This is a genomic window from Streptomyces sp. NBC_00385 (assembly GCF_035917155.1).
GTDB classification, from domain to species: domain Bacteria; phylum Actinomycetota; class Actinomycetes; order Streptomycetales; family Streptomycetaceae; genus Streptomyces; species Streptomyces poriferorum.
The window spans coordinates 6,373,889-7,287,718 of record NZ_CP107951.1 but is presented as its reverse complement, the minus strand read 5'-3'; the positions used below and the strand labels follow the sequence as shown (position 1 = coordinate 7,287,718).

At 71.4% G+C, this 913,830-nt stretch carries 800 protein-coding genes, 8 tRNA genes, 3 rRNA genes, 3 pseudogenes and 3 riboswitches (2 of these 817 only partly in view); of the genes and pseudogenes, 314 read left to right on the top strand and 500 right to left on the bottom strand.

The window, feature by feature from the left end; all coding sequences use genetic code 11:
- Positions 1–459, top strand: partial view of a DsbA family protein gene (locus OG959_RS32520; protein ID WP_326664249.1) — the 3' portion only. It extends 57 nt beyond the left edge of the window; only the last 459 of its 516 coding nucleotides appear in the window; the start codon falls outside the window, past its left edge; it ends in the stop codon at positions 457–459.
- A 209-nt stretch (positions 460–668) separates the two neighbouring features.
- Here the strand turns inward: OG959_RS32520 and OG959_RS32515 are convergent, their stop codons facing one another.
- The 3 genes from OG959_RS32515 to OG959_RS32505 form a co-directional block, all read right to left on the bottom strand.
- Positions 669–1,505 (bottom strand): GNAT family N-acetyltransferase, encoded by an 837-nt coding sequence (locus OG959_RS32515; RefSeq protein ID WP_326664247.1) that lies wholly within the window; start codon positions 1,503–1,505, stop codon positions 669–671.
- Between the two features lie 74 nt (positions 1,506–1,579).
- Entirely contained in the window at positions 1,580–2,401 is an 822-nt protein-coding gene (locus OG959_RS32510; protein WP_326664245.1) for an aminotransferase class IV, read from the bottom strand.
- A complete protein-coding gene (locus OG959_RS32505; protein ID WP_326666772.1) occupies positions 2,398–3,435 on the bottom strand; it encodes a chorismate-binding protein in 1,038 nt (345 codons plus the stop codon). Before OG959_RS32505 ends, OG959_RS32510 begins: the two co-directional genes overlap by 4 nt.
- Before the next feature lie 163 nt (positions 3,436–3,598).
- Between OG959_RS32505 and OG959_RS32500 the strand changes: the two genes are divergently transcribed.
- The 5 genes from OG959_RS32500 to OG959_RS32480 all read left to right on the top strand — a co-directional run bounded on the left by OG959_RS32500 (position 3,599) and on the right by OG959_RS32480 (position 4,042).
- Positions 3,599–3,671, top strand: a tRNA-Gly gene (locus OG959_RS32500).
- 38 nt (positions 3,672–3,709) lie between these two features.
- Positions 3,710–3,783, top strand: a tRNA-Cys gene (locus OG959_RS32495).
- Between the two features lies 1 nt (position 3,784).
- Positions 3,785–3,856, top strand: a tRNA-Val gene (locus OG959_RS32490).
- Positions 3,857–3,875: 19 nt separating this feature from the next.
- A tRNA-Val gene (locus tag OG959_RS32485) sits at positions 3,876–3,947 on the top strand.
- A 23-nt stretch (positions 3,948–3,970) separates the two neighbouring features.
- Positions 3,971–4,042, top strand: a tRNA-Val gene (locus OG959_RS32480).
- A gap of 109 nt (positions 4,043–4,151) precedes the next feature.
- Here the strand turns inward: OG959_RS32480 and OG959_RS32475 are convergent.
- The 4 genes from OG959_RS32475 to OG959_RS32460 all read right to left on the bottom strand — a co-directional run bounded on the left by OG959_RS32475 (position 4,152) and on the right by OG959_RS32460 (position 6,470).
- Positions 4,152–4,436: a TFIIB-type zinc ribbon-containing protein gene (locus OG959_RS32475; RefSeq protein WP_148016266.1), complete on the bottom strand. Its 285-nt coding sequence runs from the start codon at positions 4,434–4,436 to the stop codon at positions 4,152–4,154.
- Between the two features lie 68 nt (positions 4,437–4,504).
- Entirely contained in the window at positions 4,505–5,578 is a 1,074-nt protein-coding gene (locus tag OG959_RS32470) for a phosphotransferase (protein ID WP_326664244.1), read from the bottom strand.
- 235 nt (positions 5,579–5,813) lie between these two features.
- A complete protein-coding gene (locus OG959_RS32465) occupies positions 5,814–6,023 on the bottom strand; it encodes a hypothetical protein (RefSeq protein WP_148016264.1) in 210 nt (69 codons plus the stop codon).
- Between the two features lie 186 nt (positions 6,024–6,209).
- Complete coding sequence (locus tag OG959_RS32460; RefSeq protein ID WP_326664240.1) at positions 6,210–6,470, bottom strand: hypothetical protein; 261 nt, start codon at positions 6,468–6,470, stop codon at positions 6,210–6,212.
- A gap of 205 nt (positions 6,471–6,675) precedes the next feature.
- On the opposite strand from OG959_RS32460, the gene OG959_RS32455 reads away from it, so the two are divergent.
- Positions 6,676–7,956 carry a serine/threonine-protein kinase gene (locus OG959_RS32455; RefSeq protein ID WP_326664239.1) on the top strand — a complete coding sequence of 427 codons (1,281 nt, stop codon included), beginning with the start codon at positions 6,676–6,678 and terminating at the stop codon, positions 7,954–7,956.
- A gap of 16 nt (positions 7,957–7,972) precedes the next feature.
- On the opposite strand, the gene OG959_RS32450 is transcribed toward OG959_RS32455, so the two are convergent.
- From OG959_RS32450 to OG959_RS32415, 8 genes are all read right to left on the bottom strand, one after another.
- Complete coding sequence (locus OG959_RS32450) at positions 7,973–8,791, bottom strand: TrmH family RNA methyltransferase (protein WP_326664237.1); 819 nt, start codon at positions 8,789–8,791, stop codon at positions 7,973–7,975.
- A gap of 64 nt (positions 8,792–8,855) precedes the next feature.
- The gene (gene cobA, locus OG959_RS32445; protein ID WP_326666770.1) at positions 8,856–10,109 is read right to left on the bottom strand and encodes a uroporphyrinogen-III C-methyltransferase; all 1,254 of its coding nucleotides are present in this window, start codon (positions 10,107–10,109) and stop codon (positions 8,856–8,858) included.
- A gap of 164 nt (positions 10,110–10,273) precedes the next feature.
- Entirely contained in the window at positions 10,274–13,789 is a 3,516-nt protein-coding gene (gene cobT / locus OG959_RS32440; RefSeq protein ID WP_326664236.1) for a nicotinate-nucleotide--dimethylbenzimidazole phosphoribosyltransferase, read from the bottom strand.
- A gap of 333 nt (positions 13,790–14,122) precedes the next feature.
- Positions 14,123–15,361, bottom strand: a complete 1,239-nt coding sequence (gene cbiE, locus OG959_RS32435; RefSeq protein ID WP_326664235.1) for a precorrin-6y C5,15-methyltransferase (decarboxylating) subunit CbiE — start codon at positions 15,359–15,361, stop codon at positions 14,123–14,125.
- Positions 15,362–15,491: 130 nt separating this feature from the next.
- A complete protein-coding gene (locus OG959_RS32430) occupies positions 15,492–16,169 on the bottom strand; it encodes a GNAT family N-acetyltransferase (RefSeq protein WP_326664234.1) in 678 nt (225 codons plus the stop codon).
- 101 nt (positions 16,170–16,270) lie between these two features.
- Positions 16,271–17,137 (bottom strand): MetQ/NlpA family ABC transporter substrate-binding protein, encoded by an 867-nt coding sequence (locus OG959_RS32425; RefSeq protein ID WP_326664232.1) that lies wholly within the window; start codon positions 17,135–17,137, stop codon positions 16,271–16,273.
- A 73-nt stretch (positions 17,138–17,210) separates the two neighbouring features.
- The gene (locus tag OG959_RS32420) at positions 17,211–17,882 is read right to left on the bottom strand and encodes a methionine ABC transporter permease (protein WP_148016227.1); all 672 of its coding nucleotides are present in this window, start codon (positions 17,880–17,882) and stop codon (positions 17,211–17,213) included.
- The gene (locus OG959_RS32415; protein ID WP_326664230.1) at positions 17,879–18,937 is read right to left on the bottom strand and encodes a methionine ABC transporter ATP-binding protein; all 1,059 of its coding nucleotides are present in this window, start codon (positions 18,935–18,937) and stop codon (positions 17,879–17,881) included. Before OG959_RS32415 ends, OG959_RS32420 begins: the two co-directional genes overlap by 4 nt.
- A 701-nt stretch (positions 18,938–19,638) precedes the next feature.
- Between OG959_RS32415 and OG959_RS32410 the strand changes: the two genes are divergently transcribed.
- The 3 genes from OG959_RS32410 to OG959_RS32400 all read left to right on the top strand — a co-directional run bounded on the left by OG959_RS32410 (position 19,639) and on the right by OG959_RS32400 (position 21,568).
- On the top strand, positions 19,639–19,998 hold the full coding sequence (locus OG959_RS32410; RefSeq protein ID WP_148016225.1) for a hypothetical protein: 360 nt from the start codon (positions 19,639–19,641) through the stop codon (positions 19,996–19,998).
- A gap of 2 nt (positions 19,999–20,000) precedes the next feature.
- Positions 20,001–20,438 carry a hypothetical protein gene (locus OG959_RS32405; protein ID WP_326664224.1) on the top strand — a complete coding sequence of 146 codons (438 nt, stop codon included), beginning with the start codon at positions 20,001–20,003 and terminating at the stop codon, positions 20,436–20,438.
- 173 nt (positions 20,439–20,611) lie between these two features.
- Positions 20,612–21,568: an IS481 family transposase gene (locus OG959_RS32400; RefSeq protein WP_326664223.1), complete on the top strand. Its 957-nt coding sequence runs from the start codon at positions 20,612–20,614 to the stop codon at positions 21,566–21,568.
- Here the strand turns inward: OG959_RS32400 and OG959_RS32395 are convergent.
- From OG959_RS32395 to OG959_RS32385, 3 genes are all read right to left on the bottom strand, one after another.
- Positions 21,565–22,068 (bottom strand): GNAT family N-acetyltransferase, encoded by a 504-nt coding sequence (locus tag OG959_RS32395; protein WP_326666768.1) that lies wholly within the window; start codon positions 22,066–22,068, stop codon positions 21,565–21,567. The genes OG959_RS32400 and OG959_RS32395 overlap by 4 nt on opposite strands.
- A gap of 37 nt (positions 22,069–22,105) precedes the next feature.
- Positions 22,106–22,672, bottom strand: a complete 567-nt coding sequence (locus OG959_RS32390) for an RNA polymerase sigma factor (RefSeq protein WP_326664222.1) — start codon at positions 22,670–22,672, stop codon at positions 22,106–22,108.
- Positions 22,673–22,778: 106 nt separating this feature from the next.
- The gene (locus OG959_RS32385; protein ID WP_326664221.1) at positions 22,779–23,933 is read right to left on the bottom strand and encodes a glycerophosphodiester phosphodiesterase; all 1,155 of its coding nucleotides are present in this window, start codon (positions 23,931–23,933) and stop codon (positions 22,779–22,781) included.
- 234 nt (positions 23,934–24,167) lie between these two features.
- On the opposite strand from OG959_RS32385, the gene OG959_RS32380 reads away from it, so the two are divergent.
- Positions 24,168–24,839 (top strand): lysophospholipid acyltransferase family protein, encoded by a 672-nt coding sequence (locus tag OG959_RS32380; protein WP_326664219.1) that lies wholly within the window; start codon positions 24,168–24,170, stop codon positions 24,837–24,839.
- An 84-nt stretch (positions 24,840–24,923) separates the two neighbouring features.
- Here the strand turns inward: OG959_RS32380 and OG959_RS32375 are convergent, their stop codons facing one another.
- Together OG959_RS32375 and OG959_RS32370 are read right to left on the bottom strand one after the other, a co-directional pair.
- Positions 24,924–26,468, bottom strand: coding sequence for an MFS transporter (locus tag OG959_RS32375; protein ID WP_219575416.1), 1,545 nt, complete (start codon positions 26,466–26,468; stop codon positions 24,924–24,926).
- Positions 26,465–27,016: a TetR/AcrR family transcriptional regulator gene (locus OG959_RS32370; protein ID WP_306081537.1), complete on the bottom strand. Its 552-nt coding sequence runs from the start codon at positions 27,014–27,016 to the stop codon at positions 26,465–26,467. Before OG959_RS32370 ends, OG959_RS32375 begins: the two co-directional genes overlap by 4 nt.
- 85 nt (positions 27,017–27,101) lie before the next feature.
- Here OG959_RS32370 and OG959_RS32365 point away from each other — a divergent pair, with 85 nt between their 5' ends.
- A complete protein-coding gene (locus OG959_RS32365) occupies positions 27,102–27,626 on the top strand; it encodes an HAD domain-containing protein (protein WP_326664213.1) in 525 nt (174 codons plus the stop codon).
- A gap of 21 nt (positions 27,627–27,647) precedes the next feature.
- Here OG959_RS32365 and OG959_RS32360 read toward each other — a convergent pair whose 3' ends face one another.
- From OG959_RS32360 to argH, 3 genes are all read right to left on the bottom strand, one after another.
- Positions 27,648–28,538 carry a sigma-70 family RNA polymerase sigma factor gene (locus OG959_RS32360; RefSeq protein ID WP_326664211.1) on the bottom strand — a complete coding sequence of 297 codons (891 nt, stop codon included), beginning with the start codon at positions 28,536–28,538 and terminating at the stop codon, positions 27,648–27,650.
- A gap of 86 nt (positions 28,539–28,624) precedes the next feature.
- Positions 28,625–29,596 (bottom strand): aldo/keto reductase, encoded by a 972-nt coding sequence (locus tag OG959_RS32355; protein ID WP_326664209.1) that lies wholly within the window; start codon positions 29,594–29,596, stop codon positions 28,625–28,627.
- A gap of 65 nt (positions 29,597–29,661) precedes the next feature.
- A complete protein-coding gene (gene argH, locus OG959_RS32350; RefSeq protein WP_326664208.1) occupies positions 29,662–31,095 on the bottom strand; it encodes an argininosuccinate lyase in 1,434 nt (477 codons plus the stop codon).
- Positions 31,096–31,541: 446 nt separating this feature from the next.
- Here argH and OG959_RS32345 point away from each other — a divergent pair, with 446 nt between their 5' ends.
- Positions 31,542–32,228 carry a L,D-transpeptidase family protein gene (locus OG959_RS32345; RefSeq protein ID WP_326666766.1) on the top strand — a complete coding sequence of 229 codons (687 nt, stop codon included), beginning with the start codon at positions 31,542–31,544 and terminating at the stop codon, positions 32,226–32,228.
- A 7-nt stretch (positions 32,229–32,235) separates the two neighbouring features.
- Here OG959_RS32345 and OG959_RS32340 read toward each other — a convergent pair whose 3' ends face one another.
- Genes OG959_RS32340 through argC form a run of 5 tightly spaced genes read right to left on the bottom strand, consistent with a single transcriptional unit; the run spans position 32,236 to position 37,069 of the window.
- On the bottom strand, positions 32,236–32,772 hold the full coding sequence (locus OG959_RS32340; RefSeq protein WP_326664206.1) for an arginine repressor: 537 nt from the start codon (positions 32,770–32,772) through the stop codon (positions 32,236–32,238).
- A gap of 10 nt (positions 32,773–32,782) precedes the next feature.
- Positions 32,783–33,994 carry an acetylornithine transaminase gene (locus tag OG959_RS32335; RefSeq protein WP_326664204.1) on the bottom strand — a complete coding sequence of 404 codons (1,212 nt, stop codon included), beginning with the start codon at positions 33,992–33,994 and terminating at the stop codon, positions 32,783–32,785.
- Entirely contained in the window at positions 33,991–34,893 is a 903-nt protein-coding gene (gene argB / locus OG959_RS32330; protein ID WP_073737466.1) for an acetylglutamate kinase, read from the bottom strand. The genes OG959_RS32335 and argB overlap by 4 nt, the downstream gene beginning before the upstream one ends.
- Complete coding sequence (gene argJ, locus OG959_RS32325; protein WP_326664200.1) at positions 34,890–36,044, bottom strand: bifunctional glutamate N-acetyltransferase/amino-acid acetyltransferase ArgJ; 1,155 nt, start codon at positions 36,042–36,044, stop codon at positions 34,890–34,892. Before argJ ends, argB begins: the two co-directional genes overlap by 4 nt.
- Positions 36,041–37,069, bottom strand: a complete 1,029-nt coding sequence (gene argC / locus OG959_RS32320) for an N-acetyl-gamma-glutamyl-phosphate reductase (RefSeq protein ID WP_326664198.1) — start codon at positions 37,067–37,069, stop codon at positions 36,041–36,043. The genes argJ and argC overlap by 4 nt, the downstream gene beginning before the upstream one ends.
- A 246-nt stretch (positions 37,070–37,315) precedes the next feature.
- Between argC and OG959_RS32315 the strand changes: the two genes are divergently transcribed.
- The gene (locus tag OG959_RS32315) at positions 37,316–38,056 is read left to right on the top strand and encodes an esterase/lipase family protein (protein ID WP_326664196.1); all 741 of its coding nucleotides are present in this window, start codon (positions 37,316–37,318) and stop codon (positions 38,054–38,056) included.
- Between the two features lie 82 nt (positions 38,057–38,138).
- Here OG959_RS32315 and rox read toward each other — a convergent pair whose 3' ends face one another.
- The 3 genes from rox to OG959_RS32300 form a co-directional block, all read right to left on the bottom strand.
- Positions 38,139–39,596 (bottom strand): rifampin monooxygenase, encoded by a 1,458-nt coding sequence (rox, locus tag OG959_RS32310; RefSeq protein ID WP_326664194.1) that lies wholly within the window; start codon positions 39,594–39,596, stop codon positions 38,139–38,141.
- Between the two features lie 117 nt (positions 39,597–39,713).
- Positions 39,714–41,384, bottom strand: coding sequence for a TlrC/CarA/OleB/SrmB family ABC-F type ribosomal protection protein (locus OG959_RS32305; protein ID WP_326664193.1), 1,671 nt, complete (start codon positions 41,382–41,384; stop codon positions 39,714–39,716).
- Between the two features lie 264 nt (positions 41,385–41,648).
- Positions 41,649–42,038, bottom strand: coding sequence for a DUF5997 family protein (locus tag OG959_RS32300; protein ID WP_326664191.1), 390 nt, complete (start codon positions 42,036–42,038; stop codon positions 41,649–41,651).
- 58 nt (positions 42,039–42,096) lie between these two features.
- Here OG959_RS32300 and OG959_RS32295 point away from each other — a divergent pair, with 58 nt between their 5' ends.
- The 5 genes from OG959_RS32295 to OG959_RS32275 all read left to right on the top strand — a co-directional run bounded on the left by OG959_RS32295 (position 42,097) and on the right by OG959_RS32275 (position 47,466).
- Complete coding sequence (locus OG959_RS32295; RefSeq protein WP_326664189.1) at positions 42,097–42,903, top strand: LysR family substrate-binding domain-containing protein; 807 nt, start codon at positions 42,097–42,099, stop codon at positions 42,901–42,903.
- A gap of 64 nt (positions 42,904–42,967) precedes the next feature.
- Complete coding sequence (locus OG959_RS32290) at positions 42,968–43,480, top strand: DinB family protein (RefSeq protein WP_326664187.1); 513 nt, start codon at positions 42,968–42,970, stop codon at positions 43,478–43,480.
- Between the two features lie 111 nt (positions 43,481–43,591).
- Positions 43,592–44,089, top strand: coding sequence for a peptidylprolyl isomerase (locus OG959_RS32285; protein WP_219567699.1), 498 nt, complete (start codon positions 43,592–43,594; stop codon positions 44,087–44,089).
- 185 nt (positions 44,090–44,274) lie between these two features.
- Positions 44,275–45,018: a Clp protease N-terminal domain-containing protein gene (locus OG959_RS32280; protein ID WP_326664186.1), complete on the top strand. Its 744-nt coding sequence runs from the start codon at positions 44,275–44,277 to the stop codon at positions 45,016–45,018.
- A 204-nt stretch (positions 45,019–45,222) separates the two neighbouring features.
- Positions 45,223–47,466, top strand: a complete 2,244-nt coding sequence (locus tag OG959_RS32275) for an MMPL family transporter (RefSeq protein ID WP_326664184.1) — start codon at positions 45,223–45,225, stop codon at positions 47,464–47,466.
- A 24-nt stretch (positions 47,467–47,490) separates the two neighbouring features.
- Here OG959_RS32275 and OG959_RS32270 read toward each other — a convergent pair whose 3' ends face one another.
- The 4 genes from OG959_RS32270 to OG959_RS32255 form a co-directional block, all read right to left on the bottom strand.
- Positions 47,491–48,666 (bottom strand): serine hydrolase domain-containing protein, encoded by a 1,176-nt coding sequence (locus OG959_RS32270; RefSeq protein ID WP_326664183.1) that lies wholly within the window; start codon positions 48,664–48,666, stop codon positions 47,491–47,493.
- 95 nt (positions 48,667–48,761) lie between these two features.
- Positions 48,762–49,337 (bottom strand): histidine phosphatase family protein, encoded by a 576-nt coding sequence (locus OG959_RS32265; RefSeq protein ID WP_326664182.1) that lies wholly within the window; start codon positions 49,335–49,337, stop codon positions 48,762–48,764.
- A gap of 61 nt (positions 49,338–49,398) precedes the next feature.
- Positions 49,399–49,830 carry a GNAT family N-acetyltransferase gene (locus OG959_RS32260; protein ID WP_326664181.1) on the bottom strand — a complete coding sequence of 144 codons (432 nt, stop codon included), beginning with the start codon at positions 49,828–49,830 and terminating at the stop codon, positions 49,399–49,401.
- Positions 49,827–51,296: an aminotransferase-like domain-containing protein gene (locus tag OG959_RS32255; protein ID WP_326664179.1), complete on the bottom strand. Its 1,470-nt coding sequence runs from the start codon at positions 51,294–51,296 to the stop codon at positions 49,827–49,829. The genes OG959_RS32260 and OG959_RS32255 overlap by 4 nt, the downstream gene beginning before the upstream one ends.
- Between OG959_RS32255 and OG959_RS32250 the strand changes: the two genes are divergently transcribed.
- Positions 51,295–52,266: a DMT family transporter gene (locus tag OG959_RS32250; RefSeq protein ID WP_326664177.1), complete on the top strand. Its 972-nt coding sequence runs from the start codon at positions 51,295–51,297 to the stop codon at positions 52,264–52,266. The two genes, OG959_RS32255 and OG959_RS32250, sit on opposite strands and share 2 nt — an antisense overlap.
- 42 nt (positions 52,267–52,308) lie before the next feature.
- Positions 52,309–52,515 (top strand): DUF1918 domain-containing protein, encoded by a 207-nt coding sequence (locus OG959_RS32245; RefSeq protein ID WP_326664175.1) that lies wholly within the window; start codon positions 52,309–52,311, stop codon positions 52,513–52,515.
- A gap of 10 nt (positions 52,516–52,525) precedes the next feature.
- Here the strand turns inward: OG959_RS32245 and OG959_RS32240 are convergent, their stop codons facing one another.
- Positions 52,526–53,803 carry a glycoside hydrolase family 10 protein gene (locus OG959_RS32240; RefSeq protein WP_442805674.1) on the bottom strand — a complete coding sequence of 426 codons (1,278 nt, stop codon included), beginning with the start codon at positions 53,801–53,803 and terminating at the stop codon, positions 52,526–52,528.
- 187 nt (positions 53,804–53,990) lie between these two features.
- Here OG959_RS32240 and OG959_RS32235 point away from each other — a divergent pair, with 187 nt between their 5' ends.
- The 3 genes from OG959_RS32235 to OG959_RS32225 all read left to right on the top strand — a co-directional run bounded on the left by OG959_RS32235 (position 53,991) and on the right by OG959_RS32225 (position 56,453).
- The gene (locus OG959_RS32235) at positions 53,991–54,851 is read left to right on the top strand and encodes a 3-hydroxybutyryl-CoA dehydrogenase (RefSeq protein WP_326664173.1); all 861 of its coding nucleotides are present in this window, start codon (positions 53,991–53,993) and stop codon (positions 54,849–54,851) included.
- Between the two features lie 169 nt (positions 54,852–55,020).
- Positions 55,021–55,386: a MerR family transcriptional regulator gene (locus OG959_RS32230; RefSeq protein ID WP_326664171.1), complete on the top strand. Its 366-nt coding sequence runs from the start codon at positions 55,021–55,023 to the stop codon at positions 55,384–55,386.
- A gap of 50 nt (positions 55,387–55,436) precedes the next feature.
- Positions 55,437–56,453 (top strand): zinc-binding dehydrogenase, encoded by a 1,017-nt coding sequence (locus OG959_RS32225; protein WP_326664169.1) that lies wholly within the window; start codon positions 55,437–55,439, stop codon positions 56,451–56,453.
- A gap of 103 nt (positions 56,454–56,556) precedes the next feature.
- On the opposite strand, the gene OG959_RS32220 is transcribed toward OG959_RS32225, so the two are convergent.
- The 9 genes from OG959_RS32220 to infC form a co-directional block, all read right to left on the bottom strand.
- Positions 56,557–57,087, bottom strand: coding sequence for an NUDIX domain-containing protein (locus tag OG959_RS32220; RefSeq protein WP_326664167.1), 531 nt, complete (start codon positions 57,085–57,087; stop codon positions 56,557–56,559).
- Positions 57,088–57,138: 51 nt separating this feature from the next.
- The gene (locus OG959_RS32215) at positions 57,139–58,479 is read right to left on the bottom strand and encodes a transcriptional regulator (protein ID WP_326664165.1); all 1,341 of its coding nucleotides are present in this window, start codon (positions 58,477–58,479) and stop codon (positions 57,139–57,141) included.
- Positions 58,480–58,908: 429 nt separating this feature from the next.
- Positions 58,909–61,419 (bottom strand): phenylalanine--tRNA ligase subunit beta, encoded by a 2,511-nt coding sequence (gene pheT / locus OG959_RS32210; protein WP_326664163.1) that lies wholly within the window; start codon positions 61,417–61,419, stop codon positions 58,909–58,911.
- A complete protein-coding gene (gene pheS / locus OG959_RS32205) occupies positions 61,419–62,546 on the bottom strand; it encodes a phenylalanine--tRNA ligase subunit alpha (protein ID WP_145762505.1) in 1,128 nt (375 codons plus the stop codon). The genes pheT and pheS overlap by 1 nt, the downstream gene beginning before the upstream one ends.
- A gap of 126 nt (positions 62,547–62,672) precedes the next feature.
- Positions 62,673–63,824 carry a sensor histidine kinase gene (locus OG959_RS32200; protein WP_326664161.1) on the bottom strand — a complete coding sequence of 384 codons (1,152 nt, stop codon included), beginning with the start codon at positions 63,822–63,824 and terminating at the stop codon, positions 62,673–62,675.
- Positions 63,825–63,946: 122 nt separating this feature from the next.
- Complete coding sequence (locus tag OG959_RS32195; protein ID WP_326664159.1) at positions 63,947–64,789, bottom strand: TrmH family RNA methyltransferase; 843 nt, start codon at positions 64,787–64,789, stop codon at positions 63,947–63,949.
- A 110-nt stretch (positions 64,790–64,899) separates the two neighbouring features.
- The gene (gene rplT, locus OG959_RS32190; protein WP_003970214.1) at positions 64,900–65,283 is read right to left on the bottom strand and encodes a 50S ribosomal protein L20; all 384 of its coding nucleotides are present in this window, start codon (positions 65,281–65,283) and stop codon (positions 64,900–64,902) included.
- A gap of 107 nt (positions 65,284–65,390) precedes the next feature.
- Positions 65,391–65,585, bottom strand: a complete 195-nt coding sequence (gene rpmI / locus OG959_RS32185; protein ID WP_003970213.1) for a 50S ribosomal protein L35 — start codon at positions 65,583–65,585, stop codon at positions 65,391–65,393.
- A 121-nt stretch (positions 65,586–65,706) separates the two neighbouring features.
- Positions 65,707–66,417, bottom strand: coding sequence for a translation initiation factor IF-3 (gene infC / locus OG959_RS32180; protein ID WP_326664157.1), 711 nt, complete (start codon positions 66,415–66,417; stop codon positions 65,707–65,709).
- A gap of 341 nt (positions 66,418–66,758) precedes the next feature.
- On the opposite strand from infC, the gene OG959_RS32175 reads away from it, so the two are divergent.
- Positions 66,759–67,121, top strand: a complete 363-nt coding sequence (locus tag OG959_RS32175) for a DUF1844 domain-containing protein (RefSeq protein WP_326664155.1) — start codon at positions 66,759–66,761, stop codon at positions 67,119–67,121.
- 77 nt (positions 67,122–67,198) lie between these two features.
- Here the strand turns inward: OG959_RS32175 and OG959_RS32170 are convergent, their stop codons facing one another.
- Positions 67,199–67,906 carry an MIP family channel protein gene (locus OG959_RS32170; protein WP_326664149.1) on the bottom strand — a complete coding sequence of 236 codons (708 nt, stop codon included), beginning with the start codon at positions 67,904–67,906 and terminating at the stop codon, positions 67,199–67,201.
- A 92-nt stretch (positions 67,907–67,998) separates the two neighbouring features.
- Positions 67,999–68,727, bottom strand: coding sequence for an SseB family protein (locus OG959_RS32165; protein WP_326664148.1), 729 nt, complete (start codon positions 68,725–68,727; stop codon positions 67,999–68,001).
- Between the two features lie 86 nt (positions 68,728–68,813).
- Between OG959_RS32165 and OG959_RS32160 the strand changes: the two genes are divergently transcribed.
- A complete protein-coding gene (locus OG959_RS32160; RefSeq protein ID WP_326664146.1) occupies positions 68,814–69,740 on the top strand; it encodes a serine hydrolase in 927 nt (308 codons plus the stop codon).
- 7 nt (positions 69,741–69,747) lie between these two features.
- Here OG959_RS32160 and mycP read toward each other — a convergent pair whose 3' ends face one another.
- Together mycP and OG959_RS32150 are read right to left on the bottom strand one after the other, a co-directional pair.
- The gene (mycP, locus tag OG959_RS32155) at positions 69,748–70,941 is read right to left on the bottom strand and encodes a type VII secretion-associated serine protease mycosin (RefSeq protein ID WP_326664144.1); all 1,194 of its coding nucleotides are present in this window, start codon (positions 70,939–70,941) and stop codon (positions 69,748–69,750) included.
- Positions 70,938–71,696 carry a hypothetical protein gene (locus OG959_RS32150; protein WP_326666762.1) on the bottom strand — a complete coding sequence of 253 codons (759 nt, stop codon included), beginning with the start codon at positions 71,694–71,696 and terminating at the stop codon, positions 70,938–70,940. Before OG959_RS32150 ends, mycP begins: the two co-directional genes overlap by 4 nt.
- A gap of 667 nt (positions 71,697–72,363) precedes the next feature.
- Between OG959_RS32150 and OG959_RS32145 the strand changes: the two genes are divergently transcribed.
- A complete protein-coding gene (locus tag OG959_RS32145; RefSeq protein WP_326664142.1) occupies positions 72,364–73,566 on the top strand; it encodes an amino acid deaminase/aldolase in 1,203 nt (400 codons plus the stop codon).
- Positions 73,567–73,582: 16 nt separating this feature from the next.
- On the opposite strand, the gene OG959_RS32140 is transcribed toward OG959_RS32145, so the two are convergent.
- Genes OG959_RS32140 through OG959_RS32125 form a run of 4 tightly spaced genes read right to left on the bottom strand, consistent with a single transcriptional unit; the run spans position 73,583 to position 78,079 of the window.
- On the bottom strand, positions 73,583–74,512 hold the full coding sequence (locus OG959_RS32140; RefSeq protein WP_326664140.1) for a DUF2510 domain-containing protein: 930 nt from the start codon (positions 74,510–74,512) through the stop codon (positions 73,583–73,585).
- A 31-nt stretch (positions 74,513–74,543) separates the two neighbouring features.
- Positions 74,544–75,332, bottom strand: coding sequence for a 3-oxoacyl-ACP reductase (locus OG959_RS32135; protein WP_326664138.1), 789 nt, complete (start codon positions 75,330–75,332; stop codon positions 74,544–74,546).
- A gap of 6 nt (positions 75,333–75,338) precedes the next feature.
- Positions 75,339–76,703, bottom strand: coding sequence for an aldehyde dehydrogenase family protein (locus OG959_RS32130; protein WP_326664137.1), 1,365 nt, complete (start codon positions 76,701–76,703; stop codon positions 75,339–75,341).
- An 8-nt stretch (positions 76,704–76,711) separates the two neighbouring features.
- The gene (locus tag OG959_RS32125; protein WP_326664135.1) at positions 76,712–78,079 is read right to left on the bottom strand and encodes a glutamine synthetase family protein; all 1,368 of its coding nucleotides are present in this window, start codon (positions 78,077–78,079) and stop codon (positions 76,712–76,714) included.
- Positions 78,080–78,193: 114 nt separating this feature from the next.
- On the opposite strand from OG959_RS32125, the gene OG959_RS32120 reads away from it, so the two are divergent.
- Positions 78,194–78,886 (top strand): gamma-glutamyl-gamma-aminobutyrate hydrolase family protein, encoded by a 693-nt coding sequence (locus OG959_RS32120; protein ID WP_326664133.1) that lies wholly within the window; start codon positions 78,194–78,196, stop codon positions 78,884–78,886.
- Between the two features lie 181 nt (positions 78,887–79,067).
- A complete protein-coding gene (locus OG959_RS32115) occupies positions 79,068–80,132 on the top strand; it encodes a methyltransferase domain-containing protein (RefSeq protein ID WP_326664131.1) in 1,065 nt (354 codons plus the stop codon).
- 17 nt (positions 80,133–80,149) lie between these two features.
- On the opposite strand, the gene OG959_RS32110 is transcribed toward OG959_RS32115, so the two are convergent.
- Positions 80,150–81,097: an aminoglycoside phosphotransferase family protein gene (locus tag OG959_RS32110; RefSeq protein WP_326664129.1), complete on the bottom strand. Its 948-nt coding sequence runs from the start codon at positions 81,095–81,097 to the stop codon at positions 80,150–80,152.
- A gap of 66 nt (positions 81,098–81,163) precedes the next feature.
- Complete coding sequence (locus OG959_RS32105; protein WP_326664127.1) at positions 81,164–82,096, bottom strand: LysR family transcriptional regulator; 933 nt, start codon at positions 82,094–82,096, stop codon at positions 81,164–81,166.
- A 70-nt stretch (positions 82,097–82,166) separates the two neighbouring features.
- On the opposite strand from OG959_RS32105, the gene OG959_RS32100 reads away from it, so the two are divergent.
- Positions 82,167–83,315 carry a TDT family transporter gene (locus tag OG959_RS32100; RefSeq protein ID WP_326664125.1) on the top strand — a complete coding sequence of 383 codons (1,149 nt, stop codon included), beginning with the start codon at positions 82,167–82,169 and terminating at the stop codon, positions 83,313–83,315.
- 17 nt (positions 83,316–83,332) lie between these two features.
- On the opposite strand, the gene OG959_RS32095 is transcribed toward OG959_RS32100, so the two are convergent.
- From OG959_RS32095 to OG959_RS32085, 3 genes are all read right to left on the bottom strand, one after another.
- On the bottom strand, positions 83,333–83,878 hold the full coding sequence (locus tag OG959_RS32095; RefSeq protein ID WP_326664124.1) for a helix-turn-helix domain-containing protein: 546 nt from the start codon (positions 83,876–83,878) through the stop codon (positions 83,333–83,335).
- Positions 83,879–84,049: 171 nt separating this feature from the next.
- Positions 84,050–86,686: an ABC transporter permease/substrate binding protein gene (locus tag OG959_RS32090; protein WP_326664122.1), complete on the bottom strand. Its 2,637-nt coding sequence runs from the start codon at positions 86,684–86,686 to the stop codon at positions 84,050–84,052.
- Positions 86,679–87,743 (bottom strand): quaternary amine ABC transporter ATP-binding protein, encoded by a 1,065-nt coding sequence (locus tag OG959_RS32085; RefSeq protein ID WP_326664119.1) that lies wholly within the window; start codon positions 87,741–87,743, stop codon positions 86,679–86,681. The genes OG959_RS32090 and OG959_RS32085 overlap by 8 nt, the downstream gene beginning before the upstream one ends.
- Before the next feature lie 319 nt (positions 87,744–88,062).
- On the opposite strand from OG959_RS32085, the gene OG959_RS32080 reads away from it, so the two are divergent.
- Positions 88,063–88,971, top strand: a complete 909-nt coding sequence (locus OG959_RS32080) for a 5'-3' exonuclease (RefSeq protein ID WP_326666761.1) — start codon at positions 88,063–88,065, stop codon at positions 88,969–88,971.
- A 124-nt stretch (positions 88,972–89,095) separates the two neighbouring features.
- Entirely contained in the window at positions 89,096–89,938 is an 843-nt protein-coding gene (locus OG959_RS32075) for a siderophore-interacting protein (RefSeq protein ID WP_326664117.1), read from the top strand.
- Positions 89,939–90,099: 161 nt separating this feature from the next.
- Here the strand turns inward: OG959_RS32075 and OG959_RS32070 are convergent, their stop codons facing one another.
- Positions 90,100–90,738 (bottom strand): MerR family transcriptional regulator, encoded by a 639-nt coding sequence (locus OG959_RS32070; protein WP_326664116.1) that lies wholly within the window; start codon positions 90,736–90,738, stop codon positions 90,100–90,102.
- Between the two features lie 106 nt (positions 90,739–90,844).
- On the opposite strand from OG959_RS32070, the gene OG959_RS32065 reads away from it, so the two are divergent.
- Positions 90,845–91,807: a hypothetical protein gene (locus OG959_RS32065; RefSeq protein ID WP_326664114.1), complete on the top strand. Its 963-nt coding sequence runs from the start codon at positions 90,845–90,847 to the stop codon at positions 91,805–91,807.
- The gene (locus OG959_RS32060) at positions 91,804–92,277 is read left to right on the top strand and encodes an ABA4-like family protein (RefSeq protein WP_326664112.1); all 474 of its coding nucleotides are present in this window, start codon (positions 91,804–91,806) and stop codon (positions 92,275–92,277) included. The genes OG959_RS32065 and OG959_RS32060 overlap by 4 nt, the downstream gene beginning before the upstream one ends.
- 11 nt (positions 92,278–92,288) lie before the next feature.
- On the opposite strand, the gene OG959_RS32055 is transcribed toward OG959_RS32060, so the two are convergent.
- The 3 genes from OG959_RS32055 to OG959_RS32045 form a co-directional block, all read right to left on the bottom strand.
- Entirely contained in the window at positions 92,289–93,068 is a 780-nt protein-coding gene (locus OG959_RS32055; RefSeq protein WP_326664110.1) for an ABC transporter permease, read from the bottom strand.
- Positions 93,065–94,078, bottom strand: a complete 1,014-nt coding sequence (locus tag OG959_RS32050) for an ATP-binding cassette domain-containing protein (protein WP_326664108.1) — start codon at positions 94,076–94,078, stop codon at positions 93,065–93,067. The genes OG959_RS32055 and OG959_RS32050 overlap by 4 nt, the downstream gene beginning before the upstream one ends.
- 207 nt (positions 94,079–94,285) lie before the next feature.
- Positions 94,286–94,948, bottom strand: coding sequence for a PadR family transcriptional regulator (locus OG959_RS32045; RefSeq protein ID WP_326664106.1), 663 nt, complete (start codon positions 94,946–94,948; stop codon positions 94,286–94,288).
- A gap of 189 nt (positions 94,949–95,137) precedes the next feature.
- Between OG959_RS32045 and OG959_RS32040 the strand changes: the two genes are divergently transcribed.
- On the top strand, positions 95,138–95,722 hold the full coding sequence (locus tag OG959_RS32040; protein ID WP_326664104.1) for a sigma-70 family RNA polymerase sigma factor: 585 nt from the start codon (positions 95,138–95,140) through the stop codon (positions 95,720–95,722).
- The gene (locus tag OG959_RS32035; RefSeq protein WP_326664102.1) at positions 95,719–96,492 is read left to right on the top strand and encodes an anti-sigma factor; all 774 of its coding nucleotides are present in this window, start codon (positions 95,719–95,721) and stop codon (positions 96,490–96,492) included. The genes OG959_RS32040 and OG959_RS32035 overlap by 4 nt, the downstream gene beginning before the upstream one ends.
- A gap of 40 nt (positions 96,493–96,532) precedes the next feature.
- Here the strand turns inward: OG959_RS32035 and OG959_RS32030 are convergent, their stop codons facing one another.
- Genes OG959_RS32030 through OG959_RS32010 form a run of 5 tightly spaced genes read right to left on the bottom strand, consistent with a single transcriptional unit; the run spans position 96,533 to position 101,973 of the window.
- Positions 96,533–97,333: a DUF1295 domain-containing protein gene (locus OG959_RS32030; RefSeq protein WP_326664100.1), complete on the bottom strand. Its 801-nt coding sequence runs from the start codon at positions 97,331–97,333 to the stop codon at positions 96,533–96,535.
- Positions 97,330–98,697, bottom strand: a complete 1,368-nt coding sequence (locus OG959_RS32025) for a cyclopropane-fatty-acyl-phospholipid synthase family protein (protein WP_326664098.1) — start codon at positions 98,695–98,697, stop codon at positions 97,330–97,332. Before OG959_RS32025 ends, OG959_RS32030 begins: the two co-directional genes overlap by 4 nt.
- On the bottom strand, positions 98,694–99,977 hold the full coding sequence (locus tag OG959_RS32020; protein WP_442805672.1) for a class I SAM-dependent methyltransferase: 1,284 nt from the start codon (positions 99,975–99,977) through the stop codon (positions 98,694–98,696). Before OG959_RS32020 ends, OG959_RS32025 begins: the two co-directional genes overlap by 4 nt.
- Before the next feature lie 2 nt (positions 99,978–99,979).
- Entirely contained in the window at positions 99,980–100,705 is a 726-nt protein-coding gene (locus OG959_RS32015) for a DUF1365 domain-containing protein (protein WP_326666758.1), read from the bottom strand.
- Positions 100,699–101,973 (bottom strand): NAD(P)/FAD-dependent oxidoreductase, encoded by a 1,275-nt coding sequence (locus tag OG959_RS32010; RefSeq protein WP_326664096.1) that lies wholly within the window; start codon positions 101,971–101,973, stop codon positions 100,699–100,701. Before OG959_RS32010 ends, OG959_RS32015 begins: the two co-directional genes overlap by 7 nt.
- A gap of 162 nt (positions 101,974–102,135) precedes the next feature.
- Between OG959_RS32010 and OG959_RS32005 the strand changes: the two genes are divergently transcribed.
- The 5 genes from OG959_RS32005 to OG959_RS31985 all read left to right on the top strand — a co-directional run bounded on the left by OG959_RS32005 (position 102,136) and on the right by OG959_RS31985 (position 107,757).
- Positions 102,136–103,773, top strand: a complete 1,638-nt coding sequence (locus OG959_RS32005; RefSeq protein WP_442805671.1) for a sulfite oxidase — start codon at positions 102,136–102,138, stop codon at positions 103,771–103,773.
- A 104-nt stretch (positions 103,774–103,877) separates the two neighbouring features.
- Complete coding sequence (locus OG959_RS32000; RefSeq protein WP_326664094.1) at positions 103,878–104,528, top strand: fasciclin domain-containing protein; 651 nt, start codon at positions 103,878–103,880, stop codon at positions 104,526–104,528.
- Positions 104,529–104,682: 154 nt separating this feature from the next.
- Entirely contained in the window at positions 104,683–106,218 is a 1,536-nt protein-coding gene (locus OG959_RS31995; RefSeq protein ID WP_326664093.1) for an amino acid permease, read from the top strand.
- A gap of 4 nt (positions 106,219–106,222) precedes the next feature.
- Entirely contained in the window at positions 106,223–107,212 is a 990-nt protein-coding gene (locus OG959_RS31990; RefSeq protein ID WP_326664091.1) for an ADP-ribosylglycohydrolase family protein, read from the top strand.
- A gap of 95 nt (positions 107,213–107,307) precedes the next feature.
- On the top strand, positions 107,308–107,757 hold the full coding sequence (locus tag OG959_RS31985) for an SPW repeat protein (protein WP_326664089.1): 450 nt from the start codon (positions 107,308–107,310) through the stop codon (positions 107,755–107,757).
- Between the two features lie 136 nt (positions 107,758–107,893).
- Here OG959_RS31985 and OG959_RS31980 read toward each other — a convergent pair whose 3' ends face one another.
- Complete coding sequence (locus tag OG959_RS31980) at positions 107,894–108,553, bottom strand: TetR/AcrR family transcriptional regulator (protein ID WP_326664087.1); 660 nt, start codon at positions 108,551–108,553, stop codon at positions 107,894–107,896.
- 156 nt (positions 108,554–108,709) lie between these two features.
- On the opposite strand from OG959_RS31980, the gene OG959_RS31975 reads away from it, so the two are divergent.
- Genes OG959_RS31975 through atzF form a run of 4 tightly spaced genes read left to right on the top strand, consistent with a single transcriptional unit; the run spans position 108,710 to position 115,396 of the window.
- Entirely contained in the window at positions 108,710–109,528 is an 819-nt protein-coding gene (locus OG959_RS31975; protein ID WP_326664085.1) for an urea amidolyase associated protein UAAP1, read from the top strand.
- Positions 109,525–110,148: an urea amidolyase associated protein UAAP2 gene (locus OG959_RS31970; RefSeq protein WP_326664084.1), complete on the top strand. Its 624-nt coding sequence runs from the start codon at positions 109,525–109,527 to the stop codon at positions 110,146–110,148. Before OG959_RS31975 ends, OG959_RS31970 begins: the two co-directional genes overlap by 4 nt.
- A 14-nt stretch (positions 110,149–110,162) precedes the next feature.
- Complete coding sequence (locus tag OG959_RS31965; protein ID WP_326666754.1) at positions 110,163–113,705, top strand: 5-oxoprolinase/urea amidolyase family protein; 3,543 nt, start codon at positions 110,163–110,165, stop codon at positions 113,703–113,705.
- Complete coding sequence (gene atzF / locus OG959_RS31960) at positions 113,705–115,396, top strand: allophanate hydrolase (RefSeq protein WP_326664082.1); 1,692 nt, start codon at positions 113,705–113,707, stop codon at positions 115,394–115,396. Before OG959_RS31965 ends, atzF begins: the two co-directional genes overlap by 1 nt.
- A 137-nt stretch (positions 115,397–115,533) precedes the next feature.
- Here atzF and OG959_RS31955 read toward each other — a convergent pair whose 3' ends face one another.
- The 12 genes from OG959_RS31955 to OG959_RS31900 all read right to left on the bottom strand — a co-directional run bounded on the left by OG959_RS31955 (position 115,534) and on the right by OG959_RS31900 (position 127,876).
- Positions 115,534–118,368: a DEAD/DEAH box helicase gene (locus tag OG959_RS31955; protein WP_326664080.1), complete on the bottom strand. Its 2,835-nt coding sequence runs from the start codon at positions 118,366–118,368 to the stop codon at positions 115,534–115,536.
- 44 nt (positions 118,369–118,412) lie between these two features.
- On the bottom strand, positions 118,413–119,321 hold the full coding sequence (locus tag OG959_RS31950; protein ID WP_326664078.1) for a diacylglycerol kinase: 909 nt from the start codon (positions 119,319–119,321) through the stop codon (positions 118,413–118,415).
- Positions 119,322–119,339: 18 nt separating this feature from the next.
- Positions 119,340–120,296 carry a twin-arginine translocase subunit TatC gene (tatC, locus tag OG959_RS31945; RefSeq protein WP_326664076.1) on the bottom strand — a complete coding sequence of 319 codons (957 nt, stop codon included), beginning with the start codon at positions 120,294–120,296 and terminating at the stop codon, positions 119,340–119,342.
- A gap of 49 nt (positions 120,297–120,345) precedes the next feature.
- Positions 120,346–120,633, bottom strand: coding sequence for a Sec-independent protein translocase subunit TatA (gene tatA / locus OG959_RS31940; RefSeq protein WP_326666752.1), 288 nt, complete (start codon positions 120,631–120,633; stop codon positions 120,346–120,348).
- 226 nt (positions 120,634–120,859) lie between these two features.
- Positions 120,860–121,057: a hypothetical protein gene (locus OG959_RS31935; protein WP_148016158.1), complete on the bottom strand. Its 198-nt coding sequence runs from the start codon at positions 121,055–121,057 to the stop codon at positions 120,860–120,862.
- Positions 121,058–121,122: 65 nt separating this feature from the next.
- On the bottom strand, positions 121,123–121,401 hold the full coding sequence (locus OG959_RS31930) for a hypothetical protein (protein ID WP_326664074.1): 279 nt from the start codon (positions 121,399–121,401) through the stop codon (positions 121,123–121,125).
- Positions 121,402–121,419: 18 nt separating this feature from the next.
- The gene (locus OG959_RS31925; RefSeq protein ID WP_326664073.1) at positions 121,420–122,376 is read right to left on the bottom strand and encodes a helix-turn-helix transcriptional regulator; all 957 of its coding nucleotides are present in this window, start codon (positions 122,374–122,376) and stop codon (positions 121,420–121,422) included.
- Between the two features lie 13 nt (positions 122,377–122,389).
- Positions 122,390–123,343: a helix-turn-helix transcriptional regulator gene (locus OG959_RS31920; RefSeq protein ID WP_326664072.1), complete on the bottom strand. Its 954-nt coding sequence runs from the start codon at positions 123,341–123,343 to the stop codon at positions 122,390–122,392.
- Positions 123,344–123,518: 175 nt separating this feature from the next.
- Positions 123,519–123,893 carry an FKBP-type peptidyl-prolyl cis-trans isomerase gene (locus OG959_RS31915; protein WP_326664071.1) on the bottom strand — a complete coding sequence of 125 codons (375 nt, stop codon included), beginning with the start codon at positions 123,891–123,893 and terminating at the stop codon, positions 123,519–123,521.
- Between the two features lie 43 nt (positions 123,894–123,936).
- Positions 123,937–124,899, bottom strand: a complete 963-nt coding sequence (locus OG959_RS31910; RefSeq protein WP_326664069.1) for an FKBP-type peptidyl-prolyl cis-trans isomerase — start codon at positions 124,897–124,899, stop codon at positions 123,937–123,939.
- Between the two features lie 139 nt (positions 124,900–125,038).
- Complete coding sequence (gene pafA, locus OG959_RS31905; RefSeq protein WP_148016152.1) at positions 125,039–126,400, bottom strand: Pup--protein ligase; 1,362 nt, start codon at positions 126,398–126,400, stop codon at positions 125,039–125,041.
- 216 nt (positions 126,401–126,616) lie between these two features.
- Positions 126,617–127,876 (bottom strand): MFS transporter, encoded by a 1,260-nt coding sequence (locus OG959_RS31900; RefSeq protein WP_326664067.1) that lies wholly within the window; start codon positions 127,874–127,876, stop codon positions 126,617–126,619.
- A gap of 132 nt (positions 127,877–128,008) precedes the next feature.
- Between OG959_RS31900 and OG959_RS31895 the strand changes: the two genes are divergently transcribed.
- Positions 128,009–129,046 (top strand): LacI family DNA-binding transcriptional regulator, encoded by a 1,038-nt coding sequence (locus OG959_RS31895; protein ID WP_326664065.1) that lies wholly within the window; start codon positions 128,009–128,011, stop codon positions 129,044–129,046.
- Positions 129,047–129,104: 58 nt separating this feature from the next.
- Here the strand turns inward: OG959_RS31895 and prcA are convergent, their stop codons facing one another.
- The 6 genes and pseudogenes from prcA to arc all read right to left on the bottom strand — a co-directional run bounded on the left by prcA (position 129,105) and on the right by arc (position 134,975).
- Complete coding sequence (prcA, locus tag OG959_RS31890; protein ID WP_306081579.1) at positions 129,105–129,968, bottom strand: proteasome subunit alpha; 864 nt, start codon at positions 129,966–129,968, stop codon at positions 129,105–129,107.
- A 59-nt stretch (positions 129,969–130,027) separates the two neighbouring features.
- Complete coding sequence (gene prcB, locus OG959_RS31885) at positions 130,028–130,873, bottom strand: proteasome subunit beta (protein ID WP_326664062.1); 846 nt, start codon at positions 130,871–130,873, stop codon at positions 130,028–130,030.
- Positions 130,825–131,016 (bottom strand): annotated as a pseudogene (locus OG959_RS31880) (endonuclease domain-containing protein); the annotation flags it as partial. The gene prcB and the pseudogene OG959_RS31880, both read right to left, overlap by 49 nt.
- A gap of 104 nt (positions 131,017–131,120) precedes the next feature.
- Positions 131,121–131,339: a ubiquitin-like protein Pup gene (locus OG959_RS31875; protein WP_326664060.1), complete on the bottom strand. Its 219-nt coding sequence runs from the start codon at positions 131,337–131,339 to the stop codon at positions 131,121–131,123.
- A 120-nt stretch (positions 131,340–131,459) separates the two neighbouring features.
- Complete coding sequence (gene dop / locus OG959_RS31870) at positions 131,460–132,971, bottom strand: depupylase/deamidase Dop (RefSeq protein ID WP_326664059.1); 1,512 nt, start codon at positions 132,969–132,971, stop codon at positions 131,460–131,462.
- A 237-nt stretch (positions 132,972–133,208) separates the two neighbouring features.
- Positions 133,209–134,975 carry a proteasome ATPase gene (gene arc / locus OG959_RS31865; RefSeq protein WP_219568970.1) on the bottom strand — a complete coding sequence of 589 codons (1,767 nt, stop codon included), beginning with the start codon at positions 134,973–134,975 and terminating at the stop codon, positions 133,209–133,211.
- A 242-nt stretch (positions 134,976–135,217) separates the two neighbouring features.
- Between arc and OG959_RS31860 the strand changes: the two genes are divergently transcribed.
- Positions 135,218–135,529 carry a ferredoxin gene (locus tag OG959_RS31860; RefSeq protein WP_326664057.1) on the top strand — a complete coding sequence of 104 codons (312 nt, stop codon included), beginning with the start codon at positions 135,218–135,220 and terminating at the stop codon, positions 135,527–135,529.
- A gap of 48 nt (positions 135,530–135,577) precedes the next feature.
- Here OG959_RS31860 and OG959_RS31855 read toward each other — a convergent pair whose 3' ends face one another.
- The 3 genes from OG959_RS31855 to OG959_RS31845 form a co-directional block, all read right to left on the bottom strand.
- Positions 135,578–136,168 (bottom strand): hypothetical protein, encoded by a 591-nt coding sequence (locus OG959_RS31855; RefSeq protein ID WP_326664055.1) that lies wholly within the window; start codon positions 136,166–136,168, stop codon positions 135,578–135,580.
- Between the two features lie 299 nt (positions 136,169–136,467).
- Positions 136,468–137,376, bottom strand: coding sequence for a tRNA (adenine-N1)-methyltransferase (locus OG959_RS31850; RefSeq protein WP_326664053.1), 909 nt, complete (start codon positions 137,374–137,376; stop codon positions 136,468–136,470).
- Positions 137,377–137,437: 61 nt separating this feature from the next.
- Complete coding sequence (locus OG959_RS31845; protein ID WP_326664051.1) at positions 137,438–138,688, bottom strand: site-2 protease family protein; 1,251 nt, start codon at positions 138,686–138,688, stop codon at positions 137,438–137,440.
- 172 nt (positions 138,689–138,860) lie between these two features.
- Between OG959_RS31845 and OG959_RS31840 the strand changes: the two genes are divergently transcribed.
- Both OG959_RS31840 and OG959_RS31835 read left to right on the top strand, forming a co-directional pair.
- Complete coding sequence (locus OG959_RS31840; protein WP_326666750.1) at positions 138,861–139,706, top strand: RecB family exonuclease; 846 nt, start codon at positions 138,861–138,863, stop codon at positions 139,704–139,706.
- Between the two features lie 9 nt (positions 139,707–139,715).
- The gene (locus tag OG959_RS31835; protein WP_148016141.1) at positions 139,716–140,387 is read left to right on the top strand and encodes a response regulator; all 672 of its coding nucleotides are present in this window, start codon (positions 139,716–139,718) and stop codon (positions 140,385–140,387) included.
- Between the two features lie 35 nt (positions 140,388–140,422).
- Here the strand turns inward: OG959_RS31835 and OG959_RS31830 are convergent, their stop codons facing one another.
- The 3 genes from OG959_RS31830 to metH form a co-directional block, all read right to left on the bottom strand.
- The gene (locus tag OG959_RS31830) at positions 140,423–142,018 is read right to left on the bottom strand and encodes an ABC transporter substrate-binding protein (protein ID WP_326664049.1); all 1,596 of its coding nucleotides are present in this window, start codon (positions 142,016–142,018) and stop codon (positions 140,423–140,425) included.
- Between the two features lie 372 nt (positions 142,019–142,390).
- Positions 142,391–143,092, bottom strand: a complete 702-nt coding sequence (locus OG959_RS31825) for an HAD family hydrolase (RefSeq protein ID WP_326664047.1) — start codon at positions 143,090–143,092, stop codon at positions 142,391–142,393.
- A gap of 118 nt (positions 143,093–143,210) precedes the next feature.
- Positions 143,211–146,723 carry a methionine synthase gene (gene metH, locus OG959_RS31820; protein ID WP_326664045.1) on the bottom strand — a complete coding sequence of 1,171 codons (3,513 nt, stop codon included), beginning with the start codon at positions 146,721–146,723 and terminating at the stop codon, positions 143,211–143,213.
- Between the two features lie 239 nt (positions 146,724–146,962).
- Here metH and OG959_RS31815 point away from each other — a divergent pair, with 239 nt between their 5' ends.
- From OG959_RS31815 to OG959_RS31795, 5 genes are all read left to right on the top strand, one after another.
- The gene (locus OG959_RS31815) at positions 146,963–147,727 is read left to right on the top strand and encodes an IclR family transcriptional regulator (RefSeq protein ID WP_326664043.1); all 765 of its coding nucleotides are present in this window, start codon (positions 146,963–146,965) and stop codon (positions 147,725–147,727) included.
- 238 nt (positions 147,728–147,965) lie between these two features.
- The gene (locus OG959_RS31810; protein ID WP_326664041.1) at positions 147,966–148,757 is read left to right on the top strand and encodes an MIP/aquaporin family protein; all 792 of its coding nucleotides are present in this window, start codon (positions 147,966–147,968) and stop codon (positions 148,755–148,757) included.
- Between the two features lie 56 nt (positions 148,758–148,813).
- On the top strand, positions 148,814–150,355 hold the full coding sequence (gene glpK / locus OG959_RS31805) for a glycerol kinase GlpK (protein ID WP_326664039.1): 1,542 nt from the start codon (positions 148,814–148,816) through the stop codon (positions 150,353–150,355).
- Positions 150,356–150,361: 6 nt separating this feature from the next.
- Positions 150,362–151,975 (top strand): glycerol-3-phosphate dehydrogenase/oxidase, encoded by a 1,614-nt coding sequence (locus OG959_RS31800; RefSeq protein WP_326664037.1) that lies wholly within the window; start codon positions 150,362–150,364, stop codon positions 151,973–151,975.
- Positions 151,976–152,115: 140 nt separating this feature from the next.
- Positions 152,116–152,787, top strand: coding sequence for a FadR/GntR family transcriptional regulator (locus OG959_RS31795; RefSeq protein WP_219568983.1), 672 nt, complete (start codon positions 152,116–152,118; stop codon positions 152,785–152,787).
- Positions 152,788–152,899: 112 nt separating this feature from the next.
- Here OG959_RS31795 and OG959_RS31790 read toward each other — a convergent pair whose 3' ends face one another.
- From OG959_RS31790 to OG959_RS31770, 5 genes are all read right to left on the bottom strand, one after another.
- The gene (locus OG959_RS31790; RefSeq protein WP_326664034.1) at positions 152,900–153,952 is read right to left on the bottom strand and encodes an ABC transporter permease; all 1,053 of its coding nucleotides are present in this window, start codon (positions 153,950–153,952) and stop codon (positions 152,900–152,902) included.
- On the bottom strand, positions 153,949–155,469 hold the full coding sequence (locus tag OG959_RS31785; RefSeq protein ID WP_326664032.1) for a sugar ABC transporter ATP-binding protein: 1,521 nt from the start codon (positions 155,467–155,469) through the stop codon (positions 153,949–153,951). Before OG959_RS31785 ends, OG959_RS31790 begins: the two co-directional genes overlap by 4 nt.
- Before the next feature lie 2 nt (positions 155,470–155,471).
- The gene (locus tag OG959_RS31780; protein ID WP_326664030.1) at positions 155,472–156,512 is read right to left on the bottom strand and encodes a sugar ABC transporter substrate-binding protein; all 1,041 of its coding nucleotides are present in this window, start codon (positions 156,510–156,512) and stop codon (positions 155,472–155,474) included.
- 130 nt (positions 156,513–156,642) lie between these two features.
- The gene (locus OG959_RS31775; RefSeq protein WP_326664028.1) at positions 156,643–157,422 is read right to left on the bottom strand and encodes an SDR family NAD(P)-dependent oxidoreductase; all 780 of its coding nucleotides are present in this window, start codon (positions 157,420–157,422) and stop codon (positions 156,643–156,645) included.
- Complete coding sequence (locus tag OG959_RS31770; RefSeq protein ID WP_326664027.1) at positions 157,419–158,756, bottom strand: enolase C-terminal domain-like protein; 1,338 nt, start codon at positions 158,754–158,756, stop codon at positions 157,419–157,421. Before OG959_RS31770 ends, OG959_RS31775 begins: the two co-directional genes overlap by 4 nt.
- A 258-nt stretch (positions 158,757–159,014) precedes the next feature.
- Between OG959_RS31770 and OG959_RS31765 the strand changes: the two genes are divergently transcribed.
- On the top strand, positions 159,015–160,064 hold the full coding sequence (locus OG959_RS31765) for a PAC2 family protein (protein ID WP_326664025.1): 1,050 nt from the start codon (positions 159,015–159,017) through the stop codon (positions 160,062–160,064).
- 63 nt (positions 160,065–160,127) lie between these two features.
- Here OG959_RS31765 and OG959_RS31760 read toward each other — a convergent pair whose 3' ends face one another.
- The 5 genes from OG959_RS31760 to OG959_RS31740 form a co-directional block, all read right to left on the bottom strand.
- Positions 160,128–163,178: an NPCBM/NEW2 domain-containing protein gene (locus OG959_RS31760; RefSeq protein WP_326664023.1), complete on the bottom strand. Its 3,051-nt coding sequence runs from the start codon at positions 163,176–163,178 to the stop codon at positions 160,128–160,130.
- Positions 163,179–163,287: 109 nt separating this feature from the next.
- Complete coding sequence (gene mshC / locus OG959_RS31755) at positions 163,288–164,517, bottom strand: cysteine--1-D-myo-inosityl 2-amino-2-deoxy-alpha-D-glucopyranoside ligase (protein WP_326664021.1); 1,230 nt, start codon at positions 164,515–164,517, stop codon at positions 163,288–163,290.
- Positions 164,518–164,655: 138 nt separating this feature from the next.
- Positions 164,656–165,495, bottom strand: coding sequence for an SCO1664 family protein (locus OG959_RS31750; protein WP_326664020.1), 840 nt, complete (start codon positions 165,493–165,495; stop codon positions 164,656–164,658).
- Positions 165,459–166,049, bottom strand: a complete 591-nt coding sequence (locus OG959_RS31745; RefSeq protein ID WP_020207450.1) for a DUF3090 domain-containing protein — start codon at positions 166,047–166,049, stop codon at positions 165,459–165,461. Before OG959_RS31745 ends, OG959_RS31750 begins: the two co-directional genes overlap by 37 nt.
- A gap of 107 nt (positions 166,050–166,156) precedes the next feature.
- The gene (locus OG959_RS31740) at positions 166,157–166,870 is read right to left on the bottom strand and encodes a histidine phosphatase family protein (protein WP_326664017.1); all 714 of its coding nucleotides are present in this window, start codon (positions 166,868–166,870) and stop codon (positions 166,157–166,159) included.
- Between the two features lie 67 nt (positions 166,871–166,937).
- Here OG959_RS31740 and corA point away from each other — a divergent pair, with 67 nt between their 5' ends.
- Positions 166,938–167,924, top strand: coding sequence for a magnesium/cobalt transporter CorA (corA, locus tag OG959_RS31735; RefSeq protein ID WP_326664015.1), 987 nt, complete (start codon positions 166,938–166,940; stop codon positions 167,922–167,924).
- 27 nt (positions 167,925–167,951) lie between these two features.
- Here the strand turns inward: corA and OG959_RS31730 are convergent, their stop codons facing one another.
- Together OG959_RS31730 and OG959_RS31725 are read right to left on the bottom strand one after the other, a co-directional pair.
- The gene (locus OG959_RS31730; RefSeq protein ID WP_326664013.1) at positions 167,952–168,740 is read right to left on the bottom strand and encodes a ferritin-like domain-containing protein; all 789 of its coding nucleotides are present in this window, start codon (positions 168,738–168,740) and stop codon (positions 167,952–167,954) included.
- Positions 168,741–169,196: 456 nt separating this feature from the next.
- Entirely contained in the window at positions 169,197–170,246 is a 1,050-nt protein-coding gene (locus OG959_RS31725) for an LLM class F420-dependent oxidoreductase (protein ID WP_326664011.1), read from the bottom strand.
- A 140-nt stretch (positions 170,247–170,386) separates the two neighbouring features.
- Between OG959_RS31725 and OG959_RS31720 the strand changes: the two genes are divergently transcribed.
- Together OG959_RS31720 and OG959_RS31715 are read left to right on the top strand one after the other, a co-directional pair.
- The gene (locus OG959_RS31720; RefSeq protein WP_326664010.1) at positions 170,387–171,370 is read left to right on the top strand and encodes an aldo/keto reductase; all 984 of its coding nucleotides are present in this window, start codon (positions 170,387–170,389) and stop codon (positions 171,368–171,370) included.
- The gene (locus OG959_RS31715) at positions 171,367–173,625 is read left to right on the top strand and encodes a helix-hairpin-helix domain-containing protein (RefSeq protein WP_326664009.1); all 2,259 of its coding nucleotides are present in this window, start codon (positions 171,367–171,369) and stop codon (positions 173,623–173,625) included. The genes OG959_RS31720 and OG959_RS31715 overlap by 4 nt, the downstream gene beginning before the upstream one ends.
- A gap of 84 nt (positions 173,626–173,709) precedes the next feature.
- On the opposite strand, the gene OG959_RS31710 is transcribed toward OG959_RS31715, so the two are convergent.
- A complete protein-coding gene (locus OG959_RS31710; protein ID WP_326664008.1) occupies positions 173,710–174,369 on the bottom strand; it encodes a hypothetical protein in 660 nt (219 codons plus the stop codon).
- Positions 174,370–174,416: 47 nt separating this feature from the next.
- On the opposite strand from OG959_RS31710, the gene OG959_RS31705 reads away from it, so the two are divergent.
- Positions 174,417–174,605: a DUF5703 family protein gene (locus tag OG959_RS31705; RefSeq protein WP_136328229.1), complete on the top strand. Its 189-nt coding sequence runs from the start codon at positions 174,417–174,419 to the stop codon at positions 174,603–174,605.
- A 60-nt stretch (positions 174,606–174,665) separates the two neighbouring features.
- Here the strand turns inward: OG959_RS31705 and OG959_RS31700 are convergent, their stop codons facing one another.
- From OG959_RS31700 to OG959_RS31690, 3 genes are all read right to left on the bottom strand, one after another.
- Positions 174,666–175,439, bottom strand: coding sequence for a chaplin (locus OG959_RS31700; protein WP_326664004.1), 774 nt, complete (start codon positions 175,437–175,439; stop codon positions 174,666–174,668).
- A 138-nt stretch (positions 175,440–175,577) separates the two neighbouring features.
- The gene (chpH, locus tag OG959_RS31695; RefSeq protein WP_123528131.1) at positions 175,578–175,811 is read right to left on the bottom strand and encodes a chaplin ChpH; all 234 of its coding nucleotides are present in this window, start codon (positions 175,809–175,811) and stop codon (positions 175,578–175,580) included.
- Positions 175,812–175,961: 150 nt separating this feature from the next.
- Positions 175,962–177,296 carry a M20/M25/M40 family metallo-hydrolase gene (locus tag OG959_RS31690; protein WP_326664002.1) on the bottom strand — a complete coding sequence of 445 codons (1,335 nt, stop codon included), beginning with the start codon at positions 177,294–177,296 and terminating at the stop codon, positions 175,962–175,964.
- 183 nt (positions 177,297–177,479) lie between these two features.
- Here OG959_RS31690 and OG959_RS31685 point away from each other — a divergent pair.
- Together OG959_RS31685 and OG959_RS31680 are read left to right on the top strand one after the other, a co-directional pair.
- Positions 177,480–177,564 (top strand) — tRNA-Leu (locus tag OG959_RS31685).
- Between the two features lie 191 nt (positions 177,565–177,755).
- Positions 177,756–180,647: a glycoside hydrolase family 2 TIM barrel-domain containing protein gene (locus OG959_RS31680; RefSeq protein ID WP_326664000.1), complete on the top strand. Its 2,892-nt coding sequence runs from the start codon at positions 177,756–177,758 to the stop codon at positions 180,645–180,647.
- 58 nt (positions 180,648–180,705) lie between these two features.
- Here OG959_RS31680 and OG959_RS31675 read toward each other — a convergent pair whose 3' ends face one another.
- On the bottom strand, positions 180,706–181,752 hold the full coding sequence (locus OG959_RS31675; protein WP_442805669.1) for a rhamnogalacturonan acetylesterase: 1,047 nt from the start codon (positions 181,750–181,752) through the stop codon (positions 180,706–180,708).
- 416 nt (positions 181,753–182,168) lie between these two features.
- On the opposite strand from OG959_RS31675, the gene OG959_RS31670 reads away from it, so the two are divergent.
- Positions 182,169–183,104 (top strand): pseudouridine synthase, encoded by a 936-nt coding sequence (locus tag OG959_RS31670; protein ID WP_326663998.1) that lies wholly within the window; start codon positions 182,169–182,171, stop codon positions 183,102–183,104.
- Between the two features lie 21 nt (positions 183,105–183,125).
- Here OG959_RS31670 and OG959_RS31665 read toward each other — a convergent pair whose 3' ends face one another.
- The 4 genes from OG959_RS31665 to OG959_RS31650 form a co-directional block, all read right to left on the bottom strand.
- Complete coding sequence (locus tag OG959_RS31665) at positions 183,126–183,755, bottom strand: MBL fold metallo-hydrolase (protein ID WP_326663996.1); 630 nt, start codon at positions 183,753–183,755, stop codon at positions 183,126–183,128.
- The gene (locus tag OG959_RS31660) at positions 183,755–184,840 is read right to left on the bottom strand and encodes an S-(hydroxymethyl)mycothiol dehydrogenase (protein WP_326663994.1); all 1,086 of its coding nucleotides are present in this window, start codon (positions 184,838–184,840) and stop codon (positions 183,755–183,757) included. Before OG959_RS31660 ends, OG959_RS31665 begins: the two co-directional genes overlap by 1 nt.
- A gap of 143 nt (positions 184,841–184,983) precedes the next feature.
- Positions 184,984–186,624 (bottom strand): amidohydrolase, encoded by a 1,641-nt coding sequence (locus tag OG959_RS31655; RefSeq protein ID WP_326663993.1) that lies wholly within the window; start codon positions 186,622–186,624, stop codon positions 184,984–184,986.
- A 36-nt stretch (positions 186,625–186,660) separates the two neighbouring features.
- Positions 186,661–188,172, bottom strand: coding sequence for an APC family permease (locus tag OG959_RS31650; RefSeq protein ID WP_442805667.1), 1,512 nt, complete (start codon positions 188,170–188,172; stop codon positions 186,661–186,663).
- Positions 188,173–188,271: 99 nt separating this feature from the next.
- Between OG959_RS31650 and OG959_RS31645 the strand changes: the two genes are divergently transcribed.
- Positions 188,272–188,985, top strand: a complete 714-nt coding sequence (locus tag OG959_RS31645) for a TetR/AcrR family transcriptional regulator (protein WP_326663988.1) — start codon at positions 188,272–188,274, stop codon at positions 188,983–188,985.
- Positions 188,986–189,009: 24 nt separating this feature from the next.
- On the opposite strand, the gene OG959_RS31640 is transcribed toward OG959_RS31645, so the two are convergent.
- Positions 189,010–189,711 carry a FadR/GntR family transcriptional regulator gene (locus OG959_RS31640; protein WP_306069578.1) on the bottom strand — a complete coding sequence of 234 codons (702 nt, stop codon included), beginning with the start codon at positions 189,709–189,711 and terminating at the stop codon, positions 189,010–189,012.
- 156 nt (positions 189,712–189,867) lie between these two features.
- On the opposite strand from OG959_RS31640, the gene OG959_RS31635 reads away from it, so the two are divergent.
- Both OG959_RS31635 and OG959_RS31630 read left to right on the top strand, forming a co-directional pair.
- The gene (locus OG959_RS31635) at positions 189,868–190,377 is read left to right on the top strand and encodes a gluconokinase (protein WP_219566669.1); all 510 of its coding nucleotides are present in this window, start codon (positions 189,868–189,870) and stop codon (positions 190,375–190,377) included.
- A gap of 11 nt (positions 190,378–190,388) precedes the next feature.
- Positions 190,389–191,786 carry a GntP family permease gene (locus OG959_RS31630; RefSeq protein WP_326663985.1) on the top strand — a complete coding sequence of 466 codons (1,398 nt, stop codon included), beginning with the start codon at positions 190,389–190,391 and terminating at the stop codon, positions 191,784–191,786.
- A gap of 14 nt (positions 191,787–191,800) precedes the next feature.
- Here OG959_RS31630 and OG959_RS31625 read toward each other — a convergent pair whose 3' ends face one another.
- On the bottom strand, positions 191,801–192,442 hold the full coding sequence (locus OG959_RS31625) for a cytochrome b/b6 domain-containing protein (RefSeq protein ID WP_326663983.1): 642 nt from the start codon (positions 192,440–192,442) through the stop codon (positions 191,801–191,803).
- Positions 192,426–193,091, bottom strand: coding sequence for a molybdopterin-dependent oxidoreductase (locus OG959_RS31620; RefSeq protein WP_326666746.1), 666 nt, complete (start codon positions 193,089–193,091; stop codon positions 192,426–192,428). The genes OG959_RS31625 and OG959_RS31620 overlap by 17 nt, the downstream gene beginning before the upstream one ends.
- Before the next feature lie 210 nt (positions 193,092–193,301).
- Between OG959_RS31620 and OG959_RS31615 the strand changes: the two genes are divergently transcribed.
- Positions 193,302–193,733 (top strand): ASCH domain-containing protein, encoded by a 432-nt coding sequence (locus OG959_RS31615; protein ID WP_326663981.1) that lies wholly within the window; start codon positions 193,302–193,304, stop codon positions 193,731–193,733.
- A gap of 12 nt (positions 193,734–193,745) precedes the next feature.
- On the opposite strand, the gene OG959_RS31610 is transcribed toward OG959_RS31615, so the two are convergent.
- Positions 193,746–194,966: an FUSC family protein gene (locus OG959_RS31610; RefSeq protein WP_326663979.1), complete on the bottom strand. Its 1,221-nt coding sequence runs from the start codon at positions 194,964–194,966 to the stop codon at positions 193,746–193,748.
- Between the two features lie 140 nt (positions 194,967–195,106).
- The gene (locus tag OG959_RS31605) at positions 195,107–196,762 is read right to left on the bottom strand and encodes an FAD-binding dehydrogenase (RefSeq protein ID WP_326663977.1); all 1,656 of its coding nucleotides are present in this window, start codon (positions 196,760–196,762) and stop codon (positions 195,107–195,109) included.
- Between the two features lie 218 nt (positions 196,763–196,980).
- Between OG959_RS31605 and OG959_RS31600 the strand changes: the two genes are divergently transcribed.
- The 5 genes and pseudogenes from OG959_RS31600 (at position 196,981) to OG959_RS31580 (ending at position 199,473) form a co-directional block, all read left to right on the top strand.
- Positions 196,981–197,874: a DMT family transporter gene (locus OG959_RS31600; RefSeq protein WP_326663975.1), complete on the top strand. Its 894-nt coding sequence runs from the start codon at positions 196,981–196,983 to the stop codon at positions 197,872–197,874.
- Between the two features lie 141 nt (positions 197,875–198,015).
- Positions 198,016–198,180, top strand: a pseudogene (locus tag OG959_RS31595) (SDR family oxidoreductase); the annotation flags it as partial.
- A gap of 33 nt (positions 198,181–198,213) precedes the next feature.
- Positions 198,214–198,726 carry an NUDIX domain-containing protein gene (locus OG959_RS31590; RefSeq protein ID WP_326663973.1) on the top strand — a complete coding sequence of 171 codons (513 nt, stop codon included), beginning with the start codon at positions 198,214–198,216 and terminating at the stop codon, positions 198,724–198,726.
- Between the two features lie 43 nt (positions 198,727–198,769).
- A complete protein-coding gene (locus tag OG959_RS31585; protein ID WP_326663971.1) occupies positions 198,770–199,165 on the top strand; it encodes a YidH family protein in 396 nt (131 codons plus the stop codon).
- On the top strand, positions 199,162–199,473 hold the full coding sequence (locus tag OG959_RS31580) for a DUF202 domain-containing protein (RefSeq protein ID WP_326663969.1): 312 nt from the start codon (positions 199,162–199,164) through the stop codon (positions 199,471–199,473). The genes OG959_RS31585 and OG959_RS31580 overlap by 4 nt, the downstream gene beginning before the upstream one ends.
- Positions 199,474–199,551: 78 nt before the next feature.
- Here OG959_RS31580 and OG959_RS31575 read toward each other — a convergent pair whose 3' ends face one another.
- On the bottom strand, positions 199,552–200,487 hold the full coding sequence (locus tag OG959_RS31575; protein ID WP_326663967.1) for an NADP-dependent oxidoreductase: 936 nt from the start codon (positions 200,485–200,487) through the stop codon (positions 199,552–199,554).
- A gap of 60 nt (positions 200,488–200,547) precedes the next feature.
- Positions 200,548–201,837, bottom strand: a complete 1,290-nt coding sequence (locus tag OG959_RS31570) for a glucarate dehydratase family protein (protein WP_326663965.1) — start codon at positions 201,835–201,837, stop codon at positions 200,548–200,550.
- Positions 201,838–201,990: 153 nt separating this feature from the next.
- Here OG959_RS31570 and OG959_RS31565 point away from each other — a divergent pair, with 153 nt between their 5' ends.
- Positions 201,991–203,019 carry a phosphotransferase family protein gene (locus tag OG959_RS31565; protein WP_326663963.1) on the top strand — a complete coding sequence of 343 codons (1,029 nt, stop codon included), beginning with the start codon at positions 201,991–201,993 and terminating at the stop codon, positions 203,017–203,019.
- 8 nt (positions 203,020–203,027) lie between these two features.
- Positions 203,028–204,242, top strand: a complete 1,215-nt coding sequence (locus OG959_RS31560) for an acyl-CoA dehydrogenase family protein (protein ID WP_326663961.1) — start codon at positions 203,028–203,030, stop codon at positions 204,240–204,242.
- Positions 204,243–204,292: 50 nt separating this feature from the next.
- On the opposite strand, the gene OG959_RS31555 is transcribed toward OG959_RS31560, so the two are convergent.
- The 5 genes from OG959_RS31555 to OG959_RS31535 all read right to left on the bottom strand — a co-directional run bounded on the left by OG959_RS31555 (position 204,293) and on the right by OG959_RS31535 (position 212,541).
- Entirely contained in the window at positions 204,293–208,912 is a 4,620-nt protein-coding gene (locus OG959_RS31555; RefSeq protein ID WP_326663959.1) for a HEAT repeat domain-containing protein, read from the bottom strand.
- Positions 208,913–208,966: 54 nt separating this feature from the next.
- Positions 208,967–209,131: a hypothetical protein gene (locus tag OG959_RS31550; protein WP_326663957.1), complete on the bottom strand. Its 165-nt coding sequence runs from the start codon at positions 209,129–209,131 to the stop codon at positions 208,967–208,969.
- Between the two features lie 357 nt (positions 209,132–209,488).
- A complete protein-coding gene (locus OG959_RS31545; protein ID WP_148016106.1) occupies positions 209,489–210,082 on the bottom strand; it encodes a TetR/AcrR family transcriptional regulator in 594 nt (197 codons plus the stop codon).
- A gap of 39 nt (positions 210,083–210,121) precedes the next feature.
- A complete protein-coding gene (locus tag OG959_RS31540) occupies positions 210,122–211,780 on the bottom strand; it encodes a class I adenylate-forming enzyme family protein (protein ID WP_326663952.1) in 1,659 nt (552 codons plus the stop codon).
- Positions 211,777–212,541, bottom strand: coding sequence for an SDR family oxidoreductase (locus OG959_RS31535; protein WP_326663951.1), 765 nt, complete (start codon positions 212,539–212,541; stop codon positions 211,777–211,779). The genes OG959_RS31540 and OG959_RS31535 overlap by 4 nt, the downstream gene beginning before the upstream one ends.
- 184 nt (positions 212,542–212,725) lie before the next feature.
- On the opposite strand from OG959_RS31535, the gene OG959_RS31530 reads away from it, so the two are divergent.
- A complete protein-coding gene (locus OG959_RS31530; protein ID WP_326663949.1) occupies positions 212,726–214,003 on the top strand; it encodes an exo-beta-N-acetylmuramidase NamZ family protein in 1,278 nt (425 codons plus the stop codon).
- Between the two features lie 89 nt (positions 214,004–214,092).
- On the opposite strand, the gene OG959_RS31525 is transcribed toward OG959_RS31530, so the two are convergent.
- Complete coding sequence (locus OG959_RS31525; protein WP_326663948.1) at positions 214,093–216,939, bottom strand: penicillin acylase family protein; 2,847 nt, start codon at positions 216,937–216,939, stop codon at positions 214,093–214,095.
- Between the two features lie 229 nt (positions 216,940–217,168).
- On the opposite strand from OG959_RS31525, the gene OG959_RS31520 reads away from it, so the two are divergent.
- Positions 217,169–217,780, top strand: a complete 612-nt coding sequence (locus OG959_RS31520; protein ID WP_326663947.1) for a hypothetical protein — start codon at positions 217,169–217,171, stop codon at positions 217,778–217,780.
- Between the two features lie 60 nt (positions 217,781–217,840).
- On the opposite strand, the gene soxR is transcribed toward OG959_RS31520, so the two are convergent.
- Positions 217,841–218,314, bottom strand: coding sequence for a redox-sensitive transcriptional activator SoxR (gene soxR, locus OG959_RS31515; protein WP_326663945.1), 474 nt, complete (start codon positions 218,312–218,314; stop codon positions 217,841–217,843).
- A gap of 124 nt (positions 218,315–218,438) precedes the next feature.
- Here soxR and OG959_RS31510 point away from each other — a divergent pair, with 124 nt between their 5' ends.
- On the top strand, positions 218,439–218,900 hold the full coding sequence (locus OG959_RS31510) for a MaoC family dehydratase (RefSeq protein WP_326663944.1): 462 nt from the start codon (positions 218,439–218,441) through the stop codon (positions 218,898–218,900).
- A gap of 77 nt (positions 218,901–218,977) precedes the next feature.
- Here the strand turns inward: OG959_RS31510 and OG959_RS31505 are convergent, their stop codons facing one another.
- From OG959_RS31505 to OG959_RS31495, 3 genes are all read right to left on the bottom strand, one after another.
- A complete protein-coding gene (locus OG959_RS31505; protein ID WP_326663942.1) occupies positions 218,978–219,601 on the bottom strand; it encodes a TetR/AcrR family transcriptional regulator in 624 nt (207 codons plus the stop codon).
- A gap of 85 nt (positions 219,602–219,686) precedes the next feature.
- A complete protein-coding gene (locus OG959_RS31500; RefSeq protein WP_326663940.1) occupies positions 219,687–219,977 on the bottom strand; it encodes a YiaA/YiaB family inner membrane protein in 291 nt (96 codons plus the stop codon).
- An 85-nt stretch (positions 219,978–220,062) separates the two neighbouring features.
- Positions 220,063–221,214 (bottom strand): acyl-CoA dehydrogenase family protein, encoded by a 1,152-nt coding sequence (locus OG959_RS31495; RefSeq protein WP_326663938.1) that lies wholly within the window; start codon positions 221,212–221,214, stop codon positions 220,063–220,065.
- Between the two features lie 63 nt (positions 221,215–221,277).
- On the opposite strand from OG959_RS31495, the gene OG959_RS31490 reads away from it, so the two are divergent.
- The 3 genes from OG959_RS31490 (at position 221,278) to ppk2 (ending at position 223,855) form a co-directional block, all read left to right on the top strand.
- Positions 221,278–221,928, top strand: coding sequence for a TetR/AcrR family transcriptional regulator (locus OG959_RS31490; RefSeq protein WP_326663936.1), 651 nt, complete (start codon positions 221,278–221,280; stop codon positions 221,926–221,928).
- Between the two features lie 66 nt (positions 221,929–221,994).
- Positions 221,995–222,975, top strand: coding sequence for a DMT family transporter (locus OG959_RS31485; protein WP_326663934.1), 981 nt, complete (start codon positions 221,995–221,997; stop codon positions 222,973–222,975).
- Positions 222,941–223,855 carry a polyphosphate kinase 2 gene (ppk2, locus tag OG959_RS31480; protein ID WP_326663933.1) on the top strand — a complete coding sequence of 305 codons (915 nt, stop codon included), beginning with the start codon at positions 222,941–222,943 and terminating at the stop codon, positions 223,853–223,855. The genes OG959_RS31485 and ppk2 overlap by 35 nt, the downstream gene beginning before the upstream one ends.
- On the opposite strand, the gene OG959_RS31475 is transcribed toward ppk2, so the two are convergent.
- From OG959_RS31475 to OG959_RS31430, 10 genes are all read right to left on the bottom strand, one after another.
- Complete coding sequence (locus OG959_RS31475; RefSeq protein WP_326663932.1) at positions 223,852–224,931, bottom strand: Zn-dependent alcohol dehydrogenase; 1,080 nt, start codon at positions 224,929–224,931, stop codon at positions 223,852–223,854. The genes ppk2 and OG959_RS31475 overlap by 4 nt on opposite strands.
- Positions 224,932–224,993: 62 nt before the next feature.
- Positions 224,994–226,388 carry an aldehyde dehydrogenase family protein gene (locus tag OG959_RS31470; protein ID WP_326663931.1) on the bottom strand — a complete coding sequence of 465 codons (1,395 nt, stop codon included), beginning with the start codon at positions 226,386–226,388 and terminating at the stop codon, positions 224,994–224,996.
- A gap of 153 nt (positions 226,389–226,541) precedes the next feature.
- Positions 226,542–227,900 (bottom strand): ABC transporter ATP-binding protein, encoded by a 1,359-nt coding sequence (locus OG959_RS31465; RefSeq protein ID WP_326663929.1) that lies wholly within the window; start codon positions 227,898–227,900, stop codon positions 226,542–226,544.
- A gap of 133 nt (positions 227,901–228,033) precedes the next feature.
- Positions 228,034–229,305 (bottom strand): MFS transporter, encoded by a 1,272-nt coding sequence (locus OG959_RS31460; protein ID WP_326663927.1) that lies wholly within the window; start codon positions 229,303–229,305, stop codon positions 228,034–228,036.
- 3 nt (positions 229,306–229,308) lie between these two features.
- Positions 229,309–230,721 (bottom strand): CitMHS family transporter, encoded by a 1,413-nt coding sequence (locus OG959_RS31455; protein ID WP_326663925.1) that lies wholly within the window; start codon positions 230,719–230,721, stop codon positions 229,309–229,311.
- A 132-nt stretch (positions 230,722–230,853) separates the two neighbouring features.
- On the bottom strand, positions 230,854–233,106 hold the full coding sequence (locus tag OG959_RS31450) for a molybdopterin-dependent oxidoreductase (protein ID WP_326663923.1): 2,253 nt from the start codon (positions 233,104–233,106) through the stop codon (positions 230,854–230,856).
- Between the two features lie 122 nt (positions 233,107–233,228).
- Positions 233,229–233,849, bottom strand: a complete 621-nt coding sequence (locus tag OG959_RS31445) for a TetR/AcrR family transcriptional regulator (protein WP_326663921.1) — start codon at positions 233,847–233,849, stop codon at positions 233,229–233,231.
- 75 nt (positions 233,850–233,924) lie between these two features.
- Positions 233,925–235,208 (bottom strand): hypothetical protein, encoded by a 1,284-nt coding sequence (locus OG959_RS31440; protein WP_326663920.1) that lies wholly within the window; start codon positions 235,206–235,208, stop codon positions 233,925–233,927.
- 23 nt (positions 235,209–235,231) lie between these two features.
- The gene (locus OG959_RS31435) at positions 235,232–236,065 is read right to left on the bottom strand and encodes a hypothetical protein (protein ID WP_326663919.1); all 834 of its coding nucleotides are present in this window, start codon (positions 236,063–236,065) and stop codon (positions 235,232–235,234) included.
- A complete protein-coding gene (locus tag OG959_RS31430; RefSeq protein ID WP_326663917.1) occupies positions 236,062–238,215 on the bottom strand; it encodes a right-handed parallel beta-helix repeat-containing protein in 2,154 nt (717 codons plus the stop codon). Before OG959_RS31430 ends, OG959_RS31435 begins: the two co-directional genes overlap by 4 nt.
- A 129-nt stretch (positions 238,216–238,344) precedes the next feature.
- Between OG959_RS31430 and hmgA the strand changes: the two genes are divergently transcribed.
- From hmgA to OG959_RS31415, 3 genes are all read left to right on the top strand, one after another.
- Positions 238,345–239,673, top strand: coding sequence for a homogentisate 1,2-dioxygenase (gene hmgA / locus OG959_RS31425; protein ID WP_326663916.1), 1,329 nt, complete (start codon positions 238,345–238,347; stop codon positions 239,671–239,673).
- A 66-nt stretch (positions 239,674–239,739) separates the two neighbouring features.
- Complete coding sequence (locus OG959_RS31420; RefSeq protein WP_442805665.1) at positions 239,740–240,525, top strand: GntR family transcriptional regulator; 786 nt, start codon at positions 239,740–239,742, stop codon at positions 240,523–240,525.
- Positions 240,526–240,631: 106 nt separating this feature from the next.
- Positions 240,632–241,849 (top strand): type ISP restriction/modification enzyme, encoded by a 1,218-nt coding sequence (locus OG959_RS31415; protein ID WP_326663915.1) that lies wholly within the window; start codon positions 240,632–240,634, stop codon positions 241,847–241,849.
- A 24-nt stretch (positions 241,850–241,873) separates the two neighbouring features.
- Here OG959_RS31415 and OG959_RS31410 read toward each other — a convergent pair whose 3' ends face one another.
- The gene (locus tag OG959_RS31410) at positions 241,874–242,584 is read right to left on the bottom strand and encodes a TetR/AcrR family transcriptional regulator (protein WP_326663913.1); all 711 of its coding nucleotides are present in this window, start codon (positions 242,582–242,584) and stop codon (positions 241,874–241,876) included.
- Positions 242,585–242,647: 63 nt separating this feature from the next.
- Here OG959_RS31410 and OG959_RS31405 point away from each other — a divergent pair, with 63 nt between their 5' ends.
- Together OG959_RS31405 and OG959_RS31400 are read left to right on the top strand one after the other, a co-directional pair.
- On the top strand, positions 242,648–243,610 hold the full coding sequence (locus OG959_RS31405) for an ATP-binding cassette domain-containing protein (protein ID WP_326663911.1): 963 nt from the start codon (positions 242,648–242,650) through the stop codon (positions 243,608–243,610).
- On the top strand, positions 243,607–244,443 hold the full coding sequence (locus OG959_RS31400) for an ABC transporter permease (protein ID WP_326663909.1): 837 nt from the start codon (positions 243,607–243,609) through the stop codon (positions 244,441–244,443). The genes OG959_RS31405 and OG959_RS31400 overlap by 4 nt, the downstream gene beginning before the upstream one ends.
- 10 nt (positions 244,444–244,453) lie before the next feature.
- On the opposite strand, the gene OG959_RS31395 is transcribed toward OG959_RS31400, so the two are convergent.
- The 3 genes from OG959_RS31395 to OG959_RS31385 form a co-directional block, all read right to left on the bottom strand.
- Positions 244,454–245,062: a TetR/AcrR family transcriptional regulator gene (locus OG959_RS31395; protein ID WP_326663907.1), complete on the bottom strand. Its 609-nt coding sequence runs from the start codon at positions 245,060–245,062 to the stop codon at positions 244,454–244,456.
- A 153-nt stretch (positions 245,063–245,215) separates the two neighbouring features.
- Complete coding sequence (locus OG959_RS31390; RefSeq protein ID WP_219566716.1) at positions 245,216–245,479, bottom strand: hypothetical protein; 264 nt, start codon at positions 245,477–245,479, stop codon at positions 245,216–245,218.
- Between the two features lie 281 nt (positions 245,480–245,760).
- The gene (locus OG959_RS31385) at positions 245,761–246,552 is read right to left on the bottom strand and encodes an SGNH/GDSL hydrolase family protein (RefSeq protein WP_326666742.1); all 792 of its coding nucleotides are present in this window, start codon (positions 246,550–246,552) and stop codon (positions 245,761–245,763) included.
- Between the two features lie 247 nt (positions 246,553–246,799).
- On the opposite strand from OG959_RS31385, the gene OG959_RS31380 reads away from it, so the two are divergent.
- A complete protein-coding gene (locus OG959_RS31380) occupies positions 246,800–247,906 on the top strand; it encodes a DUF5925 domain-containing protein (protein ID WP_326663904.1) in 1,107 nt (368 codons plus the stop codon).
- 20 nt (positions 247,907–247,926) lie between these two features.
- Here the strand turns inward: OG959_RS31380 and OG959_RS31375 are convergent, their stop codons facing one another.
- Positions 247,927–248,301 (bottom strand): GntR family transcriptional regulator, encoded by a 375-nt coding sequence (locus tag OG959_RS31375; RefSeq protein ID WP_326663903.1) that lies wholly within the window; start codon positions 248,299–248,301, stop codon positions 247,927–247,929.
- Between the two features lie 69 nt (positions 248,302–248,370).
- On the opposite strand from OG959_RS31375, the gene OG959_RS31370 reads away from it, so the two are divergent.
- Positions 248,371–249,291, top strand: a complete 921-nt coding sequence (locus OG959_RS31370) for a GNAT family N-acetyltransferase (RefSeq protein WP_326663901.1) — start codon at positions 248,371–248,373, stop codon at positions 249,289–249,291.
- Complete coding sequence (locus OG959_RS31365) at positions 249,272–249,823, top strand: DUF402 domain-containing protein (RefSeq protein WP_326663900.1); 552 nt, start codon at positions 249,272–249,274, stop codon at positions 249,821–249,823. The genes OG959_RS31370 and OG959_RS31365 overlap by 20 nt, the downstream gene beginning before the upstream one ends.
- A gap of 26 nt (positions 249,824–249,849) precedes the next feature.
- Here OG959_RS31365 and OG959_RS31360 read toward each other — a convergent pair whose 3' ends face one another.
- On the bottom strand, positions 249,850–251,328 hold the full coding sequence (locus tag OG959_RS31360; RefSeq protein ID WP_326663899.1) for a trifunctional class I SAM-dependent methyltransferase/NUDIX hydrolase/VOC family protein: 1,479 nt from the start codon (positions 251,326–251,328) through the stop codon (positions 249,850–249,852).
- Between the two features lie 206 nt (positions 251,329–251,534).
- Between OG959_RS31360 and OG959_RS31355 the strand changes: the two genes are divergently transcribed.
- The gene (locus OG959_RS31355) at positions 251,535–252,560 is read left to right on the top strand and encodes a lytic polysaccharide monooxygenase auxiliary activity family 9 protein (RefSeq protein ID WP_326663897.1); all 1,026 of its coding nucleotides are present in this window, start codon (positions 251,535–251,537) and stop codon (positions 252,558–252,560) included.
- 31 nt (positions 252,561–252,591) lie between these two features.
- Here the strand turns inward: OG959_RS31355 and OG959_RS31350 are convergent, their stop codons facing one another.
- The 3 genes from OG959_RS31350 to OG959_RS31340 form a co-directional block, all read right to left on the bottom strand.
- Positions 252,592–253,485, bottom strand: a complete 894-nt coding sequence (locus OG959_RS31350) for an esterase/lipase family protein (RefSeq protein WP_326663896.1) — start codon at positions 253,483–253,485, stop codon at positions 252,592–252,594.
- A gap of 198 nt (positions 253,486–253,683) precedes the next feature.
- Complete coding sequence (locus OG959_RS31345; protein WP_442805761.1) at positions 253,684–254,682, bottom strand: DNA polymerase Y family protein; 999 nt, start codon at positions 254,680–254,682, stop codon at positions 253,684–253,686.
- A 14-nt stretch (positions 254,683–254,696) separates the two neighbouring features.
- A complete protein-coding gene (locus tag OG959_RS31340) occupies positions 254,697–258,182 on the bottom strand; it encodes a DNA polymerase III subunit alpha (protein WP_326663892.1) in 3,486 nt (1,161 codons plus the stop codon).
- Between the two features lie 166 nt (positions 258,183–258,348).
- On the opposite strand from OG959_RS31340, the gene OG959_RS31335 reads away from it, so the two are divergent.
- Together OG959_RS31335 and OG959_RS31330 are read left to right on the top strand one after the other, a co-directional pair.
- Positions 258,349–259,404 (top strand): DUF3533 domain-containing protein, encoded by a 1,056-nt coding sequence (locus tag OG959_RS31335; RefSeq protein WP_326663890.1) that lies wholly within the window; start codon positions 258,349–258,351, stop codon positions 259,402–259,404.
- A 227-nt stretch (positions 259,405–259,631) separates the two neighbouring features.
- On the top strand, positions 259,632–260,129 hold the full coding sequence (locus OG959_RS31330; RefSeq protein ID WP_326663888.1) for a phospholipase: 498 nt from the start codon (positions 259,632–259,634) through the stop codon (positions 260,127–260,129).
- A gap of 58 nt (positions 260,130–260,187) precedes the next feature.
- Here the strand turns inward: OG959_RS31330 and OG959_RS31325 are convergent, their stop codons facing one another.
- Both OG959_RS31325 and OG959_RS31320 read right to left on the bottom strand, forming a co-directional pair.
- The gene (locus tag OG959_RS31325) at positions 260,188–261,615 is read right to left on the bottom strand and encodes a serine hydrolase domain-containing protein (protein ID WP_326663886.1); all 1,428 of its coding nucleotides are present in this window, start codon (positions 261,613–261,615) and stop codon (positions 260,188–260,190) included.
- A gap of 171 nt (positions 261,616–261,786) precedes the next feature.
- Positions 261,787–262,872, bottom strand: coding sequence for a S1 family peptidase (locus OG959_RS31320; RefSeq protein WP_326663885.1), 1,086 nt, complete (start codon positions 262,870–262,872; stop codon positions 261,787–261,789).
- A 405-nt stretch (positions 262,873–263,277) separates the two neighbouring features.
- On the opposite strand from OG959_RS31320, the gene OG959_RS31315 reads away from it, so the two are divergent.
- Positions 263,278–264,153: an alpha/beta fold hydrolase gene (locus OG959_RS31315; protein ID WP_326663883.1), complete on the top strand. Its 876-nt coding sequence runs from the start codon at positions 263,278–263,280 to the stop codon at positions 264,151–264,153.
- 43 nt (positions 264,154–264,196) lie between these two features.
- Here OG959_RS31315 and fxsT read toward each other — a convergent pair whose 3' ends face one another.
- From fxsT to fxsA, 4 genes are all read right to left on the bottom strand, one after another.
- Positions 264,197–268,132, bottom strand: a complete 3,936-nt coding sequence (fxsT, locus tag OG959_RS31310; RefSeq protein WP_326663881.1) for an FxSxx-COOH system tetratricopeptide repeat protein — start codon at positions 268,130–268,132, stop codon at positions 264,197–264,199.
- A complete protein-coding gene (gene fsxC, locus OG959_RS31305) occupies positions 268,116–269,477 on the bottom strand; it encodes an FxsC protein (protein WP_326666740.1) in 1,362 nt (453 codons plus the stop codon). Before fsxC ends, fxsT begins: the two co-directional genes overlap by 17 nt.
- Positions 269,478–269,690: 213 nt before the next feature.
- The gene (gene fxsBH / locus OG959_RS31300) at positions 269,691–271,937 is read right to left on the bottom strand and encodes a radical SAM/SPASM protein FxsBH, inactivated beta-hydroxylase extension form (protein WP_326663879.1); all 2,247 of its coding nucleotides are present in this window, start codon (positions 271,935–271,937) and stop codon (positions 269,691–269,693) included.
- 75 nt (positions 271,938–272,012) lie between these two features.
- Positions 272,013–272,180 (bottom strand): FxSxx-COOH cyclophane-containing RiPP peptide, encoded by a 168-nt coding sequence (gene fxsA / locus OG959_RS31295; RefSeq protein ID WP_219571751.1) that lies wholly within the window; start codon positions 272,178–272,180, stop codon positions 272,013–272,015.
- Positions 272,181–272,436: 256 nt separating this feature from the next.
- Between fxsA and OG959_RS31290 the strand changes: the two genes are divergently transcribed.
- The gene (locus tag OG959_RS31290) at positions 272,437–273,333 is read left to right on the top strand and encodes a DUF4231 domain-containing protein (RefSeq protein ID WP_326666738.1); all 897 of its coding nucleotides are present in this window, start codon (positions 272,437–272,439) and stop codon (positions 273,331–273,333) included.
- A 69-nt stretch (positions 273,334–273,402) separates the two neighbouring features.
- On the opposite strand, the gene OG959_RS31285 is transcribed toward OG959_RS31290, so the two are convergent.
- From OG959_RS31285 to OG959_RS31250, 8 genes are all read right to left on the bottom strand, one after another.
- Positions 273,403–273,882 carry a hypothetical protein gene (locus tag OG959_RS31285; protein ID WP_326663878.1) on the bottom strand — a complete coding sequence of 160 codons (480 nt, stop codon included), beginning with the start codon at positions 273,880–273,882 and terminating at the stop codon, positions 273,403–273,405.
- 231 nt (positions 273,883–274,113) lie between these two features.
- The gene (locus OG959_RS31280) at positions 274,114–275,013 is read right to left on the bottom strand and encodes a S1 family peptidase (RefSeq protein WP_326663876.1); all 900 of its coding nucleotides are present in this window, start codon (positions 275,011–275,013) and stop codon (positions 274,114–274,116) included.
- A gap of 263 nt (positions 275,014–275,276) precedes the next feature.
- Complete coding sequence (locus OG959_RS31275; RefSeq protein WP_326663874.1) at positions 275,277–276,074, bottom strand: DUF1684 domain-containing protein; 798 nt, start codon at positions 276,072–276,074, stop codon at positions 275,277–275,279.
- Positions 276,075–276,078: 4 nt separating this feature from the next.
- On the bottom strand, positions 276,079–277,371 hold the full coding sequence (locus tag OG959_RS31270) for an NtaA/DmoA family FMN-dependent monooxygenase (RefSeq protein WP_326663872.1): 1,293 nt from the start codon (positions 277,369–277,371) through the stop codon (positions 276,079–276,081).
- Positions 277,368–278,435 carry an LLM class flavin-dependent oxidoreductase gene (locus OG959_RS31265; RefSeq protein ID WP_326663870.1) on the bottom strand — a complete coding sequence of 356 codons (1,068 nt, stop codon included), beginning with the start codon at positions 278,433–278,435 and terminating at the stop codon, positions 277,368–277,370. Before OG959_RS31265 ends, OG959_RS31270 begins: the two co-directional genes overlap by 4 nt.
- 100 nt (positions 278,436–278,535) lie before the next feature.
- The gene (locus OG959_RS31260) at positions 278,536–279,288 is read right to left on the bottom strand and encodes an amino acid ABC transporter ATP-binding protein (protein ID WP_326666736.1); all 753 of its coding nucleotides are present in this window, start codon (positions 279,286–279,288) and stop codon (positions 278,536–278,538) included.
- Positions 279,289–279,400: 112 nt separating this feature from the next.
- The gene (locus OG959_RS31255; protein WP_326663868.1) at positions 279,401–281,245 is read right to left on the bottom strand and encodes an FAD/NAD(P)-binding protein; all 1,845 of its coding nucleotides are present in this window, start codon (positions 281,243–281,245) and stop codon (positions 279,401–279,403) included.
- Complete coding sequence (locus OG959_RS31250) at positions 281,242–282,108, bottom strand: amino acid ABC transporter permease (protein WP_326663867.1); 867 nt, start codon at positions 282,106–282,108, stop codon at positions 281,242–281,244. The genes OG959_RS31255 and OG959_RS31250 overlap by 4 nt, the downstream gene beginning before the upstream one ends.
- A gap of 489 nt (positions 282,109–282,597) precedes the next feature.
- On the opposite strand from OG959_RS31250, the gene OG959_RS31245 reads away from it, so the two are divergent.
- Positions 282,598–283,539 carry an ABC transporter substrate-binding protein gene (locus OG959_RS31245; RefSeq protein ID WP_326663866.1) on the top strand — a complete coding sequence of 314 codons (942 nt, stop codon included), beginning with the start codon at positions 282,598–282,600 and terminating at the stop codon, positions 283,537–283,539.
- Between the two features lie 44 nt (positions 283,540–283,583).
- Here OG959_RS31245 and OG959_RS31240 read toward each other — a convergent pair whose 3' ends face one another.
- Positions 283,584–284,813 (bottom strand): DUF5685 family protein, encoded by a 1,230-nt coding sequence (locus OG959_RS31240; protein ID WP_326666734.1) that lies wholly within the window; start codon positions 284,811–284,813, stop codon positions 283,584–283,586.
- Positions 284,814–285,121: 308 nt separating this feature from the next.
- On the opposite strand from OG959_RS31240, the gene OG959_RS31235 reads away from it, so the two are divergent.
- Entirely contained in the window at positions 285,122–285,565 is a 444-nt protein-coding gene (locus tag OG959_RS31235; protein WP_326663864.1) for a cell division protein SepF, read from the top strand.
- 38 nt (positions 285,566–285,603) lie between these two features.
- On the opposite strand, the gene OG959_RS31230 is transcribed toward OG959_RS31235, so the two are convergent.
- Complete coding sequence (locus OG959_RS31230; protein WP_219573621.1) at positions 285,604–286,815, bottom strand: acyl-CoA dehydrogenase family protein; 1,212 nt, start codon at positions 286,813–286,815, stop codon at positions 285,604–285,606.
- Positions 286,816–286,910: 95 nt separating this feature from the next.
- Positions 286,911–288,641, bottom strand: coding sequence for an MFS transporter (locus tag OG959_RS31225; protein WP_326663861.1), 1,731 nt, complete (start codon positions 288,639–288,641; stop codon positions 286,911–286,913).
- A 556-nt stretch (positions 288,642–289,197) separates the two neighbouring features.
- Here OG959_RS31225 and OG959_RS31220 point away from each other — a divergent pair.
- Entirely contained in the window at positions 289,198–290,235 is a 1,038-nt protein-coding gene (locus OG959_RS31220; RefSeq protein ID WP_326663859.1) for a phosphatase PAP2 family protein, read from the top strand.
- A 117-nt stretch (positions 290,236–290,352) separates the two neighbouring features.
- On the opposite strand, the gene OG959_RS31215 is transcribed toward OG959_RS31220, so the two are convergent.
- Positions 290,353–290,568: an I78 family peptidase inhibitor gene (locus tag OG959_RS31215; protein ID WP_326663857.1), complete on the bottom strand. Its 216-nt coding sequence runs from the start codon at positions 290,566–290,568 to the stop codon at positions 290,353–290,355.
- Between the two features lie 706 nt (positions 290,569–291,274).
- Here OG959_RS31215 and OG959_RS31210 point away from each other — a divergent pair.
- Both OG959_RS31210 and OG959_RS31205 read left to right on the top strand, forming a co-directional pair.
- Positions 291,275–292,057 carry a hypothetical protein gene (locus OG959_RS31210; RefSeq protein ID WP_326663855.1) on the top strand — a complete coding sequence of 261 codons (783 nt, stop codon included), beginning with the start codon at positions 291,275–291,277 and terminating at the stop codon, positions 292,055–292,057.
- Positions 292,058–292,194: 137 nt separating this feature from the next.
- Positions 292,195–292,545: a hypothetical protein gene (locus OG959_RS31205; protein WP_306069625.1), complete on the top strand. Its 351-nt coding sequence runs from the start codon at positions 292,195–292,197 to the stop codon at positions 292,543–292,545.
- A gap of 178 nt (positions 292,546–292,723) precedes the next feature.
- Here the strand turns inward: OG959_RS31205 and der are convergent, their stop codons facing one another.
- The 5 genes from der to aroH form a co-directional block, all read right to left on the bottom strand.
- The gene (gene der / locus OG959_RS31200) at positions 292,724–294,193 is read right to left on the bottom strand and encodes a ribosome biogenesis GTPase Der (protein WP_326663852.1); all 1,470 of its coding nucleotides are present in this window, start codon (positions 294,191–294,193) and stop codon (positions 292,724–292,726) included.
- A gap of 64 nt (positions 294,194–294,257) precedes the next feature.
- Positions 294,258–294,920: a lysophospholipid acyltransferase family protein gene (locus OG959_RS31195; RefSeq protein ID WP_326663851.1), complete on the bottom strand. Its 663-nt coding sequence runs from the start codon at positions 294,918–294,920 to the stop codon at positions 294,258–294,260.
- A complete protein-coding gene (cmk, locus tag OG959_RS31190; RefSeq protein ID WP_326663849.1) occupies positions 294,917–295,633 on the bottom strand; it encodes a (d)CMP kinase in 717 nt (238 codons plus the stop codon). Before cmk ends, OG959_RS31195 begins: the two co-directional genes overlap by 4 nt.
- A 137-nt stretch (positions 295,634–295,770) precedes the next feature.
- Positions 295,771–296,856 carry a prephenate dehydrogenase gene (locus tag OG959_RS31185; protein ID WP_326663847.1) on the bottom strand — a complete coding sequence of 362 codons (1,086 nt, stop codon included), beginning with the start codon at positions 296,854–296,856 and terminating at the stop codon, positions 295,771–295,773.
- Positions 296,853–297,215: a chorismate mutase gene (gene aroH, locus OG959_RS31180; protein ID WP_326663845.1), complete on the bottom strand. Its 363-nt coding sequence runs from the start codon at positions 297,213–297,215 to the stop codon at positions 296,853–296,855. Before aroH ends, OG959_RS31185 begins: the two co-directional genes overlap by 4 nt.
- Before the next feature lie 135 nt (positions 297,216–297,350).
- On the opposite strand from aroH, the gene OG959_RS31175 reads away from it, so the two are divergent.
- A complete protein-coding gene (locus OG959_RS31175) occupies positions 297,351–298,055 on the top strand; it encodes a nucleotidyltransferase domain-containing protein (RefSeq protein ID WP_326663842.1) in 705 nt (234 codons plus the stop codon).
- Between the two features lie 21 nt (positions 298,056–298,076).
- On the opposite strand, the gene OG959_RS31170 is transcribed toward OG959_RS31175, so the two are convergent.
- From OG959_RS31170 to OG959_RS31105, 14 genes are all read right to left on the bottom strand, one after another.
- Positions 298,077–298,871 carry a nucleotidyltransferase domain-containing protein gene (locus OG959_RS31170; RefSeq protein WP_326663840.1) on the bottom strand — a complete coding sequence of 265 codons (795 nt, stop codon included), beginning with the start codon at positions 298,869–298,871 and terminating at the stop codon, positions 298,077–298,079.
- A 3-nt stretch (positions 298,872–298,874) separates the two neighbouring features.
- Positions 298,875–299,897 carry an ADP-ribosylglycohydrolase family protein gene (locus OG959_RS31165; protein WP_326663839.1) on the bottom strand — a complete coding sequence of 341 codons (1,023 nt, stop codon included), beginning with the start codon at positions 299,895–299,897 and terminating at the stop codon, positions 298,875–298,877.
- Entirely contained in the window at positions 299,894–300,628 is a 735-nt protein-coding gene (locus OG959_RS31160) for an NUDIX hydrolase (RefSeq protein ID WP_326663837.1), read from the bottom strand. The genes OG959_RS31165 and OG959_RS31160 overlap by 4 nt, the downstream gene beginning before the upstream one ends.
- A complete protein-coding gene (locus OG959_RS31155) occupies positions 300,625–301,704 on the bottom strand; it encodes an AAA family ATPase (protein WP_326663835.1) in 1,080 nt (359 codons plus the stop codon). The genes OG959_RS31160 and OG959_RS31155 overlap by 4 nt, the downstream gene beginning before the upstream one ends.
- Complete coding sequence (pnuC, locus tag OG959_RS31150; RefSeq protein ID WP_326663833.1) at positions 301,701–302,354, bottom strand: nicotinamide riboside transporter PnuC; 654 nt, start codon at positions 302,352–302,354, stop codon at positions 301,701–301,703. Before pnuC ends, OG959_RS31155 begins: the two co-directional genes overlap by 4 nt.
- Positions 302,355–302,482: 128 nt before the next feature.
- Positions 302,483–303,649: a pseudouridine synthase gene (locus OG959_RS31145; protein WP_326663831.1), complete on the bottom strand. Its 1,167-nt coding sequence runs from the start codon at positions 303,647–303,649 to the stop codon at positions 302,483–302,485.
- Positions 303,649–304,296 carry an SMC-Scp complex subunit ScpB gene (gene scpB, locus OG959_RS31140; protein WP_326663829.1) on the bottom strand — a complete coding sequence of 216 codons (648 nt, stop codon included), beginning with the start codon at positions 304,294–304,296 and terminating at the stop codon, positions 303,649–303,651. Before scpB ends, OG959_RS31145 begins: the two co-directional genes overlap by 1 nt.
- Complete coding sequence (locus OG959_RS31135) at positions 304,293–305,360, bottom strand: segregation and condensation protein A (RefSeq protein WP_326663828.1); 1,068 nt, start codon at positions 305,358–305,360, stop codon at positions 304,293–304,295. The genes scpB and OG959_RS31135 overlap by 4 nt, the downstream gene beginning before the upstream one ends.
- Before the next feature lie 111 nt (positions 305,361–305,471).
- Entirely contained in the window at positions 305,472–306,068 is a 597-nt protein-coding gene (locus tag OG959_RS31130) for a hypothetical protein (protein WP_326666732.1), read from the bottom strand.
- Positions 306,065–307,183: a ParA family protein gene (locus OG959_RS31125; RefSeq protein ID WP_148016031.1), complete on the bottom strand. Its 1,119-nt coding sequence runs from the start codon at positions 307,181–307,183 to the stop codon at positions 306,065–306,067. The genes OG959_RS31130 and OG959_RS31125 overlap by 4 nt, the downstream gene beginning before the upstream one ends.
- Positions 307,184–307,551: 368 nt before the next feature.
- Positions 307,552–308,667, bottom strand: coding sequence for an alanine dehydrogenase (gene ald, locus OG959_RS31120; RefSeq protein WP_326666730.1), 1,116 nt, complete (start codon positions 308,665–308,667; stop codon positions 307,552–307,554).
- 143 nt (positions 308,668–308,810) lie between these two features.
- A complete protein-coding gene (locus OG959_RS31115) occupies positions 308,811–310,874 on the bottom strand; it encodes a tetratricopeptide repeat protein (RefSeq protein ID WP_326663826.1) in 2,064 nt (687 codons plus the stop codon).
- A gap of 203 nt (positions 310,875–311,077) precedes the next feature.
- Positions 311,078–311,704, bottom strand: a complete 627-nt coding sequence (locus OG959_RS31110; protein ID WP_326663823.1) for an NUDIX hydrolase — start codon at positions 311,702–311,704, stop codon at positions 311,078–311,080.
- An 88-nt stretch (positions 311,705–311,792) separates the two neighbouring features.
- Positions 311,793–313,454: a CTP synthase gene (locus OG959_RS31105; RefSeq protein WP_148016028.1), complete on the bottom strand. Its 1,662-nt coding sequence runs from the start codon at positions 313,452–313,454 to the stop codon at positions 311,793–311,795.
- 406 nt (positions 313,455–313,860) lie between these two features.
- Between OG959_RS31105 and OG959_RS31100 the strand changes: the two genes are divergently transcribed.
- The gene (locus OG959_RS31100; RefSeq protein ID WP_326666728.1) at positions 313,861–315,663 is read left to right on the top strand and encodes a glycoside hydrolase family 15 protein; all 1,803 of its coding nucleotides are present in this window, start codon (positions 313,861–313,863) and stop codon (positions 315,661–315,663) included.
- A 214-nt stretch (positions 315,664–315,877) separates the two neighbouring features.
- Positions 315,878–317,002: an MFS transporter gene (locus OG959_RS31095; protein ID WP_326666726.1), complete on the top strand. Its 1,125-nt coding sequence runs from the start codon at positions 315,878–315,880 to the stop codon at positions 317,000–317,002.
- A gap of 85 nt (positions 317,003–317,087) precedes the next feature.
- Here the strand turns inward: OG959_RS31095 and OG959_RS31090 are convergent, their stop codons facing one another.
- Entirely contained in the window at positions 317,088–318,014 is a 927-nt protein-coding gene (locus tag OG959_RS31090; RefSeq protein WP_326663821.1) for a sulfurtransferase, read from the bottom strand.
- Positions 318,015–318,192: 178 nt separating this feature from the next.
- Here OG959_RS31090 and OG959_RS31085 point away from each other — a divergent pair, with 178 nt between their 5' ends.
- Positions 318,193–319,818 (top strand): PucR family transcriptional regulator, encoded by a 1,626-nt coding sequence (locus OG959_RS31085; RefSeq protein WP_326663820.1) that lies wholly within the window; start codon positions 318,193–318,195, stop codon positions 319,816–319,818.
- A 9-nt stretch (positions 319,819–319,827) separates the two neighbouring features.
- Here OG959_RS31085 and OG959_RS31080 read toward each other — a convergent pair whose 3' ends face one another.
- The 5 genes from OG959_RS31080 to OG959_RS31060 all read right to left on the bottom strand — a co-directional run bounded on the left by OG959_RS31080 (position 319,828) and on the right by OG959_RS31060 (position 325,016).
- On the bottom strand, positions 319,828–320,925 hold the full coding sequence (locus OG959_RS31080) for a glycosyltransferase family 4 protein (protein WP_326663819.1): 1,098 nt from the start codon (positions 320,923–320,925) through the stop codon (positions 319,828–319,830).
- A gap of 208 nt (positions 320,926–321,133) precedes the next feature.
- Positions 321,134–322,879: a DNA repair protein RecN gene (gene recN, locus OG959_RS31075; protein WP_326666723.1), complete on the bottom strand. Its 1,746-nt coding sequence runs from the start codon at positions 322,877–322,879 to the stop codon at positions 321,134–321,136.
- An 82-nt stretch (positions 322,880–322,961) separates the two neighbouring features.
- A complete protein-coding gene (locus tag OG959_RS31070; RefSeq protein WP_326663817.1) occupies positions 322,962–323,867 on the bottom strand; it encodes an NAD kinase in 906 nt (301 codons plus the stop codon).
- A complete protein-coding gene (locus OG959_RS31065) occupies positions 323,864–324,679 on the bottom strand; it encodes a TlyA family RNA methyltransferase (RefSeq protein WP_148015109.1) in 816 nt (271 codons plus the stop codon). Before OG959_RS31065 ends, OG959_RS31070 begins: the two co-directional genes overlap by 4 nt.
- 7 nt (positions 324,680–324,686) lie before the next feature.
- Positions 324,687–325,016 carry a hypothetical protein gene (locus OG959_RS31060; protein WP_326663814.1) on the bottom strand — a complete coding sequence of 110 codons (330 nt, stop codon included), beginning with the start codon at positions 325,014–325,016 and terminating at the stop codon, positions 324,687–324,689.
- Positions 325,017–325,059: 43 nt separating this feature from the next.
- Between OG959_RS31060 and OG959_RS31055 the strand changes: the two genes are divergently transcribed.
- On the top strand, positions 325,060–325,407 hold the full coding sequence (locus OG959_RS31055; RefSeq protein WP_326663811.1) for an SCP2 sterol-binding domain-containing protein: 348 nt from the start codon (positions 325,060–325,062) through the stop codon (positions 325,405–325,407).
- A gap of 61 nt (positions 325,408–325,468) precedes the next feature.
- Here the strand turns inward: OG959_RS31055 and OG959_RS31050 are convergent, their stop codons facing one another.
- The 4 genes from OG959_RS31050 to OG959_RS31035 all read right to left on the bottom strand — a co-directional run bounded on the left by OG959_RS31050 (position 325,469) and on the right by OG959_RS31035 (position 329,640).
- A complete protein-coding gene (locus OG959_RS31050; RefSeq protein ID WP_326666722.1) occupies positions 325,469–326,290 on the bottom strand; it encodes an ABC transporter ATP-binding protein in 822 nt (273 codons plus the stop codon).
- Positions 326,291–326,379: 89 nt separating this feature from the next.
- On the bottom strand, positions 326,380–327,369 hold the full coding sequence (locus tag OG959_RS31045; RefSeq protein ID WP_326666720.1) for a FecCD family ABC transporter permease: 990 nt from the start codon (positions 327,367–327,369) through the stop codon (positions 326,380–326,382).
- A gap of 86 nt (positions 327,370–327,455) precedes the next feature.
- On the bottom strand, positions 327,456–328,415 hold the full coding sequence (locus tag OG959_RS31040; protein ID WP_326666718.1) for a FecCD family ABC transporter permease: 960 nt from the start codon (positions 328,413–328,415) through the stop codon (positions 327,456–327,458).
- 196 nt (positions 328,416–328,611) lie between these two features.
- Positions 328,612–329,640 (bottom strand): HAD-IIA family hydrolase, encoded by a 1,029-nt coding sequence (locus OG959_RS31035; protein WP_326663810.1) that lies wholly within the window; start codon positions 329,638–329,640, stop codon positions 328,612–328,614.
- A gap of 71 nt (positions 329,641–329,711) precedes the next feature.
- Here OG959_RS31035 and OG959_RS31030 point away from each other — a divergent pair, with 71 nt between their 5' ends.
- Complete coding sequence (locus tag OG959_RS31030) at positions 329,712–330,989, top strand: DUF1015 domain-containing protein (protein WP_326663808.1); 1,278 nt, start codon at positions 329,712–329,714, stop codon at positions 330,987–330,989.
- A gap of 58 nt (positions 330,990–331,047) precedes the next feature.
- Here the strand turns inward: OG959_RS31030 and OG959_RS31025 are convergent, their stop codons facing one another.
- Positions 331,048–331,803, bottom strand: coding sequence for a tetratricopeptide repeat protein (locus OG959_RS31025; protein WP_326666717.1), 756 nt, complete (start codon positions 331,801–331,803; stop codon positions 331,048–331,050).
- 30 nt (positions 331,804–331,833) lie between these two features.
- Between OG959_RS31025 and OG959_RS38775 the strand changes: the two genes are divergently transcribed.
- On the top strand, positions 331,834–333,180 hold the full coding sequence (locus OG959_RS38775; RefSeq protein ID WP_442805662.1) for a hypothetical protein: 1,347 nt from the start codon (positions 331,834–331,836) through the stop codon (positions 333,178–333,180).
- Positions 333,181–333,403: 223 nt separating this feature from the next.
- Here OG959_RS38775 and rrf read toward each other — a convergent pair.
- The 4 genes from rrf to OG959_RS31000 all read right to left on the bottom strand — a co-directional run bounded on the left by rrf (position 333,404) and on the right by OG959_RS31000 (position 339,811).
- Positions 333,404–333,520 (bottom strand): 5S ribosomal RNA (gene rrf / locus OG959_RS31015).
- A 111-nt stretch (positions 333,521–333,631) separates the two neighbouring features.
- Positions 333,632–336,756: ribosomal RNA gene (locus OG959_RS31010) — 23S ribosomal RNA — on the bottom strand.
- 307 nt (positions 336,757–337,063) lie between these two features.
- Positions 337,064–338,589, bottom strand: a 16S ribosomal RNA gene (locus tag OG959_RS31005).
- The 16S, 23S and 5S rRNA genes sit together here, the layout of an rRNA operon.
- A 580-nt stretch (positions 338,590–339,169) precedes the next feature.
- Positions 339,170–339,811: a DNA-3-methyladenine glycosylase gene (locus OG959_RS31000; RefSeq protein WP_326663806.1), complete on the bottom strand. Its 642-nt coding sequence runs from the start codon at positions 339,809–339,811 to the stop codon at positions 339,170–339,172.
- Positions 339,812–339,883: 72 nt separating this feature from the next.
- On the opposite strand from OG959_RS31000, the gene OG959_RS30995 reads away from it, so the two are divergent.
- From OG959_RS30995 to OG959_RS30985, 3 genes are all read left to right on the top strand, one after another.
- Positions 339,884–340,666: a sporulation protein gene (locus tag OG959_RS30995; RefSeq protein ID WP_326663804.1), complete on the top strand. Its 783-nt coding sequence runs from the start codon at positions 339,884–339,886 to the stop codon at positions 340,664–340,666.
- Positions 340,667–340,730: 64 nt separating this feature from the next.
- Positions 340,731–341,270, top strand: coding sequence for a YbhB/YbcL family Raf kinase inhibitor-like protein (locus OG959_RS30990; RefSeq protein WP_326663802.1), 540 nt, complete (start codon positions 340,731–340,733; stop codon positions 341,268–341,270).
- A gap of 147 nt (positions 341,271–341,417) precedes the next feature.
- Positions 341,418–341,924 (top strand): HNH endonuclease, encoded by a 507-nt coding sequence (locus OG959_RS30985; protein ID WP_148016021.1) that lies wholly within the window; start codon positions 341,418–341,420, stop codon positions 341,922–341,924.
- Positions 341,925–341,984: 60 nt separating this feature from the next.
- Here the strand turns inward: OG959_RS30985 and OG959_RS30980 are convergent, their stop codons facing one another.
- From OG959_RS30980 to OG959_RS30965, 4 genes are all read right to left on the bottom strand, one after another.
- Positions 341,985–342,752 (bottom strand): sulfite exporter TauE/SafE family protein, encoded by a 768-nt coding sequence (locus tag OG959_RS30980; protein WP_326663799.1) that lies wholly within the window; start codon positions 342,750–342,752, stop codon positions 341,985–341,987.
- A 62-nt stretch (positions 342,753–342,814) separates the two neighbouring features.
- On the bottom strand, positions 342,815–343,747 hold the full coding sequence (locus tag OG959_RS30975) for an SPFH domain-containing protein (protein WP_219572723.1): 933 nt from the start codon (positions 343,745–343,747) through the stop codon (positions 342,815–342,817).
- A 153-nt stretch (positions 343,748–343,900) separates the two neighbouring features.
- Positions 343,901–344,329, bottom strand: coding sequence for an NfeD family protein (locus OG959_RS30970; RefSeq protein ID WP_326663797.1), 429 nt, complete (start codon positions 344,327–344,329; stop codon positions 343,901–343,903).
- Between the two features lie 79 nt (positions 344,330–344,408).
- Complete coding sequence (locus OG959_RS30965; RefSeq protein WP_148016018.1) at positions 344,409–345,206, bottom strand: ABC transporter ATP-binding protein; 798 nt, start codon at positions 345,204–345,206, stop codon at positions 344,409–344,411.
- Between the two features lie 198 nt (positions 345,207–345,404).
- Between OG959_RS30965 and OG959_RS30960 the strand changes: the two genes are divergently transcribed.
- On the top strand, positions 345,405–346,184 hold the full coding sequence (locus tag OG959_RS30960; RefSeq protein ID WP_326663795.1) for a hypothetical protein: 780 nt from the start codon (positions 345,405–345,407) through the stop codon (positions 346,182–346,184).
- Positions 346,185–346,263: 79 nt separating this feature from the next.
- On the opposite strand, the gene OG959_RS30955 is transcribed toward OG959_RS30960, so the two are convergent.
- The 3 genes from OG959_RS30955 to OG959_RS30945 all read right to left on the bottom strand — a co-directional run bounded on the left by OG959_RS30955 (position 346,264) and on the right by OG959_RS30945 (position 348,461).
- On the bottom strand, positions 346,264–346,515 hold the full coding sequence (locus OG959_RS30955; protein ID WP_219572718.1) for a chaplin family protein: 252 nt from the start codon (positions 346,513–346,515) through the stop codon (positions 346,264–346,266).
- Positions 346,516–346,678: 163 nt separating this feature from the next.
- Complete coding sequence (locus OG959_RS30950) at positions 346,679–347,323, bottom strand: response regulator (protein WP_219572716.1); 645 nt, start codon at positions 347,321–347,323, stop codon at positions 346,679–346,681.
- The gene (locus OG959_RS30945) at positions 347,316–348,461 is read right to left on the bottom strand and encodes a GAF domain-containing sensor histidine kinase (RefSeq protein WP_326663791.1); all 1,146 of its coding nucleotides are present in this window, start codon (positions 348,459–348,461) and stop codon (positions 347,316–347,318) included. Before OG959_RS30945 ends, OG959_RS30950 begins: the two co-directional genes overlap by 8 nt.
- A gap of 458 nt (positions 348,462–348,919) precedes the next feature.
- Here OG959_RS30945 and OG959_RS30940 point away from each other — a divergent pair, with 458 nt between their 5' ends.
- On the top strand, positions 348,920–349,675 hold the full coding sequence (locus OG959_RS30940) for a transglycosylase SLT domain-containing protein (RefSeq protein WP_326663789.1): 756 nt from the start codon (positions 348,920–348,922) through the stop codon (positions 349,673–349,675).
- Between the two features lie 80 nt (positions 349,676–349,755).
- On the opposite strand, the gene OG959_RS30935 is transcribed toward OG959_RS30940, so the two are convergent.
- A complete protein-coding gene (locus tag OG959_RS30935; protein WP_326663787.1) occupies positions 349,756–352,305 on the bottom strand; it encodes an ABC transporter ATP-binding protein/permease in 2,550 nt (849 codons plus the stop codon).
- A gap of 284 nt (positions 352,306–352,589) precedes the next feature.
- Here OG959_RS30935 and serB point away from each other — a divergent pair, with 284 nt between their 5' ends.
- Positions 352,590–353,846 carry a phosphoserine phosphatase SerB gene (serB, locus tag OG959_RS30930; RefSeq protein ID WP_326663785.1) on the top strand — a complete coding sequence of 419 codons (1,257 nt, stop codon included), beginning with the start codon at positions 352,590–352,592 and terminating at the stop codon, positions 353,844–353,846.
- A gap of 72 nt (positions 353,847–353,918) precedes the next feature.
- Here serB and OG959_RS30925 read toward each other — a convergent pair whose 3' ends face one another.
- From OG959_RS30925 to OG959_RS30910, 4 genes are all read right to left on the bottom strand, one after another.
- Positions 353,919–354,437, bottom strand: a complete 519-nt coding sequence (locus tag OG959_RS30925; protein ID WP_326663783.1) for a SixA phosphatase family protein — start codon at positions 354,435–354,437, stop codon at positions 353,919–353,921.
- Positions 354,438–354,511: 74 nt separating this feature from the next.
- Complete coding sequence (locus OG959_RS30920; protein WP_326663781.1) at positions 354,512–354,718, bottom strand: hypothetical protein; 207 nt, start codon at positions 354,716–354,718, stop codon at positions 354,512–354,514.
- Between the two features lie 148 nt (positions 354,719–354,866).
- On the bottom strand, positions 354,867–354,977 hold the full coding sequence (locus tag OG959_RS30915) for an SGM_5486 family transporter-associated protein (RefSeq protein ID WP_261991352.1): 111 nt from the start codon (positions 354,975–354,977) through the stop codon (positions 354,867–354,869).
- Between the two features lie 26 nt (positions 354,978–355,003).
- The gene (locus OG959_RS30910) at positions 355,004–356,290 is read right to left on the bottom strand and encodes a CynX/NimT family MFS transporter (protein ID WP_326663779.1); all 1,287 of its coding nucleotides are present in this window, start codon (positions 356,288–356,290) and stop codon (positions 355,004–355,006) included.
- A 116-nt stretch (positions 356,291–356,406) separates the two neighbouring features.
- On the opposite strand from OG959_RS30910, the gene OG959_RS30905 reads away from it, so the two are divergent.
- Both OG959_RS30905 and OG959_RS30900 read left to right on the top strand, forming a co-directional pair.
- Complete coding sequence (locus OG959_RS30905) at positions 356,407–357,081, top strand: FadR/GntR family transcriptional regulator (RefSeq protein ID WP_219574525.1); 675 nt, start codon at positions 356,407–356,409, stop codon at positions 357,079–357,081.
- Positions 357,082–357,287: 206 nt separating this feature from the next.
- On the top strand, positions 357,288–357,500 hold the full coding sequence (locus OG959_RS30900) for a hypothetical protein (RefSeq protein WP_326663774.1): 213 nt from the start codon (positions 357,288–357,290) through the stop codon (positions 357,498–357,500).
- Positions 357,501–357,527: 27 nt separating this feature from the next.
- On the opposite strand, the gene OG959_RS30895 is transcribed toward OG959_RS30900, so the two are convergent.
- From OG959_RS30895 to fabG, 4 genes are all read right to left on the bottom strand, one after another.
- The gene (locus tag OG959_RS30895) at positions 357,528–359,063 is read right to left on the bottom strand and encodes a hypothetical protein (protein ID WP_326663772.1); all 1,536 of its coding nucleotides are present in this window, start codon (positions 359,061–359,063) and stop codon (positions 357,528–357,530) included.
- A gap of 133 nt (positions 359,064–359,196) precedes the next feature.
- Positions 359,197–359,595, bottom strand: coding sequence for a hypothetical protein (locus OG959_RS30890; protein ID WP_326663771.1), 399 nt, complete (start codon positions 359,593–359,595; stop codon positions 359,197–359,199).
- Positions 359,596–359,758: 163 nt separating this feature from the next.
- The gene (fabI, locus tag OG959_RS30885) at positions 359,759–360,526 is read right to left on the bottom strand and encodes an enoyl-ACP reductase FabI (RefSeq protein ID WP_326663769.1); all 768 of its coding nucleotides are present in this window, start codon (positions 360,524–360,526) and stop codon (positions 359,759–359,761) included.
- Between the two features lie 5 nt (positions 360,527–360,531).
- The gene (gene fabG / locus OG959_RS30880) at positions 360,532–361,251 is read right to left on the bottom strand and encodes a 3-oxoacyl-[acyl-carrier-protein] reductase (RefSeq protein ID WP_326663767.1); all 720 of its coding nucleotides are present in this window, start codon (positions 361,249–361,251) and stop codon (positions 360,532–360,534) included.
- A 271-nt stretch (positions 361,252–361,522) separates the two neighbouring features.
- Between fabG and OG959_RS30875 the strand changes: the two genes are divergently transcribed.
- The 3 genes from OG959_RS30875 to tyrS all read left to right on the top strand — a co-directional run bounded on the left by OG959_RS30875 (position 361,523) and on the right by tyrS (position 365,788).
- Positions 361,523–363,046 (top strand): TldD/PmbA family protein, encoded by a 1,524-nt coding sequence (locus OG959_RS30875; protein ID WP_326663766.1) that lies wholly within the window; start codon positions 361,523–361,525, stop codon positions 363,044–363,046.
- Positions 363,043–364,437: a metallopeptidase TldD-related protein gene (locus OG959_RS30870; RefSeq protein ID WP_326663764.1), complete on the top strand. Its 1,395-nt coding sequence runs from the start codon at positions 363,043–363,045 to the stop codon at positions 364,435–364,437. The genes OG959_RS30875 and OG959_RS30870 overlap by 4 nt, the downstream gene beginning before the upstream one ends.
- An 82-nt stretch (positions 364,438–364,519) precedes the next feature.
- Positions 364,520–365,788, top strand: a complete 1,269-nt coding sequence (gene tyrS / locus OG959_RS30865) for a tyrosine--tRNA ligase (protein ID WP_326663762.1) — start codon at positions 364,520–364,522, stop codon at positions 365,786–365,788.
- Between the two features lie 71 nt (positions 365,789–365,859).
- On the opposite strand, the gene OG959_RS30860 is transcribed toward tyrS, so the two are convergent.
- On the bottom strand, positions 365,860–366,135 hold the full coding sequence (locus OG959_RS30860) for a GlsB/YeaQ/YmgE family stress response membrane protein (RefSeq protein WP_326663760.1): 276 nt from the start codon (positions 366,133–366,135) through the stop codon (positions 365,860–365,862).
- A 244-nt stretch (positions 366,136–366,379) separates the two neighbouring features.
- On the opposite strand from OG959_RS30860, the gene OG959_RS30855 reads away from it, so the two are divergent.
- Both OG959_RS30855 and OG959_RS30850 read left to right on the top strand, forming a co-directional pair.
- Positions 366,380–366,757 (top strand): DUF3099 domain-containing protein, encoded by a 378-nt coding sequence (locus OG959_RS30855; RefSeq protein WP_326663758.1) that lies wholly within the window; start codon positions 366,380–366,382, stop codon positions 366,755–366,757.
- A gap of 220 nt (positions 366,758–366,977) precedes the next feature.
- Positions 366,978–367,253 (top strand): hypothetical protein, encoded by a 276-nt coding sequence (locus OG959_RS30850; RefSeq protein WP_326663756.1) that lies wholly within the window; start codon positions 366,978–366,980, stop codon positions 367,251–367,253.
- 45 nt (positions 367,254–367,298) lie between these two features.
- Here the strand turns inward: OG959_RS30850 and moaA are convergent, their stop codons facing one another.
- From moaA to OG959_RS30835, 3 genes are all read right to left on the bottom strand, one after another.
- Entirely contained in the window at positions 367,299–368,288 is a 990-nt protein-coding gene (gene moaA, locus OG959_RS30845; RefSeq protein WP_326663755.1) for a GTP 3',8-cyclase MoaA, read from the bottom strand.
- Positions 368,289–368,482: 194 nt separating this feature from the next.
- Positions 368,483–370,123 carry a solute symporter family protein gene (locus OG959_RS30840; RefSeq protein WP_326663753.1) on the bottom strand — a complete coding sequence of 547 codons (1,641 nt, stop codon included), beginning with the start codon at positions 370,121–370,123 and terminating at the stop codon, positions 368,483–368,485.
- The gene (locus tag OG959_RS30835) at positions 370,120–370,485 is read right to left on the bottom strand and encodes a DUF485 domain-containing protein (protein ID WP_326663751.1); all 366 of its coding nucleotides are present in this window, start codon (positions 370,483–370,485) and stop codon (positions 370,120–370,122) included. The genes OG959_RS30840 and OG959_RS30835 overlap by 4 nt, the downstream gene beginning before the upstream one ends.
- 289 nt (positions 370,486–370,774) lie before the next feature.
- Between OG959_RS30835 and OG959_RS30830 the strand changes: the two genes are divergently transcribed.
- The gene (locus OG959_RS30830; protein WP_326663749.1) at positions 370,775–372,310 is read left to right on the top strand and encodes a S8 family peptidase; all 1,536 of its coding nucleotides are present in this window, start codon (positions 370,775–370,777) and stop codon (positions 372,308–372,310) included.
- Positions 372,311–372,391: 81 nt separating this feature from the next.
- Positions 372,392–373,810: a CoA transferase gene (locus tag OG959_RS30825; RefSeq protein WP_326663747.1), complete on the top strand. Its 1,419-nt coding sequence runs from the start codon at positions 372,392–372,394 to the stop codon at positions 373,808–373,810.
- Here the strand turns inward: OG959_RS30825 and OG959_RS30820 are convergent.
- The 8 genes from OG959_RS30820 to OG959_RS30785 all read right to left on the bottom strand — a co-directional run bounded on the left by OG959_RS30820 (position 373,800) and on the right by OG959_RS30785 (position 381,481).
- The gene (locus OG959_RS30820) at positions 373,800–374,843 is read right to left on the bottom strand and encodes a zinc-dependent alcohol dehydrogenase family protein (protein ID WP_326663745.1); all 1,044 of its coding nucleotides are present in this window, start codon (positions 374,841–374,843) and stop codon (positions 373,800–373,802) included. The genes OG959_RS30825 and OG959_RS30820 overlap by 11 nt on opposite strands.
- Positions 374,844–374,864: 21 nt before the next feature.
- Entirely contained in the window at positions 374,865–375,554 is a 690-nt protein-coding gene (locus OG959_RS30815; RefSeq protein WP_326663744.1) for a lysoplasmalogenase, read from the bottom strand.
- Complete coding sequence (locus OG959_RS30810; protein ID WP_326663743.1) at positions 375,551–376,435, bottom strand: sterol desaturase family protein; 885 nt, start codon at positions 376,433–376,435, stop codon at positions 375,551–375,553. The genes OG959_RS30815 and OG959_RS30810 overlap by 4 nt, the downstream gene beginning before the upstream one ends.
- A gap of 104 nt (positions 376,436–376,539) precedes the next feature.
- Positions 376,540–377,253: a VIT1/CCC1 transporter family protein gene (locus OG959_RS30805; RefSeq protein WP_326663742.1), complete on the bottom strand. Its 714-nt coding sequence runs from the start codon at positions 377,251–377,253 to the stop codon at positions 376,540–376,542.
- Between the two features lie 25 nt (positions 377,254–377,278).
- Positions 377,279–378,505 carry an amidohydrolase family protein gene (locus OG959_RS30800; RefSeq protein WP_326663740.1) on the bottom strand — a complete coding sequence of 409 codons (1,227 nt, stop codon included), beginning with the start codon at positions 378,503–378,505 and terminating at the stop codon, positions 377,279–377,281.
- Positions 378,502–379,782 (bottom strand): amidohydrolase family protein, encoded by a 1,281-nt coding sequence (locus OG959_RS30795; RefSeq protein ID WP_326663738.1) that lies wholly within the window; start codon positions 379,780–379,782, stop codon positions 378,502–378,504. The genes OG959_RS30800 and OG959_RS30795 overlap by 4 nt, the downstream gene beginning before the upstream one ends.
- A gap of 17 nt (positions 379,783–379,799) precedes the next feature.
- Entirely contained in the window at positions 379,800–380,684 is an 885-nt protein-coding gene (locus OG959_RS30790; protein ID WP_326663737.1) for an SDR family NAD(P)-dependent oxidoreductase, read from the bottom strand.
- Positions 380,681–381,481 carry an acetoacetate decarboxylase family protein gene (locus tag OG959_RS30785; protein WP_326663735.1) on the bottom strand — a complete coding sequence of 267 codons (801 nt, stop codon included), beginning with the start codon at positions 381,479–381,481 and terminating at the stop codon, positions 380,681–380,683. The genes OG959_RS30790 and OG959_RS30785 overlap by 4 nt, the downstream gene beginning before the upstream one ends.
- Positions 381,482–381,593: 112 nt before the next feature.
- On the opposite strand from OG959_RS30785, the gene OG959_RS30780 reads away from it, so the two are divergent.
- From OG959_RS30780 to OG959_RS30755, 6 genes are all read left to right on the top strand, one after another.
- Complete coding sequence (locus OG959_RS30780) at positions 381,594–382,238, top strand: TetR/AcrR family transcriptional regulator (protein WP_326663733.1); 645 nt, start codon at positions 381,594–381,596, stop codon at positions 382,236–382,238.
- Positions 382,239–382,267: 29 nt separating this feature from the next.
- On the top strand, positions 382,268–383,272 hold the full coding sequence (locus OG959_RS30775) for a DEDDh family exonuclease (RefSeq protein WP_326663732.1): 1,005 nt from the start codon (positions 382,268–382,270) through the stop codon (positions 383,270–383,272).
- Positions 383,273–383,336: 64 nt separating this feature from the next.
- Positions 383,337–383,570, top strand: coding sequence for a hypothetical protein (locus tag OG959_RS30770; protein WP_078852816.1), 234 nt, complete (start codon positions 383,337–383,339; stop codon positions 383,568–383,570).
- Between the two features lie 71 nt (positions 383,571–383,641).
- Complete coding sequence (locus OG959_RS30765) at positions 383,642–384,445, top strand: SURF1 family cytochrome oxidase biogenesis protein (RefSeq protein WP_326663730.1); 804 nt, start codon at positions 383,642–383,644, stop codon at positions 384,443–384,445.
- 94 nt (positions 384,446–384,539) lie between these two features.
- Positions 384,540–386,351 (top strand): glycoside hydrolase family 15 protein, encoded by a 1,812-nt coding sequence (locus OG959_RS30760; RefSeq protein WP_326663728.1) that lies wholly within the window; start codon positions 384,540–384,542, stop codon positions 386,349–386,351.
- 4 nt (positions 386,352–386,355) lie between these two features.
- On the top strand, positions 386,356–387,111 hold the full coding sequence (locus tag OG959_RS30755; RefSeq protein WP_326663727.1) for an SDR family oxidoreductase: 756 nt from the start codon (positions 386,356–386,358) through the stop codon (positions 387,109–387,111).
- A gap of 100 nt (positions 387,112–387,211) precedes the next feature.
- Here OG959_RS30755 and amaP read toward each other — a convergent pair whose 3' ends face one another.
- From amaP to OG959_RS30730, 5 genes are read right to left on the bottom strand one after another with little or no spacing between them, the layout of a single operon-like run.
- The gene (gene amaP, locus OG959_RS30750) at positions 387,212–387,790 is read right to left on the bottom strand and encodes an alkaline shock response membrane anchor protein AmaP (protein WP_442805661.1); all 579 of its coding nucleotides are present in this window, start codon (positions 387,788–387,790) and stop codon (positions 387,212–387,214) included.
- 5 nt (positions 387,791–387,795) lie between these two features.
- Positions 387,796–388,467: a DUF6286 domain-containing protein gene (locus OG959_RS30745; RefSeq protein ID WP_326663725.1), complete on the bottom strand. Its 672-nt coding sequence runs from the start codon at positions 388,465–388,467 to the stop codon at positions 387,796–387,798.
- Positions 388,464–388,826: an Asp23/Gls24 family envelope stress response protein gene (locus tag OG959_RS30740; RefSeq protein WP_385280735.1), complete on the bottom strand. Its 363-nt coding sequence runs from the start codon at positions 388,824–388,826 to the stop codon at positions 388,464–388,466. The genes OG959_RS30745 and OG959_RS30740 overlap by 4 nt, the downstream gene beginning before the upstream one ends.
- Complete coding sequence (locus tag OG959_RS30735) at positions 388,823–389,014, bottom strand: hypothetical protein (protein ID WP_136330255.1); 192 nt, start codon at positions 389,012–389,014, stop codon at positions 388,823–388,825. The genes OG959_RS30740 and OG959_RS30735 overlap by 4 nt, the downstream gene beginning before the upstream one ends.
- 30 nt (positions 389,015–389,044) lie before the next feature.
- A complete protein-coding gene (locus OG959_RS30730) occupies positions 389,045–389,539 on the bottom strand; it encodes an Asp23/Gls24 family envelope stress response protein (RefSeq protein ID WP_326663723.1) in 495 nt (164 codons plus the stop codon).
- Between the two features lie 93 nt (positions 389,540–389,632).
- Between OG959_RS30730 and OG959_RS30725 the strand changes: the two genes are divergently transcribed.
- Positions 389,633–390,364, top strand: a complete 732-nt coding sequence (locus OG959_RS30725) for a hypothetical protein (RefSeq protein WP_326663722.1) — start codon at positions 389,633–389,635, stop codon at positions 390,362–390,364.
- Positions 390,365–390,391: 27 nt separating this feature from the next.
- Here the strand turns inward: OG959_RS30725 and OG959_RS30720 are convergent, their stop codons facing one another.
- The 3 genes from OG959_RS30720 to OG959_RS30710 all read right to left on the bottom strand — a co-directional run bounded on the left by OG959_RS30720 (position 390,392) and on the right by OG959_RS30710 (position 393,557).
- Positions 390,392–391,183, bottom strand: coding sequence for an enoyl-CoA hydratase/isomerase family protein (locus OG959_RS30720; RefSeq protein ID WP_326663721.1), 792 nt, complete (start codon positions 391,181–391,183; stop codon positions 390,392–390,394).
- A 150-nt stretch (positions 391,184–391,333) separates the two neighbouring features.
- Positions 391,334–391,555 (bottom strand): helix-turn-helix domain-containing protein, encoded by a 222-nt coding sequence (locus tag OG959_RS30715; protein ID WP_007263382.1) that lies wholly within the window; start codon positions 391,553–391,555, stop codon positions 391,334–391,336.
- A 403-nt stretch (positions 391,556–391,958) separates the two neighbouring features.
- Positions 391,959–393,557 carry an ABC-F family ATP-binding cassette domain-containing protein gene (locus tag OG959_RS30710; protein ID WP_326663716.1) on the bottom strand — a complete coding sequence of 533 codons (1,599 nt, stop codon included), beginning with the start codon at positions 393,555–393,557 and terminating at the stop codon, positions 391,959–391,961.
- A 280-nt stretch (positions 393,558–393,837) separates the two neighbouring features.
- On the opposite strand from OG959_RS30710, the gene ypfJ reads away from it, so the two are divergent.
- Together ypfJ and OG959_RS30700 are read left to right on the top strand one after the other, a co-directional pair.
- Entirely contained in the window at positions 393,838–394,728 is an 891-nt protein-coding gene (ypfJ, locus tag OG959_RS30705) for a KPN_02809 family neutral zinc metallopeptidase (RefSeq protein ID WP_326663714.1), read from the top strand.
- 122 nt (positions 394,729–394,850) lie between these two features.
- The gene (locus OG959_RS30700) at positions 394,851–395,264 is read left to right on the top strand and encodes a VOC family protein (protein ID WP_326666711.1); all 414 of its coding nucleotides are present in this window, start codon (positions 394,851–394,853) and stop codon (positions 395,262–395,264) included.
- Positions 395,265–395,336: 72 nt separating this feature from the next.
- Here the strand turns inward: OG959_RS30700 and OG959_RS30695 are convergent, their stop codons facing one another.
- The 3 genes from OG959_RS30695 to OG959_RS30685 all read right to left on the bottom strand — a co-directional run bounded on the left by OG959_RS30695 (position 395,337) and on the right by OG959_RS30685 (position 398,700).
- Entirely contained in the window at positions 395,337–396,647 is a 1,311-nt protein-coding gene (locus OG959_RS30695; protein WP_326666709.1) for a hypothetical protein, read from the bottom strand.
- Between the two features lie 185 nt (positions 396,648–396,832).
- On the bottom strand, positions 396,833–397,960 hold the full coding sequence (locus OG959_RS30690) for an alpha/beta hydrolase (protein ID WP_326663712.1): 1,128 nt from the start codon (positions 397,958–397,960) through the stop codon (positions 396,833–396,835).
- 71 nt (positions 397,961–398,031) lie between these two features.
- Positions 398,032–398,700: a class II aldolase/adducin family protein gene (locus OG959_RS30685; RefSeq protein ID WP_326663710.1), complete on the bottom strand. Its 669-nt coding sequence runs from the start codon at positions 398,698–398,700 to the stop codon at positions 398,032–398,034.
- 236 nt (positions 398,701–398,936) lie between these two features.
- On the opposite strand from OG959_RS30685, the gene OG959_RS30680 reads away from it, so the two are divergent.
- The 9 genes from OG959_RS30680 to cobI all read left to right on the top strand — a co-directional run bounded on the left by OG959_RS30680 (position 398,937) and on the right by cobI (position 412,067).
- Entirely contained in the window at positions 398,937–400,199 is a 1,263-nt protein-coding gene (locus OG959_RS30680) for an inorganic phosphate transporter (protein ID WP_326663709.1), read from the top strand.
- Between the two features lie 25 nt (positions 400,200–400,224).
- Positions 400,225–400,470, top strand: a complete 246-nt coding sequence (locus OG959_RS30675) for a hypothetical protein (RefSeq protein ID WP_326663708.1) — start codon at positions 400,225–400,227, stop codon at positions 400,468–400,470.
- A 163-nt stretch (positions 400,471–400,633) separates the two neighbouring features.
- Positions 400,634–400,765: riboswitch (cobalamin riboswitch) on the top strand.
- Positions 400,766–400,899: 134 nt separating this feature from the next.
- Positions 400,900–401,913 carry a cobalamin biosynthesis protein gene (locus tag OG959_RS30670; protein WP_326663707.1) on the top strand — a complete coding sequence of 338 codons (1,014 nt, stop codon included), beginning with the start codon at positions 400,900–400,902 and terminating at the stop codon, positions 401,911–401,913.
- Complete coding sequence (locus tag OG959_RS30665) at positions 401,910–403,451, top strand: cobyric acid synthase (RefSeq protein WP_326663705.1); 1,542 nt, start codon at positions 401,910–401,912, stop codon at positions 403,449–403,451. Before OG959_RS30670 ends, OG959_RS30665 begins: the two co-directional genes overlap by 4 nt.
- A 20-nt stretch (positions 403,452–403,471) precedes the next feature.
- Positions 403,472–407,122: a cobaltochelatase subunit CobN gene (gene cobN, locus OG959_RS30660; protein WP_326666707.1), complete on the top strand. Its 3,651-nt coding sequence runs from the start codon at positions 403,472–403,474 to the stop codon at positions 407,120–407,122.
- A gap of 145 nt (positions 407,123–407,267) precedes the next feature.
- Positions 407,268–409,298, top strand: a complete 2,031-nt coding sequence (locus OG959_RS30655) for a putative cobaltochelatase (RefSeq protein ID WP_326663703.1) — start codon at positions 407,268–407,270, stop codon at positions 409,296–409,298.
- On the top strand, positions 409,298–409,897 hold the full coding sequence (gene cobO, locus OG959_RS30650; protein ID WP_266777214.1) for a cob(I)yrinic acid a,c-diamide adenosyltransferase: 600 nt from the start codon (positions 409,298–409,300) through the stop codon (positions 409,895–409,897). The genes OG959_RS30655 and cobO overlap by 1 nt, the downstream gene beginning before the upstream one ends.
- Positions 409,891–411,342, top strand: coding sequence for a cobyrinate a,c-diamide synthase (locus OG959_RS30645; protein WP_326663700.1), 1,452 nt, complete (start codon positions 409,891–409,893; stop codon positions 411,340–411,342). The genes cobO and OG959_RS30645 overlap by 7 nt, the downstream gene beginning before the upstream one ends.
- A complete protein-coding gene (gene cobI, locus OG959_RS30640; protein ID WP_326663698.1) occupies positions 411,339–412,067 on the top strand; it encodes a precorrin-2 C(20)-methyltransferase in 729 nt (242 codons plus the stop codon). The genes OG959_RS30645 and cobI overlap by 4 nt, the downstream gene beginning before the upstream one ends.
- Positions 412,068–412,084: 17 nt before the next feature.
- On the opposite strand, the gene OG959_RS30635 is transcribed toward cobI, so the two are convergent.
- Positions 412,085–412,807: a ZIP family metal transporter gene (locus OG959_RS30635; RefSeq protein WP_219573393.1), complete on the bottom strand. Its 723-nt coding sequence runs from the start codon at positions 412,805–412,807 to the stop codon at positions 412,085–412,087.
- 77 nt (positions 412,808–412,884) lie between these two features.
- Here OG959_RS30635 and cobM point away from each other — a divergent pair, with 77 nt between their 5' ends.
- The 5 genes from cobM to cobC are packed head-to-tail and all read left to right on the top strand — an operon-like array spanning position 412,885 to position 418,747.
- Positions 412,885–413,724: a precorrin-4 C(11)-methyltransferase gene (gene cobM, locus OG959_RS30630; protein WP_326663695.1), complete on the top strand. Its 840-nt coding sequence runs from the start codon at positions 412,885–412,887 to the stop codon at positions 413,722–413,724.
- Positions 413,721–414,980 (top strand): precorrin-6y C5,15-methyltransferase (decarboxylating) subunit CbiE, encoded by a 1,260-nt coding sequence (gene cbiE, locus OG959_RS30625; protein WP_326663693.1) that lies wholly within the window; start codon positions 413,721–413,723, stop codon positions 414,978–414,980. The genes cobM and cbiE (OG959_RS30625) overlap by 4 nt, the downstream gene beginning before the upstream one ends.
- The gene (cobJ, locus tag OG959_RS30620; RefSeq protein WP_326663691.1) at positions 414,977–416,701 is read left to right on the top strand and encodes a precorrin-3B C(17)-methyltransferase; all 1,725 of its coding nucleotides are present in this window, start codon (positions 414,977–414,979) and stop codon (positions 416,699–416,701) included. The genes cbiE (OG959_RS30625) and cobJ overlap by 4 nt, the downstream gene beginning before the upstream one ends.
- A 56-nt stretch (positions 416,702–416,757) precedes the next feature.
- A complete protein-coding gene (locus tag OG959_RS30615) occupies positions 416,758–417,669 on the top strand; it encodes a sirohydrochlorin chelatase (protein ID WP_326663690.1) in 912 nt (303 codons plus the stop codon).
- On the top strand, positions 417,653–418,747 hold the full coding sequence (gene cobC, locus OG959_RS30610; protein WP_442805660.1) for an Rv2231c family pyridoxal phosphate-dependent protein CobC: 1,095 nt from the start codon (positions 417,653–417,655) through the stop codon (positions 418,745–418,747). Before OG959_RS30615 ends, cobC begins: the two co-directional genes overlap by 17 nt.
- On the opposite strand, the gene OG959_RS30605 is transcribed toward cobC, so the two are convergent.
- The 3 genes from OG959_RS30605 to OG959_RS30595 all read right to left on the bottom strand — a co-directional run bounded on the left by OG959_RS30605 (position 418,737) and on the right by OG959_RS30595 (position 421,833).
- Positions 418,737–419,156: a group I truncated hemoglobin gene (locus tag OG959_RS30605; RefSeq protein WP_326663688.1), complete on the bottom strand. Its 420-nt coding sequence runs from the start codon at positions 419,154–419,156 to the stop codon at positions 418,737–418,739. The genes cobC and OG959_RS30605 overlap by 11 nt on opposite strands.
- A gap of 142 nt (positions 419,157–419,298) precedes the next feature.
- The gene (locus tag OG959_RS30600; protein ID WP_326663686.1) at positions 419,299–420,402 is read right to left on the bottom strand and encodes an SCO1860 family LAETG-anchored protein; all 1,104 of its coding nucleotides are present in this window, start codon (positions 420,400–420,402) and stop codon (positions 419,299–419,301) included.
- 330 nt (positions 420,403–420,732) lie between these two features.
- Positions 420,733–421,833: an amidohydrolase family protein gene (locus OG959_RS30595; protein ID WP_326663684.1), complete on the bottom strand. Its 1,101-nt coding sequence runs from the start codon at positions 421,831–421,833 to the stop codon at positions 420,733–420,735.
- A gap of 158 nt (positions 421,834–421,991) precedes the next feature.
- On the opposite strand from OG959_RS30595, the gene OG959_RS30590 reads away from it, so the two are divergent.
- The 6 genes from OG959_RS30590 to OG959_RS30565 all read left to right on the top strand — a co-directional run bounded on the left by OG959_RS30590 (position 421,992) and on the right by OG959_RS30565 (position 428,097).
- On the top strand, positions 421,992–423,098 hold the full coding sequence (locus OG959_RS30590; RefSeq protein ID WP_326663682.1) for a pyridoxal-phosphate-dependent aminotransferase family protein: 1,107 nt from the start codon (positions 421,992–421,994) through the stop codon (positions 423,096–423,098).
- Positions 423,099–423,418: 320 nt separating this feature from the next.
- Positions 423,419–423,949 (top strand): diaminobutyrate acetyltransferase, encoded by a 531-nt coding sequence (ectA, locus tag OG959_RS30585; protein ID WP_236064666.1) that lies wholly within the window; start codon positions 423,419–423,421, stop codon positions 423,947–423,949.
- An 81-nt stretch (positions 423,950–424,030) separates the two neighbouring features.
- Positions 424,031–425,293, top strand: a complete 1,263-nt coding sequence (gene ectB / locus OG959_RS30580; protein ID WP_326663677.1) for a diaminobutyrate--2-oxoglutarate transaminase — start codon at positions 424,031–424,033, stop codon at positions 425,291–425,293.
- A gap of 111 nt (positions 425,294–425,404) precedes the next feature.
- Positions 425,405–425,803 (top strand): ectoine synthase, encoded by a 399-nt coding sequence (locus tag OG959_RS30575; RefSeq protein ID WP_219573115.1) that lies wholly within the window; start codon positions 425,405–425,407, stop codon positions 425,801–425,803.
- Positions 425,804–425,806: 3 nt separating this feature from the next.
- Positions 425,807–426,700, top strand: a complete 894-nt coding sequence (gene thpD / locus OG959_RS30570) for an ectoine hydroxylase (RefSeq protein WP_326663674.1) — start codon at positions 425,807–425,809, stop codon at positions 426,698–426,700.
- Positions 426,701–427,071: 371 nt separating this feature from the next.
- A complete protein-coding gene (locus tag OG959_RS30565; protein ID WP_326663672.1) occupies positions 427,072–428,097 on the top strand; it encodes a VOC family protein in 1,026 nt (341 codons plus the stop codon).
- 17 nt (positions 428,098–428,114) lie between these two features.
- Here the strand turns inward: OG959_RS30565 and OG959_RS30560 are convergent, their stop codons facing one another.
- Together OG959_RS30560 and OG959_RS30555 are read right to left on the bottom strand one after the other, a co-directional pair.
- Entirely contained in the window at positions 428,115–429,683 is a 1,569-nt protein-coding gene (locus OG959_RS30560; protein WP_326663670.1) for a glycoside hydrolase family 53 protein, read from the bottom strand.
- Positions 429,684–429,741: 58 nt separating this feature from the next.
- Positions 429,742–431,787 (bottom strand): beta-galactosidase, encoded by a 2,046-nt coding sequence (locus tag OG959_RS30555; RefSeq protein ID WP_326663668.1) that lies wholly within the window; start codon positions 431,785–431,787, stop codon positions 429,742–429,744.
- Positions 431,788–431,967: 180 nt separating this feature from the next.
- On the opposite strand from OG959_RS30555, the gene OG959_RS30550 reads away from it, so the two are divergent.
- The 5 genes from OG959_RS30550 (at position 431,968) to OG959_RS30530 (ending at position 441,272) form a co-directional block, all read left to right on the top strand.
- Positions 431,968–433,290 (top strand): extracellular solute-binding protein, encoded by a 1,323-nt coding sequence (locus OG959_RS30550; RefSeq protein WP_326663666.1) that lies wholly within the window; start codon positions 431,968–431,970, stop codon positions 433,288–433,290.
- Complete coding sequence (locus OG959_RS30545) at positions 433,287–434,213, top strand: carbohydrate ABC transporter permease (RefSeq protein WP_326663665.1); 927 nt, start codon at positions 433,287–433,289, stop codon at positions 434,211–434,213. The genes OG959_RS30550 and OG959_RS30545 overlap by 4 nt, the downstream gene beginning before the upstream one ends.
- Positions 434,210–435,076, top strand: coding sequence for a carbohydrate ABC transporter permease (locus OG959_RS30540; RefSeq protein ID WP_326663664.1), 867 nt, complete (start codon positions 434,210–434,212; stop codon positions 435,074–435,076). The genes OG959_RS30545 and OG959_RS30540 overlap by 4 nt, the downstream gene beginning before the upstream one ends.
- 41 nt (positions 435,077–435,117) lie before the next feature.
- On the top strand, positions 435,118–436,152 hold the full coding sequence (locus tag OG959_RS30535; RefSeq protein WP_326663662.1) for a LacI family DNA-binding transcriptional regulator: 1,035 nt from the start codon (positions 435,118–435,120) through the stop codon (positions 436,150–436,152).
- A gap of 1,034 nt (positions 436,153–437,186) precedes the next feature.
- Positions 437,187–441,272 carry a carboxypeptidase regulatory-like domain-containing protein gene (locus tag OG959_RS30530; RefSeq protein ID WP_442805760.1) on the top strand — a complete coding sequence of 1,362 codons (4,086 nt, stop codon included), beginning with the start codon at positions 437,187–437,189 and terminating at the stop codon, positions 441,270–441,272.
- 204 nt (positions 441,273–441,476) lie between these two features.
- Here OG959_RS30530 and OG959_RS30525 read toward each other — a convergent pair whose 3' ends face one another.
- Positions 441,477–442,547 (bottom strand): alkene reductase, encoded by a 1,071-nt coding sequence (locus tag OG959_RS30525; RefSeq protein WP_326663658.1) that lies wholly within the window; start codon positions 442,545–442,547, stop codon positions 441,477–441,479.
- Between the two features lie 169 nt (positions 442,548–442,716).
- Between OG959_RS30525 and OG959_RS30520 the strand changes: the two genes are divergently transcribed.
- Complete coding sequence (locus OG959_RS30520; protein WP_326663656.1) at positions 442,717–443,202, top strand: MarR family winged helix-turn-helix transcriptional regulator; 486 nt, start codon at positions 442,717–442,719, stop codon at positions 443,200–443,202.
- A 33-nt stretch (positions 443,203–443,235) separates the two neighbouring features.
- Here the strand turns inward: OG959_RS30520 and OG959_RS30515 are convergent, their stop codons facing one another.
- From OG959_RS30515 to OG959_RS30500, 4 genes are all read right to left on the bottom strand, one after another.
- A complete protein-coding gene (locus OG959_RS30515) occupies positions 443,236–444,297 on the bottom strand; it encodes an aminotransferase class V-fold PLP-dependent enzyme (RefSeq protein ID WP_326663654.1) in 1,062 nt (353 codons plus the stop codon).
- Between the two features lie 90 nt (positions 444,298–444,387).
- On the bottom strand, positions 444,388–445,107 hold the full coding sequence (locus tag OG959_RS30510; protein WP_326663652.1) for a DsbA family oxidoreductase: 720 nt from the start codon (positions 445,105–445,107) through the stop codon (positions 444,388–444,390).
- A 152-nt stretch (positions 445,108–445,259) separates the two neighbouring features.
- The gene (locus tag OG959_RS30505) at positions 445,260–445,979 is read right to left on the bottom strand and encodes a hypothetical protein (protein ID WP_326663650.1); all 720 of its coding nucleotides are present in this window, start codon (positions 445,977–445,979) and stop codon (positions 445,260–445,262) included.
- Positions 445,980–446,031: 52 nt separating this feature from the next.
- Entirely contained in the window at positions 446,032–446,970 is a 939-nt protein-coding gene (locus tag OG959_RS30500) for an AraC family transcriptional regulator (protein ID WP_326663648.1), read from the bottom strand.
- A gap of 102 nt (positions 446,971–447,072) precedes the next feature.
- Between OG959_RS30500 and OG959_RS30495 the strand changes: the two genes are divergently transcribed.
- A complete protein-coding gene (locus OG959_RS30495) occupies positions 447,073–448,092 on the top strand; it encodes a zinc-dependent alcohol dehydrogenase family protein (protein ID WP_326663646.1) in 1,020 nt (339 codons plus the stop codon).
- 401 nt (positions 448,093–448,493) lie between these two features.
- On the opposite strand, the gene OG959_RS30490 is transcribed toward OG959_RS30495, so the two are convergent.
- Positions 448,494–449,219 carry an MBL fold metallo-hydrolase gene (locus tag OG959_RS30490; RefSeq protein WP_326663645.1) on the bottom strand — a complete coding sequence of 242 codons (726 nt, stop codon included), beginning with the start codon at positions 449,217–449,219 and terminating at the stop codon, positions 448,494–448,496.
- A 63-nt stretch (positions 449,220–449,282) separates the two neighbouring features.
- Complete coding sequence (locus OG959_RS30485; RefSeq protein ID WP_326663644.1) at positions 449,283–449,837, bottom strand: isochorismatase family protein; 555 nt, start codon at positions 449,835–449,837, stop codon at positions 449,283–449,285.
- Between the two features lie 40 nt (positions 449,838–449,877).
- Between OG959_RS30485 and OG959_RS30480 the strand changes: the two genes are divergently transcribed.
- Complete coding sequence (locus OG959_RS30480; protein WP_326663643.1) at positions 449,878–450,330, top strand: MarR family winged helix-turn-helix transcriptional regulator; 453 nt, start codon at positions 449,878–449,880, stop codon at positions 450,328–450,330.
- A 153-nt stretch (positions 450,331–450,483) separates the two neighbouring features.
- Here OG959_RS30480 and OG959_RS30475 read toward each other — a convergent pair whose 3' ends face one another.
- Positions 450,484–451,095, bottom strand: a complete 612-nt coding sequence (locus OG959_RS30475) for a DUF1349 domain-containing protein (protein ID WP_326663642.1) — start codon at positions 451,093–451,095, stop codon at positions 450,484–450,486.
- Complete coding sequence (locus tag OG959_RS30470) at positions 451,092–452,612, bottom strand: aldehyde dehydrogenase (NADP(+)) (protein WP_326663640.1); 1,521 nt, start codon at positions 452,610–452,612, stop codon at positions 451,092–451,094. Before OG959_RS30470 ends, OG959_RS30475 begins: the two co-directional genes overlap by 4 nt.
- A gap of 154 nt (positions 452,613–452,766) precedes the next feature.
- Between OG959_RS30470 and OG959_RS30465 the strand changes: the two genes are divergently transcribed.
- The 10 genes from OG959_RS30465 to OG959_RS30420 all read left to right on the top strand — a co-directional run bounded on the left by OG959_RS30465 (position 452,767) and on the right by OG959_RS30420 (position 462,711).
- Positions 452,767–453,537 carry an IclR family transcriptional regulator gene (locus OG959_RS30465; protein WP_219569419.1) on the top strand — a complete coding sequence of 257 codons (771 nt, stop codon included), beginning with the start codon at positions 452,767–452,769 and terminating at the stop codon, positions 453,535–453,537.
- Between the two features lie 2 nt (positions 453,538–453,539).
- Positions 453,540–454,013, top strand: coding sequence for a GNAT family N-acetyltransferase (locus OG959_RS30460; protein ID WP_326663637.1), 474 nt, complete (start codon positions 453,540–453,542; stop codon positions 454,011–454,013).
- Between the two features lie 311 nt (positions 454,014–454,324).
- Positions 454,325–455,587, top strand: coding sequence for a phosphatase PAP2 family protein (locus tag OG959_RS30455; protein ID WP_326666705.1), 1,263 nt, complete (start codon positions 454,325–454,327; stop codon positions 455,585–455,587).
- 128 nt (positions 455,588–455,715) lie between these two features.
- Positions 455,716–456,738 (top strand): hypothetical protein, encoded by a 1,023-nt coding sequence (locus tag OG959_RS30450; protein WP_326663635.1) that lies wholly within the window; start codon positions 455,716–455,718, stop codon positions 456,736–456,738.
- Positions 456,735–458,003, top strand: a complete 1,269-nt coding sequence (locus OG959_RS30445) for a sensor histidine kinase (RefSeq protein WP_326663633.1) — start codon at positions 456,735–456,737, stop codon at positions 458,001–458,003. The genes OG959_RS30450 and OG959_RS30445 overlap by 4 nt, the downstream gene beginning before the upstream one ends.
- Positions 458,000–458,659 (top strand): response regulator transcription factor, encoded by a 660-nt coding sequence (locus OG959_RS30440; RefSeq protein WP_326663632.1) that lies wholly within the window; start codon positions 458,000–458,002, stop codon positions 458,657–458,659. The genes OG959_RS30445 and OG959_RS30440 overlap by 4 nt, the downstream gene beginning before the upstream one ends.
- 116 nt (positions 458,660–458,775) lie before the next feature.
- Positions 458,776–460,227: a penicillin-binding transpeptidase domain-containing protein gene (locus OG959_RS30435; RefSeq protein ID WP_326663631.1), complete on the top strand. Its 1,452-nt coding sequence runs from the start codon at positions 458,776–458,778 to the stop codon at positions 460,225–460,227.
- Between the two features lie 233 nt (positions 460,228–460,460).
- On the top strand, positions 460,461–461,036 hold the full coding sequence (locus tag OG959_RS30430) for a SigE family RNA polymerase sigma factor (protein ID WP_326663630.1): 576 nt from the start codon (positions 460,461–460,463) through the stop codon (positions 461,034–461,036).
- On the top strand, positions 461,033–461,752 hold the full coding sequence (locus tag OG959_RS30425) for a hypothetical protein (protein WP_326663628.1): 720 nt from the start codon (positions 461,033–461,035) through the stop codon (positions 461,750–461,752). The genes OG959_RS30430 and OG959_RS30425 overlap by 4 nt, the downstream gene beginning before the upstream one ends.
- 110 nt (positions 461,753–461,862) lie before the next feature.
- On the top strand, positions 461,863–462,711 hold the full coding sequence (locus OG959_RS30420) for a pectate lyase (RefSeq protein ID WP_326666703.1): 849 nt from the start codon (positions 461,863–461,865) through the stop codon (positions 462,709–462,711).
- A 64-nt stretch (positions 462,712–462,775) separates the two neighbouring features.
- On the opposite strand, the gene OG959_RS30415 is transcribed toward OG959_RS30420, so the two are convergent.
- The 12 genes from OG959_RS30415 to OG959_RS30360 form a co-directional block, all read right to left on the bottom strand.
- Complete coding sequence (locus OG959_RS30415) at positions 462,776–463,885, bottom strand: pectinesterase family protein (RefSeq protein ID WP_326663626.1); 1,110 nt, start codon at positions 463,883–463,885, stop codon at positions 462,776–462,778.
- A gap of 109 nt (positions 463,886–463,994) precedes the next feature.
- On the bottom strand, positions 463,995–465,338 hold the full coding sequence (locus tag OG959_RS30410; RefSeq protein ID WP_326663624.1) for a pectate lyase family protein: 1,344 nt from the start codon (positions 465,336–465,338) through the stop codon (positions 463,995–463,997).
- 64 nt (positions 465,339–465,402) lie between these two features.
- Complete coding sequence (locus OG959_RS30405) at positions 465,403–466,236, bottom strand: rhamnogalacturonan acetylesterase (protein WP_326663623.1); 834 nt, start codon at positions 466,234–466,236, stop codon at positions 465,403–465,405.
- A 153-nt stretch (positions 466,237–466,389) separates the two neighbouring features.
- Positions 466,390–467,724, bottom strand: a complete 1,335-nt coding sequence (locus tag OG959_RS30400; protein ID WP_326663621.1) for an ABC transporter substrate-binding protein — start codon at positions 467,722–467,724, stop codon at positions 466,390–466,392.
- A gap of 107 nt (positions 467,725–467,831) precedes the next feature.
- Positions 467,832–469,391, bottom strand: coding sequence for a glycoside hydrolase family 43 protein (locus tag OG959_RS30395; protein WP_326663619.1), 1,560 nt, complete (start codon positions 469,389–469,391; stop codon positions 467,832–467,834).
- Entirely contained in the window at positions 469,388–470,215 is an 828-nt protein-coding gene (locus tag OG959_RS30390; protein ID WP_326663617.1) for a PmoA family protein, read from the bottom strand. The genes OG959_RS30395 and OG959_RS30390 overlap by 4 nt, the downstream gene beginning before the upstream one ends.
- Positions 470,212–471,417: a Gfo/Idh/MocA family protein gene (locus OG959_RS30385; RefSeq protein ID WP_326663615.1), complete on the bottom strand. Its 1,206-nt coding sequence runs from the start codon at positions 471,415–471,417 to the stop codon at positions 470,212–470,214. Before OG959_RS30385 ends, OG959_RS30390 begins: the two co-directional genes overlap by 4 nt.
- Before the next feature lie 5 nt (positions 471,418–471,422).
- Positions 471,423–472,343 (bottom strand): carbohydrate ABC transporter permease, encoded by a 921-nt coding sequence (locus OG959_RS30380; protein WP_326663614.1) that lies wholly within the window; start codon positions 472,341–472,343, stop codon positions 471,423–471,425.
- A complete protein-coding gene (locus tag OG959_RS30375; RefSeq protein WP_219569435.1) occupies positions 472,340–473,269 on the bottom strand; it encodes a carbohydrate ABC transporter permease in 930 nt (309 codons plus the stop codon). The genes OG959_RS30380 and OG959_RS30375 overlap by 4 nt, the downstream gene beginning before the upstream one ends.
- A 157-nt stretch (positions 473,270–473,426) precedes the next feature.
- A complete protein-coding gene (gene araD / locus OG959_RS30370; RefSeq protein WP_326663612.1) occupies positions 473,427–475,154 on the bottom strand; it encodes an L-arabinonate dehydratase in 1,728 nt (575 codons plus the stop codon).
- Positions 475,151–476,053: a dihydrodipicolinate synthase family protein gene (locus OG959_RS30365; RefSeq protein WP_326666701.1), complete on the bottom strand. Its 903-nt coding sequence runs from the start codon at positions 476,051–476,053 to the stop codon at positions 475,151–475,153. Before OG959_RS30365 ends, araD begins: the two co-directional genes overlap by 4 nt.
- A 32-nt stretch (positions 476,054–476,085) precedes the next feature.
- Complete coding sequence (locus OG959_RS30360) at positions 476,086–476,742, bottom strand: GntR family transcriptional regulator (protein ID WP_326663610.1); 657 nt, start codon at positions 476,740–476,742, stop codon at positions 476,086–476,088.
- A gap of 257 nt (positions 476,743–476,999) precedes the next feature.
- Between OG959_RS30360 and OG959_RS30355 the strand changes: the two genes are divergently transcribed.
- Positions 477,000–478,208, top strand: a complete 1,209-nt coding sequence (locus OG959_RS30355; protein ID WP_326663608.1) for an MFS transporter — start codon at positions 477,000–477,002, stop codon at positions 478,206–478,208.
- On the opposite strand, the gene OG959_RS30350 is transcribed toward OG959_RS30355, so the two are convergent.
- Together OG959_RS30350 and OG959_RS30345 are read right to left on the bottom strand one after the other, a co-directional pair.
- Positions 478,191–479,369: a hypothetical protein gene (locus OG959_RS30350; protein WP_326663606.1), complete on the bottom strand. Its 1,179-nt coding sequence runs from the start codon at positions 479,367–479,369 to the stop codon at positions 478,191–478,193. The two genes, OG959_RS30355 and OG959_RS30350, sit on opposite strands and share 18 nt — an antisense overlap.
- Positions 479,366–480,325 (bottom strand): 5-dehydro-4-deoxyglucarate dehydratase, encoded by a 960-nt coding sequence (locus OG959_RS30345; protein WP_326663604.1) that lies wholly within the window; start codon positions 480,323–480,325, stop codon positions 479,366–479,368. The genes OG959_RS30350 and OG959_RS30345 overlap by 4 nt, the downstream gene beginning before the upstream one ends.
- Positions 480,326–480,948: 623 nt before the next feature.
- On the opposite strand from OG959_RS30345, the gene OG959_RS30340 reads away from it, so the two are divergent.
- Both OG959_RS30340 and OG959_RS30335 read left to right on the top strand, forming a co-directional pair.
- The gene (locus tag OG959_RS30340; protein ID WP_326663603.1) at positions 480,949–481,758 is read left to right on the top strand and encodes an NAD-dependent epimerase/dehydratase family protein; all 810 of its coding nucleotides are present in this window, start codon (positions 480,949–480,951) and stop codon (positions 481,756–481,758) included.
- An 80-nt stretch (positions 481,759–481,838) separates the two neighbouring features.
- Complete coding sequence (locus OG959_RS30335) at positions 481,839–483,062, top strand: TerD family protein (RefSeq protein ID WP_326663602.1); 1,224 nt, start codon at positions 481,839–481,841, stop codon at positions 483,060–483,062.
- Positions 483,063–483,168: 106 nt separating this feature from the next.
- Here the strand turns inward: OG959_RS30335 and OG959_RS30330 are convergent, their stop codons facing one another.
- The 4 genes from OG959_RS30330 to OG959_RS30315 form a co-directional block, all read right to left on the bottom strand.
- A complete protein-coding gene (locus tag OG959_RS30330; protein ID WP_037711258.1) occupies positions 483,169–483,399 on the bottom strand; it encodes a hypothetical protein in 231 nt (76 codons plus the stop codon).
- 145 nt (positions 483,400–483,544) lie between these two features.
- Positions 483,545–485,029 (bottom strand): alkaline phosphatase PhoX, encoded by a 1,485-nt coding sequence (locus tag OG959_RS30325; protein ID WP_326666699.1) that lies wholly within the window; start codon positions 485,027–485,029, stop codon positions 483,545–483,547.
- A 166-nt stretch (positions 485,030–485,195) separates the two neighbouring features.
- Positions 485,196–486,674, bottom strand: coding sequence for a hypothetical protein (locus OG959_RS30320; protein ID WP_326663601.1), 1,479 nt, complete (start codon positions 486,672–486,674; stop codon positions 485,196–485,198).
- A 216-nt stretch (positions 486,675–486,890) separates the two neighbouring features.
- Positions 486,891–487,595 carry an antibiotic biosynthesis monooxygenase gene (locus OG959_RS30315; RefSeq protein WP_326663599.1) on the bottom strand — a complete coding sequence of 235 codons (705 nt, stop codon included), beginning with the start codon at positions 487,593–487,595 and terminating at the stop codon, positions 486,891–486,893.
- Positions 487,596–487,730: 135 nt separating this feature from the next.
- On the opposite strand from OG959_RS30315, the gene OG959_RS30310 reads away from it, so the two are divergent.
- Positions 487,731–488,852 carry a lipid II:glycine glycyltransferase FemX gene (locus OG959_RS30310; protein WP_326663598.1) on the top strand — a complete coding sequence of 374 codons (1,122 nt, stop codon included), beginning with the start codon at positions 487,731–487,733 and terminating at the stop codon, positions 488,850–488,852.
- Between the two features lie 10 nt (positions 488,853–488,862).
- Here the strand turns inward: OG959_RS30310 and OG959_RS30305 are convergent, their stop codons facing one another.
- Positions 488,863–489,531 (bottom strand): DUF4232 domain-containing protein, encoded by a 669-nt coding sequence (locus OG959_RS30305; RefSeq protein WP_326663597.1) that lies wholly within the window; start codon positions 489,529–489,531, stop codon positions 488,863–488,865.
- Between the two features lie 136 nt (positions 489,532–489,667).
- Between OG959_RS30305 and dapA the strand changes: the two genes are divergently transcribed.
- Positions 489,668–490,570 carry a 4-hydroxy-tetrahydrodipicolinate synthase gene (gene dapA, locus OG959_RS30300; RefSeq protein WP_326663595.1) on the top strand — a complete coding sequence of 301 codons (903 nt, stop codon included), beginning with the start codon at positions 489,668–489,670 and terminating at the stop codon, positions 490,568–490,570.
- Here the strand turns inward: dapA and dapD are convergent.
- From dapD to OG959_RS30275, 5 genes are all read right to left on the bottom strand, one after another.
- A complete protein-coding gene (dapD, locus tag OG959_RS30295) occupies positions 490,567–491,556 on the bottom strand; it encodes a 2,3,4,5-tetrahydropyridine-2,6-dicarboxylate N-succinyltransferase (RefSeq protein WP_148015908.1) in 990 nt (329 codons plus the stop codon). The genes dapA and dapD overlap by 4 nt on opposite strands.
- A gap of 170 nt (positions 491,557–491,726) precedes the next feature.
- Complete coding sequence (locus OG959_RS30290; protein WP_326663593.1) at positions 491,727–492,674, bottom strand: CU044_5270 family protein; 948 nt, start codon at positions 492,672–492,674, stop codon at positions 491,727–491,729.
- Positions 492,661–493,260, bottom strand: a complete 600-nt coding sequence (locus OG959_RS30285; RefSeq protein ID WP_326663591.1) for an RNA polymerase sigma factor — start codon at positions 493,258–493,260, stop codon at positions 492,661–492,663. Before OG959_RS30285 ends, OG959_RS30290 begins: the two co-directional genes overlap by 14 nt.
- A gap of 98 nt (positions 493,261–493,358) precedes the next feature.
- Positions 493,359–493,895 (bottom strand): TetR/AcrR family transcriptional regulator, encoded by a 537-nt coding sequence (locus tag OG959_RS30280; protein ID WP_326663588.1) that lies wholly within the window; start codon positions 493,893–493,895, stop codon positions 493,359–493,361.
- A complete protein-coding gene (locus tag OG959_RS30275) occupies positions 493,895–494,215 on the bottom strand; it encodes a DMT family transporter (RefSeq protein ID WP_266777356.1) in 321 nt (106 codons plus the stop codon). Before OG959_RS30275 ends, OG959_RS30280 begins: the two co-directional genes overlap by 1 nt.
- 118 nt (positions 494,216–494,333) lie before the next feature.
- Here OG959_RS30275 and OG959_RS30270 point away from each other — a divergent pair, with 118 nt between their 5' ends.
- Positions 494,334–495,464: a hypothetical protein gene (locus tag OG959_RS30270; protein WP_326663584.1), complete on the top strand. Its 1,131-nt coding sequence runs from the start codon at positions 494,334–494,336 to the stop codon at positions 495,462–495,464.
- Positions 495,465–495,498: 34 nt separating this feature from the next.
- Here OG959_RS30270 and OG959_RS30265 read toward each other — a convergent pair whose 3' ends face one another.
- The 9 genes from OG959_RS30265 to OG959_RS30225 form a co-directional block, all read right to left on the bottom strand.
- Positions 495,499–495,864 carry a VOC family protein gene (locus OG959_RS30265; protein WP_326663582.1) on the bottom strand — a complete coding sequence of 122 codons (366 nt, stop codon included), beginning with the start codon at positions 495,862–495,864 and terminating at the stop codon, positions 495,499–495,501.
- A gap of 88 nt (positions 495,865–495,952) precedes the next feature.
- Positions 495,953–496,291, bottom strand: a complete 339-nt coding sequence (locus tag OG959_RS30260; RefSeq protein WP_093539690.1) for a metal-sulfur cluster assembly factor — start codon at positions 496,289–496,291, stop codon at positions 495,953–495,955.
- A complete protein-coding gene (sufU, locus tag OG959_RS30255) occupies positions 496,288–496,743 on the bottom strand; it encodes a Fe-S cluster assembly sulfur transfer protein SufU (RefSeq protein WP_024492621.1) in 456 nt (151 codons plus the stop codon). The genes OG959_RS30260 and sufU overlap by 4 nt, the downstream gene beginning before the upstream one ends.
- A 21-nt stretch (positions 496,744–496,764) precedes the next feature.
- A complete protein-coding gene (locus tag OG959_RS30250; protein ID WP_326663579.1) occupies positions 496,765–498,033 on the bottom strand; it encodes a cysteine desulfurase in 1,269 nt (422 codons plus the stop codon).
- Positions 498,030–498,794: a Fe-S cluster assembly ATPase SufC gene (gene sufC, locus OG959_RS30245; protein WP_326663577.1), complete on the bottom strand. Its 765-nt coding sequence runs from the start codon at positions 498,792–498,794 to the stop codon at positions 498,030–498,032. Before sufC ends, OG959_RS30250 begins: the two co-directional genes overlap by 4 nt.
- A 7-nt stretch (positions 498,795–498,801) precedes the next feature.
- Entirely contained in the window at positions 498,802–499,119 is a 318-nt protein-coding gene (locus tag OG959_RS30240) for a bifunctional 3-phenylpropionate/cinnamic acid dioxygenase ferredoxin subunit (protein ID WP_326663576.1), read from the bottom strand.
- Positions 499,119–500,300, bottom strand: a complete 1,182-nt coding sequence (gene sufD / locus OG959_RS30235; RefSeq protein ID WP_326663574.1) for a Fe-S cluster assembly protein SufD — start codon at positions 500,298–500,300, stop codon at positions 499,119–499,121. Before sufD ends, OG959_RS30240 begins: the two co-directional genes overlap by 1 nt.
- Before the next feature lie 63 nt (positions 500,301–500,363).
- Entirely contained in the window at positions 500,364–501,785 is a 1,422-nt protein-coding gene (gene sufB, locus OG959_RS30230; RefSeq protein WP_136328638.1) for a Fe-S cluster assembly protein SufB, read from the bottom strand.
- Positions 501,782–502,522 carry a helix-turn-helix transcriptional regulator gene (locus tag OG959_RS30225; RefSeq protein WP_326663571.1) on the bottom strand — a complete coding sequence of 247 codons (741 nt, stop codon included), beginning with the start codon at positions 502,520–502,522 and terminating at the stop codon, positions 501,782–501,784. Before OG959_RS30225 ends, sufB begins: the two co-directional genes overlap by 4 nt.
- 136 nt (positions 502,523–502,658) lie before the next feature.
- Between OG959_RS30225 and OG959_RS30220 the strand changes: the two genes are divergently transcribed.
- From OG959_RS30220 to OG959_RS30210, 3 genes are all read left to right on the top strand, one after another.
- A complete protein-coding gene (locus OG959_RS30220) occupies positions 502,659–503,606 on the top strand; it encodes an ABC transporter ATP-binding protein (RefSeq protein WP_326663569.1) in 948 nt (315 codons plus the stop codon).
- A complete protein-coding gene (locus OG959_RS30215) occupies positions 503,603–504,370 on the top strand; it encodes an ABC transporter permease (RefSeq protein WP_326663567.1) in 768 nt (255 codons plus the stop codon). The genes OG959_RS30220 and OG959_RS30215 overlap by 4 nt, the downstream gene beginning before the upstream one ends.
- A 64-nt stretch (positions 504,371–504,434) precedes the next feature.
- The gene (locus OG959_RS30210) at positions 504,435–505,448 is read left to right on the top strand and encodes a COX15/CtaA family protein (protein WP_326663565.1); all 1,014 of its coding nucleotides are present in this window, start codon (positions 504,435–504,437) and stop codon (positions 505,446–505,448) included.
- 116 nt (positions 505,449–505,564) lie between these two features.
- Here the strand turns inward: OG959_RS30210 and OG959_RS30205 are convergent, their stop codons facing one another.
- The 13 genes from OG959_RS30205 to OG959_RS30145 form a co-directional block, all read right to left on the bottom strand.
- Complete coding sequence (locus OG959_RS30205; protein ID WP_326663563.1) at positions 505,565–509,200, bottom strand: discoidin domain-containing protein; 3,636 nt, start codon at positions 509,198–509,200, stop codon at positions 505,565–505,567.
- Positions 509,201–509,572: 372 nt separating this feature from the next.
- The gene (locus OG959_RS30200; RefSeq protein WP_326663561.1) at positions 509,573–510,577 is read right to left on the bottom strand and encodes a sugar kinase; all 1,005 of its coding nucleotides are present in this window, start codon (positions 510,575–510,577) and stop codon (positions 509,573–509,575) included.
- Positions 510,574–511,443 (bottom strand): SMP-30/gluconolactonase/LRE family protein, encoded by an 870-nt coding sequence (locus OG959_RS30195; protein WP_326663559.1) that lies wholly within the window; start codon positions 511,441–511,443, stop codon positions 510,574–510,576. The genes OG959_RS30200 and OG959_RS30195 overlap by 4 nt, the downstream gene beginning before the upstream one ends.
- Entirely contained in the window at positions 511,440–512,081 is a 642-nt protein-coding gene (locus OG959_RS30190; protein ID WP_326666697.1) for a bifunctional 4-hydroxy-2-oxoglutarate aldolase/2-dehydro-3-deoxy-phosphogluconate aldolase, read from the bottom strand. Before OG959_RS30190 ends, OG959_RS30195 begins: the two co-directional genes overlap by 4 nt.
- 878 nt (positions 512,082–512,959) lie before the next feature.
- The gene (gene dgoD / locus OG959_RS30185) at positions 512,960–514,105 is read right to left on the bottom strand and encodes a galactonate dehydratase (protein WP_326663557.1); all 1,146 of its coding nucleotides are present in this window, start codon (positions 514,103–514,105) and stop codon (positions 512,960–512,962) included.
- On the bottom strand, positions 514,102–514,845 hold the full coding sequence (locus tag OG959_RS30180; protein WP_326663555.1) for a FadR/GntR family transcriptional regulator: 744 nt from the start codon (positions 514,843–514,845) through the stop codon (positions 514,102–514,104). The genes dgoD and OG959_RS30180 overlap by 4 nt, the downstream gene beginning before the upstream one ends.
- Before the next feature lie 50 nt (positions 514,846–514,895).
- On the bottom strand, positions 514,896–515,654 hold the full coding sequence (locus OG959_RS30175; RefSeq protein WP_326663553.1) for an SDR family NAD(P)-dependent oxidoreductase: 759 nt from the start codon (positions 515,652–515,654) through the stop codon (positions 514,896–514,898).
- Between the two features lie 69 nt (positions 515,655–515,723).
- The gene (locus OG959_RS30170) at positions 515,724–517,826 is read right to left on the bottom strand and encodes an alpha-galactosidase (RefSeq protein ID WP_326663551.1); all 2,103 of its coding nucleotides are present in this window, start codon (positions 517,824–517,826) and stop codon (positions 515,724–515,726) included.
- On the bottom strand, positions 517,823–518,716 hold the full coding sequence (locus OG959_RS30165; RefSeq protein WP_326663550.1) for a carbohydrate ABC transporter permease: 894 nt from the start codon (positions 518,714–518,716) through the stop codon (positions 517,823–517,825). The genes OG959_RS30170 and OG959_RS30165 overlap by 4 nt, the downstream gene beginning before the upstream one ends.
- On the bottom strand, positions 518,713–519,651 hold the full coding sequence (locus OG959_RS30160) for a carbohydrate ABC transporter permease (protein ID WP_326663548.1): 939 nt from the start codon (positions 519,649–519,651) through the stop codon (positions 518,713–518,715). The genes OG959_RS30165 and OG959_RS30160 overlap by 4 nt, the downstream gene beginning before the upstream one ends.
- Position 519,652: 1 nt before the next feature.
- Complete coding sequence (locus tag OG959_RS30155; protein WP_326663546.1) at positions 519,653–520,942, bottom strand: ABC transporter substrate-binding protein; 1,290 nt, start codon at positions 520,940–520,942, stop codon at positions 519,653–519,655.
- 158 nt (positions 520,943–521,100) lie between these two features.
- Complete coding sequence (locus OG959_RS30150) at positions 521,101–523,212, bottom strand: glycoside hydrolase family 27 protein (RefSeq protein ID WP_326663544.1); 2,112 nt, start codon at positions 523,210–523,212, stop codon at positions 521,101–521,103.
- Positions 523,213–523,376: 164 nt separating this feature from the next.
- The gene (locus OG959_RS30145; RefSeq protein WP_326663542.1) at positions 523,377–525,500 is read right to left on the bottom strand and encodes an alpha-galactosidase; all 2,124 of its coding nucleotides are present in this window, start codon (positions 525,498–525,500) and stop codon (positions 523,377–523,379) included.
- 178 nt (positions 525,501–525,678) lie between these two features.
- Between OG959_RS30145 and OG959_RS30140 the strand changes: the two genes are divergently transcribed.
- The 3 genes from OG959_RS30140 (at position 525,679) to OG959_RS30130 (ending at position 531,384) form a co-directional block, all read left to right on the top strand.
- Positions 525,679–526,854 (top strand): ROK family transcriptional regulator, encoded by a 1,176-nt coding sequence (locus OG959_RS30140; protein WP_326663540.1) that lies wholly within the window; start codon positions 525,679–525,681, stop codon positions 526,852–526,854.
- A 125-nt stretch (positions 526,855–526,979) separates the two neighbouring features.
- Positions 526,980–528,797, top strand: coding sequence for an alpha-galactosidase D (locus tag OG959_RS30135; RefSeq protein ID WP_326663539.1), 1,818 nt, complete (start codon positions 526,980–526,982; stop codon positions 528,795–528,797).
- Positions 528,798–528,939: 142 nt separating this feature from the next.
- Positions 528,940–531,384, top strand: a complete 2,445-nt coding sequence (locus tag OG959_RS30130; RefSeq protein ID WP_442805658.1) for a glycosyl hydrolase family 95 catalytic domain-containing protein — start codon at positions 528,940–528,942, stop codon at positions 531,382–531,384.
- An 83-nt stretch (positions 531,385–531,467) separates the two neighbouring features.
- On the opposite strand, the gene OG959_RS30125 is transcribed toward OG959_RS30130, so the two are convergent.
- Together OG959_RS30125 and OG959_RS30120 are read right to left on the bottom strand one after the other, a co-directional pair.
- Positions 531,468–531,824 carry a hypothetical protein gene (locus OG959_RS30125; RefSeq protein WP_326663537.1) on the bottom strand — a complete coding sequence of 119 codons (357 nt, stop codon included), beginning with the start codon at positions 531,822–531,824 and terminating at the stop codon, positions 531,468–531,470.
- A 98-nt stretch (positions 531,825–531,922) separates the two neighbouring features.
- Positions 531,923–532,870, bottom strand: a complete 948-nt coding sequence (locus tag OG959_RS30120; RefSeq protein ID WP_219570172.1) for a heme o synthase — start codon at positions 532,868–532,870, stop codon at positions 531,923–531,925.
- 475 nt (positions 532,871–533,345) lie between these two features.
- Between OG959_RS30120 and tkt the strand changes: the two genes are divergently transcribed.
- Genes tkt through pgl form a run of 5 tightly spaced genes read left to right on the top strand, consistent with a single transcriptional unit; the run spans position 533,346 to position 539,934 of the window.
- Positions 533,346–535,448, top strand: a complete 2,103-nt coding sequence (gene tkt / locus OG959_RS30115; protein WP_326663534.1) for a transketolase — start codon at positions 533,346–533,348, stop codon at positions 535,446–535,448.
- Between the two features lie 34 nt (positions 535,449–535,482).
- Positions 535,483–536,601: a transaldolase gene (gene tal / locus OG959_RS30110; RefSeq protein ID WP_326663533.1), complete on the top strand. Its 1,119-nt coding sequence runs from the start codon at positions 535,483–535,485 to the stop codon at positions 536,599–536,601.
- A gap of 5 nt (positions 536,602–536,606) precedes the next feature.
- Positions 536,607–538,139, top strand: coding sequence for a glucose-6-phosphate dehydrogenase (gene zwf, locus OG959_RS30105; protein ID WP_148015892.1), 1,533 nt, complete (start codon positions 536,607–536,609; stop codon positions 538,137–538,139).
- A complete protein-coding gene (opcA, locus tag OG959_RS30100; protein WP_326663532.1) occupies positions 538,136–539,152 on the top strand; it encodes a glucose-6-phosphate dehydrogenase assembly protein OpcA in 1,017 nt (338 codons plus the stop codon). The genes zwf and opcA overlap by 4 nt, the downstream gene beginning before the upstream one ends.
- Complete coding sequence (gene pgl / locus OG959_RS30095) at positions 539,149–539,934, top strand: 6-phosphogluconolactonase (RefSeq protein ID WP_326663530.1); 786 nt, start codon at positions 539,149–539,151, stop codon at positions 539,932–539,934. Before opcA ends, pgl begins: the two co-directional genes overlap by 4 nt.
- 103 nt (positions 539,935–540,037) lie before the next feature.
- On the opposite strand, the gene OG959_RS30090 is transcribed toward pgl, so the two are convergent.
- Positions 540,038–541,081 carry an esterase/lipase family protein gene (locus OG959_RS30090; RefSeq protein ID WP_326663528.1) on the bottom strand — a complete coding sequence of 348 codons (1,044 nt, stop codon included), beginning with the start codon at positions 541,079–541,081 and terminating at the stop codon, positions 540,038–540,040.
- Between the two features lie 323 nt (positions 541,082–541,404).
- Between OG959_RS30090 and OG959_RS30085 the strand changes: the two genes are divergently transcribed.
- Positions 541,405–543,132 (top strand): alpha/beta fold hydrolase, encoded by a 1,728-nt coding sequence (locus OG959_RS30085; RefSeq protein ID WP_326663527.1) that lies wholly within the window; start codon positions 541,405–541,407, stop codon positions 543,130–543,132.
- A 12-nt stretch (positions 543,133–543,144) separates the two neighbouring features.
- Here OG959_RS30085 and OG959_RS30080 read toward each other — a convergent pair whose 3' ends face one another.
- The gene (locus OG959_RS30080) at positions 543,145–544,395 is read right to left on the bottom strand and encodes a beta-ketoacyl-[acyl-carrier-protein] synthase family protein (protein ID WP_326663525.1); all 1,251 of its coding nucleotides are present in this window, start codon (positions 544,393–544,395) and stop codon (positions 543,145–543,147) included.
- A gap of 756 nt (positions 544,396–545,151) precedes the next feature.
- Between OG959_RS30080 and OG959_RS30075 the strand changes: the two genes are divergently transcribed.
- Positions 545,152–545,676, top strand: coding sequence for a helix-turn-helix domain-containing protein (locus OG959_RS30075; RefSeq protein ID WP_326663524.1), 525 nt, complete (start codon positions 545,152–545,154; stop codon positions 545,674–545,676).
- Positions 545,677–545,728: 52 nt separating this feature from the next.
- On the opposite strand, the gene OG959_RS30070 is transcribed toward OG959_RS30075, so the two are convergent.
- The 6 genes from OG959_RS30070 to OG959_RS30045 all read right to left on the bottom strand — a co-directional run bounded on the left by OG959_RS30070 (position 545,729) and on the right by OG959_RS30045 (position 551,615).
- Complete coding sequence (locus tag OG959_RS30070; RefSeq protein ID WP_326663522.1) at positions 545,729–546,475, bottom strand: response regulator transcription factor; 747 nt, start codon at positions 546,473–546,475, stop codon at positions 545,729–545,731.
- 31 nt (positions 546,476–546,506) lie between these two features.
- Positions 546,507–547,940 (bottom strand): MFS transporter, encoded by a 1,434-nt coding sequence (locus OG959_RS30065; RefSeq protein ID WP_442805657.1) that lies wholly within the window; start codon positions 547,938–547,940, stop codon positions 546,507–546,509.
- 97 nt (positions 547,941–548,037) lie between these two features.
- Positions 548,038–548,967 carry a HesA/MoeB/ThiF family protein gene (locus OG959_RS30060; protein ID WP_326663521.1) on the bottom strand — a complete coding sequence of 310 codons (930 nt, stop codon included), beginning with the start codon at positions 548,965–548,967 and terminating at the stop codon, positions 548,038–548,040.
- Complete coding sequence (locus OG959_RS30055; RefSeq protein ID WP_326663519.1) at positions 548,964–549,959, bottom strand: hypothetical protein; 996 nt, start codon at positions 549,957–549,959, stop codon at positions 548,964–548,966. Before OG959_RS30055 ends, OG959_RS30060 begins: the two co-directional genes overlap by 4 nt.
- The gene (locus OG959_RS30050) at positions 549,956–551,182 is read right to left on the bottom strand and encodes an acyl-CoA dehydrogenase family protein (RefSeq protein WP_148015883.1); all 1,227 of its coding nucleotides are present in this window, start codon (positions 551,180–551,182) and stop codon (positions 549,956–549,958) included. The genes OG959_RS30055 and OG959_RS30050 overlap by 4 nt, the downstream gene beginning before the upstream one ends.
- A 46-nt stretch (positions 551,183–551,228) precedes the next feature.
- Positions 551,229–551,615 carry an SCP2 sterol-binding domain-containing protein gene (locus tag OG959_RS30045; RefSeq protein ID WP_326663516.1) on the bottom strand — a complete coding sequence of 129 codons (387 nt, stop codon included), beginning with the start codon at positions 551,613–551,615 and terminating at the stop codon, positions 551,229–551,231.
- Positions 551,616–552,287: 672 nt separating this feature from the next.
- On the opposite strand from OG959_RS30045, the gene OG959_RS30040 reads away from it, so the two are divergent.
- Positions 552,288–553,430, top strand: a complete 1,143-nt coding sequence (locus tag OG959_RS30040) for a SagB/ThcOx family dehydrogenase (RefSeq protein WP_326663514.1) — start codon at positions 552,288–552,290, stop codon at positions 553,428–553,430.
- 45 nt (positions 553,431–553,475) lie between these two features.
- Here the strand turns inward: OG959_RS30040 and OG959_RS30035 are convergent, their stop codons facing one another.
- The 14 genes from OG959_RS30035 to OG959_RS29970 all read right to left on the bottom strand — a co-directional run bounded on the left by OG959_RS30035 (position 553,476) and on the right by OG959_RS29970 (position 568,321).
- Positions 553,476–554,981, bottom strand: coding sequence for a PH domain-containing protein (locus tag OG959_RS30035; RefSeq protein WP_326663512.1), 1,506 nt, complete (start codon positions 554,979–554,981; stop codon positions 553,476–553,478).
- Positions 554,978–555,478 carry a PH domain-containing protein gene (locus tag OG959_RS30030; protein WP_326663511.1) on the bottom strand — a complete coding sequence of 167 codons (501 nt, stop codon included), beginning with the start codon at positions 555,476–555,478 and terminating at the stop codon, positions 554,978–554,980. Before OG959_RS30030 ends, OG959_RS30035 begins: the two co-directional genes overlap by 4 nt.
- Before the next feature lie 4 nt (positions 555,479–555,482).
- Entirely contained in the window at positions 555,483–557,135 is a 1,653-nt protein-coding gene (pgi, locus tag OG959_RS30025; RefSeq protein WP_326663510.1) for a glucose-6-phosphate isomerase, read from the bottom strand.
- 173 nt (positions 557,136–557,308) lie between these two features.
- A complete protein-coding gene (locus OG959_RS30020; protein ID WP_078622699.1) occupies positions 557,309–557,644 on the bottom strand; it encodes an RNA polymerase-binding protein RbpA in 336 nt (111 codons plus the stop codon).
- A gap of 108 nt (positions 557,645–557,752) precedes the next feature.
- Positions 557,753–557,989 (bottom strand): preprotein translocase subunit SecG, encoded by a 237-nt coding sequence (secG, locus tag OG959_RS30015; protein WP_018104607.1) that lies wholly within the window; start codon positions 557,987–557,989, stop codon positions 557,753–557,755.
- Positions 557,990–558,098: 109 nt separating this feature from the next.
- A complete protein-coding gene (gene tpiA / locus OG959_RS30010) occupies positions 558,099–558,887 on the bottom strand; it encodes a triose-phosphate isomerase (protein ID WP_326663502.1) in 789 nt (262 codons plus the stop codon).
- Positions 558,888–558,893: 6 nt separating this feature from the next.
- Positions 558,894–560,105, bottom strand: coding sequence for a phosphoglycerate kinase (locus OG959_RS30005; protein ID WP_326663501.1), 1,212 nt, complete (start codon positions 560,103–560,105; stop codon positions 558,894–558,896).
- A gap of 108 nt (positions 560,106–560,213) precedes the next feature.
- Complete coding sequence (gene gap / locus OG959_RS30000) at positions 560,214–561,224, bottom strand: type I glyceraldehyde-3-phosphate dehydrogenase (RefSeq protein WP_219573458.1); 1,011 nt, start codon at positions 561,222–561,224, stop codon at positions 560,214–560,216.
- A gap of 259 nt (positions 561,225–561,483) precedes the next feature.
- Positions 561,484–562,473: a DNA-binding protein WhiA gene (gene whiA, locus OG959_RS29995; protein WP_024494235.1), complete on the bottom strand. Its 990-nt coding sequence runs from the start codon at positions 562,471–562,473 to the stop codon at positions 561,484–561,486.
- A complete protein-coding gene (locus OG959_RS29990; protein WP_219575864.1) occupies positions 562,464–563,495 on the bottom strand; it encodes a gluconeogenesis factor YvcK family protein in 1,032 nt (343 codons plus the stop codon). The genes whiA and OG959_RS29990 overlap by 10 nt, the downstream gene beginning before the upstream one ends.
- Positions 563,492–564,457, bottom strand: coding sequence for an RNase adapter RapZ (gene rapZ, locus OG959_RS29985; RefSeq protein WP_326663498.1), 966 nt, complete (start codon positions 564,455–564,457; stop codon positions 563,492–563,494). The genes OG959_RS29990 and rapZ overlap by 4 nt, the downstream gene beginning before the upstream one ends.
- Complete coding sequence (gene uvrC, locus OG959_RS29980; protein ID WP_326663496.1) at positions 564,454–566,616, bottom strand: excinuclease ABC subunit UvrC; 2,163 nt, start codon at positions 566,614–566,616, stop codon at positions 564,454–564,456. Before uvrC ends, rapZ begins: the two co-directional genes overlap by 4 nt.
- Positions 566,617–566,742: 126 nt before the next feature.
- Positions 566,743–567,633, bottom strand: a complete 891-nt coding sequence (locus OG959_RS29975; RefSeq protein ID WP_326663494.1) for a hypothetical protein — start codon at positions 567,631–567,633, stop codon at positions 566,743–566,745.
- 4 nt (positions 567,634–567,637) lie between these two features.
- Positions 567,638–568,321 carry a papain-like cysteine protease family protein gene (locus OG959_RS29970; protein ID WP_326663492.1) on the bottom strand — a complete coding sequence of 228 codons (684 nt, stop codon included), beginning with the start codon at positions 568,319–568,321 and terminating at the stop codon, positions 567,638–567,640.
- 227 nt (positions 568,322–568,548) lie between these two features.
- Here OG959_RS29970 and OG959_RS29965 point away from each other — a divergent pair, with 227 nt between their 5' ends.
- Positions 568,549–569,475, top strand: a complete 927-nt coding sequence (locus tag OG959_RS29965; protein ID WP_326663490.1) for a hypothetical protein — start codon at positions 568,549–568,551, stop codon at positions 569,473–569,475.
- A 12-nt stretch (positions 569,476–569,487) separates the two neighbouring features.
- Here OG959_RS29965 and OG959_RS29960 read toward each other — a convergent pair whose 3' ends face one another.
- Positions 569,488–569,916: a Rieske (2Fe-2S) protein gene (locus OG959_RS29960; protein ID WP_219572436.1), complete on the bottom strand. Its 429-nt coding sequence runs from the start codon at positions 569,914–569,916 to the stop codon at positions 569,488–569,490.
- A gap of 279 nt (positions 569,917–570,195) precedes the next feature.
- Positions 570,196–573,246, bottom strand: a complete 3,051-nt coding sequence (uvrA, locus tag OG959_RS29955; RefSeq protein ID WP_326663488.1) for an excinuclease ABC subunit UvrA — start codon at positions 573,244–573,246, stop codon at positions 570,196–570,198.
- Positions 573,247–573,421: 175 nt separating this feature from the next.
- Between uvrA and OG959_RS29950 the strand changes: the two genes are divergently transcribed.
- The gene (locus tag OG959_RS29950) at positions 573,422–574,111 is read left to right on the top strand and encodes a maleylpyruvate isomerase family mycothiol-dependent enzyme (protein WP_326663486.1); all 690 of its coding nucleotides are present in this window, start codon (positions 573,422–573,424) and stop codon (positions 574,109–574,111) included.
- A 10-nt stretch (positions 574,112–574,121) separates the two neighbouring features.
- Positions 574,122–574,778 carry an MBL fold metallo-hydrolase gene (locus OG959_RS29945; protein ID WP_326663484.1) on the top strand — a complete coding sequence of 219 codons (657 nt, stop codon included), beginning with the start codon at positions 574,122–574,124 and terminating at the stop codon, positions 574,776–574,778.
- A gap of 54 nt (positions 574,779–574,832) precedes the next feature.
- On the opposite strand, the gene OG959_RS29940 is transcribed toward OG959_RS29945, so the two are convergent.
- From OG959_RS29940 to OG959_RS29920, 5 genes are all read right to left on the bottom strand, one after another.
- Positions 574,833–575,846, bottom strand: a complete 1,014-nt coding sequence (locus OG959_RS29940) for a TerC family protein (RefSeq protein WP_326663482.1) — start codon at positions 575,844–575,846, stop codon at positions 574,833–574,835.
- 262 nt (positions 575,847–576,108) lie between these two features.
- Complete coding sequence (locus tag OG959_RS29935; RefSeq protein WP_326663481.1) at positions 576,109–578,073, bottom strand: TerD family protein; 1,965 nt, start codon at positions 578,071–578,073, stop codon at positions 576,109–576,111.
- Between the two features lie 153 nt (positions 578,074–578,226).
- On the bottom strand, positions 578,227–578,805 hold the full coding sequence (locus OG959_RS29930; RefSeq protein WP_123526718.1) for a TerD family protein: 579 nt from the start codon (positions 578,803–578,805) through the stop codon (positions 578,227–578,229).
- Positions 578,806–578,936: 131 nt separating this feature from the next.
- Positions 578,937–581,060 carry an excinuclease ABC subunit UvrB gene (uvrB, locus tag OG959_RS29925; protein WP_326663477.1) on the bottom strand — a complete coding sequence of 708 codons (2,124 nt, stop codon included), beginning with the start codon at positions 581,058–581,060 and terminating at the stop codon, positions 578,937–578,939.
- A gap of 63 nt (positions 581,061–581,123) precedes the next feature.
- Complete coding sequence (locus tag OG959_RS29920) at positions 581,124–582,020, bottom strand: MHYT domain-containing protein (RefSeq protein ID WP_326663475.1); 897 nt, start codon at positions 582,018–582,020, stop codon at positions 581,124–581,126.
- Between the two features lie 212 nt (positions 582,021–582,232).
- On the opposite strand from OG959_RS29920, the gene OG959_RS29915 reads away from it, so the two are divergent.
- The 3 genes from OG959_RS29915 (at position 582,233) to OG959_RS29905 (ending at position 585,228) form a co-directional block, all read left to right on the top strand.
- Positions 582,233–583,219: a glycerophosphodiester phosphodiesterase gene (locus OG959_RS29915; protein ID WP_326663473.1), complete on the top strand. Its 987-nt coding sequence runs from the start codon at positions 582,233–582,235 to the stop codon at positions 583,217–583,219.
- A gap of 59 nt (positions 583,220–583,278) precedes the next feature.
- Entirely contained in the window at positions 583,279–583,821 is a 543-nt protein-coding gene (locus tag OG959_RS29910) for a methylated-DNA--[protein]-cysteine S-methyltransferase (protein ID WP_326663471.1), read from the top strand.
- A gap of 108 nt (positions 583,822–583,929) precedes the next feature.
- A complete protein-coding gene (locus OG959_RS29905; protein ID WP_326663469.1) occupies positions 583,930–585,228 on the top strand; it encodes an MFS transporter in 1,299 nt (432 codons plus the stop codon).
- Between the two features lie 81 nt (positions 585,229–585,309).
- Here the strand turns inward: OG959_RS29905 and OG959_RS29900 are convergent, their stop codons facing one another.
- Both OG959_RS29900 and OG959_RS29895 read right to left on the bottom strand, forming a co-directional pair.
- Entirely contained in the window at positions 585,310–585,672 is a 363-nt protein-coding gene (locus OG959_RS29900; RefSeq protein WP_326663467.1) for a cupin domain-containing protein, read from the bottom strand.
- Positions 585,659–586,528 carry a class I SAM-dependent methyltransferase gene (locus OG959_RS29895; protein ID WP_326663465.1) on the bottom strand — a complete coding sequence of 290 codons (870 nt, stop codon included), beginning with the start codon at positions 586,526–586,528 and terminating at the stop codon, positions 585,659–585,661. Before OG959_RS29895 ends, OG959_RS29900 begins: the two co-directional genes overlap by 14 nt.
- Positions 586,529–586,616: 88 nt before the next feature.
- Here OG959_RS29895 and OG959_RS29890 point away from each other — a divergent pair, with 88 nt between their 5' ends.
- Both OG959_RS29890 and OG959_RS29885 read left to right on the top strand, forming a co-directional pair.
- Positions 586,617–587,558 carry a pseudouridine-5'-phosphate glycosidase gene (locus tag OG959_RS29890; RefSeq protein ID WP_326663463.1) on the top strand — a complete coding sequence of 314 codons (942 nt, stop codon included), beginning with the start codon at positions 586,617–586,619 and terminating at the stop codon, positions 587,556–587,558.
- Complete coding sequence (locus tag OG959_RS29885) at positions 587,555–588,457, top strand: carbohydrate kinase family protein (RefSeq protein WP_326663461.1); 903 nt, start codon at positions 587,555–587,557, stop codon at positions 588,455–588,457. Before OG959_RS29890 ends, OG959_RS29885 begins: the two co-directional genes overlap by 4 nt.
- 9 nt (positions 588,458–588,466) lie before the next feature.
- Here OG959_RS29885 and OG959_RS29880 read toward each other — a convergent pair whose 3' ends face one another.
- The gene (locus OG959_RS29880; protein ID WP_326663459.1) at positions 588,467–589,114 is read right to left on the bottom strand and encodes a uridine kinase; all 648 of its coding nucleotides are present in this window, start codon (positions 589,112–589,114) and stop codon (positions 588,467–588,469) included.
- 67 nt (positions 589,115–589,181) lie between these two features.
- On the opposite strand from OG959_RS29880, the gene OG959_RS29875 reads away from it, so the two are divergent.
- Positions 589,182–589,547, top strand: a complete 366-nt coding sequence (locus OG959_RS29875; protein ID WP_326663457.1) for a nuclear transport factor 2 family protein — start codon at positions 589,182–589,184, stop codon at positions 589,545–589,547.
- 61 nt (positions 589,548–589,608) lie between these two features.
- On the opposite strand, the gene OG959_RS29870 is transcribed toward OG959_RS29875, so the two are convergent.
- Both OG959_RS29870 and OG959_RS29865 read right to left on the bottom strand, forming a co-directional pair.
- On the bottom strand, positions 589,609–590,127 hold the full coding sequence (locus OG959_RS29870; RefSeq protein ID WP_326663455.1) for a cupin domain-containing protein: 519 nt from the start codon (positions 590,125–590,127) through the stop codon (positions 589,609–589,611).
- A gap of 83 nt (positions 590,128–590,210) precedes the next feature.
- On the bottom strand, positions 590,211–590,888 hold the full coding sequence (locus OG959_RS29865) for a winged helix-turn-helix transcriptional regulator (protein WP_326663453.1): 678 nt from the start codon (positions 590,886–590,888) through the stop codon (positions 590,211–590,213).
- A gap of 85 nt (positions 590,889–590,973) precedes the next feature.
- Here OG959_RS29865 and OG959_RS29860 point away from each other — a divergent pair, with 85 nt between their 5' ends.
- A complete protein-coding gene (locus tag OG959_RS29860) occupies positions 590,974–592,185 on the top strand; it encodes a pyridoxal phosphate-dependent aminotransferase (protein WP_326663451.1) in 1,212 nt (403 codons plus the stop codon).
- Positions 592,186–592,215: 30 nt separating this feature from the next.
- Complete coding sequence (locus OG959_RS29855; protein ID WP_326663449.1) at positions 592,216–592,878, top strand: peptidase; 663 nt, start codon at positions 592,216–592,218, stop codon at positions 592,876–592,878.
- Between the two features lie 294 nt (positions 592,879–593,172).
- Here the strand turns inward: OG959_RS29855 and OG959_RS29850 are convergent.
- Together OG959_RS29850 and OG959_RS29845 are read right to left on the bottom strand one after the other, a co-directional pair.
- Positions 593,173–593,259: transfer RNA gene (locus OG959_RS29850), tRNA-OTHER, on the bottom strand.
- Between the two features lie 38 nt (positions 593,260–593,297).
- Complete coding sequence (locus OG959_RS29845; protein WP_326663447.1) at positions 593,298–594,029, bottom strand: DUF7873 family protein; 732 nt, start codon at positions 594,027–594,029, stop codon at positions 593,298–593,300.
- A 199-nt stretch (positions 594,030–594,228) separates the two neighbouring features.
- Between OG959_RS29845 and OG959_RS29840 the strand changes: the two genes are divergently transcribed.
- A complete protein-coding gene (locus OG959_RS29840; protein WP_326663445.1) occupies positions 594,229–594,765 on the top strand; it encodes a DUF3574 domain-containing protein in 537 nt (178 codons plus the stop codon).
- Positions 594,766–594,793: 28 nt separating this feature from the next.
- Here OG959_RS29840 and OG959_RS29835 read toward each other — a convergent pair whose 3' ends face one another.
- A complete protein-coding gene (locus OG959_RS29835; RefSeq protein ID WP_326663443.1) occupies positions 594,794–595,330 on the bottom strand; it encodes an HXXEE domain-containing protein in 537 nt (178 codons plus the stop codon).
- A gap of 101 nt (positions 595,331–595,431) precedes the next feature.
- Between OG959_RS29835 and OG959_RS29830 the strand changes: the two genes are divergently transcribed.
- Both OG959_RS29830 and OG959_RS29825 read left to right on the top strand, forming a co-directional pair.
- Entirely contained in the window at positions 595,432–596,022 is a 591-nt protein-coding gene (locus OG959_RS29830) for a TetR/AcrR family transcriptional regulator (protein ID WP_326663441.1), read from the top strand.
- 67 nt (positions 596,023–596,089) lie between these two features.
- A complete protein-coding gene (locus OG959_RS29825) occupies positions 596,090–596,398 on the top strand; it encodes a hypothetical protein (protein ID WP_326663439.1) in 309 nt (102 codons plus the stop codon).
- A gap of 13 nt (positions 596,399–596,411) precedes the next feature.
- Here OG959_RS29825 and OG959_RS29820 read toward each other — a convergent pair whose 3' ends face one another.
- The 3 genes from OG959_RS29820 to OG959_RS29810 all read right to left on the bottom strand — a co-directional run bounded on the left by OG959_RS29820 (position 596,412) and on the right by OG959_RS29810 (position 601,869).
- Positions 596,412–597,713, bottom strand: a complete 1,302-nt coding sequence (locus OG959_RS29820) for an SWIM zinc finger family protein (RefSeq protein ID WP_326663437.1) — start codon at positions 597,711–597,713, stop codon at positions 596,412–596,414.
- Complete coding sequence (locus tag OG959_RS29815; protein ID WP_326663435.1) at positions 597,710–600,679, bottom strand: DEAD/DEAH box helicase; 2,970 nt, start codon at positions 600,677–600,679, stop codon at positions 597,710–597,712. Before OG959_RS29815 ends, OG959_RS29820 begins: the two co-directional genes overlap by 4 nt.
- Positions 600,680–600,924: 245 nt before the next feature.
- A complete protein-coding gene (locus OG959_RS29810; RefSeq protein WP_326663433.1) occupies positions 600,925–601,869 on the bottom strand; it encodes a slipin family protein in 945 nt (314 codons plus the stop codon).
- 258 nt (positions 601,870–602,127) lie between these two features.
- Between OG959_RS29810 and OG959_RS29805 the strand changes: the two genes are divergently transcribed.
- Positions 602,128–602,475 (top strand): hypothetical protein, encoded by a 348-nt coding sequence (locus OG959_RS29805; protein WP_326663431.1) that lies wholly within the window; start codon positions 602,128–602,130, stop codon positions 602,473–602,475.
- Positions 602,476–602,559: 84 nt separating this feature from the next.
- Here OG959_RS29805 and OG959_RS29800 read toward each other — a convergent pair whose 3' ends face one another.
- The 3 genes from OG959_RS29800 to OG959_RS29790 all read right to left on the bottom strand — a co-directional run bounded on the left by OG959_RS29800 (position 602,560) and on the right by OG959_RS29790 (position 605,091).
- Positions 602,560–603,000: a DoxX family protein gene (locus OG959_RS29800; protein WP_326663429.1), complete on the bottom strand. Its 441-nt coding sequence runs from the start codon at positions 602,998–603,000 to the stop codon at positions 602,560–602,562.
- Between the two features lie 108 nt (positions 603,001–603,108).
- Complete coding sequence (locus OG959_RS29795; RefSeq protein WP_326663428.1) at positions 603,109–603,804, bottom strand: class I SAM-dependent methyltransferase; 696 nt, start codon at positions 603,802–603,804, stop codon at positions 603,109–603,111.
- Positions 603,805–603,879: 75 nt separating this feature from the next.
- On the bottom strand, positions 603,880–605,091 hold the full coding sequence (locus OG959_RS29790) for a PucR family transcriptional regulator (RefSeq protein WP_326666692.1): 1,212 nt from the start codon (positions 605,089–605,091) through the stop codon (positions 603,880–603,882).
- A gap of 183 nt (positions 605,092–605,274) precedes the next feature.
- On the opposite strand from OG959_RS29790, the gene OG959_RS29785 reads away from it, so the two are divergent.
- The 3 genes from OG959_RS29785 to OG959_RS29775 are packed head-to-tail and all read left to right on the top strand — an operon-like array spanning position 605,275 to position 609,292.
- Positions 605,275–606,174: an SGNH/GDSL hydrolase family protein gene (locus OG959_RS29785; protein ID WP_326663426.1), complete on the top strand. Its 900-nt coding sequence runs from the start codon at positions 605,275–605,277 to the stop codon at positions 606,172–606,174.
- Between the two features lie 3 nt (positions 606,175–606,177).
- Positions 606,178–608,169, top strand: coding sequence for a hypothetical protein (locus OG959_RS29780; RefSeq protein WP_326663424.1), 1,992 nt, complete (start codon positions 606,178–606,180; stop codon positions 608,167–608,169).
- A gap of 46 nt (positions 608,170–608,215) precedes the next feature.
- Positions 608,216–609,292, top strand: a complete 1,077-nt coding sequence (locus OG959_RS29775) for a tyrosine-protein phosphatase (RefSeq protein WP_326663422.1) — start codon at positions 608,216–608,218, stop codon at positions 609,290–609,292.
- Positions 609,293–609,305: 13 nt separating this feature from the next.
- On the opposite strand, the gene OG959_RS29770 is transcribed toward OG959_RS29775, so the two are convergent.
- On the bottom strand, positions 609,306–610,424 hold the full coding sequence (locus tag OG959_RS29770) for an ADP-ribosylglycohydrolase family protein (RefSeq protein ID WP_326663421.1): 1,119 nt from the start codon (positions 610,422–610,424) through the stop codon (positions 609,306–609,308).
- Positions 610,425–610,502: 78 nt separating this feature from the next.
- On the opposite strand from OG959_RS29770, the gene OG959_RS29765 reads away from it, so the two are divergent.
- The gene (locus tag OG959_RS29765; RefSeq protein WP_326663420.1) at positions 610,503–610,781 is read left to right on the top strand and encodes a DUF6343 family protein; all 279 of its coding nucleotides are present in this window, start codon (positions 610,503–610,505) and stop codon (positions 610,779–610,781) included.
- A gap of 13 nt (positions 610,782–610,794) precedes the next feature.
- On the opposite strand, the gene OG959_RS29760 is transcribed toward OG959_RS29765, so the two are convergent.
- From OG959_RS29760 to OG959_RS29745, 4 genes are all read right to left on the bottom strand, one after another.
- Positions 610,795–611,163, bottom strand: coding sequence for a tetratricopeptide repeat protein (locus tag OG959_RS29760; protein WP_326663418.1), 369 nt, complete (start codon positions 611,161–611,163; stop codon positions 610,795–610,797).
- Between the two features lie 116 nt (positions 611,164–611,279).
- Positions 611,280–611,882 carry a dephospho-CoA kinase gene (gene coaE, locus OG959_RS29755; protein ID WP_326663416.1) on the bottom strand — a complete coding sequence of 201 codons (603 nt, stop codon included), beginning with the start codon at positions 611,880–611,882 and terminating at the stop codon, positions 611,280–611,282.
- Positions 611,883–611,948: 66 nt separating this feature from the next.
- On the bottom strand, positions 611,949–612,887 hold the full coding sequence (locus OG959_RS29750) for a PAC2 family protein (RefSeq protein ID WP_326663413.1): 939 nt from the start codon (positions 612,885–612,887) through the stop codon (positions 611,949–611,951).
- A gap of 82 nt (positions 612,888–612,969) precedes the next feature.
- Positions 612,970–614,493 carry a flavin monoamine oxidase family protein gene (locus OG959_RS29745; RefSeq protein WP_326666691.1) on the bottom strand — a complete coding sequence of 508 codons (1,524 nt, stop codon included), beginning with the start codon at positions 614,491–614,493 and terminating at the stop codon, positions 612,970–612,972.
- A gap of 334 nt (positions 614,494–614,827) precedes the next feature.
- Here OG959_RS29745 and OG959_RS29740 point away from each other — a divergent pair, with 334 nt between their 5' ends.
- Positions 614,828–615,790, top strand: coding sequence for a right-handed parallel beta-helix repeat-containing protein (locus tag OG959_RS29740; protein WP_326663412.1), 963 nt, complete (start codon positions 614,828–614,830; stop codon positions 615,788–615,790).
- A gap of 95 nt (positions 615,791–615,885) precedes the next feature.
- On the opposite strand, the gene rpsA is transcribed toward OG959_RS29740, so the two are convergent.
- Positions 615,886–617,400: a 30S ribosomal protein S1 gene (gene rpsA, locus OG959_RS29735; RefSeq protein WP_136330605.1), complete on the bottom strand. Its 1,515-nt coding sequence runs from the start codon at positions 617,398–617,400 to the stop codon at positions 615,886–615,888.
- Positions 617,401–617,800: 400 nt separating this feature from the next.
- Between rpsA and OG959_RS29730 the strand changes: the two genes are divergently transcribed.
- Together OG959_RS29730 and hrpB are read left to right on the top strand one after the other, a co-directional pair.
- Positions 617,801–618,613 carry a class I SAM-dependent methyltransferase gene (locus OG959_RS29730; protein ID WP_326663411.1) on the top strand — a complete coding sequence of 271 codons (813 nt, stop codon included), beginning with the start codon at positions 617,801–617,803 and terminating at the stop codon, positions 618,611–618,613.
- Positions 618,614–618,662: 49 nt separating this feature from the next.
- Positions 618,663–621,164, top strand: a complete 2,502-nt coding sequence (gene hrpB, locus OG959_RS29725) for an ATP-dependent helicase HrpB (RefSeq protein ID WP_326663409.1) — start codon at positions 618,663–618,665, stop codon at positions 621,162–621,164.
- Here the strand turns inward: hrpB and OG959_RS29720 are convergent.
- The 3 genes from OG959_RS29720 to OG959_RS29710 all read right to left on the bottom strand — a co-directional run bounded on the left by OG959_RS29720 (position 621,151) and on the right by OG959_RS29710 (position 624,185).
- Complete coding sequence (locus tag OG959_RS29720; protein WP_326663407.1) at positions 621,151–622,149, bottom strand: DUF3068 domain-containing protein; 999 nt, start codon at positions 622,147–622,149, stop codon at positions 621,151–621,153. The two genes, hrpB and OG959_RS29720, sit on opposite strands and share 14 nt — an antisense overlap.
- A gap of 35 nt (positions 622,150–622,184) precedes the next feature.
- Positions 622,185–622,322 carry an SPW_0924 family protein gene (locus tag OG959_RS29715; protein ID WP_148015833.1) on the bottom strand — a complete coding sequence of 46 codons (138 nt, stop codon included), beginning with the start codon at positions 622,320–622,322 and terminating at the stop codon, positions 622,185–622,187.
- A gap of 153 nt (positions 622,323–622,475) precedes the next feature.
- Complete coding sequence (locus OG959_RS29710; protein ID WP_326663406.1) at positions 622,476–624,185, bottom strand: lytic transglycosylase domain-containing protein; 1,710 nt, start codon at positions 624,183–624,185, stop codon at positions 622,476–622,478.
- 186 nt (positions 624,186–624,371) lie between these two features.
- On the opposite strand from OG959_RS29710, the gene OG959_RS29705 reads away from it, so the two are divergent.
- Positions 624,372–625,241 carry a DUF4184 family protein gene (locus OG959_RS29705; RefSeq protein ID WP_326663404.1) on the top strand — a complete coding sequence of 290 codons (870 nt, stop codon included), beginning with the start codon at positions 624,372–624,374 and terminating at the stop codon, positions 625,239–625,241.
- Between the two features lie 28 nt (positions 625,242–625,269).
- Here the strand turns inward: OG959_RS29705 and polA are convergent, their stop codons facing one another.
- Positions 625,270–627,981, bottom strand: coding sequence for a DNA polymerase I (gene polA, locus OG959_RS29700; protein WP_326663403.1), 2,712 nt, complete (start codon positions 627,979–627,981; stop codon positions 625,270–625,272).
- A gap of 166 nt (positions 627,982–628,147) precedes the next feature.
- Between polA and OG959_RS29695 the strand changes: the two genes are divergently transcribed.
- The 7 genes from OG959_RS29695 to OG959_RS29665 all read left to right on the top strand — a co-directional run bounded on the left by OG959_RS29695 (position 628,148) and on the right by OG959_RS29665 (position 637,306).
- Positions 628,148–630,421, top strand: coding sequence for an FdhF/YdeP family oxidoreductase (locus tag OG959_RS29695; RefSeq protein ID WP_326663402.1), 2,274 nt, complete (start codon positions 628,148–628,150; stop codon positions 630,419–630,421).
- Positions 630,422–630,533: 112 nt separating this feature from the next.
- Positions 630,534–631,004 carry a PaaI family thioesterase gene (locus tag OG959_RS29690; RefSeq protein WP_326663401.1) on the top strand — a complete coding sequence of 157 codons (471 nt, stop codon included), beginning with the start codon at positions 630,534–630,536 and terminating at the stop codon, positions 631,002–631,004.
- A 646-nt stretch (positions 631,005–631,650) separates the two neighbouring features.
- Positions 631,651–632,862, top strand: a complete 1,212-nt coding sequence (locus OG959_RS29685) for a branched-chain amino acid ABC transporter substrate-binding protein (protein WP_326666689.1) — start codon at positions 631,651–631,653, stop codon at positions 632,860–632,862.
- Between the two features lie 100 nt (positions 632,863–632,962).
- The gene (locus tag OG959_RS29680; protein ID WP_306069759.1) at positions 632,963–633,892 is read left to right on the top strand and encodes a branched-chain amino acid ABC transporter permease; all 930 of its coding nucleotides are present in this window, start codon (positions 632,963–632,965) and stop codon (positions 633,890–633,892) included.
- A 5-nt stretch (positions 633,893–633,897) separates the two neighbouring features.
- Positions 633,898–635,685 (top strand): branched-chain amino acid ABC transporter permease, encoded by a 1,788-nt coding sequence (locus OG959_RS29675; RefSeq protein WP_326663396.1) that lies wholly within the window; start codon positions 633,898–633,900, stop codon positions 635,683–635,685.
- Between the two features lie 5 nt (positions 635,686–635,690).
- The gene (locus OG959_RS29670) at positions 635,691–636,593 is read left to right on the top strand and encodes an ABC transporter ATP-binding protein (RefSeq protein WP_326666688.1); all 903 of its coding nucleotides are present in this window, start codon (positions 635,691–635,693) and stop codon (positions 636,591–636,593) included.
- Positions 636,590–637,306: an ABC transporter ATP-binding protein gene (locus tag OG959_RS29665; RefSeq protein ID WP_219573771.1), complete on the top strand. Its 717-nt coding sequence runs from the start codon at positions 636,590–636,592 to the stop codon at positions 637,304–637,306. Before OG959_RS29670 ends, OG959_RS29665 begins: the two co-directional genes overlap by 4 nt.
- A gap of 73 nt (positions 637,307–637,379) precedes the next feature.
- Here OG959_RS29665 and OG959_RS29660 read toward each other — a convergent pair whose 3' ends face one another.
- Positions 637,380–638,030, bottom strand: a complete 651-nt coding sequence (locus OG959_RS29660; RefSeq protein WP_148015825.1) for an ANTAR domain-containing response regulator — start codon at positions 638,028–638,030, stop codon at positions 637,380–637,382.
- Between the two features lie 98 nt (positions 638,031–638,128).
- Between OG959_RS29660 and OG959_RS29655 the strand changes: the two genes are divergently transcribed.
- Together OG959_RS29655 and OG959_RS29650 are read left to right on the top strand one after the other, a co-directional pair.
- A tRNA-Leu gene (locus OG959_RS29655) sits at positions 638,129–638,203 on the top strand.
- A 109-nt stretch (positions 638,204–638,312) separates the two neighbouring features.
- Positions 638,313–639,077, top strand: coding sequence for a helix-turn-helix domain-containing protein (locus OG959_RS29650; protein ID WP_326663394.1), 765 nt, complete (start codon positions 638,313–638,315; stop codon positions 639,075–639,077).
- Between the two features lie 9 nt (positions 639,078–639,086).
- Here the strand turns inward: OG959_RS29650 and pyk are convergent, their stop codons facing one another.
- Positions 639,087–640,520, bottom strand: coding sequence for a pyruvate kinase (pyk, locus tag OG959_RS29645; RefSeq protein ID WP_306081733.1), 1,434 nt, complete (start codon positions 640,518–640,520; stop codon positions 639,087–639,089).
- A 345-nt stretch (positions 640,521–640,865) separates the two neighbouring features.
- On the opposite strand from pyk, the gene OG959_RS29640 reads away from it, so the two are divergent.
- On the top strand, positions 640,866–642,665 hold the full coding sequence (locus OG959_RS29640; protein WP_326663389.1) for a bifunctional metallophosphatase/5'-nucleotidase: 1,800 nt from the start codon (positions 640,866–640,868) through the stop codon (positions 642,663–642,665).
- Between the two features lie 76 nt (positions 642,666–642,741).
- Here the strand turns inward: OG959_RS29640 and OG959_RS29635 are convergent, their stop codons facing one another.
- The 3 genes from OG959_RS29635 to pepN form a co-directional block, all read right to left on the bottom strand.
- Positions 642,742–644,160, bottom strand: coding sequence for a lysine N(6)-hydroxylase/L-ornithine N(5)-oxygenase family protein (locus OG959_RS29635; RefSeq protein WP_326663388.1), 1,419 nt, complete (start codon positions 644,158–644,160; stop codon positions 642,742–642,744).
- Positions 644,157–645,563, bottom strand: a complete 1,407-nt coding sequence (locus OG959_RS29630) for a pyridoxal phosphate-dependent decarboxylase family protein (RefSeq protein WP_326663386.1) — start codon at positions 645,561–645,563, stop codon at positions 644,157–644,159. The genes OG959_RS29635 and OG959_RS29630 overlap by 4 nt, the downstream gene beginning before the upstream one ends.
- Before the next feature lie 297 nt (positions 645,564–645,860).
- A complete protein-coding gene (gene pepN, locus OG959_RS29625; RefSeq protein WP_326663385.1) occupies positions 645,861–648,389 on the bottom strand; it encodes an aminopeptidase N in 2,529 nt (842 codons plus the stop codon).
- A gap of 125 nt (positions 648,390–648,514) precedes the next feature.
- Here pepN and OG959_RS29620 point away from each other — a divergent pair, with 125 nt between their 5' ends.
- Positions 648,515–649,027, top strand: a complete 513-nt coding sequence (locus OG959_RS29620; RefSeq protein ID WP_326663384.1) for a MarR family winged helix-turn-helix transcriptional regulator — start codon at positions 648,515–648,517, stop codon at positions 649,025–649,027.
- A 207-nt stretch (positions 649,028–649,234) separates the two neighbouring features.
- Here the strand turns inward: OG959_RS29620 and OG959_RS29615 are convergent, their stop codons facing one another.
- The 11 genes from OG959_RS29615 to OG959_RS29565 form a co-directional block, all read right to left on the bottom strand.
- The gene (locus OG959_RS29615; protein ID WP_326663383.1) at positions 649,235–650,302 is read right to left on the bottom strand and encodes an aromatic ring-hydroxylating dioxygenase subunit alpha; all 1,068 of its coding nucleotides are present in this window, start codon (positions 650,300–650,302) and stop codon (positions 649,235–649,237) included.
- A 7-nt stretch (positions 650,303–650,309) separates the two neighbouring features.
- Entirely contained in the window at positions 650,310–650,540 is a 231-nt protein-coding gene (locus OG959_RS29610) for a recombinase-like helix-turn-helix domain-containing protein (RefSeq protein ID WP_326663381.1), read from the bottom strand.
- A 22-nt stretch (positions 650,541–650,562) separates the two neighbouring features.
- Positions 650,563–651,525 carry a PDR/VanB family oxidoreductase gene (locus OG959_RS29605; RefSeq protein WP_326663379.1) on the bottom strand — a complete coding sequence of 321 codons (963 nt, stop codon included), beginning with the start codon at positions 651,523–651,525 and terminating at the stop codon, positions 650,563–650,565.
- Complete coding sequence (locus OG959_RS29600) at positions 651,522–653,192, bottom strand: thiamine pyrophosphate-binding protein (protein ID WP_326663377.1); 1,671 nt, start codon at positions 653,190–653,192, stop codon at positions 651,522–651,524. The genes OG959_RS29605 and OG959_RS29600 overlap by 4 nt, the downstream gene beginning before the upstream one ends.
- 33 nt (positions 653,193–653,225) lie before the next feature.
- Positions 653,226–654,011 (bottom strand): SDR family oxidoreductase, encoded by a 786-nt coding sequence (locus OG959_RS29595; RefSeq protein WP_326663375.1) that lies wholly within the window; start codon positions 654,009–654,011, stop codon positions 653,226–653,228.
- Positions 654,012–654,129: 118 nt separating this feature from the next.
- Positions 654,130–654,888 (bottom strand): SDR family oxidoreductase, encoded by a 759-nt coding sequence (locus tag OG959_RS29590; protein WP_326663373.1) that lies wholly within the window; start codon positions 654,886–654,888, stop codon positions 654,130–654,132.
- Positions 654,888–655,409: a cupin domain-containing protein gene (locus OG959_RS29585; RefSeq protein WP_148015699.1), complete on the bottom strand. Its 522-nt coding sequence runs from the start codon at positions 655,407–655,409 to the stop codon at positions 654,888–654,890. Before OG959_RS29585 ends, OG959_RS29590 begins: the two co-directional genes overlap by 1 nt.
- A gap of 39 nt (positions 655,410–655,448) precedes the next feature.
- Complete coding sequence (locus OG959_RS29580) at positions 655,449–656,258, bottom strand: alpha/beta fold hydrolase (protein ID WP_326663371.1); 810 nt, start codon at positions 656,256–656,258, stop codon at positions 655,449–655,451.
- Positions 656,255–657,094: an aspartate dehydrogenase domain-containing protein gene (locus OG959_RS29575; protein ID WP_326663369.1), complete on the bottom strand. Its 840-nt coding sequence runs from the start codon at positions 657,092–657,094 to the stop codon at positions 656,255–656,257. The genes OG959_RS29580 and OG959_RS29575 overlap by 4 nt, the downstream gene beginning before the upstream one ends.
- Complete coding sequence (locus OG959_RS29570) at positions 657,091–658,056, bottom strand: VOC family protein (RefSeq protein ID WP_326663367.1); 966 nt, start codon at positions 658,054–658,056, stop codon at positions 657,091–657,093. The genes OG959_RS29575 and OG959_RS29570 overlap by 4 nt, the downstream gene beginning before the upstream one ends.
- A gap of 29 nt (positions 658,057–658,085) precedes the next feature.
- Complete coding sequence (locus tag OG959_RS29565; protein WP_326663365.1) at positions 658,086–659,567, bottom strand: aldehyde dehydrogenase; 1,482 nt, start codon at positions 659,565–659,567, stop codon at positions 658,086–658,088.
- 311 nt (positions 659,568–659,878) lie between these two features.
- Between OG959_RS29565 and OG959_RS29560 the strand changes: the two genes are divergently transcribed.
- Positions 659,879–661,318 carry an MFS transporter gene (locus OG959_RS29560; protein WP_326663364.1) on the top strand — a complete coding sequence of 480 codons (1,440 nt, stop codon included), beginning with the start codon at positions 659,879–659,881 and terminating at the stop codon, positions 661,316–661,318.
- Between the two features lie 25 nt (positions 661,319–661,343).
- Here OG959_RS29560 and OG959_RS29555 read toward each other — a convergent pair whose 3' ends face one another.
- The gene (locus tag OG959_RS29555) at positions 661,344–661,673 is read right to left on the bottom strand and encodes a chorismate mutase (protein ID WP_326663362.1); all 330 of its coding nucleotides are present in this window, start codon (positions 661,671–661,673) and stop codon (positions 661,344–661,346) included.
- A 25-nt stretch (positions 661,674–661,698) separates the two neighbouring features.
- Positions 661,699–662,577, bottom strand: coding sequence for a helix-turn-helix domain-containing protein (locus OG959_RS29550; RefSeq protein ID WP_326663360.1), 879 nt, complete (start codon positions 662,575–662,577; stop codon positions 661,699–661,701).
- Positions 662,578–662,802: 225 nt separating this feature from the next.
- On the opposite strand from OG959_RS29550, the gene OG959_RS29545 reads away from it, so the two are divergent.
- The 3 genes from OG959_RS29545 to OG959_RS29535 all read left to right on the top strand — a co-directional run bounded on the left by OG959_RS29545 (position 662,803) and on the right by OG959_RS29535 (position 666,667).
- On the top strand, positions 662,803–664,605 hold the full coding sequence (locus OG959_RS29545; protein ID WP_326663358.1) for a glycoside hydrolase family 35 protein: 1,803 nt from the start codon (positions 662,803–662,805) through the stop codon (positions 664,603–664,605).
- Between the two features lie 64 nt (positions 664,606–664,669).
- Positions 664,670–665,578 carry a hypothetical protein gene (locus OG959_RS29540; RefSeq protein ID WP_326663355.1) on the top strand — a complete coding sequence of 303 codons (909 nt, stop codon included), beginning with the start codon at positions 664,670–664,672 and terminating at the stop codon, positions 665,576–665,578.
- Positions 665,579–665,632: 54 nt separating this feature from the next.
- Positions 665,633–666,667: an ankyrin repeat domain-containing protein gene (locus tag OG959_RS29535; protein ID WP_326663353.1), complete on the top strand. Its 1,035-nt coding sequence runs from the start codon at positions 665,633–665,635 to the stop codon at positions 666,665–666,667.
- Positions 666,668–666,770: 103 nt separating this feature from the next.
- On the opposite strand, the gene OG959_RS29530 is transcribed toward OG959_RS29535, so the two are convergent.
- The 4 genes from OG959_RS29530 to OG959_RS29515 form a co-directional block, all read right to left on the bottom strand.
- The gene (locus OG959_RS29530; protein ID WP_326663352.1) at positions 666,771–668,453 is read right to left on the bottom strand and encodes a DEAD/DEAH box helicase; all 1,683 of its coding nucleotides are present in this window, start codon (positions 668,451–668,453) and stop codon (positions 666,771–666,773) included.
- A 259-nt stretch (positions 668,454–668,712) separates the two neighbouring features.
- Positions 668,713–668,916: a cold-shock protein gene (locus OG959_RS29525; RefSeq protein WP_015607926.1), complete on the bottom strand. Its 204-nt coding sequence runs from the start codon at positions 668,914–668,916 to the stop codon at positions 668,713–668,715.
- 329 nt (positions 668,917–669,245) lie between these two features.
- The gene (locus OG959_RS29520; protein ID WP_326663351.1) at positions 669,246–669,857 is read right to left on the bottom strand and encodes a TetR/AcrR family transcriptional regulator; all 612 of its coding nucleotides are present in this window, start codon (positions 669,855–669,857) and stop codon (positions 669,246–669,248) included.
- A 69-nt stretch (positions 669,858–669,926) separates the two neighbouring features.
- Positions 669,927–670,433 (bottom strand): pyridoxamine 5'-phosphate oxidase family protein, encoded by a 507-nt coding sequence (locus OG959_RS29515; RefSeq protein WP_326663350.1) that lies wholly within the window; start codon positions 670,431–670,433, stop codon positions 669,927–669,929.
- A 168-nt stretch (positions 670,434–670,601) separates the two neighbouring features.
- Between OG959_RS29515 and OG959_RS29510 the strand changes: the two genes are divergently transcribed.
- On the top strand, positions 670,602–670,889 hold the full coding sequence (locus OG959_RS29510) for a hypothetical protein (RefSeq protein ID WP_326663348.1): 288 nt from the start codon (positions 670,602–670,604) through the stop codon (positions 670,887–670,889).
- Here the strand turns inward: OG959_RS29510 and OG959_RS29505 are convergent.
- Positions 670,868–671,452, bottom strand: a complete 585-nt coding sequence (locus OG959_RS29505; protein WP_326663347.1) for a HutD/Ves family protein — start codon at positions 671,450–671,452, stop codon at positions 670,868–670,870. The genes OG959_RS29510 and OG959_RS29505 overlap by 22 nt on opposite strands.
- A 122-nt stretch (positions 671,453–671,574) precedes the next feature.
- Here OG959_RS29505 and OG959_RS29500 point away from each other — a divergent pair, with 122 nt between their 5' ends.
- The gene (locus OG959_RS29500; RefSeq protein ID WP_326663346.1) at positions 671,575–672,498 is read left to right on the top strand and encodes a rhomboid family intramembrane serine protease; all 924 of its coding nucleotides are present in this window, start codon (positions 671,575–671,577) and stop codon (positions 672,496–672,498) included.
- 35 nt (positions 672,499–672,533) lie between these two features.
- Positions 672,534–673,769, top strand: coding sequence for an SLC13 family permease (locus OG959_RS29495; protein ID WP_326663344.1), 1,236 nt, complete (start codon positions 672,534–672,536; stop codon positions 673,767–673,769).
- A 121-nt stretch (positions 673,770–673,890) separates the two neighbouring features.
- Here OG959_RS29495 and OG959_RS29490 read toward each other — a convergent pair whose 3' ends face one another.
- The 3 genes from OG959_RS29490 to OG959_RS29480 all read right to left on the bottom strand — a co-directional run bounded on the left by OG959_RS29490 (position 673,891) and on the right by OG959_RS29480 (position 681,064).
- Positions 673,891–675,351, bottom strand: a complete 1,461-nt coding sequence (locus OG959_RS29490) for a glutamate synthase subunit beta (RefSeq protein ID WP_326663342.1) — start codon at positions 675,349–675,351, stop codon at positions 673,891–673,893.
- Positions 675,344–679,912, bottom strand: a complete 4,569-nt coding sequence (gene gltB, locus OG959_RS29485; RefSeq protein WP_326663339.1) for a glutamate synthase large subunit — start codon at positions 679,910–679,912, stop codon at positions 675,344–675,346. The genes OG959_RS29490 and gltB overlap by 8 nt, the downstream gene beginning before the upstream one ends.
- Before the next feature lie 417 nt (positions 679,913–680,329).
- Positions 680,330–681,064, bottom strand: a complete 735-nt coding sequence (locus OG959_RS29480) for a VIT1/CCC1 transporter family protein (RefSeq protein ID WP_326663338.1) — start codon at positions 681,062–681,064, stop codon at positions 680,330–680,332.
- Between the two features lie 264 nt (positions 681,065–681,328).
- Here OG959_RS29480 and OG959_RS29475 point away from each other — a divergent pair, with 264 nt between their 5' ends.
- From OG959_RS29475 to OG959_RS29445, 7 genes are read left to right on the top strand one after another with little or no spacing between them, the layout of a single operon-like run.
- Entirely contained in the window at positions 681,329–682,471 is a 1,143-nt protein-coding gene (locus OG959_RS29475) for an ADP-ribosylglycohydrolase family protein (RefSeq protein ID WP_326666684.1), read from the top strand.
- Complete coding sequence (locus OG959_RS29470; RefSeq protein WP_326663337.1) at positions 682,468–683,739, top strand: ADP-ribosylglycohydrolase family protein; 1,272 nt, start codon at positions 682,468–682,470, stop codon at positions 683,737–683,739. The genes OG959_RS29475 and OG959_RS29470 overlap by 4 nt, the downstream gene beginning before the upstream one ends.
- Positions 683,666–684,868 carry an ADP-ribosylglycohydrolase family protein gene (locus tag OG959_RS29465; protein WP_326663336.1) on the top strand — a complete coding sequence of 401 codons (1,203 nt, stop codon included), beginning with the start codon at positions 683,666–683,668 and terminating at the stop codon, positions 684,866–684,868. The genes OG959_RS29470 and OG959_RS29465 overlap by 74 nt, the downstream gene beginning before the upstream one ends.
- Positions 684,865–686,256, top strand: a complete 1,392-nt coding sequence (locus OG959_RS29460) for an ADP-ribosylglycohydrolase family protein (RefSeq protein WP_326663335.1) — start codon at positions 684,865–684,867, stop codon at positions 686,254–686,256. The genes OG959_RS29465 and OG959_RS29460 overlap by 4 nt, the downstream gene beginning before the upstream one ends.
- The gene (gene rbsK, locus OG959_RS29455) at positions 686,253–687,137 is read left to right on the top strand and encodes a ribokinase (protein WP_326663333.1); all 885 of its coding nucleotides are present in this window, start codon (positions 686,253–686,255) and stop codon (positions 687,135–687,137) included. The genes OG959_RS29460 and rbsK overlap by 4 nt, the downstream gene beginning before the upstream one ends.
- On the top strand, positions 687,134–688,333 hold the full coding sequence (locus tag OG959_RS29450) for a CaiB/BaiF CoA transferase family protein (RefSeq protein ID WP_326663331.1): 1,200 nt from the start codon (positions 687,134–687,136) through the stop codon (positions 688,331–688,333). Before rbsK ends, OG959_RS29450 begins: the two co-directional genes overlap by 4 nt.
- The gene (locus OG959_RS29445) at positions 688,330–689,142 is read left to right on the top strand and encodes an HpcH/HpaI aldolase/citrate lyase family protein (RefSeq protein ID WP_326663329.1); all 813 of its coding nucleotides are present in this window, start codon (positions 688,330–688,332) and stop codon (positions 689,140–689,142) included. Before OG959_RS29450 ends, OG959_RS29445 begins: the two co-directional genes overlap by 4 nt.
- 204 nt (positions 689,143–689,346) lie before the next feature.
- On the opposite strand, the gene lgt is transcribed toward OG959_RS29445, so the two are convergent.
- The 11 genes from lgt to hisI all read right to left on the bottom strand — a co-directional run bounded on the left by lgt (position 689,347) and on the right by hisI (position 698,366).
- A complete protein-coding gene (lgt, locus tag OG959_RS29440; RefSeq protein WP_326663327.1) occupies positions 689,347–690,327 on the bottom strand; it encodes a prolipoprotein diacylglyceryl transferase in 981 nt (326 codons plus the stop codon).
- A 99-nt stretch (positions 690,328–690,426) separates the two neighbouring features.
- Positions 690,427–691,254 (bottom strand): DsbA family protein, encoded by an 828-nt coding sequence (locus OG959_RS29435; RefSeq protein ID WP_326663324.1) that lies wholly within the window; start codon positions 691,252–691,254, stop codon positions 690,427–690,429.
- Positions 691,255–691,330: 76 nt separating this feature from the next.
- Positions 691,331–692,143 (bottom strand): tryptophan synthase subunit alpha, encoded by an 813-nt coding sequence (gene trpA, locus OG959_RS29430; RefSeq protein ID WP_219569350.1) that lies wholly within the window; start codon positions 692,141–692,143, stop codon positions 691,331–691,333.
- Positions 692,140–693,426, bottom strand: a complete 1,287-nt coding sequence (trpB, locus tag OG959_RS29425) for a tryptophan synthase subunit beta (RefSeq protein WP_326663322.1) — start codon at positions 693,424–693,426, stop codon at positions 692,140–692,142. The genes trpA and trpB overlap by 4 nt, the downstream gene beginning before the upstream one ends.
- Positions 693,427–693,567: 141 nt before the next feature.
- Entirely contained in the window at positions 693,568–693,726 is a 159-nt protein-coding gene (gene trpM / locus OG959_RS29420) for a tryptophan biosynthesis modulator TrpM (RefSeq protein WP_236063301.1), read from the bottom strand.
- Positions 693,727–693,800: 74 nt separating this feature from the next.
- A complete protein-coding gene (gene trpC / locus OG959_RS29415; RefSeq protein ID WP_326663321.1) occupies positions 693,801–694,610 on the bottom strand; it encodes an indole-3-glycerol phosphate synthase TrpC in 810 nt (269 codons plus the stop codon).
- A 115-nt stretch (positions 694,611–694,725) separates the two neighbouring features.
- Positions 694,726–695,166: a DUF2752 domain-containing protein gene (locus OG959_RS29410; protein ID WP_326666680.1), complete on the bottom strand. Its 441-nt coding sequence runs from the start codon at positions 695,164–695,166 to the stop codon at positions 694,726–694,728.
- A gap of 188 nt (positions 695,167–695,354) precedes the next feature.
- Positions 695,355–695,603 carry an HGxxPAAW family protein gene (locus OG959_RS29405; protein ID WP_326663320.1) on the bottom strand — a complete coding sequence of 83 codons (249 nt, stop codon included), beginning with the start codon at positions 695,601–695,603 and terminating at the stop codon, positions 695,355–695,357.
- 117 nt (positions 695,604–695,720) lie between these two features.
- Positions 695,721–696,380, bottom strand: coding sequence for a TIGR02234 family membrane protein (locus OG959_RS29400; protein WP_326663318.1), 660 nt, complete (start codon positions 696,378–696,380; stop codon positions 695,721–695,723).
- A 103-nt stretch (positions 696,381–696,483) separates the two neighbouring features.
- Complete coding sequence (locus tag OG959_RS29395; RefSeq protein ID WP_326663316.1) at positions 696,484–697,971, bottom strand: anthranilate synthase component I; 1,488 nt, start codon at positions 697,969–697,971, stop codon at positions 696,484–696,486.
- A gap of 11 nt (positions 697,972–697,982) precedes the next feature.
- Positions 697,983–698,366, bottom strand: coding sequence for a phosphoribosyl-AMP cyclohydrolase (gene hisI, locus OG959_RS29390; protein ID WP_326663314.1), 384 nt, complete (start codon positions 698,364–698,366; stop codon positions 697,983–697,985).
- 84 nt (positions 698,367–698,450) lie between these two features.
- Here hisI and OG959_RS29385 point away from each other — a divergent pair, with 84 nt between their 5' ends.
- Entirely contained in the window at positions 698,451–699,083 is a 633-nt protein-coding gene (locus OG959_RS29385; protein WP_326663312.1) for a TIGR03085 family metal-binding protein, read from the top strand.
- A gap of 27 nt (positions 699,084–699,110) precedes the next feature.
- Here the strand turns inward: OG959_RS29385 and OG959_RS29380 are convergent, their stop codons facing one another.
- The 3 genes from OG959_RS29380 to OG959_RS29370 form a co-directional block, all read right to left on the bottom strand.
- Entirely contained in the window at positions 699,111–700,712 is a 1,602-nt protein-coding gene (locus OG959_RS29380) for a sodium/solute symporter (RefSeq protein WP_326663310.1), read from the bottom strand.
- A 242-nt stretch (positions 700,713–700,954) separates the two neighbouring features.
- Positions 700,955–702,325 carry a helix-turn-helix domain-containing protein gene (locus OG959_RS29375; protein WP_326663309.1) on the bottom strand — a complete coding sequence of 457 codons (1,371 nt, stop codon included), beginning with the start codon at positions 702,323–702,325 and terminating at the stop codon, positions 700,955–700,957.
- A gap of 211 nt (positions 702,326–702,536) precedes the next feature.
- The gene (locus OG959_RS29370; protein ID WP_326663308.1) at positions 702,537–705,623 is read right to left on the bottom strand and encodes a helix-turn-helix transcriptional regulator; all 3,087 of its coding nucleotides are present in this window, start codon (positions 705,621–705,623) and stop codon (positions 702,537–702,539) included.
- Between the two features lie 161 nt (positions 705,624–705,784).
- Here OG959_RS29370 and OG959_RS29365 point away from each other — a divergent pair, with 161 nt between their 5' ends.
- Positions 705,785–706,561 carry an alpha/beta fold hydrolase gene (locus OG959_RS29365; RefSeq protein ID WP_326663306.1) on the top strand — a complete coding sequence of 259 codons (777 nt, stop codon included), beginning with the start codon at positions 705,785–705,787 and terminating at the stop codon, positions 706,559–706,561.
- Positions 706,562–706,625: 64 nt separating this feature from the next.
- Here the strand turns inward: OG959_RS29365 and bdeA are convergent, their stop codons facing one another.
- The 9 genes from bdeA to hisD all read right to left on the bottom strand — a co-directional run bounded on the left by bdeA (position 706,626) and on the right by hisD (position 713,513).
- A complete protein-coding gene (gene bdeA / locus OG959_RS29360) occupies positions 706,626–707,510 on the bottom strand; it encodes a bis(hydroxyethyl) terephthalate hydrolase (protein ID WP_326666678.1) in 885 nt (294 codons plus the stop codon).
- A 242-nt stretch (positions 707,511–707,752) separates the two neighbouring features.
- Positions 707,753–708,508: an imidazole glycerol phosphate synthase subunit HisF gene (gene hisF, locus OG959_RS29355; protein WP_326663305.1), complete on the bottom strand. Its 756-nt coding sequence runs from the start codon at positions 708,506–708,508 to the stop codon at positions 707,753–707,755.
- Positions 708,508–708,903, bottom strand: a complete 396-nt coding sequence (locus OG959_RS29350; protein ID WP_326663304.1) for a RidA family protein — start codon at positions 708,901–708,903, stop codon at positions 708,508–708,510. The genes hisF and OG959_RS29350 overlap by 1 nt, the downstream gene beginning before the upstream one ends.
- Positions 708,900–709,625 carry a bifunctional 1-(5-phosphoribosyl)-5-((5-phosphoribosylamino)methylideneamino)imidazole-4-carboxamide isomerase/phosphoribosylanthranilate isomerase PriA gene (gene priA, locus OG959_RS29345; protein ID WP_326663302.1) on the bottom strand — a complete coding sequence of 242 codons (726 nt, stop codon included), beginning with the start codon at positions 709,623–709,625 and terminating at the stop codon, positions 708,900–708,902. Before priA ends, OG959_RS29350 begins: the two co-directional genes overlap by 4 nt.
- Complete coding sequence (gene hisH, locus OG959_RS29340) at positions 709,625–710,266, bottom strand: imidazole glycerol phosphate synthase subunit HisH (protein ID WP_148017769.1); 642 nt, start codon at positions 710,264–710,266, stop codon at positions 709,625–709,627. Before hisH ends, priA begins: the two co-directional genes overlap by 1 nt.
- Positions 710,267–710,276: 10 nt before the next feature.
- Positions 710,277–710,444: a hypothetical protein gene (locus OG959_RS29335; protein WP_168713658.1), complete on the bottom strand. Its 168-nt coding sequence runs from the start codon at positions 710,442–710,444 to the stop codon at positions 710,277–710,279.
- Positions 710,441–711,043, bottom strand: coding sequence for an imidazoleglycerol-phosphate dehydratase HisB (gene hisB / locus OG959_RS29330; RefSeq protein ID WP_148017768.1), 603 nt, complete (start codon positions 711,041–711,043; stop codon positions 710,441–710,443). The genes OG959_RS29335 and hisB overlap by 4 nt, the downstream gene beginning before the upstream one ends.
- The gene (locus tag OG959_RS29325; RefSeq protein ID WP_326663300.1) at positions 711,040–712,194 is read right to left on the bottom strand and encodes a histidinol-phosphate transaminase; all 1,155 of its coding nucleotides are present in this window, start codon (positions 712,192–712,194) and stop codon (positions 711,040–711,042) included. Before OG959_RS29325 ends, hisB begins: the two co-directional genes overlap by 4 nt.
- The gene (gene hisD / locus OG959_RS29320; RefSeq protein WP_326663298.1) at positions 712,191–713,513 is read right to left on the bottom strand and encodes a histidinol dehydrogenase; all 1,323 of its coding nucleotides are present in this window, start codon (positions 713,511–713,513) and stop codon (positions 712,191–712,193) included. The genes OG959_RS29325 and hisD overlap by 4 nt, the downstream gene beginning before the upstream one ends.
- 154 nt (positions 713,514–713,667) lie before the next feature.
- Between hisD and OG959_RS29315 the strand changes: the two genes are divergently transcribed.
- From OG959_RS29315 to ybaK, 4 genes are all read left to right on the top strand, one after another.
- Positions 713,668–715,269, top strand: coding sequence for an oxidoreductase (locus tag OG959_RS29315; protein WP_326663297.1), 1,602 nt, complete (start codon positions 713,668–713,670; stop codon positions 715,267–715,269).
- 255 nt (positions 715,270–715,524) lie between these two features.
- Positions 715,525–716,562: a hypothetical protein gene (locus OG959_RS29310; RefSeq protein ID WP_326663296.1), complete on the top strand. Its 1,038-nt coding sequence runs from the start codon at positions 715,525–715,527 to the stop codon at positions 716,560–716,562.
- A gap of 5 nt (positions 716,563–716,567) precedes the next feature.
- Entirely contained in the window at positions 716,568–717,311 is a 744-nt protein-coding gene (locus OG959_RS29305) for an LON peptidase substrate-binding domain-containing protein (protein ID WP_326663294.1), read from the top strand.
- Between the two features lie 22 nt (positions 717,312–717,333).
- On the top strand, positions 717,334–717,837 hold the full coding sequence (gene ybaK, locus OG959_RS29300; RefSeq protein ID WP_326663292.1) for a Cys-tRNA(Pro) deacylase: 504 nt from the start codon (positions 717,334–717,336) through the stop codon (positions 717,835–717,837).
- 395 nt (positions 717,838–718,232) lie between these two features.
- Here the strand turns inward: ybaK and OG959_RS29295 are convergent, their stop codons facing one another.
- The 4 genes from OG959_RS29295 to OG959_RS29280 form a co-directional block, all read right to left on the bottom strand.
- Positions 718,233–719,009: an ABC transporter permease gene (locus tag OG959_RS29295; protein ID WP_326663291.1), complete on the bottom strand. Its 777-nt coding sequence runs from the start codon at positions 719,007–719,009 to the stop codon at positions 718,233–718,235.
- 34 nt (positions 719,010–719,043) lie between these two features.
- The gene (locus OG959_RS29290; protein WP_326663290.1) at positions 719,044–719,925 is read right to left on the bottom strand and encodes an ABC transporter permease; all 882 of its coding nucleotides are present in this window, start codon (positions 719,923–719,925) and stop codon (positions 719,044–719,046) included.
- Positions 719,926–720,016: 91 nt separating this feature from the next.
- Complete coding sequence (locus OG959_RS29285) at positions 720,017–720,991, bottom strand: ABC transporter ATP-binding protein (protein WP_326666676.1); 975 nt, start codon at positions 720,989–720,991, stop codon at positions 720,017–720,019.
- 154 nt (positions 720,992–721,145) lie between these two features.
- Positions 721,146–722,471: an NYN domain-containing protein gene (locus OG959_RS29280; protein WP_326663289.1), complete on the bottom strand. Its 1,326-nt coding sequence runs from the start codon at positions 722,469–722,471 to the stop codon at positions 721,146–721,148.
- A 260-nt stretch (positions 722,472–722,731) separates the two neighbouring features.
- On the opposite strand from OG959_RS29280, the gene OG959_RS29275 reads away from it, so the two are divergent.
- Positions 722,732–722,911: a hypothetical protein gene (locus OG959_RS29275; protein WP_148017758.1), complete on the top strand. Its 180-nt coding sequence runs from the start codon at positions 722,732–722,734 to the stop codon at positions 722,909–722,911.
- Between the two features lie 92 nt (positions 722,912–723,003).
- On the opposite strand, the gene dnaE is transcribed toward OG959_RS29275, so the two are convergent.
- Both dnaE and OG959_RS29265 read right to left on the bottom strand, forming a co-directional pair.
- Complete coding sequence (gene dnaE / locus OG959_RS29270) at positions 723,004–726,543, bottom strand: DNA polymerase III subunit alpha (RefSeq protein ID WP_326663287.1); 3,540 nt, start codon at positions 726,541–726,543, stop codon at positions 723,004–723,006.
- Positions 726,544–726,623: 80 nt separating this feature from the next.
- Entirely contained in the window at positions 726,624–728,096 is a 1,473-nt protein-coding gene (locus tag OG959_RS29265) for a recombinase family protein (protein ID WP_326663286.1), read from the bottom strand.
- 199 nt (positions 728,097–728,295) lie between these two features.
- Between OG959_RS29265 and OG959_RS29260 the strand changes: the two genes are divergently transcribed.
- From OG959_RS29260 to OG959_RS29245, 4 genes are all read left to right on the top strand, one after another.
- Positions 728,296–729,624 (top strand): DUF2252 domain-containing protein, encoded by a 1,329-nt coding sequence (locus OG959_RS29260; RefSeq protein ID WP_326663284.1) that lies wholly within the window; start codon positions 728,296–728,298, stop codon positions 729,622–729,624.
- 65 nt (positions 729,625–729,689) lie between these two features.
- Positions 729,690–730,421 carry a hypothetical protein gene (locus OG959_RS29255; protein WP_326663282.1) on the top strand — a complete coding sequence of 244 codons (732 nt, stop codon included), beginning with the start codon at positions 729,690–729,692 and terminating at the stop codon, positions 730,419–730,421.
- Between the two features lie 50 nt (positions 730,422–730,471).
- Positions 730,472–731,287 (top strand): DsbA family protein, encoded by an 816-nt coding sequence (locus OG959_RS29250; protein WP_326663280.1) that lies wholly within the window; start codon positions 730,472–730,474, stop codon positions 731,285–731,287.
- Between the two features lie 392 nt (positions 731,288–731,679).
- The gene (locus OG959_RS29245; protein ID WP_326663278.1) at positions 731,680–732,642 is read left to right on the top strand and encodes a zinc metalloprotease; all 963 of its coding nucleotides are present in this window, start codon (positions 731,680–731,682) and stop codon (positions 732,640–732,642) included.
- Positions 732,643–732,702: 60 nt separating this feature from the next.
- Here the strand turns inward: OG959_RS29245 and OG959_RS29240 are convergent, their stop codons facing one another.
- Complete coding sequence (locus OG959_RS29240; protein ID WP_148017752.1) at positions 732,703–733,281, bottom strand: dienelactone hydrolase family protein; 579 nt, start codon at positions 733,279–733,281, stop codon at positions 732,703–732,705.
- 51 nt (positions 733,282–733,332) lie between these two features.
- On the opposite strand from OG959_RS29240, the gene OG959_RS29235 reads away from it, so the two are divergent.
- Positions 733,333–734,457, top strand: coding sequence for a mechanosensitive ion channel family protein (locus OG959_RS29235; RefSeq protein ID WP_326666674.1), 1,125 nt, complete (start codon positions 733,333–733,335; stop codon positions 734,455–734,457).
- A 36-nt stretch (positions 734,458–734,493) separates the two neighbouring features.
- Here the strand turns inward: OG959_RS29235 and OG959_RS29230 are convergent, their stop codons facing one another.
- The 5 genes from OG959_RS29230 to OG959_RS29210 form a co-directional block, all read right to left on the bottom strand.
- Positions 734,494–736,080: a Na+/H+ antiporter gene (locus tag OG959_RS29230; RefSeq protein WP_326663277.1), complete on the bottom strand. Its 1,587-nt coding sequence runs from the start codon at positions 736,078–736,080 to the stop codon at positions 734,494–734,496.
- A 138-nt stretch (positions 736,081–736,218) separates the two neighbouring features.
- The gene (locus OG959_RS29225) at positions 736,219–736,689 is read right to left on the bottom strand and encodes a GNAT family N-acetyltransferase (RefSeq protein ID WP_326663275.1); all 471 of its coding nucleotides are present in this window, start codon (positions 736,687–736,689) and stop codon (positions 736,219–736,221) included.
- Positions 736,686–737,627 carry an RluA family pseudouridine synthase gene (locus OG959_RS29220; protein ID WP_326663274.1) on the bottom strand — a complete coding sequence of 314 codons (942 nt, stop codon included), beginning with the start codon at positions 737,625–737,627 and terminating at the stop codon, positions 736,686–736,688. Before OG959_RS29220 ends, OG959_RS29225 begins: the two co-directional genes overlap by 4 nt.
- Before the next feature lie 23 nt (positions 737,628–737,650).
- Positions 737,651–738,313, bottom strand: a complete 663-nt coding sequence (gene lspA, locus OG959_RS29215; protein ID WP_326663272.1) for a signal peptidase II — start codon at positions 738,311–738,313, stop codon at positions 737,651–737,653.
- A 57-nt stretch (positions 738,314–738,370) separates the two neighbouring features.
- Positions 738,371–739,207 (bottom strand): TraR/DksA family transcriptional regulator, encoded by an 837-nt coding sequence (locus OG959_RS29210; protein WP_326663270.1) that lies wholly within the window; start codon positions 739,205–739,207, stop codon positions 738,371–738,373.
- Between the two features lie 576 nt (positions 739,208–739,783).
- Between OG959_RS29210 and ileS the strand changes: the two genes are divergently transcribed.
- Positions 739,784–742,933 carry an isoleucine--tRNA ligase gene (gene ileS / locus OG959_RS29205; RefSeq protein ID WP_326663268.1) on the top strand — a complete coding sequence of 1,050 codons (3,150 nt, stop codon included), beginning with the start codon at positions 739,784–739,786 and terminating at the stop codon, positions 742,931–742,933.
- Between the two features lie 221 nt (positions 742,934–743,154).
- Here the strand turns inward: ileS and OG959_RS29200 are convergent, their stop codons facing one another.
- The 16 genes from OG959_RS29200 to rsmH form a co-directional block, all read right to left on the bottom strand.
- Entirely contained in the window at positions 743,155–744,300 is a 1,146-nt protein-coding gene (locus OG959_RS29200; protein ID WP_148017746.1) for a DivIVA domain-containing protein, read from the bottom strand.
- A 49-nt stretch (positions 744,301–744,349) separates the two neighbouring features.
- Complete coding sequence (locus tag OG959_RS29195) at positions 744,350–744,634, bottom strand: YggT family protein (RefSeq protein ID WP_136328318.1); 285 nt, start codon at positions 744,632–744,634, stop codon at positions 744,350–744,352.
- A gap of 71 nt (positions 744,635–744,705) precedes the next feature.
- Positions 744,706–745,317, bottom strand: a complete 612-nt coding sequence (locus tag OG959_RS29190; RefSeq protein WP_136328319.1) for a cell division protein SepF — start codon at positions 745,315–745,317, stop codon at positions 744,706–744,708.
- Between the two features lie 125 nt (positions 745,318–745,442).
- Complete coding sequence (locus tag OG959_RS29185; RefSeq protein ID WP_326663262.1) at positions 745,443–746,162, bottom strand: YggS family pyridoxal phosphate-dependent enzyme; 720 nt, start codon at positions 746,160–746,162, stop codon at positions 745,443–745,445.
- Between the two features lie 3 nt (positions 746,163–746,165).
- Entirely contained in the window at positions 746,166–746,927 is a 762-nt protein-coding gene (gene pgeF / locus OG959_RS29180; RefSeq protein ID WP_326663260.1) for a peptidoglycan editing factor PgeF, read from the bottom strand.
- Positions 746,924–748,138, bottom strand: coding sequence for a cell division protein FtsZ (gene ftsZ, locus OG959_RS29175; RefSeq protein WP_326663258.1), 1,215 nt, complete (start codon positions 748,136–748,138; stop codon positions 746,924–746,926). Before ftsZ ends, pgeF begins: the two co-directional genes overlap by 4 nt.
- Positions 748,139–748,414: 276 nt before the next feature.
- Entirely contained in the window at positions 748,415–749,209 is a 795-nt protein-coding gene (locus OG959_RS29170) for a cell division protein FtsQ/DivIB (protein WP_326663256.1), read from the bottom strand.
- 50 nt (positions 749,210–749,259) lie between these two features.
- Positions 749,260–750,354 (bottom strand): undecaprenyldiphospho-muramoylpentapeptide beta-N-acetylglucosaminyltransferase, encoded by a 1,095-nt coding sequence (gene murG, locus OG959_RS29165; RefSeq protein ID WP_148017738.1) that lies wholly within the window; start codon positions 750,352–750,354, stop codon positions 749,260–749,262.
- 6 nt (positions 750,355–750,360) lie between these two features.
- Positions 750,361–751,803: a putative lipid II flippase FtsW gene (ftsW, locus tag OG959_RS29160; RefSeq protein ID WP_326663254.1), complete on the bottom strand. Its 1,443-nt coding sequence runs from the start codon at positions 751,801–751,803 to the stop codon at positions 750,361–750,363.
- A 116-nt stretch (positions 751,804–751,919) separates the two neighbouring features.
- Complete coding sequence (gene murD, locus OG959_RS29155; RefSeq protein ID WP_326663252.1) at positions 751,920–753,362, bottom strand: UDP-N-acetylmuramoyl-L-alanine--D-glutamate ligase; 1,443 nt, start codon at positions 753,360–753,362, stop codon at positions 751,920–751,922.
- Positions 753,344–754,414: a phospho-N-acetylmuramoyl-pentapeptide-transferase gene (mraY, locus tag OG959_RS29150; protein ID WP_326663250.1), complete on the bottom strand. Its 1,071-nt coding sequence runs from the start codon at positions 754,412–754,414 to the stop codon at positions 753,344–753,346. Before mraY ends, murD begins: the two co-directional genes overlap by 19 nt.
- Positions 754,411–755,817, bottom strand: coding sequence for a UDP-N-acetylmuramoyl-tripeptide--D-alanyl-D-alanine ligase (locus OG959_RS29145; RefSeq protein WP_326663248.1), 1,407 nt, complete (start codon positions 755,815–755,817; stop codon positions 754,411–754,413). The genes mraY and OG959_RS29145 overlap by 4 nt, the downstream gene beginning before the upstream one ends.
- A gap of 4 nt (positions 755,818–755,821) precedes the next feature.
- Complete coding sequence (locus tag OG959_RS29140) at positions 755,822–757,540, bottom strand: UDP-N-acetylmuramoyl-L-alanyl-D-glutamate--2,6-diaminopimelate ligase (protein WP_326663246.1); 1,719 nt, start codon at positions 757,538–757,540, stop codon at positions 755,822–755,824.
- 17 nt (positions 757,541–757,557) lie between these two features.
- Positions 757,558–759,558, bottom strand: a complete 2,001-nt coding sequence (locus OG959_RS29135) for a peptidoglycan D,D-transpeptidase FtsI family protein (protein ID WP_326663244.1) — start codon at positions 759,556–759,558, stop codon at positions 757,558–757,560.
- Between the two features lie 4 nt (positions 759,559–759,562).
- Positions 759,563–760,165: a hypothetical protein gene (locus OG959_RS29130; RefSeq protein ID WP_442805652.1), complete on the bottom strand. Its 603-nt coding sequence runs from the start codon at positions 760,163–760,165 to the stop codon at positions 759,563–759,565.
- Positions 760,166–760,217: 52 nt separating this feature from the next.
- A complete protein-coding gene (rsmH, locus tag OG959_RS29125) occupies positions 760,218–761,183 on the bottom strand; it encodes a 16S rRNA (cytosine(1402)-N(4))-methyltransferase RsmH (protein ID WP_326663242.1) in 966 nt (321 codons plus the stop codon).
- A gap of 380 nt (positions 761,184–761,563) precedes the next feature.
- Here rsmH and OG959_RS29120 point away from each other — a divergent pair, with 380 nt between their 5' ends.
- The 4 genes from OG959_RS29120 to OG959_RS29105 all read left to right on the top strand — a co-directional run bounded on the left by OG959_RS29120 (position 761,564) and on the right by OG959_RS29105 (position 767,215).
- Entirely contained in the window at positions 761,564–762,109 is a 546-nt protein-coding gene (locus OG959_RS29120) for a beta-class carbonic anhydrase (RefSeq protein ID WP_326663241.1), read from the top strand.
- Between the two features lie 258 nt (positions 762,110–762,367).
- A complete protein-coding gene (locus tag OG959_RS29115) occupies positions 762,368–763,417 on the top strand; it encodes an AAA family ATPase (protein WP_326663239.1) in 1,050 nt (349 codons plus the stop codon).
- Positions 763,417–764,796, top strand: a complete 1,380-nt coding sequence (locus tag OG959_RS29110; RefSeq protein ID WP_326663237.1) for a DUF58 domain-containing protein — start codon at positions 763,417–763,419, stop codon at positions 764,794–764,796. Before OG959_RS29115 ends, OG959_RS29110 begins: the two co-directional genes overlap by 1 nt.
- Positions 764,797–764,806: 10 nt before the next feature.
- Positions 764,807–767,215 carry a DUF3488 and transglutaminase-like domain-containing protein gene (locus OG959_RS29105; RefSeq protein WP_326663235.1) on the top strand — a complete coding sequence of 803 codons (2,409 nt, stop codon included), beginning with the start codon at positions 764,807–764,809 and terminating at the stop codon, positions 767,213–767,215.
- A gap of 351 nt (positions 767,216–767,566) precedes the next feature.
- Here the strand turns inward: OG959_RS29105 and OG959_RS29100 are convergent, their stop codons facing one another.
- From OG959_RS29100 to OG959_RS29090, 3 genes are all read right to left on the bottom strand, one after another.
- Positions 767,567–767,965, bottom strand: coding sequence for a DUF3040 domain-containing protein (locus OG959_RS29100; protein WP_148017729.1), 399 nt, complete (start codon positions 767,963–767,965; stop codon positions 767,567–767,569).
- 295 nt (positions 767,966–768,260) lie between these two features.
- Entirely contained in the window at positions 768,261–769,019 is a 759-nt protein-coding gene (locus OG959_RS29095; protein ID WP_326663232.1) for a methyltransferase, read from the bottom strand.
- Between the two features lie 100 nt (positions 769,020–769,119).
- Positions 769,120–769,647: an SAV_6107 family HEPN domain-containing protein gene (locus OG959_RS29090; protein ID WP_326663230.1), complete on the bottom strand. Its 528-nt coding sequence runs from the start codon at positions 769,645–769,647 to the stop codon at positions 769,120–769,122.
- Positions 769,648–769,829: 182 nt separating this feature from the next.
- Here OG959_RS29090 and OG959_RS29085 point away from each other — a divergent pair, with 182 nt between their 5' ends.
- The 5 genes from OG959_RS29085 to OG959_RS29065 all read left to right on the top strand — a co-directional run bounded on the left by OG959_RS29085 (position 769,830) and on the right by OG959_RS29065 (position 775,858).
- Positions 769,830–770,630 carry an ATP-binding cassette domain-containing protein gene (locus tag OG959_RS29085; protein ID WP_326663228.1) on the top strand — a complete coding sequence of 267 codons (801 nt, stop codon included), beginning with the start codon at positions 769,830–769,832 and terminating at the stop codon, positions 770,628–770,630.
- The gene (locus tag OG959_RS29080; protein WP_326663226.1) at positions 770,602–772,689 is read left to right on the top strand and encodes a YhgE/Pip domain-containing protein; all 2,088 of its coding nucleotides are present in this window, start codon (positions 770,602–770,604) and stop codon (positions 772,687–772,689) included. Before OG959_RS29085 ends, OG959_RS29080 begins: the two co-directional genes overlap by 29 nt.
- 29 nt (positions 772,690–772,718) lie before the next feature.
- Positions 772,719–773,330: a TetR/AcrR family transcriptional regulator gene (locus OG959_RS29075; RefSeq protein WP_326663224.1), complete on the top strand. Its 612-nt coding sequence runs from the start codon at positions 772,719–772,721 to the stop codon at positions 773,328–773,330.
- 361 nt (positions 773,331–773,691) lie between these two features.
- On the top strand, positions 773,692–774,309 hold the full coding sequence (locus OG959_RS29070) for a DUF4126 domain-containing protein (RefSeq protein WP_326663223.1): 618 nt from the start codon (positions 773,692–773,694) through the stop codon (positions 774,307–774,309).
- 31 nt (positions 774,310–774,340) lie between these two features.
- Positions 774,341–775,858, top strand: coding sequence for a phytoene desaturase family protein (locus OG959_RS29065; RefSeq protein ID WP_326663221.1), 1,518 nt, complete (start codon positions 774,341–774,343; stop codon positions 775,856–775,858).
- Positions 775,859–775,889: 31 nt separating this feature from the next.
- On the opposite strand, the gene OG959_RS29060 is transcribed toward OG959_RS29065, so the two are convergent.
- The 5 genes from OG959_RS29060 to OG959_RS29040 all read right to left on the bottom strand — a co-directional run bounded on the left by OG959_RS29060 (position 775,890) and on the right by OG959_RS29040 (position 780,421).
- A complete protein-coding gene (locus tag OG959_RS29060) occupies positions 775,890–776,789 on the bottom strand; it encodes a hypothetical protein (RefSeq protein WP_326663219.1) in 900 nt (299 codons plus the stop codon).
- Between the two features lie 50 nt (positions 776,790–776,839).
- Entirely contained in the window at positions 776,840–777,757 is a 918-nt protein-coding gene (gene metF, locus OG959_RS29055; protein WP_326663217.1) for a methylenetetrahydrofolate reductase [NAD(P)H], read from the bottom strand.
- 122 nt (positions 777,758–777,879) lie between these two features.
- Complete coding sequence (thiE, locus tag OG959_RS29050; RefSeq protein ID WP_326663215.1) at positions 777,880–778,533, bottom strand: thiamine phosphate synthase; 654 nt, start codon at positions 778,531–778,533, stop codon at positions 777,880–777,882.
- 277 nt (positions 778,534–778,810) lie between these two features.
- Positions 778,811–779,176, bottom strand: coding sequence for an Rv2175c family DNA-binding protein (locus OG959_RS29045; RefSeq protein ID WP_148017721.1), 366 nt, complete (start codon positions 779,174–779,176; stop codon positions 778,811–778,813).
- Between the two features lie 69 nt (positions 779,177–779,245).
- Positions 779,246–780,421: an NAD(P)/FAD-dependent oxidoreductase gene (locus OG959_RS29040; RefSeq protein WP_326666669.1), complete on the bottom strand. Its 1,176-nt coding sequence runs from the start codon at positions 780,419–780,421 to the stop codon at positions 779,246–779,248.
- A gap of 213 nt (positions 780,422–780,634) precedes the next feature.
- A riboswitch (TPP riboswitch) is annotated at positions 780,635–780,747 on the top strand.
- Here OG959_RS29040 and thiO point away from each other — a divergent pair.
- The 6 genes from thiO to OG959_RS29010 all read left to right on the top strand — a co-directional run bounded on the left by thiO (position 780,745) and on the right by OG959_RS29010 (position 786,545).
- Positions 780,745–781,923: a glycine oxidase ThiO gene (gene thiO / locus OG959_RS29035; protein ID WP_326663212.1), complete on the top strand. Its 1,179-nt coding sequence runs from the start codon at positions 780,745–780,747 to the stop codon at positions 781,921–781,923. It overlaps the preceding riboswitch by 3 nt.
- The gene (gene thiS, locus OG959_RS29030) at positions 781,920–782,150 is read left to right on the top strand and encodes a sulfur carrier protein ThiS (protein WP_326663211.1); all 231 of its coding nucleotides are present in this window, start codon (positions 781,920–781,922) and stop codon (positions 782,148–782,150) included. Before thiO ends, thiS begins: the two co-directional genes overlap by 4 nt.
- 2 nt (positions 782,151–782,152) lie before the next feature.
- Positions 782,153–782,947 (top strand): thiazole synthase, encoded by a 795-nt coding sequence (locus OG959_RS29025; RefSeq protein ID WP_326663209.1) that lies wholly within the window; start codon positions 782,153–782,155, stop codon positions 782,945–782,947.
- Positions 782,948–783,129: 182 nt separating this feature from the next.
- Positions 783,130–785,052 carry a Stk1 family PASTA domain-containing Ser/Thr kinase gene (gene pknB, locus OG959_RS29020; protein ID WP_326663207.1) on the top strand — a complete coding sequence of 641 codons (1,923 nt, stop codon included), beginning with the start codon at positions 783,130–783,132 and terminating at the stop codon, positions 785,050–785,052.
- Between the two features lie 6 nt (positions 785,053–785,058).
- Entirely contained in the window at positions 785,059–785,916 is an 858-nt protein-coding gene (locus tag OG959_RS29015) for a deoxyribonuclease IV (protein ID WP_326663205.1), read from the top strand.
- Between the two features lie 89 nt (positions 785,917–786,005).
- Positions 786,006–786,545 carry a DUF4396 domain-containing protein gene (locus OG959_RS29010; RefSeq protein ID WP_326663203.1) on the top strand — a complete coding sequence of 180 codons (540 nt, stop codon included), beginning with the start codon at positions 786,006–786,008 and terminating at the stop codon, positions 786,543–786,545.
- A 24-nt stretch (positions 786,546–786,569) separates the two neighbouring features.
- Here OG959_RS29010 and OG959_RS29005 read toward each other — a convergent pair whose 3' ends face one another.
- Entirely contained in the window at positions 786,570–787,202 is a 633-nt protein-coding gene (locus OG959_RS29005; RefSeq protein WP_148017714.1) for a sulfite oxidase-like oxidoreductase, read from the bottom strand.
- 154 nt (positions 787,203–787,356) lie between these two features.
- Between OG959_RS29005 and bfr the strand changes: the two genes are divergently transcribed.
- On the top strand, positions 787,357–787,836 hold the full coding sequence (gene bfr / locus OG959_RS29000; RefSeq protein WP_326663200.1) for a bacterioferritin: 480 nt from the start codon (positions 787,357–787,359) through the stop codon (positions 787,834–787,836).
- A 40-nt stretch (positions 787,837–787,876) separates the two neighbouring features.
- Here the strand turns inward: bfr and OG959_RS28995 are convergent, their stop codons facing one another.
- Complete coding sequence (locus OG959_RS28995) at positions 787,877–788,182, bottom strand: (2Fe-2S)-binding protein (RefSeq protein WP_326663198.1); 306 nt, start codon at positions 788,180–788,182, stop codon at positions 787,877–787,879.
- Between the two features lie 182 nt (positions 788,183–788,364).
- Positions 788,365–789,711 (bottom strand): class II 3-deoxy-7-phosphoheptulonate synthase, encoded by a 1,347-nt coding sequence (locus OG959_RS28990; protein ID WP_326663197.1) that lies wholly within the window; start codon positions 789,709–789,711, stop codon positions 788,365–788,367.
- A gap of 252 nt (positions 789,712–789,963) precedes the next feature.
- On the opposite strand from OG959_RS28990, the gene OG959_RS28985 reads away from it, so the two are divergent.
- The 3 genes from OG959_RS28985 to OG959_RS28980 all read left to right on the top strand — a co-directional run bounded on the left by OG959_RS28985 (position 789,964) and on the right by OG959_RS28980 (position 794,788).
- Complete coding sequence (locus tag OG959_RS28985) at positions 789,964–792,648, top strand: N-acetylmuramoyl-L-alanine amidase (protein WP_442805759.1); 2,685 nt, start codon at positions 789,964–789,966, stop codon at positions 792,646–792,648.
- A gap of 73 nt (positions 792,649–792,721) precedes the next feature.
- Positions 792,722–792,796, top strand: a complete 75-nt coding sequence (locus OG959_RS38770) for a trp operon leader peptide (protein WP_219572129.1) — start codon at positions 792,722–792,724, stop codon at positions 792,794–792,796.
- 99 nt (positions 792,797–792,895) lie between these two features.
- Positions 792,896–794,788, top strand: coding sequence for an anthranilate synthase family protein (locus OG959_RS28980; RefSeq protein ID WP_326663193.1), 1,893 nt, complete (start codon positions 792,896–792,898; stop codon positions 794,786–794,788).
- A gap of 33 nt (positions 794,789–794,821) precedes the next feature.
- Here OG959_RS28980 and OG959_RS28975 read toward each other — a convergent pair whose 3' ends face one another.
- The 5 genes from OG959_RS28975 to OG959_RS28955 all read right to left on the bottom strand — a co-directional run bounded on the left by OG959_RS28975 (position 794,822) and on the right by OG959_RS28955 (position 799,940).
- Positions 794,822–795,826, bottom strand: coding sequence for a 2-hydroxyacid dehydrogenase (locus tag OG959_RS28975; protein WP_326663192.1), 1,005 nt, complete (start codon positions 795,824–795,826; stop codon positions 794,822–794,824).
- Positions 795,827–795,931: 105 nt separating this feature from the next.
- Positions 795,932–796,960 carry a 6-phosphofructokinase gene (locus OG959_RS28970; protein WP_326666667.1) on the bottom strand — a complete coding sequence of 343 codons (1,029 nt, stop codon included), beginning with the start codon at positions 796,958–796,960 and terminating at the stop codon, positions 795,932–795,934.
- 272 nt (positions 796,961–797,232) lie between these two features.
- A complete protein-coding gene (locus tag OG959_RS28965) occupies positions 797,233–797,928 on the bottom strand; it encodes a response regulator transcription factor (RefSeq protein WP_326663191.1) in 696 nt (231 codons plus the stop codon).
- Positions 797,925–799,151 (bottom strand): MacS family sensor histidine kinase, encoded by a 1,227-nt coding sequence (gene macS, locus OG959_RS28960; protein WP_326663187.1) that lies wholly within the window; start codon positions 799,149–799,151, stop codon positions 797,925–797,927. The genes OG959_RS28965 and macS overlap by 4 nt, the downstream gene beginning before the upstream one ends.
- Positions 799,152–799,187: 36 nt before the next feature.
- Positions 799,188–799,940 (bottom strand): lysophospholipid acyltransferase family protein, encoded by a 753-nt coding sequence (locus OG959_RS28955; protein WP_326663185.1) that lies wholly within the window; start codon positions 799,938–799,940, stop codon positions 799,188–799,190.
- A gap of 197 nt (positions 799,941–800,137) precedes the next feature.
- On the opposite strand from OG959_RS28955, the gene OG959_RS28950 reads away from it, so the two are divergent.
- Both OG959_RS28950 and OG959_RS28945 read left to right on the top strand, forming a co-directional pair.
- On the top strand, positions 800,138–800,917 hold the full coding sequence (locus OG959_RS28950) for an alpha/beta hydrolase (protein WP_326663183.1): 780 nt from the start codon (positions 800,138–800,140) through the stop codon (positions 800,915–800,917).
- On the top strand, positions 800,910–801,590 hold the full coding sequence (locus OG959_RS28945) for a hypothetical protein (protein WP_326663182.1): 681 nt from the start codon (positions 800,910–800,912) through the stop codon (positions 801,588–801,590). The genes OG959_RS28950 and OG959_RS28945 overlap by 8 nt, the downstream gene beginning before the upstream one ends.
- A gap of 426 nt (positions 801,591–802,016) precedes the next feature.
- Here the strand turns inward: OG959_RS28945 and OG959_RS28940 are convergent, their stop codons facing one another.
- From OG959_RS28940 to OG959_RS28915, 6 genes are all read right to left on the bottom strand, one after another.
- Positions 802,017–802,796 carry an endonuclease/exonuclease/phosphatase family protein gene (locus OG959_RS28940; RefSeq protein WP_326663180.1) on the bottom strand — a complete coding sequence of 260 codons (780 nt, stop codon included), beginning with the start codon at positions 802,794–802,796 and terminating at the stop codon, positions 802,017–802,019.
- Positions 802,797–802,878: 82 nt separating this feature from the next.
- Complete coding sequence (locus tag OG959_RS28935; RefSeq protein WP_148017700.1) at positions 802,879–803,820, bottom strand: ROK family glucokinase; 942 nt, start codon at positions 803,818–803,820, stop codon at positions 802,879–802,881.
- A gap of 73 nt (positions 803,821–803,893) precedes the next feature.
- Entirely contained in the window at positions 803,894–804,352 is a 459-nt protein-coding gene (locus OG959_RS28930; protein WP_326663177.1) for a DUF5304 domain-containing protein, read from the bottom strand.
- 83 nt (positions 804,353–804,435) lie between these two features.
- On the bottom strand, positions 804,436–805,650 hold the full coding sequence (locus OG959_RS28925) for an ArsA family ATPase (protein WP_326663175.1): 1,215 nt from the start codon (positions 805,648–805,650) through the stop codon (positions 804,436–804,438).
- A 4-nt stretch (positions 805,651–805,654) separates the two neighbouring features.
- On the bottom strand, positions 805,655–806,104 hold the full coding sequence (locus OG959_RS28920) for an SRPBCC family protein (protein ID WP_148017697.1): 450 nt from the start codon (positions 806,102–806,104) through the stop codon (positions 805,655–805,657).
- Positions 806,105–806,221: 117 nt separating this feature from the next.
- On the bottom strand, positions 806,222–807,028 hold the full coding sequence (locus OG959_RS28915) for a metallophosphoesterase family protein (protein WP_326663174.1): 807 nt from the start codon (positions 807,026–807,028) through the stop codon (positions 806,222–806,224).
- A 279-nt stretch (positions 807,029–807,307) separates the two neighbouring features.
- Here OG959_RS28915 and OG959_RS28910 point away from each other — a divergent pair, with 279 nt between their 5' ends.
- Entirely contained in the window at positions 807,308–809,104 is a 1,797-nt protein-coding gene (locus OG959_RS28910; protein WP_326663173.1) for an AMP-dependent synthetase/ligase, read from the top strand.
- A 90-nt stretch (positions 809,105–809,194) separates the two neighbouring features.
- Here OG959_RS28910 and OG959_RS28905 read toward each other — a convergent pair whose 3' ends face one another.
- Positions 809,195–810,337 (bottom strand): glycosyltransferase family 4 protein, encoded by a 1,143-nt coding sequence (locus tag OG959_RS28905; protein WP_326663172.1) that lies wholly within the window; start codon positions 810,335–810,337, stop codon positions 809,195–809,197.
- Positions 810,338–810,486: 149 nt separating this feature from the next.
- Between OG959_RS28905 and OG959_RS28900 the strand changes: the two genes are divergently transcribed.
- Complete coding sequence (locus OG959_RS28900) at positions 810,487–811,749, top strand: glycosyltransferase family 87 protein (RefSeq protein ID WP_326663170.1); 1,263 nt, start codon at positions 810,487–810,489, stop codon at positions 811,747–811,749.
- Here OG959_RS28900 and OG959_RS28895 read toward each other — a convergent pair.
- The 5 genes from OG959_RS28895 to OG959_RS28875 form a co-directional block, all read right to left on the bottom strand.
- On the bottom strand, positions 811,706–812,959 hold the full coding sequence (locus OG959_RS28895; protein ID WP_326663167.1) for a hypothetical protein: 1,254 nt from the start codon (positions 812,957–812,959) through the stop codon (positions 811,706–811,708). The genes OG959_RS28900 and OG959_RS28895 overlap by 44 nt on opposite strands.
- A gap of 16 nt (positions 812,960–812,975) precedes the next feature.
- Complete coding sequence (locus OG959_RS28890) at positions 812,976–814,010, bottom strand: C40 family peptidase (protein ID WP_326663165.1); 1,035 nt, start codon at positions 814,008–814,010, stop codon at positions 812,976–812,978.
- Positions 814,011–814,247: 237 nt separating this feature from the next.
- Complete coding sequence (locus OG959_RS28885; RefSeq protein ID WP_326663163.1) at positions 814,248–815,273, bottom strand: C40 family peptidase; 1,026 nt, start codon at positions 815,271–815,273, stop codon at positions 814,248–814,250.
- A 285-nt stretch (positions 815,274–815,558) separates the two neighbouring features.
- On the bottom strand, positions 815,559–816,920 hold the full coding sequence (locus OG959_RS28880) for an NYN domain-containing protein (RefSeq protein WP_326663161.1): 1,362 nt from the start codon (positions 816,918–816,920) through the stop codon (positions 815,559–815,561).
- 37 nt (positions 816,921–816,957) lie between these two features.
- Positions 816,958–817,200 (bottom strand): hypothetical protein, encoded by a 243-nt coding sequence (locus OG959_RS28875; protein ID WP_014156692.1) that lies wholly within the window; start codon positions 817,198–817,200, stop codon positions 816,958–816,960.
- A gap of 160 nt (positions 817,201–817,360) precedes the next feature.
- On the opposite strand from OG959_RS28875, the gene OG959_RS28870 reads away from it, so the two are divergent.
- Both OG959_RS28870 and OG959_RS28865 read left to right on the top strand, forming a co-directional pair.
- Positions 817,361–818,080 (top strand): rhomboid family intramembrane serine protease, encoded by a 720-nt coding sequence (locus tag OG959_RS28870; RefSeq protein WP_219570676.1) that lies wholly within the window; start codon positions 817,361–817,363, stop codon positions 818,078–818,080.
- A gap of 138 nt (positions 818,081–818,218) precedes the next feature.
- The gene (locus OG959_RS28865; protein WP_136328375.1) at positions 818,219–818,500 is read left to right on the top strand and encodes an Lrp/AsnC family transcriptional regulator; all 282 of its coding nucleotides are present in this window, start codon (positions 818,219–818,221) and stop codon (positions 818,498–818,500) included.
- A 63-nt stretch (positions 818,501–818,563) separates the two neighbouring features.
- On the opposite strand, the gene OG959_RS28860 is transcribed toward OG959_RS28865, so the two are convergent.
- From OG959_RS28860 to ctaE, 6 genes are all read right to left on the bottom strand, one after another.
- Positions 818,564–819,943, bottom strand: coding sequence for an aminotransferase class V-fold PLP-dependent enzyme (locus tag OG959_RS28860; RefSeq protein ID WP_326663153.1), 1,380 nt, complete (start codon positions 819,941–819,943; stop codon positions 818,564–818,566).
- A 173-nt stretch (positions 819,944–820,116) separates the two neighbouring features.
- A riboswitch (SAM riboswitch) is annotated at positions 820,117–820,234 on the bottom strand.
- A 91-nt stretch (positions 820,235–820,325) separates the two neighbouring features.
- On the bottom strand, positions 820,326–821,390 hold the full coding sequence (gene trpD, locus OG959_RS28855; RefSeq protein ID WP_326663151.1) for an anthranilate phosphoribosyltransferase: 1,065 nt from the start codon (positions 821,388–821,390) through the stop codon (positions 820,326–820,328).
- A 122-nt stretch (positions 821,391–821,512) separates the two neighbouring features.
- Positions 821,513–823,138: a cytochrome bc1 complex cytochrome b subunit gene (gene qcrB / locus OG959_RS28850; protein WP_326663149.1), complete on the bottom strand. Its 1,626-nt coding sequence runs from the start codon at positions 823,136–823,138 to the stop codon at positions 821,513–821,515.
- Positions 823,135–824,187 (bottom strand): cytochrome bc1 complex Rieske iron-sulfur subunit, encoded by a 1,053-nt coding sequence (gene qcrA / locus OG959_RS28845; protein WP_326663148.1) that lies wholly within the window; start codon positions 824,185–824,187, stop codon positions 823,135–823,137. The genes qcrB and qcrA overlap by 4 nt, the downstream gene beginning before the upstream one ends.
- Entirely contained in the window at positions 824,184–824,993 is an 810-nt protein-coding gene (gene qcrC / locus OG959_RS28840) for a cytochrome bc1 complex diheme cytochrome c subunit (protein WP_326663147.1), read from the bottom strand. Before qcrC ends, qcrA begins: the two co-directional genes overlap by 4 nt.
- A gap of 56 nt (positions 824,994–825,049) precedes the next feature.
- Positions 825,050–825,670: an aa3-type cytochrome oxidase subunit III gene (gene ctaE, locus OG959_RS28835; protein ID WP_326663146.1), complete on the bottom strand. Its 621-nt coding sequence runs from the start codon at positions 825,668–825,670 to the stop codon at positions 825,050–825,052.
- A gap of 181 nt (positions 825,671–825,851) precedes the next feature.
- On the opposite strand from ctaE, the gene OG959_RS28830 reads away from it, so the two are divergent.
- Entirely contained in the window at positions 825,852–826,253 is a 402-nt protein-coding gene (locus OG959_RS28830) for a hypothetical protein (protein WP_326663145.1), read from the top strand.
- A gap of 47 nt (positions 826,254–826,300) precedes the next feature.
- On the opposite strand, the gene OG959_RS28825 is transcribed toward OG959_RS28830, so the two are convergent.
- From OG959_RS28825 to ctaC, 4 genes are all read right to left on the bottom strand, one after another.
- Positions 826,301–827,557, bottom strand: coding sequence for a L,D-transpeptidase (locus tag OG959_RS28825; RefSeq protein ID WP_326663144.1), 1,257 nt, complete (start codon positions 827,555–827,557; stop codon positions 826,301–826,303).
- A 122-nt stretch (positions 827,558–827,679) separates the two neighbouring features.
- Positions 827,680–828,078 carry a cytochrome c oxidase subunit 4 gene (locus OG959_RS28820; protein ID WP_219570668.1) on the bottom strand — a complete coding sequence of 133 codons (399 nt, stop codon included), beginning with the start codon at positions 828,076–828,078 and terminating at the stop codon, positions 827,680–827,682.
- Positions 828,075–829,811: an aa3-type cytochrome oxidase subunit I gene (gene ctaD, locus OG959_RS28815; RefSeq protein ID WP_326663142.1), complete on the bottom strand. Its 1,737-nt coding sequence runs from the start codon at positions 829,809–829,811 to the stop codon at positions 828,075–828,077. The genes OG959_RS28820 and ctaD overlap by 4 nt, the downstream gene beginning before the upstream one ends.
- Positions 829,808–830,776 (bottom strand): aa3-type cytochrome oxidase subunit II, encoded by a 969-nt coding sequence (ctaC, locus tag OG959_RS28810; RefSeq protein ID WP_326663140.1) that lies wholly within the window; start codon positions 830,774–830,776, stop codon positions 829,808–829,810. Before ctaC ends, ctaD begins: the two co-directional genes overlap by 4 nt.
- 271 nt (positions 830,777–831,047) lie before the next feature.
- On the opposite strand from ctaC, the gene OG959_RS28805 reads away from it, so the two are divergent.
- Complete coding sequence (locus OG959_RS28805) at positions 831,048–832,430, top strand: cysteine desulfurase/sulfurtransferase TusA family protein (RefSeq protein WP_326663138.1); 1,383 nt, start codon at positions 831,048–831,050, stop codon at positions 832,428–832,430.
- 6 nt (positions 832,431–832,436) lie between these two features.
- On the opposite strand, the gene OG959_RS28800 is transcribed toward OG959_RS28805, so the two are convergent.
- Positions 832,437–833,411 (bottom strand): carbohydrate kinase family protein, encoded by a 975-nt coding sequence (locus OG959_RS28800; protein ID WP_326663137.1) that lies wholly within the window; start codon positions 833,409–833,411, stop codon positions 832,437–832,439.
- 156 nt (positions 833,412–833,567) lie between these two features.
- Between OG959_RS28800 and OG959_RS28795 the strand changes: the two genes are divergently transcribed.
- Together OG959_RS28795 and OG959_RS28790 are read left to right on the top strand one after the other, a co-directional pair.
- On the top strand, positions 833,568–833,765 hold the full coding sequence (locus OG959_RS28795; RefSeq protein WP_326663136.1) for a hypothetical protein: 198 nt from the start codon (positions 833,568–833,570) through the stop codon (positions 833,763–833,765).
- Between the two features lie 133 nt (positions 833,766–833,898).
- Positions 833,899–835,368, top strand: a complete 1,470-nt coding sequence (locus OG959_RS28790; RefSeq protein WP_326663135.1) for a hypothetical protein — start codon at positions 833,899–833,901, stop codon at positions 835,366–835,368.
- A 77-nt stretch (positions 835,369–835,445) separates the two neighbouring features.
- On the opposite strand, the gene OG959_RS28785 is transcribed toward OG959_RS28790, so the two are convergent.
- Complete coding sequence (locus OG959_RS28785; protein ID WP_030970782.1) at positions 835,446–835,802, bottom strand: HesB/IscA family protein; 357 nt, start codon at positions 835,800–835,802, stop codon at positions 835,446–835,448.
- A gap of 225 nt (positions 835,803–836,027) precedes the next feature.
- Here OG959_RS28785 and nadA point away from each other — a divergent pair, with 225 nt between their 5' ends.
- On the top strand, positions 836,028–837,224 hold the full coding sequence (gene nadA, locus OG959_RS28780) for a quinolinate synthase NadA (protein ID WP_326663133.1): 1,197 nt from the start codon (positions 836,028–836,030) through the stop codon (positions 837,222–837,224).
- A gap of 68 nt (positions 837,225–837,292) precedes the next feature.
- Here the strand turns inward: nadA and OG959_RS28775 are convergent, their stop codons facing one another.
- The 5 genes from OG959_RS28775 to OG959_RS28755 all read right to left on the bottom strand — a co-directional run bounded on the left by OG959_RS28775 (position 837,293) and on the right by OG959_RS28755 (position 843,799).
- The gene (locus OG959_RS28775; RefSeq protein WP_326663132.1) at positions 837,293–840,448 is read right to left on the bottom strand and encodes an efflux RND transporter permease subunit; all 3,156 of its coding nucleotides are present in this window, start codon (positions 840,446–840,448) and stop codon (positions 837,293–837,295) included.
- Between the two features lie 165 nt (positions 840,449–840,613).
- A complete protein-coding gene (locus OG959_RS28770; protein WP_326663130.1) occupies positions 840,614–841,309 on the bottom strand; it encodes a response regulator transcription factor in 696 nt (231 codons plus the stop codon).
- Complete coding sequence (locus OG959_RS28765; RefSeq protein WP_326663128.1) at positions 841,306–842,577, bottom strand: sensor histidine kinase; 1,272 nt, start codon at positions 842,575–842,577, stop codon at positions 841,306–841,308. Before OG959_RS28765 ends, OG959_RS28770 begins: the two co-directional genes overlap by 4 nt.
- Positions 842,578–842,725: 148 nt before the next feature.
- A complete protein-coding gene (gene pspAA / locus OG959_RS28760) occupies positions 842,726–843,004 on the bottom strand; it encodes a PspA-associated protein PspAA (protein WP_326663126.1) in 279 nt (92 codons plus the stop codon).
- A gap of 9 nt (positions 843,005–843,013) precedes the next feature.
- Positions 843,014–843,799 (bottom strand): PspA/IM30 family protein, encoded by a 786-nt coding sequence (locus OG959_RS28755; RefSeq protein ID WP_219567984.1) that lies wholly within the window; start codon positions 843,797–843,799, stop codon positions 843,014–843,016.
- 296 nt (positions 843,800–844,095) lie between these two features.
- On the opposite strand from OG959_RS28755, the gene OG959_RS28750 reads away from it, so the two are divergent.
- The 3 genes from OG959_RS28750 to OG959_RS28740 all read left to right on the top strand — a co-directional run bounded on the left by OG959_RS28750 (position 844,096) and on the right by OG959_RS28740 (position 846,716).
- Positions 844,096–844,695: a DUF3043 domain-containing protein gene (locus tag OG959_RS28750; protein WP_326663125.1), complete on the top strand. Its 600-nt coding sequence runs from the start codon at positions 844,096–844,098 to the stop codon at positions 844,693–844,695.
- An 89-nt stretch (positions 844,696–844,784) separates the two neighbouring features.
- Entirely contained in the window at positions 844,785–845,537 is a 753-nt protein-coding gene (locus tag OG959_RS28745; protein WP_326666664.1) for a class I SAM-dependent methyltransferase, read from the top strand.
- 87 nt (positions 845,538–845,624) lie between these two features.
- Positions 845,625–846,716, top strand: coding sequence for a S1C family serine protease (locus OG959_RS28740; protein WP_326663124.1), 1,092 nt, complete (start codon positions 845,625–845,627; stop codon positions 846,714–846,716).
- A gap of 145 nt (positions 846,717–846,861) precedes the next feature.
- On the opposite strand, the pseudogene OG959_RS28735 reads toward OG959_RS28740, so the two are convergent.
- Positions 846,862–847,068, bottom strand: a pseudogene (locus tag OG959_RS28735) (hypothetical protein); the annotation flags it as partial.
- Between the two features lie 127 nt (positions 847,069–847,195).
- Between OG959_RS28735 and OG959_RS28730 the strand changes: the two are divergent.
- The 5 genes from OG959_RS28730 to OG959_RS28710 all read left to right on the top strand — a co-directional run bounded on the left by OG959_RS28730 (position 847,196) and on the right by OG959_RS28710 (position 853,151).
- Entirely contained in the window at positions 847,196–848,398 is a 1,203-nt protein-coding gene (locus tag OG959_RS28730) for a bifunctional adenosylcobinamide kinase/adenosylcobinamide-phosphate guanylyltransferase (RefSeq protein ID WP_326663123.1), read from the top strand.
- 35 nt (positions 848,399–848,433) lie between these two features.
- Positions 848,434–849,273, top strand: coding sequence for a class I SAM-dependent methyltransferase (locus tag OG959_RS28725; RefSeq protein ID WP_326663122.1), 840 nt, complete (start codon positions 848,434–848,436; stop codon positions 849,271–849,273).
- An 88-nt stretch (positions 849,274–849,361) separates the two neighbouring features.
- A complete protein-coding gene (cobT, locus tag OG959_RS28720) occupies positions 849,362–850,495 on the top strand; it encodes a nicotinate-nucleotide--dimethylbenzimidazole phosphoribosyltransferase (RefSeq protein WP_326663120.1) in 1,134 nt (377 codons plus the stop codon).
- A gap of 95 nt (positions 850,496–850,590) precedes the next feature.
- Positions 850,591–852,396 (top strand): phosphatidylglycerol lysyltransferase domain-containing protein, encoded by a 1,806-nt coding sequence (locus OG959_RS28715; protein ID WP_326663118.1) that lies wholly within the window; start codon positions 850,591–850,593, stop codon positions 852,394–852,396.
- The gene (locus OG959_RS28710) at positions 852,393–853,151 is read left to right on the top strand and encodes a hypothetical protein (RefSeq protein WP_326663116.1); all 759 of its coding nucleotides are present in this window, start codon (positions 852,393–852,395) and stop codon (positions 853,149–853,151) included. The genes OG959_RS28715 and OG959_RS28710 overlap by 4 nt, the downstream gene beginning before the upstream one ends.
- Here OG959_RS28710 and OG959_RS28705 read toward each other — a convergent pair.
- Complete coding sequence (locus tag OG959_RS28705) at positions 853,052–853,813, bottom strand: hypothetical protein (RefSeq protein WP_326663114.1); 762 nt, start codon at positions 853,811–853,813, stop codon at positions 853,052–853,054. The two genes, OG959_RS28710 and OG959_RS28705, sit on opposite strands and share 100 nt — an antisense overlap.
- A gap of 88 nt (positions 853,814–853,901) precedes the next feature.
- On the opposite strand from OG959_RS28705, the gene OG959_RS28700 reads away from it, so the two are divergent.
- Entirely contained in the window at positions 853,902–854,681 is a 780-nt protein-coding gene (locus OG959_RS28700; RefSeq protein ID WP_326663112.1) for an adenosylcobinamide-GDP ribazoletransferase, read from the top strand.
- Positions 854,682–854,697: 16 nt separating this feature from the next.
- Here the strand turns inward: OG959_RS28700 and OG959_RS28695 are convergent, their stop codons facing one another.
- Entirely contained in the window at positions 854,698–855,555 is an 858-nt protein-coding gene (locus OG959_RS28695; protein WP_326663110.1) for an endo alpha-1,4 polygalactosaminidase, read from the bottom strand.
- A 263-nt stretch (positions 855,556–855,818) separates the two neighbouring features.
- Between OG959_RS28695 and OG959_RS28690 the strand changes: the two genes are divergently transcribed.
- The 7 genes from OG959_RS28690 (at position 855,819) to OG959_RS28660 (ending at position 866,813) form a co-directional block, all read left to right on the top strand.
- Positions 855,819–857,372, top strand: coding sequence for a leucyl aminopeptidase (locus OG959_RS28690; protein ID WP_326663108.1), 1,554 nt, complete (start codon positions 855,819–855,821; stop codon positions 857,370–857,372).
- 335 nt (positions 857,373–857,707) lie between these two features.
- On the top strand, positions 857,708–859,096 hold the full coding sequence (gene lpdA / locus OG959_RS28685; protein ID WP_326663107.1) for a dihydrolipoyl dehydrogenase: 1,389 nt from the start codon (positions 857,708–857,710) through the stop codon (positions 859,094–859,096).
- 60 nt (positions 859,097–859,156) lie between these two features.
- A complete protein-coding gene (sucB, locus tag OG959_RS28680; protein ID WP_326663105.1) occupies positions 859,157–860,947 on the top strand; it encodes a 2-oxoglutarate dehydrogenase, E2 component, dihydrolipoamide succinyltransferase in 1,791 nt (596 codons plus the stop codon).
- Between the two features lie 147 nt (positions 860,948–861,094).
- Positions 861,095–861,718, top strand: coding sequence for a GntR family transcriptional regulator (locus OG959_RS28675; protein ID WP_326663103.1), 624 nt, complete (start codon positions 861,095–861,097; stop codon positions 861,716–861,718).
- 319 nt (positions 861,719–862,037) lie between these two features.
- The gene (gene aceE, locus OG959_RS28670; protein ID WP_326663101.1) at positions 862,038–864,707 is read left to right on the top strand and encodes a pyruvate dehydrogenase (acetyl-transferring), homodimeric type; all 2,670 of its coding nucleotides are present in this window, start codon (positions 862,038–862,040) and stop codon (positions 864,705–864,707) included.
- A 546-nt stretch (positions 864,708–865,253) separates the two neighbouring features.
- Complete coding sequence (locus OG959_RS28665; RefSeq protein WP_326663100.1) at positions 865,254–866,231, top strand: helix-turn-helix transcriptional regulator; 978 nt, start codon at positions 865,254–865,256, stop codon at positions 866,229–866,231.
- 60 nt (positions 866,232–866,291) lie between these two features.
- Positions 866,292–866,813 (top strand): DUF4240 domain-containing protein, encoded by a 522-nt coding sequence (locus OG959_RS28660; RefSeq protein ID WP_219567997.1) that lies wholly within the window; start codon positions 866,292–866,294, stop codon positions 866,811–866,813.
- A gap of 22 nt (positions 866,814–866,835) precedes the next feature.
- Here OG959_RS28660 and OG959_RS28655 read toward each other — a convergent pair whose 3' ends face one another.
- Positions 866,836–867,363 (bottom strand): GNAT family N-acetyltransferase, encoded by a 528-nt coding sequence (locus OG959_RS28655; RefSeq protein WP_326663098.1) that lies wholly within the window; start codon positions 867,361–867,363, stop codon positions 866,836–866,838.
- Positions 867,364–867,426: 63 nt separating this feature from the next.
- Here OG959_RS28655 and OG959_RS28650 point away from each other — a divergent pair, with 63 nt between their 5' ends.
- Positions 867,427–868,326: a TIGR01777 family oxidoreductase gene (locus tag OG959_RS28650; RefSeq protein ID WP_326666662.1), complete on the top strand. Its 900-nt coding sequence runs from the start codon at positions 867,427–867,429 to the stop codon at positions 868,324–868,326.
- Between the two features lie 191 nt (positions 868,327–868,517).
- A complete protein-coding gene (locus OG959_RS28645; protein WP_326663095.1) occupies positions 868,518–869,864 on the top strand; it encodes an NAD(P)/FAD-dependent oxidoreductase in 1,347 nt (448 codons plus the stop codon).
- 28 nt (positions 869,865–869,892) lie between these two features.
- Here OG959_RS28645 and OG959_RS28640 read toward each other — a convergent pair whose 3' ends face one another.
- A complete protein-coding gene (locus OG959_RS28640; RefSeq protein WP_326663093.1) occupies positions 869,893–871,578 on the bottom strand; it encodes a regulator in 1,686 nt (561 codons plus the stop codon).
- Positions 871,579–871,894: 316 nt separating this feature from the next.
- Here OG959_RS28640 and lipB point away from each other — a divergent pair, with 316 nt between their 5' ends.
- The 4 genes from lipB to OG959_RS28620 all read left to right on the top strand — a co-directional run bounded on the left by lipB (position 871,895) and on the right by OG959_RS28620 (position 875,045).
- Entirely contained in the window at positions 871,895–872,707 is an 813-nt protein-coding gene (gene lipB / locus OG959_RS28635; protein WP_326663092.1) for a lipoyl(octanoyl) transferase LipB, read from the top strand.
- A gap of 132 nt (positions 872,708–872,839) precedes the next feature.
- Positions 872,840–873,805, top strand: coding sequence for a lipoyl synthase (gene lipA, locus OG959_RS28630; protein ID WP_326663090.1), 966 nt, complete (start codon positions 872,840–872,842; stop codon positions 873,803–873,805).
- A 309-nt stretch (positions 873,806–874,114) separates the two neighbouring features.
- Positions 874,115–874,315 carry an SCO2195 family GlnR-regulated protein gene (locus OG959_RS28625; protein WP_136330099.1) on the top strand — a complete coding sequence of 67 codons (201 nt, stop codon included), beginning with the start codon at positions 874,115–874,117 and terminating at the stop codon, positions 874,313–874,315.
- A gap of 19 nt (positions 874,316–874,334) precedes the next feature.
- Positions 874,335–875,045: a DUF4191 domain-containing protein gene (locus tag OG959_RS28620; RefSeq protein ID WP_326663085.1), complete on the top strand. Its 711-nt coding sequence runs from the start codon at positions 874,335–874,337 to the stop codon at positions 875,043–875,045.
- A gap of 107 nt (positions 875,046–875,152) precedes the next feature.
- Here the strand turns inward: OG959_RS28620 and OG959_RS28615 are convergent, their stop codons facing one another.
- A complete protein-coding gene (locus tag OG959_RS28615; RefSeq protein ID WP_326663083.1) occupies positions 875,153–875,620 on the bottom strand; it encodes an RDD family protein in 468 nt (155 codons plus the stop codon).
- 276 nt (positions 875,621–875,896) lie between these two features.
- Here OG959_RS28615 and glnA point away from each other — a divergent pair, with 276 nt between their 5' ends.
- Entirely contained in the window at positions 875,897–877,306 is a 1,410-nt protein-coding gene (gene glnA / locus OG959_RS28610; protein WP_219568005.1) for a type I glutamate--ammonia ligase, read from the top strand.
- A gap of 84 nt (positions 877,307–877,390) precedes the next feature.
- On the opposite strand, the gene OG959_RS28605 is transcribed toward glnA, so the two are convergent.
- The 4 genes from OG959_RS28605 to OG959_RS28590 all read right to left on the bottom strand — a co-directional run bounded on the left by OG959_RS28605 (position 877,391) and on the right by OG959_RS28590 (position 881,302).
- Positions 877,391–877,777, bottom strand: a complete 387-nt coding sequence (locus OG959_RS28605) for a VOC family protein (protein WP_326663081.1) — start codon at positions 877,775–877,777, stop codon at positions 877,391–877,393.
- A gap of 118 nt (positions 877,778–877,895) precedes the next feature.
- Positions 877,896–879,518, bottom strand: a complete 1,623-nt coding sequence (locus OG959_RS28600; protein ID WP_326663080.1) for a VWA domain-containing protein — start codon at positions 879,516–879,518, stop codon at positions 877,896–877,898.
- Positions 879,519–879,540: 22 nt separating this feature from the next.
- Complete coding sequence (locus tag OG959_RS28595; protein WP_326663079.1) at positions 879,541–880,740, bottom strand: AAA family ATPase; 1,200 nt, start codon at positions 880,738–880,740, stop codon at positions 879,541–879,543.
- A gap of 64 nt (positions 880,741–880,804) precedes the next feature.
- A complete protein-coding gene (locus tag OG959_RS28590) occupies positions 880,805–881,302 on the bottom strand; it encodes a hypothetical protein (protein WP_326663077.1) in 498 nt (165 codons plus the stop codon).
- A 135-nt stretch (positions 881,303–881,437) separates the two neighbouring features.
- Here OG959_RS28590 and OG959_RS28585 point away from each other — a divergent pair, with 135 nt between their 5' ends.
- Complete coding sequence (locus OG959_RS28585; protein ID WP_326663076.1) at positions 881,438–881,878, top strand: hypothetical protein; 441 nt, start codon at positions 881,438–881,440, stop codon at positions 881,876–881,878.
- A 61-nt stretch (positions 881,879–881,939) separates the two neighbouring features.
- Here the strand turns inward: OG959_RS28585 and OG959_RS28580 are convergent, their stop codons facing one another.
- Positions 881,940–882,209 (bottom strand): hypothetical protein, encoded by a 270-nt coding sequence (locus tag OG959_RS28580; protein WP_148017643.1) that lies wholly within the window; start codon positions 882,207–882,209, stop codon positions 881,940–881,942.
- Between the two features lie 119 nt (positions 882,210–882,328).
- Here OG959_RS28580 and OG959_RS28575 point away from each other — a divergent pair, with 119 nt between their 5' ends.
- Positions 882,329–882,688, top strand: coding sequence for an arsenate reductase family protein (locus tag OG959_RS28575; RefSeq protein ID WP_326663073.1), 360 nt, complete (start codon positions 882,329–882,331; stop codon positions 882,686–882,688).
- Positions 882,689–882,708: 20 nt separating this feature from the next.
- Here OG959_RS28575 and OG959_RS28570 read toward each other — a convergent pair whose 3' ends face one another.
- Positions 882,709–883,590, bottom strand: coding sequence for an alpha/beta fold hydrolase (locus OG959_RS28570; protein WP_326663071.1), 882 nt, complete (start codon positions 883,588–883,590; stop codon positions 882,709–882,711).
- Positions 883,591–883,659: 69 nt separating this feature from the next.
- Here OG959_RS28570 and OG959_RS28565 point away from each other — a divergent pair, with 69 nt between their 5' ends.
- Positions 883,660–884,136 carry a MarR family winged helix-turn-helix transcriptional regulator gene (locus tag OG959_RS28565; protein WP_326663069.1) on the top strand — a complete coding sequence of 159 codons (477 nt, stop codon included), beginning with the start codon at positions 883,660–883,662 and terminating at the stop codon, positions 884,134–884,136.
- Between the two features lie 51 nt (positions 884,137–884,187).
- Here the strand turns inward: OG959_RS28565 and OG959_RS28560 are convergent, their stop codons facing one another.
- Positions 884,188–885,096 (bottom strand): Gfo/Idh/MocA family protein, encoded by a 909-nt coding sequence (locus OG959_RS28560; protein ID WP_326663066.1) that lies wholly within the window; start codon positions 885,094–885,096, stop codon positions 884,188–884,190.
- 287 nt (positions 885,097–885,383) lie between these two features.
- Here OG959_RS28560 and glnII point away from each other — a divergent pair, with 287 nt between their 5' ends.
- The 3 genes from glnII (at position 885,384) to OG959_RS28545 (ending at position 888,333) form a co-directional block, all read left to right on the top strand.
- A complete protein-coding gene (glnII, locus tag OG959_RS28555) occupies positions 885,384–886,418 on the top strand; it encodes a glutamine synthetase (RefSeq protein WP_219568013.1) in 1,035 nt (344 codons plus the stop codon).
- Between the two features lie 105 nt (positions 886,419–886,523).
- A complete protein-coding gene (locus OG959_RS28550) occupies positions 886,524–887,435 on the top strand; it encodes a DUF6891 domain-containing protein (protein ID WP_326663063.1) in 912 nt (303 codons plus the stop codon).
- Between the two features lie 289 nt (positions 887,436–887,724).
- A complete protein-coding gene (locus OG959_RS28545) occupies positions 887,725–888,333 on the top strand; it encodes a winged helix-turn-helix domain-containing protein (RefSeq protein WP_326663061.1) in 609 nt (202 codons plus the stop codon).
- A 66-nt stretch (positions 888,334–888,399) separates the two neighbouring features.
- Here the strand turns inward: OG959_RS28545 and OG959_RS28540 are convergent, their stop codons facing one another.
- Positions 888,400–890,529 carry an MMPL family transporter gene (locus tag OG959_RS28540; RefSeq protein WP_326663059.1) on the bottom strand — a complete coding sequence of 710 codons (2,130 nt, stop codon included), beginning with the start codon at positions 890,527–890,529 and terminating at the stop codon, positions 888,400–888,402.
- A gap of 280 nt (positions 890,530–890,809) precedes the next feature.
- Between OG959_RS28540 and OG959_RS28535 the strand changes: the two genes are divergently transcribed.
- Positions 890,810–892,078, top strand: a complete 1,269-nt coding sequence (locus OG959_RS28535) for a sensor histidine kinase (protein ID WP_326663057.1) — start codon at positions 890,810–890,812, stop codon at positions 892,076–892,078.
- Positions 892,063–892,710, top strand: coding sequence for a response regulator transcription factor (locus OG959_RS28530; protein WP_326663055.1), 648 nt, complete (start codon positions 892,063–892,065; stop codon positions 892,708–892,710). Before OG959_RS28535 ends, OG959_RS28530 begins: the two co-directional genes overlap by 16 nt.
- An 86-nt stretch (positions 892,711–892,796) precedes the next feature.
- On the opposite strand, the gene OG959_RS28525 is transcribed toward OG959_RS28530, so the two are convergent.
- Both OG959_RS28525 and OG959_RS28520 read right to left on the bottom strand, forming a co-directional pair.
- Positions 892,797–894,470, bottom strand: a complete 1,674-nt coding sequence (locus tag OG959_RS28525) for an alpha-L-fucosidase (RefSeq protein WP_326663052.1) — start codon at positions 894,468–894,470, stop codon at positions 892,797–892,799.
- 145 nt (positions 894,471–894,615) lie between these two features.
- On the bottom strand, positions 894,616–895,107 hold the full coding sequence (locus OG959_RS28520; protein ID WP_326663050.1) for a MarR family winged helix-turn-helix transcriptional regulator: 492 nt from the start codon (positions 895,105–895,107) through the stop codon (positions 894,616–894,618).
- 69 nt (positions 895,108–895,176) lie between these two features.
- On the opposite strand from OG959_RS28520, the gene OG959_RS28515 reads away from it, so the two are divergent.
- Both OG959_RS28515 and OG959_RS28510 read left to right on the top strand, forming a co-directional pair.
- Positions 895,177–895,722 (top strand): carboxymuconolactone decarboxylase family protein, encoded by a 546-nt coding sequence (locus OG959_RS28515; RefSeq protein WP_326663048.1) that lies wholly within the window; start codon positions 895,177–895,179, stop codon positions 895,720–895,722.
- Positions 895,723–895,837: 115 nt separating this feature from the next.
- Positions 895,838–897,346, top strand: coding sequence for a DUF1996 domain-containing protein (locus tag OG959_RS28510; protein WP_326663046.1), 1,509 nt, complete (start codon positions 895,838–895,840; stop codon positions 897,344–897,346).
- A 31-nt stretch (positions 897,347–897,377) separates the two neighbouring features.
- Here the strand turns inward: OG959_RS28510 and OG959_RS28505 are convergent, their stop codons facing one another.
- Positions 897,378–897,845 carry a hypothetical protein gene (locus tag OG959_RS28505; RefSeq protein WP_326663044.1) on the bottom strand — a complete coding sequence of 156 codons (468 nt, stop codon included), beginning with the start codon at positions 897,843–897,845 and terminating at the stop codon, positions 897,378–897,380.
- 122 nt (positions 897,846–897,967) lie between these two features.
- Between OG959_RS28505 and OG959_RS28500 the strand changes: the two genes are divergently transcribed.
- The 4 genes from OG959_RS28500 (at position 897,968) to OG959_RS28485 (ending at position 902,767) form a co-directional block, all read left to right on the top strand.
- A complete protein-coding gene (locus OG959_RS28500; RefSeq protein ID WP_326663042.1) occupies positions 897,968–899,917 on the top strand; it encodes a hypothetical protein in 1,950 nt (649 codons plus the stop codon).
- An 81-nt stretch (positions 899,918–899,998) separates the two neighbouring features.
- Positions 899,999–900,904, top strand: coding sequence for a metal-dependent hydrolase (locus OG959_RS28495; RefSeq protein WP_326663040.1), 906 nt, complete (start codon positions 899,999–900,001; stop codon positions 900,902–900,904).
- Positions 900,905–900,913: 9 nt separating this feature from the next.
- On the top strand, positions 900,914–901,990 hold the full coding sequence (locus OG959_RS28490) for a PDR/VanB family oxidoreductase (RefSeq protein ID WP_326666660.1): 1,077 nt from the start codon (positions 900,914–900,916) through the stop codon (positions 901,988–901,990).
- Between the two features lie 27 nt (positions 901,991–902,017).
- Positions 902,018–902,767: a TetR/AcrR family transcriptional regulator gene (locus OG959_RS28485; RefSeq protein WP_326663038.1), complete on the top strand. Its 750-nt coding sequence runs from the start codon at positions 902,018–902,020 to the stop codon at positions 902,765–902,767.
- A gap of 67 nt (positions 902,768–902,834) precedes the next feature.
- On the opposite strand, the gene OG959_RS28480 is transcribed toward OG959_RS28485, so the two are convergent.
- The 5 genes from OG959_RS28480 to OG959_RS28460 form a co-directional block, all read right to left on the bottom strand.
- A complete protein-coding gene (locus OG959_RS28480) occupies positions 902,835–904,100 on the bottom strand; it encodes a hypothetical protein (RefSeq protein WP_326663036.1) in 1,266 nt (421 codons plus the stop codon).
- A gap of 83 nt (positions 904,101–904,183) precedes the next feature.
- Complete coding sequence (locus OG959_RS28475; protein WP_326666658.1) at positions 904,184–904,534, bottom strand: 5-carboxymethyl-2-hydroxymuconate Delta-isomerase; 351 nt, start codon at positions 904,532–904,534, stop codon at positions 904,184–904,186.
- Between the two features lie 99 nt (positions 904,535–904,633).
- Positions 904,634–906,670, bottom strand: coding sequence for an ATP-binding protein (locus OG959_RS28470; RefSeq protein WP_326663034.1), 2,037 nt, complete (start codon positions 906,668–906,670; stop codon positions 904,634–904,636).
- Positions 906,671–906,864: 194 nt separating this feature from the next.
- Positions 906,865–912,189 carry a pullulanase-type alpha-1,6-glucosidase gene (gene pulA, locus OG959_RS28465; RefSeq protein ID WP_326663032.1) on the bottom strand — a complete coding sequence of 1,775 codons (5,325 nt, stop codon included), beginning with the start codon at positions 912,187–912,189 and terminating at the stop codon, positions 906,865–906,867.
- A 110-nt stretch (positions 912,190–912,299) separates the two neighbouring features.
- Positions 912,300–913,830, bottom strand: partial view of a carbohydrate-binding module family 20 domain-containing protein gene (locus OG959_RS28460; RefSeq protein ID WP_326663030.1) — the 3' portion only. The gene runs 185 nt beyond the window's last position; the window shows 1,531 of its 1,716 coding nt (coding positions 186–1,716); its start codon lies beyond the right edge, outside the window; its stop codon occupies positions 912,300–912,302.

Sequence of the window (913,830 nt, the reverse complement as noted above, 5' to 3'; positions counted from 1 at the left end):
TGCCCCGACTGCCACCGAGCCCTCACTGATGTACACGCCCTGCGCGCCCGGTACGGCGACCGGATCGACATCAGGCTCCGGCACTTCCCCCTGGAGAAGAACAAGCACGCCTACGCGGCGGCGCAGGCCGCTGAGGAGGCTGCCGCGCAGGGCAAGGACTGGCCGTACATCGAGGCGGTGCTCGCCCGCACCGCCGAGCTCGGCCGCGCCGGCGAACCCCTGCTGGTCGCAGTGGCCGGAGAACTCGGCCTGGACGCCGAGGAGTTCGACACCGCCCTGATCGACGGCCGGCACATGCTGATCGTCGACGCCGATCAGGCCGAAGGCAAGGCGATCGGGGTCACCGGTACGCCCACCTACGTGATCGGCGGCGAGCGGCTGGACGGCGGCAAGAGCCAGGAAGGGCTCCGCGAGCGGATCGAGGCGATCGCCGACCTGCTGCTCGCCGAGCAGGGCTGAGGCCGGGAACCGGGCTGAGGCCGGAAACCGGGCTGAGGCCGGAAACCGGGCCGCTATGGAGGCCCGGGCCGTGGCCCCGGCCGGCGGGGGCCGAAGCTGCCACCGGGACGGCCAGGGCCGGCAGTGGACGAAGCTTCCGCCGGGCCTCGGGAGCAGCCCGCCCGCACGGGCGGGCTGCTCCCGAGGCCCGGCGGCAGCCGTGCCACGGATCAGAGCGGCTTGGCCAGGTTGTACCGCGTCGGCTCGTAGCCCAGCGATTCGTACAGCCGGAGTGCGGGCGTGTTGGCCGTGACGACGTGCAGGCCGAGCCGCGTCTCCCCCGCCGAGAGCGCGAGGCGTTCGGCCTGGAGCATCAGCGCACGGCCGTAGCCCCTTCCCCGGAAGCGCTCGTCCACCTCGACGTCGAAGACGTAGCCGACCACCTGGCCGGGGTGCATCTCGAACCGTGCCACCCAGAGGAATCCGACCCTCTCGTCCTCGTGGATGAGGTGGCTCAGCCGGGCACCCTCGGTGGCGAGGCCCTGCGGCAGATGTCCGGCGTGCGAGGCGCGGGCCGCCCGCAGTGCCGACTCCGGCGGGGTGCCACGGGTCACCAGGCTCTTCGCGTACTCGGCGATCGCGCCGTCCTCCCAGGCCGCGTACTCCTCGGGCGTCATCGGCCGTGCGGTCAGCCCGGCGGGCAGTTCCGGGGGGTCGGCGGGCACCTGCTTGATCATGTTCCGGCTGCGTTCGGTGTAGCCGAGTGCGGCGGTCAGCCGCTGCCCCGCGAGGTTGTCGGCGCCGACGCGGGCCTGTACCTGCGTGCAGCCCCAGCCCCGCAGCACCTCCTCGGCCGCCAGTGCCGCGATGGTGCCGCGGCCGCGTCGACGCACCGGTTCGTCGATCCTCAGGGACTGCAGCACTCCTGTCGCGCCGTCCGAACCCGGCTCGGTGCCGATCTCGACGGCGCCGACCGGGCGCCCGTTGTCGCACACGTCGTACGCGCGGCTCTGTGCGCCGTCGGCGCCTGGCTGGATCGGCCCGGACGGCCGGAGTGTCGTGGTCATCAGAGGATTTCTATCCCCTGCCCGGGTGCGCGTCATCCGCTTTTGCGGCGGCGGACCCGCCGGGCGCGCGCGTGTCACGGGTCCAGGTCGTCGCCGGCCCGCTCGTCGAACACGCGCATGGCCTTGGCGGTCACCGGCCCCGGTCCGCCGGGCAGCTCCCGGCCGTCGACCCGGTGAACGGCCTGGATGTCGCGGAGGGTGGAGGTCAGGAAGATCTCCTCGGCCCGGTCCAGGACGTCGAACGGAAGGTCCGTCTCCTGCGCCCCGGTCCACTCCACCGCCAGGGCGCGGGTGATGCCGGCGAGACAGCCGGAGGCGACCGGCGGCGTGTGCAGCCGGCCGTCGAGGACGACGAAGACATTGGAACCGGTGCCTTCACAGAGGCGGCCTACGGTGTTGGCGAACAGTGCCTCGGAGGCGCCGTGCTCGTGGGCGCGGGCGAGGGCGACGACGTTCTCGGCGTACGACGTGGTCTTGAGCCCGGTGAGCGCGCCGCGTTCGTTGCGCGTCCAGGGAACGGTGATCACGGCCGTGGTGTCCGGGCGGCGCTTCACCTCTCCGAGGGCGACGACGAGGCCGGGGCCCGCGGTGCCGCGGTCGGAGCCGAGCGGCGAGATCCCGCCGGTGTAGGTGATGCGGAGCCGGCCGAGCGGGGCCGGATTGGCCTCGATGACGGCGGCGCAGGCGCGGCGCACCTCGTCCAGGTCGGGCGCGGGCAGCCCGAGGCCCAGGGCGGAGCGGGTCAGCCGGTCGAGGTGGCGGGTGAGTGCGAAGGGCCGGCCGTCGGCGGTCCTCACCGTTTCGAAGATGCCGTCGCCGACGGTCAGCCCGTGGTCGAGCACGGACACCCGGGCGTCATCGGCGGCCCGCAGTCCCCCGTTGACCCAGATCCTCATGGTGCGGTCCTTCCGGTTGCTTCGTATGCGCCCGACGCTACCGCGAGCAGCCTGGACGCCTTCAGTTCGGTCTCGGCCCACTCACGTTCCGGATCCGAGCCCCAGGTGATGCCGGCTCCGGTTCCGAACCGCAGCACCGGAGCGCCGCCCGTGCGGTCGGTCCAGAAGGTGCGGATCCCCACGGCGAGCGAGGCGGTGGCCCGGTCGGCGTCCACCCAGCCGATGCCTCCGCAGTACGGGCCGCGCGGGGCGGTCTCCAGTTCGTCGATGATCCTCAGCGCACTGGACTTGGGTGCCCCGGTAACGGACCCGGGCGGAAAGGCGGCGGCGAGCAGTTCCGGCCAGCCGGCGCCGTCGGCGAGCCGGCCCCGCACGGTGGAGACGAGGTGGACGAGGCCCGGGTGCTTCTCCACGGCGCAGAGGTCGGGGACGGTGACCGACCCGGTGGCGCAGACCCGGCCCAGGTCGTTGCGGACCAGGTCGACGATCATCACGTTCTCGGCGTGGTCCTTCTCCAGCAGATCGGCCTCCGTGCGCCCGGTGCCCTTGATCGGTCCGGACTCGACCGTGCGGCCGTCCCTGCGCAGGAACAGCTCCGGCGAGGCGGTGGCGATCTCCACCCCGTGGCCGGGAAGCCGAATCGTTCCTGCGTACGGGGCCGGGTTGCCCCGCGCCAGCAGGGCGGTGAGGGCGTCCACGTCCGCCGCGGACGGATCGGGCAGCGGCGCGGTCATCACACGGCAGAGATTGGCCTGGTAGACCTCGCCCGTCGCGATGTACGCGCGAATGCGCCGCACGCCCTCCGTGTAAGCGGCGCGGTCGAGGGATGAGGTCCAGTCACCGGCGGCCGGGCCGCGCCAGGCGCCGCGCACGGGCGCGGGCACGGCCGCGGTACGCACGGTGGCGAAGCGGGCACAGACGAGCCGGCCCTCGAAATCCGCTGATACCGCCCAGAATCCGGACGAGTCGAGGGCTGCGGGATCACTGGTCACATCCTGCAGATCGGAGGCGACGAGGCCGCCGAAGCGGGCCATTGGAGCGAGGTCGTGCACGTCGGTGAGTCTAGGACGGCGCGCGGTGACCTGCGCCGGGGCGAGCGCACCTCAGCACGCTGCACAAACGCGTTTTTGTACTGGCCCCGGAATCCGCTAGAGTTCAACACGTCGCCGGGACGCGCAAGCGAGCCGGAACCGACAAGCGGACGTAGCTCAGTTGGTAGAGCGCAACCTTGCCAAGGTTGAGGTCGCCAGTTCGAACCTGGTCGTCCGCTCGCAGAAGGTGGGGGATCCTTCCCGAACCCCCATCCCTGGTGGAGTGGCCGAGAGGCGAGGCAACGGCCTGCAAAGCCGTCTACACGGGTTCAAATCCCGTCTCCACCTCCAAGGACGATTAGCTCAGCGGGAGAGCACTTCCCTGACACGGAAGGGGTCACTGGTTCAATCCCAGTATCGTCCACTGATCCGCAAGGATCCCCGCGCGATTAGCTCAGCGGGAGAGCGCTTCCCTGACACGGAAGAGGTCACTGGTTCAATCCCAGTATCGCGCACGCAGTACACGCAGGTTCACCCTGCGCGATTAGCTCAGCGGGAGAGCGCTTCCCTGACACGGAAGAGGTCACTGGTTCAATCCCAGTATCGCGCACCGTCCGAAGCCCCGGTCGTCTCGACGACCGGGGCTTCGTCGTCGTCCCGCAGACCGTCTCCGCGGCCCGGACATGTTCCGTGTGGGCCGTGGAGACGGAGGTGCCGGGTCAGGACGAGAACAGCATCCGGCCGAAGCTCTTCTGCCGGTAGTGGCCCTGGTGGTGTCCACCGTGGTGCTGCGGGGCGCCCCAGGCGGGTGCCGGAGCCGCGGGGTAGGCCTGCGGGGCGGGCGGCGCCGGCGGAGCCTGCTGCGTCCACTGCGCCTCCACGCGCGTCAGGGACTCCAGTTCGCCGTAGTCCAGGAATATCCCCCGGCAGCCGCTGCACTGCTCGATCTGAATGCCGTTGCGGTTGTACGTCTGCATCTGTGCGTGGCACTTGGGACACTGCATCTGCGGGCTCACTCCTCGCCGTCGGTTAGCCGTCGCCGGAATGCATGCCCGGCGGCGGTCGGTTCACCCTACGACGAGTGTTCGGCGGTCAACTCGGGCGGGAGAGCGGCAATTCGGGCACAGGCGTCGATCATCACCTGTTCCACCTCATCCGGAGCCCTGTGCTCCGCAGCGGACTTGGCGAGAGCCAGCGCAGCCGTCTGTACGGTCAGCGCGCGGGCCGCGACGTCCAACTCGGGCCACGGGTCACCGTCGGCGCGCACCGCGGGGCCGCCCGCCGCCCGGTAGGCGTCCAGGAAGCGGAACCACACCTCGGTGGGCAGCAGGCCGGCCGCGTACCAGGCGGCGGGCCGCGCGAGGTCCCACGCGGGATCGCCGGGCCCGGCGTCGTCGACGTCGATGAGCAGCCACGGGCCGTGCGGCGCGGGGTGCCGGACCAGTTGGCCCAGGTGCAGGTCTCCGTGGCAGAGAAAGTGTGCCCGGTCCTCGGGCACCGGAGCCTCGTCCCGTGCCCAGGGCGGCAGCCCGCGCCAGGCCGCGAGCACGGGCTCGGTGGCCTGCTCGCCGGGCCGGGCCGCGCGCATCCGGGCCACGGCAAGCGCGGCCTTCGCCGGGCCGCGCATGACGGGCACCGCGGGTGCGTGGACGGCGGGTGCGTGGATGGCGGGTGCCGCGGGTGCCCCGGACGGCTCCACCCCCGGTGTGGAGCGGCCCGCACCGGCCCCCGTTCCGTGGAGGCGGGCCAGGAGGACGGCTGTCGCCGCCCAGGGCGCCTCGTCCGGATCTCCGGGGTCCACGGGCTCCCCGTACGGCCACAGGGTGACCGGGCGGCCGTGCAGCTCCGTGAGGTACGGCGAGGCGGCATCGCGCCCTGCCCGGTCCTCGGCGGACCGTACGGGGAGGGGCGCGAGCAGGACGCCCGCGAGAGCGGGGCCGGCGGCCAGGCCGAGGCGGGCGGAGAGTGCGGCGGTGTCCGTACCGGCGGCGTGGGCCTTGGCGACGACGGGGCCGCAGCGGACGACGGTGCCGTCCGCCCGGTCCGCGAGGACAGCCGGTGCCGGGCAGGCACAGCGGGCCCCGGGACGGGCGTGGGCCGTTTCGTGGGCGAGGGCGCCCAGCGCGCGTACGAGTGCGGTGGTCACGGACTCCCCCGGGTGGCACAGGATCGGCGGGTCCGGCCGTCGCCGCGCCCGCCGCAGAGCGTACGCGGATCGTGCCGATGGCCGGTGCGAGGGGGCGCACGGCCCCGGACAGCGCGATGTCCGGTCAGCTCCCCAGCTGACCGGACAAACGCTGCCGTCCGCCGCACCCCCGTCCCCACGGGGTTGTTGGCCGGATGTCCCGGTCCGGACCGCTCTTCCGGACCCGGGGCGCCGCTCAGCGCCCCAGCATCACGCCCACGGACGACGCCTGTGTGACCACCGCTTCCCAGCCGCCGAAGACGACTACGAGCAGGGCCGCCAGAGGAAGAACCATGGCCGTCGCCACCAACGGGTGGCGTGTGCCGGACGACGGGCGGCTGCCGAACGAGGCAAAGGCCTTGCGTCCCTGCGTACGGACCATCGTCCGCGCTGCCGTGTCCGCCATGGTTCCTCTCCTGACCTGATGTGGGGCGGCGGGCGTTTGACCTCGGGGGACGAGTGCGACGCCCGCCGCTTGACTTCAACATTAGGGATCCGGGAGGCGGGCGGCGTCATGCCCGCGTACCGAATGCCGGGCCTCCCGGAGGATGAGCCGTGGGTGGTCGGCGTACTCCCCTGGGTGGAGACGGGTCTACCGGACGTTGGGGTCATCCCGGAGGGGACGCTCGGAGGCGTCCTCCCTGGGTATCGGTTGTTCGACCAGGGCGAGGACCCTGGTCGCCATGAAGCGGGCGGTGCGCACCACGGAGCCGTTCCTCGTGACTTCACTCACTTCGACCACCCCTCGGCGGACCGCGGTCTCCACCCTGCGCCCTGCTCGGGAGGCCACCATTTCGTAGGTTCGGGTCGTGTCTCCGGCGTCCACGACTATCTCGACTCGATCGCCCTTCATTGATCCAATCCCCCTTCTGCGACGGACCTTTGAGATCTCGCACGGGCCGGGGAGCGTGGATCCGCGGCTCCCTGACCACTCCTCAAGTTTCCCACCCGGCACTGACAATCGATTCTCCGGCGAGGGCGCGGCCTCTGAGCACCCCGGGCGACGGGTACGTAAGCTGTGCCTCGTCAGGCGGACCAGGCAGCGGGGATGGGCAGACATGGCGATGATGCGGCTCCGGCGCGAGGACCCGCGTGTCGTCGGCTCGTTCAGGCTGCACCGGCGGCTCGGGGCGGGCGGCATGGGTGTCGTCTATCTGGGCTCGGACCGGCGGGGCCAGCGGGTGGCGCTGAAGGTGATCCGCCCCGATCTGGCGGAGGATCAGGAGTTCCGCTCGCGGTTCGCCCGCGAGGTGTCCGCCGCACGGCGGATCCGCGGCGGCTGTACGGCACGCCTGGTCGCCGCCGACCTGGAGGCGGACCGTCCGTGGTTCGCCACGCAGTACGTTCCCGGACCCTCGCTGCACGACAAGGTGGCCGAGGAGGGCCCGTTGTCGGCCGCCGAGGTGGCCTCGATCGGGGCCGCGCTCTCCGAGGGCCTGGTGGCGGTGCACGAGGCCGGTGTCGTCCACCGGGACCTGAAGCCCTCCAACATCCTGCTGTCCCCCAAGGGCCCGCGGATCATCGACTTCGGGATCGCCTGGGCGACCGGCGCCTCCACACTCACGCACGTGGGTACGGCGGTCGGTTCGCCCGGCTTCCTCGCGCCCGAGCAGGTACGCGGCGCGGCGGTGACGCCCGCGACGGACGTCTTCTCGCTCGGGGCCACGCTGGCGTACGCGGCCATGGCCGACTCACCCTTCGGTCACGGCAGTTCCGAGGTGATGCTGTACCGCGTGGTGCACGAGGAGCCCCAGCTGTACGACGTGCACGACGCCCTCGCTCCCCTGGTGAGCGCCTGCCTGGCGAAGGACCCCGAGGAGCGTCCCAGCACCCTGCAACTCTCCATGCGGCTCAAGGAGATCGCGGCGCGGGAGGCGCAGGGGCTGCACGAGAGCCGCCCGCCCGCCCAGCGTTCGGCGCAGGAGGCGGACCGCCCGACCGGGCGGCTGGACGGCCCGTACACCGAGCAGCAGACGCGTCGCGCGCCCGGCCCCGCTCCGGCGTCGCGGCCGCAGAGCCGGCAGGCGGCTTCCTCGCGGCCCGCGGCGCCCCGCACCGGGGGTTCGCGCCCCGCGCAGCAACAGCCACGCAATACGACGCGTTCGGGCAAGAGGCCGCAGGGCGCGGCAGGGACGAACGGCCGGCCCGGTACCCGGCCCGGCACGCGCTCGACCTCGACCGGCCGGCGTCCCGCCAATCCGCGGCTGCTCCGCCAGCGGCTGGTGGTCTTCGTCGTGGTGACGCTGCTGGTGGCGCTGGGCATCGCGGCGGCTCAGGGCTGCCAGGGTCCGGCCCGCGGTCTCGGCGCGGGTCAGAGCCAGGGGCAGAGCGAGCAGTAGGCCGGCGAGGCCCCTGCTAACTCTCCGGGCGACCGGTGGCGACCGCGTAGAAGGCGACCGCCGCGGCGGCGCCGACGTTCAGCGAGTCGACCCCGTGGGCCATCGGGATGCGCACCCATTCGTCGGCGGCGACGAGGGCCTGCGTGGACAGCCCGTCGCCCTCGGCCCCGAGCATCAGGGCCACCTGTTCCATCCGGTGCGGCGCGGCCTCCTCGATGCTGCTCGCCTTCTCGTCGGGCGTCAGCGCGAGCAGCTTGAAGCCCGCTTCGCGTACGGTCTCCAGCGCCTTGGGCCAGGTGTCGAGGCGGGCGTAGGGCACGGAGAAGACGGCGCCCATCGAGACCTTGACGGAGCGCCGGTAAAGCGGATCCGCGCAGTCCGGGGAGAGCAGCACGGCGTCCATGCCGAGCGCGGCGGCGCTGCGGAAGATCGCGCCGATGTTCGTGTGGTCGTTGACGGCCTCCATGACGACCACGCGGCGGGTCGTGCGGAGCAGTTCGTCGGCCGTCGGCAGCGGCTTGCGCTGCATGGAGGCGAGTGCGCCGCGGTGCACGTGGTAGCCGGTGACGCGTTCGGCGAGCTCGGGGCTGACCGCGTAGACGGGGGCCGGGACCTCGTCGATGACGTCGCGCATCAGGTCGACCCACTTCGCCGAGAGCAGCATGGAGCGCATCTCGTACCCGGCGTGCCTGGCGCGTCTGATCACCTTCTCCCCCTCGGCGATGAAGAGGCCCTCCGCGGGCTCTCGCCTGCGCCGGAGCTCGACGTCGGTCAGACCGATGTAGTCGCTCAGGCGGGGGTCGTCGGGGTCGTCGACGGTGATGAGATCAGCCACAGGTTGATACTGCCTTGTCCGGTGTGTGGTGCCAACGGTCTGGAGGAAGATCCGTTACCGCTGGTTACTCGGTGGTTCGCGCGACTGCTTCCGGGCCGACCGCGACGACGTCGCCGATGACGATGACGGCGGGCGGCCGGACGTCCTCGGCCACGGCCCGTTCACCGACCGTGGCGAGCGTCGCGTCGACGCGGCGCTGGGCGGCGGTGGTCCCTTCCTGGACCAGCGCGACCGGGGTCTCGGGGGACTTGCCGTGGGCGATGAGCGTACGGGCGATGGCGCCGATCTTGTCGACGGCCATCAGGAGCACGAGGGTGCCGCGCAGCCGGGCGAGTGCCTCCCAGTCGACCAGCGAGCGCTCGTCGTCGGGGGCGACATGGCCGCTGACCACGGTGAACTCATGGGCGACACCGCGGTGGGTGACGGGGATGCCGGCCGCGCCGGGGACCGAGATCGAGCTGGAGATGCCGGGCACGACGGTGCAGGGGATGCCTTCGGCGGCGAGCGCCTGGGCCTCTTCCATGCCGCGCCCGAAGACGAACGGGTCGCCGCCCTTGAGCCGGACCACGGCCTTGCCCGCCTTGGCGTGCTCGATCAGCGCGTTGTTGATCGCCTCCTGCGCCATGTAGCGGCCGTACGGGATCTTGGCCGCGTCGATCACCTCGACGTGCGGCGGCAGTTCGTCCAGCAGGTCGCGCGGGCCGAGCCGGTCCGCGATGACGACGTCGGCCTCGGCGAGGAGACGACGGCCGCGGACGGTGATCAGGTCGGGGTCGCCGGGACCGCCGCCGACCAGGGCGACGCCGGGGGCGCGGGTGCGGTGGTGAGGGGCGGCGAGGGAGCCGTCGCGCAGGCCCTCGACGATGGCGTCGCGGACGGCGGCGGAGTGGCGCGGGTCGCGACCGTGCGCGTCGGTGGTGAGGACGGCGACGGTCACGCCCTCGCTGCGGCCGGTGGCGGGGGTCCAGGCGGTGGCGGCGTCCGCGTTGTCGCTGCGGACACACCAGGTCCGGGTGCGCTCGGCCTCGGCGGAGGCGGCGTCGTTGGCCGCCGTGTCGTCGGACGCGATCAGGGCGTACCAGGTGTCGGCCAGGTCCCCGTCGGCGTACGGGCGGCGCTCCCAGCGGATCTCGCCGGCGTCCGCCATCGCCTCGACGGACGGGGTGGCGTCGGGTGACACGAGGACGATGTCGGCGCCGGCCGCGATGAGGGCGGGCAGACGGCGCTGCGCGACCTGGCCGCCGCCGACGACGACTGCACGGCGCCCGCTCAGACGCAGTCCGACGGGGTAGGCGGGGTGATCGGCGTGCTCGGCCATGGCGGTGCGGGCTCCTCGTGCGATGCGGGGGCTGCGGGCCGCTGCGGCGGTGGAGCGGCTGTGACGTGCGGTGTTCACGATACGGGGTGGGGGCAGGATCAAGCCCCTCCGGCGATTGAGGAGCGGGGGCGCGGGGCAGCGCCCCCGGGCCCCGCGGCCGCGGACTACTTCTCCGTGACGCCCGCCGAGTCGAACGTGGCCACCTCGTGCATCGCGCGGGCCGCGCTCTGCACGATCGGCAGCGCCAGCAGCGCGCCCGTGCCCTCGCCGAGGCGGAGGTCCAGGTCGACGAGCGGGCGCAGGCCCAGCTTGTTGAGCGCGGCGACGTGGCCGGGCTCGGCGCTGCGGTGGCCGGCGATGCAGGCGGCCAGGGCCTCCGGCGCGATGGCGCGTGCGACCAGGGCCGCGGCGCCCGCGCTCACGCCGTCGAGGATGACCGGCGTACGGAGCGAGGCCCCGCCGAGCAGGAACCCGGCCATCGCGGCGTGCTCCAGGCCGCCCACGGCCGCCAGCACACCGATCGGGTCGGCCGGGTCCGGCTGGTGCAGGTCGAGGGCGCGGCGCACCACATCGACCTTGCGGGCGTGCATCTCGTCGTTGATACCGGTGCCGCGGCCGGTGACCTCGGCCGGGTCCATCCCCGTGTAGACACAGATCAGGGCGGCCGACGCCGTGGTGTTGGCGATGCCCATCTCGCCGGTGAGCAGGCCCTTGTTGCCTGCGGCCACCAGGTCGCGGGCGGTCTCGATGCCGACCTCGATCGCGGCGAGGACCTCCTCGCGGGTGAGCGCGGGGCCGGTCGTGAAGTCCGCGGTTCCGGCGCGCACCTTGCGGGGCAGCAGACCGGGCTGCGCGGGCAGTTCCATGGCCACGCCGACGTCGACGACGCAGACCTCGGCACCGACCTGGGCCGCGAAGGCGTTGCAGACCGCGCCGCCGCCGAGGAAGTTGGCCACCATCTGGCCGGTGACCTCCTGCGGCCAGGCCGTGACGCCCTGGGCGTGCACTCCGTGGTCACCGGCGAAGATCGCGACGGCCGCGGGCTCCGGGATCGGCGGCGGGCACATCCGGGAGAGCCCGGAGAGCTGCGCCGAGATGATCTCCAGCATGCCGAGCGCACCGGCCGGCTTGGTCATCCGCTTCTGGCGCTCCCACGCCTCGCCGAGCGCCTTGGCGTCCAGCGGCCGGATGCTGGAGATGGTCTCCTGGAGCAGGTCGTGCGGCTCCTCGCCCGGCAGTGCGCGGCGGCCGTACGTCTCCTCGTGGACGACCCAGGACAGCGGGCGTCGCTTGGACCAGCCCGCCTGCATCAGTTCGGGCTCCTCCGGGAACTCGTCGACGTAACCGACACAGAGGTACGCGACGACTTCGAGGTGCTCGGGCAGGCCCAGGGCACGGACCATCTCGCGCTCGTCGAAGAAGCTGACCCAGCCCACGCCGAGGCCTTCGGCCCGGGCGGCGAGCCACAGGTTCTCGACGGCGAGCGCCGAGGAGTACGGGGCCATCTGCGGCTGGGTGTGCCGGCCGAGCGTGTGGCGGCCGCCGCGGGTGGGGTCGGCCGTGACGACGATGTTGACCGGGGTGTCGACGATCGCCTCGATCTTCAGTTCCTTGAACTGCTTCGCCCGCGCCTTGGGGAGCGACTTCGCGTACGCCTCACGCTGGCGCTGCGCCAGTTCGTGCATGGAACGTCGGGTCTCCGCGGAACGGATGACGACGAAGTCCCAGGGCTGGGAATGCCCGACGCTGGGCGCCGTGTGGGCGGCCTCCAGGACCCGCAGGAGCACCTCGTGCGGGATGGGGTCGCTGCGGAAGCCGTTGCGGATGTCACGGCGCTCACGCATGACGCGCAGCACGGCCTCGCGCTCGGCGTCGTCGTAGCCGGGGGCGGGAGGCGAGACGGGCCGCACCTCTTCGGCCTCGGGGGCCGGGGTGTCCGTGTCCTGCGGGGCCTCGGGCTCGTCGGCCGTCGCGGGAGCGGGAGCCTCTGCGGTCGCAGCGGGCTCGGTGACCGGGGTCGCCGGCTCGGGCTCGGTGGCCTGAGGGCTGACGGGCTCGGTGAACTCGGCCTGTACGGGCTCCGGCCGGCCGTCCGTCAGGTCCGGGGTCTCGATGACCTCGGGGCCCGTCCCGGGCTCGGGCGCCGGTTCGACGACAGGTTGCGGTGCGACGGTCTCGGCGACCGGCGCTGCTTCCACCGGCGCGGCGTCCACCGTCTCGGCCGGTACGGACTCCGCGACGACGGCGGCAGAATCTGCCATCGCCTCCGGAGCCGCCTCCACCGGCTGCCCGGCCACGGGAAGCGTGCCCGCCACGGGTACGAACCGGCCCAGGGCCGATCCGTCGGGAACCGCCTCCACGGGCGGCTGTACGGCTTCCGCGGACTCGGCCGGGACTTCTTCCGCCCGGACGTCCGCGGCGGGTGCGGTCTCGGCGGGCACGGCCTGGGCCGACGGCGTTTCGACGGCTACGGCTTCGGCTACGGCAGCCTGCTGTTCGGCGGGTGCGGCCTCGGCCTCGACGGGGGCGACGGCTTCGACCGGTGCCACGGGCTCGGCCGGTGCGAGAGGTTCCGCGGGCACGACGGCTTCGGCAGGCGCGGCCTCGACCGGTGCCGCGTGCACGAGTGCGGCTTCTGCCGGCGCCTCGGGCTGAGCGGCCTCCTCGGAAGCCCCGGCCGGCACCTCGACCGCTGCGGGCATCGGCACGAGCGGCTGCACGAGCGGCGCGGGGATCTCCGCCTCCGCCCGCGTCTCGGCCACGGGTTCGGCCTCGAATTCGGCCACGGGCTCTTCGGCGACCGGCTCCGGAACCACGGCCTCCGGAACGGCGGCGTCCGGGACGACCGTTTCTGCTGCCGGCGCCCCCGGGGCTACCGGCTCCGGCTCCGCCGCGGCCGGCGGAGCGAACTGCTGCGGCGCCTGGGCCGCCCACTGGCCCGCGCCCTGCGGCGGGATCTCGCCGAGCTGCGGGCCCGGAAGTGCGGCCACCTCGTCGGCGGGCAGCTCGAAGTACTCGGGTTCGGCGATGGCCGGGCCGGCATGTCGTGCCGGTGTCTGCACGGCTGCCTGCATCTGCGGCTGGGCCTGCGGCTGCGGCGTACCCGCCGGACCGCGGTCGGCCAGGGAACGGACCACGCCGCCGCCGGACGTACCGCCGTAGGAGGGGCCGGAGTCCGGGGAGACCGGGCCGCGGTGCAGCGGGCGGCGCACGGGCGTCTGGGCCACCGGAACCTGGGCCTGCGGCGGGGCCTGGACGGGCGACGGGATACGCACGCCGCCGAGGTCGACATGGCCGGAGTCCCGGCCGCCGGTCTCATGGGTGCCCTGGCCGGTCCCCTGGAGCGCCGCGGAGGCCTGCTGCATGGCGTACGCCGGAACCTGGACCTGCTCCTGGAACTGGACAGGGCCCTGCGCGCCACCGTCGCCCTGGGGCACGGTCTGCGGCTGCGGCGCGGGGGCGGTGCGGTACCCGCCCTGCTCGGGCTGCGGTGCCTGGCCCGTGTGCGGTTCGCTCCAGGCGCCCTGGGGGCTCGGCATCAGCAGGAGATCGTCGTCCTCGGACGCGTGCTCGGAGGGGTCGAGGAAGGTGTAGGCACCCGGGGCGGGGGCGCCCGGCTGCTCCACCATGCCTGCGTTCTCCGGCAGTCCCTCGCCCGGGATCTGGCCGGTGTCACTCATGCGTACCCCTCGCCCATCGTCAGTGCTCCTTCGGCCCTTCGCCCGGGACGCCCCGACACGGCACGCCGGTGCTCGTCCCATGGAACGAGCGGGCGCGCCGCGCGGCACGAGTCGGTCGCGGACATACTGCATTCTCGCGGCCGTTCGCCGCCGCGGCAGGTCATTCCGCCACGGCTCGCTGTGGACTGCGCCACGTTGCGCGTCCCCCGGTTCTGCCGTACCACAACGGGGGCCAAAACGGTCCCCTTTTCCGGACATTGACGAACGAAGCGACGAACGTCCGGGCGCGGTGCAACAATCGGCCAGCCTACCTCGCACCGTAAGCCGACCGGGTCAGGGGGCAAGGTCCGAACGCAGTGCGGAAAGCAGAAAGACGACCGTGCGTTCGCGCTCCGCCCATGCGGCCGTGTCCAGTTCGACGGACTGGAGGAGCGAGCAGGAGACCGCGTATCCGTTCTCGGTGAGGGCCGCGCCCAGTGTCTCGGCCTCGTCCCGGGTCGACGCGTGCGTCACGATCCGCTCGGGCCTGCGGTCGGCGACAGCGGTGACGACGGAGGCTCCGCCGCCCCCGATCCGTACGACGTCGGGCTCGGGCAGCCGCTCCAGCACGTGCGGAGCCCGGCCCTCGACGACCTGGAGCTGGACTCCGAAGGCCCGGGCCGCCGCGGTCGTGCGGGCGCAGGCGTCGGGGTCGCTGTCGACGGCCAGGACGGCGGCACCGAAGCGGGCCGCCTCCACGGCCAGGGCGCCGCTGCCGGAACCGATGTCCCAGAGCAGGTCGCCGGTCCGGGGTCCGAGGTGGGCGAGTTGGGCGGCGCGCAGTCCCGGGCCCTCGCCCTCGCCGCTTCCGCCGTGGGCATCCGTTCCCCCGCCGCGGTAGGCGTCGGCGGGCAGCGCCCAGCCTCGTACGCCCTGGGGGTAGGCGGGGTGGCGGCCCGCGATCCAGGCTCCTTCGGCCCGCCGTTCGGGGCCTCCCCCGATGACGATGACGACGTTGGGGTCGCGCCAGACGTGGTCGGCGGCGGCGTCCGAGGTGACGACGGTGACCTGTTCGCGGTCGGTGCCGAGTTCCTCGCAGATGACGAAGGTGCGGTGGACGCCTTCGAGCAGCAGGGCGAGTTCGGCGGGGCCCGCACCGGGCGAGGTGAGGACGGCGACCTTGTGGTGGGCGCGGCACACGTTCACCGCGCGGCGCAGGGTGCGGGGGTGGGCGACGACGGTCTGGGCGTCCTCCCACGGCATGCCGGCGCGGGCGAAGGCGGTGGCGACGGAGGAGACGGCGGGCACCACTTCGACTTCGAGGCCGTGCTCGGGGGCGCGCAGGGTGCGGACGACGCCGAAGAATCCGGGATCGCCGTCGGCGAGGACGACGGCGCTGCCGCGGTGGCCGGCGATGCGGCGGGCCGCGAGGTCGACGGAGCCGAGGCGGATCCGCTCCGCGCCGTGGGGGACTTCGGGCAGCGCGAGGTGGTGGGCGGCTCCGGCGACGAGGGTGGCGGCCGAGAGCGCGGCCGTGGCCGCTCTGGTCAGTGGCGAGCCGTCCCAGCCGATCACTGTGACCCGGTCGGCCATCTGTCGTCAGTCTCCTGGTGTTGTCGCAGGTGGGGCTGGTTGCCCGGGGTGGGGGCAGGGTGAGGCTACCCGGTCCGGACCGGTGCGGGGTCGGTGCCCCGGGAATGGCGGAGCATCTGCCCGGCCGCTCTCAGTTCCAGTCGTTGTAGGTGCCGTAGCCGCCCGCGTCGGCGAGCTCTTCGGCCACCCCTTCGAGGTCCTCCGGGAGCAGGCCCCAGACGATCAGATCGGTCCTGATGTCGGTCCATCCTCCGTCCTCGGTCTGTGAGCGGGCTATGCGGGCGTTGCGCAGGACCCCCTCACTGATGCAGCCGAGCTTCTGCGCGACCTGCTGGGAGGCGGTGTTGTCGGCGGCGGTACGCAGTTCGATGCGCTCGAAGGCCTGGTCGCGGAAGAGCCACTGGGCCAGGGCCAGGACCGACTCGGTGGCGTAGCCCTCACCGCGCGCCCATGGGGCGGTGACATAGGCGGCCTCGGTGGCACGGGTGTGCCAGTCGGTGTTGCGCAGCCGGACCGAGCCGACGAGGCGCTGGGTGAGGAACTCGGTGACGGCGAGCACGATGCCGTCGCCCTTGGTCCGCTGTGCGGGAGCGATCCTGCGGACCCAGCGTTCGGCGTCGACCTGGGTGTAGGGGTAGGGCGCCTCGGTCCAGGCGACGACGAGTTCGTCGTTCATCATCTCGATGTACGCGGGGATGTCCGCCATGTCGAACGGGCGCAGCACCAACCGGTCCGTGCTGATGGAGATGTCCGGAAAGGTGGAAGTCATGCGCAGCTCCATGCCGAAGACCGTGTAAAGGCACAGCATGCAGCATCGGGCGGACCTTGTGCATGGCCGGGTCGGCACGGCGGAGCCCCGCGCACCCGGGCGGGGTGTGCGGGGCTCCGCGGGCAAGTGCCGTGCGGGTGTCAGGACTTGGCTGCGGTACCGAAGGCCGGGATGACCGAACCCTGGTAGCTGTCCTCGATGAACTTCTTGACCTCGTCGGAGTGGAGGAGCTTCACGAGCTTCTCGACGCGGGGGTCCTTCTCGTTGCCCTTCTTCACGGCGATGATGTTGGCGTACGGGTTGCCTTCGGCCTTCTCCAGCACCAGGGCGTCCGTGGCGGGCTTGAGGTCGGCCTCGATGGCGTAGTTGCCGTTGATGACGGCGGCGTCCACGTCGTTCAGGGCGCGGGGGACGGTCGCGGCCTCCAGCTCCTTGAACTCCAGGCCCTTCTTGTCGGTGATGTCGCTCAGCTTGGCGCTGGTGCCGACGCCTGCCTTGAGGGTGATCAGGCCGTTCTCGGCGAGGAGCTGGAGCGCACGGCCCTCGTTGGTGGTGTCGTTGGGTACGGCGATGGTCTGGCCGGACTTGATGTCGCCCAGGTCCTTGACCTTCTTGGAGTAGAGGCCGAGGGGCTCCAGGTGCACGGTGCCGACGGAGACCAGGTGGGTGTCGTTCTTCTTGTTGAAGTCGTCCAGGTAGGGCTGGTGCTGGAAGAAGTTGGCGTCGACCTGGCCGGTCTCGGTGGCGGTGTTCGGCAGGACGTAGTCCGTGAACTCCTTGACCTCCAGCTTGAGGCCGGCCTTGGCCGCCAGGTTCTTCTTGACGAAGCCCAGGATGTCGGCGTGCGGCGTCGGGGACGCGGCGACGACGAGGGCCTTGGAGGTGTCGGCATTGGCGCCGGTGCCGGACTTGGACGCCGGGTCGGAGTCCGTGCCGCAGGCGGTGAGGCCGAAGGCGAGGGCGGCGGTGGCGGCAGCAGCAGCGGTGATCTTGATGTTCTTACGCACGAAGAGTGCCTCTTTCAGGTGGTGATGGTGGTACGCCCGGACAAGGAGTGCGGGCTCTTGGGGAGATGAAGTCTCAGGTGGTGGTGCGGCCGCGGCGGGCCAGCAGGCGTACGGCTCCGTCGCCGATCAGCTGGATCACGGTCACGATGACGACCAGCAGCACGACGGTGATGAGCATGAACTGGTTGTCGAAGCGCTGGAACCCATAGGTGACGGCCTTGGAGCCGAGCCCTTCGCCGCCGACCGCTCCGGCCATCGCGGAGTAGCCGATGAGCACGATGACGGTGGTGGTGACGCCGGAGACGAGCGACGGCAGGGCCTGCGGAAGGAGGACCTTGCGGACGATCGTGGGAATGGAGCCGCCCATGGACTGGACCGCTTCGACGAGGCCGTGGTCGACCTCGCGGACCGCCGTCTCGACGAGCCGCGCGAAGAACGGGATGGCGCCCACGGCGAGCGGCACGATCATCGCGGTCGGGCCGATGAAGGTGCCGACGACCCAGGTGGTGAAGGGGATCAGGGCGATCAGCAGGATGATGAACGGCAGCGAGCGGCCGATGTTCACGATCACCCCGATGACCTTGTTCACCGGGGTGTTCTGCAGCAGTCCGCCCTTGTCGGTGAGGACGAGCAGCACCCCGAGCGGCAGTCCGGCCAGGACGGTGACGACGGCGGACCACAGGACCATGTAGAGGGTGTCGACGGTGCCCTGCGTCAGCAGCGGCTGCATTTCGGACCAGGTCACTTCGCCACCTCCTTGGTGAGCGGTGCGGGGATGGTGACGGGTTCGGTCTCTGTGCCCTCGACGAGTTCGGCCTGCAGTCCCTGCTCGCGCAGGAAACCGATCGGGACGACGTTCTCCTCGAACCGGCCGGGCAGCTCGATGCGCATCCGGCCGATCTGCTTGCCGCCGACGGTGTCCATCGCGGCACCCAGGATCGAGATGTCGATGTTGTACGTACGGGAGAGCTGCGAGATCACCGGCCGGCCGGCCGCGTCGCCGTGGAAGGTGACGTCGACGACCGTGCGGTCGGGGCCGGAGGCGCTGCCGCCGACCGGGAACAGTTCGTGGGCGAGTGCGGAGCCGGGGGTGGCGAGCAGGTCGCCGACGGTTCCGGACTCGACGATGCGCCCCTTCTGCATCAGCGCGGCGGAGTCGCAGATCGTCTTGACGACGTCCATCTCGTGCGTGATGAGCAGGACGGTGAGGCCGAGCTGCTGGTTGAGGTCGCGCAGCAGCTGGAGGATGGAGCGGGTGGTCTCGGGGTCCAGGGCCGAGGTCGCCTCGTCGGAGAGCAGCACCTTGGGGTCGCCGGCGAGTGCGCGGGCGATGCCGACGCGCTGCTTCTGGCCGCCGGAGAGCTGGCCCGGGTAGGCCTTGGCCTTGTCCGCGAGGCCGACCAGGTCGAGGAGTTCGAGCGCCTTGCGGGACCGTTCGCGGCCGGTGACGCCGAGGATCTCCAGCGGGAGTTCCACATTGCCCTGGACGGTGCGGGAGGCCAGCAGGTTGAAGTGCTGGAAGACCATCCCGATGCGGCTGCGCGCCTCGCGCAGTTCCTTGCCGGCTCGCCGGCCGCGGCCCGCGAGCGCGGTGAGGTCCTGGCCCGCGACGGTCACGGTGCCGGTGGTGGGGCGCTCCAGCAGGTTGACGCAGCGGATGAGGGAGGATTTCCCGGCGCCGCTCTGCCCGATGACGCCGTACACCTCGCCCTCGCGGACGTGCAGGTCGACGCCGTCCAGGGCGGTGACCTCACGGCCGCGCGACTGGTAGACCTTCGTGAGGCCCGTAGTGGTGATCACAGGGTTTCCGTCACTGTCGAGTGCGCGGCGCGGTGTCCGCCGGGCACGGGGAAGTCGTCCGATGAGGCTGTCCGGACGTTTCGATCGGACGTGGCGAGCGGGGTCCCGGCACGGCCGGGCGCGGCGGTGGCCGCGGGGCAACGTGCTGGAAGGGCGCGTTCCGCTGGGTGCGGACGGCTCCGGCTCGCTCTCGCTTCGGGGCGCGAGGCTCTGGCGTGGGCCCTCAGAAGGCGCGCATTCGACACATACAACGAGCACCGGGCGTCGTGATCGCCTCGGTCGCAAGGATGCGGCTGCTCGTCGTGGTCATGGGCCAAGTAAAACAGACGTGAGGTCCACGCCGAACCGGCTGTCCGGATAGCGGACGGCCGTGGATGGTGCGCCGCCTCCGCCCGGCGGGCCCGGACGGCCTCCGACCTCAAGGCTGTGACCTGCACGGATACCGAGGATGGGCGTGGACCGGGACCCGCCCTCACCGGCCCGGTCCGCGCGGATGTGTGGCCAAGGCCACGACCTCCACCCCGGCCGTCCGCACCTGCGCGAGGGCCCGGTACGGCTCCGCGCGGGCCCGGCGCACCTCTGTGCGGGGCTCGACGCCCCTCCACGCCGGGCCCCGGGCCACCTCTCCCCTCCGGCCGGCAGCGGGGTACGGGCGCGGGGGCGCACGCAACGGCCCCGGCGGCCCGTAATACCCTCGGCTCATGCTTGACGCCCTGACGATCGCGGTCGGTGTGGCCGCCCTCGCCCTCGCCGCCTGGTGCGGATTCGCCGCCTACCGGGACCAGCCGACCAAGGACTGGCACTTCATCGGGATGGCCGTGGTCACCCTGCTGGCGCTGTCCCAGCTGGTGGTGGGGATCGTGCAGCTGGCCCGCGGTGAGCGGCCGGAGCAGGGCATGACCATCTTCATCGCGTATCTGATCGGGGCCTTCCTCGCCGTACCGGCGGCGGGCTTCCTGTCGCTGAGCGAGCGGACCCGGTGGGGTTCGGTGACGGTGGCGGCGGGCGCGGTCGTGCTGGCCGTTCTCGAAGTACGGCTCTACGACATCTGGGGAAACTGACCGTGACCGACACCGATCGCACCCCCGCAGCGGCCGCCGGAGAGAAGCGGCCCTTCGACCTGGGCACCGGCCCCGGGCGGGTCCTGGTCTGGTTCTACGGCGTGTTCACCGTCGCGGCGGCGTCCCGGGCGATCGTCCAGATGATCCTGGACTTCGGCAGGGCCCCGCTGTCCTACGTGCTGTCGGCCGCCGCCGCGGCGGTCTACGGCTTCATCACCTACTCGCTGGTGCGCGGGGGTGAGAGGGCACGGCGGACGGCCCTGGTGTGCTGTGCCGCCGAACTCGCCGGAGTGCTGATCGTGGGTACGTGGACGCTGGTCGAGCCTTCGGCGTTCTCGGACGCCACCGTCTGGTCGTACTTCGGCCGGGACTACCTGTTCATCCCGGTGATCCTTCCGGTCACCGGGATGATGTGGCTGCGCCGCGCCCGGACCGCGTGACTCCTGGGGCCTCTCGTTTGGATCATGCCGGGCTCGCTGGGTCCGGCCTGATCCAAACGAAAGGCCCTAGGTGTATTGATCACGAGCGTTGTTGACACTCGGCAGGTCTTGAACATGACGAAGACCTCCGGTGTGGTGGGAGCTGTCTAGGAACTCACCGCACGGAGGTCTTCGTGTTCCACCGTAATGCTCGGCTGACAGTTTTCGGTAGGCGCCTGTTGGTCGAACGGGTCCGGTCGGGCCGCCCGGTCGCCCACGTCGCAGCCGAGATGGGTATATCCCGGGCCACCGCCCACAAGTGGATGCGGCGGTGGCGGGCCGAAGGCGAGGCCGGCCTGCACGACCGCTCCAGCCGCCCGCGTACGACGCCGCACCGGACCCCGGCCGGCACCGAGGCAAAGGTCTGCGACCTGCGGCGGTCCCGCAAACTGGGACCGGCAAGGATCGGCCCGGTCCTGGGCCTGCCCGCCTCAACGGTGCACCGGATCCTGACCCGCCACGGGCTGAACCGGCTCGCGTGGATCGACCGGCCGACCGGCACCGTGATCCGCCGCTACGAACGTGAACGGCCCGGCGAGCTGATCCACGTCGACGTGAAGAAACTCGGCCGGATCCCCGACGGCGGCGGCCACAGGACATTGGGCCGCCAGGCCGGCCGGGCCACCCGCAGCCAGATGGGATTCGACTACGTCCACTCCGCCGTCGACGACCACTCCCGCCTCGCCTACAGCGAGATCCACCCCGATGAGAGGGTCGCGACCTGCGCGGGCTTCCTGACCCGTGCGGCCGCCTTCTTCCACGCCCACGGCATCACCCGCATCGAACGGGTCCTGACCGACAACGCATGGGCCTACCGCAAGGGCCTGGCCTGGAAGACAGCCCTGGCCGACCTCGGCGCGACCGGCAAGCTCACCCGCCCCTACCGGCCCCAGACCAACGGCAAGGTCGAACGCTTCAACCGCACACTGCTCGACGAATGGGCCTACATCCGGCCCTACACCTCGAACACCGAACGGACCGAGGCCCTGGCAGACTTCCTCCACACCTACAACCACCACCGCTGCCACACCGCAATCGACGGACACCCGCCCATCAGCCGTGTCAACAACGCTGCGGGTCAATACACCTAGGCGCTCGTCACGTAGGCGGGCGCCGATGCCTCCTTCTCCAGGAGGATCATCCGGACGCCGTCCTGACCGGTGGAGTCGCCGACGGGGGCATAGCCGGCCCGCCGGTAGAGCCGCAGATTGCCCTCGCTGCGGTGTCCGGTGTGCAGGCAGTAGCGGGTGGCCGACCGCTGGTCGGTGAGTCCTGCCTCCACCGCTCCCAGCAGGCGGGCGCCGAGGCCGTGTCCCCGGAGCCGGGGGTGGACGCAGAGCCGCCCGATCTCACCCGCACCGTCCTGTCCCACCGACCCGCGTACCGAACCGACGACTTCCTCGCCGAGCCGTGCCACGAACACCAGGTTCGTGGCGATCTCGGCGCGCATCGCGTCGAGGGTCTCGACGAGCGGGTCGATCCGGTAGTTCCCGTAGAGCTCCGCCTCGCTCTGAAAACAGAGGTACTGGAGTTTCAAGATCTGTTCGGCGTCCTGTGCCTTCGCCGCCGAGATGATCACGCTCATGCCCATCTGCGCATGCCTCTCGCTCACCTGATCCGCCGGTTGTCTACCGCTCCTTTCCCCGCAGTTCAGGAGCTACAACCTCCGCCGCCAGCATTCTGCGCAGACATCCAAGGCATCGGGAACGGATCGGACCCAAACTCCCCTGTGACATACCCAACTCCCCTGCGATTTCCCGGTAGGTGGGATCGCCCGGGGCGAGAAGCGCGCGCAGTAAGCGGGCGCAGGGGCCGGGGAGCCGGTCCACCGCGGCGTGCAGCATCCGGCGTTGGTCGGCTCCGAGTGCGGCGCGCTCCGGGCCGCCGGAGAGGTCGGCGGTCCTCTCGTCGCGGTAGGGGCGCTCGCGCCGGGCTGTGCGGCGGGCCCGGCGGGCCTCCGCCCTGACGGTGGCCCGCACCCAGCGGGCGGTGTCCGGGGGCGGTCCCTGACCGGCCGGCCGCTCCAGCAGCCGCAGCCAGACGGCCTGTTCGAGGTCGGCGGGGTCGACGGCGGCGCCGGTGGCAAAGGCCGCGGCTTCCGCCCTCGCCTCGGCTCTGACCAGGGGGTACAGGGTGCGGACGAGGATCGCGGCGCCCTGGGCGGGCAGGGCGTGCGGAAGATCGAGAAGCGTCATGCCCCCACCCGATCCGCAATACCGTCCGCCGGCCGCCGAACCTGCCGGGACCACCCGACCGGGGCACGCCCCGGCCGGGTGCTGACGACTCGGCTCCCGGGGTCCGCTACTCGCCCGCGAAGTCCGCCGCCGCGAGCAGGGCCGTGTCCGGGTTGTCGGAGAAGATCCCGTCGATTCCCGTGGCGAAGTACGCCGCGAAGGCGCCGAAGGCGTCCCCGTAGGCGTTGGGGTCCGTGCCCCGGCGGAAGTCGGCGGGCAGGAAGGTGTTCTCGTTGCGCATCGTGTACGGGTGCAGGATCAGACCCTGCGCGTGCGCGTCCCGCACCAGGGTGGTGGGCGTGGTGAGCCGGCCCGAGCCGTCCTTGGGGATGATCAGGTCCAGGGTGGGGCCGATGCCCTGCGCGAAGGACGCCATCCACTTCAGGCCTGCGGGCTTCACCAGGTCGTCGGTGGTGCGCGGGTCGCCGGACGCCACGAAGTCCCAGGGCTTGGAGCCGGCGCCGGAGAGCAGCACGACGCGCGGAGTGGCGACGAGCTTCGACAGCCGCTGGATGCTGCCGGGTTCGAAGGACTGGAGGATGAGCGGCGACTGGGCGCGGTGCCGGCCGTAGCGGTGCAGCAGTTTGGCGAGCGGCTCCTCCAGGCCGAGGCCCAGGCCGCGGAAGTAGGTGGGGTGCTTGGTCTCGACGTACAGCCAGACGGGCTTTCCGCGCCGCCGGCCCTCGCGGTCGGCCCAGCGCAGGACCTCCTCGAAGGTGGGGACCTCCCAGCGGCCGTCGTACAGCGTGTTCTTCTGGCGGTTGCCGGGGATGCGCTCCTTGGCCCGCAGCGTCTTCAGCTCGGCGAGGGTGAAGTCCTCGGTGAACCAGCCGGTCAGGGAGACGCCGTCGACCTTCTTCGTCGTCCGGCGGCTCGCGAACTCGGGGTGGGCGGCGACATCGGTCGTGGCGGTGATGTCGTTCTCGTGACGGCATACGAGATGGCCGTCCCTGGTCGGCACCACGTCCTGCTCGATGATGTGCGCACCCATGTCGAGGGCCAGCTGGTAGGAGCCGAGCGTGTGCTCGGGGCGGTATCCGCTGGTGCCGCGGTGTCCGATGACGGTCGGCACCGGCAGGTCGAGGCGGTGACCGCCGCGCCCGCCGGACCTGCCTGCCGCCTGCGCCGTTCCGGTGACTCCGAGGGCGGCGGTGCCGAGTACGGCGGCCCCCACGCCCATGACGGTCCGTCGTCCGGGACGGGCCTGCGCACGCTCTGTCATGAATGCTCCTCGCATGTGATGTCCGGCACCTGTCGGGCGAGGACCGAGCGTAGGCAGCGGTGCGGTCCGGACGGCGCCATCCGGGCGAACATGGCGCAAACACACGTCAACACTGCGTATCCACTGAGTGAACCCGATGTGCGATCAGCGAGTACCCGCGAGTATCGTCCTCACCTGCATGGACCCTCACCATCCGTCGCCTCGGCCGGCCCGGCCACTACACCGGAGGAACCGTTGTCCCGACTCGCACTCATCAAGGCAGTGCTCGGACCGATCCTGCGTCTGATGTTCCGTCCGCGGATGGAGGGCATCGAGAACATTCCGGGCTCCGGGCCGGTGATCCTGGCGGGCAACCACCTGACGTTCATCGACTCGATGATCATGCCGATCTGCTGCGACCGTCCGGTGTTCTTCATCGGCAAGGACGAGTACGTCACGGGCAAGGGGTTCAAGGGCCGGCTGATGGCCTGGTTCTTCACGGGTGTCGGCATGATCCCGGTGGACCGGGACGGCGGCCGCGGCGGTGTCGCGGCACTCATGACGGGCCGCCGGATCCTGGAGGAGGGCAACGCCTTCGCGATCTACCCGGAGGGCACTCGCTCCCCCGACGGCCGCCTCTACCGGGGCCGTACGGGCATCGCGCGCCTGACGCTGATGACGGGGGCTCCGGTGGTGCCCTTCGCGATGATCGGTACGGACAAGCTGCAGCCGGGCGGCGCCGGTCTGCCGAGGCCCGGCAAGGTCACGGTCCGCTTCGGTGAGCCGATGGAGTTCTCGCGTTACGAGGGCATGGACCGCGACCGCTATGTGCTGCGGGCGGTGACGGACTCCGTGATGGCCGAGGTGATGCGGCTGTCCGGCCAGGAGTACGTCGACATGTATGCGACGAAGGCCAAGGCCGCCTGAGCCGGAGCCCGACGGCGCGGCACACAGAAACATGGGAAGGGCCCGTACCCCGGTCGGCGGTACGGGCCCTTCCGCGTGCCCGCGTCAGTCGTGCACGATGCCTTCCTCCAGCTCCTGGCCGCGCAGCAGGAACCAGGCGGCGACCGCCGTCGCCATCAGCACCACCGCGCCGATGGCGGAGGCGGCCCCCAGCCCGTCGACGAAGGCGTCCTGGGCGGCGGAGACCAGGGTCGTCGCCTCCGGTTCGGGCAGCGCCTCGGCCGCCTCGACCGCGCCGCCCAGCGACTCGTGGGCGGCCGCCGCGATGTCCGGCGGGGTTCCGGCGGGGGCGTTGAAGCCCTGGTACACCCCGGTGACGATGGAGCCGAGCAGGGCGATGCCGAGGGCGGCTCCCAGCTCGTACGCCGTCTCGGAGACCGCGGACGCGGATCCGGCGTGCTCCTTCGGGACGCTGGAGAGGATCACGTCGGAGGTGACCGTGAAGGCGAAGCCCGCCCCCACGCCGACGACCAGCAGGAGCGCGCCGATCAGCGGATAGGCGGTGTCCTTGTGGACGGCGGAGACCGCGGCCAGTGACAGGCCGATCCCGGCGAGGCCCCCGGTCACCACGACGCGTACGGAGTAGCGGCGGGCGGTGGTCCCGGCCAGCAGACCGGCCGTGACCGCACCGACCGCGGCGGGAAGTTCGGCGAGTCCTGCCTCCAGCGGTCCGCGCCCCTGGACCAGTTGCAGGAACTGGGAGAGGAAGAAGACCAGGCCGGAGAGGCCGAGGATGGTCAGCAGGTCAGCGAGCACCGCGCCGGAGAATCCCCGGTGATGGAAGAGCCGCATGTCGAGCAGCGGGGCGGGAAGCCGGAACTGCCGGCGTACGAACCAGATGAGCAACGCCAGGCCGCCCAGGCCCGAGAGGGCGACCTCCCAGCTTCCGCCGTGTGCGGCGAGCTCCTTGATGGCGTAGACGACCCCGATCATGCCGACCAGGGAGAGCGCCACGCTCAGCAGGTCCCAGGGTCCGGGTGCGGGGTTCTTCGACTCGGGGATCATCTTGATGCCGACCACGACGAGTACCGCCATGACCGGCACGTTGATCAGGAAGACCGAGCCCCACCAGAAGTGCTCCAGCAGGAATCCGCCGACGACGGGGCCGACGGCCGCGCCCGCCGAGGCCATCGCGCCCCAGATACCGATGGCGAGGCTGCGCTCCCGCGCGTCGTGGAAGAGGTTGCGGATCAGGGCGAGGGTGGACGGCATCAGGGTGGCGCCGGCGACACCGAGCAGGGCCCGCGCCAGGATCATCATCTCGGGCGTGTTCGCGTACGCGTTGAGCACCGAGACCGCGCCGAAGGCGGTGGCACCGCACAACAGCAGCTTCTTACGGCCGATCCGGTCGCCGAGGCTGCCCATCGAGACCAGGAGCCCGGCGATGACGAAGGAGTAGACGTCGCCGATCCAGAGCAGCTGGGTGCCGGTCGGTTCGAGGTCCTCGCTGAGGAACGGGGTCGCGAGGCCCAGCACGGTGGCGTCGATGGCCACCAGCAGCACCGCGAGCACGAGCACGGACAGCGCGATCCACCGCCCGGGGCGGTACAGCTCGGGCGCGGGCTCCGGTTGCTGTTCCATGCTGCTCATTGCTCCACGCTCCGGCGTGCGCCGCCGAGCAGCAACTCGACGATCATGTACGCGAAGTCCTGTCCGGCCACCCGGCCCGCCTGAACGGCCCACGCGGCGCTGCTGATGAGCCCGTAGAGCGCTTCGGTCAGCCAGGCCGGGGTCAGGTCGATGCGGATCTCGCCGCGCTCCTGGCCGCGCCGGAAGAACGCGGCGACGCGGGCGTCCAGCCGGTCCCAGCCGTCGTTCTGTCCGTCGCCCTCGAAGAGCTGATTCTCGGTCACGAGGAAGGAGAGGAGCCCGGCGCTGGGCTCGATCGCGGCGACGAACCGGCGCAGCGCCTCCTGCGAGGTGCCCTCGTCCAGCACCGCGGCGTCGAGGGCCGCTTCGAACTCCTGGATCCCCAGCTCCTCCAACGCCCTGACCAGTGCGTCCCGTCCGGCGAAGTGCCGGTGCAGGGTGGCGCGGCCGATACCGGCGGCTTTGGCCACCTCGTCCATCGTGGCCGTCGATTTGCGGGTCAGCAGGGCGGCGGCGCTGCGCAGCACCTGCTCACGATCAAGAGTCATGAGACGACACTAACTCATACGAGACACTAACGTCTCACCGGAAATGGGCTCGCGCCGCTCACCGTGCGCGGAGGACCATGTCCGCATGAAGCCGCTGCTGCTGATCGACATCGACGGTCCGCTCAATCCGTACGCAGCGCTCTCCCGCCGCCGCACGCCGGACGGATACACCAGGCATCTCATGCGGCCGTCAGGGTGGACCGAGGGCGCGGCCCTGCCCGTTCTGCTCAACCCGGAGCACGGCGGGGAGCTGCTCGCGCTGGCCGGCCGCTACGAGCTGATCTGGGCGACCACCTGGAAGGACGAGGCGAACGAGTGGATCGGGCCGCGTCTGGGGCTGCCTCGGCTGCCGTACATCGACTGGCCGGACATGCACGGCGCCGCACCGGCCGGGACGTACTGGAAGACGCGGTACGTCGTGGAGTACGCGGCCGGGCGGCCGTTCGCATGGGTCGACGACGAGATCACCGACCGGGACCGGGCGTGGGTCGCCGAGCAGGGTGCGGGCGGCGCGAGCCTGCTGCTGACGACGGATCCGCGGATCGGCCTGGAGCGGGCCGACTTCGACACGCTGGCCGCGTGGGCGGACGGCCGGGGAACGTCCGGCTGACCGCCCCCGCCCGCCCTTCGCTCAGTCGCCGAGGAGGACCAGGTCGAGCCCGGGCAGCCGCGCCGGGTCGTTGATCACGAACAGCTCGACCACCTTTCCGCGTTCGATCGTGAACCGCATGACCGAGAAGCGCCGCCCCTCCACCTCCGAGACGACGGCCGGGGCGCCGTCGAGCAGGGCGAACCGCGCCGACCGGCCGTACGGGGCGAACATGATGGCCTGCCGGGCCACGTTCGCGGCCCCGCGCACGAGCGAGGCGGCTCCGGCCGCCCCTTCGGACCGGGCCACGACATCCGGGTCGAGCACGGCGACGAGCGCGTCGAAGTCGCCGCTGCGGGCGGCGGCGAGGAACGCGTCGACGACCTCCCGCCGGCGGACCGCGTCCGGGTCGGGCACCGGGTCGGCGCCCTGGACCCGGCGGCGGGCCCGGCTGGCGAGCTGCCGGGCGGCGGCCGGGGTGCGGTCCACGATCCGGGCGATCTCGTCGAAGGGCACCGCGAACATGTCGTGCAGCACGAAGGCCAGGCGCTCGGCCGGTTCCAGCGTCTCGAGCACGACGAGCAGGGCGAGGCCCACCGAGTCGGCCATCAGCGCCTGCTGCTCCGGGTCGGCGCCCGGCTGTGGCCCCAGCGTGCGGCCGGGCCGGTGCGCATCCGGCTCGCCGGCCTCCAGGGGTTCCTCCCGGCGGGTCCGGCGCGAGCGCAGGATGTCCAGGCAGACCCGGCCGACCACGGTGGTCAGCCAGCCGCCCAGGTTGCCGATCGCCGCACTGTCGGAGCGGCCGAGACGGATCCAGGCCTCCTGGACGGCGTCCTCCGCCTCGCTGTCGGAGCCGAGCATCCGGTAGGCGACCGCCTTGAGATGGCTCCGGTTCTCCTCGAACCGTGCCGCCAGGAACTCGTTTCCGTCCACAGCCGTCCTCCTGCGTCGTGTGCCGTCACCCCGTCACCACGCTGACGTACCGGAGCGGTGCGATGTGACAGGAGTACGGGGAAGGCTCAGCTCCACGGGAGCGACGCGCGGTGCCGCCAGTACGCCTCCGGCTCCTCGACCAGCGCGTCCAGCCCGGCCCTGCGTTCCTCGTCGAGGTCGAGGACGGCCGCGTGGAGGTTGCCGGCGAGCTGGGTGACGGTCGCCGCGCCGGAGAGCACGACACCGGCCCAGGGCTGGTGCAGCACCAGCGCCAGCGCGACCGCGTCGCTGCCCAGCCCTTCCTCGGCGGCGATCTCCCGCATCGCGGCGGGCGCCTCCGTTCCCGCGAGCCGGCCGTTGGCCATGGCTTCCTTGACGATGACGGTGAGCCCGGCGGCATGGGCCTCGGCGAGCGCCGGTCCGGCCGAGGTCTCCAGGGCGTTGTAGGTGGCCTGGACGGTACGGAAGAGGGGTTCGCCGTCCACCGTGACGGCGAGGGCGGCGCGGATCGCTTCGGCCTGGGCCGGTCCGCTGGTGGAGAGGCCGACGCTGACCCCGTCCGCGGCGAGCGCGGCGAGCCGGGCGTGCAGTTCCTTGTCTGTGAGCGCCGGGCTGTCGGGGGTCACCGAGTGGATCTGGTAGAGGTCGAGCCGGTCCCCGAGCAGCTCGCCGGTCTCGGCGCGCTGGCGGTCGAACGTGGCGGGGCTGTGGTCCTTGACCTCGTGCGCCTCGGCGTCGACGCTCCAGCCGGCGGTGTACGTGTAACCCCACTTGCTTCCGACGACGACGTCGCGGACCTCTGGCCGGGCGGTCAGCCAGTCACCGAGGAACTCCTCCGAGCGGCCGTAGGAACGGGCGGCGTCGAAGTACCGGACGCCCTGCGCGTAGGCCGCGTCCAGCAGCTCGTGCGTCCGGGCGCGCAGGTCCTCGACGGTCCGCTCGCCGGGCAGGTCGCGGTCGCGGTGGAGATTGATGTAGCCGGGCCTGCCGACCGCTGCGAGGCCGAGCCCGATGTGAGCGGTCGGAGTGGTCGCTGTGGTCAGTCGGGCGAACGGCATCGCGGGCTCCTCGTCGTCGGCAGGAATCTCCCCTACCCCCAACGTAGCCCGCGATGCACCCGCGGCTACCCGCGGGCGGCCGCCCAGGCGTGCTGGGCCGCCAGGTCCGCCTTGAGCTCTGCCAGCTGGACGGCGACGGCCGAGGGAGCCGTACCGCCGCGCCCGTTGCGGGAGGCGAGCGCACCGGCCACGTTGAGGACCGTACGGACCTCGGGGGTGAGGTGCTCGGAGATCTTCGCGAACTGCTCGTCGGTCAGCTCGTCGAGCTCGATGCCGTGGTGCTCGCACTCCTTGACGCACTCACCGGCGACCTCGTGGGCGACCCGGAAGGGCACGCCCTTCTTGACCAGCCACTCGGCGATGTCGGTGGCGAGCGAGAACCCCGCCGGGGCCAGCTCCTCCATGCGCGCGCGGTTGACGGTGAGGGTGGCCATCATGCCGGTGAAGGCGGGGAGCAGGACTTCGAGCTGGTCACAGGAGTCGAAGACCGGCTCCTTGTCCTCCTGGAGGTCGCGGTTGTACGCGAGCGGCAGGGCCTTGAGCGTGGCCATGAGGCCGGTCAGGTTGCCGATGAGCCGTCCGGACTTGCCCCGTGCCAGTTCGGCGATGTCGGGGTTCTTCTTCTGCGGCATGATCGAGGAGCCGGTGGAGAAGGCGTCGTGCAGGGTGACGAAGGAGAACTCCTTCGTGTTCCAGATGATGATCTCCTCGGCGATCCGGGAGAGGTTGACGCCGATCATCGCGGTGATGAAGGCGAACTCGGCGACGAAGTCCCGCGAGGCCGTTCCGTCGATGGAGTTGCCCACCGAACCGTGCTCGAAGCCGAGGTCGGCCGCGACCGCCTCGGGGTCGAGCCCGAGCGAGGAACCGGCGAGGGCCCCGGAGCCGTACGGGGACACCGCGGTCCGCTCGTCCCACTGCCGCAGTCGCTCCGCGTCCCGGGACAGGGACTGCACATGTGCCAGGACGTGGTGGGCGAAGAGCACCGGCTGGGCGTGCTGGAGGTGCGTACGGCCGGGCATGGCCACGTCCGGGTGGGCCTCGGCGAGGCCGACGAGGGCGTCCTGGAGCCCGGCGATCAGTCCGCCGATGATGCGGGCGTGGTCGCGCAGGTACATCCGGAAGAGCGTGGCGATCTGGTCGTTGCGGGACCGTCCGGCACGCAGCTTTCCGCCGAGATCGGGGCCGAGCCGCTCCAGCAGCCCGCGCTCCAGAGCGGTGTGGACGTCCTCGTCGGCGATCGTCCCGGTGAAGGAGCCGTCCGCGACGTCTGCTTCCAGCTGGTCGAGCCCGGCGGTCATCCGCTTCAGCTCGTCCTCGGTGAGCAGGCCCGCCTTGTTGAGGACGCGCGCGTGGGCGCGGGAGCCGGCGATGTCGTACGGCGCGAGCCGCCAGTCGAAGTGGACGGACGCGGACAGCCTGGCCAGCGCCTCGGCCGGACCGTCCGCGAAGCGGGCGCCCCAGAGACGTACGTCGCCGTTGCCGTTGCCGTTGCTCACTGCGTGCTCCTCGGAAGAACCAGGGGGTTGGATGTGCGACCGCTTGCCCGTGCGAGTGCGGCACCCTCGGTCACGGACGCCTGCTCACGGCGCGCTCCACGGTGCAGCCACTGCCGCAATCACTAACAGGCATAACTATGCGGTCCTCTGTATGTTTTGTCAAAGCTGGCGACGGGGCGCCCCGCGGAACGCGCGCGACCGGCCGCGGGCGGTGCGGGTGGCGGCGCAGCGGCTGTCGCGGGCGGCGGGGTACGCGTCCCACCGCCCTGGCCCCTGAGCGGCTGGGCCGTACGGAGCAGGTCGGCAGGTGGCCGGGCGGCGGGCGGTCTACGGTCCGGAGCATGCGCAGACTTGGACCGACCGGCACATGGGGGGCGGCGTCGCGGGGCTGGGCACGCGCATCTGCCGCGCTCCTTCACCCGCCCCCCGTGTGCCGGTCGGTCCTGGTGACCGGTTCGGTCCTGCTCGCTCTCGCCGGTCTCGTCGGAGCCCGGCCCCCGGTGGCGGCGCCGTTGCCGTGGCGGCTGGCCGACACGGGCGGCGGCAGCCAGCTGATCACGGCCGAGGCGCCCGGTACCGCCTCCACCACGGGCACGGTCACCTGGTGGAGTCTGCGGGGCGGCCGATGGGTGGCGGCCGGGTCGGCGCCCGCGCGGTTCGGGGCGAACGGGCTGGCCGAGGGCGCTTCGCGCGAGCAGGGCACGGACACGACGCCCACCGGGCTGTACGCACTGCCGTACGCCTTCGGGGTCGAGGCGGCCCGACCCGGGACGCGCTATCCGTACCGCCGGGTCGGCGACCGGTCGTGGTGGTGTCAGGACAACGCGTCGCGGGCCTACAACCGGTGGGTGGAGCCGCGTCCCGCCGACTGCCGGGCGGACGAGGCCGAGCACCTGATCACGTACCCGACGCAGTACGCGCGTGCCCTCGTCATCGGTTTCAACTACGACCGGCCGGTACGGGGACGCGGCGCCGGGATCTTCCTCCATGTCGACGGACGCGGCGCGACCGCCGGCTGTGTCTCCGTGCCGGCGGCCGCGATGGACCGGATCCTGGCCTGGGCCGATCCGGTCCGTCGTCCGCATATCGCGATCGGGACCCGCTCGGGCCCGACCGCGATCACCCGGTACTGACCGCTCGTCAGCGGTCGTTCTGTGCGAGCCGCAGCAGATGGTCGGCGAGCGCCTGCCCGCCGGCCGGGTCCCGGCTGATCAGCATGAGCGTGTCGTCACCGGCGATGGTGCCGAGGATGTCGTGCAGCTCGGCCTGGTCGATCGCCGAGGCGAGGAACTGGGCGGCGCCCGGAGGCGTACGCAGCACGACGAGGTTGGCCGAGGCCTCCGCCGAGATCAGCAGTTCGGCGGAGAGACGGCGCATCCGCTCCTCCTTGGCGGAGCCGCCCAGCGGTGCGTGCGGGGTACGGAATCCGCCCTCGCTCGGCACCGCGTAGATCAGCTCGCCGCCGGTGTTGCGGATCTTCACCGCGCCCAGCTCGTCCAGGTCCCGGGAGAGCGTCGCCTGGGTGACGCTCAGCCCGTCGTCCGCGAGGAGCTTGGCCAGCTGGCTCTGCGAGCGCACCGGCTGCCGGTTCAGGATGTCCACGATCCGGCGGTGGCGTGCGGTGCGGGTCTGCGGCACGGACGGCCCGCCGTGCTCGGTTTCCTGCGCCTCGGTCATCGTCGTCGCCTCATTCTCCGGTGCGTCCTGCCCCGGATCGTCCGTCCCCGTATGCCGCGTCGAGGGCACCGGGCAGTGCCTGGAGGAACGCGTCCACGTCCGCCTCACCGATGATCAGCGGCGGCATCAGCCGTACGACATCGGGGGCGGGTGCGTTCACCAGGAGTCCGGCTCCCTGAGCCGCCTGCTGCACCTGGGGTGCGAGGGGCTCGGTGAGCACGATACCCAGCAGCAGGCCGGAGCCCCGGACGTGGGAGACCAGGGGGTGCCCGAGGCCCTCCACGCCGTTGCGGATCCGCTCGCCGAGCCGCTTCACGTTGTCCAGCGCACCGTCGGCGGCCAGGGTGTCCAGGACCGCGAGACCGGCGGCGCAGGCGACGGGGTTGCCGCCGAACGTCGTGCCGTGCTGGCCGGGTGCGAGCAGGTCGGCAGCCGCGCCGAACGCCACCGTGGCGCCGATCGGCAGTCCGCCGCCCAGCCCCTTGGCGAGTGTGACCAGGTCGGGCTCCACGCCCTGGTGGGCCTGGTGCTCGAACCAGGTGCCGCACCGGCCGATGCCGGTCTGCACCTCGTCGAGGACGAGGAGGGTGCCGGTGGCCCGGGTGATCTCGCGGGCCGCCTCCAGGTAACCCTTGGGCGGCACGACCACGCCGTTCTCGCCCTGGATGGGCTCGATGACGAGCAGCGCGGTGTCGGTGGTCACCGCGGACCGCAGCGCCTCGACGTCCCCGTACGGGACGTGCGTGACATCACCGGGCAGCGGGACGAACGGTTCGCGCTTCTTCGGCTGGCCGGTGAGCGCGAGGGCTCCCATGGTCCGCCCGTGGAAGCCGCCGTCGGTGGCGACCATGTGGGTACGTCCGGTCAGCCGGCCGATCTTGAACGCGGCCTCGTTGGCCTCGGCGCCCGAGTTGCAGAAGTAGACCTTGCCGGTGCGGCCGAAGAGCTGGAGGAGCCGTTCGGCGAGCGCCACGGGCGGCTCGGCGACGAAGAGGTTGGAGACGTGGCCGAGGGAGGCGATCTGGGTGGAGACCGCCTCGACGACCGCGGGGTGGGCGTGGCCCAGGGCGTTCACCGCGATGCCGCCGACGAAGTCGAGGTACCGGGTGCCGTCGGCGTCCCACACATGGGCGCCTTCGCCGCGGACGAGGGACAGCTTCGGGGTGCCGTAGTTGTCCATCAGCGCGTGCTGCCACCGCTGCGAGAGCTCGGCGTTGGTCATGCTTCCCCCTGTGCGTCGGGCACGACCATCGTGCCGATTCCTTCGTCGGTGAAGATCTCCAGCAGGATCGAGTGCTGGACCCGGCCGTCGATGACGCGGGCCGTCTCCACGCCGTTGCGCACGGCGTGCAGGCAGCCCTGCATCTTGGGCACCATGCCGCTGGAGAGTTCCGGCAGGAGCTTCTCCAGCTCGGTGGCGGTGAGGCGGCTGATCACGTCGTCGCTGTTGGGCCAGTCCTCGTACAGGCCCTCGACGTCGGTGAGGACCATCAGCGTCTCGGCGTTCAGCGCGGCGGCCAGGGCGGCGGCCGCGGTGTCGGCGTTGACGTTGTAGACGTGGTTGTCCTCCGCCGAGCGGGCGATGGAGGAGATGACCGGGATGCGGCCGTCGTCCAGCAGCGCCTGGATGGCCCCGGTGTCGATCGCGGTGATCTCGCCGACCCGGCCGATGTCGACGGCCTCGCCGTCGATCACGGGGCGGTGCTGGATCGCGGTGATGGTGTGGGCGTCCTCACCGGTCATGCCCACGGCCAGCGGACCGTGCTGGTTGAGCAGACCGACGAGCTCGCGCTGGACCTGCCCGGCGAGCACCATCCGTACGACGTCCATCGCCTCGGGCGTGGTGACGCGCAGACCGGCCTTGAACTCGCTGACCAGGCCCTGTTTGTCGAGCTGGGCGCTGATCTGCGGGCCGCCGCCGTGCACGACGACGGGCTTGAGGCCGGCGTGCCGCAGGAAGACGACGTCCTGGGCGAAGGCGGCCTTCAGCTCCTCGTCGATCATGGCGTTGCCGCCGAACTTGATGACGACGGTCTTGCCGTTGTGCCGGGTCAGCCAGGGCAGCGCCTCGATGAGGATCTGCGCCTTCGGGAGTGCGGTGTGCTTCCGCGCGGTGGTCATGAGCTGTACGCGCTGTTCTCGTGGACGTAGTCCGCGGTGAGGTCGTTGGCCCAGATGACGGCCGACTCGGTGCCCGTGGCGAGGTCGGCGGTGATCCTGACCTCCCGGTAGCGCATGTCGACGAGGTCGCGGTCCTCGCCGACTCCGCCGTTCTTGCAGACCCAGACGCCGTTGATGGCGACGTTCAGCTCGTCCGGCTCGAAGGCCGCCTTCGTCGTGCCGATGGCGGAGAGCACCCGGCCCCAGTTGGGGTCCTCGCCGTGGATGGCGCACTTGAGGAGGTTGTTACGGGCGATGGAGCGGCCCACCTCCACGGCGTCGTCCTCGGTCGCGGCGTTCACGACCTCGATCCGGATGTCCTTGGAGGCGCCCTCCGCGTCACCGATCAGCTGCCGGGCGAGGTCGTCGCAGACGGCCCGTACGGCCTCGGCGAACTCCCCCCGCTCCGGGGTGATGCCGCTCGCCCCGGAGGCGAGCAGGAGCACGGTGTCGTTGGTGGACATGCAGCCGTCGGAGTCGACCCGGTCGAAGGTGGTCCGGGTGGCGTCGCGCAGCGCGGCGTCGAGCGCGGGGGCGGCGACGTCGGCGTCGGTGGTGAGGACGACGAGCATCGTGGCCAGGCCGGGGGCGAGCATGCCCGCGCCCTTGGCCATGCCGCCGACGGTCCAGCCCTCGCCGCCGGCGACGGCCGTCTTGTGGACGGTGTCGGTGGTCTTGATGGCGATGGCGGCCTTCTCGCCGCCGTGCTCGCTCAGGGCCGCCGCGGCCTTCTCGATGCCGGGCAGCAGCTTGTCCATGGGGAGCAGCAGGCCGATGAGCCCGGTCGAGGCGACGGCGATCTCACCGGCGCTGTGGCCTTCGAGGACCTCGGCCGCCTTCTCGGCGGTGGCGTGGGTGTCCTGGAAGCCCTGCGGTCCCGTACAGGCGTTGGCTCCGCCGGAGTTGAGGACGACGGCGGAGACCTCGCCGCCCTTGAGTACCTGCTCCGACCAGAGGACGGGAGCGGCCTTGACACGGTTGGAGGTGAAGACGCCCGCGGCGGCACGACGCGGACCGTTGTTGACCACGAGGGCCAGGTCCGGGTTGCCGCTCTCCTTGATTCCCGCGGCGATGCCCGCCGCGGAGAATCCCTGTGCTGCCGTGACGCTCACGGTGCCACTCCGATCGTGGAAAGTCCGGTGTCCTCGGGGAGTCCGAGGGCGATGTTCATGCTCTGCAGGGCCCCGCCCGCGGTGCCCTTGGCGAGGTTGTCGATGGCGCTGATCACGATGATCCGGCCGGCCGCCTCGTCGTACGCGACCTGGATCTGGACGGCGTTGGAGCCGTACACGGAGGCGGTCGCGGGCCACTGCCCCTCGGGGAGCAGGTCGACGAACGGCTCGTCCGCGTAGGCCTTCTCGTACGCGGCGCGCAGGGACTCGGCGCTCACGCCGGGCTTCGCCTTCGCGCTGCACGTGGCGAGGATGCCGCGGGGCATCGGGGCGAGGGTCGGGGTGAACGACACGGTGACCGGTTCGCCGGCGGCGGCGCTGAGGTTCTGGATCATCTCGGGCGTGTGCCGGTGGACACCGCCGACGCCGTACGGCGACATGTTGCCCATCACCTCGGAGCCGAGCAGATGCGGCTTGGCCGCCTTGCCGGCGCCGGAGGTCCCGGAAGCGGCGACGATCACGGCCTCGGGCTCGGCGAGCTGGGCCGCGTACGCCGGGAAGAGCGCCAGCGAGACGGCGGTCGGGTAGCAGCCGGGCACCGCGATGCGCCTGCTCCCCGCCAGCGCCGCCCGTCCGCCGGGCAGCTCGGGCAGACCGTAGGGCCAGGTGCCGGCGTGCGGTGAGGCGTAGAACCTCTCCCAGTCCGCGGCGTCCTTGAGCCGGAAGTCGGCCCCCATGTCGACCACGAGCACGTCGTCACCGAGCTGCTCCGCCACGGCGGCGGACTGCCCGTGCGGCAGAGCGAGGAAGACCACGTCGTGCCCGGCGAGCACCTCGGGGGTGGTCGGCTGCAGCACCCGGCCGGCCAGTGGCCGCAGATGCGGCTGCAGGGCGCCGAGCGGCTGGCCCGCGTTGGAGTTCGCTGTGAGGGCCCCGATCTCGACCTCCGGGTGGACCAGCAGAAGGCGGAGCAGCTCCCCGCCGGCGTATCCGCTCGCCCCTGCCACCGCTGCACGTACCACCATCGAAATCCTCCTCGTCGATGGCATGACTATACGCAAGCCTGCACTTTTATGCAAAGACTTGCGATCATCCGGTGGCATGCGGCCCGGGCACAGGTACGCCGGGTGACGGCCCCGCCCCGGTGTGCGGACCCGGCCGCTCACGAACACCGGTGAAATCACCGATGCCGCCCGAGCCCCGCGCCCCGACCCTGATCCAAGCAGGCATCCGCATCCCCACACCCCCATACCCCTGTCAGGAGTGCTCCCATGCGTCGTCGTTCACCCCGCCGGCTTCTCGGCGTCCTCGCGGCCGTCACGGTCGCGTTCACCCTGTTCGGCTCGACGTCGGCGGCCGGCGCGGCCGAGCCCCGGGCCACCTCGGCGCCGCAGTCCGCGCAAGCAGCCGTTCAGCCGCTGTCGACCAGCACCCCGGTCGTCTTCGTCCACGGGTACACCGGCAACGCCTCCAACTGGGTCACCGCCAGAAGCGTCTTCCAGCTCAACGGCTGGTCGAGCTCCAAGCTCTTCGCCTACGAGTACAACTCGTACGGCAACAACATCACCAACGCCCAGGGCCTGGCGACCTTCGTCAACAACGTGAAGTCGCAGACCGGTGCGAGCAAGGTCGCGATCGTCAACCACTCGATGGGCGGCCTGGTCAGCCAGTACTACCTGAAGGTCCTGGGCGGCCACAGCAGCGTCAGCCACCTCGCGTCCATCGCGGGCGCGAACCACGGAACGACGTTCGCCAGTGCCTGCCTGATCTACACGACCTGCCAGCAGATGTACCCGGGATCCTCCTTCATCTCCCAGATCAGCGCGGGCGACGAGACCCCGGGCGACACCAAGTACGCCAGCTGGTACTCCGCGTGCGACGGCGTCATCCTCCCGTACACCAGCACCCGGCTGAGTGGCGCGACGAACAACAACGTGCTCTGCCAGACCCACATCGGGTACCTGACGGACACGGTCGTGCTGGGCCAGATCGCGCGCTTCGTCGCCTCCTGACCCACTGCACGGACCTACGTGTCCCGCTCCCGCCCCCGCCGGGCGCCGGGGGCGGGACACCGGCCGTGCACCGGCCCCGGGCTCAGCGGGCGGCGGCGCCGAACCACCGGGGCAGCCGGCCGAGCAGCTCCTGCTGGTCGTCACCGGCCCACACCACATGGCCGTCCGGACGCAGCAGGACCGCGGGCGCGCCGAGGCCGTCGCCGGCGCCCTCATCGCCGGCGTCGGCGATGTGGTCGACCCGGTCCGCCCAGCCCGCCACCGAGAGCCGGCCCGTCCGGTCGACGAGCAGCCCACGCCCTCGGTGCATCAGCGAGTAGAGGCGTCGTCCGTCCTTCAGCTCCACGTCCGGCATCCGGCGGCCGAGCAGCGCGTGGCCCTCGCCGACGTCGTAACGGATGTCGAGCGCGGTGATCATGCCCGTCATGTACCGGTTCACCTCCTCGAAGCCCATCAGCTTCGTGTACAGCGCCCGCAGCGCGGTCGCACCCGGGTCGGTCCCCAGGAGCGTGATCTGCGCACGGGTGTGGTCCAGCACGGCGGCGCCCACCGGGTGCCGTTCGGAGTGATAGCTGTCCAGCAGGCCCGCCGGTGCCCGGCCGTGGACCTCGGCGGCCAGCTTCCAGCCGAGGTTGAACGCGTCCTGGACACCGAGGTTGAGCCCCTGCCCGCCGGTCGGCGGATGGATGTGCGCCGCGTCTCCGGCCAGCAGCACCCGGCCGGCGCGGTAGTGCTCGGCCTGTCGGGTGGCGTCGCCGAACCGGGACATCCAGCGCGGCGAGTGCACTCCGAAGTCGGTGCCCGCGACCGCCCGGAGCCGCTGCTGGAAGTCCGCCAGCGTCGGCGGGGACGTACGGTCCTCGGAGACCCCGTCGGCGGGCACGACGACGCGGCACACCCCGTCCTTCTCCGGGCCGACGCCGAACCGCAGCTGGGTCCTGCGGACGTCCGCGACGACGGCGGCGATCTTCTCGGGGTCCTCGGTCACCTCCATCTCGCCCAGCAGCGTCTCGACCGTGGCAGCCTCACCGGGGAAACCGATCCCGGCCAGCTTGCGCACCGTGCTGCGGCCGCCGTCGCAGCCGACGAGGTAGCGCGAGCGCAGCCGTGTGCCGTCCGCCAGTCCGACGGTCACACCGGCTTCGTCCCCCTCTTCGGACCGGCTCAACGCGACCACTTCGCAGCCGCGCCGGATCTCCGTACCGAGTTCGGCCGCCCGCTCCTCGAGAAGCCGCTCGGTGACCGGCTGCGGGGTGGCGAGGCCGTAGGGGTGGGCCGTGTCCAGCCCGTCCGGCCACGCCGTGGCGATTCCGCCGAAGAGGCCGCCGACCTGGAACTTCTCGCTCACCGCCAGGAACCGCTCCAGCAGGCCGCGCTGGTCCATCACCTCGACGCTGCGCGCGTGCAGACCCTGCCCTCGGGACTCCCCCGTCGGTCCGGTCAGCTTCTCCAGTACGACGACGTGCACGTCGTGCAGCCGCAGCTCGGCGGCCAGCATCAATCCGGTCGGTCCGCCGCCGACCACGATCACATCAATCATCGAAACACCCGTTCAAGAGATCAGCAGACTCCGGCCGTGGCCGGTCATTCTGCGGCGCACCGGGGGCCTTGCCGCAAGGCCCCCGGTGCGCTATATCTTGAAACCGGCAGGGAGGCATCACACTCCCTGCCTTTTGTTTTTTCCGAGCCCGCCGGTGACTGTGCCCTCCTTCAACTCCAGCCGGGTGCCGCTGAACCGCGCCCGCATCCGGCGGTCGTGGGTGACCAGCACCAGCGCCCCCGCGTAACCGGTCAGCGCCGCCTCCAGTTCTTCGACGAGCGCGGGCGAGAGGTGGTTGGTCGGCTCGTCCAGCAGGAGCAGGTCCACCGGTTCGCTGACCAGCCGGGCGAGTTCGATGCGCCGCCGCTGGCCGTACGAGAGGTCCCCGACGCGCAGCCGCAGGGCGTCCGGCTCGAACAGGCCCAGCGACAGCAGCCGGTCGGCGTGCTCGTCCCGGTCGCCGGGGCGGCCGTGGGCGAAGGCCGCCAGCACGCTCAGGCCCGGCGGCCACGGCGTCTCCTCCTGCCGCAGGTGCCCCACCCGCCCGGCGACGCCCACCGCGCCCGCGTCCGCCCGGAGTTCCCCGGCCAGGACCCGCAACAGGGTGCTCTTGCCCGCGCCGTTGGGGCCGGTGACCAGCACGCGCTCGGCCGGACCGATGCGCAGCTCCGGCACCGTCAGCCGGTCCTCGACGACCACGTCCTCCAGGACCGCGGCGGGTGCCTCGCCGGGGCCGGCCGCGGTGGCGATGCGGGCCGTGAACGACAGCGGGTCCGGCGGCGGTGTCACCGGGTTCGCGGTGAGCCGCTCGACGCGCTCCTTCGCGTTACGGATACGGCTCATCGCGCCGTGGGCGCGCCCCCGTGCGCGGAACGCCCCGGATCCGAAGATGGCCTTCGGCATCTTGCGCGGGATGGCGTCCAGACGGGCGACGTTGGACTCGGTGAGCCTGCGGCTGCGGTCGAGTTCGGCCCGCCACTCGTCGTACCGCTCCTGTCGCCGCCGGCGTTCGGTGGCCTTGGCCGTGAGGTATCCGGCGTAGCCGTTGCCGTGCCGGGAGACCCGGCCGCCTTCGACCTCCAGGACCGTGCCGGTGATCCGCTCCAGGAAGACGCGGTCGTGGGTGACCGCGACGACCGTTCCGCGGTGGGCCCGCAGATGGTCCTCCAGCCAGCCGACCGCCCGGTCGTCGAGATCGTTGGTCGGCTCGTCCAGCAGCAGCAGTTCCGGGCGGGACGCGAGCGTCGCGGCCAGGGCCAGCCGTGAACGCTCGCCACCGGAGAGCGTCCCCAGCGGCCGGTCCCTGGACAGCCACGGCAGACCGAGCCCGTGCATCGCGGTGTCCACCCGGGTGTCGGCGCCGTAGCCGTCGCGGGCTTCGTACTGCTCGGTCAGGCGTGCGTACGCGGCGAGGGCCGCGTCGAGTTCCGGTCCGGCCGCAGCTCCGGCCAGCGCGGACTCGGCCCGGCGCAGCTCCGCTTCGAGCGTGCGCAGTTCGCCCAGTGCCACGTCCACGGCGTCCTGGACGGTGGCGTGCGGGGCCAGCCCGATGGCCTGGGCGAGATACCCCGTACCGCCGGGCGAGACGACGGACACCTCGCCCGCGTCGGGCGTCTCCTCGCCGGCGAGGAGACGGAGCAGGGTGGACTTTCCGGCCCCGTTGTCGCCGACGACGCCGGCCTTCTCCCCCGGAGCGAGGCTGAAGGAGATGTGGTGCAGCACGGTGCGCTCGCCGTAACGCTTGGTGACGCCGTGCAGAGAGAGTTGTGCGGAGTGTGCTGGGTGCATGCGAAAGCCCCTGTTCCCGGCCGTGCCGACAGAACGGATTCATGGACGAATCGGCACCACGACGGCGGAGCGGAGCTCTACGCGGTCGTGGGCGGGGCGATCACAGTGTTCCCATACGGACCAAGGTACGCGGGGTCCGGTGGGCCGTCATCCGGTTTTCCGGACCGCCTGCCCCTGCGCGGAAACGACGCGTGGGCGGCCTCCGTCCCGGGCTGCGGGAGAACGGAGACCGCCCACGGCGGACTTCGGGGTGGGAGGCGAACGCTAGGACGCGTCCTTGCGCTCCGCGTTCCGCTCCTTGATGCGTACGGTTTCCTTCCGGACCTCCGCCTGCGTGGCGCGCTCCTTCTGCAGCCACTCGGGGTTGTCCTGCTTCAGCGCGTCGATCTGCTCCGTGGTGAGCGCGTCGGAGACTCCCCCGCGGGCGAGGCCGGAGATGGAGACGCCCAGCTTGGACGCGACCACCGGCCGCGGGTGCGGGCCGTTGCGCCGCAGTTCCTGCAGCCACTCGGGCGGATCGGCCTGGAGGGCCGCCAGCTCGGCGCGCGAGACGACACCCTCCTGGAACTCGGTGGGGGTGGCCTCGAGGTACACACCCAGTTTCTTCGCCGCGGTTGCGGGCTTCATGGTCTGGGTGGTCTGGTGCGACGTCATGAGGTCAAGAGTATCGAGCGTGTGCGCCGCCTCTGACCACGACCGGTAACCTGGCGGGGTGACAGGCTCGGAAGCATCCCCTTCATTCCGGCTCGCGTACGTCCCCGGGGTGACACCCACCAAGTGGGTGCGGATCTGGAACGAGCGCCTGCCGGACATCCCCCTGACGCTCGTCGCGGTACCCGCCGCCGACGCGCCGGCCCTGCTGCGCGCCGGCGAGGCCGACGCGGGCTTCGTACGGCTGCCGGTCGACGGGGCGGACCTCAGCGCGATCCCGCTGTACACCGAGCAGACCGTCGTCGTGATCCCCAAGGACCACGTGGCGGCGGCGGTCGACGAGGTCTCGTCGGCGGAGCTGGCCGACGACATCGTGCTGCATCCGCTCGACGACACCCTCGGCTGGGAGGAGCTCCCCGGCAAGCCCGCGATCGAGCGCCCGGCCACGACGGCCGATGCCGTCGAGCTGGTGGCCGCCGGGGTGGGCGTCCTCGCCGTTCCGCAGTCGCTCGCCCGGCTGCACCATCGCAAGGACCTCACCTACCGTCCGCTGTCGGACGCCCCGGAGTCGCGGATCGCCCTGTCCTGGCCCGAGGACAGGACCACCGACCTGGTGGAGGACTTCATCGGGATCGTCCGCGGACGGACCGTGAACAGCTCCCGGGGCCGCGCTACGGCGCCCGCCGAACAGCCGAAGACCAAGGCGAAGCGCACCGAGGGGAGCGGCGCCGGGCGCAAGCCCGCGGCGGGTTCGTCGGCGGGGAAGAACGCCCGCGGCGGTTCGGGCGGGGCCAAGGGAGCGAAGGGCGCCCGCGGCGCCAAGGGGGCCGCCGGCGCGAAGCGCGGCAAGCCCCGACGGCGGCCTTAGGCCGCAGCCGCGGCGTCACGTCGCGGCAGCTCGATGTCAGACCCTCCTGGCAGCATCGGTGATCATGACGCACACCGAACGCCCGATGCCACCCCTGAACGCCGACGAACGCACCAACCTGGCCTCCTGGCTCGACTTCTACCGGGCCACCGTGGCGGTGAAATGCGACGGTCTCGCCGACGAGCAGGTGCGTGAGACCTCCGTGGCACCGTCGACGCTGACCTTGATGGGACTCGTCCAGCACCTCACGGAGGTCGAGCGGAACTGGTTCCGCCGGGTGCTGACCGGCGAGGACGTCCCGCCCGCTCATGGGGCACCGGCCAGAACCGAGGGCCACGACGGAGGGTTCGAGCTCTCCGGGGACGAGACCTTCGCGGGAGCCTGCGCGCGCTGGCAGGAGGAGATCGCCGTGTCCCGGGCCAACTGCGCCGCGCGGTCACTGGAGGACACGGCCCCGTTCATGGGCGGTGAGGTGAATCTGCGGTGGATCTACACGCACATGATCGGTGAGTACGCCCGCCACAGCGGCCACGCCGACCTGTTGCGGGAGCGGATCGACGGCAGTACGGGGGTGTGACCGTCCGGAACGCGGCGGGGCGTCCACCACATGCCCTGGCCGGTCACCCGTGAGCGGTCTTTGGACGCGCCCGCCCGTCGGGTCCGGGCGGGCAGATGTCAGGATGGTTCCATGACGAGCAAGGTTTACTTCGACATCACCATCAACGACGAGCCCGCCGGGCGGATCGTCTTCAACCTGTACGACGACGTGGTCCCCAAGACCGCGGAGAACTTCCGCCAGCTGGCCACCGGCGAGCAGGGCTACGGCTACAAGGGTTCCTCCTTCCACCGCGTCATCCCCGAGTTCATGCTGCAGGGCGGCGACTTCACCCGTGGTGACGGCACCGGCGGCAAGAGCATCTACGGCGCGAAGTTCGACGACGAGAACTTCAAGCTGGCGCACACCAAGCCCGGCCTCCTCTCGATGGCGAACAGCGGCCCGAACTCCAACGGCTCGCAGTTCTTCATCACGACCATCGTGACCTCCTGGCTGGACGGCAAGCACGTGGTCTTCGGCGAGGTCGCCGACCAGCAGAGCATGGACCTGGTCACGAAGATCGAGGGTCTCGGTTCGCAGAGCGGCCGCACCAAGGCGAAGGTCACCATCGCCGACTCCGGGACGCTCTGACCCGACCCGCTCGCACCACAGTCAGCGCGACGCGCCGGCCGACGAACCTCGTCGGCCGGCGCGTCGCGTCGTTACGGGGGCGGTTCCGGAACGCCCCGGGGTCCTCGTCGCACGCGCGTCCACGCACCGAGCACGAGTGTCAACTGCAGGTTGACACTCGCCCACTGTCAACCTACCGTTGACACATGACGAATCCCGTAGGCATGACGCAGCCCGTCCGTCTGGACGACCTCATCGCAGCCATCAAGAAGGTCCACCCCGACGCCCTCGACCAGCTCCAGGACGCCGTCATCGCGGCGGACCACCTCGGTGACGTAGCCGACCACCTGATCGGCCACTTCGTGGACCAGGCCCGGCGGTCCGGTGCCTCCTGGTCGGAGATCGGCAAGAGCATGGGCGTGACCCGGCAGGCCGCCCAGAAGCGGTTCGTGGCCAAGGACCCCGGCGAACTGTCCGAGCTCGACCCCAGTCAGGGCTTCAGCCGCTTCACGGTGCGCGCGAAGAACGTGGTGATGGCCGCACAGAACGAGGCGCACGCCGCGGGCAACGCCGAGATCGGCACCGAGCACATCGTGCTGGGGCTGCTCAGCGAGCCGGAGGCGCTCGCGGGGGCGTTCATCAAGGCACAGGGCATCGCCCTGGACACGGTGCGCCAGGCCGCCGAGCAGGCGCTCCCGGCAGCCGCGGAGGGCGAGGTGCCCGAGCTCATCCCGTACAACGCCGATGCGCGCAAGGCCCTGGAGCTCACCTTCCGGGAGGCTCTGCGCATGGGGCACAACTACATCGGTACGGAGCACATCCTGCTGGCCCTGCTGGAGCACGAGGACGGCGCGGGGCTGCTGACCGGCCTGGGGATCGACAAGGCCACCGCGGAGGCGGCCATCACCGAGGCGCTCACCCTCGTCGTCGACGCACAGCAGCGGAACTGACCGGACCGGGCCTGTTCGCGGCGGGGCCGTTCACGGCGAGGCCGCGAACAGCTCCCGCGGCGGCTACCGGCCGTGCGGCGGAACGGGCACTCCGCGGGACGTGTCGCGGGCCGAGGGGGCCGCACCGGCCTCTACCTTCGCGAAGTGGACCCCGGGGTGTGCAACACCCTCCGCAACGGCAGGTCCCCTTCTCCGGGAGAGCCCATGGTCCCGCCCAGCGGCAGCAGCACGTACGCACCACCGGCCCGTCCCGGAAGGGGGTGGCTGCTGCGGCTGGGCGAATGGTGCGCGCGCCACTTCGTCGTCGTGATCGTGCTGTGGGTGGTCGCCCTGGGCGGGCTGCACGTCCTGCAGAGCGCCTTCGGAGGGACGTACTCCGACGACTTCAGCCTGCCGGGCACCCAGTCCAACACCGGCGCCGAGCTCCTGAAGGCCCACGATCCGGCAGCGGGGGGCACCGGGGCGCAGGTGGTCCTGCACGATGCGCAGAAGCCGCTGACCGACGTGCAGAGCCAGGTCGACCAGGTGGTGGGCAACCTCCAGAAGCTGCCGCACGTCCTCTCCGCCCAGAACCCGTTGCCCACGTCCTCCTCGTCGACGTCCACCTCGCTGTCCAAGGACGGCATGACCGGGTACATCACCGTGCGGTTCGACGTGAACCCGACCTCGCTGGACGACGCCTATCTCGACCGGGTCGACACGGCGGTGAAGCCGCTGCGCGCCGCCGGTGTGGAGGTCGAGTACGGCGGACCGCTGGGAGAGCTCGCCCGGCCCGAGACCACGGACCTCACCAGCGAGGCCGTCGGATTCGCCGTCGCGGTGGTGGTACTGCTCATCGGCTTCGGCAGCATCATCGCGGCCGGTGTCCCGCTCCTCACGGCGCTGATCAGCGTGATCGTCGGGCTGAGCTGTCTGTCGCTGGTGGCCGCGGCCACCACCTTCGCCAGTGTCTCGCCCACGCTCGCCACCATGATCGGGCTCGGCGTCGGCATCGACTACGCGCTCTTCCTGATCACCCGGCACCGCCAGCTCGTCATGGACGGCGCCGATCCTGTCCGGGCCGCCGGCAGCGCGGTGGCCACCAGCGGACGGGCCGTCCTGGTCTCCGGCTGCACCGTCATCGTCGCGCTGGCCGGTCTGTACGTCTCCCGGGTGAGCTTCATCGGCAAGCTGGGGGCCGCGGCCGCGGTGACCGTGATCACCGCGGTCATCGGCGCCATCACCCTGGTCCCGGCCCTGCTCGGCCTCATCGGCCGGCGGATCGACCGCTACCGGGTACGGCCTCCGGTCGCCGAGGGAGGTGCCGGGCCCGGCACCGAGGCGGTGGGCGGCTGGCACCGCTACGCCCAGCGGGTGGAGCGGCGGCCCTGGTGGTTCCTGCTCGCCGGGCTGGTCGTGGTGGGGGTCCTCGCGATCCCGCTGTTCTCCATCCGGCTGGGGCACATCGACGACGGGGCCGATCCGACGAGCTTCACCGACCGGCGCGCGTTCGACCTGATCTCCACGGGTTTCGGGCCCGGGGCGAACGGCCCGTTCACCCTGGTCGTCGATCAGCGGTCGGTGCCGAGCGCCGACCGCTCGGCGCTGGCGAGCAGCCTCCAGAAGGCGCTGACCGATGTACCCGGCGCGGCCAGCGTCAGCCCGCTGCAGCCGACGGACGACGGGGCCCTGCTCGTCGGCACCGCCCTGTCCAAACAGGCCCCGCAGGACGCCGGCACGACCACGCTCTTCAACCACCTCAAGGACGACGTCCTGCCGCAGGGCGTGTCGGGCACCGCCGCCTCCGCCTATGTGACCGGCACGACCGCCGCCCAGGAGGACTTCCTGGACATCATCGCCCGCAGGCTCCCCCTGATCATCGCCGTCGTCGTCGGGCTCGCCTTCATCATCATCCTGATCGTGTTCCGGGGCGTCCTCGTCGCCGTCAAGGCCGCCGTTCTCAACCTCCTGTCCATCGCCGCCTCGTACGGAGTGGTGGTGGCGGTCTTCCAGTGGGGCTGGGGCGGGCCGTCCCTGGGGGTCTCCGGAACCGTGCCCATCGAGAGCTACGTGCCGATGATGATGTTCGCCATCGTCTTCGGCCTGAGCATGGACTACGAGGTGTTCCTGATCTCGCGGGTGCACGAGGCCTGGCTGCGGACCCGGGACAGCAAGGGCGCGGTGGCACACGGGCTGGAGATCACCGCGCGGGTGATCACCTGCGCCGCGCTCATCATGGTCAGCGTCTTCGCGGCCTTCGTCATCAGCGACAACATCGTGGTCAAGATGCTGGGCCTCGGCCTGGCGGTCAGCGTGCTCGTCGACGCCACGATCGTGCGGCTGTTGCTGGTCCCCGCGGTGATGACGCTGCTGGGCCGCAGCGCCTGGTGGATGCCCCGGTGGCTGGACCGGGTGCTCCCCCGCATCGACACCGAGGGCGAGTCGGTCCCGCCGCTCCCCGCCCCGTAATACGGCCGTGGCGGTACGGGCCGGTCACAGCGACGCGTACACCGCCTCGACCAGCGCCGTCTTGCGCGGGTCGTTCGCGATGTGGGGGCCCATCCGGTTCATCACATAGCCGAGGGCGATCCCGTTCTCCGGGTCGGCGAGGCCGCAGGAGCCGCCCGCGCCGTCGTGGCCGAAGGCCCGGGGATTGGGCCCGTAACTGGCGTCGGGTCCGCTCAGCCACAGGCCGAGCGCGATCTCCGTCTCGTGGACGAACCCGGCGCCCAGCACCAGGTCGCGGCAGCTGCCCTGGCCCTCGCGGACGCGTTCGGCCGCCTCCTCGGACAGGATCCGCAGCCCGCCGGAGCTGCCGCGCCCCGCGAGGATCCCGTACAGCGACGCGACCGCGCGGGCCGTGCCGTGGCCGTTGGCGGCGGGGATCTCGGCCTCCCGCCACTCGGGGGTGTTGGCGGCGGCCGCTCCCGTGGGCGGATTGAGCAGCGAGGCGACGGCGACCGGCTCCATCTGCGCGAAGAGCGCTGCCTGCCGGGCCCGGTCCGCCTTGGGGACGACGAGTTCGGCGACGCGCGCCGCCTCCTTCTCCGGCAGTCCGACGGTGAAGTCGATGCCGAGCGGGCCGGTCACCTCCTGCCGGAGGAACTCCCCCGGCAACAGTCCGCTGACCCGCCGGATCACCTCGCCGACCAGGAAGCCGTACGTCAGGGCGTGGTAGCCGGACCGGGTGCCGGGCTCCCACCACGGCTCGGTCGCGGCGAGCCGGGCGGTCGTCAGCTCCCAGTCGTAGAGCTCCGCCAGGGTGTGCGGTGCGCGCAGGCCCGCGAGGCCGGCGCGGTGGGAGAGCAGATGACGTACGCGTACGTCCTCCTTGCCCGCTGCGGCGAATTCCGGCCAGTACGCGGCGACCGGGGCGTCGAGGTCGAGCAGGCCGCGGTCGGCGAGGATGTGCGCGCAGAGTGCGACCGGTCCCTTGGTGGTGGACCAGACGTTGACCAGGGTGTCCTGTTCCCAGGGGCGGGTGCGGGCGCCGTCCGCCCAGCCTCCCCAGAGGTCGGCGACGGGCTGCCCGTCGACCAGGACGGTGACCGCCGCGCCCAGTTCGTCACGCTCGCGGAAATTCGCCTCGAACGCGCTGCGCACCGCGGCGAAACGTTCGTCGCAGTGGCCGTGGATCTGCGGCACGATGGCCTCCCTCGCCTGGGACATGCCTGGTCGGAGTCGGATCCCCGTCAACATACCGACTGGTCGGACCGGCGGGAAGACGTGGCAGGCACCGAACTCTCTCTTTCGGGCGGCTCCGGTCAGCGGGCCCCGGTCTCCAGGCGGAAGCTCCAGCGGCGCGGCAGACCCGTGAGGGTGACGGTGGAGAGCGGGCGGACGTCGACGTTCCAGTACGTCGACGGCGGGGCCTTCAGCGCGTAGACGAGGGCGGCCCGGACGACGGCCGGTTCGGCGACGGCGACGATGGAGCCGTCGCAGGCGGGGCGGGTGTCCAGCCAGTTGCCGATCCGGGAGATGAACGCGAGCAGGGGTTCGCCGCCGTGCGGCGCCGAGCGCGGGTCCGCCAGCCAGACGTCCACGGCGGCCGGTTCGCGCGCGGTGACGTCGGAGAGCGTGCAGCCCCGCCAGCGGCCCATGTCGCAGTCGCGCAGGGCGGGCTGGACCAGCGGCGCGAAGCCGAGCGCCTCCCCCGTGGCACGGCTGCGGGCGGTCGGCGAGCAGTAGCGCAGTTCGGCCGCGCCAAGGGGCACCAGGGCGGGGGCGGCGAACTGCACCTCGTGCCAGCCGGCCTCGTCGAGCGGCCGGTCGTCGTCGAAACGCTCGCCGAGCAGGGAGGAACTGCGCGCCGCGGCGACGAGCGAGACTCGAACACTCATGGGCGTGATCGTGGAGCCGATCGCCGCGCGGGTCAAGAGCGCCGCCGCAGGCGGTTCCGGTTCAGCGGAAGCGCTTGACCATCCACTGGTCCGGGTTGTCGAGCGGCTGGAAACCGGCCTTCTCGTACACACCGTGCGCATCGGCCGTGGCGAGCAGGAACCTGCGCACACCGGTCGGGACGAGGTGGTCGCGCGCCGCCGCGACGAGCCGTCCGCCCAGGCCGTGCCCGCGGACCGCGGGGTCGACGTACACGTCGCAGAGCCAGGCGAAGGTCGCCAGATCCGTCACCACGCGGGCGTATCCGGCCTGTTCGCCGGAGGCGAGGTCGTAGGCGCCGAAGTTGAGCGACCCGGCGATGGCCCGGTCCTGGTGCTCCCGGGTGCGCCCCTTGGCCCAGTAGGTGTCGTTGGAGAGCCAGTTGTGGATCCGGGCGGCGTCCAGGCGGGCGGGGTCGGACGAGATCTCGTAACGTTCCTGAGGCGTTTCGGTCATGGCCGGAGACTAACCGGCGAGGCGTCGAGCACGCCTTCCCAGGCAGCGCACAGGCGTCGCACCCCTTCGGTGATCTCGGCGAGGCCCGCGACCGCGACGAAGCTCAACCGGACCTGGGGCGAGGGGGATTCGGCGCAGAAGTAGGGCCGGCCCGGCGCGATGGCGACGCCGGCCCGCAGAGCCGCCGCGACCATGGCGGACTCGTCCGCACCGGCACCCGCCTCGGGCAGCCGCACCCAGAGGTATCCGCCGCCGGCGGGAATGTGGGGCAGCGCGAGGCCGGGCAGCTCGCGACGCAGCTCGGCGACCATGGCGGTGCGCCGGATACGCAGCTCCGCCGAGACGGAGCGCAGATGGCGGCCCCAGGCGGGAGAGCCTACGAGCTCCAGGGCGGCCTCCTGGAGCGGCCTGGGTACGAAGAGGCTGTCCACGACCTGGATGGCCCGCAGTCTTTCCAGGACCGGCCCCCTGGCGGCGAGGGCACCCACCCGGAAGCTGGGCGAGGTGGCCTTGGTCAGCGAACAGACGTGGACGACGGCACCATCGGGATCGTCGGCCGCCAGGGCCGCGGGGAGCGGTCCCGCGTCGTCGTGGACGAGATGGCGGGCGAAGTCGTCCTCGACGACGAACGCCCCCGCCTCCCTGGCGATCCGGACGACCTCGCCGCGCCGGGCTTCGGCGAGGACCGTGCCCGTCGGGTTGTGGAAGAGGGGCTGGCACACCAGGACGCGGGCGCCGGTGGCCGCGAAGGCCGCGGCGAGCAGTTCGGGCCGCACACCGTCGGCGTCCATGGGCACGGGTACGGGCCGCAGGCCGGCGGCCCGTGCGGCCGCCAGCATGCCGGGATACGTGGGCGATTCGACGAGCACGGGCGCGCCGGGCTGGGCGAGCGCCCGCAGCGCGGTGGCCAGGGCGCTCTGGCCGCCCGCGGTGATGAGCACATCGGCCGCGGTGAACGTGGGCCCGATCTCCCGGGCGAACCAGGCCCGCAGTTCGGTGAGCCCGTCGGTGGGCGGGCGGCTCCACGCGCCGGGGCGGCGCCCCGCCCGGGCGAGGGCCGCCGCCATCGCCCGCTCGGGCTGGAGCGAGCTGTGCAGATAGCCGCCGTTGAACTCGACGACGCCCGTGGGCGGAGGCGTCAGGGTGACCAGCAGACCGGAGGCGTCGACCGTGCGGGGCACCACGTCGGGGCCGCCGTCGCCGTTGAGCGAGACCTCCTGCCAGGAGGTGTCGGCGGGCGGCCGTGCCCCGGTTCGGGGATGCGCCCGGAACGCGCCGGATCCGGGGCGGGTGACGACGAGCCCTTCGGCGGCGAGCTGTGCGACGGCCCGTGAGACGGTGACGGGGCTGGCCCTGAACCGTTCGACGAGAGCGCGACTCGACGGCAGCTTCTCACCTGGCGAGTAGCGGTTGAGCTCGCTCCGCAGCACTGCGGTCAACTCGGTGACGCTGCTACGCTCTTGCATGACAGCACAGGATAGCGCTACTCCAGGCCCCCCGATAGCGGCCGGCCCGTCGGCGAACGGGTTCTCGCCCCTCGCCGCCCCCGGCTCCCCCGGTCCTGTTCCGGCAGGCCGGAACGGCACGCTGCTCGCCCTGCTCGGAGTGGTCTCCTTCTCGCTGACCTTTCCCTCCACCGCCTGGGGCCTGGAGAGCTTCGGCCCCTGGTCGCTGGTGGCCCTGCGCACCCTGCTGGCTGCCTCGATCGCCGGCGCCGTGCTGCTCGCGGCCCGGGTGCGGGTACCCGAGCGGCGGCACTGGGCCGGACTCGTGGTGGTGGCGGGCGGAGTGGTGGTGGGGTTCCCGCTGCTGACCACGCTGGCTCTGCGGACGTCGACGACGTCGCACGCGGCCGTGGTGGTCGGCCTCCTGCCGCTGACCACCGCGGTGTTCTCCTCGCTCCGCACCGGATCGCGGCCTCCCCGCGCCTTCTGGGCGGCGGCCCTCGCCGGGGCCGCGGTGGTGATCGCCTTCACCGTGACGCAGGGCGGCGGCGGTCTGTCGGCCGGGGACGCCTACCTGTTCTGCGCGCTGCTGGTCTGCGCGGCGGGGTACACCGAGGGCGGCAGGCTGGCGAAGGTGATGCCGGGCTGGCAGGTGACCGGCTGGGCGCTGCTCCTCACCGTGCCGCTCGCGGCGGCGGGCGCGGCCCTCGCGTTGCCGTCCGAACCGGTGCGGTGGACCGCGCACGGGGTGATCGGACTGGTCTGGGTGTCCGTGGCCTCGACCTTCTTCGGCCTGTACGTCTGGTACCGCGGCATGGCCGAGATCGGTGTCGCCCGGGCCAGCCAGCTTCAGCTCGCCCAGCCCCTGCTGACGCTCGTCTGGTCCTTCCTGCTGCTCGGCGAGGAGGTCGCTCCGGCGGCCCCGGTGGCGGCGGTCGCCGTCCTCCTCTGCATCGCCGTCACCCAGCGCGCCGGAGCCGGCCGGTCATAGACTTGTCGACATGGAACGCCACCCGTGAGGAGGTCACTCCCGATGGAGGCACACACGGGCGACCGGCTGCTGACGCACGGCAGGACCGTGGGACAGCACGACCGGGTCGCCGAGATCGTCGAAGTGCTCGGGGACGGGGGCACTCCCCCGTACCGCGTCCGCTTCGAGGACGGACACGAACACCTGATCGCCCCCGGCCCCGACAGCGTCGTCCAGCACACCGCCGGCCGGGACCCGGGAACCCGGTGACAGCCGCCGGTCAGCGGGGCGGGCGCGCCCGCGACCGGTAGTGGTCGGCCACCACCCGGCCCATCGCACCGATCCGGTCCGTGACCACGCTCTTCCCCGAGAAGTAGACGTGGCCGCGGACCTGGTCGTGTCCGGCGGCGAAGTCGATGTGCCGGGACAGTTCCGCCGGGTCCTGCCAGGCGGCGGGCTGGGCGGGGTCGCCGGACTTGTAGAGGGCCTCTCCGATGAAGAGGTCGACGCCCGTGCCCCGGACCACGTCGTCCCACCAGGGCACCAGCGCCGCGTAGTCGGCGGGTGCGAAGCCGATGTTCCAGTACAGCTGCGGGCAGACATGGTCGATCCAGCCCTTCTTGACCCAGCCTCGGGTGTCGGCGTACAGATCGTCGTACGTCTGCACACCGGCTTCGGTCCGCGAGCCGAGCGGGTCGGTCGAGGCGTTGCGCCACACGCCGAAGGGGCTGATGCCGAAGCGAACGCCCGGCTTGAGCGCCTTGATCCGCTCGGACATCTCCCGTACCAGCTTGTCGGTGTTGGAACGCCGCCAGGCGTCCCGGTCGGGGAAGCCCGCTCCGTACTTCGCGTACGCGGCACCGTCGGCGAAGGTCTGGCCCGCCACCGGGTACGGATAGAAGTAGTCGTCCCAGTGGACGGCGTCGATGTCGTAGCGGCGGACCGCGTCGAGCATCGCGTCCTGGACGAACGCCCGGACCTCGGGCAGCCCCGGGTTGTAGTAGAGCTTCCCGCCGTACGGCAGGACCCACTCGGGGTGCAGCCGCGCCGGGTGGGCGGCCGACAGGCGGGAGGGGTCGGTGTGGTTGGCGACCCGGTACGGATTGAACCAGGCGTGGAGCTCCAGGCCACGGCTGTGGGCCTCCTGGACGGCCGTGCCCAGCGGGTCCCAGCCGGGGTCCTTGCCCTGAACGCCGGTGAGGCACTGCGCCCACGGTTCGTACGGCGAGGGCCACAGCGCGTCGGCGCTGGGACGGACCTGGAGGATGACCGCGTTCAGGCGCCGGGCGACGGCCTCGTCGAGGTACGCGATCAGCCCGGCCCGCTGCTCCGCGGCCGGCAGACCCGGCTTCGACGGCCAGTCGATGTTCTCGACCGTCGCCATCCACATGCCCCGCAGCTCGCGCCGGACCACATCACGGGACCCGCCGGGCCTGCCCGGAACGCCACCGCCCCGCGGGGCCGCGGCGGCGTCACCGGCCACCGCGACCGGGGCCATCACCCCCGCGACCGTCCCGGCCGCACCCGTCACGAACTTCCGTCGGTCCATTTGCCGCATTTCGCCGTACCTGCCGTTTCCGTACGTGTCCGCAGCCCCGGAATTCAGGGTGTCCTACCGAGCATGACCGCCCCGGGCGGCGATCCCCGGTAGGACGCGGAGTAACGTCGTGGGGTCGTGGTGGAGCCCGGAATCAGACGGAAGCCGCCGAACGGAGAACAGCGAAAGGCACGAGGTGACGGACTCTATGGCCGACATTGCACGCGTCGGAGTGGTGGGCTGTGGCCAGATGGGCGCAGGCATCGCGGAGGTGTGCGCCCGCAGCGGCCTCGACGTCAAGGTGGCCGAGACCACCGGCGAGGCGCTGGAGATCGGCCGCACCCGGCTCCACAACTCCCTCTCGAAGGCCGCCGAGCGCGGCAAGATCACCGAGGCGGAGCGCGACGAGACCCTCGACCGCCTCAGCTTCACCACCGACCTCGGCGAGTTCGCCGACCGCGACCTCGTCATCGAGGCCGTCGTGGAGAACGAGCAGGTCAAGACCGAGATCTTCCAGGTGCTGGACCAGGTGGTGACCCGGCAGGACGCGATCCTGGCCTCCAACACCTCCTCGATCCCGCTGGTGAAGCTGGCCGTCGCGACCTCCCGGCCGGACCAGGTCATCGGCATCCACTTCTTCAACCCGGCCCCGGTGCAGAAGCTCGTCGAGCTGATCCCCGCGCTGACCACCTCGGACGAGACGGTCAAGCGTGCCGAGGCGATGGTGCAGGACATACTGGGCAAGCACCCGATCCGCGCCCAGGACCGTTCCGGCTTCGTCGTCAACGCGCTGCTGATTCCGTACCTGCTCTCCGCGATCCGGATGTTCGAGTCGGGTATCGCCAGCCGCGAGGACATCGACAACGGCATGGAGATGGGCTGCGCCCACCCGATGGGCCCGCTCAAGCTCGCCGACCTGATCGGTCTCGACACGGTGGCCTCGGTCGCGGACTCGATGTACGCCGAGTACAAGGAGCCGCTGTACGCCGCTCCCCCGCTGCTCCAGCGGATGGTGGACGCGGGCCGTCTCGGCCGCAAGACCGGCTCGGGCTTCTACCCGTACGGCTGACCGCCCGCCGGCGGGCCCGGCGCTCACGCAGCCGGGCCCGCCGGGGCACGTCACGCGGTTGAAGGACGATGGCCGGACGGCCCTGGCGATCCGGGGCCGGCGGGCTATGGAGTCGTTGACACCTGATCGCGTCTTCCGTTCGTCGCAATGAGTGCTGGAAGATCTCGGTATGAAGATCGGTGAAGCTTCCAGAGTCAGCGGCGTGAGCGCGCGATCGTTGAGGCACTACGAGGACGAGGGCTTGATCGTCCCGGGTCGTTTCAGCAATGGATTCCGCGACTACTGCCAGTCCACTATCGATCAGGTGCTTGTCGTCCGCTCGCTGCTGGAGTCCGGGCTGCCCGTGCGGTTGATCAGGGAAGCTCTGCCCAGCCTCGATGACGGGTCCGACGGCTGCACGGATGTGGTGCACGCGGAGTTCTTGCACGAGGTTCAGAGCCATCGCGATCGTCTCGCTGCGCGTATCGCCATTCTCAGCGATCAGCGAGCGGCACTCGACGCCTACCTACGGGAGGCGCGGCGCACTGGTCCATGACTGACCGCCAGTTGACCCTGACGTAAGTGTGAGACTCCTACGTTTCGTGCATGGAGATCAACGAGCAGCAGCACAGCACCGGTCGGACGACACGGGCGCTGGTCCAGCAGTCGCACCACGGACCCACATACCTGACCCTCACCACCGATCCACGCCGTATCACCCCCGGAGCCGGCGAGTACCTGATCCGGGTGGGCGCCGCCGGGGTCAACTTCGCCGACGTCATGCAGACCCATGGCACGTACGAAGGAGGTCCTCAGGCGCCGTATGTGGCGGGCTTCGAAGCCGCGGGCGAGATCGTGGGCGTCGGCCCGGAGGTCGAGAGCCCTCTTCCCCTCGGCACCCACGTCATCGGAGCCGGACCGGGTGCCTTCGCGCAGTACATGGCGATGCCGGCCGCCGGCGCACTCCCCGTACCTTCCGGGTGGAGCGACGCCGAAGCCCTCGGCCTGGTGCTGAATTGGGCCACCGCCTTGGCGGCGCTGAAGCCGTTGGGCGAGATCAAGACGGGTGAGGCGGTACTCGTTCACGCCGCGGCCGGAGGCGTGGGACAGGCCGCCGTCCGCCTGGCCCGACACTACGGTGCACGCGTGATCGCCACGGCGTCACCGGCCAAGCACGACACCGTCAAAGCGCTCGGCGCCGACGAGGTCCTGGACAGCGCACGCCCCGATCTGGCAGAAGAGATCACTCGCCTGACCGGCGGGGTCGACCTGGTTCTGGAATCGGTGGGCCGGGCGACCTTCGAGGTCAGTTTGTCGGTCGTCAAACCCTTCACCGGACGCGTTGTCGTGTTCGGTGCTGCTTCCGGCGACGCCACGGTGACCACGCACGACCTGGTCTTCACCCACCAAGTCCAGCTCAAGGGTCTGCACATCGGTGCGCTGGCCGAGACAGCACCGTCCCTCTACCAGTCGCTGCTCGTCGAGATCGAGGCCCTTATCGCTCATGGTGTGTACCCGCCCGGCACCCCTCGGATTCACCCTCTGGCCGAGGGGGCGTCAGTGCTCCTGCAACTCGAGGCCGGCCAGACCCGCGGCAAGCACGCGCTCGATCCCTGGCGCTGAGGGCTGTCCCGTGCCCGCGTGTCGGTCAACCGCTGCCTGGGCTTGATCCGCTCATCCGCAGGTGCGAGGGGCCCGCGGCCCCTCGCACCTGAGCGGGACGGCTTCAGCCCAGCCGTAAGTGGTGCAGCATCATCAGCCCGGCGGCCATCCCGGCGGCCGGGACCTCCCCGCGGGCGATCATGTCGGGCACCAGCTTCAGTGGTATCCACTCACGGCGCGAGGACTCGAAGCCGTCGACCGGGTCACCGGTCCATTCGGCCTCCTCGCCCCAGTAGAAGTGGTGCCGGGCGTCGGTGAGGCCGTTCGACGGCTCGACGGTCAGCAGCGGCTGCAACGGGCCGGGACGCCAGCCGGTCTCCTCCTCCATCTCCCGGGCGGCCGCGGCCGCCGGCTGCTCACCGTCCTCGACCACTCCCGCGGCGATCTCCCAGCCCCAGCTGTCCGTGATGAACCGGTGCCGCCACAGCAGCAGGACCTCGTTCGCCTCGTTGACCACGGTGGCCGCCGCGACGGCACGGAGCCGGATCACGAAGTGGTCGAGGTGATGGCCGTCCGGCAGCGCGACATCCGCCAGATTGACCCGGAACCAGCGGTTCTCGTACACAGTTTGTTCGTTCAGGTTCGTCCACTGCACAGTTCTGCCACCTTCTGACTAGTAGGTGGCCATATCGCAGCAGACCGAGCCTCACAGCGGTACGCGCAGAGCGCCGTCGACGAGATCCGCGGCCCGCGCCGCCTCCGCGCTGCCGCTCGCGACCAGGTGTTCGCGCACGGTCCGCAGCCGGTCACGCAGCCGCTGCGACTCCATCCCCCGGGCGCGCTCCGCCATCTCCGCCGCCGTGACCGCGGCCCGGTCCGCCTCGCCCTGCCGCAGCTCGATCGTGGTCAGCATCGCCAGCCGGTGCACGCGGCCCCGGTCGTGCGCGGGGGTCCGCACCGCCGCCGCGGCGTGCTCCCTGGCGGCCGGCAGGTCCCCGAGCCGGAGCAGCGCCTCCGCCACCTGGACGTTGACGAGACCGGGCTGGACGTATCCCGTCTCGTCCGGCTCCCGACCGGGACGGATCCGTTCCGCCTCGGACTCGGCACGCCGGATGCACCGCAGGGCGCTCGGCCCGTCGCCGAGGTGGGCGTACGCCTTGGCCTGCATCGCGTGGAGGTCGGCCGCGAGCGCGGGGGTGATGTCGTGGCCGGCGGCCCGCAGCGCTGCTTCGGCGAAGGCGACGGACTGCCGGAAGTCGGCGAGGAACAGCGACTGGTTCACCAGCAGGGCGATCACATAGCCCCCGAGGCCCCGGTCCCCGCTCGCCTTGGCCAGCCGCAGCGCCTGGTGGAAGTAGCGCTGGGCGAGCCCGTGCGCGTCGGAGTCGTACGCGCAGATGCCGGCCACGGCCACCAGACCGCCCGTGGCGCGGTGAAGTTGACGCCCCATAGCGTCGCTGTAGCCGCCGCGCAGCAGCGGGGCCGTCTCCGCGTTGAGGAAGCCGACGATGCGCGCACGCGTCGCGATTCCACCCGCCCTGCGGTACATCAGTTCGTAGTGGGCACGGGCGGCCCGCAGGGTTGCTATGTCGGCGGGGCCGACGCGTTGCGGTCCGGTACGGGAGACATCGGTGTCCTCCGGCGGGTTCTCCCACTCCCAGACGGGCATCACCGCCGTGGTCCCGGTGACGGCCGGGGCGGTGACGACATGGGGGCGCTGCTGTTCGTCGGAACGCCACAGAGCGGTCGCCCGCTCCACGAATCCGGTGAGCGAGGAGCTCCGCACGGGCGGGTGGCCGCCGAGGGCCGCCATGCCGATGTCGTCGAGTGAGAGCGCCCTGCGCAGCCGGTTCCCCAGCACCTCACAGATCAGGTCGGGCACCTGGCCGCGCGGCCGCTGGCCCTTCAGCCAGCGGGCGACGGCGGTGTGTTCGTACCGCAGGCACAGCCCCCGGGCACGGCCGGCCTGGTTCACATGCGCGGCGAGCCCGGCCCGGGAGACACCCGCCTCGTCGATCAGAGCCTCCAGCATCGTGTTGGGCTCCATTGCCCCCATTGCCCCCTCCGACGGTTCGGCACGCCAGGACGTGTCGCCCCAGTGGAGCACGATTCACACGGGGTGTGAACGGAATGCCCGAACCGTCCCGCTGCGCACCCTGCCGCACCGGTCCGCGAATCGCTTGAATGAGTCCCTCGCAAGAGGCGGCCGGGTCGTCTGCTCCCCCTCGTACAGCACGACGACCCGCTCCCGCGCCGTCCGCTCTGCCGACCTGCCCGACACTCCGTGGCAGAGCGGACGGCGCCGGATCGCACGACCCACTGCCCACGGATCGGAGGGTTGCTGCGGGGCCGGCCGGGAACCGGGTTCCCCCGGGCCGGGCCGGAGCCCGCGTGCGGTCCACCGCCCCTGGGCGAGCACACAGGAGGGGCGTATCCGGTGGCCGGATACGCCCCTCCTCAGTGTGCGGATGCGCCGTTACGCGCCGCGCAGCACCGCGCCCGTACGCTCGGCGGCCAGGGCCACCGCCGCGTCACGGGCGGCACTCGCCTCGTCGACGGTCAGCGTGCGGTCCGCGGCACGGAACCGCAGTGCGTACGCCAGGGACTTGCGGCCCCCGCCGATCTGCTCGCCGGTGAACACGTCGAACAGGCGCAGCGACTCCAGGAGTTCGCCCGCCCCCTCACGCAGCGCCCGCTCCACGTCGGCGGCGGGCACGTCCTGGCCGACGACCAGGGCGACGTCCTGGGTCGCCACCGGGAAGGTGGAGATCCGCGGCGCCTGGAGCGCGCCGTCCGCGGCCTGCTCCAGGACGTCGAGCTCGACCTCCATGGCGCAGGTGCGCTCGGGCAGGTGGAGCTCCTTGATGACACGCGGGTGCAGCTCGCCGGCGTGCCCGAAGAGGGTCTCCTCGCCGTCGACCGTCACATACAGCGCGGCGCAGCGGCCCGGGTGCCAGGGCGCGTGCTGGTCGGCGCGGACCGTGAGGTCGACACCGGCCTCACGGGCGATGGTCCGGGCGGCCTCGACGGAGTCCGCCCAGTCCGCCGGGCGGCCCTTGCCCCACCAGCCGGCCTGCTCGCGGGCGCCCGCGAGGACGACCGCGGCGCGGCGCGGCTGACGCGGCAGCGCGGCGTCGAGCGTGGCGATCTCCTCGTCCGAGGGGCGCCGGTCGACGGGCAGCCGGACGGGCTTCGTCTCCTGACCGGTCGGCCGGAAGACCAGGCCGGTCTCGAAGAGCGCGAGGTCGTGGCTGCCGCGGCCGTCGTTGCGCCGCAGTGCGCCGAGGAGGCCCGGCAGCAGCGTGGTGCGCAGCGACGGCTCCTCGTCGGAGAGGGGGTTGACGAGCTTGACCGTGCGGCGGCGCGCGTCGTCCGCCTCCAGGCCCAGCTGGTCCAGGACCGCCTCGCCGGTGAACGGGTAGTTCAGCGCCTCGACGTAGCCTGCGCCCGCGAGGGCCCGGCCGACGCGGCGGTGCAGCCGCTGACGGTCGGTGAGCCCGCGGCCCGACGGCGGGGTCGGCAGCGTGGAGGGGAGGTTCTCGTACCCCTCCAGCCGGATGACCTCTTCGGCGAGGTCGTTCGGCTCGTTCAGGTCGGGCCGCCAGGAGGGGGCCGTGACGAGGAGCTCGTCCTGCCCGTAGGCGTCGCAGCCGACCTCCTGGAGGCGGCGTACGACGGTCTCGCGGCCGTACGCGACGCCGGCCACCTTGTCCGGGTGGTCGGCCGCCATCGTGATGGTGCGGGGGCCGGACGGGGCGCTCACCTCGGTGACGCCCGCCTCGGCGGTGCCGCCGGCGAGCAGCACCAGCAGGTCGACGGTGCGCTGCGCCGCCGCTGCCGCGGCCTGCGGGTCGACACCCCGCTCGAAGCGCTTGGACGCCTCGGAGGCCAGCTTGTGGCGGCGCGCGGTCCGGGCGATCGAGATCGCGTCGAAGTGCGCGGCCTCGATGACGACCTCGGTGGTGTGCGCGTCCTCGGAGGCGTCGGCGATCTCGGTGTTGGCACCGCCCATGACGCCCGCGAGGCCGATCGGACCGCGGTTGTCGGTGATGACGAGGTCGGCGGCGTCCAGGACGCGGACCGTGCCGTCGAGCGTGGTGAGCTTCTCACCCTGCTCGGCGCGGCGCACTCCGATCGGACCGTCGATCCGGGTCCGGTCGTAGGCGTGCAGCGGCTGGCCCAGTTCGAGCATCACGTAGTTGGTGACGTCGACGGCGAGCGAGATCGGCCGCATCCCGGCCTTCTGGAGCCGGCGCTGCATCCAGATCGGGGACCGGGCCTCGGGCTGCAGACCGACGACGGTGCGTGCGGTGAAGCGGTCGCAGCCGATCGGGTCGGAGACCTTGACCGGGTAGCCGTACGCGTTCGGCGCGGGCACGTCCAGGAGCGCCGGGTCGCGCAGCGGCAGGCCGTAGGCGATGGCGGTCTCGCGGGCGACACCGCGCATCGACAGGCAGTAGCCGCGGTCGGGCGTGACGGCGATGTCGAGGACCTCGTCGACGAGCTCGAGCAGCTCGATCGCGTCGGTGCCGACCTCGTGCTCCGGCGGCAGCACGATGATGCCGTGCGTTCCGTCGTCGCCCATGCCGAGCTCGTCGGTGGAGCAGATCATGCCGTGCGAGGTCCGGCCGTACGTCTTGCGCGCGGCGATCGCGAAGTCGCCGGGCAGCACGGCGCCGGGCAGGACCACGACGACCTTGTCGCCCACGGCGAAGTTACGGGCGCCGCAGACGATCTCCTGCGGCTCACCGGTGCCGTTGGCGGAGCCGACGTCGACCGTGCAGAAGCGGATGGGCTTCTTGAAGCCCTCCAGCTCCTCGATGGTCAGCACCTTGCCGACGACGAGCGGACCCTTGAGTCCGGCGCCGATCTGCTCGACGGTCTCGACCTCCAGGCCGACCGCGACGAGCTTGGCCTGTACGTCACGGCCGGTCTCGGTGGGCGGCAGGTCGACGTACTCCCGCAGCCAGGAAAGCGGGACGCGCATCAGATCTCCATCCCGAAGGGCCGGGTGAACCGGACATCGCCTTCGACCATGTCTCGCATGTCTTCTACGTTGTGGCGGAACATCAGCATCCGCTCGATGCCGAACCCGAAGGCGAATCCGCTGTACTTCTGGGGGTCGACGCCGCAGGCGATGAGCACCTTGGGGTTGACCATGCCGCAGCCGCCGAGCTCGATCCAGCCCTCGCTGCCGCAGGTACGGCAGGGGCGGTCCGGGTTGCCGACGGACTCGCCGCGGCAGACGTAGCAGACCATGTCCATCTCGGCGGACGGCTCGGTGAACGGGAAGAAGTTCGGCCGCAGCCGGGTCTTCATGTCCGGGCCGAAGAGCGCCTGGACCATGTGGTCGAGGGTGCCCTTGAGGTCGGCCATGGTGAGGCCCTCGTCGACGGCGAGCAGCTCGATCTGGTGGAAGACCGGGGTGTGCGTGGCGTCGAGCTCGTCGGTCCGGTAGACGCGGCCGGGGCAGACGACGTAGACGGGGGGCTCGCGGTCGAGCAGGGTGCGGGCCTGGACCGGCGAGGTGTGCGTACGCAGCACGACACCGGACTCGTCGTTCTTCGCGCCGTCGGCGCCCTCGACGAAGAAGGTGTCCTGCATCTGCCGGGCCGGGTGGTCGGGCACGAAGTTCAGGGCGTCGAAGTTGAACCACTCGGCCTCGGCCTCGGGGCCCTCGGCGACCTCGTAGCCCATGGCCACGAAGACGTCGGCGACGCGCTCCATGATCGTCGTCAGCGGGTGGCGTGCGCCGGCCGGGGTGCGGTCGTACGGCAGCGTGACGTCCACCGCCTCCTCGACCAGGACCCGGGCGTCCCGCTCGGCCTCCAGCTCCGTCTGGCGAGCGGCCAGCGCCCTGCCCACGGCGGCGCGGGCCTGGCCCACGCGCTTGCCGGCCTCGGCCTTCGCCTGCGGCGGCAGCGCGCCGATCTCGCGGTTGGCGAGTGACAGGGGCGAGGTCCCACCGGTGTGCGCGGTCTTCGCCTGGGCGAGCGCGTCGAGGTCGCCCGCGGCGGCGAAGGCAGCGAACGCCTCGTCCCGGATGCGCTCGATCTCTTCCGGTTTCAGTGCCTCGACCTCGACTGGGTCGTACGACTTGTTCGGTGCCGACATCTCTTCCCGTACTTCCGATTGGCTGGTGGCGCGGCCCCGCTCGACGACCGGAGGACGCAAAGGTGCCAAAGGTCGAGTCTAAGGGCCACAGGATGTGTGGGCCGCCCGTGGTCCGCTCAGGCCCCTCTACTTCATGTAGGCCGGCGTGCTCACGGGCAGAATAAATCGGAACTCGGCGCCGCCCCCGGGGCCGCGGCCGACCGTGATGGTGCCGCCGTGCGCCTCGACGATGCCCTTGACGATGTAGAGGCCCAGGCCGGTGCCGCCGCGCTTGCTCCCCCGCCAGAAACGGGTGAAGACGCGGCCCATCGACTCCTCGGGGATGCCGGGGCCTTCGTCGCTCACGGTGACCGCCGTTCCCTTCTCGTCGCTCTTGGCCGGTGCGGGTGCCACCTCGATGGTGACGGTTCCCTCGCCGTGGCGCACCGCGTTTTCCAGCAGGTTGCCGAGGACCTGGTCGACCTTGTCCGGGTCCGCCCACACGACGGGCAGCGGCTGGCAGGTGCGGACGAGGAACCGGGCGGGGTCCTGGCCGGAGGCGGTGAGGGCCTGGACGTGGCGTTCGACGGCTGCGGAGAGGTCCACGGGCTGGCGGCGCAGCTCCAGGCGCCCCGAGTCGATCCGGGAGATGTCCAGGAGCTCGGTGATCAGGCGGGTGACCCGGTTGGCGTCGGCGTCGACGGTCTCCAGCATCAGCCGCTTCTGGTCGTCGGTGAACCGCTCCCATTTGGCCAGCAGCGTGGCGGTGAAGCCCTTCACGGACGTCAGCGGCGAGCGCAGCTCATGGGCGACGGTCGCGATGAGTTCGGCGTGGCTGCGTTCGTTGCGGCGGCGGGCCTCGGTGCCGCGCAGGCTGACCACCAGCCGCCGTACGGGGCCGGTCGGGCTCTCGCGTACATAGCGGGCGGAGACGAGGACCTCGCGGCCGCCGGGCAGCAGCAGGTTGCGTTCGGGCTGGCCGACGCGGGTGGCGAGGCCGCCGTAGGGGTCGGTCAGCTCCCACCAGCGGCGGCCCTTGAGGTCCTCCAGCGGGAGGGCGTGTTCCAGGGGGCGGCCGAGTGCGGCGGCCCGGGGCACGGCGGTGATCCGCGCGGCGGCGGAGTTGAAACAGATGACCCGGCCGGTCTCGTCCGCGACGACGAGCCCGTCGGGCAGGTCGTCCGGATCCAGGGCCTGGCCACCGGATCCGATGCCCGCGGCGGTGTCCCCGTCCGGCTCCTCGGCGGGGCGCACGACGGCCTCCGCTCGCGCCCGCGGCCCGCTCATGCCGACAGCCATATTCCCGTACCCACCTCTCGAACCGGTGCAGTGGGCCCCCGAGTTCGTCACCCTACTAGTCGGCGGTGACGGAGCGACACCCTGCGGGGGCCCGTGGGCCGGTGGCGGGGGCGCGGGACGGTTCAGGAGGCGCCGGGGCGGGTGCGCTGGGCGCGTGCGGAGGCGTACAGGCAGACGGCGGCGGCGGTGGCGAGGTTGAGGCTCTCCGCCTTGCCGTGGATCGGTACGCGTACGACGGCGTCGGCCAGCGCCCGGGTCTCCTCGGGCAGCCCCCAGGCCTCGTTGCCGAAGACCCAGGCGGTGGGCCCGCCCATGGTGCCGGCGTCGAGCTCGTCGTCGAGGTCGTCCTCGCCCGCGCCGTCGGCGGCGAGGATCCGTACGCCCGCGTCCCGCAGCCCCCGCACGGCCTGCTCGACGGGCACGCCGACGGCGACCGGCAGATGGAAGAGCGAGCCGACGGAGGCGCGCACCGACTTCGGGTTGTACAGGTCCACGGAGGCGTCGGTGAGGACGACCGCGTCGGCGCCCGCGGCGTCGGCGCAGCGCAGCACCGTGCCGGCGTTCCCGGGGTCGCGGACGTTCGCCAGGACGGCGACCAGCTTCGGCCGGGCGGCGATGACGGCCTCGAAGGGCGTGTCCAGGAAGCGGCAGACGCCGATCAGGCCCTGCGGGGTGACGGTCTGGGACACGTCGGCCAGGACCTCGCTGTCGGCGAGGTGTACCCGGGCGCCCGCCGCGTGGGCGGCGTCGACGATGGCTTCGTACCGCTCGGCGGCCTCGACGGTGACGAAGAGCTCGATGAGGGTCGGCTCGCCGTCGCTGCCGCGGTGATCCGCGGCCTCACGTACGGCCTGCGGCCCCTCGGCGATGAACCTGCGCTCCTTGCCGCGGAAGTTGCGCCTGGCCAGCCGCCGGGCGGCGGCGACCCGTGGCGATCGCGAGGAGATCAGTTCGGGGGTGCCCATGTCGGCGGCGAGCCTCTCTGGTGACGAAGGTGCTGGGTCTGCAACGCACCGGACCCGCAGACGACGTGCGCCTGCGGGTCCGGCTCAAAAGCCAAGAAGTACGGCCTGGATCAGGCGGCCTTCGGGGCGTTGACGTCGCTCGGGAGGGCCTTCTGGGCAACCTCGACGAGAGCGGCGAACGCGTTGGCGTCGTTGACCGCGAGCTCGGCCAGGATCTTGCGGTCCACCTCGATGTTGGCGGCCTTCAGACCCTGGATGAGGCGGTTGTACGTCATGCCGTTCTGGCGGGCAGCGGCGTTGATGCGCTGGATCCACAGCTGACGGAAGTCGCCCTTGCGCTTCTTGCGGTCGTTGTAGTTGTAGACCAGGGAGTGGGTGACCTGCTCCTTGGCCTTGCGGTACAGGCGCGAGCGCTGACCGCGGTAACCGCTGGCGGCCTCGAGAATTGCCCGGCGCTTCTTGTGGGCGTTGACTGCCCGCTTGACGCGTGCCACTTGTTAACTCCTTGTAGCGGGGCCGTGGTTGTACTCACACGGCCCGGAAACGAATTGGTCCCGGTCGGATCGAGGGCGCGTCCCCGGTGTCACCGGGGACGACGGCCTCACTTGCCGAGAAGCTTCTTGATCTTCTTGGCGTCGGCCGGAGCCACGACGACCGTGCCGGTCAGCGAGCGGGTCTTCTTGGACGACTTGTGCTCGAGCAGGTGGCGCTTGCCGGCCCTCTCGCGGAGCACCTTGCCGGAGCCGGTGATCTTGAAGCGCTTGCTGGCACCGCTGTGCGTCTTGTTCTTCGGCATCGCGCCGTTCTCTCCTCGTCAGTGGCGCCCCTCTCGGTGCGGGCACCGGACTGCAGGGGCGTCAGATCTTGGTGGGATTCCGGGGGGGCCCGGGGGGCGCCTGGATGGCAGCCCCCTGAGGTCACGCCTCGGAAGGTGTCTCGGCCGGAGCCTCGGAGGTCGCCTCGGCGGGAGCCTCGGCAGCCTCGTCCGCAGCCTCGGCGTCGGGGGTGTATCCCTGACGCTCCGCCTTGCGGGCGGCCTGGGCCTCGCGGGCCTCGGCCATGGCTTCGGTCTTCTTCTTGTGCGGGCCCAGAACCATGATCATGTTCCGGCCGTCCTGCTTCGGGTTGGACTCGATGAAGCCGAGTTCCTCCACGTCCGAAGCGAGACGCTGAAGCAGTCGGAAACCCAGCTCGGGGCGGGACTGCTCACGACCACGGAACATGATCGTGATCTTGACCTTGTCGCCCTGCTTGAGGAACCGGACGACGTGACCCTTCTTGGTGTCATAGTCGTGCGGGTCGATCTTCGGCCGGAGCTTCATCTCCTTGATGACCGTGTGCGCCTGGTTCTTGCGCGCCTCACGGGCCTTCATGGCCGACTCGTACTTGAACTTCCCGTAGTCCATGAGCTTGCACACGGGCGGACGGGCGGTAGCCGCCACCTCGACCAGGTCGAGGTCGTACTCCTGTGCGAGTTCCAGGGCCTTGGCAAGCGGAACAATCCCGACCTGCTCGCCGCTGGGACCGACAAGTCGCACCTCGGGTACGCGAATCCGGTCGTTGATGCGGGGCTCGGCGCTGATGGATCCTCCTCGGTAGCACCACGCGGCCGCCTGGCGGACAGCCACGTAACGTCTGTTTCGACAGACCAACCGTGCGGGACCATGAAAAAAGCCCCACCGGGACACAGGCGGGGCTCCTGAACAACCGGAACACCGCCGCGGTCAACCGCGGGGCGCATCGGGCGGCTCCATCGTCCGTACGGAACGATGGGCGCCACCTGACCGGATGACCCGCCGTCCTGGGGACGGTCAGGTGGGAGATCGGAGCCTCCACTTGTGGGCCGGGCACATAGATGCCCAGCCGGTCGTTACACAAGGTTAGCAGCTCCCCCGGGCGTGCGCTAACCAGTGGTGGTACGGCACTCCCGCAGACGGAGCGGGTCTGCCGTGGGCCTATCGTATGGCGCATGAGCGACGCGACCCCCACCAGTGATTCCCCCGGCTTCGACGAGATGGCCCGCGACATCGCGGAGGTGCCAGCGGTCGAGGTGATCGTGACGGTCGCGGTCAATCTGATGAGCGCCGCCGCCGTGAAACTCGGACTGACCGAGGACGGCGACGAGCACAAGGACCTCGACGAGGCCCGCAAGCTGGTCCACGCGCTGGCCGGCCTGCTGGACGCCAGCACGACGGAGATCAGCTCCTTCCACGCGGCACCGCTGCGCGACGGCCTGAAGTCCCTGCAGCTCGCCTTCCGCGAGGCCTCGCTCGTACCGGACGAGCCCGGCCGGGGCCCCGGCGAGAAGTACACCGGCCCGGTCTTCGGCTGATCCTGCTCCGTTCCGCCTCTTCCACACGGTGAGCCCCCTGCCCGACCCGGCAGGGGGCTCACCGCGTCCGCGACGGATCAGGTCCGGACGGGCTGCGACTGCGGCCCGGGGACGGGGTGGGTCAGCCGGTGCGCGAGCGCCGCGGCCACTCCGCCGACCAGTGGGGCCACCAGGAACAGCCAGAGCTGGGAGAGCGCCGCGCCGCCCGCGAACAGCGCCGGGCCCAGACTCCGCGCCGGATTGACCGAGGTACCGGTGAGCGGGATGCCGACCAGGTGGATCACGGCGAGCGCGATACCGATGGGCAGACCGTCGAAGCCGATGACGGCGACCTTGTGGGTCACCGCCAGCACGACGAAGACCAGCAGGAACGTCAGCATCACCTCGGCGAGGAAGGCCCCGCCCATGCTCAGGTGCACGTCCGAGCGGTCGCCGTAGCCGTTGCTGCCGAACGTCCCGCTCGTCTTCAGTCCCGGCACCTGCTTGGCGAGCAGGAACAGCACGGCCGCACCGGCGATGCCGCCGAGAAGCTGGACGATCCAGTACGTCACCGCCGTCCGCACGTCGATCCGCCGGGCGGTCAGCATCCCCAGCGTCACCGCCGGATTGAGGTGGCAGCCGGATATCGGGCCCAGCGCGTAGGCGAGGGCGAGCAGCACGAAGCCGAAGGACAGGGCGATGCCGACCGTCCCGATGTACTCGGCGCCGAGCACCGCCGACCCGACTCCGAAGAAAACCAGCAGCAGTGTGCCGAGAAACTCCGACACAACTGTCCGCGTCTGCATACAACCACCTCGCGAAAATCGGGAGAATCGTCAGATTTCCCAGCAATTCTCCGGCGTGTGACTGCTTTGCGCGCGTTGGGCCGGTCGGGTGATCAGCGCGTGAACAGGGCCTCACCGGGCGTGTGTACGTCGGCCGGGAGCAGCGCGAGGTCCAGGCCACGGACGAGCCGGGCACGCAGCACCTCGTTCGCCGCCAGCGACCGCGCGACCCGGCCGGCCGCCTCCGCGGGATCGGCGTCCGCCTCCAGCACCAGGGCGAGGGTGCCGTCGGCGCGGCCCGGTCCGAGGTGGGCGCGGAGCACCGCGGGCTCCGCGGCGACGGCGTCACGCACCGCCGCCGTGACGGCGGGGTCGTCGAGCGGGTCGGCACTGGTACGGCCCTCGGCGAGGGCACGCAGGGCGGAGCCGGCCAGCTCGAAGGCCACCGGCCCGGCGAGGTCGAGCACCACCGTGTCGGCCTTCTCGTGCGCGGCGGCCTGGAGCGCCTGGTGCAGGGGTACCGCGACGGGGCGGGCCTGCGGGTCCCAGCGGGCCAGTGCGGCGGTGGAGGTGAAGGCGGGCAGGGCGCGGCGGTCACCGGCCTGGAGAGTGGGGACCGCCATGTCGCTGGTCTTCTCCCGGCGCAGCCCCTTCTCGTCCTCCTCCACCTCGCCGAGGACGGCCACCACGGGAACGAGGAGGCGGGCTCCCTTGAGTGCTTCGAGTACCGGGCCCACGGCCTTGCGGTCCTCGGCCCAGGCGGCGAGCGCCGCGGTGAGGGCGGGGTCGGCCGTGCCGTCGTCGTCGGAGTATCCGGGGTCCGGAATGTTCTTCTGCGCCACAGGGCGAGCGTAGTGCCTGGGCATTCTCATCCCGCCGACAGGTCGGACTCAGCCTGCTCTCAGCTGCGGTTCCTAGCGTCCGGGTCATGCCCCGACACAGAATCCGCAGATCCGCGCTGTCCGCGACCGTGGCGGCCACGGTCGTGCTGGCCGGTTCGGCCGCCGGGGGCGCCTATCTGGCCGGCCGGTCGCCGGATCACGCGCCCGCCGCCGCCGCTTCCGTATCGTCCGTCCCATCGGCCGCGCCCGCCCCGGTCGCGGCGACGAGCGAGGAGCCGGTGGTGGAACTCGACGCGGAACTGGCCGGGGCCGTCGAGCCGCTGCTGGCCGGTTCGGGCACGGCGGCCGTGTCGGTGGCCGTCCTGGACGGTGGCAGTGGAACGCGGGCGGTGTACGGGGGCGAGGACGCGGCGTACGACACCGCGAGCATCGTCAAGGTCGACATTCTCGCGGCGCTGCTGCTCCGGGCCCAGGACGAGGACCGTGTGCTGACGGTCGGCGAACGCGCTCACGCGGTCGCGATGATCGAGCGGAGCGACAACGAAGCCGCCACCGCGCTGCTGGCGGCCGTGGGCGGGGCGTCCGCCCTGGACGCGGCCAACGAGCGGCTCGGTCTCACCTCGACGACGGCCGCGCAGGCCTGGGGGCTGACCCGGACCACCGCGGCCGATCAGCTGACGCTGCTGGAGGCGGTGTTCGGCACGGACCCGGACACGGAGCTGAGTCAGGCGTCCCGGACGTATCTGCGGGGGCTGATGACGCAGGTCGAGGCCGACCAGCAGTGGGGGGTGTCGGCGGCGGGCAGTGCCTGGGCGCTCAAGAACGGCTGGATGCCGCGTACCGCCACCGGGCTGTGGAACATCAACAGCATCGGGCAGGTGACGGCGGACGGGCGGACCTACCTGGTGGCGGTACTGTCCGGCGGTCAGCCGACCAAGGAGGCGGGCGTCGCGCTCGTGGAGGCGGTGGCGAAGGCGGCGGTGAAGGTGGTGCGGACCGGCACCGCCGGGTGAGGCCCGGTCAGCGGCGGGGGACGGAACGGCCGCCCCGACCGCGCCACAGGACGACGGCCAGGGCCAGCAGGACCGCGCCGAGGCCGCCGGCCGCCGGGGCGAACCAGCCGGCGGGGCCGTCGTCCACCCGGGGCGGGGTGGGGCCGGCGCCGAAGTACCGCTTGCGGTAGCCGGCCGCGGCGGAGTCGGTGCGCAGCCCGGCGGGGCTCAGGGAGCCGCCCTGCTTGATGGCCGCGGCCGGGTCGACGATGCCGTAGCCCCGGGCGTCGTCGCGGCCGCCGGACGGGGAGCTGCGGGCGGTGTCCGTGAGGAGCTTCTTGATCTGGGCGGGCGTCAGGCCGGGGTGCGCGGCACGCACCAGCGCGACCGCGCCGGAGACGAACGCCGAGGCGGCGGAGGTGCCCCACTCCACGTAGTACTTGCGGTCGGGTGCGGGGACGACGATGCCGACCCCTGGCGCGCTCACGGTGGCGTACCAGCGGCGGGTGGAGAACGAGGCGTGGGTGCCGTAGCGGTCGACCGCGGCGACCGCGATCACGCCCGGGTAGGCGGCCGGGTACGAGATGTGGTCGCCCTTGGCGCCCCCGTTGCCGGACGAGGCGACGACGACCGCGCCCTTCTTCAGCGCGTACTGGACGGCGGCGTCCTCGCCGGGTTCGGGGTGCGCGGACTCGCTGTCGTCGCCGAGGGAGAGGTTGATGACGTCGGCGCCGTGGTCGGCGGCCCAGCGGATGCCGTCGGCGAGGGCGGTGCCGCGGGTCTTGCGGGCCTTGGCGCGGGCCGGGTCGCTCGCTTCGAGGATGACCCGGACGGGGAGGATCTTCGCCTCGGGCGCGATGCCGATGACGCCCTCGCCGTCTCCGCTGCCGTGGCCCCGGCCTGCGATGATCCCGGCCATCGCGGTGCCGTGCCTGGCCCATGAGCGGTCGCCTCGTCCGGCGCCGAAGCCGATCATGTCCTTGCCGGGGAGCACCTGTCCGGTCAGGTCGGGCAGGCTGCCGTCGACCCCGGTGTCGACGACGGCGACGGTGATGCCCTTGCCGCGGGTGGTCTGCCAGGCCCGGTCCGTGTGGAGGGCGTCCAGGCCCCACTGCTGGGCCCGGATGGTGTCCGCCCCGGCCGGGACCGCGGGCAGCAGCGCGAACGCGGTGGCGGCGCAGACCGCGCCGAGGAGTCTGCGGGGGCGCGGGCGGCGGGTCATTCGGGCTTCTCCGTGAGATCGGCGACGGTTCTGCGCAGTCCCCGCTCGACGCGGTCGGCCACGCCCTTGGCCTCGTGCCCGAGTCCCGCCTGGGCCGCCGCCGTCGTCGCGTTCACCGCCATGGCCTTCTCCGCCGGCTGCGGATCGGTGACCTTGCGCCCGTCGGCGAAACCGGAGACGGCGAACACCACGACGGGTACCTCGGTCAGTACGTGCACGGTCCAGCTGGCACGTTGCGAGTCGCCGAATCCTGCGGCGGGGCTGTTCTTCACCGGGTACGCGCGCGGCATCAGGTCGGTGCGGGCGTCGAGGTGTTCCCCCGTGTACCGGGACCCGAGCGCACGCATCGCGTCCGTGTCGGCCTCGGTGAAGACCATTCCGACCGTGGTGACGCTGCTGCTCGTCGCGTCGGTGTACGTGGCGCGGAGCAGGCGGACGCAGCCGACCGGCCGGAGGGTCTTGAGCAGCAGCGGGTCGAGTGCGCCCGTGCAGCCGCTGTCCGGGGCCACGGCGATCCTGGTCCAGACCCGGTCGGCACCGCCGGGACCCGCGCCGTCGCCCTCGATCGTCCGGGGGAAGAGCGTGTCGACCGGGATGCTGTGCCATGCCTCGCGGCCGACGGTGTAGGCGCTGTGGGCGGCGGGATCGGCCGAGGAGTCGCTGATGAGCCAGCTGCCGGTGGCGGCCCCGCCGATCAGCCCGAGCCCGAGCACGACGCAGACCGCGGCGGCCGCCGTCCTGAAGGGGTGCCGGATGTGTACGGGCCGGAGCCGGGTGGTGGTCTCGGCGGGCGTCTCGGCCGGGGGGTGGATGTGCGGGGGCCGGTACGGGTACGGGGCGGCTGCCCCGGGCGGGACCGGCGGGCCGCCGAGTTCCACGGCGCCCACGGGCCGCCGCCGGGTCGCCGCGGGGGGTGCGGCGGGCGGGCGGGGCGGGAACGCCGGGGTGGTGGAGGGCGCGGGCGCCTGGGCGGGCCGTGCCGGGGGGACGGGGCGCAGGCGGGCGGTCGTCTCCACGGGGGTCGCCGCGGCCGGGGGCTCGGTGGTGGACGGGGGCCGGGACGGGACCGGCGGGGCCGGGGTCCGGGACGGGGGTGCGGCCGGGGCGCTCGTGGCGGGCTCGGATGCGCGGTCGTCCCGGGGCGGGGTGTCGGGGCTGGCCGGGGCGGTGGTGTCCGGGGCGAGCGGCGGGGTGGTCGGGCGTGGCGGGACGGGAGCGCGCTGCGCCTCGGTACTCATCCGCCCCCCCTGGTCCGTTCCGTACCGCACGCGGATCGGCTGCACCGGCAGGCCTGTTGCTCGCCGCGTGTCCGTCACTCTACGGGCTGCACAGGCCATGGTGGGAGCGGGCCGCCGGGCAGGCGAGCGATCTGCGCAGATCATCCCCCTACCCAGCGGTACAGGCGTCTGGCAAGCTGCGGCCATGACTGCCCGTACCGCTGACCGGACCCGTTACAACCGGGCCACCGCCCATCTCGACGCCCCGATCGCCGTCGTCGATCTGGAGGCGTTCGACGCCAACGCCGACGATCTCGTCCGGCGTGCGGCGGGGAAGCCGATCCGGGTGGCGAGCAAGTCGGTGCGCTGCCGGGCGCTGCTGGAGCGGGTGCTGGCGCGGCCGGGGTTCGCCGGGATCATGTCGTTCACCCTCGCCGAGTCGCTGTGGCTGGCGCGAGCCGGGTTCGAGGACGTCCTGCTCGCCTATCCCTCGGCCGACCGCTCGGCCTTCGCGGAGCTGGCCGCCGATCCGAAACTGGCCGCCGCCGTGACCGTGATGGTGGACGACCACTCCCAGCTGGAGCTGATCGACGCGGCGCGGGCCGGGGGCACGGAGGAGATCCGGGTCTGTCTGGAGCTGGACACCTCGTTGCGGATGCTCGGCGGCCGGGTCAGGATCGGGGCGCTGCGTTCGCCGCTGCGCTCCCCCGCCCAGCTGGCGGAGCTGGCCAGGTCCGTCGTCCGCCGGCCCGGTTTCCGGCTGGTGGGGCTGATGGCGTACGAGGGGCATATCGCGGGGGTCGGCGACTCGCTCGCGGGACGGCCGCTGCGCTCCCGGGCGATCCGGCTGATGCAGGCCACGGGCCGCCGGGAGCTGGCGGCCCGGCGGGCCGAGGTGGTGCGGGCGGTACGGGCCGTGGCGCCGGACCTTGAGTTCGTGAACGGCGGTGGCACCGGGAGCGTGCAGCACACCGCGGCGGAGGCCGCGGTCACGGAGATCGCGGCCGGTTCCGGCCTCTACGTGCCGCGGCTGTTCGACAACTACACCTCGTTCACGGCGCGCCCGGCAGCCCTGTTCGCCCAGCCAGTGGTGCGCCGGCCCGGGGTGGGCGTGGTGACGGTGCTCGGTGGCGGCTATCCGGCCTCCGGAGCCGCGGGGGCGGACCGGCTGCCGGTCCCGTATCTGCCGGAGGGCCTGCGTTACGACCCGCAGGAGGGCCCCGGCGAGGTGCAGACCCCGCTGCTCGGCGCCGCGGCCGACGATCTGCTGATCGGCGACAAGGTGTGGTTCCGGCACGCGAAGGCCGGTGAGCTGTGCGAGCGGTTCGACGAGCTCCAGCTGATCGAGGGGGACCGGGTGACGGCGACCGTGCCGACGTACCGGGGCGAGGGCCGTACGTTCCTCTGAGCCGTCCGCGGGTTGCTCAGGGGCCTACGGAGCTCCCGACGCCGCCGCCGGTCTCGCTGTCGCCGATGGGCCGGATGCCCTGGGTGAGGGTGTCCATGAGCGCGAGCGGCGGACCGTCGGGGCCTGCGTCGAAGGCGTAGCGGACGACGACGGGTGATTCGCTGCCGACGGCTGACGGGAAGACGAGCGACTGCACATAGCCGCCCGGCCCCTTGGCGGTGACGACCCGCCAGCGCACCCGGTAGCCGGTGCGGCCGGCGACGCTGACCGAGCCTGCGGCGATCTCGCGGTGGGAGACGATCCCGCCGTGGATCCGCCGGCCGACGGCGTCCTCCTCGTACGCCCGGTCCGCGGCGGCCCCGATGTCCTGCCGGGCGAGCGCCTCGGGAGCGGTGATGCCGGTGCCGCTCGGCGTGCGGGTGGTCACGGTGCCGTGATAGCAGAACGCCGAGGAGGCGCCGGGGCAGTCGTAGGAGCCGGTGGTGCGCATCGTGAGCAGCTGCTCGACGGTGTTCTCGGGCCGCTCCCAGCCGTCGGGAATCGGCAGGGTGATGCCGTTGAGCTGGTCGACGAGCACGTGGGGGTCCTCGCCGGCCGCTGAGGGCTCCGGCGACGGGCCGGCGTCGCCGGAGGCTCCGGCGGCGGTGTCTGCGGGGCTCGGGGCGGAACGGTCCGACCGGGTCGTGGTGGGTGCGGGCCCGTCGCCCCGGTTGAGCAGCATCGCGCCGGTCACGGCCACCACGACGACCGCCACGCCGGTGGCGACGAGCGCGACGGTCCTGGCGGCCGAGGCACCGCCCCCGCCGTCGCCCCGGCCGGACACGGGCCGCTGGATCACGGTGGCGGACGGGCGCGTGTGGGCGGTCCAGGCTGTCCCGTCCCACCACCGCTCGTTGCCGGGAGCGGCCGTGTCCGGATACCAGCCGGGCGGTGTCGCGTTGCTCATCGCCCCACCCTAGGTTCCCGGCGCCGGGGCCCTACAGCGGTGTGACGTACGCCCCGGAGATCCCGCCGTCGACGAGGAAGTCGGTGGCGTTGACGAACGAGGAGTCGTCGCTCGCCAGGAACGCGACGGCAGCCGCGATCTCGGTCGCCTCGGCGAACCGGCCGAGTGGGATGTGCACGAGCCGGCGCGCCGCCCGCTCCGGGTCCTTGGCGAAGAGTTCCTGGAGCAGCGGGGTGTTCACCGGCCCCGGGCACAGGGCGTTGACCCGGATGCCCTCACGGGCGAACTGGACGCCCAGTTCGCGCGACATGGCCAGCACGCCGCCCTTGGAGGCGGTGTACGAGATCTGGGAGGTCGCCGCCCCCATCCTGGCGACGAAGGAGGCGGTGTTGATGATCGAGCCCCGGCCCTGGCGCCGCATGTAGGGCAGGGCCGCCTTGCAGCACAGGTAGACGGAGGTGAGGTTGACGTCCTGAACGCGCTTCCACGCCTCCAGTCCGGTGGTGAGGATGGAGTCGTCGTCGGGCGGTGAGATGCCCGCGTTGTTGAAGGCGATGTCGACGGAGCCGTAGGTGTCGTACGCCGCCTTGAACAGGGCCTCGACCTGTTCGGGGTCGGTGACGTCCACGCGTACGAAGAGGCCGCCGACCGCTTCGGCGGCCGCCTTGCCCGCGGTCTCGTCGATGTCGCCGCAGACCACGTGCGCCCCTTCGGAGGCGAGCCGGCGGGCGGTGGCGAGGCCGATGCCGCTGCCGGCGCCGGTGATGACGGCGGTGCGGCCTACGAGGCGGCGGCAGATGTTCCCGTTGTCCGTGGTCATACCGGTTCAGGCCTCCGTACTGAGGAAGACGTTCTTGGTTTCGGTGAAGGCGGTGAGGGCGTCCGGGCCCAGTTCCCGGCCGAGGCCGGACTGTTTGAAGCCGCCGAACGGGGTCCAGTAGCGGACCGCGGAGTGGGAGTTCACGGAGAGGTTGCCTGCCCGGACGGCCTGCGCGACGCGCAGCGCGCGTCCCACGTCGCGGGTCCAGAGAGAGCCCGCGAGGCCGTACTCGGTGGCGTTGGCGAGCCGGACGGCGTCCGCCTCGTCGTCGAAGGGCAGGACGACGGCGACCGGTCCGAAGACCTCCTCGGTGGCCACGGGCGCGTGTGCGGGTACGCCGGTGAGGACGGTCGGCGGGAACCAGAACCCGGGGCCCTCGGGCGCGCTGCCGCGGAGCGCGGCGGCGTCCTCGGGGACGTAGCCCCGTACCCGTTCCAGCTGGGTACGTGAGATGAGCGGGCCCATCCGCGTCTTCTCGTCGGCGGGGTCGCCGACGACGACCGCGGCGAGTGCCGGGGCGAGGCGCTCCAGGAAACGGTCGTACGCGGAGCGCTGGACGAGGATCCGGGTGCGGGCGCAGCAGTCCTGGCCGGCGTTGTCGAGGAAGGACAGCGGGGCGGCGGCAGCGGCAGATTCGAGGTCGGCGTCGGCGAAGACGATGTTGGGGCTCTTGCCGCCGAGTTCGAGGGTGACCCGCTTCACGTGTCCGGCGCACTTGGCCATGATCTGTTTCCCGACACGGGTGGAGCCCGTGAAGACGATCTTGGCGACTCCGGGGTGCTCGACGAGGGCGTTGCCGGCCTCCTCTCCGGCGCCCGGCAGTACCTGGAAGAGGTGGTCGGGAAGGCCTGCCTCCCGGGCGAGTTCCGCGAGCCGTAGCGCGGTCAGCGGAGTGGTCTCGGCGGGTTTGAGGATCACGGCGTTGCCCGCCGCGAGGGCGGGGGCCGTGCCCCACGCGGCGATCGGCATGGGGAAGTTCCAGGGGGCGATCACCCCGATGACGCCGAGGGGTTCGAGCAGCGTGAGGTCGATGCCGCCGGGGACGGGGATCTGCCGGCCGCTGAGCCGCTCCACTCCCCCGGCGGCGAAGTCGAGCAGATCGCGGACGTTGCCCGCCTCCCAGCGCGCGTTGCCGATCGTGTGGCCGGCCTCCCGGACCTCCAGCCCGGCCAGCTCCTCGGTGTGGGAGTCGACGACGGCGGCGAACCGGCGCAGCAGCCGGGCCCGGTCGGCGGGGGCGAGCGCGGCCCACACCTGCTGGGCCGCGGCGGCGCGGCCGACGGCGGTGTGCACCTCGGCCGCCGTGGTGGCGGGGACGGTGGCGAGGAGTTCCTCCGTCGCCGGGTTCAGTACCTGGTGCTCGCGGATCAAGAGGGTCCTCACAGGCGTTCGAAGGAGCGTCGGAGCTCCCAGTCGGTCACCGCTGCGTCGAAGGCGTCGAGTTCGACACGTGCCATGTTGCGGTAGTGCGCGACGACTTCGTCCCCGAAGGCCTCGCGGGCGATCTCGCTGTGCTCCCAGAGTCCGGCCGCCTCGCGCAGGCTGGTGGGGACGTGGTCGTACGCGGCGGCGTAGGCGTTGCCCTCGCACGGTTCGGGGAGTTCCAGTGCGTGCTCGATGCCGTACAGGCCCGCGGCGACGAGTCCGGCGACGGCGAGGTACGGGTTGACGTCGCCGCCGGGGAGGCGGTTCTCCAGGCGCAGGGACTGGCCGTGGCCGACGACGCGCAGGGCGCAGGTGCGGTTGTCGTGGCCCCAGGCGACGGCGGTCGGCGCGAAGGAGCCCGGCTGGAAGCGCTTGTAGGAGTTGATGTTCGGCGCGTACAGGAGCGAGAAGTCGCGCAGGGCGGCGAGCTGGCCGGCCAGGAAGTGGCGCATGACCGGGGCCATGGTGCCGTCGGTGTCCGCCATGACGCTGCGTCCGGGCGCGCCGGTGGAGCGGAGCGAGAGGTGGATGTGGCAGGAGTTGCCCTCGCGCTCGTTGAACTTGGCCATGAAGGTGAGCGCGACGCCCTCCTGCGCGGCGATCTCCTTGGCGCCCGTCTTGTAGACGGCGTGCTGGTCGCAGGTGACCAGGGCTTCGTCGTACCGGAACACGATCTCGTGCTGTCCGGGGTTGCACTCGCCCTTGGCGGACTCGACGGTGAGTCCCGCGCCCGCCATCTCGTTGCGGATGCGGCGCAGCAGCGGTTCGACGCGGCCGGTGCCGAGGACGGAGTAGTCGACGTTGTACTGGTTGACCGGGGTCAGGTCGCGGTAGCCGCGGTCCCAGGCCTGTTCGTAGGTGTCCTTGAAGACGATGAACTCGAGCTCGGTGCCGACGTGGGCCGTGTAGCCGTGCTCGACGAGGCGCTCCAGCTGGCGGCGCAGGATCTGGCGGGGCGCGGCGGTGACGGGCGAGCCGTCGGCCCAGGCGAGATCGGCGGTGACCATCGCGGTGGCCTCGTTCCAGGGCACCGTGCGCAGGGTGGTGAGGTCGGGGTGCATGGCGAAGTCGCCGTAGCCGCGGTCCCAGGAGGACATGGCGTACCCGTCGACGGTGTTCATGTCGGTGTCGACGGCGAGGAGGTAGTTGCAGCCCTCGGTGCCGTGCGTGACGACTTCGTCGAGGAAGAATTCGGCGGCGAAGCGTTTGCCCTGGAGGCGTCCCTGCATGTCGGGGAAGGCCAGGACCACGGTGTCGATCTCACCGCTGTCGACGAGGAGGCGGAGTTCCTCGACGGCGAGCGGGGCTGTTCGGTCGGACACGGATGGATCCTCTCCTCGCGGGCCGACAGATGATCCAAATCTACGGGCGGGGCAAGGGATTTGGATACGGTGCCGGTTCGTTCCGCGTGCCGTGCGAGTGAAGTGAGGCGTCCGATGAACCGTCCTGTGATCGGGATCAGTACCTATCTGGTGGCTTCGGCGCGCTGGGGCGTCTGGGACCTTCCGGCGACGCTCCTGCCCGCCGGTTACGCCCGGCTGGTCCGGGAGGCGGGCGGGGTGGCGGTGCTGCTGCCGCCGGACGCGCCGGAGTGCGCGGCTTCGGTGGTGGCCCGGCTCGACGCGGTGGTGGTGGCGGGCGGACCCGATGTGGATCCCGGGCGGTACGGGGCGGAGCGCGACCCGCGGACCGGGCCGCCCGCGCCGGAGCGGGACGGCTGGGAGGCGGCGCTGATCGGGGCGGCGCTGGAGTCGGGTACGCCGCTGCTCGGGATCTGCCGCGGGATGCAGATGCTCAACGTGGCGCTCGGCGGCACGCTGACGCAGCATCTGGACGGGCACACGGGGCCGGACGGGGCGACCGGGGTGTTCGGTACGCACCCGGTGACGCCGGTCGCGGGGACGCTGTACGCCTCCGTGGCGCCCGGCCCCTGCGACGTACCCGCCTACCACCACCAGGCCGTGGACCGGCTCGGCGCGGGGCTGGTGGCCTCGGCGCATGCGGCGGACGGCACGGTGGAGGCGGTCGAGCTGCCGGGGCCGGGGTGGGTGCTCGGGGTGCAGTGGCATCCGGAGATGGGCGACGACGTGCGGGTGATGGGGGCGTTGGTGGCGGCGTCGGCGGGCTGAGGCGGGGGCGCTCGGTGGACCCGCGGAAACGGCCTCCGGCCCGGGCGGCCGCCGGCGTCCGGGCGGCGTAGCGTGGCCTGAAGAAGAGTATGCGTCGCCGTCTCGTCGGGCCGCCCGCCGTGAGCGCGGCCGGCCCTCTGTCCCGCCTCCTTCTCGTGGCCCGGTACCGAGAGGAGGAACGATGTCCGTCACAGCACCGGATGCGGTGAAGCAGGAAGCGTTCGCGGGCCGCATGGTCCAGGTGGTGAACGACACCTGCCTGGGTCTGATGGCGGGCCTGGGTCACCAGAGCGGTCTGTTCGACCGGATGGCCGCAATGGCACCGGCCACGAGTGCGGAGATCGCACGGGCCGCAGGCCTGAACGAGCGTTACGTCCGGGAGTGGCTGGGCGCGATGGTCGTCGGCGGCTTCGTGGACTACGAGCCCGAGCAGGGCACGTACGCGCTGCCGCCCGAGCACGCCGCCTCGCTGACACGGGCGGCCGGGCCGGACAATCTGGCCAGGATCGCGCAGGACTTCGGCATGATGGGCGAGGTCGAACAGCAGGTGCTGGAGGCGTTCCGTACCGGGGGCGGGCTGCCGTACTCGGCGTATCCGCGGTTCCAGGGCCTTCAGGCGGAGGAGTCCGGTGAGGTCTTCGACCTCGCTCTCGTGAACGGGATCGTTCCGCTGGTGCCCGGTCTCACGGAGCGGCTGCGCTCGGGCATCGAGGTGCTGGACATCGGCACCGGTCACGGCCACGCGGTCAACGTCCTGGCCCGGGCCTTCCCGGCGAGCCGTTTCCAGGGGCTCGACATGTCCGAGGAGGGCATCGCCGCCGCGCGTGCCGAGGCCGCCGCGCTGGGGCTGGCCAACACCGCCTTCGACATCGGCGACTGCGCCGAGGTGTCGGGAGCGTACGACCTGATCACGGCGTTCGACGTCATCCACGACCTGGCCCGGCCGGCCCGCGCGCTGGCCTGTGTCGCCGCCGCGCTGGCGGAGGACGGTGTGTTCCTGATGGGGGACATCGCGGCGTCCAGCCGTCTGGAGGAGAACATCGACCATCCGCTCGGCCCGGCGCTGTACACGTTCTCGGTCTTCTACTGCATGAGCGTCTCGCTGGGCGAGGGCGGTGAGGGTCTGGGCACCGTATGGGGTGAGCAGACCGCCCGGAAGATGCTCGGCGAGGCGGGGTTCGGCCGGATCGACACCCAGCGGGTCGAGGGCGACATCCTGAACGTCTACTACGTGGCGCGGCGGTGAGGCCGCGTCCGGTGCCGTCACCCGGTGAGCCGGCCCCGTAGCCAGGCCACCGCGGCCGCGCCCTGGGCCGCCTGGAACGCCCTGAGCGTCGGCAGGCCCGGCGGGTCCGGGCGCAGCGAGTGTGCGACGAAGTAGCCGGCCAGCGCGGCAAGTACGGCGGTGACCCCGGCGGGGTCGGCGTCCCGGCCGAGCGGGTGGGCGGTGAAGGTGGCCTCCGGGTCCGGGCCGCCCTGGGCCGCCACGCACGGCAGCATCGTCAGCAGGTCGAACCAGGGCGCCGCGCGCATCGCGTGGGGCCAGTCGACGAAGACGACGCGGTCCTCGGTGAGCAGGATGTTGTCGGCGCGCAGGTCGCCGTGGGCGAGGCTGTCGCCGGTGGCGGGCTCCTCCCAGCCGGACTCCAGTTCCGCGAGTGCGCCGAGCCGGCGGGCCGCCCAGGGGTCCAGCCGCGCGGTGTCACCCGCCGCGTGCAGGGTCCGCCAGCCGGTGAACATCGTGGTCTTGCCCGTCGCGGCGGAGGGCGCGTCGACCGGGGCCGGGGTGAGCGCACGCGTCAGCTCACCGACGGCCGTCAGGACACGGTCCAGCTCGGCCGGGTCCCAGGGGACGCGGGGCTGGCGGCCCTCGACGTCCTCCAGGACGAGGGCGACACAGGTGCCGTCGTCGTACGAGCCGAGCAGGTGCGGTACGGGGGCGTGCGGCGGGAGCGCCGCGGTGTTCCGGGCCTCGGCACGATGCTGGTCCGGGCTGTCGGGGTTGACCTCGGCGCTCACGGCCTTCACGAAGGCGCGGCCCCCGTCCGCGAGCCGGACCCGGGCGGCGACCCCGGGCGAGAAGCCGCCGCTCTGGCTGCGGGCCTCGACGACCGGCGCCCCGAGGATGTCCTGGACGGCGTTGCGTACGGTGTCCGGCAGGTCGGCCCAGTGGTGGCGGACGCCGGTGGCGGGCGGTGCGGTCACGGTCATGCGCCCATCCTTGTGGCGCGGCCTGCGGGCGGGCCAGCGGATTTTGGGCGGCTGCGACCGCGTGGCTCAGTCGGCAGCGGGGTTCGACCGCGTCAGGGAGAGCAGGTCGCGGGCCGGCCCCGTGGGGCGGTGGCCCGCCGGCCAGACGGCGCGGAGCTGGCGGCGCAGGCGGACCCCGGCGATCGGGACCTTGACCAGCCGCCGGGCCGAGAGTTCCTCGCCGAGGGCCAGTTCGCTCAGGACGCAGGGCCCGGCGCCGCTCTCCGCCGCCCCCTTCACCGCCGTGGTGGAGGAGAGCTCCAGGAGCGGTTGGGCCAGTCCCCCGTGCACGGCGAGGGCGGCGTCCAGGACCTGGCGGGTGCCGGAGCCGCGCTCGCGCAGGATCAGCGGGGTCGCGGCCAGCTCGCCCGGGGTCAGCGGGGTGCGGCGGCGGGCCCAGGCGTGCGAGGGCGCGACCACGACGACGAGGCGGTCGTGCGCGATGACGGTGCCGTCGAGCCCCTCCGGCACGGACAGGCCCTCGACGAAGCCGAGATCCGCCTCACCGGTCAGCAGACGCTGGGCGACCACCGCGGAGTTGCCGGCGAGCAGCGAGACCGCGGTGCCGGGCCGTGCGCCGCGCAGCGCGATCAGCCAGCCCGGGAGCAGGTATTCGGCGATGGTCATGGACGCGGCGACCCGCAGCCGGGAGTCCCGGCGGTCCCGCAGCGCCTGGGCGCCCGCGTCGAACGCCTCGGCGGCCTCGACGACCCGACGCGCCCAGTCGGTGACGAGCGCCCCCGCATCGGTGAGACGGGAGCCGCGGGGCGAGCGGTCGAGGAGGGCGAGGCCCAGCTGTCGTTCCATCGAGCGGATGCGGCTGCTGGCGGCGGGCTGGGTGATGCCGACGTCCCGGGCGGCCCGTCCCAGGCTGCCGTGCCGGGCGACGGCGAGGAGCAGCTCCAGGGCGCCGAGGTCGGGAACCCGGTGGGAGAGGAGGGCGGGCGCGTCGCTGGTCATAAGTCCACCTTATGACCTCATAGGCCGGGACTCCCTGGTGGGGGACGGACCGGGTGCCGAGAATCGTGGCATGGCCATCTTTCCGCAGACCCGCACCGCTCCCCCGTACTCCGCCGCCGTGCGGCGGCCGGCCCTGCGGCACTTCGGCCCCAACTGGTACGCCACCGTCATGGGCACCGCGATCGTGGCGAGTGCGGGCGTCGCCCTGCCCGTGCACATCCCCGGGCTGCGGGCGGCCTGCGCGACGGTGTGGGTGCTTTCCGCGGTGCTGCTCGCCGCCGTGCTCGCGGCCCGCGCCGGGCACTGGACGGCCCACCGCGACCAGGCCCGTGCCCATCTCCTGGACCCGGCGGTCGCACCGTTCTACGGCTGTCTGTCGATGGCGCTGCTGGCCGTCGGCGGGTCCGGGATGGTGGTCGGCAGGGACGTGATCGGACATCGGGCGGCGCTCGCCCTGGATGTGCTGCTGTACACCGCGGGCACCCTGACCGGGCTGGCCGCCGCCGTGGCGATCCCGTATCTGATGATCGTGCGCCACCGGACGGAGCCGGGCACCGCGTCGCCGGTGTGGCTGCTGCCGGTGGTGGCACCCATGGTCTCCGCCGCACTCGGGCCGCTGCTGGTGCAGGAGCTTCCGGCGGGCCAGTGGCGGGAGGCGCTGCTGCTCGCCTGCTACGCGATGTTCGGGATGAGCCTGCTGGCGACCCTGGTGATGCTGCCGCTGGTCTTCGCCAGGCTCGTCCACCAAGGGCCCCTGCCGCTCGTGCTGACGCCCACGCTGTTCCTGGTGCTCGGCCCGCTGGGCCAGTCGACGACCGCGGTCAACGCGCTGGCCGATGTGGCGCCGGGTGCGATCCAGGCGCCGTACGCCTCGGCGCTCGGCGCGTTCGCGGTGCTGTACGGGGTGCCGGTCATGGGGTTCGCGCTGCTGTGGCTGGCCCTGTCCGGCGCCCTCGTGGTGCGGGCGGTGCGGGGCGGCATGACGTTCGCGATGACGTGGTGGGGATTCACCTTCCCCGTCGGTACGTGTGTGACGGGGGCAGCCGGTCTGGCCCGGCACACCGGTCTGGCGGCGTTCACCTGGCTGGCCGTGGCCCTGTACGTGCTGCTGCTGGCGGCCTGGGCGGTGGCCGGGGCGCGGACCGTGCGCGGGCTGCTCAGCGGGGCGCTGCTCGCGGCGCCTCGGGGCGCCGCGCCGGTGACGGCCGGGGCCGCGTGACCCGGGCCGTCCTCAGCTCAGCGCCGCGGGTCGAAGGTGGCGTCGATGTGCTCGGCGACGGCGACGCACAGCAGCCGGGTGCCGGGCACGGTGGCGCGCCAGCGGTGACGAACCCCGCCCGAGAGGAACAGGGTGTCGCCGCGCTCCAGCCGGTAGGCCTGGCCCTCGGCCTCGACCTCGGCGGCGCCCTCCGCGACGTACATCACCTCGTCGTTGCGGTGCTGGAACTCGCGCCCCAGGTCGAGCTCCCCGGTGAATTCGAGGGCACTGAGCTGATGGCGGCCGCGCACCACCCGGCGCACGCCGTCCTCCTGCCCGCCCCGCACGACATCGACCGCGCGCGCCGAGTCCGCCGCCGCGCGCAGGCGCGCGGTGGTGGTCTCCAGGGCTTCGGCGACCCGGTCCAGGGAACGGGCACTGGGCCTGGCCCGCTCGTTCTCGATCTGGCTGAGGAACGGCACGGACAGGCCGCTGCGCGCGGCGACCGCGGCCAGGGTGAGTCCCAGGGATCTGCGCTGTCGGCGGACCGCGGCACCCACCCGGAGTGTTTCCTTGTCGTCCATTGTCCGGCTCCCTCCCGACTCGCCATCCTTCCGGCTGCGAGCACCTTACGCACACCGTTGGGCGAGGAAGGCCGGTAAAGAGACGTTCCGACAGCCCGAAAGGGGTGGGCACCGCCACTGGCGGTGCCCACCCCTTCGCGTGACGTGCCCCCGATGGGGCCGCTGCCGCTGTTACTGCGTGGGAGCCATCTTGTCCGCGATGCCCGGGTTCATATCCATCCAGGCCTTCACGGCTTCCTCCTCGTGCCCCGCGCCGCGCTTCTGGATCTGGTTCTCCAGGCCGGCGAGCTGGTCCTCGCTGAGCTTGAAGTCCTTGAACCACTTGGTCAGCTGCGGGTAGTTCTGCGGGAACTCCTTGGAGGCGATGGTGTGCAGCCGGTCGCCGTCACCGAACGCCTTCTTCGGGTCCTGGAGCTTGGTCATCTTGTACTCGCTGTACGCCCAGTGCGGGGTCCACAGCACGACGGCGATGGGCTCCTTCTTGGCGTACGCGCGCTTCAGCTCGGCCAGCATCGCCGGAGTGGAGCCGTCGACGACCTTGTACTCCTTGTCCAGGCCGTAGCCCGGCAGCACGTTCTTCTTGAGGTTCTCCATCGTGGCGGTGCCCGGTTCGATGCCGATGATCCGGCCGTTGAACTGCGAGCCCTTGCCCTTCAGGTCCGCCAGGGACTTCACGTCCTTGACGTAGTCGGGCACCGCGATCTCGATGGAGGTCGGGCCGTACCACGAGCCGATGTCGGTCAGCTTGGGGCCGTACTTGTCCCAGTAGTTCTTCTGGGTGTACGGCAGCCAGCCGTCGAACTGCACGTCGATCTGGCCGCGGGACATCGCGGCGTACATCGGTCCGACCTCGAACTGCTTGAGGTTGATCTTGTAACCGCGGTCCTCCAGGACGGCCTTCCACAGGTACGTGGCGGCGATGTCCTCCTCCCAGGGGAACCAGGCCATCTCGACGGCGCGGTCGCGCTCGTCCTTGCCGTTGGCGCCCTTGGAGGTGGCGGCCTTCTTGACGGGGGTCCACTTGTCGGCGACGCCCGGGTTGGCCTTCAGCCAGGTGCGGACGGCCTCCTGCTCCTTGCCGGAGCCGCTCTTCTGGATCTGCGCCTCAAGACTGGTGAGCTGGTCCTCGGTCATCTTGAAGTTCTTGAGCCAGTTGCCGACCTCGGGGTTGTCGGCCGCGAAACCCTTGCGGGTCAGCGTGTGGATCCCGTCGCCCTGGCCCCAGAGGTTCTTGGGGTCCTTGAGCTTGGTGAGCTCGTACTGGTTGTAGGCCCAGTGCGGCGACCAGAGGGGAACGACGATCGGTTCCTTCTTGGCGTACGCGCGCTTCAGCTCGGCCAGCATGGACGGCGTGGAGCCGTCGACGACCTTGTACTCCTTGTCCAGGCCGTAGCCCGGCAGGATCTTGTCCTTGAGCAGGCCCGTCTCACCGGCGCTCGGCTCGATGCCGACGATCCGGCCCTTGAAGTCCGACGCCTTGCCCTTCAGGTCGTCGAGCGAGTCGACGCCCTTCACGTACGAGGGGACGGCGAGCTCCAGGGAGGTGGGGCCGTACCAGGAGCCCATGTCCTCCAGGCGGTCCTTGTACTTCTTCCAGTACGCGGCGTGGGTGACCGGCAGCCAGGAGTCGGTCTCGAAGTCGATCTGACCGCCCGCCATACCGGTGTACAGCGCGCCGGCCTCGTACTGCTTGACGTCGACCTCGAAGCCGCGCTGCTCCAGCATCTCCTTCCACAGGAAGGTGGAGGCGATGCCTTCGTCCCACGGGATGTAGCCCATGCTGATCTTCTTGCCGGCCCCGATGTTCTTGGGGTCGGAGCTCGCGGTGCTGTCCTTGTCCGAGGATCCGAACATGCCCATGCCGCCGGCGACGAGGGCGAGGACCACGATGCCGACCAGGGCGACGACGGGCTGCGGGCGGTAGTTCCACACCTTCAGCCCACCGGTCAACGCCTGCGCCTTGGCGAGCGCGCGGCGGGCGAGCGGGGAGACCTCGCGGCCCAGGGCGCTGGTCATGCGGTCCAGGTACATCGCCAGGACGACGATGGAGACGCCGGCTTCGAAGCCGAGGCCCACGTCGACGTTGCCGATGGCGCGGTAGACGGCGCCACCGAGGCCGCCGCCGCCGACCATGCCGGCGATGACCACCATGGACAGGCCCAGCATGATGACCTGGTTGATGCCCGCCATGATCGTGGGCAGCGCGAGCGGCAGCTGCACCCGGATCAGGGTGTTGCGCGAGGTGGTGCCGAAGGCCTCGGCCGCCTCGACGAGTTCACCGTCGACCTGACGGATGCCGAGCTCGGTCATCCGGACGCCCGGGGGCAGCGCGAAGATGATGGTGGCGATGATCCCGGGAACGACGCCGACGCCGAAGAAGATGACGCCCGGAATCAGGTAGACCATGGCGGGCATGGTCTGCATGAAGTCGAGGACCGGCCGGGTCACCGCGCTGACGGTCTTCGAGCGGGACGCCCAGATACCGAGAGGGATGGCCAGGACCAGCGTCACGATGGTCGCGACGAGCACCAGGGTGAGGGTGTCCATCGCTTCGTCCCACAACTCGACCGAGTCGATGAGGGCGAAGCCGACGAACGCGAGCACACCGGCGAGCAGGCCGCGCAGCCACCAGGCGATGACGGCGACGATGCCCGCGAAGAGCAGGGGGGCGGGAGCGGAGAGCACGGCGGCGATGCCGTCGAACATGCCGCTCACCACGGAGCTGATGGCGTCGAAGAGCCAGGCCAGGTGGGTCTGGAGCCAGTCGACGGCGGAGTCGACCCAGTCGCCGAGATGGAGCCTAAACACTGGCCACCTTCTTCAGCGAGGCCGCGGCGTCCTGAGGAGCCTCGGTGGGGGTCATCGGCTCACCGAGCACGGCGAGCAGCCGGGCCCTCGGCACGACACCGATGAGCTTGCCCTTGTCGTCGGTCACGGCGACCGCGACCCCGCTCTGCGAGCAGGGGGTGAACAGCTCGATGATCGGGGTGGACTCGGCGACGGTGGCCGGTGCCTCCCGCAGCACGTCGGCGGGCGTACGCAGTTCCTTGCCGTCGTCCGTCCTGGTGCCCATCACCGTGTGCGGTTCGGCCATGATGGCGCCCGCGGTCAGCACCCGGGAGCGGTCGACGTCCTGGGTGAAGGAGGCGACGTAGTCGTTGGCCGGGGTGACGAGGATGTCCTCGGCCGAGCCGAGCTGGACTATCTCGCCGTCGCGCATCACCGCGATGCGGTCGCCGAGGCGCATGGCCTCGTTGAGGTCGTGGGTGATGAAGACGATGGTCTTCTTCAGCCGCTTCTGCAGTTCCAGGAGCTGGTCCTGCATGTCGCGGCGGATCAGCGGGTCGAGCGCGCTGAAGGACTCGTCCATCAGGAGCAGGTCGGCGTCGGTGGCGAGCGCGCGGGCGAGGCCGACGCGCTGCTGCATGCCGCCGGAGAGCTCGTCGGGCCAGGACTTCTCCCAGCCGGCGAGGCCGGTCATCTCCAGTGCCTCGGTGGCGCGGCGGTTGCGCTCGGCGCGCGGCACACCCTGCACCTCGAGGCCGTAGGCGGCGTTCTCCAGGACGCTCCGGTGGGGGAAGAGCGCGAAGTGCTGGAAGACCATGCTGATCTTGGTGGAGCGGACGTGGCGCAGCTCGGCCGGGCTCAGGGCGGTCAGGTCCTGGCCGTCGAAGAGCACCTGGCCGGCGCTGGGCTCCAGCAGCCCGTTGAGCATGCGCAGCAACGTGGACTTGCCTGACCCGGACAGACCCATCACGACGAAGATCTGGCCCGGTTCCACGGTGAACGATGCGTCGATCACCGCTGCGGTCGTTCCGTCGGCGCGCAGCGCTTCGCGGTCCGTGCCGCTCTTCAGCTTCTGCACGGCTTGATCGGGTCGTCTGCCGAAAACTTTGTACAAGTGTTCGGCTTGCAGCCTTGACACATACACCTCACGCGTTGAACCGAAAACGGTCTGCCACCCCCTCCGGCAGACCGTGGAGCGGTGCGGATTCGGTCCGCACGGCACGTGCACTAGTTGAAAATGCGACGTGGTCCGCTCCGATGCCGCGCCTGCCCCCGCTTACGCAGGGCAAACACAAGAGTGAGCCAGGTCACAAAAGAACGGGGCGCGTTCGGGAACCGCGTCCGCGGCGGCCGGTGTCAGCGGGGTGCGGCATCATCGGGGTGTGACGCGACGCCTGATGCTCCTCGACACCGCCTCCCTCTACTTCCGCGCCTACTTCGGGGTGCCCGACTCGGTGCGCGCGCCGGACGGGACACCCGTCAACGCCGTGCGCGGGCTGCTGGACTTCATCGGCCGCCTCGTGCAGGACCACCGGCCGGACGATCTGGTCGCCTGCTGGGACGCGGACTGGCGGCCGCAGTGGCGGGTCGACCTGATCCCCTCGTACAAGGCCCACCGCGTCGCCGTGGAGACGGACGCGGGACTGCCCGACGAGGAGGAGACGCCCGACACGCTGGCCCCGCAGGTACCGGTGATCGCGGACGTCCTCGACGCCCTGGGCATCGCCCGGGTCGGCGTCGCGGGATACGAGGCCGACGACGTGATCGGCACGCTGACCGGCCTGGCGACCGGGCCGGTCGACATCGTCACCGGCGACCGGGACCTCTACCAGCTGGTGGACGACGCCCGCGGGGTGCGGGTGCTCTACCCGCTGAAGGGCGTCGGCACCCTCCAGATGACGGACGAGGCGTGGCTCCGCGAGAAGTACGGGGTGGCCGGCTCCGGCTACGTCGACCTGGCGCTGCTGCGCGGCGACCCGAGCGACGGACTGCCGGGCGTGCCCGGCATCGGCGAGAAGACCGCGGCGAAGCTGCTGGACGCGTTCGGCGATCTGGCCGGGATCATGGCAGCGGTCGACGACCCGGCCGCCAGGCTGACGCCCTCGCAGCGCAAACGGCTCGACGAGGCCCGTGACTACGTGGCCGTCGCACCGACCGTGGTCCGGGTCGCCGGTGACGTACCCCTGCCGGAGTTCGACCCCGCACTGCCCGCCGAACCCCGGGACCCCGCGACGCTCGAAGCGCTCGCGGACCAGTGGGGACTGGGCGGGGCTCTGCAGCGCCTGCTCTCCGTCCTCGCCACCTGAGCGGCGGCCCGAGCGGTTAATGGTCTCCACAGCCCTCACCCGAGGTGTTAGGTTAGGTAACCCTAAGACCGACGGTCGCATGTATGGGCCATCGGTCCGGTATCCGGAGCAGGGAGACAACCTCGTGGCAGAACGACCGGCGCGGCAGGCACCCACGGCGCAGGGTGCGCAGGTCCTGCGCACCGAGCAGATCACCCCGCACATGATCCGGGTGGTGCTCGGCGGTGACGGTCTCGCCGACTTCGCGCTGTCCGGCTACACCGACCACTACGTCAAGCTGTGCTTCGCCCCCGAGGGCGCCGATTACGCGCATCCCTTCGACATGGCCCGCATCCGCGAGGAGTACCCGCGCGAGCTCTGGCCCACGACGCGTACGTACACGGTGCGTTCCTGGGACCCGGTCGGCCGGGAGCTCGCGATCGACTTCGTGGTGCACGGCGACGAGGGCCTCGCCGGTCCGTGGGCGGCCCGCGCGGCAGCGGGCGACCAGGTGACCTTCCTGGGCCCCGGCGGCGGTTACGGCCCCGACGCCTCGGCCGACTGGCACCTCCTGGTGGGCGACGAGAGCGCGCTGCCGGCCGTGGCCGCGGCGCTTGAGCAGATGCCCGCCGGCGCGGTGGTCCACGCGTTCATCGAGGTCTCGGACGCCTCGGAGGAGCAGAAGATCGCGTCGCCGGACGGCGTCGAGGTCACCTGGCTGCACCGGGGCGAACGCCCGGTGGGCGAGGCGCTCACCGCCGCGGTGAAGGAGTTGGAGTTCCCCGCGGGCGACGTCCAGGCCTTCGTCCACGGCGAGGCCGGCTTCGTCAAGGAGATCCGCCGCCACCTGCGGCTCGACCGCGGGATCCCGCTGCCGCAGCTGTCGATCTCCGGATACTGGCGGCTGGGCCAGAACGACGACACCTGGCGCTCCGTCAAGCGCGAGTGGAACGCCCAGGTGGAGCGCGAGCAGGAGAGCGCCGCGTAGCGACTGACAACGAACGGCACTGTGCCCCGGCCCCTTCCGGACCGGGGCACAGTCACGCCCGCCCCCATGACCGCACCGCGGCGCCGCGGGCCCGGTCGCGCGCCGTAGCGCCTCCACCGGCGCGGTCGCGCGCCCCGTAACACCACCACCGAGCCGCGGACTCAGTCGCGCGCCTCCTCGCCGAACGCCCGCGCCGACGCGTCGACATGCGCGAGCCGGCGCAGGGCGGCGAACATCGCCTCACCGAGCACCGTGCCGACGACCACACCCTCCACCAGGTCCTCCCGCGCCACCCGGCGCCCGACGTAGTCGAGGTCGGCGCGCGCGACCTGCTCGGCGGACGCCGCGTAGTCGTCGAGCAGTTCCACGAAGCTGCCGTGACCGGCCCGGCGCAGCGCCACCAGCACCTCGGCCAGGGACTCCCCGCCGGGGCTGCCCGGCTCGCACAGCCAGCCCTTGCGCTTCAGGAGTTCCGCCACATCCTCGCGGGCGTCCTCCAGTTCGGGCCCGGGATCGCCGCCCCGTGACGGCGCGATGCTCTTCGCCGCGGCGCCCAGCACGTCGAACAGCGGCTGCTCCGGGTCCTCCATCACCCGGAGCACCTCCCCGATGGCCGCCAGTGGGAGCCCTCCGACGTCCAGCAGCGCGCGGATCAGCCGGAGCCTGCGCTCGTGCCCGTCGTCATAGCTCGCCTGATTCGGACTGGTCAGCCGCCCGGCCGGCAGCAGCCCCTCCCGTACGTAGAACTTGATCGTCGGTACCGGAACCCCGGACCTGCGGCTCAACTCGCCGATGCGCACCGCGTGTTCTCCCTCATCCCGCTTGCCAACCCGTCTCCCATCCTAGATAGTTCCACTATCGGATAGTGGGGAGTGCCGCTATCCATAATCATCTCAGGGGGATCTCATGCCGCACTGGCGTACCTGGCACCGTCCGTTAGTCCTCTTCGCCGCCGCCATGGCCGTGACGACCGTCGTCTCCGGCGTGGGCCTGCTGGTCGACGACCGGGTCCTGGCGGGCTCGACGATCTGGTTCAAACCCTTCAAGTTCGCGGTCTCGTTCGTGGTGTACGCCCTCGCGCTCGCCTGGATGCTGACGCTGCTCACCCGGGGCAGGCGCACCGGCTGGTGGGCCGGGACCGTGGTAGCGCTCGCCAGCTTCGTCGAGATGGCGATCATCGTCGGGCAGGTCGTCCGCGGAAAGCGCAGCCACTTCAACAACGCCACCCCGTTCGACGCGTCGCTGTTCGCCGCGATGGGCGCCACCGTGGTCATCCTGTGGGCCGGCACGCTGGTCATCGCGATCCTCCTGCTGCGCGCCCGCATCGCGGACCGCGCCTCCGCCTGGGCCATCCGCTCGGGCGTGCTGCTGGCCCTGGCAGGGGCCGGTTTCGGCTTCCTGATGACGCGGCCCTCCGAGGAGCAGCGGGCGGCCGGAAACCTCGACACGGCCGATGTGGTGGGCGCCCACGCGGTGGGCGTACCGGACGGCGGGCCCTCGATGCCGCTGACCGGCTGGTCGACGACCGGCGGCGATCTGCGCATCCCGCACTTCGTGGGAATGCACGCACTCCAACTCCTCCCGCTCTTCCTGCTCGCCCTGGTGGCGCTGGCGCCGCGCTTCGTCCGGCTGCGTGACCCCGGGGTCCGGCTGCGCCTGGTGAGGGTCGCCTCCGGCGCCTATGCCGCGGTCACGGCCCTGGTCGCCTGGCAGGCGCTGCGCGGCCAGCCGCTCGTCCATCCCGACGGCGTGACTCTCACCGCCGCCGCGGCCGTCCTGGCCGCCACCGCCGCCGGTACGTACGGCGCACTGCGGGGGCGCTCCGAAGCGCACCCCGCCCCCGCCACCACGAAGGAGTTCGTGTCATGACCGGTGCACTGTTCGAGATCGCGTTCGTCCTGGCGGCGCCGTTCTGGCTGCTCATGATCTTCCTGCCGGGCCGGGCGGTCACGGCCCGGATCGCCGCCTCGCCGCTGACCGTCCTGCCGGTGCTCGCCGTGTACGTGGCGATGGCCCTGCCGGTGTTTCCCGAACTCTGGACGGCGGTGAGCAGCCCGGACATCGACACGTTCCGCGATCTGACCGCGCTGGCGAACGGGGCGGGAGCGGTGTGGGCGCAGGTCATCGCCTGGGATCTGCTGCTGGGGCAGTGGATGTTCCTGGAGAGCCGCCGGCTGGGGATCTCTCCGTATGTGACGGGCCCGCTGCTGGTGCTGACGATTCTGCTCTCGCCGTTCGCACTGCTGCTCTTCCTGGCGCTGCGCGCGGTCCGGTCACGCGGGACCCGGTCCGGGAGCGGGCTCCCGGACCGGGCGGACGATGTGGTGGCCGGCCGTTGAGGTACCGGCCGTCAGACGGACTTCTGGTACGAGCGGAACGTGCGGGTCGACAGCCACACCGCGATCACGGCGAGCACCAGCAGCGCTCCCCCGCGGCTGAGCACCAGGCCCAGGTCCGGATCCGCCGTCAGCGCCGAGCGGCCCGCCACCATCGCCCAGTTGACCGGGTTGAAGTCGGCGATGTCACGCATCCAGGACGGCATCTGGCTCGGCGCCATGAAGGACGTGGAGAGGAAGGTCAGCGGCAGGAGCAGGAACGTGTTGATGCCGATGATCGACTCCCGCTGGCGGACCAGCATGCCCAGGGCGTTGGAGAGGGCGCCGAAGACCGTACCGAGCAGGATCGAGGCGAGGAGCAGGATCAGCAGCCCGCCCGCCCCACCGGGGTAGGTGGCACCCGCGGCCCGGCCGAGCAGGACGATGATCACGGACTGCACCGCCGTGCTGATGCCGTTCTGCACGACGTTGGCGTTCATCAGCGCGTTGCGGCTGACGGGCGTCGTCAGGAAACGGTTGAGCGTGCCGCGCTCGATCTCCTCCAGGGTGCCCATCCCGGCCCACATGCTCGATCCGAGAGCACTCATCACGACGATGCCGGGGATGAGGTAGTCCAGGTAGGACGTGGTGCCGAAGCCGCCGAGTTCGACGACCTTCTTGAAGAGGTTGCCGAACAGGAACAGCCAGATCACCGGCTGGATCAGCGAGATCACCAGGAAGACCGGCTGCCTGAGGATCGCCATCAGCTGGCGCTGGGTCATGTACCAGGTCTGGGCGCATGCCTGACTGTTCATCGGGTGCCTCCCGCGGCGGCCGGTACCGGAGCGCTCTGCGGGCCCGCGGCCTCCGCCTCGGAGAAGCGGCGGCCGGCATAGCGAAGATAGACGTCGTCGAGGGAGGGGCGGGCGACGGTGGCGGCCGCCACCGCCGCTCCGGCCCGCTCCAGGGCGGTGAGCAGTACGGGAACGGCGGCCGCACCGTCCTCCGCGCGCACACTGACCCGGCGGCCGTCCACCAGCACCTCGTGCACGCCGGGCAGTCCCGCGAGTGCGGCGGTCGCGGCCTCGTGGTCACCGTCGGCGCGCAGCTCCATGTGGACGGCGTCGCCCCTCAGTTCACCCTTGAGGTCGTCGGGGGTGCCCTCGACGACGATGCGGCCGCGGTCGACGATCGCGATGCGTTCGGCGAGCCGGTCGGCCTCCTCCAGGTAGTGCGTGGTGAGCACGATGGTCAGGCCCTCCTCGGCCGCCAGCCGGGAGATCTCCTCCCACATCGCCGTGCGGGCCTCCGGATCGAGGCCCGTCGTCGGCTCGTCGAGGAACAACACCTCGGGGCGGTGCACCAGCCCCAGCGCCACGTCGAGCCGGCGCTGCATCCCGCCGGAGTATCCCTTGACCTGGCGCTTCCCGGCATCCGCGAGGTCGAAGCGGTCCAGCAGCTCATCGGCGCGGCGCCGGACTGCGACGCCCCGCATTCCGTACAGCCGGCCCTGGAGCATCAGGTTCTCGCGTCCCGTGGCGACCGGGTCGGCGCCGGACCGCTGGGCGACCACACCGATGGCCCGGCGGACCCGGTCGGGGTGGCGCAGCACATCGTGGCCGGCGACGGACGCGGTACCGGAGTCCGGGCGGGCGAGGGTGGTGAGGATCTTGACGGTGGTGGACTTTCCCGCACCGTTGGGCCCGAGAAGCCCGAAGACGGTGCCGGGGGCGACGGTGAGATCTATCCCGCTGAGTGCGGTGACGTCCCCCGGATAGGTCTTGATCAGCTGCCGCGCCAGGACGGCGGGCGCACGGGTGCTCATGACGGAGCTCTCCTGTGGTCGGCGGGGCACTCGGGTGCCCGATGGGCCGAGCCGGTCCGCGCGTGGAGTGCCGGGCTATCCTGGGCGTGCCGCACCTCGATCGCCTGGCGTGCCTTCACGGCTTGTCCGGTCCGGGGTTCGAGACCCCGGCGGGCGCTGCTCCAACAGCCCCCGCCGGGGTCTTCCTCTCTTGGTCCGCCCCTCCCGTCACACCTCGCGTTCGGGGTCGAGGACGATGTCCTGCTCGTCCAGCTCCTGCCAGTCCTGTGGCACCTCGCCGGTCTCGTGGAACGACTTCCATTCCTCGATGCCGCCGACGGTGGAGTCGGCGACCTCCTTGCGGAAGCCCTTGATCCACTCCAGCTGCGCCTCGATCATGTGGAGCTGGTACTCGGTCTCCACGACGAAGATCCGGGGCAGGGCGTCACTCAGCTGAGTGAGCACGCCCCGCAGCGCCGCGGCCCGGATGCTCTGCGCCGTCTCCCGGTCGAGCAGCAGCTCCGCCACCTCGTCCGGCGGCAGCACCGGAAGCAGCGACAGGGCCGTGTCGAAGACGGGGAACTCCGCCGCCGGAACCGCGATCAGGTCGGACAGCCAGTCCAGCATCTCGGCGCGCCCGGCCCCGGTGATGCCGTACAGCGTGCGCTCCGGGCGGTTGCCCTGCCGCTGCACGTCCGTGACCTCCACATAGCCGTGCTTCTCCAGGTTCTGGACCACGGTGTAGAGCGAGCCGAAGTTGATCTTGACGCTGTGTTCCTTGCCGCGTCGACGCAGGGTCTGGGCGATCTCATAGGGATGCATGGACCGCTCGGCGAGCAGCACCATCACCGTGAGCGCCAGCGGATTGCCGAGCTTGCGCCGCTTGGCCACCGCCCTCGCCCCCTCACCTCGTCGTCGAATACTCGTTGCCGAACATATCGCGAGCCCTGAGGACCCGTCAACCACGATATGTCGCGAATCGGGAAAGGCGTGGAAGGATCTCGCCCTCTGACCAATCCGCGCTGCCACCGGCTCCGAATCACCCCACGAGACCGATGAGCACCCTGGGAGGACGCCCGCGTGAAAGAAGCCGTGCACATCAGCGGACTGCCCTCGGCGGGACCTGATCTCCAGGAACTCCTGGGGAGGGTCGCCCGGGGCGATCAGGACGCCTTCTCCCAGGTGTACGAGGCGGTGTGCGGGCCCGTACTCGGACTGGTGCGCAGCGTGCTGCGTGACCCGGCCCAGTCCGAGGAGGTCGCGCAGGAGGTCCTGGTCGAGGTGTGGCGTACGGCGCCGCGCTTCCAGGCCGCCCGCGGGAGCGCCATGAACTGGGTGCTGACGCTGGCCCATCACCGGGCGGTGGACCGGGTCCGCTCGGTGGAGGCCACGACGGCCCGTGAGCACAAGGCCGCGCTGCTCGACCGCACTCCCGCGTTCGACGACGTCACCGAACAAGTGGAGACCCGGCTGGAGCGGGAGCAGGTCCGCCGCTGCATGCGGACGCTCTCCGAGCTGCAACGGGAGTCCGTCACCCTGGCGTACTACCGGGGACTGACCTACCGCGAGGTGGCGGAGCTGCTCGCCGCACCGCTCGGAACGATCAAGACTCGACTGCGCGACGGGCTGATCCGGCTGCGCGACTGCCTCGGGGTGAGCGCATGAGCGACGCCGGACTTCACACACTGACCGGGGCCTACGCCCTGCACGCCCTCCCGGAGCCCGAACGGCGGGAGTTCGAAAGGCATCTGGGCGACTGCGAGGCCTGCTCCGTGGAGGTCCACGAGCTCTCGGAGACCGCGACCCGGCTGGGGCTCGCCGTGTCCGCCGCGCCCCCGCGGGAGTTGCGCGAGCGGGTGCTGCGCGAGATCGCGACCGTACGTCAGGAGCCGCCGCCCGGTGGGCGCCGCACCCGGCCGGGGATCACCGGCCACCACGGCGCGGGCCGCACCCGGCGCTGGCCGGCGTTCGCGCTCGCCGCGAGCCTGGCCGCGGCGGCGGCCTTCGGCGGCGTCGCGGCCTGGCAGAACCAGGTGGCGCAGGACGCCCGGCAGGAGGCCCGCGCCGCGCAGGAGGAGAACGCGCAGCTCGTCCAGGTCCTCGCCGCCCCCGACGCGCAGTCACGGTCCGGCACCCTGAAGGACGGCGCGACGGGCACCGTGGTGGTCTCCGAGAGCCAGGACCGTGCCGTGTTCCTGGCCTCGGGACTGGCCGAGGCTCCGGGCGGCAAGGTCTACCAGCTGTGGTTCGACGACGACGGCACGATGCGCTCGGCGGGCCTGATGCGGGCGTCGGGCGACTCCCCCACGACGTACGCGACCCTGCTCGACGGGCCGGTGGACGGCGCCACGGGCATGGGAGTCACCGTCGAACCCGCGGGCGGCTCGGCGCAGCCGACGTCGGCCCCGCTGGCCCTGATGAGCCTGCCGGCCTGAGCGGGCCCGGCCTCCGGGGAGGAGGCCGGGCGGGGACGGCTCAGCGGCGCGGCGGGCGGGGCAGGAAGCCGCTGGTCCTGGCCCGGTAGGCGGCGAACCCGGGCCGCTCGGCCATGTGCCGTTCCAGGAGCGCCTTCCCGCTGCCGCCGATGAGCAGAAAGCTCATCAGGACGGGCGAGACCAGCGTGGCGGCGGCCGGCCCGGGAGCCTGGCACACGATCAGAAACAGGCCCCACCACACGCAGAAGTCGCCGAAGTAGTTCGGGTGCCGGGTCCACGCCCACAGTCCCCGGTCCATGATCTTCCCGCGGTTGGCCGGATCGGCCTTGAACCGGGCGAGCTGGTGGTCACCCACGCCCTCGAACAGCAGCCCGACGGCCCACAGCCCCGCCCCGGCCCAGGCCCAGCCCCCGACCGGTCCCGTCAGGTACCCGGCCGCCTGCACCGGGAGCGAGATCAGCCAGACCAGGGCGCCCTGGAGCAGGTAGACCTTCCGCAGGGCGTACAGATCGGGGTTGCCCGGCGCGTCGGCGAGCATCGCCTCGTAGCGCGGGTCCTCGCCGTGCCCCCGGCCCCGGCGGGCGATGTGCCCTGCCAGACGCAGCCCCCAGACCGCCGTGAGCACCGTGACCAGCAACCGTCGGCCGTCGTCGCCCTCACCCGCCGACAGGATGTACGAGACGAGCGCGACGACGGTGAACCCGATCCCCCAGGCGACGTCGACGACCCGGTGCACCCCCTTGTACAGGCCGACGGCGAAGGTGGCGAGCATGACGGCCAGGGCGGCACCCGCGCAGGGCGCGAGGCCCTGTGCGAACGCCGCCCACGAGAACCCGCTCATCCGGCGGCTCCGGCCGTCTCCCCGTGGCGGGCGGCAGGGACCTCGGTGGCGCCCGGGTACCAGCCGGCCCGGGTGGCCGGCATCCCGGCCGAACCGGTCGCGTCCGGCCGCACGGCGAGGATCTGGTCCACGCCCATGCGCCGCTCCTCGAAGGCGAGGGCGCCACCCGCCAGGTAGAGCCGCCACACCCGCACGGTCTCCTCGCCGACGAGCGCGGCGAACTCCGCCCGGCGCTCCTCCAGGGTGCGCCGCCACGCGTCGACGGTGAGGACGTAGTGCTCGCGCAGTCCGTCCACGTCACGCACTTCGAGTCCCGCGCCCTCCAGCAGCGCCACGGTCTCGCCGAGGGGCCGCATGTGCATGTCCGGCGCGATGTACGACTCGATGAACGCTCCGCCGCCCGGGGCCTCCCGCCCCCGCGACATCTGCTGGACGAGCACCCGGCCCCGCGGCCGCACCATGCCGTGCAGCGTCCCGGCGAAGCCCGGGTACTGCGCGTCGCCGACGTGCTCACCCATCTCGACGGTGGACACCGCGTCGTACCCTCCCTCGTGGCCGGGTGCGCGGCCGATGTCGCGGTAGTCGCAGCAGCGGACCTCGACCAGGTCCTCCAGGTGCTGTTCGGCCACCCGCTGCCGGACGTACGCCGCCTGTTCCCCGGCCAGGGTGACGGCGGTGACGCGGACGCCGTGCCGACGCGCGGCGTACAGCGTCAGCGACCCCCAGCCGCAGCCGATGTCCAGCAGCCGCGCGCCCGGGCGCAGGGCCAGCTTGCGGCAGATCAGTTCCAGTTTGTCGCGCTGCGCGTCGGCGGGACCGTAACCGGGTGCGTCGCTCGTCCAGTAGCCGCACGAGTAGGCCATGGTCTCGTCGAGGAGCAGCGCGTAGAAGGCGTTGGACAGGTCGTAGTGGTGGCTGATGGCGGCCCGGTCGCGGGCCTTGCTGTGCAGGACTCCGTGGAGTCCGGCCCGGGCGGCGGGGACCGGCGGCCTGGGGCCGACGGCCCCCATGCGCAGCGCGGTGCCGACGGCCCGCAGCCGGCCGCCGGCCCCGGGGCGCGGCGGGCGCAGGCCGCGCTCGCGCACCGCGTGGCGCATCGCCCGCAACCCGTCGGCGAGGTCCCCCTCGATGTCGATGTCCCCTGAGATGTACGCCTCGGCGAGACCGAGTTCGCCCGGTGCCCAGAGCAGCCGGCGCAGCGCCCGGCGCGAGCGGACGTGGACCAGGGGGCCGTCGGCGGCCCCCGTCTCGCTGCCGTCCCACATCCGTACCCTGACCGGGAGTTCACCGCCGAGCAGTTGCTCGACGAGGGGTTCGAGCCGCTGGGCGGCGCCGGTGGCCGCCCGCTTGCCGGTGAGTGTCATCGCGCCGTTTCCTGACGGGTCAGCAGCATCTGCTGCACATGGAGGTAGCCGGAGCGGAATCCCGCTTCGGAGTAGGCCAGGTAGAAGGTCCACATACGCCGGAAGGTGGCGTCGAAGCCGAGGGCGTCGACGTCGGCGGCCCGTTCCGTGAACCGTTCACGCCACAGGCGCAGCGTCTCGGCGTAGTGCGTGCCGAAGTCGTCGCAACGCTCGACGCGCAGGGTGGTGTGTGCGGCCGTGACCTCGTCGATGGCCTCGACGGAGGGGAGGAGTCCGCCGGGGAAGATGTACTTCTGGATCCAGGTGTAGGTGTTGCGGCCTGCCCGCATCCGGTCGTCGGGCATGGTGATGGCCTGGAGGGCGATCCGCCCGCCGGGGGCCAGCCGCCGGTCCAGTGTGCGGAAGTAGACGGGCCAGAAGTCCGCGCCGACCGCCTCGATCATCTCGACGCTGACGACCGCGTCGTACACCCCGTCGACGTCCCGGTAGTCGCAGAGCCGGACGTCCACGCGGTCCTCGAATCCGGCGTCCCTGATCCGCCGGCGTGCCAGGTCCCGCTGCTCCCGGGAGAGCGTGACGGAGACGACGCGGGCGCCCCGGGCCGCGGCACGGATGGCGAGTTCGCCCCATCCCGTACCGATCTCCAGGAGTTCGGTGCCGGGGCCGACCGCGGCGAGGTCGAGCAGCCGGTCGATCTTGCGGTGCTGGGCGGCGGGCAGCAGGGCGTGCTCGGCGGGGAAGCCGCGGAAGAGGGCGGCGGAGTAGCTGAGCGTTTCGTCGAGGAAGAGCGCGAAGAGTTCGTTGGACAGGTCGTAGTGGTGGCTGATGTTGTCGCGGGCGCCTTCCTGCGTGCCGAGCTGTCCGGCGGGGCGGCGGCGGGCCCAGATTCCGCGCAGCCGCTGGAGGGGCGGCGGGATCAGGGTGGCGACCTGGTCGGCGAGGACGGTCAGGACCCCCACCGGGTCGGGCGAGTCCCACTCACCCGCCATGTACGACTCCCCGAAGCCGATCAGGCCGTCGGCCCCGATACGGCGGAAGAACGTGCCGGGGTCGGTCACGTCCATCAGCGGGCCGCCGAGACCGAGGTCCTCGCGTCCCGCCAGGCGGACCCGGAGCGGGAGGCGGGCCAGGGCGCGGCGGACGAGCCGTTCGGCGACGGCGGTCCGCAGCCGGGAGGCGCGGGGCGGCGGCAGGAGGCCGGGCCCGCGGCCGGGGCCGACGCCCGTGGTGGTGTCCACGGGAGGCGGGGTGGAGGGGGACGGGGAGTGGGACGTGGACACGCTCACTGCATTCCTTCCTGGGTGCGGTGGTGGGGGCGGGGCTGTACGGGCAGTCCGCGCAGCAGGAGGCGGATGCCGTGCAACCGGATGGCGGCCGACACGACGGCCGTGGACCAGGGGTGGCGGACGGCGAGGCGGAGCAGTTCGGCCGGGTCGGCGGGCCTCCGGACGCCCCGGACGGTGGCGGTGAAGGGCCGGATGCCGGCCCGTTCAAGATGGACCGTCAGGCTGAGCCGGGAGCCGGGCTCGGGCAGCCGCATCCGGTAGTCGCCGTCGGTGTCGAAGAACGGCGACACATAGAACTCCTTGCCGGTGTCCGCCTGTCCGGAGCCGTCCGGTCGCAGCAGATAGCAGTGGCGTTCGCCGTAGGTGTTGTGGACCTCGGCGACCGTGCAGAGCGGGGTACCGTCGGCGCGGCGGCACCAGTAGACGGTCAGCGGGTTGAAGACGTGGCCCAGCACCCGGGCCTGGGTGAGCATCCGCACGGAGCCGTCGGCGATGGCGATGCCGTGGGCGGCCAGGAAGCGGTCGAGGCCGGCCCGGATGGTCGGGGCCGTACCGCCGAAGTGGTCGCGCGGGTCGAAGCCCGCCAGCGGGCGCAGGGCGCGGGGCAGCGGCGGGGGATCGTCGGGGTCGATCAGCCACAGGTAGGTGCGGTGCCGGAAGGCGTGTCTCCTGGGCGCGGTCCGTACGTGCGTGATCGTGCAGGGGTAGAGGGCGTTCACCAGTCCACCCCCAGCGCGGCGGCCGCCTCGGCCCCCGAGCGGCAGCCGTCCTCGTGGAAGCCCCAGCCGTGGTACGCCCCCGCGTAGGCGGTGACGGGGCCGGAGAGGGCGGGCAGCCGGGCCTGCGCGGCGACGGACCCGGGGGTGAAGACGGGGTGCTCGTAGACCATGCGGGCGCGGACCAGGCCGGGGGCGACGCGGTCGGCCCCGTTCAGCGTGACGACGAAGGTCTCGGGTGCGTCGAGGCGTTGGAGCCGGTTCATGTCGTAGCTGACGGTGACGTGGGCGGCGTCGGCGGAGCAGGACGGCATCAGGTAGTTCCAGGAGGCGCGGGCCCCGCGGGCGCCGGGCAGCAGCCGGGTGTCGGTGTGCAGCAGGGTGGGGTTGCGGGAGTAGCGGAAGGCGCCCAGGGTGCGGGTCTCCTCGTCGGTCGGGTCGGCGAGGACGCGCAGCGCCTGGTCGGGGTGGGTGGCGATGACGACGGAGTCGAACGGCTCCGTGGTGTCGTCGGCGGTGACGAGGTCGACGCCGTCCGCGTGACGGCGCACGGTACGGACCGGGGTCGAGGTGCGGACGGCATCGAGTTGCTTGGTGACCCGGTCAACGTAGGCGGCCGATCCTCCGGTGACGGTCCGCCACACCGGGGAGCCGCCGACGCCGAGCATCCCGTGGTGGTCGAGGAAGCGGAAGAGGTATCGGGCGGGGTAGCGCATCGCGGTCACCGGGTCGCAGGACCAGACCGCGGAGACCACGGGGGTGAGGAAATGGGCGGTGAAGTACGGGGTGAACCTGCCGCGTGCCGCGAAGTCGCCGAGCGTCATCGTGTCCGCGTCCGGGCCGCCGTCCGCCAGCAGGCGCCGGGCGGCCCGGTGGAAGCGGGGCACGGCGGCCAGCATCCGCAGATAGGCGGGGTCGCGGACCGTTGCCGGCCGGGCAAGGAGACCGGCCGGGCCGCGGGCGCCCGCGTACTCCAGGCCGCATCCCTCGCACCGAACGGACATGCTCATCTCCGACTCCTGTGTCGGGACGGCGAGTTCCGCGAAGAGCCGCAGCAGATGCGGATAGGTGCGCCGGTTGTGCACGATGAAGCCGGAGTCCACGCGGTGGACCCGGCCGTCGGACGCGGGCAGGTCGTGGGTGTGCGCGTGGCCGCCCACCCGGTCGTCCGCCTCGAACAGCGTCACGTCATGTGCCCTGCGCAGGATGTGGGCGGCGGTCAGTCCCGCCACCCCGCTCCCCACGACGGCCGTGCGTCGCCGCCCGTCTGTCATCGCGCCCTCCTCGGCTCACCGGCGCCGGCCGCTCCTCGTTCCGTCACGAAGGAGCGTCGATGCCTTTCGGTAGTGGTTCGTTGCCGGTGGCGCCGCGGATTGGCGCGGGCCGATTCTCATTCGGTCGAGTGACAGACCAATCCGCCCAGCTTCGGGGAACGAATGCCGGTTGTGAGTGAAGATCAGAACGACACGCGGAACGGGGCCCAGGGGTCCCGGCGGTCCCGCTGGGCACGTGCGGCCTTCGCCGCGCTCAGCGGTGTGATCGCCGGGTTCTGCGCCCTGGCCGTCGCCGAGCTCGTCGCGGCGGTCGTACGTCCCGAGGCGGGCCCGGTCGCGGCGGTGGGCGGTGCGGTGATCGACCGCACTCCCCCGGCGCTCAAGGACTTCGCCGTACGGAACTTCGGCACGAACGACAAGCTGGTGCTGCAACTCGGCATCCTGGCCCTGCTGGCGGTCTTCGCCATGGCGGTCGGGGTGCTGGCGGTGCACCGCCGGCTGATCGGCTCGGCGGCCGTCCTGGTCTTCGGGGTGGTCGGGGCAGTCGCGGCGATCGGCCGGCCGGAGGGCCGGGTGTCCGACGCGCTGCCCTCGGTGGTGGGTGCCGTGGTGGCCGCAGGAGTGCTGTATCTCCTGGCCGGACGGCTGGCCCCGGTTCCGGGCCCCTCCCCCGCGGCTGGCGGGAGGGACACGGAGCCGGACCACGGCACCTTCGACCGGCGGCGCTTCGTCATCGCGGCGAGCGCCGCGGCGGCGGCCTCGGCGGGCGCCGGACTGCTGGGACGGCGGCTCACCTCGGCCGTGCAGGCCGGGGCCGCCGCCTCACGGCGTGACCTGGTCCTGCCCGTGCCCGTGTCCGCGGCGCCGGCCGTGCCCGCGGGGGCCGATCTGGGGATCCGCGGACTGAGCTCGTTCGTCACCCCGAACAAGAGCTTCTACCGGGTGGACACGGCGCTGGTCGTGCCGCGCGTCGATGCCGACGAGTGGCGGCTGAGGATCCACGGCAAGGGCGTGAAGAGGCCCTTGACGCTCAGCTTCCAGGACCTGCTGCGCCGGGAGATCATCGAGCGCGACATCACCCTGACCTGCGTCTCCAACGAGGTGGGCGGACCGTACGTCGGCAACGCCCGGTGGATCGGCGTGCGGCTGGCCGATCTGCTGCGGGAGGCCGGGGTGAAGCCCCCGTCCCGGGGCGGAACCGCCGACCAGATCGTGGCGCGTTCGGTGGACGGCATGACGATCGGCACTCCGGTCGAGGACGTCATGGACGGCCGCGACGCGATGCTCGCCCTCGGCATGAACGGCGAGCCGCTGCCCTTCGAGCACGGCTTCCCGGTCCGGATGGTCGTCCCCGGCCTGTACGGATACGTGTCGGCCTGCAAGTGGCTGAAGGACATCGAGCTCACCACGTTCGACGACTACGACGCCTACTGGGTCAAGCGGTCCTGGTCCCGGCAGGCGCCCATCAAGACCGAGTCCCGCATCGACACCCCCCGCCCCTTCGCCTCCCCGAAGGCCGGCACCATCCCGGTCGCCGGGGTCGCCTGGGCCCAGCACCGCGGCATCCAGCGGGTCGAGGTCCGGGTCGACGGCGGCCCGTGGAACACCGCGCGGCTGGCTGCCGAGGACAGCCGGGACACCTGGCGGCAGTGGGTGTGGCAATGGCCGGCCACCTCCGGCAGCCACACCCTGGAGGTCCGCGCGACGGACCGCGCCGGCGCCACCCAGACCGAAGAACGTGTCGGCACCGTACCCAACGGTGCGACCGGCTGGCACTCCGTGGTGGTCGACGTGTCCTGAACGGGCGTTGCCGGCGCGTTCCCCGCACACCGGCCCACCTCGCACACCCCGAACCCATCACTGAACGTGACACATCCGTCACACATCCACAACAGGAGAACATCATGAAGGTCATCCACGCCCGTCGCGCCGCCGTCGCACTCTCCGCCGCGATCGTCCTGCCACTGGCTCTGACGGCCTGCTCCAGCGACTCCGACGACAGCACGTCCGGCTCCTCCGCCAGTTCGGCGAAGGCCTCGGACAAGGCATCGGAGCCCGCCGGCGACGCGACGCCCATGAACGAGCCCTTCGGTCCGGCCTGTTCGACGGTGCCGAAGGACGGCGCCGGCTCCTTCGACGGCATGGCGAAGGACCCGGTCGCCACGGCCGCCTCGAACAACCCGGCGCTCTCCACCCTCGTCACCGCGGTGAAGAAGGCCGGTCTGGTCGACACCCTGAACAACGCGCAGAACATCACGGTGTTCGCCCCGACCAACGACGCGTTCGCCAAGGTCCCGAAGGCCGACCTGGACAAGCTGCTCGCCGACAAGGCCGCGCTCACCAAGGTCCTCACCTACCACGTGGTGGGCCAGAAGCTGACGCCGAAGCAGCTGGAGAAGGGATCCTTCGACACGCTGGAGAAGAGCGAGCTGACGACGTCCGGTTCGGACATGGCGTACACCGTCAACGACTCCTCGAAGGTCGTCTGCGGCAACGTCCAGACCGCCAACGCGACGGTCTACATCGTCGACACGGTGCTGATGCCCGCCAAGTAGCGGCCCTCCTGCGCGGGGCCCGCGGCCACTCCCCCGGCAACCCGCCGCAGGGCGTGAGCACTTCGGCCCCGTGCGGACACGGCCTCGTCACGCCCCGGAAACAGCGCGTCCCTAATTTCTGTCGCCCGACAGGAAATCGGCGACAGGGGCTGACATGACCGCCACCGCACCAACGGACGTACGACCGGATCCCGCCGGAACCGGCCAGGGCGACCACGCCTCCCTGGCCGGTTTCGGCTACCGCCAGGAGCTGCACCGGTCCATGGGGCGTTACGCCTCGTTCGCGGCCGGCTTCTCCTTCATCTCCGTTCTGACCACCGTCTTCCAGTTCTTCGCGTTCGGCTTCTCCTTCGGCGGCGCAGCCTTCTTCTGGACCTGGCCGGCCGTGCTGGTGGGCCAGTTGCTGGTCGCCGCCTGTTTCGCCGAACTCGCCGCCCGCTATCCGCTGTCCGGCGCGATCTACCAGTGGTCGACCCGGCTCAGCACGCCCGCGTTCGGCTGGTACGCCGGGTGGATCATGGTGATCGGGCAGATCGTCGTGGTCGCCGCCGCGGCGCTTGCCCTCCAGGTGGTCCTGCCGGCCATCTGGTCCGGTTTTCAGCTGGTGGACGGGGACCCGGCGCCCACCACGGCGACGGGCGCGGCCAACGCCGCGCTGCTGGCCGTGGCACTCCTGGCCCTCACGACGACGGTGAACCTGCTCGACAACAAGGTCATGTCGGCGGTCAACCGGATCGGCGTGACGGCCGAGATCATCGGCGCGGTACTCATCCTGGTCCTCCTGTTCACCCACACCGAGCGCACCCCCGGAGTCACGCTGCACACCGGCGGTCAGGGCGGCGCCCTCGGGGCGCTGCTCGTCGGTTCGTTCACCGCGGCCTACGTCCTGATCGGCTTCGACAGCGCCGGCGAGATGAGCGAGGAGACCCGTTCCCCGCGCCGCACCGCCCCGCGCACGATCCTGCTCGCGCTGGCCTCGGCGGGGGTGCTCGGCGGGCTGCTGGTCCTCGCGGGCATCCTGGCCGCACCGGACCTGACCGACGGCCGGCTGGCCACGGAAGGCCTGTCGTACGTGCTGACCAGCAGCCTCGGGGACGGCGTCGGCCGGATGCTGCTCGCCGATGTGGCGGTCGCCGTCGCGGTGGCCACGCTCGCCATCCAGACGGCCGGTTCACGGATGCTGTTCTCGATGGCGCGCGACGGGGTGCTGCCCTGCTCTTCCCGGCTCGCCAAGGTCTCACCGCGCACCGGGATGCCCGCCGCACCGGCCCTGTTCGTCGGCGCGGCGGCCGCGGCGCTCGGACTGCTGAACCTGGCCTCACCGGAGGCGTTCCTGGCGATCGGCACCACGTGCATCGCGATGCTGTACCTGGCGTACGCGATGGTCACGGGCCCGATGCTGCTGCGCAGGCTGCGCCGCCTCCCGCTCTCCCCCGCCACCGGCCCGCTGCACGACGAGACGGGCGAACCCCTCTTCTCGCTCGGCCGCTGGGGCCTGCCGGTGAACGCACTGGCCTTCGTGTACGGAGCGGTGATGACCGTCAACCTGGCCTGGCCGCGGGCCGCGGTGTACGACCCGGCGGGCGGGCACTGGTACTTCCAGTGGTTCACGGTCCTCTTCCTGACGGCCACGGTGCTGCTCGGGGCCGTATATCGCGCGTACGCGAAGCGGCCGGCCTCCGTACGCTGACCGGATGAACTCCCTGAGCAGGCAGGACCGGGTGGCGGGCGCGGTGGTCGGATCGGCGGTCGGCGACGCGCTGGGCGCGCCGTTCGAGTTCGGACCGGCCGGCGTCTACACCGCCCGTTTCCCGGACGGCACCGGCACGATGTGCGGCGGTGGCGGCTGGGATCCGGGCGAGGCCACGGACGACACACAGATGGCCGTGCTGGTCGGGGAGTCCCTGCTGGAGCGCGGCGGCCTCGACCTGCCCGACCTCTTCGACCGGTTCCGGCGGTGGGCGGCCGGCGATCCGAAGGACATCGGCCTCCAGACGGAGGCCGTACTGACCGGCGGCGATCCGTGGGACCTCGCGGCGGCACTGCATTTCCAGATCAACGGCCGGGCGGCGGGCAACGGTTCGCTGATGCGCGCCGCCACGTCCGCCGTGTACTTCGCCGGGCCGCGGCGGCCGGACGCGGACGCCCGGGCCGCGACCATGGACGCGGCCCGCCGGATCGCCGCCCTGACGCACGGCGACCGCGCGGCCTGGGAGGGCACCGCCGTCCTGCACGAACTGATCCGGGTCGCGCTGAACGGGGCCGACCCGCTCGCCGCCGTCCCGGAGGCGCTCGCCGACGTACACCCGGATCACCGGGAGCGCTGGGCGGCCGTCCTGGCACCGGACTGGCATCCGGACCGGGCGACCGAGTTCAACGGCGCGGTGTGGCCCTGCCTGGGCACGGCGCTGTGGGCGCTGCGCACGACGCGTTCGTACGAGGCCTCGCTGGCCTCGGCGATCGACGTGGGCGGCGACACCGACACCGTGGCGGCGGTGACCGGGGCGCTGGCGGGTGCGGTGTACGGGCTCGATTCGATCCCGTCGCGCTGGACGGGTCCGCTGCATGTCCCGCTGCCGGGGTACGGCGCCCGGGTGCTGCGTACACCGGAGCTGATCTCGCTGGCCCGGCGGCTGGACGACCGGTGCGCGGATGCGGATCCTGCGGAGATTCAGCTGCCTTGAACCTACACATAAGAGGCATATAAGAGCACAATGGCAGAGCAGACCGCTTGCCGCACACAGCGGCGGCCAGGCCTGCAGGACCAAAGGAGACGAACATGTCAAACGTCTCGCACGCCGGTCACGACATGACCGGACACCCCGACGTCTCCGAAATGCGTGACCGCTACGACCGGATGATGGGTGGCCGCGACGTGGCACTCGTCGACGGGCCGGTGTTCCTGGTCGGTCTGTACTGCGCCGTATCGCCCTGGGTGCTGCACTTCACGACCTCGCAGGCCCCGCTCGTGACGCACAACCTGATCATGGGTATCGCGATCGCCGTGCTGGGGCTGGGGTTCACCGTGATGCCGCAGCGGATGTACGGCCTGAGCTGGGCCATCTGCGCCATGGGTGCCTGGATGGTCATCTCGCCCTGGGTGGTGGGCAGCAGTCCGGACATGGGCGTCGTGCTCAACAACGTCATCATCGGCGGTCTGACCGTCCTGCTGGGGCTGGTCTGCGCGGGCGCGTCGATGAGAAGCGGCAGCAGCGGCGCCCGGGCCTGAAGCCCCCGCCCTCCCGCCGTTCGGCACGTCCCGTCCGTCCCGGAGGAAGGATCAACCACCGTTGCCGGCCGGTCCGCGTGACAAGGACCGGCCGACAGCCGTGCCCGGGAACCGGCCGCCGGTCACGGCGGCCGGCTCAGCCCTCGCGCCGCGCTCCCGGACCCGGCCCCACGATCCGCAGCGCCGCGTCCGCCGTCGCCGCCGCGAACACCTCCGTCTCCCGCTCGGGCTCCGACAGATGCACGAGGATCACGCCCTCGATGAGCCCGAAGACCAGGTCCGCCCGGAGCCGCGCCTCGTCCGCTGCGAGCGCCGCGCCCGACTCGGTGGCGACCAGCAGTTCCCCGTACGCCGAGCGCAGCGCCGCCCGTACCCGGTGGAAGTCCGCGAAGCGCTCGGCCCGCACCTCCGGCAGCACGTACAGCGCACCCAGGTTGTACGGCCCCCCGCACAACAGGGCCACGTCCGCCCGGCACAGCTCCCACAGACGGTCCTCGGCGGGCCTGCCCCCGTCCGCGAGCAGCTTCTCGGCGAGGGCGAGCGAGGGGGCGACGGTCGACTCCAGGAGCGCCGCCAGCAGATCCTCCTTGCCCGCCACGTAGTGGTACATCGTCGCCTGCCGCATGCCCGCCCGTTCGGCGACGGCCCGGGTGGTGGTCGCCGCGTACCCACGCGTGGTGAACAACTCCGCTGCCGCGGCCAGAAGTTCGTCCCGCGCGGACAGCCCGCTGTCCGGGCGCTGGGTGGCGCGCGGCCGGCCGACCCGCCGGCCGCCGGTTCCTGAGGTACTGGGCATGGGCCGATCGTCGCACATCCCCGTCCGTCGCGATCTTGGTGAGTACTCGGTAACTCCCGCGCAACGAACGGGCAATGGCCATGACTCTCCGGCGTCCTAATTTCTGTCGCGCGACAGAAACAAGCATCGGCAACACGTCGAGCCGGAGGTTCAGCCATGGCGACAGCGACGACACACGGAGCCCGGGACCACGCCCGCGCCCAGCACGGCACCCGTCACGGGGCCATGCCGGTGGTGCCCGCGAGCGACTGGCCGGACGCCGCCCCCGGCACCCCGGTCTGGGCCGAGACGGTCGCGGGCGGCAACTACACGCACCGCGTCCTGGCCCGGGGCACCGAACTGCGCCTCACCGACCTGGCCGGCGAGGCCTGCGCGCATCTGCTGCTGTACGCGGACGGGCGGCCGTGGGAGCGGCTGAACACCGCGGACACCGTGAAGGTCCAGTGGAACGCCTACCTGGGCGCCGGCCGGCTGCTCCTCTCCGACCAGGGACGGGTGCTCGCCTCGGTGACCGCCGACTCCTCGGGCCGGCACGACGCCCTGTGCGGCACCTCCACCCTGCGGAGGAACACCGAACGGTACGGCGACGGCACCCCCCAGTCCGCCTCCCCCGCGGGCCGCGAACTGCTGAAGCTCGCCGCCTCGAAGAACGGTCTCGAGCCGCGCGACCTGCCGCCGTCGCTCTCCTTCTTCCAGGGCGTCCGGATCCACGAGGACGGCACCACCGAGTTCACCGGTTCGGCCGGACCGGGCACCTCGGTGACGCTGCGCGCCGAGCAGGACCTGACCGTGCTGATCGCGAACGTCCCGCATCCGCTGGACCCGCGCCCCGCCTACACGAGCACCCCGCTGGAGGTGCTGGCCTGGCGCGCCCGGCCGACGTCACCGGGCGACGCCCTGTGGGACGCCACGCCGGAGGGCCGCCGCGCCTTCCTCAACACCGCCGACTTCCTCACCGCCCGGGGGCTCGCATGACCACGTCCGCCACGGTCCTTTCGACGACCGTCATTCCCGCCCGCGCGGCCTGGTCCGCGACCGTCCGGGCCGGAGAACACCTCACCCTCACCGATCTGCACGGCAACCAGGCGGTGGACTTCCTGGTGTACGACGCCCATGACACGGCGGTCCGCTACAGCGCGCCCGACACGATCCAGGCCGGGGGCGGCCTCTTCCTCACCACCGGCAGCGTGCTGATGTCGAACGAGCACACCCCGCTGATGTCGGTCACCGCGGACACCTGCGGCCGTCACGACACGGTCGGCGGCGCGTGCTCGAAGGAGTCCAACACCCTGCGCTACGGCCATCACACCTGGTCGCAGCATGCCTGCGTGGACAACTTCCTGGCGGAGGGCGCCCGGCACGGGCTGGGCAAACGCGATCTGGTGTCCAACATCAACTGGTACATGAACGTGCCCGTGGAGCAGGACGGCACGCTCGGCATCGTCGACGGGCTCTCCGCACCGGGCATGGCCCTCACCCTGCGGGCGGAGACGGATGTGCTGGTGCTGGTCTCCAACTGCCCCCAGATCAACAACCCCTGCAACGCCTTCGACCCGACGGCGGTAGAGGCCACCCTCACCGGGACGAGCCGATGACCTCCGAGGCACCGATGACCTTCGACACGCTGCTGATCGCCAACCGTGGCGAGATCGCCGTGCGCATCATCCGTACGGCCCGCCGCCTCGGTCTGCGGACGGTCGCCGTCTTCTCCGATCCTGACCGGTCGGCCCCGCACGTCCGGCTCGCGGACACGGCGGTGCGGCTGGGCCCGGCACCTGCCAAGGAGTCCTATCTGGACGCCGATCTGGTATTGCGGGCCGCGAAGGACACCGGGGCCGGGGCGATCCACCCCGGTTACGGGTTCCTGTCCGAGGACGCGGAGTTCGCCCGCCGCTGCGAGGAGGCGGGAATCGTCTTCGTCGGGCCGACCGCCGCCCAGCTGGACCTCTTCGGCGCCAAGCACACGGCCCGCGCGGCCGCCGAGGCGGCGGGTGTCCCGCTCGCCCCCGGCACCGGACTCCTCCCGGACCTCCCGTCGGCGCTGACAGCCGCCGCGCGTATCGGCTATCCCGTGATGCTGAAGGCCACGGGCGGCGGCGGTGGCATCGGCATGTCGGCCTGCCGGTCGGCCGAGGGGCTCGCGGACGCCTGGGAGCGGGTGCAGCGGGTGGCCGCCGCGTCGTTCTCCTCGGCGGGGGTCTTCCTGGAACGGCTGGTGGAGGACGCCCGCCACGTCGAGGTCCAGGTGTTCGGCGACGGGCACGGCCGGGTGGTGACGTTCGGCGACCGCGACTGCTCCCTTCAGCGCCGTAACCAGAAGGTCCTGGAGGAGGCCCCGGCCCCCGATCTCCCCGACCGTGTCCGCGCACAACTGACCGACTCAGCACGGGAGCTGTGCGCCTCGGTCGGCTACCGCTCGGCCGGAACGGTCGAGTTCGTGTACGACGCCGCGCGGTCCGAGGCGTACTTCCTCGAGGTCAACACCCGCCTCCAGGTCGAGCATCCCGTCACCGAGGAGATCCACGGCGTCGACCTCGTCGAGTGGATGCTGCGGCTGGCCCAGGGCGAGACCTCCGTCGTACGGCAGCCGGACGCACCGCGTGGCCACGCCGTGGAGGCGCGGGTCTACGCCGAGGACCCGAGCCGCGACCACCGCCCGGGCGCCGGTCTGCTCACCCGGGTCGACTTCCCCCGGGGCGAGGGCCTGCGCGTGGACGGCTGGATCGAGACGGGGACGGAGGTCACGACGGCGTACGACCCGATGCTCGCCAAGATCATCGCTTACGGCGCCGACCGTGCCGAGGCTCTGGCGCGGCTGGACGCGGCACTCGCCACCACCCGGATCGACGGCATCGAGACCAACCTCGGGCTGGTCCGGGCCGCGCTGGCCGACGAGCGGGTCCGTGACGCGACCCACTCCACGGCGACGCTCGCCACGATCGACGACCCGACGCCCCGCATCGAGGTGGTCTCCGGCGGCACGCTGACCACCGTGCAGGACTGGCCGGGCCGCACCGGCTACTGGCAGGTCGGCGTCCCGCCGTCGGGCCCCATGGACGACCTGTCGTTCCGGCTCGGCAACACCTCACTCGGCAACGCCCCGGGCGCACCCGGCCTGGAGTGCACCCTTCAGGGCCCGGCGCTGCGCTTCACCCACCCCACGACGGTGTGTGTCACGGGCGCGGCGGCCCCGGTGACGGTCGACGGCGTACCGGTCCCCCAGTGGGAGCCGCTGACCGTCCCGGCCGGCGCCACCCTCACGCTCGGCGCCCCGCAGGAGCACGGCCTGCGGACCTACCTCCTGTTCGCGGGCGGCGGCCTGGACGTCCCGGAGTTCCTGGGCAGCGCGGCCACGTTCACGCTCGGCCGCTTCGGCGGGCACGGCGGCCGGGCCCTGCGCACGGGCGACGTGCTGCACGGCGGGTCGTGCGTGGCGGACGGCACCCCCGTACCGGTCGGCGAGCGCCCCGCTCTCACGGGCACCTGGCAGATCGCCGCGGCCGAAGGCCCGCACGCGGCGCCGGAGTTCTTCACCGAGGAGGACATCCACGACTTCTACGCGGCCGACTGGAAGGTGCACTTCAACTCCGCCCGGACCGGCGTCCGCCTCATCGGTCCGAAGCCGCGCTGGGCCCGGGCGGACGGTGGCGAGGCGGGTCTGCACCCGTCCAACATCCACGACACGCCGTACTCCGTGGGCGCGGTCGACTACACCGGCGACATGCCCGTACTGCTGGGCCCGGACGGCCCCTCGCTCGGCGGCTTCGTCTGTCCGGCCACGGTGGTGACGTCCGAACGCTGGAAGCTGGGCCAGTTGCGTCCGGGCGACACGGTCCGCTTCCTGCCCGTGACCGTCACCGGTGAGCCCCGCCCCGAGATCACCGACGGCGGCATCCTGTACCGCGACGACGTCCTCACCTACCGCCGCAGCGGCGACGACAACGTCCTGGTCGAGTACGGGCCGATGCAGCTGGACCTCGCCCTGCGCATGCGCGTCCACGCCCTCATGGAGGCGCTGACGGCGGCGGCCGTCCCCGGCATCACCGGCCTGACCCCGGGCATCCGCTCCCTCCAGGTCCAGACGGACCCCACCGTCCTCGCCCAGCCCGAACTCCTTGACCTCCTCCACCGCACCGAGGCGGCGCTCCCGCCCACGGACGCCCTGACCGTGCCGTCCCGGACCGTGCACCTCCCGCTGTCCTGGGACGATCCGGCGACCCGCGAGGCGATCGCCCGCTATATGGCGGGGGTCCGCGACGACGCCCCGTGGTGCCCGTGGAACATCGAGTTCATCCGCCGGGTCAACGGCCTGGACTCGGTCGACGACGTCTACCGCACGGTGTTCGACGCCGAGTACCTGGTGATGGGTCTCGGTGACGTGTACCTCGGCGCACCGGTGGCCACCCCGCTGGACCCGCGCCACCGCCTCGTCACCACCAAGTACAACCCGGCCCGCACCTGGACCGCGGAGAACTCCGTCGGTATCGGCGGCGCCTACCTCTGCGTCTACGGCATGGAGGGTCCGGGCGGCTACCAGTTCGTCGGCCGCACCACCCAGGTCTGGTCCGGCTGGCAGCAGCGCGGCGCCTTCGAACCGGGCTCCCCGTGGCTGCTGCGGTTCTTCGACCGCATCAAGTGGTACCCGGTGGAGGCCGAGGAACTCCTGGAACTGCGCGCCGACATCATCTCCGGCCGGTTCGTCCCGCGGATCGAGGAGGGCGAGTTCTCACTCGCCCGGTACGAGGAGTTCCTGGCCGGGAACGCGGAATCGATCGCCGCGTTCCGCAGCCGCCAGGGCACGGCCTTCGGCGCCGAGCGGGACGCGTGGGAAGCGGCGGGCGAGTTCGCCCGGGCGGAGGCCGCCGACGCTCCGGCGCCGCCGGCCGCCGAGGTGACGGTACCGCCGGGCGGGCGACTGGTGGAGGCCGAGTTCGCGGCCTCGGTCTGGCAGCTCAACGTGGCCGAGGGCGACACGGTGACGGCGGGTCAGCCGCTGCTGGCACTGGAGGCGATGAAGATGGAGTCCCGGGTACACGCCCCGGCGGACGGTGTGGTGGAGAGGATCCTCACCCGCCCCGGTGCTCAGGTGGAGGCCGGAACGGCCCTGGTCACCCTGGCCCCACTCACCCGTACGAACCGAGGAGCACCCTGATGTCCACTCCTGTCCTCACCCGGATCCGCGCCGCGTACGCCCGGATCGAGGCGGTGGACCGCCCGGAGATCTGGATCGGCCTGCGCCCGCAGGAAAACCTGGAGGAGGAGGCCCGCACCCTCCAGACCCGCCTCGTCGCAGGTGAGTTCCTTCCGCTGGCGGGCCGTCTGCTCGCGGTCAAGGGCAACATCGACGTGGCCGGCCTGCCCACCACGGCGGGCTGTCCCTCCTACGCGTACGAACCGGCGGCGGACGCCCCCGCCGTGGCCCGCCTCCGGGCCGCCGGAGCGCTGGTCATCGGCACGACGAACCTGGACCAGTTCGCCACGGGCCTGGTCGGCACCCGCTCCCCCTACGGCGCGGTCGCGAGCGCCCACGCCCCGGACCGCGTCAGCGGCGGTTCCAGCTCCGGCTCCGCGGTGGCCGTGGCCCTCGGCATCGCTGACCTCGCCCTCGGTACGGACACGGCGGGCTCCGGCCGGGTCCCGGCGGCGTTCAACGGCATCGTGGGCCTGAAACCGACCCGGGGCCTCGTCCCCACGGACGGCGTGGTCCCGGCCTGCGCGAGCCTGGACTGCGTCACCGTCTTCGCCCGTACGCTCCCCGAGGCGGAGCAGGCCCTCGCCCTGATGGCCACCCCCACCCCCGTCCCCGTGCCCGCCCGCGTCGCGGGCCCGTGGCGGATCGTGGTGCCGCCGACTGACCAGCTGGGCGAACTGGACCCAGGCTGGGCAGAGGCCTACGCGGCCGCGGCGGAACGCCTCCGCGCGGCGGGCGCCGTCCTGCACCCCGTCGACCTCTCCCCGTTCACCGAGGCCGCGGCGATGCTGTACGCGGGGGCGTTCGTGGCGGAGCGCTACACGGCGGTGGGCACGTTCGTCGACAGCGGCCCGGCGGACCTGGATCCCACGGTGGCGGGCATCATCACCGCGGCCCGGGACATCCCGGCCCATCGCCTGTTCGCGGACCGGGACCGGCTGGCGGAGCTCCGGCGCGCGGCCGAGGCCGCGCTGGGCGATGCGGACGCCCTGCTGCTCCCGACAGCGCCCGGCCACCCCACGCTCGCCGAGGTGGCGGCGGACCCGCTGGGCGCGAACGCGCGCCTCGGCCGGTTCACCAACTCCACCAACCTGTTCGACCTGTGCGCGGTGGCCGTACCGGCGGGCGAGGTGTCGGGCCTGCCGTTCGGTGTGATGCTGATCGGCCCCGCCCACGCGGACGAACGCCTGGCCCGCATCGCCGCCCTGCTGACCCCGCCCGTCCGCATCGCGGTGGCCGGCGCCCACCTGACGGGCGAGCCGCTCAACCCCCAGCTCCTGTCGCTGGGCGCCCGCCTGATCCGTACGACGACCACGGCCCCCGTCTACCGCCTGCACGCCCTGGCGACCACACCGCCCAAACCGGGCCTGGTCCGCACCGACGAGGGCGGCGCCGCGATCGAGACGGAACTCTGGCACCTGCCCGCCGAGGGCCTGGGCACCCTCACCGCAGCCCTCCCCCACCCCATGGTGCTGGGCCGGGTGGACCTGTCGGACGGCACGACGGCGGTGGGCTTCCTGTGCGAGCCGTACGCGGTGGAGGGCTCGAAGGACATCACGGAATACGGCGGCTGGCGCGCATACAGGACCACACCCCCTGCCGACCCCTCCGGCACTCCAACCGCCCCGCCATCCAGCCCCTCCGGCGTTTGAGGAGCGGGGGTCCGGGGGCGGAGCCCCCGGTTACGGGAAGGGGCGGGGAGGGGACAAGGCCCGCCGCAGGCGCACCCCACCTGCTCCACCCCCGACCAACGGCCCCGCACTCTGCACGACGCGCCACCCCAGGGCCCTCACCCCACAGAGCTGTAAGCCACCACTCCCCGCAACACCTCATCAACCGCCTTCCGCGCATTGCGCCCCACAGAACTCCCCTCACGAGGAGCCGCCGCAGCCACCTGCCCCAGCACGTCGATCACCTGCTTGCACCACCGTACGAAGTCCCCCGCCGGCATCTCCGCCTCGCGCAGCACCTCGTCCAGCGTCCGGCCGGACGCCCACATGTACACCGCCCAGGCGAAGCCGAGATCGGGCTCGCGCTGACCGACCCCTTCCGCCTGGTTGATCTTGAAGTCCTCCTCCAGGGCGTCGAGACGCCCCCAGATGCGGACCATCTCGCCCATCGCGGTCTTCGCCGGACCGGACGGCAGCTTCGGAGCCACCGCGTCATCGGCCTGCCGCGCCTCGTACACCAACGCCGAGACGCACGCCGCGAGTTCGGCCGGGTTGAGGCCCTCCCACACACCGGCCCGCAGGCATTCGCTCGCCAGCAGGTCCAGTTCGCCGTACAGCCGGGCCAGTCGCCGCCCGTGCTCGGTGACCTCGCTGCCCCTGAGGTAGTCGAGCTCGGTGAGCAGGGCCACGATCCGGTCGAAGGTGCGGGCGATCGTGTTCGTCCGCCCCTCGATCCGCCGCTCCAACTGCTGAGTGTCCCGCTGCAGCCGGTGATACCGCTCGGCCCACCGCGCGTGGTCCTCGCGCTCGTCGCACCCGTGGCACGGGTGGGCGCGCAACTCGGCGCGGTAGCGGGCGATCTCACGGTCGTCGGCGGCGACGGACCGGTCCCTGCGGTGCCGGTCCGGCACGATGTGCCCGGCCTTGGTGCGCAGCGCGGACGCCAGGTCCCGACGCGACTGCGGCGAGCGCGCGTTGAACGACTTCGGGACGCGCATCCGCTCCAGCGCCTCCACCGGAACCGGGAAGTCGATCGAGGCCAGCCGCTTCACCTGGCGCTCGGCCGTCAGCACCAAGGGCCGCGGACCGTCGTGGTACTCCATCCCCCGATGCCCGTGCCCGTTGGTCCGCCCGGCAGGCAGTCCGGGATCCAGGACGAGCGCCAGCCCGGCGAACTTGCCGGTGGGCACATGGATGACATCGCCGGGCTTGAGCTTCTCCAGGGACGCCGCGGCCGCTGCTCGCCGCTGCGAGGCGCCCTGCTTGGCGAGCTCCGTCTCCCGGTCCTTGAGGTCACGGCGCAGCCGCGCGTACTCCTCGAAGTCACCGAGGTGGCAGGTCATTCCCTCCTTGTAGCCCTCCAGGCCCTCCTCGTTCTTCTGGACCTGGCGGGAGATCCCGACGACGGAGCGGTCCGCCTGGAACTGGGCGAAGGAGGTCTCCAGCAGCTCACGCGAACGGTGCCGCCCGAACTGCTGCACCAGATTGACGGCCATGTTGTACGAGGGCCGGAAGCTGGAGCGCAGCGGATACGTACGTGTGCCCGCGAGTCCGGCCAGCGCGCCCGGGTCCATGCCGCGCTGCCAGAGCACGACCGCGTGCCCCTCGACGTCGATGCCGCGCCGGCCGGCCCGGCCGGTGAGCTGGGTGTACTCGCCGGGAGTGATGTCGGCATGCTGCTCGCCGTTCCACTTGACGAGCTTCTCCAGGACCACCGAGCGTGCGGGCATGTTGATGCCGAGCGCGAGGGTCTCCGTCGCGAAGACCGCCTTGACGAGCCCGCGTACGAAGAGCTCCTCGACGACCTCCTTGAAGGTCGGCAGCATCCCGGCATGGTGTGCGGCGATGCCTCGCTCCAGGCCTTCGAGCCACTCGTAGTACCCGAGGACGTGCAGGTCCTCGGTGGGGATGGACGCCGTGCGCTGCTCGACGATCTCCCGGACCAGCCGGCGCTTGTCCTCGTCGTTGAGCCGCAGTCCGGCGTGCAGGCACTGCTGCACGGCGGCCTCGCAGCCGGCCCGGCTGAAGATGAACGTGATGGCGGGCAGCAGTCCCTCGGCGTCGAGCCGGTCGATGACCTCGGCCCGCGACGGTGTCCAGATCCGGCTGCGCTGGCGCCGCTCGCGCTCGCGGTCCGCCTCGCGCACCATCTTTCCGCGGCGGCGCTCGCGCGGGTTGTATCCGCGCTGGTTCTCCATACGGGCGAGCCGGACCAGGTCGGGGTTGACCTCACGGCGTCCGGACCCGCGGCCGCCGTGGTCGCTCTCCTCCTCGAAGAGGTCGTACATCCGGCGGCCGGCCAGCACGTGCTGCCAGAGCGGCACCGGCCGGTGCTCGGAGACGATCACCTGGGTGTCGCCGCGGACGGTGTCCAGCCAGTCGCCGAACTCCTCGGCATTGGACACGGTCGCCGACAGCGACACCAGGGTGACGGATTCGGGGAGGTGAATGATCACTTCCTCCCAGACGGCGCCCCGGAAACGGTCGGAGAGGTAGTGCACCTCGTCCATCACCACGTAACCGAGGCCGGTCAGCGCCTGGGAGCCCGCGTACAGCATGTTCCTCAGCACCTCGGTGGTCATGACGACCACCGGCGCATCGGCGTTGACGCTGTTGTCGCCGGTCAGCAGGCCGACCTTGTCCGCGCCGTAGCGCTTGACCAGGTCGGCGAACTTCTGGTTCGAGAGGGCCTTGATCGGCGTGGTGTAGAAGCACTTGCGGCCCTGGGCCAGGGCGAGGTGCACGGCGAACTCGCCGACGATCGTCTTACCCGAACCCGTCGGGGCCGCGACGAGCACGCCCTTGCCGGCCTCCAGCGCCTTGCAGGCCTCGATCTGATAGGGGTCCAGATCGAACTCGTACATCTCGCGGAACGGTCCGAGCGCGGTCGCCTGCTCGGCGGCTCGGATCCGGGAAGCCTGGTATCGCTCAGCTGGTGAGAGGTCCTCTGTCATCTTGTCCACGAGCCTACCCGCCGCCTCCGACAGTCACTCGATCTTTAATCGCCCGTGGTGGAACGAGCCCCCAGCACCCGTGCGGCACCCGGCACACAGGTGGCGGTCAGCGGAAGCGCGCCGAGTGGTTCACCGTCCGCGTACGCGGTGACACCGACCGCTTCCAGCGCGATGGAGGAGACCCGGTGCACGGTGACGACGGGGTGGCCGAGGTGCGTTCCCTTGTAGACCTTGGGGAACACCTTGAGGAGCGTGGCGCGGCTGCAGTCGCCGACGACGGTCACGTCGAAGAGGCCGTCGTCCATGACGGCGTCCGCGCAGATCCGCATGCCGCCGCCGTAGGTCGAGCCGTTGCCCACCGCGATGAGCGTCGCCTCGATCTCGCGGAACGCTCCGCCGTCCAGGCTCATGCGGTACCTGATGGGCTTGAAGGCGGCGAGCTCGGCGAGGATCGCCAGGTCGTACTTGAAGCGGCCGCCGACCCAGCGCATCCGGTTGCCGCGGTCGTTGACGCGGGAGTCGAAGCCGGAGGCGAGCACGGAACCGAACCAGCGCTCACCGACCCGGCCGAGGTCGATCTCGCGGACGGCACCGCCCTTGAGCGCCTCGGCGGCCAGCCGTCCCGCCGCGGCCGGATCCCGTATCGGCATACCGAGGGCGCGGGCGAAGTCGTTGCCCGTGCCGACGGCGACGACGCCGAGCGGGGTCAGGGTTCCGGCGACCGCCTGGAGGGCGAGGGACATCATGCCGTCGCCGCCGACGGCTATGAGCGCGCCCGTTCCCCCGGCCACCGCCTCCCGGGCCCGCCGCAACGCGTCGTCGGCGTCCTCGCCGAGCACCGTACGGACGGAGAATCCGGCGTCCCGCAACGCGGAAGCGGCCGGCTGCGCGGCGTGCGCGCCCCGGCCGCGTCCTGCGGTGGGATTGACGAAAAGGGTGATCTCGCTGGTCACCCGGGGGACCTTACAAGGTCAGGTGATGTCGTCGTAACCGTCTCGCCGGGACGATCGTCCGCCGTCCTGTTCCCCGTCCGCCTGCGCGGGCAGGGAAGCCGTCACGTTCTCCATGTCGCCGATGTCCTCGGGCGTGAGATCGAGGTCGGACGCCTCGTCGTCGTCGAGGTCGGCGTCGGGGTTCTCGCGACGCCTCCGCCGGTCGTTGACGATGCAGATGCCGAGCGCGATGAAGTAGAGCAGCACGATCGGCGCGGCCAGTACCACCATCGTCAGCGGGTCACCGGTGGGAGTGGCGACGGCGGCGAAGACCGTGATGCCCATGATCATCGCGCGCCACCAGGACCCGAGCCGCTTGGCCGTGAGGACGCCGGTGAAGTTCAGCAGGACGAGCAGGAGCGGCAGTTCGAAGGCGAGCCCGAACACGATCACCATGCGCGTGACGATGTCGAGGTAGTCGTCGACGGGCAGCAGGTTCGTCGTGTTGTCCGGTGTGAAGTCGAGCAGCACCGCCGCGGTCTGGGGCATCAGGATGTACGCGAGCGCGGCACCCACACAGAACAGCGGCACACCGGCGCCGACGAAGCTCAGCGCGTACTTCTTCTCGTTCCTGTGAAGCCCCGGGGCCAGGAACGCCCAGAGCTGGTAGAGCCAGACGGGAGTGGAGAACAGCACACCCGCCATGAGGGAGACCTTGAGGGCGATGGAGAACGGAGCGACCAGACCGTTCACCGTCATCTCGGCGCAGGGACGGCCGTTCGCCTGCTTCTTCTGGCCGTCGGTGCACCCGACCGACTCCAGGATCGGGCGGATCAGGAAGTCGATCAGATCCTGGTAGAAGAAGGCCGTGATCGACGTGATCACGATGACCGCCACGACCGCGATCAGCAGTCGGTTACGCAACTCACGCAGGTGATCAGCGAGAGGCATCCGCCCCTCGCCGTCCTTCTCCTGCTTGCGGGCAGACTTGAGCAACCCACTTCCCTCGTCTCGTGCGGCAGCTGTCGGTGAAGTCCGTCAGCTGTCAGCTCTGGGTGGTGGGCTTCGCTTCGTTCACCGGGCGGGAGCTCGTCACGTCGCCGGGAGCTGCCTGGATCGTGCGCGCGGCGGCGGGCTGGGCGGCCTGGTCGGCAACCGTTTCCGTCGTGGCCGCGGGCTCGTCGTCCTTCTTCATCGCCTTGGCCTCGCTCTTGAGGATGCGGGCCGACTTGCCGAGCGAACGCGCCATGTCGGGAAGCTTCTTGGCACCGAACAACAGCAGGATGACAGCGATGATCAGAACGATCTCGAGAGGCTTCAGATTGCCCATGATGTGCTTCCTTCTCGCTGAGGCGGCTGGAGGTGGGCTCGCTGCCCTTGGACCGGACACACGTCCGACCATTTCGCTGGAAGCGATCGTAACCCGCGGGAGTAAACGCGAGGCAATGCCTATGCATACTTTCGCTGCGGCCCGCGCCTCCTGCCAGGGCCGTCACCAGCAGCGTACCCCCCGAGCTTGTGAAAGAGGAGGCCGCGCCTGCGCGGATCAAACGGCGGCCCTAGCGCAGGGTTTCGCCGGTGGCAGCGAGATTCGTGGCCGCGCGCTCCAGGTCCTCGGCCGCTCGGTTGATGCGCTCAGTGGTGCTTGTCACCTGGTGACCGAGGCGCTGGGCCTCGATGAAGACCTTGACGGCCAGCACGCCCAGGACGGCGATCCCGAGGAATCCCAGGGCGATGGCGAGCATGGGCCAGAACATGCGCAGTGCCTCGATGTGTCTCGTGTTCGAAGGTTCCGACGGTCCCGAAGGTCCGGAGTGATGCCTCAGGCGCCCGTGTGCAGGCGGAGCGTCCGCACGCCGCCGCCGGTGAGGAGTTCCACTATCCGCTCCCCCGCGGGCCGGCGGACGGACACGCCGCACGTGGGGCAGGTGAAGGAGTAGAACGTGGTCCGGCTGCTCGCCCCGATCGCGAGCCGGAACTCCGCCGCCGCCAGTTCGAACCGCGCCCGGCAATCCGGACAGGCGACCTTGAAACGCACCGAATCGGGAACGACCACGGTCGACACATCGGAAACACCGGACACCACAGACATATTGCCCATATCTCCTCAGGTATCCCCTCAGGCCAGGCCGTCGTACGCGGCGAGCGCCGCACGGGCCGCGGTCCGTGCGCTGCGCGCCAGTTCCGGCGGCGAGACGATGCGGCCCTCCCCGCCGAGCCGGAGCGCGAGTCTTCGGAGCGATGCCGGGTCGGGTGTGCGCAGGGTGATCCGCAGGCCGCCGTCGGGCAGTTCCTCGGCGCTGTCGTGCGGGTAGTACTCGGCGACCCAGCGTCCGCCGGGACCGACCTCGACCACGACCTCCGGGTCCTCCGCGGCGGGCTGCACCAGCCCCTCCGACAGGTCCCGGAGCTCCAGCTCCGGCGGCGCGGCCGGTTCGTCGAGCAGCCGGATCTCGGCGACCCGGTCGAGGCGGAAGGTACGCCGGTCCTCGGAGGACCGGCACCAGGCCTCCATATAGGTGTGCCCGACGGCGAACAGCCGGATCGGGTCCACCTCACGCTCGGTGAGTTCGTCGCGCGCGGGTGAGTAGTAGCGCAGCCAGAGCCGGCGGCGCTCGGAGATCGCCCGGTCCACATCGGCGAAGACGCCGCCCTCGGACTCGAAGGTGACCGAGAGCCGGGAGCTGGCGGCGCCCACCTCACCGGCGGCGGCCTCCAGCTTGGCGGTGGCCCGCAGCAGGGCCTGACGGTCGCTCTCGCGCAGGCCGGGCAGCGTCGCGACGGCGCGGGCGGCGACGAGCAGGGCCGTCGCCTCGTCGGCCGCGAGCCGCAGCGGCTCCGCGACGTCGTCCGGGTTGTGCCACCAGATGCGGTCGCCGTCGGTGTCGATGTCCAGCAGGTCGCCGCCGCGGAAGCTCGTCCCGCACATGGGCAGGACGTCGAGGTCCGAGATCAGCTCGTCCTCGGTGATCCCGAAGGCCCGCGCGACGTCCTGGACATGGGCCCCGGGGCGCTCACGCAGATACGTCACCAGGGAGAGCATCCGGCGGGTCTGGTCGATGGCGTTCGTGGCCATGAATACGGTCCCCTCAGTCCTTGGCCACGGCGCGCAGCCGGTCCACCACGTCGGCCCGCAGATCCGCAGGTTCGGTCACGACGACGTCCGGGCCGAACTCGACGAGCCAGGCGTCCAGACCGTGTCCGTACGGAATCTCCAACTCCTCCCACCCGTCCCCGAGTTCCCGGACCGATATCGCCCGGGCCCGGAGGGGGTAGCCGGAGTCGGCCCGCAGCCTGATCAGCGCGGTGCGGGTCGCCGTCTCGCCCGCCCAGCTCTCGACGGTCTCGCGGACGGTGACCACATCGGGGACCTCGGCGGTGAAGGCTCCGGCGCGCGAACGCACCTTGCCCGCGATCCGGGAGAGCCGGAACACCCGCTCGGCACCCCGCCCCCGGTCCCAGCCGGCGAGGTACCAGTGGCCGCGCCAGCACTCCAGCGTCCACGGCTCGACCTGGCGCTGCTCGGGGCGTGCCGCATTGGCCTTGCGGTAGTCGAAGGTCACCGGCCGGCGGTCGCGGCAGGCGAGCATCAGCGGCTCGAACGCGGCCTCGTGGACGGGGATACGGGGTTCGAGGGCGCTGTGCACCTCGTAGGCGTCCTCCGCCTCCGGCATGCCCGCGGCCCGCAGCTTCTGCAGGGCTCCGCTGGCCGCACCGGCCAGCCGGGCCTGCTGCCAGACCTTGGCGGCCAGCCCGAGGGCGGCGGCCTCCTCGGCGTCCAGCGTGATGGGGGGCAGCCGGTTGCTGTCGCGGCGGGCGAGGTAGCCCGTGTCGCCGTCCAGGTTCTCCACGGTCTCGATGACCAGACCGAGCTCGCGCAGATCGTCCTTGTCGCGCTCGAACATCCGGTTGAAGGCGTCGTCGGATCCCGCCTCGAGGTAGGCCTCGATGGAACCGCGCAGTTCGCGCTTGCTGAGCGGGCGCCGGGTCCCCAGCAGACACAGTGCCAGGTTCATCAGCCGCTCGGCCTTGGCAATCGCCATCGACGCCCTTTCTGTTTTGCTCTACGACCCTCGACCGTACCGCTCCGGGGTGTCCGGACAAAAGCCAGTGCCGTGGCGGGCAACGTTTGCCCGCACCTGCACGGTCAAACGTTGCCCGCCACGGCACTGGGGCCCGTGCCTTGCGGCACGGGCCCTCAAAGCGCGGGGCGCTGGATCAGACGGCGACCAGGTCGCAGACGAAGATCAGCGTCTCGCCCGGGGCGATGGAGCCGCCGCCGGCGCCGCGGTCACCGTACGCGAGGTGCGCGGGGATGGTCAGCTGGCGACGGCCGCCGACCTTCATGCCCTGCACGCCCTGGTCCCAGCCCTTGATGACCTGGCCGGCACCGAGCTGGAACTGGAGCGGCGTACCGCGGTTCCAGGAGGCGTCGAACTCCTCACCGGTGGAGAAGGCCACGCCCACGTAGTGGACGGAGACGGTCTGGCCGGCCTGGGCCACGGCGCCGTCGCCTTCCCAGATCTCCTTGATCTCCAGGTCGGCCGGCGGCTCGCCACCCGGGAAGTCGATCTCGGGCTTCTCGATGCTCACTGACTTGCTCCTCTAAATGATGAACTGGGCAACCGGGACAGTCTTACATCTTTGCGAGGATGTCCACGGCGAAGACGAGCGTGGAGTTCGCGGGGATGGACTGCTGCGCCTTGTCACCGAGGCCCTGGTCCGGCGGGACGACGAGCAGGACGCGGCTGCCGATCTTCTTGCCGATCAGGCCGTTCTTCAGACCCTTGAGGGTGACCTGGGCCAGCGGGAAGGAGGCGGTCTTGCCCGTCGTGTACGTGTTGTCGAACTCCTTGCCGTCCTTCCAGAGCTTGGCCACGTAGTTCACGACGACCGTGTCGGTCTCCTTCACGACCTCGCCCTTGGACTCCAGCACGTAGTTGGAGACCAGCTTCTTGGGCGGGGTGACCTTGCTGGAGATCGTGAGGGTCGGCGCCTTGCCGTCGGTGTTCGTGCCCACCTTCGGCAGGTCGGTGTTGTCCTGGGCGACCGGGGTGCCCTTGGCCGACGCCGGGATCTGCTTCGCCTTCAGGACGTCGACGACGAAGACGAGGGTGGCGTTCGGCTTGATGTCGCCCTGGCCCGCGGCTCCGTAACCGAGGTCCGGCGGGATCACGAGTTCGACCCTGCTGCCGACCTTCTGACCGACCAGGCCCTTGTCCCAGCCCTGGATGACCATGCCGGCGCCGAGCGTGAGATCGAACGGCTGCTTGCGGTCGAAGCTGTTGTCGAACGGCTTGTCGGAGTCCCAGGCCTGCCCCAGGTAGTTGACCTGGATCGCGTCGCCGTTCTTGAGCGTCGCGCCGTCGCCCTCACTGACGACCTTGGTCTTCAGCTCCTTGGGCGGCGTTCCCGTGCCCTTGGCCAGGGTGGGCTTCTCGCCGAACTTCGCGCCCGCGGTGATGGCGGGGAATCCGCCCTTCGTGGGGGCGGACGCGGACGCGGAGGCGGAAGCGGAGTCGGAGCCCTTGTCGTCGCTGCCGCACGCCGCTGACACCAGCAGCAGGGGGACGACGAGAAGGCCGGCAATTCGGCGCACTGGTTCCTCAGATCTCAGACGGCACATTTGTTGGGACACAGCCCAGGGGTCCCCGACACTCTAGGGCGTGCGCAGGGCCCCGTACGAGGAACGTACGGGGCCCGAGTCGCACAAGAGCCGAGGCGCGTCCTGCGCCGGCTCACATACCCGCGATCAGCTTCTCCACTCGGTCGTCGACGGATCGGAACGGGTCCTTGCACAACACCGTGCGCTGCGCCTGGTCGTTGAGCTTGAGATGGACCCAGTCGACGGTGAAGTCCCGCCGCTGCTCCTGGGCCCGCCGGATGAAGTCGCCCCTCAGCCGCGCCCTGGTCGTCTGCGGGGGCACCGACTTGCCCTCGAAGATCTTCAGGTCGTTGCAGATACGGGCGGCCTGCCCCTTGCGTTCCAGCAGGTAGTACAGGCCCCGGCGGCGGTGGATGTCGTGGTAGGCGAGGTCTATCTGGGCGACGCGCGGATTCGACATGGTCATGTTGTGCTTGGCCCGGTACCGCTCGATGAGCTTGTACTTCATGACCCAGTCGATCTCGGTGCCGATCCGGTCGAGGTCCTCGGCCTCGATCGCGTCGAGGGTGCGGCCCCACAGTTCGAGGACCTTCGCGACGTTGCCCGTGCGGATCCCGCGGCGGTCCACGAAGTCCACGGCCTTCTCGTAGTACTCGCGCTGCACCTCTATGGCGGATGCCTCGCGGCCGCTGGCGAGGCGGACCTTGCGCTGTCCCGTGATGTCGTGGCTGACCTCGCGGATCGCCCGGATCGGGTTCTCCAGCGTCAGATCCCGCATCACCGTGCCCGCCTCGATCATGCGGAGCACCAGGTCGGTCGCGCCGACCTTGAGGAGCATCGTCGTCTCGGACATGTTGGAGTCACCGACGATGACGTGGAGGCGCCGGTAGCGCTCCGCGTCCGCGTGCGGTTCGTCGCGGGTGTTGATGATCGGCCGGGAACGCGTCGTCGCGGAGCTGACGCCCTCCCAGATGTGCTCGGCACGCTGGCTGACGCAGTAGACGGCGCCCCGCGGGGTCTGCAGCACCTTGCCGGCGCCGCAGATCAGCTGCCTCGTGACGAGGAAGGGAATGAGGATGTCCGCGAGCCGGGAGAATTCTCCGTGCCGGGCCACGAGGTAGTTCTCATGACATCCGTAGGAGTTTCCCGCCGAGTCGGTGTTGTTCTTGAAGAGATAGACGTCGCCTGCGATTCCCTCCTCGTGCAGGCGTCGTTCGGCGTCGACAAGCAGGCCTTCGAGAATGCGCTCGCCGGCCTTGTCGTGGGTGACCAGTTCGGTCAGGTTGTCGCATTCGGGGGTTGCATATTCCGGATGCGATCCCACGTCGAGGTAGAGGCGGGCGCCGTTCCGCAGAAAGACATTGCTGCTGCGGCCCCATGACACAACACGGCGGAAGAGGTAGCGCGCCACTTCATCAGGAGACAGTCGGCGCTGTCCCCTGAACGTGCACGTGACGCCGTACTCGTTCTCCAGCCCGAAAATGCGGCGGTCCATGACTGAACATTACGCCTGAAGGGCCGAGCTGAAACCGGGTTCGACGGCACCGTTTCGATCATTTTCCGATCCTCGCACCACAACAGCACTACGCCCGGGAGCTGCGAGGACCTTTCCGGTGGCCGGTGAAGCGGGCGGCGCCACCACTCCACCGGCCCTCGCGTGGGCGTCGTCGCGCCCGTCCCCGGCGGGCCCGCACGGCCACGGCGCCTCCCGTCACGCCTGGCGGCCCTGGCTCACGCCGGGTTCGACGGCGTCGTCCCGGTCGTCTCCCGGACCGCGGACCGCGACGGCTCTGTGCCCGGGGACCGCGAGGACCCTTCCGGTGGACAGCAGCACGATCAGCGCGGCCACCCCGCCGGCCCCCGCCACGGCGAAGCTCCAAGCCGTCCCGCCCAGCTCCACGGCCGGGCCCGCCACCGCCGTGCCCGCCGCAGCGCCCACGCCGAATGTGGTCACCAGCCAGGAGAACGCCTCCGTCACCGTGCCCCGCGGGGCGTGCCGGTCGACGACGATGAACGAGCAGGCGATGGCCGGGGCCAGGAACACCCCGGCGACGGCGGCCAGCACGGTCATCGCCACCACGCCCGGCGTCAGCATCAGCGGCAGATAGCCCAGGGCCAGCAACGCCACGATCACCCGGAGCCTGCGCTCGGGCGGCCCGGACCACTGCCGGGCCCCGTACACCGCTCCCCCGATCAGCGCGCCCAGGCCCAGGGCCGCCATCAGCCAGCCGTAGACGGACTCCCGGCCGTGGTCGTCGGCGTACGCCACACCGGCCACGGTGATGGAGCCCAGCGCCATGCCGACGAAGAAGAACGAGCCGAGCAGCGCCAGCAGCCCGCGCGAGCGCAGCGCGCCCAGCCAGTGCGCCTCGCGCGGGGCGGAGCGCCAGGTCCTGGACGGCTCGGACAGGACGACCGAGAGTGCCCCCAGCACCCCGATCGCGTTGATGACGAGCAGCGCGGCGGCCGGCGACCAGAGGGACACCAGCAGGGTCACCAGCAGCGGTCCGATCGTGAACATGACCTCCTGGGCCACCGCGTCCATCGCATAGGCGCGGTGCACCCGGTCCTCGCTCCCGAGCACGCTCGGCCACAGTGCCCGCAGGCCGCCCTCCAGGGGCGGCGTGAACACCCCGGCCACGACCACCGCCGCATACGCCACCGGCAGGGAACCGAAGCCCGCCACCGCGAGCAGGGCCATGCCGAGGGCCGAGAGGACGGCGGCGGGCAGCTGGACCCGGGGCTGGCCGTAGAGGTCGACCGCACGGCCCAGCAACGGCTGTCCGACGGCCGTGGCCAGCCCGTACACGGCGGCGAGCGCGCCGGCGAGGGTGTAGCTGCCGCCCTCCGCTCGGGTGAACAGCACGATCGCGATGTGCGCGGTGCCGTTCGGCAGCCGGCCCACCAGGGTGCCCGTCAGCAGCCGGGCGGCATGCCGCGCCCGGAGGATGTCCAGATATCCCGCGGCCATGTCCCGCCCCTCTCCTTGGAGCGCCGTTGCGGCCACCCGAGGTTTTACGTATAACTTCCAGGTTCATACGTACCATGAGCCCAGTCCGCAGGTCCATGTCGTCGCGCCTGCCCGACCGGCCCGGAGGCCCGCGTGACCAGCCCAGCACCACCCGGCCCGCCCCGGCCCACCAGCCGCGACGTGGCACGGGCCGCAGGCGTCTCCCAGGCCACGGTCTCCCTGGTCCTCGGCGACAAATGGCGCGGCCGGGTCTCCGAGAGCACCGCCGGCCGGGTGCGCGACACCGCCCGCGACCTCGGCTACCGGCCCAACCTCGCCGCCCGCAATCTGCGCCTCGGCCACACCAGGACCGCGCTGCTGGTCGTCCCCGCCCTGACCAACGAGTTCTTCGCCCGGGTCTACACCGGCGCCGCCGCGGTCGCCGCGGAGCACGGCTTCGGCGTCGTCCTGTACCCGTCACCCGACGGCACGGGGCCGGCCCGGGACCCCTTCGCCTCGGCACGCGCCGCCCTGGACGGGGTGATCGCCTCCTCGATGGCCGCCGACGCCCTGGGCGCCCTGCGCGGCGCCGGACTCCCTCTGGTCATGCTCGACAGCGACCCCGCTGCGCCGGGCCCCGCGGCCAGGGTCAACCTCGACATCGCCGACGGGATGCGTCAGGTGGCCGGTCATCTGCTCGCCCTCGGCCACCGCCACTTCCTCCACCTCGCCTCGGCCATCGACTCCTGGACCTTCGCCGTCCGTGCCCGCGCCCTCCACGAGGCCCTGCGCGGCGTCCCCGCCACCCATGTCCGGACCGTGTCCGCCGCGCTGGACGTACGGGCCGGCCGCGAGGCGGCGGAACACGCGCTGGCTCTCCCGGGGCCCCGTCCCACCGCCATCGTCTGCGACGACGACATCCTGGCCGCGGGTGCCTGCAAGGCCGCCCGCCGGCTCGGGCTGCGCGTTCCGGACGACCTCTCGGTCACCGGCTTCGACGACCTGGCCCTGGCCACGGCGGTCGAGCCGGAACTCACCACGGTGCGGCTGCCCGCCGAGCAGGTCGGTGAGCGGGGCATGAGCGCCCTGCTGGCCGTACTCGAAGGCCGGCAGGCCGAGCCCGGCAGCCTGCCCGTACACCTCGTCGTGCGGGGCTCCAGCGCGCCGCCGCCCGCCGGACCCACCGCATGACTGTGCCCCGGCCCGCCGGGAAGGCGGGCCGGGGCACAGGAGGATCACGCGGAACCGGCTACTCGACGTCGCCGCCGGAGTCGGTGGAGTCACCGGCGCCGGAGGAATCCGGGGCCGCCTTCTTCCCGCCCGGCTTGCCCGTGTCCGTCGTGGCCGCGGAGGTGTCCGCGCCCTCGGCGTCCTCGGTGTCCGAAGGGGCGTCCGTCGGCGTCGCACCGGCGCCGTCGGCCTCCAGCAGCCGGGCGAGCTGCCGGCCGACGATCCGCTTGAACTTGCGCTGCTGCGGCCGCGTACGGTCCAGGACCGCGACCTCCAGCCGCTCCGCGGGGATCTCCCGCTCGCTGCCGTTGGGATCGCGGGACAGCGCCTGCACCGCCAGCTTCAGCGCCTCGGCGAGCGACATCCCGTCGCGGTGGCGCTGGTCGAGGAAGGTGCTGATCTGTTCCGCGTTGCCGCCGACCGCGACCGAGCCGTGCTCGTCCACGATCGATCCGTCGTGCGGCAGCCGGTAGATCTGGTCGCCCTCGGGTCCGTCGCCGACCTCGGCGACCACCAGCTCCACCTCGTACGGCTTCTCGGCCGCACTGGAGAAAATGGTGCCGAGCGTCTGCGCGTAGACGTTCGCCAGTCCACGCGCCGTCACATCGTCGCGGTCATAGGTGTATCCGCGCAGATCGGCGTAGCGCACTCCGCCGATGCGGAGATTCTCGTACTCGTTGTACTTGCCGGCGGCGGCGAAACCGATCCGGTCATAGATCTCGCTGAACTTGTGCAGCGCACGGGACGGGTTCTCGCCGACGAACACAATGCCGTCGGCGTACTGCAGCACAACCAGGCTGCGACCACGGGCGATGCCCTTCCGGGCGTATTCCGCCCGGTCGGCCATGGCCTGCTGAGGTGAGACATAGAACGGCGTCGACACCGGCTATCCGTCCCTTTCTGTCAGTGGCAGGAGCATCGAAGAAGCCTCGGAACGGACGGTCAGAGCAGGGCGGCGCGCGGGCCGTCGGGCTGTTCCAGCCGGCGTTCCAGAACCGAGCGGGCAATCTCGGAGGATTCCGTCTCGGTCAGCTTCCGGAAGCCCTCGTCGGTGATGACGGTGAGGATCGGATAGATACGACGGCCCACGTCCGGTCCGCCGGTCGCCGAGTCGTCGTCCGCCGCGTCGTACAGCGCCTGTACGACGAGCGTGAGCGTCTGCTCCTCCGTCAGGTCCTCGCGGTAGAGCTTCTTCATCGAGTTGCGGGCGAAGATCGAACCGGAGCCGGTGGACGCGTACCCGTGCTCCTCGGAACGGCCGCCGGTGACGTCGTAGCTGAAGATCCGGCCCCGCTCGCGGTCGACGTCGTAGCCGGCGAAGAGCGGCACCACGGCGAGACCCTGCATGGCCATCGCCAGATTGCTCCGGATCATCGTGGAGAGCCGGTTCGCCTTGCCCTCCAGGGAGAGCTGGGCCCCCTCGACCTTCTCGAAGTGCTCCAGCTCCAGCTGGAAGAGCTTGACCATCTCCACGGCCAGACCGGCCGTACCGGCGATACCCACCGCCGAGTACTCGTCGGCCGGGAAGACCTTCTCGATGTCGCGCTGCGCGATCATGTTGCCCATGGTCGCCCGCCGGTCACCGGCCAGGACCACACCGCCGGGGAAGGAGGCCGCGACGATCGTGGTGCCGTGCGGCGCCTCGATGGCCCCCTTCATGGGCGGCAGCTGCCGGTTGCCCGGGAGCATCCCGGGCGACTGGTCGGACAGGAAGTCCATGAACGAAGAGGACCCGGGCGTCAGGAAGGCAGCTGGTAGACGCCCGGTGCTACGAGTGTTGGCTTCCACGCGTTTCCCTCCAGGTAAGCGATGGCCCTGCGCAAGGTGTCAGGATCATCTCCCAACTTGCCTACGGCCGAATTGCAGTTGAAGCACCGTATGCCACGGACCCTACCCGTCCGACGGCGGTGATCCACATGTGTGGCGGAGGCATTCGGACCGATCACGGTCCGAGCCCGCGGATGAAGCCGGCGGTCGTGCGGCACGGGCCGGAGCCCGTGCCGCACGCCGGTCACCGGTGAGGGCGCCGGGCCGGTTACTCCCCGCCCTTTTGGACGAACGAGCGAACGAAGTCCTCGGCATTGGCCTCGAGGACGTCATCGATCTCGTCGAGGACGTCGTCCACGTCGTCGCTCAGCTTCTCCTGTCGCTCCTTGAGGTCCTCGGAGCCCTGCGCCTCCTGGGCCTGCTCCTCGACCTCCTCGGTGGAGCGCGTCGCCTTCTGCTGTCCGCCGCCGGTGTCCTTGGTCGCCATATAGCTCACCCCGCTCGGTTCGAAGCACTTGATCAGACCCTACCTACGGGGTCCGACATTGGCCCGGTACTTGTCTCAACGTCCGGAGGTCATCGGAATGATTCCCAGTCGGCGGCCCTTTCAGCCGCCCTGCAGCACCCGGACCAGCTCTTCCGCCGTACGGCAGCGGTCCAGGAGCGCCTTGACGTGGTCGCGGGTGCCCCGCAGCGGCTCCATGGTGGGTACCCGCTGCAGGGAGTCATGGCCCGGCAGGTCGAAGATGACCGAGTCCCAGGAGGCCGCGGCCACGTCGTCCGCGTACTGCTCCAGGCAGCGACCGCGGAAATACGCCCTGGTGTCCTCCGGAGGCGCTGTACGGGCCTTCTCGACCTCGTTCTCGTCCAGCAGGCGTTTCATCCTGCCCCGGGCCACCAGGCGGTTGTAGAGGCCCTTGTCGGCCCTCACGTCGGCGTACTGCAGGTCCACCAGATGCAGGCGGGGCGCGTCCCAGTCCAGGCTGTCGCGGCGGCGGTAGCCCTCCATGAGCTCCCGCTTGGCGATCCAGTCCAGCTCGCGGGACAGGCTCATCGGATCGTTCTCCAGCCGGTTGAGCGTGTCCTCCCAGCGGATCAGGATGTCCTTGGTCTGCTCGTCGGCGTCCGCCCCGTACCGCTCCTCGACGTACTTGCGGCCCAGCTCGAAGTACTCCATCTGGAGCTGGACAGCGGTGAGTGTCCGGCCGCTGCGCAGAGTGATCAGCTGCTGGAGGTCCGGATCGTGCGATACCTGGTGGAGGGTGCGCACGGGCTGGTCGACGGCCAGGTCGACATTGATGAAGCCGTCCTCGATCATGGAGAGGACCAGCGAGGTGGTGCCCAGCTTGAGGTAGGTGGAGATCTCCGAGAGGTTCGCGTCCCCGATGATCACATGGAGCCTGCGGTACTTCTCGGCGTCGGAATGGGGTTCGTCGCGCGTGTTGATGATCGGGCGTTTGAGGGTGGTCTCCAGACCGACCTCGACCTCGAAGTAGTCGGCGCGCTGGCTGATCTGGAACCCGTGCTCGTGGCCGTCCTGGCCGATTCCGACCCGGCCCGCACCGGTGACGACCTGGCGCGAGACGAAGAACGGCGTCAGGTGGCGGACGATGTCGGAGAACGGCGTCTCGCGCTTCATCAGGTAGTTCTCGTGGGTGCCGTACGAGGCGCCCTTGTTGTCGGTGTTGTTCTTGTACAGATGGATCGGCTGGGCGCCCGGAAGCTGGGCCGCACGCTCGGCGGCCTCGGCCATGATCCGTTCGCCGGCCTTGTCCCACAGGACCGCGTCCCTGGGATTGGTGATCTCGGGCGAGCTGTACTCGGGGTGTGCGTGGTCGACGTAGAGCCGTGCGCCGTTGGTGAGGATGACATTGGCCAGGCCGATGTCCTCATCGGTGAGCTGGCTGGAGTCGGCGGTCTCGCGGGCGAGGTCGAAGCCTCGCGCGTCGCGCAGCGGGTTCTCCTCCTCGAAGTCCCAGCGGGCGCGGCGCGCCCGGTGCATCGCCGCCGCGTAGGCGTTGACGATCTGGGACGAGGTGAGCATGGCATTGGCGTTGGGGTGACCTGGCACGGAGATCCCGTACTCGGTCTCGATGCCCATTACTCGCCGTACGGTCATGCGGCCCTCCTTGCCCGGCGGCGCTCCCTTCCGGGGCGGCGCTCAAGTACCGCTGCTTTTCCGGTGCGTGCGCGGTTTGCCCGTTCCCGCACTGCGCGACCGGGCGGTACGCCAGAGCCTAGAGCGCCTCTGTGCCGGTGGGGAGATCAATTACGTCATTACTGCGGTGTCGTGGGAGCTGTCCGGAAAGCAACCGGCTGCGGATGCCCGGCCGGGCATCCGCAGCCGGTCTGCGTTCTAGAGGTACTGCCCGGTATTCGCCACCGTGTCGATGGAGCGACCGGTGTCCGCGCCCTGCTTTCCGGTGACGAGTGTGCGGATGAAGACGATCCGCTCACCCTTCTTGCCGGAGATCCTGGCCCAGTCGTCCGGGTTGGTGGTGTTCGGCAGGTCCTCGTTCTCCTTGAACTCGTCCACGCAGGCCTGGAGGAGATGGGAGACGCGCAGGCCCTTCTGGCCCTGCTCGAGGAAGGCCTTGATGGCCATCTTCTTGGCCCGGTCGACGATGTTCTGGATCATCGCGCCGGAGTTGAAGTCCTTGAAGTACAGGACTTCCTTGTCGCCGTTGGCGTACGTGACCTCGAGGAAGCGGTTCTCCTCGGACTCGGTGTACATCCGCTCGACGACCGACTGGATCATCGCGTGAGCCGCCGCCTCCTTGGAGCCGGTGTGCTCGGCCAGATCGTCCGCGTGCAGGGGCAGCGAGGGCGTGAGGTACTTCGCGAAGATGTCCTTCGCTGCCTCCGCGTCGGGACGCTCGATCTTGATCTTCACATCGAGGCGGCCGGGGCGCAGGATCGCGGGGTCGATCATGTCCTCGCGGTTGGAGGCGCCGATGACGATGACGTTCTCCAGGCCCTCGACGCCGTCGATCTCGGCGAGCAGCTGGGGGACGATGGTGTTCTCCACGTCCGAGCTGACGCCGGATCCACGGGTCCGGAAGAGGGACTCCATCTCGTCGAAGAAGACGATGACGGGGGTACCCTCACTCGCCTTCTCGCGGGCACGCTGGAAGACCAGGCGGATGTGGCGCTCGGTCTCGCCGACGTACTTGTTGAGGAGCTCCGGACCCTTGATGTTCAGGAAGTAGCTCTTCCCGGCCGGCTGGCCGGTGACTTCGGCGACCTTCTTGGCAAGGGAGTTGGCGACGGCCTTGGCGATGAGTGTCTTGCCGCAGCCGGGCGGGCCGTAGAGCAGGATGCCCTTCGGCGGCCGGAGCTCGTGTTCCTTGAAGAGGTCGGGGTGGAGGTAGGGGAGCTCGACCGCGTCGCGGATCAGCTCGATCTGGTCGCCCAGGCCACCGATCTTGTTGTAGTCGATGTCCGGGACTTCTTCGAGGACGAGCTCTTCGACCTCGCTCTTGGGAACGACTTCGTAGACGTAGCCGGACCTGGGTTCGAGCAGCAGGGCGTCGCCGGGGCGGATGGTGATGTCCAGCAGCGGCTCGGCGAGCCGCACCACCCGTTCCTCGTCGGTGTGCCCGACCACCAGGGCTCGTTCGCCGTCCTCAAGGATCTCCTTGAGGGTGACGATGTCCCCGGCCCGCTCGAATTCCATGGCGTCGACCACGTTGAGCGCTTCGTTGAGCATGACTTCCTGGCCGCGCCGGAGGTCTTCGAGCTCAACGCTGGGACTGACGTTCACCCGGAGCTTGCGGCCCCCGGTGAAGATGTCGCAGGTACCGTCCTCGTTCGCATGCAGGAACACACCGAAGCCGGCCGGCGGCTGTGCGAGCCGGTCGACCTCTTCCTTGAGGGCCACGATCTGGTCGCGGGCCTCGCGGAGTGTGCCGGCGAGCCGCTCGTTCTGTGCGGACACGCCTGCGAGGTTGGTCTGCAACTCGACGATCCGCTCTTCGAGAATCCTCGTATGACGCGGAGAGTCGGCGAGCTTACGTCGCAGGACGGCGATTTCCTGCTCGAGATAGGCGACCTGGCCGGCTGGGTCATCGGACCCCCGCCCGGGCCGGATGCCGCGGTTGATGTCGTCGTCGTGGGCTGCCACGGTCCTCACCTCCTCCAAGGGGAGCTGGACGCTTCCTGACCCTACCTGGGTGGGTGATGATTGAAACCCCTAGATCACAAAGACTGTGGGGCGTGTCCGATCTTCACCCTTGCGCCCTCTCCCTCGTGTCAGGTGAATACCCACCCTTCAACCTCCGAAAGCGGCCGGTTGTATCGTCGAAGTGTTCAACACCCGTCAGGGCTGGCTTTTTTTGGTTCGGATACGCAGGAACGGCAGGAGAAATGACCGTGCAGCAGGACGCTCCCACCGGTAGCGGGACTCAGGATCTGGAGGTCTGGATCGACCAGGACCTCTGCACGGGGGACGGCATCTGCGTGCAGTACGCGCCGGAGGTGTTCGAGCTGGACATCGACGGGCTCGCGTACGTCAAGAGCGATCAGGACGAACTGCTCCAGGACAAGGGCGCGACCACGCGGGTCCCGCTGCCGATCCTCCAGGACGTGGTCGACTCGGCCAAGGAGTGCCCGGGCGACTGTATTCATGTACGGCGCGTTTCGGACAGGGTCGAGGTCTTCGGTCCCGAGGCGGCCTGACCGCGCGGTGCCGGCCGCCCGGACGGCGGACCCGCCGGGTGGCGGCGGTCAGACGCCGGCGCCTGCGGGGTCCGCCGGCCGACTGCTGCGTACGAAGGCGCCGTTCCGCCACTGCCAGGTGACCTGCTCCTGCTCGTCCGGGCAGCAGGAGGGAACCGAGGGCGAGGAGTAGCCGAGGAGCGTGGCGGAGACGACGCCGTCACGCACCGCGAAGTCACCGACGCTCATCTTCTGGACGGGGTCCACCAGGGTCGCGACGATCCGTGGTGCGGCCCCGTTCCCCTGTGTGAGGACGTAGACGCCGCTGGGCGGGGTACCGGATCCGGCCGCGCAGTGGACCACCGCGACGGTTTCCGGACGGCCGTCGCCGTCGAGGTCGCCGGGGGCCCGTTTGGCCACGGTGTGGCCCGCCCCGCCGCATTCGAGGGGGAAGTCGGCATGGGCCGGGTCGGGTGCGGCGGCAGGGGACGCGCCGTGCTGTGCCACGGTGCGGTGGGGGGTGGTGGAGGCCGAGGCGCTCGCGTCGGGCTGGAGCAGACCGGCTGCCGCGACGACGGCGGCCATGGCTGCTGCCGTGGCGAGCCAGTGCATCGGCGTGGTGTCGGTGTGCGCGAGGTCCGGGAGCGCGGAGGTCTGCACGCGGGATGTCTCCTGTGGTTCCTGTGGTGCGGAATGCCGGAAAGGCAGTGCCGTCGGCGGGACGTCGGCGGCGGGGTGGGGGTGGCCAGCATCGTGCCACACCTCACACGGCAGTGGAACGGTGGGGTCGTTACGGATCCCGCCCGGCGTTCACCGCGCGCTCATGGGCAACGAAAAGGCGCCGCCGCCGAGTTCCCGGGTCGGTCCGGGAACTCGGCGGCGGCGCCGGTACGTCGGGGTGCGCGCCGAAGGCGCACCCTTGGCTCGGACGGGCGGGCGGTCCGAGTCGCGGGCGGACGTCAGTCGCGGGCCGCGGAGCCGCTCTGGCTGCCGGGGCCCGTGTAGTCCTCGCCGTAGGCGCCCTTGGAGGGCCGGCGGCGGCGCGGCGGGGGCTGGACTCCGTCGGCCAGCCGACGCGCGGTGACCAGGAATCCGGTGTGGCCGATCATGCGGTGGTCCGGACGCACGGCGAGGCCCTCGACGTGCCAGTTGCGGATCATCGACTCCCAGGGCTGCGGTTCGGCGAAGCAGCCGATCTCGCGGATGGACTCGACCGTCCGCGAGAGCTGGGTGGTGGTCGCGACGTACGCGCAGAGGATTCCGCCGGGGACGAGCGCCTTGGAGACGACCTCCAGGCACTCCCAGGGCGCGAGCATGTCCAGGACGACGCGGTCCACGTCGGTCTCCGACAGGTTGTCCTGGAGGTCGCCGACGGTGAGCTGCCATGCGGGGTGCGGGCTGCCGAAGTAACGCTCGACGTTCTGCTGGGCGATCTCGGCGAAGTCCTCGCGGCGCTCGTAGGAGTGCAGCATGCCCTGCTCGCCGATGGCGCGGAGCAGGAAGGTGGACAGTGCGCCGGATCCGACGCCGGCTTCCACGACGCGGGCGCCGGGGAAGATGTCGGCGAAGGCCAGGATCTGACCCGCGTCCTTGGGGTAGACCACGGCGGCGCCGCGGGGCATGGACAGGACGTAGTCGGGGAGCAGGGGGCGCAGCGCCAGGTAGACGACGTTTCCCGTGGTACGGACAACACTGCCCTCGGGAGCACCGATCAGCTCGTCGTGCGAGAAAGAACCCTTGTGGGTGTGGAAGTTCTTTCCGGCTTCGAGCGTGAAGGTGTAGTGGCGTCCCTTGGGATCGGTGAGCTGGACCTGGTCCCCGACCTTGAAGGGCCCACGTCGGCGGGCGGCACCGGTCGGTTCAGACATGTGACCAGCGTACCGGTGTTTCCGGGGCCTCCGACCGCCCGCCCGGGCGGGGCGACGGCCCTCAGGCGGCGGGGCGGGCCATGGCGGCGACGAACGCACGCTCGACGTCGGCGGTGGAGAGCACTCCGTAGATCTCACCGGTGTCCTCGACGACGAGGTACTCGGTGGCGGGGCTGGCCTTGAGGCGGTCCAGGAGGGCCTCGCCGGCCAGTTCGGCGGAGACCTTCATGCCGTCGGTGAGGTCCTGGGCGAGGCCGCCGACGGCGACCCAGGGGCGGCCGTGTTCGGGGATACCGACGATGGCGGCCTCCCGGACGACGGCCTGGGGTTCGCCGGTTCCGTCGACGACGACGAGGGCGCGGGCTCCTGCCTCGTTGGCCCGGCGCAGGGCCTCGGAGAGCGGAGTGTCGGCCTCGACCGGGACGGCGCGCCGGGTGAGGGTGCGGGCCTGCAGGTCGGGGAGGTGTTCACGGAGGCGGGCCATGCGCAGGCTGTTGCCCGCACCGGTCCAGATGATGGCGGCGAGGATCGCGGCCAGCAGCGCGTCGGTGACGGTGTCCATGCCGCTGATCTCGCGGTTGCCGCTCCCGAGGACGTCGGTGTGCGTGAGGAGGGGCAGGCCGACGAGGGTGATGACGGCGAGGGCGCGGCCGACCCAGGCGGCGGCGACGGTGCCGCTCATCGGGCGGCCGGTGATCTTCCAGACGACGGCGCGGAGCATCCGGCCTCCGTCGAGCGGAAGGCCTGGCAGGAGGTTGAACGCGGCGACGATGAGGTTGGAGATCATCAGTCCGCCGAGCAGCACACCGGGCACGGTGCCGGCTTCGACGAACTTCATCGGGACGTAGAAGACGCCCGCCAGGACGAGGGAGAGCAGCGGACCGACGAAGGCGAGGACGAACTCGCGGCCGGGGGTCTCGGATTCCTTCTCGATCTCGGAGACGCCGCCGAAGAACTGGAGCTGGATCCGGCGGACCGGGAGCTTGTAGCGCAGGGCTGCGACCGTGTGGGCGAGTTCGTGGACGAGCACGGAGGCGTAGAACGCGATCGCGAAGAAGAGGGCGACCAGGTAGCGCGCCGCGCCGAGGTCGGGCAGGACGCGGTCGAGCTGGCCGCCGAAGACCCAGGTGATCAGGGCTGCCACGACGAACCAGCTGGGCGCGACGTAGACCGGCACTCCGAAGGGGCGGCCCATGAGGATGCCGCCTCCCGGATCCTCCTTGCGTCCCGGTGCGCCCTTGTCAGGGCCGTCGCCGGGGCCCGTACCCCCTGGGCCGGGCTGCGGCCGCCCGCTGTTGCCGCTCTCGTCCACGAGGTCCCTTCGGTCGGTGCCGTTTCGGCACGATCATGCAGTGTTCGAGGGTCTGTGGTCGATGGTATGCCGATCGGTGTCAGTGGCGGGTCGTAGGGTCTTCGTCATGACCTCAGTACCGCGGCCGCCTCAGCCGCCCTCGTCCCTTTCGCCGTCGCGGGCGAGCGATTTCATGCAGTGCCCCCTGCTGTACCGCTTCCGGGTCATCGACAAGCTGCCGCAGAAGCCCAGCGAGGCGGCTACCCGGGGCACGCTGGTGCATGCGGTGCTGGAGCGGCTGTTCGACAATCCCGCGCCGGAGCGCACGCCGGGCCGGGCCACCTCGTTGATCCCGGCCCAGTGGGACCGGCTGCTGGAGTCGAAGCCGGAGCTGGGGGAGCTGTTCGCCGAGGACCCGGAGGGCGAGCGGCTCGCGCGATGGCTGTCGGAGGCGGAGCGGCTGGTGGAGCGCTGGTTCTCGCTGGAGGATCCGACGCGTCTGGAGCCGGCCGAGCGCGAGATGTTCGTCGAGACGGAGCTGGAGTCGGGTCTGCGGCTGCGCGGGGTGATCGACCGGATCGACGTGGCGCCGACGGGCGAGGTCCGGATCGTGGACTACAAGACGGGGAAGGCGCCGCGTCCGGAGTACGCGGAGGGCGCGCTCTTCCAGATGAAGTTCTACGCGCTGGTGATCTGGCGGCTCAAGGGTGTGGTGCCGCGCCGGCTCCAGCTGGTCTACCTCGGCAGCGGCGACGTGATGACGTACGACCCGGTGGTGGCGGACCTGGAGCGGGTGGAGCGCAAGCTGCTGGCGCTGTGGGACGCGATCTCGCTGGCGACGGAGACGGGCGAGTGGCGGCCGCGGCCGACGAAGCTGTGCGGCTGGTGCGACCACCAGGCGCTCTGTCCCGAATTCGGTGGGACTCCCCCGGTGTATCCGCTGACGGTGCGCCCGGCGGAGTCGACGCAGGATGTCCAGGGCAGAATGGACCCGGTCCGGGCTGAGACCGGCCTGCCCGGTGCCCTTGAAGGACATTGAGGAGATCCCGTGGCAATCCGCGTCCTACTGGTCGACGACCAACCGCTGCTGCGCACCGGCTTCCGGATGATTCTGGAGGCGGAGGGCGACCTCGCGGTGGTGGGCGAGGCCGGTGACGGTCTCCAGGCGCTCGACCAGGTGCGGGCGCTGCAGCCCGATGTGGTGCTGATGGACATCCGGATGCCGCGGATGGACGGCGTCGAGGCGACGCGTCAGATCACCGGCCCGGGCCGGGACGGCCCGGCGAAGGTGCTGGTGCTGACGACGTTCGATCTCGACGAGTACGTGGTGGAGGCGCTGCGCGCCGGCGCCAGCGGCTTCCTGCTGAAGGACGCCCCGGCCAATGAGCTGGTGCAGGCGATCCGGGTGGTCGCCGGTGGCGAGGCGATGCTCGCGCCGAGCATCACGCGCCGGCTGCTCGACAAGTACGCGGACCATCTGCCGTCCGGCGAGGAGCCGGTCCCGGACACCCTGCACACGCTCACGGACCGCGAGGTGGAGGTCCTGAAGCTCGTGGCACGCGGTCTGTCGAACGCGGAGATCGCCGCCGATCTGTTCGTCAGTGAGACCACGGTCAAGACGCATGTGGGCCATGTGCTGACGAAGCTGGGGCTGCGCGACCGGGTCCAGGCCGCGGTGTACGCGTACGAGAGCGGACTGGTGCGCCCCGGCGCCCAGTGACCCTTCGGGGGCCGGGGCCGGGGCGGCATCGCGTGTCAGCTGCGGCCGAGCTCCCACAGCTGGAGGTCGGCGGAGGAGTTGACCGCCCATTCGACGCCGGTGAGTCCCTCGCGGGAGGCGACGTACTGCTTGCCCTGCCAGACCGGGAGGACGGGGACGTCCTCGGCGACGATGTCCTGGAGCTGCTGGAAGGTCTTGGTGGCGGCGCTGCGGTCGTCCTCGCGGCGGGACTGCGGGATGAGGGTCTTCTGGGCCAGGGTCGACCGGTAGGGCGAGTTGAGGAAGTTGTCCTTGTCGAGGAACGGCGCCGTGTAGTTGTCCGGGTCCGGGAAGTCGGGGAACCAGCCCATGCCGTAGGCGGCGTAGTCGCCGCGCACCTCGGCCGGGCGGTACTTCGCCCAGGGGGTGCCTTCGACGGAGATGTCGAACAGCCCGGTGTCGTTGAACTGCTTCTTCAGCGTCCGGAACTCGGCGGCGGTGGCCTCGCCGTAGTGGTCGGTCGTGTAGTGCAGGGTGAACTTCACCGGTGTGTGGATCCCGGCGCCCTTCAGGATGGCGGCGGCCTTGGTGGCGCTGGGCTCGCCGTACTTGTTGAAGAACGAGTTGGTGTGCCCGGTGATGCTGGACGGGATCAGTGAGTACAGCGGCTCGGCCGTCGTCCCGTAGACCTCGCTCGCGATCTGGCCGCGGTCGATGATCTGGGCCATGGCCTGGCGGACCGCCTTGTTCTTCACGGCGGGGTCCTCGGTGTCGAAGCCGAGGTAGCTGATCGCGAGGCCGGGCATCTCGGTGAGCTTGACGTCGTCCTTGGGCTTTTCCAGCATCTGCTGGGCCTGCTTGGGCGACATCGTCCGGGTCATCATGTCGATCTTCTTCTCGTCGAGCGCCTTGCCCATGGCCGTGGCGTCGGGGAAGAGATCGAGTTCGACCTTGTCGTTCAACACCTTGAGGTCGCCCTTGTAACGGGGGTTCTTGGTGAAGACGACTTTCACCACCTGGTCGTTCTTCACTTCGGGCTTCATGGTGTACGGGCCGGAACCGTCCACCTGGAAACCGCTGCGCGCGGAGGTCGCCGGGTATTTGCCCTTCTGGACAATTCCGGCGGGCGGCGTGGAGAGCTTGTACGGGAAGGTCGCGTCCGAGGTCCGGAGATGGAATACGACTTCGCGATCGCCCTTGGTCTCGACGGTGTCGATGTTGTTGAGCAGGGACACGGGTCCGTTGGTGGACTTGATCCGGATGACGCGGTCGATGGAGTACTTGACGTCCTCGGCGGTGACCGCGCTGCCGTCGGCGAATTCGAGTCCCGCGCGCAGCTTGCAGCGGTAGCTCTCGTTCGCCGTGTCCGTGAAGGTGCAGCTCTCGGCCGCCTCGGGCACCGGCAGGCCGCCGCCCCGGGGGACGTGCATGAGGGTCTGGACCGTCTGCCGCAGCACGTTCCAGACGCCCGCCTCGTAGCCGATGGCCGGGTCCAGGGGTGCCGGGGCCTCCTCGGAGGCGACGAACTGGTCCGTAGTGCCGACAACGATGGCGCCGTTGCCATCGCTCCCGCCGTCCGACGCGCCGCAGGCGGCGAGTACGGGCGCGAGCAGGCCGACGACGGCCGGCAGCACCAGAGTCTTGCGGTTCATCGTGGACGTTCTCCCTCATGCGGTCATGGAGAAAACGACATTAGTAGCCGCCGCCGGTGGGCCCGGACCGGTTCCGCGCCCCGGGTAATCAGGGAGACCGGGAAGTCAACGGCGAGTAAATTTCCCGCTCCCGGAATCTCCCGGAATGATTCGTACACGGAATCACCAATCGGGACACTTGGGCACACCCCATAGGGGGAACGGCGAAATCAAGCCACCTCTCGACCACCCGTCGAGTGACGAAGGTCACGTGACGGACCCGCTTACACTTTGACATGTCCCCGCCTTATCGACACCTTGGCGCGACATAAAAAGCACTCCCTTTCGCGAGAGCTTTTCCGTTCATTCACAGAAATACTCTCGGTGTGCGCATCACCGCATTCCGGTGACCAGGCCCCGGAGAAAGGCGAGGTCGACTTCTTCGAGCGACCCGACGACGACCCGGCCGGCGGCCGGAGCGATCGGCGACACGGACGGCACGGCGACCACCCGGCACCCCGCGGCCTCCGCGGCGGCCACGCCGGTCGCGGTGTCCTCGATGACGGCACAGAGCCGGGGGTCGGCCCCGAAGCCTCTCGCGGCCGTGAGATAGGGCTCCGGGTGGGGCTTCGTGCGGGTGACCTCGTCGCCCGCGACGGTGAGCGCGAAGTGGTGACGGCCCACCGAGTCCAGGACCCGGTCGATGATCCGGCGGTGCGAGGCGGAGACGAGCGCGGTGGGAACCTCGTGTCTCGCGAGTTCGGCGAGCAGCCGGGCCGCCCCCGGCATCAGCGGCACACCGTCGGCGATGCGCTTCTCGAAGCGGTCGTTGAGCAGCACGGTCAGTTCGTCGAGGGTGACGTCCGCCCCGGTGACGTCCATGAGGTATCCGGCGCTGCGGGTCATCGGACCGCCGACGACGACGTCCTTCCACGCCTCGTCCAGCCGGTACCCCAGATCGGCGAAGACCGACACCTCGGCGTCCCACCAGAAGCCCTCGGTGTCGACCAGGGTGCCGTCCATGTCGAGGAGGACGGCCTGCAGGGCGGCACCCTCGGCCGTACGGGTCGGGGACGCGGGGATCGTACTGGTCATCCGGCACACCTTCCATGAGGGACGAGAAGGCCGGCCGCCTTTCCCGGAGGAGGGCGACCGGCCTGCACTGGACCGACCAGTGTACGACTCGTACTGCTACCGCGCGTCGAACGGAGTCCTACCGCGCGTTGAAGTACTTCGCTTCGGGGTGGTGGATGACGATGGCGTCGGTGGACTGCTCGGGGTGGAGCTGGAACTCCTCCGACAGGTGGACGCCGATCCGCTCGGGCTGGAGCAGGTCGGCGATCTTCGCCCGGTCCTCCAGGTCCGGGCACGCACCGTAACCGAGCGAGAAGCGCGCACCGCGGTACTTGAGCGCGAACATGTCCTCGACGTCGGCCGGGTCGTCGCCCGCGAAGCCGAGCTCGGAGCGGACCCGGGCGTGCCAGTACTCGGCGAGTGCCTCGGCGAGCTGGACGGACAGGCCGTGCAGCTCCAGGTAGTCGCGGTAGGAGTTGGCTTCGAAGAGCTTGGCGGTCTCGCCGCCGATCTTCGAGCCGACGGTGACGACCTGGAGGCCGATGACGTCCGTCTCGCCGGACTCCTCGGGGCGGAAGAAGTCCGCGAGACACAGGCGGCGGCCGCGGCGCTGGCGCGGGAAGGTGAAGCGGGTGCGCTCGGAGCCGTCCTCGTGGAGCAGGATCAGGTCGTCGCCCTTGGAGACACAGGGGTAGTAGCCGTAGACGACGGCTGCTTCGAGGAGGTTCTCGGTGTGCAGCTTGTCGAGCCAGCCGCGCAGGTGCGGGCGTCCCTCGGTCTCGACCAGTTCCTCGTACGTCGGTCCGTCACCGGCCCTGGCCTGCTTGAGGCCCCACTGGCCCTTGAAGAGGGCGCCCTCGTCGAGCCAGGAGGCGTACTCCTTGAGCTGGATGCCCTTGACGACGCGGCTGCCCCAGAACGGCGGGGTGGGGACGGGGTTGTCGACGGCGACGTCGGAACGCACACCCTCCTCCGGCTCCTCCACCTCCAGCACGGCCGTGTCGCGCTTGGGCACACGGCGCTGCTTCAGCTCGGGGAGGACGGCGCCCGGAACGCCGCGCTTGACCCCGATGAGCGCGTCCATCAGACGCAGGCCCTCGAAGGCGTCGCGGGCGTAGCGGACCTCGCCCTCGTAGATCTCGTGGAGGTCCTGTTCGACGTAGGCGCGGGTCAGGGCGGCGCCGCCCAGGATGACGGGGTACTCGGCGGCCAGCTTGCGCTGGTTGAGCTCCTGGAGGTTCTCCTTCATGATCACGGTGGACTTGACCAGGAGACCGGACATGCCGATGACGTCGGCACGGTGCTCGTCCGCGGCTTCCAGGATCGCGGAGACGGGCTGCTTGATGCCGATGTTGACGACGTTGTAGCCGTTGTTGGACAGGATGATGTCGACGAGGTTCTTGCCGATGTCGTGGACGTCACCGCGGACGGTGGCCAGGACGATGGTGCCCTTGCCCTCGGCGTCGGACTTCTCCATGTGCGGTTCCAGGTGGGCCACCGCGGTCTTCATGACCTCGGCGGACTGGAGCACGAACGGCAGCTGCATCTGGCCGGAGCCGAAGAGCTCGCCGACGACCTTCATGCCTTCCAGCAGGGTGTCGTTGACGATGTCCAGAGCCGGCCGGGTCTGCAGGGCCTCGTCGAGGTCGGCCTCCAGGCCCTTCTTCTCGCCGTCGATGATCCGGCGCTGGAGGCGCTCGTCGAGCGGCAGGGCGAGGAGCTCCTCGGCCTTGCCCTCCTTCATCGACTTCATGTTGACGCCCTCGAACAGTTCCATGAGCCGCTGCAACGGGTCATAGCCCTCGGCGCGGCGGTCGTAGACCAGGTCGTGGGCGACCTTGACCTGCTCCTCGTCCAGGCGGGCGATCGGAAGGATCTTCGACGCGTGCACGATCGCGGAGTCGAGACCGGCCTTGACGCACTCGTCGAGGAAGACGGAGTTCAGGACGACGCGGGCGGCCGGGTTGAGGCCGAAGGAGATGTTCGACAGGCCCAGCGTCGTCTGGACGTCGGGGTGGCGCTTCTTCAGTTCGCGAATGGCCTCGATGGTGGCGATGCCGTCCTTGCGGGACTCCTCCTGCCCGGTGCAGATGGTGAAGGTGAGGCAGTCGATGAGGATGTCCGATTCCTGGATGCCCCAGTTGCCGGTGAGGTCCTCGATGAGCCGCTCCGCGATGGCGACCTTGTGCTCGGCGGTGCGGGCCTGGCCCTCCTCGTCGATCGTCAGGGCGATCAGCGCGGCGCCGTGCTCGGCGGCGAGCCGGGTGACCTGGACGAAGCGCGACTCGGGGCCGTCGCCGTCCTCGTAGTTCACCGAGTTCAGGACCGCGCGCCCGCCGAGCTTCTCCAGACCGGCCCGCAGCACGGGCAGCTCGGTGGAGTCCAGCACGATCGGCAGGGTGGAGGCCGTGGCGAACCGTCCGGCCAGCTCCTTCATGTCGGCGACACCGTCGCGGCCGACGTAGTCGACGCAGAGGTCGAGCATGTGCGCGCCCTCGCGGATCTGGTCGCGGGCCATCTCCACACAGTCGTCCCAGCGGGCCTCCAGCATGGCCTCGCGGAACTTCTTCGACCCGTTGGCGTTCGTACGCTCACCGATCGCGAGGTACGAGGTGTCCTGGCGGAACGGCACGGTCTGGTAGAGCGAGGCGGCGCCCGGCTCGGGGCGTGGCTCGCGGACCGCGGGGGTGAGGTCGCGGGCTCGCTCGACGACCTGGCGCAGGTGCTCGGGCGTCGTGCCGCAGCAGCCGCCGACCAGGGACAGGCCGTAGTCGGTCACGAAGGTTTCCTGCGCGTCCGCCAGCCCCTCGGGGCCGAGCGGGAAGTGTGCGCCGTCCTTGGTCAGCACGGGCAGGCCCGCGTTCGGCATGCACATCAGCGGTGTGCGCGAGTGCTGGGCCAGATAGCGCAGGTGCTCACTCATCTCGGCCGGACCCGTCGAGCAGTTCAGCCCGATCAGGTCGATGCCCAGCGGCTCCAGAGCGGTCAGCGCGGCGCCGATCTCCGAGCCGAGCAGCATGACGCCGGTCGTCTCGAAGGCGAGCGAGCAGATCAGCGGCACGTCGATGCCCAGGGCGTCCATCGCCCGGCGCGCGCCGATGAGGCTGGACTTGGTCTGCAGCAGGTCCTGCGTGGTCTCCACGATGAGGGCGTCCGCGCCGCCGGCGAGCAGGCCCTCGGCGTTCTGCTGGTAGCCGTCCCGCAGCACGTCGTACGCGATGTGGCCGAGCGAGGGCAGCTTGGTGCCCGGACCCACGGAACCGAGGACCCAGCGCTGGCGGCCGTCCTTCGCGACGAACTCGTCGGCGACCTCGCGGGCGATGCGGGCGCCCGCCTCGGACAGTTCGACGATCCGGTCGGCGATCTCGTACTCGTTCGCGGCCGAGTGGTTCGCACCGAAGGTGTTCGTCTCCACGCAGTCCACGCCGACGGCGAAGTACTCCTCGTGCACCGAGCGCACGATGTCGGGGCGCGTGAGGTTCAGGATCTCGTTGCAGCCTTCGAGGTTCTCGAAGTCCTCGAGCGTGGGGTCCTGTGCCTGGAGCATGGTGCCCATGGCACCGTCGGCCACCACGACTCGGGTGGCGAGCGCCTCACGGAGGGCTGCGGCTCGGTTCCGGCTGTCGGCGGAAGGGGTCGGCGACGAGGCCATGGATGTACTCCCTGGGATGCGACGGCTGTCGGCTTTGCGGCTTCGGCGGAAGGCGCACCCGGCCAGGGTAGCCGGGCGGCGTCCCGGGCCGTCACTCTGTCCCACGAATCGGACTGCATGCTGTTCAGGCGGTCGTCCGGGGTGTCGGAGTGCCGCAGAATTCCCTAGCGATCGAGCATGGGTCGGCATCGACCGATAGTGTTCAGCATTGTCGAACCGAGGTGGAGGAGTACGGCGCGATGGCCAAGAACATCCAGTCGCTGGAGCGGGCGGCCGCGATGCTGCGTCTGCTGGCGGGCGGCGAGCGGCGGCTGGGACTGTCCGACATCGCTTCCTCCCTCGGCCTGGCCAAGGGCACCGCACACGGGATCCTGCGCACCCTCCAGCACGAGGGCTTCGTCGAGCAGGACGCGGCGTCCGGGCGCTACCAGCTGGGCGCCGAGCTGCTGCGCCTGGGCAACAGCTATCTGGACGTCCACGAGCTGCGGGCCCGCGCACTGGTCTGGACGGACGACCTGGCCCGCTCCAGCGGCGAGAGCGCCCACCTCGGCGTACTGCACCAGCAGGGCGTCCTGATCGTCCACCACGTCTTCCGGCCCGACGACAGCCGCCAGGTGCTGGAGGTCGGGGCCATGCAGCCGCTGCACTCCACGGCCCTGGGCAAGGTCCTGTCGGCCTATGACCCGGTGGCCCATACGGAGGCCCTGGAGGCCGAGAGGCAGCCCTTCACGCCCCGCACGGTCACCGATCCGGAGGAGTTCGAGTCGATGCTCGACCTGATCCGCGCGCGGGGCTGGGCGGCCGACGTGGAGGAGACCTGGGAGGGCGTCGCCGCGGTGGCCGCACCCATCCACGACCGGCGCCGGATGCCGGTGGGAGCCGTGGCCGTGACCGGTGCGGTGGAGCGGGTGTGCGCGGACGGCGAGCTGCGGCCGGAGCTGGTGGCGGCGGTACGGGACTGCGCCCGCGCGGTCTCCCGGGACCTGGGCGCCAGGCGCTTCTGAACCCGTGCGCGACCATCGGAGCCACCGGTAACGATCGAGTTATAGAACACACACCCCTTGACGCCTCATTCACCTGGGAGAAACACTGCCGTTCACCGGTCGGCATTGTCGAACGTCTAACGGAAATACGCGTTAGGGTGTGGCAGAGCCAAGGCCGGCAACGCCCTCACCTGAGGGCGCGGACCACCGGAGGGACCCGGGGTTCGGCTTCCCTGGACGAAGGACAAAGGAGTCGCGGGTGTCCAGCTCCGACATCTTCATCGGCGAGACCATCGGTACCGCCGTACTCATCCTGCTCGGCGGCGGTGTCTGTGCCGCCGTCACGCTCAAGCGCTCGAAGGCGCAGAACGCCGGCTGGCTCGCCGTCACCTTCGGGTGGGGCTTCGCGGTGCTGACCGGCGCGTACATGGTCGGCGGCGTATCCGGAGCGCACCTCAACCCGGCGGTCACCATCGGCCTGGCGATCGAGGGCGGCACCAAGTGGAGCGACGTACCGCTCTATCTCGTCTCCGAACTGTTCGGCGCGATGATCGGCGCGGTGCTGGTCTGGCTGGTCTACTACGGACAGTTCCGGGCCCACCTCACCGATCCTGAGGTCCTCAGCGCCCATTCGGGTGAGGAGGGCATGGTCGACAAGGCCGCGGCCCCCAAGGCCGGACCGGTTCTCGGCATCTTCACTACGGGACCCGAGATCCGTAACGCCGTGCAGAACGTCGTCACCGAGATCATCGCCACGATGGTGCTGGTCCTGGCGATCCTCACGCAGGGCCTCAACAACGACGGCAACGGGATCGGCACGCTCGGCGCCCTGATCACCGCCCTGGTCGTCGTCTCCATCGGTCTCTCGCTCGGCGGCCCGACGGGCTACGCGATCAACCCGGTTCGCGACCTCGGTCCGCGTATCGTGCACGCGCTGCTTCCGCTGCCGAACAAGGGCGGATCCGACTGGGGCTACGCCTGGATCCCCGTCGTCGGACCGCTCGTCGGCGGCGCACTCGCGGGCGGGCTCTACAACCTCGCCTTCGCGTGAGCCACAGGGCCCAGAGCCGTCACCCCCACGACCACACAGACTTCCGGGAGCACACCGTGACCGACGCACACACCACCGGCACCCACGGCACCGGGCCGTTCATCGCGGCCATCGACCAGGGCACCACCTCCAGCCGCTGCATCGTCTTCGACAAGGACGGCCGGATCGTCTCCGTCGACCAGAAGGAGCACGAGCAGATCTTCCCGAAGCCGGGCTGGGTGGAGCACGACGCGACCGAGATCTGGGAGAACGTCCAGGAGGTCGTGGCGAGCGCCATCGTCAAGGCCGGCATCACCGCCGCCGACGTGAAGGCGATCGGCATCACCAACCAGCGCGAGACCACGCTGCTCTGGGACAAGCACACCGGTGAGCCCGTCCACAACGCCCTCGTCTGGCAGGACACCCGCACCGACGCGCTCTGCAAGGAGCTCGGCCGCAACGTGGGCCAGGACCGCTTCCGCCGCGAGACCGGCCTGCCGCTCGCCTCGTACTTCGCCGGCCCCAAGGTCCGCTGGCTGCTCGACAACGTCGAGGGGCTGCGCGAGCGCGCCGAGCGCGGCGACATCCTCTTCGGCACCATGGACTCCTGGGTCATCTGGAACCTGACCGGCGGCACCGAGGGCGGCGTCCACGTCACCGACGTCACCAACGCCTCGCGCACGCTGCTGATGAACCTGCACCGCATGGAGTGGGACGAGAAGATCCTCGCCTCCATGGACATCCCGGCGGCCCTGCTGCCCGAGATCCGGTCCTCGGCCGAGGTGTACGGCAATGCCAAGGGGGGTGTGCTCGACGGCGTGCCGGTCGCCTCCGCGCTGGGTGACCAGCAGGCCGCGCTGTTCGGCCAGACGTGTTTCGCCGAGGGCGAGGCCAAGTCCACGTACGGCACCGGAACCTTCATGCTGATGAACACCGGCGAGACGCCCGTCAACTCCTACAACGGGCTGCTGACCACGGTCGGCTACCAGATCGGCGACAAGAAGCCGGTCTACGCCCTGGAGGGCTCGATCGCCGTCACCGGTTCGCTGGTGCAGTGGATGCGCGACCAGATGGGCCTGATCCAGTCCGCCGCCGAGATCGAGACCCTGGCCTCGTCGGTCGAGGACAACGGCGGCGCGTACTTCGTCCCGGCGTTCTCCGGACTGTTCGCCCCGTACTGGCGGCCCGACGCCCGCGGTGTCATCGCCGGTCTCACCCGCTACGTCACCAAGGCGCACATCGCCCGTGCCGTACTGGAGGCGACCGCCTGGCAGACCCGCGAGATCAGCGACGCGATGACCAAGGACTCCGGCGTCGAGCTGACCGCGCTCAAGGTCGACGGCGGAATGACCTCCAACAACCTGCTGATGCAGACGCTCGCCGACTTCCTGGACGCACCCGTGGTGCGGCCCATGGTCGCCGAGACCACCTGCCTCGGCGCCGCCTACGCCGCCGGCCTGGCCGTCGGCTTCTGGCCCGACACCGACGCGCTGCGCGCCAACTGGCGCCGGGCCGCCGAGTGGACCCCCCGCATGGACGCGGACACCCGCGACCGCGAGTACAAGAGCTGGCTCAAGGCCGTGGAACGGACCATGGGCTGGCTGGACGACGAGGAGTAGACAAACATGACCACCCTGCAGAGCGTCCCCGCCCTCGGGACGCACCCGGCCTCCGGCTCCCTTCCGAGCCGCGCCGAGACACGGGAGCAGCTCTCCAAGGCGACGTACGACCTCCTGGTGATCGGTGGCGGCATTCTGGGCATCTCCACCGCCTGGCACGCCGCACAGTCCGGGCTGCGGGTGGCCCTGGTGGACGCCGGCGACTTCGCCGGCGCCACCTCCTCCGCCTCCTCCAAGCTGCTCCACGGCGGTCTGCGTTATCTGCAGACCGGCGCGGTGAAGCTGGTCGCGGAGAACCACTTCGAGCGCCGTGCGGTGTCGCGTCAGGTGGCCCCGCACCTGGCCAATCCGCTCACCTTCTACCTCCCCGTCTACAAGGGCGGGCCGCACGGCGCGGCGAAGCTCGGCGCGGGCGTGTTCGCGTACTCGGCGCTGTCCGCCTTCGGGGACGGCGTCGGCCATGTGATCAGCCCGGCGAAGGCGCAGCGCGATGTGCCGGAGCTGCGTACGGACAATCTGAAGGCCGTCGCGGTGTACGGCGACGACCAGATGAACGACGCGCGGATGGCGCTGATGACGGTCCGCGCGGCCGTCGAGGCGGGGGCGACCGTCCTCAACCACGCTGCGGTGACCGGACTGCGGTTCACCAAGGGCCGGGTGACGGGCGCCGACCTCGAGGACCGTACGGACGGCACCGAGTTCGGCGTCACCGCCCGGCTGGTGCTGAACGCCACCGGCCCGTGGGTCGACCACCTGCGGAAGCTGGAGGACCCGGACGCGGCCCCGTCGATACGTCTGTCCAAGGGCGCGCACCTGGTGCTCAGGCGCACCCGCCCCTGGAAGGCCGCCCTGGCCACGCCGATCGACAAGTACCGGATCACGTTCGCCCTGCCGTGGGAGGACATGCTGCTGCTCGGTACGACGGACGAGGAGTACGAGGGCGACCCGGCGGACGTCGCGGTGACCGAGAAGGACACCGCACAGATCCTGGACGAGGCGGCGTTCTCCATCCGGGACCAGCAGCTGTCGCGCGATTTGATCACGTACTCCTTCGCGGGGCTGCGGGTGCTGCCGGGCGGTCCCGGTGACACGTCCAAGGCCAAGCGCGAGACGGTGGTGACCGAGGGCCGCGGCGGGATGCTGTCGGTGGCGGGCGGCAAGTGGACGACGTTCCGCCACATCGGCCGCACCGTGATGACCAAGCTGGCCGCGCTCCCCGGGCATCCCCTCGGTGAGGACATGGAGCCGGTCTCGCGGCTGCCGAGGAAGCTCCCGCTGCCCGGCATCGCCAACCCGAACGCGGTGGCGCACCGGCTGCTGGTCGACGGCGGTTCGCCGGGGCCGCGGATGTCCGCCGACACGGCACGGCACCTGGCCACGCACTACGGTTCGCTGTCCTTCGACATCGCCCGGCTGGCCAACGAGAACCCGGAGCTCGCGAAGCGCATCCACCCCGACGCACCGGAGATCTGGGCGCAGGTCGCCTACGCGCGGGACCACGAGTGGGCCGAGACCGCTGACGACGTGCTGCGGCGCCGGACGACGCTGACCATCCGGGGTCTGGCGACGGACGAGATCCGGGCCGGCGTCGAGTCGGTGCTGGACGAGCGGAAGAGCTGACACGGGCGGACGGGGGCGGACGGGGGCGGCGTCCGGGGGGACGCCGCCCCCGTTCGCATGCGCCGATTCCCGCGATGGGTACTCCAGCCTTCCTGCGGGCCGCATAATGGGTCGATACATCGGATGTCTGGAGGTCGCCCATGGCTGTCACTGACGAGGCCATCGAGAAGATCAAGGGAATGATCGTCTCGGGTGCGCTACGGCCCGGCGATCGCCTCCCCAAGGAGAGCGAACTCGCCGCGGAGCTCGGCCTGTCCCGCAACTCGCTGCGGGAGGCGGTGCGCGCCCTGTCGCTCATCCGCATTCTCGACGTACGGCAGGGCGACGGTACCTACGTCACCAGCCTCGACCCCCAGCTGCTGCTGGAGGCGCTGAGCTTCGTGGTGGACTTCCACCGCGACGACACGGTGCTGGAGTTCCTGGCGGTCCGTCGCATCCTGGAGCCGGCCGCGACCGGCATGGCGGCGGCCCGGATCAGTGAGGAACAGCTGGACGTGCTGAGCGCCCAGCTGGACGCGCTGGGCGAGCGCCCCTCGGTCGAGGAACTGGTGGCCTGCGATCTGGAGTTCCACCGCGGCATCGTGCAGTCGTCCGGCAACTCGGTGCTCTGCTCGCTGCTCGACGGGCTTTCGGGCCCGACGACCCGGGCGCGGGTGTGGCGCGGTCTGACCCAGGAGGACGCGGTCAGCCGCACCCTCCACGAGCACCGAGCGATCCTCTCGGCGCTGCGGGACCGCGACGCGGAGGCTGCGCGGGCGTGGGCGACGGTGCATGTCGCCAGCGTGGAGCAGTGGCTGCGGTCGACGCTTTAGCTGCGTGTGCGGCAGCGGGAAGGGGCGGGTGGGGTTTTCCCCTACCCGCCCCTTCCCGTAACCGGGGCTCCGCCCCGGACCCCGCGCCTCAAACGCCGGCGGGGCTGGACGGTCAGTCCTGTTCCTCGCGGCTGGCATAGCGCGAGGCGACCAGGGCGATGATGATGATGGCGCCGTTGAGGAACTTCTCCCACTGGCCCGGGACACCGGCCAGGGTCATCACGTTGACGACCAGCCGGAGGGTGAGTACGCCGGTGAGCGCGCCGAAGATGGTGCCGCGGCCGCCCTTCAGGCCGATTCCGCCGATCACGGCGGCCGCCATGACGTCGAAGATCATGTCCTTGCCCTGCGTGGCCCCGACCGATCCGTAGTGGCCGGTGTAGAGGATGCCGGCGAAGGCCGCGAGCAGCCCGCCGACCGCCAGGACGATCCAGGTGACGCGGTCGACGCGGATACCGGCGGCCCGCGCGGCTTCCGGGTTGCCGCCGATCGCGTAGAGCGAGCGCCCGTGCCGCGTCCAGGCCAGTACCGCACCACCGATGGCGAACAGCGCCAGGCAGATCCAGACGGCCGCCGGCGCGCCGAGCCACGAGGCCTTGCCCAGGTAGCTGAAGGAGGGCGGGACGTCGATGATCGACTTGCCCTCGGTGATGCCGTTGTGGAGACCCCGCAGCATCATCAGCATGCCGAGCGTCGCGATGAAGCCGTTGACGCGCAGTTTCAGCATCAGGAAGCCGTTGAAGGCGCCGATCACCACTCCCGCCAGCAGGCAGAGCGGGACCGCGGTCCAGCCCGGCATCACCCCCAGACCGGCGAACCGGTCACCGCCTCCGGGCAGCACCAGCCACAGCGCGATGACCGGCGCGATACCGATCGTCGACTCCAGCGACAGGTCCATCCGCCCGCAGATCAGGATGAAGGCCTGGGCGAGCACCAGCAGGCTGAGCTCGGAGGACTGCTGGACGACGTTGATCAGGTTCTGGGAGGTCAGGAACACCGGCGAGACGATGAACCCGACCAGCATCACCACCAGGATCACCGGCACGAGCGAGAAGTCGCTCCACCGGATCAGCTTCAGCCGGTTCAGCGGGCTGTCGCCCGCGAGCGGACCCTTCAGCGCGCTCTCGATGTCTTCGGCCGCCGGGGGCCTTACCGTGCCGGTCATTCCCTTTCCCCCACACCTTCCATGGCGGCGACGAGTTCTCCGTCGGCCCACCCGCTTGCGAATGTCTCGACCACCCGGCCGTGGAACAGGGCGAGTACGCGGTCACAGACCCGTAGGTCGTCCAGCTCGTCCGAGATGATCACTGCCGCGTTCCCCTCGTCGGCGACCTGCCGTACGACCCCGAGGAGCGAGTCCTTGGACTTGACGTCCACCCCCGCGGTGGGCCGGACCGCCACCAGCACGCTGGGCTTGCGGGCCAGTGCCCGGGCGACCACGACCTTCTGCTGGTTGCCGCCGGACAGCCCGGAGACGGCCTGCTCGGGCCCCTGGGTCTTGATGTCCAGCGAGCTGATCATGGCCCGGGCGAACTCCCTGGTACGGGAGGGCAGTACGGTCCCCCACGGGCCGAGCTGGTCGGTGACCGTGAGGGTGGCGTTCTCGGCGACGCTGCGCCCGAGGACGAGGCCCTGGTCGTGCCGGTCCTCGGGGATGTAGCCGATCCCGGCGTCCAGCGCGTGCGGCACGCTTCCCGACCGCACGTCCTTGCCGTGCACCCGGACCGTGCCTCCGTCCGCCTTGTGCATCCCCGCCAGGACCTCCCCCAGCGCGGTGTTGCCGCTGGCCGCGGAACCGGCCAGGCCGAGCACCTCACCGGGGCGGACCTGGAGGTCCACCGGTGCGAACCAGCCGTCCAGGGTGAGCCCCTGGGTACGCAGGACGGGCTCCGCGGCCGGGTCGGGCGGCGTGGCCGTGCCGGAGGCGTGCCAGGCGACGGCGCCGCCGGACTTCTCTCCCGTCATCGCCGACACCAGATCGTCCTTCGTGACGTCGGCCACCGGGGCGGTCATGACATGGCGGGCGTCGCGGTACACGGTGACCGCCGTGCACAGCTCGTACACCTCCTGCAGATGGTGGGAGATGAACAGGAACGCCACTCCCTGGTCCTGCAGTTCCCGGAGCTTGTCGAAGAGCCGGCCGATGCCGCGGGCATCGAGCTGGGCGGTCGGCTCGTCGAGGATGATCAGCCGGGCGCCGAAGGACAGCGCGCGGGCGATCTCGACGAACTGCCGCTGCTCCACGGCGAGATCGCGCGCCCGGGTGTTCGGGTCGACCTGGACGCCGTAGTCGGCGAGGAGCTGCTCCGCACGTCTGCGCAGCTTCCCCCAGCTGATCCAGCGGGACTTCTCGTCGAACCGGTTGAGGAAGAGGTTCTCCGCGACGGTCAGGTCGGGGACGACCATGGACTTCTGGTAGACGCAGGCGACCTTCGACTGCCAGGCCGTGGTGTCTCCGAAGGCGGGCGCGGGTTCCCCGCCGAAGGTGACCGTGCCCGCGTCCGCCTTGTGGAGGCCGGTCAGCACGCTGACCAGCGTCGACTTGCCCGCGCCGTTGCGTCCGACGAGCGCGTGCGACTCACCGGGCCGAACCGTGAGCTTCACCCCGTCGAGCGCCACGGTCGGCCCGAAGCGCTTGACGACGCCTTCCGCCTGTACGGCAGGTGGTGGTGCCTGGTCCATGACTAGCTCTTCTTCTCCAGCTGGTTGGCCCACAGCTTCGGGTCGTCGACGTTGTCCTTCGTGACGAGGGGCGCGGGGAGCTGGTCCTCGAAGCCGTTCGGGATCTTGATGATGTTCGAGTCGTGGTCGGTCGGGCCTTCCTTGAAGGTCTTGCCGTCCAGGGCCGCCTTGGCGTAGTACAGCGCGTACTTCGCGTACAGGTCGGCCGGCTGGGAGATCGTCGCGTCGATCTTCCCGGCCTTGATGGCGTCGAACTCCTCCGGGATGCCGTCGTTGGAGATGATCGTGATGTGGCCCGGGGTACCGGCCGGCTTCAGCAGCTTCTTCTGCTCCAGCAGCGCCAGGGTCGGCTGCAGGAAGACGCCGCCGGCCTGCATGTAGATGCCGTTGATGTCGGGGTGCGCGGCCAGCGTGGACTGGAGCTTGGCGGACGCGACGTCGCCCTTCCACTCGGTGGCCAGCTCGAACACCTTGATGCCCGGGTAGTCCTTGTCCATGCAGGCCTTGAAGGCCTCGGACCGGTCGCGGCCGTTGATCGAGGACAGGTCTCCCTGGAACTCGACGACCTTGCCCTTGCCCTTCAGCTGCTCGCCGAGGTACTTGCAGGCGTTCGTCCCGTACGCCTTGTTGTCGGCGCGCACCACCATGTAGATGTTGCCCTTGTCCGGGCGGGTGTCGACGCTGATGACGGGGATCTTCTTGTCGTTCAGCGTGTTGAGCGACTCGGCTATCGCACCGGTGTCCTGAGGGGCCATCACCACGGCCTTGGCGCCCTGGTCGGTGAAGGTCTGGACGTTGGCGACGAGCTTGCCTATGTCGTTCTGGGAGTTGGTCAGCGGCAGCGCCTTGACGTCTCCGTCCTTCACCCCCTTCTCGACGTAGTTCTGGTAGGAGTTCCAGAAGTCGCTGTCGCTGCGCGGCAGGTCGATGCCGATCTTCTCGCTGCCCGCGCCCTTGTCCGATGATTCGCGGTTGCAGCCCGCGAGGGCAGTGACGGCCAGCAGCACGGCGCAGGCCGCCGCACTCGTCGTACGCACTCTCATTGGTGTCCCGTTCCTTTGTGGAGTACCGGCTCGAAGGATCTGATGACGTTGCGGGGGTGCGTGGTACAGGTGGTGCGGATGCTGTGAGAAGTGCGGTCCCGACCGTCCCGTCCGGACCGCACGTCCCGGGTCAGCTGTCGGCGGGGCGCAGGCGCAGGCCCTGCATTCCGCCGTCGACGGCCAGGGCCGTGCCCGTCACGGAGGCCGCGGCGGGGCTGGCGAGGTAGAGGATCGCGGCGGCCACCTCGTCGGCGGAGACCAGCCGCCCCAGCGGCTGCCGGGCGTTGAGGGCCGCGCGTTCGGCGGCCGGGTCGTCCGCCTGGCCGAGCAGCCGGCCGATCCACGGGGTGTCCGCGGTGCCCGGGTTGACGCAGTTGACGCGGACGCCCTCGCGGACGTGGTCGGCGGCCATGGCCAGCGTCAGGGACAGGACGGCGCCCTTGCTCGCGCTGTACAGGGCACGCTGGGGCAGCCCCGCGGTCGCGGCGATCGAGCAGGTCTGGGTGATCGATACGGCGCCGGGGCGCTCGGCGGCGGCGCCGCGCAGGTGCGGCAGCGCGTGCCGTGCGGTGCGGACCATGCCGAGGACGTTGATGTCCAGGACCCGGGCCCACTCGTCGTCGTCGTTGTCCTCGACGCTGCCGATGGAGCCGATGCCCGCGTTGGACACGAGCGTGTGCAGGGATCCCAGTTCGGCGGCGGCCCGGTCGACGGCCGCGCGTACGGCGGCGTCGTCGGTGACGTCCGCCTTGACGGCAAGGGTCCCCTCGGGTGCCCCCGCGGTCTCCCGGTCGAGTACCGCGACGCGTGCCCCGCGCTCCAGCAGCATGGTCGCGACGGCGGCCCCGATACCGGAGGCGCCGCCCGTCACGAGAGCGTTCATCCCCTCGAAGTCGCGTGTGCCGGTCATCGGCTGTCCTCCTCGTTGATGCGGCGGGCCTGCCATACGGGGCCCTCCGGGTAGCGGTGTGCGGCGATCGACTCGGGGTGCATCCGGGCGGAGAAGCCCGGTGCCGCCGGAGCGGTGTAGCGACCGGACTCGATCACGGTGGGGTCGACGAAGTGTTCGTGGAGGTGGTCGACGTACTCGATCACCCGGTCCTCCCAGGTGCCGGAGACCGCCACGTAGTCGAACATCGAGAGGTGCTGGACCAGCTCGCACAGTCCGACGCCCCCCGCGTGCGGGCAGACGGGCACGCCGAACTTGGCGGCGAGCAGCAGGATCGCCAGGTTCTCGTTGACACCGGCGACGCGGGCCGCGTCGATCTGGACGAAGTCGACGGCGCCGGCCTGGAGCAGCTGCTTGAACACGACGCGGTTGGCGACGTGTTCACCGGTGGCGACCTTGACCGGCTGGCCGGCCCGCACGGCGGCGTGGCCGAGGATGTCGTCGGGGCTGGTCGGCTCCTCGATCCAGTGCGGGTCGTACGGCGCGAGCGCGGTCATCCACTCCACCGCGTCGGCGACGTCCCAGCGCTGGTTGGCGTCGACGGCGATCCGTACACCGGTGCCGACGGCGTCCCGGGCGAGGGCGAGCCTGCGGACGTCGTCGGCGACATCACCGCCGACCTTCAGCTTGATCTGGGTGAAGCCGTCGGCGACGGCCTCCTTCGCCAGCCGCACCAGTTTGTCGTCGGAGTAGCCGAGCCAGCCCGGCGAGGTGGTGTACGCCGGGTACCCCTCGGAACGCAACCGCTCCATGCGCTCGGCCCGGCCCGGCTCGGCGGCGCGCAGGATCGCGAGCGCCTCCTCGGGGGTGAGGGCGTCGGTGAGGTACCGGAAGTCGACGAGGGAGACGAGCTCCTCGGGCGTCATCCCGGCCAGGAACTGCCAGACGGGTCTGCCCGCGTATTTGGCCGCCAGGTCCCAGGCCGCGTTGAGCACCGCGCCGGCCGCCATGTGCATCACGCCCTTCTCGGGTCCCAGCCAGCGCAGTTGGGAGTCGTGCGTGAGGTCCCGGTACAGCTCGCCGAGGTCGGCCGCGGTACGGGGTACCGGCCGTCCGGTCAGATAGGGCCGCAGCGCCTCGATGGCGGCCGCCATCACCTCGTTGCCGCGCCCGATGGTGAAACAGAAGCCATGCCCCTCGATGCCGCCGCCGTCACCGTCCGCTCCGTCGGTACGCAGCACGACATAGGCGGCCGAGTAGTCGGGATCCGGGTTCATGGCGTCCGAACCGTCCAGTTGTTCCGAGGTCGGAAAACGGATGTCGTGGACCTCGAAGTCCGTGACGGTCTGACTCATGTGCGCCCCCAGGGGAAATAACATCGGACCTCTGCTCTGGTCATCCGATGTATAGCGTCCTGAAGGCCCCAACGTCCAGAGTCGAGGGGAAACTGACCCCACACAGCTCGGATGTATAGCTGCACCGATGCCTCGCTGCAGCCGATGACGCGTCCCGCGTCGGCCGGGTTCGCCCCACCGTGCGCAAGGGCTGCGGCGGGAGTGGCCGGAAGCCGTAAGGTTGTTCCGTACGCAAGGGAACTTCGGAAGGAGGCCTGGGTGATCGAGCTCGAGGGGGTTCCCGAGCTGATCGACCCGGTCATGGTGGCCGCGTTCGAGGGGTGGAACGACGCAGGTGACGCCGCCTCCACGGCGGTCGCGCATCTGGACCGGGAATGGAAGGGCGAGGTGTTCGCGGCGCTGGACGCCGAGGACTACTACGACTTCCAGGTCAACCGCCCGACGGTCTTTCTGGACGGCGGGGTGCGCAAGATCACCTGGCCGACCACCCGGCTCTCCGTGGTCCGTATCGGCGGCGACAAGCCCCGCGATCTCGTCCTGGTCCGGGGCATCGAGCCGTCGATGCGCTGGCGCTCGTTCTGCAACGAGATCCTGGGATTCGCCCATGAACTGGGCGTCGAGATGGTGGTGGTGCTCGGTGCGCTGCTCGGCGACACCCCGCACACCCGGCCGGTGCCGGTCAGCGGAGTCACGTCCGACCCGGATCTGGCGCGGACCATGGACCTGGAAGAGACCAAGTACGAGGGGCCGACCGGCATCGTCGGCATCCTCCAGGAGGCGTGCACGCACGCGGGTGTGCCGGCGGTGAGCCTGTGGGCGGCGGTGCCGCACTACGTCTCGCAGCCGCCCAACCCGAAGGCCACCCTGGCGCTGCTGAACCGCCTGGAGGACCTCATCGGGCTGCGCATCCCGCTGGGTGAACTGCCCGAGGACGCACGTGCCTGGCAGCTCGGGGTCGACCAACTGGCCTCCGAGGACAGCGAGGTGGCGGAGTACGTGCAGACGCTGGAGGAGGCCCGGGACACCGCGGAGCTGCCCGAGGCGAGCGGTGAGGCCATCGCCCGGGAGTTCGAGCGCTATCTGCGGCGCCGGGACCCGGGCCCCGGCCAGGCTCCGGGCGGGCACGCCACGGAGAGCGGTGACGGCTCGTATCTGCGGGACCCGTCGAGCGGCCGGACCAGGCCGCCGAAGCCGCCCAGGCCGGAGACCGGCCCCGGGAAGGGGTCCCCTCCGGCCGGCGGCTCCGCGGGCAGCGGGCCACCGGAGGATTCGTCGGAGGACTCGTCGGACGACTCCTCGGAGGACTGATCCGGGCAGCGTGGAGCCGGGCAGGTGCGTACCCGCCCGGCTCCCCCGCGTCGCTGCCGGCATTCAGGAGCAGACGAAGCGCGCCGCGCCCCAGTCCCCGTGGTCGCCGGTCTTGGACCCGTTGGTGTCCGTGACCCTCAGACGCACATGCCGCGCGCCGTCGAGCGGCACATCGACCGGCACCGCCGCCGAGGCCCCCGTCACCTTCGGCGAGGTCCACAGCACCTTGCCGTCCGCCTCGACGGAGAACGCCACTTCGCCGTAGCCGTTGATCTCGTCGTCGATCCCGGCGTCGGCGGTGAACTTCGAGCACTGTCCGCCGAGATAGACCTCGATGTCGGAGTCGGCGTGGGTGCCGATCCCCTTCTCGTACACCTTTCCGGCCAGGGTCAGCGGGTGTCCGTCGGCCGCGCCCGACTCGCCGTTGCTGCGGTCGCGCTCCGCGGGTCCGTACCCGTTGGCGGAGGTCAGCCACTCGAGGTCGCTCGCCCACACCTCGCCGGTGGGCGGCGCCGGCATCACGGCGGTGGCGAAGCGCTGGACGGCCGTGCGGGACTCGCCCGCCGACCGGTAGCGCGTGAGCGCGGTGATCCGGGCCTCCCCCGCCTCGGCGTCCTGTGCCGGGGTGACCTTCACCTCGACCCGCCGGGTGGTGCCCGCCGGAATCCGGTCCACCGCCGCGGCCGGCGTGGTCTGCCAGCCGTCGGGCACGTCGAGCGAGACCACGGCGTCCGTCACGTCGGCCGTGCCCGCGGTGACGTCGACGGCCACGGTGCTCGCGGCACCGGCGCCGGTCTCCTGCCCCTGCGGAGCGGAGAGGACCGCGCTCGCGGCGGTGTCGCGCCCGCCGACCGCGCTGGTGTTCTCCAGCCTCACGGAGAACTTCTTGCCCGTGGACAGCGGGGCGGTCCTGATCTTCACCACGCCGCCGCGGTCGTCGCGGTCGTACCACCAGCCCTGCTTCGCCGAGGCGTACGCGGCGGCCGAGTCCAGCCGGGGCAGCTTGCCGGCGAGCTTCACGGCGCTCGGCGCGGAGCCGGTGTGCACGCTGAACTCGTACGGGCGGCTGCTCTGCTTGCCCTCGAACTTCCCCTTGCTCTCACCGATGTTGACGGTGACGTCACCCGCGCCCCCGGCCGGTGCGCGGACCTCGGCCGTCTGGGTGGCGTACGCGCCGTCGCGGTGCTGCCGGGTCACACCGTCGTCCTCGTACAGCGTGAAGGACGAACGGCCCTGCGGGTAGATGTCCCAGGCGAGCGGGGAGGTGGCCGTGCGGTCCTTGTACGAGCGGATGCCGGGCCACATCGGCACACTGGCACCGCCCTTGACGAACAGCGGCAGTGTGTCGAGCGGGGCGTCGTAGTCGTCGACCGTGACCGGTCCCTCGTACGTCCGGCCGCTCCAGTAGTCGGTCCAGGTGCCCTTCGGCAGGTAGATGCCGTCGCGCTCGGTGCTGTCCTCGTAGACCGGGGCGACGAGGAAGTCCTCGCCGGACATGAACTCGTACTTCGCGGCCTCCGTCGCGGCCTTCGGGTCGTCCGGGTACTCCAGCACCAGCGGGCGGACCATGCCGACACCGGTCTTCGTGGCCTCGTGGGCGTAGGAGTACTGGTAGGGCAGCAGCGACTCCTTGAGCTTGAGGTAGTCGCGGTTGACGGAGGTGTACGGCTCTCCGTACCGGAAGGGCTGCTTGTCGCTGGCCGCCCATCCGTCCATGGTCATCGTCGTGCCCAGGAACATCTTCCACTGGAGGTCGCGGGTGTACGTCTTGGCGCTGCCGCCGAAGATGCCGTCGACGTCGCCCGTGGTGTAGGCGAGGCCGGACATCGTGGCGCCCGCGTAGGTCGGGATCTGCCAGCGGATGTAGTCCCAGGTGCCGTACTGGTCGCCGGACCACTGGACACCGCAGCGCTGCGCGCCCGACCAGCTCTCGGGGGCGTACGTGAAGCCGCGGGCGTCGCTGTTGTCCTCGATGCCCTTGTAGGCGTCCTTGCAGCCGTCGAGGGCGAACTTGTAGCCCTCGCCGATCCAGGCGACGTCGAGCTTGGCGACGCGCTGGCCGGCCTTGACCTGCTCGGCGATCTTCTCGATGCCGTCCTGGGTCCACAGCCCGAGCTGCATGTCGCGGTCCTGGAGGCCCTGCGCGGTCTCGGCGAGGTCCTCGTGACCGCAGCCGTAGCCGTCGTTGACGAGCATCCAGCCGTTCGGCATGTCGTTCTCGACGTAGCCGTCGGCGACCTTCAGGGCGTCCAGGGTGTGGCGCTCACCGCGGTTGGCGTTGTGCAGGTAGCAGTCGGCGTCGCCGATCTCCAGCCCGTACACCGGAGGCAGGAAGGGCTTGCCGGTCAGCTTCGTGTACTGGCCGATGACGTCCTTGGCGCTGTCACCCGCGAAGTAGTAGGCGTCGAAGCGCCGTTCCTGCTCGGTGGTGGTCACCGGGTCGGTGAAGGCGTAGGTGCCCGGTGAGAAGGTGTTGCGGAAGACGCCGTAGCCGGCCGACGAGAGGTAGAACGGCACCGAGTTGGGGTGCCCGCCGTCGTCCCAGTTGTAGTCGACGCCGACCTCGACGGTCTTGTCCCGGTGGGAGGTGTTGCCCCGCCCGTTCTGCATGCCGGCACCGTAGAACTGCTCGTCGGCGCCGCGGGCCAGGGTCTGGGTGGTCTTCTCGCCGTCCCAGCTCAGCCCCTTCGCCTCGGACCAGACCTGGCTGCCGTCGGCCCGGTACAGGGCGAACCGCAGAGGCGACTTGTAGACACGCAGCGTGACGTCGCCCGTGGAGAGGTCGTAGCGGTCGCCGCGCTCCTTCCACCGGGTGCGGGGAGGTGTGCCCTGCGGCAGGACGATGGCATCGCCCGCGGGGTCCTCGAACGTGCCGTCCGGGGCGAGTTCGATCCGGAAGGTCTCCTCGGACACGAAGCTGACGCGGGCCTTCGCGGCCCCCGCGGTCAGCCGGTACACCGGCCCGTCCGCGGTGAAGCCGGTGAGGTCGCCGACCGTCGTGCCGGCGGGTTCGGCCGGGTCCGCCGCCTGTGCGCTGCCCGGTCCCGAGACCGCGGCGAGCAGGCCCAGCAGCGCTGCAACTACTGCCCCTCTGATGCGCGTTGATGATTGCATAGAGCGCTTTTAGCGCAGCACCGAGCATTTGACCATGGACAAAACGGAACCGGCCCCGAACTTCATCAAGAAGTTCGGGGCCGGTGAACGAACGTCGTACGGCAGGCAGTTACAGCGCGACACCGAGCAGGGCGTCGACGGTGCGCGAGACGAGTCCCGGCGCTCCCTCGTCCGTCCCGCCCTCGGCGGTCTGCCGCTCGGCCCAGCGGTCCACGGCGGCCAGGGCGGCCGGGGCGTCCAGGTCGTCGGCGAGGGCCGCGCGAACCTCCTCGACCAGGGCGTCGGCGGACAGCCCGTCGGGCCGGGAGACGGCGGCGCGCCACCGGGCGAGCCGTGCCACGGCATCGGCGAGCACCTGGTCGGTCCACTCCCAGTCGGAGCGGTAGTGGTGCGAGAGCAGCGCCAGGCGGATCGCCGCCGGGTCCACGCCGTCGCGGCGCAGCACCGAGACGAACACCAGGTTGCCCCGGGACTTGGACATCTTCTCGCCGTCCAGGGCGACCATGCCGGCGTGCACGTACGCCTGGGCGAACGGGTGCTCGCCGGTCAGCACCTGGGCGTGCGAGGCGCCCATCTCGTGGTGCGGGAAGGCGAGGTCGGAGCCGCCTCCCTGGATGTCGAAGCCCATGCCGAGGTGGTCCAGGGCGATGGCCACGCACTCGATGTGCCAGCCGGGCCGGCCGGCGCCGAGCGAAGCGCCGTCCCAGCTCGGCTCGCCCGCGCGTGCGGCCATCCAGAGCATCGGGTCGAGCGGGTTCTTCTTGCCCGGGCGGTCCGGGTCGCCTCCGCGCTCGGCGGAGAGCAGCCGCATCGCTTCGGCGTCGAGGTTGGATACCTCGCCGAAGTGCGGGTCGGTGTCGACGGAGAAGTACACATCGCCGTCGAGTTCGTAGGCGGCGCCCGCGTCCCGGAGCCGTTCGACGAGCGGCACGATGCCGGGTATCGCCTCGACGGCTCCGATGTAGTGCTGCGGCGGGAGCATGCGCAGGGCAGTCATGTCCTCACGGAACAGGGCCGTCTCGCGCTCGGCGAGCTCGGTCCAGTCCTGTCCGTCGCGCACGGCCCGCTCCAGCAACGGGTCGTCCACGTCGGTCACGTTCTGGACATAGTGAACCTGCCGCTTGGTGTCGAGCCACACGCGCTGAACGAGGTCGAACGCGTTGTAGGTCGCCGCATGACCCATGTGGGTCGCGTCGTACGGCGTGATGCCGCAGACATAGATGCGGGCGACGGGACCGGGGTCAAGGGTGATCCGTCCGCCGGTCGCGGTGTCGTGGATCCGAAGGTCGCGGCCCTTGCCAGGCAGGGCGGGGACCTCAGAAGCGGGCCAGGCATGCATGCCACGAGCGTAACCGGACGCGGCTTCCGGATACGAACCGGAGGGGGGATCCTGACCGAAGAGGCACTCTTGCACCCCGGCCCGGAAGGTGCATGCCCCGGTGGTTCCCGGGGCCCCGCAGCGGTCACCGGGGCTTGGTCACACCGGTGGCCACGGGATGGCGGGCCACTCGCCGCTCGGCTCGCGGTGCAGCCCCGTACCCCGCAACGCCGCCACACGGGCCCTCAGGGCCTCGATCTCCGCGACGGTGATCAGTTCCCCCAGCCGGGTGACCAGCGCGGCCCCCGGCTCCAGTTCCGCGGCCAGCCGGTCCAGCACCTCGACGGCCTCCGCCGGCAGCGGCTCGCCCGCCCAGCCCCACAGCAGCGTGCGCAGCTTGTCGTCCGCGTTGAAGGTCACACCGTGATCGATGCCGTACAGCCGGCCGTCGGGTCCGGGCAGCAGGTGGCCGCCCTTGCGGTCACCGTTGTTGATCACGGCGTCGAGCACCGCGAGCCTGCGCAGCCGGGGATCGTCCGCGTGGACCAGCAGCGCCGTCCTTCCCTCCGCCACCTCGGCGAGGACCACGGGCTTCCAGCCCTCGCCCGGCTCCTCGTCCTCGACCAGCGCGAGGAGGCCGGGGGCGTCCTCGTCCTGGGGCGCCGCCTCGATCCAGAGCTGGCACATGCCCTGGCCGTACGGCCCGTCCCGCAGCACGGTCGGGGGCACCAGGCCCCACCCCGTCGCCTCGGACACCTCGTAGGCGGCCACCTCGCGCTGGGCGAGGGTGCCGTCGGGGAAGTCCCACAGGGGCTGCTCGCCGGCCACCGGCTTGTAGACGCAGTGCGCCTGTTCGCCCTCGTACGCGACCGAGCAGTAGAGCACCGCGTTGGAGGCCCCGCGGACCTGTCCGAGGACCGTGAGCCGCCCCTTGCCGAGCAGGGTGATCAGCCCCTCGTCGCTCAGGCGCCGCGACGGTATCCGTTCTGGCGCGGGCATACGTGTCCTTCCGGATCGAGGGGCAGGCTGCACAGCGGGCACGGGGGGCGTCCGGCGTTGACGACGTCCAGGGCGCGTTTGGCGAAGGCCCTGGCCTGGGCGCCGCTGAGCCGGACCCGGAGCATCGGCGGGCCGTTCTCCTCGTCCTGGAGCAGCCGCTCCTCGGCCTCCGCGAGGTCCTCGACGGAGTCCGCGTCCAGCTCGACCAGGGCCTGCGCCTCGACGATCATGCGCTGTTCCTCGCCGTCCCAGGCGAGCGCCATGGTGCCGACCCGGAACTCCTCCTCGACGGGGACGTCGAGCGGGGCGGTGTCGGTGACGTCCATCGGGGCCACGGCCGGCACCGGCGAGTTCCCGCCGGTGCGCCGCACCACTTCGTCGAGCAGTTCGTCGACCCGCTCGGCGAGCGCGGCGACTTGGGTCTTCTCCAGGGCAACGCTGGTGACACGTCCGCCTGAGGATGCCTGCAGGAAGAACGTACGACGTCCAGGCAGCCCGACCGTGCCGGCCACGAAACGGTCCGGGGGGTCGTAGAGGAACACCTGACGGGACACGTCCTGTCTCCCTTGAAATTGACGGCATATGAGGGTCGGCCGGGCCGGGCCGGGAGAGTCCCCCCGGAAAGGCGTCTACGGCGCGTCCACCCTACTGCGCGGAGCGATCACGGTGCCCCAGCGCCGCCCCCGACCGCCGCGTCCTCCTCGCCGCCGCCCGTCCCGGCGCTCGCGTCGGGAGCCGGTTCGCGGGGCGCCAGGGAGTCCAGATCGCCGGTGTCGCCGAGGCGCAGCAGGAACGGGCGGAGCCTGGTGTAGCGGATCGCGGTGACGGAGCACGGGTCGGCGTGGACGCGCTGGAAGAGGTCCAGATGCATGCCGAGGGCGTCGGCGACGAGGGACTTGATGATGTCTCCGTGGGAGCACATGACGTAGACGGCGTTCTCACCGTGCTCCTCCTCGATCCTCGCGTTCCAGTCCCGTACCGCGTCGACGGCGCGTGCCTGCATCGCCCGCATCGATTCGCCGCCGGGGAACGCCGCGGCGGACGGATGCTGCTGGACGACCTTCATCAGCGGCTCGTCGGTGAGCTCGGCGAGCTTGCGCCCGGACCAGTCCCCGTAGTCGCACTCGCTGATCCGCTCCTCGGTGTGGAGCGTCAGTTCCGGCCGGGCGGCGAGCAGCGGCCCGAGGGTCTCGTGGCAGCGCTGCAGGGGGCTGCTGACGACGGCGGCGAGGGGCAGGGCGGCCAGCCGTGCGGGGAGCGCGGCGGCCTGCTCGATGCCGCGCTCGTCGAGTGCGACACCGGGGGTGCGGCCGGCGAGCACCCCGGACGTGTTGGCGGTGGAGCGTCCGTGGCGTACGAGGATCAGGGTCGGCATACGGGCCAGCGTAGGCCGACGCCCACGCGAAGGTGCGCCGGGGACCGGAGCAGGGAAGAATGCGCGCGTGATCGTGGACTGCGCCATTTACCGGGACGGACGCCGCACCGACGGACCCGCCGACTTCTCCGATGCCCTCGACGAGGCGCGGGCCAGCGGCGACGCGTTCCTGTGGATCGGCCTGCACGAGCCCACGGAGAAGGAGTTCGAGCTCGTGAGCAGCGAGTTCGGGCTGCATCCGCTGGCGGTGGAGGACGCCCTGGCGGCCCACCAGCGGCCGAAGCTGGAGGTGTACGACGACTCGCTGTTCGCGGTGATCAAGCCGATCGTCTACGAGCACGAGAGCGACACGGTCAGCGCGGACGAACTGATGGTGTTCATAGGCGATTCGTTCGTGGTGACGGTGCGGCACGGCGAGGGTGCGCCCCTGGCCGCGGTCCGCCGCCGTCTGGAGGCCGAGGCCGATGTGCTCAAGCACGGGCCCACGGCGGTCCTGTACGCGATCAGCGACGCGATCGTGGACCACTACATCGATGTCGCGGGTGAGCTCCAGGTCGACCTGGAGGAGCTGGAGACGCAGGTCTTCGCCCCGAGCGGAACGGGCGATTCCAAGAACACCGCCGCCCGCATCTACACCTTCAAGCGCCAGGTGCTGGAGTTCCGCCGGGCGACGGTCCCGCTGGCCGTGCCGATGGCCCGGCTGGCGAGCGCCGGGGTGCCGTTCGTCCACGAGCACTCGCAGCCGTTCTTCCGGGACGTCCAGGACCATCTGACGCGCGCCAACGAGCAGGTGGAGGGGCTGGACCGGCTGCTCTCGGACATCCTGTCGGCGCATCTCGCGCAGATGGGGGTGCGGCAGAACGACGACATGCGCAAGATCTCTGCCTGGGCGGCGATGGCAGCCGTGCCGACCATGGTCGCGGGGATCTACGGCATGAACTTCGAGCACATGCCCGAGTTGCGGTGGGTCTGGGCGTACCCGGCGGTCGTCCTGCTGATGGCGGGCGCGGTCATCGGCCTGTACCGCCAGTTCAAGCGCCGCGGCTGGCTCTGACGGCCGGCTGGGCGGACCCGCCCCGCCTCAGGCGAACTCTGGTGCCGGTACGGCCGGCCCGCCCAGTGCGTCCCGCCGCTCGGGGGGCACCAGGCTGACCATGCGCCGCCAGCCGAGGAGCCGCTCGTACGCGTGGACGGCGTGGATCCCGGCCGCCAGCACCGCGGCCTTCGCCCGGGACCACCCGAGGACGCGGCCCATGTGATCCATCACGGCCAGGCTGACGTCGCGGTAGACCCGGATCTCGGCGAGGGCGCACTCGCGCAGGATGTGCTGGATCGTCCGGCCGTGCCCGGCCGCGGCGAAGCGCAGGAGCTCCTCGTGGCAGTACGCGAGGTGGTTGTCCTCGTCGTTGGAGATCATCCTGACCGCACGGCCCAGGTCGGGGTGGTCGGCGAAGTGCTTGCGCAGCAGCCGCATCTGCTCGGAGGCGCGCTGTTCGGTGACCCGGCTGTGGGCGAGGTAGGTGATGATGTCGCGCTCGGTGAGCGGCTCCTCGCGCCCCAGCTGCTCGTGGGCGAGTCCGATGCCGTGCTTCTCCAGCAGCATCGTGTAGTCGGTCTCGTGCGGGACCGGGACCGCCGTCAGACCGCGCTTCCTCAGCAGGGCGTCGAAGATCCGCCCGTGCTTGTCCTCGTCGGCGCCGTGCCGGGCGATCTTCGGGGCGAGCGCGCGCTGGCTCGCGGGCACGAGCGCGGCGATGCGGCCGTTCTCCCAGCCGCCCTGGGACTCCCCGCTGGCAGCGATCGAGCAGAACAGCCGGAACGCGTCGTCGTCGTCGAGCATCTCCTGGAACAGGTTCTTTGCCGAGAGCATCACTGCCACCTCCGTGCCGGCGTCTGCCGAGCGCCAGTCAAATGCGCCCGGTCCCGACGGGCAACAGGAGCGCTCCCGCACTGGGCCGAACGGGGCACCGGCCCCGTCGCGGCCCCGCCGCTGGTGAACCGTTTCCGCACAGCCCCGTAACCCCACCGTCCCGCCCGCGTTGTTCCCGGTGACGGCCGTGGCGGGGAGGACCCCCGAGCCCCCACCACGGCCGTAGTGCTGCCCGTCGCGGAGACGGACGAAAGGCCCTAAGGGCTGTCCCGCGATTCCTGGCGGGCGCACGACGACAGCTACGGCACCTCTCCCCCGTAGCCTCAACGGCACGGGGGGGGGACCCCCTCCGTTGTCGAAACGCCCGAATACATCCAGTATGCGGGCGCCTCTCCGTCTTGCGATGCACCGCATCTGACGCCGCGCGCTGATCCACCAGGAATTGCGGGACAGCCCTTAGGCGAGCCCGGACCGCTCCAGCGCGTCCGTGCCGGCCCGCAGGGCGGCGAGCCGCTCGTCCAGCGTGAAGCCCGCGGGGGCCAGGGTCAGGGTCGTGACACCGGCTGCCGCGTAGGCCTGCATCCGGTCGGCGATCCGCTCCACCGATCCCAGCAGCGTGGTCTGGTCGATCAGCTGGTGGGGCACCGCGGCGGCGGCGCCGGCCTTGTCGCCGGACAGGTACTTCTCCTGGATCTCGGCGGCCTCCTTCTCGTACCCCATGCGCTGGGCGAGCTGGTTGTAGAAGTTCTGCTTGGGGCTGCCCATGCCGCCGACGTACAGCGCGGTGTACGGCCGGAACATGTCGGCGAGGCCCTTGATGTCGTCGCCCACGGCGAGCGGCAGTGTCGGGCAGACGTCGAAGCCGTCCATGGTCTTGCCGGCCTTCTCGCGCCCGGCCCGCAGGTACCGCATCGCGGTGTCTTCCAGATGGTCCGCGGACGGGAAGATCAGCAGGGCGCCGTCGGCGATCTCTCCGGTCTGTTCCAGGTTCTTCGGCCCGATCGCGGCGATGTAGAGCGGGATGTGCTCGCGCTCGGGGTGCACGGTCAGCTTGATCGGCTTGCCGGGACCGCCGGGCAGCGGGAGCGTCCAGTGCTGACCCTCGTACGAGAGCCGCTCCCGGGCCATCGCCTTGCGGACGATCTCGACGTACTCCCGGGTGCGGGCGAGCGGCTTGTCGAACTTGACGCCGTACCAGCCCTCCGAGACCTGCGGCCCGGACACCCCGAGGCCGAGGCGGAAGCGGCCGCCGGAGAGCGAGTCGAGCGTGGCCGCGGTCATGGCCGTCATGGCGGGCTGGCGGGCCGGGATCTGCATGATCGCGGAGCCGACGTCGATGGACTCCGTCTGCGCGGCGACCCAGGACAGCACCGTCGGCGCGTCGGAGCCGTACGCCTCGGCCGCCCAGCAGACGTCGTAGCCGAGCCGGTCGGCCTCCTGCGCGACGGCGAGGTTGTCGCCGTCCATTCCCGCGCCCCAGTAACCGAGATTGATGCCGAGCCGCATAGCCGCTCCCCTTACTGATCAGTAACGTCCCTGTGCTCCGGACTCTAGCGCGCGGGAAGGCGATACGGCAGGGGCCACCCGGGCCCCGGTTGTCCACAGGCCTGCCACGTGCGCGGCTCCGGCCAGTAACCTCAGCGCCCATGGAGCAGAGGCATCTCGGCCGCACCGGCCTTCGAGTGTCCCGGATCGGGCTCGGCACCCTCACCTGGGGCCGGGACACCGACGAGCACGACGCTGCCGAGCAGCTGAAGGCGTTCTGGGAGGTGGGCGGCACCCTGGTCGACACGGCGGACGTGTACGGCGGTGGCGAGGCCGAGTACCTGCTCGGGCAGCTCGTCGCCGGTCTGGTGCCGCGGCACGACCTGGTCATCGCGACCAAGGCCGGCAGCGTGGCCGATCCGTACCGCAGGTTCAACGGCTCGCGCGGGCATCTGCTGGCCGCCCTGGACGCCTCGCTGGCGCGGCTGGGCACGGACTACGTGGATCTGTGGCAGGTCCACGCCTTCGACCCCATGACTCCGCTGGACGAGACGCTCCAGGCGCTGGACATCGCGGTCTCCAGCGGGCGCGCCCGGTATGCGGGGGTGTCCAACTTCTGCGGCTGGCAGCTGGCGAAGGCCGCGACCTGGCAGCTCGCCTCGCCCGGGGTGCGGACCCGGCTGGCCAGTACGCAGATGGAGTACTCGCTCCTGCAACGGGGCGTGGAGCGCGAGGTGCTGCCGGCCGCGCTCGACCTCGGCGTGGGGCTGCTGCCGTCGTCCCCGCTGGGCCGGGGCGTGCTGACCGGCAAGTACCGCACGGGGACCCCGGCGGACTCCCGCGGCGCCTCCGAGCTGCTGGCCCCGTTCGTCGAGCCGTATCTCGACGACCCGGCGAGCCGCATCGTGCACGCCGTGGCGACGGCGGCCGACGGGCTGGCCACCACGGCCCTCCAGGTGGCCCTGGCCTGGGTACGGGACCGGCCGGGAGTGGTGGCCCCGATCATCGGCGCGCGCAACGCGCAGCAGCTCACGGAGGCATTGTCAGTGGAGACGCTTAGTCTTCCTGACGAGATCTGCCAGGCGCTCGACGACGTGTCGGCGCCCGTGCACCGCTATCCCGACCAGGACTGGAGCACGCTGTGACTGCGCTTCCCCGGGGGGAATCCCCCGGCCCCTCGGCCGCCGACGACGACAGCGTCGTCGCGGACGAGCCCGCCACCGCGCCCGCACCCGCCGAGCAGGCGGAGACCGCCCACGACGGTGCCGGTGAGGCGACGGCCGACGGACCCGGGGAGGAGCCGGACGTGTCCGCGCCCCAGGAGAACACCGCCGCGGACACGAGCACCGAGGGTGACGCCACCGCTGCCGCGGCACCCACCGAGGCCGAGGCGGAACTGGCCGCCCAGCGCGAACTGCGCGAGCGGATCGAGAAGCGCAAGGCCGAGAAGGAAGGGCCCATCGCCGCCGGTACGAAGCTGAGCGGCCCGGCGGCCGATCTGCTGGCGGCCGTGCGCGCCGTGGAGAGCGGCGAGAAGCCCGGCACCGCCTTCTTCGACTCCCCCGCCCCGCCCCCGGCCCGCCGGAGCGTCCCCGCACCGGCGCCGGTGCGCGCGCAGGCCCCCGAGCCCGTCCGCGTGTCCCGGGGCGCGTCGCCGGAGACCGTCGCCGCAGTGGCGGCCGTGCTGGCCCAGGGAGGGGCCCCGGAGGCGCTGGCGGCCCCCGCTGCCGCCGTCCTTGGCGCGCAGGCCGACGAGGCACTGCGGGAGGACCCGTGGCAGCTGCTGTCCCTGCCGGGTGTCGGCCCGGAGCAGGCCGACACCTTCGCCCGGGCCCTGCTGGACACCGGATGCGGACCCGACGACGAGCGGCGCACCGCGGCCCTCGTCGGCTGGCTGCTGGAACGGGCGGCGTTGCAGGGCCACACCGCCCTGGACGCGGAGGAGGTGCGCGCCGCGCTCGCCGCGCGGGCGGTGACCGACCCCGGAGCAGCGGTGCAGCACGCCATCGCGGAGGGCGTCGTCCTGGTCTTCCAGGACGGCCCGGAGGACGAGGACACGGACGGGGACACGGACGAGGAGAGCGAGGGCACGGACGCGGGCGACCAGGGCGCGGAACCGGCGGCGGAGCGGGAGCCGGTCCAGGTCCTCCTCGGCCTCGACCGGTACGCGCTGGCGGAGGAGAGCCTCGCCGACGGAATCGCCCGGCTGGTCAACGCCTGCGAGAAGGACGCCGACTGGGCGGAGGCCGCCGCGGCGGCCCCCTCCCCCTCGGCCACGGAGCTGATCCGCACCGCCGCGGCCCACGGCCTCGTCGCGCACACGGGCGGCGAGGCGGCGCGGGCCGAACCCGCCGCGCTGATCGCCGCCGCCGCGAGCCTCGGTCTGCGGGCCCTGGGCGCCACGCACAGCGTGGACGGCCGGCAGCGGCTGGCCGACGCGGTGGGCGACGCCTCGGCGGCCGTCACGCTCGCGGGGCTGCTCTCGGGCACGGAGGGCCCCGGACGGGACGAGGAGGGGGCGCTCGCTCTGGACCTGCTCGTCGTGCTGGACGCCCCGCAGCTGGACGTGGAGACCGGCGCGATGCTGGTGGAGTCCCTCGCCGACGGCACCCGTCTGGTGTTCAGCGGCGATCCCGGAGTGCTGGGGTCGGCCGGCGCGGGGCGGGTGTTCGCCGATGTGCTGGCGGCCCGCGCCTGCCCCCAGGTCGTCTCCCGCACCCCGGATCCCGGGCCGATCGGAGAGCTGGTCTCGGGCATCGGCATCGGGGAGCTGAACCAGGTGGAGGCGCCGGGCAAGGAGGTCGTGATCGTCCCCGTGCGGGACGCGGGCGAGGCCGTGCACCGCACGGTGCAGCTCGTCGCCGACTCCGTGCCGCGCGCCATCGGCGTGCCCTCCTCGGACACCCAGGTCATCACCGTCGGCCATGGCGGCTCGGCGGGCACCCGGGCGTTGAACGAGGCGCTCAAGCAGCGGCTGAACCCGGGCCCGGGCCGCTTCGGCGGTTTCGACCCCGGGGACCGGGTGGCCCACGTGCCCGCGCCGGGCAGGACCGTGCCCGGCGTGGTCGTCTCCGCCGACGCCGAGGGCCTGCATCTGGACTGCTCCGGGAGCCCCGTCGTCGTGCCGCAGGAGCGGGTCGCCGCCTCCGTCCGGCACGCCTGGGCGCTCAGTGCCCACCAGGCGGCGGGGATGCGGTGGCCCGCGGCCGTCGTCGTCCTGCCCGGTGACGCGGCTCAGGGGCTGAGCCGCCCCTGGGTCTACACCGCGTTCGGCCGGGGGGAGCGGCATCTGTCCGTGGTGCACGGTGTGGACCAGGCCCTGCCCCGCGCGGTGGCCCAGTCCCCCGCCCAGGACCGCACCACCCGGCTGCGGACGCTGCTGGAGGCGTCCGACGGCTGACGGATGACACGAAGGGCCGGGCGGACGCGTCGCGCGTCCGCCCGGCCCTTCGGCACTGCTCCGTCAGGGGCTGCGGGGAGGGGATCAGGTCCTGTCCCTCGTCAGGCCGTCCAGCTCCTCGTCCAGGTCGTCCTCGTCGAAGACCGCGCTGACGTCGAAGCGGCAGACCACCAGCTCCGGGTCCGCGTCGTCGAACGGGGCGCCGAGCCACTCCCCCGGCTCCGGCAGCTCGTCCGCGGCTGCGACCCAGAGCGTGGAGTCGCCCTCCTCCAGACCGAACTCCGTATGCCGGGAGGCGATCTCGTCCGCCTCGTACTCCCCGAAGAGCACCCCCAGCGCCGCGTGGACACTGCTGCCGACCACGGCCGCGCTCTCGCTGCCGCGGTCCTCGGGGTCCACGTCGGCGAGGCGCTGTGCCTGCGCGAGCAGCCGCTGCGGCTCCACCACCGCGTAGTCGCGGCGGATCAGCACGCTCACGGCGTTCGGCTCCTCCGGGCCGCTGTACGGCGGCAGGGAGTCCTCCACCCCCGGAATCTCGAACGGGGTGACCTCGTCATGGCGGTCGTAGAGGAGTTCGTCGTAGACCTCGGCCGCAGCGGCCAGTGCGTTGAACGCGTCGTAGACAGCGGGGTCGTCGTCCCCGGACCGGCGCTCGACCGCCGCGAGGTGGTGGTCGATCGCGGCTTTGACCGCATCGGCGGCGGCGCGTACCTCGGCAGCGGTGGGCTGCGCAGCATCAGACATAGGGCAGACGCTATCCGTACACGGGCTCTGCCCGCACAATAGATGCGATGCCGGAATACGAATTTGTCGATGTGTACGTGCCGCGCGGGGTGTCCCGGAAGGAGACGGCCCGCCTGTTGACCGACCATGCCGAGTACGGGCACTGGGAGTTGGACCGGCTGACGCTGCGCCTGGACGGCAGTCGCCGGGTGCGGCTGCGGCGGCGGATCATCCGCCAGCTGCGGGCCACCTGGTGAGACGGAAGGGGCCCCGCGTCGCCGCGGGGCCCCTTCCCTTCGCCTTGCTGACCGCTGCCGTCAGGCGGCGGCCTTGGCGCGGCGGTACAGCACCGTGCCCGCACCGGCCAGCAGCAGACCGGCGCCCGCCGGGACGAGCAGGTCGAGCCCGCCCGCTCCGGTGTGCGCGAGCTGCGGCGTACTCGCCGGCAGGGTCTGCGGTTCGGGCGCGTTCGGGATGGTGCGCGGTCCGGGCGTCGGCGGTGTCACGTGGGTGACGGGAGTCTCCGGGACGACCGGCGGCGTGCTGTCGTTCTCGCACGTGTTGCCCAGGGCCGGGTTGAGCAGGCCACCGATGGTGACGCTGTTCCCGCAGGCGTTCACGGGGATGTCGATGGGCACCTGGATCTGGTTCCCCGAGAGCAGACCGGGCGAGCCCTTCGCGGTCCCCTCGGCGGTGGCCCCTCCCCCGTTGTCGCTGCCGGCGGCCCGGTGCTTCCCGGTGCCCGCCCGCACCCCCTGACCGCGGTCGTCGGACGCCCGGCCGTTGTCCGAGGCGTGACTGCCCGAGGTCCCCGCGGTCGAACCGTGACGGCCGGCGGCCGCACCGTCCGAAGTGTTCGCGCAGGCGTTGCCCGCCGCCGGGTTGAGCAGCCCCACGACGTTCACGGAGTTGCCGCAGACGTTGACCGGTACCTCGACCGGGATCTGTACCGAATTCCCTGAAAGCACCCCCGGGGAATTCGATGCGCCGCCGGCCGCTCCCGCGTCGGCGTGCGCGTAACCGCCACTGAGCGCGAGAACGCCGCCCGCAGCCGCCATGGTGATCAGGCCTTTACGCGTGACCTGTCGCATAGGTTGTTTCCTGCCTTCTACCTTCCGGAATACCCCCGGACTTGACCGTGCGGGGGCAAAGGACCCGACGGCCCCGGAGCACATGGCGTGCGCTCCGGGGCCGAGCGGGCTCAAACCCTTACGGGTTGACGCACAACGTCAGGCGTTGACGCAGGTGTTGCCGAAGGCCGGGTTCAGCAGCCCGATCACGGAGATCGTGTTGCCGCACACGTTCACGGGAACGTGGACGGGAACCTGGACGACGTTGCCCGAGAGCACGCCGGGGCTGCCGATGGCGGCACCCTGGGCGCCCGAGTCGGCGACGGCCATGCCGGCACCCGCGAGAACCAGACCACCGGTGACAGCCGCAGCGGCGACGATCTTCTTGATCATTATTCCTCCTAGTTGGCAAATGCGGTCCCAGCCGCGGACCGCATCACCTGTAACGAGGAAGAAGTAATCGGGCTACGAGTGATCCGTCCCTTTCACTCGTTCCGGTTAGGTACGTACAAGCTGGCGATTATGGCGACGGGTATCGACTTTTCAGCTGTTGTCGATGAAACGGTCGAGCACCCGTGCGCCGAACTTCAGGCCCTCGACCGGTACGCGCTCGTCCACACCGTGGAACATTCCGGCGAAGTCGAGCTCCGGCGGGAGCTTCAGCGGAGCGAATCCGAAGCACCGGATACCCAGGTCGTCGAAGGACTTGGCGTCCGTACCGCCGGAGAGCATGTACGGGACCGCGCGCGCGATCGGGTCCTCGGCCTTGAGCGCGATCTGCATCGCGTCCACGAGCGAGCCGTCGAAGTCGGTCTCCAGCGCCTTGTCGCCGTGCACGTCCTCGCGCTTGACCCGCGGGCCGAGGATCCGGTCCAGGTCGGCCAGGAACTCCTGCTCGTACCCCGGCAGGAAACGGCCGTCGACGTGGGCGGTCGCCTGCCCCGGGATCACGTTCACCTTGTAGCCCGCGCCGAGCATGGTGGGGGCCGCGGAGTTGCGCAGGGTCGCGCCGACCATCTTGGCGATGCCGCCCAGCTTGGCGAGCGTGGCGTCCATGTCCTCGGGGTCGAGCGGCGTGCCGAGCGCGTCGGACAGCTCGTCCAGGAAGGAGCGCACGGTCTTGGTCACCCGGACCGGCCAGGTGTGCCGCCCCAGCCGCCCGACCGCCTCGCACAGCTCGGTGATCGCGTTGTCGTCATTGGTCATCGAACCGTGGCCGGCCGTGCCGTCCACGGTCAGCCGCATCCAGTGCATGCCCTTCTGCGCGGTCTCGACGAGGTAGAGCCGCAGGTTCTCGTTGACCGTGAAGGAGAAGCCGCCGACCTCCCCGATGGCCTCGGTGACGCCCTCGAACAGGTCCGGGTGCTTGTCGACGAGATACCGGGCCCCGTACGTACCGCCGGCCTCCTCGTCCGCGAGGAAGGCGAGCACGATGTCGCGCGGGGGCTTGCGTCCGCTGCGCATCCGGTCGCGCACGACCGCCAGGGTCATCGCGTCCATGTCCTTCATGTCGACCGCGCCCCGGCCCCAGACGCAGCCGTCCGCGATCTCTCCCGAGAAGGGGTGGTGCGTCCAGTCGTGCGCGTTGGCCGGGACGACGTCGGTGTGGCCGTGGATCAGCAGCGCCGGCTTGGACGGGTCCTCGCCCTCGATCCGCGCCACCGTGGAGGCACGGCCCTTGTGGGACTCGAAGATCTGCGGCTCGAGCCCGACCTCCGCGAGCTTCTCCGCGACGTACTCGGCGGCCAGCCGCTCGCCCGGTCCCGAGTGATCCCCGTAGTTGCTGGTGTCGATCCGGATCAGGTCACGACAGAGGTCGACGACCTCGTTCTCGGCGCTCTCACCCGAGCCGGTCCTGGCCGCTTTGGTCTCACTCACGCTGGTTCCCTCCGCTGTCGCTGTGGTGCTCCCCCACATCCTCCCGCGACCGGCCCCCGCACCCAAGGCCGCCCACCCCCCGTCACACGCCCGTCACACCGTCGGGGGCGTGATCGAGCACCCTCCAATGTTTGCTATGGTTTTCCACGTCGGAACGGGCCGGGCCCGCGAGACAGACACCTAGTCCGGGTGGCGGAATGGCAGACGCGCTAGCTTGAGGTGCTAGTGCCCTTTATCGGGCGTGGGGGTTCAAGTCCCCCCTCGGACACAGAGCAGATGCCGATCAGGAGAGATCCTGATCGGCATTTTGCGTTGTCGGGACGGGCCTCCGCCACGATCCCCACACCGGCCCCGGTCACCGGCGCGCTGCCGGGCAGGGCTCGGCACGACCCCTTGTTGAAACGGTTCATTCCTGACTACGGTCACTCCGGAGAAGGGTGTTTCCGAGCGAGGAGAAGCATGAGCCGCACCGAAACCGACACGCTGCCCTGGTACGAGGACCCGAGTCCGGGTACCGGCGGCCTCGCGCCGCGGTCCTGGTACGCGACGTCCGACGCCTGGCGGATGTCCCTGAACGGCGAGTGGGCCTTCCGGCTCTCGCCCCGGGCCGCCACCGAGGACGAGTCGTTCGCCCGGCCGGGGTTCGACGCCTCGGCGTGGGGGACGGTCGCGGTGCCCGGTCACTGGGTGCTCCAGGGGGCCGGCGGCGCTCCCGCGTACACGAACGTCGTCTACCCCTTTCCCGTCGATCCGCCGCGGGTGCCGTCCGAGAACCCGACGGGCGACCATCTGCGGACGTTCACGCTGCCCGGGGACCGGCCGCAGGACGGCGAGTTCGTGCTCCGGTTCGAGGGGGTGGAGTCCTGCGCCCGGGTCTGGCTCAACGGACGGGAACTGGGCGACTTCAAGGGGTCCCGGCTGCCGCACGAGTTCGCCGTGGGCGATCTGCTGGACTCCGGCGAGAACGTCCTCGCGGTACGGGTGCACGCCTGGTCGTCGGGCAGCTATCTGGAGGACCAGGACCAGTGGTGGCTCCCGGGCATCTTCCGTGAGGTGACGCTGCTCCACCGCCCGGCCGGCGCGCCCCGGGACTTCTTCGCGCACGCGGGCTACGACCACCGCGACGGCTCCGGCACGCTGCGGGTGGAGTGCGAGGGGGCGGACGGCCGGGTCCTGGTGCCCGAGCTGGGTGTCGACATCGCCGCGGGCGAGTCCGTGACGCTGCCGGTCGAACCGTGGACCGCCGAGACACCCCGACTGTACGACGGGGAGCTGGTGACGGCCGGCGAGCGGATCCCGCTGCGGATCGGCTTCCGTACGGTCGTGGTCGACGACGGCGTCATCAAGGTCAACGGCAGGCGGCTGCTGTTCCGCGGGGTGAACCGGCACGAGTTCCACCCGGAGACGGGCCGGGCCGTCGACGCGCGGACGATGCGGCGCGATCTGGTGCTGATGAAGCAGCACAACATCAACGCCGTACGGACCAGCCACTATCCGCCGCACCCGGCCTTCCTCGACCTGTGCGACGAGCTGGGCCTCTGGGTGATCGACGAGTGCGATCTGGAGACACATGGATTTGTCGACCTGGAGTGGCGGGGCAACCCGGTCGACGACGAGCGGTGGACCCCCGCGCTGCTCGACCGGGCGGCCCGCATGGTCGAGCGCGACAAGAACCACGCCTCCGTCATCGTCTGGTCGCTGGGCAACGAGTGCGGTTCGGGCAGCGGCCTGTCCGCGATGGCCGGGTGGATCAGGGGCCGGGACCCGGAGCGGCTGCTGCACTACGAGGGCGACCTCTCCTGCGAGGACGTCGATTTCTACTCGCGGATGTATCCGACGCACGCCGAGGTCGAACTCATCGGCAAGCGGGCGGAGGAGCCGCTGACCGATCCGGAACTCGACGCCCGGCGGCGTGCGATGCCCTTCGTCATGTGCGAGTACGGGCACGCCATGGGCAACGGACCGGGCGGCCTGAGCGAGTACCAGCGGCTCTTCGAGCGGTACGAGCGCTGCCAGGGCGGTTTCGTCTGGGAGTGGATCGACCACGGCTTCGCCCATCCCGAGCACGGCTTCGCCTACGGCGGGGACTTCGGCGAGGAGCTGCACGACGGCAATTTCGTCTGCGACGGCCTCCTCTTCCCCGACCGCACGCCCTCCCCCGGGCTCGTCGAGTACAAGAAGGTCATCGAGCCGGTGCGGATCGGCCCGGGCTCCGCCGCCGGTACGTTCACGGTCGCCAACGGCTACGACTTCGCCGGGCTGGGGCACCTCGACTTCACCTGGTCGCACGAGGTGGACGGCACGGTCGTGGCCTCGGGCACCCTGGCGGTGCCGGAGCTGGCGCCCGGCGCCTCGGCCGAGGTGGCTCCGGACACCGCTTCCGCGGGCGACGGCCTGTGGACCGTGCGGGCGGTGCTCGCCGGGGACACCGCGTGGGGCGAGCGCGGGCACGTGGTGGCCTGGGGCCAGGTGGAGACGGGCGCGCGGGCCGTCCCGGCTCCGGCGGCCGGCGAACGCCCGGTGCGCTCGGGCAACGTGATCACCCTCGGGCCCGGCGCGTTCGACGCGGCGACCGGGGTACCGGTGCGCATTGGGGACGTTCCGGTGGAGGGGCTGCGGCTGGACGTGTGGCGGGCGCCCACCGACAACGACAACGGGGCGGCCTGGCAGCCGGACGAGCGGTACGGACTGCGCTGGCGGGAGCTGGGGCTGCACCGGATGCGGCACCGCGTCGACGCGGTCGAGGCGGACGGGGACGCGCTGACGGTGCGGACCCGGGTGGCCCCGGCGGGCTGGGACCTGGGGCTTCGAACCACCTACCGGTGGACGGCCGCCGGGGACCGGCTCGGGCTGACGGTGTCCGTGGTGCCGGAGGGCGACTGGCGGGTGCCGCTGCCCCGGCTCGGGATCCGGTTCGCCCTGCCCGCGGCGTACGGCGGTGCGCGGTGGTCCGGCGGCGGACCGGGTGAGGCGTACCCGGACACCCGGGCCGCCGCGATGCTCGGGACGTGGGAGAGGGCGGTGGACGCGCTCCAGACCCCGTACGTCCGGCCTCAGGAGAACGGGGCCCGGGCCGACGTCCGCTGGGCGGAGCTCACGGAGAACGGCGGTGCGGGACTGCGGGCCGAGGGCTCCACGCCGTTCTGGTTCACCGCGCGACGCTGGACGAGCGAGCAGCTGGACGCGGCGGAGCACGCGCCGGATCTGGTGGCCGGGGACCGCGTCTGGGTCAACCTGGACCACGCGGTGCAGGGCATCGGCTCGCAGTCGTGCGGGCCGGGCGTACTGCCGGAGCACCGGCTCGACGCGGAGCCGGCGGAGTTCTCGTTCGTGTTCGCGCCGCTGGGCTGAACCCGCCCCCCGCCCCCGCCCTGCCCCGTCTCCGGACCTGGGCAGGGCGGGGCCGCGGTCAGCGGAACAGACGGCCCGGCAGCAGGTGCTGGTCGCGCAGCGCGTCGCGGACCATCGCCGCGTACTCCGTCGCGCCACGCTCCGAGGTGTGGGTGTTGTCGCGCTTCTCGTCGGTGAGGTACAGCGCTTTGGAGGCGTCGGGGCCGAGCTCCTCGACCCGCTGCCTGGTGAGGGCGGTCAGGTCGACGAGCGGGACGTCGTGCTCGGCGGCCAGCAGGCGGATCTGCGCGGGCAGGTCGACCCCGAGGCCGTTGACCAGGAGCGCGGTGCCGTTGTCCAGCGTGCCGTCGGCGTTGAACCAGCGCCGGACGATCGGGGTGACCAGCACGGGCCGGCCGCCTTCGGCGCGGATCGCCCCGATCATCGTGGTGAGGTTGGCGCGGTAGTCCGCCTCGGTCGTCTGCTTGTCGTTGTGGGCGAGCTGGATGAGCACGGTGTCGCCCCGGTGGATCAGCGGGCGGACCGTCGGGAAGAGCTGCGGCTGGTCGAGATATGTCTGCGAACTCTCACCGGAGTCCGCGTAGTTGGCGACGGATATGCCGGCCCGGAGGTACTGCGGAAGCTCCTGCCCCCAGCCCGTGTAGGGGCTGCCGAGCTGGTCGCAGACGGTCGAGTCGCCGATCAGGAAGAGCTGCGGGGTGCGCGGCGCCGGAGCCAGGCGCAGGCCCGCGAGGAGCGGGGCGGGGCCGTCGAAGGCGAGATCGAGGCCGGGGCTGCCGCTCGCCCCGGTGGGTTCGCCCTCGGGCTCGCGCACGTTGACCGTGAACGTACGGACCACCTGGCGTCCGGCGGCGGTCGGCGTCTCGCCGAGTACGGTGCGCCGGGTCTCGGCGGTGACCGTCGTACGACCCTCGGTGGCGCCGCCGATGCGCGCGGTGACGCGGTAGGTGCCGGGGGCCACGTCGAAGTGGCAGAGCACGGGAGCGGATCCGGTACAGCCTGCGGGGGCGGGCGCCGTCGGCTCGGCGACGGCGGGCGTGGCGAGGGCGGCCACGGCGGCCACGGCGGTCAGCAGGGCGGGGGCGGTTCTGCGGGCAAAGGGCACGGCAGGGCTCCTTCGAGGATGCGGGTGCGGGCGCGATACCGGCAGCCATGCCGTACCGCAAGCGCTTTCTACCCCTGCACGCCAGGTTTTGAATCCTTTCAGTCCAGGGGAAGTTGCCGGCGCCCGCCCGTCACCGCCCTCAGCCGTGAGGCCCCGTCGCTGTGGAAGGATGCCCGGCATCATGAGAACCAGGGTCTTTCGTTTGGGTCAGGCCGGATCAGGGAGCGGGGTCCGGTGCGTGCGGCTGCAAGGCGGAGGAGGGAGTCACTGCGGAGCATGGGCGACCGACGACAACGCCGGAGGGGGTCCCCCCTGGTCGAGCGAAGCCGAGACCTCGGGAGAGCGCGTGCCGGGGCCCGCGAGCCCGGCATGACCCAAACGAGAGGCCCTGGCACCGAGGCGTCCGGCGGGCCCCGATGAGAGGGCGCGCGAAGCCTCCGCCGTCGCCCCTGCCCCAACGCGACGGGGTGGATCCGGTCCGGGTGCGGCTCCCGGAGGATCCGGACGGGCAGTGGCCGACGGTCCGTGACCATCTGCTGGCGCGGTTCGCGGACGCGATCGGCGCGGAGCGGGTCGACGCCATGCTGGCCGGGGGCCGGTTCGTCTCCGTCCGGGGTGCGGTGACCGGGCGCGAGCCGTACACGGCCGGCCGGTACCTCTGGTTCCACCGGGAGTTCGCACCGGAGGAGCCCGTGCCGTTCCCGGTCGGTGTGGTGTACCGGGACGAGCACCTGGTCATCGCGGACAAGCCGCACTTCCTGGCGACGACTCCGCGCGGCCGGCACATCACCGAGACCGCGGTGGCCCGGCTCCGCCGCGAGCTGGCCCTGCCGCTGCTCCAGCCCGCCCACCGGCTGGACCGGCTGACCGCGGGGCTCGTCCTCTTCGTCGTTCGGCCGGAGGAACGGGGCGCGTACCAGACGCTGTTCCGGGACCGCCTCGTACGCAAGGAGTACGAGGCGGTGGCCCCGTACGCCCCCGGTCTGGTCCTCCCCCGCACCGTGCGCAGCCGCATCGTGAAGGAGCGCGGGGTGATCGCCGCCCGCGAGGAGCCCGGTGAGCCGAACAGTGAGAGCCGGATCGAGCTGTCGGAGCACCGGGGCGGACTCGGCCGCTACCGGCTGCTGCCCGCCACCGGACGCACGCATCAGCTGCGGGTCCATATGAACGGCCTCGGGCTGCCGCTCGTCCACGACCCCGTCTACCCCGTGGTCGAGGCGGAGGGCGCCCCCGACGACTTCGCACGCCCGCTGCAACTCCTGGCCGGGGTGCTGGAGTTCACCGACCCGGTCACGGGAGAGCCGCACCGCTTCGAGAGCGGGTTGCGGCTCTCCGCGTGGCCGGAGGGGTAGCCGGGGAGTCGGACCCGGGTGTCAGTGGCCGCGGGCGATCCACTCGTCCAGGTGCGGGGCCTCCGCGCCGATGGTCGTGGCGTCCCCGTGTCCGGTGCGGACGGCGGTCTCCGGCGGCAGGGCGAGCAGCCGGTCCCGGATCGAGTCGACGATCGTCGGGAAGTGCGAGAAGGAACGGCCGGTGGCGCCGGGCCCTCCCTGGAAGAGCGTGTCACCGGTGAAGACGGTGGTCAGCTCGGGGGCGTACAGGCAGACGGCGCCCGGGGCGTGACCCGGGGTGTGCAGGACGGTCAGCGTCGTGCCCGCGACCTGGATCTCCTGGCCGTCGGTCAGTTCGCCGTCCGGGTCCCGGTCAGGGTGGGTCTGCTTCCACAGCGGCAGGTCGTCGGGGTGGAGCAGGACCGGTGCGCCGGTGGCGTCGGCGAGTGCCGGGGCCGCGTCGATGTGGTCGTTGTGCGCGTGGGTGCAGATGATGGCGCGCAGCGTACGTCCGCCGAGTGCGGCCTCGATGGCGGTGGCGTCGTGGGCGGCGTCGATGACGACCGCCTCGGTGTCGTCGCCGACGATCCAGACGTTGTTGTCGACGTCCCACTCGCCGCCGTCGAGGGCGAAGGTGCCGGAGGTGACGAGGTGGTCGATGCGGGCGGCCATCAGAAGACCACCACCGAGCGCAGGACGTCGCCGTCGTGCATCCGGGCGAAGGCCTGCTCGATGTCGCCGAGGGCGATGGTCTCGGTGACGAACGCGCCGAGGTCGATGCGGCCCTGCTGGTGCAGGTCGATGAGCATCGGGAAGTCGCGCGAGGGCAGGCAGTCGCCGTACCAGGACGACTTGAGCGAGCCGCCGCGGCCGAAGACGTCCAGGAGCGGGAGTTCGAGCTGCATCTCCGGGGTGGGGACGCCGACCAGGACGACGGTGCCGGCGAGGTCGCGGGCGTAGAAGGCCTGCTTGTACGTCTCCGGGCGGCCGACCGCCTCGATGACGACGTCGGCGCCGTTGCCGCCGGTGAGCGCGCGGATGGCCTCGACCGGGTCGCCGGCGCGGGAGTTGACGGTGTGCGTGGCACCCATCTTCTTCGCCGTCTCCAGTTTGCGGTCGTCGATGTCCACCGCGATGATCTTCGCCGCGCCGGCCAGCCGCGCGCCGGCGATCGCCGCGTCGCCGACACCGCCGCAGCCGATGACCGCGACGGAGTCGCCCCGGCCGACCTCGCCGGTGTTGATGGCGGCGCCGATGCCCGCCATCACGCCGCAGCCGAGGAGGCCGGCGACGGCCGGGGAGACCTCGGGGTCGACCTTGGTGCACTGGCCGGCGGCGACGAGGGTCTTCTCGGCGAAGGCGCCGATGCCGAGCGCCGGGGACAGCTCGGTGCCGTCCAGCAGGGTCATCTTCTGCTTCGCGTTGTGCGTGTCGAAGCAGTACCACGGGCGTCCGCGCAGACAGGCGCGGCACTGTCCGCACACGGCACGCCAGTTGAGGACGACGAAGTCGCCCGGTGCGACGTCGGTGACGCCGTCGCCCACGGACTCGACGACGCCCGCGGCCTCGTGGCCGAGGAGGAAGGGGAACTCGTCGTTGATGCCGCCCTGCTTGTAGTGCAGATCGGTGTGGCAGACGCCGCACGCCTGGATCTTCACCACGGCCTCACCGGGGCCGGGGTCCGGAATCACGATCGTCTCGACCCGTACCGGCTCGTTCTTTCCCGGTGCGATGACCCCTTGTACGTGCTGCGCCATTCCCGTGGTCTCCCTTGTGCGGCTTTCCCTGAGATCGATTCACGACTTTTCCTGAGATCGATCACGAACAACCGTACGCGGTGCGGAAGCCCCCGGTGGTGCGCCGCGTTGGCGCACCACCGTAACTCCGCGGGGTCCCCGGGTCAGTCCCCGTACACCCGGCGGCCGCCCACGTACGTCTCCAGGACGCGGGTCCCGGCGATCTCCTCGGGCGGCGCGGCGAAGGGGTCGCGGTCCAGGACCACCAGGTCGGCGAGGGCGCCGGCCCGGATGCTGCCGGTGTCGTCCAGGTGGTTCACGTACGCGGAGCCCGCCGTGTACGCGGCCAGCGCGTCGGTCAGCGAGATGCGCTGCTCCGGGAGGAAGGCCCGGCCGTGGTCGCCGCCGGGTACGACACGGTTGACGGCCGTGTGGATGCCGTGCAGCGGATCGGCGCTGCTGACGGGCCAGTCGGAGCCCGCGGCCACGGTGGCGCCGGACCGCAGCAGTGCGGCGAACGGGTACTGGAGCGCGGCCCGTTCGCGGCCGAGGAAGGGGATCGTCAGCTCGTCCATCTGCGGTTCGTGGGCGGCCCAGAGGGGCTGGATGTTGGCGGTGGCGCCGAGCTCGCGGAAGCGCGGGATGTCGTCGGGGTGGACGATCTGGAGGTGGGCGAGGTGGGGGCGGGTGTCGGTGCGGCCGTTGGCGGCGCGGGCGGCCTCGACGGCGTCCAGTGCCTCACGCACCGCCCGGTCGCCGAGCGCGTGGAAGTGGGTCTGGAAGCCCAGGGCGTCCAGCTCGGTGACGTACCGGCGCAGGTCGAGGGGGTCGACGAAGCTGGTGCCGCTGTTGGCGGTGGCGCAGCCGCAGGCGTCGAGGTACGGGGCGAGGAGGGCGGCGGTGCCGGTCTCGGCGACCCCGTCCTGCATGATCTTCACGGATCCGGCGCGGAAGTTCCGGCCGGTCAGCGCCTCGCGCCTGGCGACGAGTCCGGGGATCTGTTCGGTGCCGTGCTCGCGGTCCCACCACAGTGCTCCGGTGACGCGGGCGGTGAGCGAGCCGTCCCGGTCCGCGGTGAGGTAGGCGTCGGCCACGTCGTCCATCGAGCCGTAGGTGCCGACGATGGCGTCCTGCCAGGCGGTGATGCCGTACGCGTGGAGCAGGCGCTGGGCCCGCAGGAGGCCGGCGAGCCGGTCGGCGGCGGTGGAGCGGGGGGCGTGGCGGGCGACCAGGTCCATGGCGCCCTCCTGGAGGAGTCCGGTGGGTTCTCCGCGTTCGTCGCGTTCGATGCGGCCGTCGGCCGGGTCGGGGGTGTGCGCCGTGATGCCGGCGAGGGCGAGGGCCCTGCTGTTGGCCCAGGCGCCGTGGTGGTCGCGGTTGAGCAGGCAGGCGGGGCGGTCGGGCACGGCGGTGTCGAGCTGCTGCCGGGTGGGGGCGCCGCCCTCGAACGCGTCCATCGACCAGCCACCGCCGGTGATCCAGTCGCGTGCGGGGTTCGCGTCGGCGTAGGCCCGTACGGCGGCGATGGTGGCGGTGGCGTCGCCGGCGCCGGTGAGGTCGCACTGCGCGAGTTCCTGCCCGGCGGTGACCGGGTGGACGTGGGCGTCCTGGAAGCCGGGGACCAGGAGGCGTCCGGCGAGGTCGACCACCTCGGTGCGCGGGCCGATGAGTTCGCGTACCTCGTCGTGGCCGACGGCGGTGATCCGGCCGCCGGTGACGGCGACGGTGGTAGCGCGGGTGCGGGCGGCGTCGGTGGTGTGGACGGGGCCGCCGGTGAAGACGAGGTCGGCGGGGGTGCGCGGCATGATGCTTCTTCCTTCGGTGGGTGGTTCGGGTGGGGATCAGGCCGGGTCGGGCACGGGCTCCGCGAGCGTGTCCGGGGCGACGGACCTGCCGGTGACGAAGTACGGGGACTGCCTGGCCCACTTGGCCCAGGCCGCGGCGACGAAGCCGGTCAGCAGGATGACGGCCGGGCACAGGAGCATGAACCAGCCGTTGTCCGGGCTGACCTCGAAGTGGTCGGCGGAGGTGGCGAAGGTCCAGCAGAGGTATCCGCCGAGCGCCAGCAGGACGAGGGCGCTCGTCACGGGGAGCACCACCGCCCGCACCGCCAGGGACCGGCTCTCCCGGAACGAGCCGCGGAAGCGGGCCGCGGCGGCCAGCGCGGTGAGGGCGTAGTAGATCGAGACGACGACCCCGATCGCGTTCACGGACGCCAGGATGAGGTCGCCGACCTTCGGGATGACGAGGGAGAGCACGGCGATGGCGGCTGCGATGCAGCCGACCGCGACGGTCCCGGCGGCGGGTGTCCCGTACCGCGGGCTGACCTTGGTCCACAGGGGTCCGAGCGTGCGGTCGCGGCCCATGGCGAACATGCCGCGCACCGTCGGGATCACCCCGGACTGCAGGGAGGCGACGGCGGACAGGGTGAGGGCGATCAGCGGGAGGGCGGCGAGCGGCTGGTCGGCCAGCTGATTGCCGAAGTAGGTGAGCCCCTGGGCGCCGTGGGCGGTCAGTTCGTCGAGCGACAGGACGCGCTGGAAGGCGAAGGAGCCGAGCAGGAACAGGCCCAGCATCGTGAAGAGCGTGATGAGCCCGGCCTTGGAGGCGTCCTGCGGATCCCGGATCTCCTCGGTGACGCTGAAGGTGGACTCGAATCCCCAGAAGCAGAAGACGGAGAGCAGCAGTCCCTGGGCGAGCTGCTCGAAGGAGGGGATGGTGAACGGGTTGAGCCAGTCGAGGCTGAAGGGCTGTGAGCCGGCGAACAGGCCGTATCCGCAGAAGCCGAGCAGGACCGCGTACTCGAAGACCAGGAGGTACTTCTGGAACGTGGCGGCCGACCGGAGGCCGGTGACCGCGGTGAAGGTGACGGCGACGAGGACGACGATGCCGAGCGCGGTCGACTGGGCGGTGGAGTCCGGGTCGAGCCGGAGCCCGGACACCTCGTGCAGCCCGGCCTCGCCCGCGAGCTGGAGCAGGGCGGAACCTGTGACCGCCGTGGTGTAGGCGAGGAACACGATCGTGGAGACGATGCCTATCCAGCCGACGAGGAAACCGAGCCAGGGGCTGAGCGAGCGGCCGACCCAGACGTAGCCGCTGCCCATGTTCGGCTCGACCCGGTTGAGCCGGGAGTAGGCGCCCGCGATGCCCAGGATCGGCAGGAAGGCGAGCAGCATGATGATCGGCAGGTGCAGCCCGACGGCGGTGGCGGTGACGCCGAGTCCGATGCCGATGCTGGTGGTGGCCGCGGTCGACGAGGCCGCGATGGCGAAGCCGTCGACCACGCCGAGGCTCTTGCGTAGGGCTGCGGGTGGCTGTGCCGGTCCGGCTGGTTCCTCGCGGTAGGACGTCACGGTCGCTCCTTCACCGAGGGGCGCTGTTCGGCCCCGATGGCGGCACATCGAACTCCTCGGGGGTTCCGCACGTCAACGGCGTTGTCATAAGGTGCCCGCATGAACGCGAGCGAGCGGGTGGTGCCGGAGGGTGCGCGGCGGCGCAGGCGTCCCACCAAGCAGGGCGTCGTGCTGTCCGAGCAGCTGATCGTGGACACGGCGCTGCGGCTGATCGGCGAGCACGGGGCGGCGGCGCTCACCGTGCGCCGGCTCGGCGCCGCGCTGGGTTGCGATCCGAGCGCGCTCTACCGCTATTTCCGGGACACGGACGAGCTGTTGCTGGCGGTGGCCGACGAGTTGATCGGGCGGACGCTGCGCGGCTGGCGGCCGACGGGTGACTGGCGGGCCGATCTTCGGTCGCTGGGGCTGCGGATGCACGCGGACTATCTGACCCACCCGCAGGCGGCGCTGCTGACGTGCGCACGGGTGACCGGCCGTACGCACGAGATCCGTTCGGTGGAGGCGATCCTCGGGGTGCTGCGGGGCGCGGGTTTCCCGGATGCGGAGGCGGTGCGGATCTACCACGTCTTCGTCGACCAGACGCTGTCGTTCGCGGCGCTGGACGCCTCGACGCTGGCGCTTCCGGAACAGGCCAGGGCGCAGGAGGTGCAGGCCTGGCCTGAGATCTACGCCCGGCAGCCGGCGGACACGCACCCGAACATCGCGGCGACCGCGCCCGTACTGGTCGCGGAGATGGGCCGCAGCGGTTATCCGGCGGCGCTGGAGATGATGCTGGCCGCGGCTGCGGCCCGGTTGCAGCACGTCAGGCGGTAGCCGGCAGCCGGCGGGCGCGCCGGATCAGGGCGCGAGCACGTCCAGTTCGTGCAGGGCGCCCACCGCGATCTCCTTCGTCAGCCGCTCCGCCCCGGCCGCGTCCCCCTCGCGCACCGCTTCGGCGAGCCGGACGTGGAGGGTCACGGCCGCCGGGTCGGGGTCCTCGAACATGACCTGGTGGTGGGTGCGCCCCGCGAGGACCTCGGCGACCACGTCGCCCAGGCGCGCGAACATCTCGTTGCCGGAGGCGTTGAGGACGATCCGGTGGAAGGCGATGTCGTGTTCCAGGTACCCCTCCAACTGCTGGCCGCGGGAGGTGGCGACCATGCCCAGGGCCCGTTCGGTGAGCTCGGCGCACTGTTCGGGGGTGGCGTGGCGGGCGGCGAGCGAGGCGGCGACGGGTTCGATCGCCGAGCGCAGGACGGTCAGCGAGCGCAGCTGGCGCGGGCGGTCGGCGCCGGCCAGCCGCCACCGGATGACCTGCGGATCGTAGACGTTCCACGCCTCGGTCGGCCGTACGGTCACGCCGACTCGGCGCCGGGACTCGACCAGGTGCATGGACTCCAGGACCCGGATCACCTCCCGTACGACCGTGCGGGAGACGTCGAAGCGCTGGGCCAGCTCGTCCGTACGCAGAACCTGGCCGGGCAGATGCTCACCCGCGGCGATCTCCAGCCCCAGGGCGTCCAGCACATGCGTATGCAGCCCCTGGGCAGGTGTGGTCATGGGCCAAGCGTACGGGGGCCTCTCCGGGAGACCCCGCTGGGAACAAAAAGTACGACGTTTATGTCACAGCATCTTGAATAAGTCGTACGTATAGGTTTCAGTAGCGCGACGGCCCGATGTCGACGACGACATCGAAGAAGACAGCGAGGCACCGTAATGAGCACCCCCCACGTCATCGTGGTGATGGGCGTCGCAGGGACCGGCAAGACCACGATCGGCCCCCTGCTCGCCGCCGAACTGGGCGTTCCGTACGCCGAGGGCGACGACTTCCATCCCGCGGCGAACATCGCCAAGATGTCGGCCGGTACCCCGCTGGACGATGCGGACCGGTGGCCCTGGCTCGACGCGATCGGGCAGTGGGCGCACGGCCGGGCGGGGCTCGGCGGCGTGGTCAGCAGTTCGGCGCTGAAGCGCGCCTACCGCGACCGGCTGCGCAGCGAGGCCCCCGGTGCCGTCTTCCTTCATCTGAGCGGCGACCGGTCGCTCATCGAGGAGCGGATGGCGGGCCGCCAGGGCCACTTCATGCCGACCGCGCTCCTCGACTCGCAGTTCGCCACCCTCCAGCCCCTTGAGGACGACGAGGCCGGCGTCGCCGTGGATGTGTCCGGCACCCCCGAGGAAATCACCCAGCGAGCCGTCGCCGCGTTGCGCCGGCTCGAGAACTGAGGATCATCACCGTGACCAGTCTCAGCGTCGAGATGCTGGCAGCGGACGCCGTCGAACCGATCACTTCGGCCGGCAACGCGCAGTTGGGCATCGCCGTCCTGGCGGGCATCGCCGTCATCGTTCTGCTCATCACCAAGTTCAAGATGCACGCGTTCCTCGCGCTCACCATCGGCTCGCTGGCGCTCGGTTCGTTCGCCGGCGCCGCGCCGGCGAAGACGATAGCGAGCTTCACCGCGGGTCTCGGCTCCACCGTCGCGGGTGTCGGCGTCCTCATCGCGCTCGGCGCGATCCTGGGCAAGCTGCTCGCCGACTCCGGCGGCGCGGACCAGATCGTCGACACGATCCTCGCGAGGACGAGCAACCGTGCCATGCCGTGGGCGATGGTCCTGATCGCCTCGATCATCGGCCTGCCGCTGTTCTTCGAGGTCGGGATCGTGCTGATGATCCCGGTGGTGCTCCTCGTCGCCAAGCGCGGCAACTACTCCCTGATGCGCATCGGCATCCCGGCGCTGGCCGGCCTCTCCGTGATGCACGGCCTCATTCCCCCGCACCCCGGCCCGCTGGTGGCGATCGACGCCCTCGACGCCAACCTGGGCGTCACCCTGGCCCTCGGTGTCCTGGTCGCGATCCCGACGGTGATCATCGCCGGTCCGGTCTTTTCCCGGTACGCCGCCCGCTGGGTCGACATCAAGGCGCCGGAGAAGATGATCCCGCAGCGCCCGTCCGAGGACCTGGACCGCCGGCCGAGCTTCGGCGCCACCCTGGCGACGATTCTGCTGCCCGTCGTCCTGATGCTGGCCAAGGCCCTCGTCGACATCGTGGTGGACGACCCGGAGCAGGGTCTCCAGCGGGTCACCGATGTGGTCGGCTCGCCGCTGATCGCTCTGCTCGCGGCGGTCATCGTGGGCATGTTCACGCTGGGCCGGGCGGCCGGGTTCACCAAGGCCCGGCTCTCCACCACCGTGGAGAAGTCCCTCGCCCCGATCGCCGGAGTGCTGCTCATCGTCGGCGCGGGCGGCGGCTTCAAGCAGACGCTGATCGACGCCGGTGTGGGTCAGATGATCCTGGAGTTCTCCGAGGACTGGTCGATCCCCGCGCTGCTGCTCGGCTGGCTGATCGCCGTGGGCATCAGGCTCGCGACCGGTTCGGCGACGGTGGCCACCATCTCGGCGGCCGGTCTGGTCGCCCCGCTGGCCGCCGACATGTCGACCTCGCACGCCGCCCTGCTGGTCCTCGCCGTCGGTGCGGGCTCGCTCTTCTTCAGCCATGTCAACGACGCGGGGTTCTGGCTGGTGAAGGAGTACTTCGGGATGGACGTCGGCCAGACGGTGAAGACCTGGTCGGTGATGGAGACCATCATCTCCGTGGTCTCGCTGGCCTTCATCCTGCTCCTGTCACTGATCCTCTAGGGACCGCTCCCCCGTCACCGATCCTCCAGGGACCGCTCCCCCGGCTCCCGCCACAGCGGGTGCTCGCGACGGGCCCACCGGCGCTCGACCGACCCGGTACGCATGCCACGGCGTGCCTCCGGGTCGGCGAGCGCCATCGCGATGTGCCCGCCCAGCACGATGCCGATCGCGAGCGCCAGCCAGTCGTGGACGAACGTCGCAGCGGTCCGCCACACCAGCGGGGCGAGCCCGGTGAACCACATCAGCAGCCCGGTGCCCACCATGACCAGGACAGCTCCCGTGATCCAGGCGGCGTACAGCTTCTGCCCGGCGTTGAACTTCCCGGCCGGGCGGGACTCCGCCCGGTGGTCCCGCCGGCGCACCGCCCGCAGCCACTGCCGGTCGTGCGGCCCGAAACGGTTGAGCCGGCCCAGATCGGCCCGCAGCGACCGTGCGAACAGGCCGGCCAGCAGCGGTACGGGGATCAACAGCCCGGACCACTCGTGCACGGTGACCACGAGATGGCGGCGACCGACGAGTTCGGCGAGCTGCGGTACGTACAGACAGGCCGCCGTCGCCACGCACAGCAGCGTCAGCGCGGCCGTGGTGCGGTGCACCCAGCGCACCGGGCCGCTGAAACGTCGTACCCGGCCGCCCGTCTCAGGTGGTGGGGGCATCGTCGCGGCCGTTGGACCGGCCGACCCAGGCGTCGACGTCATATCCGAGCTTCTCCCAGTATCCGGGGCGTACGGAGTCCGTGACGGTGATCCCGGAGAGCCATTTCGCCGACTTGTAGAAGTACATCGGGGCCACGTACAGCCGGACCGGGCCGCCGTGCGAGTGGGACACCGGCCGGTCCTGCATCCGCAGCGCGACCAGCACATCGGCCCGGCGGGCCTGATCGAGCGTGAGGCTCTCGCTGTACGTGCCGTCGAAGCAGGTGAACCGGACCGCCTTCGCCCCGGGCCGGACACCCGCCGCGTCCAGCAGCGCGGACAGCCGGACGCCCTCGAAGGGGGTCTCGGGCACCCGCCAGCCGGTGACGCACTGGACGTCCCGGACCATCCGGGTCTGCTCCATCCGTTCCAGGGCGTCCAGGGTGTACGTGGCCGGGCGGTCGACCAGGCCGTCGACGGTCAGCCGGTAGTCGGTGGCGCTCTTCTCCGGTACGGACGTGGCGACGGAGTAGTAGCGGAAGCCACCGCCGTTGGGCAGCAGCCCGGTCAGTCCGGTGGGGTCCTTGTCGGAGAGCGCGCCCAGGCCGGACTCCAGCGTCCTTTGCAGTACGGGGGCGGCGACGAGCCCGGCGGCGCCGAGGCCCAGCATCGTCAGGACGAGCCGACGGCCCACGGGGGTGCCGGTGCCGTCCGGATCGGGGCCCTGCGCCGCCGGATCCGGCTCCGCGCCGGAAGAGGAACTGTTCACCCTCCGATTCGAGCACTCCGGACCACCGGGCGCCAGGGGCGGGGGCGGTACGTCACCGGCACGTCAGATTCTGCCCGCCACCGGCGGGGCAGCGGATGCCAGACTTGCGCCATGCCGAACCGTGAAGCGCTCAAGCCCTTCCTTCTCGCGTTCCCCGGCCCGCTGCGCGACCGGCTGGTCGCCGCGGTGCTCGACGGGCGGAAGGTGTCGACGACCGGACTGTTCGCGGAGTACCAGGTGGAGAGGGAGGAGCCGCCGCCCGTGGGCGAGCGGTCCGCGCTGATCGACTCGGACGGCCGGGAGATCGCGGTGCTGGAGATCACGGAGGTGCGGATCCTGCGGCTCGGGGACGTCGATCTGCAGCATGTCCTCGACGAGGGCGAGGGCGACACCTCGGTGGCCGGGTGGCGGGAGGGCCACGAACGGTTCTGGCACAGCGAGGAGATGCGGGAGGCGCTCGGCGACCCGGAGTTCACGGCCGACGACGACACGCTGGTCGTGGCGGAACGGTTCCGGGTCGTCGACCTCCTCGAACCGGCCTGACCGGCCGCGCTCTCAAAGCCCCTGGTCCGCGTCCCGGACGAGCCCCAGTCGGCGCCTGACCGAGTACAGCCGGGGATGGCGTTCGTGCATCTCGCCCGAGCGGCGGTCCAGCTCCTTGCCGAGGCGCTCGGTGCGCTTCTCGATGTCGAGCTCGTCCAGGATGCGGTCGACCTCGGCGAGCAGCGCCCCGTGCAACTGCCACTTCCTGGGGTGTTCCTGGACCGCCGCCAGCAGCATGTCCGCCACCCGGTCGCGGGTCGCCCGGCTGGTCGTCAACGCCTCGGCCAGCCGGTCCTCGGCGTCCTCGGCACTGGCGGCGACCGGAGTCGTGATCAGGACCGAGAAGCTCTCGATGGCTCCCGCCAGTTGCCCGAACAGTTCGGTCAGCCCGGAGGCCACGTCCGCGGGGAAGAGGTCTTCGTCGACGCGCTCCTTGGCCAGGTCGGTCAGCGTCCTGGCCAGCACCCGCAGGACGACCGCGCAGATCTCCAGTGTGTCCAGGCCGGTGCGCAGCACCACGCGGTAGAGCAGTCCCTGCCGTACACGCGGGTTGAGCATCAGGCTCTCCTCGGCCTGCCGCAGCGAGGCGTCCACCGCCACGATGTCGTGGTCGATGCGGCGGGCGCGGTGCAGCCGCTCGGCCGCCTGCCCGACGGTGACGCGGCCGCCCAGGTCGCCTCCCAGATCGCGGAACAGCTCCCCCATCTCGCGGGCCAACCCGTCGATCGACGCGCCCGCCGTCTGCACCCACACGGGCGGGGCGAACAGCAGGTTGAACAGCAGCCCCACGCCCGCACCGATGAGTGTCTCGAAGATGCGTTCCCAGGCGGTGTCGGCGACCTGGGCGACGCCGAGCACGAGCATGGCGCTGATCGCGACCTCGGGGACGAACTCGTTCACCCGGACCAGCCGGCCGATGATCAGCGACGTGAAGATCGTCAGCCCGAGGCTCCACCAGGACAGCCCCACCAGGGAACTGAACCCGCTGGCGATGAGCACTCCGACGATCACGGAGTTCACGCGCCGGATCCCCGTGGTGAGGGTGGCGTAGAGGGTGACCTGAACAACGAGCAGCGCGGTGAGCGGGGCGGTCAGGGGCGCGGGCTGGGACAGCGTCGCGGTCGCCACGGCGTAGGCGATCACCGCCGCTCCCGTGGAGCGCAGGGTCTGGGCCCCGACGGGTTCGGTGGTGCGCCGGACGAGTTTGATGACGGGCTCGGCTACTCCTGGCATCTGCTTACCGTGCCCGTATTCGGTGCCCGTGCACGGTTCCCCGCCCCGAACCCCACAGGTGGCGGCAGCTGCGCCGCCGTGACGGCCCCTCGACGGACGCGCGGAGGCACCGAATGACGGTCTGAGGGCCGGCCCAGCCCTTAGCCGACCGCCTCCGCGGCCGCGCGGCCCGCCGCCCGGCCGGAGAAGATGCAGCCGCCGAGGAAGGTGCCTTCCAGCGAGCGGTAGCCGTGCACCCCGCCGCCGCCGAACCCGGCCGCCTCACCGGCCGCGTACACCCCGGCCAGCGGGCTGCCGTCGGCCGTGAGGACCCGGGAGGACAGGTCCGTCTCCAGTCCGCCGAGCGACTTGCGGGTCAGGATGTTGAGCCGCACGGCGATCAGCGGTCCGGCCTTGGGGTCGAGGATGCGGTGCGGCGCCGCGGTACGGATGAGCTTGTCGCCGAGGTAGGTGCGGGCGCCTCTGATCGCGGTGATCTGGAGGTCCTTGGTGAAGGGGTTGGCGATCTCCCGGTCGCGGGCGGTGATCTCGCGGCGCAGGCCGTCCTCGTCGATGAGCGCATCGCCGGTGAGCGCGTTCATGCCGCGGACCAGGGCGCCGAGGTCCTTCTCGACGACGAAGTCCACGCCGTTGTCCATGAACGCCTTCACCGGTCCGGGCACGTCCGCGCGGGCCCGGCCGATCACGTCGCGGACGGACTTGCCGGTCAGGTCGGGGTTCTGCTCGGAGCCGGAGAGCGCGAACTCCTTGCCGATGATCTTCTGGTCCAGGACGAACCAGGTGTAGTCGTGGCCGCTGCGCATGATGTGTTCGAGAGTGCCGAGCGTGTCGAACCCGGGGAACAGCGGGACGGGCAGCCGCTTGCCGCGGGCGTCCAGCCATAGAGAGGACGGGCCGGGCAGGATCCGGATGCCGTGCTTGGCCCAGATCGGGTTCCAGTTCTCGATGCCCTCGGTGTAGTGCCACATCCGGTCGCGGTTGATGTGGTGGGCGCCGGCCTCCTCGGTGATGCCGAGCATCAGCCCGTCGACGTGGGCGGGGACGCCGGAGAGCATCTTGGCGGGCGGGGTGCCGAGCCGCTCGGGCCACTGCTTGCGTACGAGGTCGTGGTTGCCGCCGATGCCGCCGGAGGTGACGATCACCGCCTGGGCCCTGAGCTCGAAGGCGCCGGCCGTCTCGCGCCCGCTCGCGGTGCCCCGGGCCGCGTCGCTGGGCTCCAGGATCTCGCCGCTCACGGTGTCGACGGTGCCCCCGGTGCGGCCGAGGCCGGTGACACGGTGGCGGAAGCGGAAGGTGACGAGCCCCTTGGCGACGCCCTCGCGCACCCGGCGCTCGAAGGGGGCGACGACGCCGGGGCCGGTGCCCCAGGTGATGTGGAAGCGGGGGACGGAGTTGCCGTGGCCGTTCGCGTCGTAGCCGCCGCGCTCGGCCCAGCCGACGACGGGAAAGAACCGCATGCCCTGCCGGTGCAGCCAGGAGCGCTTCTCACCGGCGGCGAAATCGACGTACGCCTCGGCCCACTTCTTCGGCCAGTGGTCCTCCTCGCGGTCGAAGCCGGCCGTGCCGAACCAGTCCTGGAGCGCCAGCTCCTGGCTGTCCTTGATCCGCATCCGGCGCTGTTCGGGCGAGTCGACGAGGAAGAGACCGCCGAAGGACCAGTGGGCCTGGCCGCCGAGCGACTGTTCGGGTTCCTGGTCGAGCAGAATGACCGAACGGCCCGCGTCGACCAGTTCCGCGGTGGCAACGAGCCCCGCGAGTCCTGCCCCGATCACGATCACATCAGCGTCGTACGCCATGGGTTCCATCCTTGTCGGGGCGACCGGGCCGCGGTCCGGCGGAAGGACCGCACGTCATCCGTGCGGCCGCTCGCGAAGTTACTCGTGCGTCAGATCTTCGGCACCGGCCGTCCCGGCGTCAACCGCCCGGTCGGCCGCGCTTCGGCCGCCGGTGTCGTCTCCAGGCGTTATCGTCGATACAAATCACCCTCTTACGGCCTGACTCGGGGTGGGGAAGCGTGTCGGTGCTGGTCATCGTGCTCTCCGTGAGCGCCGCCTGCTGTCTGGGGTTCGGCTTCGTGCTGCAACAGGCCGCCGCCCGCCACGCCCCGAAGAGCGACTACCTCTCGCCCAGGCTGCTACTGGACCTGATGCGGGTGCGCAGCTGGCTGGCCGGTATCGGGCTCATGGTCTGCGGCATGGTGCTGGGCGCGCTGGCCCTGGGCAAGGGCGAGGTCTCCGTCGTCGAACCGCTCCTGGCCACCAATCTGCTCTTCGCGATGGCCCTGTCCCGTCACCGCACCGGTCAGCGGCTGGGCCGGCAGGGCTGGGCGGGGCTCTGGCTGCTGGCCGGCGGGGTCGCCGCGTTCCTGGTGGCGGGCGAGCCGAAGGGCGGGCAGGCCGTGTCGAGTCCGCTGCGGCACTGGCTGGTGATCGGCGTGGTGGTGGGCCTGGCCCTGCTGCTGACCGCGTTCGCCAAGCGCTCACGGTCGGGGGTGTCGCCCGCACTGCTCGCGGTGGCGGCGGGACTCCTGTACGGCCTCCAGGACGCCCTGACCCGGGTCAGCGGGCAGCGCCTCTCGGACGGCGGCTGGGCGGCGCTCGTCACCGGCTGGCAGCCGTATGCGGTGCTGGTGCTGGGAGTGACGGGGCTGATCCTCGTACAGAGCGCGTTCGAGACGGGCCCGCTGCGGATGTCCCTGCCGGCGCTGACCGCGGCCCAGCCGCTGGCCGGGATCGCCTGCGGGATCGGCTTCCTGGGCGACCAGGTGCGTACCGACACGGGCGCGCTGGCCTGGCAGGCGGCGGGGCTCGCGGCGATCGTGGCCGGGATCGTGCTGCTGGGGCTGCACCCGGCCATGCCCGAGGGCCCGGCTGCCGGACGCCGCACGCAGAGCCTCCAGCCGCACTGAGGGACCGGGCGGTCCCGGTTCCGGGCGGTTCCGGTTCCGGGCGGTCCCGGTTCCGGGCGGTTCCGGTTCCGGGCGGTCCCGGTTCCGGGCCCGGGCGGTTCCGGTTCCGGGCCGTGCCGGTTCCGGGCCGTGCCGGTTCCGGGCGAGGGCAACTACCCCAACACCCCGATGGCCGGCGAGATCGGGGAGGCCGAGGCCGTCGTCTTCCTGCTCCCGGACGCCGCCTCGTACGTCACCGGCGCCGAACTCGCCGTGGACGGCGGCTGGACCACGGGCCCGACCGTCAAGTACGTCATGGGGCAGTGAGCACCGTCAGGGGTCTGATGTTGGATGAGGGGCATGAATCCTTCTGACGAGATCCTGGACATCGTCGACGAGAACGATGTCGTCGTGGGTCGGGCCCCGCGCGGCGAGGCGACCGCGCGGGGCCTGACCCATCGCTGCGTCTTCATCGAGGCCCGGGACGCCGACGGCAGGATCTTCGTGCACCGCAGGACCGCCACCAAGCTCGTCTTCCCGTCCCACTACGACATGTTCGTCGGCGGGGTCGTCGGCGCCGGCGAGTCCTACGACGAGGCGGCGCTGCGGGAGGCCGAGGAGGAACTGGGCGTGACGGGCCTGCCCCGCCCGGAGCCGCTGTTCAAGTTCCTCTACGAGGGCGGCGGGCACAGCTGGTGGTCGTACGTCTACCGGGTACGGTGCGTGCTGCCGGTGGAGCCGCAGGTGGAGGAGGTCGCCTGGCACGCCTTCCTCACGGATGAGGAACTGGAGCAGCGGCTCGGCGACCGGCAGTGGGTGCCGGACGGCATGGAAGGCTACCGGCGGCTCCAGGCGTTCCGGGCATCGTCCTGAAGCGGCCGAGGAGAGGCACCAAAGCAGCAGATAAGGTCCGTACGTGAACGATTTTGCACAGAGTCTGCGGCTGTGGTTCGCGCCGCAGCGGATCCGCGAAGAGGGCGACACCCCTGACTACCGCTTCTCGCTCGCCAACGAGCGGACGTTCCTCGCCTGGATCCGGACGGCTCTCGCACTGATCGGCGGGGGTTTCGCGGTCGACCAGTTCCTGCCGGAGCTGGCGTGGGGCGTCCGTGCCGGTCTGGCGCTCGCGCTGCTGGCGGCGGGCGTGCTGTGCGCGCTGCGGGCCGTCAACCACTGGGTGCGGTGCGAGCGGGCGATGCGGCGCGGGGAGGATCTCCCGGTGTCGCGGTTCCCGACACTGCTGGGTCTGGCGGTGGCCGTGGTGGCCGTGGCGATGGTGGTGGTGGTCCTGTTCGGCTGGGAGGGCCGGTGACCGCGGCGGAACGCGATCCGGGGCTCCAGCCCGAGCGGACCAGGCTGGCATGGCGGCGTACGACGCTGTCCTGCACGGTCGTGGCGCTGCTGGCCGGGAAGCAGGCCCTGCACGGCGGGGCCACCCCGGCCGGGGTCGTCGCCCTGTCTCTGAGCGTGCTGGCCTGGCTGGGTTTCCTGCGGGTGGCGAACCGGCGGGTGCAGGGCATGGGCACCTCGCGCCCGCAGCCGATGGGCGTCCGCGCGGCGCTGATGGCCGCGGCGTGCACCGTCGCGCTGGCGGTGTTCGCCGCGGCGATGCTGTTCTGAGCGGCCGGGGGCGCCGAGACGATGCCGCTCTGAGCGGGGGGCGCCGAGGCCATGCTGTTCCCAGCGGCCCGTCGGTGGTCAGCTCTCCCAGTCCACGGTGACGACGATCTTTCCGCGGGTGCGGCCCTCGGCGTTGAGCCGGTGGGCCTCCGCGGCCTCGGCCAGTGGGAAGACCCGGTCCACGTGGACCGAGACGATGCCCCTCTCGGCCAGCTCTGCCAGATGCGCCAGATCCTTCGCGTCGGGCCGTACGAACGCGTACGTACCGCCGTACGAGAACACCTCGCCGTCCACGATGGAGGCCAGGCGCCCGTCCGGTGCGAGGGTCTCGGCGGACACCCGCAGGGCCTCGCCGCCCACGGTGTCGAAGGCGGCGTCGATCCCGTCAGGGGCCAGCGCCCGCAGCCGGTCCGCGAGGCCGTCCCCGTACGCCACGGGTTCCGCGCCGAGCTGCCGCAGATGGTCGTGGTTGCGTTCGCTCGCGGTGCCGATGACCCGGCATCCGGTGTGGCGGGCGATCTGTACGGCCAGCGAGCCGACACCGCCGGCCGCCGCGTGGACGAGGACGGTGTCGCCGTTGCGGATGTGCAGCGAGCGGTACAGCACCTGGTAGGCGGTGAGACCGGCCAGGGGCAGGCCCGCCGCCTCCTCGAAGCTCAGACTCAGCGGCTTGCGGGCCAGGGTGCGCACCGGCGCGGCCACGTACTCGGCGAAGGTGCCGCGGCTGAGGAAGTCCTCCCGCACGTACCCGATGACCTCGTCGCCGACGGCGAACTCGTCGACGGCGATGCCGGGCTGGACGACGACCCCTGAGACGTCCCAGCCGGGAATCACCGGGAACACCGTGTCCAGCGTGGCGTCCAGGTGCCCCTCCCGGGCGATGCGGTCGACCGGGTTGACCGCCGCGGCCCGTACCTTCACGAGGACGCTGTCGGGGCCGACCTTGGGGTCGGGGCGCTGCCCGTACTCCAGGACGTCGGCCCCGCCGTACCTGCTGTAGCTGATCGCCTTCATGTACCCGACCCTCGGGGCGGCCCGGGGTGCCCGCAACTCAGGCGGGCGCCGAGAGCTCCGTCACCAGCGCGGGATCGCGGGCGTCGACCATCCCGGCTCGGCCTTGCGCATCGCGGCGGCGTCGTCGCGCTCGCGCATCGTGCCGTCGTCGTCGAGCCAGCGGCGGTGCAGTACGGCGAGACGTTCCCGGTCGAGTTCGACGCCGAGGCCCGGGGCGTCGGAGACGGCCAGCCGGCCGTCGGAGAAGACATGCCGCGTGGTGATGACGTCCTCGGTCTGCCAGGGGTAGTGGCTGTCGCAGGCGTAGTCGAGGTTGGGGACGGTGGCCGCGACGTGCGTCATGGCGGCGAGGCTGATCCCGAGGTGGGTGTTGGAGTGCATGGAGAGGCCGACGCCGAAGGTGCGGCAGATACCGGCCAGTTCACGGGTGCGGTGCAGTCCGCCCCAGTAGTGGTGGTCGGAGAGGACGACCTGGACGGCGCCCCGGGCGAAGGCCTCCGGGACCTCGGCGAGCGTGGTGACGCACATGTTCGTGGCCAGCGGGACGTCGGTGCCGGCCGCGACGGCGGCCATCAGGTCCGTGCCGCTCGCCGGGTCCTCCAGGTATTCGAGTACGTCCTTGAGCTGCTCGGCGACGTACAGCGAGGTCTCGACGGACCAGGCCCCGTTGGGGTCCAGACGCAGCGGCTGCCCGGGGAACGCCTCGGCCAGTGCGCGGACCGCGGCGATCTCCTCGTCGGGCGGGAAGACGCCGCCCTTCAGCTTGAAGGAGGAGAAGCCGTACTCCCGGGCGAAGCGCCGGGCCTGGGCGACGACTCCGGCCGGGTCGACGGCCGCACCCCAGTCGTCGCGTTCGCCGCCGTCCGGGTGCTGGGCCCAGCGGTAGAAGAGGTAGGCGCTGTACTCGACGCTGTCGCGGACCTTGCCGCCGAGCAGCGCGTGCACGGGCAGGCCGAGAGTCCTGCCCAGGGCGTCCAGGCAGGCCACCTCGAAGCCGGAGACCACCGAGAGCCGCAGTTTGTCCGCGGTCTGGACGCCACGCAGTCCGCCCGCGTCGACGCGCTCGTCGGCCGCGCGTGAATCTCCGCACACCTCGTCGGCAAGGGCGAAGAGGCCGTTCACATCGCTGACCGGGCGTCCGGGCAGGGCCGCGGCCAGGGGTTCGGCCAGTTCGAGGTACTTCCCGTCGCCGTAGGTCTCCCCGATGCCGGTCACCCCGCCGCGGGTGACAACCTCCACGATGAGCCGCGGGGTGTAGGGCTGGTGAACGCCCTGGGTGTTGAGGAGCGGCGGGTCGGCGATGAGGATCGGGGTCAGCCGGACTTCGTCGATCAACCAGTCTGTATTCATACGTGAACTCTATTCAGCCATACGACTGAATGCCAAGGTCCGCCCACCATTCGGGCCGGAGTCACACATTCCGTTCCGGAAGTTCACTGGACGACATACCGACTGGTCGGCATCATGAACACCGACGATCCATTCACCCCGGAGGTGCGCACGATGAGCCCAGTCCACCCGCCAGGTCTCGACCTCGACCGCTTGCGCGGCCATCTCGACCGCGAGCGGCCGGGGCTGGTGAACGGACCGCTCGAAGCCCGGCTCATCGAGGGCGGCCGTTCGAACCTGACGTACGTCGTCACGGAGACGGACGGCACCGGCCGATGGGTCGTCCGCCGGCCGCCGCTGGGTCATGTGCTGGCCACCGCGCACGACATGAAGCGCGAGCACCGCGTGATCAGCGGGCTGTACCCGACGGCCGTCCCGGTCCCCGAACCGGTGCTGCTCTGCGAGGACGACTCGGTCATCGGCGCGCCGTTCTACGTCATGGAGTACGTCGAGGGCACCCCGTACCGCACGGCGGAGCAGCTCGCCCCGCTGGGCCCCGAGCGCACCCGCAGGGCGGTGCTGGGTCTGGTCGACACCCTGGTGGAGCTGCACGCCGTCGACCCGCAGGCCGTCGGCCTCGGGGACTTCGGGCGCCCCGAGGGGTTCCTGGACCGGCAGCTGCGCCGCTGGGGCAAGCAGCTGGACGCCTCCCGCAACCGCGAACTTCCCGGCATCGACGAGCTGCACGCGGCGCTCGGCCGGCAGCTGCCCGACTCCCCCGCCCCCACGGTCGTCCACGGCGACTTCCGTCTGGACAACGTGCTGATCGGGGCCGACGACGAGATCAAGGCCGTCCTCGACTGGGAGATGTCGACGCTCGGCGACCCGCTGACCGACCTCGGTCTGCTGGTCATGTACAGCTCCGATCTGGATCTGCCCGACTCGCCGGTCTCCACCACCAGCGGGGCGGCCGGCCACCCCTCCCCCGCCGAGCTGATCGAGCGCTACGCCGAACGCTCCGGCCGGGACACCTCCGGCATCTCCTGGTACACGGCGTTCGCCTGGTTCAAGCTCGCCGTGATCCTGGAGGGCATCCACTACCGCTACACCCTGGGCCAGACGGTCGGCGGCGGCTTCGACCGCATCGGCGACCTCGTCCCCGTCTTCATCGAGCACGGCCTCACCACCCTCCAGGAAGGCTGACCCACCCCATGGACTTCGCATTCGACGCCCGTACCGAGGAGCTGCGCGCCAAGCTGCTCACCTTCATGGACGAGCACGTCTACCCGGCCGAGCAGACCGCGGAGGAACAGCGCGCACTGCTGGCGTCCCCGTGGGACACCCCGCAGGTGGTGGAGGACCTCAAGGCCGAGGCCCGTAAGCAGGGGCTGTGGAACGTCTTCCTGCCGGACGCCGAGTACGGCGCCGGGCTCACCAATCTCCAGTACGCCCCGCTGGCGGAGATCCTGGGCCGCTCCCCGCAGTTGGCGCCGACCGCGCTCAACTGCGCTGCGCCGGACACCGGGAACATGGAGGTGCTCGCCCAGTTCGGCACCGATGAGCAGAAGAAGCGGTGGCTGGAGCCGCTGCTGGCCGGGGAGATCCGGTCCGCGTTCGCCATGACGGAGCCCGAGGTCGCCTCGTCGGACGCGACGAACATCGAGACCCGGATCACCCGGGACGGAGATCACTACGTCATCAACGGGCGCAAGTGGTACATCTCCGGGGCGATGAACCCGGACTGCGCGATCTTCATCGTGATGGGCAAGACCGACCCGGACGGCGATGACATCCGCCGCCAGCAGTCGCAGATCCTGGTCCCGCGCGACACGCCGGGTCTGACGGTGAAGCGGGCCATGAAGGTGTACGGATACGAGGACCACCACCACGGCGGCCACGCCGAGGTGGTCTTCGACAACGTGCGGGTGCCCGCCGCGAACCTGATCGGCGAGGAGGGCGGCGGCTTCGCCATCGCCCAGGCGCGGCTGGGTCCGGGCCGGATCCACCACTGCATGCGGCTGATCGGCATGGCCGAGCGCGCCATCGAGCTGATGTGCCGGCGCGCGGTGGCCCGTACGGCCTTCGGCAAGCCGCTCGCCCAGCAGGGCGTCGTGCAGAACTGGATCGCCGACGCCCGGGTCACGGTGGAGCAGTTGCGGCTGCTGGTGCTGAAGACGGCCTGGCTGATGGACACGGTCGGCAACCGCGGTGCGCACACCGAGATCCAGTCCATCAAGATCGCCACTCCGCGCGCGGTCGTCTCCATCCTCGACCAGGCGGTGCAGCTGCACGGCGCGGGCGGGGTCAGCCAGGACTTCCCGCTGGCCGAACTGTGGGCGGCGGCGCGGACGCTGCGGCTGGCCGACGGTCCGGACGAGGTGCACCAGCGGTCGCTGGCCCGGCGGGAGATCAAGAAGTACCTGTAGGCGGTGGGCCGGGGAGTCCGACAGACGGCCGGCCGGGGCGGCGGATCACGTCAGTGTTCGCCGCCCCCGATCCGGTCCAGGACCTCCGTGTAACGGGAGCGCCGGTCGGGCCGGGCACGGGCGGTGGCGTGGCGGAGCGCCGGGACCGCCGCGCCGCCCAGCCCGACGAGCCCGTCGGCCGCCGCCTCGCGCACGACGGCGTGCGGGTGCCCGAGCAGCGCCGTCACCGCGGGGACCGCCGGCTCCCAGCCGGCCCGGCAGAGCGTCAGGACCGCCATGCGGACGACGTCCGGCCGGGGGTCGTCCAGCAGGAGTTCGGTGTGGCGCAGATGGGCGCTCCGGCCGAGCATCGCCCGTGAGGTCCGGTGGGCGCGCAGCCGGACCCTGGGCCTGGGGTGCGTGAGCAGCCCGCCCAGCAGGTCCATGAGTCGCGGGTCCCGGTCCGGTTCGGGGCCGGGGTGACCGGCTGCCAGGTCCGTGAGCGCCCGGCAGATCTGCTCCGGTGTGCCGGCCCCGGCGAGGTCCAGCAGTTCCCGCCGGGACGGGCGGTGTCCCGTCGCGGTGGGACCGGCGGCGGCACGGTCGCGAAGGGCTGCCAGTGCCGCGGCGTCCTGCTGCCCGGCCTCCGGGCCCCGCAGTGGGCCCTCCACGAGGCACAGCCGGTCGGCGAGTCCGGCGCGCCCTTCCGTTCGCAGCCGGCTGCGGGTCCGTGTCAGGGCCGGGGTGCGCAGGAGCGGGCGTCCGGCGAGCAGGTCCAGGTATCCCCAGGCCCCGGCGTCGAGGCGGTCGCCGAGCGCCTCGGCCAGCGCGTCGGCGGGATACGCGCGGAGCGCGTCCCCGGCGGCCCGGGCCACGACCGGCGGTGCGTGCTCCCACCACTCCAGCAGCAGCGGCACCAGCCGCTCCAGCTCCCACGGGTCGAGCCCCGCGGCGGCACGTGCCACCCGGTCGCGCAGAATCCCGTCGGCGCGCAGCTCCGTCTCGGCGAGAGCGCCGAGGGCCCCGAGCACGCGGGCGGTCCCGGCTTCGGCGGGCAGGGTGACCCGGCCGCGGAGGTACGCGCGAAGCACGGCCAGGCGGGCCTCCGGCTCGGGCCACCGCGCCAGCGCCTCGGCCGCGGTCTGTCTGCCCTCCGCCCCGGCCGACCCCAGCATGGCGAGCAGCCGCTCCCGCAGGGCCGCCGAACGCGGCTGGTCCAGGTCGTCGACGCTGACCCGGCGCGGTGGCGGCTCCGGTGCGCGGGCGTTCTCCGCGAGGGTCCAGGGGGGTGCGTCGACGGGCTGGAGCCATGTCATCCAGTCGATGAGGGCGGGGCGGACCCCGGGAGCGGCGCCGCGGTGAGCCTCGATCAGCGCGGCCAGCCGGTCCCGGGAGGGGAGCGTGCCGTCGTCCGTGCGGCGGAGCCCGGCCAGGGTGTCCGGTGCCCGGACCGCTTCGGCCAGGGCGGACTGCCAGGCCCGGGCCTGCGCGGACACGGGTGCGGCGTCGGGCTCCGGTACGGCGAAGGCCTCCCGCAGCACAGCCGTCTCGGCCCGCCAGGGGTCGGCGCCGAGCCGGGCGTCCGCGAGGGCCCGGTCGAGATCGGCGCGGACCGGTACCGCGCCGAGGAGGCGCAGCAGGGTCAGCGTGGAGCGGTTCGGCGTCGCCGGTGCGGGGCCAAGGGCTCGTACCGCGGCGACGGCCGCCGGTTTCTCGGTGGCCGTCAGCAGTGGTGCGATGCCTTCGAGTACGGCGATCAGATCGTGCCGGTCCTTGTCCCGGGCATCCGTCAGCGCGTCCAGCAGGAGCGGGGCGGACCGGGAGAACACCGTGAGTTCCTCGTGGCTCCGGGGCCCGGGGCAGAGTCCCAGCGCGAACCGCAGCACCTTGTTCCGGAGGGCCTTGTCCCGGGGGTCCGGCAGGGAGCCCGCCATCGCGAGCCAGTCGCCCGCCATCGGCCGCAGCTGTTTCGCCCGGGCGGGGCCGAGCGGCTCGTCCCGCTCGGCGAGGCGCCGCGCGGCCCCAGGGTCCCAGCCCCCGGTCACCAGTGCCTCGATGTCACGGTCCGCGGCACCGGACGCCGCTGACGGGTCCTTGGCGGCCGGTGCGGCGATCCCGTGCCGGACCATGGCCGACGCCAGATCCTTCACGGTGCCGGAGGCCAGCGCGACCCGGCGGGAGGCCACCAGGGCGAGGAGGGCGGGGGCCACCGGTGACTCCTGTTCGTCCAGTGCGCGGACCGAACGTGCGGCGAGGACGCCGTCGAGGCCCTCCAGCAGCAGGCACCGGGTGGCGTCGTCGCGGCTGTGCTCGGCGGCGGCGAGGAGGGTGGCCGCGTAGGCGTCGCCGAGGACGGCGCGCAGGGCCGCGACGAGGGTGTCGCGCAGACCGGGGTTGCTGTCCTGGCCGAGCCGGGCGAGCAGCTTGGGGAGCGCCGCCGGCGCGCCGGCCCGGACCAGCGCCTCGGCCGCGGTCTTCCGGATGTTCATGTTCGGATGGTCGAGGCAGGCGGCGATGGCGGCGCTCGCCCAGTGGGCCCGGGCGTGGCCGAGGGCGAGCAGGGCCTGCCGGACGGTCTGGATGTCCTGGGCCCGCGTCAGCGTGATCAGCGTCGCCGAGAGCGCCTGGGCGTCCTCGCCCGTGGTGTCGTGGGCGAGCAGGGCGATGACGTGCTTGCGTACGTGCCGGTCGTGGTGGCGCAGCAGCCGGTGCACCCGCGCCCGGGTTCCCTTCCAGGGGGCGCTGAGCAGCAGTTCGAGCAGGACCACCTGCTCGTCGTCGGAGAGTCCGGGTCGGTCCAGCAGGTCCAGCGCCACGGTGGCGACCAGCGCGTTTCCGGCCTCCCGCGCGTCCGTGGCGCCGAGCAGGCAGACGGGCCGGATCGCGCCGCGCCCGTGGAGCCGGCGGCCCAGGGCGCTGATGGCCTCCGGGACCTCCTGCGGCACGACGGGCTCACCGGCCGGCTTTCCGTGCTCCCACGTCCGGGGGGCCGCGTCCGGGCTCCTCGCCGCGGCCTGCCCGGCCACGATGCGCAGCAGCAGGTCGGCGATGACCGGGAGGGTACCGGCGTCGCCGTGGGCCGCCAGGCGGCACAGCGCCGCCACGGGTGCTTCCGGGTCCAGGTGGGAACTCAGCAGGGCCAGTTCGCGCGCGTCCGGTCCGCCGAGGTCCGCCGCGATGCGCGGCGGCAGATCGACGGGGTCGAGTCGGGCGAGGAGCTCGCCGCGTCGCACCGGATCGCGGTTCAGCTGCCACAGCAGTGCGAGGGCCCGGTCGCGTACGGGGCGCAGGTGGGGCGCCGTCCCGCCGGAGGTGAGGCCCAGGCCGTCGTGCAGGGCCCGTACCGTCAGGTCCCCGCCGATCGCCTCCAGCGTGTCCAGGGCCACGGCCGGCACCGAGGGCAGCAGGGCGATCACGGCTTCCTCGGCGTCGGTGTGGCGCAGTGCGCGGATCGCGTCGAGGAAGGGCGCGGGCGCCGGGGCCGCGGGGAGTACCCGGGCGACGGCTTCCCCGATCGGGAGGTCCCCTGCGCCCTGCCCGGCCAGTGCTACGAGCAGGTCGAGCCGTCGTGGCCAGTCCGGATCGTCGGCCGGCGCGTCCGTCAGGACCCGGAGCGTCTCCGTGCGTGAGGTGTAGAGGATCGTCGCCACGTCGCGGGGAAGGGCGGAGTGATCGGCCAGGGCCAGTTCGATGAAGGTGCGGACGGCGGGGCCGTCCGGGAAGTGTCCGCGGCGGTGGAGGCCGCGCAGGCAGGCCACGGCCGGGCCGCCGAGCAGCAGCGGGTCGCTGGCGGCGGCGGCCGTCAGCCCGTCGATGTCGTCGCGGTCCGCCACCTCGCCGAGCAGTTCCATCGCGCGCCGCCGGAGGTCCGGAGCGAGGCGGGGGTCCGCGACGGCCCGTCGCAGCAGGCCCCGGTGACCGTGGCGCGCGGCGGCCACGAGGGCGGCCTCGGCCACGGGCCCCGCCCGCCCGGCGTCCCCCGCCGGCTCCCCGGCCTGCCCCGGAACCGGCTCCCCGGACCGCTCCGGTACCGAACCGGGGAGGAGGAACGGGTCCAGGAGGCCGGGCGGCAACGGGTCCGTCACCGCCCACGGTTCGGCGAGTGCGCCCAGTACGCCCGCGACGACCGGGGCTCCGGAGCCTCTCAGCAGCGCGATCAGCTTCTCCCGCACCGACGCCGGGGCCAGGAGTCCGGCATGCAGTCCCTCCCGGGCCAGCCGCAGCGCCTCGGCCCGGAGCACCGGATCACCGCTGCCCGCCAGCTCGTCGACGAGCCGCCCCGGCCGTTGGGTGGCGGTGATCCCCGCCCCCCGCACGGCCTGGTAGAGGAGTTCGCCCGGGACCTCGTCGCGGAGCACTCCGGGGTCGTGCAGCACATCGGCGCGCAGCCACGCGATCCGTACCTGTGCGGGCAGTTGCCCGGCCACCGCGCGCCACTGCGGCCGGGGGCGGCCGGTCGGGCGATGGCCCAGCCGTTCGTACAGACCGGCCAGCAGGAGGTCGGCCTCCGGCGGCCCGGTGAGCGTCGTGGGCAGCAGTCCCGCGAGTACGTCCATCGCCTCGTCGTCGGGCGGCGGGCATGCGGTGACGCGCTCGCCCAGCCGGACCAGCGCGGCGTGACGCTGCCCGGGGTCCGGGTGCCCGAGCAGTCGGCCCAGGGCGTGGAGCTCTTCGTCGACCGGTGTCCGCATCGTCGGATGCTAGCGGGGGCGCCGGTGCCCGGCCCACATCATTCCGGGCCTTCGTCAGTAGCCGCCGTACGGCACATGATCGGCGAGCGCCAGTTCGCGGGCGAAGGCCCGCACCCGCAGCAGGCAGCGGGCGAGGATCCGGACGGCCCTCGGGCGGTGCGGTCCGTAGGCCACGTTCCACAGAGGGGGAATACGCGTCGAAACCTGGATATGTGCCATGTATCCAGCTTCACCCCGCCACCGGATACGGTCCAACAGATGGATTCGCTGCCTGTGATCACTACCGTGGGCGGATGGAGATTCGCCGGCTCCGCCCCTTCACGGCAGTGATCACGCACGGCGTTTCCACCGCCGCCGCCGGCGCCGGACTGATCGTGCAGTCGGCACTGAGCACGTCCGTCCGCAACCTCGAACGGGAGCTGGGGCCGACCCGCTCGAACGGCCCGGCCGCCGGGCCGTCCTCACCGGGGCCGGCCGGGCGCTGCCGCCCTCGGCCCGTACGGTGCCGGCCGGGACGGACGCGGCGGCCGAGGCGCTGCCGGGCCGGGCCGGCCGGTGGTGGACCGGCCTGACGGATCAGGGCCGCAGGGCGCGCAGCAGCAGGTCGGCGAGGTGGTCGGCGACCTCCTGCTGGGACAGCGGGCCGTCCGGCCGGTACCAGGTCGACAGGTGGTGGACCGAGCCGAAGTGGTAGTCGACGATCAGGTCCGCCGGGGTGGCCGTGGAGAACACCCCGCTGCGCTGCCCCTCCTCCACGAGGGCCCGGAAGCGCTCGTGGTAGCGGCGCCGCTCCACCCGTACCTGCTTGTTCTTCTCGGGGCTCAGGTGGTGCATGGAGCGGAAGAAGATCGAGGCGTCGTCGAGGTTCTCGATGGTGGTGACGACGACGTCGGCAGCGGCTTCGCGCAGCCGCTGCTCGACGGGGGCGTCGGCCTCCGCGAAGGCGTCGAGGCGTTCCTGCTGGAGCCGCAGGACCCGGGCGTAGACCTCCTGGAGGAGGTCCTCCTTGGAGCCGAAGTAGTGGTAGAGCGCGCCCTTGGTGACGCCGGCCGCCTCGACGATCTCCTGGACCGAGGTGCGGTCGTACCCCTGCTCGGCGAAGAGCCGGGTGGCGGCGGCCAGCAGCCGCTGGGGGACGGGGGTACCGCTCCCGTCCGTCGCCTTGGCCATAGCCGCCACCTTCCTTCCGTGAGTGTGCGTGAACCGGTTCTAGCGGGGTGAACGCAGTTCCCGCCTGAGGATCTTCCCACTTGCGGTCTTGGGAAGTTCCGTCAGGATCTCGACTTCGCGCGGATACTTGTACGCGGCCAGCCGTTCCTTGCAGTACGCACCCAATTCGCCGGGTTCGACCGAGGCGCCGGGCCGCAGACTGACGTAGGCGCGGACCGTCTCGCCGCGGTAGGTGTCGGGGACACCGACGACGGCGGCCTCGCGCACGGCGGGGTGGGTGTAGAGGACGTCTTCGACCTCGCGCGGCCAGACCTTGAAGCCGGAGGCGTTGATCATGTCCTTCTTGCGGTCGACGACGTAGAGCCAGCCCGCCCGGTCCATGAAGCCGATGTCGCCGGTGCGCAGCTCGCCGTCCGGGAAGGCGGTGGCGGTGGCCTCGGGCAGCCGCCAGTAGCCGGTGACGACCTGGGGACCGCGCACCGCGATCTCGCCCTGCTCGCCGAAGGGGACCTCGGCCCCGTTCTCGTCGATGATCCGCACGACCGTGTCGGGGCCGGGCACGCCGACCGAGAGGGTGCCGGAGACCGGGTCGACGGGTGCCTCACGCTCGGGCGGCACCGAGGCGCAGGGTGCGGTGCACTCGGTGAGGCCGTAGCCGTTACGGATGTACGGGCCGAAGCCCGCCCGGAACTTCTCGACGAGCGCGGGCGGCAGCGGTGCGCCGCCGGACGAGATCACCTGGAACGAGGAGAAGTGCTCCGGCGTCACACCGGGGGTCGCGGCCAGCGCCATGAAGGCGGTCGACGGGCCGACGGTGTACGCGGGCCGGTGCTCGGTGAAGGCGTCGAGGACGACGCCGGGGTGGAAGCGGTACGCCAGGACCAGGGTGCCCGCGTTGGTGAGGCAGGCGGCCAGCTGGCAGACCATGCCGGTGATGTGGAAGAGCGGCGCCAGGGCGAAGTAGGCGGAGCCTTCGGCGATGGGGTGGCCGGTGCGCTGGCGCTCGGCGTTGACCATGATGTTGCCGTGGGAGTTCATGGCGCCCTTGGGGGTGCCGCTGGTGCCGGAGGTGTAGCTGATCAGCGCCACGTCGCCGGCGGTGAGCTCCCGGCCGGCGGGGGCCGCGAGGCCCTGCCGGGCGACGGCCACCAGGTCGTCGGCGTCGTAGGCGGCCGGCAGCCGCTCGAAGTTCAGCACCCGCTCGTCGCTCGAAGTCTGGAGGTCCAGCTCGCAGGCGGTGACGGCGATCCGGACGGACAGGGCGCCGGCGGCGGTGTCCCGCAGATACGCCTCCCAGGCCCGGTCCGAACAGATCAGCGCCGTGACCTCGGCGTCCTTCAGTACGTGACCGACCTCGGCGGACTTGTACATCGGGTTGAGCGGGACGACCGTCGCCCCGGCCTTCCAGGCGCCGAGCAGCGCGAGCACGAACTGCGGGGAGTTCTGCAGCATGATCGCGACCCGGTCGCCGCGCTCCAGGCCCCGGGCGGCGAGGTGCCCGGCCACGGAGTCGGAGAGCTCGTCGGCCTCTCGGTAGGTGAGGCGTCCGTCGAAGTAGGCGAGTGCCGGATGGCCGGGGGCCCGGGCGACGGAGTCACGGAAGGCGTGCACCAGGGTCTCGGCGGGGTGGACGGGGGCCCGCTGGGCCTCGCTGAGCAGCGGGAGCCAGGGCTTCGCCGCGTAGATCGACTCGCTCATGCGCCGGTCTCCTCCCACTTGCGCTGGAGGCGGTTCATACTGCCGAGCCAGTGGTCGGTGTCCTCGGTGCGGGCCCGGTAGTAGCCGGCGACCTCGGGGTGCGGCAGGACGAGGAAACGGTCCTCGGCCATCGCGTCGAAAAGGGCCTCGGCGACGTCCTCGGGCTCGATCGCGCTGGGGGCGAGGACCAGCTTTCCGGCCGATCCGGCGCCGGTGAGCATGTCCGTACGCACGCCCTGCGGGCAGATCGCATGCACCTTGATGCCGCGGTGGCGGTAGGTGAGCGAGAGCCACTCGGCGAAGGCGACCACGCCGTGCTTGGTGACGCTGTAGGGCGCCGCGCCGATCATCGTCAGCAGTCCGGCGGCGGAGGCCGTGGAGACGAACCTGCCGCTGCCGCGCTCCAGCCAGTCCGGGACCAGCACCTTGGCCGCACGGACATGCGCCATCACGTTGACGTCCCAGGCCGCGGCCCAGACCTCCTCGTCCGCGAAGGCGTCACCGGGCGAGGCGAGGCCGGCGTTGGCGCAGTAGACGTCCACCGTGCCGTCCAGCGCGTCCCGGGCGGCTTCGACGATCTGTGAGGCGTCGCCGGCGACCGCGGTGCCGCCGATCTCCTCGGCGAGGGCCTTGATCCGGCCCTCGTCGAGGTCGTTGACCACGACCCGTGCGCCCTCGGCGGCGAATCTGCGGGCCAACGCGGCTCCGATGCCGCCTCCGGCTCCCGTGACCACTACGCCCGCGCCCTGCACCGTACTCATCGGTCCCGCCTCTCTCAGCCGACTGCACCGGCAGACTAACCGGTCGGTATGTCGTCGGGGAAGGGGTGGGGACGAGTCATCCGCCCCTGGAAGCACAGCCGCCCCGTCCGGCTCGTTCCCTGCGGCCGCCACGCGCGCTAGCGTGCGTGACCATGACAGACGTCGCGATCATGGAGGTAGCTGAATGAGCCTGTCCAGACGTGGATTGCTGGCCGCCGGCGGTGCGGTGGGAGCGCTCGCGGCGACTGCCGCTTCCGGCGGACCCGCCGCCGCACTCCCCGCGCACGGCAAGGGGCACGGCGGTGGACACGGCGGGGTCCGCACCGGCTTCGACCGGCTCGCGGCGGACGGCTACGCCCTGCTGAGGGGGCAGCGTGTCGGTGTGGTCACCAACCCCACCGGGATCACGTCCGATGTGCGCCACATCGTCGATGTGATGCACCCGGACGACCGGGTGGACCTGACCGCGGTCTTCGGCCCCGAGCACGGTTTCCGCGGCACCGCGCAGGCGGGCGGCTCGGAGGGCCGGTACGACGACCCGGCGACCGGGCTGCCGGTCTACGACACCTACCTGAAGAGCGGGCAGGCGCTCGCCGACGTGTTCACCGCGTCCGGCGTGGACACCATCGTCTTCGACATCCAGGACGCGGGCGCCCGCTTCTACACGTACATCTGGACGCTGTACGACTGCCTGGAGGCGGCCGCCCTCGCGGGCAAGAAGTTCGTGGTGCTGGACCGGCCCAACCCGGTGACGGGACGGGCCGCGCTCGGCCCCGTGCTCGATCCCGCGTTCGGCACCTTCGTGGGGCGGCGGGAGATCGCGCAGGCGCACGGCATGACGGTCACCGAGCTGGCGCTGCTGTTCAACGGGGAGTTCCTGGCGGACCGTCCGGCCGAGCTGGAGATCGTGAAGATGTCGGGGTGGTCGCGCTCGGACTTCTTCGACGAGACCGGGCTGCCGTGGGTGCCGCCGAGCCCGAACATGCCGACGCCCGAGACCGCGCTGGTCTACTCGGGCACCTGCCTCTTCGAGGGCACGAACCTCTCCGAGGGGCGCGGCACGACCCGGCCGTTCGAACTGCTGGGGGCCGAGGGCGTCGACCACACCTGGGCGGCGGCGGCGAACGCGCTGGACCTGCCCGGAGTGGCGTTCCGCGAGGCGTACTTCGCGCCGACGTTCTCCAAGTTCCAGGGCAAGACCGTGGGCGGGGTGCAGGTGCACGTCCAGGACCGCGAGGTCTTCGACCCGGTGCGCACCGGCATCGCACTGCTCGTCACGGCGAAGCAGTCCTGGAGCGGGTTCGCCTGGCGGCCCGACAACTGGATCGACAAGCTCACCGGCAACACCCGGGTCCGCACGATGATCGACGCGGGCGCGGACACGGATGAGGTCGTGGGTGCGTGGGCGGCGGACCTTGCCGCGTTCCGCGCGGTGCGGAAGCGGTACTTGCAGTACCGGTGAGGCTGGCGGGCGGGCCTGCTGAGTGCGGGCCCGCCCGGCCCACCGGTTCCGTCCTCAATCGCCGGACGGGCTGGAACCGGGCGCGGCATTCAGCGGTGCGCCGGGAACTCCACCACCTGCTGGTACGTCGGGCGGTTCTGCCAGTGGATCGCCTTCTGCGCGATCCCGCCCAGCGCCCGGTGGATGATCGAGTCCGTGCACCACTGCTCGCCGGCCTTGCAGCTGTCGTCGGCCGGGTAGACCTCGGCCGCCGGCACCGCCGCCGCCTGCTTCAGCGTGGACAGCAGCGCCGCCCGGCAGCTGCTCAGATCGCCGTTGCCGCAGTAGGGCCTGGCCAGCGGTCCCTTGACCGGCTGCCCCAGCACCTGACGCAGGTCCTTGTCGGCGAAGCCCCACCAGCCGTACTGGAACGCCGAACCGCTGTGGGCGCCGCTCGGCCCGTGGCTGGCCGCCGGGGACTCGTCCGTGGCGAGGTTCGCGGTGAGCGCTCCGTAGAGGTCGTCACCGAGCCCCGGCTTGAACTCCGCCTCGATCAGCTTCGGCCACCAGGCGTCCATGACGCGTACGGCATCGGCGTAGGTGTACGTGTGCGAGCCAGGGCTGCTCTCCTTGCGCTGGGCTCCCGCCGCCCGCCAGGAGTCCAGCCGCTGGACCACCGCGTCGAGGTCCGGGTCGGTGACCGGCTGGGAGCGGATCACCTTGAGCAGTTCGGGGAGCAACTGCTCGCCGCGCAGATCGGTGAGCGCGGCGTCCGCCATCGCCCGGGTGAGGGAGGCGCGGGTCACGCCGCCCTCCTCGACCAGCTTCGCCACCCGGTCGTCGAGCAGGTCGGCGCGGTGCACGGCGCCGAGCCCGAAGCCCGCGGAGGCGTACCCCTCGGCCTGCTTGTTGTTCCAGGAGACGTAGTAGTCCTGGCCGCTGGAGTGCGGGTGCTCGGCGAAGGGGGTGTAGGCGGCGGTGTTGGCCACCGGGTCGTAGCCCTGCCACTCGTACGCCTTCTCGGCCCGGACGGGCAGCGCCGGGTCGACGCCCGCCGCCCGCACCGGGTTCATGCCGCTGTTGTAGTAGGCGGCGGTGCGGGAGTCCGCGTAGAACCAGTTGAAGGCGTAGTCGATGTTGCTCGCCGCCTGCTGGAAGGAGGCGGCGTCGGTGACGTACGAGGGGTCGTTGAGCATCTGGAAGCCGATGATCGAGTCGGCCTCGTGCCGGTAGGTGGTGCGCAGCGTGGTGTACGCGACGGGCTTGCCGCCCACGGTGGCGCGGTGGGTGACGACGCCGTAGCCGGTGCGCCACACCTGCATCCGGTAGGAGCCCTTCGCCGTGGAGTCGGCGACGGTCGGCTTCCAGGAGTTGGTGCGCTCCAGCTTCTCCATGGCGGTGCAGGCGCCGCGGTAGAGGTAGTGGGTGGAGTCCTTGGTGGGCGTGGAGCCGTCGGGTTCGCACAGGTCGACGGCGTACGTGTCGGTGATGTCCTGGCCCGCAGAGGTGGCGCTCCAGGCGTAGTCCTGGCCGCGGCCCATCTGGATGTACATGCCGACGCCGGCGAAGGAGACACCGCGGGCGCTGATGCCGGGTCCCTGGAGTTCCTGGAGCATCATCAGCTGCGGGGCGAAGTAGCCGGTCTGCGGGCCGAACACGGCGACCGGGTTGCCGCTCGCCGTGTGCTTGCCGGAGACCAGCAGTGCGTTGGACATGCCACGCTTCTGGGCGCCGGAGCCGGAGCCGGGGAGCGATCCCTCGGGGATCACCCCGTCGTCGTAGATGCCCTGGGCCTTCGCGAGGGCGGCCGGGGCCTTGACGGGCGCCTTGGCGTCGGTGCCCGCGGAGCCGGTGCGGTCGTGGATGAGCGGCTCGGTGGTGACGGAGCCGGGGTCCGGGAGCGCCGCGCCCACTGCCTTGCCGGGTTTGTTCGCGTACGGGAAGGCGGTGCCGTCGTGCACGGTCAGCACGGCCTCGGGGTCGTTGCGCTGCCGGAACGACTCCCAGACCTTCGTGCCCTCCTCGACGCCGTACTTCCGCTGGGCCGACAGCAGGGAGAGCGCCGCCTGCACCTCGCCGCCGCCACCGCCGCCGAACTGACCGCCGACGACCGAGGCGATCGAGATCAGGTCGGTCAGCTTGAACGGCTGGATCTCGCCGATGTTGGTGATCGCGTCGATCTTGCCGGTGAGGACGTACTCGCCCGGGAAGTAGCGGCCCTTCTTCGACTTCTCCCGGTAGGAGTTGATGCCGTCGACATAGGCCTGGGCGTCCGCCATGGCCTGTTCACCGCGGGCGCCCTCACGGGTCCTGATGGAGTCGACCTGGGCCTCCAGGTCGGCCTCGGTGTACGGGGCCTGGGGCCAGAACTGCTGCTCCAGGCCCTGGTTGGCCAGCGCGCCGCCGGCGAAGGACGTCAGCTCCCCGCGCCCGATGTGGCGGAAGAGGTCCATCAGCCAGAGCCGGTCCTGCCCGGCCGCGAAGCCGGCGCCGAACTCGGTCCCGTAGCGGGTGGTGCCCTTGATGTGCGGGACGCCCGAGACCTTGTCGCGGGTGATGGTGACGTCGTCGCGCGGTGAGGTGACGGACTCGACCTGGTCCTTCGCGACGCCGAAGGAGGCGTCGTTGAAGAAGTCGTTCAGTTTCTGGTCGGTGAGGCCCGTGTGCCCGGCCACCAGACCGTCGTAGCGGTCGAGCTGGTCGTCGCTGTGCGCGGGATGGGTGCCGAAGGCCTTGTTGCCGAGGATCTCGACCAGGGTGGCGTTGCCGTTCTCGCCGGGCGGCAGGATGTCGTCGCACTGCCCCTGGCAGTAGTCGACGACGGGGACGGGATCCGGCTCGGCGGCGCCGGCGTGGGGGGCGGAGGCCAGCAGGGACGTGCCGAGGGCGAGAACGGCCGCGACGGTGGCGGCCCTTGTCCTGCCGGTGCGTACGGACATGCGGGTGCGTGGGGGCATGCGTGCTCCTCGGAGAGACCGTGCGCCGGAGGTTACCGACGGTATGACCCGCCGGTAAGGTGAACATCGGTCACCTTTTCCGAATCGCCACATCCCGGTGCATGACGAGCCGTCATCTCATTCCGTGGACGGAACGGCCCTTGGATGGAGCCGATCCGGGCAGGCGTACGTCCACTCAATGACGCCGAAGTACGGGCAACGGAGTACGAGCGACGGAGGTGGCGGCGCCATGGCCGGTTTCCGGAGTCTGGCGAGACAGGTCCGCGATCCGCGGAGCGATCTGGCACTGCGGCGGTACTCGCTGCGCAAATGCCTGGAACGCTTCGCACCGTACGGACACCGGGCGACCTGGGACCATCTGTGCGCCCGGCACGGAATGGGCCCCGAGGACCGGGCGCCCGACCCGGCGCGGCTGATGCGCGCGCTGGAGGAGCTGGAGACCGCACGGGCGGTCTGGCTCGGTTACGAGGCGGGGTTCGCCGAGCGCCGCAAGCGGGAGAAGCACGAGGGACTGCGCCGGCCGGCCGCCTTCGACGACTGGCACCGGCGCACCTGGGGCGGGAACGGGGTCGCGCGGTGCGAGGACCCGGCGGTCCACCCGGCGGCGCCGCTCGCCGAGGTCCTGGCCCGGCTGATCTCGGCCCTGGAGTCGGAGCCGGGCGCCGGCTGCCCGGTGTGCGCGCAGGCGCGCATCGCGTGGCGGCAGGACCTGGACAGCGAACCCTGGTCCGGTCCGGTCTGCACCGGCTGCGGCATCGTGGTGCCGCAGCCCGTGCTCACCCAGGACGCGCTGGCGAGGGCCAGGCGGACCCGGCTGGGCGACCTGGCGACGATCGCCTGAGGAACGGCGCGGCCCGTCCGGCGCCCACGGCCGCCGGACGGGGACACCCGGGCCGGCTGCTCACGCCTTGCCCGCGGCCTTGCCCTCAGGCATCAGGCGCGAGCCACTGATCCGCTCACCGGAGATGTCGTCCGGGTTGGAGAGCACACAGGTCTCCAACGACAGGCAGCCGCAGCCGATGCAGTCCGTGAGGTGGTCGCGCAGCCTGGCCAGCTGCCGGATCCGCTCGTCCAGCTCGGAGCGCCAGGCCTCGGAGAGCCGGGCCCAGTCGTCCCGGTTCGGGGTGCGCTCCTCCGGAAGCTCGGCCAGGGCGTCACGGATGGTGGCGAGCGGGATGCCGACCCGCTGCGCCGCCCGGACGAAGGCGACCCGGCGCAGCGCGTCCCTGGTGTAGCGACGCTGGTTACCACTGGTGCGGCTGCTGGTGATCAGGCCCTTGGCCTCGTAGAAGTGCAGGGCCGAGACCGCGGCGCCGCTGCGCGCGGAGAGCTGGCCGACCGTGAGTTCATGGAGTGTCTGTGGGATCTGGGGCACTCATCGAACCCTACGTGGCCCTTTCCCACCCGGTCCGTCGTTGACAGGAACGCACCCGCCAACCATGCTGAGCAAGCGCTTAGACAGGCACCCGATGGATGGTCGAGAGCGGGAAGGCAGGGACATGGCAGAGCCGAGGATCTTCACGTCCGCGCAGGAGCTGCGTGACGGCGTGGGCGAGCAACTGGGACACAGTGACTGGCTGGAGGTCGACCAGAAGAGGATCGACCTCTTCGCCGACGCCACCGGCGATCACCAGTGGATCCACGTGGACCCGGAGCGGGCCGCGGCCGGGCCGTTCGGGACGACGATCGCGCACGGCTACCTCACGCTCTCCCTGCTGCCGGCGCTCGTACCGCAGGTCATGCAGGTCGAGAACACCAAGATGGGCATCAACTACGGGACCAACAAGGTCCGCTTCCCCTCCACCGTGCCCGTGGGTTCCCGGCTGCGGGCGACGGCCGTCCTGAAGAGCGTCGAGGAGGCGGGCGGCGGCGTGCAGGTCACCGCCGTCGTCACGGTCGAGCGCGAGGGCGGCGAGAAGCCCGCGTGCGTCGCCGAGTCGGTGTCGCGCTTCTACTTCTGACCGCACGAGGGCGTCGGCCCCGGCCCCCGCGGGGGCCGGGGCCGACGCCCTCGTGACGGTCCTGGACCCGTGCGCCGTCAGCGCCCGGCCGCGACCATCCGCAGCACGAGCCCGGCGTACAGCTCGCCGACCTCGTCCGGCGTACGGCTGCCCTGCGCGTTGAACCACCGCGCCACGTCGATGCAGAGCGAGAGCACGGCGAGCGCGGTGCCGGGCACGTCGGATACGTCGAACTCCCCCGCCGCCACACCCTCACCGATGATCCGGCGCACCGCCGCGTCGCTCCTGCGGCGCAGCTCGACGATCTCGGTGCGGTGCTCCTCGGCGAGCGCGTCGAGCTCGTACTGGACCACGCGCGCCGTGGTGTGCCGCTCGGCGTGCCAGCGGACGAAGGCCCGCACGGCGCCGTCCAGCCGCTCGGTGGCGGTGCCCTCGCCGTCGGCCGCCGACTCCAGCAGGGTCAGGGCACGGTCGTGCCCGATCCTGCTGATCCGGTGGAGCAGCTCTTCCTTCGTCTTGAAGTGGATGTAGAGCGCCGCGGGGCTCATCCCGGCGCGGCCCGCGATGTCCCGTGTGGTGGTCGCGTGGTAGCCGCGCTCGGCGAAGGCGTCGACGGCCGCCACGAGAAGCCGTCGGGCGGCCTCGGGCGTCACTTCGGACCACGGCGTGTTCTCGCCGTCGGTCTCCTCCGCCGTGCTCATCGTCGGTCGCCCCTCTCAGTCAGCAGGACGAACACCATACCCCGATCCTGAGCAAGCGCTTAGAGGTAAGGGTGTGGGGAGATCGTCAGAGCTTCTGGAAGGGGTCGTGCTCGGCGAGGATCTTCTCCAGCCGGGCCTGGTCGACCCGGCTGACGATCCGCCCCGCCTCCTGCCGGTCCCGGATGACTTTGGCCAGCGTGAAGGCGGAGGTGACGAGGTAGAGGACGCCGATGGCGAGGAAGGCGCGCACCCACACGTCGGCGTCGAGGAAGTAGATTCCGAGCGTCACCGCCCCCATCGCGATCCCGAAGGACGCGACGGCCTGACCGTAGAAGGCGGCGGTGTTCTGCTGCTTGACCGTTGTCGTCTCACTCATGCCGCCCAGCATCGGGTGGTAGGGCGTACGCCACATCCGTCCCCGTACTCAGGCGGTACTCAGACGCCGACCGGATCACGCGGGGTCAGAAGGCGGACACCCCCGTCAGGGCGCGGCCGATGATCAGCTTCTGGATCTGGCTGGTGCCCTCGTAGAGCGTCATCACCCGGGCGTCGCGCAGCAGCTTGCCGACGGGGTACTCGTCGATGTAGCCGTAGCCGCCGAAGACCTGGACGGCGTTGTTCGCGGCGCGGACGGCGGCCTCGGAGGCGAAGAGCTTCGCCTGGGAGGCGGCGGTCGCGAAGCTCTCGCCGCGGTCGATCAGGTCGGCCACCCGCCAGGTCAGCAGACGGGCGGCGTCGACGTCCACGGAGATGTCGCTGATCAGCTCCTGGACGAGCTGGTAGCTCGCGATGGACTTGCCGAACTGCTCGCGCTCCCCCGCGTACCCCACGGCCGCGTCCAGGGCCGCCTGTGCGATGCCGACACAGCCCGCCGCGACCGACATCCGCCCCTTGGCCAGCGCCGACATGGCGATGGAGAAGCCCTTGCCCTCCGGGCCCATGAGGGCGCCGGCGGGTACGCGGACGTCCTCCAGGACCAGTTCGGCGGTCGCCTGGCCCCGCAGACCGAGCTTGCCGTGGATGGTGCGCCGGGTGAGGCCGGGGGTGTCGGTGGGCACCAGGAAGGCGGACACGCCCTTGTGCCCGGGGGTGTCGTTGGTGCGGGCGAAGAGCAGCACCACATCGGCCCAGGTGCCGTTGGTGATGAACATCTTGCTGCCGTTGATGACGTAGTCACCGCCGTCCCGGACGGCCCTCGTCGTCAGGTTCCCCGCGTCCGATCCCGTGCCCGGTTCGGTGAGGCCGAAGCAGCCGACGGCGTCGCCGGAGGTAAGCCGGGGCAGCCACCGGCGCTTCTGCTCCTCGTCGCCCCACGCGGCGACGGTCTTGGCGACCAGACCGAGCGAGACCGACACGATGCCGCGGACCGAGGAGTCCCCGCGGCCGAGCTCCTCGGTGACCAGGCAGTACGTCAGATGGTCGCCGCCCGAACCGCCGTACTCCTCGGGGACCGTCAGCCCGAGGAAGCCGAGGGAGCCCAGCTTCTTCACGATCGACTTGTCGATGTTCTCGGCCCGGTCCCACTCGACGACGTGCGGGGCGATGTCCCGGGCCACGAAGTCCTTGGCGAGCTGCCGGACGGCTTCCTGCTCCTCGCTGAGCTCCAGGTTCATCCTTCGACCCTCACTTTAATTAGCACTGCTAGTTTTAGGGATGCAGGGCCTACTATGTGCCGCATGGCCCGCCCGCGCAAGCCCCTTCTCAGCAGAGACCGCATCGTCGAGACGGCGAGCGCCCTCGTGGACGCCGAGGGGCTCGACGCCGTCTCGACCCGCCGCCTCGCGGCCGAACTCGGGGTCAGCGGGCCGTCGCTCTACAACCACTTCCGGAACAAGGACGAGATCCTGGACGCGGTCGCCGACTCCGTCTCCGCGCAGGTCGATCTGTCGATGTTCGACGAGTCCGACACCCGCGACTGGCGGGCCGCCCTGCACGACTGGGCCGTCTCCTACCGTGCGGCGCTCAGCGCGCACCCGCACATCGTCCCGGTGCTCGCCCAGGGCCCCGGCCGCCGCCCGGCCGGACTGCGGGTCGCCGACGCGGTCTTCGGCGCCATGGTCCGCGCCGGCTGGCCGCCCGCCCAGGCCACGTACATCGGCGCCCTGATGCGCTACTTCATCACCGGCTCGGCCCTCGGCTCGTTCGCCCGGGGCTTCGTGGACGACGAGACGGCGTACGACCCGGCCGACTACCCGCACCTGGGCCAGGCCCACCTGCTCGCGGAGCGCCGCCAGCAAGTCGACGAGGGGGCCTTCGAGACAGGACTGCGGGCACTGATCGACGGGCTCGCCCTGCAGTACGCCCCGCCCGCGCAGCACGTGCGGTAGAGCGCCGCACCGGGCCCCACGACTATTCGGTGGGCACCGAACCGTCCTGGCTCTACGGTCAGGTCCATGACGACGCTCTCCTCCTCCCCCGCCTCTCCGGAACACCGTGACTGGCGGGCCACGGCCGCCGCCTGCACCACCGTGGTCCTGTGGGCCTCCGCCTTCGTCTCCATCCGCAGCGCGGGCGAGGCCTACTCCCCCGGCGCACTGGCCCTCGGGCGGCTCCTGGCCGGCTCCCTGGCGCTCGGCACCCTCCTGCTGCTGCGCCGGGAGGGGCTGCCCTCACGGGCCGCCTGGCCGGGGATCCTCTGGTCGGGGCTACTGTGGTTCGGCCTGTACATGGTGGTGCTCAACTGGGGCGAGCAGCAGGTGGACGCCGGGACCGCCGCGATGGTCGTGAACATCGGGCCCCTGCTGATCGCCCTGCTCGGCGCCCGGCTGCTCGGTGAGGGGCTGCCGCGCCGGCTGCTGCTGGGCATGGGCGTGTCCTTCGCGGGCGCCGCGGTGGTGGGGCTCTCCATGTCGGGTCACGGGAGTTCCTCGGTGCTCGGGGTGCTGCTCTGCCTGCTGGCGGCGGTCGCGTACGCGGGAGGCGTCGTCGGCCAGAAGCCCGCGCTGCGGCACGGCTCGGCGCTCCAGATCACCACGTTCGGCTGCCTGGTCGGCACCGCGGCCTGCCTGCCGTTCGCCGGTGCGCTGGTCTCCGACGCGGCCGACGCGCCCCTGTCGGCGACCCTGAACATGGTCTACCTGGGCATCTTCCCGACGGCTCTGGCCTTCACCACCTGGGCCTACGCGCTCGCGCGCACCACGGCGGGCCGGATGGGCGCCACCACCTACGCGGTGCCGGCGCTCGTGGTGCTGATGTCGTGGCTGCTGCTGGACGAGGTGCCCGCACTGCTCACCGTCGCCGGCGGACTGCTCTGTCTGGCCGGGGTGGCGGTCTCCCGGAAGCGTCCGCAGACTGGTGCGACGCGGAAGAATCCCCCCCAGCCGGTGGAAGGACCCCCTCATGACGCGGAGCGCCAAGCAGCGGACCGGTCGTAGGAAGGCGAAGGGGGCCGCCGAGCCCGCGGTGCTGGTGGCACCGGGCCGGGCCCGTGAGGCCTGGCGCGAGGACTACCCGTACACCTCCAAACTCGGCCGCAAGGCGTACGAGACGTCCAAGCGCGCCCTGCAGATAGAGCTGCTCAAGCTCCAGCACTGGATCAAGGAGCACGACGAACGGCTCGTCATCCTCTTCGAGGGGCGCGACGCCGCCGGCAAGGGCGGCACCATCAAACGGTTCACCGAACACCTCAATCCGCGTGGTGCGCGGGTGGTGGCACTGGAGAAGCCCACCGAACGCGAGCGCTCCCAGTGGTACTTCCAGCGGTACGTGGCGCATCTGCCGGCCGCCGGGGAGATCGTGATGTTCGACCGGTCCTGGTACAACCGGGCCGGTGTGGAGCGGGTGATGGGTTTCTGCTCGACGTCCGAGTACCTCGAATTCATGCACCAGGCCCCGGGATTCGAGCGGATGCTCGCCCGCGACGGCATCCATCTCGTGAAGTTCTGGTTCTCCGTCTCGCGCGACGAACAGCGCAAGCGGTTCATGAGCCGGCAGACCGATCCGGTGCGGCAGTGGAAGCTGAGCCCGGTCGACCTCGCCTCGCTCGACAAGTGGGACGCGTACACCGAGGCCAAGGAGCTGATGCTCTTCCACACGGACACGGCGGACGCTCCGTGGACCGTGGTGAAGAGCAACGACAAGAAGCGGGCCCGGCTGGAGGCCATCCGGCACGTCCTGCGCCGCTTCGACTACCCGGACAAGGACGCGGCGGTGGCCGGGGCGCCGGACCCGCTGATCGTGGGTCCGGCCTCCCGGCTCTTCGAGCAGGGTGAGACCGAGGCCCTGCTCACCACAGAGCGGCCGGAAGGCCGTTAGAAGACCACCAGGGCACGGCCGCCCTTACCGGCGATCATGTTGTCGAAGGCCGCCGGGATGCCGTCCAGGCCGATCCGTTCGGTGACCATCATCGAGAGGTCGAAGCGGCCCGTCCTGATGTGGTCGGCCAGCACCGGCAGATCGCGGGCCGGGTCGCTGTTGCCGTACACGCAGCCGGTCAGGGACCTGCCCCAGTGGAAGATCTCCAGGGCGTTGAACGTCACCTGCTGGTCCTTGCCGCCGATGCCGACGACCGTGGCGCGGCCGCCCCGGCGGGTGGACTCCCAGGCGGCACGGATGGTGGTGGCCCTGCCCACACACTCGACGGCCACGTCCGCGCCCTGTCCGCCGGTGAGCTTCCGGATCTCGCGGGGCGTGGTCGCCGAGGCGATCACGTAGTCCGTGGCACCGGCCCGGCGCGCGAGGTCCTCCTTCTCCGGGGAGACGTCCACCGCGATGATCTTCGAGGCGCCGGCGATCCGGGCGGCCTGGAGCACGGCGAGGCCGACGCCGCCGATGCCGAACACGACGACGGACTCGCCGGCGCGGACCTGGGCGCTGTGGTGGACCGCGCCGTACCCGGTCAGCACCGCGCAGCCGAGCAGGGCCGCGTCGGTGAGCGGGATGCCGTCCGGGGCGGGCAGCACGCAGTTGGCCGCGACCACGGTCTCCTGCGCGAAGGCGGCGACGTTCAGTCCGGGGTGCAGTTCGGTGCCGTCCGCGGTGCGGGCGTGGATGTGGGCCGCACCGGCCAGGGCGTTGGTACAGAGCCAGACCTCGCCGATGCCGCAGTGGTGGCAGCTGCCGCAGGACGGTGCCCAGTTGAGGACGACCCCGTCGCCCGGGGCCAGATGGCCGACGCCCTCGCCCACCGAGACGACGGTGCCCGCGCCCTCGTGGCCGAGGACGGCCGGGACGGGCAGCCGCATGGTGCCGTCGGACAGCGAGAGGTCGGAGTGGCAGACCCCGGCGGCGGCGAGACGGACGCGCACCTGGCCGGGGCCGGGCTCGGGCAGGGTGATGTCGGTGATCTCCAGCGGAGCTCCGACGGCGGACAGTACGGCGGCGCGGACCACGGACTGGCTCCTTGCTGATCGGGGGCGCGTTCTCTGCGGACTCTGTGGATTCAAGGGGGCGTTCAGAACTGGAGGGACTTGGTCTGGAGGTACTCGGCGAGACCGTGCTCGCCGAGTTCACGGCCGACGCCGGACTGCTTGTAGCCGCCGAAGGGGGCGAGCGGGTTGAAGCGGCCGCCGTTGATGTCGACCTGGCCGGTGTCCATCCGGCGGGCGAAGGCGACGGCCTCCGCGTCGTCGGCGGCCCAGACGGCGCCCGCGAGCCCGTACACGGTGCCGTTGGCGATGCGCAGCGCGTCCGCCTCGTCCTCGTACTTCAGGATCGAGACGACCGGGCCGAAGATCTCCTCCTGCGCGATGGTCATCTCCGGGGTGACGTCGGCGAACACGGTGGGGCTGACGTAGTACCCGGTGGCGAGCGGCGCCTCGGGGCCGCCGGCCACGACGCGGGCGCCCTCCTCGATGCCCTTCTCGATGTAACCGCGCACCCGGGTCTGCTGCTTGGCGTTGACGAGCGGTCCGACGCGCTCGCCGGGTACGTACTTGGCGACGGCCGCGGCGGCGAGGGTGACGGCCTCCTCGTACCGTTCGGCGTCCACCAGCATCCGGGTCCAGGCGCTGCACGTCTGGCCGGAGTTGGACATCACGTTGGCGATACCGACGTTGACCGCCTTGGCCAGGTCCGCCGAGGGCAGGATGACGTTGGCGGACTTGCCGCCGAGCTCCAGCGCGACGCGCTTGATCGCGCCGCCCGCCGTGGCGCCGATCTGCCGGCCGACGGCGGTGGAGCCGGTGAAGGAGACCAGGTCGACGTCCTCGTGCGCGGCGAGTGCCTGTCCGGCGACCGGGCCGAGGCCGGTGACCAGGTTGAAGACACCGGCGGGCAGACCGGCCTCCTCGGTGGCCTCGGCGAAGAGCTGCGCGGTGAGCGGGGTGTCCTCGGCGGGCTTGAGGACGACGGTGCAGCCGGCGGCGAGCGCGGGAGCCACCTTGGCGACGATCTGGTGCAGCGGGTAGTTCCACGGGGTGATCGCGCCGACCACGCCGACGGGCTCCAGGAACACGGTGGAGTTGCCGTGCCGCTGCTCGAAGGCGTACGTCGCGGCCAGTTCGGCGTACGAACCGGCGACCAGCACCGGCACGCCCGCGTGCACCATCTGCGACATCGGCAGCGGCGAGCCCAGTTCGGCGGTCACCGTCTCGGCGATCTCGTCCTTGCGGGCGGCCAGCACATCGCGCAGCGCGCCGATCCGGGCGGCCCGCTCGGCGGGCGGTGTCGCGGCCCAGCCGGGGAACGCGGCGCGGGCGGCACGTACCGCGGCGTCGACGTCCTCGGCGGTGCCCGCCGGGACGTGCGCGATGACCTGTTCGTCCGCCGGGTTCACCACCGCGACGGTGTCCCTGCCGGCGGCGGGCCGCCATGCGCCGCCGATGTACATACCGTCATGGGCCTTCATGGCTGTTCCTCCCGGACGCGGTGACGGACGAGGTCGTCCGCGCCCTAAACTAGCGCCGTTAGTTTTCTGGCGCCAGAGACGTCCGTCACGTGCCGGGGCCCGCCCGTCGCCCGGGGGAGGCGAGCGGCGGGCGGGCCCCGGTATGCCGCCGCCCTACACCTCCAGGCCCGGAACGTCCTTCGGCAGCGGGCAGATCCGGCGGCCCTGGTGGTCGAAGACGTACAGGTGGGCCAGGTCGACCAGGAGCGGGACCTGGCCCCCGGTGCGCAGCCGCATGTCCGGGCCGGTGCGGACGACCAGGTCGCTGGCGGTGACCGCGGGACGGTCGGGGCTGTGCACGCCCGGCGGAAGCGGGTCGGTTCCGGGGTCGTCGAGGACGGCGACGGACGATCCCGTCAGTCCGGTGGCGCGTTCCTTGAGGCGCTCCAGGACACCGGCCCCGCCCTGCCCGCCACGGCGTCTGCGTACGGTGCCACGGTCCGGGCGGGCCGACTCCAGGTCCGGCACCACCGCGGGCTGCGAACCGGTGTTGAGGTGGACGAGCGCCTCGTGCCCCTGGTACTCGACGTGCTCGACGATGCCGCTGAGCGCGACCTCGCCGGGGCGGGCCTGACTCGGCGGGGCGATCCGGACCGCCTCGGAGCGCAGTCCGACGATGATGCGCCGGCCCTGCTGGATCCGCAGCAGCTGGTGGTCGGGGCTCAGGGGCTCGGGCAGCGGAAGGCGCTGGCGGCCGAGGTCGATCGACATCCGCCCCTCCAGCGGCGCGTGCACGACGGCCTGCAGCAGGTTGATCCGCGGGGTGCCGATGAACGCGGCGACGAAGACGTTCTCCGGCAGCGAGTACACCTCGCGCGGCGGGCTCACCTGCTGGAGCACTCCCCCGCGCATCACGGCGACCCGGTGGCCCAGCGACATCGCCTCGGCCTGGTCGTGCGTCACGTAGACCGTGGTGACGCCGAGCTCCTTGGTGAGCAGGGCTATCTCGGCCCGCAGGTGGTTGCGGAGCTTCGCGTCGAGGTTGGAGAGCGGTTCGTCCATGAGGAAGGCCGAGGGCTGACGCGAGATCGCCCGTCCCATGGCGACCCGCTGGCGCTCGCCACCGGAGAGCTGGCCGGGCAGACGGTCCAGGACGCTCTCGATGCCGAGCATCCTGGCGGTGTTCTCGATGCGCTCGTTGTGGTCCTGGCGCGGGTTCTCCAGCTTCAGCGGGAAACCGATGTTGGCCCGGTTGGTCATGGTCGGGTAGAGCGCGAAGTTCTGGAAGACCATGGCCATGCCGCGTTCGCGGGGGGTCAGGTGATTGGCCGGTTCACCGTCGAGCAGGATCTCGCCCTCGGTGACGTCCTCCAGGCCGGCGATCATGCGGAGCACGGTGGATTTGCCGCACCCCGAAGGGCCCAGCAGGACGACGAACTCGCCCGGGTCGATGGAGAGCGAGAGGCGGTCCACGGCACGCGAGGAGCGTCCGTAGGCCTTGCTTACGTTGTTCAGGATGATGGCGCGAGTCATGTGGTTCCGCCCGGGAGGATGAAGGTGGAGCGGTGGGGAGCGGCAGCAGTGGCCTGAAATTAACCCACTGCGCAGGGTGAGGGAATGACTCGCGCAAAGGTTGCGCCGTACTGGGACTGCGGAGACGTAAGTGTCAGGTGGGATTCCGGTTGAGGCCCGCCCGCGCCGGGCCGCCCCCGGGAACGGCCGGATCCGGTTCCGGGGCCCCGCTCCGGCGCGGTGCGCGGCCGTCCCTGCCGCGTGCGCCGAGGCCGGCCGCCACGATCAGCAGCGCGCCGAGCATGACGAACGGGGCCGCGGCGCCCGCCACCCCGGCGACGAGCCCCGCGGCCGCGGGCGTCGCCACCTGGCCGAGCCGGTTGCCCGTCAGCCGCAGGGCGAGCGCGGTGGAGCGGGCGGCCGCCGGGGCGGCCTGGACCACGGTGGTCATCGACAGGGGCTGCCCGGCTCCGAGGCAGAAGCCGAGGACGGCGAGCATCAGGGCCAGCACCGGAACGGGGACGGGGAGCGCGATGGCGGCGCAGAGCAGTCCGGCCAGCAGACAGGTGGAGGCGAGCAGGCCCGCCCGGCCCAGCACCCGCAGCAGCGGGGTCATCACCAGCCGGCAGGCGATGGTGGCGGCGGCGCGCAGGCTCAGCAGCAGGCCGACCGTGGCGGGGGCGATGCCCCGGTGTTCGCCGACGACGGGCAGGTACGCGGTGAGGATGTCGGTCGCGGAGAGCACGGCGAGGCTGACGAAGATCCCGGCGGGGACTCCGCGGGCCCGCAGAATTCTTCCCACGGGCACCTTGGCCGCCGGGGTCCTGCCGCGGCGCGCGGGTGCCGTCCGGTGCTCGATGCGCCAGAGCGAGGTGAAGGAGACGGCGGCGACGGCGGCCGAGACCATCAGGGCGAGTGCGCTGGTGCGGCCCATGGCGCCGTCGCGTTCGGAGATCAGGTACCCGGCGGCGATCGGCCCGATGAGCTGGCCGAGGGAGGCGCCGATGGTGAAGTGGCCGAAGTTGCGGTCCTGTTCGGCGGGGGCGGACTGCCGGGCGATGATCGACTGGGCGCCGATCACGAAGCAGAGGTGGCCGAGCCCCATGACTCCGCTCCAGGCCGCCATCGCGGTAAGGGAGCCGGCGCGGCCGCTGAGGGCGCAGCCGCCGGCGATCAGGACGACGCCGAGCGGCAGCAGCGGTGCGCATCTGCCGTGGTCCGTGCGGCGTCCCAGCGGTACGGCGGCGAAGAGCGGGAGGAGCGCGTACACCCCGGTGATGACCCCGATCGCCCGCTCGTCCGCTCCCAGCGCCAGGGCCCGGTAGGAGACGGCGGGCCGCGCCATCGAGACCGCCCCCTGCGCGAAGGCGAAGGCGATGACGAGGCGCAGCAGCCAGCTCTGGCCGGGCCCGGTGGTGTCGTTCATGGATCAGATGATCCCGAACAGGAGTCCGGCGCCGAGCACCACCAGGGAGGTCAGCGCTGCCCACTTGACGGTGAAGCGGGTGTGGTCGCCGAACTCGACCTTGGCCATGCCGACGAGGACGTACACGGCGGGTACCAGCGGGGACGACATGTGCAGGGGCTGGCCGACCAGGGAGGCGCGGGCGATCTCCAGCGGGGAGACCCCGTGGGCGGCGCCGGCCTCGGCGAGGACCGGCACGACTCCGAAGTAGAAGCCGTCGTTGGACATGAAGTACGTGAGCGGGACGCTCAGCACGCCCGTGACGAGGGCCATGTGCGGTCCCATGCCCTCCGGGATCGCGCCGACCAGCCAGTCGGCCATGTGGTCGACCATGCCGGTGCCGGTGAGCACGCCGGTGAAGACGGCGGCGGCGAAGACCATGCCGGAGACATTGAGGACGTTGTCGGCGTGGGCCGCGATCCGGGCCCGCTGGTCGGGCATGTGGGGGAAGTTGACGGTGAGGGCGAGGGCCGCGCCGAGGAGGAAGAGCACCGGGATCGGCATCAGTTCCATGATCATCGCGGTGAGCAGGGCGATGGTGAGACCGGCGTTGAACCAGTAGAGCTTCGGCCGCAGGGTGGCGCGGTGGGGGTCGAGGCCCTTGAATTCCTCGTCGGTCCCTTCCTCCGCCTCCTCGGGTGCCGAGCCGCCCGCACCGGCGGAGCCCGTGTTCTTGCGCAGGCGGTCGCCGCCGCCCGCGGCGACGAGAACCTGCTCGGATTCCGTGACGGAGACGGTTGCCCGGGTCCCGTCGAGGGTGAGGGTGCCGAGCCGCTTGCGCTCGCGCCGGCCGAGGACCACGGCGAGCAGGATCACGGCGAGCAGTCCGACGCCGAGCGCCGGGATCATCGGGACGAAGATGTCGCCCGCGTCCAGCTTCAGGGCGGTGGCGGCGCGGGCGGTGGGGCCGCCCCAGGGAAGGGTGTTCATGACGCCGTTCGCCGTGGCGGCGACTCCGGTCATCACGACCAGGCTCATCTTCAGGCGCTTGTAGAGCGGATACATCGCCGAGACGGTGATCATGAAGGTGGTGGAGCCGTCACCGTCCAGCGAGACGATCGCGGCGAGCACCGCCGTACCCACGACGATCCGCATGGGGTCGGCCTTGCAGAAGCGCAGGATGCCCCGGACGATCGGGTCGAAGAGCCCGACGTCGATCATCACGCCGAAGTAGACGATCGCGAACATCAGCATGGCGGCGGTCGGCGCCAGATTGCCGACGCCTTCGATGACGTAGTCGCCGAGATGCGCGCCCTTCCCCACGGCTACGCAGAAGAGGGCGGGGATCAGTACGAGCGCCGCGATCGGCGACATCTTCTTCATCATGATCAGGACCAGAAAGGTCGCAATCATGGCAAAGCCGAGGATGGTCAGCATATGGATACCTATCGTTCACCCTTGAACTCCCACCGGAGCCGGCGGTGCGGATGACGTTAGGGCGCGCCATATGGCGTTAACAAGACGTTGACCTGCGAGCAATACGAGCAAAACCCCAGGTCAACGCGTAGGTCAACGCGAGGGTGTCACCGTGACGGGGATGGCGTTGAGCACGGCGGTGCCGGAGAGCGGGTCGAGGCGGCTGCCGTCGAGGAGCTGGTTGACGTTGACGCCGGGCTGCGCGGAGGCGACGGACATCCGGGTGCCGGGGCGGTTGTGCCCCCAGCCGTGCGGGAGGCTCACCACACCCGTCCGCACGCCGTCGGTGACCTCGACCGGGACCGTGAGCTCGCCGCCGTCCGCGGTGACCGTGGCGGGTGCGCCGTCGGTCAGCCCGAGCCGTGCCGCGTCCTCGGGATGGATCTGGAGGGTGCAGACGTTCGATCCGCCGCGGAGCGCGGCGACGTTGTGCAGCCAGCTGTTGTTGGAGCGCAGATGGCGGCGGCCGACGAGGACGAGCGCTTCGGGGTCGGTACGTCCGTCGAGGGCGCGGCGCAGCCTCGGCAGATCGGCCGCGATCGGAGCGGGGAACAGTTCGACGCGCCCGCTGCGGGTGGTGAGGACCTCCGGGACGCGGGGAGCGAGGGGGCCCAGGTCGATGCCGTGCGGGTGGGCGAGCAGCCGCTCCAGGCTCAGCCCGTCGGGGTCGGTACCGAAGCCCTCGCCGTACGGGCCGAGGCGGAGCATCAGGTCGAGGCGCCGCTCCACCCCGGTGCGGCCGGTGAGTTCGGCGGACACGCCTGCGGGGTCCCGGCCGTGGACGGGTGAGAGCGGGTCGGCGACCGCCTTGCCGAGGGCCCGGTCGATGATCCCGGTGTCCACGGCGTCCGGCTCGGCCCCGTGCGTCCCGGAGACGGCGAGGACGAGCCGGGCAAGGATCTCGGCCTCGTCCATCAGGCCTTCACCGAGGGGCAGGGCGGGGCGGGTGTAGCGGACCTGGTTGCGCACGGCCAGGGTGTTGAACGCGAAGTCGAAGTGGGCGCTCTGCGAGGGTGGCGGCGGGGGCAGCACCACGTCCGCGTGGCGGGACGTCTCGTTGAGATAGGGGTCCACGCTCACCATGAAGTCGAGCCCGTCGGCCAGCGCCCCGTCGAGCCGGTCACCGTCGGGCGCGGAGAGCACGGGGTTCGCCGCCAGGACGATCAGTGCGCGGATCCGCCCCTCTCCCGGTGTGCCGATCTCCTCGGCCAGTGCGGACATGGGCAGTTCGCCCTTGGCCTCGGGGTGACCGGAGACCCGGCTCGCCCACCGCCCCAGGGTGAATCCCTTGCCGGGCGCGGCGGGGCGCGGGGCCCGGGCGGTCGCGGAGAGCGGGAAGAGGGCGCCGCCGGGGCGGTCGAGGTTGCCGGTGAGGACGTTGAGTACGTCGACGAGCCAGCTGGCGAGGGTGCCGTGCTCGACGGTGCAGCTGCCGATGCGGCCGTACACGGCGGCGGTGGGGGCGGCGGCCAGCTCCCGGGCGAGGGTACGGATGGTCGCGGCGTCCACGTCGCAGGCCGCGGCGACGGCGTCCGGGGTGAAGTCACGTACCGCGTAGGCGACTTCGTCGATCCCCTCGACATGGTCCGCGAGCGCGCCGGGGTCGGTCAGCTTCTCCTCGAACAGGACGTGCGCCATCGCGGCGAGCAGGAGGGCGTCGGTTCCGGGGCGGATGGCCACGTGCCGGTCGGCGAGGCGCGCGGTGCGGGTGCGGCGCGGATCGATGACCGTGAGGCTGCCGCCGCGGCGGCGCAGCGCCTTGAGCCTGCCGGGGAAGTCGGGGGCGGTGCACAGGCTGCCGTTGGATTCGAGGGGGTTGGCGCCCAGCATCAGCAGGTGGTCGGTGCGGTCCAGGTCCGGCACCGGGATGGTGTTCGGGTCGCCGAAGAGCAGCCCGCTGGAGACGTGCTTGGGCATCTGGTCCAGGGTGCTCGCGGTGAACAGCGCCCGGGTGCGCAGGGCGGCGAGCAGGGCCGCCGGGTAGAGCGCGCCGGCCATGGTGTGCACGTTGGGGTTGCCGAGGACGACGCCGACGGACTGCGGCCCGTGCTCCCGCGCGAGAGCCGGCACGGCGCGGGCGATCGCGTCGAACGCCTCGCTCCAGCTCGCCTCGGTCAGCACGCCGCCCTTGCGGACGAGAGGGGTGCGCAGCCGGTCGGGGTCCTCGTCGAGGCCGCCGATCGAGGCGCCCTTGGGGCAGATGAACCCCTTGCTGAACACGTCCTCCCGGTCGCCGCGGGCGCCGGTGACCCTGGTCCCCTCGATGGTGAGGGTGAGCCCGCAGGTGGCCTCGCAGAGGGGGCAGATGCGCAGGGCGGTACGGGAGCTGCTGGGGTCGTGCGGCATGGGCCCTCCCGGGCGGCGGCAGCGGTGGCGCGCGGACATGAGCAAGCACGGCCGAGCATACCGACCGGTACGCATGCTGGGGAGGTGTGCGGCCGAGATGGTTGCCGCGGGGCCGGTCCAGCTCAGTCCAGTACGCGCGCGAGGTAGGCCTGGAGCAGCACCCGGGTCTCGGCGACGATGGCCCGGTCGCCGGACGGGTCGGCACGGAAGGCGAGTTGGAGCAGGGCGTCGGCGGCCTCCACACAGACCAGGATGGACCGCAGGAGACCGTCGTCGGGCTCGCGGTCCAGATGTCCGGCGAGCAGTTCGGTGAGCCGGCCCGCGACGCGCTGGTTGGCGTCGTCGGCCGGGTCGCCGTCGGGTGCGGGGGCTCCGAAGTCGATGAGGGAGAAGCCGGGGACCGCGCTCTTCATCGCCAGGTACTCGTCGAGCACGGCGTCGATGGCGCGCCGCCAGTCGCCGGCCGGGATGGTGGCCAGCCGGGCGGTGATCCGCTCGGCGTAGCTGTCCAGGTTGCGGCGGGCCAGCGCGTCGGCCAGGGCCCGCTTGTTGGAGAAGAACCGGTAGACGGAGCCGATGGGAACTCCGGCGCGCACGGCCACGGCCCTGGTGGAGAGCTGCTCGTAGCCGGTTTCGTCGAGGAGTTCGGCGCAGGCGTCGAGTATCCGGGCGAGGCGTTCGGCGCTGCGCTGCTGAACGGGGGCGCGGCGGAGGTTCGTGTTCGCATGGGGCACGGGTTCCATGATGCCGTGGGCCTCCTCGGCCGGGGGCGGGGGTGCGCCCCCGGACTCGGGCTCCGGGGCGAGGACGACCCGGGCTCAGGCGATCAGCAGGGCCAGTCCGCCGATCGTGTACGCGACCATCAGGACCAGGAGCGGCAGCTGGCCGGCGACGGCACGGCCGGGCGGGAAGAGCCGGACCGAGCGGTCATGGGCGGCAACGACGCCCAGGACATGGCCGACGACGATCGCGAGGACCTGGAGCGTGGCGACGCCGCCCGGGCCCAGGGGCGGTTCGGGCGGTGCGGGATTGTCGGTGCCGAATGCCACCATGACGGTACGCGGCCCTTCGGTGACGAAGAGTGTGAAGTAGTGGGCCACCAGATAGCCGAGGGCGATCGGCACGAGGGAGTGCGCGAAGGCGGTGAGGGGGTGCGGCAGTTGGCCGGAGAGAAGCCGGGTGGCTCCGGCGCACAGGGCGTAGAGGGCGGCGACGAGGACGACGGCGCCGAGGAGTCCGAGGGTGGCGGTGGTGGTACGGCCCAGGGCCGAGGTCTGGACGGTGGTGATCCAGGAGGGCGCGTCGGAGAAGCCGTCGTAGGCGGTGGAGCCGAGCATCACGCAGACGGTGGCGACGAGCCCGGGGAGCTGGGGCGTGGCGTCGAGTCCGTTGAACGGGGAGCGCAGGACGAGTCGGCGGTCGGCGGGGCGGCGGCCGAGCGGGGAGAGCCGGGCGAGGAGGCCCGAGTACACCTCGAAGGCGTCGGCGTGGCCGAACCAGCGGGCGCCGTACAGGGCGGCGCCCGCGAGCTGGGCGGCGGAGTGGAGGGCGAGGAAGAGGAGCAGGGCGGTGGGTGAGGCGGGGTCGGGGGCGACGAGTTCGAGCCAGGTGAAGGCGAGGAGCCCCGCCGCCGCGGGCCACATCCCGACGCGCGGGGGAAGGGGCCGGCCGGCGGCCGGGTCGCGGCGGAGCACGCGGCAGCCGAGGAGATGGAGGGTGCGCAGCGGGTTGAGCAGCCGCCAGACGGGGCCGAGCAGCAACGATGCGGGGACGAGCCCGACCCACAGGAGTACGTAGACGGCGCCCGGGCCCGGGTTGCGGTCCGGGTCGGCCGGGCCGAGGACGAGGTACAGCACGACCAGGAGCGCGGCGGCCAGGCCGAGCGCGCGGACGGCGATGCGGGTGGGGCGGGCGTCGGCCGCGCGCTGGACGGCGGCCGGCAGGGGGCGGCCCGCCCGGTCGCCGCGGAACCGGGAGGCGGACCAGAGCAGGCCGAGTGCGAGGAAGGAGACGAAGAGCGCGGCGAACGCTCCCGCGAAGGCGTAGAAGGGTGAGAGGGGCAGGTCGTGCTGGGCGCCGATGCCGTGGGCGAGGACGCTCACGGCACCGGAATCGTCGAGGGCCGTCACCGTACGACGAGTTGGGTCAGGAGCAGGTCGGACTCGTGCGTCTCGACCTCGAAGAGCCCGGTGCGGTCGGCGGTGAAGGTGAGGGTGACGGTCCGGCCGGCGGGCAGCCGCGCCTCCTTGTCGTAGCCGTGGACGTGCAGGGTGTCGTCGCGGTCGCTGCGCACGAGGAGGCGCACGGTCCGGCCCTTCCTGACCTCGGTGCGACCCGGAGCGGGGTCGACCTTGCCGTCGCGGATCGATATCTCCGCGGTGGCGTCGGGGGTGGAGGTGGGCGCGGGTGCGGGTGCGGAGGTGGCGCCGCCCAGGGTGGTGGTGGCCTGGACCGGGGCGGAGCCGACCGCCCAGGCGGTGTGGTCGTCGGCGTAGAGGCGGGCGGTCAGCCGGGTGCCGCCCCCGGCGGTGCGCAGGAGCGACTTGGGGAGGTGGAACCAGGTGCCGTAGACCCGGGCGAGGGGGTGGCCGTCGAGGAAGAGCCGGGCGTGGCCGCGTCCGAGGAGCGCGGCGCCGCCGACGCTGTCCGGGGTGAACCGGAAGTTGCGTACGGAGAGGTGGACGTTCCAGCCGTCCTCCGAGTCGGGCCGCGCGGCGAGGGTGACTTCGGGGGCGCCCTGGGCGTCGACCTGGCGCAGCCGGCTTCCGGAGCCGTCGTCCGCGGCCAGGAGCCGGCCGTTGCTGCCGGTGGCCTGCTCATGGCTGGTGCCCGGTTTGTGGTGGGTGGTGGCCCGCCCCCCGCAGGCGCTCGCGCCCAGCAGGAGGGCGGCGGCGAGCAGGACGGCCGCGGAGCCGCGTCCACGGGGCGGCGCCCACGCCCGGTTCGGGTGTCGGTTCACGACGGCTCCCCCTTCGGTTCCGCGGACGGCGGGGTGGACGGGGCCGGCCGGACGGGTCCGCCCGCAACCACCGCGCCCCCGGAGCCGATGGCCGGATCCGCAGCGGGCTCCTCGCACCCTTCCGTTCTCGCGTCCGCCTCCGGCGTCCCCGTCGCGCGCTCACCGTGGCGGGCGGCGGCCACGACGGCCCACACCACCCAGACCAGGCCGAGCAGCCCCCGTACCCAGGCCGGGCTCAGCGGGATCCACGGGATCATGAACACGCCCTTGTCCAGCGCGTCGAGCAGCGTCAGCCCGCCCAGCGCCACCGTGGTCCAGCCCAGCCCCGGCCGCTCCCGGCGCAGCGCCATCCCGATGCCCGACCACCAGAGCCCCGTCAGCAGCAGCGCGAGGGCGGGCACATAGGTGGCGGCCAGGCCCGTGGTCGACCCGGCCACGTCCAGTACGAGGCCGATGAGGCCGAGCACCGTGGCGGCCGTGGCGAGCCGGTCGGCCCGCAGCCGACGCCACCACAGCACTCCGCCGACCAGCACCAGCACCACCGCGACACCGAGGGACGCCTGCACCTCGACGCGCTCGATGCCGCGCGCCCCGTACCAGTCGCAGCCGGCCGGCAGCCGGCGCGCCTGCACGTTGTAGTCGGCGCAGACCAGCAACTGGGCGAGCTTGACGGGCTCCCCCACCAGCCGGTCGGTGCTGCCGGTGACGGAGCCGCGCCCGGAACCGCACGAGGGCAGGGAGCGCGGGGTGGACGCGCCCGCGTCGGACTGCCAGCAGTTGCCCGCGCCCTGGCCGTCCCACCACACGTCGGTGCCGTTGGGGCGCGAGCGGCCCTGCTTGTCGGTGCCGAGGTGGTTGTTCGCGTACCGGTTGTGGTGCGAGGTGTCGGTCTGCTTGCCGAGGGCGTCCTCGCCCCGGATGAAGGCGGGCACGGCGCTCAGGAAGAAGGCGGCGCGCTTCTGCCCGTAGACCCAGTTGTTCTCGTAGAGGTTCCAGTTGCCGCCGGCGGTGATGATGCCGGTACCGGGGGGCATGGAGATCTGCGGGCAGACCACCCCGTCCTCGTATCCGCGCTCGACGGGCGGCTTGGCGCAGGTGCCGTCGGCGACGTACGGGTAGTAGTCGGCGTTGTTGTCGTGGATCAGGTTGCGCTCGAAGCGGGCGTGGTTCTGCGGCAGCCCGGGGTGGCCGGGGAAGGCGCTGTCCATCGAGGCGCCGCCCATGTTGTGGTCGAACTCGTTGTCGTGGACGTAGACGGAGTCGCCCGCCGTGCCCGAGTAGCCGACCATGTTGTGGTGGCTGCGGCAGCCGGTGATCTCGATCGAGTAGCGCGGCACCTCGTAGCCGTAGCCGTCGTTGATGTCCGACGCGCTGCCCGGGTAGATGCCGGAGTCGCCGTTGCCGTAGGACTCGCAGTTCTTGTACAGGCCGTGGTCGCCGGCGAAGGTCAGGAAGCCGTACTCGTCGTTCCACCGGGTCAGGACGTCGTCGATGACGAAGCCGTCCTGGGCCAGGATGTACAGCGAGTTGAACGTGGTGCGCTGGGCGGTGAAGTTCTTGAAGTACACCCCGTCCGAGCCGTCCGCGCGGACGGCGTTGAGCTTCTGGTACTTGGCGTCGATGACGACGTCCGTGCGCGCGGCGCCCGTGCCCTCGATCTGGAGGTCCTTCTTGCCGAGGATCGCCACCAGGTTCTGGTTGTGCGGGCACTTCGCCTGCTGTTCGTAGCTCAGGATCTGGTAGCCGAGCTGCGAGTCGGGGGCCTTCAGCCGCGCGCACTCCCCCTTCGGCGCCGGGAGCGAGGGCTCCTCCTCGTACAGGCCGGGCAGGATCGCGATGTTCTTCCCGGGCCCGGTGACGGCGTCGACGGCCTGCTGGAGATGGCGGTAGCCGGACTTCAGGCACCGGTCGAAGAGCGTCAGGTTCCTGGCCCGCAGGGCGTCCGGGAAACCGGATATCCGGCGCTCGAAGTCGGCCCGGTCGCCCTTGCAGACCAGGAGATCGGGTTCGCCCGTGCGGTACGTGGGAACGCTGCCGGTGCCGTCGGGCAAGGTGACCGGCCGCTCCTCGTGCGCCTGGGCGGCCGGGGCCGCGAGCAGGGCGGCCGCGAGCGCCGCCAGAACCACCAGAAGTCTTCGTGTCCACGACATGAGCCGGAGAGTAGAGCATTGTTCATCTTTTGGAACCCCCCTGTGCCGCACGAATGCCGTTGACTCCCGGCACTTCGATTCCTACGGTTAAGCATAGGATTCCAGGATTCTCATGCACCGGGAGCACATATGAGCGGCATCGAGCAGGCGCGGAAGACGGCGGAAGGGCTCGCGCACTCCGCCGGATTCGGCAATCAGCACAGCTCGGAAGCGGTGCCGGGGGCGCTGCCGCACGGCCGCAACTCGCCCCAGCGCGCCCCGCTGGGGCTCTACGCGGAGCAGCTCAGCGGTTCGGCCTTCACCGAGCCGCGCGTCCACAACCGCCGCTCCTGGCTCTACCGGATCCGCCCCTCCGCGGCCCACCCGCCGTTCACCCGGACCGACAACGGCGCCCTGCGCACCGCCCCGTTCGCCGAGACCGTCCCGGACCCCAACCGGCTGCGCTGGGACCCGCTCCCGGAGCCCGCGCCCGGCACGGACTTCCTTTCCGGTCTGTGGACGCTGGGCGGAAACGGCAACGCGGCCGAGCGCAGCGGCATGGCCGTACACCTCTACGCCGCCAACACCACCATGAACGACCGGGTGTTCAGCGACAGCGACGGCGAGCTCCTCATCGTCCCCGAGCACGGCGGCCTCCTGCTGCGCACCGAACTGGGCCTGCTGCGCGCCGAACCGGGCCATGTGGCACTGATCCCGCGCGGTGTCCGCTTCCGGGTCGAGCTGCTCGACACCACCGCCCGCGGCTATGTCTGCGAGAACTACGGCAGTCCCTTCGTTCTCCCCGACCTCGGCCCGATCGGCGCCAACGGCCTGGCGAACGCCCGGGACTTCCTCGCCCCGGTCGCCGCGTACGAGGACGTGGAGCGCCCGGTCGAGGTGGTCAACAAGTACTGCGGCAACCTCTGGTCGGCGACGTACGACCACTCGCCGCTGGACGTGGTCGCCTGGCACGGCAACCACACCCCGTACGTCTACGACCTGCGCCGGTTCAACGTCATCGGCTCGGTCAGCTACGACCACCCGGACCCGTCGATCTTCACGGTGCTGACGTCGCCCTCGGACACTCCCGGTCTGGCCGGGGTCGACTTCGTGGTGTTCGCGCCGCGCTGGCTGGTGGGCGAGGACACCTTCCGGCCGCCGTACTTCCACCGCAACGTCATGAGCGAGTACATGGGCCTGATCGAGGGCGCGTACGACGCGAAGACGGCCGGCAAGGGCGGCTTCGTACCCGGCGGCGGCTCCCTGCACAACATGATGTCGGCGCACGGCCCGGACCGGGAGACCTTCGAACGGGCGAGCACGGCGGAGCTGAAGCCGCAGAAGATCGACGACGGTCTGGCCTTCATGTTCGAGACCCGCTGGCCGGTCACCGCGACCGGGCAGGCGGCGACGGCCGGACATCTTCAGCACGGCTACGACGACGTGTGGCAGGGTCTGAGCCGCAACTTCAGGCCGTAAGGGCCTCGTACCACTTCAGGCCGCAAGGGCCCCGTGCCGCAGCGACGACGAATACAGGTGACCCAGGTGCCGCAGCCCGCCGAGACGCCCCCCACGGCCCCGGGAGCCGCCTTCGCGCCCGACTCGCTGGTCCTGAACCGCAAGCTCCCGCTGTGGTACCAGGTCTCGCAGTCGTTGCGGGCCTCGATACTGGGCCGTACCGCGGACGCCACCCTGCGGCTGCCGACCGAGGAACAGCTCGCCGCACACTACGGCGTCAGCGTCCTCACGATGCGTCAGGCGCTCAAGGAGCTGGAGACGGAGGGGCTGATCAGCCGGCACCGGCGGCGCGGCACGTTCATCGAGCCCCGCGCACGCCGGGTGTCGCCGGTGCGGCTGATGGGTTCGATCGACGCGATCGTCGCCCAGCAGTCGGGCGAGCGCACCACCCTGCTCGACCACGGCCCGTCCCCGGTGCCGGGCGATGTCGCGGAGTACTTCCCCGGGTGCCCCGAAGTCGTCGGCTACCGGCGCCTGCGGTGCGAGGAGGACACCGGCGAACCCACCAACTGGGCGCAGAACTGGGTCCATCCGGAGGCCGCGGCCGGGATCGACCCCGCCGATCTCGAACGCTGGCCGATGACCAAGGTGCTGCGCGACCGCGCCGGCGTCCCGATCGCCCGGATCACCGACACGGTCGAGGCCCGGCTCGCCGACCCGGCCACCGCCGGACTGCTCCGGGTCCCGCTGCTCAGCCCGATCCTGTACTACACGGGGGTGGCGTACGACGAGAGCGGCCGGGTGGTCGATGTGGCCCAGATCCGCTACCGGGGTGACCGGTTCTCCTTCTCGGTCACGGTGGAGACCCACTGACGGCAGCGGCGGCGGCCCGGGCCGGCGGGCGCCCTGCCGGGACCCGTGGCGGCGCCGTTACGATGCCGGGGACGGCGGCAGACGTGGCGACGGGGAGGACGACACGGTGGCAGCTCCGGCAGCGGCCGGCTCCGGCGAGAGCCCGCACAGCCCGCTCCTCGACGACCTCATGCCCTGGTCGGTGCGGCCGCTCAGAACCGGGCGCCCCTGGGTGACGGCCCCCGACGCGGGCTCCCTCAGGGCCCGCTGGGAGCGGCTCGTCCGGGCCCCCGACACCGAACGCGAGCAGCTTTTCGGGCCCACCCGCACGCGCAGCCCGCAGACCCCGGTGGCGGCCCTGCCCGGGCAGTCCACCGGCACCGGCCGGTTCGCCCGTGAGCCGGGGCCGTACCCGGAGCCGGTACGGATCCTGCACGGGCCGTTCGACGAGCAGTGGCTGCTCCCCGACCACCGCCTGATCGACGTGGCCCGGCCCGAACTGTGGCGGGTCGCCGACGGCCATCAGCTCTTCCTCCTCGAGCACGGCCGGGTGCCCCAGGACACCGGCCCCGCCCTCTCGGTGACCGCGCTGCTCCCCGACGGCCACTCCCCCGCGGGGCGGCCCGGCCGGATCCGTCCGCTGTTCCGGCGTCCCGGCGGCGGCGAACCCAACCTGGCCCCCGGGCTGCTCGGCCTGCTGCGGGCCCGCCACGGGGACGCGGTCACCGCCGAGTCGGTACTGGCATGGATCCTCGCGGCGGCCCGCCGCACTCCGGACGGCTGCGCGGTGCCGCTGCCCGCGGACACCGCGCGCTGGGCGGCGGGCGTGGAGCTGGGGCACGAGCTGCTGCGGGTCCAGCTGCGCGGGGCCCGGGGCGGGGAACGCCCCCGGCTGCCGGGCGGCCGGCGCCCCTACGTGCGGGCCGCTGTGCCGCCCGCACCGTCGGAGCTCTCCTACGATCCCGAGGAGCAGGTGCTGAGCCTCGGTACGGGCCGCATCTCGCCGGTGCCCGCCGGTGCGTGGGAGTTCCGGGTGGGCGGCGTACGGGTGCTGGAACTGTGGTTCGGGCGCCGGACGGCGGCGCCCGGGGCCGGCGGCCTGGAGGCCGTGCTGCCCCGCGCCTGGCCGCAGGAGTGGACGTCGGAGCTGCTGGAACTGATCACGCTGCTCGCCCTGCTCGCCGAACTGCGGCCGCGGCAGGAGGAGCTGGCGGAGGGTCCGGAGATCGGCGTGCCCGAACTGCGGGCGGCGGGTGTGCTGCCGGTGCCGGTGGCGGCCCGGCGTCCGGCATCCGTGCTCGACCACCAGGAGGAGGGCCCGGACGGCCAGTTCGCGCTGCTGTGAACCGGCCCGTCCGGCGCACCCGCCCTACCCGCGGCCGAAGGAATCCAGCACCCGGGCGAGCGCCCGGTCGAACACGGCGTCCAGATCGATCGGCCCGGGATCCTCGGCGAATCCGGCCGCCATCCGCGGGTACTTCCCGGTCATGATCTGGCTGATCAGGTACCCGGTGCGGGCGGTCTGCTCCTGCTCCTCGGACCAGGGCAGCGACCGGCTGCGCTCCGCCGTGGCGATCTCGTTGGCGGTGTAGGTGGTGACCACGCCGTTGAGCATGGCGACGAGTTCCATCTTCTCGCCGAAACGCGCGTCGACCCCGTCCAGACAGCTCAGCGCGTACTCCAGGTACCGCAAGGCGTTCGGGCTGAACCCGTACACCGGGGACATCAGCCGGGGCACCCAGATGTGGCGGCGCATCATCCCCCGGGCCTGGTGGGCGAGGGCGAGGAGATCGGCGCGCCAGTCACCGGACGGGGCCGGGTAGTCGTAGCCGGCGCTGACCGCGTCAAGCATCAGCTCGTACAGGTCCTCCTTGCGGGGGACGTAGTTGTAGAGCGACATGGTGCCGCAGCCGAGTTCGGCCGCCACCTTCCGCATCGACACCGCGTCGAGCCCCTCCGCGTCCGCGATGCGCACGGCTGCCGCCGCGATGTCCGCCCGGCTGAACGCGGGCTTGGGACCACGCCCCGCACGCTCGGGACGCGCCCAGATCACTTCCGGCACTGCGGGTCGCCCCACCATTGATCATCACCTCGATCACCATGGTAGTTACGTACACCGTACGTAGTGCGGTACCGTTGCGGCATGACAACTACGTACGCTGTACTTAGTGAAGGTCTGGAGAAGCGCTACGGCGACGTCCACGCGCTGCGCGGCCTCGATCTGGCCGTCGCCGAAGGCACCGTCTGCGGGGTGCTGGGGCCCAACGGCGCCGGCAAGACCACCGCCGTCCGCGTCCTGACCACGCTCACCGCGCCGGACGGTGGCAGCGCCCGGATCGCGGGCCACGACGTGGTGCGAGAGGCCGGGGCCGTACGGGCGGTGATCGGCGTCACGGGGCAGAGCGCCTCCGTCGACGGCGAGCTGTCCGGCCGGCAGAACCTGCGGCTCTTCGCCAGGCTGCTCAAGTACCGGGGCGAGGTGGCCCGCACCCGGGCCGACGAGCTCCTCGAACGCTTCGAGCTGACCGAAGCCGCCGACCGCCCGGCCCGCACCTACTCGGGCGGGATGCGCCGCCGCCTGGATCTCGCCGCCAGCCTGCTGGCCCGCCCGCAGGTGCTGTTCCTGGACGAGCCGACCACCGGGCTCGACCCGCACAGCCGCAACCAGATCTGGGCGGCGGTACGGGAGCTGGCGGGACACGGCACCACCGTCCTGCTCACCACGCAGTATCTGGAGGAGGCCGATCAGCTGGCCGACGAGATCGTGCTCGTCGACAGCGGGCGGGCCGCGCACAGCGGCAGCCCCGCCGAACTGAAGGCCGGCATCGGCAGTTACGCCGAGGTCGTCGTCGCGCACGCCTCCGCGCTCGGTCCCGCCGCGGCCGTGCTGGACCGGCTGACGGGCACCGAGCCGGTACTCGACCACGAGCGCCGCACGGTGGGCGCGGTCACCACGGACACCTCGCTCACCCTGCCCCGGATCGTCCGCGAACTGGACGCGGCGGGCGCGGCGGTGATCGACGCGAGCCTGCGCCCGCCCACCCTCGACGAGGTCTTCCTGCGCCTGACCGGGCGCAGCACCCCCATCAAGGAGACGGCAGCATGAGCACCGACGCACTGGTGACGGAGCGACGGACGGCGGACGCCACCGCCCCCGGGCACACACCCGTCGCGGACGGCCTGGCCGTGCTCGGCCGCCATCTGCAACGGATCAAGGCGGCCCCGGGCGTCCTGATCCTCACTCAGACCATGCCGATCACGATGCTGCTGTTCTTCGGGTACGTCTTCGGCAGCGCCCTGGCCGTCCCCGGCCAGGAGTACCGCGCCTTCCTGGTGCCCGGACTGCTGGCGGCGACCGCGGCGAACGGCGTCATGACGGGCATGTTCCAGTCCGCGCAGGACTGCCACCGGGGCGTGATGGACCGGTTCCGCACCCTGCCGATGAGCCGGTCCGCCGTGCCGTTCGGGCAGACCGCCGCCGATGTGCTGACCACGGCCGCCGGCCTGCTCCCGCTGATGCTGGCCGGCCTCGCCGTGGGCTGGCGGATCGAGGGCGGCCCGGCCGCCGCGGTGGGCGCGTTCGGACTGTTGCTGCTGTTCCGGTTCGCGACGTCATGGGTGGGCTGCTGGCTGGGGCTCCTGATCCGGAACGAGGAGGCCGCCGGACAACTGGGCGCGTCCACGTTCATCCTGCCGCTGCTCTCCAGCGCGTACATCCCGACCGACAACCTGCCGGGCTGGCTGCGCACGCTCGCGGAGTGGAATCCGATCAGCGCCGTCGCCGCGGCCGCCCGCGACCTCTTCGGCAACGCCGCACCGGCCGCCGACGCCGCCTGGCCGGTCGCCCATCCGGTGGCCGGAACGCTGCTCTGGTCGGCGGTGCTGCTCGCGGTCGCCGTGCCGCTGTCCGTACGCCTCTACTCGCGCGGCGGCGAATGACGGCACCGGCTCAGCCGGGCAGTGCGACCGGTCGGTCCAGTGTGCCCAGCAGGGCGATGAAACCCGACTCCAGGAAGGCGCCGAGGGCGTCGAGGGCATCCGGCTCGTCGAGCGGCCAGTTGGTGACGGCCTCCTCGGCGAAGGCCATCCAGGCCCGGGCGGCGACCATCAGCCGGGGCGAGTCCGGCATCCCGAGCCGTCGCTGGCCCTCCGCCACGCGCCGGGCCACGAGGGTGCGCGTGGACTCGACGATGTCCTCCACCGCCGGATGGCTGCCGGCGGCGCCCCGGACCAGCGCGAGATAGACCCTGCGGTGCTCCGTGACGTACGCCGTGAAGCCGGCGATGAACGACCGCAGCCAGGCGACGGGCTCCAGTGAGGGGTCCGGCTCCATGGCTGCGGCGAAGTCGTCGCACTCCCGCTGCACCATGGAGCGGTAGAAGTCGCGCTTGGAGTCGAAGTAGTGGAAGAGCAGCCCCCGGGAGATCCCGGCGCGGCGTGCCACATCGTCGGTGGAGAGTTCGTCCAGCGAGCGATCGGAGAGCATGTCCACGCCAATCGTGACCAACTGCGCCCTTCGTTCGTCGGGACTCAGGCGCGCGGCTCGCTTCTCGGGCATGCGGACAGTGTAGAAGTACTTCGGCACCGAATTACCTCGCGGCCCACCCCACCGGCGGGCAAGAGGCTCACGCGGACATGGCGACGCGCCACTGCCGGCTCCGGGGATGACGGAAGAGCGGGCAGCAGCGCGAGGCCGGGACCGGGCGTCGGATCAGCGGCGGCTGCCGAAGAGCGAGCGCCGCAGTCGCCGCAGCGGAGCGAAGAGCGAGACCCTCGCGCTCTTGCTCCGGCGGGTGTGCGCGACGTCGCGCGAGGTGAGCTCGAGCATCAGCAGCGTCGCCTCCGCGGACTCACGCTGCGGGACGGCGGGGCCGCCCAGCACCGCGAGATGGCGGTCGAGGCGCGAACTCGTCGCACCGCTCCCGCATGTAATGGCAGGCACACGCGGCCTGCTGCGCATCGTTATCTGTTCCATGTCACTCCCCACCCGTACGAGGGCACCCGGCCCGGGCAGGTTAACCCTATCGCCCCGTGGCGACACGCGTGTATCCCGGGCACAGGATTGAGCACACACATACGGAGGTTGACGACCTGTCTGCGAATCTGCCCGATTCCAGGGCGAGTTGGACACATCGTCAATGTCCGCACAGATCAAGCCCATCGGGGCCGCCCACCGGAAGGGGCCCTGACCTGCAAGGCTCCTGCGGCAGGCGGCGTGACGGGCGCCGCGCACGGCGTGGGCGCAGCCCGCGCCGATCAGTCGAGCGAGTTGAGGACGGGCAGATAACCACCGGACTGCCCGGCGGCGAAGGGGTGGTACGACTCGCCGATGTTGAGCCAGTTGAGACTGTGCAGCCAGACGCTTCCGGAGCAGATCTCGTGCCCGGTGAACGGCCCGGCGACATCACCGAAGGTGAAGCCGTGGTCGGCGGCACGCTTGGCGGTGGCCGCGTTGAGGTAGTCGGCGGCACCGTTGATGGCGGTGCGCACCTTGTCGCTCAGGCCGACGACGCAGCTGCCGCCGATCTTGTAGAAGCGGGGGTAGCCGAGCACGACGACGTGGGCGGACGGGGCTTTGGCGCTGATCGCGTCGTACACCGAGTCGAGCCGGCCGGGCAGCGTGGAGTCCACGTAGCCGCGGGCGGTGGCGATCCGGTTGAGGCAGGTGGCCTCCGACTGGAGGACACAGGTCGTCATGACATCGGCGAACCCTGCGTCGTTGCCGCCGATGGAGATCGAGACGAGGTCGGTCGAGGCGGTGAGCGGTCCGAGCTGACTCGCGGTCACGTCGTTGGTGCGGGCACCCGAGCAGGCGGTGAAGGCGAAGGAGGCGGGTGCGTGGGCGGCCGCCCAGAGCGAGGGGTAGGCGAGGGTGCTGCGCTTGCAGTCACCGCTGGAGCTGATGTAGCCGCCGGAGCCGACTCCCGAGGAGTAGGAGTCGCCCAGCGCGACGTAGTCGACGGCTTGGACGGACGGTGCGGCGTTCGCGGTGGCTGCCCCGGTCAGGGCGATGACGGCACCGAGCAGGAGTGAGGACGATAACGCCATGAGTCTGGATATTTTCATGGAAGCTCCCTTGGACCGGCCGACAGGATCTCTGCCACATCCGTGGTAGCAGCAGCGAAGCCCATTCCGGAAGTGTTCATGCCAAGTCGATCGGGTGAGCTTTTTCCGCCGGTTCCCTGAGTTCGTGTCATATCGGCGCACCGGCCGCCACGGCGCCGCGTGCCGGACCGGAACAGCAGGTGACGAAACCTGGGTGCGCCGGATACGCACGTGCCGGATCATGGGCGGCATGTCTGCCAACCCCGAGTCCGCGCTGCCGATCCGGCTCACCGTCGACGACAGCGACTCACCGGCCGACGTCGTCGACGCGCTGTTCCTCGGCCGCTTCGCGACGGGCGAGCAGCCGTACTCGCACAGCTCCTCGCTCGACCGGGTGAAGAAGAGCGCCACGCTGTTGCCCGAGGGGGCGAAGGTGCTGCGCGCCGCGCGCGACGACGACCGCAGCGCCACGCTGGCCGAGGGCGAGGGCTGGACCCTGCTCATCTCACGGTGGAACCGTGGCGCCGATGTCACGGTCACCGCGACCAGCCCGGAACTGGCCGGCAAGGTGCTCGACGAGGCCACGGAAGGCGCCCAGGACGAGCCGGAGCCCCAGCCGGAGAACGTGACGATGGGCTTCTGGTACGTCTCGCCGCGCCGCGGCCCGTACCGCACGACCCGTCAGATCGCGGCCGGTACATGGGACGAGGTCCGTTCCAACTACACCGCGCCCGTGGCCGCTGCCATGGACCGGCTGATGAAGGTCACCCCTGACGACATCGCGGGCCGGCTGCTCCTGTTGCACGGCCCGCCCGGGACCGGCAAGACGTCAGCCCTGCGCACCCTGGCCCGGTCCTGGCGGGACTGGTGCCAGGTCGACTGCGTGCTCGATCCCGAGCGGCTCTTCAACGACGTCGGTTATCTGATGGACATCGCGATCGGCGAGGACGACGGCAGCGCGAAGGGCCGCTGGCGCCTGCTGCTCCTGGAGGACTGCGACGAGCTGATCCGCGGCGAGGCCAAGCACACGGCCGGCCAGGCGCTGTCGCGGCTGCTGAACCTCACGGACGGGCTGCTGGGCCAGGGCCGCAACGTGCTGGTGGGCGTGACGACCAACGAGGACCTGGAGCGACTGCACCCGGCGGTCGTCAGGCCCGGCCGCTGCCTGGCCCGTATCGAGGTGGGACCGCTGACCCGCAAGGAGTCGGTGGCCTGGCTCGGTACGGAGGAGGGCCTGGGCCGGGACGCGGCCCGCGAGGGCACGACCCTGGCGGAGCTGTACGCCCTGCGCCGCGGCACGGGCCCGGCATCGGTCCCCAAGCAGGACTCGGGAGCGGACGCGGGTCTGTATCTCTGAGCCCCGCCCCGGCCCTCACCTCAATCCTCGTACACCGCCCGCACCGCGTCCCGCGCCAGCTCCAGGGCCCGCGCCCGGGACATCCCCAGCCGCCGGGCCTGCTCCGCGTACTCGCGTGCGGCGGTGGCCGCGTGGCGTTCGGCGGCGTCGCCCGCAGCGGCGACGAACGTCCCGTTGCGCCCCCGCGTCTCGATCACCCCGTCCGCCTCCAGGGCCCGGTAGGCCTTGGCGACGGTGTTGGCCGCCAGGCCCAGCTCCTCCGCGAAACCGCGGACGGTCGGGAGCTTGTAGCCGACCGGCAGCGCGCCGGAGCGGGCCAGTTCGGAGATCTGCGTGCGCAGCTGCTCGTACGGAGCGGTGCCGGAATCCGGGTCAACGGCGATCTTCAGAGTCACGGGCCGATTCTGCCCCACCGCCGGAAAATCGGGGGCGAACGGGCCGGACCTGCGGGTACGGTCCGGGGCATGACTGTCATCGTGCGCGATTTCCGGCCCGCCGACGCCGAGGACTGGGTGCGGGTGAGGCGCGCGGCGCTCCCGTTCATGGTGATCACACCGGAGCGGGTGGTCTTCGACCTGGCCACCGCCCATCCCGGCAAGCGCTACCGGATGCTGGTCGCGGAGGAGAACGGCGAGGTCATCGGGACGGCGCAGGTGGGGCTGGCTCACGAGAGTCCCGAGCCGGGGCAGGCGTTCTGCAACACGTTCGTCCACCCGGAGCGGACCGCCCGGGGCGCGGGCACGCTGCTGATGCGCACGGCCGAGGAGTATCTGGCCCTGGCCGGCGCGGCCTCGGTCTACACCTGGGTGCTGGACACCCCCGGCGACCTGGCGTTCGCAGCGAAGCACGGCTACGCACCGAGCCGGCCTGCGCACTTCCTCCATCTGGACCTGGCAGGCGCCACGCTGCCGCCCCGTCAGGAGATCCCGGCCGCTGTCGAGCTGCGCACCGCCGCCGACTTCGCCGACGATCCGCGCCCGCTCTTCGAGGCGGATGCCGAGACCACCGCGGACGAACCCAGTGACACACCGGCGCTGCTGTCGGACTACGAGGAGTGGCTGACGGAGACCTGGCGCAGTCCCGGCCTCGACCACCACCTCACCTCGGTCGTGGTGGCCGACGGCGAGGTGGCGGCGTTCAGCGTGGCGGAGACCGACGGAGTGGACCGCTACTGGTCGGGGATGACCGGCACCCGCCGGGCGTACCGCGGCCGCGGGCTGGCAAAGCTCGCGAAGAACGACTCGCTGCACCGGGCACGCGCCGCCGGGTACACCGACGCCTACACCGGCAACGACGCCGACAACGGTCCGATGCTGGCGATCAACCGCTGGTTCGGCTACGAGATCTGTGCCACGGAGGTACGCCATGTCCGCACACTCGGCTGAGTCCGAACCATCGATTGAGCCCGAACCGACGACTGGGTCCGAACCGACGACTGGGTCCGAACTGACGGTCGTCCTGGTCAAGGCCGGAAAGACCAAGATCCGCTATCCCGCCGCCCTGGTCGCCGACGACGGCACCCGGGTGACGGTGCGTGCGCCCTGGGCCGCCCCGGGGGTCCGCGACTTCGGCTTCGTACGCTTCGAGCCGGGCGACGTCTTCACCGAGCACTACTGGCGCGACGCCTGGTTCGCGGTGAAGGAGGTCCGCACCGGCGCGGGTGAACTCAAGGGCTGGTACTGCGACGTGACCCGTCCGGCCGTGCTGCGGGACGGGGAGCTGCTCGTCGAGGACCTGGATCTCGACCTGTGGGTGTCGGCGGACCGCTCCGCCGTACTGCGGCTGGACGAGGACGAGTTCGAGGAGAGCGGCCTGGCCGGGCGCGACCCGGAGGCCGCGAGGGCCGCCGTGGCAGCCCTGGACGAGCTGGAAGGGCTCGCCCTTACGGCGGAGGGGTTCGCCGGCCTGCTGGGCTGACGCCCCGCCGGCCGGCGGGGACCCCCTCAGCCGGCCACCAGCTCCACCTCGTATCCCGCCGCGTCCTCCAGGTAGGCGGCCACGTGCCCGTGACCGCCCGTCCGCGGATGGCGGTCACCGAAGAGCAGCCGCCAGCCGTGCTCCGGGGCCCGGGCCACCAGCGCGTCGAGCGTGGCCCGGTCCTCGACGTGGAACGCCAGGTGGTTGAGCCCGGGACGGCGCCGCTCATACGCTCCGGGCGCCAGGTCGGGCGACTGCTCGATCACCACGTAGCTGTCGCCCCGCCGCCAGCTGCGCCCGTGCGCCCATTGCTGGTACGGGACATGGCCCAGCTCACCGAGGAGCCAGCCCCAGCCGGACGTGGCGGCCGTCAGGTCGGGCACCCAGAGTTCGATGTGGTGGAGCCGCCCGGTGCGGGCCCCTGCGGCCGGAAGCGGGACGGCCCGCCGGGTGCCCCGCGGCTCGAACGCGACGGCGTCGCCGTCCTCGTGCCAGTGGATCAGGAAATGCTCCCCCGTCCGGTAGCCGTCCAGGCCGGCGCGGCAGTACGCGACCATGTCGTCCGGCAGGGCGTCCAGCGGGAACCACGCCAGCTCGGAGCACTTGTCCGGTTCCCGGTTGTACGGCGGACGCTCCGGGTCGTACACCGCCTCGAAGAACCAGCCCGTCCTGGGGCTGCCGCCCGGTCCCCGGTGCTGCATGACCAGAGCGGTACGCAGTTCCTCCGGCTCCAGCGCCACCCCGATCTCCTCGGCCGTCTCGCGGATCACCGCCTCCCGGACGTCCTCACCGTCCTCCACGTGCCCGGACGGCGCGTGCAGCAGCCCGTCCGCGTACCCCGTACCGGCCCGTCGGGCGAGCAGGACGTCGGAGCCCCGGCGGAGGATCAGATGTACGTCGACGACCTCGGTGTGCCGGCGCGGAGGTTCGGCACGCGCCACCAGGGCGTAGCGCTCGTCGTCGACCTCCTTGCCCCAGAGGTCCCGGTCGCCGGAGAGCGGCTCGTGGTGGATGCGCTCGGTGAACGGGGCGATCAGCGCGGAGAGCTGCCGGGCGGACAGACCGACCCCGTTCCACACGCCCTCGACCAGGACCAGTCTGCCGCCGGGCCGGAGCAGGCCGAACCAGTGGCGCAGGACGGCGGCCGGATCGGGGAGCAGCCACACCACGTGCCGGGCCAGGATCACGTCGAACCGCTGCTTGCCGACCGGCGGCGCGGCGGCGTCCCCGATCAGCACCTCCGTCCCCGTACCGGCCAGCTTGGCGCGCGCCTGCTCGACCATGCGGGGCGAGCGGTCCACGGCGGTGACCCGGTGGCCCTGCCCGGCGACGAGCAGCGCCAGACTTCCGGTGCCGCAGCCCAGGTCGAGCACCTCGGAACGCTCCCGGGGCAGCCAGTTCTCCAGCCGCTGTGCCCAGGCGTGCCGGACCACGGGGTCGAGCAGGCCGTGATCCGGCTCGTCGTCGAAGGAGCCGGCGGCTGAATCCCAGTCGATCGTCGTCATGGACCGATCGTGCCAGCCGTCACTGACAACGGCGGATGTCGCCCTCCGGAGGACCGGTCTTAAGCGTTCTTGAGTGGCCCCTTAAGCCCGTCATAACGATGACCGGCAGCCCCTCTCCTGGGCCTTTCCGGGGCCGGGCGCGGGCTAGCTTGCTTTTCCCGGGACGCCCCGCACACCGCCGTGGACCGCTGAAGGAGTACGTCACCATGCCCGCCATCACCCCCGCCCGCCGCCGGACCGCCGCCGTCGCCGCGCTCGCCGCGACGCCGCTCGTACTCACCGTTTGGACCGCTGCTCCGGCCTCTGCGCACGGATCGCTGACGGACCCGGTGAGCCGGGTCTCGGCGTGTTTCGCCGAGGGTCCGGAACACCCGCGGTCCGCCGCCTGTGTGGCCGCGGTCGCGGCCGGCGGCACACAGGCGCTGTACGACTGGAACGGGGTCAACATCGCCAATGCGGCGGGGAACCACCGGCAGTTGATCCCGGACGGCAAGCTGTGCAGTGCGGGCAACGACAAGTTCAAGGGGCTCGATCTGCCGCGCGCCGACTGGCCGGCCACCGATATGAAGGCGGGCTCCCACACCTTCCGTTTCCGGGCCACCGCTCCGCACAGGGGTTCCTTCGCGCTGTATCTCACCACCGCCGGCTACGACCCCACGAAGCCGCTGAAGTGGTCGGACCTGGAGGAGAAGCCGTTCGCCGAGGCCACCGACCCGGAGCTGGTGGACGGTTCGTACGTCTTCGACGGCACCGTTCCCGAGCGCTCGGGGCGTCAGCTGGTGTACACCGTCTGGCAGCGGTCGGACTCCCCGGAGGCGTTCTACGCGTGCTCCGACGTGGTCTTCGGCGGCGCGGGCGGCGGCGGTACGAGCGGCAGCGGTTCCGTCGCCGCCGTGCCCGCGCCGTCCGCTTCGGCGCCCTCCGAGCAGGAGATCACCGAGGGTGCGCAGAAGTCCTCGGTCGAGCACGGCGGGCACGGTGACGACGACGCCGGTACGGGCGCGGCCGTCACCGAGGCGGCCGGTGCGACGGCTCCGGCCAATGCCCCGGAGCCGGACAGCGCGTCGGGTGATCTCCCCGTCGCGGGGGCCGACAACCTCGCAGAGACGGGCGGCAGCGCCGCCACGGGCCGGCTGGCCATGGGTGGCGCCGCCGCGGTCGCGCTGGGCGCTGCCGCCCTGCTGGTCTCGGCCCGCCGCCGGGCCACCGCGGCGGCCCGGCGCGGACTCTGACGGACGATCCGGCCCGAGACCGGTCCTGTCCCTACCCGATGACCGAGGCGCACGTGGTCGGGGTGGCGTGCGCCGGGTCCAGGGCGTTCGCCACCTCGTGGTAGGCGATCCGGTCGATGGTCCCGATCGCCACATGCTCGGACAGGTCGACCGGGCACAGGTCCTGGAGCAGGACGTTGCGCACGTCCGGCCCGTCCAGGAACTGTGTCCGGTACGGCGTCACGACCTCGTCGTACCTGGTCGCGATGACGGTGTAGCGCACGCCGGGCACGGTGTCGGGGACCGAGTTGAGCTTGGTGACGAAGGGCGATCCGGCCACCTGATCGGCGAGTCCCGGCGTACCGGCGTTGAGCAGGTCCTCGGCGCCGGGGAAGTACGGCAGCAGCTTGGTCAGGCCGAGGAGGGTGGTGCCGTGGTTGTCGGGCGCGATCCCGACCAGGGCGTTCACCTTGGGCGCTCCGCCGAGGAACTTCAGGTAGTAGTTCGGCATCATGCCGCCCTGGGAGTGACCGACGAGGTCGGCCTTCGGGGCCCCGGTGGAGGCGAGCACCTTGTCGACGAAGGCGGCGAGCTGTCCGGCCGACTTGTCGATCGGGCCGAGGCCGTTGAAGAACGGCACACCGGGAAGCTGCCCGTAGTCGAGCGAGTAGACGCAGTAGCCCCGGTTGACCAGGTAGGGGGCGAGGACGAGCCAGTTGTCGACGGAGTTCCCGAAGGTCCCGTGGACCAGGACGACGGGCCGGGGGTGGGCTGCGGAGGGCTTACAGGAGTAGTCGTTCCAGCCACGGGAGGTGGCCGTGACGGCGGTGGGGGCGGCTGCAGCAGCGGTGGCCGTGGGGGTGGCGACTGCGGCGACGGCGAGGAACAGTGCGGCGAGGGTGGTCCGCGCACGTGGGGTACGCGGCGCACGGGTCCAGGGCAGCATCGTGTGGTCTCCTTGCGGCTCAAGGGAGTTGCGATGTCTGTGCACCCTGCGGCCCGGACCACAAGTTCTGACGACGTTCTATGTGCTCATGCCAACTTACGCACGAGTAAGGTTGCGTGGGAAGTTACGCGTCGGTAAAAACTGACGCGGCGGTAACCGTGGCTTCAGGACAGTTCAGGACGGCTTCCGGCACGCGGCTCAGGCCGCGAGCCGCCCCGGCATCACGGCCCGTGGCCCGAACTTCTCCCGCAGCCGGTCCGCGACCGCCTCGATCCGCCGGGCCCGCTCGTCGACCGGGTCGAAGGTCAGCTGGTGCGCGGCCCGCCCGGCCTCGCCGAGCCCCTCGGCACGCAGCGCGATCCCCCGCACCCGGGCCCGCTGCAGGGCGAACGAGTCATGGATCCGGTAGGCGAGTGCGGTGAGCTCCGCGGAGTGCGCGGTGGGCTCGCGGAGCGTACGGCTGCGGGTCAGCGTCGCGTACCCGGTCCGGTCGGCATAGCGCACGGAGACCGCGAGCGAGCGGCACACCTGCCCCTCGCCGCGCATCCTCGCCCCCAGCTCCTCGGTGAGCGACATGAGCGCACGCCGCTGCCGCTCGCGGTCCAGCTCGTCGCGCGGGAAGGTCCGTTCGGCGGCGAGCGAGCGGGCGGCGGCGTTCGGCACGACCGTCGTACGGTCGATGCCGTGGGCCCGCTCCCACAGCTCGCGCCCGGTCCGCACCCCGGTGATCCGTTGCAGGGTGCCGAGCGGGGCGGCCGCGATCCGGCCGACGGAGTCGAGCCCGTAGCCGCACAGGGTGCGGGCCGTCGCCGCCCCGACGCCGTCCAGCGCGGCGGCCGGCCGGTCCGCGAGGAAGGCGGCGGCCCCGCCGGCGGGCACCACGAAGGTCGTCCCGGGCGCGGCCTGCCGTACCGCCATCCGGGCCAGCATCGGGTTCTCGGCGGCCCCGATCGCGCAGTCCACGCCGTGCAGGGCCAGCGCGCGGACCCGGATCACCGAGGCAAGACCCACCACGTCCCGCCCGAAGTAGCGCAGCGCGCCCCGGGCATCGGCGAGTGCGCCGTCGGGCGGCGCCGCCTCGACGAGAGGGGTGAACGAACCGAGCAGGGCGAGCAGCCCCGTGTAACCGGCGCCGTCCGGGAGGCCGCCGCCGACCCGGCGGAACCGCAGGCAGAGGATTCCGGGCTGCTCGCTCATCCCGCTCACCTCGTTCATCCCGCACTCCCCGGGCTCTGGTGCCACAGCTTCCTTCCGGTGGGCGCCCCCTCGCCGGGCGGCTGGAGGTCGGACCAGGGGTTCATCTCGTAGCCGGTGGGCATCCGGATCCGGCGGCCGTCGTCCGCCGGGGACCCGTCGGACGCGGCGCCCTCCTCCTTCTCCGGAACGGGTACCTCCGCCAGCCGGGCCGCGACCGCGTCGAGTCCGCCGGTGCGCCGCAGTTCGGCCAGCTCGGCCAGGTTCCAGGCGGCCGCGCCGACCACGCTCAGGCTCCGCGGCCCACGCCGCTGCACCACCCCGCGCACCAGCAGCAGCCAGGAATGGAAGACGGTGTACGCGCAGGCGGCGTGACTGTCGTCGAAGAAGGCCAGGTCGACCAGGCCCGTACCGTCGTCCAGGGTGGTGAAGACGACCCGGCGCCCGGAGCGGATGGGCGGGGTCTGGGTGGCCGCCTTGGCACCCGCGACCAGCACGGTGTCTCCGTGCCGCGCCTCGCGCAGCCGCTTGGCCGAGACCGCGCCGAGCTCCTCCAGGAAGGCGTGGTGATCGCCCATCAGATGGCGCGAGACGTCCATGCTCAGCACACCCAGTTCGGCGCTGAGCCGTTCCGCCTCGTTGAGGTCGGGCAGACCGATGGAGCCGGTCCGGTGCCCGCCGCCGAGCGGAAGCTGCGCACCCGAGCCGCCGGAGCCCGCGCCGCGCTGGGCGCGGTGGAGTTCGGACAGGTGCAGCAGCAGGTCGCGGCGGTTGGCGCCGAACGCGTCCAGCGCACCGACCTGGGCCAGCCGTTCGGCGGCGGGCTTGCCCGGACGGGCCCGCTGCCAGAAGTCCAGCAGCGAGGTGTAGGGCTGCCCGGCCTCGATCCGGCCGACCTCGGCCGCACTGATCCCATGGACGTCCGAGAGCGCCAGCCGCAGCCCCCAGGCCTTCCTCTTCCCTCCCCCCTCACCAGACACCAGTTCGATTCGATGGGCGGCCGCCGACCGGTTCACATCCAGCGGCAGCACCGGAACCCCACGCCGCCGGGCATCCGCGAGCAGCAGCCGCTTCGGATACATCCCCGGATCATGGGTGAGCAGTCCGGCGTAGAAGGCCGCCGGGTGATGCGCTTTCAGCCAGGCCGACTGGTATGTCGGTACGGCGAAGGCCACCGCGTGCGCCTTGCAGAAGCCGTAGCTGCCGAACGCCTCGATGATCTCCCAGGCACGGGCGATCACCTCGGCGTCGTACTTCCGGGCCGCCGCGTGCTGCGCGAACCAGAGCCTGATCCGGCCCTGCGACTCGGGATCGGAGAGCCCGCGCCTGACCCGGTCGGCCTCGCCCCGGCCGCAGCCGGTCATGAGGGCGACCATCTCGATGATCTGCTCGTGGAAGACCACTACTCCGTACGTCTCGCGCAGCGGTCCCTCCAGGTCGGGATGCGGATAGCGGACCGGCGCCCGGCCGTGCCGGGCCTCGATGAACGGGCGCACCATGTCGGCGGCGACCGGGCCGGGCCGGAACAGCGAGATGTCGACCACCAGGTCGTGGAAGGTGGCGGGCTGGAGCCTGCCGACCAGATCGCGCTGTCCTGGCGACTCGATCTGGAAACAGCCCAGCGTCTCGGCGGACCTGATCAGCCGGTACGTCTCCGGGTCCCCCGGCTCCACGGCGTCCAGGTCCACCTCCTCACCCGAGGCCCGCTTCACCTCCGCGACCGCGTGCGCCATCGCCGACTGCATCCGTACACCGAGCACGTCGAGCTTGAGCAGCCCGAGGTCCTCCACGTCCTCCTTGTCGAACTGCGCCATGGGAAGGCCTTCACCACTGGTCGGCATGACGGGGGTGCGGCGCAGCAGTGAGGCGTCGGAGAGGAGGACCCCGCAGGGATGCATGGCGATGCCGCGCGGCAGTGCGTCGAGCGCCTCCACCAGCTCCCACAGCCGCCCGTACTTCTCCTTCGTCCTCGCCACTTCCCGCAGTTCGGGCAGTTCCTCCATGGCGGCGAGGGCGTCGCGGGCCCGGATGTGCGGGAAGGCCTTGGCGAGCCGGTCGGTCTCGGCCGGGTTCATGGAGAGTGCGGCGCCGACGTCACGGATGGCGTGGCGCACCCGGTAGGTCTCGGGCATGGCGACGGTGGCGACCCGTTCGGCGCCGAAGCGGCCGATGATCGCGCGGTAGACGTCGAGGCGGCGGGCCGACTCGACGTCGATGTCGATGTCGGGCAGCACGAAGCGGCGCTTGGACAGGAAACGCTCCATCAGCAGCCCGTGCTCGACCGGGTCGGCGTGGGCGATGCCGAGGAGATGGTTGACCAGGGAGCCGGCCCCGGAACCGCGCGCGGCCACCCGGACCCTCATCTCCCGTACGTCGTCCACCACTCGGGCGACCGTGAGGAAGTACGAGGCGAAGCCGTGGTGGGCGATGATGTCCAGTTCGTGGTGCATCCGGTCCCAGTACTCGCGCCTGCGGTCGTAGCCGCGCAGCACCATGCCCGCGGCGGCACGGGACGCCAGCACCCGCTGGGCGGTGCGCCGGTCCGCGCCGACGAGGTGCGGTTCGGGGAAGTGGACGGATCCGAGGCCGATGTCGCCCCGGGGGTCGACCACGCAGGCGTCGGCGGTGTGCCGGGTCTCCGCGAGCAGTCGCGCCCCGGCGCCGGGGCCGAGTCCGGCGGCGGAGGTGATCCGCTCGGCGGTCTCCGCCATCGCGCGGGCGTCCTTGAGCCAGCGCTCACCACTGTCGAGCGGGGCGCGGCGCGGGTCGACGGGGACGAGCCTGCGGGCGGAGTCGAGCACATCGGCGACCGGCCCCTGCCCCGGATCGGCGTACCGGACGGCGTTGGTCAGCACGGCCCGTATCCCCTGCTCGGCGGCGAAGCCGACGGTACGGGCGGCGAGCCGCAGCGAACCGGGTCCGGTGCCGTCGCGGCCGTGGTGGACGGCTTCGAGCCGCAGGTCGTCGCCGTACACCTCCCGCCAGGGGGCGAGCAGGGCGGCGGCCCGGTCGGGGCGGCCGGCGGCCAGCGCCCTGCCGACCTCGGAGGCGGGTCCGAGCAGCACGGTAAGCCCTTCGGCGGGCAGCGCGGAGCGGTCGACGAGGGGCCGGCCGCCGTCGGGTACGGCCCCATGGGCGGCGGTGACGAGGCGGCACAGCTCGGCCCAGCCCTGGGCGCCGTCGCGGGCGAGGAAGGTGACCCGGGGTGCGGATTCATCGACAAAGGCACCACCACGGACCGGGGCCCGCAGCCGGTACGTACGCCCGTCGCCCTCCGCACGCACGGCGGGGGCCACGGCAAGATCCACTCCGAAGAGCGGCCGCACCCCCGCCCGCTCACAGGCCTTGGCGAACCGGACCGTACCCGCCAGGGTGTCGCGGTCGGTCAGCGCGAGGGCGTCCATCTCCCGTTCCGAGGCGCGCTCCGCCAGCCGCTCCGGGTGCGAGGCCCCGTACCGCAGGGAGAACCCGGAAACGGTATGCAGATGCGTGAACCCGGGCACCCGCACCTCCTGAACCAATCCGTACTCACCACCCCCTCGCTCTCCACCATAGACCAAGTTTCGAACATTCGTACGATAAGCAGCGCGCGGGCCACCCCCGCCCACCCCTCAGCCATTCAGCCCGGCCCCGACTGCGTGAACGACGATCACCCCGGACCGTGGGGTCATGACTTTCGTCGACGAGGTGAAGAACGCCGTCACTCCACGGGCCGCGCTGCTCGTCATCGGCGTACTGGCGTTGCAGCTGCTGTTCATCGCGTCCTATATCGGAGCGCTCCACAACCCGAAGCCGACGGATGTCCCCTTCGGTGTCGTCGCACCTCAGCAGGTGTCCGCCCGGCTCGTCACCGAACTGAAGGACCTTCCGGGCGACCCCCTGGACCCCCGCACGGTCACCGACGCGGCCACCGCCCGCCGGCAGATCCTCGACCGCGAGATCGACGGCGCCCTGATCGTCAGCCCCCGGGGCACGACCGACACCGTGCTGGTCGCCTCCGGCGGGGGAACCGTCCTGGCCACCTCCCTGACGAAGATCATCAAGGAGGTCGAGCTCACCCAGCACCGCACCGCCCGCGCCGTGGACGTGGCCCCGGCCTCCGACCAGGACTTCGACGGTCTCTCCTCGTTCTACCTGGCCGTGGGCTGGTGCGTGGGCGGCTACCTCTGCGCCTCGATCCTGGCGATCAGCGCGGGCAGCCGTCCCGCCAACCGTCAGCGCGCGGTGATCCGGACCGGCGTCATGGCGCTGTACTCGATCGCGGGCGGGATCGGCGGCGCGATCATCATCGGCCCGATCCTCGGCGCCCTGCCCGGAAGCTTCTGGGGGCTGTCCGGCCTGGGCGCCCTGACCGTCTTCGCGGTCGGCATGATCACGCTCGCCCTGGAGGCACTCACCGGCATCGTCGGCATCGGCCTGGCCGTCCTGATCGTCGTGATCGCGGGCAACCCGAGCGCGGGCGGCGCCTTCCCGCTCCCGATGCTCCCGGACTTCTGGCGGGCGATCGGCCCCGCCCTGCCGCCGGGGGCCTCCACCTGGACGGCACGCTCGATCGCGTACTTCAGGGGCAACGCGGTGACCGGGCCACTGCTGGTGCTGTCCGCGTGGGCGGTGGTGGGCACGGTCATCACCCTGCTGATGGCGATGCGGAAGAAGCCGGACGCGGCGGACACCCCGGACACCCCGCTCGCGGGGGCGGCGGGCGGGGGCTCGACGCCGGCCTGACGGGGGCACCCCCGCCGCTCTCCGCACTCAACGCTGCCGCCCCCGCCCATGAGCGGGGGCGGCAGCCGCGTCCTCATGGCCATCGCTCGACGAACACTTCAATTCTCGGCGTCCAGTCGGCTCAACGGCTAGGCATGACAGGTTCATGGCGGCATTCTGGGGCGACCTCATGAACCCCACGAGGTGCACGGTCACCCCCAACCCCTCCTCACCCCACGGAGATTGCCATGCGTCGCCGCATCGCCATGCTGCTCGGCACCGTCGCCCTCTCACTCCCGCTCGCCCTGCTGCCCGCCACATCCGCGTCAGCCGCCCCCGCGGACAAACCCCAGGTCCTCAGCTCGTGGACCCAGACGAGCGCCTCCAGCTACAACGCCTGGAACGCCGCCCGCAACAACCAGGGCGCCTGGGCGGCATACGGCTTCAACTGGACGACGGACTACTGCAGCACCTCGCCCGACAACCCGTTCGGCTTCCCCTTCCAGACCGCCTGCGCCCGCCACGACTTCGGCTACCGCAACTACAAGGCCGCCGGCACGTTCTCCGCCAACAAGGCCCGCCTCGACTCCGCCCTCTACTCGGACCTCAAGCGCGTCTGCGCCGCCTACTCCGGCGCGACGCTGACCTCGTGCAACGCCACGGCCTGGACGTACTACCACGCGGTGGACATCTTCGGCGTCGCACCGGCGACCGCGGGCACCGGCAGACCGGCTCGGGCCGCCTGACCTGTCCCCACTCGGAGGCCCGGGCCATGTCGCGGCCCGGGCCTGCCGCGTCCAGGTCCTACGCGACGTCAGGCCGGGTCATCAGCGGCGACCGCACATGCAGTCTCATGTCAGGGCCGGTGAGCGGCAGGGTGCTCCATAGCGCCGTGGCGGTACCGGCGCCGGTGTCGATGACCAGACGGACACGGTGCGGGGTGGTGATGACGTAGAGATCGGCAACGAACGTGTCGCCCTGCCAGGCTCCGGCCGCGACGACAGGCCGGCCGAGCGGGGAGCTCTCCCACCACTCGTTGTGACCCACCTCGATGTCGAAGAGCGACTCGAACCGTACGAGCCATCCGCCGTCGGTGGGATCCACGGTCACTGCCGTTCCGCCGGGCAGAGCCGACTCCTCGGCCGAGGCGTCCAGTCTCGCGCCGGCCGAACGCTCCGGGTCGGCCGAGCCCGGCACCGGCGGCAGCGACAGACGACGCAGTCGAGCGGCAAGCACCTCATCGTCCTGAACGCCGGCCCCATGGCCCACGCCGGGCAGCAGACACTCCCACAGCGCGTCGAGCACTTCCTGAGATTCCCCCTGGGCGGTCACGGCAACGACGAGGTCGTGCGACGGGACCACCACACACTGCTGACCGAAGGCGCCATGCCCGTGGTATCCGTGCCGCGACATCCAGAACTGGTAGCCGTAGCCGCAGGAGAAGTCGGCCTCGTCCGATCCGTCCTCGAACGGCAGACAGTCAATGTGCCGCCGGGTCGCGAGCTCCACCCACTCGCGCGGAACCAGCTGCTGGTCGCCCCAGGTGCCTCCACGCAGCAGCAGTTCACCGAATGCGGCGACGGCCTCGGTCGTCAGGTGCAGGCCGTGGAACCCGAAGGCTGCACCGCTCGCCACCCGGTCCCATTCGGCGTGATCGACGCCCATCGGCTTGAAGAGCCGCTCGTCCAGGAACTCGGGAAGGCCGCGGCCCGTGACCCGTTCCACCATCCTGGCCAGGATGAACGTGGTCGAGTTGTCGTAGGTGTGCCGCGTTCCCTCCGCCGCGCCGAACGGCAGGCGCAGGAATCCCTTGACCAGGTCCTCGGGCTCCAGCTCCCATGCCTCACCGAGGCTGTCCGTGGGATGCCCGGCCGTCATGGACAGCAGATGGTGAACGGTGACGCGGCTTCCCTGCTCCGAGACGTCGGCCGGTACGTGGTCGGGCAGCACGTCCACCACCCGGTCGTCCGGCGAGAGCAGCCCGTCGGTGATCGCGAGTCCCACGGCGATCGACGTGAACGACTTGGTCAGCGAGTAGAGGAGGTGGGGGCGGTCGGCCGAGTACGGCGCCCACCAGCCTTCGGCGACGACGTGACCGCGGTGCACGACCATGATCGAGTGACACTCGACGGATCGCTCTTCGAGCCGGTCCAGCATCAGGGCGATCGAACGGGACGATATCCCGGAGGCGGCCGGGGCCGCCCGTGGGAGCAGGTGCTGCCGAGAAGACATTCCGACTTTCTAACAGGTCCGCGCGGACCTGTGCGACCGAGTTCCGCGAGCAAGGCGGCGAAGAAGGGGCAACGGAACAACAGGCCGGCCCGCATCAAGTGAGCGATGCGGGCCGGCCCGTGGTGACGCGGCAGGATCAGAAGAGGACTCCCCCGCTGTGCGGGAGAACCGTCACCCGATCTCCGCCCCGAACGCCGACAGCGCCTCCGGCACCGGCTGGAAGAACGTCTCGCCGCCCGAGGAGCAGTCGCCGCTGCCGCCCGAGGTCAGGCCGATCGCCGTGTCGCCGGCGAAGAGCGAGCCGCCGCTGTCGCCGGGCTCGGCGCAGACCGTCGTCTGGATGAGGCCGTTGACGATGTCGCCGTTGCCGTAGTTGACCGTGGCGTCGAGGCCGGTCACCTCGCCGTCGTGCACCTGGGTGGTGGAGCCGCTGCGCGTCACCGTCATCCCGACGGTCGCCTCGCCCGCCTTGGTGATCGGCTGGGCGGAGCCGTTGTAGAGGTCGACCTCGCTGGGGTGCGCGGTGTCGGAGGTGTACTTCACCAGGCCGTAGTCGTTGTCGGGAAACGAGGAGCCCGCGTTCGTACCGATCTCCGCGCCGCCCTGGGAGTCCGACCAGCTGGAGATCGCCTCGGTGCAGTGGCCGGCGGTCAGGAAGTACGGCTCGCCGCCCTTGACCACGTTGAAGCCGAGCGAGCAGCGCCCGCCGTTGCCCCAGATCGCGTCGCCGCCCGCGATGAACGGCTTGAACTCCCCGGCGGACCGCTTGAGCTCGGCCTTGCCGCCCAGCCCCTCGACCACCGAGCTGAGCTTCTGCCAGGCATCGCCCTTGACCGTGCGGTCCGCGGTGACGACCACCTTGTTGCTGACCGGGTCGACGGCCCATGAGGTGCCGGGGATCGTGGCCTTGCCGGTCAGGGTCTGCCGGGCCGACTTCAGCTCGGCGAGCGAGTTCTGCACGACTCTCGCCTTGCCGCCCGCCTGCCGGACCTGCTCGGCGGCGGCTTCGTCGACCACGTTCATCACGAGGTTCTTCGACGAGGCGTCGTAGTACGCGCCCGCCGCGTCGGCGCCCAGGTCCTCGCCCAGACCGGTGGCCAGCTTTCCGGCCGCCACCGCGTCGAGCGTGCGCGCGGTGAACTGCGGTACGTCGTCACTGGCGTTCGCACTCTGGAACGTCACTCCTGCCGCGACCAGGCCGACCACGGCCGACCCGGCCAGCACTGCGCGCTTCCTGGACATGCGTCGATGCTTCAACTTCGACCTCCTGTGGGGCCGCGCACGGATGATGTGGGGTCGCCCGTACGCGGAGGATGGGGCGCCCACTATTCCGACCGGGCAGATAGCACACAAGGTCGACTTCAGGACGCACACACGACACCACCGGTTCGGTCGTGTCACGTTCACTTTCGGAGGTCGGAGCCCGTCGGTTCCATCTGCGAACACCCGGTGCGACCGTCGGGTCGGCAACGGGTGAGGACTAGTCCTGTCCGATATTCGCCCCTGCCGATCCGATTCCCGGCGCGCCGCGGCCCCGTCTCCTCGCCGGCCGTCCGGATTCTTCCCACGCGCCATGCCGGGATCGACTCTGATGGGTCATCATCGGATGGTGCGGGGAAAGCCGGGCACGTCGTGCCCGCAGGAATCGCGAGGAGGCACGGAGTGCGCAGTCGGGTGCGCGCGGCCGACGGGCGGCAACTGGTGGTGGAGCGTCTGGGGGATCCTCGCGGCAGACCGGTCTTCCTGCTGCACGGGATGCCCGGCAGCAGGCTCGGTCCGGCGCCGCGCGGCATGGTGCTGTACCAGCGCAAGACACAGCTGATCACCTACGACCGGCCGGGATACGGCGATTCCGACCGGCTGCCGGGCAGATGCGTCGCCGACGCGGTGCAGGACGTACGGGCCATCGCCGACCATATCGGGCTCGACCGGTTCGCCGTGGTGGGCCGGTCCGGTGGCGCCTCGCATGCCCTGGCCTGCGCCGCGCTGATGCCCGAGCGGGTCACCCGTACCGCCGCCCTGGTCGGCCTGGCCCCCCGGGACGCCGAGGGCCTCGACTGGTTCGAGGGGATGGCCCCCTCGAACGTACTGGCCTACACCACGGCACGCTCCGATCCGGACGGGCTCGCGGAGTCGTTCATCTCGCGGTCCGCGGTGATCAGGAAGAATCCGGTGCGGCTGATCGACGATCTGCGCCGGGAGCTGACCGACTCGGACCGGATGGTGGTCAACGACGCCGGGGTGCGCACCATGCTGTTGCGCAACTACCGTGAGGGGCTGCGCACTTCGGCGTACGGCTGGATCGACGACGCGCTCGCGTTCAGTCATCCGTGGGGGTTCGACCCGGCCGCCATCACCGGCCCGGTGCTGCTCTGGCACGGCGAGAAGGACGTGTTCTCACCGGTCGGTCACACCCGCTGGCTGGCGAGCCGCATCCCGGGCGCCAAGGTCGTGGTGGAACCGGCGGCTGCGCACTTCGACGCGCTGCACGCACTCCCCCGCATCCTCACCTGGCTGCTGGACACGTCCAGGATCTGAGCGTCGGGAGCGTCCGGCCGTCGGCCGGACGCTCCCGCGTGTCTCACACCGCCTGCGGTTCCAGTTCACGCTGGAACCGGCGGTCGTCACGGGCGATCCGGGTGAGCGGATGGTCCTCACCGAGCTGCCGGGTCAGCTCCTCGACCGTCTCCGCCCTGACATGGAGCGCCTCGTCCTTGCGCCCCATCGCACCGAGGGTGACCGCCATGTTCGACTTCATGGCCAGCGTCTCCGGATGGTGCGCGCCCAGCACGTCCCGGAACTGCACCGCCAGTGACCGCTCGGTTTTCAGCACCAGGTCGATATCGCCGCGCTCCGCCGTGGCGTTGGCCAGGTTCATCACGCTGAACAGCGTGTTGGGGTGCTCCCGCCCGTACACCTCGCGCATCGCGGCGACCACCCGGGTCAGCACCTGCTCCGCCTCCTCGGCCGCACCGGACCCCCAGAGGTAGACGCCCAGGTTGTTCAGGGCGGCCAGCGTGTACGGGTGCTTCTCGCCCGGTACCTTCATGTACTGGTCGACCACCTCCTGGGCGGTGGTCCGGGCCTCGGCCGTCTCCCCGGCCGCGAACAGGTCCGCCGCCAGATTCAGGTCGCAGGCGAGCGACTCCGGGTTGGCGGAGGTGTACTTGGCCTTGTACCGGGCCCGGGTCGCCACCGTGAGGCGGCGGGCGTCCTCCAGCCGGCCCGCCCGGCGCAGCGAGACCGCAAGGCTCTTGGCCGCACTGAGCGTGCCGGGGAAGGACCGGCCGAGGGTGGCCTTGTAGCTGTCGTACGTACGGCTGAGGATGCCGACCGAGTCCTCGTACCGGCCGACGTCCCGCAGGTCGCGGGCCAGGTTCATGGCCGAGGAGAGGCTGTACGGGTGCTCCTCGCCGAGCACCTCACGGCGCCGGTCGAAGACGTCCTGGTCGATCTCGCGGGCCTTGGCGTACTGGCCGATGGACCGCAGGGTGAACGCCAGGTTGTTGGCCGCGGCCAGCGCCCTGGGGTGCGAGTCGTGGAAGATCTGGTTGAACCCGTCGGTGGCCTCGGTCGCCAGCTCGATCGCCCTCGTGTACTCGCCGAGCGTGCCGAGGTCCGTGGCGAGGCTGCTGGTGCTCATGTACGTGTGCGGATGCTCCGGTCCGAGCACCTCCCGCTGCGTCGCCAGGGTGATCTCGTCGAGCTCCATGGCCTCCACGTAACGGCCCCGCGAGCGGTAGATGTTGGAGAGGTGGAAGCAGAGGTAGAGGTACTGGATGTCCCGCTCCCCCAGCGTCTCGCGCCAGATCTCGCGCAGTTCCTCGCAGAGCGTCGTGGCCGTCCTGAAGTCACCGCGCTTCCACAGGTAGCGCACCCGGTCGATCATGAGCCTGCGGGCCTCGGGCTCCTTGCAGTTGCGGGCGTCGGACGGGCCCAGGTGCGGCCATATCGTGGCGAACTGAGGCCAGTTGGCGGGGTTGTCGATCGGCTCGTCGTCATCGGGCCGGGCACCCGCCAGGATGCGGTGGACGGCGTGCCGGGCGTCCCGCTGCTCCTCCTCGGTGAGCTGGGCCCGGATGACGGCCTGCACGAGCCGGTGCACCTGGATGGAGTTGGAGACCTGGTCGACCTTGGCGAGGGCGAACCGGCCGATCTCCCGGATGACGCGGCCCAGCACCAGCTTCTCCTGGAGCGAGGCGTCGTACGGCTTCAGCGCCTCGATCATCTCCTTGCTGTACAGGAGGTTCCCCGAGATCGGTTCGGGGGCGAAGAAGGCGCAGAGCTGGAGCAGGCGCACCGCGGCGGGCGAGCGCTCCTTGAGGCGCTGGATGGAGATGTTCCAGGTCGCGGCGACCGGTTCGGGGTATCCGGCCGGCTGGTTGAGCGCCAGGACCTCCGGGGCCTGCTGGGCCAGCTGTTCCAGGTAGGTGTCGATCGGGGTGGCGGTCTCCGCGATCCACGCGGCGGCCTGCTCGACGGCGAGCGGCAGGTCGCCCACCGCGGTGGCCACCTGGGCGGCGTCCTCATCGCTCAGCCCGGGCGCCCGGCGCTGGAGGTGCTCGATGGACTCCTCGCGCAGGAAGACGTCGACGGGCAGCGCGTCGCCGTGCTGGGACCAGGCCTGGTTGCGGGAGGTGACCAGGATGTGGCCGGAGCCGCCCTGCGGGAAGTAGCGCCGCAGCCGTTCGGGGTCGTCGGCGTTGTCGAAGACCAGCAGCCAGCGGTCCGAGGGCACACCGCGGCGCAGCAGGTCGACGGCCTCCTGGGAGGCGGCCGCCATGTCGTCGCCGCCCTGGGCGCCGAGCCGGACGGCGAGTTCGGCGAGACCGGCGACCACGTCGTCGGTCTGCTCGGACGATATCCACCAGACCAGGTCGTAGTCGGCCATGAACCGGTGCACGTACTCCAGGGCGACCTGGGTCTTGCCGACGCCGCCGAGTCCGTACAGGGTCTGCGGCTGCGGCAGCACGACGGCCATGCCGCCGCCGAGCTGGTCGCGCATCCGCTCCAGGACCAGGGAGCGGCCGGTGAAGCCGGGGTTGCGCGGCGGTGCGTTCCAGATCCGGGGCACGGTGCCGGGGAAGCGCGGTCCGGGCGAGACCGCGTCGGTGAGCTGTACGGGCCGGTCCAGGGCGCGTAGCAGCGCGGCGGTGGCGTGCACCTCGTCGAGCCGGAACAGGTCGACGGGGTTGCGGTCGATGTAGGGCGCCGAAAGCCGTACGTCACCGACCCTGAGCGGCAGCAGATGGCGCCGCCCGCCGCCCGGGTCCTCGGCGACGGCCCGGTCCCAGAGGTTCACCGCGCGCTGCGACTTCAGATAGGCGCTGGAGAGCAGGACCACGGTCCGGACCGCGTTCTCGGCGGCGACGGCCGTCGCCTCCTGCGGCTCCCGCTCGGCGGACACGTCGCGGGGCACGACGCGGAAGCCGGCCCGGGTCAGCACGGACTCGATCCAGTCGGCCCACATCCGGTTCTCCGCCACATAGCTGAGCAGGAGATCGGCGGGCAGGGCGGGCCTGCGCCGGGTGAACGCGTCACGGATGCGCAGCCGTACCTCTTCGCCGACCGCCGGCATCGAGGTGATCTGCTGATCGGTGATGACGGAGGTGAGCCGTTCGAAGGCGGAGAGGAGGGAGTTGGTGAGCCCCGCCTCGTCGCCGAAGGTGGCCAGCGTCTCCTCGTACGCGTAGTAGGGGCGGTACGGGATCTCCACCGCACCCCAGTAGGCGGTGAGTTCGTCCCCCGACAGATCGCGCGGCAGCCGGTCGAACTTCAGCCGGGCCAGAGCCCGTCCGGCGTCCGCCTTCTCCTTCTCGCCCTCGTCGATCCGCATCGGGACGGGGAAGATGGAGATGGGGCGGCCGGTGTACCGCTCGGAGATCTGCCGGGCGACCGAGGCGGCGCCGTCGATGGACTGGTCGCTGAGCGTGAAGCAGTCGACGAGCACATCGGGCAGGTGGACGGTGCAGATGTCGGCGATGTCGCTGAGGCCGGTGCGGCTGTCGATGAGGACGTAGTCGTAGTTGGCCTTCATGTCGTCGCGCAGGGCGTCGAAGAAGTGGCCGCCGCCGAGCCGGTCGTAGAAGTTGTCCCAGTCGAACGTGGAGACGGTCGCGGAGTATTCGCGGTTCTGCCGTCCCGCGGAGACGAAGTCGAGCGTCCCTCCGTGCGGGAACTCCCAGCCGAGCGCCTCGGGGGTGAGCGAGACGGCGTGCGGCTGGATCCGGGCGTAGTCCCGGTGCCAGTCGTCGGCCCGCTGCACGGGGCTGGTCGCGGCCCAGGCGTACTCGGTGATCAGGTCGATGACACCGGTGGTGGCCCCGAGCGTCGAGGGGTCGAGGAACGGATGGAAGAACCGGTGCAGTCCGGGTGCCTCCAGGTCCCAGTCGACGGCCAGTACCCGTTTGCCGTTGGCGGCGAGGATCCAGGCGGTGTTGGCCAGGGCCATGGTGCGCCCCGTACCGCCCTTGTACGAGTAGAAGGTGACGATGCGCCCGTCACGACTGGCCGTCATCCGTGTCCTCCGCATCCGTCGAAGCGTCATGTGGTCCGGGGATGTACTGGGTCTGCGCCATGGGTCCCATCAGGCGGGTCCGTTCGGTGGGGCCTCCGCCGCCCGTTGCGGGCAGATAGACGGCCGCGTGTCTCAGGTACTGCTGGGCGGCCACCTCGACCACCTGCGGCAGGATCTGGCCGAAGGCATCCATGCTCGGTACGCCTTTGGCGGCGGCGCGGCAGTAGGCCCGGCCCTGGCGCATCTTGGTCGGCATGGTCCGCTCCAGCTTGGCGGTCAGTTCGGCCTCCGCGGCTCTGCTCTCGTGGTCGTCGCGGTTCCAGGGGACGACCATCGTCACCCAGGGACGGTTCTCCGCGTCGAAGGCGGCGAGCCGCCGGCACCGGTCCTCGTCCTGGAGCGCCCAGCGGTCGACCAGGAGGATCTCCGGGGTCGTCGGGGGCTGCTTGCCGACCGGCAGGCCGGCCTCCTCGTCGAAGGAGGCGATGGTCGCCTGGTAGTTGAGGGAGCGCACCAGGTCCTCGGCGACATAGGCCAGGGGCCGTGCGGCGTCCGGGTGGTAGGGGTTCCAGTCCTGCGGGTTGTCGCCGTAGTAGTCGGCGTTGCGCCCTTCGGGCAGGTCGTGGCGGGTGGCGGCGGCGATGGTCACCTGCATGGGACGGGGGCCGCCGGCGGCCATGCTGCTCGGTGAGCCGAAGGCGCTGGGTGCGAGCCGGTAGTCGACGGGGCGGCCGGTTCCGATCCGCACGGTGTCCGCGACGCTGACGATGCGTTTGGCGAGCTCGTACACCGCGCGCTCGTACTCCTCGTTGAAGAGTTTGAGCTTGATCAGTCCGTACAGTCCGTCGCTGACGTAACGGTCCCCGAAATCACGGTGGTTGAACTGTAATCGCTCGGCCGGTCCGGGGAGCTGGCTGGGCGGCACCGGCACCCAGAGCGCCGGGACGATCGCCTCGGCGGGCTGGTTGGAGCGGGCCCGGTGGTGGATGGCCCGCTGGGCGAACGCGTACCACTCCTTGCCGCACATCTCGCTGGCGAAGTAGCGGGGCGAGAACAGCGGTACGAACACCCGGCAGGTGGCGAGGACTTCGCCGAGCCGCTCCGACCAGCCCTCGCCGGAACGTATCTCGCGGTCGATGAAGCCGGCGGGTGCGCCCGCGGGCAGATCGGTCATGGCCATCACATGGCCGCAGAGATCCTGGAAGAGCCGTTCGACCCACATGTCGGGGTCCGTGCCACCGCCGTACCCCGGTGTGTGGGCATAACTCAAGAAGAAGTACGGCCGATGGTCCGCCGCTCGCTGCTGCGTCGTCGCGTGCACACGACCCCCGTCCTGTGTGAGCACCCGCACCCGAGGAGTGAAGAGAATGCGAGCGAATTCATCATTCCGGAGCGGACCTTGCTCCACCCCCATGACGTTCGGTCAATCAACGCCACTTTTCAGTCATCTGTTCCCGGGTCCCGACGATCACACTCCCGCACGGATGCGGTCTGCGGCTGTTCCTCCCGGTTGTCCCGAGTCTGCACCCACCCTCCCGATCGAACCGGAATTCGGGATTCAGAATTCCTTTCGCATCAGGGTCAGCAGTCGTTTCCCGCCGACGGTGAGTTCGGCGGCCCCTTCCAGCGTGTCGAGCGCCTGCGGGATACCGTCCCGGAAACGGTGATCGAATACCGCGAGCGCCAGCCGTTCATAGACAGCTTCCAGCAGCCCGGAAAGCGGAACCAATTCTTCCTTCCAGGGCATTCGATGTTCCCAGGAGCCGTCCGCCGCGTAAAGATCCGTGACGTCCACGAGTGCCCGGAATCTCGCCCGCCGCACGCCGCGCAGCAGCGTGAGCGCCAGCGTGCCGGCGTTTCCGTCCGCCCCGATACCGAGTGCGCCGTATCCGTGCCGTCCCACCGAGGGCTCGCCCGGCATCGCTCCGCCCAGCGGGGTGAGGGTGAGCGGACGGTCGAGCGACCGCGCGCCATGGGCGGGAGCCCGCTCCTCGATCAGCACCCAGGCCTCGGTGAGCGCGTTGCCCAGGCGGCCGGCCGCCACCGCGTCGAGCGTGGCCGCGGCAGGTGCGCCGAAGCAGTCCCGGTACGGGTGGAGGTCGTCGATCACGAAGCCGTGGCCCTGGAACGGGGCGCCGGGGAGGGCGAACCCGCGCACCGGCAGCCAGCCGGGTTCGGCCGCGGCGGACCGCCGGATCCGCCGCTCGGCCGGTCCGGCGGCGGGACCCGCCAGGAACCCGTCGCCGGCCGCGCGGACCAGAACGGCGCCGCGCTCCCCCGGCCCGGCGACCGTCAGTCGGCCCAGGGTGGGCAGGACGAGCACGCCGTCCCGGTAGGGCACCGGCACCCGTACGTCGAGGCCGGCCCGCACGGCCGCCGCCGCGAGAAGGGTCTGCAGACCGTCCGCCGCACCGGAGGCCGCCCCCGCCCGGCCTTCGTGCAGGGCGTCCAGCGCGCCGAGCAGCCAGGTGCGCGTGTACGGATGGGCGAGCACGCCGTCCAGCCCCCGGGCCCCTTCCTCCGAGCCCTCCAGGACGGCCGCCAGTTCCCAGGCCCGCGCCCAGCGTTCACCGCCCCCGCCGTCCAGGTCGGCGTGCAGCCGCGCCAGCAGGGTGCGGGTGAGGTCCTCCTGGGCCGCGAGCAGTTCGGCCGGATCGGCCACCTCGGGCGCCACGGTGTCCGCAGGTGTCCGGGCCTCGATTCCATGCACCAGGGCGGCGAGATCGTGGCAGTACACGGACGGGTTGTCGAATCCCTCACCGGCGCCGGCGGAGCTGTAGCGGTGGGTGTACAGGCCTCCCCCGCACGAACGTACGACGGGGCAGCGGCGGCATGTCTCGCTGACCCCCTCCAGGCCGAGCTGTCTGGCCCGTACGCCGGGGTGCGCGGCGACCTCGTCGAAGGCATGCGCGAAGACGTCGAACCCGGTGGCCGCCGCACCCTCGTAGGCGCTCTTCAGCGAGTCGACCTGCTCCAGCCGGCCGTCGGTCTCGACGACGACGAGGTCCGTCGGAGCCAGGCCCAGGGACTCGGTGAGGCTGGGCCCGCCGTTGAGCGTCGAGGCGACCGAGGAGAAGATCCGCACCGGCACCGGGCGCCCCCGCTCCTGCCAGCGGTCGAAGACCGCGAGGAGCCAGTCGGCGTAGGCGGTGGGCGATCCGTCCGGCCGCGGCGGCGGGTCGTCCCAGGTCGCGTGGGGAAGCAGGAAGTCGATGAGCGGCGGTTCGAGCTCCGTGAGCGCGTCGAGAACCGCGACCGGGTCGTTCTCGATGTCGACGGTGCACAGGAGGCCGAGGTTGAGATGGCGGTAGCGCTCCTGCCGGAGCAGTTCGACGGCCTTGAGCACCAGCGGGTGGCTGCTGCGCCCGTCGGCGAAGCGGCGGTGCCGGTCGTTGGCCGCGCGGTCGCCGTCGAGGGAGATGCCCACCTTGACGTCGTACTCGCTGAAGAGGTCGAGATAGCGCGGGCTGAGCTGCAGTCCGTTGGTGTGGATCCGGAGATCGAGGGCGGCGATGCCGTCGAAGGCGGAGGTCAGCTCCTCGCAGATGCGCCGCAGCCGGGCGGGGCCCGCCAGCAGAGGCTCCCCTCCGTGCAGGATTACTGACACGGAGGGCAGTGCGTGTGTCTTGGCATGCTCAGCCAGGCGCTGAGCAGTCCGGAAAATGACTTCGTCAGAGATTGTTTTCGGCCGGGTTCGCCAGCTCTGATCGGCATGTTCGTAGACATAGCAATGGTCACAGGCAAGATCACACCTGCTGTGAACCTTGAGGACTACTTCACGGAAAGGGACCAAGGGTCCTGTCATTCCACCAGTCTAGCCAGCCCGGAAGGGTGATCCGGCAGACGTGCCGTCCCGGAGGATTGATCCGTTGGGGAGGATTCAGAGGGAGGAGTTGAAGGTGGATGCCTGGCTGGGGCGACCGGCGGAAGCGACGTGCACCCGACCGAGCTTCCTGGCTGCTTCGCCGCCACGCGCGTCGATCGCGGCGAGCGGCACACGGCTCTTCTTCGCAACGGCGAAGGAGAGGGAGGATTCAGTGGTCTTCACGGCCGTCCTTGAGGGGATTCGTTCCGATGGAATGGTTCCGGACAGGAAACCAGCGTTGGTACCTGCACCATTGCAGTGTCCGGCGGCACGACTTTACTCTCATGGCCTCGGTTGGCAACTGAGGACGCCCACTTGGAACACGAGCGTCACACGGGACCGGCGCCGATCGAGCGGAACAACAGATTCCGCCATCAGGGTGACGACATAACCGCAGACGGGAGTGAACATGACGGCGATTCCGGGACCACTGCAGAGCATGGTCTTCAGGAACGCTGATCTGCCGGAACTCTTTCACCACACGGACGCCATTGCGATCTCCCGCCAGCGGGAGGCGGTGAATACCACCCGATGGCAGCTCATCCTGCTGGTCGGGGGCACGATACCGGCCGCGCTGCCCTGGCGAGCGGAGGTCGGCGGCACCCTCCAACTCACCGACTGTGCGGCAGTGTTGGCCTATCTCGGCGTCCTGGTCGCCACCTTCCTCACCTCGCGGCGGAAAGCAAAGTCGCATTGGCAACTCAATCGCTCCGCGGCGGAGTTCATCAAATCGATGTGCTGGCGCTACTCGGTGCACGGCTCACCTTTCGACACCGGCACACAGCACCCCGAAGCGGTGTTCGCCAACCGTCTCGAAGAAGGGCTCCAGGAGCTCCGCAAGGTGGGCTGGTCCGACCCCCGGGACCGGACGGCCGATTCCGGGGGTCTCATCACCGATTCCATGCGCACGTTGCGGGAGAAGGCATTCACCGTGCGCAAGGAGACGTATGTACGTGACCGGCTGATCGAACAGCGCAGCTGGTACCGCCGCCGCCAGGAGGTTTCCCGGCGGGCCACCCTGGTCTGGTCGACCACCATCGCCGCGCTGACGGCCCTCGCCCTGCTGCTCGCCCTGCTCAGGGCCTTCTCGATGGGCCAGTCCTTCGCGCTGACCGGAGTGCTCTCCGCCGCGGCCGCCGCCTGTCTGGCCTGGGCCGAGATGCGCCGCCACCATCCGCTGATCTCTGCCCACTCCCTGGTGGAGAAGGACCTGGAGTCGATGCAGATAGCGATGGAGACGACACTGAACGAGCGCCAGTGGCCGCGGGCGGTGTTCGAGACCGAGCGCATCGTCTCCCCGCAGCACACCGACTGGCTCGCCCGGCACCAGATGTGAGACCGCCGGCACACCGCCTGCCGTGACGGCCGGCCGCGCACGGGGCCCCTCAGCGCCCGTGACGGCCGGTCAGCTCCGTTCGACCCCGTCGCGCCAGATCACCGTCACCGGGCGGCCGAGCCCGCGGGCGTACGTCACGATGTCCCCCGTACCGCCGAGTCCGCGTGCGGGGCGGCCGTCCCACACGGCGATCAGCCGGTCGCAGTGGTCGGCGATGTAGGCACCGGCCGCGTAGTACGCCTCGTCGGTGGAGTGCGGGTAGTCCAGTCTGACCTCGCGTACGGCCCGGGCCTTGAGCGCCCGGTAGCGGGCCAGTTCCGCCCCGTCGGCGAAGCAGGCCTCGTAGTCGCCGCTGGGGATGACCACGGTCAGCTGGGCGCCATGGGCGAGCGCGAGGTCGGCGAAGAGCTGGTCCGCCCCGACGGCCAGGCTGGACAGCGCCTCCACCGAGCCGTCGAATCCGCGGAACGCCGCTCGCATCGAGGCCAGTACATGGTCATGAGCTTCCCGCGGAATGCTGCGATGACCGGTCACTCCGATGCGTTTCACGGACCTGGAACCCCCTGGGGTGTCTGCCGGGGGTTCCCGGAGGACACCCCTCCGGGAGGCGCAGCATCCGCCCCCGTTGCTCCTGCGTGACCGTCCTGTGTCACATCCTCTCAAAAGCCGCGGGGTCAGCGGGAGCCCCCGCCCACGATTCGGGCGGGGGCTCGGCGTGTTCGACTTGCGCTTTCGAGGGACCGGCCGGTTCCGGGGGGACTGGACCGGCCACCCGGCGTATCAGTAGACGCTGACGCCGTACGCGCTGAGTGCCTCGGTGACCGGCTGGAAGAAGGTCGTCCCACCGGAGCTGCAGTTGCCGCTGCCGCCCGAGGTGAGTCCGATCGCCCTGGAGCCGGAGTAGAGCGGACCGCCGGAGTCGCCGGGCTCCGCGCACACGTTCGTCTTGATCATGCCGTAGACGATGTCGCCGCTGCCGTAGTTGACCGTGGCGTTGAGCGCCGAGACGGTGCCGCTGTGGATGCCGGTGGTGGAGCCGCGGCGGGTGACGGACATGCCGACCGTGGCGTTGGCCGCGCTGGTGATGTCGACACTGCCGACGGTGCCGGCGTGGGCGACGGAGGCGTTGTCGTAACGGACCAGGCCGTAGTCGTTGGTCGGGAAGCTGGAGCCGACCGTCGGGCCGATGTAGGTGGTGTTGGCGGAGTTGGTGTACCAGGGCGGGTTGCCGTCGGTGCAGTGACCGGCGGTCAGGAAGTAGTACGTACTGCCGCTGCGGACGTTGAATCCGAGGGAGCAGCGCCAGCCGGGTGCGTAGATGGCGTCACCGCCGGAGAGCAGCTTGCTGAACTTCCCGGAGGTGCGCTCGATGCGCAGGGCGCCCGCGTTGGCGCCCGCCGAGTCCTTGATCTGCTGGATCTCCGAGGCGGAGACCGTGCTGTCGGCCGTGACCACGACCTTCTTCGTCACGGGGTCGACGTTCCAGGCAGTACCGGCCACGTCGGCGCCGAGCACGGCGTCGCTCGCGGCGGAGAGCTGGTTCGCGCTGTACGTTCCGGTGGAGCTGGCCTGGGCGCTGGGGACGGTGAGTGCGGCGACTGCCACGAGACCTGCGGCGATGCCGATGGCCCTGCTGCGTCTCGCGGCGGTGCTGAGGGGGGTGGTGCGCTTGATCCTCACTTGTTTCCTCCCGAGGGGAGTCGGGGGTCCGCCTGTGGGGTGGCAGGACCCGTGAGGCGCAGTCGGGGGCGCGGTCATCCGTCCGTATTCCGGATGTGCCGTGCTCCTGACAAGCGCTGCTCGGGAGTATTCAAGGCGTCAACTTCTGGCGCAAGGGCGCCTTTTGGCCTGAGCTTGCGGGGCCTCCCCTCCCCCGCCACCGCGCCCGGCCCCGGCGCAGGACGGTCTGCCGGGGCCGGGCGCGGCCGGGACGAGGGGGTGGTTCAGCCGTCGGTCCTGCGTCGCTCACCGGCCTCGACGGCGATGGGCAGGGTGTTGCCCGGCGGCGGGAAGGGGCAGATGAAATGGTCCGCGAAGGCGCAGGGCGGCAGCAGTGCGCGGTTGAGATCGACCGTCACCGAGCCGTCGGCCGCCGGGGCGGCCGGCCGCAGGAACCGGAAGCGGTAACTGGTGTCCCCGCTGGTGGCATCGGCGAAGACCGCCCAGAGCGAGCCGTCGCCCTCCACGGCCACCTGGAGCGTGTGCTCCACGCCGTCCCGTGCGAAGGCGATCTCGCCGCCGAGCCCCAGCCCGCGCTCGACACCGTCGGCGTTCTCGACCCGGACGGTACGGGAGGTGTCGTACGGGCGGAAGCGGCCCGGCACGGACCAGCGGGGGTCGTACGGTGTGGCCTCGATCGCGCGGAAGGCGCGTCGCGCCGCGGAGTCCGGGTCGAAGTCCCGTACCGCCCACAGGCCTTCGCGGCTCAGCACGACGAGCCGGCGCCCGCCGTGCGCCACCCGGGACCCGTCGATCGGCCCGCGGTCGGCACCCAGCCGGACCTGGCCGGTGAACGGCTTCCCGTCCACGCTCAGCCCGTCCTCGGGACCGGCGGTGAGCACCACCTCGTCGCCGTCCTCCACCCAGTGACCCGGGACGGCCGGAATTCGACCTTCCGGGTAGTCGGAGAGCCAGTGGGTGCCGGTGAGGGACAGCGGCCCGTACGGAGCGGCGACCGTGGCGGTCCGCTCCCGGTGCCAGTGGTTCCAGTCCCGTGCTGCCTGCTGCTGTGCGTCGCTCATGTGGTCAACCTTTCCATACCGGCGCGGCGAGCCCGAGGTGCGACCGCAGCGTGGAGCCGGTGTACGCGGTGCGGAACACTCCCCGTTCCTGGAGGAGCGGGACGACCCGGTCGACGAAGTCGTCGAGGCCGCCGGGGGTGAGATGGGGAACGAGGACGAAGCCGTCGGCGGCTCCCGTGGCGACGCGGCGGGCCATCTCCGCGGCCACGGTCTCCGGGCTGCCGACGAGGGGCCGACGGTCCGTCGCCTCGATGACCGTCCCCCGGATGGACAGCCCCTTCTCCCGGGACAGCTCGCGCCAGCGCGCCGCGAGGGCGAGGGCGTCGCCGTTCCCGGCCCGCGACGCCGTGGGGTCCGGATCGCACGCGGGGAGCGGCCCGTCGGGATCGTACGAGGAGAGGTCGCGGCCCCAGATTCGCTCCAGGGCCGCGATCGCGTACTGCGGCGAGACCTGTTGCAGGCGGATCCCGGCCGCCCGCTCCCGTGCCTGCGCGTCGCTGTCGCCCAGCACCACACCCGTACGGGGCATGATCCTCAGTTCGCCGGGCTCCCGGCCGTACTTCGGGAGCCGGCTCCTGACGTCGGCACAGAACGCGCGGCCCGCCCGCGGGGTGCCGTGCCGGGTGAGAACGACGTCGGCGGCGGCCGCGGCGAACTCGCGGTCCTGCGCGCCGTCCGCTGTCCGGATGACGACGGGATGCCCCTGCGGGGAGCGCGGGACGGTGAACTCGCCCTCGGCCGAGAAGTACCGGCCGCGGTGGGCGAAGGGGCGCGGGGCACCGTCGGGCGTCCAGGAGTCCCACAGCCCGCGGGCCGCGGCGACGAACTCGGCGGTGCGGGCGTACCCGTCCCCGTCGGCCCGGTCGGGCCGGCCGGCGCGTCGGACGTTCTCACTCGCGAAGGGGTCTTCCGAGGTGACGACGTTCCACGCGGACCGGCCGGCGCTGAGATGGTCGAGGGTGGCGAACCGGCGGGCCAGCTCGTAGGGCTCGTGGAGGGCGGCACCGGCCGAGGCGGCGAGACCGAGCCGGTCGGTGACCGCGGCCAGCGCGGGCAGCACCGTGAGGGGGTCGGGGCGGCCGGCCACGTCCAGGTCGTGGACCAGACCGCCGTGCTCGCGCAGCCCCGGCCCCTCGGCGAGGAGGAGGAAGTCGAACAGCCCTCGTTCGGCGGTCCGGGCGAGGTGCGCGAAGGAGGCGAACTCGATCTGGCTGCCGGAGAGCGGGTCGTCCCAGACGGTCGTGTCGTCCACCGGGAAGTGCGCGGCGAGATGCATCTGTTGTGGGGCGGCCGTCATGCCCGTGCTCCCTGGAGGGCGTACCGGTTGGCCGGGCGGGGCAGGCCCAGGTGCTCGCGGAGGGTGCCGCCCGGGTAGAAGGTGCGGAACAGGCTGCGGTGCTGGAGCAGGGCCACGGTGCCGTTGACGATCCGTTCGAGGTCGCGGCCCGGGGTGAGCGGGGTGAGGTGGAAGCCGTCGACGGCTCCGGCCCGGTACCACTGGGTGATCAGGTCGGCGAGGTCGACCGGGCCGCCGCGGTAGTACGTCCCGTGCCCGGCGAGCGGCGGGCCGCTCTCCAGCCCGGGTTCCGGGGCGGATTCGGCGTCCCCCAGGTCGACGGTGAGCGCGACGAGCACCCGCAGCGTCCCGGGGTCCCGTCCGTGGTCCGCCGCGCGGCGGTGCACGTCGTCGCGGATCCCGGCGGCCCGCTCGGGTGTGCCGGCCCGTACGAGCACCACGTCCGCGTGGCGGGCGGCCACCTCCCGGGCCGGACCGGCCGTGCCGTCGACGACCGTGACCGGGTGGCCCTGCGGGGGCCGGGGCACGACGGCGGGGCCCCGGACGCGGAAGGACGCGCCCTCGAAGTCCGTGCGGTGCAGCTTGCCCCGGTCGAGGAAGCGTCCGGTGGCGGCGTCCCGGATCTCGGCACCGTCCTCCCAGCTGTCCCAGAGACGCGCCCCCACGTCGGCGGCCTCGCCGGCCTCCCGCCACAGTTCGGCGGCGGGCGCGGCGGAACGGCGGCCGAACAGCCGGGCCTCGGCGGCGGTGCCCGACACGTCCACGCACCAGCCGGCCCGGCCGCGGCTGACCCAGTCCAGCGTGGCCACGGCGGACGACACGTGGAAGGGCTCGGTGTGGGTCGTGGTGACCGTCGGGACGAGACCGATCCTGCGGGTCTCGGGCGCGACCCGGGAGAGCACGGCGAGCGCGTCCGGCCCCGGCCGGGCGAACGAGTCGTCGAGGGAGACGAAGTCGAGGGCCCCGCCCTCGGCGAGCCGGGCGAGTCCGGTGTAGTGCGCGGGGTCGTAGCGGGGCGGGCCACCGATACCGGCGGCCAGGTGGAGCGGGCGGAGAGGCGGCATGGGCGGGCTCTTTCGGAGGGTGCGGACTTGGCTCATGGCCCCGGAGCTCGGGGTTCCGGGGGTCCGGGGGTCCGGGGGTCCGGGGTTCCGGGGGTCCGGGTCACAGCACCTTGGAGAGGAAGGCGCGGGTGCGTGCGTGGCGCGGCCGGTCGATCACCTCGGCGGGCGGGCCCTGTTCGACGATCCGTCCCTCGTCCATGAAGACGACGGTGTCGGCGACCTCGCGGGCGAACCCGATCTCGTGGGTGACGACGATCATCGTGGTGCCCTGCTCCGCGAGGTCCTTGATGACGTCGAGGACCTCGCCGACCAGTTCGGGGTCGAGCGCGGAGGTGGGTTCGTCGAAGAGCAGCAGTTTCGGTTCGAGGGCGAGGGCCCGGGCGATGGCGACGCGCTGCTGCTGGCCACCGGAGAGCTGCCTCGGATACGCCGTCGCCCGGTCGTCGAGTCCGACGCGGGCCAGGAGCCGGCGTGCGGTGGCGGCGGCCTGTTGCTTCGTCCGGCCGAGTGCGGCCACCGGGGCCTCGGTGACGTTCTCCAGGACGGTGAGGTGGGGGAAGAGGTGGAAGTTCTGGAAGACGAAGCCGATCCGGGTGCGGCGGCGCAGGACCTCTCGCTCGGGGAGTTCGTACAGCCTGTCGCCCTTCCTTCGGTAGCCGACGAAGTCCCCGTCCACGGTGATGGAGCCCCGGTCCGCCTTCTCCAGGTGGTTGACGGTGCGCAGCAGGGTGGACTTGCCGGACCCGGAGGGGCCGAGGATCACGGTCACCTCGCCCGGGCGCACGGAGAGGTCGATGCCGCGCAGGACCTCGAGGCCGCCGAAGCTCTTGTGCACCCCCCGGATCTCGACCATGGGCGTGGCGGGGGCGTGGGCCGGTGCGGCGGCCGGTCCGCTCTTCAGGGGACGGCTTGTCGTCTTCATGGTGGTGTCCTCGGGGGCTCTCGGTCGGGAGTGCGCGTGCCGGTCAGTCATCGGTGCCGTCGAGGCCGCGCAGGAAGGTGAGGGCGGCGCGTGCGGTCGCGTCGTTCTGCCCGAAGGCCGGGCCGCCGGTGCGTGGCCGGGTGAAGGCGCCGCTCGTGCGGGCGGCCGTGTGCGGGCCGAGGGCGAAGCGGCGGGGGTGCGGGAGGCGGTCCCGGTCCAGGATCCGGCCGTCCCCGGGGTCGACGGCGAGCAGTCCGGAGGCGGTGGCGGCGGCCCCGTCCTCGTACAGCGCCCGGAGCAGGGTGCTGCGGGTATGCCGCGGTGAGGGGTCGGGCAGCCGGGCCTCGACGAGGGCGCGGGACTCCAGCCGTTCCCCCGGCACGGTGGCGCCGGCCGCGCGGAACACGCCCCGTTCCTCGTCGGTCCCGACCGTCGTCCCGGCACCGAGGAAGCGGACGACACCGGCCCGCGAGAGCGCGAGCAGTTGCCGCAGCCGGGGACCGGGCGGTCCGGACGCCAGGTAGCTGAAGAAGCCGTGCCACCAGTCCCCGATGTCGGGGAACCGGATCAACTGGCCGTACACGGAGAGCAGTCCGAGGAAGACGGCGAGGTCCTCGCTGTGCCCGGGATCGTGCCGGCGGTCCAGGTCGGCGGTGATGTAGGCGCGTGTCGCCTCCTGGAACGAGGCGGCCGAGGTGTGGCGCACCCCGTCCAGCGGGTGGTCGAGCGCCGCCAGGTCGAGCCGGTCGGCAGGGTCGGGAACGGCCGCGGCGATCACCGCCCGCAGATCGGCGCTGCCCGGGTCGGCGGCCGCGTACTTCTCCTCGAAGGCGGTCCAGTCGGCCGTGGTGCGCTCCGGGTGGGCGGCGAAGAGCCGGTGGTAGTGGGCATAGCCGAGCTCTTTGTCGACATGGGGCCATATGTCGCGGCGGAAGTCGGGCGGCTCCGCCCGGTTCAGGAGCTCCTCGGCCCGGTCGGGTCCGAAGAAGCGCGGGAGCGGGGGCCGTTCGCCGGGCCGGACGTATCCGATCTTGGAGTGGTACGGGACACCGCGCCGCGATCCGACGTAGAGGACGGGTTCCCTGCCGGAGGGCAGGTACGTGCCGTTCTCGTACCGTCCGCCCCGGCCCTCGGTGAGCAGCACCATCAGATCGATGAAGGCGAGTCCGAAGCCCCGCACGATGACGGGTTCGCCGGCGGGCAGGGCGCTGAGGTCGCTGTCGGCGGTGAAGTCGGGCGGCAGGTGGATGAGGCCGTGCCGGTCCGCGAAGCGGGACAGCCGCCGCTGTTCGTCGTCCGGTTCGGCGTCGAGGTGGCCGAGGGTGAGGACCACGAGGTCTGCGGTGAGCGGTTCGGCGCGGCCCTCCAGGTGGACGGTCTGGCGACCGTCCCGGGGGCCGGTGACGCGCAGGGCCCGGCCGCGGTGTTCGTGGACGGTGACGGTGGGCGGGAGCGCGGCCACCGACTGCTCGTACACCCAGCGCAGATAGGCACCCTGCAGCCGCCGGCTCGGGAAGTCCTCCCCCGCCAACGCGGCGATCTCGGCGCGGAGTCCGGGGTCGGCGGCGATGTCCGGGCCAGGTGCGGTCCGTCCCTCGCGCACGTCGGCCGCCCAGGCGTCGAGCGCCGGACCGGGGCGTACGGGGCCCTCCAGGCGGACGGTGTCGTCGGTGAACATGGTGACGTCCTCGGCCATGGAGTTCATCCACAGCAGCGGAGACTGGTCGTGGCGCCATATCCGGCCGCCGCCGGGCGGGAAGGGGTCGACGAGATGGATGTCCAGCGGCCTGCCGCCGTACAGCGCGGGGGCGTTGGCGGCGATGCGCTCGATGACGCCGGTGCCGCGCGGTCCGGCGCCGATGACGACGAGCGTCGGGACGGCGCTCACCGGGCGTCCCCGGTGCCGCGCGCGTAGTACCGCTCGACGTAGTGCTGGCCGACGCTGAGCAGCGAGGTCACGACGACGTACCAGAGGGTGGCGACCAGCAGCAGCGGGATGACCTGGTACGTGCGGTGGTAGACGAGCTGCACCGAGTACAGCAGGTCCTGTACGGCGATGATGCTGACGATCGACGTGCCCTTGAGCGTGCCGATCAGCATGTTCCCGGCGGGCGGCACGATGGACCGCATCGCCTGCGGCAGCACGATGCGGTACAGCCGCCGCCACGGACCGAGGCCGAGCGACTGGGCGGCCTCCAGCTGTCCGCGTTCCACGGACAGGATGCCGCCGCGGACGACCTCCGCCGCGTACGCGGCCTCGTGGAGCGTCAGTCCGATGACGGCGACCGTGACGGGGCCGAGGAGGTTCACCGTGCGGACGCCGAGGATCTCCGGGTAGAGCGCCCCGATGTTGAACCAGAACAGCAGCTGGACCAGGATCGGGGTCGACCTGAAGAGCCACACGTATCCCCAGCCGACCGCCTGGAGCACCCGGTTGGCGGAGAGTCTGAGGACGGCGAGCAGGGTCCCCAGCGCGAAGCCGAGCGCCATCACGAGCGCGGTGAGCCAGAGCGTGAGGCCGAGGCCGCGGAGCACCGCCGTGGTGGTGAAGTACTCGCCGACGACGTCCCATTGGAAGGCGTCGTTGCGGATGACGGAGTTCAGCGCGAGGGCCAGCAGGACCAGTACGGCGGCGGCGGCCGTCCACTGGCCGGTCCGGCGCACCGGAACGATCCGCAGGTGGTCGGCATCGTTGTCTTCGAGAGGGCCGGCCGGAAGAGCCGGCGGAAGTGTGTCTGTCTGTGCGGACATGCGAGGGCTCCGTGGATGCGGCGATCGAACACGGGGCGCGCCCTCGGCGCGGAACACAACGGTGGAACACAACGGGGACCGGGCCCCTCAGCCCGATCCGCCTTTGAGGTAAGCGCTGTTCGCCGCAGCTTGTCAACCCTGTCCACACTGTGAGCGGTGCGTCTCAGGTCAGTTGACGGACCACCGGATGCCTGTTCCACTTGGGCCATGCATTCGCAGCAGTGGCTGGTCAAGCGCTCCCACATCGACTTCGGTCGCGTGTGGTCCTGTTCCTGTTGAGCCTTCGCCCTGCTCCGTCCCGCATTCCCGCTCGCGCCGTGACCGGCGTCTGAGCTCTTCTCCCCGCGTGCCCTCGCGTACACAACGCCACACCACCCTCCCCTCGCACCGGTCTTCCCTCGTGTTCCGCCTTTCCTCCGCCCCGTCCGTGGGCCGTCGCGCGCTGCCCCGCGCCCGTCCTCGGCCGACGAATCTGGAGAACCATCCCTCATGCCCCGTACCCGGCACACCGCTGCCTTCGCGCTGATCACCGCCGCCACTCTGACGCTGACCGCGTGCGGGTCCGGCGATCCGGCGGCCTCCCCCGCGGGTGCGGCCGGGTCCGCCGCCAAGGGCGCCGTCCCCACCGCCGATGTCGTGTCGGGAGTGAAGAAGGACGCGGCGGCGGCCGCCCTGCTGCCCGCCGGCGTCCGCTCGTCCGGCACCCTGAGCATCGCCTCCAGCGTCGGCTCCCCGCCCGGCGCCACCTATCTCGCGGACGGCACGACCCTGGCCGGCGTCGACATCGACTTCGGGGACGCCGTGGCCAGGGTTCTGGGGCTGAAGCCGAAACGGGAGGTCGCCGCGTTCGAGGCGATCCTGCCCGCGCTCGGCAGCGGGAAGTACGAGGTGGGCACCGGCAACTTCGGCGTCACCGACGAACGCAGCCGGACGATCGACTTCGTCACCTACCTCAACGACGGCCAGGGCTTCGCGGTCCGCGACGACAGTGAGCTGGCCGAGGTCACCGATCTCACCCGGCTCTGCGGCCTGACCGTCGGCACCGCGGCGGGCACCACGTTCGAGGTCACGCTGGAGAAGAACCGGCACCGGTGCGCCGAGGCCGGCAAGGAGGCGTACGACGTGAAGACGTACTCCGACGCGTCGGCGGTCTGGACCTCGCTCCAGCAGGGGCGCACGGACGTGGTGATGTCGACCATCAACGGGCTGCGGTACGCCGTGGGGCAGCAGGAGGGTGTGCGCTTCCTCAACGAGTTCAAGCGGCTCGACGTCGGCTTCGCCTTCAAGAAGGGCACCCCGCTGGCGCCCGCCTTCCAGGCCGCCGTCAACCGTCTCAAGGCGGACGGCACCTACGACCGGATCCTGAAGAAGTGGGGCATCTCCGCCTCGGCGGTCGCGACCTCGCAGATCTCGCCGCCGGAAATCAAGTGACGCGGAGTCAGTGGCGGCAGGCTGGCCGGGTTCCGGCCGCCGGGTCAGCAGCTGCAGTCGCACCCGCAGCAGTCGCAGCCGTCACAGCAGTCCCCGCAATTGCTGCAGCAGTCGCAGGCCTCGCAGCAGTCCCCGCAGTCGCACTGACTGCACAGCCCCTCGCGCCGCTGACGGCTCCACGGATCGTCGAAGGTGCCGCAGCACATCTGGCAGGTGCAGGCCAGGCCTGCCCACACCAGACACCCCATGATGAGCCCCCGCCGGTCGCGCGGGGGCTCCGGCGGCGGCGGACCGAAGGGGCCGGACGGGCCCGTGGGTGCGTACGGATTGCCCGGTGGCGGCCCGAAGGACCCTGTGGGCCGGGCTCCTGACGGATGGCCGGCTCCGGTCACCAGCCCGCCGCCCTGATGGGAACAGACGTCCGTGGCGAACGCCCGGTCCACCGATCGCCGCAGTTCGTGCGCCAGCAGCACATGGGCCAGCCTGCCGTCGGCGAACTCCGCGTCGCGCAGCGCCAGCCGTACGCCGCGCAGCGCGTCGTCGCACAGCCGGCGGGCCTCGGCGCGCGAGGTGCCGGTCGCCGTGAGGGGGTTCCAGGCGCCCGACGCGGCGTCAGCTTCCTGGTCCTCCACGGCATCCAGCAGATGCGCGAGGCGTCCGAAGAGCCGCCCGGCCTCCGCGAGCGGCTCCGCGTTCTGCGGCTTGCCCGCGAGCACGGCGGTGTGCGCGAAGGCCGCGGCGGTGGCGGTCTCGGTGGGCTCGGTGACCGTCAGCAGCGGGGTGCCGGGACCCGCGAGCAGCTCGATGCCGGTCTGCCGGTCGACGGCGTCGACGAGCAGCGCGGTGTCAAAGCCGAGCTGCGCGCCGGTGCGCGCCCCGGCCCGGTCCCAGCCCGCGGCCACCCGGCGCGCCGCGGCGGCCACCGGGCGGCGCGCCAACAGGCCGTCCCGGTCGGCCACGTGGTCGCGCACCTTGGCGGAGGCCAGCACCAGCGAGACGGCCGCCGCGAGCCTGGCGCCCTCGCCCCGCGCCACCGGGGCGGTGCGCATGGCGCGCAGCGGGCAGGGACCGGCCGTGCGCCGCTGCCCAGCGGTGCGCTCGGTCTGAGCCTCCGTCAGGACCGAGACGATCAGACCGTCATAGTTCGTGACGATCCGGGCGAACTGCCCGTGATCGGAGCGAAGTGCCAGACAGAGCCCGCAGAGATGGGCCATCCACTCGGCCTTGAGCCCCTCCGACAAGCGGTGAGTGCAGGGCCTGACGATTCCGAACACGACCATCCCCCGGGAGTCGTTCACCTGTGCGCGGCGCTCGGGCGTCTGCGCGACGTGCATCGTATCGAGTGACCCGTTCACCCGTACGTCCCCCATGTCACCCGTACGGACCGGAGGAGCATATTTTCTTATCTCCAGGGCCCTTACGCAGGAGGAACCTTGACGAATCGCCACATCTTCTGCACCAGTACCGTCACGAATGCCCTGCGCGCCGCCTATCCCCTTGGCGCACGATCCGCATCATGGACGACCATAGGGATACGAAAGACATGCGGAACGCCAAGGAACCGCGGTGAGAGGAGGCGTCCATGGGATCGGTGCGCAAGGCGAGTGCCTGGCTGGGCCTCGTAGAGGACAACGACGAGCGGTACTACGACGACGACGAGTACGCCGAGGGTGCACGGACCGGGACCGGTCAGGCCTGGGTGACCGATCCACGGGTGCGGGTGGCCACGGAGGCGGCCGAGGAGACGGGCCGCCGGATCGCCACGGTCACCCCGGACAGCTTCCGGGACGCCCGGAGCATCGGAGAGCTCTTCCGGGACGGCGTCCCGGTGATCATGAACCTCACGTCCATGGACTCCGCCGACGCCAAGCGCGTGGTGGACTTCGCCGCGGGACTGATCTTCGGGCTGCGCGGCTCGATCGAGCGGGTGGCCACCCGGGTCTTCCTGCTGAGCCCGGCCGACACACAGGTCGTCACCGGCGAAGCCGTCGGCCGGCCGGCCGACGGCTTCTTCAACCAGAGCTGAGCGGGGCGCTCACCGATCGGTCCGGCCGTCGTTCCGGTTCACCGGAACGCGTCCAGGCCGGTGAGCGCCTTGCCCAGCACCAGCTGGTGCATCTCCACGGTTCCCTCGTAGGTGAGCACCGACTCCAGATTCGTCGCATGGCGCATCACCGGGTACTCCAGCGAGATCCCGTTGGCGCCGAGGATCGTGCGCGAGGTGCGGCAGATCTCGATGGCCTCCCGCACGTTGTTCAGCTTTCCGAAACTGACCTGCTCCGGACGGAGCCTGCCCGCGTCCATCCGACGGCCGAGGTGGTGGGCGAGCAGGATGCCCTTGTGCAGTTCGACGGCCATGTCGGCGAGCTTGGCCTGGGTGAGCTGGAAGCCGCCGATCGGCTTCCCGAACTGCTCACGCGTCCTCGCGTAGTCGACGGCCGCCTCGAAGCTGGACCGGGCTGCGCCCATCGCGCCCCAGACGATGCCGTAGCGGGCATGGCTGAGACAGCTGAGCGGACCGCGCAGCCCGGTGACGCCCGGCAGCACGGCGTCGGCCGGCAGCCGTACGTCGTCGAGGATCAGCTCGCTGGTGACCGAGGCGCGCAGGGACCACTTGTGCCTGATCTCCGGCGCGGAGAAGCCGGGGGCGTCGGTGGGCACCACGAATCCGCGGATGCCGCTGCCCGCGGTGCCCTCGTCGGTCTGCGCCCAGACCACGGCGACCCCGGCGACCGAGCCGTTGGTGATCCACATCTTGCGGCCGCTGAGGACCCAGTCCTCGCCGTCGCGCTTGGCGTACGTCCGCATGCCGGCCGGGTCGGAGCCGTGGTCCGGTTCGGTGAGGCCGAAGCAGCCGATGATCTCGCCGGCCGCCATACCGGGCAGCCACTGCCGCTTCTGCTCCTCCGAACCGAAGCGGTGGATGGCGTACATGGCGAGTGAGCCCTGTACGGAGACGAGCGAGCGGATCCCGGAGTCGGCCGCCTCCAGCTCCAGGCAGGCCAGCCCGTACTGGACCGCGGTGGCGCCCGCGCAGCCGTAGCCCTCCAGGGACATGCCCAGGGCCCCGAGCGATCCGAGCTCGCGGGCCAGCTCGCGGATGCCGGGCAGCTCACCGTTCTCGTACCACTCGGCGATGTGCGGCAGGACCCGGTCGGCGGCCCAGACCCGGACGGTGTCGCGGATCGCGAGATCCTCGTCGCCCAGGAGATCGTCGATGCCGATCGGGTCGCGGGGGTCGAAGGGCGGGAGTTTCGAGGACGGAGCGGTGGACATGAGGGGGTGCCTCCGGCGGCTCGCACGGTACCGATGTCGGTGGGGAACGCCGAAAACTAGCAGTGTTAGTTACGGCGTCGTGCCGACGTTACGACTCAGTGTGCCGCGCGTCCAGAGCCCGTCGCCTCGGCCGGCGTGCGCCGCGCGGGCAGCCGGAGCAGCACCTCGGGCCGCTCCCGCTCCGGCAGCTCGTGCGGCTGCGGGAGCTCGTGGTGGCCGAGCGCGTCCCGGGGGCCGGGCACCTCATGACCGTCCACGGGATCCCGGGCCTCGCACAGCAGCGGCGGGCACTCCATCGCGCGGGGCAGCTTCAGCGCCGCCAGGGCTCCGAGGAGCAGCAGGCCCGCGCTGACGAGCAGGGTGATGTGCAGCCCGTCGACGAAGGCGTCCCGGGCGGTGGACCGCAGTACGGCGCCGAGCGGGCCGCCCAGTTGCGCGGCGACCTGATAGGCCTCGCCGAGCGAGTGCGCCGCGGCGGCGCCCGCGGAGGCGGGGACCCCCTCGTCGTGGAGCTTGGCCAGACCGGGGGCGTACGCGGCGTTCATCACGCTGCCGAGCAGGGCGATGCCCATGCCGGCGCCCAGCTGGTAGGAGGTCTCGCCTATCGCGGCGGCCCCGCCGGCCCGGTCGGCCGGCGCCTCGCTGAGCATGGACTCGTACGCGCCGAAGAGCGTGGACTGCAGGCCGAAGCCCAGCAGGACGAAGGACACGGTCAGCAGGCCGGGCCGGTCGTGCTGGCCCATCGCGGTCAGCATCAGCACCGCGGCAGCCGTCAGGACGAAGCCCCAGCCGACCATCCGGCGCGGTCCGACCCGGCGCAGGGTGTACGAGCCGGTGGCGCCCGCGGCCATCGCGGCGAAGGTGAGCGGCAGCAGCCGCAGGCCGGTCTCCAGCGGGCTGAGGTCCAGGACCAGCTGGAGGTACTGGACGGCGATCAGCTCCAGGCCGACCAGGGCGAGCATGGCGAGGACGATGCAGCCCACCGCGGTGGTGAAGGCGGGCCTGGCGAACATCCCCATGTCGATCAGTGGATGCGTCCGGCGCTTCTGGCGGCGGACGAACGCGGCCAGCAGCGCGACCCCGGCCAGCAGCGGCACGAGCGTGCCCGGCCCGAACAGCCCCTCACCGGTCCCCGCGCGCTTCACCCCGAGGACGACGCCGAGGACACCGGCGGCGGCCATCAGCGCGCCGAGCACGTCCCAGGGGCCGTCGTTGCTGCCGCGGGATTCCGGGAGCAGCAGCCGGGCGAGCGGCAGGATCAGGACCATCAGCGGGATGTTGATGAGGAAGACCGAGCCCCACCAGAAGTGTTCGACGAGGAAGCCGCCGATGACGGGGCCGGTGGCGGCGCCGACGGCGGCGACGGCCGACCACACGCCGATGGCCACGGCCCGCTCGCGGCGGTCGGGAAAGACCTGCCGGAGGATCGACAGGGTCGCCGGCATGATCATCGCGCCGCCGACACCGAGCATGGCCCGTGCCGCTATGAGCACGCCCGCGCTGTCGGCCATGGCGGCGACGGCGGAGGCGACCCCGAAGAGCGCGTAGCCGAGCAGCAGTATGCGCCGGCGTCCCACGCGGTCACCGAGCGTGCCGAAGAGGATCAGCAGGGACGCGCAGACCAGCGGATAGACGTCGACGATCCACAGCAGACCGACGGCGCTGGGCCGCAGGTCCTCGGTGACGGCGGGGACCGCGACGTGCAGCACGGTCGCGTCGAGCGCCACGAGCAGCAGGCTGAGGCAGAGGACGACCAGGACGACCCATCGATTGGCTCCGTCGGCGGCTTCGCGCAGACGGATTCGGGCTGTGGTCGTCCCGGACATGCATCTACCTCCCAAAAGGTCCCTCGCGCTCGGCAGGCCCCCCGGGGATTCAGCGTCCGCTGTCCCTCCGGGCCCGGCATCGACGGGCGAGTGATCCGTCAGCGTACGCGAGTTCGGCAGGGCCACACGTGGCCCATCTCATACCTGCCGACGCCGTCGAGTGTGGCGTACGCCACTCCGGGCGCCCCACCCGCCCCCGATCCGTGCACCACGCCGACCTGCGCCAACCCGCCCTCCCGCCGCGCGGACCAGGGGTTCCGGAGGCCGCGAGGGCTCCCGGCTCGCACCACCCGAAGGCGTCCAGTAACCGGACCGACACCGTCCGTTCCCTCTCGTGGACGCTCGGGACAAATGCTCTTCGCCGCGCGGAGCGTCTTTCCGTTCCTCACCGAATGCATGGTCGGAAACGTCTGCCGAATGAATGGATCGAAAGGAATTCCGGACTCCCGGAAACTCAGAAAATCGGCTCGGACTGAGACATAGTCCACATCACATCGTCATCACAAAGCGGCCGGATCGACCGGCTCACCCACTCACTCGCTGTAACGTCGATTGGGTGCGTACCGACATCTTTGCCCGTCTGGACCGGGAGCCGGAACCGCCGAAGATAGAGACACCGCGGATGAGCCCTCACCGCATCGCTCTCTTCGGCGGGACGTTGGCGTTCTATCTGGCCATCGTCATTGCCGTGCTCATGTCGTCCTGGCTGGTGACCCTGGACTGGAAGGTCATGCTCTTCCGGCCGTACCAGCAGTGGCCCGGCATCCACGCCTTCCTCGACTACTACGTCGTCCTCGGCCAGCGCGGGCCGACGGCGGTCATGGTCGCCTGCTGGCTGGGCTGGCGCTCCTGGCGGCAGCACACCCTGCGGCCCCTGCTGACGCTGGGCGCCTCACTCCTGCTGCTCAACGTGACGGTGGGCGCGGTCAAGATCGGCCTCGGCCGGCTCGGCCCGCACTACGCGACACAGATCGGGTCGGCCGAGCTCTTCGCCGGCGGCGATATATTTCCCTCGGGCCACACCGCCAACGCCGTCGTGACCTGGGGAATCCTCGCCTATCTGGCCGCCACTCCGCGCGCCAGGCGCTATCTGTCGGCCATGTCCGCGATCGTCTCGCTCGGGGTCGGACTGACCACGGTCTACCTCGGTACGCACTGGCTCAGCGACGTGGTGCTCGGCTGGGCGGCGGGGCTGCTGATCCTCCTGGGTCTGCCCTGGGTCGAGCCGTTGATCACCCGGGCCGAGAACTGGATCTTCGCGGCCCGCGAGTGGCTGAGCGCCCGCGGCAGGACCGCTGCACCGGAACCCGCCCCGGCCGGCACTCCCCGGCCGGCGACGGCCGGGCTGCCGGCCTTGAGCGAAGCGGCACAGAGCTCCGCCCGCGAACCGGCCGGCACCGGCGGACACCAGACGCCGGTGGTCACGGCCACCGGCGGCCGCCCCCGGGCGCACACCGCGCCGCCCGCGCACCCGGGCCACACCGCCCGCTCCGAGCGGACCCCGGTCACCCCGGCCGGCAGCCGCCGCCCGCCGCACACGGAGCGCACGCCACGCGGCGGCGCGGCCCCCGCCCGGCCGGTGGCGGGCGGCTGACCCCGCGGACCCCGGGCACGGCGCGCACCGTCCCCGTGCATGACGGAAGGCCCCGACTCCGGTCGGGGCCTTCCGTCATGCACGGGGGCGGGCGGTCCGTCACCCGGCATCGAGTCCTCAGCCGGTCCAGCAGCGCCTGACGACGCCCGCCTCGACCTCGAAGTTGATCCGGCCGCTCTGGAACTCCATGGTGATCACGGTGCCCGGCGGCAGGGCTCTGACCGTGGCCCAGCCGCGCTCCCGGGCCCGCCGTTCGGCGGCCTCGGAGGCGAGGCCGACATAGGCGCCGGGAGTGTCGTCGGGCTGGGCGGAAGGAGTCGGTACGGGTGCCATGCCTCTCACCGTAGGCGGCTCCCGACCGCGACGGAAGCCGGGGCGCCACCCGTTCGCACCGCATCCTCACGCACCCCGCCGGTCACACTTGTGTCACAGGATCACTACGCGTGCTCTCCACGCGTTCATTCGTTCGGACGCACGATTCTCCATCGAACGCACAGTAATCACACAGGGCTGAAAACGATCACTGAAGCGATCCGAAAGGGGCCGGAAAACAAGCGGAATAACCACCGGCAGGCGATGTCGGCTTTCCGTCGGAGTGGCGACCCGTAAATGAACACACCACCAGGAATTCACCCTTCCTTATCGCACCCTTATCCCGAGGTGACGATATCCACACCATCCCACCACGCCCCCCACCCCCGCCCCTTCTGCCCGTATAGCGGACACCGGAGCCTTCCGCATTACGGCCACGCACGGACCCCCGAGAGCGGCGCCGGGCTCCTGCGGCACGAGCGGCCGGCAGTGCCCGCGCTCCGGCCCGGAGGGCCGCCCGCGCGCGACCGGCGTCTCCCCGCCCGGCAACTCGCATGCGTACGGCACGTTTCATCCTGTCCATATTTGTACGGGTATCTCCGATTCGAACACGCTGCGCGGTTCGATTCCGTTCCCCTTCTCGCGTGACCCCGGCAGCGGCTCACCCGTTGTCTCCTTCATGAGCCGGGAACCGCCCGGCGCACGTACCGAGTTCGAGGAGCCACCCGTGCCGCGCATGCTCGACGTCAGCGAGGACGTACGCGCCGAGATCGGCGACGCCGAAGCCGACCGGCTGCTCGTCGGCGACAACGCCCCCGGCAGTTACGACTGCACCTCCTGCCGCACCCCCGGCGACTCCGAGCAGGAGCGCACCAGCACGGTGCTGTTCGTCGGCGACGAGACCGCCGTCCTGGCCTTCGCCCACGCGAGCTGCATCCCCTCGCAGGTGGTCCAGGTCGCCGAGGAACAGCTGCAGGGCGCCGTACGCAGCATCACCGGCAGCGAGCAGGAGTCCCCGGAACGCCTGACCCCCGAGCAGGCGGTGCTCGGGATCACCAGCGGACTCGTCCTGATCGACGACGAGCTCCACCCCGCCCTGGTCGTCGAGCCGACCGGCGCCATCGCCCGCCCGGGTACCGACGGCAGTGCCGGTGACGAGTTCCTCCAGCTCCTGCTGGAGCAGAACTTCCGCCCGGTCCACCGGATGGACCAGGTCCCCGAGGTGCTGCACGGCTGGTCGATCCTGCTCGCCATGGGGCAGCTGCACGCGGTGCTCCAGCCGGGAACGGGCGGCGGCGCTCCGGTGGCCTGGTGGCAGGCGCACGCGCCGCTTCAGGTCACCGAGGGCTGGCGGACGGCGGCCAACAAGTCGCAGACCGTGCTGGTCTACGCCGCCCCGGCCGGTTCGATCGGCCAGCAGCCCCGCGAGGACCTGCTGCGCGACGCCCTGGAGAAGGCCGCGGCCGGCGGGCTGCTGGTCGCGGCCGCGATGCCGCTGGCCGGGACCTGATCATGACCGCGCACCCCGCGCACCCGCGGCGAACAGCTATTTCTCCCGCGGGCCCGCATCCGACGGACGGCGGGGTCGTTGGCACATACGTGCACTCATACGACCCCTCCCACCAGCGTCCGAGCCCGATCCCTGCCATGCGCCCCGCGCAGGACCCATCGGGCGGCCCGTCCCACACCCCGATCTACGACGCGCTGTACTCCGAGTACCGCAGGTCGTTCAGGGCGCTGCCGGGTGATCGGAGTGGCGAGGAGAGTCTGGGCCTGCCGGCCTTCGGCTCCGGGTTCTTCGGCTCCCGCGCCCCGCTGAGCGGCCACTCGGGGCATTCCGGGCACGGCGGAGCGGGGAGTACCGCGAGCGGCACGGGCGGACAGAGCGGCGGCCCGAGCAGCCACACGGGGAGCCTCGGCTCGTGGCAGCGGGTCGGACGGCACGCGGGCGGGGGCCGCCCGGCGGCGGCACTGCCGCCGGGCTCACGGGGAGCCTGACCGTACGACGGAGCCCCGGACCGCTCGTTCAACGAGCGGTCCGGGGCTCCGTCGTACGGTCAGGAGGCCGTTGAGGGCCCCTTGGAGGCTTCAACAGCTCGGGCGCCTGGGTGGGGCCGCAGCGCACCGCCCTGTGCCTTACGCAGACGCAGGGCGGCGCCGGACCTCACCGGTTCGACTACTTGTTGCGGCCGCGCTTCTCGCGGACCCGCACCGAGATGTGGATCGGCGTGCCCTCGAAGCCGAACTCCTCACGGAGCCGACGCTCGACGAACCGGCGGTAGCCGTGCTCCAGGAAGCCGGAGGCGAAGAGCACGAAGCGCGGCGGCGTGGTGCCCGCCTGGGTGCCGAACAGGATGCGGGGCTGCTTGCCTCCGCGGATCGGGTGCGGGTGGGAGGCGACGATCTCACCGAGGAAGGCGTTCAGCCGGCCGGTGGGGATACGGGTCTCCCAGCCGGCGAGCGCCGTCTCGATCGCCGGGACCAGCTTCTCCATGTGGCGGCCGGTGAGGGCCGAGACATTGACCCGCGGGGCCCACGCGACCTGCGCGAGCTCCGTCTCGATCTCGCGCTCCAGGTAGTAGCGGCGCTCCTCGTCGAGGGTGTCCCACTTGTTGAAGGCGAGCACGATCGCGCGCCCGGCCTCGACGGCCATGGTCACGATGCGCTGGTCCTGGACACTGATCGACTCGCTGGAGTCGATCAGGATCACGGCGACCTCGGCCTTCTCCACGGCGGCCGCGGTACGCAGCGAGGCGTAGTAGTCCGCGCCCTCCTGGAGGTGGACCCGGCGCCGGATGCCCGCCGTGTCGATGAACTTCCAGGTGATGCCGCCGAGGGTGATCAGCTCGTCGACCGGGTCACGGGTCGTGCCGGCCAGCTCGTTGACGACGACACGGTCCTCGTTGGCCACCTTGTTGAGCAGCGAGGACTTGCCGACGTTCGGACGGCCGATCAGAGCGATGCGGCGCGGGCCGCCGACCGCCGTGCCGAACGACTGGGCCGGGGCCTCGGGAAGCGCCTCCAGCACGGCGTCCAGCATGTCGCCTGTGCCGCGGCCGTGCAGCGAGGAGACCGGGTGCGGCTGGCCGAGGCCGAGCGACCAGAGCGCGGTGGCGTCCGCCTCACCGCTCTGTCCGTCGACCTTGTTCGCGCAGAGCACGACCGGCTTGCCGGACCGGCGCAGCAGCTTGACGACGGCCTCGTCGGTGTCGGTGGCGCCGACCGTGGAGTCGACCACGAAGACGACCGCGTCGGCCATCTCGATCGCGTACTCGGCCTGGGCGGCGACGGAGGCGTCCAGCCCGAGCACGTCCTGCTCCCAGCCGCCGGTGTCGACGACCTTGAAGCGGCGGCCCGCCCATTCGGCCTCGTAGCTGACGCGGTCACGGGTGACGCCTGGCTTGTCCTGGACCACGGCCTCGCGACGGCCGATGATCCGGTTCACCAGGGTCGACTTACCGACGTTGGGGCGGCCGACGACGGCGAGCGCGGGCAGCGGGCCGTGACCCGCCGCACCGATGGCACCCTCGACGTCCTCGGGGTCGAACCCCTCCTGCGCGGCGAGCTCCATGAACTCCGCGTACTCGGCATCGCCAAGCGCTCCGTGCTCGTGGTCCGAGCCGCCGGAGTGAATCTGGTCGTTCATGAAGTCCGTTCCTCTTTGCATCATCATCGATGGACCACGCAGCACGCGGTCCACTACTCAAGTCTTACTCGGTGCGCCCGGTGAGGCGCCTGGCCTGCTCCAGGTGGCCGGTCAGCCGTCCCTGGATACGCACCGTCGCCTCGTCCAGCGCCTTGCGCGTCCGCCGGCCGCTGCCGTCGCCCGCGTCGAACGCCTCGCCGAAGACGACATCGACCCGGCTGCGCAGCGGCGGCAGTGCCGATATCAACCGTCCGCGGCGCTCGGTGCTTCCCAGTACGGCAACGGGCACGATCGGCGCCCCGCTGCGTACCGCGAAATACGCCAGTCCGGCGCGCAGCGAGGCGAAGTCTCCTTCGCCCCTGGTGCCCTCGGGGAAGATCCCGAGCACTCCGCCGTCCCCCAGCACGCCGAGGGCGTGGGTGATGGCGGTGCGGTCGGCGATCGAACGGTCCACCTTCAGCTGACCGATTCCGCGCAGGAACGGGTCCAGGGGGCCGACGAACGCCTCTTTCTTGATCAGGAAGTGGACGGGCCGGGGCGCGGTGCCCATCAGCATCGGCCCGTCGATGTTGTGCGAGTGGTTCACCGCGAGTATGACGGGTCCGGAGGCGGGGACCCGCCAGGCGCCGAGTACGCGGGGCTTGAAGAGCCCGTACATCAGCCCGATCCCGATGCCGCGTCCGACCGCCGCTCCGCGCAGCGTGGGCGCGCTCGTGGCAGGTGTCACTTGGCGGCCTGCTTCTCCCCGACGAGGGTGACGACGCACTCGATGACCTGCTGGAGGGTCAGCTCGGTGGTGTCCACCTCGACCGCGTCGCCCGCCTTGGCGAGCGGCGAGGTCTTGCGGCCGGAGTCGGCTGCGTCCCGCTTGATCAGTGCTTCCTTGGTGGCGGCCAGATCGGAGCCCTTGACCTCGCCGCTGCGGCGGGCCGCGCGGGCCTCCGGGGACGCGGTCAGGAAGATCTTGATGTCGGCGTCGGGCAGCACGGTCGTGCCGATGTCGCGGCCCTCGACGACGATGCCCTTCTCCGCTCCGGCGGCGATGGTGCGCTGCAGCTCGGTGATGCGGGTGCGCACCTCGGGGACGGCGCTGACGGCGCTGACCTTGGAGGTGACCTCCTGCGTACGGATGGGGCCGGAGGCGTCCTCGCCGTCGACGGTGATCGTCGGGCCGGTGGGGTCGGTGCCGGAGACGATGACCGGCTTGGCGGCCGCGGTCGCCACCTCCGCCGCGTCGTGCACGTCGATGCCGTTGTTCAGCATCCACCAGGTGATCGCCCGGTACTGGGCACCGGTGTCCAGGTAGCTGAGGCCGAGCTGGGCGGCGACGGCCTTGGACGTGCTGGACTTGCCGGTTCCGGAGGGGCCGTCGATGGCGACGATCACTGCGGCCGGGGCGGTCCGGGCGGCGGTGCTTACGGTTTCCACGGTGGTGGACACCTTCCTGGTACACGGGGTGGGCGGGACGGGACGCGTGAACCCGCCCCGCACAAGGTTACCGAGTGCCGGGGCGGGCCCGACCACCCCTGTGGAAAAGTGCCTTCCGGCCCGGCGCCCCAAGGGCGCGGGAGAAGGCCCTACTGCCTGATCGACCAGCCCCGCTCGCGCAGGGCGGCGCTCAGGGCCGGGGCGGCGCTCGGTTCGACCATCAGCTGGACGAGGCCCGCCTGCTGCCCGGTGGCGTGCTCGATCCGTACGTCCTCGACGTTGACCCCGGCCCGGCCCGCGTCCGCGAAGATCCCGGCCAGTTCGCCGGGGCGGTCGCTGATGAGGACGGCCACGACCTCGTACGAGGCGGGGGCGGCCCCGTGCTTGCCGGGGACCCTGACCCGGCCGGCGTTGCCGCGGCGCAGGACGTCCTGGATGCCTGCGGTGCCCTCGCGCCGCTTGTCCTCGTCGGCGGACTGCATCCCGCGCAGCGCGGTGACGGTCTCCTCCAGATCGGCGGCGACACCGGCGAGGACGTCGGCGACCGGGCCCGGGTTGGCGGACAGGATCTCCACCCACATCCGGGGGTCGGAGGCCGCGATCCGCGTGACGTCCCTGATGCCCTGGCCGCACAGGCGCACCGCGGTCTCGTCGGCCTCCTCCAGGCGGGCGGCGACCATCGACGAGATCAGCTGCGGGGTGTGGGAGACGAGGGCGACGGCCCGGTCGTGGGCGTCGGCGTCCATGACGACCGGGACGGCGCGGCAGAGCGCGACCAGCTCCAGTGCGAGGTTGAGGACCTCGGTGTCGGTGTCACGCGTGGGCGTGAGGACCCAGGGCCGGCCCTCGAAGAGGTCGGCGGTGGCGGCGAGGGGGCCGGAGCGCTCCTTGCCGGCCATCGGGTGCGTACCGATGTACGGGGTGAGGTCGACGCCGAGCGCCTCCAGCTCGCGGCGCGGTCCGCCCTTCACGCTCGCGACGTCGAGGTAGCCGCGGGCCACCCCGCTGCCGATCGCGGTGGCGAGCACGGTCGCGGTGTGGGCCGGCGGCACGGCGACGATCGCCAGGTCGACGCGGCCTTCGGGCTGCTCGTCCGTACCGGCTCCAAGCGCGGCCGCCGTACGCGCCGACTCCGGGTCGTGGTCGACGAGGTGGACCTTGATGCCACGCCCGGCGAGGGCGAGGGCCGCGGAGGTGCCGACGAGGCCCGTTCCGATGACGACGGCGGTTCTCACTGGGCGATGTCCTTGCGAAGGGAGGCGGTGGCGCCGAGGTAGACATGGGCGATCTCGGACTTGGCGAGATACGTCTCGACATGGGCGAGGATCCGTACCACCCGGGGCATGGCCCCTTCGATGTCCAGCTCCTGGGCGCAGATCAGCGGTACGTCGACGATACCGATGCCGCGTGCCGCGGCGGCCGGGAAGTCGCAGTGCAGATCGGGTGTGGCCGTGAACCAGATGCTGATCAGATCGTCCGCGACCAGGTCGTTGCGCTCCAGGACGGTGGTGAGCAGGGCACTGACCTGCTCGTCCATGTGTCCGGCCTCGTCCCGCTCCAGCTGGACGGCTCCGCGGACCGCTCGTACCGCCACGTCGTGCTCCTTGCCTGTTCCTGCCACGCCTGCGCTTGTGTTTCAGCCTAAGGGGGCGGCGGCGTCCCGCGCCGGGCCGCCCTGTCCGTGAGACGCGGCGGCGGCCTGGCCGGGCAGGGCGCGTACTCTCCCCGCATGATCTCCCCCGGCGACGAGTCCCTGGTCCGCGACCACACGGTCTACTCCTGTGTGATGGGCTCGCGCGCCTTCGGGCTCGCGACGGAGGGCAGCGACACGGACCGGCGGGGGGTGTTCCTCGCCCCGACCCCGCTGTTCTGGCGGTTCGACAAGCCTCCGACGCATGTCGACGGGCCGGCCGACGAGCAGTTCTCCTGGGAGCTGGAGCGGTTCTGCGAACTGGCTCTGCGGGCCAACCCCAATGTGCTGGAGTGCCTGCACTCGCCCCTGGTGGAACGAATCGACGCGACGGGCCGTGAACTCCTCTCCCTGCGCGAGGCGTTCCTGTCCCGGCAGGCCCATCAGACCTTCGTCCGTTATGCGCTGGGGCAGCACCGGAAGCTGGAGGCGGACGTCCGGCAGTACGGGGCGCCGCGTTGGAAGCACGCGATGCATCTGCTGCGGCTGCTGGCGAGCTGCCGGGACCTGCTGCGTACGGGAGAGCTCACGATCGACGTGGGCACGGCCCGGGAGGAACTGCTGGCCGTCAAGCGGGGCGAGGTCGCCTGGCCGGAGGTGGAGCGGCGCATGGCGTCGCTGGCCGAGGAGAACGACGAGGCGGCCGCCGTCTCCCCGCTGCCTGATCGGCCGGACCGGGCGCGGGTCGAGGACTTCCTGACCCGCGTCCGGCGGGCGTCGGCCCTGGCGTCCGAAGCGGGCTGAGACAGCGCCGGGCGGCCCGGCTCAGCCGGCCGGGAGGTGGGTCAGGCGCGCCCGCACCACCAGTTCATGCAGTGCGTCGAATCCGCTCGCCCCGTCCGGAAGGCCCGAGTCCGCCTGCGCGCCGTCGAGCACCCGGTGCAGCGACTCGACGTCCCGGGCCACGGCCACGGCGTCCACCCCGTCCGCTCCCCCGTGTTCGGCAGCGGCCTTGGCCGTGATCAGCCCGGGGAGGTAGGACGGCGCCGGCACCCGGGTGAGCAGCGTGGGCAGATGCGCCAGCACCTCGCCGCTGCGCATCAGGTGGATGCCGGTGAGCAGCGCCCGGAAGGTGTACAGGAGCGGTTTCAGTTCGCCGGTCTTGTCGAAGAGCCGCCACTGGGTGTGGGCGAATCCGCGGTAGTGGTGGGCGTGGTTGCGGGTGAGGACGGCCGGGGAGAGGGCCACCAGTTCGGCGTGCAGGGCGGTCGTGTGCACGACCAGCGGTGACAGCAGCTGCTCCAGCACATAGCCGTTCGGCTTCAGCATCAGCCGGACGAACTTCCGGAGGTCGTGGGTGACCAGGTCCATCTCCACCCCGTCGTCGCTGTCCCACATCCGCGAGCGGGTCTCCTCGGGCTCGCGGAGCCCGACCAGGTCCTCGGCGGGCAGGATGTGGACCCCCCGCAGGTCCACATCCGAGTCCTGGGAGGGGAACCCGTACAGGTGCGCCCCGGAGACCGTGGCGAACAGCAGCGGGTGGCGTTCCCCGGCGACGACCGGGCCGAGGTCGGTGACCGGCAGCCCGGCCTCCTGGAGGAGTGCGGTGTTCGTGAGCATGGCTCAAGCGTCCCAGAGCGCCCCCAGTGACAGGAGGTCGCTCCGGTACTCGATCCGCTCCGACCACTCCTTGGGCCAGGCCGCCGAGCCCAGGTGCGCGCCGGCCAGCGCGCCGGTCAGGCAGCCGAGCGAGTCCGAGTCGCCCCGGGTGCAGGCGGCGCGGCGCAGAGCGGTGACGGGTTCGTCGGGGAAGAGCAGGAAGCAGTGCAGGGCCGTGGCGAGGGCCTCCTCGGCGACCCAGCCGTCGCCGGTGCCCTCGCAGGGGTCGGTCTCCGGGGACGGGTGGCGCAGGGCGTCCTGGACCCGGGCCAGGGCGGTGAGGCACTCGTCCCAGCCGCGCTGGATGTACAGCTCCGGGGACGAGTCGCCCGCGTGGCGCCAGAGGTCGCCGAGCCAGCGGGTGAGGTAGCGGTTGCTGTTCTCGTACGCGTAGCTGCGCAGCTGGCCGACCAGGCCCATCGGCTCCGCGCCCTGGGCCAGCAGGTACACCGCGCGGGCCGTCAGGTCGGACGCGGCGAGTGCGGTCGGGTGTCCGTGGGTGAGGGCCGCCTGGAGCTGGGCGGCGCCGGCGCGCTGTTCCTCGCTCAGTCCGGGGACGAGCCCGACGGGCGCGACGCGCATGTTGGCGCCGCAGCCCTTGGAACCCGTCTGGCTGGCCTCCTGCCAGAGGCGCTCGCTGTCGAGCAGACGGCAGGCGGTCATGCAGGTGCGGCCGGGGGCGCGGTTGTTGTCGGGCGAGTGGTACCAGTCGACGAACTCCTCGCGCACCGGCCGCGCCAGGCGCAGCGGGGTGAGCAGTCCGCGGTCCATGGCGGTACGGATTCCGCGTCCGAGAGCCAGGGTCATCTGGGTGTCGTCGGTGACGAACGCCGGCTTCGGCAGCCGCATCTGGCGCCACGGACCGCACTTGGCGAGGATCGACGGCACGTTGTTGAACTCGGTGGGGAAGCCCAGGGCGTCGCCGAGCGCGAGCCCGGTCAGCGCGCCGGTGGCGGCCTGTTTGGTGAGGGTCCTGGTCACGATCACGTGCTTCTTCCTTCCGGTCGCAGCAGTGGAGGGTGCAGGGCGGTGGCGGCACCCGCCCGGTGGAGGGCGGCCGGTTTTCCCCGTCCTCCGGTGCGGCGCGGCGGTCCCTCCACGGCCTGGACGAATCCGGGTGTGGCGAGGACCTTGCGCCGGAAGTTGGGCCGGTCCAGCTCGACGCCCCAGACCGTCTCGTACACCTGCTGGAGCTCTCCCAGGGTGAACTCGGGCGGGCAGAACGCGGTGGCCAGGCAGGTGTACTCGAGTTTGGCGCCGATCCTGGCGCGGGCGTCGGCGAGGATGCGGTCGTGGTCGAAGGCGAGCGTGCCGAGCTGTCCGGCGTCCCACCACCGGGCGCCGGCCGCGTCACCGCCACCGCGCGGTTCGGGCAGATCGGGGACGAGGGCGGCGTAGGCGACGGAGACGACCCGCATCCTCGGGTCGCGGTCCGGTTCGCTGTAGGTGCCCAGTTGCTCCAGGTGAAGGGACGGGACGGTCTCCTCGGCCAGCCCGGTCTCCTCGGCCAGTTCCCTGCGGGCCGCGGTCCCGGCCGACTCGCGGGGCAGCACGAAGCCGCCGGGCAGCGCCCAGTGGCCCTTGTACGGGTCCTCGCCCCGTTCGACGAGCAGGACGTGCAGCCGGGACTCGCGGACGGTGAAGACGGCGAGGTCGACGGTGACGGCGAACGGCTCGAAGGCGTGCGGGTCGTAACCCTGGGGCGCGGCGGCGTTCATCGTCGCTCCGGGAGGGGCGCGGCGAAGTCCCAGCCGTCGGCCAGCAGGGTGTCCACGGCCGCGACGGCGGCGGCCAGCCGTTCGGCCCTGCTGCCGGTGACTTCGGTGAACGTCCTTCCCGTACGGGTGAGTTCGGCCCGGAAGCGGTCGGTCATCCAGGGCCGCAGCTCCTCGCCGTCGCGCAGTCCGTCGTCCTCGAAGGCGACGCCCTCGTGGTCGGTGAGCAGCCACAGGTGATGGGTGACCCGGTCGGCCGTCCGCTCGACCAGGGGGTTGCGGCCGCCGACGTACCGCTCGTGCCACACGGTCGTGGCGAAGGAGTCCGTGTCGCAGACGAGGAGCGGGGAACCGGCGCGGGCCGCGGCCTCCTCGCGGGCGTTCTGGGTCTCGGCGATGAGGGGGAAGTCGTGCGTGGTGAAGGAGACGTCCTCCCACTGGGCCTCGGGCCACCGGGCGCGCAGCGCCGCGAGCTTCCGCTCGCTGAACTCACGCCCGTACTCGGCCACGTAACCGGTGTGCGCCCAGATGCCGCCGCGCCGCCGGTAGCGCGCGGCGAGGTCACGGGCCAGGGTGGTGGTCCCGGTGGACTCGGCGCCGAGGACGACGACCCGTCGGGTGAGTGCCGCCCTGACCGGGGGTTCGAGGAAGTCCCAGCAGCCGGCCGGATCCGCGCGGACGGCGGTTCCGGAGACCGGGAAGACCGTGCGGTCCGGGTCGACGCAGACGGACTCGGCGCCGAAGCGGCGCGCCAGTTCGTCCCCGTACGCCTCCGAGGTGAAGACGGCGTCCACGGGCTCGGGCACGGCCCCGGTGAAGACGGCCATGTGGGCGTCCCAGATCGCCGGGTCGTGGAGATCCATCCGGGTGTCGTCCATGGCGCCCACCACCGTCACGTCCGGGTGCACCTCGCGCATCCAGGCGACCCGGTCGGCGAGCGGCACCGATTCCACCGAGGCGGCGCAGACCAGCACGGTCAGCCGCTCGCAGCGGTCCCGGGCGGTGCGGACGAGGTGGTGGTGGCCGGCGTGCGGCGGATAGAACTTCCCGAGCACCAGCCCGTGTGCGAAACGCTTCATGCCACGGCCTCCACGGGCTCCGGGGCGCGGACGCCGAGGTCCCGTGTCCAGTTGCGCAGGCCGATCAGGCACAGCGTCAGGAATCCGGCGTACAGCAGCGAGGTCAGGTAGAGCTCCTTGTACGCGTACAGCGGGATGTAGACCACGTCGGCGGCGATCCACAGCCACCACGACTCGACGAGCTTCCTGCACTGCCCGTACGTCGCCGCGAGCGACAGGGCGGTCGTCAGGGCGTCCCAGAAGGGCACCGTCGAGTCGGTGGCCCGGTCGAGCAGAACGGTCAGTGCGAGGGTCCCCACCGCCCCTGCCACGAGCAGCCCGGCCCATTCGGTGCGGGTGGTGCGCCGCACCGGCAGGCCGTCCGTCCCCGGTCCACCCCCGTGGGTCCAGGTCCACCAGCCGTACGCGGCAAGGGCGATGAAGACGATCTGGAGTCCGGCGTCGGCGTACAGACCGGACTGGGCGAACAGCAGGATGAAGAAGACGTTGTTGGCGATGCCGATCGGCCAGTTGGCGAGGTGCTGGCGGGCCACGAGCCAGACGCACAGCGCACCGCTGCCGAAGCCCAGCACCTCGGTCCAGCTGACCGGGGTGTCCAGAACCGTCACCAGGGGTTGCTGCAGAGGGTCGAGTACATCCGCGAGACTCACGCCCGCCTCCTTAATAGTCACTCTGACTATAAAGGCGGAACGGGGACAGCAAAAGACCCGCGGCCGGTTCCTGTTCGAAAATCGAAATCCAGGAACCGGCCGCGGGCCGTGAGCGGGTGCGGGGTGGTCTACAGACCGACCTCGCGCATCAGCATGCCCACTTCGGTGTTGGTGAGCCGGCGCAGCCAGCCCGACTTCTGGTCGCCCAGCGGGATCGGCCCGAACGACGTGCGCACGAGCCGCTCGACGGGGAAGCCGGCCTCGGCCAGCATCCGGCGGACGATGTGCTTGCGGCCCTCGTGGAGGGTCACCTCGACGAGGTAGTTCTTGCCGGTGTTCTCGACGACGCGGAAGTGGTCGGCGCGGGCGTACCCGTCCTCCAGCTGGATGCCGTCCTTGAGCCGCTTGCCCAGGTCACGCGGGAGCGGGCCCTGGATGGCGGCGAGGTAGGTCTTCTTCACGCCGTACTTCGGGTGGGTGAGACGGTGGGCCAGCTCACCGTGGTTGGTGAGCATAATGATGCCCTCGGTCTCGGTGTCCAGCCGGCCGACGTGGAAGAGACGCGTCTCACGGTTGGTGACGTAGTCGCCGAGGCACTGACGGCCGTCCGGGTCCTCCATGGAGGAGACGACACCGGCCGGCTTGTTCAGCGCGAAGAAGAGGTACGACTGGGTGGCGACGGTCAGCCCGTCCACCTTGATCTCGTCGTGGTTCACGTCGACGCGCATGCCCTGCTCGACGACGATCTCGCCGTTCACCTCGACGCGGGACTGCTCGATGAGCTCCTCGCACGCGCGGCGCGAGCCCATGCCGGCCCGGGCGAGGATCTTCTGCAGCCGCTCGCCCTCCTGCTCGGCGCCCGGGTGGGTCTTGGGCGTCTTGATCTCGGGCTTGTCCGCGTACCTGTCGCGGTTGCGCTGCTCGATCTTGGCGTCGAGCTCGCGCGAGCGCGCCGGGGAGCCGTACGGGGCACGCCGGCCGCCGCCCCTGGAGCCGCCCGACGCCGCCTTCGGACCGCCCTTGGCACCGCCGCGGGCGGCATCACCGCGGCCCTTGCGGGTGCCGCCGTCGCCGCCCGGCTTGTCGTTGCCGACGTCGTAGCGGCGCTCCTCGGGGCGGGGGCGGCGGGGGCGCTGCTCCTGCTTGTCGTCGCGCCCGGAGCCGGGGGTCCGGGGGTTCGGGTTGCTGTTCCTGCCCGTACCGGTGTTGTTCCTGCTGCTCCTGCCGCCGCCGCTGCTGCCGCTGCTCCTGCCGCCGGCGCCGCTGCTGCCGCTGTTCCTGCCACTGCTTCGCATCAAAATTCCGTCTTGTCGTGTGCGTGAGTATCCGGGGTGTCCGGTGCGTCCGGATCGAACGACGGCACACCCTCTAGCGTCTCAGCCTCGATCGCGTCCGCCTCGGGGAGGAAGGGCGCGAGCTCCGGGAGCTCGTCCAGGCCACGCAGGCCCATTCGCTCCAGAAAGTAGTTCGTCGTCCTGTACAGGATCGCACCTGTTTCGGGTTCCGCGCCCGCTTCCTCGACCAGACCCCTCTGCAGCAGGGTCCGCATGACCCCGTCACAGTTCACACCGCGCACCGCGGAGACCCTCGACCGGCTCACCGGCTGGCGGTACGCGACCACCGCCAGGGTCTCCAGTGCCGCCTGCGTCAGACGGGCGTGCTGCCCGTCCAGGACGAAGCCCTCGACCGCCGGCGCGTACTCCGGGCGCGTGTAGAAGCGCCAGCCGCCCGCGACGAGTCTGAGGTCGAAACCGCGGCGCTGGACGGTGTACTCGTCGGCCAGTTCCCGCAGCGCGTCGGCGACGGCCCGCCTGGGCCGCTCCAGCACCTTGGCCAGGTGCTCCTCGGTCGCGGGCTCGTCGACGACCATGAGGACGGCCTCCAGCGCGGGCTTGAGGTCGAGGTCCGCGACGGCGGAGCCGGTGATGTCCTGCTCGCTCATTCCTTCACGTCCCGCTGTGCATCCTGCACGTCCTGCACGTTCGGTGCCTCCTGGTCGAACTCGTCCGTCACGGTGGGTTCGGCTCCCTCTCCCCCGGCCCAGCGCACCATGAGCTCACCGAGCGCCTCCTCCTGGTCCAGGACGACGGCCTTCTCCCGGTAGAGCTCCAGCAGGGCGAGGAACCGCGCGACGACGGTCAGGGTGTCCGGGGCGTCCTCGGTCAGCTCCCGGAAGCTGATCTCCCCCGCCGTGCGCAGCCGCTCCACCACGATCCCGGCCTGTTCGCGCACGCTGACCAGGGGGGCGTGGATGTGGTCGATGTAGACCTGCGGCCGGGGCTTCGGCTGCATCGCCTTCACGGCGAGCCGGGCGAAGCCCTCGGCCCCGATGCTGATGACGACATCGGGCAGCAGCTGCGCGTGATGCGGTTCCAGCCCGACGGTACGGGGGAAGCGCCGGCCCTCCGATTCCAGGCGGGCGCTGAAGATCTCGGCGATGCGCTTGTACGCGCGGTACTGCAGCAGCCTCGCGAAGAGCAGGTCCCTGGCCTCCAGGAGCGCCAGGTCGCCCTCGTCCTCCACCTCGGCGGCGGGCAGCAGCCGGGCGGCCTTCAGGTCGAGGAGGGTCGCGGCGACGACCAGGAACTCGGTGGTCTGGTCGAGGTCCCAGTCCGGCCCCATGGCCCGGATGTGGGCCATGAACTCGTCGGTGACCTTGGACAGGGCGACCTCGGTCACATCCAGCTTGTGCTTGGAGATGAGCTGGAGCAGCAGATCGAAGGGGCCCTCGAAGTTCGCCAGCCGGACGGTGAAACGCCCGTCGTCGGGGGCGGGAACCGGGGCGGGGCCCGGGGCGGGCTCGGGCTCCGGATCGGGCTCGGGCTCTACGGCTCCGGGCGCCTCGTCAGCTGCCGCGACCGCGTCCGCGAGGGCCTCGTCCGCTACCGGCACCGGCCCCGGGGCGACGTCCTGCGCTGCCGGCCCGTCCCCGGGCACGGGTCCGCCGCCCGGCCCGCGACCCAGGGGGCGGCGGGAGGCACGGGCGGGCTGGTCGGGTGTCGGCATGGAGATCCAGGGTGCGACGGGACACGGGCGGCGGGCGGCGGCCCGTACGGGTACGGGCCGCACCGCTCGGCCGGCGGCCGCCCTGCGGGCAGGCTACCGGCGCCGCACCGCTCAGCGGCCGCGCAGCCGCCGGACGAGGATGCTCGCGTCGCCCCGTGACTCCAGGTCCGCGAGGACCACGGCGACGGCCTCACGGACGATCCGCCCGCGGTCGACGGCGAGGCCGTGCTCGCCGCGCAGCACGAGCCGCGCGTGCTCGAGGTCCATCAGCTCCTCGGCGGAGACGTAGACCGTGATCTTCTCGTCGTGGCGCTCCCGGCCGCTGGGCCGCCGGTTCGCGCCGCGTCCGCCGCCCCGTCTGCGCTGCTGCTGGACGACGGGGGCGGGCACCGGTTCCTGCGCGGACGGCGGCTGCGGGCGGCGGCCTGCCTGTGCGGCCACCGCGACACGGTCGTTCTCGCCACCGCGGCTGCGCGAGCCGCCGGCGTCGGTGTCCGCCGCGGAGTGCTCCTCCTGCGACGGGGGAGCCGCACCCTCGGAGGCTTCGGAGCCCTCCCCCGGCGTGCCGTCCCCGGAATCCGCCTCGCCGGCCGGAGCCGGTACCCGGGTCTCGCCGTTCGCCCTGCGCCGCCGCTCCGCGGGGGACGAGGACTGCAGACCCATCCCCCCGGTGGTACGGAACAGTTCGTCGGCCCCGGGCAGACTCACTCGGCGTGACACCGGGCGAGCACCTCCCTGGCGAGCTGGCGATAGGCGGCGGCACCGACCGAGTTGGAGGCGTACGTGGTGATGGGCTCACCGGCGACCGTGGTCTCCGGGAAGCGGACCGTGCGCCCGATGACCGTGTGGTACACGTGATCGTCGAAGGCCTCGACGACGCGCGCGAGGACCTCGCGGCTGTGCACCGTACGGGAGTCGTACATGGTGGCGAGGATGCCGTCGAGCTCCAGGTCCGGGTTGAGCCGCTCCTGGACCTTCTCGATGGTCTCGGTGAGCAGGGCCACTCCGCGCAGCGCGAAGAACTCGCACTCGAGCGGCACTATCACCTTGTGCGCGGCGGTCAGCGCGTTCACGGTGAGCAGGCCGAGCGAGGGCTGACAGTCGATCACGATGTAGTCGTAGTCGGCCATCAGCGGCTTCAGCGCGCGCTGCAGCGTGGACTCCCGCGCGACCTCGCTGACCAGCTGGACCTCGGCGGCCGACAGGTCGATGTTGCTCGGCAGCAGGTCCATGTTGGGTACGGCGGTCTTCAGGAGGACCTCGTCGGCCGCCATGCCCCGCTCCATGAGCAGGTTGTAGACGGTGAGGTCGAGCTCCATCGGGTTGACGCCGAGGCCGACGGACAGGGCTCCCTGCGGGTCGAAGTCGACGAGCAGGACGCGCCGGCCGTACTCCGCGAGCGCGGCACCCAGGTTGATGGTCGACGTGGTCTTGCCGACGCCGCCCTTCTGGTTGCACATCGCGATGATCTTCGCGGGGCCGTGATCGGTCAGCGGGCCCGGGATCGGGAAGTAGGGCAGGGGCCGGCCGGTCGGGCCGATCCGCTCGCGGCGCTGCCGGGCGGCGTCGGGCGCGAGGGTGGCCGCGTACTCCGGATCGGGCTCGTACTCGGCGTCTGGGTCGTAGAAGTGCCCCTGGGGCGCTTCGTCGAAGTCGGCGAAGTGGGCGGTGTCCCGGCCACTCTCGTTGCCGGCCATGGCGTTCACGTGTAGGCCGTCCATCATCTGGGGGGCTGTCGTCATGTGCTGGTGGGTGGCGAAGGTGCGGACAGCGACGGAGCCGACAGCCTCCAGCCCGTTCGGGCTCTGGCCCCGCGCCGGCATCCCTGGATGAACACCCCCGGGAGTAAATGTCGACTCATTCACAAGTCGTCTTACCTCCTTGGACGTGACCAGGAAACTTATCGATAGGTCAGCGTGGCACCATGCCGACGATTGGCGACTCTATGGCGTGTCACCGGTCCGCAGCAACACAATCCGCCGGACCCGGCCCGTTGTGTCGGCAATCGAACACCCCGCTGTCAAGGGCGCGCAGCACCTCGGGCGCACCTTTCGCGGGTGCACGAATCGGTTAAAGGGTTACGTTCGAGACGAGTTGCGCGCGACCCCGGCGAGGCCCGACATGCGTCCGGCCGGACCTTGCTCGGCAAGGTCCGGCCGGACGCGTGAGGTTGACGGGGGGTGTTGACCCGTCAGCCGAGAAGCGTGCTCAGTTCGACGTGGTCGAGACCGTGCGCCTCGGCCACCTCGCGGTAAACGACCTGCCCGTCATGGGTGTTGAGGCCCTTGGCGAGCGCGGCGTCACGGCGCAGCGCCTCGGCCCAGCCACGGTTCGCGAGCTCCACGATGTACGGCAGCGTCGCGTTGGTGAGGGCGTACGTCGAGGTGTTCGGGACCGCGCCCGGCATGTTCGCGACGCAGTAGAAGACCGAGTCGTGAACCATGAAGGTCGGCTCGGCGTGCGTCGTCGGGTGCGAGTCCTCGAAGCAACCACCCTGATCAATTGCAATGTCGACAAGTACACTTCCGGGCTTCATCTTGGCGACGAGCTCGTTGGTGACCAGCTTCGGGGCCTTCGCTCCAGGGATCAGCACGGCACCGACGACGAGGTCGGCCTCGACGACGGCCTTCTCCAGTTCGAAGGCGTTGGAGACGACGGTCTGCACCTTGGTGCCGAAGATCTTGTCGGCCTCGCGGAGCTTGTTGATGTCCCTGTCGAGCAACGTGACGTGGAAGCCGAGACCGACGGCGATCTGCGTGGCGTTCCAGCCGGAGACGCCGCCACCGATGACGACAGCCTTCCCGGCCGCGGTACCGGGGACACCGCCGGGCAGCACACCGCGGCCGCCGACCGAACGCATCAGGTGGTACGCGCCGACCTGCGGGGCCAGCCGGCCCGCGACCTCGGACATCGGGGCGAGCAGCGGCAGCGCGCGGTTCGCGGTCTCGACGGTCTCGTAGGCGATGGCGGTGGTGCCGGACTCCAGCAGCGCGTCCGTGCACGCCCGGGAGGCGGCGAGGTGCAGGTACGTGAAGAGGGTCTGGTCCTTGCGGAGGCGGTGGTACTCCTCGGCGACGGGCTCCTTGACCTTCAGCAGCAGGTCCGCGGTGGCCCAGACCTCGTCGGCGGTGGGCAGGATCTGCGCCCCGGCGGCGACGTACTCCTCGTCCGTGATGGAGGAGCCGGCCCCGGCGTTCTCCTCGACGACGACCTGGTGGCCGTGACGGACGAGCTCGTGCACACCGGCAGGCGTGATCGCCACGCGGAACTCGTTGTTCTTGACTTCGCGGGGGATGCCGACCTTCACGTCGATCACGGTCCTTGGCTCAGAGGGTTATCCGGGCATAGCAATACATACCCGGATAGACACAGCGTAAATGGAGACACCGCGAACACCCGCGGCAGAGCCAGTCTAATGAAGGGCTTCCCGCTGTCTAGCCTTACAAAGCATTAATTTTCTGTCGTCGCACTACGGATTTCGTAGGCTGCGCTCTCCTCTCCCAGCAATCGCTCGGCCGCACCCCTGTGCAGGCCCGCAGCTGCGGGGTCTCCGAGGCGGTCGAGGGTGTCGGCCAGCCGGATCTCCAGCGCGGCCTGCAGCCGCAGGTCCTTGGCCTGCCGCGCCCACTCCACGGCCTCCCGGCAGGTCTGCAGCGACTCCTGCGGACGGCCCGCGTACTCCTGGACCCGGCCGACCTCGCTGAGCGCCCGGGCGTGGGCGGGCAGATCGCCGAGCCTGCGGTAGCCGGCGGCCGCCGCCCGCCAGTTCCGCAGCGCCTCGCCGTACCGCCCCGCGTAGGTGTGGACGGTGCCCAGGCGCCCGTAGAGCCTCGCCTCGTCGGCACGCTCGCCCTGGGTGAGGCGCTGGGCCAGTGCCCGGCCGTACCAGTCGGAGGCCCGGTGGAAGTCGCCCAGCTCCGCATAGGCGCCGCCCACGGATTCCATGGCGCGGCCGGTGGCGTACGGATCCTTCGCCGCCCGTCCGGCGTCCAGCGCCGCCCGGTACCGGGCCAGCGCCTCACGGGTCCGGCCGGTCCCGGCGTCCAGATCGGCGAGGTTGAGGAGGGCGGCCGCCCGCTCCCGGGGCAGATCGCGCCGCTCCGCCACCGCCAGCACCAGACCGTGCAGCCCGTAGAGCTCGGGCGCGGCCGCCTCGGTGCCTTCGTGCACGGCCAGCGCCCGTACCAGTGCGGCCACCAACCGCCGCGCCAGGGTGTCGAGTTCACCGTCCTCGACGGCGATCCGGGCGGAGGCCACCAGTGCGGGCCTGCGGATCCGCAGCCAGGCGGCCGCCGCTTCGGGACCGGGGAACCGCAGGGAGCGCGGCAGCCCGGCGAGCTTGCGCCGGGACGGGGAGCCCTCCGGCTCGGTGACCGCGCGGCAGGACTGGAGCAGGCGCACGGTGCGCTCCAGCATCCGGGCCTGCGCGAGCTGGATCTCGGCCGGGCGGTCCCGGTCCTCCAACAGCGCCCGCAGCAGCGCCGCGAGGCAGCCCGGCACCTCGTACTGCGGCTGCTCGGCCCCGTCGCTGCGCAGCAGCCCCAGGCGCACGAAGTCGTCGAGGGTGGTCCGGGCGGCCGAGACGGAACAGCCGGCGAGCGCCGAGGCGGTGTGGGCGTCGGCGAGTCCGGCCGGAGCGAGGGAGAGCAGACGCAGTATCCGGGCGGCGGTCGGCGGCAAGGAGTCGTGGACCAGCCGGAAGGCACGGGCCAGCGGGCGGGTCCCGGCGGACTGCTCGGTGTCGTCCGGCAGATCCCGCAGCTGTTTGGTGACATCGGCGACCGAGGCCGTCGGACGGGTGGCCAGCCAGCCGCCGATCATGACGAGTGCGGCGGGCTGCCCGCCGCACTCCTCCGCCAGGGTCTCGGCCGTCAGCGGGTCGACGGTGATCCGGACCTGTCCGATCGCCCCGGCCAGCAGCTCGACGGCGGAGCCCGCGTCCAGCCCGCCGAGGGTGCAGGGCCGGACGCCGGGGATCCCGGTCAGCGGGCCCTGCGCGGTGGCGATGACAAGACAGTCCGGGTTGTCCGGCAGCAGCGGGTCGACCTGTTCGGCGTCGGGGGCGTCGTCGAGCAGGAGCAGGACACGGCGTACGGCGAGCGCCTCGCGGACCATCTCGGACAGTTCGTCCGCGTCCGCGCCGGGGGGGCCGGCCACGCCCAGTCCGCGCAGGAGTTCGCGCGCGGCACGTTCGGTGGGGACGGCGCTGCCGCCGGGCTCGGTGAGCCGGACGCGGATCATCCCGTCGGGGTAGTCGCCCGCGGCGAGCAGCCTGCGGGCGAGTTCGTCCGCCAGTGCGGTACGGCCGGATCCAGGGCGCCCGGCGATCAGCAGGACCCGGGCCCGGCCGCTCTTGCGACCGGCCATGGTGTCCAGCCCGGCCCGTTCGATATCGGCCCGCAGTTCCTTCAACTCGCGCTCGCGGCCGAAGAATCGGGGTGGTTCGACGGCGGCCGGCTCCTCGGTCCCCGCTGCCTCGGCCGGGCCGCTGGTGTCCACCGCCTGATCCGTCACGGGCCACGCTCCACTTCGCTGCACGCGTCGCCCGCCGGGACTCCGGTCAGGGCGTTCCGAGCGTAGTTCAGGCGGGTGGGCGAATCGGGTGGAGCGCGGCGGGGAGGTCCCCCGATCGGATCAGCATCTTTTCCGATCGGGGGATGCGAAGAGGTAGCGGCCGGAGGTGCGCCGGGCGCCGCCCCGCTGCTCCCGACGGACCGTCAGGCCTCGAACGGCCGGGCGGGCCAGGGCGCCTCGGCGGGACGCAGCGAGTCGGCCCCGTCGCCCGCGAGCGTCGCCGCGAGTGCGAGCGCCCCCACCACGAGGCAGTTGTTGTGCAGGTCCCCGGCGAGGGCACCCCGCACCAGGTCCTGGAGCGGCACCCGGGCCAGCTCCATGTCGGCCTCCTCCTCGGAGACGGCGAAGCGCTCCCCGTCCGCCTCGGAGATGTTCCGGGCGAGGAAGATGCGTACGGCTTCGTCGCAGCCGCCGGGCGTCGTGTAGACGTCGGTCAGCACCCGCCAGTCCTCGGCCTTGACGTACGCCTCCTCGTAGAGCTCGCGCTGCGCGGCGTGCAGCGGGTTCTCGCCGGGGACGTCGAGGAGACCGGCCGGAATCTCCCACAGCTTGTGGCGCACCGGGTGCCGGTACTGGCGCAGCACGAGGACGCGGTCCTCGTCGTCGAGCGCGAGCACGGCGACCGAGCCGGGGTGGACCTGGTAGTCGCGGCGCGCGATCGTGCCGTCGGGCATCTCGACGTCGTCGGTGCGGACGCTGGTCTTGTTGCCCCGGAACGGAGTCTCGGTCGCGGTGACCGGCCATTCCTCGGGCGTGTCCTGGAAACCCATCTACGTCCTCCCACAAAAAACAGTGACCGGGGTACGCGTCCTCGAAGGATGCGTACCCCGGTCAACCGTAACGCCTGCGGGGATGCCGCTACTTAACCGGCTTGGCGCCCGTCTTGCGTGCGACGGCCGCCTTCACCAGGCCCGCGAAGAGCGGGTGCGGGCGGGTCGGGCGGGAGCGCAGCTCCGGGTGCGCCTGGGTGGCGACCAGGTAGGGGTGGACCTCGCGCGGGTACTCGACGTACTCGACGAGCTTGTTGTCCGGGGAGGTGCCGGAGAAGACCAGACCGGCCTTCTTCTCCAGCTCGGCGCGGTAGGAGTTGTTGACCTCGTAGCGGTGACGGTGGCGCTCGTCCACGTACGGCTGGTCGTCGTAGGCCTCACGGACCAGCGAGCCCTCGGCGAGCTTCGCCGGGTACAGGCCCAGGCGCATGGTGCCGCCCAGGTCGCCCGCGCCCTCGACGTACGCCAGCTGCTCCTCCATCGTCGAGATGACGGGGTGGGCGGTGGCGGCGTCGAACTCGGTGGAGTTGGCGTCGGGGATCTCGGCGAGGTTGCGCGCCGCCTCGATCACGATGCACTGCAGGCCCAGGCAGAGGCCGAGGAGCGGCACCTTGTTCTCACGGGCGTACTGGATCGCGCCGACCTTGCCGATGACACCGCGCTCGCCGAAGCCGCCGGGGATGCAGACGGCGTCGACGTCGCCGAGCTGCTTCTTGGCACCGGCCGGGGTCTTGCAGTCGTCGGAGGCGACCCACTTGACCTTGACGCGGGCCTTGTTGGCGAAGCCGCCGGCCCGGATGGCCTCGGTGACCGAGAGGTAGGCGTCGGGCAGGTCGATGTACTTGCCGACCAGGGCGACGGTGACCTCGTGGTCGGGGTTGTGGACGCGGTCCAGCAGATCGCCCCAGGTGGTCCAGTCGACGTCGCGGAACGGCAGGTCGAGCTTGCGCACGACGTAGGCGTCCAGGCCCTCGGAGTGCAGGACCTTCGGGATGTCGTAGATCGACTTGGCGTCGGGGCAGGCCACCACGGCGGCCTCGTCGACGTCGCACATCAGCGAGATCTTGCGCTTGATGGCGGTCGGTACGTCACGGTCGGCGCGGAGCACGATGGCGTCCGGCTGGATACCGATGTTGCGCAGGGCGGCGACCGAGTGCTGGGTGGGCTTGGTCTTGAGCTCGCCGGACGGGCCGATGTAGGGCAGCAGCGAGATGTGCACGACGAAGACGTTGTCCCGGCCCACCTCGTGGCGAACCTGGCGGACGGTCTCCAGGAACGGCAGCGACTCGATGTCGCCGACCGTGCCGCCGACCTCGGTGATGACGACGTCGACGTCGTCGGTGGCCATGCGGCGGATGCGGTGCTTGATCTCGTTGGTGATGTGCGGGATGACCTGCACGGTGTCACCGAGGTACTCGCCGCGCCGCTCCTTGGCGATGACCGTCGAGTAGACCTGGCCGGTGGTGACGTTGGCGGAACCGTCGAGGTCCACGTCCAGGAAGCGCTCGTAGTGGCCGATGTCCAGGTCGGTCTCGGCGCCGTCGTTGGTGACGAACACCTCGCCGTGCTGGAACGGGTTCATCGTGCCCGGGTCGACGTTCAGGTACGGGTCGAGCTTCTGCATGGTGACCCGAAGGCCGCGCGCCTTGAGCAGGGCACCGAGGCTGGAGGCAGTCAGACCCTTGCCGAGGGAAGAGGCGACACCCCCGGTGACGAAGATGTGCTTGGTCGTCGTGGATGTGGGCTGCATAGCCAAAGGGGGCTCCCGTGGTCGCGATCGTGAGGTGCGTACCGGCGTTCCCGTCCGGAGAATCCGGAGGTGCCGTCGCTGCGGTTCGGGGGCCTCGTCTGCTGTTGCGGACGACCACCGGTCCACGGGCTACCAGGGTAACAGCGACGGGGGGAGCCTGCTTCCGGCCACTCCCGGCACACCCGGGTCACGGAATCCCCGCACGTCCCTCACACCCCACCCGTTCGGCTCATCCTTGTTGTCAAGAGCGTCGCGCGGATCACCCGGGTGCGTCGTATCCTGCTCGGACACTCGCTCCGGGCGAGGTACGAGCTCGCAGGTTCCCCCACATCAACCCCTTGCAACGACCTCTTGACCCGCAGTAAGCGCCCCACGGGGCGACATGGCCGTTCGACTGGAGATGCACGTGGCCGGGCGCATCGAGGATTACGCACTCATCGGAGACATGCAGACCGCCGCCCTGGTCTGCCGGGACGGCACGGCCGACTGGCTGTGCCTGCCCCGCTTCGATTCACACGCCGTCTTCGCGGGACTGCTGGGCACCGAGGAGCACGGCTTCTGGCGCCTGGGACCGGCCCGCGCGGAGGGCACGGAACCGCCGTCGGCGGACCGTCGCCGCTATCGCGGGGACTCACTGATCCTGGAATCGGAATGGGACACGCCGCGCGGCACGGTCAGAGTGACCGACTTCATGCCGCCGCGCGACGGCGCGCCCCAGCTGATCCGGATCGTGGAGGGAATCAGCGGCCGGGTGCCGATGCGCTCGGAGCTGCGGATGCGGTTCAGCTACGGGCGCGTCACCCCCTGGGTGCACAAGGTGGACGGCCGTACGGTCGCCGTCGCGGGCCCCGACTCGGTCTGGTACGACACCCCCGCGGAGACGTACGGCGAGAACCTGACGACGTACTCCGACTTCACCGTCGCTCCGGGTGACCGGATCGCGTTCACCATCAGCTGGCAGCCCTCGCACCGCGAGCCGCCCGCGCTCCCGGACCCGGAGGGCTCCCTTGAGGCCACCGCGGACTTCTGGCGCGACTGGGTGGAGCAGTGCACGTACCACGGCCCCTACCGCGAGGCCGTGGTCCGCTCGCTGATCACCCTGAAGGCCCTGACGTACGCGCCGACCGGCGGCATCGTCGCCGCGCCGACCACCTCCCTGCCGGAGGACATCGGCGGCTCCCGCAACTGGGACTACCGCTACACCTGGCTGCGCGACGCCGCGATCACCCTCTCCTCGCTGCTGCGCACCGGCTACCGCGAGGAGGCCCGCGCCTGGCGCGAATGGCTGCTGCGAGCGGTGGCGGGCGACCCCGAGAACCTGCAGATCATGTACGGGATCGCGGGCGAGCGCGAGCTGGGCGAGGCCGAGCTGGAGTGGCTGCCCGGGTACGAGAACTCCGGCCCGGTCCGCGTCGGCAACGGCGCCGCGGGCCAGCTCCAGCTGGATGTGTACGGCGAGGTCACCGAGGCGCTGCACCTGGCGCACATGACCGGCCTGACCCGCAACGACTACGCGACCGGTCTCCAGCTCAAGCTGATCGAGTACCTGGAGAAGCACTGGGACGAACCGGACGAGGGCATCTGGGAGGTGCGCGGTCCGCGCCGGCATTTCGTGCACTCCAAGGTGATGGCCTGGGTCGCGGTCGACCGGACCATCAAGCTGATCGAGTCCGGCGACACGGACGGGCCGCTGGAGAAGTGGCGCGAGCTGCGCGACGACATCCACCGGGACGTCTGCGAGCGGGGCTACGACAAGGAGCGCAACACCTTCACCCAGTCCTACGGGTCGAAGGAGCTGGACGCCTCCTTGCTGCTGATCCCGCAGATGGGCTTCCTTCCGCCCGACGACAAGCGCGTCATCGGCACCATCGAGGCGATCCAGCGCGAGCTGTCCACCGAGGACGGCTTCGTGCTGCGCTACCCGACCTCGGGCGAGAACGCGGGCGTGGACGGCCTGGAGGGCGACGAGGGCGCGTTCCTGGCGTGTTCGTTCTGGCTGGCGGACGACCTGGCGATGATCGGCCGGGTCGACGAGGCCCGCCAGCTCTTCGAGCGTCTGCTGTCCCTGCGCAACGACCTGGGCCTGCTGGCCGAGGAGTGGGACGCGCGGCTCCAGCGCCAGGTGGGCAACTTCCCGCAGGCGTTCAGCCACGTGCCGCTGATCGACACGGCGCTGCGGCTGACGGCGAGCGGGGCGTACGTGGGCTGAGGCACCGCGGATCCGGCCGGGTCGGCACAGCTCCCCTGGAGCCCCCGCCTTCCCGGCCGGACGGTGAATTCGGTTGCGGCGGAGCCGTTCGGCCCGGTGGGGTACTCCTGTGGACGGTACCGAGGAGCAGGAGCGACGGGCGAGGCCGGGCAGTGACCGTGTGGTCACCACGCGACCGGCTCCCTGGCACAGATCAGCGGTGCTCATTGCCCTGATGCTGGCCGCGTTCACCTTCAACACGGCGGAGAACCTGCCGATCGGTCTCCTCGAACTCATCTCCGAAAGCCTCCGGGTGTCCCTGTCGGCTGTCGGTCTCCTGGTCACCGGTTACGGCGTGACGGTGGCCGTTTCGTCCGTGCCGCTCGCCCACGCCGTGCGGGCTCTGCCCCGACGCCATGTGCTCACGGGACTGCTGGCCGCGCTGGTCGTGTCCAGTCTGGTCGCGGCGCTGGCGAACTCGTACTGGCTGCTGCTCGCGGCGCGGCTGCTGACCGCGCTCGCCCAGGCACTGTTCTGGGCCGTGATGGGGCCGGCCGCGGTGGGCCTGTTCTCGCCCGCGGTTCGCGGGCGTGTGGTCGGGGCGCTGTCCATCGCCGGTTCGCTGGCTCTCGTGCTCGGTGTTCCCGCCGGGACCTGGCTGGGCCGTCAGAGCGGCTGGCAGGTGCCGGTCGCTCTCCTGGCGGGTCTGGGGCTCGTCTCTCTCGTCACGATCGCCGCTCTGCTTCCGACATCGCGTCCGGAAGAGGAACACGCCGCCTACGGAACCCGACCCGACGCCCGCCGGTTCGCGACGGTGCTGGCGGCCGTGGCCCTGTCCGCCACCGGGGCGTTCACGGGATACACGTACGTCGTGAGGTTCCTGGGAGGCGTGAGTGGGTTCTCGCCGAGCGCGGTCAGCGCCCTGCTCGTGGCCTTCGGTGTCGCGTGTCTGGCCGGGGTGAGCGTCACCGGAGCGCTCCTGGACCGCTTTCCGCAGGCATCGCTGACCGCCGCCGTCGCCACGCAGGCGGTGGGCATGCTCGGTCTGTACGCGGCTGGTGCCCGTCCGGTGGTGGCAGTGGTGTTCCTGGTGCTGATGGGCAGTGCGCTGGGGCCGGTGTTCATGACCACCCAGAACGCGATGCTGCACTGCGCACCGGGCCGCACGGACATGGCCCTCGCGGCGAACTCGGGCTCGTACAACGCCGGTATCGCGGCCGGCGCCGCGCTCGGGGGACTGATCCTGCCGCTCGCCGGCGTGCGGGGCACCTTCCTCGCCGGCGGGCTGCTGACCGTCGGGGCCTGGGTGGTGCTGGTCAGCGGGCGGCTGCTGCACGGCAGGCCGGAGCCCGCCCGGTAGGAGCCGGCGGTGCGGTCGTGGGGCCACTGCCGCGGGTCGTCCACCGGCAGGCGTGCGATGCGCGACCGACGCCCCGGTGCCTTCGTCAGCAGGCCTCCGCCCCGGGGCCCGTCACGACCGGGCGGTTCCCCGAGGGCAGACCCCATTCGCTCCAGGAGCCGTCGTACACCGCCAGGTCGCGGTACCCGGCCAGCGCGGCGCCCAGCGTCAGGACACAGGCGGTGACACCCGATCCGCAGCTGAAGAGCAGCCGCTCCCGGTCCTGCGCCAGAGCGGTGAACGCGGCCCGCAGCTCCGCCGGCGGACGCATTCGGCCCTCGTGCTGGATCTCACCGAAGGGCAGGTTGACCGACCCCGGCATATGGCCGCCCCGCAGGCCCGCGCGCGGCTCGGGGGCACTGCCGCGAAAGCGCTCCCGGGACCGGGCGTCGAACACGGCGGACGCCGGATCGGAGAGGGCGGCCGCCACCTCCTCGGCGCCCACGAGCAGTCCCGCGCCCGGGACAGCCGTGAAGTCACCGCGCTCCGGGAGCGCCGCGGGCGCTCCGCTCTCCGTCGGCAGTCCGGCGGCCACCCAGCCGGGCAGCCCCCCGTCGAGCACCGCGGCCCGGTCGAAGCCCATCGCCCGGAGCATCCACCAGGCCCGGGCGCTGGAGTAGATGCCCACCGCGTCGTAGACCACGACCGTGTCGCCGTCGTTGAGGCCCAGGGAGCGCAGCTCCTCGGTGAACGGCCCGGCATCGGGCATGGTGTGCGGCAGCGGCCCCGTGTGGTCGGAGAGCGCGCCGTCGAGGTCGAACGGCCGCGCCCCCACGATCCGCTCCGCGGTCCCCCGGTGCGCGCCGACCGAGGCGTCGAGGATCAGCAGCCCCGGCGACCCGAGCCGCCCGGCGAGCCAGTCAACGCCGACGAGCGGGCCGGGCGGAGGGTCCTCGTGCGGCGGGACGCCCGGGCGGCCCGCTCCAGAACCGTGACCGGCCCGGTCCCCGTAGGCCGGCGCCTCGTCGCCCATGCTTCCTCGCCCTCGTCCGCGTGTCGGAATTTTCAAGATCGCAGCGGGTGACGGCCCTGTCAACGGCGTACCGCCCCGACGAAGCCTCCGGAGCTCAGGGCCGGTACCTTCCTGACCAGGGCGACCGCGACCGTGCCGCCGCCCGGTCCGACCGACGTGAAGCGCGAGGCCAGAGTCAGTGGAGACCCGAGGCGGCATCACCGTGCAGCGTGCCCTCGAGCTGCCGGGGCTGCGCAGCGGACTGCCCGAGGTGGTGACCGGGGCGGAGCGGCTGGGCCGCACCGTGCGCTGGGTGCACGCGGGCGAGGTCCCCAACATCGCGTCGCTGCTCAAGGGCGGTGAGCTGCTCCTCACCACCGGTCTGGGGCTCGGCACCCGCCCCGCCGAGCAGCGCGCGTTCGTCCGCCGGCTCGCCGACCGCGGCATCGCCGCCCTCGTGGTGGAGCTCGGCCCCCGCTTCAGCAGGCTGCCGTCGTCGATCGTGGACGCCGCCCGCGCGGCCGGGCTGCCGCTGGTCCAGCTGCATCGCGAGGTGCCGTTCGTGACGGTGACGGAGGAGATCCACACCGAGATCGTCAACGGTCACTACGCGCTCCTCCAGCAGGCCGAGGAGGTCCACCGGCGCTGCACCCAGGCGCTGCTCGGTGGCGGCGGGGTACCCCAGGTGCTCGGCATCCTGGCGGATTTCACGGCCAATCCGGTCTTCCTGGAGACGCCGGACGGCCAGCTGGTCTACGCGGCGGGCACCGAGTCGGGCCCGGTCTCCGCCGATCCGCTGCAGGTGTGGGACGGGATGCGCGGCGACCGTGCGGCCCGCCAGTCGCCGCCGGTCGGCGCGGTGCTCGTGGATGTGCCGGGCGGTGGTCCGGGGACCGGTTCGGTACGGGCCAGACTGGTCCTGCTGGCGGTGGACGGGCCGTTGCTGCCGGTGCACCGGATGGCGGCGGAGCGGGCGGCGGGCATCCTCGCGGTGGTGCTGATGCAGGCCCGTCAGGAGGAGGAGCTCGCGGCGCGCGGCCGGGGTGACTTCCTCACCGATCTCGCGGAGGGCCGGATCGCCCCCGAGGACGCGCCGGCGCAGGCCCGCGTACTGGGCTTCAGGCCGGGCGAGATGCCGCTGCTGCCGGTGGTGATGCGGCTGGCTCCGGAGCTCTCGCCCTCCGGCAACTGGGCCCTGCTGGCGCGCGCGGTGCTGGAGGAGCTGTCCTCGGTCGGTGTGCCGGTGCTGCTCGGCGTGCGGCCGGTGGAGGGCCGGGTGCCGCTGCTGCTGGGGCTGCGCACGGAGACGGAACGTACGGCGGTGGCCGACCGGGTCGCCGCGGCGCTGCGGGCCGGGGTGGAGCGGGCCGGTCTGGAGCGGGCGGGTTCCCATCCTCCCGTCGTGGTGGTCGGGGTGGCGGGCGGCTGGGCGGTGGCCGGGGCGGGGCTGCGGCACGCGGCGGAGACGGCGACGGCGGCACAGGGGCTCAGCGACCGGCCCTGGTACGACGCCCGGCGTCTCGACATCGATCTGCTGCTGTGGCGGCTGCGGGACCATCCGGACCTGGCGGCGTTCGTCGACCGGGCGATCGGCCCGCTGCGCGATCACGACCGCACCTCGCGCCCGCCGCTGCTGCCCACGCTGGAGACGTATCTGGCCCACGCGGGCCGCAAGGCGGAGACGGCACGTGAGCTGCATCTGAACCGTCAGACGCTGTACAACCGGCTGGCCCGCATCGGTGAGCTGCTCGGCACCGATCTCGACGACCCGCAGGCCGTCCTGGCGCTGAGCCTGGCCCTGCGCGCCCGCCGCCACGCGACGTGACCGGCGCCCTCAGCGGGTACGGGCCGTTGCCAGCGGCTGAACCAACTCGTCGTACACGCTGAGCACTTGGGCGATCGTGTCGTCCTCGGTCGGCCAACTCGCCGCCTGCCGGAGGCCGGCGGCCGCCAGCCTGTCCCGTTCCGCCGGATCGCCGAGCAGGCGGGCCACGGCCCGGGCGAGCGCCTCCGCGTTCGCGTACGGCACGAGTTCAGCCGCGTCGCCCACGAGTTCGGGTACGCCGCCGACAGCGGTGGCGACCAGCGGCACACCGATCCGCAACGCCTCCTGGGCCAGCAGCGACCGCGCCTCCCAGCGACTGGACATCACGACCAGGTCGGCAGCGGCCAGGAGTTCGGGGATGTCGGTGCGGCTGCCGATCAGTGAGACGGGCAGGTCCTCGGCCTTGATCCGGCGCCGCAGCGCGGCCCGCTCCCGTCCCTCGCCCGCGACGACCAGCAGGGGTACGGGGTCGAGCCGCCGCCACATCCGTGCCGCGTCGAGCAGCGTGCCGTACCCGTGATGCGGTACGAGACTGCCCACCGCCATGATCAAGGGCCGCTCCACCGCCCCGAGTTCGGCGCGCACCTTTCCGTCGGGCGCCGGCGCGGGAAGCCGCGGTAGGGGTACCGCGACGGGCGCGAGGCGGGCGTCGCGCGCACCCCGGCGCCGGGCCCGGTCGACCAGGTCGGACGACGCGCCGAGCACCACCGACGCCGCGCGGGCGGCTCTCCGCTCCAGCAGGTGGACCAGCCGTCGGCGCGCGCCCTCGGCGTGGGTCCTGGTGTGCCAGGTGACGACGAGCGGTACCTGCCGGCCGCCGAGCGCCAGGGCGGCCCGCACGGCGGCGTGCAGTCCGTGCGCGTGCACGACGTCGGCACCCGTGCAGGCGGCCCGCAGCGCGGCGACGGCTGCGGGGTCACTGCGCCGCGGCACGGGCGTGAACCGGGCGCCCGTGGCGGAGAATTCGAAGGAACGGTCCAGTCCGGCCGGAGCGCAGACGGTGACCTGCACGCCTCGCGCGACAAGTCCGGCGGCCAGCGAACCGACATGGGCGCTGCTGCCCGCACTGCCGCCGCCCAGCACTTGGACCGTACGCAGCTGTGACACGTTGAATGGCTCCCGGGGCTCCCGATTCGGGCGTGACGGCCTCACCCGCGGCCGTACGTACACCGCCAAGGATGCCAGTCCGTACGCACGTTCCGGCACGACCGAACCCGTACGCCGGTGCGCACCGCGACAAACCGGGCGCGGCGCACCACCCGCACGGGTGAAATCCCTGGGAATCCGGACGCCGGGATCCCGCCCGTACGGAGCCCTACCCGTCGGCCCGCGCCGTGGCCAGCAGTTCCTCCGCGTGCGCCCGGGCCGTCTCGGAGTCCTCCTGGCCCGCGAGCATCCGCGAAAGCTCCCGTACCCGGTCCTCGCCCTCCAGGACCGTGACGCCGCTCCTGGTCACCGAGCCGTCCACGGTCTTCTCGACCAGCAGCTGACGGTCGGCGAACGCGGCGACCTGGGGCAGGTGGGTGACGACCACGACCTGGGCCGACCTGGCGAGCTTCGCGAGCCGGCGGCCGACCTCGACGGCCGCCTTGCCGCCGACACCCGCGTCGACCTCGTCGAAGAGATAGGTGGGTACGGGGTCCGAGCCGGCGAAGACCACCTCGACGGCGAGCATCACCCGGGACAGTTCACCGCCCGAGGCCCCCTTGGCGATCGGGCGGGGCTGGGCTCCGGGGTGCGGGGCCAGCAGGAGTTCGACCTCGTCGGCGCCGGACGGCCCGTAGGCCACGTTGCGGCCGCCGATCTCGATGCCGGAGGCCTCGTCGGCCGCCTCGGTCTGCCGGATGTCGAAGGAGACGCGGGCGTGCGGCATGGCGAGGGAGGCCAGTTCCGCGGTCACCGCTTCGGCGAAGAGCGCGGCAGCCTCCGTACGGGCGTCGGTCAACGTCTGGCCGAGTCCGGAGAGTTCGGCGCGCAGCGCGTCCCGCTCCGCGGTCAGCTCGCCGATCCGGTCGTCGTCGCCCTCCAGCTCGGTCAGCCGGGCCACCCCGTCCTCGGCCCAGGCCAGCACGGCGGCGATGTCCACGCCGTACTTGCGGGTGAGACCGGTGAGCGCGGCCCGGCGTTCCTCGACCGCGGCGAGCCGCAGCGGATCGGAGTCCAGCTGGTCGGCGTACCCGGACAGTTCGCCCGAGACGTCGGCGAGCAGGATGGAGATCTCACCGACCCGGTCGGCGAGCGCGGCGAGCGCCGGGTCGTGGGCGCGCACCCCGTCCAGGGCCTGCCGGGCGGCCGCGACGACGGTGGTCGCGTCGACGGCCTCCTGGTCCTCGGGGTTGCCCGCCAGCGCGGTGTGCGCGAGGGCGGCGGCGGAGGCGAGCGCGTCGGCATGGCCGAGGCGCTGCGCCTCGGCGGCGAGCTCGGTGTCCTCGCCGGGCAGCGGTTCGACCGCGGCGATCTCGTTCAGCCCGAAGCGCAGCAGATCGGCTTCCTGGGCCCGCTCACGGGCCCGGGTGGTCAGCTCGTCGAGTTCACCCGCGACCTCGCGCAGCCGCCGGTAGGCCGCCGCGTACTTGGTGTGGGGCACGGCGACGCCTTCGCCCGCGTACCGGTCCAGGGCCTGCCGCTGCCGGGCGGGCTTGAGCAGCCCCTGCTGGTCGGTCTGGCCGTGCACGGCGACGAGTTCGTCGGCGAGTTCGGCCAGCACACCCACCGGCACGGATCTGCCGCCGAGATGGGCCCGGGAGCGCCCTTCCGCGGAAACGGTACGGCTGATGAGCAGCGCACCGTCCTCGATCTCGGCCCCGGCCTCCTCGGCCCGCAGCGCCGCCGCGTCGCCCTCGGCCACCGTGATCCGGCCCTCGACGACTGCGGCCTTGGCACCGATCCGCACCAGGGCGGGATCGGCGCGTCCGCCGAGCAGCAGCCCCAGGCTGGTGACGACCATGGTCTTGCCCGCGCCGGTCTCACCGGTCACCGCGGTGAAACCGGGTGACAGCTCCACCACCGCGTCGTCGATGACTCCGAGCGACCGTATCCGCATCTCCTCCAACACGCACATGACCATACGAGGTTTCATGGCCCGCGTGCACACGGGTCGCGGTCGGGGCGCCGGATCCACCGGTACGGGAGCCCGCCGGGGGTCAGTGCGGTGCGCCCCGCCACCCCGACACGGGCAGCGCGAACTTGGCCACCAGCCGGTCCGTGAACGACGCCTGGTGCAGCCGCGCGAGCCGTACGGGCACGGCACCGCGCCGCACCTCGACGCGGGCACCCGCGGGCAGTTCCACGGTCCTGCGCCCGTCGCACCACAGGACCCCGTGCGGGGTGTGCGGCTGGACCTCGACGGCGAGCACCGAGGTCGGCGAGGTCACCAGCGGCTTGGCGAACAGCGCGTGGGCGCTGATCGGGACCATCAGGAGCGCCTCGACCTCGGGCCAGACGACGGGCCCGCCTGCCGAGAAGGCGTACGCGGTCGAGCCGGTCGGCGTCGCGCACACGATGCCGTCGCAGCCGAATCCGGTCACCGGCCGGCCGTCGATCTCCAGCACGACCTCCAGCATCCGCTCGGGCGACACCTTCTGCACGGCCGCCTCGTTGAGCGCCCAGTCCGTGTGGACGATGTCGCCGTTGCTGTGCACGAGGACGTCGATCGTCATGCGCTCCTCGACGGTGTACGCCCGGGTGACGACCCGGTCGACGACCTTGTCGAGGTCGTCGCGCTCGGCCTCGGCGAGGAAACCGACCCGGCCGAGGTTGACGCCGAGCATCGGGACGCCGGAGGCGCGCGAGAGCTCCGCGCCCCGCAGCAGCGTCCCGTCGCCGCCGAGCACGATCAGGAGCTCACAGCCGTTCACCGCCTCGGGCGAGGCGTCGGTGACGGTCTCCACGGACGCCGGCAGCGGCAGGTCGGCCGCCTCCATCGCCAGGACCCGCACGCCCAGGCCGCTGCGGAGCAGCCCCTGGACGACGAGCTCGGCGCTGCGGATCGCGGCCGGCCGGCCGGTGTGCGCCAGGAGAAATACTGTTCGTGCCGCATTCGTCGTCAACGAGGCCCCTCCGCCACTGCACGGTCGACATCTGCGGGATCCAGCTCCGGTGCTCCGGCCCGCAGCCACAGAAAGTACTCGACGTTCCCCGACGGTCCGGGCAACGGGCTGGCCGTCACTCCCCGGACCCCCAGGCCCAGCGCCCACGCCCGGCGGGCCACCTCCCGTACCGCTTCGGCGCGCAGTTCGGGGCTGCGCACCACACCGCCGCTGCCGAGGCGCTCCTTGCCGACCTCGAACTGCGGCTTGACCATGAGGACCAGGTCCGCGTCGGGGGCGGCGCAGCGCGCCAAAGCGGGCAGCACGAGACCGAGCGGGATGAACGACAGATCGCCCACCACCAGGTCCACCGCCTCGCCGTCGATCGCCTCAAGGGTCAGTTCCCGCACGTTCGTACGGTCCTTGACGATGACGCGTTCATCGGACTGGAGCGACCAGGCGAGCTGCCCGTAGCCGACGTCCACGGCGAGGACGCGGGACGCTCCGGCGCGCAGCAGCACATCGGTGAACCCCCCGGTCGACGCCCCGGCGTCCAGGGCCCGCCGGCCCTCCACCTCCAGGCCGAGGGGGACGAAGGCGGCGAGGGCGCCCGCCAGCTTGTGGCCGCCGCGGGAGACGTACTCGGGGTCGCTGTCGTCCTTGGTGACGACGAGGGCGGCGCTCGTCTCGACCTGGGTGGCCGGTTTGGTCGCGGTGTTGCCGCCGACGGTCACCCGTCCTGCGGCGATCAGCTGGCTCGCGTGCTCACGTGAGCGGGCGAGCTTTCGGCGTACCAGCTCGGCGTCGAGGCGGCGACGGGCCACTCCTGCCACGTTCGGTTCAGCTCCTGTTGTCGGACGAGTTGTCGTACGGGGGCGTCGGTGCGGGTGCGGACCTGGCGTCGAGTGCGGTCAGCTCCTCGCGCAGGCCACGGTGTACATCCTCGTACACCTCGATGTGTCCTTCCGCCGGGAGGTGGTCCGCATCGGCCAGACGCTCCAGGTACGCGTCCACGTCGGCGTTCCCCGTGGGCGTGCGGACGACACCGAGGGGTGCCGGGCCCGCAGGCTCGTGCGGCACCGTGGGGGGCGGCTCCTGCGGCACGTCCTGCGGGATCTCCCCGGGCGCGGTTCCGGCGGCCGTGTCGGGCCCCGGCATCGAGTCGCTCATGCGGGAAACGCTACCGCGAAGGGCTGCGGTACCGTCGGTCACGATGGCGACCATGGCGGAGTGCCGCAGCGCACTCGACAGACTTTCCGACAACCTCGCGGGGGCCGACGGCGATGTGCGCGGCGCGGCGGCGCTGGACCGTTCGCTCAGCTGCCACATCAAGGACCTCGGCATGACGTTCACCGGACGCCTTGCCGACGGCCGGATCCAGGTCCTGGACACGGTCGAGGGACCACCCCGGGAGAAGGCGGAGATCCGGCTCGCGATGACCGGGGACGATCTGGTGGCGATGGTGGACGGCGAGCTGAACTTCGCCAAGGCATGGGGCTCGGGCCGGGTCCGCCTGGAGGCGGGCTTCCGCGACCTGCTGAAGCTGAGATCGCTGCTGTAACGGCATCGGGCCGGGCAGGATCAAGCCCGTCCGGCGATTGAGGGCAGCGCGTGGCCGCGGGTCACCCGCCCCCGGTCCCCGCTCCCACAACCCGTGCACCGCGCTTCCGCGCAGCGGGGATCACCAGCGGCGTCCCCGTCTCCGGATCGGAGATCACCTGGCACCGGAGCCCGAACACCCGCTCCACGAGCTCCGCGGTGACGATCTCCCCGGGCGCGCCCTCCGCGATGATCTCGCCCTCCCGCATGGCGATGAGGTGGGTGGCGTACCGCGCGGCATGGTTCAGGTCGTGCAGGACCGCCACCAGGGTGCGCCCCTGTGTCTCGTGCAGTTCCGCGCACAGGTCGAGCACGTCGATCTGGTGCTGGATGTCGAGGTAGGTCGTCGGCTCGTCGAGCAACAGCAGCGGCGTCTGCTGCGCCAGCGCCATCGCTATCCAGACCCGCTGACGCTGTCCGCCGGACAATTCATCGACATAGCGATCACCCAGCGCTCCGATCCCGGTCGCCGCCATCGATTCCTCGACAATGCGTTCGTCCTCGGGTGACCACTGCCGCAGCAGCCCCTGGTGCGGGTAGCGGCCCCGGGCGACGAGATCCGCCACTGTGATGCCCTCCGGTGCGATGGAGGACTGGGGCAGCAGGCCCAGCGTCCTGGCGACCTTCTTCGCGGGCAGGCTGTGGATCGTCTCGCCGTCCAGCAGCACCCGGCCGCGGGCCGGCTTCAGCATCCGGGAGAGCGCCCGCAGCAAGGTCGACTTCCCGCAGGCGTTGGGGCCGACGATCACGGTGAACGAGTGGTCGGGGATCTCGACCGAGAGGTTCTCCGCGATGACCCGCTGGTCGTAACCGAGGGTCACCGAGTCGGCGGTGAGGCGCTGCATGGTCATACTCCGGACGTGGGTCGGATCGGTGAGGGAATGGGGTGCGGGACCGGTGCCGTCCGCCCGCTCCGTGCCCCGTGCGCGGGCGTTCATATCCGGCCCGCCCTGCGCTCGGACACCAGGAGCCACAGCAGATAGCAGCCTCCGAGGACCCCGGTGACGACGCCGACGGGCAGCTGCCGGTCGCCGAAGGCCTCCATCGAGACCCAGTCGGCGACGAGGAGGAGCGCCGCGCCCATGAAGGTCGCGGCGACCAGGTTCGGGCCGGTGGAGCGGGTGAGCCGGCGGGCGAGCTGCGGGGCGCTCAGGGAGACGAACGCGATCGGTCCCGCGGCAGCCGTGGCGACCGCGACGAGCAGCACGGCGGAGCCCATCAGGACGAGCCGGGTGCGTTCGACGCGTACGCCGAGCGCATACGCGGCGTCGTCGCCCATCTCCATCACCCGCAGCGCGGGCCCGTGCGCGAACACCAGCGGGAGCAGCACGCCGCAGACCACGAGCAGGGGCCAGACCTGCGCCCAGTCCCGGCCGTCGAGCGAGCCGGTCATCCAGACGACCGCACGGGTCGCGTCGACCAGGTTGGCCTTGGTGATCAGGTACTGGGTCGCGGCGGTGAGCATGGCGGCGGCGCCGATCCCCACCAGGACGAGCCGGAATCCGTGCACCCCGCGCTTCCACGCCAGCACGTAGACGGCGACACCGGTCAGCAGGCCGCCGGCCACCGCGCCACCGGCGACCGCGGCCGCCCCGCCCTGGAAGAGAACGATCACGGTCAGCGCGCCCACGGTGGCGCCCTGGCCGAAGCCGAGCACGTCGGGGCTGCCGAGCGGGTTGCGCGAGATGGTCTGGAACACGGCGCCGCCGAGGCCGAGCGCCGCCCCGACGAGGAGTCCGACCAGCACCCGGGGCAGGCGCAGGTCCGTGACGATGAACTCCTGCTGGAAGGTCCCGTGTCCGAAGAGCGTGGTGACGACCTCGCCCGGCGTCATCGAGAAGTCGCCGCTGCCGATGAGGACGACGGCCGTCCCCGCCGCCAGGGCGGCGAGCAGCACGATGACGAGGGAGGCCCGGACGTTCATCCGGAACGAGTAGCCGCCGGCCGTCCGCACGGCCCGCACCGACCGTGCCGTGCCCTTCGTCCCCGCCGTCTCCTCCTGGGTGGCCTTCACAGCTGGGACATCCTCTTGCGTCGTACGAGGTGGATGAAGACGGGCCCGCCGAGCAGCGCGGTGACGATCCCGACCTGCAGTTCGGACGGACGGGCGACGACCCGGCCGACGACGTCGGCGCCCAGCAGGAGCACCGGGGAGAGCACGGCCGCGTACGGCAGGATCCAGCGCATGTCGGGGCCGGTGATCGCGCGCACCAGGTGCGGGATCATCAGCCCGATGAAGACGATCGGCCCGCACGCGGCCGTCGCGGCCCCGCACAGCAGGGTGACGGCGAGCATCGCGAGGACCCGGGTCCGGGTCAGATGGGCGCCCAGGGACCGCGCGGTGTCGTCGCCCATCTCCAGGGCGTTGAGCGGCCGCGCGATGAGCAGCGTGAGCAGCACGCCGAGTGCGATGAACGGCCACACCTTGCCGACGGTCTCCATGTTCGCGGAGGCCAGCGAGCCGACGGTCCAGAACCGCAGCCGGTCCAGCGCCGCCGAATCCAGCAGCTGTACGGCATTGACGTAGCCGTACAGCGCGGCGGTGACGGCCGTCCCGGCCAGCGCGAGCCGCACCGGATTGGCGGACCGGCTGCCGCCGAGCAGGTACACGGCGACCGAGACGATCGCGGCTCCGGCGAAGGCGAACCACACGTACCCGGTCAGCGAGGTGACCCCGAAGAAGCTGATGGCGGAGACGACCGCCGCCGACGCGCCCGCGTTGACCCCGAGCAGCCCGGGCTCGGCCAGCGGGTTGCGGGTCAGCGCCTGCATCACGGCTCCTGCGAGCCCGAGGGCGGCGCCGACGATCAGCCCCAGCACGGTCCGGGGGATCCGGACCTTCCGCACGAGGACGTCGTCGCCGCTCCCGGCGTAGTGGAACAGGCCGTGCCAGACATCGGCGAGCGGCAGCCCCTTGGCACCGATCGCGATACTCGCCAGGCAGACCAGCACCAGGGCGGCCAACGCCACCAGGAGCCCTGCGGCACGTACCGCATGGCGCCTCGGGGGCGCGGCGCTCTCCGGCGCGGCTATCGGGCCCGGGCTCGGGTTCGGAGGACTCTCAACCAACACGCGGTTAGGTTAGCCTAGCCAACCATGAGCTCGGACTTCCAGGGGCGGCCGGCCATCAGACCTACGCGCTGAACGGGCCGCCCCCCGCCTCGTCCTACAGCCCGAGCCGGGCCAGCGGCTTCCCCGCGTCCAGACCGCACGAGCCGTCCCCGGCGTGCGACCACGCGGCCCCGCACAGCGCCCGCAGACCGTCGAGCGCGTCCCCGTCGCCCTCCAGCACCAGCGCTTCACCGTGCACGGAGGCCGTCCAGCCGCCGCAGCCATGCGTCTCGCCCGTCCGCGTCACCTCGGGCTGCCCGGTCAGCAGTCCGCGCAGGTCCGCGTCCACGTACGTCGGCCGGTGTTCCGGCCCGGCGGCCAGCAACTGCGCCGCGTCCGCCACCCCGGTGAGCACCAGCAGGGAGTCCACTCCCCCGTTGAACGCCCCCTCGATGTCGGTGTCCAGCCGGTCCCCGACCACCAGCGGCCGCTCCGCCCCGGTCCGCAACACCGTCTCGCGGTGCATCGGCGGCAACGGCTTCCCCGCGACCTGCGGCTCGGCCCCGGTGGCGATCCGTACGACCTCCACGGCCGCCCCGTTGCCCGGCGCGATCCCCCGGGCACTCGGGATCGTCAGATCCGTGTTGGACGCGAACCACGGCAGCCCGCGGTTGATCGCGTACGCGGCCTCGGCGAACCGGCCCCACGCCATGTCGGGCCCACCGTATCCCTGCACCACCGCGACCGGGTCGTCGTCCGCCGACTCGACCGGGTCCAGTCCCCGTTCACGCAGCGCGACACGCAGGCCCTCGCCCCCGATCACCAGCACCCGCGCCCCGGGCGGCAGCTGATCGGCGACCAGCCGGGCCACGGCCTGTGCCGACGTGATCACATCGGCGGGCTCGGCGGGCACCCCCAACTCGGTCAGATGCTCCGCCACCGCGGCCGGAGTCCGCAGCGCGTTGTTCGTCACGTACGCGAGATGCATCCCGCCGCCCCGCGCGGTACCGAGAGCGTCGACGGCATGGTCGATCGCCTGCCCGCCCGCGTACACGACACCGTCCAGATCGAGCAGCGCGGTGTCGTACGCCTCGCTCAGCGCGGTGCTGCTCCCGCTCGGCCTGGTCCTGCTCGCCCGACTCATATTCCCCGCTCCTCATCGCCTGCGTATCCCCCGATCATCGCGCATCCCCGGCCCGCGCATACGATGCGGAAATGAACACACGAGGCCCGGCGGACCAGGGACTGCGTCTGATTCCGTTCCGTGGACTGCGCTACGTCCCCGAACAGGTCGGCAGTCTCGCCGCGGTGACCTCGCCCCCGTACGACGTCGTCGTACGCCCCGACGGGCTGCACCATCTGGAATCCGCGGATCCGCACAACATCGTGCGTCTGATCCTGCCCCAGGCCGACTCCGCGGCCGCCCGGCACGAACAGGCCGCCGCGACCCTGAACCGCTGGCTCGCCGAAGGGGTCCTGGCCCCCGACCCCGAGCCCGCGCTGTACGTGTACGAGCAACGTGACGGCGACATCCTCCAGCGCGGCGTCATCGGCGCACTGGCCCTCTCGGCCCCCGCCGACGGCATCGTGCTCCCGCACGAGGACGTGATGGCCCATGTCGTCGAGGACCGCGCCGATCTGATGCGAACCACCGCGGCGCATCTCGAACCGCTGCTGCTGACCTACCGCAGCGACGGGGACGCCACGGGTACGACCGCCGTCATCGAGCGGGCCGTCCACCGGCCGCCGCTGCTCGCCACGACGACCGAGGACGGCTACAGCCACCGGCTCTGGGCGGTCACCGACGCCGCCGACCGCGCGGAGATCGAGACGGATCTGGCCGGTCGCCAGGCCCTGATCGCCGACGGGCATCACCGCTGGGCCACCTACCTCCGGCTCCAGCAGGAGCACACCGTGGCCGGCCCCTGGGACTTCGGCCTGGTCCTTCTGGTCGACACCGCCCGCTATCCGCTCCGGGTCCGCTCCATCCACCGGCTGCTGCACGGCCTCCCTGTCGCCGACGCGCTCGGCTCACTGGGCGGTCTGTTCCGCGTCCGCACCGTCGAGGGGCCACTTCCCCACGCCCTGGACGTGCTCGCCGACGCGGCAGCCCTGGGCAACGCCTTCCTGCTCGCGGGCGACGGCGCCTTCCACCTGGTCGACCACCCGGACGAGGCCCTGCTGGCCCGGGCCGTTCCCGCGGACCGGCCGGCCGCCTGGCGCACCCTCGACGCGACGGTCCTGCACTCCGTCCTGCTCGACCACATCTGGCGGATCCCCGACGACCCGGCCCACATCGCCTACATCCACGACACGGCGGCAGCGGTCGAACAGGCCGAGCGCCACAACTCCACGGCGGTGCTGATGCACCCGGTGCGCGAAGAAGTGGTGCGGGACCTGGCCCGGCAGGGCGTCACCATGCCGCGCAAGTCGACCTCCTTCGGCCCCAAGCCGGCCACGGGCCTGGTTCTGCGCAGCCTGACTCTCGGCTGAGCCCTCCCGAACGCAGAAGAGGGCGGCACCCCACGGGGTGCCGCCCTCTTCTCATGCGCTACGCCTTGACGGGACCCTCGTCCTCGTCGTCGTCCTCGTCCTCGTCCTCGTCGACGTCGTCGTCATCGATGTCGTCGTCGGCCTCGACCACAACCGGCGCCTCGGCTCCGGCGGGGGCCGGGGCGTCATCGTCGTCGCCGAGAGCGTCGACGAACTCGACACCGTCGAGCTCGGCAAGGCGGTCCGAAGCGTCCGTGGAGCCGTCCTTGTCGGCCTCCAGGGCCTTCCCGAACCACTCACGCGCCTCGTCCTCGCGCCCCGCTGCCAGCAGCGCGTCCGCGTACGCATAGCGCAGGCGGGGCGTCCACGGGTGCACGGCGCTGGACGCGAGCTCGGAGCTCTGCAGCGTCACGATGGCGGCGTCGATCTGCCCCATGTCCCTGCGGGCGCCGGCAGCCACCAGCCGCATCTCGACCTGACCGGCCTTGTCCAGCTTCTGCACCTCGGGCTCACCGGCCATGGCCATCGCCCGCTCGGGCCGGCCGAGTCCACGCTCGCAGTCGGCCATGACAGGCCACAGCTCCACGGAACCGGTCATCCGCCGGGACGCCCGGAACTCCGCCAGGGCCTCGGCGTACTTCTGGGTGGCGTAGGCGGCGAAGCCGGCAGCCTCCCGCACGGCCGCCACACGCGAGGCAAGCCGCAGGGCGATGCGCGAGTAGGCGTACGCCTGCTCGGGGTCCTCGTCGAGGAGCCGGGCCACCATGACAAGGTTCCTGGCGACATCCTCGGCCAGGGTCTTGGGCAGGCTCATCAGCTCCTGCCGGACGTCCTTGTCGATCTCGTGACCGGTGACCTCGTCGGGAATCGGAAGCCGCTTGATGGGCTCACGGTCCCGGTCGTCCCGCCGCTCGTACCCACCACGGTCGTCGCGCCCGCGGTAACCGCCCCGCTCGCGATCGTCCCGCTGACCGCGGAAGCCACCGCCGGAGGAGCCGCCACGGCTGTCGTCACGACGGAACCCACCGCCGGAGGAGCCGCCACGGCTGTCGTCGCGACGGAAGCCGCCGCTGCGGTTGTCGTCATCACGACGCGGCCCACGCGGCCGGTCATCACGACGCTCGAACCCACCACTGGGACGCCCACCACGGTCATCATCCCGACGCGGAGCCCGATCATCACGACGGAACCCACCACCGGAGGAGCCGCCACGGCTGTCGTCGCGACGGAAGCCGCCGCTGCGGTTGTCGTCATCACGACGCGGCCCACGCGGCCGGTCATCACGACGCTCGAACCCACCACTGGGACGCCCACCACGGTCATCATCCCGACGCGGAGCCCGATCATCACGACGGAACCCACCACCGGTGGAACCGCCACGGCTGTCATCACGACGGAACCCACCACCGGAGGAGCCGCCACGGCTGTCATCACGACGGAACCCACCACCGGTGGAACCACCACGGCTGTCATCACGACGGAACCCACCACCGGAGGAGCCGCCACGGCTGTCGTCACGACGGAAGCCGCCGCTGCGGTTGTCGTCATCACGACGCGGCCCACGCGGCCGGTCATCACGACGCTCGAACCCACCACTGGGACGCCCACCACGGTCATCATCCCGACGCGGAGCCCGATCATCACGACGGAACCCACCACCGGAGGAGCCGCCACGGCTGTCATCACGACGGAACCCACCACCGGTGGAACCACCACGGCTGTCATCACGACGGAACCCACCACCGGAGGAGCCGCCACGACTGTCGTCACGACGGAAGCCGCCGCTGCGGTTGTCGTCATCACGACGCGGCCCACGCGGCCGGTCATCACGACGCTCGAACCCACCACTGGGACGCCCACCACGGTCATCATCCCGACGCGGAGCCCGATCATCACGACGGAACCCACCACCGGAGGAGCCGCCACGGCTGTCATCACGACGGAACCCACCACCGGTGGAACCACCACGGCTGTCATCACGACGGAACCCACTACCGGACGACCCACCACGACTGTCATCACGACGCGGAGCACGATCCCGGTTGTCACGGTCGTCGCGGCGGAAACCGCCGCCACCCCCGCCCCCGCTGGTGGGCCGGCTGTCGTCACGGCGGAAACCGCCACCACCGGTGGGCCGGCTGTCGTCGCGTCGGTTGCCGCCACGGTCGTTGTCCCGACGCTGGCCGCCTGATCGGTCATCACGACCGCCGCTGAAGCCGCCCCGGTCACCGCCGTCCCGGCGACGCGGCTCGCGCTCCGAACGATCGTCGGGAGAGTTGGTGGACATCGGTGGTGCTCCTGTCATCGGGTACTACAGACATTCTTGCGCAGCCGGACACCCGACGCGCTTCGGAAAACAAAAAGGACCCTTGGTCCCAGCGTTGAACGCTGGGACCAAGGGTCCTTCAAAGATTGTTCGGCGGCGTCCTACTCTCCCACAGGGTCCCCCCTGCAGTACCATCGGCGCTGAAAGGCTTAGCTTCCGGGTTCGGAATGTAACCGGGCGTTTCCCTAACGCAATGACCACCGAAACCCTATCGGGTTCTAGCGAACAAGCACACTTTTCAATTAAGTAGTGAAGCTGTTCAACCGGTGCGATAACTGTTCGCAACCCGGGAACAACACAGTGGACGCGAGCAACTGAGGACAAGCCCTCGGCCTATTAGTACCAGTCAGCTCCACCCGTTACCGGGCTTCCACATCTGGCCTATCAACCCAGTCGTCTACTGGGAGCCTTAACCCTTCAAGAGGGTGGGAATACTCATCTCGAAGCAGGCTTCCCGCTTAGATGCTTTCAGCGGTTATCCTTTCCGAACGTAGCCAACCAGCCATGCCCTTGGCAGGACAACTGGCACACCAGAGGTTCGTCCGTCCCGGTCCTCTCGTACTAGGGACAGCCCTTCTCAATATTCCTACGCGCACAGCGGATAGGGACCGAACTGTCTCACGACGTTCTAAACCCAGCTCGCGTACCGCTTTAATGGGCGAACAGCCCAACCCTTGGGACCGACTCCAGCCCCAGGATGCGACGAGCCGACATCGAGGTGCCAAACCATCCCGTCGATATGGACTCTTGGGGAAGATCAGCCTGTTATCCCCGGGGTACCTTTTATCCGTTGAGCGACAGCGCTTCCACAAGCCACTGCCGGATCACTAGTCCCGACTTTCGTCCCTGCTCGACCCGTCGGTCTCACAGTCAAGCTCCCTTGTGCACTTACACTCAACACCTGATTGCCAACCAGGCTGAGGGAACCTTTGGGCGCCTCCGTTACTCTTTAGGAGGCAACCGCCCCAGTTAAACTACCCATCAGACACTGTCCCTGATCCGGATCACGGACCCAGGTTAGACATCCAGCACGACCAGAGTGGTATTTCAACGACGACTCCACAACCACTGGCGTGGCCGCTTCAAAGTCTCCCACCTATCCTACACAAGCCGAACCGAACACCAATATCAAACTATAGTAAAGGTCCCGGGGTCTTTCCGTCCTGCTGCGCGAAACGAGCATCTTTACTCGTAGTGCAATTTCACCGGGCCTATGGTTGAGACAGTCGAGAAGTCGTTACGCCATTCGTGCAGGTCGGAACTTACCCGACAAGGAATTTCGCTACCTTAGGATGGTTATAGTTACCACCGCCGTTTACTGGCGCTTAAGTTCTCAGCTTCGCCGACCCGAAAGTCAGCTAACCGGTCCCCTTAACGTTCCAGCACCGGGCAGGCGTCAGTCCGTATACATCGCCTTACGGCTTCGCACGGACCTGTGTTTTTAGTAAACAGTCGCTTCTCGCTGGTCTCTGCGGCCACCCCCAGCTCAGGAAGCAAGTTCCCTCACCAGTGATGGCCCCCCTTCTCCCGAAGTTACGGGGGCATTTTGCCGAGTTCCTTAACCATAGTTCACCCGAACGCCTCGGTATTCTCTACCTGACCACCTGAGTCGGTTTAGGGTACGGGCCGCCATGAAACTCGCTAGAGGCTTTTCTCGACAGCATAGGATCATCCACTTCACCACAATCGGCTCGGCATCAGGTCTCAGCCTTAATGTGTGACGGATTTACCTACCACACGGCCTACACCCTTACCCCGGGACTACCACCGCCCGGGCTGGACTACCTTCCTGCGTCACCCCATCGCTTACCTAGTACAAGTCTGGTTCGTCGGCTCCACCACTACCCTCAACTCCGAAGAGATCGGGCCGGCTTCACGGACTTAGCATCGCCTGATTCAGTATTGGGCGTTTCAAAGCGGGTACCGGAATATCAACCGGTTGTCCATCGACTACGCCTGTCGGCCTCGCCTTAGGTCCCGACTTACCCTGGGCAGATCAGCTTGACCCAGGAACCCTTAGTCAATCGGCGCACACGTTTCTCACGTGTGTATCGCTACTCATGCCTGCATTCTCACTCGTGAACCGTCCACAACTCGCTTCCGCGGCTGCTTCACCCGGCACACGACGCTCCCCTACCCATCCACACAGGCGTTGGCCCTATATGTGTGAATGACACGACTTCGGCGGTACGCTTGAGCCCCGCTACATTGTCGGCGCGGAATCACTTGACCAGTGAGCTATTACGCACTCTTTCAAGGGTGGCTGCTTCTAAGCCAACCTCCTGGTTGTCTCTGCGACTCCACATCCTTTCCCACTTAGCGTACGCTTAGGGGCCTTAGTCGATGCTCTGGGCTGTTTCCCTCTCGACCATGGAGCTTATCCCCCACAGTCTCACTGCCGTGCTCTCACTTACCGGCATTCGGAGTTTGGCTAAGGTCAGTAACCCGGTAGGGCCCATCGCCTATCCAGTGCTCTACCTCCGGCAAGAAACACACGACGCTGCACCTAAATGCATTTCGGGGAGAACCAGCTATCACGGAGTTTGATTGGCCTTTCACCCCTAACCACAGGTCATCCCCCAGGTTTTCAACCCTGGTGGGTTCGGTCCTCCACGAAGTCTTACCTCCGCTTCAACCTGCCCATGGCTAGATCACTCCGCTTCGGGTCTTGAGCGCGCTACTAAATCGCCCTATTCGGACTCGCTTTCGCTACGGCTTCCCCACACGGGTTAACCTCGCAACACACCGCAAACTCGCAGGCTCATTCTTCAAAAGGCACGCAGTCACGACTGCATGTGCAAGCACACACAGCGACGCTCCCACGGCTTGTAGGCACACGGTTTCAGGTACTATTTCACTCCGCTCCCGCGGTACTTTTCACCATTCCCTCACGGTACTATCCGCTATCGGTCACCAGGGAATATTTAGGCTTAACGGGTGGTCCCGCCAGATTCACACGGGATTTCTCGGGCCCCGTGCTACTTGGGTGTCTCTTAAACGAGCCGTTGATGTTTCAGCTACGGGGGTCTTACCCTCTACGCCGGACCTTTCGCATGTCCTTCGCCTACATCAACGGTTTCTGACTCGTCTCACGGCCGGCAGACCATGAAAAAGAGATCCCACAACCCCGCATGCGCAACCCCTGCCGGGTATCACACGCATACGGTTTGGCCTGATCCAGTTTCGCTCGCCACTACTCCCGGAATCACGGTTGTTTTCTCTTCCTGAGGGTACTGAGATGTTTCACTTCCCCTCGTTCCCTCCACACTGCCTATGTGTTCAGCAGCGGGTGACAGCCCATGACGACTGCCGGGTTTCCCCATTCGGAAACCCCCGGATCAAAGCTTGGTTGACAGCTCCCCGGGGACTATCGTGGCCTCCCACGTCCTTCATCGGTTCCTGGTGCCAAGGCATCCACCGTGCGCCCTTAAAAACTTGGCCACAGATGCTCGCGTCCACTGTGCAGTTCTCAAGCAACGACCAGCCACCCATCACCCCATCCTTCCGGATGAGTTCACTGGGGCCGGCGTTCAAAGGCAGCCTTACGGCCATACCTTCAGACACCCAACAGCGCGCCCAGTACCCGAAATGCAATCGGTTCGTTTTCCACGCTCCGAGGAGCAGTACTTACGACCCGGCTGAACCACCAGGTACTGAATAGTCAACGTTCCACCCTTGAGCAACCACCGTCGAACATTTGCCGACGAAATGGTCTCTGGATTCCTTACGGAATCTAGATGCTCCTTAGAAAGGAGGTGATCCAGCCGCACCTTCCGGTACGGCTACCTTGTTACGACTTCGTCCCAATCGCCAGTCCCACCTTCGACAGCTCCCTCCCACAAGGGGTTGGGCCACCGGCTTCGGGTGTTACCGACTTTCGTGACGTGACGGGCGGTGTGTACAAGGCCCGGGAACGTATTCACCGCAGCAATGCTGATCTGCGATTACTAGCAACTCCGACTTCATGGGGTCGAGTTGCAGACCCCAATCCGAACTGAGACCGGCTTTTTGAGATTCGCTCCGCCTCGCGGCATCGCAGCTCATTGTACCGGCCATTGTAGCACGTGTGCAGCCCAAGACATAAGGGGCATGATGACTTGACGTCGTCCCCACCTTCCTCCGAGTTGACCCCGGCAGTCTCCTGTGAGTCCCCATCACCCCGAAGGGCATGCTGGCAACACAGAACAAGGGTTGCGCTCGTTGCGGGACTTAACCCAACATCTCACGACACGAGCTGACGACAGCCATGCACCACCTGTCACCCGACCACAAGGGGGGCCGTATCTCTACGGCTTTCCGGGCGATGTCAAGCCTTGGTAAGGTTCTTCGCGTTGCGTCGAATTAAGCCACATGCTCCGCTGCTTGTGCGGGCCCCCGTCAATTCCTTTGAGTTTTAGCCTTGCGGCCGTACTCCCCAGGCGGGGAACTTAATGCGTTAGCTGCGGCACCGACGACGTGGAATGTCGCCAACACCTAGTTCCCAACGTTTACGGCGTGGACTACCAGGGTATCTAATCCTGTTCGCTCCCCACGCTTTCGCTCCTCAGCGTCAGTAATGGCCCAGAGATCCGCCTTCGCCACCGGTGTTCCTCCTGATATCTGCGCATTTCACCGCTACACCAGGAATTCCGATCTCCCCTACCACACTCTAGCCTGCCCGTATCGACTGCAGACCCGGGGTTAAGCCCCGGGCTTTCACAACCGACGCAACAAGCCGCCTACGAGCTCTTTACGCCCAATAATTCCGGACAACGCTTGCGCCCTACGTATTACCGCGGCTGCTGGCACGTAGTTAGCCGGCGCTTCTTCTGCAGGTACCGTCACTTTCGCTTCTTCCCTGCTGAAAGAGGTTTACAACCCGAAGGCCGTCATCCCTCACGCGGCGTCGCTGCATCAGGCTTTCGCCCATTGTGCAATATTCCCCACTGCTGCCTCCCGTAGGAGTCTGGGCCGTGTCTCAGTCCCAGTGTGGCCGGTCGCCCTCTCAGGCCGGCTACCCGTCGTCGCCTTGGTAGGCCATTACCCCACCAACTAGCTGATAGGCCGCGGGCTCATCCTTCACCGCCGGAGCTTTTAACCTTCCCCCATGAGAGAGAAAGTATTATCCGGTATTAGACCCCGTTTCCAGGGCTTGTCCCAGAGTGAAGGGCAGATTGCCCACGTGTTACTCACCCGTTCGCCACTAATCCACCCCGAAAGGCTTCATCGTTCGACTTGCATGTGTTAAGCACGCCGCCAGCGTTCGTCCTGAGCCAGGATCAAACTCTCCGTGAATGTTTTCCCGTAATCGGGTAGACACCACGAGAGCGGAACAACCGAGTCGGAATAGGACCGGTCGTTCGCTATGTCCTCGCTGTGTGCATTGCCTACCAAGCCGGTAAAGGCCTGGCAGGACTTTCAAAGGAACCTCGAACCTGCCGAAACAGGTCGGGGTATCAACATATCTGGCGTTGACTTTTGGCACGCTGTTGAGTTCTCAAGGAACGGACGCTTCCTTCGTACTCACCCTCTCGGGCTTTCCTCCGGGCGCTTCCCTTCGGTCTTGCGTTTCCGACTCTATCAGACTCTTTCGTGTCCGATTCCCGGTCGAAGCGGGTTTCACATTTCCCGCCTTTAAGGAATTCGCTTTCGCGTTTCCCTTTCGGCGTGTCCACTACTTTAGCCGATTCCCTCGGTGGCTCATAATCGAGTCACGGGGAAGAATTTCGGCATGCCGAAATCCGCACCCTCAAGGGTGAGTCGTAGGTAGTGGTTGGCCGCTTCGAGTTGCCCGGCGTGCGATCCGATGGACCGAACCAAAAGCTGTACCCGTGTCAAGCGGCTCGGACTACATTAGGCGTCCCCCAAGGGCGAGTCAAGTCGACCGGCGGCGTGGTGCGTGGGCGCGGTACGGGCTCACCGTGGGGTCTCCGTCGATCCAGAAGCGCCACGGGTGCACCGCTCCGTCACCGCCCACCCCCGTGCGCGGGCCGTTGCGTACCTGGTCGCGGGGTGGAGGAGTGCCGTGCAGTACGGAGAGGTGGGCACCGGGGTGAGCGATGGCATCGGTGCCGTCGAGTGCCCGGTCGATGTCCAGCGCCGTCGCGAGGCGGGCCGGGCCTTTGGCCAGTTCCCGGTCGTTGCGGGCCGAGAATCGACGTGTGCGGGCAAGGTCGGCGCCCGTACCGACGTCGCCGGCCCTGAGGAGGACTCCGCTCGCCATGCCCTCCGGGCCGCACACCAGGTTGAGGCAGTGCCACATGCCGTAGGTGAAGTAGACGTACGCGTGGCCGGGGGGCCCGTACATGACGCCGTTGCGCCGCGTCCGGCCACGGAAGGCGTGGGAGCCCGGGTCGATCTCTCCCGCGTACGCCTCCACCTCGGTCAGGCGCACCTCGATCGGGCCGTCCGGCGTGCTGCGGACCAGAATGCGGCCAAGGAGATCCGGTGCCACCTCCAGTACGGGGCGGTCGAAGAAGTCCCGCGTCAGCGGCGTACGGTCCCGGCCATCGATCATGACGTTCGAGGTTACCGGGAACCGACTACGGTCATGGCGCGTATGTAGGGGTCAGGACCTAGGAGGAGAAACATGGGCTTCAAGCGGCTGCTCGCGAGTATGGGTGCCGGCGGCGCCTCGGTGGAGACGGAGCTGACCGAGCTCAACGTCGTACCGGGCGGGGTCGTCCAGGGCGAGGTGCGGATCCAGGGCGGGTCCGTGGACCAGCAGGTCGAGGGGCTCTCCGTCGGCCTGCAGGCCCGGGTCGAGGTCGAGGGCCAGGACCAGGAGACCAAGCAGGACATCGAGTTCACCAAGCTGCGCCTCGGTGGCGCCTTCGAGGTGCGGGCGGGTGCGGTGCACGTCGTGCCGTTCGGGCTCGAGATCCCGTGGGAGACGCCGATCACGATGTTCGCGGGCCAGCACCTGCACGGCATGAACATCGGGGTGACCACGGAGCTGGAGATCGCACGGGCGCTGGACTCCGGCGACCTCGACCCCATCAACGTGCACCCGCTGCCGGCGCAGCAGGCCATCCTGGACGCCTTCGGGCAGCTGGGCTTCGGCTTCCGCAGCGCGGACATGGAGCGCGGCCACATCCGCGGCACGCGTCAGCGGCTGCCGTTCTACCAGGAGATCGAGTTCTTCCCGCCGTCGCAGTACCGGGGGCTGAACCAGGTCGAGCTGACGTTCGTCGCGGACGACCGCGAGATGGACGTCGTTCTGGAGATGGACAAGAAGCCGGGGCTCTTCAGTGAAGGCAGTGATTCGTACCGTGCGTTCAAGGTCGGTCTGAACGACTTCCAGGGGACCGACTGGACGGCGTACCTGAATCAGTGGCTGGCGCAGGTCGGCGGGCAGCGCAACTGGCTCTAGGGTCGGAGGGAAGGTGACCTTCCGAAACCTTCCGAGAGCTGAACCGATCAGGAGAGGTGCTGACGTGACCGAGCCGAAGAGGGCCCCACTGCCGCACGACTTCCATCCCGAGGTCCCGTCGTTCACCGTGGTGAGCGAGGACCTCGCGCCCGGGGCCGTGCTCGCGGACGCACAGGTCTACGCGGCAGGGAACACCTCACCGCAACTGCGGTGGGAGGGTTTCCCGGCGGGGACGAAGAGTTTCGCCGTGACGTGCTTCGATCCGGATGCCCCGACGGGCAGCGGGTTCTGGCACTGGGTGGTCTTCGACATCCCGGCGTCGGTCACGGAGCTGCCGGCGGGCGCGGGGAGCGGGACGTTCGAGGGACTTCCCGCGGGCGCCGTGCAGGCCCGTAACGACTACGGGTCGAAGGAGTTCGGCGGAGCCGCTCCGCCGGCCGGCGAGAACCACCGCTATGTGTTCACCGTGTACGCGGTGGACAGCGAGAAGCTCGGTCCCGACAGCGACACCTCTCCCGCGGCGGTCGGCTTCAACCTGCGGTTCCACACGCTGGGCCGTGCCCAGCTGATCGGTGAGTACGCGGAGCCCGCCGCGAGCGAGTGAAGCCAAAGCTTCCACCCCTGTTTGCCCTGCCCTGGTCTTGGAGAGATCAGGGCAGGGCATTTTTTATTGCGTTGTCCATCACGGCCGGCCCGGCCAGAGTTGATCCGGGCCTGCCAGGGGGCGGGCGGCACACGGGAGGTGGGCGAAATGCGGGACACACTGGTGCTGAACGCGAGCTTCGAGCCGCTGTCGACGGTGACGCTGAACCGTGCGGTGGTGCTGATCCTTCAGGACAAGGCCGTCGTCGAGCAGTCGCATCCCGATCTCCGTATGCGTGGTGCCGCCGTGGACATCCCGGTGCCCCGGGTGATCAGGCTCTGCCGGTACGTACGGGTGCCGTTCCGAAGACAGGCTCCGTGGTCCAGAAGGGGTGTGCTGATCCGGGACCAGCACCGGTGCGCGTACTGCGGGCGGCGGGCGAGCACCGTCGACCACGTGGTGCCGCGGGCCCAGGGCGGTCAGGACACGTGGCTCAACACGGTGGCCTCCTGTGCCGAGGACAACCACCGCAAGGCGGCGCGGACGCCGGAGCAGGCAGGGATGCCGCTGCTGAGGCAACCGTTCGTGCCGTCGCCCGCGGACGCGATGCTGCTGGCGCTGGGGGCCGGCGACCGGTCGGCGCTGCCGGAGTGGCTGGCGCAGTCCGCGGCGTAGCCGCCGTACGCCCGGTGACGTAGGGGAAGCCCGCTTCGGTGAGGAGCGGGCTTCCGCGCGTCAGCGGAGTACCAGCTGGACGATGGCGGCCGTGCCGACCGTGACGATGAGAGCGCGCAGGAACGTGGGGCTGAGCCGGCGGCCGATCTTGGCGCCGATCTGGCCGCCGAGCGCGGAACCGACGGCGATCAGTACGACGGCCGTCCAGTCGAAGTCCGCGACGAAGAGGAAGAAGAGCGCGGCGATGCTGTTGACGACGGCCGCCAGGACGTTCTTCACGGCGTTGAGGCGCTGCATGGTGTCGTCGAGCAGCATGCCCATCAGGGAGAGGTAGATGATCCCCTGGGCGGCGGTGAAGTAGCCGCCGTACACGCTGGCGAGCATCAGGCCCACGAAGAGCAGCGGGCCGCCGTCGGAGCGGGCTGTGGTACCCGTGTGTTCGCGGCGGCGCTGGACCGCTTTGCTGATACGCGGTTGCAGGATGACCAGAGCCAGAGCCAGAGCGACCAGGATCGGGACGATGGTCTCGAAGGCGGTCGACGGCAGCTTCAGCAGCAGGGTGGCGCCGGTGAGGCCGCCGATCAGGGCACCGACGGAGAGCTTGAGGACGCGGCGGCGCTGCCCCTGAAGTTCCTTGCGGTAGCCGATCGCGCCACTGATGGAGCCGGGGATCAGACCGAGTGCGTTGGAGACCGTCGCCGTGACCGGGGGCAGCCCGGTGGCGAGCAGCACCGGGAAGGTGATCAGTGTTCCCGAGCCGACGATCGTGTTGATCGTGCCCGCGCTGATACCCGCGACGAAAACGGCGAGCATCTCCCAGGTGTTCATCTCGAATCCCCCGTGCGTGATCGGTGCTTGGTGCACTGATCATGCACGAGGGGATGTACACGTCAGTCGACCGGGGGCTGCTCGCGACGCTCCTTGCCACCGGTGTCGAAGCCGGGCATGCCGGTGCCGAGGTTCCCGAAGGCGCCGCTGAGTCCCTTGAGTGCGTCGCCGATCTCGCTGGGCACGATCCAGAGCTTGTTGGCATCGCCCTCGGCGATCTTCGGGAGCATCTGGAGGTACTGGTACGAGAGGAGCTTCTGGTCCGGGTCGCCGGCGTGGATCGCCTCGAAGACCGTACGGACGGCCTGGGCCTCGCCCTCCGCGCGCAGGGCGGCCGCCTTGGCCTCACCCTCGGCGCGCAGGATCGCGGACTGCTTCTCGCCCTCCGCGGTGAGGATCGCCGACTGGCGCGTGCCTTCGGCCTGGAGGATCGCGGCGCGCTTGTCACGGTCGGCGCGCATCTGCTTCTCCATCGAGTCCTGGATGGAGGTGGGCGGCTCGATCGCCTTCAGTTCGACGCGGTTGACGCGGATGCCCCACTTGCCGGTCGCCTCGTCGAGGACTCCGCGCAGCGCGGCGTTGATCTCCTCGCGGGAGGTCAGGGTCCGCTCCAGGTCCATGCCGCCGATGATGTTGCGGAGCGTGGTGACGGTGAGCTGCTCGATGGCCTGGATATAGCTGGCGACCTCGTACGTCGCCGCCCTGGCGTCGGTCACCTGGTAGTAGATGACCGTGTCGATGTTGACGACCAGGTTGTCCTGGGTGATCACCGGCTGCGGCGGGAAGGGGACGACCTGTTCACGCAGGTCGATCCGGTTGCGGATCGAGTCGATGAACGGGACGACGATGTTCAGGCCTGCGTTGAGGGTGCGGGTGTACCGGCCGAAACGTTCCACGATGGCGGCGCTGGCCTGGGGGATGACCTGGATCGTCTTGATCAGAGCGATGAAGACGAGCACCACCAGAATGATCAGGACGATGATGATCGGTTGCATCGTTTCCTCGTGCCCTTCGGTTGCCGACGGATCGCGATGAGCGAGGTCGAGATCGGATGGGCCGTGGGTCAGGTCGGTTGTCCTGCCGGTCCGGTTTCCATGATGATCGACATCGAGTCTCGCAGAACGGGCGCTGTTGTGGGGGCCGTTCGGTCACATGACGACGGCCGTCGCCCCGTCGATGTCGACGACATCGACCTGTTGGCCCGGTTCGAAGCTGAGCTCCGCGTCGAGGGCGCGGGCGGACCAGATCTCCCCGGCCAGCTTGATCCGGCCGCCGCTGCCGTCGACCCGTTCCAGCACGACGGCCTGACGGCCCTTCAGCGCGTCGATGCCGGTGGCCAGATGGGGCCGGTCCGCGCGATGCCGGTTGGCCATCGGCCGGACCACGGCGATGAGGGCCACCGAGACGATGACGAAGACCAGGACCTGGGCCACGATTCCACCGCCGAGGGCCGCGACGACCGCCGCGACGACCGCTCCGACGGCGAACATGCCGAACTCGGGCATCGCGGTCAGGACGAGGGGGATGCCCAGTCCCACCGCGCCGATCAGCCACCACACCCACGCGTCGATGTCCACGTGGTCATCGTATGACCGCGAGTCCCTCCGGGGACAGTGCGCGAGCGGTCGGGTCCGGCGGCTCCGGGAACAACGCCCCTCAGCCGAGCGGCAGTCCGCGCGCGGTGTAGCGGTCGCCCTGGTGCTCGACGACGAGCGGCAGGCCGAAGCAGAGGGAGAGGTTGCGGGAGCTGAGCTCGGTCTCCATGGGGCCGGCGGCGAGGACCTTGCCCTGGCGGATCATCAGGACGTGAGTGAAGCCGGGAGCGATCTCCTCGACGTGGTGGGTCACCATGATCATGGAGGGCGCGTACGGGTCGCGGGCCAGTCGGCCGAGGCGGCGGACCAGGTCCTCGCGGCCGCCGAGGTCGAGACCGGCGGCCGGCTCGTCGAGGAGGAGCAGCTCGGGGTCGGTCATCATGGCGCGGGCGATCAGGGTGCGCTTGCGCTCGCCCTCGGACAGGGTGCCGAACTTCCGGTCGAGGTATTCGGTCATGCCGAGCCGGTCGAGGAAGGCGCGGGCGCGGTCCTCGTCGACCTTGTCGTAGTTCTCGTTCCAGGTGGCGGTCATGCCGTACGCGGCGGTGAGCACCGTCTGCAGCACGGTCTGCCGCCTGGGCAGCTTCTCGGCCATGGCGACGCCCGCGATGCCGATGCGGGGGCGCAGGTCGAAGACGTCGGTGCCGACGCCGCCGAGCTGCTCGCCGAGGACCGTGGCGGTGCCCTTCGTCGGGAAGAGGTAGCTGGACGCGATGTTGAGGAGGGTGGTCTTGCCTGCGCCGTTCGGGCCGAGGATGACCCAGCGCTCCCCCTCCTTGACCGACCAGGAGACATCGTCCACCAGAGCGCGTCCGTCGCGGACCACTGATACGTCCACCAGCTCCAGTACATCGCTCATGAGCGCGTTGTCTCCCCATGCAGTCTCGAGATCGTCGCGTGCCTGTAGGCACAGCTCCCAGGGAAAACCTACGCCACTGCGCGAGCGCCTCAGGCGCTGGGCCCGTCGTCGCGCGGTCGCCGCACCGTCTCCATGGGGCCGGAGGCGGGTCGCGGGAGGGTGGGGACAGGGCCCCGGTCCGTTCCCTAGGGTGGTCCCATGCTTTCGGAACCACGCTCAGGGCTGCTGGCCGCTTGGGGCAACGCGTTGCTGGCCGGGCTCGTGTCGCCGGACGACGCGGCGCTCGCCATTGTCGGACAGGACGCGGTGCACCGCGTCGAGGGGCTGCCGGGTGAGGCGGGACCGGTCGGTCTCACGCTCGCCCTGGGGCGGCTGCGCGGGCTGGGGGTGACGGGCTTCCGGGTCGCGCTGCCGGTTCCCGGGCACCTGCTGGGCCTCAGCGGCCCGGCGGACTTCAACGCCCGGGCGCTGGAGGCCGAGGAGGCCGTGGTCACCTTCGGTGCGCCGTACGGCCTGGTGCCCGAGGTACGGAAGGCGGGGCCCGTCGGGGACCTCCACGTGGATGTGGTGTGGCAGTGCCTGGCGGTACGCGAGGCTCCGCCGGCCGATGTGCCGTCTCTGGGCGAGGCGGAACGGGAGCTCGCCGAGGCGTTGCGGGATGCGACGGCGCTGCTGTCACGGCTCGATGTGGCCGGGTCGGGGCCGGTGGCCGAGGCGGCGGTGGACGCGTACCGGGCGCGGGCGGAGCGGGGGCGTGAGGTGCTCGCCCCGGGGTATCCACCGCGGGCGGTACGGGTGCTGGAGCTGGCGCAGCGGGTCGGGCTGCTGGTCTCGGTGGCGCAGGAGAACGGGCACGGCGGCGCGGTGAGCGCGTCGGAGATGGCGGCGCGGGGGGAGGCGCTGCGGCCGGTGGAACGAGTGGCCCGGCGGGCGCAGGTGGCGGCGTACAACGCGTATGTGGAGGAGCGGGCGCGGTAGGCGTACGGGGCCGGACGGCGTGATGCCGCCGCCCGTCCCGCGTGGGACCGGACGGCGGCGTCGCCGTGGGTGCGGCGCGTCAGCCGTTCAGGCCGAAGTTGCCGAAGGCCGGGTTGAGCAGGCCGATCACGTTGACGGTGTTGCCGACCACGTTCACCGGGACGTGGACCGGGACCTGGACGAGGTTGCCGCTGGCCACACCCGGGGAGTGGGCCGCGACACCGTGGGCGCCGGCACCGCTGTGACCGGTGGCGGAGGCCGCGCCGGCACCGGCGGCGATGATGCCACCGGCGATCATGGTGACGGCAGCAGCCTTCTTCAGGTTCTTCACTTCAGGATCCTCCTAGCGTCGCTGCGGCCAGCCGCCGCAGCACGCCATGAAGAACGCGCCGGGCCGGAAGAGGATGCGCCGTTCGGGTGACGTACACACGGGAGTGTGAAGCCCGGGCCCGGAGGGTGACGCCAGGATTCGGTCAGCTGTTTCGGTTGCCCGGTCAGCCCGCAGCCCCGTGCCGGACGGCCCAGAGTGCCGCCTGGGTGCGGTCGGAGAGGTCCAGCTTCATGAGGATGTTCGAGACGTGCGTCTTGACGGTCTTCTCCGAGAGCACCAGGGCCCGCGCGATCTCCCGGTTCGACCGGCCGTCGGCGATCAGCCCCAGAACCTCCCGCTCCCGCTCGGTGAGGGTGCTCCCCCGGCCCGTGCCACTGCCCGGGTCGTCCTGGGCCAGCAGCGCACCGGCAACTTCGGGCTGGAGCAGGACGTGGCCCGCGTACACCGAGCGGATGGCGCCGGCCAGTGCGTCCGGGTCGACGTCCTTGTACACGTAGCCGGAGGCACCGGCGCGCAGGGCGGGCACGACGGTGCGCTGTTCGGTGAAGCTGGTGACGATCAGGACCTTGGCCGGGTTCTCCAGCTCGCGGAGCCTGCGCAGGGCCTCGATGCCGTCGGTGCCCGGCATCTTGATGTCCATCAGCACCACGTCGGGCCGCAGCTCCTCCGTCCTGGCCACCCCTTCGGCTCCGTCGGCCGCCTCGCCGACGACCTCTATGTCGTCCTGGATCTCCAGGAACGTGCGCAGACCGCGGCGGACCACCTGGTGGTCGTCGACCAGCAGCACCCTGATGAGCCTGTCAGCCACCGGGCACCTCCATCTCGATCGTGGTGCCCTTGCCGGGCGCCGATTCAACGGTGAGCTTGCCGCCGACGCCGTCGGCGCGGTCCCGCATCGAGACGAGGCCCAGGTGCCTGCCCGCCCTGCGGGTGGCCGCCGGATCGAAGCCGTGGCCGTCGTCCGAGATCCGCAGCACCGTGGAGCCGTCGCGGCGGCTGAGGGTGACGTCGACGTGTCCGGCCCCGGAGTGGCGCAGCGCGTTGTGCAGGGCCTCCTGGGAGACCCTGAGCAGCGCCTCCTCCTGGGCGGCGGGCAGCGCCCGTGCCGCCGCGCTCGCGAAGGTGACGCGGGCGGTGTGGGCGCGGTCCAGGACCTGGATCTGGGTCCGGAGGGTGGCGACGAGGCCGTCCTCGTCGAGGCCCGCCGGGCGCAGCTCGACGACGGCGGCACGCAGTTCGTCCACGGCCTCGGCCGCCAGGGCGGCGACCTGCTGGAGCTCGCCCTTGGCGCGGGCCGGGTCGCGGTCGACCAGGGCCGCGGCGGCCTGGGCGGTGAGCCGGAGGGAGAAGAGCTTCTGGCTGACCGCGTCGTGCAGCTCGTGGGCGAGCCGGGAGCGTTCCTCGGCGATGGTCAGCTCGCGGCTGCGCTCGTACAGCCGGGCGTTCGTGAGGGCGATCGCGGCGTGCTGGGCGAGGATCCCCAGCAGTTCCTCGTCCTCCGCGGTGAATCCGCAGGTGCCCTCGGGCTTCGGGCAGCGCTTGTTGGCGAGGAAGAGCGCGCCGATGATGTCGTCGCCGTCCCTGATCGGCAGCCCGAGGAAGTCGGACATGTCGGGGTGGGCGGCCGGCCAGCCCTCGAAGCGCGGGTCCTTGCGGACATCGGCCAGGCGCTCGGGCTTCGCCTCGTGGAGCATCGCGGCGAGGATGCCGTGCTGCCGCGGGAGCGGGCCGATGGCCTTCCACTGTTCGTCGCTGACGCCGTCGACGACGAACTGGGCGAAGCCCCCGTGGTCGTCGGGGACCCCGAGGGCCGCGTATTCGGCGTCCAGCAGTTCGCGGGCCGACGCGACGATCGTCTTCAGGACGTCCCGCATTTCGAGGTGCCGGCTCATGGCTAGCAGCGCGGCACTCACCGCAGCGAGGCCCGACGGTGGGCGATGGCTCATGGCCTCACGGTACCGGCGGGCCCGCCCGCCCCGTATCGGCCTGTGGACGGCCCTGACCGGGGCGCTGGGACTAGGACCAGGAGCCGAGCCGCTGCGCGCGGGGGCCGGGGGCGCCCCCAGGAGCGGCCCGGTCGTTCCACCCCTCCCGGAATCTAACATTCCGCATTGCTGGAGCAACGGACGGTGATTTTGTTACCCGCCCGATGTGAGGCCACGCATAGGACCCACGTCACTTACGAAGCCCCCTAGTGGAGCGAAAAGGGCGATTTAGGTGGTCATGGGCAGGGATCAATGGCCCCAAACGGCGCCCTGTTCCACTACCCGACTTCGTACGTCACACCTTTGCCACGCCGTTTTGCTGCCGCTAACAATTGCACTCGTCCCCGACGGAGAAGCGAAGTCGCCTCCCGTCTTCGTCCTCCGTGAGGACCTTCCGCGATTCGAAGAGGTACGCCTGTATGTCCGCGTCCAGCATTCCCGGCCGTCTCCGCCGCCTGAACAAGACCCAGAAGCTCTCCGCCGCCGGCATCTCCGCCGTCGCCGCCGCGGCCCTCTCCTTGTCCCTGGTGCCCGGTAACGCCGAGGCCGAGACCGAGCCTCAGGCACTCTCCGCAAGCCCCGTCGTCTTCGGTTCCGACGCCGGCGCCCCGCAGGCCCGCACCATCCAGAACAGCATCCTCGAGCAGCACTCCACCGCCGAGCAGCTGGTGAAGGCCTCCGACGCCGCGAAGGCCAAGAAGGCCGCCGCCGTACAGGCGAAGGTCGACGCCGTCGCCAAGGCCGACGCCAAGAAGGCGAAGGAGAAGGCCGCCGCGAAGTGGAAGGCCAAGAAGGCCGCCGAGAAGCGCAGCTCGCACGCTGCCAGCCGCTCCGAGTCCCGTGCCCCCGTGTACGCGAACAACCTGGACGGCTGGATCAAGGAGTCCTTGTCCATCATGAAGGAGAAGGGCATCCCGGGCACGTACGAGGGGCTGCACCGCAACATCATCCGTGAGTCCAGCGGCAACCCGAACGCCATCAACGACTGGGACGTCAACGCCCAGAACGGCGTGCCGTCGATCGGTCTGCTGCAGATCATCAAGCCGACCTTCGACTACTACCACGTCAGTGGTACCCCCCACACCCAGTACGACCCGGTCGCCAACCTGACCGCCGCGGCCAACTACGCCGCAGACAAGTACGGCTCGATCGACAACGTCGACAGCGCGTACTGAGCAGTTACTGAACGACGCCGAAGGGCGGCACCCCGCGGGGTGCCGCCCTTCGGCGTCGTGCTGTGCACGGGAGCGGCCTGCTACTTGCGCATGACCTCGGGCTCGTGGCGGCGCAGCAGTCGCGCGACCGCCACCCCGCAGATGATGCCGAGGACCAGCAGCACCGCGACGTTCATCCCCCACTGTCCGGCCGAGTGCTCCCACAGCGGGTCCAGGTCCGTGGGGTTCTTCTGGTCCCACGGCGGCATCAGGTGGGCGAGGTCGAGCGTCGAGCCCGCGCCCGCGATGGCCCAGCGGGACGGCATCAGCCAGGCGAACTGCTCCAGGCCGGGCGATCCGTACACCTGGAACAGGATGCCGGTGAAGACGACCTGGACGATCGCGAACATGACCAGCAGCGGCATGGTCTTCTCGGAGGTCTTCACCAGCGAGGAGATCACCAGGCCGAACATCATCGAGGTGAAGCCGAGCGCGATGATCGTCACGCAGAGTTCCACGGCGGGCGGCATGATCAGGCCCTCCGCCGGCAGATCGCGGGTGGCGAAGCCGATGCCGCAGATGATGACGCCCTGGATGGCCGTGATCACGCCGAGCACGATCACCTTGGACATCAGGTAGGCCGAGCGGGAGAGGCCGGTGGCCCGTTCCCGTTCGTAGATGACCCGTTCCTTGATCAGCTCTCGTACGGAGTTGGCCGCGGCGGAGAAGGTCATCCCGATCACCAGGATCAGCATGATCGTGCCGGCGTCGCCGTTGAACCGGGACGGCGGCTTCGGCGGGGCGAGGCCGAAGTCGGCGGGGATGACCACGCTGACGATGCCGAGCACCGCCGGCAGGATCACCATCAGGCCCATGAAGCCCTTGTCGGACGCGATCACCGAGACGTAGCGGCGCATCAGCGTCCACAGCTGGGTCATCCAGCCCTGCGGCTTCGGCGGGCGCATCTGCTGGTGCGGCGGCATGTGCACGGGCTGAGCGGCGACGGCGTCGATGTCCGCGGCGTACATCTGGTAGTGCTGCGAGCCGCGCCAGCGGCCCGACCAGTCGTAGTCGCGGTAGTTCTCGAACGCGGAGAAGACATCGGCCCAGGTGCTGTAGCCGAAGAAGTTGAGCGCTTCCTCCGGCGGGCCGAAGTAGGCGACGGAACCGCCCGGCGCCATCACCAGGAGCTTGTCGCAGATGGCCAGCTCGGCGACCGAGTGCGTGACGACGAGGACGGTACGGCCGTCGTCGGCCAGGCCGCGCAGCAGCTGCATGACATCGCGGTCCATGCCCGGGTCGAGGCCGGAGGTCGGCTCGTCCAGGAAGATCAGCGAGGGCTTGGTCAGCAGCTCCAGGGCCACGGAGACGCGCTTGCGCTGGCCGCCGGAGAGCGAGGTGACCTTCTTGTCCTTGTGGATGTCGAGCTTGAGCTCGGCGAGGACCTCGTGGATCCGGGCCTGGCGCTCGGCCTCCGTGGTGTCCGCGGGGAAGCGGAGCTTGGCGGCGTACTTGAGGGCCCGGGTAACGGTCAGTTCCTTGTGCAGGATGTCGTCCTGCGGGACCAGACCGATGCGCTGGCGCAGCTCGGCGAACTGCTTGTAGAGGTTCCGGTTGTCGTAGAGGACGTCGCCCTGGTTGGCGGGCCGGTAGCCGGTGAGCGCCTTGAGCAGGGTGGACTTCCCGGAGCCGGACGGGCCGATGACTCCGATCAGCGACTTCTCCGGGACACCGAACGAGACGTCCTTGAGGATCTGCTTCCCGCCGTCGACCGTCACCGTGAGGTGGCGGGCGGCGAAGGAGACCTCACCGGTGTCGACGAACTCCTCGAGCCGGTCGCCGACCAGCCGGAAGGTCGAGTGACCGACGCCGACGATGTCGTTCGGGCCGATGAGCGCGGAGCCGGACTTCGAGAGCGGCTGGCCGTTGACGTACGTGCCGTTGTGGGAGCCGAGGTCGCGGATCTCGAACCGGCCGTCGGGCGTCGCGTGGAACTCTGCGTGGTGGCGCGAGACCTGGAGGTCGGAGACGACCAGCTCGTTCTCCAGCGCACGGCCGATCCGCATCACCCGGCCGAGCGCCAGCTGGTGGAACGTGGTCGGGCTGCGGTCGCCGTACACGGGCGGCGCCCCCGCCGCGCCGCCCGGGCCGCCGGCGTGAGGTGCCGGTGCCATGCCCTGCTGCTGCGGTACATGGGGCTGCTGCGGCCAGGCCTGCTGCTGGGCCGGCGGCTGCTGCCCGCCCGGTCCCGGCTGGTGCGGTCCCGGGTACGGCTGCTGCTGCGGCGCCTGCTGCGGCTGCTGGGCCGGGGCCTGGGCACCCGCGGCCGCCTGCCCGCTGTACGCGTCGGCGCCGCTGAGGCTCAGCCGGGGGCCGTCGGTGGCGTTGCCCAGGTTCACGGTGGAGCCGGGCCCGATCTCCATCTGGTGGATCCGCTGGCCCTGCACATACGTGCCGTTGGTACTGCCGTGGTCCTCGATGAACCAACCGCGCCCGCTCCAGCTGATCGTGGCGTGCCGCCACGACACTCTGGCGTCGTCGATCGTCATGTCGCCCTGCGGATCACGCCCGAGGGTGTACGACCTGGACGGATCGAGCGTCCAGGTCCTGCCATTCAATTCCAGTACGAGTTCCGGCACTCCGCGCCCCACTAGTTGTCCCCCGAATTACCCCCGTTGCAGGGAGTCTAGGGATGCTGAACATCGTGGGGAACTATTCCAGGAGCAGTCCCCGATGCGAAAGCCGGGCGGGAGGTTGACCGAACCGAGACCGCACCGTTGCGAACGACCCGGACCAAACCACCGGCTATCACCGCAAGAGCCGGCAGGACGTCGCAGACCGCGTCGAAGAGGAATATCCCCGGCACCGGGCCGGCTGTCCGGCCCTCGGGACGGGCCGTCGGGGGCGTACCGCGGACCGATACGGTGGGAGCACCATGAGCGCATCTCAGCCCCCTCAGTCCTCGCTGTCCCCTGAGCCTCCTGAGTCACGTCGGGACGCGGACACGCCGACCCTTCTGGTAAAGATCTTCGGGAAGGACCGGCCCGGCATCACCGCCGGGCTCTTCGACACCCTCGCCGCCTACTCGGTCGATGTCGTCGACATCGAGCAGGTCGTCACCCGTGGCCGTATCGTCCTGTGCGCGCTGGTCACCGCCCCGACCGCGGGCGGGACCACCGAAGGCGACCTGCGGGCCACCGTGCACAGCTGGGCCGAGTCGCTGAAGCTGCAGGCCGAGATCATCTCCGGCACGGGCGACAACCGTCCGCGCGGCGACGGCCGTTCCCATGTGACGGTGCTCGGGCATCCGCTGACCGCGGAGTCGACCGCGGCCATAGCGGCCACGATCACGTCGACCGGCGGAAACATCGACCGTGTCTTCCGGCTGGCGAAGTATCCGGTCACCGCCGTCGAGTTCGCGGTGTCGGGCACCGGGACCGAGGCGCTGCGCACCGCGCTGGCCGTCGAGGCCGCCGGGATCGGCGTCGACGTGGCGGTCGTCTCGGCCGGGCTGAGCCGCCGGGCGCAGCGCCTCGTCGTGATGGACGTCGACTCCACACTCATCCAGGACGAGGTCATCGAACTCTTCGCGGCCCATGCCGGCTGCGAGGCCGAGGTCGCCGCCGTGACCGAGCAGGCGATGCGTGGCGAGCTCGACTTCGAGCAGTCGCTGCACGCGCGGGTGGCGCTGCTTGCGGGGCTCGACGTGTCGGTGGTGGAGAAGGTGCGTGCCGACGTCCGGCTGACGCCGGGTGCCCGCACCCTGATCCGTACGCTGAAGCGGCTCGGCTACCAAGTGGGCGTCGTCTCCGGCGGGTTCACGCAGGTGACGGACGATCTCAAGGAGCGGCTCGGGCTCGACTTCGCCTCTGCCAACACCCTGGAGGTCGTCGACGGGAAACTCACCGGCCGGGTGACCGGGGACATCGTCGACCGGGCGGGCAAGGCCCGGCTGCTGCGCAGCTTCGCCGCGGAGGCCGGGGTGCCGCTGGCGCAGACGGTGGCGATCGGTGACGGGGCGAACGACCTGGACATGCTGAACACCGCGGGGCTCGGGGTCGCCTTCAACGCCAAGCCGATGGTCCGCGAGGCGGCACACACCGCGGTGAACGTGCCGTTCCTGGACACCGTGCTCTATCTGCTCGGCATCACCCGCGAAGAGGTCGAGGCCGCCGACGGCCTCGTCGAGTAGCGGCGCACGCGACAGGGCCCGGGTGCGCACGCTACGGCGTAGGCACCCGGGCCCTGTCATGAGCCGGGGCGGTCAGTCGTTCGGAGTCCAGTACTCGACGAGCTTGCCGACGCCGTGCTCGACGCTCTTCCAGGTGCCGGGAACCTCGACCACGGCGAACGCGGAGGTCGGGAAGCCGCCGCGGGTCATCCGGGCCAGGGCGTCGCCCTGCGTCCCGCCCGCCAGGGCGTCGGCGACGGCGTGCATGCCCGGGTTGTGGCCGATGACCAGCAGATCGCGGACGTCGTCGGGCGTCTCGTTGATCAAAGCGATCAGCTCGCCGAGCGAGGCCTCGTAGAGCCTCTCCTCGTACACGGTCCTGGGGCGCTCGGGCATCTCGTGCACGGCCAGCTTCCATGTCTCGCGCGTCCTGGCCGCGGTCGAGCAGAGGGCCAGGTCGAAGACGATTCCGGAATCGGCGAGTTTGCGGCCTGCCACGGGGGCATCCTTGCGGCCGCGCTCCGCGAGCGGCCGCTCATGGTCGGAGTCCTGCGACCATTCCGCCTTTGCGTGCCTGAGAAGGACGATCCTGCGAGGTGTATCGACGCTCATACACCTCAGCTTCGCATGAAATGTGCCACCTGGCGCAGGGTGTTGGAGGGCTCCCCCGCCCCGTGCTCCGGACGTCAGGGGGTCAGCAGCGCCACGATTCGCTCCAGCAACCGGCCGACCGCGGGATCACCCGTGGCGGCGTGCGCCTGCCCCGGCCCGGCGATCAGGAGGAGGAGCGCACCGAAGGCCACGGCGGGCAGCGCGACGGCCCACCACGGCAGCCGGACCTCGACACCGGCGGTGTCCGGGCGGGTGGAGCGGGTGTGCGTACGGGCCGGCATGTCCGCCTCCGTGGGTGCTGGATTCCGATACTCAGAACCTACGGATCCGGGGGCGCCGCTCCCATCCGGTGACCCACCCACTTCACCCTGACCCTGGCCCCCTAGGGGATGGTGGGGCTAGCCCCACCCTCGCGCCGGGGGCCGTGCGTCACGGGGAGGCGAGGGAGGCGATCACGCCGATGACGACCGTGATCAGCAGCATGGCCCCGAAGACCATGAGCAGCTTCTTCTGACCGTTCTGGGGATTCGGATCGAGCACAGGAGACATGGCCCCAGTCTCGCATCTCAGCATTCGTCCTCGATCGTCCGGTCCCGGCCGGCCAGGATGCCGGCCACCATCTGCGGCACCATGAGGGCCGCCATGAGGGCGATCGGCAGCCCCCAGCCGCCGCTGTGCTGGTAGAGCACGCCGACCAGGAGCGGGCCGGGGATCGAGATGAGGTAGCCGGTGGACTGGGCGAACGCGGAGAGCCGGACCACTCCGGCGCCGCTGCGGGAGCGCATGCCGATCATGGTGAGGGCGAGCGGGAAGGCGCAGTTCGAGATGCCGAGGAGCAGCGCCCAGGCCCAGGCCCCGCCGGACGGGGCGAGGTAGAGGCCCGCGTAGCCGACGAGGCCGCAGGCGCCGAGGAAGACGACGATCGGGCCCTGGTTCCGCATCCGGGCGGCGACCCTCGGGATGACGAAGGCGAGCGGCACGCCCATGGCCATGGTGAGGGCGAGCAGGACTCCCGCCGTGCCGGCCGAGACGCCGGCGTCGCGGAAGATCTGGGGCATCCACCCCATGGTGATGTAGGCGGCGGTGGCCTGGAGGCCGAAGAAGCAGGCGAGGGCCCAGGCGGTGCGGCTGCGGGTGATCCGGAGCGCGGGGGCCTCGGTCCGGTGGGCCGCGGGATGTCCGGCGGCGCCGCTGCGGTCACGTACGAGCGGGATCCACGGCAGGATCGCGGCGGCGGCGAGCGCGGCCCAGACGCCGAGGCCGGCCTTCCAACTGCCGCCCATCGCCTCGGTCATGGGTACGGTCACGGCCGCGGCCAGCGAGGTGCCGAGGGCGAGGGCCATGGAGTAGAGGCCGGTCATGGAGCCGACGCGGTCCGGGAACCAGCGCTTGACGATCACCGGCATCAGGACGTTGCTGACGGCGATGCCCATGAGGGCGAGCGCGCTCGCGGCGAGGAAGCCTGCCGTGCCGCCGACGAGGGGCCTGATCACCAGCCCCGCGGTGATGGCGACCATGCCCGCGCAGACCACGGCGCCCGGTCCGAAGCGGCGGGCCAGGCGCGGGGCCATGATGCCGAAGACCGCGAAGCAGAGCGGCGGTACGGAGGTGAGTACGCCGGCGACGCTGCCGCTCATGTGCAGCCCGTCGCGCACCTCTTCGAGGAGGGCGCCGAGGCTGGTGATGGCGGGGCGGAGGTTGAGCGCGGTGAGGACGAGCCCGACGGCGACCAGGCGGAACACCCACGGGGCGGGGCCGGCGGCCCGGGCGGGCGTCTCGGTGCGGGGGGCCGCGGGCGCGGCCGGGTCCAGCGTCCTGGTGGGGGTCCGGGGTGCGGCTTCGTCGTCATGCATGGGGCCATCATAGAATCATGGGATGATTGCTTGTCCAATCCTCTGAGAAGATTCGGATACCTCCGCGAGACGGCGGCGGCCACCGCCGCCCGCCGCACACCCGAGCAAGGAGCACCATGGCGCTGACGTCCCCGCGGCGTTCGGCACTCGCCGACCAGGTGATTGCCCAGCTGCGGAACCAGATCACGTCGGGCGAGTGGCCCGTGGGTTCGCGCATCCCCACCGAGCCCGAGCTGGTCGAGCAGCTGGGGGTGGCCCGCAACACCGTCCGCGAGGCGGTGCGCGCGCTCGCGCACAACGGGCTGCTCGACATCCGGCAGGGTTCGGGCACCTATGTGGTGGCCGTCAGCGAGCTGGCCGGGGTGATGCACCGCCGGTTCGCGTCAGCCGACCCGCGCCATGTGGCCGAGCTGCGCTCGACGCTGGAGTCGTCGGCGGCACGTCTGGCCGCCGGCCGGCGCACCGAGCGGGACCTGAAGCAGCTGGACGCGCTCATGCGGCGCCGGGAGGAGACCTGGGCGGCGGGGGACGCCGAGGCGTTCGTGGCGGCGGACGCGACGCTGCATCTGGCCGTGGTCGCCGCCTCGCACAACGAGGTGCTCACCGGGCTCTACGCCGACCTGGGTGATCTGCTGCGGGACTATCTGCGGGTCGACATCGGCCATGAACTTCGGCCGGAGAACCACATGGACCACAGCAGGCTCGTCGAGGCGATCCGGGCCGGCGACGCGGAGACCGCCGCGGCGGAGGCCGCGAGCCACGCGCTGAGCTGCCTGGTGGACCGGGTCTAGGACCCTGCCCCGGCACCTGTCCGTCCAAGGGTCAGGTGGGCGGACCGGCACACGTGCGCCGGTCCGGTCTCCCGCCCCTCCGGGCGAGGAGGCATCGCGGAAAACCCTTCCGCGCATCCTGTCCTCTCCCGTCACATCCCCTTATGCTTCGGTTCGCTCGGTTCGTTTCACCCTGTCCGGTCTGTCCGCCCGCCGCGGGAGGTCCTGTGCAGCCCCGTCAGATGTACTGCTTCACCTGCGATTCCGACGAACAGCACCGCGCCCTCACCACCGACGAAAAGGTGTGGCTCAGAGCCCACACAGGCCGCCGGAGCGTCGAGGAGTTCTTCATGTGCGGCGCGCCGGAGTGCCGCAATCTGCGCACCGGTTTCAACAAACGCCCGTTCACACCGGTGATCCGCGTCCCTCTTCCCGACTGACCGCCTCCCTCCCGGCACCGGGCCGTCTCAGGAGTCCGAACGGCCCGGACCGGGGCGGTCCGGCGGTGGGAACAGATAGCCGGTGTACGGACCCGCGTCCCGGGTCTCCGCCAGGAAGACGGGCGGTCCCGAGGGGGCGTACGCCGGTCGGCGGCCGCCGCCGGAGACGAGAACAGCGGTCGGGATCCGCCGGGCGCTCTCCCTGAGACCCGCGGGGGTGATGCTCCCGTCGTGCCCGGCGGTCTGCCGTGAGGCGCAGCCCGCGTAGTAGGCGATCGGGACCGCCTGGTCGCCGCTGATCACGCAGGGCGGCCGGATTCCCTCGCGGTGGAGCGCGGCGGCTACGGCCTCGAAGTCCGCGGTGGTCGACTTGCTGCTGGCGGACACCCGGCTGGTCACCTGGAGCTGTACGGCCAGGTGGGCGGAAAGGACGGCGGCGAGCACGACGACGCGCCACTGCCTCGTGACCGTACGCCCCGGCCGTCCGGCGGGGCGGCGCGCCCACGCGTACAGGCGCGCCAGGCACTCCGCCACCGGCAGGGACAGCAGTGCGTAGGCGGGCAGCAGGAAGCGGGGGGCGGCGTACTCGATCAGGAAGAGGTACGGCACGGCGAGGGACACCGCCGTCCCCGTCGCCAGGAGGATCGCCGTGCCCCGGCCCGCCCGGCGTGCGACCATCGCCCCACCCACCGCCAGGAACGGCAGCAGTGCCCACCAGACCGTCGTGCCGGGCCGCTGCCACGCAATGGTGCAGGGGCGGCAGAGCGTGCGCCCCTCCAGCGCCTTGGCCTGGTCGTCCACCGCCAGGTTCCAGCCCAGGCCGCCCTGGATCTCGCTGGCCCGGTGCAGTCGGGTGAGCGGCCCCCCGTAGTGCGCGAACGCCTCCACGATCCATGGTGCGGCGCCGGCGAGGAGCCCGATGGCCAGCGCGGCGAACATCCGGGGCCGCACCGCCGTGACCAGCAGCAACGGCAGGGCGAGCCACGCCCCGTCGGCCGGCCTCATCAGGACGACGACGGCGACCGCCGCTCCCGCGCCGAGGAGCTCGGCCCGTCCCGCCCCGCGCAGCGGGGCGCGCGCGACCCACCCGGTGGCAGCCAGGGCACCCAGCGCGCACCAGAGGTTCGGCATGGCCATGGAGCCGTAGAAAAGGGTCGGCCAGAGAGTGGCGAACAGGGCTCCCGCGCAGACCAGGACACGGCCGGGCACCAGGGTGCGCCAGACCCGGAAGGCTCCGACGAGCGCGGCGGCCGAGAGGACGGCGAGGTAGATCCGCAGGACGGTCGTGGACGCGCTGAGGGCGGCGACCGGAGCGACCAGGTAGGAGATGCCGCGGGCGCGCGGGGCGCTGAAGAACGCGGCCGGGGCGTCGCCCCCGGCCTGGCTGACGTAGACGGTCTCGTCCCACCCGAGGCCCGATCCCGGTACGACGAATGCCAGTTGGACGGCGACGCAGACCGCCGCGACGGCCGCCAGCCGGCGCAGCGGCCGCGGCGAGGACCCGGGGGCCGGCTCCGTCGACGCGCGCACCGGGGCAGGGCTCGGGGCCCGTAACTCGTACATGACCGCTCCTCGGCAGGGCAGTCGGGATGAGCCCTGGCCGGGGCCAGCCTGCCCGATCACCGCGTGCCGGAGGAGCCGGGCGCGCCGTACCGGCACGAGGCCTTGTCCCTGGGGCTCCGCCGGGGCCGCGCGTCTAGGAGGCCTTGGCCTTGTGCGTCTCGGTGGCGTGGGTGACCCAGGCGGAGCGGACTTCCTTCCAGCAGCGGTCGTCCAGCCGTACGGTCCGGCCCGCGGGGACCTCGACCGGCCTGGAGTCGGCGTCGATGTCCCACCAGCGGTCGCATTCGGTGTGCAGCTGGACGCGGTCGGCGGAGGGGTACGGGTTGTGGCAGTACGCGACGACCCGGGAGCCCTTCACCGACGTACGGCATTCGGCGCCGGAGGGCTCGGGGTCCGGGGCGGGAGGCGCGCCCGCGCCCGCGGCTCCCACGTGCCCCGCCGCGTACAGGCCTACGGGCACCAGCAGCCCGGCGACGACGGCGGAGGCCACCAGCAGGGATCGGGTTCGGGTTCGGTGACGAGTGCCGCGCACAGCGATCTCCTCCCCTCAGCCTGACCAGAAGTCCGGTTCCTCCACATTCTGCGGTGGATCGACCAGCTTTTCGACCTGAACGCCGGGAGGCCGGGCGGGGCAAGGGAAACGGCCGCGCACCACCCCCGGAGGAGGCGGTGCGCGGCCGTGGTGCGCGAGAGGGTCAGGCACCCATCATGTGCACGCCACTGTCGACGTGGATGATCTCGCCCGTGGTCCTCGGGAAGAAGTCCGAGAGCAGCGCGACGATGCCGCGGCCGGCCGGCTCCGGGTCCTTCATGTCCCACGCCAGCGGCGCGCGGGTGTTCCACACGTCGGCGAGCTCGCCGAAGCCCGGGATGGACTTGGCGGCCATGGAGGCGAGCGGTCCGGCCGAGATCAGGTTGCAGCGGATGCCGTCCGGCCCCAGGTCACGGGCGAGATAGCGGGAGGTGGCCTCCAGCGCGGCCTTGGCCGGGCCCATCCAGTCGTACTGCGGCCAGGCGAACTGCGCGTCGAAGGTGAGGCCGACGATCGAGCCGCCCTCGCTCATCAGCGGCTTGCACGCCATGGCGAGCGACTTCAGGGAGAACGCCGAGACGTGCATCGCCGTGGCGACCGACTCGAACGGAGTGTTGAGGAAGTTGCCGCCGAGGGCGTCCTGCGGGGCGAACCCGATGGAGTGCACGACGCCGTCCAGCGAGCCGAGCTCGTCGCGCACCAGACCGGCGAGCCGGTCCAGGTGCTCGGCGTTGGTCACGTCCAGCTCGATGACCTTGGCCGGCTTGGGCAGCTTCTTGGCGATGCGCTCGGTCAGCGTCGGCCGCGGGAAGGCGGTCAGGATGACTTCGGCGCCCTGCTCCTGGGCCACCTTGGCGGTGTGGAACGCGATGGACGACTCCATCAGCACCCCGGTGATGAGGATGCGCTTGCCGTCGAGAATTCCGCTCATGGTGATCAGTGACCCATGCCCAATCCGCCGTCAACGGGGATGACGGCTCCAGTGATGTACGACGCGTCGTCGGAGGCGAGGAAGCGCACCGCGGCGGCGATCTCGTCGGGCTGCGCGTAGCGGCCCAGCGGCACCTGGGACACGATGCCCTTGCGCTGCTCCTCGGAGAGCGCCTGCGTCATGTCGGTGTCGACGAAACCGGGCGCGACGACGTTGAAGGTGATGTTGCGCGAACCGAGCTCGCGCGCCAGCGACCTGGCGAAGCCGACCAGACCGGCCTTGGACGCGGCGTAGTTGGCCTGTCCGGCCGAGCCGAGGAGGCCGACGACGGAGGAGATGAGGACGACGCGGCCCTTCTTGGCGCGCAGCATGGCGCGGTTGGCGCGCTTGACGACCCGGAAGGTGCCGGTGAGGTTCGTGTCGAGTACGGACGTGAAGTCGTCCTCGGACATCCGCATCAGCAACTGGTCCTTGGTGATACCGGCGTTGGCGACCAGCACCTCCACGCTGCCGTGCTTCTCCTCGATCTCCTTGTAGGCCTGCTCCACCTGCTCGCTGTCGGTGATGTCGCAACGGACCGCGAGAACACCGGCCTCGGTGAGCGCCACGGGCGGCTCTCCGGAACGGTAGGTGATCGCGACCTTGTCGCCGTTGTCGGCGAAAGCGCGGGCGATGGCGAGGCCGATGCCCCGGTTTCCTCCGGTGACGAGAACCGAGCGGCTCAACGGATCACCCTTTCGATAGCGGTCTGGTACCTCGAAAACCTATCGGTACCGGGTGCTCCGCGAGGAATCGGCCCCTGACAGCGCCTTCCCCCGGTCACTGTGGGGTTCCTACAGTGACGCGCCCGGCCCGGACGGCCGGCGACCGGACCGCGGACCACCGCGGGGCCCGTCCCCGCGCGGGGCCCGGAAATCGGCCGCGACGCCGCTGCGGCCGTGCTTCACTGCCTCGTAAACGATCCGAGGGTATGTGAACGCAGAGGAGAGGCCGCCCGTGCCCCATGAGGTAGATCAGTCGTTCCTGGCCCTCCCGCTACGGCCGCTCGCCGACGCGGCGCTCGCCCGTGCGCGGGCGCTCGGGGCCGTGCACGCCGACTTCCGCTTCGAGCGGGTGCGCAGCGCCACCTGGCGGCTGCGGGACGCACGGCCGGCCGGGTCATCGGACACCACCGATCTCGGGTACGCGGTACGGGTGGTGCACGGCGGGGCGTGGGGGTTCGCCTCCGGGGTGGATCTGACGATGGACGCCGCGGCGAAGGTGGCCTCGCAGGCCGTCGCCATGGCGAAGCTGTCGGCGAAGGTGATCGCGGCGGCGGGATCGGACGAGCGGGTGGAGCTCGCCGACGAGCCCGTGCACGGGGAGCGGAGCTGGGTCTCGGCGTACGAGATCGACCCCTTCGGCGTACCCGCCGAGGAGAAGGCGGGGCTGCTCGCCGAGTGGAGCGGCCGGCTGCTGGGGGCGGAGGGTGTCGCGCATGTGGACGCCTCCCTGATGACCGTCCACGAGAACAAGTTCTACGCCGACTCCGCGGGCACGGTCACCACCCAGCAGCGGGTACGGCTGCATCCGCAGTTCACCGCGGTCGCCGTGGACGCGACGACCGGCGAGTTCGACTCCATGCGCACGATCGCGCCGCCGGCGGGACGCGGCTGGGAGTACCTGACCGGGACCGGCTGGGACTGGGACGCGGAGCTGGAGAGCATCCCGGGGCTGCTGGCCGAGAAGATGCGGGCGCCGAGCGTCGAGGCGGGGACGTACGACCTGGTCGTCGACCCGTCCAACCTGTGGCTGACCATCCATGAGTCGATCGGTCACGCCACCGAGCTGGACCGGGCGCTGGGGTACGAGGCGGCCTACGCCGGGACCTCGTTCGCCACGTTCGACCAGCTGGGCAAGCTGGCGTACGGCTCCCCGGTGATGAACGTGACGGGCGACCGCACCGCCGAGCACGGCCTCGCGACGATCGGGTACGACGACGAGGGCGTCGAGGCGCAGTCCTGGGACCTGGTCAAGGACGGGACGCTGGTGGGCTACCAGCTGGACCGCCGGATCGCGAAGCTGACGGGTCTGGGCCGGTCCAACGGGTGCGCGTACGCGGACTCGCCGGGCCATGTCCCCGTACAGCGCATGGCGAACGTGTCGTTGCAGCCGGATCCGGGCGGGCTCTCCACGGAGGACCTGATCGGCGGGGTGGAGCGCGGGATCTACGTGGTCGGCGACCGGTCCTGGTCCATTGATATGCAGAGGTACAACTTCCAGTTCACCGGGCAGCGGTTCTTCCGGATCGAGAACGGCAGACTGGCCGGGCAGTTGCGCGACGTCGCCTACCAGGCGACGACGACGGACTTCTGGGGCTCCATGGAGAAGGTGGGCGGCCCGCAGACGTACGTCCTGGGTGGCGCCTTCAACTGCGGCAAGGCCCAGCCGGGCCAGGTCGCAGCCGTCTCCCACGGCTGCCCCACCGCCCTCTTCCGGGGCGTGAACATCCTCAATACGACGCAGGAGGCCGGGCGATGAGCCGCGTCAGCAAGCCGTACGAGATCGTCGAGCGCGCGCTCGCGCTGTCCACCGCCGACGGCTGTGTGGTCATCGCCGACGAGGAGTCGTCAGCCAATCTGCGCTGGGCGGGCAACGCGCTGACCACGAACGGGGTGACCCGGGGCCGCACCCTGACCGTCATCGCCACCGTCGACGGGTCCGAGGGCGCCGCCTCCGGTGTGGTGTCCCGGTCGGCCGTCACCGCGGCGGATCTGGAGCCGCTGGTGCGGGCCGCAGAGGCCGCCGCGCGCGGGGCCGGACCGGCCGAGGACGCACAGCCGCTGGTCACCGGGGTGCCGGAGTCCCCCGACTTCACCGACGCGCCCGCGGAGACGGGCTCGGACGTCTTCTCGGCGTTCGCGCCGGCGCTCGGCGACGCCTTCGCCCGGGCCCGCTCCGGGGGCCGTGAACTGTACGGATTCGCCCACCACGAGATGACCTCGACGTACCTGGGTACGTCGACGGGACTGCGGCTGCGCCACGACCAGCCGAACGGGACGCTGGAGCTGAACGCCAAGTCGCCCGACCGGTCGCGCTCGGCCTGGGCGGGGCACTCGACCCGCGATTTCAAGGATGTCGACCCGGCGGAGATGGACGCCCGGCTCGCGCAGCGGCTGGTCTGGGCGGAGCGCCGGATCGAGCTGCCCGCCGGGCGCTACGAGACGCTGCTGCCGCCGACCGCCGTCGCCGACCTGCTGATCTACCAGCTGTGGTCGGCCACCGCCCGGGACGCCGTCGAGGGCCGGACGGTGTTCTCCAAGCCGGGCGGCGGGAGCCGGCTCGGCGAGACCCTGTCCCCGCTGCCGCTGACCCTGCGCAGCGACCCGAACGCGCCGGGGCTCGAATCCGCGCCGTTCGTCATCGCGCACTCGTCCGGGGACGGTGCGTCGGTCTTCGACAACGGGCTGCCGCTGGGCCGGACCGACTGGATCAGCGACGGCCGGCTCGACCGGCTGACGACGACGCGGCACACGGCCGGTGAGACCGGGCTGCCGGTCGCCCCGGCGATCGACAACCTGCTGCTGGAGGGCGGTGGTGAGCGGTCCCTGGAGGAGATGGTGGCCGCGACGACCGGCCGCGCGCTGCTGCTGACCTGCATGTGGTACATCCGGGAGGTCGACCCGGCGACGCTGCTGCTGACCGGGCTGACCCGCGACGGGGTGTATCTCGTGGAGGACGGCGAGGTCGTGGGTGAGGTGAACAACTTCCGCTTCAACGAGTCGCCCGTGGACCTGCTGTCGCGGGCCACCGAGGCGGGCCGGACGGAGAAGACGCTGCCGCGCGAGTGGGGCGACTGGTTCACCCGGGCCGCGATGCCCGCGCTGCGCGTCCCGGACTTCAACATGAGCTCGGTGAGCCGGGGCGTATGACCCGCCTAGACTGACGGTTGCCTTTCGACACACAGGTCGACAGCGCACATTTCGATACACGTAGCTGAGGAGACACGGAACCGTGACGGACATCGTCGACGAGCTGAAGTGGCGCGGGCTGTTCGCCCAGTCCACTGACGAGGACGCACTGCGCAAGGCTCTCGCGGACGGTCCCGTCACGTTCTATTGCGGCTACGACCCCACCGCGGCGAGTCTGCACGTCGGCCATCTGGTGCAGGTGCTCACCATGCGCCGGCTCCAGCAGGCCGGTCTGCGGCCGCTCGCCCTGGTGGGCGGGGCCACGGGCCAGATCGGTGACCCGCGGCCGACCGCCGAGCGCACCCTGAACGACCCGGAGACGATCGCCGCCTGGGTGGCGCGGCTGCGGTCCCAGATCGAGCCGTTCCTGTCCTTCGAGGGCGAGAACGCCGCGGTCATGGTGAACAACCTGGACTGGACCGCGGGCATGTCCGCGATCGAGTTCCTCCGGGACATCGGCAAGCACTTCCGGGTCAACAAGATGCTCACCAAGGAGTCCATCGCGCGGCGGCTGGAGTCCGACGAGGGCATCAGCTACACCGAGTTCAGCTACCAGCTGCTCCAGAGCATGGACTTCCTGGAGCTGTACCGGCGTCACGGCTGCACCCTCCAGCAGGGCGGCAGCGACCAGTGGGGCAACCTGACCGCGGGTCTCGACCTGATCCACCGCCTGGAGCCGGGCGCCGAGGTGCACGCGCTGGCGACCCCGCTGATGACGAAGGCGGACGGCACCAAGTTCGGCAAGTCCGAGAGCGGCGCCGTCTGGCTCGACCCGGAGATGACCACGCCGTACGCGTTCTACCAGTTCTGGCTGAACGTGGACGACCGCGACGTCTCCCGCTACATGCGCATCCTCAGCTTCCGGAGCCCCGCCGAGCTGGAGGAGCTGGAGAAGGTCACCGAGGAGCGGCCCCAGGCCCGGGCGGCGCAGCGCGCGCTGGCCGAGGAGCTGACGACTCTGGTGCACGGCGCGGACCAGTGCGCCGCGGTCATCGCCGCGTCGAAGGCGCTGTTCGGCCAGGGCGAGCTCGGCGAGCTGGACGAGGCGACACTGGGTGCCGCGCTCTCCGAGGTGCCGCACGCGCAGGTCACCGAGCTCGGTCCGCTGGTCGACCTGCTGGTCGAGGTCGGGCTGGCACCGAGCAAGTCGGGCGCGCGCCGCACCGTCAAGGAGGGCGGCGCCTACGTGAACAACGTGAAGGCCGTCGACGGCGAGGCGGCTCCGTCCCGCGATGAGCTGCTGCACGGGCGCTGGCTGGTGCTGCGCCGGGGCAAGAAGAACCTCGCGGCGATCGAGGTCACGGCGGGCTGAGCCGTCACGACAGTACGACGGCGGGGGCACGCGTGATGCGTGCCCCCGCCGTCGTACGGCGTGTGCGTGGCTCAGGTCTTCTGCTTGCTGCCCCGGAGCGAGGCCCACAGCATGTCGCCGACTCCGACGACGACCACGGCTCCGATCAGCTGGAGCAGATGGCGCGTCCAGTCGATGCCCTTGGTGTCATTGACACCGATCCAGGTGGCGACAGCATTGCCGAGGATGCTGCCGATGATGCCGAAAATGGTCGTCAGCCAGAGCGGGATCTCCTGCTTGCCCGGCAGGATCGCCTTGGCGATCAGACCGAGCACGAAGCCCACGATGATTGCCCACAACCAGCTCATGTCGCCTCCTCGTGCGACGCGGTGTCGCGCATGTCCGCCCAGTCTTGGCCCTGGTCCGGTACGCCGCATGTCGGACAGGTCCGTACGTGCGACGGGGTGGCCGGTTGTACGTATGCGGCGCGCCCCGGTCTCGAACCCGGGGGAGGCCGGGCGTACGGTGGATCCGGTCCGGTCCGGGGAGCGTCCGGCGCAGGAACGGGGTCTCCCCCAGTTCGTCATGAGCTCGGGGAAGGGTGGTGGAGACGTGTTGGGGAAACAGAGTGGTGCGGAGGTCTTCCGGATCACGGGGGCGCGGCAGGGGCTCGCCGAGGATGTGCGCGGCAGGCAGCGGCGCTATGTGATCTCGATGTCCGTGCGCACGGTTTCGGTGGTCGCCGCCGCGGTCCTGTGGAACGTGGAACGCCATGTGGCGATCGTGGCGCTCGCGTTGGGGGTTCTCCTCCCCTACGTCGCGGTCGTCATCGCCAACGCGGGCCGGGAGAACAGCCCTTCCCTCCCTCCGACCTTCGTGCCGGCCGCTACGCGCCCCGTGCTGGAAGCCGCGCCGATGGCCGCTCCGGCGGACCCCGGTCCGGAATCCGGACACGTTTTCCGAAGCCCGGATCCGCAGGGACACAGCTGACCCCGGGACGGGCCCAAGCTCAAGAAAAGCTCAGATCAATCATGAAGTTCCAGTGCACCGCAGCCCGGTCTGCGTGACATACTTCGTGAGCGCTCCGCATCCCCCGTCGGAGCGACGGACCGACGCCGGGCAGCTCCCCCCGTGGCTGCTCGGCGTCGCCATTTCTCCGGCGGGGATGCCGCACGGCCTGCCGTCCGGCTCAGGCTCTAGGGTTGAGTCCGTGAACTCCCCCGAACCCGATTCCGCCGGACCCGATTCCGCCGATGCCGCCTCCGCGCGTGCCGCCGTCGCGCCCGTCTGCTCGGCCAAGGGCTGCCGTGACGATGCCGTGTGGGTGCTCGCGTGGAACAACCCGAAGCTGCACACTCCGGAGCGCCGTAAGACCTGGCTGGCCTGTGACGATCACCGGGAGCATCTCTCGTCGTTCCTGGGCGTCCGGGGCTTCCTGAAGGACGTGGTGACGCTGACCGAGTGGGAGTCGGACGAAAAGCGCTAGGACCCTCGGATCCGTCCTGAGCCCCTCGCCCCTCGGATCCGCCGGTCAGCCGCCGATCGCCGACATCGGGCGGTCGGGCTGGAGGAACGACGGGTCGTCGAGGCCGGAACCGGCCTTCTTGCCCCACATGGCGACCTTCCAGAGCCGGGCGATCTCCTCGTCCGGGGCCTCGGAGCGCAGGGCGCCGCGCAGGTCGGTCTCCTCGCGGGCGAACAGGCAGGTGCGGACCTGCCCGTCGGCGGTGAGCCGGGTGCGGTCGCAGGCCCGGCAGAACGGCCGGGTGACGGAGGCGATGACGCCGACCCGGTGGGGGCCGCCGTCCACGAGCCAGCGCTCGGCGGGGGCGGAGCCGCGCTCGCCGTCCTCCTCGGCGGTGAGGTCGAAGCGGGTGCGCAGCGACTCGAGGATGTCTCCTGCGGTGATCATCCCGTCGCGCTTCCAGCCGTGCTGGGCGTCGAGCGGCATCTGCTCGATGAAGCGGAGCTCGTACGCGTTGTCCACGGCCCAGGCGAGGAGGTCGGGTGCCTCGTCGTCGTTGAGCCCCGGCATCAGGACGGTGTTGACCTTGACGGGGGTGAGCCCGGCCTCGCGGGCCGCTTCCAGTCCGGCCAGGACGTCGTGGTGGCGGTCGCGGCGGGTGAGGGTCTTGAACACATCGGGGCGCAGGGTGTCCAGGGAGACGTTGACCCGGTCCAGGCCTGCGGCCTTGAGCGCGGCGGCGGTCCGCTTCAGTCCGATGCCGTTGGTCGTCAGCGACATCCTGGGGCGGGGCTCCAGGGCCGCGCACTGCTCGACGATGGAGACGAGGCCGGGGCGCAGCAGCGGCTCTCCGCCGGTGAAGCGGACCTCGGTGATGCCGAGCTGTGTGACGGCGATGCGGACGAGCCGGACGATCTCGTCGTCGCTCAGCAGGTCGGGCTTGGCGAGCCACTGCAGGCCCTCTTCGGGCATGCAGTAGGTGCAGCGCAGATTGCAGCGGTCGGTGAGCGATACACGCAGGTCGGTGGCGACCCTGTCGAATGTGTCGATGAGCATGGTGGGCCCCCTCCCCCGGTGACTTCCCGGTTGCGGATTCTGACTCTTCCGAGACTACGCGAGACCAGTGACAACGGAGGGGCCCGTTTGACACGAGGAGCGGCGCGGCCGCGTCGTAGGACTCTACGACGCGGCCGCGGGAAGGAAGGGTCCTGGAACCGCTTCCCCGGATGAACGTGTGTGAATTCCTGCTCTCAGTGGGCTCCGATGCCGGTGAGGGACTTGACCTCCAGCTCGGCGTACTTGCCCTTGTCCGGCTCCTCCTTGGACAGGAGGGAACCGATCCAGCCGAGCAGGAAGCCCAGCGGGATGGAGATCAGGCCCGGGTTCTCCAGCGGGAACCAGGCGAAGTCGACCCCCTTGAACATCGAGGTCTTCGCGTTCCCGGAGACGACCGGCGAGAACAGCACCAGGATCACCGAGCTGGCCAGACCGCCGTAGATCGACCACAGCGCGCCCTGGGTGGTGAACCGCTTCCAGAAGAGGCTGTAGAGGAGCGTCGGCAGGTTGGCCGAGGCGGCGACGGCGAAGGCGAGCGCCACCAGGCCGGCGACGTTCATGTCGCGGGCGAAGGCGCCCAGGACGATCGCGGCGGCGCCGATGAAGACGGTGGCCCAGCGGGCGGCCCTCATCTCCTCCTTCTCGGTGGCCTTCCCCTTGCGGATGACGTTGGCGTAGATGTCGTGGGCGAAGGACGACGAGGAGGCGAGGGTGAGTCCCGCGACGACGGCGAGGATGGTGGCGAAGGCGACGGCGGAGATGACGGCGAGCATGACGGCGCCGCCCGTGGTGCCGACCCCGCCCAGGTACTCGGCGAGCTGCGGGGCCGCCGCGTTGCCCGCCGCGTTCTTCGCCTTGATCTCGGCCGGGCCGATGAGGGCCGCGGCGCCGAATCCGAGGGCGATCGTCATCAGGTAGAAGGCGCCGATGATGCCGATGGCCCAGTTGACCGACTTACGGGCGGCCTTGGCGGTCGGCACCGTGTAGAAGCGGATCAGGATGTGCGGCAGGCCGGCGGTGCCCAGCACCAGGGCGATGCCGAGCGAGAGGAAGTCCAGCTTCGAGGTGCCGGAGCCGCCGTACTTGAGCCCGGGCTCCAGGAACGCCGCGCCGTGACCGCTCTTCTCGGCGGCGGTGCCCAGCAGGTCGGAGACGTTGAAGTCGAACTTCCACAGCACCATGAAGGTCATCAGGATGGCGCCCGCGATGAGGAGCACGGCCTTGACCATCTGCACCCAGGTGGTGCCCTTCATGCCGCCGATGGTGACGTAGACGATCATCAGTACGCCGACCAGCGCAACGATGAGGATCTTTCCGGCGTCGCTCGTGATCCCGAGGAGCAGCGAGACCAGAACTCCCGCTCCTGCCATCTGTGCCAGCAGGTAGAAGATCGACACGATGATGGTGGAAACACCCGCGGCGGTACGGACCGGGCGCTGGCGCATCCGGTAGGCGAGGACGTCGCCCATGGTGTAACGGCCGGAGTTGCGCAGCGGTTCGGCGACCAGCAGCAGCGCCACCAGCCAGGCGACGAGGAAGCCGATGGAGTAGAGGAAGCCGTCGTAGCCGAAGAGGGCGATGGCTCCGGCGATGCCGAGGAACGAGGCGGCGGACATGTAGTCGCCGGAGACCGCGAGGCCGTTCTGGAAGGCGGTGAACTGGCGGCCGCCCGCGTAGAAGTCGGAGGCGCTCTTGGTCTGGCGGCCGGCCCAGACGGTGATGCCGAGGGTCGCGGCGACGAAGACCGCGAAGAGGGAGATGATCAGCGGCCGGTGCTCGCTGGTCGAGGTGGCGGCGAGCGTCACGACGGTCTGGGAGTGGTACGCGGCGCTCATACGTCGGCCTCCATACGGGACTTGATGGCCTCGGCCTTCGGGTCGAGCTTCGCGTTGGCGTGCCGCGAGTAGAACCAGGCGATGAGGAAGGTGGTGAGGAACTGGGCGAGGCCGAAGACGAAGGCCACGTTGAAGTTGCTGTACACCTTGGTGCCCATGAAGCCGCCGGCGTAGTTGGAGAGCAGCACGTACAGCAGGTACCAGGCAACGAAGGCGATGGTCAGCGGAAAGGCGAACGAGCGGTACGAGCGGCGGAGTTCGCCGAATTCCTGGCTCGCCTGCTCCGCGACGAACGCCTCGGTCGTGGGCTGGGCGGGGCCGGTCTCCGTACTGCCCTCGGGCGGCGGTGCATCGGTAGCCACGGAATCTCCTCGCGACGCGGGTGCGGTGGTGGTGGGGACGGTGGATTTCACTGGGGACCTCGATATCGGGGAGTGATGTACGCCTCCCCTGACAACGGCACGCAGCGCGCGGCGAAGCGGTTCACCTCGGTTTCCGCCGTCTTCGCGTCACCCCTTCGGACGCTCCGGCCGGAATCGGTTCTCTCGAACTCATTGATGAGCCGGGATGATCAGCGATAGCTTCACTCGTCATGTACGCGACTGGACACACCCCGTGTCCGTCGACTGACACGGATGAAGTGGAGACCCCATGGCTCATCTGGGATCCAGACGGAAGCGCGCACTGACGCTGCCCGTCGGATTGGCCCTCACCGCATCGCTCGGCTTCCTGCCGACGGGCACCGCCTCCGCCGCCCCGGCGCAGGAGAAGCCCTCGGCGGCGGTGTCGACGGACGGTCCGAAGCTGTCGTACGTGGTCAACACCCGCGGCGGTCACGGCACCGTCAAGCAGGTGCGCAAGGCCATCGAGCGGGCCGGCGGCACGGTGGTGATCGCCTACGACCGGATCGGGGTCATCGTCGCCCACTCGCAGAACCCGCAGTTCGCGCAGTCGATGCGCCGTGTCAGGGGTGTCGACTCGGCGGGCGCCACCCGTACCAACCCGATCGTTCCGCAGGCCACGAAGGACATCGGGGTCGAGCAGCCGCTGACCGCGCAGCAGGAGGCGGCCGCGGCGGCGCAGGCCACGGCGGGCCAGGACCCCATGGAGCCCCTGCAGTGGGACCTGCCCGCCATCAAGGCGGACAAGGCGCACGAGAGGTCGCTGGGCAGCTCCGAGGTCACGGTCGCGGTCATCGACACGGGTGTCGACGACACCCACCCGGACCTCGCCCCGAACTTCGACCGCCGCGGCTCGGCGAACTGCGTCTCCGGTGCACCGGACACCACGGACGGCTCCTGGCGCCCGAAGACCGGTGAGAGCGATCACGGCACGCATGTCGCGGGGACCATCGCCGCCGCGAAGAACGGCATCGGGGTGACCGGAGTCGCGCCGGGCGTGAAGGTCTCCGGCATCAAGGTGGGCAACCCGGACGGCTTCTTCTACACCGAGGCCGTCGTCTGCGGCTTCATGTGGGCTGCGGACCACGGTGCCGATGTCACGAACAACAGCTATTACACCGACCCGTGGCTGTTCAACTGCAAGGACGACCCGGACCAGGGCGCCTTGGTCGAGGCGGTCGCCCGGGCCACGCGGTACGCCGAGGGCAAGGGCGCGGTCAATGTCGCCGCGGCGGGCAACGCGGCCGAGGACCTTGCGGCCGACACGATCGAGGACGTGACGAGCCCCAACGACACCGCGCCGGTCACCCGGACCATCGACCCGAAGGTGTGCTTCGACATCCCGACGATGCTGCCGGGGGTCGTGACGGTCTCGGCGACGGGGGCGAAGGGGCTGAAGGCCTCGTACTCGAACTACGGGAACGGCGTCATCGACGTGGCCGCGCCGGGCGGGGACTCGACGGTCTACCAGACGCCCGAGCCGCCGGCGACGAGCGGTCTGATCCTGTCCACGCTGCCCGGCGGGAAGTACGGCTACAAGGCTGGTACGTCGATGGCCTCCCCGCACGTCGCGGGTGTCGTGGCCCTGATCAAGTCGACGCACCCGTACGCGTCGGCCGCCGCGGTCAAGGCCCTGCTGACGCTCGAGGCCGACGCCACGGCGTGCGGTGACCCGTACGACATCGACGGCGACGGCAAGATCGACGCGGTCTGCGAGGGCGGCAAGAACCGCAACGGCTTCTACGGGGCCGGAGTGGTGGACGCGCTCGACGCCGTGCGCTGGTAGGGGACGGCGCGAGGGGCCGGCGCGTGTGCCTTCCGTGCCGGCCCCTGTCCCCCACCTGGCACGCAGTGCCATAGTGCGGGGATGACGCTCACACCCGCCTCCGCCACCGGGCAGGCCTGGGCCGCCCTCGGCGGTGACCCCGTACTTCTCTCCCGGATCGAAACCGCAGGACCGGCTGGGCTGCTCCCCGCCCGGCTGCCCGTGCGGGAGCTGGCCCGCGCCGCGGTCGGGGTCTGTTCCCTGGCCGCCGCCGAGCTCGCGGCGCGCCGCACCGGCGGCCCCGTGCTCCGTGTCCGGATCGACGACGGCGCGGTGGCCACCGCGTTCGTCAGCGAGCGCCATCTGCGGATCGACGGGCGTGCCCCGGCCAATTTCGCCCCGCTCTCCCGGTTCTGGCGCGCTGCCGACGGCTGGGTCCGTACGCACGCCAACTACCCGCACCACCGGGCCCGGTTGCTGGGCACGCTGGACCTTCCCGCGGACACGGCCGACGACCTGGCCGTGGACGCCGTGGCCGCGTCCTTCGCCGGGCGGCGGGCGGCCGAGATCGAGCAGACGGTGTACGCGGCGGGCGGGCTGGCCGTGGCCGCCAGGACCCCGGAGGAATGGGCCGCCGACCCTCGCCGTCTCGCGCTGTCCGGCGTGCCGCTGGTGGAGAGGGAGCGGTTGGACGCCGCCCCGGTACGCCGGACCGCCGCCCTCGCCGGCACACCGCTGCGGCCCGCCGCCGGGCTGCGCGTCCTGGACCTCACCCGGGTCACCGCGGGGCCGGTCGCCACCCGTACGCTCGCGCTGCTCGGCGCCGACGTCCTGCGGATCGACGCCCCGCAGCTCCCGGAGAGCCAGGACGCGCACAGCGACACGGGGTTCGGGAAGCGGTCGGTGAGCGTCGACCTGGTGAGCGGAGCCGGCCGCGAGATCTTCGACGAGCTGCTGGCCGGCGCGGACGTGGTCGTCACCGGGTACCGGCCCGGTGCGCTCGACGGGTTCGGCCTCACGCCGCGGTCGCTCGCCGCGCGCAGGCCGGGTCTGGTGATCGGGCGGCTGTCGGCCTGGGGAAAGGGCCCATGGGCCGGCCGGCGCGGTTTCGACAGCGTGGTGCAGGCCGCCACCGGCATCGCCGTGACCGAGGCAGGCCCGGGAGAACTCGACGGTCCGCCGGGTGCGCTGCCCGCCCAGGCGCTGGACCACGGCACCGGCTATCTGCTGGCCGCGGCGGTGCTCCGGGCGCTGACCGAGCAGCACGACGAGGGCGGTTCGCGGCTGGCCACCCTCTCGCTCGCCCGTACCGCCGCGTGGCTGACCGACGAGATCCCGGCCCCGCCGGAAACTGCGGCGTCCGAGGACCACGACCCGCGGAGGTGGCTCACCGAGACCGACAGCCCGCTGGGACGCCTGCGCCACGCCTTGCCGCCGGTCGCCTTCGACGGGGGCCCCGCCGACTGGTCGCGCCCGCCCGGACCGCTGGGGGCGGACGCGGCCGCCTGGCTCACGGCTTGATGAGGACCTTCAGCGCCGTGCGCTCGTCCATCGCCTTGTAGCCGGCCGGTACCTCGTCGAGGCCGACCGTCAGGTCGAAGACGGGCGACGGGTCGATGGTGCCGGACAGCACGTCGGGGAGCAGCTCCGGAATGTACGTGCGTACGGGGGCGACGCCGCCGCGCAGGGCGATGTTCCGGTCGAACATGATGCCGAGGTCCAGTCCGGTGCCGCTGCCGTGCGGCACTCCGACGTAGCCGATCGAGCCGCCGTCGCGGGTGATGCCGACGGCGGTACGCATCGACTGCTCGGTACCGACGGCCTCGATGACCGCCTGGGCGCCCTCGCCGCCGAGCAGTTCCCGTACCGCCTCGACGGCCGCGTCGCCGCGCTCGGCGACGACGTCGGTGGCGCCGAAGTCGCGAGCGATGTCCGTACGTACCCGGTGGCGGCCGAGCGCGATGATCCGCTCGGCGCCGAGCCGCTTGGCGGCCATGACGCCGCACAGGCCGACGGCGCCGTCACCGACGACGGCGACCGTGGAGCCCCGCTTCACGCCGGCGCCGACCGCGGCGTGGTGGCCGGTGCCGAGGACGTCGGAGAGGGCCAGGAGCGCGGTGAGCAGGTGGTCGTCGGAGGCCGCGGCGGCGGGGAGCTTGACCAGCGTGCCGTCGGCGAACGGGACGCGCACGGCCTCGCCCTGTCCGCCGTCGGAGCCGGCCGAGCCCCAGAAGCCGCCCTGCGGGCAGGAGGTGGTCAGCCCCTCGGCGCAGTAGGCGCAGGTGCCGTCGGACCAGACGAAGGGCGCGACGACGAGGTCACCGGCGGCGAAGCCGTTGACCTCGGAGCCCGCCTCCTCGACGATCCCCAGGAACTCGTGGCCGATGCGCTGGCCGGGCTGCCGGGCGGACTCACCGCGGTAGGCCCACAGGTCGCTGCCGCAGATGCAGGCCCGCAGGACCCGCATCACCACGTCGGTGGGCTGCTGGATCACCGGGTCCGGGACCTCCTGCACGCGGATGTCGTGGGGTGCGTGAATGACGGTGGCGCGCATGCGTGGGGGTCCTTGCTGATCTCAGATGCTGATACTCCGCTCACGGTACGCCCCGAGGACCGCACCGGCCCCTTTCGCCCCCGGTGCGAGCACGCCGAGGGTCAGCAGGCACTGCGCCGCGACATAGGTGAGCATGACCCAGAAGTCGGGGGCGGGCGGCTGCGGCCAGTCGGCGATGCCGGTGGCGATCAGCGCGTCGGAGAGCAGGAAGAGCGCACCTCCGGTGGCCGCGTACCGGCCGAGGACGCCGGAACGGCAGGCCATGGCGGTCAGCAGCAGGCTGTAGCCCGCCATCGGGACCCGCAGTCCGGCCGGCAGCCCGTCCCAGATCAGGACGGTGAAGACGGTCAGGACGACCGCGTACCCGATCCCGGGAAGCAGTGCCCCGCGGGTCCGGCCGAAGAGCCGCAGATAGCAGACGTGTCCGGCCGCGAAGCCGCCCATCCCGACGAGGAAGGCGAGGTCGGCGTCAGCCAGCAGGAACACGTCCCCGATCCAGCCGCAGAGCAGGGCGGCGATCAGCAGCCGGGGCCCGCGCCGGGCGGCGGCGTACGCGGCGAGGAGCGGCATCAGCAGCGGCTTGGCGACGAGGTGGACGGGTCCGGTGTCGGTGAGGACCCCGACGAGGTCGGCCGCGCACGCGAGGAGGAAGGCGATGAGCAGGGGGCGTACGAGACGCTCCCGCCGGTCCGGGGACGGGCCGGCGCTCATCCGGTGCGTTCCCGTGCGGGGCCGGCCGTGGGGCTGTCCACGGTGAGCCCGGCAGGCTTCCAGCCGGGTCCGCAAAAGACCCGCCCGGCCCGCTCGCTCCAGCTGCCCGCCGCGCGGACGTCGCGCGCGATGGCGGCGTACTCGTGGGTGGCGACCCGCAGCGGGTTGAACGTGCCGATGTTCTTGGTGAGCCCGAACACGGGCCGCTCCGTCTCTGCGGTGAAGGACCCGAACCACCGGTCCCACACGATCAGGATGCCGCCGAAGTTCCGGTCGAGGTAGCCGCCCTGGGAGGCGTGGTGGACCCGGTGGTGGGAGGGCGTGTTCAGGACGTACTCGAAGGGCCGGGGCAGCTTGTCGATCCGCTCGGTGTGCACCCAGAACTGGTAGACGAGATTGACCGAGGAGCAGAAGGCCAGTGCCGCCGGGTGGACGCCGCACGCGATCAGCGGGAGGTAGAACGGCCAGACGGTCAGCGAGGTCCAGGGCTGGCGCAGCGCGGTGGAGAGGTTGAACTTCCGGCTGGAGTGGTGGACCACGTGGCAGGCCCAGAGGATCCGGATGACGTGGTGCCCGCGGTGGGACCAGTAGTAGAAGAAGTCCTGCCCCAGGAGCATCAGCGGGACGGTCCACCACAGGAGCGGGATGCTGAGCGGGGTCAGTTCGTAGACCGCGGTGTAGATCGCGACGATGGGCACTTTCCACAGCAGGTCGAAGGCCAGACTGCCCAGCCCCATGGTGATGCTGGTGGTGGCGTCCTTCGCCTCGTAACCGGCGGCGTCCTCGTCGGGGTGGAAGTGGTGGAGCGCCATTTCCAGGACGGTGAGCAGGACGAAGGCCGGTATGGACCAGAGCACTACATCGGGCAGGTTCGTCGGCATGCCTGCACCGTAGAGCCGCAGGTCGGCCCCCGACTAGACGTTGTTACCAACAAGTATGCGAGACATGCTGTCAGCAGTCTTTGGCACCTTCCGACAGGAGGGGCTCAGACGCCGGCCGCCCCCAGCAGCTCCCCCGCCACATATGTCACGGCCATCGCCACCGCTCCCCCGCCCATGTTCCGCAGCACCGCCGGACCCGCCTTCGCGTCGCCCAGCCGGGCGCTCCACCAGCCCGTCAGGGCCAGGGCGGCGAGGACCGACAGCACGGTCACCGGCAGGCGCAGCGACGAGGGAGGGAGCACGATCGCCAGCAGGGGCAGCAGCGCGCCCACCGTGAACGCGAGGAAGCTGGCGCCCGCCGCGTGCCACGGGTTCGTCAGCTCGTCCGGGTCGATGCCCAGCTCGACCTCGGCGTGGGCGCGCAGCGCGTCGCGTTCGGTGAGCTGGACGGCGGCCTCGCGGGCCACCTCGCGGCTGAGCCCCTTGCCCTCCAACAGGCCGGTGAGCTCGGCGAGTTCCGCCTCCGGTGTTTCCTGGAGCTCCCGCTTCTCCGTCGCCAGCGCGGCCTTCTCCGAATCGCGCTGGGTGGAGACGGACACGTACTCGCCCGCCGCCATCGACATGGACCCGGCCAGCAGCCCGGCCAGTCCCGCCGTCAGCAGCGTGCCGCGGTCACCGGTGGCGCCCGCGACGCCGACGACGAGGCCGGCGGTGGAGACCACACCGTCGTTGGCCCCGAGCACCGCGGCGCGCAGCCAGTTCAGCCGCGCGCCCAGGCCGTTGCCGTGCGGTTCGTGGTGCGCCTGGGTATCCGTCACCCGGGGATGGTCTCACTTCCCGGCGTCACCAGACCCGCACCGACCCACCCGGCGCGAAGGCGGGGCTGGTGGCATCCGGCGGGACCTCCTTCAGGGGTTCGGCGATCTCCTCGACGCTCGGTCCCACGGTGGCGGCGATACGGTCCAGCGCCGGCAGGTCGAATCCGTAGACGCGGGCCGCGTTGCCGCCGGTCATGGCGGCGATCTCCGCGGGCGGCAGCCCCGCGTACGCGATCCGCAGGCCCTCCCGTGAGTACGGGGCTGTGCCCTCGTCGTGCGGGTAGTCGCTGCCCCACATGATCTTGTCGAGGCCGATCCGGTCGCGCAGCGGCACCTCGTGCGGGCGCATGAAGCTGGCGCCGACGAAGCAGTTGTCGCGCCAGACCTCGCTGGGGCGCGCGCCCATCGAAGCCGACAGCCCCGCACCGAACTTGGACTCGGCGGTGGCCGCCCGGGTCGCCGCTGCGACCAGCCGCCCGTGGTAGTAGTCGAGCATCTCCACGATGCCCGGGATCCAGCCGGAGCCCTGTTCGGTGAGCACCAGCTTCAGGCCGGGGTGACGGCGGAACGCGCCGCCGAAGATCAGGTGCCACAGCGCCCGGTGCGAGAACCACGTCGTCTCGACCATGAAGACCGCGCGGGCCGCCGGTTCGTCGCCGAGCGGCGGGGACGCGGAGCCGCCGTGGTGGTTGACGGGGACGTCCAGCTCCGCGCAGACCGCCCAGAGCGGGTCGTACACCGCGGAGTAGAGCTCCGGGATGCCGGAGCCCGGCGGGGTGCCGGGCAGCAGGATGCCTCCGGTGAGGCCCGCCTCCTTGGTGCGCCGGACCTCGCGCACCGCCTCGGCCGGATCGTTGAGGAGGATCTGCGCGACGCCCGCCCGACGGCCCGGTGCGGCGGCGCAGAAGTCGGCGAGCCAGCGGTTGTGGGCGCGGAGCCCCGCCCAGCGCTGCTCGTACTCCTGGCGGGAGGGTGCGGGGGCCATCAGGGAGGCCGACGGGAAGAAGGGCGGGATGGTGTTGGGGAAGACGACTTCCGCGACGATGCCGTCCGCCTCCAGGTCGGCGAGGCGGCGGTCCGAGTTCCAGTTCCGGTCGGCGGTGTCGGCGACCAGGTCCTCGTACGGGTTGACGTAGGTGGCCGCCCAGGCGTCGAAGTCGTCGTGGTGCCCCGACTCCAGGTACGGCTTGTAGTCGAGCAGGTCGGCTCCGGCGTGGCAGTCGGCGGAGATGACGGTGTAGCGGTCCGTCATGACGCCCCCAGGACCGGGAAGTCGTGGTCGGTCAGCCAGTGCCGGCCGACCTCGCGCGAGCGGGCCCAGGACGCCTCGACCCCGGCCTGATCGGTGCTCTGGCCCAGGTCGGCGGGGGTGGGACCGATGCGTGCGGCAAGGGGGGCGAGCTTCTCCGTGTCGAAGCCGAAGACCTCGGCGGCCGCGAGGCCCAGCATCACGCGGGTCTCGGCTACGGGAATGTCGTGGAAGGTGTTGCGCAGCCAGTTCGCGGTGTTGGGCCAGGTGCCCTCGGGGTGCGGGAAGTCGCTTCCCCACAGGATGTTGCCGACGCCGATCTCGTACCGCTGGGCGAGCTCGCGGCGTTTGGTGTTGGTGGCGCAGATGAAGACCTGGCGGTCGAGGTACTCGTGCGGCGGACGCTTCAGTTCGGCGAACGGGGAGAGCTTCTTGCCGCCGTGGGCGCCGAGGTAGAGCCGGTCCATGAACCACAGCAGGTTCGGCAGCCACCAGCAGCCGGACTCCGCGACGCCGAACTTCAGCCCGGGATGCCGCTCGAACGCGCCCGACCAGAGGAGGAACCAGAGCGGGCGGGACGGCCACCAGGTGACCTCGGAGACGTAGATCCCGAGGTGGTCGCCGTACTCGTGGCGCGGCGCCGCGCCGGAGTGGGTGACGATCGGCATCCCGGTCTCGGCGGCGGCCGCCCACACCGGGTCGTAACGGCGGTCGTGGTAGGGGGCCTTGTCCACCCACATGGAGGGGATCATCAGGGCGCCGAGGCCGGACGCCTTCGCCCGGTGGATCTCGGCGACAACCCGGTCGGCCTCACCGGTGACGGGCAGCAGGGCGACACCGCAGTGGCGTTCGGGGTGCTGCGCGACGAACTCGGCGAGCCAGCGGTTGTGAGCCTGCGCCCCGGCCATGCCCAGTTCGGGGTCCTGGTCCCCGGAGAGGCCGAGGCCGACCCCGAAGGGGGCCGCGGTGCGGCTGTCGACGGCGTCCGCGTCGGGGAAGACGACCTCGGCCGCCACCCCGTCGCCGTCGAGCTCCTTGAGACGCTGCGTCGCGTCCCAGCCGCCCCTCAGTCCTTCCTCGTTGTCGTGGAACCACTTGTCGGCGAAGGCCTCGTTGCGCACGCCCAGGCGGGTCATCTCCTCGCGGCGGCGGTCACGGCCGGCCAGGAAGTCGTCGAACTCGCGGTGGAAGCGGCTGTCCAGGTAGGGCCGGTACTCCTCGGTGGGGAGTCCGGCGTGGCAGTCGGAGGAGATGATCAGGTACGGGTCGTCGTGGGTCATCGCTGGGTCCTGTCCCCTCAGTCGAGTATGAAGTTCTCCAGGTAGGACGGGTTGGACCGCTCCAGCATCGACTGCGACCTGGCGCGGATCTGGCGGTCGCTGTGCTCGCTGTCGGGCAGCATCCAGAAGCGGTCGGCCCGGATCCCGTCCACGACGGTCGCGGCCACGTCCTCCACGGGCGTGAACTCCACCTCGTGGCCGCCCGCCTTCATGGCCTTCTCCCACTGGTCGAGGCTTCGGTACGGGGTCCTGCGGGGGCGTTCCTTGGCGTACCGGCCGGGCCGGTTGCGGTGCGACTCCCACAGCCCGGTACGCAGCATGTGCGGGCCGGGGAAGAGGACCGAGGCGCCGACCGCCGCGCCCTCCGCCTTCAGGTGCGCGTACAGCGACTCGGTCATCGTGACGACGGCGGACTTGGTGACGGCGTACACGGACGCGGTGGGCAGCGGGGCGATCCCGCCGTCGCCGGACGAGGTGTTGACGACGTGGCCGGGGCCGCCGTCCGCGATCATGCGCGGCAGGAAGGCCTGGATGCCGTGGAAGACGCCCCACACGTTGACGGCGAACGCCCACTTCCAGTCGTTGGGCTCGTGCTCCCACATCCGGCCCTCGGCTCCCGAGCCGACCCCGGCGTTGTTGCACAGCACGTGCACGGCGCCGAAGGTGTCGTACGCGGCCTCGGCCAGTGCCTGTACGGAGTCGCGCTCGCTGACGTCGACGGGCCGGGCCAGCACCTGTGCGCCCTCCGCACGCAGTTCACCGGCCGCCTTGTCGAGTGCCCCCTCCTCCACGTCGGCGAGGACGACCTTGAGTCCCTCGGCCGCGAACCTCCGGGCCATCGCGAGTCCGATGCCGCTCGCGGCGCCGGTGACGACGGCGACCTGCCCCTCCTGAAGCCTCATCGGACGCTCCCTCGCGGCGGGCCGTCGTGGATCTGCTGCGGGTCGTCGTAGCGCTGGTGGATGTACGGCAGGAGCGCGTCGGCGCTCACCCGTTCGACGGCCCGGCCCTGCTGGTCGCTGGTCTTCTCGCCGATGGTGATGTCGAGGACGCGGCGTACGGGAAGGTCGGCGACCGGGTCGTACAGGGACTCGCGCAGCACCACGTCGCCGGTGATCCGCTCCAGCCGGCGGACCTTCTCGTGGCGGGTGCAGTGGATCAGGACGGGGTCGGCGTCGAAGCCCTCGCCGTCCACCGCGGGCAGGAACTTGAAGTAGAAGTCGAGCTTGGTGGCCGGTGCGGGCAGCGGGAGCGGTTCGCCGACCGCGCCGCGGATCTCGACGAAGGCGATGCCGTGGCGGGCGAGCGAGGCGTGCACGACGAGTCCTTCGCGCTCCACGCTGACCTCGCCGAGCTTCTTCGGCTCGCCGAACACCTCACGGCCTCCGGTCAGGGCACGTTCATGGGTCATCGGCATGACCAGCGGGTACCAGCCCTCGTGCCCGTCATGGACGGCGGCGACGGCGACGGAGCCCGCGCCGAGCGGATAGCCGGGGAGATCGACCTTGCTGATGTTCGCCCGGACGAGCGGGCGGGCGGGGGGTTTCAGGGGCGGTGGGAGGACGGCGGCCACCGCGTCCGGATCGCTCTCCCAGACGGCGGCGACGCCGGTGGACCAGATGTCGGGGAGCCGGGAGCGGGCCTCGCGGGCCTCCGCGATCTCGGCCTCGGTGCGCGCGCCGTACCGTACACGTGCCATGCGGTGCCACCCTTCTCGGTTGTCCGCGCCGGGTTCTGTAACACAGTTACACCGGAGCCCGTGAAGGGTAAATAGCCGTGCGTGTAACGGAGTTCTGAAGACCGGAGGAGCTGTGGCGCGATCGTCGCTGACCCGCGAGGAGGTCCTCGCGGCCGCTGCGGGACTCGTGAGGCAGCACGGTCCGCAGACCCTCACCATGCGCAGACTGGCCGCCGAACTGGGCACCGCCGTCACGTCGATCTACTGGCACGTCGGCAACCGCGAGTCGCTGCTGGACGCCCTGGTCGAGCGCACCGTCCAGGAGATGGGCACCCTCCGCCCCACCGGCCGCACCCCGGCGACCAGGATCGTCTCCGTGGCCCGCGGGCTGCGCCGGGAGCTGCGCGCCCGCCCGCATCTGATCGCGATGGTGCACGAACGGGGACTGACGGAACGCATGTTCCTGCCGGCCCAGCAGGCGCTCGCCCACGAGGTGCACGCCGCCGGACTGCGCGGCTCCCGGGCGGCGGACGCGGTACGGGCGGTGCAGTTCCACACCGTCGGCTTCCTGCTCGTCGAGCGCAACCGGGAACGGTCCCCCGTGCAGTCGCCCGCCGAGGGCGATCTGTGGAGTGCGTCGACGGCCGGCGGCGACCCGGCACTGGCCAGAGCGCTGGCCCGGCCGGCCGACCAGGAACGGCTGTTCGTCACGTCCGTACGCGCCCTGGTGGACGGGCTGCTCATCGGCGGCAGGAACCCGGGGGTGACGGCCGAATAGGGAACTGTCGGTGGCGGCCCGTATTCTCTGTGACCATGCTCGACGACCGCCAGACCGCAGCACCGTGGCCGACCGCCTACCCCCAGGGGTACGCGGTCGTCGACGTGGAGACCACCGGCCTCGCGCGGGACGACCGGATCATCTCCGCCGCCGTCTACCGCCTGGACGCCCGGGGCAACGTCGAGGACCACTGGTACAGCCTCGTCAACCCGGAGCGTGATCCCGGCCCCGTCTGGATCCACGGGCTGACGAGCGATGTCCTGGAAGGCGCCCCGCTCTTCCCCGAGGTCGCCGCGCAGCTCTCCGAGCGGCTCGCCGACCGTGTGCTCGTCGCGCACAACGCCGCCTTCGACTGGTCGATGCTGGCTCGGGAGTACGCGCGGGCCTCGGTGATCGCCCCCGTCCAGCAGCGGCTGTGCACCATCGCGCTCTCCAAGGAACTGCGGCTGCCGCTGCCCAACCACAAGCTGGAGTCGCTGGCCGCGCACTTCGGCGTGGTGCAGGAGCGCGCGCACCACGCGCTGGACGACGCCCGGGTGCTCGCCGAGGCGTTCCGCCCCAGCCTGCACGCGGCGGCGCGGGACGGCATGCGGCTGCCGCTGCTGGAGTGCCGGCCGCTGACCGAGTGGTCGGACTCCCCCGTCACCCCGCGGATCGGCTACCAGTCCTCGTACGGGGCACAGAACAGCTGGCGGCCCTCGCGCAAGCGTCCGGCCTGCCCGTATCCGAACCCGGGTCGGTACGAAAAGGAAAAACCTCTCATGCAGGGCATGCGGGTGGCGTTCTCCGGCGACACCTCGATCGACCGCGAGCTCCTGGAGGACCGGGCCGTGGAGGCGGGGCTGCATGTGGCGACGAGCGTCTCCCGGCTGACGAGCCTGCTCGTCACCAACGACCCGGACGCGGCGACCTCGAAGACGGTGAAGGCGAAGTCGTTCGGCACGCCGATCGTCGACGAGAGCGCCTTCACCCATCTCCTGCGGGACGTGGCCGCGTCCACCAAGGTGCCGGCGCCGACGCCGTCATCGGAGTGAACCGGGGGCGACTCGCCCGCCCGCCGCTCGCCCGTCGCCGCCCCGGCGTCCCACCCTGTGGCGCATGGCACGTTGCGAGGTATGCGGAAACGACTACGGGATGTCCTTCGAGGTGCACGCGCAGGGCGCGGTGCACGTCTTCGACTGCTTCTCCTGCGCCATTCACCGCATGGCGCCCATCTGTGAGCACTGCCGGGTCCAGGTCATCGGCCAGGGTGTCGAGGTCGACGGGCACTGGTTCTGCGGCGGCCACTGCGCCCGCGCGGAGGGGAAGGTGGGCATCATCGACAAAGTCTGAGCACCGGGCACCGCGCGCCCGCCCCCACCCCCTCCGCGATGCACCCCGTGACGCAGTTGTACCGTCATGGGGTGTACCGCTTCCTGTTGACCCGGCAGTGGCTGATTCTCGCCCTCATCGCCCTCGTCATGATTCCGACGATGGTCGAACTGGGCTTCTGGCAGCTGCACCGGCATGAGCACAAGGTCGCGCAGAACGCCCTGATCACGCACAACCTCAAGGCGAAGCCCGTGCCGGTCGCGGGACTCACCTCACCCGGTCATGTCGTTCCGCGCGCGGACTACTGGCGTGCGGTGACGGCCACCGGGACGTACGACGAGAAGCACGAGGTCGTCGTCCGGCGCCGCACCGCCATCGACGGCTCCATCGGCGTCCATGTGCTGATCCCGTTCGACCTCAAGGGCGGCGGCACGGTCATGATCAACCGCGGCTGGGTCCCGTCCGCCGCCGACCAGCACGCCTTCCCCGACGTACCGGCCGTGCCCAAGGGCGAGGTGACCGTCACCGGGCGGCTCAAGGCCGACGAGACGACGAGCGCCAGTGGCATCAAGGACATCTCGGACCTGCCGGACCGCCAGGTGATGCTGATCAACAGCGCCCAGCAGGCGAAGCTCCTCTCCCGGCCGGTGCTCGGCGGCTACATCGAGCAGACCGGGCCGGAGCCGAAGGGCGACTCGCCCGAGCTGATCGAGGCTCCCGACGACAGCTCCATCGGCCCGCACATGGCGTACGCCGTGCAGTGGTGGCTGTTCGCCGCCGGTGTCCCGGTCGGCTACGTGGTGCTGGCCCGCCGGGAGAAGCGCGACCGGCTCGCGGCGGCGGCCGAGGCCGCCGAGCGGGCCGATGCGGCGGAGCCCGAGCCGGCGAAGGCCTGACGGCACGTCGGGGACGGCGTCCGCGGGGGTGACACCCGCCTCTCCTGACCCCGTGACTGCTTAGCGGGCGCCAGGTTCGGGAACACGCCAGAACGTGACCCCACGCATCGAGGACTACGCCCTCATCGGCGATCTCCAGACAGCCGCCCTGGTCGGCAGGAACGGTTCTGTCGACTGGCTGTGTCTGCCCCGCTTCGACTCGGGCGCCTGCTTCGCCGCGCTGCTCGGCGACGAGGAGAACGGCCACTGGCGCATCGCCCCGAAGGGCGCGGACACCTGCACGCGCCGCGCCTACCGCGGTGACTCCCTCGTCCTGGAGACGTTCTGGGAGACCCGCACCGGCACCGTCAAGGTCATCGACTTCATGCCGCAGCGCGACCACGAGCCCGATGTGATGCGGATCATCGAGGGTGTCAGCGGCACGGTCGACATGGCCTCGGTGATCCGGCTGCGCTTCGACTTCGGCTCCGTCGTGCCGTGGATGCGCCGCTCGCAGGGCCAACGGGTCGCGGTCGCGGGGCCCGACTCCGCCTGGCTGCGCAGCGAGCCACCCGTCAAGACCTGGGGCCAGCAGTTCTCCACGTGTTCCTCGTTCAGCGTCTCCGCGGGTGAACAGGTGGCCTTCGTCCTGACCTGGCATCCCTCGCACTCGCCGCGCCCCGATCTCGTCGACCCGTACGAGGCACTGGAGAACACCCTGTCCGACTGGGCCGAGTGGTCCGCCCGGTGCACGTACGAGGGGCCCTACCGGGAAGCCGTGATCCGTTCGCTGATCACCCTCAAGGCGCTCACCTTCGGTCCGACCGGCGGCATCGTGGCGGCCCCGACCACCTCGCTCCCGGAGGACATCGGCGGCGTACGGAACTGGGACTACCGTTTCTGCTGGCTGCGGGACTCCACCCTCACCCTCGGTGCGCTGACCTCGGCCGGCTATCTGGAGGAGGCCGCAGCGTGGCGTGACTGGCTGCTGCGCGCGGTCGCCGGGGACCCGGCCGACCTGCAGATCATGTACGGACTCGCGGGCGAGCGCCGGCTGCCCGAAGCGGAACTTCCGTGGCTGCGCGGTTACGAGAACTCCGCCCCGGTCCGGATCGGCAACGCCGCGGTGCGCCAGCGCCAGCTCGACGTGTACGGAGAGGTCATCGACTCGCTCCGGCTGGCCCGGGCCGCGGGCCTGGACGACGCGCCGCACGCCTGGAGCCTCCAGCTCAGCCTCCTCGGCTTCCTGGAGTCCACCTGGCGCGAACCGGACGAGGGGCTCTGGGAGATCCGCGGCCGGCGCCGCCACTTCGTGCACTCCAAGGTGATGGCCTGGGTGGCGGCCGACCGCGCGGTGCGCACCCTTGAGGAGGACCCCTCACTCCCCGGCGACGCGGACCGCTGGCGGGCGATGCGGGACGCCGTGCACCGTGAGGTGTGCGAGAAGGGGTACGACCCGGCGCGCAACACGTTCACCCAGTCGTACGGGTCGCGTGAGCTGGACGCCGCGACGCTGCTGATCGCCCGGACCGGGTTCCTGCCGCCGGACGACCCGCGCGTCATCGGAACGGTGGACGCCGTCCGGGACGAGCTGGGCAGCGACGGACTGGTGCGCCGCTACAGCACGGACAGCACCGCGGTCGACGGACTCCCGGGCGGCGAGGGCGCGTTCCTCGCCTGCTCGTTCTGGCTGGCGGACGCGTTGCGGATGACCGGACGCACCGACGAGGCCACCGAACTCTTCGAACGGCTGCTCGCGCTCCGCAACGACGTGGGGCTGCTCGCCGAGGAGTACGACACCGCGGCCATGCGCCAGCTCGGCAACTTCCCGCAGGCCTTCAGCCACATCGGGCTGGTCGGCACGGCGGTGGCACTGGCCGAAGCGCAGGCCGCCGAGGACGGGACGCGGGGGCAGGAGGCAGGATAGGACCATGGATCTTGGACTGAAGGACCGTGTGTACGTCGTCACCGGAGCGACCCGGGGGCTGGGCAACGCCACGGCACGCGCCCTGGTCGCCGACGGCGCGAAAGTGATCATCACCGGCCGCGACGAGAAGAGCGTCCGGGAGGCCGCCGACGAGCTGGGCCCCGACGCCGTCGGACTCGCGGCCGACAACGCCGACCCGGACGTGGCGCAGCGGCTGGTGGAGTCCGCGCAGGAGGGGTTCGGCCGGCTCGACGGCATCCTCATCAGCGTCGGCGGCCCCGCGCCGGGCTCCGCCGCGGACAACACCGACGCCCAGTGGCAGTCGGCGTTCGAGTCGGTGTTCCTGGGCGCGGTGCGCCTGGCCCGGACGGCGGCGGCGGCGCTCGGCGAGGGCGGGGTCATCGGCTTCGTGCTCTCCGGCTCCGTCCACGAGCCGATCGCCGGGCTGACCATCTCCAACGGACTGCGCCCCGGCCTGGCGGGCTTCGCGAAGTCGCTGGCCGATGAGCTCGGCCCGCGGGGCATCCGCGTGGTGGGCGTGCTGCCGGCCCGTATCGACACGGACCGGGTCCGTGAACTCGACGCGCTGTCCGGCAACGCCGCGGCCTCGCGCGCCGCCAACGAGGCGGCCATCCCGCTGCGCCGCTACGGCACTCCGGAGGAGTTCGGCCGGACCGCCGCCTTCCTGCTCTCGCCTGCCGCCTCGTATCTGACGGGCATCATGGTGCCGGTCGACGGCGGATCCCGGCGCGGCTTCTGAACCGCTCCCGGACGCGGAAACGCTGAGGCACCGGACGCGGAACGCGTTGGGGGCCGGACGGCTTCCGCCGTCCGGCCCCCAACGCATGGCGTACCGCCCGTCAGCTCACGCGCTCGGCCCGGTGCTTGACCGCCTTCAGCCGCACCTCGGCCGGCAGCTTCGCCAGCCCGGCGGAGTCCCGGGCATGGGCCAGCGCCTCGTCGGTGAGCCGGCCCAGCGCCTCGTCCGGGGCGGCGTGCGGTTCCATGAGGAGCCGGATCCTGGCCTGCGGCTCGCTGCGCCTGCCGGTCAGGACGACCTGGGCGCGGGCCACCCCGTCCAGGGCGCCCGCCTCCTGTGCGAGCACACCCTCCAGGGCGCGGCCGCGCAGCAGCGCGCCCTCGCCGTCGCCGCTGTCCACGAGCGCCTCGGCGAGGCGGGCCCGGCGCAGCTGGGCCAGCAGCCACCACAGCGCGAGTACCACCAGAACCGCGAGGACCGCGATCACGACCGGCCACCACCAGCCCTCGGACCGCCAGCGGTCCCGGTCCGCGTCACTGAGGAGGACGTCGCGCTTGCCGTACCACGGCCACCAGGACGGCACGGAGAGACCGAGCGCCGCGGCCAGCACCCCGCCGCCGACGCAGACCAGTACCAGTCCGGCCAGCCCCAGCAGTACCCGGTTGACGGTCCCGATCACGCGGCTCACCCCTTCTTCGCCGGACGGCGGACATGGACGGACAGGCTCGGTTGCCTGGCCAGTCCGAGTTCCCTGATGCCGGTGGAGAGCACGGTGTCCAGATCGGCCCGTACGTCGTCGAGTTCACGGAAGTGCGAGACGGCCCGCACCCCCACCTTGCCGCGGCCCATCCGGACCCGGACCGACTGCACACCGGAGACCTCCACGGCCCGGTCGCGCAGGACCATGGCCGCCGCGGTCCGGTCGAGGGCAGCCCGTACGTCCGGGCGTTCGCGCCGCATCGGCAGCAGATCGCGCAGTCCGGGCGTGAGTGCGAGGACGAGCAGCCACAGGCCGGCCGCCACCGCGACCGAGGCGCCCGTGAGCACCCAGACGTCGTCCAGCCGGCGCTCCGACAGTTCGTCGGCCAGCGAGCGGCGCCACTGCATCGCCGGGTGGTCGGCACGGACCGCCGCGACGTCGTAGAGGAGCAGTCCGGCAGCGCCCAGGACCACCAGGGCGGTGATGCCCGCGGGGATGCGGCGGGCGGACCGGAATCGGCCCGCTCCGCCCTCGCTCCGTTCCTTGGCCGGGACCGGGTCGTAGGCCGCGGACGACGCCGACTGGTCGAGCGCGAGCACGTCCCCGTGTTCCACGGTGTGCTCCGCGCTGTTCTCCGGATTCCGGGGCTCGGTCATCGGATCCTCCCCTGCGCCGCGAGGCTCGCTCCTGAGGGGTGCAGGCGCTCGACCTGTACGGCCACTTCGGGCACCTCCATCCCTGCCAACGCCTCTACCCGCATAGCGACCCGGCGACGCACGGCACCGCACTGGCGCCCGATATCGCTGGGATATCCGAGCTCCAGACTCACCCGTACGCGGGCGGTGTCACGGTGCACCGTGACCGTGGCCCGCGGCGACGCGGCGTCCTTCGCGGGCTCGTCGACCGCCTCTTTCGCCGCCTGCGCGGCGATCTTCGCGACGACCCGGTCGGCGATCCGGGTCTCTCCGCGCTCCGCTGCGGCGACCCGGCCGCCCGCCCCCGACAACGCCGTCACCGCCGTCGGTCGCCGCGATCGCGACTCCGGAAGAAGTCGCCGGGCTCCAGGTCACCGTCGAGGAAGCGACCGGCGATGAAGCCGATCGCCCCCAGGGCGGCCACCAGCAGAAAGGCCCCGAAACCGCCGAAGTACCCGGCGAACCCGAGCGCCATGCCGGCCACCATGCCGACCACAGCCATGCTCATCTGCGCTCCTCAACTGCCTTTGACGGAGGACTACTGGACACGTGGCTCGGACTGGTCCTCGTCGTCGTCCTCGTCGGGGAGCTTCACATCGCTCACCGCGATGTTGACCTCGATGACTTCGAGGCCCGTCATCCGCTCGACCGCCGCGACAACGTTCTCCCTCACATCACGGGCGACGTCGGCGATCGACACGCCGTAGTCGACGACGATCTCCAGGTCGAGGGCCGTCTGGGACTCGCCGACCTCGGCCTTCACCCCGCGGGTGACCGACTTGGAACCGCCGGGGACGCGGTCGCGCACCGCGCCGAAGGTCCGCGAGAGACCGCTGCCCATCGCGTGCACGCCGACCACGTCGCGTGCCGCCATTCCGGCGATCTTCTCGACGACACCGTCGGCGATCGTCGTCCGGCCGCGGGTGGCGGGGTCTCCCCCGCCGCGCTTGGTCAGCGAGTTGCTCCTGCTCTCGCCGCCCGTCGAGTCCTTGTCGGGGTTCTCGGGCCGGTTCCGCTGTGGGGTCTCGGTCATCGCCGTTCTTCCCTTCGGGGCAGATTGGACTTCCTTGCCCAGATTAAGTGCGGTTGCCCGGTCTCGCGCCGTGGATGCGGCAGGCTGGGGGCCATGACGACGGCTGACAGCTCGCGCAGGGCCCAAGGATGGACGGCCGCGGTTCGGCAGCGGCTCGGTCTGGGCCGGCTCCTCCCGCTGGGCGGCCCGGCGGACGGGGCATGGATCTCGGAACGGGCGGCGGCGGCCGTACTGCGCCGGGCGGTGGGCGGTTCGGGGCCGGTGCTTCTGGAGCTGCGCATCGCCGTGGCCGATGCCGGGGCGGCGCCCGCCCCGCAGGTGCCGCCGCCTCCGAGCGCCCTGCCGCCGGGGCCGTTGCGCATCGAGGCCACGGTGGCGGCGACGGCGCACCTGCCGATTCCGGCCGCTGCGGCGGCGTTGCGCTCCGCTCTGCTGACGGCTGCCGCCCGGCGGCTCGGGCTGGTGGTCGACGAGGTGGACGTCCAGGTGACGGAGTTGCTGGACACCGAACCCGACCGGGTCGAACCGCCCCCCGCCGAGGTGCGCCCGGCGGATCCGGAGGACGCTGCGGGCCGTGCCGCCGCTGGAGTGACGGGGGTCGCGACGCTGACGCGGGTGCTCGGCGCGTCCGTGCACACGGGCCCGGACCACGTCCGGGTCGAGCTGGCGACGGACGGCGGGCACCGGGCGCTGGACGTGGCCCGCTCGGTGCGGGCGGCCGTGACCCAGGCCGTGGACGGGCATCCTCCGGTCGCGGTGCTGGTCACGGCGGTGGCGGAGGGCCAGGTCCCGCCGGGAACCGACACGGCGGCGGGCCCGGGGTGATGTGCCCGGGCCCGCCGCCGGACGCTTTCAGTCGGCCGTGCCCGAGAGGTCGCGCAGCCGACGGCCCTGCGCGGCACGCTCGGCGGCGCGCTGCTCCTCGTACGTACGGGAGACGGCGCCGCCGAGGAGGGCCTTGGTCTCGATGACGGCGTCGCGCGGGGCGGCGATCAGGGCGCCGGCCAGATCACGGGCGGCTCCTTCGAGCTCCGCGGCGGGCACCACGAGGTTGGCCAGGCCGGTGCGTTCGGCCTCTGCGGCGTGCACGAAGCGGCCGGTGGCGCAGATTTCGAGTGCGCGTGCGTACCCCACCAGGTGCACCAGGGGGTGCGTGCCGGTGAGGTCGGGGACCAGTCCGAGGCTGGTCTCGCGCATGGCGAACTGCACGTCCTCGGCGACGATCCGCAGATCGCAGGCGAGGGCGAGCTGGAAGCCGGCGCCGATGGCATGCCCCTGGACGGCCGCGATCGACACGATGTCGTTGCGGCGCCACCAGGTGAACGCCTCCTGGTACTCGGCGATGACCGCGTCGAGCTCGGCCTCCGGGCCGCGCCCCATGTCGAGGAACGACGGCTCGCCGTCGAAGCCCTCGGGGGTGAACGCCTGGCGGTCGAGTCCGGCGGAGAAGGACACACCTTCGGCGCGCAGCACGACGACCCGCACACTGCCGGGCAGAGCCCGTCCGGCCTCTGTCAACGCCCGCCACAGAGCGGGGGACTGAGCGTTGCGCTTGGCCGGATTGGTGAGGGTCACCGTGGCAACCGCGTCGTCGACGGTGAGTCGTACGCCGTCCTTGTCGAGCACAGTGTCGAGCGAGGTCATGGAGCGCCTCCGGATCGGGTGCAGTCAGCACAGAGCTAAGTGACTGAACAGTAACCACCCGGTCGACCGCACGATCGACCGGGTGGCCACCACCGAAACCGGTGAGCCCCGGGACAGATCCTGCGACCTGCCCCGATCCGCGGACGGCTGTCAGGCCGCTGCGGCCTTCTTGCCCCGTGTCGCTCCGCCACGTCCCCGCAGCGTCACTCCGGACTCGCTGAGCATCCGGTGGACGAATCCGTAGGAGCGGCCGGTTTCCTCGGCCAACGCCCGGATGCTCGCACCGGAGTCGTACTTCTTCTTCAGGTCTGCCGCGAGCTTGTCGCGCGCGGCGCCGGTTACCCGGCTGCCCTTCTTCAGAGTCTCGGCCACCCGTGCCTCCTCATGGGAAGTGCGCTCTGGACTCTCATGATCACCCCTCGGGGCCGTCCTGGCCACCCATTCGGCAAGGTCCGTGCAAGCGGATCGGCACCCCGGGAGGGCGACGGCACGAGCGGAATCCAGGATTCCGCGGGGCCGTGGGGCCGGCGGGGCAATCGCGCCGGAGGAACGGCCAGGTCAGGGCGGCACAGGGTCCGGGGCCCCTCATGCGTGCATCCGGCAGCTAGCTGCCGGATGCCGCGCCGGGGTACGAGACGTCCTCACACAGATGATGGATCACGCGTAGGCCGAATGATCCAGTGCGAGTGGATCAGCGGGCCGCGACGGCCGGAACGCGGCCGCCGCGCGCGGGGCCGACGGCCGGGACGGGCCCCGGCACGCGCCCGGACCCGGGTCAGGCCAGCGAGACCAGGTCCCGGTAGTCCGCACCCCACAGGTCCTCGACGCCGTCGGGCAGCAGGATGATGCGCTCGGGCTGGAGCGCCTCGACGGCGCCCTCGTCGTGCGTGACGAGGACGACGGCGCCCTTGTACGTGCGCAGCGCGCCGAGGATCTCCTCGCGGCTGGCCGGGTCGAGGTTGTTGGTGGGCTCGTCGAGCAGCAGCACGTTGGCGGAGGAGACGACCAGCGTCGCCAGGGCGAGCCGGGTCTTCTCACCGCCGGAGAGCACTCCGGCGGGCTTGTCCACGTCGTCCCCGGAGAAGAGGAACGAGCCGAGGGTCTTGCGGACCGCCACCAGGTCGAGGTCCGGTGCCGCCGAGCGCATGTTCTCCAGGACGGTGCGGTTGGGGTCGAGGGTCTCGTGCTCCTGGGCGTAGTAGCCGAGCTTCAGCCCGTGGCCCTCGATGATGTCGCCGGTGTCGGGCTTCTCCGCGCCGCCGAGCAGCCGGAGCAGCGTGGTCTTGCCCGCGCCGTTGAGGCCGAGGATGACGACCCGGGAACCCTTGTCGATCGCGAGGTCGACGTCGGTGAAGATCTCCAGCGACCCGTAGGACTTGGAGAGGCCCTCGGCCATCAGCGGGGTCTTGCCGCACGGCGAGGGGTCGGGGAAGCGCAGCTTGGCGACCTTGTCGGAGACCCGGACGGCCTCCAGGCCGGAGAGCAGCCGGTCGGCGCGCTTGGCCATGTTCTGCGCGGCCACGGTCTTGGTGGCCTTGGCGCGCATCTTGTCGGCCTGGGCGTTGAGGGTCGCGGCCTTCTTCTCGGCGTTCTGCCGCTCGCGCTTGCGGCGCTTCTCGTCGGCCTCGCGCTGCTGCTGGTAGAGCTTCCAGCCCATGTTGTAGACGTCGATCTGCGAGCGGTTGGCGTCGAGGTAGAAGACCTTGTTGACGACCGTCTCGACGAGCTCGACATCGTGGGAGATCACGATGAAGCCGCCGCGGTAGCTCTTGAGGTAGTCGCGCAGCCAGACGATCGAGTCCGCGTCGAGGTGGTTCGTGGGCTCGTCGAGGAGCAGGGTGTCGGCGTCCGAGAAGAGGATCCGGGCCAGCTCGACACGGCGTCGCTGACCGCCGGAGAGCGTGTGGAGCGGCTGGCCCAGCACTCGGTCGGGAAGGCTGAGGGCCGCGGCGATGGTGGCCGCCTCGGCCTCGGCCGCGTAGCCGCCCTTGGTGAGGAACTCCGTCTCCAGGCGCTCGTACTTCTTCATCGCCTTCTCGCGGGTGGCGCCCTTGCCGTTCGCCATCCGCTCCTCGTTCTCCCGCATCTTGCGCAGGATCTCGTCGAGGCCGCGGGCCGACAGGATGCGGTCGCGGGCGAGCACGTCGAGGTCGCCGGTGCGCGGGTCCTGCGGCAGGTAGCCGACCTCGCCGGAGCGGGTGATGGCACCGGCCGCCGGGGTGCCCTCGCCCGCGAGGCACTTGGTGAGGGTGGTCTTGCCCGCCCCGTTGCGGCCGACGAGGCCGATGCGGTCGCCCTTGGCGATACGGAAGGAGGCGGATTCGATGAGCATGCGGGCGCCGGCGCGCAGCTCGATGCCGGAAGCGGTGATCACGGGGAAAAACTCCAGAGCGGTATGGACGGCGGAGGAACGACTAGCGATTCACGACTCGACGCCGTTACTCACGCACACGCACAAGGAGAATTGCCATGAGAACCAGTCTACTGGCGGTGTCCAACCACTTTCCCGCCTGCTCCCACCGCAGTTGCCGAAAAGCCACCCGGCGCGCCCGGCGGACCCCACCCCACAGGCAAAAACGGGCATTGCGGTGTGAATTATCTGATACTCGGCGCATGGCTGTGCGGCAGCCGCGAGCGGAGCAGAGGGTGGTGCCATGCGGTTCGACGACGACGCCGATCTGGACACGTCCGAGGTCCGGGACACGCGCGGCAGTCGCATCCCGGGCGGCAGGGCCACCGTGGGCGGCGGGATCGCGGGGGTCATCGCGCTGATCCTGGGGCTGCTCTTCGGGGTCGGCCCCGATCAGCTCGGGCTCTCCTCCGGCGACTCGGGCACGACCGCGACCGCCTCGTCGGCGGCACAGGTCGGGCAGAACTGCCGGACCGGCCGGGACGCCAACACCAAGGACGACTGCCGGACGGTCGCGGTGGTCAACAGCGTGCAGGACTACTGGGGCCAGGAGTTCCAGCGGCGCGACGCCACGTACGGCAGCGCCCGCACGGTCCTGTTCACCGACCGGGTGAACACGGCCTGCGGGTCGGCGACCTCGGCCGTGGGGCCGTTCTACTGCCCCGGTGACCGGCAGGTCTATCTGGACCTGGGCTTCTTCGACGAGCTGCGGACCAAGTTCGGGTCGAGCGGCGGACCGTTCGCCGAGGCCTACGTCGTCGCGCACGAGTACGGACACCACGTGCAGAACCAGATGGGGACGCTGGCCCGCTCGCAGGACGGACGGACCGGCGAGAACAGCAACGCGGTGAAGGTGGAACTGCAGGCGGACTGCTACGCCGGGGTCTGGGCGAACCACGCGACGACCACGCCGGACGAGTCGACCGGCCGGCCGCTGATCACCGAGCTCACCCGGGCGGATATCCGGGACGGACTCGACGCGGCCGCGTCGGTCGGGGACGACCGGATCCAGGAGAGGTTCCAGGGCCGGGTCACCCCCGAGTCCTGGACGCACGGCTCGGCCGCGCAGCGCCAGCAGTGGTTCACCACCGGCTTCACCAGCGGCGACATGGCCGCCTGCGACACCTTCCGCTGACCTGCGCGAACGGCTCGGGCCCGGTTTGCGCAGGGCGTTGTCAGTGCCCGGTGGAAGACTGAGACACAGATCACAGTCGGGTCGTACGGGGCCCGGTTCGGCGTGAGAAGGGAATGAGCACGATGGCAGACGCGACGGCAGGCGTACCGACGATCTATCCGACGATTCTGTACGACGACGCGAAGGCCGCGATCAGGACGCTGACGGAGGGCCTCGGATTCACCCGGGAAGCGGTGTACGAGGGCGAGGACGGCACGGTGATGCACGCGGAGCTGTCCTGCGGCAACGGCAGGGTGATGCTGGGCTCCAAGGGCCGCGAGGGCGTCTTCGCCAAGGCGATGCAGGGGGCGGGACCGGCCGGCGTCTACGTGGTGGTCGACGAGGTGGACGCCCACCACGCCCGGGCCGTGGAGTACGGGGTGGAGATCCTCATGCCGCCCACCGACCAGGACTACGGCTCCCGGGACTACATGGCGCGGGACGCGGAGGGCAACGTGTGGAGCTTCGGGACGTACGCCCCCGGGTCGGCGGGCTGAGCGGCCGCGGACCCGGGGCCCCGGACCCGGGGCAACGGTGCCGCCTCGGGCCCGGCAGTGGGCCGCGGCGGTTCAGGCGCCGCCCGTGTGCACCTGGAACGCCGCCTTGCGGACCGCTTTGGCGAGCGCGGGGTCGGGGTGCGCGGCGGCGAGGGCGACCAGCACCTGGACGGTGCGCGGGTGGCCCACGGCCCGAACCTCGTCCAGCAGCGCCGGGACGGTGCCCTGCACGGCCGAGTCGAGGTGGCGGACCAGCAGTCCCGTCTCGCCGTGGTCGGCGACGGCAGCCGCGGTGTCGACCCAGAGCCAGGTGGCCTCCTCGCGACTGAGGACCTCCTGGGCGTCCTCGGGGTCGGTTCCGTCGTACTCCGCGAGCCAGAGCAGCGCGTACGGGCGCAGTGACGGGTCGGCGACGACGGAGCGCACCTCGGGCTCGGCCGGGGCGCCGACGACCCGGAGCGCCTCGAAGGCGAGCCCGCGCAGCAGCGCGTCCTCGCCGCGGGCCACCCCGAGCAGTTCGGCGACGGCGCTGCCGACGGGGCGGGCGGCCAGCCAGGCCCGGTATTCGGCGCGTGCCGGTCCGGGCGTGAGGCGGGCGCAGCCGAGCAGCATGTCGGCGGCGGACTGCTCGATGTTCCCGGCGGGGCTCTGGGCGGCGACGCAGATCTGTTCCAGCTTGACCCAGACCGCCCAGTTGCCGAGCGGCGTCAGGGTGGCGGTCCCGGGGCCGAGGGTGAGCGCGCCGACGGCGGCAAGCCCTTCCAGGGCCCAGTCCAGCAGGAGCGCGACCAGTGCGGCGGGGTGGGCGGTGGGTGCCGGTTCGGCGGGGGCGGGCAGCGGCTGAGGCCCGTACGGCACCTCGCAGCGCTCCTCGTGCAGTTCCGCCACGCGCTGGCCGAGCAGGTCCAGGAGGGCGGGCACCGTGACCGGGCCGGCCGAGAGCTGAAGGAGCGAGAGCACCTGGGGCACGGCCTCGACGGCCTCGGCGACCGCGGTGGACTCGATGTCCCGGGGCGCGGGGTGGACGAGCGACCAGGCGTCGAAGAGCGCCACCCAGCCACGGAGCACGGCGGAGTCGTCGCGGTCCCAGGCACGCAGCCGCCAGCCGGGCCGGGCGGTCTCGCCGTGCAGTTCCACGAGGCCGGCGAGCCGGGCCCGGTCCCAGCCGGAGCGCACCTGGGCCGGGGACAACGCCAGCGCCGCCGCGGCCCGTTCCAGTGCCTGGGCGGCCAGGGGCGGGGTGCCGGGGCTCGCGCCGTCGGCCGCCCAGCGGGCGATCCGCACGGCGTCGGCGAGAGCGGTCCTGGCCTGACGGGCCAGTTCCGCCCGGGGCGGAGTGCCCTCGGGCGGGCGGGGCGCCGGCCTGGTGCGCCGGGTGGTCACGGCCTTGCGAGCGGTGGCGAGGGGTCGCGGGCGGACAAGTCGCAGCCTGGAGTCGCGCGGGGTACGGGACGTCACGGGGAGCAGTCTTGCCTCTGACGGCCCGAAAGCCCAAACGGAACCCGGATCACCGGTGTCGGGCCCGCCCCGCACCGGCCGGGACCAATCGGCCGAAGCGGCACATCGGCTCACATCAGGGGCGTGAGGAAGCGTCTCAGCGTCTCTTCGTAGTGAGCCGGGCCGGCGTTCCACATCGCCGCATGCGGAGCCTGGGGCACGGCGTGCAGGGAGATCAGGTCGGGGCGGCGGGCGGCGAGCTCCCGGGACGGCCGCCAGGGGGCCAGGGTGTCGTCGGGCCCGTGGAAGATCAGCGTCGGCACGTGCAGGGTCGCGGGCAGCGAGGTGTCCAGGAGCCGGGCCCCGCGCAGTCCGGTCTTCCCCTGGGCGGCGCGAACGGCGAGGGGCAGCAGGGCGGAGGGGACGCCGTGGGCGGCGGCCAGGGCGCGCAGCGTGACCTGCCAGTCCAGCACCGGCGAATCGAGGACGAGCCCGCAGATCCGGTCTCTCAGCGCGGAGTTCACGCAGGCGTGCAGGGCCATCGAGGCGCCGGTGGACCAGCCGTGCAGGACGACCTTCTCGGCGCCGTAGCGCACGGCGAAGCGGATGGCCGCGTCCAGGTCCCGCCACTCGGACTCGCCGAGATGGGCGAGCCCGTCCGGGGAGCGGGGGGCTCCGGGGTCGCCGCGGTAGGCGAGGTCGAGCACGGGCAGCTGCTGCCCGTGCAGGAAGGCCGTCACGTTCAGCGGGTGTTCCCGGGTGGTGCCGAGGCCGTGTGCGGTGATCACCCAGGTGTCGCGGGGGCCCGGTACGAACCAGGCGGGCAGGCCGCCGAGTTCGCCGGGGATCTCGACCTCGCGGAATTCGAGGCCGAGGGCGGTGGCGGGGTCGCCGCTGTGGAGCTCCGGCGTGATGCGGACCTTGGCGCCGGGGCGCAGGGTGCCGTGGTTCACGCGCTCCAGCCGGCGCACGACGGTGTCGGCCGCCTGGTGGGCCTGGTCGATCACCGGGCCCACGACGGCGTGGACGCCGTCGCCCACCAGCCCGTAGGTCCCCGGCCGGAGCGAGGTGAAGGACCGGGTGAGGGTGACCTGCCCGGCCGCCGTCGCATGCACGGTCAGCCGGCGGTCGGCGGGGAGGGGGCGTCCGGACGGTGCCTTGAGGGCGACGTCGCCGGCGTACCGGCCGGCGGCGACCGCCGCCGCGCCGACGCCGAGGATCGTGGTGACGGCTGCTGCCGTTGCTGTAGCGGGGCGCACGGCTTCAGTGTCGGGGGCGTCGCCGCACGCTGCCAGCGGACGGGGGCCGTCCGGTGCGCCGGCCGGATCCCCTACCGGTTTCCGCGCGGCTGCCCGTACCCCTTCAGCGCTTCCCCGACGTCGCTCAGCTGCTCCGGCGTGAGCAGGGCCGGGGTCCGGCCGGGCACCGAACTCGCGGTGAGCCAGAGGCGGCACAGCCATTCCAGCTGGGCCGTGCGGTCGTACGCCTCGTCGAGGGAGGCGCCGTAGGTGACCGTGCCGTGGTTGCCCAGCAGGCAGCCGGTGCGGCCGCGCAGGGCCGTGAGCATGTTTTCGGCCAGTTCGTCCGTGCCGTAGCGGGCATAGGCGGCGACCCGGACGGGGCCGCCCAGCATCGCTGCGGCGTAGTGCACCGACGGCACCTCGGCGACCAGTGCGGAGACGGCTGTGGCGTGCACCGCGTGGGTGTGCACCACGGCGACCGCGTCGGTGTTCCGGTACACCGCGAGATGGAGCGGGAGTTCGCTGGTGGGGGCCATGGTTCCAAGGATCTGGTTGCCCTCCGGATCGACGCCGGTCAGATCCTCGGGGCGGAGCCGGTCGTACGGCACTCCGCTCGGGGTGACGAGTACGGTCCCGCCGACCCGTGCCGAGACGTTGCCCGAGGTGCCCACGACCAGTCCCTCGGAGGCCGTCCGGCGGGCGGTGGCGACGACCGCATCCCAGGCCTGTTCGATCGAATCCCGCCACTCACCGCTCACACGAAGATCCTTTCAACGGATGAGCGGCCCTGTGCCACCCCTCCCACGACAGCCTCCCCGGACGCCGGATTCCGGGCCCACACCGGCCCGTACCGGAATCCCGCCGTCACCCGTCGGACGAAAAGGGCGGCGGCACTCCGGTTGGGGTCACCGCAACGCCCTGCCCAGTTCATCTTCCGTTCACTCAGGTTGCCTACGGTCCACGTGCCACTGACGTCGAACGATTGCCTGGGTAAATGGAACACATCACGCTGCTGCTCGCGATTGTGATCGTGACAGCTCTAGTGTTCGATTTCACGAACGGTTTCCACGACACCGCCAACGCGATGGCCACCACCATCTCGACCGGCGCACTCAAACCCAAGACAGCGGTGGCCATGTCCGCCGTTCTCAACCTCGTAGGCGCGTTCCTGTCGGTGGAGGTCGCCAAGACGATCTCCGGCGGGATCATCAACGAAGACGGGCTCAGAACCGAGGTCATCTTCGCGGCGCTCGTCGGCGCCATCCTGTGGAATCTCCTGACCTGGCTGGTCGGCCTGCCGTCCAGTTCCTCCCACGCACTGTTCGGCGGCCTGATCGGCGCCGCGGTGATGTCCGCGGGCTGGTCGTCGGTCGACGGCGGCACCGTCGTCACCAAGGTGCTGCTCCCCGCGGTCGCCGCACCGGTCGTCGCCGGTCTGGCCGCGTTGCTGGCCACCAAGCTGACGTACCGCATCGGCGGGAAGGTCAAGGGCGGCGCCCAGGAGAAGGCCACCGCGAAGGGGTACCGCGCCGGCCAGATCGCCTCGGCCGGTCTCGTGTCGCTCGCGCACGGCACCAACGACGCGCAGAAGACCATGGGCATCATCACGCTCGCCCTGGTCACCGGCGGCGTCCTCTCCCCCGGCTCCAACCCGCCGGTCTGGGTCATCGTCTCCGCGGGCCTCGCCATCGCTCTCGGCACCTACCTGGGCGGCTGGCGCATCATCCGCACCATGGGCAGCGGCCTGACCGAACTGAAGCCGCCGCAGGGCTTCGCCGCCCAGACCAGCGCGGCCACCGTCATCCTGGCCTCGTCCCACCTCGGTTTCTCCCTCTCCACGACCCAGTCGTGCTCCGGCGCCGTCATGGGCGCGGGCCTCGGCCGCAAGGGCGGCGTGGTCCGCTGGTCCACCGCCACCCGGATGTTCGTCGCCTGGGGCCTGACCCTGCCGGCCGCCGGTCTGGTCGGCGCGGGCGCGGAGTTGCTCACCAAGCAGGGCACCTGGGGTGTCGTGGTCGTCGCGGCGCTCCTGATCGCCGGCTCCGGTGCGATCTGGGTGCTGTCGCGGCGCAAGCCCGTCGGCCACGACGACGTCGCCCCGGCCGGTGCGGACGCCGAGCCCGCGGGCGTCGTCACCACGGCCATCGCGGCCGTCAGCCCGCCGCCCACCGCGGCCGCTCAGCCCCACGACCTCACGGCCACCATCCCGGCCCCCGCCGGGCCGGTCGCCGACCCGGCCCGACCCGCCACGGTCTAAGAGCCTCCGGTAAGGACAGATCCCCATGAACATCGACTGGGCAGCCCTCGGCACCGTCTTCGGTGTCTCCCTCGTCGCCACCGTCGCGCTGGTGGGCCTCTTCACCCTCGGCGTCGTCGGCCTCTCCAAGCAGCCCGAACCGGCCGCACAGGGCGGCTCGGCGGGCGGTCCGGCGGGCGGTTCGCTCATGCTGGCCCGCGCCGGCGCGTACGTCTGCTTCGGCCTGTGCGCCGCGGCCGTGGCCTACGGCATCTACCTGATCGTCGTCTGATCACCGCCTGAGCCCCACCGGTCCCACCCGCATCGGGCCGGACGCACCACTGGTGCGTCCGGCCCGATGTGCGTCTCAGCACACTGCACCGTCGCAGGTCAACGGCAAGTTGACGGGCGTTCGCAGAGCGTGGTGGACTGCCGGAGCCATTACGGCGACAGCAGAGGAAGCCGGTGCGAATCCGGCGCGGTCCCGCCACTGTCACCGGGGAGCAGTCCCCCACCACTGGAAGTCACGGTCCACGCAAGCGGACTGGAAGGCCGGGGGAACTGCGGATCCGGAAGCCAGGAGACTCTCGTCGCCGTCACGTCGAACCAGGGCGCGGACCCTGAGTGAGGACATATCGCCATGCCCGGCTGCCGTGCGTCCCTTCCTGTGCAACGCAGAACAGGTCCTGAGGTCCTTCGAGGCGCAACGGCCGGCTGAACCGTGCGTGCCGATCGCATCTTCGCGTACGGCGCCACGGCCGGTCTGATCGGCGATCTGCTGCTCGGTGATCCCCGCAGGGGGCACCCGGTCGCCGCCTTCGGGCGGGCCGCGGCAGGCGTCGAACGCCGTCTGTGGCGCGACCACCGCGGGTGGGGCGCCCTGCACACCGTGCTCTGCGCCGGAGGCGCCGCCGGGGGCGCCGCGCTGGCCTCCCGCGCCCTGCGCCGCCACCCCGCCGCGTCCGTCGTCCTGACCGCCGCCGCCACCTGGTCCGTCATCGGCGGTACGTCGCTGGGGCGCGAGGCCCGGGCCATCGGTGGCGCGCTCGCCTCCGGGGACATCGAACGGGCCCGGGAGCGGCTGCCACATCTGTGCGGCCGCGACCCGCAGTCCCTGGACGGTCCGCAGATCGCCCGCGCCGTCGTGGAGTCCGTCGCCGAGAACACCTCGGACGCCGTGGTCGGCGCCCTGGTGTGGGGCGCGCTGGGCGGGGTCCCCGGACTCGTCGGGTTCCGGGCCGCCAACACGCTCGACGCGATGGTCGGTCACAAGTCGCCCCGCTACCGGCGTTACGGCTGGGCCTCGGCCCGCCTCGACGACCTCGCGGGCTGGCCGGGCGCCCGGCTGACGGCCCTCCTCGCCGTGACCGCCGGGGGGCGGCCACGGGAAGCGGTGCACGCCTGGCGGGCCGACGCGGCCAAGCACCCGAGCCCCAACGCGGGCCCCGTGGAAGCCTCGTTCGCCGGCGCGCTCGGCGTACGGCTCGGCGGAACACTCACCTACGGCGGCCGGGTCGAGCACCGTCCCGTGCTCAACGGGGAGACCGGCCGCGCGGTGGAGCCCGCCGACATCGAGCGGGCCGTACGGCTGTCGCGCCGGGTGAGCGCGCTCGCCCTCGGCGTGAGCGTGGCGGCCCGGCTGGGCGCGGGGTTCGCGGCACGAAGGATCGCGGGGGCCCGCACCGCGGGTTCCCGCAGCACGGCACCCCGATTCTCAGAACGGAGACCGACATGAGCGGCGGACTGCTGGTCGCCGGGACCACATCGGACGCGGGCAAGAGCGTCGTCACGGCGGGCATCTGCCGCTGGCTGGTGCGCCGGGGCGTGAAGGTGGCGCCGTTCAAGGCGCAGAACATGTCACTCAACTCCTTCGTCACCCGCGAAGGCGCCGAGATCGGCCGCGCCCAGGCCATGCAGGCCCAGGCCGCCCGGGTGGAGCCGACCGCGCTGATGAACCCGGTGCTGCTCAAGCCCGGCAGCGACCGCTCAAGCCAGGTCGTCCTGATGGGCCGTCCGGTCGGCGAGATGAGCGCACGCGGCTACCACGGCGGCCGGCAGGAGTCGCTGCTGTCCACCGTCGTGGACTGTCTGGAGCAGCTTCGGGGCACGTATGACGCGGTGATCTGCGAAGGGGCGGGCAGTCCGGCCGAGATCAACCTGCGGCGCACGGACATCGTGAACATGGGCATCGCACGGGCGGCGCGCTTCCCGGTGGTGGTCGTCGGCGACATCGACCGCGGCGGGGTCTTCGCCTCGTTCTTCGGTACGACGGCGCTGCTCTCGGCCGAGGACCAGGCGCTGATCGCCGGCTACCTGGTCAACAAGTTCCGCGGCGACGTCTCGCTGCTGGAGCCCGGCCTGGACATGCTGCGCGATCTGACGGGACGGCCGACGTACGGGGTGCTGCCGTTCGCCCACGGCCTCGGCATCGACGAGGAGGACGGTCTGCGGGTCTCGCTGCGCGGCACCGTACGCGAGTCGGTCGTCGCACCGCCGCACGGCGAGGACATCCTGCGCGTCGCCGTGTGCGCCGTGCCGCTGATGTCCAACTTCACCGACGTGGACGCGCTGGCCGCCGAACCGGGCGTCGTCGTGCGGTTCGTGGACCGCGCCGAGGAACTCCACGACGCCGACCTCGTCATCGTGCCCGGCACCCGCGGCACGGTGAAGGCGCTCGCCTGGCTGCGTGAGCGCGGGCTCGCCGACGCACTGCTGCGGCGCGCCGCCGAAGGACGCCCGGTCCTCGGCATCTGCGGCGGCTACCAGATCCTCGGCGAGCACATCGAGGACGACGTGGAGTCGCGCGCCGGGCAGGTCGACGGGCTCGGACTGCTGCCCGTACGCATCCGGTTCGACCGCGAGAAGACCCTCGCCCGCCCGGCCGGGGAGGCCCTCGGCGCCCCGGTCGAGGGGTACGAGATCCACCACGGCGTCGCGGATGTGCGCGGCGGCGAACCCTTCCTCACCGACGGCGGCGGGCAGCGTCTGGACGGCTGCCGGGCCGGCGCCGTGTGGGGCACCCACTGGCACGGCTCGCTGGAGAGCGACACCTTCCGGCGCCGCTTCCTGACCGAGATCGCGAAGGCCGCCGGCCGCCGTTTCGTGCCCGCCCCCGACACCTGCTTCGCCGGACTGCGGGAGGAACAGCTCGACCGCCTCGGCGACCTGATCGAAGAACACGCGGACACCGATGCGCTGTGGCGACTCATCGAGTCGGGCGCACCGGCAGGACTTCCCTTCATCGCCCCCGGAGCACCTGGAGCACGCGCATGAACGCGCCACTGACCGCCCCCATGAGCACCGTGCTGCTGTTGTCGACCGCCGACACCGACCTCCTCGCCGCGCGCGCCTCGGGCGCGCCGTACAGGATCGGCAACCCGACCCGTATCGACGTCCAGGACGAACTGCCCGCACTGATCGAGGGCTGCTCCGTCGCCGTGGTCCGCCTGCTGGGCGGCAAGCGCGCCTGGGAGGAGGGCCTCGCGGCGCTGAAGGCGTCGGGCGTCCCCACCGTCCTGCTCGGCGGTGAGACCGTGCCGGACGCCGAGCTGATGGCCGAGTCGTCCGTGCCGGCGGGCGTCGTCGCCGAGGCGCTGCGCTACCTGGTGGAGGGCGGCCCGGGCAACCTCGTCGAACTGGCCCGCTTCCTCTCCGACACCGTCCTGCTGACGGGGCACGGCTTCGCCGAACCGCAGAAGATGCCCGAGTGGGGCCCGCGCGGCAGCCGTACGTTCACCGAGGGCCGCCCGACCGTCGGCGTGCTCTTCTACCGGGCGCACCACCTGTCCGGCAACACCTCGTTCGTCGACGTGCTGTGCGACGCCGTCGAGGCGCGCGGCGCCAACGCCCTTCCCGTGTACTGCGGTTCGCTGCGCGGCGCGGACGCCGGTCTGTACGAGCTCCTCGGCCGGGCCGACGCCCTGGTCGCCACGGTCCTCGCGGCCGGCGGGACCCGTGCGTCGGACGCCTCCGCCGGGGGCGACGACGAGGCCTGGGACATCGGCGCCCTCGCCGATCTGAACGTCCCGGTGTTGCAGGGGCTGTGCCTGACGTCCTCGCGGGCGGCATGGGACGCGTCGGACGCCGCGCTCTCCCCCATGGACGCGGCGATGCAGGTCGCCATCCCGGAGTTCGACGGCCGCCTCATCACCGTGCCGTTCTCCTTCAAGGAGCAGGGCCCGGACGGAGTGCCGGTGTACCGCGCCGACCCCGAGCGCGCGGCCCGCGTCGCCGGGATCGCGGTGCGTCACGCCGTCCTCAAGCACAAGTCGAACGCCGAGAAGAAGCTCGCCCTCGTCTTCACCGCCTACCCCACCAAGCACTCCCGCGTCGGCAACGCGGTCGGCCTGGACACGCCCGCCTCCGCGGTCCGGGTCCTGGACGCCCTGCGCGACGCCGGATACGGGGTCGCGGAGCACCCGGACAACGGCGACGAGCTGATCCACCGCCTCATCAACGCCGGTGGCCATGACGTGGAGTGGCTGACCGAGGAACAGCTCGCCGCGGCCCCCGCCCGGGTGCCGCTGGCCGACTACCGTGAGTGGTTCGCGAAACTTGAGCCGGGGCTGCGCGACTCGATGCTGGAGCACTGGGGCGAGCCGCCGGGCTCCCTGTACGTGGACGGCGACGACATCGTCCTCGCCTCGCTCCAGTTCGGGAACGTGGTGGTGCTGATCCAGCCGCCGCGCGGGTTCGGCGAGAACCCGATCGCGATCTATCACGACCCGGACATGCCGCCCTCGCACCACTACCTGGCGACGTACCGCTGGCTGGAGAACACGTTCGGCGCGGACGCCGTCGTCCACATGGGCAAGCACGGCACGATGGAGTGGCTGCCCGGCAAGGGTCTCGGACTGTCGGCGGGCTGCGGCCCGGACGCGGTCCTCGGCGAACTGCCGCTGATCTACCCGTTCATCGTCAACGACCCGGGCGAGGGCACCCAGGCCAAGCGCCGCGGCCACGCCACGGTGGTGGACCACCTGGTGCCGCCGATGGCCCGCGCCGACACCTACGGCGACCTGGCGAAGCTGGAGCAGCTGCTCGACGAGTACGCGCTGGTCAGCGATCTGGACCCGACCAAGGCGCCGACGGTGAGGGCGCAGATCTGGACGCTGGTCAAGGCCGCGGAACTGCACCACGACCTGCATGTCGACGAGCAGCCGGGCGACGACGACTTCGACTCGTTCGTCATGCACATCGACGGCTACCTGTGCGAGATCAAGGACGTCCAGATCCGCGACGGTCTGCACATCCTGGGCGGCGGCCCGGTCGACGAGGCCCGGGTCAACCTGGTCCTCGCGGTGCTGCGCGCCTCGCAGGTGTGGGGTGGCACGGCAAACGCGCTGCCCGGTCTGCGGTCGGCCGTCGCCGAGCACTTCGGGCTCAGCGAGAAGGAGCTGCTGGGCGAGCCGGGCGCGGCGGTGAAGGTGCCGGACGGACTGAGCGAGCTGGTGGACGGCCCGGCCAGGACGGGCGCGGACGCGATCGACCTGCTGGAGCAGTTGTGCCGCCGGCTCGCGGAGGGCATGGAGGCGCGCGGCTGGGACGTGACCGCGGCGGCCGGTCTGGTACGGGAGGTGCTGGGCCTCGAACTCCCGGACGCCGTCGCCGTCCTGGGCTTCGCCTGCGAGGAGGTCGTGCCACGGCTGGCCCGGACGACCGACGAGATCGACCACATCCTCCTCGCCCTGGACGGTGGCTTCGTCCCGGCGGGCCCCTCGGGTTCACCGACGCGCGGGCTCGTCAACGTGCTGCCGACCGGCCGCAACTTCTACTCCGTCGACCCGAAGGCGATTCCGTCCCGGCTGTCGTGGGAGGTCGGCCAGTCCCTCGCGGACTCGCTGATCGCCCGGTACCTCGCCGACACGGGCGACTACCCGAAGTCGGTCGGTCTCACCGTGTGGGGCACCTCCGCCATGCGCACCCAGGGCGACGACATCGCGGAGATCCTGGCGCTGCTCGGCTGCCGCCCCGTGTGGGACGACGCCTCGCGCCGGGTGACGGGCTTCGAGGTGGTGCCGGTGAGCGAGCTCGGCCGGCCGCGCATCGATGTGACGGTCCGCATCTCGGGCTTCTTCCGGGACGCGTTCCCGCACGTGGTGGGCCTCATCGACGACGCGGTACGCGCGGTGGCGGAGCTGGACGAGCCGGCCGACGCCAACTACGTACGGGCGCACGCCGACGAGGACACGGCGGAGCACGGTGACCGACGACGGGCCACGGCACGCATCTTCGGCTCGAAGCCGGGGGCGTACGGGGCGGGCCTGCTGCCGCTGATCGACGCGCGGAACTGGCGCAGCGATGCAGACCTGGCCGAGGTGTACGCCGTCTGGGGCGGTTACGCGTACGGGCGCGGGCTGGAGGGGCGGGCGGCGCGCGGGGACATGGAGACGGCGTTCCGGCGGATCGCGGTGGCGGCGAAGAACGTCGACACGCGGGAGCACGACCTCGTCGACGCGGACGACTACTTCCAGTACCACGGCGGCATGGTGGCCATGGTGCGGCATCTGACCGGGGAGTCGCCCGAGGCGTACGTGGGGGATTCGGCGACGCCGGATCAGGTGAAGACGCGGACGCTGGGCGAGGAGACGCACCGGGTGTTCCGGGCACGGGTGGTGAACCCGCGCTGGATGGCGGCCATGCGGCGGCACGGGTACAAGGGCGCCTTCGAGATGGCGGCGACGGTCGACTACCTGTTCGGGTACGACGCGACGGCGGGCGTGGTCGACGACTGGATGTACGAGAAGTTGTCGGCGGAGTACGTGTTCGACCCGGAGAACCGGGACTTCATGAAGAAGTCCAACCCCTGGGCGCTGCGCGGGATTTCCGAGCGGTTGCTTGAGGCGGCCGAGCGGGGGCTCTGGGCGGAGCCGGATGCGGAGACGCTGGAGCGGTTGCGGGCGACGTATCTGGAGCTCGAAGGGGAACTGGAGGGGGACGCGTGAGGGCGCGATGCGCGATGCGGGTGGCGCCTGCGGCGGGCGTTCTCCCCTGGCCCGCCCCTTCCCGTAACCGGGGGCTCCGCCCCCGGACCCCCGCTCCTCAAACGCCGGAGGGGCTGACAACGAACCGCTCCCCCAAGGAGGTCTCGTGAGTACGCCTTATCCCTTCACCGCCATCGTCGGGCAGGACGATCTCCGGCTCGGGCTGCTGCTCAACGCGGTGAGCCCCGCCGTGGGCGGCGTCCTCGTGCGCGGCGAGAAGGGGACCGCCAAGTCCACCGCCGTGCGCGCCCTCGCCGCGCTCATTCCCGAGGTGGCCGTCGTCCCCGGGTGCCGGTTCTCCTGCGCCCCGGACGCGCCCGATCCGGCGTGTCCCGACGGGCCCCACGAGGCCGGGTCCGGCGTGTCGCGGGCCGCGCGGACCGTCGAGCTGCCCGTCGGCGCGTCCGAGGACCGACTCGTCGGGGCGCTCGACATCGAGCGGGCGCTCGCCGAAGGCGTCAAGGCGTTCGAGCCGGGGCTCCTCGCGGACGCGCATCGCGGGATCCTGTACGTGGACGAGGTCAACCTCCTCCACGACCACCTGGTCGATCTGCTGCTGGATGCCGCGGCCATGGGCGCCTCGTACGTGGAGCGCGAAGGCGTCTCCGTACGGCATGCCGCCCGCTTCCTGCTCGTCGGGACCATGAACCCGGAGGAGGGGGAGCTCAGGCCCCAGCTCCTCGACCGGTTCGGGCTGACCGTCGAGGTCGCCGCCTCCCGTGAGACCGATCTGCGGGTCGAGGTCGTACGGCGCCGGCTCGCGTACGACGACGATCCGGCCGCGTTCGCCGCCCGGTGGGCCGAGGAGGAAGGCGCGTTGCGGGCCCGGATCGTGGCCGCCAGGGCGCTGCTCCCCCACGTCCGCCTCGGCGACGGTGCGTTGCGGCAGATCGCGGCCACGTGTGCCGCCTTCGAGGTCGACGGGATGCGGGCCGACATCGTGATGGCCCGGACCGCCACCGCTCTGGCCGCCTGGGCGGGACGTACCGACGTGCTCGCCGAGGACGTGCGGCAGGCCGCCCTGCTCGCACTCCCCCACCGGCGCCGGCGCAATCCCTTCGACGCGCCGGGGCTCGACGAGGACAAGCTCGACGACACGCTGGAGCAGAACAGCGGCGAGGACGACGATCCGGACCCCGACGGTCCTGGTGGCGGCGGCCGGCCGCCGGAGGGCGACGGGCCGGACACGCCGCCGCAGCCCGAGGGCGGCGCCGACGACACGCCCGCGCAGTCCGTGCCCGAGCAGGGCGGGGAGAAGGAACGGGAGCCGGCACAGGGGCAGTCGTCCGGGGGCGGCGAGCAGCAGCCCGTACGGGCCGGTGAGCCGTTCCGTACGAAGATGCTGAGCGTGCCGGGTCTCGGCGAGGGCGCGGCGGGGCGGCGGTCCCGGGCGCGTACCGAGCACGGGCGCACGACCGGCGCGCGGCGTCCGCAGGGCCCGCTGACCAAGCTGCACCTGGCCGCGACCGTGCAGGCCGCCGCCCCGCATCAGCGGGCGCGGGGCCGGTCGGGCCGGGGTCTGGTGGTGCGGCGGGACGATCTGCGGCAGGCGGTGCGGGAAGGGCGCGAGGGAAATCTCGTGCTGTTCGTCGTGGACGCGTCCGGGTCGATGGCCGCCCGGCAGCGGATGACCGCCGTGAAGGGTGCGGTGCTCTCCCTGTTGATGGACGCCTACCAGCGGCGCGACAAGGTCGGGCTGATCACCTTCCGGGGCAAGGACGCCGAGGTGGTGCTGCCGCCGACGTCGTCGGTGGACGCCGCCGCCGCCCGGCTGGAGATGCTGCCGACCGGCGGGCGTACCCCGGTGGCCGCCGGGCTGCTGAAGGCCCATGACGTCCTGCGGGTGGAGCGGCTGCGCGATCCTTCGCGGCGGCCGTTGCTGGTCGTGGTGACGGACGGGCGGGCGACCGGGGGGCCGGAGCCGGTGGCGCTGGCCGCGCGGGCGGCCCGGCTGCATGAGGTGGAGGGCACGGCTTCCGTCGTCGTGGACTGCGAGTCGGGGCCGGTGCGGCTCGGGCTCGCGGTGAGCCTCGCGGGCGAACTGGGCGGTACCGCCGTCACGCTCGACGAGCTCCGTGCGGAGTCGATCGCCGGGCTGGTCAAGGACGTTCAGGGCTACAGCGGGAGGGCCGCGTAATGCCGCAGGGACAGCCGGTCAGCGTGCCGGACGACGGACTCACCACCCGTCAGCGCCGCAACCGGCCGCTGCTGGTGGTCCACACCGGCATCGGCAAGGGAAAGTCGACGGCGGCCTTCGGGCTGGCGCTGCGTGCCTGGAATCAGGGGTGGCCGATCGGGGTCTTCCAGTTCGTGAAGTCGGCGAAGTGGAAGGTCGGCGAGGAGAACGCGCTGAAGGTCCTCGGCGCGAGCGGCGAGGGCGGTTCCGTCGCCTGGCACAAGATGGGCGAGGGCTGGTCCTGGGTCCAGCGCGACCAGCAGCTGGACAACGAGGCGGCGGCGCGGGAGGGCTGGGAGCAGGTCAAGCGTGACCTGGCAGCCGAGACGTACCGGCTGTACGTCCTCGACGAGTTCGCCTATCCGATGCACTGGGGTTGGGTCGACACCGATGAGGTCGTCGAGGTGCTGCGCCGGCGGCCGGGCAACCAGCACGTGGTGATCACCGGCCGCAACGCGCCTGCCGCGCTGGTGGACGCCGCCGATCTGGTGACCGACATGTCGAAGGTCAAGCACCCGATGGACGCCGGGCAGAAGGGCCAGAGGGGCATCGAGTGGTGAACGTTCCGCGCCTGGTCGTCGCCGCGCCGTCGTCCGGCAGCGGCAAGACCACCGTCGCGACGGGTCTGATGGCCGCCTTCGCCGGGCGGGGGCTCGCCGTGTCCGGGCACAAGGTGGGCCCCGACTACATCGATCCGGGCTACCACACCCTCGCCACCGGGCGGCAGGGTCGCAATCTCGACGCGTACATGTGCGGGCCGGAGCTGATCGCCCCGCTGTTCGCGCACGGTGCGCAGGGGTGCGACCTGGCGGTCGTCGAGGGCGTGATGGGGCTGTACGACGGGGCGTCGGGCCAGGGCGAGCTCGCCTCGACCGCGCAGACCGCGAAGTTGTTGCGGGCGCCGGTGGTGCTGGTCGTGGACGCGTCGTCGCAGTCGCGGTCCGTGGCGGCGCTGGTGCACGGGTTCGCCTCGTGGGACACGCAGGTCCGGATCGGCGGGGTGATCCTGAACAAGGTGGGCTCCGACCGGCACGAGGCGTTGTTGCGGGATGCCCTGGACGAGTCCGGGGTGCCCGTGCTGGGGGTGTTGCGGCGGGCCCCGCAGGTGGCTGTGGCCTCGCGCCACCTGGGGCTGGTGCCGGTGGCCGAGCGGCGGGGCGATGCGGTGGCCGCTGTCGCGGCGATGGGGGGACAGGTGGTGGCGGGGTGCGATCTGGATGCCCTGATGGCGCTGGCTCGGTCCGCGCCGCCCGTGCCGGGTGAGGTGTGGAGCGCGGTCAAGGCGTTGGGGGGCGTGGGCGCCTGCGGCGGGCCTGTTCCCCTCCCCGCCCCTTCCCGTAACCGGGGCTCCGCCCCGGACCCCGCTCCTCAAACGCCGGAGGGGCTGGATGGGGCTGTGGGGTCGGGGGTGGTGGTTGCCGTCGCCTCCGGTCCCGCCTTCACCTTCTCCTACGCCGAGCACAGCGAGCTGCTCGCCGCCGCCGGGGCCACCGTCGTGCCGTTCGATCCGCTGCGGGACGAGGCGTTGCCCGACGGAACCCGGGGGGTCGTCATCGGGGGCGGTTTCCCCGAGGTGTACGCGCCCGGGCTGTCGGCCAACGAGCCGTTGCGCAAGGCCGTGGCGGAGCTCGCCCGCTCCGGGGCTCCGGTGGCCGCCGAGTGTGCGGGGCTGCTGTATCTGGCCCGGTCGCTGGACGGGCTGCCGATGTGCGGGGTCCTGGACGCCGAGGCGCGGATGTCGGAGCGGCTGACGCTCGGCTACCGGGACGCCGTGGCGCTCTTCGACAGTGTGCTGGCGGTGGCCGGGACGCGGATGCGGGGGCACGAGTTCCACCGCACCGTGCTGGAACCCGGGGCCGGGGATGCCCCGGCCTGGGGCATGCACCAGCCGGAGCGGCGCGTCGAGGGGTTCGTGCAGCAGGGCGTGCACGCGAGTTATCTGCATACGCACTGGGCCTCGGCGCCCGGTACGGCCCGCCGATTCGTGGAGAGGTGCAAGGGATGAACACGCTGGTCGGAGTCGGAGTCGGACCCGGTGATCCGGAGCTGGTGACCGTCAAGGGCGTCAACGCGCTGCGTGAGGCCGCCGTCGTCGTGGTGCCCGTGATGGACACCGGTGAGCGTGGGCGCGCCGAGGCGACGGTGCTGCACTACGTCGGGGCCGAGAAGGTCGTGCGGGTCGTGTTCGCGCTCAACGAGCGGACGGACCGGGCACGCCGGGAGGCGGCGTGGGACGCGGCGGGTGCGCGGGTCGCGGAGCTGCTGCGCACGCGTGGCTCGGTGGCGTTCGCGACCATCGGGGACCCCAATGTGTACTCGACGTTCACGTATCTCGCGCACACGATCGGCGAGCTGCTGCCGGGTACGGCCGTGGTGACGGTGCCGGGGATCACGGCGATGCAGGATCTGGCCGCGCGCAGCGGCGCGGTGCTGACCGAGGGCACGGAGCCGTTGACGCTGGTTCCGGTCACGGCCGGGGCGGACGTGCTGAGGGAGGCGCTGAAGGGGCCCGGGACGGTCGTCGCGTACAAGTTCGGGCGGCTGGCCGCGGAGGTCGCCACGGCGTTGCGCGAGACGGGGCGGACCGAGGACGCGGTGTGGGGTTCGGCGCTCGGGCTGCCGGATGAGTCGATCCGGCCGGCGGCGGAGCTGGCCGACGGGCCGTTGCCGTACCTCTCCACGCTGATCGCGCCGGCGCCGCGCCGCGGCGGGCGGGGCGGCAAGTTGTGAGGCGGTCGCCCCGGGGGTCACTGCGCCAGGCCCACCACCAGCCAGATGAAGCCCACTCCGGCGACCGTGCACAGCAGGGTGGAGCGGGCCGGGTGTTCGTGGTGCGCCTCGGGCAGGATCTCGGCCGCGGCGAGGTAGAGCAGGGCGCCGCCGAAGAAGCCGAGATAGCAGCCGAGAAGTTGCTCCGGAAGGGTGAACACGAGCGTCGTCGCCGCGCCGATGACGGGCGCCGCCGCGTCCGCGTACAGCATCGTCAGGGCCTTGCGGCGGGCGTTCCCGTACAGGCTGGTGATCGTGTACGTGTTGAAGCCGTCCGCGAAGTCGTGGGTGATGACGGCGAGGGCGACGGCCGCTCCCATGCCGCCGCCGACCTGGAAGGCCGCGCCGAGCGCCACACCGTCCATCAGGCTGTGCAGGACCATGGCGGCCGCTGCTGTCAGTCCGACCTGGGGCACGCGTTCCTCGCTCGCGCCGTGTGCCGCCTGGCGTACGGCGAGCAGACGCTCCACCAGGTGCGCGAAGAGGAAGCCGCCCACGAACAGCAGCAGGGCGGCCGGTACGCCGAAGACGAGGCCGCCCGCGGCCTCGATGGCCTCCGGCAGCAGGTCGAGGCCGACGACACCGAGCATCAGTCCGCCGGCGAGTCCGAGCACCAGGTGGCGGCGGTCGGTGACGCGCTGGGCGACCCAGCCGCCGACCAGGGTCATCAGGAACGCGCCGAGCGCGACGAACACCGCCATGGGCTCTTGCTAGCCGATTGACCCCGGTGTGCGCATCCCCGAATCCCACGATCCACGTTCTCGAAAGGACCCGTTCCATGTCCGAAGCAGTCGACGCGGCCGCCGCGCCCACCCGTGGCACCGTGACGTTCGTCGGTGCCGGCCCCGGCGCCGCCGATCTGCTGACCTTCCGGGCGGCGCGGGCCATCGCGGACGCCGACATCGTCATCTGGGCGGCCAGCCTCGTCCAGGAGGAGGTCCTCGCACACGCCCGGGAGGGTGCCGAGATCCTCGACTCGGCGCAGATGTCCCTCGAAGAGGTCGTCGCCGTGTACCGGCGGGCGGCGGAGGAAGGGCTGAAGGTCGCCAGGATCCACTCCGGTGACCCGGCGCTGTGGGGTGGCACCCAGGAGCAGGTCGACCGGTGCGGTGAGCTGGGGGTCGGGGTCGAGATCGTGCCCGGGGTGTCGTCGTTCTCCGCGGTCGCGGCCATCGCGCAGCGCGAGCTGACGATTCCCGAGGTGGCGCAGTCGGTGATCCTGACCCGGCTCGGTGGCGGCAAGACGCCGATGCCGCCCGGCGAGGAGGTACGGGAGTTCGCCCGGCACGGCACGACGATGGCGCTGTTCCTGTCGGCGGCCCGGTCCGGTCAGCTGACGCAGGAGCTGCTGGAGGGCGGCTATCCGACATCGACGCCGGTGGTGATCGCGTACCAGGCGACGTGGCCGGAGGAGCTGATCCTGCACTGCACCATCGAGACACTGGAGGCCACGGTCAAGGAGCACAAGCTCTGGAAGCACACGCTGTTCCTGGTCGGCCCGGCCCTGTCGGCGTCCGGGACACGTTCGCACCTGTACCACCCGGGCCACTTCCACGGGTACCGCAAGGCCGACAGGGCGGCGCGGGCCGAGTTGCGCGCCCAGCGGTCCGGCTCGTGATCCGGGTCTTCGGCACGGGGACGGGTGCGCCGCCCACGCCCGAGGCGGTGCGGGCGGTGGCCGGGGCCACGTTGGTGGTCGGGGCCCGGCGCCATCTGGACGCCGCCGCGCTTCCGGCGGGCGCCGGGCGGGTGGTGCTGGGGCCGCTGGCCCCGGCCCTCGACCGGATCGGGAAGCACCTCACCGAGGACGACGGGGCGCGGGTCGTGGTGCTGGCCTCCGGTGATCCGGGGTTCTTCGGGATCGTGCGGGCGCTGGCGGAACGCTTCGGGCCCTCGGCGCTCGATGTGCGGCCGGGGGCCCCGTCGATCGCGGTGGCCTTCGCCCGGCTGGGTCTGCCGTGGGACGACGCGGTCGTCGTCAGCGCGCACGGGCGGGATCCGCGGACCGCGGTGAACGTGTGCTTCGCGCACCCGAAGGTCGCGGTGCTGACGGGGCCGGGCGCCGGGCCCGCCGAGCTGGCGGCCGGACTGCTGTACCGGAGCGAGGAGCGGACCCTGGTCGTCGCGACGGCGCTCGGGGATCCGGAGCACGAGCGCGTCGAGCGGCTGACGCTTCATGAGGCGGCGGGCCGTGCGTGGCCGGATCCGGTGAGTGTGGTGCTGTGCCTGGACGAGTCGCGGGCCCTTTCGCCGGTACGCACGGTGGCGGGTCCGGCGGCCGGTCCGGCCGGCTGGGCGCTGGACGAGGCGGAGTTCGAACACCGTGACTCGATGATCACCAAGTTCGAGGTGCGGGCGCTGGCGCTGGCCCGGATCGGACCGCGCACGGGTGACCTGGTGTGGGACATCGGCGCCGGTTCGGGTTCGGTGGCGGTGGAGTGCGCGCGGCTCGGCGCGGCCGCCGTGGCTGTCGAGAAGACGGCGGACGGGGTCGAGCGGATCCGGGCGAACGCCGCCGCGCACGGGGTGTACGTGCGGGCGGTGCACGGTGCCGCGCCCATAGTGCTGTCCGATCTGGCGGACCCGGACGCGGTGTTCATCGGGGGCGGCGGTCATGAGCTGCCCGCGATCGTGACGGCGTGTGCCCGACGGGCACGGCGTGCGGTCGTGGTCGCGGTGGCGGCCCTGGACCGGGTCGGGCCGGTGCGGTCGGCACTGGCTGCCGCCGGGCTGGAGCCCGAGGGCGTGCTGCTGCAGTCGTCGCGGCTGGCGCCCCTGCCCGGTGACGTGACCCGGCTCGCCGCGGCCAACCCGGTCTTTCTGCTGTGGGGCGTCCGCCCCTCGGCCGGTTCGAACGAAGGAGCAAACCAGTGATCGGCCTGATCTCCGCGACGGCGGCGGGCGCCGTCGCCCGTGACCGGCTGGCCGCGGCCTGGCCCGGCCGTGCCGTGGTCTACGACGGTCCGGTGCGCGAGGCCGTGCAGCGGGCGTTCGGCGAGTGCGAGCAACTGGTGTGCTTCCTCGCGACGGGGGCCGTGGTGCGGCTGGTCGCCCCGCTGCTCACGGACAAGGCCGCCGACCCGGGCGTCGTCTGCGTCGACGAGGCGGGGCGTCACGCGGTGGCTCTGCTCGGCGGGCACGGCGGCGGGGCGAACGCCCTGGCGGTGGCGGTCGGTGAGGTGCTCGGCGCGGCGCCGGTGGTGACGACGGCGACGGACGCGGCGGGCGTGCCCGGTCTGGACATGCTGGGCCTCCCGGTCGAGGGGGATGTCGCCGGGGTGTCGCGGGCGATGCTGGACGGTGCTCCGGTGGCGTTGCGGGCGGACGCGGTACGGCCGTTGCCCGCCCTGCCGCCGAACGTGCGCCCCGACGCCACCGGGTCCGCGGTGCTGCACCTCACCGACCGGATCGTGGAACTCGGGTCACGGGAGGCCGTGTTGCGGCCGGCGTCGCTCGTCGTCGGGGTCGGTGCGTCCAAGGACGCGCCGGCGGACGAGGTGTCCGGGCTGATCCGGGACGCGCTGGCGGAGGCCGGTCTCTCGCCGTTGAGCATCGCGGAGCTGGTGACCGTGGACGCGAAGGCGCACGAGCCCGGGATCGTGGCCGCCGCCGTACGGCTCGGTGTGCCACTGCGTACGTACCCGGCCGGGGAACTGGCCCGGATCGAGGTCCCGCATCCGTCGGACGCGCCCCTCGCCGCGGTCGGTACGCCCTCGGTCGCGGAGGCCGCGGCGCTCGCGGGCGGCGGTGAACTCCTCGTGCCCAAGCGGAAGTCGGCCCCCGAGGGGCGGGCGGCGATGGCCACGTGTGCCGTGGTGCGCCGGGCGCCCCGTGGGCGGCTCGCGGTCGTGGGGCTCGGACCCGGGGCGCGTGACCTGCTGACGCCGCGGGCCCGCGACGAGCTGCGGCGGGCGTCGGTGCTGGTCGGGCTCGATCAGTACGTCGACCAGATCCGGGATCTGCTGCGGCCGGGTACGACGGTTCTGGAGTCCGGCCTCGGGGCCGAGGAGGAGCGGGCCCGCACGGCGGTCGCCGAGGCGCGCAGGGGCCATGCCGTGGCGCTGATCGGCAGCGGTGACGCGGGGGTGTACGCGATGGCGTCGCCGGCACTGGCCGAGGCGGGCGCCGACATCGACGTGGTGGGTGTGCCGGGGGTGACGGCGGCGCTGGCGGCGGCGGCGATCCTGGGCGCCCCGCTGGGCCACGACCACGTCTCGATCAGTCTCTCCGATCTGCACACACCGTGGGAGGTCATCGAGCGCCGGGTCCGGGCCGCGGCCGAGGCCGACATCATCGTGACGTTCTACAACCCGCGCAGCCGGGGCCGCGACTGGCAGCTCCCGAAGGCGTTGTCGATCCTGTCGGAGCACCGGGACCCGGCCACTCCGGTCGGGGTCGTACGCAACGCCTCCCGGCCCGACGAGTCGAGCCGGGTGACCTCGCTCGCGGCCCTGGACCCGGCGGTCGTCGACATGATGACCGTCGTCACCGTGGGCAACACCGCCACGCGTGAGATCGCGGGCCGCATGGTCACCCCGCGCGGCTACCGCTGGCAGTCGGCCACGGCCGACCCGGCGCCACAGGCGGCTTCGTGAACCGGGCCGCCACCACCAACCCGTACCCCACCCCCCATGAGCACCCAGGAGCATCCGTGAACACCCCGACCGACCGGCCCGCACTGCTCATCGCCGGCCACGGCACCCGGGACGAGGGCGGGGCCGCCGCCTTCCGCGACTTCGTTGCCGAACTCGGCGCCCGTAACCCGCAGTTGCCCGTCGCGGGCGGTTTCATCGAACTGTCGCCGCCGCCGCTGGGCGACGCGGTGACCGAGCTCGTCGAGCAGGGGGTCAAGCACTTCGCCGCCGTCCCGCTGATGCTGGTGTCGGCCGGCCACGCCAAGGGCGACATCCCGGCGGCGCTGACCCGCGAGAAGGAGCGTCACCCGGGCATCTCGTACACGTACGGGCGTCCGCTGGGCCCGCACCCGGCGCTGCTGAAGGTGCTGGAGCGGCGGGTGGACGAGGTGCTGGGCGACACGGACCGGTCCGAGGTGACGATTCTGCTGGTGGGGCGCGGTTCCACCGACCCGGACGCCAACGCCGAGGTGTACAAGGCCGCGCGGCTGTTCTGGGAGGGCCGGGGCTACGCGGGTGTGGAGACGGCTTTCGTCTCGCTGGCCGCCCCTGATGTGCCGTCCGGTCTGGACCGTTGCGTGAAGCTGGGTGCGGGGCGCATAGTCGTTCTGCCGTACTTCCTCTTCACGGGCATCCTGCCGGACCGGGTGCGTCACCAGACCACGGAGTGGGCCGCCGCCCACCCCGGGCTGGACGTCCGGCCGGCCGAGGTGATCGGTGCCGCGGAAGAACTGCTCGATCTGGTCATGGAGCGCTACCGGGAGGCCGTCAAGGGCGATCTGCGGATGAACTGCGACTCTTGCGTGTACCGGATCGCACTGCCGGGCTTCGAGGACAAGGTGGGACTGCCGCAGCAGCCGCACTTCCACCCTGACGACGACGGCCATCACCACCACCCCCACCATGGCGGTCATGCACACTCCCATTGAGAGTCCCGACGCTACAGGCGCGGGCGCGCACGATCTGCGTCATCACGGTGACGCGGAGGTACGGGGACGGGGCCGGGATCTGACCGATCTCGCCGTCAACGTACGGGCCGGGACCCCACCGGCCTGGCTGAAGGAGCGGATAGCCGCGTCCCTGGGCGCGCTCGCCGCCTACCCGGACGGGCGCGTGGCGCGTGCCGCCGTCGCCGCCCGGCACGGGCTGCCACCGGAGCGGCTCCTGCTGACGGCGGGTGCGGCGGAGGCGTTCGTGCTGATCGCCCGCGCGCTGCCGGCCCGAAGACCGGTCGTGGTGCATCCGCAGTTCACCGAGCCGGAGGCGGCGTTGCGCGCGGCCGGGCACGAGGTGGGACGGGTGCTGTTGCGGGCCGGGGACGGCTTCCGGCTGGATCCGGCGGACGTGCCGGCCGACGCGGATCTGGTGGTGGTCGGCAATCCGACCAACCCGACGTCGGTGCTTCATCCGGCGGCCGTGCTGGAGCGGCTGGCGCGTCCGGGGCGGACGCTGGTGGTCGACGAGGCGTTCATGGACGCGGTGCCGGGCGAACGCGAGGCGCTGTGCGGCCGCACGGACATCCCCGGGCTCGTGGTGCTGCGCAGCCTCACCAAGACGTGGGGGCTCGCCGGGCTGCGGATCGGGTACGTGGCGGCCGCGCCGGAGACCATCCGCACGCTGGAGGAGGCGCAGCCGTTGTGGCCGGTGTCGTCCCCGGCGCTGGCGGCGGCCGAGGCGTGTGTGGAGCCGCGGGCGCTGGCCGAGGCTGCCGCGGCGGCGGACCGGATCGCGGTGGACCGCTGCCATCTGGTGGCGGGTCTGCGGGAGTTCACCGAGATACGGGTCGTGGAGCCGGCACAGGGACCGTTCGTGCTGATCCGGCTGGAGCGGGCCGCGGAGATACGTGAGCGGCTGCGGATGCTGGGTTTCGCGGCACGGCGCGGCGACACGTTTCCGGGGCTCGGCGACGACTGGCTCCGGCTGGCGGTACGGGACCGCACGACGACCAACCGGTTCCTCCAGGCGTTCGACCAGGCCCTGCAGGCGCTGTCCGCGGTCAGCCGCTGACGATGTCCGGCTTGAGAGGGGCCAGCTTCGCGGCGATCAGGCCGATGGCGGCGGCATCGACGCCGGCGTCGGCCAGCGCCGCGGCGAGATGCTCCACGACCCGGTCGAAGTCGGGCCCGGTGATGCCGAGTTCCTGGTGGGCGTGGCCCATGGCCCGGCCGGTGTAGGGGGCCGTGGCACCGAGGGCGCTGCCGACGAAGACGCGCTGGTGCGCCTTGAGGCGGGTCACGTCCTTCCCCGCGAAGTAGGGCGTCAGCCCGGGGTCGGCCAGGACACGTGCGTAGAAGAGGTCCACCACGGCGGCGACGGCTGCGGCGCCGCCGATCCGCTCGAAGAGGGTGTCCGGCTGCCCGGTGGGGGTCTTTGGCGCCGACTCGTCCGGGGCCGCCGGGTCTGTGGTCTGGTCCATGGCAGCCGAACATAGCGCCGATCCCCGCCGCCCGGGAACAGTCGTCCGAATTCGGCGGTGCCGCCGCACAAGTGGGAAGCGGCGCTCCGTCTGTGGAACGCCGCTTCCCTCCCCTCCTACGGCCCCCCTCGGGCCTCGGGCGTCAGCCCTGGGCACGCCTCCGGGCCACGACCATGGCACCGGCGCCGACCGCCAGCAGGAGGGCTGCGCCTCCGGCGACGTACGGCGTGGTGGAACTGCTGCCCGTCTCGGCGAGGTCGGCGTCGGTGGCGGTCTGCGGGGCGTCACCGGTGCCGGTCTGCGGCTTCACGTCGCCGCCGGTGTCGCCGGCCGTGTCACCTGCCGTGGAGCCCGCGGTGCCTGATCCGCCGTCGGTGGAGCCTCCGTTACCGGAACCGCCGTTGTCCGAGCCTCCGTTGTCCGAGCCTCCGTCGGTCGAACCGCCGTCGGTCGAACCGCCGTCGGTCGAACCACCGTTGTCGCCGCCGCCGTTGTCACCACCGCCGTTCTCGCCGCCGCCCGTGGAGGCCTCCTTCGGCGTCTCGCAGGTGGCCTCGGCAAGCGTGACCTCGCCCTTCACGTCGGCTACGTTCAGGTTGAGCGGGTTGACCGCGACCTTCAGCTGGAGCGCGACCGCCGCGGCGGTGCGCGAGGTGGTGCTCGTCTTCGACAGGTCGAGCGTCACCGAGCCGACGCCCTTCACCGCGATCTGCGTGGTGCCTCCGGCGGTCAGGGTGACGCGCTTGCCGAGTACCTTCAGATGCCCCAGCACGTTCGACTCGGCGACCGGCTTGCGGCCCACCTCGCAGACCGCCTTGGAGGTGACCTGCTCGATCTCGACCAGCGAGAGCAGCGGCAGGCCGGGCAGGTGCAGGCGCGCCTTCACCACATTGCTGTAGCCCTCGGCGCGGTGCTTGCCGACGGTCGCCTTCGCCGTCGCCACATCGGCACGCAGCACCTTGACCGGCGCTCCGTGCTCCACGCCGTCGAGCTTCACGCTGAGCGCGGTCTTCTCCGCGCTCCGCGGCGCCCGCACCTCGTTGAGCGTGGCCTCGAGCGGCACATCGATCGCCTTGTTCAGGAGCGAGACGTCGAGTGCGGTACGGAGCACGACCGCGCTCGCCTTCCCGTCGCCGGTGGTCGTGGTGGTCGTCGCGGTGGTGGCGTGCGCCGGGACGGCGACGAGCAGGGCGACGGGAGCGGCGGCGACCGCCAGGGCGGCGAGGCGGAAGGTGTTGCTGTTCAAGATGGTGGAACCCCCACAAGAGACATGGAGCCACCGGCGCCGTCCAATGGGGGACATCGCGGGCACCGGTGGCCTCGACTCCGTGAATCTTTACGCACAGAGGGTGAACTGACAGACACCTGACGTGAGTTCACCCCAAAGGGGGGTTTCCGTGCCTGTATTCGAATAATCCGGCACGTGCGTTCCTTGAGTTCACCCGTTTCACTGAACGCGGGCGGCTCGGAAGCCTCTCGCACCGGAGTGCGCGGAGTTCGCGGAGTGATTCAACGAGCGTGTGCACTCCAGGTCACTGCCGGTCAACACGGCACCTCCCGTCCCGGGACACCCGGATCAGCCGATCACCCGCCCGTTCAGGACGACCCGGCGCGGGGCCGCCAGCACGCGCACGTCCGCCCGCGGGTCCTCGTCGTACACCACCAGGTCGGCCGGCGCGCCCTCCTCCAGCCCCGGCCTGCCGAGCCACGCACGGGCCGCCCATGTCGTCGCCGACAGGGCCTCCAGGGCCGGGATGCCCGCCTTGACGAGCTCCGCGACCTCGTCGGCCACCAGACCGTGGGCGAGCACCCCGCCGGCGTCGGTTCCGACGAACACCGGCACTCCCGCGTCGTACGCGGCGCGCACGGTGTCGTAGCGGCGCTCGTGGAGCCGGCGCATATGGGCGGACCAGCGGGGGTACTTGGCTTCGCCGCCCTCGGCGAGCGTGGGGAAGGTGGCGATGTTGACCAGGGTGGGCACGATCGCGACCCCGCGCTCGGCGAAGAGCGGGATGGTGTCCTCGGTCAGCCCGGTCGCATGCTCGATGCAGTCGATCCCGGCCTCGACGAGATCGCGCAGCGAGTCCTCGGCGAAGCAGTGCGCGGTGACCCGGGCCCCCAGCCGGTGCGCCTCGGCGATGGCGGCCCCGACCTCCTCGCGCGGCCAGCAGGCGGTCAGGTCGCCCACCTCACGGTCGATCCAGTCGCCGACGAGCTTCACCCAGCCGTCACCGCGGCGCGCCTCCTGTCCGACGTACGCCACCAGCTCGTCCGGCTCGATCTCGTACGCGTAGTTCCTGGTGTACCGCCGCGTCCTGGCGATGTGCCGGCCGGCCCTGATGATCTTCGGCAGGTCCTCGCGGTCGTCGATCCACCGGGTGTCGGCGGGCGACCCCGCGTCCCGCAGGAGCAGCGCGCCCGCCTCGCGGTCGTCCAGGGCCTGCTTCTCGGTGGTCGCCGGGTCGACGGCGCCGTGGTGGTCGAGCCCGACGTGGCAGTGGGCGTCGACCAGTCCGGGCAGGGCCCAGCCGGTGACGACGACCGCCTCGTCCGCACCCGGGGGCCGCTCGTACGTCACCCGCCCGTCGACCGCCCAGATCTCGTCCCTGACGTCGTCGGGGCCGACGAGCACCCGCCCCTTCACCTGCAGCACCCGCGGCGCCTCGTGATCACTCATGGACAGCACTGTACGAGGCGCCGGGCCGGGCGCCACGCCCTGCCGGACCCCTTCCGGCGGACGGGTCCGGGCCGCCTCCGGAGGGCTCGGTACCCTCGGTGCAGGCCTGGCCCGCAGGCCGGTCCGCACACCGATCCGATCCCGAAGAGAGCACCACCGTGACGCACCCCTTCCTCGACCTGACCCCGCTCACCGCCGCGCACTTCGCGGCGATCGAGCGGCGGGTGGCCGGTCTCCTCGCCACCGAGCAGGACGTCGTCATCATGCAGGGCGAGGCGCTCCTCCCCCTCGAAGGCTGCATCAGAGGCGGCGCCCGGCCCGGATCGACGGCGCTGAACGTCGTCACGGGGCCGTACGGGCAGACGTTCGGCAACTGGCTGCGCGACTGCGGCGCCGAGGTCATCGATCTGGAGGTGCCCTTCCACACCGCGGTCACCGCCGGCCAGGTCGCCGACGCGCTGGCCGCGCACCCGGAGATCGACTTCGTGTCCCTGGTGCACGCGGAGGCTGCCACCGGCAACACCAACCCGGTCGCGGAGATCGGTGAGGTCGTCCGCGCGCACGGGGCGCTGTTCATGCTGGACGCCGTCGCCTCGGTGGGCGCCGAGCCGCTGCTGCCGGATGCCTGGGGCGTGGACCTGTGCGTGATCGGGGCGCAGAAGGCGATGGGCGGTCCGGCCGGGGTGTCCGCGGTGTCGGTGAGCGCACGTGCCTGGGAGCGGATGGCCGCCAACGCACAGGCCCCGCGCCGCTCCTACCTCTCCCTGCTGGACTGGAAGGAGCGCTGGATCGACGGCGGCCGCCGGGCGCTGCTGCACGCCCCGGCCCAGCTGGAGATGCTGGCCCTGGAGGCCTGTGTGGAGCGGATCGAGGCGGAGGGACTGGACGCGCTGATGGCGCGCCACGCCGCCGCGGCCGCGGCGACCCGGGCCGGCGCGGTGGCACTGGGCGGTGGCCTGACGCCGTACGTGCACGAGGCGCGGGATGCCGCGCCGGTGGCGACCACGCTGCGGACGCCGGACGGCGTGGACGCCGCGGAACTGGTCGCGCAGGCACGGGCGGCCGACCCGTCGCTGCCGCTGATCGCGGGAGGCGGGGCGCTGTCCAAGGAGATGATCCGGGTCAATCACTACGGTGTGGATGCGACGCGGGGCGCGGTGCTCTCCTCGCTCGCGGCTCTGGGGGCGGCGCTGGCCGATACCGGCCGGCAGGTCGATCTGGAAGCTGCCCGGAAGGCCGTTTCGGAAACCTGGACCACCGCATAAATTCAGGCTTAATCAATAAATGTGGGGAGCTGCCTTATTCAGAGCAGCTCCCCACATTCTTCTGCCCGCTTTCCCGAAGGCTAAACACCCCAGTTTCGACGGCGGCCGATCTCCACAATTCGGTTGCGTCGCGTGAGAGTTACGACCTTGTGACCGACTCCACACACGGGGGCGTTATGCCGGATAAATGCGTACCAAATCGGAAGAAAGCGTAGCGGTTTCGCGCTGGGGCGCACGCTCGCGTGATAACACAGCACACTGCTTCACCCAACCCCCTGGCCCGATGCAATTTAGAAATTTGCTGGGTAAATTCAATTCGCATGACCGCCGCACCAGCAGATTTTGCACGTGCCCGAAGCGAATTCATCACCATCGACACCCCACGAGTGGAGGACGGAGCCGCGATCTGGCGTATCGCCCGCGATTCCAAGGTCCTGGACCTCAACTCCTCGTACAGCTACCTGCTGTGGTGCCGTGACTTCGCGGCGACCTCCGTGGTCGCCCGCGACGAGACCGGCTCCCCGGTCGCCTTCGTGACGGGGTACATCAGGCCCGACCGCCCCGAGACGCTCGTCGTCTGGCAGGTGGCCGTCGACCACGGCCACCGCGGAACCGGCCTGGCGGCGAAGCTGCTGGACGACCTGACCGCACGCGTCGCCGCGGAGCAGGGCCTCGCCTCGGTCGAGACGACCATCACCCCGGACAACAAGGCGTCGGACCGCCTGTTCACCTCCTACGCACAGCGCCACGACGTGGCACTGGAACGCGAGGTGCTCTTCGACGGCGGCCTGTTCCCCGAGGGCACCCACCTGCCGGAAGTGCTCTACAGCATCGGCCCGTTCCACGCCTGAGCAGGCCCTTCCGGCGGGTGCCGCCCGTCGTAGTCACCTTCACCTCCGCCCGTCACACCCCCCTCACGCAGGAGACCCGCTGTGACCATCACCCCGCCCGCCCTGAGTGTCTTCGAGACCGTGGAGTCCGAGGTACGGAGCTACTGCCGAGGCTGGCCCGCCGTCTTCGACCGCGCGCAGGGCGCCCGGCTGACCGACGAGGACGGCCACTCGTACCTCGACTTCTTCGCCGGCGCCGGTTCGCTCAACTACGGCCACAACAACCCGGTTCTGAAACGCGCGCTGATCGACTACATCGAGCGCGACGGCATCACCCACGGCCTGGACATGGCGACCACCGCCAAGCGCGCGTTCCTGGAGACGTTCCAGAACGTCATCCTGCGGCCCCGCGACCTGCCGTACAAGGTGATGTTCCCCGGCCCGACCGGCACCAACGCGGTCGAGTCGGCGCTGAAGCTGGCCCGCAAGGTCAAGGGCCGCGAGTCCGTGGTCTCGTTCACCAACGCGTTCCACGGCATGTCGCTCGGCTCGCTCGCCGTCACCGGCAACGCCTTCAAGCGGGCCGGGGCCGGCATCCCGCTGGTGCACGGCACCCCGATGCCGTTCGACAACTACTTCGACGGCACGGTCCCGGACTTCCTCTGGTTCGAGCGGCTGCTGGAGGACCAGGGCTCCGGGCTCAACAAGCCCGCCGCCGTGATCGTGGAGACCGTCCAGGGCGAGGGCGGCATCAACGTCGCCCGCGCCGAGTGGCTGCGCGCGCTCCAGGAGCTGTGCCACCGCCAGGACATGCTGCTGATCGTCGACGACATCCAGATGGGCTGCGGCCGTACCGGCGGCTTCTTCTCCTTCGAGGAGGCCGGGATCACGCCGGACATCGTGACGCTGTCGAAGTCCATCAGCGGCTACGGACTGCCCATGTCGCTCTGCCTGTTCAAGCCCGAACTGGACATCTGGGAGCCGGGCGAGCACAACGGCACGTTCCGCGGCAACAACCCGGCGTTCGTCACCGCCGCTGCCGCGCTCGACGCCTACTGGGCCGACGGCCAGATGGAGAAGCAGACGCTGGCCCGCGGCGAGCAGGTCGAGCAGGCCCTGCTGGCGATCTGCGGCGAGCACGACAGCGCTCAGTTCCGCGGCCGCGGACTGGTGTGGGGCATGGAGTTCAACGACCCGGCGCGCGCCTCCGCCGTCTGCGCCCGCGCGTTCGAGCTGGGACTGCTGCTGGAGACCTCCGGCCCGCAGAGCGAGGTCGTCAAGCTGCTGCCGCCGCTGACCATCACCCCCGAGGAACTGGACGAGGGCCTGCGCACGCTGGCCCGCTGCGTCCGCGAGACCGCCTGAGAGGCGGTCGGGTGACCTCGGACCGAGGTCACCCGACCGCCTCCGACCCGGGGCCGTCCCGAACGGCCCCACTGAGAAACACCGTTGCAGAGAGAAAGGCACCGACCCACCGTGATCGTCCGATCGTTCAGTGACATCGAGAACACCGACCGGCATGTGAAGTCCGCCTCCGGAACCTGGGAGAGCAAGCGCATCGTGCTCGCCAAGGAGAAGGTCGGCTTCTCACTCCACGAAACCGTGCTGTACGCGGGCACGGAGACGTCGATGTGGTACGCCAACCACATCGAGGCCGTCCTGTGCACCGAGGGCGAGGCCGAACTCACCAACGACGAGACCGGCGAGAAGCACTGGATCTCCCCCGGCACGATGTACCTGCTGAACGGGCACGAGCACCACACGCTGCGCCCGAAGACGGACTTCCGCTGTGTCTGCGTCTTCAATCCCCCCGTCACCGGACGGGAGGACCACGACGAGAACGGTGTCTACCCGCTGCTGACCGAGGAGGGCTGAACCATGACCACCGAAGTACGCGCCGACCTGTACCCCTCGCGCGGCGCCGCCGAGATGACCACTCCCCGCCAGGACCCGGTCATCTGGTCCGCGCCGGGCGCACCGGGTCCGGTCTCCGCCAAGGAGCTCCAGGGCTTCGAGCGCGACGGCTTCCTCACCGTCGACCAGCTGATCACCCCGGACGAGGTGACCGGCTACCACGCCGAGCTGGAACGGCTGATCGCCGATCCGGCGGTGCGCGCCGACGAGCGCTCGATCATCGAGCCGAAGTCGGACTCCGTACGGTCGGTCTTCGAGGTCCACCGGCTCAGCGAGGTCTTCGCCCGTCTCGTCAGCGACGAGCGCGTGGTGGGCCGGGCCCGTCAGATCCTCGGCTCGGACGTGTACGTCCACCAGTCGAGGATCAACGTGAAGCCGGGCTTCGGGGCTTCGGGCTTCTACTGGCACTCGGACTTCGAGACCTGGCACGCCGAGGACGGTCTGCCGAACATGCGGACCGTGTCCGTGTCGATCGCGCTGACCGAGAACTACGACACCAACGGCGGGCTGATGATCATGCCCGGTTCGCACAAGTCGTTCCTCGGCTGCGCGGGCGAGACGCCGAAGGACAACTACAAGAAGTCCCTGCAGATGCAGGACGCCGGCACCCCGTCCGACGAGGCGCTGACGAAGATGGCCGACCGGCACGGCATCAGGCTCTTCACGGGCAGGGCCGGTTCGGCGACCTGGTTCGACTGCAACGCGATGCACGGGTCGGGCGACAACATCACCCCGTACGCGCGGAGCAACGTCTTCATCGTGTTCAACAGCGTGGAGAACACGGCCCAGGAGCCGTTCGCGGCGCCGATCCGCCGCCCGGAGTTCATCGGGGCGCGCGACTTCACGCCAGTGAAGTAGGGGCGCTCCAAGGCTGGTCGGGGCGGTGCGCAGCGATGCGTACCGCCCCTTCGGCATGTTCACCACCCGCCGCGAATCCCCTGGGTCCGTCCGCGTGAACCGCGTGAGGATCAAGAGATTTCCGAAGGCGGGGGCAGCATGGTGCGACGGCCGAACCAGCGGGAACACCTTCGGCGGGTGTCCGAACGACGACGAGGAATACGCCGGCTACCGGGGAGCGGACAAGAGCGGGCAGGGGCGGCGGCTGTACAGCCGGGAGGAAAGGAAGTGACCCGGCTGCCGGTGGTGCGCAGGGGTTACGGACCGACGCGGATCCGCCCGCCGCTTCAACTCGGTGGACCTCCGCACGGGTCAGCGGCGACAGTGACCCCATGACTTCACGCGTACACCACGTCACCATCGACTGCGCCGACGCCTACAAGCTCGGCACGTTCTGGGCGCAGGTGCTGGGTTCCTCCCTCGCCGACGACGACTTCCCCGGTGATCCCGAGGCCCTGGTCGAAACTCCCCACGCCGCTCTGCTGTTCGTCACCGTGCCCGAACCGAAGAGCGTCAAGAACCGCATCCACCTCGACATCCAGCCGGAGGACCGCACCCGTGACGAGGAGGTCGAGCGGCTGCTCGGCCTCGGCGCCACTCTGGTCGCCGACCGCCGCAGGCCGGACGGGCGGGGCTGGGCGACCCTGGCCGATCCGGAGGGCAACGAGTTCTGTGTGGAGTGCAGTGCGCGTGAGCGCGCGCGGCTGACCGGCAAGCGGCTGCCGGTCACCGCGGACGACGTGACATCGGCGGTGAGCCTGGCGGTGGACACGCTCGCGGGCTCGCCGGCCGAGGACTGGCGCATCCCCGCGGGCACGCTCACCTGGGACTGCTGGGAGACCGTCGAGCACCTGAGCGACGACCTCTTCGCGTACGCCGTCCAGCTCGGCCCGCGCAGGCCGCCGTTGGAGACCGAGGTTCCCTATCGCTGGGCTCCGGAGCGTGAGGGCGGCCCCTGGAACGCGATCTTCGCGGACCCGGAGGCGGGAACCGCCGGGCTGCTCCAGACCCTGGAGGCGAGCGGCGCCCTGCTGTCCGCGATGGTGCGGACCGCCTCCCCCGATGTCCGCTCCTACCACTCCTACGGCGTCTCGGACCCGGAGGGGTTCGCCGCGATGGGCATCGTGGAGACCCTCGCGCACACCCATGACATCGCCCAGGGCCTCGGCGTCACCTGGACGCCGCCCGCCGGCCTGTGCGACCGGGTGCTGGCCCGGCTCTTCCCCGACGCCCCGGCCGACGAGGACCGGTGGGCCGTCCTCCTCTGGTCCACCGGCCGCGCGGATCTGCCGGGCCGCGAGCGCGTGACGTCGTGGAAGTGGCACGGGGCCCCGCTGGACGGGACCCCGCAGCCGTAGGGCCTTTCGTCCGACGGTTACCGGTGGGAGAACCAGCTCGCCGCCGGGAGCAGCTTCGTGTCGTAGCCGAACAGCGCCTGGTTCTCCCAGGCGTTGCCGGACGCCGGGTCGGCCGGGTCCCAGCCGCTGCCGCTGACGGCGGTCCAGGCCGGCTCCCAGTAGACGGCGCCCAGGCCCCGGCCGCCGGGGACCGCCTCGACGACGTTCATCACGTCGCGGAGGTTGGCCGCCTGGCCGGCCGGGGTGGCCGGATAGCCACTGACGAGCTGGTCCGCCGTGGCGATGTTGTTCTCCAGGCCGTCGGCGTCGGCCAGGGTGTGCGCGTAGGCCGTCTCGGCGACCAGGACCGGCTTCCCGTAGCGGGCGGCGGCGTCGTCGAGGTTGGTCTGGAGGTCGTCCAGCGGCCCGTGCCAGTAGCCGTAGTACGAGAGCGCGATGACGTCGAAGGGCACGCCGTACGCGACGGCGTTGTCGAACCACCAGCGGGTGCCGGCGTTGTCGCCGCCCTTGGCGAGGTGCAGGGCCACCTTCGTGCCGGAGGAGACGGCCTTCGCGGCGTTCGCGCCGGAGGTGAGGAGTCCGGCGAGCTGGGACCAGTTGTCGGTGGAACCCTCGGGCCAGAGCATTCCGGCGTTGGTCTCGTTGCCTATCTGGACCATGTCGGCGGTGGTGCCCTGCGCCTTGAGGGCGCCCAGCACGTCGTACGTGTGGTTGTACACGTCCGTGCGCAGCTGCGCGTAGCTGTGGCCGGACCAGGCGGCGGGCTTGTTCTGCTTGCCGGGGTCGGCCCAGGCGTCGGAGTAGTGGAAGTCGACGAGGGTCTTGAGGCCGAGGGCCTTGGCGCGTTTGGCCATGGCCAGGACGTGGGCCTTGTCGTTGTAGCCGTCGGCCGGGTTCACCCACACCTTGAGGCGGACGTAGTTCATCCCGGCGGACTTCAGAAGGCTCATCGCGTCGCCGGTGGCGCCGCTCGCACTGCGGTAGACGGCGCCGTGTGCCTCGTTCTTCGGGAGGGTGGAGAGGTCACCGCCCTTCACGGTGAGCCCGGTGGCGCCGGGAGTGAAGGCGATGTCGTCGAAGTTGGCCCACTCCCCCGCGTGGGCGTCCGAGTTCAGGCTGATGGTGCAGGAGCCACCGGTGACCTCGACCGAGGTCACGAGGCGGATCCAGCCGCCGTTCGCGGTGGGCGGCAGGTCGGTGCGCTGTTCGGCGCTTCCGCAGTTGCGCAGGGCGAGGTACGCGGCGTTCTGGCCGCCGCCCGACCTGACCCAGGCGCTCAGGGTGTACGTGCCGTCGGTGAGGCCGGTGAGGTACTGGTACGTCTCCACCTTGTAGGCGGAGGCGGACCAGTGGCTGAGCCGGGTGCTGCCGGTGTGGCCGCCGGCCTCGGTGAAGGAGGCGGCGTTCTGCCCGCCGGCCGAGTAGGTCGACCAGCCGGTGGCGCCGGACTCGAATCCGGTGTTGGCGGGGGTGGTGGCGGCCGTGGCCGCGTGGGCGGGCAGGGCCGGGAGCGCTGCCAGCAGGAGGCCGGAGAGCGAGGCCGCCAGCACCCCCGCTCTCTTCTTGCCGTGCGTCGTTCCGTACATCGTCGATGTCCCTTCGACCGTTGCGCGGGAGGTGCAGGGGGAAGCGGGTCGTGCGTCCTCAGCTGTCGAGGCGGACCACACGGACGGCGCCCGCCGGTACGGCGAGGTGGCCCGTGGCCGGTTCTCCGGTGAGGAGTTCGGTACCGGGGGCGTCGAGCGGCACCTTGGCGTCGCCCCCGGTGTGGTTGATGACGAAGAGGTACGTGCCGGCGTCGCCGGTGCGGGTGACGACCTCGACGTCGTACGGGAGGCCGGTGCGGGGCGCGATGCGGGCGTCCTCGCAGGCCCGGTCCAGCACGGCGTCCAGGTCGGCGCCGGTCAGCCGGGTGGAGACGTACCAGGCGGTGCCCTCGCCGAGGCGGTGCCGGGTGACGGCGGGCCGGCCTGCCGGGATGCCGTCGGCGTAGGACCACATGGTCTCGGCGCCGCGCGGGATCACCACGTCCGACCAGAGGTCACCGGTCAGCTCCGGGCCCTCGGGGGCGCCCTCGGGGGTGATCAGGCGGACCGTTCCCCCCTCGGCGAGCGGGGAGAACTCCTCGACCGTCAGCCCCAGGACGTCCCTCAGCGCGCCCGGGTACGGCCCGGGGTGCACGGCGTCGTGGGCGTCGACGATGCCGGAGAAGTACGAGACGACGAGCGTGCCGCCGCCCTCGACGTACCGGCGGAGATTGCGGCCGGACTCCTCGGTGGCGAGGTAGAGGGCCGGGACGACGACGAGGGGGTAGCCGGACAGGTCGGCGTCGGGGTGGGCGAAGTCGACGGTGAGGTGGCTGTCGAAGAGCGACGCGTAGAAGGCGTCGGCGCGCTCGCGGGCGTCGTGGTCCTGGCTGGGGCGCCACTCCAGGGACTGCGCCCACCAGGACTGCCAGTCCCAGACCATGGCCACGTCGGCGACGGTCCGGGTGGTGCGGATCCCGTTCAGCAGGCCGAGATCGGTGCCGAGCCGGGTGACCTCGCGCCAGATCCGGGAGTCCGTCCCGGCGTGCGGGAGCATCGCCGAGTGGAACTTCTCCGCGCCCCGCAGGGACTGGCGCCACTGGAAGAACATCGCCCCCTCGGAACCGCGGGCGACGTGGGCGAGGCTGTTGCGGGCCATCTCGCCGGGGCGCTTGGCGGGGTTGCGGGGCTGCCAGTTGACGCCGCCGGCGGAGTGCTCCAGGAGCAGCCAGGGGGCGCCGCCCGCGACCGAGCGGGTCAGGTCGGCGGCCATGGCGAGGTTGACGTGGGTGCGACGGCCGTCGGTGATCAGGTAGTGGTCGTTGGTGACGAGGTCGACCTCGCGGCCCCAGGCCCAGTAGTCCACCGAGTCGCACTGGCTGAGCGCGGTCATGAAGTTGGTGGTGACGGGGATGCCGGGGGCGAGCCGGTGCAGGATGTCGCGTTCCGCGCAGAAGTTCTCGCGCATGGTGGCGTCGGCGAAGCGCGCGTAGTCGAGCTGCTGGGCCGGGTTGCCGACGGTGGGCGTGGTGCGGGGCGGGTCGATCTCGTCGAGGCCGCGGTAGCGCTGGCCCCAGAAGGCGGTTCCCCAGGCCTCGTTGACGGCCTCGACGGATCCGTGGCGGGCGGTGAGCCAGCGGCGGAAGTGGGCGGCGCAGTTGTCGCAGTAGCAGGCGCTGACCGGGACGCCGTACTCGTTGTGGACGTGCCACAGGGCGAGGGCGGGGTGGTTCGCGTACCGGCGGGCGAGCTGTTCGGTGATGTCCGCGGCGGCGGCCCGGTAGTCCGGGTTGCTGTGGCAGATGGCGCCGCGCGAGCCGAAGGCGTACCGGACGCCGTCCCGGCTGAGCGGCAGGGCCTCGGGGTGGGCGCGGTAGAACCAGGCGGGCGGGGCGACGGTGGGGGTGCCGAGGTCGGCGCGGATGCCGTTGACGTGCAGCAGGTCCAGGAGCCGGTCGAGCCAGCCGAAGTCGTGCCGCCCGGGTTCGGGCTCCAGCAGCGCCCAGGAGAAGATCCCGACGCTGACCATGGTGACGCCGGCCTCCCGCATGAGGCGCATGTCCTCGTGCCAGACCTCCTCGGGCCACTGCTCGGGGTTGTAGTCGCCGCCGAAGGCCAGCTGGTGCAGACCCTGCGGGGCAGTCGCGCGAGGGGTGTGCGGCATGGGCGTCTCCTGGGCTCTTTGGTACAACTTCTGGGAACGTGCACACACACTCTCGGTGGCGCAGGCCCAACATAACCGCACAGCATCAACCATTGACAAGTGTCGGTTTCGTTTCTCTACTGTGAACGCTCACAGCGCACATCAGCGCTGCACCCTCGCTTCTCGTCAGGGGAGACATCCATGAAGTACCGCATCGTCGCGGCGTCCACGGCCGCCGTGCTCGCCGCCACCGCACTGCTCACGGGCTGCGGCTCGTCGGACGACGACGGCAGCGGCGACGGCCCGGCCGCCTCCGGCCCCGTATCGCTCACTTACTGGGCCTGGGCCCCCGGCCTGGACAAGGTCGCGGACATCTGGAACAAGGGCGAGGGCAAGAAGGCCGGCATCACGGTCACCGTGAAGAAGCAGGCCTCGGGCGACGACCTGGTCACCAAGATCATCACCGCGGCGAAGGCGCACAAGGCCCCCGACCTGGTGCAGGCCGAGTACCAGGCGCTCCCCACCCTGGTCTCCAACGATGTGCTGGCCGACATATCCAAGGAGGCGGGCGACGCCAAGGGGAAGTTCGCCGACGGTGTCTGGCAGCAGGCGACGCTGGGCTCGGACGCCCTGTACGCGCTGCCGCAGGACTCCGGCCCGCTGATGTTCTACTACCGCCAGGACCTGTTCAAGCAGTACGGCCTGTCGGTGCCCACCACCTGGGACGAGTTCGCCGAGACCGCCCGGGCGCTGAAGAAGAAGGCACCGGACAAGGACCTCACCACGTTCTCCTCCAACGACTCCGGCCTCTTCGCGGGCCTCGCTCAGCAGGCCGGCGCCCAGTGGTGGACCACCTCCGGCGACAAGTGGAAGGTCGCGATCGACGACCCGGCCACGCAGAAGGTCGCGGGCTTCTGGGGCGGCCTGGTCAAGGAGGGCGCCATCGACAACCAGCCGATGTACACCCCGGCCTGGAACAAGGCGCTCAACACCGGCAAGCAGATCGCCTGGGTCAGCGCGGTCTGGGCGCCGGGCACCCTGACCACCGCGGCCCCCGACACCGCGGGCAAGTGGGCCATGGCCCCGCTCCCCCAGTGGACGGCCGGCGAGAGCGTGACCGGCAGCTGGGGCGGCTCCTCCACCGCGGTCACCAACGACTCGAAGCACAAGGAGGCCGCGGCCACCTTCGCCAAGTGGCTGAACACCGACTCCGCGGCGCTCGCCGCACTGGTGAAGGAGAGCGGGATCTACCCCGCCGCCACGGCCGCCCAGACCGGTGGCGCGCTCGCGAAGCCGCCGGCCTACTTCGCCAACCAGCCCGGCTTCTACACCGAGGCCGCCAAGATCGCCCAGGGCACCGCCCCGGCCGCCTGGGGCCCGAACGTGAACGTCGCGTACACCGCCTTCAAGGACAACTTCGCCAAGGCCGCCAAGAGCCAGTCCGACTTCGCGCCGGCCCTGACCGCGATGCAGGACGCCACCGTCGCCGACCTGAAGAAGCAGGGCTTCGGAGTCTCCGAGTGACACGCGCACGCCGCCGGAAGCCGTACGGGGTCAAGAGCGCCCCGTACGCCTTCCTGATCCCCGCCACGGTGCTGTTCCTGCTCTTCTTCGCCCTGCCCATCGGCTACGCGCTCTACCTCAGCTTCCGCCGGACCGAGGTCAGCGGACTGGGCCTCGGCAAGGGCGCCCGCAAGGAGATCTGGGCCGGGTTCGCCAACTACACCGACGCGCTCTCCGACTCGGAGCTGCTGCACGGCGCGCTGCGCATCCTCGGCTACGGCGCCATCGTCGTCCCCGTGATGCTGGGCCTGGCCCTGCTCTTCGCCCTGCTCCTGGACACCGAACGGCTCCGGCTGCGCGGCTTCACCCGGCTGGCGATCTTCCTCCCGTACGCGATCCCGGGCGTCGTCGCCGCCCTGATGTGGGGCTTCCTCTACCTGCCCGACGTCAGCCCGTTCTACTTCCTGCTGGACAAGGCGGGTCTGCCGCAGCCGGATCTGCTCGACGGCGGACCGCTCTACCTGGCCCTCGCCAACATCGCGGCCTGGGGCGGCACCGGCTTCAACATGATCGTGATCTACACCTCGCTGCGGGCGATCCCCGCCGAGATCTTCGAGGCGGCCCGGCTCGACGGCTGCTCGCAGCTGCAGATCGCGCTCAGGATCAAGATCCCGATGGTGGCGCCGTCACTGGTCCTGACGTTCTTCTTCTCGATCATCGCGACCCTCCAGGTGTTCAACGAGCCCACGACGCTGAAGCCGCTCACCAACTCCCTCTCCACCACCTGGAGTCCGCTGATGAAGGTCTACCAGGACGCCTTCGTCAACAACGACATCTACGCGGCGGCCGCCCAGGCGGTCATCATCGCCGTCGCCACCCTGGCCCTGTCCTTCGGCTTCCTCAAGGCGGCCAACTCCCGTACGAAGCAGGGGGCCTCCCAGTGACCACGCCGCATCTGAGACCCCTGACCGCGGCCCCCCGCCGGTTCGCCCTCGTCCCCACCGCCGCCCTGCTGATCGGCGCGCTCTACTGCCTGCTGCCCGTCGCCTGGATCCTGGTCGCCTCGACCAAGTCCGGCAGCGAGCTCTTCTCCACCTTCACCTTCCTGCCCGGCTCCGGCTTCGCGGACAACGTCTCCGACCTGTCCGCGTACCGCGACGGCGTCTACTGGAAGTGGATGGCCAACTCGGCCCTCTACGCCGGCGTGGGCGCGCTGCTGTCCACGGCGGTCTCCGCCGTCTCGGGGTACGCGCTGGCGGTGTACCGCTTCCGCGGCAGGGAGAGCATCTTCAACATCCTGCTGGCCGGGGTGCTGATGCCGCCGGTGATCCTGGCGGTGCCGCAGTATCTGCTGATGGCGAAGGCCGACCTGACCGACTCCTACCTGTCGGTGATGCTGCCCGTGATCCTCTCCCCGTACGGGGTGTACCTCGCCCGGATCTACGCGGCGGCCGCCGTGCCGGGCGATGTGATCGAGGCCGGCCGGATGGACGGCGGCGGGGAGTGGCGGATCTTCCGGACCATCGCCCTGCCGATGATGCTGCCGGGCCTGGTGACCGTCTTCCTCTTCCAGTTCGTCGCGATCTGGAACAACTTCCTGCTGCCGTACATCATGCTCGGCGACGACGAGAAGTTCCCGGTCACGCTGGGGCTGTTCACCCTGCTCCAGCAGGGCTCCACCACTCCGGCCCTCTATACGCTGGTGATCACGGGGGCGCTGCTGGCCATCGTCCCGCTGATCGCCCTGTTCCTGGTCATCCAGCGGTTCTGGAGCCTCGACCTGCTCTCCGGGGCCGTAAAGTCCTGACGGGCCCCGCCAGGACGTCACTTGACGAAAGATCACGCACCATGAGCCGCACAGAACAGACCGGTACGGGACGCCGACGGCCGCCGACGATCCATGACGTGGCGCGGGAGGCCGGGGTCTCCCGGGGCACGGTCTCCCGGGTGCTGAACGGCGGTCACAACGTCAGCCCGGCCGCGCTGGACGCGGTCAACTCCGCCATCCGCAAGACCGGCTACACGGTGAACCGGCACGCCAGGTCACTGATCACGGGCCGCTCCGACTCGGTGGCGTTCCTGCTCACCGAGCCGCAGGAGCGGTTCTTCGAGGACCCGAACTTCAATGTGCTGCTGCGCGGCTGCACGAGCGCGCTCGCCGCGCACGACATCCCGTTGCTGCTGATGATCGCGGGCACGGAGGCCGAGCGCCGCCGGAACATGCGCTACATCGCCGGCCATGTGGACGGGGTCCTGCTGGTCTCCAGCCACTCGGGCGACCCGGTCGCCGCCCAGCTGCACGAGGCGGGCGTCCCCCTCGTCGCCTGCGGAAAACCGCTCGGACAAGGCTCCAAGGTCAGCTATGTGGCGGCCGACGACCGGGACGGCGCCCGGGACATGGTGCGTTTCCTGTACGAGTCGGGGCGCCGCCGGATCGGCACGGTCAGCGGCCCGCTGGACACCCCGGGCGGCGTGGAGCGGCTCGCGGGCTACCGCGAGATGCTGGCCGACTGCGGACTGCCCGCCGACGACGCGCTGATCGTGCCGGGCGACTACAGCCGGGCGGGCGGCGAGGCGGCCGCCGGACTGCTGCTGGAGCGGGCACCCGATCTGGACGCGGTGTTCGTCGCGTCGGACCTGATGGCGCAGGGCGTGCTCGCCGCCCTGGAGAGGGCCGGGCGCAGGGTGCCGCAGGACGTCGCGGTGGGCGGGTTCGACGACTCCCCCGCGGCCCTCGCCTCCCGGCCGGCGCTGACGACGATCCGTCAGCCGTGGGACCGGATCAGCGCCGAGATGGTACGGGTGCTGCTCGCGCAGATCGGCGGGGAGGACCCGGCCGCGGTGATACTGCCCACCGAGCTGGTGCGCCGCGAGTCGGCGTGAGGTGGGCGCCCCGGCGCCCGTGACCACCGCCCGCCGGAACGGCCGCGGCCACACCCCGGCGGCACCTCCCGAAGGCGACACCCTGTGGGCACCTCGATGCGGTCTAGACCAATAAGCGACGAGGTGGACCCCCGCCACGCGAACGCACCCCTCCGCACGACACAGTGAGAGCGGGACCGCGAGGCCCGGCCCCGCGAACCGGACGCCTCCCCGTCCATCCTTCCGCTCTTCCATCCAGAAGCCCTTCGGACCGGGTTTGGCTCCCCCGGCTCGCCGGTATCTTCACCGGACCGCCGCGGATAAACATTCCGCCCGCTCACGCTTTCGGCTCCTTTCCGCCCGATCGGCAAACCGTCACACGGAACCCGCAAGGCGGAGCGGAATTTCCCATGAACACCCGCAAGCAGATATCCACCACACCCGTGCCGTCTACACAAATCATGTCCGAAACCAGTCGCGAAATCATTCCCCCATCAGCGAGTGCGCCGGTCACCGGCACCACCCCGGGACCTCCGCCCCCATGAATCATGATCACGTGGCTGGAATGGAACTCCCCATCCTGGCGGATTCGGACTACTCCCCGAACGCACACCGCCGATCACGGTCGCCCCGACCCTGCCGACCCGGACGTCACTTTTGACCGTGATATCACGGCTTAACGGTAGATGGGTCAGCCCTGGACAACTCCACCCCAACCCCACGCATCCCGCCATCGCGCGAGTCGAACGGCGGGCCCCTCAGGCCTAGACCACTGAAATCGACCGGGCGCCTCTTTCCGCTCGATTCGCTCGAAATGATCCACTTCGGCCCGCGAGAAATAAACAATTAACGATCGCATCATTGACATATGCCTCCCAAATACCGGCTAAGTGGTGACCGGCGAATACCATTCGCCGTCGACCTGAAAAGCGTGTGGTCGCCCCGTGCATCACATGGGAGACACGCAATTGACTGTCACCGGCATATCCAGACCGGCTGCCAGACGGACAAGATCCGCCTGGACCGGGCTGACCGCCCTGGCCGGCGCCTCAGCCATCGCATTACTGGGGCTCACCGCTCCGGCGGCGACCGCGACGGCTTCCGCGAGTACTGACCCGAACACGAAACCGTCCGTGGAGGCTTCCTGCGCCGATCCCGGGCCCGGCCACGTCCGCTGCTTCGCGCTGCGCCGCACCGACGTGAGCGCCAGGAAGGGCGTCCAGCCCGACGCCGCCACCCCGGACGGGTGGGGCGCCACCGCGCTCCAGGGGGCCTACAACCTGCCGGCCGACGGCGGGGCGGGTCAGACGATCGCCATCGTCGATGCCTACGACGGCCCGACGGCCGAGGAGGACCTCGCGGTCTACCGGGCGCAGTACGGACTGCCGGCCTGCACCACGGACAACGGCTGCTTCAAGAAGGTCGACCAGCGCGGTGGCACCGACTACCCGGCGGCCGACAGCGGCTGGGCCGGCGAGATCTCGCTCGACCTGGACATGGTCTCGGCCGCCGCGCCGTACGCGAAGATCGTCCTGGTCGAAGCCGACTCCGCCAGTTTCGAGGACATGGGCGCCGCCGTGGACCAGGCGGTCGCCCAGGGCGCCAAGTACGTCTCGAACTCCTACGGCACGGGCTACTCCAGCGTTCCGGGCAGTGGTGAGGACCCGGCGGAGACCACCGAATTCGACGCCCACTACAACCACCCGGGCGTCGCCGTGGTCGCCTCCTCGGGCGACAGCGCGTACGGCGTCTCCTACCCCGCGGCCTCCCAGTACGTGACCTCCGTGGGCGGCACGGCCCTGGAGCAGGACTCCTCCACCGCCCGCGGCTGGTCCGAATCGGTCTGGTTCAACAGCTACGGCGGACCGGGCTCCGGCTGCTCGCTCTACGAGGCCCGGCCGGCCTGGCAGGAGGGCGTCAGCACCGATTGCGGCAAGCGAGCGGTCTCCGACGTCGCCGCGGTCGCCGACCCGTTGACCGGTGTCTCGGTCTACCAGACCTACGGCGGGGACGGCTGGGCCGTCTACGGCGGCACCAGCGCCTCCTCACCCATCATCGCCGGCGTGTACGCGGCCGCCGGTACCCCGCCCGCGGGCTCCTACCCGGCCGCCTACCCCTACGCCGCCGGCGGCAGCGGTCTGAACGACGTCGTGGACGGCACCAACGGTTCCTGTACCCCGGCCAAGCTGTGCGGTGCGGGTACGGGCTGGGACGGTCCGACCGGTCTCGGTACACCCAACGGCGTGCAGGCCTTCCGCAGCGGGCCGCACGGCGTGCTGAGCGGAGGCGTCACCGACACCGCCACCGGCGAACCCCTCGCGGGCGCGGAGATCACCGCGGGCGACTCCCGGGCCACATCCGGTGCGGACGGCGGCTATTCGCTGACTCTTCCGCCGGGCACCTACGACCTGAAGGCCGCCGCCTACGGCTACACCACGGCCACCTTCCCCGGCGTCGAGATCACCGACGGCACCGCGGTGACCAGGAACCTCGCGCTCACCCCGGTCCCGACCCGGACCGTGTCCGGCAAGGTCACCGACGGCTCCGGCCACGGCTGGCCGCTCTACGCGGCCATCAGCGTCGAGGGGGCGCCCGGCACGCCCGTCGAGACCGACCCGGCCACCGGCACCTACGCGCTCGACCTCCCGGCCGGCAAGTCGTACACCCTGAAGGTCACGAGCAACTACCCGGGCTACCGGAGCGCCACCAAGGACATCACCGTGGGCGATGCGGCGGTCTCCGCCAATGTGACCCTGCCGGTGGACGTCTGGGCGGGCACCGCGCCCGGTTACACCGTCACGGACGAGGGCGTCACCGAGCCCTTCGACTCGACCGCATCGGCACCCGAGGGCTGGACCGTCGACAACGCCGAGGGCACCACCGGCGGATGGGAGTTCGACGACCCGGGCAAGCGGACGAACACCACCGGCGGCAAGGGCGCCTTCGCCATCGTGGACAGCGACAAGGCGGGCAGCGGGAAGGTCCAGGACTCCACACTGACCAGCCCGTCCTTCGACTTCTCGGACACGGAGCTGCCCGAGCTGAGCTACCGGACCAGCTACAAGCCGTACTCCGGCCAGAAGGCCGACGTCGAGGTGAGCTCGGACGGAGGCACCACCTGGTCCAAGGTCTCCTCGCACACCACCGCCGTCACCGGCTCCAAGGTCACCCTTGCGCTCACCGGCCAAGCCGGCGAGTCCGACGTCCGGGTGCGGTTCCACTTCACCGGCAAGTTCAGCTGGTGGTGGCAGCTCGATGACGTGTTCATCGGTTCCCGCGGTCTGTCGGCCGTCCCCGGCGGCCTTGTCGTCGGGCAGGTCACCGACGCCAACACCGGTGCCGGCATCGCAGGCGGGACGCTCACCGGTACCGGCGACGGCGCCGTGAGCACGACCTCGGCCGCCACCCCGGACGACGCGGCGCTCGGTGACGGCTTCTTCTGGGCCTTCGCACCGGTCGGCAAGCAGACCGTGACGGCCGCGAAGGCCAAGTACACCAGCGCCTCCAAGGCTGTGACCCTCGCCGCCGACTCGACCGTGACCAAGGACTTCTCCCTCAAGGCGGGACGTCTCAAGGTCACCCCCGCCGCGGTCACCGCCCCGCTCGCCTGGGGCGGTGCGGCCACCAGAACCGTCACGATCAAGAACACCGGTGGCGCCGACGCCACCGTCAAGCTGGAGGAGAAGAGCGGCGCCTACACACCGGCCGCTTCGGGCGCCCCGCTGATCAGCGAGAAGGGGTCCTACTCGCCCCTGTCGTCGAAGAGCCGGAAGGCCGGCAGAACCGCCGGTGCCACGGCCTCTCCGGCCGAAGGCGGTGACGCCTGGCAGACGGTGGCCGATCTGCCCGAGGCCATCATGGACAACGCGGTCGCCGTGAACGACGGCAAGATCTACTCGGCGTTCGGCTACGACGGTACGGACGACACCAGGTCGCTGTACTCCTACGACGCGGCGGACGGCTGGACGAAGCTGGCCGACGCGGCCGACACCCGGGAGGCACCGGCCCGCGGCTTCATCAACGGGAAGCTGTACATCGCCGGCGGCTGGGGCGCCGGCGGGGATCCGGACGCCAAGCTGGAGATCTACGACCCCGCCTCCAACACCTGGACGACCGGTGCCTCCTCGCCGGCTCCGCTGGCGGGCGCGGGCTCCGCGGTCCTGAACGGCAAGCTGTACTCCGTCGGTGGCTGCACCACCGCGTGCGGCTCCACCGCGGTGACGGTGTACGACCCGTCGGACGACTCGTGGTCCACCGCGGCGGACTACCCGGAGAACGTCGCCTGGGAATCCTGCGGCAGCATCAGCGGGCTGCTGTACTGCGCCGGCGGTACCAACAGTGCCGGTGAGCTGAAGTCCGCGTACGCCTACGACCCGTCCGCCGACTCCTGGTCGGCCCTGCCGGACATGCCGGAGACCGTGTGGGCCTCGTCCTACACGTCGGCCAACGGGCTGCTGCTGGTCTCCTCCGGTGTCAGCGGCGGCGCCCTCACCAATGCGGGGTACGCCTACGACCCGGACGCCGGGACCTGGTCGTCCCTGCCCAACGCCGACGTGGCGACCTACCGCGGCGGCGGTGCCCCCGGCTTCTACAAGGTCGGCGGGGCGGACGCCCCCAGCTCCCCGTCCACCGCGGTGGAACTGCTGGCCGGCTACGACCAGGCCGGCGGCTCGGACGTCAGCTGGCTGTCGCTGGACACCTCGGAGGTCAAACTCCACCCGGGGGACAGCGTCTCGGTCGCGGTGGCGTTGAACGCCTCGGTCGAGGAGATCACCCAGCCCGGTGAGTTCACGGCCCAGATCGGCATCTCGGCCAGCACCCCCTACCCGGTGGCACCGGTCCCCGTCACCATGACGGTGGCCCCGCCGAACACCTGGGGCAAGATCACCGGAACGGTGCTCGGCAAGTCGGCCACCGGCGCCACAGCACCCCTCAAGGGGGCGACCGTCCAGATCGACTCATGGGCGTCCTCGTACACCCTGATCACGGACAAGGACGGCCACTACTCCCTCTGGCTGGACGCCCGTAACAACCCCCTCACCGTGATCGTCGCCAAGGACGGTTACGCCCCGACGGTGGCCACCGTCAAGGTCGTCAAGAAGGGAACGGTGACCACCGACTTCACCCTGAAGAAGGCGTAGGGACCGCGGCGGGCCCACCCTCGGGCCGGGCCCGCCGCACACCGAGGTGCCGGAACCGGCAGCCGGCGTCCACGCCGGCCCGCCGAAACATCGGGTCCGCCCGGGCCTCTGGACGGCTGACGCGTCGGGGTGACGCGTCAGCCGTCCGGCGGTGAGGGCGCGCCAGCGGAACCCGCACCTTCCCTGGGCCCGTGCCGCCCGGAGTCACGCTCCCAGAACCGGGTAGTCCGTGTACCCGCGGTGGTCGCCCCCGTAGAAGGTGGTGGCATCGGGGGTGTTGAAGGGACCACCCGCGCGCAGCCGCTCGGGCAGGTCCGGGTTGGCCAGGAACAGCACGCCGTACGAGACGATGTCGGCCACTCCCTCCTCGATCAGCGCGAGCGCCTCGGGCCCGGTCGGGCCCTCGCTCGCCGGGTTGAGGACGAGGGTGCCGTTGAACTGCTTGCGCAGGGACTCGGTCAGCTCACGGTCACCGGCCGCGCCCTCGACCAGGTGGAGGTAGGCGAGCCCGAGCGGCTCGATCGCCTGCACCAGTGCGCTGTACGTGGCCTCGGGGGCGGGCTCGTCGATGTCGTTGTACCCGTTGCCGGGCGAGAGCCGGATCGCGGTGCGGGCGGCACCGATCTCGGCGGCGACGGCGCGCACGGTCTCCAGGGCGAACCGGATCCGGCCCTCCACGGAGCCGCCCCACGCGTCGGTGCGGAGGTTGGAGTTGGGCGCCAGGAACTGGTGGATCAGGTATCCGTTGGCGCCGTGCAGCTCCACCCCGTCGAAGCCGGCGTCCACGGCGTTACGTGCCGCGGTCGCGAAGTCGGCGATCGTCGCCCGGATCTCGGCGTCGGTCAGCTCGCGCGGGGTGACGAAGTCCTTCGGGCCCTCATGGGTGAAGACCTGCCCCGCGGCCGCGACCGCGGAGGCGCCGACGGGGACGAGCCCGTCGGGCAGCAGGACCGGGTGACCGATGCGGCCGGTGTGCATGACCTGCGCGAATATCCTGCCGCCCCGGGCGTGCACGGCGTCGGTGACCGTGCGCCAGGCGGCGATCTGCGCGGCGCTGTGCAGCCCCGGGGTGCTCGGGTACCCCTGGCCGACGGCCGACGGCTGGATGCCCTCGGTGATGAGGAGCCCGGCCGAGGCACGCTGGGCGTAGTACTCCGCGGTGAGCTCACCGGGCGCCCCGCCCTCGCCCGCCCGGCTGCGGGTCATCGGCGCCAGGGCGATGCGGTTGGCGAGCGGGGTGCCGGCCAGGTCGAGCGCGTCGAATGCGGTGGTCATGAGAAGCCCCCAGAAAGAGATATATGGTCGGCCAACCAAAACTATGTGGTCGACCAAGCATCTGCGACGTGTGCCACTGTAGCGCATTACTTGGCCGACCAAGGTAAAGTTGGCGGGACGCCGCGGCCGGCGACCGCGAAGCCGCCCCGCACCACCAGAGGAGCCCCCGATGACCTCCGATCCCGCCTGTACCGAGCTGCCCAGCGCCGCGCGCGGCGGCCCGGTCAGCCACGCCGTGTCGCGGGTCGCACGGCTCCACCGGATCGCGGCGGGCAAGCTGCTCAAGGGGGCGGGCCTCTACCCCGGCCAGGAGTTCCTGATGATGTACCTCTGGGACGCCGGGGCGGTCCGGCAGTCCGAGGTGATCAAGGCGGTCGACCTGGACCCGTCCACCGTCACCAAGATGCTCCAGCGCCTGGAACTGTCCGGGCACGTCCGCCGCAGCCCCGACCCGGCCGACCGCAGGGCCGTCCTGGTCGAGGCCACCGACAACAGCTGCGCACTGCTCTCCGACGTGGAACGGGCCTGGACGAATCTGGAGGAGCACACCCTCGCGGGCCTGGACACCGGGGAACGCAAGGAGCTGGCCAGACTGCTGGCCCGGGTCGAGGAGAACCTCTGCCGGGAGACGGCGGACTGCCCGGAGAACCGCTGACGGCTCTGCCGGGAGACGGCCGACGGCCCGGGGTCAGCCGGCGAGCACGTCCAGCGCCCGGTCCACGTCGGCCTCGGTGTTGTACAGATGGAAGGCCGCCCGCAGATTGCCGGCCCGGTCGGACACCATCACCCCGGCACGCTCCAGCTCCGCGGCCCGGTCACCGAGTCCGGGCGCGCCGACGACGGCCGTCGCCCCCGGCACCGGCTTGTGGCCCAGCCCCTCCAGCCCTTGCCGGAACCGGGCCGCGAGTCCGGTGGCGTGGCCGTGGAGGGCGTCGATGCCGATCTCGTTCAGCAGCGCGAGGGAGTGCTCGGCGCCGTGGTACGGAAGGAACGCGGGGGGTTCGTCGTAGCGGCGGGCGTCGGGGGCGAGCGTCCCGACCGGTTCGTACAGGCTGTTCCACGAGTCCGCGGCCGCGACCCAGCCCGCGAAGACGGGGGGCAGCGACCGCTGCGCGTCCTCGGTGACCGTGAGGAACGACGTACCCCGCGGGCAGAGCAGGAACTTGAAGCCACCGGTGACCGTGTAGTCGTACGCCCCCGCGTCCAGCGGCAGCCAGCCCGCGGACTGGGTGGCGTCGAGCAGCGTGCGGGCCCCGTGGGCGGCGGCAGCGGCCCGTACCGCGTCCAGGCCGGCGAGCCGCCCGTCGGCGGACTGCACGGAGGAGAAGGCGACGAGCGCGGTCTCGGGCCGCACCGCGTCGGCCAGCTCCGCCAGCGGTACGTAGCGCATCCGGAGGTCACCACGGACCGCGAACGGACTGGTGACGGAGCTGAACTCCCCCTCGGGCGCCAGGACTTCGGCCCCGGCAGGCAGCGAACAGGCGATCAGGCCCACATGGACGGCGACCGAGCTGCCGACCGCGACCCGGCCGGCGTCGACCCCGGCCAGCCGCGCGAACCCGGCCCTGGCCCGGTCCACCGCGCCGAAGTCGCCCGCACCGGCCCTGCGACCGGTGGCGTTCTCCTCGGCGAGCGCCTTCACGGCGTCGACGGTACGGCGGGGCAGCAGCCCGCAGGAGGAGGTGTTGAGGTAGGCGGTCTCCGGCGCGAACTCGGCGGCCACCGCACGGCTGAGCGAAGAGATCATCATGGGCCCAGCCTGAATCCCCCTTAACTCATAGTCAATCACCAAGAGTTAAGGGGTACACCCAAGCGAAGCTTATGGGTGCAGCTCACGGGCTCAGGCGGTGGAGCCGGCCTGCGGCACCTCGCACGCCCCGTCGGCGTCGCAGGCCGCCGCGTCCCCGCCGATCGCGGTCAGCGGGCGGTCCTTCCACGCCTGCTCCAGCGCCTGGGCGAAGACCTCGGCGGGCTGGCCGCCGGAGATGCCGTAGCGCCGGTCGAGCACGAAGAACGGCACCGCGTTGGCGCCCAGTTCGGACGCCTCCCGCTCGTCGGCCCGCACCTCGGCCGCGTACGCCTCGGGGTCGGCGAGCACCGTGCGCACCTCGTCCACGTCGAGACCGGCCTCGACGGCCAGCTCGACCAGCACCTCGTCGTCGTAGACGGAACGCTCCTCGGCGAAGTTCGCCCGGTAGGCCAGGCTCAGCAGCTCGTCCTGACGGCCGCGGGCCTTGGCGAGGTGCAGCAGTCGGTGGATGTCGAAGGTGCTGCCGTGGTCACGGCCCTCGGCGCGGTAGCCGAGCCCTTCGGCCTGCGCGTTGGCCGCGACGTTCGCCTCCATGGAGCGCGCTTCCTCGGGGGTGCGCCCGTACTTCTGCGCCAGCATGTCGATCACCAGCGCGGTGTCGCCCTTGGCGCGCCCGGGGTCGAGCTCGAAGGAGCGGTGGACCACCTCGACCTCGTCGCGGTGGGCGAACCCTGCCAGGCCCTTCTCGAACCGGGCCTTGCCGATGTAGCACCACGGGCAGGCGATGTCGCTCCAGATCTCGACGCGCATGACTCTTCTTCTCTCCCGGCTCTCGTGCGGCTGCTCCCGCAGCACGGAGGGACCCTCCGCTCAGGGGGAAACGCGGAATGGGGTATCGGCCATTCCCGCAACCGCGCCCGGGCCCTGCCTCGGACCAGCGGTCCGTCTGCGGGGCTGCCCGGCTACAGGACGGTTCGGCCCATCGGCCTGGGCAGAGGCTCCAGCGCACCGGCGTCGCGGAGGCGCACATAGGCGTCCACGACGGCCTCGATCTCCCCGGGCGGCGCGATGCCGAGGAGCACGCCCGCTCTGCGCAGCGCCTTGCCGGCCACTCCCACCCCGGCGGGAGCCAGCGCCGCGCGCCCCGGGGAGAGGTAGCCGAGCCGGCCCACACTCACGTGGGAGAGCGTGTAGTCGAAACCGGCCCGGTCCTCCAGCGCGTCGAGCAGTTCGTCATCGGTCGCCTCACCGAAGTCCGGCTCCCAGATGTCCGCGAGCATCGCGAGGAGGGCGGCTTCGGGGACCTCGGCACCGTCCGGTGGGGCGACCTTCAGCACGACCGCCTGGGTGACGTACTCCGACTCTCCGCCGCCGCGCCCGGACACGCTGATCTCCCAGCCCGGCTCGGCCCTGCTCGACAGGCTCAGTCCGGCCCCGTCCGAGGTCTGCGGGGAGTCGTGGTCCTCCTGCAGCGCGGCGGCCAGATCCGCCTCGTCGGGCCGAAGCTCCGCGGGGCGGCCGGAGGCGTGGTGCCGGGTCCAGGTCCACGGCTGCCCCGCGGGTGCGGAGAAGGCTGCCGGAAGGAGCGCGGGCAGCGCGTCCAGCATCGCCTTCCAGCGTCCCGCCAGCTCCTGGGGCGTCTCCTTCCGGGGACCCCAGAAGACCCGCACCATACGTTCCATGTCCTGCCTCCGCCGTGGTGAGCCGACGCGAATCCGGCTGCGTGTCGCCGGGTCAGCCCGCCTGGCGACGATACTGCCCGGGCGCCATTCCGTACTCGCGCTTGAACGCCTTGGCGAAGGCGAACTCCGATGCGTAGCCGGCTCGTTGGGCGACGGAACGCAGGGGTGCGTCATCGGCCCGCAGCATCCGGCCCGCCGTCGTCATCCGCCACCAGGTCAGATAGGTCAGCGGCGGTTCTCCGACGAGGGCGGTGAACCGGCGGGCGAAGGCCGCCCGGGAGAGACCGCTCAGGGCTCCGAGTTCCCCGACGGTCCAGGGGCGGGCCGGGTCGTCGTGGACGGCGGACAGGGCTGTCGACACCACCGGGTCGGCCAGGGCCGCGGACCAGCCCGCCGGGTGCCCGTCGGCGCGGGGCGACGCCTGCTCACCCAGCCACCAGGTGCGCAGGATGTACAGCAGCAGGGTGTCGAGCAGTGCGGGTATCACGGCGTCGGAGCCGGGCAGCGGGGTCCGGAGCTCGCCGCCGAGCAGGTCGATCGCCGCGCGCAGGGCCGGCTGTGCGCCGACCCCGGCCGGGAGGTGCACCACGTCGGGCAGGTGCGAGAGCAGCGGATGCGCTCGTGCCCGGTTCAACTGGTAGGCACCGCACAGCAGTTGTGTGACCGGAGCCGAAGCGTCGGCGGGCGGCTCGTCGGCGGGCGTCGGCCAGGTGCCGTCCGGGCCGGGGAAGACGTCCGCCAGGGGCGTGCCGGGGTCGTCGGCCAGGGCGTGCCCGCGCCCATGGGCCAGGAACACCACGTCGCCGACGCCGAGCCGCACCGCGGGCGCCTCGCCGGGAGGGATCAGCCAGGCCGAACCCTGGAGCACCACATGGAATCCGGCACCCTCGGACGCGGGAAACCGCATGCCCCAGGGGGCGTACTTGCTGCGGCGGGACGAATGCGGGCGCCCTGCCCGCACGGCCGTGATCACGTCGCTGAGGACATCCATGCCGTCAGCCTATCCACGGACGCGGCAGTGGAAGACGATTGGGCATGGAGCGGCGCTTCTGGGATATGGATCGTCTCCGAAGGGCTTCGTACGGTGGGCATCATGACCGAGACGAACACATCAACGCCCAGCACCACCAAGGCTGTTCTCTTCCACACCACCGGTGGTCCCGACGTCCTCACCGTCGAGGAGGTGGCCCTGCCCGCACCCGGACCCGGCGACGTTCTCATCCGGGTCGAGGCGCTGGGCCTCAACCGGGCCGAAGCGCTCTTCCGCGCGGGCACGTACTTCTACCCGCCGACGCTGCCCTCCTCCCGCAACGGCTACGAGGCGGCCGGAGTCGTCGAAGCGGTCGGCGCGGGGGTGAGCGAGCCGGCGCCCGGCGACCTCGTGATGGTCGCCACGGACGCGGAGCTGAGCGGGCATGGCCTCTACGCCGAGCGCGTGGTCGTGCCGGCCGGGCAGGTACTCCCCCGGCCCGCGGGCGTCGACGCGGTGAACGCGGCCGCCGCCTGGCTGACGTACTCCACCGCCTACGGCGCTCTGCTGGAGAAGGCCGGGCTGCGGGCCGGCGACCATGTGCTGGTCACCGGGGCGTCGAGCGGGGTCGGCACGGCGGCGCTTCAGGTGGCCGGGCTGATCGGGGCGATCCCGATCGCCACCACCCGTACGGCCGCGAAGAGGCAGCAACTGCTGGACGCGGGGGCCGCCCATGTCATCACGACGGACGACGAGGACGTGGTGAAGGAGGTCCAGCGCATCACCGGTGGCAAGGGCGCCGAGGTGATCTTCGACGCGATCGGCGGACCGGGACTGGCCACGTTGGGCGGGGCGGCGGCGCACGACGGGACGCTGATCGTGTACGGGTGGCTGGACGGGCGGCCGACCGTGCTGCCGATGAACTGGCCCCTGACCGTGATCGGTTACAACAACCTCAGCCTGACGGGCGACCCGGCGGGCCGCCGCCGCGCCGCCCATTTCATCGGATCAGGTCTGCGCGGCGGCGCGCTGGCTCCCGTGGTGGGTGCCACGTTCGACGGCCTGGAGCGGATGCCGGACGCGCACCGGCTGATGGAGTCGAACACCCACACCGGCAAGATCGTGGTGACGATCCGGCACTGAATCCGCACACGGAAACCGCGCTTCGACCGTGCACCTCACGCTTCGGTCGATGACAGCGCTCGCCGCATCACCACGTTTCGCAGGCACTGGCCGGCCCCGGTCGGCCAGCGCAGTCTCGAGCATCTCGAACTCGGTTGGGGTGCACCGCAGTTCGACGAGCGCAACGGCTCGCTGATCGAACCTGGTCGCCTTTGGCGCGGCTCCTGCCCTCTCGCCTCTGACGGAACGCGCGACAGACGCCCCGCCGCCGATCCCAAGCGCACCATGTCCGGTGCGAGAGCGATCTTCCGATCGCCATGGCAGGGAGCACCGCTCTCGAAGCCTGGGCCCGATGCGAGCATTCGGGCCCAGCCGATCGACGGCGCTCGCCGACTTGACTCGGGCATTGAAACTCCACAGGCTCATGCCCGGGTGTCGGCCACTGCGGACCGAACCGCTGCGCTCACTCGGTCCGGCGAGGTGCGCCAAGGGGCGCCGTGGCCAGGGAGCACCCAGGATGCCGGCAGTCCGGCGATCCGGTCGAGGGAGGCGAGTGCCTCGGCCGGGTCGTCGGTGAAGGGGGCCGGCTGGGGGCCCGGGCGTCCGGTGAGGACGTGCCGTGTGGTCAGGGCGTCCCCGACGAAGACCGCTCCGGCGACTGGGACATGCACCGCCACGCTTCCCGGGGAGTGGCCCGGCATGCCCACGATCCGGGGGCTCCCCGGCAGGTCCAGGACGTCGCCGTCGCCGATCTCGGTGACTTCGCCGACGTAGCGGGTGCGCAGGCCCTTCTTGCGGAGGGAGTAGCCGAGGAACCGGAGCGCCGGGCCGGGACGCATCGGACCGACCGCGACCTTGGGCTTTTCGCCTGTGCGGGTACGGTCGGCGTCGGCGGCGTGCACGAAGACCGGGACACCATGGGCGCTTCGCAGGTGTTCGGCGAAGCCGAGGTGGTCGGAGTCGCCGTGGGTCAGTACGAGGCCGCGGATGTCGTCGACGGACTTGTCCAGAGAACGGAGTTCGCGCAGCAGGTCCTGCCAGTGACCGGGCAGACCGGCGTCGATGAGCGTGATGCCCTGGTCGGTGTCGACGAGGTAGCACGCCACGAGATCGTTGCCGAGGCGGTGCAGATGGGGTGCGAGTCTCATGTGGCTTCTTTCGAAGGTTCGGACGGAGCGCGGGCCGGCAGGCATGGCCCGCAGCGGCGATCGTCAGCCCATCAGGCCGTGCAGCGCCGTGATGACGTTGCGGCCGGTGGGGTCGGTGAAGTCGCGCACCATGCCGGTGACGAGGCCGGCCACCGAGGTCACCGTGCCACCCGCGGCTTCTATCTGGCGGAATGCGGCGTTCTCGGTCCGTTCCGACATGCCGCCGCATGCGTCGACCGGAACGATGACGTCGTAGCCGCCCGCCAGGGCGTCGAGTGCGGTGTGAAGGACCACGATCTCCGAAGTCACACCGCAGATGACCAGTGTTCTGCGAGCCCGGGCGGCGATCGCTTCTCGCCACGCCTGGTCGTCCCAGCAGCACGGTCCGCCGCGTACGAATGGCGGCGCTTGGGAAAGTTCGGCCATGACGCCGGGACCGCCGGGACGGGGCGCGACCGACACGGTGAACGGGATGTTCAGCATCTGCGTGACCTTGCCCAGCACTCCTGCCGAGCGCCTGATGCCCTCGGGGCTGTTCGTGCCGCTGAGGCCCACGACACTGTCCTGGAGGTCGGCGAAGACGACCTGCACGGCGCGATGATCAATCATCATTCTCATCTCGAATCGTTCAGGGTCTGAATGGTTTGAGGAAGGTAGCATGCTGTTCGTGAACGATGTCAAGTGGAACGAGACCCTGAGCTTCCGGCTCGGCAGCCTGGGCGCGCTGGTCTCGGACCAGTACGCGCGGGCTCTGGCCGTGCACGACCTGAAGCCCAAGCATGTCGGCCTGCTGGGAGTCCTCGACGCGGGGCTGGCCGCGTCTCAGCTCGAGATCGCCGGACTGATGCGTGTGGCGCCCAGCCTCGTGGTGTCCCTTGCCGATCACCTCGAATCGATGGGCGCCATCGAACGGCTCCGTGACCCGGCCGACCGTCGTCGCCAGATCCTGAGCCTCACCGGCAAGGGGCGCGAACTTCTCGCGGAATGCGCCACCACGGCGCTCGTTCTCGACGCGGAACTCACCGCAGGCCTCACGCCGTCCCAGCAGGCCGCGCTCAGTGAGGCGCTAGGCGTGCTGGCGGCGTCCTACGGTTTGCCCGTACGCGAGTAATCCGGAAAGGGTGCGAACGAGCACCGGCCCCAGGTGCCCGTTCCACGGCCGAAGGAGTGCGGTCCCGGCGGCGCGGCCACGCGGGCCACGCACACCGATGCCCCCGCCCTCCCGACAAGGAAGGAAAACGGGGGCATCAAGGCGCGGCTTCGGTCAGCTGCCGTCGCGCAGGTCCGCGAGGCCCGTCGGGCGGAACTCGATCCGGTCGAAGGAGACCTCGCAGCCCTCACCCGTGGGCGACTGGGCGAGGAAGCCGATGGACGCCATGGCGGCCGCTTGCGGATCGCCCAGGGCGAAGACGCGGACGAAGGTCCACTTCTCGCCGTCGGGTGAGGCGTGGCAGGCGAAGGCGTTGCCGGTGCGGCTCAGACGCAGCCAGTAGGTGTCGCCGTCCACGACGAAGGAGTTGACGTCGTCGGAGTGGCCGCGGGTGACGACGGTACAGATGGTGGGGCGGTCCGGGGAGAGCTCCAGGCAGATCTTGGCCCACTCCCGGTCGCCGACGTGGAGGTAGAGGACCCCCGCGTCGAAGGCGGCGGCGAAGCCGACGCGTACCCGGGCGATCAGCTGGAAGTCACCCGCCGGGGCGGGACCCAGGAGGCGGGGTGCGTCGCTCTCCGTGTCGAGGGCTGCGCCGCCGGGCGGCACGAAGCGGTCCTGGCGGGCGCCCGCGCGGCCGGTGAGTACGCCCTCCTCGTAGTTCCAGCCCGTGGTGGGGCCGAACGGCTCCAGGCCGAAGGGGAGTTCGGGAAGGGTCAGCGTCATGCGCGCCGTCCGTCCACGCGGCGGGGCAGGCTCTGCGGGTTGTCCTCGCGGAGCTCCGGCGGGAGCAGCGCCTCGGGGGTGGTCTGGTAGGTGACCGGGCGCAGCCAGCGCTCGATGGCGGTGGCGCCGACCGAGGTGGACGTGGAGGTGGTGGCCGGGTACGGGCCGCCGTGGTGCTGGGCGGGCGCGACGGCGACGCCGGTGGGCCAGCCGTTGACCAGGACCCGTCCGGCGAGCGGGGTGAGCGCGGCGAGGAGTCCGGCGGCGCTGCCGTCGGCCTCCTCGGTGGCGATCTGGAGGGTGGCGGTGAGGTTGCCGGGCAGCCGGGACAGGACCGTGGTGATCTCGTCCTCGGAGGTGTAGCGGGCGACGACGGTGACCGGGCCGAAGCACTCCTCCAGGAGCGCGTCGTGCGGTCCCTCGGCGGCGAGCAGGTGCGCCGGTACGGTCAGGAAGCCGGCCGCGACGGTGTGCTCGCCGCCCGCTCCGGGGGTGACCGGGAGCTCCACGTCCGGGAGTGCGGCGCGCTCGCTCACTCCGGCGAGGAAGGCGTCGCGCATGCGGTGGTCGAGGAGGACTCCGGCCTCGGTGTCGCTGACCGCTCCGGTGAGGGACTTCAGCAGCCGGTCGCCGCTCTCGCCCGCGGGGGCCAGGACGAAGCCGGGCTTGGTGCAGAACTGGCCCGCGCCCATGGTGATCGAGCCCCCGAGCCCCGCGCCGATCTGCTCGCCGCGCTCGGCGGCGGCCGCCTCGGTGATGACGACGGGGTTGAGGGAGCCGAGCTCGCCGTGGAAGGGGATGGGGACCGGCCGTGCCGCCGCCGCGTCGAAGAGGGCGCGGCCGCCGCGGATGGAGCCGGTGAAGCCGGCGGCACTGACGAGCGGGTGCCTGACCAGTTCGACGCCCGCCTGGAAGCCGTGCACCAGGGTGACGACGTCCTCGGGCAGCCCGTGCTGCGCCGCGGCCCTGCGCAGGAGCGAGGCGCACAGTTCGGAGGTCGCCGGGTGGTCGGGGTGCGCCTTGATCACGACCGGGCAGCCGGCCGCGAGGGCGCTGGCGGTGTCGCCTCCGGGTACCGAGAAGGCGAGCGGGAAGTTGCTGGCCGCGTAGACGGCGACGACGCCGAGCGGGATCTTGTAGCGCCGCAGGTCGGGCCACGGCGGGGTGCGGGTGGCGTCCTCGTGGTCGATGTGGATGTCGAGGTACGCGCCCTCGTCCACGACCTCCGCGAACGCCCGCAACTGGGCTGCGGTGCGGGCCAGTTCGCCGGTCAGCCGGGCCGGCCCGAGCGCCGTCTCGGCGTCGGCGGCCTCGATCACGTGTTCACTGGACCCGGCCAGCAGATCGGCCGCGGTGCGCAGGAACGCTGCGCGCACGGCGCGGTCCGCGAGACAGGCCCGTACGGCGTGGGCGGCCCGGACCACGCGGTCGACCTCCTCCGCTGTAGCCTCCACCGCAACCTGCTCACGCGGGTTCCCGGTGCGGGGGTCGACGCTCCAGACTGGTGCTGCTGCCACCGTGTTTCCTTCCGCTCCACTGCCACACATCAGAAGTTGTTCGGTATTCTGAACAGAGTTCCTGATCGTGAATATGAAGCGACTCTATTTCCGGGCGTTCGGTGTTGGCAAGAAGTCGCAGGGTTTCCCAAGTGGGCTGGAAGGGGCGTTGGGCATGTCGGTTGCCGAGTCTGGTGGGGCACAGGTCAAGTCCGCGGTACGGACGGTGGAGTTGCTGGAGTACTTCGCCGGGCGGCCGGGCATGCACTCCCTCGCCGCGGTGCAGGAGGCCGTCGGCTACCCCAAGTCCAGCCTCTACATGCTGCTGCGCACGCTGGTCGAGCTGGGCTGGGTGGAGACGGACGCGACGGGGACGCGGTACGGGATCGGGGTGCGCGCGCTGCTGGTCGGCACCTCGTACATCGACGGCGACGAGGTCGTCGCGGCCGCCCGCCCGACCCTGGACCGGCTCTCCGACGACACCACGGAGACCATCCACCTCGCCCGGCTCGACGGTACGAACGTGGTCTACCTCGCCACCCGCCAGTCCCAGCACTATCTGCGCCCCTTCACCCGCGTCGGCCGCCGGCTGCCCGCCCACTCGACCTCGCTCGGGAAGGCGCTGCTGGCCACCCACAGCGACGAGCAGGTCCGCAAGATGCTGCCCGAGACGCTGCCCGCGCTGACCGAGCACACCCTGACCGACCGGGAGAAGCTCATCGAGGAACTGCACCTGATCCGCGAACAGGGCTACGCGGTGGACCGCGAGGAGAACACCCTGGGGCTGCGCTGCTTCGGCGTCGCGGTCCCGTACCGCACCCCGGCCCGGGACGCCATCAGCTGCTCGGTCCCGGTCGCCCGGCTCACCCCGGCGCACGAGCAGATGGTCAAGGACGCGCTGTTCGACGCGCGGGACCGGCTGACCCTCGCGACCCGGAGGCTCTGACCGTGAGTGTGTCGCTGCGCGCGGTGCGCGACACCGACCTGCCGTTGTTCTTCGCCTGGATGTCCGACCCCGAGTCGGTCCGTACGGCCGCGTTCACGAGCGAGGACCCGGCCGACCGGCACGCGTTCGACGCGCACTGGGCGCGCATCCTCGCGGATCCGTCGGTCGTGATGCGCACGGTGCTCACGGACGGTGCGGTGGTCGGCAGCGCCGGCGCGTACGGGGCGCCGGACGACCGGCAGGTCACGTACTGGATCGACCGCGCGCACTGGGGCCGCGGTCTGGCCACGGCCGCGCTGCGCGCGCTGCTCGACGTCGTACCGGAACGCCCGCTGTACGCACGCGCCGCGGCCGACAACACAGGTTCGCGGCGGGTCCTGGAGAAGTGCGGGTTCGCCGTCACGGGCGAGGACCACGGCTATGCGCACGCGCGCGGCGAGGAGACGGACGAGCTGCTGTTCACCCTGCCCGGGTGAGGACCGCCGCCCCGTCCCACGCGGCAGGCCGGCCGGCCTGCGGCGTCATCCGCCATGACCATCGGGGCCTCGAACACCACTCCGATAACATGCTCGAATTCATGGCGATTGACCTCATCGTCCACACCGCACCGGCGAACCACGCCACTCGACACGACAAATGACCCATGTCGCGACGTACTCCACCAGCATCTAACAAATCGGCCAAACTCTTGATACCTATAGCATCGCGGGTGTTTTCGCGAATAACCAACGGAATCACGCCCGGTACCTGGCGTCGGCCGAAGACAGCACTGTGGGCCACGGCGGGGGTGGTGGGTCTCGGATTCCTCGTCGCTCTCGAAATCGCCGCGCGTCACTACGGACTGCCGGGACCGATCGCCAGTCAGGCGCGAGAGGTGATATTCGCTCCCGCCTCGGGGTTCCTGCTGTACGCCAGCATGGGCCTGATGCTGGTGGTGCTCACCTGGCGGCAGCGGTTCATCGCGGTGGGGACCGCGATCGGCATCGACCTCGTCATCCTGTTGGTGCGCTGGGTCGCCGACGCGCCGGTGACCCACGGCCACCCCTTCGGCAACGGCGCGCTGTGGGTGATCCTGGGATGCGCGGTCATCGCCGTCACCCGCCGCACCGGTGCGGAACGCCTCCTGTTGCTCAAGGGTGTCGGGCTTGGCCTGCTGCTGGTGACCGGACGCAAGACCGGCGACACCTGGTTGCTCATCACTTCGAAGACCCGCCCGCTGGTGCTCGACCAGTACGTGGCGACCGCCGACCACGCCCTGGGCAACCCCTCGTGGCTGGTGGGCCGGATGGTCAGGGCCACCGGTTCGTTCGGCGAGGTCTTCCTCGACTCCGTCTACACGCAGCTCGCGGTGGCCGCGGTCGTCGTCGCCCTGTACCAGCTGCGCAAGGTGGCGGACGAACGCCGCTTCCCGGCCCACCATCTGGTGCGCACCTTCCTGGTCATCGGCCTCCTCGGACCGGCCATCTACATGATCTACCCGGTGGTCGGACCGGTCTTCGCCTACGGCGCCGACGGCGGGCACTGGGCCGCGGCCAACCTGTGGCCCGACACCCTGCCGCCGCGCAGCGGCCCCCACCACATGCCGTTCGACGACTTCACCCCGCGCAACTGCATGCCCAGCCTGCACACGGCGTGGGCCACCACGATCTTCATCCACTCCCGCAAGGGCCCCCGGTTCCTGCGGTACGCGGGCACGTTCTGGCTGATCGCCACACTCGCCGCGACGCTGGGCTTCGGCTACCACTACGGCATCGACATCATCACCGGCGTGATCTTCACCCTCACGATCGAGACGGCCCTGCGCTCGCTCGAACGCGGCTGGGGCCGGTCCGGAATCCAGCTGGTCGCCTACGGCAGCACGGTCTTCGCCGCGATCCTGGTGGCCGCCCGCTGGATACCGACGCAGATGGCAGCCCATGCCTGGGTGTTCGGCCCGCTGCTCATCGGGGCGATGCTCTCGGTGATCTACGCGTATGTCCGGACCACCCGGCAGTGGGATCCGAAGCCCGCACCGGTGCGGCAGCCGGAACTGCAGCCCGAACTGGTCTGATCCGCCGCAACGGTTCGCCGCAGCAAGCCGCCACGAGCCGCCGAGCCGATCCGTCTCCGCCGTCCGGCGGAGACGGATCGTCGCCCGGCAGGACGTGCCCCGCCCCGCCGCGCGGCAACGTGGGTGCCATGACCCGGACACCTCTCGCATCCGCTCCCGCACCGGCCTCCGCCGCTCCGGTCACCGACCGCCTCCGCACCGCGCTGCGCTGCGTCGCGATCGTCTCCTGCCTGCCCTACATCGTCCTCAAGGCCGCCTGGGTCTCGGGCAGTCACGTCGGCATCCCGGACGGCAGCCCGCTCCTCGACCACCGCACGTCGATGGCCGTCGCGAACAGCGCGTCGGTGCTGATGGACAGCGCGGTCGTGGTCATCGCCCTGCTGCTCACCCAGGCCTGGGGCCGGCGCGTACCCGCCTGGCTGCTCGCTCTGCCGATGTGGGTGGCCACCGGTCTGCTGCTGCCGATCATGATCGGCTATCCTCTCCAACTCCTGGTCCAGCTGCTGGGCGGGAGGACGGTCAACAGGAGTGACGTGGGCCGGCCCTTCCTGGACGAGTGGGTCTTCGGCGTCGTCTACACCGGCTTCATCATCCAGGGACTGGCCCTCGGCACCCTGTTCGCGCTGTACGCCAGGGACCGCTGGGGCCACCTCTGGCAGGGCACGCTGCGCGAACTGCCGGACAGCCCCACCGCTCCCGTGCTGCGGGCCGCCGCCGTCGCCGCCTCACTCATCGCCCTGGTACCCGGCACCCTGCATCTGCTCTGGGCCGCCGGTTCGACGGCCGGCCTCGACGAGGGCCGCGTCGAGGAGCGCACCAGCGGCACCGCGGTACTCGAAGCGGTCTACGTCCTCTTCGTCGTCGTCACCGTCGCCGGGGTCCTGCTCCTCGCCTTCCGCCGCGGCTCCGCGCTGTCGCTGCGGGTGCCGCTCGCCCTGGCCTGGGGCGGTTCCGGAGCGACGGCCTGCTGGGGCGGCTGGATGAGCATCGCCTCGCTGAGCCATGCCGACGAGATCGCCGATCAGCCGACGGCCACCATGGTGCTCATCTACGCTGTCCAGATGCTGGTCGGGGCACTCGTGATGACGCCGGTCGCGTACTTCCTGGCGGAGCGCGCGGCCGCGACCCGGCCGGCGAGCCCCCGGGCGTGACGCCCCTGCTCGGCCGACGGGCCCGGCAGCGCTGGCTGCACCTGATCATCGGCGGCGCCCTGCTGATGCCGTACTTCCTCGTCGGCACGGTGGTCGTCGGCCTGTACCGTCCGGACGTCAACGTCTTCAGCTCGCCGGTCAACCAGCTGATCGCGTTCGCCTACGCCCTGCCGATGGCCGCGGTCACCGCGCTCGTCCCGCTCGCCCGGCCGCTCTCGGTGGCCGTCGCGCGCGCGCTGTGCGGGCTGCCGCCGGACCGGCCGCTCGCGGACGGGCCCGCCAGGACCCGGCAGGCCAGGATCCGTTCGGCGGCCTGGTTCACCCTCCATGTGGGGCTCGGCGGCGTCATCAGCGGGATGACGCTGTCGCTGGTGCCGTTCGCCGTGGGTGTCATGGGAGTGCCGTTCTTCTCGGGCCTGCGGGACCCCCTGGCGCTGTATCTGCCCGAGGGCCTGGACCGGACATGGGTCCTGGCCCTGGCGCCCTTCGCCGGGATCGCGATGCTGGTGGCCCTGACGGGTTGCGCGGCGGCGGCCGGAGCGCTGCTGGCGAACCGGGCGCCGGTTTTGTTGGGCCCGACCCCGGACGACCGGCTGGCCGCCGCCGAACGCCGTGCGGCCGAACTGGCGGTCCGTAACCGGCTGGCCCGCGAACTGCACGACTCGGTCGGCCACGCGCTGAGCGCCGTCACCCTCCAGGCGGGCGCGGCCCGCAGGGTGCTGGACAGCGACCCGGAGTTCGTCCGGGCCGCGCTGACCGCGATCGAGGAGACGACCCGGCGTACCGTCGGCGAGCTCGACACCGTGCTGGGGCTGCTGCGCCGGGACGACAACGGGGCCGGGGACGGGGCGCCGGACCGGCCGTCCGGCCCGGGGCTCGACGCGCTGGACGGGCTGCTCGCGCACTGCGGGTTGCCCGTCCAGTACGTCGCCGACGGCGATCCGGTCGGCGTTCCGGGGACGGTGTCCCGCGAGGCGTACCGCATCGTGCAGGAAGGGCTGAGCAACGCGCTGCGGCACGGCGGGCGCGGTGAACCGGTGCGGCTGCGGATCACGGTGCACACCGCCGGGGAGCTGGAGATCGTCCTGACCAGTCCGCTGCCCGCACGGCCGGCGGTGGTACGCCCCGGAGGCGGCCGCGGGCTGCGCGGCATCGCTGAGCGGGCCGTCCTGCTCGGCGGCCGTACCGAGGCCGGCGAACACGACGGCCACTGGCGGCTCACCGCCCGCCTCCCCCTCCACACCCCCGCACAGGAGCAGCGATGAGCACACCGGTCCGGATCGTCCTCGCCGACGACGAACGCATGGTCCGCACCGCCCTGCGGGTCATCCTGGACGCGGAGGCCGGCCTGGAGGTCGTCGGCGAGGCGTCCACGGGTGCCGAGGCAGTCTCCGTGGTGCGCGAGCTGCGGCCCGATGTGGTGCTGATGGATGTGCGGATGCCGGAGACCGACGGGATCCGGGCGACGGAACAGATCCTGGCCACGCTCGATCCCGCCCCGCGCGTCGTCGTCGTCACCACCTTCGAGAACGACGCCTACGTGTACGACGCGCTGCGCGTCGGGGCGGCGGGCTTCCTGCTCAAGCGGGCGGCGGCCGAGGACCTGGTGCAGGCGGTACGGCTGGTCGCCCGCAGCGACTCGCTGCTCTTCCCCTCCGCGGTACGGGGCCTGGCCGCCGCGTACGGGAAGCGGCAGCCGGCCGCCGCGCCGCCGTGGGTGGCCAGGCTCACCGACCGGGAGGCGGACGTGCTGCGGCTGATGGCGAGCGGGCTCACCAACGCGGAGATCGCCGCCCGGCTTCGGGTGGGCCCGGCGACGGCGAAGAGCCATGTGGCGGCCGTCCTCGCGAAGACGGGCACCCGGGACCGCACGCAGGCGGTCATCGCGGCGTACGAGTCCGGGTTCATCACGCCCCGCTGATCCGGCGGGCCCACCGTGATCCGAACGGGAGGCCCTGGGGCCGCATTCATGAGGAATGGGTGAGAAGCGGCACAACCGGGAACGCGTAGCGGCGTCCCGCTCGTCCCTCCAGCGGGATGAACAAGACGATCAGGCGCGCCTCGGTCTTCTCCCTGCTGCTGGTCCTCGCCCTTCTGGGGCGGGCGACCTGGGTGCAGGCGTACCAGGCCCGGGCGCTCGCAGACGACGACCACAACCGGCGGAACACCATCGCGCAGTACGCGCAGCCGCTCGGCGACATCATCGTGGCCGGCTCCCCGGTCACCGGATCGAAGAGGACGGAGGGCGGTGATCTCGCGTACAAGCGCACCTACAAGGACGGCGGCCTGTACGCGGCCGTCACCGGATACGGCTCACAGGCCTACGGCTCCACCCAGCTCGAAGGGATCTACAGCGATGTGCTGGACGGCACCGACACCCGGCTGAAGAACCCGCTGGACGCGCTGACCGGCAAGCGGAGCGCACCCGGCAACGTGCTGACGACGATCGACCCGGCGGTGCAAAAGGCGGCGTCCGAGGCCCTCGGCGACGACAAGGGCGCGGCCGTCGCGATCGATCCGAAGAGCGGGCAGATCCTCGGGATGGTCTCCTCCCCGTCCTACGACCCGTCCGCGATCAGCGGGACGACGGACGGCGACGCCTGGCAGAAGCTGCTCGCCGACCCGGACAAGCCGCTGGTCAACCGTGCGCTGCGGCAGCCGCTGGCGCCGGGTTCGACGTTCAAGCTGGTGGTGGCCGCGGCCGCGCTGGAGAACGGGCTGTACGGCTCGGTCGACGAGCCCACGAAGAGCCCCGTCCCGTACACGCTGCCCGGGACCAGCACCGTCCTGAAGAACGAGAGCGCCACCGCCCCCTGCGAGAACGCGACGCTGCGCGTGGCGCTGCAGTACTCCTGCAACAACGTCTTCGGCAAGGTCGCCGCCGATCTCGGCCAGGAGAAGGTGCGGGCGATGGCGGAGAAGTTCGGGTTCAACACCGAGAAGCTCGATGTGCCGGTCCGGGCCTCGAAGAGCGTCTACCCGTCCGGGATGGACAAGGCGCAGACGGCGCTGAGCGGCATCGGCCAGTTCGAGGTCACCGCGACGCCGCTCCAGATCGCCATGGTCTCCGCGGCCCTGGCCAACGACGGCGAGCTGGCCGCACCGCACATGGTCTCCAAGGTGACGGACGCGGACGGCGGCACGCTGGAGGACTTCGAGGACGGTGACATGAAGCGGATCGTGTCCTCGTCCACGGCCACACAGCTGCGCAGCGCGATGGTGACCGTGGTGGAGGAGGGCACCGGCACCAACGCCCGGATCGACGGGGCCGAGGTGGGCGGCAAGACGGGCACCGCGGAGAACGGGGTGGACAACAGCAACACCCCGTACGCCTGGTTCACCTCGTACGCGAAGGACGACACCGACGGGCAGGAGGTCGCGGTCGCCGTGATCGTGGAGGACTCCGGTTCGGCGGCTTCGGAGGTCAGCGGCAACGGACTCGCGGCCCCGATCGCCCAGACGATGATGAAAGCCGCGCTCCAGCGGTAAGCGGGACATGACGAGCGTCCCGGCACCCCGATTCCGGGTCCGGGACGTCTCTCATGTCCCGGACCCTTCAGGTTTTCGCCCGGTTACGTCTTACTGGGTTACGCACCCACGTCGAAGCGCTTCCGTGACGCGCTGGTACGCTCTCGCCCCGCCCGCCCGCTGTGGGCGGCGGGTGGGAACGTACACAGTCCGACCGTGCGGGCACCGGGAACGAGCGCTGAGATGAGGTAGCCGTGGGCACATCCATCGACCACGCCGATGCCGCTGCCGCCGAGTTCCATGAGTTCTTCGAGGCCCATTACGCCGAACTCGCGCGGCTGGCCCATCTGCTGACCGGCGAGGCCGACGCCGCCGACGATCTGGCGGCCGACGCCCTGCTGGCGCTCTGGCACCGCTGGGACCGGGTCAGGGACGCCGACCATCCGGTGGCGTACGCGCGTGGCGTCGTCGCCAACATGGCGCGGACCCGGATCCGCAGCGCGGTGCGCGAGCGACGGCGGATCGCGCTGTTCTGGGCCCCGCGCGGCGGCGGGGACACGGTCGACGATCCGGACGTGTCGGCGGTCGTCGACGTCCAGGGGGCCCTGCGCAGGCTGCCGTTCCGCAAACGCGCCTGCGTGGTGCTGCGGCATGCCTTCGACCTCTCGGAGCGGGACACCTCGCTGGTGCTCGGGATCTCGGTGGGTACGGTGAAGAGCCAGACCTCGCGGGCCGTCGCGGAACTGCAGCGGCTGCTGGGTCCGGAGACGCCCGCCGCCTCGCGGGTCCAGGCGGCCGTGGCGGCGCAGCGCAGCGGAGGAGACCGGTGAAGGACGAGGAGCTGTCCGTGCGGCTGCGGGAGGCCGCCGAGGCGCACCGCCCCGACCGGGAGCGGATGCTGGCCCGGGTGGAGCGGGGCATGGCCGAGGGCCGTCCGCCGGCCCGGGTGGCGCGCCCGCGGCATGCGGCGGCTCCGTGGCTGCGGGTCGCGGGGGCGACGGCCGCGGTCTGCGGGGTGCTGGCGTTCGGCGCGGTGGCCGTCACGTCCGCCGGTGAGGACGGATCGCACGGGGAGCAGGTCGCTGCGCCCGTGGCGTCCTCCCCCGCGCCGTCCGTGACCCCGCCCGCGGGCCTCGGTTCGCTGCGTACCGAGGACGGGCCGCTGTGGACGGACGGTGCCGTGGACCCGCACTCCAACGCGTACTGGGCCCAGAGCGAGGTGACGCTGCGGACGTCCGAGCCGCTCACCGCGCTCACCGTGGAGCTGCGGATCGCCCTCACCGGCGGGGTGAACAGCACCGGTTCCTGGCGCTCGCTGCCCGCGAAGGACTTCACCGTGTCGGTGACCGAGGACAGCGGCCATCTCGTCTACCGGTGGGCACTGCGGGCGGGCCGGACCGTGCCCGTCGGCACCCACACGTTCGCCGGGCAGTACAACCACGCGGAGGGCGACCGCGTCGCGACGGGCGACTACCTGACGGCGCGCGCGGTCCGCGCCAACGGTGAACGGGCTTCGGTGGGCGACTACTTCGGCCCGGACCACTGACCGGCCGGCCCGGACGCAAAGAAGACGGCGGAACCCGGCAACCCTTGTCCCCCGCGGTGGCGACCAAGAAGCGCAACGCTCCCCCCACCACCAAGGAACGGGACACCGACATGAAGGAACGAGCCGCACAGCACGGCAGCCACGCCCGGCGCACCGGCCGCCGCCGCATGATCACCGCTTCGACCACCGCGCTGGCGCTCACCGGCGCCGCGCTCACCACCGGTCTGCTGGTCCAGTCGGCCGGGGCGGCCCCCACCGCCGCCGCGGCCGCCGCGTGGCCGACGCCCTCGGGTTCGCAGGCCGTCTCGGCGACCATCAAGGTCTCGGGGACGTACGACGGCGGGCTGAAGCGCTTCTACGGAAGCGGGGACCTGGGCGACGGCGGTCAGGACGAGGGCCAGGACCCGATCTTCGAACTGGCCGACGGGGCGGTCCTGAAGAACGTGGTCGTCGGTTCGCCGGCCGCCGACGGCATCCACTGCAAGGGCAGCTGCACGATCCAGAACGTGTGGTGGGAGGACGTCGGCGAGGACGCGGCGTCCTTCAAGGGCACCTCGTCGGGCGCCACGTACAAGGTGACCGGCGGCGGGGCCAGGAAGGCCGACGACAAGGTCTTCCAGTTCAACGGCGCGGGCACGCTGTCCATCAGCGGCTTCCAGGTCTCGGACTTCGGCAAGCTCGTGCGGTCCTGCGGCAACTGCTCCACGCAGTACAAGCGGACGATCGCGGTCAGCGACGTCGATGTGACGGCGCCCGGCAAGGCCCTGGTCGGGATCAACACCAACTACGGCGACACCGCGACGCTGAAGTCGGTCCGGATCCACGGCGACAGCAGCAAGAAGATCAAGCCGTGCGTGCGCTACACGGGCAACGACGACGGTGACGAGCCGACCGAGACCGGCAGCGGGCCGGACGGCACGTACTGCAAGTACAGCAGCTCCGACATCAGTTACGACTGAGCCACCGCATGACGGGAGCCCCGCCGGACCGGTCCGGCGGGGCTCCCGTCATGCGTGGCGCGTTCTACCGGTACGGACGCCAGTCGCCGAACCAGGCGGCCGGCGTGTGCAGGCGTGCCTCGGCCGCGGTCATCCGGGGACGGTTGGCGGGCACGGTGACGCGCGCGCCGGGGCCCGTGTTGCGGTACTCGGCGAACCGCTGCTCCTGCCAGGGGAAGCCCGCGGACATGGTGCCGTACGGCTCGTCCGTGTCGATCCCGGCGCCGAGGTGGCTGTCGCGCACGGTCAGCATCGGGTGTGCGGTGAGGTCGGAGGAGGGCACCCAGGGGCGGGCCAGTTTGAAGTAGCCGTCGGGCGCGGTGCTGGTGACGCGGGAGCGCTGCACCAGGTAGCCGTGCGGGTTGGCGCCGGCGGTGCTGGGTGCGAAGACGAAGCCGTACGGTGCGGCCGCCAGGTCGGTGCGGGCCAGGGTGCGGAAGTGGCAGCCGTCGAGGACCGCGGTGGCGCGGCCGAAGACGAAGTCGACGTCGCCTTCGACGTAGCAGTCGCGGTAGTACTGGCGGGCGAAGTCGGTGAGGGCGAGGGAGTCGGCGTACAGGGTGTCCTGGTGCCCGAGGAAGCGGCAGCCGTAGAACGCCGAGCGGTCGCCCTGCACCTTGATGGCGACGGCCTGGGTTCCCGTGTATTCGGGGTGGTCGGCGCGGAGCCAGTCGTTCGCGAAGGTCAGGCCGTGGGCGGTGAGTCCGGCGGGGCGGGCGGTGACGGTGGCGGAGCCGCTGGTGCCGTAGGTTCCCGAACCGTCGGGCCGGGGGGTGCCGTTGGCGTTGGCGTACACGATGACGGTGTCGTGCGGGTCGTCGCTCGCGCCGATGAGGGTGAGGCCGGTCCGGTCGGCCGGGATGTCGACGGTCTCGCGGTAGGTTCCCGGGGCGATCACCAGGGTGCGGCCGGGGCCGGTCGCGGCGTCCACGGCGGCCTGGACGGCGGTGTGGTCGCCCCTGCCGCGTGGGTCGACGTACAGGGTCGCGGAGTCGAGGCGGCGGGACGGTGAGCCGTAGCGTCCGAAGGGGCGGGCGCCGGGCCGGCCGTGGGCGTGCGCGGTGGGGGCCGCGCCGAGGGCGAGGGCGGCGCTGCCGCCCGCGAGCAGGGCCAGGGCACTGCGTCTGCTGGGCATGGCGGTACTTCCTTACTTCCTGCGCGGGATGTGCGACGGGCCGGACGGGCCCCAGCCGGTGCGGGGACAGGCACCTGCGGGGGTCCGTCCGGTACGGGACTGTCGGTGGTCAGGCGCCGGGGATCCGGCCGGCGCCCGCCGTGAGGCCGACGATCAGCGGCACGAGCAGCGGGTGGTCGACCCGGGTGCGCAGGGTCGGCGTCCATCCGGCGCCCGCGGTGAGCTGCTCCGCGGGAACGCCCGCGTTGTGGACGGCGATGAGGTCCGTCCGGCGGCCGTTGACGTAGTTGTCCCCGGCGGTGACCGAGGACTCGGACCACTTCTTCAGGATCGTCGCCTTGTCGAACTCGCCGCTGAGGCTGAACGCGTTGTGCTCGGCCACGAGCTGGGACTTCGAGCCGATGCCGTACGTGTAGCCGTAGACGCTGCCCTTTGAGGCGACGAAGTGGTTGTTGTACGAGTCGACCTGTCCGAAGCGGACGCGGGGAGCGCGCTCGTTCACGTCCTTGAAGAGGTTGTGGTGCAGGGTGACCCGGAGCTTGCCGCTGTCGGTCGCGCCGGCACCGTCGCTGTTGCCGATGAGCATCGTCTTGTCGTGGTCCTTGAGGACGTTGTACGAGACGGTGACGAGGTCGGCGCCCTTGACGATGTCGAAGAGCCCGTCGTGCTGCTGGTACAGCTCGTTGAAGTAGCGCGGCTGGCCGGCGTCGGGGCGGTCCCCGTCGCTGAAGGTGTTGTGGTCGACCCAGACGTGGTCGGAGCCGTAGACGACGAGGTTGTCGTACTCGGAGTTCCAGTGGCCCGTCTCGCCGTCCGTGGGGTCCCACTGGGGGAAGCAGTCGTAGGTGTCCTCGAACGAGATGTTCCGGACGATGACGTTGGAGACGTCCTGGATCTGGAGGCTGGCACCGATGACCGTCGCGTCCTTGCCGACGCCGACGAGCGTGGTGTTGGACGGGACGTAGACGTTCACGGCTGCCTTCTGCAGCTTGGCCGAGGCCAGCCGGGCGTCCTCCAGGGGGCCCGAGGGAACCTCGGCGCGGCCCCAGGTGGCCGGGTCGTAGGCGGCGAGGTACTTGTCCAGGGTGTAGCCGTCGGTCTGGTACGCGTCGCAGTCGATCGGGGTGCCCGCGGCGTCGGAGTTCCCGTGGACGGTGCCGTCGATCCTGATGATCTTCGGGGCGTCACCCGCGTCCTCGAAGGCGGCGATGAGTTCTGCCCGGTTGCTCACGGTGTAGATGTGGTCGGGGGTGGCGGCGGCGCCGCCGGTGGTGGAGCCGTCGGCGGCGGCCCAGCCGTCGCCCTGGGCGAGGACGGCGCGGTCGATGCCCTTCTGGTGGCCGGCTCCGCCCGGGTGCGTGGTGGCCTGGGCGGGGACGGACACGGCGAGCGCCAGGGAGGCGCAGCCCATCACCAAGGCAATGGCGCGGGCATGACAGATGCGTGCGGGCATGGCGGATCCTTCGGTGGTGAGGTGAGGTGAGGTGAACCGTGGAGGAAGGGGGTGGCGGCCGGGGTCAGGCCTGCGGCCAGGTGATCCATTCGAGCGGGATCGCGGAGTCGGTGCGTCGTACGTCGCGCGGGGCGAGTACCTTCCCGGCCACGAGGGCCCGGGCGACGAGCCGCGCGGCCTCGATGGCGCCGCGGGGCTGGAAGTGCGTGTTGTCCTGCCGCCCGTCGGGGTAGTTGGGCGACTGTCCCGGCTCCAGCCAGTTGAAGTACTCCAACGTGCCGTCGGGGCCGAGCTCCTGCCAGCGCGCGAGCGTGAGCGCCTGGAGGTCGAGCAGGGGTACGCGCTCCTCGGCGGCCAGCGCGCGCATCGCGGCCGGGTACGCGCCGTGGGTGGGCTTCGCCGTGCCGTCGTCGGCGAAGCGCCGGCGCTCCACCGGGGTGAGCAGGACCGGCCGCGCCCCGCGCGACCGAGCGCCGCGCACGTACTGGCGCAGGCAGTCCTGGTAGGTGGTGTACGGGTCGGTGCCGCGGGCCGGGTCCTCGGTCTTCTCGTCGTTGTGCCCGAACTGGATCAGCAGGAGGTCGCCCCCGCGCACCTCCTCCAGCAGGGCGGCGAGCCGCCCCTCGTCGATGAAGCTCTTCGAACTGCGGCCGTTCATCGCATAGTTGGCGACGTTCAGGGTGCGGCCGAGGAAGAACGGCAGGGCCATGCCCCAGCCGGTCTCGGGCGCCGCGTCGGCGTACTTCTGCGCGGCGGTCGAATCGCCGGCGATGTGCAGGGTGCGGGGGCGGGGGCGGGGACGGCCGCCCGGGCCGTGCGCAGCCGCGGTGGTACCGGTGGCGAGCGCCAGGGGCAGCGCGGCGATGGCGGCCGCGGTCTGCCTGCGGGTGAGTGACACGGTGAAGCTGCCTCTCTCATGGATGCGTAGCGGTGCGTACGCGCGGGGCGTACGGCGGTACGGGGTGCAGGAGGAGAAGTGCAGGAGGAGAGGGGACCGGCGGCGGGACGCGACCCGGACCGCCGCCGGTCCCCGGTCACCGGGGAGGCCGGATCAGCCGTTGCCGATCTCCTTCCACTCCTTCTGGGCCTTGTTCAGCTCGTCCGCGATCTTGTCCAGGAAGTCCTTCGCCGTGACCTTGCCGAGCAGCAGCTTCTGGAACTCGGGCTCGTTGTCCGCCTTGCTGATGTTGTTCCAGTCCGGCAGGTAGTACGGCAGCTGCACGATCTTCGTGGAACCGTCGGTGAGGGCCTTCGCGGCGAGCTCGGTCGACTCGGTGGCGCTGATCCACGGGTCCTTGGCCGCCTCGGTGTTGGCCGGGATGGCGCCCGCGGACTCGTTCCACTTGCTGTTCGACTCGTGCGAGGCGGCGAACTCGATGAACTTCCAGGCGGCCGTCTTGTTCTTGCTCGACCGGAACAGGCCGAGCCCGTCGACCGGGTTGGAGACCTGCACCCGGGTGCCGCCGTCGCCGACCGGGTTCGGTATGCCGGCGAACTTCTCCTTGCCCAGCGCCTTCAGGTGGTCCTGGTAGGAGCCGAGGTTGTGGCTCAGCATGCCGATGGTGCCGGTGTCGAACTGCGCGACCATCTTGGTGAAGTCGTTGTTGACGTCGGCGGCGGGCGTCGCCTTCTTGTACAGCGCCACGTACTTCTCGACCGCGGCGACGTTCTTCGGGTCGTTGAGCGTCGTCTTGTCGCCGTTCCAGAACTCCGTGATGCCGGACTGGCCGTACGCGGCGTCGATCGCCTGGGCGATGGAGCCGGCGCCGCCGCGGATCGTGTAGCCGAACTTGTTGTCCTTGGAGTCGGTGAGCTTCTCGGCCGCCTTGTAGAAGTTGGCCCAGGTGGTGGGCGCTTCGAGGCCGGCGGTCTTGAACAGGTCGGTGCGGTACCAGAGTGCGCCGTTGTTGGCGGAGGTCGGCACGGAGTACATGTCGTCGCCCCGGCCGCCCGCGACCTTGACGCCGTCGACCATGCTCTCGACGAGCTTGCCGTTGAGGGTGGAGCCCTTGATCCGGTCGTTGAGCGGGTCGAGGGCCTCCTGCGAGACCATGTTGGCGAGGTAGGCGGTGCCGACGCCACCGACGTCCGGGAGTCCGCCGCCCGCGATGGCCGTGTCGTACTTGGACTGCACGTCGGCGATCGGGATCGGCACGTACTTGACCTTGATGTCCGGGTACTTCTTCTCGAAGTCCTTGATGATCTCGGTCCAGATGGCGGTACGCGGACCACCGTTGTTGTCCCAGAAGGTGATCTCGCCCTTGCCGCTGCCCTCGGTGCCGGTGTCGCTGCCGTCGTCACCACAGGCGGTCGCGGTCAGTGCGAGCACCGCGGCAAGGGAGACAGCCGCCGCGGCACGCCCCCGCTGCGTCTTCGAGATGTTCATGATCGGCTCTTCTCTCTCGGTTCTCTCGGTTCGTGCGCATGAGTGGGGGGTTCGGTGGTCCGGTGCCGGCCGGCCGTCGCCCTTCGACGGCCCGGCCGGTACGCGTTTCAGGGGGTGGTGCGGAATCCGGTGAAGCAGGCCGTCCCGGCCGGCCCCGTTCCCGGCGGTGCGGTGGCGAACAGGCCGAGCAGGGCGCCGACCCAGCGCCACGGTGTGGCGGCGAAGACCTGGCCGGATGCCCTGAATCCGGCCCCGTCCCCGGTGTCGGCGAAGAAGCGGCAGCGGGCGCCGGCGGCGACCTCGATCCGGAGCCGGGCCGTGCCGTGGGGGGCCGCCCTGCCGTGCGCGGCGTCGCGTTCGTGCTCGGCGACCGTCTCGGCGTACCGGTGCACGAGCCGTATCCCGTCCGCACCGTCCGCCGGCCGCTCCAGGCCGATCCAGCTGAACGCGTCCCCGAGCACCGCGAGACCGGCCTTGGCCCCCGGCACCTCGCTGCCGAGCGCGATGCCGGCCTCGACGGTGAACGTCTCGGCGGGCAGCCGCTGGACCAGCACGTTGGGCAGGGCCCGCAGATCGTGTGCGTACGCGGTCCGTACGCAGCTGAGCCGCAGCCCGTCCCCGCCGTGCTCGACGGTCCAGCCGGGGCGGGGATTGGCCGTCCACTGCCACTGCCTGCCGTACCGGCCGCCCGGGAAGCTGTCGCCGCTGGCCGGGGCCGCCGCGGACTGCTCGGGCACGGCCGGTTTGGTGTGTACGGTGACGGGCTCTCCCCCGTCACCGATGACCGGCCAGCCGCCGTCCGCCGCGTCCCAGCGCATCGGCTGGAGGTGCACCACCCGCCCGTACGCCCCGCGCTCCTGGAAGTGCAGGAACCAGTCCTCACCGGCCGGTGTCGTGACCCAGCCGCCCTGGTGCGGTCCGTTGACCTCGGTACGGCCCTGGGAGAGGACGACACGCTCCTCGTACGGCCCGAAGAACTCCCGGGAGCGGAAGGCACCCTGCCAGCCGGTCGTGACCCCGCCGGCCGGGGCGAGGATCCAGAACTCACCGTCCCGGCGGTAGAGCTTGGGCCCCTCCAGGGTGAACCAGCCGGGGATCGTGTCGGCGTCGATCAGGGTCTTGCCCTCGTCGAGGAGCTCCCGTCCGTCGGGGCTCATCCGGTGGCCGGTGAGACGGTTCTTGATCCCGGAGCGCGATTTGGCCCAGGCGTGCACGAGATAGGCCTCGCCGGTCTCCTCGTCCCACAGCGGGCAGGCGTCGATCAGCCCCTTGCCGGCCTTGACCAGATGCGGCGCGCTCCACGGACCGCGGACGTCCTCGGCGTTGATCTGCTGGATGCCGTGGTCGGGGTCGCCCCAGAAGATCCAGAACCGTCCGGCGTGGTGCCGCAGCGACGGCGCCCACACCCCGCAGTCGTGCCGGGGCACGGCGAAGTCCGCAGCGGGTTCGAGGCGGTCCAGGGCGTGGCCGATCAGGGTCCAGTTGACGAGGTCGCGCGAGTGCAGCAGCGGCAGTCCGGGGACCCGGCCGAAGCTGGACGCGGTGAGGTAGAAGTCCTCGCCGACCCGCACCACGTCGGGGTCGGACCAGTCGGCGTTGAGCACCGGGTTGCGGTAGGTTCCGTCGCCGAGGTCGGCGGTCCAGGGCCGCTCGGCCGGGGCGCTCACGCGGTCACCGCCCGGCGCACGTAGGCGGCGGCCTCGTCCCGGCCGAGCCGGCCGTCCGCGATGACGGTGACGACCCGGCGCACGATCGTGGCGCCCGCGGGGACGGGGAGCCGGCGGTCGGCGGCGAGGGAGGAGCCGACGCCCGGGTACTCGGCGGTCCGCACGAACCACGGGTCCCGGCGGGTCTCCTCGGTCGCCCCGGCGAACACCAGGGTCCAGCCGTCGCCGCTCATCGCCACCCAGTCGGCGGCCTTCCCGTGCACCGCCTCCTCGCCGTCCGCGGACCCGCTGAACACGGCGGGCGCCGAGGCCTCCTTGGGCGCCCGCCAGAAGAAGCCGCCGTATCCGGCGCCCGGCCGCCCGTTGGTCGCGGGGCTGCCGATCGACAGGTCCGAGGTGCCCCGGTTGGTGAGCGAGAAGGAGAAGTCCAGCGCCCAGGCGGCCGGGGACAGTTCCGCGGCGGCGACCGTGCGGTGCTCCCGCAGCAGTTCGGTGTCGCCGGCCTCCCAGCTGAGCTCCTCGACGAACCCGTCCGGGTCGCGGAGCTTCCAGCCGAGGTGGCGCTGGACGCCGTGGTTGTCGAGCACGGTGGGGCCCTGGTCCCGGACGAAGGTGCGGCCGCCCCAGAAGTTGTGCCCGGCGACGTCCGGGACGGCGACGGAGGTGCCCAGGTGGTGCACGTGGTCGGCCGGGCGCTCCTCGGTGACGGGGGTGCCGGCGAGGGTGGTGACCGGGTGCAGGTAGGGGCGGCCGTCGGTGGCGGGGAGGTAGGTGTAACGGCCGACCGGGCGGCCGGCGCAGCTCAGCAGTGCGGTGGTCGTCACGATGAACTCACCTCGGTGGTAGGACCTGTCCCCAGACCGGACCTGAGCGCCCAGGGGGCCCCCAGTTCGGAGAAGAGGGTGAGGGTGTCGGCGCCCGCCGCGACCAGTCCGTCGATCCCGCGCACCACCCGGCGGGGGGCGGCGGAGGCGGTCGCGGGCACGGTGTACCAGGCGTCGGCCGGCAGGGCGCGCGGCTCGTCGGCGGTCCGTACGGCCTCGACGACCTCCATGAACGCCCCGGTGCGGTGCGGCGGTACGAGCAGGGGGGCATCCCGCACCAGGTGCTCGGCGAGGTTCTCCAGGAGGTCGGTCCGCCGGTGCACCGCCTCCTCGGGACCGTGCCCTGCGCGCTGGACGAGGACGCGGTCCTGCTTGTACCAGAAGGTGATCCGGCCGCGGTCGCCGTGGACGATCACATAGGGCTCCCCGGCCTGTTCCGCGCAGAGGGTGACGGCGGCGGTGACCGGGACGCCCGAGGTGGTGGTGATGCGTACGCAGGAGGTGTCGTCGGCCTCGATGCCGTGGGCGCGGAAGAGCTCGGTCTCGACGGCGACGACGTCCTGGGCCGTGCCGCTGCCGGCCAGTTCGAGGGCGGTGGCGACGGCGTGGGCGAGCGGGTTGGTCAGGACCCCGTCGACGACGTCGGTGTCCCCGATCCGGCGCCGCCCGGCCCAGGGCGCCCGCCGGTAGTAGGCCTCGTCCCGGACCCAGGCGCCCGCGGCCCCGTAGCCCCGGACGGTGCCGATGGCGCCGGTGCGCACGAGCTCGCGGATGGCGGGCACCGCGTGCGAGCCGAAGGACTGGAAACCGACCTGGCAGGCGATGCCGGCGTCCCGCACCCCGGCCAGGATCCGTTCGAAGTCGGCCCGCGTCGCGGCGGGCGGCTTCTCCAGCAGGAGGTGGACGCCCCGGCCGGCGGCGGTGAGCGCGAGTTCGGCGTGGGTCTGGATCGGGGTGCAGATAACGGCGGCGCGGGCCCCGGTGGAGTCCAGGAGCGCGCCGAAGTCGGCCGACTGCTCGGGGAGTTCACCGGCGAACGCGTCGAGTTCGCCGTCGTCGAGCGGCTTCAGCTCGCAGACTCCGGCGAGCCGGACGAGACCCTGGTGCTGGAGGCGGCGGATGTTGGCGAGGTGCCAGCGTCCGTGGCCTCGGGCGCCCGCGAGGACGATCGGGACGGGTGTGGTGGTGGGCAGGGACGGCATGTCCGTCACCCCTTCACTGCGCCGGCGCTGAAGCCGGTGATGAGCCACTTCTGGATGAAGGCGAAGACGATCACCACGGGTACCGCGGCGATCACTCCGCCGGCTGCGAGCGCGCCCAGGTCGACGCTGTCCGCGCCGATGAGGGTGTTCAGGCCGACCGGGATCGTCTGCTTGTCCTGCTCGCTGAGGAACATCAGGGCGAACAGGAAGTGGTTCCAGCTGTGCACGAAGGCGAAGGAACCGACCGCGATGAGGCCGGGCCGCAGCAGCGGCAGCACGACCGCGCAGAAGGCCCGGAAGCGCGAGCAGCCGTCCACCCAGGCGGCCTCCTCCAGGGTGACCGGCACGTTCTTGATGAATCCGCTGATCAGGATGATGGATAGCGGCAGCTGGAACACCGTCTCGGCGATGACCACGCTCCCCAGCGAGTTGATCATCTGGAGGTTCTTGAAGATCTCGAAGAGCGGTACGAGCATCAGCGCGCCCGGGATGAACTGCGAGCAGAGCAGCGCCAGCATGAAGCCGTTCTTGATCCTGAAGTCGAACCGGGCGAGCGCGTAGCCGCCGGCCAGCGCGACGAGCGTCGTGCAGACCAGGGTGCAGACCCCGACGATCATGCTGTTCTGGAAGAAGACGGCGAAGCTGCGCTCGTTCCAGACCTTGGAGAAGTGCTCCCCGGTCATCGGCCAGGGCACCAGCGAGGTGGAGCCCGCGGGGCGCACGGCGAACAGGAACATCCAGTAGAACGGGATGAGGGTGAAGACGAGGTAGATGCCCAGCGGTACGTAGATCTGCCAGCGCGGTACGTCGTCGAAGGCGCGTTCGCGGCCGGGCTTGCCGCGTCGGTGCGCGGCGGGCGGGCGGGTGCTCCGGTCGGGCAGTCGCGCGGAGTCGGTGCCGTTCTTCTCGGCCAGTGCGGCAGTCACTTGTGTTCGCCTCCGAACTTGCTCAGGCGCAGATAGACGATCGAGCAGAAGAGGAGGATCACGAAGGCGACGGTGGTGAGCGCGGAGGCGTACCCGAAGTCGTGGCCCTCGATGCCGGTGTTGGCGACGTAGAGCGGCAGGGTGGTGGTCTCGCCGGCCGGTCCGCCGCCGGTGAGGGTGTAGAGCAGGTCGACGTTGTTGAACTCCCAGACACCGCGCAGCAGCGTGGACAGGATGATCGCGTCCCGCAGGTGGGGCAGGGTGATGTGGAAGAACTGGCGCAGCCGCCCGGCGCCGTCGACGGACGCCGCCTCGTACAGCTCCTTGGAGACGGACTGCAGGTCGGCGAGGATGAGGATGGCGAAGAAGGGGACCCCGCGCCAGAGTTCGGCGACGGTCGCGGCCCAGAAGACGGTTCCGGTGTCGGAGAGCACCGAGGTGCCGTAGTCGCCGATGCCGGCGTCCGCCAGGTAGCGGCTGAACCCGGTCGAGGAGTTGTAGAGCAGGATCCAGATGGTGCTGGTCAACACGCCGGAGACGGCCCACGGCGAGAAGACCATGGCGCGGGAGATGCCGCGGCCGATGAAGCTCTGGTTGACGATCAGCGCGAGCGCGAGCCCGAGGGTGAGCTGGAGCGCGACCTGGACGACCACCCACTGGGCGCTGAAGCCCAGCGTGGTCCAGAACTGGTCGTCGTCGGTGAAGATCCGGGTGAAGTTGTCGAAGCCCGCGAAGCCGTTCCGCCACGGCTTGGTGACGTTGTAGTTCTGCAGGCTGTAGTAGAAGACGCTGATCACCGGGTAGGCGATGAAGCCCAGCATCAGCAGCCCCGCGGGGGCGATCAGCAGATACGGCAGTCGGCGGGGGCTCGCGGAGCGGCGCCTGGGCACCTTGGGCGGTGTGGCCACAGCGGCGGCTTGGGCCATGACACGTCTCCGTTCTCTCTCAGGTACGGGGTGCACGGTGGAGCTGAGGGTGCGTGGGGGTGCTGGACGGTGCGGTGATGCGTGTAGTGCGCAAGCGCTTGCCGCATGATGTTCGATATGCCGAACGGGGCGGGGCGCCCGAATTCTGCTGGGCCGTTCAGCCGGCGTAGGGGTCGGGGACTTCTCCCGGCCGGGCCAGGAAGGCGAAGTCGCAGCCGGTGTCGGCCTGGGTGATCTGGTCGTGGTACAGCGCCCCGTAGCCGCGCTCGTACCGGGTGGCGGGCGGCGTCCACTCGGCCCTGCGCCGCTCCAACTCCTCTTCCGTCACGTCGAGATGGAGCAGGCGCGCCTCGACGTCCAGTGTGATCGGGTCACCGGTCCGCACGAGCGCGAGGGGCCCGCCCACGTACGACTCGGGGGCGATGTGCAGGACGCAGGCGCCGTAACTGGTGCCGCTCATGCGGGCGTCGGAGATCCGCACCATGTCCCGTACGCCCTGCTTGAGCAGGTAGTCGGGGATCGGCAGCATCCCGTACTCCGGCATCCCCGGACCGCCCTTGGGTCCGGCGTTGCGGAGCACCAGCACATGGTCCGGAGTGAGGGCCAGGGCCGGGTCGTTGATGGTGCGCTGCATCTCCTTGTAGTCGTCGAAGACGACCGCGGGACCGGTGTGGCGCAGCAGGTGGGGCTCGGCGGCGATGTGCTTGATGACCGCCCCGTCCGGGCAGAGGTTGCCGCGCAGCACCGCCACGCCGCCCTCCTCGGCGAGGGGGTTGCCGCGTTCGCGGATGACGTCGCTGTTGTGCACGAGGGCGCCGTCGAGCTGTTCACGCAGGGTGTCGTGCGCGACCGTGGGCCGGTCCAGGTGCAGGACGTCGGTCAGCCGGGCCAGGAAGCCGGGCAGTCCGCCGGCGAAGTGGAAGTCCTCCATGAGGTACTTCCCGCCGGGCCGCAGGTTGGCCAGCACGGGCACGGTGCGGGCGATGCGGTCGAAGTCGTCCAGGGTGAGCTTGATGCCGGAGCGGCCCGCCATGGCGATCAGATGGATGACGGCGTTGGTGGAACCGCCGAGCGCGAGGACGGTGGCGACCGCGTCCTCGTACGCCTCCGCGGTGAGGATCGACGACAGCTTCCGCTGCTGCCACACCAGTTCGACGATCCGGAGTCCCGACTGTGCGGCCATCCGGTCGTGGCCGGAGTCGACGGCCGGGATGGAGGAGGCACCGGGGACGGTGACGCCGAGCGCCTCGGCGGCGGCGGTGAGGGTGGAGGCGGTGCCCATCGTCATGCAGTGGCCGGGCGAGCGGGCGAGCCCGTTCTCCAGTTCGTCCATCTCGCAGTCACCGATGAGTCCGGCCCGCTTGTCGTCCCAGTACTTCCACATGTCGGTGCCGGAGCCGAGGACCTCGTTGCGCCAGTGCCCCGGCAGCATCGGCCCCGCCGGCACGAAGACTGCGGGCAGGTCGACGGAGGCGGCGCCCATCAGCAGCGCGGGCGTCGACTTGTCGCAGCCGCCCAGCAGCACCGCGCCGTCGACGGGGTAGGAGCGCAGCAGCTCCTCCGTCTCCATCGCCAGCATGTTGCGGTAGAGCATCGGGGTCGGCTTCTGGAACGTCTCCGAGAGGGTGGAGACGGGGAACTCGAGCGGGAAACCGCCGGCCTGCCAGACCCCGCGCTTGACCGCCTGAGCGCGGTCGCGCAGATGGACGTGGCACGGGTTGATGTCTGACCAGGTGTTGAGGATCGCGATGACCGGCTTGCCCAGGTGCTCCTCGGGGAGGTAGCCCAGCTGGCGGGTGCGGGCCCGGTGGCTGAAGGAGCGCAGCCCGTCGGTGCCGTACCACTGGTGGCTGCGCAGTTCCTCGGAGGCGATGCGACCGGTCATATGGACCACCCCGCGACCTGGTCGGCCACCTCGGCGCGCTGCGACTCGGGCAGCACCCGGCTGGGCGGGCGAACGTCGCGGCCGCACAGGCCGAGTGAGGCCAGCGCCTCCTTGACGACGGTCACGTTGTTGGCGGACTGCCGGTCGGCGCGCAGTTCCTCGAAGCGGCGGATCTGCTCCCAGACCTTCATCGCGGCCGGGTGGTCACCGGCCCGCAGCGCCTCCAGCATGGCCAGCGAGACGCCGGGCGCGACGTTGACGAGGCCGGAGGTGAAGCCGGTGGCACCCGCGGAGAAGTAGGCGGGGGCGTACAGCTCGGCGAGGCCGGCGACCCAGACGAAGCGGTCCAGGCCGGCGTCCCGGGCGAAGGCGGCGAAGCGCGCGGCGTCCGGGACGGCGTACTTGACGCCGATGACGTTGGGGCAGCTGTCGGCGAGCACCGCCAGGCACCCGCCGTCGAGGTGCGGGTTGCGGATGTAGGGGACGACACCGAGGCCGGGGACGGCCTCGGCGATGGCCCGGTGGTAGTCGATCCAGCCGTCCTGCGAGACGTACGGGTGAACGGGCTGGTGCACCATCACCATCTCGGCGCCGGCGTCACGGGCGTGCTCCGCGGCGGCGACGGCGGTCGGCACGTCGTGCCCGACGCCGACCAGGATCGTGGCGCGGCCGCCGGCCTCCTCGATGGTCAGCTCGGTGACGGTACGCCGCTCCTCGGGGGTGAGCGCGTAGAACTCCCCGGTGTTGCCGTTCGGGGTGAGGATGCGCACGCCGCCGTCGAGCATCCTTCGCAGCAGGGCGCGGTGCGCCTGCGTGTCGATGGTGCCGTCCCCGGCGAACGGGGTCACCGGGATCGCCACGACGTCTGCGAGGGCCGCCTTCAGCGGTGTGAGGTCCATGCGGACAGGCCTTTCGTCGATGTGCTGCTGGTTCACGCCGCGTCACCCCCGTCTTCGTCGTCGGGGAACGCGCGGCGCACGAACGACGCGATGTGGTCGTGCAGAGCCCCGGCCGCCGCGTCCGCGTCGTCGGCGAGCGCGAGCCGCAGGATCTCCCGGTGCTCGGCCGCCTCCCGCTCCCAGGACGGGATGGTCGACCAGGCGACCGTCGACACGAGCGCCGCCTGGTCGCGGACCTCGTCGAGCATCCGGGCCAGCAGGGGGTTGCCGCAGGGGAGGTAGAGCGCCCGGTGGAAGTCCCGGTTGGCGAGCGACCTGTCGGCCTTGTCACCCGCCGAGTCGGCGCGCTCCAGGGCCTCCTGGGCCTCGTCGAGCGAGGCCCTGCGGGTGATGGAGCGACGCAGCGCCTCGGGTTCGAGCAACAGCCGCACGTCGTACACCTCCCGGGCCATGGTCGCGTCGACCAGCCGCACGATGGCGCCCTTGTACTGGCTCATGACGACCAGGCCGGTCCCGGCGAGCGTCTTGAGCGCCTCACGGACGGGGGTCTTTGACACCCCGAACTGTGCGGCGAGTTCGGTCTCGACGAGCGCCTGCCCTGGTCTCAGCTGCGCCGTGAGGATCGCGTGCTTGATCGCCTCCAGCACGTACTGGGTGCGGGACGGAATCGGGGTGGGCGCAAAGGTCATGAGTGAAGGGCTCTCGCATCTCGCGTATCGCGTCTCATATATGACGTACGAAGTACGACGCGATGAAGCTAGAGGCGCCGCGAATGTTTCGTCAACGCTTCTGACAGAAGAACTTCACCGGACTACGACGTGTGCCGTACACCCATCTCCCCGGTGCCCCGCCCCCGCCCCGCCGCCTACGGCAACCGCCCGATGTCCGGCAACGGCCTTACCGGCCAGCCTGATCGCGTAACGAACGTGCAGGTCAGGGAGGTTCGATGGGCAAGTCGGCGACAGCGCGGGTGCTGCGGGACCGGACGGCCGGGCTGCTGCTCACCTCGGTGGTGGTGTCCGGTTTCGGCAGTTCCGCGATGTCACTGGCCGCCGGGATCTGGGTCAAGTCGCTGACGGGGTCGGACAGTCTGGCGGCGCTGGCCCTCTTCGCCGTCTGGCTGCCGGTGCTCTTCGGGCCGGTCCTCGGAGCGGTGGCCGACCGGCTGCCGAGGAGGCCGCTGCTGGTCGGGGCGAACGTCGTCATGGCGCTGTTGCTGACGACGCTGACCGCCGTCAGCTCGGCGGGGCGGGTCTGGATCCTGTTCGCCGTCCTCCTGCTGTACGGGACGAGCTCCGTACTCATGGACGCGGCCGAGTCCTCCCTGGTCGCCCAGGCCGTGGACGCCCGTCTGCTGGGCGACTTCAACGGCTTGCGGATGATGGCGAACGAGGGCATGAAGCTGGTGGCCCCGCTCACCGGCGCGGCGCTCTACGCCCGTTTCGGCGGCGGCGCGGTGGCCCTGCTGGACGCGGCCTCCTTCGCCCTGGCCGCGGGCCTCTACGGGTTGCTGCGGGTACGGCGGCCGGCGCCGGCCGGGGTCCACCGTTCCTCCGGGACGCGCCAGGTGTGGGGGTCGCCGGTGCTGCGGCCGCTGGTGCTCGCCGGATCCGTCACGATGCTGTGCGCCGGGCTCAACGGGGCGATGCTGTACGCCGTCGTGGACGGGGTGCTCGGCCGCTCCCCCGCGTACGCCGGAGTGCTCTACGCGGCGCAGGGCATCGGATCCGTCACGGTCGGGCTGCTGGCAGGACCGCTGCTGCGACGGCTGCCGGAGCGGGTGTTCGCGGCGGCGGGCATCACCGTGTTCGCGGTGGCGGTGACCCTGCGGGCGCTGCCGTACGACGCCGTGGCGCTGATGGCGTGCGCGCTGATCGGGCTGGGCCTGCCCTGCGTGCTGATCGCCGCGATGACGGCGGTGCAGCGCGTGACGCCGGACGCGGTCCTGGGACGGACGTCCGCGACCGCGGGCACGCTGATGATGGCGCCCAACGCGGTGGCGCTGGCGCTCGGCGCGGGGCTGCTCGCGCTGGTGGACGTGCGGGTGCTGCTGCCGCTGGTGGGCGCGGTGGCGCTGCTGACGGCCACCACGCTGGTCGCGGGCCGGCGGGGAAGGCTTCCCGCCGGCCCGCGGGCGTCAGCGGCCGAGGCGTGAGAGCGCCGCGGTGACGGCTTCGAGGTCCGGCCCCGAGGCCAGCCCCGCGTGATACAGACGCAGTTGGTTCGCGCCGAGCGAGGCGGCGTGGGCCGCGTTGCGCTCCAGCGTGGCCGGGATGCCGCCCATCCCGCGCACCACGGTGAGGTTGGCCGCGAGGACGCCGCCGCGTCCGGCGAACGGGCCGAGCACCGCCTCGCGCGCCGCGTCACCGCCGGTGCACGGCAGCACCACGCCGTCCGCCACGGACAGGATGTGCTCCGGGTCGACGCCCACGTTGGCGCCGGACCGGTACGGCGCGGGGTCCGCGTGCAGCAGCACCTGGAACCCGGGGGCCGCGGCCGCGCGCACCGCGGCGACCACCGACTCCTGGAGCCCGCGGGCGACCTCGGTGCGATACCGGAGCGTGGCCCCGGCCGGATCGGCGCCGAGCAGCTTCTCGACCCCGCCCCAGCCCGCTTCCGGCGCCCCGGAACCGGCCCAGACCGGCTCCAGCGCGTCCCGCACGGCACGGCTCAACTCCGCGGCGTCCAGCCCCTGCCCTTCGTATCCGGCCCGGCAGTCCGGGCAGAAGCACAGCGACATCAGGTACTGCGCCGCGTCCCCGAGATGGACACCCCCGACCTTGTCGTGGGCGTGCAGATGCGCGAAGCCGTACCAGCCGCACGACTCCAGCTCGGTCCCGCGCGCACCGTCCCGTACCGCCGCCTCCGCGGCCAGGTCCACCAGATACGCGCGGACCGCGGGCTGCGCGATGCACGGGGCCCACGGGTAGCGGTCCCCATAGGCGTTGACCACGGAGGTCTCCGGATGCTCCGCGCCCAGCCGGGAGCTGTGCGCGAGCACGACCCAGCTGTGCACGTCGAGCCCGGCGCCTGCCAGCGCCTCGGCGGCCTCGGCGTAGGCGTCGTCCGAGTCCACCCAGGACTGGGTGTACGGCCGCAGCTCACGCCCCGCCCACCGGTCGGCGTCCGGTGGGTACAGCACCGCGGCGTACTCGGCCGTGACGATGCGGCGCGAGGGATGGCGCGGGGTCAGTGCCCGGGTGGAGTGGTAGGCGGCGGCGAGCGTCACCTGCTGGACGCCGAGGTCCGCGACGCGGGCCGCCGCGTCCGGATCCCCGACGATGTCCCAGGGGTAGAGGAAGGCGGAGGTCTTCACCCGCGCTCCCCCGCGCCATTGCGCTCCAGCAGCGCACGGCCGGCCCCGATGATCTCCGTCAGCTCCTTGATGTGCGCGGCCGGCGGCTCGGTGAGCGGGCTGCGCACCTCGCCGACGTCCAGGCCCTGGAGGCGGACGGCCGCCTTGACCAGCGAGACGGCGTAGCCGTGGCCCTTGGCGCGCAGTTCGACGAGCGGCCGGTAGAACGAGTCGAGCAACGCGTTGACGAGGACGTCGTCGCCGGACTCCAGAGCGCGGTAGAACGCCAGCGCGATGTCGGGTGCGAAGGCGAAGACGGCGGAGGAGTAGAGCGTGACGCCTACACCCCGGTAGGCGAGGCCGGTGAGCTCGGCGGTGGGCAGCCCGTTGAAGTACAGGAAGTCCTGGCCGGGGAGACCGGTGCGGACGGCACTGACGATGCGCTGCATCAGGTCCAGATCACCGTAGCCGTCCTTGAGACCGATGATCCCCGGCGTCTTCGCCAGCGCGACCACGGTCTCGGGGGTGAAGACGGCGTTGTCGCGCTGGTAGACGATGGTCTCCAGGCGGGTGGCGGCGGCCAGCGCCGCGTAGTGGGCCAGCAGCCCCTCCTGGCCGGCGACGACCAGGTACGGCGGCATGGCGAGGAGCCCGTCCGCGCCGGCCTCCTCCGCGAGCTTGGCGAACTGGACCGCCAGGGCGGTGCCGTATCCGGCGCCCGCCACGACGGGCACCGCGCCGGCGGTCTCCTCGACGGCCGCGGCGACGACGAGGCGGAACTCCTCGGGCGTCAGGGCGTGGAACTCGCCGGTGCCGCAGCAGGCGAAAACGGCCGCGGCACCGGCGTCGACGCCCGCGCGCACGTGCGCGCGGAAGACGTCGAGGTCGACGGAGCCGTCCGGCCCGTAGGCGGTGACGGGGAAGAAGAGCGGCCCGGCGACAGCGGTGAGTCGGGCGGCAAGTGGGGCTGAGGTCACGGGCGCTCCCTGAGCGGATTCAGGCGTGCACAATTCTGATTAGCGTCCATATTCATGAACGGTCTTACGCTAAGGCAGCGGCTTGGGGCGGGTCAAGGCGGGACCCTTGGGCGGCCGGCAGCGCGGTTGCCCCGGCCAGGGGTGCGGGCTCCCCGCGGGGCGGGGGGTTCCGTCCTCAATCGCCGGACGGGCCTGAGGTGGCGCGGGTGCCCCGTGGGGTGCACCTCTGTCCGGTGGGTGGGGGTGGGGTCCCTCCGGGGAGATCTCCTCGGAACCGGCGCGTTCACCCGGGTACGCGATCGACCCGGGTCGTACGCCATTTCCTGCGGGGACTCCCCTACCCGCGGAATGTGTGTCGCCCGAGGAGATCTCCCCGGAGGGGCCCCGGACCCCCACCACCGGAACAGGCGCCCCGCACCCCGCGGAGCACCCGCACCACCCAAGCCCGTCCGGCGCTTGAGGACGGAACCCCCAGCCCCGGACCGGGGCGACACCCCTTGACGCAACCACACACGCTCCGTAACTTGTCCACGGATGTGAATGCCATCCACGCATCGGGCGAGCCCGCGCTCACCGCACATCGGGCGAGCGCCCGCTCGCCGGCCTACCGAGGAGATCCGCGTATGTCCGCTCCCCGCACCGTCCTGCTCACCGGCGCCGCCGGCGGTCTCGGCACCCTGATGCGCGGACTGCTGCCCGCCCACGGCTACGCGCTCCGCCTGTTCGACATGTTCCCCATCGAGGGCGAGCCGGACGCGATCACCGCGGACCTCGGCGACAAGGAGGCGCTGCGCGAGGCCGTGCGGGGCGTCGACGCGATCATCCACCTTGCGGGCATCTCCCTGGAAGCCTCTTTCGACAAGATCCTCCGGGCGAACATCGAGGGCACCTACAACCTCTACGAGGCCGCCCTCGCGGAGGGCGTGCGGCGGATCGTCTTCGCCTCGTCCAACCACGCGGTCGGCTTCACCCCCCGGCCGCTCCCCGGCGACCCGCTCATCCCCATCGACACGCCTCGCCGCCCGGACACCTTCTACGGGCTGTCCAAGTCCTTCGGTGAGGACCTCGCCCAGCTGTACTGGGACCGGCACGGCCTGGAGACCGTCTCCGTACGCATCGGCTCCTGCTTCCCCGAGCCGACGTCCGTACGGATGCTGTCCGTCTGGATGAGCCCCGGCGACGGGGCCCGGCTCTTCGACGCCGCGCTCACCGCGGAGAACGTGGGCCACACCGTGATCCACGGCTCCTCGGACAACACCCGTCTGTGGTGGGACCTGACGACGGCCCGCTCCCTCGGCTACGACCCGCAGGACGACTCCGAGGAGTACGCGGCGAAGCTCATCGCCGAACACGGCGAGCTCGACCCGGACAACCCTGACCACGCCCACCTCGGCGGCCACTTCTGTACCAACCCGCCGATCTGGCCGTACTGAACGGCCGGCGCTGCCGCCGTACGGGCGAAGCCGCCCGAAGGTAAGGGAACGGCAAAGCCGGGTCATTCGTTACCCCGTGTATGACCGCTATGACACCCGGCTCGAACATCCCTCTCTCCGCCCCCCGCGTGGCGGTGGACGTCGCCGCCCCCGTGCGGCTCGACGTATCGGGCCTGCTGCTCACCGCCGACGGCAAGGTGCGCTCCGACGACGATTTCATCTTCTACAACCAGCCCGCGGGCCCGGGTGTGACCTACCGCTCCGGCGGCGGCACCGCACCCGACGCGATCGTGGTGGACACCGCGGCCGTGCCGCCCGGCATCGAGAAGATCGTCGTCACCGCGAGCCCCGACGGAGCGGGTCAGACCTTCCAGGGCATCGAGCCCACGGCCACCGTCCGCAACGCGGACGACGGCAGTGCGCTCGCCACGTTCACCCCGCCTCAGCTGGGCGCCGAGACCGCGCTCGTGGTCATCGAGGTCTACCGCCGCGGCGGCGCCTGGAAGGCCCGCGCGGTCGGCCAGGGCTATGCCAACGGGCTGGCCGGCATCGCCACCGACTTCGGCGTCTCGGTCGAGGAGGAGCCCGCCGCCGCACCCGTCGCGGTCACGCCCCCGGCCCCCGTCGCCGCGCCGGTGGACCCGCGGATCGCCGCTCCCCCCGTCGCACCCCAGGCACCCCAGGCGCCTCCGGCACCCCCCGCACCGCCCGCACCCCCGGCCTCCGGGAAGATCAACCTCGACAAGGGCCGGGTCAACCTTCAGAAGAACCAGACGGTGTCGCTGGTCAAGGGCGGCCGCCCGCTGCTCTCCCAGGTCAAGATGGGTCTCGGCTGGGAGCCGGCGTTCCGGGGCAAGGACATCGACCTCGACGCCTCGGTGATCGCCTACGGCCCGAACCGCAATCACCTGGAGAGCTGCTACTTCGGCAAGCTCTCCATCCTGAACGGCGCCATCAAGCACTCGGGCGACAACCTCACCGGTGAAGGCGCCGGCGACGACGAGGTGATCGTCGTCGACCTGGGCCGGATCCCCCCGGAGGCGACCGGTCTGGTGTTCACGGTCAACTCGTTCACCGGCCAGAAGTTCACCGAGGTGGCCAAGGCCTACTGCCGGCTGATCGACGGCGCCACCGGCGAGGAGCTGGTCCGCTTCGATCTGACCGGCGCCGAGCCGCAGACCGGCGTGATGATGGCGAAGCTGATCAAGCAGTTCTCCGGGGAGTGGGAGATGACCGCGATGGGCGACTTCGTGAAGTCGCGCACCGTCCGCGGCATGGTCAAGCCCGCCGCCCAGTCCCTCTAGGGGCCGCAGCGGTGGAACGTCTTCAGGGGCACCCGGCTGGCTGCGGGTGCCCCTGAAGGCGGTCGGCGAGAGATACGGCGTACGCGGCGCGTGCTCGTCGCTTCTCTCAGAGCTTGGTCAGCTTGGAGTACGGGCTCAGGATCCTCCCCTGTCGCCCCGAGAAGTCGATGAGCACTGCGTCGTTGTCGCCCTCGACAGCAAGGACTCGTCCGAGTCCGAACTGGTCATGCGACACCCTGTCGCCCACATCGAACAATTCGACCGGTGGGGCCGCCTGGGCCGGGCGGTTGAAGGGACTGGAAGGCAGGTGACGCCGGGATCCGGCTGACTGTTTCATTACCTTGAGTATGCGCCCTGGAAACGCCCGACGCCATGCCCGACCACTCCTGGGGCCGCACTGATGCCGGATTCGTAATCAGGGATTCCGGCGCCGGCGGGTGCCCGGCCCCGCTTCCGGCCGGGCCCCCGCTGGCTGAAAGGCCTTACCCCTCGCGCCGGGGCTGGCGCTTCCACGGGCCGGTGATGGCCAGCATGATGCCGGGTGTCTGGATGTTGGCGAAGAGCGTCTTGCCGTCGGGCGAGAACGTCACACCGGTGAACTCGCTGTACTCCGGATCGGCCTCCGTGCCGGCGTTCAGCTCGTTGCGCGCGATGGGGTAGGTGCGGCCGCTCTCGGTCGCCCCGAAGAGGTGCTGGATGCCCTCGCCGTCCTCGGAGATGACCAGGCCGCCGTAGGGCGAGACCGTGATGTTGTCCGGGCCGTCGAAGGCACCGTCCTTGGAGGGGTCGGCGTTGACGCCGAGGAGGACCTTCAGCGTCAGCGTGCGGCGCTTCGGGTCGTAGAACCAGACCTGGCCGTCGTGCGGGACGGGGCTCTCGTCGCGGGCGAACGAGGAGACGATGTAGGCGCCGCCGTCGCCCCACCACATGCCTTCGAGCTTGCGGGCGCGGGTGATGTCCTTGTCGCCGAACTGCTTGCGCACCGAGACGCTCTTGGCGTCGCGGTCGGGCACGTCGACCCAGTCCACGCCGTACACGGTGCCGATCTTCGTGGCGCGGGAGAGGTCGTCGACGAACGTTCCGCTCTTGTCGAAGCACTTGGTGGCCTGCAGCACACCGGCGTCGTCGGCGAGCGTGCGGAGCTTGCCGCGGCCGTGCTTGAAACCGTGCGGCGGCACCCAGCGGTAGAGCAGTCCGTTGGGGCCGGACGCGTCCTCGGTGAGGTAGGCGTGGCCACGCTTGGGGTCGATGACGACGGCCTCGTGGGCGTAACGGCCGAACGCCTTGATGGGACGCGGGTCACGGTTGGCGCGCTTGTCGTACGGGTCGACCTCGAAGACGTAACCGTGGTCCTTGAGCAGGCCGTTCTTCCCGGCCTTGTCCTCGGTCTCCTCGCAGGTCAGCCAGGTGCCCCACGGGGTGGAGCCGCCGGCGCAGTTGGTGGAGGTGCCGGCGATGCCGACCCATTCGGCGGTGCGGCCGTCGCGGCGGGTCTCCACCACGGTGCAGCCGCCGGCCGCGACCGGGTCGTAGACGAGGCCGTCGGTGAGCGGAACCGGGTACTCCCAGCCCGCCCGGGTACCGCTCAGCTCGTGGTTGTTCACCAGCAGGGTCACGCCGCGCGCGCCCTCGAAGGCGGCGGTGCCGTCGTGGTTGGAGGGGGTGGACTCGCCGGTCTCCAGCTTGGTGACGCCACTGTGCGTGATGACCTTGTACGAGAAGCCGGCGGGCAGCGCGAGTATGCCCTTCGGGTCGGGCAGCAGCGGCCCGTAGCCGGGCTCGTGGCTGTGTCCGTGCCCGTGTCCGTCGTGGTCGTGACCGTGGCCGTGGTCGTCGTGGCCGTGCTTCGAGTCCCCGGCGGCGAGGGCGCCGGGTGCGGTGGCCAGCGCGGCGACGGTTCCGGTGAGGGCGATGCCGGCACCGGTGAGGGCGGACTGTCTGGTGAATTCCCTGCGCGTGAAGGCCATCACGTACTCCTGGTGCAGCTGGGGCGGGTTGTTGGTGCGCTCACCGTCCCGCCCTTGTGCCAACACCAGTTGAACTGACGACGACTTCGAGGGAATCCCTTCCGTGAACATCCTCGGCGGCGGGTGGCCGAATGCGCTGGTCCGGCCACCCGCCCCGGGAGGTCCCTCAGCTGCCCGAGCCGCCCCGGGAGCGGGCCTTGAACGCGGCCTTGCGGGCGTCCTTCGCCTGCTTCTTGTCGCTGTGCAGCCGTCCCATCGCCTCCAGGACGTCCCCCGTCGCCGGGTGGTCCACCCGCCACGCCTCGTCGAAGAAGCCGCTGTGCTGGCCGGACAGGCCCTCGACCAGGCCCTGGAGCTCGTCCAGATCGCCGTCCGCCTCCAGCTGCGCCGCGATCGTGTCGATGGCGAGCCAGAAGATCATCGCCTCCGAGGGAGGCGGTACGTCGGCGGCACCCCGCTCGGCGAGCCAGACCCGGGCGAGTCCGCCCAGCTCCGGGTCGCCCAGCACCGCGCGCACCGCGGGTTCGGCGTCCGCGCCGACCAGGGCGAGCGCCTGCTGGCAGTGCAGGCGGCGCAGGGGTGCCTGCGGGTCCTCACCGCGTGCGGCGTCCAGGAGTTCACCGGCGGCCCCGTCGGCGCCGTGGCGCGCGAGCCACAGCTCGATCTCGCCCCGGGCCGCCGCCTCGGGGTAGTACGCGATGCCCCCGAGCAGTACGTCGGCACCCTTGTCCGCCAGGTCGCCGATGGCCGGGGCGTCCACACCGGCGTCCAGCATCCGGGCCCGGATGCCGTAGACACCGAGCGGGGTCAGCTTCACCATCCCGTACCGGGTGACATCGTCGTCGTCCGCGGGCGGCACGGACTCCTCGCCCTCCTCGGCCAGCAACGCCTCGTCCACCGGCCGGTACTCGACGATGCCGATGGGTTCCAGCACCCGGAACTGGTCGTCGAGGCGCATCATCGCGTCCGACACCTGTTCCAGGACGTCGTCGGTGGGCTCGCCCATGTCGTCGGGGACGATCATCGAGGCGGCCAGTGCGGGCAGCGGCACGGCCTCGTCTCCCGCGCCCTCGCCGGCCGTGAGCAGATAGAGGTTGCCGAGCACCCCGTCGAGGAACTCCGCCTCGGTCTCCGGGTCCCAGTCCAGTGCGTCGAAGTCGATCGACCCGTCCTCGCCGACGAGGTCGGCGAAGTCGTCGAAGACCGGGGCGGTGGCGTCGGCGTGGGCGGCCTCCAGGCCGTCGAGCCAGATCGACAGCACGTCCTGCGGCGAACCGCCGGTCAGCAGCGCCAGGTTCTCCCCGGCGGTGACGGTGCCCTCCGCGTCGTCGGCGAAGCCCTCCTCGTCCGCACCCGGCTCCGTCGCCGGGTCCTCGACCTCGACCAGGCCGGTGTCCACCGCGAGCCGCCAGGCCTCGCTGGCCTCCGCCGCGCCGTCCTCGTCCGCGGCGAGGCCCAGGTGCTCGGCCGCCGCGGGCAGCTGGGCGTCGACGAGCTCGCCGCCGGCGCCGACTCTCGTGTCGGGGCCGGCCCAGCGGGCGAGCCGGACGGCGCGGGCGAGCAGCGGTGCCGCGAGCGCGTCCCGTGCCAGCTCCGCCTCGGTGTGCAGCCGTACCGGCGGCAGGATGGGGCGCTCTGCGGACATCAGGGGGTCTCCTCGAAAACGTGCGGGCGTACACGTCGCCGGGGCCACGGCTCCGGTCGCGTACGGGGTCAGGCGGCCCAAGCCTAGACGCATTGCACCCCCTGCCGCCCGGTGCGCGGGACAGAAGGAGACCCGCCGTCCTCGGCGCCCGGACAACTGATCTCCGTACACGGGGGATTGCCGCCCCCGAGGGCCCTCGGGGGCGGTGCCTGCGGGCTATCCGTCCTCCCCCGGACGCAGACTGAGTGCCGGGGTGTAGCGGCGCACACCACCGCCGGTCACCCCGGGGTAGGTCTGCACCCGTTCCCACTGGGGCGTCCGCGAGCCGACGCCGTTTCCGGGCGCGGCCAGTGCGTCGATGTGGGCCTGTGCGCTTTCCCACTCCGCGTAGTTGAGCACCCGGGTCCCGTCGGTGCTCACGTGGAAGTGGCCTGCGAGCCCGCCGGGCGCCGGGGCCGGATCCGTACCCAGCGCTTCGAACACACCGTCCACCCAGTCGCGTTGGCGGGCCTTGTCGGCCCCGTCGAACTCGACGTCGACGACCACCACGCAGCCGGGCTCCCGGCCGCCGGGCGAGGAGGACCGGTAGAGCTCGTAGGTGTGCAGTCCGAGCCGTTCGATGCCCGGCACGGCCGAGTCGATCTCGGCGTTGCGCACGTCCCGGCCGTCCCGGACGAAGTCCCGGTAGCTCTCCTCGCCGGTCCACTGCGAGTAGTGGAAGAGCGTTCCGCCGTCCTCCCCCGTGTACACGCTGTACGAGAGCAGGCCCGGGTGCGGCCATCGCCTGGTCCCCCACGCGGCGCGGATGGCCCCGACGGTCTTCCGCAGGCGCTCCGGTGTGCCGACGTCCCAGGTACTGGCCTTGACGATTCCCGCATCCGCACGGGTGACATCGGGCCGGGACACGAACTCCACTGTCATGGCTGCTCCCCTCACCGGCGCACCCTTGCGGTGCGCCCGTGACAGCCACCCTGATACGTCAAGCGCGCTTGAGGTCAACCGCGGCTCGCGTGCCTCTCCCTACGCTGACGCATCGGACAACGAACGGAGTACCGCATGACGCTGCGGGTCGAGGAGATCACGCGCGAGCAGCACGTGGCGTTCGTCGCCGGCCGGGGTTCGGCCAGCCATATGCAGGTTCCGTCGTGGGGTGAGGTGAAGCCCGACTGGCGCGCGGAGAGCATCGGCTGGCTGGACGAGGGCGGGCTGATCGTCGGTGCGGGGCTGGTGCTGTACCGCCCGGTCCCCCGGCTGAAGCGGTATCTGGCCTATCTGCCGGAGGGCCCGGTCATCCCGTGGCACGAGGGCGAGCTGCGCCCTTGGCTGGATCCGCTGGTGGCCCATGCCAGGGCCCGGGGCGCGTTCACGGTACGGATGGGCCCGCCCGTGGTCGCCCGCCGCTGGGACGCTCCGACGGTCAAGGACGCCATCGCGGACCCGGCCGCGGGCCGGCTGCGCGACGTCGAGGCGGACGAGACCGAGCCCCGGGCCACCGAGGTCGTGGAGCAGCTGCGCCGGCTGGGCTGGCAGCAGGGTGCGGACGGGGACACGGACGGCTTCAGCGCCGGGCAGCCCCGGTACGTGTTCCAGGTGCCGTTCGCCGGACGGTCGCTGGAGGAGATCCGGGACGGCCTGAACCAGCAGTGGCGGCGCAACATCAAGAAGGCGGAGAAGGCGGGTGTGAAGGTCGTCGAGGGCGGCTTCGACGACCTTCCGGTCTTCTACGAGCTGTACCGGGAGACCGCCGAGCGGGACCGCTTCATTCCCCGGCCGCTCGGCTACTTCCAGCGCATGTGGACCGCGCTGCGGGCCGAGGACCCGGACCGGATGCGGCTCTATCTCGCCCACCACGACGGGGAGGTGCTCTCCGCGGCGACGATGCTGACCGTGGGAACCCATGTCTGGTACTCGTACGGTGCCTCGACGAGCCGTCGGCGCGAGGTGCAGCCCAACAACGCGATCCAGTGGCGGATGATGAGCGACGCGCACGAGCGGGGCGCCGCCGTGTACGACCTGCGGGGCATCACCGACACCCTCGACGAGGGCAACCATCTGCTGGGTCTGCTGCGGTTCAAGGCGGGCACCGGGGGGCGTGCCGCAGAGTACGTCGGCGAGTGGGACTACCCGGTCAGCAGGCTGCTGCACAAGGCGTTCGGCCTGTACATGGCCCGGCGCTGAGCCGGGCGGCTCACTCCGGCGTGACGGTCCGCCAGCCCGTCATGTTGAACTCGTCGAGCAGCCGTACGTCGCTGCCCTCCAGCGGAAAGGTACGGGGCTCCAGGCCGGGGGCCGGGGCGATCTCCAGGGCGTCGCCCTCGATCAGGTCGCCGCCGGTGGGGGTGGAGACCCAGACCAGGAGCGAGCGCATGGTCTTCCCGGGTGCCAGCATGACCTCTTCGGGCCCCTTGTCGTTCCCGAAGTACGACGAGCCCGGGTTGACCTTGACCGGGAGCGCATCGCCGTTCTCGTCGAGGGCCTGGACCGAGGGGTAGCCGTTCACCCGGTGGGGCTCGCTGTCGCAGTTGGTCAGGGTCAGCCCGACGGCCCGGTGCCCCAGCGCGGCCTCCACGGGCCCCATGTCCACCACGAGGCCCGAGGCCGGGCAGCCTCCGGTGGCGGTGGGTGTGGGTGTGGGGGCCGGCCGGGTGGCGGGCCCGGTCGCGAGGGCCGGCGGCGACGGCGTCGTCGCGCGCACTCCCCCGGCTGAGGTGCGTGAAGGGCTCGGCCCCGGTTCCCCCTCACCGGCCGGCACGAGGAATCCCGAGCATCCCGACAGGGCGAGCGCCCCCGCGAGGACGAGGGCCGCTGCCGGAACCGGTCCGCGTGTACCCGCGCCCGTCGCCGTCCGCATCTTCATGTACCCCGCCCCGCGTCGCCCCGCCCACATGTGCGGCCGATCATGCCAGAACACGGCCATAGTTGAGTGTTGCTTCACCTTAACCCGGAGAAGAACTAAGTAGACCTTCACGGTCCGGGCGGTCGACACTGCGGACATGACGCCGCCCGCATCCTCCCGCCCCCGCCCCTTCGGCCGCGCCCTCTGCGCCATGATCACGCCGTTCACCCCGACCGGCGCCCTCGATCCGGACGCTGCGGCCGCACATGCCGTGACGCTGGTCGCCGGCGGCTGCGACGGTCTGGTGCTGAGCGGGACCACCGGCGAGTCCCCGACCACCTCGGACGCCGAGAAGGCCGCCCTGGTACGTGCCGTGCGGGAGGCGGTCGGCCCGGACGTGTCGCTGGTGGCGGGCGTCGGGACGGCCGACACCCGCCATACGGTGGAGCTGGGCGGACAGGCGGAGGAGGCGGGCGCCGACGGGCTGCTGGTCGTCACCCCGTACTACAGCCGCCCTCCGCAGGCCGCCGTCGAGGCGCACTTCCTGCGGGTCGCCGAGTCGACCGGGCTCCCGCTGATGCTGTACGACATCCCCGGCCGCACCGGGACCCGTATCGAGCCGGCGACGATGCTCCGGCTGGCGGAGCACCCGCGCATCGTGGCGGTGAAGGACTGTTCGTGCGACCTGCTGGGGGCGACGAAGGTGATCGCCGCCACCGCGCTGGCGTACTACTCGGGCTGCGAGGAGCTGAATCTGCCGCTGTACGCCGTGGGCGGCGCCGGATACGTCAGCACGGTGGCCAACGCGGCGCCGCGTCCGCTGCGTGCCGTGCTGGACGCGTTCGACGCCGGGGACACCGCCGGGGCGGCCCGGCTGAACGGTCTCCTGGCCCCGCTCACGGAGCTGATGATGGCGTCCGGACTGCCGGGCACGGTGACGGCCAAGGCCCTGCTGGACGCGGGCCCGGTCCGTGAACCGCTGCAGCCCGCCGGGCGCGAGGCGGCCGACGGGCTGCGCAGGGCGTACGAGGAACTCCTCGCCGCCGGACCCTCTTCTTAGTCGTTGCTGTGCAGGACGTCGTTGAGGCCGCCCCAGACCGCGTTGTTCGGGCGGGCCTCGACGGTGCCGGTCACCGAGTTGCGGCGGAAGAGGATGTTCGAGGCGCCGGAGAGCTCGCGCGCCTTGACGACCTGGCCGTCCGGCAGGGTGACGCGGGTGCCGGCGGTGACGTACAGACCGGCCTCCACGACGCACTCGTCGCCGAGCGCGATCCCGACACCGGCCTCCGCGCCCACCAGGCAGCGCTCGCCGATCACGATGCGCTCCTTGCCGCCGCCGGAGAGCGTGCCCATGGTGGACGCGCCGCCGCCGATGTCGGAGCCGTCCCCGACGACGACACCGGCCGAGATGCGGCCCTCGACCATGGAGGTGCCGAGGGTGCCGGCGTTGAAGTTGACGAAGCCCTCGTGCATGACGGTGGTGCCGGCGGCGAGGTGCGCGCCGAGCCGCACCCGGTCGGCGTCGGCGATGCGGACGCCCTTCGGCGCGACGTAGTCCGTCATGCGCGGGAACTTGTCGACGGAGGTGACCTGGAGGTGCAGGCCCTCGGCGCGGGCGTTCAGCCGCACCTTCTCCACGTCGTCCACGGCGACCGGGCCCAGCGAGGTCCAGGCCACGTTGGTGAGGAGGCCGAACAGACCGTCCAGGTTCTGCCCGTGCGGCTGGACGAGGCGGTGCGAGAGCAGGTGCAGGCGCAGGTACGCGTCGTGCGCGTCGAGCGGCTTGTCGTCGAGCGAGGCGATGACCGTGCGGACGGCGACGACCTCGACCCCGCGGCGGGCGTCCACGCCGATGGCCTTGGCGGCGCCCTCACCGAGCAGGTTGACCGCGCGGTCGGGGGTGAGCCGCTCGGTTCCGGCCGGTCCGGGCTCCGCGGTGAGCTCGGGAGCGGGGAACCAGGTGTCGAGAACGGAACCGTCGCCGGCGATGGTGGCGAGGCCGGCGGCGACGGCGCCGGTGGAACGGGGAGAAGTCGTGTCGGTCATGCCCCGAACCTAACCGGCCGGGGGCGGCCCGGGCCAACCGGTCTCAGCGTCCGGGCGTCGCGGACACCGCGCCGAGGGGGCCGGCCCCGCCCTCCTCGCGCCGGCCCGCCGGCCGTCGTACGGGAACCACCCCCGTGGACTCCCGTACGACGGCCGGCGCGGGCCCCGTGTCAGGAACGCTGCCCCTTTCCGTCGACCACGGCGGCCTTCACCCGGGCGGTCACGAGGGAACCGGACGCCGAGTCCAGGTCGCCCCCTCCGGCGTACAGCGAGGTCTCCGCGTCCAGGAGCAACAGGTCACGCTCGCCCGGCAGATGGATGCCGATGACCGGCCGGTTCAGCACGTCCTGGGTCTGGACGGCCTGGATCCCGGGGATGGTGGCCATCGCCCGGTAGACCGAGGCAAGCCCCTCCGGGTCGGCGGGGTAGGACATCGCCAGCACGGAGAGCGCCCGGAAGTCGTGCTCGGCGACGGTCTCGTCCTCACCCGGGTAGAAGGCGCGGGCCCGCTTCTTCACCTGGGCCGGGCCGGACGGCAGATCCGCCAGGAAGTCGAAGCGCTCACGGGGCGAGTGGTCGTCGCCCGACCTCCCGTTCTCGAAGGCCGGGTCCGCGTAGCGGTACCAGTTCTCGATCACCCGGAGGCCGCCGGCCTTCTCCCCCGATCTGCCCTCCTGCGCGAGGGCCGCCAGGTCGCGTTGCACGTCCTCGGTGTAGGCCTGGCCGGGCTTGCCCGGGTGCGGGGCGTCGTCCGCGTCCGTCACCAGCACCTTGGTGTAGACCCACTGCCCCGCCCGCGGCGCCGGAACCGGATCGTCCGCGACCTCACCGGCCGCGGCCCTGAGCACCTGTGCGGCGCTGACCGGTTCGGACACGACGACGGGGGATGCGCCCTGCGGTGCGTCCTGCTCTCCCCCGAGGACCTGGGTGCTGATGACGGCCCCCATGACGACCGCCGCCGCGGTCGCCACCGCGGCGATCCGCCAGTCGGCGCGCAGCCGGCGGGGGCGTCCCGCGGCCTCCGTCAGCCGCCGCCGGCCCCCGGCCAGGGCCGCCCGGTCCGGTACCGGCACCTCGGCACGCAGTTCCCGCAGCAGCGACATCTCATCCGTGCCCATGGGCCACCTCCAGGCCTTCGGTAACGACTGTGGGATCTGCGCCGAGGGTCTGGCGGACCTTGCGGCGGGCCCGGTTGAGCCGGGAGCGGACCGTGCCGACGGGCACGGAGAGCGCGTCGGCCACCTCCTGGTAGCTGAGATCGGCCCAGGCGATCAGCAGGAGTACGTGGCGGTCGCCGGCGGACAGCGAGGCCAGGGCGCCCGCGAGCAGGCTGTGGGCCGCCTGGGCGCTGACCCGGTGGTCGGCGCCTTCGGTCCAGGACTCGGCCACCGGGTCGGTTCCGGTGCGGGCCAGCGCGCGCAGCGCCCTGACCTCGGTGCGGCGGTGCTTGCCGATGAGGTTGGCCGCGATGCCGTACAGCCAGGGCCGTGCGCTGTCCCGGCCGGTGTCGAAGCGGGCGCGGGAGCGGAAGGCGACGAGGAAGGTGTCGGCGGTGATGTCGTCGGCCGCCCCTTCGCCGAGGCGGCGGGCGGCGTAGCGGTGGATGTCGGCGGCGTACCGGTCGTAGAGCAGCGCGAAGGTCTCGGGCCGCTCCAGCGACTGGCCGACCACGGCCGCGTCGTCTTCTCTCGGTGGTCCGGTCACGGTGTCTCCGTCTTCTTCAGCAGTTCCGCACGAGGCGTGTCACCTGCTGTTGCCCGGAGCGGCCTTCCGGGTTCACGGGCCCGGTCGCGGGGACGGTGTCACCTGCTGATGCGGCCCAGCATCTCCCGTGCGTACGCCTCGTCATAGACCCCGTCGGTGAGGAGTACCTGCAGACAGATGCCGTCCATCAGGGCGACCAGCGCACGTGCCGTGGCGGGGCCGGTGCGCGGTGCCAGGAGTGCGGCCGTGTCATCGGCCCACTCGGCGGCGACGGGACGCAGCGCGGGCCTGCGCAGGGCGGCGAGGTAGAGCTCGTACTCCAGCTCCGCCGGGCCGCGTCCGGCGCCGAAGAACTCCCCGAGCAGCCGGGCCAGTTCGGCTGCGAGATCGGCGGCCGGGTCGGCGAGGGGACGGCTCTGCCGCATGAGCGTGGCGAAGTTCTCGTTCGTGCGGCGCAGGGCGGCGATCAGCAGTTCGTCCAGCGAGGCGAAGTGGTACGTCGTCGAGCCGAGCGGCACATCGGCCTCGGCGGCGACGGAGCGGTGGCTGAGACCGGCGATCCCCTTGGCGCCTACCACCCGGATCGCCGCGTCGATGATCCGCTCGCGCCGCTCGGGGTCGTACCTGCGCGCCATCAGTGCGCGCCGCCCAGGTTGAGGACCACCACACCGGCGATGACCAGGGCGATGCCCGCCGCCTTGACCGGGCTGCCGGACTCCCCCATGAACAGCATGCCGATGACGGCGACGGCGGCCGTTCCGATCCCGGCCCAGATCGCGTAGGCCGTACCCATCGACATCGTCTTGAGGGTCTGGGCGAGCAGCGAGAAGGCCAGCAGGTATCCGGCGACGGTGATCAGAGAGGGCCACAGCCGGGTGAACCCCTCGCTGTACTTCATGGCGGTCGTCCCGGCCACCTCTGCCGCTATGGCCGCGGCCAGCAGTCCGTATCCCATGTGTACGAGTGTACGCATGGAGTGCCGAGGGAGGCCCTGGGCCGTACGGGTGACAGGAGCGCTACCGTGGTCCGTCCAGTACATGCCAGATCATGATCGACTGACCGACGGAGCAGCAGTGGCGCAGGACGCAGGGTGGGGTGGCGGTGCGTACGGGGGTGCGCCGTACGGGGGACCTCCGGGACCGCCCGGCTGGGGCGGCTGGGGCGGTGGCTTGGGCGGTGGCTGGGTGCCGCCGAAGCCCGGGGTGGTGCCCCTGGGCCCGATGCGGCTCGGGGATGTCATGAACGGCGCGTTCACCACCGTCGGCCGCTACGGCAAGCAGCTGCTCGGCGTCGGTGCGGCCGCGTACGGCGGGGCGCTGGCCGTGGTGCTGACCGCCGCCGCGATCGCGTACTCGGCAGTCGCCGGCCACCTTGACCGGATCCTGGCGCTCGGCGCCGACGAGGACCCGCGCACCGAGGACTGGGTACCGCTGGTCGTCGCCTTCGGCTCGGTCGCGTTGGTGGGCCTGATCGCCGCCGCGATCTCCACGGCCCTGATGTACACGGCGGTGCCCGCGGTCCTCCAGGAGGCGGTCCTGGGCCGTCCGGCCACGTTCTCCGCCGTCTGGCGGCGGGCCTGGAGCCGACTGCCCGCCGTCATCGGAACGGTCCTGCTGACCTGGCTGATCGTGCTCGTCCCGGTCCTGCTCGCCTGGGCCGGATTCGTCGCCATCGTGATCGCCACGCTGAGCACGGACAGTGGCGGCTGGCAGATCGCCGTGACCGTGATCGGCGTCCTGGGCGCGCTCGCGACGGCACCACTGGCGACCTGGCTCTGGGTGAAGTTCAGCCTGGCCCCCTCCGTCGTCGTCTTCGAGAACCAGGGCCCGATCGGGGCCATCCGCCGCTCGTCCGGGCTGGTGCGCGGGGACTGGTGGCGGATCTTCGGGATCACGCTGCTGGCCGGCGCCGTCGCCGGGTTCGCCGGCTATCTGATCCAGATCCCGTTCTCGATGCTCGGCCTGTTCTCCGGCATGCTCGGCTCGGTGAACCTGGGCGACGACCCGAATCCGGCGGCGGTCATCGTCGCCGTCGGCGGCTATGTGCTGTCCATCCTGATCGGCCAGCTGGTCTCGCAGCTGGTCGTGGCCACCTTCCCGCCGCTGGTGACCGGACTGCTGTACGTCGATCGCCGGATCCGCACCGAGGACCTCGGGCCCGCACTCGCCGAGGCCGCCGCGGTGCCGCCGCAGTACACGGAGTAGTGGCCCCCGGAGGCGTCGCTCGTCGGCGGGACACTCAGTCGATGAGCGAGTTCTTCGGGGACAGCACACAGAACTCGTTGCCCTCGGGGTCCTCCAGCACCACAAAGGTCGCGCTGCCCGGCTGGCCGACGTCGGTACGCCGGGCACCGAGCGCGATGATGCGCTCGACCTCGGCGTCCTGGTCGTCGGGGGCCAGGTCGATGTGCAGCCGGTTCTTGATCTCCTTCGCCTCGGGCACGGGGACGAAGGTGATGCCCGGCAGCGCGTCCTTGTCCGCGCCGATGACGATCTCGTCGTCCGCCTCGAAGAGCACCTCCCAGTCGAGCACTCCGCACCAGAAGCGGGCGAGCGAGGGAAGGTCACGGGCGTCGACGACGATGCTGTAAAAGGAAACGGCCATGCCCGCCAGTCTGCCTGGCGGGCATGGCCGTCCGGGTACGAACCGGCGAGATGGACCCGGAAGGCCCAGCCGGTCGCGTCCGGAGTGCTCAGACGTTGAAGCCCAGTGCGCGCAGCTGCTCGCGGCCGTCGTCCGTGATCTTGTCCGGGCCCCACGGCGGCATCCAGACCCAGTTGATCCGGAGTTCGTTGACGATGCCGTCGGTGGCGGACTTCGCCTGGTCCTCGATGACGTCGGTCAGCGGGCAGGCCGCGGACGTCAGGGTCATGTCGAGCGTCGCGATGTTGGCGTCGTCGATGTGGATGCCGTAGATCAGGCCCAGGTTGACGACATCGATGCCCAGCTCGGGGTCGACGACGTCGTACAGCGCCTCGCGGACCTCCTCCTCGGAGGCAGGCTTGGTGGTGAGAGTCTCGTTGTCGCTCATGCCGTCTTCCCTTCGGACAGCGCTTTCGCCGTCGCGTCCTTCCACGCCATCCAGCTCAGCAGCGCGCACTTGACCCGGGCCGGGTACTTGGAGACACCGGCGAACGCGACCGCGTCCTCCAGCACCTCCTCCATCGCATCGTCCGGCTCCAGCTGTCCCTTGGACTGCATCAGCTCCAGGAACGCGGCCTGGATCTTCTGGGCCTCGCCCAGTTCCTTGCCGACCAGCAGCTCGTTCAGCACGGAGGCGCTGGCCTGGCTGATGGAGCAGCCCTGGCCCTCGTAACTCACATCGGCGATCGTCTCGCCGTCGTACCGCACCCGCAACGTGATCTCGTCACCACACGTCGGATTGACGTGATGCACCTCGGCGTCGCCGTCCCGCAGGCCGCGCCCGTGGGGGTGCTTGTAGTGGTCCAGGATCACTTCCTGGTACATGGAATCAAGCTTCACCAGTCAACCCTCAGCCGCTGTCTAACCGAAAAAGTTCCGGACGTGGTTCAGACCGTCCACCAGGGCGTCGACCTCGGCGGGCGTGGAGTACAGATAGAACGACGCTCGCGTCGTCGCAGGAATTCCGTACCGCAGGCAGACCGGCCGTGCGCAGTGGTGTCCGACCCGGACCGCGATGCCCTCCTCGTCGAGCACCTGGCCCACGTCGTGCGGGTGGATGTCGCCGAGCGTGAAGGAGATCGTGGCGCCGCGGTCCTCCGCGGTGGCCGGACCGATGATCCTGAGGTCCGGGACCTCCAGCAGGCGCTTCACCGCGTAGGCGGTGATGGCCTGCTCATGACGGTGGATGTTCTCCATGCCGATCGCCGAGAGGTAGTCCACGGCCGCACCGAGGCCGACGGCCTGGGCGATCGGGGGCGTACCGGCCTCGAACTTGTGCGGCGCGGGAGCGTAGGTCGACGAGTGCATCGACACGGTCTCGATCATCTCGCCGCCACCGAGGAACGGCGGCAGGTCCTCCAGGAGTTCCTGCCGTCCCCAGAGCACGCCGATGCCGGTCGGGCCGACCATCTTGTGACCGGTGAAGGCCACGAAGTCGGCCTGCAGCGCCTGCACGTCGAGCACCATGTGCGGGGCGGCCTGCGAGGCGTCGATGCAGACCAGTGCACCGACCTCCTGGGCGCGCCGGACGATCTGCTCGACCGGGTTGATCGTGCCCATGATGTTCGAGACCAGCGTGAAGGAGACGATCTTCGTCTTCTCGGTGATGATCTCGTCGATGTTGGACAGGTCCAGCCGGCCGTCGTCCGTGATGCCGAACCACTTCAGCTTCGCGCCCGTGCGCTGCGAGAGCAGCTGCCACGGCACGATGTTGGAGTGGTGCTCCATCTCCGTGGTGACGATCTCGGTCTCGTGGTCGACCCGGTAGGGCTCATCGGCCCAGCCGAGCATGTTGGCCACGAGGTTGAGCGACTCCGAGGCGTTCTTGGTGAAGATCACCTCGTTGCGGCTGGGCGCGTTGATGAACGCGGCGACCTTGTCACGGGCGCCCTCGTACAGCGCCGTGGCCTCCTCCGCGATCGTGTACACGCCGCGGTGCACATTGGCGTTGTGCCGCTCGTAGTACTCGTTGAGGGCATCGAGCACCTGGCGCGGCTTCTGCGAGGTCGCCGCGCTGTCCAGGTACACGATCTTCTTGCCGTCGTGGACCGTGCGGTCCAGGATCGGGAAGTCCTTGCGGATCGCCTCGGTGTCGAGGAGGCCGGAGAGCCCCTGTCGGGCATCAGTCACGCGGAAGCGCCACCCTTCGTGTAGGCCTCGTAGCCCTCGTCCTCCAGCTTGTCCGCGAGCTCGGCGCCGCCGGACTCGGCGATCCGGCCGTTGGCGAAGACGTGCACGAAGTCGGGCTTGATGTACCGGAGGATCCGCGTGTAGTGCGTGATCAGCAGGGTGCCGACCTCGCCGGACTCGCGGACCCGGTTGACTCCTTCGGAGACGGTCTTCAGCGCGTCGACGTCCAGGCCGGAGTCGGTCTCGTCGAGGATCGCGATCTTCGGCTTGAGGAGCTCGAGCTGAAGGATCTCGTGGCGCTTCTTCTCACCGCCGGAGAAGCCCTCGTTGACGTTGCGCTCGGCGAACGCCGGGTCCATCTGGAGACCGGCCATCGTCTCCTTGACCTCCTTCACCCAGGTACGCAGCTTGGGTGCCTCGCCGCGGACGGCGGTGGCGGAGGTACGCAGGAAGTTGGAGACCGAGACACCGGGGATCTCGACCGGGTACTGCATGGCGAGGAACAGCCCGGCGCGGGCGCGCTCGTCGACGGTCATGTCCAGGACGTTCTCGCCGTCCAGGGTCACCGTGCCGCTGGTGATCGTGTACTTGGGGTGACCCGCCAGCGAGTACGCGAGGGTGGACTTGCCGGACCCGTTGGGGCCCATGATGGCGTGGGTCTCGCCCTGCTTCACGGTCAGGTCGACGCCCTTGAGGATCTCCTTCGTGGCGTTGTCGGCCTCGACGGTGACGTGCAGGTCGCGGATTTCAAGCGTTGCCATGGGTGACTCAGGACTCCTGGGTGACGGAGACGAGCACATCGTCCCCTTGGATCTTGACGGGGTATACGGGGACGGGGCGCGTCGCGGGAAGGCCGGACGGCTTGCCGGTGCGGAGGTCGAAGCTCGATCCGTGCAGCCAGCACTCGATCATGCAGTCCTCGACCTCCCCCTCGGACAGCGACACGTTCGCGTGCGAGCAGATGTCGTTGATCGCGAACACCTCGCCCTCGGTGCGGACGACGGACACCGGCGTGCCGTCGAGCTCCACCCTTTTCGGGGTGTCGTCCTCCAGCTCGCTCAGCGCGCACGCCTTGACGAAGGTCATCAGACCGACGCCTTCAGCTCGGTCTCGATCTTGTCGAGGAGGCGGGCTTCGACGTCCGGCAGACCGATCTGCTGGACCAGCTCGGCGAAGAAGCCGCGCACGACGAGGCGGCGGGCCTCCTCGGCCGGGATACCGCGGGACTGGAGGTAGAACAGCTGCTCGTCGTCGAAACGGCCGGTCGCGGAGGCGTGACCGGCGCCGACGATCTCGCCGGTCTCGATCTCCAGGTTCGGCACCGAGTCGACCCGCGCACCGTCCGTGAGGACCAGGTTGCGGTTCATCTCGTAGGTGTCGGTGCCCTCGGCCGCGGCCTGGATGAGGACGTCGCCGATCCATACGGCGTGGGCGCCGTCGCCCTGCAGCGCGCCCTTGTAGGCCACGTTGGACTTGCAGTGCGGGGTGTTGTGGTCGACCAGGAGGCGGTGCTCCTGGTGCTGGCCCTTGTCGGTGAAGTACAGACCGAAGAGCTCGGCCTCGCCGCCCGGGCCCGCGTAGGCGATCCGCGGGTGGAGCCGGACGAGGTCGCCGCCGAAGGTGACGATGATGGACTTGAAGGAGGCGTCGCGGCCGACCAGCGCGTTGTGCTGGCCGACGTGGACGGCCTGCTCGTCCCAGTCCTGGACGGAGACGACGGTCAGCTTCGCCCCGTCGCCGAGGACGTAGTCGACGTTGGCGGCGAGCACCGCGTCACCGGTGTGGTCGATGACGACGACGGCCTCCGCGAAGGCGCCCAGCTCGATGACCTGGTGGCCGTAGGCCACACCGCCCTCGCCGTGCACGGCGATCCGGATCGGCTCGGTGAGCACGGCTTCCTTGGCGACGGTGACGACGGAGGCCTGCTCGAAGGACGAGTACGCCTGCGCGGCGACCCGGTCCACCGGCGTACCGGCCTTGCCGAGGCGTGCGTCGTCGCGGCCGACGGTCTCGACCGTGACGCCCGCGGGCGCCTCGATGGCGACCTTCACGCCGCCGCCGCCCGCGACGGCCGTGCCGTCATGCAGCCCGCGCAGCCGCTCCAGCGGCGTGAACCGCCACTCCTCCTCGCGACCGTGCGGGACCGGGAAGTCCGCGACGTCGAAGGACGGGGGCGCGCTCATGCGCGTGGCGACGGTCGACTCGGCGGCCACCGCGATGGACCCGGCGGTCGTGGAGCCCGCAGGGATGTTCTGAGCCTCAGCCATGGCTGTCGTGGTGCTCTCTTTCTCAGTCGGACAGATATCAGGGGGATCCGGGCGATCGGCGTACTAGCCGACCGAACCCTCCATCTGCAGCTCGATCAGCCGGTTGAGTTCGAGGGCGTACTCCATCGGGAGTTCCTTCGCGATCGGCTCGACGAAGCCGCGCACGATCATCGCCATCGCCTCGAACTCGGTCATGCCGCGGCTCATCAGGTAGAAGAGCTGGTCCTCGGAGACCTTGGAGACGGTCGCCTCGTGCCCCATCGACACGTCGTCCTCGCGGACGTCGACGTACGGGTAGGTGTCGGAGCGCGAGATGGTGTCGACCAGCAGCGCGTCGCACAGCACATTGGACTTCGAGCCGGGCGCGCCCTCGCCGATCTCGATGAGACCGCGGTAGGAGGTACGGCCGCCGCCTCGTGCCACCGACTTGGAGACGATGTTCGACGAGGTGTTCGGAGCCATGTGGACCATCTTGGCGCCGGCGTCCTGGTGCTGGCCCTCGCCCGCGAAGGCGATGGACAGGGTCTCGCCCTTGGCGTGCTCGCCCATGAGGTAGACGGCCGGGTACTTCATGGTGACCTTGGAGCCGATGTTGCCGTCGACCCACTCCATCGTCGCGCCCTCGTAGGCGACGGCGCGCTTGGTCACCAGGTTGTAGACGTTGTTCGACCAGTTCTGGATCGTCGTGTAGCGGCAGCGGCCGCCCTTCTTCACGATGATCTCGACGACCGCGGAGTGCAGGGAGTCCGAGGAGTAGATCGGCGCGGTGCAGCCCTCGACGTAGTGGACGTAGGCGTCCTCGTCGACGATGATCAGCGTCCGCTCGAACTGGCCCATGTTCTCCGTGTTGATACGGAAGTAGGCCTGGAGCGGGATCTCCACGTGCACGCCCTTCGGCACGTAGATGAACGAGCCACCGGACCACACCGCCGAGTTCAGCGAGGCGAACTTGTTGTCACCGACGGGGATGACGGTGCCGAAGTACTCCTTGAAGAGCTCCGGGTGCTCCTTCAGCGCGGTGTCGGTGTCCATGAAGATGACACCCTGCGCCTCCAGCTCCTCGTTGATCTGGTGGTAGACGACCTCGGACTCGTACTGCGCGGCGACACCGGCGACGAGGCGCTGCTTCTCCGCCTCCGGGATGCCGAGCTTGTCGTACGTGTTCTTGATGTCCTCGGGCAGGTCCTCCCAGGACTCCGCCTGCTTCTCCGTGGAGCGCACGAAGTACTTGATGTTGTCGAAGTCGATGCCCGACAGGTCCGAGCCCCAGTTCGGCATGGGCTTCTTGCCGAAGAGCTTGAGGCCCTTGAGCCGCAGCTTCAGCATCCACTCCGGCTCGTTCTTCTTCTCCGAGATGTCGCGGACGACGGCCTCGGAGAGGCCGCGCTTGGCCGCTGCGCCTGCCGCGTCGGAGTCGGCCCAGCCGAATTCGTACGTGCCCAGGCCATCGAGCTCAGGGTGGGCAGTCTCCGTAGGGAGCGTCATGCGGGGTTCCTCCCGGCCGTTCTTGCAGATGCTGAATCAGTGGTCTGTGGGGTGGGGTGGCCGCTGCGCGGAATGTACGTCGTACACACCCCGTCGCCGTGGGCGATGGTGGCCAGACGCTGCACATGGGTCCCCAGGAGGCTGGAGAAGAACTCCGTCTCCGCCTCGCACAGCTGCGGGTACTGCTCGGCGACATGTGCGACCGGGCAGTGGTGCTGACACAGCTGCTCACCCTGCTGCGGGCCCGGCGCGCTGCGCGCCGTAGCAGCGTACCCGTCGGCGGACAAGGCCTTGGCCAGCGCCTCCGTCCGGGCTTCCGGCTCCGCGGCCTCGACGGCCGCGCGATAGGCGGCCGACTGGCCGGCGATCCTTGCCCGGGCGAACACCATGACCGCTTCGTCGCCCGAAGTCTCGGCGATCCAGCGCAGGGCGTCCGCGGCAAGCTTGTCGTACGACTGGTCGAAGGCGTCCCGGCCGCAGTCGGTCAGGGCGAACACCTTGGCCGGACGGCCCCGGGTCCGCGCCCCGTAAACCCGCTGTTCGCGGGCCTCCACGACGTCGTCGGCGACGAGGGCGTCGAGGTGGCGGCGGACCGCCGCCTGGGTGAGCCCCAGCCGCTTCGCCAGGTCGGCGACGGTGGACGGGCCGTGGTCCAGGATGGAGCGCGCGACCCGGTTGCGCGTCGAGCGCTCACCGGTCGCGAGTTCCTCCTGAGGAGCCTCGCCCATGTATTTCACAACGCCATTGTTGCGTAATTCATCCGGCCCTGACAACCACGGTCCGGAACGATCAAGGGTGGAATCCATCACTTAGGGTTACCTAATCAAGCCCCCGGACCGGGCCCTCCCGGGCGGCTGCCTAGACTTACCGCCCATGAAGAGCGAGCCCGCCCCACCCCCCTCCGGCCCGGTCGTCCAGGTCCGCGGCCTGGTCAAGCGGTACGGCAGCAAAGCCGCGGTGGACGGCCTCGACCTGGACGTCCGGGCCGGCGCGGTCACCGCGGTCCTCGGCCCCAACGGCGCGGGCAAGACCACCACGATCGAGACCTGCGAGGGATACCGCCGCCCGGATGACGGCACGGTCCGGGTCCTCGGCCTCGACCCGGTCGCCGACGCGGCGCGGCTGCGTCCCCGCATCGGCGTGATGCTCCAGTCGGGCGGCGTCTACTCAGGCGCGCGCGCCGACGAGATGCTCCGCCACATGGCGAGACTGCACGCCCACCCCCTGGACGTGGACGCACTCATCGAGCGTCTGGGCCTCGGCGGCTGCGGGCGCACCACCTACCGCCGGCTCTCCGGCGGCCAGCAGCAGCGGCTCGCCCTGGCGATGGCCGTCGTCGGCCGCCCCGAGCTGGTCTTCCTGGACGAGCCGACCGCCGGCCTCGACCCGCAGGCCCGCCGCTCCACGTGGGACCTCGTGCGCGAGCTCCGCGCCGACGGGGTCTCCGTCGTTTTGACCACCCACTTCATGGACGAGGCCGAGGAGCTCGCCGACGACGTCGCCATCATCGACGCCGGCCGGCTCCTCACCCAGGGCAGCCCCGAGGCCCTGTGCCGCGGCGGCGCCGAGAACACCCTGCGCTTCACCGGCCGCCCCGGCCTCGACCTCGGCTCCCTGCTGAAGGCCCTGCCCGACGGCACCGAGGCCGCGGAGCTCGCCACCGGCGCGTACCGCATCACCGGAGACGTCGATCCGCAGCTGCTGGCCACCGTGACCTCCTGGTGCGCCCAGCACGGCGTGATGCCCTCCGGCATCTCCGTCGAGCGCCACACCCTGGAGGACGTCTTCCTCGAACTGACCGGCAAGGAGCTGCGCGCATGAGCGCCGGTACGTACGCCCCGCGGCCGGGCGCGGCCCCGCTGCCCCGCATGATCGCCGCGCAGACCGCGCTGGAGACCCGGATGCTGCTGCGCAACGGCGAGCAGCTGCTGCTGACGGTGATCATCCCGACGCTCCTGCTCGTGCTGTTCAGCGCGGTCGACATCGTGGACACCGGCTCGGGCGAGTCGGTCGACTTCCTGACACCCGGCATCCTCGCCCTCGCCGTGATGTCCACGGCGTTCACCGGCCAGGCCATCGCCACCGGCTTCGAGCGGCGCTACGGCGTGCTCAAGCGGCTCGCCGCCTCGCCGCTGCCCCGGTGGGGGCTGATGACCGCCAAGACGCTCGCGGTCCTGGTCACCGAGGTGCTCCAGGTCGTGCTGCTGACGGTGATCGCCTTCGCGCTGGGCTGGTCGCCGCACGGCAACCCGTTCGCCGTGCTGCTGCTCCTGGTCCTCGGCACCGCCGCGTTCTCCGGGCTCGGCCTGCTGATGGCCGGGACGCTGAAGGCGGAGGCCACGCTGGCCGCCGCCAACCTCGTCTTCCTGCTGCTGCTGGTCGGCGGCGGGGTCATCGTGCCGCTGGACAAGTTCCCGGACGCGGCGCAGTCGGTGCTGGGCCTGCTGCCGATCGCGGCCCTCTCGGACGGGCTGCGGGACGTGCTGCAGCACGGCGCCGCCATGCCGTGGGGCGACCTGGGGATCCTGGCCGTGTGGACGGTGCTGGGGCTTGGCGCGGCGGCGAGGTTCTTCCGCTGGGAGTGAGCCCTGACACTCATGGGGCACGATTCGTCCCCCTCGTGAAAGCTTGCACAAGCGGCCGCCTACGATGGTGCGCGTGCCCAAGCTGACCCGAGCCGAAGTCGCTCAAGCCGTGCGGAACCCGCTCCTCTACATCGCCGAGCGCTGGACGCCGTCCCCCCGGACCGTCCGCCGTGCGGCGATGTCGGCGGTCGTCATGACCGTCGTCATCGTCGTCACCGGTGGTGCCGTGCGGCTGACCGGTTCCGGCCTCGGCTGCCCGACCTGGCCCAAGTGCACCGACGACAGCCTGACGGCGACCAGCGCCATGGGCTTCCACGGCGCCATCGAGTTCGGCAACCGGATGCTCACCTACGTCCTCTGCGCGGCGGTCGGGTGGGCGATCATCGCCGCCCGGTCCGCCGAGCCGTGGCGCCGCAGCCTCACCCGGCTCGGCTGGACGCAGTTCTGGGTGGTCATGGGCAACGCCGTGCTCGGCGGCATCGTCGTCCTCGTCGGTCTCAACCCGTACACCGTCGCGGCGCACTTCCTGCTGTCCACCGCGCTGCTCACGATCGCCCTGGTGACCTGGCAGCGGGTCGGGGAGGGCGACGAGGCGCCGCGTCCGCTGGTGGGCAAGGCCGTCGCGCAGCTCACCTGGCTGCTGGCGGTCGCCGCCGGGCTGCTGATCGCGGTCGGCACGGTGGTCACGGGGGCCGGGCGGCACGCCGGTGACTCCAGCGACGTCCACCGCATCCCGATCGACTGGAAGATGATCGCGCAGCTCCACGCCGACCTGGCGTGGGTCGTGGTGGCGCTGACCGTCGCGCTCTGGTTCGTCCTGAAGGCCGTCGACGCGCCCGTGGGCCCGCTGCACCGCGTCCGGGACCTGTTCGCGATCCTGATGGCGCAGGGCGTGATCGGGTACGTGCAGTACTTCAACGACACCCCCGAGATCCTGGTCGGCGTGCACATGTTCGGCTCGTGCCTGGTCTGGATCGGCGTGGTCCGCGTCCTGCTGTCGCTGCGCGAGCGGCCGGTGGCCGTCGCCCCGGTGCCCGGGCCGGCGGCCGAGCAGCCGGAGCCGGCGACGGCGGGCTGAGACGCCCCGTCACTCACGTGTCACGAGGTCCGGCCCGTACCCCCGCTCGGGGGCACGGGCCGGACCTCTTCCGGTTCCCGCGCGGCCTGACCCGCGCGGGAACCGGCGTCCGGCCGCTACCCGGTGACCGAGCGCGACACGTTGTACCCCTCCACCACCAGCCGGGGACGGGCCCGCCCCTCGGTGTCGCGGCTCCATTCGGCCTCGATCTCCCGCTGCTCGCCCGGCAGCAGCCAGAGGTAGTTGTCACCGAAGTAGGCCGGGAGCACCCGCCGGTCGGTGCGCCGGTCGCGCAGCGACAGCCGCACCATGGCCGCGACGGTGGCGCCGTCGTTGCGGACGACCGCCCTGAGCTTTCCGCCCGCCCCGCGGCCGTGTCCGGAACCGTCCGACAGCGAGCGGACCGTGACCCGGGTGCGGTCCAGCCTGTTGAGCGCGCCCAGGTCGGAGGCCTCGCGGTAGCGCCAGTAGGTGTTGCGCGACAGGACGGTGCCGCGCGCGTCCCGCAGTTCCAGCCGCAGCAGGTGCAGGGCCGGCAGCCCGTCGCTCCAGCCCACCGCCGCACCGGTCGCGGCGGCCGACGGTGCGAGGTCGAGGGTGCTGTGCACCGGCTTGCCCAGGCGCTGCCCCCGCAGGTCGTACAGGGTCGCGGTGGCGGCCGCCCCCTTGATCGCGCGGGTGGTGTGGTTGACCGCGCCGATCCGCCAGTCGACCGGGTTCACCTGGACGTGCACGGGCTCGGTGCCCTTGCGGACGCCGTGGTAGAAGCCGTTCACGTCCAGGTCGTAGTCGTAGGTCTGCCAGACGGTGCTGTGCCAGGCCGGGTGCGACATCCACAGCAGCAGTCCGGAGGCGTTGTCCCAGAGGCGGGTGTTCCACGCCTCGAACATCGCGCGGCCGTTCTCGTAGTTGATCAGCTGTGCCTTGCGGGTGAAGTCCGCCAGGCCCGTCGCCGCACCCAGCCGCTCCTCGATGGCCGCCTGATAGCCCTGCGGCTGCTGGTTCCCCTTGCGCGCCCAGTCGTGGGCGCCCCACACATCGCCGATGGGCCAGGCCTTCTCGTCGCCGACGAGGTTCTTCATCGACTCCTCGACGGGCAGGACGGGCATGCCGATCTCGGTGTGGAAGCCGAAGTCCCCGGTCCGGAAGTACGAGACCGGGTCGACCCAGTTGTACGGGCCGCGTCCCTTGACCACACCGTCGGCCGAGCTGCCCATGTAGAGGATGCCGGGTGCCTCGGCGGTGACGAGTTCCCGTACTCCGGTGTCGATGTCGGCGGGCGGGGTGCCCTCGTTGGAACCGCACCACACGACGATGCTGGGGTGGTGGCGGTAGGCGCGGACGGTGTCCAGCGCGTTGCGCAGGTACTCCGCGTGGTCCGGCGGGTCCATGGACCAGCCGTTCCAGAAGTCGTTCCAGACCAGCAGGCCGTTCTCGTCGCAGGCGGCGAAGAACTCCTCACGGTTACTGCTGCCCACCCAGTTGCGGATCATCGTGAAGTTCATGTCACGGTGCATCCGTACGGTGTCCTCGGTGCGGCCGTCCAGGGCGCGGCGCAGCAGCTCGTCGTAGCCCCAGTTGCCGCCGCGGCAGAAGACCCGGGTGCCGTTGACGGTGATCTGCAGCTGGCGGACCGGCGGCTGTTCGACGCTCTTGGCCTCGGTCCACTCCTGGCCGTCCGTGGAGACCTGGATGACGAACTTCCGGGCGTACGCGGTCTCCCAGTCGATCACCACCCGGTTCACGGACACGGCGGACCCGAGGTCGGCCTGGATCCACTCGCCGTCGGCGAACTCGGAGGACCAGCGGGTCGTGCGGTCGCCGTCGAACACGCTGGAGGCGGGACCGGTGCCGTCCGACGAGGAGGCCTCGGCCGTCGCCCCCCGGGCCAGGTCCTTGGCAGGGTCGGCGTCGCCGTACACCGAGAACGACCACAGGGACATGCCCCAGTCGGTCGCCCGCTCGGTCCCGACCAGGCGCACATAGCGGGCCTGCCGGGCGTCGAACTCCACGGTCTGGCCGCCGTGTCCGGCGACGAAGTCGACCGGCATGCCGTAGGCGTAGCCGAACTCCCTGATGCCGAAGCGCAGGGTGCGGCGGTCGGTGACCGCTCCGCCGGTCTCCGCCTTCAGCGTGAGGTCGTACAGATCGGGGTTCCCGTAGCCGTTGGGCCACCAGAGCTTCGGTCGCCGCACCCGCAGGGCGGGGTGGTCCTTCGGTGCCAGGACGGCGTCGACGCTCTTCCCGGCCGGCACGGTGACGGACGTGTCGACCCGCACGTCGCCGAACGCGGCGCGCACGGTGACCCGCAGATCCTCGGTGCCGGTGTTGCGGACCGGGACGGTGAGGGTGACCTCGGCGACGTCGAGGGCGGGCAGCTCCGGCAGCGTGGTGGTGATCTGCGGGTCGCCCAGGACGGCGGTACCGGTGGAGCGCAGCCGTACGTGGTTCCAGATGCCCGCGGCCCGGTCGCGCACCGGGGGCATCCAGTCCCAGCCGGAGACGGAGAGATAGGTCGGCCCGTTGCGCATCATCATCGTGGCGCCGGCGTCGAGCCAGGACTCGCCGCCGGGGCCCTTGTCCGCCGGGCTGCCCGGAAGGGGCATGGGGCTGATCCGTACGGCCAGGACGTTGTCCTCGCGGGTGTCGTCGTGCAGGGCGTCGGTGACGTCGAAGGACTCCCGGGCGAAGGGACGGCTCATGGAGCCGATCCGGGTGCCGTTCAGCCAGATCTGCGCCGCGTGGTTGATCCCGTCGAACTCCAGCCGGATCCGGCGGCCGCGGCCGTTGTCGAGACCGCGCGGCAGCCGGAACGCGCGCCGGTACCACCAGGAGTGGCGGGACAGGGCCTCGGGCACCTTGAGGTTGTTGAGGCCGGTCACCGGGTCGGGCAGGTGGCCCTGCTCGACCAGGGAGGCGAGCACGGTGCCGGGGACGGTGGCCGGGAGCCAGCCGGCGGTGTCCACGCCGGAGCCGGAGACGGCCGCGCCGTCGTCGGCCGGTGCGAAGTCGTCCATGGTCAGCGCCCAGCCGGATTCGAGCGGCACGGTGCCGTCGGCCGCCACCGCCAGGGCGGGCGCCGGGGTGCGCGGCATGGACCAGTCGGTCCAGCTCTCGGCGGCGGGACGTCCGCCGGCGGCTCGGCCGTGGATCCGGAAGCCGTTGAGGCCGAGCGGATTGTCGTTGGAGCGCTTCGTGACGGTCAGCCGGACCCAGCGGGCGGTGGCCGGCTTGCCGAGCACGACGGTCATGGCGCCGCCGCGGCCGTCGGTGGCGCGGTGCACCGTGGTCCACGTCCGCTCGTCGTCGGACACCTCCAGGGTGAACGCGACCGCGCAGCTGGAGAGGATCTCGGTCCCGTCCGTGCCGTCGCGGGGGTTGCCGCCCGTGCCGGGGACGAAGGGCGGATCATCCACGGAGGCCTCGAAGACCAGCTCCACCGATTCCACGGTGCAGCGGCCCTGGAGGCCCACGGCGATCCACTGCGGGTCGCCGGGCCCGGCTCGCCAGCCCGTTCCCCGGACACCCGGGACGGCGATGCCGTCGACGGCGAACTCCGGCGCGGTGGCCGCGTAAGCGGTGGAGGAGACCTTGACCGGGCGGGCGGCCGCGAGCTCGGACACCGCCCGGCCGGGCCTGTCCTTGCTGTCGGCCGCGGCGGCGAGGGAGGCGGGCAGCGCGGCGCTGATGCCGAAGGCGGCCAGCACCGTGGTGTTGGCGGCGAGGAACCGGCGCCGGGAGAACGGGGGCACGCGCTCCGTTCCGGGGCTGTCCACTGCTGACCTGACGTCGCTGTCCAGAGGTGTGTCAGCGGGTTGTTCCGGCACTCCGGCCTCCTGGCTGAAGGGAAAGGGCGAGGACTGAAAAGAAATGACAACGTTGTCAGACTCCGGGGGTGAGCCCGGGGTCGAAGTGGGGAGGGAGCAGGCCCGTGGGACCGGCCCGGCCCGTGAGGGCCGCCGGTCTCCGGACGATGCGGCTGTGGCACGGCGACTCACGGGTGGGGCCGGGGTCCTGAGGGACCGTCCGGTACCGGCTGCGCCGTGTGCCCCATTAAAGATCGATTGCCGGGCGCTTGTAAAGAGTTCGCAACGCGCTGGTCACCCGGCCGAAACCCACCGCCCTCACCTCCCGTCCGTTCCCGCTGCCCATGCCGCCGCTTCCGCGTCCAGCAGCCCCGCGAGCCGTGCGGGGTCCGGCAGCGGGCCGTGGTCGCCGGTGACCCGCAGCGCGGCTCCCGCGGTGAGGTGCCCCAGCCGCAGCGCCCGTACGGTGCCCTCCCCGTGCAGCAGCCCGGCGAGGAACCCGGCGGCGAACGCGTCCCCGGCGCCCACCGGTTCGACGACCTCGACCCTGGGCGCAGGCACGGTGTGCGCCCGGCCGCCCTCGAACGCGGTGGCGGCCCGTCCGCCGTCCTTGACGACAAGGATCCTCGGCTGGGGCAGCAGCTCCCGCACGGCGGCCGCGTCGGCCAGCTCCTCGCCCCACAGGGCCTGGGCCTCGTCGAGACCGACGAAGGTGAGGTCCGCCTGCCGGGCGAGGGCGAGCAGCACGCCGGCCGCCGTGCCGTCCGGCCACAGGGCGGCGCGGTGGTTGACGTCGAAGCTGACGGGGCACGGCCGTTCGTCCGCCGGGGGCTCCAGCAGGGCGGCGACCAGCTCGCGGCACCCTGCCGAGAGCGCCGGTGTGATGCCGCTGAGGTGGACGAGCCCGGCCGTGCGCACGGCCTCGTCGTCCAGCAGTTCGGGGGTCAGGGCCGAGGCGGCGGAGCCGCGGCGGTAGTAGTGGACCCGTGTGCCGTCGGTGCCGGGGTCCTTGACGAGGAGTCCGGTCGGGCGCAGCGGGTCCGTGCGCACGCCGCTGACGTCGACCCCGGCGGCGGCCACCTCGGCACGGATCCGGCGGCCGAAGGGGTCGTCGCCGAGGGCGGAGACCCAGCGGGCGGGCACCCCGTGGTCGGCGAGGTACATCGCCACATTGGATTCGGCGCCCGCGACGCGGACTCCGAGCCGGTCGGCGCCCTCCAGCGGCGCGGCGGGTTCCGGCACGAGCGCGGCCATGGTCTCGCCGATGCAGGTCACCGGGGGCCGGACGGGCCACCGGCCCCGCGGACGGTCGGTCGTGGTCATGCGGCACTCCCCTGCCGGTAGGCGGCGGTGGGCAGGCCCGGTACGTCGACCCGTACGCGGAACACCGCGCCGTCCAGCGGTCCGGGAGCGGTGAGGCCGTGCCGGGCGCTGGTGACGTACAGGGTGTCGCCGTCGAGGCAGAGCCCGGCGGGCTGGACCGCCGGCAGCACGATCCGGCGGCCGGGGGTGCCGTCGGCGTGGTAGCGGCGGACGGTGCCGGTGCCCCAGACGGCGGTCCACAGGCCGCCCTCGGCGTCGACCGCCATGCCGTCCGGGCTGCCCTCCTCCAGCACGGCGAAGGTGTCCGGCGCGCCCGGCAGCCCGCTGTCCGGGTCGACGGGGTAGCGGCGGATGACGCCCTTCGTGCTGTCGGCGAGGTACATCGCGCAGCCGTCCGCCGTGAAGACCGGGCCGTTGGGCACGGTGATGCCTTCCAGTACCCGCTCCACCGTGCCGTCGTGACCGGCCCGGTAGAGGGAACCCGCGCCCTCGGCGGCGTCGTACGCCATGCTGCCCGCCCAGAACCGGCCCCGCGGATCGGCGGTGGCGTCGTTCATCCGCATCGCGGCGGCGGCCCCGTCCTCGGGCCGGGCGAGCCACTCGGGGCGGCCGTCCGGACCGATCAGGCAGATGCCGGTACCGGCTGCAGCGATCCAGTGGCCGGGGCGCCCGTGGACGGGGGCGACCGCGCCCAGCGGTTCGGGGAGCCGGGCCAGTTCGGTGAGCGGGGCGGTGCGGTCGTCGGGGCCGGCGAGCAGCCGGCCGGTGAGGATGTCGACGAGGACGACGCGGCCGTCGACCACCCGGATGCCCTCGCCCAGCTCCAGCCGGTCCTGCCACTGGGCGGCCGGCGCTCCGGCGGTCATCGCCCGGCGTCCGCGGACGGGCGTACGGCGTCGAGGAAGGCGCGGGTGCGCTCGCGCAGCGCGTCGGTGCTGCCGCCGTCTGCCGCGTCGCCGATCAGCGGGGAGCCGACGCCCACGGCGGTCGCGCCCCGGGCGAGGTAGGCGCGGGCGGCTTCGGCGTCCACTCCGCCGACCGGGACGAACGGCGCGTCGGGGAACGGCCCGCGCAGCGCCTTGAGATAGCCGGGGCCGCCGGCCTGTGCGGCGGGGAAGAGCTTGAACGCGTCGGCGCCGAGCCGCTGCGCGGCGACGATGTCGCTCGGGGTCATCACTCCGGCCAGGACGGGCAGCCCGAGGCGCTTCGCCTCGGTGACGCCCTCGCAGACGGCGGGGGTGACAACGAAGTCGGCGCCCGCGTCGTGGACGGCTGCCGCGTCCGCCGCGGTCAGGACGGTGCCCGCGCCGAGCGGAGCGGCCGGGCCGAGGGCGGCGCGGGCCCGGCGGATGACGTCGAGGGCGTCCTGTCCGCTGAGGGACACCTCGATGAGCGGGAGTCCCTCCTCGGCCAGGGCGATGACGGTTCTGAGTGCGGCGTCCGCGTCGGCGCCGCGCACGATGGCGACGATCCGGTGGGTGCGCAGCGCGGTCAGCAGCTCCACGAGCGGGGTTACCTTTCCTTCTTCTGTACGGGTGTGATGTGTGCGGTGACGGTGAGACGCCAGCGCACCTCGCCGCCGGGCGGGACGAGTGCCGCGTCCGCGGCCCCGGCGGGGTGCGGTGACGGTGAGACGCCAGCGCACCTCGCCGCCGGGCGGGACGAGTGCCGCGTCCGCGGCCCCGGCGGCCGCCAGTCCGAAGACCCGGCCGAGCATCGGCTCGACGCCGATGGAGCGGTACGGGGTGTGTTCGGGGAAGCCTCCGAGGTTGCGCCACAGCGCGACGGACACCGGCTGTCCCTCGGCCTCGACGGCCAGCCGCAGGACGGCCGGGCCGTCGTGGACGTCCACCTGCGGAGTGCCGATGATCGCGCCGACGGCCGTCCCGTCGTCCGGGCCGAGCCGGTCGAGCCCTGCGGGCCAGGAGCAGGGCGTCCACCGCGCGCCGCCGTCGGAGTAACGGCGGACCGGCGCCCCTTCCCGGATCCCGATGCGGGCGCCCGGCGCGAGGTCGAGCAGGGCGTGGGCGGCCCACAGGAAGCGGTAGCCGGGTTCCGCGGTGAGACGGTAGTCGGCCACCGCCCCGTCCCCGTCGGTTCGGATCAGCCGGCTGATCCGGAAGTCGGGGCAGTCGGCCGTCTCGGTGCCGTCGGGCCCCTGCCGCCAGGGCCGGGACCACGCGTCGCCGTGGTCGGGGGTTCCCCGTACGGTCGGCACGCACTCCTCCAGACCTCCGGCGTCGGCGAAGGCGTCGCCGGGACGGACGCCGGGACGGCGCGGCTCCGGGCGGTGCCAGAGCCATTCGCGGCCGGCCGCCCGCAGAGAGGTCCACCGGCCGCCGTGCTCCGGGTCGGTCTCGATCCGCACGGGCGCCGCTGCGCTCACCACTCGGCGAAGGCGCCGTCGTCCTGGCGCCACACCGGGTTGCGCCAGGCGTGTCCGGCACGGTCGGCCGCGCGTACGGCGCTCTCGTCGACGGTGATGCCGAGCCCCGGCTGCCCGGTCCGCCGGGCGTGGCCGCCCTCGAAGCGGAAGGGTTCGGTGTCCACGACGTAACTGAGCAGGTCGGCCTCCTTGTTGTAGTGGATGCCCCGGCTCTGTTCCTGGATGAGGAAGTTCGGGGTGGCGAAGGCGATCTGGAGGCTGGCGGCGAGGGCGATGGGGCCGAGCGGGCAGTGCGGGGCGAGCTGCGCCCCGAAGGTCTCGGCGAGCGCGCCGATGCGGTGGACCTCGGAGATGCCCCCGGCGTGCGAGAGGTCGGGCTGGGCGACCGCGATGCCTGCCGTCAGCGCGGGCAGGAAGTCGGCCCGTCCGTAGAGCCGTTCGCCGGTGGCGATGGGGACGGAGGTGGCGCCGACGAGCGCGGGCAGCAGATGGCCCTGTTCGGGCAGGAGGGGTTCCTCGACGAACAGCGGGTGCAGCGGCTCGATGGCGTGCAGGACCCGGCGGGCACCGGCGGGTCCGAACCGGCCGTGCATGTCGATGGCCACGTCACGGCCGGGGCCGAGCACCTCGCGGACGGCGGTGACCCGTTCGACGACGGCGGCGGTCTCGGCGGGGGTGGCGAGCGGTGAGGTGCGGCCCGCCGCGTTCATCTTGACGGCGGTGAAGCCGGCCTCGACCTGGGCGGTGACCTCCTCGGCGAGCCGGGCGGGTTCGTCGCCGCCCACCCAGGCGTAGACCCGCACCCGGTCGCGCACGGGGCCGCCGAGCAGGGCGTGCACCGGGGCGCCGTACGTCTTTCCGGCGATGTCCCACAGGGCCTGGTCGATGCCGGCGACGGCGCTGGAGAGTATCGGGCCGCCCCGGTAGAAGCCTCCCTTGCTGAGCACCTGCCAGTGGTCCTGGATGCGCAGCGGATCCTGGCCGATCAGGTATTCGGCGAGGACGTCCACGGCGGCGCGGACCACCTCGGCCCGGCCCTCCACCACGGGTTCGCCCCAGCCGACGACACCCTCGTCGGTCTCGATCCGGCAGAACAGCCAGCGCGGCGGAACGAGAAAGGTCTCGATACGTGTGATCTTCACCGGCCCGCGGTCCCTTCGTCGGTGACCGGGACGGTGCCGTGCACCCGGTCGAGGTCGCGCACGGCCTGGTCGAGCAGGGCCCGCATGGCGCGTTCGGCGGCGGCCGGGTCCCGGTCGCGGACCGCGTCCAGGACGGCTCGGTGGCTGGGGACGGGGTCCTCGCCGTGCTGGGAGCTGTGCACGATCTCGTCGCGGTGGGCGAGGCCGGACTCGATGACCATCTCCATGCGTTCCAGCAGTTCGTTGTGGGTGGCCGCGAGGAGGGCGCGGTGGAAGGCGAGGTCGGCCTCGACCGCGTGGGCCGCGCCGCCCTCCTGTTCGCCCATCGCCGCGATGGCGGCTTCGAGGGTGACCAGGTCCGCGTCGGTGCGGCGTTCGGCCGCGAGCCTGACGGCGGCCGGTTCGATGATGCCGCGGACCTCGCCGAGGTTGCGCAGCAGCGCCAGATCGGTGCCGGAGTCGGTGCCGCCGGCGAACTGCCAGCGCAGTACGTCCGCGTCGAGCAGGTTCCAGTCGGAACGGGCCCGGACGAAGGTGCCGCGCTTCTGGCGCGCGTCGACGATCCCCTTGGCCGCGAGGACCTTCAAGGACTCGCGCAGGGCGGTCAGGCTGACGTCAAGCTCGCCCTGGAGCGCCACGAGGTCGAGTGTCGCCCCTTCGGGGATCTCGCCGCTCAGGACCCGGCGCGCGAGAGTCTCCACGGTCTGGCCGTGCACTCCGCGGCGCGCGTATGGCGTCATGTCTGTGTGCCTTTCTGCTGTGCTGTGCAACGAGTGGGGCCGGGCTGCGGTCAGGCCGAGGCCTTGACGACGGACCAGCCGCCGTCCACGAGCAGGCTCGATCCGGTGATGTAGGACGCTTCGTCGGCGGCGAGGAAGGCGATGGCCGCGGCCGCTTCCCCCGGGGTGCCGAACCGGCCCGCGGCGGTCTCGGCGACGCTCTTGCGCCGGTCCTCCTCCGCCACCCGGTCCCAGGCCGCGGTGAGGATGGGTCCGGGCAGTACGGCGTTGACCCGCACCTCGGGCCCGTACTCCACGGCGAGTTGACCGCACAGGGAGAGCAGCGCGCCCTTGGACGCGGCGTAGGCGGGGTGTCCGGGGATGCCCTTGTGCGCGTGCACCGAGGAGGTCAGCACGACGGCGCCGCGCTGGGCGCGCAGGTCGGGCAGGACCGCCCGGAAGCCGAGGAAGGCTCCGGTGAGGTTGACCGAGAGCTGGCGCTCCCAGGAGTCCACGGTCATCTCGTGGGCGGGGGTGACGTCGACCGTGTAGGCGTTGCTCACCAGGACGCCGACGGGTCCGAAGGTGTGGGCCGCGGCCACGGTCCGCTGCCAGTCGGCCTCGTCGGAGACGTCGGTGCGCACGAAGCGGGCCCGGCCGCCGTCGGCGCGGATGGACGCGGCGACGCTCTCGCCGAGGTCCTGGGCGATGTCCGCGAGGATGACCGCGGCTCCCTCCGCGGCGAGGCGTTCGGCGGTGGCCGCGCCGATGCCCGAGGCGGCTCCGGTGACGACGGCCACCTTGTCGGCGAAACGGGGGTGTGCGTTCATGGGGCGGGTCGGCTCCTCGGTGTCGTGCGTGCTGTCGGCGACTCTAGTGACGGTGCGTCGGGCCGGTGGCTACTGCCGGACCAGTTCGACGAGTTCCGCGTCGTACCGCGCCGTCCAGGCGAACGGCAGTCCGTAGTGCAGCAGATGGGCGCTGCTGTGCACGGCCTTCGTCCGCCGGTCGGTGTAGCGGGCCGCCGGATCCAGGCCGCGCAGCCGGAGCCGGGCCGGTCGGCCGGGGACGAGCGGGGCGCCGTCCAGCCTGCCGGTGTTCCAGGCGGTGACGGCGATCCGGGCGCCGCCCTCCTCCTGGTACTGGACTCCGCAGGTCGCGTCGGACGGGCTGCCCAGCAGCCGGACCTCGCCGTGGTGGAGGAGCTCGCGGATCTCCTTGTAGCGGCTCACCCAGCCGGCGGCCTCGGCACGCTGTGCGGCGGACCAGGTGCGGATGTCGGCGCCGATGCCCAGGACCCCGGACATGGCGGTGACGAAGCGGAACGCCAGGGAGCGGGGGCGCGGGTCGAAGACGCCGGGCGCGTCGGTGACCCAGGAGCTCATGGTGTGCGGGGCGTGCGCGTGGAGGTAGCCGTGCTGGATGGCGAGGCGGTCGAGCGGGGCGGTGTTGTCGCTGGGCCACACCACGTCGGTGCGGGCGAGGGTGGCGTGTTCGATGCGCCCGCCGCCGCCGGCGCAGCCCTCGACGGTGACGTGCGGGTGGTGGGCGCGCAGGTGGTCCAGGACCCGCAGGTATCCGGCGACGTGGTCGGCGTCCAGGTCCTGTTCGCCGGCGGGGCCGTCGCCGGGCCGGCCGCGTTCGGTGGGCGGGCGGTTCATGTCCCACTTGAGGTAGCTGACGGCGTGGTCGCCGAGGAGCCGGTCGAGCGTGGCGATGACGAAGTCCTGTACGTCCTCGCGGCCGAGGTCGAGGAGGAGCTGTTCGCGCACCAGCGTGGCGGGGCGGCCGTCGATCCGGTAGACCCACTCGGGGTGTTCGGCGTAGAGCCGGGACGCCGGGCTGACCGACTCGGGTTCGACCCAGAGCCCGAAGTCCATGCCGGTGGCGCGGATCTCCTCGACGAAGCGGTCGAAGCCGTCGGGGAAGTTCGCCGGGTCGGGGTACCAGTCGCCGAGGCCGCCCTTCTCGTCGTGCCGTCCGGTGAACCAGCCGTCGTCGACGACGAAGAGTTCGGCGCCCATGTCGGCTGCGATCTGCGCGAGTTCGAGCTGGGCCGGGGCGTCGACGTCGAAGCCGGTCGCCTCCCAGGAGTTGTAGAGGACCTTGCGGGTGCGGTCCATCCGTTCGCCGCTGAGCAGGCGCTCGTAGCGGTGCCAGACGCGGGCCAGGCCTTCGAGGCCCTCGGAGCTGAACGCGCAGGCCAGTCGGGGGGTGGTGAGGGTGGCGCCGGGAGTGAGCCGGACGGCGCCCTCGTGGGGCACCCGCCCGGCCGCGATCCGTACCGCGCCGCCGGGTTCGGCGTCGGCGGTCAGGTGCCAGTTGCCGGACCATTCCAGTGCCACGCCGTACGTCGGGGTGTCGTGGCCGTCCGGGGCGGCGGCGTCCTGGACGGCGAGCCAGGGCGCGTACGCGTGGCCGGGGACGCCCTGGGTGGAGGCCATCTCGAAGCGGCCGCGCGTCAGTTCGAGCTGGGTGCGGGTGAACTCCTGGGACCACTGTCCGGTCAGGTAGGTGAGCCGGGCGCCGTCGGTGACGGGGACCGTGACGGCCGCGGAGTCGATGCGTTCCAGCCGCAGTTCGTCCTCGCCGGTGCAGGTCAGCTCGGTCCAGCGCAGGATCACGTCGGTGCCGGGCACGGTCTCGTAGCACAGGGCCACGCGCAGGCCCTGGAGCTCGTCGGTGAAGTCGAGGCGCAGTGCCCGGTCACCGTCCGCGGTGGCGGATTCGAACGCCCACCAGGTGCCGCGGTCGTGGCCCGGGCGCCGGGCGACGAGTTCCGCGCCGCTGAAGGGGCGCATCCCGTACGGGAGGTACTCGGCGGGAGCGGCGTCGGCGGCGGTGACGAAGTGGGTCCGGTGCGGGTGTTCGAAGGGCGACTCACCCGTCTCGGCTCCGTGCGGGCCCCAGGCGGTGAGCTCGGCCCAGCGGCCGTCGCCGGCGATCCGTACCGCGTAGGTGGTGTTCTCGGTGCGCAGCAGCCACCGGTCGTGCGGGGTCACTTCACTGCTCCCAGATTGAGTCCGGCCACGAAGTGGCGCTGGAATTTGAGGAAGACGATGACGGTCGGGGCCGCGGCGATCACGGAGCCGGCCGCGATGACGTTCCACATGGAGACGTACTGGCCCTGGAGGCCGATGAGCGAGGCGGTGATGGGCATCCGGGTGTCGGTGCGCAGCACGGTGATGGCCCACAGCAGGTCGTTGAAGATCCAGGTGAACGACAGTGCGCTGAGCGCGGCCATGGCGGGCTTGGCGAGCGGCAGGATGATCCGGGTGTAGATCTGCCAGGGTCCGGCGCCGTCGATGACCGCGGCCTGCTGGATCTCCGGCGGGATGGACCGCATGAAGCCGTGCAGCACGAAGACGTAGAAGCCGATGCCGAAGCCGACCTGGACCCCGATGAGGGCGTACAGCGAGTCGTACAGGCCCATCAGTTCGGTGAGTTTGGAGACCGGGACCAGCAGGATCTGCGGGGGCAGCAGGTTGCCGCCGAGCATCAGGAGCAGGAGGGTGCGGCGCAGCGGTACGTCGTAGCGGCTGAGCGCGAAGGCGGCCGTCGAGGCGAGCAGCAGCGAGAGCAGGACCGAGGGAATGGTGACGAGCAGGCTGTTGATCAGCGCGCGCTGCTGGCCGCCGTCGACCCATGCCTGGCGGAAGCCGTCCAGGGTGAAGGAGTGCGGCAGGCTGCCGACTCCGTGTGCGGCGACGTCGTCGAAGGACCGCACGCTGGTGACCAGGACCACCGCGATGGGCAGCAGCCACAGGGCGGAGAGCAGTCCGGCGCTGAGGTGGAAGCCGGCGGTGCCCCAGATCCGGCGGCGTGCGCGCGGCGCGGCCGGTCCGGTGTCCTGCGGGTCCGTGCGCGGGCTCGGGGCGTGGGTGGCGGTCATGCGTCGGCCTCCCGGAAGGCGCGGACGAGGTAGGACGCGATCACGCCGAAGGCGAGGAGGAAGATCACGACGGCGAGGGCGGAGCCGTAGCCCAGCCGCAGGGACTGGAAGGCGGTGGAGTACATGTAGGTGCTGAGCAGTTCGGAGGAGTGGTACGGGCCGCCGCGGGTGAGCGCCCACACCACGTCGAAGGAGCGCAGCGAGTCGATGACGATCACCGAGTGGACGACGGCGTTGACGCTGCTGAGCTGCGGCAGGGTGATGTGGCGGAACTGTTGCCACCGGGTGGCGCCGTCGACCTTCGCCGCCTCGTAGAGCACCGGGTCGATGCCCTTGAGCCCGGCCAGGTACAGCACCATGACGTAGCCGATCTGGCGCCACAGCGCGGGCACGATCACGGCGTACAGGGCGGTGTCCTGGTCGGCGAGCCAGGCGTGGGTGAGGCCGGAGAGCCCGACGGCGTCGAGGGTCTTGTTGATCAGCCCGTCGGGCTGGTACATCGCCTGCCAGACCAGCGCGGTGGCGACGAGCGAGAAGACGACGGGCAGGAAGAGCGCGGCCCGGTAGAAGCCGACGCCCCGGCGTTCCTGCTGGAGCAGGAGCGCCGCGCCGAGGCCGAGGGCTGCGGACAGGCCGCCGAAGAGCAGCAGCCAGATGACGGTGTCCAGGGCGGCGGTCCGGAAGACGGCGTCGCCGAACATCTCGCGGAAGTTGGCCAGTCCGACGAACTCCGGGGCGGAGACGCCGTCCCAGTCGGTGAAGGAGAGGTAGAAGCCCTGGAGCGCCGGCCAGAACACCCAGAAGGCCTCGGCGAGCAGCGGCACCAGCACGAAGGCGAGGACGACGGGCGGGACCCGGGTCGCCCGCTTGCGGGCCGGGGGACGGCCCGCGGTCCGCTTGCGGGTCTCCTTCCGGGGCGCGGTGAGTACCGCCATGTCACTGGCTCCAGATCTTCTGCGCGTCCCGCTGCCACGTGGTGAGGATCGAACCGATCTCCTTGGGCTCGGACAGGAAGTGGGTGAGCGCGGTGTCGGCGGTGGGGGCGAGGGCGTCGCTGGAGTCGCGGTTGAAGAACTGCGTGATGTCCGCGGCGCTCTCGATCAGCTTGCGGCCCTTGGCGACCAGCGGGGTTCCGCTGTCCTTGGCGTCCGGGTGGGTGGGCAGGGAGGTGCCGGAGGAGCCCTTGAGGTAGATCTCCTGGGCCTCGGCGGTGGCGAGGTAGCGGAGCATCTCCTTGGTCTCGTCCTTGCGGCCGGTCCGGGCGCTGGCGAAGTAGCCGTCGGTCGGGGCCTCTTCGGCGAGCGGGATCTTCGGGTCGATGACGGGGAACCGGAAGAAGTCGATGTCGCCGAGCTGTTCCTTGGGGGTGGCGTCGGCGAAGAAGGTGCCGATGAGCATCATGCCGGTGCGGCCCTGGAGCAGTGCGGTGGTCGCGTCCTGGAAGGGCAGTGCGGTCGAGTTGGGGTCGAAGAAGGGCAGTGCCTCGCTCCACCGGTCGAACACCTTGCGGACCTCGAGGTCGTCGAAGCGGTGCTTCCCGGCCAGCAGGTCGCGGTGGTAGGCGGCCCCGTTGATGCGGATGTTGAGGTAGTCGAACCAGGAGGAGGCCACCCAGGGGGTGCCACCGCCGGCGCCGAGGCCGATCGGGGCGACACCCTTGCTCTTGAGCTTGTCGCACAGGTCGAGGAACTCGTCCCAGGTCTTGGGTTCCTTGACGCCCCACTTGGCGAAGTTCGACTTGCGGTAGAAGACGCCCCACCAGTAGTAGGTGGTCGGGACGAAGACCTTCTTGCCCGCGGAGTCGGTGCACAGCTTCTTCAGCACGTCCGAGTAGCCGGCGAGTTCGGGCTTCTGCCAGATGTCGCTGACGTCGAGCAGCAGGTCCTTCTTGGCGTACGACTCCGCGACGGATCCCGGGTACCAGGTGTAGAGGTCCGGCGGGTTGGCCGAGGTGAGGTAGGTGGGCAGCTGGGTACGGAAGGTCTCCGAGGCGACGGTGTTGAGCGAGCCCTTCGCACCGCCACGCTTGTTGAAGGCGTCGACGACCTCCTGCATCGCCGACTTGGCCTGCGGGGCGGAGAGGTTGGACTGCAGGGTGACCGCACCCCCCGAGCTCCCCTTCCCACCGCTCGACGACGAGGCGACGCAGCCGCTTGCCAGCGCGGTGGCGCCGACGGCTGCGGCACCGGCGAGGAACGTACGGCGGCTCTGTGCTGTGGTGATCATGGGACTCCCTATGCGCCCACGGAACGGGGCCCGGCCCCTGAACGCCGGGCCCTCGTTCGGCTGATACAGACTGACGGTGCGAGTGAGCCACCGTCAAGATTAATTAGTAATTTATTTTTACTTCGAAGCGGATCGCCCCGCTCGGGCCTCCCCCGCGGTCAGAGGGCGCCCTGGCGGACGAGCCCCGCGACCCCGCGGAAGGCCGTCAGCACCGTGCCGCCGGGCCCCGCCACGGCGGCGACCTCACCGTCGAAGGAGCCACTGGGGAAGTTCTTCTCCTGGGACCAGTCGCCCCAGCCTCCGTCGGCCCGGCCGCCGCGCTGCCAGAGCGTGTAGTCGCCGGCGCGGGCGTAGAGCCGCACCTGCCCGCCGGTGGAGACGAGCGTGGGACTGCTGCTCACGGTGCCGCCCAGCGAGGACCAGTCGGACCAGTCGCCGGCCGCCTCCCGCACCCGGACGCGCACCGAGTCGTCGGCTGCGCGCACGGCCAGATGCGTACGCCCGGCCGCGTCGGTGACCGCCGACGGCCGCCCGTACAGCGCGGCGCCCTGCGGCCCCTGGAACGCGGTCCAGCCGGCCGTCGCCCCGCGGGTGTGGATCCGCCCGTCCGTCCCCCTGGCGTAGAGGGTCCAGCGGCCCGGACCGTCGTACGCGGCGGCCGGGGTGTCGGCGAGGGAGCCGCCGAGCTTCTGCCAGCGGCCCCAGCGGCCGCCGGCGTAGGAGATCCGGTAGGCCGCGTCATCGGTGCCCCGGGCGAAGACGTCGATCCGCCCGTGCCCCGCCGCGTACGCGGCGGGCGCGCCCACGATGCCGCCGTGCGTCGGCGCGCCAAGACCGGTCGCCCGTGGGCTCCAGCTCCCGTCGCGCCCCTGGCGCTGCTGCAGGGATCCGTCCGCGCCCCGGGTGAACACGCTCAGCCGGTCACCGTCCCGCACCAGTGCGGGGCTCGCGTCGGACCGTGCGCCCAGCGAGGTACCCGGCGCCTCGTCCCGGCCGCTGAGCCCCAGGAAGGCGGTGCCGTGCGCGGGCACCCGGACGGTGTACGAACCCGAGTGCGCGCCGCGGCTCTTCCCGGCCCGCAGGTCCCGCACCCCGACCGGTCCTGTCAGTCCGGCATCGGCGAACCGCACGGTGCGCTCGGCCGGCTGCTCGGAGCGGTTGAGGAGCACCACCGCCCGCTTGCCGGAGCCGCTCAGCACCTTGCTGTAGACATCGCCGGTGGCGTCGGAGGCGACGCGCACGCCCTGGATCGCCAGGGGGTCCTGGTCGACCGCGATGATCTCCGGGTTGCGCAGGGTGTCGATCATCTCCTGCGACAGGGTGCGCGGGTCCGAGCCGATGACCAGCGGGGATCCCATCTCGGCCCACATCACCAGCTGGGTGGTGGACTCCTCCGCGGTCAGTTCGTACGAACCGTCCGTCAGCTTGCGCATCGGGATGAGGTAGTCCGGGTCGTTGTAGCGCCCCGGACCCTGCGCCTCCGGGTGCTGGGCGTTGGCGTCCATGCTGCGCAGGATGTTCGGCCACTGGCCGGCGGTCGGGGTGCCCCAGGCGATGTCGGTGCCGGTGCGCCAGGAGTCACCGGTCGTCGGCCCGTAGACGTAGGCGTTGTGGGCGTCCTGCGCCGGGGTGTGCGGCAGGCCCCAGTCGCCGGTCAGCGGGTTGCAGAGGTTGAGCAGCATGCGCCGGCCGGACTTGGCGACCGCGTCGCTGAACTCCTTGAACGCGGGACCCGGATCGGCCTTCTCGGTGATCCCGCAGAGGAAGTCGACCTTGATCGCGTCGACCTTCCAGCCGGCGAACTGCTCGGCGTCCTCGCGGTAGTGACCCCTGCTGCCCAGACCGCAGGTCTTGCCGCCGTCGTACGTTCCCGCGTCGGTGTAGATCCCGGCGCGCAGCCCCCGCTGGTGCAGATAGTCCACCAGCGCGGGAATGCCGGAGGGGAACCGGCCCGGGTGCGCGACCAGCCGTCCCCGCGCGTCCCGCGGCGCATCGGCCTGCCAGCCGCCGTCCAGCCAGACGATGTCGTATCCGCTGTCCTTGAGACCACTGCTGACCAGATGATCGGCGACCGACTTCACCTGGTCCTCGGTCGGAGCACCCAGCCCGTAGTAGGTGTTCCAGCCCATGTACGGGGTCGGCGCGAGACCGCTGTCGTAGTACGGCGGAGCACTCTCGGCGGGCTGCTGGGTGGCGTGCGCGGCGGGCGCCGACACGGCCACCAGGACGGCCGCACCCGCTGCGGCGGCCGCGCGCCGGGCAGACGTCATCCGTGAACCTTGCGAAATCAACTGATTCTCCCAGGAGTTGGGGATGTCAGGCGCCCGGCCTCCGGAACTCACGGGGCGGCGCCACGCACAGGACTGTGACGGCCTACCCAGCCCTGCGTCAAGATTAATTACTAATTAAGTGAAAGTTGCTGAGTCCCTCGTCGTCAGGGCAGCCGGACCAGATGCACGGCCGTGCTCGCCCAGTCCCCAGGCGGCAGTTCGGGCCGGAAGCCGTACCCGAGGAGCACGGCGGCGGAGTGCACGGCGCCGGTGCGGGTGTCGCGGTAGCGGGCGGCGGGATCCAGGCCCGCCGGGTGCAGCAGCGGCGCGGGCCCGCCCGGCCGGGAGGTCCGCCGCCAGACGAGCAGCAGGGCCTCGCCCCGGTCGGGAGCGGTGTACTGCACGGCGGCAGGCCCGTCGCCGTCCGGCGCGCGCAGCCGGTGGAGCTCACCGTGCTGGACGAGGTGGCGGACACGCTTGTACTCGGCCACCAGGGCGGCGCCCTCGGCCAGTTCGTCCTCGGTCCAACGGGACAGGTCGCCGCCGATCCCGAGCACCCCGGCCATCGCCACGTGGAACCGGAAGCGCAGCGGCACCGAGCGGCCGGTGAACTCGTTCGGCACGTCGGTCACCCAGGCCGCCATGGTGCGCGCCGGGTACAGCTGGCCGTACCCGTGCTGGATGTCGACCCGGTCGGCGGCGTCGGTGTTGTCCGAGGGCCAGGCCTGGTCGGTGCGCGCGAGGATGCCGAGGTCGACCCGGCCGCCACCGCCGCCGCAGGCCTCGATCCGCAGCCCGGGGTGGTCGGCGCGGAGCCGGTCGATGATGCCGTAGAGGTGATGGACGTACGTCGTCCACACCGTGTCGGCCCCCTGGGCCCGCTCCGGCCAGCCGGCGTCGCTGAACGCGCGGTTCATGTCCCACTTCAGGAAGTCGATGCCGTGCTCGCCGACCAGCCGGGTCAGCCAGCCGTACGCCCAGTCGGCCACGTCCCGGCGGGCGAGGTTCAGCACCAGCTGGCTGCGCAGCTCGGTGCGTTCCCGGTCCGGGACGTGCAGCACCCAGTCCGGGTGGGCGCGGTAGAGGTCGCTGTCCGGGCTGACGGCCTCCGGCTCCACCCAGAGCCCGAACCGCATGCCGAGCCGGTGCACCTCACGGACGAGCGGCGTCAGTCCGCCCGGGAACCGGCCGGGCGCGGGCACCCAGTCGCCGAGCCCGGCCCGTTCGCTGCGGCGGGCCCCGAACCAGCCGTCGTCCATCACGAAGAGCTCGACTCCGAGCTTCGCGGCCCGCGCGGCAAGGGCGGTCTGGCCCGCCTCGTCGACGTCGAAGCCGGTGGCCTCCCAGGAGTTGTAGAGCACGGGCCTGCTCTCGTCGGCGTGCGGCAGCACATGGGCGAGCGTGTACGCGTGCCAGGCCCGGCTCGCCGCGCCGAACCCGCCGTCGCTGCAGAGCCCGGCGTACACCGGGGTGGTGTACTCGGCGCCGGGTCCGAGCGGCAGGGCCGGCCCCTCGTGCCCGGCGCCGCCCGTGAGCCCCGCGCGTCCGTCGGGGGTGCGCTGCACGGTGACGCGCCAGCTGCCGCTCCAGGCCAGGGCCGCGCTCCACACCCGGCCGTGCTCCTCGGTGGCGTCGCCCGCGTCCAGCATCACCCAGGGGTTGGCATGGTGGCTGGTGATCCCCCGCCTGCTGGTCAGCACGGTCTCGCCGTACGGCAGCGGGTCGCGGCGCAGCCGGGTCTCGGCGGACCACTGGCCGGTGACATGGCTGAGCCGGTAGTCCTCCCGGGCCGGCAGGGTCCAGGCGGCGGAGTCGGCGCGCTGGAGGGCGACGGGCTCCTCGCCGTCGTTGCGCAGGACGCTCCAGCGCTCGATGACGTCGGTGTCCCCGTGGACGCGGTAGTGCAGATCCATCCGCAGGGGGTGCACCCGGTCGCGGAACTCCAGGACCAGTTCGGCCGCACCCGGGGCCGGTTCGTGCACCCGGTGGCCGAGGGGCCGCCACGAGAAGGCGCGGGTGCCGTCGGCGAAGCGCACCTGGAGCGACGGGGGGCCGTATCGGGGTCCACTGTCCACCGGCAGTTCCTCACCGACGGGCGGCAGCCCCTCGAAACTGCTGACCGGCGGCCCCGGGTCGGTGACGAGTTCCGCCGCCTCCCGCGGGGTCAGCGCGGGGCCCCACCCCAGGTGACAGGGCGCGCCCGAAGCGTCGATCCGGAGGGCGTAGGAGGTGCGCGGGGTGGAAAGCAGCCAGACCCCGGAGTCGGGAGCGAAGGTGATCACAGACATGGATCCTCACGTTCAGGTGGGCCCGTGGAAGGCAGCCGTAGCCAACTCCGCCTTCGATCATGTGTCAACACCCCGTGCAGATTTGGGATTTGCAAGCGTGAGCTGCTCTGAGTTGAGATTTCAAAAGAACGTGCTTCTTTTATTGACAGCAGAAAAGAAGACGCCCTACGTTTCGGCCATGCCCTCGCTCCCCGGCACCGAGGCCGTCCCGGTCCCGACCCCCGCCGCTTCCCTGGTCTTCACCACCACGCTCTCCCACGGCCCGCTGACCCGGGCCGAGATCGGCCGCAGGACAGGTCTGTCACCCGCCGCGGTCACCAAGGCGGTACGGCCGCTGATGGCGGCGGGCTATCTCGTCGAGGGCGCGGACGAACAGGCCCCGCCCTCGCTCGGCCGGCCCGCCACCCTTGTACGGGTCGACGGCGGCCGGGCCCTGTTCATCGGGATCAAGGTCACCGGGGACGAGATCATCGCGGTGCTCACGGACCTCTGCTGCCGCATCCGGGTGGCCCGGCACGCCCGGATCACCGCCCGCGACCCCGCCTCGGTGCTCGCCTCGGCCGGCTCCCTCGTCCAGGAACTCCTCACGGAGGCCGACGGGTTCGGGGTCGCGGTGTACGGCGTCGGCCTCGCGATGTCCGGGGACGTGGACCGCCCGGCCGGCCTGGTGCGCTACTCGCCGTTCCTCGACTGGCACGACGTACCGCTGGCCGAACTGGCGCAGGCCGCCACGGGCCTGCCGGTGACGGTCGACAACGACGTCCGGGCGCTGACGGTGGCGGAGCAGTGGTTCGGGGCCGGGGTGGGTGTGGCGGACTTCGCGCTGGTGACCGTCGGCGCGGGCATCGGCTGCGGCCTCGTGGTGCACGGGAGGGTGGTCTCCGGCGCGTTCGGAGTGGCCGGGGAGATCGGGCACCTGTCCATCGACCCGCAGGGACCGCCCTGCCACTGCGGCAACACCGGGTGCGTCGAGGCCATCGCCGGTGACGCCGCGATCGTCCGCCGGGTGGCCGAGGTGACCGGGCTTCCGGTCACCGACTCCGCCGAGGCGCTGCGGCTGGCGCACCGGGGCGACCCCGGGGTCCGGGAGGTGTACGCGCGGGCCGGCGAGGCGATCGGCCGCGCCATCGGAGCCGTCGTCAACGTCCTGGGACCTCAGCGGGTGATCATCTCGGGCGAGGGGCTGGCGGGCTACGACCTGTTCGCCGGACAGATTCGCGACACCTTCGCCAGGACCGCCTTCGGCGCCGCCGCGCGGTGCGACGTGATGACCCGCCCGCTCCCCTTCGAGGTGTGGGCGCGCGGGGCCGCGGCCACCGCGATCCAGTCCTTCATCGGTACCGAACACGCATGAGGAGCGGTGGACGATGCGGAACCGCATCGTCCCGGGTACGTGGCGCACGGCCCGGCCCACCCGGAACACCGCACCACCGCCGAAACCCCCTTCCCTTTCGCGCAGAAAGCAAGAGGTCATCTTCCATGCGGTCACTCACCCGCCCCGCCGTCAGAACCCTGCGCTCCGCACTGGTGCTCGCCGTCACGGCCGGCCTCGCCGTCGCCGTGCCCACGGCGCAGGCGGCTCCCGCCGCCGCGGGCACCACCGCCACCGCCCCCTCGCCCGCACCCGTGGCGGAGAAGCCGTACATGGGGTGGAGCAGCTGGAGCCTGCAGACCACCTCGTACCCCGGGGTCAATCCGGACGGCGCCTACAGCTATCTGACCGAGGCCAACGTCAGCAAACAGACCGACGCGCTCGCCTCCAAGCTCAAGAAGTTCGGCTACGAGTACATCAACATCGACGCCGGCTGGTGGCGCGGCTGGGACTGGACGCCGGAGTTCGACGGGTACGGGCGCCAGCAGGCGGACAAGGAGCGCTTCCCGAGCGGCATGAAGGCCGTCGCCGACCGCATCCACGGCAAGGGCCTCAAGGCCGGCATCTATCTGCCGGTGGGCCTGGAGAAGGAGGGGTACGGCGGGGGCAGGCTGCCGGTCTGGAACACGGACGACTGCACGACCGCCGACATCGTCTACAGCGATCTGCGGACGACCAACGGCTGGGACAGCTCGTACAAGCTCGACTTCTCCAGGCCCTGCGCCCAGAAGTACATCGACTCGCAGGCACAGCTCATCGCCGGCTGGGGTTACGACTTCCTCAAGCTGGACGGTGTGGGCCCCGGGTCGTTCAAGAGCGGCGACAACTACGACAACCGCACGGACGTGGCCGCCTGGCAGAAGGCCATCAGGTCAACCGGCCGCCCCGTCCACCTGGAGATCTCCTGGTCGATGGACATCGACTACGCCAAGGACTGGAAGGCGACGTCCAACGGGTGGCGCGTGGACACGGACGTCGAGTGCTACTGCGACACGCTGGTGTCCTGGGAGGACTCGGTCGAGGACCGCTGGCGCGACACTCCCGGATGGACGCGGTACGCCGGCCCCGGCGGCTGGAACGACCTCGACGCGATCAACGTGGGCAACGCCGCGATGAGCGGTCTGACCAAGGCCGAGCGACAGAGCTACATGACGCTGTGGGCGGTCGCCAAGTCCCCGTTGTTCAGCGGGGACGACCTCACGAAGATCGACGACTACGGCCTGTCGCTCATGACCAACCGCGAGGTCCTGAGGATCAACCAGCAGCCGGGCCGGCCCGCCGAGCCCGTCACACCGGCCGGAGACGAACAGGTCTGGGCCTCGCGGAACCCCGACGGCAGCTACACGGTCGCCCTCTTCAACCAGGGGGACTCCCCCGCCGCGGTCACCGCCGACTGGGCGTCCCTCGGCTTCACCGGCGCGGCGACCGTGCGCGACGTGTGGAACGGCGAGGACCTCGGCCGCCACAAGGACTCCCTCACCGAGGCGCTCCCGGCCCACGGATCGCGGCTCCTCACCGTCACCCCGAATGGTCAAAAGCTCAGGACGACCGCGTACGAGGCGGAGGCCCCGGCCAACGTGGTCACGGGCACCGCGTCCGTCGGCGACTGCGAGGAGTGCTCGGGGGCGAAGAAGGTCGGCGGCCTCTACACCGGCGCCGCGCTCCGGTTCACGGACGTCGTGGCCGAGAAGGCCGGCCGCTATCTGGTCAAGGTCGACTACACCTCACGTGATCCGCGGTCGATCGGCATCTCGGCCAACGGCAGGGCGCCCGTGGCGACGGCCTTCCCGGCGAGCGGCGGCTGGGGCGCGGTCGAGTCGATCAGTGTGCCGGTCACGCTGAAGGCGGGCCGCAACACCGTCACCTTCGACAGCGGTACGGGCTACTCGCCCGACATCGACCGGATCGAGGTCCCGCGCGCCTGAGACCGCCCGTCCCACGAGGTTCCGCGCGGATGGGACCGCCCGTCCCACGCGCGGGCCGGGGGTGCGCACCGCCGTGCCCCCGGCCTGCCGCGCACCCGTGCCGTCCGCATCGCCGTGTCCGCAGGAATGGAGTCCTTCCCCCGTGAACGACCAGCACCCGCACACCCCTGCGCAGCCCAGCTCACGCCCCGAGGCCCCCGCCGGTATCGGCCGGCGGCGCGCCCTCGCGCTCGCGGCCGCCACCGCGTCGCTCCCGGTGCTCGGCGGACTGCCCGCGTTCGCCGCCTCCGCACCGCCGCGACGCCCCACGGCCTCGCCGATGACCGAGGACGGGACGGGCGCGGCCACCCGGATGTGGTACCGCGCCCCGGCCGGTCCGAAGACCATGCTGGAGCGGGCTCTGCCGGTCGGCAACGGCCGGCTCGGCGCCCTCGTCGGCAGCGATCCCGCGCAGGAGCTGCTGTTCGTCACCGACGCCACCCTGTGGACCGGGGAGATCAACGACACCCTGGACCAGGACGGCCAGTTCCCCTACGGGCGGGACGACTTCGGCAGCCTCACCCAGCTGGCGCACGTCACGGTGGACATCCCGGACCACGATCTCGGCTCGGTCCACGAATACCGGCGTGAACTCGACCTCGCCCAGGGCCTGGTCACCGCCGGATACCTCCGCTCGGGTGTGACGTATCAGCGCCGTGTCTTCGCCAGCGCCCCGGACGACGTGATCGTCGTGCAGTTCACCCAGCGCGGCGGCGGTCACTACACCGGCACCGTCTCGCTCGACGGCACGCACGGCGAGTCCACCTCGGGCGACGGCGCCCTCACCACGCTGTCCCTCGACGCCCGGTTCGCCAACGGGCTCCGCTACGGTGCCGCCCTCACCGCGCACAGTGCGAGCGGGTCCGTCTCCGTCACGGGCTCGAAGATCGTCTTCACCCGGTGCGCCGATCTGACGCTGGTGTTCAGCGGCGGCACGAACTACTCGCCCGACCCGCGGGACGGATACCGCAACGCGGATCTCGACCCGGCCGCCCTCGCCGGGACCAAGGTGCGCGACGCCGTGTCCCTTCCGCCCACCGCGCTGCTGCACACCCATGTGGCCGACTACCGCGAGCAGTTCGACGGCATGCGTCTCTCGCTCGGGTCCTCCACGGACGCGCAGCGCGCGCTCGACACCTGGGAGCGGCTGAAGGCGAGGACCCAGCAGGACGAGCCGGACCCGGAGCTCGAAGCGCTGTACGTGCAGTTCGGCCGCTATCTGATGATCAGCAGTTCCCGCGGCAGCCTCCCGGTGGCTCTCCAAGGCCCGTGGCTGGACGGGAACGACCCGGACTGGATGGGTGACTACCACACCGACATCAACATCCAGATGAACTACTGGATGGCCGACCGCACCGCCCTCACGCGAAGCTTCGACGCGTTCACCGACTACTGCGTCTCCCAGCTGCCGGTCTGGTCGGACCTGACCCGGCGCCTGTTCAACGACCCGCGCAACCGCTTCCGCAACACCTCGGGAAAGATCGCCGGCTGGACCGTGGCGTTCTCCACCAACATCTACGGCGGACTGGGCTGGTGGTGGCACCCGGCGGGCAACGCCTGGCTGTGCAACACGCTGTGGGAGCACTACGAGTACACGCAGGACCGCGGACATCTGTCGAAGATCTATCCGCTCCTCCAGGGCGCCTGCGAGTTCTGGGAGGCCCGGCTCGTCCCGATGACGGTCACCGACGCCACGACCGGCGAGCAGCGCGAGGTCCTCGTCGCGGACAAGGAGTGGTCCCCCGAGCACGGGCCGCAGGACACCCGCGGCAACACCTACGCCCAGGAGCTGGTGCGCGACCTCTTCGCCCACTTCCGGGAGGCCAGTGCGCTGCTCGGCCGGAACGCCGCGTACGGCAGGACGCTCGCCGCGCTCCAGGAGCGGCTGTACCTTCCCGAGGTCAGCCCGAAGACCGGCTGGCTCCAGGAGTGGATGTCCCCCGACAACCTCGGCGAGACCACCCACCGCCACCTCTCACCGCTGGTCGGCCTGTTCCCCGGCGACCGGATCCGCCCCGGCGCCTCGCCCGCCGCGCTGGTGAAGGGAGCGACCGAGCTGCTGACCGCGCGCGGCATGGAGAACTTCGGCTGGGCCAACGCCTGGCGCTCGCTGTGCTGGGCGCGGCTGAAGAACGCGGAGAACGCCTACCGGCTGATCGCCACCAATCTGCGGCCCTCCGTCGACGGCGCCAACGGCAGCGCGATGAACCTCTTCGACATCTACGAGGCCGCGAAGGGGCGGGGGATCTTCCAGATCGAGTCCAATTTCGGCACCGCGGCCGCGGTGATCGAGATGCTGCTCTACTCACGCCCCGGACACATCGAGCTGCTTCCGGCGCTGCCGGCCGCCTGGGCGGACTCCGGGTCCGTGACCGGCGTCGGGGCGCGCGGCGGTTTCACCGTGGACCTGAGCTGGCGGGGCGGCCGGGTCCGCGAGGTCACCGTCCGCAGCGTCGGGGGCCGGCGGACCGGAGTGACGGCGGGCGGAGTCACCCGGGACGTGGAGCTCCGGCCCGGCGGTTCGGTCACCCTGCGGAACTTCCGGTGACCCGCGCCGACGGCTGAACCCTCGCCCCAGATGGACGGGCGGGTGCGGCAGGACAGAAGTCCCGCCGCACCCGCCCTCGCCGTTCAGGCCTTGTTCGCCGGGCCGCCGATCTGGATACCGGCCATCCGGGTCCACTCGTAGGGGCCCGTGTGGACCTTCGCGGCGAACTCGCCGTCGAAGGACTCGTGCATCGTGATCCCGGACTTCTGCGCGGCGCTCTCGGCGACCGCGTACGAGGGGGCGACGAGGTCGCCCCAGCCGCCGTCCTCACCGACGAGGACGATGCGGGTGCCCATCTGTCCGATGTAGGCGAGCTGCCCCTCGGCACCGCCGTGCGCCTTCGCGAACGCACCGATCTGCTTGGCCAGCCTGGCCGCCCTGCGCTCCGCGCGTGCCGCCTGCTTGCTGTCCACCTGCTGGGTCTCAGCCGTCTCTGCCATGCACAGGATGCTACCGATGGGTAGAGCGACGTGCGACGGGCGGGGAGCGTGGCCTGTGCCACGCTCCCCGCCCGTCGGCAGGTCATACGGAGGAGGTGCTACCGCAGGAAGGGGTCCACCGCCACGGCGACGAACAGCAGGGACACATAGGTGATCGACCAGTGGAACAGCCGCATCTCCTTGAGCTTCCCGCCCGTCACGCCGGACTTGGCCCGGCTCAGCAGGGCGTGCGCCTCCCAGAGCCAGAAGCCGCCCGTAAGGACCGCCACCACCGTGTAGAACCAGCCGGTGTAGCCCAGCGGGGTCAGCAGCAGCGAGACGGCCACCATCACCCAGCTGTAGAGGACGATCTGGCGGGCCACCACCCGATTGGACGCGATGACCGGCAGCATGGGAACGCCGACCCGCGCGTAATCGTCCTTCACCTTCATGGACAGCGGCCAGTAGTGCGGCGGCGTCCAGAAGAAGATGACGGCGAAGAGGATCACCGCGGCCCAGGACATCGAGTTCGTCACGGCGGACCAGCCGATGAGCACCGGCATGCAGCCCGCGATACCGCCCCAGACGATGTTCTGCGAGGTACGGCGCTTCAGGATCATCGTGTACACGACGACGTAGAAGAGCAGGGCGCCGAGCGACAGTGCCGCCGACAGCCAGTTCACCAGCAGCCCGAACCAGACCGTCGAGATCACCGCGAGGGCGATACCGAAGGCCAGGCACTCGCGCGGGCTCACCATTCCGGTGACCAGCGGGCGCTGCGACGTACGGTCCATCAACGCGTCGATATCGCGGTCGATGTACATGTTCAGTGCATTGGCACCGCCGGCGGACAGGTATCCGCCGATCGTGGTCGTGAGCACGAGCCACAGGTCGGGTACACCCTGAGCGGCCAGGAACATCACCGGAACAGTGGTGATCAGCAACAGCTCGATGATCCGAGGCTTGGTCAGCGCCACGAATGCCTTGACACGGGCCCCGAACGGGCGATGGCCCCCCGGGCTCGGAGTCAAGGCGACCCCTGCGGGTCGGGACTCGACGGCCGTCACGCACACCCCTGACAGAGAAATCCCAGCAAGCTCCGGGCGTGAAGGCCCGGTAAAGACTTGCGCGAACCAGACCACTGTAGACGTTGGGGACAGGCCGCCCTTCGCGGGGGTGGGGTCGTGTTGATGTGGCGCGGGGCGTTGCCGCGGCAACCGTGCGAACGCCCGCCCGCGCCCCGGCGGGGTACGGGGCGGCTAGGGACCGCGCACCGCTCGTACAGATGTGCGCCGACCCACTCGGCGAGGTGGTCTCAGGAGTGGCTCCCGGCGCTCATCGGAGGCCTCAGGAGTGAGCCCTCACGCTCATCGGAGAGGGCCCATCGGTGAGGCTCCGCGCTCATACGGGAGGCGGATTCGACGGGCCGCCCGCACCCTGGAAGGAGCCGGAAATCGCGGGTGCTGACGGGGGTAGGCTCGGCAATGTCCGGTGCGGTCACAGTCACCGGTTTACGACAGTGGAGAGGAGCCCTGACTCAGGGTGAGCACCAAGCCGACCACCACAGACCTCCAGTGGACCGAATTGGACCAGCGGGCCGTGGACACCGTCCGCGTCCTCGCCGCGGACGCCGTACAGAAGGTCGGAAACGGCCACCCGGGTACGGCCATGAGCCTGGCTCCCGCCGCGTACACCATTTTCCAGAAGGTGATGCGGCACGACCCCGCCGACGCGGAGTGGACCGGCCGCGACCGGTTCGTGCTCTCGGCGGGCCACACCAGCCTGACCCTCTACATCCAGCTCTACCTGGCCGGGTACGGCCTGGAGCTCGATGACCTGAAGGCCTTCCGTACCTGGGGCTCGAAGACCCCGGGCCACCCGGAGTACGGCCACACCACCGGCGTGGAGACGACGACCGGCCCGCTGGGCCAGGGCGTCGCCAACGCCGTGGGCATGGCCATGGCCGCCCGCTACGAGCGCGGCCTGTTCGACCCGGAGGCGGCCCCCGGCACCTCCCCCTTCGACCACATGGTGTGGGCCGTCGCCGGCGACGGCTGCCTCCAGGAGGGCATCTCCGCGGAGGCGTCCTCGCTGGCCGGGCACCAGAAGCTGGGCAACCTGGTCCTGCTGTGGGACGACAACCACATCTCCATCGAGGGCGACACGGAGACCGCGGTCTCCGAGGACACCCTGAAGCGCTACGAGGCGTACGGCTGGCACGTCCAGCGCGTCGACCAGCTGCCCAGCGGCGACCTGGACCCGGCGGGTCTGTACAAGGCGCTGCTGGCCGCCAAGGCCGAGACCGAGCGCCCGTCGTTCATCGCGGCCCGCTCGATCATCGCCTGGCCCGCGCCGAGCGCCCAGAACACCGAGGCCTCGCACGGCTCCGCGCTCGGCGACGACGAGGTCGCCGCGACCAAGCGGGTACTGGGCTTCGACCCGGAGAAGACCTTCGAGGTCGCCGACGAGGTCATCGCGCACACCCGTGAGGCACTGGACCGCGGCCGCGAGGCCAAGGCCGAGTGGGAGAAGTCGTTCGCCGCGTGGCGCACCGCCAACCCGGAGCGCGCCGCCGAATTCGACCGGATCTCCGCGGGCGAGCTGCCCGAGGGCTGGGAGGACAAGCTCCCCGTCTTCGAGCCCGGCAAGGGCGTCGCCACCCGCGCCGCCTCCGGCAAGGTGCTCCAGGCGCTCGGCGAGATCGTGCCCGAGCTGTGGGGCGGCTCCGCCGACCTCGCGGGCTCGAACAACACCACGATCGACAAGACGTCGTCGTTCCTCCCGGCCGGCAACCCGCTGCCGGAGGCCGACCCGTACGGCCGCACGATCCACTTCGGCATCCGCGAGCACGCCATGGCCGCGGCCATGAACGGCATCGCGCTGCACGGCAACACCCGCATCTACGGCGGCACCTTCCTGGTGTTCTCCGACTACATGCGCAACGCCGTACGGCTGTCCGCGCTGATGCACCTGCCGGTGACGTACGTGTGGACGCACGACTCCATCGGTCTCGGCGAGGACGGCCCGACCCACCAGCCGGTGGAGCACCTGGCCTCGCTGCGCGCCATCCCGGGCCTGAACGTGGTCCGCCCGGCCGACGCCAACGAGACCTCCCTCACCTGGCGCGAGATCCTGCGCCGCTACACCAAGGTGTTCGGCAAGGGTGCTCCGCACGGTCTGGCGCTGACCCGCCAGGGTGTGCCGACGTACGAGGCGAACGAGAACGCGGTCAAGGGCGGCTACGTCCTGTTCGAGGCCGAGACGCCCGACGGGCACAGCGCGGCGCCCCAGGTCCTGCTGATCGGCACGGGCTCCGAGGTGCACCTCGCCGTCGAGGCGCGCGAGGAGCTCCAGGCCGCCGGCATCCCGACCCGTGTGGTGTCGATGCCGTGTGTCGAGTGGTTCGAGGAGCAGGACCAGGCGTACAAGGACAGCGTCCTGCCGCCGTCCGTGAAGGCCCGCGTGGCGGTCGAGGCGGGCATCGGCCTGACCTGGTACCGGTACGTCGGTGACGCCGGCCGGATCATCTCGCTGGAGCACTTCGGCGCCTCGGCCGACGCCAAGGTCCTCTTCCGCGAGTTCGGCTTCACGGGCGAGGCCGTCGCGGCCGCCGCCCGGGAATCTCTCGCCGCCGTCACGCGCTGACGCCGTTATACGACTAGTAGGAGATGCAATTCTCATGACAGACGCACTCAAGCGCCTCTCCGACGAGGGCGTGGCGATCTGGCTCGACGACCTGTCCCGCACACGGATCACCTCCGGCAACCTCGCCGAGCTGATCGACCAGAGTCACGTCGTGGGTGTCACGACCAACCCGTCGATCTTCCAGAAGGCGATCTCCCAGGGCCACGGTTACGACCAGCAGCTCACGGACCTCGCCACCCGCAAGGTCACCGTGGACGAGGCCATCCGCATGATCACGACGGCGGACGTCCGTGACGCCGCCGACATCCTGCGTCCGGTCTTCGACAGCACGGACGGCCAGGACGGCCGGGTCTCCATCGAGGTCGACCCGCGTCTGGCGCACCACACGGCGGCCACGGTCGCCGAGGCCAAGCAGCTGGCCTGGCTGGTGGACCGGCCGAACACGCTCATCAAGATCCCGGCGACGAAGGCCGGCCTGCCGGCGATCACCGAGGTCATCGGCAAGGGCATCAGCGTCAACGTCACGCTGATCTTCTCGCTGGAGCGCTACCGCGAGGTCATGGACGCCTACCTGGCGGGTCTGGAGAAGGCGAAGGCCGCGGGCCTGGACCTCTCCAAGATCCACTCGGTGGCCTCGTTCTTCGTCTCCCGCGTGGACTCCGAGATCGACAAGCGTCTCGACGCGGTCGGCACCGACGAGGCCAAGGCGCTGAAGGGCAAGGCGGCTCTCGCCAACGCCCGGCTCGCCTACCAGGCGTTCGAGGAGGTCTTCTCCTCGGACCGCTGGGCCACGCTCGACAAGGCGCACGCCAACAAGCAGCGTCCGCTGTGGGCCTCCACCGGTGTGAAGGACCCCGCGTACAAGGACACGCTGTACGTGGACGACCTGGTCGCCCCCGGCACGGTGAACACCATGCCCGAGGCCACGCTGGAAGCGACCGCGGACCACGGGCAGATCACGGGCAACACCATCGCCGGCACCTACGAGCAGGCCCGCGCCGAGCTCGACGCCGTCGAGAAGCTGGGTGTCTCGTACGACGACGTCGTCCAGCTCCTCGAGGACGAGGGCGTCGAGAAGTTCGAGGCCGCCTGGATCGACCTGCTCAACTCGACCGAGGCGGAGCTCAAGCGCCTCGCCCCTTCGGAGGGCTGACCACTTTGTCTGGTGTTCCCGGAGCCAACCCGCTCCGTGACGCCCAGGACCGACGGCTCCCGCGTATCGCGGGGCCGTCGGGCCTGGTCATCTTTGGCGTCACGGGCGATTTGTCCCGTAAAAAGCTGATGCCCGCCGTCTACGACCTGGCCAATCGCGGCCTGCTGCCGCCGGGCTTCTCGCTCATCGGTTTCGCGCGCCGCGAGTGGCAGGACGAGGACTTCGCACAGGAGGTCCACGACGCCGTCAAGCAGCACGCCCGTACGCCGTTCCGTGAAGAGGTCTGGCAGCAGCTCATCCAGGGGATGCGCTTCGTCCAGGGCAACTTCGACGACGACGAGGCCTTCGAGACCCTGAAGGCGACCATCCAGGAGCTGGACCAGGCGCAGGGGACGGGCGGCAACTTCGCCTTCTACCTCTCCGTGCCGCCGAAGTTCTTCCCCAAGGTCGTCCAGCAGCTCAAGAAGCACGGGCTGGCCGACCAGAAGGAGGGTTCCTGGCGGCGTGCCGTCATCGAGAAGCCCTTCGGCCACGACCTGACGAGCGCGCAGGAGCTCAACCAGCTCGTGCACGACGTGTTCCCGCCCAACGAGGTCTTCCGGATCGACCACTACCTGGGCAAGGAGACGGTCCAGAACATCCTGGCGCTGCGGTTCGCCAACACGATGTTCGAGCCGATCTGGAACCGGAGCTACGTCGACCACGTCCAGATCACGATGGCCGAGGACATCGGCATCGGCGGCCGGGCCGGCTACTACGACGGCATCGGCGCCGCCCGTGACGTCATTCAGAACCACCTGCTCCAGCTGCTGGCGCTGACGGCGATGGAGGAGCCCGGCTCCTTCCACCCGAAGGCCCTGGTCGCCGAGAAGCTCAAGGTGCTCACGGCCGTCGAGCTGCCGGACGACCTGGGCAAGCACACGGTGCGCGGTCAGTACGCGCACGCGTGGCAGGGCGGCGAGGAGGTCCTCGGCTATCTGGAGGAGGACGGTATCGACCCCAAGTCGAAGACCGACACCTTCGCCGCGATCAAGCTGACGATCAACAACCGCCGCTGGGCGGGCGTGCCGTTCTACCTCCGTACCGGAAAGCGGCTCGGCCGCCGGGTCACGGAGATCGCGGTCGTCTTCAAGCGCGCCCCGTACCTCCCGTTCGAGTCCGGCGCGACGGAGGAGCTGGGCGGCAACGCCCTGGTCATCCGGGTCCAGCCGGACGAGGGCGTGACCGTGCGGTTCGGCTCCAAGGTGCCCGGCACCTCGATGGAGGTCCGGGACGTGACGATGGACTTCGCCTACGGCGAGTCCTTCACCGAGTCCAGCCCGGAGGCCTACGAGCGGCTCATCCTCGATGTGCTGCTCGGCGACGCCAACCTCTTCCCCCGCCACCAGGAGGTCGAACTCTCCTGGAACATCCTCGACCCGATCGAGCAGTACTGGGACAAGCACGGCAAGCCCGCGCAGTACCCGGCGGGCACCTGGGGCCCGGCCGAGGCGGACGAGATGCTCGCACGAGACGGACGGAGCTGGCGCCGGCCATGAAGATCGATCTCACGGAAACCACTTCCAGCAAGATCAACCAGGCGCTGGTGTCGGCCCGCCGTGCCATCGGCACCCCGGCGATCGGCATGGTGCTCACGCTGGTCATCGTCACCGACGAGGAGAACGCCTACGACGCTCTCAGGTCGGCCGGCGACGCCTCGCGCGAGCACCCCTCGCGGATCATCGCGGTGATCAAGCGGGTCAGCCGTTCGCCGCGCAACCGGCGTGACGCCCGGCTGGACGCCGAGGTCCGGGTCGGCTCCGACGCGGGTACCGGCGAGACCGTGGTCCTCCGGCTCCACGGCGAACTGGCCAACCACGCCCAGTCGGTCGTCCTGCCGCTGCTGCTGCCGGACGCCCCGGTCGTGGTCTGGTGGCCCGAGGCGGCGCCCGCCGATCCGGCGAAGGACCCGCTGGGCGCGCTCGCCCAGCGCCGGATCACGGACGCGTACTCGGCGGAGCAGCCGAGTGCCGAACTGTCGGTGCGCGCGAAGTCGTACACCCCCGGGGACACGGACCTGTCCTGGACCCGGATCACGCCGTGGCGTTCGATGCTGGCCGCCGCACTCGACCAGCAGGCCGTGGACGTCGTCTCGGCGACGGTCGAGGGCGAGTCCGAGAATCCGAGCTGCGAGCTGCTGGCCATGTGGCTCGCGGACCGGCTGCAGGTCCCGGTCGAGCGCACCATGTCCGCCGGTCCCGGTCTGACGGCCGTCCGGATGGAGACCAAGTCCGGCACGATCGTGCTGGACCGGGCCGACGGTTCGCTGGCGACCCTCTCCATGGTGGGCCAGCCGGACCGCGCGGTGGCGCTCAAGCGCCGGGAGACCGCGGAGCTGCTCGCCGAGGAGCTCCGCCGGCTCGACCCGGACAACACGTACGAGTCGTCGGTGAAGTTCGGCGTGGAGCGGCTCGGGGAGGCGGCGAAGCCCAAGGACGCCGCTCCTTCCGGCCCGACCGCGGCCGCCGCCAAGAAGACGGCCGCGCCGGCGAAGAAGGCGGCGTCGAAGTGAGCGTCGTCCCGCAGCTCGTCGTGCACCGCGACAAGGAGCTGATGGCGCAGGCCGCGGCGGCCCGGCTGATCACGAAGATCGTGGACGCCCAGGCCGCACGCGGTTACGCCTCGGTGGTGCTCACGGGCGGCCGCAACGGCAACGGCCTGCTGGCCGCGCTCGCCGACGCGCCCGCGCGGGACGCGATCGACTGGTCGCGGCTCGACCTGTGGTGGGGCGACGAGCGGTTCCTGCCGGACGGCGATCCGGAGCGCAATGTCACGCAGGCCCGCGAGGCCCTGCTGGACTCGGTGCCGCTGGACCCGGCCCGGGTGCACGCGATGCCCGCGTCGGACGGGCCCTGCGGCCCGGACGCCGACGCGGCAGCGGCCGCGTACGCCGCCGAACTGGCCGCCGCGGCCGGTCCGGAGGACCACGGTCCGGTGCCGGTGTTCGACGTGCTGATGCTGGGCGTCGGCCCTGACACCCATGTGGCCTCGCTCTTCCCGGAGCTGCCCGCGGTACGGGAGACCGAGCGCACCGTCGTCGGTGTGCACGGCGCGCCCAAGCCGCCGCCCATCCGCGTCTCGCTGACGCTGCCCGCCATCCGGGCGGCACGCGAGGTGTGGCTGCTCGCGGCGGGCGAGGACAAGGCGGAGGCCGCTGCCATCGCCCTGTCGGGTGCCGGGGAGATCCAGGCCCCGGCCGCGGGTGCGTACGGTCGAAGCCGCACGCTGTGGCTGCTGGACGCGGCGGCGGCCTCGCAGCTGCCGCGCGCCCTGTACCCGCCGGCGTCCGCCTGAGAGGCGTACCGAACGGCCCGGCCCGCCCCTGGAGTTCGCCAGGGCGGGCCGGGCCGTTCGCATGCCCGCGCCGAACGGGGCCGTCGCCCGTCCGGCCGACGCCTCAGAACGCGGTGGTGCAGTCGGGCCGGCGCGCCGTCGTCGGGTCGAGTGCGTTGCGTACGAGCCGCAGGACGACCGGGTCGTAGGGGCTGCCCATGTGGCCCGTCCGGTCCTGCGGGCAGATGTCCTGGACGGTGATGTTGGTGACCGGGTCAGCGGGGAGCGCGGGACGAAGGTACTGCCGCTCGAAGGGGGTCACGATCCTGTCCCACCGGGTGACCACCGTGGTGTACCGCACGCCCGGCACCGTGTCACCGCCCGCGTCCAGCCGGGTGTTGACGGCCGACCCGATGGTCTGGTCGGCGAGCGCCTGGCCGCCGAACCGGGCTGCCGGGGCGAGGATCCGCAGCCGCTGCGCGAGGGTGGCAAGTCCGGAGACGGTGCTGCCGTGGTTGGCCGGGGCGATGCCGATCAGGTGACTCACCTTGTTGCGGGCGGGATCGGCGGCATCGGCGCCTCCGGCGAATCTCAGGTAGTAGCGCGGCAGGATGCCGCCTCCCTGGGAGTGGCCCACCAGATCGGCCTGGCGGGCTCCCGTCCGGTCGAGGACCCGGTCGACGAAACGGGCCAGCTCCCGGGCCGACCGCGGGACTGCGGCCCTGCCCTTGACGACATCGCCCCGCGGGGCGCCGAGGTTGGGGGCGAAGACGCAGTAACCGTCGGCCCGGAGCAGCGGCGCGAGGGCGCTCCAGTTGTTGTACGCGTTCTCGTACGTGCCGTGGACGAGGACGACCGGGCGGGGATGCCGGGTGCGGGGTTCGCAGGTCCAGTCGTCGGCGCCGGGTGGCGGGGCGTCGGGATGCTCGGTGGAGGCCACGAACGCCCGCTCCCAGAGGAGGTGGGCCATGCCCGGCCCGTCTCCGGACGCGGTCGTGAGCGGGGGACGGTCCCGCGGTGCGGTGGCGGCCGCCGCGAGGAACACGGCGACGAGGACGGTCAGCAGGGCGGCCGTCGGCCGGAACCGGCGGCGGCCGGCCCGGCCGTGCGGATGGTTGACGTGCGCAGGCCTTGTCGAGTCGTTCGGGCGGAGGGGCAGGGACTGCATGAAGGGGCCTCCCGGACGGTTTCCCGCGGCCCGGGCCGGGACGCGAGCTGAGATGGGTCATCCGTTGCGGTGGTGCGCCACCGCGCCGGTGGCCCCCTGGCACGGGAGCCGGCGCGTTCCCGTCCTGGCCCGGCACGGCGCGCGCCCCGCGCGCCGGACGGGGGCCGGCGCGCGGACCGCTGCGCGTTCGAGTGACACCTCACCGGGCTTTGTTCACACTCAGTGACAGCTCGGGTACGGTGAGGGCGTCGTGTCCGGGCCGGTGCGCCCGCTCCGTTCCGTGACGCCAGACGCCAACTCGTACACGGCCGCAAGGAGATGGCATGCCTGCGAACTCGGTTGTCTTCGGTGCCGGCGGCTTCATCGGCCGCTCCTTGGTGGGGGAGCTCCTGCGCCGGGACCAGCACGTCGCGGCTGCCGTCCACGGCAGCGGGGACCGGCTCCTGCGATGGCTCGATGAGCAGCGGGTGGACACCGGCCGGCTCACCGTCGTACCGGCCGACATCACCCGGCCGGGGCTCGGCCTCCCGGAACACGGCCTGGACGAGGTCCGGGACGTGTACAACACGGCGGCACGCTTCGCCTTCGGGATGACCCCGGCCGAGGCCAGGCCGGTCAATGTCGAGGGCGCCGGGCATGTCGTCGACTGGGCGGCGGCCCGTCCGAGGCTGCGGCGGCTGGTGCACATCAGCGGCTACCGGATGGCCGCGGCCGAAGCCGCGTCGCCCGACTACCGGCGCGACGGCGCCTACGAGGCGTCCAAGCGCGAGGGCGACGCGGTGGTGCGGGCACGCGCCCGTGAACTCGGCGTCCCGCTGAGCGTCGCCAACCCGAGCACCGTCATCGGCCCCGGTCAGTCCGTCGGGCTGGCGGATCTGGTCGGGGAGCTCTGGCGGGGCCGGCTCGTGGCGCTGCCCGGGGGGCCGGACATCTTCCTGCCCGTCGTGGTGCTCGACTACTTCGTACAGTTCCTGGCCTCCCTTCCGGAGCGGCGTGAGAGCGCTGACGGCACCTACTGGCTGCTGGACGACGCCACGCCGGAACTGCCGCGGCTCGTCGCCCTGTTCGCCGAGCACATGGGCGTGCGTGCTCCGCGCCGCTCGGTCCCGGTCGGCGTCGTCAAGCGGCTGCCCCGTTCTCTGACGAGGGCGAACCCGGAGACCCTGTCCTTCCTCTCCAGCGACCGGTACGACACGGCGTCCGCGCGGGATCTCGCGGACTCCTTCGGCCTGGAGATGCCGCCGGTGCGCGATGCCCTGCGCGACTGGGCCGACGACCTGGTCGCCACCCGTTTCGGCCGTGTCCGGGCACCACGGGCGGCGTACGGGTTCCAGCAGGTCGGCGCGGACCGGACCTGGGTGGTGGGCGAGCGGGAGCGACCCGGATTCGTGTTCCTGCACGGACTGCCGATCGACGCCGACTCCTGGTCACCGGTGGCCGAGCGGGTGGACACCCCTGCCCTGGCGGCCGACCTTCCGGGGTTCGGCCGGTCCACGCCCGAGCCCCGGCAGTCGCACGACGACTGGCTCGCCGCCCTGCTGGCGCCCGTGCGGAGCCGGCCGGTGCTGGTGGCCCACTCGTACTCCTGCGGGCCCGCCCTGCGGTATGCGCTGCGGTATCCGGAGCGCGTCGCCGCGCTGGTGCTCGTCTCCCCCGCCTTCCTGCAGCCGGCGTCCTCGTGGCTGATGCGCTCCCCTCTCGCCGTGCCCGTACTGAGCCGGATGACCGCCGAACGGCTGGCCGGCTCTCTCGGCCTGTCCGACGACACCTTCCTCCACGGGCCCGTCGACGACCTGAGGCGGTCGGGCGCGGCGCTCCGGGTGGTCTCCGCCCTGCGTGCGGCGTACGGGCACCGCGGTGTTCTGCGGAGCGCCGTGCACCGGGTCGCGGTTCCCGTGGAACTGGTCATCGGGTCGCAGGACCCGCTGGAGGAGCCCGGTGAACTGCCCGTCACCGAGATCGCGTCGGCGGGCCACTACCCGCAGCTGACCCATCCCGACGAGGTCGCGCGGCACCTCGTCGCGGTGCGGGAGCGCACGACGGCCCGGTAGCGGCGCCGCCGGTCAGGCGCGGGTGAACGCCAGCACGATGTTGTGGCCGCCGAAACCGAAGGAGGTCGACAGGGCCGCCTCGGCGTCGGCCTTGCGGGGCAGCCCCCTCACCAGGTCGAGTGCGATGCCGTCTCCGATCTCTTCCAGGTTGCGCACCGGTGGCACCAGGGACTCCTTGAGGGCCAGGACCGTGAGGATCGCCTCCACGGCGCCCGACGCGCCCAGGAGGTGGCCCGTCGCGGACTTGGCGGCGGTGACCACCGGGTGACCGCCCACCGCGCTCATCACCGCCCGGGATTCCGCGATATCGCCCTGGGGCGTGCCCGTCGCGTGGGCGTTCACATGACCGATGTCTCCGCCGGACAGCCCGGCGTCGCGCAGAGCCTCCTCGATGGCGCGCACCTGCCCCGCGGCGTCGGGCAGGGTGATGTCGTGCGCGTCGGAGGTGACGCCGGCCCCGGCCAGTGCCGCGTGGACGCGCGCGCCGCGTGACCGTGCGAATTCCGCCCGTTCCAGCACGACCATGCCCGCGCCCTCGGACATCACGAACCCGTCCCGCCGCCGCTCGAAGGGCCTGGAAGCCTGCTCGGGAGCGTCGTTGCGCAGGGAGAGCGCCCGCATCTGCGCGAACGCGCCGAGCGAGAGGGGGTGCAGGCAGGCGTCCGTCCCTCCGGCGACCACCACATCGGCGCGTCCGGCGCGGATCAGCAGGGCGCCCACCGCGATGGCCTCGGCTCCCGACGCGCACGCGCTCGTCGGCGCATGGGTGCCCGCCCGGGCTCCGAGCATCAGACTGACCACCGCGGAGGCGCCGTTGGGCATGAGCCGCGGCACGGTGTACGGGGAGACGGCGCGTCGGCCGCGCTCGTTCATCGCGTCGTACTGGTCCAGCATGGTCAGCGCGCCCCCGATGCCGGTGCCCACCACGACCGCCAGCCGTTCGGGCTCGACCTGCGGCGGTCCGGCGTCGGCCCAGGCCTCCCCGGCGGCGACCAGCGCGGCCGCCTGGCTGCGGTCCAGCCGGCGCCGCTGTACGCGTTCGACCTCGTCGTAGGGGTCTCGGTACATGGCGCCCGCGATACGTACCGGCAGGCGGCCGGCCCACGGGGCGTCGATCCGGGAGATGCCGGACCGGCCCGCCAGCAGCGCTTCCCAGGTGCCGGCGACGTCGGCACCGAGCGGGGTGGTCGCTCCCATGCCCGTCACCAGCACCTCCTCCGGCCGGGCGCGCGGACGCGTGTTCTCACCCGAGGTGTGCCGCACGACCGCCTCCGTCTCCCGGCCCGGCTGCCACGGGCGCGCGGCTCTTCAGTCCCGCCGCTCCCGGCCCGGCCGCCACCGGCGCGCGGCTCTTCAGTCCCGCCACGGTGAGCGCCATCACCGCGCGGAGCAGGTCACCCGCGCCGGCAGGCGGGTCCGTGGCGGCTTTCGCCGGCCCCGCGAGCACCACGCCGGCCGGGTCGGCGCCTTCCCCGTGTTCATTTGGACTCAATTCATCGGTGGCACACACACCGTCTCCCTATTTTCTTTACGCCGGACATGGCTTGAATTTGCCATAGGCCCGAACGGGGCAAAGGAATCCTGCCCGGTGTGAGCGAGCCGACCACTGAAGACCGACCGCTCCACCCGGAAGCCAATCTATGCGCCGCGGTCCGGCGACGCCTCGGGTGTTCTGCTGATTTCCCCCTCCCCACTCCGGGGGATCGATCACCCATTGGGAGGGGCCCGAATGCGCCGGTCACAGCACTAATGGGGAGGTGGTGAACCCTTTCCTCACAAAGAAGTGCGACGACCTCAGAACCATGATCAAATACTTTCTTATTTGTCGTACAATGCCTTCGTTCATTGCTTATTGCCACGACACTCGAGTGTGCTGCATAGTAAACAAAGGTGCTGCGGAGAACAGTTTTCGGCCCCACCCAGATCCCCATTCGATTCAACAATAAATTACGAGACGAATGGCGCGATGCCCAGGCCGGTCAAATTTTGTTCTCCTGCAAAATCCGGAAAGGGAGCTTCATGTCACACACCAGAACGGCCCGCACGTCCTCCGCCGAGGAGAAGGTCCACGTACTCCGCTGGCCCCTCGAGGCGTCGAAGCTGGAACATCACCGCCGCACGGGCGCCCTGCGCCTCCTCGTGGTCGAGAACGGGGGAACGCCGCCGACGTCCACCGATGTGCGGGAGGACTGGGTCCGGTCCCCGATCACGCGCGAGGACTTCACCGCTCGTATCGAGGCCCTGCGCGCCAGGGCCTCGTCGCAGGACCTGCCGGCCCTGGACCACGACGGTCTGCTGCGGTACGGCAGCCGCGTCGTGCCCGTGTCCCCGACCGAGACGTACCTGTTACGGCCCCTGGTGCAGCGCTTCGGAAGCCTCGTGGCCCGGGACGAACTGCTCACCCTGCTGAGCACCCGTGGTTCCACCGCGAGCCGAAACGCCCTGGACCTCCACGTGATGCGGATCCGCAGGCGTGTCCTGCCCCTGGGGCTGCGCCTGCGCACGGCCAGCCGGCGCGGCTATCTCCTGGAGGGGCCGGCCTGACCGAAGGCCCCCTGCCGGACCGTGTCCGGCAGGGGGCCTTCGCGGTCTGCCGTCAGACCGCCGTGCAGCGCGGGCCACAGCTGCCGCAGGCGGCCGGTGCGAGCCCGGTCCGGAGGGCGTAGATCACGGCGTGGACCCGGTTGCGCAGTTCCAGCTTGTCGAGCACGTGCTGCACATGCGATTTGACCGTGCTCTCACCCAGGACCAGTTCGGCCGACATCTCGGCATTGCTGAGGCCGCGGGCGAGGAGCGTCAGCACCTCCCGCTCCCGGCGCGTCAGCAGTTCGGCGCGCGCCCGCTCCTCGGCGGTCCCGTGTCCGCAGGGCGGCGCCGGCCCGCGGTCCCCGTCCGGGGCGGGCGGTGCGGACCAGGAGGCCTCGAAGACCGTGTACCCGGCGGCGACCATGTGGACGGCGGACAGCAGTTGCTCGGGGGTGGCTCGGCTCAGCACCACACCCCTGGCTCCGGCGCGCAGGGCCTGCCGCGCGGAATCGTCCGTCCCCTGGACCATCAACAGGAGGCCCGGCGTCCCTCTCCCCGGCCGCGCGGCCAGCCCGGCGGCCAGGCCGACGGCGTCGAGGCCGGGCGACTGCGCGTCGACGAGCACCACTTGGGGGCTCAGGCCGGACACCCGACGTTCGGCGTCGGGGCCGTCGACTGCCTCGCCGACCACCTCGATGGTCCGGTCCAGGGCGAGAACGGCCCGGACGCCGGCACGGGTGATGGCGCGGTTACCGACGAGCAGAACGTCCACGCGTGCGGTGATCGGTCTCTCCTCTCGTTCAGGGCGTGGAGCCACGGCCCCTCCTCCGGGCTGTGGCTCCACGGTGTCAGGCCGTGGTGCCCTCGGTGCCGGGAACGGCCGCGCCCGTGTCCTTCCGCGCGGGCCGCCCGGCCTCGTGACGCCTCGGTGTCGCGAGGACCGCGAGGGCGCCGACCGCGATCAGGCACGCACCGGTCCACAGCGCGGGAACCATGCCGTCGGTGAAGCTGCCCGGTGTGGCGAGATCACCGTGCGCGGTGAACACGGAGGCCAGAACGGCGACCCCGAGCACCCCGCCCAGCTCCCGCAGCGCGTTGACGGAGCCCGAGGCCATGCCCCGGTCCCCCGCGGCGACCGAGCTCATCACCAGATTCGCCGTCGGGGAGAAGTAGAAGGTCATGCCGAGCCCGCACAGGACCAGCGCCGGGACCAGGGAGGGGTAGCTCACCTCCGGTGACACGCGGGCCGCGATCCAGCCCAGTCCGCAGGCCTGGAAGGTCAGTCCGAGCGCCACGATGGAACGGCCTCCGATGCGGTCGGAGAGGTAGCCGACCACCGGCGCGACGAAGACCGGCACCACCGTCCAGGGCAGGATCCGAAGGCCTGCCTCCATCGGCGAGTAGCCCCGCGGTCCCTGGAAGAACTGGGTGAGCAGGAAGACCGAGCCGAACATGCCCGCGAACATCAGCAGCCCTGCCGCGTTCATCCCGCTGAAGGTCCGGTGACGGAAGAGGCGCATCGGGAACATCGGCATCGGCGTGCGCAGCTCCCAGACGACGAAGGCCGCCAGGACCAGGGCGCCGCCGGTCAGCGCGGCCAGGACCCGCACACTGGACCAGTCGTCGGCAGGGCCCTGGATCAGGCCGAACACGATGCCGAACAGACCGGTGCCGGCCAGCGCGGTGCCCACCAGGTCCAGCCGGTTGTGGGGGCCGCGGCTCTCTGCGAGCTTGCCCCGGGCGAGCGGGAGGACGACCAGCCCGATGGGCACGTTGACCCAGAAGATCCACTGCCAGGCCAGGTGCTCCACCATCAGTCCGCCGATGAGGGGGCCCATCGCGATGGCGAGTCCTTCGACGGCGCTGAGCGCTCCGAGGACGGCTCCGCGGCGGGCCGCGGGTGCCACCGCCGTGAGCAGGGTCAGGTTGAGCGGCATCAACGCGGCGGCGCCCAGGCCCTGTACGGCACGGGCCGCGATCAGGGCGCCGATGCCGGGGGCGAGCGCCGCCGCCGCGGAGGCGGCGGTGAAGAGGGACAGGCCGACGAGGAACATGCGGCGCCTGCCGAACCGGTCGCCCAGGGCCGCGCCGGGAAGCATCAGGACCGCGTAGGTGAGCGTGTAGGCGTTGACCGTCCACTCGAGTTGCTGGATGTCGCCGCCGAGGCTCTCGCGGATCGCGGGCAGGGCGGTGATGACGACCAGGTTGTCGAGGGACACCATGGCCACGCCCAGGCCACAGCACAGGAACGTCCACAGGACGTTCCGCTTCGAGACGTTCATGGTTGCCTCTTCCTGAGGGTGTGCCGCGCCGGGTGCCGGGGCGGGGCGCGCCCGGTGTCGGCGCGCGCCCGCCCCGCCGCCGCGGGGCGGGCTTCGTTCAGCGCGCGTCTTGCCGGCGCATGAGGCGGAGCATCGGCGGTACCAGGGCCGCCAGTTCGACCGGCCAGGACAGACGGCTCAGCCAGCGCTCGCCGAACGGCCGGGCCAGCTGGTGCACATCGACGCGGATCTCCGGGCGTACGGGTTTCCCGGCGAGGATCCGCACCGCCATGTGGGAGCTCAGCACCCCGAACGCCGTGGCGGTGTACGCCACCTGAGGGAAGCTGTAGTCCGTGCGCAGATGGTTGGCGCGGATCTCGGCCAGCATCTCGGCCGGGACCCTGCGCAGCGGCACCGCGCGTCGCAGCAGGTCCCAGGTGTCCATGCGCACGATGTCGTTCACGGTGATGTCGCCCGCGAACGGCTCCCGGACGCGCCGGTAGTCGTAGCAGCGCACGTACTGGGTCCCCGCCATGTCCCAGCCGGTGACCAGGGGCAGCCGCCGCTGCACGGCCACCCGGTGCAGCAGGTGCTTGGCGCGCCAGCCGTCGGGGGTGGTGACGTCCACCCCGTCGATGATCATCTGGCAGGTCGCGGTGAGCCGCTGCACGGTCTGCGGGGTCACCCCCTCCGTGAACACCGTCACCCGGGCGTGCGGGTTGATCGACATGATGCGTTCGGCGGCGCCCGCGGCCTTGTTCTGGTCGAGGTCGGCGGCGACCGCGCTCTGCCGGTTGAGGTTGTTCAGCTCGAACGTGCCGGGGTCGGCCACCAGGAAGCGCTGCACACCGAGCCGGGTCAACGGCTCCACGGCGGCGCCGCCGATCGAACCGCAGCCCGCGACGAGGACCGTCGCCGCGCGGAGCGCCTGCTGTTCCTGGACCGAGACGACACCGGCGTTACGGGTGACCAGCTCGTCGTAGAAGACCCGGTGCGACTCCGACTCCTCGTCACCGGCCGGCTGGCGGAGCATGTCCTCGGCCGTCATCGCGAGCCTCCGCGCTGGCGGGGGACCATGGGGCCGGGCGCCTTCTGCCGGCGAGCGGCGAGCCTGGCGACCATGGCGTGGTACGAGGTCAGGTCGCTGGTGCCGTCGAGGTAGGAGCGGACGACGTCGCGGTACCACGCCAGGTCCCCGGGCACCGGGGCGACGAAGGGCTTCGCGACGACGCCCTGGTGGTAGATCGGCGCGAGCGGATCGGACGGGGGCAGGCTCGGAGACGTGTCCTCGACCACGTGGAGGTCGAATCCGGCCAGCCTCAGGTGGCGCAGGGCCACGTGTTCCTTGGCGTCGCCGAGCACGATGCCGATGGCGTCGCCCAGCTGGATCATCGCCTCGCCCATGCCCAGCATGAGGTGCCACGGCACCCGGTCGTGCTGGATACCGAGCGGCATCGACTGGTCGCGCAGGAAGCGCTTCAGCTCGAAGACCTGGTGGGTTCCCAGGCCGGGGCGCGCGTACGGTCCGAGCAGGTCCACCCCGTGCGCCGCCTCGGTCGGGAACAGAGTGCGCCGCGCCGAGTCGAGCGGGAGGCTCACGGTGTCCGACGAGCAGCTCAGTCCGACGTAGCCACGGATCCTGCCGGTGCGGGAGCAGAGGGTCACGGTATGGATGCTCTCGGTCTCACCGGCCCGGGGCAGGGGCTCGTGGAACGCGGCCGTCCGGTAGACCAGGTCGGCCGAGATCCAGCTGAGCCGCAGGTACTGGGCGAGCCGGAAGCCGAGGATGCCCCTGAGGTACCGGGCGGGGAACTGGCTGTCCCGCGCGGTCAGGGTGAGCAGGCCGCTGTGGGCGTCCTCCGCGTAGTACAGCGGCGGGCCGGCGATCTCCGTGGGCAGCCGCCGGTAGCTGAGCCGCTCGTGGAGTTCGATGATGTCGGCGACGTAGCGCAGGGCCCGCGATCCCGTGGGGTCGGCGGAGGTGGGGATGGTGGTGCGCCCGTGACGGTCGCCGCTCGCACGCGAAGGGGACGCGTTCACGCGGCATCGTCCTCCGCGTAGAGGCTTTCGGTGATGGCGAGCGCCAGCACCTCGGGGGTTCCTTCGTAGATGCGGGTGCCGTAGGCGTCGCGGAGCATCTTCTCCACTCCGTGGGAGCGCAGGTAGCCGCGTGCGCCGACGAGGGAGCAGGCCGCGTCGGCCACGTCGATGGCCGCCCGGTCGGCGAACAGTTTGGCCACGGCCGGCTCGTAGGCGGGCGGCGGCAGTTGGGTGTCCACCGTGTTCGCCGCGTGCAGGTAGAGCAGCCGGGCGGCGTCGACCTTGGCGCTCATGTCGGCCAGCTTCGCCGCCGTGAACTGGTGCCGGTGCAGCAGCGTGCCGCCCTGGACCCGCTCGCCCGCCCAGGTGACGGCCTGCTCCAGGGCGCCGCGTGCCACGCCGGTGGAGATGCCCGCGACCGCGGCTCGGGCCATGTTGCTCTGCGCCATGTTGATGGCCATGCCCTCGCCCTCACCGCCGATCATGTTCTCGGCAGGGACCCGGACCTCACGGAAGGTCAGCTCACTGCCGAGGCAGGCCCGGTAGCCCATCTTGTCGGCGACCGGGCCGCGGACCACGCCGGGGAGATCGAGCGGCACGATGAAGGAGGTGAGCCCGGTCGCCCCGGGGCTGCCCTCCATGTTCGCGAACACCGAGGCGAACGCGGCGAAGCGGGCGTTCGTGATGAACCGCTTCCTGCCGGTGAGCACATAGGCGTCGCCGTCCCGGCGTGCGGTCATGACGTGGCGTGCGTGCTGCGCGTTCGAGGGGATGATCAGGTCGCAGCCCGCGTCCTCCTCCGTCACCGCGTTGCAGGCCAGCACCGGCTCGTCACCGGAGAACAGCGGCAGGTAGCGGGCCTGCAGGCGGGGATCGCCGGAGAGCAGGAGCGGGGCCTGGCCGAGCATGGTGGCGCCGAAGACGAGTGCGGTGCCGGGACACACGGCGGCCACTTCCTCCAGGGCCGTGGCGACCCCGAGCATGCCGAGGCCGAGACCGCCGAAGTCGGTGGGGACGGCAGCCCGGGTCAGGCCGGCCTTGTGGCCGCGCCGGACCAGGTCCCAGTCGAAGTCCTCGGCCGGTGCCCGGTCCAGTTCCAGGACCCGCGGCCTCACCTCCTCCTGGGCGAACCGGCGTGCGGCGTCCTTGAGTTGCCGCACCCCGTGCGGCAGTTCGTCGAAGTTCAGCTCCGGGGAGAGGTCACCCGGCACGTCGATGGTCATGGTTTTCGGGACTCCTTGAGGGCGGGGCTGGGGGTGGGGGCGCGGATCAGAGGCCGGCTTCGGCCGCGATGTCCGGGTAGCGGTCGAAGGCGGGCTGGAGCAACGGCACGAGCTCCAGCACCTTGGCGATCCGTCCGCGGATCCGGAGCTTCCCGGTGGCGATGGCGGTGGGGACCGGCAGCCGTCCCAGCCACAGCGCGTGCGCCGTGTCGCAGGTCATCTTGAGAGTGATCGCGGCCTTGAACGGCGCCGCGTCCCCGAGGACGACGCCCTCGGGCGATACGAAGATCCGGCAGTCCGGCTTGCTGTGCACCAGTTGCACGGACAGCGACTCCTTGCGGGCCTTCTCCACGAACTGCTCGTTCTCCAGCAGTACGGAGAAAAGCCGCCCGAATACGTCGCCGGCCATTTCTCCGGACGGAAATACGCTCATGCTCTTCCTTCGCGAGATATGCGGCCCGACACCCGCCCTACCGAAGAGGCATCTCCTTGAGGAACGAAAGGCCTGGGCCTGCTCATCGGGCGTCGGTGGCAGCACGCTATGACACCTCCCGGAGGGCATGACCCGTGTCGACAGGTAGCCGAAAAATGATGGAAAGAAAACAGCAAGCGCGTCCGGCGACATGGCTCCTACCTGCACTGATGCGCCTTCCAGGCTGCCCGCCCGCCCCACATGGCACCGAATCACCGTAGGTGACATCACGGCCCAGAAATGCTACGCAAAGGAATATCCAAGGCCACGAAAAGAGCCACGAAAGAGTGATTAAGTAAAGCTCTTCTTGCATTTGTCGAATTCATGCTGCGTCATGAAGGAGTCACCGCTGCGACCCACGCGGCGATTGATTCAGAAAGGAGGTGACCGACGATGCGCAGGATCGATATGAAGCACCGGGCAGCCGTCCGGGCCGACCGGCCCAAGGCCGGCGAGGCGTCCAGTTGGAACTGGACGTGGGCCTACCGACAGGCCTGACCCCCGCCCGCGTGGGGCCGGCCTCCCCTCACACCCCCGGCCCCACGCGGGTATCCGCGGCCCTCCCCGTACTCCCCTCCCACGCCTCACTTCCACCCGCACCTCACTCGCCTCCCGTACCTCCGAGGAGTCACCTTGCGTCTTCGCCGCTCCCGTTGCCTGACGTGCTACTGGCACGACGGTGAGTTCGTCGTCCACCCGCACCCGCACGGCACCTCCCTGGCGCTGCACCCCGCCGCGGCGGAGATCCTGACCGCGTTCGAGGACTGGAGCACCCCCGAAAATGCGGCCGGGCGCCTCGGGCACCTGACCCGCGACACGGTCGACGAGGCCGTCGCGACGCTCACCGGCGCCGGGGCGCTGCTGGCCCAGGGCAGCCCGGCCGCCCACCGCGACGAGGAGATCGCCGGTCAGTGGGGCGCGTGGATGCCCGAGGCCTCGTTCTTCCACTACGCCACCTCGGACGTGTACGACGCGGGCCCTGCCGGGGAGGTACCGGACACTGCCGACGGCGGAGCCGGGGACAGCGGTGCCGAGCCGGCCGAGGGGCCGTTGCCTGCGCTCTTCACCAGCCATCCGCACGCTCCCCGGCTCCTGTTGCCGCGCAGGCCGGCCCCCCTGCGGGCGCCGCTCGGGGAGGTCCTGTACGACCGTCGTACGCACCGCGACTTCAGCGGTGGCCCGGTCCCGTTGGACACCCTGGCCGCCTTGCTGGCCACGGTGTTCGGACCGGTCGACTTCATCGACTGCGGCCGGGGCGCGCTGTATCGACGGACCAGCCCCCAGGGCGGTTCACGGCAGGAGATCGATGCCTACGTCGGCGTCCTCGGCGTCGACGGCCTGTCCCCCGGCTGGTACCACTACGACGGACTGTCGCACGCGCTGGAACTGCTCTCCGAGGGCTTCACCCCCGAAGAGGCCGCCCATCTCTGCGCCGACCAGGCGTGGGCGGCACGGCCCGCCTTCTTCGTCGTCCTCGCCGCACGCCTGGAGCGGATGAGCGTGAAGTATCCGACGCCGCGGGCCTACCGGGTCTGCCTGCTCGACGCCGGGCACCTGGGGCAGACCTTCGCCCTGACCGCCACGGCGCTCGGACTCGGCCCGGCGCAGACCGGTGCCTTCAGGGACTCCGTCGTCGCCGGACGCTGCGGCCTCGACAACACGGACCACACCCCGCTCTACGTCCTGGCGGCCGGGCATCCCGCGCCGGTATCCCGGGACGCCCCTCCACCGGCCGGCGTCACCGCCTTCGGCGCGACCGCCCTGACGGCACCCTGACCCGGGCGGGCGGGCCGCAGGGACCTCGTCCGCCCGGCGAACGGCTCAGTTCGGCTCGACGAACGGCGCCAGCAGGCCCGGCACGGCCTCCACCGCGAAGGCCAGCCCCTCGGACGCGTCCGCGTCGTACACCGTGTACGCGCCCGCTCCTGCGGCCGTCGTCGCGGTGACGTTCAGCAGCCCGGCCCGTCGCTGGAAGTACGACTGCCGGACCGTCCAGCCGATCACCCCGGCCCGTTCCAGCGCGGCCGTGGAGCGTCGCAGGGAGCCCGAGCGGGTCACCAGGTAGCCGCCGCTGAGCGCGTGCCCGAGACCGCGGTAGGCATCACGGGCCAGAAGCACCCCGGCGGGCAGTCCGACGACCGCGCAGCCGAGCGCGGTCCAGAGCAGGACGGGTGTCAGCAGCGCACCGAGCAGGGCCTGGACCAGGACGGGCACGCCGACCGCCCAGCAGGCCCGGCGCAGTCGCCGGCCGCGCGCGGCGGGCGGGTGCGGGGTCAGTGCGGCGGCGGTGGGGGACACCGTCTCGCGCAGCACGGCGGCGGCGGCCCCGTCGGCGACCGGCCGGGGTACGGCGGGCACCAGGGTGTTGTGGTCGCCGTGTTGTTCCTCGTCGTCCTTGGCCAGCCCGGTGGTGATGGCGTCGACCCGGGCGGCGCCCAGGAGCCTGACGCCGAGCGGCTCGACGAGGTCGACGCCGCGCAGCCGCCGCTCCTCGATGGAGACGGACCGGGAGGTGAGCAGTCCCCGCCTGATGCGCAGGGTGCCGCCGGGCTCCCGTTCGAGGCGGTAGTTCCACCACATCTCGACCCAGAGACCCAGGGCGCCGACGACGCCGGCGAGTGTCGCGGCGACGGCGAGGAGCACGATCACGGACGGCAGGGAGAAGTCCCGGAACCGGTCGCTCGCCCACTCGATCACCTGGCCCTGCGCCCCGAACCAGTCGCTGACCTGCAGCACGGCCCCGGCCGCCGCGCCACCGAGTGCCGGTGCGACGAAGGAGACCGGTGCGTAGCGGATCCAGCGCGGGTCGAGCGTGACGAGTTCGCCCTCGCGGTGGCTGCCGGACGTCCCCGTGAGGCCCCGCTCCAGGAGCGCGCGGCGCAGTCGTTCGCCCTCGGCACGCCGGACCGGGTCGAGTTCCAGCGTGGAGTCGTCGCCGTGGTGCTCACCGGTGCCGATCCGGACGGTGACGAGGCCCAGGACGCGCTGGAGCGGGTGGGCGGTGAGGTCGACGCTGCGGATGCGTTCCCGCGCGAGGGAGCGCTTCCTGGTCAGCAGGAGGCCGGTGTGGAGCTCGACCCGGTCGGCTCCGATCCGGTAGCGGGTGCGGCGCCAGCGTACGTAGTCGGCGCCGGCGCTGCCCGCGATCAGCAGGGCCGCACCCGCCGCCACCCAGGCGACCGCGGCGGTGAACCCGAACCGTCCGGAGAGCCCGAGCGTGGTCGGTACGGCGGCTCCGGCCGCCACGCCCGCCGTGACGAGGGCGGTGGCCAGGACCGTACGACGGTCGAGCCGTCGCCAGTCCACGGCGGGGGCGGCGGTGCTCATGTGGCGTCGCCCGGGGTGTCCTGGGTGATGCGCGTCAGCCGTTCCGCGAGCTCGGCCGCCAGTTCGTGGTCGAGGCCCTCGATCCGGACGGCGCCCTTGGACGAGGCGGTGGTGACGGTGACCGTGGCGAGCCTGTAGAGCTGTTCGAGGGGGCCGCGCACGGTGTCCACGGTCTGGATCCGGGACATCGGCGCGATCCGCCACTCCTGCCACAGCACCCCCGTACGGACGTACACCGCCTCGTCGGTGACCTCCCAGCGGTGCGTACGGAACCACCAGAGGGGGACGAGGACGGCGCAGCCGGTACCGAGCACCGCGAGCGCGGCGGCGGACAGCAGCAGCCAGAACCGTGCGGACGGGACGAAGACGCCCAGCACGGCCAGGACCACGACCGGCAGCGCTGTCAGCAGCAGCCACTGCGCCCGCCACCAGCCGACGGCCCGCGGGTCCAGCGTGTGTGCCGGAGCCCTGAGGCCGACCCCCTCCCCCGTGGTCATGGGCTCAGCGCCCCCGGAGCTCGCGGTAGGCGGCGACGAGCGCGGCGGTCGAACTGTCCAGCTGTTCGGCGCCCTTGCCCTCGGTCAGCACCGGCTCGATCTTCTTGGCGAGGAGCTTGCCGAGCTCGACGCCCCACTGGTCGAAGGAGTCGATGTTCCATACGGCGCCCTGGACGAAGACCTTGTGCTCGTACAGCGCGATGAGCTGGCCGAGCACGGACGGGGTCAGCCGGTCGGCGAGGATCGTCGTCGTCGGGTGGTTGCCGAGGAAGGTCTTGTGCGGCACCAGTTCCTCGGGGACGCCCTCGGCGCGCACCTCGTCCGGTGTCTTGCCGAAGGCGAGGGCCTGGGTCTGGGCGAAGAAGTTGGCCATCAGCAGGTCGTGCTGGGCGACCAGGCCGGGCAGCAGCGCGTCGACCGGCTCGGCGAAGCCGATGAAGTCGGCCGGGATGACCTTGGTGCCCTGGTGGATCAGCTGGTAGTACGCGTGCTGACCGTTGGTGCCGGGGGTGCCCCAGACGACCGGGCCGGTCTGCCAGTCGACCGGATTGCCGTCCCGGTCCACGGACTTGCCGTTGGACTCCATGTCGAGCTGCTGCAGGTACGCCGTGAACTTGGACAGATAGTGGCTGTAGGGCAGCACGGCGTGCGACTGCGCGTCGAAGAACGCGCCGTACCAGACGCCCAGCAGGCCCAGCAGCAGCGGGACGTTCTCCTCGGCCGGGGCGGTACGGAAGTGCTCGTCGACGAGGTGGAAGCCGTCGAGCATCTCGCGGAACCGGTCCGGACCGATGGCGATCATCAGCGAGAGGCCGATGGCCGAGTCGTACGAGTAGCGGCCGCCGACCCAGTCCCAGAACTCGAACATGTTCGCGGTGTCGATGCCGAAGTCGGAGACCTTCTCCGCGTTCGTCGACAGGGCCACGAAGTGCTTGGCCACCGCGTCCTGACCGGCCCTCAGACCGGTCAGGAGCCAGTCACGGGCGGAGGTGGCGTTGGTGATCGTCTCGATCGTGGTGAAGGTCTTCGACGCGATGACGAAGAGCGTCTCGGCCGGGTCGAGGTCGTGCACGGCCTCGTGCAGGTCGGCGCCGTCGACGTTGGAGACGAAGCGGAGGGTGAGCGAACGGTCCGTGAAGGAGCGCAGCACCTCGTACGCCATCGCGGGTCCGAGGTCGGAACCGCCGATACCGATGTTGACGATGTTCTTGATCGGCTTGCCGGTGTGACCGGTCCACTCGCCGGACCTGACACGGTCGGAGAAGGCCGCCATCTTGTCGAGCACCGCGTGCACGGCGGGCACCACGTTCTCGCCGTCGGCCTCGATCACGGCGTCGCGCGGGGCGCGGAGCGCGGTGTGCAGGACGGCGCGGTCCTCGGTGGTGTTGATCTTGTCGCCGCGGAACATCGCGTCGCGCAGCTCGGCGACCCCGGTGGCCCCGGCGAGCTCACGGAGCAGCCGGAGCGTCTCGTCGGTGACCAGCTGCTTGGAGTGGTCGACGTACAGATCACCGACGCGCAGGCTGTATTCCGTGCCGCGCTCGGGGTCGTCCGCGAACAGCTGTCGCAGATGGGTCTTCCCGAGCTGCTCACGGTGCTTGCCCAGCGCGGTCCATTCCGGCGTCTGGTTGAGCCTGGTTCGGCTTTGTGCGTTCATCCCGGACATCAGCCCACTTCTTCTCGTAACCGCAGTTCCCCGCTGCCCCTCCAACTTAATTGATCAGGGCGGCGGACGGGACAACGGCGGGCTGCGGCACGGCAGAAGCGTTCCGGCCGGACACCCTGGGGGTGTCCGGCCGGTGAACAACTTCTACTGAGGCACGAGAGGTGTCAGATCTCGCCGCGGAGTTTGGCGAGGGCTTCCGCGAGGATCGCCTCACCGTCCGCGTCGCTGCGGCGCTCGCGCACGTACGCGAGGTGCGTCTTGTACGGCTCGGTGCGCGGCGGGTCCGGCGGGCTGTCCCGGTCCTGGCCGGCCGGGAATCCACAGCGCGGGCAGTCCCAGGTCTCCGGTACCTGCGCGTCATGGGCGAAGCTCGGCTGCGTCTCGTGCCCGTTCGAGCACCAGAAGGAGATGCGGGCCCGGGGCGCGGACTCGCCGCGCTCGGCCTCCCCCATCGGCCCCGCTCCGACCCGGCTTCCCCGGATCGCGTTGCCACTTGCCACGGTCGTAACTCCCTGCGTGATGGTGCTCGAAGATGCCCCAGTCTACGTAAGGCCCAACGCGCGTCCAGTGGTTGGAGTTACACCCTCACCGGAATCGCGTACGACGGGTCAGTTGTCCAGCTTGATGAGCAGACCAAGCACCACGATGCACGCGAACCAGCCCAGACCGACCACGACGGTGATCCGGTCGAGGTTGCGCTCGGCGACCGAGGAACCGCCGACGGAGGACTGCATTCCGCCACCGAACATGTCGGAAAGACCGCCGCCCTTCCCCTTGTGCATCAGCACCAGCAGCATCAGCAGCAGGCTGAAGACGATCAGGGCGATCTCGAACCCCAAAATCACGGCTGGTCCCTACTTTCCGGAATTCCTGACTGCATGTGCGAACAACGGGGGCCGGGAGGCTGCCCTCCTGGCCCCCGCAAGGGTACGACGGATCCGCGCTAGCGCATACTCACTGGTCGCGGAAGCGGACGATCTTGACGAACTCGTCGGCGTCCAGTGCGGCGCCGCCGATCAGTGCGCCGTCCACATCGGGCTGCGCCATGATCGCGGCCACGTTGCCGGACTTCACCGAGCCGCCGTACTGGATGCGGACCGCGTCGGCCAGCTCCTGCGAGTACAGCTCGGCGAGGCGGACGCGGATCGCACCGCAGACCTCCTGCGCGTCCTCGGGGGTGGCGACCTCGCCGGTACCGATGGCCCAGACCGGCTCGTAGGCGATCACGATGGTCTCGGCCTGCTCGGCCGGGATGTCCTTCAGCGCGCCGTCGAGCTGGGCGAGCGTGTACGCGACCTGGTCACCGGCCTTGCGGATGTCCAGGCCCTCACCGACGCAGAGGATCGGGGTCAGGCCGTGCTTGTAGGCGGCCTTCACCTTGGCGTTGCAGACCTCGTCGGTCTCCGCGTGGTACTGGCGGCGCTCGCTGTGGCCGACGGCGACGAAGGTGCACTTCAGCTTGGCGAGCATGGGGCCGGAGATCTCACCGGTGTACGCGCCGGAGTCGTGCGCCGAAATGTCCTGGGCACCGTACTTGATCTTCAGCTTGTCGCCGTCGACCAGCGTCTGCACGGAGCGCAGGTCGGTGAAGGGCGGCAGGACGGCGACCTCTACGGCGTCGTAGTCCTTGTCGGCCAGGGCGAAGGCGAGCTTCTGGACGTGGGCGATGGCCTCGAGGTGGTTGAGGTTCATCTTCCAGTTGCCCGCCATCAGCGGGGTCCGGCCTTGGGCGGTAGCAGTCATGAAAGGTCAGTCCTCCAGTGCGGCGAGGCCGGGAAGCGTCTTGCCCTCGAGGTATTCGAGGCTGGCGCCGCCACCGGTCGAGATGTGTCCGAACGCGTTCTCGTCGAAGCCCAGGATGCGGACCGCGGCGGCGGAGTCGCCACCGCCGACCACACTGAAGCCCGAGGAGTCGACGAGGGCCTGGGCGACGGCCCGGGTGCCCTCGGCGAAATCGGGGTGCTCGAAGACGCCCATCGGGCCGTTCCAGAAGACGGTGGCCGCGTCGGCGAGCTTCGATGCGTAGAGCTTGTTGGTCTCCGGGCCGTTGTCCAGTCCCATCTGGCCGGCCGGCATGGCGTCGGCGGCGACGGTGGTGGGGTGGGCCGGGGCCTTGGTCTTGAGGTCGGGGAACGCCGGGGCGACCACGACGTCGACGGGGAGCACGAACTCCACGCCCTTCTCCGCTGCGCGCTTGAGGTACTCCTGCACGACCGGGATCTGGTCCTCCTGCAGCAGCGAACTGCCGACCTCGTGGCCCTGGGCCTTGAGGAAGGTGTACGCCATGCCGCCACCGATGAGGATGCGGTCGGCGCGCTCCAGGAGGTGATCGATGACGCCGAGCTTGTCGGAGACCTTGGCGCCGCCGAGAACCACGGCGTACGGGCGCCGCACGTCGTCGGTGAGCTTCTTCAGGACGCCGACCTCGGTGGCGATCAGGTCGCCCGCGGCGTGCGGGAGCCGGGCCGGGAGGTCGAAGACCGAGGCGTGCTTGCGGTGGACGGCTCCGAAGCCGTCGCCCACGTACAGATCGGCGAGCTCGGCCAGCTGGTCGGCGAACACGCCGCGCTCGGCGTCGTCCTTCGAGGTCTCGCCCGCGTTGAACCGGAGGTTCTCGATGACGGCGACCTGGCCGTCGGTGAGCGCGGCGACGGTGGCGCGGGCGGACTCGCCGACCGTGTCGGTCGCGAAGGCCACGTCGGTCCCGAGCAGCTCACCGAGGCGGGTGGCCGCGGGGGCCAGCGAGAACGCCGGGTCCGGGGCGCCCTTGGGACGGCCCAGGTGCGAGGCGACGACGACCCGGGCGCCGGCCTCGGCCAGCTTCGCCACGGTCGGCTGGACGGCGCGGATGCGGCCGTCGTCGGTGATGGTGGTGCCGCTGAGCGGCACGTTGAGGTCGGCGCGGACGAATACGCGCTTGCCGGTGACCCCTTCGGCGAGAAGTTCGTCGATCGTCTTCATCTGTCTGGACTCCTTGGAGGACGAGGGAGCATGCAGCGGGGCCCGAACGGCGCTGCGTTGCGCCGTCCGAGCCCCGTGCTCACATCGAGGTGCCTGCCGATCCGAGGATCAGAGCTGGCCGCCGACGAAGACGGTCAGGTCGACGAGGCGGTTGGAGTAACCCCACTCGTTGTCGTACCAGCCGAGGATCTTCACCGTGTTGCCCTCCTGGACCATGGTCAGGGAGGAGTCGAAGGTGCAGGACGACGGGTCGCTGACGATGTCCGAGGACACGATCGGGTCCTCGGTGTACGTCAGGAAGCCCTTCAGGTCGCCGTCGTCGGACGCCTTCTTGAACGCGGCGTTGACCTCGTCCTTGGTGACCTCGCGCTGCAGCGTCACGACGAGGTCGGTGGCGGAACCGGTCGGGACCGGAACTCGCATCGCGATACCGTCGAGCTTGCCCTTGAGCTGCGGCAGGACCAGGGCGGTGGCCTTGGCGGCACCCGTCGTGGTCGGAATGATGTTCTCCGCGGCGGCGCGGGCGCGACGCAGGTCGGAGTGCGGGAAGTCCAGGATGCGCTGGTCGTTCGTGTACGCGTGGACCGTCGTCATCAGGCCCTTGACGATGCCGAAGTTCTCGTCGAGAACCTTGGCCATCGGCGCCACACAGTTGGTGGTGCAGGAGGCGTTGGAGATGACGTGGTGGTTGGCCGCGTCGTACTTGTCCTGGTTGACGCCCATCACGATGGTGATGTCCTCGTCCTTGGCCGGAGCCGAGATGAGGACCTTCTTGGCGCCGCCCGCGATGTGCTTGGCGGCGTCGGCCTTCTTGGTGAAGATGCCGGTCGACTCGATGACGATGTCGACGCCCAGCTCACCCCACGGGATGTCTGCCGGGTTGCGCTCCGAGAGCACCTTGATGGTGTGACCGTCGACGGTGATGGTGTCGGCGGTGTGGCTCACCTCTGCCTTGAGACGACCCAGAATGGTGTCGTACTTCAGCAGGTGGGCCGTGGTCGCAGTGTCACCCAGGTCGTTGACAGCCACGATCTCGATGTCCGCACCCTGCTCCAGCAGCGCGCGGAAGTAGTTACGACCGATGCGGCCAAAGCCGTTGATGCCTACGCGGATCGTCACGAACCGATCTCCTCGTTAGGTACGCCGGTTTTCGACGCCGGCGAGTTGTATGGGATGTCCCCGACCGCCTCCGACCCTACCTCTCCGAAGCCTTCGGGGTGACATCGAGCGGGGCCGTAGGAACGGCGGAGGCCCGTACTCCCCAGTAGGAGTACGGGCCTCCGGTTGTCCGGTCCCACGCGCTGCGACGATTACGCAGCGTCAACGCCCGCGGGTGCGCGGCGCGTTCCCCCCGCAGCTCGTCGGCAGGGGGTGCGGATCAGCCGACCAGGCCGTCGGCCAGCTCTTCGCTGAGAGTGGATTCCGTGCTCGGGATGCCGAGGTCCTGGGCCCGCTTGTCGGCCATCGCCAGGAGACGGCGGATCCGTCCGGCGACGGCGTCCTTGGTCAGCGGCGGGTCGGCGAGCGCGCCCAGCTCCTCCAGGGAGGCCTGCTTGTGCTCCATGCGCAGCCGTCCGGCCGCCGCGAGGTGCTCGGGGACCTCCTCGCCGAGGATCTCCAGCGCGCGTCCCACCCGGGCGCCCGCGGCGACCGCGGCCCGGGCGGACCGGCGCAGGTTCGCGTCGTCGAAGTTGGCGAGCCGGTTGGCGGTGGCGCGGACCTCGCGCCGCATCCGCCGCTCCTCCCAGGCCAGCACCGACTCATGGGCGCCCAGCCGGGTGAGCAGCGCGCCGATGGCGTCGCCGTCCCGGACGACGACGCGGTCCACGCCGCGCACCTCACGGGCCTTCGCCGCGATGGAGAGCCTGCGGGCGGCGCCGACCAGGGCGAGCGCGGCCTCCGGGCCCGGGCAGGTCACCTCGAGAGAGGAGGAGCGGCCGGGCTCGGTGAGCGAGCCGTGGGCCAGGAAGGCCCCGCGCCAGGCGGCCTCGGCATCGCAGGTAGCCCCCGAGACCACCTGCGGGGGCAGTCCGCGGATGGGACGGCCCCGACCGTCCACCAGGCCGGTCTGGCGGGCCAGCTGGTCGCCGCCCGCCACCACGCGCACGACGTAGCGCGAGCCGCGCCGCAGCCCGCCGGGTGCCATCACGATCAGCTCCGAGCTGTGCCCGAAGATCTCGAGAATGTCCCGCTTCAGCCGGCGCGCCGCCATCGCGGTGTCCAGCTCCGCCTCGATCACAATCCGGCCGCTCACCAGGTGCAGCCCACCAGCGAACCGAAGAATCGCCGAGACTTCTGCCTTCCTGCAGCAGGTCCGGGTTACGGGAAGCCGAGAGATTTCGTCCTTCACCGCTGGCGTCATCGCCATGGGCCGATCCTTCCATGCATCCGAAAAATACGGTCGTACGCGGCGGCCAACAGCTCCGGATCATGAATCGGATCGCCGTCGGGTGAGGCCACGGGCGCCAGCTCGACCGCGGCGCCGAGCCGTTTTGCGGCATCGGCGAGGGACTCGCGGTCGGGCACGGCGGCCTCGTCGGCCAGCACCACGTCCAGGGCGAGTTTAGGGGCGTGTCGTCCCAAAACCTCCAAATGACGCTGCGGAGAGAAGCCATCTGTTTCACCGGGTTGCGGTGCGAGGTTCAGCGAGAGGACCTTCCGGGCCTTCGTTTCGATCAGTGCGTCCAGCAGATCGGGCACGAGCAGATGCGGAATGACCGAGGAGAACCAGGACCCGGGACCGAGTACCACCCAGTCCGCGTCCAGGACCGCGGCGACTGCCTCGGGGACGGCCGGCGGGTCGTGCGGGACCACGTGCACGGACTGGACCTCGCCCGGGGTGAGCGCCACGGTCGCCTGGCCGCGCACCGTGTCCACCCGGTCCGGATGGTCCGGGTCGTGCCCCTTGACGAGGGCCTGGAGCTCCAGCGGCACGGCGGACATGGGCAGCACCCGGCCGTGCGCGCCGAGGAGCTTGCCGACCAGGTCCAGGGCCTGTACGTGATCGCCGAGCTGCTCCCACAGGGCGACGATCAGCAGATTGCCGACCGCGTGTTCGTGCAGGTCGCCCTTGGACTGGAAGCGGTGCTGGATGACCTGGGCCCAGGTCTGGCCCCAGTCGTCGTCGCCGCACAGGGCGGCCAGTGCCTTGCGCAGATCGCCGGGCGGCAGGACGCCCAGCTCCTCGCGGAGCCGGCCGCTGGATCCGCCGTCGTCGGCGACGGTGACCACGGCGGTCAGGTCGCCGGTGATCCGCCGCAGCGCGGTGAGCGAGGCGGACAGGCCCATGCCGCCGCCGAGCGCGACGACCTTGGGCTGTGCGCCGCGCTTGCGGCCCGACAGCGGGGTGCCCCTGCGCAGTCTGCGCAGTCGCATGTTGCGACTGGTCACTCGCGCCCCATGTCCCGGTGCACGAGCACGGTCTCGATGCCCTCGGTGGCGAGCCGGGCGGCCAGCTTCTCCGACATCGCCACGGAGCGGTGCTTGCCGCCCGTGCAGCCGACGGCGATGGTCACGTACCGCTTGCCCTCGCGGCGGTAGCCCGCGGCGACGAGCTGGAGCAGCTCCGTGTACTGGTTGAGGAACTCCTTGGCGCCCGGCTGGTCGAAGACGTACGCGGACACCTCCTCGTTGAGCCCGGTGAAGGGGCGCAGCTCGGGGACCCAGTGCGGGTTGGGCAGGAAGCGGCAGTCCACCACGAGGTCGGCGTCGACGGGCAGCCCGTACTTGAAGCCGAAGGACATCACGGTGGCGCGGAGCTCCGGCTCCTCGTCGCCCGCGAACTGGGCGTCCATCTTGGCGCGCAGTTCGTGCACGTTGAGGCTGGAGGTGTCGATCACCAGGTCGGCGTCGCCGCGCAGCTCGCGCAGCAGGTCGCGCTCGGCGGCGATCCCGTCGACGATGCGGCCGTCTCCCTGGAGGGGATGCGGCCGGCGGACCGACTCGAAGCGGCGGACCAGGGCGTCGTCGGAGGACTCCAGGAAGACGATCCGGCGGGTGACGCCCTTGGACTCCAGGTCGGCGAGGGACTCCCGCAGATTGTCGAAGAAGCGGCGGCCCCGGACGTCGACGACGACGGCGATCCGTGCCACGTTGCCCTGCGAGCGGGCGCCGAGCTCCACCATGGTGGGGATCAGCGCGGGCGGCAGGTTGTCGACGACGAACCAGCCGAGGTCCTCCAGACACTTGGCCGCCGTGCTGCGGCCGGCGCCCGACATTCCGGAGATGATCACCAGCTCCGGGATGGCCACCGTGCTGTCGCCCGTCTCGATCGAGGTGCCCGTACTCACGTCTGCTGCTCCGTCTGCTCGGTCTGTGCGGTCGTGCCCGTGTTCATTCTCGTGCTCGGTCATGTCGTGCTGCCCCCGTCGTCCTCTTCAATGATCTCTCCTGTGGCCGTGTTCACGGCGGGCGTGGCCGGGGCGGCCGCGGCGAGGGCGACAGCCACTGATTCCGCCGTCCTGCGGCCTATCCCCGGAACCTCGCAGATCTCGTCGATTGTCGCCTGCCTCAGCTTCTTCACGGAGCCGAAATGCTTGATCAACGCCTGTTTCCGGGTCTCTCCCAGACCGGCGACGTCGTCCAGGGGGCTGGCCCTGATGCGCTTGGCCCGTTTGGCGCGCTGGTAGGTGATGGCGAAGCGGTGCGCCTCGTCGCGGACGCGCTGGAGGAGATAGAGGCCCTCGCTGGAACGGGGCAGGACCACCGGGTCGTCGTCATCGGGCAGCCAGACCTCTTCCAGCCGCTTGGCCAGCCCGCAGACGGCGATGTCGTCGATCCCCAGCTCGTCCAGGGCCCGCTTGGCCGCCGCGACCTGGGGCTGCCCGCCGTCGACCACGAGGAGCTGCGGCGGGTAGGCGAACCGCTTGGGCCGGCCGTCGTCCTCACGGGGCTCGGCGGGTGCGTCCTGGTCGGGGACAACCGGTACCGGGCCCGTGGGAGCGGGGCCGTCGGCGGCGGGGGCGGCTCCGGCAGCGGTGGCGGAGGCTCCGGTGGGAGCGGGGGCGGCTCCGGTGGGAGCGGGGGCGGCTCCGGTGGGGGCGGGGGCGGCTCCGGTGGGGGCGGGGGCGGCTCCGGTGGGGGCGGGGCCCTCCTCCCACTCCCCCGTGCGTTCCTTCTCCTGGAGGTAGCGCCGGAAGCGCCGGCTGATCACCTCGTGCATCGAGCGGACGTCGTCCTGTCCCTCGAAGCCCTTGATCTGGAAGCGGCGGTATTCCCCCTTGCGGGCCAGACCGTCCTCGAAGACCACCATCGACGCCACCACGTCGTCGCCCTGGAGGTGGGAGATGTCGAAGCACTCGATGCGCAGCGGGGCCGTGTCGAGGCCCAGCGCCTCGGCGATCTCCTCCAGGGCCCGGGACCGGGTGGTCAGGTCGGAGGCGCGTTTGGTCTTGTGCAGCCCGAGGGCCTGCTGGGCGTTGCGCTGGACCGTCGCCATCAGGTCCTTCTTGTCCCCGCGCTGCGGGATGCGCAGACTGACCTGGGAACCCCGGCGGCCGGCCAGCCACTGGGAGACCGCGTCGGGGTCCTCGGGAAGGGCCGGGACCAGTACCTCCTTGGGGACGGAGTCGCCGGTCTCCTCGCCGTACAGCTGTTGCAGGGCGTGCTCGACGAGGCCCGAGGTGTCGACGTTCTCCACCTTGTCGGTGACCCAGCCGCGCTGGCCGCGCACCCGGCCGCCGCGGACGTGGAAGATCTGGACGGCGGCCTCCAGCTCGTCCTCCGCGACCGCGATCAGGTCGGCGTCGGTGGCGTCGGCGAGGACGACGGCGCTCTTCTCCATGGCGCGCTTGAGCGCCTCCACGTCGTCGCGCAGGCGGGCCGCGCGCTCGTACTCCATGTCCTCGGCCGCCGCCATCATGTCCTTCTCCAGGCGGCGGATGTACGTGCCGGTGCGGCCGGCCATGAAGTCGCAGAAGTCGTCCGCCAGTTCCCGGTGCTCCTCGGGGGTGACCCGGCCGACACAGGGCGCCGAGCACTTGCCGATGTAGCCGAGGAGGCAGGGACGGCCGGTCCTGGCGGCGTTCTTGAAGACGCCGGCGGAGCAGGTCCGCACCGGGAAGACCCGGAGCATCAGGTCGACCGTCTCGCGGATCGCCCAGGCGTGCCCGTACGGACCGAAGTAGCGCACGCCCTTCTTCTTGGCACCGCGCATGACCTGAACGCGCGGGAACTCCTCGTTGAGCGTGACCGCGAGGTACGGATAGCTCTTGTCGTCGCGGTACTTGACGTTGAACCGGGGGTCGAACTCCTTGATCCAGGAGTATTCGAGCTGGAGCGCCTCGACCTCGGTGGAGACAACGGTCCACTCCACGGACGCGGCGGTGGTCACCATCGTGCGCGTACGCGGATGGAGGCCGGACAGGTCCTGGAAGTAGTTGGCCAGGCGCTGGCGCAGGCTCTTCGCCTTCCCGACGTAGATCACCCGGCGGTGCTCGTCGCGGAATTTGTAGACCCCCGGGGAGTCGGGGATCTGTCCCGGCTTGGGGCGGTAGCTGGAGGGGTCTGCCATGGCTCCCACCCTACTTGCGGGCAGTGACAGCACGGTGTGGCTCATGGATGGTGCCGCGCTCCGGGACACGGGGTGGGGGCACGTGTCCCGGAGTGCGGGGTCATCGGGTGCGGACGGGTCCCGCGGTCACGTCGTCCTGCGGCGGTGGCAGGTGCGCAGGGCGGTGAAGCCGCAGAGGGCGAGTACGGCGACGGCGCCCGCGGCCGCTGCCCCGGAGGTCGCGGTCAGGGCGGTGCCCGTGGCGGTGCCCGCCGCCGCGATGGCGGGCCCGGGCTCTCCGTTCGCGGACGTGGCGCCGGAGGGCCCGTAGCCGCCGGCCCGGCCCGCACGGGCGTAGCCGGAACCGGGGAGCTTGTCCGCGTACGCGCTGCGTACCCGGGTGCGGTAGGCGGCCAGCGTGGTGCCGCCCGCGCCGACCGCACGTACGGCGTCCCCGTCCAGCGGGAGCACCCGGGTGCCCTTCTGGACGTACCAGGCGTCGATCTGCGGTTCCCTGAAGACGATTCCGCCGGGCAGTTTGCGGGCGCCTGCGGCCGCGTACCGGGTCTCGTCGTCGCCGGTGGCGATGTTCACCACCTGCCAGCTCCCGTCCTTCCCCGGTTCGGGCAGCGTCCAGAGGGACGCCTTCTGGCCGTCCGAGGAGACCGCCGTGCTGGCCAGGTAGTCCAGCGCGGCGACGGGCGCCCCCGGCTCTCCCGCGACGAAGTCCGCGGACAGGGTGCGTACGGGCACGGCCGCGCCCTCGATCCGGGGTGCGGCCGCCGCCCTGGTGACAGCGCCCTCGCGGGCGAAGAACCGGGACAGCGTGTTCAGGGTCGTGGCGTCGGTGGCCGCCTCGTGGGCCGCTGCCAGGGCCGCGGGGCCGGCCGAGGGCCCGGTGGCGGCGGCCGCCTGCGGGGCGACGGCGAGCAGGGCCGCGCCGGCCAGCACGCCGACCGCGGCCAGGGCGGCGGCGAAGGGACGTGCGCTGCGCACGGCACGGGTGGCGGAGCGGGACTGCGAACGGGTGGAGGTCATGCCGTCACGCCCCTATCCGGTAGAGCGAGTGGGTCCAGGAGAACTCGCTGTTGTTGACGTACCAGGCGTGCGACGCCCAGTTGTAGCGGTTGCTGGAGGGCCAGGGATCGCCCCAGTAGACCCAGCTGTTCGCGTCGTCGTACCCGTACAGGACATGCATGTGGCCGCCGCCGGAGGACCACTGGATGCGGGTCTCCACCGGACGTCCGGCGGAGATCTCGGCCTGCACGGTCGGGTAGCGCAGCCAGCCGGTGACGTACGAGCCGGGGTTGACGCCGGCCCAGTACAGACCGTCCTGGACGTTGCCGAGCGAGGCCTGCGAGTTGGGGCACTCGTAGCCCTGGGCACGGCCGAACGCGGCGTTGCAGAACTGGTTCTGGCTGTAGCTCCGGCCGAACCAGGTGGCGATGGTGTTGCCGGCGGCGGCCCAGCACCAGTTCGTCTTCTGCTGGGCCTGCATGCTGATGTTCAGCCGCTGGGCGGCGGCGAGGGTGCCCGTCACGGTGGAGACGGCGGTGGACCGACCGATGGCGGAGGCAGAGGCAGAGGCGGCACGGTACTGATCGGCGGCGGTGGCGGCGTGGTGCTGATCGGCGGCGGTGGCGGTCGCCGTGGGTGCGGCGAGCAGTACGGCGGCGAGTACGGCTGTCACCGACAGCCGTCCCGGCCGGATTCTTCGGTTGCGCATGGCGTTCCTCCCGTGGCGGGGGGTGGGGGATCCAAGGAGCGCGTCCGGACGCTGACGAGGAGCATCAACCGTTGTCGGGAGCGGGTCAACACGCTTCAATGCGGGGGAACATCGCGGTGTGAACGCCGGTGGCGGGTGCGTGAACGCTCTCCCCCGGCCACCTGCGGCCCCGTACCCGCCGGCGCGGCCCGGCCGTCGCCCGTCGTGAACGTTCACCTGGAGGACGCATGCAGCACACCGAGGCCGAACTGGCGCAGGTGCTGCACACCGGCCCGTTCCATCTGGCGCTGCGCACCGCCCTCTCGGTGCGCGGACTGCCACTCCAGCGCGTGCAGCACCATCTGGCGCACCGCGGTGTCAAGGTCGGTGTGACCAGCCTCAGTTACTGGCAGCAGGGCGCCCGCCGCCCGCAGCGACCGGAGTCCCTGCGGGCCGTGAAGGCGCTGGAGGAGGTGCTGGAGCTGCCGGGGAACTCCCTGCTCGGGCTGCTGGGGTCCGGGGAGTCCGGCGGCGACGCCGACCGCCCGCCGGCCCGCTCGTACCGCTCCCTGATGGAGGCCTCCGGGGCGGTGGAGCGGCTGCTCGCGGCAATGGAGTCACCCTCGGACGGCGGGCTGCACACGGTGGGGCACCAGGAGCGGGTACGGATCGGGCCCGGCCGCCGGATGGAGGTCCGGAGCTCGCAGCACGTCGTGCGCGCCCACCGCGACGGCGTCGACCGCTATCTCGCCGTGTACCGCGGCGACCCGGGCTGCGAACCGGCACGGGTCGCGGTGAGCGCCCGGGAGAACTGCCGGACGGGGCGGGTCCGCTGGGACGCGGAGACGGGGGTGCTGGTCGCGGAGCTGCTCTTCGACACCCGGCTGCGGGCGGGCGAGACGTACCTCTTCGGCTACGGCTTCGAGGACGGTACGGGAGGGCCGTGCGGCGAGTACGTCCGCGGCTTCAGCTTCGGCGGCGGGCAGTACGTGCTGCAGGTCCGGTTCGACGAGGAGGCGCTGCCGGTACGGTGCCGGCGATTCGCCCAGGCATCGGCGGGGGCGCCGCGCGGGGCCCGGACCGATCTCACGCTCACCGGCCGGCACCGGACCGTGCATCTGGTGGAGCAGGGGGTGCGGCCCGGCCTGGTCGGCATCGACTGGGACTGGGAGTGAGACGGGCCGCGATCAGGCGTCGGGGCCCGCGATCAGCTTTCCGCCTTCGACCTTGACCGGGACCGAGGGCAGCGGCACGGTCGCGGGGCCGTGGACCGCCTTGCCGGTCGTGGTGTCGAAGAGGCTGCCGTGGCAGGGGCAATGGCCCTCGTTCTTCTCGACCTTGTCCAGCAGGCAGCCCGCGTGGGTGCACTGGGCGCTGAACGCCTTGTACTGCCCCTTGGCCGGGCAGCTGACGATGACGCGCTGCTCGCGGTAGAGCTTGGACTCGCCGACCGGGATCTCGTCGGGGGCGCCGAGCTCGACGGGCGCGGTCGGGGTCGGCGTCTCGGCGTGCCCGAGCTTCGATTCGGTCGAGCAGGCGGCCACTCCCAGCCCGGCGACGCCTGCGAGAGCGGCGCCCTTCAGCACGGTGCGGCGGGCGGTGGGCTGGCCGGACATGCGGTCTCCACGGGTCAGAGGGGCAGAGGTGCCAGGGCTGCCCGGGGCGCCTGAGCGATGGGGGCAGCGGTGACGTATCCGACGATACCGGCGGAGCCGGACGCCCTCGCGCGCGGGCCGGTCACGCGCGGTCGTGCCTGGTCAGGGCCGGTGCGGGACGCGCGACGGTGCGCGCCGGGGGCGGGAAGGCAGGCCCCGGTCGGGACGCCGCGAGGCAGGACGCGGCGAGGTGGCGGCCCCTCGGGAGGGGCCGCCACCTCGCACCGCGTGATCGTGCTGTCAGGCCTTGCGCGCGCGGGTCGCCTTCTTGGCCGCGGACTTCTTCGCCGCTGCCGTCCCGGTGGCCTTCGCCGTGACTGCCTTGGCCGTGGCGGTCTTCGCCGTCGCCGTCTTCCGCGCGGGGGCGGACTTCGAGGCGACCGCCTTCTTCGCAGCCGTCTTCCGCACCGGCTTGCGCGCCGCGGGCACGGCCGCCTCGCTGACCCGGTCCGCGTCCAGGATGCCCTGGAGGAACTTCCCGGTGTGGCTGGCGGGGACGCCCGCCACGAACTCCGGGGTGCCCTCGGCGATGACCAGGCCGCCGCCGTTGCCCCCCTCGGGGCCCATGTCGATGACCCAGTCGGCGGTCTTGATGACATCGAGGTTGTGCTCGATGACGATCACCGTGTTGCCCTTGTCGACCAGGCCGGAGAGCACCTTGATCAGCTTGGAGATGTCCTCGAAGTGCAGACCGGTGGTCGGTTCGTCCAGAACGTAGACCGTGCGTCCGGTGGAGCGCTTCTGGAGCTCGCTGGCGAGCTTCACCCGCTGGGCCTCACCGCCGGAGAGCGTCGGCGCGGACTGGCCGAGCCTGACGTATCCGAGACCGACCTCGTTGAGCGTGCGCAGGTGACGCGCGATGGTCGGGACGGCCTCGAAGAACTCCAGGCCCTCCTCGATCGGCATGTCCAGCACCTCGGCAATGGACTTGCCCTTGTAGTGGACCTCCAGCGTCTCCCGGTTGTAGCGCGCTCCGTGGCAGACCTCGCACGGGACGTACACGTCGGGCAGGAAGTTCATCTCGATCTTGATGGTGCCGTCGCCGGAGCAGTTCTCGCAGCGGCCGCCCTTCACGTTGAAGGAGAACCGGCCCGGCAGATAGCCGCGGACCTTGGCCTCCATCGTCTCCGCGAACAGCCGGCGGACGTGGTCGAAGACGCCCGTGTACGTCGCCGGGTTGGACCGGGGGGTCCGGCCGATGGGCGACTGGTCGACGTGCACCACCTTGTCGACGAGGTCGTCCCCGTCGACCCGGGTGTGCCGGCCCGGCACCGACTTGGCTCCGTTCAGCTCGCGGGCCAGGTGGGTGTAGAGGATGTCGTTGACCAGGGTCGACTTCCCGGAGCCGGAGACGCCGGTCACGGCGGTCAGCACGCCGAGCGGGAAGGAGACGTCGATGTCCTGGAGGTTGTTCTCCCGGGCACCGTGGACCGTGAGCAGGCGCGAGGGATCGACGGGGCGCCGGATCTCGGGCATCGCGATCGACTTCTTGCCGGTCAGATACTGACCGGTGATCGACTTGTCGTTGGCCAGCAGCTCCTTGAGCGATCCGGAGTGGACCACCTTGCCGCCGTGCTCCCCGGCGCCGGGGCCGATGTCGACGACCCAGTCGGCGACCTTGATGGTGTCCTCGTCGTGCTCGACGACGATGAGCGTGTTGCCCATGTCGCGGAGGCGGACCAGGGTCTCGATCAGCCGGTGGTTGTCGCGCTGGTGCAGGCCGATGGACGGCTCGTCCAGCACGTAGAGCACGCCGACCAGACCGGAGCCGATCTGGGTGGCGAGCCGGATGCGCTGCGCCTCGCCGCCGGACAGGGTGCCCGCCGCGCGGTTCAGCGAGAGGTAGTCGAGGCCGACGTCGACCAGGAACTTCAGTCGCTCGTTGACCTCCTTGAGCACCCGCTCGGCGATCTTCTTGTCGCGGGCGTTCAGCTTCATGCGGCCGAGGAACTCGGCGCACTCGCTGATCGACATCGCGGCGACCTGGGCGATGGACTTCTCCATCACCGTGACCGCGAGGACGATCGGCTTGAGCCGGGTGCCCTCACAGGTCGGGCAGGGCACCTCGCGCATATAGCCCTCGAAGCGCTCCCGGCTGGAGTCGCTCTCCGCCTCGGAGTGCCGCCTCTTGACGAACTGCACCGCACCTTCGAAGGACGGCGTGGTGTAGGCGCGCTCGCGCCCGTACCGGTTGCGGTAGCGGACCTCGGTCTGGATCTTGTGGCCGAAGAGCAGGGCCTTCTTGGCGCGCTGCGGGAGCCCTGCCCAGGGGATGTCCGTACGGAATCCGAGGGCTTCGGCCAGGGCGTTGATCTGGCGGCCGAAGTACTCCTTGGTATGGCCGTGCGACCAGGGGTGGATCGCGCCCTCGTCGAGGGACTTCTCCTCGTCCGGGACGATCAGTTCCGGGTCGACCTCCATCCGCGTGCCGATACCCGTGCAGTCGGGGCAGGCGCCGAAGGGAGAGTTGAAGGAGAAGGAGCGCGGCTCCAGCTCCTCGAAGGAGAGGTCGTCGTACGGGCAGTAGAGGTGCTCGGAGTACATCCGCTCGCGCTCGGGGTCGTCCTCTGGGAGGTCGACGAAGTCGAGCACGACCATGCCGCCGGAGAGGCCCAGCGCGGTCTCGACCGAGTCGGTCAGCCGGCGCTTGGCGCTGTCCTTCACCGTGAGGCGGTCGATGACCACCTCGATGGTGTGCTTCTCCTGCTTCTTGAGCGTGGGCGGCTCGGAGAGCTGGATGGTCGCGCCGTCGACCCTGGCCCTGCTGTATCCCTTGGTCTGCAGGTCGGCGAAGAGGTCGACGAACTCGCCCTTGCGCTCGCGGACCAGCGGCGAGAGCACCTGGAATCGGCTGCCCTCGGGCAGGCCGAGGACCTTGTCCACGATGGCCTGCGGCGACTGGCGCGAGATGGGACGGCCGCACTCGGGACAGTGCGGCTTGCCGATCCTGGCGAAGAGCAGCCGGAGGTAGTCGTAGACCTCGGTGATCGTGCCGACCGTCGAGCGCGGGTTGCGCGAGGTCGACTTCTGGTCGATGGAGACGGCCGGCGACAGGCCCTCGATGAAGTCGACGTCCGGCTTGTCCATCTGGCCGAGGAACTGCCGGGCGTACGAGGAGAGGGACTCCACGTAGCGCCGCTGGCCCTCGGCGAAGATCGTGTCGAACGCGAGCGACGACTTGCCCGACCCGGAGAGCCCGGTGAAGACGATGAGGGAGTCGCGGGGGAGGTCGAGCGAGACGTTCTTGAGGTTGTGCTCGCGAGCGCCACGGACGATGAGACGGTCGGCCACGCCGGTCCGCACCTTTCTAGAGAGAAGCGGGGGAACTGAGCCCCTGCCCCAGGGTATGGGGGGTGCCACAGCGATGTACGAAGCTTTCGACTCCGAGCGTATAGCACGCGCATTCGATTTACGGACGGCTGATGACTCCTTCACCCGAATGAGTGGCCGACGCTAGGCTCGGCCCATGACTGATCATGTGCACGACCTGGCAGCACTGCGTGAGGCGACCGACCGACTGCTCAGCGCCACGGGAAAACTCGACGACGCGGCGCTCGCCGAGCCGTCGCGCCTCCCGGGCTGGAGTCGGGGTCATGTTGTCGCTCACCTCTCACGTAACGCCGACGCGCTGGTAAATGTTCTCCAGGGCCGGCCCATGTACGCAGACAGCGAAACCCGCGACGGTGACATCGAGCGGGACGCGCCCCGGCCGCAGGTGGAGCAGCTCGCCGACCTGACCGCGAGCGCGGACCGCTTCGCGGCGGCCGCCGCGGTCCCCGCCGACTGGTCGCGCACGGTGACCCTGCGCAACGGGGTGACGGACTCCGCGTCACAGATCCCCTTCCGCCGCCGCGGCGAGGTCGAGCTGCACCACGTCGACCTGGGGATCGGCTATGAGCTGGAGGACCTGCCGGACGAGTTCACCGCCCGCGAGATCGGCTTCCTCACCGGGCGCTTCACCGGGCACCCCGCGGTCGTCCCGACGGACGTGGCCGACGGCACCGGCCGCCGCTGGACGACCGGAGGCGGCGCGGAGGGCGGGCGCGTCGTCGTCCGCGGTACGGCGTCCGAGCTGCTCGGCTGGCTCAGCGGACGGCGCGACGGGTCCGCCCTGACCGTCGAAGGCGGAGCCCTTCCCGCACTGCCCCCGCTATAGGCTGAGAGGCATGACGTACAGCGGAACGGTCAAGGTCGGCGGGCGTGCGGACGTACACGAGTTGACGGATCTGATGATCTCCAAGGTCGCCGTCGGCCCGATGAACAACAACGCCTATCTCCTGCGCTGCCGGGCGACCGGCGAACAGCTCCTGATCGACGCGGCCAACGAGGCCGGGACCCTGCTGACGCTGATCGGTGACGACTCGATCGCCTCGGTCGTCACCACACACCGGCACGGCGACCACTGGCAGGCGCTGGGCGAGGTGGTCGCGGCCACCGGTGCGCGAACGTACGCCGGGCGGTTCGACGCCGAGGGCATCCCGGTCCCGACGGATGTGCTCGTCGAGGACGGCGACACGATCAGGGTCGGGCAGGTCGCCCTGACCGCCCGCCATCTGACCGGCCACACCCCGGGCTCGATCGCGCTCGTCTACGACGACCCGCACGGCGCTCCGCACCTGTTCACCGGGGACTGCCTCTTCCCGGGCGGGGTCGGCAACACGTTCGACGATTCCGAGGCGTTCGTGAGCCTGCTGCACGACGTGGAGACCAAGCTCTTCGACCCGCTGCCGGACGAGACGTGGGTCTACCCCGGACACGGGCACGACACCACACTCGGCGACGAGCGCCCGCGGCTGCCCGAATGGCGCGCGCGGGGCTGGTGACGACGACGGGGGGTGTGGGCGCGCGATCCGCGCGCCCACACCCCCCGTCTCCGCTCAGGCGTCTATGCCCGCGCTCTTGTCCGCGGGATCCGCGGCCTTCCCCGCCCCCGCCGCGACGTCCGCCTCGGCCTGCTTCTTGTTGGCGATCAGACTGGTGATGGTGGTGATCACCAGCACCCCGCAGATGACGCCGAGCGAGACCGCGATGGAGATCTCGGGGACGTGCACCCCGGACTCGTGCAGCGCGTGCAGCACCAGCTTGACGCCGATGAAGCCGAGGATGACCGAGAGCCCGTAGCTGAGGTGGACCAGCTTCTTGAGCAGGCCGCCGATCAGGAAGTACAGCTGCCGCAGCCCCATCAGCGCGAAGGCGTTGGCGGTGAACACGATGTACGGGTCCTGGGTCAGGCCGAAGATCGCGGGGATGGAGTCCAGCGCGAACAGCACATCGGTGGTGCCGATGGCGAGCATGACGACCATCAGGGGCGTCAGGACGCGCTTGCCGTTGACGCGGATGAAGAGCTTGGTCCCGTGGTACCGGTCGGCGACGCCGAAGCGGCGCTCGATGCTCTTGAGGAGGCGGTTGTCCTCGATCTCCTCTTCCTCCTCGCCGGCCCGCGCCTCCTGGACCAGCTTCCAGGCGGTGTAGATCAGGAACGCCCCGAAGATGTAGAAGACCCACGAGAAGTTGGCGATGACCGCGGCGCCTGCGGCGATGAAGATCGCCCTCAGCACCAGGGCGATCAGCACGCCGATCAGCAGCACCCGCTGCTGGAGGTGGGAGGGCACCGAGAACTTCGCCATGATCAGCACGAAGACGAAGAGGTTGTCGACGCTCAGTGATTTCTCGGTGATGAAGCCGGCGAAGAACTCGCCCGATGCCTGGCTCTCGCCGAACACGAACAGGCCGATCCCGAAGAGGGCGGCCAGCGCGATCCAGACGATCGTCCAGATTCCGGCTTCCTTGGTCGATACGTCATGAGGCTTGCGCCCGATGAAGAAGTCGACGGCGATGAGGGCGCTCAGACCAAGAATGGTCAGCGCCCAGAGGGTCCATGAAACGTCCACTGCGCCTCCGGCAGTTCGCTACGGCTACTGATCAGCGTCGTCGCTGCCGGAGGTCTCTTCCACCTGGGCGCACGGGATGCGCGCCTGGGCCGGCGCCCCGGGACCGGTCACAGTCCGTACTGACGGGCACGCCGCGATCGGGAGTACTCCCCTCCGCCCAATGAACAGTACAGGGAACACCAAGGAAAGGTAAAGAGAAGGGTAAAGATGCTCCAAAACACCAGGTGGGAGTGGGTACGGCCGCAGCGGCCAGGTCGACGTGTCAGCGTTGCCCGGTGCGGCGCGCGGCTGCCACGCGTTCCAGAACCTGCTCCAGCACACGGCTGCCGGGCGGGGTCGCGGGCGGCTCGTACGTCCATGCGTGACCGACCCAGGGGTCGGCCAGATGGTCGTCGGCGACCGGGGTGACGCGGAGCAGGGACCGCCACAGCGGGTCGAGAACCGGACCGTACGCGGAGGCGTCCTCCCGGTCCGCGACCATCATGAGATGCACGCCGACGGCAGGCCCCTCGTCGGCGAGATAGCGCAACTGGGTGACAGCGCGGTCATCGAAGCCGTGCGGGAAGTCGTTGACGATCAGCAGCTGCTCGGCCGGGTCCAGGTCGGGCGGCAGCGAATCGGCGGCTCCGGCCCTGATGGCCATCTGCACCAGGTCGACACGCCGGGTGAGGTGGGCCAGGACGGAGGACACTCCCCCGGGACCGGACGCGGGCGGGCTCGCGAGTACCCCGGCAGCGACCAGCGGGGCCAGCGCAGTGGCGGCGGAACCCGCCGGGTCGATGACATGGACCGAGAACTCGTTCGGCGGGTAGACGGCGAGCATCCGCGCCGCGTGCAGGACGGCGCTCTCCATGGCCAGCCGGCGCAGCTGGTCCGTATCGGTCAGGGCGGCGGCCTCGGACGCCGTGCGTCCGCTGTCGATCCACATGCCGCGCTCCAGCGGCAGCCGGACGAGCAGTGGAATGCTCATCCCGCTGCTCTCCGGCAGATGGAGGTCACCGATCCGCAGAGCCATCGGGATCTCCATCGGGACGCGGTAGGCGTGCCAGACGGGGTTGTCCCAGCCCGCGTACGCGGCGGGCAGCGCGGGCTCCACCACGGCGGACTCGGCGGCGAGCTGGGCGAGGTCGCGGTCCAGTGCCTCGCGGGCCCGGCCGGTCAGCTCGTCGCGCTTGGCCCGGGCCTGCTCGCGGGCCCGGTCGCCCGCGCCGCCGATCCGGCTGCGCGGATCGGACAGGGTCCGCTCCAGCTCCTGGTCCATCCGGGATTCGGCGAAGTCGACGGCGCTGCGGTACGCGGCGGTGGCCCGGGCCAGGTCCTCGAACATGCCCCAGACCTGGTTGTAGAGGCGCTCGTCCATCGACCAGCCGGTCGCGTCCCCCGCCACGGGGGTCGCGGGCCTGCCGGGCTGGGCGGGCGGCGCGGCGGGCGGAGGCGGCGGGGGCGCGGTCGACTCCCGGCGCGGGTGCGCGTAGTCGATGGGGCCCCCCGCGGAGGGCGGGGCCGGGGCGACCGGGGTGGTGGGTACGGAGGACGGTGAGGAGGGCTCGTTCAGGGGCTCGGGCTGCGGGGCCGCGTGGGGCCGCCCGGCGCTCTGGGGCGCCCCGGGCCCTCCCGCGTGTCGGACCCGGCCGCCCTCCGGGGTGCGGGGCGGGGGCGGGGTCACCGAGCGGGCCAGTCCGCGGGCTACCGCTTCCTGGATCGACCTCGCCAGTTCGGCCGCCCCGGCGACGCCCTGGTCGGCGAGCATCGCGGCGAGACCGCCGGCGTAGCCCTGCCCGACCGCGCGGACCTTCCAGGCCCCCTGCCTGCGGTAGAGCTCCAGGGCGGCGACGGCGGACTCGCTGTCCAGACCGGTCAGGGTGAAGGTGGCGATCTCCGTGCCGTCGAGTCCGGTGACGGCGACGAAGGGCGAGGCCACGGTCCCGAACCTGGTCGGGCCGCCCGCCTCCAGCGGCAGCGCCAGCAGCACCGTGACCCGGTGCACCGCCTCGGGCAGGGCGTCGAGGTCGACCGCGAGCCGGTGCTCGGCCGCGGCCTGCCTGGACACCTCCAGGCCGGGCAGCTGCGGAGAGCCGGGGTGGGCTATCCACTCGACGCCGTGCACGGTGCCGTGCTCGTCCCCGAGCGTGGCACCGGCCACGACGGGCGCGCCGGCCGAAACCCGGATCTCCAGACGGGTCTGGGGCAACGTGTGGTTCTGCCCCCGGACCAGCTCGGCCGTCATTGCCCTGTCCCCTCGACGAGTTGCTGCTGCGCGATGCGGTGTCGTGCGTGGTGCGGCGCCGGCGGTGCCGGTGCCGCGATGCGGTGCAGCTCCCGGCGGCCGATGCTGCCGGGAGCTGCGCGTCATGATGCGGACCCGTGGGCCCGGGACTGCCTACAGGTGCGGCAGGATCGCCGGCATGAGGTCCTGGAAGGTACGGCCGTTGGCCGGGTTGCCGATGGCGGTCATCTGCCATCCGCTTCCCGAACGGTGGACCTTCGCCATGATCTGGGCGGTGTACTGCCCGCCGCCGTCCAGCGTGTAGCGGGCGAGCTCCTGGCCGTTGGTCTCGTCCACGATGCGGCAGAAGGCGTTCTGCACCTCCTGGAACGTCTGGCCGGTGAAGGAGTTCACCGTGAAGACGATCTGGTCGATGTGGACCGGCACCCGCTGGAGGTCGACCAGGATCGCCTCGTCGTCACCGCCCGAGCCGGCGCCGCCGACCAGGTTGTCCCCGGTGTGCTTGACCGAGCCGTCGTCGCTGACGAGGTGCCGGAAGAACACGACGTCGACCGGCTGCTTGTCGGCGAACAGGACCGCCGAGGCGTCCAGGTCGATCTCCCGGGTGCGCGAGCCGAACAGACCGCGGCGCGGAGCCGCTTGCCAGCCGAGCCCCATCCGTACCGCGGTCAGGGTCCCCCCGTCGCTCTTCTGCAGGCTGATGGCCTGACCCTTGGTCATATTGACCGTCACGCGCTGTCCCCTCTCCGCTGTCCCCGCAACCGTCCTTGCGCGGTTTTCCAGCACCCTACGCATTCACACCGCGGACACAGCCGCCCCGGGCCGTTTTGTGTCGGTCCTGCAACACACCGGACGCCGCGGGGTCAGGCCAGACCCGCCTCCCGCATCTGGCGCAACTCCTTCTTCAGCTCCCCCACCTCGTCACGCAGCCTGGCGGCCACCTCGAACTGCAGGTCGGCGGCGGCGGCACGCATCCGGTCGGTCATCTCCTCGATGATCCCGGCGAGCTCGGTGGCCGGGCGGTCGGTGACCGCCGCCTTGTCCCCGCCGGCCTTCCCCTTCGCGGCACCGGTCTTGATACCCAGCGTGGGCACGGGCGCCTTGGTCCCCTTGCCCTGGCGGTAGCCGGTGCCGAGGAGTTGCTCGGTGTCGACCTCCTCGCGGGCGATCGTCGCGACGATGTCGTTGATCTTCTTGCGCAGCGGCTGCGGGTCGAGTCCGCGCTCGGTGTTGTACGCGATCTGCTTCTCGCGACGGCGGTTGGTCTCGTCGATGGCCTGCGCCATAGCCGGGGTGATCTTGTCGGCGTACATATGGACCTGCCCCGACACGTTACGAGCCGCGCGTCCGACGGTCTGGATCAGTGAGGTGGCCGAGCGCAGGAAGCCCTGCTTGTCGGCGTCGAGGATGGCCACGAGCGACACCTCGGGCAGGTCGAGTCCCTCGCGCAGGAGGTTGATCCCGACCAGGACGTCGTACTCGCCCGAGCGCAGTTCCCGCAGCAGCTCGATACGGCGCAGGGTGTCGACGTCGCTGTGCAGGTAACGGACCTGGATGCCCAGCTCCAGGAAGTAGTCGGTGAGGTCCTCCGACATCTTCTTGGTGAGGGTGGTGACCAGGACCCGCTCGTCCTTCTCGGTGCGCTTGCGGATCTCGTGCACCAGGTCGTCGATCTGGCCCTCGGTGGGCTTGACGACGATCTCCGGGTCGACGAGGCCGGTGGGCCGGATGATCTGCTCCACGAAGCCGTCGCCCCGGGAGAGCTCGTACTTGCCGGGGGTGGCGGAGAGGTAGACCGTCTGGTTGATCCGTCCGAGGAACTCCTCCCACTTCAGCGGGCGGTTGTCCAGGGCCGAGGGCAGCCGGAAGCCGTGGTCGACGAGGGTCCGCTTCCGGGAGGCGTCGCCCTCGTACATCGCGCCGATCTGCGGGACGGTGACGTGCGACTCGTCGAGGACGAGGAGGAAGTCCTCGGGGAAGTAGTCGAGGAGGGTGTGGGGAGCGGTGCCGGGGTCGCGGTCGTCGAAGTGCATCGAGTAGTTCTCGACACCGGAGCAGGTGCCGATCTGGCGCAGCATCTCGATGTCGTACGTCGTACGCATGCGCAGTCGCTGGGCCTCCAGCATCTTGCCCTGCTTCTCCAGCTCGGCGAGGCGCTGCTCCAGCTCCTTCTCGATCCGGCCGACCGCCTTCTCCATGCGCTCGGGGCCCGCGACGTAGTGGCTGGCGGGGAAGACGTGGAGCGACCGGTCCTCGCTGATGATCTCGCCGGTGAGCGGGTGGAGGGTGGAGAGGGCCTCGATCTCGTCACCGAACATCTCGATGCGGACGGCGAGCTCCTCGTAGACCGGGAAGATCTCGATGGTGTCGCCGCGCACCCGGAAGGTGCCGCGGGTGAACGCCAGGTCGTTGCGGGTGTACTGCATCTCGACGAAGCGGCGCAGCAGCTGGTCGCGGTCGATCTCGTCACCCACCTTGAGCTGGACCATCCGGTCCACGTACTCCTGCGGGGTGCCGAGGCCGTAGATGCAGGACACGGAGGCGACCACGACTACGTCCCGCCGGGTCAGCAGCGAGTTCGTGGCGGAGTGGCGGAGCCGCTCGACCTCCTCGTTGATCGAGGAGTCCTTCTCGATGTAGGTGTCCGACTGCGGGACGTACGCCTCGGGCTGGTAGTAGTCGTAGTACGAGACGAAGTACTCGACGGCGTTGTTCGGCAGGAGCTCGCGGAACTCGTTGGCCAGCTGGGCGGCGAGGGTCTTGTTCGGCGCCATCACCAGGGTGGGGCGCTGGAGCTTCTCGATCATCCAGGCGGTGGTCGCCGATTTGCCGGTGCCGGTCGCGCCGAGGAGCACGACGTCCTTCTCACCCGCCCGGACGCGCCGCTCCAGCTCGGCGATGGCCGCCGGCTGGTCGCCGCTGGGCTGGTAGGGACTGACGACCTCGAAAGGCGCCACCGAACGTTCGATCTTCGAAACGGGCCGCATGCAACCACCGTACGACCCCCCACTGACAACGGGGCCGGCTCAGGGCACGCGGCGGCCCGGCGGTCACCAGTCCTGCGGCTGCGTGGAGTCCTGGCGCTGCTGAGTGTGGAACGAGGCCGGGTCGGCGTGCGTACCGAACCGGGGAACCTGGCGCTGGGCCGGAATGCCGGGCATCCGGTCTCCTCGGACGGCCGCGGGGTCGTTCCAGTCGGGGGTGCCCATGACCACCAGGGGGTCGAACATCACGACGACGGCGGCCAGCAGCAGGAAACACGCCGGGCCGATCAGCATGGGGACGAGCAGCGCGGTGGCGCTGTCGCCGGAGCCCGAGGAGGAGCCGGTGAGGGCGGCGGCGGGGTGGAGGTGGACCCTGAGGGCGGCCATGCCCGTGTAGTGCATCCCGCTCACCGCGACACCCATCACGACGCTGGCGCCGAGGCTGGGCAGGAAGCCGTGGATGGAGACCGCGGCCCAGAGTGCGGCGGTCGAGGCCACCACGGCGATGACGACCGACGCGGACACGGTGATCGTGTCGTACTCGAACTGCCCATCAAGTCGCATACCGGCCATGCCGAGGTAATGCATGGAGGCCACACCGAGTCCGGTGATCGTTCCTCCCGTCACCAGCGCCATGCGGGTGGCCCCGCGGTACCCGACCAGGAAGATCCCGATACCGACCATGACGATCGCGACCGCGAGGCTGGCGAAGGTGATCGGCTTGTCGTAACCGATCGGCACCTCTTCGACGGTGAACCCCACCATCGCGATGAAGTGCATCGTCCAGATGCCGGAGCCTATGGAGGTCGCACCCAGAGCCAGCCAGCCGGCCTTGAAGGAGCGCTCGGTGCGCAATGACCGGGTGGTGCAGCGCAGGCCCAGGGCCGCGCCGAGACAGGCCATCAGGAAAGCGGCCACGGGAGTGACCGCCCCGTAGCCGAATCCGTCGATTGTGCCCTGCATGCTCGTACGCCCTTCGCAGAAGCCCGGGTTCGGATGACCCTAAGGCGCAAGGCCCGGCAAACAAACAGAAGAGCTGCATTTTATCGACAGGGACGGCGGCCCGTGACCCGGTCTCCGAGGTGCGTTCACGTCGTGGCCATCCGTCGCCCCTTCCCTGTTCGGGGACGGCTGGGACCCTCGGGCCGTCCGTCACTCTGACGCAAGGAGTCCACGTGTACGCAGGCACCGCAACCGCCTCCGCCGCTGCCGTCGCCCTGCTGGGCGCCGGCGCGTGGCTGCTGTCGAGCACGGCCGCCGGGACGCCGGGCACGGGCGCCACCCCGGCCGGCCGCACCGCGACGGTGGCCCACACCGTCGCCGCCCCCTCCGCGACGGCCTTCGGCACCGGCGTCCGGACGCTGGGCGACGTGGCCCGGGGCAGGACGGACGAGCCGCTGGTCATCGCCCACCGGGGTGCGTCGGCCTACGCTCCGGAGAACACCCTGGCGGCCGTGGACAAGGCCGACGTCCTGGGCTTCGACTGGGTGGAGAACGACGTCCAGCTGACCCGGGACGGCGTGCTGGTCGTCATCCACGACACCGATCTGAAGCGGACCACGGACGCCGAGGAGGTCTTCCCCGACCGTGCTCCGTGGGCGGTCAAGGACTTCACGGCCGCCGAGATCGCCCGGCTGGACGCGGGCAGCTGGTTCGGTCCGCTGTACGCCGGGGCCCGGGTGCCGACCCTGCGGCAGTACCTGCACCGGATCGGGCGCAACGGCCAGAACCTCCTCCTGGAGATCAAGAGCCCCGAGACCTATCCCGGAATCGAGCAGGCGACCCTGCGGGTCCTGCGCCAGGAGGGGTGGCTCGACCGCGAGCACGTCCGCGGCCGTCTGGTGATCCAGAGCTTCGGCGCCGGCAGCGTGCGCAAGGTGCACGAGCAGCGCCCGGACGTCGTCACGGGCTTCCTCGGCACTCCGGCCGTCGCGGATCTGCCGTCGTACGCGCAGTTCACCGACCAGATCAACCCGGCGTACACCTCGGTCTCGGGCGAGTACGTGGCGGCGGTGCACGCGCTGAAGGGCCCGCACGACAAGCGGCTCCAGGTCAGCGCATGGACGGTCAACGACGCCGAGCACGCGCTCCAGGTGGCCGGCTACGGCGTGGACGGCATCATCACCAACACCCCCGACGTGGTGCGTGAGGCCACCGGCTGACCGCTCGGGGCGCCGGGAGCCGGCGTCCGTTGTCAGTGGGCGGCCGTACCGTGGTGACCATGAACAGCGACGGGGTTGTCGAGTGGGCCGTGGTCGACAGTGACATCGGCCCGCTCCTGCTGGCCGCGACCGGTGCCGGGTTGGTGACCGTGGTCTTCCACGCCCGGCCGGCGGTCCGGGACAAGGCGCTGGACCGGTTGCGTACCCGGCTCGGCGCCGAACCGGTGGAGTCACCCGGCTCCGCGCGCCTGGCCGAACCCGTGCGCCAGCTCGCGGCGTACTTCGCGGGCACACTGCGGGAGTTCTCGCTCGACCTGGACTGGTCGCTGACGAGCGGCTTCAACCGCCAGGTGCTCCGCGAACTGGCGGCGGGCGTGCCGTACGGCGCGGTCGCCGGGTACGGAGACCTCGCCGACCGGGTGGGCCAGCCCGGAGCGGCCCAGGCGGTCGGCGCCGCGATGGGGTCCAACCCGCTGCCCGTGGTGGTGCCCTGCCACCGGGTGGTGGAGAGCGACGGCGGGCTCGGCGGCTTCGGCGGCGGGCTGGAGACCAAGCGGCAGCTGCTGGCTCTGGAGGGTGTGCTGCCGCAGCCGCTGTTCTGAGCCGACGGGGCCCTGCGGGGTCGTGTCCGGACCCGGCACGGCTGCCATGACCTGCGGGGTTCGAACACGGGGGTTCGGACCCCGCGTGCCGCCTGGCACACTGCGTCGGTGCCCCACACCATCAACGCTCCCGACACCCCCGACGGACCGGTCACCGCCGGACCGGTCACCGCGGCGGACCTGCCCGCACTCCGGCGCAGGACGTCCGGCGTGCTCATCGCCAGTCAGATACTCGGCGGCCTCGGCGTGCCCATCGGCATCGCCCTGGCCCCGGTGCTGGCGACGCGCGTCAGCGGATCCGAGGCGCTGTCGGGCCTCGCGCCCACCGCGTCGGTGACCGGTACCGCACTGCTCTCGCTGCCACTGGCCGCGCTGATGACCTCGCGGGGCCGCCGCCCCGGACTCGTGCTGGCGTATCTGATCGGGGCGCTCGGCGCGGGCCTCGTGGTGCTGGCGACCGTCGTGGAGAGCTTCCCGCTGCTGCTGCTCGGCATGGCCGGGTTCGGCGCGGGTTCCTCGGCCAACCTCCAGGCCAGGTTCGCCGCCGCCGATCTCGCCGAACCCGACCGCCGCGGCCGGGCGATCTCGACCGTCATCTGGGCCACCACCATCGGCTCGGTGCTCGGACCCAACATCGCGGCCCCGGCGGGCCGGGTGTTCCGGGGCACCGCCGTCTCGGAGACGGCCGGCCCGTTCGTCTGGGCGGCCGGCATCTTCCTGCTCGCCGCCGTCGTGGTCGCGGTGCTGCTGCGGCCCGATCCTCTCCTCACCGCGCGCGCCCTGGCCCCGCAGGAGAACCGGTCGGCCGACGGCCGTTCGCTGCGCGCGGGTCTCGCGGCCGTGCGGGCCTCGCCCATGGCCCGGCTCGCCCTGGTGACCGTGACCGTCTCGCACACCGCGATGGTCTCGATCATGGTGATGACGCCGGTCGACCTCGGCCATCACGGCGCGGACCTCCAGCTGATCGGGCTGGTGATCAGCGGCCACATCGCCGGGATGTACGCGTTCTCGCCGGTGATGGGCTGGCTGGCGGACCGCTTCGGCCGCCTCACCGTCATCGGGCTGGCCGCCGGGCTGCTCGCCCTCGCCGCGTTGCTGGCCGGCACCGCGGGCGCCGCGCACGGCAGAACCGCGGCGGGCCTGTTCGTACTCGGCCTCGGCTGGTCCGCGGGCCTGGTGGCGGGTTCGGCGCTGCTCACCGACTCCGTCCCGCAGGCGGCACGCGCCGCCGTGCAGGGGCTGTCGGACCTCACCATGAACGCGTCGGCGGGCATCGGCGGCGCGGTCGCCGGCGTGATCGTCTCCCAGGCCGGCTACGGCTGGCTCAACCTGACCGGAGCGTGCCTGCTGCTGCCGATGGCGGCGCTGGCGCTGCGCCGGAGCCTCACCCACCGCGCCACGGCCTGAGAGCGGGCTGCAGGGAGCGAGCAGCGGGCAGCGGAGCGGGCAGCGGCCGCACGCCCTGCCCGACACCTGGCCCAGGGCTGCTCAGAGGCTGATGTGGTACGCCTTGCGCAGCGTCTCGTGCACGGTCCACGTCGTCCGGTCGCCCTCGCGCAGCACACAGGCGTCCCCGGGTCCGATCTCCAGCGTGGCGCCGCCCTCGACCGCCACGGTCGCACGCCCGCTGACGACCACGAACAGTTCGTTGGCCTCGGTGTCCGTGACCACGCCCGGCGTGATCTGCCAGATCCCGCGCACCTGCTTGCCGTCGGCCGACTCCCACAACACCTTGCCCGTGACCTCGGGCTCACCCGACACGATCTGCCCGGGTTCGAGCGGTTCCCGTTCGAGGACGGTGTCCGGGATGTGCACGGCGAAGGAGGCGGGGGCTTGATCAAATGTGGTCATGGCCGGTCACCTTAGCCAGTGCCCCTGGTCGTCTCGCCACCAGGACGGGCTGAAAGAAGCCCGACTCGTCGGGCTCGTGCCACATCGGCTCCCGCAGCCCTGCCCGCGTCGCGAACTCGACGAGCTGCGCCTGCGACAGCGCCCAGTACGAGGCGCGCCGCGTACGTACGTTCCAGCCGTCCCCCCGGTCCCTCTCCCCGTCGGAGTCCGCCGACGCGTCGGGCAGCAGCTGGAAATGCTCCAGGTCGTACCGCTCGCCGTCCGGCTGCCAGTGCCACAACTGGAAGGTGACCACCCGTCCCCCTTGGCCCTTCCTGACCTGCGGAGGAGTGGACGCCGGCCGTTCGTGGCGCAGCCGGTCGTACGGCCGGGTGGACAGCAGCAGCACCCCGCCGGGCCGCAGCACCCTTCGCATCTCGCCGAGCGCGGCCAGTACCGCCTGCGGAGTGAGCAGATGCGGCAGGGAGTTGTCGGCGCACACGACGACGTCGAACGAGCCGTCGCGAAACGGGAGCGTCGTCATGTCGGCGGCGGTCACCGGCAGCGTCAGCCCGCGCGAGGCCGCCTCCCTCGCGGCACGGGTCACCGCGACGGGGCTCAGATCGCTGCCGGTGACCCGGTACCCCAGCGCGGCCAGCCCCAGCGCCTGGGTCCCGATGCCGCAGGCGCAGTCCAGCACGTCGTACCCGGCGGGCCCGTTGCCCGAATCGGCCGTTCCGTCGATGAGCGCCGAGAGCGCGTCGGCCTGCCGCGCGATGCTCGCCTCCCAGTCCGCGTAGATGAGGTCGTAGTCCGCGGCCAGGTCGTCGTAGAAGTGCCGAACCGTAGGCGACGGGCGGTCGGTCGGAGGGTTCATGGCCCGACGATAACGGGGCGGCAGCGTCTTCCGGCCGCCCGCGCGAGCACACGTTTGAGCCCGCTCCGTCCGCGACAGGGATGTGAACATGTCACTGACTGAGCCGTCCGCCACCGCCCCCCGCACCCCCGTACTCTCCGCGGAGGTGCGGGCCGCCCTGGCCGGGCACCGGCCCGTCGTCGCCCTGGAGTCGACGATCATCGCGCACGGTCTGCCCCGTCCGCGCAATCTGCGGGTCGCCGAGGAACTGGAGGGCATCGTGCGGTCGGCCGGCGCCGTGCCCGCCACCGTCGCCGTGCTGGACGGCAGCGCCCGGGTCGGCCTGGACAAGGCCCAGTTGGAGCGGGTGGCCGAGGACCCGGCGATGCGCAAGCTGGGACACCGGGACCTCGCCCCGGCACTGGCGACGGGCGCGAGCGGTGCCACGACGGTCTCGGCGACCGCGTTCCTCGCCTCGCGGGCGGGCCTGCGTGTCTTCGCGACCGGCGGGCTCGGGGGCGTGCACCGGGGCTGGACGGAGACGCAGGACGAGTCCGCGGATCTGCGGCTGCTGGCCCGGACGGGCATCACCGTGGTCTGCGCGGGAGTGAAGTCGATCCTGGACGTGCCCGCCACGCTGCAGCGTCTGGAGACGCTCGGGGTGGGGGTACTCGGGTACGGCACCGACCGGTTCCCCGGCTTCTATCTGAGCAGTTCGGGCGAGCCGGTCGACTGGACCGTCCGTTCGCCCGAGGAGGTGGCCGAGGTGATGGCGGCACAGGACGCGCTCGGCGGCCCCGGGGCCGCGCTGATCGTGGCCAACCCCGTACCGCAGGACGAACAGCTGGATCCCGGTCTGCACGACCGGGTCCTGGCGGAGGCGCTGGACGCGTGCCGGGAGCGCGGCATCGCCGGCCAGGCCGTCACGCCGTATCTGCTCGATCATCTGACGCGGGGCACCGAAGGGGCGTCGCTGGAGGCCAATCTGGCGGCCGTCCGCGGCAATGTGGCGCTCGCCGCGCGGATCGCCACGGCCTGGGCCGCCCGGTGACCGGCGGCCTTCTCGTCGTCGGGGACGTGGTCACGGACGTGGTGGCGCGGCACGGTCCGGCCCTGCTGCACGGCACGGACACGACGGCCCGGATCCGGACGCGGGCCGGTGGCGCGGGGGCCAACGTGGCTTGCTGGGCGGTTCGTTCGGGCTGCCGTGACGTGCGACTGGTGGCGCGTGTCGGCGCCGACTCCGCGGACTGGCACCGGGACCGGCTCCGGCGGGCGGGCGTACGCGATCTGCTGGCCGTGGACGACGAGGCGCCGACGGGCACCGTCGTCGCCCTGGTCGACCCGTCCGCCGAGCGCACCTTCCTCACCGACAGCGGGGCCGTGCTGCGGCTCTCCCCGGAGGACTGGTCGCCCGCGATGCTCGACGGCATCGCCCACCTCCATCTCTCCGGCTACCTCCTCTTCGCCACGACCAGCCGTGCGACGGCCCTGCTCGCCCTGCGGGAGGCCGGGCGGCGGAACATTCCGGTGAGCATCGACCCGGCGTCGGCCGGGTTCCTCGCCGAGCTGGGCGTCGACCGTTTCCTGGCCCTGACCGAGGGCGCGGATCTCCTGCTGCCCAACGCGGACGAGGCCCTGCTGCTCACCGGACTCGCCGAACCTGCGGACGCCGCCGCCAAGTTGAGCCTGCTGGTCCGTCAGGTCGCCGTCACCCTGGGCGACGGCGGCGCGCTGCTCGCCACCGCGGGAACGGTGACCGCCCGTGTTCCGGCCGAACCCGTGCCCGCCGCCGTGGACTCCACGGGGGCCGGTGACGCGTTCACGGGGGGCTTCCTGGCGGCCCGGCTGGCAGGGGCCGACGACGCGACGGCCGTGGCGGCGGGGTGCCGGGCGGGGGCGGAGGCCGTCACGACGGTGGGCGGCCGGCCCCCGCTGCCCGCCGGGTGACGGCTTCCGCTACCCGTCCCGCCGCAGCCCGGTCCAGGCGGGGTGGTGCGGATCGTCGGCTCTGACGACCGCGTCCGCGCTCGCGGAGGGCGCCACCTCGTCCTCGTACCGGGCGAATGCGGGCAGGGTCCACTGCTCGTCCTCCGCCGTGCGCCGCCGCAGCGCTCCGGCCGACAGCCGCAGATGGACACTCAGGTCGAACGGGAACCAGTGCCCCAGCAGCAACGGCCCGTGCAGGACCAGCACTCCCCCTTCCGGCAGGTGCCGGTACGGGCTCCGCGTGGCCCGGTCCGTGACCGGATCCCACAGATCGGGCAGCACCCGCCCGCTGCCGCCCGGCTCCAGCGGACCGAACACCTCACGCCACAGGGCCCCGGTGTCGAACCAGCTGCCGTAGTACGAGTCGGGGTCCCGCCTGCCGTACTCGTACCGCAGGCTCGCCGGCCGCAGGAACCCTGCCGTGGACACCGGGAGCACCGCCCGGCCCCGCAGTCGCAGCCCCTGGGCTACGGAGTCGGCCAGCTCGGTGGTACGGGCCGCCGGAGCGCCGTCGACGGCGATCCTGAGCCAGGGTCCGCCGTCGGCGGGCTTCAGCGCGTCGGCGTGCGCGGTCAGCTCGTCCGCCAGCCGTTCCCAGGTGATCGCTTCGAATCGCACGGGACCATCGTGCCCCCTTGCCGAAAATCTGCGGCAGCCAACGGTCACGCCCGTTACGGTCCTGCTCATGGAACTCGAATTCGCCCGCACGTTCGCCAAGCAGTGGCAGGACGACTGGAACTCCCACGATCTGGAACGCATCCTGGCGCACTACCACGAGGACGTGACGTTCAGCTCCCCCATGATCGCGAGGTTCACCGGCGACGCCTCCGGCACGGTCCGCGGCAAGGGTGAACTGCGCGCGTACTGGACCCGGGGCCTGGAGCTCATCCCCGACCTCGAGTTCGAGGTGATGGACGTGCGGGCTGGCGTCGACACGCTGGTGATCGACTACCGCAACCAGATCGGGGGCCGGGTGTACGAGGTCCTGACCTTCCGCGACGGCCTCGTGAGCGCCGGCCTCGGCGCGTACGGGGAGACACTCGCCCGCTGACGGTCGGCGCCCGGCGGTCCTGCGACCGTCCCGGGGCGCCAGAGGGCGGTGCCTCGCACTTCTACTTCTTTCCGCAGTCCACCGCGTCGGCGTCGTCGGAGAGCGGGCTGCCCTCGGGCAGCAGATACGTCACCCAGAGGACGACGGGTTCGGTGCCCAGATTGCGTCCGACGTGTCGGTGCTTCGCGCCGGACGGCTCGATGAAGGACGTGCCCGCAGGGGTCACTTCGACCGTGCAGTCGTCCAGGGTGCGGGTCAGCGTCCCGGACTTGACGACGGCGATCAGCTGGCCGCGGTGGGTGTGCCAGCCGGTGGAGCCGCCCGGCTCGACCGTGATCGTCCGGAAGGTGACGTCGGTGCGCCCCTTCGGCGCCTTCACCTTCAGCTTGCCCACCGAGGTGCCTTCCGCGACCACGGTGCCGCTCACCCCGCTGCCGGGGGTGGCGACGGCCGCCGCCGGTACGAAGCCGAGCGCGGCCACGCAGCCCGCGATGACCAGCGCCTTGCCCAGCCGCCTCTGCTGTCCCTGTCGGCCGTGCTGCTCCTGCTGCTCCTGCTGTCTGCCAATTCTCACGGACAACTCCCTCTCATCAGTGTCCCGGACATCCCAAATGCCCCGACACTACCCAGAAGTTGACCGATCAAATCACGCCACCGCGCCCCTCACGGGCCGCGCAGCTCCACGGCGAGCGGCCCCTCACCCGACACCTCGATCCGCCCGTCCCTGACGGCCTCGGCGAACGTCAGCTCTCCCCGGCCCAGGGCCAGACAGAGCTCGGCGTCGAGGGCGATGCGCGCGTCGGCGCGGACAGCGGGCCCGTCCCCGTAGACCGGTTCGCCCGGCGCCTGCTCCCCCGTACGGACATGGAACTCACCCTCGTCCAGGCGCACATCGACCACCCCGCCCACGGCCGCTCCGCCGAACCCCTCCAGCGCGCGCAGCAGCGGAAGGGCGAACCAGTGCGCCCGGACCGCGTCCGTGGGCCGCCGCTCCACGAGGGCCGGCGCGCCCCACTCGGCGAGCGCCGCGAGGACGGGCAGCAGTCCGTGCCCCCGCCCGGTCAGTTCGTACACCGAGGCGGCGGCGGGCGGCGGCAGTCTGCGACGGGTGACCAGCCCGCCCTGCTCCATGTCCTTGAGCCGGGAGGCGAGGACATCCGTGCTGACTCCGGGGAGGTCGGCGTGGAGATCGGTGTAGCGCCGGGGACCGGCCAGCAGTTCACGGACGATCAGCAGGGTCCACCGGTCACCGACCGCGTCCAGCGCCCGGGCACCGGCACAGAACTGGTCGTAACTCCGGCGGCGGACCGGGCGGGTTGCGGGCTGTTGCTGACGTGGCATGCGACGCAGTCTAGACATGTTGTTGGACTTTCCAAGCCCAAGCTTGGTAAAACCAAGTATCGCAATCGGGTCGGGGAGGCACCGCATGGAATTCCGCCAGTCCAGCAAGCTCAACGAGGTCTGTTACGAGATCCGGGGCCCGGTCATCGAGCACGCCAACGCCCTGGAGGAGGCGGGCCACAGCGTGCTGAGGCTCAACACGGGCAATCCGGCACTGTTCGGCTTCGAGGCGCCGGAGGAGATCGTCCAGGACATGATCCGGATGCTCCCGCAGGCCCACGGCTACACGGATTCGCGCGGCATCCTGTCCGCCCGCCGGGCCGTGGCGCAGCGCTATCAGGCGATGGGGCTCACCGGGATCGGCGTCGACGACGTCTTTCTCGGCAACGGTGTCTCCGAGCTGATCTCCATGGCGGTGCAGGGGTTGCTGGAGGACGGCGACGAGGTGCTCATCCCCTCCCCCGACTACCCGCTGTGGACCGCGGTGACGACGCTGGCCGGCGGGAAGGCCGTGCACTACGTGTGCGACGAGGGGGCGGACTGGAACCCCGACCTCGCCGACATGGCCTCGAAGATCACCGACCGCACCAGGGCCGTCGTGATCATCAACCCGAACAACCCCACGGGCGCCGTCTACCCCCGCGAGGTGTTGGAAGGCATCCTCGACCTGGCCCGCCGGCACGGCCTGATGGTGTTCGCCGACGAGATCTACGACCAGATCCTGTACGACGACGCCGAGCACCACAGCGTGGCGGTCCTCGCCCCCGACCTGGTCTGCCTCACCTTCAGCGGCCTGTCGAAGACGTACCGCGTGGCCGGGTTCCGCTCGGGCTGGATGGTGGTGTCGGGCCCCAAGCAGCACGCCCGCAGCTACCTGGAGGGGCTGACCATGCTCGCCTCCATGCGCCTGTGCCCCAACGCGCCCGCGCAGTACGCGATCCAGGCCGCCCTCGGCGGCCGCCAGTCCATCCGGGAGCTGGTGGTACCCGGCGGCAGGCTGTACGAGCAGCGCAACCGCGCCTGGGAGAAGCTGAACGAGATCCCCGGCGTGTCATGTGTGAAGCCGAAGGGTGCGCTGTACGCCTTCCCGCGCATCGACCCGAAGGTTCATCCGATCGTCGACGACGAGAAGTTCGTCCTGGACCTGCTGCTGCGCGAGAAGATCCAGGTCGTACAGGGCACCGGCTTCAACTGGCCTCGGCCCGACCACTTCCGGATCCTGACCCTCCCGTACGCTGACGATCTTGACGCGGCGATCAGCCGCATCGGCCGCTTCCTTACCGGGTACCGGCAGTGACCGGCCACCGGAGATGAACGGAGACCGCTCGTGAGCTGTCCCACCTGCCGGGTCCCCGTGCACACCCAGTTCGCCTCGCCCGAGCTCGTCGGGCCGATCGTCGAGGGCGGGCTGGACCCGGCGTCCGACCCCGCCTGGGCGGAGTCCGGCGCGAAGTCACCCGCGGAGTACGCACGCTGGGCCGGCCATCTGTGCGGGATGACCTGTCTGCGCATGGCGCTCGGTGCCGATGCCCCGTCACTCTTCTCGCTGCGGGACGGTGCGCTGGAGTACGGCGCGTACACCGAGGACGTCGACGGCGGGATCAGGGGACTCGTCTACGCCCCGTTCGCCATGTACGTACGTGAGAGGCACGGCCTGGAAGCCACCGTCCACCGGGATCTCGCACCGGCGGAGATCCTGGACCTGCTGGACGAGGGCCGGTCCGTCATGGCGTCCGTGCACTACGCGATCCGTCACCCGCGGCGGCCCGCACCGGGACGCGGCGGCCATCTGGTGCTCCTGACCTCGCGCACGGCCGACGGAACGGGCGTGCATTTCCACAACCCGTCCGGCACATCGGCCGCGACCCGGGCGGCGGAGCTGCCGCTGGCCGGCTTCGAGCGCTTCTTCGCCGGGCGCGGGGTGTCGCTGAGCGCGACGGCGCCACAGGGTGACGCGGCGCCGGGAACGGGAGCGGGCCCGGGGGCGTAGCCGGCCCCCGAGCCCTGTGATTGCCGCCTGTACGGCACGCCGGCACTTTTAAAGGTCCCGTGTCAGTTTTATGTCGCCGCGTCCTGCCTTTAGACGACCGCAGACCGAAGCTCCGCGGGCCGGAGTCGAACCGGCATCTCGACGCGCACGGGCACGGGCCCGGTTGATCCGGCGATAGACGGCGCATGCTGAGTCTGGAGCAAGAGTCTGAGATTGATCGCGGTCTGCCTCTGCCATTTGGGCCACCCCGGCCCGAATCCGTACGGGACGTACGGAAGTGCGGAAGTGCGGAAGTGCCGGGGGGAGGACTCGAACCTCCACTTGAACCGCGTCGTCACGACAAACTTCAGTTTCAGCTTTGCGCTCCTCGCGCACCCCGGCCGCGTCGACCGCCGCCGGGGATTCCATGGTCGGTCACCTCATCCGAAGAGGTAACCGAAGACCGCATCACCCACCCGCTGGTCCGTGACGTCCACGCCGTTGGCCTCCTCGCGGGCGAACTTCACGGCCTGCTGGAGCTTCTCCACCCGGTCGAGCAGTTCGTTGATCCGCCGCGCGGGCAGCGCACCGGAGAACTTGACCGTGGTCCAGTAGCCGATGGGGATGTCCTCGTAGTACACCTCGACCTGCGCCGGGTGCTTCTCGGTGGCCTCCGCCTTCACGTGGTTGCGGGGCACCTTCTTCGTCCGCAGGGTCCGCACCGGCTCGGTCTTCCAGGAGTCGGTGGACGGGTCCTGGGTCCATGCCTCGGAGGCGTCGAGCACCGGGAGCTTGCGGACGAAGGTGTTGATGTCCGTGAGCTGCTTCTCCAGGAAGAGCAGATACGACACCGGCACGCCGCTCACCAGTACGCGTCCGTCGACCGAGACGTCGGCGCGGGCCGCGCAGTTCGCCCAGTCCTTCGTGGCGGTCACGTCGAAGAGGCGGGTCAGCGTCGCCGCGGTCTCCCGCAGCACGTCCTCGGCCTTGATCTGCACCAGGGTCGACTCGGGCGGCAACTGTTCGCCCTCCTCGTCCTTCGGCTGATAGGTCCGGGAGATCCCGGCCAGCAGACCGGCCTTCTGGAGGCCGTGATGCGCCGCCGTCAGGTCCTGGTGAGCCTTGGACTTGACGCCCTTCTCCACTGCGATGATCTGATTGAGTTTCGCCACGTCCAGGAAGCTAGCAAGAGCAACACACCTCGCACCAGCGCTTTTTGCCGCCGCGGATCCGCCCGGGAGCCCGCTCCCGCCCGTTCGGGTGGTTTCCGCGCGACGCCCCTGCGCCGCCGCTGCCGGGCGGGGGCGGCTTGCCACAGTGAGCCCCGCGCGCCCGCGCCTGCCCCCGCTTCCGGAACGAAGGGCCTCTCCCATGTCCCGCCTGCCCCACCCCATCGCCGCGAACGACCCGGGCCCGTCCGACGGATCCCCGGATGTCCGCCGCCGCCCGCGTCGCCGTGCCGCGCTCGCCGCTGCCACGGCGGGCCTCGCGGTCCTGGCCGTGGGCACTCCCGTCGCATACGCCACCCTGGGGGCCGACTCGCCCGCGGACGCCCGGCCGGCGGCTGCCGCGCGCGGCAAGGCGTACATCGAGACGCGGCTGTTCTTCGGCACCGAACGCCCGGACGGCGGACCGGATGTGACCGACCGGCAGTTCCTTGCCTTCATCGACGCCGAAGTCACCCCGCGCTTCCCCAACGGGCTGACCATCCAGGACGGCCGGGGCCAGTGGCGGGACTCCAACGGTGTCGTCGAGCGGGAGCGCAGCTACGAACTGACCCTGCTCTACCCGGCGTCCGAGGCCCGGCTGCGCGATCCGCAGATCGAGCGGATCCGCAACGCCTACGAGAAGGCGTACGCGCAGGACTCGGTGGCGCGGCTGGAGGAGCGCACGACGGCCGACTTCTGATCCCGAACGCGGCGCAGGCCCGCGGTGTTCAGATCCCGGCCTCCCGCCGCCTGCACAGGAGACGTGCCGCCGTGTGCACCCCCACCACGGCCACCGGCAGGAACGCCAGCCCGGTGGCCACCGTGCGGCCCCCGCCCACCGGGACCCCCGCCTCCCGCAGCCGGCGCAGCGCCCAGAGCGAGTACGGAATGACGACGGTCGGCGATGTGACCACGCCCGGGGTGTAGCCGCCGTACGCCGCCGACTGCGCCAGATGCACCACGCCGTGCAGTCCGAACCCGGCCAGAACGGTGCCGAAGAACGGGCTGCGTCCGCCGGTGCGTGCACCGTCCGCGGCGGCGGCCGCGACGATCCCTCCCATAAGGCCGATGGCCGTGTTCACTTCGCGCTGCGAGAGGGCCGTCCGCCGCCACACCCGTTCGGGCACCCACGGCATTCGCTTCCTGAGTTCCGGCCGGGCGGTCCGGAGCCAGCCCGCCATGGTGGCGATCTCCTCCAGGTCGTTGGCCGCCCAAGCTGCCAACAGCCCCCACGTCACCGCTCCGGAGACCTTCTTCTCCTCCATCACCACTCCTTCCGTGCCCGTCCGAGCAGTGGTGCCCGGCCGTCGCACGCAGAGTACAATGCAACGCAACGTTGCGTTGCATTACTGGAGGAGTTGCCGCCATGCCCGCCCCGTCTTCGCGCCACCGCTCCGGCAAGGGCCCCCGGGCCGCCGAGGCGATCTTCGATGCCACGCTGCGCCTGCTGGCCGAGCGCGGCTATGCGGGGCTCACCATCGAAGCCGTCGCCCAGGAGGCCGGGGTCAACAAGACGACGATCTATCGCTGGTGGCCCTCGAAGGCTCCGCTGCTGCACGCCGCGCTGGTCGGCGCCCGGGTCCTGGACATCGATGTTCCCGACACCGGCACACTGCGCGCGGACCTGATCGCTCTGACGGAGCAGGTCATCGACCTGGTCACCGGCGCGCGGACCCAGCCGGTCGTGCGGGCCGTGGCCTCGGGGTCGGGACTTCCGGACGACGAGCTCGCCACACTGACCCGCGACTTCTTCGCCGACCGGTTCTCCCGCGAGGAGCCGGTGTTCACACGGGCCGTCGCACGGGGCGAACTCCCTCCGGGCGCCGACCCGATGCTGTTGCTCGACCTGATCGCCGGAGCCGTATGGATGCGGGCGCTGCTGCGGAGCAAGCCGGTTCCGCCCGGTTTCGCCGCTGCCGTCGTGGACGCCGTACTGCCCGCCCGGCAGAGCGCCTGAGCCGTCGGGTACTGTTCCGCGGCCGGGTGCCGCTGCACCGGACATCGACCAGCGGGGAGCAAGCCTGATGGGCACGCCTGTACGTCACTTCACCGCGACGACCGAGGAGGGGCAGGTCTTCACGGTCAACATCGAGCGGGACTTCAGGTACGACCCGTACCGCGACTTCCTCGTCTGTACGCACTGCGACTGGTCGCCGTCGCTCCTGACGACCCGGCGGCTCCTCGACATGGCCGGGGAGCACCTGGCGTCCGCACACGGTGCCGGCCGCGGGCTCGCGCAGCAGGACAACGAGTCGTTCCGCAAGGCCCGGCTGATCATGCTGCCCGTCGTCGCGGTGCTGCTGATCGGTCTGCTGGTCTTCCTGAACAGCTGATCCGCCGGCAGGGTCAGCCGCCGCTGAGTTCGAGCAGCGCGCCCACCGGGTCGGAGTCCGGCGCGGCCCTGGGCCACCATTCGTCCTCGCCCGGGTCCGATTCGTAGCCGTACCACCGGCCGTCGTGGCCGAAGCGGAGCTGGAGTGTGCCTCCGGGGTGGGTCAGGTGGTTGCGCCAGGGCTGGAAGCGCGGGAATCCGGCCGCCGCGAGGGCCGGGCGGGCGCGGTCGAACGGACCGGCCGGGGGGTCCCACGGTGTCTCCAGGACGGTGAGGCCCTCGGCTCCGCCCTGACGCCAGGCGGCGACGGCCCGGGCCAGGTCGGTGGTGTTGCGGCCGGTGGCGGACGCCAGTTCGCGGTAGAGGGCGCGGGTGGTGGCGGTGAGTCCGGCCGTGGGGCGGGCGGCTGCCAGCCGGACCGCGTCCTGCCAGGCGGTGAGACCCGCGAGCGGGTCGGTACCGGTGATGAGCAGCGCGTGGGCGCGGGCGGCGGCGTCGGTGGCGAGCTGGTCGAGGGCCAGGGGGTCCCGGGCGCCGGGGAACTCGGGGTACGAGGGCGGCCGGCCCGGATGCGGCTCCACCGGGAACGGGGCCGGCAGCGGCGGCAGGAAACGGTCGGAGAGCGCCTCCTGGGCCGGTACGGACGGGGTGGCGGGTGCCGCGGGCCGCTCCCGCGCGGAGTGGGCGGCGTTGCGACGGCCCAGGTCCTCCACGAGTTCGCGTTCGCCCCGGCCGCGCAGCAGCAGGAGGACGAACGGGTCGGCGTCCAGGAGCCGGGCCATCTGGTAACAGAGCGCCGCCACGTGCTTGCACGGCCAGCCGCGGTCGGGGCAGGAACAGCCGGGGTCGAGATCGTCCGCCGCGGGGAGCAGGGTGATGCCGGCGGCGGCTGCCGTGTCGGCCAGGGAGTGCGGCATCTCCTTGGCGAGCAGTGCGGCGAGGTGGCCGGGGCGGGCGGCGACCGCGTCGAGGAAGGTGTCCCAGTCGGGGTCGGTGAGCGTGCGCAGCCGGAGCTCGGCACGGTAGGGCCGGGGGCGGCTGCCGTGTACGTAGGCGACGACACGACCGGGGGTGACGGTGATCGCCGCGACGTTGCCGCTGTCCGCGTACGCGCGTCCGCGGGCCAGCCGGGGCGCGTCCATCGAGAGGTCCTCCAGCGCCGTCACCCAGGCCCGGCCCCACCAGCTGTCCGCGAACGGCTCGTCGTCGCCGGAGGTGCGCGCCGGCACGGCCTCGAAGGTCCGCCGCAGGTCGTCGGGGCCCGGGCGGGACCGGGCGACGGGCCGTGCGCCGGAGGAGTGGGGGCGGGGGCTCATGACGGCCTCCGGAGCGAGACGAGGTCGGCCAGGTCACGGTCGCTGAGCTCGGTCAGCGCGCTCTCGCCGGTGCCGAGCACGGCGTCGGCCAGTGCCCGCTTGGCCAGCAGCATCTCGCCGATCCGGTCCTCGACGGTGCCTTCGGCGATCAGCCGGTGCACCTGGACGGGCTGGGTCTGCCCGATGCGGTAGGCGCGGTCCGTGGCCTGCTCCTCGACGGCCGGGTTCCACCAGCGGTCGTAGTGGATGACATGGGCGGCACGGGTGAGGTTCAGCCCGGTGCCCGCGGCCTTGAGGGAGAGGAGGAAGACCGGCACCTCGCCGGACTGGAAGCGGTCAACCATCCGTTCCCGCTCCGGCACCGGTGTGCCGCCGTGCAGGAGCTGGGAGGGGATCGCGCGCGAGGTGAGGTGGGCGGACAGCAGCCGGGCCATCGTCACGTACTGGGTGAAGATGAGTACGGAGCCGTCCTCGGCGAGGATCGTGTCGAGGAGTTCGTCGAGCAGGGCGAGCTTTCCGGAGCGGCCGGTGAGGCGGGTGGGCTCCTCCTTCAGATACTGCGCGGGGTGGTTGCAGATCTGCTTGAGGGAGGCCAGCAGCTTCATGATCAGGCCACGCCGGGCGATGCCTTCCGACGCCTCGATGTACGCCATGGTCTCGCGCACCGTGGCCTCGTAGAGCGTGGCCTGTTCGCGGGTGAGGAAGACGGGGTGGTCGGTCTCCGTCTTGGGCGGCAGCTCGGGGGCGATGCCCGGGTCCGACTTCTTGCGGCGCAGCAGGAAGGGCCGGACCAGCCGGGAGAGCCGCTCGACCGCTTCGTCGTTGGCGATGCCGGCGGCGGTTCCGGTGTTCTCCACGATGCGGGCGTGGCGGGCCCGGAAGGCCTTGAGGGGCCCGAGCAGCCCGGGAGTGGTCCAGTCGAGCAGGGCCCAGAGCTCGGAGAGGTTGTTCTCGACGGGGGTGCCGGTCAGGGCGACCCGGGCCGGGGACGGAATGGTGCGCAGGGCCTTCGCTGTGGAGGAGTGCGGGTTCTTCACATGCTGTGCCTCGTCGGCGACGACCAGTCCCCAGCTGTGGGCGGCCAGTTCGGCCGCACTGGAGCGCATCGTCCCGTACGTGGTGAGGACGAAGCCGTTGTCGGGCTCGGCGAGGGTGCGGTCGGTGCCGTGGAAGCGCCGCACGGGGACGCCGGGTGCGAAGCGGTTGATCTCCCGGTGCCAGTTGCCCAGCAGCGAGGCGGGGCAGATCACGAGCGTGGGTGCGGGGTGGGCGCGGTGCAGATGGAGGGCGATGAGGGTGATCGTCTTTCCGAGGCCCATGTCGTCGGCGAGGCAGCCGCCGAGGCCCAGCGACGTCATCCGGTCCAGCCAGGCCAGACCGCGCAGTTGGTAGTCGCGGAGGGTGGCGTCGAGGCCGGGCGGCGGTGCGACGGTGCTGTCGTCCTCGACGATACGGGCGCGCAGTTCGGCCAGTGCGCCGACCGGCACCGCCTCGATCTGCTCGCCGTCCACTTCGGCGCTGCCGGTCAGCGCGACGGCGAGTGCGTCCACCGGGTCGAGCAGGCCGAGCTCCCGCTTGCGTGCCTTGCGTACGAGCGCGGGGTCCACGACGACCCACTGGTCGCGCAGCCGTACCACGGGCCGGTGTGCTTCGGCGAGCACGTCCATCTCCGCCTCGGTCAGCCTCTGGTCGCCCAGCGAGAGCTGCCAGTTGAACGCGAAGAGCTGTTCGGCGTCGAAGAACGAGGTGCCGTCGGTGGCCGATCCCGGCGCGGGTCGCACGACCGCCGCCGCGGTGAGCGAACGGGCGAGCTCCCTGGGCCAGTGCACGCTCACCCCGGCGGCTGCCAGCCGCGCCCCGCCGGCGCCCAGCAGCTCGTACAACTCGTCCTCGGTGAGGGCCAGTACGTCGGGGACCGGCTGGTCCAGCAGCCGTTCCAGCGGGGCCCAGACGCGGGCGGCGCGGCGCAGGGCAAGCACGGCGTCGATCCGGGCCCGCGGACCGAAGGGCTCGCCCGCCGAGCCGTTCCACAGGGCGGCCGCGTCGACGACGTAGGTGGGATCGGCGAGGCTGTGCACCTGCGTGATGGCGGCGCCGGCATGCCGCGAGGGGGCCGGTGTCGCGTCGTCCCGGTCCTCGGACGGGCCGGCCGGGTCCTCGGTGTCGAAGAGCTCGTACGCGGAGAGGTCCAGGCGCAGCGACACCCGTACGCCCGCATCCAGTCCGGCCGCGACCTCCACGGCCCACTCGCGGACGCCGGGCAGATGGCGGCCCTCCCGGGCGGCGAAGGGTGCGCCCATGGCGAAGGCGGCCGCGGGGGTGCGGGGCAGGGTGTCGGCCACCGCGTCGAGGAAGGAGCTGATGAGCGGCTCGGGGTCGGGGACCTGGAGGGGCGTGCGGTCGGGGAAGGGGGTGGCGTATCCCTCGGCGGGCATGGCCGCGGCGACCGCGCGCAGATGGGCGACGTCCTCGGCGTCACGCGGTCCGGCCCGCCAGGCGTCGTGATCGTCGGCGGTCAGGCCGGGCAGCATCCGGCCGCGGGAGACGAGGTGGAGCGCGTGCAGGGTGGCGGCGCCCCAGCACCGGGTGGCGGGGTGCGCGGACCGCAGGTGGCGGGCCCGGGCCAGCAGGGGTACGGCCTCGGCCAGGGGAAGCAGCAGGGCGGGCACGGTGCCGCGGCGGATGTCCCCCTGCTCGCCGTGGCGCCGGACGACGGTGATCTCGGAGGTGCGCACGCCCGAGCCGTCCGCCTCCGCGGGTGCGGATGCGGATGCGGATGCGGATGCGCCCACCCTGGTCCCGGTGGCGGGAGCCCACAGGTCACCCGGGTCGGGCAGGGGGTGTCCTTCCGGGTCCCAGAACGCGATGCGGCCCTCACGGGGGAGCGTGGCCGGGAGGAAGACCGCGGCGCAGCGCAGCAGGCGGACGGTGGCCGCGTCGTGCGACGGCGGCGGTTCGATACCCATCGGCCCCTCCCTCTTCCTGTCCGGGCCCTGTCGTGAGACCGGTCGTGAGCCCTGGCGTCCTCGGTCCTCCGTGCCTGGTCAGCACGGCCGTCACGGGAACCCTTCGACTCGCGAGTCTAGGCGGGGGGTCTGACAGCGGACCGGCCGCCGCCGGGCCCGCAACTCGTACGGGTCCGGCAGCGGCCGGAGCGTGACCGGGCGTGACCGGCCGTATGGCGGGCCGGCCGGTACGCCGGTGGGTGGGGTCAGTGCCTGGCGAGCGGCTTCGAGCCGGTGGGGCGGGGCTCCCCCGAAGCCGGGGCCGGGGCCGAGGCCGCCCGCGGGGCGGGACGCAGATGCCCGGGGGGCGACGCCGACGGGCCGGAGGGTTCGGCGGGTGCGGGCGGGGCGGGTTCCTGCGGCGCGCGGTCCACGGCCTGCGGCGGCGCCGGCTGCTGGGCCCGTTCCAGGAAGCGGAGGAGCTCCACCGGGAACGGCAGTACCAGGGTGGAGTTCTTCTCCGCCGCCACCGCCACCACGGTCTGGAGCAGCCTCAGCTGCAACGCTGCGGGCTGGGCCGACATCTCCGATGCCGCCTCGGCCAGCTTCTTGGAGGCCTGGAGCTCCGCGTCCGCGTTGATGACCCGGGCGCGCCGCTCACGGTCGGCCTCCGCCTGGCGTGCCATGGAGCGTTTCATCGTCTCCGGCAGCGAGACGTCCTTGATCTCGACCCGGTCGATCTGCACACCCCACCCCACGGCAGGGCTGTCGATCATCAGCTCCAGGCCCTGGTTGAGCTTCTCCCGGTTGGAGAGCAGATCGTCCAGATCGCTCTTGCCGATGATCGAACGCAGCGACGTCTGCGCCATCTGCGAGACGGCGAACCGGTAGTCCTCCACCTCCACCACCGCGCTCGCGGCGTCGACCACCTTGAAGTAGATGACCGCGTCCACCCGCACCGTGACGTTGTCCCGGGTGATCCCGTCCTGCGCCGGCACAGGCATGGTCACGATCTGCATGTTGACCTTGCGCAGCCGCTCGACGCCGGGCAGCACCATGGTGAATCCGGGCCCGCGCACATCGTTGCGGAGCCGGCCGAGCCTGAGCACCACACCCCGCTCGTACTGCTTGACGACCCGGGCGGCCGCCGCCGTGTACACGGCGCCCGCCGACACCGCCGCGACCGCTGCGATCAAGAGCTCCTGGACCATGACGGCCCCCTGCCATCCGGAGATACCGGAACGAACGTGCGCCTCACACCGAGCAAAGCGCTATTACCACGTTATGCCCCCTTTGCGCAGCGGGCGAACCTCCGCCTGCCCTCCCGTCCCCCGCCCGGCCGTCTCCCGGATGCCGGGCCCGCCGGGAGCGGGCAGGGTGACCAGCGTCAGCACGTCGCTCCGCCGCGTACGGGGTGGCGTGACGGAGTGCGTACGGATGAGCCGGACGAGACAGACGAGGACCCGCCCATGCCCGTGATCGACCACCGACGCCGCCGTCTCGGCATCGCCGCCGGGACCGCGCTCCTGACCCTCACCGTCGCGGGCTGCTCGGGCCTCGGCCGGACCGCCGTCGGCCCGGTCATCTACACGACCGAGCGGGACGCCGTGATCATGGTGAACAGCCCCTCGGTGAAGGGATGCCACCGGCTCGCCCCCGCGGGAGCCAAGGAAGTGCTCAACGAGACCCTGATCGACATCATCCTGTACCGCACGCGGGACTGCACCGGCCCGGGCACGACGTACCTGGCGACCACGCTCTCCGACGTCAACGCACCCAACGCGCTGCCGTGGCGCAGCTTCACCACCGTTCACTGACCGGACGGGACACGGGTGCGGACGTGCACCGGGTCGCACCCCGCCGGGGTCGCGACCCGGTGCACGTCCGCACCCGTGCCGGCCTCACGCACCGCGGCGGATCCGTGCGACCAGTGCCGCCGTTCCGTCCCGGCGGTCCCGGGCGATGAGGACCATCACCACGATGAGCACCGCGGGCATCACCGCGTTCGGCGGGTCGAGCAGCGTCAGCTGGACGACCGAAGCCCCTGCCAGCAGCCCGCAGAAGGCGATGGCCGCCACCCCGGCGAGGACGGGGATCAGCAGGGCGACGGCGCCGGCTGTCTCCAGGCCTCCGATGACGTACATCGCACCGTGGCTCCAGCCCATCCGGTCGAAGGACTCGAGGGCGGACTCGTGCGCGATCAGCTTGGCGATTCCGCTGAAGCCCAGGAACAGGGCGAGGACGTACCGCGACACGCTCAGCGCGACGGCGCCCCGGCCACGGCGACCGGCGGCGGATGCGGGAGTGGCGGACGGGGATACGGGCGTCATGATCTCGGACATGGTGGACTCCTCGGGGAAGCGGTGCGCGGTGTCGCTCACACCAGGTCAGACCGGCTCCCCGCCGAAAACTCATCGCCCCGCCGCCCACGGATTCGCCCTGCCGCCACGCTACTTGGGCACGGCCCTCACCCAGGTTCCGTCCTCCGTGAGATAGCGGTCCACCCGCAGGCCGGCCGCGTCCAGGCAGCCCTCGAACTGCTCCTTCGACAGCGGTCGCGAGAGGAAGGTCTGCGTCCAGCGCGCATCCGGGAACTCGTACACACAGAGCACCGAGTCCACCCCGTCGCCGACGGGATCCGCGGAGACGATCCGGACCGTGTACCCCGACGGGTGGACGCGCTCGCGCGGCAGACCGACGTGGGAGTCCTCGCCCTCGCGCTGGATGAGGACCACACCGCCGTCGCGCACGTATCTGCGGCAGGTCCGCAGCAGTCCCTCCCGCACCCGGTGGTCGCCCGAGTGCACCAGGAACGACGCCAGCATGACCACGTCGAACGTCTCGTCACCGAGGTCCAGTGACTCGATGGGGCTGCACACCGTGCGCGCGCCGCGCACCTGCTCCAGCATCTGCGCCGACTCGTCCACCGCCGTGACATCGAACCCGCGGTCGACCAGAGGGCGCGTCACCCGGCCCGCCCCGCTGCCCAGTTCGAGAATGCTCGATCCGGCGGGGACGGCCGCGGCGATGACGTCCGGTTCGCCGGCGACGGCCAGTCGTCGGTACAGCTCGACCGCGCAGCCGTCCGGGGTGATCTCACCGGGCCCTGTCCCCGAATAGCCCTCACGCACCACTCGTTCGCTCATACCCGGCCGAACGAACGGTCGGCGACCGCCGTTCCCCGCCCCGGACCGACCGTCCGCGGCCGCCGTTCCCGCGCCTCATACCGAACGGCGGGCGACCAGCGCCGCGCTGAGGTGCTGGAGGTCCATGGGCCGGGCCGGGGAGAGACCGGTCAGCCGGCCGATACGGCGGATGCGGTAGTCCACGGTGTTCGGGTGGACGTGCAGGGCGGCGGCCGCCGCCCTGCGGTCCAGGCCGTGAGCGAGGTACGTCTCCAGCGTGTGCAGCAGCTCCGGTTTGGCCTCCAGCGGGTGCAGAAGCCGGGCGAGGCCGTTCAGGGCCTCGCTCGGCCTGCTCAGCTGGTACTCCAGCAGGACGTCGGCCAGCCGGTACAGGCCCGCGGGCCGTCCGCTGCGGGCGACGAGTCCGACGATCTCGGCGTTACGGGCCACGGCGGCCGGCACCGCCGCCGGTTCCGTGGTCTCGGCCGCCGCGGTGACCGGCACGCCCGCGGCCCGGGCGGCTTCGGCGATCAGCCCGACCAGCCCGCCCGGTCCGCTCCACGGCGGCGGCTCGGCGACGGGCAGCAGGACCGTGCCGCCCGTCTCGTCGAGAGCGGTCAGCGCGGGCGTACCGGCGAACCGGTCCAGGGCCGTGCGGATCCGGCGGATCTTCCTGCGGGCCGCCACTCCCGCACCGGGCCCCGGGGCCTGGACCACCTCGTCGTCGTGCGTGCCGAGCGCGAGCGTCATCGTCAGATACCGGGCGGCCGGGCGCAGTCCGGTGCGCCGGGTGAAGCGTTCCAGGTCCTCGCCCGTCAGCAGGGCGGCCATCAGGGCGTGCCGGCCGCCGTGTTCCTGGCTGTCCAGGATCTGGCGGGCCTCCAGATAGGCGCCGCTCACCGCGGAGGTCAGCTGCTGCTGGAGGACCATGATGCGGTTCATGATCTCCAGGACGGCTGGAAGGTCACCGGGGCCGGCGTCCTGGGCGGTCTCCTCCCAGCACATGGCGATCCCCACCTGGTACGCGGTGAGGATGGCGTCGAGCGGCACGCCCTCCTCCGCGCGCTGGGCCGCGGAGTCGCGCTGCTGGGCCAGTTCGGTGTCGGTGGCGGGTCTGCGGTGTTCGACGACATCGGCGAAGAGCCGCAGATTGTGCTGGACGATGTCCGCGATGTCGCCCGCGATCTCCTCGTGCGGCAGCTCCGCGTAGACCGGCAGATCGCTGAGGAGCCGGGCGACGACGCGGGTGGTCAGGGCGGGGGCCCGAGCCCTCAGCTGGGCGGCCACCGGGCGGTCCCCGATGCACAGCGGCTGCCGCGCACCGGCTCCGCGGCAGGCCTCCAGGCCCCGCACGGCGGCCCGCTCTTTGTCATGCGTCACAAAAGCCCCCGCGGAAGTCTGCGTTACCCACCAGTTAAACGACGGCGTCCGAGTCTGCATGATGACCGGCGACACCCGCCATGCCTCGCCCGCCCCCCACCGGAGGTTGCCGTGAACTCACCGCGTACTCAAGCACTCTGTCGGATCGTCAGAACGTCGGCGGTCGCGCTCGCCCTGGCCGGTCTGGGCCTCGCCACCGGCGCGTCCGGCGCCTCGGCGGCAGCCGACGACACCACGTCGTATGTCGCGCTCGGCGACTCGATGGCCTCCGGGCCCCTCATCCCGGACATCACGGGTCCCGTGGCCTGCGGCCGCTCCACGCACAACTACGCGCACGAGCTGGCGGCGAGCATCGGCGCCTCGCTGCGCGACGTCACCTGCAGCGGAGCCAAGTCCAAGCACATGACGGAGAAGCAGTCGCTCTCCCTGCTCGACATCCCGATGGGCTCGGCGGCCCCCCAGTTCGACGCGCTGCGCCCGGACACCGAACTGGTGACCCTGACGATCGGCGGGAACGACGCCGGTCTGGTCGGCATCGCGCAGGACTGCATGCAGCTCGACCCGACCGCCACCCCGTGCAAGGACAAGCTGACCGAGGGCGGCGTCGACCAGGTGGCGCAGCGCATCGCGGAGTTCGCGCCCCGGCTGGCAGCCGTACTGGACGGCATCCACCAGCGGTCGCCGCAGGCCCGGGTGATCGTCACCGGCTACGGGCTCTACATCAAGCCGGGCGGCTGCTGGCCGCTGCAGCCCGTGCTCCCGGTGGACGCCGACTTCCTCCAGGGCAGCGTCAACCGGATGAACACGGTGATCGCCGAGCAGAGCGCCGCGCACGGCGCCGAGTACATCGACCTCGTCACCCCGAGCAAGGGCCACGACGCCTGCCAGGCACCGTCGGACCGGTGGCTCGAAGGGTACGTGCCGACCGCGGCCGCCGCCCCGCTGCACCCCAACCGGCAGGGTGAGGCGGCCTACGCCCGCATCATCGGCGCCCACCTCCAGGGGAGCTGACCCATGCGGCAGCGGCTGCTCCACGGCCTGCTCGCGGCGGCGCTCGGCGCGGCCGCCCTGCTCGCCCCGCCCGCCCACGCGGCCCGGGCGGGCCACCCGTCGGCCCCGGGCTGCGATCCGCTGGCACCCGTGGAGTGCCTGCTGCCGTTCCCCAACGACTGGTACACCCGGCCGGACCGGGACACCGACACGGGCCGCCGGGTGGACTTCGCCGCCGCGGTACTGCCCCGCGCCACGACCGGGCTGCCCATCGACCCGACCGCCTGGAACCGGTCCGACGGCTTCTCCCCCGGCTCCGCCCTGATCGCCCAGGTGCCGGGACTGGACCTGTCGGCGACCGGCACGGCCCCGCTCACCGACATCGGCCGCTCCCTCGAACGGGACGCCCCGGTCGTCCTCCTGGACACCACCACCGGTGAGCGGTGGCCGTACTGGGCCGAGCCCGACACCAACGCCACCGATCCGGCGCGCCGGGCCCTGCTGATCCATCCGGCCCGCAACCTGCACGACGGCCACCACTACGCCGTGGCCCTGCGCCGCCTCAAGGACGGTGCGGGCCGCACGATCCCGGCAGGCGCCCCGTTCGCCGCCGTCGCCGGGAAGCGGCTCCCCGCACACGACCCGCTGCGCGCCCGCCAGGACCGCCTCCGCCCCGCCCTCGCGGCCCTGCGCAGGGCCGGGGTCACCACCGAAGGGCTCAACCTGGCCTGGGACTTCACCGTCGCGTCCACCCGCAGCCTCACCGGCGATCTGTTCACCCTCCGCGACGACGCGTTCCGCCGCCTCGGCAACCGCTCGCCCGGCTTCACCGTCACCGGCGTCACCGACTTCACCGCCGCCCAGGACGCCCGGATCGCCCGCGAGGTCACCGGGCAGATCACCGTACCCAGCTATCTCGGCCTGCCCGGCGGCCCGCCCGGTTCCGTACTGAACCGCGACCGCGACGGCGTCCCCCGCAGGCTGCCCCTCAACAACCAGCTCGCCACGTTCCGCTGCGAGATCCCCCGCTCCGCCTTCCGCGCCCCCTCCCACCCCTCGCTCTACGGACACGGGCTGCTCGGCTCCCGCTCCGAGGTCGGCGCGGGCAACGTCAAGGACATGGCCTCCGAACACAACTTCACCTTCTGCGCCACGGACTGGATCGGCATGGCCAAGGAGGACATCCCCGTCGTCCTCGCCGCGCTCGCCGACCCGAACCTCTTCCCGGCCGTCCCCGAACGCAGCGAACAGGGCATGCTGAACGCCCTGTTCCTCGGCCGCGCCCTGATCCACGCCGAGGGACTGGGCACCGACCCCGCGTTCCGTACGGCAGAGGGCCGCCCGCTCGTCGACACCCGGCACGGTCTCGCGTACGACGGGAACAGCCAGGGCGGCATCCTCGGCGGCGCTCTGGTCGCCGCCTCGCACGACATCCGGCGCGGGGTACTGGGCGTCACCGCCATGAACTACGGGCTGCTCCTCAACCGCAGCGCCGACTTCGCACCGTTCCAGCAGGTCCTGGACGTCGCCTACCCGGACAAGCTGCGCCAGCAGCTCGTCCTCCAGCTGTTCCAGATGGTGTGGGACCGCGGTGAGACGAACGCGTACGCGAACCACCTCACCGACCACCACCAGGTGCTGATGCACATCGCCTACGGCGACCACCAGGTCGCGAACGCGGCGGCCGACGTGGAGGCGCGCACCATCGGCGCCCGCCTGCTGTCCCCCGCGCTCACCGCCGGCCGGAGCCCGGACACCGTTCCGTACTGGGGCATCCGCTGCATCGGCTCCGGCCAACTGCCCTACCGGGGATCGGCCATGACCGTCTGGGACAGCGGCACCCCCACGCCTCCGCGCACCAACACCCCGCCCGCCGGTCCCGAGTACGGGCACGACCCGCACGAAGATCCCCGCAACTCGCCCGCCGCACGTCAGCAGAAGGCCACCTTCCTGACCACCGGCCGTGTCATCAATGTCTGCGGCACCACTCCGTGCACCGCCACGCCCACCTCCTGACACCCCCTCCCCGCTGGGAACAGACGGGGAACAGACAAGGAGCACCATGCGTACGCACCGCATCGCCGGAGCCGCCGTCGCGGCCGCCCTCCTCGCCGGAACGGCACTGGCCCCGTCCGCGCTCGCCGCACCGCCGGCCGCCACGGCCACCGCGCAGTCCGCGGTCCCGTTCACCTCGGCCGGCGCCGTGCGCGCGGCCGACGGCGGACACACCCTCTCCTGGGCCTCACCGGCCGCCTCGGTGACCGTCACCGCCGTCACCTCCCCCGACGCCACCAGCGGCGTCGCGCTCGGCACGGCCCCGGGCACCGGTTCCCTGGCGGTGCCCGCCGGAACGCTCCCGGAGACCGGGCGCTGGTACTTCCGCCTGGTCCCGGACGGCGGCACCCCCCTGGTCGTCGCCGACCGCTCCCTGGGGCTCGCCTCCGCCCGCAACTTCCGTGACATCGGCGGCTACCGCACCACGGACGGCCACTGGGTGCGCTCCGGCCTGGTCTACCGGTCCAACAAACTGAACAGCCTCACCGACGCCGAGCAGCAGCGGCTGGTCTCCCAGCGCCTCACCCTCGACGTGGACCTGCGCAACGCCCAGGAGCGCCACGACGAACCGGACCGGCTGCCCGCGGGGGTCACCTACCAGGTCGCCGATGTCGTCTCGCTCAGCCACGGCATCCGGTTCCACGACTCGGCCCTGATGACGCTGGCCGAGGCCATCGCGGCCGGTCTCTTCTCCGGCTCCTCCGACCTGGGCCAGTCCATCGGCTACCCGTTCATGGTCAACTTCGTCGGCGCCGACTACGCGTTCCACGACCTGGTCACCGCCGTCGCCACGAACAACTCCGGGGCCACGGTCTTCCACTGCAGCGCCGGCAAGGACCGCACCGGCTGGGGTACCGCCGTCCTGCTGACCCTGCTCGGCGTACCCCGGGCCACCGTCGAGGCCGACTTCCTCGCCAGCAACCAGTACACCGGTGACCCGGAGGCCGTCGAACTGAGCTGGCTGCACGCGGCGTTCGCCGAGGTCGACCAGATCTACGGCGACTTCGACAGCTACGTACGCGAAGGGCTGAAGCTCGACGCCGCGACCGTGGAGACCCTGCGCGCCAAGATGCTGACCGGCTGACCGGCCCGTCCGGTCAGCACCCCGGGTAGCGGCCCTCCGGCCACGCGGGGGCGTGCGCGAACTCCAGGGACAGGTCGTCGGCCACCTCGGCGATCACGGCCCGTCCCTCGGTACGCACCAGCCACGACGGCGGCAGGCACGTGTCGCCGTGGTGTGCGCCGAGCAGGTTGCCGCAGACCGCGCCGGTGGAGTCGCTGTCGCCCGAGTGGTTGACCGAGAGCAGCAGCGACTCGCCGGCCAGGCCGGGCCCCGGCAGGACCAGGGCGCAGTACACGGCGATGGCCAGGGCCTCCTCGGCCACCCAGCCCGCGCCGAGCGACTCCACCTTCTCGGCGCTCGGCGCCCCCTGCGCGGCCAGTTCCACCGCGCCGCGCAGGGCGGCGGTCGTCTCCTCGTGCCCGGGGTGGCGGGCCAGCAGGTCCATGGCGCGCAGGACGGAGCCCGGCAGGGAGTCGCCCTCCAGCAGATGGGCGACGATCGCCGCGAGCGCCCCTGCGGCGTAGGCGCCGGTGGGGTGGCCGTGGGTGATCTGCGCGCACCGGGCGGCGAGCTCGAAGCACCGGGCGGGGTCCTGCCCGGTGAGGCCGAAGGGCGCGGAGCGCATGACCGTGCCGCAGCCCTTGGAGCCGGTGTTGACGGGGCCCGGCCCGCCGACGGGTCCCCCGGGGTCGGGGGTGTGGCCGGAGGCGAGCCCGGTCAGGCAGGCGTTTCCGGGGGCCCGGCGTGCGTACAGCCAGGGCTGCTGCCTGAGCCATCCGGTCCGGACCGGGTCGTCCCCGCCGCGGGCCGGCGGCGCGGGATGGTTCTGGGTGTCCAGCCAGCGCAGGTAGGCGTGCTTGATGATCGCCGTCTCCGCGCCGCCGATGCCCTTGGCCGCGGCCCGGGAGTGCGCTCTGATCAGCCCCTCGGCGGTGAAGAGGGTCATCTGGGTGTCGTCCGTGACGCGTCCGGTGACGCCGTCCTCGTCCGCTGTGAGGTCGCGTACACCCTGCTCCCCGTGCGCCCGGCGTATGCCGGTGAGCGACAGGAACTCCACCGGGTTCCCCAGTGCGTCCCCGATCGCCCCGCCCAGCAGACACCCGCGGACGCGGGACCTGCGGGCTGCGGCGTCCCCCCATGCTGTGCCGTTCACGGCCGTCCCCCACTCTCTTCCGTCGGAACGCCGCACACGCGCCGTCGCGGGTCCATGCTGGTAGGAGAGGCGATCGCCATGCGTACCGGTAGTGAACCGACGACTGCCCGCAGTTCCCTGCGGATGCGGCTCTGGCTGAGTCTATGGGGCCTGGCCTGGGCCGTCTTCGGCCTGGCGGCGTTCACCTGGACCGGCAGGGCGGGGTGGGCGTCGGCCTGCGGGGTGCTGCTCGTGCTGGTGCTGGTGGATCTGGCGGTGATCGTCCACCGCCTGCACCAGGGCCCGCACTACCAGCCGGGCCGCTCCATCCCGCCGTACGAACCCGATCACGGGGGCCGGGGGCGGTACGGGCACTGAGCGCGGGACCCGCTCAGCCCTCCGCGTCGAAACGGGCGGCCTTCAGGTACTCCGGATTCGGGTCGAGCGCCGCCGCCAGCCGGAAGTGGCGCGTGGCCCGCTCGGGGTGGCCGGAGCGTTCGAAGGTGCGGGCGAGGGCGAAGTGCGCGAACGCGTTGTCCGGCTCACGCTCCAGGACCAGCTCGAACTCCAGCTCGGCGGGGCGCAGCTGGGCTGCCGCGAAGAAGGCGCGGGCACGCAGGAGCCGGGCCGCGGTGTTCTCCGGGTGGGAGGCGATCACCGAGTCGAGCAGCTGGACCGCGCCACGGGGGTCGCGCGCCGCGAGCAGTTGTTCGGCCGCGCGGAAGTCGATGACGTGGGTTTCGGGGTTCCTCTCGGGCACGGTCACATCCTTCCCACGTCCACCGTCAGGTGAACGTCTGCCTCCACCGCCGGCTGAACGTCGGCTCCACCGTCAGGTGAACGTCTGCCCGGCCGCCGGTGTTCCGACCGCCGGGATCAGCCGGCCGCCGCCCGCCGGGTCAGTTCGGCCCAGACCTCGCGGACCTGCGGTTCCAGGGCCTCGATCGCTCCGTCGTTGTCGATGACCAGATCGGCCACCGCACGCCGCTGCTCCCGGGTGGCCTGTGCGGCCATCCTGGCGCGCGCCTCCTGCTCCGTCATCCCGCGCAGGCGTACGAGGCGGTCGAGCTGGGTCTCCGGCGCCGCGTCGACCACGATCACCAGGTCGTAGAGCGGGGCGAGGCCGTTCTCGGTGAGCAGCGGAACGTCGTGGACGACGACGGAATCGGGTCCCGCGGCACGTTCCAGCTCGGCGGAGCGGGCGCCGACCAGCGGGTGGACGATCGCGTTGAGGGCGGCGAGGCGCTCGCCGTCGGCGAAGACGACCGAGCCGAGCTTCGGCCGGTCCAGTGTCCCCTCGGGCGTGAGGATGCCGGTGCCGAACTCCCCGACGACGGCTTCGAGCCCGGGGGTGCCGGGCTCGACGACCTCGCGGGCGATCCGGTCGGCGTCGATGAGGACGGCTCCGTATCCGGCGAGCATCCGGGACACTTCGCTCTTGCCGGCGCCGATACCACCGGTCAGGCCCACTTTCAGCATGGGCGGCAGCCTAGTGCCCGCCGCCCGGCGCTACTGAAGGAGGCCTGACAAGAGGTCCGGCCCGGCTCAGCCGTCGCCCTCGCGCTCCGCCAGGAACTTCTCGAATTCGAGACCGATCTCGTCGGCGGAGGGCAGGTCGACCGGCTCGGCGACCAGGTTGCCGCGGGTCTCGGAACCCGCGACGGCGTCGTACTGGTGCTCAAGACCCTCGACCAGCGAGACGAGCTCCTCGTCGCCCTGGCCGATCTGGCGGTCGATCTCCGTCTGGGTGCGGTGCGCCTCGGTGCGCAGGGAGTGGGCGACGGACGGCAGGACGAGTCCGGTCGCGGCCGTGATCGACTCCAGCGCGGTGAGCGCGGCGTCCGGGTAGGCGGAGCGGGCGACGTAGTGCGGCACGTGTGCGGCGACACCGAGGACGTCGTGTCCGGCCTCCATCAGCCGGTACTCGACGAGAGCGGCGGCGGAACCGGGCACCTGCGCCTCGTCGAACGGGCTGCGGTGGCCGGGCATGAGGTCGGTGCGGTTGCCGTGCGGCGTGACGCCGACCGGACGGGTGTGCGGAACACCCATCGGGATGCCGTGGAAGGTGACGGCGAGCCGGACACCGAGCCGCTCGACGATCTGCTCGACCGCGGCGGCGAACCGCTCCCACTCCACGTCGGGCTCGGGCCCGGACAGCAGCAGGAAGGGCGCACCGGTGGCGTCCTGGACGACCCGGACGTCCAGCGTCGGGGTCTCGTACGACGACCAGCGGTCACGCTTGAACGTCAGCAGCGGGCGCCGTGCGCGGTAGTCGACGAGGCGGTCGTGGTCGAAACGGGCCACGACCTGATGGGGCAGCGATTCGAGCAGCCCGTCGACGATCTGCTCACCGGTCTCACCCGCGTCGATGTAGCCCTCGAAGTGGTAGAGCATGACCAGACCGGCCGACTCCTGGGCGAGCGCCATGTCGACGACAGCCAGGCCCTTCGGCTCCCATTCGTACAAACTCTGCGGATCAGGCACGGTTACCGCTCCTCCTTGTGTTCCTGAAGAAGAACGTCCCGGGGGGCACGGGCATTCCCGCCCGTGCCCCTTCACATGGTGTTTACCCAAGTACCCGCGTATGCAGTGCCGTGACCGCCTTCCGTGCGGAGGTGAACGCTCCGTGCTGCCAGGCGTCGGCGTAGCTCAGGTAGTCGCCCGCGAAGTAGACCCGCCCCGCTGCCTGGTTGAGCGGTGCGAAGACCGGGGCGTCGGGGCCGCCGGACAGGGAGTGCCAGGAGGCCTCCAGGTACGGGGTCTGGCGCCAGTGGTGGGAGAACGAGGTGGCCAGTTCCGTACGGTACTTCTCGCCGTGGATCTTCACCCCCTGCGCGACGGCCCGCGCCTCCCGCTCGCGCGGGGTCAGGGCGGCGTACGCGTCCGCGTTGGAGCCGGTGTTGTAGTACCCGATGATGGTGCCGCGGCGCCCCTGGTGGCCGTAGGACGGGTACCAGATGTGGGCCAGGTCCATGTCCGTCTCGGTGATGCCGCCGTAGATCTGGTGGTCGCTCTCCCACCAGCGGTTCCGGTACTCCAGCCCGATCTTGCCGGCCGAGGACGGCTTGCATGCCTCGAGCGCGGTCTGGACGGCCGGGCCCAGGTTGTGGGCGGTCTTGGCGAGGATGTTGGGCGGCAGGGCGGCGACGCAGTAGTCCGCCTCGATGCTGCGGGTGCGGCCGGACTGTGTGTACGTGACGGTGACGCCGTGGGCGGTGTCGGTGATCTCCGTGACGGCCGCGCCGGTGCGGATCCTGCGCTCGCCTATCGCGCGAGTGAGCGCGGCGGGTATCCGGTCCATGCCGCCGACCGGCTGGAACATCAGCATCGCCTGGTCGTACTCGAACTCGAAGGCGAAGTAGCGTCCGACGCCGCTGGCGAAGACCTCGGACGCGGAGGGGACGGACCCGAGCTCCTCCCCGGGGGTTCCGGCGGCCGCGGGGTCGACGCGGTAGCCGCGCCGGGGGCTTCCGGTGTAGTCGAGGGTGTCGCCGATGTCGCCGAAGTCCTTGAGGAACTCGAGCAGCCGCTCCTGGTCGTCGGCGGTGATCTGCCGGTCGAGAGCGCCCTTGTCGGTGGCCTTGGAGAGGAGTTCGGCGACGTAGCCGTACACATCTGCCTTGGCGGTGCGGTAGCGCACCGGGGCCTTCATGCCCGCCTTCTCGTTGTAGAGATAGGCGTTGGCGTTCACGTTGGTGAACACCTCGATGGGAACGCCGAGTTCGCGGCAGTAGTCGAGGGTGACCATCCACTGCGGTATCCGGCCGGGGCCTGCGTTCATGTACTGACCGTCGGAGAACCGCGCGGTCTGCTTGACGCCGTAGATGTCGGTGGTGGAATCACCGCCGCGTACGGTGAAGTTGCGGCCGCCCGTGCGGCCGCGGGCCTCCAGGACCGTACAGTCGTAGCCCGCCTTGCCGAGCTCGTAGGCGGTGGCGAGGCCGGCGATGCCGCCGCCCACGACGACGACCTTGGCGGCGGCCTTCCCCTTCAGGTGGAAGTCGCCGCTGCTGGGGGCGCGGAAGGCGGGTTCGCGGCTTGCGGCCTGGGCGGTGGGGGCGAGGCCGAGTGCCCCCATGGTGGCGAACATCGCGCCCGCCCCGCCGGAGAGTCCGACGTTGCGGAGGAAGGTGCGGCGGCTCGCGCCCGGTGTAGCGGGCGAGTGGTGCGAAGCATGCGTCATGTCCCGGCTCCCCTTCGGATCTTGAGGTTGCCGGGATCCTGACAAGGGTGTGTTACGAGCCGTCAGCTGTTCGTGTATCCCACACGTTTCCCTGTGTTCACCACGCCCGGAATCGTTCGAGCAATGGTCCAGACCTTGACACGCCCTCACCCCATCCCTACCGTCACTGGGCAGAAAGTTCAGACACTCGCCCCACATTCATGTACGAGAACGTCCTGAACCTCCCACGGGAAGGCCCCCCATGCGCACCCGCACCCCGCTCCCCGCCCTGCTGGTCACCGCCCTCGCCTCCGGCACGCTCGCCCTCACCTGCGCCGGTACGGCAGGTGCGGCGACGGTCATCGAGGTGAGCACCGCCGCTCAGCTCAAGTCGGCGCTCACCGCTGCCGGTCCGGGCGACACGATCCACCTCGCGGACGGCACGTACACCGGCAACTTCAAGGCCCTCGTCCCCGGTACGGCCTCCGCGCGCATCACCCTGACGGGCTCGGCGGGGGCGGTGCTCACGGCCGGCGGCGGCTACGGTCTGCACCTCAACGGCGCCTCGTACTGGACGGTGAAGGGCATCACCGTCACGGGCGGCCAGAAGGGCATCATGGCCGACGGCGCCAACGGCGTCGTGATCGACTCGGTGACCGTGCACGACCTCGACATGGAGGGCGTCCACTTCCGCAAGTCCAGCAGCGACGGCATCATCCGGAACTCCCGGATCTACGACACCGGGCACGACGGCCGCGGCATGGGCGAGGGCGTCTACGTCGGCACGGCGGGCGACCTCTCCGACCGGAGCGACCGGGTGCAGATCCTGGACAACACCATCGGGCCGGGCGTCGGCGGCGAGAACGTCGACATCAAGGAAGGCACCACGGGCGCACGCATCGTCGGGAACACCTTCGACGGCAGCGGGCTGACCGGCGCCAACTACGACGACTCCTGGGTCGACGTGAAGGGCAACGACGTCCTGGTCCAGGGCAACCACGGCTCCCGTACGACCAACAACGGCTACGAGACCCACACCCAGCAGAGCGGCTGGGGCTGCGGAACCGTCTTCAAGGACAACGTGTCGGACCTGTCCGGCTCGACGGGTGACAAGCGGCTCGCGGTCAACGTCACGAACTACAGCGCGAGTTGCCCCACGACGGTCCACGCGAGCAACACCGTGACCGGCGGCAACGGCCTGACCAACATCGCCGTCACCCCGTAACGGCTCGCCCCGGAAACGAGTGAGGCCCGCCCCCCGAAGGGAGCGGGCCTCACCGTCATCTACTGCAGCCGATGACCGGCCGGAAGGTCAGAGCGTCAGCTCTGGCCGCCCGCCAGCTTCTCGCGCAGGGCAGCCAGGGCCTCGTCCGACGCCAGGGCGCCGGAGTTGTCCGCGGACTCCGAGGAGTACGAACCGCCGCCACCGCTGCCGCCCGAGGCAGCCGGAGCGCTGCCGGCCGGGGCGGCAGCGCCCTCGGCAGCAGCGGCCTCGTCGGCCTCGCGGGACTTGATGACCTGGGCCTGGTGCTGCTCGAAGCGCTGCTGCGCCTCGGCGTACTGGGTCTCCCAGACCTCGCGCTGAGCCTCGAAGCCCTCGAGCCAGTCGTTGGTCTCGGGGTCGAAGCCCTCGGGGTAGATGTAGTTGCCCTGGTCGTCGTACGACGCGGCCATGCCGTACAGCGTCGGGTCGAACTCGACCGAGGCCGGGTCGCCACCGAAGGACTCGTTGGCCTGCTTCAGCGAGAGGCTGATGCGACGACGCTCGAGGTCGATGTCGATGACCTTGACGAAGATCTCGTCGTTGACCTGGACGACCTGCTCCGGGATCTCCACGTGGCGCTCGGCCAGCTCGGAGATGTGGACCAGGCCCTCGATGCCCTCGTCGACGCGCACGAACGCACCGAACGGAACGAGCTTGGTGACCTTACCGGGAACGACCTGCCCGATCTGGTGCGTACGGGCGAACTGCTGCCACGGGTCTTCCTGCGTCGCCTTGAGCGACAGGGACACGCGCTCGCGGTCCATGTCCACGTCGAGAACCTCGACGGTGACTTCCTGGCCGACCTCGACAACCTCGGAGGGGTGGTCGATGTGCTTCCAGGACAGCTCGGAGACGTGCACGAGACCGTCGACGCCACCCAGGTCCACGAAGGCACCGAAGTTGACGATCGAGGAGACGACGCCGGAGCGGACCTGACCCTTCTGGAGGGTCGTGAGGAACGTCTGGCGGACCTCGGACTGGGTCTGCTCGAGCCAGGCACGGCGGGACAGGACCACGTTGTTGCGGTTCTTGTCCAGCTCGATGATCTTGGCCTCGAGCTCCTTGCCCACGTACGGCTGGAGGTCGCGGACGCGGCGCATCTCGACGAGCGACGCCGGGAGGAAGCCACGGAGGCCGATGTCGAGGATGAGACCACCCTTGACGACCTCGATGACGGTACCGGTGACGATGCCGTCTTCTTCCTTGATCTTCTCGATGGTGCCCCAGGCACGCTCGTACTGAGCGCGCTTCTTCGAGAGGATCAGGCGGCCTTCCTTGTCCTCCTTCTGGAGAACCAGGGCCTCGATCTCGTCGCCGACCTTGACGACCTCGTTCGGGTCGACGTCGTGCTTGATCGAGAGCTCGCGGCTCGGGATGACACCTTCGGTCTTGTAACCGATGTCGAGGAGAACCTCGTCGCGGTCAACCTTGACGATGACACCGTCAACGATGTCGCCGTCGTTGAAGTACTTGATCGTCTCGTCGATCGCCGCGAGGAACGCGTCCGCGTCGCCGATGTCGTTGACCGCAACCTGCGGAGTGGTGGCGGTGGTCTCGGTGCTGCTCGTCATGTGGGAAAGGGCTCCGGTACGGACAGTGAGTCGAAGTTACTGCTACGCCGTGAGCCCGTATCGCCTCTGCAGAAGCCGGACAGCCTGGGAAGCGCCGACCCGTGAACCGGGAGGCGCCTCTCGTGAACCGAGGGGACATACATACAGATGCGAGCGCGGCCTGCTAGGTCTGAGGCGCGCAGGCTCGCAGCGCAACTTGTAGCATACGGGGGCAGCAGGGCACGGTCAATGCGCGAAGGCGCACACCAAGGGCGGAACGGCCCATACCCGGCACAACTCAGGTTCACCGAGGCCACATCGGCCCCGGAGATGATCCGGACACGCGGGTTCCGTGCTCACAGGTCCCCCCTGGTACGTACCGCGCACCACGGGGTGAAGGCAAACTACAACGACGGACACGATGAGCCAAGAGATCTACGCGGCCGAACCCGAGGCGACACGCCGCACCGCCGGCGAGGCCGAGAGCAGCCGGGCCAGCCGCGGCTGGTGGGACCGCAATGCGGACGAGTACCAGAACGACCACGGCGGCTTCCTCGGCGACGACCGTTTCGTCTGGGGCCCTGAGGGCCTGGACGAGGCCGAGGCCGGCCTGCTGGGCCCCGCGGAGTCGCTGAAGGGCCTGGACGTCCTGGAGATCGGCGCGGGCGCCGCACAGTGTTCGCGCTGGCTGGCCGCACAGGGCGCCCGGCCGGTCGCCCTCGACCTCTCCCACCGCCAGCTCCAGCACGCCCTGCGGATCGGCGAGGACGTCCCCCTGGTCGAGGCGGACGCCGGGGTGCTGCCCTTTCGGGACGGCTCCTTCGACCTGGCCTGCTCCGCCTACGGCGCGGTGCCGTTCGTCGCCGACCCGGTCCAGGTGTTCCGCGAGGTCCACCGGGTGCTGCGCCCCGGCGGCCGCTGGGTCTTCTCCGTCACGCATCCGGTCCGCTGGGCGTTCCCGGACGAGCCGGGGCCCGAGGGCCTGTCCGTCGCCGCCTCCTACTTCGACCGCACCCCGTACGTCGAGCAGGACGAGCGGGGCGAGGCGGTGTACGTGGAGCATCACCGCACGCTCGGCGACCGCGTGCGGGACGTCGTGGCGGGCGGCTTCCGGCTGGCCGACCTGGTCGAGCCGGAGTGGCCGGCGTGGAACAACCAGGAGTGGGGCGGCTGGTCGCCGCTGCGCGGCAACCTGATCCCGGGGACCGCGATCTTCGTCTGCGTACGGGACTGAGACACCCGCCGGTGCGGGAGGCGGCGCCCCGCCGTACGAGACTGGGGGCGTGATCCGTACCGAGGCCCTGGACCAGCTGCCCGTCCGCACCGCCGTGCCCGCGCTGCGGCGGGCGCTCGACGACCGAGGGGTCGCGGTGCTGTGCGCACCGCCCGGCACCGGCAAGACGACTCTCGTCCCCCTGGTCCTGGCCGGTCTGACCGGCGACGGTCCGGTGCGCCGGGTCGTGGTCGCCGAGCCGCGGCGCATCGCCGCCCGGGCCGCGGCCCGGCGGATGGCGTGGCTGCTCGGCGAGCGGCCGGGCGAACGGGTCGGCTTCACCGTGCGCGGGGAGCGGGTGACGGGCCCGGACACCGTGGTCGAGGTCGTCACCACCGGGGTGCTGCTCCAGCGGCTCCAGCGCGACCAGGAGCTCGCCGGTGTCGACGCGGTGATCATCGACGAGTGCCACGAGCGCCACCTGGACGCGGACACGGTGGCCGCGTTCCTGCTCGACGTACGGGAGGCGATCCGCCCCGACCTGCGTCTGGTCGCCGCGTCCGCGACCACCGACGCCGAGGGCTGGGCCCGGCTGCTCGGCGACGCCCCGGTGATCGAGGCGCAGGGCGTCTCGCACCCGGTGGAGGTGGTGTGGGCCCCGCCCGTCCGCCCGGTGCGGCCGCCGCACGGGATGCGGGTGGATCCGGCGCTGCTGACCCATGTCGCCTCCGTGGTGCGCCGGGCGCTGGCCGAGCGGGAGGGCGACGTGCTGTGCTTCCTGCCCGGTGTCGGCGAGATCGGCCGGGTGGCGGGGCAGCTGTCCGGGGTGGCCGCGGAGGTGCTCCAGGTACACGGGCGGGCGCCGGCCGCGGTGCAGGACGCGGTGCTGGCCGGTTCGTCCGACGGTCGGCGGGTGGTGCTGGCGACGTCGGTGGCGGAGTCGTCGCTGACCGTTCCGGGGGTGCGGACCGTCGTCGACTCGGGCCTGGCCAGGGAGCCGCGCACCGATCACGCCCGCGGGCTGAGCGCGCTGACGACCGTACGGGCCTCGCAGGCGGCGGGCCGCCAGCGGGCGGGCCGGGCCGGCCGGGAGGCTCCCGGGGCGGTCTACCGCTGCTGGGAGCAGGCGGAGGACGGGCGGCTCGCCCGGTTCCCCTCCCCCGAGATCAAGGTCGCCGATCTGGCCGCGTTCGCCCTCCAGGCGGCCTGCTGGGGCGATCCGGACGCCGCGGGACTCGCGCTGCTGGACCCGCCGCCGGCCGGGGCGATGGGCGCGGCCCGCGAGGTGCTGACGGCGGTGGGCGCGGTGGACACCGACGGGCGGGTGACCGACCGGGGTGTGCGGATGTCCCGGCTGGGGCTGCATCCCCGGCTGGCCAGGGCGCTGCTGGACGGGGCGGCCGAGGTCGGCGGACGACGGGCCGCGGAGGTGGTGGCGCTGCTGAGCGAGGAGCCGCCCCGGGACTACGGCGACGACCTCGCGGCGGCGTTGCGTACCGCACGCCTCGGCAAGGACGGCTACGCGGCCCGCTGGCGGCAGGAGGTGCGGCGGCTGTCGTCCTCCCTCAAGGCGTCCGGGACCGGCGGTGCGGGCACGGACGACGCCGCCGTGGGACTCGTCGCCGCCCTGGCCTTTCCCGAGCGGGTGGCGCGGGCCCGGGGCGAGGGGACGTTCCTGATGGCGTCCGGCACGGGCGCGGAGCTGCGGGACGGCTCCCGGCTGCGCAGCGCGCCGTGGCTGGCCGTCGCGGTCGCGGACCGCCCCGCGCACGCGGCGTCGGCACAGGTCCGGCTCGCCGCGGTCATCGACGAGGACACGGCACGGCTGGCGGCCGGGCGTCTGCGGTTCGCGGGTGAGGAAGTGCGCTGGGACGGCCGGGACGTGGTGGCCCGCCGGGTGGAGCGCCTGGGCGCCGTCGAACTGTCGGCACGCCCGCTGAAGCGGCCGGACCCCGCACTGGTGCGGGAGGCCCTGGTGGAGGGGCTGCGGCGGGAGGGCCTCGGGCTGCTGCGCTGGAGCCGCGACGCGGAGCAGTTGCGGGAGCGGCTGGCCTTCCTCCACCGGGAGCTGGGCGGGCCCTGGCCCGAGGTGTCGGACGAGGCGCTCCTCGGCCGTACCGAGCAGTGGCTGGAGCCCGAGCTGTCGCGGGCCCGGCGCCGTTCGGACCTGGCCGGGATCGATGCGGGGCAGGCGCTGCGCAGGCTGCTGCCGTGGGCGACCGGTGAGGCGGCCCGCCTCGACGAGCTGGCCCCGGAGCGGATCGAGGTGCCGAGCGGTTCACGGATCAGGGTGGAGTACGGAGGCTCCCAGCCCGTGCTCGCCGTGAAACTCCAGGAACTGTTCGGTCTCCAGGAGACCCCGCGGGTGGCGGGCGTACCGGTGCTGGTGCACCTGCTCTCGCCCGCGGGGCGCCCGGCGGCGGTGACGGCGGATCTGGCGTCGTTCTGGCGGGAGGGCTACAAGGCGGTCCGGGCGGAGCTGCGCGGCCGCTATCCGAGGCATCCGTGGCCCGAGGACCCGACCACGGTCGAGGCGACCCGGTTCACGAAGGCGCGGCTCAGGCGGGAGTAGGCGCGGGTTCCGGTTCCTTCCGCCTGACCGTCTCCGCCTCGCCCGGCCGCCGCGAGCGGGCCTCCAGCCACAGCGACAGGGCCAGCAGACCGGCGCCCAGGACGAGGAAGCCCCAGGGCAGGTACGAGGTCAGCAGCAGGACGAGCAGTCGCTGGGACTTGACCAGGTCGACGATCGAGACGATGTAGTCCTCGCGCATCTTCACATGCCCGGCGAACACGGTGACGGTGTCCTCGGACATGCCCAGCGCCTTCGCGTTCCGCAGCTCCTCCTTGTGGACCTCCTCGCCGTTGACCGGCGCCCCGGTGACCGGGTCGACCCAGAACGTCCGCTTGGTGGTGTACCAGCGGGTGACGCCGGTCTCGGCGATCTGCTCCGGGGTGATGGCGATCGGCATGGTCTTCGGCATCGGGACCTTGGTCCACGGGACGGTCTGCTCGAAGTAGTAGACCTCCATGCCGCGGAAGTTCTGCGTGCCCTTGTAGTGGATGGGCGAGCTGGTACGGGTCTGGGCGTCGAAGTACTCGTAGTCGCGCTTCTCGGTGAGGAAGGGCCACTTGAACTCGATGCCCTCGCGGCTCACCGCGTCGCCGTCGACGGATTCGCCCGTGGCGTGGACCGGGTCCTGGCTGTGCGCGTCGAAGATGTAGCGCTCGGGGATCTTGGAGACCATCTTGCCGTCGGGTCCCTGCACATAGGACAGGGCGTCCCACACGACGACGTCGCGGCCTGCGCTGCGCTCGATCTTCTCGGACTCCTCCACGTTGCCCTTGAGGGTCTGCACGATGGTGATCCTGTCGACCTTCTTGGCCTTCAGGGTGCTGTAGTCGAGGAGGGTCGCGGGCTTCGCCTCCAGCACGGTCTCCTGGTACTGGTTCGGCGGGATCTTCGCGAGGCGCGGGAAGGCGTACCAGCGCAACAGCGGTGACAGCGCGGCGAAGAAGACGGCGAAGGCCAGAAGTACGAGGCTGGCTCGGCGGCGCATGGGTGTCCTCCCTCTGCATTCCGTGGTGCGGACGGCTAGTTCTTCGGCCCCGGGACCGTGGTCAGCAGGGGTTTGGGCGAGGTCTCGCCGGGCGGCGCGCCGATCGCACTGATGGTGAGTACGAGGGCGAGGGCCGCGGCCAGTCCGATGGCTGCGGCAATCAGGGCGCGCATGCTCGGCCTCCCGGGAGCTCAGAACTGATGGGTCGTCAGGGCTGGGGCACCGTAGCAACCCGGGCCGGAGATGAGAACACGTAGAACAGCCCCTTGGCCGGGTGCCGGCGAAGGGGCTGTTCGGGGCTCGTGGTGGGCCCTGGTGCGCGTGGGTCAGGCGGCGGGGGCCTCGACCGTGAGCGTGATGACGACGACGGCGCCGCCCTCGGTGGTCAGGCGCAGCTTGTACGTGCCCGCGGCGCCGTCGGCGTAGATCTTCGGCAGGGCGAGCGTGCCGTCGGCGTCCGTGGTGAACGCGAAGGTGCGGACCGGGTTCCCGTCGTCATCCGTGAAGTACGGGCCCTTGTCGTTCTCGGCCGGCTTCTCGTCGTCGGTGATCATGGTGGCGGTGACGGCGACCCGGCCTGCGGCAGCGCCCTTGTACGTGGCCCGGGCCGTGACGTCGGCGAACGTCTGGCCAGCCACGGCGGTCAGTTCCACGCTGCCCGTCCTGGCGATGGCGTCGGCCTGCCGCGCGGTGACGGCCGCCGTGTACGTGACGGCGGGCAGCGACGTGCCGGTGGCCGTCGCACGGACGGTGAACGTGCCCGTCTTCTCGCCCGCCTTCAGCACCGGTGCGGTGACCGTGCCGTCGGTCCCGGTGGCCACGGTGACGGTCTTCTTCCCGCCGTCGAACGCGGCGTCCGTGTCACCGACGACGGTGAGGGTCACGGACACCTTGGCGAGCGGCTTGCCGAAGTTGCTCTTCGCCAGGACCTTGATCCGCTCGGCGAAGGCGTCGCCCGCCGTGGCGGTCAGCTCGCCGGTGCCCGCGTTCTGCACGGCGGCCAGGGCCGGGGCCGGCGTGGGCTCGGGCGTCGGGGTCGGCGTCGTGGGCGTGCCCGGGCCGCCCGGGTCCGAGGGCGTCGGGCTCGGCTTCGACGGCGGCTTGGGCGTCGGCGTCGGGGTGGGCGACGGCGAACCGGAGGGCGAGGACGACGGGGAGGGGGACGGGCTGCTGCCATGAGTGCCGGAGCCGGTGCCCGGGTGCGTTCCGGTACTGGATTCGACCGGCAGGACGCCGGTGCCGTCCGGCACCTCGTGCGTGCCGCGGTTGTAGTACTCGAACCAGGTGCGGACGGTGCGCAGGTACTCGTCGGAGTGGTTGTAGCTCAGGACCGCCCGGTCCAGGTCGGCGGCGAGCGCCAGGTCGCGCGAGCCGGCGCAGAGGTAACGCCCGGCGGCGAGCGCCGCGTCGTAGATGTTGTTGGGGTCCTTGCGGCCGTCGGCGTTGCCGTCCTGGCCCCAGGTCGCCCAGGTGGACGGGATGAACTGCATCGGGCCGACCGCCCGGTCATGCGTCGAGTCCCCGTCGTAGGCGCCGTTGTCGGTGTCCTTGATCAGGGCGAAGCCCTGGCCGTTGAGGGCGGGGCCGAGGATCGGGGAGAGCGTGGTGCCCTGCGCGTCGACCCGGCCGCCGCGGGCCTGGCCCGACTCGACCTTGCCGATCGCTGCGAGGAGCTGCCACGGCAGCCGGCAGGCGCCGTCCGTACCCGCGACGGTCTGCTGGGCCTTCTTGTACGCCGCCAGGATCGACGCCGGTATGCCCGATTCGACACTGCCCGTCACCGGCAGATTGACGGAGGTGCCCGGCTTGTTGGGCGTGTTCAGGGGCGGCAGGTCGGTGAAGTAGGGCGAGTTGCCGGACGCGGCACCGTCACCCGAGGGCGTCGAACCCGCCGCGCCGGTGGTCGGCTGGTCCCCGTCGGATGCCACCAGGGGTGAACCCGGGGCCTGCGATGCGGAAAGTGCTGCCACAGCGGCAGCGGCCACGGCAGCCGTGGTCGCCCCCCTGCGCAGTCGGCGACCGAATTGCGCTGCCATAACGTGTGGGCCCTCCCCCTCGTCGGCTGTCCGCGCTCCCCTGCGCCTGGACTCAGGCGACCCTACGGCAACTTGTGCCGCGCGGACACAGCGGCCGGACCGCTTCTTACCGGTTTCTCACGTTCGGGTCCGCAAGTTGTCCAGTCGGTGAAAAGCCCGTGCCGGCCGCTCGCGCATACTTCCCCCATGCCGTTCACGCTCAGCCACGCCGCAGCCGTCCTCCCCGGGATCCGCCGCAACGGAACAGGGCGCGGACCCCTCCTGGCCTCGGCACTCGTCGCCGGTTCGTTCGCCCCCGACATGACGTACTACGCGGACACGGCGATCCCGGGCGCCATGGAGTTCGGGCAGGTCACCCACGCCTGGTGGGGCGTGTTCACGGTGGACGTCCTGATCACCGCGGCGACCGTGGCGCTGTGGCTGCTGCTGCGCGAACCCCTCGTGGCGCTGCTCCCCACGGCCTGGCAGGGGCGCGTGCACGCCTGGGTCCGCGGGGCCCGGCGCCCGCCCGGACGAGGGCCGCGGGGCCTGCGGGACGGTGCCTGGTTCGTCGCGTCGGCCGTCATCGGAGCCGCCACGCACGTCGTCTGGGACGCCTTCACCCACCACGACCGGTGGGGCGTGCGGCTGGTGCCCGTGCTCGGGCAGAACGCGGGCGGCCACCCGGTGTTCCAACTGGTGCAGTACGGCAGTTCGGCCCTGGCGCTGACGGTGCTGGCGTGGTTCACCGTGTCGGGACTGCGCCGGACCGGGGCCCGGCCGGTGCCGGCGTCCGTACCGGTCCTGGACCACCGGGCACGGGCGTGGGCGCTGGCGTCCCTCGGACTGTGCGTGCTGCTGGGCATCGCGCACCGCTGCGCGCGCTGGTACGCGTACTTCGGGCACGTCGACACACCGCTCGACATCATTCCGACCGCCTGCTTCGGCGCGGGCGCCGGGCTCGCCGTCGGGCTCGTGCTGTACGGCGTGTGGATGCGGCTGCGGGTCCGGGGCACCGGCACCCCGGCGCGCCCCGTCACCGGCCCGGTCCGGGACACGAGCCGGACCGGCGACTGAGAACGCCCCGGCCCGGGGCGGGGCCGCGTCAGTGCGCGGCGGACTCCCAGTCGGTGCCGACCCCGACCGACACGTCCAGCGGCGCCCGCAGTTGCACCGCCGTCGCCATCTCGTGGCGCAGGATCTTCTCCACCTGCTCCCGCTCGCCCTCGGCGATCTCCAGCACGATTTCGTCATGGACCTGGAGCAGCATCCGTGAGGTCAGCTTCGCCTCGGTCAGCGCCCGGTCGACGTGGAGCATGGCGACCTTGACGATGTCCGCGGCCGTGCCCTGGATCGGCGCGTTGAGCGCCATCCGCTCGGCCGTCTCGCGGCGCTGGCGGTTGTCGCTGTTGAGGTCCGGCAGGTAGCGGCGGCGGCCGAAGACCGTCTCCGTGTACCCGGTGGCCCTGGCCTCCTCCACCACCCGGTGCAGATAGTCCCGGACCCCGCCGAACCGCTCGAAGTAGGTGTCCATCAGGCCCCGGGCCTCGCCCGCCTCGATGTTCAGCTGCTGGGACAGGCCGAACGCGGACAGCCCGTACGCCAGCCCGTAACTCATGGCCTTGATCTTGCGCCGCATCTCCGGGTCGACCGCGGACTTGTCGACGCCGAAGACCTGCGAGGCGACCGTCGTGTGCAGGTCCTCACCGGACGTGAACGCCTCGATCAGGCCCGCGTCCTCGGAGAGGTGGGCCATCACGCGCAGTTCGATCTGGCTGTAGTCCGCCGTCATCAGCGTCTCGAAGCCCTCGCCGACGACGAAGCCACGACGAATGGCCCGGCCCTCGTCCGTCCGGACGGGGATGTTCTGCAGATTGGGGTCGGTGGACGACAGCCGGCCGGTCGCCGCCACGGTCTGGTTGAACGTGGTGTGGATACGGCCGTCCGCCGCGATCGACTTCACCAGGCCCTCGACCGTCACCCGCAGCTTCGCCTGCTCGCGGTGGCGCAGCATGATGACCGGCAGCTCGTGCTCGGTCTGCGCGGCCAGCCACGCCAGCGCGTCCGCGTCCGTCGTGAATCCGGTCTTCGTCTTCTTCGTCTTCGGCAGGCCCAGCTCACCGAAGAGGACCTCCTGGAGCTGCTTGGGCGAACCGAGGTTGAACTCGCGGCCCACCGCCGCGTGCGCCTCCTTCACCGCCTGCTGCACGGCGCCCGCGAACTGCTGCTCCATGCCCTCCAGATGGGACCGGTCCGCCGCGATGCCATGCCGCTCCAGACGAGCCAGCAGGATCGACGTCGGCAGCTCCATGTCGTGCAGCAGCTCGGCCGCACCGACCTCCTTCAGCCGCGTCGTGAACGCGTCACCGAGGTCGAGGACCGCGCGGGCCTGCGTCATCAGCGCGTCCGCCTCGGCCTGGTCGTCCGCACCGAACGCCAGCTGGCCGTCGGACGACGCCGCCGGAGCGAGCTCGCGGCCCAGGTACTCCACGGCCAGCGCGTCCAGCGCGAACGAGCGACGGCCCGGCTTGACCAGGTACGCGGCGAGCGCCGTGTCCATCGAGACGCCCTCGGTCCGCCAGCCGTGCTCCGGGAAGACCCGCATCACGCTCTTCGCGTTGTGCATGACCTTCGGCCGGTCCGCGTCCGCGATCCACGCGGCGAACGCCTGCTCGTCGGCCGCGTCGAGCAGCGCCGGGTCGAACCAGGCCGCCGCCCCGCCCGCCGCGGCGAGCGCGATCTCGGTGACCGTGCCACTGCCGAGCGCCCAGGTGTCGACCGTGGCGACACCGAGCGGCTGCGCGCCGTGCTCGGCCAGCCACGGAGCGAGCTCGCCCGCACCCAGCACCGAACCGTCCAGCTCGACTCCCGCGGCCGGCGCCGGAGCCTCGTCCTCGGCCTTGCCCGGGTCCACCGCCAGCAGCCGCTCACGCAGGCTCGGGTTACGGATCTCCAGCACGTCGAGCACCCCGGTGACCGCCGTGCGGTCGTACGGAGCACGCTCCAGATCGGACGGGGTCTTCGACAGCTCCACATCACGGACCATCTCGGTCAGCCGACGGTTCAGCCGCACCGCGTCCAGGTGGTCGCGGAAATTCTGCCCGGCCTTCCCCTTGACCTCCTCGGCCCGCGCCACCAGCTCGTCGAACGAACCGAACTGGTTGATCCACTTCGCGGCCGTCTTCTCCCCCACCCCCGGAATACCCGGAAGGTTGTCCGACGGGTCACCGCGCAGCGCCGCGAAGTCCGGGTACTGCTGCGGGGTGAGCCCGTACTTCTCCTCGACCTTCTCCGGAGTGAACCGCGTCAGCTCCGACACGCCCTTGGTCGGGTACAGCACCGTCACGTTGTCCGTGATCAGCTGGAAGGAGTCACGGTCACCGGTGACGATCAGCACCTCGAACCCGGCCGCCTCCGCCTGTGTGGCCAGCGTCGCGATGACATCGTCCGCCTCGAAGCCGTCGACCGCGAAACGGTCCGCGTGCATCGCGTCGAGCAGCTCACCGATCAGCTCGACCTGACCCTTGAACTCGTCCGGCGTCTTCGAACGGTTCGCCTTGTACTCGGGAAACTCCTGCGAGCGCCACGTCTTGCGCGACACGTCGAACGCCACCGCGAAATGCGTCGGCGCCTCGTCACGCAACGTGTTCGCGAGCATCGACGCGAAGCCGTACACCGCGTTCGTCGGCTGCCCCGCCCCCGTCGTGAAATTCTCCGCAGGCAGCGCAAAGAACGCCCGGTACGCCAGGGAGTGCCCGTCCATCAGGAGCAGGCGCGGTCGGTTGTCTGCCGTCTTCTTCGATGCCGTCTCAGCCACACCCCGATCCTGCCACGTACCACTGACAATCCGGACCGGCCACCGCCCATCGCCGCCCGGCGACCGCTCACCGGGCGGCCCGCCCGCACCGCGTGCCAGGATCGAAGGAGAAGGAAACACGCACCGCGGACCACGCAGGCCCGCAGCAGGCCCGAAGGGGAGCACGATGGCCACCAAGCCGCCCGCAGGAGACCCGGTCCAGGACGCACCCCGGGTCGAACCGGCCCCGCACGCCGCCGCCGGTCTGCCCGCCGTCGCCCACAGCCTGCGCATCGCCCAGCAGCAGATGGGGGTCCGCCGGACCGCGCAGACCCTCCTCAAGGTCAACCAGAAGGACGGCTTCGACTGCCCCGGCTGCGCCTGGCCCGAAGGCGACAAGCGGCACACCGCCGAATTCTGCGAGAACGGCGCCAAAGCCGTCGCCGAGGAAGCCACGCTGCGCCGCGTCACCCCGGACTTCTTCGCCGCGCACCCCCTCGCCGACCTCGCCACCCGTAGCGGCTACTGGCTCGGCCAGCAGGGACGCATCACGCAACCTATGTATCTGCCCGAGGGCGCCGACCGGTACGAGGCCGTGACCTGGGAACGCGCCTTCGCCGTCATCGCCGAGGAGCTCGGCGCCCTCGCCTCCCCCGACGAAGCGCTCTTCTACACCTCCGGACGCACCAGCAACGAGGCCGCGTTCCTGCTCCAGCTGTTCGCCCGCGAATTCGGCACCAACAACCTGCCCGACTGCTCCAACATGTGCCACGAGTCCTCCGGCTCGGCACTCACCGAGACGATCGGCGTCGGCAAGGGATCCGTCTCCCTGGAGGACCTCCACCACGCCGACCTGATCATCGTCGCCGGACAGAACCCCGGCACCAACCACCCCCGGATGCTCTCCGCCCTGGAGAAGGCCAAGTCCGCCGGAGCGAAGATCATTTCGGTGAACCCGCTCCCCGAGGCCGGACTCGAACGCTTCAAGAACCCGCAGACCCCGCTCGGCATGATCAAGGGAGCGGCCCTCAACGACCTCTTCCTCCAGATCCGCATAGGCGGCGACCAGGCCCTCTTCCGGCTCCTCAACAAGATGATCCTCGCGACCGAGGGCGCCGTCGACGAGACCTTCGTGGCCGCACACACCCACGGCTACGAGGAGTTCGCCGCCGCGGCCGCGGAAGCCGACTGGGAACAGACCCTCGCCGCGACCGGCCTGGAGCGCTCCGCCATCGAAGAGGCCCTCGCCATGGTCCTCGCCTCGAAGCGCACCATCGTCTGCTGGGCCATGGGCCTCACCCAGCACAAACACTCCGTGCCGACCATCCGCGAAGTCGTCAACTTCCTCCTGCTGCGCGGCAACATAGGCCGGCCCGGCGCCGGAGTCTGCCCCGTACGCGGCCACTCCAACGTCCAGGGCGACCGCACCATGGGCATCTTCGAGCGCCCGTCGACAGCGTTCCTCGACGCCCTCGACAAGGAATTCTCCATCACCTCACCGCGCCACCACGGCTACGACGTCGTCCGCTCCATACGCGCCCTGCGCGACGGCGACGCCAAGGTCTTCTTCGCCATGGGCGGCAACTTCGTCGCCGCCTCCCCCGACACCGACGTCACCGAGGCCGCGATGCGCACCGCACGCCTCACCGTCCACGTCTCCACCAAGCTCAACCGCTCCCACACCGTCACCGGCGCCAGGGCCCTGATCCTGCCCACCCTCGGCCGCACCGACAAGGACGTCCAGGCCGGCGGCAAGCAGTTCGTCACCGTCGAGGACTCCATGAGCATGGTGCACGCCTCCCGCGGCAACCTCACCCCCGCGAGCCCCCACCTGCTCTCCGAACCCGCCATCGTCGCCCGCCTCGCCCGCGCCGTACTCGGCCCCTCCTCCACCACCCCCTGGGAAGAGTTCGAGAAGGACTACGCCACGATCCGCGACCGCATCTCCCGCGTCGTCCCCGGCTTCGAGAACTTCAACCAACGCGTCGCCCACCCCGGCGGATTCACCCTCCCCCACGCCCCCCGCGACTCCCGCCGCTTCCCCACCGCCACCGGCAGGGCCAACTTCACCGCCGCCCCCGTCGAGTACCCCGAACTCCCCGACGGCCGCCTCCTGTTGCAGACCCTGCGCTCCCACGACCAGTACAACACCACCATCTACGGCCTCGACGACCGCTACCGCGGCATCAAGGGCGGCCGCCGCGTCGTCCTCGTCAACCCCGACGACGCCACCACCCTCGGCCTCACCGACGGCGCCCACACCGACCTCGTCAGCGAATGGAAGGACGGCACCGAACGGCGCGCCCCCGGCTTCCGCGTCGTCCACTACCCCACCGCCCGCGGCTGCGCCGCCGCGTACTACCCCGAGACGAACGTGCTGGTCCCCCTGGACTCCACCGCCGACACCAGCAACACCCCCGCCAGCAAGTCCGTCGTGGTGCGCTTCGAGAACACACACTGACACCCCCGGGAGCAGGCGCACTAAGCGCCCGCTCAGTCGTCTGATAAGAACAGTGCACACGCAAGAACGTGCGCACCGCAACGAACCACCGCAGACGATCGGAGCCGGACCCATGGGCGAGCACACCACACCCCAGTTCCCCCAGGAGATCATCGACGAGTACGCCGCCCTCGGCGTCGACCTGCCCGCACTCTTCTCCGCAGGCCACCTCGGCGAACGCATGGGCATCACGATCACCGAAGCCTCCGCGGACCGCGTCGTCGCCACCATGCCCGTCGAAGGCAACACCCAGCCCTACGGACTCCTGCACGGCGGCGCCTCCGCCGTCCTCGCCGAAACCCTCGGATCCATCGGCTCCATGCTCCACGGCGGCGCCACCAGGATCGCCGTCGGCGTCGACCTGAACTGCACCCATCACCGAGGGGTACGAAGCGGCCTCGTCACCGGCACCGCCACCCCCGTACACCGCGGCCGCACCACCGCCACGTACGAAATCGTCATCACCGACGAACAGGACAAGCGGGTCTGCACCGCACGCCTCACCTGCCTCCTGCGCGACCTCCCCAAGGCCGAACCCTCCTGACCCCCCACCACCCCGCACCACCCCTGCCCGGCCGGATCCCGAATCCGGCCGGGCAGTGCCATAACCGGGCACAACCACCGCCCCACACACAGAACTTGCACAACAGCCGCAGCCAACACCCTTGACCACCCAGCCCGTTCCGTGGCCCACTCAGCTGCCACACCCCGCCCGCACACCCACCACACCGCGTCGACCACACCACCCCGGATGTAACACTGCGTAACAATTCCGCAATGTTCACCCACCCGACGCCCCACAACGAACCCGGCCCCGCAGGCACCGGGCCCTCAGGTGCGCCCGCACACGCCAGCACACACCCCCACCGCGCGACAGCAGCAAGATCGCCTCAAGCCCCTTAACAGAGCTGCGCGTTCTCACCATGCGGTCACTTCACCGTCCGGTAAAAAGCCGTACATGTCCACACAGCCACCTCAAGCCTTGCTCAAGGGCATAACAAGACAGTCACATCCTGCTCCACCCCCATCCCCGACCCCCACCCCTGCCCTTAGAGTCACCGCCAGTCACCGCGCCGCCGGGCGCGTCTGCAGCACGGCCCTGTACCAACCAGTACGGCCCGGCGAACGACACGGCACCTCAAGCAGAGGAGGCCGCGCCAGGGAAAGGACTTTTCGTGCGACACCGTTCTTTGCTCATCCTCACCACAGTGCTCACCACAGGAGCACTGACACTCACCGCCTGCGGGTCGCGCGACGACGACAAGAAGAGCAGCGACAGCGGCGGCACCCAGACCGTCGTCATCGGCGTCGACGCCCCGCTGACCGGTGACCTCTCCGCCCTCGGCCTCGGCATCAAGAACTCCGCCGACCTCGCCGCCAAGACGGCGAACAAGGACAAGACGGTCCCGGGCATCACCTTCGAGGTCCAGCCCCTCGACGACCAGGCCCAGCCCTCCGTCGGCCAGCAGAACGCCACCAAGTTCATCGACAACAAAAAGGTCCTCGGCGTTGTCGGCCCCCTGAACTCCGGCGTCTCCCAGTCGATGCAGAAGCCGCTCAACGACGCCGGCCTCACCCAGATCTCCCCCGCCAACACGGGCACCGAGCTGACCCAGGGCGACAACTGGAAGACCGGCGACAAGAAGCGCCCCTTCAAGACCTACTTCCGCACCGCCACCACGGACCAGATCCAGGGCGCCTTCGCCGCGAAGTACCTGTACAACAACGCGAAGATCAAGCAGGTCTACCTCATCGACGACCAGAAGCCCTACGGCGCAGGTCTCGCAGCCTCCTTCAAGGCCACGTTCACCGGCCTCGGCGGCAAGATCGCCGGCTCCGACCACGTGAACCCCGAAGACCGCGACTTCAACGCCGTCGTCACCAAGGTCAAGAAGTCCGGCGCCAAGGCCGTCTACTACGGCGGCGAGTACCCCGCCGGCGCCCCCCTGAGCCAGCAGCTCAAGGACAGCGTCCAGATCCCCCTCATGGGCGGCGACGGCATGTACAGCGCCGACTTCATCAAGCTCAACAAGAAGGCCCAGGGCGACATCGCCACCTCCGTCGGCAAGCCCGTCGAAGAGCTCGAATCCGCCAAGACCTTCATCGCGAACTACAAGACCGCCGGATACAAGGACGCCTACGAGGCCTACGGCGGCGGCACCTACGACGCCACCTGGGCCATCATCGAGGCCGTCAAGGCCGTCGTCGCAGCCAACGACGGCAAGCTCCCCGACGACGCCCGCGCCAAGGTCCTCGAAGCCGTGAGCAAGGTCAGCTTCGAAGGCGTCACCGGCCCCGTCTCCTTCGACGAGTACGGCGACACCACCAACACCATGATGACCGCCTACCAGGTCGACGGCGGCAAGTGGGCCTCCAAGCTCAGCGAGGCCTACAAGCCGTAACAAGCTCCCGGTCACTCCCTGACTGACACCAGACCGCGCGGGAGCGCTACGAGCGCTCCCGCGCGGTGCCATATCCGAACCACTCCACGGAGGCCCTGCGGTGCACGAACTGCCGCAACAGCTGGCCAATGGACTCATCCTCGGCGCGATGTACGGACTCATCGCGATCGGTTACACGATGGTCTACGGAATCATCCAGCTCATCAACTTCGCCCACGGCGAGATCTTCATGATCGGAGGCTTCGGAGCTCTCACCGTGTACCTCTGGATGCCGGCCGGCTCCAACCTCCTCGCAATCGTCCCCCTCATGATCATCGGCGGCGTCATATGCTCCGTCGCCATCAGCGTCGCAGCCGAACGCTTCGCCTACCGCCCCCTGCGCACCGCCCCCAGGCTCGCCCCGCTGATCACCGCGATCGGACTCTCCCTCGCACTCCAGCAGGCCATCTGGAAGTGGTACCCCAACGCCACCAAGGACCGACCCTTCCCCCAGTTCAAGGGCGAAGCATTCGACCTCTTCGGCGCCCACATCCAACGCGGTGACCTCTTCGTCCTCATCGCCGCCCCCGTCTGCATGATCGCCCTCGGCCTCTTCGTCTCCAAGACCCGCTCCGGCCGCGGCATGCAAGCCACCAGCCAGGACCCCGACACCGCCAAGCTCATGGGCATCAACACCGACCGCATCATCGTCATGGCCTTCGCCATCGGTGCCGCGTTCGCAGCCGTCGCCGCCGTCGCCTACGGGCTCAAGAACGGCCAGATCGGCTTCAAAATGGGCTTCATCATGGGCCTCAAAGCCTTCACCGCAGCCGTACTCGGCGGCATCGGCAACATCTACGGCGCCATGCTCGGCGGAGTCGTACTCGGCGTCGCCGAATCCCTCGCCACCGGCTACATGAGCGACGTCCCCGGCATGGACCTCTTCGGCGGCGGCGCCTGGAAGGACGTATGGGCCTTCGTCCTCCTCATCGTCGTCCTGCTGCTCCGGCCCCAGGGCCTGCTCGGCGAACGCGTCGCGGATCGGGCGTGATACGGATGACCACCCAGAAAGCACTCATCCCGCTGCCCGCACCGGCCGCCCGGATCGCCACCGCCGCAGGCGCAGCCGTCGCACTCGCCGGCACCTTCCTCCCCTGGACCTGGACCTCCGAATTCCCCGGCGACCTCACCGTCACCGGCTACCCCGGCGGCCTCCAGATCCTCACCCTCACCGCCGCGATCCTCACCCTCCTCTTCACCCTCTGCGGATACGGCATCCGAGGCCTGCGCTGGCTCACCCCCGGCGGCACCAACAGCCCCGTACGCCTCCTCGCCCTCGCCACCCTCGGCACCACCGGCTACACCATCGGTGCCATCGCCTACGAACTCGGCGGCGTGGTCAACCTCGAACCCGGAGCCTGGGTCAGCGGCATCGGCGCACTCATCGCCTTCATCGCCGCCCTCGGACTCCCCAGCGACGAACCGCTCCCCACCACCGGCCCCCCGGCCAACGCCTGGCAGCGCTTCCGCAACAGCCTCGCCGCACCCTCCGTGGGCCGCGCCAAGCCCCTCCCCGGCTGGGGCGAGATCCTCATCATCGCCGCCGCCTTCGGCGTCGCGCTGTACGTCTTCACCTACTGCATCGACATCCCCACCGAGGAATCCGAACAGTTCATCGGCTTCCTCATCACCGCGGGCTTCACCTTCACCGCACTCACCCGGGCCGGCCTCATCGCCCGCATCACCGCGCTGACCACGAAGCACCGCAACGTCACCCTCGTCGCGGCGCTGGTCGCAGCCTTCTGCTTCCCCTTCACCCAGGACACCGCGGAATTCACCCTCATCGGTGCGAACATCCTCATCTTCGCCACCGTCGCACTCGGCCTCAACGTCGTCGTCGGCCTCGCGGGCCTCCTCGACCTCGGCTACGTCGCCTTCCTCGGCGTCGGCGCCTACACCGCGGCCCTCGTCTCCGGCGCACCCCTCTCCGCGATCGGCGTCCAGTTCCCCTTCTGGGCCGCCGTCCTCACCGGAGCCGCGGTCTCACTGATCTTCGGCGTCCTCATCGGGGCCCCGACCCTGCGACTGCGCGGCGACTACCTCGCCATCGTCACCCTCGGCTTCGGAGAGATCTTCCGCGTCACCGTCAACAACCTCAACGGCAACAGCGGACCCGACCTCACCAACGGCTCCCAGGGCATCCCGAGCATCCCCGACCTCAACCTCTTCGGGATCGACTTCGGGCTCAGCCACGACATCGGCCCCTTCACCCTCACCAGGCCGGCCAACTACTACCTGCTACTGCTCGTCGTCACCGCCGTCGTCGTCCTCGTCTTCCGACGCTCCGGCGACTCCCGAATCGGCCGCGCCTGGGTCGCCATCCGCGAGGACGAAACCGCAGCCACCGCCATGGGCATCAACGCCTTCCGGCTCAAACTGCTCGCCTTCGCCCTCGGCGCCACCCTCGCCGGACTCGCCGGCACGGTCCAGTCACACGTCAGCTACACCGTGACGCCCGAGCAGTACCAGTTCGCCGGCCCCGTACCCCCGAACTCCGCCTTCCTCCTCGCCGCCGTCATCCTCGGCGGCATGGGAACCCTCAGCGGACCCTTCATCGGCGCCGCACTGCTCTACCTCATCCCGGCCAAGCTGCAGTTCATGCAGGACTACCAGCTCCTGCTCTTCGGCATCGCGCTCATCCTCCTGATGCGCTTCCGCCCCGAAGGCCTGATCGCCGACCGCCGGAAGCAACTCGAATTCCACGAGAACGACGAACCCGTCGTCGTACCCGAACCACGGCAGCCCGAAGAAGCCGACGCCGGCATCACCAAGGCGGGGGCGTGAACACCATGACCACCACCACGAACACCACGACCACCGTCCTCGACGCCAGCGGCGTCACCATGCGCTTCGGCGGACTCACCGCCGTACGCAACGTCGACCTCACCGTCAACGCGGGCGAAATCGTCGGACTCATCGGCCCCAACGGCGCCGGAAAAACCACCTTCTTCAACTGCCTCACCGGCCTCTACGTCCCCACCGAGGGCAAGGTCAGCTACAAAGGCACCGTCCTGCCGCCCAAGCCCCACCTCGTCACCAAGGCAGGCATCGCCCGCACCTTCCAGAACATCAGGCTCTTCGCCAACATGACCGTCCTGGAAAACGTCCTCGTCGGACGCCACACCAGGACCAAAGAAGGCCTCTGGTCCGCACTCCTGCGCCTCCCCGGCTTCACCAAGGCCGAACAGGCCAGCCACGAACGCGCCATGGAGCTCCTGGAGTTCATCGGCCTCCAGGACAAGGCCGACCACCTCGCGCGCAACCTCCCCTACGGAGACCAACGCAAGCTGGAAATCGCCCGCGCACTCGCCAGCGACCCCGGCCTCCTCCTCCTGGACGAGCCCACCGCCGGCATGAACCCCCAGGAAACCCGCGTCACCGAAGAACTCATCTTCGCCATCCGGGACCAGGGCATCGCCGTCCTCGTCATCGAGCACGACATGCGCTTCATCTTCAACCTCAGCGACCGCGTCGCCTGCCTCGTACAGGGCGAAAAACTCGTCGAAGGCACCGCCGAAGTCGTCCAGAGCGACGAACGCGTCATCGCCGCCTACCTCGGCACCCCCTTCGAAGGCGCCCCCGGCGCCGAAGAAGTCGCCGAAGTCGAAGCGGCCGAAGCGGAAGCGGTGGCAAGCACCGAAACCAGCCCCAAGGACACCACCACCACCGAGGAGGAGGAGGACACCCGATGACCGCACTGCTCGAGGTCGAGGACCTCCGCGTCGCCTACGGCAAGATCGAAGCCGTCAAAGGCATCTCCTTCAGCGTCGACGCCGGCCAGGTGGTCACCCTCATCGGCACCAACGGCGCCGGCAAAACCACCACCCTGCGCACCCTCTCCGGACTGCTCAAGCCCATCGGCGGACGCATCCTCTTCGAGGGCAAGCCACTCGCCAACATCCCCGCACACAAGATCGTCGCCCTGGGCCTCGCCCACTCCCCCGAGGGCCGCCACATCTTCCCCCGGCTGACGATCACCGAGAACCTCCTCCTCGGCGCCTACCTCCGCAACGACAAGGCAGGCATCGAGAAGGACATCCAGCGCGCCTACGACCTCTTCCCCATCCTCGGGGAACGCCGAAAGCAGGCCGCCGGAACCCTCTCGGGCGGCGAACAGCAGATGCTCGCCATGGGACGCGCCCTCATGTCCCAGCCCAAACTGCTCATGCTCGACGAGCCCTCCATGGGCCTCTCCCCGATCATGATGCAGAAGATCATGGAAACGATCGTCGAGCTCAAGGCCTCGGGCACCACGATCCTGCTCGTCGAGCAGAACGCCCAGGCCGCCCTCTCCCTCGCGGACCAGGGCCACGTCATGGAGATCGGCAAGATCGTCCTCTCCGGCACCGGAGCGGACCTCCTCCACGACGAGTCCGTCCGCAAGGCGTACCTCGGCGAGGACTGACGTCCGTACGAAGAAGGCCCGCGCCCCGGATGTCCGGGGCGCGGGCCTTCTTCATGTACGCGTACGAGTACGGCTACTCCGCAGCCCGCTTCTTCTCCTCGGCGTCCTCGATCAACGCCTCCGCCAGCTGCTGCATCGACAGCCGCCGGTCCATCGACGTCTTCTGGATCCACCGGAACGCGGCCGGCTCGGAGAGCCCGTAGTCCGTCTGCAGAATGCTCTTCGCCCGGTCCACGAGCTTCCGCGTCTCCAGCCGCTGCGACAGGTCCGCGACCTCGCCCTCCAGCGCCTTCAGCTCCGCGAACCGCGACACCGCCATCTCGATGGCCGGGACCACGTCGCTCTTGCTGAACGGCTTCACGAGGTACGCCATCGCCCCGGCGTCCCGGGCCCGCTCCACGAGGTCGCGCTGCGAGAAGGCGGTGAGCATGAGGACGGGTGCGATGGACTCCTCGGCGATCTTCTCGGCGGCGGAGATGCCGTCGAGGACCGGCATCTTCACATCGAGGATGACCAGGTCCGGCTTGTGCTCCCGGGCCAGCTCGACGGCCTGCTGCCCGTCTCCGGCCTCACCGACGACCGAGTACCCCTCTTCTTCGAGCATCTCTTTGAGGTCGAGGCGGATGAGCGCCTCGTCCTCGGCGATGACGACGCGGGTCGTCAGCGGCGGGACGTGCGACTTGTCGTCGTCGGCGACGGGCTGGGGCGACTCGGGGGTGGTCACGGGGGCTCCTTGTTTCAGGGCAGGTACAGCTCCCACGAGCCTACCTAGCTACGATATGGTGGCACTACGCAGGGCAGGGGACACCCTTCCTTTCTAAGGCCCCAGTACTCCAACTGGTTAGAGAGGCCGCTCTCAAACAGCGGACAGTGTGGGTTCGAATCCCACCTGGGGCACTTTTCCTTAGATTCCAAGGTCGCACGGAAATTGCGCGGATTCACGTGATCGTGTGACCGCAGCACCATTCCGCTCCCCGAGCGCAAAGATCCCTCCAGGCTCGGCCATGTGTACGACCTTGAAACACGTAAGCACGCGCTGGCTCTCCTTGATCAGGGCTTCAGCCAGAACTCGGTGAGCAAGCAGACCGGCATTTCCCGAGCCGCCATCCGTTCCTGGCTCGCGCGAATAGAGCCCCTCGGCTACAACCGTGGCCGCGAATGCCCTCGATGTGGCGATACACCCAGGCCCCCCGACGCCCCTGCCGCGTACTCGTACCTGCTTGGCCTCTACCTCGGCGACGGCTGCATCAGTGCGACCAAGCGAGGCGTTTACAGCCTCCGCATCGCATGCGCGGACGCCTGGCCGGGTCTCATCGACGCGTGCGTCGAAGCCGTACAGGTCGCGCGACCGGACAACAAGGTGTGCCTCGTGCCGAGTCAGGGCTGCCAGTACGTCACATGCTTCAGCAAGCACTGGCCCTGCTTCTTCCCCCAGCACGGCCCGGGCAAGAAGCACGACCGCAGGATCATTCTCGCCGACTGGCAACAGGCCATCGTGGACGCGCACCCTTGGGAGTTCATCCGCGGCCTCATCCATTCCGACGGCTGCCGGATCATCAACTGGACCACACGCCTCGTCGGCGGCGAACAACGACGGTACGAGTACCCCCGCTACTTCTTCACCAACCTGTCCGCCGACATCCTGGGACTCTTCACCACCACACTCGACCAGGTAGGAGTCGAGTGGAAGCGCACCAACGGCAAGAACATCTCCGTCGCCCGACGGGCATCCGTAGCCCTCATGGATGCACACGTCGGGCCGAAATACTGAGCCAGCCCCCTACTTCGGGCTGTCGTCCTCGCCGATGTGGTGCACGCGCACCAGGTTCGTCGAGCCCGCGACGCCCGGCGGGGAGCCTGCGGTGATGACGACCACGTCGCCCTTCTGGCAGCGGCCGATCTTCAACAGCTCCTCGTCGACCTGCGCCACCATCGCGTCCGTCGAGTCCACGTGCGGCCCCAGGAACGTCTCCACGCCCCATGTGAGGTTCAGCTGGGAGCGGGTGGCCGGGTCCGGGGTGAAGGCCAGGAGCGGGATGGGTGAGCGGTAGCGGGAGAGGCGCTTGACCGTGTCGCCGCTCTGGGTGAAGGCGACCAGGAACTTCGCGCCGAGGAAGTCGCCCATCTCCGCTGCCGCGCGGGCGACCGCGCCGCCCTGGGTGCGGGGCTTGTTGCGGTCGGTGAGCGGGGGCAGGCCCTTGGCGAGGATGTCCTCCTCGGCCGCTTCGACGATGCGGGACATCGTGCGTACCGTCTCGATGGGGTACTTGCCGACGCTCGTCTCGCCGGAGAGCATCACGGCGTCCGTGCCGTCGATGACGGCGTTGGCGACGTCGGAGGCTTCGGCGCGGGTGGGGCGGGAGTTGTCGATCATCGAGTCGAGCATCTGGGTGGCGACGATGACCGGCTTGGCGTTGCGCTTGGCGAGTTTGATCGCGCGCTTCTGGACGATCGGGACCTGTTCCAGGGGCATTTCGACGCCGAGGTCGCCGCGGGCGACCATGATGCCGTCGAAGGCGGCGACGATGTCGTCGATGTTCTCGACGGCCTGGGGTTTTTCGACCTTGGCGATGACGGGGAGGCGGCGGCCTTCCTCGTCCATGATGCGGTGGACGTCCTCGATGTCGCGTCCGCTGCGGACGAAGGAGAGGGCGATGATGTCGGCGCCGGTGCGCAGGGCCCAGCGGAGGTCTTCGATGTCTTTTTCGGAGAGGGCGGGGACGGAGACGGCGACGCCGGGGAGGTTGAGGCCTTTGTGGTCGGAGACCATGCCGCCTTCGATGACGGTGGTGTGGACGCGGGGGCCGTCGACTTCGGTGACTTCGAGGGTGACGCGGCCGTCGTCGATGAGGATGCGTTCGCCTGCGGTGACGTCGGCGTTGAGGCCGGTGTAGGTGGTGCCGCAGGTGTGGCGGTCCCCTTCCATGGGTTCGACGGTGATGGTGAAGTCGTCGCCGCGTTCAAGGAGTACGGGTCCTTCGCGGAAGCGTCCGAGGCGGATCTTCGGGCCTTGAAGGTCGGCGAGGATGCCGACGCTGCGGCCGGCTTCGTCGGATGCTTTGCGTACGCGGTGGTAGCGGTCTTCGTGTTCGGTGTAGGTGCCGTGGCTGAGGTTGAGGCGGGCGATGTCCATTCCCGCGTCGACCAGGGCTTTGATCTGGTCGTATGTGTCGGTGGCGGGTCCTAGTGTGCAAACGATTTTGGCTCGGCGCATAGGGCGAGCCTAAACCTTACCTACGGGTAGTTAATTGGCTGTGTATGACTGGTCAACGGCCTTTGGGTGAAGGGTTTTTGACAAGTGTTGAATTGTGCGGCGGGGTGCTCGGATGAGCGTTCGGTGGTGGGTTGTGGTGCTGCGGGGGTGGGTGGTGTCGGCTGCGGGTTCGCGGTGGCAACCGGGTGGGGGTGTGGGGGTCATCGAATAGAAACCTGCCGGGGGTGTTGCCGGGGGCGGTGTGTGGGTGATTATCTACGCGCGTTGTCCACGCGTGCGTGGGGTCTACGCGCGTTGTGTACGGACAGAACTGTGCACGGAGAGAACAGAGATGTGGGAGACGAGATGCCGCTGAACCGAAGGACGTTCCTGGGCACATCGGCCGCGGCCGGTGCCGGCGTGGCGATCGCGGGTGGTACCGCGGTGCCGGCCGAGGCGCATGGCCAGGGGCACGGGCGTCCGCCGAAGCGGTACTCGTTCACCGTGATGGGGACGACGGATCTGCACGGGAACGCGTTCAACTGGGACTACTTCACCGACAAGGAGTTCGACGACAAGGACCACAACGACGTCGGCCTGGCGAAGATCTCGACGCTGGTGGAGCAGGTACGCCGGGAGAAGGGCCGCGGCAACACCCTGATGATCGATGCGGGTGACACGATCCAGGGCACACAGTTGTCGTACTACTACGCGAAGGTCGATCCGATCACCGCGAAGCACGGTCCGGTGCACCCGATGGCGCAGGCGATGAACGCGATCGGTTATGACGCGGCGGCGCTGGGCAATCACGAGTTCAATTACGGCATTCCGGTGCTGCGGAAGTTCGAGGAGCAGTGTGATTTCCCGCTGCTGGGTGCGAACGCGCTGGACGCGAAGACGTTGCGGCCGGCGTTCGCTCCGTATGTGATCAAGAAGCTGCGTACGCCGCACGGCCGGGATGTGAAGGTGGCGATTCTGGGTCTGACCAACCCGGGGATCGCGATCTGGGACAAGGCGAACGTGGGCGGGAAGATGGTGTTCCCGGGTCTTGAGGAGCAGGCGGCGAAGTATGTGCCGCGGCTTCGTTCGATGGGTGCGGACGTGGTGATCGTGTCGGCGCACTCGGGGAGCAGTGGGACGTCGTCGTACGGGGATCAGATTCCGTATGTGGAGAACGCGGCGGGTCTGGTGGCGGAGCAGGTGCCGGGGATCGACGCGATTCTGGTGGGTCACGCGCACCTGGAGATTCCCGAGTACTTCGTGGAGAACAAGCAGACCGGTAAGAAGGTCGTGCTGTCGGAGCCGTTGAAGTGGGGGCAGCGGCTGACGTTGTTCGACTTCGATCTGGTGTGGGAGAAGGGGCGCTGGGTGGTCGAGAAGGCTGGTTCCCAGGTGCTGAACTCCAACACGGTGGCGGAGGACCGGAAGATCACCAAGCTGTTGGCGGACGAGCACAGGAAGGTGGTGGCGTATGTCAACCAGGTGATCGGTACGTCGGCTTCGGAGATGACGTCGGCGGAGGCGGCGTGGAAGGACGAGCCGATCATCGACCTGATCAATGTCATCCAGGCCGAGACGGTGAAGGCGGCGCTGGCGGGTGGCGAGTACGCGGCGTTGCCGGTGTTGTCGCAGGCGGCGTGTTTCTCGCGTACGGCGCGGATTCCGGCGGGGGACGTGACGATCAAGGATGCGGCGGGTCTGTACACGTTCGAGAACACGCTTGAGGCGCGGCTGCTGACGGGTGCGCAGGTGAAGGATTACCTGGAGTTCTCGGCGCGGTATTACGTGCAGACGGCGGCGGGCGCTCCGGTGGATACGGCGAAGTTGACGAATGCGGACAACACGCCGGATTACAATTACGATGTGGTGTCGGGCGTGACGTATGACGTCGACATCGCGAAGCCGAATGGTTCGCGGATTGTGAATCTGTCGTTCGAGGGTAAGGCGATTGATCCGGCGGCTCAGTTTGTGCTGGCGGTGAATAATTACCGGGCGAGTGGTGGTGGTAATTTCCCGCATGTGGCGGGTTCGAAGCAGTTGTGGGCGAATTCGGAGGAGATCCGGACGACGATGATTGCGTGGGTGCAGGCGAAGGGTTCGGTGGATGGTGCGGAGTTCGCTTCGGTGGACTGGCGTCTGACGCGGGACGGCACGCCGGTGTTCTAGTCGGGTGTGTGTGGGGCGGCCGCTCTCTTCCGTTTTTTGCGGGGTGGGCGGCCGCCTTCGTTGTGTCCGTGCGTGGTCAGTTGCCTTGGACGAGGGGGACGAGGAGGGGGTTCTGTGCGGGGATGCCGGTGTTCTGGGGGGTGAGGCCGAAGGTGGTGAAGGCGGTGCGTTGTGGGAGGGGGTAGGGGGTGGTGCCGGTGAGGTGGTTGAGGATGGTGGCGCTGCGCCAGGCGGCGAGGCCGAGGTCGGGGGCGCCGACTCCGTGGGTGTGGCGTTCGGCGTTCTGTACGTAGATGTTGCCGGTGATGGTGGGGTCGAGGTCGAGGCGGTAGTGGTGGTCGATGCGGGGGCGGCCGGCGGTGTCGCGGCGTAGGTGGGTGCCGAGGGTGTCGAGGATGGGGTCGAGGGGGCGTTCGCGGTAGCCGGTGGCGAGGACGACGGCGTCGGTGGTGAGGCGGGTGCGGGTGCCTTGTTGGGTGTGTTCGAGGTGGAGTTCGACGCGGGTGGTGGCGACGCGGCCTGCGGTGCGGACGGTGACGCCGGGTGTGAGGGTGGCGTCGGGCCAGCCGCCGTGGAGGGTGCGGCGGTAGAGCTCGTCGTGGATGGCGGTGATGGTGTCGTGGTCGATGCCTTTGTGGAGTTGCCATTGGTGGGGGACGAGTTGGTCGCGTACGGCTTCGGGGAGGGCGTGGAAGTAGCGGGTGTAGTCGGGGGTGAAGTGTTCGAGGCCGAGTTTGGAGTACTCCATGGGGGCGAAGGCGGGGGTGCGGGCGAGCCAGTGGAGTTTTTCGTGGCCGGTGGGGCGGGCGCGGAGGAGGTCGAGGAAGATTTCGGCGCCGGATTGTCCTGAGCCGATGACGGTGATGTGTTCGGCTTCGAGGAGTTGTTGGCGGTGGTGGAGGTAGTCGGCGGAGTGGATGACGGGGACGGTTCCGGCGTCGGCGAGGGGTTTGAGGGGTTCGGGGATGTGGGGTTCGGTGCCGATGCCGAGGGCGATGTTGCGGGTGTGGGCGCGGCCGAGGGCTTCGGCTTCGCCGTGGGGGTCGAGTTGGGTGAAGTCGACTTCGAAGTGGGCGTGTTGGGGGTTCCAGCGGATGGCGTCGACTTGGTGGTTGAAGTGGAGGCTGGGGAGTTGTTGGCTGACCCAGCGGCAGTAGGCGTCGTATTCGGCGCGTTGGATGTGGAAGCGCTCGGCGAAGTAGAAGGGGAAGAGCCGGTCGCGGGTGCGTAGGTAGTTCAGGAGGGTCCAGGGGCTGGTGGGGTCGGCGAGGGTGACGAGGTCGGCGAGGAAGGGGACTTGGAGGCTGGCGCCGTCGATGAGGAGGCCGGGGTGCCAGTGGAAGGCGGGGCGTTGGTCGTAGAAGGTGGCGGTGATGGGGGTGGGGAGGCCGTGGGTGAGGGCGGCGAGGGAGAGGTTGAAGGGGCCGATGCCGATGCCGACGAGGTCGTGGGGCTGATCGGTCTCGGGGGTGGGCCGGTCGGTCCGGGCTGTCATCGGTTGGGGCTGCTTTCTGTGAGTTCGGTGGTGAGGTGGGTGACGAGGTCGAGGAGTTGGTTGAGGTCGTCGGGGGTGGTGTGGGGGTTGAGGAGGGTGGCTTTGAGCCAGAGGTGGCCGTGGGTGTGGGTGCGGCCGAGTACGGCGTGGCCTCGGGTGAGGAGGGTGCGGCGGATGGTGGCGACGGTGTCGTCGTCGGCGTTGGTGGGGCGGAAGAGGACGGTGGTGATGGTGGGGCGGTCGTAGAGGTCGAGGGTGGGGTGTTTGGTGATGAGGTCGGCGAGGTGGTGGGCGGCGGTGCAGGTGCGGTCGATGAGGTCGGCGAGTCCGGTGCGGCCGAGTGCTTGGAGGGTGACGGCGATTTTGAGTGCGTCGGGGCGGCGGGTGGTGCGCAGTGAGCGGCCGAGGAGGTCGGGGAGTCCGGCTTGGGTGTCGTCGTCGGCGTTGAGGTAGGGGGCGTGGTGGTGGAGTGGGTCGAGGTGGTGGTGGTCGGGGACGGCGAGGATGCCGGCTGATGCGGGTTGCCAGCCGAGTTTGTGGAGGTCGAGGGTGACGCTGTGGGCGCGGTCGAGGCCGGTGACTTTGTGGCGGTGGGTGGGGCTGAGGAGGAGGGGTCCGCCGTAGGCGGCGTCGATGTGGAGTTCGGCGCCGTGGGTGTGGCAGAGGTCGGCGATGGCGGTGAGGGGGTCGATCTGGCCGGTGTCGGTGGTGCCTGCGGTGGCGGTGACGAGGAGGGGGTGGTGTCCCTGGTGGTGGGTGAGGGTGTTGTGGAGTGCGGTGAGGTCGATGGTGCCGTCGGGGGCGGGGACGGTGAGTGGGGTGGGGAGGCCGAGGAGCCAGGTGGCGCGGGTGATGCTGTGGTGGGCGTTGGTGCCGGTGATGGTTTGGAGGGTGGGGCCGTGGCGTTCTCGGGCGAGGAGGAGGGCGAGTTGGTTGGCTTCGGTGCCGCCGGTGGTGATGAGGGCGTCGGGGTGGGGGTGGTGGGGGTAGATCTCGGCGGCGAGTGCTGCGGTGGTGTCGGCTTCGAGGGTGGAGGCGGCGGGGGCCTGGTCCCAGGAGTCCATGGAGGGGTTGAGGGCGGAGGCGGCGAGGTCGGCGGCGGTGGCGAGGGCGAGGGGTGGGGTGTGGAGGTGGGCGGCGCAGAGGGGGTCGGCCGGGTCGGCGGCGCCTTCGGTGAGGGCGCCGATGAGGGTGGCGAGGGCGTGGTGGGGGCCGGTTCCGTGTTCGGGGATGAGGGGGTCGAGGGCGGCGCGCATGTGGGTGGTGACGGTGTCGGGTCCGCCGGCGGGTAGGGGGCCGTCGCGGCGGCGGGCGCCTTCTTGGAGTGCGGTGAGGACGGTGTCGATGAGGGGGCGCAGGGCGGTGGGGCCGGTGGTGGATCCGGCGAGGGGTGGGGTGGGCATGGGTGGGTGGCCCTTCGGGTGCACGTGGGTGGGCATGGGGGGACATGCCAGCTTGTCCGGGTTTCGGGGGGCGTTGGCGGGGAGCTTGGTGATCTGAACTCGAAAGGGGGATGGGTGGGCGCTTGGGGGCGTTGGTGAGGGGTTCGGGTGGTAGAGGGCGTGTGTGGTTGTGGGTGCGGTCCGGGTGTGGATATGGGTGTGCCCGGCCTGTCCTCGGGGTGAGGGCGGACCGGGCACGGGTGGTGCGGGTTCAGGTGGTGCGGGTTCAGGTGGTGCGGGTGGTGTGCGGGCTCCGGGTCAGTGGGCGTTGCGGACGGTGAGGGCGCGGCGCAGGTCGTCGATCTGGTCGGTGAGTTTGCGGCGCAGGGCGGGGATGAGTGCGTGGTCGGTGAGGGCCTGGTCGCCGAGGTGGAGGCTGTCGGCGTCGATGGCGTAGGCGGGGAAGGCGTAGCGGCCGGCGGCGTCGGCGATGGCGGGGCCGCGGCGGACGGCGAGTGCGGTGGCGTCGGGGTAGTAGCGGGGCACGTACGCGGCGACGAGGTCGGTCTGTTCGGGCTGCCAGAAGCCTTGGGCGGTGGCGGTGAACAGGTAGTTGGAGAGGGTGTCGTCGGTGAACATGGCGTGCCAGGCGGCGGCCTTGGCTTCGGGGGTGGGCAGGGCGGCGCGGCAGCGGGCGGCGCCTTCCTGGCCGGTGGCGCTGGGGTCGGCTTCGAGTGCGGCGGCGATGGTCTGCTCGTCGGTGGCGCCGAGGACGGCGAGGCGGGTGAGGATGCGCCAGCGGAGTTCGGGGTCGAGTTCGGGGCCGCCGGGGACGGTGCCTTCGGTGAGCCAGCCGTGGATGGTGTCGGGCTGGGTGGCGGCGTCGATGAAGTGGCGTACGGCGGTGAGGCGGAGGCCTGGCCGGCTGCCGTCCTCGGTGCGGCGGATGAGGTCGCGGGTGAGGGCGGTGAGGGTGGCGAGGGCGGCGGGGCGGTCCTCGGGGGTGGTGTAGCGGGCGGCGACCTGGGTGTCGGCGAAGGCGAGGACGCCTTGGAGGAGGGCGAGGTCGGTTTCGTGCGGGAGGTGGGTGCGGGCGGCTTCGAGGTAGCTGGTGGGGGCGAGTTCGCCGTCGCGGACCATGTCGCGGGCGGCGTTCCAGACGACGGCGCGGGTGAGGGCGTCGGGGATGCCGGAGAGGCCGGCCTGGAGGGTGGTCCAGGAGTCGGGGTCGAGGCGGATCTTGGCGTAGGTGAGGTCGTTGTCGTTGAGGACGACGAGGGCGGGGCGGCGGCCGGGGCGGGTGGTGGTGCCGTCGCCGGCCTGCGGGGTGGCGTCGCTGTCCTGGGGGATGCCGATGTCGAAGCGGTCGCGCAGGACGAGGCGGTCGGGGCCGGACTGGGTGTCGATGGCGTGGTCGTACGTGCCGACGGTGATGCGGTGGGGGCGGGTGCCGTGGTGGCCGACGGTGAGGGACCAGGTGGTGTCGCTCTCGCCGATGTGGGGGGTGAGGGTGTCGACTCCGGTGGTGCGCAGCCACTGGTCGGCCCAGGCGTGGACGTCGCGGTCGGTGGCGGAGGCGAGGTTGTCGATGAAGTCGGCGAGGGTGGCGTTGCCGAATTTGTGGCGGGCGAAGTGGGTGTTGATGCCGGCCAGGAAGTCTTTTTCGCCGAGCCAGGCGACGAGTTGGCGCAGGGCGGATGCGCCCTTGGCGTAGGAGATGCCGTCGAAGTTGAGCATCGCGGATGCGGTGTCGGGGACGGCGGCGGGGTCGGGGGCGACGGGGTGGGTGGAGGGGCGCTGGTCGGCGTCGTATCCCCAGCCCTTGCGGGCGACGCCGAAGTCGACCCAGGTGTCGGTGAAGCGGGTGGCTTCGGCGAGGGTCTGGTAGCCCATGTACTCGGCGAAGGACTCGTTGAGCCAGATGTCGTCCCACCAGGCGAGGGTGACGAGGTCGCCGAACCACATGTGGGCCATTTCGTGGGCGATGACCATGCCGCGGGTCTGGCGTTCGGTGTCGGTGACGGCGGAGCGGTAGATGAATTCGTCGCGGAAGGTGACGAGGCCGGGGTTCTCCATGGCGCCCGCGTTGAATTCGGGGACGAATGCCTGGTCGTAGGAGTCGAACGGGTAGGGCTCGTCGAACTTCTCCTGGAACCGGTCGAAGCAGGCGCGGGTGATGTCGAGGATCTCGTCGGCGTCGGCGTCGAGGTGGGGGGCCAGCGAGCGGCGGCAGTGGATGCCGAAGGGCAGTCCGGCGTGTTCGGTGGTCACGGAGTGCCAGGGGCCTGCGGCGACGGCGACGAGGTAGGTGGAGACGGGAGGGGTGGGGGCGAGGGTCCAGCGGCCGTCGCCGGTGTGCTGGGCGATGCCGTTGCCGAGGACGGTCCAGCCTTCGGGGGCGGTGACGGTGAGGGCGAAGACGGATTTGAGGTCGGGCTGGTCGAACGCGGCGAAGACGCGCTGGACGTCTTCCAGGAAGAGCTGGGTGTAGACGTACGTCTCGTTGTCGGTGGGGTCGGTGAAGCGGTGCATGCCTTCGCCGGTGCGGGAGTAGCGCATGGCGGCGTCGATGCGCAGTTCGTGGGGGCCGGCGGTGAGGGCGGTGAGGGGGAAGCGGTTCTCGTCGAGGTCGGCGGGGTCCAGTGCGTGTCCGTCGAGGCTGATGGAGCGCAAGGTGGCGGGCTTGAGTTCGACGAAGGTGTCACCGGCGGCGAGGGCGGTGAACTGGATGACGGTACGGGAGTCGAAGGTCTCCTCCCCCGCGGTCAGATCGAGGTCGATCGTGTACCGCTGTACGTCGAGGAACTGGGCTCGGGCCTGCGCTTCATCGCGCATCAGTACGGACATGGGAGCCATGCTGCCGTATGCGGTGGGCGGTGTGCAGGTGGGTTCTCGCAGGGCTGACGAGGCCCGCCGGGGTCCTTTGAGGGCTAAGATTCTTGATGACGTGTACGTGTGTGGAGGGGTGCGGGATGGCGAAGGACCAGGACGCGGTGGCGTCGATCGTCGCGGACTGGCGGCGGGAGCGGCCCGAGCTGGATACGGCTCCGCTGGAGGTGTTCGGCCGGCTGCACCGGGCGTTTCTGCGCTACAGCGCGGCGATCTCGCGGCCGGTGGAGCGCAAGGGTCTGTCGATGGCCGGTTTCGATGTGCTGACGGCGCTGCGGCGGGCGGGTGCGCCGTTCCGGCGTACGGCGGGTGAGCTGGCTGATTCGGGGCTGATCAGTTCGGCGGGGGTGACGTTGCGGATAGACCGTCTGGAGAAGGACGGGCTGATCCGGCGGGAGCGGGATCCGCAGGACCGCCGGGTGGTGCACTCGCGGCTGACGGACGAGGGTCTGTCGGTGATCGACTCGTTGTTCTCGGAGCATCTGGACAATGAGCGGCGGATGCTGGCGGGGTTGTCGCCGGCGGAGTGCGCGCAGTTGGCGGGGCTGCTGGAGAAGCTGGAGCGGTCTGTGTTGGCGGCGGAGTCGGGCGAGTAGGGCGGGCGGGGGTGCGGGGCGCTCCGCGGGGCACCGGGACCCCGGTGCGGGGGTGTCCTCAATCGCCGGACGGGCTTGTTCTGGGGCGTCGGCGCCCCGGCGTGAAGGTGTCCTCAATCGCCGGACGGGCTTGGTTTTGCCGGTGTCCGGCAGATGCACCGGTGTCCGGCTCCGTGGTGCGGTGTCCGGGCGATTGAGGACCGGGGGTCAGACCGCTGTTGCCTGGGCTTCCGCTTCTGTGCGGTACATGCGGCGGACGCGGACCACGCCGAGGTCGTGCTGGTAGAGGTTCTCCGCCTGGTCGGCGTCGGTGCGCAGGTCCTCCAGCATGATGCGGTCCTGTTCGAGGACGTCCCAGTGGCGGTCCTCCAGGAGCGTCTTGTAGAGGAAGCGCCACGTGTCGCGCTGCCAGTCGGTGACCTTGCGGTAGCGCCAGAAGAAGACGGCGCAGCGGTTCTCGTCGATGGGGGTGGCCATGCCGACGATGCCGAAGGGTCCGCCGGGGCCGGCGGTCGGTGGGTAGGGGATGGTGAGGTCGACCCAGTCGACGCCGGTGCGGCAGAGTTCGACCCAGTCGAAGTTGACGCCGCTCTGGTCGGTCTTCTCGAAGAAGAAGCCGCGTTCGGTCTCGCGGATGCGGAAGCGTGCGGTGGTCTGGCCCTCGGCCATGCTGTGCGAGTCGCGGTGGAGGAACGAGCCGTGCATGGGGTCGAGGAGGTTCTCGACGGCGTAGCGCCAGTTGACGTTCCACTCGGCGTAGCAGAGGAACGCCGAGGTGCCGGGGTCGGTGAGGTGTTCGGGGAGGACGAGTGGTGTGGGTTCGGGGTGCTCGTTGTCGCCGAAGTAGGCGAGGATGCCGCCGGCGGTCTCGATGACGTGGGGGGCGGCGACGAGCTGTTTGCCTTCGAGGTTGCAGCCGGGCAGGCCGGGTACGGCGGCGACGGTGCCGGTGCCGTCGACCTGGACGCCGTGGTACCAGCAGGCGATGCGGTCGCCGAGGTGTTTGCCGAGGGAGAGGCGGGCGCCGCGGTGGGGGCAGCGGTCCTCCAGCATGTGGAGGGTGCCGTCGGCGCGGCGGAACAGGAGCCATTCCTCGCCGAGGAGGGTGAGGCGCTTCATGCCGCCCGCGGGGACGAAGTCGGAGGGGCAGACGGCGTACCACTGGTTGCGGATGCCGGTGGCGTAGAGCCGGTCGGCGGTGCGGTGGCCGGGGCGGGCGACTTCGGAGGGGCGGGTGGGGGTGCCGGGGTGCACGGTGGTGGTGTCGGTGGTCATGGTCGTCTCACGCTCCCAGGCGTCGCATCTCGTTGCGGAAGGTTTCCTCGGTCCACGGGCTGCCGTCGGGTGCGGGCAGGTCGCGGGCGTTGAGTCCGGCGACGAGGCCGGGCAGGTCGTGGGCTCCGCTGCCGAAGACCTCCTCGATCACTGCGGCGAGCTTCTTCTCGTACGGGGTGGGCTCGGCGGTGCGTGCCTGGTTCGGGTTGAGGTACTGCGGGGTGGTCGGGCCGGCCATGTCGGCTCCCTTCGGGGGCGGGTCAGAGGTCGAGTACGAGGCGGGGGGTGCGGGCGCGGGAGACGCAGAGCATCATCGAGGCGCCTGCTTCGCGTTCGGTTTCGCTGAGGAGGAAGTCGCGGTGGTCGGGGGTGCCTTCGAGGACCTTGGTCTCGCAGGTGCCGCAGATGCCGTCGCGGCAGGAGGACGTGACGGGGATGCCGGCGTTCTCCAGTGCGTCGAGCACGGAGGTGTCGGGGCCGACTTCAACGGTGCGTCCGGTGCGGGAGCAGACGATGTCGAAGCCGGTGTCCTTGCCGTCGCGGGGTGCGGCGGCGGGAGCGGCGAAGCGTTCCGTGCGGGCGTCGGGGTGGCGTTCCTCGATGGCTGCGAGGAGGGGTTCGGGGCCGCAGCAGTAGACCTGGGTGCCGGGGGCGAGGTCGCCGAGGAGGGTGTCGAGGTCGAGGTGGCCGTGTTCGTCCTGGGGCACGAACTCTGCTGATCCGCCGGGGAGTTCGGCGAGTGCCGCGAGTTCGGTGCCGAAGGCCATGGAGGTGCGGGTACGGCCGCCGTGGACGAGGCGCCAGGGGGTGGTGGTGCGGGTGGCTTCGCGGGCCATGGCGAGGATCGGGGTGATGCCGATGCCGCCGGCGATGAAGAGGTAGCCGGTGGCGTCGCCCGTGGTGTCGAGCTCGAAGTGGTTGCGGGGGCCCTGGACGTGGAGGGTCTGGCCGGGGCGGAGCTGGGTGTGGAGGTGGGCGGAGCCGCCGCGGGAGGCGGGTTCGCGCAGGACTCCGATGCGCCAGTGGGTGGTGTCGGCGGGGTCGGAGCACAGGGAGTACTGGCGGGTGTGTCCGCCGGTGTGTACGTCGATATGGGCGCCGGGCCGCCAGGCGGGGAGGGGCTGCCCGTCGGGGTGGGTGAGTTCGATGCTCAGGACGCCGTCGGCCTCCCAGGTCATGCGGTGGACGAGCAGGTCGAGCCGGGGTTCCTCGGCGGTTGTCATGACGGGTTGCCTCCCTGTCCAGAGGTATCGGTTGCGGTGGCGGGGAGCTTGACGGGCGGGGTGAAGGGGGTGTTCATCGGGCCGAGTGCGGTGAGGTCGATCTCGACGAGGGTGGGGCCCGGGGAGGCGATGGCCTCCTTGATGACGGGTCCGGCGTCGGCTTCGGCGGCGATGCGTGCGTACGGGAGGCCGACGGCGGCGGCGAGGAGGGCGAAGTCGGGGGTGGTGAGGTCGACTCCGGAGCGGCGGGGGAAGTGGTTGTCCTGCATGTTGCGCAGGACGCCGTAGCCGCCGTCGTTGAAGACGAGGAGGGTGAGGTCGGGCTTCTCCTGGGCGAGGGTGAGGAGTTCGCCGAGGTGGACGGCGAGGCCTCCGTCGCCGGCGATGACGACGGTGGGGGTGTCGGGGCGGCCGAGTGCGGCGCCGATGCCCATGGCGAGGCCCTGGCCGATGCCGCCGCCGCGCGGGAAGACGTTGGTGGCCGGGTCGGTGATCTCCAGGAGGCGGTTTCCCCAGGTGGAGGAGGGGATGGTGACGTCGCGGGCGATGACGGATCCGGGCGGGCAGGCGTCGCGGATGGCGTCGTTGATCGCGGCCTGGGGTCCGATGGCGTGGCGTTGCGCGGTGCGGGCGTCGGTGCGGGCCTTGCGTACGCGTTCCGGCCAGGCCGTTTCCGTGGTGCCGCTGGTGACGCGTCCCAGGAGTGCGGCGAGTACGGCGGTGGCGTCGCCGTGGAGGGCGACGGTGGCGGGGTACACGCGGCCGGGGGCTGCCGGGTCCAGGTCCAGCTGGATGTGGACGGGCGGGAGTCCGAGGCTGTAGTCGGCGGTTTCGTTGGAGCGGAAGTGGGTGCCGATGGAGAGCAGGACGTCGGCTTCGGCGAGGAGGGCGCGGCCGGCGGGTGCGGTGGCGTAGTTGCCGAGGACGCGGTCGTCGGACTCGGGGACGGAGCCGCGGCCGGAGTTGGAGGTGACGAGTCCGGCGTTCAGGGCGTCGAGGAGTGCGGCGAGTTCGGGGCGGGCGGTGTTGGCGCCGCCGCCGGCCCAGACGAGGGGGCGGCGGGCTGCGGAGAGCAGGGCGGCGGCCCGGTCGAGGAGTGCAGGGTCGGGCAGGGCGGGGGTGGCCGGTTTCGGCAGGGGGGTGCCGGTGAGTTGCTGGGGGGCGAACTGCAGGTCGATGGGCCATTCGACGCTGACGGGCCCGTGGGGGGCGGTGAGTGCGCGGGCTGCGGCGTCGCGGAGGATGTCGCCGGCGGATGCGGCGTCGGTGACGGTGACGGCGTGGGTGGAGACCGCGCGGAGCATGCCGAGCTGGTCCTTGGTCTCGTGGATGAAGCCGCGTCCGGAGCCGAGGTACTCGCTGTCGATCTGTCCGGTGATGTGGAGGACGGGGGTGCCGGAGCTCAGGGATTCGATGAGGGATCCGGCGGCGTTGCCCGCTCCGGTACCGGTGCTGGTGAGGGCGCAGCCGAGGTTGCCGGTGGCGCGTGCGTAGCCGTCGGCGGCGTTGACGGCTGCGGCTTCGTGGCGGACGGGGACGAAGCGGAGGTCTCGGTCGACGGCTTCGACGAGCGGCAGGTTGTGCACGCTGACGATGCCGAACACCGTGTCGACGCCGAGTGCGCGCAGCGTCTCGACGAGCAGGTCGCCGCCGTTGGGTCGGGTCATGTCGGGTGCTCCTGAAGAGGTGGGGGATGTGGGTTACGCGACGGCGCGGTTGACGCCGCCGCAGACGTCGACGGTGGTGCCGGTGATGTACGAGGCCCTGGGTGACAGGAGCGCGGTGACGGCGTACGCGACTTCGTCGGCGTTGCCGAGGCGGCCGAGTGCGATGCCGCGGTCGGCGGCGAGTGCGGTCTGCCAGGCGGTGTAGTCGAGGGGGCTGCCGGAGGCGGCGTAGCGGCGTTCCCACTGTCCGGTGTCGACGAGGCCGAGGCAGACGGAGTTGACGCGGATGCCGTCGGGGGCGAGTTCCTTGGACAGGGAGGTGGAGAGGTTGAGGATGCCGGCGCGGGCGGCGCTGGTGGTCATCAGTGCGGTCTCGGGTTGTTTGGCGAGGACGGCGTTGATGTTGACGACGGAGGCGTGGCCGGAGGCGCGCAGGTGGGGCAGGGCGGCGTTGAGGGGGTTGAGGACGCCGAAGAACTTGAGTTCGAGTTCGTCGCGCCAGTCGTCGGCGGTGGTCTCGGCGAAGGGTTTCATCCGGGAGGCGCCGGCGTTGTTGACGAGTCCGTCGAGGCCGCCGAGGTGGTCGGCCGCGGCCTCGGTGAAGGCCTGTACGGCGGCTTCGTCGCGGACGTCGCAGGGTGCGTGGTAGAGCGCGTCCGGGCCGGCGAGGCCGTCGAGGGCCTTGGCGAGGGCGTCGGCGCGGCGGCCGCAGGTGGCGACGCGGGCGCCTTCTTCGAGCAGCGTGCGGACCGTGGCGAGGCCGACGCCGGAGCTGCCGCCGGTGACGAGGATGCGGTGGCCTTTCAGGCGGAGGTCCATGGGGTTCCTTGCGGGTTGGGGGTGGGGTGCGGGGTGCTCCGCGGGGCGCCGGGACCCCGGTGCGGGTGGTGTCCTCAATCGCCGGACGGGCGTGGTGTGCCCGGACGGGCTGGTTTCGTCACTGCATCGTGAAGCCGCCGTTGACCGCGAGGGTCTGGCCGGTGATGTAGCCGGATTCGTCGCCGATGAGGAAGGCGATCAGCCCGACGAGGTCGGCGGGTTGCTGGGGGCGGGAGATGGCCCGGTTGAGGCGGTACAGCTCGTGGCGCTCAGTGGGGATGTCCACGGCGGACTCCCCCTCGGTGAGGCCGGGGGCGACGGCGTTGACGGTGATGCCGAAGTCTCCGGTCTCGCGTGCCATGGCCCGGGTCAGGGAGATGACGGCGCCCTTGGAGGCGATGTAGTGGGCGAGGCGGGGCGATCCGTACAGGGCGGCGTCCGAGGCGAGGTTGACGATGCGTCCGCTGCCGTGGGCCCGCATGAGCGGGAGGAGGGCGCGGGCGACGAGCCAGGGGCCGCGGGCGTTGACCGTCATGATGCGGTCCCACGCCTCGATGTCGATCTCGTGGAACGGTTTGCCGCCCACCGCGTTGGCGAGTCCGGCGTTGTTGACCAGTCCGTACAGCCGGCTGCCGTCGCAGGCGAGGGTGGCGGCCAGGGCGGCGGTGGAGTCGGGGTCGGCGACGTCGAGCGGGTGGTAGTCGGCGGTGATGCCTTCGGCGCGCAGTTCCCGGGCGGCCTGCCGGCCGGTGGCCTCGTCGAGTTCGGCGATGACGACGCGGTGGCCGTCGCCGCCGATCCGGCGGGCCGCGGCCAGTCCCAGGCCGCGGCCGGCGCCGGTGACGACGACCGTACGGGGGGTGTCGTCGGTGGCCATCAGTCGCGGGTGATGCCGTGCATCGGGGAGTGCGCGGGGTAGGTGGGGACCTGCGGCTTCTGGGTGCCGATGATGACGCAGAACAGGGCGTCGGTGTCGCCCTCGTTCTTCAGCGAGCGGGCCACTCCGGCGGGGACGACGATCATGTCGCGGTAGCCGAGGGTGCGGTACTCGGCCTCGTCGGCGCCGCGGTGGATGCCGACCTTGACCTGGCCCTCCAGGACGAAGAAGGCCTCCTCGACGTCGTGGTGGGTGTGCTCGGGCCCTTCGGCGCCGGGCGGGAGCAGCATGTTGGAGAGGGTGAAGCCGCCGGAGGGCAGGATGCGGTTGTCGTTCTCGTGGTTGCCGGTGGCGCCGGAGCCGACGTAGCGGATCTGGGCGCGGCGGTACTGGGCGCCGGCCTTCTCCTGGAAGGACAGGGTGTTCCAGTCGGGTTCGCGGGAGTCCTTGGTGGCGATGAGGGAGTCGGTGAACTTCGCGAGGTCGCCGTCGGTCTCGTACGGGGTGTTGTCGATGGGCACGGGATGCTCCTGGTTCTGTGGCGGGGGGTGGACTCGTCGTTACGCGGGAACGCGGGCGACGACGTGGAGGTGGGCGCGGACCCAGGCGTTGAAGGCCTCGGGGCGTTCCTGGTTGGAGAGGTGTCCGGCGCCGGAGAGGGTGACGTAGACGGACTTGGTGAGTCCGCCGGCGATGGCCTGTGACTCGTCGGTTCCGGTGACGGTGTCCTGTTCGCCGCACAGCACGAGGGCGGGTGCGGTGATGGCGGGGAGGTCGTCGGTGAGGTCGGCTTCGGCCATGGCGGCGGCGGCGTATCCGTAGCCGGGGCTGCGGATGGCGGCGGCCATGGTGGCGACGACGCGTGCGACGAGTTCGGGGGGTGCGCCGGCGGAGACGAGGCGTGGTCCGCGGGCGGCGGCGAAGGCTTCGGGCCCCTGGCCGGCGAGTTGGTGCGCACGCCCGCGCATGGCTTCGGCCTTCTCCGGGTGGGTGCCGGAGCCGCGGCTGGAGTCGGCGACGATCAGGGAGGCGACGAGGTCGGGGTGACGGGTGGCGAGGCGCAGTGCGATGACGCCGCCCCAGGAGACGCCGAGGACGTGGGCGGGGCCGCCGTGTGCGCGGATGAGGGCGGCGGCGGTGTCGGCGTAGCCGTCGAGGCCGGGGGCGCTGTCCGGGTCGGCGGAGTCCGCGTAGCCGGGGGCGTCCCAGGCCACGATGCGTACCTGGTCGGCGAGGCCGTCGAGTTGGGGGGCGAAGGCGGCGGAGGAGGAGCCGATGCCGTGGAGGCACAGGAGCAGCGGGGCGTCCGGGTCGCCGGCTTCCCGTGTATGGACCCCGGCGACGGTGGCGGCGGCGGCGACGGCGGTCACAGGATCTGTCCCGCCCGGCCGACGACGGCGCCGAGGCTGCGGAGCACGGCGTGCGGGACGACCTGACTGGTGGCGGGGTTGGCTTCGTCGGGCCGGTGGGCGACCTCGAAGCGGTACGTGCCGTGCGGGCCGGCCGCTTCGATGACGTGCCGGGTGAGGGTGGCGGCCGGGTCGGCGACGACGACGACCTCGACGAGGGCGGGGTCGCCGGTGGCGAGGGCGACGGATGCGGCGACGTTCGTCGACTTGGGGAACTTCACCGGGACGTCGATCGCGGTGCCGCGCATCACCTCGACGGGTTCGGTGGTGGTCCGCAGCCTCTCGGTCAGCTCCGCGTCCATCCAGGGCTGGTGGAGGGTGCCGGGGAGTTTGGTGGTGGTGAGGGTGACGGAGGTGAGGGGGCCGAGTCCGCGGACGGCCTGGAGGAGGTCGAGTCCGCCGACGGCTCCGCCGGTGAAGTAGACGCGTCCGGGTCCGGCGGCGCGCAGCCGGTCGGTGAGGGCGGGGTCGACGAGGGCGCCGGTGGAGGCGATGAGCAGGTCGGCGCCGCTGTCGAGGACGCGCTCGGCCCATTCGCGTACGACGGCCTGGCCCGCTGCTTCGACGACGAGGTCGCAGACGGTGAGGGCGTCCTCGAAGGAGAGCTGGGGTGCGGGGGCGTCGACGAGGGGACGGTTGTCGATGATGCAGGTGAGTTCGGCGCCGGGGATGTGGCCTTCGGCGAGGGCGGTGCCGACGACGCGTCCGATGGCGCCCCAGCCGACGAGGCCGATGCGGCGCACGGGGCGGGCGGGGCGGGTGGTGGTGTCCGGCCGGGGGGTGAGGGTGGCGGTCATGCGGTCACCTCTTCGGTGGTGTCGGCGGTGGTGGCGAGGGGGCCGGGGTCGGGGGTGCCGGCCATGTGGCTGCGGATGCCGGGGGAGGGCGGTCCGGCGGTTCCCCAGAGGTCGGAGAGGTCGGGGGTGCGGCGCCAGACCTTGGCGATCCAGGCGTCCTCGACGATCTGGGCGACCTCGGAGGTGTATTCGCAGACGAGTCCGGCGGGGTCGGTGAAGTAGGAGAAGGTGTTGTTGCCGGGGCCGTGCCGGCCGGGCCCCCACTGGGGGTTGATGCCGTGGTGGCGCAGGCGGCCGAGGCCGCGCATGAAGTGGTCGACGGACGTCATCTCGTAGGCGACGTGGTTGAGGGAGGTCCACTCGGCCTGGTTGAACGCGATGCAGTGGTGGTCGGCGTTGCAGCGCAGGAACGCCATCTGGTGTTCGGACCAGTCGGAGACGCGCAGGCCGAGGACCGAGGTGTAGAAGGCGACGGCGGCGTCGATGTCCGTGGTGTTGAGGACGGTGTGGGTGACGCCGACGGGGACGGCGGCGTCCCGGCCGCGCGGGGTCACGGCGTGGGTCTGGGCGCTGAGTTCGATCAGCCGGCCCTCGGGGTCGGTGAAGCGGAGTCCGTAGCCGCCGCCGACCTGGTCGAGGGGGCCGGGTCCTGCGACGGGGACGATGCCCCTGGCGAGGAGGCGGCGGGCGGCCTCGTCGATCTCGGCGGGGGTGGTGACGGCGAAGGTGATGCGGCCGAGGCCGTTGTGCTCGCCGCGGGCGAGGTGGAGGACGTGGTGTTCCTCGCCGGTGCCGCGCAGCCAGGTGGCGTCGGCTTCCTGCTCGACGGGTTCCAGGCCCCAGACCTCGCGGTAGAAGTCGGCGGACTCGGTGAAGGCGGGGGTGCGGAGCTCGACGGAGCGCAGGGCGCGCAGCCGGGCGACGGGGGCCGGCAGGGGGCGTGGGGTGTTCTCGTACGGCATGGGGGGCTCCGGGTTCTTCTCGCTCGGCTTCACTGGGCGGCCCAGGGCAGGGGGGTGGTGTCGGTGGCCCAGTAGAGGGACTTCTGCCGCTGGTAGCCGCGGATGAGGTCGCGGCCCTTCTCGGTGCCGATGCCGCTGTCCTTCAGCCCGCCGAACGGGGTGGAGATGCTGAACTGCTTGTACGTGTTGATCCAGACCGTGCCCGCGTCGATACGGCGGGCGAGGCGCCAGGCTCTGGCGTGGTCGCGGGTCCAGATGCCGCAGGCCAGTCCGTAGACGCTGTCGTTGGCCTGGGTGACGAGGTCGTCCTCGTCGTCGAAGGGCAGGGCGACGACGACGGGTCCGAAGATCTCCTCCTGGCAGACGCGGGCGGTGTTGGGCAGGCCGTCCAGGACGGTGGGGAGGTAGTAGGCGCCGTCGCGGTAGCGCTCTGACTCCGGTGCCGCTCCCCCGCACCGGACGGTGGCACCTTCCTCGCGGGCCAGGTCCACGTAGGCGGCGACGCTGTCGCGGTGGCGGTGGTGGACGAGCGGGGCGACCTGGGTGTCGGGGTCGGTGCCGGGTCCGACGCGGAGCTTCCCGGTACGGGAGACGAGTTCGCCGAGGAACTCCTCGTAGCGGGAGCGGGCGATGAACAGCCGGGAGCCGGCGATGCAGCTCTGTCCGCTGGAGGAGAAGACGCCGTACATGACGCCGGCGAGGGCCTGCTCCAGGTCGGCGTCCTCCAGCACGATCGTCGGGGACTTGCCGCCGAGTTCGAGGGAGACGGGGATGAGTTTGTCGGCGGCTGCGTGGGCGAGGGTGCGGCCGGTGGAGGTGCCGCCGGTGAAGGTGATCTTCTCCACGGCCCGGTGGCGGACGATCGCGTCGCCGATGACGCTGCCGCGGCCGGGCAGGACGGAGAGCAGGGCGGTGGGCAGCCCGGCCTCGGTGAGTGCCCGGTGGACGAGGCGGCCGAGTGCGAGGGCGACGAGGGGGGTCCACTCGGCGGGCTTGAGGAGGACGGCGTTGCCTGCGGCGAGGGCGGGGGCGAGCTTCTGGGCGTCGCTGGCGATCGGCGAGTTCCAGGGGGTGATCGCGCCGACGACGCCGATGGGTTCGTGGACGCTCATCGTGACGTACGGGCCGCGGGCGGGGGTGAGGGTGTCCTCGGCGGTCTCCAGGGCGGCGGCGGTGTAGCGGAAGGTGCCGGCGGCGCTGTGGACGAGGGCGCGGGTCTCGGTGCGGCATTTGCCGGTGTCGGCGGTCTGCAGGGCGGAGAGCGTGTCGGCGCTCTGCTCGACGAGGTCGGCGATGCGGTGGAGCAGCCGGGCGCGGAGGTGGGCGGGGAGCTCGCGCCAGGCGGGGTCGTGGGCGGCGCGGGCGGCCGCGGTGGCGGCCTCCTCGACGTCGTCGAGGGATGCGGCGTGCACGGTGGCGATGACCTGGCCCGTGGCCGGGTCGACCGTCTCGATGAGGGCGCCACGGCCCTGTCGCCACTGCCCCGCGACCAACACCTCGTCGGCAAGCATCAGTTGGCCTCCTGCGATCGAATCGATTACCTCAGAGCTAAAAATCTAAGTGCTTAAGTAATTGTCCGCAAGCCCCCTCGGCAAAATCTCCTTTTGCCTCCCGGGGGCTTGACGGCCCGCACCCCTGGACCGGTAAAACTTAAGCACTTAAAAGCTAGGCACTTACAGAGGCGCGTGGGTGACTTCACAAGCTCACGAGCACCGTGCGGCCGTTCCCACCCGTACGCTCACCTCGTTCCCCTCCCCTCTGTGACCCCGTACACCTGGCTCCCCAACCGCTCCGGCCCCACGCGGAGCAGGAGGAACCCTGGATGAGCACCGACACCTCGAAGGACGCCGTCGCCCCCGGCGCCTCGCCGGCCGGCACCACCCGCGCCACCATCGCCGCCCGCTTCGAGCGCCTGCCGCTCTCCCGCTGGCACGTCACCGTCCGCCTGATCGTGGGTGTCGTCACCTTCTTCGAAGCCTTCGACCAGTTGCTGATCGCCTACGCGCTGCCGGAGCTCCGCGACGAGTGGCAGCTGTCCACGGGCGACGCCACGGCGGTCCTCACGGTGGGCTCGGCGGGCATGCTCGTCGGCGCGCTGCTGTCGGGCCGGCTGGCCGACCGCTACGGCCGGGTGAAGGTGATCGCGTACTGCGTGGCCGCATCCGGTCTAGTGAGCCTGGCGCTGACCGCGTGCACCTCGCTCGCCCCGTTCCTGGCCCTGCGCTTCGTGCAGGGGCTCGCGATCGGCGGCGAGGTGCCGGTGGCGGCGGCCTTCATCAGCGAGATCACCCGGAGCTTCAAACGGGGCCGCTTCGTCCTGCTGTACGAGCTCGTCTTCCCGGCCGGTCTCACCATCGGCGCCCTGGTCGCGGCCTGGGTGGTCCCGGCGGCGGGCTGGCGCGTGATGTTCGCGGTCGCGGCCGTGCCCGGCCTGCTGGCCTTCCTCGTCCAGCGCAAGGTCCCCGAGTCGCCGCGCTGGCTGGCGGAACGGGGCCGGCTGGAAGAGGCCGACGCGGTGATGACCGGGATCGAGGCGAAGGTGTCGGCGGCGACGGGCGAACCGCTCCCGCGCCCGACCGGCCCCGCCCCCGCCGCCCACGAACCCGTGGCAGCGGCCACCGCCACCCCCGCGGAGCGCACCGCGACCGGTCTGCGCGGCCTGTTCACCGGACGCTACCGGCGCCGCACGCTGGTGGTCGGCGCGATCTGGTTCACCGGCTACTTCGTGAACTACGGCGTGACGTCCTGGCTGCCCAGCATCTACAAGGACGCGTACGGCCTCCCCCTCTCCGACGCCCTGCTCTACTCCACGGTGACCTCGGTCGCCGGCCTGCTCGGCTGTCTGGTCGTCGCCCTCACCGTGGACGTCCTCGGCCGCCGCCGGATCTTCGCGATCTGCCTCGGCGCCTCGGCCGCGCTCCTGCTCACCCTGGCCGCGCTCGGCGCCGGCACCCCCGCACAGGTCCTGATCTGGACCTCGCTCTCGGCGGTCGGCTTCTTCGGCTCCAACATCTGCCTGTACCTGTACACACCCGAGCTCTACCCGACCCGGATGCGCGCCCTGGGCTGCAGCGTCGGCGGCGCGGTCAACCGGCTGGGCGTGATCCTCGGCCCGATCCTGGTGGGCGTCGTCTACGCGGCCGGCGACAGCGTCACCGCGGTGTTCGTGATGCTCGGAGCGGTGGCCCTGGTGGGCGCGGTGGTGGCGGGAACCCTGGCGGAGGAGACGGCGAACCGGCCGCTGGAGGAGATCTCGCCCTGAACCCCTGTCCCGGGGCCGCCCGTCGCTACTCCCCCGGGCCGCCCGCCGCCGACTCCTCCGCGATCCGTTCATGGTGGCGGATGACCTCCGCCACGATGAAGTTCAGCAGCTTCTCGGCGAACGCCGGGTCCAGATGGGCGCTCTCGGCCAGTTGACGGAGCCGGGCGATCTGGCGGGACTCGCGGGCCGGATCGGCCGGGGGGAGCTGGTGGGCGGCCTTGAGGTGGCCGACCTGCTGGGTGCACTTGAAACGCTCGGCCAGCATGTGGACAACAGCCGCGTCGATGTTGTCGATGCTCTCGCGCAGCCGGTTCAGTTCGGCGCCTACGGAATCGTCGATGTCGCTCGTGGTCATGGTCATCGAGCTTAGACGGACCGGGCTACGGGATGATCGTCGGAGGGTGCTCCGGGTCCGGAACACGGTCGCTCCAGCCGCCCGGCACGCTACGGCCCTGCTGTTCGCGGAAGCGGACCGGGGCCATGCCGACGCGACGGGCGAACAGCCGGGAGAAGTACGCCGGGTCGTCGTACCCCACCCGCCGGGCGACAGCGGCGACGGGCAGATCCCCGGTGGCCAGGAGCTCCTTGGCGCGTCCGAGGCGGATGCCGAGGAGGTAGTCCTTCGGGCTGCACCCGGCCCCCCGCCGCACCGCCGTGCGCAGTTCGGCGGGCGTCATGCCGTGCCGGGCGGCGTGCTCGGCGACGGAGAACGGCTGGAAGGCGTCACGGGCCAGGGCCTGCAGCACCGGGTCGCCGTCGGGGCTGACGTCGGCGCGCGCCCGGCGGAGCGCGACCAGGAGTTCGTGGACGGCCGCCCCCGTCTCCACCTCCAGCAGGGGGTTGCCGCGCCGGGCCGCCCTCACCATCCGGCCCACGGCGGCACGCGGCCCCGCGGTGTCGGCGAGCGGGACGAGCGGGCGTTCGGGTTCGATGTAGCCGAGTTCGGTGTACGTGGTGGTGGCGGGGCCGGTGAAGTCGACGAAGCTCTCGTCCCAGCCGGTGACCGGGTCGGCGCCGTAGTGGTGCGGGGTGCCGGGGGTCAGCCAGATCAGGCTGGGCGCGGTGACGGGCACCCGGCGCCCGTCCTGACCCGCGAACCATCCGCTGCCCGCGTTGATGACGACGGCCACGTGGTGGTCCAGGGTGCGGGGGCCGACGGTCGGCAGCGTGCCGTGCTGCAGGCCCACCCCCAGGCAGACCAGGCCGAGGCGGTGGTGGAGCGGGCTCGGGGTGAAGAAGCGCATCCAGGTGTGGTACATCGGCCTTCGCTCCTCCGTCCGCGACCATGTGACGTGCGGCGTCGTGTGCTGCGTCCAATCAGCAGTGATCTTTGTCCATGGACCGGCCGCACGCCAGGGGGTGAGGCTGGGCCGTGACATTGCTCCCGGGTTCGCCCGCTCCGTCCCACGTACCGCGTTGCGCTCGTACCGGGCCGCGCTGCGCGGCGTTCACGGGACCGCGCGCATCAGGAGAGAACGAGCACGATGGCTGACTTCACCGTGGCGGACGACCACTTCCGGATCGACGGGAAGCCCGTACGGCTGCTGTCGGGGGCCCTGCACTACTTCCGGGTGCACGAGGCGCAGTGGGAGCACCGGCTGTCGATGCTGCGGGCGATGGGTCTGAACTGCGTCGAGACGTATGTGCCGTGGAACCTCCACGAGCCGCGGCCCGGCGAGTTCCGGGACGTCGGGGCGCTCGGCCGTTTCCTGGACGCGGTGCGGCGAGCGGGTCTGTGGGCGATCGTCCGCCCGGGGCCGTACATCTGCGCGGAGTGGGAGAACGGCGGGCTGCCCGTCTGGGTGACCGGTCGGTTCGGGCGGCGGGTGCGGACCCGGGACGCCGGGTACCTGGACGCGGTGGAGCGGTGGTTCGCCGAGCTGCTGCCGCAGGTGGTGGAGCGGCAGACCGACCGCGGCGGCCCGGTGATCATGGTCCAGGCGGAGAACGAGTACGGCAGCTACGGCACCGACGCCGTCCATCTGCGCCGGATCGCGGCGATGCTCGGTGAGTCCGGTGTGAGCGTTCCGCTGTTCACCTCCGACGGTCCCGAGGACCACATGCTCACCGGCGGTTCGGTGCCCGGCCTGCTCGCCACCGCGAACTTCGGTTCGGGCGCGCGCGAGGCGTTCCGGGTGCTGCGCCGTCATCAGCCCGGTGGTCCGCTGATGTGCATGGAGTTCTGGTGCGGCTGGTTCGAGCACTGGGGGGCGCCGCCGGTCCTGCGCGATCCGGCGCAGGCCGCCGACGCGCTGCGGGAGATCCTGGAGTGCGGGGCCTCGGTGAACATCTACATGGCGCACGGGGGGACGAACTTCGCGGGCTGGGCGGGCGCCAACCGTTCCGGGCCGCTCCAGGACGGGGACCTGCTGCCGACGGTGACGTCGTACGACTACGACGCTCCGGTCGACGAGTACGGGCGGGCCACGGAGAAGTTCCACCTGTTCCGGGAGATCCTCGCCCCGTACGCGGACGGGCCGCTGCCCCCGCTGCCCGCCGAGCCCGCCGGCCTGGCTCCGGTACGGGCCGAACTGTCCGAGTGGGCGCCGCTGCCCGATGTCATGGAGGCGCTGGGCGACGAGGAGACGGCTGAGTCCGGTGTCCCGCCCACGTTCGAGGAGCTGGGGGTGGACCGCGGCCTGGTGCGCTACCGGGTCGCCGTACCGGGTCCGCGCGCCCCGTACACCCTGGGGGTTTCGGGGCTGCGGGACCGGGCGGTCGTGTACGTGGACGGGGTCCGCCGGGGCGTGCTGAGCGAGGCGGACAGCACGCTGGCGGAACCGGTGGGCGGGCCCGCCGAGGTGGAGCTGTGGGTGGAGTCGCTGGGCCGGGTCAACTACGGGCCCCGGCTGGGTGAGCCGAAGGGGATCAGCGGGGGTGTGCTGCACGAGCGCCAGTTCCTGCACGGCGTACGGGCGCGGGCGCTGCGGCTCGACGCGTTCGACGGGGCGGACGCGTTGGAGGGTGTCCCGTTCGTGCCGGTCGACGGGTCCGGGGGGACCGGCCTGTACCGGGGCACGTTCGAGGTCGCCGACGTGTCCGGAACCGGACATGCGGGGTTCGAACTGCCGGGCTGGACCCGTGGGTTCGTCTGGGTCAACGGGTTCTGCCTCGGGCGCTACTGGGCGGCGGGCCCGCAGCGGACGCTGTACGTGCCGGGTCCGGTGCTGCGGGACGGGACCAACGAGGTGTGGGTGCTGGAGGTGGAGGGTGCGGCGGCTCCGTACGCGGAACTGGGCCCGGGTGCGCCCGCGCGGGCGCCCGGCCCGGAGGGTGCGGACGTCTGACGGGCCCCGCCCGCCCCGGTCTACAGTGGTGCGGAGCCGAGCGTCGCGAAGTGGGGGTGAGGACGTGGCGGACAGCCCCCGAGGCAACCCGGTGGTGCACGGTTTCCCGCATCTGGACACCGTCCGCTCCGCGATCACCGCGCTGTACCGCCGCCTGTCGTACGACGGCGTGCACCGCTTCGCCCCGAGCCTCGCCCCCGCCGACGCGGCGTTCGCCGACGCGGACGATCTGCATCTCGGTGCGCAGCGGGTGGCGCGTGCGATGGTGCAGCACCTGCGGCTGCCGGACGCGCGGATGGTCGTGGCCTTCCGTGCGATGGAGCATGCGGGAAGTGTCGAACTCGCGGCGGGGCCGGAGTACTTCATCGAGCTGAACGACCGCTTCCGTACCCATCGCCGGGACATCGGTGCCGCGCTGTCGCACGAGGTCATGCATGTGCTGCTGCACCGGCTCGGCCTGGAGTTCCCGGGGACCCGGGACAACGAGATCCTCACCGACACCGCGGCGGCGTATCTGGGGGCGGGCTGGCTGCTGCTGGACGCGTTCCGGGAGGACGCCACGTCCAGCCAGAAGCTCGGCTACCTCACTCCGGAGGAGTTCGGGTACGTGCTGGCCAAGCGGGCGCTCGCCTTCGACGAGGATCCCTCGCCGTGGTTCACCAGCCCGCAGGCGTACACCGCGTACACCAAGGGCCGGGCCCAGGCCCTGCGCGAGAGCGCGCAGCCACCGCTGACGGCCGCGGGCTGGGCGGGCCGCCGCCGGTACGCCAAGGACCGGCGGTACGCCCAGGACCATCCCGGTGCGGCTCCGGTCCCGGGGCCCGGGGTTCCGTACGCCTTCGAGGCGGGCGGGGACGGGCTGCGGGTCGCGTTCGCGTGCCCGACGTGCCATCAGCGCAACAGGGTGCCGGTCCGTGGCCGGGTGCGGGCGCGGTGCGCGCTGTGCCGGACCGTGCTGGACTGCACCACCTGAGAACGGCCCGCTCCGGACAAGTGGCCTTGCCGCGCGGCGTATTACAGTCGAAATGTGACAGAAGATCCGATGGCGGCAGCAGCGGGCGGACACCGCCTGTTCGATGCGCTGTACGAGGGCGAGAACGCCGTCGTACGGCTGCTCCGCAGCGGTGTGTCCGCCGAGTCGGTGGACGAGGACGGGGCGAGTGCGCTCTATCTCGCGGCGGTGTCGGACCGTCCGGGGGTGGTGCGGCTGCTCCTCGCGGCGGGCGCCGACCCCGACCGGGCCTGTGGTCCGGAGGCGGGCGACCTGCCGCTGTGCGGGGCGGCGTGCGGCGGGCACACGGAGGTGGCAGAGGCACTGCTGGCGGCCGGGGCGCGGCCGGATCTGCGGGAGCAGTTCGGTTTCACGGCGTTGCGGTGGGCGGTGGGGCTCGGTCACGCACGGACCGCCGGGGTGCTGCTGGCGTACGGCGCCGACCCCTGTCTGCCGGGCCCCGAGGGCGAGTCGCCGCTGCTGCTCGCGGCCCGGCGGGGCTCCCTGCCGACGGTCCGCGCGCTGCTGAGCCATGGCGCGGGAGCGGTGGAGGGTGCCGTCGAGGAGGCGCTGGGCGAGGCGCGGCGCCTGCTGGACACCGACCTGGAGCAGGAGATGCGCGCGGGCCTGCGGGAGTTGTACGGGGACACTGACGCGTACGAGGTGGTGGTGCGCCGGACGGTGGCCGACGGCGGGGAGACGCTGAGCGTCGAACTCGTCCGCGACGGCCGGCCGGCCGCGGGCCGGGACCAGCAGACGGGGCACGGTGCGATCGCCACGGTCCTGGAGGCGGAACTGGGTGTGCGCGCCTCCTTCGAGGAACTGGCGCGGCGGGCTCTGCGGTCCGGGGGCCCGGGGCTGGACAACTGGCAGGCATCGGCCGAGGCGCTGGGCGAGCGCGGCGACGAGGAGACCCGCCAGGCGGCGGCCGCGTGGTGCGCGGCGGACGACCCGTTGCTGCGGGCGTTCGGCACGGAGGTGCTGGGGCGGCTGGGGTCGCCCGTGCCGTCCCCTCACGGGGGGCTGCCTCCGCACTCCGCTCCTCGATCGCCGAAGGAGCTTGATTCGTGAGGGCGCGAAAGAGCCCGTCCGGCGCTTGAGGACGGAAGCGGTGCTGCGGGCGAACCCGGCTGCCGCTCCGTCCTCGAACGCCGGACGGGCTGAAAGGTGACTGCTACGCCGCGCGACGGCCCCGTGCAGGCGCGCCACCCCGGCCGGCGCCCCCGGCGCGACCCGCGCCACCGGAACCTCCGGAGCGACCGGTACCGCCCGCACCGCCGGAGCGAGCCGCACCACCCGTGCCACCGGCGCGACCCGCGCCGCCCGCACCCTGCGCGCCGCTGCCCCCGGCAGCACCCGCGCCGCCGGCGCCACCGCGACGGCCCCGGCCGCGGCTGCCCGAGCGGAACCCGCCGCCGGTGCCGGTGCCCGTACCCGTACCGCCGCCGGACCGCGTGCGCGGCTTCGGCGGGGTCGGCTGCGGAACCTCGACCACGATCGCGATACCGGACGGTTCGCGCGCCCCGGTGATCCGGGTGAGCTCCTCGTCGCTGGACCTGATGCGCGTGGTGCGGGGGGCGATGCCCGCGTCCTGCATCAGGCGGGTCATCTCCCGCTTCTCCTCGGGCAGCACCAGCGTGACGACGCTGCCGGACTCGCCGGCGCGCGCCGTGCGTCCACCGCGGTGGAGGTAGTCCTTGTGGTCGGTGGGCGGATCCACGTTGACGACCAGGTCGAGGTCGTCGACATGGATGCCGCGGGCCGCCACGTTCGTCGCGACGAGCACGGTGACCTCACCGGTCTTGAACTGGTCCAGGGTCCGGTTGCGCTGCGGCTGGGAACGCCCGCCGTGCAGCGCGGAGGCCCGTACACCGCTGGCGAGCAGCCGCTTGGCGAAGCGGTCCGCGGCGCGCTTGGTGTCGACGAACATGATCACGCGGCCCTCACGGGCGGCGATCTTCGTGGCGACGGCCTTCTTGTCGGTCTCGTCGAGTACATGGAGCACGTGGTGCTCCATGGTGGTGACCGCGCCGGCGGACGGGTCGACCGAGTGCACGACGGGGTCGGTCAGGAACATCTTGACCAGCCGGTCGATGTTCTTGTCCAGGGTCGCGGAGAACAGCATCCGCTGCCCGCCTTCCTCGACCTGCTTGAGCAGCGCGACGACCTGCGGCATGAAGCCCATGTCGGCCATCTGGTCGGCCTCGTCGAGGACGGTGATGGCGACATCGTCCAGGCGGCAGTCGCCGCGCTCGATGAGGTCCTTGAGCCGGCCCGGCGTGGCGACGAGCACCTCTGCGCCGCGGCGCAGCGTGCCGGACTGCTTGCTGATCGACATGCCGCCGACGACGGTGGCCATCCGCAGGTTGACCGCGGTGGCGTAGGGCGTCAGCGCGTCGGTGACCTGCTGGGCGAGCTCGCGGGTCGGGACGAGGACGAGCGCCAGCGGCGCCTTCGGCTCGGAGCGGCGCCCGGCGGTGCGGGCGAGCAGTGCGAGGCCGAAGGCGAGGGTCTTACCGGAGCCGGTGCGGCCTCGGCCGAGGATGTCCCGGCCGGCGAGCGAGTTCGGCAGGGTGGCGCCCTGGATCGGGAACGGGTCGGTGACGCCCTGCGCGGCAAGGGTTTTCAGCAGGGCGGCGGGCATGTCCAGCTCGGCGAACGCCTCGACGGCGGGCAGTGCGGGGGTCATGGTTTCGGGCAGGGCGAACTCACCCTGCGGCGGCGTGGCCCTGCGACGGGGAGACGCCTTGCCGGATCCCTTGCCGGAACCCTGTGCGGTTGCCTTTGCCTGGGCCGTGCCACGCCCCCTCGACGGGCGATTGCGGGCGGGACGGTCCTGACGTTCGGAGCGGGTCATACGGAATTGCCCTCCTGGGGGATTCCTGGGAACTACGTGGGACTGCTGGGGACTACTGGAGAGTTCCGGGGGCTGCGTGGACGTGTGGTCCTACCGCCGTACGCGGCGCGCGGAACGCTCGGGACTCCCGGGGTGCTTCGTCGCACCCGGTGCGGGGCGCCGGTCGGCGCCCGTCTTTGCGTTACTTCCCAGGGACAGCACAAGCCGGGACCCGCACCTTCACGGTGCGGGCCCCGGCTGCGAGGTACGCGTCCGGCAATTAGGCCGGGACGATGTTCTCCGCCTGCGGGCCCTTCTGGCCCTGCGTGACGTCGAAGGAGACCTTCTGGCCCTCCTGGAGCTCACGGAAGCCCTGGGTGGCGATGTTGGAGTAGTGGGCGAAGACGTCGGCGCCGCCGCCGTCCTGCTCGATGAAGCCGAAGCCCTTTTCCGAGTTGAACCACTTCACGGTTCCAGTAGCCATGTCATTCTCCTAAAACAGGTGCAGTGCCGGAAATCCGCACTTTACGAATTCCAAGTCGCCGCATTGAGCCCCACCCGGAGAAAGCCGGAAAACAATAAAGCGCCTGAGGAAGCATTCCCGTCAGGCGCACATAAAGTTCATGGGTACCAAAACTGCAACCGGACCACCGTAGCACGATCTGCCGACCAGCGGTGGGACACGCCGCGCCGCCGGCCGGTGGACTTCCGGGAGATCCCTTGGGGCGTCAGGCCGAGGGGCCTTTCAGAACTGTTCGAACCCATCCCGCGGAGCTCATTCGGGCCCGTCCCGCGGACCGTCCCCCGGCCGGTTCAATGAGGCGACGCGATGCCGTCCAGGACCATCGAGAGGTACTGGCGGGCGATCTCCTCCGGGCTGTGCCGGCCGCCCGGCCGGTACCAGGACGCGGCGACCCAGACGGTGTCGCGGACGAACCGGTAGGTGAGGCGGATGTCGAGGTCGTCCCGGAAGGTCCGGTCGGCGACGCCTCGCTCCAAGGTGCCGAGCCAGGCCTTCTCGAACTTCTCCTGGGACTCGACGAGGTACTGGAACCGGGGCTGGGCCGCCAGGTGCCGGGCCTCCTTCTGGTAGATGGCGACGGCGGCACGGTGCCGGTCGATCTCGCGGAAGGATTCGGTGACGAGTGCCTCGATGGTCTCCCGGGGGCCGAGCCCCGCGTCGAGGACGGCGTCGTACCCCTCCCAGAGCTCGTTCAGGAAGGTGGAGAGGATCTCGTCGAGCATCGATTCCTTGGAATCGAAGTGGTAGTAGAGGCTGCCCGCGAGCATGCCGGCCGCGTCCGCGATCCTGCGGACGGTCGTGGCGTTGTATCCCTGGGCGGCGAACACCTCGGCGGCGGTGGCGAGCAGTTCGTCGCGGCGCTCGGGCGAGGGGGTCACCTGGGGCTTCTTCTTGGTAGGCACCCGCCCATTCTCCGCCCGGCGGCCGCGGCTCCGGACGGGCCCCGTCCCCGCAGCCCCGCCCGGGCCCCGTCAGGGCTCTGTGACCGTCGGCCCGTCGTCGTTGCCCCGGCGGATCGTGTGCAGGGGCCGGCCGGGGCGCCAGACCTGGACGACCAGGGTGTCGCCGCCCTCGATGCCGGTGCGTACGACCTCGGTGAGCTCCACCCGGAAGAGGTGGAAGGGTTCCGGCGGCTTCACCTCGTCGATGAAGCGGGCCAGCAGGTCCGGGTCGGTCACCTCCACCGCGCGTCCGGAGATCCGTACGTCCCCGTCGGCCATCTCGGCGTCGGGGCCCGGGTTCGCCTGCACCGCGAAGCGGGGGTCGCGGCGCAGGTCCAGTGCCTTGCGCGAGTTCGGCATCATGCCCAGGAGCGGCTCGTCCAGCCGGAAGTCCACTTCGAGTCCGGTCACGCGGGGCGAGCCGTCCGTGCGCAGGGTCGCCAGGACGTGGTGCCTGTACTGCTCGAAGCGACGGCGCACGGTGTCGGCGAAGTCCGGTTCGGCGGTCCGGAAGTCCGTCCAGTTCGATGAGGTCATGGCTCCATCGAACCCGGGAATCCCGACACCCCCTGTCCGGATTCCCCCGCGCACGGCGACGGACCACCCGGACGGATGCCACGGCGGCCCCGGCATGGTGTGCTGGAAGGGGTGGAAGCCGCCGTCCGGGCGGCGGGGAGGGCCGCTCCCCCTCCGAGGTGAGTTCAGATGGCGATCTTCATGAAGGCGTCGCTGCCGGGTGTGACGACGGACCAGTACGACGCGCTCAACGCGGAACTGCAGTCACTGCCCGGCGACACGTTCGCGGGCTGCCTCTCGCACGTCTGCGTGGCCACCGATTCGGGCATCGAGGTGTACGACCTCTGGGAGTCCCAGGAGGCCATGGACAAGTTCGGCGCGGTGATCATGCCCGTCGCCGAGAAGCAGGGTCTGCCCGCCCCGAGTGAGCCCCCGGCCGTCTCCGAGGTGCACCGCTACTGGGTACCGGGCTCGTAGCCCGACACGGTCACCAGCGCCGCGTCACCCTGGGTCCGCAGCACGCACGACGCCCTGCTCCGCAGCAGCACCGCGTCGTAGCAGCCGAGCCGGACGTCCGTGCCGTCGATGACGGCACCGTCCTCCAGCGCCACGGCCAGCACCGCCCCGCCCTCCGGAGCCATCAGCCGGAGGGTGCCGCGTACCACCGCGGTCTCGGCCCGGACGCGGTCCCTGCGGTACATCACGTTGAGGTTCACGACCGGGCCCGCCAGCAGCCGGCCGTCCGTCTCCACGTCACCCGGGAAGTCGTGCGGCCAGTACGGCTCGTCGACGATGTGGTGCTCACCGTCCACCATCAGGTCCATTCCGGCCCCCTCCACCACCGTCAGGGTCCGGTCGACGCCCGGGAACAGGGAGAACGGCCCGTCCTCGGCCACGTCCGCCAGGCTGACCCGCCAGTCGAAGGCGCCGGTGGTGGCGCCGGGGGACGCGGCGATCTCGCGGGTGGTGCCCCCGCCGTTCCGCCACGCCACAGGTGTGCGGCCGGCGGCGCGCAGGATCCGGAACGCCTCGGCGGTCATCAGGGGGGCTCCGATCGTCGGCGGTGAGGAACCCCGAGCCTAATCCGCTCCCCCGGGTTCGCTATCTTGATCGCCGCCGCCCCCACCGGCCTCTGTTCGCACCCCCGATGAAGGAGCCGGCCATGGAGGCCGCCGTCACCACGTGCTATCGCCACCCCTCGTACGAGACGTATGTGAGCTGCACCCGCTGCGAACGCTTCATCTGCCCCGACTGCATGCGGGAGGCGGCCGTCGGCCATCACTGCGTGGAGTGCGTGAAGGAGGGGCAGCGCTCGGTACGGCAGGCGCGGACGGTGTTCGGCGGTGCGGCGGGACGGAACGCGGTGCCGCTCGTCACGTATGTGCTGATGGGCCTCAACATCCTGGTGTACCTGGCCGAGCTGGTCCGTCCGGGGATCGTCGACCGGTTCGCGATGACGGGGGCCGGGCTGACCGGCCCGGACGGCAGCGAGTACGTCTACGTGGACGGGGGTTTCCCGGGCTTCGACGTGACGGGTGTGGTGGACGGTGAGTGGTACCGGCTGCTGACCGGGGCCTTCCTGCACCTGCCGCCGGGCGAGTCCGCCTTCGGTTCGCTGCCGTTCGGGGTGCTGCACATCCTCTTCAACATGTACGCGCTGTGGAATCTGGGCCGGGTCGTCGAGCAGGAGCTGGGCCGGGTCCGGTATCTCGCGCTGTATCTGCTGTCCGCGCTGGGCGGTTCGGTGCTGCTCTACCTGATCGCGCCTCTCGACTCCGCGGTGGGCGCCTCGGGAGCGGTCTTCGGTCTCGCGGCGTCCTTCTACGTCATCAACCGGCGGCTGGGCCGGGACATGCGGGCGGTGAACCGGTTCCTGGCGGGGTTCCTGGTCTGGATGGTGATCTCGGCGTCCTTCACCTCGTGGGAGGGGCATCTGGGCGGACTGCTGACCGGTGGGGTCGTCACCGTCGTCTACGCGTACGCCCCGGCGCAGCGCCGTACACCGGTGCAGGCGGCCGGGTGTGTGGTGCTGTTCGCCGTGCTGGTGCTGCTGGTGGTCCTCAAGAGCTCGGCGCTGACCGGCTGAGCGGCTTCGGGTGCCCGGTCTGACACGATGCCCGCATGCGGAATGATCACTCCGTGCCGGGAGCCGCGCGTTCCGGTGCGGTCTCCCTGATGCGGCGGCTGCATCCACTGGACTGGCTGGCGGGCGGGCTGCTCGTCCTGGGACTGGCCGCCGCGGCGACCGGGCTGCTGCCCGCCGGGCCGGCGGCCGACCAGATGCGGCGGATCGGGCCGCTGCTGGCGTTCCTGGCGACCGTGATCGTGCTGGCGGAACTGGCGGGCCGGGCACAGGTCTTCGATGTGGTGGCGGCCTGGGTGGCGCGCGCGGGGCGGGGCCGGTATCCGCTGCTCTTCGCTCTGTGTGTGGCATTCGCCTCGCTGACCACGATCACCCTGAACCTGGACACGACCGCGGTCCTGCTCACCCCCGTGATGCTGGCGCTCGGGACCCGGGTGGGCATCGCGGCCCTGCCGTTGGCGATGACGACGGTGTGGCTGGCCAACACGGCGAGTCTGCTGCTGCCGGTGTCGAACCTGACCAATCTGCTGGCGGCGGACCGCGTGGCGCTGTCCCCGGCCGGTCTGGCCGCCGTGATGTGGCTGCCCCAGCTGGCCGCGATCGGGGTGACGGCCGGGTGCCTGTGGGTGTTCTACTGGCGCCGCGGCCGTCGCGGCGCGGACCGCTACACCCCGCCCGCACTGCCCGTGCCCGGTGACCCGGTGCTGCTGAGGATCTGTGCGGTGGCGTGCGGCGGGTTCCTGCTGGCGATCCTCCTGCTGGACGTGCCGCTGTGGTCCGCCTCGCTCGTCGCGATGGTGGTCGTGGTGGCGGCCTACGCGGTGCGCCGCCGGGAGGAACTGCGCCTCTCTCTGGTCCCGTGGCGGCTGCTGGTGCTGGTGCCCGGGATGTTCCTGGTCGTGGAGACGGTCGGTGCGCACGGCCTGCACGAGCTGCTGGTACGGGCGCTCGGCTCGGACGACGGCTTCGCGGGCATGCTGCGGTCGGCCGGGGTGGGTGCCGGGCTGTCGAACGTGCTGAACAACCTGCCGGCGTACGTGGCGGGCGAGGCGGTCGTCCCCGCGGACAACCACCACCAGCTGCTGGCCCTGCTGATCGGGGTCAACGCGGGGTCCGTCGTCACGCCGTGGGGGTCGCTGGCGACGCTGCTGTGGTTCGAGCGGTGCCGCTGGCAGGGGACGCGGATCGATGTGCGGCGCTTCGTCCTGACCGGTCTGGTGCTGTCCGTGACGGCGGTGTCCGCCGCCACCTGCGCGCTGGCTCTGGTCACCTGAGGAGCGGGGCGGCGAACTGCCCCGGGATGCGCCACGGCGCCTGCCGAATCGTCCGGTCGGGGACGGGCAGGCGCCGCGTTCAGTTCCGTACGCCGTTGTACGGGACGTCTGTGTGCCGTGATCAGACCATCATGGAACGGTCCGTCGGGCGGATCGGGGCCGGCAGTGCGCTGGCTCCGGTCAGGAAGCGGTCCACGCCGCGTGCCGCGGAGCGGCCCTCGGCGATGGCCCACACGATGAGGGACTGGCCGCGGCCGGCGTCACCGGCGACGAACACACCGTCGACGTTGGTGGCGTAGTCGTCGTCACGGGCGACGTTGCCCCGGGCGTCGAGCTCCAGACCGAACTGCTGGACCAGACCGTTGGCCTGGTCCGTGCCGGTGAAGCCCATCGCGAGGGTGACCAGCTGTGCGGGGATCTGCCGCTCGGTGCCGGGCTTCTGCTCCAGCTTACCGTCCTTGAACTCCACCTCGACGAGGTGGAGGGCAGCCACGTTGCCGTCCTCGTCGCCCTCGAAGTGGGTGGTGGAGACGGAGTAGACCCGCTCGCCGCCCTCCTCGTGCGCGGAGGTGACCTTGTAGAGCATGGGGAAGGTCGGCCAGGGCTGGTTGGCGTTCCGCTCCTCGCCCGGCTGCGGCATGATCTCCAGCTGGGTGACGGAGAGCGCGCCCTGACGGTGGGCGGTGCCGACGCAGTCGGCGCCGGTGTCGCCGCCGCCGATGACGACGACGTGCTTGCCCTCGGCGGTGATCGGGGAGACCGTCAGGTCGCCCTCCTGCACCTTGTTGGCGAGCGGCAGGTACTCCATCGCGAAGTGCACGCCGTTCAGCTCACGGCCCGGGACGGGCAGGTCGCGGGAGACGGTGGCGCCGGCGGCGATGACGACGGCGTCGTAGCGGCGCCGCAGCTTCGCGGCGTCGACGTCCTTGCCGACCTCGACCTCGGTGCGGAACTTGGTGCCCTCCGCGCGCATCTGCTCGATGCGGCGGTTGATGTGCGACTTCTCCATCTTGAACTCGGGGATGCCGTAGCGGAGGAGTCCCCCGATGCGGTCCGCGCGCTCGTAGACGGCGACGGTGTGGCCGGCCCGGGTCAGCTGCTGGGCGGCGGCGAGTCCGGCCGGGCCGGAGCCGATGACGGCCACGGTCTTGCCGGAGAGGCGCTCGGGCGGCTGCGGGGTGACGTCGCCGCGGTCCCACGCCTGGTCGATGATGGAGACTTCGACGTTCTTGATGGTGACGGCCGGCTGGTTGATGCCGAGCACACACGCCGACTCGCACGGGGCCGGGCAGAGCCGCCCGGTGAACTCCGGGAAGTTGTTCGTGGCGTGCAGGCGCTCGGACGCGGCGGTCCAGTCCTCGCGGTAGGCGTAGTCGTTCCACTCGGGGATGAGGTTTCCGAGCGGACAGCCGTTGTGGCAGAACGGGATGCCGCAGTCCATGCAGCGGCCGGCCTGCTTGCTGATGATCGGGAGCAGCGAGCCCGGAACGTAGACCTCGTTCCAGTCCTTGACGCGCTCGCCGACGGGGCGGGTCTTGGCGACCTCGCGTCCGGTGGTCAGGAAGCCCTTGGGGTCAGCCATTGGTCGCCGCCTCCATCATCTTCTCGGTGGTCTCCTGCTCGGAGAGACCGGCGAGCTCAGCGGCGTCCTTGGCGGCGAGCACTGCCTTGTAGGTGGACGGGATGATCTTGCTGAAGCGGGACGCGCCGCCAACTGCGCTGTCCCACTCGGCGAGGAGCTTTTCGGCGACCGTGGATCCGGTCTCCTCCTGGTGGCGGCGCACGACGTCGTGCAGCCACTGCCTGTCGGTGTCGGAGAGTTCCTCGACGGCGCCGAGGTTCCCGACGTTGACGTTGTCGCGGTTCAGGTCGATGACGTACGCGACACCGCCCGACATGCCGGCCGCGAAGTTGCGTCCGGTCTCGCCGAGGACGACGGCGTGTCCGCCGGTCATGTACTCGCAGCCGTGGTCGCCCACGCCTTCCGAGACGACCGTGGCGCCGGAGTTGCGGACGCAGAACCGTTCACCGGTGCGGCCGCGCAGGAACAGTTCGCCGCCGGTGGCACCGTAGGCGATGGTGTTGCCCGCGATGGTGGAGTACTCGGCGAGGTGGTCGGCGCCGCGGTCCGGGCGGACGACGACGCGGCCGCCGGAGAGGCCCTTGCCGACGTAGTCGTTGGCGTCGCCCTCCAGGCGCAGCGTCACACCGCTGGGGAGGAAGGCGCCGAAGGACTGGCCCGCGGAGCCGGTGAAGGTGATGTCGATGGTGTCCTGGGGCAGGCCCGCACCGCCGAACTTCTTCGTGACCTCGTGGCCGAGCATGGTGCCGACGGTCCGGTTGATGTTGCGGATCGCGACCTGCGCGCGGACCGGCAGGGCGGACTCGGCGCTGTCGGCGTTCAGGGCGTCGGCGGCGAGCTTGATGAGCTCGTTGTCGAGGGCCTTGGACAGACCGTGGTCCTGCTCGGCGATCTGGTGCCGGGCGGCGCCTTCGGCCAGCTCGGGGACGTAGAACAGCGGCTTGAGGTCGAGGCCCTGGGCCTTCCAGTGCGTGATCGCACGGTCGGTGTCCAGGAGCTCGGCGTGGCCGACGGCCTCTTCGATCGTACGGAAGCCGAGCTCGGCGAGGATCTCGCGGACTTCCTGGGCGATGAACTCGAAGAAGTTGACGATGTACTCGGCCTTGCCGGAGAAGCGGTCGCGCAGGACCGGGTTCTGGGTGGCGATGCCGACCGGGCAGGTGTCGAGGTGGCAGACCCGCATCATGACGCAGCCGGAGACGACGAGCGGCGCGGTCGCGAAACCGAACTCCTCGGCGCCCAGCAGTGCGGCGATGACGACATCGCGGCCGGTCTTGAGCTGGCCGTCGGTCTGCACGACGATGCGGTCGCGCAGGCCGTTGAGGAGCAGCGTCTGCTGGGTCTCGGCGAGGCCGAGCTCCCAGGGGCCGCCCGCGTGCTTCAGGGAGGTGAGCGGGGAGGCGCCCGTTCCGCCGTCGTGGCCGGAGATGAGGACGACGTCCGCGTGCGCCTTGGAGACACCGGCGGCGACCGTGCCGACACCGACCTCGGAGACCAGCTTCACGTGGATGCGGGCCGCCGGGTTGGCGTTCTTGAGGTCGTGGATCAGCTGAGCCAGGTCCTCGATGGAGTAGATGTCGTGGTGCGGCGGCGGGGAGATCAGACCGACACCCGGGGTGGAGTGCCGGGTCTTGGCGACCCACGGGTAGACCTTGTGGCCGGGCAGCTGGCCGCCCTCGCCGGGCTTGGCGCCCTGCGCCATCTTGATCTGGATGTCGTCCGCGTTGACCAGGTACTCGCTGGTGACACCGAAGCGGCCGGAGGCGACCTGCTTGATGGACGAGCGCCGGGCCGGGTCGTAGAGGCGGTCGGCGTCCTCGCCGCCCTCACCGGTGTTGGACTTGCCGCCCAGCTGGTTCATGGCGATGGCGAGGGTCTCGTGCGCCTCGCGGGAGATCGAGCCGTACGACATGGCGCCGGTGGAGAAGCGCTTGACGATGTCGGCCACGGACTCGACCTCGTCGATGTCGATGGCCTCGCGGTCCGAGGCGAAGCCGAAGAGTCCGCGGAGCGTCATCAGGCGCTCGGACTGCTCGTTCACCCGGTCCGTGTACTTCTTGAAGATGTCGTACCGGCGGTTGCGGGTGGCGTGCTGGAGGCGGAAGACCGTCTCCGGGTCGAACAGGTGCGGCTCGCCCTCGCGGCGCCACTGGTACTCGCCGCCGATCTCCAGCGCGCGGTGCGAGGCGGAGATGCCGGAGGCGGGGTAGCCCTTGGCGTGCCGGGCGGCGACCTCCTTGGCGACGACGTCGAGTCCGGCGCCGCCGATCTTGGTGGCGGTGCCGTTGAAGTACTGCGCGACGAAGTCCTCGTCGAGGCCGACGGCCTCGAAGACCTGGGCGCCGCGGTAGGAGGCGACGGTGGAGATGCCCATCTTGGACATGACCTTGAGGACGCCCTTGCCCAGCGCGTAGATGAGGTTGCGGATGGCCTGTTCGGCCTCGATGCCCTCGATGAACGTGCCGGCCCGGACGAGGTCCTCGACGGACTCCATGGCCAGGTAGGGGTTGACCGCGGCGGCGCCGTAGCCGATCAGCAGGGCGACGTGGTGGACCTCGCGGACGTCACCGGCCTCGACCAGCAGGCCCACCTGGGTGCGCTGCTTGGTGCGGATGAGGTGGTGGTGGACGGCCGAGGTGAGCAGCAGTGACGGGATCGGTGCGTGCTCGGCGTCGGAGTGCCGGTCGGACAGGACGATCAGGCGGGCGCCGTCCTCCATGGCGGCGTCGACCTCGGTGCAGATCTGCTCGATCCGCGCGGCGAGTGCCTCGCCGCCGCCGCCGACCCGGTAGAGGCCGGAAAGCGTCGCGGCCTTCATGCCCGGCATGTCGCCGTCGGCGTTGATGTGTATGAGCTTGGCCAGCTCGTCGTTGTCGATCACCGGGAAGGGCAGCGTGACGCTGCGACATGCCGCGGCGGTCGGCTCCAGGATGTTGCCCGCGGGGCCCAGCGTGGAGCGCAGCGAGGTGACGAGCTCCTCGCGGATGGCGTCCAGCGGCGGGTTGGTGACCTGGGCGAACAGCTGGGTGAAGTAGTCGAAGAGCAGCCGGGGGCGCTCGGAGAGCGCGGCGATCGGCGAGTCCGTGCCCATGGAGCCGAGCGGCTCGCCGGCGGTGCGGGCCATCGGGGCGAGGAGGACGCGGAGCTCTTCCTCGGTGTAGCCGAAGGTCTGCTGGCGGCGGGTGACGGAGGCGTGGGTGTGGACGATGTGCTCGCGCTCGGGGAGGTCCTCGAGCTCGATCTCGCCGGTTTCCAGCCATTCCTGGTACGGGTTCTCGGCGGCGAGGGACGCCTTGATCTCGTCGTCCTCGATGATGCGGTGCTCGGCGGTGTCGACGAGGAACATCTTGCCGGGCTGGAGGCGGCCCTTGCGGACTACCTTGGCGGGGTCGATGTCCAGGACGCCGACCTCGGAGGAGAGCACGACGAGGCCGTCGTCGGTGACCCAGTAGCGGCCGGGGCGCAGACCGTTGCGGTCGAGGACCGCGCCGACCTGGACGCCGTCGGTGAAGGTGACGCAGGCCGGGCCGTCCCAGGGCTCCATCATCGTGGAGTGGTACTGGTAGAAGGCGCGCCGTGCCGGGTCCATGGAGTCGTGGTTCTCCCACGCCTCGGGGACCATCATCAGGACCGAGTGCGGCAGCGAACGGCCGCCGAGGTGGAGCAGCTCCAGGACCTCGTCGAAGGAGGCCGAGTCGGAGGCGTCCGGGGTGCAGACGGGGAAGATCCGGTCGAGCTTCGCCTCGCCGAAGAGGCTGGAGGCGAGCTGGGACTCGCGGGCCTTCATCCAGTTGCGGTTGCCCTTGACCGTGTTGATCTCGCCGTTGTGCGCGACGAAGCGGTACGGGTGGGCGAGCGGCCAGCTCGGGAAGGTGTTGGTGGAGAAGCGGGAGTGGACCAGCGCGACCGTGGTGGCGAAACGGCGGTCGGAGAGGTCCGGGAAGAACGGCTCCAGCTGCCCGGTGGTGAGCATGCCCTTGTAGACGATCGTGCGGGCGGAGAGCGACGGGAAGTAGACCCCGGTCTCACGCTCGGCGCGCTTGCGCAGCACGAAGGCCTTGCGGTCCAGGACGATGCCGGTGCTCTCGCCGTCGGCGACGAAGAGCTGGCGGAACTCGGGCATGGTGGCGCGGGCGCCGTTGCCGAGGATGTCGGGGGTGACCGGGACCTCGCGCCAGCCGAGGACCTTGAGGCCTTCTTCGGCGGCGATCTTCTCGAGGTTGCGGACGGCCTCGGTGGAGTCGTCCGCGGGCAGGAAGGCGATGCCGACCGCGTAGGCGCCGGCCTCGGGGAGCTCGAAGGTGACCTCTTCGCGCAGGAAGGCGTCCGGGACCTGGAGCAGGATTCCGGCACCGTCACCGGAGTCGGGCTCGGATCCGGTGGCTCCGCGGTGTTCGAGGTTGCGCAGTACGGTCAGCGCCTGCTCGACCAGCTCGTGGCCGGCCACACCGGTCAGAGTGGCTACGAACCCCACGCCACAGGCGTCGTGCTCGTTGCGGGGGTCGTACATCCCCTGCTGGGCGGGGCGACCGTCCATGGGCGACCAGGCGTCGGTGCGCATCGGCTCTCCCGTCGTCGTCGTGGCATTTTCAGTGCCGAGGGACGACGTTGGCCCTCTGCGAAATTTCGTGCAGATTACATGATGGGACGCTTCTCAAAAAGCGGATAGATCGTTCCAACATACGGACACCGCCGTGACGGTGAAGTGGGTCGCAGTCGGAGGATCGGCGCCCGGGAGACCGCAGAGAGCAGGCGTCGTTGCCTGCGGTGTCTACGGCTCATGCCCCGCGGCAAAGGAAACGAAACCGCCGGGTAACGACTACTTATGTGTAGCCCTGCATAGAGTCTCATTTTACGTCGCGTACGGCCGATCCGCCCAGTGGCGGTGGTCAGGACGTACGTCACACAGATGGCGCATACGTTACGGCCACGTGCACCCGGGGGTGCACGTGGCCGTGGACGCTACCGGATCCGGGGCTCAGCCTCCGACGGCGACCCCGAACAGGGCGCCCAGGCCGTAGGTGATCGCGGCGGCGGCCCCGCCGAGCGCCAGCTGGCGCAGTCCGCTGAACCACCAGCTGCGGGCCGTGACCCGGGCGACCACCGCTCCGCAGCCGAAGAGTCCGGCCAGGGCGAGCAGCACGGCGGGCCACATGGCGTCCGCGCCGAGGAGATACGGCAGTACGGGCAGCAGCGCGCCCAGCGCGAAGGCGCCGAACGAGGACACGGCGGCGACGAGGGGCGACGGCAGGTCGCCCGGGTCGATGCCCAGCTCCTCGCGGGCGTGGATCTCCAGGGCCTGCTCGGGGTCGCGCGACAACTGCCGGGCGACCTCGCGGGCGAGCCCGGTCTCGACGCCGCGGGACTCGTAGAGCGCGGCGAGCTCCCGCTCCTCGTCCTTGGGATGCTTGCGCAGTTCGCGCCGCTCGACGTCGAGCTCGGCCTCGACGAGCTCGCGCTGCGAGGCGACCGAGGTGTACTCGCCGGCCGCCATGGAGAAGGCGCCCGCGGCCAGACCGGCCAGGCCGGTGATCACGATCGTGCGGTGCGAGACCGCACCGCCCGCGACACCGGTCATCAGGGCGAGGTTCGAGACGAGCCCGTCCATCGCACCGAACACCGCCGGACGCAGCCACCCGCCGTTCACATCACGGTGGGTGTGGTTGTCCCGGTGCGCCTCGTGCAGTACGGCGTCGGTCTCGATGATGGACACAGCTCTCCCCTTCTCCGGCAGCGGATCTCGTACGCTCCGCCCCCGCTCGACACCCTCGAAAGTACGCACGAAAAATGGCTCCCGCCAGCAAGGCAGGCCGTACTTACCACCCTGCGTAACCAGGTAGGTACGCCTTGCCTTGCTGTCCGAAGGCCGTCATCCGAGTGGCCCTTTTGTGGTGATAACCGGCCTCTGTCGTGGCTCCGCGTGGCACAGATCCCACAGGGACGAGAACTGGCTCGGTACGAGCGAAGGGTCGACGCGATGGAGCTGACCGCAGGAAATCCGGCAGGGCCGCGGACGAACGGCGCGCGGGCGGCGGTACGCGGGGCTCCCGAACCGGCCGGTGCCGCACCGGGCGGCCTCGGTGACCGGGCCAGGGGGGCACTGCTGGGCCTCGCGGTCGGCGACGCGCTGGGGGCCCCCGCGGAGAACATGCGGCCCTCCGAGATCCGCCGCCGCTGGGGCCGGATCGAGGACTTCGTGAGCGACGACCCTGCGGGCACGGACGACACGGAGTACGCGATCTTCTCCGGGCTGCTGCTGGCCCGCCACGGCTCCGCGCTGACCGTCACCCATGTCGAGCGGGCCTGGCACCTGTGGATCGCCGACCTGGACGAGGGGCCGTTCCGCGGTGCCGGTTTCAGCGAGCGCGGCACGCTGGAGAACCTGCGCCGGGGGCTGGCCGCCCCGATCTCCGCCCAGCACCGGCACGCGTGGAGCGACGGCCTGGCGATGCGGGCGGCTCCCTTCGGCGTCTTCGCGGCGGGCCGGCCCCGGGAGGCGGCGCGACTGGTCGCGGTGGACGGCCGGGTCAGCCATGACGGCGAGGGCATCTTCGGCGGCCAGGCGGTGGCGGCCGGGGTGGCCGCCGCGATGACGGGGGCCGGGGTCACCTCCGTGATCGCCGCCGCGCTCTCCGTCGTACCGATGGACTCGTGGACGGCGCGCTCGCTGCGCCGGGCGGTGACTGCGGCGCAGCGCCCGTATCCCGACCGGCTGACCAGGGAGCGGGCGGTGCGTTCGGCCGTCGTCATCGGCGGCTACCCGTGGACGGACCTGGCGCCGGAGGCGGTGGGGCTGGCCTTCGGCGCGTTCGCGGCGGCGCGCGGCGACTTCCGTACGGCGGTGCTGATGGCGGTCAACATGGGCCGCGACGCCGATACGACGGCCGCGGTGGCGGGGGCCCTGGCCGGTGCGCTGCACGGGGCGTCCGCCATCCCGCGCCTCTGGTCGGACGCGATCGGCCCGGTCCGCGGCAGCTGTCTCCCGTCGATGCGCGGCTACCACGTCCTGGACATCGCGGAGCTGCTCACCCCGGACGAGACGGAGGAACGGGGCGGGGACGGGCCTCCCCCGCCGCCGGCAGAGGCCGATGCCGCCCCCGGAACGGCGGTCGGACGATGACCACGGCCAGGGACACCGCACGGACCGAAGCCGGCCCCGGAGCCGCCCGGTCGCGCACACCGCGCCGGGCCCGCATCGAGGGGCTGCTGCTCGGGCTGGCCGCCGGGGACGCCGCCGGATGGCCGGCCGCGCGGCACCGGGCGGCCCGGATGCCGGAGTGGACCCGGCGCCTGACCCGAGAGCTCGACACCTTCGCCGAGCAGAACGCGACCACCACGCTGCCCGTCCCCATCGCGCTCAACCAGCCGCCCGAGCCCCTGCGGCTCGGCCCGTCCGACGACGCGGAATGGGCGGCGTTCGCCGCCGGGACCGTCCTCACCTCCGCGGCGGGTGCGCTGCAGCAACTGACCCCCGGGCGCCGGATGCGGGCCGCCGTGGACGCCGCCTGGAACGCGCTGGCCGCCGAGGTCGCCGCCGCGGCGGCCCGGGCCCCGGAGGTGGAGTCGGCGGTCCTGCCGCTGCGGGCCCGGATCTCGGTCCGGGCCGGGCTCGGCAACCTCGCCGCCGGTCTCCGCCCGCCCGCCACCGGGCACGACAACCCGCACTACTTCGACGACGCGGCGTGCGTGCGGGCCGCCGTGCTGGCCGTCGTGCACCCGGGCGACCCCGAGGCGGCGGCCGAGCTCGCGGAGTTCGACGCGCGCTACACCCAGGACGGCGACGGGGTGCACGGGGCGCGGGCGATGGCCGCCGCGATCGCCGAGGCGCTCGGCGGCGCGGACGTGGACACCGCGGTGAACGCCGCGCTCGCCCAGCTCCCCGAAGGCACCGAGATCGCGCGCAACGCCGCCCACGCCGTCCGCATCGCCCGTGACTTCGCCGGAGAGCGGGCCGGTGCGTTCGCCCTCGTACCGGTGCTGGAGCATCAGATCGTCGACCACGTCTACAGCTACGGGATCGCCGCCGCCGAAACGGTCCCCGTCGCCCTGGCTCTGGCCACCGCGGCGCGCGGCGACATCGCGCAGGCCGTGCCGTCGGCGGCCTGCCTCTCCCGGGTCGCCGACTCGGCGCCCGCCCTGGCGGGGGCGCTCACCGGCGCGCTCGGCTCGATCACCACCGTGCCCGACGGCTGGCGCGAGGCGTGCCGCACCCTGGCGGGGTGCGCGCTGCCCCGTTTCGCGGGCACGGATCTGATCGAACTCGCCGGGCTGCTGGCAGACACGGAACCAGCCCCCTCGGGTGGACAATTCGGACATGACATCCACAGCGCCCACGGCGCCCACGAGGTCCGCACCCCCCACGACGCCCGCGGCGCCCACCCTCGATGAACGGATCGCGGGCGCGCTCGTCGGCGCGGCCGTCGGCGACGCGCTCGGCGGTCCGGTCGAGGGCTACGCCCCGGAACAGATCGTGGCGCGCCACGGCGGGCGGATCACCGGCGTCGTCGGCCCGTGGGACGGCGACGACTGGCGTACCGCCCGCCCCATCGCCCCGTACCACAAGGGCGACGGGCACGTCACCGACGACACCTTGATGACCCATGCGCTGGTCCGCGTGTACGGGAAGGTCCGCGACCACCTCGACGCGTACGCCGTCGCCGACCACCTCGTGCCGGAGCTGATCTCGAAGCCCCGCTGGATTCCGGAACTGGAGGCGGAGGCGCTGCCGCTGCAGCGGATCTTCCTCGCCGAGAAGTGGATCGTCGCCCGGCTGCACTACGGCCATGCCGACCCGCGCGAGGCGGGCACCGGGAACATCGTCAACTGCGGTGCGGCGATGTACATGGCGCCCGTCGGCCTGGTGAACGCCGCCCATCCGCAGGCCGCGTACGCCGAGGCGCTGGATGTCGCGGGCGCCCATCAGTCGTCGTACGGGAGGGAGGCGGCCGGAGTCTTCGCCGCTGCCGTCGCCGCGGCCTGCGCCCCGGGCGCGACGCCCGCGAGCGTCGTCGAGACCTGTCTGTCGCTCGCCAAGGACGGCACCCGGGCCGCGATCGACGCGGTCTGCGAAACGGCCGTCGGATACCGGGACTTCGAGTCGGCGCTCATCCCGCTGCGGGAGGCCGTCGCCCCCTTCGACACGGTCGGCCCCGACTACCGCGCCCCTTCCCTCGGCGCCCGCCGCCCGTCCCGGCTGCATGCCATCGAGGAGCTCCCCGTCGCGCTCGGGATGCTGCTGGTCGCGGACGGGGACTACCGGCAGACGGTCCTCGGCTCGGTCAACTACGGGCGGGACTGCGACTCGATCGCCACGATGGGCGGCGCGATCGCTGGCGCGCTGCACGGCGAGCGGGCGGTCCCGGCCGACTGGGTGACGACGGTCGGCGAGGCCAGCCGGCTCGACCTGCATGCCCCGGCCCGGGTCCTGGCCGAGGTCGCCCGCGAGGTGTTCGCGCACGACACGGCCCGCCGCCGCGCCCACGAGGCCCTCTTCGCCACGCGGACGGGCCGGCCGTGACCACGACGGTGCGGGCCACCTGGGTCCAGCCCGAGGACCTGGTCGGGCACGAGTTGCGGCAGGCGGCCGAGGACGGGCGGGACGTCCGGGACATCGAGCGCCGGTGGTACGAGGCCGGCGGCTCGCCCGCCCCGGACCGCGCGGGCGCCTCGACTCCCCCGGCCCCGCCCGGGCTGCGCGCGGTCGCCGTACATCTGCTGGACGAACTGGCCCTGCTGGACTCGCCGCTGGCCGACGACGAACCGACCGCCCTCGACGCGATCCGGGACGCCTGCCCGCAGTGGCCGCACCCGCGCACGGAGCCGGGCGCCGTGGACCGCGAGCGGCTGCACGCGGCCTGGCTGGGCCGCGCCGTCGGCTGTCTGCTCGGCAAGCCGGTCGAGAAACTGCCGCTGGAGGGTATCCGCGCCCTGGCCCGGGCCACCGGAAACTGGCCGCTGAGTACCTGGTTCACCGCCCGCGGCCTGCCCCCGGCGCTGGCCGCCACCTATCCCTGGAACCGCCGCTCGGCACCCACTTCGCTGGCCGAGAACATTGATGGGATGCCCGAGGACGACGACCTCAACTACCCGCTGCTCACCGTGCTGTTGCTCCAGCGCCACGGCAGGTCCTTCTCCACCGCCGACCTGGCCAGGCTCTGGCTGGAGGAGCTTCCGGCGGGCCGGACGTTCACCGCCGAGCGGGTCGCGTACCGCAATCTGCTCGACGGCCTCGAACCGCCGGACACCGCCCGCCACCGCAATCCGTTCCGGGAGTGGATCGGGGCGCAGATCCGTGCCGACGTCCACGGCTGGACCCATCCCGGTGATCCCGGCGCGGCGGCGGAACAGGCGCATCGCGACGCGGTCCTCACCCACACCGGGAACGGGGTGTACGGCGCGATGTTCACGGCGGCGGCGCTCGCGGAGGCGGCCGGGGGCGAGGCCGATGTGCACGGGTGCCTCGCCGCCGGTCTGCGCGTGGTGCCCCCGGGATCACGGTTCGCGCAGGCCGTACGGGACGGTATCGCCACGGCCCGCGAGGAGGACCGCTTCGATACGGTCGTCGACCGGCTGCACACGGCGTACGGCCGGTATCACTGGGTACATGTGCTGCCCAACGCGGCTCTGCTCGCCGCCGCCCTCACCCATGCCGACGGCGACTTCACCGGCTCGGTCTGCCGTGCGGTGTCCGGAGGCTGGGACACCGACTCCAACGGGGCGACCGCCGGTTCGCTCGCCGGCCTGCTGGCCGGGCGGCCGGACGCGCTGCCCGACCGGTGGACCACCCCGCTGAAGAACCGGCTGGCCACGTCCGTCCCCGGTTTCGACTCGGTCGGCTTCGACACCCTCGCCGACCTGACCCACCGGCTCACCCGGCTCACCCACGAGGAGGCACTCCGCCCATGACCAAAGTCGCGGTGCTCGGCAGCACCAATATGGATCTTGTGGCCTACGTCGACCGGGCACCGGAACGCGGGGAGACCGTCACCGGGCGGGAGTTCCGCACCATTCCCGGCGGCAAGGGTGCCAACCAGGCCGTCGCCGCCGCCCGCGCGGGCGGCGACGTGATGATGATCGGCGCGGTCGGCGACGACGAGTACGGCGCCCGGATGCGGGAGAACCTGGAGCACTCCGGCGTCGACACCGATCTCCTGCACACCGCCGAAGGCCCCAGCGGCACCGCGCACATCGTGGTGGACGGCAAGGGCTCCAACGCGATCGTCGTGATCCCCGGCGCCAACGGCACCGTCACCGCGCTCGGCCCGGGCGAGATCGCCGCCATCGCCGAGGCCGATCTGCTGCTGCTCCAGCTGGAACTGCCGCTCTCCGCCGTGCTCGAAGGGGCCCGCGCCGGTCACGCCCAGGGAGTGCGGACGATCCTCACCCCGTCCCCCGTACAGCAGCTGCCCGCCGAACTCCTCGACTGCGTCGACCTGCTGATCGCCAATGAGTACGAGGCGGCCGAACTGTCGGGGCACGCCGAACCGCACGCCGCGGCCGAGATCCTGCTCAGTCAGGTGCCCGCGCTCGTCATCACGCTCGGCTCGAAGGGCTGCCTGTACGCGGCACGGGGCAGCCAGACCGTCCACTTCCCCGCCCCCGAGGTCAACTCCGTCGACACCACCGGGGCCGGGGACACGTTCGTCGGCACGCTGGCCGTGGCGCTCGGCGAGGGACGGCCGGTGCCGCAGGCCATCGCCTGGGCCTCGTCGGCCGCGGCGCTCTGCGTCCAGAAACCGGGGGCCTCGATCTCCATGCCGTACCGCAGCGAAATCGACGCCGCATGAGCGCGCCGGGAGCAGCGCCCCTGACGGGGCTGCGCGTCATCGATCTCGCCACGCTGTTCGCGGGCCCCCTGTGCGCCACGATGCTGGGCGACTTCGGCGCCGATGTGATCAAGGTCGAGCATCCGAGCAAACCCGACCCGTCCCGGGGTCACGGCCCGACGAAGGACGGGGTCGGTCTGTGGTGGAAGCTGCTCGGCCGCAACAAGCGCAATCTCACCCTCGATCTGGCCTGCCCGGGCGGCCGCGACCTGTTGCTGCGGCTCGCCGCCGACACCGACGTGATCATCGAGAACTTCCGGCCGGGCACGCTGGAGCGGTGGGGGCTCGGGCCGGCGGAGCTGCATGCCGTCAACCCGCGGCTGGTGCTGGTCCGGGTCACGGGCTTCGGCCAGTTCGGCCCGTACGCGCACCGGCCCGGCTTCGGCACGCTCGCGGAGGCGATGAGCGGGTTCGCGGCGATCACCGGGGAGCCGGACGGCCCTCCGACGCTGCCGCCCTTCGGTCTCGCCGACTCGATCGCGGCGCTCGCCACGTCGTTCGCCGTGATGGCGGCGCTGGCCGGCCGGGACCGTACCGGCGAGGGCCAGGTCGTCGACATGGCGATCATCGAACCGATCCTGACGGTGCTCGGCCCACAGCCTCTCTGGTACGACCAGCTCGGATACGTCCAGCCGCGCACCGGCAACCGTTCGCGCAACAACGCCCCTCGCAACACCTACCGCACCTCGGACGGGCAGTGGGTGGCCGTCTCCACGTCGGCGCAGTCCGTCGCGGAGCGGGTGATGCGCCTGGTGGGCCGGGAGGAGCTGACCGCGGAGCCGTGGTTCGCCTCGGGCAGCACCAGGGCCGAGCACAGTGACGAACTCGACGAGGCGGTCGGCCACTGGATCGGGCGGCGCACCCGGGACGAGGCGATCTCGGCGTTCGAGAAGGCGGAGGCGGCCATCGCGCCCATCCACGACATCCGTGACGTGATGGAGGATCCGCAGTACCGGGCCCTGGACTCCATCACGGAGGTCGACGACCCGGAGCTGGGGCCGCTGCGGATGCAGAACGTCCTCTTCCGGCTCTCCGGCACCCCCGGGGGCATCCGCTGGGCGGGGCGGCCCCACGGGGCGGACACGGAGGAGATCCTCACCGGTCTCGGGCTGAGCGGCGAGGAGATCGCGGCACTGCGGTCGGAGCGTGTCCTGTGACCGCCGAGACCCCGCTGACGTGGCTGTATGTGCCCGGCGACCGGCCGGATGTGGTGCGCAAGGCGCGGGACTCCGGGGCGGACATGGTGATCGTCGACCTGGAGGACGCGGTCGCCCCCGACCGCAAGGAGTACGCACGGTCCGCCGCCGTCGAGCTGCTCTCCGATCCGGCCTCCCCCACGGAGGCACCGGTCCACGTCCGGGTCAACGACGAGACGGACGTGCTGGCCCTGGCGGGGCTGCCGGGCCTCGCCGGACTGCGGCTGCCGAAGATCACGCATGCCGCGTCGGTCCACCACATCGCGGCGCTGGCCCCGGGGGTCGCGCTCTGTCCGCTGCTGGAGTCGGCGCTCGGCATCGAGCACGCGTACTCGGTGGCCGCCGCCCATCCGCAGGTGCGTTCCATCGCCCTCGGTGAGGCGGATCTCCGGGCGGATCTGGGGGTGCGCGAGGACACGGGGCTCGACTGGTCGCGCAGCCGGGTGGTGGTCGCGGCCAGGGCGGCCGGGCTGGCCCCGCCCACCCAGTCGGTGTTCCCGGACGTCCGGGACCTGGACGGGCTGTGGACGTCCTGCGCCCGTGGGCGGGCGCTCGGGTTCCTCGGCCGGGCTGCGATCCACCCCCGGCAGCTCCCGGTGATCGAGCGGGCGTTCCGGCCGACACCGCAGGAGGTCGAGGCGGCTCAGGAGATCGTCGAGGCGGCCCGGGTCGAGGCGGGTGCGCTGGCCCTGCCGGACGGCCGTTTCGTCGACGCGGCGGTCGTGGCCCAGGCCCACCGCACGCTTGCCCTGGCGGGACGGGGGCGGTGAGCGGGGCGCGTGCCGGGCAACGGTGAGCGGGCGGCGCCCCGCTGACCGCTTGTCCTCAATCGCCGGACGGGCTGGGTTTCCCGAGACGAGCGGCCCGGATCAAGCCCGTCCGGCGGTTGAGAACACCCGGCGCCGGTGGGCGCGCACGTGGCGAGGGGCCGCCGAATCGTTCGGCGGCCCCTCGTCGTGGTGTGTGCGCCGGCGTCAGCCCTTGGCCGTCTCCGCCTCACCGTTCGTCTTCGGCGCATCGGCGTCGGCGTGGGCCTCGGCCTCGACCGGCTTCGCTTCAGCGGACTGCGTGTCGCCGCTGTCGGCCTCGCCGGAGTCCGTGTCCTCGCCGGACTCGGTGTCCTCGGCGCCCCCCGCGTCGACCGCCTCGGGCTCGACGATCTCCTCGCGCCCCGGCCGAACCTTCGCCGAGATCACGATGTACACGACCGCCAGCACGAACACGATCAGCGCGGTCCACACGTTCAGCCGCAGGCCCAGGATGTGGTGGGCCTCGTCGACGCGCATGTACTCGATCCAGGCGCGGCCCGCGCAGTACGCCGCGACGTACAGCGCGAACGCCCGCCCGTGTCCGAGCTTGAAGCGGCGGTCCGCCCAGATCACCAGGAGCGCGACGCCGATGCACCACAGCGACTCGTACAGGAAGGTGGGGTGGTACGTGCCGGCGACCCGGTTGGGACCTTCGCTGATCTTCAGCGCCCACGGGACGTCGGTCGCCTTGCCGTACAGCTCCTGGTTGAACCAGTTGCCCCATCGGCCGCAGGCCTGGGCCAGGGCGATGCCGGGGGCGAGCGCGTCGGCCCAGGCGGGCAGCGGGATTCCGCGGCGGCGGCAGCCGATCCAGGCACCGACCGCGCCGAGCGCGATCGCACCCCAGATACCGAGGCCTCCCTGCCAGATCTTGAAGGCGTCGACCCAGTTCTCACCGTCGCTGAAGTACAGCTGGTAGTCGGTGATGACGTGGTAGAGCCTGCCGCCGACCAGGCCGAAGGGCACGGCCCAGACGGCGATGTCGGCGACCGTGCCGGCTCTGCCGCCTCGGGCGACCCAGCGCTTGTTGCCGAACCAGACGGCGACGAAGACACCGATGATGATGCAGAACGCGTAGCCGCGGAGCGGGATCGGTCCGAGATCGATCACGCCGGTCGACGGGCTGGGGATGTAGGCAAGATTCATGGCACGGTCGACGCTACCCTGCCGGGCGGGACGTACGGCAACCCGCCCGACAACGTCTGGGTAACGAGCCGGTCATCGATTCCCCCGGCAGCCCTCCACTCAGGACCCCGAGGGCGCGGGGGTGACGGTCCCCGGCTTCTTGCCCTTGTTGGCCTCGGCGACCCACTTCTTCAGGTTGGCCACGGTGATCGGCTCGTCGCCCTTCTTGGGGAAGATCGACTCGCCGTTGAGCAGCGCCGTCGGTGTGCCCTGGAATCCGCCGTTCTCGAACGCGGTGTTGGACTTCTCCACCCAGGCGTCGTGCGCACCGTCCTCCACACAGCTGCGGAACGCGGGCGTGTCGAGCCCCTCGACCTTCTTGGACAGCTCGATCAGCTTGCTGTTGTCTCCGAAGGCGTCGTCGGACTCCGGCGGCTGGTTGCTGTACAGGACGTCGTGGTAGGCGGGGAACTTGCCGACGTCCTGGGCGCAGGCTGCCGCGTTGGCCGCCTTGAGGGAGCCGCTGCCGCCGAGGTTGCCGTCGATCAGCGTGGCGAAGTGGTACTCGACCTTGAGCTGCCCGCTCTGCTCCATCTGGTGGATCGTGTCGCGGAACGCGTTCTCGAACTGGGCGCAGACCGGGCAGCGGAAGTCCTCCCAGACCGTGAGCGTGGACGGGGCGTCGTCCGCTCCCACCGGAATGGCCAGGCTGTCCTTGCCCGTGGCACCGGACGGCGCCACGGCGGGACCCGACGCCTTGTCCTTGTCGCCCTTGCCGCCGGTGTTCGCCGCGATCACGCCTACGACGGCGGCCAGTCCCAGGATTCCCACCACGGCGGCGGAGACGATCAGCGTGCGGCGGCGGCGCTCACGTGCCCGCACCATCTCGCGCTGCTGGATCAGCCGGTCTCGCGCGGCCCGTTTTCCCTCTTGGTTCTTCTCGCTCACACCCGCAGCAACGAACCGGGGAGGCACTCGCGTGCCTCCCCGGTCCCAGGTCCACCCATTCGGGTGAGGAAGGGTGTCAGCGCTTTCGAACACCTTCGGCCAGGTCGGCCGCGAGCGAGCGGACGGCCGCGAGGCCCGCCGCCTCGTCCGGCGCGTCGAGCATCCGCTTGACGAAGGCGGAGCCGACGATGACGCCGTCGGCGAAGCCCGCGACCTCGGCGGCCTGGTCGGCGTTGGAGACGCCGAGGCCGACGCAGACCGGGATGTCGGTGGTGGCGCGGGTGCGCCGCACCAGGTCCTGGGCCTGTTCGCCGACCGAGACGCGGGTACCGGTGACCCCCATCAGCGAGGCGGCGTACACGAAGCCGGAGCCGGCCGCCGTGATGGTGGCGAGCCGTTCGTCCTTGCTGCTGGGCGCGACGACGAAGACGGTCGCCAGACCGTGCTTGTCGGCGTGCTCACGCCACAGGGCGGACTCCTGGACCGGCAGGTCGGGCAGGATGCACCCGGCGCCGCCGGCCTCGGCGAGTTCGGCGGTGAAGCGCTCGACGCCGTACCGGTCGATCGGATTCCAGTACGTCATGACGAGGATCGGGATGCCGGTCGCCTCGTGGGCCTCGCGGACCGTGCGCATCACGTCGGCGATCCGCACGCCGCCGCGCAGCGCGATGTCGTCGGCCGTCTGGATGACGGGGCCGTCGAGCACGGGGTCACTGTGGGGCAGTCCCACCTCGACGACGTCGGCGCCGCCCGCGGCCACGGCCTTCACGGCCTCGATGGCGCCGTCCACGGTCGGGAAGCCGGCGGGCAGGTACGCGATCAGCGCGGCCCGGTTCTCGGCCTTCGCGGCGGCGAGCGTGGTGTTCAGCAGTTCGATGTTGCCGCTCACTTGACGTCCCCCTCGATCTCGGCGCCTTCGCTGCCCGCGTCGGCCTCGACGGCGGCGTCGGTCTCGTACAGCCCGAAGTAGCGCGCCGCCGTGTCCATGTCCTTGTCGCCCCGGCCGGACAGGTTGACCAGGATCAGACCGTCCTTGCCGAGCTCCTTGCCGACCTCCAGGGCGCCGGCCAGCGCGTGGGCGCTCTCGATGGCCGGGATGATCCCCTCGGTGCGCGAGAGCAGGCGCAGCGCCTGCATGGCCGCGTCGTCGGTGACCGCGCGGTACTCGCCCCGGCCGACGTCCTTCAGATACGCGTGCTCCGGGCCGATGCCCGGGTAGTCCAGGCCGGCCGAAATGGAGTACGGCTCGGTGATCTGGCCCTCGTCGTCCTGGAGGACGTAGCTGCGCGAGCCGTGCAGGATGCCGGGCTCGCCCTCGGTCAGGGTCGCCGCGTGCTCACCGGTCTCCACCCCGTGCCCGGCGGGCTCGCAGCCGATGAGGCGGACGCCCGCGTCGGGGATGAGGGCGTGGAAGAGGCCGATGGCGTTGGAGCCGCCGCCGACGCAGGCGATGGCGGCGTCCGGCAGCCGGCCGGCCCGCTCCAGGATCTGGCGCCTGGCCTCGACGCCGATCACGCGGTGGAAGTCGCGGACCATGGCGGGGAAGGGGTGCGGGCCCGCGACCGTACCGAAGAGGTAGTGGGTGCGGTCGACGTTGGCGACCCAGTCGCGGAACGCCTCGTTGATGGCGTCCTTCAGCGTGCGGGAGCCGGACTTCACCGCGATGACCTCGGCGCCGAGCATCCGCATGCGCGCAACGTTCAGCGCCTGGCGCTCGGTGTCGATCTCGCCCATGTAGATGGTGCATTCGAGACCGAAGAGCGCGCAGGCGGTCGCGGTGGCGACGCCGTGCTGGCCGGCTCCGGTCTCCGCGATGACGCGGGTCTTGCCCATGCGCCTGGTGAGCAGCGCCTGGCCCAGCACGTTGTTGATCTTGTGCGAGCCGGTGTGGTTCAGGTCTTCGCGCTTGAGGAAGATCCGCGCGCCGCCGGCGTGCTCGGCGAAGCGCTTGACCTCGGTCAGGGCGCTGGGCCGGCCGGTGTAGTTGACCATGAGCTCGTTGAGCTCGGCGGCGAAGGCCGGGTCGGCCTTGGCCTTGTCGTACTCGACGGCGACCTCGTCCACGGCGGCGACGAGCGCCTCCGGGATGAACTTTCCGCCGTACGCGCCGAAGTACCCCTCGGCGCTGGGGATCAGACCCTCCGGGTCCGGAATGAAGAAGTCGGACGACATCTCGACGTTGCTCCTCGGCATGGCAGTGGGTGGGTTCACCGTATTGCGCCGTGAGCGGAGCGCCGCCGCGGCCGTGGAAGGCCGGGCGGTGCGGTCGTGCGGATCCGCCGGATGGGCGGGGTGCGACGGCCGGGGCTCGCTCTACTGCGCGGACCCCGTGCGCCATCGCATGCCGTTGACCTGTCCTGGTTCGTCGCCGATCACGTACCGCACCCGCCGTCCGTGCACGCGGCGCGCGGGGGCGCGGCAGCCGCGGGGGCGGCAGCCGCGCGCCAGCGGCGCGTGCGGGTCGCGTCCCAGCGGCTGACGTGCCCCGGCGGGGCGGAGGCCCGCCCGGGGACGGAGCGCGGAACGGTCGGCGGACACGGGTGGGATCAGCTCCGTCCGTGCCGGAGCGCGGGGTGGGCGCCGGCGGCGACCAGGTCGGCGACGGCCGACCGCGGGTCACGGCCGGTGACCAGGGACTCGCCGACCAGCACACCGTCCGCGCCCGCGTTGGCGTAGGCGATGAGGTCGTGCGGGCCGCGGACGCCGGACTCGGCGATCTTGACGATGTGGTCCGGGATCTCGGGGGCGACGCGCTCGAAGGTGGAGCGGTCGACCTTGAGGTCCTTCAGGTTGCGCGCGTTGACGCCGATGATCTTCGCGCCGGCCTCCACCGCGCGCTCCGCCTCCTCCTCGTCGTGCGCCTCGACCAGCGGCGTCAGGCCGATGGACTCGGCACGCTCGATCAGGGAGACGAGGGCCTCCTGGTCGAGGGCGGCGACGATCAGCAGGGCGAGGTCGGCGCCGTACGCGCGCGCCTCCCACAGCTGGTACGAGGTGACGATGAAGTCCTTGCGCAGGATCGGAATGTCGACCTTGGCGCGGACGGCCTCCAGGTCGGCCAGCGATCCGCCGAAGCGGCGCTCCTCGGTGAGGACCGAGATGACGGACGCGCCGCCGGCCTCGTAGTCCGCGGCGAGCGCGGCCGGGTCGGCGATGGCGGCAAGGGCGCCCTTGGAGGGGCTGGAGCGCTTGACCTCGCAGATGACGGTCACGCCCTCGCCGCGCAGGGCGGCGACTCCGTCCTTGGCCTGGGGAGCACGCGCCGCGCGTTCCTTGAGCTCGTCGAGGCTGACGCGCGCCTGCCGCTCCGCGAGGTCGGCGCGAACGCCGTCGATGATCTCGTCGAGCACACTCACGCGAGAGGCCCCCTTCCGGGACGTTGACAGGGGAACAGGATGGGACATCCCGATGGTATCCGCAGGAGGCCGATGGGCCCGCATCCGCCTGGCGGATGTCCCACTACCTGGGCATTCACGGCGCCAGCGCCGATCCGAAGGGCAGGTTCCGGACCACCGTGAAGATCAGCAGTACGGCTCCGATCGCCCACCAGTGGACGGGTTTCGGTTCGATCCGCAGCGGCCGTCCGGCGGCCGCGCGGACCATCCAGAGCGCCCAGAGCACGGCGAAGGCCCCGTACCCGATGACGGCGACGGCGTTGGAGCCGAATGCCGCCGCGATGTCACCGTGGGCGAAGGCGTGGGCGCTACGCAGTCCGCCGCAGCCCGGGCAGAAGATGCCGGTGAGCCGGAGCAGCGGGCAGACCGGGTAGTGCCCGGGTTCGTTGGGGTCCACGGTGCCGACGTAGGCGAAGGCGGCGACGACGCCCGCCATGACGGCGGCGGGCTTGGCGATCCGCCGCAGCCGCGACGTGGGAACAGGCCCGGGTCCGGGTCCGGGCGGAAAGACCGGCATCGGCCCGTTGCCCGGCGTCGGGGGCGGGCCGGTCACCGGCTGCGGGCCCTGGGTCGGCGGGGCGGCGGCCTGCGAGGGCGGGGCGGGGGAAGGCGATGCGTCCACTCGGTGATTGTCGCCGCTCATACGGAAAGGCGCAGCCCGGACCGGGCTGCGCCTCGCGTGTGGTGTGCGTCCCCGGAACGGATTCAGGACGTCTGCGCCTGCCCGGCGCGGGCCCTGGCCTCCGCCAGCTCCGCCGACTCCTTCGGCATGCCGAGCCCGGCGGCCTTCATCGCGAGGCCGACGATCCCGCCGACGAAGACGACGACGATTCCGGCCCAGAAACCGAGCGGGTTGGCCGCGACCATGAAGACGCCCGCGATGCAGAAGCCGATGAAGGCGATGATGACACCGGTCCAGGCGGCCGGGGTGTGTCCGTGGCTGCTGCCCGCCATGAGTTGCTCCTCGTTGGTGTTGCGCTGTTGGTATCGCTCGGGTCGCCGCGACCGTGCCGCCGTGCTACGAGCTCAGGGTCATTGTCCCGTACGGGCGGGTGCGACATGAGCTGGGGGTCATGCCTCGCGCGTCGGGTCCTCGCCGCGGTCCAGCGCCTTCCACAGGTCCTCGGGCCGGTCGGGGTCCGGGGCGGTGGGGCGGGCCTTGCGGGGGCGCGGAGTGCCGTCGCGCTCGTACCGTCCGGACATCGTGGGCCAGCGGCTGCCGAAGCGCAGGGCGAGCAGCCCGGCGATGAGGATCAGCAGGCCGCCGGCCGCGGTGACGTAGGGCCAGGCGGTGTGGCTGAGTGCGTGGATGGTGGCGGAGGTGTCGCCGGTGGTCTGCGCGGCCTTCTCGTCGAGTGCGGCGCTGTCGGACGCGCCGAGGAAGGCACTGAGCGCGGCGCCGAACCCGCTGAGGGCCAGCAGTCCCGCGACGGCCAGCCGGCCGGCGCCGCGGACGGCGAAGACGGCGACGAGGGCGGCCAGGCCGACTATGGCAAGGGCCGCGGGGAGGCCGGTGACGTCCTGCCCCTCGGCGTTCAGTGCCAGGGTGCCGCCGCCGACCGCGGCCTTGCCTCCGGCCCAGGTCTGCCCGGAGGCGAGCAGCACGACGGTGGCTCCGGCTGCCCCGAGGAGCAGGCCGGCTGCCAGGCTTCGGCGGCTTCCCGCGCTGTCGGGCGCGGTGGCGGCTTCGGCACGGGGCTGGGGTACGGGGACAGCGCTCACGTACCCCACTATCCCTTACGGCCCCGCGGGGGCCGACCGCCCCCCGTGTGCCGGTCGTCTCAGAGCATCCGACAACCGGCCCGCGCCGCCGTCCCCCGATCGCCGGATGCTCTCAGTTGCCGCCGAGCCGGTTGGCTGTGTGCACGGCGCGCAGCACCGCGGCGGCCTTGTTGCGGCACTCGGTGTCCTCGGCGACCGGGTCCGAGTCGGCGACGACACCGGCGCCGGCCTGGACGTACGCCGTGCCGTCCCGCAGCAGTGCGGTGCGGATCGCGATGGCGGTGTCGGAGTCCCCGGCGAAATCGAGGTAGCCGACGCAGCCGCCGTACAGTCCGCGGCGGGTGGGTTCGAGCTCCTCGATGATCTGCATGGCGCGCGGCTTGGGGGCGCCGGAGAGGGTGCCCGCCGGGAAGCACGCGGTCAGGACGTCGAAGGCGGTGCGGCCCTCGGCGACCTTGCCGGTGACGGTGGACACGATGTGCATCACGTGGGAGTACCGCTCGATCGACATGAAGTCGACGACCTCGACGCTGCCGGGCTCGCAGACCCGGCCCAGGTCGTTGCGGCCGAGGTCGACGAGCATCAGGTGCTCGGCGCGCTCCTTCGGGTCGGCGAGGAGTTCGTCGGCGAGCGCCTGGTCCTCCTGGGGGGTGGCGCCGCGGTGCCGGGTGCCGGCGATCGGGTGGACCATCGCGCGGCCGTCCTCGACCTTGACGAGCGCCTCGGGGCTGGAGCCCGCGACGTCGAAGCCGTCGAAGCGGAAGAGGTACATGTACGGCGAGGGGTTGGTGGCGCGCAGCACCCGGTAGACGTCCAGCGCGCTGGCCGTGCACGGGGTTTCGAAGCGCTGGGAGGGGACGACCTGGAAGGCCTCGCCGGCCCTGATGCGCTCCTTCACGTCCTCGACCGCGTCCTGGTAGGCGGGGCCGCCCCACAGGGCGGTGTAGGGCGGGAGCTCGGAGGGCGGGAGGGCGGCCGGGGCGTTCTCGACGGGGCGGCTCAGGTCCCGCTCCATGGCGTCGAGCCGGGCGACGGCGTCGGTGTACGCCTCGTCGACGCCGGTGGCCAGGTCGTTGTGGTTGATCGCGTTGGCGATCAGCAGGACGCTGCCGTCCCAGTGGTCGAGGACGGCGAGGTCGGACGTGAGCAGCATCGTCAGCTCGGGGAGCTTCAGGTCGTCGCCGCCGCTCTCGCCGATCCTCTCCAGCCGGCGCACGATGTCGTAGCCGAGGTAGCCGACCATGCCGCCGGTGAACGGCGGCAGTCCGGATTCCTGGTCGTGCGGGGTGTGCAGGGTCTCGATGGTGGCGCGCAGGGCCTGGAGCGGGTCGCCGTCGACGGGGACGCCGACGGGCGGGGTGCCGAGCCAGTGGGCCTCGCCGTCGCGGGTGGTGAGCGTGGCGGCGCTGCGTACGCCGATGAAGGAGTAGCGCGACCAGGTGCGGCCGTTCTCCGCGGATTCGAGGAGGAAGGTGCCGGTGCGTTCCCCCGCGAGCTTGCGGTAGAGCCCGACCGGGGTGTCGCCGTCCGCCAGGAGCCGGCGGGTGACGGGGATGACGCGCCGGTCGACGGCCAGCTTGCGGAAGGTGTCGAGGTCCATGGCGGCAGACCCTACTTTCCGAGCGGCAGGACGTCGGCGTCGAAACAGGTGCGGTCCCCCGTGTGGCAGGCGGCGCCCGTCTGGTCGACCCTGACGAGGACCGTGTCGGCGTCGCAGTCGAGGGCGACGGACTTGACCAGCTGGATGTGGCCGGAGGTGTCACCCTTGACCCAGTACTCCTGGCGGCTGCGCGACCAGTAGGTGCAGCGGCCGGTGGTGAGCGTGCGGTGCAGCGCCTCGTCGTCCATCCAGCCGAGCATCAGCACCTCGCCGGTGTCGTACTGCTGGGCGATGGCCGGGACCAGTCCGTCGGCGCCGCGCTTGAGACGGGCGGCGATGGCGGGGTCGAGGTCGCTGGCGGGCCGGGGTGTGCCGGGCGTGGGCGTGCTGGTCATGTGCCCATTGTGCCGTGGGTACGGAGCGCATTCGGGCGTGCGTCCACTGGGCGGACGGTGGACGGCGGTCGTACGCTGGCGGGCATGTCGACCCATGCGAAGCGCGAACGACTTCTGCTTGCCGACCTGTTGGAGGCCGTGGGCCCGGAGGCCCCGACCCTCTGCCACGGCTGGACCGCCCGCGATCTGGCGGCCCATGTGGTGGTGCGTGAGCGGCGGCCGGACGCGGCGGCGGGGCTGGTCATCGGCCCGCTGAAGAACCGGCGTGACCGGGTCATGACCGAGTTCACGGAGAAGCCGTACGAGGAACTGATCCAGCTCATCCGTACGGGTCCGCCGCGGATGTCCCCGTTCGGGCTGAAGCAGCTGGACGAGGCGGCGAACACCGTCGAGTTCTACGTGCACACGGAGGATGTCCGCCGGGCGCAGCCGGACTGGTCGGCGCGGGAGCTGGACCCGGTCTTCGCCGATGTCCTGTGGTCGCGTACGGAGAAGGCGGCGCGGGTCCTGGGCCGGAAGGCCCCGGTGGGGCTGGTGCTGCGCCGCCCGGACGGCCAGACGGCGGTGGCGCACAAGGGAACCCCGGTGGTGACGGTGACGGGCGAGCCGGGCGAGCTGCTGCTGTTCGCGTTCGGGCGGCAGGACGCGGCGCGGGTGGAGCTGGACGGCGAGCAGGACGCGATCGGCAGGCTGACGACCGCGAAGCTCGGGATGTAGGCGGACGGGCGGACCTGGCGTGGCCCGCTACCGCGTGGCCGGCGCCGCGCGGTGCGGCCGCGGCGCGGGCGGTGCGGGGCGCTCCCTCCGTCCGGCGCGGGAGCCGAGGTATCCCAGGAGGAATCCGGCCGGGATCGTGACCAGGCCCGGTGTCTGGAGCGGGAACCAGTGGAAGTCGCGGGTCGGGAACAGCGCGATGTGGGTGCCGGAGAACGCGGGCGAGAAGACCATCAGGAACACGATGAGCGGCAGCGTGCCGTAGACCGTCCAGCGGACCCCGCGCGCGTTGAAGCCCGGCCGGAACAGGGCGTAGAGCAGGACCGGCGGCAGTACGGACGCGGCGGCCGCGAACGAGAGCGAGAGCAGCACCTGCGGATTGCGGTCGTGGGTGTACGTCGACACGTAGACGGCGAGCGCGCCCGTCAGGACGACGGCCAGGCGGGCGCGGAGGATCTCGCGCCCGGCGGACCGGTCGGAGCGGACGGCCGTACGGGACCGGGCCTTCGCCGCGAAGTCGCGGGCGACGGAGGAGGCGGCGGCCAGCGTGATGCCGGCCACCGCGGCCAGGGTGGTGGCGAACACCGCGCAGGCCACGAACGCGAACAGCAGGCTCTCGCGCGGCCCGTCGGCGCCCGGGTCGAGTGCGCCGGTCACCAGCAGCAGCGCGGTGCCGCCCGCCGGGTCCGCGGCCTGGATGATCTTGTGGCCCAGCAGGGCGGACGCCCCGAGGCCGACCACGACGACGCCGGCGCAGAGGAAGGCCACCGGGGCCGCCGCCCAGACGGTGGCGCGGCGCACGGTCCAGCGGTCGCGCATGGGGTGCAGCCGCATCATGATGTGCGGCATGCAGGCGGCCCCGAGGACCAGGGTGAGCTGGAAGCCGAGGAGATCCAGGGTGCCGGCGAAGGTGTGGCCGAACTGCAGTCCGGGGCGCGCGTAGGACCCGCCGGCTCCGCTGCCCTGCTGTGCGGCGTCGAAGAGGGCGAAGGGGTTCCAGCCGTAGCGGGCGAGCACCAGCCCGGCGAGCAGGGTCACGGCGGCCAGCACCACCGCGACCTTGACGATCTGGATGTAACCGGTGCCACGCATGCCGCCGACCGCCGAGTAGCAGACCATCAGGGCCCCGCTGGCGACGGTGCAGCTGGTGAGCGCGCCGTCGGGCAGCCCGAACATGGAGGCCATGACCCGGCCCGCGGTGGCGAGTTGCACCAGCAGCAGCGGGGCCAGCACGACCAGGGTCGTGATCCCCAGTGCGCGGCGTACGGTCGGGTCGCCGAGCCGGTCCGCCAGGAAGTCGCCGAGGGTGAACACGCCCTTGCGGCGCATCGGTTCGGCCAGGATCCGCATGACCAGGACCAGGGAGGCGACCGTGGCGGCGGCGAAGAGGATGCCGTCGAATCCCGCGAGGGCGACCGACCCCGTCGTGGAGAGCAGGGTGGCGGCCGAGATGTAGTCACCGGCGATGGCCAGCCCGCTCCCGGCCGGACCGAGGGCGGAGCCGCCGCCCGCGTAGAAGTGTTCCGGGTCGTCCTGGTCCGCCGCGGCCAGCCCGCACAGCAGCAGCGACACGGCGACGAATCCGAGGAAGACGACCACGGCCAGCGACCGGGCGTCGAAGCCGCCGCTCACCGGCGCGGTCCCGGAGCCGGGGCAGGTGGGGCGGCGGGGGCGCAGGCGCGCGCGGGTGCGCGGGGCGTGCGGGGTGTCGGGGGCGCTGAGGACATGCCGGATACGGCATCAGGCGGCCGGGGCCGCGTACAGCGGCCGGGGCGGGGGCGCTGCGCGGGTACAGCCGGTGCGGGCGAGGTCTGTGCGCGAGCACATCGCGCCTGCCGCCCGGTGGGCGCGGGCGCGATGTGCTCGCCGGGCCGTCAGCCCGCCAGCAGCCGGCGGGCCGTCAGGGCGAGGGAGACCTCGACCGCGTCGGACGGGCGGGTCAGACAACGGCCGGTCAGCTGCTCGAACCGGCGCAGCCGGTTCAGGACCGTGTTGCGGTGGCAGTAGAGCCGGGCCCCGGCCCGCTGCGCGGAACCGTCCGAGTCGAGCCACGCCGTGAGCGTCTCGATGATCACGTCGCGATCGGCCGGGTCCAGCCGGTCCAGCGGCCCCAGCACCCGTGCGGCCAGCGCGGAGCCGAGCCCGGGGGACGAGACGACCAGGGCTGCGGGCAGCTGCTCGTCGAGCAGGACGACCCCGCCTCCGGCCGGGCACGCCCGCAGGGCGGTCTCGGCGAGCCGCCGGGCGTCCCCGACGGCCGCCAGCCCGTCCACGACGGAACTGATGCCGACCCTGCTGCCGGGCGGGGCGGACAACCCGGCGGCCAGCGCGGCGAGTTCCGCGTCCCCGTCGACCGCGCCCGCGGGCCCGCCGGGCTGCGTGTCGCCGCCCTCGTCGGCCGCCGGTCCGGTGAGCGGGGCGACGGATTCCGCCGTCCCCTCGTCCCGGGACAGCGACAGGATCGCGAACTCGGCGTCCGGGCCCGGGTGCCAGAGCGCGTCCGTCCCGGCGGGCAGCGTCATCGGCGGCTGCGCGGTGCCGTGCGGGGCGCGGCGGGCGGTGGAGACCGCGAGCACCGCGTATCTGCCGTGTTCCGGCAGCCCCAGCATCGCGGCGGCGTCCGGCAGTTCGGCGATCTGCGCGGTGCCGTCCAGCAGGGCCGCCGTCATCAGGCGCTGGCGGTTCTCCCGCCGCCAGGCCAGCCTGCGCTCGGTCTGGCGGTAGGCGTCCGCGACGACACCGCAGTGCTCGTCCACGAAGTTCCAGACGTCCGCCGCGACGTGCACCAGCAGCCGGATGTCCTCGGGGTGGCGGCGCGCGGTGTCGTCCACCAGGTCCTGCCAGACCATCGCACCGCCCATCCGGAAGGCGTGCAGGACCGCGTCGAGCGGCAGGCCCTGCTCGGCACGGACCTCACCGATCCGCCGGGAGGTCCGGTGGGCGGCCTCCCGGAACTCCCGGGGCTGGATCAGCGATCCGACGTTGTGCCGCAGCGAGTGGTGCACCTCCTGCCAGATCTCCGCCGCGTCGGCCTCGATGGCCGAGCGGTAGGCGGGCTCCTGCTCGCGCAGCGCTTCGACGAGCCGGTCCGTGAGCTCCGGCAGCGCCTCCATCAGCACCCGGGCAGCCCGGTGCAGTACGGCGACGGCCTCGCGATCGGCCAGCGAACGGAAGCGGCGCGGCATCGGCGCGACAGGGGGCGGCCCGTGCAGCGCCCTGACCCGTGAACGTACGACCTGCGGCATGGCGGCCTCCACCGGGATTCGGCCGGCTCCAGAAAACGACCGGCTCCGGTTCACTCAGCCCGGCGTTGGGCATGAGCACACCGAATCATCCTGACGCCCGCAGAATGGCATACCGCCCAGTCGGTACCTAGAGGTGTGCGGCGTACTTCTCATCACGGTCCTGCAACCTCCCGGACTCGGAGCCGAAACCGGGAGGCCTCGCCGGCGTCGTTCAGCGGTCCAGCAGCCTGGCCAGTTCGGTCCTGGACCGCACCCCGAGCGCGGCGAAGACATTGCGCAGATGGTGGTCGACGGTCCGCGTGCTCACCGAGAGCCGCAGCGCCACCTCACGGTTGGTGGCCCCCTCGGCGACGCATCGGGCGATGCGCTGCTGCTGCGGGGTGAGCGCGGCCAGCGGATCCGTGCCGCCCGCCGCGGCCGGGCCCTCCACCGCTTCCCCGGCGGCCCGCAGCTCACCGCTCGCCCTGTCGGTCCAGGCCCGCGCACCGCACCGCTCGAAGGCGACCAGGGCGTCCCGCAACGGACCCCTGGCCTCCCGGGTACGGCGGCGCCGGCGCAGCCACGCCCCGTGGAGCAGCTGGGTGCGGGCGCGTTCGAAGTCACCGCCGGCGCGATCGTGGTGGGCAAGCGCCTCCTCGTACCGTCCGGCGACATCGGCCGGGGCCGCCAGCAGAGCGCGGCAGCGGGCCAGTTGGGCGGGGGCCTGGGGGTCGGTGGTGCGCGTGACCCACACGGCGAACTCCGCCACCGCGTCGGCGACCGGGTCCGCTCCCCTGCCCCGGTCCGCGCGCCCGGCCAGGACGGACGCCTCGACGTAGCACGGTACGGCGAGCATCCGGGTGGCGAAGTGCCCGCGCCGGGGGCCGGGCCGCACGAGCGGGTCGAGCCGGGCCGCGGCCTCGCCGGAACGGCCCGCCGCCAGGTCCGCGCGGGCGAGCGCCCAGGTGGCGAGGGTCGCGGCCTGTACGAGGCCGTTGGGCCCCGCCCCGGCGAGGGCCGCGTCGGCGTGGGCGGCGCAGGCCTCCGTGCCGCCCTCCACGGAAGCGGCGAGTGCGAGCACGGCGTGCAGGTGGGAGGCGATGTTGGGCTGTCCGGTACGCCGGGCCGCGTGCAGACCCTCCAGCGCGTGGGCGCGGGCGGGCGCATGGCGGCCGGCCCGGAGCTCGGCGTACGCCAGGTGCTCCAGGGCCTGCGGCAGCAGGGCCTCGGGACCGGCCGAGCGTACGGCGGCGAGCGCCCGGGTGCCGAACCGGCAGGCGGCGTCGACGTCGCCCAGCACCAGGGCCGAGACCCCGCCGCGCAGCAGCTGGGCCGGGTCGTCCGCCCGGCCGGCCGAGTCGAGGCAGCGGCGCAGCAGCGCCTGCCCTTCGGCGATGCGGCCGCACAGCACCGCGCTCATGCCGTCGCAGTACTGGGCGAGGGCCGGCTCCGGCACGGAGACCGGCATCCGGGTCATGGCGTCGAGGTACGCGAGCGCGTCCCCCATCGCCCAGGCGGCCTCGGCGGCACCGAGCTGGGCGTCGAGGGCGCGGCGCGGGTCGTGCGGCGCGAGCAGCGCCGCGGTGGTGAGGAGGGCCTCGTGGGCGTCGGCGGCCGGTCCGTCGCGCAGGGCGAGCAGCCCGCGCACCAGGTGCGCGCCGTCGTGCGCGGGACGGGCGCCGACCCGGGCGAGCAACGCACGGGCCCGGCCGGCGTCTCCCGCGAGCCGGGTGTGCTCGGCGGCGGCGGCGAACCGGGCGGCCCGCACCGCCTCGTCGCTGGAGAGCGCCGCGGCACGGGCTAGCGCGGCGGCCCGCTCGGCGTGCGGCCGCGGCGCCACGGCCGCCGCCTCCAGCGCGTCGGCCAGCCCGTCGTCGGGTCCCTCGGCGGCGCAGGCCCACTGGACGAGCGCGGGCAGCCCGGCCGGTCCGGCCGCCGGATATCCCGCCCCGGGCGGCAACGCGCTGTGCTGAGGGGACAGCACCGGGCCACCCGGGGGACGCGCCCCCGGGCCGGTCACCCACCCCTCCCCCGGACGCAGGCCCGAGCCGGTCACCGGACCGCCCCCCGGACGGAAGGCGGGACTTGGCGCCCGGCCGTCGCCGGGGCGGGCGGCGGACCCGGAAGCCGTCATGTGCGGAACACCGGTCACGGGCCGGGACATCTGGCCGCCGGGGCCCAGTACCCCGCTCGCTGCCCCGGCGGACCGTCGCGGGGGCCGGCGGACCCGTCCGCGGGCGCCGGCCGGGGCCGCCGTCAGCAGCGCGGCGAGCAGTCCGTGCACCGCGCGGCGGTGCTGCGGGGTGGCCCGGTGCAGGACCGCCCGGCGCAGCAACGGGTGGCTGAAGTGGAGCCGGTCACCCGCTCGCTGGAGGGTTCCGGCGGTCCCGGCCGGGGTGAGCAGGGCCTGGTCGAGCGCGGCGGGGCCGAGGCCCGCCGAGGCCGCGGCACGGAGCAGGAGCGCGACATCGGCACCGGCGCCCTCCGGCTCGTGCTCGTGCGCCGCGGCCGCCAGCAGCAGCAGCGTGCGGGTGTCCGCGGGCAGCCCGTCGAGGCGGGCGGCGTGCGCCGCCAGGACGTCCTCGGCGCCGGGCAGCGGATAGGGCGGAGGGGTGCGGCCCGCCAGTTGGCCGGGGGTGAGCCGGGCGGCCAGTCCGGCGAGCAGCCGGGGGTTGCCTGCCGCCTCCCGGATGAGCTCGCCGCGGACCACCGGGTCCACCTGGTCCGCGACGCCGGCGGCATCGGTGATGCGGTCCAGGAGGGCCGCCGCCGCATCGTCGTCGAGGGGGCCGAGCCGGAGCGCGGGCAGCCCCGCGAAGCTCGTCTCGTCACCCGCCCCGATCACCACCGCGACCCGGCTGCCCGCGCCGAGCCTGCGGGCCGCGAAGACCAGGGCGGCGCGCGAGTCGGGGTCCCAGGCGTGTGCGTCGTCCACACACACCAACAGGGGCCGCTCAGAACCGAGTTCGCGGAGCAGGACCAGGAGTTCAGCCGGGGTGATGCCGTCGCGCAGCACCCGGTCCGGCGGCAGTGGAAGCGGGCCCTGGGCGGAGCAGAGCAGGGCGTGCAGACCGCTGTACGGCAGCCGTTGCTCGGCGGGTGCCGCGGTGGCGGACAGCACGGGGCCGGTACGCCGTTCGCGGTGCGCGGCCACGGCCTTGTCCAGGAGCGCGGTGCGGCCGACGCCGGGCAGCGCGGTCAGCACCAGCGCGCCGCCGTCGCCGTTGCGCAGCCGCACCAACAGGGTGTCGAGAATGGCGAGTTCACCGCTGCGGCCGTACAGCCGGAGCGGACTGTGCACGGTCGTCAATGAAGTCACACCAGCACGTTACTTCCGCGTAAACAGGGCCGGAAGACGCGCGTCCGGCCCCGCCCCGCCCCCGCCCGGTTGCGGGGCGCGCTCCCAAGGCGGGCCGCACTTGGCTGTGCAGGCGCACAGCGCGGGCCCGTCTCCGCGCGGGTCGCCCGTAATGTCGGGCCATGACTGATGAATTCCGTACGGACGACGGTCTGACGCTGCGCTACTGGTCCTGGTCCCGCGGACCCCGGACGGGGCTGCCCCCGGTGATTCTGCTGCACGGCTTCGCCGCCCACGCCCGGCTGAACTGGGAGGGCCCCGGTGTGGTCGAGGCCCTGGTGGCCCGGGGCCGCCAGGTCCTGGCCCTCGACGCCCGGGGGCACGGTTCGTCGGACAAGCCGCACGACGACTCCCTGTACGGCGAGCCGGTGATGGCCCGGGACGTGCGGCAGCTGATCGACCGCACCGGGGCCGGCGAAGTGCATCTGGCGGGCTACTCGATGGGGGCGGTCGTGGCGCTGCTCGCGGCGGCCGACGACGAGCGGATCACCCGGCTGGTGGTCGGCGGGATCGGCGCGGGCGCGGTGGAGGTGGGCGGGCTGGACACCCGGGCCATGCCTCCGGAGCTGGTGGCGGCCGCGCTGACGGCCGAGGACGCGGCCGACGCCCCCGAACGGACCCGGGGCTTCCGGGTCCTGGCCGACACCACGGGCTCGGACCGCCTGGCGCTCGCCGCGCAGCTCCGCTCGCTGCACCGGGCACCGCTGCCGCTGGAGCGGATCCGGATACCCACGCTGGTGCTCGCCGGGGCGGACGATCCCCTCGCCGTGCGGCCCGAGGTGCTGGCCGACGCCCTCGCGGGGTCACGGCTGGAGGTGTTGCCCGGCGACCATCTCACCGCCGTCCGTGATCCGGGATTCGCCTCCCGTGTCGCCGGGTTCCTCACCGAGGAGGACTGACGGGCCCCCGACACGCAAGGGCCGGACCGCTGTTCGCGGTCCGGCCCTCACCAGCTGTCAGGAACTACGAGGTGTGCGGGCAGTTGCCCCGCGACTCGGCGATCGTCAGGCTCGCCGCGGGCAGCGGGCACAGGAACTGCTCGTAGCGGGTGTCGTTGTCGATGAAGCGCTTCAGCCACGAAATGCTGTACTTCGCGATCGTGGTGTTGGAGGAGTTCGGGGTGAAGTGCGTGGCCCCGCGCAGCTCCACGTAGGCCTTGTCCAGTGTGCTCGGCAGCGACTGGTAGAAGGGCTCCGAGTGGGTGGCGACGGGGGCGATCGTGTCGCCGTCCGCACCGAAGATCAGCGTGGGTGTACGGACTTCGGGCCAGGTGGTGTCGAGGTTCCAGCCGGTCAGCGGGATCGCCGCCTTCAGCGAGGTGCGGCTCTTCGCCGCCTCCAGGGTGCCGCCACCGCCCATCGAGTGGCCCATCACGCCGAGCCGGGAGGTGTCGATCCGGGTACGCACCGAGCTCGTCTTCGTCAGGTAGTCCAGCGCGGCCAGGAGCTGGCGGCCCCGGCTGTCGGGCTGGTCCAGCGTGGTGTTGGTGTCGATGGTGAAGACGACGAAGCCCTGGGAGGCGAGCCGCGGCCCGAGCCAGGCGATGCTGGACTGGTAGGCGGTGAAGCCGGGAGAGATGGCGACCGCGCCGAAGGTGCCGTCCGAGGTGGACGTCGGGTAGTAGATGGTGCCGCCGCCGAAGCCGCTGACGCCGAGCGAGGAGACGCTGGTCTGCGAGACCGCGTACGAGCCGCGGCTCGCCTCGATGCTCGAATTGCTGGGTGCCGGACCGCGCTCGTAGGGGTTGTCGGCGGCCTGGGCGCCCGGGATCAGCGCGGTGCACAGGCCCGCGGTGGCGACGGTGGCGGCCAGCAGGCCCTTGACGATGCGGGAGCGGCTCTTGGACATCCGGTGGCGCGGGGAGGTGTCGCCGGAGGGGAGGTGCTGCACGAGGGGGGATCCTCTCGGTCGTGACGGGAGCCACGCCGGGCAGGGACCGAGGCCCCCCGTCAACTGTCACCGGGGGCCTTCGGGGTGCACCGCGTGGAACCGCCAGGTGTTCCCTGGCGGTCGCCACTGTTGCGGTGCATCCCGGGGCCGCACATCGGCAACTTCACCGGTCTTGACGGCCGGTGCTCCCCCGCACGTCCTCAGCGGACCGGGTGCCCGGCCTCCCGCAGAGCGCCCTTGACCTCGGAGATCCGCAGATCGCCGAAGTGGAAGACGGACGCGGCGAGGACCGCGTCGGCCCCGGCGTCGATGGCCGGGGCGAAGTCCGCGAGCCGGCCCGCGCCGCCTGAGGCGATGACGGGAACGCTCACGTGCCCCCGTACGGCAGCGATCATCTCGGTGTCGTAGCCGTCCTTCGTGCCGTCGGCGTCCATCGAGTTGAGCAGGATCTCGCCGGCGCCGAGCTCGGCGGCCCGGTGCGCCCACTCGACGGCGTCGATGCCGGTGCCCTTGCGGCCGCCGTGCGTGGTGACCTCGAAGGTGCCGGCGGGAGTGCGCCGGGCGTCCACGGAGAGCACCAGGACCTGGCGCCCGAAGCGCTCGGCGATCTCCCGGATCAGCTCCGGCCGGGCGATGGCCGCGGTGTTGACGCCGACCTTGTCGGCGCCGGCCCGCAGGAGCTTGTCGACGTCGTCCGGGGTGCGGACGCCGCCGCCGACGGTGAGCGGGATGAAGACCTGCTCCGCGGTGCGGCGCACCACGTCGTAGGTCGTCTCGCGGTCGCCGCTGGACGCGGTGATGTCGAGGAAGGTCAGCTCGTCGGCGCCCTCGGCGTCGTACAGCTTCGCCATCTCGACGGGGTCACCGGCGTCGCGCAGGTTCTGGAAGTTGACGCCCTTCACGACCCGGCCCTTGTCCACGTCGAGGCAGGGGATGACACGTACGGCGAGCGTCATCACGCACCTGCCCGGTAGGCCTCGACCTCGACCTCGACGACCAGGCTCGGGTCGACGAAGCCGGACACGATGATCATGGTGGCGACGGGGCGCACCGCGTCGAACAGCTCCTTGTGGGCGCGGCCGACCTCGTCGGTGTCCCGGGCGTGCGTGACGTACATCCGGGTGCGGACGACGTCCTCGCGGCCGAGGCCCACCTGCTTCAGCGCCTCGAAGGCGACCTCGAAGGAGGTGACGGCCTGCTCGTAGGGGCTGCCCGCGGAGATCTGGCCGTTCACCACCGACGTGCAGCCGGCCACGAGCACCAGTCCGTTGGAGAGTTCGACCGCCCGGGAGTAGCCGAACTTCTCCTCCCAGGGGGCGCCGGAGGAGATGCGCTTGACGGAGTCGCTCATACGGAGACCGCCTCCAGCGCCTCTTCGAGGGTGAACGCCTTCGCGTACAGCGCCTTGCCGACGATCGCGCCCTCGACGCCCGCCGGGACGAGCGAGGCGATGGCCCGCAGGTCGTCGAGCGAGGAGACGCCGCCGGAGGCGACGACGGGCTTGTCCGTGGCCGCGCAGACGTTCTTCAGGAGTTCCAGGTTGGGGCCCTGGAGCGTGCCGTCCTTGGCGATGTCGGTGACGACGTAGCGGGCGCAGCCCTCGGAGTCGAGGCGGGCGAGCGTCTCGTAGAGGTCGCCGCCGTCGCGGGTCCAGCCGCGGCCGCGCAGCGTGGTGCCGCGGACGTCGAGACCGACCGCGATCTTGTCGCCGTGCTCGGCGATGACCTTGGCGACCCACTCGGGGGTCTCCAGCGCGGCGGTGCCGAGGTTGACGCGGCGGCAGCCGGTGGCGAGGGCGGCGGCGAGCGTCGCGTCGTCGCGGATGCCGCCCGAGAGCTCGACCTTGATGTCCATGGCACCGGCCACCTCGGCGATGAGCGCCCGGTTGTCACCGGTGCCGAAGGCGGCGTCCAGGTCGACCAGGTGCAGCCACTCGGCGCCGGAGCTCTGCCAGGCGAGTGCGGCCTGGAGCGGGGAGCCGTAGGAGGTCTCGGAGCCGGACTCGCCGTGCACCAGGCGGACCGCCTGGCCGTCGCGGACGTCAACGGCGGGGAGCAGTTCAAGCTTCGGCATTACAGCGTCTCGATCCAGTTGGTCAGCAGCTGGGCGCCGGCATCGCCGGACTTCTCGGGGTGGAACTGGGTGGCCCACAGCGCGCCGTTCTCCACGGCCGCGACGAACCGTTCGCCGTGCGTGGCCCAGGTGACCTTGGGGGCACGGATCTTGGCGTTGGTGACTTCGAGGGACCAGTCGTGCGCCGCGTAGGAGTGCACGAAGTAGTACCGTGCCTCGGCGTCCAGTCCGGCGAACAGCCGGGAGTCCTCGGGCGATTCGACGGTGTTCCATCCCATGTGCGGGACGACGTCGGCCTTGAGCGGACCGATGGTGCCGGGCCACTCGTCGAGGCCCTCGGTCTCGACTCCGTGCTCGATGCCGCGCTCGAAGAGGATCTGCATGCCGACGCAGATGCCCATGACGGGGCGTCCGCCGGAGAGCCTGCGCCCGATGATCCATTCGCCCCGGGCCTTCTTCAGCCCCTCCATGCAGGCGGAGAACGCACCGACGCCGGGCACCAGCAGCCCGTCGGCGTTCATCGCCGTGTCGAAGTCGCGGGTGATCTCGACGTCGGCGCCGACGTGGGCGAGGGCGCGCTCGGCGGACCGGACGTTGCCGAAGCCGTAGTCGAAGACGACGACCTTCTTCTTCGTATCCACGTGTGCTCCCTCAGTCCCAGAGGCCCTGGATCCGCATGACGCCCGCTACCAGGCACATCACGGAGGCGATCCCGAGCAGCACGATGACGCCCTTGGGCATGCCCTGCTTCGAGAAGGAGTAGACCCCGCCGGCCAGGAAGAGGCCGACCAGGATCAGGACGGTGTTGAGGCCGGTCACAGGGCGCCCTTCGTGGAGGGGAGGATGCCGGCCGCGCGCGTGTCGTGCTCACTGGCGTAGCGAAGGGCCCGGGCGAGCGCCTTGAACTGGCATTCCACGATGTGGTGGGCGTTGCGCCCGTACGGGACGTGGACGTGCAGGGCGATCTGCGCCTGGGCGACGAAGGACTCCAGGATGTGCCGGGTCATCGTCGTGTCGTACGCACCGATCATCGGCGCCATGTTCTCGGGCTCGGTGTGCACCAGGTACGGGCGGCCGGAGAGGTCGACGGTGACCTGGGCGAGCGACTCGTCCAGGGGGACGGTGCAGTTGCCGAAGCGGTAGATGCCGACCTTGTCGCCGAGGGCCTGCCTGAACGCGGCACCGAGCGCGAGGGCGGTGTCCTCGATGGTGTGGTGCGAGTCGATGTGCAGGTCGCCGTCGGTCTTGACCGTGAGGTCGAACAGTCCGTGCCGGCCGAGCTGGTCGAGCATGTGGTCGTAGAAGCCGACGCCGGTCGCGACGTCGACCTTGCCGCTGCCGTCGAGGTTGATCTCGACGAGCACGGAGGTTTCCTTGGTGGTCCGCTCCACTCTTCCTACGCGGGCCTCGCGAGTCATGCGTCGTGCTCCTTCTTCAGTTCGCGTACCGCATCGAGGAACGCGTCGTTCTCTGCCGGGGTCCCTGCGGAGACCCGCAGCCATCCCGGTACGCCGTTGTCCCGGACCAGGACGCCCCGGTCGAGGATGTGCCGCCAGGCGGTGTGGCTGTCGGCGAACCTGCCGAACTGGACGAAGTTGGCGTCCGAGTCGGTGACGTCGAAGCCCTGGGCGCGCAGCTCGGTGACGATCCGGTCGCGTTCGTTCTTGAGCTGCGCGACGTACCCGAGGAGCGTATCGGTGTGCTCCAGGGCGGCGAGGGCGGTGGCCTGGGTGACGGAGGACAGGTGGTACGGCAGCCGTACCAGCTGGAGCGCGTCGACGACGGCGGGGTCCGCGGCGAGGTAGCCCAGGCGCAGTCCGGCGGCGCCGAACGCCTTCGACATGGTGCGCGAGAGCACCAGGTGGCGGCGGCCCTCGATCAGCGGGAGCAGCGAGGCGTGGTGGCTGAACTCGCCGTACGCCTCGTCGACCACGACCATGGACGGCCCGGCGGCCTGCGCGGCGTCGTACAGCGCGAGGACGGTGTCCGCGTCGACGGCGGTGCCGGTGGGGTTGTTGGGCGAGGTGATGAAGACGACGTCGGGGCGCTCCCGCGCGATGACGGCGCGGGCCGCGTCGACGTCGATGGTGAAGTCCTCGTTGCGCGGACCGGAGATCCAGCCGGTGCCGGTGCCGCGGGCGATGAGGGCGTGCATCGAGTACGAGGGCTCGAAGCCGATCGCGGTGCGGCCGGGCCCGCCGAAGGTCTGCAACAGCTGCTGGAGGACCTCGTTGGAACCGTTGGCCGCCCACACGTGGGCGCGGGTGACCTCGTGCCCGGCGGTGCGGGTGAGGTAGCGGGCGAGCTCGGTGCGGAGCTCGACGGCGTCCCGGTCGGGGTAGCGGTTGAGGTCGCGGGCGGCCTCGCGGACCCGTTCGGCGATCCGGTCGACGAGTGCGTCGGGGAGCGGGTACGGGTTCTCGTTGGTGTTCAGCCGGACCGGTACATCGAGCTGCGGCGCCCCGTACGGGGACTGGCCGCGCAGTTCGTCGCGGATCGGGAGCTCGTCCCAGGCGTTGCGCGTGGTGCCGGTTTCCCCGGAGGTGCTCGTGGTGCTGTCGTTCGTCACTGCTGCGGAACCTTCCACCCGAACCTGGCCTTGAGCGCGGCGCCGTGGGCGGGGAGGTCCTCCGCCTCGGCGAGGGTCACCACATGGTGGGTGACCTCGGCGAGCGCGTCGCGCGTGTAGTCGACGATGTGGATGCCGCGCAGGAAGGACTGCACGGACAGGCCCGAGGAGTGGCAGGCGCAGCCGCCGGTGGGCAGGACGTGGTTGGAGCCGGCGCAGTAGTCGCCGAGGGAGACGGGTGACCAGGGGCCTACGAAGACCGCTCCGGCGTTACGGACGCGCCCGGCGACGGCCGCGGCGTCGGCGGTCTGGATCTCCAGGTGCTCGGCGGCGTACGCGTCGACGACCTTGAGGCCGTCCTCCAGGTCGTTGACCAGGACGATCGCGGACTGGCGGCCGGCCAGCGCGGGCTCGATCCGGTCGGTGATGTGCTTGGTCGCGGCGACCTGCGGCTTCAGCTCGGCCTCGGTGGCGGCGGCGAGCTCCTCGGAGTCGGTGACCAGGACGGCGGCGGCCATCGGGTCGTGCTCGGCCTGGCTGATCAGGTCGGCGGCGACGTGCACCGGGTCGGCGGTGGCGTCGGCGAGGATCGCGATCTCGGTGGGGCCGGCCTCGGCGTCGATGCCGATGCGGCCCTTGAGGAGGCGCTTGGCGGCGGCGACGTAGATGTTGCCGGGGCCGGTGACGAGGTTGACGGGCAGGCAGTCCTCGGTCCCGTACGCGAACATCGCGATGGCCTGGGAGCCGCCGGCGGCGTACACCTCGTCGACGCCGAGCAGGGCGCAGGCGGCCAGGATCGTGGGGTGCGGCAGTCCGCCGAAGTCCTTCTGCGGCGGGGAGGCGACGGCGACGCCCTCGACTCCCGCTTCCTGGGCGGGGACCACGTTCATCACGACGGACGACGGGTAGACCGAACGCCCGCCCGGCACGTACAGCCCGACGCGCTCGACCGGCACCCACTTCTCGGTGACGGTGCCACCGGGGACGACCTGGGTGGTGTGGGTGGTGCGGCGCTGCTCCCGGTGGACGAGGCGGGCGCGGCGGATCGACTCCTCCAGGGCGGCGCGGACGGCGGGGTCGAGCTGCTCCAGCGCGCCGGTGATCGCGTCGGCCGGGACACGGATCGAGCCGAGCCGTACCCCGTCGAGTTTCTCCCCCCAGTCGATCACTGCCGCCGAGCCACGATGGCGTACGTCCTCGCAGATGGGCCGCACCGTCTCCAGGGCGGCTTCCACGTCGAACTCGGCACGGGGCAGCAGGTCGCGCAGGGCGCCGCCCTCGGGGAGGGCATCGCCGCGCAGATCGATTCGAGAGATCACACCGCAATTCTCGCAGACCGCCCCGGCCGCCCGGACGCCCGTATCACTGGCTGATACATGTCCCCGGTGTCACGGCTGACTATTAGCGTTCACCTGGTCACTCAGAGGGAATAAGGGGATTACCGATTTACGGCTCCGAGCGGAAGGAGCGTCGGTGACCGAACCGCACGACGGGGAGTTTCCGGACGGCCTCAGCGCCGCAGAGCTGGGCATGTGGCAGTCCTTCAGGACCGGGACCACCTACGACCTGCGCGCCCGTGACGGGGTGCGCGACGATCCCTTCGCCCCACACGTCTGGGGCCCCGAACGCAGCGTGGCGGCCCGGGTCGTCGCCCGGCTGCTGCTGAGCGGTCCACAGGCCCGGCCGGGCCGGGTGGCGGCGCTGAAGCTCCGGGGGCTGCTCATCACGGGCAGGCTCGATCTGGCGGGCGGGCGCGTCGATCCGTACGTGGAGATGACGGGCTGCCGCTTCGAGGAGGAGGTGCTGCTTCCCGAGTGCCACTTCACCACGCTGCGGCTGGTCGGGTGTGCGATCCCGCGGCTGGAGGCGGCCCGGCTGCGCACCGAGGGCGACCTCCACCTGCCGCGCTGCCGGGTGGAGCGCGGGATCCGGCTCACGGACGCCCAGATCGGCACGGACCTGCTGATCAGCCAGATCGACATCGGCCCCGACCGGCAGGGGCGGGCCCTCATCGGAGACGGGCTCACGGTCGCCCAGGACCTTCAGGCCGAGATGATCGAGACGCTCGGCGAGCTGAGTCTGCGCGGGGCGAAGGTGGGCGGTTCACTGAGCCTGCGCGGGAGCCGGCTGCGGGCGACGCAGGGCCGCCGGGCACTGAACGCCCCGCAGCTGAGCGTGGAGCGGACGCTGTACATGAGCGAGGCCTGGGTCAGCGTGGACACGGGCAACCAGGGCACCACTCCCCCGTACGGCATCACCAACTCCCCGACACCGGCCCGCGGCACCCGTCCGCAGGTCTTCCGGTGCCGGGGCGGGGTACGGCTGGACGACGGGCGCTTCGGTGACGCGGTCGATCTGCACAAGGCCGTGTTCGTGCTGGCGGGCCACGAGGAGCTGTCGCTGCGCCGCATAGTCGCTCCGGAACTGCGCTTCAACCCGGAGCGCCCGGCGCAGGGACGGGTGGTGCTCAACGGGGCGAAGGTCGTCACCCTGATCGACGTGTCGACCAGCTGGCCGGGCCCGGGCGGGCTGGCCATGGGCGGTTTCGTGTACGAGAACCTCGTCCCGTACGGGCACTTCCCGCTCTCCCGCCGGCTGGAGTGGGTGGCGGCGGCGACCCCCGAGTACGTGCCGGAGCCGTACGAACGGCTGGCCGCCGTGCTCCGCGGCAGCGGGGAGGACGCGGACGCCCGCGAGGTGCTGCTCGCCAAGCAGCGGCGCCGGCGCGAGACGCTGCCGCCCGCCGCGAAGCTCTGGGGCTTCGTCCAGGACTGGACGGTGGCGTACGGCTACCGGCCGGGGCGGGCCGCGGTCTGGATGGCGGTGCTGTGGGCGGCGGGCACGGTGGCCTTCTCACGGTACGAACCGGCCTCGCTCAAGGGCAGCGAGCATCCCGAGTGGAACCCCGCGCTGTACGCGCTGGATCTGCTGGTGCCGGTGATCGACCTCGGCCAGGACGGCTACTGGCGGATCGAGGGCGACTGGCAGTGGATCGCGGCGGCCCTCATCATGCTCGGATGGATACTGGCCACCACCGTCGCGGCCGGTGCCTCACGGCTGCTGCGCCGCGGCTGACCGGCGCGCGCGGTCTGCCCGACGGCATCCGGGCCGCGCGCCGTGTGCTGACGGGCCCGACGGGGCCCGGCAGCGTCCGAACAGATGCGCTCGGGCTTCGGACGCACCACCGATCGTTCTCACCCGGAACAACAGGAACAGGCCAGATTCCGCGATTTCCTTTACTCTTTCTTGGCCCCGGCCAGGGCAACCCATCCACTCGGCACCAAAGCTTCACAGCGCCTCTCTGGCGCCCGCCCCGACCAGCGCTTTTCAATGGTCTGCACCATGCCTTTCCTCCGCGCTCTGCTCCGTACCGCGCGCGTGATCCGGCACACCCCGGAGCTGTCCACCGGGTTGCCCGCCGACCATGCGGTGATGCTCGACGCCCCCGACGAGCGGCTCTCGCCCGCGCTGGTGGCCGCCGCCCTCGGGGAGTACGAGCCGGCGGCGAAGCTGCTGGCGACGACGCGGGATGCCGCCGAGTGGGAGAGCCGGGACCGCTATCTGAACCGGCTCGTCGCCTTCGCCCGCAACCGGGACGGCTGGCTCCGCGACTGGCTGGCCGTCGCTCCGCGCGACTGCGACGCGATTCTCGTCAAGGCCCAGCTCGCGGTCGAGCGGGCCTGGGAGTCACCGGCCCGCGCCGAGCAGCTGCGCGCGGTCGGGCCGATGATCACGGCGGCCGCGGAGAGTGATCCGCGCGATCCGGTGCCCTGGCGCCTCGCGCTGGACCACGCCCGCGGCACGCATGCCACGCACACGACGTTCGAGGCGCTGTGGGAGCAGGCCATACAGCGCTCCACGCACCACTACGGCTGCCATGTCGCCGCCCTCCAGTACCTCTCCGCCGCCTGGTACGGCTCGCACCGCGAGTGCTTCGACTTCGCCGAGCGGGCCGCCGAGGACTCGCTGCCCAGTTCCCTGGTGCAGGCGCTGCCCCTGCGGGCCGCCTTCGCGGTGCTGACCGAAGGTCCGGGCGCCCGTTTCACCTCGGTGCAGGAGGAGCGGATCGATGCCGCGGCGGATCTGGCGATCTCGCTGTCCGGCGCGTTCGCACCGGGCGACCCGTGGCCGGCCGAGGTGCGCAATCTGCTCGTGTACGTGCTGGTGGCGCGGGGCCGCTGGGGCGAGGCGCTGGAACAGTTCCGGCAGATCGGACCCCACGCTGCGTCGTTCCCGTGGGCCTCGGTGTCCGACGATCCGCTCGGCAGTTTCCTCGACGCACGGGACGGAGTACGGCTCAAGGTGGCCTCCCGGACGCCGCTCGGCCACCGGGCCGACCGGGGACGGGCGCGCGGCCATTACGCTTGACCGTTGTGACCACCGCTCGCCTGCCTCTGTTCCCGCTGAACGCGGTGCTGTTTCCCGGCCTTGTGCTGCCGCTGAACGTCTTCGAGGAGCGTTATCGCGCCATGATGCGTGAGCTGCTGAAGACCGATGAGGACGAACCGCGCCGCTTCGCCGTGGTCGCGATCCGCGACGGCCGCGAGACCGCCCCGACGGGTTCGGGCATGCCGGACGCCATGACGGTGCCCGTCGAGCGCGGTCCGGGGGACGGCTTCGGACCCGACCCGGTCCAGACGTTCCACCGGGTCGGCTGTATCGCCGACGCGGCGAAGATCCGGGAGCGTTCGGACGGCAGCTTCGAGGTCCTGGCGACCGGCACCAACCGCGTGAGGCTCCTGTCCGTGGACGCGAGCGGCCCGTATCTGACCGCCGAACTCGAAGAACTGGACGAGGATCCGGGCGAGGAGGCGGAGGCACTCACCGAGGGGGTCCTGCGGGCCTTCCGCAGCTACCAGAAGCGGCTGGCGGGCGCGAGCGAGCGTTCCCTCACCACGGGCGCGGACCTGCCCGGCGAGCCGTCGGTCGTCTCCTACCTGGTGGCCGCCGCCGCGGTCCTCGACGTCCCCGCCAAGCAGCGGCTGCTCCAGGCGCCGGACACCGCGACCCGGCTCCGCGAGGAGCTGACGATCCTGCGCTCCGAGACCGCCGTCATCCGCCACCTCCCGTCGCTGCCGGCCGTGGAACTCACCCGCGCCCCGACCCACCCCAACTGAGCGAGCGGAGGGCCACTCGCCCGTGGCGAAGAAGCCGAAGAAGCAGCCCCAGTCCGGCGGTACCCCCGCGACGGTCGCACTGACCGCGGCGGGCACGGAGTTCACGGTGCACGCGTACGAGCACGACCCCGCGTCGGCCTCCTACGGCGAGGAGGCCGCCGAGGCGCTCGGCGTCTCCCCCGACCGGGTGTTCAAGACCCTGGTGGCCGACGTGGACGGCCGGCTGACGGTCGCCGTCGTCCCCGTGGCGGGCTCCCTGGACCTCAAGGCCCTGGCCACAGCGGCGGGCGGCAAGCGCGCCACCATGGCGGACCCGGCGGCGGCGGAGCGCACCACGGGCTACGTCCGGGGCGGCATCTCGCCCCTGGGCCAGCGCAAGCGGCTGCCCACGGTGCTGGACGCGTCGGCGCGGTCCCACCCGACGATCTGCGTATCGGCGGGCCGCCGCGGCCTGGAGGTCGAACTGTCCCCCACGGACCTGGCCGCCCTGACGGACGCGGTCTTCGCCCCGATCGGCCGGAGCTAGCCCCGTCCGGTAACCGCCGCACCCGAACGCGGCCTGCGCCCCGACCAGCCGACTCCAGCCCCTCCGGCAACCGCCGCACCAGCAGGCACCGATCCCCGCCGCCAGGGTTCCGTCCTCAAACGCCGGACGGGCTGGGTTGTGCCCGGGACGACATCCATGCTGCGCATCCGACGCACGGAGCACGACACCCAGCCTGGCCGACGCCGGAGGACCACACCCAGCCCGCCCCACGCCGGAGGACCACACCAGCCCGTCCGACGCCGAGGGCCACACCCCGGCCCGCCCGACGCCGAGGACCACACCAGCCCGCCCGACGCTTGAGGACCGGGGTCCGGGGCGGAGCCCCGGTTACGGGAAGGGGCGGGTAGGGGAAAGGCCCCGCGCAGCGGCCCCGCTCACGCAGACGGACCGGGCTGCGGCGGCCCCTCCTCGGGCGAAGGCGACGGCGCGGGCGCAGGCCCGGACGGCGCGGACCCGGACGGCGACGGCCCGGCCCCGGACGGCGCGGGCCCATACGGCCCACCCCCCACAGGCCCCGCGTGATACACCCCCCACTCCGGCTCCGGATCCCGAGGCCCGAACACCGCCGTCAACCCCAGATGCACGGCCATCGCCGCCAGCGACCACGCCAGCAACGCCCCCTTCGCGTGCAGCTCCAGCGGTGCGTCGAAGATCACGCCCTTGCCGACCTCGCGCGCGTGGGCGACCACGTCGTCGGTCGGTCCCAGCCGGGTACCGAGCTGCCACGCCACGAGCGAGCCGAGTACGCCGCCCACCGCGAGCGCCACCACGAGCGCGATCCCGCCCTTCCGGTGGAACCAGAAGGCCAGCCCCGCCGACACCGCACCGAACGCCAGCGCGAGCAGCGCGAACGTGCCGTCGGCGCCGATCGCCTCCTCGCCCTCGCTGTCGCTGAGGAAGACGGCCGTGTCGTCGGAGACCAGCGGAACGCGCGGCGCCAGCCACAGCCAGAGCAGCCCGAGCGCGAGACCTGCGACCGTCACGGCGACGGCGACGAGCGCCGCCCGGCGCAGTTCCGTACGGAGTTCCCCCTCCTCCGGCGACCGCAACGGGGTTCCGAGGTGGGAGCCGCCTGAACCGGCCCCTTCCGGCGGCTTCTGCCACGGGTCGTGGGGCGAGGGCTGGTGCGGCGGCGTCAGAGGTGCTGTCACCGTGCCATCGTGCCAGGCGTGCCTGTGGCGCGCCTCACCGGACCGCTGCCCTGCGGTACGCCCAGGTCGCCACGGCGAGCGAGAGGACGCCCACGACGGCGCAGACGGCGAGGTCGAGGGCGACGACGGCCCAGTCGGGGTGGGCGTCGAAGGACCGGGAGAGCGCCTCGACACCGTAGGTGGAGGGCAGCAGGTCGCGCGCCCAGACGATCGGCTCCGGCAGCCGGGCCGCGGGCAGCACGCCCAGCAGCAGCGCCGCGGACATGCCGAGCTGTCCCAGCAGGGTGGCGAGTTCCTGCCTCGGCGCGAGCAGCCCGAGGGCGGCACCGAGTCCGGCGAGGGCCGCCCCGGAGAGCGGGATGACGGCGATGAGCACCCACAGGTGGGTCATCGGCAGCCCGAACAGCATGCTGCCGGTCACGGCCGTCACGATCGTGCCGGGCACGGTGAAGGAGGCGTACGCCCCGGCCGCGCCGAGTACCACGGCGGCGGGCGGCACCGGCAGGGTGGCGTAGTGGTCTAGCCCGCCGCCGGCCCGCAGCTGCCCGAAGTACTGGGCGAGCAGGTTCAGCGCGACGAAGGCGACGACCAGGACGCTGGATCCGGCCACCACGGCACGGGCCTCGGAGCCCCCGTCGACGACCCCGCGCATCAGGACCATGATCCCGACGGACTGGAAGGTCGCCACGAAGAGCAACGGGATGCGGGCGACGCGGGCCCGGGACAGCTGGGCCCGGTAGACCGCGGCGAGCGAGGGGAAGAGCCGGGCGCGCGGCGCCAGCGGCGCGGGCGAGGGACCCGGTGCGCCGTTGTCGTCACCGGCCGGACCGGGCAGGCCGTGGGGCTCTCTCTGCCCCGTCCGGCCCGTCTGTCCGGCGTGGCCGGACACCGCTTCCGCAGGAACGATGCTCGTCACCTGGCGCTGCTCCTGTTCGGTCCCTGCCCGGCCGCACACCCGCACCGGTCCGTTTCGGCCACTGTGGCCACCGCGCTGATCCGGCATCGCGTCATGCCTTCACCAGTCCCTTGGCCGCGTCCCCGCCGAGCGCCAGATAGACGTCCTCCAGGCTGGGCGTCGCCAGGGTGAAGTCGTCGAGTGCGGCGAAGGCCGCGCCACCGGTCACGGCGGCGACCGCCGCGCGCGCCTCGTCGGGCCCGAGCCGCAGCACCCAGCGGCGCCCGGACTCCTGCGCGGACGCCCGGAGCGCGGCGACCTCGGGCACGTCCAGCGGCGCCCGCTCGCGCCACATCAGCTCCACCCGGACCTCGCCCGCGACCCGTTCCTTGAGCCCGGCCGGGGTGTCGCAGGCGATGACCTTGCCGCGTTCCATGACGGCGACGCGGTCGAGGACGGTCTCGGCCTCGATGACGTTGTGGGTGACCAGCAGCACGGTGGCACCGCGTTCGGCGCGCCGCCGGTCGACGGCGGCCCAGACGGCACGCCGCGCGACGGGGTCCATGCCGGTCGTGGGCTCGTCGAGGATGAGTACCGGCCGCTCCCCTACCAGCGCGGCCGCGACACAGGCGAGCCGTCGCTGGCCGCCGGAGAGCTTCTTCAGGGGACGGCCGGCGAGTTCGCCGAGGCCGAGCTCGCCGAGCACCGCGTCGCGTTCGGCACGTGCCTCGCGCACCGGCAGGCCGCGCAGCCGTCCGGTGGTCTCGGCGGCGAGCCCGACGGTCAGCTCGTCGAGCGCGGTCGACTCCTGCCCGAGGTAGCCGATCAGCCGGGAGGCCCGTTCCGGGTGGCGGACGAGGTCGTGGCCCAGCATGTCGACGCTGCCCGAGTCGGGCCGCATCAGTCCGGTGAGCTGTCGTACGAGGGTGGATTTGCCGGCACCGTTGGGGCCGAGCAGGCCGAAGATCTCGCCGCGCCGGATGTCCAGGCTGACGCCGTCGGTGGCACGCACCTCGGGTGTGGCGGGGGTGCCGCGCCGGCCCCGGGCCGCGGGGTAGGTCTTGACCAGATCACGCACCGCGCACACGGTGCCGTTCGCCGACTGCGCCTGTGCTGTGCCCGTACTCACGAGGTACGAGGGTACGGGGTCCGGGCACCCGCATTACGCCCGGGGCCGCACCGATCGGACATCAACGCCGCAAAGAGCGACCGGGTTGAGTGCCTCGGGTACCGATGCGGGCTCAGTCCCCGGACGACGCCGCATGCCCGGGTTTCCCGGCAGCGGAAGCCGGCGTGGGGTGCTTCTCGCCCGCCGGGGGATGCTCCGCCGCGGCCCGTACGTCGATCTCGCGCCAGAATCCCGCCCGGATCGCGTACCGGTCGTGCTCGTCGATCTGGTCGTCCTTGTGGGCGAGCAGCCCGAAGCGGGCGGCGTACCGCAGGAGTTCGCCGTCGATGCGGTGCGGGATGCGGGGGTACATCGTGGACAGCTTCTGCAGGTGGACGGTCTCCGGCAGGCGTTCCATCCAGCGCCGGGCGAAGACCTGGCCCACTTCGAAGGGGTCGCCGCCGACCGTGGTGATGTCCTCCTCCCGGTCCGCCCAGCGCTGCTCGGCGCTGGTGAGCTGGGCGAGCGTGGGCAGCGAGGCGGTTTCGGGCGGTTCGCCGAGGGGGCCGCCGCGCTCCACCCAGCCCCGGTCGGAGGACCAGCGCAGGGTCGCGCCGCCGGGCGGCGGGGCGGGGTGCTGGCGGTCGGCCTGGGCGGGGCCGCGCAGGGTGCCGGCGAGGTCCTTCGGGGTGGGGACGCCCCGGCTGCCGTGGCCGTGCGCGCTGTGGCCGGTGCCCTCGTCGGGCGGCGCGGCCGTCCCGTTGTGGGCGGCGGCTTCGGCCTGGGCCTGGGAGGCCCGCTCGGCGGAAGCCGCGAGGGCCGCCTCGGGCAGGGGCGCGGAGAGGATCGCGGCGATCTCGGGATTGCGCGGGGCGGGCGGCGGGGCGCACGGGCCGCCGGTCTCCTTGGCCTGTACGGCCCGGGTGATCCAGGCCCGGTCCAGCACGCGCCGCTCGTCGGCCTCGGCGACCAGGTCCTCGGACTGGTTGTAGTCGCCGTCGGCGGCCTGGACGGCCCAGAGGTGGACGGCGACGCCGTGCTCCTTGGCGGACATCAGGCCCGGCAGCAGATCCCCGTCGCCGGTCACCAGGACGACGTCCGAGCAGGCCCGGTTCCTGGCGAGTTCGGTGAGTTCGGCGTGCATCGCCGCGTCGACGCCCTTCTGCGCCCACCGCCCGTCACTGCGCGTCAGGGCGCCCAGCCGGACCGTCACCCGCGGCATGACGCGCAGTCTGCGGTGTTCGGGCTGCGGTACGCGGTCGGGGGCGCCGTCGAACCAGTAGATCCGCAGCAGGGGCTGTTCCGTATCGGCTTCGGCCCGCTCCCGCAGGCCCTGGATCAGGGCCGCGTGGTCGACGGTGATGCGGGAACGGGCGGGCTCTCCGGCCAGCAGACTCGCGGCTGCGCCCAGCAAGTAGCCGGCGTCCACCAGGACGACGCAACGGTCCACGCGTTCCACCCTCTTCCAGGAATTCGGGAACGGGTCCAGCGGGTCCGGTCTCGGCTGAAGGCACGGATCCGCTTACTCAGGGTTTCCTTCGAGTCTGCCCGACCGCGCGAGGGTTGACGGCCGGAACTCGATCATCGGCGTGGCGGATCCGGAAAACGGCGCATCATACCCCCTCGCTACGCACGGTAATGATCCAACATGCGGGGTTTATCCGATTATGTGAATCTGACAGCGGTCCTGGCCCCGAGAGTCCTTATAGGAGGAACACCATGGCCAAGAACAAGAACCGCAAGCAGGGCAGCCAGCAGGATCGCGCCTCCGAGTCGGAGCGCGGTGCGCAGGAGGCACGTTCCACGGCTTTCGAGTCGCAGAACCAGCCCCAGGCACAGTCCCAGGGCAGCCCTGCCGATGTTGCGCGTAAGCATCAGCGGCGCTTCGGCCACAACTGACCGGACTCCTCCGGTACGGCCACAGGCCGGTAGCCGGGAGGGGCGCACCCGCTGTCGCGGGGCGCCCCTCCCGTGCGTGTACGGACGATCGCTCAGCCGGCCAGGCAGGACGGGCCGAGCAGCACCTTCAGGTCGCCGAAGAGCGCCGGGTCGGCCTTCACCCGGTGCCGGTCGAGCCGGAGGACCGTGGTCTTGCGGGGGCCCTGGAGCCTGATCCGCACCTCGGTGTCGCCCCGGTGGCTGTTGAGCACCTCGCCGAGCCGGCTGACCATGGGCGGGGTGATCTTGACGGTGGGGATCGTCAGGACCACGGGGGCGTTGGTGCCCGCGTTCGAGATGTCGGGGACCTGCATCTCCATGGCGACCAGCCGGGGCACGTCCTCGCGCTTGTCAAGCCGCCCCTTGACGAAGACGACGGTGTCCTCGACGAGCTGGGTGGAGACCAGCTGGTAGGTGGCCGGGAAGAACATGCACTCGATCGAACCGGCCAGGTCCTCGACGGTGGCGATGGCCCAGGCGTTGCCCTGCTTGGTCATCTTGCGCTGGAGGCCGGAGATGATGCCGCCGATGGTGACGATCGCGCCGTCGCTGTGCTCGCCGCCGGTGAGCTGCGAGATCGCCGCGTCGGACTTGTCGCTCAGCACGTGCTCGATGCCGAAGAGCGGATGGTCGGAGACGTAGAGCCCGAGCATCTCGCGCTCCTGGGCCAGCAGGTAGGACTTCTCCCACTCGATGTCGGAGAACTCCACGTCGAGCCCGAAGCCCGGCTCGTCGCTGTCCTCCTCACCGCCGCCGAAGAGGTCGAACTGCCCCTCGGCCTCCTTGCGCTTGACCTGCACCACGTTGTCGATCATGGGCTCGTGGTGGGCGACGAGGCCCTTGCGGGTGTGGCCCATCTCGTCGAAGGCGCCGGCCTTGATGAGCGACTCCACGGTCCGCTTGTTGCAGACGACGGCCTCGACCTTGTCGAGGAAGTCCGGGAAGCTGCTGTACTTCCCCTTCGCCTTGCGGCACCGGATGATCGAGTCGACGACGTTCTGGCCGACGTTACGGATGGCCGTCAACCCGAAGAGGATGACGTCGTCGCCCTGTGCGGCGAAGTTCGACTCCGACTCGTTGACGTTCGGCGGGAGCACCTTGATGCCCATGCGGCGGCACTCGTTGAGGTAGACCGCCGACTTGTCCTTGTCGTCCTTGACCGAGGTGAGCAGCGCCGCCATGTACTCGGCGGGGTAGTTCGCCTTCAGGTATCCGGTCCAGTAGGTGACCAGGCCGTACGCGGAGGAGTGCGCCTTGTTGAAGGCGTATCCGGCGAACGGGACCAGCACGTCCCACAGCGCCTTGATCGCGGCGTCGGAGAAGCCGTTCTTCTTGGCGCCGGCCTCGAACAGGACGAAGTTCTTCGCCAGCTCGTCGGCCTTCTTCTTGCCCATCACGCGGCGCAGGATGTCGGCCTCGCCGAGCGAGTACCCGGCGACGATCTGGGCGGCCTTCTGCACCTGCTCCTGGTACACGATCAGGCCGTAGGTGAGGCCGAGGACCTCCTTGAGCGGCTCCTCCAGCTCCGGGTGGATCGGAGTGATCTCCTGGCGGGCGTTCTTGCGCTCGGCGTAGTTCGTGTGCGAGTTCATGCCCATCGGTCCCGGCCGGTACAGGGCCGAGACGGCGGAGATGTCCTCGAAGTTGTCGGGCTGCATCTGGCGCAGCAGGGAGCGCATCGGCCCGCCGTCGAACTGGAACACGCCGAGCGTGTCGCCCCGGCAGAGCAGTTCGTACGTCTTGGGGTCGTCCAGCGGCAGGGCGAGCATCTCCAGGTCGATGCCCTTGTTGGCCTTCACCATCTTGATGGCGTCGTCCATGATCGTCAGGTTGCGCAGGCCCAGGAAGTCCATCTTGAGCAGGCCGAGCGACTCGCACTGGGGGTAGTCCCACTGGGTGATCGTCACGCCGTCGGTGTGCCGCACCCAGATCGGCGCGTGGTCGACGATCGGCTCGCTGGACATGATGACGCCCGCGGCGTGCACGCCCATCTGCCGGACCAGGCCCTCGACGCCCTTGGCGGTGTCGATGACCTTCTGGACGTCCGGCTCGTTCTCGTACATCCCCCGGATCTCGCCGGCCTCGCTGTAGCGCGGGTGCTTGGGGTCCGTGATGCCGTTGAGGTCGATGCCCTTGCCGAGGACGTCGGCGGGCATGGCCTTGGTGAGCCGGTCGCCCATCGCGTACGGGTAGCCGAGGACGCGGGCCGAGTCCTTGATCGCGTTCTTGGCCTTGATCTTGCCGTAGGTGCCGATCATGGCGACCTTGTCGGCGCCGTACTTCTCGGTGACGTACCTGATCACCTCGACGCGCCTGCGCTCGTCGAAGTCGATGTCGACATCGGGCATGGAGACGCGCTCGGGGTTGAGGAAGCGCTCGAAGATCAGTCCGTGCTCGATCGGGTCGAGGTCGGTGATGCCCATCGCGTACGAGACGATCGAACCGGCGGCGGAGCCTCGGCCGGGGCCGACCGCGATGCCGTTGTTCTTGGCCCACATGATGAAGTCGGCGACGACCAGGAAGTACCCCGGGAACCCCATCTGGATGATGATGTCCATCTCGTACTCGACCTGCTTCTGCCGGTCCTCGGGGACCCCGCCCGGGAAGCGGCGGTTCATCCCGACCCGGACCTCCTCCTGGAACCAGGTGATCTCCGTGAAGCCGTCCGGGATGTCGAACTTCGGCATCAGGTCGCGCTTCTCGAACATCCCGGTGGTGTCGATCTGCTGCGCGACCAGCAGGGTGTTGGCGCAGCCCTCCTGCCAGGCGTCCGAGGAGTCGACGGCGTACATCTCGTCCGTCGTCTTGAGGTAGTAGCCGGTGCCGTCGAAGCGGAAGCGGTCCGGGTCGGAGAGGTTCTTGCCGGTCTGGATGCAGAGCAGCGCATCGTGCGCGGTCGCCTCGCTGGCGTAGGTGTAGTGCGAGTCGTTCGTCACGAGCGGCGGGATGTTCAGCTTCTTGCCGATTTCGAGGAGCCCGTCACGGACCCGGCGCTCGATCTCGATGCCGTGGTCCATCAGCTCCAGGAAGTACTTGCCCTCGCCGAAGATGTCCTTGTAGTCGGAGGCCGCCTGGACGGCCTCGTCGAACTGTCCGAGCCGCAGCCGGGTCTGCACCTCGCCCGAGGGGCACCCGGTGGACGCGATCAGGCCCTCGGACCACTGGGAGATGGTCTCCTTGTCCATGCGCGGCCACTTCTGGAGCCAGCCCTCGGCGTAGGCGTCGGAGGACAGCTTGAAGAGGTTGTGCAGCCCCTTGGCGTTCGACGCCCAGATCGTCTTGTGGGTGTAACCACCCGAACCGGAGACGTCGTCCCGCTTCTGGTGCGGCTGGCCCCACTGGATCTTCCGCTTGTGCTTGCGCGACTCCGGAGCGACGTACGCCTCGATGCCGATGATCGGTGTCACATTCGCCTTGGCGGCCGAATGGAAGAAGTCGTACGCGCCGTGCAGGTTGCCGTGGTCCGTCATCGCGATATGGGACATGCCCATGTCGTTGCAGGCCTCGAACATGTCCTTGAGCCGCGCGGCACCGTCCAGCAGCGAGTACTGGGTGTGGACGTGAAGGTGCGTGAAAGGCGGCTTGGACGACACAGTTTTCTGACCTCCGGGCGGGCACAGCGGATGAGGGGCAACGTCGGAGTCTACGTCGCGAGCGACGCTTGAGGTCCGGCTCACCTCGGTACAACCCGATCAAAATCGGCAAGGTCGCCGAGGTCACAAACGCAGCGTGCGGATGCCTGCACACGTGCGCGTGGGCGTGGCGGGGCGCTCACCACCGCACGCACCCGGCAACCGATCAGATAGCTGCCGCGTTCTTCCGGCGACCAGCGGTCCCACGCTTCCCACATCGGCTGGGCCGCCGCTCGAACCTCCCAGCCGCCGGAGATCCTGGGCTGCCGCTCGCACTCCTCAAGCCGGGACGACGCCATTCTGTACTCATGACGGAAGACCTTCACCGCTTCGGGAGTGCTGAACATTCCAGACCGGCGATCGTCCAGCAACTCGGCCAGATAGGTACGCAGGCGCTTGATCTCGTCGCCGAGATACATGTCAGGGCGGTAGGTGTGCTCAACCACACGAGCTTGCCGCAATCGCTCCCGAAGCTCGCCGACGAGCCACGTCTCCAGGAGGTCGCCCTTGATACTCACTCCCCGATGAGGTTCAGCGAGCGGCCCCAGGCACCTGAACGTCTCGGATCCGGAGGACTCCGACCGCTTCATGTTCCGTCCGCACACCCCGCAGGTGACAACCCCGTGCAGCCAGTGGGACGGCCGATTCGGTCGCCGTGGCCTGTATCGGGTCTCAATATTCTGCGCGATGCGCGCGAACTCCGCCTCGGTCACCACGGGCGGCCAGAATTCCACCGGTCCTTTCTCTCCACAGATCACCTTCCCCGTTCGATGCTCGATCCTGCGCCCGAGGAGCGTCTGCGACGTCATGACGATCTTGATCGACTTGTGCGTCCAGGCTGACGGCACAGGATCGGCTCGCGTGGAGTTGTGGACTCGCGGCGCGGGAACCCCCCGCGCCTGAAGGTCCGCAGCGATCCGTGTGGGGGCCTCACCCGCAAGAATGCGTTCGGCTATCTCACGGACCACGGGTTCCGCCCGTTCGTCCCGGACGAGAATCTTGCCGCTTCCTGCCGGATTCAGCACCGGCCGAAGCCCGTACGGCACCCGCCCGCCCGCCCAGCGGCCGGACTTCCTGAGATGACTTTGGGACGACACCGTCCTCTCCCGTCCCAGCTCTCTTTCGAACTGAGCGAACGAGGCCAGGACATTCGCGGCGAACCGCCCGTGCGAGGTTGACATGTCCCAACCGTCCTCGACAGTCACAAGACGCACGCCGGCACCACCACACGCATCCACCACAGACGAAAAATGGAGCAGCGATCGCGCAATGCGGTCTGCCCTCCAGGTCAACAGCACGTCGTAGTGCGACAAAGACGCGCAGAGCTCCCGTAGCGCGGGACGCTCTCCCGGCGGCTCGCTGCCGGACACGTCGCAGTCCTGGAAGACCCGCAGCACCGCCCAACCCTGACGCTCCGCGTAGGCCCTGCACGATGCTTCCTGCCTGGCCAGGGACGTACTCGACTCCGTAGAGCGCGACAGCCTGACATAGACCACTGCACGTAAGGCGTCCATGGTGTCCTCCTGCGATCGTTCAATGCACTCGCCTATGAGATTTCAGGAAGCTCGGTACATTCAGGGAAGACTTTCAGGCGCTTCACCCGATCCAGTGACGCCTGCTGGGCATCAGGCTGGGCACGGATCCGGGGGGTCCAGCGTTCTCAGCAGTGGCAGACAGAACGACCCCGGCAGCAACCCAGGAAGCAGGCCAGCAATGGGCAGTACCTTCGACGCCGCAACCGCAGAGCGCGAAGAGCAGATCCTCACGGTCTTCGAGACGGCTTTCGGTGCCCTTCTGGCCGCTGATCCAACAGCTTTTCGGGTGAAGTTCCGAAAGATGGCCGCATCTGCCTTCGCGTTCTACCGGGGCACTGCCTGCCTGTACTACAGCGACCTGGCCTCGGCGAGGACTCAGGACCCGTTCCTGGACGAGCGGACCAGCCGGGTGTGGGTGCATGGCGATCTGCATGCGGAAAACTTCGGAACGTACATGGACGCCAACGGCCGACTGGTTTTCAACGTCAACGACTTCGATGAAGCCTTTGTAGCCCCCTTCACCTGGGACCTCAAGCGCTTCGCCGCCTCCGTCGCCCTGATCGGCTACGCGAAGGCCCTGGGCGACGACCAGATCACCGAGCTCGTCCGGGTCTACGCCGCCGCCTACCGCGAGCGGATCCACGCGCTGGCGACGGGCGCGAAGAACGACGAGGTGCCACCGTTCACCCTGGACACCGCCGACGGCCCTCTGCTGGGCGCCCTGCGCGTCGCCCGGTCGCTGACCCGGTTCTCGCTGCTGGACTCGATGACCGAGATCCGTGACTTCGAGCGCAGGTTCGCGGAGGGCGGCGGCTCGATCGACCTCGACGCGGCGACGCGCTACAAGGTCCTCGCCGCGTTCGACGGCTATCTGGAGACGCTGCCGGACTCGAGCCTGACCCGCCCGGACTCGTACCGCGTCAAGGACGTCGTCGGCAGGCGCGGGATCGGCATCGGATCGGCCGGGCTGCCCTCGTACAACATCCTTCTGGAGGGCAACAGCGACGCCCTGGAGAACGATGTCGTGATCTACCTCAAGCAGGCCCAGACGCCCGCGGTCTCCCGGCACATCACGGACGCGGCGGTGCGGAGCTACTTCCAGCACGAGGGGCACCGCACGGTGATCTCGCAGCGCGCGCTCCAGGCGCACGCCGACCCGTGGCTGGGCTGGACCGAGCTGGACGGGGCCGGTCAGCTGGTCGCCGAGGTCTCGCCGTACGCGGTCGACCTGGACTGGTCCGACATCGACGAGCCCGAGGAGATCGCGGCGGTGGTCGCCGACCTCGGCCGGGCCACGGCCACGATGCACTCCGCCGCGGACGACGAGAGCGGCCACTCGCTGGTGCCGTTCTCCACCGAGCGGGCGATCGACGCGGCGATCGCGGCGGACGAGGAGGGCTTCGGGGACCTGCTGGTGGACTTCGCCCACAGCTACGGGGCCCGGGCGCGCGCGGACCACCAGATCTTCGTGGACCTCTTCCGCAACGGCCGCATCCCGGGGCTGTAAGCCTTCCCACAGTGCCCAGGCCCTTTAGGGCTGGCTTACAGGTTCACATGCGACACTCCCTGACGATGGATATCTCCGGGACGCAGCTCAGAGTCGTACGCGCGGCGCTTTTCACAGCGCTCGTCGTGACGCTCTCCGCTGCCTCCCACGTGCTGCTCTCCCGGGTCCCGCTGCCGCTGACCCTCGTCGCCGTGCTGGCCGGCGCCGTCTTCGCGACGGCCTACGCGCTGGCCGGCCGGGAGCGTGGTTTCGGGGCCATCGCCGGACTGCTGGTGCCGCTGGAGCTGGCCGCCGACACCGTCTTCACCACCGGCCAGCACCTCTGTTACGGAGCGGCCGGCGGGCCGATCGCCGGACCGCTGCGGTCGGTCGGCGTCGACGTGCTGTGCGGCGGCGGTGACGTCGGGAGAGGCACGGCGGGGCTCGGCGGTGTCGGTGAGATGGGCACCCCGCTGGCCTCGGTGACGGCGGGCGGTCACGGCGCCGCCTCGCTGCTCGCGTCGCCCGGCCCCCTGGTGCCGTGGCTGCTGCTGGCCGCGCATGTGACGGTCGGGCTGCTCGCCGCCGCCTGGCTGCACCGCGGCGAGCTGGCGCTCGCCGGGCTGCTGGGCGCGTTCGCGCTGCTGGCGTTCCGGCCGCTGCTGATCGCGGTGGCCGTGGCGGGGGCGGTCCGCCGCTCCGCACGCGGCGAGGTCCCCGCCGCCGGTCCCGGCCCGCATCTGCTCGCGCACGTCCGCCTCCTGGTGCACTCCGTGGGACGGAGGGGACCGCCGCGCTCGGCCTGCGCCACCGCCTGAGCACGCAAGTCCCTGACGACGCACGACCACGCACCCACGGAGAACCGATCATGAGCAAGCGCAACAGCCAGGCCAACAAGTCCGCCGCCCGCGAGCGGCTGCGCGAGGAGCGCGAGCGCCAGGCCAAGAAGGACAAGACCCGCCGGCAGGTGGTCGTCGCCGTCTCGGTCGTCGCCGCCCTCGCGATCATCGGAGGCGGCGCCTACGGCGTGATGCAGCTGAACAAGCCCGGCCACTGGGACGAGGCCAGTGACGCCAAGAGCGTCACCGCGCCGAAGAACACCTCGGGCGAGAACGGCACGACCGTGGTGGTCGGCAAGTCGACCGCCAAGAAGACCCTGGAGCTGTACGAGGACTCCCGCTGCCCGATCTGTGCCACGTTCGAGCAGACGGTCGGTGAGACCGTCCACAAGGACGTCGACGCCGGCAAGTACAAGGTCAAGTACGTCGGCGCCACGTTCATCGACAACAGCGACAACGGCGAGGGCTCGAAGAACGCGCTGAGCGCCCTGGGCGCCGCGCTGAACGTGAGCCCCGAGGCCTTCCTCGACTACAAGTACGCCCTCTACTCCGCGAAGTACCACCCGCAGGAGACGGAGGACAAGTTCAAGGACGACTCGTACCTGATCAAGGTCGCCGACACGGTCGACGCGCTGAAGGGCAATGACGCCTTCCAGAAGAACGTCAAGGACGGCACGTACGACGCCTGGGCGATGAAGATGTCCGCCGCCTTCGACAAGAGCGGTGTCCAGGGCACGCCCACGCTGAAGATGGACGGCAAGGCGCTGACCGGCTCGGACAAGCAGAACGCACCGATGACGGTGGCGGACTTCAACACCGCGATCACCGCCGCGCTGAAGGGCTGATCCGCCCGGTCCCGGGCGAACGGGCAGGTGAACCCACGGGGTTCACCTGCCCGTTCGCGTACGCCGAGCACACCGACCGTCCGGATCCGGCCACCGCGGGCCGTGTTGACGGCGGATGACAGCACCGTGTCGGGCGGCGTCCCGGACGGATCCAATGCGGACACACCGGCCACCGGGACGACCCGGTAGATGACGCCCGTCTCCCAAACTCCGGAGCGGGCAGAAGATTTTCTTCCCGTTGTGCCGATTCGCACCCTGAATGATTGGGCCGGATCGATTCTCCCGCACATATGACATGCCCACGTAATTTCCCCGGCGGCGGGTGAGGAAATCCCTCCCCCACACATCCGCTAGGAGACCCTGTGCGCACTCTTGCCCGTATATCCCCGCGTATGCGCCACCGTGCGATCGGCACCGCCGTCCTGGCCGGAACCCTGGCCCTGGCACCTCTCACCGTCTCCTCCGGCGCCACCGCCGCTACCGGCAAGGCCGCCTCGGCCACCTCGGCCGAGGCCTGCGCCGACGCCCCGGCCGGCGCCACCGCCCGCCAGTCCCGCCCCTCGGGCCCGCAGCACGCCGCGGACCCCAACGAGCTCACCACCTCCCAGGCCGCCGCACTCGACAAGCAGCTGAAGCAGAGAGTCGCCGAGCGCCGGGTCACCGGCTCCACACTCGCGGCCGGCGCGACCGTCCCCGTCTACTTCCACGTCATCCACTCCGGTACCACGGGCAAGCTCACCGCGGGTGCCATCAGCAGCCAGATGAGCGTGCTGAACGCGGCGTACAGCGGCCAGGGCACCGGCAACACCCCCACCGGCTTCCAGTTCTCCCTGGCGGGCACCGACTACACGGACAACGCCTCCTGGTACAACGTCTCCTCCGGCTCGTCGGCCGAGAGGGCCATGAAGACGGCCCTGCGCAAGGGCGGCAAGAACGCGCTCAACGTCTACACCGCCAACCTGGGCGGCGGACTGCTCGGCTGGGCGACCTTCCCGAGCTCCTACAGCTCCAGCCCGTCCATGGACGGCGTGGTGATCCTGGACGCCTCGCTGCCGGGCGGCTCGGCCTCCAACTACGACGAGGGCGACACCGCGACGCACGAGGTCGGCCACTGGATGGGGCTCTACCACACGTTCCAGGGCGGCTGTAACGGCAACGGCGACTACGTCTCCGACACCCCCGCGGAGAAGACCGCCGCGTTCGAGTGCCCGACCGGGCGCGACACCTGCACCAACAAGACCGGCGTCGACCCGATCCACAACTTCATGGACTACACGTACGACTCCTGCATGTACCAGTTCACCGCGGGCCAGGTGCAGCGGATGAGCGACAGCTGGACCGCGTACCGCGGCTGATCCCGCTCCGTAGCGCCCGAAGGGCCCCGCGCCGCTACCCGCGCGGGGCCCCTCCCGTGCTCACAGGGTGGCGAGGAAGCCGATCGCGACCTTCCACGCCAGCTCGGCGGACGCCTGGTCGAAGTCCGGCAGCTCGGCGTCGGTGAACAGGTGCCCCGCACCGGGGTACCGGTAGACCTCGACGTCCGCGCCGGTCCGCTGCATCTGCAGATACCAGGAGTTCAGCCAGTCGTGCGTCTCGAACGGGTCCGGGTCGGCGACGTGCAGTTGGACGGGCAGCTCGTCCACCGAGGCGTTCTCGGCGATGTCCGATGTGCCGTGGAACAGCAGCAGCCCGCGCGCCTTCGCATCCCCGAGCGCCAGCGTCTGGGCGACGGACGCGCCGAGCGAGAAGCCCACGTAGACCAGCCCGCGGTCGGAGTAGGGCGCCGCGGCCAGCACGGCCCGCTTCAGCAGCTCCTCCTTGCCCGTCTCCTCCTTGAAGGCGAGCCCCTCCTCGACGGATTCGAAGGTGTGTCCCGCGAAGAGATCGGGCACGTGCACCTCATGCCCGGCGGCGCGCAACCGGTCGGCGGCCGCGTGCACCGCGGGGCGCAGACCGTACGTCGAGTGGAAAAGCATGATGTTCATGAGCCCCATGGTGCCATTCAAGAAGGGCCGGGCTAAGTCGAGAGCATGGAGAGCGACAGCATGGAGAACGTACTGCGCCCGCTGATCGTCCTCGGCGGTACCGCCGTGATCACGCTGGTGGCGGGCTGGCTGCTCGACCTGCTGCTCAGGCGTGCCGACGGCCGGCACCACGAGACACCGCTGTGGGGTCTGCTGCGGCAGTGCCGGATCCCGTTCCAGCTGACGCTGGGCACGGCGCTGCTGCGGGCCACGTACCCTCACACCCGGCTCGACGTGGTCCGGGACCACAGGACGGGCATCGGGCAGGTGCTGACGCTGGTCCTGATCGGGGCGTCGGCCTGGCTGGTGGTGCGGATCGCCGTGGCGGTGGTGGACTCGGTGTACGCGCGCTACGCGGCGAACACCCGCGATCCGGCGCGGGTGCGCCGGGTACGGACCCAGGTGACGCTGATCCAGCGCGTGGTCATCGCGATCGTGACGACGGTCGCCGTCGCCGCGATGCTCCTGACGTTCCCCGCCATGCAGACCGTCGGCACGTCGATGCTGGCCTCGGCGGGTGTCCTCGGCATCGTCGCGGGTGTCGCCGCCCAGTCCACGCTCGGCAATCTCTTCGCGGGCCTGCAGATCGCCTTCGGCGACATGGTGCGGATCGGCGACACGGTGGTGGTGGACGGCGAATGGGGCACGATCGAGGAGATCACGCTGACCTTCCTCGCGGTCCGGACCTGGGACGAGCGGCGGATCACGATGCCGGTCTCGTACTTCACCAGCAAGCCCTTCGAGAACTGGTCGCGCGGGGGGATCCAGATGACCGGCTCGGTCTTCTTCCACCTCGACCACGCGGCGCCGGTCGCCGCCATGCGCGAGCAGCTGCGGGACATCCTGGGCGAGTGCGCCGCGTGGGACGGCCGGGACTGGTCGCTGGCGGTCACCGACACCACCCCCTCCACGATCGTGGTGCGCGCGGTGGTCACGGCGAAGGACGCGGACGACATCTGGACGGTGCGCTGCGCGGTCCGCGAACAGCTGATCGGCTGGCTGCGCGACCACCATCCGTACGCGCTGCCGCGGATCGCCACGGCCCCCGCGGCGCTGCCGCCGGGCGACGCGTGGCCGACCGCGGACGGCGACATGGACGAGAAGCCGGCGGGCTGGGGCAGGGCGCCGCGCACCGGCCGCGGCTGACCTCCCGGACGCCGAAGCGGACGCAGAAGCGGACGGTCAGCGCAGGCTGCGTACGTCCAGCTGCCGCAGCACCCGGTCGACCACCTCGGGGTCCGCACCGGCCTCGCTGCGCGCGGAGAGCACAGCGTGGCGGGCGGCCGACATCATCTCGCGCTGGATCCGGCTGACCGCCTTGAACCGCTCGGTACGCCGGGCGTACGCCTCACGCCGCTCCTCGTCGACCATGTCGGGGCTGATCCGCGCACCGACGTCATAGGCCAGTCGCTGGAGGCGTTCCACGACGTCCTCGGGGAACTCCTCGACCTCCTGGATCTCCTTGAGCCGCTGCTTGGCCGCCTTGGCGGCACGGATCGCGAGGTCCCGCTCCAGTGCGGCTTCGGCGTCCACGTCCGCCCGCACCCCCAGCCGCCGCACCAGCCAGGGAAGTGTGAGGCCCTGGAAGACGAGGGTGACCATGATCACGGCGAAGGCGATGAAGACGATCTCGTCGCGGCCCGGGAACGGCTTCCCGTCGTCCGTCTTCAGCGGGATGGCGAGCGCGAGGGCGACCGAGGCCACGCCGCGCATCCCGGCCCACCACATGATCACGGTCTCCCGCCAGCCGGTGGGGATGTCCTCGCTGAAGTCGCGGCGGGTGTGCAGCCGCTTGGCCAGCCAGGTCGCGGGGAGCAGATAGAGCAGCCGAACACCTACGACGACGGCGACGACGGCGAGCGACCAGCCGGCCAACTCCAGTCGGCGGCCGTCGGCGGTCCCGAAGACGTTGTGCAGTTCGAGGCCGATCAGTCCGAAGGCGACACCGGTGACGAGTGTGTCGACGATCTCCCAGAAGGTACGGCCGGTGAGCCGGCCCAGGACGTCGTCGGCGTCGGCGGTGTGCTCGGCGAGGAAGAGCGCGGTGGTCAGGACCGCGAGCACACCGGAGCCCATCAGCTCCTCGGCGAGCACGTAGCTGACGAACGGCACCAGCAGCGTGAGTCCGACCTGGAGGGTGGCATCGCCCAGCAGGCCCATGAGTTTGATGGTGAGCCAGCCGAGCGCGGCGCCCACCGCCACGGCGACGACGGCGGACAGGACCAGCAGCCCGAACGCCTCGGGCAGCGAGAAGGTGCCGCTGACCGCCGCGGCGATCGCCACGTGGTAGAGCACGATCGCGGTCACGTCGTTGAACAGCCCCTCGCCCTCCAGGATCGAGATGAGCCTGCGGGGCAGTCCGACCGATCCGGCGACGGCGGTGGCCGCGACCGGGTCGGGCGGGGCGACGAGCGCACCGAGCGCGACGGCCGCGGCGAGGGGCAGTCCGGGGATGACCGCGTTGGCCACGGCGGCGACGGCCGCCGTCGTGAGGAAGACAAGGGCGACGGCCAGCAGGAAGATCGGCCGTTTGTTGGCGGCGAACTGCCGCCAGGAGGTGCGCTGCACGGAGGCGTAGAGCAGGGGCGGCAGCAACGCGGGAAGAATGATCTCCGGCGGGATGTCCACGTTCGGTACGAAGCTGAGGAAGGCCATCACGACCCCCACGAGGGTCATCAGCACCGGCGCCGGAAGCCTGAGCCGGTCCCCCAGCGGCACGGTGACCACGGCTCCGAGCAACAACAGGAGCAGCAGGGTCATTTGGTCCACGAGGTGCCTTCCGGAGCGCGCCGAACCGGCCTCGGTGACCGGCCGGCCTGGGGCCCAAGCCTGCCATGCAGGCCTCACAATCCGGACAACGGCCCCACTGCGGACCCCGCGGGCCCGGAGTGATCCGGGCGGGAGGCCCTACGCGTCCACGGTGCGGCGCATCGCCCGGTGCGGGATGCCCGCGTCCGGGAACTCGGGGCCGTAGGCCGCGTACCCGAGCCGCTCGTAGAAGCCGAGCGCATGGGTCTGGGCGTGCAGGTCGACGGCGGACAGGCCGAGTGCGCGGGCGGCGTCCTCGATGGCCCGCACCAGCGCCGCTCCGACGCCGAGACCGCGCGCTGCCTTGCTCACGGCGAGCCGGCCGAGCGAGCCGACGGCCGGATCGCCGCCGTTCTTCGCGGCCGCGGCCGGGCCGTGCAACAGCCGGCCGGTGCCGAGCGCCGTGCCGTCCGCGGCGACGGCGATGACGTGCACCGCGTCGGCGTCGTAGGCGTCGTACTCGATCTCCTCGGGCACGTTCTGCTCGCCGACGAAGACGTCCTTGCGGATCCGGAAGCAGGCGGCACGGTCCTGCTCATCGGTGACCGTGCGGGTGGTGTAGGAGGTCATTCGCTCTCGGCCGCGATCCTGTCGAGGGCCTGCTTGAGGTCGTCGGGGTAGGTGCTGGAGAACTCCACCCAGCTGCCGTCCGAGGGGTGCTCGAAGCCGAGCCGGACCGCGTGCAGCCACTGCCGGGTCAGTCCCAGCCGCTTGGCCATGGTCGGGTCGGCACCGTAGGTCAGGTCGCCGACGCAGGGGTGGCGGTGGGCGGACATGTGCACCCGGATCTGGTGGGTGCGGCCCGTCTCCAGCTTGATGTCCAGGAGGCTGGCGGCGCGGTACGCCTCGATCAGGTCGTAGTGCGTCACGGAGGGCTTGCCCTCGGCCACGACGGCCCACTTGTAGTCGTGGGTGGGGTGGCGTCCGATGGGGGCGTCGATGGTGCCGCTCATCGGGTCCGGGTGGCCCTGGACCAGCGCGTGGTACTTCTTCTCGACGACCCGGTCGCGGAACTGCGCCTTCAGCAGGGTGTAGGCGCGCTCGGACTTGGCGACGACCATCAGGCCGGAGGTGCCGACGTCGAGCCGGTGCACGATGCCCTGGCGCTCGGCCGCGCCGGAGGTCGAGATCCGGTACCCGGCCGCGGCGAGACCGCCGATGACGGTGGTGCCGGTCCAGCCGGGGCTGGGGTGCGCGGCGACGCCGACCGGCTTCATGATCACGACGATGTCGTCGTCGTCGTGGACGATCTCCATGCCCTCGACGGGCTCGGCGACGACCTGTACCGGAGCGGGAGCCTGCGGCATCTCCACTTCCAGCCAGGCGCCGCCCCGCACCCGTTCGGACTTCCCGACCACCGAACCGTCCACCTGCACCTTCCCGGCGGCGGCCAGCTCTGCGGCCTTGGTGCGGGAGAACCCGAACATGCGGGAGATGGCGGCGTCGACGCGCTCGCCTTCCAGGCCATCGGGTACGGGCAGGGTTCGGATCTCGGGTTGCGTACTCACCTGTCGAGTATGCCTTGCATGGCCTAGTCCTTGTGCACGGTGCCGTCGGGGTCCAGGCCCTTGAAGGACAGCAGCACGATCAGGATGCCTCCGCAGACGATCGCGGAGTCCGCCAGGTTGAAGACGGCGAAGTGCGCGGGGGCGATGAAGTCCACCACCGCGCCCTCGAAGACGCCGGGCGCGCGGAAGATGCGGTCGGTGAGGTTGCCGAGCGCCCCGCCGAGCAGCAGACCGAGCGCGATCGCCCACGGCAGGCTGTACAGCTTGCGCGCGAGGCGGGCGATCACCACGATGACGGTCGCCGCGATGATGGTGAAGATGATCGTGAAGGCCTCACCGAGGCCGAACGCGGCGCCCGCGTTCCGGATCGCGTCGAGCCTGAGCCAGTCGCCGAAGATCTCGATCGGCTCCTGGTGCTCCAGTTTCGCCACCACGAGCATCTTGCTGCCCAGGTCGAGCAGGTAGGCGAGGACGGCGACGGAGAAGAGCAGGATGATCCGGCGCCGGCGTGTGGCCGGCGACCGGTCGACCGTCGCTTGCCCGTCCTCGGCGTCCGCGGCGTCCTGTCCGGCCGGCTCGGCGGTCTCCGGGGACACGTTCCCGTCCGCCTGCTCCGGCCCGGCTCCTTCGTGTCCCTCAGCCTCAGGGATGTCCGGCGTACCGATGATGCGCTCCGCCTCTGCCACGTGAGTCCCTCAACCTAGTTCCCGACTGAGGACGAGGGTACGACACACGGGTGGCGATCAGCCGCGTCGCTCCTGCTTCTGTTTGTCCTCGACACAGAGGGTGGCCCGGGGGAACGCCTGCATCCGCGCCTTGCCGATCGGATTGCCGCAGATCTCACAGAGTCCGTACGTGCCCGCGTCGAGCCGGGCCAGTGCCCGTTCGGTCTGCTCCAGCATCTCCTGGGCGTTGGCGGCGAGCGACATCTCGTGCTCGCGGGTGATGTTCTTGGTGCCGGTGTCCGCCTCGTCGTCACCCGCCCCGTCGCCCGAGTCCCGCATCAGCCCGGCCAGCGCCAGGCCCGAAGCCTCCAGCTCGTTGCGCAGCCGGGTGATCTCGCCGGTCAGCTCGGTGCGCGCGGCCGCGACCTCCTCCGGCGTCCAGGGGTCCTCTCCCGGCCGTACGGCCAGCTCTCCCGGGGCCGTCGCCACCCGTGCCGGGGGCACGGGTGCGGTGCTCGACCCGGCCGGCCGGGTCCTGGCCGCGCTCTTCTTGGCTACCACCGTGTGGGCTCCCGTCTGCTCGGCGGCCTCGGCCGCCCCCGTGGCCGCGTCGGCGGCCTTGTTCGAAGCCTTCTCGGCCGTGGTCTTCCCGGCCGCCGTCTTCTTCGCTGCGGTCTTCTTCGCCGTCGCCTTCTTGGCCGTCGTCGTCCTGACGGCCTTCTTGACGGCCTTCTTCGTGGTCTTCTTCGTGGTCGTGGCGGCCGCGGTGGTCTGCGCGGCCGTGTGCTCCGGCCCGGTCAGCGCGTCCACGTCCGACGCGCTCTCCCGGCCGGTCTCTCCCGTCGTCTCCCCGGCTGCCGCGCCCGTGGATCTCGCCGACGCCGTCTTGTCTGCGGCAGTCTTCTTCGCCACCATGGCCGCGGCCCCTTCACACATTGTGATCTTGCTCGCGAGTCGTGCTGGGACGATAAGTCGACCCCAGCCCCGCGGCAACGGGGCACGCCGCCGCATCGCCCCTCCCCGTGTCCGGATCACCGCTCGCCTGAAACCGTTGTGCCCAGCTCCCCGCCCGGTAATCCGCCTTCCGGCCGCCCGCCGGGCACCGCCGCGACCCGGTGCGCCGCGTCTGGCCATTCGGGTCACGCCGAGGACTCCGGAAATCCGGTCGGCCGCCGCCCCCTGCGGCCCGTACACTGGCCTCAGCGAGAGGCATGGATGGGACGAGTAGCGTCGTACGCAGCCCAGAGCGACCCGGGGACGGTGGAAGCCCGGGGGCGAGCGCGCCGTGAAGATCACCCCGGAGCCGCCGGAAGAAAGCTCGGGACAGTGGGCCCCACCCACGGGCCCAGGGCCAGTAGAACCGGCATCGCACCCCAATGAGGGGGCCACGGGCGGCACGCCCGGGGCCAAGGAGGGTGGTACCGCGGGATCCGGCAACGGTTCTCGTCCCTCCGACGGAAGTGGAAAACGTCCGCCGGAGGAAGCCCGCACATGACATCGCCGCAGTACCGCCAGGTACCCGCCCAGGTCGACCTGCCCGCGCTGGAGCACGCCGTGCTCGACTTCTGGCGCGAGAACAAGGTCTTCAGCCAGAGCCTCGAACAGTCCGAGGGCCGCCCCGAGTGGGTCTTCTACGAGGGCCCGCCGACCGCCAACGGCATGCCCGGCGCCCACCACATCGAGGCCCGCGTCTTCAAGGACGTCTTCCCGCGCTTCCGCACCATGCAGGGCTACCACGTCGGCCGGAAGGCCGGCTGGGACTGTCACGGTCTGCCGGTCGAGCTCGCGGTCGAGAAGGAACTCGGCTTCAACGGCAAGAAGGACATCGAGGCGTACGGCATCGCCGAGTTCAACGCCAAGTGCCGTGAGTCCGTGACCCGGCACACCGACGCGTTCACCGAGCTCACGACCCGTATGGGCTACTGGGTCGACCTCGATGACGCGTACCGCACGATGGACCCCGAGTACGTCGAGTCCGTCTGGTGGTCCCTGAAGGAGATCTTCAACAAGGGCCTGCTCACCCAGGACCACCGTGTCGCCCCGTGGTGCCCGCGCTGCGGTACCGGGCTCTCCGACCACGAGCTGGCCCAGGGGTACGAGACGGTCGTCGACCCCTCGGTGTTCGTACGCTTCCCGCTGACCTCCGGCCCGCTGGCCGGCGAGGCGGCCCTCCTGATCTGGACGACGACCCCCTGGACCCTCGTCTCGAACACGGCGGTGGCCGCGCACCCCGAGGTCGAGTACGTCGTCGCCACGAACGGCGAGGAGAACCTCGTCGTGGCCCGTCCGCTCGTCGAGAAGGCGCTCGGCGAGGGCTGGGAGCTCACCGGTCAGTCCTTCACCGGCCGCGAGATGGAGCGCTGGACCTACGAGCGCCCGTTCGGCCTGGTCGACTTCCCGGCGCCCGCCCACTACGTCGTCAACGCCGAGTACGTGACGACCGAGGACGGTACGGGTCTGGTCCACCAGTCCCCCGCCTTCGGCGCCGACGACCTTCTGGTCTGCAAGGCGTACGGGCTGCCGGTGGTCAACCCGGTCCGCCCCGACGGCACCTTCGAGGAGGACGTGCCGCTGGTCGGCGGCGTCTTCTTCAAGAAGGCCGACGAGACGCTCACCGAGGACCTGGCCGCCCGCGGCAAGCTCTTCCGCCACGTCCCGTACGAGCACAGCTACCCGCACTGCTGGCGCTGCCACACCGCGCTGCTCTACTACGCGCAGCCGTCCTGGTACATCCGCACGACCGCGGTCAAGGACCGGCTCCTCGAAGAGAACGAGAAGACCAACTGGTTCCCCGAGTCGGTCAAGAACGGCCGCTTCGGAGACTGGCTGAACAACAACGTCGACTGGGCCCTGTCCCGCAACCGCTACTGGGGCACACCGCTGCCGATCTGGCGCTGCGAGGACGACCACCTCACCTGCGTCGGCTCGCGCGCCGAGCTCACCGAGCTCACCGGAACCGACCTGTCCGGCCTGGACCCGCACCGGCCGTTCATCGACGAGATCACGTTCACCTGCTCCCACGAGAGCTGCCGGCTGGAGGCGTACCGCGTCCCCGAGGTCATCGACGCCTGGTACGACTCGGGCTCGATGCCGTTCGCACAGTGGGGCTACCCGCACAAGAACAAGGAGATCTTCGAGAGCCGCTACCCGGCGCAGTTCATCTCGGAGGCCATCGACCAGACGCGCGGGTGGTTCTACACGCTGATGGCGGTCGGCACGCTGGTCTTCGACAAGTCGTCCTACGAGAACGTGGTGTGCCTGGGCCACATCCTCGCCGAGGACGGCCGGAAGATGTCCAAGCACCTGGGCAACACCCTTGAGCCGGTCCCGTTGATGGACCAGCACGGCGCCGACGCGGTCCGCTGGTTCATGGCGGCGGGCGGCTCCCCGTGGGCGGCGCGCCGCGTCGGCCACGGCACGATCCAGGAGGTCGTCCGCAAGACGCTCCTCACGTACTGGAACACGGTCGCCTTCCAGGCCCTGTACGCCCGCACGTCGGAGTGGGCTCCCTCGGCCGCCGACCCGGCACCCGCCGACCGCACGGTCCTGGACCGCTGGCTGCTGAGTGAGCTGGGCACCCTGGTCGACCAGGTCACCCAGGCGCTGGAGGGTTACGACACCCAGCGTGCCGGCAAGCTGCTGTCCGCGTTCGTCGACGACCTGTCCAACTGGTACGTACGCCGCTCCCGCCGCCGCTTCTGGCAGGGCGACAAGGCGGCGCTGCGGACCCTGCACGACGTCGTCGAGACGGTCACCCGGCTGATGGCCCCACTGACCCCGTTCATCACGGAGCGGGTCTGGCAGGACCTCGTCGCCCCGGTCACCCTGGACGCCCCCGCCTCGGTGCACCTCTCCACCTGGCCGAAGGCTGACCTGTCGGCGATCGACCCGAGCCTGTCCACTCAGATGGCCCTGGTCCGCCGCCTGGTCGAGCTGGGACGCGCCACGCGTGCCGAGTCGGGCGTCAAGACCCGCCAGCCGCTCCTCCGCGCCCTGGTCGCGGCCTCGGGCTTCGAGGCCCTCTCCCCCGAGCTGCACGGCCAGATCACGGAGGAGCTGAACGTCTCCTCGCTGGCTTCCCTGTCCGAGGTGGGCGGCTCGCTGGTCGACACGACGGCCAAGGCGAACTTCCGCGCTCTCGGCAAGCGGTTCGGCAAGGGCGTCCAGGCCGTGGCGAAGGCGGTCGCGAACGCGGACGCGGCGGCGCTGTCGCTCGCCCTGCGCGAGGGCACGGCGTCGGTGGAGGTCGACGGGGAGCTGATCACCCTGGCCCCCGACGAGGTCATCATCACGGAGACCCCGCGCGAGGGCTGGTCGGTCGCGTCCGACTCGGGCGCGACGGTCGCCCTGGACCTGGAGATCACCCCGGAGCTGCGGCGCGCGGGCCTGGCCCGTGACGCGATCCGCCTGATCCAGGAGGCGCGCAAGAACAGCGGCCTGGACGTGGCGGACCGCATCGCCGTCCGCTGGACGTCCACCTCGCCCGCGACGGCCGAGGCCCTGACCGAGCACGCGTCGCTCATCGCGGACGAGGTCCTGGCCCTGGACTACGCCGAGGGCGAGGCGGACCCGGCGTACGGCGAGCCCTTCGAGGACGAGGGCCTGGCCCTGACGTTCCGCCTCCGCAAGGCGCAGCGGTAACCAGCAGCATGAGAGGGGCCCGGCCGGACACGCTCCGGCCGGGCCCCTCTGCCGTTCCCCTGGCCGGCGAACTCAAGCCCCTCCGGCGATTGAGGAGCGGGGGGCCGGGGGCGGAGCCCCGGCTACGGTCCCCGCCCACGGCAAAGGGCCGGGCCCCGGGGAATCCCCGGGGCCCGGCCCTCAGCCTGCCGACGGCTACGCGCTCAGCGAGCGCGAACCGCTCAGTTGTCGTCCTCGTCGATCAGGAACCCGCGCATCGGCGAAGGCGCCTGCTGCATCGGCTGCGGCGCCTGCGGCCGCACCGGTGCCATCGGCTGGGTCATCGCCGGCGACATCTGCTGCTGGCCACCGTACGAGGGCCCACCGCCCATGGACGGGTTGCCGCCCATCTGCTGGTTGCCGTGTCCGCCGTGGTTGCCGCCCATGGTGTGACCCATGGCACCTGCACCGGCCGGAGCCAGCGAGGGCGACGGCGGCAGCGAAGCGGCAGCCGGCGTCCGCGGCGGAGCCAGCGAGTCGTCGGCCTGGGTCTCCAGCTGACGCAGCTGGCTCTCCAGGTAGGACTTCAGACGGGTCCGGTACTCGCGCTCGAAGCCACGCAGGTCCTCGACCTTGCGCTCCAGCGTCGCGCGGGCCGACTCCAGCGAGCCCATCGCCACGCGGTGCTTCTCCTGCGCGTCCCGCTCCAGCGCGTCCGCCTTGGCACGCGCGTCGCGCTCCAGGCCCTCGGCACGGCTGCGCGCCTCGCCGACGATCTTGTTGGCCTCGGAACGGGCCTCCGCGATCGCCTGGTCGGCGGTCTGCTGCGCCAGGGAGAGGACACGGGCGGCACTGTCGCCACCGGGGCCCTGCTGCTGCATCTGCGGCGGCTGCTGCTGCTGCATCTGCTGCATCTGCTGCTGCTGCGGGTTGTGGCCGCCCATGGGGCCACCCATCGGTCCACCCATGGGACCGCCCTGCATCGGGCCGGGGCCGTGCGGGCCCTGCGGACCGGGGCCGTGCGGACCCTGGGGGCCGTGGCCGCTGGGACCGGCCGGCAGCTGAGGAGCACCACCGGGCAGCTGGGGCGGACCCATCTGCGGGGGCTGCTGCTGCTGGACCGGCGGACCAGATATGGCGGCGGGCACAGGTGCACCGGGACGGTCCTGCGGCTCCGGCTTGCGCATACCCTGCTGCTGCTGGTTCTGCGCGGCGGCACGCGTGGCGGCGGCCAGCTTGGCGCGCAGGTCCTCGTTCTCACGGAGCAGGCGGGTCAGCTCGGACTCGACCTCGTCGAGGAAGGCATCAACCTCGTCCTCGTCATAGCCTTCTCGGAGGCGGACCGTCGTGAACTGCTTGTTCCGCACGTCCTCGGGGGTCAGCGGCATCTCTTCTTCACCTCTACGTAGTCGTCGGCAGTCGGCAGGACCGTATCGCTCACAGCCTGGTCACGATGCTGATCAGGATGGAAACGATGATCATCAGAACGAAGAAGGACAGGTCGAGTGCCACGCCCCCGAGACGCAGCGGCGGGATGAACCGCCGCAGGAGCTTCAGCGGTGGATCGGTGACCGTGTAGGTGGCCTCAAGGACGACCACCATCGGCTTGCCCGGCTGCCATGAACGTGCGAACTGGAAGACATAGTCCATGACCAGCCGGAAGATCAGCACGATGAGGAAACACATCAACGCGATGTAGACAACACTTTGTGCGACGCCCATCCTCGCGCTTCCCTCTCCCCTGGCTCTCGTAGCTCCGGCCTTGCGGCCGGGTTGTTCCCGGTGTCGTGTTCTCAGCTCTGGTTGAAGAATCCGCCCTCTGCGATGCGGGCCTTGTCCTCCGCCGTGACATCGACGTTAGCAGGCGACAACAGGAACACCTTCTGCGTCACTCGTTCAATGCTGCCATGAAGACCGAAGACGAGTCCCGCGGCAAAGTCGACAAGTCGCTTCGCGTCCGTATCGTCCATCTCCGTGAGGTTCATGATCACCGGAGTGCCCTCACGGAAGTGTTCCCCGATGGTACGGGCCTCGTTGTAGGTCCTGGGGTGCAGCGTGGTGATGCGGTACGGCTCCCGCTCGGACACGACCTTGGGCATGATCACCGGTGCGTTCTTCTCCATGTTCGGGCGTTCAGGTGTGATGGATGCCACGGGGGCGATTCGGGCGGGTCGCTCTCTCTCCGCCGGAATCTGAACCGGCTCCCGCTGGGCCGGAGGCTGCACCACTCGTACCGGTTCGTCCCGTTCCCGCTCCACCTGATGCGCGGGCTGGTGCCGACGCCGGTCGCGCTCGGGCTCCGGCTCGGGTTCGAATTCGTCGTCGGGGTCGAACCCCGGACCGTCGTACCCATCGTCCTCCACGAGGCCGAGGTAGACCGCCATCTTGCGCATCGCGCCGGCCATGCTCTGAGTCCTCCGCTCTGTGGTGGATCGGCATCTGTCACCAAGTGCCCGCGATCCACTGTGGCCTGCCCGCCAGAGGCGGTAATGACCATATTTTCTGCTGTGGTCCGACTTGCTTGGCGACGTTACCCGAGCCCGGGTCGGACTCCGAGTACCGCAGTACCGACGCGCACATGTGTCGCTCCGGCCGCAACCGCGTCCTCGAGGTCCGCACTCATCCCTGCAGAGACCATGTTCGCAGCCGGATGGTTCCCGCGCAGCCGGGATGAGAATTCCATCAGCCGGTCGAACGCCGCGCGTTGCCTGCCGGCGAACGGTCCGGCGAGCGGCGCGACGGTCATCAGACCGTCGAGTCGCAGACCGGGGGCGGCCGCGACGGCGTCGGCCAACTCCGCGATCCCGTCGGGCGCGACACCACCACGCTCCCCCCGCTCACCGCTCTCCGCGTCGAGTGCGACCTGGATGAGACACCCGAGTTCGCGTCCGCCGCGGCCTGCCGCGGCGGAGAGAGCGGTCACCAGCTTCGTACGGTCCACCGACTGCACGACATCGGCATAACTCGCCACGGATCGGACCTTGTTCGTCTGCAATTGACCGACAAAGTGCCATGTGAGGGACAGATCCGCACATTCGGTGGCCTTGGGGCCCGCGTCCTGGTCACGATTCTCCGCGACATGGCGCACACCGAGTTCGTTCAGGATCCGCACATCACTCGCGGGGTAGGTCTTGGTGACCACGATGAGGGTCACCTCTTCCCGTTTGCGACCGGCGGCCGCGCAGGCGGAAGCAATGCGTTCCTCCACCTGTGCGAGATTTGCCGTGAGTTGTGCCTTACGGTCCGTCATGCCCTATCCGTCCAGCCAGACATATCCGGCGAGCCGCCCGGTGGTGCGGTCGCGTCGGTACGAGAAGTGATCGTCCGATTCGAGGGTGCAGAAGGCCGAAGCCTGCCGGTCGGTAACGCCGAGGTCCGCCAGTTGTGCGTGGACTCCGGCCGTGACGTCCACCGCCGGGGTGCCCCAACTGGTCTCGGACCACGAGGCGGGGACGACCGCCGCGACCTCGTCCCGCATTCCGGCCGGCACCTCGTAGCACCGGCCGCAGACGGCCGGCCCGGTGCGGGCGGCGATCCGGGAGGGTTCCGCGCCGAGTGCGACCATGGCCGCGACCGCGGCGGGTACGACTCCGGCGACCAGACCGGGACGGCCCGCATGTGCTGCTGCGACGATTCCGGCGACCGGGTCGGCGAGCAGTACCGGGGTGCAGTCGGCGGTGAGGACGGCGAGCGGGAGTCCGCGTCGCGCGGTCACCACCGCGTCCACGGCGGGAATCTCGCGGGTGTCGCCCCAGGGTCCGTCGACGACGGCGACGTCCCGGCCGTGCACCTGGTTCATCCAGACGACCTGCGCCGGATCGAATCCGCGGATCCGGGCAGCCCGCTCCCGGTTGGCCAGGACGGCGGCGGGGTCGTCACCGACCGCACCGCCGAGATTGAGCTCCGCGTACGGAGCGGCGCTCACCCCGCCCCACCTGTCGGTGAAGGAGAAGTGAGCGCCGCCGTCCGAAGAAACAGAATCCTTGTGACTCACTGAGTGGTGCGGACCTATCACTTCAAGAAGTCCGGAACGTCCAGCTCTTCGGCCTGGGAGTCCTGGTAGGGACGGGCCGGCGGGACGTGCGGCGGAGCGACCGGCGGAAGGTGGCTCTCGTGCGCCACCGGAACCGGCTCGGCCTGGACCGGAGGCTCCTCGCGCGTGGGCACGGAACCCAGTCCGCTGTTCTGGCGCACGGGCTCGGCGGCCCGGACCGGCGGAGCCGGCTCCTCGCGCTTGGTGGAGTTCGCACCCAGGACGTTCTCCCGGCGGGCCGGGGGCTGTCCGCCGTCGAATCCCGCCGCGATCACGGTGACCCGTACCTCGTCGCCCAGCGCGTCGTCGATGACCGCGCCGAAGATGATGTTCGCCTCGGGGTGCGCCGCCTCGCTCACCAGCTGCGCGGCCTCGTTGATCTCGAAGAGACCGAGGTCGCTGCCGCCGGAGATGGAGAGCAGGACACCGCGGGCGCCGTCGATGGACGCCTCCAGGAGCGGCGAGGAGATCGCCATCTCCGCAGCGGCCACCGCGCGGTCGTCGCCGCGGGCCGAGCCGATGCCCATGAGCGCCGATCCGGCCTCGGACATGACCGACTTGACGTCGGCGAAGTCGAGGTTGATCAGGCCGGGGGTGGTGATGAGGTCGGTGATGCCCTGGACGCCCGAGAGCAGTACCTGGTCGGCCGACTTGAACGCGTCGAGCACGCTGACCTGGCGGTCCGAGATGGACAGCAACCGGTCGTTGGGAATGACGATGAGGGTGTCGACCTCTTCGCGGAGTTCGGCGATGCCGTCCTCCGCCTGGTTCGCGCGACGCCGGCCCTCGAAGGTGAACGGCCGGGTGACCACACCGATCGTCAGGGCGCCGAGCGAGCGCGCGATGTTGGCGACGACGGGTGCGCCACCGGTGCCGGTGCCGCCGCCTTCTCCTGCGGTGACGAAGACCATGTCGGCCCCCTTGAGGACCTCCTCGATCTCTTCACGGTGGTCCTCTGCCGCCTTACGACCGACGGCCGGGTTCGCCCCGGCGCCGAGGCCGCGGGTGAGTTCACGGCCGACGTCGAGCTTGACGTCGGCGTCGCTCATCAACAGGGCTTGCGCATCCGTGTTGATCGCGATGAACTCGACGCCCTTGAGACCGACCTCGATCATTCGGTTGATGGCATTGACACCACCGCCGCCGACACCGATGACCTTGATGACTGCGAGGTAGTTCTGCGGTGCTGCCACGTCGAAGGCCTCTCGCCTCGAGTTACGTGTCGTCGCTTGGCGGTAGTCCCGCCGCGACGACGGATGCCGATTGGGACGGTCCGAACGCCGACCCAAACCCTAACGTTGAAGTTTAGGGTTACCAGTGTGTCTGCTTCATGGACTCTTCCGAACAGGACACTAAGTCGACAAGTGGCGCACGTTCAACGAACACGCCGAACCTCCCGTTTTTCTTTTCACCCTATGTGATCACCCGTAGCGCTGACCAACCAGGGTGCTGGCCAGGCCAAATGTGCGTCAACTACCCGACACTGCCGGAGCGGTGGGCGCACTCACGTCGAAGTGTCCTGCTTTGGGAGCAGCTTTCATGAGAGCGGTGAGGACTTTCGCCTTCACCACACCTTCTTCACTGCTCCCCCAGATCACGGTGCGGTTCCCGGTGAGTCCCAGGGAGACCGAATCGTACGAGATGACTCGCACGACGCGGGTTTCCCCGGCGACCCCGTCCGGAAGATCGCCCGCCACACGGACCGCTTCCCGCACCAGTCGCTCGCTGCCGAACCGGCGCTGGCTCGCGGACCGGCCGGGTGTCAGTTCCAGCAGGGGTACCTGCCCGGGAGCCTTGTCCACCGTCGCGAAGCGCACGCCCTCGGCGTCCACTTCGATGAACTTCGCGCCCTTCTTCACCAACAGAACCGGCTGTCGTTCCGTCACTTTAAGTCCGATGCCGTGCGGCCATGACCGCACGACATCCACCGAGTCGATACGAGGCAACTTCTGGCGCAACCGCTCGGCGACGGCGTCCGTGTCGACGGAGATCAGCGGGGCGCCCATCGGCACCGCCGCGGCGGCCTCCACCTCGGCGGGTGTCAGCACGTCGACGCCGGTGATCCGGACCTGCTCGGCACGGAACCAGGAGGAGCCGTAGAGCGCCCAGACGGCGCCGGATCCGAGCAGCAGCACGGCCGCGGCGATCACGATCAGGAGCGTGCGCCGGGACATCCGGCGCCCCTGGACCCGCGGGCGCGGCGAGCGGTCCCGGGTCTCCTTCTGCTGCCCTGTACCGCGCTGGGCGGTCGTCGGTCCGGCCACGCTCGCTCCTTATGCCGGGTCCGGGGGCGCCGCCCCCGGACCCGTCCGCCTCACGCGCCTCGGCGTGCGGCGATCGCCTCGTACACCATGCCGACCAGCAGATCGTCGGCGTCCCGGCGGCCGAACTCGGCGGCGGCTCGGGACATTTCGTACAGCCGGTGCGGATCCGACAGCACCGGAAGGACGTTGCCCTGCACCCACTCGGGGGTGAGCGCCGCGTCGTCCACCAGCAGTCCGCCGCCTGCGTTGACCACCGGCTGGGCGTTGAGCCGCTGTTCGCCGTTGCCGATCGGCAACGGGACGTACGCGGCGGGCAGCCCGACGGCGGAGAGTTCGGCGACGGTCATCGCGCCCGCGCGGCAGAGCATCATGTCGGCCGCGGCGTACGCGAGGTCCATCCGGTCCACGTACGGTACCGGGATGTAGGGCGGCATCCCGGGCATGTTGTCGACGCGCGGCATTTCGTTCTTCGGGCCGACCACGTGCAGGATCTGGATTCCGGATCGCTGGAGCAGGGGCGCGACCCGCTGGACCACCTCGTTGAGGTGGCGGGCGCCCTGCGAACCGCCGGAGACCAGCAGCGTCGGCAGGTTGGGGTCGAGCCCGAAGGCGGCACGCGCCTCGGGACGGACCCGGGCCCGGTCCAGGGTCGCGATGGTGCGACGCAGCGGGATGCCGATGTAGCGGGCACCACGGAGCTTGCTGTCGGGGGTGGAGACGGCGACCCCGTGCGCGTACCGCGAACCGATCTTGTTGGCCAAGCCGGGCCGGGCGTTGGCCTCGTGGACCACGATCGGCACTCCGGCGCGCTTGGCCGCGAGATAGCCGGGCAGCGCCACGTAGCCGCCGAAGCCGACCACGCAGTCCGCCTTGGTGCGTTCCAGGATCTGCTCGGCGGCCTTGATGGTGCCGCGCAGCCTGCCCGGGACGGTGATGAGTTCAGGGGTGGGTTTGCGCGGCAGCGGTACGGCCGGGATCAGGGCGAGTTCGTACCCCCGCTCGGGTACGAGCCTGGTCTCGAGTCCGCGCTCCGTGCCGAGAGCGGTGATTCCCACGCTCGGGTCCTGCCTCCGCAGTGCGTCCGCGAGGGCAAGCGCGGGCTCGATGTGGCCGGCGGTCCCCCCACCGGCGAGTACGACATGCACCGAAATTCACCGCTCTCCGGACGGACGCTTCTTGACGCGCCGTCTCATCGTCTTCCATCTCACCCCGGGCCTCCGCATGGCCAGGGCCGCCTTCGCCGCCGGATCCGCTCGCGCGAACGCGATCAGCAGCCCGACGGCGAACATGGTCGGCAACAGGGCCGACCCCCCGTAGGAGAACAGCGGGAGCGGGACACCGGCGATCGGCAGCAGGCCGAGCACCGCACCGATGTTGATCACGGCCTGGGCCGTGATCCAGGTGGTCACACCTCCCGCTGCGTACCTCACGAAGGGGTCCTCCGTGCGTCCGGCCACGCGGATACCCGCATAGCCTAGAGCCGCGAACAGGGCGAGTACCGACAGCGTCCCCGCCAACCCCAGTTCCTCCCCGGTGATGGCGAAGATGAAGTCGGTGTGCGGTTCGGGCAGTTGACCCCATTTTTCCACACTTGCACCGAGCCCGGATCCGAACCATCCACCGGACGCAAGAGCGTAGATACCGTGCACGGCCTGCCAGCAGGAGCCGCCGGGGCCCGGTTCGCTGGCCCCCATGCAGTCCAGGCGGGACATCCGGTTCGGGCTGGTCTTGATCAGCAGGAAGGCGATCAGGCCGGCGGAGGCGAGCACTCCGGCGAACAGCCGGGTCGGGGCTCCGGCCAGCCAGAGCAGTCCGAACAGGATGGCCGTGAGAATGATCGCAGTGCCCATGTCACCGCCGAGCATGATCAGCCCGAGCAGCATGAAGGCGACCGGGACCAGGGGCACGAGCATGTGCTTCCACTGGTTCAGCAGTCGTTTGTCCTGTTTACGGGCGAGCAGGTCGGCACCCCACAGGACGAGGGCCAGCTTGCCGAACTCACTGGGCTGGAGCTGGAAGGGGCCGCCCAGGTAGAGCCAGTTCCGGTTGCCGTTGACCGACATCCCTATCCCCGGCACCTGGACCAGCACCATCAGGAAGACGGCACCCATCAGCAGGGGGTAGGACAGGGCCCGGTGCAGCTTCACGGGCATCCGGGCGGCGGCCGCCATCAGTCCGGCCCCGATGACGGCGGCGAGGAACTGCTTGCGGAAGAAGTACGTACCCGGCTTGTCGAGCTCCAGCGCCTTGATCATCGAGGCCGAGTAGACCATCACCAGGCCGAGCACGGTGATGAGGAGTCCGGCGCCCAGGATCAGGTAGTACGCGGTCAGCGGGCGGTCCCACGCCCGGCGCGCCTGCTCGTACAGCCGCCGTGCTCCCCCGCCCCGGGGTGAGCGGGGTCCGCCGGAGGTCCTGGAGCGGGCCACGGGGGGCCGCCGGGAGCCGGCGGCCGGCCTGACGCGCAGCGCGAGCCCGGCGGGGAGCTGTGCGCCCCCGGCGGCGAGGAGAGGTGGACGGAGCGCCCGGCTGATCGCGGAGCTCGCCCGTGAGCGGTCCCCGCGGCGTGCGGCAGAGCTCTCTTCGGCCGGCATGGTCCCTGTCCCCTCCACTGCTCGTGCCCGGGGCTTCGGTGCCGGGGGCCCGGGCCCCCGGTACAGCCGTACGTACCCGGGTGCTCCGGGACCGTACGGCGCGGAGGCCGGGCCCGTCAGGCGCTCTCGGCGGCGAGCGTGCGGACGGCGTCCGCGAAGGCCTCGCCCCGCTTGTTGTAATTGACGAACATGTCCATCGAGGCGCAGGCGGGAGCCATCAGTACGGTGTCTCCCGGCCGGGCGAGCCGTGCCGCCTCGCGGACCGCCTCCGACATCGCCCCAGTGTCGGTCCGGTCGAGGTCGGTCACCGGGACCTCGGGCGCGTGTCGCGCGAGGGCTTCGCGGATGAGGGCCCGGTCGGCGCCCATCAGCACGACGCCCCGCAGACGCCCCGCGCACCCGGTCACCAACTCGTCGAAGGTGGCGCCCTTGGCCAGTCCCCCGGCGATCCAGACGATCGGGTCGTAGGCGGCCAGGGAGGCCTCGGCGGCGTGGGTGTTGGTGGCCTTGGAGTCGTCGATGTACGCCACCCCGGCGACGTCCGCGACGTGCTCGATGCGGTGCGGGTCGGGGCGGAAGGCGCGCAGCCCGTCGCGGACGGCGGCGGGCTCAACACCGAAGGCGCGGGCCAGCGCCGCGGCCGCGAGGGCGTTGGCGATGTTGTGCGGGGCGGGCGGGTTCACGTCCGCGACCTCGGCGAGCTCCTGCGCCTGCTTCTGCCGGTTCGTCACGAAGGCGCGGTCGACGAGGATGCCGTCGACGACCCCGAGCTGGGAGGGCCCGGGAGTGCCGAGGGTGAAGCCGATCGCCCGGCAGCCCTCCTCGACGTCCGCCTCGCGCACCAGGTCCTCGGTGGCGGCGTCCGCCACGTTGTAGACGCAGGCGACGGTGTTGCCCTCGTAGATCCGGCCCTTGTCGGCGACGTACGCCTCCATGGAGCCGTGCCAGTCGAGGTGGTCGGGGGCCAGGTTGAGGACGGCCGCGGAGTGGGCGCGCAGCGAGGGCGACCAGTGCAGCTGATAGCTGGAGAGCTCGACGGCCAGGACGTCGTACGTCTCCTCGCCGAGGACCGCGTCCAGGAGCGAGACCCCGATGTTGCCCACGGCGGCGGTGCGCAGCCCGGCGGCCTCCAGGATCGAGGCGAGCATCCGTACGGTCGTGGTCTTGCCGTTGGTGCCGGTGACCGCGAGCCAGGGTGCTGGTTCCCGGCCGTCCCGTCCGCGCAGCCGCCAGGCGAGTTCGACGTCGCCCCAGACCGGGACGCCCGCCTCGGCGGCCGCGGTGAAGAGCGGCTTGTCGGGCTTCCAGCCGGGGGTGGTGACGATGAGCTCGGTGGACTTCGGCAGGGTGGCCCCGTCGCCGAGGCGCACGGTGATGCCCTGCGCCTCCAGCTCCGCGGCCTGGCCGCGGGAGCGCTCGTCGTCCCCGTCGTTGACGACGGTGACGACGGCGCCGAGGCCGTGCAGGACCCGGGCCGCCGGGATCCCGGAGACTCCGAGACCGGCGACCGTGACGTGCTTGCCCTGCCAGTCCACGTTGCTCACTTCTTGGCTGCCCATCCTGCGTAGAAGAGGCCGAGGCCGACGATCACGCACATGCCCTGGATGATCCAGAAGCGGACCACGACAAGGACTTCGGACCACCCCTTGAGTTCGAAGTGGTGCTGGAGCGGTGCCATCCGGAAGACGCGCTTGCCGGTCATCTTGAACGAGCCGACCTGGATGACGACGGACATCGTGATCATCACGAAGAGGCCGCCGAGCACCGCCATCAGGAACTCGGTGCGGGAGCAGATCGCCAGTCCGGCGAGCGCGCCGCCGAGGGCCAGCGAACCGGTGTCACCCATGAAGATCTTGGCGGGCGAGGTGTTCCACCACAGGAAGCCGAAGCAGGAACCCATGAGGGCGGAGGCGACGACCGCGAGGTCGAGCGGATCTCGTACCTCGAAGCAGGCGCTCGGGTTGGTGAGGGTGGCCGCGTTGGCGCAGGACTCCTGGAACTGCCAGAGCCCGATGAAGGTGTACGCGCCGAAGACCATCACCGACGCGCCGGTGGCCAGGCCGTCCAGACCGTCCGTCAGGTTCACGCCGTTGGACATGGCGAGAATCATGAAGAGCGCCCAGAGCACGAAGAGCACCGGGCCGATCGACCAGCCGAAGTCCTCGACGAACGAGAGCTTGTCGGAGGCCGGGGTGTTGCCGCGGGCGTCGGCGAACTGGAGCGAGAGCACCGCGAAGGCGATGCCGACGATCAGCTGGCCGGCCATCTTGGCCTTGGCCCGCAGACCCAGCGAACGCTGCTTGACGATCTTGATGTAGTCGTCGAGGAAGCCGACGAGCCCCATGCCGGCCATCAGGAAGAGGACCAGCACACCGGAGAAGCGCATGTCCTCGCCGGTGATCACCTTGGCCAGGACGTACGCGATGATCGTCGCCAGGATGAAGGCGATGCCGCCCATGGTGGGCGTGCCCTTCTTCGATCCGTGGCTGCGCGGGCCGTCGTCCCGGATGAACTGCCCGTATCCCTTGCGGGCCAGCAGCTTGATCAGCAGCGGGGTACCGACCAGGGTCAGGAAGAGCCCGATGGCCCCCGCGAAGAGGATCTGCCTCATCGGCCGGCGACCTCGCCCTCGGTCGCGTTCTCCAGCAGTGCCGTAACGACCTGCTCCAGGCCGACCGACCGGGACGCCTTCACCAGCACGACGTCTCCCGGGCGCAGTTCACTGCGCAACAGGTCGACGGCAGCCTGTGCGTCGGACACATGCACCGACTCCTCACCCCACGAACCCTCGTTGTATGCGCCCAGTTGCAGCCAGGAGGCTTCTCTGCCCCCGACCGCGACGAGCTTGCTGACGTTGAGCCGGACGACAAGCCGTCCGACCGCGTCGTGCTCGGTGAGCGAGGCGTCGCCGAGCTCGGCCATCTGGCCGAGCACCGCCCACGTACGACGCCCCTTCCCCATGGCGGCCAGCGCGCGCAGCGCGGCCTTCATGGATTCGGGGTTGGCGTTGTAGGCGTCATTGACGAACGTCACGCCGTCCGGACGCTCGGTGACCTCCATGCGCCAGCGGGAGAGGGTGCCCGACTCGGAGAGCGCCACGGCGATCTCGTCTGCGGACAGGCCCAGCTCATGGGCGACGGCGGCCGCGGCGAGCGCGTTCGACACGTGATGCTCACCGTACAGGCGCATGGTCACATCACTGCACCCGGTGGGTGTGTGAAGCCTGAACGAGGGGCGGCCGTCCTCGGTGAGACGGACGTTCTCACCCCGTACGTCCGCATCCGCGGCTTCACCGAAGAGCAGTACCCGGGCCTTGGTCCGGGAGATCATGGCGCGGACGAGCGGGTCGTCGGCGTTGAGGACGGCGAGGCCGTCCTCGGGGAGGGACTCGACCATCTCGCCCTTGGCCCGGGCGATCTGCTCCTTCCCGCCGAACTCGCCGATGTGCGCGCTGCCGACGTTGAGGACGAGGCCGATCCGCGGCGGGACGAGGCCGGTGAGGTAGCAGATGTCGCCGATGTAGCGGGCACCCATCTCGAGGACCAGGTGCTGGGTCTCCTCGGTGGCACGCAGTGCGGTGAGCGGCAGACCGATCTCGTTGTTGAGGTTGCCCGCCGGGTAGACGGTGGGGCCCTTGCGCTCCAGGAGCTGGGCGATCAGGTCCTTGGTGGAGGTCTTGCCGGCGGATCCGGTGAGGGCGACGACGGTGGTGCCGAGGCGGCCGACGACGGCGCGGGCGAGCGCGCCGAGCGCCGCCACCACGTCGTCGACGACGATCGCGGGAACGCCGACGGGGCGGGCGGCCAGGACGACTGCCGCGCCCGCCTCGACGGCGCGCCGCGCGTAGTCGTGGCCGTCGACACGTTCGCCGGCGAAAGCGACGAAGAGGCTGCCTTGCTTCACCTCCCGGGAGTCGATGACGACGGGCCCGCTGACGGTTACGGCCGGATCCGGTATGTCGTACGACTGCCCGCCGACGATTTCGGCGATCTCGGCGAGGGAAAGGGCGATCACTTGGTCATCCCTGACTGTTGTTCTCGTGGGTGGGTGCACGGTGGGTGGCGTTCTCGTGTCCCAGGGACCGCTCGATGGCCGTGCGCAGGACCACCCGGTCGTCGAAGGGGCGCACCACTCCGTGGACGTCCTGGCCCTGCTCGTGGCCCTTGCCGGCGATCAGCACGGTGTCCCCGGGGCCGGCGCGTCCGACGGCGGCCGCGATGGCGGCGGCCCGGTCGGCGTCGACCAGGACGTCACCGCGTTCGTGCACGGGCACTTCGGCGGCGCCCGCGAGCATGGCGGCGAGGATGCCGAGGGGGTCCTCGGAGCGGGGGTTGTCCGAGGTCAGTACGGCGGTGTCGGCGAGCCGGGCCGCGGCGGCGCCCATCGGGCCGCGTTTGGTGGTGTCGCGGTCGCCGCCGCAGCCGAGGACGATGTGCAGTTTGCCCTCGGTGACCTTCTGCAGGGAGCGCAGCACCGACTCGACGGCGTCGGTCTTGTGCGCGTAGTCGACGAGTGCGAGGTACGGCTGTCCGGCGTCGACCCGTTCCAGCCGGCCGGGCACCCCGGGCACCGCGGCGACGCCGTCGGCGGCGGTCTGGAGGTCGATGCCCGCGACGGCGAGGGTGACGATCGCGGCGAGGGTGTTGGCGACGTTGAACGGGCCGGGCAGCGGCGCCTCGGCGGCGGCCCGCTCGTCCTTGGGCCCGACGACGGTGAAGGTGGAGCCGAGCTGGCCCACCTCGACGTCCTCGGCGCGCCAGTCGGCGTCCGGGTGGCCCTCGGCGGAGAAGGTGGTGACCGGGACGGAGGCCTCGGTGATCAGCCTGCGGCCGTACTCGTCGTCGTAGTTGACGACGCCCTGCCTGCTGCGCTGCGGGGTGAACAGCCGCGCCTTGGCCTGGAAGTAGTCCTCCATGCCGGAGTGGAACTCCATGTGCTCCGGGCTGAGGTTGTTGAAGACCGCGACGTCGAAGACGCAGCCGTCGACCCGGCCGAGCACCAGTGCGTGGCTGGAGACCTCCATCGTCACCGCGTCCGCGCCGCGTTCGCGCATGACGGCGAACAGGGCCTGCAGATCGGTGGCTTCGGGCGTGGTGCGTTCGGACTTGATGCGCTCGTCGCCGATCCGCATCTCCACGGTGCCGATGAGACCGGTGGCGCGTCCGGCACCGCGGAAGCCGCCCTCGACGAGGTAGGCCGTCGTGGTCTTGCCGGAGGTGCCGGTGATGCCGATCTGGAGCAGGCCGGCACCGGGGTGGCCGTAGATCTCGGCGGCGAGTTCGCCCATCCGGCCCCGCGGGTCCTCGACGACCAGCACCGGGAGTCCGGTGGCGGCGGCGCGTTCGGCGCCCGCCGGGTCGGTGAGGATCGCGGCGGCACCGAGACCGGCGGCCTGGGCGGTGAAGTCGGCACCGTGCAGACGGGCACCGGGCAGGGCCGCGTAGACGTCCCCGGGTCGCACGGCCCGGGAGTCGTGGGTGATGCCGGTGACTTCGCCCTTGCCCGGCGGTTCGACTCCCAGCCGGGCTGCCAGCGTGACCAGGGAGGTCGGCCGCAGCCGATCCGGGCGGGGCGCTCCCGGGTAGTTCACAGGGGCGTCCTTCGGGGTGGTTCGGGACTGTTCAGCGTGGGGCACGGCGGTGAGCGTACCGGGCACACCCGGCCTCTCGCGAAGTGAGGGGGCGGGGGTGCGGTGGTTCCCGTTCCGGTTCCCTGGATCGGGGGTGATGGTTGTCACTGAGGGTCTCCCCGAGTTCACTCGCCGGGTTTGAAGGACACCGGCAGCCGGGCCGGCTCGCTGCCGGAGGGTGCGGTCTGCAGCGTCTTCAGCGCGAATTCCATGACCTGCTTGTAGATGGGTCCGCAGATCTGGCCGCCGAAGTAGCTGCCCTTGGTGGGGTTCTGGATGGCGCAGTAGACGGTGATCTGAGGGTTGTCGGCGGGGGCGAAACCGGCGAAGGAGGCGGTGTAGCCGTGGTAGCCGCCGCGTACCGGGTCGACTCGGTTGGCCGTACCGGTCTTGCCCGCGACGCGGTAGCCGGGGATCTTGGCCTTCGTTCCGGTGCCCTCCTCGTCACCGACGACCGACTCCAGCATGCTGGCCAGTGTCCTGGCCGTCTTCTCGCTGACCACCCTGGTCTGTTCGGGTGCCTCGGCAGGGGTGAAGCGGCCGTCGGCGCCCTTGGTGCCGCGCACGAGGGTCGGTGCGACGCGGACCCCTCCGTTGGCGATCGTCGAGTAGATCGAGGCGGCCTGCATGGCGTTGAGCGAGAGGCCCTGGCCGAACGGGATCGTGTACTGCTGCGACGTCGACCAGTCCTGCGGCTTGGCGAGGATGCCGGCGGTCTCACCCGGGTAGCCGAGTCCGGTCGGTGAGCCGATGCCGAATTTGCGCAGGTAGTCGTAGAGCACCTTGTTGGACGCGGCCTGGGTCTTCCCCAGCTGTCCGGTGGCCAGGATGGTGCCGATGTTGCTGGACTTGGCGAGTACGCCGTTGAGCGTGAGGTACCAGGTCGGGTGGTCGATGTCGTCCTTGAAGAGCCGGTCACCGCGGTGCAGGCGGTTGGGGACCGTGACATGGGTGCCCGGGGTGGCGACACCCTCCTCCAGTACGGCGGCCATCGACATGACCTTGCTGGTGGAGCCGGGCTCGTACACGTCCTGGAGGGCCGCGTTGCCCAGCGAGGCGGCGTCGGCCTGCGAGAGGTCGTTGGGGTCGAAGCCCGGCGCGTTGGCCATGGCGAGGACCTCGCCGGTGCGGGTGTTCTGCACGACGACGTAGCCGCGGTCGGCCTTGGACTTCGCCACCTGGTCGGAGATGGCCTTCTGGGCCGCCCACTGGATGTCGCGGTCGATGGTCAGCTCGATGTCGGAGCCGGCGACGGCGGGTACCTCCTTGGTGCCCGCGGTGGGCACCCGGCGACCGCCGGACTGGGCGTACTTGATCGTGCCGTCCTCGCCCGCGAGCTCCTTGTCCAGCTGCGATTCGAGGCCGCCCGCGCCCTTGCCCTCGGCGTTGACGTAACCGAGTATCCCGGCGGCGAGGCCGCCGTTGGGGTAGACGCGCTTGGTGGTCGACTCCTGGAAGACTCCGGCCAGCACATTGGCACCGGGGCCTCCGGCCGCCTTGTCCTTCTGTGCCTTCTCGGCGAAGACGGACTTGAGGTCCTTGATCTGCGTCCAGACCTGCGGGGTCTGCCTGCGGGCCAGCACCGTGTACCGGCTCTTGGGCTTGGACAGCTTCCTGGTCAGTTCGGCCGCGTCGACGCCGAGGATCGGCGCGAGGAGGGCGGCCGCCTGCTGGGGTGCGTCGGGTGCCTTGCTGTCCTCGGGAGTGAACATCTTGGGGTCGGCGGTGATGTCGTACGCGTCGACGCTGGTGGCCAGCGCGATGCCGCCGCGGTCGGTGATCTCGCCGCGCTCGGCGGCGACGGTGTAGCTGAGGTAGCGGTTCTTCTCCGCCTTGGCCGCGTACGCGTTGGCGTCGACGGCCTGCACCTGGAGCAGCCGGACGACGAACGCGATCATGACCAGGGTCAGAGCCAGGCTGACCAGTCGCAGCCGCGGCCGTGGGCTGCCGAGGCGCAGCGGCCGGCCGGAGCGGGAGCGCGGGCTCCGTCCGCGCGGCGCCGCGGACGGGGGCCGTCGTCGCGGCTCGGGGCGGGCGGCGGGCCGGGGGCGGCCGGAGCGGCCCGCCGCGTTACGCGGGCGCGCGGGGCCGGGTACCCGCCGGCGCGGTGGTTCCTGGGAGGGCACTGCGTCACCTGCCGGGGCTCGTGGAGGTCTGTTCTGCCGGGGTACGCGCGTTCGCGGAGGCGCTCGGCTTCGCCTGCGCGGTGCCGGTCGCCGTCGCGGAGGCGCCGGGCTTCGCCGCCGGTGTGCCCGCCGCGGAGGGCGAGGGGGTGGAGCGGGGCAAGGAGGAGGGCGAGGGCGACGAGGCGGCTGCGGGGGGCGGTTCGGGGGCTTCGGGCTTCGGCACCGCGGTGGTGGGCGCGGCACTGGCGGCGGAGGGTACGCCGCGGACCTGGCCGTTCGGGCCGAGGAAGGCGGGGCTGCCGCCCGGGACCATGCCCAGTTCCCGTGCGCGCCGCGCCAGGGCGTCCGGTTCGGAGGCGCTGTCGACGTCCCGCTGGAGGGCCTGCTGGTCGTCGGTGAGGTCCGTGGTCCGCTTCTTCAGCTCGCTCAGCCGGAACGATCCTTCGTTGAGCGCGGAGTTCAGCAGCAGCAGGGTGATCAGGCCGCCGCCCAGGAGCAGGACGACCAGCAGGACGAAGGGGGTCCGGGCCGCGTTGCTCGGCCCGGCCGGCATCAGCCGGCTGAGCCTCGCGGCGCGTCCCTTCAGCCCGCCGGCCGCGTTGCTCACCGCGCCGCTCCGTCCCCGGGCCGGGTCCGCGAGGACTCCGGGTACCGGCTGCTCATCGCTCCTCCTCGCGGATGCGCTGGGCGCCGCGGAGCCGGGCGGGGGCGGCGCGCCGGTTCTCGGCGACCTCCTCCTCGGTGGGCAGTTCGGCGCCGCGGGTCAGCAGCTTGAGCCGTGGCTGATAGCGCTCGGGGACGACCGGCAGCCCGGGCGGTGCGGTGTTCGCGGCACCCGCCGCGAGCACCTGCTTGACCAGACGGTCCTCGAGCGAGTGGTACGAGAGGACGGCGATGCGTCCACCGACGGCGAGGCTCCGCACCGCGGCCGGGATCGCCCGCTCCAGCACGGTGAGCTCGCCGTTGACCTCGATGCGCAGCGCCTGGAAGGTGCGCTTGGCCGGGTTGCCGCCCGTGCGCTTGGCGGCCTGCGGCAGCGAGTCACGGATCAGCTCGACGAGCCGTGCGCTGTTGCTGAACGGCTCCTTCTCGCGTTCGCGTACGACGGCGGAGACGATCCGTTTGGCCTGCTTCTCCTCGCCGTACGCGCGCAGGATCCTGACCAGCTCGCCCGGCGGGTAGGTGTTGAGCACCTCGGCCGCGCCGATGCCGGTCGTCTGGTCCATCCGCATGTCGAGCGGGGCGTCCTGGGCGTACGCGAATCCGCGGTCGGCCTCGTCCAGTTGCATGGAGGAGACGCCGAGGTCGAACAGGACGCCCTGGACCTTGGGGACGCCGAGCCGGTCGAGCACCTCGGGCAGTTCGTCGTAGACGGCGTGCACCAGCGTGGCGCGGTCGCCGTACGGGGCGAGCCGCTCGCCGGAGAGCCGCAGTGCCTCCTTGTCCCGGTCGAGCGCGATCAGCCGGGCGGTGGGGAAGGCGGAGAGCAGCGCCTCGCTGTGTCCGCCGAGGCCCAGGGTGCAGTCGACGACCACGGGCGGCTGCGGGCCGGGGGCCTCCAGAGCCGGGGCCAACAGGTCCAGGCACCGCTGGAGCATCACCGGGACGTGTCGGGTCTGGCTCATGCGCCCTCTCAGGCTCAGGTCCCGGGGCGCTGCACGTACGGCCTGGTCCCCGCCCGCTCGCGAAGGGGAGGTCCGCCGGCGCCGGGGAAGGGGCGTCAGCCGACCGGCGAGCGGGAGAGGGCCGGGCCGTACGTACGCCGCGCACACGGGGAAAACATCGGAATGTGCAGGGTGTCGGTAACTTCCCGTCACTTTAGTCCACCCTGCCATTCGATCGATTCCCGATCAATCAACCCGACAGCGCGTCGGCCCTCGCTTTGTTCACCCGGCCGGGTGACCGACTGTGAGGCTTGTGGGTTACCTCACAACAAGCGTCGTTGACGTTCTTTGTCCGCTTCGACACCACGCCGACGGCACCGGCGAGAGCTAACGTCTAGTTCATGTCGACTTCTGCGCACTCCCCTGCCACGGACCAGGCCCGCACCGGCGGCACCGTCACCGACCGCCTGGTCGAGGCGAACGTCCAGTACGCCTCCGAGTTCAGCGACCCCGGCATGGACGCGAAGCCCGTGCTGCGCGTCGCCGTCGTCGCCTGCATGGACGCCCGGCTCGACCTGCACAAGGCGCTCGGTCTGGCGCTCGGGGACTGTCACACCATCCGCAACGCCGGCGGCGTGGTCACCGACGACGTCATCCGCTCGCTGTCGATCAGCCAGCGGGCCCTCGGCACGCGCAGCGTGGTGCTGATCCACCACACCAACTGCGGCATGGAGTCGATCACCGAGGAGTTCCGCCGGGAGCTGGAGATGGAGGTCGGCCAGCGGCCGGCCTGGGCGGTCGAGGCCTACAGTGACGCCGACCAGGACGTGCGGCAGTCGATGCAGCGGGTCCGCACCTCCCCGTTCCTGCTGCACACCGACGACGTGCGCGGATTCGTCTTCGACGTGACCACCGGTCTGCTGCGCGAGATCCTTCCGGTTTCCTGACTTTCCCGGCCCGAGGGAGCCGGACGGGCACGTTCCGGCAGCGAAAATCCCCATCGACCCGACATTTCGGCCCCGGTTATCCACAGGCGAGTGACACGAAGCGGTAACGGCAACAAGAATGCGGGTGTGACACCCCGCCGGACCCTGTCCGGCGCGGTGTCCGCAATTCGGGGTGGGCCGGGCCGCACAAGGGCGCCGGCCCGTGACTGGGGAATCCTGTGCTCCTGGGGAGCGTGGGGCAGGGCCGAGGAGGGCCGGGTGACGACCTATGACGATCGAGCGAGCCTCACAGATCTGACCACCACAGCGGAGCGGGTACGCAGGTCGGTGGAAGGTGTGATCGAGGGCAAGCCCGAGGTCGTACGCCTTTCGCTGACCGTGCTGCTCGCGGAGGGGCACCTCCTGATCGAGGACGTCCCCGGCGTGGGCAAGACCATGCTGGCCAAGGCGCTGGCACGGTCCATCGACTGCTCGGTGCGACGCATCCAGTTCACACCGGACCTGCTGCCCTCGGACATCACAGGTGTGTCCATCTTCGATCAGCAGCGCCGCGACTTCGAGTTCAAACCGGGCGCGATCTTCGCCCAGATCGTGATCGGCGACGAGATCAACCGCGCCTCGCCCAAGACCCAGTCCGCGCTGCTGGAGTCGATGGAGGAGCGCCAGGTCACCATCGACGGGCACACCTACGAGCTGCCCGACCCCTTCATGGTCGTGGCCACCCAGAACCCGGTGGAGATGGAGGGCACGTATCCGCTGCCCGAGGCCCAGCGCGACCGGTTCATGGCCAGGGTGTCGATCGGCTATCCCAGCGCCGAGGCAGAACTGCAGATGCTCGACGTGCACGGCGGTGTCTCACCGCTGGACGACCTCCAGCCGGTGGCGCACGCCCACGACATCGTCAAGCTGATCGAGGCGGTGCGCGCGGTCCACGTCGCCGAAGCCGTCCGGCGGTACGCGGTGCAGCTCGTCGGGGCCACCCGGAACCACCCCGACCTCAGGCTCGGCGCATCGCCGCGTGCCACCCTGCACCTGCTGCGCGCGGCCAAGGCCTCGGCGGCGCTGAGCGGGCGGGACTACTGCCTGCCGGACGATGTGCAGGCCCTCGCCGTCGCCGTGCTCGCCCACCGGCTGCTGCCCACCGCACAGGCCCAGCTGAACCGCCGCACCGCCGAACAGGTGGTCCTGGAGATCCTTCAGCAGACGCCCGTGCCGACCGCGTCGGGCGGGGCGGCCGTCCCTGCGCCCCAGCACCAGCCGGGCGCGGTGTACGGCGGCCGGCAGCAGCCCGGCGCGCGGCGGCTCTGATGGCCGCCGGGGGGCCGCCCGCGATGGACGACAGCGACGACAAGGGCGGTCTGCGGGCCGCCCTGGGCGGCCTGACCACCCGTGGCAGGTCGTTCCTCGCGGCCGGGGTGGCCGCCGCGGTCTGCGCCTACGTGCTGGGCCAGGGGGATCTCCTGCGGGTCGGCCTGCTGCTCGCCGTGCTGCCGCTGGTCTGTGTGACGGCTCTGTTCCGGACCCGCTACCAGGTCGCCGGCACCCGCAGGCTCTCCCCGTCCCGGGTGCCCGCGGGCTCCGAGGCGCGGGTCCATCTGCGCATGGACAACGTCTCGCGGCTGCCCACGGGTCTGCTCATGCTCCAGGACCGGGTGCCGTACGTGCTCGGGCCCCGGCCCCGGTTCGTCCTGGACCGGGTGGAGGCGGGCGGCCGGCGCGAGGTGTCGTACCGGGTGCGGTCGGATCTGCGCGGGCGCTACCCGCTCGGTCCCCTGCAACTGCGGCTGAGCGATCCGTTCGGGATGTGCGAGCTCACACGTTCGTTCAGCGCGTACGACACGCTCGTCGTCATCCCGCGGACCGAACCACTGCCCCCGGTGCGGCTGGCGGGCGAGGCCTCCGGTTACGGCGAGGGACGGCAGCGCTCGCTGGCGCTGGCGGGTGAGGACGACATCATCCCGCGCGGCTACCGGCACGGCGACGATCTCCGCCGTGTCCACTGGCGCTCCACCGCGCGCTACGGCGAGCTGATGGTGCGCCGCGAGGAGCAGCCGCAGCGGGCCAGATGCACGGTGCTGCTGGACACGCGCCGGATCGCCTTCCAGGGCACGGGGCCCGACTCGGCGTTCGAGTGGGCCGTCTCCGGCGCGGCGTCCGCGCTGGTGCACATGCTGGAACGCGGTTTCGCGGTCCGGCTGGTGACGGACGACGGCACGGAGGTACCGGGCGCGAGCGGCTTCTCGGGCTCCACCCAGGACTCGGCCGACTCGGCCGGACTGATGATGGACACCCTCGCCGTCGTCGACCACTCCGACGGCGACGGTCTCGCCCGTGCGTACGACGTGCTCCGCGGCGGCGACGAGGGCCTGCTGATCGCCTTCCTCGGCGATCTGGACGACGAACAGGCCGCGGTGGCGGCCCGCATGCGACAGCGCGGCGGCGGGGCCGTCGCCTTCGTCCTGGACAGCGCCGCCTGGGTGCACGACGCATCACCCGCCTCCGACGCGGCCCGCGAGCAGCGGCTCCGGCTGCTGCGCGAGTCGGGATGGACAGCGGTGCCGGTCGGACCGGGCACGGATCTGGCCCGGCTGTGGCAGCAGGCGAGCCATCAGGGCTCGCTGACCGGGTCCGCCGCGATGGGCGGCACGAGTGGCGGCACGACGGGATTCTCCGGTGGTTGGTCATGAGAGGACGGTCATGAGCGGTCGTGGTCGGCTGGCGCTGTGCGCCTATGCGGCGACGCTGATGGCGGCTTGTTCGATGCTGCCGCTGGTCGACCCCTACGCCTGGATCGTGCAGGCCGCGTTCCTGCTGGCCATCCAGTGCGGCGTGGGCGCGCTCGGCCGGCGGGTGCCGCTGCCGCGGGCGGCGACCGTCGCCGCTCAGGCCCTGGTCCTGGTGGTGCTGCTGACCGTGGCGTTCGCCCGTCAGGAGGCGCTGGCGGGCTTCGTGCCCGGCCCGCAGTCGGTGCAGCGGCTCGCCGACCTGCTGACCGTGGGTGCGGACGACGTCGGGCGGTACGCGATCCCGGCACCGGACACGGCGGGCATCCGGCTGATGCTGGTGGGCGGTGTGCTGCTGATCGGGCTCGCGGTGGACGCGCTGGCGGTCACGTTCCGCAGCGCCGCGCCGGCCGGGCTGCCCCTGCTGGCCCTCTACTCCGTCGCCGCCGGTCTTTCCGACGGCGGCGCGGACTGGCTGTGGTTCCTGCTGGCCGCCTGCGGCTATCTGCTCCTCCTGCTGGCCGAGGGGCGTGACCGGCTCTCCCAGTGGGGGCGGGTCTTCGCCGGAGCGGCCGCGGCCCGGGGCCATTCCTCCGGCATCGGTGCCTCGGGCGGCGGGGCGGTCGCCCCGGTGCGCACCGGGCGTCGCATCGGCGCGTTCGCCCTGGGCATCGCACTGGTCGTGCCCGCGGCCCTGCCCGCGCTCGACGGCGGGCTGCTGGCCGGTACGGGAGGCGGCAACGGCAAGGGGAGCGGTGGCGGCACCATCTCCGCCGTGAACCCGCTGGTCTCCCTGCAGAACGACCTCAACCAGCCGGAGAACCGGGAGGTGATGTCGTACCGCACCAACTCGACCGGTGCGCAGGACTTCTACCTCCGCATCCTGGCCCTGGACCAGTTCAACGGGAGCGAATGGCGGGCCTCGACCCGCCGGCTGAAGGACGTACCGAAACGGCTCCCGAACCCGCCCGGTCTGTCGCCGGACGTCGCCGTGACGGAGATCAGTACGAACATCTCCGCGTCGCCTTCGTACAAGCAGACCTATCTGCCGCTCCCCTACCCGGCGACCGAGGTGAGGGTCGACGGGCGCTGGCGGTTCGAGCCCGAGGGCCGCACCCTGGTCGGGGACGACGGGGAGACGACCGGCGGTGCGCAGTACGGGGTCTCCAGCCTGATCGTGCAGCCGACGGCCGGGCAGCTCGCGAGCGCGGGCGAGGTTCCGGCAGCCCTGCTCCGCGAGTACACCCGGGTGCCCGGTTCGTTGCCCAAGGTGGTCCGGGAGACGGCCGAAGAGGTCACGAAGGGCTCCGCCAACTCCTACGAGCAGGCGGTGAAACTGCAGAACTACTTCGCCTCCGAGGGCGGCTTCACGTACGACACCTCGGTGAACTCGGGTACCGGCAGCGCGGCGATCGGCCGCTTCCTGAAGGACCGGCGGGGCTTTTGCGTCCACTTCTCGTTCACCATGGCGGCGATGGCCCGGACGCTGGGCATCCCGGCGCGGGTCGCCGTCGGCTTCACGCCCGGCACGGCCCAGTCGGACGGTTCGATGTCGGTCGGTCTGCGTGATGCGCATGCCTGGCCGGAGCTGTATTTCGAGGGCATCGGGTGGACCCGCTTCGAGCCCACGCCGACACGTGGCTCACTGCCGTCGTACACCCTGCCGGACACCCCTTCCGGTGACTCCGCCGATCCGGCCCGGCCGGAGACGGAGGCGTCGGCAGCGGTGCCGGTCGCACCGTCCGCCTCGGAGAGCTGCCCGGCTCGGACGGGCGGACAGGGCGCGTGCGGCAGCTCGGCCCTTCCGGGTGCCACCGCGCCCACGGATACGGGGACGTCGGCGGGCACCGTGCTCGGAGTGGTCCTGGCGGCCGTCCTCGTGCTGATGCTCCCGCTGCTGCCCATGTTCTGGCGCATGCGGGTACGGGCCCGGCGGCTTGGCTCCTCCACCGGGCGCACCCCGGCGGACGCGACCGCGAGAACGCTGGCGGCCTGGCAGGAGATCACCGACACCGCGTGGGACCACGGCATAGAGCCGGACGAGTCGCTGACCCCGCGGAAGGCCGCGGCCCGGGTGGTGCGGGCGGGAGAGCTGGACGCGGAGGTGGCCGAGGCGGTGCACCGGGTGGCGGGCGCGGTGGAGCAGGTGCTCTACGCGCCGGAGCCCGGGCCGGTGTCGGGGCTCGCGGAGGATACGCAGGCGGTACGGGCGGGCCTGCGGGACTCCGTCGGCCGGTTCGCCCGGTTCCGCGCGGTAGTGGCACCGCGCTCGGCCGTACGGGTGGTGTGGGCGGTCTCGGAGCGCCGGGCGGCTCTGGCAGGCCGATGGAGGGCTCCCCAGCGGCCTGCGTGGCTCCGTCGCCCGTCCCGCCAGCAGGGCTGACGCGCAACGGCCCCGGGCAGGCCCGTTCTGCGGATCTGCTCGGGGTCCGAAACCCTGGGTATCAGGTCTTTCCTGCGGGAAAGACGATGTTCCGAGGCCCTGAACATCAGGCCTGTCGTGCGGGGCCGACCGGTCCCGAGGCCCTGAACATCAGGCCTGTCGTGCGGGGCCGACCGGGGTATCAGGCCCTGAGTACCAGGCCCGTCCTGCGGGTCGGACCGGGGCATCGAGCCGCATCGAGCCCGAAGGCATCAGGCCCGGGCGCCGGCTCTGCGGGCCTCCGTCCGGACACACGTGTGAGGGGCGGTCGCAGAAATGCGACCGCCCCTCACCCATAAGTGTTCCGAGCGCTTACTGGCCCTGCTCATCACGGCGGCGCTGCCACCGCTGTTCGATCCGGTTCATCACGGACCTGCGCTGTTTGGGCTGTCGGCGCGGCTCCGCGCCACCCGCGCGGACTGCCTGCTGCTCGCCCGGTTTCGGCGCCTTGCGCCAACCCGTCACCGCGAGCACCGCGCAGCCCAGCATGACGAGGAACCCCACCACGCTGATCCAGATCTGCTGGGCGACCATTCCGGCCATGAGGAGCGCGATTCCCACCAGGAAGCCAGCAACTGCCTGGTAGACCCGTCGCCGGGTGTATGTACGCAGCCCACTTCCCTCGAGCGCTGTCGCGAACTTGGGATCTTCGGCGTACAGCGCTCGCTCCATTTGCTCGAGCATTCGCTGCTCGTGCTCCGAGAGCGGCACGGAGTCCTCCTCGTCGTCGGCCGCGGGGGGCGGCCGGTATGCGGCCCTTCCAGGATAGGCAGGGAATCGCCCCCGTGAAACCCGCCCTCATTGCCAATCAGCCAGTCCGGGCCGCCACGACGGCTCAGCTGCTGAGGCGTTGATTCCCCAACCTCCGATCCGTCATGCCGGATGGTGTCCCCCGATCATACGGGGCCAAGGCCCTGATCGGGGCTGCTGGGGCGTACTCCGTCTGCAGCTGCGTTGCTGATCAGCCACGCTGCCGTCGGGATCCGGCCGGTGGCGGGACGGCCCCTCAGGCCCGCTTGGTGCCCAGGACGTGCAGCTGGGTGGCCACCGAGTGGAACGCGGACAGCTCGGCGGCCGCCGTCTCCAGCTTGAGCAGGGCCTCCATCGCACCGGGCTCGGTGTCCACCAGGACCCCCGGCACCAGGTCGGCGAAGACACGTACCCCGTGGACCGCGCCGACCTCGACGTCCGCGCCCTCGACGAGCTCGGTGAGCTGCTCCGCCGTGTAACGCCGGGGCACAGGGTCGCCCTCGCCCCATCGGCCGTCCGGGTCGGTGAGCGCGTGCTGCGCCTCGGTGAAGTGGCCGGCGAGCGCCCGCGCCAGGACCGCGCCACCGAGTCCGGCGGCGAGCAGGCTGAGCGCTCCGGACGGGCGGAGTGCCTCCACCGCGTGCCGCACGCCCTCGGCGGGGTCGTCCACGTACTCCAGGACTCCGTGGCAGAGCACGGCGTCGTATCCACCGCGGCCGACCACGTCGAACAGGCCGAGGATGTCTCCCTGGACACCGTTGACCCGGTCGGCGACCCCGGCCTCGGCGGCACGGCGCTCCAGCGCGAACAACGCGTTGGGGCTCGGGTCGACGACGGTGACCCGGTGGCCCAGGCGTGCGACGGGAACGGCGAAGTTGCCCGTACCGCCACCCGTGTCCAGTACGTCCAGGGCGTCCCTGCCGGTCGCCTTGACCTGGCTGTCGAGAGCGTCTTTGAGGACCTCCCAGACCACAGCGGTACGGAGGGAGGCACGGGGGCGCAGCTGGTCCGACACGGCAGTTGACTCCTCGGCACGGTGCCGCCGCTGAGGGCGGAGCGTGAACAGCGCAGGTGATAGGTCCCGTCCACCCTATTGCCTCGCGCCGCCGTCGCCGTCATCCCGCATCGGACCGCTCCGCACGGGGTTGCGGAAGGACCGGCTGAAGCACCAGCAGCCGCTCCACCAGGCGAAGGAACATCGCCGCGTCGCGCAGCAGGTCGTCCGCGTCGCGCCGGCCGGCCGCGCCGGGTATACCCGCTTCCGCCCGGGCCCGGCGGGGGGCGCCGGAGGCGAAGAGCGCGCTCCATTCGGTGAGCTCGGGGGCGATCTCCGGCAGGACCTCCCAGGCACTGCGGATCCGCTCCCGCCGCCGCGGGGAGGTCTCGGGGCGCCCGCGGACGGCAAGGACCGCGGCCGCGGTGCGCAGCGCGGCGAGATGGGCGGTGGCGTAGCGCTCGTTCGGCACATCGAGAACAGCTGCCTCTTCGAGGCCGGCGCGGGCCTGGGCGAGGAGATCGAGGGCGGCGGGCGGCGCCGTGGTGCGCCGGAGTACGGGGTGGACGTCGTGCGCCGGGCCGGTCGGTGAGGGGGCAGGGCCGTCTGCGCGGCGTCGCGGGGCGGCTGCTGCGGACGAGTGGGCCATGACAGAACCTCCTGTCTCGTAACGGCTTCGTGGCCGTCTGTATCCATCGTGACGGCCCCCACTGACAATCGATCCGAATCCACCGCTGACCTGGCCTTTTGCCTCGATTGCAAGTTCGGGCTACCTTTTTGTACTGACTGGTCAGTTCAAAGAAAGTCCGGAAGAAGGACAGGGGAGGGTCTGTGAACAGCCCGCACGGGGCAGCTGTCACCGCCGAGGGCCTCGGCCTCAAGGGGCCGCGCGGATGGGCTTTCCGGGGCGTGACGTTCAACGCCGCCCCCGGGTCCCTGATCGCGATCGAGGGCCCGTCCGGCTCGGGCCGCACCTGCCTGCTGCTCGCCCTCACCGGCCGGATGCGCCCCACCGAGGGCGACGCCGCGACCGGCGGCCTGCGCCTGCCGCGCCGGGCCGCCGCCGTACGCAGGGTCGCGGCCCTGGGCCCGGTGCCCGGGGTCAGCGAGCTCGACCCGGCGTTCACGGTCGCCGAACATCTGCGTGAACGTGCCCTGTTGCAGCGCCGCTTCGACGGCTCGCCGCGCGCCCTGCTGCGGCCGCGCCGCGAGCGCGTCGCCACGGCCGGGGCCCGGATCGACACCGCCCTCGAGGCGGCCGGACTCGACACCGCCACCCTGCCCAAGGCCGGGCGGACCTCCGTAAGGGATCTGGAACGGCTGGAGGCACTGCGGCTCTCCCTCGCCCTCGCCCTGATCGGCCGCCCGCGCCTGCTCGCGGTGGACGACACCGACCTCAAGCTGTCCGACGCGGAACGCGCCGAGGCCTGGGAACTGCTGCGCCGCCTCGCCACCGACGGCACGACCGTGCTGGCCGTGTGCAGCCAGGCCCCCGGGGACGCCGTCACCGTACGCACCCGCGCGACCGGGGCCACGGACACCGCCGCCACCACCGGGGAGCCCACGCCACCGGCGGCCCCCGCACTCGACGAAGGGACGGCCGATGCGTTCGCCGAGACTGGCCGCGCTTGAGCTCCGGCGCTTCGGCAGGGGGAAGCTGCCGCGCGCCGCACTGGCCGCGCTCCTGCTGCTGCCCCTCCTCTACGGCGCCCTGTACCTGTGGTCCTTCTGGGACCCCTACGGCCGCCTGGACCGCATCCCGGTCGCCCTGGTCAACGACGACAAGGGCGCCACCGCCTCGGGCGAGCGCATCGCGGCCGGGGACGAGATCACCGGCAGGCTCCTCGACTCCAAGGTCTTCGAGTGGCACGAGGTGAGCGCCGCCGAGGCCGGCCAGGGCGTCGAGGACGGCACGTACTACCTCTCGCTGACCATGCCCGCGGACTTCAGCAGGCGCATCGCCTCCAGCGCCGGCGACTCCCCCGAGACGGGCGCGCTCCAGGTGCGCACCAATGACGCCAACAACTACATCGTCGGCCAGATCTCCCGGACGGTGTTCTCCGAGGTCCGTACCGCCGCGTCGGCCAACGCCTCCCGGGGTTTCCTCGACCGGATCTTCATCAACTTCTCCGATCTGCACGACGCGACGGCGAAGGCGGCCAAGGGCGCCGCCGACCTCGAGACCGGGATCGGCAAGGCGAAGAAGGGCTCGAAGGACCTCGCGGACGGGCTGAAGGACGCGAAGGCCGGCAGCGGCCGGCTGGCCACCGGCATCGTGCGGCTGGACAAGGGCGCGGGCGATCTGGAGACCGGCTCGCGCCAGGTCGCGGACGGCACCCAGCTGCTCGCCGACAAGGTCAACGGGGTGGCCGCCGACGTCCGCCCGTTCCTGAAGGACAACGGCAAGGCGATCGGCGACACGGCCCGCCTCGTCGCCGACTCCTCGCAGACCGTACGGGACAACCTCGACCTGCTGGTGAAGGCGGCGCCCACCGCCGCCACGGCAGCCCACGCGGCCTCCGACGACCTCGCCGAGGTCCACCGCACCCGGTGCGAGGAGCAGCCGCTCCCCGATACAGCCGTCTGCGCGCCGCTGAAGCGGGCCGTGACGGCGGCAGCCGATGTCGCCGCCGTGGCCGACGACGTCAACGTCCTGGTCAGGAACCAGAACGGGGACCTCAAGGCGCTCCGCGGGCAGCTGACCACCCTGCAGAAGCAGGCGGACGCCCTCGCCGGGCGCTCGCCGCGTCTGGACGTGGACCTGGAGAGCGCGGTCAAGAAGATCAACGCGCTCAACACCGGCGCCCACAAGGTCGCCAAGGGCGCGGACCAGTTGCACACCGGGCTGGCCACGGCCAGGACGGGCTCCGCCGAGCTGAACACCGGAGTCGGAGACCTCAAGAAGGGCGCGACGAGTCTCGACAGCGGCCTGACCCGCCTCGGCGACGGTTCGGCCACGCTGGCCAAGGGGCTCGACGACGGGGCCGGCGAGATCCCGGACTACGACAAGAAGGACCGCGACGCCCGCACCGAGGTCATGGCCGACCCCGTGCAGCTGGCATCGCAGTCACTGCACGCGGCTCCCAACTACGGCACCGGCTTCGCCCCCTACTTCATCCCGCTCTCCCTGTGGGTCGGCGCGATGGTGGCGTACATGCTCATCCAGCCGCTGAACCGGCGGGCCCTGGCCGCCGGGGCACCCGCCTGGCGGATCGCCTTCGCGGGCTGGCTGCCGGTGGCCGCGATCGGTCTCCTCCAGGTGGCCGCGCTGATGTCCGTACTGCACTGGGGGCTCGGCCTGCAGATGGCACACGCCGCCGGGACCATCGGCTTCCTGGCCCTGGTCACCTGCTGCTTCGGCGCGATCGTGCAGTGGCTGAACGCCCGGTTCGGGGCGGCCGGCCGCATTCTCGTCCTCGCGGTGCTGATGCTCCAGCTGACCTCGGCCGGCGGCACGTACCCCGTACAGACGAGTCCGGGTTTCTTCAACGCGATCCATCCGTACCTGCCGATGAGTTACATCGTCGAGGGCCTGCGCCGGCTGATCACGGGCGGCGGGCTCGGCCCGGTGTGGCAGGGCTGTGCGGTGCTGCTGGCCTTCACCGCCGGGGCGCTCGCGCTGACGGCCGTGTCCGCGCGCCGCAAGCAGGTGTGGACCCTGGACCGGCTGCATCCGGAGCTGAGTCTGTGAGCGCTCCGGGACCTGTGAGAATCAGGAGCATGGAAAGCAGTAGCGCCACACGCCGCCAGGCCACCCGGCAGAAGCTCTACGAAGCGGCCGTGACCCTCATTGCCGAGAAGGGGTTCTCGGCGACCACGGTGGACGAGATCGCCGACCGTGCCGGGGTCGCCAAGGGCACGGTGTACTACAACTTCAAGAGCAAGACCGAGCTCTTCGAGGAGCTGTTGCGCCACGGCGTCGGGCTGCTCACCTCCTCGCTGCGCACGGCGGCGGAGGAGACCGACGAGCGCGGCGGCAGCCGGGTCGAGGCACTGGACGCCATGATCCGCGCCGGTCTGGTCTTCATCGACCGCTACCCGGCCTTCACCCAGCTGTACGTGGCCGAGCTGTGGCGCACCAACCGCGCCTGGCAGGCCACCTTGCTGGTGGTGCGCCAGGAGGCCGTCGCCGTGGTCGAGGGCGTGCTCAGGGAAGGCGTCGCGGGCGGCGAGCTCAGCGAGGAGATCGACATCCCGCTGACAGCGGCCGCCCTGGTCGGCATGGTGCTGGTGGCGGCGCTGGACTGGCAGGCGTTCCAGCCGGAGCGGTCGATCGACGACGTGCACTCCGCACTGTCCCTGCTGCTGCACGGACGGGTCAGCGGGCGCTGACCCCGGCCCCGCGAGGGTCCCGAACGCACGAAGGCGCCGGTCGGACGGAGCTCGATCCCCCCGAGCCCCGCCCGACCGGCGCCTTCCGTGCTGCCGGAGAACCTTCCCCCGTGACCCCGTGTTCCCCCGTGGCCCCGAGTCCTCCGCCGTGCACCCCCGTTCGGAAAGGAGAGCCGCGCCCGCTCCGCCGCCCCGTGCCGGCGGTACCGGCGCAGCGCCCCTTCCGTGGTCCCCACTCTGCCGTCCCCGCAGGTCGCGCCCCATCCGCGCCCCTACTCATCTCATGTCCTAGGTACGGGTACTCAGCCGTGCGCACCTGCGCCCTCCCGCACCCGTACACCACCTGGTTACGATCACCCCCGTGTCCGTACTCCCCCTGGTGTTCACGAGTGGCTGGGCGAGCGGGATCAACGCCTATGCGGTGGTCCTCCTCCTCGGTGTCTTCGGCGCGACCGGTGTCACCGACGAGGTGCCGGCCTCGCTGCAGCGCACCGATGTCCTCGTCGTGGCCGGCGTGCTCTTCCTGTGCGAGGTGGTGGCGGACAAGATCCCGTACGTGGACTCGGTCTGGGACACGGCGCACACCGTCATCAGGCCGCTCGCCGGGGCGGTCGTGGCGGCGCTGCTCGCGGGCGAGAGCGGTTCACTGCCGGAACTCGCCGCGGGGGCCATCGGCGGGTCCACCGCGCTGATGAGCCATCTGGTGAAGGCGGGCACCAGGATGGCGGTCAACACCTCCCCCGAACCCTTCAGCAACATCGCGGTGAGCATCGCCGAGGACCTCGGGGTCGCCGGGGTCGTCACCTTCGCCATATTCCATCCGTGGATCGCGGCCTCCATCGCCGCGACGCTGCTGGTGCTCGGCCTGGTGATACTGGTCTTCCTGGCCTCCCGGATCCGCCGGTTCCTGCGCCGCAGAGCACAGCGGCGCGAAGAGAAACACCTGGCGGAGACCGTCTCCCACCGGCCTGACGGCTGAGCTGTCGGCAGCGGCCGTTAGAGTCGCCGGCATGGCACGTATTGCGGTGATCGGCGCCGGCTTGGGCGCGATGTCGGCGGCGGCGCGGCTGGCAGTGGCGGGCCACCGGGTGACGGTGTACGAGCGGTCGGAGACATTCGGCGGATCGGTCGGCCGCCATGCCCTGCACGGCTTCGCGTTCGACACGGGCCCCGGTCTGCTCCATCTTCCGGCCGTCTACCGCGACCTGTTCGTGAAGACCGGCAAGGAGCCGCTGGAGCGGTGCGTCACCCTGTCCCAGGTCGATCCGGCGAGCCGTCATGTCTTCGCGGACGGCACGGACGTGTCCCTGCCGAACGCCTCGCGGGCCGGCGTCGTCGCGGCCCTGGACGCCGCGCTCGGCGAAGGCGCGGGCGGGAGCTGGGGGGCGTTCCTCGACCGGGCCCGGGAGGCGTGGGACCGGTCGAGGCGGCCGCTGCTGGAGGAACCCCTGCGCCCCGACTGGCAGGTTCTGACCCGCGATCCGTATCCGGCGCCCGTGCGGCGGCGGCTGCTGCGCCCCTCCCTCCGGGCCGGCACGGTGGCGGAGATCGGGTCCTGGGAGCTGGCGGATCCCCGGCTGGCCGCCCTGCTGGACGGGTACGCGCTGTCGTACGGGCTCGATCCGCGGCGTGCCCCGGCGAGCACGGCCCTGCTGCCGTACATGGAGGAGACCTTCGGCAGCTGGTACGTCTCCGGCGGCATGCGGGCGCTCGCGCAGGCCGTGTACGAGCGGTGTCTGGCCCGGAAGGTGGAGTTCGTCCTCGGCGCGGAGGTGGCCCGGGTCCTGGAGAGGGACGGCCGGGCGGCCGGCGTGGAGCTGACGGACGGCACGGTCGCGGAGGCGGCTCACGTGGTGCTGGGGGTCCGGCCGCACCCGGGCCTGATGCCCGCTCAGGAGCTCTGGCAGGACGGTGACGTGACGGTGCAGCCCCGGCCGCAGGGCTGTGCGCCGACGGGCCGGTTCATGGTCCTGCTGTCGCTGCGCGGCGCGCGGTCCGCGGACGCCGTGCACCGCACGCTCGTGCATCCGGCGGACGGGGCGGCGGAGCACGAGGCGGTGTCCGGCGGCCGGCTCGCCGCGCAGCCCACGGTGACGGTGCTGCGCCCCGACGATCCCTCGACCCGCCCCGACGAGGCCCATGAGGCCGTGACGCTGACGGCGACCGTCGCCCCGCACGGCCCGGTGGACTGGACGGACGAGGCGCTGCGGGCGCGGTACGCGGACATCCTGATCGACACCGCGGAGGCGGCGGTACCCGGTCTGCGGGACCGCATCCTGCACAGGGAGGTGCGGACGCCCGCGGAGTCCGAGGCCGAGACGGGTGCGCCGGGCGGCGCGGTCCCCGCGCCCGCGCTGGCGGGCGCGGGGGGCGGCTGGCTCCACGCCGGCAACCGCACCCGGCTGCCGGGGCTGTTGCTGGCCGGCGGCTGGTCGCATCCGGGCGGCGGTCCGGCGCACGCGGGGATGTCCGGGGCGCTGGTCGCGGGGATCGTCGTCGAGGGCGACGGGTTCCGCGGGTCGCGGTGACGGCCGCGGGACCGGCCCCGGCCGGTCGGCCTCAGTAGCGGTACTGCTCGTTGTAGCCCGTGTCGTAGCCGTTCGGGTACGGCGCCGGGTGGGCGGGCTGCTCCGGGGGCATCGGCGGGTACTGCTCGCCCTCGCGCTGCTGCGGCACCCAGACGCCGCCCGGCGGCGTCTCGGAGGCGTACGACGGGGACGGGGCGTACGGGTCGGCGAACTGCTGGCCACCGCCGTAGCTGTCGTAGCCCCCGTCGTTCCCGTACGTGCCGTACTGCGGTGTGCTCGCGGTGGTGCCGATGTACGGGTCGGAGTACGCGGCGTACTGCTGCTGGTCCGTGCCGTAGTCGTACTGACCGGCTCCCGCGTAGGTGTCCTGGCCGCCGTACGTGTCCTGGCCCTGTGCCGGGTACGCGGCGGGGTCGGTGTACGGGTCGTACGCCGCGTACTGCGGCTGCTGGGGTTCCTGGTGCTGCCCCTGCTGCGGGCGGTGGTCGGTGTAGATGCCGTACTGCCCGGTGTCGTCCGGCAGCGGCTCCGGGGCGTAGACCGCGGCCGGTCCGGCCTGCGGTGCGGACTCCGGCTGCTGCGGTGCCTCGTGGTCGTACTCCATCTCCAGGTCCGAGACCTGGAGCGTGGGTTCGCGGTCGGCGACGGCGCCGCGGCGGCGCCGGCTCTCGCCGGGGCTGCCCCCTATGGCCCAGCCCGTCGAGAAGCCGCGACGGAAGGAGAGCGTGACGTACGTCTGGCCGGTCGCGAAGGCGATCGCGCCGAGGGCGATGACGAACACGGACGGCATCAGCACACCGACGACGACACCGGCGAAGCCGGTGAAGGCGAGCAGGCGCCAGCGCAGGCGTGCCTTGTACTGCAGCAGCACCTCACCGAGCAGCCACAGCGCAACGATGCCGAACGCGATGTAGAGGACCGTCCAGCCCATGCCCGCCCCCTTCTACGGCCACCGCCCCGGGTCGCGGCGGGTACGGCCGGTCACGACTGCTTGTGCAGTCCGAGATTCTCGTAGATTTCGAGCGTCGCCGTCGAGTTGTTCAACGTGATGAAGTGCAGCCCGGGGACACCCTCGGAAAGCAGCTTCGCGCAGAACCGCGTTGCGAAGTCGATGCCAATGGAGCGTACAGCGGCGGGATCGTCCTTGGCGGCGAGGATCCGTTCTTTCAGGTCCGCGGGCAGCGTCGCGTTGCTGAGCTGCGCGAATCTCTCCAATTGCCGGACGCTCGTCAGGGGCATCACTTCGGGGATGATCGGGGTTTCGCAACCCGCAGCGACCACCCGGTCACGCATCCGGAGATAGGCGTCCGGATCGAAGAACATCTGCGTGATCGCATAGTCCGCACCGGCGCGGCACTTGTCCACGAAATGCCGGATGTCGGTGTCCCAGTCGGCGGAGCGCGGATGCCGTTCGGGGAATGCCGCGACGCCGACACAGAAATCGCCGGATTCCTTGATCAGCCGGACGAGGTCCGCCGCGTAGCGCACGCCCTGCGGGTGCTCGACCCACGGGCCCATCGGGTCGCCCGGCGGGTCGCCGCGCACGGCGAGGATGTTCCGGATACCGGCGTCCGCGTACTGCCCCACCATGTTGCGCAGTTCGGCGATGGAGTGGTTGACCGCCGTGAGGTGCGCGACCGGCGTGAGCGTGGACTCGGCGGCGATGTCCTGGGTCGCCTTCACCGTCCCGGCCCGGGTGGATCCGCCGGCCCCGTACGTCACGGAGACGAAGCTCGGTCCCACCGCCTCGACCCGGCGCAGCGCGTTCCAGAGGTTCCGCTCGCCCTTCTCGGTCTTGGGCGCCCAGAACTCGAACGAGTACGAGGTCTTGCCGGTCGCGAGCATCTCACGCACAGTGCGCGCGTGATCTGTCCTGGTGGAGGGTGTGCCAAGGGCCATACCGGCAGGTTAACCAGGGCGCGGCGGGCTCCCAACCGAACTGGGGCGATTTGGCTTGATTGCCCGATCTTTGTCCACGCTTCGGACACTCCTGTCCCGAAGTGGCCCCTCCGCCCGCCCGGTCACTCGCCGGCGCGGTCCCGGATCCTTCCCGCCAGCGATGCGGCCGCGGCAGCCGGATCGGATGCCTCGGTGATGGCCCGCACGACGACGACCCGGCGCGCTCCGGCGTCCAGCACCTCGTCGAGGTTGCCCGCGTCGATCCCGCCGATGGCGAACCACGGACGGGCGGGGGCGAGCGAGGCGGCGTAGCGGACGAGGTCCAGCCCCGGGGCGTACCGGCCTGGCTTGGTCGGGGTGGGCCAGCAGGGGCCGGTGCAGAAGTAGTCGACGCCGGACTCGGCGACGGCCGCGTCGACCTCGGACTCGGCGTGCGTGGAGCGGCCGATGACCACGTCCTGGCCGATGATCGCGCGGGCGGCCGGGACCGGCAGGTCGCCCTGGCCCAGGTGCAGCACATCGGAGCCGATGGCATGGGCGACGTCGGCCCGGTCGTTGACCGCGAGGAGTTTGCCGTGGCGCTTGCAGGCGTCGGCGAAGAGCGCGAGGTGTTCGAGCTCCTCGGCCGCTTCCATGCCCTTGTCGCGCAGCTGGATGATGTCCACGCCGCTGGTCAGGACCGCGTCGAGGAACGCGGGAAGGTCACCCTGGCGCCGGCGGGCGTCCGTGCACAGGTAGAGCCGGGCGTCGGACAGCAGCGCGCGAGGCGTGGACATGGTGCGGTTCCCCCCGGGGAAGGACAGATGTCGGTCGGTTCGGTGGTGCCGCGCGGGACGCGGGCCGCGCCCAGGGCCCGTCGTCAGACTGCCGTCGTCGCCCGAAGGGCGGCAGCGCGGCGTCAGGTGCGTGCTCTCGGCGTGCCGGCTCCAGGTCCCTGTACTGGACGTACCGGGGCCTGGGGCCGGTGCGGCGAGAGTGCGTGCATGGCGTCGCGCGGCAGACGGCAGTTCGACGACAGGCCCTAGCGGCCCGCATTCCCTGTGCGGCGGCGGATCAGACTGCGAGCGCCTGGGCGCGGCGCTTCACCTCCGTGCCGCGATTCTCACTCAGCGCCTGCGCGGGCGTGCCCGGCAGGCTCGGGTCGGGGGTGAAGAGCCATTCCAGCATCTCCGCGTCGGAGTAGCCGTCGTCCCTCAGGAGCGTCAGGGTCCCCGAAAGGCCCTTGACCACCTTGTCGCCGTCGATGAAGGCGGCAGGCACCTGGAGCGCCCGGTTCTCACCACGTCGTACGGCGATGAGCTGGCCCTCCTTGACCAGCTGGCGTACACGCGTCACCTCGACACCGAACATTTCGGCGATGTCGGGAAGGTGGAGCCAGGCGGGGACGAGAGCATCGATCTTTGCGTCAATCTCGGTCACGGGGACAAGCGTGCCATCCCGGACCGACAGTCGGTACCCGGGCCGACCGCACGGGGGCCGGCCGGGCCGTCAGAGCGTGGCCGCTTTCAGGGGCACGGAGGGGTCGGCGACCCGGTCCGGGCTGAGTTCCGCCCCCGATTCGACTAGTTTGCGCCCCTGCGCCAGATCGCGCGGACGGCCGACCGCCAGTACGGCGACGAGCACGCCCTCGCGCAGCCAGCACACCGTCCACGACGGCCCGGCCGGATCGCCGCGCCACACCAGGGTGTCGCCCTCCGTGTGGTGGCCCGCGTACTGGACGAAGCGGCCGAACTGCTCGGACCAGAAGTAGGGCACGGGGTCGTAGACCGGGGGCTGCCCCTCGCCCTCCGGGGCGGTGATGGCGGCGGCGACGGTACGGGGGCCCTGGAGGGCGTTGTCCCAGTGGTGGACGAGCAGGCGCTCGCCGTAGCGGGCCGAGGGGAAGGAGGCGCAGTCCCCGACCGCGTACACGTCGGGGAGCGAGGTGCGCAGCGACGCGTCGGCGGTCACCGACCGGTCCGGGCCGAGCTCGATCCCGGATCCGGCGAGCCAGCCGGTCGCGGGCCGGGCACCGACACCGACGACGACCGCGTCCGCCGGAAGGGTGCGGCCGTCGGCCAGGACCACGCGGCCGGGTTCGATGCGGGCGACCCGGGCGCCGGTGAGGAGCGCGGCGCCGCTCTCGGCGTACCAGCCGGTCATGGGGGCGGCGACCTCGGCGGGCAGTGCGCCGGCGAGGGGGCGGCCGGCGGCCTCGACGACGGTGACCGCGCAGCCGGCCGCGCGGGCGGCGGTGGCGAACTCGGCGCCGATCCAGCCCGCGCCGACGACCACGACGTCGTGCTGCCGTTCCAGGACCGGCCGCAGCCGGGCGGCGTCGTCCAGGGTGCGCAGGAGGTGGACGCCCTGGACGCCCTCGGATCCGGGCAGCACCAGGGGCTCGGCGCCGGTGGCGACGACCAGGACGTCGTAGGGGACGGGTCCGTCCGGGGTGTCCAGTTCGTGGTCGGCCGCGCGCAGCGCCGTCACGTCCAGGCCGAGCCGCAGGGTGATGTCCAGCGCCTCGAAGTCGATGTCGAAGGCCGAGTCCTCGGCCTTGCCGAGGAGGACCGCCTTCGACAGCGGGGGCCGGTCGTACGGCTGATGGGGTTCGGCGCCGATCAGTGTGACGGGGCCGGTGAAGCCCTGTTCCCGCAGGGCCACGGCGGTCTGCACGCCCGCCATGCCCGCTCCGGCGATCACTACGCGGCGGCGGCGCCGCGGCCCTGTCTGCTGCTGTCCGGTCTGCTCGTCCACCCGTCCACCTTAAACACCTGACGGATCGTCAGGAAGGTGGTTCCCGTGACACGACCGCCGGATCGCCTCGCCCCGGCCCGCGTTCACGGCACCGGCGGCTCCCTTGCCGGGGGCGCGGGCCAGGGGTTTAGGGTGGCCGTGCACATCACTCGCGGGAGCCCGGACGCACCGGGCTGAGAGGGAGGCTGGACGGCCTCCGACCGTACGAACCTGATCCGGGTCATGCCGGCGAAGGGAGGGGCTGGACGCCCATGCGTACGCACCGGACGAACGGGTCCGACGTCCTCGTCATCGGGGGCGGCATCATCGGCCTGGTCACCGCCTGGCGGGCCGCTCAGCGCGGCCTGGCCACCGCGGTCGCCGATCCCGCACCGGGCGGCGGCGCCGCCCAGGTCGCGGCCGGGATGCTGGCCGCCGTCACCGAGCTCCACTACGGCGAGGAGATGCTGCTCGGCCTCAACGTCGCCTCCGCCGCACGCTATCCGGCGTTCGCGGCCGAGCTGGAGGCGGCGAGCGGCCAGGACATCGGCTTCCACGCCTGCGGCACCCTGGCCGTCGCGCTCGACGCCGACGACCGCGCCCATCTGCGCGAACTCCACGCCCTGCAACGCCGCTCGGGACTGGACTCGGAGTGGCTCACCGGACGTGAGTGCCGCCGCCTGGAGCCGATGCTCGCACCCGGCGTACGCGGCGGGCTGCGGGTCGACGGCGACCACCAGGTCGACCCGCGACGGCTGGCCGCCGCGCTGGTGGCGGCGTGCGAACGGGCCGGGGTCGTCTTCCACCGCCAGCGGGCCGAGCGGCTCACGGTCACGGGCGGCCGGGCCGTCGGAGCCGTGCTGGCCGACGGTACGCAGCCGGTCGCCGATCAGGTCGTGCTCGCCGCGGGCAGCCTCAGCGGCCGGCTCGCGGGGGTTCCCGAGCACGTCCTGCCCCCGGTCCGCCCGGTGAAGGGCCAGGTGCTGCGACTGGCCGTGCCCCCCGCGTACGCGCCCTTCCTCTCCCGCACCGTGCGGGCCGTGGTCCGGGGCAGCCACGTCTATCTCGTACCGCGCGAGAACGGCGAACTGGTCATCGGCGCCACCAGCGAGGAGATGGGCTGGGACACCACCGTCACGGCGGGCGGTGTGTACGAGCTGCTGCGCGACGCGCACGAGCTGATGCCCGGCATCACCGAACTGCCGCTCACCGAGACCCTCGCCGGTCTGCGCCCCGCCTCCCCCGACAACGCCCCGCTGCTGGGCCGCACCGCGCTGCCCGGCCTCCACCTCGCCACCGGCCACCATCGCAACGGGGTGCTGCTCACCCCCGTCACCGGGGACGCGATGGCACAGCTGCTGGCCGAAGGCGATCTGCCCGAGGTGGCACGCCCCTTCTCCCCAGGCCGTTTCTCACCCGCCGCCCCCGTACGTCAGGAGCAGCCCGCATGACCGAGCCCGTATCTCTCTCCGTCCCCCTGGCAGTCTCCGTGAACGGCGAGGCCGTCGCAGTCGCTCCCGGCACCACGCTGGAGACCCTGGTCGCCTCGCTGACCGGTGCGCCCTCGGGCGTCGCGGCCGCCCTGAACGAGACCGTCGTACCGCGTGGCCGGTGGCCCGCGGCCACGCTCGCCGAAGGCGACCGGGTCGAGGTCCTCACCGCGGTCCAGGGAGGCTGACCATGTCCGACGACGTCTTCACCCTCGGGGACACCGTTTTCGGCTCCCGGCTGATCATGGGAACGGGCGGGGCGCCCAGCCTCGACGTGCTGGAGCGGTCCCTGACCGCCTCCGGCACCGAGCTGACCACTGTCGCGATGCGCCGGCTCGACCCGACCGTGCAGGGCTCCGTGCTCTCCGTGCTGGAGCGGCTCTCCATCCGCGTGCTGCCGAACACGGCGGGCTGCTTCACGGCGGGCGAGGCCGTGCTCACCGCCAGGCTCGCCCGCGAGGCGCTCGGCACCGACTGGGTCAAGCTGGAGGTGGTGGCGGACGAGCGCACCCTGCTGCCGGACCCCGTCGAGCTGCTGGACGCCGCGGAGACGCTGGTGGACGACGGTTTCACCGTGCTGCCGTACACGAACGACGACCCGGTGCTGGCCCGGAAGCTGGAGGACGTGGGATGTGCGGCGGTCATGCCGCTCGGCTCCCCCATCGGCTCCGGCCTGGGCATCCGCAATCCGCACAACTTCCAGCTGATCGTCGAGCGGGCGCGGGTGCCGGTGATCCTGGACGCGGGCGCCGGGACGGCTTCGGACGCGGCGCTGGCCATGGAGCTGGGGTGTGCGGCCGTGATGCTGGCGTCGGCGGTGACCCGGGCCCAGGAGCCCGAGCTGATGGCGGCCGCGATGCGCCATGCGGTGGAGGGCGGGCGGCTCGCGTACCGCGCGGGGCGGATCCCCCGCCGCCACTTCGCCGAGGCCTCGTCGCCGGTGGCGGGCCGGGCCGTGCTGGATCCGGAGCGGCCGGCGTTCTGATTCCGGGGCCCGGGCGGTCCATGTGGTGGATCTCATGTCCCTGTCACGACACGTCCCGATCCCGGGCCACGCCCGCTCCCCGGCCGCCGATCGCGTGTCCCTGTCACGGCTCGGCTGCAGTTGGGCCCCGGGATCGCTCCGGCCAGTCGGCCGTGTCCGCGGCGGCTCGTAGACTCGGCTGCGTGGATACGACCCTCCAGGACCCTCTCGTCGGGCAGCTGCTCGACGGCCGCTACCGCGTCGATGCCCGCATCGCCGTGGGCGGCATGGCCACGGTCTACCGGGCCATCGACACCCGGCTCGACCGGGTGCTCGCCCTCAAGGTGATGCACCCGGCCCTCGCGGCCGACGCCTCGTTCGTCGAGCGCTTCATCCGCGAGGCCAAGTCGGTGGCCCGGCTCGCGCACCCCAACGTGGTCGCGGTCTTCGACCAGGGCGCCCAGGGGCAGTACGTCTACCTCGCGATGGAGTACGTGGCGGGGTGCACGCTGCGCGACGTACTGCGCGAGCGGGGCGCCCTCCAGCCGCGGGCCGCGCTGGACATCCTGGAGCCGGTGCTCGCCGCGTTGGGCGCCGCGCACCGGGCGGGTTTCGTCCACCGGGACATGAAGCCGGAGAACGTGCTGATAGGCGACGACGGCCGGGTCAAGGTCGCCGACTTCGGCCTGGTCCGGGCCGTGGGCTCGGTCACGAACACCACCGGGAGCATCCTGGGGACGGTCTCGTATCTCGCCCCCGAACAGATCGAGCACGGCACCGCGGACACCCGCGCCGATGTGTACGCGTGCGGTGTCGTGCTGTACGAGATGCTGACGGGCACCAAGCCGCACGCCGGGGACTCCCCCGCCCAGGTCATCTACCAGCACCTCAACGAGGACGTCCCGGCCCCCTCGGCCGTCGTCCCGGGGCTCGCGGCCGAGCTCGACGGGCTGGTCGCGAGCGCCACCGCCCGCGACCCCGAGGTCCGTCCGTTCGACGCGGTGGCGCTGCTCGCCGAGTCCCGCCGGGCCCGCTCCGGCCTCACCGACGCACAGCTGGACGCCGTGCCGCCGCAGGCCCTGACCGGGACGCGTGACGGCGCGGAGGACCGCACGAGCGTGATCCCGCGGGTGCTGCCGCCGGACCAGGGCACCGCCCACCACACGAGCCGGCTGGAGATGCCGCCGCAGTCACCCCCGCAGCCGCCGTCCCGGCGCGCGGGGACGGACCGCCGGAGGCCGCCGCGCGGTGTCATCGCGGCCGTCGTCGCCGTACTGCTGGTCCTGGGGGTCGGCGGTGGTGTCTGGTACATCAACTCCGGGCAGTTCACCCGGGTCCCCTCGCTGCTGGGCCAGAGCCAGAAGGCGGCCGAGAAGCGGCTCGCGGACAGCGGTCTGGAGCTGAAGGGGGTCCGGCGGGCCTACAGCGACACCGTCGACCGCGGCACGGTGATCAGCAGCGACCCGAAGCAGGGTGCCCGGATCCGGGGCAACGACTCGGTGTCGCTGGTCGTCTCGCGCGGGCCCGAGATCGTGACCGTGCCCGATGTCCAGGGCCTCAAGCTGTCCGAGGCCAGGCGCCAGCTCGAGAAGAAGGGCCTCGTGCCCGGCATGACCACCAAGGAGTTCGACGACGACGTGGCCGCGGGCGAGGTGGTGCGTACGGATCCCGAGGCGGGGGCCGAGCGCCACCCGGACTCCGCGGTCGCGATCGTGGTCTCCAAGGGCAGCCCGGTCGACGTCCCCGATGTCACCGGCCAGTCGGTCGACGACGCCACGGCGGAGCTGGAGGACGCCGGCCTCCAGGTCGTCGTCGCGCCCGGCCGGGTCAACTCACCGGAGGACGAGGGCAACGTCGCCCGCCAGTCGCTCGAGGAGGGCGCCGAGGCGGCGGAGGGCGACACCATCACGCTCACGGTCTCCAAGGGCCCGCAGATGATCGACGTCCCTGACGTCACCGGGAAGGACGTCGACGACGCCCGCGGCGAGCTGGAGGACGCGGGCTTCGAGGTCAAGGTCGACCGCCCGTTCCTCTCCTTCAGCGACACCATCGAGAGCCAGTCCGTCGACGGCGGCGACCAGGCCCCCGAGGGCAGCACCATCACCATCAAGACCAAGGGACTGTAGATCCGTATGCGCAACCCTGTCGGCGGCCACATCCCGGTGGCCGGCGGCCTCTCCAAGGTCGGCCTGTCCTACGCACGCGAGATGGGCGCGGAGGCCGTCCAGGTCTTCGTGGCCAATCCGCGCGGCTGGGCGACCCCGGCCGGCAACCCGGTGCAGGACGAGCTGTTCCGTACCGAGTGCGCCGCCGAGTCACTGCCCGCGTACGTCCACGCCCCGTATCTGATCAACTTCGGCTCGCACACCCCGGCGACCGTGGAGCGGTCCGTGGAGTCCCTGCGCCACTCCCTGCGCCGGGCGCGCGAGATCGGCGCCCTGGGCGTCGTGGTGCACACCGGGTCGGCGACCAACGGCCGGCCGCGGGAGGAGGCACTGGCGCAGGTGCGCACCCACATGCGGCCGCTGCTGGACGAGCTGACGCACGACGACGACCCGTTCCTGCTGCTGGAGTCGACCGCGGGACAGGGTTTCTCGCTCTGCTCACGGACCTGGGACTTCGGCCCGTACTTCGACGCGCTCGGCGCCCATCCGAAGCTCGGTGTCTGCCTCGACACCTGTCACATCTTCGCGGCCGGACACGACCTGGCCGGTCCGGCCGGCATGAAGGAGACCCTGGACCTGCTGGTGGAGACGGTCGGCGAGGGCCGGCTGAAGCTGATCCACGCCAATGACTCCAAGGACGTGGCCGGGGCACACAAGGACCGGCACGAGAACATCGGGGCCGGCCACATCGGCGAGGAGCCGTTCCGGGAGCTGTTCTCCCACCCGGCCACCGAGGGCGTTCCGCTGGTCATCGAGACACCGGGCGGCAAGGAGGGCCACGCGGCGGACGTGGCCCGGCTGAAGGAGCTGCGCGGCCTGGGCTGACCGGGCGGGACATCTGCCGAGGAATACCCCATGGGGGTATATGGTTCTTGCTGTCGGCAGGAACCGCTCCTCGGCATTGGGGGTTCACCATGCAAGGCCACGCAGATCACGAAGATCACGCACAGCACACCGGTCACCCCAGCCACGCCGGTCACACCAACCACTCCGAACACTCCGGCCACGGATCAGGCGGCGCGAGCTGGTCGATGGCGGCGCGAGCCACGCTCCACTGTCTCACCGGATGCGCCATCGGCGAGATCCTCGGCATGGTGATCGGCACGGCGCTCGGCTGGGGCAACATGCCGACGATGGCCCTCGCGATCGTCCTGGCGTTCTTCTTCGGCTACTCGCTGACGCTGCGGTCCGTCCTGAGGTCGGGCGTCGACTTCAGGACGGCGTTCCGGATCGCGCTCGCAGCCGACACGCTCTCCATCGCGGTGATGGAACTGATCGACAACGGGGTGATCGTCCTGTGGCCGGGCGCCATGGACGCCATGCTCTCGGACGTCCTGTTCTGGAGTGCCCTCGCGATCTCGCTCGCCGTCGCCTTCGTCGTCACCACACCGGTGAACAAGTGGATGATCGGGCGCGGCAAGGGGCACGCGGTGGTGCACCGGTACCACCACTGAGGCGCTACGGGAGGAACAGCCGGATCAGAGCTCGGGGCCGTCCCCGGGCTCCTCCTGATAGGAGTAGCGCTGTTCCTTCCACGGGTCGCCGATGTTGTGGTAGCCGCGCTCCTCCCAGAAGCCGCGGCGGTCGGCGCTCATGTACTCGATGCCCCGGACCCACTTGGGGCCCTTCCAGGCGTACAGATGCGGCACGACGAGCCGGAGCGGGAAGCCGTGTTCGGCGGTGAGCAGTTCGCCGCCCTTGTGGGTGGCGAACAGGGCACGCTCGGAGGTGAAGTCGTCGAGCCGGAGGTTCGAGCTGAAGCCGTACTCGGCCCAGACCATCACATGGGTGACCTGCGGCGCCGGGGGCGCCAGCGCCACGACGTCACGGGCGAGAACGCCGCCCCACTCGGCGCCGAGCATGCTGAACTTGGTCACGCAGTGCAGATCGGCGACGACCGAGGAGAACGGCAGCGCGGAGAACTCCTGATGGTTCCAGCAGTGCTTCTCACCGTCGGCCGTGGCGCCGAAGACGCGGAACTCCCAGCGGTCGGGCTTGAACTTGGGCACCGGCCCGTAGTGGGTAACCGGCCACCCACGCTGCAGTCGCTGTCCCGGCGGAAGCTCGGACTGCTCTGATGCGCGGTGTTCCCGGCTTTCCGGCTGACCCATGACTCCATGGTGACAGACAGGCAGGGGTGGTCATGACCAGGGCAGAGGCGATTCGGGCAACTCCTACTAAGCATGCACTTACTGGACGACCACCGGGTGCGATGCGAGGATGCGGCCATCTTGCCCAGTTCACCGGTTGGAAGGAGCCTCTGCGATGCAGGGCGACCCCGAGGTCCTCGAGTTCCTGAACGAACAGCTGACCGCCGAATTGACTGCCATCAATCAGTACTTCTTGCATGCAAAGATGCAGGACAACTTCGGCTGGACGAAGCTCGCGAAGTACACGCGCTCCGAGTCCTTCGACGAGATGAAGCACGCCGAGATCCTGACGGACCGCATCCTTTTCCTGGACGGACTGCCGAACTACCAGCGGCTCTTCCATGTACGTGTGGGCCAGACGGTCACCGAGATGTTCCAGGCGGACCGTCAGGTCGAGGTGGAGGCGATCGACCGCCTCAAGCGCGGTATCGAGCTCATGCGCACCAAGGGCGACATCACGTCCGCAAATATCTTTGAGTCGATCCTGGCGGACGAGGAACACCACATCGACTATCTCGACACCCAGCTGGAGCTGGTCGAGAAGCTCGGTGAGCCGCTCTACATCGCCCAGCTGATCGAGCAGCCCGACAGCTGACGGGAGCGGGGGGTCCGCGCGGATGCCGGGCGGCTACGGCTCAGGCGGCGTCGGGCAGAGCGACCGGCGCGGAAACGGGGCCGGCGCCGGAGGCGATGCGCTGATCGGCATCGGGAGCGGCGCCGGCCGTGACACGGTCCGCGGTGCCGGGCGTCAGCTTCTGGTCGAGCAGGTCACGCCGCGGGCAGGAGCCGCGGCCGAGCATGGCCTGGATCGTGCGGACGCAGCTGCCGCAGTCGGTCCCCGCCTTGCAGGCGGAGGCTATCTGGCGGGGCGTGCAGGCGCCGTCTTCCGCATGCTTCTTGACCTGCTGCTCCGTAACGCCGAAGCACGAGCAGACGTACATGCGGTTCACCTCCCGGCGGGATGGATCGTGGGTGCCGCCCCGATAATCGGTGAGGCTAACCTAACCTTACCCGGCGCTCAAGGCCGGTAAAAGTCCCGGAACGCCCTGTGGGGCACGGATCACATGGATCCGTGCCCCACAGTCGTACGTGCGTTGCGTTCGGTGACGCCCGCCGGTCCCGGTTACTGGTCCCGGTACATCTCGGCGACCAGGAACGCGAGGTCCAGCGACTGGCTGCGGTTGAGCCGCGGGTCGCAGGCCGTCTCGTAACGCTGGTGGAGGTCGTCCACGAAGATCTCGTGGCCGCCGCCGACGCACTCGGTGACATCGTCACCGGTGAGCTCGACGTGGATACCGCCCGGGTGCGTGCCGAGGCCCTTGTGCACCTCGAAGAAGCCCTTGACCTCGTCCAGGACGTCGTCGAAGCGACGGGTCTTGTGGCCGGACGCGGCCTCGAAGGTGTTGCCGTGCATCGGGTCGGTCACCCAGGCCACGGTCGCGCCGGAGGCGGTGACCTTCTCGACCAGCTCGGGGAGCTTGTCGCGGACCTTGTCGGCGCCCATCCGGACGACGAAGGTCAGCCGGCCGGGCTCGCGCTCGGGGTCGAGGCGCTCGATGTAGCCGAGGGCCTCGTCGACGGTGGACGTCGGGCCGAGCTTGATGCCGATGGGGTTGCGGATCTTGGAGGCGAACTCGATGTGCGCGCCGTCCATCTGGCGGGTGCGCTCACCGATCCACACCATGTGGGCCGAGGTGTCGTACAGCTGGCCGGTCCGCGAGTCGACGCGGGTCAGCGCCGACTCGTAGTCCAGCAGCAGGGCCTCGTGCGAGGCGTAGAACTCGACGGCCTTGAACTCCGCCGGGTCCGTACCGCACGCCTTCATGAAGTTCAGCGCGTTGTCGATCTCGCGGGCCAGGGCCTCGTAGCGCTGACCGGACGGGGACGACTTCACGAAGTCCTGGTTCCAGGCGTGCACCTGGCGCAGGTCCGCGTAACCACCGGTGGTGAAGGCGCGGACGAGGTTCAGCGTGGAGGCGGATGCGTGGTACATCCGCTTCAGCCGCTCCGGGTCCGGGACGCGCTCGGCCTCGGTGAAGGCGAAGCCGTTGACGGAGTCGCCGCGGTAGGTCGGCAGCGTCACACCGTCGCGGGTCTCGGTCGGCTTGGAGCGCGGCTTGGAGTACTGCCCGGCGATCCGGCCGACCTTGACGACGGGCACGGAGGCCGCGTAGGTGAGGACGGCGCTCATCTGGAGCAGCGTCTTCAGCTTGGCGCGGATGTGCTCGGCCGACACGGCGTCGAAGGCCTCGGCGCAGTCACCGCCCTGCAGCAGGAACGCCTCGCCCTTGGCGACGGCTCCCATGCGGGCACGCAGCTGGTCGCACTCGCCGGCGAAGACGAGCGGCGGATACGACGCGAGGTCCGCGAGTACATCGCGCAGGGCCTCGGAGTCGGGGTACTCGGGCTGCTGCGCCGCGGGAAGGTCTCGCCAGGTGTGGCCACCGGCGACGGAGGTATTGGCGTTCACGGTCACGGCTCCCACATTACGGGGTCGCGTCCACTGTTATTCCGGGTGCCCAACGGATGAGACGGACACACGGCACGGTCAGTGACGGGGAGCACAGTCGGGCCTGCTAGCCTCACGTCTTTCAGAATTGAACAAGTGGACCACAGGGGTGGGGCTTTGAAGCGGAATCACCGCAGGGACCTCAAGAAGAGACGCTTGCTGTACGGAGTCGGCGCCGCGGTCGTCGCGACGGCGACCATCGGCACTCTGGCCATGGCCTCGCAGGACACCGCGACCACCGACGGGAAGTCGGTTCCGGCCTCCGCCGAGCTGCAGAAGCAGTTCGCGGACGCGGCGTCCGAGTTCGACGTACCGCAGAGCGTGCTGATGGCGGTCTCGTACCGGCAGACGCGCTGGGAGAGCCACGACGGCGAGCCGAGCACCAGCGGCGCGTACAACGTGATGGGGCTGACCAGTGTGTCGCCCGACGACGTGGAGCAGCCGGACGACAAGGAACGTCTGGCGCACATGAACATGTCCGGCCGGCCGGAGATCGAGAAGACCTTCGACGCCGCCAAGGCGCTGCGCGGCCTGCCGAAGAAGACCGTGGACACCGACGATCCGCGACTGCACACCCTGGACAAGGCCGCCGGTCTGATCGACTCCGGCACGGATGAGGTCCGCGACGACACCGAGGAGAGCATCCGCGCGGGCGCGGCGCTGCTCGCCGCGTACCAGCGCGAGGCGACGGACTCGCTGCCCGACGACGCGGCCCACTGGTATCCCGCCGTGGCGCGCTTCAGCCAGTCGCCGGACAAGAAGGGTGCCGACCTCTTCGCGCAGCGCGTCTTCGAGTCGATCAGGACCGGCGAGCGGGCCGTCACTCAGGACGGCCAGGTGGTCACGCTTCCGGCCGCCCCCTCCATCGTGCCGGTCAAGCCGTCGAACGTGCCGCTCGCCGCGAGCTTCGCGAGCACCGCGGCGGTGCCGACGCCCGAATGTCCGTCGGACCTGAACTGCAAGTTCGTTCCCTCGAAGACGTCGAGCACGGGCAGGCGCAGTTACACGCCCGCCGTGCGGCCCGCGCAGGGCGTCGACATCCGGCAGATCGTGATCCACGACACCGAGGGCGACTACGCGACCTCGCTCAACACGCTCACGAGCGCGGAATCGGGCGTGAGCGCGCACTACCTCGTCCGCGCCTCGGACGGTCTGGTCACCCAGCTGGTCGAGAACAAGGACCTGGCGTGGCACGCGGGCAACTGGAGCCTGAACATGCACACCATCGGCGTGGAGCATGAGGGCTACGCCATCAAGGAGGGCAGCTGGTACAGCGAGTCACAGTACGAGTCCACCGCGGCTCTGGTGAAGTTCCTGGCGGACAAGTACGGCATTCCGCTGGACCGCGAGCACATCATCGGACACGACGATGTGCCTGTACAGCTCGACGAGTACAGCTCGGATGCCCACTGGGACCCGGGACCGTTCTGGGACTGGAACCACTTCATGGGCCTGATGGGCGCTCCGACGGGTGCCGGTGGCGCCGGTGGCCCTGTCCAGGCGGGTCAGGTCGTTCGGGTGGTGCCGCCGTTCACCACGGCCAACCAGTTGAAGCTGACGGCCGACACCAAACCGGTCACTGCACAGCCGGTCAACTTCGGCTACCTCTACACCTCGCCGTCGACCACCGCGACCACGCTGAGCGACCCCTACTTCACGGCTCTGTGGAGCGAGGGCTCGAACTGGGGCAACAAGGTCCGCGCGGGCAGTAGTTACGTCGTCGCCGAGGCGCGGACCAACTGGACCGCGATCTGGTACGGCGGGAAGAAGGCCTGGTTCTACAACCCCGGCGGCCAGTACACCGTGCCGCTCGCCTCCTCGCCCAGCCTGGTGAAGGCCAAGGCCGGGGTGACGGTCCGGATCTACGGGCGTTCCTACCCGGAGACCGCTGCCTACACCGCCGCGGGCCTGGAGGCCCCGACGGACAACCCGGACTACCTGACGAAGTACACGCTCCCCGCCGGCCAGGCATACGTGAAGGCCGGCCCGGAGGTGAAGGGCGACGACTGGTTCGGCTCCGCCCAGAAGAACGTCGTGGGCACCACCGGCTACCTCCCGATCCGCTACAACCACCGCATGGCGTGGGTGAAGGCGAGCGACGTCCAGACGAGCACGAGCGTCGCGCCGGACGCGGGCACGAACCGCTACAACATCCTGGGCCGTGACGCGGCCGGTGTGCTCTGGCAGTACCAGGGCACCGGCAGCCCCACGACGCCGTTCTACGCCCGTTTCCGGGTGGGTCCGGGCTGGCAGGGCTACAACATGATCACCGCGATGACGGCCCTGCGGGCCGACGGCACGGGCGACATGGTGACCCGGGACACGAGCGGCTACCTCTGGTACTACCAGGGCAGCAGCAACCCGGACCAGCCGTTCAAGGCCCGCCTCAAGGTCGGCGGCGGCTGGGGTGTCTACAACGGCATGTGGGGCGCCCGCGATCTCAACGGTGACGGCAAGGGCGATCTGATCGCCCGCGACGCCTCCAACGTCCTCTGGTTCTACCAGGGCACCGGCGACCCGGCGAAGCCGTTCGCGACGAAGGCACGGGTCGGCGGCGGCTGGGGTGTCTACAACACGCTGGTCTCCACCGGTGACCTGACCGGCGACGGCAAGGCGGACCTGGTCGCCCGTGACACGGCCGGGGTGCTGTGGCTCTACAAGGGCACCGGCAGCCCGACCGTGCCGTACGCCGCGCGCACCCAGGTCGGCAAGGGCTGGGGGGTCTTCAAGGACCTCCTGGGACCGAGCGACCTGAACCGTGACGGCATCCCGGACCTGATCGCCCGGGACAGCGCGGGCGTGCTCTGGTACTACCGGTCCACGGGCGACATGGCGAAGCCGTTCGCGCCGATGGCGAAGGTCGGCGGCGGCTGGGGTATCTACAACACGCTGGTCTGATCGTCTTCGGACCGGACCGGTGAAGGGGTCCGTTGCGCCCATCGGGCGGAACGGGCCCCTTCGTGCGTGCGACATGGGTTATGGTTCGGGCATGTTCGCGCACTCGACCCGTAACTGGTGGTGGACCGCTCATCCGGCGGCCCACTGATCGCGCGTACACAACGACGCAGAGGCCGCCCGAGGGGCGGCCTTTCCCATGTCCAGGGGCCGTTCCTCCCAGCTGATTCCAGTGGAAGGAACACCGCAGATGTCACCGCACACCGCATCGCACACGATCGTCCAGAGGCTCCTCGGCGACGACTGCCCGCCCTTCGCCCTGCTGCGCAGGCGCACCCCCGGCCACGACCACGACACCGTCGAGGTGCTGATCGGGCGGGTCCACGAGGCCGACCGGCTCGCCGACCTCCCGGTGGGTGAACAACCCACCCTGGCCCTGGTGCCGTTCCGGCAGATCGCCGAGCGCGGCTTCGACGTCCGCGACGACGGCACACCGCTGACCGTGCTGGTCGCGGACGAGACGTACGAACTGCCCCTCGACGACACCCTGGACGCGCTCCCCGCCCACGCGGTGCGGGTCGAGGGCGGCGCTTTCGACGTGTCCGACGAGGAGTACGCGGGCACCGTGCGGCGGGTCATCGAGGACGAGATCGGGCGGGGCGAGGGCGCGAACTTCGTCATCCGGCGGACCTTCCGGGGCGAGATCCCGGGCTTCGGCCGGGCGGACGCGCTGGCCCTGTTCCGGCGGCTGCTGGCGGGCGAGCGGGGTGCGTACTGGACGTTCGTCGTGCACACCGGGGACAGGACCTTGGTCGGCGCGAGCCCCGAGGTGCATGTGCGGATGTCCGGCGGGACGGTCGTGATGAATCCGATCAGCGGCACCTACCGCTACCCCGCCGAGGGGCCCACCGCCGAGAACCTGCTGACCTTCCTCGGCGACCGCAAGGAGACCGAGGAGCTCTCCATGGTGGTCGACGAGGAGCTCAAGATGATGTGCACGGTGGGCGACATGGGCGGGGTGGTGATCGGGCCGCGGCTCAAGGAGATGGCCCATCTCGCGCACACGGAGTACGAGTTGCGCGGCCGCTCCTCACTGGATGTGCGGGAGGTCCTGAAGGAGACGATGTTCGCGGCGACGGTCACCGGCTCCCCCGTGCAGAACGCCTGCCGGGTCATCGAGCGGTACGAGTCCGGCGGGCGCGGCTACTACGCGGGCGCGCTGGCCCTGTTGCGGCAGGGGCCCGACGGTACGCAGACGCTGGACTCGCCGATCCTGATCCGGACCGCCGACATCTCGGCCGGGGGCGAGCTGCGGGTGCCCGTCGGGGCGACGCTGGTGCGCCACTCCGACGCGGAGAGCGAGGTCGCCGAGACCCACGCCAAGGCGGCCGGGGTGCTGACCGCGCTGGGGGTGCGGCCGGGGCGGCCGAAGGCCAAGGACGCGAGGCCGCGGCTGGCGGACGACCCCCGGGTGCGGGCGGCGCTCGATGCCCGGCGCGACGGGCTGGCACCGTTCTGGCTGCGGATGCAGGAGCGCGCCGACACGCTGACCGGTCATGCGCTGGTGGTCGACGGCGAGGACACGTTCACCTCGATGCTGGGGCATCTGCTGCGCGCCTCGGGTCTCGATGTGTCGGTGCGCCGCTACGACGAGCCCGGGTTGCGCGAGGCCGTCCGGGCGCACGAGGGGCCCGTCGTGCTGGGCCCCGGCCCCGGGGACCCGTGTGACGCGGCCGACCCGAAGATGCGGCTGCTGCGCGCGCTGACCGCGGAGCTCGTGCGGGATCACCGGCACGGGCTGCTCGGGGTCTGCCTGGGGCATGAACTGATCGCGGCGGAACTGGGCCTGGACATCGTGCGCAAGACCGTCCCGTACCAGGGCGCGCAGACCAGGATCGATCTGTTCGGCCGCCCGGAGACGGTCGGCTTCTACAACAGCTTCACGGCGCGCTGCGACGACGCGGCGGCCACCGAACTGGCGGCGCACGGCATCGAGGCGAGCCTGGACCCGGCGACCGGGGAACTGCACGCGCTGCGCGGGGACGGCTTCGCGTCGGTGCAGTTCCACCCGGAGTCGGTGCTGACGCTGCGCGGGTCGACGATCGTGGGCGAGCTGCTGGCCGGGCTTCCGGTACGCGGCTGATGTTCCCCGGACGCCCGGGCCCCGGTGAACTTCTCAGGGTCCGGGCGGTGCGGGGACCAGGACGTTCTCGCTGCGGCGGCCGGCCAGGTAGTCGTCGACGTTCTGGACGGTGGCCGCGATGATCTGGCCCAGGGCGTCCTCGGTGTAGTACGCCTGGTGCGAGGTCACGAGGACGTTCGGGAAGGTGACGAGCCGGGCCAGGGTGTCGTCGTCGACGCCCTCCAGGGACTTGTCGAGGAAGAAGAGCCCGGCCTCCGCCTCGTACACGTCGAGTCCGACCCCCAGAAGCCGGCCCGCCCGCAACTCCTCGACCAGGGCCTCGGTGTCGATGAGTCCGCCGCGGCTGGAGTTGACCAGGATCGCGTCGTGCTTCATGCGGGCCAGGGCGTCCTTGCCGATGATGTGGTGGGTCGCGGGCAGCAGGGGGACGTGCAGGCTGATCAGGTCGGACTCGGCGAGGAGCTGTTCCTTGTCGACGTAGCGCATGCCGAGCTCGACGCAGGCCGGGTTCTCGGCGACGTCCCAGCCGAGCAGATTCATGCCGAAGCCATGGGCGATACGGGTGAACGCCTCGCCGATCTTGCCGGTGCCGATGATGCCGGCCGTGCGGCCGTGCATGTCCCGGCCGAGGAGACCGTCGAGGCGGAAGTCGAAGTCCCGGGTGCGGATCGTGGCGCGGACGACGCGGCGGTTGACCGCCATGGCGAGGGTCCAGGCGAACTCGGCGACCGAGTAGGGCGAGTACCAGGAGACCCGGGAGACCCTCAGGGCGAGGCGCTCGGCGACGTCCAGATCGATGTTGTTGAAGCCGGTGGAGCGCTGGGCGATCATCTGGGTGCCGCCGGCCGCGAGGGTCTGCAGGACCTTGCCGCCCAGGTCGGCGTTGACGCTGGTGGAGATGACCTCGTAGCCCGCCGCGATGGGTGCGGTGTCCCGGTTCAGGAAGACGTCCAGGCAGCGCACCTCGTGCTTCCCGGCGAACGCCTTCTCGATCAGAGGCTTCTCGTCGGACTGCACACCGAAGGCCAGGATTTCCACGACGTCTCCCGTGACGGATGCGGGCTGGGTGCGGGGCCCGCTCCGGGAGCGGGCCCCGCGGGGCCGGTCATCGCGAATATACGGCCCGTCCCTCCGGCTCGCCGCTCAGCCGAAGAAGACGCCCACCTCCGCGTAGAGGGCCGGGTCGACCGTCTTGAGGCGGGCGGTGGCCTCCGCTATCGGCACCCGCACGATGTCCGTGCCGCGCAGGGCGACCATCTTCCCGAAGTCGCCGTCGCGCACGGCTTCGATGGCGTGCAGCCCGAAGCGGGTGGCCAGCCAGCGGTCGAAGGCGCTGGGGGTTCCGCCGCGCTGGACATGGCCGAGCACGGTGGTCCTGGCCTCCTTGCCGGTGCGGCTCTCGATCTCCTTGGCCAGCCACTCGCCCACCCCGGAGAGGCGGACATGGCCGAAGGAGTCGTGCGAACCGTCCTTGAGGACCATCTCCCCCCGGGCGGGCGCCGCCCCTTCGGCGACCACGACGATCGGTGCGTAGCTCGCCCGGAAGCGGAAGGTCACCCAGGCACAGACCTGATCGATGTCGAAGCGCTGTTCCGGGATGAGGATGACGTTGGCGCCGCCGGCCAGCCCCGAGTGGAGGGCGATCCAGCCCGCGTGGCGGCCCATCACCTCGACGACGAGGACCCGCATATGGGATTCGGCCGTGGTGTGCAGCCGGTCGATGGCCTCGGTCGCGATGTTGACGGCGGTGTCGAAGCCGAAGGTGTAGTCGGTGGCGGACAGGTCGTTGTCGATGGTCTTGGGTACGCCGACGCAGGGGACGCCGTACGTGTCGGACAGGGTGGCCGCCACACCGAGGGTGTCCTCGCCGCCGATCGTGACGAGTGCGTCGACCTCGTGCTTGGCGAGGGTCTCCCGCACCCGGCGGACACCGTGCTCGGCATTGAGCGGGTTGGTGCGCGAGGATCCGATGATGGTGCCGCCGCGCGGCAGGATGCCGCGCACGGCCGGGATGGAGAGCGGGACCGTCTCTCCCTCCAGCGCTCCGCGCCAGCCGTCCCGGAAGCCGATGAAGTCGTAGTCGTACTCCTGCACGCCCTTGCGGACGATGGCACGGATGACCGCGTTGAGCCCGGGGCAGTCGCCGCCCCCGGTCAGTACTCCGACCCGCATGAAGCATCCCTTCGCCGAAGTGAGCTCACTCAGCTCCACGCCAAGACTGTCCGGCACATGGGGGGGCGGAAGAAGGAGCGGGGCTGGGTGCGTGCAGCTGCAAGGCGGAGGATTGAGCCATGGCGGAGCCCTGGTGATTGACGACAACGCCGCAGATGTGCGTGCCCAGCCCCGCGACGCCGCCCCCCATGTGCCGGACAGTCTAGGGGTGATCCAGGTCACAGCGGGATGGGTCGGACGGTCAATTCCCGCGCAATGTGCGGGTGTTGATCTCAGACGTCGTCGAGGCCGCGTTCGATGGCGTACCGCACGAGCTCCACCCTGTTGTGGAGCTGGAGCTTGCCCAGGGTGTTCTGCACATGGTTCTGGACGGTGCGGTGCGAGATGACCAGCCGCTCGGCGATCTGCTTGTACGAGAGCCCCTTGGCCACCAGCCGCAGTACCTCGGTCTCCCGGTCCGTGAGCTCCGGGGCCTTCGGCTCGTTCGACGCGGCGGGTGCGGGTTCGGAGGCCAGTCTGCGGTACTCGCCCAGGACGAGTCCGGCCAGGCCGGGGGTGAAGACCGGGTCGCCCACGGCGGTGGAGCGGACCGCGTCGGTCAGCTCCTGGGTGCTCGCCGACTTCAGCAGATAGCCGGTGGCGCCCGACTTGACCGCTTCCAGCACGTCGGCGTGCTCGCCGCTCGCGGAGAGCACCAGGACGCGCAGTCCGGGCTGGGATCCGACGAGTTCCTTGCAGACCTGGACGCCCGGCATCCCGGGCAGGTTGAGGTCGAGGACCAGGACGTCGGGGGTGACGGCGCCGGCCCGGCGGACGGCCTGCGGGCCGTCGCCCGCGGTCGCCACCACGTCGAAGCCCGACTCCGCCAGGTCGCGGGCGACGGCGTCGCGCCACATCGGATGGTCGTCGACGACCATCACTCTGATGGGCCGCTGCTGCCCTGCGCCTTCTTCGTGTGCTCCGCTCATCGGACCGAACCCGCCTTCCCCCGTGAAACCTTCGGAACCTTCAGTTCGACCTCGGTGCCCTGACCGGGTACGGAGATCAGCTCGGCCGTGCCGCCCAGATCGCGCAGCCGCCCGCGGATCGACAGGGCGACGCCGAGGCGTCCTTCCCCCTCGGCCTGGGCGAGCCGGCCCTCCGGGATGCCCGGTCCGTCGTCCCGGACCGTGACGATCACCTCGTCCGGCCAGTCCTCGACCAGGATCCACGCCTGGGCGCTCTCCCCCGCGTGCACCCGGACATTGTCCAGGGCCGCGCTGACGGCCGCCGCCAGTTCCCCGGCCGCCGCGGGCGTGAGCAGCACCGGTGCGCCGGGCTCCGCGAAGGTGACCCGGGATCCGGCGTGCGGGGCGAGCAGGGCCCGCAGATCGGTCTCGGCCGGGGCCGCGGTCTCGTCGTCGTCCGTCTCGACGGTCCGCACGACGGCGCCCTCGGCCGCGTCCTCGGAGACCCGGGTGGGGGGCACCAGGCCGCTGGAGACCAAGGTGCGCAGGGCGACCTCCTGCTCCCCGGCCATCCGGCCCAGTTCGGCGGCCTCGCCGCCGATCGCCGTGCCCCGGCGCTGCACCATGGCGAGGACCTGGAGCACGCTGTCGTGGATGTCGCGGGCGAGACGCTCCCGCTCCCGGGTCGCGGCCTCGATCTCCAGGGCGCGGGCGAGGGTGCGTTCACTGGCGCGGGCGACCTCGACGACGTACCCGATGGCGATGGAGGCGACCCAGACCAGCAGGACGTTGTGCAGGGTGTCGCGGCTGGGTTCGGCGCGCTCGATCAGGTTGGCGACGGCGACGAAGGTGGAGGCGAACGCCGCCCATCGCCAGCCGCCCTTGATCGCGAAGGCCAGGACGGATCCGGCGGTCCAGATGGACGGCAGCGTCGGGCCGTCGACGTGCTGGGCCTGGAAGTCGGCGAGCGGGGTGACGAGGATGCCGACGAGCGCGAGGGTGAGGTCCGCGCCCAGGAAGCGCTTGGTGCAGGCCGCGGCGCCCGCGACCTTCGGCAGGGTGGCGAGCGTCCAGACGGTCATGACGGCCAGGAAGGCGATGGCCACCCACGGCCGGTCGTACTTCTCTCGCCCGAAGACGGCGAGCAGGATCGCGTAGAGCATCGTCAGGATGCGGTACGCGGTCAGGGCACGCCACAGCGGCTGCTCGACCGACATCCGCACCACACGTACACGCTTGGCCATGCTGTTCTCCCCCGCCCCCGGCGGACCACCGCGCCCTCAGGCGTCGTCGCGGTCCGCTTCCGCGCCCGATGACGCCTTCTTCGTGGCCTCGGCCCGTCGCTTCGCCTCGTCGGCGAGCTGCCGCTTCGCGGCGGTCGCGTAGATGTCGACGTACTCCTGGCCGGAGAGCTTCATGATCTCGTACATCACCTCGTCGGTGACCGAGCGGAGGATGAAGCGGTCGCCCTCCATGCCGTGGTAGCGGCTGAAGTCGAGCGGCTTGCCGATCCTGATCCCCGGACGCATCAGCTTCGGCATCACCTGGCCGGGCGGCTGGATCTTCTCCGTGTCGATCATCGCGACGGGGATGACCGGCGCGCCGGTGGCGAGCGCCACCCGGGCGAGGCCGCCGGGCTTGCCCCGGTAGAGGCGGCCGTCGGGCGACCGGGTGCCCTCCGGGTAGATGCCGAACAGGCCGCCGCTCTCGATGACCTCGATACCGGCCTTGATCGCCGCCTCACCGGCCCCGCGGGCGCCCGAGCGGTCCACCGGGAGCTGTCCGACGCCCTTGAAGAAGGCGGCGGTGAGCTTTCCCTTGACCCCGGGCGCGGTGAAGTACTCGGACTTGGCGATGAAGGTGACCTTGCGGTCCAGGACAGCGGGCAGGAAGAAGGAGTCGGAGAACGACAGATGGTTGCTGGCGAGGATCGCGGGCCCCTGCGCGGGGATGTTCTCCAGGCCCTCCACCCACGGCCTGAAGGCGAGCTTCAGAGACCCGCCGATGGAGAACTTCATAGCGCCGTAGATCAACTCGGGTGCCTCCTGTGTGCTGTCCGACAGACCTTAAGGCATGCGACCGCCCCGGCTCCCGCCCGGCACGGGCGGGGTGTCCCCGGCCCCGGCCGGTGACGGCCCTGGTCGGTGTCGGTCCGGTCGCGTACGGTGAAGTAATCCTTCTGCGCTCCCCCCTTTCGCTCCCCTTCGAGCCTCACGAACAGGAGACCCCGGTGCCGGTCCTTCCTGGAGCCGAGCCGTTCCGCCACGAGGGCGGAGAGGTCGGCGTCCTTCTCTGCCACGGATTCACCGGCTCCCCGCAGTCGCTGCGCCCCTGGGCCGACTATCTGGCGGAGCGCGGGCTCACGGTCTCGCTGCCGCTGCTGCCCGGGCACGGCACGCGCTGGGAGGACATGCAGGTCACCGGCTGGCAGGACTGGTACGCGGAGGTGGACCGCGAGCTGCGGGCACTGCTGGAGCGGTGCGAGCAGGTCTTCGTGTTCGGGCTCTCCATGGGTGGCGCGCTGTCCCTGCGGCTCGCGGCGAAGCACGGCGACGCCGTCCGGGGCCTCGTGCTGGTCAACCCGGGCAACAAGGTCCACGGCCTGGCGGCACACGCCCTTCCGGTCGTCCGCCACCTGGTGCCGACGACGAAGGGGCTGGTGGGCGACATCGCCCTGGAGGGTTCGCGCGAGGTGGGCTACGAGCGCGTGCCGCTGCACGCGGCGCACTCACTGCGAAAGTTCTTCCGGCTGGTCGACGCCGAACTGCCCCAGGTGACGCAGCCGGTCCTGCTGCTGCACAGCCCGCAGGACCATGTCGTACCGCCGGCCGACACCGCCCGGATCCTGAGCCGGGTGTCCTCGACGGACGTCGAGGAGATCCTGCTGGAACAGAGCTACCACGTTGCGACGTTGGACCACGATGCGGAGCGGATCTTCGACGAGAGCTACTCGTTCATCGGCCGCCTCGCTCCGAGCGTCGGAATGAAGGGGAGCACGTCCGGTGGCTGAGCACGACGCGGAGCGCACAGGCAGCGAGGAGGAGCGCGAGCCCCTCCCCGCCGGAGGGACGGCCGTCCCCGACGAGGAGGGCGGCGGTGCGCCGGCGCCGGAGAACCTGCCCGCGCCCAACGGCGCGGAGGGCGAACGCCCGGTCGACGAGGACGCTGTCTGGAAGGCGATCGTCGAGGGGTACGGGGAGGAGCCGCCGGACCCGCCGGGCGCCAGGCCCTTCCGGTCCGTCGAGGACCTCGCGCTCCCGGAGGAGGACGCCGTCGCCCCGGACCCGGACAAGGGCCTCGGGAAGAGCCGGCCCAAGCCGCCGGAGAAGCCGCTCGGCAGCTCGGTGGTCTTCGCCCCGGGGGTCGGCGGCCCGCGCGACTACGAGCCGGCGGAGCCCGCCGAGGGCGACATCGACGACGATGACGACAGCGGCGAGGGGCACTTCGTGCCGCCGGAGCCGCCGCCGCTGCCGGAGGCCGACGTCACGGCGAAGTTCGCCTGGCTCGCGGTGATCGGCGGCCCCGTCCTGCTGCTGCTGGCGGTGCTGCTCCAGTGGGAGATGACCTGGTGGCTGACCACGGTCTGCGTCGGCGGCTTCCTGGGCGGTTTCGCGACGCTGGTGGCGCGGATGGAGCACGACGACGAGGACGGGGACGACCCCGGCCGCGGCGCGGTGGTCTGAGCGGGGCCCTTGGGCGGGCGGCAGGGGGCCTTTACCTTGCCCCGGTCCGGCGCTGAGGGTTCCGTCCTCAAGCGCCGGACGGGCTTGATGTGGTGCGGGTCGCTCCGCGGGGTGCGGGTGCGCCCATGCCGGTGGTGGGGGTCCGAGGCCCCTCCGGGGAGATCTCCTCGGACGCCGCACGTTCCGCCGGTACGCGAAGGACCCGGGTCGATGTGCGTCGTCCTGCGGGGACTCCCCTGCACGGCCCCGGACCGGCCGTCTCGCGTCTGCGACAGTCGCATCGCCGGCGTGCAGACGCGAATGATGCCGGGTGGGGTCCCTCACCCACCGGACAGAGGCGCACCCCGTACACGGCGGAGCACCCGCGCAATTCAAGCCCGTCCGGCGCTTGAGGACGGAACCCCGCGCCCAAGGACAGGGGCAAGGTCAAAGCCCCCTCTGCCGCCCGCCCACGGGCCCCGCCGGCACCCGCAGCGCGGCCAGCACCGGCAGGTGGTCGGTGGCCGCCAGCAGGTCGGGCGGCCACACCCCGGGCAGTCCCGTCGGGACCCCGCAGCCGAGCACCTCGATGCCGCCGGTCGCGAAGACGGCATCGAGCCGCTTGTGCGGGTCGTGCGGCGGGAAGGTGTACTCGCCGCCCCGGGGCCGCAGGGCCCAGCAGTCCTGGAAGCGGCCGGCGAGCAGCCGGAAGGCCCGCCCGCTCGGTACGTCGTTGAGGTCACCGGCGACGACCACGTGCTCCACGCCCATCGCGTCCACCGTCTCCAGCAGGCGCCCGGCCTGGGCGAGGCGTTCCGTGCGGTCGAGGCTCAGATGGCAGCTCAGCACCCCGATCCTGGTGCCGGCGATCCGGACCACCGCGGTGGCGAAGCCCCTGCGGTGCAGTCCCGGGGTGAGGGGCAGCAGGATGTCCTCGGTGCGTTCCACCGTGGCGCGCAGCGAGCAGAGCAGCAGGGGGCCGGCCGCGGTGCCACCGCCACCGAGGACCACCAGGTCGGTGCGGGCTGCCAGCCGGGCGGCGGCCTTGCGCCAGCGGAAGAAGCGCGGGGCCTCCTGGATGAGGACCAGATCCGGTGCGCAGGCGCGGATGACGCGGACCAGGGCCTCGAAGTCGTCGCGCATCGACCGGATGTTGTAACTGAGCACTCTGACGACGGCCGAGCCGTCCTGCTCGGTGCGGGAGTCGGGCAGCGACATCATGGCCATGCCGGTCACGATACGACGGACGCCCGCCGCTCCCCGAGAGGGGCGCGGCGGGCGTCCGTCATATCCGTGGTGCCGGGTCGGATCAGCCCTGCCGGGCCAGGTCCGCCGCGCCCACGAGTCCGGCCTTGCCGCCCAGTTGGGCCGCGAGAACCTGGGCGTGCGGGCGCCATTCGCCGCCGATGAGCCAGCGTCGGAACGACTTGCGGATCGGGTCGAGGACCAGTTCGCCCTCGTCCGAGACGCCGCCGCCGACGATGAAGGCGGACGGGTCGAAGAGCGAGGCGAGGTCGGCCAGTCCGGCGCCGGCCCAGCGGGCCAGCTCGCGGAACGAGTCGACGGCCACCGGGCAGCCCTGCCGGGCGGCCTCGCTGATGTGCTTGCCCTCGATGCCCTCGACCGTGCCGTCGCCGAGCGCCAGCAGGATCGTGGCGTTCTCGGGGGTGGCGTTGGCGCGCTGCTTCGCGTACCGCACGAGGGCGCGGCCGGAGGCGTACTGCTCCCAGCAGCCCTGGCTGCCGCAGCCGCAGAGCAGCCCGTCCGGGACGACCCGGATGTGGCCGAACTCGGCGGCCACGCCGAAGCGTCCGCGGCGCAGCTTGTTGCCGATGATGATGCCGCCGCCGAGGCCCGTGCCCAGCGTGATGCAGATGACGTCGTCGTGGCCCTGGCCGGCACCGAAGCGGTATTCGCCCCAGGCGGCCGCGTTGGCGTCGTTCTCGACGACCACCGGAAGGCCGACGCGCTGCTCGACCTTGTCCTTCAGCGGCTCGTGGCGCCAGTTGATGTTCGGCGCGAACAGCACCGTGGCCCGCTTGTCGTCGACGTATCCGGCCGCGCCGATGCCGACCGCCTCGACCGGATGCCCGTCGCTCGCGCCGGACACCGCCGCCGCGATGGCGTCCACGATGCCTTCAGCCGTCGGCGGGGTCGACACCTTGAAGGTCGAGAGGATGTGGCCCTCTTCGTCCACCACTCCTGCTGCGATCTTCGTGCCGCCGATATCGACGCCGATGGTGAGTCCCATGAATCCCTCAGTTTCGGTCGAGCCCCGCTGGGGCAACCGTACCCGAGGCCGGGCCCCGTCCTGTCGGTGCCGGTCAGTCCAGGTCGATGTGCTCGCCGGCCCCGGGCCCCTCATCTCGCGGGTCGGTGGGGCCGTCCGCCTTCGTTTCCGTGCCTGCGGGGTCCCCCGCACCCTGGGTCCAGCGGCGTTCCTGTCCCTCGACCGCCGAGCGGTAGGCGGCCAGCAGTTCGCTGCCGGCGGCGGCAATGTGATCGAAAACGTCCGGATTACGTTCGATGACGGGCTCGACCGCGGACTTCGCCTGCTTGATGACCTGCTGCACGGCACCCTGGGCCGCCACGCCGAGCAGGGGTGTCTGGAGGGAGCCGAGCTTGTCGGCCACGGCGTCGACCAGCTTGCGCAGCTCCTCGGCGGCGGAACCGGGCGGCGGGCCGTTCTCGGCGCGACGGCGGGCCTTCTCGGCGGCGAGGTCCTCGGCACAGGCCTGCGCCCACGCGTCGTCGTCGACGGGACGATCGGTGGCTTCGCTCATGGCGGACTCCTGCGGCGTGGTGGGACGGCGGCCCGGCATCCGGGACCCCTACCAACGACGGTACCCGAACGGTGGTACGCCGTTCAGCCCGTCCTCGGCCACAGTGCGGGATCCGGTGTGAAGCGGACCCGCAGCACCCCGTCGGTGAGGGCCGCGCCGGAGACGGTGCAGCGGCGCAGCGCGGACTCCAGGGGCACGATGCGGTGGAAGGGGCCGACGGTGAGAAGCAGTTCGCTGCCGCGCCGGACCAGCTGGAGGTCCTTCTTGACGGCGCCGGGCAGGCGCAGGCACCAGACGAGTATGCCGTCGGCGTCGTCCTGCCCTTCGGGGGCTCCGGCCTCCTCGATCCACCAGGCGTCCTCGGCGCGCCCGCCCTCGCGGCTGTCCGGGAGCAGCGCGGGCGTGTCGTCCACGAGACCGGCGAGGTCACCGGGGCCCTGCGGATCGCGGCCGAGGTGGGGCAGCCGCAGCAGCGGGGCCTCGGCGGGCCGCTCCTCGTGCCAGTGGTCGAGGCACTTGTCCTGCTGTGCGGAGAGCGCGGCGAACCAGGGGTCGGACGAGTGGCGCGGCAGCACCCGGTTGGCGACCAGGGCGTCGACCCGCAGCCCGTGCAGGGCGAGCCCGGTGCGGGCGGTGTGCAGGGCGTCCTCGGCGGCCGGGCCCGGTTCGGCGACCAGCCGGAGCGTCGTCGTGCGGTCCTCGATCAGCGCCTGGACCCCGGCCAGCTCGGCGTCACGCCGGGCGGCGGCCTCGTACAGCCACTGGGCGGGCATGGGCACACCGGCGAGCTGCGCGAGCATCGGGCGCAGGGCGCGGGCGGCCTGGCGTTCCTGGGGCAGCAGCCGGCGCAGGTAGCGGCGCAGCTGTTCGGGAAGGGCCAGCACGGCGAGGGCTTCGCGCAGCGGCGGCAGGTCGACGACGAGGAGGTCGTAGCCGGCGCGGGACCAGTCGCCCTGCGCGGCGCGGCGCAGGGAGTGCAGCAGGGCGAGTTCGGCGCTGCCGGGAAGTTCGGTGAGCTCCTCGCCGTCCATGCGGTTGCCGCCGAGCAGGTCGAGCACGCCGGACAACTGGTCCTGGAGCGTGAGGAGTTCGCTGCGGAAGTGCGCGCCGGAGTCGATCCGGACGGACCACAGGCCGTCGGTGACCCCGGTGGGTTCGGTGGCCGTCGGGAAGCCGGGTATGGCGTCGGCGGAGATCAGCAGGGTGCGGGCGCCGCCGCGGGCCCCGGCCAGCGCGGTGGCCGCCGCGACGGTGGTACGGCCGGCGCCGCCGAGGCCGGTGACCAGGACCGTACGCACCGGATCAGGCCTTCGGGACGGACTCGACACGCTTCTTGAGACCGGCCAGGGCGCGGTCGATGATGACCTTCTCGGCCTTGCGCTTGATCATGCCGAGCATCGGGATCTTGACGTCCACGGTCAGCCGGTAGGTGACCTCGGTGCGGTCGCCGTCGCCGAGCGGTGCGAGCGCGTACGAGCCGTCGATGGCGCGCAGCATCTGGGACTTGACCAGGGTCCAGCTGACCTCGTAGTCGCCGATCCAGGTGTAGGCGAGGGTGTGGTCGTCCTTGATCGCTCCGGCGTCCAGGACGAGCCGGACCTTCTCGGCGCGGCCGCGGTCGTCGGTGCCGAGTACCTCGGCCTCCTTGACCTCGCCGGTCCATTCCGGATAGCGGTCGAAGTCGGCGATCACACCCATGACGTCGGCCGGTGCCGCCTCGATCGTGATGCTCGAGCTGGTGTGTTCAGCCATCGCTGTGGCCCTCCAGTGCGGTGTACCGGTCGATCGGCAGAGGCCTGCCGCCAGAAGGCTATCGCGTGAGCACCGCGCCTCGTTCCAGGGCCCGGCCGGTTCGGGCGGGGTGAGCGGTCACCATTCCAGCGCCCAGGGCCGGCCGGTCGAGGCGAAGTGGCCGACGTTCACGCACTCGGTGTCGCCGATCCGCATCCGGCGGGCCAGCGGCTGGTGGACGTGGCCGAACAGGGAGTAGCGGGGGCGGGTGCGGCGGATGGCGTCGAGCAGGGCCCGGCTGCCGCGCTCGAAGCGGCGGGCCACGGTGTCGTACGTCAGCTCCGGGACCTCGGGCGGGATGTGGGTGCAGAGCACGTCGACCGGGCCGACCGCCTCGATCTTGGCCGCGTACTCCTCGTCGCTGATCTCGTACGGGGTGCGCATCGGGGTCTGCAGGCCGCCGCCGACGAAGCCGAAGACGCGGCCGCCGATCTCGACGCGGTCGCCGTCCAGGACGGTGGTACCGGGTCCCGCGTACTCCGGCCACAGACCCGGGATGTCGACGTTGCCGTAGGTGGCGTACGTCGGAGTGGGCAGCGCCGCGAACATCTCGGCGTACTGCTTCCGGACGGCGGCGACGATCGCGGCATTGCGGTCCAGCCCCGCCCACAGCTCCCGGCCGAAGTCCCGGGCCTCCTCGAAACGGCGTTCGGTGCGCAGGGCGACGATCCGGTGGGCGTTCTCGACGCCGAAGAGATCGGGGAAGATGCCGCGCGAGTGGTCCGCGTAGTCGAGGAAGAGCACCAGGTCACCCAGGCAGACGAGGGCGTCGGCGCCGTCCCCGGCGCGGGCCAGTGCCTCGGTGTTGCCGTGTACGTCGCTGACCACGTGGACGCGGGTGCGGCGTCCGGCGGACGCGTTCCGGCTGTTCGGTCCTGCTCGCATGACGATCACCCTAGGACCCGGGCGCCCAGGTGGGTAGAGGCGGCCGGACCTGCGGTTACCTCCGAGTGTTGAGCGGGGTGCACTACTGTGCGGATGAGGACCACCGATATGTGTGACGCATAAGACATCTGGCCTGAACCCCCTATCCGGAACCGAGTACCGGTGGGTAACGTCCGGGCAGTCCAGTCGTGCTCACCCCACTGAGCACCCCCGATCTTGGACCGCAGCCGGTGCGTCACACAGAGCCGTGGCACCGGAGCCCGATGAGGAGCAGCAGTCTTGCGCGAGTTCAGCCTTCCGGCCCTGTACGAGGTCCCCTCGGACGGCAACCTGACGGATCTCATCCGCCGCAATGCCGCTCAGCATGCCGACGTCGCGGTGATGAGCCGCAAGGTGGCCGGCGTCTGGACGGACGTGACGGCCACCCAGTTCCTGGCCGAGGTCAGAGCGGCAGCCAAGGGGCTGATCGCCGCCGGTGTCGAACCCGGCGACCGGGTCGCCCTGATGTCCCGCACCCGCTACGAGTGGGTGCTGCTGGACTTCGCGATCTGGAGCGCGGGCGCCGTCACCGTGCCGGTGTACGAGACGAGCTCCGCCGAGCAGGTCCAGTGGATCCTCGGCGACTCGGGCGCCGTCGCGGTCCTGGTGGAGAGCGACGCCCACGCGGAAGCCGTGGCCTCGGTACGCGACCGGCTGCCGGCGCTGCGCCATGTGTGGCAGATCGACAAGGGCGCTGTCGACGAGCTGACGGTGTCGGGTGCGGAGGTCTCCGACGAGACCGTGGACCTGCGCAGCATGAGCGCCAAGGCCGACGACCCGGCCACGATCGTGTACACCTCGGGCACCACCGGCCGCCCCAAGGGCTGTGTGCTGACGCACCGCAGCTTCTTCGCGGAGTGCGGCAACGTGGTGGAGCGGCTGAAGCCGCTGTTCCGTACCGGCGAGTGCTCCGTGCTGCTCTTCCTGCCCGCCGCGCACGTCTTCGGCCGGCTGGTCGAGGTCGCCTCCGTGATGGCACCGATCAAGCTCGGCTGCGTACCGGACATCAAGAACCTCACCGATGAACTGGCCGCGTTCCGGCCGACCCTGATCCTCGGGGTGCCGCGGGTCTTCGAGAAGGTCTACAACTCGGCCCGGGCCAAGGCGCAGGCCGACGGCAAGGGCAAGATCTTCGACCGGGCCGCGAACACGGCGATCGCCTACAGCCGTGCGCTGGGCACACCGCAGGGGCCGTCGGTGGGCCTGAAGTTCAAGCACAAGGTGTTCGACCGGCTGGTCTACAGCAAGCTGCGGGCCGTACTCGGCGGGCGCGGTGAGCACGCGATCTCCGGCGGCGCTCCGCTCGGTGAGCGGCTCGGCCACTTCTACCGGGGCATCGGCTTCACCGTCCTGGAGGGCTACGGCCTGACGGAGTCGTGCGCGGCCACCGCCTTCAACCCGTGGGACCGCCAGAAGATCGGTACGGTCGGCCAGCCGCTGCCCGGCTCCGTCGTACGCATCGCCGACGACGGCGAGGTGCTGCTGCACGGCGAGCACCTGTTCTCCGGCTACTGGAACAACGAGGCGGCGACCGCCGAGGCGCTGGCCGACGGCTGGTTCCACACCGGCGACATCGGCACCCTCGACGAGGACGGCTACCTCGCGATCACCGGCCGCAAGAAGGAGATCATCGTGACGGCGGGCGGCAAGAACGTCGCTCCCGCCGTCATCGAGGACCGCATCCGCGGGCACGCCCTGGTCGCGGAGTGCATGGTCGTCGGCGACGGCCGCCCGTTCGTGGGCGCGCTGGTGACGCTGGACGAGGAGTTCCTGGGCCACTGGGCCGAGGAGCACGGCAAGCCCGTCGGCTCGACCGCCCTGTCGCTGCGTGAGGACCCGGAGCTGCTGGCCGAGGTGCAGCGCGCGATCGACGACGGCAATGCCGCGGTGTCCAAGGCCGAGTCGGTACGCAAGTTCCGCATCCTGGCCGCCCAGTTCACCGAGGAGGCGGGCCACATCACGCCGTCGCTGAAGCTGAAGCGGAACGTGGTGGCGAAGGACTTCGCGGACGAGGTGGAGTCGATCTACCGCGGCTGATGCCGTGCGACCGGAAGGGGCCCGCAGGACGGGCCCCTTCCGCGTACCCGGTCGGCCCGTTCCGCGAGCCCCTTCCGCGTACCCGGTCGCTCAGAGCAGTTCCCTGAGCCGCTCCGCCAGCAGGTCCCAGCGCCACTTCTCCTCGACCCAGGCGCGGCCCCGCTCCCCCATCCGCCGGCGCAGCTCCGCGTCACCGAGCAGCGCGACGATCCGCTCCGCCGACTCCTCGGCCGAGCCGCCGCGCACCACCCACCCCGTCTCGCCGTCGAGCACGGAGTCCGGGGCGCCGCCCGAGTCGCCCGCCACGACCGGCAGCCCGGTCGCGGACGCCTCCAGGTAGACGATGCCGAGGCCCTCCACGTCGAGGCCGCCACGCCGGGTGCGGCACGGCATCGCGAAGACGTCACCGGCCCCGTAGTGCGCGGGCAGTTCCTCCCACGGCACCGGTCCGGTGAACCGCACCGAGTCCAGCACCCCGGTGTCCGCCGCCAGCTTCTTCAGCTCACCGGCGTACGGCCCGCCGCCGACGATCAGCAGGACGGCGTCGGGCACCTCGGCCAGGATCGCGGGCATCGCGAGGATCAGGGTGTCCTGGCCCTTGCGGGGCACCAGCCGGGACACGCAGACGACGACCGGCCGGTCGGTGAGCCCGAGCCGGGCCCTGACGCGGTCGCCGCCGGAGTCCGGGTGGAAGGTCTTCTCGTCGACGCCGGGCGGCAGCTGGACCATGCGTGCGGCGGCGGCCGGGGTGAGCGCGGCGGCGATCCGGGAGCGGGTGTACTCGCCGAGGTAGGTGAGGGTGTCCGTGCCCTCGCCGATCCGCCGCAGCAGCTGCCGGGAGGCGGGCAGCTGGGCCCAGCCGGCCTCGTGCCCGTGCGTGGTGGCGACCAGCCTGCGGGCACCGGCCCGGCGCAGCGCCGGTGCCATGAGGCCGAGCGGGGCGGCGGCGCCGAACCAGACGGAGGAACAGCCGTGGGTGCGCAGCAGCTCCACGGCACGCCGGGTCACCCGCGGGGTCGGCAGCAGCATCGTCGTACGGTCGCGGACCACGGTGAAGGGCTGCTCGGCGTCGAAGGCGGCGGTGGCCGCCGCACCCTCGGCGCCGCGCTTCCAGGTGGAGGCGTAGACGACGACCTGTTCCGGGTCCAGGCGGAGCGCCATGTTGTGCAGGAACGCCTGGATGCCACCGGGGCGGGGCGGGAAGTCATTGGTCACGATCAAGGTCTTGTCCATCGCCGCCGACAGTACCGGGCGGCCCTGCCGGGGGCCGCCCGGTACCGCCCGCGACGCCACGGGCGCTCCCGGGCCCGGCCCTGCGGGCTCCGCACAGCGGGGGCGGGCATCATGGCACCTCGTACGGCAAGGGAACGGTGAGGCGGGACATGACGGGTTCGAGTGGCACACGGCCGGCAGCCTTCGCGGTGTGGGCGCTCACCAGATCCCTGCTCCTGCTCTGCGTCATCAAGGTGATCGTGGTGCCGGGCCCCGACGTGACGAGCGATGTGTCGGTGATCTACCACGGCTGGTACGACGTGCTGAGGTCGGGCAGCTATCCGCAGTCCGACGTCACCTGGCAGTACCCGCCCGTCGCGGCCCTCGCGATCCTCTCCCCCGCCCTGCTGCCCTTCCTTGACTACGCGTCGGCCTTCTTCGTGCTGGCCTTCCTGTGCGACGCGCTGGTGCTGGGCCTGCTGCTGTACGCGGACCGGGGCGCCGCCCGGCGGACGGCCGGGGCCTGGGTGTGGGTGGCGGGGGTACCGCTGCTGGGTACGACGGCGTACGCCCGGTACGACGTGATGGTGACGGCCGTGGCGGTGGCGGCGCTGCTGGCGGGGATCCGGCATCCGCGGCTGCTGGGGGCGCTGGCGGCGTTCGGGGCGCTGCTGAAGGTGTGGCCGGCGCTGGTGCTCGCCGGTACCGCCCGCGGCCGGCGGACCCGCCTGGCGTGGACGACGGCGGCCGGGGTGGCGCTCGGGCTGCTGGTGCTGTGCACGGCGGCGGCGCCGGGCGCGCTGGCGTTCCTGGGCTTCCAGCGGGACCGGGGTACCGAGGTCGAGTCGCTGGGGGCGCTGGTCTTCCATGTGGCACGGCAGTTCGGCTGGCAGGGCCGGGTGGAGCTGCACTACGGCTCGCTGGAGTTCCTGGGGCCGCACGTGCCGCTGGTGAGCACCCTCTCCCTGGGGCTGAGCGTCGTCGCGTTCGGCTGGCTGCTGGTGTGGCGGCTGCGGGCGCGCACGTTCGGGGTGAGCACGACGGCGGACGCGGCGTTCACCGCGGTGCTCCTGTTCACGACCACGAGCCGGGTGATCAGCCCGCAGTACATGCTGTGGCTGGTCGGTCTGGCCGCGGTGTGCCTGGTCTTCCGGGAGAGCCGGATGGGCTGGCCGGCGGCGCTGGTGCTGGTGGCGACCGGGGTGACCCAGCTGGAGTTCCCGCTCGGTTTCGGCCATGTGGTGACCAGCGACGCGACGGGGGTGACCCTGATGTTCGTGCGCAACGGGCTGCTGGTCGCCGCGTGCCTGCTGGCGTGCGCGCGGCTGTGGCGGGACACCGTGCGCGCCCCGGCCGGCGGTGTTCCCGCCGCGGAACCCGCGCCCGCGCTCAGCCGAACCGGCTCTCCAGATACTCCCGCCAGCGCACCGTGAAGTCCTGCGGAGTGGTGCCGAGCACCTCGTGCAGGGCCTGCTCCACCGCCCCGTCCCGCCCCGGGTGCCCCCCGACGGCCCGGTAGAAGGCGAACAGCTTCTCCTCGCCCCATTGCTCGGCGATGAGCTCGCAGGCCAGCCAGCCGCCCTCGTACGCCCTCGCCAGCCGGTCCGCGTCTCCGGCGAAACCGAAGTCCTCGTCCGTGGGCAGCGCGGCGGGTACGTCGCCGCTGGTGACGGCGGAGCCCAGTTCGGGGGCGATCTCGGCGGCGGTGCGCCGCCCGTCCCGGTAGGCGGCCCAGTCCGCGAAGCCCTCGGAGAGCCAGGCCGGGGTGGCGGCCGAGGTGTCGGTGCGGGTGGCCACATGGGTGGTCTCGTGGGTGAGGACGACGCGCTGTCCGAAGGCGCCGAGCATGGCGTATGCCTCCGGGTTGACGATCACCCGGTCGGCGGGCGCCTTCCCCGAGCCGCCGGTCTCGCCGGTCGTGACGGCCGCTATGCCCCGGTAGTTCGCGGCGGGCGAGCCGAGCAGTTCCGCCATGTCCGTCACGGTGCGGGGCACCAGCACCACCACGCGCCCCGCCCAGTGCTCCGGCCAGGCGGCGGACACCTCGGGCACGGCCCGGTCCGCCGTCGCGGCGATCGCCTTCAGCTCGTCCCGGGACCGGCCGACCCCCAGCACCAGGCTGTACGTGCCGCGCACCGCCTCGACGTCGCCCTGCTCCCAGAGCTGCTCGCTCCCGCCGTCGGCGGCCCGGTCGGCGGTGAGGTACCAGCGGCCGTCGGCCGGATCGCGCTCCAGGTCGATCACCCGGTCGACGGAGACGGGCGCGCTGTCGTAGCCCTCGATCCGGTAGCCGAGCCGTACGTCGGCGGTGGCACGGTCCGCCCCGTGCGCGGCGACGCCCGTCACCCGGTACGTCCAGGTGCCCAGCGGCACGTCCGCGAGGCGGTCGAACTCCTTGCGCTGTGCGCCCCGCAGGGCCGTGGCGTCCGGGTCCACGACGGCTACGTAGGCGTCCGCGTCGTGGTGCAGCACGGCGGCGGCCCGTCGGTCCAGCGTGGCCCGGATGTCGCGGGCGGTGGTGTCGGGCGCCTCGTCGGCCGGGGCCGTGCAGGCGGCCGCGCACAGCAGGGCGGCGAGCACCGCGCCCGCCGCCCGCCGTCGTCCTGTGCGCGCACGCCCCGCGGTACGCCCCTGATCAGCCACATGACCGAGGGTACGGTCAGACCCGGGTGACCGAGGAGACGGGCATCATGCCGACGGGGTCGTAGCGGACCGGGGCGCCCGGGTAGGGGGCGTGGATGACCTGGCCGTTCCCCACGTACATCCCGATGTGGCTGGCGTCCGCGCGGTAGGCGACGAGGTCGCCGGGGCGGGCCTCGGCGAGCGGCACCATCCGGCCGGCGTACCGCTGGGCCTGCGAGGTCCGCGGCAGGCTCACCCCCGCCTGGGCGTACGCCCACTGCATCAGCCCGGAGCAGTCGAATCCGGAGGGCCCGTTCGCACCCCAGACGTACGGGAGTCCCAGCGCCCGCTGGACGGCCATGACGGCGGCCGCCGCCCGGGCCGAACCTGCGGGCAGACCGGCCTCCGGCCCGCCTGCCCCGCCGTCACGGCCGGTGCGCGAGGCCCGCTCGAAGACGTCCCGCTCGCTGCCGGGCAACTTCTTCAGCAGCTCCCTGGCCTGGTGGAGCTTGCGCTCGACGGTGCGCTTGTGGCGACTGACGGCCGCCCGGTTGCGCTCCAGACCGGCGAGCGAGCGGGCGGCCTCCGCATGGGTCTGGGCGAGCGCCTGCTGGGCCTTGCGGAGGCCGGCCAGGACGGTGGCCCGCCGCGTGTCGACCCGGTTCAGGGTGGCGGCCGAGTCGAGATAGCTGTCCGGGTCGGAGGAGAGCAGCAGCGCGAGGGAGGGGTCGATGCCGCCGGCCCGGTACTGCTCGCGGGCGGCCGAACCGATCTCCGTGCGCATCCGGTTGATGCGCTCCTGGCCCCGGGCCGCCCGGTCCTGGGCCCTGCGGACCTCTCCGCGCAGCCGTGCGACGTTCTCGCCGGCCCTGTTGTAGTGCTCGGTCGCCTGCTCGGCCTCGGTGAAGAGGCGGTCGACCCGGGCCCCGGCGGTCCGCGGTGTGTCCTGCGGCTCGGCGTTCGCGGTGGCCCCTCCGAGCGCCGCCGCGGCGGTCGCCGCCGCAGCCGACAGGACGGTCACCCGGACGCTCCGGCTCACGCCGGGCTGTGTGGAACGGCGATGGGACACCACAGGACGCCGCACTCCCTTCCGCTGTACGCAGACGTGCGCAGCCCCTGCCACCCGGGGCGGGCGGACCGACGCACGGGAGCTGCACAGCAGGCAGACAGTAGTCGGACGATCACTGAGCGGACAAAGACCGCGCCGGTGGGAGGGCAGGTACACACAGTGACGCCCCGCCGGTGACCTGTGGTCTCCGGCGGGGCGGCTGTCAGTACGGGGCGCGGGAATTCGCCCGTTCGGGCGTGGTCAGATGCGCACCGCGGCGTAGAAGCTGCCGATGGTGCTCATCGACTCGTAGCGGACGAACGTGCCCGAGCGCGGGGCGTGGAGCACGGTCCCACCGCCCGCGTAGATGCCCACGTGGGAGTTGCCGTTGAAGAAGACCAGGTCGCCCGGCTTCAGCTGACTCTGCCCGATCCGGGTGCCCTGGTTGATCTGGGTGTACGTGGTGCGGGTGATGTTGGCACCGGCCTGGGCGTAGGCCCACATGGTCAGACCCGAGCAGTCGTAGGAGCCGGGGCCCGTCTGGCCGGGGGAATAAGGCTTGCCGATCTGGGTGGCGGCGGCCTGGAGCGCGGCAGCCCCCAGACCCGAGGCAGGGGCCTCGTTACCGAGGTCGATCCGGGCAGTGGCGGCGCGGCTGGCGCGCTGGTCGTCCGCGCGCATCTTGTCGCGCTCGGCCTGGGTGAGCGTGTTGAGCAGTTGACGCGCCTCGGTGAGCTTGGCCTGCTGCTGCTTCTTCTTCTCGCCGAGCGTCTTGCGGACCTCCGCGAGGTCGCTCAGCTTGTCCTGGGCCTCCTTGCGCTCCTGCGCGAGGGACCGCTGCTTCTCCTGCACCTTCGCCAGCGACTCGGCCTGCTTGGCCGTCAACTGGTCGAGTGCGGAGGCCTGGTCCAGGAAGCTGTCCGGGTCCGAGGCGAGGAAGAGCTGGACGGAGGGGTCGATGCCTCCGGAGCGGTACTGCGCGGCGGCGAGGGAACCGAGGCCGGAGCGGAGGTTGTTGAGCTCCTGCTGACCGCGCGCAACCTTGTCCTGGATCGCGTCGATCTGCTTCTGGAGCTTGTCCTGCTTCTCCTTGGCCAGGCTGTGCTGCTCGGTGGCCTTCTCCGCCTCGTCGTAGAGCCTGTCGACCTTCTCCTTGACCTCGCTCTTGGTCGGCTTCGGGTCGGCGTGGGCCGCCTGGGAGGTCAGGGCAACGGCCGCGGCGGCAGTCACGCCGAGCACGGTCACGCGGGTGCGGCTCGGTTGCTTGGGACGACGGTGGGACCCCACGAAGGCGAGCTCCTTCTTCCTCGAGCCGCCTACCGGGCTATGGGGGAGATGAATCCCCAGCTCCGTGCACGTCACGGCCTCGGCGGTTCCTTCACTGCCACCCCGGATGGGTGATCAACCGTGCGAAGGTTCGAGGCCCGACCTTAGTGACCATCTTGTGATCAGTTCAAATCCTCACAGGAAAAATCTCGTCACAGGGGGTACTTCTTTACCCACACCACACAGGGTGTAGCGGTGACTTGACGGTCCGTTCCCTGATTTCCATGCAAGTCACATCAACGCTCGCTAGACACGCGAAAGCCGCTTCAGGAGCAAGACGGACGCAACGGGCCTGGCTCCCGCCTTCGCCACCCCGTCAGCCACTTCACGGTCGGTGGAGACCACCACGACGGGCCGCCCGGGCGGTTCGGCACGCGCCAGTTGACGGATGACCTCGTCCGCCGTGACACCCGGTTTACTGAACAGCACCCGCACCCCGCGCGGCGGCGCGAGCAGCACCGGAGCGGCCAGCTCCGCCCCGTCGAAGACACAGGTCATCTCGGCGCCCGTCTGGGCCGCGAGCACCGACAGACCGCCCAGCAGCCGCAGCCGCTGCTTCTCCAGCGGCATCTGCGGATAGCCGGTCTTGGTGACGTTGTAGCCGTCCACGATCAGATGGGCCTGCGGCAGCGCGAGCAACTGGTCGAGCAGCGCCGGATCCGTCTCCGAAAGGGCCCTGGCGGCAATGTCCTTGGGTGACATCCGGCCGGGCTCCACCGCGTCCACACTGTCCGCGGGGCGCATCGAGGAGGGTGGCAGCGCCAGTTCGCGCCGCAGCCCGCCGGCCGCTTCGAGCACCGTGTCGAGCAGCAGCCGCAGCCGCATGTCCTCGACCGAGCGCCCTTCCCTGGCGGCCCGGCGCCCCGCCTCGACGGACGCCTCCGCCTCGCTGAGCCTCGTCCGCAGCCGCCGGGTCTCGCTCTCGGCCGCGGACACCTGGGCGGCCGCCTCGGCCCGCAGGGCGTCGCTCTCGGCCTTGCCGCGGCGCAGCGCCGCCTCGCCGCGCTTGACCTCGTTGGCCGCGCTGCGCAGCTTGCGCTGGAGCGAGTCGGCCTCCTTGCGGGCGGCGTCCAGTTCGGCGCGGAGCCGTTCGGTGTCGGTCTTCGTCTGGGCGCGGGCCCGGGCGAGTTCCTCGCGCAGCCGTTCCAGCTCGAGCCGGATCTCCTCGTCGGCCCGCTCGGCACCGGCCCGCTCGGCCTCCTCGCCGGCGGCGGCCACCAGCTTGACCCAGCCGGCCGGGCGCAGCACATAGGCCGCGGCCGCCACGTCGACGGGGTCCGCGGCGGCGGGCGGGGAGCCCGCCACCAGCGCGGCGGCCAGCTCCGGCTGGCCCTCCTTCAGCCGTTCACCGATGCGCAGGCGGAAGGCGGGGTCGCCCTCGAGCGCTGCCGCCATCGCGTTCCCCGCGAACTTGGCACGCCGGGTGGGCGTGAAGCGCGCGTACTGTCGGAGCTGAGCCGGGAGTTCGGTGACCGTGAGACCACCGAACGCGTCCGAGACCAGCGCGACGACGCGACGCCGCACGCCTTCGGGCAGCGGGCGGTCGAGCACCTCCACGGCGTCGCCGGCCGCATCGGCCGGCGTGGCGCCGCCAGCGGGCTGCTCCACCTTCCGTCACCTCATTTTTTATGTCCGCACGGCCCCGTCAGGAGTCGGCACCCGGCCTGTCGACTAGTTCGATCTGGTCCACCGCGTTGCACCAACGACAGCGCACCGACTCGATGGTCTCACTGACCACCTCGCGTTCTTCGACGCTGGACTCACCGGCCAGGTCGAGGTGAACGTACTCGACGACCTTGGAGGAACGCGTCACGTCGAACCTCGTCAGATTTCCGCAGAGCGTGCAGCGCCAGCGGGTCCCGTCGGTCGGCTGGGGAACCGTCGTCATCGTTGCGTCCTCTTTCGTCGAGCCGTGAGCTGCCGGACAAGGTTCTCGCGGTGCGCCGTCGAACTGCGGATGTCCTCTCGTAACCCTACGGCCTCGGCGCTTCCCACCGGCACGGCGAGGCGGTCTGTCCCGTTCCCTCCGCTTGCGTCATGCTCTGTTCATGATCGATCGGCGGGCTGCGGCCGGCAGAATCCTGCGGGCGGCCACCTCGGGCGGGCCGCCGGTGACCTACGCCCTCATCGCCCTGTGCTGCGTGGTCTTCGTGATCAGCCCGCTGTCGGGGTTCAACCCGGTCTACGGCACCGCGGACGCACTGCTGGCCGCCCAGGCCGGCTACTTCGAGCGCTGGGGCGTGATCCCGAGCGAGCTGTGGGACGGCTCCGCACACGCCGTCCTCACCCCGCTCACCGCACTGTTCGTCCACGGCAGCTGGCTGCATCTGCTCGGCAACATGCTGTTCCTGTACGTGTTCGGGGCGATGGCCGAGGAGCGCATGGGCCACACCGAGTTCGCGTTCTTCTACCTCGGCTGCGGATACATCGCCCTGCTCGCCTACGCGGCCGCGCACTCCACGTCCGACCAGACGCTCGTCGGCGCGTCGGGAGCGATCTCGGCGGTCCTGGGAGCCTTCCTCTACCTCTTCCCCCGGGCCCGGGTGACCAGTCTGTTCCCGTTCCTGCTGTTCCTGCCGCTGCGCTTCCCCGCCTGGATCGTGCTGGTCTTCTGGTTCGTCCTCCAGTGGCTGGCGGCCGAGGGGGCGGGCAGCGGGCCCGGGGTGGCCTACCTCGCCCATGTGGTCGGCTTCGCCACCGGGTTCCTCTATGCCTGGGGGCGGTATCACCGTGAGGCCAGGGCCTTGCGGCCGGATCAGGCCGGATAAAGGGAGTCGCTGCGGAGCATGGGCGACCGACGACAACATCGCAGATGCGCGTGCCGGACCCCGCGAGCCCGGCATGATCCGGCCGCAAGGCCCTAGAGTGAAGTCTCCAGCAGGGGCCACCGAGGGAGAAAGACAGCCGTGATCACCGCGATCGTGCTCATCAAAACCAGCGTGGACCGGATTCCCGAGATCGCCGAGGCCATCGCCGCGCTCGACAGCGTCAGCGAGGTCTTCTCGGTCACCGGTACCTACGATCTGATCGCCATGGTCCGGGTGTCCAAGCACGACGACCTCGCCGACGTCATCCCCGGCCGGATCAGCAAGATCCCCGGCGTCGAGGGGACCGACACACATGTCGCGTTCCGCACGTACTCCCAGCACGACCTGGAGGCGGCCTTCGCCATCGGGCTGGACGCGTAGCCACGTCAGCATTGAGGCCGGGTACGGACAGTTGTCCGTACCCGGCCTCTTGTACCGAGGGCCTCAGACCTGGGTGGCGGTACCACGGTCCGGGACGCAACGGCCGTCCTCGGTGCGGTACTTCCACTGGGCGCCCTCGCTCACGAGCTCCTTGACCGCCCGCAGGAAGCGCTCGACGTGCTCGTCCGGCGTACCGGCACCGAAGCTGACCCGGATCGCGTTGAGGGACTTCTGGCCCGGCTCCGCCTCCGGCGCGCCGCACTCCCCGACGTCCTGCGGGTCACTGCCGAGCAGGGTGCGTACGAGGGGGTGGGCGCAGAACAGACCGTCGCGCACCCCGATGCCGTACTCGGCGGAGAGCGCCGCGGCGAAGTGCGAGCTGTTCCAGCCCTCCACCACGAAGGAGATGACGCCGACCCGCGGGGCGTCGTCGCCGAACAGCGAGAGCACCTTGACCTCGGGCACCTCGGCGAGTCCGGCACGGACCTCGGTGACGAGGCGCTGCTCCCGGGCGACCAGGCTGTCGAACCCGGCCTCGGTGAGGGCCTTGCAGGCGGAGGCGATGGAGTAGACACCGATGACGTTGGGCGAACCGGCCTCGTGGCGGGCGGCGGTGGTGTGCCACTCGACGTCCACCCCGCCGTCGGCGCGCCGGGCGACCTGGCGGGAGGCGCCGCCGCCGGCCAGGTAGGGCTCGGCGGCGGTCAGCCAGTCGGAGCGGCCGGCGAGGACGCCCGAGCCGAACGGCGCGTACAGCTTGTGACCGGAGAAGGCGACCCAGTCGACGTCCAGCTCGGCGATGTCGACGGGGTGGTGCGGGGCGAGCTGGGCTGCGTCGAGCACGATCCGGGCACCGTGGGCGTGCGCGGCGGCGGCGAGCTCCTTGACCGGCCACAGCTCACCGGTGACGTTGGAGGCGCCGGTGACACAGACCAGCGCGGGCCCGTAGGGGTCACGGCCGGCGAGCGCGCGCTCCAGGGTCTCGACGGCCTGGTCCGGGGTGCGCGGGGCGTTCAGGTACGTCACCCGGGCGTCGCGCCAGGGCAGCAGCGAGGCGTGGTGCTCGGTCTCGAAGACGAACACCTGGCAGTCGGCGGGCAGGGCCGCGGAGAGCAGGTTGAGCGAGTCGGTGGTGGACCGGGTGAAGACCACCTGGTCGTCGTCGCGGCAGCCGAGGAACTCCGCGACGGTGACGCGGCTGCTCTCGAAGAGGTCCGTGGACAGCTGAGAGAGGTAGCCGGCCCCGCGGTGGACGCTGCCGTAGTACGGCGCGTACGCGGCCACGTCGTCCCACACCCGCTGGAGGGCCGGTGCGCTGGCGGCGTAGTCCAGCGCGGCGTAGGTGACCTCGCCGCCGGTGACCAGCGGAACCGTCACATCCTTGCCCAGAACCGGCAGCGGGGCACAAATCGACTGGTCGGTGGCAGCAGTGAGGACAGACATGGCGAACTCCCGTAACAGGCAGGCGAATCCCGCGTGCCTGCGGATACGCGGCAGCACGGAGGAAGAAAGAAGGGTGTGCGGAGGAGGGCCGAAAAGCCCTATCGCATTCGCTTGCTCACAAGAGGCTCCCTGAGGACCAGGACCCCACGGGTGGACATCTCACGATGTCGAGGGGTCCGCGCTTGCCGCAGACCTCGCTGCCTGCGGCCTGGTCTTCACCCGGGGCACCCCGCCACGGACGGAGGGTTGCCGGACAGCGGGCCGGGGCCGTAGTCGCTGTCACTCATGACCTGCGCAGCATCTTGCCATACGTACGCGAACGCGCAAGGCGCAGTCCATGATCTGGACTGCGCCCTGCCTCACATCCGTGCCCTGAGCCCTCTCAGGCGTTGCTGGCCACGACCCATCTCTCCAGCGCCCGGCCGGCCGCGCCCGAGTCGATGGACTCGGCGGCCTTCGCGATTCCCGCGGTGAGCTGCTCGGCGAGCGTGCCCTCCCCCGGGTCCAGCGCGACGAGCGCCGCCGCGGAGTTGAGCAGGACCGCGTCCCGTACGGGGCCCGTCTCGCCGGCGAGCAGCCGGCGGGCCACATCCGCGTTGTACGAGGCGTCGGCGCCGCGCAGGGCGTCCACCGGGACCAGGTCCAGGCCGACGTCGCGCGGGTCGAAGGCCTCCTCGCGCACCGTGCCGTTCCTGGCGACCCAGACACGGGAGGTCGCTGTGGTGGTCAGCTCGTCCAGACCGTCGTCGCCCCGGAAGACCAGGGAGGAGTTGCCGCGTTCGGCGAGGACGCCCGCGACGATGGGCGCCATGCGCAGGTCGGCGACGCCGATGGCCTGCGCGCGCACCTTGGCCGGGTTGGTGAGCGGCCCGAGGATGTTGAAGGTGGTCGGCGCGCCCAGCTCCGCCCGGGCCTTCGCCGCGTACCGCAGGGCGGGGTGGAACTTGACGGCGAAGCAGAACGTGATGCCCGCTTCCTCGGCTACCTCGACGACGCGCTGCGGGGGCAGGTCCAGGTTGACGCCGAGCTTGCCCAGGACGTCGGAGGAACCGCTGGCCGACGACGAGGCGCGGTTGCCGTGCTTGACGACCTTGGCGCCGGTCCCCGCCACGACGATCGCCGACATGGTGGAGATGTTGACCGTCTTGGCCATGTCCCCGCCGGTGCCCACGATGTCGACCGTGCGGCCCGGCACATGGATGGTCGTGGCGTGCTCGTACATCGCACGGACCAGGCCGGAGACCTCCGTGACGGTCTCGCCCTTGGCGCGCAGCGCCACCGCGAAGCCGGCGATCTGCACATCGGTCGCCTCGCCGCTCATGATGCGGTCCATCGCCCAAGCGGTGTCGTCCTCGGTCAGGTCCTGGCCGCGCAGCAGGGGGGTCAGCACGCCGGGCCAGGAACGAGCCGCCACGCTGTCGCCGCCGACCGGGGTCACAACGTTCATGGTCCGCTCCTGGGTCCACAGCCGATAAAGGGGATGGGTCCACCCTATCGAGCGCCACGGACAGCGAAGAGCCCCGTCCATCGAATGGACGGGGCTCCTGCTGTGGCGATCAGTTCAGGTGATCAGTGGTGGCCGTGGCCGCTGGTGATCTCCTTGTACTCCTCGGCGGTGGGCTTGGCGATCTGGCTGTCCTCGCCGTAGTAGCCCTTGCTGAGCCTGGCCCGCACCTTCTGCACCACGGACACCTTGCGCTTGACACCGTTCTCGTCGACCAACGGGCCGATCTCGACCGGCTTGTACTGCTCGTGCGCGGTGAGCGTGTGCAGCTGAGCGGGTGCCAGCGGCTCGTGGACCTCGACGAACTCACCGTGCGGCAGGCGCTTGATGAGGCCGGACTCGCGCCCGTGCAGCACCTTCTCCTTGTCCCGGCGCTGAAGGCCGAGGCAGATCCGCTTGGTGACGACGAACGCGATGACCGGAGCGACGAAGAACGCGATCCGCACGAACCAGGTGATCGAGTTGATCGACAGGTGGAAGTGCGTGGCCCAGAGGTCGTTTCCACCACCCATGAGCAGCACCATGTACCAGGTGATCCACGCGACGCCGAAGGCGGTACGGGTCGGCACGTTGCGCGGACGGTCCAGGATGTGGTGCTCGCGCTTGTCCCCGGTGACCCAGGACTCGATGAACGGGTAGACCGCGATCGCGGCCAGGACCAGCGGGAAGATCACCAGCGGGACGAACACGCCCAGGACCAGCGTGTGGCCCCAGAGGTTGATCTCCCAGCCCGGCATGACACGGATCAGGCCCTCGGAGAAGCCCATGTACCAGTCGGGCTGGGCGCCGGTGGACACCTGGTCCGGGCGGTAGGGCCCGATGGCCCAGATGGGGTTGATCGAGGCGATGCCCGCGATGATCGCGATGACACCGAAGACGAGGAAGAAGAACCCGCCCGCCTTCGCCATGTACACCGGAAGCAGCGGCATGCCGACGACGTTCTTGTTCGTCCGGCCGGGACCCGCGAACTGCGTGTGCTTGTGGTAGAAGACCAGGATCAGGTGGGCCACCAGCAGCCCGAGCATGATGCCCGGCAGCAGCAGGATGTGCACCGAGTAGAACCTGGCGACGAAGTCACCGCCCGGGAACTCCCCGCCGAAGAGGAACATCGACAGGTACGTACCGACGATCGGTACGGACAGGATCGCGCCCTCCATGAAGCGGACACCGGTGCCGGAGAGCAGGTCGTCCGGGAGCGAGTAGCCGGTGAAACCGGTGAACATGCCCAGGACGAACAGCAGGAAGCCGAACAGCCAGTTGATCTCACGGGGCTTGCGGAACGCACCCGTGAAGAAGACGCGCATCATGTGCACGAACATGCCGGCCAGGAAGATCAGCGCGGCCCAGTGGTGGATCTGCCGGACGAGCAGACCGCCACGGACGTCGAAGCTGATGTTCAGGGTCGAGGCGTAGGCCTCGGACATCCGGATGCCCTGCATGGGCTCGTACGGGCCGTGGTACACGACCTCGTTCATGCTCGGGTGGAAGAACAGCGTCAGGTACACACCCGTGAGGATGATGATGATGAAGCTGTAGAGGCAGATCTCACCGAGCATGAAGGACCAGTGGTCCGGGAAGATCTTGCGCATGTTGGCCTTGGCCAGGGAGTAGATCCCGAGCCTGCCGTCCGCCCAGTCGGCCACCTTCTCGCCGGCGGGCGCCTTGCGCTTCGTGTCGGTCGCAGTACTCATCCGCGCTCCCAGAATGCAGGACCGACGGGCTCTTCGAAGTCACCGAGCGCCTCGAGGTTGCCCTCGCTGTTCACGCCGATCCGCAGCTGCGGAAGAGCGTGACCGGCCGGACCGAAGATGACGCGGGCGCCGTCGGAGAGGTCGAAGGTGGACTGGTGGCACGGGCAGAGCACGTGGTGCGTCTGCTGCTCGTACAGGCTGATCGGGCAGCCCACGTGGGTGCAGATCTTGGAGAAGGCCACGATTCCCTCGTGGGCCCACTCGCGCTCGCGCTTGTCCTTGATGTTGTCCGGCTCGATGCGGACGATCATCAGTGCGGCCTTGGCGATCTGCTTCTGGAAGTCGTGCGCGTCCTCCTCCAGGCCCTCGGGCATGGCGAAGGTCAGCGAACCGACGACGACGTCCTCGGGACGCAGCGGCTCCATCGTGTTCATGTTGACGAGCTGCTTGCCCTTGGCCCACAGCGTCGAGCGGAGCTTCTTCTCCGGCAGCGGACCGAGGTCGCGCAGCAGCACCACACCGGCGAGCGGCACCAGGGCCAGCGCACCGAACATGGTGTTACGGATCAGCTTGCGCCGGCCGAACGCGGACTCCTCGGCACCTGCCGCGAAGTCGGCGAGAACCTTCGCCTTGACCTCGGGCTCGGCCGCGATCGCGTGACGCTCGTCCGCGACCTCGACGTCCGACATCAGGGTGCGCGCCCAGTGGACGGCGCCCGCGCCGATCGCGAAGAGCGCCACGCCCAGGGTCAGACCCAGGGAGAAGTTGAGCGCGCTCACGTGACCGAACGGGAAGATGTAGACGATCTTGTCGACCGGGAAGATGACGTAGGAGGCGATGAACGCCACCGTCGCCAGCATGGACAGCGTGAACATGAACGCGACCGCGCGCTCGGACCGGTTGGCGGCCCGTTCGTCGATGTCCTGGATGCGCGGCCTGTGGGCCGGCAGCCCCGGGTCGGCGAACGGATCGCCCGCACCCTCTACCGCGCCGTGCGCGGCGTCCTGCTCTGCGGGCAGGTTCTCTTCTGGAATCTCTTGGCTACTCATGACTTCTTGGCCTTAGCGGTGTGGGCCGCGACCCAGATGGCAACTGCGATCAGTGCGCCCAGACCGAAGATCCAGCCGAACAGGCCTTCGCTGACCGGACCGAGTCCGCCCAGGCTGAGGCCGCCGGGGCTCTCCGACTCCGAGCTGTTCACCGTCTTGATGTACGCGATGATGTCCTTCTTCTGCTGCTCGGGCATCGTCGAGTCAGGGAAGGACGGCATGCTCTGCGGGCCGGTCTGCATGGCCTCGTAGATGTGCTTCGGGTCCACGCCTTCGAGCGGCGGGGCGTACTTGCCGTTCGTGAGGGCACCGCCCTCACCCGTGAAGTTGTGGCACTGCGCGCAGTTGGTACGGAACAGGTCGCCGCCCTTGGCGACGTCCGCGCCCTCGGGGCTGACCTGGCTCTTGGTCGGAACGATCGGACCGGCGCCGAGCGACGCGACGTACGCCGCCAGCTGGTCGATCTCGGCCTGGGTGTAGATGACCTTCTTCTTCGGCACCTGGGCGCCCGGCTGCTGCGCCGGCATACGCCCGGTACCGACCTGGAAGTCCACGGCGGCCGAGCCCACGCCGACAAGCTGGGGCCCGTCGGTGGTGCCCTGACCGCCGGTTCCGTGGCAGCTGGCGCAACCGACGGAGTACAGCTTCTTGCCCTCGTCGATGGCGAGGGACTGGGCGGTTTCGTCGGCCTGCGCCTTACTCGCGGGCGCAAACGCGGCGTACAGCCCCCCAGTAGCCGCAAGCGCGAGGAGTAGTACGACGACCGCCGCCAACGGATGGCGTCGTCGTGCGGAGAGCTTTTTCACGGATTACCCCGGTGTCAGGATCTTCTGCGTCGATGATGGATCGGGTACGAGCCCGGTTACTTGATCATGTAGATCGTGGCGAACAGGCCGATCCACACGACATCGACGAAGTGCCAGTAATAGGACACGACGATGGCTGCGGTCGCCTGCTCATGGGTGAACCTCTTGGCTGCGTATGTCCTGCCCAGAACGAGCAGGAAGGCGATGAGACCGCCTGTCACGTGCATACCGTGGAAGCCGGTGGTCAGGTAGAACACCGAGCCGTACGGGTCCGAGGACAGCGAGAGGCCGTCCTTCTTCACCAGCTCGGTGTACTCGAAGACCTGGCCTCCGATGAAGATCGAACCCATCACGAAGGTGATCACGAACCAGGCACGGAGCTTCTTCACATCGCCCCGCTCCGCGGCGAAGACGCCGAGCTGGCAGGTGAGTGAGGAGAGCACCAGGATCGTGGTGTTCGTCGCCGAGAACGGGAAGTTCAGGGCTGACGCCATTTCCTTCCAGTGATCCGCTCCGGTCACCGATCGCAGGGTGAAGTACATCGCGAAGAGGGCCGCGAAGAACATCAGCTCGGAACTCAACCAGATGATGGTTCCGACGCTGGTGAGGTTCGGCCGATTGACCGACGGGTGCGCGTGCCCGGTTTCTACTGTCGTTGCTGTCGCCACGACCGACATTATGTCGGTCGCTTATCCCGCCCTCACTCCGGGGGGTGCCGTTCGGTGTGTCAGAGGGGTGTGTCCTCCCCGAACGGCCCATGGATCCGCTGCCCGGACCGGTGCTGACAGCCTGTCGGGCGGAGTACGATCCGCGCATCGGTCCCCCATGCCCCGAAGACACAGACGTCACGGAGGAACAATGCAGCCGACCGCCACGGTCCTGGTCTACAGCGACAACGCACACACCCGTGAGCAGGTGAGGCTGGCGGCCGGGCGCAGGCCTGCGGCGGACGTGCCGCAGGTCGAGTTCCTGGAGTGCGCCACCCTGCCCGCCGTCCTGGACGCGCTGGACCACGGAGGCGTCGATGTCTGCGTGTTGGACGGCGAGACGGCCCCTGTGGGCGGCATGGGCGTCTGCCGGCAGATCAAGGACGAGATCTTCCACTGCCCGCCGGTACTGCTCCTGATGGGCCGCCCCCAGGACGCCTGGCTGGCCACCTGGAGCCGTGCGGACGCCGCGGTGACCCTGCCGGTCGAGCCGGTCGAGTTCGCGGACGCCCTGGCCGCCCTGCTGCGCAGCAGGCTGTCCGTGGGGGCCTGAGGCCCCGCCCTTCCGCCGTCGCTCAGGGGCGCGGCTCACCCCGGAGGTCAGACTCCGGGGCGCAGCCGCGCCGCCCGGACCGTGTCGACGCGGTCGGGCGTGGCGTCGTTGCTCAGGGCGCTGCCCTTCTGCCACTTGGCCCAGGACAGGTTCCAGTCGCCGTAGCCGTTGTCGAACGGCGTCATGGTCTCGCCCTCACTGCCGACGACCGTGACGATGTCACCCTCGCGGACCGTGTTGAAGAACCACTCGGCCTCGCTGGTGCTCATGCCGGTGCAGCCGTGGCTGACGTTCGCGGACCCCTGTGATCCGGTGGACCACGGGGCCGCGTGCACGTACTCGCCGCTCCAGGTGACCCGTGTCGCGTAGTAGACCGGCAGGTCGTAGGAGTCCTCGGATCCTTCGGCGATGCCGATGGACTCCCCGCGCATACGTACGTAGTACTCCTTGCCCAGCACGACCTTGACGCCGTTGCGGGTGGAGAAGCCGGGCTTGCCGGTGGTCACCGGGATGGTGTTGATCACTTCGCCGTTGCGCTTGACCGTCATGGAGTGCTCCGAGGCGTCGGTGATGGCCTCGATGCGGTCCCCGGTAGTGATCTTCAACGCTTTCGCGGGGGCGCCGTACAGCGCGTTGGTCACCTTGATGCCCGTCAGACTGCTGCTGACCTCGATGGTGGCCTTCGCGGGCCAGTAGTCCCGCGGCCGGTAGTGGAGCGTCTTGTCGTCGACCCAGTACCAGGAACCGGTCACGGCGGGCGTGGAGCGCACCTTCAGGGCCCGTTCCACGGTGGCACGGGCGGCCCTGTCGGCGACCGGGGCGCTGAGTACCGCTGTGACGGGCTGTCCGACGCCGTAGGTGCCCGCCTGCGGGCCGAAGGTGACCTTCAGGAACTTCTGGGCCGCCGCGGTCTCGAAGGAGAGCGTACGGCTGCCTGGGGCGCCGTCGTCGTCCTCCATGCTGACCTTGACGGTGTAGCGGGTGCCTGCGGCGAGCGGGGCCGTGGAGTGCCAGCGGTGTCCGTCTGCTTCGAGTTCGCCCGCCAGATGGCGTCCTTCGGTGTCCACGGCCGTCACATCGGTGATGCGGCCGTCGTCACTGTCGACGCTGACTTCGAGGGGCTTGTCCGGATCGACCTTCTCGCCGCCGTCGGGGGTGTTGGAGGAGATCTCGTCGGCCGCGTCGAACGGCTGCGCCGAGAGCGGATGGTCGTCGGACTCCCCACAGGCTGCCGCCCCTGCGACCAGGGTCGCGGCCAGCAGAGCGCAGCTGATGACGGGACGGATACGCGGCGTGTGGTTCATGAACCCACGCTAAGAAGATTCATCCGTTTCAGCGCGCCGGGTGACTGCAAACGGGGGGCCCGCACTTCTCGTGGAAGTGCGGGCCCCCCGTCAGGTGGAGCGGTGTCACGGGTGGAGCGGTGTCACTGGGTGCGGTTCTCACCGCGGTAGTACTCGAAGACCCAGCCGAACAGACCGATCAGGAGCATCGGGGCCGAGAAGTAGAGCAGCCACCAGCCGAAGACGACTCCCATGAAGGCGAGAGCGCCGCCGACCGCCAGGGAGAGCGGCTGCCAGCTGTGCGGGGAGAAGAACCCCACGTCGCCGGCCTCGTCCGCCACATCGGCTTCCTTGTTGTCCTGCGCCAGTGCGTCGACCCGCCGGGCCGTGAAGGCCAGGTAGAAGCCGATCATGACGCTCAGGCCGAAGGCCAGGACGAGGGCGGTGGTGCCGACCGGCTCCTTGGACCACACGCCGTAGGTGATGGCCATGACGAGGATGAACAGCGCCAGACCGAGGAACATCTTGCCCTGGACCTTCACTTGCCCGCCTCCTTGCCGCCGGCGAGGGCCTTGTCACCCTCGGAGTGGTGCTCAAGCTGTTCGAGCGCCGCGATCTCCGGGTGGTGCAGGTCGAACGCCGGGGATTCGGAACGGATCCGGGGCAGCGTGAGGAAGTTGTGCCGCGGCGGCGGGCAGGAGGTCGCCCACTCCAGCGAACGGCCGTAGCCCCACGGGTCGTCGACCTCGACCTTCTTGCCGTACTTGGCGGTCTTCCACACGTTGTAGAAGAACGGCAGGATCGACAGGCCGAGCAGGAACGAGGAGATCGTCGAGATCGTGTTCAGCGCGGTGAATCCGTCCGCGGCCAGGTAGTCCGCGTAACGACGCGGCATGCCTTCCGCACCCAGCCAGTGCTGCACCAGGAACGTGCCGTGGAAGCCGATGAACAGCGTCCAGAAAGTGATCTTGCCGAGCCGCTCGTCCAGCATCTTGCCGGTGAACTTCGGCCACCAGAAGTGGAATCCGGAGAACATCGCGAACACCACGGTGCCGAAGACGACGTAGTGGAAGTGCGCGACCACGAAGTACGAGTCCGAGACGTGGAAGTCCATCGGCGGCGAGGCCAGGATGACGCCGGTCAGACCACCGAAGGTGAAGGTGATCAGGAAGCCGATCGCCCAGAGCATCGGTGTCTCGAAGGACAGCGAGCCCTTCCACATCGTGCCGATCCAGTTGAAGAACTTCACCCCGGTGGGCACCGCGATGAGGAACGTCATGAAGGAGAAGAACGGCAGGAGCACGCCTCCGGTGACGTACATGTGGTGCGCCCACACGGTCACGGAGAGGCCGGCGATGGAGATCGTCGCGGCCACGAGGCCGATGTAACCGAACATCGGCTTGCGGCTGAACACCGGGATCACTTCCGAAATGATCCCGAAGAAGGGCAAAGCGATGATGTACACCTCTGGATGGCCGAAGAACCAGAAGAGGTGTTGCCAGAGCAATGCTCCGCCGTTGGACGCGTCGAAGATATGCGCACCGAATTTCCGGTCCGCCTCCAGCGCGAAGAGCGCCGCCGCCAGCACCGGGAAGGCCAGCAGGACCAGCACACCGGTCAGCAGGACGTTCCAGACGAAGATCGGCATACGGAACATCGTCATGCCGGGCGCGCGCATGCAGATGATCGTGGTGATGAAGTTGACCGAACCGAGGATCGTACCGAAGCCGGAGAAGGCCAGACCCATGATCCACATGTCGGCGCCGACGCCCGGCGAACGGACCGCGTCCGACAGCGGGGAGTAGGCGAACCAGCCGAAGTCGGCCGCACCCTGAGGGGTGAGGAAGCCGGCCACCGCGAGGATCGAGCCGAAGAGGTACAGCCAGTACGCGAACATGTTCAGCCGCGGGAACGCCACGTCGGGCGCGCCGATCTGCAGCGGCATGATCCAGTTCGCGAATCCGGCGAACAGCGGCGTCGCGAACATCAGCAGCATGATCGTGCCGTGCATCGTGAACGCCTGGTTGAACTGCTCGTTCGACATGATCTGCGTGCCCGGACGGGCCAGCTCGGCGCGCATGAAGAGCGCCATCAGTCCGCCGATGCAGAAGAACGCGAACGACGTGACCAGGTACATCGTGCCGATCGTCTTGTGGTCAGTGGTGGTCAGCCACTTGATGACGACGTTTCCCGGCTGCTTGCGCCGGACCGGCAGCTCGTCCTCGTACGAGTCGTCTGCTGCCGCGGCACCCTGAGGTTCGTTGAGGATGCTCACAGTTTGTTCGTCTCCGCATTCCTGGCCGGGTCGGTCTGCTCGATACCGGCCGGCACGTAGCCCGTCTGGCCCTTCTTCGCGAGCTCCTTGAGGTGCGCCTGATAGCGCTCCGGGGAGACGACCTTGACGTTGAAGAGCATCCGGGAGTGGTCGGCGCCGCAGAGCTCGGCGCACTTGCCCATGAAGGTGCCCTCCTGGTTGGGAGTCACCTCGAAGGCGTTGGTGTGGCCCGGAATGACGTCCTGCTTCATGAGGAACGGCACCACCCAGAAGGAGTGGATGACGTCACGCGAAGTCAGGATGAAGCGGACCTTCTCACCCTTGGGCAGCCACAGGGTGGGGCCGGGGTTGCCGGTCTGCGGGTTCCTGGTACCCGGAATGCCGACGTCGTAGACGCCGTCCGCACCCTTGGGGAAGTCCTTGCGGAACCTGTCCGGGATGGCGTCGAGCTCCTTGGGGACCTCGTTGCCCGTGGCGGCGGAGCCGTCCACGTTCTCGATGTAGTTGAAGCCCCAGCTCCACTGGAAGCCGACCACGTTGACGGTGTGAGCCGGCTTCGGGGAGAGCTCGAGGAGCTTCGATTCATCCCGGGCGGTGAAGTAGAACAACACCGAGACGATGATCAGAGGGACCACGGTGTACAGCGCCTCGATAGGCATGTTGTACCTGGTCTGCGGAGGTACCTCCACCTTGGTCCGGCTACGCCGGTGGAAGATGACGCTCCAGATGATCAGTCCCCAGACAAGGACACCCGTGGCGAGCGCTGCCGCCCACGAGCCCTGCCAGAGGGAAAGGATCCGAGGAGCCTCTTCCGTTACCGGGGTGGGCATACCGAGGCGGGGGAAATCCTCCCAGTTGTATGAACAACCGGAGGCCGTCGCCAGGACCAGGCCCGCAGTCAGCACCTGCGGCAGCTTCCGCCGCATCGGGCGCCGCGACAAGCGGTCGGAGCCGTTGGGACTCACGTAGCGCCTTCCCGAGAGTCTCGCCCGCACGGTCGGCGCGCCCGTCTCGCTGGTCGGTCGCCGGCCCTGACGCGGGCAGGGGTTTGGATGTTTATGCGGACCAAACCCTACTGGACGCTATTTGGGGTCGCGCGGGGAGGGTGCCCAACGCGCCGCCCGACTCCCCGAAGGGGTGGAATCCAGGGCTCCGGCCGCCATCTGACGCCCCCTCTCCCCGCCGACGGGGCAGCCGGGTCCCGGGTGGCGGCCGGGACCCGGCTAGCGTGGCCGGGTGCCCTACTTCGACGCCGCGTCCGCCGCCCCCCTCCACCCCGTCGCCCGTCAGGCGCTGCTTGCCGCACTGGACGAGGGCTGGGCCGACCCGGCCCGTCTGCACCGCGAGGGGCGGCGCGCCCGGCTGCTGCTGGACGCCGCCAGGGAGGCGGCCGCGGAGGCCGTCGGCTGCCGCCCCGACGAGCTGACGTTCACCTCTTCGGGCACGCGCGCGGTCCATTCCGGAATTTCCGGAGCCCTCGCGGGACGTCGGCGTGTCGGCCGCCATCTGGTGGTGTCGGCCGTCGAACACTCGTCGGTGCTCCATGCGGCCGCCACGCACGAGAGCGGCGGCGGATCGGTCACCGAGGTGCCGGTGGACGTGACAGGTGCGGTGGGTGCGCAGGCGTACGCGAGCGTGCTGCGCGAGGACACCGCGCTGGCCTGCCTGCAGTCCGCCAACCATGAGGTGGGCACCGAGCAGCCGGTGGCCGAGGTGGCCGAGGTCTGCCGGGCCGCGGGTGTGCCGCTGCTGGTGGACGCCGCCCAGTCGCTCGGGTGGGGGCCGGTACCGGCCGGCTGGTCGCTGCTGACGGCGAGTGCCCACAAGTGGGGCGGACCGGCCGGAGTCGGTCTTCTCGCGGTGCGCAAGGGTGTGCGGTTCGCGGTCCAAGGCCCTGCCGACGAGCGGGAGTCGGGGCGGGCCGCCGGCTTCGAGGACATTCCGGCGATCGTGGCCGCGGCGGCGTCCCTGCGGGCGGTACGGGCGGAGGCGGCCGCGGAGTCGGTGCGGCTGCGGGCGCTGGTCGACCGGATCCGGGCCCGGGTCCCGGCCCTGGTGCCCGATGTGGAGGTGGTGGGTGATCCGGTGCGGCGGCTGCCGCATCTGGTCACCTTCTCCTGTCTCTATGTCGACGGGGAGACACTGCTCCATGAGCTGGACCGGTCCGGCTTCTCCGTATCGTCCGGTTCGTCCTGCACGAGCAGCACGCTGACGCCGAGCCATGTGCTCAGGGCGATGGGGGTGCTCTCGGAGGGCAATGTCCGGGTGTCGCTGCCGGCGGGCACGTCCGGGGAGGACGTCGACCGCTTCCTAGAGGCGCTGCCCCCGGCGGTCGCGGGCGTACGGGAGAAGCTGGGCGCCCCCGCCGCGACCGCCCCCTCCCCCGCCCCGGCGGCCTCGCTGGTCGTCGACGCGCTCGGGAGGCGCTGCCCGATTCCGGTGATCGAGCTCGCAAAGGTGATCGGAGAGGTACCGGTGGGCGGGACGGTGACGGTGCTGTCCGACGACGAGGCGGCGCGCCTCGACATCCCGGCCTGGTGTGCGATGCGTGAGCAGGAGTACGTGGGCGAGGAGCCGGCGGACCGGGGCTCGGCCTATGTGGTCCGCCGGCTGTCCTGACGCCTCCTACGCGAGGTGGGTGCGCACCTCGGCGGCGGCCTCGTGTCCGTACGCCTTGGTGAAGCGGTCCATGAAGTGGTTGCGGTGCAGGGTGTACTCCTGGGTGCCGACCGTCTCGATGACCAGGGTGGCGAGCATGCAGCCGACCTGGGCGGCGCGCTCCAGACCGACGCCCCAGGCGAGACCGGAGAGGAATCCGGCGCGGAAGGCGTCGCCGACGCCGGTCGGGTCGGCCTTGACGTTCTCCTCCGGGCAGCCGACCTCGATCGGCTCCTCGCCGACGCGCTCGATCCGCACGCCCCGGGCGCCGAGGGTGGTGACCCGGTGGCCGACCTTGGCGAGGATCTCGGCGTCGGTCCAGCCGGTCTTGGACTCGATGAGCCCCTTCTCGTACTCGTTGGAGAAGAGGTACGTGGCGCCGTCGAGCAGGATGCGGATCTCGTCGCCGTCCATCCGCGCGATCTGCTGCGAGAAGTCCGCGGCGAACGGGATGCCGCGCGAGCGGCACTCCTCGGTGTGGCGGAGCATTCCCTCGGGGTCGTCGGCGCCGATGGAGACGAGGTCGAGGCCGCCCACGCGGTCGGCGACGGCCTTCAGCTCGATCAGACGGGCCTCACTCATGGCGCCCGTGTAGAAGGAGCCGATCTGGTTGTGGTCGACGTCCGTCGTGCAGACGAAGCGGGCGGTGTGCAGGACCTCGGAGATCCGCACCGAGCCGGTGTCGACGCCGTGGCGGTCGAGCCAGGCCCGGTACTCGTCGAAGTCGGAGCCGGCGGCGCCGACCAGGACCGGACGGGTGCCGAGCAGACCCATGCCGAAGCAGATGTTGGCGGCGACACCTCCCCGGCGCACGTCCAGGTTGTCGACCAGGAAGGAGAGCGAGACCGTGTGCAGCTGATCGGCGACCAGCTGGTCGGCGAATCGGCCGGGGAAGGTCATGAGGTGGTCGGTGGCGATGGAGCCGGTGACTGCGATACGCACGGGGAGACTGCTCCTGCGGAGGTCGAGGGAACGGTGACTGCGTTCCCGATACGGCGTGACAGTTAACGCTACCCGTTTCCGGCAATCAGGCGAAGGGTAGAAACTACCCGATAGTAGGTCTTTCCTCCTGAGTCGAGGGGTGCCTACGGTGCCGATATGTCGAACAACATCGCCCCGCGCGAGTCCGAGACCACTCTGGCCGAGTTGCGCGGAGACTGCGCACGGATGGCTCCGCACTGGGTGGTACCCGTGAGGACCGCTCCCACCCCTGTGGCGCCCTCCCTGATTCACGGCGTGAACGTGCCGCCCGCCTCGGCCCGGCTGATCGACGCGATGGCGGAGTACGGCGACTGAGTCACCGGCCGCCTCGCCGCACCGGCTGCCCCAGGAGGGAACCGGGTGCGCCCGCGCCCCGTCCCAACGGTGTTCCGTACCAACGGGACGGACCCCGCAGGGTCCTGGCGTACGACGGCGAAGGAGCGAACCGGTGAGCACCGAGCGACCCGACAACGATGTGACCCGCCCCCGGCGGCGGTCTCCCCTCGCCGTGGCCTCGGTGGCGGCGGCCGTACTGCTGGCCGGTGGCGGCGGCGCGTACTGGGCGATGGCGGCTGACGGCCATGGCGGCGGCGAGTACAGCGCCTCGGACGGTTCCGGCGCCACTCCCCCGCCGCTCTCCCTGGACGAGCGGTCGGGCGGACCGGCCACACCCTCCCCCCGGCCCTCGGCCCCGACGGAGGGCATCGCGCCGGGTGAGCCCGATCCGCATGGCGGCCGGGTGGTCTACCGCGCGTCCGGCGCCCTGCCGGACGGGCCGGACAAGGCGGCGGTCCAGCGCGCGCAGGGCGCCGTTTCGGCGTCCGAGGTGGCCCGGCTGGCCGAGGCGCTGGGCGTGCAGGGCACACCGCGGGCCGAGGGAACGTCCTGGAAGGTGGGCTCCGACGGGGACGGCTCGGGGCCGGTGCTGCGGGTGACCAAGCAGGCACCCGGAACCTGGACGTTCGCCCGGCACGGTTCCGGCGGCACGGACAACTGCGAGAGCGTGACGGTCTGTTCGAGCAAGCACGTGGGTCCGGGCGGATCGGGGACACCGGTGAGCGAGAAGGCCGCGAAGGCCGCCGCGGTGCCGGTGCTGAAGGCGGTCGGTCAGGACGACGCCGCCCTCGACGCCCGCCAGTTGATGGGCTCGGTCCGGGTGGTGAACGCCGACCCGGTGGTGGGCGGACTGCCGACGTACGGCTGGGCGACCGGGATCCAGGTCGGCCCCGAGGGTGAAGTGTTCGGCGGAAGCGGCCAGTTGAAGGGCCTGGAGAAGGGTGCCGACTACCCGGTGATCGGCGCGGCCGAGGCGCTGAAGCAGCTGAACGCCGCGCAGCCGCCGAGCGGCCCGAAGACGGGCGACTGCGCCACTCCCGCACCCCTGGGCAACGGCGAGAAGCCGTCCGGCATGAGCTGCGGCACGCGGACCGGGGCGGAGCCGTCCACGACGACGGCGACGGTCGACAAGGCGGCCTTCGGTCTGGCGGCCCGGTACGTGGACGGGAAGCAGCTGCTCGTACCGTCCTGGATCTTCACGGTCCGGCCGGGAGCCGGCGGTACGGGTGACACCGTCACCCAGGTCGCGGTGGATCCGGCGTACCTGACGAAGGACGCCCCCGCGGAGAAGACCCCGGGTGGCGACGGGACGACGGAGTCGGGGCGCTCGGTCCTGTCGTACGACGCCGACGGGCGGACGCTCTCGGTGACGTTCTGGGGCGGCGCCTGCAGCACGTACGCGGCGAGCGCGAGCGAGGACGGCTCGACGGTGCGGGTGTCCGTGACGGAGACGAAGCCGGAGAAGGGGAAGGTCTGCATCATGATCGCCAAGGAGCTGACCCGTACGGTCACGCTGGACCAGCCGCTCGGTGAGCGGAACGTGGTCGACGCGGCGTCGGGCACCGTGGTGCCGCGCGGCTGACACCCGCACACGACAACGGCGGCGGCCCCGGGATCGGAATCCCGGGGCCGCCGCCGTACCGTCGCCGCGCGTTCGCCCTAGCTGAACGAGTCGCCGCAGGCGCAGGAACCCGTGGCGTTCGGGTTGTCGATCGTGAAGCCCTGCTTCTCGATCGTGTCGACGAAGTCGACGGAGGCGCCGCCCAGGTACGGGGCGCTCATCCGGTCGGTGACGACCTTGACGCCGTCGAAGTCCTTCACGACATCGCCGTCCAGCGAACGCTCGTCGAAGAAGAGCTGGTAACGCAGGCCCGAGCAGCCGCCGGGCTGGACGGCGACGCGCAGTGCCAGATCATCGCGGCCCTCCTGCTCCAGCAGGCCCTTGACCTTGGCTGCGGCGGCGTCGGACAGGAGGATGCCGTCGCTCACGGTGGTGGTCTCGTCCGATACGGACATCTGCTTCTCTCCCGGGTTGTACGGAGACTGCTTGCCGACGTTGCAACCGTCGGGACCGCGGATTCATTCCGGGCCGAGCGCTTGCCTGTTCCATTCATGCTCGCACACCGGCCGCGCGGGCGGATGCGTCACATCGACGCTATCGGCATCGTCAAAGTGACGTGAAGCAGTTATGATAGATAGCGTCAATTAGACGAAAAGGCTTCCCCCCGCAGAGAAGAAAGGGTGCGTGACGTGACCACGGCCCACCCCGTCCAGGAACTCGATGTCCAGCCGACGCCCCTCGCCCTGCTCCTGCTCGGCCGCGACGCGGACCCCAAGAGCGAGCGCGGCGTCGAATGCCCCGGCGACCTGCCCTCCCCGTCCGACCCGGACCTGGTGGAGCGCGCCCGCGCGGCCAAGGAGAAGCTGGGCGAGAAGGTCTTCGTCCTCGGGCACCACTACCAGCGCGACGAGGTCATCCAGTTCGCCGATGTGACCGGCGACTCGTTCAAGCTCGCCCGGGACGCGGCGGCCCGCCCGGAGGCCGAGTACATCGTCTTCTGCGGCGTGCACTTCATGGCGGAGTCCGCGGACATCCTGACCACCGCCGACCAGAAGGTCGTGCTGCCGGACCTGGCGGCAGGCTGCTCGATGGCCGACATGGCCACCGCCGAGCAGGTCGCCGAGTGCTGGGACGTGCTGACGGAGGCCGGCGTCGCCGAGCAGGTCGTGCCCGTCTCGTACATGAACTCCTCCGCGGACATCAAGGCCTTCACCGGCCGCCACGGCGGCACGATCTGCACCTCGTCGAACGCGAAGCGCGCCCTGGAGTGGGCCTTCGAGCAGGGCGACAAGGTCCTGTTCCTGCCCGACCAGCACCTGGGCCGCAACACGGCCGTACGGGACATGGGGATGACGCTGGAGGACTGCGTCCTCTACAACCCGCACAAGCCGAACGGCGGCCTCACCGCCGAGGAGCTGCGCAACGCGAAGATGATCCTGTGGCGCGGGCACTGCTCGGTGCACGGGCGCTTCTCGGTGGAGTCCGTCAACGACGTGCGGGCGCGCATACCCGGCGTCAACGTGCTGGTGCACCCGGAGTGCAAGCACGAGGTCGTCGCGGCCGCGGACCACGTCGGCTCGACGGAGTACATCATCAAGGCTCTGGAGGCGGCCCCGGCCGGCTCGAAGTGGGCGATCGGCACCGAGCTGAACCTGGTACGCCGCCTGGCCAACCGGTTCGCCGCGGAGGACAAGGAGATCGTCTTCCTCGACAAGACGGTCTGCTTCTGCTCGACGATGAACCGGATCGACCTGCCGCACCTGGTGTGGACGCTGGAGTCGCTGGCCGAGGGGAACCTGGTCAACCGGATCGAGGTCGACCCCGAGACGGAGAAGTACGCCAAGCTCGCGCTGGAGCGGATGCTGGCGCTGCCGTAGGGGTACCGCACGCGGGAAGGCCCCGGCACCCTCGATCCGAGGGTGCCGGGGCCTTCCTGTGCGACCGGTCAGGCCTTCGCGGGCTCCGGCTCCTCGGAGGAGGACTCCTCCGAGGACGCCGGGGCCGGGATGCCGGCCTTCCTGGCCCGCTTCGCGGCCTTCTTCGCCGCACGGCGCTCCTTGAAGAGCTCCACCATCGTGTACAGCGTGGGCACCAGGAGCAGCGTCAGCAGCGTCGAGGTGACCAGGCCGCCGATGACCACGACGGCCAGCGGCTGCGAGATGAACCCGCCCTCGCCGGTGACGCCGAGCGCCATCGGGAGAAGGGCGAAGATCGTCGCCAGTGCCGTCATCAGGATCGGGCGCAGACGGTGGCGGCCACCCTCGACGACCGCCTCGATGACGCCCTTGCCCTGTGCCCGGTACTGGTTGATCAGGTCGATCAGCACGATCGCGTTCGTCACCACGATGCCGATGAGCATCAGCATGCCGATCATCGCCGCGACGCCCATCGGGGTGCCGGTGATGAGCAGCAGACCGATGGCGCCGGTGGCCGCGAACGGGATGGAGACCAGCAGGATCAGTGGCTGGATGAGCGAGCGGAAGGTGGCGACCAGCAGCATGAAGACGATCGCGATGGCCGCCAGCATGGCCAGACCCAGCTTCACGAAGGCGTCGTCCTGATCCTCGGTGACGCCGCCGATGGTGGCGGTGGCGCCGTCCGGGAGGTCCAGTGCCTTGATCTTGGACTGGAGGTCGGTGCCGACCGCGCCGGTGTTGTCGCCGATGGGCTTGGCGGTGATGGTCGCGGCGCGCTGGCCGTCGATCCGGGTCATGGAGACCGGTCCGGGGACCAGCTTCACGTCGGCGATCGAGCCCAGCTTGACCGGGCCGAGGGGGAGGTTCTTCAGCTCCTCCATCGTGGTGGCCGGGTGGGCGGACTTGATGACGACGTCGCGCTCGGTGTCGTCCATGATCGCCTTGCCCGACGGGGTGCCGCGCACCGCGCCGGCGACGGCTGCGCCCAGCGTGGCCTGGCTGAAGCCCGCGTCGGCGGCCTTGGCGTTGGCCGTGACCGAGATCCGCGGGATGCTCTGCGCCAGGTCGCTCTGCACGTCGGTGACGTCCTTGAGCTTCGCGACCTCGGTGCGTACCTCCTCGGAGGCCTTCTTCAGGGTGTCCGCGTCGGCGGCCTTGACCACGACGCTCAGGTCCTGGCTGCCGAAGCCGTCGCCCGCGGCGATGGTGGTGTCACCGATGCCGTCGAGCTTGCCGAGGGCCTCGTCGATGCGGTCCTGAGCGGCCTCGTAGTCCCCGGAGTCCTTCAGGGTGACCTGGTAGGAGGCCTGGTTGGCTCCCGTACCGCCGCCGAAGGCCGCCATGAAGCCGGACGAGCCGACGGTGACCTGGTAGTCCTTGACGCCCTTGTCGTCGGCGAGGACCTTCTCGACCTTCTGGGCCGCCTCGTCGGCGGCCGCCAGGCTGGTGCCCGGGGTGAGCTCCTGCTTGATGGACAGGACTTCCTGCTCGCCCTGGTCGAAGAAGTTGGTCTTCAGCAGCGGGACCATGCCGAAGGTGCCGAACAGCACGGCGACGGCGATGACGACGCTGGTGATGCGGCGCCGGGTGGCGAAGCGCAGCACCGAGACGTAGAGCTTCTGGAGCCTGCTGCGGGCTTCCTTCTCCTCGGCCTCGCGGCGCGCCTTGTCCGGGTCCTCGGCGCTGCCCTTGGGAGCGCGCAGGAACCAGTACGACAGGACGGGGACCACGGTCAGCGAGACCAGCAGGGAGGCCAGCAGGGCCGCGGTGACGGTCAGCGAGAACGAGCCGAAGAGCTGGCCGACCATGCCGCCGACCAGACCGATGGGCAGGAAGACGGCGACCGTGGTGAGGGTCGAGGCGGTGACCGCGCCGGCCACTTCCTTCACCGCGGTGATGATCGCCGACTGGCGCTCCTCGCCGTAGCCGAGGTGGCGCTTGATGTTCTCCAGGACGACGATCGAGTCGTCGACGACCCGGCCGATCGCGATGGTCAGCGCGCCCAGGGTGAGCATGTTGAGCGACAGGTCGCGGGTCCAGAGCACGATCAGCGCGAGGACCACGGAGAGCGGGATGGAGACCGCGGTGACCAGGGTCGAGCGCAGCGAGGCCAGGAAGACCAGGATCACGATGACCGCGAAGAGCAGGCCGAGCGCGCCCTCGGTGGTCAGGCCGGAGATCGCCTTGGAGACGGCGGGGCCCTGGTCGGACACGACGGTCAGCTCGGCGCCGGCGCCGAGGTCCTTGCGCAGGTCGGGGAGCTTGTCCTTGACGGCGTCGGAGATGGCGACGGCGCTGCCGTCCTTGTCCATCGTCGCCATGACGGCGAGGCTCGGCTTGCCGTTCGTCCGCGTGATGGAGACCGCGGTGGAGGGCTCCTGCTTCACCGTCGCGATGTCACCGACCCGGACCGGCTTGCCGGGCTTGCCGGTCGCCGGGTTCTGCCCGGTGACCCGCAGGTCCTCGATCTGCTGCAGGGTGGTGAACGCGCCGCCGACCTGGACGGTGCGGCTCTTGCCCGACTCGGAGAAGGAACCCGCCGGGACGGTCGCGCCGCCGGCCTGGAGTGCCTGGGCGAGCGAGCCGGCGTTCAGCCCGGCCGCCGCGAGCTTCGCGTCGTCGGGTGTGATGGAGACCTGGAGGTCCTGCACACCGTCGACGGCGACCTGGCCGACGCCGTCGATGTCCTCCAGGGCGGGGACGACGGTGCGGTCCAGCTGGTCGGCCAGCGCCTGCTGGTCCTTGTCGGAGGTGACGGCGAGGACGACCGTCGGGATGTCGTCGGTCGATCCGGCGATGACCTGCGGGTCCACGTCCTCGGGCAGCTGGGCGCGGGAGCGGTTCACCGCCTGCTGGATGTCCGCGACGAGCTGCTTGGTGCCCTCGTCGCCGAAGTCGAACGTCGCCATGATGACGGCGTTGCCCTCGCTGGCGGTGGAGGTGATTCCGGTGACGCCGTCGACGGCCTTGATCGAATTCTCGAGCGGTTCGACGACCTGCTTCTCGACCACATCGGGGGACGCACCCTGATAGGGGGCGAGCACCGACACCATCGGGAGTTCGATGGTGGGCAGCAGCTGCTGCTTGAGCTGCGGGATCGCGATCGCTCCGAATACGAGCGCGACGATCGACATCAGCCCGATCAGGGCCCTTTGCGCGAGGCTGAATCTGGACAGCCAGGACATGGGTTAGGTCTCTCTTCTGTGGCTTACGCGGCAGGTGGGCGGGTGACTCGGGGACAGACCCGGCCCACCTACACGATCACCCATCCCTGAGGCCGAAATCGTCGGTCGCAGGTCGCTTTCCTTATGCCGCGCATACCGCAGCTGGAGTACGCCGCGCCTGCACCCTCACTCCACCCGGGGGCGGACCAGGCCCGATTCGTACGCGATTACGACCAATTGGGCCCTGTCCCGTGCCCCCAGCTTCGCCATCGCCCTGTTCACATGGGTCTTGACGGTCAGTGGGCTGACCACCAGCCGCTCGGCGATCTCGTCGTTGGACAGCCCGCCCGCGACCAGGACCAGCACCTCGCGCTCCCGGGCCGTCAGTGCCTCCAAGCGCGCGGAGTACTCGGCGGCGCCCGGCCCGTCCCCGCCCGCACTGCCGCCCTGCGCGAGGAACGTGGCGATCAGCCCCTTGGTCGCGGCGGGCGACAGCAGCGCCTCGCCGCCCGCGGCGATCCGGATGGCGTTGAGGAGTTCCTCGGGTTCCGCCCCTTTCCCTAGGAAGCCGGAGGCGCCGGCCCGCAGCGACTGCACCACGTACTCGTCCACCTCGAAGGTGGTGAGCATGACCACGCGTACGTCCGTGAGTTCCGGATCGGCGCTGATCATCCGGGTCGCGGTGAGCCCGTCCGTACCGGGCATCCGGATGTCCATCAGCACCACGTCGGCGCGCGTCGAGCGGGCCAGGTCCACGGCCTGCGCCCCGTCCGCCGCCTCGCCGACCACCTGCATGTCGGGTTCCGAGTCGACCAGCACCCGGAACGCGCTGCGCAACAGCGCCTGGTCGTCGACGAGCAGCACCCTGATGGCCGGTGTCATACGTTCTCCCCCGTGCGGCCCGCCGCGCCCGGATGGTCCGGCTCCCGCTCGCGGGCCTTGAGTGGCAGGATCGCATGGACCCTGAAGCCGCCGCCGTAACGGGGTCCGGCGGTGAGGGTGCCGCCGAGAGCGGTGACCCGCTCCCTCATGCCGAGAAGACCGTGGCCGCCGCGGACGGTGTCGCCGCCCGTACCGGCGGCCGTGCCGCGGCCGTTGTCCAGCACCATGACCTCGGCCGTGGCCCCGACCCGCACGACGCTGATCTCGGCCTTCGCCCCGGGGCCCGCGTGCTTGCCCACATTGGTCAGCGCCTCCTGGATCACCCGGTACGCGGCCAGGTCCACGGCGGCGGGCAGCGGCGGGCCCTCCTTCGCCGCGCAGGCCACCTCGACGGGCAGCCCGGCCCGCCGCACGGTCTCCACGAGCTCGTCGAGGACGGCGAGGCCGGGGGCGGGTTCGGTCGGCGCCGCCGGATCGCCGGACTGGCGCAGCAGGCCCACGGTGATCCGCAGTTCGTTGAGGGCGGAGCGGCTCGCCTCCCGGACATGGGCGAGCGCCTCCTTGGCCTGGTCGGGGCGCCGGTCCATGACGTGGGCGGCGACCCCGGCCTGCACGTTGACCAGGGCGATGTGATGGGCGACGACGTCGTGCAGGTCGCGGGCGATCCGCAGCCGTTCCTCCGCGACCCGGCGCCGGGCCTCCTCCTCGCGGGTCCGCTCGGCCCGTTCGGCGCGCTCCCTGATCGCGTCCACGAAAGCCCGCCGGGAGCGGACCGCGTCTCCCGCGGCGCCCGCCATCCCGGTCCAGGCGAAGATGCCGAGGTTCTCCTGGCTGTACCAGGGCGCCGCTCCGAAGAACATCGCGGCCGCGGTGAGCACACCCATGGTGAGCAGCCCGACCCGCCAGGTCGTCGGCCGGTCGGTGCGGGCGGCGACGGTGTAGAGCGCGATGACGGTGCTCATCACCACGGGGGCCGGCGGATCGGCGGTCAGCAGCTCGACGACGGCGAGCACACCGGTGGCGCCGAGCACGGCCATCGGCCGGCGGCGGCGCCAGACGAGGGCGAGGGCTCCGAGCGCCATCAGGAGCACACTGCCGGCCGCGGGCGCGCGGGCGCCGAAGGTGGGCCGGGGGTGCGAGTCCGGGTCGACGAACGAGCCGCAGACCATGGCCACGTACACGGCCAGGGCGAGCGCCGCGTCCAGCGCGAGGGGATGGTCGCGCAGCCAGTTCCGCATGCGCAGAACCCCGGTTCCGAGGGTGGTCACGTCAAGCTACGTTACGGCGTGTCGCGAGGAAATCGGGCCGCGCGGCCGGAGAACCGGCAGCGGCCTCACAGCACTGTGCCCCGTGACCGGCCGGGGCCGGTCGCGGGGCACGGGGGTGCGGGTGGTGGAGCTGCCGGCCGTCAGCCGGTCAGCCGGGAATCAGACCGTCGTCGCTGAGCATGGCGCGGACCTCTTCGAGGGTCGCGTCGGGCGACGGCAGGATCAGTTCGGACGGCTCCAGGGAGTCGTCCGGCAAGGGTGTGCCGAGTTCGCGCACCCTGGCGAGGAGCGCGTGGAGCGTGGCGCGGAAGCCTGGGCCGTCGCCGCGCTCCATTTCGGCGAGCAGTTCGTCGTCGAGCTTGTCGAGCTCGGCGAGATGGCTGTCGGCCAGGACTGCCTGGCCCTCCCCCATGATCCGTACGATCATGACGCCGCCTTACTCCTTGTCGAACTTGTGCGGGGACCGGGACCGGTCCTGCTGCTGCGCGGCGTCCTGAGGGCCGCCCTCGATGGCCTGCTTCGAGGTGGAGCCGCCGGCCAGTTCGGCCTTCATGCGCTGCAGCTCCAGCTCCACATCCGTACCACCGGAGATCCGGTCCAGCTCGGCGGCGATGTCGTCCTTCGCCGTGCCGGTCGGGTCGTCCAGGGCTCCGGAGGCGAGCAGCTCGTCGATCGCTCCGGCCCGCGCCTGCAGCTGCTGGGTCTTGTCCTCGGCCCGCTGGATGGCCAGGCCGACGTCGCCCATCTCCTCGGAGATGCCCGAGAAGGCCTCTCCGATGCGGGTCTGGGCCTGGGCCGCCGTGTAGGTGGCCTTGATGGTCTCCTTCTTCGTACGGAAGGCATCGACCTTGGCCTGCAGCCGCTGGGCCGCCAGGGTGAGCTTCTCCTCCTCGCCCTGCAGCGTGGTGTGCTGCGTCTCCAGGTCGGTGACCTGCTGCTGGAGGGCCGCGCGGCGGGACAGCGCCTCGCGGGCCAGGTCCTCGCGGCCGAGCGCGAGCGCCTTGCGGCCCTGGTCCTCCAGCTTGGACGTCTGGCCCTGCAGCTGGTTCAGCTGCAGCTCCAGGCGCTTGCGCGAGGTCGCCACATCGGCGACGCCGCGGCGCACCTTCTGAAGCAGCTCCAGCTGCTTCTGGTACGAGTAATCGAGGGTCTCGCGCGGATCCTCGGCCCGGTCAAGGGCCTTGTTTGCCTTCGCGCGGAAGATCATCCCCATACGCTTCATGACACCGCTCATGGGCTTCGCGCGCCCCCTTCTGACTCAACCGGTCACCAGCACTCCGACAGAACCCACAGTACGGGCCCTGTCTCTATTACCGCACTGTTCGAGCAGCGATGGGGTCCTCCCCAAGGACGACTGCCCCCGGTGACCGCTCCAGCCCAGGGAGTAGGTGACGGTCGGGGAAACAGCCGATGACGCCCGTATCGTCCGGCTCGGACACCAACAGGGACGCAGGCCGTTGCCGGATCGTTCCCGGCCGGCCTGGGGTCGTGGCGATCGACCCCGTACCCTTGGGCCTTGTGTTCCGTAGCCGCTCCAAGGAAGAGAAGGCCCCCACCGACAAGGTGACGGCGGACCTCTCCAAGACGTCCCGCGACCCGCAGGCTCCCAAGGGTCGCCCCACCCCCAAGCGAAGCGACGCCCAGTCGCAGCGCCGCCGTGCCTCCAGTGGTGCGCCGACCGACCGCAAGGAGGCCATGAAGCGCCAGCGCGAAGCGCGGCGCGTCGACATGGCCAAGCAGCGTGAGGCGCTCGCCAGTGGCGACGAGCGCTATCTGCCGGCCCGTGACAAGGGCCCGGTGCGCCGCTTCGTCCGCGACTTCGTGGACTCGCGCTTCTGCATCGCGGAGTTCTTCCTGCCGCTCGCCGTGGTCATCCTGATTCTCAGCGTGATCCAGGTGCAGGGCATCCAGAACATCTCGCTGCTGCTCTGGCTCGGCGTGATCGTGCTGATCGTGGTCGACTCGATCGGCCTCACGTTCCGTCTGCGCAAGCAGCTGAACGAGCGCTTCCCCGATACGCCCAAGCGCGGCGCGGTGGCCTACGGGCTGATGCGTACGCTCCAGATGCGTCGGCTCCGGCTGCCGAAGCCGCAGGTCAAGCGCGGAGAGCGGCCCTGAGTACGGATCTCTCCGGTTCGGTCGGCGGCGTGTCCGCGGGCCGGCCGGGTGATGCGGTCTCCGGGTTCTCCGGGGCCTCGTCGGTGTGGCTGAAGGGGCTCGGCGGACTGCGCAACACGGTGCGCCAGGAGCTGGTCGCCCGGCAGCTGGACGAACAGATCGCGGCGCGCTTCCCCGTAGGGCAGCGGCTGCGGATCCTCGATGTCGGCATGGGCCAGGGCACCCAGGCCCTGCGCCTCGCCCGCGCCGGCCACACCGTCACGGGCCTCGAATCCGACGCGGACATGCTGCGGGTCGCCCGCGAGGCACTCAGCGGCGAACCGGCGGGCATCCGTGAGCGGGTCCGGCTCATCGAGGGGAACGGCCAGGACACCGGGGTCCACTTCCTGCCCGGGAGCTTCGACGTGGTGCTCTGCCACGGAGTGCTGATGTATGTCCAGGAACCGGACGCCATGGTGGCCGGTCTGGCCAGGATGCTGGCGCCGGGCGGCCTGCTGTCGCTCCTCGTACGGAACGCCGACGCACTGGCGATGCGGCCCGGGATCGCCGGGGACTGGGACGCGGCCCTGGCCGCGTTCGACTCGGACCGGTACACCAACCGCCTCGGGCTCTCCGTGCGCGCGGACCGGCTCGACGCCCTCACGGCCACGCTCGCCGGGATCGCGGCGCCGCTGCGCGCCTGGTACGGGGTGCGGATCTTCACGGACAACGTGGGCAATGACGTGGAGCTGCCGCCCGCGGCGGAGCTGGAGCGGGTGCTCGCGGCGGAGGACCGGGCGGGACGGACTGATCCGTACCGCGGAGTGGCCGCGTTGCTCCACCTGTGCGGGGTGCGGGGCTGAAACGCCCGGCGGACACCTGCCCGGCCGGGGCTCCCCGCCGGGTGAACCCAACAGGCCGCTAACCGGGTCAAAAGCAATAATCCGGACATGGATGCCTTTCACTCCCGCAGCCGTGTGCGCCGGCTGCTGCTGCCTCTGTCCGCAGGTGTCTGTGCGATCGCGCTGGTGAGCGGTTGCTCCGACTCGAATTCCCACGCCTCGAACACCGCCGCGACGAAGTCCGGATCGGCCCAGCAGGGCTCGGCCTCGAAGGCCACCGGTGATCTGCAGGGCCAGTACCAGAGCGTCATCAACACCGTGCTTCCGTCGGTGGTGCAGATCGACGCCTCCGACAGCCTGGGCTCGGGCATCGTCTACGACGCCAAGGGCCACATCGTCACCAACGCCCACGTCGTCGGTGACGAGAAGACCTTCAAGGTCACCGTGGCGAACGGCGAGAAGGTGATGAGCGCCTCGCTGGTGGCCGCCTACCCCGAACAGGACCTGGCCGTCATCAAGCTGGACGACGTCCCGGACGGGCTGAAGCCCGCGAAGTTCGGCGACTCGGAGAAGGTCGAGGTCGGCCAGATCGTGCTGGCCATGGGCTCACCGCTCGGACTGTCCAGCAGCGTCACCCAGGGCATCGTCTCGGCCCTCGGCCGGACCGTGAGCGAGAGCCGCGCGGGCGGCGGCACGGGCGCGACCATCGCCAACATGGTGCAGACCTCGGCGGCGATCAACCCGGGCAACAGCGGGGGCGCGCTGGTGAACCTGAACAGCGAGGTCATCGGCATCCCGACGCTGGCGGCGACGGACCCCCAGATGGGTGACAGCGCGGCGCCCGGCATCGGCTTCGCCATCCCCGTGTCGATGGTGAAGACGGTGGCCGACCAGATCATCAAGAGCGGCAAGGTCACCGACTCCGGCCGGGCGGCCCTGAACATCACCGGACGCACGGTCGTCGACGACAGCTACAAGCCGGCGGGCGTCGCGATCGTCAGTGTGGCCAAGGGCGGCGCGGCGCAGGAGGCGGGGCTGCGGGCCGGCGACATCATCACCAAGGTCGGCGACGCGTCCGTCACCACGATCACGTCCCTGTCGGAGGCCCTGGCCTCGGACAAGCCGGGCGACAAGGTCACCGTGACGTATCTGCGCAGCGGTGCGGAGAAGACGGCCGAGGTCACGCTCGGCGAGGTCTGAGACGACGGAGCCGCAGGCGGTTCCGTCCGCCACGGCGCAGTCCGCCGGGCGGGCCCTCACGGGTCCGCCCGGCGGCCGTTGCCGCTCAGGCCTCGCCGGCGGCCGTCTCGCTCTGCTCGCTCTGTTCGGCCTGCTCGGCCTGCTCGGCCTGCTCGGCCTGGAGGCTCATCGGGCCGTAGATCTTCGTCGTGTCGTCGAAGAGCGTCACCTGGTCCGCCCCGCCGTCGAGGAGTTCCTTCCAGTACTCACCGATCCAGGACTCCGCGTCGCCCTGGGTCGTGAATTCCTCCGGCTGCAGGGCCGGCTCCGTCTCCGTACCGTCGGACTTCTCGAACCGCCACGTCCACGCCATGTCCGCCTCCTGGGTCACTTTGTTCCGTCCGCAGCCTAGTGCTTACGACCAGGGCGGGAAGGGGCCCGCGCACGGCAGGTCACCCCCACGTCGCGCACCCGGTGCGGGGACGCGGGAGGATCGGACCGTGGAACTGACTCTGCTCGGCACCGGAGCCCCCGACGGGCTGCCGCGGCCCGACTGCCCCTGCGCCGCCTGCGCCACCGCCCGCGGGGCGGGGGCCCGGGCCGCGACCGCCCTGCTGATCGACGACGCGCTGCTGCTCGACCTGACCCCCGGGGCGGTGTTCGCCGCCGCCCGCGCGGGGCATTCACTCACCGGCGTACGACAGGTACTGCTCACCCATCCGCACGACGGGCCCGCCGTCGAGCTGCCCGCCGGGCTGCCCCCGGCCGGCCGGGTCCCGGACGGTCGGGTGCTGACACTGATCAGCGGGCACCGGGTGCGGGCCGTGCCGATGGACGCGCCCGGCACCGGCTACGAGGTCACCTCGCCGGACGGCGAACGGCTGCTCTACCTGCCGCCGGGCGCCGCACCGGCCGGTCTCGCCGACCGGATGGCGGAGCCGTACGACATGGTCGTCGCCGACGTCGTGGGACGGCCCGACGCCGTGGCCCGGCTGCGGGCGGTCGAGGCGATCGGGCCGGCCACCGAGGTGATCGCCGTCCATCTGGACCATGACGCACCGCCGGGTCCCGAGCTCGACCGCCGGCTCTCCGCGGGCGGTGCCCGGGCCGTGCCGGACGGGACGACGCTGACGGTCGGCGGGTACCGTGCCGAACCCGACATCCCCCGGCGCACCCTGATCACCGGCGGCGCGCGGTCCGGGAAGTCGGTCGAGGCCGAACGGCGGCTGGAGACCTACCCCGAGGTCGTGTACGTGGCGACCGGCGGCAGCCGGGAGGGCGACACGGAGTGGGCGGCCCGGATCGGACTGCACCGGGAGCGCAGACCGGCGGCCTGGCGCACCGAGGAGACCTGTGAGCTGGCGGAGCTGCTGGCCTCGGACGGGCCGCCGCTGCTGATCGACTGCCTGGCGCTCTGGCTGACGGACGCGATGGACCGGGTGGACGCCTGGGACGACGCGGCGTGGGCAGGCGGTGGTGAGAGCACGCTGCGGAAGCGGACGGCCGAACTCGTGGCCGCGGTCCGCGGGACGCGGCGCACCGTCGTCGCGGTGACCAACGAGACCGGCTCGGGCGTGGTGCCCGCGACCGCGGCCGGGCGGCGTTTCCGGGACGAGCTGGGCCGGCTGAACGCCGCGTTCGCCGGCGAGTGCGAACAGGTACTGCTGGTGGTGGCGGGGCAGGCGCTGACGCTGCGCGGCTGACGAGCCACCACCGAACGGAACAGGAGGAGCGGAACATGGCACGTGTACGGCCGATGCTGGACGGGGTTCCGGAGACCCTGTTGTGGACGCTGCACAACCGGGCGTTCGAGGCGGGCCGCCGCTATCCGGTGCTGGACGACCCGATGGCGCTCCAGCTGCTGGCGAACCTGGACTACCCGTTCGAGGAACGGTTCGGGGTCCCCGACGCCTTCCACTCGCAGGCTCAGGCGCTGCGCTCACGCTGCTTCGACCTGGCCGTGCAGGAGTATCTCGACGCCCGCCCGGAGGCCACCGTGGTCGCGCTCGGCGACGGCCTGGAGACCGGCTTCTGGCGGGTCGACAACGGCCGGCTGAACTGGCTGAGCGTGGAACTGCCGGAGGTCGCCACCCTGCGCCGCACCCTGCTGCCGCCCTCGGACCGGCTGCGGACGCTGTCCGGTTCGGCGACGGATCTCTCCTGGCTGGACGAGATCGAGGACCCGGAGGGCCGGGGTGTGGTCGTCACGGCGCAGGGTCTGCTCATGTACCTGCGGCCCGCCGAGGTGCGCGGGATCCTGGCGGCCTGCGCCGCACGGCTGCCCGGCGGGATCCTCGTCCTGGACTCGATGGCCCGGTGGCTCGCGAGGGGCACGGTGGCGGGCACCTCGAAGGTGGGTGCCCTGACGATCCCGCCGATGCGCTGGGCGATGGACCCCGGCGAGCGCGGAAAGCTGCGCGGCGCGCATCCGGGGATCACCGAGGTGCGGGCCCTGCGTCTGCCGCGCGGGCGGGGCGCGATGGGTGAGCTGATCCGGATCCAGAACCTGCTCCCCGGACTGCGGACCCTGACGCCCGCGATCACCCAACTCCGGTTCGGGGACCGTACGCCGCACTGAGGGGGGCCGGAAATCACGGCAGGTACTGTTCGGCGGGGAGCCCGGCTCCCCGGCCCACACCACGTATCGACCCGCGAGGCAGACCCCCGTGAATCTGGACGACTTCTCCGACCTGATCGAACGCCCCGACGGGGGTGTACGGCGCGATGCCGAGGAACGCCGGGAGCGGTTCATCGTGCCGCCGGGTGCCCTCGGCCGCCTCGACGAGCTGGGGGAATGGCTCTCGGCCGCCCAGCAGGCCGTGCCGGTCAGAGCGATCGAGCAGGCCCGCGTGGTGCTGTTCGCCGGTGATCACGGGGTGGCGCGGCTGGACGTGTCCGGCCGCGCGGCCGGCACCGCGCACGAGCTGGTGCGCGCCACGCTGGACGGTGCGACGCCGCTGGCCGTGCTGGCCCGCCGGTTCTCCGTGCCGGTGCGGATCGTCGACGCGGGGCTGGACTGCGAGCCCGGGCTGTTGCCGGAAGCGGTCGTCCGGACCCGGGTGCGGCGCGGCAGCGGCCGGATCGACGTCGAGGACGCGATGACGGTCGAGGAGGCCGAGCAGGCGGTGCGCCTCGGCATGGCGATCGCCGACGAGGAGGCCGACTCGGGCACCGATCTGGTGGTGCTCGGCGATCTGAGCGTGGGCGGTACGACGGCCGCGGCCACGCTGATCGCGGCACTGTGCGGCACCGACGCCTCGGTGGTCACCGGGCGCGGCGGTGCGGGCATCGACGACCTGGCGTGGATGCGCAAGTGCGCGGCGGTCCGTGACGCGCTGCGCCGGGCCCGTCCGGTCCTGGGCGACCAGCTGGAGCTGCTGGCCAAGGTGGGCGGCGCGGACCTGGCGGCGATGACCGGCTTCCTGCTGCAGTGCGCGGTGCGGCGCCTGCCGGTGATCCTGGACGGTGTGGTCTCCGCGGCGTGCGCGCTGGTCGGGCAGCGGGCCGCGTTCCGGGCGCCGGACTGGTGGCTGGCGGGGCAGCTGAGCGGTGAGCCGGCGCAGGCGAAGGCACTCGACCGGATGGCGCTCAACCCGCTGCTGGACCACGGTGTCGTCGTCGGTGAGGGAAGCGGGGCGCTGCTCGCGCTCCCGTTCGTCCAGGCCGCGGCCGCGCTGGCGGCCGAGCTGCCCGAACGTACGCCGGAGACCGGCAACGACGACGCGGACGACGTGAAGGACGACGAAGAGACGTCCGACGGCGAGACGTCCGACGGAGCGGCCTCCCCGGCCGTGGAGTGACGAGCGGCGGCTGACCGACGGGACTGCGGCCGTCCGGACACCGGCCGCAGCGCGGCCCCTTTCATGAAACGCGATGCCCCATATGATCGCTTTTCATGGGAGAGGTCTGCTTGGCCAGCGAGGAATCCGGCCGGACTGCCGTCCGGCCGCAGAGCACCGACCGGTCGCGGCGGGGCGCGGCCTTCGCCATCTGGTACCTGCGCGTCGTGTCGTTCGTCAATTTCCTGAGCGCCGTCTGGGTCACCTTCGGCCAGGACCTCCGGCGCCACAACACCGAGAACTACTTCACGCCCTACCTGCTCACCGCGGGCTTCTCATCCGGCGTCGTCGCCCTGTTCCTCGCCGTCACGATGCGCCGGCGCAAACGGGCCGCGTGGATCGTCAATATGGTGCTGAGCGGCCTCACCCTGCTGCTCTTCGCCGCGGTGATCGGCTTCCCTGAGGTGCGGCGGTATCCGCAGAACTGGATCTCGCTCGCGCTGACCGCCGCGTTCGTCCTCGCGCTCACCCTCGGCCGGCGGGAGTTCTACGCGAAGGGCGACCGGTCCAACCCGAAGCTGGCCGCGCTGGTCGCGGTCGGCGGACTGCTGATCACGTCGCTGATCGCCGCCGGCCTGGTCACGCTCACCAACACCGCGCACGACGCGCACCGTTCGACGTTCCTGGACCGCTGGCGCTACGGCGCGCTGCGCCTGGTCTCCGTCGCCGCCGACGACTCCCGCTTCCCCGGCATCACCACGCCGGGCTGGGTGAACGTCGTCATCAACATCCTTTCCACGCTGTTGCTCATCGCCGTCGTGTACGCGGCCTTCCGGGCCCGCCGCGCGGTCGACCCGATCACTCCCGAGGACGAGGCGGCGCTGCGCGCCCTGCTGGTCAGGCACGGCGAACGGGACTCGCTCGGCTACTTCGCGCTGCGCCGCGAGAAGAGCGTCGTCTGGTCGCCGACCGGGAAGGCCGCCGTCGCCTACCGGGTGGTCGGCGGCGTCTCGCTCGCCTCCGGTGACCCGATCGGCGACCCCGAGGCCTGGCCCGGGGCGATCGGCCCCTGGCTGGCCGAGGCCCGTGAGCACGGCTGGATCCCGGCGGCGATGGGGGTCAGCGAGGAGGGCGGCACGATCTACGCCCGGCACGGCCTCGACGCCCTGGAGCTGGGGGACGAGGCGATCGTGGAGACCGCCGAGTTCACCCTGGAGGGGCGGGCGATGCGGACCGTCCGCCAGGCGTACAACCGGGTGAAGCGGGCCGGTTACGAGGTGACGGTGCGCCGCCACGCGGACATCCCCGAGGCCGAGACGGCCGAACTGGTGCGCCGGGCCGACGACTGGCGCGACGGCGCGACCGAACGCGGCTTCTCCATGGCGCTGGGCCGGCTCGGCGACCCGGCCGACGGACAGTGCGTCATGCTCGAATGCCGTGACGCGCCCCCCGCCGAGGGTGGCGGAACCGGTGCGCTGCGCGCCGTACTCAGCTTCGTCCCCTGGGGCCCGCACGGCCTCTCGCTGGACCTGATGCGCCGTGACCGGGACGCCGAGAACGGCCTGATGGAGTTCATGGTCATCGAACTCCTGCAACGCGCCGAGAAGATCGGCGTCACCCAGGTCTCGCTGAACTTCGCGATGTTCCGCTCCGTCTTCGAGCGCGGATCACGGCTCGGCGCCGGGCCGGTGCTCAGGCTGTGGCGTTCGTTGCTCAGCTTCTTCTCCCGGTGGTGGCAGATCGAGTCGCTCTACCGTGCCAACGCCAAGTACCGGCCGATCTGGGAACCGCGCTACCTGCTCTTCGAGAAGAGCGCGGACCTGCCGCGCATCGCCATCGCCGCGGGGCGCGCCGAAGGCTTCCTGGAGGCGCCGGGACTGCCCAAGTGGCTGCACCGCTCGAAGCTCGGACCGCGCGCATGAGACGGGTACGACCGCTGGGGCGGGCGGCCCGCCGGGAGTGGGGTCCGCTGTGGACGACCGTACGCGCGGCGCTCGCCGCCAATCGGCTGCGGGCCGTCCCGATGACCCTGGCCGCGGTCTGTCTGACGGCGCTGCTCCAGGTGGCGCAGAACAGGTCCTGGGGGTACGGGCCGGTGCAGGCGCTCGGAGCGGTGCGGGCCGAGGATCCGCTCCCGGCCGCTCTGCTGCGTACCCCGCTGTCCCTGTTCGTCCCGGCCCTGGACCTGCCGGTCTGGGGGGCGCTGGCACAGGTGCTGCTGGTGTTCGGGATCGCCGAGATCTGCCTGGGCCGGTGGCGGACGCTGCTGATCGCGTACGTCGCGACGCTGGCCGGGACGCTGTACGCACGGATCGGCGTCGCGGCCGGCCCCGACGGATTCCTGGGCCTGCCCGGCTCCGACGCGCAGGTCGTCGACACCGGGCCGTCGGCGGCCGTGGTCGCCCTCGCCGTCTGCGTCTGCTGCGCCTACCGGGCCCGGTTCACCGGCGGGCTGGTGATCGTGGCGATGGTGGCGGAGATCGCGGTGAAGAACAACCTGGCGGGCAAGGAGCACCTGGCGGCCATCGCCGCGGCGCTCGTGCTGTGCGCGGTGCCCGCCCTGCGCCGGCGGTCCCGTCAGGGTTTGGGCGCGGGAGCGGGCACCCTGTCGGGTGCGCCGCCGATCAGGTCCTGGAACCTGCGCCGGGGCCCGGCCCAGCGGACGTCGTGGTGGTAGGCGCGCAGCACCGAGCGGGACCGGGCCCGGTGCCGGTTGCGGTAGAACCGCTTGGCCCACATCGAGGTCGGCCTGGCCAGCCGGACCGCCCCGACCAGGGCGACGAACGGAACCAGGGTGCCGAGCACCGCCATCCGCGCCTTGCCCTTGAACAGCGCGATCAGCACGAAGCAGAAGTTGACGACGAGGGTGAGGACGACACCTAGCCTGCCCTGCTGCTGATCGTCGCTCAGGTCGTCCACGCCGAGCGGGGAGAACCCGCCCAGCACCAGCAGCACCAGGGCCGCGGTGAGGACCACGACCTCCACGCTCTGGCGGCCCTGCTCGGTCCAGTACACGTCGTCCATGTGCAGGATCAGGGCGAACTCGTCCAGCACGAGCCCCGCGCCCACGCCGAAGACGACCGCGAAGGCCCCGGCCGCGAAGCCGTGCTTCCCGCTGGCCACCGCGCCGAACCCGCCGACCACGCTCAGCACCACGCCCGGCACCACGTGGTGGACATGGACCCCGCCCGGCGTGATGTTGCCGAAGGGCCCCTTGCCGGCCCGGATCATCCGGGTGATGACCCGGGTGACGGCGAACGTCAGCACGAAGGCGGCAAGCGCCAGGAGCAGGGGCAGCTTCCCCGGCTCGACGATGTTCCGGTCGAACCAGTGACCCATCCCACCCACTCCCGATAAGTCGCTTCTGCTCCGCTATATGACGTTCCGGACAATCTATCGGCCGCGCCCACCGATTAGCCTGCGCGCCGTGACCTCCCTGAACAGCCACGGCCTGCGTTTCGCCTTCGGCACCCTCACCGTGCTCCCCGTCCGCGTCACCCGCTGGGACCGCGAGACCGCCCGGGCCGGGATGCTGTGCGCCCCGCTGGCGGGCCTGGCCGTGGGGGTCCTCGCGGCGGTGCCCGGCACCCTGTTGCTGCTGCTGGGCACGGGGCCGCTGCTCGCCGCGGTCGCCTCGGCCGCCGTCCCGGCGGCGCTCACCCGGGGGCTGCATCTGGACGGTCTCGCGGACACCGCCGACGGCCTGGGCAGCGGCAAGCCGGCCGATGACGCACTGCGGATCATGAAGCAGTCGGACATTGGGCCGTTCGGCGTGATCACCCTGCTGTTCGTCCTGCTCGCCCAGGTGGCGGTCCTTCAGCAGCTGTACGCGCAGGGCTGGGCGCAGGGCGCGGTGGCGGCCGCCGTGTCCGGTGTCGTCGCCCGGCTCGCGCTCACGCTGGCCTCCCGGCGCGGCGTCCCCGCCGCCCGGCCGGAGGGGCTGGGCGCCGCCGTCGCGGGCACGGTCCCGGCGGCCGGCGCGGTGGTGACCGCGGTCCTGACCGTGGCGGCCTGTGCGGGCACGGGAGCGCTGCTCGGCGGGTACGGGGCTCTGCGGTACGCCCTCGCCGCCCTGGCCGCGCTCGCGGTGGCCCAGCTGCTGCTGCGGCACTGTGTGCGGCGCTTCGGCGGGGTGACCGGCGATGTGTTCGGCGCACTGGCGGAGACGGCGGCGACGGTGACGCTCGTGGGCCTGGCCCTGGGCTGAGCCGTTGGACGTTCCGTCAGGCTCCCGCCGCCGGGCACCGCTCCCGCCAGACACCGAGCTCGTACTTCTTCAGCAGCGAGCTCAGCCCCAGCCGCCGGGACTGCCCGCAGAACCGCGCCACCGGCAGCTCGTACTCGACGTGGAAGACCGCCTTGCCCGCCTCGATGAACGGGGAGAGCTCCTCGCACTCCTCGTACTGGGCGCACTGTTCGTTGACCGCGAAGTCGAAGTCGCCCACCAGCTCGGGGATCTGGGGCAGGTCGTTCTTCAGGCCGACGGCGAGGTGGTGGCGGTGGGCGATGCGGGCGACGAGCCGGTTGTAGCGCAGCTGGTCGGCGGCGGTCAGCGGGAAGCCGCTCGGATTGCGGTAGCCGTCCATGTTGTCGGGCTCGACCGCGTCGAAGCCCTTCTTCGCGCACATGGAGATCCGGCTCTCCATCAGCGGCTCCAGAACGTCGGTGCGCCGGATGTCGAGCCAGCGCTCCCCCTTCCAGCCGTTGCCCTTGCCGAGGACCGCCGTGGGGAACCTCGCCGCGTCCGGGCGGAACTCCTCCCAGGCGCCCGTGGACAGGTAGCAGATCACCTTGCGCCCCTTGCGGTGCAGCTCGGCCACCTGCGCCGCCTCGTGGTCGAAGCCGTCGATGTCGTACACCGGGGCGTCCACGGACGTGTCCAGCCGGCCGGAGAGCTGCCACTGCCAGTCGGTGCCCGGCTCCGGCTGCCAGCGGGCCGCGGCGGGCCGCCCGGAGGGGGCGGGCGAGGGGGCGGACCCGGGCGCCGAGGTGCAGCCGGCCAGCATCACCAACAGAATCAGTACGGTGGCGGGCAGTGCCTTCGGCCGGCCGCTCACCCGGGCGGCCATCCGGTCGTCCATCGCTCCCCCTGGATCCATCCGCAGGACGTCCGCCAACGCCTGTGCGGTCGCGGTCCGTTCCGCCGGGAAGATCGTCCCGGCGTGACAACCGTACGGCCGCCGCGGCGCACTGACGGCCCGCCGCCGTAATCGGGCAGCAAAGGCGCGCGTAGGCTCATTCCCGGCACATCGCGGCGGCGTCTACGATGCGCCGGGCCCGGTCGGCCACCCCCTCGACCGGCACAGGCCGAAAAAGAACTCAACGGAAGCGAGATTTCACCACCGTGACTGCTCTCACTCTCAGCACTGCCGGTGCGGCGACGCTGCGCGCCGACGCGCTCGTCGTCGGTGTCGCCAAGGACGCCGGATCCAAGTCCGGGGACCTGGTCCTGGCGCCGGGCGCCGAGGCCGTGGACAAGGCGTTCGGCGGGAAGCTCGCCACCGTCCTGGCGACCCTGGGCGCCTCCGGTGCCGAGGGCGAACTGACCAAGCTCCCCGCCCCCGACGGCCTGAAGGTCCCGGTCGTCATCGCGGCCGGACTCGGCCCGGTCCCGGAGAAGGACGGCGCGTACGACGCCGAGGCGCTGCGCCGGGCCGCGGGCTCCGCCGCCCGCTCGCTCGCCGGCTCGAAGAAGGCCGGCTTCGCGCTGCCCATCGCCTCCGTCGAGGACGCCGAGGCCATCGCGGAGGGCGCCCTGCTGGGCGCGTACGCCTTCACCGCCTACCAGGGCGGCGAGAACAAGCTCGCTCCCAAGGGCGCCAAGGCCAACGGCCCGAAGCTGCCGCTCGGCGAGGTCGCCGTCCTCGGCGCCAAGCCGCGTGACAAGGCCTTCAAGGCCGCCGCCGAGCGCGCCGTCGCGCTGGTCGAGGAGATCAACCGCGCCCGCGACCTGATCAACACCCCGCCGAACGACCTGTACCCCGAGTCCTTCGCCGCCGTGGCCACGGCCGCCGGCAAGGAGCACGGCATCAAGGTGCAGGTCCTCGACGAGAAGGCGCTCGTCAAGGGCGGCTACGGCGGTCTCCTCGGCGTCGGCCAGGGCGCCGCCCGCGGCCCGCGCCTGGTGAAGCTCGCCTACACGCACCCGAAGGCGGAGAAGACCCTGGCCCTGGTGGGCAAGGGCATCACCTACGACTCGGGCGGCATCTCGCTGAAGCCGGCCGGCCACAACGAGACGATGAAGTGCGACATGGCCGGCGCCGCCGCCGTGTTCGCGGCCGTCGTCGCGGCCGCCCGTCTGGGCCTGCGGGTCAACGTCACCGGCTGGCTGGCGCTGGCCGAGAACATGCCGTCGGGCAACGCCACCCGCCCCGGTGACGTGCTCCACATGTACAGCGGCAAGACCGTCGAGGTCCTCAACACGGACGCCGAGGGCCGGCTCGTCCTCGCCGACGCGCTGACCCGCGCCTCCGAGGAGAACCCGGACGCGATCGTCGACGTGGCGACCCTGACCGGCGCGATGGTGCTGGCCCTGGGCAACCGCACCTTCGGCATCATGGCGAACGACGACGCGTTCCGTACCTCGATCCACGAGATCGCCGACGAGGTCGGTGAGGCCTCCTGGCCGATGCCGCTCCCGGCCGACCTGCGCAAGGGCATGGACTCCCCGACCGCCGACATCGCCAACATGGGCGAGCGGATGGGCGGCGGCCTGGTGGCCGGTCTGTTCCTTCAGGAGTTCGTGGGCGAGGGCATCGCCTGGGCGCACCTGGACATCGCGGGCCCGGCCTTCCACGAGGGCGCCCCGTACGGCTACACGCCGAAGGGCGGGACCGGATCCGCGGTCCGCACCCTGGTGAAGCTGGCGGAGCGCACCGCGGCCGGAGACCTCGGCTGATCCGGCGGCTGATGTACGGCCCCGGGCATACGTCCGGGGCCGTACGTGTTGCATCCACGGCACCGCGGCAGGGCCCGGACGGTTTCGCTCTCGACGAAACCCGGCGGAATCGGCCTGTCCCTACGCAGCGGTAACCCACTGGGACGGACGATCATCCGTCCCAGACACGGGCCCCGCGTCCCGCCCACCGTCAACAAGTGCGAAGATGGGTTCTCGGCAGGACAGGGCCCCCACCACAGGGCCGAATGACAAAAGCGGCCGAACACCAGCCGACCGGCCGGTCACACCCCGATGACGGGGCCCGGCGTACGGCGCACATGCATGGAGGACGTGACGTGGCGAACGACGCCAGCACCGTTTTCGACCTAGTGATCCTCGGCGGTGGTAGTGGCGGTTATGCCGCGGCCCTGCGCGGAGCGCAGCTGGGCCTGGACGTCGCTCTGATCGAGAAGGGCAAGGTCGGCGGCACCTGCCTGCACAACGGCTGTATCCCCACGAAGGCCCTGCTGCACGCCGGTGAGATCGCGGACCAGGCGCGCGAGGCCGACCAGTTCGGTGTCAAGGCCACCTTCGAGGGCATCGACATGGCGGCCGTCCACAAGTACAAGGACGACGTGATCTCGGGCCTGTACAAGGGTCTGCAGGGTCTCATCGCCTCCCGCAAGGTGCACTACATCGAGGGTGAGGGACGGCTCTCCTCCCCCACCTCGGTGGATGTGAACGGCCAGCGCATCCAGGGCCGCCACGTGCTCCTGGCGACCGGCTCCGTACCTAAGTCGCTCCCGGGCCTGGAGATCGACGGCAACCGCGTCATCTCCTCGGACCACGCGCTGAAGCTGGACCGGGTCCCGAAGTCCGCGATCGTGCTGGGCGGCGGCGTCATCGGCGTCGAGTTCGCCTCGGCGTGGAAGTCCTTCGGCACCGACGTCACCATCGTCGAGGGTCTGAAGCACCTGGTCCCGGTCGAGGACGAGAACAGCTCGAAGCTTCTTGAGCGCGCGTTCCGCAAGCGCGGCATCAAGTTCAACCTCGGCACGTTCTTCCAGGGTGTCGAGTACACCCAGGACGGCGTCCGGGTGACCCTGGCCGACGGCAAGACCTTCGAGGCGGAGCTGCTGCTCGTCGCGATCGGCCGCGGCCCGGTCTCGCAGGGCCTCGGTTACGAGGAGGCGGGCGTCGCGATGGACCGCGGCTACGTCCTCGTCGACGAGTACATGCGGACGAACGTGGAGACGATCTCGGCCGTGGGCGACCTGGTCCCGACCCTTCAGCTGGCGCACGTCGGCTTCGCCGAGGGCATCCTCGTCGCGGAGCGTCTGGCCGGCATGAAGACCGTCCCGATCGACTACGACGGTGTCCCGAAGGTGACGTACTGCCACCCCGAGGTCGCCTCCGTGGGCATCACCGAGGCCAAGGCCAAGGAGCTCTACGGCGCGGACAAGGTCGTCGCGCTGAAGTACAACCTCGCGGGCAACGGCAAGAGCAAGATCCTCAAGACCGCGGGCGAGATCAAGCTCGTCCAGGTCAAGGACGGTGCCGTGGTCGGCGTCCACATGGTGGGTGACCGTATGGGCGAGCAGGTCGGCGAAGCCCAGCTGATCTACAACTGGGAGGCGCTGCCGGCCGAGGTCGCGCAGCTCATCCACGCCCACCCGACGCAGAACGAGGCGATGGGCGAGGCCCACCTGGCCCTCGCCGGCAAGCCCCTGCACTCCCACGACTGATCAGTCGACCGGGCGCGACGACCGACCACTTCCGCATTTTCGTTAGGAGCAACTGAAACCATGTCGGTTTCCGTAACCCTTCCGGCGCTCGGCGAGAGCGTCACCGAGGGCACTGTCACCCGCTGGCTGAAGGCCGAGGGCGAGCGCGTCGAGGCCGACGAGCCGCTGCTCGAGGTATCGACCGACAAGGTCGACACCGAGATCCCGGCCCCCGCCTCCGGCATCCTGGCCTCCATCAAGGTCGCCGAGGACGAGACCGTCGAGGTCGGCGCCGAGCTGGCCATCATCGACGACGGCACCGGTGCCCCGGCACCCGCCGCGGCTCCGGCCGCCGAGCCCGAGGCCGCCCCGGCCCCGGCGCCCGCCGCCGAGGCCCCCGCGGCTCCGGCCCCCGCGGCCGAGGCTCCGGCCGCCGCCCCGGCCGGCGGTGCCTCCGGCACCGACGTCACCCTCCCGGCGCTCGGCGAGAGCGTCACCGAGGGCACCGTCACCCGCTGGCTGAAGGAGGTCGGCGAGGAGGTCACGGAGGACGAGCCCCTGCTCGAGGTCTCCACGGACAAGGTCGACACCGAGATCCCGGCCCCGGTCTCCGGCGTGCTGCTGGAGATCGTCGTCGCCGAGGACGAGACCGCCGAGGTCGGCGCCAAGCTGGCCGTCATCGGCGCTCCCGGTGCCGCCCCGGCCGCTGCCGCTCCGGCTCCGGCCGCTGCCCCGGCGCCCGCTGCCCCGGCTCCGGCTCCGGCCGCTCCGGCCCCCGCGCCGGCCGCTCCGGCCCCCGCGCCGGCCGCTCCGGCTCCGGCTCCGGCTCCGGTGGCTCCCGCCGCGCCTGCCGCCGCTCCGGCCCCGGCCGCTCCGGCGCCCGTCGCCGCAGCCCCGGCTCCGGTCACCCCGGCGGCCCCGGCCGCGACCTCCGGTGACGACGGCGCGTACGTCACGCCGCTGGTCCGCAAGCTCGCCGCCGAGAACGGCGTCAACCTGGGCGCGGTCAAGGGCACCGGTGTCGGTGGCCGCATCCGCAAGCAGGACGTCGTCGCCGCCGCGGAGGCTGCCAAGGCCGCCGCTGCCGCTCCGGCCCCCGCCGCCGCCGCTGCTCCGACCGCCTCCAAGGCGCCGAAGCTCGAGGTGTCCCCGCTGCGCGGCCAGACGGTCAAGATGACCCGCATGCGCAAGGTCATCGGCGACAACATGATGAAGGCGCTGCACTCGCAGGCCCAGCTGACCTCGGTCGTCGAGGTCGACGTCACCAAGCTGATGAAGCTGCGCAACAAGGCGAAGGACGGCTTCGCGGCCCGTGAGGGCGTCAAGCTCTCCCCGATGCCGTTCTACGTCAAGGCCGCCGCCCAGGCGCTGAAGGCCCACCCGGTCATCAACGCCCGGATCAACGAGGACGAAGGCACGATCACGTACTTCGACTCGGAGAACATCGGCATCGCCGTGGACGCCGAGAAGGGTCTGATGACCCCGGTCATCAAGGGTGCGGGCGACCTCAACATCGCCGGTATCTCGAAGAAGACCGCCGAGCTGGCCGGCAAGGCCCGCGGTGGCGGCCTGACGCCGGACGACATGTCCGGTGCCACCTTCACCATCAGCAACACCGGTTCGCGCGGTGCGCTGTTCGACACCGTCATCGTGCCGCCGAACCAGGCAGCCATCCTGGGCATCGGCGCCACCGTCAAGCGTCCCGCGGTCATCGAGACCGAGGAGGGCACCGTCATCGGCGTCCGCGACATGACGTACCTCTCGCTCTCCTACGACCACCGTCTGGTGGACGGCGCGGACGCCGCCCGTTACCTGACCTCGGTCAAGGCGATCCTGGAGGCCGGTGAGTTCGAGGTCGAGCTCGGCCTCTGAGCACCGCAGTTGTAACAAGCCTCACCAGCGGCGCCCCCGTCCGGAACACTCCCGGGCGGGGGCGCCGCCGTATTGTCTAGACACCACCGGTCGCTCCGGCCGCCGAGTTGGTGTAGGCAGCACCGGTTTGCCCCGAAGGAGCCACTCATGACCCCGCCCGTCGTCCACTCGCTGCGCGAACAGATCCGCGAGCACATCGTGGACGGGATCGTCAGCGGGCGCTGGAAGCCGGGTGAGCGGATCGTGGAGCGGCGCATCGCCACCGAGTTGGAGGTCAGCCAGACTCCCGTGCGCGAGGCGCTGCGCGAGCTGGAGACGCTCCGGCTGATCGAGTCGGCACCCAACAAGGGCGTCCGGGTCCGCAACCTCACCGCGGCCGACCTGGAGGAGAGCTACCCGGTACGGGCCGGCCTGGAGCAGATCGCCGCCGAGCTGGCGGCCCCGGGGCTCGCCGAGGACTGCTCGCTGCTCGCCCCGCACGTGACGGCGCTGTACGAGGCGGACCGGCTGGCCGACGGCGAGGCGCAGGTGCGCCACACGGTGGGCTTCCACCGGGAGATGGTCCGGGCGGCCGGCAACGCGGTCCTGCTGCACACCTGGGAGGGGCTGGGCATCGAGGTGTTCACGGCGCTCTCGATCCGCTGGCTGGGCACGGTGCAGAAGTCGTACGCCGAGGAGCACGAGGCGCTCATCGAGGCGTTCCTCCGGAAGGACCCGGACATCGGCGTGCTGGTCAAGGCGCACGTGCTCGGCTGCGCCCCGCGCGCCTGAGGTGGGGCCACAGAGGCCTGAGGCCTGAGGCCGGGGCGGCAGACGCCTGAGGCCAGGGCGCACCGCGGTGCGCATGTGTGGCAAGGGGCGCTCGCCTGTGCAGGTGAGAGCCCTTTTCGCCCCACTATGTCCCGTCACTCCGTGCCCCGTTTCGCGGCACCCCATGCCACTTTCTTCATATCGAGAAGTTTTGCCTTTCATCCTTTGATCGATCATCGATCGGAGCCTTACAGTTCACTCCGCGGGCCCACCGGCCCCATCGCCCTGTCCTGCCAGTCAGGGACTTCTCCACCCCCCTCCTCACCGGAAGGCGGCGATCATGACCGACCCCGTAGGAAAGCTTCCGAGCGAGCTCGACCAGCTCCCGGACCGCGACCCGGAGGAGACCGCTGAATGGGCGGCCTCCCTGGATGCCGTCACCAAGGCCGCGGGCCCGCACCGTGCCGCGTATCTGATGCGCCGCTCGCTCCAGCACGCCGAGGGCGCCGGTCTCGCGCTGCCCAAGCTGCTGGAGACCGATTACGTCAACTCCATCCCCACCGCAGCGGAGCCCGCCTTCGACGGCGACCTGGAGATGGAATCGCGGATCACCGCGTGGAACCGCTGGAACGCGGCCGCGATGGTCACCCGTGGCTCCCGCTTCGGCGTCGGCGGCCACATCGCGACCTTCGCCTCGGCGGCCTGGCTGTACGAGACCGGCTTCAACCACTTCTTCCGCGGCAAGGAGGGGGACGGCTCCGGCGACCAGCTCTACATCCAGGGCCATGCCTCTCCCGGCATCTACGCCCGCGCCTTCCTCGACGGTCGGCTCAGCGAGCAGCAGCTCGACAACTTCCGCCAGGAGGCGGGCGGCGACGGTCTGCCGTCCTACCCGCACCCGCGGCGGCTGCCCTGGCTGTGGGAGTTCCCCACCGTGTCGATGGGCCTCGGCCCGCTCTCGGCGATCTACCAGGCGCGCTTCAACCGCTACCTGGCCAACCGCAACATCAAGGACACGTCGAACTCGCACGTCTGGGCCTTCCTGGGCGACGGCGAGATGGACGAGCCCGAGTCGACCGCCGCCCTCGCCCTCGCGGCGCGTGAGCAGCTCGACAACCTGACCTTCGTCATCAACTGCAACCTGCAGCGCCTCGACGGTCCGGTCCGCGCCAACTTCCGGGTCGTCCAGGAGCTGGAGGGCGCCTTCCGCGGCGCCGGCTGGAACGTCGTCAAAACGCTCTGGGGCACCGCCTGGGACGAGCTCTTCCAGCTCGACACCACGGGTGCGCTGGTGCGCCGGCTCCGCGAGGTCCCGGACGCGCAGTTCCAGACGTACGCCACCCGCGACGTCGCCTACATCCGCCAGCACTTCTTCGGCACCGAGCCGGCGCTCGCCGAGCTGGCGAAGCTGCTCACCGACGCGAAGATCGCCGAGTGCTTCCACACCTCGCGCGGCGGCCACGAGGCCCGCAAGGTGTACGCGGCCTACCGGGCGGCGCTGGAGCACAAGGGTGCGCCGACGGTGATCCTGGCGCAGACGGTGAAGGGCTACACGCTCGGCCCGGGCTTCGAGTCGCGCAATGCCAACCACCAGATGAAGAAGCTGGACGGCAAGCAGTTCCGCGCCATGCGCGACCTGCTGGAGCTGCCGATCCCGGACTCGAAACTGGACGAGGGCCTGGTGCCGTACGGCCACCCGGGCGCCGACTCCCCCGAGGTCCGCTACCTCCAGGAGCGCCGTGCCGCCCTCGGCGGTCCCGCCCCGGCCCGCCGGGTGCACGCGGTGGCGCTGCCGCAGCCCGAGGAGCGCGCGTTCGCCGCGCTGAAGAAGGGCTCCGGCAAGCAGGAACTGGCCACCACGATGGCGTTCGTCCGCCTGGCCAAGGACCTGATGCGGGACAAGGAGACCGGCAAGCGCTGGGTTCCGATCGTCCCCGACGAGGCCCGCACCTTCGGCATGGAGGCGCTGTTCCCGTCGGCCGGCATCTACTCGCCGCTGGGCCAGACGTACGACCCGGTCGACCGCGACCAGCTGATGTACTACAAGGAAGCCAAGGACGGCCAGGTCCTCAACGAGGGCATCACCGAGGCCGGCGCGATGGCCGACTTCATCGCCGCGTCCACGTCGTACGCGACGCACGGCGAGCCGATGATCCCGTTCTACATCTTCTACTCGATGTTCGGCTGGCAGCGCACGGGCGACCAGTTCTGGCAGCTCGGCGACCAGCTCGGCCGCGGCTTCGTGGTCGGCGCCACGGCGGGCCGTACGACGCTGACGGGCGAGGGTCTCCAGCACGCGGACGGCCACTCGCACCTGATCGCGTCCACGAACCCGGCGTCGCTCAACTACGACCCGGCGTTCGCGTACGAGATCGCGGTGATCGTCCAGGACGGTCTGCGCCGGATGTACGGCCCCGACGCCGAGAACGTCTTCTACTACCTGACGGTCTACAACGAGCCGAAGCCGCAGCCCGCGATGCCGGAAGGCATCGAGGAGGGCATCCTCAAGGGCCTCTACCGGTTCAAGGAGGGCACGCCCGCGAAGGCGGACAGCCCGCGCGTGCAGCTGATGGCATCCGGTACGGCGATCCACTGGACCCTGGAGGCCCAGGAGCTGCTGGCCTCGGACTGGGGTGTCACGGCCGATGTCTGGTCCGCCACCTCGTGGGGCGAGCTGCGCCGCGACGCGCTGGAGTGCGACGAGGCGCTGCTCCGCGGTGAGCTGCGGGTGCCGTACGTGACCCAGGCGCTGGAAGGCGCACCGGGTCCGGTCCTCGCGGTCAGCGACTGGATGCGCCAGGTGCCGGACCAGATCAGCCAGTGGGTCGAGCAGGACTGGACCTCGCTCGGCACGGACGGCTTCGGCATCTCCGACACCCGTGACGCGGCCCGCCGCCACTTCGGCGTCGACCCCCAGTCGATCACGGTCGCGGCCCTGGCCCAGCTGGCCCGCCGCGGCGAGGTGCCGGCGTCGGCGGTCAAGGAAGCGCGCGAGCGGTACGGGCTCTGACGGCCCGGAGGACGGGGCGCGGGTCTCCCGCGCCCCGTCCTCCGCGTGCGTCTGCCCCACTCCGGCACCCGCTTTGTCCTCAAGCGCCGGACGGGCTTGATATGCCCGCCGGAGCGCTGCCGTGTGCCGCACCGGCTTTGTCCTCAAGCGCCGGACGGGCTCGATTTTGGCCGCCGGAGCGCTGGCATGTGCGGCACGGCCCTCTCCTCAATCACCGGACGGGCTCGACTTCCCCGTCGGCGCACCGCCGTGTGCGCACCGGCTCTGTCCTCAAGCGCCGGACAGGCTCGATATGCCCGCCGGAGCGCTGTCATGTGCGGCTGCTGCTCGCACCACGGCCCGATCCGGGCCGCACTTCCCACCCGGCCCGGGCGCACATTCAAGCCCGTCCGGCGATTGAGGACGTCCTTTGAGCCCGGCCGGCGTTTGAGGCCATCTCCTGAGCCCGGCCGGCGCTTGAGGCCACACCCAGCCCGGCCGGCGCTTGAGGCCGAGGCTCGCCGGGCCCGGGCCACACGCACCCCCTGCCGCGGCCACAATGGCCGCATGCGTGCTGCCCGGCTCATCAGAATGGTGCTGCTCCTGCAGTCCCGCCCCGCCATGACCGCCGCCGAGCTCGCCCATGAGCTCCAGGTGTCGGAGCGGACCGTCACCCGGGACGCCCAGGCGCTCTCCGAGGCCGGGATCCCCGTCTACGCGGAACGGGGCCGCGCTGGCGGGTACCGGCTCGTCGGCGGGTACCGCACCGGCCTGACCGGGCTGGCCCGCGACGAGGCCGAGGCGCTCTTCCTCTCCGGTCTGCCCTCCGCCCTGCGCGAGATGGGTCTGGCCGACGCCGCGTCCGCCGCCCGGCTCAAGGTGTCGGCGGCCCTCCTGCCCTCCCTCCGGGACGCCTCCGCCGGCGCCGCCCGGCGGTTCCATCTGGACGCACCGGGCTGGTACCAGGAACCCGTCACACCGGAGCTCCTGCCCGCCGTGGCCGAGGCGGTGTGGGACGACCGGACGGTGCGCGCCCACTACCGGCGGGCCGGCCGGGACGCCGAGGTGGAGCGTGAGCTGGCCCCGTACGGCCTCGTCCTCAAGGCCGGGGTCTGGTACCTCTGCGCTCGTGCGGAGGAGGACTTCCGGGTCTACCGGATCGACCGCTTCACGGCCGTCACCGTGTCGGACACCCGGTTCGTCCGGGACGAGAGCTTCGACCTGCCCGCGTTCTGGGACGAACGCGCGGCCCAGTTCGCCCGGTCGCTCCTGCGGGCCGAGGTGACGCTGCGGCTCTCGGAGGCCGGGGTGCGCCGGCTGCCGCACGCCGTGGACCGCGTCGCGGCGCGGGACGCGCTGGAGGGGGCCGGTGCGCCCGGGGCCGACGGGTGGGTCACGGTCAACCTGCCGGTCGAGTCCCTGGACGTCGCGTTCGGTCAGCTGCTGGCCCTGGGGCCGGAGTTGGAGGTCCTGGAGCCGGCCACGCTGCGCGGCAGGTTCGCGGCGGCCGCCGAAGCGCTGCACGCGCTCTATGTGAGGCCGTAAGGCTTCATTTCGGCGTCTGGGCGTGCATCGGCCCTCGCGGGGGCAGATGCTGGACCCGTGATGGACGAGACGGAATTCTGGGAGCTCATCGACAGCACCCGCGAGGCAGCAGACGGCGACCCCGAGGACCATGCCGACCTGCTCGTCGAACGGCTGGTGCAGCTCGATCCCGATTCCGTGCTGGACTTCGCGCGGCACTTCGAGGCCCGCTACAACCGGGCGTACCGCTGGGACCTGTGGGCTGCCGCCGCCGTGCTGCTCGGCGGGGCCGGCGACGACGCCTTCGACTACTTCCGCTGCTGGCTGATCGGCCAGGGCCGGGAGGTCTTCGAGGGCGCGGTGCACGACCCGGACAGCCTGGCCGAGCTCCTCGACGACTTCGACGACGAACTGGACGGGGACGCGGAAGAACTGGGTTACGCCGCCGACGAGGCGTACGAGCAGCTCACCGGTGTGGTCGCGCCGGATCTCGGGCTGCCGCCGCAGCCGGCCGAGCCGGAGGGCACCCCGTTCGGCTTCGAGGACGACGCGGTCCTGGCGGCGCGGCTGCCCGAGCTGTGGCAGCGGTTCGGCGCCGGGTGAGGCGCGGCCGGTCCCGTGCCGGTCACGGGCCGAGCGGCCGGCCCATCAGCACGTCGTCCACGTAGCGTCCGCCCAGGAAGAACTCGCCGGGCAGGACGCCCTCGACCGTGAACCCCTCCGACGCGTACAGCGCGCGGGCGGGAGCGTTGTGCCCCAGCACCCGCAGGGTGATCCGGTTGGCCCCCTGGCCGCGTGCCGTCCGGCACGCAGCGCGGACCAGCGTGCGGCCGGTGCCGCGGCCCCGTGCCCAGGCGGCCACGGCGAGGCCCTGTATCTGCCGGACGTGCGCGTTGCAGGCCAGCGGGGTGGGCGGCACCACACGTATGTACCCGGCGATGGCCGTCCCGCCCTCCGGGTTCACCGCGTCGGCCACCAGGATGTCCTGCGGCCGGTGCCGGTCGTCGAAGAACGGCGCGTACGGCGGCTGCGGGCGCGGCGTCACGGCGTGCAGCGTCGACCAGGTGCTCCGGTCGAGCTCCGCGAGAGCGGGGCCGTCGTCGAGCAGCGCGGGGCGGACGAGGGGCGCGGGAAGGGGGAGGGACTCGGCCATGCGCGTCACTGTGCCATGCGTCGCCTGCGGCATGTGGGGCAGGATGGACCCATGCCGCGACCTCTGCCGCACTCCCGTATCGCCGTCACCGGATCGACCGGACTCATCGGAGCGGCGCTGGTGCGTTCGCTGCGGTCCGACGGGCACGAGGTGGTCCGGCTGGTCCGGCGGCCTGCCCGGTCGGGCGACGAGGTGGAGTGGGACCCCAAGCGGGATTACGTGGACGTGGCCGGTCTGGTGGGTTGCGACGCCGTCGTCCATCTCGCCGGGGCCGGGGTCGGCGACCATCGCTGGACCGAGGCGTACAAGCGGGAGATCCGCGACAGCCGGGTACTGGGCACGGCCACGATCGCCGAGGCCGTCGCCTCGCTGGACGTCCCGCCGAAGGTGCTGCTGTCCGGGTCCGCGATCGGCTTCTACGGCGACACCGGCGACCGCTCGGTGGACGAGGGCGCGCCGCCCGGCGACGGGTTCCTGCCGTCGGTGTGCGTGGAGTGGGAGGAAGCCACGGCCGCCGCGGAGGAGGCCGGGGTGCGGACCGTGCACGCGCGCACCGGACTGGTCGTCGCCCGGGAGGGCGGTGCCTGGGGCCGGCTCTTCCCGCTGTTCCGCGCGGGGCTCGGCGGCCGGCTCGGCAACGGCCGGCAGTACTGGAGCTTCATCGCGCTGCACGACCACATCGCGGCGCTGCGGCACGTCCTGGACACCACGGAGCTGTCCGGACCGGTCAATCTGACGGGTCCGGCCCCGGTCACCAACGGCGAGGTGACGGCGGCGATGGGCCGGGTACTGCGCCGGCCCACGCTGTTCACCGCTCCCGCGCCCGTGCTGCGGATCGCCCTGGGCGACTTCTCCGAGGATGTGCTGGGCAGTCAGCGGGTGCTGCCGGGACGGCTGCTGGACTCCGGGTTCGCGTTCGCCTTCCCCGGGATCGACGCCGCCATCCGGGCGGCTCTGCGCTGAACCCGCCGCCCAGGAACCGTCCTCCGCCGCTTCGTTCGGACGGACGTGCGACCCCGTGCACCGGTGCCCCGGCCCGCGCGCGACTGCGCGGATTCCCGCCGCCCTCCTAGCCTCATGCCGAACTCGCGCATTCCGGGGGCCGGTTGAGGGCAAGAGCCTCCCACCAGTTGCGCCGACTCGGGGAGGGGCACGTGCTCAGCACGGCACACCACGCGGACGTCGTCATCATCGGGGCCGGGATCGCCGGCCTGTCAGCGGCCCACCGGCTGACCAGTGCGGGAGTGAGCGTCAGCGTCCTGGAGGCCGGCCCCCGGGTCGGCGGCCGGATGATGACCGACGAGGTGGACGGGTTCCGGCTCGACCACCTGGGACCGCTTCTCAACACCTCGTATCCGGAGCTGTACGCGACGCCCGGACTCGACGGACTCGTCCTGCGGAACTTCGCTCCCGGCGTGCTCGTCCACAGCGAGGGCCGCCGGTACCGGACCGGAGAGATACGCGGCCCCCGGGGCTCACGCAGCGCGCGGGGCGCACTCAAGGCAGCGCGCGCCCTCGCAAGCGCCCCCCGGGCGCCCCTGAGCGGGAGCCTGACCGGGGCCATGGGCGGGGCGATCGACCAGGCCCGGCTCGGGGTGGCGCTGGCCCGGCTCGCGGCCACTCCCCGGTCCCGCATCCTGGCCCGGCCCGAACGGGCCGCGCTCGACGCGCTGTCCGGCCGCGGCCTGTCCGCCCGGACGCTGAACGGATTCGTACGCCCCCTCCTCACCGCGCTGCTCAGCGACCCCGCGCTCGCCACGTCGAGCCGGTACGCCGATCTCGCGCTGCGCGGCTACGCGAGCGGCAGGCTCTGCGTACCGTCGGGGGGTTCCGCCACGCTGCCCGATCTGCTCGCGGCCGCGCTGCCGCCCGGCACCGTACGCACGGGGGTGCATGTCACATCGGCGGACATCACCGCGGTGCGCACCAAGGAACACGGCGAGATCGGCTGCCGCTCGCTGCTGCTGGCGACCGGCGCGGGCGCCGCGGCCGAGCTGCTGCCCGGTCTGCGCGTGCCGCCCTTCCACCCGGTGACGGTGCTCCACCACACCGCCCCCGCTCCCCCGCCGACCGGCGCCTCGCTGCTCCTGGACGCCGACCGCTCGGGTCCGGTCGCGCACACCGCGGTGATGAGCGAGGTCGACCCCTCGCGCGCCCCGCACGGCCGGGTCCTGATCAGCTCGACGGTGCTCGGTACGCCGCCGGCCGATCTGGACCGCGCGGTCCGCGCGCACCTCGCGGCGCTCTACGGCACGCCCACCGACGATTGGGAGCTGCTGGCGGCCCACCACGATCCCGAGGCGGTGCCCGCCATGGCTCCCCCGCACGACCCGCAGCGCCCGGTCCGGCTGCTCGCGGGGCTGTACGTGTGCGGCGACCACCGCGACACCGGTTCGGTTCAGGGGGCCCTGTCCTCCGGCCGGCGCGCGGCCGGGGCGATCCTCACCGACCTGGGGGTGCGGCCGGCCGGGGGCACCGCGGCACTCCCGGAGGCGGCCTGATCCGGACGGGAGGTCCCGGGGCCTCCCGTCAGCCCAGCGCGGCCACCCGCTCGCGGTAGCCGCGGACCGCGGCGGCGTCGCGGAAGGGTTCGAGGCGCCGCTCGAAGTCCCGTACGTACTCCGTGGCGCGCACCGACCGCATCTCGGCGGCCTGTTGCGCGGCTTCCGCGCCCAGCCGGCAGGCCTGGTCGAGCTCGCCGAGCCCGAGCCGGGCGGAGGCCAGCACCACCCGGCAGAACAGCCGGCTGCGGGCGTACGCGGGGGCGCGCAGCTGGAGCGAGCGCTCCGCGTGCTGGGCGGCGGTCCGGTACTGCTGGAGGTCGCGGTGGGCGTGGCCGAACTCGTCGGCGAGCTGGGCCTCGTCGAAGTAGCGCGCCCAGTGCGGCACCTCGTCGCCGGGGCGGGAGGCCTCCAGCGCGCGTTCGGCCCGCGCGAGCGAGGCCGCGCACGCCTTGGCCTCGCCCAGGACCCCGTGTCCGCGTGCCTCGACCGCGTGCAGCAGGGCCAGGACGGCGTGCGGGGCGGACGAGCCGACGCCCTGCTGGGCCACCCGCGCCAGCTGCACCGCCTCCCGGCCGTGCCCGAGGTAGACGGCCTGCCGGCTCATCGTGATCAGGACGAAGCTGCCGTAGGCCCGGTCGCCCGCCGCCTGGGCCAGCCGTAACGCCTGGACGAAGTAGCGCTGGGCGAGCCCGTGGGCCGCGATGTCGTACGAGGTCCAGCCCGCGAGCCGGGTCAGGTCGGCGGCGGCGGCGAAGAGCCGCCGCCCGGTGGCCTCCCCGTACGTGCCGCGCAGCATCGGCTCCGTCTCGTGCTCCAGGTACCGCACGAGGGCCTGCCGGGCGTGGCCACCGCCGTAGGCGTTGTCCAGGGTGCGGAAGAGCTCGGCGACCGAGCGCAGGGCGGCGACGTCACCGCTGCTGACCTTCTGGCCGGAGCCCCGCTCGGTCTGCCGCTGCCTGGGGACGCCGGCGGGCCCGGCCACGAGGGCGGCCGGGGAGCCGCCCGGCGCGTGCGGTCCGGCGGGCCGGGACGGGGTGGGCCCGCGCAGTCCGTGCCGGACACCGGGTCCGGGCACGCCGCCCTGCTCGGGCACCCCGGGCACGGACCCCCCGCCGGGACCGCTCCCGCCTCCGTACGGCCCGTGCGCCGCGCCGCCGTGCGTCCCGATGGCTCCGGGCGCCGGGCGCGGCCCTGCGTGCGCCGGGGCGGCCCCGTGCGCCCTGGCGGCCTGGCCCGCGACGGCGGCACCCTCTCCGGCCCGTCCCACCCACTCGTCCGCCCGTCCGATCAGCCAGTCCCGGCTGGGGACGACCAGCCCCGCCGGGGTGAAGGCGATCTTCCGCAGCTCCACATGGCTGCCGGAGTCCTTGCGCCACAGCCCGCTGACGATGTCGACCGCCTCGGCGGGTGTGGCCGCGAACTCCAGGCCCGCGTACACGGGCGCGCAGGCGTCCAGCCCCAGGTCCTGCGCGGAGAGCCGGCGGCCGAGCCGCCTGGTGAAGACCTCCGCGATCAGGGCGGGCGTGGTGCCGCGCGGCTGCTGTCCGCGCAGCCAGCGGGTCACGGAGGTCTTGTCGTACCGCAGGTCGAGGCCGTGTTCGAGTCCGAGCTGGTCCACCCGGCGGGCTAGGCCGGCGTTCGAGAACCCGGCTTCGGTGATGAGTGAGGCGAGTCGGCGGTTGGGGGTGCGCTGCGGAGGTCGTTCCGACATCAGCTGTACGGTCTCCTGCCTACGGGGCCGGGCGGGCAGCCCCTCAGGGACTGTTCTGTGTTCTCCCCGGGGCGTCGCGGTGCTGGGCCGGGCCCGAGGGAACGGCGCGAATTTAGCGGCCTCCGGGCCAACCCCGGCCGCCTTCGCATCACATTCATCCGATCGTGTGAGGATTGAGGGCGGCGCTGACGGGAACCACCTGCCGGGCCCCCGCTCCGGCACCGGTCGTACAGTGGCCGGAGGCGCGATTCGGTGCATGGTGACGGGACCACGGGACACCCCCGGCCCCGGCACCGCAAGTAGAGAGGCTGCTGTCGTGACTGAGCTTCGGTTCGTCCGTCTGGGATTCGGCGAGGAAGCCGTCGACTACCAGGAGGCCTGGCAGAAGCAGCGCGAGGTGCACGCGGCACGGTTCGAGGACACCGTCCCCGACACCTGCCTGCTGCTGGAGCACCCGCCCGTCTACACGGCCGGCCGGCGCACCGCCGACAGCGAGCGCCCGCTGGACGGCACCCCGGTCATCGACGTGGACCGCGGCGGCAAGATCACCTGGCACGGTCCGGGCCAGCTCGTCGGCTACCCGATCCAGAAGCTGCCGCGCCCCGTGGACGTCGTCGCGCACGTCCGCCGGCTGGAGGAGGCACTGATCCGTACGGCCGCCGAGTTCGGCGTGGAGACCAGCCGGGTCGAGGGCCGCAGCGGCGTCTGGGTCCTGGGCGACCCGGTCGAGCAGCGCCCGGCGATCGGCGGTCTTTCGCTCGACTTCGACCCCCGGCTCCAGGACGAGGAGTTCGACGCCCGGCTGAACGGGCCCGAGTACGCCCCGTCCAACGCCGGCCAGCGACGCGAGGACCGCAAGCTCGCCGCGATCGGCATCCGGGTCGCCAAGGGCGTGACCATGCACGGTTTCGCCCTCAACGTGAACCCCGACAACACCTCGTTCGACCGGATCGTGCCCTGCGGCATCCGGGACGCGGGCGTCACCTCGCTCGCGTACGAACTGGGCCGCGACCTCACCATCGACGAGGTGCTCCCGGTCGTCGAGAGGCACCTGCGGGACATCCTGGAGAACGCGGAACTCGCGCCGCGCATCATCGAGCGCGCCGACGAGGCCGTGGCCACGGCCTGACCCTCGGAACACCTCCGCGGGAATAGGCCCTGCCGGCCACAGGTTGGGCAGACGTAAAGCCGTTTGAACTACGGGCGTACCCTGGTGTTCGCCGAAGAATCCAATGCAGCGAAAGCAAAGGGGAGTGCCGGAGTGTCCGCTGTCGCACCCGACGGGCGCAAGATGCTGCGCCTCGAGGTCCGAAACAGCCAGACCCCCATCGAGCGCAAGCCCGAGTGGATCAAAACCCGGGCGAAGATGGGCCCCGAGTACAACCAGCTGCAGAAGCTCGTGAAGAGCGAGGGTCTGCACACGGTGTGCCAGGAGGCCGGTTGCCCCAACATCTTCGAGTGCTGGGAGGACCGCGAGGCCACGTTCCTCATCGGTGGCGACCAGTGCACCCGGCGCTGTGACTTCTGTCAGATCGACACGGGCAAGCCGCAGGCGCTGGACCGGGACGAACCCCGCCGCGTCGGCGAGTCGGTCGTCACGATGGACCTGAACTACGCCACCATCACGGGCGTCGCGCGCGACGACCTGGAGGACGGCGGCGCCTGGCTCTACGCGGAGACCGTCCGCCAGATCCACGCGCAGACCGCGGAGCGGGAGGGCGGCTACACCAAGGTGGAGCTGCTGATCCCCGACTTCAACGCGGAGCCCGAGCAGCTCGCCGAGGTCTTCTCCTCGCGCCCCGAGGTGCTGGGTCACAACGTGGAGACGGTGCCGCGGATCTTCAAGCGGATCCGCCCCGGCTTCCGCTACGAGCGCTCCCTGGAGGTCATCACCCGCGCCCGCGAGGCCGGTCTGGTGACCAAGTCCAACCTGATCCTCGGCATGGGCGAGACCCGCGAGGAAGTCAGCCAGGCACTCCGGGACCTGCACGACGCGGGCTGCGAGCTCATCACGATCACGCAGTACCTGCGGCCGACGCCCCGCCACCACCCGGTCGAGCGCTGGGTGAAGCCGCACGAGTTCGTGGAGCTCAAGGAGGAGGCCGACGCGATCGGTTACTCCGGTGTGATGTCCGGGCCTCTCGTCCGCTCCTCGTACCGCGCGGGCCGGCTCTTCCAGCAGGCGATGGAGCGGCGTGGCGCGGTGGCCCCGGCGCCCACCGCGTAGCGGCGTCCGTGTGAATCCGGGCACAAGAAGCTACTGAACAGTAATGGCTGGTTCGACGCGGCCCGTCCGCTCCTCGCAGGTCCGAGGCGCGGATGGGCCGCGTCGGCGTGCGCGACGCCCGTATCAAGGTTTCATTGGTGTTTGACCGACCGGTCACGCGCTGGTAACACCAAGCAGTGACCCTGGATACAGGCAGCGCAGTGGTTCTCGCGGCCGCGTCGCCCCTGCGCCCCGTATCCAGTCCGCGCAGCACACTCCGCCCGCCGGGCACCGCCCGGTGAGCGCATCCGTTCCGAGGGGACTTCCACGATGCAGGCCGTGCCGGTACGCGCCACCGCCCTTCCGTCCGTCACCGACGCCCTCCGCGCCGTCGAGTCGCTGCTGCTGAGCAGCGGCCAGCGCACCGCCCGCCGAAACGCCTGGACGGCCGTCCTCGAGGACCGCCGCCGGGCCAAGGACCGGGTCGAGTCCGAGTACGTACTGGAGGCCGTGGCCGACCACCGTTCCTAGGCCACGTAAACTTCATTGCATGGCGAGGAAGGCAAAAACCACTGAAGGCGCGGACAGCGCCGAGAACGCGGGGCGGCTCAAGCAGATCGCCCTGACCTACAAGATGACCAGGCGGTCCGACTCCAAGATCGGGCTTGTCGTCGCGGGTGTGGGAATCGTCACCTTCGGTGTCCTCCTCGCGATCGGTTTCCTGATCGATCACCCGGTCTACCTGGGCATCCTGGGCTTCGTGCTCGCCCTCCTCGCGATGGCGATCGTCTTCGGACGGCGTGCCGAGCGGGCGGCCTTCGGGCAGATGGAGGGGCAGCCGGGCGCCGCTGCGGCCGTGCTGGACCGCGTGGGCCGCGGCTGGAGCACGACGCCGGCGGTCGCGATGAACCGCAGCCAGGACGTCGTCCACCGTGCCGTGGGCAAGGCGGGCATCGTGCTGGTGGCGGAGGGCAACCCGAACCGGGTGAAGAGCCTGCTCGCGGCCGAGAAGAAGAAGATGGCCCGCATCGTGGTCGACGTACCCGTGCACGACATCATCGTCGGCAACGGCGAGGGTCAGGTGCCGCTCAAGAAGGTGCGCACGACGATGCTGAAGCTGCCGCGCGTCCTGACCGGCCCGCAGGTGACGGCCGCCAACGACCGGCTGCGCGCCATGGGCGACCTGATGAGCAACATGCCACTGCCGAAGGGCCCCATGCCGAAGGGCATGCGGATGCCGCGCGGCGGAAAGATGCGCTGAGCGGACTGAGAGAACGCACGAAGAGGGCGGGTCACGAACCACCGGTTCGCGACCCGCCCTCTTCGTGTTGCTCCGCTTCGTGTCCTTCCGCCCGTCGCGCCCGTTCCTCAGGTACGGATCTGAACCGCACGGGCCAGCCGGTCGTGCAGACCGCGGCCGTCGCGGTCCCAGACCAGGGCCGGGATCACCAGGCACAGCAGCACACTGCGCACCAGAACCCGCCCGAACCCCAGACGCCCACCGTCCTCGGCGACGACCTTGACGCGCAGCAGGCGCTTGCCGGGTGTGCAGCCGATGGTGCCGACGGTGAGCACACTCAGTACGAGAAAGACGCCGAGCGCCCAGTTTCCGGTCGCCTGCTGGTCACCGCGAGCGAACAGCCCGTATGCGATCAGCATGCACAGGGCCCAGTCCACGAAGATCGCGCCGAACCGCCGTCCGAGCGGCGCCACCGCACCCGGGCCCTGCTCGGGAAGCCCGAGCCGCTTGCCCCGGTAGCCGAAGTCGGCGCCCATCTCCTCGGCGGCCGCACGCGGCCCGGAGAGCCACGATCCGATTGCTTGCCTATTGTCCACCCGACCACGGTACTGCGCCCGCTCCCGCGCCCTGCCGGGCGGGGGCCGGGAGCCTCGGGGACATCGCGCCGAAACCGGTCCGGAACGTGCCGGGAACCGGCCGCGGCCGCGCACATGAGGTGCCGCTCACACCCGGCTCGGTTAACTTCGGCGAAACAAATGGGTCATGCTTGAGAAATCCGGTCTGCCTATGGTCGGGTCCAGCGTGTGCCACCGCACTGGCCACACAACGAGCTGCAACCCCGTCCCTCCCGGGCCGGGAGTAGGAGGAGTTGGATGTTCCAGAACGCCGACGACGTGAAGAAGTACATCGCCGACGAAGACGTCAAGTTCATCGACGTCCGGTTCTGCGACCTGCCCGGTGTGATGCAGCACTTCACCATCCCGGCGGCGGTCTTCGACCCGACCGAGGAGCTCGCCTTCGACGGCTCCTCGATCCGCGGCTTCCAGGCCATCCACGAGTCCGACATGGCCCTGCGCGCCGACCTGTCGACCGCCCGTGTCGACCCGTTCCGCCGCGACAAGACCGTCAACATCAACTTCTTCATCCACGACCCGATCACCGGCGAGCAGTACAGCCGTGACCCGCGGAACATCGCCAAGAAGGCAGAGGCGTACCTCGCCTCGACCGGCATCGCCGACACCGCGTACTTCGGCCCCGAGGCCGAGTTCTACGTGTTCGACAACGTCCGCTTCCAGACCTCGGCGAACGAGTCCTTCTACCACATCGACTCCGAGGCCGGCGCCTGGAACACCGGGTCGGAGGACAACAACCGCGGTTACAAGGTCCGTTACAAGGGCGGCTACTTCCCGACCCCGCCGGTGGACCACTTCGCCGACCTGCGTGCCGAGATCTCCATGGAGCTGGACAAGAACGGCCTCCAGGTCGAGCGCCAGCACCACGAGGTCGGCACCGCCGGCCAGGCCGAGATCAACTACAAGTTCAACACGCTGCTCGCCGCGGCCGACGACCTGATGCTCTTCAAGTACATCGTGAAGAACGTCGCCTGGCGCAACGGCAAGACCGCGACCTTCATGCCGAAGCCGATCTTCGGTGACAACGGCTCGGGCATGCACGTCCACCAGTCGCTGTGGGCCGGCGGTTCCCCGCTGTTCTACGACGAGCAGGGCTACGCGGGCCTCTCGGACATGGCGCGCTACTACATCGGCGGCATCCTGAAGCACGCCCCGTCGCTGCTGGCCTTCACCAACCCGACGGTGAACTCCTACCACCGCCTGGTCCCCGGCTTCGAGGCCCCGGTCAACATGGTGTACTCGCAGCGCAACCGCTCCGCCGCGATGCGCATCCCGATCACGGGCTCCAACCCGAAGGCCAAGCGCGTCGAGTTCCGCGCCCCGGACCCGTCGTCCAACCCGTACCTCGCCTTCTCGGCCCTCCTGATGGCCGGCCTGGACGGTGTCAAGAACAAGATCGAGCCGCCGGAGCCGATCGACAAGGACCTCTACGAGCTGGCTCCCGAGGAGCACGCCAACGTCCAGCAGGTCCCGACCTCCCTCCCGGCCGTGCTCGACGCCCTCGAGGCGGACCACGAGTACCTCCTGGCGGGCGGCGTCTTCACGTCCGACCTCATCGAGACGTGGATCGACTTCAAGCGCACGCACGAGATCGCCCCGATCCAGCTGCGCCCGCACCCGCACGAGTTCGAGCTGTACTTCGACCTCTAGGCAGCAGGTGGCTCAGCAGTACTGAGCAGGGCGAGGGCCGCTACCCCATGACCGGGGTGGCGGCCCTCGCCCGTTCGTCGTTCTTCACCGGCTGTGGACGATCTGGATCAGGTTGCCGCAGGTGTCGTCCAGGACCGCGACCGTCACCGGACCCGCCTCCATCGGTTCCTGGGTGAAGCGGACTCCGAGGCCGCGCAGCCGGGCGAACTCCGCCGGGACGTCGTCCACCGCGAAGGAGGCGGCCGGGATGCCGTCGTTGACCAGGGCCGTCTTGTACGGCTTCACCGCGCGATGGCCGTCCGGCTCCAGGAGGAGTTCGGTGCCGTCGGGGTCCTCCGGCGAGACCACGGTCAGCCAGCGGTCCTTGCCGACCGGGACCTCGGCCTTCTTCACGAAGCCCAGCACGTCCGTGTAGAAGCGCAGGGCCTTGTCCTGGTCGTCGACGAAGACGCTGGTCAGGTGGATCCTCATGGTGCTCTCCCGTCTGTCGGGCCCGAGCGTCGGTCTGCGTCCGGCTCGGGCGGGGCCGGTGTTCCGATCATGCATGGCCGCGACAGCCACCGGCACCCGGGCCGGGCGTGAGGGCCGTTCAGATGAGCCGGAAGAGGTCGCCGGCCGCGTGCGTTTCGGCCAGGTCGTCGATGCTGCGGAGGTTGTCGCACAGGGCGTCGAGGACGGTGCCGGGACCCGTGGCCCGCGGGGCGCCGACGGCCACGCCGAAGGTGCGGAAGCCGAGGGTGTGCTTGGCCTCGTTCCAGCTGCGCATCCACTGCTCGCTGATGCCGCACTCCCCGTCGGTGATCATCACGATGTCGCCGCGCCTGCGTCCGTCGGTGTTGAACTCCTCTTCCAGCAGCCTGACGGCCGCCGCCAGCGGGGTACGGAACTCGGTGCCGCCGCCGAAGAAATGCTCGGCGAAGTCCAGAACGTCGGCGATCGGGACCGGTCCGGAAGCCGGGAAGCGGCATACCTTCACGGAGTCGTCGGACGAGAACAGGATGCCGACGAAGGCGCGACGCGACTGGCGGGCCTGGTCCAGCAGGGCCAGGGCGCACGCCTTCGCCCACGCCTCCCGGGTGACTCCGCCGGGTCCCGGCTCCTCCATGGAATACGAGCAGTCGACGCACGCGATGATGGCGCCCTTGCCCGTCGTCTCCTCTCCGCGGCTGTCGTAGAGCATCAGCCGCGACTCGGCGAACCTCGCGGCGAACACGCTTCGCATGGCCGGGACGGCGAGGTCGGCCAGCTCGGACGGGATGAGCCGGGAGAGGTCGTCGCCCAGGGTGATGCCGACGTATTCGCCCCGGGCCTGCTCGACCTTACGGGCGCGCTCACCGGCGGCCATCTGCCGGAACCGGCCGATGAGGTCCGCGAACCGCCCCAGCCGGCCCGCGCGCAGCCGCTCGGCGAGCCGGGCCCGTTCGGCGTACGGCATCCGCTCCAGCTCGCCCGGACCCACCCCCCACGCACGCATCAGCCCGGCCTCCTCGTAGGCCTGGTCGGCGGCTGCGGCAACGGCGTTCCGGATGGCGGCGCGGACCCCTGGAGCCGCCGCTGCCACCGCCTGCGCGGCCTCCTGGACCGCCTGCCGCGCGGCGGACTCGGCGGCCTCGGCTCTGCCGAGCGCCTGTCTCAGGGCGGCGGCCGCCTCGTCCGGCACCGTGCCGTCCGTGTCCGCCGCCGCTGTGGCCTGCCGGTACTCCTCCGGCACGGCCGCTGCCGCCCGGTCGGCATTCCGCCGGGCTTCCGCGGCCCGCCCGGCCCGCGCGGCGGCTTCCTTCGCCCGCTCCAGCATCCCGTACAGGGCGTCGGACAGGGCCAGCACCGCCATGGCGGCGGCGTACGGGTCGCCGGCGGTCTCGCGCAGCAGCCCGGCGAACTCCGGGCTGTCCGTCAGGGCTGTGACCACCAGGTGGTTGACCAGCCGGGAGGGGGCCATGGCGGCCCGGTCGCGCAGCTGGGGGCCGGCCTTGCAGGCGGCCAGGAACACGTCCGTGAGCAGGTCCTCGGTGTGGTCGTAGCGCGCGTTCAGACGGTGTGTGAGATCCCGGAGGCCGGTGATCCCGTCATGGACCTCGCGCCAGGTCATCGTGTCGAACCGGTCGGCGACGACCACGGCGGTGGGCCTCGGAGGCCGGGGGGTCGTGGCCGGGCCGGGCCGCTTCCCCGCGGGGCCGATCGGCTCCTCGGTGCTGTTCAGGGCCTTGGGCATGACCGGGCCGCCCCCTCGCCGTTCAGAGCTGTGCCTGCACGAGGCTCGCGTCCACGCCGAGTGCCTCGGTCAGGACGCGGGCGTGGACGGCGCGCCTGCGGGTGATCACGTGCTCGACCGAGGCCGTGGAACGGCCGGCGGTCCGGGCCTCCCGGTGGAGCCTCTCCAGGAGCTTGCCGGCCTTGTTGAGTTTGGTGATGGCCTCCTTGATCGCCCAGTCGCCGAGGGCCTCACGGGACTGCCCGGCCTTCGCGTCGAGCTGGGCCTCCAACTCCTCGATGGCGTCGGCCAGGTCGAGTGCCTCCCTGGCGTCGGGGTTGACGAGGTGCAGCACCTCGCGCTCGACGGTGGGGCGTTCGGCGGGCGAGTCCCACAGCACATGGGTGAGGACCGAAAGGTCGCTCTCGCCCACCTCGTCGCGGCCGTCGAGATACGCGCTCGCCTGGAGCAGTCTCACCGACTGGCGCCACCGGCGGTCGGAGGCGATGAGTTCCTTGCGGCGCAGGGCGGCCCGCAGGGTGCACACTGCGTCCACGACACTGTCCGGGACGGCCACGGCCGGCACGGCGCCGGTCACGGCGTGCTGCAGCTCGGCCAGTTCCACCGTGGTCCTGGTACGGGCGGCCGGAGCGGTGACGGCGGAGCGCACCAGCCCGGCGAAGTGGGACGGGTCGGCGAGGTAGCCGACTTCGAGCCGGACGAGCAGCCGGTCGTAGATCGCGGCGCTCTCGTCACCGGTGGGCAGCTCGTTGGACGCGGTGATGGCGCTGATCAGGGGGCAGTGGATCGGCTCACCGCCGTTCTCCGGGTGGTAGACGCGCTCGTTGAGCAGGCCCAGGGTCTCGTTCAGCGCCGCTGTGGAGCATTTGAAGATCTCGTCGATGAACGCGATGTGCGCCGTTGTGGCCCGGCCGTCGAAGATCTGCCGGTACTCGCCCCGGCTCAGGGCGCCCACGTCGATCGGGCCGAACATCCGGGTCGGCGCGGTGAACTTGCTGAGCAGGATCTCCCAGTAGTTCGCGTGCACGATCCGGCCCGTCAGCTCGCGTGCCAGTTCCGACTTCGCGGTGCCGGGAGGACCGAGTACGAGTGCGTGCTGACCGGCCAGCATCGCCACCGTCAGCGTGCGTACGACCTCGTCCCGCTCGTAGAACAGGTCCGACAGCTCACCGGTGATCATCCGCAGCCGTCCGGCGGTGTCCGGTGCGTGGGCGTCGCTCATGGCGCGCACGGTACGCGGCCGGGGCGGCCCCGATCAACGCGATCCGTGGCGGCCCCTCGCCCGTTCAGTGCCGCAGCGCCTGGCCCACCTCGGCCTTGATGTCGCCGTCGAGCTTCCGGTTGCTGCGGGCGGTGGCGTCCTTGGTCTTCTTGGAGGCCACGTCGTCGACCGTCACCACGACCGTGTCCTGCAGCTTGCCGTCCGCGTCCTTGAAGTTGATCTGCACGGCGTAGGACTGCGTCGAGCCGGTGCTGTTCGACACGGTGACCTTCGAGGTCACCCGGCCGTCCGCGTCGGTGGCCGGGGCGCCCGCCTTGACGTCGCCGCTCGCGTTCACGCCGTCCTTGAAGCTGTTCAGCTTGTCCTCGGCGGCGGCCGTCGCCGAGGCGACCACGTCGGACCCCTTGGAGGCGACGGACGATGCCACCGACGAAGCGGCCGACGCCGCCTTCGACACCGTGCTCGACGCGCTGTCCCCGTCGTCCGAGCAGGCCGATGCCGTGAACGCCACCGTCATCGCCACCAGTACCGCGCTCGCGCCCCGTACGCCTCGCCTCGTCATCGTGCCTCCCAGCACTCGTCCGTCGGCCCAAGTCAATGCGGCGGCGGAGGGGTGCGCATGTGGTGTAGGCCGACCGGGTGAGGGGGTGGTGGACGTGGGGTCGCGGGCGGAGCGCGGACCACCGAGTCTGGAGGGATGAGCGAGCAGGCCGCCCCCGGCGCACCGGCCCCGCCGCCTCCGAGGAGGCGGCGGCTGTGGCCGTGGGTGCTGTTGCTGATCGCCGTACTCATCGCGCTCGGGGCCGGTGCGGTCTCCGCCGTGCTGGCCCGTGAGGTCTCGGCGGAGAGTGCGCGCACGGTACACATCCGGTACGAGGTCACCGGCGCCGCCGAGGACGTGACGCTCACCTACAGCTCGTGGAAGGGTGAGGAGTTGTCGACCGCACGGCTGACCCTGCGGAGCCTGCCGTGGACCGGGGAACTGGACACCAAGGGCTTCATGAGCGGCGGTTCGTTCGAGGTCAGCCTCGGGAAGTCGGGCGGTGACGTGGCCTGTTCGGTGACGGTGGACGACGGCACCCACCGCACTGACAGGGCCTCGGGTGCGTTCGCCACCGCCACCTGCGACGGGTACTGAGCAGGGACCGTGCCCCCGGTCTCCCGGGGGCACGGTCCCTGACGGACGGTGGGCCGGCCGGTCAGCGGCCGTAGCGGATGAGTGCGCGGACCATGCGGCAGGTGGTGTCGGACGGCGGGTGGATGGCGAGGCGCTCGGCGGTCGTGCGTATCCGGGCGTTGCTCGCGCTCGACGGGTAGTACACGCCCGTGTCGAGCAGGGCGATCGCCAGACGCATCGCCTTCAGCCGGCGATTGTGGGAGACGTACCACTCACGGGGACGGCCGGCGGGGAGCGGCTTCTTCTTCAGGGGTGTGTCGAGCGGCTTGGTCGTGACTGCGGCTACGGCCATTGGCAACCTCCTGGCGCGGTGGTGGAACCCTCACGAACTACCCCCATTTTACTGCCCACCACTGACAATCGCCCCTGGCCAGAGGGGTTTTCGGGGGTCCATCGCGTACCTTTGGCCCCATGGAGATCTGGATCAATCCCGCCTGTTCCAAGTGCCGCAGCGCGCTGACGCTGCTCGACGCGGAGGGCGCCGAATACACCGTCCGCCGCTACCTGGAGGACGTGCCGTCGCCGGACGAGATCAGGGACGTGCTCGGCCGGCTGGGGCTGGAGCCGTGGGACATCACGCGGACGCAGGAGGCGGACGCGAAGGAGTTGGGGCTCAAGGAGTGGCCGCGCGACGCGGATGCGCGGGAGCGCTGGATCACGGCCCTCGCCGAGCATCCGAAACTCATCCAGCGGCCGATCATCACGGCGCAGGACGGAACGGCCGTGGTCGCGCGCACGGACGAAGCGGTCCGGGACGCTCTGGGGCGCTGATCGCGTGCCATGGACAGCCCTTAGGCGGCCGCCTCGGCGTCGAGGAAATCCTCCATTCTGCGGTTGAGTTCGGCCGTCACCGGGCCGTACAGGGGCAGTGCGTGGTGGGAGACGCCGGGCAGCACGACCGTCTCGGCCTGCGGCAGCAGCCGGTGCACGGCAGCGCGCACCCGGGTCGCGTCCTGGGCGCGCCCCTGTCCGGCGAGGAGGACCAGGGCCGGTACGCCGAACCCGCGCAGGGCCTCGGGCGAGGGGCGCGGCCCGGTGACCGGACGGGCCCGGGGGAGGCCCGCCGCCTCTTCGCGCATCCGCAGCCAGACCGGGTCCAGCGCGGCGTGGCCCGTCTCCCAGGCGAGGAAGGCGCGCGTCCGTGCGGCGTCGGGGCGGAGCAGCATCGGGAGCGCGCGCACCAGGTAGTGGGGGCGGAATCCGGCGAAGCAGCCCGTCGGGTCGACGAGGACCAGGCGCCGGACGCGGTGGGGTGTGTGCAGGGCGTAGTGGAGGGCGATCCAGCCGCCGTACGAATGGCCGCACAGCGCGACCGGTCCGGGGCTCAGGGCGTCCAGCACCGCGCCGAGCCAGCTGTGCAGGTCCTCGGCGGTGCGGATCGGGCGCTCCCCCACCGCGCTGCGTCCGGGCTCGCCCACGAGATCGACGGCATGGACCCGGTGGGTGCGGCCCAGGGCCGCGGCCTGGGCGTACCAGACGGTGGAGGTCGCGCCGCCGCCGGGCAGCAGGAGCAGGGGCGGGGCGCCCTCGGGACCGTAGCTGTTGAGGCGGGTCGTGCCGTACGGGGTGGGGACCTGCGTCGAGGCCGTTCCGGCAGGCCATCGGGCGGCGAGGACCTCGTCGTAGGCAGCGAGGAAGGCTGCCGCGTCGGTTGAGGACGTCGTACGTGTCATGGGCACTCCCTGAACTCCGTCACGGGGATATTATCTCGCCGAGCGAGATAATAGAGTGAGGAGTCACGCATGGGCGAGCAGGGCTCCGAGCGGGAGATCGTCCACCTCCTGCGCAGGGTCACGGTCGAATTCGGCCTGCGCCAGGCCGAGTTCGCTGCCCGGAACGGCATGCATCCGACGGATGTACGAGCCCTGGTCTGCCTGCTCGACGCCGAGCGGAACGGGACCGAGGCCACGGCCGGACGGCTCGGCGCGGAGCTCGGGCTCAACTCGGCGGGCACCACCTCGCTCATCGACCGGCTTGAGCGCCTGGGCCATCTGAAACGCACCCGCGACGCCCGGGACCGGCGGCGGGTGCTGTTGTCCGTGACCCCACAGGCGGTGGAGCTGGGATGGGCGGCGTTCGGACCGATGATCGGGAGCGCCGAGGCCCTGCTGCGGGAGTTCGACGAGGCCGAGGTCGCCGCCGTACGACGGTTCCTGCTCGGCTTCCACGCCGCGGTGTCGAAGGGGCCGGGCCCGGCCGACGGCACGGGCCGCCCATGAGAGGGTGCCGGGCCGGACCCGGGTGCGGCGGGCCGGGCGGGCGGCCGGGGCTCAGCTGCCCGCCTGCGCCTCCGCCTCCGCGAGCAGCTCCGTCAGCCGGAGCCCGAACCGTACGTCGCAGGGGTGCGCCTCCCCCGTACGCACCGACTCGATCAGCGCGTCCACCGCGGCGCCGAACGCCTCGACGGCGCCGTCCCACCGGGGCAGACCGGCGACGCCGTGCTCGCCCCTGAGCTCGATCCCCACCCCGGCCGCCGCCACCGGCGCCGCCAGTGTGAGCGTCACCGTGCTGGAGGCGCCGGAGGTGTGGCGCAGGACGAGGTGATGAGTGCCGACGGGGCCGCGGACGGCGGTCAGGGCGGTGACGTCACCGAGCACCGGGATGAGGACCGAGAGCGCGTGCGGGCCGACGTCCCACAGGCCGCCCTTCTCCCGGCGCCAGGGGGACGCGGCGAACTCGCTGTCCGCGCCCGGCGCCCACAGGGCGCCGATCCACTCGGCGTGAGCGGTGAACCAGCCGCCCACCGCGCCCTGTTCGGCGATCCACTCCGCGGTCGCCGGAGCGAACCGCAGCGTGCAGAAGAGGATCGAGGCGACCCGGGCCCGCTCGGCGGCCTCGGCCACCTCCCGGGCGCCCTCGACGGTCGTGGCCACCGGCTTGTCCATCAGCAGATGGCAGCCGGCCGCCGCGGCCCGGGCTGCCAGGGGTGCCTGGACATCGGGCGGCAGGGCGAACGCGACGGCGTCACTCGCGGCGAAGAGCTCGTCGAGCCCCGCGTCACCGGTGTACGCCGTGACACCGTGCGCCCCGGCCAGTTCCCCGGCGGCCTCGGCCCGGCGGCCCCACACCCCGCTCAGCACGACGCCGGGGTGGGCGGCGAGGGCGGGGGCCTGGGTGATGCGGGCCCAGGGGCCCGTACCGACCAGGCCGATACGCAGGGGGGTCGCGGGGGTCGTCATGGGACCAGTGTGCACGGCGTGCCGGCCCAGCCGGGAGAACCGGCCCACGCGGGGTTCCGTGACGCCTGTATACGACGCGGCGGGCTTCGCCGTCCGGCGGCTGTCACCGAGCCCGCCGAAACCCGGCACCTCCCCGGGACGGCAGTCTGCGGGCCGCAACCCACGGCTGGACCCACTTGCACAGGAAACCTCGGTAACACGGGGTTCACACGAGGGCAACGGTCGGGAAATCGCGTCTTGCGAAGCTGCGCTGCATAGACCGCAGCACCCGCAAAGGATGGGCTTCCGTGACGTTCAAGGCTGAGTACATCTGGATCGACGGCACCGAGCCGACCGCCAAGCTCCGTTCCAAGACCAAGATCATGCCCGGTTCCCCGTCCTCCGACGTGGCCGAGCTGCCCATCTGGGGCTTCGACGGATCGAGCACCAACCAGGCCGAGGGCCACGCCTCCGACCGGGTGCTGAAGCCGGTCTTCACGTGCCCGGACCCGATCCGTGGCGGTGACGACATCCTGGTCCTGTGCGAGGTCTTCCACATCGACATGACCCCGCACGAGACCAACACGCGGGCCGAGCTGCGTCCGGTCGCCGAGCAGTTCGCCGGCCAGGAGCCGATCTTCGGCATCGAGCAGGAGTACACCTTCTTCGACGGCCACCGGCCGCTCGGCTTCCCCGAGGGCGGCTTCCCGGCTGCGCAGGGCGGCTACTACTGCGGCGTCGGCGCGGACGAGATCTTCGGCCGCGAGATCGTCGAGAAGCACCTCGACAACTGCCTGAAGGCGGGCCTCGCCATCTCCGGCATCAACGCCGAGGTCATGCCCGGCCAGTGGGAGTTCCAGGTCGGTCCGGTCTCCCCGCTGGAGGTCTCCGACCACCTGTGGATCGCCCGCTGGCTGCTCTACCGCACCGCCGAGGACTTCAACGTCTCCGCGACCCTGGACCCGAAGCCGGTCAAGGGCGACTGGAACGGCGCGGGCGCGCACACCAACTTCTCCACCAAGGCGATGCGCGAGGGCTACGAGGCGATCATCACCGCGGCCGAGTCGCTCGGTGAGGGCTCGAAGCCGATGGACCACGTCAAGAACTACGGCGCGGGCATCGACGACCGGCTGACCGGTCTGCACGAGACCGCCCCGTGGAACGAGTACAGCTACGGCGTCTCCAACCGCGGCGCCTCGGTCCGTATCCCGTGGCAGGTCGAGCAGGACCAGAAGGGCTACATCGAGGACCGCCGTCCGAACGCCAACGTCGACCCGTACGTCGTCACGCGGCTGATCGTCGACACCTGCTGCACCGCGCTGGAGAAGGCCGACCAGGTCTGATCCCGCGGCAGCGACCGTCCGTACGAGGGGCGCCCACCGGTTGGTCCGGCGGGCGCCCCTCCGCGTGCCCGGGGCACTGTCAGAGCGGTGTGCCAGGCTGGTCGCATGCTCGAGATCAAGATCGCGGCCGAGAACCGGCAGACACACACCCGTGTTTCGGACCAGGAACTCGGCCGCCTGGTGCACCGGATCGGCATGACCGGTGACCGCTTCCTGGTCGTGCAGCGGATACCGGACCTCCCGGGCACGTTCATCCAGGTGTGGCACGAGGTCGACGGGGCGTACGACGTGGAGCACCGCACCGGCGGAGCCGCCACTCATGTCCGCGCCCTCGTCGAGACGCCCGAGCGGGTCGCCGCGTTGATGACGCGCTGGGCCCGCCAGGAACCCGGGTGGGACACGGGTATCGGCTGGGAGAGCGCCGGCCTGCCGGAACCGGAGCCCGTACCGGAGATCGCGGCGGACATCCTCGGGCAGTTGGAGGAGCGCGTACGGGAGTTGCTCCGCGGCGGGTACGGCAGTGTGGCGGATCTCGCCGAGTCGGCCGAGGACTACCTGGTGAAGGACGGCGTGCATCCGGTGACCCTCGCGCAGGCGCGGCAGCTGGTGGAGCGGCTGTGGCTGGAGCGTGTCGCGGAGCAGCAGCGGTGGGCGGACGTGACCGATCCGGACCGGCTGGAGGAGGCCTTCGCCGTGCTGGACGGGCGGGGAATCACGGCCCGGGAGCACTTCACGTGCTGCCGGTCGTGCGGCGTGGGTGAGATCCGCGCGGAGGGGCGGGACGACGCCCGGGGCTTCGTCTTCTTCCACCAGCAGGGCACGGAGAGCGCCGCGGCCGGGCACGGACTGACCCTGTACTACGGCGGGTTCGACGAGTCCGCGGAGACGACCGCGGCGGTGGGCCGGGAGGTGGCGGCCGTGCTGGGCGAAGCCGGACTGCCCGTGGAGTGGGACGGTTCGCCGGACCGGGCGATCGAACTGACGGGCCTGGACTGGCGGAAACGGCTGGTGGGCTGAGCCCGAGCCCGGTCCATGGCAAACGGTCCGTATCGACGGGTGAGAGAGGTCTGCTCCCGCGCCCGGTTCTCTGGTTCAATGGGGTCATGGCCAGCATCCAGCACTCCTCGTCAGGTCGCAGCGACCTCGAGCCGTTCTGGCCCTCCCGTCAGCATCACGACTTCGACCGGGTGTGTTGCCGCGCGTTGAACGCGCAGGCCCTCTAACACCGCTCACCCCGGTCTTCGGTCCGCGCGCACGAAGCAAGTCCGTCCACAGACGACTCCCTCGCGCGAAAGAGCTGACCCTCATGGCGAACACCCGTATCTTCTCCGCCGCAGCCGCTGCCACCGCGGCGCCGTCGGCGTCCGCTGCGACCGCCTCTTCCCGTCCCCCCTCCCCCAACCGTCACCGGCTGCGCGCCGTCGCCCCGGACGAGGTCGTCCGGCCGGCCGATGTCTCCGCGTTCCTGACTCCGGGCGCCACCTGGCTGCCCGCGCCCCAGCACACCCTGCCGGCGCTGCCGGGCCGGCCGCCGATGGTCGGGTACCTGGTGCTCGTCCCCGCCGATCAGCAGCCGGCCATCGCGGCCGCGGCCGCCCAGTACGTGGTGCCTGAGGTGCTGGAGGACGCGGGGACGGGGCCGGTGCGGATCGACTCCGTCCAGCGCACGGCCGCGGTGAACGGGAACACGCTCGACCTCACCTACCTGGAGTTCGAGCTGCTGGCCCACCTCGTCGCGCACCCCCACCGGGTGCATACCCGCGACCAGTTGGTGACCACGGTCTGGGGTTACGGGCATGTGGGCGACGGGCGCACCGTCGACGTCCATGTCGCCCGGCTTCGCCGCAAGCTCGGCGCGGAGCACCGCCGGTCGATCCAGACGGTGCGGCGCGTCGGTTACAAGTACACGCCCTGATCGCACAAGGAGTGGGCCCCGGCCGCGGTACGTACCGCGGCCGGGGCCCACTTCGTTCGTCCGGGGTCAGCCGTGCATCACCGGGGCCGCCGCGTGGGCGGGCTCCGGCTGCGGCTCGCCGTGGTCCGGCTCCGGCAGGCGGCGCAGGCCGCGCGGGGTGCGCCAGTTCCGTTCGCCCAGCAGCGCCATCACGGAGGGCAGCAGGACCATGCGTACGATCGTGGCGTCGAGCAGCACCGCGACGGCCAGGCCGACGCCCATCTGCTGCATGTCCTGCATCGAGAGCGTCCCGAAGACCGAGAACACCGCCACCATGATCACGGCCGCGCCGGTCACCGCGCCGGCCGTGCGCCGGATGCCCTCGTCGATCGCGGCCGGGGTGGAGAGACCGCGGCTGCGGGCCTCGCGGATCCGGGAGACCACGAAGACGTGGTAGTCCATCGAGAGCCCGAACAGGACGACGAGGACGAACAGCGGCATCCAGGCCTCGATCGCGCCGACGCCTTCGGAGCCGATCAGTGAGGCGCCCCAGCCGTGCTGGAACACGGCCGTCATCACGCCGTAGGCGGCTGCCACGGAGAGCAGGTTGAGCAGGATCGAGGTCACGGCGATGACGTAGCTGCGGAAGCAGAACAGCATCAGCAGGAAGGTCACCGCGGTGATGAAGAGGAAGACGGGCACGATGCCGCGCTTCAGCTGGTCGTTGAAGTCCACGGACCCGGCCACCTCACCGGTGACGTAGGCCCGGGCGCCCGTGCCGTCGAACGCGGCCGGCAGCCGGTCCTCCCTCAGTTCGGTCAGGCCGGCCTCGCCGCCTGGCAGCGGTACCTCGATCTCCGCGACGTTCTGCGCCCGGTGGACGGTCACCTGGTCGAACCCCGCCAATGCCTTGCGTACGGCGGGCGCCTCGATGTCGTCGGCCTCGACGACCACCTGGGCCGGGGCGGGGCCGCCGGGGAAGGTGTCGTTGATGTGCCGGTAGGCGACGGACAGCGCGGAGTCGGACCCGAACTGCTTCTCCAGGCCGAGCGACTCGGTCTTCATGCCGAGGGCCGGTGCGGCGAGTACCAACAGGACGACGACCGAGGCGGCGGCGAAGAACTTCGGCTTGGCCAGGACCGGCCGCAGCACCTTTCCGGCGATCCTGCCGCTCTCCTTCCTGCCGCGCTTGTCGCGCCGGTTCAGCAGCGGCACACGCCCGGCGTCGATCCGGTCGCCCAGCCAGGAGAGCAGGGCGGGCAGGACCGTCACGGAGCCCATCATGGCGATGAAGACCACGATGATCGTGGCGAGGGCGAAGCCCTTGAACAGCATCAGACCCGACAGGAACATGCCGGCCATCGCGACCATGACCGTCAGCCCGGACACGAGCACGGACCGGCCGCTGGTCGCCGCGGCGATCCGCAGCGCCGTCTCCGCGTCGCGTCCCGCGGCCCGCTCGTCGCGTTCGCGGCGCAGGTAGAAGAGGCAGTAGTCGACGCCGACGGCGAAGCCCATCAGGAACATCACGGAGTACGTGGTCTGGAAGAGGTGCAGCTGGTGGCTGGCGAGCGAGAGCAGTCCGAACGCGGCCATGCACGCGGTCAGCGCGAGCCCTACCGGCAGCAGGGCCGCGACGACGGCTCCGAAGGCCACCAGCAGAATGCCGAGCGCCAGGGGTACGGCGGTGAACTCGGCCTTCTTCATGTCGTCGGAGAGCAGGTCGCCGAGCCACTTCCCGGCACTGGCCTCGCCGAACTGGTGGACGGTGACGTCCGGTCGCGCCTCCTGGACCCCGGCCACGGCGTCCAGGACGGGCTGCACCCGGTCGGCGGAGGTGGCCGCGTCCCCCTTCATCTCGAAGGTGATCAGCGCGTCCTTGCCGTCCTTGGACGGGACCGGAGCCGCGAGGTCCGTCACCTCGCCGGTCCGGCCGATGGCCGCGGTGAGCTCGCCGGCCGCCGTCCGCCAGCCGTCGGGCTTCGTCGACGACACCATGACCAGCTCACCCGCACGGGGGCTGAGGCCGGCGTCGGAGAGGATCTGCTCGGCGCGCGCCGAGTCGCCCGCACCGTTCTCCGCGTTGGTCATCTCGACCATCCCCGACGCACCGCCGATGCCCGCGGCGAGTACGACGAAGAGCAGCCAGCCGAGAACGGCTGTCTTGCGATGGTGTGTGCTCCACACACCGATACGTGCCGCGAGGTTGGGCCTCATGGTGTTGTTCGCCCCCTGTGTAGGCGTCGGACCGGACACGACGAATCTAGGAATTCCGGGCCCGCCGCCCCAGCCGTCGAAGCCCCCACTCGGCGCGACGTAGGGCGTCGGTGCGGGGGTGGTGGTAGGTACACCCCCGCCGGGTGGCGAAACGGCTGACGTCCGCGGGGTCCCCCGGGTCAGACTGGGTACGGACCGGGGCCGGCACGGCGGCCCGGCCAGGGCGCGTCCGGCTGATCAGGCCGGACAGGACCGGCCCGGAGAGGGAAGAGGGAGCAGGATGCATACGACACGGGGACGGGTAAGGGCCGCGCTGCTGGCCGCTGGACGTGGGTTGGTGCTGTCGGTCGCGTCGCTGGCGGGATCGCTCACCCTGTTCGTACTGACGGTGCTCTCCATCGCCTTCATCCTGCTGGGCATCGGTCTGGTCACCACCCCCTGGGTGCTGACGGCGGTCCGCCGGCACGCCAACCAGCGCCGGCTGCTGGCCATCACGTGGTCGGACGTCCGCATCCCCGTTCCGTACCGGCCGCTGCCGAAGGACGTGCGCAGCGGGTTCACCGGGCAGGTGGAGCGGACCACGCTGATGCTGAAGGACCCGGCGACCTGGCGGGACATCCAGTGGCTGATGGTCGACATGACGGCCGGCTATGTGGTGGCGACCCTGGCGGCGGCGCTGATGATCTATCCGGTGGAGGGCTTCGTCCTGGCGGCGGGTCTGTGGCGGGTCTTCACGGACGACCGGTACTGGTACGCGTTCGTGCCCGTGGACAGCCAGGCGTCGGGGCTGGCCGCCGCCGCGCTCGGCGTGGTGCTCTTCGCGGCCGGTGTACTGCTCAGCGAGCGGCTGCTGCGGGCCCACTTCGTGCTAGCCCGCGCGGTGCTGGCCCCCACCCATGAGCAGGAACTGGCCCTGCGCATCGACCGGCTGACCGAGACCCGGCACGAGGCGGTCGACACCGCCGCCTCCGAACTGCGGCGCATCGAGCGGGATCTGCACGACGGGGCGCAGGCCCGGCTGGTCGCCATGGGCATGAACCTCGGCACGATCGAGGCGCTGATCGAGAAGGACCCGGCCCAGGCGAAGGAGCTCCTGGCGATGGCCCGTGCGTCCTCGGCCGAGGCGCTGACCGAGCTGCGCGATCTCGTCCAGGGCATCCACCCGCCCGTTCTCGCCGAGCGCGGTCTCGGGGACGCGGTCAGGGCGCTGGCGCTGCGGATGCCGATCACGGCCGAGGTCGATGTGGAGCTGGACGGCCGGGCCGAGGCCCCGGTCGAGTCGGCGGCGTACTTCGCGGTCAGCGAGACCCTGACGAACGCGGCGAAGCACTCGGGCGCTGACCGGATCTGGGTGGACCTGAACCATGTCGACGGCATGCTGAGGATCTCGGTCACAGACAACGGGAAGGGCGGTGCGGCGACCGGCAAGGGCTCGGGCCTGAGCGGCATCGAACGCCGACTCGGTACATTCGACGGCATCATGGCCGTCAGCAGCCCCGCGGGCGGTCCCACCATGGTGACCATGGAGATCCCTTGCGAGTTGTCCTAGCCGAAGATCTCTTCCTGTTGCGCGACGGCCTGGTGCGCATGCTGGAGGCGTACGACTTCGAGATCGCGGCCGCCGTCGAGACGGGGCCCGAACTCACCCGGGCCCTGGCCGAGTTGAAGCCGGACGTCGCCGTGGTCGACGTCCGGCTTCCGCCGTCCCACACGGACGAGGGCCTGCAGTGCGCCCTCGCGGCCCGCCGGGCCACGCCGGGGCTGCCGGTGCTCGTACTCTCCCAGCACGTCGAGCAGTTGTACGCGCGTGAGCTGCTGGCGGACGGCAACGGGGCGATCGGCTACCTGCTCAAGGACCGGGTCTTCGACGCCGACCAGTTCATCGACGCGGTACGCCGGGTCGCGGCGGGCGGCACGGCGATGGACCCGCAGGTGATCTCGCAGTTGCTGTCACGGCGTGCGCAGGACAAGCCGATGGGCGGGCTGACGCCGCGGGAGCGGGAGGTCATGGAACTGATGGCCCAGGGCCGTTCGAACGCGGCGATCGCCTCACACATGGTGATCACGGAGCGGGCGGTGGCCAAGCACACCTCGAACATCTTCGGGAAGCTGGACCTGCCGCCCTCCGACGACGACAACCGTCGCGTTCTCGCGGTGCTCGCCTATCTGGACCAGGGATAGCCGGACCAGGGGCAGGGCGTTCCGCGGCATCGCGCATCCGGGCCGGGTCAGGGCCGGCCCGGATGCGCGGGATCGGGACGGACCGGTCAGGAACCGGCCGGTGCGGTGGTGAGGTGCAGCGTCGTGGCACCCAGGTACGGCTTCGCCCTGGATTCCAGCACCTTGACGCGGACCGAGGTGGCGGTCACGGCCGCGGGGAGCGTCAGGATGCGCTCGTGGCCGATGGTGGTGCCTTCGGCGATCCGCTGCCAGGCCCCGTCGATCCGGGCCTCGACGGCGAACCGCTCGACCCGCTGGCCGTGCCTGATGTCCTCACGGACCGCCACCCGGTCGAAGGTGTACGGGGCCGGGCCCTGGGTCCGTACGTCGCTGCCGTAGATCCGGCGCACGTCGTCGCCGAACGCGGTGAGTGACGCGACGTCCGTTTCGGCGATCCGGCCGTCGGGCGCCGGCGGGACGTTGAGGAGGAGCGAGGCGTTGCGGCCGACGCTCTTCTCGTACAGGTTCATCAACTGTGCGGCGGTCTTGGGCTGTTCGCCCTCGTGGTAGAACCAGCCGGGCCGGTTGGAGACGTCGGCCTCGGCCGGGTACCACTGGAGGTAGTTGACGGCCGGGTCGAGGATCCTGGTCCGGGAGCCGATGTCGGGCTCGGTCGAGTCGTTGGGGAGGCTGCCGAGCCCCGTCCACGGGTCGGTGGTGTGCGGGGTGACGCTCCACTCGGTCTCCCGGGCGACGCCCGACTCGTTGCCGACCCAGCGGACGCCCTGGGGGCCCTGGAAGACGACGGTGTTCGGCGAGAGCGCCTTGACCATGTCGAACCATTGCTTGACGTCGTACTTCTGGGTGATGCCGGAGCCCGACCACGGGTTGGCGCCGTCGAGCCAGAGCTCCTCGACGGGGCCGTACTGGGTGAAGATCTCGTACAACTGGTTGAGGTAGTACGCGTCGTAGTCGTCGGCCCTCACCTCGAAGGTGGGCAGCTTGCCGCTCTTCACGCGGGCGGCCCGGTCGTCGCCGGGGACGAGGGTGGGAATGGTGCGCTCGGTGACGGCGCTGCCGTTGCCGAACCGGCCCTGGCCGGCGGGGGCGCGGTCCCCGTCCTCCAGCGCCATCCGCTCGGGCAGGCTCAGCGCCTCGCCCTCGGCCTGCTTGGCGCGGATCTTCTCGACCCACTCGGCGTGCCAGGCATGCGGGAGTTCGGCGCCGTCGGAGGGGGAGAGGTAGAGGCCGACCTTCAGGCCCGCCTTGCGGGCGGCCTTCACATAGGCGGCGACCACATCGGGGCTTCCGGGGCTGAGGGCGACGGAGTGGTCGGTGTAGCGGCTCGGATAGAGGACGAAGCCGTCGTGGTGTTTGACGGTCAGCATGACCTGTTCGACTCCGGCGGCCTTGTAGGCGCGCATCCACTGGTCGGCGTCGATGCTCTTCGGCGCGAAGAGCTTCTCGTCCTCCGTACCGGAACCCCACTCGCGGTCGGTGAACGTGTTCATCCCGAAGTGCGTGAAAGCGGTGACCTCGCGCTGCTGCCAGGCCAGTTGGCCCGGCGTGGGGACGATGTTCGCGGCCTTCTCGATGATCCGGCCGGGGCTGTCGCAGGACTCGACCGTCATCTGCGACGCGGGTCTCACGGGCGCGTGGCACGGGGCGGCGGGCGATGCGGGCCGCTGGGGTGCGGACTGCTGTGCCGTGGCCTGTACGGGGATGAGCGCGGCGGCCGCCGCGAGTGCGAGCGCGCTGAGCACATGGGTGCGTCGTGCCATGGTTCCCTCCCATTCACGACCACGAGTGGTCGGGTCTTTCGGGTGCCGACGCGTGCATGTTGCCGCATGATGTGGCCCATAGGAAAGGTGCGCGCTCGATACGTCCTATCTCTCGTCCACAAAGTCCAAGCCCTCACCCGCCCGTTCAGCCGTTGAACCAGGCGGCCATATCGAGCCGGAACGCGTCCGCGGCGGCCATCGTGCGCAGATCGGCCTCCATGGCGCGGACCCGCTCGGCGCCGAGCACCCGCACCCACTCGGCGCGCAGCCGGTCGAAGCCCTCGGCGGACCGCACCAGCATGTCGATCCCGCGCGGGGAAAGGCGGACCAGCTTACGGCGGCCGTCCTGCGGATCGTCGACGCGCTCCACGTAGCCGAGGCCTTCCAGCTTCTCGACGGTCTTCCCGGCGGCCTGCTTGGACACCCCCAGCCGCCGGCCGATCTCACTGGCGGTCGACCCGCCCCGGCCCACCGCCTGGAGCGCGTACCCGTACGCGGGACTCAGGTCGGGGTGGCCGTGCTCGGCCAGCTCGCGATGCAGGGCGTCGATGATCGAACGGAAGCCGCCGAAGAGCAGAACGGGCAGCTCAAAGCCCGCTCCCGCCTCCGCGGGGGCGCCGTCCGGGCGCTCAGCCATTGCGAAACTCGACAACCTGGTTTACCTTTTCGTCAATCACGTTGTCGAGTTTATCGCGAGAGGACCCCCATGCCCGCCACCGTCTTCCCTGACCACACCCTTGAGTCCGCCCCCGCCGCCGCCCGCTCCACCATGACGGCCGTGGCGCAGAAACAGGGCTACCTGCCGGTCGCCGTCACCCGGCTCGCCTCGTCCCCGGAGCTTCTCGGCGGCTTCCTGAAGATGAGCGCGCTCTTCGAGTCGACGACCCTGGACCCGCTCTCCCGGGAGACCCTGATCATGGCGGTGGCCGGCCGCAACGGCTGTCACCTCTGCGTGGCCATGCACACCGCGCGGCTCACCGCTCTCGGCGCCGACGCGGACCTCATCTCCGCACTGCGCGACGGGACGCCGCTGCCGGACGAACGACTGCAAGCGGTACGGCAGTTCACCCTGGCGGTCCTCGCGACGAGCGGGGCCGTCGACGAGCGCACCCTGCAGTCGTTCCTCGCGCACGGCTACACCAACCGCAACGCGCTGGAGGTGGTCCTGGGCATCGGCACCTACACCATGTCGACCCTGGCCAACCGGCTGACCGACTCGCCGATCGACCCCCAACTCGCCGAGTTCGCCTGACACTTGACTACCGGCCCGGTCAGGAATTCCGCCTCCCGTTGAACGGGCCGCGTGCCGGCGCCGTATGGAACGTCACGCTTCTCCCCCGCGAAGCCTGAGAAGTCCGAGGAGTTCCATGGGACGCACATCGCGCAAGAAACGCTCCACCCTGGCCAACCGGGCGATCATCGCCTCGGCCGCACTCATCCTGGGCGGGGGTGGGCTGGCCGCGGTCAACGTCTACGCCTCTGCGGGCGAGGGCCCGTCCGGCTCCTCCCACCGGAACCGGCAGCCGGTCCGCCAGGTCTCCACCATCGACTGCCCCGAAGTGGTCAACGAGATCCCCGAGGTCCCCGGCCGGGCCCGGGCGGAGGTCGACCGCGAACTGGCCGCCATGGACACCCAGATCACCGATGCCTACCGGGAGTTCGCCGACCGCCGGGACAGGATGGCCCGCGACCCGCAGCTCGCGCAGAACGCCGTGCTGGGCCCGCTGAAGGCCCGGCGCACCGCCAGCATCGACCGCATCGCGACCGCGATCGGCCGCGGAGCGGAGCGTCCGGAGGGGCTCGGCTCGCTGGCCCCGTGCAGTCTGCGCGCGGACGACGAGGCGGACGAAGCCACTGCCGCGCCGACGGACCGGCCCACGGACGACGGTTCCGACGGCAACGGAGGCGAAGGCGAAGACGGCGGCAACGAAGGCGGAAACGGCGGTGACCAGGGCCAGGACACCGGTCAGGGCCAGGAGGACGGTCAGGGCGGCAACGGTCCCGAGGACTCCGACTTCGTCGACATCCGGTCCGTCCAGCCGAACGTCGACAGGCCGGCCCGGCTCCGGGGCGCCTCCCGCGGCACCTTCACCACCGAGTGCGGGCGCAACCAGAACGGGAAGTTCAATCCGGACAACGTCATCGCCGCCCCCGGTGTCGCCAACGGCGCCCACCACATGCACGACTATGTCGGCAACCAGGCCACGGACGCCTTCTCCGGCGACGACGACCTGGCCGCCGGCGACACCACCTGCCGCAACCAGGGCGACCGGTCCACGTACTACTGGCCGGTGCTCCGCCTGCAGAACGGAGCGGCGGAGAACGACGCGGAAGCCGACGGCGGGGGCAGGGACCAGAACACCGGGGAGATCCAGACACCGTCCCAGGTGACGCTGAAGTTCGTCGGGAACCCCACCGGGAAGGTCACGGCCATGCCGCGCTTCCTGCGCATCATCACCGGCGACGCCAAGGCGTTCACCAACGGCGACGCGAACGCCAACGCCTCCTGGAGCTGCACCGGATTCGAGGACCGGCAGCTCAAGGAGTACCCGGTCTGCCCCGAGGACAGCCAGGTCGTCCGTTCCTTCGCCTTCCAGAGCTGCTGGGACGGGCAGAACACCGACAGCGCGAACCACCGCACCCATGTGGCGTTCGCGCAGGACGACGGGAGGTGCCCGAACGGCTTCCGGGCCATTCCGCAGCTGGTCCAGCGGATCGTCTACGACGTGCCTCCGGGGCCAGGGTTCGCCGTCGACTCCTTCCCGGAGCAACTGCACAAACCCGTCACCGACCACGGTGACTTCATCAACGTCTTCGACGACAGGCTGATGCGGAAGGTGGTGAGCTGCGTCAACGACGGGCGCAAGTGCCGCTGAGGACGCGTCGCCCCGCACCCCACCTGCGCGGTCAGCTCCCCGGATGACCGGAGTGCCCTGCCTCGTTCGCGCCGTCGCCACCACTTCCCGAGTGGTGCGGCGAGGCAGTCTCCACCGTCCCCCCGAGCCGGCCGCGCAGTGCCGCGATCACCGCGGCGTCCGAGACGGCGACCCACCTGCGGCCGACCAGGTACGAGCCGCCGTAGTCGTTGGCCTCGTTGATCCACTCCCGCTGGCCGCGGTCGGTGGCGAATGTGGCCAGCACATAACGCCCGTCCTCCGTGGCGCAGTTGGCCTGCCGCAGCTCCTGTGCGTCGGTCTGGAGCTTCGGCTCGCAGTGCGCCTGTGCGGCGAGTTCCTCCAGTGTTCCGGTGGCGGTCGGCGGGATGTCGTTCCCGTCGCCGTCACCGGAACATCCCGCGAGCAGGACAGGGCCCACGACGACGACGGCGCACCACGCGTGCCGCGCCGACCTTCGCGTACCGTTCCGCTTCGTCATCCGGCCATCGTGCCGTTCCGGGCCGGGTCCTGGCAGCCGAACGCGGGAAGGGCTCGGGGGCGCGTCACCGGCCCGCACAGCCCCCGGAGTGACCATCGCACGATTCGCTCGTTCTGCTGAACGTGCGTCCACTGTCAGAGGTACCGCCAGCCGCCGCCCGGCCCGATGCGGGGCAGTCCGAGGCCGCGCTCGTCGAGCACTACCCGCGGCTGGCCCGGCTCGGCTATCTCGTCCTGCCGCACTCCCTGAGCCGCGACCGGCGCGTCCTCACGGCTCACGCACTGGCCCAGCGGTCCCTCCAGGCAGCCCGCAGAGCCGGGCCAGCGGACGGCGGCGCGGTGCCTCTGCCACGCCGTCCGGGTCGCGCGGAGGCGGCCGATCCGGGGTACGCCTACGTCCGGCGGCAGGTGCTGCGGAACGCGCTGGCGGCGGGTCGGCCGGGGCGTCCGATGCATCTGCCGCGCCGCCACCGGTTCCCGCCGCTCCTCCCGCTGACCTGGGGGCTCCGACTGTTCCCGCACTCCGGTGGCGCCGATGAACTCGCCCTGGAGCAGCGGCTGTCGGAGGTGAGCGGGGCGGCGCGGGCCGCGTTCGTCCTGCGCGGTCTGGAGGGGCTGGCGGACGGTGAGGTCCGGCGGGTGCTGTCCGATGCCGGGGTGGCCGACCCGCATGCGGCGTTGATGGAGGCGGACGGGGTGCCGGCCGCCTATGCGCTGCTGGCATCACCCGAGTTCGACCCCTGCTCGCTCCAGGCCCGTCCGCCTGATCTGGCCCGCCGCCGCAGATACCTCAGGGCGGCGCTGGCCGGATTCGTCGCCCTGCTCGTGTGCGGGGCGCTGCTGGGCCTGCCGGGTGAGGGCTGGAGCCGGGGCTCCCTGTCCGCGCCCCTGTACACACGCAACCCGGCCGCCGAAGAGGCCCTGGAACCGGGAGCGTTGCGCAGGGTGCCGGCGACGTTCTGGCAGCGCTCACCGCGTACCGACTTCACCGCCTGGCCCACCCGGGGCGACCGTACCGAGGACACCCGGCTGCTGCGGCGGGCGCTACGGGTATGGGCGCGGCCGGGCGGTGGTGTGCGGACGTCGGCGACGCCGGGGACGCCGGTGGGGCCGCCGATGGGGGCGCCGCAGCTGTTGTACGCGGGCGAGGTGGGCCCGTCCGCGGTGGTGCTGTTCCACGACGGGCTGCGTGTCGTGCGGTACGCGGAGCCCCGTGACGCCGATCCGTCCGGGGGCGCGGCGCTCGACTTCGCCCGGGTCGACGGGGCGGACGTGACGTCGGCGGGCGCGCTGGTCGTGGAGCGGGCGGGGGGCTCGGTCCGCTATCTGACGGCGCCCTGGGTGCGGCAGGCGCGGGTACGGGATCTGCTCGCGCCCGGCCGGGAGCCGCGCGCGCTGCACCGCACCCCCGACGGGGTCACCGACCCGCTGCCCGGCCCGGCGACCGCACCCGGCTGCCGGTCCTGGTACGCGGTCGAGCTGGCCGACGCCGAGGCGGTGCGCCTGGTGACGGATCTCGGTGAACTCGCCCCGGCCCGGCTGACCTCGGGCCCGCCGGGGCGTCCGCACGACGTCTCGCGGCGCACGGAGTACGCGAGCTGGGCGCGGACCGCCTGTCTGCTGCCTGCCGTACGTGCCCACGGGGTGCGCGAGGTCAACTCGTGGATGTACGCGAAGCAGTCGCTGCCCGAGGGGGACGGCACCGCCCAGTGGCTGTGCACCCGGGCGGAGACCTGGCGGGGCACCGGGAGCAGGACCCTCGCCCAGTTCCAGGCCCCGTCCGGGCGGCCGTCGGGGAGCGGGCCGCCGGGGGTGGTCGCGGCGCGCGCCGAGAACACGCCGGAGTGCGGGGCGCGCGCTCCGCAGGTGCTGGCGGGCGTGCTGTGGAAGTCGCGCGGCGGCCGGTGGTACGTACTCGCGGCGGGCAGTGAGCAGTTCGCTTCGCTGACCACGTCCGGCGGGGTGACGGCCCGGGTGCGGGGGCGACTGCTCGCGGTGCGGGCCGGGGCGGGCGACCGGGCGCAGCTGAACGGGCGGCTGACGGACGGCAGCCGGGCCGGGGCGCTGCGCTGAGCACCGCGGCGCGAAGGCCGGCCGGGAATCAGCGCGTGCACACCCCTGTTGCCCGGCCTTACCCCTCAGTACATTGACAACATGTCTAACACGCAGCCAGCGGCGGTGGCCTCGGAACGGGCCCACCTCAAGGCCCGTCGGGTGTCCTTCGCCTGGGACAGAACGCCCCTGCACTGGGTGCCGGGCGATCCGTTCACCACGCACACCATCAACGTGCTCCATCTGCTGCTCCCGGCCGGGGAACGCTGGTTCATCCACGTCTACCGCCAGGTGCTCCCGTACATCCACGACGAGCAGCTGCGCCAGGACGTCATCGGGTTCATCGGCCAGGAGGCGATGCATTCCCAGGCCCACGACGACGTGCTCCCGCACCTGAAGGACCTCGGACTCGACCCGACCCCGTACACCGCCCAGGTCGACTGGCTCTTCGAGAAGCTGCTCGGCGACCGGACGCTGCCACCGGGGCGGGCGCGCAGGTGGTGGCTGATGGAACGGGTCGCGACGATCGCGGCGATCGAGCACTACACGGCGTTCCTCGGCGACTGGATCCTGAACGCCGACGAGCTGGACCGGCGCGGCGCCGATCCCACGATGCTGGATCTGCTGCGCTGGCACGGCGCCGAGGAGGTCGAGCACCGCTCCGTCGCCTTCGATGTGTTCATGCACGTCGACGGCGGATACCGGCGGCGGGTACGGACCTGGGCGACGGCCTTCTCCGCGCTGCTGTTCCTCTGGCAGCGCGGCACCCGGTTCTTCATGGAGAACGATCCGAGCCTGCTGGACGGCAAGGCGTCCTTCGGCCGGTTCTACCGCAGCGGCCGGGACGGCACCCTGCCGAGCACCCCCTCGATGCTGCGGTCCATCCCACGCTATCTGAGCCGTACGTACCACCCCTCGCAGGAGGGCAGCACGGCGCAGGCCGTCGACTATCTCGCCCATTCGCCCGCCGCGGTCGCGGCCGAGGCCCGTACGACGGAAGCCGGCTGATCCATGCCCCTGTCCCTCCCCCGCCTGCGTACCGTCGCCGTGGTGGCCGGCGCCGCGCTGCTCGCCAAGCGGGCGATGCGCCGCCGGATCGCGAAGTCCCCGCTGTGGCCGCTGCCCGCGCTGGACGAGCCCGTGTCCGGCCGGGCGCGGCGCCGTTCCACCACCGGCCGGCGGCTGCTCGTCACCGCGCGGACCACACCCGCGGACGGTGTCGTGCAGCTCCGCCTGGAAGGCACGGACCTGCCGCCCTGGCAGCCCGGCGCCCATCTGGACCTGGTGCTGCCGTCCGGGCTGGTCCGCCAGTACTCCCTGTGCGGCGACCCGGCCGACCGCACCACGTACACCGTGGCGACCCGGCTCGCCGAGGGCGGCAGGGGCGGCTCGCGCGAGGTGCACGCCCTGCTCCACGAGGGCCAGGAGGTCGAGGTCCGGGGCCCGCGCAACCGCTTCCCGCTGGCCGACGCCCCCTCCTACCTCTTCGTCGCCGGCGGCATCGGCATCACACCGGTCCTGCCGATGGTGCGCGCGCTGGCCGCTTCGGGGGCCGACTGGCGGCTGCTGTACGGGGGAAGCAGCCGGTCGACGATGCCGTTCCTGGCGGAGATCGAGAAGCTGGGCGCGGACGGCGACCGGGTCACGGTCGTCCCGCGGGACGAGGCGGGCCACCCGGACATCGCGGCGGCCCTCGCGGACACGGCCGAGGGCGCGGCGGTCCACTGCTGCGGTCCGGAGCCCCTGATGGACGCGGTCGCGGCCGCGCTCCCGCCCGGCCGCACCCTGCACCTGGAGCGGTTCTCCGCGCCGGGGACGGACGCCGCGGGGTCGGTTCCGTTCGAGGTGGAGCTGCGCCGCTCGGGCCGCACCGTACCGGTCGCGGCCGGCCAGTCCGTGCTCGCCGCCGTGCGTGCCGAGCTGCCGCACGTCGCGTACTCCTGCGAGCAGGGCTTCTGCGGTACGTGCCAACAGCGGGTTCTGGAGGGCGAGATCGAGCACCGGGACGACCTCCTGACGGACGCGGAGCGGGACGGGTCGATGCTGATCTGCGTGTCACGGTGCCGGGGCGGGCGGCTGGTGCTGGACCTCTAGAGCGTGGCGGTCGGTACCCTGTTCTCCATGACGACCGGGGTACGGCGCAGGATGGGCGTCGAGGAGCGCAGGCAGCAGCTGATCGGTGTCGCGCTGGAGTTGTTCAGTCACCGGTCCCCGGACGAGGTGTCGATCGACGAGATCGCCGCAGCCGCCGGGATCTCCCGGCCGCTGGTCTACCACTACTTCCCGGGCAAGCAGAGCCTGTACGAGGCGGCGCTGCGACGGGCGGCGGACGAGCTCGCGGCCAGGTTCCTTGAGCCGCGCGAAGGACCCCTGGGAGCAAGGCTGTTGCGGGTCATGGGCCGGTTCTTCGACTTCGTCGACGACCACGGGCCCGGGTTCGCGGCTCTCATGCGGGGCGGTCCCGCGGTGGGTTCCTCGACGGCGAACGCGATGGTCGACGGGGTGCGCCAGGCGGCCTGCGAGCAGATCCTGGCGCACTTGGGCGTCGAGGAACCCCCGGCCCGGCTGGAGCTGGTCGTGAGGTCCTGGGTCTCGCTCGCCGAGTCGACGGCCCTGATGTGGCTGGACGGGCGGCGCATCCCGCGTGCGGAGCTGGAGTTGCAGCTGGTGCACGACTTCGCCGCACTGGCCGCCGTGAGCGCCGCCTACAACGAGGAGATGGCGGGCGTCGTGCTGCGCGTCCTCGCGCAGGAGCCGGCCGACGGGCCGTTCGGAGAGCTGCTGGTGCGGCTCTCCTCACTGGCGCCCGCCGTGCCGGCCGTGCCTGTGCAGCGGTTGCGCGGACCCGGCGGGGATCAGGTCCTGCGGTAGGAGGCGTCGAGGTCGCACGCCTCGACCGTCAGGTGCAGGGGTGGCCCCGCCAAAGGCCGCGCGGACCTCAGCGGTTGCCGGGACGCACGGCCACGAACGGCCGGGGCCACGCACCTTCGGCGGCCGAGGTTCCGACCACCGTCAGTCCGTCCCGCCCACCGACGACCCCGCTCGCCGAATTCTCCGTGGGCACCGAGGAGTCCGCCGGCGTGGGCTGTACGAGCCCCAGGTCCTTCCAGCGCCCCCGAGCCGTACCGGTGGCGTCCGGGTTCCACGCCCACGCCAGCGCCTCCCGCTGCGCGCCGAGCGTCTGGCCCACGGCGGCGATCCCGCCTCCCGGCCGCACGGTCAGGCCGTAGAGCCGCGCGGGCACGTCCGGTACGGCGACCTTGTGCCACCCCGTGCTGTCGCGGCGGGCGACCAGGGCCCGGGTGGACCCGTCCTCCGGGGACCAGTCCTCACCCACCAGCCACACCCCGCCCTTCTCGGTCACGGCGAGGCCGTGCGCCTCTCCGGGAATGTCCGTGACACCGGGGACGCCGACCTGCTCCCAGGAGGTCCCGTCGTAGTGCATCAGCAGCGGAGTGCCACCGGCACCGTCGTAACCGGCCGCCCAGACGTCATCGGCGGAGACCGCCTGCACGGTGTTCAGGTACCAGTAGTCGCTGGGAAGTTCGGGGAGCGATACGTCGCGCCACGCGGTCCCGTCGAAGTGCCGGGCGATTCCGGCGTGCCGCGACTCGGTGATCCAGCCCCCCTTCTCCTCGTTCCAGGTGCGCGACACCTCGATCTGCGTGAATCCGACGGCCCAGGCGCCTCCCGGACGTGCGTCCACGTCCAGCAGGGACCCCGCCTGTGCCTTCTCCGGCAGATCCGCCGGCACGACCTGCCACCGCGTGCCATCGAAGTGCTGGGTGTGGACCTGGCCGCCGAGGGCGGAGACGTCGTCGCCCACGAGCCACACGTCGCGGGGGCCGTTCGCGTCCACGGCGTTGAGCCGGCTGTCGATCTCTCCCGCGGCCGCGGTGGCCGACGCCACGGGTGTCCACGGGCCGCCGGGCTCGGAGCGTTCGGCGACCACCGGCTGGAATCGGGTCACCTTGCCCTCCATGCTGAAGGTGAATCCGGCCGCCCAGGTCCTCCCCCGTCCCATGTTCACGACGTCGACGAGATTGGCGTCGCTGAACGGCACCGCCTCGCTCGCCCAGGTGCGTGCGGGGGCGACGGTCCCGTCCAGCGCGGACGCGGGCAAGGGGACGGACAGGGTGACGGACAGAGCAGCCGTGGCAACGGCGGCCCGGAGCAGTGAACGACGACGGCTGGACTTCAGCACAGGGTTTTCCTTCCGGAGACGGTCTCACCCGGTAAGTGCCTCGGTCCCGTGGCCGGGTTGCAGTACTACGTGATTCTCATGCGTCAGATCTTGCGGTAGGAGGCGTCGAGGTCGCGCGCCTCGACCGAGAGGTGCAGGGTCAGCTCCCCGGCCGGCCGGACGTGGCCGGCCAGCAGCTGCAGTACGGACTCCGTGAGCAGTGCCTTGACCTCGGGGGTGCGGCCGGGCAGCAGGGAGATTTCGATGTGCACGATCGAGTCGCCGCCGGGTGCGTCGGCCACCACGGTCTGGCTGATCCGGCGGAAGCGGGTCTTGCAGGCGGCGATCTTGGTGCTGACCGTCTCGGCGATCAACGGGTGCAGTGCCCCCGTGAAGCCGGTGCGGTCGAAGGTGTCGTCGAGTTCGGCGGAGTAGTCGACGATGATCTGCGGCATGGCGGTCTCCTGGCGGGCGCGGGACGACAGGGAAGAGATCATCCCTGAGGGCTGCCCCCAGCTTTCCCCGGCCCGGGGAGGGCGCACAAGCGGGATTCACTATCTGAGCAACTCGCCGTGGAGCGCCTGGGCCAGGCCCGCCTCCGCACTGTCGGAGCGGCCCCGTTCGTAGGCGCGCAGATAGGCGGCGTCGCCCACGGCCGCGCGGGCCTGGCGTTCGCAGGCCTCGCGCAGGGGCCCCAGTTCCGGGGTGCCGCGCTGGGGGTGGCCGACCATCCGCCAGTAGACCTGTCCCGTGCCGTACACCCGGGCGGCGCGGGCGCCCTCGCCCTGGGCGGCGATCGCGGCGGCCAGGAGGTCCAGGCCGAGCGCGATGCCGAAGCTGTCGCGGAGCCGGTGCTTGCCGGCGAGCATGGACCGGGCGTGCGTGGCGGCGGCTTCGGCCCGCCCCTGGAGCAGTGCGATCAGGGCGAGCTGGTAGTCGACATAGCTCAGGGTCCAGCACTCGTCCCTGGCCACGCAGGCCGCGCGCAGGACGGCGGCCGCCTCGGCGGCCTCGTCCAGACGGCCGAGGCCGGTCAGGGCGAAGACGGTGATCAGGTGGCAGCGCAGGCGGTAGGCGGTCTCCAGCGGAGTGTCGGACCCGGCGGTGCGCAGGACCCGGTCGGCCTCGCGCAGCCCCTTCTCCGGTTCGCCGGTCATCAGATGGGTGAGGCCGCGCAGATAGGCTGCGGCGAGGATCCCCTCGTCGGTGCCGTCGTCCGCCGCCGCCCGTACGCATTCCTCGCCGATCCGCTCGGCGGCCGCGTAGTCGCCCTGCAGCAGGACGCAGATACCGAGCACCCACAGGACCCGGGTGCGGTGGGGGCCGGTGGCCGGGCCGGCGTCCAGGGCACGTTGGGCGTAGCCCCGGTTCTGCGGGAGGTGGCCGCAGCAGCACCAGAAGAAGCCGATCCGGCCGGCCATCTCCTGGGCGGCGGCGGGGTCGTGGTCGAGCAGGTGGTCGAGGGCGGCGCACAGGTCGGCGTGCGATTCGGCGATGCGGTGGTACCAGAGGATCTGGTCGTCACCGGTCCAGCCCGCGTGGGCGCCGCGGGCCAGTTGGAGGAAGCGGGCGGCGTGCCGGTCGGCGGCGGCGCGTTCCTCACCGAGTTCGGCGAGCCACATCCGGCCGTACTCGCGCAGCGTGTCGAGCATGCGGTGGCGTTCGCCGTCGTGGGAGACGACGGACTTGACGACGAGGGCGCGCAGGGTGGCCGGCACCGCGTCCGCGGTGAGCGGTCCCCCGGCGCAGACGGCGACGGCCGTCTCCTCGTCGAAGTCGCCGCGCAGCACGGTGAGCCGGGACCAGAGCAGCCGTTCCAGCGGGGTGCACAGTTCGTGGGACCAGCCGATGGTGGTGCGCAGGGTGCGGTGGCGCGGCGGTCTGAGCGTGGCGTCGGCGAACGCGTCGAGGCGGGAGGCGAGCCGGCCGGCGATCTCCTGGGCGCTCTGGCGTCCGATGCCCGCGGCGGCGAGTTCGATGGCGAGGGGGATGCCGTCGAGGCGTCGGCAGATCTCGTCGGCTGCCGCGGCGCTGCCGGGCTCGTCGAAGGAGGTGCCGGGGGCGGCGGCTGCCGCGCGCTCCCGGAACAGGGTGAGGGCGTCGGCCGTACCGTCTACGGGCAGCGGCTCCACGTCGACGGTCTGCTCGCCCCTGATGTTCAGGGGCTGTCTGCTGGTCGCGAGGACGGTGAGGCCGGGCGAGGTGGTGAGGATCTCGCCGAGGAGGTGCGCGCAGGCGGGGCGCAGGTGTTCGCAGGAGTCCAGGACGAGCAGGAGCTGTTTGTCGGCGAGCCATTCGCACAGCACGTCGGTGGGCATCCGCAGGGTGTGATAGCTCAGCCCGACCGCGTCGGAGACGGTGGCCAGGAGCAGTTCGTCGTCGTGGAGCGGTGAGAGGTCGGCCCACCGGACGCCGTCGCGGAAGCGGGACTCCGCGCGCCCGGCCGCGCGGACCGCCAGGCGGGTCTTGCCGACTCCGCCGGTGCCGGTGAGGGTGGTCAGCCGGCCGGTGGCGAGGGAGCGTTCGATCCGGTCGAGTTCCGCCTCGCGTCCGACGAAACTCGTGGTCTCCTCGGGAATGTTGCTCGCCATCGTCACCGTCGCTGACCAGGTGGAGCGGCCGGTCCCGGCCCCCCGCACCCCGTACGGCACCGCCGTCGGACGATCGACGGCGGTGCCGTACGGGAGGAGGGGCCGGGACCGGCCGGGTGGAGTGGGAGGGCACGCCGGAAGTGGGGTGATGCGGCTCTGCCCGGCGGCTGCCCACACGGTAGACCCGATGTGGGTCAGCGCAGCGAGAACACCGCCACCGTGCGTCCCGGAACGGTGAAGCTTCCCGAACTCCTCTCGTACGTGGACCTCTTGACGGTAAGATCCGCGCCCGCCGCCTGCACGGGGTGCAGGGCGTAGTTCTTTCCGGCCAGGGAGGCCACCTTCTGGGTGGTGGCGCCGGGTGCCGCGTTGAGGACGACGACCAGCTTGCCGAGCCGCATGGTGATCACACCGGGCGTCTCGTCCTTGCCGGAGAGCGGGAAGGAGAGCGTGGACTGCACCTGTCCGGCGGTGGAGAGGCCGAAGTCCTTCTCCGTGGACCGGATGGTGAGCAGGTCCTGGTACGCGGACGAGGCACCGTTGATCTGTGCGCAGCCGGGGCTGATCGCCGCGTCGGCGAGCAGCGGCCTGGCGTAGGACCACTTGGCCTGGTTGTCCGCGGCGGGCGGCAGTCCGCGGCCGAAGCCGTTGCCGTCGCGGCAGTCCCAGTGCAGGGCGTTGAACCAGTCGCCGCTGTCGAAGGAGTTGCGGTCCAGCGACTTGGAGCGCAGCAGGTCGGTGCCGGCCTGGGAGAGCGAGGGGCCCTGCGAGAGGGTGGCCGTCGCCATGGCCAGGACCTGCGTACGGGCCCGGTCGGCTGCCGAGGTGCCCGCGGGGAGCTTGAAGGCGAGGGTGTCGTACAGCGTCTCGTTGTCGTGGGCGTCGGAGTAGGCGAGGGCGTCACCGGGGGCGGCGGCGTATCCGGCCGGGGCTCCGTTGTAGTCGACGCCCGAGCCCTTGACCGTGGCGCCGGTGGTGTCGGTGAAGGTGTAGTCGGCGAGGTTGCCGGTGAGTCCGACCTTGATCAGGTCCTGGTAGTGGAGCAGCCGGGCCTTCTGCTCGGCCTCGGTGCCGTTGTGGGTGGAGGTGTTGGGGTCGGTGTAGAGGCCGGAGGCGAAGCCCTGCACGCCGGGGTCCTCGTCGAACGGGGAGCCGCCACGCACGGCGTCGCGGGCCCGGTCGGAGAAGGTGGCGATGCCGGTGCCGGCCATGTTCTTCTGCGTGGCCTGCACGAAGCGGGCGTCGTCGGCGATCTCTCCGAAGTTCCAGCCCTCCCCGTACAGGATGATCTTCTTGCCGTCGACGCCGTCCTTGGCGGGGGTCAGTGCGTCGAGCGCCTTGCGGACGGCCAGGATGTTGGCCTTGGGGTGGTGGCCCATCAGGTCGAAGCGGAAGCCGTCGACCTTGTACTCCCTGGCCCAGGTGACGACGGAGTCCACCACGAGCTTGCCCATCATGGTGTTCTCGGGCGCGGTGTTGGCGCAGCAGGTGGAGGTGGCGACGGTGCCGTCCTCCAGGAGGCGCTGGTAGTAGCCGGGCACGATCCTGTCGAGGACGGACTTATCGTCCTGGCCGGAGGCGACGGTGTGGTTGTAGACGACGTCCATGACGGTCCGCAGCCCGGCGCCGTTGAGGCCCTGGACCATCTGCCGGAACTCGACCGTGCGCCTGGTGCCGTCGGGGTCGGAGGCGTAGGAGCCCTCGGGGACGGTGTAGTGCAGCGGGTCGTAGCCCCAGTTGAAGGCGTCCTTCGCGGCGGCCTTGGCCACGCAGGCCTGCTGGTCCTCGGAGTCGGGGGCGTAGACGGACAGGTCGCAGGCCGGCTTCTGCTGGTCCTTCTTCTTCTCGGGGATGGTGCCGATGTCGAAGGCGGGCAGCAGGTGGACGTAGTTGGTGCCCGAGTCGGCGAGCTCCTCGAGGTGCTTCATCCCGTCCGAGCGGGTGTCGGTGAAGGCGAGGTACTCACCGGGGTGCCTGGAGGTGGGGTCCGCGATCGAGAAGTCGCGGATCTGGAGCTCCTGGATCTGTGCGTCGCGCAGCGGTACGGCGGCGGGCTTGGCCAGTGCGCTCCAGCCCTTGGGCGCGAGCCCCCGGTCGTCGAGGTCGACCACGAGGCTCCGGGCGGAGTCGGTGGTCAGGGCGGTGGAGTAGGGGTCGGTGACCTTGTTGGTGACGAGCTTCTGGACGGTGGGCGCCCAGACGTTCACGGCGTAGCGGTAGGGCTTGCCGTTCCAGCTCCTGTTCCCGGTGACGGACCAGACGCCGGTGCGGTCGTCGCGCCGCATCGGGACGGTCCTGCCGTCGAGTTCGAGCGAGACGGTGCGGGCGGTGGGCGCCCAGACGGACAGGGTGGGGCGGCCGTCGCGGAAGACGGGGCCGAGCGAGGCGCTGCTCGCCCTCGTCCCGTACAGGTCGTCGAGCACCCCGGCGCTCTGGACGCCGGTGGCGGCGAGCAGGGCGCCGTTGGCGGCGCGCTGGGTGGCGATCAGCTGGCCGCGCAGTGCCTCGCGGACCCTGTCCCGGTCACGGGTGTCGACGGTGAACGCCGGGTAGTCCTTGAGGTGCGGGTACTTCGCCTTCTGCGCGTCGGTCAGCGCGGACGGGCTGAGCCGCAGCCACTGGCCCTCGTCGGAGAGTGCGCCGTCGACGACGGAGATGCCGCCACCCGGTGCGTAGACGAGCTGCTGGCTGGTGGCCTCGGTGGCCTTCACCTTCCAGACGACGGTGTCGGAGTCGATCCACTGCGCCTCGGCCTTGGTGAGGTCGGGGGTGGGCACGCCGCCGGTCTGCGGCAGCAGGTAGCCGGCCGTACCGCCGAGCATCCAGACCTCGTGGCCGTAGCTCGCGAGGTCGAGCGACTGGTCGCTGGGCAGGTCCTTCTCGTCGCCGCGGTGCAGGATGTAGCTGAGCGAGGTGGCTCCGTCGGCGAGCGGGACCTCGAAGGTGACGCCGGAGGCGTCCTTCTTCACCGGCTGGAGCGGCTTGGACCAGTCGGTCGGCTCCTTGGCACCGGTCCAGGTGTGCAGGCCCCAGCCGTCGTAGTCGCCGTCGGCGCGGTAGTAGTGCAGGACCGCCTTGGTGGTGTCCGGGGCGGGGTAGGCGCCGTCGGGGGCGGTGTCGGCCTGGCCGTCCTCGCCCTGTTCGATCCAGACCTGTCCGGTCTTCGCGAGGTCGACGGTGCGCTCGGCCCCGTCGGCGGTGCCGGACTTCTCGACGGTGTACGGGACCGAGGAGGCGCCCTCCGGCACCTTGATCCAGGCGAAGGCGCCGTAGGCGTCCCGTCCGGTGAAGGCGGCGGTGGTGTCGCCGGACCTGGCCTGCCACCCGTCGTAGTCGCCGTCCGCGCGCTTGTAGTGGACGACGGCGTAGTCGCGTTCGACGGCGACGGGCTTCGCCGGGGCGGGTGCCTGCCCGGCGGCCGACGCGGCGAGCGCGCTCGCGGTGCGTCCGGTGCGGTCGACGACGACGGCCTTGTAGCGCAGGGGTGTTCCCGCGGCGACGGTGTCACCGATGGTCTGGGTGACCTTGTACGGGGCGTGGTCGGCGGTGCCGAGGGTGGTCCACTTGCCGTTGCCGGTCTGGGCGGCGAAGACGACCCGGTTGAGGGAGCCTCCGTCGACGTCGGCGGTGAGCTCGACGGTGCCGGTGGCGCCGACGGCCGGTGCCTTCAGCGTGATGGAGGGCCTGGCCGCGTGGGCGGTCAGCGTCTTCGCGGCGCGGAGCACGATGCTGGACAGCGCCGGGACGGTGACGGTGATCTTCTGGTCGGCGCCGCTGCGGACGGTTCCGGAACCGCCGTACAGCGTGCGGAAGTCCATGCCTGCGGACTCGGTGGACAGCTCGACGGTCTTCGCCTCGGTGCCGTTGTTGGCGGCGACGACGTACTCGTTGCCGCGCTCGGGGTCCGTACGGGAGAAGGCGTAGACGGAGCCCTCGGCATAGCGCTCGGTCTGGACGCCGTCGCGCAGCGCCGGGTTCTTCGCGGTCAGCTCGGAGAGGGCGGCGATGGACCGGTAGAGCGGGTGCGTGGTGTCGTACGCGTCGGAGGCGTGCGTACGGTCGGTTCCCAGCTCGTCGTCGTCCAGGTAGTCGGCGGTCTTCGAGGCGAACAACGTCTGCCGGGCGTCCTTGTCGCCGCCGGCACCCGTGAAGCCCTGCTCGTCGCCGTAGTAGACGACGGGGTTGCCGCGGCTGAGGAACATCAGCTCGTTGGCGAGTCCGGCGCGCTTGACCAGCTCCGCGTCATCGGCCTTCGGGTTGTCCTGCTTCAGGAAGGTCCCGATGCGGCCCATGTCGTGGTTGCCGAGGAACTTCACCTGCTCGTAGGCGTTGGCCTTGTCGGTGGTGTACCGGTAGTCGTCGCCGAATACGGCGGCGAGCTTCGAGGCCGGGGCGCCCTGCGAGGCGTACTGGCGGGCCGCTTCCTGGAAGGGGAAGTCGAGCGTCGCGTCCAGCCTCCCCTGGGTGACGTAGGGCGAGGTGATCGCGGTGTCGGCGGAGTAGACCTCGCCGAACATGAAGAAGTCCTTGCGGCCGTGCCGGGCCGCGTAGGTGTCGAGCGCGGTCGCCCACTGGGTCCAGAAGTCCATGTCGACGTGTTTGACGGTGTCGATCCGGAAGCCGTCGATGTCGAAGTCGCGGACCCACTTCTCGTAGATCTTCTCCATGCCGGAGACGACCTCGGGCCGTTCGGTCCACAGGTCGTCGAGCCCCGAGAAGTCGCCGTACGTGGTGGACTCGCCGGCATAGGTCGAGTCACCGCGGTTGTGGTACATCGTGGGGTCGTTGAGCCAGGACGGCGTCTTGCCGCCGGTGGTGACCGGCTTGTACGGGAACGAGTCCGCGTCCGTCCTCGCCATACCGGAGGCGTCGTCGAAGGGCCGGCCGTTCCGGTCGAGGTACGGGTAGGCGCCCTTGGGCTTGTAGCCGTAGGTCTTCTCGGCGTAGTCGACGGTGTCGGCGGTGTGGTTGGTGATGACGTCGAAGAAGACCTTCATGCCCTTGCGGTGGGCCTGTTCGATCAGCTTCGTCAGGTCGGCGTTGGTCCCGAAGTGCGGGTCGACCTGGGTGAAGTCGGTGATCCAGTAGCCGTGGTAGCCGGCCGACGCGTCCTTGCCGGTCCCCTGGACGGGGCGGTTCCTGAAGATCGGGGCGAGCCAGATGGCGGTGGTGCCGAGCCCCTTGATGTAGTCGAGGCGGCTGGTCATGCCCTTGAGGTCGCCGCCCTGGTAGAACCCCTTGTCGGTGGGGTCGTACCCGGTCTCCAGCCGCGAGCCGGTCAGCCCGCCCCTGTCGTTGCCGGTGTCGCCGTTGGCGAAGCGGTCGGGCATGACGAAGTAGAACTGCTCGCGGGTCAGGTCCTGGCGCGCGGGCTGGGCCGCCAGCTCGGCGTCCGACGGCGCGGCGGGCGGCCTGGCCGCGGCGGCGGGCAGCGCCGGCACGAGGGCCGCGCACAGGGCGGCCGCGACGACGGCGGTGGCCGTTCTTCTCGCGGGCACGCGCGGGAACGGACGTATCACTCGGGTTCTCCTCGACGGGGTGCGGGTACGGGGCCGGACGGGCGATGTTCAGCCCGTCCGGCGATTGAGGACACGGCGCGGCCGGAGACCGCGCGGCCCACGGAGAGAGCTCAGCTGCGCCAGACGTCGGCGGTCAGGGTGACCTTGCCGGAGGACGGCACCGTGGCCGTGCGGTTGGCACCGCTCTCCCAGGTGACGTTGCCGCTCGCGTCCTTGCGGACGTACTTGTACTCGAACGTCGTACCGGCGGGCAGGCTCACATCGAGCTTCCAGACGGGGTACGTGGCCGGGTCGAGCTTCGGCGCGGACGCCGGGTTCCAGTTGCCGAGGGCGGACTGGTTGCCGGTGACGTAGATGTTCTGGCCGAGCTGGGTGGTGGCGTTGACGCCGAACGAGGCGCCGGACGTGCCCGTACCGGGGTCGGTCGGGTCCGTCGGGCCGCCGCCGGTGCAGGTGCGGGCGCCCGTCTGGAGGGCGAGGGCGGTGTTGGCGCCGAGCGTGGCGGTGAACTGGCCGGAGCCGTTGACCGTGACGCCGTTGCCGGACTGGATGTCGCAGTAGTCGCCGGCGGGCAGCGACGTCTGGAACGTACGGGTCAGCGAGGAACCTTCGTGGTTGATCGCGACGTACGCCTTGGAGCCGCGGCCGAAGGCGATCTGGTCGCCGCCGTTGTCCCACCAGTTGGTGACGGACTCACCGCGAGCGGTGTTGCGGAAGCCGACCATGGAGGCGATCTCGGTCCAGGAGTGCTGGCACTTCCAGCCGTCGCTGTAGCAGGCGTTCACCGTGCCGCCGCTGGGCGGGCCGGCGTCCTTGTCGGACCACTCGTAGCCGGAGTGGACGTCGGGCGAGCCGTACGGCCAGGCCAGCATGAACACGCTGGCGAGGGTGTAGTTGGCGCCGTCCTTGTAGTTCAGCGTCTCGCCGTTGCGCTCGGTGTCGTGGTTGTCGACGAACACCGCGGCCTTCGAGGAGGACATGAAGCCCCAGCCCTCGCCGAAGTTCTTCAGGCTGGCGAGGTTCTCGTTGTTGAAGACCTGCTTGAGGCTGCGGGCGTAGCGGAACTCCTGGACGTCGCCCGTGCCGGCGTACTCGTCGGGCGAGACGGCCTCGCCCCCGCCGTAGATCGCCTCCTGCTTCCAGTAGACGCCGGAGTTGCTCAGCCGGGACTTGATGTTGGCGAGGTCACCGGCGGGGATGTGCTTGGCCGCGTCGATGCGGAAGCCGTCGACGCCGAGCGAGAGCAGATCGTTGAGGTATCCGGCGATCTTGCCGCGGACGTAGTCCTCACCGGTGTCCAGGTCGGCGAGGCCGACGAGTTCGCAGTTCTGGACGTTGGCGCGGTCGCCGTAGTTGTTGATCTGCGACTGGCAGTCGTTCATGTCGTTGACCGAGTACAGCCCGGGGTAGTCGTACTTGCCGTACGAGGACCCGCCCGTGCCCGTGCCGGAACCGGCCGACATGTGGTTGATGACCGAGTCGGCCACGACCTTGACGCCCGCGCTGTGGCAGGTGCTGACCATGTTGGCGAACGAGGTGCGGTCACCGAGCCGGCCGGCGATCTTGTAACTGACCGGCTGGTACGAGGTCCACCACTGCCCGCCCTGGATGTGCTCCTGGGGAGGCGAGACCTGTACGAAG

Bases quoted from the DNA above. Each gene is read 5' to 3' on its own strand.
- OG959_RS28520 (WP_326663050.1), bottom strand. From the start codon at position 895,107: ATGGCTGAGCGCCCGGACGGCGCCCCCGCGGAGGCGGGAGCGGGCTTT.
- OG959_RS28545 (WP_326663061.1), top strand. From the start codon at position 887,725: ATGGCGAACACCCGTATCTTCTCCGCCGCAGCCGCTGCCACCGCGGCG.
- OG959_RS30795 (WP_326663738.1), bottom strand. From the start codon at position 379,782: ATGACCCACGACGACCCGTACCTGATCATCTCCTCCGACTGCCACGCC.
- cobA (WP_326666770.1), bottom strand. From the start codon at position 10,109: ATGGCCGAGCACGCCGATCACCCCGCCTACCCCGTCGGACTGCGTCTG.
- OG959_RS28985 (WP_442805759.1), top strand. From the start codon at position 789,964: ATGGCCTCGCAGGACACCGCGACCACCGACGGGAAGTCGGTTCCGGCC.
- uvrB (WP_326663477.1), bottom strand. From the start codon at position 581,060: ATGCGGCCCGTTTCGAAGATCGAACGTTCGGTGGCGCCTTTCGAGGTC.
- OG959_RS31505 (WP_326663942.1), bottom strand. From the start codon at position 219,601: ATGAGCACGGCGGAGGAGACCGACGGCGAGAACACGCCGTGGTCCGAA.
- OG959_RS31330 (WP_326663888.1), top strand. From the start codon at position 259,632: ATGCGTCGCCGCATCGCCATGCTGCTCGGCACCGTCGCCCTCTCACTC.
- OG959_RS31560 (WP_326663961.1), top strand. From the start codon at position 203,028: ATGGACTTCGCATTCGACGCCCGTACCGAGGAGCTGCGCGCCAAGCTG.
- rapZ (WP_326663498.1), bottom strand. From the start codon at position 564,457: ATGACCGAGCACGAGAATGAACACGGGCACGACCGCACAGACCGAGCA.
- OG959_RS30560 (WP_326663670.1), bottom strand. From the start codon at position 429,683: ATGTACGGAACGACGCACGGCAAGAAGAGAGCGGGGGTGCTGGCGGCC.
- OG959_RS30210 (WP_326663565.1), top strand. From the start codon at position 504,435: ATGGTGCGCGTGCCCAAGCTGACCCGAGCCGAAGTCGCTCAAGCCGTG.
- OG959_RS28660 (WP_219567997.1), top strand. From the start codon at position 866,292: ATGGACGAGACGGAATTCTGGGAGCTCATCGACAGCACCCGCGAGGCA.
- OG959_RS28860 (WP_326663153.1), bottom strand. From the start codon at position 819,943: ATGTCTGTCCTCACTGCTGCCACCGACCAGTCGATTTGTGCCCCGCTG.
- OG959_RS31510 (WP_326663944.1), top strand. From the start codon at position 218,439: ATGGCAGAGCCGAGGATCTTCACGTCCGCGCAGGAGCTGCGTGACGGC.
- OG959_RS29110 (WP_326663237.1), top strand. From the start codon at position 763,417: ATGGCCGCCGGGGGGCCGCCCGCGATGGACGACAGCGACGACAAGGGC.
- OG959_RS30215 (WP_326663567.1), top strand. From the start codon at position 503,603: ATGAGCGCCGGTACGTACGCCCCGCGGCCGGGCGCGGCCCCGCTGCCC.
- OG959_RS32000 (WP_326664094.1), top strand. From the start codon at position 103,878: ATGAAGGTCATCCACGCCCGTCGCGCCGCCGTCGCACTCTCCGCCGCG.
- OG959_RS31135 (WP_326663828.1), bottom strand. From the start codon at position 305,360: ATGCCGACACCCGACCAGCCCGCCCGTGCCTCCCGCCGCCCCCTGGGT.
- OG959_RS29555 (WP_326663362.1), bottom strand. From the start codon at position 661,673: ATGACCACGAGCGACATCGACGATTCCGTAGGCGCCGAACTGAACCGG.
- OG959_RS30945 (WP_326663791.1), bottom strand. From the start codon at position 348,461: ATGAGCCATCGCCCACCGTCGGGCCTCGCTGCGGTGAGTGCCGCGCTG.
- OG959_RS28600 (WP_326663080.1), bottom strand. From the start codon at position 879,518: ATGCCCAAGGCCCTGAACAGCACCGAGGAGCCGATCGGCCCCGCGGGG.
- OG959_RS30960 (WP_326663795.1), top strand. From the start codon at position 345,405: ATGCTTTCGGAACCACGCTCAGGGCTGCTGGCCGCTTGGGGCAACGCG.
- OG959_RS32245 (WP_326664175.1), top strand. From the start codon at position 52,309: ATGGAGGCACACACGGGCGACCGGCTGCTGACGCACGGCAGGACCGTG.
- sufC (WP_326663577.1), bottom strand. From the start codon at position 498,794: ATGGCAACGCTTGAAATCCGCGACCTGCACGTCACCGTCGAGGCCGAC.
- OG959_RS31060 (WP_326663814.1), bottom strand. From the start codon at position 325,016: ATGAGCGACTCGATGCCGGGGCCCGACACGGCCGCCGGAACCGCGCCC.
- OG959_RS29090 (WP_326663230.1), bottom strand. From the start codon at position 769,647: ATGGCCCACTCGTCCGCAGCAGCCGCCCCGCGACGCCGCGCAGACGGC.
- OG959_RS30030 (WP_326663511.1), bottom strand. From the start codon at position 555,478: ATGACCACGGGGGAGGGGGTCGGCCTCAGGGCTCCGGCACACACGCTG.
- OG959_RS29105 (WP_326663235.1), top strand. From the start codon at position 764,807: ATGAGCGGTCGTGGTCGGCTGGCGCTGTGCGCCTATGCGGCGACGCTG.
- OG959_RS30910 (WP_326663779.1), bottom strand. From the start codon at position 356,290: ATGCATGACGACGAAGCCGCACCCCGGACCCCCACCAGGACGCTGGAC.
- OG959_RS29470 (WP_326663337.1), top strand. From the start codon at position 682,468: ATGACCACGGCCAGGGACACCGCACGGACCGAAGCCGGCCCCGGAGCC.
- araD (WP_326663612.1), bottom strand. From the start codon at position 475,154: ATGACCGGTCGCATCGCCTCCGAGGAACTGCGCAGCCACCAGTGGTAC.
- OG959_RS31260 (WP_326666736.1), bottom strand. From the start codon at position 279,288: ATGGTCGAGATCCGGGGGGTGCACAAGAGCTTCGGCGGCCTCGAGGTC.
- OG959_RS30415 (WP_326663626.1), bottom strand. From the start codon at position 463,885: ATGCCCAGCAGACGCAGTGCCCTGGCCCTGCTCGCGGGCGGCAGCGCC.
- OG959_RS29490 (WP_326663342.1), bottom strand. From the start codon at position 675,351: ATGGCTGACCCCAAGGGCTTCCTGACCACCGGACGCGAGGTCGCCAAG.
- pepN (WP_326663385.1), bottom strand. From the start codon at position 648,389: ATGTCCGTACTGATGCGCGATGAAGCGCAGGCCCGAGCCCAGTTCCTC.
- OG959_RS30720 (WP_326663721.1), bottom strand. From the start codon at position 391,183: ATGACCTCGCTCGACACTGTGCTCGACAAGGACGGCGTACGACTCACC.
- OG959_RS31050 (WP_326666722.1), bottom strand. From the start codon at position 326,290: ATGCAGCGCCTCACCGCCGACTCGGTGACCCTCGGTTACGACCAGCGG.
- OG959_RS30905 (WP_219574525.1), top strand. From the start codon at position 356,407: ATGGCGCTGACGTCCCCGCGGCGTTCGGCACTCGCCGACCAGGTGATT.
- OG959_RS30480 (WP_326663643.1), top strand. From the start codon at position 449,878: ATGCTGTTCGTGAACGATGTCAAGTGGAACGAGACCCTGAGCTTCCGG.
- OG959_RS31900 (WP_326664067.1), bottom strand. From the start codon at position 127,876: ATGGCCGCGGGATATCTGGACATCCTCCGGGCGCGGCATGCCGCCCGG.
- OG959_RS30665 (WP_326663705.1), top strand. From the start codon at position 401,910: ATGAGCGGCGGACTGCTGGTCGCCGGGACCACATCGGACGCGGGCAAG.
- OG959_RS29265 (WP_326663286.1), bottom strand. From the start codon at position 728,096: ATGGACGCCTTACGTGCAGTGGTCTATGTCAGGCTGTCGCGCTCTACG.
- OG959_RS29475 (WP_326666684.1), top strand. From the start codon at position 681,329: ATGGAGCTGACCGCAGGAAATCCGGCAGGGCCGCGGACGAACGGCGCG.
- OG959_RS32115 (WP_326664131.1), top strand. From the start codon at position 79,068: ATGTCCGTCACAGCACCGGATGCGGTGAAGCAGGAAGCGTTCGCGGGC.
- macS (WP_326663187.1), bottom strand. From the start codon at position 799,151: ATGGCCAAGCGTGTACGTGTGGTGCGGATGTCGGTCGAGCAGCCGCTG.
- OG959_RS28930 (WP_326663177.1), bottom strand. From the start codon at position 804,352: ATGAGCGAAGCCACCGATCGTCCCGTCGACGACGACGCGTGGGCGCAG.
- OG959_RS31775 (WP_326664028.1), bottom strand. From the start codon at position 157,422: ATGACCGGCACACGCGACTTCGAGGGGATGAACGCTCTCGTGACGGGC.
- dapA (WP_326663595.1), top strand. From the start codon at position 489,668: ATGACGCCGCCCGCATCCTCCCGCCCCCGCCCCTTCGGCCGCGCCCTC.
- OG959_RS28590 (WP_326663077.1), bottom strand. From the start codon at position 881,302: ATGACGAGGCGAGGCGTACGGGGCGCGAGCGCGGTACTGGTGGCGATG.
- OG959_RS29690 (WP_326663401.1), top strand. From the start codon at position 630,534: ATGGGCGAGCACACCACACCCCAGTTCCCCCAGGAGATCATCGACGAG.
- OG959_RS28920 (WP_148017697.1), bottom strand. From the start codon at position 806,104: ATGGCTGAACACACCAGCTCGAGCATCACGATCGAGGCGGCACCGGCC.
- OG959_RS31760 (WP_326664023.1), bottom strand. From the start codon at position 163,178: ATGCAATCATCAACGCGCATCAGAGGGGCAGTAGTTGCAGCGCTGCTG.
- OG959_RS30090 (WP_326663528.1), bottom strand. From the start codon at position 541,081: ATGCAGTCCCTGCCCCTCCGCCCGAACGACTCGACAAGGCCTGCGCAC.
- OG959_RS31640 (WP_306069578.1), bottom strand. From the start codon at position 189,711: ATGACCACACCTGCCCAGGGGCTGCATACGCATGTGCTGGACGCCCTG.
- OG959_RS30330 (WP_037711258.1), bottom strand. From the start codon at position 483,399: ATGAAACAGTCAGCCGGATCCCGGCGTCACCTGCCTTCCAGTCCCTTC.
- OG959_RS30320 (WP_326663601.1), bottom strand. From the start codon at position 486,674: ATGTCCGCAGAGCGCCCCATCCTGCCGCCGGTACGGCTGCACACCGAG.
- OG959_RS30605 (WP_326663688.1), bottom strand. From the start codon at position 419,156: ATGGACCAGACCACAGACCCGGCGGCCCCGGACGAGTCGGCGCCAAAG.
- OG959_RS30520 (WP_326663656.1), top strand. From the start codon at position 442,717: ATGACCTCCGATCCCGCCTGTACCGAGCTGCCCAGCGCCGCGCGCGGC.
- OG959_RS30075 (WP_326663524.1), top strand. From the start codon at position 545,152: ATGTCACACACCAGAACGGCCCGCACGTCCTCCGCCGAGGAGAAGGTC.
- OG959_RS31405 (WP_326663911.1), top strand. From the start codon at position 242,648: ATGACAACTACGTACGCTGTACTTAGTGAAGGTCTGGAGAAGCGCTAC.
- OG959_RS32505 (WP_326666772.1), bottom strand. From the start codon at position 3,435: ATGGCCCGCTTCGGCGGCCTCGTCGCCTCCGATCTGCAGGATGTGACC.
- rbsK (WP_326663333.1), top strand. From the start codon at position 686,253: ATGACCAAAGTCGCGGTGCTCGGCAGCACCAATATGGATCTTGTGGCC.
- OG959_RS31535 (WP_326663951.1), bottom strand. From the start codon at position 212,541: ATGAGTACGGTGCAGGGCGCGGGCGTAGTGGTCACGGGAGCCGGAGGC.
- OG959_RS28595 (WP_326663079.1), bottom strand. From the start codon at position 880,740: ATGAGCGACGCCCACGCACCGGACACCGCCGGACGGCTGCGGATGATC.
- OG959_RS32280 (WP_326664186.1), top strand. From the start codon at position 44,275: ATGACGAATCCCGTAGGCATGACGCAGCCCGTCCGTCTGGACGACCTC.
- OG959_RS30825 (WP_326663747.1), top strand. From the start codon at position 372,392: ATGACGCTCACACCCGCCTCCGCCACCGGGCAGGCCTGGGCCGCCCTC.
- OG959_RS29630 (WP_326663386.1), bottom strand. From the start codon at position 645,563: ATGCCCACCCCACCCCTCGCCGGATCCACCACCGGCCCCACCGCCCTG.
- OG959_RS31930 (WP_326664074.1), bottom strand. From the start codon at position 121,401: ATGGGCAATATGTCTGTGGTGTCCGGTGTTTCCGATGTGTCGACCGTG.
- OG959_RS30150 (WP_326663544.1), bottom strand. From the start codon at position 523,212: ATGACGTCTGCCCGGCGCGCGGCCGCCGCAGCGGGTGCGGCCGTCCTG.
- OG959_RS32230 (WP_326664171.1), top strand. From the start codon at position 55,021: ATGAAGATCGGTGAAGCTTCCAGAGTCAGCGGCGTGAGCGCGCGATCG.
- OG959_RS29565 (WP_326663365.1), bottom strand. From the start codon at position 659,567: ATGCTTGCCGACGAGGTGTTGGTCGCGGGGCAGTGGCGACAGGGCCGT.
- OG959_RS32335 (WP_326664204.1), bottom strand. From the start codon at position 33,994: ATGACCAACGCCGAGCTCTCGCAGCGGTGGCAGCACGCGCTGATGGAC.
- OG959_RS29890 (WP_326663463.1), top strand. From the start codon at position 586,617: ATGTCACTGACTGAGCCGTCCGCCACCGCCCCCCGCACCCCCGTACTC.
- OG959_RS32390 (WP_326664222.1), bottom strand. From the start codon at position 22,672: ATGACGCTTCTCGATCTTCCGCACGCCCTGCCCGCCCAGGGCGCCGCG.
- OG959_RS31110 (WP_326663823.1), bottom strand. From the start codon at position 311,704: ATGGGTTTCCAGGACACGCCCGAGGAATGGCCGGTCACCGCGACCGAG.
- pgi (WP_326663510.1), bottom strand. From the start codon at position 557,135: ATGAACGCACAAAGCCGAACCAGGCTCAACCAGACGCCGGAATGGACC.
- OG959_RS32300 (WP_326664191.1), bottom strand. From the start codon at position 42,038: ATGACGTCGCACCAGACCACCCAGACCATGAAGCCCGCAACCGCGGCG.
- OG959_RS31785 (WP_326664032.1), bottom strand. From the start codon at position 155,469: ATGGACCAGGCACCACCACCTGCCGTACAGGCGGAAGGCGTCGTCAAG.
- OG959_RS30135 (WP_326663539.1), top strand. From the start codon at position 526,980: ATGCGGTCACTCACCCGCCCCGCCGTCAGAACCCTGCGCTCCGCACTG.
- OG959_RS29395 (WP_326663316.1), bottom strand. From the start codon at position 697,971: ATGGACCTCGACACCTTCCGCAAGCTGGCCGTCGACCGGCGCGTCATC.
- OG959_RS30465 (WP_219569419.1), top strand. From the start codon at position 452,767: ATGTCGGTTGCCGAGTCTGGTGGGGCACAGGTCAAGTCCGCGGTACGG.
- OG959_RS29860 (WP_326663451.1), top strand. From the start codon at position 590,974: ATGGAATTCCGCCAGTCCAGCAAGCTCAACGAGGTCTGTTACGAGATC.
- OG959_RS32195 (WP_326664159.1), bottom strand. From the start codon at position 64,789: ATGGGCACCCCCGAACTGATCTCCTCGCGATCGCCACGGGTCGCCGCC.
- OG959_RS29695 (WP_326663402.1), top strand. From the start codon at position 628,148: ATGGCCACCAAGCCGCCCGCAGGAGACCCGGTCCAGGACGCACCCCGG.
- OG959_RS29605 (WP_326663379.1), bottom strand. From the start codon at position 651,525: ATGACAACCGCCGAGGAACCCCGGCTCGACCTGCTCGTCCACCGCATG.
- OG959_RS30505 (WP_326663650.1), bottom strand. From the start codon at position 445,979: ATGGAACGTATGGTGCGGGTCTTCTGGGGTCCCCGGAAGGAGACGCCC.
- OG959_RS32065 (WP_326664114.1), top strand. From the start codon at position 90,845: ATGCCGCACTGGCGTACCTGGCACCGTCCGTTAGTCCTCTTCGCCGCC.
- OG959_RS30635 (WP_219573393.1), bottom strand. From the start codon at position 412,807: ATGGCGGTGTTCGTCGCGCTCGGCGCGTTCCTGATGACCCTGGTCGGC.
- OG959_RS30160 (WP_326663548.1), bottom strand. From the start codon at position 519,651: ATGGCGGTACTCACCGCGCCCCGGAAGGAGACCCGCAAGCGGACCGCG.
- OG959_RS31250 (WP_326663867.1), bottom strand. From the start codon at position 282,108: ATGTCCGCACAGACAGACACACTTCCGCCGGCTCTTCCGGCCGGCCCT.
- OG959_RS31275 (WP_326663874.1), bottom strand. From the start codon at position 276,074: ATGAGCGACGCACAGCAGCAGGCAGCACGGGACTGGAACCACTGGCAC.
- OG959_RS28605 (WP_326663081.1), bottom strand. From the start codon at position 877,777: ATGAGGATCCACCTGACCAGCGTCTTCGTCGACGACCAGGACAAGGCC.
- OG959_RS31680 (WP_326664000.1), top strand. From the start codon at position 177,756: ATGAGCCGCACCGAAACCGACACGCTGCCCTGGTACGAGGACCCGAGT.
- OG959_RS29830 (WP_326663441.1), top strand. From the start codon at position 595,432: ATGCCCGCCCCGTCTTCGCGCCACCGCTCCGGCAAGGGCCCCCGGGCC.
- rpsA (WP_136330605.1), bottom strand. From the start codon at position 617,400: ATGACGAGCAGCACCGAGACCACCGCCACCACTCCGCAGGTTGCGGTC.
- OG959_RS31860 (WP_326664057.1), top strand. From the start codon at position 135,218: ATGACCGTGCAGCAGGACGCTCCCACCGGTAGCGGGACTCAGGATCTG.
- OG959_RS28655 (WP_326663098.1), bottom strand. From the start codon at position 867,363: ATGGCCGAGTCCCTCCCCCTTCCCGCGCCCCTCGTCCGCCCCGCGCTG.
- metF (WP_326663217.1), bottom strand. From the start codon at position 777,757: ATGGCCCTTGGCACACCCTCCACCAGGACAGATCACGCGCGCACTGTG.
- OG959_RS32460 (WP_326664240.1), bottom strand. From the start codon at position 6,470: ATGAAGGGCGATCGAGTCGAGATAGTCGTGGACGCCGGAGACACGACC.
- OG959_RS31265 (WP_326663870.1), bottom strand. From the start codon at position 278,435: ATGCCGCCTCTCCGCCCGCTCCACCTGGCCGCCGGTATCGGTGGCCCG.
- OG959_RS30065 (WP_442805657.1), bottom strand. From the start codon at position 547,940: ATGAACGTCTCGAAGCGGAACGTCCTGTGGACGTTCCTGTGCTGTGGC.
- OG959_RS30800 (WP_326663740.1), bottom strand. From the start codon at position 378,505: ATGACGGACCGCTACACCGTCATCTCCGCCGACTGCCACGCCGGAGCC.
- OG959_RS32465 (WP_148016264.1), bottom strand. From the start codon at position 6,023: ATGGCGGACACGGCAGCGCGGACGATGGTCCGTACGCAGGGACGCAAG.
- OG959_RS31235 (WP_326663864.1), top strand. From the start codon at position 285,122: ATGGGATCGGTGCGCAAGGCGAGTGCCTGGCTGGGCCTCGTAGAGGAC.
- OG959_RS29710 (WP_326663406.1), bottom strand. From the start codon at position 624,185: ATGGCAGCGCAATTCGGTCGCCGACTGCGCAGGGGGGCGACCACGGCT.
- dapD (WP_148015908.1), bottom strand. From the start codon at position 491,556: ATGACCGACACGACTTCTCCCCGTTCCACCGGCGCCGTCGCCGCCGGC.
- OG959_RS31815 (WP_326664043.1), top strand. From the start codon at position 146,963: ATGGCCAAGAACATCCAGTCGCTGGAGCGGGCGGCCGCGATGCTGCGT.
- OG959_RS29840 (WP_326663445.1), top strand. From the start codon at position 594,229: ATGTCCCGCCTGCCCCACCCCATCGCCGCGAACGACCCGGGCCCGTCC.
- OG959_RS29530 (WP_326663352.1), bottom strand. From the start codon at position 668,453: ATGACCCGCTCCGAACGTCAGGACCGTCCCGCCCGCAATCGCCCGTCG.
- OG959_RS28625 (WP_136330099.1), top strand. From the start codon at position 874,115: ATGCAGGCCGTGCCGGTACGCGCCACCGCCCTTCCGTCCGTCACCGAC.
- OG959_RS30280 (WP_326663588.1), bottom strand. From the start codon at position 493,895: ATGGCGCGCAGGTACGACCCCGAGCGGCGCGAGCGGATCATCGACGCG.
- OG959_RS28575 (WP_326663073.1), top strand. From the start codon at position 882,329: ATGGAGATCTGGATCAATCCCGCCTGTTCCAAGTGCCGCAGCGCGCTG.
- OG959_RS29920 (WP_326663475.1), bottom strand. From the start codon at position 582,020: ATGCAGGGCACAATCGACGGATTCGGCTACGGGGCGGTCACTCCCGTG.
- hisF (WP_326663305.1), bottom strand. From the start codon at position 708,508: ATGACGCTCGCCGTACGTGTCATCCCCTGCCTCGACGTGGACAAGGGC.
- OG959_RS31660 (WP_326663994.1), bottom strand. From the start codon at position 184,840: ATGGCGCAGCACGTACAAGGGGTCATCGCACCGGGAAAGAACGAGCCG.
- OG959_RS31770 (WP_326664027.1), bottom strand. From the start codon at position 158,756: ATGAGTCAGACCGTCACGGACTTCGAGGTCCACGACATCCGTTTTCCG.
- OG959_RS31350 (WP_326663896.1), bottom strand. From the start codon at position 253,485: ATGCTGCCCTGGACCCGTGCGCCGCGTACCCCACGTGCGCGGACCACC.
- OG959_RS28525 (WP_326663052.1), bottom strand. From the start codon at position 894,470: ATGGCACGACGCACCCATGTGCTCAGCGCGCTCGCACTCGCGGCGGCC.
- rsmH (WP_326663242.1), bottom strand. From the start codon at position 761,183: ATGAGCCAGACCCGACACGTCCCGGTGATGCTCCAGCGGTGCCTGGAC.
- OG959_RS30240 (WP_326663576.1), bottom strand. From the start codon at position 499,119: ATGACCTTCGTCAAGGCGTGCGCGCTGAGCGAGCTGGAGGACGACACC.
- OG959_RS29525 (WP_015607926.1), bottom strand. From the start codon at position 668,916: ATGGCTACTGGAACCGTGAAGTGGTTCAACTCGGAAAAGGGCTTCGGC.
- OG959_RS32170 (WP_326664149.1), bottom strand. From the start codon at position 67,906: ATGCAGACGCGGACAGTTGTGTCGGAGTTTCTCGGCACACTGCTGCTG.
- rox (WP_326664194.1), bottom strand. From the start codon at position 39,596: ATGATTGATGTGATCGTGGTCGGCGGCGGACCGACCGGATTGATGCTG.
- OG959_RS28830 (WP_326663145.1), top strand. From the start codon at position 825,852: ATGCAGCCGACCGCCACGGTCCTGGTCTACAGCGACAACGCACACACC.
- OG959_RS32430 (WP_326664234.1), bottom strand. From the start codon at position 16,169: ATGCTGTGCCTTTACACGGTCTTCGGCATGGAGCTGCGCATGACTTCC.
- OG959_RS29310 (WP_326663296.1), top strand. From the start codon at position 715,525: ATGGTCTGCACCATGCCTTTCCTCCGCGCTCTGCTCCGTACCGCGCGC.
- OG959_RS29250 (WP_326663280.1), top strand. From the start codon at position 730,472: ATGAGCAAGCGCAACAGCCAGGCCAACAAGTCCGCCGCCCGCGAGCGG.
- OG959_RS28785 (WP_030970782.1), bottom strand. From the start codon at position 835,802: ATGTCCGTATCGGACGAGACCACCACCGTGAGCGACGGCATCCTCCTG.
- OG959_RS30085 (WP_326663527.1), top strand. From the start codon at position 541,405: ATGCCTGCGAACTCGGTTGTCTTCGGTGCCGGCGGCTTCATCGGCCGC.
- OG959_RS28505 (WP_326663044.1), bottom strand. From the start codon at position 897,845: ATGACGAAGCGGAACGGTACGCGAAGGTCGGCGCGGCACGCGTGGTGC.
- OG959_RS32475 (WP_148016266.1), bottom strand. From the start codon at position 4,436: ATGCAGTGTCCCAAGTGCCACGCACAGATGCAGACGTACAACCGCAAC.
- atzF (WP_326664082.1), top strand. From the start codon at position 113,705: ATGTCCACTCCTGTCCTCACCCGGATCCGCGCCGCGTACGCCCGGATC.
- OG959_RS29575 (WP_326663369.1), bottom strand. From the start codon at position 657,094: ATGACCGCCACCCTCACCCCCCGGCCGGACACCACCACCCGCCCCGCC.
- OG959_RS31380 (WP_326663904.1), top strand. From the start codon at position 246,800: ATGTCTGCCAACCCCGAGTCCGCGCTGCCGATCCGGCTCACCGTCGAC.
- OG959_RS28585 (WP_326663076.1), top strand. From the start codon at position 881,438: ATGAGCGAGCAGGCCGCCCCCGGCGCACCGGCCCCGCCGCCTCCGAGG.
- thiS (WP_326663211.1), top strand. From the start codon at position 781,920: ATGACCGAGCCCGTATCTCTCTCCGTCCCCCTGGCAGTCTCCGTGAAC.
- OG959_RS31590 (WP_326663973.1), top strand. From the start codon at position 198,214: ATGAATCCTTCTGACGAGATCCTGGACATCGTCGACGAGAACGATGTC.
- chpH (WP_123528131.1), bottom strand. From the start codon at position 175,811: ATGATCAAGAAGATCGTCGCCGCTGCGGCTGTCACCGGTGGTCTGGTT.
- OG959_RS32275 (WP_326664184.1), top strand. From the start codon at position 45,223: ATGGTCCCGCCCAGCGGCAGCAGCACGTACGCACCACCGGCCCGTCCC.
- OG959_RS28905 (WP_326663172.1), bottom strand. From the start codon at position 810,337: ATGGACAAGACCTTGATCGTGACCAATGACTTCCCGCCCCGCCCCGGT.
- OG959_RS32235 (WP_326664173.1), top strand. From the start codon at position 53,991: ATGGCCGACATTGCACGCGTCGGAGTGGTGGGCTGTGGCCAGATGGGC.
- OG959_RS31460 (WP_326663927.1), bottom strand. From the start codon at position 229,305: ATGAACGACACCACCGGGCCCGGCCAGAGCTGGCTGCTGCGCCTCGTC.
- OG959_RS29210 (WP_326663270.1), bottom strand. From the start codon at position 739,207: ATGGTGGCGAAGAAGACTGCCGCAGACAAGACGGCGTCGGCGAGATCC.
- OG959_RS32255 (WP_326664179.1), bottom strand. From the start codon at position 51,296: ATGCAAGAGCGTAGCAGCGTCACCGAGTTGACCGCAGTGCTGCGGAGC.
- OG959_RS30290 (WP_326663593.1), bottom strand. From the start codon at position 492,674: ATGGGCACGGATGAGATGTCGCTGCTGCGGGAACTGCGTGCCGAGGTG.
- OG959_RS31445 (WP_326663921.1), bottom strand. From the start codon at position 233,849: ATGGAACCCGTGCCCCATGCGAACACGAACCTCCGCCGCGCCCCCGTT.
- OG959_RS31495 (WP_326663938.1), bottom strand. From the start codon at position 221,214: ATGAACCTGGAGCTCAGCGAGGAGCAGGAAGCCGTCCGGCAGCTCGCC.
- OG959_RS28825 (WP_326663144.1), bottom strand. From the start codon at position 827,557: ATGAACCACACGCCGCGTATCCGTCCCGTCATCAGCTGCGCTCTGCTG.
- OG959_RS28795 (WP_326663136.1), top strand. From the start codon at position 833,568: ATGTCGAACAACATCGCCCCGCGCGAGTCCGAGACCACTCTGGCCGAG.
- OG959_RS30555 (WP_326663668.1), bottom strand. From the start codon at position 431,787: ATGCCGCACACCCCTCGCGCGACTGCCCCGCAGGGTCTGCACCAGCTG.
- OG959_RS30365 (WP_326666701.1), bottom strand. From the start codon at position 476,053: ATGGACCTCACACCGCTGAAGGCGGCCCTCGCAGACGTCGTGGCGATC.
- ppk2 (WP_326663933.1), top strand. From the start codon at position 222,941: ATGACGCGGAGCGCCAAGCAGCGGACCGGTCGTAGGAAGGCGAAGGGG.
- OG959_RS31215 (WP_326663857.1), bottom strand. From the start codon at position 290,568: ATGGCACCCGTACCGACTCCTTCCGCCCAGCCCGACGACACTCCCGGC.
- OG959_RS29375 (WP_326663309.1), bottom strand. From the start codon at position 702,325: ATGCCGCAGGTCGTACGTTCACGGGTCAGGGCGCTGCACGGGCCGCCC.
- sucB (WP_326663105.1), top strand. From the start codon at position 859,157: ATGTCGGTTTCCGTAACCCTTCCGGCGCTCGGCGAGAGCGTCACCGAG.
- OG959_RS29945 (WP_326663484.1), top strand. From the start codon at position 574,122: ATGACGTACAGCGGAACGGTCAAGGTCGGCGGGCGTGCGGACGTACAC.
- OG959_RS30860 (WP_326663760.1), bottom strand. From the start codon at position 366,135: ATGAGCTGGTTGTGGGCAATCATCGTGGGCTTCGTGCTCGGTCTGATC.
- OG959_RS29065 (WP_326663221.1), top strand. From the start codon at position 774,341: ATGGCACGTATTGCGGTGATCGGCGCCGGCTTGGGCGCGATGTCGGCG.
- qcrA (WP_326663148.1), bottom strand. From the start codon at position 824,187: ATGAGTAGCCAAGAGATTCCAGAAGAGAACCTGCCCGCAGAGCAGGAC.
- OG959_RS32140 (WP_326664140.1), bottom strand. From the start codon at position 74,512: ATGAGCAACGCGACACCGCCCGGCTGGTATCCGGACACGGCCGCTCCC.
- aceE (WP_326663101.1), top strand. From the start codon at position 862,038: ATGACCGACCCCGTAGGAAAGCTTCCGAGCGAGCTCGACCAGCTCCCG.
- OG959_RS30475 (WP_326663642.1), bottom strand. From the start codon at position 451,095: ATGACGCTGACCCTTCCCGAACTCCCCTTCGGCCTGGAGCCGTTCGGC.
- hmgA (WP_326663916.1), top strand. From the start codon at position 238,345: ATGAGCGGCATCGAGCAGGCGCGGAAGACGGCGGAAGGGCTCGCGCAC.
- OG959_RS28715 (WP_326663118.1), top strand. From the start codon at position 850,591: ATGGGAGAGGTCTGCTTGGCCAGCGAGGAATCCGGCCGGACTGCCGTC.
- cobC (WP_442805660.1), top strand. From the start codon at position 417,653: ATGCACACTCCCATTGAGAGTCCCGACGCTACAGGCGCGGGCGCGCAC.
- OG959_RS29800 (WP_326663429.1), bottom strand. From the start codon at position 603,000: ATGTCCGAGATCATGACGCCCGTATCCCCGTCCGCCACTCCCGCATCC.
- OG959_RS31780 (WP_326664030.1), bottom strand. From the start codon at position 156,512: ATGAGAGTGCGTACGACGAGTGCGGCGGCCTGCGCCGTGCTGCTGGCC.
- OG959_RS32025 (WP_326664098.1), bottom strand. From the start codon at position 98,697: ATGACACTCACCGGCAAGCGGGCGGCCACCGGCGCCGCCCAGCGGCTC.
- OG959_RS29465 (WP_326663336.1), top strand. From the start codon at position 683,666: ATGACATCCACAGCGCCCACGGCGCCCACGAGGTCCGCACCCCCCACG.
- OG959_RS31605 (WP_326663977.1), bottom strand. From the start codon at position 196,762: ATGGCGTACGACGCTGATGTGATCGTGATCGGGGCAGGACTCGCGGGG.
- OG959_RS31790 (WP_326664034.1), bottom strand. From the start codon at position 153,952: ATGACCGGCACGGTAAGGCCCCCGGCGGCCGAAGACATCGAGAGCGCG.
- OG959_RS28725 (WP_326663122.1), top strand. From the start codon at position 848,434: ATGGCACGTGTACGGCCGATGCTGGACGGGGTTCCGGAGACCCTGTTG.
- OG959_RS28560 (WP_326663066.1), bottom strand. From the start codon at position 885,096: ATGACGACCCCCGCGACCCCCCTGCGTATCGGCCTGGTCGGTACGGGC.
- OG959_RS28550 (WP_326663063.1), top strand. From the start codon at position 886,524: ATGCTCGAGATCAAGATCGCGGCCGAGAACCGGCAGACACACACCCGT.
- OG959_RS31490 (WP_326663936.1), top strand. From the start codon at position 221,278: ATGGCCCGCCCGCGCAAGCCCCTTCTCAGCAGAGACCGCATCGTCGAG.
- OG959_RS28515 (WP_326663048.1), top strand. From the start codon at position 895,177: ATGCCCGCCACCGTCTTCCCTGACCACACCCTTGAGTCCGCCCCCGCC.
- OG959_RS30735 (WP_136330255.1), bottom strand. From the start codon at position 389,014: ATGAGCATGGCTGTGGTCGGCATGGTGGCCGGCATGGCGCTCGGGTTC.
- OG959_RS29620 (WP_326663384.1), top strand. From the start codon at position 648,515: ATGGCGAAGGACCAGGACGCGGTGGCGTCGATCGTCGCGGACTGGCGG.
- OG959_RS30125 (WP_326663537.1), bottom strand. From the start codon at position 531,824: ATGGCAGAGACGGCTGAGACCCAGCAGGTGGACAGCAAGCAGGCGGCA.
- OG959_RS29255 (WP_326663282.1), top strand. From the start codon at position 729,690: ATGGATATCTCCGGGACGCAGCTCAGAGTCGTACGCGCGGCGCTTTTC.
- OG959_RS28470 (WP_326663034.1), bottom strand. From the start codon at position 906,670: ATGGCGAGCAACATTCCCGAGGAGACCACGAGTTTCGTCGGACGCGAG.
- uvrC (WP_326663496.1), bottom strand. From the start codon at position 566,616: ATGGCAGACCCCTCCAGCTACCGCCCCAAGCCGGGACAGATCCCCGAC.
- OG959_RS31620 (WP_326666746.1), bottom strand. From the start codon at position 193,091: ATGCTGGGCCTCGGCGCCGCCGGGCTCGTCGCCGCCCCCGTACTGCAA.
- OG959_RS32385 (WP_326664221.1), bottom strand. From the start codon at position 23,933: ATGACAGAGCGTGCGCAGGCCCGTCCCGGACGACGGACCGTCATGGGC.
- OG959_RS31395 (WP_326663907.1), bottom strand. From the start codon at position 245,062: ATGCCCGAGAAGCGAGCCGCGCGCCTGAGTCCCGACGAACGAAGGGCG.
- OG959_RS30260 (WP_093539690.1), bottom strand. From the start codon at position 496,291: ATGAGCGACAACGAGACTCTCACCACCAAGCCTGCCTCCGAGGAGGAG.
- OG959_RS29060 (WP_326663219.1), bottom strand. From the start codon at position 776,789: ATGGGCTGGACGGTCCTCTACATCGCGTTCGGCATCGTTGCGCTGTGG.
- OG959_RS31170 (WP_326663840.1), bottom strand. From the start codon at position 298,871: ATGCTCACGAACACCGCACTCCTCCAGGAGGCCGGGCTGCCGGTCACC.
- OG959_RS28570 (WP_326663071.1), bottom strand. From the start codon at position 883,590: ATGACACGTACGACGTCCTCAACCGACGCGGCAGCCTTCCTCGCTGCC.
- OG959_RS29805 (WP_326663431.1), top strand. From the start codon at position 602,128: ATGCCCGTGATCGACCACCGACGCCGCCGTCTCGGCATCGCCGCCGGG.
- OG959_RS29005 (WP_148017714.1), bottom strand. From the start codon at position 787,202: ATGGGTCAGCCGGAAAGCCGGGAACACCGCGCATCAGAGCAGTCCGAG.
- OG959_RS32375 (WP_219575416.1), bottom strand. From the start codon at position 26,468: ATGAGCAGCATGGAACAGCAACCGGAGCCCGCGCCCGAGCTGTACCGC.
- OG959_RS28740 (WP_326663124.1), top strand. From the start codon at position 845,625: ATGGATGCCTTTCACTCCCGCAGCCGTGTGCGCCGGCTGCTGCTGCCT.
- pyk (WP_306081733.1), bottom strand. From the start codon at position 640,520: ATGCGCCGAGCCAAAATCGTTTGCACACTAGGACCCGCCACCGACACA.
- moaA (WP_326663755.1), bottom strand. From the start codon at position 368,288: ATGCTCATCGACACATTCGACAGGGTCGCCACCGACCTGCGTGTATCG.
- OG959_RS29350 (WP_326663304.1), bottom strand. From the start codon at position 708,903: ATGAGCGACTCCGTCAAGCGCATCTCCTCCGGCGCCCCCTGGGAGGAG.
- OG959_RS28640 (WP_326663093.1), bottom strand. From the start codon at position 871,578: ATGTCGGAACGACCTCCGCAGCGCACCCCCAACCGCCGACTCGCCTCA.
- OG959_RS30310 (WP_326663598.1), top strand. From the start codon at position 487,731: ATGACGCTGCGGGTCGAGGAGATCACGCGCGAGCAGCACGTGGCGTTC.
- OG959_RS31850 (WP_326664053.1), bottom strand. From the start codon at position 137,376: ATGTCTGAACCGACCGGTGCCGCCCGCCGACGTGGGCCCTTCAAGGTC.
- OG959_RS31555 (WP_326663959.1), bottom strand. From the start codon at position 208,912: ATGCGGACACCGGTCGACGAAGAGCTCCACGCCCTGGGCCGACTGCTC.
- OG959_RS30035 (WP_326663512.1), bottom strand. From the start codon at position 554,981: ATGAGCACCGCCGCCCCCGCCGTGGACTGGCGACGGCTCGACCGTCGT.
- OG959_RS29610 (WP_326663381.1), bottom strand. From the start codon at position 650,540: ATGGCCGGCCCGACCACCCCGCAGTACCTCAACCCGAACCAGGCACGC.
- OG959_RS30745 (WP_326663725.1), bottom strand. From the start codon at position 388,467: ATGACCGAGCCCCGGAATCCGGAGAACAGCGCGGAGCACACCGTGGAA.
- ectA (WP_236064666.1), top strand. From the start codon at position 423,419: ATGACCGCCGCACCAGCAGATTTTGCACGTGCCCGAAGCGAATTCATC.
- OG959_RS30005 (WP_326663501.1), bottom strand. From the start codon at position 560,105: ATGAAGACGATCGACGAACTTCTCGCCGAAGGGGTCACCGGCAAGCGC.
- OG959_RS31270 (WP_326663872.1), bottom strand. From the start codon at position 277,371: ATGACGGCCGCCCCACAACAGATGCATCTCGCCGCGCACTTCCCGGTG.
- pspAA (WP_326663126.1), bottom strand. From the start codon at position 843,004: ATGATCGTACGGATCATGGGGGAGGGCCAGGCAGTCCTGGCCGACAGC.
- mycP (WP_326664144.1), bottom strand. From the start codon at position 70,941: ATGACCCGCCGCCCGCGCCCCCGCAGACTCCTCGGCGCGGTCTGCGCC.
- OG959_RS31530 (WP_326663949.1), top strand. From the start codon at position 212,726: ATGAGCCTGTCCAGACGTGGATTGCTGGCCGCCGGCGGTGCGGTGGGA.
- OG959_RS31985 (WP_326664089.1), top strand. From the start codon at position 107,308: ATGTCAAACGTCTCGCACGCCGGTCACGACATGACCGGACACCCCGAC.
- OG959_RS29875 (WP_326663457.1), top strand. From the start codon at position 589,182: ATGGAACTCGAATTCGCCCGCACGTTCGCCAAGCAGTGGCAGGACGAC.
- lgt (WP_326663327.1), bottom strand. From the start codon at position 690,327: ATGAATCTTGCCTACATCCCCAGCCCGTCGACCGGCGTGATCGATCTC.
- OG959_RS31610 (WP_326663979.1), bottom strand. From the start codon at position 194,966: ATGCCAGGAGTAGCCGAGCCCGTCATCAAACTCGTCCGGCGCACCACC.
- OG959_RS29365 (WP_326663306.1), top strand. From the start codon at position 705,785: ATGACTGATGAATTCCGTACGGACGACGGTCTGACGCTGCGCTACTGG.
- OG959_RS30325 (WP_326666699.1), bottom strand. From the start codon at position 485,029: ATGGCCTTCACGCGCAGGGAATTCACCAGACAGTCCGCCCTCACCGGT.
- OG959_RS30050 (WP_148015883.1), bottom strand. From the start codon at position 551,182: ATGACCATCGACGTGCCGGGTGACCTCTCCCCGGAGCTGAACTTCGAC.
- OG959_RS31800 (WP_326664037.1), top strand. From the start codon at position 150,362: ATGACCACCCTGCAGAGCGTCCCCGCCCTCGGGACGCACCCGGCCTCC.
- OG959_RS32035 (WP_326664102.1), top strand. From the start codon at position 95,719: ATGAGCGACGCCGGACTTCACACACTGACCGGGGCCTACGCCCTGCAC.
- cbiE (WP_326664235.1), bottom strand. From the start codon at position 15,361: ATGGCCGACCGGGTCACAGTGATCGGCTGGGACGGCTCGCCACTGACC.
- dop (WP_326664059.1), bottom strand. From the start codon at position 132,971: ATGACCGTACGGCGAGTAATGGGCATCGAGACCGAGTACGGGATCTCC.
- OG959_RS29970 (WP_326663492.1), bottom strand. From the start codon at position 568,321: ATGCGCAACCGAAGAATCCGGCCGGGACGGCTGTCGGTGACAGCCGTA.
- OG959_RS31725 (WP_326664011.1), bottom strand. From the start codon at position 170,246: ATGCGGCTCGGCATCAATCTCGGTTACTGGGGCGCGGGAATGGACGGC.
- OG959_RS28970 (WP_326666667.1), bottom strand. From the start codon at position 796,960: ATGCGGGTCGGAGTACTGACCGGGGGCGGCGACTGCCCCGGGCTCAAC.
- OG959_RS28695 (WP_326663110.1), bottom strand. From the start codon at position 855,555: ATGGACGACCGGATGGCCGCCCGGGTGAGCGGCCGGCCGAAGGCACTG.
- glnA (WP_219568005.1), top strand. From the start codon at position 875,897: ATGTTCCAGAACGCCGACGACGTGAAGAAGTACATCGCCGACGAAGAC.
- fabI (WP_326663769.1), bottom strand. From the start codon at position 360,526: ATGAGCGGAATTCTCGACGGCAAGCGCATCCTCATCACCGGGGTGCTG.
- OG959_RS31705 (WP_136328229.1), top strand. From the start codon at position 174,417: ATGCCGGAATACGAATTTGTCGATGTGTACGTGCCGCGCGGGGTGTCC.
- OG959_RS32315 (WP_326664196.1), top strand. From the start codon at position 37,316: ATGCGTCGTCGTTCACCCCGCCGGCTTCTCGGCGTCCTCGCGGCCGTC.
- OG959_RS31500 (WP_326663940.1), bottom strand. From the start codon at position 219,977: ATGAGTGAGACGACAACGGTCAAGCAGCAGAACACCGCCGCCTTCTAC.
- OG959_RS30220 (WP_326663569.1), top strand. From the start codon at position 502,659: ATGAAGAGCGAGCCCGCCCCACCCCCCTCCGGCCCGGTCGTCCAGGTC.
- OG959_RS32215 (WP_326664165.1), bottom strand. From the start codon at position 58,479: ATGGAGCCCAACACGATGCTGGAGGCTCTGATCGACGAGGCGGGTGTC.
- OG959_RS31245 (WP_326663866.1), top strand. From the start codon at position 282,598: ATGCCCCGTACCCGGCACACCGCTGCCTTCGCGCTGATCACCGCCGCC.
- OG959_RS31955 (WP_326664080.1), bottom strand. From the start codon at position 118,368: ATGACAGAGGACCTCTCACCAGCTGAGCGATACCAGGCTTCCCGGATC.
- cobM (WP_326663695.1), top strand. From the start codon at position 412,885: ATGTCCGAAGCAGTCGACGCGGCCGCCGCGCCCACCCGTGGCACCGTG.
- OG959_RS31575 (WP_326663967.1), bottom strand. From the start codon at position 200,487: ATGAAGGCGATCAGCTACAGCAGGTACGGCGGGGCCGACGTCCTGGAG.
- OG959_RS31670 (WP_326663998.1), top strand. From the start codon at position 182,169: ATGAGAGGGCGCGCGAAGCCTCCGCCGTCGCCCCTGCCCCAACGCGAC.
- OG959_RS32410 (WP_148016225.1), top strand. From the start codon at position 19,639: ATGCTTGACGCCCTGACGATCGCGGTCGGTGTGGCCGCCCTCGCCCTC.
- OG959_RS31980 (WP_326664087.1), bottom strand. From the start codon at position 108,553: ATGCCCAGTACCTCAGGAACCGGCGGCCGGCGGGTCGGCCGGCCGCGC.
- OG959_RS32105 (WP_326664127.1), bottom strand. From the start codon at position 82,096: ATGACCAGCGACGCGCCCGCCCTCCTCTCCCACCGGGTTCCCGACCTC.
- fxsBH (WP_326663879.1), bottom strand. From the start codon at position 271,937: ATGACAGGACCCTTGGTCCCTTTCCGTGAAGTAGTCCTCAAGGTTCAC.
- thiO (WP_326663212.1), top strand. From the start codon at position 780,745: ATGCGTACGCACCGGACGAACGGGTCCGACGTCCTCGTCATCGGGGGC.
- OG959_RS31635 (WP_219566669.1), top strand. From the start codon at position 189,868: ATGAGCACCCCCCACGTCATCGTGGTGATGGGCGTCGCAGGGACCGGC.
- OG959_RS29235 (WP_326666674.1), top strand. From the start codon at position 733,333: ATGGAGAACGTACTGCGCCCGCTGATCGTCCTCGGCGGTACCGCCGTG.
- OG959_RS32395 (WP_326666768.1), bottom strand. From the start codon at position 22,068: ATGGGCATGAGCGTGATCATCTCGGCGGCGAAGGCACAGGACGCCGAA.
- gltB (WP_326663339.1), bottom strand. From the start codon at position 679,912: ATGCGCACCGACGCCTGGTCGCCCATGGACGGTCGCCCCGCCCAGCAG.
- OG959_RS29745 (WP_326666691.1), bottom strand. From the start codon at position 614,493: ATGTTCGCCACCATGGGGGCACTCGGCCTCGCCCCCACCGCCCAGGCC.
- OG959_RS28665 (WP_326663100.1), top strand. From the start codon at position 865,254: ATGCGTGCTGCCCGGCTCATCAGAATGGTGCTGCTCCTGCAGTCCCGC.
- OG959_RS28580 (WP_148017643.1), bottom strand. From the start codon at position 882,209: ATGGCCGTAGCCGCAGTCACGACCAAGCCGCTCGACACACCCCTGAAG.
- OG959_RS30500 (WP_326663648.1), bottom strand. From the start codon at position 446,970: ATGGATGTCCTCAGCGACGTGATCACGGCCGTGCGGGCAGGGCGCCCG.
- OG959_RS28935 (WP_148017700.1), bottom strand. From the start codon at position 803,820: ATGGGACTCACCATCGGCGTCGATATCGGCGGCACGAAGATCGCAGCA.
- OG959_RS30755 (WP_326663727.1), top strand. From the start codon at position 386,356: ATGGATCTTGGACTGAAGGACCGTGTGTACGTCGTCACCGGAGCGACC.
- trpB (WP_326663322.1), bottom strand. From the start codon at position 693,426: ATGTCGTCCGACTTCTTCATTCCGGACCCGGAGGGTCTGATCCCCAGC.
- OG959_RS31410 (WP_326663913.1), bottom strand. From the start codon at position 242,584: ATGGTGGGGCGACCCGCAGTGCCGGAAGTGATCTGGGCGCGTCCCGAG.
- OG959_RS32010 (WP_326664096.1), bottom strand. From the start codon at position 101,973: ATGACAGACGGGCGGCGACGCACGGCCGTCGTGGGGAGCGGGGTGGCG.
- OG959_RS29640 (WP_326663389.1), top strand. From the start codon at position 640,866: ATGCCGCTGAACCGAAGGACGTTCCTGGGCACATCGGCCGCGGCCGGT.
- OG959_RS32250 (WP_326664177.1), top strand. From the start codon at position 51,295: ATGACAGCACAGGATAGCGCTACTCCAGGCCCCCCGATAGCGGCCGGC.
- OG959_RS31935 (WP_148016158.1), bottom strand. From the start codon at position 121,057: ATGTTCTGGCCCATGCTCGCCATCGCCCTGGGATTCCTCGGGATCGCC.
- OG959_RS30180 (WP_326663555.1), bottom strand. From the start codon at position 514,845: ATGACGCCATACGCGCGCCGCGGAGTGCACGGCCAGACCGTGGAGACT.
- OG959_RS32050 (WP_326664108.1), bottom strand. From the start codon at position 94,078: ATGAGCACCCGTGCGCCCGCCGTCCTGGCGCGGCAGCTGATCAAGACC.
- cobT (WP_326664236.1), bottom strand. From the start codon at position 13,789: ATGAGTGACACCGGCCAGATCCCGGGCGAGGGACTGCCGGAGAACGCA.
- OG959_RS30440 (WP_326663632.1), top strand. From the start codon at position 458,000: ATGAGCACACCGGTCCGGATCGTCCTCGCCGACGACGAACGCATGGTC.
- OG959_RS31570 (WP_326663965.1), bottom strand. From the start codon at position 201,837: ATGAATACAGACTGGTTGATCGACGAAGTCCGGCTGACCCCGATCCTC.
- OG959_RS29835 (WP_326663443.1), bottom strand. From the start codon at position 595,330: ATGGAGGAGAAGAAGGTCTCCGGAGCGGTGACGTGGGGGCTGTTGGCA.
- OG959_RS30550 (WP_326663666.1), top strand. From the start codon at position 431,968: ATGAAGTACCGCATCGTCGCGGCGTCCACGGCCGCCGTGCTCGCCGCC.
- OG959_RS30535 (WP_326663662.1), top strand. From the start codon at position 435,118: ATGAGCCGCACAGAACAGACCGGTACGGGACGCCGACGGCCGCCGACG.
- OG959_RS29820 (WP_326663437.1), bottom strand. From the start codon at position 597,713: ATGAGCCCCCGCCCCCACTCCTCCGGCGCACGGCCCGTCGCCCGGTCC.
- OG959_RS29975 (WP_326663494.1), bottom strand. From the start codon at position 567,633: ATGACCTCCACCCGTTCGCAGTCCCGCTCCGCCACCCGTGCCGTGCGC.
- OG959_RS29185 (WP_326663262.1), bottom strand. From the start codon at position 746,162: ATGACGGACCGTAAGGCACAACTCACGGCAAATCTCGCACAGGTGGAG.
- OG959_RS32160 (WP_326664146.1), top strand. From the start codon at position 68,814: ATGCCCCGACACAGAATCCGCAGATCCGCGCTGTCCGCGACCGTGGCG.
- recN (WP_326666723.1), bottom strand. From the start codon at position 322,879: ATGTGCGTGTTGGAGGAGATGCGGATACGGTCGCTCGGAGTCATCGAC.
- cobI (WP_326663698.1), top strand. From the start codon at position 411,339: ATGAACACGCTGGTCGGAGTCGGAGTCGGACCCGGTGATCCGGAGCTG.
- sufD (WP_326663574.1), bottom strand. From the start codon at position 500,300: ATGGCTGAGGCTCAGAACATCCCTGCGGGCTCCACGACCGCCGGGTCC.
- OG959_RS30435 (WP_326663631.1), top strand. From the start codon at position 458,776: ATGAACAAGACGATCAGGCGCGCCTCGGTCTTCTCCCTGCTGCTGGTC.
- OG959_RS30920 (WP_326663781.1), bottom strand. From the start codon at position 354,718: ATGCCGGCCCGTACGCACACCCGCTCCACCCGCCCGGACACCGCCGGT.
- OG959_RS30785 (WP_326663735.1), bottom strand. From the start codon at position 381,481: ATGGCACGTGTACGGTACGGCGCGCGCACCGAGGCCGAGATCGCGGAG.
- OG959_RS32260 (WP_326664181.1), bottom strand. From the start codon at position 49,830: ATGACCGAAACGCCTCAGGAACGTTACGAGATCTCGTCCGACCCCGCC.
- OG959_RS31540 (WP_326663952.1), bottom strand. From the start codon at position 211,780: ATGAGCGAGTCGATCTACGCGGCGAAGCCCTGGCTCCCGCTGCTCAGC.
- OG959_RS29080 (WP_326663226.1), top strand. From the start codon at position 770,602: ATGCGTTCGCCGAGACTGGCCGCGCTTGAGCTCCGGCGCTTCGGCAGG.
- OG959_RS31055 (WP_326663811.1), top strand. From the start codon at position 325,060: ATGGCGACCATGGCGGAGTGCCGCAGCGCACTCGACAGACTTTCCGAC.
- OG959_RS28915 (WP_326663174.1), bottom strand. From the start codon at position 807,028: ATGCGAGCAGGACCGAACAGCCGGAACGCGTCCGCCGGACGCCGCACC.
- OG959_RS31545 (WP_148016106.1), bottom strand. From the start codon at position 210,082: ATGGCCAAGGCGACGGACGGGAGCGGTACCCCCGTCCCCCAGCGGCTG.
- OG959_RS29795 (WP_326663428.1), bottom strand. From the start codon at position 603,804: ATGAGCGAACGAGTGGTGCGTGAGGGCTATTCGGGGACAGGGCCCGGT.
- OG959_RS31105 (WP_148016028.1), bottom strand. From the start codon at position 313,454: ATGCAGCCCACATCCACGACGACCAAGCACATCTTCGTCACCGGGGGT.
- OG959_RS31355 (WP_326663897.1), top strand. From the start codon at position 251,535: ATGCCCGCCATCACCCCCGCCCGCCGCCGGACCGCCGCCGTCGCCGCG.
- OG959_RS31360 (WP_326663899.1), bottom strand. From the start codon at position 251,328: ATGACGACGATCGACTGGGATTCAGCCGCCGGCTCCTTCGACGACGAG.
- OG959_RS32175 (WP_326664155.1), top strand. From the start codon at position 66,759: ATGAGCGACGCGACCCCCACCAGTGATTCCCCCGGCTTCGACGAGATG.
- OG959_RS31345 (WP_442805761.1), bottom strand. From the start codon at position 254,682: ATGAGCGAGCAGCCCGGAATCCTCTGCCTGCGGTTCCGCCGGGTCGGC.
- OG959_RS32055 (WP_326664110.1), bottom strand. From the start codon at position 93,068: ATGAACAGTCAGGCATGCGCCCAGACCTGGTACATGACCCAGCGCCAG.
- tal (WP_326663533.1), top strand. From the start codon at position 535,483: ATGACAGACGCACTCAAGCGCCTCTCCGACGAGGGCGTGGCGATCTGG.
- OG959_RS28870 (WP_219570676.1), top strand. From the start codon at position 817,361: ATGATCGATCGGCGGGCTGCGGCCGGCAGAATCCTGCGGGCGGCCACC.
- OG959_RS30730 (WP_326663723.1), bottom strand. From the start codon at position 389,539: ATGACCGAGACCCCACAGCGGAACCGGCCCGAGAACCCCGACAAGGAC.
- OG959_RS29950 (WP_326663486.1), top strand. From the start codon at position 573,422: ATGACTGATCATGTGCACGACCTGGCAGCACTGCGTGAGGCGACCGAC.
- OG959_RS30145 (WP_326663542.1), bottom strand. From the start codon at position 525,500: ATGTCTGTGATCACCTTCGCTCCCGACTCCGGGGTCTGGCTGCTTTCC.
- OG959_RS31045 (WP_326666720.1), bottom strand. From the start codon at position 327,369: ATGAACGTCCGGGCCTCCCTCGTCATCGTGCTGCTCGCCGCCCTGGCG.
- OG959_RS31485 (WP_326663934.1), top strand. From the start codon at position 221,995: ATGACGACGCTCTCCTCCTCCCCCGCCTCTCCGGAACACCGTGACTGG.
- OG959_RS31335 (WP_326663890.1), top strand. From the start codon at position 258,349: ATGACTTTCGTCGACGAGGTGAAGAACGCCGTCACTCCACGGGCCGCG.
- OG959_RS30140 (WP_326663540.1), top strand. From the start codon at position 525,679: ATGCCCTCGCTCCCCGGCACCGAGGCCGTCCCGGTCCCGACCCCCGCC.
- scpB (WP_326663829.1), bottom strand. From the start codon at position 304,296: ATGAGCGAGCAGGACATCACCGGCTCCGCCGTCGCGGACCTCGACCTC.
- OG959_RS29385 (WP_326663312.1), top strand. From the start codon at position 698,451: ATGTCGACCCATGCGAAGCGCGAACGACTTCTGCTTGCCGACCTGTTG.
- OG959_RS30510 (WP_326663652.1), bottom strand. From the start codon at position 445,107: ATGCGCGTCGAGATCTGGAGCGACATCGCCTGCCCGTGGTGCTACATC.
- thiE (WP_326663215.1), bottom strand. From the start codon at position 778,533: ATGTCCACGCCTCGCGCGCTGCTGTCCGACGCCCGGCTCTACCTGTGC.
- OG959_RS29775 (WP_326663422.1), top strand. From the start codon at position 608,216: ATGCGTACGCACCGCATCGCCGGAGCCGCCGTCGCGGCCGCCCTCCTC.
- OG959_RS29715 (WP_148015833.1), bottom strand. From the start codon at position 622,322: ATGCGCGCCCTGATTGCCGCAGCCATCGGACTGGCCGCGGCCCTCGCC.
- OG959_RS28710 (WP_326663116.1), top strand. From the start codon at position 852,393: ATGAGACGGGTACGACCGCTGGGGCGGGCGGCCCGCCGGGAGTGGGGT.
- murD (WP_326663252.1), bottom strand. From the start codon at position 753,362: ATGGGCAGCCAAGAAGTGAGCAACGTGGACTGGCAGGGCAAGCACGTC.
- OG959_RS31000 (WP_326663806.1), bottom strand. From the start codon at position 339,811: ATGATCGATGGCCGGGACCGTACGCCGCTGACGCGGGACTTCTTCGAC.
- OG959_RS31550 (WP_326663957.1), bottom strand. From the start codon at position 209,131: ATGGCACATATCCAGGTTTCGACGCGTATTCCCCCTCTGTGGAACGTG.
- OG959_RS31470 (WP_326663931.1), bottom strand. From the start codon at position 226,388: ATGAAGGCCCATGACGGTATGTACATCGGCGGCGCATGGCGGCCCGCC.
- OG959_RS32365 (WP_326664213.1), top strand. From the start codon at position 27,102: ATGAAGCCGCTGCTGCTGATCGACATCGACGGTCCGCTCAATCCGTAC.
- OG959_RS30420 (WP_326666703.1), top strand. From the start codon at position 461,863: ATGAAGGAACGAGCCGCACAGCACGGCAGCCACGCCCGGCGCACCGGC.
- hisB (WP_148017768.1), bottom strand. From the start codon at position 711,043: ATGACTCGCGAGGCCCGCGTAGGAAGAGTGGAGCGGACCACCAAGGAA.
- pafA (WP_148016152.1), bottom strand. From the start codon at position 126,400: ATGGACCGCCGCATTTTCGGGCTGGAGAACGAGTACGGCGTCACGTGC.
- OG959_RS29450 (WP_326663331.1), top strand. From the start codon at position 687,134: ATGAGCGCGCCGGGAGCAGCGCCCCTGACGGGGCTGCGCGTCATCGAT.
- OG959_RS31430 (WP_326663917.1), bottom strand. From the start codon at position 238,215: ATGTCGTGGACACGAAGACTTCTGGTGGTTCTGGCGGCGCTCGCGGCC.
- OG959_RS31990 (WP_326664091.1), top strand. From the start codon at position 106,223: ATGAACTCCCTGAGCAGGCAGGACCGGGTGGCGGGCGCGGTGGTCGGA.
- OG959_RS30830 (WP_326663749.1), top strand. From the start codon at position 370,775: ATGGCTCATCTGGGATCCAGACGGAAGCGCGCACTGACGCTGCCCGTC.
- OG959_RS29730 (WP_326663411.1), top strand. From the start codon at position 617,801: ATGAGCCAAGAGATCTACGCGGCCGAACCCGAGGCGACACGCCGCACC.
- ftsW (WP_326663254.1), bottom strand. From the start codon at position 751,803: ATGCCGGCCGAAGAGAGCTCTGCCGCACGCCGCGGGGACCGCTCACGG.
- OG959_RS30355 (WP_326663608.1), top strand. From the start codon at position 477,000: ATGGGCAAGTCGGCGACAGCGCGGGTGCTGCGGGACCGGACGGCCGGG.
- priA (WP_326663302.1), bottom strand. From the start codon at position 709,625: ATGCCGAAGCTTGAACTGCTCCCCGCCGTTGACGTCCGCGACGGCCAG.
- OG959_RS30305 (WP_326663597.1), bottom strand. From the start codon at position 489,531: ATGAAGATGCGGACGGCGACGGGCGCGGGTACACGCGGACCGGTTCCG.
- OG959_RS29195 (WP_136328318.1), bottom strand. From the start codon at position 744,634: ATGGGCGTCGCACAAAGTGTTGTCTACATCGCGTTGATGTGTTTCCTC.
- OG959_RS30995 (WP_326663804.1), top strand. From the start codon at position 339,884: ATGGGCTTCAAGCGGCTGCTCGCGAGTATGGGTGCCGGCGGCGCCTCG.
- OG959_RS29275 (WP_148017758.1), top strand. From the start codon at position 722,732: ATGGCCAAGAACAAGAACCGCAAGCAGGGCAGCCAGCAGGATCGCGCC.
- mshC (WP_326664021.1), bottom strand. From the start codon at position 164,517: ATGCATGCCTGGCCCGCTTCTGAGGTCCCCGCCCTGCCTGGCAAGGGC.
- cobO (WP_266777214.1), top strand. From the start codon at position 409,298: ATGCCGCAGGGACAGCCGGTCAGCGTGCCGGACGACGGACTCACCACC.
- OG959_RS28675 (WP_326663103.1), top strand. From the start codon at position 861,095: ATGACCCCGCCCGTCGTCCACTCGCTGCGCGAACAGATCCGCGAGCAC.
- OG959_RS29600 (WP_326663377.1), bottom strand. From the start codon at position 653,192: ATGACCCGACCCAACGGCGGCGACCTGCTCGTCGAGACGCTGCGCGCA.
- OG959_RS29635 (WP_326663388.1), bottom strand. From the start codon at position 644,160: ATGACAGCCCGGACCGACCGGCCCACCCCCGAGACCGATCAGCCCCAC.
- OG959_RS30965 (WP_148016018.1), bottom strand. From the start codon at position 345,206: ATGAGCGATGTACTGGAGCTGGTGGACGTATCAGTGGTCCGCGACGGA.
- OG959_RS31290 (WP_326666738.1), top strand. From the start codon at position 272,437: ATGGTCTTCAGGAACGCTGATCTGCCGGAACTCTTTCACCACACGGAC.
- metH (WP_326664045.1), bottom strand. From the start codon at position 146,723: ATGGCCTCGTCGCCGACCCCTTCCGCCGACAGCCGGAACCGAGCCGCA.
- OG959_RS28540 (WP_326663059.1), bottom strand. From the start codon at position 890,529: ATGAGGCCCAACCTCGCGGCACGTATCGGTGTGTGGAGCACACACCAT.
- OG959_RS29780 (WP_326663424.1), top strand. From the start codon at position 606,178: ATGCGGCAGCGGCTGCTCCACGGCCTGCTCGCGGCGGCGCTCGGCGCG.
- hisI (WP_326663314.1), bottom strand. From the start codon at position 698,366: ATGACCAGCACGCCCACGCCCGGCACACCCCGGCCCGCCAGCGACCTC.
- OG959_RS29500 (WP_326663346.1), top strand. From the start codon at position 671,575: ATGGAGGCCGCCGTCACCACGTGCTATCGCCACCCCTCGTACGAGACG.
- OG959_RS28940 (WP_326663180.1), bottom strand. From the start codon at position 802,796: ATGGCCATGATGTCGCTGCCCGACTCCCGCACCGAGCAGGACGGCTCG.
- OG959_RS30360 (WP_326663610.1), bottom strand. From the start codon at position 476,742: ATGACCTTTGCGCCCACCCCGATTCCGTCCCGCACCCAGTACGTGCTG.
- OG959_RS32120 (WP_326664133.1), top strand. From the start codon at position 78,194: ATGAACCGTCCTGTGATCGGGATCAGTACCTATCTGGTGGCTTCGGCG.
- OG959_RS28775 (WP_326663132.1), bottom strand. From the start codon at position 840,448: ATGTCCTGGCTGTCCAGATTCAGCCTCGCGCAAAGGGCCCTGATCGGG.
- OG959_RS29015 (WP_326663205.1), top strand. From the start codon at position 785,059: ATGCGCAACCCTGTCGGCGGCCACATCCCGGTGGCCGGCGGCCTCTCC.
- OG959_RS31965 (WP_326666754.1), top strand. From the start codon at position 110,163: ATGACCTTCGACACGCTGCTGATCGCCAACCGTGGCGAGATCGCCGTG.
- mraY (WP_326663250.1), bottom strand. From the start codon at position 754,414: ATGAGGCAGATCCTCTTCGCGGGGGCCATCGGGCTCTTCCTGACCCTG.
- OG959_RS30595 (WP_326663684.1), bottom strand. From the start codon at position 421,833: ATGAGTGATCACGAGGCGCCGCGGGTGCTGCAGGTGAAGGGGCGGGTG.
- OG959_RS32510 (WP_326664245.1), bottom strand. From the start codon at position 2,401: ATGAGGATCTGGGTCAACGGGGGACTGCGGGCCGCCGATGACGCCCGG.
- OG959_RS29405 (WP_326663320.1), bottom strand. From the start codon at position 695,603: ATGGCGGGCAGCAGCCACGGACACACCCCGGCCGCCTGGACCGGTGTC.
- OG959_RS31385 (WP_326666742.1), bottom strand. From the start codon at position 246,552: ATGGCGTTATCGTCCTCACTCCTGCTCGGTGCCGTCATCGCCCTGACC.
- OG959_RS29665 (WP_219573771.1), top strand. From the start codon at position 636,590: ATGACCGCACTGCTCGAGGTCGAGGACCTCCGCGTCGCCTACGGCAAG.
- OG959_RS28900 (WP_326663170.1), top strand. From the start codon at position 810,487: ATGACGGGTTCGAGTGGCACACGGCCGGCAGCCTTCGCGGTGTGGGCG.
- OG959_RS30335 (WP_326663602.1), top strand. From the start codon at position 481,839: ATGACCGCTATGACACCCGGCTCGAACATCCCTCTCTCCGCCCCCCGC.
- bfr (WP_326663200.1), top strand. From the start codon at position 787,357: ATGCAGGGCGACCCCGAGGTCCTCGAGTTCCTGAACGAACAGCTGACC.
- qcrB (WP_326663149.1), bottom strand. From the start codon at position 823,138: ATGAGTACTGCGACCGACACGAAGCGCAAGGCGCCCGCCGGCGAGAAG.
- OG959_RS30680 (WP_326663709.1), top strand. From the start codon at position 398,937: ATGGAACACATCACGCTGCTGCTCGCGATTGTGATCGTGACAGCTCTA.
- OG959_RS32240 (WP_442805674.1), bottom strand. From the start codon at position 53,803: ATGCGGCAAATGGACCGACGGAAGTTCGTGACGGGTGCGGCCGGGACG.
- OG959_RS29815 (WP_326663435.1), bottom strand. From the start codon at position 600,679: ATGGGTATCGAACCGCCGCCGTCGCACGACGCGGCCACCGTCCGCCTG.
- OG959_RS29570 (WP_326663367.1), bottom strand. From the start codon at position 658,056: ATGCCGTACGAGAACACCCCACGCCCCCTGCCGGCCCCCGTCGCCCGG.
- OG959_RS31655 (WP_326663993.1), bottom strand. From the start codon at position 186,624: ATGCCGCGCACCCCCGCCGACCTCGTCTTCACCGGCGGCCCCGTCCAC.
- argC (WP_326664198.1), bottom strand. From the start codon at position 37,069: ATGGTGGTACGTGCAGCGGTGGCAGGGGCGAGCGGATACGCCGGCGGG.
- sufB (WP_136328638.1), bottom strand. From the start codon at position 501,785: ATGACGCTCCCTACGGAGACTGCCCACCCTGAGCTCGATGGCCTGGGC.
- OG959_RS29865 (WP_326663453.1), bottom strand. From the start codon at position 590,888: ATGCCACGTCAGCAACAGCCCGCAACCCGCCCGGTCCGCCGCCGGAGT.
- OG959_RS31095 (WP_326666726.1), top strand. From the start codon at position 315,878: ATGCTGGCCGCGTTCACCTTCAACACGGCGGAGAACCTGCCGATCGGT.
- OG959_RS30200 (WP_326663561.1), bottom strand. From the start codon at position 510,577: ATGACCACGACCGACCGTCCGCGGGGCCGGTGGCCCGTCCGGCCCCCG.
- OG959_RS30485 (WP_326663644.1), bottom strand. From the start codon at position 449,837: ATGAGAATGATGATTGATCATCGCGCCGTGCAGGTCGTCTTCGCCGAC.
- OG959_RS31645 (WP_326663988.1), top strand. From the start codon at position 188,272: ATGAACGCGAGCGAGCGGGTGGTGCCGGAGGGTGCGCGGCGGCGCAGG.
- OG959_RS29410 (WP_326666680.1), bottom strand. From the start codon at position 695,166: ATGCCGGTCTTTCCGCCCGGACCCGGACCCGGGCCTGTTCCCACGTCG.
- OG959_RS32110 (WP_326664129.1), bottom strand. From the start codon at position 81,097: ATGACCGTGACCGCACCGCCCGCCACCGGCGTCCGCCACCACTGGGCC.
- der (WP_326663852.1), bottom strand. From the start codon at position 294,193: ATGAACGACCAGATTCACTCCGGCGGCTCGGACCACGAGCACGGAGCG.
- OG959_RS31160 (WP_326663837.1), bottom strand. From the start codon at position 300,628: ATGAACGCCGCCGCGCCCCAGGGTTACGACCCGCACGCCTTCGAGCCG.
- OG959_RS29120 (WP_326663241.1), top strand. From the start codon at position 761,564: ATGTCGACTTCTGCGCACTCCCCTGCCACGGACCAGGCCCGCACCGGC.
- OG959_RS29670 (WP_326666688.1), top strand. From the start codon at position 635,691: ATGACCACCACCACGAACACCACGACCACCGTCCTCGACGCCAGCGGC.
- OG959_RS32355 (WP_326664209.1), bottom strand. From the start codon at position 29,596: ATGCCGTTCGCCCGACTGACCACAGCGACCACTCCGACCGCTCACATC.
- thpD (WP_326663674.1), top strand. From the start codon at position 425,807: ATGACCACCGAAGTACGCGCCGACCTGTACCCCTCGCGCGGCGCCGCC.
- OG959_RS31615 (WP_326663981.1), top strand. From the start codon at position 193,302: ATGCCGAACCGTGAAGCGCTCAAGCCCTTCCTTCTCGCGTTCCCCGGC.
- OG959_RS30175 (WP_326663553.1), bottom strand. From the start codon at position 515,654: ATGAACGCACACCCCCGTTTCGCCGACAAGGTGGCCGTCGTCACCGGA.
- OG959_RS28495 (WP_326663040.1), top strand. From the start codon at position 899,999: ATGTCTAACACGCAGCCAGCGGCGGTGGCCTCGGAACGGGCCCACCTC.
- OG959_RS30790 (WP_326663737.1), bottom strand. From the start codon at position 380,684: ATGAGGCTTCAGGAGGGGCAGGTCGCCGTCGTCACCGGCGCCGCGAGC.
- OG959_RS28535 (WP_326663057.1), top strand. From the start codon at position 890,810: ATGCATACGACACGGGGACGGGTAAGGGCCGCGCTGCTGGCCGCTGGA.
- OG959_RS28485 (WP_326663038.1), top strand. From the start codon at position 902,018: ATGACGACCGGGGTACGGCGCAGGATGGGCGTCGAGGAGCGCAGGCAG.
- OG959_RS32100 (WP_326664125.1), top strand. From the start codon at position 82,167: ATGGCCATCTTTCCGCAGACCCGCACCGCTCCCCCGTACTCCGCCGCC.
- OG959_RS30315 (WP_326663599.1), bottom strand. From the start codon at position 487,595: ATGACAGTGGAGTTCGTGTCCCGGCCCGATGTCACCCGTGCGGATGCG.
- OG959_RS32340 (WP_326664206.1), bottom strand. From the start codon at position 32,772: ATGACCGAGGCGCAGGAAACCGAGCACGGCGGGCCGTCCGTGCCGCAG.
- OG959_RS32515 (WP_326664247.1), bottom strand. From the start codon at position 1,505: ATGACCACGACACTCCGGCCGTCCGGGCCGATCCAGCCAGGCGCCGAC.
- OG959_RS31995 (WP_326664093.1), top strand. From the start codon at position 104,683: ATGACCGCCACCGCACCAACGGACGTACGACCGGATCCCGCCGGAACC.
- OG959_RS30375 (WP_219569435.1), bottom strand. From the start codon at position 473,269: ATGGCCCAAGCCGCCGCTGTGGCCACACCGCCCAAGGTGCCCAGGCGC.
- OG959_RS32030 (WP_326664100.1), bottom strand. From the start codon at position 97,333: ATGAGCGGGTTCTCGTGGGCGGCGTTCGCACAGGGCCTCGCGCCCTGC.
- OG959_RS29510 (WP_326663348.1), top strand. From the start codon at position 670,602: ATGGCGATCTTCATGAAGGCGTCGCTGCCGGGTGTGACGACGGACCAG.
- OG959_RS31925 (WP_326664073.1), bottom strand. From the start codon at position 122,376: ATGGCCACGAACGCCATCGACCAGACCCGCCGGATGCTCTCCCTGGTG.
- OG959_RS32285 (WP_219567699.1), top strand. From the start codon at position 43,592: ATGACGAGCAAGGTTTACTTCGACATCACCATCAACGACGAGCCCGCC.
- OG959_RS31370 (WP_326663901.1), top strand. From the start codon at position 248,371: ATGACTGTCATCGTGCGCGATTTCCGGCCCGCCGACGCCGAGGACTGG.
- OG959_RS30940 (WP_326663789.1), top strand. From the start codon at position 348,920: ATGTCCGCGTCCAGCATTCCCGGCCGTCTCCGCCGCCTGAACAAGACC.
- OG959_RS31175 (WP_326663842.1), top strand. From the start codon at position 297,351: ATGATCTCCCCCGGCGACGAGTCCCTGGTCCGCGACCACACGGTCTAC.
- OG959_RS29260 (WP_326663284.1), top strand. From the start codon at position 728,296: ATGGGCAGTACCTTCGACGCCGCAACCGCAGAGCGCGAAGAGCAGATC.
- OG959_RS29495 (WP_326663344.1), top strand. From the start codon at position 672,534: ATGCGGAATGATCACTCCGTGCCGGGAGCCGCGCGTTCCGGTGCGGTC.
- OG959_RS30980 (WP_326663799.1), bottom strand. From the start codon at position 342,752: ATGAACACCTGGGAGATGCTCGCCGTTTTCGTCGCGGGTATCAGCGCG.
- OG959_RS30155 (WP_326663546.1), bottom strand. From the start codon at position 520,942: ATGATCACCACAGCACAGAGCCGCCGTACGTTCCTCGCCGGTGCCGCA.
- OG959_RS28980 (WP_326663193.1), top strand. From the start codon at position 792,896: ATGTCACCGCACACCGCATCGCACACGATCGTCCAGAGGCTCCTCGGC.
- OG959_RS29960 (WP_219572436.1), bottom strand. From the start codon at position 569,916: ATGTCCGGCCAGCCCACCGCCCGCCGCACCGTGCTGAAGGGCGCCGCT.
- OG959_RS28705 (WP_326663114.1), bottom strand. From the start codon at position 853,813: ATGGGTCACTGGTTCGACCGGAACATCGTCGAGCCGGGGAAGCTGCCC.
- OG959_RS32200 (WP_326664161.1), bottom strand. From the start codon at position 63,824: ATGGCTGTCGGCATGAGCGGGCCGCGGGCGCGAGCGGAGGCCGTCGTG.
- OG959_RS31155 (WP_326663835.1), bottom strand. From the start codon at position 301,704: ATGAAGCGTTTCGCACACGGGCTGGTGCTCGGGAAGTTCTATCCGCCG.
- OG959_RS31090 (WP_326663821.1), bottom strand. From the start codon at position 318,014: ATGGGCGACGAGGCGCCGGCCTACGGGGACCGGGCCGGTCACGGTTCT.
- OG959_RS29560 (WP_326663364.1), top strand. From the start codon at position 659,879: ATGAGCACCGACACCTCGAAGGACGCCGTCGCCCCCGGCGCCTCGCCG.
- ypfJ (WP_326663714.1), top strand. From the start codon at position 393,838: ATGCGGTTCGACGACGACGCCGATCTGGACACGTCCGAGGTCCGGGAC.
- OG959_RS31700 (WP_326664004.1), bottom strand. From the start codon at position 175,439: ATGCGACAGGTCACGCGTAAAGGCCTGATCACCATGGCGGCTGCGGGC.
- coaE (WP_326663416.1), bottom strand. From the start codon at position 611,882: ATGCTGAAAGTGGGCCTGACCGGTGGTATCGGCGCCGGCAAGAGCGAA.
- OG959_RS29590 (WP_326663373.1), bottom strand. From the start codon at position 654,888: ATGGCCACCGACGACACCCCCCGTACGGTCGTCGTCACCGGCGCCGGC.
- OG959_RS29010 (WP_326663203.1), top strand. From the start codon at position 786,006: ATGCAAGGCCACGCAGATCACGAAGATCACGCACAGCACACCGGTCAC.
- OG959_RS31400 (WP_326663909.1), top strand. From the start codon at position 243,607: ATGAGCACCGACGCACTGGTGACGGAGCGACGGACGGCGGACGCCACC.
- OG959_RS31390 (WP_219566716.1), bottom strand. From the start codon at position 245,479: ATGGAACAGATAACGATGCGCAGCAGGCCGCGTGTGCCTGCCATTACA.
- OG959_RS30195 (WP_326663559.1), bottom strand. From the start codon at position 511,443: ATGACCGCCGGAGCGCCGGCCGCCCAGTGGCAGGACCGGCTGGAGCTG.
- OG959_RS31970 (WP_326664084.1), top strand. From the start codon at position 109,525: ATGACCACGTCCGCCACGGTCCTTTCGACGACCGTCATTCCCGCCCGC.
- OG959_RS31750 (WP_326664020.1), bottom strand. From the start codon at position 165,495: ATGCCCGCGCCAGAACGGATACCGTCGCGGCGCCTGAGCGACGAGGGG.
- OG959_RS30975 (WP_219572723.1), bottom strand. From the start codon at position 343,747: ATGCAACCGATCATCATCGTCCTGATCATTCTGGTGGTGCTCGTCTTC.
- OG959_RS29075 (WP_326663224.1), top strand. From the start codon at position 772,719: ATGGAAAGCAGTAGCGCCACACGCCGCCAGGCCACCCGGCAGAAGCTC.
- OG959_RS32370 (WP_306081537.1), bottom strand. From the start codon at position 27,016: ATGACTCTTGATCGTGAGCAGGTGCTGCGCAGCGCCGCCGCCCTGCTG.
- pheT (WP_326664163.1), bottom strand. From the start codon at position 61,419: ATGCGCGTCCCGCTTTCCTGGCTGCGGGAGTACGTCGACCTGCCGCCC.
- argB (WP_073737466.1), bottom strand. From the start codon at position 34,893: ATGACCACCGCGCGGAAGCACACCGCACTCCCGAAGGCGCAGATCCTC.
- OG959_RS31625 (WP_326663983.1), bottom strand. From the start codon at position 192,442: ATGCCCCCACCACCTGAGACGGGCGGCCGGGTACGACGTTTCAGCGGC.
- OG959_RS30045 (WP_326663516.1), bottom strand. From the start codon at position 551,615: ATGAGCGTATTTCCGTCCGGAGAAATGGCCGGCGACGTATTCGGGCGG.
- OG959_RS29040 (WP_326666669.1), bottom strand. From the start codon at position 780,421: ATGGCGGGCGTGCAGACCGCCGTGGCCCTGCGGGAACAGGGCTTCACC.
- OG959_RS32265 (WP_326664182.1), bottom strand. From the start codon at position 49,337: ATGAGTGTTCGAGTCTCGCTCGTCGCCGCGGCGCGCAGTTCCTCCCTG.
- OG959_RS29825 (WP_326663439.1), top strand. From the start codon at position 596,090: ATGGGCACGCCTGTACGTCACTTCACCGCGACGACCGAGGAGGGGCAG.
- OG959_RS31455 (WP_326663925.1), bottom strand. From the start codon at position 230,721: ATGCTGACCATCCTCGGCTTTGCCATGATTGCGACCTTTCTGGTCCTG.
- OG959_RS30870 (WP_326663764.1), top strand. From the start codon at position 363,043: ATGAGCCGCGTCAGCAAGCCGTACGAGATCGTCGAGCGCGCGCTCGCG.
- OG959_RS29505 (WP_326663347.1), bottom strand. From the start codon at position 671,452: ATGACCGCCGAGGCGTTCCGGATCCTGCGCGCCGCCGGCCGCACACCT.
- OG959_RS28965 (WP_326663191.1), bottom strand. From the start codon at position 797,928: ATGAGCGGAGCACACGAAGAAGGCGCAGGGCAGCAGCGGCCCATCAGA.
- OG959_RS28995 (WP_326663198.1), bottom strand. From the start codon at position 788,182: ATGTACGTCTGCTCGTGCTTCGGCGTTACGGAGCAGCAGGTCAAGAAG.
- OG959_RS30815 (WP_326663744.1), bottom strand. From the start codon at position 375,554: ATGAGCGCCGGCCCGTCCCCGGACCGGCGGGAGCGTCTCGTACGCCCC.
- serB (WP_326663785.1), top strand. From the start codon at position 352,590: ATGAGCGCATCTCAGCCCCCTCAGTCCTCGCTGTCCCCTGAGCCTCCT.
- fxsT (WP_326663881.1), bottom strand. From the start codon at position 268,132: ATGACGGCCAGTCGTGACGGGCGCATCGTCACCTTCTACTCGTACAAG.
- OG959_RS30385 (WP_326663615.1), bottom strand. From the start codon at position 471,417: ATGCCGTCCCTGCCCACCACCACACCCGTCCCGATCGTCCTCGCGGGC.
- OG959_RS28475 (WP_326666658.1), bottom strand. From the start codon at position 904,534: ATGCCGCAGATCATCGTCGACTACTCCGCCGAACTCGACGACACCTTC.
- OG959_RS32005 (WP_442805671.1), top strand. From the start codon at position 102,136: ATGCCGGTTGTGAGTGAAGATCAGAACGACACGCGGAACGGGGCCCAG.
- rpmI (WP_003970213.1), bottom strand. From the start codon at position 65,585: ATGCCGAAGAACAAGACGCACAGCGGTGCCAGCAAGCGCTTCAAGATC.
- OG959_RS31325 (WP_326663886.1), bottom strand. From the start codon at position 261,615: ATGTCTTCTCGGCAGCACCTGCTCCCACGGGCGGCCCCGGCCGCCTCC.
- OG959_RS30985 (WP_148016021.1), top strand. From the start codon at position 341,418: ATGCGGGACACACTGGTGCTGAACGCGAGCTTCGAGCCGCTGTCGACG.
- OG959_RS30895 (WP_326663772.1), bottom strand. From the start codon at position 359,063: ATGTACGAGTTACGGGCCCCGAGCCCTGCCCCGGTGCGCGCGTCGACG.
- OG959_RS30770 (WP_078852816.1), top strand. From the start codon at position 383,337: ATGGCACGTTGCGAGGTATGCGGAAACGACTACGGGATGTCCTTCGAG.
- OG959_RS29965 (WP_326663490.1), top strand. From the start codon at position 568,549: ATGCAGCACACCGAGGCCGAACTGGCGCAGGTGCTGCACACCGGCCCG.
- OG959_RS29595 (WP_326663375.1), bottom strand. From the start codon at position 654,011: ATGGACCTCCGCCTGAAAGGCCACCGCATCCTCGTCACCGGCGGCAGC.
- OG959_RS30700 (WP_326666711.1), top strand. From the start codon at position 394,851: ATGGCAGACGCGACGGCAGGCGTACCGACGATCTATCCGACGATTCTG.
- OG959_RS32270 (WP_326664183.1), bottom strand. From the start codon at position 48,666: ATGTCCCAGGCGAGGGAGGCCATCGTGCCGCAGATCCACGGCCACTGC.
- OG959_RS31205 (WP_306069625.1), top strand. From the start codon at position 292,195: ATGCGCCCCGCGCAGGACCCATCGGGCGGCCCGTCCCACACCCCGATC.
- OG959_RS30675 (WP_326663708.1), top strand. From the start codon at position 400,225: ATGAACATCGACTGGGCAGCCCTCGGCACCGTCTTCGGTGTCTCCCTC.
- OG959_RS29895 (WP_326663465.1), bottom strand. From the start codon at position 586,528: ATGAACCCTCCGACCGACCGCCCGTCGCCTACGGTTCGGCACTTCTAC.
- OG959_RS31035 (WP_326663810.1), bottom strand. From the start codon at position 329,640: ATGAGTCGGGCGAGCAGGACCAGGCCGAGCGGGAGCAGCACCGCGCTG.
- OG959_RS30410 (WP_326663624.1), bottom strand. From the start codon at position 465,338: ATGCCCGCACGCATCTGTCATGCCCGCGCCATTGCCTTGGTGATGGGC.
- OG959_RS31840 (WP_326666750.1), top strand. From the start codon at position 138,861: ATGCAGTGCCCCCTGCTGTACCGCTTCCGGGTCATCGACAAGCTGCCG.
- OG959_RS30275 (WP_266777356.1), bottom strand. From the start codon at position 494,215: ATGGGATACGGACTGCTGGCCGCGGCCATAGCGGCAGAGGTGGCCGGG.
- cobN (WP_326666707.1), top strand. From the start codon at position 403,472: ATGAGCACCGTGCTGCTGTTGTCGACCGCCGACACCGACCTCCTCGCC.
- OG959_RS30565 (WP_326663672.1), top strand. From the start codon at position 427,072: ATGACTTCACGCGTACACCACGTCACCATCGACTGCGCCGACGCCTAC.
- OG959_RS31025 (WP_326666717.1), bottom strand. From the start codon at position 331,803: ATGAGCCTGCCCAAGACCCTGGCCGAGGATGTCGCCAGGAACCTTGTC.
- OG959_RS32455 (WP_326664239.1), top strand. From the start codon at position 6,676: ATGGCGATGATGCGGCTCCGGCGCGAGGACCCGCGTGTCGTCGGCTCG.
- OG959_RS30340 (WP_326663603.1), top strand. From the start codon at position 480,949: ATGTCCGCTCCCCGCACCGTCCTGCTCACCGGCGCCGCCGGCGGTCTC.
- OG959_RS32080 (WP_326666761.1), top strand. From the start codon at position 88,063: ATGCTCCTCGACACCGCCTCCCTCTACTTCCGCGCCTACTTCGGGGTG.
- OG959_RS30820 (WP_326663745.1), bottom strand. From the start codon at position 374,843: ATGCGCGCCACCGTCATTCACGCACCCCACGACATCCGCGTGCAGGAG.
- OG959_RS28755 (WP_219567984.1), bottom strand. From the start codon at position 843,799: ATGAAGCGTATGGGGATGATCTTCCGCGCGAAGGCAAACAAGGCCCTT.
- OG959_RS32060 (WP_326664112.1), top strand. From the start codon at position 91,804: ATGACCGGTGCACTGTTCGAGATCGCGTTCGTCCTGGCGGCGCCGTTC.
- OG959_RS29675 (WP_326663396.1), top strand. From the start codon at position 633,898: ATGACCACCCAGAAAGCACTCATCCCGCTGCCCGCACCGGCCGCCCGG.
- OG959_RS28875 (WP_014156692.1), bottom strand. From the start codon at position 817,200: ATGACGACGGTTCCCCAGCCGACCGACGGGACCCGCTGGCGCTGCACG.
- OG959_RS29740 (WP_326663412.1), top strand. From the start codon at position 614,828: ATGCGCACCCGCACCCCGCTCCCCGCCCTGCTGGTCACCGCCCTCGCC.
- ctaE (WP_326663146.1), bottom strand. From the start codon at position 825,670: ATGTCGGTCGTGGCGACAGCAACGACAGTAGAAACCGGGCACGCGCAC.
- OG959_RS31030 (WP_326663808.1), top strand. From the start codon at position 329,712: ATGAACACACGAGGCCCGGCGGACCAGGGACTGCGTCTGATTCCGTTC.
- OG959_RS29225 (WP_326663275.1), bottom strand. From the start codon at position 736,689: ATGACCTCCTACACCACCCGCACGGTCACCGATGAGCAGGACCGTGCC.
- OG959_RS31710 (WP_326664008.1), bottom strand. From the start codon at position 174,369: ATGTCTGATGCTGCGCAGCCCACCGCTGCCGAGGTACGCGCCGCCGCC.
- OG959_RS29190 (WP_136328319.1), bottom strand. From the start codon at position 745,317: ATGGCCGGCGCGATGCGCAAGATGGCGGTCTACCTCGGCCTCGTGGAG.
- OG959_RS29705 (WP_326663404.1), top strand. From the start codon at position 624,372: ATGCCGTTCACGCTCAGCCACGCCGCAGCCGTCCTCCCCGGGATCCGC.
- ileS (WP_326663268.1), top strand. From the start codon at position 739,784: ATGACATCGCCGCAGTACCGCCAGGTACCCGCCCAGGTCGACCTGCCC.
- OG959_RS29515 (WP_326663350.1), bottom strand. From the start codon at position 670,433: ATGACCTCATCGAACTGGACGGACTTCCGGACCGCCGAACCGGACTTC.
- OG959_RS28565 (WP_326663069.1), top strand. From the start codon at position 883,660: ATGGGCGAGCAGGGCTCCGAGCGGGAGATCGTCCACCTCCTGCGCAGG.
- OG959_RS29240 (WP_148017752.1), bottom strand. From the start codon at position 733,281: ATGGGGCTCATGAACATCATGCTTTTCCACTCGACGTACGGTCTGCGC.
- OG959_RS31230 (WP_219573621.1), bottom strand. From the start codon at position 286,815: ATGTCCACCGCTCCGTCCTCGAAACTCCCGCCCTTCGACCCCCGCGAC.
- OG959_RS31830 (WP_326664049.1), bottom strand. From the start codon at position 142,018: ATGAACCGCAAGACTCTGGTGCTGCCGGCCGTCGTCGGCCTGCTCGCG.
- OG959_RS28620 (WP_326663085.1), top strand. From the start codon at position 874,335: ATGGCGAGGAAGGCAAAAACCACTGAAGGCGCGGACAGCGCCGAGAAC.
- OG959_RS31565 (WP_326663963.1), top strand. From the start codon at position 201,991: ATGAGCCCAGTCCACCCGCCAGGTCTCGACCTCGACCGCTTGCGCGGC.
- OG959_RS30450 (WP_326663635.1), top strand. From the start codon at position 455,716: ATGACCCGGACACCTCTCGCATCCGCTCCCGCACCGGCCTCCGCCGCT.
- OG959_RS31920 (WP_326664072.1), bottom strand. From the start codon at position 123,343: ATGGCGATTGCCAAGGCCGAGCGGCTGATGAACCTGGCACTGTGTCTG.
- pheS (WP_145762505.1), bottom strand. From the start codon at position 62,546: ATGTCGGCACCGAACAAGTCGTACGACCCAGTCGAGGTCGAGGCACTG.
- OG959_RS31465 (WP_326663929.1), bottom strand. From the start codon at position 227,900: ATGACTCGCGCCATCATCCTGAACAACGTAAGCAAGGCCTACGGACGC.
- OG959_RS29245 (WP_326663278.1), top strand. From the start codon at position 731,680: ATGCGCCACCGTGCGATCGGCACCGCCGTCCTGGCCGGAACCCTGGCC.
- OG959_RS29550 (WP_326663360.1), bottom strand. From the start codon at position 662,577: ATGTACCACACCTGGATGCGCTTCTTCACCCCGAGCCCGCTCCACCAC.
- OG959_RS31665 (WP_326663996.1), bottom strand. From the start codon at position 183,755: ATGGCCGCCCGCATCGACCACCTCGTCACCTCCGGCACCTTCGCCCTC.
- OG959_RS31365 (WP_326663900.1), top strand. From the start codon at position 249,272: ATGTCCGCACACTCGGCTGAGTCCGAACCATCGATTGAGCCCGAACCG.
- OG959_RS31795 (WP_219568983.1), top strand. From the start codon at position 152,116: ATGGCTGTCACTGACGAGGCCATCGAGAAGATCAAGGGAATGATCGTC.
- OG959_RS32290 (WP_326664187.1), top strand. From the start codon at position 42,968: ATGACGCACACCGAACGCCCGATGCCACCCCTGAACGCCGACGAACGC.
- OG959_RS30840 (WP_326663753.1), bottom strand. From the start codon at position 370,123: ATGAGCGCCGCGTACCACTCCCAGACCGTCGTGACGCTCGCCGCCACC.
- OG959_RS31520 (WP_326663947.1), top strand. From the start codon at position 217,169: ATGGCCGGTTTCCGGAGTCTGGCGAGACAGGTCCGCGATCCGCGGAGC.
- tpiA (WP_326663502.1), bottom strand. From the start codon at position 558,887: ATGACTGCTACCGCCCAAGGCCGGACCCCGCTGATGGCGGGCAACTGG.
- OG959_RS29935 (WP_326663481.1), bottom strand. From the start codon at position 578,073: ATGACGGCCGAGCTGGTCCGGGGGCAGAACCACACGTTGCCCCAGACC.
- OG959_RS29545 (WP_326663358.1), top strand. From the start codon at position 662,803: ATGGCTGACTTCACCGTGGCGGACGACCACTTCCGGATCGACGGGAAG.
- OG959_RS31730 (WP_326664013.1), bottom strand. From the start codon at position 168,740: ATGCTCTCGGCAAAGAACCTGTTCCAGGAGATGCTCGACGACGACGAC.
- OG959_RS30925 (WP_326663783.1), bottom strand. From the start codon at position 354,437: ATGAGCGTCGATACACCTCGCAGGATCGTCCTTCTCAGGCACGCAAAG.
- OG959_RS31740 (WP_326664017.1), bottom strand. From the start codon at position 166,870: ATGCCGACCCTGATCCTCGTACGCCACGGACGCTCCACCGCCAACACG.
- OG959_RS31225 (WP_326663861.1), bottom strand. From the start codon at position 288,641: ATGTCCGGGACGACCACAGCCCGAATCCGTCTGCGCGAAGCCGCCGAC.
- OG959_RS30400 (WP_326663621.1), bottom strand. From the start codon at position 467,724: ATGAACATCTCGAAGACGCAGCGGGGGCGTGCCGCGGCGGCTGTCTCC.
- OG959_RS31125 (WP_148016031.1), bottom strand. From the start codon at position 307,183: ATGCCGGCGCGGGGCCAGAGCCCGAACGGGCTGGAGGCTGTCGGCTCC.
- OG959_RS29025 (WP_326663209.1), top strand. From the start codon at position 782,153: ATGTCCGACGACGTCTTCACCCTCGGGGACACCGTTTTCGGCTCCCGG.
- OG959_RS32305 (WP_326664193.1), bottom strand. From the start codon at position 41,384: ATGCACCCAGCACACTCCGCACAACTCTCTCTGCACGGCGTCACCAAG.
- OG959_RS32145 (WP_326664142.1), top strand. From the start codon at position 72,364: ATGACTGCCCGTACCGCTGACCGGACCCGTTACAACCGGGCCACCGCC.
- OG959_RS31450 (WP_326663923.1), bottom strand. From the start codon at position 233,106: ATGCCGCACGACCCCAGCAGCTCCCGTACCGCCCTGCGCATCTGCCCC.
- OG959_RS29900 (WP_326663467.1), bottom strand. From the start codon at position 585,672: ATGACCACATTTGATCAAGCCCCCGCCTCCTTCGCCGTGCACATCCCG.
- OG959_RS28510 (WP_326663046.1), top strand. From the start codon at position 895,838: ATGGGACGCACATCGCGCAAGAAACGCTCCACCCTGGCCAACCGGGCG.
- OG959_RS30060 (WP_326663521.1), bottom strand. From the start codon at position 548,967: ATGACGGCCGAGGACATGCTCCGCCAGCCGGCCGGTGACGAGGAGTCG.
- OG959_RS31825 (WP_326664047.1), bottom strand. From the start codon at position 143,092: ATGACCAGTACGATCCCCGCGTCCCCGACCCGTACGGCCGAGGGTGCC.
- OG959_RS29615 (WP_326663383.1), bottom strand. From the start codon at position 650,302: ATGACCACCGACACCACCACCGTGCACCCCGGCACCCCCACCCGCCCC.
- OG959_RS31525 (WP_326663948.1), bottom strand. From the start codon at position 216,939: ATGCCCCCACGCACCCGCATGTCCGTACGCACCGGCAGGACAAGGGCC.
- OG959_RS28770 (WP_326663130.1), bottom strand. From the start codon at position 841,309: ATGACACCGGCCATCAGGGTGCTGCTCGTCGACGACCAGGCGCTGTTG.
- OG959_RS30515 (WP_326663654.1), bottom strand. From the start codon at position 444,297: ATGATGATCTCTTCGCTCAGCCGTGCGGTGGCCGCCGAGTTCGCGCCG.
- OG959_RS30490 (WP_326663645.1), bottom strand. From the start codon at position 449,219: ATGAGACTCGCACCCCATCTGCACCGCCTCGGCAACGATCTCGTGGCG.
- OG959_RS29910 (WP_326663471.1), top strand. From the start codon at position 583,279: ATGAACAGCGACGGGGTTGTCGAGTGGGCCGTGGTCGACAGTGACATC.
- OG959_RS29765 (WP_326663420.1), top strand. From the start codon at position 610,503: ATGCGTACCGGTAGTGAACCGACGACTGCCCGCAGTTCCCTGCGGATG.
- OG959_RS31145 (WP_326663831.1), bottom strand. From the start codon at position 303,649: ATGCGAAGCAGTGGCAGGAACAGCGGCAGCAGCGGCGCCGGCGGCAGG.
- OG959_RS29720 (WP_326663407.1), bottom strand. From the start codon at position 622,149: ATGCGCCGCCGAGCCAGCCTCGTACTTCTGGCCTTCGCCGTCTTCTTC.
- OG959_RS29810 (WP_326663433.1), bottom strand. From the start codon at position 601,869: ATGGTCCAGGAGCTCTTGATCGCAGCGGTCGCGGCGGTGTCGGCGGGC.
- OG959_RS29200 (WP_148017746.1), bottom strand. From the start codon at position 744,300: ATGCCGCTGACCCCCGAGGACGTGCGGAACAAGCAGTTCACGACGGTC.
- OG959_RS30810 (WP_326663743.1), bottom strand. From the start codon at position 376,435: ATGCCGACGAACCTGCCCGATGTAGTGCTCTGGTCCATACCGGCCTTC.
- OG959_RS30725 (WP_326663722.1), top strand. From the start codon at position 389,633: ATGACGACGGCTGACAGCTCGCGCAGGGCCCAAGGATGGACGGCCGCG.
- OG959_RS32225 (WP_326664169.1), top strand. From the start codon at position 55,437: ATGGAGATCAACGAGCAGCAGCACAGCACCGGTCGGACGACACGGGCG.
- OG959_RS30265 (WP_326663582.1), bottom strand. From the start codon at position 495,864: ATGGCCGTTTCCTTTTACAGCATCGTCGTCGACGCCCGTGACCTTCCC.
- trpD (WP_326663151.1), bottom strand. From the start codon at position 821,390: ATGAACGTTGTGACCCCGGTCGGCGGCGACAGCGTGGCGGCTCGTTCC.
- whiA (WP_024494235.1), bottom strand. From the start codon at position 562,473: ATGGCGATGACGCCAGCGGTGAAGGACGAAATCTCTCGGCTTCCCGTA.
- opcA (WP_326663532.1), top strand. From the start codon at position 538,136: ATGAAGATCGATCTCACGGAAACCACTTCCAGCAAGATCAACCAGGCG.
- OG959_RS30495 (WP_326663646.1), top strand. From the start codon at position 447,073: ATGACCGAGACGAACACATCAACGCCCAGCACCACCAAGGCTGTTCTC.
- OG959_RS31720 (WP_326664010.1), top strand. From the start codon at position 170,387: ATGGAGCAGAGGCATCTCGGCCGCACCGGCCTTCGAGTGTCCCGGATC.
- OG959_RS32095 (WP_326664124.1), bottom strand. From the start codon at position 83,878: ATGGACGACAAGGAAACACTCCGGGTGGGTGCCGCGGTCCGCCGACAG.
- OG959_RS31875 (WP_326664060.1), bottom strand. From the start codon at position 131,339: ATGGCGACCAAGGACACCGGCGGCGGACAGCAGAAGGCGACGCGCTCC.
- OG959_RS32135 (WP_326664138.1), bottom strand. From the start codon at position 75,332: ATGACCACGGACAACGGGAACATCTGCCGCCGCCTCGTAGGCCGCACC.
- OG959_RS31975 (WP_326664085.1), top strand. From the start codon at position 108,710: ATGGCGACAGCGACGACACACGGAGCCCGGGACCACGCCCGCGCCCAG.
- OG959_RS30165 (WP_326663550.1), bottom strand. From the start codon at position 518,716: ATGACCGCCACCCACGCCCCGAGCCCGCGCACGGACCCGCAGGACACC.
- OG959_RS30525 (WP_326663658.1), bottom strand. From the start codon at position 442,547: ATGACCACCGCATTCGACGCGCTCGACCTGGCCGGCACCCCGCTCGCC.
- bdeA (WP_326666678.1), bottom strand. From the start codon at position 707,510: ATGTCCAAGAGCCGCTCCCGCATCGTCAAGGGCCTGCTGGCCGCCACC.